This window comes from Stenotrophomonas sp. FBCC-B152, assembly GCF_059134105.1.
Map to the genome: position 1 here is coordinate 1,920,641 of NZ_CP101442.1, position 915,261 is coordinate 2,835,901.

At 67.2% G+C, this 915,261-nt stretch carries 811 protein-coding genes, 19 tRNA genes, 4 pseudogenes and 2 riboswitches (1 of these 836 running past the window's edge); of the genes and pseudogenes, 367 read left to right on the top strand and 467 right to left on the bottom strand.

Translation table 11 applies throughout. The annotated features are described in order from the left end of the window. Positions 1-56: 56 nt before the first annotated feature. Both gcvA and NMB40_RS09000 read left to right on the top strand, forming a co-directional pair. On the top strand, positions 57-977 hold the full coding sequence (gene gcvA, locus NMB40_RS08995; RefSeq protein WP_494360752.1) for a transcriptional regulator GcvA: 921 nt from the start codon (positions 57-59) through the stop codon (positions 975-977). A gap of 59 nt (positions 978-1,036) precedes the next feature. Then, positions 1,037-1,282 (top strand): hypothetical protein, encoded by a 246-nt coding sequence (locus NMB40_RS09000; RefSeq protein WP_494360753.1) that lies wholly within the window; start codon positions 1,037-1,039, stop codon positions 1,280-1,282. A gap of 263 nt (positions 1,283-1,545) precedes the next feature. Here NMB40_RS09000 and NMB40_RS09005 read toward each other — a convergent pair whose 3' ends face one another. The 4 genes from NMB40_RS09005 to NMB40_RS09020 form a co-directional block, all read right to left on the bottom strand. Further along, complete coding sequence (locus NMB40_RS09005) at positions 1,546-1,935, bottom strand: hypothetical protein (RefSeq protein WP_494360754.1); 390 nt, start codon at positions 1,933-1,935, stop codon at positions 1,546-1,548. 65 nt (positions 1,936-2,000) lie between these two features. Continuing rightward, positions 2,001-2,345, bottom strand: coding sequence for a hypothetical protein (locus NMB40_RS09010; RefSeq protein ID WP_494360755.1), 345 nt, complete (start codon positions 2,343-2,345; stop codon positions 2,001-2,003). Positions 2,346-2,486: 141 nt separating this feature from the next. After that, entirely contained in the window at positions 2,487-2,924 is a 438-nt protein-coding gene (locus NMB40_RS09015) for a hypothetical protein (RefSeq protein ID WP_494360756.1), read from the bottom strand. Positions 2,925-2,978: 54 nt separating this feature from the next. Further along, positions 2,979-3,167 (bottom strand): hypothetical protein, encoded by a 189-nt coding sequence (locus NMB40_RS09020; RefSeq protein WP_494360757.1) that lies wholly within the window; start codon positions 3,165-3,167, stop codon positions 2,979-2,981. A 95-nt stretch (positions 3,168-3,262) separates the two neighbouring features. On the opposite strand from NMB40_RS09020, the gene NMB40_RS09025 reads away from it, so the two are divergent. From NMB40_RS09025 to NMB40_RS09035, 3 genes are all read left to right on the top strand, one after another. Continuing rightward, positions 3,263-11,974 (top strand): glycoside hydrolase family 94 protein, encoded by an 8,712-nt coding sequence (locus NMB40_RS09025; RefSeq protein ID WP_494360758.1) that lies wholly within the window; start codon positions 3,263-3,265, stop codon positions 11,972-11,974. Further along, positions 11,971-12,222, top strand: a complete 252-nt coding sequence (locus tag NMB40_RS09030; RefSeq protein ID WP_494360759.1) for a hypothetical protein — start codon at positions 11,971-11,973, stop codon at positions 12,220-12,222. Before NMB40_RS09025 ends, NMB40_RS09030 begins: the two co-directional genes overlap by 4 nt. 102 nt (positions 12,223-12,324) lie before the next feature. Beyond that, positions 12,325-12,822, top strand: a complete 498-nt coding sequence (locus tag NMB40_RS09035; RefSeq protein ID WP_494360760.1) for a YciE/YciF ferroxidase family protein — start codon at positions 12,325-12,327, stop codon at positions 12,820-12,822. Between the two features lie 210 nt (positions 12,823-13,032). Here NMB40_RS09035 and NMB40_RS09040 read toward each other — a convergent pair whose 3' ends face one another. Next, positions 13,033-13,692, bottom strand: a complete 660-nt coding sequence (locus NMB40_RS09040) for a TetR/AcrR family transcriptional regulator (protein ID WP_494360761.1) — start codon at positions 13,690-13,692, stop codon at positions 13,033-13,035. Positions 13,693-13,824: 132 nt separating this feature from the next. Here NMB40_RS09040 and NMB40_RS09045 point away from each other — a divergent pair, with 132 nt between their 5' ends. From NMB40_RS09045 to NMB40_RS09055, 3 genes are all read left to right on the top strand, one after another. After that, complete coding sequence (locus NMB40_RS09045; protein WP_494360762.1) at positions 13,825-14,751, top strand: NmrA family NAD(P)-binding protein; 927 nt, start codon at positions 13,825-13,827, stop codon at positions 14,749-14,751. Positions 14,752-14,829: 78 nt separating this feature from the next. Continuing rightward, positions 14,830-15,663 (top strand): EAL domain-containing protein, encoded by an 834-nt coding sequence (locus NMB40_RS09050; protein WP_494360763.1) that lies wholly within the window; start codon positions 14,830-14,832, stop codon positions 15,661-15,663. Between the two features lie 105 nt (positions 15,664-15,768). Further along, entirely contained in the window at positions 15,769-16,344 is a 576-nt protein-coding gene (locus tag NMB40_RS09055) for a metal-dependent hydrolase (protein WP_494360764.1), read from the top strand. Positions 16,345-16,361: 17 nt separating this feature from the next. Here the strand turns inward: NMB40_RS09055 and NMB40_RS09060 are convergent, their stop codons facing one another. Continuing rightward, a complete protein-coding gene (locus NMB40_RS09060) occupies positions 16,362-16,943 on the bottom strand; it encodes a TetR family transcriptional regulator (RefSeq protein ID WP_494360765.1) in 582 nt (193 codons plus the stop codon). Positions 16,944-17,118: 175 nt separating this feature from the next. Here NMB40_RS09060 and NMB40_RS09065 point away from each other — a divergent pair, with 175 nt between their 5' ends. The 3 genes from NMB40_RS09065 to NMB40_RS09075 are packed head-to-tail and all read left to right on the top strand — an operon-like array spanning position 17,119 to position 20,106. Further along, on the top strand, positions 17,119-18,216 hold the full coding sequence (locus NMB40_RS09065) for an alkene reductase (RefSeq protein WP_494360766.1): 1,098 nt from the start codon (positions 17,119-17,121) through the stop codon (positions 18,214-18,216). Positions 18,217-18,271: 55 nt separating this feature from the next. Continuing rightward, positions 18,272-19,060, top strand: a complete 789-nt coding sequence (locus NMB40_RS09070; protein ID WP_494361060.1) for an SDR family NAD(P)-dependent oxidoreductase — start codon at positions 18,272-18,274, stop codon at positions 19,058-19,060. Between the two features lie 44 nt (positions 19,061-19,104). Beyond that, positions 19,105-20,106 (top strand): NADP-dependent oxidoreductase, encoded by a 1,002-nt coding sequence (locus tag NMB40_RS09075; RefSeq protein ID WP_494360767.1) that lies wholly within the window; start codon positions 19,105-19,107, stop codon positions 20,104-20,106. Positions 20,107-20,646: 540 nt separating this feature from the next. On the opposite strand, the gene NMB40_RS09080 is transcribed toward NMB40_RS09075, so the two are convergent. From NMB40_RS09080 to NMB40_RS09115, 8 genes are all read right to left on the bottom strand, one after another. Next, entirely contained in the window at positions 20,647-20,964 is a 318-nt protein-coding gene (locus NMB40_RS09080; RefSeq protein ID WP_494360768.1) for a SymE family type I addiction module toxin, read from the bottom strand. Positions 20,965-21,362: 398 nt separating this feature from the next. Further along, positions 21,363-21,653, bottom strand: coding sequence for a hypothetical protein (locus NMB40_RS09085; RefSeq protein WP_494360769.1), 291 nt, complete (start codon positions 21,651-21,653; stop codon positions 21,363-21,365). 117 nt (positions 21,654-21,770) lie between these two features. Next, positions 21,771-22,265 carry a hypothetical protein gene (locus NMB40_RS09090; RefSeq protein WP_392923859.1) on the bottom strand — a complete coding sequence of 165 codons (495 nt, stop codon included), beginning with the start codon at positions 22,263-22,265 and terminating at the stop codon, positions 21,771-21,773. A gap of 246 nt (positions 22,266-22,511) precedes the next feature. Continuing rightward, entirely contained in the window at positions 22,512-23,894 is a 1,383-nt protein-coding gene (locus tag NMB40_RS09095; RefSeq protein WP_494360770.1) for an aldehyde dehydrogenase family protein, read from the bottom strand. A 36-nt stretch (positions 23,895-23,930) separates the two neighbouring features. Continuing rightward, positions 23,931-25,586, bottom strand: a complete 1,656-nt coding sequence (locus NMB40_RS09100; RefSeq protein WP_494360771.1) for an acetolactate synthase large subunit — start codon at positions 25,584-25,586, stop codon at positions 23,931-23,933. Between the two features lie 315 nt (positions 25,587-25,901). Continuing rightward, complete coding sequence (locus NMB40_RS09105) at positions 25,902-26,243, bottom strand: hypothetical protein (RefSeq protein WP_494360772.1); 342 nt, start codon at positions 26,241-26,243, stop codon at positions 25,902-25,904. 302 nt (positions 26,244-26,545) lie between these two features. Then, positions 26,546-27,220, bottom strand: coding sequence for a nucleotidyl transferase AbiEii/AbiGii toxin family protein (locus NMB40_RS09110; RefSeq protein ID WP_494360773.1), 675 nt, complete (start codon positions 27,218-27,220; stop codon positions 26,546-26,548). After that, positions 27,217-27,714, bottom strand: a complete 498-nt coding sequence (locus NMB40_RS09115; protein ID WP_494360774.1) for a helix-turn-helix transcriptional regulator — start codon at positions 27,712-27,714, stop codon at positions 27,217-27,219. Before NMB40_RS09115 ends, NMB40_RS09110 begins: the two co-directional genes overlap by 4 nt. Positions 27,715-28,002: 288 nt before the next feature. On the opposite strand from NMB40_RS09115, the gene NMB40_RS09120 reads away from it, so the two are divergent. The 3 genes from NMB40_RS09120 (at position 28,003) to NMB40_RS09130 (ending at position 29,530) form a co-directional block, all read left to right on the top strand. Continuing rightward, a complete protein-coding gene (locus NMB40_RS09120) occupies positions 28,003-28,554 on the top strand; it encodes a hypothetical protein (RefSeq protein WP_494360775.1) in 552 nt (183 codons plus the stop codon). A 103-nt stretch (positions 28,555-28,657) separates the two neighbouring features. Next, on the top strand, positions 28,658-29,104 hold the full coding sequence (locus tag NMB40_RS09125) for a hypothetical protein (protein WP_494360776.1): 447 nt from the start codon (positions 28,658-28,660) through the stop codon (positions 29,102-29,104). 96 nt (positions 29,105-29,200) lie between these two features. Next, positions 29,201-29,530, top strand: a complete 330-nt coding sequence (locus NMB40_RS09130) for a YegP family protein (RefSeq protein WP_494360777.1) — start codon at positions 29,201-29,203, stop codon at positions 29,528-29,530. Between the two features lie 22 nt (positions 29,531-29,552). On the opposite strand, the gene NMB40_RS09135 is transcribed toward NMB40_RS09130, so the two are convergent. After that, positions 29,553-30,479 carry an alpha/beta hydrolase gene (locus NMB40_RS09135; RefSeq protein WP_494360778.1) on the bottom strand — a complete coding sequence of 309 codons (927 nt, stop codon included), beginning with the start codon at positions 30,477-30,479 and terminating at the stop codon, positions 29,553-29,555. A gap of 82 nt (positions 30,480-30,561) precedes the next feature. After that, on the bottom strand, positions 30,562-31,014 hold the full coding sequence (locus NMB40_RS09140) for a DUF4275 family protein (RefSeq protein ID WP_494360779.1): 453 nt from the start codon (positions 31,012-31,014) through the stop codon (positions 30,562-30,564). A gap of 50 nt (positions 31,015-31,064) precedes the next feature. On the opposite strand from NMB40_RS09140, the gene NMB40_RS09145 reads away from it, so the two are divergent. Both NMB40_RS09145 and NMB40_RS09150 read left to right on the top strand, forming a co-directional pair. Further along, positions 31,065-32,486 carry an FAD-containing oxidoreductase gene (locus NMB40_RS09145; RefSeq protein ID WP_494360780.1) on the top strand — a complete coding sequence of 474 codons (1,422 nt, stop codon included), beginning with the start codon at positions 31,065-31,067 and terminating at the stop codon, positions 32,484-32,486. Positions 32,487-32,491: 5 nt separating this feature from the next. Beyond that, on the top strand, positions 32,492-33,619 hold the full coding sequence (locus tag NMB40_RS09150; RefSeq protein WP_494360781.1) for an alpha/beta hydrolase: 1,128 nt from the start codon (positions 32,492-32,494) through the stop codon (positions 33,617-33,619). On the opposite strand, the gene NMB40_RS09155 is transcribed toward NMB40_RS09150, so the two are convergent. After that, positions 33,534-33,866 (bottom strand): hypothetical protein, encoded by a 333-nt coding sequence (locus NMB40_RS09155; protein ID WP_494360782.1) that lies wholly within the window; start codon positions 33,864-33,866, stop codon positions 33,534-33,536. The genes NMB40_RS09150 and NMB40_RS09155 overlap by 86 nt on opposite strands. A gap of 98 nt (positions 33,867-33,964) precedes the next feature. After that, complete coding sequence (locus NMB40_RS09160; protein WP_282244425.1) at positions 33,965-34,132, bottom strand: hypothetical protein; 168 nt, start codon at positions 34,130-34,132, stop codon at positions 33,965-33,967. A 161-nt stretch (positions 34,133-34,293) separates the two neighbouring features. On the opposite strand from NMB40_RS09160, the gene NMB40_RS09165 reads away from it, so the two are divergent. Further along, positions 34,294-34,701 (top strand): YidH family protein, encoded by a 408-nt coding sequence (locus tag NMB40_RS09165; RefSeq protein ID WP_494360783.1) that lies wholly within the window; start codon positions 34,294-34,296, stop codon positions 34,699-34,701. A 9-nt stretch (positions 34,702-34,710) separates the two neighbouring features. On the opposite strand, the gene NMB40_RS09170 is transcribed toward NMB40_RS09165, so the two are convergent. Beyond that, positions 34,711-35,538, bottom strand: coding sequence for a transporter (locus NMB40_RS09170; RefSeq protein WP_494360784.1), 828 nt, complete (start codon positions 35,536-35,538; stop codon positions 34,711-34,713). A 9-nt stretch (positions 35,539-35,547) separates the two neighbouring features. Continuing rightward, a complete protein-coding gene (locus tag NMB40_RS09175) occupies positions 35,548-36,348 on the bottom strand; it encodes a bestrophin-like domain (protein WP_494360785.1) in 801 nt (266 codons plus the stop codon). Between the two features lie 169 nt (positions 36,349-36,517). Between NMB40_RS09175 and NMB40_RS09180 the strand changes: the two genes are divergently transcribed. The 3 genes from NMB40_RS09180 (at position 36,518) to NMB40_RS09190 (ending at position 39,265) form a co-directional block, all read left to right on the top strand. Continuing rightward, positions 36,518-37,648: a DUF3667 domain-containing protein gene (locus NMB40_RS09180; RefSeq protein WP_494360786.1), complete on the top strand. Its 1,131-nt coding sequence runs from the start codon at positions 36,518-36,520 to the stop codon at positions 37,646-37,648. A 105-nt stretch (positions 37,649-37,753) separates the two neighbouring features. Next, on the top strand, positions 37,754-38,065 hold the full coding sequence (locus NMB40_RS09185) for a hypothetical protein (protein ID WP_494360787.1): 312 nt from the start codon (positions 37,754-37,756) through the stop codon (positions 38,063-38,065). A gap of 18 nt (positions 38,066-38,083) precedes the next feature. Then, complete coding sequence (locus NMB40_RS09190) at positions 38,084-39,265, top strand: DUF1254 domain-containing protein (RefSeq protein WP_494360788.1); 1,182 nt, start codon at positions 38,084-38,086, stop codon at positions 39,263-39,265. Here the strand turns inward: NMB40_RS09190 and NMB40_RS09195 are convergent. Continuing rightward, positions 39,262-40,203 (bottom strand): LysR family transcriptional regulator, encoded by a 942-nt coding sequence (locus NMB40_RS09195; protein ID WP_494360789.1) that lies wholly within the window; start codon positions 40,201-40,203, stop codon positions 39,262-39,264. The two genes, NMB40_RS09190 and NMB40_RS09195, sit on opposite strands and share 4 nt — an antisense overlap. A 181-nt stretch (positions 40,204-40,384) precedes the next feature. Between NMB40_RS09195 and NMB40_RS09200 the strand changes: the two genes are divergently transcribed. The 5 genes from NMB40_RS09200 to NMB40_RS09220 all read left to right on the top strand — a co-directional run bounded on the left by NMB40_RS09200 (position 40,385) and on the right by NMB40_RS09220 (position 48,209). Continuing rightward, positions 40,385-41,113: a gluconate 2-dehydrogenase subunit 3 family protein gene (locus tag NMB40_RS09200; protein ID WP_494360790.1), complete on the top strand. Its 729-nt coding sequence runs from the start codon at positions 40,385-40,387 to the stop codon at positions 41,111-41,113. A 3-nt stretch (positions 41,114-41,116) separates the two neighbouring features. Then, positions 41,117-42,892, top strand: a complete 1,776-nt coding sequence (locus tag NMB40_RS09205) for a GMC family oxidoreductase (protein ID WP_494360791.1) — start codon at positions 41,117-41,119, stop codon at positions 42,890-42,892. Positions 42,893-42,902: 10 nt separating this feature from the next. Beyond that, entirely contained in the window at positions 42,903-44,288 is a 1,386-nt protein-coding gene (locus NMB40_RS09210; protein ID WP_494360792.1) for a cytochrome c, read from the top strand. A 153-nt stretch (positions 44,289-44,441) separates the two neighbouring features. Then, positions 44,442-46,007, top strand: a complete 1,566-nt coding sequence (locus tag NMB40_RS09215; RefSeq protein ID WP_494361061.1) for an SDR family NAD(P)-dependent oxidoreductase — start codon at positions 44,442-44,444, stop codon at positions 46,005-46,007. A 153-nt stretch (positions 46,008-46,160) separates the two neighbouring features. Then, the gene (locus NMB40_RS09220; RefSeq protein WP_494360793.1) at positions 46,161-48,209 is read left to right on the top strand and encodes a TonB-dependent receptor domain-containing protein; all 2,049 of its coding nucleotides are present in this window, start codon (positions 46,161-46,163) and stop codon (positions 48,207-48,209) included. A gap of 62 nt (positions 48,210-48,271) precedes the next feature. Here the strand turns inward: NMB40_RS09220 and NMB40_RS09225 are convergent, their stop codons facing one another. The 3 genes from NMB40_RS09225 to NMB40_RS09235 are packed head-to-tail and all read right to left on the bottom strand — an operon-like array spanning position 48,272 to position 51,090. Further along, positions 48,272-48,502 carry a hypothetical protein gene (locus NMB40_RS09225; protein WP_494360794.1) on the bottom strand — a complete coding sequence of 77 codons (231 nt, stop codon included), beginning with the start codon at positions 48,500-48,502 and terminating at the stop codon, positions 48,272-48,274. A gap of 47 nt (positions 48,503-48,549) precedes the next feature. After that, positions 48,550-48,990, bottom strand: a complete 441-nt coding sequence (locus NMB40_RS09230; RefSeq protein ID WP_494360795.1) for a hypothetical protein — start codon at positions 48,988-48,990, stop codon at positions 48,550-48,552. Positions 48,991-49,044: 54 nt separating this feature from the next. Next, positions 49,045-51,090 carry a TonB-dependent receptor gene (locus NMB40_RS09235; protein WP_494360796.1) on the bottom strand — a complete coding sequence of 682 codons (2,046 nt, stop codon included), beginning with the start codon at positions 51,088-51,090 and terminating at the stop codon, positions 49,045-49,047. Between the two features lie 156 nt (positions 51,091-51,246). Here NMB40_RS09235 and NMB40_RS09240 point away from each other — a divergent pair, with 156 nt between their 5' ends. Further along, a complete protein-coding gene (locus NMB40_RS09240; protein WP_494360797.1) occupies positions 51,247-52,458 on the top strand; it encodes a GGDEF domain-containing protein in 1,212 nt (403 codons plus the stop codon). 21 nt (positions 52,459-52,479) lie between these two features. Here the strand turns inward: NMB40_RS09240 and NMB40_RS09245 are convergent, their stop codons facing one another. Beyond that, positions 52,480-52,797: a hypothetical protein gene (locus tag NMB40_RS09245; protein ID WP_494360798.1), complete on the bottom strand. Its 318-nt coding sequence runs from the start codon at positions 52,795-52,797 to the stop codon at positions 52,480-52,482. 150 nt (positions 52,798-52,947) lie between these two features. Between NMB40_RS09245 and NMB40_RS09250 the strand changes: the two genes are divergently transcribed. The 8 genes from NMB40_RS09250 (at position 52,948) to NMB40_RS09285 (ending at position 59,670) form a co-directional block, all read left to right on the top strand. Beyond that, positions 52,948-53,223: a hypothetical protein gene (locus NMB40_RS09250; protein ID WP_494360799.1), complete on the top strand. Its 276-nt coding sequence runs from the start codon at positions 52,948-52,950 to the stop codon at positions 53,221-53,223. Between the two features lie 103 nt (positions 53,224-53,326). Further along, positions 53,327-54,475: an SPFH domain-containing protein gene (locus NMB40_RS09255; RefSeq protein ID WP_494360800.1), complete on the top strand. Its 1,149-nt coding sequence runs from the start codon at positions 53,327-53,329 to the stop codon at positions 54,473-54,475. Positions 54,476-54,492: 17 nt separating this feature from the next. Then, a complete protein-coding gene (locus NMB40_RS09260) occupies positions 54,493-55,827 on the top strand; it encodes a TFIIB-type zinc ribbon-containing protein (RefSeq protein WP_494360801.1) in 1,335 nt (444 codons plus the stop codon). Then, positions 55,824-56,075, top strand: a complete 252-nt coding sequence (locus NMB40_RS09265; protein WP_448142816.1) for a hypothetical protein — start codon at positions 55,824-55,826, stop codon at positions 56,073-56,075. The genes NMB40_RS09260 and NMB40_RS09265 overlap by 4 nt, the downstream gene beginning before the upstream one ends. Positions 56,076-56,118: 43 nt before the next feature. Beyond that, positions 56,119-56,511 carry a hypothetical protein gene (locus tag NMB40_RS09270; RefSeq protein ID WP_448142817.1) on the top strand — a complete coding sequence of 131 codons (393 nt, stop codon included), beginning with the start codon at positions 56,119-56,121 and terminating at the stop codon, positions 56,509-56,511. A gap of 75 nt (positions 56,512-56,586) precedes the next feature. Continuing rightward, positions 56,587-57,699 (top strand): type 1 glutamine amidotransferase domain-containing protein, encoded by a 1,113-nt coding sequence (locus NMB40_RS09275; RefSeq protein WP_494360802.1) that lies wholly within the window; start codon positions 56,587-56,589, stop codon positions 57,697-57,699. A gap of 19 nt (positions 57,700-57,718) precedes the next feature. Beyond that, on the top strand, positions 57,719-58,393 hold the full coding sequence (locus NMB40_RS09280) for a response regulator transcription factor (RefSeq protein WP_494361062.1): 675 nt from the start codon (positions 57,719-57,721) through the stop codon (positions 58,391-58,393). Then, positions 58,390-59,670: a sensor histidine kinase gene (locus NMB40_RS09285; protein WP_494360803.1), complete on the top strand. Its 1,281-nt coding sequence runs from the start codon at positions 58,390-58,392 to the stop codon at positions 59,668-59,670. Before NMB40_RS09280 ends, NMB40_RS09285 begins: the two co-directional genes overlap by 4 nt. 15 nt (positions 59,671-59,685) lie before the next feature. Here NMB40_RS09285 and NMB40_RS09290 read toward each other — a convergent pair whose 3' ends face one another. Continuing rightward, on the bottom strand, positions 59,686-60,540 hold the full coding sequence (locus tag NMB40_RS09290) for a bile acid:sodium symporter family protein (RefSeq protein ID WP_494360804.1): 855 nt from the start codon (positions 60,538-60,540) through the stop codon (positions 59,686-59,688). Positions 60,541-60,551: 11 nt separating this feature from the next. After that, complete coding sequence (locus NMB40_RS09295) at positions 60,552-60,950, bottom strand: DUF1622 domain-containing protein (protein ID WP_494360805.1); 399 nt, start codon at positions 60,948-60,950, stop codon at positions 60,552-60,554. Positions 60,951-61,165: 215 nt separating this feature from the next. On the opposite strand from NMB40_RS09295, the gene NMB40_RS09300 reads away from it, so the two are divergent. From NMB40_RS09300 to NMB40_RS09365, 14 genes are read left to right on the top strand one after another with little or no spacing between them, the layout of a single operon-like run. Next, positions 61,166-61,720, top strand: a complete 555-nt coding sequence (locus tag NMB40_RS09300; protein ID WP_494360806.1) for a (2Fe-2S)-binding protein — start codon at positions 61,166-61,168, stop codon at positions 61,718-61,720. Continuing rightward, positions 61,693-62,763, top strand: coding sequence for an FAD binding domain-containing protein (locus tag NMB40_RS09305; RefSeq protein WP_494360807.1), 1,071 nt, complete (start codon positions 61,693-61,695; stop codon positions 62,761-62,763). The genes NMB40_RS09300 and NMB40_RS09305 overlap by 28 nt, the downstream gene beginning before the upstream one ends. Beyond that, positions 62,760-65,036, top strand: coding sequence for a xanthine dehydrogenase family protein molybdopterin-binding subunit (locus NMB40_RS09310; RefSeq protein WP_494360808.1), 2,277 nt, complete (start codon positions 62,760-62,762; stop codon positions 65,034-65,036). The genes NMB40_RS09305 and NMB40_RS09310 overlap by 4 nt, the downstream gene beginning before the upstream one ends. 6 nt (positions 65,037-65,042) lie before the next feature. Then, positions 65,043-66,296, top strand: coding sequence for a molybdopterin molybdotransferase MoeA (locus NMB40_RS09315; RefSeq protein ID WP_494360809.1), 1,254 nt, complete (start codon positions 65,043-65,045; stop codon positions 66,294-66,296). A 1-nt stretch (position 66,297) separates the two neighbouring features. Beyond that, positions 66,298-67,323: a GTP 3',8-cyclase MoaA gene (moaA, locus tag NMB40_RS09320; RefSeq protein ID WP_494360810.1), complete on the top strand. Its 1,026-nt coding sequence runs from the start codon at positions 66,298-66,300 to the stop codon at positions 67,321-67,323. Further along, positions 67,323-67,811 (top strand): cyclic pyranopterin monophosphate synthase MoaC, encoded by a 489-nt coding sequence (gene moaC, locus NMB40_RS09325; RefSeq protein ID WP_494360811.1) that lies wholly within the window; start codon positions 67,323-67,325, stop codon positions 67,809-67,811. Before moaA ends, moaC begins: the two co-directional genes overlap by 1 nt. After that, entirely contained in the window at positions 67,808-68,398 is a 591-nt protein-coding gene (locus tag NMB40_RS09330; RefSeq protein WP_494360812.1) for an NTP transferase domain-containing protein, read from the top strand. The genes moaC and NMB40_RS09330 overlap by 4 nt, the downstream gene beginning before the upstream one ends. Further along, on the top strand, positions 68,398-68,640 hold the full coding sequence (locus NMB40_RS09335; protein ID WP_448142834.1) for a MoaD/ThiS family protein: 243 nt from the start codon (positions 68,398-68,400) through the stop codon (positions 68,638-68,640). Before NMB40_RS09330 ends, NMB40_RS09335 begins: the two co-directional genes overlap by 1 nt. Then, positions 68,637-69,104, top strand: a complete 468-nt coding sequence (locus NMB40_RS09340) for a molybdopterin synthase catalytic subunit (RefSeq protein WP_494360813.1) — start codon at positions 68,637-68,639, stop codon at positions 69,102-69,104. Before NMB40_RS09335 ends, NMB40_RS09340 begins: the two co-directional genes overlap by 4 nt. A gap of 60 nt (positions 69,105-69,164) precedes the next feature. Then, a complete protein-coding gene (gene paoA / locus NMB40_RS09345; protein WP_494360814.1) occupies positions 69,165-69,809 on the top strand; it encodes an aldehyde dehydrogenase iron-sulfur subunit PaoA in 645 nt (214 codons plus the stop codon). Continuing rightward, positions 69,806-70,756: an FAD binding domain-containing protein gene (locus tag NMB40_RS09350; RefSeq protein WP_282246514.1), complete on the top strand. Its 951-nt coding sequence runs from the start codon at positions 69,806-69,808 to the stop codon at positions 70,754-70,756. The genes paoA and NMB40_RS09350 overlap by 4 nt, the downstream gene beginning before the upstream one ends. Positions 70,757-70,759: 3 nt before the next feature. Beyond that, the gene (paoC, locus tag NMB40_RS09355) at positions 70,760-72,958 is read left to right on the top strand and encodes an aldehyde oxidoreductase molybdenum-binding subunit PaoC (RefSeq protein ID WP_494360815.1); all 2,199 of its coding nucleotides are present in this window, start codon (positions 70,760-70,762) and stop codon (positions 72,956-72,958) included. Further along, entirely contained in the window at positions 72,955-73,986 is a 1,032-nt protein-coding gene (locus NMB40_RS09360; protein WP_494360816.1) for an XdhC family protein, read from the top strand. The genes paoC and NMB40_RS09360 overlap by 4 nt, the downstream gene beginning before the upstream one ends. After that, entirely contained in the window at positions 73,986-74,582 is a 597-nt protein-coding gene (locus tag NMB40_RS09365) for a nucleotidyltransferase family protein (RefSeq protein WP_494360817.1), read from the top strand. The genes NMB40_RS09360 and NMB40_RS09365 overlap by 1 nt, the downstream gene beginning before the upstream one ends. Positions 74,583-74,592: 10 nt before the next feature. Here NMB40_RS09365 and NMB40_RS09370 read toward each other — a convergent pair whose 3' ends face one another. Beyond that, complete coding sequence (locus NMB40_RS09370; protein ID WP_494360818.1) at positions 74,593-79,350, bottom strand: ATP-dependent helicase; 4,758 nt, start codon at positions 79,348-79,350, stop codon at positions 74,593-74,595. A gap of 130 nt (positions 79,351-79,480) precedes the next feature. Here NMB40_RS09370 and NMB40_RS09375 point away from each other — a divergent pair, with 130 nt between their 5' ends. Both NMB40_RS09375 and pip read left to right on the top strand, forming a co-directional pair. After that, on the top strand, positions 79,481-79,927 hold the full coding sequence (locus NMB40_RS09375) for a hypothetical protein (RefSeq protein WP_494360819.1): 447 nt from the start codon (positions 79,481-79,483) through the stop codon (positions 79,925-79,927). Positions 79,928-79,975: 48 nt separating this feature from the next. Beyond that, the gene (pip, locus tag NMB40_RS09380) at positions 79,976-80,938 is read left to right on the top strand and encodes a prolyl aminopeptidase (RefSeq protein ID WP_494360820.1); all 963 of its coding nucleotides are present in this window, start codon (positions 79,976-79,978) and stop codon (positions 80,936-80,938) included. Here the strand turns inward: pip and NMB40_RS09385 are convergent. Further along, complete coding sequence (locus NMB40_RS09385) at positions 80,914-82,044, bottom strand: alkene reductase (protein WP_494360821.1); 1,131 nt, start codon at positions 82,042-82,044, stop codon at positions 80,914-80,916. The two genes, pip and NMB40_RS09385, sit on opposite strands and share 25 nt — an antisense overlap. A gap of 127 nt (positions 82,045-82,171) precedes the next feature. Here NMB40_RS09385 and NMB40_RS09390 point away from each other — a divergent pair, with 127 nt between their 5' ends. Both NMB40_RS09390 and NMB40_RS09395 read left to right on the top strand, forming a co-directional pair. After that, on the top strand, positions 82,172-83,086 hold the full coding sequence (locus NMB40_RS09390; protein WP_494360822.1) for a LysR family transcriptional regulator: 915 nt from the start codon (positions 82,172-82,174) through the stop codon (positions 83,084-83,086). Between the two features lie 127 nt (positions 83,087-83,213). After that, on the top strand, positions 83,214-84,437 hold the full coding sequence (locus tag NMB40_RS09395; RefSeq protein WP_494360823.1) for a patatin-like phospholipase family protein: 1,224 nt from the start codon (positions 83,214-83,216) through the stop codon (positions 84,435-84,437). A 2-nt stretch (positions 84,438-84,439) separates the two neighbouring features. Here NMB40_RS09395 and xth read toward each other — a convergent pair whose 3' ends face one another. Then, the gene (gene xth, locus NMB40_RS09400; protein WP_494360824.1) at positions 84,440-85,246 is read right to left on the bottom strand and encodes an exodeoxyribonuclease III; all 807 of its coding nucleotides are present in this window, start codon (positions 85,244-85,246) and stop codon (positions 84,440-84,442) included. A gap of 162 nt (positions 85,247-85,408) precedes the next feature. Between xth and NMB40_RS09405 the strand changes: the two genes are divergently transcribed. From NMB40_RS09405 to NMB40_RS09415, 3 genes are all read left to right on the top strand, one after another. Further along, a complete protein-coding gene (locus tag NMB40_RS09405; RefSeq protein ID WP_494360825.1) occupies positions 85,409-86,083 on the top strand; it encodes a hypothetical protein in 675 nt (224 codons plus the stop codon). Positions 86,084-86,287: 204 nt separating this feature from the next. Continuing rightward, positions 86,288-86,494: a DUF6229 family protein gene (locus NMB40_RS09410; RefSeq protein ID WP_093535704.1), complete on the top strand. Its 207-nt coding sequence runs from the start codon at positions 86,288-86,290 to the stop codon at positions 86,492-86,494. 83 nt (positions 86,495-86,577) lie between these two features. After that, positions 86,578-89,466, top strand: a complete 2,889-nt coding sequence (locus NMB40_RS09415) for a type 2 lanthipeptide synthetase LanM family protein (RefSeq protein ID WP_494360826.1) — start codon at positions 86,578-86,580, stop codon at positions 89,464-89,466. Positions 89,467-89,537: 71 nt separating this feature from the next. On the opposite strand, the gene NMB40_RS09420 is transcribed toward NMB40_RS09415, so the two are convergent. The 3 genes from NMB40_RS09420 to NMB40_RS09430 form a co-directional block, all read right to left on the bottom strand. Beyond that, positions 89,538-90,887, bottom strand: a complete 1,350-nt coding sequence (locus tag NMB40_RS09420) for a PQQ-dependent sugar dehydrogenase (protein ID WP_494360827.1) — start codon at positions 90,885-90,887, stop codon at positions 89,538-89,540. After that, on the bottom strand, positions 90,884-91,306 hold the full coding sequence (locus tag NMB40_RS09425; RefSeq protein WP_282246527.1) for a DUF2231 domain-containing protein: 423 nt from the start codon (positions 91,304-91,306) through the stop codon (positions 90,884-90,886). Before NMB40_RS09425 ends, NMB40_RS09420 begins: the two co-directional genes overlap by 4 nt. A gap of 66 nt (positions 91,307-91,372) precedes the next feature. After that, positions 91,373-92,737, bottom strand: coding sequence for an XAC2610-related protein (locus tag NMB40_RS09430; protein WP_494360828.1), 1,365 nt, complete (start codon positions 92,735-92,737; stop codon positions 91,373-91,375). A gap of 179 nt (positions 92,738-92,916) precedes the next feature. Here NMB40_RS09430 and NMB40_RS09435 point away from each other — a divergent pair, with 179 nt between their 5' ends. Beyond that, positions 92,917-94,158, top strand: coding sequence for an MFS transporter (locus NMB40_RS09435; RefSeq protein ID WP_494360829.1), 1,242 nt, complete (start codon positions 92,917-92,919; stop codon positions 94,156-94,158). A gap of 66 nt (positions 94,159-94,224) precedes the next feature. On the opposite strand, the gene NMB40_RS09440 is transcribed toward NMB40_RS09435, so the two are convergent. Then, positions 94,225-95,022 carry an AraC family transcriptional regulator gene (locus tag NMB40_RS09440; RefSeq protein ID WP_494360830.1) on the bottom strand — a complete coding sequence of 266 codons (798 nt, stop codon included), beginning with the start codon at positions 95,020-95,022 and terminating at the stop codon, positions 94,225-94,227. 94 nt (positions 95,023-95,116) lie between these two features. On the opposite strand from NMB40_RS09440, the gene NMB40_RS09445 reads away from it, so the two are divergent. Further along, the gene (locus tag NMB40_RS09445; RefSeq protein WP_494360831.1) at positions 95,117-95,845 is read left to right on the top strand and encodes an SOS response-associated peptidase; all 729 of its coding nucleotides are present in this window, start codon (positions 95,117-95,119) and stop codon (positions 95,843-95,845) included. A gap of 6 nt (positions 95,846-95,851) precedes the next feature. Here the strand turns inward: NMB40_RS09445 and NMB40_RS09450 are convergent, their stop codons facing one another. The 6 genes from NMB40_RS09450 to NMB40_RS09475 all read right to left on the bottom strand — a co-directional run bounded on the left by NMB40_RS09450 (position 95,852) and on the right by NMB40_RS09475 (position 101,971). Then, positions 95,852-98,155, bottom strand: coding sequence for a GH92 family glycosyl hydrolase (locus tag NMB40_RS09450; RefSeq protein ID WP_494360832.1), 2,304 nt, complete (start codon positions 98,153-98,155; stop codon positions 95,852-95,854). 247 nt (positions 98,156-98,402) lie between these two features. Then, positions 98,403-99,890: a glycine betaine/L-proline transporter ProP gene (proP, locus tag NMB40_RS09455; protein WP_494360833.1), complete on the bottom strand. Its 1,488-nt coding sequence runs from the start codon at positions 99,888-99,890 to the stop codon at positions 98,403-98,405. Between the two features lie 291 nt (positions 99,891-100,181). After that, a complete protein-coding gene (locus tag NMB40_RS09460) occupies positions 100,182-100,808 on the bottom strand; it encodes an ATPase (RefSeq protein ID WP_494360834.1) in 627 nt (208 codons plus the stop codon). Positions 100,809-100,811: 3 nt separating this feature from the next. Beyond that, complete coding sequence (locus NMB40_RS09465) at positions 100,812-101,153, bottom strand: type II toxin-antitoxin system prevent-host-death family antitoxin (protein ID WP_068852335.1); 342 nt, start codon at positions 101,151-101,153, stop codon at positions 100,812-100,814. A 71-nt stretch (positions 101,154-101,224) separates the two neighbouring features. Further along, positions 101,225-101,548, bottom strand: coding sequence for a thioredoxin family protein (locus NMB40_RS09470; RefSeq protein ID WP_494360835.1), 324 nt, complete (start codon positions 101,546-101,548; stop codon positions 101,225-101,227). Positions 101,549-101,551: 3 nt separating this feature from the next. Next, complete coding sequence (locus NMB40_RS09475) at positions 101,552-101,971, bottom strand: host attachment family protein (protein WP_068852341.1); 420 nt, start codon at positions 101,969-101,971, stop codon at positions 101,552-101,554. Between the two features lie 152 nt (positions 101,972-102,123). On the opposite strand from NMB40_RS09475, the gene NMB40_RS09480 reads away from it, so the two are divergent. From NMB40_RS09480 to NMB40_RS09495, 4 genes are read left to right on the top strand one after another with little or no spacing between them, the layout of a single operon-like run. After that, complete coding sequence (locus tag NMB40_RS09480) at positions 102,124-102,807, top strand: DUF3348 domain-containing protein (protein WP_494360836.1); 684 nt, start codon at positions 102,124-102,126, stop codon at positions 102,805-102,807. 10 nt (positions 102,808-102,817) lie between these two features. After that, a complete protein-coding gene (locus NMB40_RS09485; RefSeq protein WP_494360837.1) occupies positions 102,818-105,100 on the top strand; it encodes a DUF802 domain-containing protein in 2,283 nt (760 codons plus the stop codon). Further along, the gene (locus NMB40_RS09490; protein ID WP_068852349.1) at positions 105,097-105,744 is read left to right on the top strand and encodes an OmpA family protein; all 648 of its coding nucleotides are present in this window, start codon (positions 105,097-105,099) and stop codon (positions 105,742-105,744) included. Before NMB40_RS09485 ends, NMB40_RS09490 begins: the two co-directional genes overlap by 4 nt. Next, the gene (locus NMB40_RS09495) at positions 105,734-106,327 is read left to right on the top strand and encodes a DUF2894 domain-containing protein (protein ID WP_494360838.1); all 594 of its coding nucleotides are present in this window, start codon (positions 105,734-105,736) and stop codon (positions 106,325-106,327) included. The genes NMB40_RS09490 and NMB40_RS09495 overlap by 11 nt, the downstream gene beginning before the upstream one ends. Here the strand turns inward: NMB40_RS09495 and NMB40_RS09500 are convergent. The 7 genes from NMB40_RS09500 to NMB40_RS09530 are packed head-to-tail and all read right to left on the bottom strand — an operon-like array spanning position 106,324 to position 115,935. Next, positions 106,324-107,085 (bottom strand): 2,3-dihydro-2,3-dihydroxybenzoate dehydrogenase, encoded by a 762-nt coding sequence (locus NMB40_RS09500; protein ID WP_494360839.1) that lies wholly within the window; start codon positions 107,083-107,085, stop codon positions 106,324-106,326. The two genes, NMB40_RS09495 and NMB40_RS09500, sit on opposite strands and share 4 nt — an antisense overlap. Further along, on the bottom strand, positions 107,082-111,002 hold the full coding sequence (locus NMB40_RS09505; protein ID WP_494360840.1) for an amino acid adenylation domain-containing protein: 3,921 nt from the start codon (positions 111,000-111,002) through the stop codon (positions 107,082-107,084). Before NMB40_RS09505 ends, NMB40_RS09500 begins: the two co-directional genes overlap by 4 nt. After that, complete coding sequence (locus NMB40_RS09510) at positions 110,999-111,265, bottom strand: phosphopantetheine-binding protein (protein ID WP_494360841.1); 267 nt, start codon at positions 111,263-111,265, stop codon at positions 110,999-111,001. The genes NMB40_RS09505 and NMB40_RS09510 overlap by 4 nt, the downstream gene beginning before the upstream one ends. Continuing rightward, positions 111,262-111,897: an isochorismatase family protein gene (locus NMB40_RS09515; protein ID WP_494360842.1), complete on the bottom strand. Its 636-nt coding sequence runs from the start codon at positions 111,895-111,897 to the stop codon at positions 111,262-111,264. Before NMB40_RS09515 ends, NMB40_RS09510 begins: the two co-directional genes overlap by 4 nt. Next, positions 111,897-113,549, bottom strand: coding sequence for a (2,3-dihydroxybenzoyl)adenylate synthase (locus tag NMB40_RS09520; RefSeq protein ID WP_494360843.1), 1,653 nt, complete (start codon positions 113,547-113,549; stop codon positions 111,897-111,899). The genes NMB40_RS09515 and NMB40_RS09520 overlap by 1 nt, the downstream gene beginning before the upstream one ends. Further along, complete coding sequence (locus NMB40_RS09525; protein WP_494360844.1) at positions 113,549-114,742, bottom strand: isochorismate synthase; 1,194 nt, start codon at positions 114,740-114,742, stop codon at positions 113,549-113,551. Before NMB40_RS09525 ends, NMB40_RS09520 begins: the two co-directional genes overlap by 1 nt. Then, positions 114,739-115,935: an MFS transporter gene (locus NMB40_RS09530; protein WP_494360845.1), complete on the bottom strand. Its 1,197-nt coding sequence runs from the start codon at positions 115,933-115,935 to the stop codon at positions 114,739-114,741. Before NMB40_RS09530 ends, NMB40_RS09525 begins: the two co-directional genes overlap by 4 nt. A 221-nt stretch (positions 115,936-116,156) precedes the next feature. Here NMB40_RS09530 and atpC point away from each other — a divergent pair, with 221 nt between their 5' ends. From atpC to NMB40_RS09555, 5 genes and pseudogenes are all read left to right on the top strand, one after another. Beyond that, a complete protein-coding gene (atpC, locus tag NMB40_RS09535; RefSeq protein WP_494360846.1) occupies positions 116,157-116,603 on the top strand; it encodes an ATP synthase F1 subunit epsilon in 447 nt (148 codons plus the stop codon). 197 nt (positions 116,604-116,800) lie between these two features. Next, positions 116,801-119,173: a ribonucleoside-diphosphate reductase subunit alpha gene (locus NMB40_RS09540; RefSeq protein ID WP_494360847.1), complete on the top strand. Its 2,373-nt coding sequence runs from the start codon at positions 116,801-116,803 to the stop codon at positions 119,171-119,173. Between the two features lie 84 nt (positions 119,174-119,257). Then, entirely contained in the window at positions 119,258-120,298 is a 1,041-nt protein-coding gene (locus NMB40_RS09545) for a ribonucleotide-diphosphate reductase subunit beta (RefSeq protein ID WP_448142870.1), read from the top strand. An 11-nt stretch (positions 120,299-120,309) separates the two neighbouring features. Further along, positions 120,310-120,744 (top strand): annotated as a pseudogene (locus NMB40_RS09550) (flavodoxin); the annotation flags it as partial. Between the two features lie 20 nt (positions 120,745-120,764). Continuing rightward, entirely contained in the window at positions 120,765-121,085 is a 321-nt protein-coding gene (locus tag NMB40_RS09555) for a thioredoxin family protein (protein WP_494360848.1), read from the top strand. An 8-nt stretch (positions 121,086-121,093) separates the two neighbouring features. Here the strand turns inward: NMB40_RS09555 and NMB40_RS09560 are convergent, their stop codons facing one another. Together NMB40_RS09560 and NMB40_RS09565 are read right to left on the bottom strand one after the other, a co-directional pair. Beyond that, positions 121,094-121,399, bottom strand: coding sequence for a DUF3817 domain-containing protein (locus NMB40_RS09560; RefSeq protein WP_282246662.1), 306 nt, complete (start codon positions 121,397-121,399; stop codon positions 121,094-121,096). Positions 121,400-121,485: 86 nt separating this feature from the next. Continuing rightward, the gene (locus tag NMB40_RS09565) at positions 121,486-122,250 is read right to left on the bottom strand and encodes an SDR family NAD(P)-dependent oxidoreductase (RefSeq protein ID WP_282246654.1); all 765 of its coding nucleotides are present in this window, start codon (positions 122,248-122,250) and stop codon (positions 121,486-121,488) included. Positions 122,251-122,350: 100 nt separating this feature from the next. Here NMB40_RS09565 and NMB40_RS09570 point away from each other — a divergent pair, with 100 nt between their 5' ends. From NMB40_RS09570 to NMB40_RS09585, 4 genes are all read left to right on the top strand, one after another. Further along, the gene (locus NMB40_RS09570; protein ID WP_494360849.1) at positions 122,351-123,256 is read left to right on the top strand and encodes a LysR family transcriptional regulator; all 906 of its coding nucleotides are present in this window, start codon (positions 122,351-122,353) and stop codon (positions 123,254-123,256) included. A gap of 75 nt (positions 123,257-123,331) precedes the next feature. Further along, the gene (locus tag NMB40_RS09575) at positions 123,332-124,111 is read left to right on the top strand and encodes a DeoR/GlpR family DNA-binding transcription regulator (RefSeq protein ID WP_494360850.1); all 780 of its coding nucleotides are present in this window, start codon (positions 123,332-123,334) and stop codon (positions 124,109-124,111) included. Positions 124,112-124,121: 10 nt separating this feature from the next. Continuing rightward, positions 124,122-125,267, top strand: a complete 1,146-nt coding sequence (locus NMB40_RS09580; RefSeq protein WP_494360851.1) for an MFS transporter — start codon at positions 124,122-124,124, stop codon at positions 125,265-125,267. A gap of 108 nt (positions 125,268-125,375) precedes the next feature. After that, positions 125,376-126,203 (top strand): isocitrate lyase/PEP mutase family protein, encoded by an 828-nt coding sequence (locus tag NMB40_RS09585; protein ID WP_494360852.1) that lies wholly within the window; start codon positions 125,376-125,378, stop codon positions 126,201-126,203. Between the two features lie 18 nt (positions 126,204-126,221). Here the strand turns inward: NMB40_RS09585 and NMB40_RS09590 are convergent, their stop codons facing one another. Further along, positions 126,222-127,139 (bottom strand): M14 family metallopeptidase, encoded by a 918-nt coding sequence (locus NMB40_RS09590; RefSeq protein ID WP_494360853.1) that lies wholly within the window; start codon positions 127,137-127,139, stop codon positions 126,222-126,224. A gap of 122 nt (positions 127,140-127,261) precedes the next feature. On the opposite strand from NMB40_RS09590, the gene NMB40_RS09595 reads away from it, so the two are divergent. Further along, positions 127,262-128,149, top strand: a complete 888-nt coding sequence (locus NMB40_RS09595) for a LysR family transcriptional regulator (RefSeq protein ID WP_494360854.1) — start codon at positions 127,262-127,264, stop codon at positions 128,147-128,149. Between the two features lie 10 nt (positions 128,150-128,159). On the opposite strand, the gene NMB40_RS09600 is transcribed toward NMB40_RS09595, so the two are convergent. From NMB40_RS09600 to NMB40_RS09630, 7 genes are all read right to left on the bottom strand, one after another. After that, a complete protein-coding gene (locus tag NMB40_RS09600; RefSeq protein ID WP_494360855.1) occupies positions 128,160-129,134 on the bottom strand; it encodes a zinc-binding dehydrogenase in 975 nt (324 codons plus the stop codon). Positions 129,135-129,148: 14 nt separating this feature from the next. Continuing rightward, positions 129,149-129,925, bottom strand: coding sequence for a TspO-related membrane protein (locus tag NMB40_RS09605; RefSeq protein WP_494360856.1), 777 nt, complete (start codon positions 129,923-129,925; stop codon positions 129,149-129,151). A 131-nt stretch (positions 129,926-130,056) separates the two neighbouring features. Then, positions 130,057-131,697 (bottom strand): MFS transporter, encoded by a 1,641-nt coding sequence (locus NMB40_RS09610; RefSeq protein WP_494360857.1) that lies wholly within the window; start codon positions 131,695-131,697, stop codon positions 130,057-130,059. Next, positions 131,691-132,989 (bottom strand): alginate export family protein, encoded by a 1,299-nt coding sequence (locus NMB40_RS09615; protein WP_494360858.1) that lies wholly within the window; start codon positions 132,987-132,989, stop codon positions 131,691-131,693. Before NMB40_RS09615 ends, NMB40_RS09610 begins: the two co-directional genes overlap by 7 nt. Then, positions 132,968-134,815, bottom strand: coding sequence for an amidohydrolase (locus NMB40_RS09620; protein WP_494361063.1), 1,848 nt, complete (start codon positions 134,813-134,815; stop codon positions 132,968-132,970). Before NMB40_RS09620 ends, NMB40_RS09615 begins: the two co-directional genes overlap by 22 nt. 126 nt (positions 134,816-134,941) lie before the next feature. Then, the gene (locus tag NMB40_RS09625) at positions 134,942-135,346 is read right to left on the bottom strand and encodes a DoxX family protein (protein ID WP_494360859.1); all 405 of its coding nucleotides are present in this window, start codon (positions 135,344-135,346) and stop codon (positions 134,942-134,944) included. 2 nt (positions 135,347-135,348) lie between these two features. Continuing rightward, complete coding sequence (locus NMB40_RS09630) at positions 135,349-136,005, bottom strand: hydrolase (protein ID WP_282246816.1); 657 nt, start codon at positions 136,003-136,005, stop codon at positions 135,349-135,351. 204 nt (positions 136,006-136,209) lie between these two features. On the opposite strand from NMB40_RS09630, the gene NMB40_RS09635 reads away from it, so the two are divergent. Both NMB40_RS09635 and NMB40_RS09640 read left to right on the top strand, forming a co-directional pair. Next, on the top strand, positions 136,210-139,224 hold the full coding sequence (locus tag NMB40_RS09635; RefSeq protein WP_494360860.1) for a sensor histidine kinase: 3,015 nt from the start codon (positions 136,210-136,212) through the stop codon (positions 139,222-139,224). Continuing rightward, on the top strand, positions 139,221-139,868 hold the full coding sequence (locus NMB40_RS09640) for a response regulator (protein ID WP_494360861.1): 648 nt from the start codon (positions 139,221-139,223) through the stop codon (positions 139,866-139,868). The genes NMB40_RS09635 and NMB40_RS09640 overlap by 4 nt, the downstream gene beginning before the upstream one ends. Before the next feature lie 84 nt (positions 139,869-139,952). Here NMB40_RS09640 and NMB40_RS09645 read toward each other — a convergent pair whose 3' ends face one another. Beyond that, the gene (locus NMB40_RS09645) at positions 139,953-141,077 is read right to left on the bottom strand and encodes an MFS transporter (protein ID WP_494361064.1); all 1,125 of its coding nucleotides are present in this window, start codon (positions 141,075-141,077) and stop codon (positions 139,953-139,955) included. 165 nt (positions 141,078-141,242) lie between these two features. Between NMB40_RS09645 and NMB40_RS09650 the strand changes: the two genes are divergently transcribed. The 8 genes from NMB40_RS09650 (at position 141,243) to NMB40_RS09685 (ending at position 150,090) form a co-directional block, all read left to right on the top strand. Next, positions 141,243-142,190, top strand: a complete 948-nt coding sequence (locus tag NMB40_RS09650; protein WP_494360862.1) for a LysR family transcriptional regulator — start codon at positions 141,243-141,245, stop codon at positions 142,188-142,190. Positions 142,191-142,218: 28 nt separating this feature from the next. Continuing rightward, a complete protein-coding gene (locus NMB40_RS09655) occupies positions 142,219-143,565 on the top strand; it encodes an Nramp family divalent metal transporter (RefSeq protein ID WP_494360863.1) in 1,347 nt (448 codons plus the stop codon). Positions 143,566-143,679: 114 nt separating this feature from the next. Beyond that, positions 143,680-144,519: a class I SAM-dependent methyltransferase gene (locus tag NMB40_RS09660; RefSeq protein ID WP_494360864.1), complete on the top strand. Its 840-nt coding sequence runs from the start codon at positions 143,680-143,682 to the stop codon at positions 144,517-144,519. A gap of 134 nt (positions 144,520-144,653) precedes the next feature. Then, positions 144,654-146,450, top strand: coding sequence for an FAD-binding protein (locus NMB40_RS09665; RefSeq protein ID WP_494360865.1), 1,797 nt, complete (start codon positions 144,654-144,656; stop codon positions 146,448-146,450). Positions 146,451-146,508: 58 nt separating this feature from the next. Beyond that, entirely contained in the window at positions 146,509-148,392 is a 1,884-nt protein-coding gene (locus NMB40_RS09670) for a DUF885 domain-containing protein (protein ID WP_494360866.1), read from the top strand. 111 nt (positions 148,393-148,503) lie between these two features. Continuing rightward, on the top strand, positions 148,504-149,310 hold the full coding sequence (locus NMB40_RS09675; protein ID WP_494360867.1) for a DUF2092 domain-containing protein: 807 nt from the start codon (positions 148,504-148,506) through the stop codon (positions 149,308-149,310). Positions 149,311-149,776: 466 nt separating this feature from the next. Beyond that, the gene (locus NMB40_RS09680) at positions 149,777-149,914 is read left to right on the top strand and encodes a hypothetical protein (RefSeq protein WP_494360868.1); all 138 of its coding nucleotides are present in this window, start codon (positions 149,777-149,779) and stop codon (positions 149,912-149,914) included. After that, complete coding sequence (locus NMB40_RS09685; protein ID WP_494360869.1) at positions 149,911-150,090, top strand: hypothetical protein; 180 nt, start codon at positions 149,911-149,913, stop codon at positions 150,088-150,090. The genes NMB40_RS09680 and NMB40_RS09685 overlap by 4 nt, the downstream gene beginning before the upstream one ends. An 81-nt stretch (positions 150,091-150,171) precedes the next feature. Here NMB40_RS09685 and NMB40_RS09690 read toward each other — a convergent pair whose 3' ends face one another. Both NMB40_RS09690 and NMB40_RS09695 read right to left on the bottom strand, forming a co-directional pair. Continuing rightward, complete coding sequence (locus tag NMB40_RS09690; RefSeq protein WP_494360870.1) at positions 150,172-152,439, bottom strand: patatin-like phospholipase family protein; 2,268 nt, start codon at positions 152,437-152,439, stop codon at positions 150,172-150,174. Between the two features lie 97 nt (positions 152,440-152,536). Beyond that, complete coding sequence (locus tag NMB40_RS09695; protein WP_494360871.1) at positions 152,537-153,088, bottom strand: DUF4136 domain-containing protein; 552 nt, start codon at positions 153,086-153,088, stop codon at positions 152,537-152,539. A 166-nt stretch (positions 153,089-153,254) separates the two neighbouring features. Here NMB40_RS09695 and NMB40_RS09700 point away from each other — a divergent pair, with 166 nt between their 5' ends. Genes NMB40_RS09700 through NMB40_RS09735 form a run of 8 tightly spaced genes read left to right on the top strand, consistent with a single transcriptional unit; the run spans position 153,255 to position 161,018 of the window. Beyond that, a complete protein-coding gene (locus NMB40_RS09700; RefSeq protein WP_494360872.1) occupies positions 153,255-153,674 on the top strand; it encodes a response regulator transcription factor in 420 nt (139 codons plus the stop codon). Then, positions 153,671-154,216 (top strand): DUF3302 domain-containing protein, encoded by a 546-nt coding sequence (locus NMB40_RS09705; protein ID WP_494360873.1) that lies wholly within the window; start codon positions 153,671-153,673, stop codon positions 154,214-154,216. Before NMB40_RS09700 ends, NMB40_RS09705 begins: the two co-directional genes overlap by 4 nt. 3 nt (positions 154,217-154,219) lie before the next feature. Then, a complete protein-coding gene (locus NMB40_RS09710) occupies positions 154,220-155,401 on the top strand; it encodes an HlyD family secretion protein (RefSeq protein WP_494360874.1) in 1,182 nt (393 codons plus the stop codon). A gap of 1 nt (position 155,402) precedes the next feature. Further along, positions 155,403-156,851 (top strand): efflux transporter outer membrane subunit, encoded by a 1,449-nt coding sequence (locus tag NMB40_RS09715; protein ID WP_494360875.1) that lies wholly within the window; start codon positions 155,403-155,405, stop codon positions 156,849-156,851. A gap of 6 nt (positions 156,852-156,857) precedes the next feature. Next, the gene (gene cax / locus NMB40_RS09720) at positions 156,858-157,913 is read left to right on the top strand and encodes a calcium/proton exchanger (protein WP_494360876.1); all 1,056 of its coding nucleotides are present in this window, start codon (positions 156,858-156,860) and stop codon (positions 157,911-157,913) included. A gap of 6 nt (positions 157,914-157,919) precedes the next feature. Continuing rightward, positions 157,920-158,582 (top strand): potassium channel family protein, encoded by a 663-nt coding sequence (locus tag NMB40_RS09725; protein ID WP_494360877.1) that lies wholly within the window; start codon positions 157,920-157,922, stop codon positions 158,580-158,582. Positions 158,583-158,607: 25 nt separating this feature from the next. Further along, a complete protein-coding gene (locus NMB40_RS09730) occupies positions 158,608-159,420 on the top strand; it encodes an outer membrane protein (RefSeq protein ID WP_494360878.1) in 813 nt (270 codons plus the stop codon). 5 nt (positions 159,421-159,425) lie between these two features. Continuing rightward, positions 159,426-161,018, top strand: a complete 1,593-nt coding sequence (locus NMB40_RS09735; RefSeq protein ID WP_494360879.1) for a mechanosensitive ion channel family protein — start codon at positions 159,426-159,428, stop codon at positions 161,016-161,018. Here NMB40_RS09735 and NMB40_RS09740 read toward each other — a convergent pair. Genes NMB40_RS09740 through NMB40_RS09750 form a run of 3 tightly spaced genes read right to left on the bottom strand, consistent with a single transcriptional unit; the run spans position 161,015 to position 164,064 of the window. Next, the gene (locus NMB40_RS09740) at positions 161,015-161,893 is read right to left on the bottom strand and encodes a DUF2950 domain-containing protein (RefSeq protein ID WP_494360880.1); all 879 of its coding nucleotides are present in this window, start codon (positions 161,891-161,893) and stop codon (positions 161,015-161,017) included. The two genes, NMB40_RS09735 and NMB40_RS09740, sit on opposite strands and share 4 nt — an antisense overlap. A gap of 13 nt (positions 161,894-161,906) precedes the next feature. Beyond that, entirely contained in the window at positions 161,907-163,226 is a 1,320-nt protein-coding gene (locus NMB40_RS09745) for a DUF3300 domain-containing protein (protein ID WP_494360881.1), read from the bottom strand. A gap of 40 nt (positions 163,227-163,266) precedes the next feature. Then, a complete protein-coding gene (locus NMB40_RS09750) occupies positions 163,267-164,064 on the bottom strand; it encodes an OmpA family protein (protein ID WP_494360882.1) in 798 nt (265 codons plus the stop codon). 206 nt (positions 164,065-164,270) lie between these two features. On the opposite strand from NMB40_RS09750, the gene NMB40_RS09755 reads away from it, so the two are divergent. The 4 genes from NMB40_RS09755 to NMB40_RS09770 are packed head-to-tail and all read left to right on the top strand — an operon-like array spanning position 164,271 to position 171,810. Beyond that, positions 164,271-167,021 (top strand): Orn/Lys/Arg family decarboxylase, encoded by a 2,751-nt coding sequence (locus NMB40_RS09755; RefSeq protein WP_494360883.1) that lies wholly within the window; start codon positions 164,271-164,273, stop codon positions 167,019-167,021. A gap of 30 nt (positions 167,022-167,051) precedes the next feature. Continuing rightward, positions 167,052-168,752, top strand: coding sequence for an aspartate:alanine exchanger family transporter (locus tag NMB40_RS09760; protein WP_494360884.1), 1,701 nt, complete (start codon positions 167,052-167,054; stop codon positions 168,750-168,752). 9 nt (positions 168,753-168,761) lie between these two features. Next, complete coding sequence (locus NMB40_RS09765; protein WP_494360885.1) at positions 168,762-170,099, top strand: OprD family outer membrane porin; 1,338 nt, start codon at positions 168,762-168,764, stop codon at positions 170,097-170,099. 22 nt (positions 170,100-170,121) lie between these two features. Continuing rightward, positions 170,122-171,810, top strand: a complete 1,689-nt coding sequence (locus NMB40_RS09770) for an aspartate-alanine antiporter-like transporter (protein WP_494360886.1) — start codon at positions 170,122-170,124, stop codon at positions 171,808-171,810. Between the two features lie 23 nt (positions 171,811-171,833). Here the strand turns inward: NMB40_RS09770 and NMB40_RS09775 are convergent, their stop codons facing one another. The 8 genes from NMB40_RS09775 to NMB40_RS09810 all read right to left on the bottom strand — a co-directional run bounded on the left by NMB40_RS09775 (position 171,834) and on the right by NMB40_RS09810 (position 178,059). Further along, the gene (locus NMB40_RS09775; RefSeq protein ID WP_494360887.1) at positions 171,834-172,451 is read right to left on the bottom strand and encodes a response regulator transcription factor; all 618 of its coding nucleotides are present in this window, start codon (positions 172,449-172,451) and stop codon (positions 171,834-171,836) included. Positions 172,452-172,455: 4 nt separating this feature from the next. Continuing rightward, a complete protein-coding gene (locus NMB40_RS09780) occupies positions 172,456-173,568 on the bottom strand; it encodes a sensor histidine kinase (RefSeq protein WP_494360888.1) in 1,113 nt (370 codons plus the stop codon). A gap of 104 nt (positions 173,569-173,672) precedes the next feature. Next, positions 173,673-174,197, bottom strand: a complete 525-nt coding sequence (locus tag NMB40_RS09785; protein ID WP_494360889.1) for a hypothetical protein — start codon at positions 174,195-174,197, stop codon at positions 173,673-173,675. Between the two features lies 1 nt (position 174,198). Further along, entirely contained in the window at positions 174,199-175,017 is an 819-nt protein-coding gene (locus NMB40_RS09790) for a DUF2092 domain-containing protein (protein ID WP_494360890.1), read from the bottom strand. 36 nt (positions 175,018-175,053) lie between these two features. Further along, positions 175,054-176,037: a SphA family protein gene (locus NMB40_RS09795; RefSeq protein WP_448142911.1), complete on the bottom strand. Its 984-nt coding sequence runs from the start codon at positions 176,035-176,037 to the stop codon at positions 175,054-175,056. A 17-nt stretch (positions 176,038-176,054) separates the two neighbouring features. After that, complete coding sequence (locus tag NMB40_RS09800; protein WP_494360891.1) at positions 176,055-176,978, bottom strand: formylglycine-generating enzyme family protein; 924 nt, start codon at positions 176,976-176,978, stop codon at positions 176,055-176,057. Between the two features lie 140 nt (positions 176,979-177,118). Then, positions 177,119-177,631, bottom strand: coding sequence for a YidH family protein (locus NMB40_RS09805; RefSeq protein ID WP_494360892.1), 513 nt, complete (start codon positions 177,629-177,631; stop codon positions 177,119-177,121). Beyond that, positions 177,628-178,059, bottom strand: a complete 432-nt coding sequence (locus NMB40_RS09810; RefSeq protein WP_494360893.1) for a hypothetical protein — start codon at positions 178,057-178,059, stop codon at positions 177,628-177,630. The genes NMB40_RS09805 and NMB40_RS09810 overlap by 4 nt, the downstream gene beginning before the upstream one ends. A gap of 131 nt (positions 178,060-178,190) precedes the next feature. Here NMB40_RS09810 and NMB40_RS09815 point away from each other — a divergent pair, with 131 nt between their 5' ends. Continuing rightward, on the top strand, positions 178,191-179,357 hold the full coding sequence (locus tag NMB40_RS09815) for a hypothetical protein (protein WP_494360894.1): 1,167 nt from the start codon (positions 178,191-178,193) through the stop codon (positions 179,355-179,357). Positions 179,358-179,370: 13 nt separating this feature from the next. Here the strand turns inward: NMB40_RS09815 and NMB40_RS09820 are convergent, their stop codons facing one another. The 3 genes from NMB40_RS09820 to NMB40_RS09830 form a co-directional block, all read right to left on the bottom strand. After that, positions 179,371-179,760 carry a response regulator gene (locus NMB40_RS09820; protein WP_448142916.1) on the bottom strand — a complete coding sequence of 130 codons (390 nt, stop codon included), beginning with the start codon at positions 179,758-179,760 and terminating at the stop codon, positions 179,371-179,373. Between the two features lie 117 nt (positions 179,761-179,877). After that, a complete protein-coding gene (locus NMB40_RS09825) occupies positions 179,878-180,525 on the bottom strand; it encodes a response regulator (protein WP_494360895.1) in 648 nt (215 codons plus the stop codon). Positions 180,526-180,676: 151 nt separating this feature from the next. Beyond that, positions 180,677-181,636, bottom strand: a complete 960-nt coding sequence (locus NMB40_RS09830; RefSeq protein ID WP_494360896.1) for a helix-turn-helix domain-containing protein — start codon at positions 181,634-181,636, stop codon at positions 180,677-180,679. 230 nt (positions 181,637-181,866) lie between these two features. Here NMB40_RS09830 and NMB40_RS09835 point away from each other — a divergent pair, with 230 nt between their 5' ends. The 3 genes from NMB40_RS09835 (at position 181,867) to NMB40_RS09845 (ending at position 184,917) form a co-directional block, all read left to right on the top strand. Further along, on the top strand, positions 181,867-183,534 hold the full coding sequence (locus tag NMB40_RS09835; RefSeq protein ID WP_494360897.1) for a sensor histidine kinase: 1,668 nt from the start codon (positions 181,867-181,869) through the stop codon (positions 183,532-183,534). Between the two features lie 23 nt (positions 183,535-183,557). Then, complete coding sequence (locus NMB40_RS09840) at positions 183,558-184,418, top strand: acid phosphatase (RefSeq protein ID WP_494360898.1); 861 nt, start codon at positions 183,558-183,560, stop codon at positions 184,416-184,418. Between the two features lie 103 nt (positions 184,419-184,521). Further along, on the top strand, positions 184,522-184,917 hold the full coding sequence (locus NMB40_RS09845; protein ID WP_494360899.1) for an OsmC family protein: 396 nt from the start codon (positions 184,522-184,524) through the stop codon (positions 184,915-184,917). A gap of 275 nt (positions 184,918-185,192) precedes the next feature. Here NMB40_RS09845 and NMB40_RS09850 read toward each other — a convergent pair whose 3' ends face one another. Next, positions 185,193-186,182 (bottom strand): AraC family transcriptional regulator, encoded by a 990-nt coding sequence (locus tag NMB40_RS09850; RefSeq protein ID WP_494360900.1) that lies wholly within the window; start codon positions 186,180-186,182, stop codon positions 185,193-185,195. Positions 186,183-186,478: 296 nt separating this feature from the next. Between NMB40_RS09850 and NMB40_RS09855 the strand changes: the two genes are divergently transcribed. Both NMB40_RS09855 and NMB40_RS09860 read left to right on the top strand, forming a co-directional pair. Next, a complete protein-coding gene (locus NMB40_RS09855; RefSeq protein WP_494360901.1) occupies positions 186,479-187,744 on the top strand; it encodes a CpaE/TadZ family protein in 1,266 nt (421 codons plus the stop codon). After that, on the top strand, positions 187,729-189,087 hold the full coding sequence (locus NMB40_RS09860; RefSeq protein WP_494360902.1) for a TadA family conjugal transfer-associated ATPase: 1,359 nt from the start codon (positions 187,729-187,731) through the stop codon (positions 189,085-189,087). Before NMB40_RS09855 ends, NMB40_RS09860 begins: the two co-directional genes overlap by 16 nt. A 62-nt stretch (positions 189,088-189,149) precedes the next feature. On the opposite strand, the gene NMB40_RS09865 is transcribed toward NMB40_RS09860, so the two are convergent. Both NMB40_RS09865 and NMB40_RS09870 read right to left on the bottom strand, forming a co-directional pair. Then, a complete protein-coding gene (locus NMB40_RS09865) occupies positions 189,150-189,968 on the bottom strand; it encodes a SapC family protein (protein ID WP_494360903.1) in 819 nt (272 codons plus the stop codon). Between the two features lie 87 nt (positions 189,969-190,055). After that, positions 190,056-190,838, bottom strand: a complete 783-nt coding sequence (locus NMB40_RS09870) for a CDP-diacylglycerol diphosphatase (protein ID WP_494360904.1) — start codon at positions 190,836-190,838, stop codon at positions 190,056-190,058. Positions 190,839-190,990: 152 nt separating this feature from the next. Here NMB40_RS09870 and NMB40_RS09875 point away from each other — a divergent pair, with 152 nt between their 5' ends. Next, positions 190,991-191,683, top strand: a complete 693-nt coding sequence (locus tag NMB40_RS09875) for a M949_RS01915 family surface polysaccharide biosynthesis protein (RefSeq protein ID WP_494360905.1) — start codon at positions 190,991-190,993, stop codon at positions 191,681-191,683. Here the strand turns inward: NMB40_RS09875 and NMB40_RS09880 are convergent. Beyond that, entirely contained in the window at positions 191,665-192,159 is a 495-nt protein-coding gene (locus NMB40_RS09880; protein WP_448142927.1) for a DUF1543 domain-containing protein, read from the bottom strand. The genes NMB40_RS09875 and NMB40_RS09880 overlap by 19 nt on opposite strands. 101 nt (positions 192,160-192,260) lie before the next feature. Between NMB40_RS09880 and NMB40_RS09885 the strand changes: the two genes are divergently transcribed. Continuing rightward, a complete protein-coding gene (locus NMB40_RS09885) occupies positions 192,261-192,569 on the top strand; it encodes a hypothetical protein (RefSeq protein ID WP_494360906.1) in 309 nt (102 codons plus the stop codon). A 212-nt stretch (positions 192,570-192,781) separates the two neighbouring features. Here NMB40_RS09885 and NMB40_RS09890 read toward each other — a convergent pair whose 3' ends face one another. Both NMB40_RS09890 and NMB40_RS09895 read right to left on the bottom strand, forming a co-directional pair. Then, positions 192,782-193,696 (bottom strand): IS110 family transposase, encoded by a 915-nt coding sequence (locus tag NMB40_RS09890; protein WP_494361035.1) that lies wholly within the window; start codon positions 193,694-193,696, stop codon positions 192,782-192,784. A 656-nt stretch (positions 193,697-194,352) separates the two neighbouring features. Next, positions 194,353-195,390, bottom strand: a complete 1,038-nt coding sequence (locus NMB40_RS09895) for an IS110 family RNA-guided transposase (RefSeq protein WP_494360907.1) — start codon at positions 195,388-195,390, stop codon at positions 194,353-194,355. A gap of 414 nt (positions 195,391-195,804) precedes the next feature. Between NMB40_RS09895 and NMB40_RS09900 the strand changes: the two genes are divergently transcribed. Beyond that, positions 195,805-196,719 carry an IS110 family transposase gene (locus NMB40_RS09900; RefSeq protein ID WP_494361035.1) on the top strand — a complete coding sequence of 305 codons (915 nt, stop codon included), beginning with the start codon at positions 195,805-195,807 and terminating at the stop codon, positions 196,717-196,719. Between the two features lie 194 nt (positions 196,720-196,913). Here NMB40_RS09900 and lldD read toward each other — a convergent pair whose 3' ends face one another. The 4 genes from lldD to NMB40_RS09920 form a co-directional block, all read right to left on the bottom strand. Next, on the bottom strand, positions 196,914-198,056 hold the full coding sequence (gene lldD / locus NMB40_RS09905; RefSeq protein WP_494360908.1) for an FMN-dependent L-lactate dehydrogenase LldD: 1,143 nt from the start codon (positions 198,054-198,056) through the stop codon (positions 196,914-196,916). 74 nt (positions 198,057-198,130) lie between these two features. Next, positions 198,131-198,568: a VOC family protein gene (locus NMB40_RS09910; RefSeq protein ID WP_494360909.1), complete on the bottom strand. Its 438-nt coding sequence runs from the start codon at positions 198,566-198,568 to the stop codon at positions 198,131-198,133. Next, a complete protein-coding gene (locus tag NMB40_RS09915) occupies positions 198,565-199,023 on the bottom strand; it encodes an MgtC/SapB family protein (RefSeq protein ID WP_068852546.1) in 459 nt (152 codons plus the stop codon). Before NMB40_RS09915 ends, NMB40_RS09910 begins: the two co-directional genes overlap by 4 nt. A 113-nt stretch (positions 199,024-199,136) precedes the next feature. Further along, entirely contained in the window at positions 199,137-199,895 is a 759-nt protein-coding gene (locus tag NMB40_RS09920; RefSeq protein WP_494360910.1) for an SDR family NAD(P)-dependent oxidoreductase, read from the bottom strand. Between the two features lie 160 nt (positions 199,896-200,055). Here NMB40_RS09920 and NMB40_RS09925 point away from each other — a divergent pair, with 160 nt between their 5' ends. Beyond that, a complete protein-coding gene (locus NMB40_RS09925; RefSeq protein ID WP_494360911.1) occupies positions 200,056-201,150 on the top strand; it encodes an alkene reductase in 1,095 nt (364 codons plus the stop codon). A gap of 12 nt (positions 201,151-201,162) precedes the next feature. On the opposite strand, the gene NMB40_RS09930 is transcribed toward NMB40_RS09925, so the two are convergent. From NMB40_RS09930 to NMB40_RS09940, 3 genes are all read right to left on the bottom strand, one after another. Beyond that, the gene (locus tag NMB40_RS09930) at positions 201,163-203,058 is read right to left on the bottom strand and encodes a CocE/NonD family hydrolase (RefSeq protein ID WP_494360912.1); all 1,896 of its coding nucleotides are present in this window, start codon (positions 203,056-203,058) and stop codon (positions 201,163-201,165) included. 612 nt (positions 203,059-203,670) lie between these two features. Further along, positions 203,671-206,487, bottom strand: coding sequence for a beta-glucosidase family protein (locus NMB40_RS09935; RefSeq protein WP_494360913.1), 2,817 nt, complete (start codon positions 206,485-206,487; stop codon positions 203,671-203,673). 239 nt (positions 206,488-206,726) lie between these two features. Further along, positions 206,727-207,179 carry a winged helix-turn-helix transcriptional regulator gene (locus NMB40_RS09940; RefSeq protein WP_494360914.1) on the bottom strand — a complete coding sequence of 151 codons (453 nt, stop codon included), beginning with the start codon at positions 207,177-207,179 and terminating at the stop codon, positions 206,727-206,729. A 74-nt stretch (positions 207,180-207,253) separates the two neighbouring features. Between NMB40_RS09940 and NMB40_RS09945 the strand changes: the two genes are divergently transcribed. The 6 genes from NMB40_RS09945 (at position 207,254) to NMB40_RS09970 (ending at position 215,271) form a co-directional block, all read left to right on the top strand. Beyond that, positions 207,254-208,447: an MFS transporter gene (locus NMB40_RS09945; RefSeq protein ID WP_494360915.1), complete on the top strand. Its 1,194-nt coding sequence runs from the start codon at positions 207,254-207,256 to the stop codon at positions 208,445-208,447. 256 nt (positions 208,448-208,703) lie between these two features. Beyond that, positions 208,704-209,321 (top strand): translesion DNA synthesis-associated protein ImuA, encoded by a 618-nt coding sequence (gene imuA / locus NMB40_RS09950; protein WP_494360916.1) that lies wholly within the window; start codon positions 208,704-208,706, stop codon positions 209,319-209,321. Between the two features lie 9 nt (positions 209,322-209,330). Continuing rightward, on the top strand, positions 209,331-210,746 hold the full coding sequence (locus NMB40_RS09955; RefSeq protein WP_494360917.1) for a Y-family DNA polymerase: 1,416 nt from the start codon (positions 209,331-209,333) through the stop codon (positions 210,744-210,746). Then, positions 210,743-213,844 carry an error-prone DNA polymerase gene (locus NMB40_RS09960; protein ID WP_494360918.1) on the top strand — a complete coding sequence of 1,034 codons (3,102 nt, stop codon included), beginning with the start codon at positions 210,743-210,745 and terminating at the stop codon, positions 213,842-213,844. The genes NMB40_RS09955 and NMB40_RS09960 overlap by 4 nt, the downstream gene beginning before the upstream one ends. A gap of 106 nt (positions 213,845-213,950) precedes the next feature. Then, positions 213,951-214,457, top strand: a complete 507-nt coding sequence (locus NMB40_RS09965; RefSeq protein WP_494360919.1) for a hypothetical protein — start codon at positions 213,951-213,953, stop codon at positions 214,455-214,457. A gap of 46 nt (positions 214,458-214,503) precedes the next feature. Further along, on the top strand, positions 214,504-215,271 hold the full coding sequence (locus tag NMB40_RS09970; RefSeq protein WP_494360920.1) for a YggS family pyridoxal phosphate-dependent enzyme: 768 nt from the start codon (positions 214,504-214,506) through the stop codon (positions 215,269-215,271). Positions 215,272-215,365: 94 nt separating this feature from the next. Here NMB40_RS09970 and NMB40_RS09975 read toward each other — a convergent pair whose 3' ends face one another. After that, entirely contained in the window at positions 215,366-216,265 is a 900-nt protein-coding gene (locus tag NMB40_RS09975) for a LysR substrate-binding domain-containing protein (RefSeq protein ID WP_448142941.1), read from the bottom strand. Between the two features lie 98 nt (positions 216,266-216,363). Between NMB40_RS09975 and NMB40_RS09980 the strand changes: the two genes are divergently transcribed. After that, positions 216,364-216,549, top strand: a complete 186-nt coding sequence (locus tag NMB40_RS09980) for a hypothetical protein (protein ID WP_494360921.1) — start codon at positions 216,364-216,366, stop codon at positions 216,547-216,549. On the opposite strand, the gene NMB40_RS09985 is transcribed toward NMB40_RS09980, so the two are convergent. From NMB40_RS09985 to NMB40_RS10000, 4 genes are all read right to left on the bottom strand, one after another. Then, the gene (locus NMB40_RS09985) at positions 216,505-218,712 is read right to left on the bottom strand and encodes a hypothetical protein (RefSeq protein WP_494360922.1); all 2,208 of its coding nucleotides are present in this window, start codon (positions 218,710-218,712) and stop codon (positions 216,505-216,507) included. The genes NMB40_RS09980 and NMB40_RS09985 overlap by 45 nt on opposite strands. 84 nt (positions 218,713-218,796) lie before the next feature. After that, positions 218,797-219,201, bottom strand: a complete 405-nt coding sequence (locus tag NMB40_RS09990; protein WP_494360923.1) for a VOC family protein — start codon at positions 219,199-219,201, stop codon at positions 218,797-218,799. Positions 219,202-219,307: 106 nt separating this feature from the next. Further along, positions 219,308-219,856 carry an outer membrane beta-barrel protein gene (locus NMB40_RS09995; RefSeq protein WP_494360924.1) on the bottom strand — a complete coding sequence of 183 codons (549 nt, stop codon included), beginning with the start codon at positions 219,854-219,856 and terminating at the stop codon, positions 219,308-219,310. Between the two features lie 88 nt (positions 219,857-219,944). After that, a complete protein-coding gene (locus tag NMB40_RS10000; RefSeq protein WP_494360925.1) occupies positions 219,945-220,346 on the bottom strand; it encodes a RidA family protein in 402 nt (133 codons plus the stop codon). A 114-nt stretch (positions 220,347-220,460) separates the two neighbouring features. Between NMB40_RS10000 and NMB40_RS10005 the strand changes: the two genes are divergently transcribed. Genes NMB40_RS10005 through NMB40_RS10015 form a run of 3 tightly spaced genes read left to right on the top strand, consistent with a single transcriptional unit; the run spans position 220,461 to position 222,308 of the window. Then, positions 220,461-221,411, top strand: a complete 951-nt coding sequence (locus NMB40_RS10005) for a LysR family transcriptional regulator (RefSeq protein WP_494360926.1) — start codon at positions 220,461-220,463, stop codon at positions 221,409-221,411. A gap of 46 nt (positions 221,412-221,457) precedes the next feature. Then, positions 221,458-221,892: a hypothetical protein gene (locus tag NMB40_RS10010; protein ID WP_494360927.1), complete on the top strand. Its 435-nt coding sequence runs from the start codon at positions 221,458-221,460 to the stop codon at positions 221,890-221,892. Beyond that, positions 221,892-222,308: a hypothetical protein gene (locus NMB40_RS10015; protein ID WP_494360928.1), complete on the top strand. Its 417-nt coding sequence runs from the start codon at positions 221,892-221,894 to the stop codon at positions 222,306-222,308. Before NMB40_RS10010 ends, NMB40_RS10015 begins: the two co-directional genes overlap by 1 nt. On the opposite strand, the gene NMB40_RS10020 is transcribed toward NMB40_RS10015, so the two are convergent. Continuing rightward, the gene (locus NMB40_RS10020) at positions 222,309-222,740 is read right to left on the bottom strand and encodes a hypothetical protein (protein WP_494360929.1); all 432 of its coding nucleotides are present in this window, start codon (positions 222,738-222,740) and stop codon (positions 222,309-222,311) included. A 73-nt stretch (positions 222,741-222,813) separates the two neighbouring features. Between NMB40_RS10020 and NMB40_RS10025 the strand changes: the two genes are divergently transcribed. After that, positions 222,814-223,938: a sensor histidine kinase gene (locus NMB40_RS10025; RefSeq protein ID WP_494360930.1), complete on the top strand. Its 1,125-nt coding sequence runs from the start codon at positions 222,814-222,816 to the stop codon at positions 223,936-223,938. Further along, positions 223,935-224,714 (top strand): LytR/AlgR family response regulator transcription factor, encoded by a 780-nt coding sequence (locus NMB40_RS10030; protein ID WP_494360931.1) that lies wholly within the window; start codon positions 223,935-223,937, stop codon positions 224,712-224,714. The genes NMB40_RS10025 and NMB40_RS10030 overlap by 4 nt, the downstream gene beginning before the upstream one ends. Positions 224,715-224,792: 78 nt before the next feature. Here NMB40_RS10030 and map read toward each other — a convergent pair whose 3' ends face one another. The 9 genes from map to NMB40_RS10075 all read right to left on the bottom strand — a co-directional run bounded on the left by map (position 224,793) and on the right by NMB40_RS10075 (position 235,529). After that, complete coding sequence (gene map / locus NMB40_RS10035) at positions 224,793-225,563, bottom strand: type I methionyl aminopeptidase (protein ID WP_494360932.1); 771 nt, start codon at positions 225,561-225,563, stop codon at positions 224,793-224,795. Further along, positions 225,560-225,772 (bottom strand): ParD-like family protein, encoded by a 213-nt coding sequence (locus NMB40_RS10040; protein ID WP_068852612.1) that lies wholly within the window; start codon positions 225,770-225,772, stop codon positions 225,560-225,562. Before NMB40_RS10040 ends, map begins: the two co-directional genes overlap by 4 nt. Before the next feature lie 91 nt (positions 225,773-225,863). Then, positions 225,864-226,910, bottom strand: coding sequence for a hypothetical protein (locus NMB40_RS10045; protein WP_494360933.1), 1,047 nt, complete (start codon positions 226,908-226,910; stop codon positions 225,864-225,866). Positions 226,911-227,156: 246 nt separating this feature from the next. Continuing rightward, positions 227,157-228,059, bottom strand: coding sequence for a cation diffusion facilitator family transporter (locus NMB40_RS10050; RefSeq protein ID WP_494360934.1), 903 nt, complete (start codon positions 228,057-228,059; stop codon positions 227,157-227,159). 26 nt (positions 228,060-228,085) lie between these two features. Then, a complete protein-coding gene (locus tag NMB40_RS10055; RefSeq protein WP_494360935.1) occupies positions 228,086-230,374 on the bottom strand; it encodes an Orn/Lys/Arg family decarboxylase in 2,289 nt (762 codons plus the stop codon). A gap of 21 nt (positions 230,375-230,395) precedes the next feature. Continuing rightward, positions 230,396-231,745 (bottom strand): arginine/agmatine antiporter, encoded by a 1,350-nt coding sequence (gene adiC, locus NMB40_RS10060; protein WP_282246558.1) that lies wholly within the window; start codon positions 231,743-231,745, stop codon positions 230,396-230,398. A 13-nt stretch (positions 231,746-231,758) separates the two neighbouring features. Continuing rightward, on the bottom strand, positions 231,759-233,189 hold the full coding sequence (locus NMB40_RS10065) for a DcaP family trimeric outer membrane transporter (RefSeq protein WP_494360936.1): 1,431 nt from the start codon (positions 233,187-233,189) through the stop codon (positions 231,759-231,761). Positions 233,190-233,538: 349 nt separating this feature from the next. After that, complete coding sequence (gene dsbG, locus NMB40_RS10070; protein WP_494360937.1) at positions 233,539-234,372, bottom strand: thiol:disulfide interchange protein DsbG; 834 nt, start codon at positions 234,370-234,372, stop codon at positions 233,539-233,541. Positions 234,373-234,458: 86 nt separating this feature from the next. Continuing rightward, on the bottom strand, positions 234,459-235,529 hold the full coding sequence (locus NMB40_RS10075) for a GlxA family transcriptional regulator (RefSeq protein ID WP_448142959.1): 1,071 nt from the start codon (positions 235,527-235,529) through the stop codon (positions 234,459-234,461). 217 nt (positions 235,530-235,746) lie between these two features. Here NMB40_RS10075 and NMB40_RS10080 point away from each other — a divergent pair, with 217 nt between their 5' ends. The 11 genes from NMB40_RS10080 (at position 235,747) to NMB40_RS10130 (ending at position 241,232) form a co-directional block, all read left to right on the top strand. Continuing rightward, entirely contained in the window at positions 235,747-236,145 is a 399-nt protein-coding gene (locus NMB40_RS10080) for a heavy metal-responsive transcriptional regulator (RefSeq protein ID WP_282248390.1), read from the top strand. Then, a complete protein-coding gene (locus tag NMB40_RS10085; RefSeq protein ID WP_494360938.1) occupies positions 236,142-238,493 on the top strand; it encodes a heavy metal translocating P-type ATPase in 2,352 nt (783 codons plus the stop codon). The genes NMB40_RS10080 and NMB40_RS10085 overlap by 4 nt, the downstream gene beginning before the upstream one ends. A 56-nt stretch (positions 238,494-238,549) precedes the next feature. After that, positions 238,550-238,625 (top strand) — tRNA-Ala (locus NMB40_RS10090). 54 nt (positions 238,626-238,679) lie between these two features. Continuing rightward, positions 238,680-238,755, top strand: a tRNA-Glu gene (locus NMB40_RS10095). 643 nt (positions 238,756-239,398) lie between these two features. Beyond that, a tRNA-Ala gene (locus NMB40_RS10100) sits at positions 239,399-239,474 on the top strand. 51 nt (positions 239,475-239,525) lie between these two features. Next, positions 239,526-239,601: transfer RNA gene (locus tag NMB40_RS10105), tRNA-Glu, on the top strand. Between the two features lie 71 nt (positions 239,602-239,672). Then, positions 239,673-239,748, top strand: a tRNA-Ala gene (locus NMB40_RS10110). Positions 239,749-239,798: 50 nt separating this feature from the next. Next, positions 239,799-239,874: transfer RNA gene (locus tag NMB40_RS10115), tRNA-Glu, on the top strand. Positions 239,875-239,982: 108 nt separating this feature from the next. Next, a tRNA-Ala gene (locus NMB40_RS10120) sits at positions 239,983-240,058 on the top strand. Positions 240,059-240,115: 57 nt separating this feature from the next. Beyond that, positions 240,116-240,191 (top strand) — tRNA-Glu (locus NMB40_RS10125). Between the two features lie 84 nt (positions 240,192-240,275). Further along, a complete protein-coding gene (locus NMB40_RS10130; RefSeq protein ID WP_494360939.1) occupies positions 240,276-241,232 on the top strand; it encodes an SOS response-associated peptidase family protein in 957 nt (318 codons plus the stop codon). Here the strand turns inward: NMB40_RS10130 and NMB40_RS10135 are convergent. Continuing rightward, positions 241,214-241,594 (bottom strand): response regulator, encoded by a 381-nt coding sequence (locus NMB40_RS10135; protein ID WP_494360940.1) that lies wholly within the window; start codon positions 241,592-241,594, stop codon positions 241,214-241,216. The genes NMB40_RS10130 and NMB40_RS10135 overlap by 19 nt on opposite strands. 124 nt (positions 241,595-241,718) lie before the next feature. On the opposite strand from NMB40_RS10135, the gene NMB40_RS10140 reads away from it, so the two are divergent. Then, a tRNA-Leu gene (locus tag NMB40_RS10140) sits at positions 241,719-241,805 on the top strand. 52 nt (positions 241,806-241,857) lie between these two features. On the opposite strand, the gene NMB40_RS10145 is transcribed toward NMB40_RS10140, so the two are convergent. The 14 genes from NMB40_RS10145 to ppsR form a co-directional block, all read right to left on the bottom strand. Then, positions 241,858-243,717 carry a methyl-accepting chemotaxis protein gene (locus NMB40_RS10145; RefSeq protein ID WP_494360941.1) on the bottom strand — a complete coding sequence of 620 codons (1,860 nt, stop codon included), beginning with the start codon at positions 243,715-243,717 and terminating at the stop codon, positions 241,858-241,860. A 185-nt stretch (positions 243,718-243,902) separates the two neighbouring features. Next, entirely contained in the window at positions 243,903-244,889 is a 987-nt protein-coding gene (locus NMB40_RS10150; RefSeq protein ID WP_494360942.1) for a helix-turn-helix domain-containing protein, read from the bottom strand. A gap of 394 nt (positions 244,890-245,283) precedes the next feature. Further along, complete coding sequence (locus NMB40_RS10155) at positions 245,284-247,479, bottom strand: PAS domain S-box protein (protein ID WP_494360943.1); 2,196 nt, start codon at positions 247,477-247,479, stop codon at positions 245,284-245,286. Positions 247,480-247,623: 144 nt separating this feature from the next. Further along, complete coding sequence (locus NMB40_RS10160; RefSeq protein ID WP_494360944.1) at positions 247,624-249,990, bottom strand: Tex family protein; 2,367 nt, start codon at positions 249,988-249,990, stop codon at positions 247,624-247,626. Positions 249,991-250,101: 111 nt separating this feature from the next. Continuing rightward, the gene (locus tag NMB40_RS10165; protein ID WP_494360945.1) at positions 250,102-250,317 is read right to left on the bottom strand and encodes a hypothetical protein; all 216 of its coding nucleotides are present in this window, start codon (positions 250,315-250,317) and stop codon (positions 250,102-250,104) included. Between the two features lie 131 nt (positions 250,318-250,448). Continuing rightward, positions 250,449-250,901, bottom strand: coding sequence for a hypothetical protein (locus tag NMB40_RS10170; RefSeq protein ID WP_494360946.1), 453 nt, complete (start codon positions 250,899-250,901; stop codon positions 250,449-250,451). Continuing rightward, positions 250,898-251,104: a PspC domain-containing protein gene (locus tag NMB40_RS10175; protein WP_282247881.1), complete on the bottom strand. Its 207-nt coding sequence runs from the start codon at positions 251,102-251,104 to the stop codon at positions 250,898-250,900. Before NMB40_RS10175 ends, NMB40_RS10170 begins: the two co-directional genes overlap by 4 nt. 87 nt (positions 251,105-251,191) lie before the next feature. After that, positions 251,192-251,563, bottom strand: a complete 372-nt coding sequence (locus tag NMB40_RS10180) for a YfeK family protein (protein ID WP_494360947.1) — start codon at positions 251,561-251,563, stop codon at positions 251,192-251,194. Further along, entirely contained in the window at positions 251,563-252,630 is a 1,068-nt protein-coding gene (gene phaC, locus NMB40_RS10185) for a class III poly(R)-hydroxyalkanoic acid synthase subunit PhaC (RefSeq protein WP_494360948.1), read from the bottom strand. Before phaC ends, NMB40_RS10180 begins: the two co-directional genes overlap by 1 nt. After that, positions 252,627-253,619, bottom strand: a complete 993-nt coding sequence (gene phaE / locus NMB40_RS10190; protein WP_494360949.1) for a class III poly(R)-hydroxyalkanoic acid synthase subunit PhaE — start codon at positions 253,617-253,619, stop codon at positions 252,627-252,629. Before phaE ends, phaC begins: the two co-directional genes overlap by 4 nt. Next, on the bottom strand, positions 253,616-254,230 hold the full coding sequence (locus tag NMB40_RS10195; RefSeq protein ID WP_282247885.1) for a CDP-alcohol phosphatidyltransferase family protein: 615 nt from the start codon (positions 254,228-254,230) through the stop codon (positions 253,616-253,618). The genes phaE and NMB40_RS10195 overlap by 4 nt, the downstream gene beginning before the upstream one ends. Before the next feature lie 221 nt (positions 254,231-254,451). Then, complete coding sequence (locus NMB40_RS10200) at positions 254,452-254,940, bottom strand: NUDIX hydrolase (protein WP_093535964.1); 489 nt, start codon at positions 254,938-254,940, stop codon at positions 254,452-254,454. A gap of 61 nt (positions 254,941-255,001) precedes the next feature. After that, complete coding sequence (locus NMB40_RS10205) at positions 255,002-255,514, bottom strand: DUF1249 domain-containing protein (protein ID WP_282247888.1); 513 nt, start codon at positions 255,512-255,514, stop codon at positions 255,002-255,004. Positions 255,515-255,605: 91 nt separating this feature from the next. Next, positions 255,606-256,427: a posphoenolpyruvate synthetase regulatory kinase/phosphorylase PpsR gene (gene ppsR, locus NMB40_RS10210; RefSeq protein ID WP_068852678.1), complete on the bottom strand. Its 822-nt coding sequence runs from the start codon at positions 256,425-256,427 to the stop codon at positions 255,606-255,608. Positions 256,428-256,571: 144 nt separating this feature from the next. Here ppsR and ppsA point away from each other — a divergent pair, with 144 nt between their 5' ends. Then, the gene (gene ppsA, locus NMB40_RS10215; RefSeq protein ID WP_494360950.1) at positions 256,572-258,950 is read left to right on the top strand and encodes a phosphoenolpyruvate synthase; all 2,379 of its coding nucleotides are present in this window, start codon (positions 256,572-256,574) and stop codon (positions 258,948-258,950) included. A 153-nt stretch (positions 258,951-259,103) separates the two neighbouring features. Here the strand turns inward: ppsA and NMB40_RS10220 are convergent, their stop codons facing one another. The 9 genes from NMB40_RS10220 to NMB40_RS10260 all read right to left on the bottom strand — a co-directional run bounded on the left by NMB40_RS10220 (position 259,104) and on the right by NMB40_RS10260 (position 268,598). After that, on the bottom strand, positions 259,104-260,216 hold the full coding sequence (locus NMB40_RS10220; protein ID WP_494360951.1) for an alkene reductase: 1,113 nt from the start codon (positions 260,214-260,216) through the stop codon (positions 259,104-259,106). A 202-nt stretch (positions 260,217-260,418) separates the two neighbouring features. Beyond that, the gene (locus tag NMB40_RS10225) at positions 260,419-261,288 is read right to left on the bottom strand and encodes an EcsC family protein (protein WP_494360952.1); all 870 of its coding nucleotides are present in this window, start codon (positions 261,286-261,288) and stop codon (positions 260,419-260,421) included. A 53-nt stretch (positions 261,289-261,341) separates the two neighbouring features. Then, entirely contained in the window at positions 261,342-261,911 is a 570-nt protein-coding gene (orn, locus tag NMB40_RS10230) for an oligoribonuclease (protein ID WP_494360953.1), read from the bottom strand. Between the two features lie 41 nt (positions 261,912-261,952). After that, complete coding sequence (gene tadA, locus NMB40_RS10235) at positions 261,953-262,504, bottom strand: tRNA adenosine(34) deaminase TadA (RefSeq protein ID WP_494360954.1); 552 nt, start codon at positions 262,502-262,504, stop codon at positions 261,953-261,955. Further along, on the bottom strand, positions 262,470-262,928 hold the full coding sequence (gene mntR, locus NMB40_RS10240) for a manganese-binding transcriptional regulator MntR (protein ID WP_494360955.1): 459 nt from the start codon (positions 262,926-262,928) through the stop codon (positions 262,470-262,472). The genes tadA and mntR overlap by 35 nt, the downstream gene beginning before the upstream one ends. A 54-nt stretch (positions 262,929-262,982) precedes the next feature. Then, a complete protein-coding gene (locus NMB40_RS10245; protein WP_494360956.1) occupies positions 262,983-264,098 on the bottom strand; it encodes a hybrid sensor histidine kinase/response regulator in 1,116 nt (371 codons plus the stop codon). Beyond that, a complete protein-coding gene (locus tag NMB40_RS10250) occupies positions 264,095-264,679 on the bottom strand; it encodes a chemotaxis protein CheB (RefSeq protein ID WP_494360957.1) in 585 nt (194 codons plus the stop codon). The genes NMB40_RS10245 and NMB40_RS10250 overlap by 4 nt, the downstream gene beginning before the upstream one ends. Then, positions 264,679-265,527 (bottom strand): CheR family methyltransferase, encoded by an 849-nt coding sequence (locus tag NMB40_RS10255; protein ID WP_494360958.1) that lies wholly within the window; start codon positions 265,525-265,527, stop codon positions 264,679-264,681. The genes NMB40_RS10250 and NMB40_RS10255 overlap by 1 nt, the downstream gene beginning before the upstream one ends. Next, positions 265,500-268,598 (bottom strand): response regulator, encoded by a 3,099-nt coding sequence (locus tag NMB40_RS10260; protein WP_494360959.1) that lies wholly within the window; start codon positions 268,596-268,598, stop codon positions 265,500-265,502. The genes NMB40_RS10255 and NMB40_RS10260 overlap by 28 nt, the downstream gene beginning before the upstream one ends. Before the next feature lie 157 nt (positions 268,599-268,755). Here NMB40_RS10260 and NMB40_RS10265 point away from each other — a divergent pair, with 157 nt between their 5' ends. From NMB40_RS10265 to NMB40_RS10280, 4 genes are all read left to right on the top strand, one after another. Continuing rightward, positions 268,756-269,913, top strand: a complete 1,158-nt coding sequence (locus tag NMB40_RS10265) for a two-component system sensor histidine kinase NtrB (protein WP_494360960.1) — start codon at positions 268,756-268,758, stop codon at positions 269,911-269,913. Then, the gene (locus NMB40_RS10270) at positions 269,906-270,274 is read left to right on the top strand and encodes a response regulator (RefSeq protein WP_494360961.1); all 369 of its coding nucleotides are present in this window, start codon (positions 269,906-269,908) and stop codon (positions 270,272-270,274) included. Before NMB40_RS10265 ends, NMB40_RS10270 begins: the two co-directional genes overlap by 8 nt. 104 nt (positions 270,275-270,378) lie before the next feature. Continuing rightward, positions 270,379-272,169: a putative bifunctional diguanylate cyclase/phosphodiesterase gene (locus tag NMB40_RS10275; RefSeq protein ID WP_494360962.1), complete on the top strand. Its 1,791-nt coding sequence runs from the start codon at positions 270,379-270,381 to the stop codon at positions 272,167-272,169. A gap of 50 nt (positions 272,170-272,219) precedes the next feature. Then, the gene (locus tag NMB40_RS10280; protein WP_494360963.1) at positions 272,220-272,456 is read left to right on the top strand and encodes a DUF1653 domain-containing protein; all 237 of its coding nucleotides are present in this window, start codon (positions 272,220-272,222) and stop codon (positions 272,454-272,456) included. A gap of 77 nt (positions 272,457-272,533) precedes the next feature. Here NMB40_RS10280 and NMB40_RS10285 read toward each other — a convergent pair whose 3' ends face one another. The 17 genes from NMB40_RS10285 to NMB40_RS10365 form a co-directional block, all read right to left on the bottom strand. Beyond that, on the bottom strand, positions 272,534-273,229 hold the full coding sequence (locus NMB40_RS10285; protein WP_494360964.1) for a hypothetical protein: 696 nt from the start codon (positions 273,227-273,229) through the stop codon (positions 272,534-272,536). A gap of 589 nt (positions 273,230-273,818) precedes the next feature. Further along, on the bottom strand, positions 273,819-274,358 hold the full coding sequence (locus tag NMB40_RS10290; RefSeq protein ID WP_494360965.1) for a DUF4189 domain-containing protein: 540 nt from the start codon (positions 274,356-274,358) through the stop codon (positions 273,819-273,821). Between the two features lie 5 nt (positions 274,359-274,363). Then, positions 274,364-274,936, bottom strand: a complete 573-nt coding sequence (locus NMB40_RS10295; protein ID WP_494360966.1) for a DUF4189 domain-containing protein — start codon at positions 274,934-274,936, stop codon at positions 274,364-274,366. Between the two features lie 15 nt (positions 274,937-274,951). Next, positions 274,952-276,112: a TrbL/VirB6 family protein gene (locus NMB40_RS10300; RefSeq protein WP_494360967.1), complete on the bottom strand. Its 1,161-nt coding sequence runs from the start codon at positions 276,110-276,112 to the stop codon at positions 274,952-274,954. Between the two features lie 78 nt (positions 276,113-276,190). After that, positions 276,191-277,012 (bottom strand): hypothetical protein, encoded by an 822-nt coding sequence (locus tag NMB40_RS10305; RefSeq protein ID WP_494360968.1) that lies wholly within the window; start codon positions 277,010-277,012, stop codon positions 276,191-276,193. Positions 277,013-277,065: 53 nt separating this feature from the next. Beyond that, entirely contained in the window at positions 277,066-279,513 is a 2,448-nt protein-coding gene (locus NMB40_RS10310; RefSeq protein WP_494360969.1) for a VirB4 family type IV secretion/conjugal transfer ATPase, read from the bottom strand. An 89-nt stretch (positions 279,514-279,602) separates the two neighbouring features. Further along, the gene (locus NMB40_RS10315; RefSeq protein ID WP_083214171.1) at positions 279,603-279,911 is read right to left on the bottom strand and encodes a VirB3 family type IV secretion system protein; all 309 of its coding nucleotides are present in this window, start codon (positions 279,909-279,911) and stop codon (positions 279,603-279,605) included. Beyond that, positions 279,904-280,302 (bottom strand): TrbC/VirB2 family protein, encoded by a 399-nt coding sequence (locus tag NMB40_RS10320; protein ID WP_282246493.1) that lies wholly within the window; start codon positions 280,300-280,302, stop codon positions 279,904-279,906. Before NMB40_RS10320 ends, NMB40_RS10315 begins: the two co-directional genes overlap by 8 nt. Before the next feature lie 45 nt (positions 280,303-280,347). Beyond that, positions 280,348-281,301, bottom strand: a complete 954-nt coding sequence (locus NMB40_RS10325; protein ID WP_494360970.1) for a lytic transglycosylase domain-containing protein — start codon at positions 281,299-281,301, stop codon at positions 280,348-280,350. Further along, a complete protein-coding gene (virB11, locus tag NMB40_RS10330; protein ID WP_068852730.1) occupies positions 281,301-282,350 on the bottom strand; it encodes a P-type DNA transfer ATPase VirB11 in 1,050 nt (349 codons plus the stop codon). Before virB11 ends, NMB40_RS10325 begins: the two co-directional genes overlap by 1 nt. A 15-nt stretch (positions 282,351-282,365) precedes the next feature. Further along, on the bottom strand, positions 282,366-283,616 hold the full coding sequence (locus NMB40_RS10335; protein WP_282246495.1) for a TrbI/VirB10 family protein: 1,251 nt from the start codon (positions 283,614-283,616) through the stop codon (positions 282,366-282,368). Further along, positions 283,613-284,389 carry a TrbG/VirB9 family P-type conjugative transfer protein gene (locus NMB40_RS10340; protein WP_093535996.1) on the bottom strand — a complete coding sequence of 259 codons (777 nt, stop codon included), beginning with the start codon at positions 284,387-284,389 and terminating at the stop codon, positions 283,613-283,615. Before NMB40_RS10340 ends, NMB40_RS10335 begins: the two co-directional genes overlap by 4 nt. Next, positions 284,386-285,519: a VirB8 family type IV secretion system protein gene (locus tag NMB40_RS10345; protein WP_494360971.1), complete on the bottom strand. Its 1,134-nt coding sequence runs from the start codon at positions 285,517-285,519 to the stop codon at positions 284,386-284,388. The genes NMB40_RS10340 and NMB40_RS10345 overlap by 4 nt, the downstream gene beginning before the upstream one ends. 40 nt (positions 285,520-285,559) lie before the next feature. After that, on the bottom strand, positions 285,560-286,018 hold the full coding sequence (locus NMB40_RS10350; protein WP_282246498.1) for a hypothetical protein: 459 nt from the start codon (positions 286,016-286,018) through the stop codon (positions 285,560-285,562). Between the two features lie 406 nt (positions 286,019-286,424). Then, positions 286,425-288,083, bottom strand: a complete 1,659-nt coding sequence (locus NMB40_RS10355) for a type IV secretory system conjugative DNA transfer family protein (RefSeq protein ID WP_494361065.1) — start codon at positions 288,081-288,083, stop codon at positions 286,425-286,427. Positions 288,084-288,133: 50 nt separating this feature from the next. Beyond that, positions 288,134-288,364: a hypothetical protein gene (locus NMB40_RS10360; RefSeq protein WP_448142988.1), complete on the bottom strand. Its 231-nt coding sequence runs from the start codon at positions 288,362-288,364 to the stop codon at positions 288,134-288,136. A 157-nt stretch (positions 288,365-288,521) separates the two neighbouring features. After that, positions 288,522-288,947, bottom strand: a complete 426-nt coding sequence (locus NMB40_RS10365) for a D-Ala-D-Ala carboxypeptidase family metallohydrolase (protein ID WP_494360972.1) — start codon at positions 288,945-288,947, stop codon at positions 288,522-288,524. 218 nt (positions 288,948-289,165) lie between these two features. Here NMB40_RS10365 and NMB40_RS10370 point away from each other — a divergent pair, with 218 nt between their 5' ends. Both NMB40_RS10370 and NMB40_RS10375 read left to right on the top strand, forming a co-directional pair. Beyond that, a complete protein-coding gene (locus NMB40_RS10370; RefSeq protein WP_282246501.1) occupies positions 289,166-290,386 on the top strand; it encodes an MFS transporter in 1,221 nt (406 codons plus the stop codon). 99 nt (positions 290,387-290,485) lie between these two features. After that, a complete protein-coding gene (locus NMB40_RS10375; protein ID WP_494360973.1) occupies positions 290,486-293,197 on the top strand; it encodes a UvrD-helicase domain-containing protein in 2,712 nt (903 codons plus the stop codon). A gap of 29 nt (positions 293,198-293,226) precedes the next feature. Here NMB40_RS10375 and NMB40_RS10380 read toward each other — a convergent pair whose 3' ends face one another. Further along, positions 293,227-294,195 (bottom strand): NAD(P)/FAD-dependent oxidoreductase, encoded by a 969-nt coding sequence (locus NMB40_RS10380; RefSeq protein WP_494360974.1) that lies wholly within the window; start codon positions 294,193-294,195, stop codon positions 293,227-293,229. Positions 294,196-294,294: 99 nt separating this feature from the next. On the opposite strand from NMB40_RS10380, the gene NMB40_RS10385 reads away from it, so the two are divergent. After that, a complete protein-coding gene (locus tag NMB40_RS10385; protein ID WP_282246504.1) occupies positions 294,295-294,465 on the top strand; it encodes a CsbD family protein in 171 nt (56 codons plus the stop codon). A 76-nt stretch (positions 294,466-294,541) separates the two neighbouring features. Here the strand turns inward: NMB40_RS10385 and NMB40_RS10390 are convergent. Both NMB40_RS10390 and NMB40_RS10395 read right to left on the bottom strand, forming a co-directional pair. Continuing rightward, positions 294,542-294,631: transfer RNA gene (locus NMB40_RS10390), tRNA-Ser, on the bottom strand. Between the two features lie 76 nt (positions 294,632-294,707). After that, positions 294,708-295,700: a LysR family transcriptional regulator gene (locus NMB40_RS10395; RefSeq protein WP_494360975.1), complete on the bottom strand. Its 993-nt coding sequence runs from the start codon at positions 295,698-295,700 to the stop codon at positions 294,708-294,710. Positions 295,701-295,824: 124 nt separating this feature from the next. Here NMB40_RS10395 and NMB40_RS10400 point away from each other — a divergent pair, with 124 nt between their 5' ends. After that, positions 295,825-296,412: an FMN-dependent NADH-azoreductase gene (locus NMB40_RS10400; protein WP_494360976.1), complete on the top strand. Its 588-nt coding sequence runs from the start codon at positions 295,825-295,827 to the stop codon at positions 296,410-296,412. Positions 296,413-296,645: 233 nt separating this feature from the next. On the opposite strand, the gene serS is transcribed toward NMB40_RS10400, so the two are convergent. Further along, on the bottom strand, positions 296,646-297,926 hold the full coding sequence (gene serS, locus NMB40_RS10405; RefSeq protein ID WP_448142997.1) for a serine--tRNA ligase: 1,281 nt from the start codon (positions 297,924-297,926) through the stop codon (positions 296,646-296,648). 115 nt (positions 297,927-298,041) lie between these two features. Between serS and NMB40_RS10410 the strand changes: the two genes are divergently transcribed. Beyond that, positions 298,042-298,674, top strand: coding sequence for an energy transducer TonB (locus NMB40_RS10410; protein WP_494360977.1), 633 nt, complete (start codon positions 298,042-298,044; stop codon positions 298,672-298,674). Positions 298,675-298,860: 186 nt separating this feature from the next. Next, positions 298,861-299,442: an energy transducer TonB gene (locus NMB40_RS10415; protein ID WP_494360978.1), complete on the top strand. Its 582-nt coding sequence runs from the start codon at positions 298,861-298,863 to the stop codon at positions 299,440-299,442. A 104-nt stretch (positions 299,443-299,546) separates the two neighbouring features. Here NMB40_RS10415 and aroA read toward each other — a convergent pair whose 3' ends face one another. The 4 genes from aroA to NMB40_RS10435 all read right to left on the bottom strand — a co-directional run bounded on the left by aroA (position 299,547) and on the right by NMB40_RS10435 (position 304,199). Next, a complete protein-coding gene (aroA, locus tag NMB40_RS10420) occupies positions 299,547-300,854 on the bottom strand; it encodes a 3-phosphoshikimate 1-carboxyvinyltransferase (protein WP_494360979.1) in 1,308 nt (435 codons plus the stop codon). Between the two features lie 91 nt (positions 300,855-300,945). Next, positions 300,946-302,106: a prephenate dehydratase gene (gene pheA / locus NMB40_RS10425; RefSeq protein WP_282247969.1), complete on the bottom strand. Its 1,161-nt coding sequence runs from the start codon at positions 302,104-302,106 to the stop codon at positions 300,946-300,948. A gap of 29 nt (positions 302,107-302,135) precedes the next feature. Next, positions 302,136-303,221 carry a phosphoserine transaminase gene (gene serC, locus NMB40_RS10430; protein WP_095362710.1) on the bottom strand — a complete coding sequence of 362 codons (1,086 nt, stop codon included), beginning with the start codon at positions 303,219-303,221 and terminating at the stop codon, positions 302,136-302,138. 177 nt (positions 303,222-303,398) lie between these two features. Beyond that, positions 303,399-304,199, bottom strand: a complete 801-nt coding sequence (locus tag NMB40_RS10435) for an FHA domain-containing protein (RefSeq protein WP_494360980.1) — start codon at positions 304,197-304,199, stop codon at positions 303,399-303,401. A gap of 89 nt (positions 304,200-304,288) precedes the next feature. Here NMB40_RS10435 and NMB40_RS10440 point away from each other — a divergent pair, with 89 nt between their 5' ends. The 3 genes from NMB40_RS10440 (at position 304,289) to NMB40_RS10450 (ending at position 306,401) form a co-directional block, all read left to right on the top strand. Further along, positions 304,289-304,564 (top strand): polyhydroxyalkanoic acid system family protein, encoded by a 276-nt coding sequence (locus tag NMB40_RS10440; protein WP_448143002.1) that lies wholly within the window; start codon positions 304,289-304,291, stop codon positions 304,562-304,564. An 87-nt stretch (positions 304,565-304,651) separates the two neighbouring features. Then, positions 304,652-305,146, top strand: coding sequence for a phasin family protein (locus tag NMB40_RS10445; protein ID WP_282247973.1), 495 nt, complete (start codon positions 304,652-304,654; stop codon positions 305,144-305,146). A gap of 220 nt (positions 305,147-305,366) precedes the next feature. Next, positions 305,367-306,401 carry a restriction endonuclease gene (locus NMB40_RS10450; protein WP_494360981.1) on the top strand — a complete coding sequence of 345 codons (1,035 nt, stop codon included), beginning with the start codon at positions 305,367-305,369 and terminating at the stop codon, positions 306,399-306,401. Between the two features lie 3 nt (positions 306,402-306,404). Here the strand turns inward: NMB40_RS10450 and hutC are convergent, their stop codons facing one another. Together hutC and NMB40_RS10460 are read right to left on the bottom strand one after the other, a co-directional pair. Beyond that, a complete protein-coding gene (hutC, locus tag NMB40_RS10455; RefSeq protein WP_494360982.1) occupies positions 306,405-307,133 on the bottom strand; it encodes a histidine utilization transcriptional repressor HutC in 729 nt (242 codons plus the stop codon). Positions 307,134-307,165: 32 nt separating this feature from the next. Then, positions 307,166-308,545: a formimidoylglutamate deiminase gene (locus NMB40_RS10460; protein WP_494360983.1), complete on the bottom strand. Its 1,380-nt coding sequence runs from the start codon at positions 308,543-308,545 to the stop codon at positions 307,166-307,168. A gap of 63 nt (positions 308,546-308,608) precedes the next feature. Between NMB40_RS10460 and hutI the strand changes: the two genes are divergently transcribed. The 7 genes from hutI (at position 308,609) to NMB40_RS10495 (ending at position 317,354) form a co-directional block, all read left to right on the top strand. After that, positions 308,609-309,808, top strand: a complete 1,200-nt coding sequence (gene hutI, locus NMB40_RS10465) for an imidazolonepropionase (protein WP_494360984.1) — start codon at positions 308,609-308,611, stop codon at positions 309,806-309,808. A 23-nt stretch (positions 309,809-309,831) separates the two neighbouring features. Further along, a complete protein-coding gene (hutH, locus tag NMB40_RS10470) occupies positions 309,832-311,373 on the top strand; it encodes a histidine ammonia-lyase (RefSeq protein ID WP_494360985.1) in 1,542 nt (513 codons plus the stop codon). Continuing rightward, on the top strand, positions 311,370-312,218 hold the full coding sequence (gene hutG / locus NMB40_RS10475) for an N-formylglutamate deformylase (RefSeq protein WP_494360986.1): 849 nt from the start codon (positions 311,370-311,372) through the stop codon (positions 312,216-312,218). Before hutH ends, hutG begins: the two co-directional genes overlap by 4 nt. Beyond that, positions 312,215-313,879 carry a urocanate hydratase gene (gene hutU / locus NMB40_RS10480; RefSeq protein WP_494360987.1) on the top strand — a complete coding sequence of 555 codons (1,665 nt, stop codon included), beginning with the start codon at positions 312,215-312,217 and terminating at the stop codon, positions 313,877-313,879. Before hutG ends, hutU begins: the two co-directional genes overlap by 4 nt. A gap of 119 nt (positions 313,880-313,998) precedes the next feature. Continuing rightward, positions 313,999-316,119, top strand: a complete 2,121-nt coding sequence (locus tag NMB40_RS10485; RefSeq protein WP_494360988.1) for a TonB-dependent receptor family protein — start codon at positions 313,999-314,001, stop codon at positions 316,117-316,119. A gap of 115 nt (positions 316,120-316,234) precedes the next feature. Further along, the gene (locus NMB40_RS10490) at positions 316,235-316,651 is read left to right on the top strand and encodes a CREC-EF hand family protein (protein WP_193069494.1); all 417 of its coding nucleotides are present in this window, start codon (positions 316,235-316,237) and stop codon (positions 316,649-316,651) included. Positions 316,652-316,679: 28 nt separating this feature from the next. Further along, positions 316,680-317,354: a MarC family protein gene (locus NMB40_RS10495; protein WP_494360989.1), complete on the top strand. Its 675-nt coding sequence runs from the start codon at positions 316,680-316,682 to the stop codon at positions 317,352-317,354. Between the two features lie 25 nt (positions 317,355-317,379). On the opposite strand, the gene NMB40_RS10500 is transcribed toward NMB40_RS10495, so the two are convergent. From NMB40_RS10500 to NMB40_RS10520, 5 genes are all read right to left on the bottom strand, one after another. Then, complete coding sequence (locus tag NMB40_RS10500; RefSeq protein ID WP_494360990.1) at positions 317,380-317,739, bottom strand: hypothetical protein; 360 nt, start codon at positions 317,737-317,739, stop codon at positions 317,380-317,382. Continuing rightward, the gene (locus NMB40_RS10505; protein WP_494361066.1) at positions 317,736-318,464 is read right to left on the bottom strand and encodes an SGNH/GDSL hydrolase family protein; all 729 of its coding nucleotides are present in this window, start codon (positions 318,462-318,464) and stop codon (positions 317,736-317,738) included. Before NMB40_RS10505 ends, NMB40_RS10500 begins: the two co-directional genes overlap by 4 nt. Positions 318,465-318,519: 55 nt before the next feature. After that, positions 318,520-320,892, bottom strand: coding sequence for a GH92 family glycosyl hydrolase (locus tag NMB40_RS10510; protein ID WP_494360991.1), 2,373 nt, complete (start codon positions 320,890-320,892; stop codon positions 318,520-318,522). Positions 320,893-321,018: 126 nt separating this feature from the next. Then, entirely contained in the window at positions 321,019-323,301 is a 2,283-nt protein-coding gene (locus tag NMB40_RS10515) for a patatin-like phospholipase family protein (protein ID WP_494360992.1), read from the bottom strand. Positions 323,302-323,398: 97 nt separating this feature from the next. Further along, positions 323,399-325,855, bottom strand: a complete 2,457-nt coding sequence (locus tag NMB40_RS10520) for a S9 family peptidase (protein ID WP_494360993.1) — start codon at positions 325,853-325,855, stop codon at positions 323,399-323,401. A 169-nt stretch (positions 325,856-326,024) separates the two neighbouring features. On the opposite strand from NMB40_RS10520, the gene NMB40_RS10525 reads away from it, so the two are divergent. Further along, positions 326,025-326,801 (top strand): HipA family kinase, encoded by a 777-nt coding sequence (locus tag NMB40_RS10525; RefSeq protein WP_494360994.1) that lies wholly within the window; start codon positions 326,025-326,027, stop codon positions 326,799-326,801. Further along, positions 326,779-327,168, top strand: a complete 390-nt coding sequence (locus NMB40_RS10530; protein WP_494360995.1) for a DUF3037 domain-containing protein — start codon at positions 326,779-326,781, stop codon at positions 327,166-327,168. Before NMB40_RS10525 ends, NMB40_RS10530 begins: the two co-directional genes overlap by 23 nt. Here NMB40_RS10530 and NMB40_RS10535 read toward each other — a convergent pair whose 3' ends face one another. From NMB40_RS10535 to ligA, 7 genes are all read right to left on the bottom strand, one after another. Beyond that, complete coding sequence (locus NMB40_RS10535; protein ID WP_494360996.1) at positions 327,169-329,709, bottom strand: membrane-bound PQQ-dependent dehydrogenase, glucose/quinate/shikimate family; 2,541 nt, start codon at positions 329,707-329,709, stop codon at positions 327,169-327,171. A 164-nt stretch (positions 329,710-329,873) separates the two neighbouring features. Beyond that, positions 329,874-332,588, bottom strand: coding sequence for a DNA gyrase subunit A (gene gyrA / locus NMB40_RS10540; protein ID WP_494360997.1), 2,715 nt, complete (start codon positions 332,586-332,588; stop codon positions 329,874-329,876). 214 nt (positions 332,589-332,802) lie between these two features. After that, a complete protein-coding gene (gene mtnA, locus NMB40_RS10545; RefSeq protein ID WP_494360998.1) occupies positions 332,803-333,864 on the bottom strand; it encodes an S-methyl-5-thioribose-1-phosphate isomerase in 1,062 nt (353 codons plus the stop codon). A 20-nt stretch (positions 333,865-333,884) separates the two neighbouring features. Further along, positions 333,885-334,586 (bottom strand): DUF3011 domain-containing protein, encoded by a 702-nt coding sequence (locus NMB40_RS10550; protein ID WP_494361067.1) that lies wholly within the window; start codon positions 334,584-334,586, stop codon positions 333,885-333,887. Positions 334,587-334,742: 156 nt separating this feature from the next. Then, positions 334,743-335,687: an EF-P lysine aminoacylase EpmA gene (gene epmA / locus NMB40_RS10555; protein WP_494360999.1), complete on the bottom strand. Its 945-nt coding sequence runs from the start codon at positions 335,685-335,687 to the stop codon at positions 334,743-334,745. Then, positions 335,684-336,169 carry a GNAT family N-acetyltransferase gene (locus NMB40_RS10560; RefSeq protein ID WP_282247062.1) on the bottom strand — a complete coding sequence of 162 codons (486 nt, stop codon included), beginning with the start codon at positions 336,167-336,169 and terminating at the stop codon, positions 335,684-335,686. The genes epmA and NMB40_RS10560 overlap by 4 nt, the downstream gene beginning before the upstream one ends. A gap of 17 nt (positions 336,170-336,186) precedes the next feature. Beyond that, positions 336,187-338,649: an NAD-dependent DNA ligase LigA gene (gene ligA, locus NMB40_RS10565; RefSeq protein WP_494361000.1), complete on the bottom strand. Its 2,463-nt coding sequence runs from the start codon at positions 338,647-338,649 to the stop codon at positions 336,187-336,189. Positions 338,650-338,827: 178 nt separating this feature from the next. On the opposite strand from ligA, the gene NMB40_RS10570 reads away from it, so the two are divergent. Further along, complete coding sequence (locus tag NMB40_RS10570) at positions 338,828-339,949, top strand: pyridoxal phosphate-dependent aminotransferase (protein WP_494361001.1); 1,122 nt, start codon at positions 338,828-338,830, stop codon at positions 339,947-339,949. Between the two features lie 39 nt (positions 339,950-339,988). Here the strand turns inward: NMB40_RS10570 and zipA are convergent, their stop codons facing one another. The 6 genes from zipA to NMB40_RS10600 all read right to left on the bottom strand — a co-directional run bounded on the left by zipA (position 339,989) and on the right by NMB40_RS10600 (position 346,761). Further along, positions 339,989-340,723: a cell division protein ZipA gene (gene zipA / locus NMB40_RS10575; RefSeq protein WP_494361002.1), complete on the bottom strand. Its 735-nt coding sequence runs from the start codon at positions 340,721-340,723 to the stop codon at positions 339,989-339,991. Between the two features lie 43 nt (positions 340,724-340,766). Further along, complete coding sequence (gene smc / locus NMB40_RS10580) at positions 340,767-344,270, bottom strand: chromosome segregation protein SMC (RefSeq protein ID WP_494361003.1); 3,504 nt, start codon at positions 344,268-344,270, stop codon at positions 340,767-340,769. 716 nt (positions 344,271-344,986) lie between these two features. Further along, positions 344,987-345,436: a 50S ribosomal protein L9 gene (rplI, locus tag NMB40_RS10585; RefSeq protein ID WP_494361004.1), complete on the bottom strand. Its 450-nt coding sequence runs from the start codon at positions 345,434-345,436 to the stop codon at positions 344,987-344,989. A 151-nt stretch (positions 345,437-345,587) separates the two neighbouring features. After that, positions 345,588-345,818 carry a 30S ribosomal protein S18 gene (rpsR, locus tag NMB40_RS10590; protein WP_002804494.1) on the bottom strand — a complete coding sequence of 77 codons (231 nt, stop codon included), beginning with the start codon at positions 345,816-345,818 and terminating at the stop codon, positions 345,588-345,590. An 11-nt stretch (positions 345,819-345,829) separates the two neighbouring features. Continuing rightward, positions 345,830-346,267, bottom strand: a complete 438-nt coding sequence (gene rpsF / locus NMB40_RS10595) for a 30S ribosomal protein S6 (protein ID WP_068852876.1) — start codon at positions 346,265-346,267, stop codon at positions 345,830-345,832. 155 nt (positions 346,268-346,422) lie between these two features. Beyond that, positions 346,423-346,761, bottom strand: a complete 339-nt coding sequence (locus tag NMB40_RS10600) for a HesB/IscA family protein (protein WP_282247947.1) — start codon at positions 346,759-346,761, stop codon at positions 346,423-346,425. A gap of 129 nt (positions 346,762-346,890) precedes the next feature. Between NMB40_RS10600 and asnS the strand changes: the two genes are divergently transcribed. The 11 genes from asnS to NMB40_RS10655 all read left to right on the top strand — a co-directional run bounded on the left by asnS (position 346,891) and on the right by NMB40_RS10655 (position 356,369). Then, positions 346,891-348,285 carry an asparagine--tRNA ligase gene (gene asnS, locus NMB40_RS10605; RefSeq protein WP_494361005.1) on the top strand — a complete coding sequence of 465 codons (1,395 nt, stop codon included), beginning with the start codon at positions 346,891-346,893 and terminating at the stop codon, positions 348,283-348,285. A gap of 22 nt (positions 348,286-348,307) precedes the next feature. Then, positions 348,308-348,613, top strand: a complete 306-nt coding sequence (locus NMB40_RS10610) for a hypothetical protein (RefSeq protein WP_093532547.1) — start codon at positions 348,308-348,310, stop codon at positions 348,611-348,613. Next, on the top strand, positions 348,610-348,924 hold the full coding sequence (locus NMB40_RS10615) for a hypothetical protein (RefSeq protein ID WP_494361006.1): 315 nt from the start codon (positions 348,610-348,612) through the stop codon (positions 348,922-348,924). The genes NMB40_RS10610 and NMB40_RS10615 overlap by 4 nt, the downstream gene beginning before the upstream one ends. 7 nt (positions 348,925-348,931) lie before the next feature. Continuing rightward, positions 348,932-349,561 carry an FMN-binding negative transcriptional regulator gene (locus NMB40_RS10620; protein WP_494361007.1) on the top strand — a complete coding sequence of 210 codons (630 nt, stop codon included), beginning with the start codon at positions 348,932-348,934 and terminating at the stop codon, positions 349,559-349,561. Continuing rightward, entirely contained in the window at positions 349,561-350,223 is a 663-nt protein-coding gene (gene can, locus NMB40_RS10625; protein ID WP_448143043.1) for a carbonate dehydratase, read from the top strand. The genes NMB40_RS10620 and can overlap by 1 nt, the downstream gene beginning before the upstream one ends. A gap of 21 nt (positions 350,224-350,244) precedes the next feature. Beyond that, the gene (locus NMB40_RS10630) at positions 350,245-350,757 is read left to right on the top strand and encodes a 3-hydroxyanthranilate 3,4-dioxygenase (protein WP_494361008.1); all 513 of its coding nucleotides are present in this window, start codon (positions 350,245-350,247) and stop codon (positions 350,755-350,757) included. A gap of 157 nt (positions 350,758-350,914) precedes the next feature. After that, positions 350,915-352,192, top strand: coding sequence for a kynureninase (kynU, locus tag NMB40_RS10635; RefSeq protein ID WP_494361009.1), 1,278 nt, complete (start codon positions 350,915-350,917; stop codon positions 352,190-352,192). A gap of 32 nt (positions 352,193-352,224) precedes the next feature. Beyond that, complete coding sequence (locus NMB40_RS10640; RefSeq protein ID WP_494361010.1) at positions 352,225-353,592, top strand: FAD-dependent oxidoreductase; 1,368 nt, start codon at positions 352,225-352,227, stop codon at positions 353,590-353,592. Then, positions 353,592-355,031: an exodeoxyribonuclease I gene (gene sbcB, locus NMB40_RS10645; RefSeq protein ID WP_494361011.1), complete on the top strand. Its 1,440-nt coding sequence runs from the start codon at positions 353,592-353,594 to the stop codon at positions 355,029-355,031. Before NMB40_RS10640 ends, sbcB begins: the two co-directional genes overlap by 1 nt. Beyond that, entirely contained in the window at positions 355,028-355,714 is a 687-nt protein-coding gene (locus NMB40_RS10650) for a DUF2461 domain-containing protein (RefSeq protein ID WP_282247937.1), read from the top strand. Before sbcB ends, NMB40_RS10650 begins: the two co-directional genes overlap by 4 nt. Positions 355,715-355,829: 115 nt before the next feature. Beyond that, positions 355,830-356,369 carry a DUF2939 domain-containing protein gene (locus NMB40_RS10655; protein WP_494361012.1) on the top strand — a complete coding sequence of 180 codons (540 nt, stop codon included), beginning with the start codon at positions 355,830-355,832 and terminating at the stop codon, positions 356,367-356,369. A gap of 175 nt (positions 356,370-356,544) precedes the next feature. Here NMB40_RS10655 and NMB40_RS10660 read toward each other — a convergent pair whose 3' ends face one another. From NMB40_RS10660 to NMB40_RS10670, 3 genes are all read right to left on the bottom strand, one after another. Next, the gene (locus NMB40_RS10660) at positions 356,545-357,489 is read right to left on the bottom strand and encodes a 5'-nucleotidase (protein ID WP_068852910.1); all 945 of its coding nucleotides are present in this window, start codon (positions 357,487-357,489) and stop codon (positions 356,545-356,547) included. Between the two features lie 16 nt (positions 357,490-357,505). Further along, entirely contained in the window at positions 357,506-358,282 is a 777-nt protein-coding gene (locus NMB40_RS10665) for an NAD kinase (protein WP_282247119.1), read from the bottom strand. Positions 358,283-358,484: 202 nt separating this feature from the next. Continuing rightward, complete coding sequence (locus tag NMB40_RS10670; RefSeq protein WP_494361013.1) at positions 358,485-363,461, bottom strand: NAD-glutamate dehydrogenase; 4,977 nt, start codon at positions 363,459-363,461, stop codon at positions 358,485-358,487. Between the two features lie 263 nt (positions 363,462-363,724). On the opposite strand from NMB40_RS10670, the gene NMB40_RS10675 reads away from it, so the two are divergent. Genes NMB40_RS10675 through NMB40_RS10685 form a run of 3 tightly spaced genes read left to right on the top strand, consistent with a single transcriptional unit; the run spans position 363,725 to position 368,843 of the window. Beyond that, complete coding sequence (locus NMB40_RS10675) at positions 363,725-364,384, top strand: TetR/AcrR family transcriptional regulator (RefSeq protein WP_494361014.1); 660 nt, start codon at positions 363,725-363,727, stop codon at positions 364,382-364,384. Then, positions 364,384-365,658 carry an efflux RND transporter periplasmic adaptor subunit gene (locus NMB40_RS10680; protein WP_448143049.1) on the top strand — a complete coding sequence of 425 codons (1,275 nt, stop codon included), beginning with the start codon at positions 364,384-364,386 and terminating at the stop codon, positions 365,656-365,658. Before NMB40_RS10675 ends, NMB40_RS10680 begins: the two co-directional genes overlap by 1 nt. A gap of 14 nt (positions 365,659-365,672) precedes the next feature. Continuing rightward, a complete protein-coding gene (locus tag NMB40_RS10685) occupies positions 365,673-368,843 on the top strand; it encodes a multidrug efflux RND transporter permease subunit (protein ID WP_494361015.1) in 3,171 nt (1,056 codons plus the stop codon). 680 nt (positions 368,844-369,523) lie between these two features. Here the strand turns inward: NMB40_RS10685 and NMB40_RS10690 are convergent. After that, complete coding sequence (locus tag NMB40_RS10690; RefSeq protein WP_282247114.1) at positions 369,524-370,672, bottom strand: acyl-CoA dehydrogenase family protein; 1,149 nt, start codon at positions 370,670-370,672, stop codon at positions 369,524-369,526. Between the two features lie 146 nt (positions 370,673-370,818). On the opposite strand from NMB40_RS10690, the gene NMB40_RS10695 reads away from it, so the two are divergent. The 4 genes from NMB40_RS10695 to NMB40_RS10710 all read left to right on the top strand — a co-directional run bounded on the left by NMB40_RS10695 (position 370,819) and on the right by NMB40_RS10710 (position 376,822). Further along, positions 370,819-371,748 carry an ArsR/SmtB family transcription factor gene (locus NMB40_RS10695; protein ID WP_282247112.1) on the top strand — a complete coding sequence of 310 codons (930 nt, stop codon included), beginning with the start codon at positions 370,819-370,821 and terminating at the stop codon, positions 371,746-371,748. A gap of 12 nt (positions 371,749-371,760) precedes the next feature. Further along, a complete protein-coding gene (locus NMB40_RS10700; protein ID WP_494358367.1) occupies positions 371,761-372,840 on the top strand; it encodes a homocysteine S-methyltransferase family protein in 1,080 nt (359 codons plus the stop codon). Next, positions 372,837-375,521, top strand: a complete 2,685-nt coding sequence (metH, locus tag NMB40_RS10705) for a methionine synthase (protein WP_494358368.1) — start codon at positions 372,837-372,839, stop codon at positions 375,519-375,521. Before NMB40_RS10700 ends, metH begins: the two co-directional genes overlap by 4 nt. A 98-nt stretch (positions 375,522-375,619) precedes the next feature. Then, a complete protein-coding gene (locus NMB40_RS10710) occupies positions 375,620-376,822 on the top strand; it encodes an MFS transporter (protein ID WP_494358369.1) in 1,203 nt (400 codons plus the stop codon). Between the two features lie 411 nt (positions 376,823-377,233). Here NMB40_RS10710 and NMB40_RS10715 read toward each other — a convergent pair whose 3' ends face one another. The 7 genes from NMB40_RS10715 to NMB40_RS10745 all read right to left on the bottom strand — a co-directional run bounded on the left by NMB40_RS10715 (position 377,234) and on the right by NMB40_RS10745 (position 384,579). Further along, on the bottom strand, positions 377,234-378,271 hold the full coding sequence (locus tag NMB40_RS10715; protein WP_494358370.1) for an IS110 family RNA-guided transposase: 1,038 nt from the start codon (positions 378,269-378,271) through the stop codon (positions 377,234-377,236). A 79-nt stretch (positions 378,272-378,350) separates the two neighbouring features. Beyond that, positions 378,351-380,411, bottom strand: a complete 2,061-nt coding sequence (locus NMB40_RS10720; RefSeq protein WP_494358371.1) for an acyltransferase family protein — start codon at positions 380,409-380,411, stop codon at positions 378,351-378,353. 149 nt (positions 380,412-380,560) lie between these two features. Continuing rightward, entirely contained in the window at positions 380,561-381,286 is a 726-nt protein-coding gene (locus tag NMB40_RS10725; protein ID WP_494358372.1) for a DUF2058 domain-containing protein, read from the bottom strand. Positions 381,287-381,299: 13 nt separating this feature from the next. Further along, the gene (locus NMB40_RS10730) at positions 381,300-381,539 is read right to left on the bottom strand and encodes a SlyX family protein (RefSeq protein ID WP_494358373.1); all 240 of its coding nucleotides are present in this window, start codon (positions 381,537-381,539) and stop codon (positions 381,300-381,302) included. Continuing rightward, the gene (locus NMB40_RS10735) at positions 381,532-382,881 is read right to left on the bottom strand and encodes a UDP-glucose dehydrogenase family protein (RefSeq protein ID WP_282248037.1); all 1,350 of its coding nucleotides are present in this window, start codon (positions 382,879-382,881) and stop codon (positions 381,532-381,534) included. The genes NMB40_RS10730 and NMB40_RS10735 overlap by 8 nt, the downstream gene beginning before the upstream one ends. A 24-nt stretch (positions 382,882-382,905) precedes the next feature. Beyond that, the gene (locus tag NMB40_RS10740; protein WP_494358374.1) at positions 382,906-383,886 is read right to left on the bottom strand and encodes an FKBP-type peptidyl-prolyl cis-trans isomerase; all 981 of its coding nucleotides are present in this window, start codon (positions 383,884-383,886) and stop codon (positions 382,906-382,908) included. Positions 383,887-383,970: 84 nt separating this feature from the next. Then, complete coding sequence (locus NMB40_RS10745) at positions 383,971-384,579, bottom strand: glutathione peroxidase (RefSeq protein ID WP_494358375.1); 609 nt, start codon at positions 384,577-384,579, stop codon at positions 383,971-383,973. A 133-nt stretch (positions 384,580-384,712) separates the two neighbouring features. On the opposite strand from NMB40_RS10745, the gene NMB40_RS10750 reads away from it, so the two are divergent. The 7 genes from NMB40_RS10750 to NMB40_RS10780 all read left to right on the top strand — a co-directional run bounded on the left by NMB40_RS10750 (position 384,713) and on the right by NMB40_RS10780 (position 389,471). Then, positions 384,713-385,174, top strand: coding sequence for a hypothetical protein (locus tag NMB40_RS10750; RefSeq protein WP_494358376.1), 462 nt, complete (start codon positions 384,713-384,715; stop codon positions 385,172-385,174). Between the two features lie 2 nt (positions 385,175-385,176). Next, on the top strand, positions 385,177-385,539 hold the full coding sequence (locus NMB40_RS10755) for a GntR family transcriptional regulator (protein WP_070209529.1): 363 nt from the start codon (positions 385,177-385,179) through the stop codon (positions 385,537-385,539). Next, complete coding sequence (locus NMB40_RS10760; RefSeq protein ID WP_494358377.1) at positions 385,536-386,411, top strand: ABC transporter ATP-binding protein; 876 nt, start codon at positions 385,536-385,538, stop codon at positions 386,409-386,411. The genes NMB40_RS10755 and NMB40_RS10760 overlap by 4 nt, the downstream gene beginning before the upstream one ends. Continuing rightward, positions 386,408-387,439, top strand: coding sequence for a hypothetical protein (locus NMB40_RS10765; protein WP_494358378.1), 1,032 nt, complete (start codon positions 386,408-386,410; stop codon positions 387,437-387,439). The genes NMB40_RS10760 and NMB40_RS10765 overlap by 4 nt, the downstream gene beginning before the upstream one ends. Before the next feature lie 26 nt (positions 387,440-387,465). Further along, a complete protein-coding gene (locus tag NMB40_RS10770) occupies positions 387,466-388,353 on the top strand; it encodes a GIN domain-containing protein (protein WP_494358379.1) in 888 nt (295 codons plus the stop codon). Positions 388,354-388,365: 12 nt separating this feature from the next. Then, entirely contained in the window at positions 388,366-388,953 is a 588-nt protein-coding gene (locus NMB40_RS10775; protein WP_494358380.1) for a DUF2884 family protein, read from the top strand. Between the two features lie 92 nt (positions 388,954-389,045). Next, on the top strand, positions 389,046-389,471 hold the full coding sequence (locus NMB40_RS10780) for a hypothetical protein (protein WP_282248044.1): 426 nt from the start codon (positions 389,046-389,048) through the stop codon (positions 389,469-389,471). A 516-nt stretch (positions 389,472-389,987) separates the two neighbouring features. Here NMB40_RS10780 and NMB40_RS10785 read toward each other — a convergent pair. Beyond that, positions 389,988-391,403 (bottom strand): class II fumarate hydratase, encoded by a 1,416-nt coding sequence (locus NMB40_RS10785; RefSeq protein ID WP_494358381.1) that lies wholly within the window; start codon positions 391,401-391,403, stop codon positions 389,988-389,990. Between the two features lie 263 nt (positions 391,404-391,666). Between NMB40_RS10785 and NMB40_RS10790 the strand changes: the two genes are divergently transcribed. The 7 genes from NMB40_RS10790 to lpdA all read left to right on the top strand — a co-directional run bounded on the left by NMB40_RS10790 (position 391,667) and on the right by lpdA (position 402,507). Next, on the top strand, positions 391,667-393,001 hold the full coding sequence (locus NMB40_RS10790) for a hemolysin family protein (protein ID WP_282248342.1): 1,335 nt from the start codon (positions 391,667-391,669) through the stop codon (positions 392,999-393,001). A gap of 35 nt (positions 393,002-393,036) precedes the next feature. Next, on the top strand, positions 393,037-394,404 hold the full coding sequence (gene purB / locus NMB40_RS10795; RefSeq protein WP_494358382.1) for an adenylosuccinate lyase: 1,368 nt from the start codon (positions 393,037-393,039) through the stop codon (positions 394,402-394,404). Positions 394,405-394,786: 382 nt separating this feature from the next. Further along, positions 394,787-396,220 carry a ribosomal protein uL16 3-hydroxylase gene (locus NMB40_RS10800; protein ID WP_494358383.1) on the top strand — a complete coding sequence of 478 codons (1,434 nt, stop codon included), beginning with the start codon at positions 394,787-394,789 and terminating at the stop codon, positions 396,218-396,220. A 1-nt stretch (position 396,221) separates the two neighbouring features. Beyond that, entirely contained in the window at positions 396,222-396,746 is a 525-nt protein-coding gene (locus tag NMB40_RS10805; RefSeq protein WP_494358384.1) for a DUF7931 domain-containing protein, read from the top strand. Positions 396,747-396,930: 184 nt separating this feature from the next. Then, entirely contained in the window at positions 396,931-399,762 is a 2,832-nt protein-coding gene (locus NMB40_RS10810) for a 2-oxoglutarate dehydrogenase E1 component (protein WP_494358385.1), read from the top strand. 42 nt (positions 399,763-399,804) lie between these two features. Further along, positions 399,805-401,007: a dihydrolipoyllysine-residue succinyltransferase gene (gene sucB, locus NMB40_RS10815; RefSeq protein WP_494358386.1), complete on the top strand. Its 1,203-nt coding sequence runs from the start codon at positions 399,805-399,807 to the stop codon at positions 401,005-401,007. Between the two features lie 63 nt (positions 401,008-401,070). Further along, positions 401,071-402,507 (top strand): dihydrolipoyl dehydrogenase, encoded by a 1,437-nt coding sequence (lpdA, locus tag NMB40_RS10820; protein ID WP_494358387.1) that lies wholly within the window; start codon positions 401,071-401,073, stop codon positions 402,505-402,507. Positions 402,508-402,559: 52 nt separating this feature from the next. Here lpdA and NMB40_RS10825 read toward each other — a convergent pair whose 3' ends face one another. The 7 genes from NMB40_RS10825 to NMB40_RS10855 all read right to left on the bottom strand — a co-directional run bounded on the left by NMB40_RS10825 (position 402,560) and on the right by NMB40_RS10855 (position 411,170). Beyond that, entirely contained in the window at positions 402,560-402,775 is a 216-nt protein-coding gene (locus NMB40_RS10825) for a hypothetical protein (RefSeq protein WP_282248053.1), read from the bottom strand. Between the two features lie 167 nt (positions 402,776-402,942). Then, positions 402,943-404,367, bottom strand: a complete 1,425-nt coding sequence (locus tag NMB40_RS10830) for a replicative DNA helicase (RefSeq protein ID WP_494358388.1) — start codon at positions 404,365-404,367, stop codon at positions 402,943-402,945. Positions 404,368-404,584: 217 nt separating this feature from the next. Further along, complete coding sequence (locus NMB40_RS10835) at positions 404,585-405,145, bottom strand: NADPH-dependent FMN reductase (RefSeq protein WP_494358389.1); 561 nt, start codon at positions 405,143-405,145, stop codon at positions 404,585-404,587. A gap of 240 nt (positions 405,146-405,385) precedes the next feature. Next, a complete protein-coding gene (gene asnB / locus NMB40_RS10840; RefSeq protein ID WP_494358390.1) occupies positions 405,386-407,329 on the bottom strand; it encodes an asparagine synthase (glutamine-hydrolyzing) in 1,944 nt (647 codons plus the stop codon). Between the two features lie 3 nt (positions 407,330-407,332). Beyond that, entirely contained in the window at positions 407,333-409,612 is a 2,280-nt protein-coding gene (locus NMB40_RS10845; RefSeq protein ID WP_494358391.1) for a thiamine pyrophosphate-dependent enzyme, read from the bottom strand. Between the two features lie 99 nt (positions 409,613-409,711). Further along, positions 409,712-410,251, bottom strand: a complete 540-nt coding sequence (locus NMB40_RS10850) for a GNAT family N-acetyltransferase (RefSeq protein WP_494358392.1) — start codon at positions 410,249-410,251, stop codon at positions 409,712-409,714. Positions 410,252-410,345: 94 nt separating this feature from the next. Continuing rightward, a complete protein-coding gene (locus NMB40_RS10855) occupies positions 410,346-411,170 on the bottom strand; it encodes a glycine zipper 2TM domain-containing protein (RefSeq protein WP_494358393.1) in 825 nt (274 codons plus the stop codon). Positions 411,171-411,331: 161 nt separating this feature from the next. On the opposite strand from NMB40_RS10855, the gene NMB40_RS10860 reads away from it, so the two are divergent. Together NMB40_RS10860 and NMB40_RS10865 are read left to right on the top strand one after the other, a co-directional pair. Beyond that, positions 411,332-411,553, top strand: coding sequence for a DUF6116 family protein (locus tag NMB40_RS10860; RefSeq protein ID WP_068853007.1), 222 nt, complete (start codon positions 411,332-411,334; stop codon positions 411,551-411,553). Beyond that, positions 411,550-412,314 carry a TatD family hydrolase gene (locus tag NMB40_RS10865; RefSeq protein ID WP_494358394.1) on the top strand — a complete coding sequence of 255 codons (765 nt, stop codon included), beginning with the start codon at positions 411,550-411,552 and terminating at the stop codon, positions 412,312-412,314. The genes NMB40_RS10860 and NMB40_RS10865 overlap by 4 nt, the downstream gene beginning before the upstream one ends. A 62-nt stretch (positions 412,315-412,376) precedes the next feature. Here the strand turns inward: NMB40_RS10865 and NMB40_RS10870 are convergent, their stop codons facing one another. After that, entirely contained in the window at positions 412,377-413,177 is an 801-nt protein-coding gene (locus NMB40_RS10870; RefSeq protein ID WP_494358395.1) for a tRNA threonylcarbamoyladenosine dehydratase, read from the bottom strand. Positions 413,178-413,271: 94 nt separating this feature from the next. On the opposite strand from NMB40_RS10870, the gene NMB40_RS10875 reads away from it, so the two are divergent. Both NMB40_RS10875 and NMB40_RS10880 read left to right on the top strand, forming a co-directional pair. Beyond that, a complete protein-coding gene (locus NMB40_RS10875) occupies positions 413,272-413,709 on the top strand; it encodes a hypothetical protein (RefSeq protein ID WP_494358396.1) in 438 nt (145 codons plus the stop codon). 95 nt (positions 413,710-413,804) lie between these two features. Beyond that, positions 413,805-414,290: a glycine zipper 2TM domain-containing protein gene (locus tag NMB40_RS10880; RefSeq protein WP_282247782.1), complete on the top strand. Its 486-nt coding sequence runs from the start codon at positions 413,805-413,807 to the stop codon at positions 414,288-414,290. A gap of 85 nt (positions 414,291-414,375) precedes the next feature. Here the strand turns inward: NMB40_RS10880 and NMB40_RS10885 are convergent, their stop codons facing one another. Then, on the bottom strand, positions 414,376-414,579 hold the full coding sequence (locus NMB40_RS10885) for a cold-shock protein (RefSeq protein ID WP_282247781.1): 204 nt from the start codon (positions 414,577-414,579) through the stop codon (positions 414,376-414,378). 230 nt (positions 414,580-414,809) lie between these two features. On the opposite strand from NMB40_RS10885, the gene NMB40_RS10890 reads away from it, so the two are divergent. Beyond that, positions 414,810-415,295: a DUF456 domain-containing protein gene (locus NMB40_RS10890; protein ID WP_448143076.1), complete on the top strand. Its 486-nt coding sequence runs from the start codon at positions 414,810-414,812 to the stop codon at positions 415,293-415,295. 139 nt (positions 415,296-415,434) lie between these two features. Further along, positions 415,435-416,592 (top strand): phospholipase A, encoded by a 1,158-nt coding sequence (locus NMB40_RS10895; RefSeq protein WP_448143077.1) that lies wholly within the window; start codon positions 415,435-415,437, stop codon positions 416,590-416,592. Positions 416,593-416,604: 12 nt separating this feature from the next. Here the strand turns inward: NMB40_RS10895 and NMB40_RS10900 are convergent, their stop codons facing one another. Further along, positions 416,605-417,240 carry a glutathione S-transferase family protein gene (locus tag NMB40_RS10900; RefSeq protein ID WP_494358397.1) on the bottom strand — a complete coding sequence of 212 codons (636 nt, stop codon included), beginning with the start codon at positions 417,238-417,240 and terminating at the stop codon, positions 416,605-416,607. 160 nt (positions 417,241-417,400) lie between these two features. Here NMB40_RS10900 and NMB40_RS10905 point away from each other — a divergent pair, with 160 nt between their 5' ends. Further along, complete coding sequence (locus NMB40_RS10905; RefSeq protein ID WP_494358398.1) at positions 417,401-418,036, top strand: LysE family translocator; 636 nt, start codon at positions 417,401-417,403, stop codon at positions 418,034-418,036. A gap of 39 nt (positions 418,037-418,075) precedes the next feature. On the opposite strand, the gene NMB40_RS10910 is transcribed toward NMB40_RS10905, so the two are convergent. Continuing rightward, the gene (locus NMB40_RS10910) at positions 418,076-419,593 is read right to left on the bottom strand and encodes a fumarate hydratase (RefSeq protein ID WP_494358399.1); all 1,518 of its coding nucleotides are present in this window, start codon (positions 419,591-419,593) and stop codon (positions 418,076-418,078) included. Positions 419,594-419,763: 170 nt separating this feature from the next. Between NMB40_RS10910 and NMB40_RS10915 the strand changes: the two genes are divergently transcribed. The 3 genes from NMB40_RS10915 to NMB40_RS10925 all read left to right on the top strand — a co-directional run bounded on the left by NMB40_RS10915 (position 419,764) and on the right by NMB40_RS10925 (position 423,119). Further along, the gene (locus NMB40_RS10915) at positions 419,764-420,207 is read left to right on the top strand and encodes a carboxymuconolactone decarboxylase family protein (RefSeq protein ID WP_494358400.1); all 444 of its coding nucleotides are present in this window, start codon (positions 419,764-419,766) and stop codon (positions 420,205-420,207) included. Positions 420,208-420,383: 176 nt separating this feature from the next. Beyond that, positions 420,384-422,255, top strand: a complete 1,872-nt coding sequence (locus tag NMB40_RS10920; RefSeq protein WP_282247427.1) for an ABC transporter ATP-binding protein — start codon at positions 420,384-420,386, stop codon at positions 422,253-422,255. Between the two features lie 84 nt (positions 422,256-422,339). After that, entirely contained in the window at positions 422,340-423,119 is a 780-nt protein-coding gene (locus NMB40_RS10925) for a ferredoxin--NADP reductase (protein WP_068853026.1), read from the top strand. A gap of 115 nt (positions 423,120-423,234) precedes the next feature. On the opposite strand, the gene NMB40_RS10930 is transcribed toward NMB40_RS10925, so the two are convergent. Beyond that, positions 423,235-423,717, bottom strand: coding sequence for a glutathione peroxidase (locus tag NMB40_RS10930; protein WP_494358401.1), 483 nt, complete (start codon positions 423,715-423,717; stop codon positions 423,235-423,237). 125 nt (positions 423,718-423,842) lie between these two features. On the opposite strand from NMB40_RS10930, the gene NMB40_RS10935 reads away from it, so the two are divergent. Continuing rightward, positions 423,843-426,008, top strand: coding sequence for a M3 family metallopeptidase (locus NMB40_RS10935; protein ID WP_494358402.1), 2,166 nt, complete (start codon positions 423,843-423,845; stop codon positions 426,006-426,008). A 75-nt stretch (positions 426,009-426,083) separates the two neighbouring features. Here the strand turns inward: NMB40_RS10935 and cfa are convergent, their stop codons facing one another. The 3 genes from cfa to NMB40_RS10950 form a co-directional block, all read right to left on the bottom strand. Continuing rightward, positions 426,084-427,202, bottom strand: a complete 1,119-nt coding sequence (gene cfa / locus NMB40_RS10940; protein ID WP_494358403.1) for a cyclopropane fatty acyl phospholipid synthase — start codon at positions 427,200-427,202, stop codon at positions 426,084-426,086. A gap of 12 nt (positions 427,203-427,214) precedes the next feature. Further along, positions 427,215-428,075: a DUF3298 and DUF4163 domain-containing protein gene (locus NMB40_RS10945; RefSeq protein ID WP_494358404.1), complete on the bottom strand. Its 861-nt coding sequence runs from the start codon at positions 428,073-428,075 to the stop codon at positions 427,215-427,217. Positions 428,076-428,137: 62 nt separating this feature from the next. Next, positions 428,138-428,437, bottom strand: coding sequence for a GNAT family N-acetyltransferase (locus tag NMB40_RS10950; protein WP_282247422.1), 300 nt, complete (start codon positions 428,435-428,437; stop codon positions 428,138-428,140). Between the two features lie 212 nt (positions 428,438-428,649). On the opposite strand from NMB40_RS10950, the gene NMB40_RS10955 reads away from it, so the two are divergent. Then, complete coding sequence (locus NMB40_RS10955; RefSeq protein ID WP_167693302.1) at positions 428,650-428,826, top strand: hypothetical protein; 177 nt, start codon at positions 428,650-428,652, stop codon at positions 428,824-428,826. A gap of 59 nt (positions 428,827-428,885) precedes the next feature. Here the strand turns inward: NMB40_RS10955 and NMB40_RS10960 are convergent, their stop codons facing one another. Both NMB40_RS10960 and NMB40_RS10965 read right to left on the bottom strand, forming a co-directional pair. Beyond that, on the bottom strand, positions 428,886-429,512 hold the full coding sequence (locus NMB40_RS10960; protein ID WP_184126638.1) for a rhomboid family intramembrane serine protease: 627 nt from the start codon (positions 429,510-429,512) through the stop codon (positions 428,886-428,888). 8 nt (positions 429,513-429,520) lie between these two features. Then, complete coding sequence (locus tag NMB40_RS10965; protein ID WP_282247421.1) at positions 429,521-431,083, bottom strand: POT-type proton-dependent oligopeptide transporter; 1,563 nt, start codon at positions 431,081-431,083, stop codon at positions 429,521-429,523. Between the two features lie 164 nt (positions 431,084-431,247). On the opposite strand from NMB40_RS10965, the gene NMB40_RS10970 reads away from it, so the two are divergent. Next, complete coding sequence (locus NMB40_RS10970) at positions 431,248-432,093, top strand: endonuclease/exonuclease/phosphatase family protein (RefSeq protein WP_494358405.1); 846 nt, start codon at positions 431,248-431,250, stop codon at positions 432,091-432,093. Between the two features lie 71 nt (positions 432,094-432,164). On the opposite strand, the gene NMB40_RS10975 is transcribed toward NMB40_RS10970, so the two are convergent. Further along, entirely contained in the window at positions 432,165-432,776 is a 612-nt protein-coding gene (locus NMB40_RS10975) for a superoxide dismutase (protein ID WP_494358406.1), read from the bottom strand. Between the two features lie 259 nt (positions 432,777-433,035). Here NMB40_RS10975 and NMB40_RS10980 point away from each other — a divergent pair, with 259 nt between their 5' ends. Further along, positions 433,036-433,515, top strand: coding sequence for a guanyl-specific ribonuclease (locus NMB40_RS10980; protein ID WP_494358407.1), 480 nt, complete (start codon positions 433,036-433,038; stop codon positions 433,513-433,515). Further along, positions 433,512-433,925 carry a barstar family protein gene (locus tag NMB40_RS10985; RefSeq protein WP_494358408.1) on the top strand — a complete coding sequence of 138 codons (414 nt, stop codon included), beginning with the start codon at positions 433,512-433,514 and terminating at the stop codon, positions 433,923-433,925. Before NMB40_RS10980 ends, NMB40_RS10985 begins: the two co-directional genes overlap by 4 nt. An 84-nt stretch (positions 433,926-434,009) precedes the next feature. Here the strand turns inward: NMB40_RS10985 and NMB40_RS10990 are convergent, their stop codons facing one another. Both NMB40_RS10990 and NMB40_RS10995 read right to left on the bottom strand, forming a co-directional pair. Further along, on the bottom strand, positions 434,010-435,770 hold the full coding sequence (locus NMB40_RS10990) for a hypothetical protein (RefSeq protein WP_494358409.1): 1,761 nt from the start codon (positions 435,768-435,770) through the stop codon (positions 434,010-434,012). Positions 435,771-435,779: 9 nt separating this feature from the next. Further along, positions 435,780-436,379: an NfuA family Fe-S biogenesis protein gene (locus tag NMB40_RS10995; protein WP_068853063.1), complete on the bottom strand. Its 600-nt coding sequence runs from the start codon at positions 436,377-436,379 to the stop codon at positions 435,780-435,782. 91 nt (positions 436,380-436,470) lie between these two features. Here NMB40_RS10995 and NMB40_RS11000 point away from each other — a divergent pair, with 91 nt between their 5' ends. From NMB40_RS11000 to zupT, 3 genes are all read left to right on the top strand, one after another. Then, positions 436,471-436,812: a 4a-hydroxytetrahydrobiopterin dehydratase gene (locus NMB40_RS11000; RefSeq protein WP_068854702.1), complete on the top strand. Its 342-nt coding sequence runs from the start codon at positions 436,471-436,473 to the stop codon at positions 436,810-436,812. A 5-nt stretch (positions 436,813-436,817) separates the two neighbouring features. After that, entirely contained in the window at positions 436,818-437,234 is a 417-nt protein-coding gene (locus NMB40_RS11005) for an energy transducer TonB (protein WP_494358410.1), read from the top strand. A gap of 138 nt (positions 437,235-437,372) precedes the next feature. Next, positions 437,373-438,182 carry a zinc transporter ZupT gene (gene zupT, locus NMB40_RS11010; RefSeq protein WP_282247413.1) on the top strand — a complete coding sequence of 270 codons (810 nt, stop codon included), beginning with the start codon at positions 437,373-437,375 and terminating at the stop codon, positions 438,180-438,182. Positions 438,183-438,318: 136 nt separating this feature from the next. Here zupT and NMB40_RS11015 read toward each other — a convergent pair whose 3' ends face one another. Then, complete coding sequence (locus NMB40_RS11015; protein WP_095362783.1) at positions 438,319-439,296, bottom strand: RluA family pseudouridine synthase; 978 nt, start codon at positions 439,294-439,296, stop codon at positions 438,319-438,321. A 404-nt stretch (positions 439,297-439,700) separates the two neighbouring features. Between NMB40_RS11015 and rne the strand changes: the two genes are divergently transcribed. The 3 genes and pseudogenes from rne to NMB40_RS11030 all read left to right on the top strand — a co-directional run bounded on the left by rne (position 439,701) and on the right by NMB40_RS11030 (position 444,632). Continuing rightward, entirely contained in the window at positions 439,701-443,072 is a 3,372-nt protein-coding gene (gene rne / locus NMB40_RS11020; RefSeq protein WP_494358411.1) for a ribonuclease E, read from the top strand. A gap of 364 nt (positions 443,073-443,436) precedes the next feature. Next, positions 443,437-443,763, top strand: a pseudogene (locus NMB40_RS11025) (RHS repeat-associated core domain-containing protein); the annotation flags it as partial. A 524-nt stretch (positions 443,764-444,287) separates the two neighbouring features. After that, positions 444,288-444,632: a ribonuclease domain-containing protein gene (locus NMB40_RS11030; RefSeq protein ID WP_494361068.1), complete on the top strand. Its 345-nt coding sequence runs from the start codon at positions 444,288-444,290 to the stop codon at positions 444,630-444,632. Between the two features lie 25 nt (positions 444,633-444,657). Here NMB40_RS11030 and NMB40_RS11035 read toward each other — a convergent pair. The 10 genes and pseudogenes from NMB40_RS11035 to NMB40_RS11080 all read right to left on the bottom strand — a co-directional run bounded on the left by NMB40_RS11035 (position 444,658) and on the right by NMB40_RS11080 (position 458,376). After that, a pseudogene (locus tag NMB40_RS11035) lies at positions 444,658-445,488 on the bottom strand (endonuclease/exonuclease/phosphatase family protein). 8 nt (positions 445,489-445,496) lie between these two features. Continuing rightward, positions 445,497-448,631 carry a discoidin domain-containing protein gene (locus tag NMB40_RS11040; RefSeq protein ID WP_494358412.1) on the bottom strand — a complete coding sequence of 1,045 codons (3,135 nt, stop codon included), beginning with the start codon at positions 448,629-448,631 and terminating at the stop codon, positions 445,497-445,499. A 47-nt stretch (positions 448,632-448,678) separates the two neighbouring features. Next, entirely contained in the window at positions 448,679-449,515 is an 837-nt protein-coding gene (locus NMB40_RS11045) for a carbohydrate ABC transporter permease (protein ID WP_068853078.1), read from the bottom strand. Then, positions 449,512-450,393, bottom strand: a complete 882-nt coding sequence (locus tag NMB40_RS11050; protein ID WP_068853081.1) for a carbohydrate ABC transporter permease — start codon at positions 450,391-450,393, stop codon at positions 449,512-449,514. Before NMB40_RS11050 ends, NMB40_RS11045 begins: the two co-directional genes overlap by 4 nt. Continuing rightward, on the bottom strand, positions 450,390-451,703 hold the full coding sequence (locus NMB40_RS11055; protein WP_494358413.1) for a sugar ABC transporter substrate-binding protein: 1,314 nt from the start codon (positions 451,701-451,703) through the stop codon (positions 450,390-450,392). Before NMB40_RS11055 ends, NMB40_RS11050 begins: the two co-directional genes overlap by 4 nt. Positions 451,704-451,712: 9 nt before the next feature. Continuing rightward, the gene (locus NMB40_RS11060) at positions 451,713-453,326 is read right to left on the bottom strand and encodes a glucoamylase family protein (protein WP_448143092.1); all 1,614 of its coding nucleotides are present in this window, start codon (positions 453,324-453,326) and stop codon (positions 451,713-451,715) included. Between the two features lie 158 nt (positions 453,327-453,484). Next, entirely contained in the window at positions 453,485-456,544 is a 3,060-nt protein-coding gene (locus NMB40_RS11065; RefSeq protein WP_494358414.1) for a TonB-dependent receptor, read from the bottom strand. A gap of 80 nt (positions 456,545-456,624) precedes the next feature. Continuing rightward, positions 456,625-457,662: a LacI family DNA-binding transcriptional regulator gene (locus tag NMB40_RS11070; protein WP_494358415.1), complete on the bottom strand. Its 1,038-nt coding sequence runs from the start codon at positions 457,660-457,662 to the stop codon at positions 456,625-456,627. Positions 457,663-457,810: 148 nt separating this feature from the next. After that, entirely contained in the window at positions 457,811-458,080 is a 270-nt protein-coding gene (locus NMB40_RS11075; protein WP_448143094.1) for a BolA family protein, read from the bottom strand. Then, the gene (locus NMB40_RS11080; protein ID WP_282246094.1) at positions 458,077-458,376 is read right to left on the bottom strand and encodes a YciI family protein; all 300 of its coding nucleotides are present in this window, start codon (positions 458,374-458,376) and stop codon (positions 458,077-458,079) included. Before NMB40_RS11080 ends, NMB40_RS11075 begins: the two co-directional genes overlap by 4 nt. 304 nt (positions 458,377-458,680) lie before the next feature. Between NMB40_RS11080 and NMB40_RS11085 the strand changes: the two genes are divergently transcribed. Genes NMB40_RS11085 through NMB40_RS11095 form a run of 3 tightly spaced genes read left to right on the top strand, consistent with a single transcriptional unit; the run spans position 458,681 to position 462,350 of the window. Continuing rightward, entirely contained in the window at positions 458,681-459,586 is a 906-nt protein-coding gene (locus NMB40_RS11085; RefSeq protein ID WP_282246092.1) for a segregation and condensation protein A, read from the top strand. A gap of 15 nt (positions 459,587-459,601) precedes the next feature. Further along, on the top strand, positions 459,602-460,603 hold the full coding sequence (gene scpB, locus NMB40_RS11090; RefSeq protein ID WP_494358416.1) for an SMC-Scp complex subunit ScpB: 1,002 nt from the start codon (positions 459,602-459,604) through the stop codon (positions 460,601-460,603). Continuing rightward, on the top strand, positions 460,596-462,350 hold the full coding sequence (locus NMB40_RS11095) for a pseudouridine synthase (protein WP_494358417.1): 1,755 nt from the start codon (positions 460,596-460,598) through the stop codon (positions 462,348-462,350). Before scpB ends, NMB40_RS11095 begins: the two co-directional genes overlap by 8 nt. 40 nt (positions 462,351-462,390) lie before the next feature. Here the strand turns inward: NMB40_RS11095 and NMB40_RS11100 are convergent, their stop codons facing one another. The 5 genes from NMB40_RS11100 to NMB40_RS11120 form a co-directional block, all read right to left on the bottom strand. Beyond that, positions 462,391-462,825, bottom strand: coding sequence for a hypothetical protein (locus NMB40_RS11100; RefSeq protein ID WP_494358418.1), 435 nt, complete (start codon positions 462,823-462,825; stop codon positions 462,391-462,393). A 116-nt stretch (positions 462,826-462,941) separates the two neighbouring features. Next, positions 462,942-467,084, bottom strand: a complete 4,143-nt coding sequence (locus NMB40_RS11105) for a DUF1592 domain-containing protein (protein ID WP_494358419.1) — start codon at positions 467,082-467,084, stop codon at positions 462,942-462,944. A 66-nt stretch (positions 467,085-467,150) separates the two neighbouring features. Further along, positions 467,151-468,629, bottom strand: coding sequence for a DUF1552 domain-containing protein (locus tag NMB40_RS11110; RefSeq protein ID WP_494358420.1), 1,479 nt, complete (start codon positions 468,627-468,629; stop codon positions 467,151-467,153). Positions 468,630-468,744: 115 nt separating this feature from the next. Then, positions 468,745-469,575: an amidohydrolase gene (locus tag NMB40_RS11115; RefSeq protein ID WP_494358421.1), complete on the bottom strand. Its 831-nt coding sequence runs from the start codon at positions 469,573-469,575 to the stop codon at positions 468,745-468,747. Continuing rightward, entirely contained in the window at positions 469,575-470,723 is a 1,149-nt protein-coding gene (locus NMB40_RS11120) for a pyridoxal phosphate-dependent aminotransferase (RefSeq protein WP_494358422.1), read from the bottom strand. The genes NMB40_RS11115 and NMB40_RS11120 overlap by 1 nt, the downstream gene beginning before the upstream one ends. A 309-nt stretch (positions 470,724-471,032) precedes the next feature. Here NMB40_RS11120 and ccmA point away from each other — a divergent pair, with 309 nt between their 5' ends. The 11 genes from ccmA (at position 471,033) to NMB40_RS11175 (ending at position 479,667) form a co-directional block, all read left to right on the top strand. Next, the gene (gene ccmA, locus NMB40_RS11125; protein ID WP_494358423.1) at positions 471,033-471,686 is read left to right on the top strand and encodes a heme ABC exporter ATP-binding protein CcmA; all 654 of its coding nucleotides are present in this window, start codon (positions 471,033-471,035) and stop codon (positions 471,684-471,686) included. Further along, positions 471,683-472,378 (top strand): heme exporter protein CcmB, encoded by a 696-nt coding sequence (gene ccmB / locus NMB40_RS11130; RefSeq protein WP_282246076.1) that lies wholly within the window; start codon positions 471,683-471,685, stop codon positions 472,376-472,378. The genes ccmA and ccmB overlap by 4 nt, the downstream gene beginning before the upstream one ends. A 46-nt stretch (positions 472,379-472,424) precedes the next feature. Then, complete coding sequence (gene ccmC / locus NMB40_RS11135) at positions 472,425-473,192, top strand: heme ABC transporter permease CcmC (RefSeq protein WP_282246074.1); 768 nt, start codon at positions 472,425-472,427, stop codon at positions 473,190-473,192. Further along, on the top strand, positions 473,189-473,374 hold the full coding sequence (locus NMB40_RS11140; protein ID WP_282246073.1) for a heme exporter protein CcmD: 186 nt from the start codon (positions 473,189-473,191) through the stop codon (positions 473,372-473,374). Before ccmC ends, NMB40_RS11140 begins: the two co-directional genes overlap by 4 nt. Next, a complete protein-coding gene (ccmE, locus tag NMB40_RS11145) occupies positions 473,371-473,832 on the top strand; it encodes a cytochrome c maturation protein CcmE (RefSeq protein WP_282246071.1) in 462 nt (153 codons plus the stop codon). The genes NMB40_RS11140 and ccmE overlap by 4 nt, the downstream gene beginning before the upstream one ends. Next, positions 473,833-475,752 (top strand): heme lyase CcmF/NrfE family subunit, encoded by a 1,920-nt coding sequence (locus tag NMB40_RS11150; RefSeq protein ID WP_494358424.1) that lies wholly within the window; start codon positions 473,833-473,835, stop codon positions 475,750-475,752. It abuts the gene before it with no gap. A gap of 4 nt (positions 475,753-475,756) precedes the next feature. Next, entirely contained in the window at positions 475,757-476,344 is a 588-nt protein-coding gene (locus NMB40_RS11155; protein WP_494358425.1) for a DsbE family thiol:disulfide interchange protein, read from the top strand. 10 nt (positions 476,345-476,354) lie between these two features. Then, a complete protein-coding gene (locus NMB40_RS11160; protein ID WP_448144001.1) occupies positions 476,355-476,792 on the top strand; it encodes a cytochrome c-type biogenesis protein in 438 nt (145 codons plus the stop codon). Beyond that, positions 476,786-477,775 carry a tetratricopeptide repeat protein gene (locus NMB40_RS11165; RefSeq protein WP_494361069.1) on the top strand — a complete coding sequence of 330 codons (990 nt, stop codon included), beginning with the start codon at positions 476,786-476,788 and terminating at the stop codon, positions 477,773-477,775. Before NMB40_RS11160 ends, NMB40_RS11165 begins: the two co-directional genes overlap by 7 nt. Positions 477,776-477,936: 161 nt before the next feature. Further along, positions 477,937-479,049: a homoserine O-acetyltransferase MetX gene (gene metX, locus NMB40_RS11170; RefSeq protein ID WP_494358426.1), complete on the top strand. Its 1,113-nt coding sequence runs from the start codon at positions 477,937-477,939 to the stop codon at positions 479,047-479,049. 3 nt (positions 479,050-479,052) lie between these two features. Beyond that, the gene (locus tag NMB40_RS11175; RefSeq protein ID WP_494358427.1) at positions 479,053-479,667 is read left to right on the top strand and encodes a DUF1294 domain-containing protein; all 615 of its coding nucleotides are present in this window, start codon (positions 479,053-479,055) and stop codon (positions 479,665-479,667) included. A gap of 115 nt (positions 479,668-479,782) precedes the next feature. Here NMB40_RS11175 and NMB40_RS11180 read toward each other — a convergent pair whose 3' ends face one another. The 4 genes from NMB40_RS11180 to cydD form a co-directional block, all read right to left on the bottom strand. Then, entirely contained in the window at positions 479,783-481,351 is a 1,569-nt protein-coding gene (locus NMB40_RS11180; RefSeq protein WP_494358428.1) for an arylsulfatase, read from the bottom strand. Positions 481,352-481,433: 82 nt separating this feature from the next. Continuing rightward, positions 481,434-482,630: a BamA/TamA family outer membrane protein gene (locus NMB40_RS11185; protein ID WP_494358429.1), complete on the bottom strand. Its 1,197-nt coding sequence runs from the start codon at positions 482,628-482,630 to the stop codon at positions 481,434-481,436. 158 nt (positions 482,631-482,788) lie between these two features. Further along, positions 482,789-484,465, bottom strand: coding sequence for a thiol reductant ABC exporter subunit CydC (gene cydC, locus NMB40_RS11190; RefSeq protein ID WP_494358430.1), 1,677 nt, complete (start codon positions 484,463-484,465; stop codon positions 482,789-482,791). After that, positions 484,462-486,192: a thiol reductant ABC exporter subunit CydD gene (cydD, locus tag NMB40_RS11195; protein ID WP_494358431.1), complete on the bottom strand. Its 1,731-nt coding sequence runs from the start codon at positions 486,190-486,192 to the stop codon at positions 484,462-484,464. Before cydD ends, cydC begins: the two co-directional genes overlap by 4 nt. 227 nt (positions 486,193-486,419) lie before the next feature. On the opposite strand from cydD, the gene NMB40_RS11200 reads away from it, so the two are divergent. The 11 genes from NMB40_RS11200 (at position 486,420) to NMB40_RS11250 (ending at position 498,611) form a co-directional block, all read left to right on the top strand. Continuing rightward, positions 486,420-488,009: a cytochrome ubiquinol oxidase subunit I gene (locus NMB40_RS11200; protein WP_494358432.1), complete on the top strand. Its 1,590-nt coding sequence runs from the start codon at positions 486,420-486,422 to the stop codon at positions 488,007-488,009. Between the two features lie 15 nt (positions 488,010-488,024). Then, entirely contained in the window at positions 488,025-489,179 is a 1,155-nt protein-coding gene (cydB, locus tag NMB40_RS11205; protein ID WP_282246400.1) for a cytochrome d ubiquinol oxidase subunit II, read from the top strand. Positions 489,180-489,236: 57 nt separating this feature from the next. After that, positions 489,237-489,350 carry a cytochrome bd-I oxidase subunit CydX gene (gene cydX, locus NMB40_RS11210; RefSeq protein ID WP_494358433.1) on the top strand — a complete coding sequence of 38 codons (114 nt, stop codon included), beginning with the start codon at positions 489,237-489,239 and terminating at the stop codon, positions 489,348-489,350. 48 nt (positions 489,351-489,398) lie between these two features. Next, positions 489,399-489,475, top strand: a tRNA-Pro gene (locus NMB40_RS11215). Positions 489,476-489,614: 139 nt separating this feature from the next. Beyond that, positions 489,615-489,691: transfer RNA gene (locus NMB40_RS11220), tRNA-Pro, on the top strand. A gap of 104 nt (positions 489,692-489,795) precedes the next feature. Continuing rightward, positions 489,796-491,007 (top strand): CynX/NimT family MFS transporter, encoded by a 1,212-nt coding sequence (locus NMB40_RS11225; RefSeq protein ID WP_448143115.1) that lies wholly within the window; start codon positions 489,796-489,798, stop codon positions 491,005-491,007. A gap of 450 nt (positions 491,008-491,457) precedes the next feature. After that, a complete protein-coding gene (pgaA, locus tag NMB40_RS11230; RefSeq protein ID WP_494358434.1) occupies positions 491,458-493,494 on the top strand; it encodes a poly-beta-1,6 N-acetyl-D-glucosamine export porin PgaA in 2,037 nt (678 codons plus the stop codon). A gap of 10 nt (positions 493,495-493,504) precedes the next feature. Continuing rightward, a complete protein-coding gene (gene pgaB / locus NMB40_RS11235) occupies positions 493,505-495,394 on the top strand; it encodes a poly-beta-1,6-N-acetyl-D-glucosamine N-deacetylase PgaB (RefSeq protein ID WP_494358435.1) in 1,890 nt (629 codons plus the stop codon). Between the two features lie 7 nt (positions 495,395-495,401). After that, positions 495,402-496,649 carry a poly-beta-1,6-N-acetyl-D-glucosamine synthase gene (gene pgaC / locus NMB40_RS11240; protein ID WP_494358436.1) on the top strand — a complete coding sequence of 416 codons (1,248 nt, stop codon included), beginning with the start codon at positions 495,402-495,404 and terminating at the stop codon, positions 496,647-496,649. Continuing rightward, positions 496,646-497,125 carry a poly-beta-1,6-N-acetyl-D-glucosamine biosynthesis protein PgaD gene (gene pgaD / locus NMB40_RS11245; RefSeq protein WP_494358437.1) on the top strand — a complete coding sequence of 160 codons (480 nt, stop codon included), beginning with the start codon at positions 496,646-496,648 and terminating at the stop codon, positions 497,123-497,125. Before pgaC ends, pgaD begins: the two co-directional genes overlap by 4 nt. A 199-nt stretch (positions 497,126-497,324) precedes the next feature. After that, positions 497,325-498,611 (top strand): OmpA family protein, encoded by a 1,287-nt coding sequence (locus NMB40_RS11250; protein ID WP_494358438.1) that lies wholly within the window; start codon positions 497,325-497,327, stop codon positions 498,609-498,611. A gap of 59 nt (positions 498,612-498,670) precedes the next feature. Here NMB40_RS11250 and NMB40_RS11255 read toward each other — a convergent pair whose 3' ends face one another. From NMB40_RS11255 to NMB40_RS11305, 11 genes are all read right to left on the bottom strand, one after another. Further along, positions 498,671-499,915, bottom strand: coding sequence for a glutamate-5-semialdehyde dehydrogenase (locus NMB40_RS11255; protein WP_494358439.1), 1,245 nt, complete (start codon positions 499,913-499,915; stop codon positions 498,671-498,673). 166 nt (positions 499,916-500,081) lie between these two features. After that, positions 500,082-501,233: a glutamate 5-kinase gene (proB, locus tag NMB40_RS11260; RefSeq protein ID WP_494358440.1), complete on the bottom strand. Its 1,152-nt coding sequence runs from the start codon at positions 501,231-501,233 to the stop codon at positions 500,082-500,084. Between the two features lie 13 nt (positions 501,234-501,246). Beyond that, entirely contained in the window at positions 501,247-501,507 is a 261-nt protein-coding gene (locus NMB40_RS11265) for a YciI family protein (protein WP_494358441.1), read from the bottom strand. Next, entirely contained in the window at positions 501,504-502,802 is a 1,299-nt protein-coding gene (gene argH / locus NMB40_RS11270; protein WP_282246389.1) for an argininosuccinate lyase, read from the bottom strand. Before argH ends, NMB40_RS11265 begins: the two co-directional genes overlap by 4 nt. 12 nt (positions 502,803-502,814) lie before the next feature. Further along, positions 502,815-503,774 (bottom strand): N-acetyl-gamma-glutamyl-phosphate reductase, encoded by a 960-nt coding sequence (gene argC / locus NMB40_RS11275; RefSeq protein ID WP_494358442.1) that lies wholly within the window; start codon positions 503,772-503,774, stop codon positions 502,815-502,817. Then, entirely contained in the window at positions 503,771-504,370 is a 600-nt protein-coding gene (locus NMB40_RS11280; protein ID WP_494358443.1) for a GNAT family N-acetyltransferase, read from the bottom strand. Before NMB40_RS11280 ends, argC begins: the two co-directional genes overlap by 4 nt. Positions 504,371-504,375: 5 nt before the next feature. Further along, positions 504,376-505,704 (bottom strand): acetylglutamate kinase, encoded by a 1,329-nt coding sequence (locus tag NMB40_RS11285; RefSeq protein WP_448143125.1) that lies wholly within the window; start codon positions 505,702-505,704, stop codon positions 504,376-504,378. A 73-nt stretch (positions 505,705-505,777) separates the two neighbouring features. Beyond that, positions 505,778-506,866: an acetylornithine deacetylase gene (locus tag NMB40_RS11290; protein WP_494358444.1), complete on the bottom strand. Its 1,089-nt coding sequence runs from the start codon at positions 506,864-506,866 to the stop codon at positions 505,778-505,780. A gap of 9 nt (positions 506,867-506,875) precedes the next feature. Next, positions 506,876-508,069, bottom strand: coding sequence for an argininosuccinate synthase (locus NMB40_RS11295; RefSeq protein WP_448143127.1), 1,194 nt, complete (start codon positions 508,067-508,069; stop codon positions 506,876-506,878). A gap of 52 nt (positions 508,070-508,121) precedes the next feature. Then, positions 508,122-509,132 (bottom strand): N-acetylornithine carbamoyltransferase, encoded by a 1,011-nt coding sequence (locus NMB40_RS11300; protein ID WP_494358445.1) that lies wholly within the window; start codon positions 509,130-509,132, stop codon positions 508,122-508,124. Between the two features lie 278 nt (positions 509,133-509,410). Further along, positions 509,411-509,971, bottom strand: coding sequence for a hypothetical protein (locus tag NMB40_RS11305; protein WP_184126593.1), 561 nt, complete (start codon positions 509,969-509,971; stop codon positions 509,411-509,413). A 208-nt stretch (positions 509,972-510,179) separates the two neighbouring features. Between NMB40_RS11305 and cysS the strand changes: the two genes are divergently transcribed. The 3 genes from cysS to NMB40_RS11320 are packed head-to-tail and all read left to right on the top strand — an operon-like array spanning position 510,180 to position 513,246. Beyond that, positions 510,180-511,550 (top strand): cysteine--tRNA ligase, encoded by a 1,371-nt coding sequence (gene cysS / locus NMB40_RS11310; protein ID WP_448143130.1) that lies wholly within the window; start codon positions 510,180-510,182, stop codon positions 511,548-511,550. Positions 511,551-511,576: 26 nt separating this feature from the next. Then, the gene (locus NMB40_RS11315) at positions 511,577-512,020 is read left to right on the top strand and encodes a SufE family protein (RefSeq protein ID WP_282246382.1); all 444 of its coding nucleotides are present in this window, start codon (positions 511,577-511,579) and stop codon (positions 512,018-512,020) included. Beyond that, positions 512,017-513,246, top strand: coding sequence for an MFS transporter (locus NMB40_RS11320; protein ID WP_494358446.1), 1,230 nt, complete (start codon positions 512,017-512,019; stop codon positions 513,244-513,246). The genes NMB40_RS11315 and NMB40_RS11320 overlap by 4 nt, the downstream gene beginning before the upstream one ends. A gap of 508 nt (positions 513,247-513,754) precedes the next feature. Here the strand turns inward: NMB40_RS11320 and dksA are convergent. After that, positions 513,755-514,966, bottom strand: coding sequence for an RNA polymerase-binding protein DksA (gene dksA / locus NMB40_RS11325; protein WP_494358447.1), 1,212 nt, complete (start codon positions 514,964-514,966; stop codon positions 513,755-513,757). Between the two features lie 249 nt (positions 514,967-515,215). On the opposite strand from dksA, the gene yidD reads away from it, so the two are divergent. From yidD to NMB40_RS11340, 3 genes are read left to right on the top strand one after another with little or no spacing between them, the layout of a single operon-like run. Further along, positions 515,216-515,470, top strand: a complete 255-nt coding sequence (yidD, locus tag NMB40_RS11330; protein WP_184126588.1) for a membrane protein insertion efficiency factor YidD — start codon at positions 515,216-515,218, stop codon at positions 515,468-515,470. A gap of 1 nt (position 515,471) precedes the next feature. Then, the gene (locus NMB40_RS11335) at positions 515,472-516,818 is read left to right on the top strand and encodes a dihydroorotase (protein ID WP_494358448.1); all 1,347 of its coding nucleotides are present in this window, start codon (positions 515,472-515,474) and stop codon (positions 516,816-516,818) included. Then, positions 516,818-517,663: a M23 family metallopeptidase gene (locus NMB40_RS11340; RefSeq protein WP_494358449.1), complete on the top strand. Its 846-nt coding sequence runs from the start codon at positions 516,818-516,820 to the stop codon at positions 517,661-517,663. Before NMB40_RS11335 ends, NMB40_RS11340 begins: the two co-directional genes overlap by 1 nt. Before the next feature lie 78 nt (positions 517,664-517,741). Here the strand turns inward: NMB40_RS11340 and NMB40_RS11345 are convergent, their stop codons facing one another. The 5 genes from NMB40_RS11345 to efp all read right to left on the bottom strand — a co-directional run bounded on the left by NMB40_RS11345 (position 517,742) and on the right by efp (position 521,928). Beyond that, positions 517,742-518,449, bottom strand: a complete 708-nt coding sequence (locus tag NMB40_RS11345; protein WP_494358450.1) for a squalene/phytoene synthase family protein — start codon at positions 518,447-518,449, stop codon at positions 517,742-517,744. 66 nt (positions 518,450-518,515) lie between these two features. Beyond that, entirely contained in the window at positions 518,516-519,205 is a 690-nt protein-coding gene (locus tag NMB40_RS11350) for a phosphoglycolate phosphatase (protein WP_494361070.1), read from the bottom strand. Further along, positions 519,189-519,920: a bifunctional 2-polyprenyl-6-hydroxyphenol methylase/3-demethylubiquinol 3-O-methyltransferase UbiG gene (ubiG, locus tag NMB40_RS11355; protein ID WP_494358451.1), complete on the bottom strand. Its 732-nt coding sequence runs from the start codon at positions 519,918-519,920 to the stop codon at positions 519,189-519,191. Before ubiG ends, NMB40_RS11350 begins: the two co-directional genes overlap by 17 nt. A 16-nt stretch (positions 519,921-519,936) precedes the next feature. Beyond that, entirely contained in the window at positions 519,937-521,280 is a 1,344-nt protein-coding gene (locus NMB40_RS11360; RefSeq protein WP_448143136.1) for a TRZ/ATZ family hydrolase, read from the bottom strand. Positions 521,281-521,358: 78 nt separating this feature from the next. Further along, the gene (gene efp, locus NMB40_RS11365) at positions 521,359-521,928 is read right to left on the bottom strand and encodes an elongation factor P (protein WP_494358452.1); all 570 of its coding nucleotides are present in this window, start codon (positions 521,926-521,928) and stop codon (positions 521,359-521,361) included. A gap of 69 nt (positions 521,929-521,997) precedes the next feature. On the opposite strand from efp, the gene epmB reads away from it, so the two are divergent. After that, the gene (gene epmB, locus NMB40_RS11370; RefSeq protein ID WP_494358453.1) at positions 521,998-523,026 is read left to right on the top strand and encodes an EF-P beta-lysylation protein EpmB; all 1,029 of its coding nucleotides are present in this window, start codon (positions 521,998-522,000) and stop codon (positions 523,024-523,026) included. Between the two features lie 42 nt (positions 523,027-523,068). On the opposite strand, the gene NMB40_RS11375 is transcribed toward epmB, so the two are convergent. Genes NMB40_RS11375 through NMB40_RS11385 form a run of 3 tightly spaced genes read right to left on the bottom strand, consistent with a single transcriptional unit; the run spans position 523,069 to position 526,978 of the window. After that, positions 523,069-525,195, bottom strand: a complete 2,127-nt coding sequence (locus tag NMB40_RS11375) for a putative bifunctional diguanylate cyclase/phosphodiesterase (RefSeq protein ID WP_282248195.1) — start codon at positions 525,193-525,195, stop codon at positions 523,069-523,071. Continuing rightward, positions 525,192-526,151 (bottom strand): phosphate/phosphite/phosphonate ABC transporter substrate-binding protein, encoded by a 960-nt coding sequence (locus tag NMB40_RS11380; RefSeq protein WP_282248196.1) that lies wholly within the window; start codon positions 526,149-526,151, stop codon positions 525,192-525,194. The genes NMB40_RS11375 and NMB40_RS11380 overlap by 4 nt, the downstream gene beginning before the upstream one ends. Positions 526,152-526,207: 56 nt before the next feature. Then, positions 526,208-526,978 (bottom strand): RNA methyltransferase, encoded by a 771-nt coding sequence (locus tag NMB40_RS11385; RefSeq protein ID WP_282248197.1) that lies wholly within the window; start codon positions 526,976-526,978, stop codon positions 526,208-526,210. Between the two features lie 121 nt (positions 526,979-527,099). On the opposite strand from NMB40_RS11385, the gene NMB40_RS11390 reads away from it, so the two are divergent. After that, positions 527,100-527,927 carry an inositol monophosphatase family protein gene (locus NMB40_RS11390; RefSeq protein WP_282248198.1) on the top strand — a complete coding sequence of 276 codons (828 nt, stop codon included), beginning with the start codon at positions 527,100-527,102 and terminating at the stop codon, positions 527,925-527,927. Positions 527,928-528,502: 575 nt separating this feature from the next. Here the strand turns inward: NMB40_RS11390 and htpX are convergent. Continuing rightward, the gene (gene htpX / locus NMB40_RS11395; RefSeq protein ID WP_068853266.1) at positions 528,503-529,375 is read right to left on the bottom strand and encodes a protease HtpX; all 873 of its coding nucleotides are present in this window, start codon (positions 529,373-529,375) and stop codon (positions 528,503-528,505) included. A gap of 92 nt (positions 529,376-529,467) precedes the next feature. On the opposite strand from htpX, the gene gluQRS reads away from it, so the two are divergent. The 3 genes from gluQRS (at position 529,468) to phaR (ending at position 531,827) form a co-directional block, all read left to right on the top strand. Then, a complete protein-coding gene (gene gluQRS, locus NMB40_RS11400; RefSeq protein WP_494358454.1) occupies positions 529,468-530,352 on the top strand; it encodes a tRNA glutamyl-Q(34) synthetase GluQRS in 885 nt (294 codons plus the stop codon). Positions 530,353-530,419: 67 nt separating this feature from the next. Then, on the top strand, positions 530,420-531,160 hold the full coding sequence (locus NMB40_RS11405) for a beta-ketoacyl-ACP reductase (protein ID WP_282248410.1): 741 nt from the start codon (positions 530,420-530,422) through the stop codon (positions 531,158-531,160). 136 nt (positions 531,161-531,296) lie between these two features. Then, a complete protein-coding gene (phaR, locus tag NMB40_RS11410) occupies positions 531,297-531,827 on the top strand; it encodes a polyhydroxyalkanoate synthesis repressor PhaR (RefSeq protein WP_494358455.1) in 531 nt (176 codons plus the stop codon). 82 nt (positions 531,828-531,909) lie between these two features. On the opposite strand, the gene NMB40_RS11415 is transcribed toward phaR, so the two are convergent. From NMB40_RS11415 to NMB40_RS11440, 6 genes are all read right to left on the bottom strand, one after another. After that, complete coding sequence (locus NMB40_RS11415; RefSeq protein WP_494358456.1) at positions 531,910-532,854, bottom strand: TraB/GumN family protein; 945 nt, start codon at positions 532,852-532,854, stop codon at positions 531,910-531,912. A 2-nt stretch (positions 532,855-532,856) separates the two neighbouring features. Next, positions 532,857-533,792 (bottom strand): DUF1684 domain-containing protein, encoded by a 936-nt coding sequence (locus NMB40_RS11420; RefSeq protein ID WP_494358457.1) that lies wholly within the window; start codon positions 533,790-533,792, stop codon positions 532,857-532,859. Positions 533,793-533,803: 11 nt separating this feature from the next. Continuing rightward, entirely contained in the window at positions 533,804-535,657 is a 1,854-nt protein-coding gene (mutL, locus tag NMB40_RS11425) for a DNA mismatch repair endonuclease MutL (RefSeq protein ID WP_494358458.1), read from the bottom strand. A 414-nt stretch (positions 535,658-536,071) separates the two neighbouring features. Next, positions 536,072-537,670, bottom strand: a complete 1,599-nt coding sequence (locus tag NMB40_RS11430) for an N-acetylmuramoyl-L-alanine amidase (protein ID WP_494358459.1) — start codon at positions 537,668-537,670, stop codon at positions 536,072-536,074. An 82-nt stretch (positions 537,671-537,752) separates the two neighbouring features. Next, positions 537,753-538,235 (bottom strand): tRNA (adenosine(37)-N6)-threonylcarbamoyltransferase complex ATPase subunit type 1 TsaE, encoded by a 483-nt coding sequence (gene tsaE, locus NMB40_RS11435; protein WP_494358460.1) that lies wholly within the window; start codon positions 538,233-538,235, stop codon positions 537,753-537,755. 5 nt (positions 538,236-538,240) lie between these two features. Beyond that, entirely contained in the window at positions 538,241-539,719 is a 1,479-nt protein-coding gene (locus NMB40_RS11440) for an NAD(P)H-hydrate dehydratase (protein ID WP_494358461.1), read from the bottom strand. 22 nt (positions 539,720-539,741) lie between these two features. Between NMB40_RS11440 and queG the strand changes: the two genes are divergently transcribed. Both queG and xseA read left to right on the top strand, forming a co-directional pair. After that, positions 539,742-540,830 (top strand): tRNA epoxyqueuosine(34) reductase QueG, encoded by a 1,089-nt coding sequence (gene queG / locus NMB40_RS11445; protein WP_494358462.1) that lies wholly within the window; start codon positions 539,742-539,744, stop codon positions 540,828-540,830. Positions 540,831-540,897: 67 nt separating this feature from the next. Further along, on the top strand, positions 540,898-542,268 hold the full coding sequence (gene xseA, locus NMB40_RS11450; protein WP_494358463.1) for an exodeoxyribonuclease VII large subunit: 1,371 nt from the start codon (positions 540,898-540,900) through the stop codon (positions 542,266-542,268). Here xseA and NMB40_RS11455 read toward each other — a convergent pair. Beyond that, a complete protein-coding gene (locus NMB40_RS11455) occupies positions 542,232-543,143 on the bottom strand; it encodes a M48 family metallopeptidase (RefSeq protein ID WP_282247731.1) in 912 nt (303 codons plus the stop codon). The two genes, xseA and NMB40_RS11455, sit on opposite strands and share 37 nt — an antisense overlap. A 70-nt stretch (positions 543,144-543,213) precedes the next feature. Beyond that, the gene (locus NMB40_RS11460; protein WP_494358464.1) at positions 543,214-545,082 is read right to left on the bottom strand and encodes a formylglycine-generating enzyme family protein; all 1,869 of its coding nucleotides are present in this window, start codon (positions 545,080-545,082) and stop codon (positions 543,214-543,216) included. Positions 545,083-545,164: 82 nt separating this feature from the next. On the opposite strand from NMB40_RS11460, the gene rnd reads away from it, so the two are divergent. Further along, the gene (gene rnd / locus NMB40_RS11465; RefSeq protein WP_494358465.1) at positions 545,165-546,247 is read left to right on the top strand and encodes a ribonuclease D; all 1,083 of its coding nucleotides are present in this window, start codon (positions 545,165-545,167) and stop codon (positions 546,245-546,247) included. A 118-nt stretch (positions 546,248-546,365) separates the two neighbouring features. On the opposite strand, the gene NMB40_RS11470 is transcribed toward rnd, so the two are convergent. Together NMB40_RS11470 and NMB40_RS11475 are read right to left on the bottom strand one after the other, a co-directional pair. Next, the gene (locus tag NMB40_RS11470; RefSeq protein ID WP_494358466.1) at positions 546,366-548,693 is read right to left on the bottom strand and encodes a TonB-dependent receptor; all 2,328 of its coding nucleotides are present in this window, start codon (positions 548,691-548,693) and stop codon (positions 546,366-546,368) included. A gap of 185 nt (positions 548,694-548,878) precedes the next feature. Next, positions 548,879-551,431, bottom strand: a complete 2,553-nt coding sequence (locus tag NMB40_RS11475) for a Cache 3/Cache 2 fusion domain-containing protein (RefSeq protein WP_494358467.1) — start codon at positions 551,429-551,431, stop codon at positions 548,879-548,881. A gap of 334 nt (positions 551,432-551,765) precedes the next feature. On the opposite strand from NMB40_RS11475, the gene NMB40_RS11480 reads away from it, so the two are divergent. Further along, positions 551,766-551,841, top strand: a tRNA-Ala gene (locus NMB40_RS11480). Positions 551,842-551,942: 101 nt separating this feature from the next. Here the strand turns inward: NMB40_RS11480 and NMB40_RS11485 are convergent. The 5 genes from NMB40_RS11485 to NMB40_RS11505 all read right to left on the bottom strand — a co-directional run bounded on the left by NMB40_RS11485 (position 551,943) and on the right by NMB40_RS11505 (position 555,878). Further along, the gene (locus tag NMB40_RS11485; RefSeq protein WP_494358468.1) at positions 551,943-553,046 is read right to left on the bottom strand and encodes an alpha/beta fold hydrolase; all 1,104 of its coding nucleotides are present in this window, start codon (positions 553,044-553,046) and stop codon (positions 551,943-551,945) included. A gap of 60 nt (positions 553,047-553,106) precedes the next feature. Further along, positions 553,107-553,268, bottom strand: a complete 162-nt coding sequence (locus NMB40_RS11490; RefSeq protein ID WP_448143154.1) for a hypothetical protein — start codon at positions 553,266-553,268, stop codon at positions 553,107-553,109. A gap of 95 nt (positions 553,269-553,363) precedes the next feature. After that, positions 553,364-553,729 carry a response regulator transcription factor gene (locus NMB40_RS11495; protein ID WP_448143155.1) on the bottom strand — a complete coding sequence of 122 codons (366 nt, stop codon included), beginning with the start codon at positions 553,727-553,729 and terminating at the stop codon, positions 553,364-553,366. A 62-nt stretch (positions 553,730-553,791) separates the two neighbouring features. Continuing rightward, positions 553,792-554,421, bottom strand: a complete 630-nt coding sequence (locus tag NMB40_RS11500) for a response regulator transcription factor (protein WP_494358469.1) — start codon at positions 554,419-554,421, stop codon at positions 553,792-553,794. After that, the gene (locus tag NMB40_RS11505) at positions 554,421-555,878 is read right to left on the bottom strand and encodes a sensor histidine kinase (RefSeq protein ID WP_494358470.1); all 1,458 of its coding nucleotides are present in this window, start codon (positions 555,876-555,878) and stop codon (positions 554,421-554,423) included. The genes NMB40_RS11500 and NMB40_RS11505 overlap by 1 nt, the downstream gene beginning before the upstream one ends. A 242-nt stretch (positions 555,879-556,120) precedes the next feature. Between NMB40_RS11505 and NMB40_RS11510 the strand changes: the two genes are divergently transcribed. From NMB40_RS11510 to NMB40_RS11525, 4 genes are all read left to right on the top strand, one after another. Beyond that, positions 556,121-556,639, top strand: a complete 519-nt coding sequence (locus tag NMB40_RS11510; RefSeq protein WP_494358471.1) for a Dps family protein — start codon at positions 556,121-556,123, stop codon at positions 556,637-556,639. A gap of 34 nt (positions 556,640-556,673) precedes the next feature. After that, complete coding sequence (locus tag NMB40_RS11515; RefSeq protein ID WP_494358472.1) at positions 556,674-557,171, top strand: peroxiredoxin; 498 nt, start codon at positions 556,674-556,676, stop codon at positions 557,169-557,171. Next, positions 557,168-557,686 carry a DsbA family protein gene (locus NMB40_RS11520; RefSeq protein ID WP_494358473.1) on the top strand — a complete coding sequence of 173 codons (519 nt, stop codon included), beginning with the start codon at positions 557,168-557,170 and terminating at the stop codon, positions 557,684-557,686. The genes NMB40_RS11515 and NMB40_RS11520 overlap by 4 nt, the downstream gene beginning before the upstream one ends. 70 nt (positions 557,687-557,756) lie before the next feature. Next, on the top strand, positions 557,757-558,797 hold the full coding sequence (locus NMB40_RS11525; protein ID WP_494358474.1) for a cupin domain-containing protein: 1,041 nt from the start codon (positions 557,757-557,759) through the stop codon (positions 558,795-558,797). 6 nt (positions 558,798-558,803) lie between these two features. Here NMB40_RS11525 and NMB40_RS11530 read toward each other — a convergent pair whose 3' ends face one another. Beyond that, the gene (locus NMB40_RS11530; RefSeq protein ID WP_494358475.1) at positions 558,804-559,625 is read right to left on the bottom strand and encodes an AraC family transcriptional regulator; all 822 of its coding nucleotides are present in this window, start codon (positions 559,623-559,625) and stop codon (positions 558,804-558,806) included. A 74-nt stretch (positions 559,626-559,699) separates the two neighbouring features. Here NMB40_RS11530 and NMB40_RS11535 point away from each other — a divergent pair, with 74 nt between their 5' ends. The 3 genes from NMB40_RS11535 (at position 559,700) to NMB40_RS11545 (ending at position 561,712) form a co-directional block, all read left to right on the top strand. Further along, a complete protein-coding gene (locus NMB40_RS11535; protein ID WP_494358476.1) occupies positions 559,700-560,887 on the top strand; it encodes a YbfB/YjiJ family MFS transporter in 1,188 nt (395 codons plus the stop codon). Positions 560,888-561,049: 162 nt separating this feature from the next. Beyond that, positions 561,050-561,125, top strand: a tRNA-Phe gene (locus NMB40_RS11540). A 140-nt stretch (positions 561,126-561,265) separates the two neighbouring features. Continuing rightward, positions 561,266-561,712, top strand: a complete 447-nt coding sequence (locus NMB40_RS11545) for a hypothetical protein (protein ID WP_494358477.1) — start codon at positions 561,266-561,268, stop codon at positions 561,710-561,712. A gap of 24 nt (positions 561,713-561,736) precedes the next feature. Here NMB40_RS11545 and NMB40_RS11550 read toward each other — a convergent pair whose 3' ends face one another. The 8 genes from NMB40_RS11550 to NMB40_RS11585 form a co-directional block, all read right to left on the bottom strand. Beyond that, positions 561,737-562,438 carry a hypothetical protein gene (locus NMB40_RS11550; RefSeq protein WP_494358478.1) on the bottom strand — a complete coding sequence of 234 codons (702 nt, stop codon included), beginning with the start codon at positions 562,436-562,438 and terminating at the stop codon, positions 561,737-561,739. Between the two features lie 28 nt (positions 562,439-562,466). Continuing rightward, positions 562,467-562,964, bottom strand: a complete 498-nt coding sequence (locus tag NMB40_RS11555) for a DUF5681 domain-containing protein (RefSeq protein WP_494358479.1) — start codon at positions 562,962-562,964, stop codon at positions 562,467-562,469. Further along, complete coding sequence (locus tag NMB40_RS11560; protein ID WP_494358480.1) at positions 562,961-563,758, bottom strand: hypothetical protein; 798 nt, start codon at positions 563,756-563,758, stop codon at positions 562,961-562,963. Before NMB40_RS11560 ends, NMB40_RS11555 begins: the two co-directional genes overlap by 4 nt. A 51-nt stretch (positions 563,759-563,809) precedes the next feature. Beyond that, on the bottom strand, positions 563,810-564,658 hold the full coding sequence (locus NMB40_RS11565; protein WP_494358481.1) for an ATP-binding protein: 849 nt from the start codon (positions 564,656-564,658) through the stop codon (positions 563,810-563,812). Beyond that, positions 564,655-565,500, bottom strand: coding sequence for a hypothetical protein (locus NMB40_RS11570; RefSeq protein WP_494358482.1), 846 nt, complete (start codon positions 565,498-565,500; stop codon positions 564,655-564,657). The genes NMB40_RS11565 and NMB40_RS11570 overlap by 4 nt, the downstream gene beginning before the upstream one ends. 37 nt (positions 565,501-565,537) lie before the next feature. Then, positions 565,538-565,738, bottom strand: coding sequence for a helix-turn-helix domain-containing protein (locus NMB40_RS11575; protein WP_494358483.1), 201 nt, complete (start codon positions 565,736-565,738; stop codon positions 565,538-565,540). An 86-nt stretch (positions 565,739-565,824) separates the two neighbouring features. After that, on the bottom strand, positions 565,825-566,466 hold the full coding sequence (locus tag NMB40_RS11580) for a hypothetical protein (protein WP_494358484.1): 642 nt from the start codon (positions 566,464-566,466) through the stop codon (positions 565,825-565,827). Further along, complete coding sequence (locus NMB40_RS11585) at positions 566,463-567,770, bottom strand: tyrosine-type recombinase/integrase (RefSeq protein WP_494358485.1); 1,308 nt, start codon at positions 567,768-567,770, stop codon at positions 566,463-566,465. The genes NMB40_RS11580 and NMB40_RS11585 overlap by 4 nt, the downstream gene beginning before the upstream one ends. A gap of 303 nt (positions 567,771-568,073) precedes the next feature. On the opposite strand from NMB40_RS11585, the gene NMB40_RS11590 reads away from it, so the two are divergent. The 6 genes from NMB40_RS11590 to dxs all read left to right on the top strand — a co-directional run bounded on the left by NMB40_RS11590 (position 568,074) and on the right by dxs (position 574,445). Continuing rightward, a complete protein-coding gene (locus tag NMB40_RS11590) occupies positions 568,074-568,541 on the top strand; it encodes a hypothetical protein (protein WP_494358486.1) in 468 nt (155 codons plus the stop codon). Positions 568,542-568,620: 79 nt separating this feature from the next. Beyond that, positions 568,621-569,160, top strand: coding sequence for a lipocalin family protein (locus NMB40_RS11595; RefSeq protein WP_494358487.1), 540 nt, complete (start codon positions 568,621-568,623; stop codon positions 569,158-569,160). Between the two features lie 182 nt (positions 569,161-569,342). After that, positions 569,343-569,828: an LEA/WHy family protein gene (locus NMB40_RS11600; protein WP_068853318.1), complete on the top strand. Its 486-nt coding sequence runs from the start codon at positions 569,343-569,345 to the stop codon at positions 569,826-569,828. A gap of 48 nt (positions 569,829-569,876) precedes the next feature. Continuing rightward, positions 569,877-571,667, top strand: coding sequence for an acyl-CoA dehydrogenase C-terminal domain-containing protein (locus NMB40_RS11605; RefSeq protein ID WP_494358488.1), 1,791 nt, complete (start codon positions 569,877-569,879; stop codon positions 571,665-571,667). A gap of 104 nt (positions 571,668-571,771) precedes the next feature. Continuing rightward, positions 571,772-572,431 carry an HNH endonuclease gene (locus tag NMB40_RS11610; protein ID WP_282243613.1) on the top strand — a complete coding sequence of 220 codons (660 nt, stop codon included), beginning with the start codon at positions 571,772-571,774 and terminating at the stop codon, positions 572,429-572,431. A gap of 115 nt (positions 572,432-572,546) precedes the next feature. Continuing rightward, on the top strand, positions 572,547-574,445 hold the full coding sequence (gene dxs, locus NMB40_RS11615) for a 1-deoxy-D-xylulose-5-phosphate synthase (protein WP_494358489.1): 1,899 nt from the start codon (positions 572,547-572,549) through the stop codon (positions 574,443-574,445). A gap of 86 nt (positions 574,446-574,531) precedes the next feature. On the opposite strand, the gene NMB40_RS11620 is transcribed toward dxs, so the two are convergent. The 4 genes from NMB40_RS11620 to NMB40_RS11635 all read right to left on the bottom strand — a co-directional run bounded on the left by NMB40_RS11620 (position 574,532) and on the right by NMB40_RS11635 (position 577,535). Continuing rightward, positions 574,532-575,071: a DUF3011 domain-containing protein gene (locus tag NMB40_RS11620; RefSeq protein ID WP_494358490.1), complete on the bottom strand. Its 540-nt coding sequence runs from the start codon at positions 575,069-575,071 to the stop codon at positions 574,532-574,534. A gap of 144 nt (positions 575,072-575,215) precedes the next feature. Then, complete coding sequence (locus NMB40_RS11625; protein ID WP_282243607.1) at positions 575,216-575,419, bottom strand: hypothetical protein; 204 nt, start codon at positions 575,417-575,419, stop codon at positions 575,216-575,218. 110 nt (positions 575,420-575,529) lie between these two features. After that, positions 575,530-576,864, bottom strand: a complete 1,335-nt coding sequence (locus NMB40_RS11630; RefSeq protein ID WP_494358491.1) for a sensor histidine kinase — start codon at positions 576,862-576,864, stop codon at positions 575,530-575,532. Further along, on the bottom strand, positions 576,861-577,535 hold the full coding sequence (locus NMB40_RS11635; protein WP_282243600.1) for a response regulator transcription factor: 675 nt from the start codon (positions 577,533-577,535) through the stop codon (positions 576,861-576,863). Before NMB40_RS11635 ends, NMB40_RS11630 begins: the two co-directional genes overlap by 4 nt. 116 nt (positions 577,536-577,651) lie before the next feature. Here NMB40_RS11635 and NMB40_RS11640 point away from each other — a divergent pair, with 116 nt between their 5' ends. The 5 genes from NMB40_RS11640 to NMB40_RS11660 all read left to right on the top strand — a co-directional run bounded on the left by NMB40_RS11640 (position 577,652) and on the right by NMB40_RS11660 (position 580,507). Further along, on the top strand, positions 577,652-578,437 hold the full coding sequence (locus tag NMB40_RS11640) for a MipA/OmpV family protein (RefSeq protein ID WP_494358492.1): 786 nt from the start codon (positions 577,652-577,654) through the stop codon (positions 578,435-578,437). Between the two features lie 2 nt (positions 578,438-578,439). After that, positions 578,440-578,667, top strand: a complete 228-nt coding sequence (locus NMB40_RS11645; RefSeq protein ID WP_494358493.1) for a hypothetical protein — start codon at positions 578,440-578,442, stop codon at positions 578,665-578,667. Next, complete coding sequence (locus NMB40_RS11650) at positions 578,664-579,086, top strand: hypothetical protein (RefSeq protein ID WP_494358494.1); 423 nt, start codon at positions 578,664-578,666, stop codon at positions 579,084-579,086. The genes NMB40_RS11645 and NMB40_RS11650 overlap by 4 nt, the downstream gene beginning before the upstream one ends. A 97-nt stretch (positions 579,087-579,183) precedes the next feature. After that, complete coding sequence (locus tag NMB40_RS11655) at positions 579,184-579,666, top strand: hypothetical protein (protein ID WP_494358495.1); 483 nt, start codon at positions 579,184-579,186, stop codon at positions 579,664-579,666. Between the two features lie 70 nt (positions 579,667-579,736). Beyond that, on the top strand, positions 579,737-580,507 hold the full coding sequence (locus tag NMB40_RS11660; protein ID WP_494358496.1) for a transporter: 771 nt from the start codon (positions 579,737-579,739) through the stop codon (positions 580,505-580,507). A 65-nt stretch (positions 580,508-580,572) separates the two neighbouring features. Here NMB40_RS11660 and NMB40_RS11665 read toward each other — a convergent pair whose 3' ends face one another. From NMB40_RS11665 to NMB40_RS11680, 4 genes are all read right to left on the bottom strand, one after another. Beyond that, complete coding sequence (locus tag NMB40_RS11665; protein ID WP_068853344.1) at positions 580,573-580,746, bottom strand: DUF1328 domain-containing protein; 174 nt, start codon at positions 580,744-580,746, stop codon at positions 580,573-580,575. A 432-nt stretch (positions 580,747-581,178) separates the two neighbouring features. Then, on the bottom strand, positions 581,179-581,574 hold the full coding sequence (locus NMB40_RS11670; protein ID WP_282243589.1) for a response regulator: 396 nt from the start codon (positions 581,572-581,574) through the stop codon (positions 581,179-581,181). Beyond that, complete coding sequence (locus tag NMB40_RS11675; protein ID WP_494361071.1) at positions 581,571-582,575, bottom strand: HWE histidine kinase domain-containing protein; 1,005 nt, start codon at positions 582,573-582,575, stop codon at positions 581,571-581,573. Before NMB40_RS11675 ends, NMB40_RS11670 begins: the two co-directional genes overlap by 4 nt. Positions 582,576-582,663: 88 nt before the next feature. Continuing rightward, a complete protein-coding gene (locus NMB40_RS11680) occupies positions 582,664-583,176 on the bottom strand; it encodes a GNAT family N-acetyltransferase (protein ID WP_494358497.1) in 513 nt (170 codons plus the stop codon). Between the two features lie 253 nt (positions 583,177-583,429). On the opposite strand from NMB40_RS11680, the gene NMB40_RS11685 reads away from it, so the two are divergent. After that, complete coding sequence (locus NMB40_RS11685; protein WP_494358498.1) at positions 583,430-583,903, top strand: hypothetical protein; 474 nt, start codon at positions 583,430-583,432, stop codon at positions 583,901-583,903. A 706-nt stretch (positions 583,904-584,609) separates the two neighbouring features. On the opposite strand, the gene NMB40_RS11690 is transcribed toward NMB40_RS11685, so the two are convergent. The 10 genes from NMB40_RS11690 to thrS form a co-directional block, all read right to left on the bottom strand. Next, positions 584,610-585,500 carry a hypothetical protein gene (locus NMB40_RS11690; protein WP_494358499.1) on the bottom strand — a complete coding sequence of 297 codons (891 nt, stop codon included), beginning with the start codon at positions 585,498-585,500 and terminating at the stop codon, positions 584,610-584,612. A gap of 361 nt (positions 585,501-585,861) precedes the next feature. Then, positions 585,862-585,938, bottom strand: a tRNA-Pro gene (locus NMB40_RS11695). 67 nt (positions 585,939-586,005) lie between these two features. After that, positions 586,006-586,362, bottom strand: coding sequence for a MerR family transcriptional regulator (locus NMB40_RS11700; RefSeq protein WP_068853353.1), 357 nt, complete (start codon positions 586,360-586,362; stop codon positions 586,006-586,008). Then, positions 586,343-586,642 (bottom strand): integration host factor subunit alpha, encoded by a 300-nt coding sequence (locus tag NMB40_RS11705; protein WP_005410432.1) that lies wholly within the window; start codon positions 586,640-586,642, stop codon positions 586,343-586,345. Before NMB40_RS11705 ends, NMB40_RS11700 begins: the two co-directional genes overlap by 20 nt. 26 nt (positions 586,643-586,668) lie before the next feature. Then, positions 586,669-589,047 (bottom strand): phenylalanine--tRNA ligase subunit beta, encoded by a 2,379-nt coding sequence (gene pheT / locus NMB40_RS11710; RefSeq protein WP_494358500.1) that lies wholly within the window; start codon positions 589,045-589,047, stop codon positions 586,669-586,671. A gap of 58 nt (positions 589,048-589,105) precedes the next feature. Then, on the bottom strand, positions 589,106-590,101 hold the full coding sequence (locus NMB40_RS11715) for a phenylalanine--tRNA ligase subunit alpha (protein WP_282243572.1): 996 nt from the start codon (positions 590,099-590,101) through the stop codon (positions 589,106-589,108). A gap of 192 nt (positions 590,102-590,293) precedes the next feature. Further along, positions 590,294-590,653 carry a 50S ribosomal protein L20 gene (gene rplT / locus NMB40_RS11720; protein WP_003484828.1) on the bottom strand — a complete coding sequence of 120 codons (360 nt, stop codon included), beginning with the start codon at positions 590,651-590,653 and terminating at the stop codon, positions 590,294-590,296. 10 nt (positions 590,654-590,663) lie between these two features. Next, on the bottom strand, positions 590,664-590,861 hold the full coding sequence (rpmI, locus tag NMB40_RS11725) for a 50S ribosomal protein L35 (RefSeq protein WP_017355265.1): 198 nt from the start codon (positions 590,859-590,861) through the stop codon (positions 590,664-590,666). A gap of 363 nt (positions 590,862-591,224) precedes the next feature. After that, a complete protein-coding gene (gene infC, locus NMB40_RS11730; RefSeq protein ID WP_026070650.1) occupies positions 591,225-591,764 on the bottom strand; it encodes a translation initiation factor IF-3 in 540 nt (179 codons plus the stop codon). A 47-nt stretch (positions 591,765-591,811) separates the two neighbouring features. After that, positions 591,812-593,716 (bottom strand): threonine--tRNA ligase, encoded by a 1,905-nt coding sequence (gene thrS, locus NMB40_RS11735; RefSeq protein WP_494358501.1) that lies wholly within the window; start codon positions 593,714-593,716, stop codon positions 591,812-591,814. A 421-nt stretch (positions 593,717-594,137) separates the two neighbouring features. On the opposite strand from thrS, the gene NMB40_RS11740 reads away from it, so the two are divergent. From NMB40_RS11740 to NMB40_RS11755, 4 genes are all read left to right on the top strand, one after another. Next, the gene (locus NMB40_RS11740) at positions 594,138-594,437 is read left to right on the top strand and encodes a hypothetical protein (RefSeq protein WP_494358502.1); all 300 of its coding nucleotides are present in this window, start codon (positions 594,138-594,140) and stop codon (positions 594,435-594,437) included. Beyond that, complete coding sequence (locus NMB40_RS11745) at positions 594,437-594,700, top strand: hypothetical protein (RefSeq protein WP_494358503.1); 264 nt, start codon at positions 594,437-594,439, stop codon at positions 594,698-594,700. The genes NMB40_RS11740 and NMB40_RS11745 overlap by 1 nt, the downstream gene beginning before the upstream one ends. A gap of 10 nt (positions 594,701-594,710) precedes the next feature. Next, on the top strand, positions 594,711-596,285 hold the full coding sequence (locus NMB40_RS11750; RefSeq protein ID WP_494358504.1) for a PepSY-associated TM helix domain-containing protein: 1,575 nt from the start codon (positions 594,711-594,713) through the stop codon (positions 596,283-596,285). Between the two features lie 98 nt (positions 596,286-596,383). Continuing rightward, the gene (locus tag NMB40_RS11755; RefSeq protein WP_494358505.1) at positions 596,384-597,451 is read left to right on the top strand and encodes a serine hydrolase domain-containing protein; all 1,068 of its coding nucleotides are present in this window, start codon (positions 596,384-596,386) and stop codon (positions 597,449-597,451) included. Here the strand turns inward: NMB40_RS11755 and NMB40_RS11760 are convergent. From NMB40_RS11760 to NMB40_RS11900, 29 genes are all read right to left on the bottom strand, one after another. After that, positions 597,420-599,012 carry a tetratricopeptide repeat protein gene (locus tag NMB40_RS11760; protein ID WP_494358506.1) on the bottom strand — a complete coding sequence of 531 codons (1,593 nt, stop codon included), beginning with the start codon at positions 599,010-599,012 and terminating at the stop codon, positions 597,420-597,422. The two genes, NMB40_RS11755 and NMB40_RS11760, sit on opposite strands and share 32 nt — an antisense overlap. Before the next feature lie 224 nt (positions 599,013-599,236). Continuing rightward, the gene (locus tag NMB40_RS11765; RefSeq protein WP_494358507.1) at positions 599,237-600,409 is read right to left on the bottom strand and encodes a glycoside hydrolase family 18 protein; all 1,173 of its coding nucleotides are present in this window, start codon (positions 600,407-600,409) and stop codon (positions 599,237-599,239) included. A 420-nt stretch (positions 600,410-600,829) separates the two neighbouring features. After that, complete coding sequence (gene pnp / locus NMB40_RS11770) at positions 600,830-602,938, bottom strand: polyribonucleotide nucleotidyltransferase (protein WP_494358508.1); 2,109 nt, start codon at positions 602,936-602,938, stop codon at positions 600,830-600,832. A gap of 150 nt (positions 602,939-603,088) precedes the next feature. Further along, the gene (gene rpsO / locus NMB40_RS11775) at positions 603,089-603,349 is read right to left on the bottom strand and encodes a 30S ribosomal protein S15 (protein ID WP_282247284.1); all 261 of its coding nucleotides are present in this window, start codon (positions 603,347-603,349) and stop codon (positions 603,089-603,091) included. Positions 603,350-603,511: 162 nt separating this feature from the next. After that, positions 603,512-604,420, bottom strand: coding sequence for a tRNA pseudouridine(55) synthase TruB (gene truB, locus NMB40_RS11780; RefSeq protein WP_494358509.1), 909 nt, complete (start codon positions 604,418-604,420; stop codon positions 603,512-603,514). Between the two features lie 76 nt (positions 604,421-604,496). Continuing rightward, positions 604,497-604,904, bottom strand: a complete 408-nt coding sequence (gene rbfA, locus NMB40_RS11785) for a 30S ribosome-binding factor RbfA (protein WP_068853383.1) — start codon at positions 604,902-604,904, stop codon at positions 604,497-604,499. Between the two features lie 60 nt (positions 604,905-604,964). Then, a complete protein-coding gene (gene infB, locus NMB40_RS11790) occupies positions 604,965-607,604 on the bottom strand; it encodes a translation initiation factor IF-2 (RefSeq protein ID WP_494358510.1) in 2,640 nt (879 codons plus the stop codon). Positions 607,605-607,699: 95 nt separating this feature from the next. Further along, complete coding sequence (gene nusA / locus NMB40_RS11795) at positions 607,700-609,211, bottom strand: transcription termination factor NusA (RefSeq protein ID WP_068853387.1); 1,512 nt, start codon at positions 609,209-609,211, stop codon at positions 607,700-607,702. 7 nt (positions 609,212-609,218) lie between these two features. Beyond that, complete coding sequence (rimP, locus tag NMB40_RS11800; protein WP_282247287.1) at positions 609,219-609,809, bottom strand: ribosome maturation factor RimP; 591 nt, start codon at positions 609,807-609,809, stop codon at positions 609,219-609,221. A 427-nt stretch (positions 609,810-610,236) separates the two neighbouring features. Further along, a tRNA-Met gene (locus tag NMB40_RS11805) sits at positions 610,237-610,313 on the bottom strand. 224 nt (positions 610,314-610,537) lie between these two features. Further along, a tRNA-Met gene (locus tag NMB40_RS11810) sits at positions 610,538-610,614 on the bottom strand. Positions 610,615-610,723: 109 nt separating this feature from the next. Next, positions 610,724-612,184: an NADH-quinone oxidoreductase subunit NuoN gene (nuoN, locus tag NMB40_RS11815; RefSeq protein WP_282245608.1), complete on the bottom strand. Its 1,461-nt coding sequence runs from the start codon at positions 612,182-612,184 to the stop codon at positions 610,724-610,726. A gap of 15 nt (positions 612,185-612,199) precedes the next feature. Next, positions 612,200-613,708: an NADH-quinone oxidoreductase subunit M gene (locus NMB40_RS11820; RefSeq protein ID WP_282245610.1), complete on the bottom strand. Its 1,509-nt coding sequence runs from the start codon at positions 613,706-613,708 to the stop codon at positions 612,200-612,202. Positions 613,709-613,731: 23 nt separating this feature from the next. Next, positions 613,732-615,933 carry an NADH-quinone oxidoreductase subunit L gene (nuoL, locus tag NMB40_RS11825; RefSeq protein ID WP_494358511.1) on the bottom strand — a complete coding sequence of 734 codons (2,202 nt, stop codon included), beginning with the start codon at positions 615,931-615,933 and terminating at the stop codon, positions 613,732-613,734. A 7-nt stretch (positions 615,934-615,940) separates the two neighbouring features. Continuing rightward, entirely contained in the window at positions 615,941-616,246 is a 306-nt protein-coding gene (nuoK, locus tag NMB40_RS11830; RefSeq protein WP_068853402.1) for an NADH-quinone oxidoreductase subunit NuoK, read from the bottom strand. Continuing rightward, positions 616,243-616,902, bottom strand: a complete 660-nt coding sequence (locus NMB40_RS11835; RefSeq protein WP_448143196.1) for an NADH-quinone oxidoreductase subunit J — start codon at positions 616,900-616,902, stop codon at positions 616,243-616,245. The genes nuoK and NMB40_RS11835 overlap by 4 nt, the downstream gene beginning before the upstream one ends. A gap of 6 nt (positions 616,903-616,908) precedes the next feature. Beyond that, the gene (nuoI, locus tag NMB40_RS11840; RefSeq protein ID WP_068853404.1) at positions 616,909-617,397 is read right to left on the bottom strand and encodes an NADH-quinone oxidoreductase subunit NuoI; all 489 of its coding nucleotides are present in this window, start codon (positions 617,395-617,397) and stop codon (positions 616,909-616,911) included. Between the two features lie 3 nt (positions 617,398-617,400). Continuing rightward, positions 617,401-618,492, bottom strand: a complete 1,092-nt coding sequence (gene nuoH, locus NMB40_RS11845; RefSeq protein ID WP_068853406.1) for an NADH-quinone oxidoreductase subunit NuoH — start codon at positions 618,490-618,492, stop codon at positions 617,401-617,403. Next, positions 618,489-620,732, bottom strand: a complete 2,244-nt coding sequence (nuoG, locus tag NMB40_RS11850; RefSeq protein ID WP_494358512.1) for an NADH-quinone oxidoreductase subunit NuoG — start codon at positions 620,730-620,732, stop codon at positions 618,489-618,491. Before nuoG ends, nuoH begins: the two co-directional genes overlap by 4 nt. Next, the gene (nuoF, locus tag NMB40_RS11855; protein WP_282245629.1) at positions 620,729-622,069 is read right to left on the bottom strand and encodes an NADH-quinone oxidoreductase subunit NuoF; all 1,341 of its coding nucleotides are present in this window, start codon (positions 622,067-622,069) and stop codon (positions 620,729-620,731) included. Before nuoF ends, nuoG begins: the two co-directional genes overlap by 4 nt. Positions 622,070-622,072: 3 nt before the next feature. Then, complete coding sequence (nuoE, locus tag NMB40_RS11860; protein WP_070207226.1) at positions 622,073-622,600, bottom strand: NADH-quinone oxidoreductase subunit NuoE; 528 nt, start codon at positions 622,598-622,600, stop codon at positions 622,073-622,075. 94 nt (positions 622,601-622,694) lie between these two features. Then, positions 622,695-624,002, bottom strand: a complete 1,308-nt coding sequence (locus NMB40_RS11865) for an NADH-quinone oxidoreductase subunit D (RefSeq protein ID WP_282245633.1) — start codon at positions 624,000-624,002, stop codon at positions 622,695-622,697. Continuing rightward, a complete protein-coding gene (locus NMB40_RS11870) occupies positions 623,999-624,748 on the bottom strand; it encodes an NADH-quinone oxidoreductase subunit C (RefSeq protein WP_095363457.1) in 750 nt (249 codons plus the stop codon). The genes NMB40_RS11865 and NMB40_RS11870 overlap by 4 nt, the downstream gene beginning before the upstream one ends. A gap of 32 nt (positions 624,749-624,780) precedes the next feature. Next, positions 624,781-625,335 (bottom strand): NuoB/complex I 20 kDa subunit family protein, encoded by a 555-nt coding sequence (locus NMB40_RS11875; RefSeq protein WP_017354657.1) that lies wholly within the window; start codon positions 625,333-625,335, stop codon positions 624,781-624,783. Next, positions 625,326-625,682: an NADH-quinone oxidoreductase subunit A gene (locus NMB40_RS11880; protein ID WP_026069699.1), complete on the bottom strand. Its 357-nt coding sequence runs from the start codon at positions 625,680-625,682 to the stop codon at positions 625,326-625,328. The genes NMB40_RS11875 and NMB40_RS11880 overlap by 10 nt, the downstream gene beginning before the upstream one ends. 112 nt (positions 625,683-625,794) lie before the next feature. Beyond that, positions 625,795-625,879: transfer RNA gene (locus NMB40_RS11885), tRNA-Leu, on the bottom strand. Positions 625,880-625,929: 50 nt separating this feature from the next. Then, positions 625,930-626,373 carry a preprotein translocase subunit SecG gene (secG, locus tag NMB40_RS11890; protein ID WP_093532795.1) on the bottom strand — a complete coding sequence of 148 codons (444 nt, stop codon included), beginning with the start codon at positions 626,371-626,373 and terminating at the stop codon, positions 625,930-625,932. A 22-nt stretch (positions 626,374-626,395) separates the two neighbouring features. After that, a complete protein-coding gene (tpiA, locus tag NMB40_RS11895; protein ID WP_282245651.1) occupies positions 626,396-627,151 on the bottom strand; it encodes a triose-phosphate isomerase in 756 nt (251 codons plus the stop codon). Positions 627,152-627,440: 289 nt separating this feature from the next. Next, positions 627,441-628,376 carry an isopenicillin N synthase family dioxygenase gene (locus tag NMB40_RS11900; RefSeq protein ID WP_494358513.1) on the bottom strand — a complete coding sequence of 312 codons (936 nt, stop codon included), beginning with the start codon at positions 628,374-628,376 and terminating at the stop codon, positions 627,441-627,443. A gap of 205 nt (positions 628,377-628,581) precedes the next feature. Here NMB40_RS11900 and NMB40_RS11905 point away from each other — a divergent pair, with 205 nt between their 5' ends. Genes NMB40_RS11905 through NMB40_RS11915 form a run of 3 tightly spaced genes read left to right on the top strand, consistent with a single transcriptional unit; the run spans position 628,582 to position 632,472 of the window. Then, positions 628,582-630,447, top strand: a complete 1,866-nt coding sequence (locus NMB40_RS11905; protein ID WP_494358514.1) for a DUF3413 domain-containing protein — start codon at positions 628,582-628,584, stop codon at positions 630,445-630,447. 32 nt (positions 630,448-630,479) lie between these two features. Next, complete coding sequence (locus NMB40_RS11910) at positions 630,480-631,631, top strand: glycosyltransferase family 4 protein (protein WP_494358515.1); 1,152 nt, start codon at positions 630,480-630,482, stop codon at positions 631,629-631,631. After that, the gene (locus NMB40_RS11915) at positions 631,618-632,472 is read left to right on the top strand and encodes a polysaccharide deacetylase family protein (RefSeq protein ID WP_494358516.1); all 855 of its coding nucleotides are present in this window, start codon (positions 631,618-631,620) and stop codon (positions 632,470-632,472) included. The genes NMB40_RS11910 and NMB40_RS11915 overlap by 14 nt, the downstream gene beginning before the upstream one ends. A gap of 62 nt (positions 632,473-632,534) precedes the next feature. On the opposite strand, the gene glmM is transcribed toward NMB40_RS11915, so the two are convergent. From glmM to trpB, 5 genes are all read right to left on the bottom strand, one after another. Beyond that, positions 632,535-633,902: a phosphoglucosamine mutase gene (glmM, locus tag NMB40_RS11920; protein WP_494358517.1), complete on the bottom strand. Its 1,368-nt coding sequence runs from the start codon at positions 633,900-633,902 to the stop codon at positions 632,535-632,537. Then, complete coding sequence (gene accD, locus NMB40_RS11925) at positions 633,902-634,780, bottom strand: acetyl-CoA carboxylase, carboxyltransferase subunit beta (RefSeq protein WP_282245662.1); 879 nt, start codon at positions 634,778-634,780, stop codon at positions 633,902-633,904. Before accD ends, glmM begins: the two co-directional genes overlap by 1 nt. 139 nt (positions 634,781-634,919) lie before the next feature. Further along, a complete protein-coding gene (trpA, locus tag NMB40_RS11930) occupies positions 634,920-635,729 on the bottom strand; it encodes a tryptophan synthase subunit alpha (protein ID WP_494358518.1) in 810 nt (269 codons plus the stop codon). Position 635,730: 1 nt separating this feature from the next. Further along, positions 635,731-636,411: a hypothetical protein gene (locus tag NMB40_RS11935; protein WP_494358519.1), complete on the bottom strand. Its 681-nt coding sequence runs from the start codon at positions 636,409-636,411 to the stop codon at positions 635,731-635,733. Beyond that, complete coding sequence (gene trpB / locus NMB40_RS11940; protein ID WP_494358520.1) at positions 636,408-637,634, bottom strand: tryptophan synthase subunit beta; 1,227 nt, start codon at positions 637,632-637,634, stop codon at positions 636,408-636,410. Before trpB ends, NMB40_RS11935 begins: the two co-directional genes overlap by 4 nt. 95 nt (positions 637,635-637,729) lie before the next feature. Here trpB and NMB40_RS11945 point away from each other — a divergent pair, with 95 nt between their 5' ends. Then, positions 637,730-638,617, top strand: a complete 888-nt coding sequence (locus NMB40_RS11945) for a LysR family transcriptional regulator (RefSeq protein ID WP_494358521.1) — start codon at positions 637,730-637,732, stop codon at positions 638,615-638,617. Between the two features lie 13 nt (positions 638,618-638,630). On the opposite strand, the gene NMB40_RS11950 is transcribed toward NMB40_RS11945, so the two are convergent. The 12 genes from NMB40_RS11950 to prmB form a co-directional block, all read right to left on the bottom strand. Continuing rightward, a complete protein-coding gene (locus tag NMB40_RS11950; RefSeq protein WP_494358522.1) occupies positions 638,631-639,731 on the bottom strand; it encodes a toxic anion resistance protein in 1,101 nt (366 codons plus the stop codon). 40 nt (positions 639,732-639,771) lie between these two features. Continuing rightward, a complete protein-coding gene (locus NMB40_RS11955; RefSeq protein WP_494358523.1) occupies positions 639,772-640,476 on the bottom strand; it encodes a hypothetical protein in 705 nt (234 codons plus the stop codon). Beyond that, complete coding sequence (locus NMB40_RS11960; RefSeq protein ID WP_494358524.1) at positions 640,473-645,830, bottom strand: DNA repair ATPase; 5,358 nt, start codon at positions 645,828-645,830, stop codon at positions 640,473-640,475. The genes NMB40_RS11955 and NMB40_RS11960 overlap by 4 nt, the downstream gene beginning before the upstream one ends. A 91-nt stretch (positions 645,831-645,921) precedes the next feature. Then, positions 645,922-647,940 (bottom strand): hypothetical protein, encoded by a 2,019-nt coding sequence (locus tag NMB40_RS11965; protein ID WP_494358525.1) that lies wholly within the window; start codon positions 647,938-647,940, stop codon positions 645,922-645,924. Next, positions 647,937-648,617: a hypothetical protein gene (locus NMB40_RS11970; protein ID WP_494358526.1), complete on the bottom strand. Its 681-nt coding sequence runs from the start codon at positions 648,615-648,617 to the stop codon at positions 647,937-647,939. Before NMB40_RS11970 ends, NMB40_RS11965 begins: the two co-directional genes overlap by 4 nt. A 198-nt stretch (positions 648,618-648,815) precedes the next feature. Further along, positions 648,816-649,472 carry a phosphoribosylanthranilate isomerase gene (locus NMB40_RS11975; protein ID WP_282245681.1) on the bottom strand — a complete coding sequence of 219 codons (657 nt, stop codon included), beginning with the start codon at positions 649,470-649,472 and terminating at the stop codon, positions 648,816-648,818. Then, a complete protein-coding gene (truA, locus tag NMB40_RS11980) occupies positions 649,469-650,242 on the bottom strand; it encodes a tRNA pseudouridine(38-40) synthase TruA (RefSeq protein WP_494358527.1) in 774 nt (257 codons plus the stop codon). The genes NMB40_RS11975 and truA overlap by 4 nt, the downstream gene beginning before the upstream one ends. Positions 650,243-650,285: 43 nt before the next feature. Then, positions 650,286-652,193, bottom strand: coding sequence for a type IV pilus assembly protein FimV (locus NMB40_RS11985; protein ID WP_494358528.1), 1,908 nt, complete (start codon positions 652,191-652,193; stop codon positions 650,286-650,288). A 78-nt stretch (positions 652,194-652,271) separates the two neighbouring features. Further along, positions 652,272-653,297, bottom strand: coding sequence for an aspartate-semialdehyde dehydrogenase (locus NMB40_RS11990; RefSeq protein WP_494358529.1), 1,026 nt, complete (start codon positions 653,295-653,297; stop codon positions 652,272-652,274). 137 nt (positions 653,298-653,434) lie between these two features. Next, positions 653,435-654,460 carry a 2-hydroxyacid dehydrogenase gene (locus NMB40_RS11995; RefSeq protein ID WP_494358530.1) on the bottom strand — a complete coding sequence of 342 codons (1,026 nt, stop codon included), beginning with the start codon at positions 654,458-654,460 and terminating at the stop codon, positions 653,435-653,437. Beyond that, positions 654,453-655,556: a chorismate synthase gene (gene aroC / locus NMB40_RS12000; protein ID WP_494358531.1), complete on the bottom strand. Its 1,104-nt coding sequence runs from the start codon at positions 655,554-655,556 to the stop codon at positions 654,453-654,455. The genes NMB40_RS11995 and aroC overlap by 8 nt, the downstream gene beginning before the upstream one ends. Next, the gene (gene prmB / locus NMB40_RS12005) at positions 655,553-656,482 is read right to left on the bottom strand and encodes a 50S ribosomal protein L3 N(5)-glutamine methyltransferase (RefSeq protein ID WP_494358532.1); all 930 of its coding nucleotides are present in this window, start codon (positions 656,480-656,482) and stop codon (positions 655,553-655,555) included. Before prmB ends, aroC begins: the two co-directional genes overlap by 4 nt. Positions 656,483-656,611: 129 nt before the next feature. On the opposite strand from prmB, the gene NMB40_RS12010 reads away from it, so the two are divergent. Then, positions 656,612-657,262 (top strand): SCO family protein, encoded by a 651-nt coding sequence (locus NMB40_RS12010; RefSeq protein ID WP_282246614.1) that lies wholly within the window; start codon positions 656,612-656,614, stop codon positions 657,260-657,262. Further along, positions 657,259-658,101, top strand: coding sequence for an archaetidylserine decarboxylase (gene asd, locus NMB40_RS12015; RefSeq protein WP_494358533.1), 843 nt, complete (start codon positions 657,259-657,261; stop codon positions 658,099-658,101). The genes NMB40_RS12010 and asd overlap by 4 nt, the downstream gene beginning before the upstream one ends. A 37-nt stretch (positions 658,102-658,138) precedes the next feature. On the opposite strand, the gene NMB40_RS12020 is transcribed toward asd, so the two are convergent. Together NMB40_RS12020 and NMB40_RS12025 are read right to left on the bottom strand one after the other, a co-directional pair. Further along, positions 658,139-658,501, bottom strand: coding sequence for a ribonuclease E inhibitor RraB (locus NMB40_RS12020; RefSeq protein ID WP_494358534.1), 363 nt, complete (start codon positions 658,499-658,501; stop codon positions 658,139-658,141). Between the two features lie 16 nt (positions 658,502-658,517). After that, positions 658,518-660,128, bottom strand: a complete 1,611-nt coding sequence (locus tag NMB40_RS12025; protein WP_494358535.1) for a transglycosylase SLT domain-containing protein — start codon at positions 660,126-660,128, stop codon at positions 658,518-658,520. Between the two features lie 135 nt (positions 660,129-660,263). Here NMB40_RS12025 and NMB40_RS12030 point away from each other — a divergent pair, with 135 nt between their 5' ends. Continuing rightward, positions 660,264-661,769 carry a helicase HerA-like domain-containing protein gene (locus tag NMB40_RS12030; protein ID WP_282246618.1) on the top strand — a complete coding sequence of 502 codons (1,506 nt, stop codon included), beginning with the start codon at positions 660,264-660,266 and terminating at the stop codon, positions 661,767-661,769. A gap of 3 nt (positions 661,770-661,772) precedes the next feature. Then, positions 661,773-662,279, top strand: a complete 507-nt coding sequence (gene greB / locus NMB40_RS12035; RefSeq protein ID WP_494358536.1) for a transcription elongation factor GreB — start codon at positions 661,773-661,775, stop codon at positions 662,277-662,279. Between the two features lie 27 nt (positions 662,280-662,306). Here the strand turns inward: greB and NMB40_RS12040 are convergent, their stop codons facing one another. Together NMB40_RS12040 and rimO are read right to left on the bottom strand one after the other, a co-directional pair. After that, positions 662,307-663,134 carry a DUF3025 domain-containing protein gene (locus NMB40_RS12040; protein WP_494358537.1) on the bottom strand — a complete coding sequence of 276 codons (828 nt, stop codon included), beginning with the start codon at positions 663,132-663,134 and terminating at the stop codon, positions 662,307-662,309. Beyond that, a complete protein-coding gene (gene rimO, locus NMB40_RS12045) occupies positions 663,131-664,498 on the bottom strand; it encodes a 30S ribosomal protein S12 methylthiotransferase RimO (RefSeq protein WP_494358538.1) in 1,368 nt (455 codons plus the stop codon). Before rimO ends, NMB40_RS12040 begins: the two co-directional genes overlap by 4 nt. Positions 664,499-664,667: 169 nt before the next feature. On the opposite strand from rimO, the gene NMB40_RS12050 reads away from it, so the two are divergent. The 3 genes from NMB40_RS12050 to NMB40_RS12060 are packed head-to-tail and all read left to right on the top strand — an operon-like array spanning position 664,668 to position 665,942. Then, positions 664,668-665,339, top strand: a complete 672-nt coding sequence (locus NMB40_RS12050; RefSeq protein WP_494358539.1) for a dienelactone hydrolase family protein — start codon at positions 664,668-664,670, stop codon at positions 665,337-665,339. Beyond that, positions 665,336-665,758 carry an HIT domain-containing protein gene (locus NMB40_RS12055; protein ID WP_282246623.1) on the top strand — a complete coding sequence of 141 codons (423 nt, stop codon included), beginning with the start codon at positions 665,336-665,338 and terminating at the stop codon, positions 665,756-665,758. The genes NMB40_RS12050 and NMB40_RS12055 overlap by 4 nt, the downstream gene beginning before the upstream one ends. A gap of 16 nt (positions 665,759-665,774) precedes the next feature. Beyond that, positions 665,775-665,942: a LiaI-LiaF-like domain-containing protein gene (locus NMB40_RS12060; protein ID WP_093533394.1), complete on the top strand. Its 168-nt coding sequence runs from the start codon at positions 665,775-665,777 to the stop codon at positions 665,940-665,942. A 51-nt stretch (positions 665,943-665,993) separates the two neighbouring features. Here NMB40_RS12060 and dcd read toward each other — a convergent pair whose 3' ends face one another. Both dcd and apbC read right to left on the bottom strand, forming a co-directional pair. Then, complete coding sequence (gene dcd / locus NMB40_RS12065; RefSeq protein WP_282246624.1) at positions 665,994-666,566, bottom strand: dCTP deaminase; 573 nt, start codon at positions 666,564-666,566, stop codon at positions 665,994-665,996. A 39-nt stretch (positions 666,567-666,605) separates the two neighbouring features. Beyond that, positions 666,606-667,463, bottom strand: coding sequence for an iron-sulfur cluster carrier protein ApbC (gene apbC / locus NMB40_RS12070; RefSeq protein WP_068853486.1), 858 nt, complete (start codon positions 667,461-667,463; stop codon positions 666,606-666,608). A 469-nt stretch (positions 667,464-667,932) separates the two neighbouring features. On the opposite strand from apbC, the gene NMB40_RS12075 reads away from it, so the two are divergent. Together NMB40_RS12075 and NMB40_RS12080 are read left to right on the top strand one after the other, a co-directional pair. Next, positions 667,933-670,911: a TonB-dependent receptor plug domain-containing protein gene (locus NMB40_RS12075; RefSeq protein WP_494358540.1), complete on the top strand. Its 2,979-nt coding sequence runs from the start codon at positions 667,933-667,935 to the stop codon at positions 670,909-670,911. A 94-nt stretch (positions 670,912-671,005) separates the two neighbouring features. Further along, positions 671,006-673,036, top strand: a complete 2,031-nt coding sequence (locus tag NMB40_RS12080; RefSeq protein ID WP_494358541.1) for an alpha/beta hydrolase family protein — start codon at positions 671,006-671,008, stop codon at positions 673,034-673,036. A 73-nt stretch (positions 673,037-673,109) separates the two neighbouring features. Here the strand turns inward: NMB40_RS12080 and NMB40_RS12085 are convergent, their stop codons facing one another. Beyond that, the gene (locus NMB40_RS12085) at positions 673,110-674,705 is read right to left on the bottom strand and encodes a phytoene desaturase family protein (protein WP_494358542.1); all 1,596 of its coding nucleotides are present in this window, start codon (positions 674,703-674,705) and stop codon (positions 673,110-673,112) included. 120 nt (positions 674,706-674,825) lie between these two features. Here NMB40_RS12085 and NMB40_RS12090 point away from each other — a divergent pair, with 120 nt between their 5' ends. Both NMB40_RS12090 and NMB40_RS12095 read left to right on the top strand, forming a co-directional pair. Then, a complete protein-coding gene (locus tag NMB40_RS12090) occupies positions 674,826-676,937 on the top strand; it encodes a M13 family metallopeptidase (protein WP_282246633.1) in 2,112 nt (703 codons plus the stop codon). 125 nt (positions 676,938-677,062) lie between these two features. After that, positions 677,063-679,072 carry a M13 family metallopeptidase gene (locus NMB40_RS12095; RefSeq protein WP_494358543.1) on the top strand — a complete coding sequence of 670 codons (2,010 nt, stop codon included), beginning with the start codon at positions 677,063-677,065 and terminating at the stop codon, positions 679,070-679,072. Positions 679,073-679,192: 120 nt separating this feature from the next. On the opposite strand, the gene NMB40_RS12100 is transcribed toward NMB40_RS12095, so the two are convergent. From NMB40_RS12100 to NMB40_RS12130, 7 genes are all read right to left on the bottom strand, one after another. Beyond that, on the bottom strand, positions 679,193-679,711 hold the full coding sequence (locus NMB40_RS12100; protein ID WP_494358544.1) for a DUF4166 domain-containing protein: 519 nt from the start codon (positions 679,709-679,711) through the stop codon (positions 679,193-679,195). Positions 679,712-679,750: 39 nt separating this feature from the next. After that, positions 679,751-680,422, bottom strand: a complete 672-nt coding sequence (locus tag NMB40_RS12105; protein ID WP_282246630.1) for a rhomboid family intramembrane serine protease — start codon at positions 680,420-680,422, stop codon at positions 679,751-679,753. Positions 680,423-680,458: 36 nt separating this feature from the next. Next, positions 680,459-680,833, bottom strand: a complete 375-nt coding sequence (locus tag NMB40_RS12110) for an MGMT family protein (RefSeq protein ID WP_494358545.1) — start codon at positions 680,831-680,833, stop codon at positions 680,459-680,461. Continuing rightward, complete coding sequence (locus NMB40_RS12115; protein WP_494358546.1) at positions 680,830-681,741, bottom strand: DMT family transporter; 912 nt, start codon at positions 681,739-681,741, stop codon at positions 680,830-680,832. The genes NMB40_RS12110 and NMB40_RS12115 overlap by 4 nt, the downstream gene beginning before the upstream one ends. Before the next feature lie 196 nt (positions 681,742-681,937). Beyond that, positions 681,938-683,293 carry a glutathione-disulfide reductase gene (gene gorA / locus NMB40_RS12120; RefSeq protein WP_494358547.1) on the bottom strand — a complete coding sequence of 452 codons (1,356 nt, stop codon included), beginning with the start codon at positions 683,291-683,293 and terminating at the stop codon, positions 681,938-681,940. A gap of 59 nt (positions 683,294-683,352) precedes the next feature. Further along, positions 683,353-684,597 (bottom strand): DUF418 domain-containing protein, encoded by a 1,245-nt coding sequence (locus tag NMB40_RS12125; protein ID WP_494358548.1) that lies wholly within the window; start codon positions 684,595-684,597, stop codon positions 683,353-683,355. A gap of 96 nt (positions 684,598-684,693) precedes the next feature. Further along, a complete protein-coding gene (locus NMB40_RS12130) occupies positions 684,694-685,173 on the bottom strand; it encodes an FKBP-type peptidyl-prolyl cis-trans isomerase (RefSeq protein ID WP_448143222.1) in 480 nt (159 codons plus the stop codon). 116 nt (positions 685,174-685,289) lie between these two features. On the opposite strand from NMB40_RS12130, the gene NMB40_RS12135 reads away from it, so the two are divergent. The 3 genes from NMB40_RS12135 to NMB40_RS12145 all read left to right on the top strand — a co-directional run bounded on the left by NMB40_RS12135 (position 685,290) and on the right by NMB40_RS12145 (position 688,318). Beyond that, positions 685,290-685,823, top strand: a complete 534-nt coding sequence (locus NMB40_RS12135) for a C40 family peptidase (protein ID WP_494358549.1) — start codon at positions 685,290-685,292, stop codon at positions 685,821-685,823. Positions 685,824-685,954: 131 nt separating this feature from the next. Beyond that, positions 685,955-686,734, top strand: coding sequence for a C40 family peptidase (locus NMB40_RS12140; RefSeq protein WP_494358550.1), 780 nt, complete (start codon positions 685,955-685,957; stop codon positions 686,732-686,734). Positions 686,735-686,980: 246 nt separating this feature from the next. Then, positions 686,981-688,318 carry a sigma-54 interaction domain-containing protein gene (locus tag NMB40_RS12145; RefSeq protein ID WP_095363479.1) on the top strand — a complete coding sequence of 446 codons (1,338 nt, stop codon included), beginning with the start codon at positions 686,981-686,983 and terminating at the stop codon, positions 688,316-688,318. 217 nt (positions 688,319-688,535) lie between these two features. On the opposite strand, the gene NMB40_RS12150 is transcribed toward NMB40_RS12145, so the two are convergent. From NMB40_RS12150 to NMB40_RS12180, 7 genes are all read right to left on the bottom strand, one after another. Further along, a complete protein-coding gene (locus NMB40_RS12150; protein WP_282247367.1) occupies positions 688,536-689,849 on the bottom strand; it encodes a transporter in 1,314 nt (437 codons plus the stop codon). 44 nt (positions 689,850-689,893) lie between these two features. Beyond that, positions 689,894-690,676: a hypothetical protein gene (locus tag NMB40_RS12155; RefSeq protein WP_494358551.1), complete on the bottom strand. Its 783-nt coding sequence runs from the start codon at positions 690,674-690,676 to the stop codon at positions 689,894-689,896. Between the two features lie 8 nt (positions 690,677-690,684). Then, positions 690,685-691,386 (bottom strand): C39 family peptidase, encoded by a 702-nt coding sequence (locus tag NMB40_RS12160; protein WP_282247365.1) that lies wholly within the window; start codon positions 691,384-691,386, stop codon positions 690,685-690,687. Between the two features lie 137 nt (positions 691,387-691,523). Beyond that, the gene (locus NMB40_RS12165; RefSeq protein ID WP_494358552.1) at positions 691,524-693,062 is read right to left on the bottom strand and encodes a FapB/FapC family functional amyloid domain-containing protein; all 1,539 of its coding nucleotides are present in this window, start codon (positions 693,060-693,062) and stop codon (positions 691,524-691,526) included. Between the two features lie 42 nt (positions 693,063-693,104). After that, entirely contained in the window at positions 693,105-693,743 is a 639-nt protein-coding gene (locus NMB40_RS12170; RefSeq protein ID WP_494358553.1) for a FapB/FapC family functional amyloid domain-containing protein, read from the bottom strand. Further along, complete coding sequence (locus tag NMB40_RS12175; RefSeq protein ID WP_494358554.1) at positions 693,740-694,282, bottom strand: FapA family amyloid fibril periplasmic chaperone; 543 nt, start codon at positions 694,280-694,282, stop codon at positions 693,740-693,742. The genes NMB40_RS12170 and NMB40_RS12175 overlap by 4 nt, the downstream gene beginning before the upstream one ends. 301 nt (positions 694,283-694,583) lie before the next feature. Continuing rightward, positions 694,584-695,912 (bottom strand): dicarboxylate/amino acid:cation symporter, encoded by a 1,329-nt coding sequence (locus NMB40_RS12180; protein ID WP_184126492.1) that lies wholly within the window; start codon positions 695,910-695,912, stop codon positions 694,584-694,586. Between the two features lie 150 nt (positions 695,913-696,062). Here NMB40_RS12180 and NMB40_RS12185 point away from each other — a divergent pair, with 150 nt between their 5' ends. Genes NMB40_RS12185 through NMB40_RS12205 form a run of 5 tightly spaced genes read left to right on the top strand, consistent with a single transcriptional unit; the run spans position 696,063 to position 700,811 of the window. Continuing rightward, a complete protein-coding gene (locus tag NMB40_RS12185) occupies positions 696,063-697,775 on the top strand; it encodes an alkaline phosphatase (protein ID WP_494358555.1) in 1,713 nt (570 codons plus the stop codon). Continuing rightward, positions 697,775-698,293 carry a WG repeat-containing protein gene (locus NMB40_RS12190; protein WP_494358556.1) on the top strand — a complete coding sequence of 173 codons (519 nt, stop codon included), beginning with the start codon at positions 697,775-697,777 and terminating at the stop codon, positions 698,291-698,293. The genes NMB40_RS12185 and NMB40_RS12190 overlap by 1 nt, the downstream gene beginning before the upstream one ends. A 54-nt stretch (positions 698,294-698,347) precedes the next feature. Further along, positions 698,348-699,646 carry a tRNA lysidine(34) synthetase TilS gene (gene tilS / locus NMB40_RS12195; protein ID WP_494358557.1) on the top strand — a complete coding sequence of 433 codons (1,299 nt, stop codon included), beginning with the start codon at positions 698,348-698,350 and terminating at the stop codon, positions 699,644-699,646. A gap of 36 nt (positions 699,647-699,682) precedes the next feature. Next, on the top strand, positions 699,683-699,943 hold the full coding sequence (locus tag NMB40_RS12200; protein WP_068853531.1) for an exodeoxyribonuclease VII small subunit: 261 nt from the start codon (positions 699,683-699,685) through the stop codon (positions 699,941-699,943). Beyond that, positions 699,933-700,811, top strand: coding sequence for a polyprenyl synthetase family protein (locus NMB40_RS12205; RefSeq protein ID WP_282247357.1), 879 nt, complete (start codon positions 699,933-699,935; stop codon positions 700,809-700,811). Before NMB40_RS12200 ends, NMB40_RS12205 begins: the two co-directional genes overlap by 11 nt. A 428-nt stretch (positions 700,812-701,239) precedes the next feature. Here NMB40_RS12205 and NMB40_RS12210 read toward each other — a convergent pair whose 3' ends face one another. Further along, complete coding sequence (locus NMB40_RS12210; RefSeq protein ID WP_282247824.1) at positions 701,240-701,623, bottom strand: DUF4870 domain-containing protein; 384 nt, start codon at positions 701,621-701,623, stop codon at positions 701,240-701,242. 75 nt (positions 701,624-701,698) lie between these two features. Next, positions 701,699-703,066 (bottom strand): metalloprotease PmbA, encoded by a 1,368-nt coding sequence (pmbA, locus tag NMB40_RS12215; protein ID WP_494358558.1) that lies wholly within the window; start codon positions 703,064-703,066, stop codon positions 701,699-701,701. A gap of 68 nt (positions 703,067-703,134) precedes the next feature. Here pmbA and yjgA point away from each other — a divergent pair, with 68 nt between their 5' ends. After that, positions 703,135-703,728 carry a ribosome biogenesis factor YjgA gene (gene yjgA, locus NMB40_RS12220; protein ID WP_494358559.1) on the top strand — a complete coding sequence of 198 codons (594 nt, stop codon included), beginning with the start codon at positions 703,135-703,137 and terminating at the stop codon, positions 703,726-703,728. Positions 703,729-703,759: 31 nt separating this feature from the next. Here the strand turns inward: yjgA and tldD are convergent, their stop codons facing one another. From tldD to NMB40_RS12240, 4 genes are read right to left on the bottom strand one after another with little or no spacing between them, the layout of a single operon-like run. After that, positions 703,760-705,205 carry a metalloprotease TldD gene (gene tldD / locus NMB40_RS12225; RefSeq protein WP_494358560.1) on the bottom strand — a complete coding sequence of 482 codons (1,446 nt, stop codon included), beginning with the start codon at positions 705,203-705,205 and terminating at the stop codon, positions 703,760-703,762. A gap of 55 nt (positions 705,206-705,260) precedes the next feature. Beyond that, entirely contained in the window at positions 705,261-709,097 is a 3,837-nt protein-coding gene (locus tag NMB40_RS12230) for a YhdP family protein (RefSeq protein ID WP_494358561.1), read from the bottom strand. A gap of 45 nt (positions 709,098-709,142) precedes the next feature. Continuing rightward, positions 709,143-710,630, bottom strand: a complete 1,488-nt coding sequence (gene rng, locus NMB40_RS12235; RefSeq protein WP_068853541.1) for a ribonuclease G — start codon at positions 710,628-710,630, stop codon at positions 709,143-709,145. Continuing rightward, positions 710,623-711,204 (bottom strand): Maf-like protein, encoded by a 582-nt coding sequence (locus NMB40_RS12240; RefSeq protein WP_494358562.1) that lies wholly within the window; start codon positions 711,202-711,204, stop codon positions 710,623-710,625. Before NMB40_RS12240 ends, rng begins: the two co-directional genes overlap by 8 nt. Positions 711,205-711,334: 130 nt before the next feature. Between NMB40_RS12240 and NMB40_RS12245 the strand changes: the two genes are divergently transcribed. From NMB40_RS12245 to NMB40_RS12255, 3 genes are all read left to right on the top strand, one after another. Next, entirely contained in the window at positions 711,335-712,069 is a 735-nt protein-coding gene (locus NMB40_RS12245; protein WP_282247818.1) for an SIMPL domain-containing protein, read from the top strand. Positions 712,070-712,235: 166 nt separating this feature from the next. Beyond that, positions 712,236-712,892, top strand: a complete 657-nt coding sequence (locus NMB40_RS12250; protein WP_494358563.1) for an energy transducer TonB — start codon at positions 712,236-712,238, stop codon at positions 712,890-712,892. A 182-nt stretch (positions 712,893-713,074) separates the two neighbouring features. Then, complete coding sequence (locus NMB40_RS12255; protein ID WP_448143234.1) at positions 713,075-715,903, top strand: TonB-dependent receptor; 2,829 nt, start codon at positions 713,075-713,077, stop codon at positions 715,901-715,903. Between the two features lie 121 nt (positions 715,904-716,024). Here the strand turns inward: NMB40_RS12255 and NMB40_RS12260 are convergent. From NMB40_RS12260 to NMB40_RS12295, 8 genes are all read right to left on the bottom strand, one after another. Further along, positions 716,025-716,101: transfer RNA gene (locus NMB40_RS12260), tRNA-Asn, on the bottom strand. A gap of 57 nt (positions 716,102-716,158) precedes the next feature. Continuing rightward, entirely contained in the window at positions 716,159-716,629 is a 471-nt protein-coding gene (gene rlmH, locus NMB40_RS12265) for a 23S rRNA (pseudouridine(1915)-N(3))-methyltransferase RlmH (protein WP_025879294.1), read from the bottom strand. Positions 716,630-716,694: 65 nt separating this feature from the next. Next, entirely contained in the window at positions 716,695-717,129 is a 435-nt protein-coding gene (gene rsfS / locus NMB40_RS12270; protein WP_282247614.1) for a ribosome silencing factor, read from the bottom strand. Between the two features lie 58 nt (positions 717,130-717,187). Continuing rightward, positions 717,188-717,853, bottom strand: a complete 666-nt coding sequence (nadD, locus tag NMB40_RS12275) for a nicotinate-nucleotide adenylyltransferase (protein ID WP_494361072.1) — start codon at positions 717,851-717,853, stop codon at positions 717,188-717,190. Positions 717,854-717,858: 5 nt separating this feature from the next. After that, a complete protein-coding gene (holA, locus tag NMB40_RS12280; RefSeq protein ID WP_494358564.1) occupies positions 717,859-718,896 on the bottom strand; it encodes a DNA polymerase III subunit delta in 1,038 nt (345 codons plus the stop codon). Positions 718,897-718,923: 27 nt separating this feature from the next. Then, positions 718,924-719,544: an LPS-assembly lipoprotein LptE gene (locus NMB40_RS12285; RefSeq protein WP_494358565.1), complete on the bottom strand. Its 621-nt coding sequence runs from the start codon at positions 719,542-719,544 to the stop codon at positions 718,924-718,926. Positions 719,545-719,726: 182 nt separating this feature from the next. Further along, complete coding sequence (leuS, locus tag NMB40_RS12290) at positions 719,727-722,366, bottom strand: leucine--tRNA ligase (protein WP_494358566.1); 2,640 nt, start codon at positions 722,364-722,366, stop codon at positions 719,727-719,729. Between the two features lie 190 nt (positions 722,367-722,556). Then, complete coding sequence (locus NMB40_RS12295) at positions 722,557-723,168, bottom strand: DUF998 domain-containing protein (protein ID WP_494358567.1); 612 nt, start codon at positions 723,166-723,168, stop codon at positions 722,557-722,559. 88 nt (positions 723,169-723,256) lie between these two features. Between NMB40_RS12295 and trxA the strand changes: the two genes are divergently transcribed. From trxA to NMB40_RS12320, 5 genes are all read left to right on the top strand, one after another. After that, on the top strand, positions 723,257-724,114 hold the full coding sequence (trxA, locus tag NMB40_RS12300) for a thioredoxin (RefSeq protein ID WP_494358568.1): 858 nt from the start codon (positions 723,257-723,259) through the stop codon (positions 724,112-724,114). A gap of 137 nt (positions 724,115-724,251) precedes the next feature. After that, the gene (locus tag NMB40_RS12305) at positions 724,252-725,916 is read left to right on the top strand and encodes a FecR family protein (RefSeq protein WP_494358569.1); all 1,665 of its coding nucleotides are present in this window, start codon (positions 724,252-724,254) and stop codon (positions 725,914-725,916) included. Continuing rightward, complete coding sequence (locus tag NMB40_RS12310) at positions 725,913-727,541, top strand: CHASE2 domain-containing protein (RefSeq protein WP_494358570.1); 1,629 nt, start codon at positions 725,913-725,915, stop codon at positions 727,539-727,541. Before NMB40_RS12305 ends, NMB40_RS12310 begins: the two co-directional genes overlap by 4 nt. Positions 727,542-727,777: 236 nt before the next feature. Further along, positions 727,778-728,620, top strand: a complete 843-nt coding sequence (locus tag NMB40_RS12315; RefSeq protein WP_494358571.1) for a hypothetical protein — start codon at positions 727,778-727,780, stop codon at positions 728,618-728,620. A gap of 189 nt (positions 728,621-728,809) precedes the next feature. After that, positions 728,810-729,265: a DUF4442 domain-containing protein gene (locus NMB40_RS12320; protein WP_494358572.1), complete on the top strand. Its 456-nt coding sequence runs from the start codon at positions 728,810-728,812 to the stop codon at positions 729,263-729,265. 83 nt (positions 729,266-729,348) lie between these two features. Here NMB40_RS12320 and NMB40_RS12325 read toward each other — a convergent pair whose 3' ends face one another. Then, positions 729,349-730,623: a hypothetical protein gene (locus tag NMB40_RS12325; protein ID WP_494358573.1), complete on the bottom strand. Its 1,275-nt coding sequence runs from the start codon at positions 730,621-730,623 to the stop codon at positions 729,349-729,351. Positions 730,624-730,701: 78 nt separating this feature from the next. On the opposite strand from NMB40_RS12325, the gene NMB40_RS12330 reads away from it, so the two are divergent. Beyond that, complete coding sequence (locus tag NMB40_RS12330) at positions 730,702-731,379, top strand: DUF502 domain-containing protein (protein WP_494358574.1); 678 nt, start codon at positions 730,702-730,704, stop codon at positions 731,377-731,379. A gap of 141 nt (positions 731,380-731,520) precedes the next feature. Further along, positions 731,521-733,434: a DUF885 domain-containing protein gene (locus NMB40_RS12335; RefSeq protein WP_494358575.1), complete on the top strand. Its 1,914-nt coding sequence runs from the start codon at positions 731,521-731,523 to the stop codon at positions 733,432-733,434. A 43-nt stretch (positions 733,435-733,477) separates the two neighbouring features. Here the strand turns inward: NMB40_RS12335 and NMB40_RS12340 are convergent, their stop codons facing one another. The 27 genes from NMB40_RS12340 to NMB40_RS12470 form a co-directional block, all read right to left on the bottom strand. Then, the gene (locus NMB40_RS12340; RefSeq protein ID WP_494358576.1) at positions 733,478-733,765 is read right to left on the bottom strand and encodes a hypothetical protein; all 288 of its coding nucleotides are present in this window, start codon (positions 733,763-733,765) and stop codon (positions 733,478-733,480) included. Positions 733,766-733,784: 19 nt separating this feature from the next. Beyond that, a complete protein-coding gene (locus NMB40_RS12345; RefSeq protein ID WP_494358577.1) occupies positions 733,785-734,450 on the bottom strand; it encodes a hypothetical protein in 666 nt (221 codons plus the stop codon). Next, a complete protein-coding gene (locus NMB40_RS12350; RefSeq protein ID WP_494358578.1) occupies positions 734,434-734,973 on the bottom strand; it encodes an OrgA/MxiK family T3SS sorting platform protein in 540 nt (179 codons plus the stop codon). The genes NMB40_RS12345 and NMB40_RS12350 overlap by 17 nt, the downstream gene beginning before the upstream one ends. 4 nt (positions 734,974-734,977) lie before the next feature. After that, positions 734,978-735,811 (bottom strand): type III secretion system inner membrane ring lipoprotein SctJ, encoded by an 834-nt coding sequence (sctJ, locus tag NMB40_RS12355; protein WP_494358579.1) that lies wholly within the window; start codon positions 735,809-735,811, stop codon positions 734,978-734,980. Further along, on the bottom strand, positions 735,808-736,095 hold the full coding sequence (gene sctI, locus NMB40_RS12360) for a type III secretion system inner rod subunit SctI (RefSeq protein WP_494358580.1): 288 nt from the start codon (positions 736,093-736,095) through the stop codon (positions 735,808-735,810). Before sctI ends, sctJ begins: the two co-directional genes overlap by 4 nt. A gap of 72 nt (positions 736,096-736,167) precedes the next feature. Further along, positions 736,168-736,494 carry an EscF/YscF/HrpA family type III secretion system needle major subunit gene (locus NMB40_RS12365; protein WP_494358581.1) on the bottom strand — a complete coding sequence of 109 codons (327 nt, stop codon included), beginning with the start codon at positions 736,492-736,494 and terminating at the stop codon, positions 736,168-736,170. Positions 736,495-736,516: 22 nt separating this feature from the next. Next, entirely contained in the window at positions 736,517-737,677 is a 1,161-nt protein-coding gene (locus NMB40_RS12370; protein ID WP_494358582.1) for a PrgH/EprH family type III secretion apparatus protein, read from the bottom strand. Between the two features lie 176 nt (positions 737,678-737,853). Further along, entirely contained in the window at positions 737,854-738,423 is a 570-nt protein-coding gene (locus tag NMB40_RS12375) for a lytic transglycosylase domain-containing protein (protein ID WP_494358583.1), read from the bottom strand. A 23-nt stretch (positions 738,424-738,446) separates the two neighbouring features. Continuing rightward, complete coding sequence (locus tag NMB40_RS12380; protein WP_494358584.1) at positions 738,447-738,695, bottom strand: phosphopantetheine-binding protein; 249 nt, start codon at positions 738,693-738,695, stop codon at positions 738,447-738,449. Next, positions 738,692-741,604, bottom strand: coding sequence for a hypothetical protein (locus tag NMB40_RS12385; protein ID WP_494358585.1), 2,913 nt, complete (start codon positions 741,602-741,604; stop codon positions 738,692-738,694). Before NMB40_RS12385 ends, NMB40_RS12380 begins: the two co-directional genes overlap by 4 nt. 118 nt (positions 741,605-741,722) lie before the next feature. Then, positions 741,723-742,832, bottom strand: a complete 1,110-nt coding sequence (locus tag NMB40_RS12390; RefSeq protein WP_494358586.1) for an IpaD/SipD/SspD family type III secretion system needle tip protein — start codon at positions 742,830-742,832, stop codon at positions 741,723-741,725. Positions 742,833-742,840: 8 nt separating this feature from the next. Continuing rightward, positions 742,841-744,142, bottom strand: a complete 1,302-nt coding sequence (locus NMB40_RS12395; RefSeq protein ID WP_494358587.1) for an IpaC/SipC family type III secretion system effector — start codon at positions 744,140-744,142, stop codon at positions 742,841-742,843. A 47-nt stretch (positions 744,143-744,189) separates the two neighbouring features. Then, positions 744,190-746,004: a type III secretion system translocon subunit SseC family protein gene (gene sctE, locus NMB40_RS12400; protein WP_494358588.1), complete on the bottom strand. Its 1,815-nt coding sequence runs from the start codon at positions 746,002-746,004 to the stop codon at positions 744,190-744,192. Then, entirely contained in the window at positions 746,001-746,534 is a 534-nt protein-coding gene (locus tag NMB40_RS12405) for a SycD/LcrH family type III secretion system chaperone (RefSeq protein ID WP_494358589.1), read from the bottom strand. Before NMB40_RS12405 ends, sctE begins: the two co-directional genes overlap by 4 nt. Positions 746,535-746,618: 84 nt before the next feature. Continuing rightward, positions 746,619-747,731, bottom strand: a complete 1,113-nt coding sequence (locus NMB40_RS12410; RefSeq protein WP_494358590.1) for an EscU/YscU/HrcU family type III secretion system export apparatus switch protein — start codon at positions 747,729-747,731, stop codon at positions 746,619-746,621. Continuing rightward, complete coding sequence (sctT, locus tag NMB40_RS12415) at positions 747,728-748,519, bottom strand: type III secretion system export apparatus subunit SctT (RefSeq protein ID WP_494358591.1); 792 nt, start codon at positions 748,517-748,519, stop codon at positions 747,728-747,730. The genes NMB40_RS12410 and sctT overlap by 4 nt, the downstream gene beginning before the upstream one ends. Before the next feature lie 4 nt (positions 748,520-748,523). After that, positions 748,524-748,781 carry a type III secretion system export apparatus subunit SctS gene (gene sctS / locus NMB40_RS12420; protein ID WP_068853566.1) on the bottom strand — a complete coding sequence of 86 codons (258 nt, stop codon included), beginning with the start codon at positions 748,779-748,781 and terminating at the stop codon, positions 748,524-748,526. Between the two features lie 2 nt (positions 748,782-748,783). Continuing rightward, on the bottom strand, positions 748,784-749,449 hold the full coding sequence (locus NMB40_RS12425; protein ID WP_494358592.1) for an EscR/YscR/HrcR family type III secretion system export apparatus protein: 666 nt from the start codon (positions 749,447-749,449) through the stop codon (positions 748,784-748,786). Further along, complete coding sequence (locus NMB40_RS12430) at positions 749,446-750,399, bottom strand: FliM/FliN family flagellar motor switch protein (RefSeq protein ID WP_494358593.1); 954 nt, start codon at positions 750,397-750,399, stop codon at positions 749,446-749,448. Before NMB40_RS12430 ends, NMB40_RS12425 begins: the two co-directional genes overlap by 4 nt. Continuing rightward, positions 750,396-751,592 (bottom strand): SpaN/EivJ family type III secretion system needle length determinant, encoded by a 1,197-nt coding sequence (locus NMB40_RS12435; protein WP_494358594.1) that lies wholly within the window; start codon positions 751,590-751,592, stop codon positions 750,396-750,398. The genes NMB40_RS12430 and NMB40_RS12435 overlap by 4 nt, the downstream gene beginning before the upstream one ends. Then, positions 751,583-752,029 (bottom strand): hypothetical protein, encoded by a 447-nt coding sequence (locus tag NMB40_RS12440; RefSeq protein ID WP_494358595.1) that lies wholly within the window; start codon positions 752,027-752,029, stop codon positions 751,583-751,585. Before NMB40_RS12440 ends, NMB40_RS12435 begins: the two co-directional genes overlap by 10 nt. Continuing rightward, a complete protein-coding gene (locus tag NMB40_RS12445; protein ID WP_494358596.1) occupies positions 752,013-753,263 on the bottom strand; it encodes a FliI/YscN family ATPase in 1,251 nt (416 codons plus the stop codon). Before NMB40_RS12445 ends, NMB40_RS12440 begins: the two co-directional genes overlap by 17 nt. Before the next feature lie 44 nt (positions 753,264-753,307). Continuing rightward, on the bottom strand, positions 753,308-753,703 hold the full coding sequence (locus NMB40_RS12450) for an InvB/SpaK family type III secretion system chaperone (protein WP_481441310.1): 396 nt from the start codon (positions 753,701-753,703) through the stop codon (positions 753,308-753,310). Continuing rightward, positions 753,700-755,766 (bottom strand): EscV/YscV/HrcV family type III secretion system export apparatus protein, encoded by a 2,067-nt coding sequence (locus tag NMB40_RS12455; protein WP_494358597.1) that lies wholly within the window; start codon positions 755,764-755,766, stop codon positions 753,700-753,702. Before NMB40_RS12455 ends, NMB40_RS12450 begins: the two co-directional genes overlap by 4 nt. Further along, positions 755,763-756,890, bottom strand: a complete 1,128-nt coding sequence (gene sctW / locus NMB40_RS12460) for a type III secretion system gatekeeper subunit SctW (protein ID WP_494358598.1) — start codon at positions 756,888-756,890, stop codon at positions 755,763-755,765. The genes NMB40_RS12455 and sctW overlap by 4 nt, the downstream gene beginning before the upstream one ends. Next, positions 756,871-758,559 carry a type III secretion system outer membrane ring subunit SctC gene (sctC, locus tag NMB40_RS12465; protein WP_494358599.1) on the bottom strand — a complete coding sequence of 563 codons (1,689 nt, stop codon included), beginning with the start codon at positions 758,557-758,559 and terminating at the stop codon, positions 756,871-756,873. The genes sctW and sctC overlap by 20 nt, the downstream gene beginning before the upstream one ends. A gap of 3 nt (positions 758,560-758,562) precedes the next feature. Beyond that, the gene (locus NMB40_RS12470) at positions 758,563-759,240 is read right to left on the bottom strand and encodes a helix-turn-helix domain-containing protein (protein ID WP_282245285.1); all 678 of its coding nucleotides are present in this window, start codon (positions 759,238-759,240) and stop codon (positions 758,563-758,565) included. Positions 759,241-759,427: 187 nt separating this feature from the next. On the opposite strand from NMB40_RS12470, the gene gloA2 reads away from it, so the two are divergent. The 5 genes from gloA2 to rnfB all read left to right on the top strand — a co-directional run bounded on the left by gloA2 (position 759,428) and on the right by rnfB (position 763,581). Then, complete coding sequence (gene gloA2 / locus NMB40_RS12475) at positions 759,428-759,820, top strand: SMU1112c/YaeR family gloxylase I-like metalloprotein (protein WP_494358600.1); 393 nt, start codon at positions 759,428-759,430, stop codon at positions 759,818-759,820. Positions 759,821-759,930: 110 nt separating this feature from the next. Continuing rightward, positions 759,931-760,374, top strand: a complete 444-nt coding sequence (locus tag NMB40_RS12480) for a DUF2147 domain-containing protein (RefSeq protein ID WP_494358601.1) — start codon at positions 759,931-759,933, stop codon at positions 760,372-760,374. A 59-nt stretch (positions 760,375-760,433) separates the two neighbouring features. Continuing rightward, positions 760,434-762,512, top strand: coding sequence for a methionine--tRNA ligase (gene metG, locus NMB40_RS12485; protein ID WP_494358602.1), 2,079 nt, complete (start codon positions 760,434-760,436; stop codon positions 762,510-762,512). Between the two features lie 24 nt (positions 762,513-762,536). Further along, positions 762,537-763,127: an HAD family hydrolase gene (locus tag NMB40_RS12490; RefSeq protein ID WP_494358603.1), complete on the top strand. Its 591-nt coding sequence runs from the start codon at positions 762,537-762,539 to the stop codon at positions 763,125-763,127. Between the two features lie 25 nt (positions 763,128-763,152). After that, positions 763,153-763,581 carry an Rnf electron transport complex subunit RnfB gene (rnfB, locus tag NMB40_RS12495; protein WP_282245295.1) on the top strand — a complete coding sequence of 143 codons (429 nt, stop codon included), beginning with the start codon at positions 763,153-763,155 and terminating at the stop codon, positions 763,579-763,581. Here rnfB and NMB40_RS12500 read toward each other — a convergent pair. Further along, entirely contained in the window at positions 763,562-763,909 is a 348-nt protein-coding gene (locus NMB40_RS12500; RefSeq protein ID WP_282245297.1) for a RidA family protein, read from the bottom strand. The two genes, rnfB and NMB40_RS12500, sit on opposite strands and share 20 nt — an antisense overlap. A gap of 149 nt (positions 763,910-764,058) precedes the next feature. On the opposite strand from NMB40_RS12500, the gene mprF reads away from it, so the two are divergent. Continuing rightward, complete coding sequence (mprF, locus tag NMB40_RS12505; protein ID WP_494358604.1) at positions 764,059-766,626, top strand: bifunctional lysylphosphatidylglycerol flippase/synthetase MprF; 2,568 nt, start codon at positions 764,059-764,061, stop codon at positions 766,624-766,626. Here mprF and NMB40_RS12510 read toward each other — a convergent pair. From NMB40_RS12510 to NMB40_RS12530, 5 genes are all read right to left on the bottom strand, one after another. Further along, a complete protein-coding gene (locus tag NMB40_RS12510; RefSeq protein ID WP_494358605.1) occupies positions 766,589-767,887 on the bottom strand; it encodes a hypothetical protein in 1,299 nt (432 codons plus the stop codon). The genes mprF and NMB40_RS12510 overlap by 38 nt on opposite strands. After that, positions 767,887-769,251 (bottom strand): virulence factor family protein, encoded by a 1,365-nt coding sequence (locus NMB40_RS12515; protein WP_494358606.1) that lies wholly within the window; start codon positions 769,249-769,251, stop codon positions 767,887-767,889. Before NMB40_RS12515 ends, NMB40_RS12510 begins: the two co-directional genes overlap by 1 nt. Before the next feature lie 78 nt (positions 769,252-769,329). Then, positions 769,330-769,959, bottom strand: a complete 630-nt coding sequence (locus NMB40_RS12520; RefSeq protein WP_494358607.1) for a DUF998 domain-containing protein — start codon at positions 769,957-769,959, stop codon at positions 769,330-769,332. A gap of 12 nt (positions 769,960-769,971) precedes the next feature. Continuing rightward, the gene (locus NMB40_RS12525; RefSeq protein ID WP_282245307.1) at positions 769,972-770,163 is read right to left on the bottom strand and encodes an oxidoreductase-like domain-containing protein; all 192 of its coding nucleotides are present in this window, start codon (positions 770,161-770,163) and stop codon (positions 769,972-769,974) included. 45 nt (positions 770,164-770,208) lie between these two features. Then, entirely contained in the window at positions 770,209-770,811 is a 603-nt protein-coding gene (locus NMB40_RS12530) for an HD domain-containing protein (protein WP_494358608.1), read from the bottom strand. A 109-nt stretch (positions 770,812-770,920) separates the two neighbouring features. Here NMB40_RS12530 and NMB40_RS12535 point away from each other — a divergent pair, with 109 nt between their 5' ends. Beyond that, the gene (locus NMB40_RS12535) at positions 770,921-772,087 is read left to right on the top strand and encodes a tetratricopeptide repeat protein (protein ID WP_494358609.1); all 1,167 of its coding nucleotides are present in this window, start codon (positions 770,921-770,923) and stop codon (positions 772,085-772,087) included. 58 nt (positions 772,088-772,145) lie between these two features. On the opposite strand, the gene NMB40_RS12540 is transcribed toward NMB40_RS12535, so the two are convergent. Further along, the gene (locus NMB40_RS12540; RefSeq protein WP_494358610.1) at positions 772,146-772,481 is read right to left on the bottom strand and encodes a zinc ribbon domain-containing protein YjdM; all 336 of its coding nucleotides are present in this window, start codon (positions 772,479-772,481) and stop codon (positions 772,146-772,148) included. 117 nt (positions 772,482-772,598) lie between these two features. Here NMB40_RS12540 and NMB40_RS12545 point away from each other — a divergent pair, with 117 nt between their 5' ends. The 3 genes from NMB40_RS12545 (at position 772,599) to NMB40_RS12555 (ending at position 774,688) form a co-directional block, all read left to right on the top strand. Continuing rightward, positions 772,599-773,954, top strand: coding sequence for an Hsp70 family protein (locus tag NMB40_RS12545; protein ID WP_494358611.1), 1,356 nt, complete (start codon positions 772,599-772,601; stop codon positions 773,952-773,954). Between the two features lie 243 nt (positions 773,955-774,197). Then, the gene (locus tag NMB40_RS12550; RefSeq protein ID WP_336618853.1) at positions 774,198-774,497 is read left to right on the top strand and encodes a YkgJ family cysteine cluster protein; all 300 of its coding nucleotides are present in this window, start codon (positions 774,198-774,200) and stop codon (positions 774,495-774,497) included. 11 nt (positions 774,498-774,508) lie between these two features. Continuing rightward, on the top strand, positions 774,509-774,688 hold the full coding sequence (locus NMB40_RS12555) for a hypothetical protein (RefSeq protein ID WP_068853593.1): 180 nt from the start codon (positions 774,509-774,511) through the stop codon (positions 774,686-774,688). A 46-nt stretch (positions 774,689-774,734) separates the two neighbouring features. Here NMB40_RS12555 and NMB40_RS12560 read toward each other — a convergent pair whose 3' ends face one another. From NMB40_RS12560 to NMB40_RS12570, 3 genes are read right to left on the bottom strand one after another with little or no spacing between them, the layout of a single operon-like run. Continuing rightward, a complete protein-coding gene (locus tag NMB40_RS12560) occupies positions 774,735-775,619 on the bottom strand; it encodes a DUF4097 family beta strand repeat-containing protein (RefSeq protein ID WP_494358612.1) in 885 nt (294 codons plus the stop codon). Positions 775,620-775,630: 11 nt separating this feature from the next. Continuing rightward, positions 775,631-776,140 carry a hypothetical protein gene (locus tag NMB40_RS12565; protein WP_494358613.1) on the bottom strand — a complete coding sequence of 170 codons (510 nt, stop codon included), beginning with the start codon at positions 776,138-776,140 and terminating at the stop codon, positions 775,631-775,633. Beyond that, positions 776,137-776,721: an RNA polymerase sigma factor gene (locus NMB40_RS12570; protein ID WP_494358614.1), complete on the bottom strand. Its 585-nt coding sequence runs from the start codon at positions 776,719-776,721 to the stop codon at positions 776,137-776,139. The genes NMB40_RS12565 and NMB40_RS12570 overlap by 4 nt, the downstream gene beginning before the upstream one ends. A gap of 100 nt (positions 776,722-776,821) precedes the next feature. Between NMB40_RS12570 and NMB40_RS12575 the strand changes: the two genes are divergently transcribed. Beyond that, the gene (locus tag NMB40_RS12575) at positions 776,822-777,022 is read left to right on the top strand and encodes a hypothetical protein (protein ID WP_282245320.1); all 201 of its coding nucleotides are present in this window, start codon (positions 776,822-776,824) and stop codon (positions 777,020-777,022) included. A 31-nt stretch (positions 777,023-777,053) separates the two neighbouring features. Then, positions 777,054-777,635, top strand: a complete 582-nt coding sequence (locus NMB40_RS12580; RefSeq protein ID WP_494358615.1) for a mechanosensitive ion channel domain-containing protein — start codon at positions 777,054-777,056, stop codon at positions 777,633-777,635. Positions 777,636-777,677: 42 nt separating this feature from the next. Here NMB40_RS12580 and NMB40_RS12585 read toward each other — a convergent pair whose 3' ends face one another. Continuing rightward, positions 777,678-777,944: a DksA/TraR family C4-type zinc finger protein gene (locus NMB40_RS12585; protein ID WP_282245322.1), complete on the bottom strand. Its 267-nt coding sequence runs from the start codon at positions 777,942-777,944 to the stop codon at positions 777,678-777,680. A 108-nt stretch (positions 777,945-778,052) separates the two neighbouring features. After that, the gene (locus NMB40_RS12590; RefSeq protein ID WP_494358616.1) at positions 778,053-778,613 is read right to left on the bottom strand and encodes a DUF2058 domain-containing protein; all 561 of its coding nucleotides are present in this window, start codon (positions 778,611-778,613) and stop codon (positions 778,053-778,055) included. A 47-nt stretch (positions 778,614-778,660) separates the two neighbouring features. Between NMB40_RS12590 and NMB40_RS12595 the strand changes: the two genes are divergently transcribed. Beyond that, on the top strand, positions 778,661-779,158 hold the full coding sequence (locus tag NMB40_RS12595; protein ID WP_093533469.1) for a M48 family metallopeptidase: 498 nt from the start codon (positions 778,661-778,663) through the stop codon (positions 779,156-779,158). 3 nt (positions 779,159-779,161) lie between these two features. Here NMB40_RS12595 and NMB40_RS12600 read toward each other — a convergent pair whose 3' ends face one another. Together NMB40_RS12600 and NMB40_RS12605 are read right to left on the bottom strand one after the other, a co-directional pair. Then, entirely contained in the window at positions 779,162-779,473 is a 312-nt protein-coding gene (locus tag NMB40_RS12600) for an AzlD domain-containing protein (protein WP_494358617.1), read from the bottom strand. Continuing rightward, positions 779,470-780,147 (bottom strand): AzlC family ABC transporter permease, encoded by a 678-nt coding sequence (locus NMB40_RS12605; RefSeq protein ID WP_494358618.1) that lies wholly within the window; start codon positions 780,145-780,147, stop codon positions 779,470-779,472. The genes NMB40_RS12600 and NMB40_RS12605 overlap by 4 nt, the downstream gene beginning before the upstream one ends. A 107-nt stretch (positions 780,148-780,254) precedes the next feature. Between NMB40_RS12605 and NMB40_RS12610 the strand changes: the two genes are divergently transcribed. Next, entirely contained in the window at positions 780,255-780,965 is a 711-nt protein-coding gene (locus NMB40_RS12610; protein ID WP_494358619.1) for an rRNA pseudouridine synthase, read from the top strand. A gap of 55 nt (positions 780,966-781,020) precedes the next feature. After that, entirely contained in the window at positions 781,021-782,601 is a 1,581-nt protein-coding gene (locus NMB40_RS12615; RefSeq protein ID WP_494358620.1) for a phospholipase D family protein, read from the top strand. 77 nt (positions 782,602-782,678) lie between these two features. On the opposite strand, the gene NMB40_RS12620 is transcribed toward NMB40_RS12615, so the two are convergent. Beyond that, positions 782,679-783,782 carry an HDOD domain-containing protein gene (locus NMB40_RS12620; protein ID WP_494358621.1) on the bottom strand — a complete coding sequence of 368 codons (1,104 nt, stop codon included), beginning with the start codon at positions 783,780-783,782 and terminating at the stop codon, positions 782,679-782,681. A 293-nt stretch (positions 783,783-784,075) separates the two neighbouring features. Here NMB40_RS12620 and NMB40_RS12625 point away from each other — a divergent pair, with 293 nt between their 5' ends. Continuing rightward, entirely contained in the window at positions 784,076-785,173 is a 1,098-nt protein-coding gene (locus NMB40_RS12625) for a Glu/Leu/Phe/Val dehydrogenase dimerization domain-containing protein (protein WP_448143288.1), read from the top strand. Positions 785,174-785,243: 70 nt separating this feature from the next. Here NMB40_RS12625 and NMB40_RS12630 read toward each other — a convergent pair whose 3' ends face one another. Beyond that, entirely contained in the window at positions 785,244-788,090 is a 2,847-nt protein-coding gene (locus NMB40_RS12630) for a S8 family serine peptidase (protein WP_494358622.1), read from the bottom strand. Between the two features lie 180 nt (positions 788,091-788,270). Here NMB40_RS12630 and NMB40_RS12635 point away from each other — a divergent pair, with 180 nt between their 5' ends. The 3 genes from NMB40_RS12635 (at position 788,271) to NMB40_RS12645 (ending at position 790,431) form a co-directional block, all read left to right on the top strand. Continuing rightward, positions 788,271-789,446: a thiolase family protein gene (locus tag NMB40_RS12635; protein ID WP_282246915.1), complete on the top strand. Its 1,176-nt coding sequence runs from the start codon at positions 788,271-788,273 to the stop codon at positions 789,444-789,446. A 124-nt stretch (positions 789,447-789,570) separates the two neighbouring features. Continuing rightward, positions 789,571-789,912, top strand: coding sequence for a hypothetical protein (locus NMB40_RS12640; RefSeq protein ID WP_282246914.1), 342 nt, complete (start codon positions 789,571-789,573; stop codon positions 789,910-789,912). Positions 789,913-790,026: 114 nt separating this feature from the next. Further along, on the top strand, positions 790,027-790,431 hold the full coding sequence (locus tag NMB40_RS12645; protein WP_282246913.1) for a hypothetical protein: 405 nt from the start codon (positions 790,027-790,029) through the stop codon (positions 790,429-790,431). Between the two features lie 29 nt (positions 790,432-790,460). Here the strand turns inward: NMB40_RS12645 and NMB40_RS12650 are convergent, their stop codons facing one another. After that, the gene (locus NMB40_RS12650) at positions 790,461-792,092 is read right to left on the bottom strand and encodes an acyl-CoA dehydrogenase family protein (protein WP_494358623.1); all 1,632 of its coding nucleotides are present in this window, start codon (positions 792,090-792,092) and stop codon (positions 790,461-790,463) included. Between the two features lie 105 nt (positions 792,093-792,197). On the opposite strand from NMB40_RS12650, the gene NMB40_RS12655 reads away from it, so the two are divergent. From NMB40_RS12655 to pdeM, 4 genes are read left to right on the top strand one after another with little or no spacing between them, the layout of a single operon-like run. After that, positions 792,198-793,205, top strand: coding sequence for a ligase-associated DNA damage response exonuclease (locus NMB40_RS12655; RefSeq protein ID WP_494358624.1), 1,008 nt, complete (start codon positions 792,198-792,200; stop codon positions 793,203-793,205). Then, positions 793,202-794,806 (top strand): ATP-dependent DNA ligase, encoded by a 1,605-nt coding sequence (locus NMB40_RS12660; protein WP_494358625.1) that lies wholly within the window; start codon positions 793,202-793,204, stop codon positions 794,804-794,806. Before NMB40_RS12655 ends, NMB40_RS12660 begins: the two co-directional genes overlap by 4 nt. 14 nt (positions 794,807-794,820) lie before the next feature. After that, on the top strand, positions 794,821-797,268 hold the full coding sequence (locus NMB40_RS12665; RefSeq protein ID WP_494361073.1) for a ligase-associated DNA damage response DEXH box helicase: 2,448 nt from the start codon (positions 794,821-794,823) through the stop codon (positions 797,266-797,268). Continuing rightward, positions 797,258-797,902: a ligase-associated DNA damage response endonuclease PdeM gene (gene pdeM / locus NMB40_RS12670; RefSeq protein ID WP_494358626.1), complete on the top strand. Its 645-nt coding sequence runs from the start codon at positions 797,258-797,260 to the stop codon at positions 797,900-797,902. Before NMB40_RS12665 ends, pdeM begins: the two co-directional genes overlap by 11 nt. Positions 797,903-797,928: 26 nt before the next feature. Here pdeM and NMB40_RS12675 read toward each other — a convergent pair whose 3' ends face one another. The 8 genes from NMB40_RS12675 to rlmD form a co-directional block, all read right to left on the bottom strand. Further along, entirely contained in the window at positions 797,929-798,195 is a 267-nt protein-coding gene (locus NMB40_RS12675; protein WP_282246907.1) for a hypothetical protein, read from the bottom strand. Positions 798,196-798,273: 78 nt separating this feature from the next. Then, positions 798,274-799,494 carry an FAD-dependent oxidoreductase gene (locus NMB40_RS12680; RefSeq protein WP_494358627.1) on the bottom strand — a complete coding sequence of 407 codons (1,221 nt, stop codon included), beginning with the start codon at positions 799,492-799,494 and terminating at the stop codon, positions 798,274-798,276. A 66-nt stretch (positions 799,495-799,560) separates the two neighbouring features. Then, positions 799,561-799,767: a cold-shock protein gene (locus NMB40_RS12685; RefSeq protein WP_068853615.1), complete on the bottom strand. Its 207-nt coding sequence runs from the start codon at positions 799,765-799,767 to the stop codon at positions 799,561-799,563. Between the two features lie 88 nt (positions 799,768-799,855). Next, positions 799,856-800,602, bottom strand: a complete 747-nt coding sequence (locus NMB40_RS12690; RefSeq protein ID WP_282246905.1) for an S-methyl-5'-thioinosine phosphorylase — start codon at positions 800,600-800,602, stop codon at positions 799,856-799,858. Positions 800,603-800,611: 9 nt separating this feature from the next. Next, the gene (locus NMB40_RS12695; protein ID WP_068853617.1) at positions 800,612-801,166 is read right to left on the bottom strand and encodes a hypoxanthine-guanine phosphoribosyltransferase; all 555 of its coding nucleotides are present in this window, start codon (positions 801,164-801,166) and stop codon (positions 800,612-800,614) included. Beyond that, the gene (nagZ, locus tag NMB40_RS12700) at positions 801,166-802,173 is read right to left on the bottom strand and encodes a beta-N-acetylhexosaminidase (RefSeq protein WP_494358628.1); all 1,008 of its coding nucleotides are present in this window, start codon (positions 802,171-802,173) and stop codon (positions 801,166-801,168) included. Before nagZ ends, NMB40_RS12695 begins: the two co-directional genes overlap by 1 nt. 91 nt (positions 802,174-802,264) lie before the next feature. Next, a complete protein-coding gene (locus NMB40_RS12705) occupies positions 802,265-802,753 on the bottom strand; it encodes a CYTH domain-containing protein (RefSeq protein ID WP_494358629.1) in 489 nt (162 codons plus the stop codon). Between the two features lies 1 nt (position 802,754). Continuing rightward, entirely contained in the window at positions 802,755-804,089 is a 1,335-nt protein-coding gene (gene rlmD / locus NMB40_RS12710) for a 23S rRNA (uracil(1939)-C(5))-methyltransferase RlmD (RefSeq protein WP_494358630.1), read from the bottom strand. A gap of 137 nt (positions 804,090-804,226) precedes the next feature. Between rlmD and NMB40_RS12715 the strand changes: the two genes are divergently transcribed. Next, positions 804,227-804,955, top strand: coding sequence for a response regulator (locus tag NMB40_RS12715; protein WP_494358631.1), 729 nt, complete (start codon positions 804,227-804,229; stop codon positions 804,953-804,955). A 208-nt stretch (positions 804,956-805,163) separates the two neighbouring features. Here NMB40_RS12715 and recO read toward each other — a convergent pair whose 3' ends face one another. The 9 genes from recO to rpoE form a co-directional block, all read right to left on the bottom strand. Then, positions 805,164-805,886 (bottom strand): DNA repair protein RecO, encoded by a 723-nt coding sequence (gene recO / locus NMB40_RS12720; protein WP_494361074.1) that lies wholly within the window; start codon positions 805,884-805,886, stop codon positions 805,164-805,166. A 32-nt stretch (positions 805,887-805,918) separates the two neighbouring features. Then, positions 805,919-806,815, bottom strand: coding sequence for a GTPase Era (gene era / locus NMB40_RS12725; RefSeq protein ID WP_494358632.1), 897 nt, complete (start codon positions 806,813-806,815; stop codon positions 805,919-805,921). Beyond that, entirely contained in the window at positions 806,812-807,492 is a 681-nt protein-coding gene (gene rnc / locus NMB40_RS12730; RefSeq protein ID WP_494358633.1) for a ribonuclease III, read from the bottom strand. Before rnc ends, era begins: the two co-directional genes overlap by 4 nt. Next, positions 807,482-807,865, bottom strand: coding sequence for a DUF4845 domain-containing protein (locus NMB40_RS12735; RefSeq protein WP_494358634.1), 384 nt, complete (start codon positions 807,863-807,865; stop codon positions 807,482-807,484). Before NMB40_RS12735 ends, rnc begins: the two co-directional genes overlap by 11 nt. A gap of 28 nt (positions 807,866-807,893) precedes the next feature. After that, positions 807,894-808,688 (bottom strand): signal peptidase I, encoded by a 795-nt coding sequence (lepB, locus tag NMB40_RS12740; protein ID WP_093533487.1) that lies wholly within the window; start codon positions 808,686-808,688, stop codon positions 807,894-807,896. A gap of 24 nt (positions 808,689-808,712) precedes the next feature. Beyond that, positions 808,713-810,503, bottom strand: coding sequence for a translation elongation factor 4 (gene lepA / locus NMB40_RS12745; RefSeq protein ID WP_494361075.1), 1,791 nt, complete (start codon positions 810,501-810,503; stop codon positions 808,713-808,715). Between the two features lie 146 nt (positions 810,504-810,649). Beyond that, positions 810,650-812,179, bottom strand: a complete 1,530-nt coding sequence (locus NMB40_RS12750; protein ID WP_494358635.1) for a DegQ family serine endoprotease — start codon at positions 812,177-812,179, stop codon at positions 810,650-810,652. Positions 812,180-812,271: 92 nt separating this feature from the next. Next, on the bottom strand, positions 812,272-813,093 hold the full coding sequence (locus NMB40_RS12755) for a sigma-E factor negative regulatory protein (RefSeq protein WP_494358636.1): 822 nt from the start codon (positions 813,091-813,093) through the stop codon (positions 812,272-812,274). Positions 813,094-813,101: 8 nt separating this feature from the next. Next, positions 813,102-813,722: an RNA polymerase sigma factor RpoE gene (gene rpoE / locus NMB40_RS12760; RefSeq protein WP_282247830.1), complete on the bottom strand. Its 621-nt coding sequence runs from the start codon at positions 813,720-813,722 to the stop codon at positions 813,102-813,104. Between the two features lie 237 nt (positions 813,723-813,959). On the opposite strand from rpoE, the gene NMB40_RS12765 reads away from it, so the two are divergent. From NMB40_RS12765 to NMB40_RS12780, 4 genes are all read left to right on the top strand, one after another. Continuing rightward, positions 813,960-816,023 (top strand): 3-hydroxyacyl-CoA dehydrogenase NAD-binding domain-containing protein, encoded by a 2,064-nt coding sequence (locus tag NMB40_RS12765; protein WP_448143301.1) that lies wholly within the window; start codon positions 813,960-813,962, stop codon positions 816,021-816,023. Between the two features lie 248 nt (positions 816,024-816,271). After that, positions 816,272-817,135 carry a pirin family protein gene (locus NMB40_RS12770; protein WP_448143302.1) on the top strand — a complete coding sequence of 288 codons (864 nt, stop codon included), beginning with the start codon at positions 816,272-816,274 and terminating at the stop codon, positions 817,133-817,135. A gap of 65 nt (positions 817,136-817,200) precedes the next feature. Beyond that, on the top strand, positions 817,201-817,929 hold the full coding sequence (gene aqpZ / locus NMB40_RS12775) for an aquaporin Z (protein ID WP_494358637.1): 729 nt from the start codon (positions 817,201-817,203) through the stop codon (positions 817,927-817,929). Between the two features lie 195 nt (positions 817,930-818,124). Next, a complete protein-coding gene (locus NMB40_RS12780; RefSeq protein WP_494358638.1) occupies positions 818,125-818,586 on the top strand; it encodes a hypothetical protein in 462 nt (153 codons plus the stop codon). A gap of 41 nt (positions 818,587-818,627) precedes the next feature. Here the strand turns inward: NMB40_RS12780 and NMB40_RS12785 are convergent, their stop codons facing one another. Then, positions 818,628-819,479 (bottom strand): pirin family protein, encoded by an 852-nt coding sequence (locus tag NMB40_RS12785; RefSeq protein ID WP_448143304.1) that lies wholly within the window; start codon positions 819,477-819,479, stop codon positions 818,628-818,630. A 203-nt stretch (positions 819,480-819,682) separates the two neighbouring features. On the opposite strand from NMB40_RS12785, the gene NMB40_RS12790 reads away from it, so the two are divergent. Together NMB40_RS12790 and NMB40_RS12795 are read left to right on the top strand one after the other, a co-directional pair. Then, a complete protein-coding gene (locus NMB40_RS12790; RefSeq protein WP_095364418.1) occupies positions 819,683-821,764 on the top strand; it encodes a carbon starvation CstA family protein in 2,082 nt (693 codons plus the stop codon). Beyond that, complete coding sequence (locus tag NMB40_RS12795) at positions 821,764-821,988, top strand: YbdD/YjiX family protein (RefSeq protein WP_068853636.1); 225 nt, start codon at positions 821,764-821,766, stop codon at positions 821,986-821,988. Before NMB40_RS12790 ends, NMB40_RS12795 begins: the two co-directional genes overlap by 1 nt. Before the next feature lie 300 nt (positions 821,989-822,288). Here NMB40_RS12795 and NMB40_RS12800 read toward each other — a convergent pair whose 3' ends face one another. From NMB40_RS12800 to NMB40_RS12810, 3 genes are all read right to left on the bottom strand, one after another. Beyond that, entirely contained in the window at positions 822,289-823,539 is a 1,251-nt protein-coding gene (locus tag NMB40_RS12800; RefSeq protein WP_448143305.1) for a DUF819 family protein, read from the bottom strand. Between the two features lie 105 nt (positions 823,540-823,644). After that, positions 823,645-824,937 carry a sensor histidine kinase gene (locus NMB40_RS12805; RefSeq protein ID WP_494358639.1) on the bottom strand — a complete coding sequence of 431 codons (1,293 nt, stop codon included), beginning with the start codon at positions 824,935-824,937 and terminating at the stop codon, positions 823,645-823,647. After that, the gene (locus NMB40_RS12810) at positions 824,924-825,625 is read right to left on the bottom strand and encodes a response regulator transcription factor (RefSeq protein ID WP_095364415.1); all 702 of its coding nucleotides are present in this window, start codon (positions 825,623-825,625) and stop codon (positions 824,924-824,926) included. The genes NMB40_RS12805 and NMB40_RS12810 overlap by 14 nt, the downstream gene beginning before the upstream one ends. Before the next feature lie 133 nt (positions 825,626-825,758). Here NMB40_RS12810 and NMB40_RS12815 point away from each other — a divergent pair, with 133 nt between their 5' ends. The 4 genes from NMB40_RS12815 to NMB40_RS12830 all read left to right on the top strand — a co-directional run bounded on the left by NMB40_RS12815 (position 825,759) and on the right by NMB40_RS12830 (position 832,028). Next, on the top strand, positions 825,759-827,471 hold the full coding sequence (locus NMB40_RS12815; protein ID WP_494358640.1) for a glycosyltransferase family 39 protein: 1,713 nt from the start codon (positions 825,759-825,761) through the stop codon (positions 827,469-827,471). A gap of 108 nt (positions 827,472-827,579) precedes the next feature. Beyond that, entirely contained in the window at positions 827,580-828,323 is a 744-nt protein-coding gene (locus tag NMB40_RS12820; protein WP_494358641.1) for a phosphatase PAP2 family protein, read from the top strand. Further along, positions 828,320-829,972, top strand: a complete 1,653-nt coding sequence (locus NMB40_RS12825) for a phosphoethanolamine transferase (RefSeq protein WP_494358642.1) — start codon at positions 828,320-828,322, stop codon at positions 829,970-829,972. Before NMB40_RS12820 ends, NMB40_RS12825 begins: the two co-directional genes overlap by 4 nt. 76 nt (positions 829,973-830,048) lie before the next feature. Continuing rightward, positions 830,049-832,028, top strand: coding sequence for a M2 family metallopeptidase (locus tag NMB40_RS12830; RefSeq protein WP_494358643.1), 1,980 nt, complete (start codon positions 830,049-830,051; stop codon positions 832,026-832,028). 219 nt (positions 832,029-832,247) lie between these two features. Here the strand turns inward: NMB40_RS12830 and NMB40_RS12835 are convergent, their stop codons facing one another. Together NMB40_RS12835 and NMB40_RS12840 are read right to left on the bottom strand one after the other, a co-directional pair. Further along, positions 832,248-832,634 (bottom strand): hypothetical protein, encoded by a 387-nt coding sequence (locus NMB40_RS12835; RefSeq protein WP_282246970.1) that lies wholly within the window; start codon positions 832,632-832,634, stop codon positions 832,248-832,250. A 49-nt stretch (positions 832,635-832,683) separates the two neighbouring features. Continuing rightward, entirely contained in the window at positions 832,684-833,907 is a 1,224-nt protein-coding gene (locus NMB40_RS12840; RefSeq protein ID WP_494358644.1) for a multidrug effflux MFS transporter, read from the bottom strand. Between the two features lie 296 nt (positions 833,908-834,203). Then, a riboswitch (glycine riboswitch) is annotated at positions 834,204-834,305 on the top strand. 84 nt (positions 834,306-834,389) lie between these two features. Here NMB40_RS12840 and gcvP point away from each other — a divergent pair. Further along, a complete protein-coding gene (gcvP, locus tag NMB40_RS12845) occupies positions 834,390-837,269 on the top strand; it encodes an aminomethyl-transferring glycine dehydrogenase (RefSeq protein WP_494358645.1) in 2,880 nt (959 codons plus the stop codon). 167 nt (positions 837,270-837,436) lie between these two features. Further along, positions 837,437-837,790 carry a hypothetical protein gene (locus NMB40_RS12850; RefSeq protein WP_494358646.1) on the top strand — a complete coding sequence of 118 codons (354 nt, stop codon included), beginning with the start codon at positions 837,437-837,439 and terminating at the stop codon, positions 837,788-837,790. 74 nt (positions 837,791-837,864) lie between these two features. Here NMB40_RS12850 and NMB40_RS12855 read toward each other — a convergent pair whose 3' ends face one another. Together NMB40_RS12855 and NMB40_RS12860 are read right to left on the bottom strand one after the other, a co-directional pair. Further along, a complete protein-coding gene (locus NMB40_RS12855) occupies positions 837,865-839,265 on the bottom strand; it encodes an amino acid permease (protein WP_448143314.1) in 1,401 nt (466 codons plus the stop codon). Between the two features lie 85 nt (positions 839,266-839,350). Next, positions 839,351-840,061 carry an AraC family transcriptional regulator gene (locus tag NMB40_RS12860; protein WP_282246974.1) on the bottom strand — a complete coding sequence of 237 codons (711 nt, stop codon included), beginning with the start codon at positions 840,059-840,061 and terminating at the stop codon, positions 839,351-839,353. Between the two features lie 158 nt (positions 840,062-840,219). Between NMB40_RS12860 and NMB40_RS12865 the strand changes: the two genes are divergently transcribed. Together NMB40_RS12865 and NMB40_RS12870 are read left to right on the top strand one after the other, a co-directional pair. Then, positions 840,220-842,304 (top strand): catalase, encoded by a 2,085-nt coding sequence (locus NMB40_RS12865; protein WP_494358647.1) that lies wholly within the window; start codon positions 840,220-840,222, stop codon positions 842,302-842,304. A 13-nt stretch (positions 842,305-842,317) separates the two neighbouring features. After that, positions 842,318-842,470, top strand: a pseudogene (locus NMB40_RS12870) (HupB); the annotation flags it as partial. Between the two features lie 152 nt (positions 842,471-842,622). Here the strand turns inward: NMB40_RS12870 and NMB40_RS12875 are convergent. Then, complete coding sequence (locus tag NMB40_RS12875; RefSeq protein ID WP_494358648.1) at positions 842,623-842,967, bottom strand: SymE family type I addiction module toxin; 345 nt, start codon at positions 842,965-842,967, stop codon at positions 842,623-842,625. Between the two features lie 703 nt (positions 842,968-843,670). Here NMB40_RS12875 and NMB40_RS12880 point away from each other — a divergent pair. Genes NMB40_RS12880 through NMB40_RS12890 form a run of 3 tightly spaced genes read left to right on the top strand, consistent with a single transcriptional unit; the run spans position 843,671 to position 845,414 of the window. Further along, positions 843,671-844,210, top strand: coding sequence for a hypothetical protein (locus NMB40_RS12880; RefSeq protein WP_494358649.1), 540 nt, complete (start codon positions 843,671-843,673; stop codon positions 844,208-844,210). Positions 844,211-844,221: 11 nt separating this feature from the next. Further along, complete coding sequence (locus NMB40_RS12885) at positions 844,222-845,052, top strand: hypothetical protein (protein WP_494358650.1); 831 nt, start codon at positions 844,222-844,224, stop codon at positions 845,050-845,052. Beyond that, on the top strand, positions 845,049-845,414 hold the full coding sequence (locus NMB40_RS12890) for a hypothetical protein (protein WP_494358651.1): 366 nt from the start codon (positions 845,049-845,051) through the stop codon (positions 845,412-845,414). The genes NMB40_RS12885 and NMB40_RS12890 overlap by 4 nt, the downstream gene beginning before the upstream one ends. A gap of 175 nt (positions 845,415-845,589) precedes the next feature. On the opposite strand, the gene NMB40_RS12895 is transcribed toward NMB40_RS12890, so the two are convergent. The 6 genes from NMB40_RS12895 to hflK form a co-directional block, all read right to left on the bottom strand. Next, positions 845,590-845,814: a hypothetical protein gene (locus NMB40_RS12895; RefSeq protein WP_494358652.1), complete on the bottom strand. Its 225-nt coding sequence runs from the start codon at positions 845,812-845,814 to the stop codon at positions 845,590-845,592. An 87-nt stretch (positions 845,815-845,901) separates the two neighbouring features. Continuing rightward, a complete protein-coding gene (locus tag NMB40_RS12900) occupies positions 845,902-846,159 on the bottom strand; it encodes a helix-turn-helix domain-containing protein (RefSeq protein ID WP_494358653.1) in 258 nt (85 codons plus the stop codon). Between the two features lie 478 nt (positions 846,160-846,637). Next, positions 846,638-847,294 carry a transcriptional regulator gene (locus NMB40_RS12905; RefSeq protein ID WP_494358654.1) on the bottom strand — a complete coding sequence of 219 codons (657 nt, stop codon included), beginning with the start codon at positions 847,292-847,294 and terminating at the stop codon, positions 846,638-846,640. A 131-nt stretch (positions 847,295-847,425) separates the two neighbouring features. After that, positions 847,426-848,718, bottom strand: coding sequence for an adenylosuccinate synthase (locus NMB40_RS12910; RefSeq protein WP_068853655.1), 1,293 nt, complete (start codon positions 848,716-848,718; stop codon positions 847,426-847,428). A gap of 218 nt (positions 848,719-848,936) precedes the next feature. Further along, positions 848,937-849,800: a protease modulator HflC gene (gene hflC / locus NMB40_RS12915; protein ID WP_068853656.1), complete on the bottom strand. Its 864-nt coding sequence runs from the start codon at positions 849,798-849,800 to the stop codon at positions 848,937-848,939. Next, complete coding sequence (gene hflK / locus NMB40_RS12920; protein ID WP_494358655.1) at positions 849,797-850,939, bottom strand: FtsH protease activity modulator HflK; 1,143 nt, start codon at positions 850,937-850,939, stop codon at positions 849,797-849,799. The genes hflC and hflK overlap by 4 nt, the downstream gene beginning before the upstream one ends. A 169-nt stretch (positions 850,940-851,108) precedes the next feature. Between hflK and NMB40_RS12925 the strand changes: the two genes are divergently transcribed. Further along, positions 851,109-852,104 (top strand): YhdH/YhfP family quinone oxidoreductase, encoded by a 996-nt coding sequence (locus NMB40_RS12925; protein ID WP_494358656.1) that lies wholly within the window; start codon positions 851,109-851,111, stop codon positions 852,102-852,104. Positions 852,105-852,193: 89 nt separating this feature from the next. Next, positions 852,194-852,577, top strand: coding sequence for a twitching motility response regulator PilH (gene pilH / locus NMB40_RS12930; RefSeq protein WP_494358657.1), 384 nt, complete (start codon positions 852,194-852,196; stop codon positions 852,575-852,577). 111 nt (positions 852,578-852,688) lie between these two features. Here the strand turns inward: pilH and NMB40_RS12935 are convergent, their stop codons facing one another. Continuing rightward, a complete protein-coding gene (locus NMB40_RS12935; protein ID WP_494358658.1) occupies positions 852,689-853,588 on the bottom strand; it encodes a DnaJ C-terminal domain-containing protein in 900 nt (299 codons plus the stop codon). Between the two features lie 221 nt (positions 853,589-853,809). On the opposite strand from NMB40_RS12935, the gene NMB40_RS12940 reads away from it, so the two are divergent. The 3 genes from NMB40_RS12940 to NMB40_RS12950 are packed head-to-tail and all read left to right on the top strand — an operon-like array spanning position 853,810 to position 855,771. Next, on the top strand, positions 853,810-854,292 hold the full coding sequence (locus NMB40_RS12940; protein ID WP_282246984.1) for a peroxiredoxin: 483 nt from the start codon (positions 853,810-853,812) through the stop codon (positions 854,290-854,292). Between the two features lie 30 nt (positions 854,293-854,322). After that, positions 854,323-854,919 (top strand): ferritin-like domain-containing protein, encoded by a 597-nt coding sequence (locus tag NMB40_RS12945; RefSeq protein ID WP_282246985.1) that lies wholly within the window; start codon positions 854,323-854,325, stop codon positions 854,917-854,919. A gap of 60 nt (positions 854,920-854,979) precedes the next feature. After that, positions 854,980-855,771, top strand: a complete 792-nt coding sequence (locus NMB40_RS12950; RefSeq protein WP_494358659.1) for a DUF6491 family protein — start codon at positions 854,980-854,982, stop codon at positions 855,769-855,771. Positions 855,772-855,774: 3 nt separating this feature from the next. Here NMB40_RS12950 and pbpC read toward each other — a convergent pair whose 3' ends face one another. The 9 genes from pbpC to prpB all read right to left on the bottom strand — a co-directional run bounded on the left by pbpC (position 855,775) and on the right by prpB (position 871,330). Beyond that, a complete protein-coding gene (gene pbpC / locus NMB40_RS12955; protein ID WP_494358660.1) occupies positions 855,775-858,123 on the bottom strand; it encodes a penicillin-binding protein 1C in 2,349 nt (782 codons plus the stop codon). Then, positions 858,120-862,988 carry an alpha-2-macroglobulin family protein gene (locus NMB40_RS12960; RefSeq protein WP_494361076.1) on the bottom strand — a complete coding sequence of 1,623 codons (4,869 nt, stop codon included), beginning with the start codon at positions 862,986-862,988 and terminating at the stop codon, positions 858,120-858,122. The genes pbpC and NMB40_RS12960 overlap by 4 nt, the downstream gene beginning before the upstream one ends. Positions 862,989-863,126: 138 nt before the next feature. Next, the gene (locus NMB40_RS12965; RefSeq protein WP_494358661.1) at positions 863,127-864,584 is read right to left on the bottom strand and encodes a bifunctional 2-methylcitrate dehydratase/aconitate hydratase; all 1,458 of its coding nucleotides are present in this window, start codon (positions 864,582-864,584) and stop codon (positions 863,127-863,129) included. 60 nt (positions 864,585-864,644) lie between these two features. Continuing rightward, positions 864,645-865,835 (bottom strand): 2-methylaconitate cis-trans isomerase PrpF, encoded by a 1,191-nt coding sequence (gene prpF / locus NMB40_RS12970; protein ID WP_494358662.1) that lies wholly within the window; start codon positions 865,833-865,835, stop codon positions 864,645-864,647. 40 nt (positions 865,836-865,875) lie between these two features. Then, on the bottom strand, positions 865,876-866,202 hold the full coding sequence (locus NMB40_RS12975) for a type II toxin-antitoxin system RelE/ParE family toxin (RefSeq protein ID WP_494358663.1): 327 nt from the start codon (positions 866,200-866,202) through the stop codon (positions 865,876-865,878). Beyond that, positions 866,189-866,446, bottom strand: a complete 258-nt coding sequence (locus NMB40_RS12980; protein ID WP_494358664.1) for a type II toxin-antitoxin system ParD family antitoxin — start codon at positions 866,444-866,446, stop codon at positions 866,189-866,191. The genes NMB40_RS12975 and NMB40_RS12980 overlap by 14 nt, the downstream gene beginning before the upstream one ends. A gap of 103 nt (positions 866,447-866,549) precedes the next feature. Beyond that, positions 866,550-869,168: a Fe/S-dependent 2-methylisocitrate dehydratase AcnD gene (gene acnD / locus NMB40_RS12985; protein ID WP_494358665.1), complete on the bottom strand. Its 2,619-nt coding sequence runs from the start codon at positions 869,166-869,168 to the stop codon at positions 866,550-866,552. Positions 869,169-869,244: 76 nt separating this feature from the next. Further along, positions 869,245-870,402, bottom strand: coding sequence for a bifunctional 2-methylcitrate synthase/citrate synthase (gene prpC / locus NMB40_RS12990; protein WP_494358666.1), 1,158 nt, complete (start codon positions 870,400-870,402; stop codon positions 869,245-869,247). 28 nt (positions 870,403-870,430) lie between these two features. Beyond that, entirely contained in the window at positions 870,431-871,330 is a 900-nt protein-coding gene (gene prpB / locus NMB40_RS12995; RefSeq protein ID WP_068853669.1) for a methylisocitrate lyase, read from the bottom strand. Positions 871,331-871,479: 149 nt separating this feature from the next. On the opposite strand from prpB, the gene prpR reads away from it, so the two are divergent. Continuing rightward, on the top strand, positions 871,480-873,084 hold the full coding sequence (prpR, locus tag NMB40_RS13000; protein WP_494358667.1) for a propionate catabolism operon regulatory protein PrpR: 1,605 nt from the start codon (positions 871,480-871,482) through the stop codon (positions 873,082-873,084). Between the two features lie 462 nt (positions 873,085-873,546). Then, positions 873,547-876,093, top strand: a complete 2,547-nt coding sequence (locus NMB40_RS13005) for a hypothetical protein (protein WP_494358668.1) — start codon at positions 873,547-873,549, stop codon at positions 876,091-876,093. 7 nt (positions 876,094-876,100) lie between these two features. Here the strand turns inward: NMB40_RS13005 and pdxH are convergent, their stop codons facing one another. Then, on the bottom strand, positions 876,101-876,700 hold the full coding sequence (gene pdxH, locus NMB40_RS13010; protein ID WP_448143328.1) for a pyridoxamine 5'-phosphate oxidase: 600 nt from the start codon (positions 876,698-876,700) through the stop codon (positions 876,101-876,103). Positions 876,701-876,741: 41 nt separating this feature from the next. On the opposite strand from pdxH, the gene NMB40_RS13015 reads away from it, so the two are divergent. Further along, complete coding sequence (locus NMB40_RS13015; protein WP_494358669.1) at positions 876,742-877,563, top strand: kinase; 822 nt, start codon at positions 876,742-876,744, stop codon at positions 877,561-877,563. Here the strand turns inward: NMB40_RS13015 and NMB40_RS13020 are convergent. Beyond that, positions 877,556-877,759 carry a dodecin family protein gene (locus NMB40_RS13020; RefSeq protein WP_068853673.1) on the bottom strand — a complete coding sequence of 68 codons (204 nt, stop codon included), beginning with the start codon at positions 877,757-877,759 and terminating at the stop codon, positions 877,556-877,558. The genes NMB40_RS13015 and NMB40_RS13020 overlap by 8 nt on opposite strands. A 95-nt stretch (positions 877,760-877,854) precedes the next feature. On the opposite strand from NMB40_RS13020, the gene NMB40_RS13025 reads away from it, so the two are divergent. The 5 genes from NMB40_RS13025 (at position 877,855) to mdtD (ending at position 882,437) form a co-directional block, all read left to right on the top strand. Then, complete coding sequence (locus NMB40_RS13025) at positions 877,855-878,397, top strand: shikimate kinase (RefSeq protein WP_494358670.1); 543 nt, start codon at positions 877,855-877,857, stop codon at positions 878,395-878,397. Then, on the top strand, positions 878,394-879,503 hold the full coding sequence (gene aroB, locus NMB40_RS13030; RefSeq protein ID WP_494358671.1) for a 3-dehydroquinate synthase: 1,110 nt from the start codon (positions 878,394-878,396) through the stop codon (positions 879,501-879,503). Before NMB40_RS13025 ends, aroB begins: the two co-directional genes overlap by 4 nt. Before the next feature lie 75 nt (positions 879,504-879,578). Beyond that, entirely contained in the window at positions 879,579-879,830 is a 252-nt protein-coding gene (locus tag NMB40_RS13035; RefSeq protein WP_494358672.1) for a WGR domain-containing protein, read from the top strand. 51 nt (positions 879,831-879,881) lie between these two features. Further along, complete coding sequence (gene hemE, locus NMB40_RS13040; RefSeq protein ID WP_494358673.1) at positions 879,882-880,955, top strand: uroporphyrinogen decarboxylase; 1,074 nt, start codon at positions 879,882-879,884, stop codon at positions 880,953-880,955. 78 nt (positions 880,956-881,033) lie between these two features. Then, positions 881,034-882,437, top strand: a complete 1,404-nt coding sequence (gene mdtD, locus NMB40_RS13045; RefSeq protein WP_354277059.1) for a multidrug transporter subunit MdtD — start codon at positions 881,034-881,036, stop codon at positions 882,435-882,437. Positions 882,438-882,446: 9 nt separating this feature from the next. On the opposite strand, the gene NMB40_RS13050 is transcribed toward mdtD, so the two are convergent. From NMB40_RS13050 to NMB40_RS13065, 4 genes are all read right to left on the bottom strand, one after another. Then, positions 882,447-885,944 (bottom strand): hybrid sensor histidine kinase/response regulator, encoded by a 3,498-nt coding sequence (locus NMB40_RS13050; protein ID WP_494361077.1) that lies wholly within the window; start codon positions 885,942-885,944, stop codon positions 882,447-882,449. Positions 885,945-886,072: 128 nt separating this feature from the next. After that, positions 886,073-889,258: a two-component regulator propeller domain-containing protein gene (locus NMB40_RS13055; RefSeq protein WP_494358674.1), complete on the bottom strand. Its 3,186-nt coding sequence runs from the start codon at positions 889,256-889,258 to the stop codon at positions 886,073-886,075. Next, the gene (locus NMB40_RS13060) at positions 889,255-892,767 is read right to left on the bottom strand and encodes a hybrid sensor histidine kinase/response regulator (RefSeq protein ID WP_494358675.1); all 3,513 of its coding nucleotides are present in this window, start codon (positions 892,765-892,767) and stop codon (positions 889,255-889,257) included. The genes NMB40_RS13055 and NMB40_RS13060 overlap by 4 nt, the downstream gene beginning before the upstream one ends. 137 nt (positions 892,768-892,904) lie before the next feature. After that, positions 892,905-896,483 (bottom strand): hybrid sensor histidine kinase/response regulator, encoded by a 3,579-nt coding sequence (locus NMB40_RS13065; protein ID WP_494358676.1) that lies wholly within the window; start codon positions 896,481-896,483, stop codon positions 892,905-892,907. 154 nt (positions 896,484-896,637) lie between these two features. On the opposite strand from NMB40_RS13065, the gene NMB40_RS13070 reads away from it, so the two are divergent. Genes NMB40_RS13070 through NMB40_RS13080 form a run of 3 tightly spaced genes read left to right on the top strand, consistent with a single transcriptional unit; the run spans position 896,638 to position 898,468 of the window. After that, positions 896,638-897,324, top strand: a complete 687-nt coding sequence (locus tag NMB40_RS13070; RefSeq protein ID WP_494358677.1) for a YceI family protein — start codon at positions 896,638-896,640, stop codon at positions 897,322-897,324. After that, entirely contained in the window at positions 897,321-897,893 is a 573-nt protein-coding gene (locus tag NMB40_RS13075; RefSeq protein ID WP_494358678.1) for a cytochrome b, read from the top strand. The genes NMB40_RS13070 and NMB40_RS13075 overlap by 4 nt, the downstream gene beginning before the upstream one ends. Before the next feature lie 2 nt (positions 897,894-897,895). Then, complete coding sequence (locus NMB40_RS13080; protein WP_494358679.1) at positions 897,896-898,468, top strand: YceI family protein; 573 nt, start codon at positions 897,896-897,898, stop codon at positions 898,466-898,468. A gap of 41 nt (positions 898,469-898,509) precedes the next feature. On the opposite strand, the gene NMB40_RS13085 is transcribed toward NMB40_RS13080, so the two are convergent. Then, entirely contained in the window at positions 898,510-898,737 is a 228-nt protein-coding gene (locus tag NMB40_RS13085) for a glutaredoxin family protein (protein ID WP_494361078.1), read from the bottom strand. Between the two features lie 86 nt (positions 898,738-898,823). On the opposite strand from NMB40_RS13085, the gene NMB40_RS13090 reads away from it, so the two are divergent. Both NMB40_RS13090 and NMB40_RS13095 read left to right on the top strand, forming a co-directional pair. Beyond that, positions 898,824-900,206: an L-serine ammonia-lyase gene (locus NMB40_RS13090; protein WP_217537403.1), complete on the top strand. Its 1,383-nt coding sequence runs from the start codon at positions 898,824-898,826 to the stop codon at positions 900,204-900,206. A gap of 48 nt (positions 900,207-900,254) precedes the next feature. Next, positions 900,255-901,253, top strand: a complete 999-nt coding sequence (locus NMB40_RS13095) for an alpha/beta fold hydrolase (protein WP_494358680.1) — start codon at positions 900,255-900,257, stop codon at positions 901,251-901,253. Here the strand turns inward: NMB40_RS13095 and NMB40_RS13100 are convergent. Genes NMB40_RS13100 through metX (NMB40_RS13110) form a run of 3 tightly spaced genes read right to left on the bottom strand, consistent with a single transcriptional unit; the run spans position 901,216 to position 904,573 of the window. After that, a complete protein-coding gene (locus tag NMB40_RS13100) occupies positions 901,216-902,307 on the bottom strand; it encodes a homoserine dehydrogenase family protein (protein ID WP_494358681.1) in 1,092 nt (363 codons plus the stop codon). The two genes, NMB40_RS13095 and NMB40_RS13100, sit on opposite strands and share 38 nt — an antisense overlap. Next, positions 902,304-903,548 (bottom strand): O-succinylhomoserine (thiol)-lyase, encoded by a 1,245-nt coding sequence (locus tag NMB40_RS13105; protein ID WP_494358682.1) that lies wholly within the window; start codon positions 903,546-903,548, stop codon positions 902,304-902,306. The genes NMB40_RS13100 and NMB40_RS13105 overlap by 4 nt, the downstream gene beginning before the upstream one ends. Further along, the gene (metX, locus tag NMB40_RS13110; protein WP_494358683.1) at positions 903,545-904,573 is read right to left on the bottom strand and encodes a homoserine O-succinyltransferase MetX; all 1,029 of its coding nucleotides are present in this window, start codon (positions 904,571-904,573) and stop codon (positions 903,545-903,547) included. The genes NMB40_RS13105 and metX (NMB40_RS13110) overlap by 4 nt, the downstream gene beginning before the upstream one ends. A gap of 78 nt (positions 904,574-904,651) precedes the next feature. Next, positions 904,652-904,771: riboswitch (SAM riboswitch) on the bottom strand. A 145-nt stretch (positions 904,772-904,916) separates the two neighbouring features. Between metX (NMB40_RS13110) and NMB40_RS13115 the strand changes: the two genes are divergently transcribed. The 4 genes from NMB40_RS13115 (at position 904,917) to NMB40_RS13130 (ending at position 910,367) form a co-directional block, all read left to right on the top strand. Continuing rightward, positions 904,917-905,807, top strand: coding sequence for a M23 family metallopeptidase (locus NMB40_RS13115; protein ID WP_448143343.1), 891 nt, complete (start codon positions 904,917-904,919; stop codon positions 905,805-905,807). Positions 905,808-905,882: 75 nt separating this feature from the next. Beyond that, a complete protein-coding gene (locus NMB40_RS13120; protein ID WP_494358684.1) occupies positions 905,883-907,487 on the top strand; it encodes a peptide chain release factor 3 in 1,605 nt (534 codons plus the stop codon). A 63-nt stretch (positions 907,488-907,550) separates the two neighbouring features. Next, complete coding sequence (trhA, locus tag NMB40_RS13125) at positions 907,551-908,183, top strand: PAQR family membrane homeostasis protein TrhA (protein WP_494358685.1); 633 nt, start codon at positions 907,551-907,553, stop codon at positions 908,181-908,183. Positions 908,184-908,384: 201 nt separating this feature from the next. Next, positions 908,385-910,367: an AsmA family protein gene (locus NMB40_RS13130; RefSeq protein WP_494358686.1), complete on the top strand. Its 1,983-nt coding sequence runs from the start codon at positions 908,385-908,387 to the stop codon at positions 910,365-910,367. A 162-nt stretch (positions 910,368-910,529) separates the two neighbouring features. Here the strand turns inward: NMB40_RS13130 and NMB40_RS13135 are convergent, their stop codons facing one another. Genes NMB40_RS13135 through mtgA form a run of 3 tightly spaced genes read right to left on the bottom strand, consistent with a single transcriptional unit; the run spans position 910,530 to position 912,693 of the window. After that, positions 910,530-910,961, bottom strand: a complete 432-nt coding sequence (locus tag NMB40_RS13135) for a CBS domain-containing protein (protein WP_282247596.1) — start codon at positions 910,959-910,961, stop codon at positions 910,530-910,532. Next, the gene (locus NMB40_RS13140) at positions 910,921-911,940 is read right to left on the bottom strand and encodes a glycosyltransferase family 2 protein (protein ID WP_282247597.1); all 1,020 of its coding nucleotides are present in this window, start codon (positions 911,938-911,940) and stop codon (positions 910,921-910,923) included. Before NMB40_RS13140 ends, NMB40_RS13135 begins: the two co-directional genes overlap by 41 nt. A 3-nt stretch (positions 911,941-911,943) precedes the next feature. Further along, complete coding sequence (gene mtgA, locus NMB40_RS13145) at positions 911,944-912,693, bottom strand: monofunctional biosynthetic peptidoglycan transglycosylase (RefSeq protein WP_448143345.1); 750 nt, start codon at positions 912,691-912,693, stop codon at positions 911,944-911,946. Between the two features lie 83 nt (positions 912,694-912,776). Here mtgA and hslO point away from each other — a divergent pair, with 83 nt between their 5' ends. The 3 genes from hslO to NMB40_RS13160 form a co-directional block, all read left to right on the top strand. Continuing rightward, a complete protein-coding gene (gene hslO, locus NMB40_RS13150; RefSeq protein WP_282247599.1) occupies positions 912,777-913,670 on the top strand; it encodes an Hsp33 family molecular chaperone HslO in 894 nt (297 codons plus the stop codon). 152 nt (positions 913,671-913,822) lie between these two features. Beyond that, on the top strand, positions 913,823-914,647 hold the full coding sequence (locus NMB40_RS13155) for an XOO1806 family protein (RefSeq protein WP_282247605.1): 825 nt from the start codon (positions 913,823-913,825) through the stop codon (positions 914,645-914,647). A 369-nt stretch (positions 914,648-915,016) separates the two neighbouring features. Beyond that, a protein-coding gene (locus NMB40_RS13160) for a TonB-dependent receptor (protein WP_494358687.1) crosses the window boundary here: on the top strand, positions 915,017-915,261 show its beginning. The gene runs 2,512 nt beyond the window's last position; only the first 245 of its 2,757 coding nucleotides appear in the window; the start codon lies at positions 915,017-915,019; the stop codon falls past the right edge of the window.

Consider the following 915,261-nt stretch of genomic DNA (forward strand, 5'->3'; position numbering starts at 1 on the left):
CGCGTTAGAAAATCTAATGCGATACGATGCGGACGACCCCGCTCCCAAAGGCGCCCGTGAAAGCCCGCCCCTCCGCCCCGCTCAATGCCCTGCGTACGTTTGAAGCGGCGGCACGCCAACTGAGCTTCAACGCGGCGGCCAGTGAGTTGTTCGTCACCCCGGCGGCTGTCAGCCACCAGGTGAAGCATCTGGAGGAGCACCTTGGCGTAAACCTGTTCCACCGCAACCACCGCTCGGTGACGTTGACGCCGGAAGGCGCCGAACTGGCTGCAACAGTCGGCGAGCTGTTGGGGCAGCTGGACCTGGCGTTGGACCGTGCCCGTAACCGGGCGCCGGCCGTACTGCGGGTGACCACCATGGAATCGTTCGCGGCGAAGTGGCTGGTGCCACGCCTGCACCGGTTCCAGCAGGCATTTCCGGATGTGCGGGTGCGGATCGACACCAGCGACGAGCACGCGGACTTTCTGCGTGGAGGATTTGATGTGGGCATCCGCTATGGACCGGGTACCTATACCGGCGTGAGCGCCGAGCGGTTGATGGAAGCACGCGTGTTCCCGGTGTGTTCGCCCACCTTGCTGGGCGCCAACCCGCACGGATTGGAACACCCTGACGATCTGCGCCACTACACACTGCTGCACGATGAGGGCGCGACAGGCCGCCTGGGGGTTCCTGCGTGGTCGGATTGGTTGGCGGCAGCAGGTGCGACGAACGTGAACCCCGGTTCGGGGCCTGTCTTCGCCAGCATCTACCTTGCCCAGGAAGCCGCAGTTTCAGGCCACGGTGTTGCGTTGGGCCTCGCGCCCCTGGTGGACGACGACCTTCGGCAAGGCAGGCTGGTGAGGCCGCTTGGCGTGGGCCTGGAGAATGCTTATGCTTTCTGGCTGATCCGCCGTGACGTTTCCCAACAGCGCCCCGAGGTGGAGGCGTTCTGCCACTGGCTGCGGCAGGAGCAGCAGCTCTCCGGGGCCCCATGTTGAACCTGCGGTTGGCGCAGCGGTGGGAGCGGCTGGGGAACCGGGATGCGGAGCTGGGCGTGATGTTGCTGTTCGCCCTGTTGGCCGCCCTGTTCGTCTGGGGCGCCTACGCCGTTGCCTATCCGGAATACGGCTGTGTCCGGATGGGCAAAGGCAATAGCGGACCGCTGGAGTGCGACACGCAGCGGCTGTTCAACTACGGCGTTGTGCTGCTGTCGATCGGGGTTCTCAGTACCAGCCCCATTTTTTACATCCTCTGGGGCTGGATGAGGGACATGGCGCGACCGTTGACGCTGAAAGAGGACTAGCCCGCCGACACCCTGCAGGCAGGCACGACGGCTGGCGCCGGACTCATGTAAGTGACATTACCCGCGCAGACCTGGTAAGCGAAGGAAACGCTGGCAAGCCCAGCATCCGGTACGCGTGCCGTGTGCATGACCTCCCCCTTGGACGACAGCAGCCTGATGCGGGCCCCATCTGGACTGGCGGAGTTCCCGGGGGTCGTCAGCTCCAGGTTGAAGCCGCTGGAGAGTTGAAGGGACATGGCGCGACCGTTGACGCTGAAAGAGGACTAGCCCGCCGACACCCTGCAGGCAGGCACGACGGCTGGCGCCGGGCTCATGTAAGTGACATTACCCGCGCAGACCTGGTAAGCGAAGGAAACGCTGGCAAGCCCAGCATCCGGTACGCGTGCCGTGTGCATGACCTCCCCCTTGGACGACAGCAGCCTGATGCGGGCCCCATCTGGACTGGCGGAGTTCCCGGGGGTCGTCAGCTCCAGGTTGAAGCCGCTGGAGAGTTGAACGGTTGCGGCCTGCTGGGATGGCAGTTGCAGATCCAGTGCAACAGGCGGCAAGGCGTCCTGCTGCACTACGCCCGAGAACTGCACTGATGCGGGTGTGGCAGCTGATACGGAAAGAGATGCGCAGCAAAGCGAGAGAACAGCGGCTACAGCCTTCATCATTCACCTCCGATGTGTGGGATTACCATGTCCGGGCCTAGGCTGATACCAAGCGGCACAGATACTCAAATCAGCTCCAGCTTGTCCAGTAGAACACCGATTGCAGCGACGATAACAAGCGCAATGTACAGCCAGGGACGGGCGCCCTCTTCCACCGAATGCGGTTTGGCGGGTCGCAGCAAGCGCCACCACCCCACGCAGACAAAGACGAACGGAATGCCGAGAAGGCCAACCAAGATGGGGTCGAACGTCACTTGACCCATCGGGAGGCCCATCGCGACCAGGGTAAGCAGGCCCGCCATCAAAGATGTGATGACGACCAGAGCACCCCATGGCGAGCCACGGGAAACGCTTACGCCCTTCTCGAGAACGATTGCCATCCCCATGAGGAATGGCCAGGCAAAACTCATCGTCCAGAATGCCGCTGGCACTCGCGTTGGATCAAGTCCGAGCAATCGCAGGAGTATGAGGGCCACTAGAGTGACCAACCCCGTCCTGAAGAGGATGCTTTTGAAGGGTCTCATCTACCCGGCCGCACGTGGTGGGTTAGGTCAGCCATTGAGGCTGGCCAAGGCAAAGAAAAACGCCACGGCACCCGCACCGAGAATCCCATAGGTCACCCATAGGGGGCTGCCTTGGCCAAGTGCGAATGCAACATAGGCTTCTTTGACGTTGCGGCCAGATAGAAGGGAAACGACGGCGAGCGCAAGGAGCGGCAGCACCGATGCCAGTCCGAACCCCAAGAGCAACGGTCGCCAGTCTGTGTTGTCGAAGCCACCCATGGGGTAAAGCGCGATTCCGGAGCAGAGACCAATGAAGAACAGCACGTTGGCCGTCCAGATTGCCGGACGGTGTCGACGCAGCAGATATGCGCGTGACCAACCTTTGTAATGCGAAGGCAGTCTCCGGGCCCATCGGCTGGTCAACCAGGTCGCGATGATCCCGCCAATCACCCCGCTGATGGCGGGGCGAATCGAATCGAACTCCATTGCCTGCCCACTCCTTGGTCCTGACTTCCAGCATCATGCCAGAGAGGCGCACGCCTACCTACCCGTCATCTTCAATGCAGCTTCGGGCTGGTCGAGCGCGCCCTCGCCCTTCGGGAACTGGCTGTCACGGAAGTACTCCGGCCACAGGCCAATGCGGAACGGGTTGAACCACATCTGCTCGTCCGCCACCGGCTTCAGCGTGGACTCGACCATGCTTCGGCCGGCATAGCGCAGGAGCGGCAAATGACTAATGCATGGGACGCATATATGACCTTCACGGTGTCCTCGGCCCCCCAAATGCAAGGATGCAAGGCGCAACCTGCCTCCCACGGTACCCTATGCCCCACCTTCGTCGTCTTTTCGGCCGTTGGCTTCGCCTGCGGCGGCTTGTTCGTTGGCGCTGGCGTGAGCGGCAGGCCTCTGCCCCGGCCATTGAAGCCACCGAGGGCCCGCTGCGGGCCGCGCTGTACAGCGTTGAACAGATGGAGGTCTACGGCCGCGCGCTCGCGCGCCAGCATCGCGTGCGGATGCGACCCAGCCCGGAGCGCCTGCTCGAGCGCCTGCAGGCCAACGAACGTGTCCTTCAGGACGCCAACACCCTGCTCAGCAGTGTGGTGCGTGAACAGCGCCCGGTCACCCCGGCCGGTGAATGGCTGCTCGACAACTACTACCTGGTCGAAGAACAGATCCAGACCGCGCGGCGCCACCTCCCGCGTGGCTACAGCCGGCAGTTGCCGTCGCTTGCCACCGGCCCTTCGGCCGGGTTGCCACGCGTATATGAGCTTTCGATGCAGGCCATCGCGCACGGCGATGGACGCATCGACGGCGATACGCTGGGCCGCTTCATCGCCTCCTATCAGTCCCTCGCGCCGCTGAGCCTGGGCGAACTGTGGGCCGTTCCCATCATGCTGCGCCTGGCATTGCTGGAGAACCTGCGGCGCATGGCCGCACGGGTCATGCGCGATGGGGAAGATCGGCGCCTGGCCTCGGAATGGGCGGACAACCTGAATCTCGCGGCGTCCGATACGCCTACCGATGTGGTGCTGGTGGTGGCCGACATGGCGCGCTCCGAGCCGCCGTTGACCGGCGCATTCATCGCCGAGCTGACCCGTTCACTGCAGGGTCGCGGCGGCGCGTGGGCCATGCCCATCGCCTGGCTGGAACAATGGGCAGCGGCATCCGGGCAGCGTATCGAGGAACTGGTGGCCGCCGAGGGGCAGCAGCAGGCGTCCGACCAGGTGTCCATCAGCAACAGCATCGGCAGCCTGCGCTTCCTGTCCACCATGGATTGGCGCACCTTTGTTGAAGACATGAGCGTGGTCGAACAGCGGCTGCGCGAAGACCCCATGGCCGTCTACCCGCAGATGGATTTCGGCACCCGCGACGCCTATCGCCACGTGGTGGAGAAGATCGCCCGCGGCAGCCGCATCGCCGAGGAACGCGTTGCCACCATCGCGCTGGACCTGGCCCGGGCCGCCACACCGCCCGACGGCCCCCGCACGCACGTGGGCTACTGGCTGGTCGGCGAAGGCCTGCACACCACCGTTGACGCGGTGGCCGAAGCAGCACCGCGCCACCGCAAGGCGCGGCGACTGGCCCACCGCGTGCCGCTTGCGCTGTACCTGCTGCCGATTACCCTGTTGGCGGTGCTGGCCACCTGGGGCCTGCTGGCCACCGGCAGTGGCGAGGTTCCCACCTGGCTGGCTGCCCTGCTCGGGCTGCTGGTGTTCAGTGAGCTGGGCATCGTGCTGGTCAACTGGACCGCGACCGTGCTGGTCGCCCCCAAGCCGCTGCCCAAGCTGGATTTCAGCGAAGGTATTCCGGACGCCTGCGCCACCGTGGTGGCGGTACCGTCGATGCTGTCCAGCACCGACGGCATCGACGTCCTGGTCGAAGCGCTGGAAGTCCGCTTCCTGGCCAACCGCGATCCCCAGCTGCGCTTCGTGCTGCTGACGGATTTCCTCGACGCCCCAGAAGCGCAGTTGCCGACCGACGACGCCCTGCTTGCGCACGCCGTGCAGCGCATCGAGGGCTTGAACCAGCGCTACGCGTCCGAGCGCGGCGACCGCTTCTACCTGCTGCACCGCCCCAGGCAATGGAACCCCAGTGAAGGGGTGTGGATGGGGCACGAGCGCAAGCGCGGCAAGCTGGCCGCGCTCAATGCCCTGCTCCGCCATGGCGATGGAAGCGCGTTCATGCGCATCGTAGGTGACGCGGCGGTCCTGCTCGGCGTGCGCTATGTCATCACCCTGGATTCGGACACGCAGCTCCCGCGCGATGCGGCGCGTGCGTTCGTCGCCACCTTGGCCCACCCACTCAACCGGCCGCGCTTCGATCCCGCGCTGCAGCGCGTGGTGGAGGGCTACGGCATCCTGCAACCCAGCGTCGGCACCAGCCTGGGCCGCCGCCGTACCTCGCGCTTTGCGCGGATGTTCGGCAGCGAGCCCGGCATCGATCCGTATACCCGCATGGTCTCGGACGTCTACCAGGACCTGTTCGACGAAGGTTCGTTCGTGGGCAAGGGCATCTATGACGTGGAAGCCTTCGAGCATGCGCTGGAGGGCCGCCTGCCAGAGAACCGCATCCTCAGCCACGACCTGCTGGAAGGCTGCTATGCCCGCGCGGGCCTGGTCAGCGATGTGCGCCTGTACGAGGACTACCCCGAACGCTACGCCGCCGACGCCAAGCGTCGTGCGCGCTGGATCCGTGGCGATTGGCAGCTGTTGCCCTGGTTGTTGCCGTGGACCCCGCGCCCGGGTTCCGGCTGGGAACGCAACCGGCTCAGCCTGCTGTCGCGTGGCAAGCTGCTGGACAACCTGCGCCGCAGCCTGGTGCCCATCGCCGCGCTGGTCCTGCTGGTGGCGGGTTGGCTGTACGCCGACAACCCGGCTGCATGGACCGCATGGGTACTGGCGCTGTGGTTCGCACCGCCGCTGATCGGCATGCTTCGCGATGCCCTGAGCGTGCCGGACGACACGCCGCTGGAAGCGCATTACATCAAGGTCGGGCGCGGCACGCTGCAGTCGTTGCTGCGCGCCGCCACGCAGATTGCCTGCCTGCCCTACGAAGCACTGTTGGCCGGGGGCGCGGTACTGCGCACGCTCTGGCGCATGGCCATTACGCGCCGCCACCTGCTGCAGTGGAACCCCTCCAGCGAAGTCGAGCGCCGCCTGGGCGGCGACCGTGGCGCGGAATGGCGGGTGATGGCGCCGGGGTCGCTGCTGGCGCTCGCGCTGGTGGCGGTGGTGGCCGTGCTGCGCCCGCAGGCGCTGCCGCTCGCCCTGCCGTTCCTGTTGGCGTGGACGTTCGCGCCCGGGTTGATGGCGTGGCTGGGTCGGCCGCCGGCCGCGATCGTGGCCGAGCTTTCCGATACCCAGCGGGCGTTCCTTGGCCGGTTGGCGCGGCGCACCTGGTCGTTCTTCCAGGCCTGGGTGCGCGAGCAGGATCACTGGCTGCCGCCGGACAACATCCAGGAGCATCCGGCACTGGTGGTGGCGCGACGCACCTCGCCGACCAACATCGGGCTGTCCCTGCTGGCCAATCTGTCTGCATGGGACTTCGGCTATCTGCAGCAGGGCGCGGTCGCCGAACGCACCGCATTGGCGTTCGGCACGCTGGACCAGCTGCCGCGCCACCGCGGCCACTTCCTGAACTGGTACGACACCGAAACCCTGGCGCCGCTGCCGCCGCGCTATGTCTCCACCGTGGACAGCGGCAACCTCGCCGGCCACCTGCTTACGCTGCGCCAAGGGCTGCTCGCACTGGTGGACGCACCGGTGCTGGCGCCGCACACCTTCGATGGCCTGGCCGATACCCTCGGCGTGCTGGACGAGGAGCGGCAGCGCCTTCACCCCGGCGACGCGTCACTGGGCGAAGCGCTCAGCCACCTTCGCCAGCGGCTGGTGGCAACGCGGGCGGACCTCCCGCGCGGTGCCGCCGAAGCGCTCGCCCGCCTGCAGGAGCTGGCCGGCCTGGCCGACGCCGTGCTGGCGCAATGGCCGGCGCCGGCATCGCCTCAGGACGGTGACCTGCACTGGCCGGCCCTGTTCGCTGCCGAATGCCATGCCGCCTGTGCGGCGCTCGCCGGGATCCCGGTCGATGCCAGCGCGGACGCTGATGCACCCGTACCCACCCTGCGCCAGCTGGCCGACCTGCCCGGCACGGCCGGTGCGGACGCACGCACGCGCATCGCGCAGCTGGAGGACCTGGCGCACCGCGCCGGGCAGTTCTCGCTGATGGAATACGGGTTCCTGTTCTACCGCTCCCGCAAGCTGCTCTCCATCGGCTACAACGTCGACGACCACCGCCTCGACAACAGCTTCTACGACCTGCTGGCCTCCGAAGCGCGGTTGTGCGCCTTCGTGGCCATCGCCCAGGGCGAGCTCACGCAGGAGAGCTGGTTCGCGCTCGGCCGCCTGCTTACCGAGGTCAACGGCACGCCGACGCTGCTGTCGTGGAGTGGCTCGATGTTCGAGTACCTCATGCCGCAGCTGGTTATGCCGAGCTATCCGGACACCCTGCTCGACCAGACCGCGCGGCATGCGGTGGAAGCGCAGATCGTCTACGGCCGCAGCCTCAACCTGCCGTGGGGCGTGTCCGAGTCCGGCTACAACGCCGTCGATGCCCGCCTGAACTACCAGTACCGCGCGTTCGGCGTGCCGGGGTTGGGGCTGAAGCGCGGCCTGGGGCAGGATCGGGTCATCGCACCCTATGCCAGCATGATGGCGCTGATGGTGGCGCCGGAAGCGGCCTGCCAGAACCTTCAGGCGCTCGAAGGATTGGGCTTCGCCGGTCGCTTCGGCATGTACGAGGCGATCGACTACACCCCCGCGCGCGTCCCACCGGGGCACGACCACGTGCTGCTGCGTTCGTTCATGGCCCACCACCAGGGCATGGGCCTGCTGTCGCTGGACTACCTGCTTCGTGACCAGCCCATGCAGCGCCGCTTCGTGGCCGATGTCGAGTTCCAGGCCACCCTGTTGCTGCTGCAGGAGCGCATTCCGCGCGTCGGCGTGTTCCATCCGCATGAAGTCGAATCGCTGGGCGAGCACGCCGCCACCGCCCAGGACGAAACGTCCCTGCGCGTGCTGCGCAAGCCCGGCGGCCCGCGCCCGGAAGTGCAGCTGCTGTCCAACGGCCGCTACCACGGCATGCTTACCCATGCCGGCGGCGGCTACAGCCGCCACGGCGACCTCTCGCTCACCCGCTGGCGCGAGGACGGCACCACCGATGCCTGGGGCACGTTCTGCTACCTGCGCGACGTGGACAGCGGCGACTTCTGGTCGGCCGCCTACCAGCCCACCTGCGTGCCGATGGACAACTACGAGGCCATCTTCTCCGACGCCAAGGCCGAATTCCGCGGCGCGCTTCACGGTTGCGAGAGCCACCTGCAGGTGGCCATCTCCGCCGAGGACGACATCGAACTCCGGCGCCTGCGGCTGACCAACCGCAGCCGTCGCACGCGCACCGTGGAAATCACCACCTATGCCGAAGTGGTACTGGCACCGGCGGCCGCCGACGATGCGCACCCGGCCTTCAGCAACCTGTTCGTGCAGAGCGAGATCCTGGCCGCCAAGCAGGCCGTGCTGTGCACGCGCCGGCCGCGTTCGCACGACGAAGTGCCACCGTGGATGTTCCATCTGGTGGCGGTGCACGACGCCGACGTGGCGGCGATCTCCTACGAAACCGACCGGGCGCGCTTCCTGGGGCGTGGCAACACGCCGCGCACCCCGCAGGCATTGACCACCGTTACCGACCTCTCCGGCAGCGACGGTTCGGTGCTCGACCCGATCGTGGCCATCCGCGTGCGGGTGGTGCTGGAGCCCGAGCAGACCGTGCAGCTGGACATGGTGTATGGCATCGGCGCCGACCGCCCCGGTTGCGAGGCCCTGCTGGACAAGTATCGTGACCGCCGCCTGGCCGACCGCGTGTTCGACCTGGCCTGGACGCACAGCCAGGTGGTGCGCCGCCAGATCAACGCCACCCAGGCCGAGGCGCAGCTCTATGAGCGGCTGGCCAGCCACGTGCTGTATGCCGGTCCCTTGCTGCGTGCAGGGGCGAGCGTGCTGCAGCAGAACCAGCGTGGACAATCCGGGCTGTGGGGCCATGCCATCTCGGGCGACCTGCCCATCGTGCTGCTCAAGGTCACCGACGCGGAGAACGTGGAGCTGGTCCGGCAGCTGGTGCAGGCCCATGCCTACTGGCGCCAGAAGGGTCTCAACACCGACCTGGTGATCTGGAACGACAGCAAGGCCGGCTACCGGCAGGAGCTGCAGGACCAGATTCTGGGCATGGTGGCCGCCAGTTCGGAAACCGGCCTGCTCGACCGCCCCGGCGGCATTTTCGTGCGGCCGGTGCAGAACATGACCCACGAGGACCGCATCCTGCTGCAGGCGGTGGCACGTGCGGTGATCAGCGACGAAGACGGCACGCTGGTTGCGCAGGTGGGGCGCCAAGCTTCCCCCGCGAAACGGATTCCGGCCTTTGTTCCGCAGGCGGTTCAGGAAGAACTGGAACTCTCGATGGAGGAGACGCCGGGGCTGCCGGTCATCCCCGACCCGAGCGTTGAGCCCGGCCTGCCCCCGGCCCCCGCACATGACGAGGACGTGGACGATCCGTGGCCGTTCCTGCCCTACCGCGGCGCCGGCCAGTTCGACAACGGCACCGGCAGCTTCAGCGACGACGGCCGCGAATACGTGGTGGTCCTGCGCGAGGGTGCACCCACACCGGCGCCGTGGGCCAACGTAATCGCCAATGCGCGCCTGGGCACGGTGGTCAGCGAAAGTGCGCCGGGCTACACCTGGTTCGAGAATGCGCACGAGTTCCGCCTGACGCCCTGGTTGAATGACCCGGTGTCCGACACCGGTGGCGAGGCCTTCTATGTGCGCGACGAGGACACCGGCCGGGTCTGGTCGCCGATGCCGCTGCCGCGTCGTGGCACCGGGGCGTACCGTACGCGTCACGGATTCGGCTACACGGTGTACGAACACTTCGAGGACGGCATCGTCAGCGAGTTGTGGGTATTCGTCGACGTCGACGCACCGCTGAAGTACTCGGTCCTGCGGTTGCACAACCTGTCGGGTAAGCCAAGGCGGCTGTCGGCCATCGGGTACGTGGAATGGGTGATGGGTGACCTGCGCGCGAAGTCGCGCATGCACGTGGTCACCGAACGCGACCCGCAGACCGGCGCGCTGCTGGCGCGCAACACCTACAGCACCGATTTCGGCGGCCGCATGGCCTTCTTCGATACCGATGCCGAAGGCTGTGGCTGGACCTGCGACCGCCTGGAGTTCATTGGCCGCAACGGCGGCCTGCATGCACCCGCAGCCTTGCGCCGCGAACGTCTGGGCGGGCGCTCCGGCGCGGGCCTGGATCCCTGCGCGGCGCTGCAGGTGCCGCTGGAACTGGCGCCGGGCGAGCGCAGTGAAACCACGTTCCGCCTGGGCGCGGGCCGCGACCGCGACGAAACGCTTGCGTTGGTACGCGGACGGCAAGGCGCCCACGAGGCCAACGACGCGCTGGATGCCGTGCGCATCCACTGGCGCCACGTGCTGGCCAGCGTGCAGGTGCGCACCCCGGATCCGGCGCTGGACGCGCTGGCCAACGGCTGGCTGGTCTACCAGACGCTGGGCAGCCGCTATCTGGCACGCAGTGGCTACTACCAGTCCGGCGGTGCGTTCGGCTTCCGTGACCAGCTGCAGGACGTGCTCGCGCTCATTCACGCCCGCCCGGACCTGGCCCGCGAACACCTGCTGCTCTGCGCCGCGCACCAGTTCGCCGAAGGCGATGTGATGCACTGGTGGCACCCGCCACAGGGTCGCGGCGTGCGCACCCGCTGCTCGGACGACTATCTCTGGTTGCCCCAGGGCGCCTGCCGCTACCTGGAGGTCACCGGCGACGCCACCGTGCTGGACGAGATTGTCGGCTTCATCGAAGGCCGCGCGGTGACGCTGGAAGAGGAAAGCTACTACGACATGCCGACCCCTTCGGCACTGCGCGGGACGCTGTATGCGCATTGCGTGCTGGCGCTGGAGCGCGGTTGCCGGTTGCTCGGCGAGCGCGGCATTCCGCTGATGGGCAGCGGCGACTGGAACGACGGCATGAACCGCGTCGGTGACCAGCAGCGCGGTGAAAGCGTGTGGCTGGGTTTCTTCCTGCATGACACGCTTCGCCGGTTCATCGGGCTGGCCAATGCGCGTGGCGATGAACACCGTGCGCACTGGTGCCAGGAGCAGGCCGACACCCTGCGCCAGAACCTGGAACAGCATGCCTGGGACGGCGAATGGTATCGCCGTGCGTGGTTCGACAACGGCACCCCGTTGGGATCGAAACAGAGCGAGGAATGCCGTATCGATTCGATCTCCCAGAGCTGGTCGGTACTGTCCGGCGTGGCCGCGCCCGAGCGTGCCCAGCAGGCACTGGATTCGCTGTACACGCATCTGGTGCGAAAGGACGCCCAGCTGATCCAGCTGCTCGATCCGCCTTTCGACAAGACCTCGGAAGACCCCGGCTACATTCGGGGTTACGTACCGGGCGTACGCGAGAATGGAGGCCAGTACACCCACGCGGCGGTATGGGCGGCCATGGCCTTTGCACATCAGGGCGATGCGACGCGCGCGTGGGAGTTGGCCGGCATGATCAACCCCCTCAACCACGCGCTGGACGCGGAGGCTGTCCAGACCTACCGCGTCGAACCCTATGTCTTGGCGGCCGATGTCTACGCGGTAGCACCGCACGTGGGCCGAGGCGGCTGGACCTGGTACACCGGTTCGGCCGGCTGGATGTATCGCCTGCTGGTGGAATCCCTGCTCGGCATCCGCCGCCAGGGCGACCGGCTGTCGCTTGAACCGTGCCTGCCCGATCACTGGCCGTCGTTCGAACTGAGCTACCGCTTCGGTCGCAGCCGCTACGAGTTCGTGGTGACCCGCACTGCGCGCGGGCAGCCCACCCTGCATGTGGATGACGTGCTGCAGCCGGACCTGACCGTCCAGCTCCGCGACGACGGTCACCACTACCGCGTGGCACTCAACCTGGAGGCGCCGCCGGGATGACCGTGCGCCCCGAGATACAGGCCCGGCTGGACGCGCTGGACGAGATGCTGGCGCACTGGTTGGCGCACACGCGCCATCCGGCGCAGTTCTGGCCGCAGTTTGAGCTCTTGGCTGCGGAGATTCTGGACCAGTGCGCGGACAACGAGAGGAACCAGGTGCGCGCGCGGATCAAAACCATGCTCAAGAGCCACGCGCTGGAGCTTCCGCCGTGGCATGAACGGGGCGATAGCCCGTCGGCTGAAGAGTGACGCGCCGACCGCTGTGTAGAACACTTCACAGACATGCGCGTGGAGCTCACGGGAAGGGGCATAGGTTCGGTACTTCACTCAGCACCCACCCGGAGAACCAGAATGGCGATCAAAACAGCAGAAGACCTGTTCATCCACGAACTGTCGGATATCTACAGCGCCGAAAAGCAGCTCACCAAGGCATTACCCCGCCTGGCCCGTGCGGCGACCAACCCGGACCTGGCGGCCGCGTTCGAAACCCACCTGGAGGAAACCCAGGGCCAGATCGAGCGCATCGATAAAGTGGTGGAGCTGCTCGGCATTCGGCTCAAGCGCATCAAGTGCGCCGCCATGGAAGGTCTGGTTGAAGAAGGCAAAGACGCCATCGACAGCATCGAAGAAGGCCCCGTGCGCGATGCCGCCTTGATCGGTGGCGCACAGAAGGTCGAGCACTACGAGATCGCCTCCTACGGCACGATCGCCGCGCTCGCCAAGCAGCTTGGCTACAAGGACGCGCTCCCGCTGCTGCTGGAAACCCTTGCGGAAGAAAAGGCAACCGACGAGAAGTTGACGATGATTGCCAAGTCAGGGGGCAACGCCAAGGCCGCGCAGGCTGCCTGAACCGGTAGCGCATCACGAGGGAGCGGCCTGACCGGCCGCTCCGCATGGAAGCCACCCAGGTAGGCGTTGATGGCCTCAATCGGCGGGCGGTCCTGTAGCACCGCAGCGCCCGTCTCCAGCACCTTGGTCTTCCTCGCCTGCAGCATGGGCATTGCCGCGCAGGTTTGTGCTGATGTCAACGATCCCACGCAGTAAGCGAACGACCCCAGCTTACCTAGTAGACCCGTTACCGGTCCCAGAGCCCCGCGTCCCGGTCAACAGAACCAGCAGCACGTGGTCCGCCAGTACAACGAGGCGCTCGCGCGGAATCGATTCGCCTGCGGGCCCGCTATGATGGGCCATCAGTGCGACAACGGTATCGCGCAAAGCATCAAGTTCCGGCTCGGTCAGAGTCGCGTGCCCCGCCTTTGACGATTGCTTGGCGAGACCTTGCAGCTCGGCGCGAATGAACGAGGCAAAACGCTCGGTGAGCGTCTGGTAGAGATCCGGATGGGACCGAGCCATTTCCATCGTCGCGATCACGACTTCCGGACTGTCCTCACATCTACCGGCGTGCTCCATCAACGCCACAAGGTCGTCCCGTAGCGAAGTGCCCGGATAACGCGGAGTGGTCAATGGTGTCAGGGTTGCCACGGCGTCCGCGACAAGGTCCGCCTTCGCCGTCCAACGTCGATACAGCGTGGCCTTTGACACGCCTGCGCGTGCCGCCACGTCGGTCATCGTGAGGCCCTGATAGCCCTTTTCGCCTAGCAACTCGAGCGCCGCGCCAATGATCAGCTCGTCGCGGGTTCTGTCCTGGGTTCGCCCCCGCTCCGCGGCTGGTAAGCGGTGCTGGTGGCTGGAGATTGGGCTTTGATCCTGATTGCTCATACCAATCAATATATAGGCTGAACATACGAAACTCAAGCGTACCGAAACGGTTGCGTTTCGTATCCAGGGGGAGCATGCTTGGCTCAGCGCTGCTGCGTAGCGTTTGCCCATTTCCCTCCTGGAGGTCTTCCGATGTCGCGTTCTACGATCCGCCCCATCCTCGTTACTGGCGCCACAGGCAAGCAGGGCGGCGCCGTCGTCAGCGCGCTTCTGGCGGCTGGCCACCTGGTTCGTGCAATGACGCGCGATCCCTCCTCCTCTGCAGCGCAAGCCCTTGCGGCGCAGGGTGTTGAGGTCGTAACGGGCGATTTCCTTGACCAAGGCAGCCTCGATGCTGCCTTGACAGGGGTGGAGGGCGTCTTCTCGATGCAGATGGGCTCGCATCCGGGGGATCCCGACACCGAGATCGTCACTGGTCGAGCGTTGATCGACGCGGCCTGGCGCGCGGGAGTCGACACCGTCGTACACACGTCCGTTGCCCGTGCCGGCGACCAGGAGAACTTCGTTGATTGGGACAAGGGTCGCTGGGAGCCTTTGTACTGGAACAACAAGGCCGCTGTAATCGACATGGTCAAGGCAAAGGGCTTCCGCCACTGGGTGATCCTGAAGCCGGCCATGATCATGGACAACCTGGTGCCACCGATGGTTGACTCCATGTGGCCCTCGCTTCGCGAACGTGGTCGGTTTGAAACTGCAGTTGAAGCGGAGACGGGCATTGACTGGATCGCGGCGAAGGACATCGGCGCGTTCGCAGCGGCCGCCTTCGCTGATCCCACGCGATTCCATGGTCACGAAATCAGCCTGGCGGCGGAACTGGCAAGTTACCCCGAGGTGGCGGCGAAATTTACACGTGCCACCGGCAAACCGGTCTCGGCGATTACCCTGTCGAAAGAGGAAGCGCTCACGCAGCCGTATGGTGAGCTGGGCTACCAGCACGAGACATGGAACAACGTGGAGGGCTACAAGGTAGACCTGGAAGCGGTTCGCAGCTGGGGTATTCCGCTGACCTCGCTTGACGAGTTCATCGCGCGGAACGGCCAGAAGTTTGTCATTGGTTGAGAGAGCAGCGGCCTCCACAAGGCACTGATGGGTGCAGGCTTATGCTGATCACCCTGAACAGGCCACGGAGCCAACTGCATGCCCTCCCCCGATCTGCGCACCGGCTGCGCCCACTGCCGCGGTGCAGATCCGCTGCCGTTTGACTTCAGCTACGCCTTCCAGCCCATCGTCGATATCCGCGCAAGGAGAATATTCGCGCACGAAGCCCTTGTGCGCGGCCCGGCTGGCGAGCCCGCAGGTTCAGTATTGCCACGAATCACGCCGGAGAATCGATACTCGTTCGACCAGGCCTGCCGCGAGAAGGCCATCCGGATCGCGTCGCAGCTGCAGATGCAGTCCGCGCTTTCGATCAATTTTCTGCCAAACGCGATCTACCGGCCCGAGGTCTGCATACGCTCCACACTCCAAGCGGCGGCTCGGCATGGATTTCCGGTGGAGCGCATCATCTTCGAAACCGTGGAGGGGGAGCAGATCAGCGACGGAAAGTGGCTGGCTGAGATCCTCAACGAGTACAAGCGTATCGGCTTCAAGACGGCCATCGATGATTTCGGCGCGGGTTTTGCCGGCCTGAACCTGCTCGCCGATTTCCAGCCTGACATCGTCAAGCTGGACATGGCCTTGGTCCGGGGAATCGACCAGAGCCCCTCACGGCGGGCGATCGTGGCGGGTGTGGTGGCCATGTGCGGGCAGCTGGGTATCGATGTCATTGCCGAAGGGATAGAAACCAACGATGAGGCGCACTGCCTTTCCGACCAGGGCATCAGCCTGATGCAGGGATTCTGGTTCGGCCGTCCCCAGTTCGAGCGCATCGCGCAGGATGCAGATATCTTCCGGGCCGTAGAGCTTCCGTGCCGCGAGACTGATTCAGGTGCCGGTGCTGCAATAACTGGTCCTTCCCATGGAGCGCCCTGATCCCCTGCCCGCTTCGGCTCAGGCTTCACCTCCGCCACACACAGGCGCCATCAGCTACCCACGCGGGCGGGTCAAGCTCGCTGCTGATCACCAACAACCAAACCCATGTCTTCCATCGCGGCCCATGCCTCGGTAGGACTTACAATGTACCTGTGCTGCAACGCGCAGCAACGCGGTTCGTCGCGCTGGGCGGCGGTTCCTTTCGTTGTCCTGGCTGTGGGGCCAGATCTGGACTACTTCGCCGTCTGGTTTTTCGACTACGCCGCCGAGCCCCGGATCAGTCATAGCCTGCTGTTCGCAATAGCTGCCGCGCTCTTCGTCAAGCTCACCATGTCGCGGTTTCTGCCCGCGAACCTCGAACTCAGATGGTTGCTGGCCGCCGGGATGTCCCACCCGCTCCTGGACTTACTGGTGGGAGCTCACCCTGTTCCGCTGTTCTGGCCTCTCGATGGCGGAGTCAGCATTCCGGCCGGCGTCCTTCCGAGTGCTGGATCGCTGGCGTTCGACAACTACTATCTCTGGCGGAACCTGTTGATCGAGATCGGCGTGCTTGGCCCGGCATTCGCGCTCCTGGTCGCTGTGTTCGGCCGCCGCGGGTTCCGTCAGCTTGCAGGATGGACGCTGCTTATCCTCCCGGCCTGGGCCGCATTTCTGACCTGGTCGGTTGCGCTGGGGAGATAGGCAGACAGAGGCACACGTCAGCCGTTGGGTACACCCGACAGCCGCGCCAGCACGTCTGCTCGGCACTCATCCAGGATCTCGTCCGCCAGCGGTGAGTCGTCCGGGCAGGCCCTGGACAACACCAGCGCGCCGACCGCTTGGGCCATCAAGGCGATACGCCGCGCACGCAACTGCCCGGGTGTGAGGCTGTCTCCTTGGCCTTCTGGATATCGAGATACGGCCAGCTGCGCCTCGATACCGGCTGCAAAAGCTGCCTTGACCTGATCCGCCTGCCGCGCCGCGTCCGTAGCCAGAGCTGACATGGTGCAGCCCTGGCCTGGCGTGTCACGGTGCTGGCGGGACAGGTAGTAGCTCATGAAGCTCGCCGCATCCATGTCGGCGGCGGCAAGGGCCGATTTCGCCAAGCCGCAGCTCGCCGCCTCAGCCATCAGGTCGGCCTTGGACCCGAAGTGTTTGTAGAAGCCGCCATGGGTAAAGCCCGCGGCCGCCATCAGGTCTGCCACGCCTATACCGTCGTAGCCCCGTTCCCTGAACAGGGCGGATGCGGTGTCGACGATGTGGGCTCGGTTGGCCTGGGCCTGCGCCTTGGTGACCTTCATACGGGTTGTCTCTTGATGCTCTGCCTTGCTGGATCCAGAGTTTATCACGGATAGATTATTGTCATAATCAAACCATTGACACCTAAGATTACGGTCATCATCATTAGACCCTGCAGCCGCCGACACTGCTGGCCCGCCTTTGCCACCCCACAACGATCACGACCCTGCACCCCCCATGACGACTTCGCCGCTCTTCCAGCCTTATCCCCTTGGCCCGCTTACCTTGTCCAACCGTATCGTGATGGCGCCACTGACGCGCAACCGCGCCGGTGCCGGTCTGGTGCCCAGTCCGATGGCCGCCACCTATTACGCACAGCGCGCCTCGGCCGGTCTGATCATCACCGAGGCCACCCAGATTTCGGCGCAGGCCCAGGGCTACCAGGACACCCCAGGGCTTTACACGCAGGATCAGATCGATGGCTGGCGCACGGTCACCGAAGCCGTGCACGCACGCGGCGGACGCATCTTCGTGCAGCTGTGGCATGTGGGCCGCATCTCGCATGTGGACCTGCAGCCGGGCAACGCTGCGCCCGTGTCCGCATCGGCGATCCGCGCGCAGACCAAGACCTTCGTCCACAACGGCTTTGTTGATGTATCCGATCCGCGTGCCTTGGAGATCGGCGAGCTACCCGCCATCGTCAACGATTTCCGCCAGGCTGCCGCCAATGCGATTGCCGCCGGGTTCGACGGTGTCGAAATCCACGGTGCGAACGGCTACCTGCTCGAACAGTTCATCAAGGACGGCGCCAACCAGCGCACCGACGCCTACGGCGGTTCGATCGAAAACCGTGCGCGCCTGCTGTTGGAGGTGGCTGCATCGGTGGCTGCTGAGATCGGCGCCGATCGCACCGGCGTGCGCATCTCGCCGGTCTCTCCGGCCAACGCCATTGCAACCCTCAGCGACCCGCAGCCGCAGTACGATTACATCGTCGATCAGCTCAGCGCGCTGGGCATCGTCTACCTGCATGTGGTCGAAGGCGCGACGGGCGGCCCGCGCGACGTCGCTCCATTCGATTTCGAAGGCTTGCGCCGCCGTTTCAGCGGCACCTACCTGGCCAACAACGGCTACGACCTGGAACTGGCCGACGCGCATCTCGCCGCTGGCAAGGCCGACCTGTTCGCGTTTGGCCGTGCCTTCATAAGCAATCCGGATCTGGTCGAACGCTTGAAGACCGGCGCGCCCTTGAACGCCTTGAACCCGGCCACGCTGTATGGCGGTGGCGCGGAAGGCTACACCGACTACCCCGCCCTGACCGAAACGCTCCCGCAGTAACCCTGCGGCCAGCGCCGCGCTGCGTCCCGTTCGCCCATCACATTTCAAGAGACACATCATGAGCCTGCCTACTGTCCTCATCACCGGCGCCTCCAGCGGCATCGGCACCGTTTATGCCGAACGTTTTGCTCGCCGCGGCCACGATCTGGTACTGGTCGCGCGCGACAAGGGGCGGCTGGACGCACTGGCCGAGCGCCTGCGCCACGACACCGGCGTGGCCATCGATGTGCTTCCGGCCGATCTCACCCAGCGCAGCGACCTGGCCACCGTTGAGGCCAGACTACGCGACGATGCCTGCATCGGCATCCTGATCAACAATGCAGGCATCGCTCAATCCGGCGGCTTCACTGAGCAGTCGGCAGACAGCATCGAACAGCTGATCACACTGAACACCCTCGCCCTGACCCGCCTCGCTGCGGCCGTCGCACCGCGCCTGGCCAACGCCGGCGAAGGCGCGATCATCAACATCGGTTCGGTGGTTGGGCTGGCGCCGGAGTTCGGCATGTCCGTGTACGGTGCGTCCAAAGCGTTCGTACTCTTCCTGTCGCAGGGACTGAGCCTGGAGCTGACGCCCAAGGGCGTATACGTGCAGGCCGTGTTGCCTGCGGCCACGCGCACCGAGATCTGGGAGCGTGCCGGCATCGACATCAACACCCTGTCGGAGGTTATGGATGTCGGCGAGCTGGTCGACGCCGCCCTGGTCGGTTTCGATCGCCGCGAGCCCGTCACCATTCCACCGCTGCATGTGGCCGAGCGCTGGAACACGCTGGACGCCTCCCGCCAAGGCCTGCTCTCGGACATCCGGCAGGCGCAGGCGGCGGAACGCTATCGCCCCGCCCAGTGAGTCCGGCAGCCCTACTGCATCCCTCATCCAGAGACACACCGCGCATGAAAGCCTTCCTCATCGACCGCTATGGCAAAACGGAAACCGGGCGCATCGGCGACGCCCCACAGCCGTCGCTGCGGGATGACGATGTTCTGATCCGCGTGCATGCGGCCAGCGTCAATGCGCTGGACACCAAGATCCGCACCGGGGAGTTCAAGCTGATCCTGCCCTATCGCCTGCCGCTGATCCTTGGCAACGATATGGCCGGCACGGTGGTGAGTGTGGGTGCAGGGGTGCACCACTTCAAACCGGGCGATGAAGTGTATGCGCGTCCCGATGATGATCGCATCGGGACCTTCGCCGAGCTCATCGCGGTCAACGCCGCCTCTGTTGCCCTCAAGCCAAGCAGCCTCACCATGGTGGAGGCCGCCTCACTGCCGCTGGTTGCGCTGACCGCGTGGCAGGCGTTGGTCGAAACCGCCCAGCTCAAGTCGGGTCAGAAGGTCTTCATCCAAGCCGGCTCCGGCGGTGTCGGAACCGTAGCCATCCAGCTGGCCAGGCATCTGGGCGCCTTCGTTGCCACCACCACCAGTACATCCAATGTGGAGTGGGTAAAAGCATTGGGCGCCGATGTCGTCATTGATTACAAGCAGCGGGATTTCGCCACGCAACTGCGCGACTACGATGTGGTGATCAACAGCCTCGGCAAGGACGAACTGACCCGCTCGCTGCAGATCCTCAAGCCTGGCGGACATCTCATTTCCATCTCCGGACCGCCCACGCCTGCGTTTGCTGTGGCGCGCGGGCTTGCGTGGCCCCTGAAGCAGGTGCTCCGCCTGCTCAGCCGCGGCATCCGCAGCAAGGCCAGGCAGCAGGACGTGACGTACACCTTCCTGTTCATGCGCGCCAACGGGCGTCAGCTGAGCGAGATCACCTCGCTGGTGGAGTCCGGTGCCATCCGCCCGGTCATCGACCGGGTGTTCCCTTTCCAGGAGACCCGGGGTGCGCTGGCCCATATGGAGAGCGGGCGGACCAAGGGCAAGGTGGTTGTGGAGATGCCGTAGCATCCAGTGTTACGAGGCGGCGAGGACCTGATCCTGAACTCATCAATGCGCAATGATCCACACTTGGTTCGCGCAGTTCGCGTCAATCCCTGACGTAATCATAGTTCAGACTATTTCGTTTTCATTACTGAGAACACAGCACTGATGCGCTGGGCTTTGGTCAGACTGCATCCATAGACGCGGAATTTTCTTAGCGGAAACGTGCTGGTGTGCTCTCTCACTGGCCCGGCCAGTGCAAGAGAGGATTTCGGCGCCGAACTCTTTCGCCTGGACGCCGGCGCTTCCGCGCCGGCTTTGGCACTTGCCGCGCCGGGTGCCGCAGCCGCTCCGCGCGCAGCCTTCTTTGCCTTGTGGGTTGGTGCGCGCTCAGTTGGTGTTTTAGTGGTCGGACTGCCTGATGTCTTTGTCATTGTTCGTCCTGCTTCGGCGTGTGAGCCGAGGTTCTTCTTGACGAAGAGTGTACGTTCGCATCGAGTGCTGCGGATCGCGAGATCGCTGTTCTGTGCGGCCAGTCTCAGCTGTGAACGATGCTGGACGTGCTCATTGCTTATCAAGCATGACGGGAGTGCGCACAGCTTTGCGATACGCCACCGAAGGCATGTCGGTTACGCCAGCTTGATCAACCGAGAGGATGATGACGCCCGGCCTTGTTTCAACATACAACCGGGTGCCAGGTTCGATGCCGAGAGCGCGAATCCACAGCCCGCGCAGCTTGAGGCAAGGAATGGGCGGGCAGCCGGGAAAGGTCACCAAGCCGTCGTGGTGCAGCGCGTTGGTCATGACGCTTTTTGGCTTGCGCCACCAGAGCTTCTGGCTGGCGACTGCGCTGGAAGGTGCATCAGTGGAATGACTGGACATGGTGGAACCTCCGTTGGGGAGCGTCCCTCGCCGGGATGGCGAGGGAGTCGGGAGGTTAAGAACCGCACAGTCCGGCGCGACGTATTCCCGCGAAGGTGTTGTATTTCGTCACCCTCCCGACATGTTACGTCCAAGTTGCATCGTACTGTGGGAGTTCTTACGCTCCGAGGTTCAACCATGTCGCGAACGTGAGCATAGCGGAAGTTGTTTTGATCTTTCGATCGGCCGCGTTTGATCGGCGCCATCTATATGTGTCGTGGAATGGGCGGTTTGCGTGCAATTTCGCGCGGTGCGGCGTGTTTTCGTCGGCACCAGATCACGTCTGCGGCGTTCAACGCGTCACAGGCGTGCAAAGCGGGAATACCGAACGCATGACGCATTCGACGCACGGTGCGCGATCAGGCGCGGGTCAGCGCAATCCAACGGTGGCCCACGTAAACCCCACCCGCGACTACCGGCGCCAGACTCATCCAAAGCGGCAGCTTGAGCACGAAGAGCATGATCACGCCGGCAGCGAGGGCCAGAATCGAAAGACCGATCACCCACGCATTGAACACGGCCGTATCCGCCGCATCCTCACCCCACGAATTCGCTGCCCTGCCATTCGCGGCGCGCTGCCGGCGAAGCACCCATATATCGGTCACGAAATCGACAATGCCTTCCAACAGGTCACCGATGAAGCCAGACATGGTCAATCCTTGGACGGCAGGCTGAATGCGCCGATCTTCAAGGCTACCCACTGGCCCGTCAAGTGCCCACCGGGGCAGGCGTGCACCCACCTGCCCCGGGCCTCCCCCGCCGTTGTTTCAGGGGCTGTCGCGGCGAATGCCCAGCGCGACGGCTTCGGTATAGGAAATTTTCAGCAGGTCACCCCGCTTTACGTTGGGCAGCTTGGCCCGCAGGTCCTCGCGCTCCACCGCGATGATCTGGGTGTTGCCGCGCGGCCCTCGCAGCGCGATGGTGTTGGCCACCGGGTCCACGGCCGCCACTTCGGTGACGATCTCGATGGTGTTCGAACGTGCCCCACCCGGCGTGGCACCGCGGATCGGCACGGTACCCGCCTGCGACTTGGTCACGCCCACCGGCGCGCTGCCTGCCGGCTGCAGGTCCAGCGCGACGGCGGCCTGGTAGTCCAAGGTGACCTTGTCGCCCACCTTCAGCTGGTTGAAGTTGCGCACGTCGGCGCCGGCGATGAAGTCCAGGCTGCCTCCATCGGCACCGGTGACCGTCACCGCGCGGGTGCGGGTGTCGATGGCGGTGATCTGGCCCTGCAACGTCACCGCAGCAGAAGCCGCTGTCATGGGGCCCGGCAACGACCGGGGCGCAGGCGCTGAAGGCTCAGCGGGCGGCGGTGTGGTTTGGCACCCGCTGGTGGCGAGCGCTGCAACGATGAGCGTGACGGAAGACGAAAGTGCCAGGAAGCGCATGTGACTCTCCAGAACAGGGCGGGCGGCGGATGCAGTGCTATTGCATCAGCTGCCCTACCCCTGCGCGCCCGTACAACTACTGTGCCCCACCCAGAAAACATACCGTTTCCGGGCCTGGGCTCAGCTCCTGCGCATCAGGATCATCTTTTCCTGCGACATATCCCGCATGGTGTACGGAATTCCGCCGGTGCCGTAGCCCGATTCCCGGCGGCCGGCGAAGGGCATCCAGTCGGTGCGGAACGCGGTGGGGTCGTTGATCATCACGGCCGAGGCATCCAGGCGGTTGGCGGCACGCATGGCCACGTCGATGTCCTGGGCGAAGATGCTGGCCTGGAAGGCGGTGGGCAGCGAATTGGCGCGTGCGATGGCCTCGTCCAGCTCGCTGTAGCGATACACCGCCACCACCGGCCCAAAGATCTCCTGCGTGGTGACTCGGGCGTCATCGGCGGGATTGAGCAGCACGGTGGGCTGCAACGTGGTTTCCGAGAGGCGCTTGCCACCGGTGGCGAGCGTGGCCCCGCCCTTCACTGCCTCGTCGATCCATTCGGCCACCCGGTCGGCTTCGCGCGGCTGGATCAGCGGGCCCACTTCGGTGTCTTTCAGGGTGGGGTCGCCGGTACGCAGCTTCTCCACGCGTGCGATCAGGGCATCGGTGAAGTCCTCGGCAATTTCGTTATGCACGAAGATGCGCTGGGTGGACACGCACACCTGCCCGGCGTGGTAGTAACCGCCCTTGACGATGGGCTCGATGATCTTGGCCAGTTCCGCACTGCGGTCCACGATGGCCGGTGCCACGCCGCCATGCTCCAGCGCAGAGCGTGCGCCATGGGCGAGCTTGGAATGCAGCGACCAGCCCACCCGCGCCGAGCCGATGAAGCTGAGGAAGGCCACGCGCTTGTCGGTAGCCAGCGCTTCGGCCAATTCGTTGCCCTCCGGAATGAAGCTCTGGCACCACGGCTCCGGCAGCCCGGCCTCGTGGACCATCGCCACGAACTCCAGGCACGACAGCGGCGTGGTGGAGGCCGGCTTGATGATGACCGGGCACCCCACCGCGATGGCGGGGGCAACCTGATGGACGATGAGGTTTAACGGGTGGTTGAATGCCGAGATGGCGGCCACGATGCCTAGCGGCTCCTTGGTCGTGAACGCCCAGCGGTTCTCGGCCGCTGCGGAAAGACCCATCGGGATTTCGCGGCCGGCGAAGTTGCGCAGCTCATCGGCGGCGTTGTGCACGCCATCAATGGCGCGGTTGGTTTCGACAATGGCATCCGGCAGCGGCTTGCCGCCTTCGCGCGCGATCTGCAGGGCCAGGTGGTCGCGCTTGGCTTCCATCAGGGTCGCCAGCTTGCGCAGGATGGCAATGCGCTGGTGCGGCTTGAGCCAGCCGTCGCGGTCCTTGAACACGCGTTCGGCATTGCCGAGCTTGCGCTCCAGCGCGGCGGCGTCATCAAACGGCACGTCCTGGATGGGGGCGCGGTCGAAGGCTTGTACTACGGTCAACATGTGGGGTTCCTTGTATTCAGTGGTCAACGGTGCCGCTTACGCACAGCCCACATCGGGGGTGCGGTTGCGCAGCTCGTCGACCAGTACACGGGTGTTTTCGGAATAGTCGATCGGCACGTCCAGCAGGTGCACGCCGCCGCCGGCAAAGGCGGCTTCGATCGTGGGCACCAGTTCGTCTACGGACGTTACCCGCGTGCCCTTGGCGCCATAGGCTTCGGCGTAGCGCACGAAATCCGGGTTGCCAAAGCGCATGCCGAAATCTTCAAAGCCATCCACGGCCTGCTTCCAGCGGATCATGCCGTAGGCGCTGTCATTGAGGATGATCACCACCAGGTTCAGGCCCAGCCGAACCGCGGTTTCCATCTCCTGCGAGTTCATCATGAAGCCGCCATCGCCGCACACGGCCAGCACGCGCCGCTTGGGGTACAGCATGGAGGCCATCATCGCCGACGGCAGGCCCGCGCCCATGGTGGCCAGGGCGTTATCCAGCAGCAGCGTGTTGGCCACGTGGGTGCGGTAATTGCGGGCAAACCATATCTTGTACATGCCGTTGTCGAGACAGACGATGCCGTCTTCGGGCATGGCTTCACGCACGTCGTGCACCAACCGCTGCGGGGTGACCGGGAAGCGGTCCTCGTCGGCGCGGTCGTTGAGGCGCGACAGGATCTTCTGGCGCAGGTCGACCATGCCCTGGTCTTCGGCCAGCTTGCCTTCCAGCCGCGCGGCCAGGCCATCAACGCTGGCACCGATGTCACCAATCACCTCGATATCCGGGTGGTAGACCTGCTCGACCGTGGCGGATTGGAAGCTCACGTGGATGACCTTGGGGCCACCGCTGCTCTTCATCAGGAACGGCGGCTTTTCGACGGTGTCATGGCCGATGGCGATGATCAGATCCGCCCGCGCGACGGCCTCGTGGACGTAGTCGCCTTCGGAAAGCGCGGCGGTGCCCATGTACAGATTGGAGCCACCGGTGACGGCGCCCTTGCCCATCTGGGTGTTGAAGAACGGCAGGCGGGTGCGGGAAACGAACGCGGAGAGCGATTCGGTCAGCCACGGGCGGCTGGCAGCCGCGCCGATCATCACCAACGGACGCTTGGCGGCCAGGATGGCTTCTGCTGCCCAGTCGAGCGCGGCGCCGTGGGCGATGGGGCGCTCCAGCGGGTGGACCGGAATGACTGGGACGTCTTCCACTTCCTCGACGGCGATGTCCTCCGGCAGTTCCAGATGGACCGGGCCGGGCCGCTCTTCCATGGCCACGCGGAAGGCATCGCGCACGGTGGCCGGGATGGCCGCTGCGCTGACGATCTGGCGGGTCATTTTCGTGAGCGGCTTCATCGAGGCCACGATGTCCACGATCTGGAACCGGGCCTGCTTGGCGCTCATCACCGCCTTCTGGCCGGTGATGAGGATCATCGGCCAGGCCCCCAGGTGGGCGTAGGCCGCGCCCGTGGAGAAGTTCAGCGCGCCGGGGCCGAGCGTGGCCAGGCAGACGCCCGGCCTGCCGGTAAGGCGGCCGTGGGTGGCGGCCATGAAGGCGGCCGCCTGTTCGTGGCGGGTGAGGACCAGCTCGATGCTGGAGTTGCGGAGCGATTCCAGGAAGTCGAGGTTTTCCTCGCCTGGAACGCCGAAGATGCGGTCCACGCCCTCGTTTTCGAGTGCGGCGACCAACAGGTCTGAGCCCTTGGGCATTGCGTCGATCCTTGCGGTGATGAACTCGGGGGAGTCCGGTGCCATGGGGAAACGTAGTGTGGATCGACTATACGCCCGGGGCTGTGTACGGCCGTCTGAATGACGGCCTCACCGCGCAGGATGGTGCGGTCTACGGGCGGGGGGTTATCCGACATGAGCAGAAGACACGCCCTCAAGACCGCGCCGGGCAGGTCTGCGCGCGGCATCGCTTGGCTCCGCAATCTGACCTACCTCCCGGCCCGTTGGGCTAGTCGCCCGCACGGCGCGCTGGATGGCCCGCACCGCACACAAGCGGCACGGGTTGTTCCCTTTAGCTTACAACGGTTGGTCAGTAATGCTGCCAGTGGTATCTCTGCCCAGCCGTACGAAGAAGTTGAGGTGATAGCGCGGCGGATTGGAGTCCATCGGCTCAGAGTTGAACCTTGTTCCCTTCGGAAACTCATCAATGACGAACCAGACGTCATACGCGTTCAACATCTCTCCGGGCATGAAACTCGGCGACTTGAGCTTATCGAAAGCGACCTCAAGCAGCTTCCCCCTTATTTCGGCGACTGACCTCTCCCGATTGAAGTCATTGTGTAAGCGCGAGTGCTCGGCCGTGAGATGAATGTTCCTCTCATCGATGAGTACTTCGCCGATTACTTTGTCGTCTCGCATGGATGTCCCTGTGATTGCTTAAACCTCACCTCGCCAGCCCCCGCGGGTTGGCCCGCGGACCGGCACTCGTTACGCGAAGCGAGCCGTGACCAGCAAGACTCTCAACCTCGCATGCAGAGTGTGCCGGGCGGGTAATTCGTTGAGTATCGGAATAATCTGACCATCTGTAGGGTATGTCCTGACATGGCCAATCGACCGAAGCAATCTATTGATCCGCAGAAATTAGGCGCCGCATCGACGATCCAAGGCAGTGCAGTTCACCAGCCTGACGGCCAAGGCGCGAAGTCCTGAATACGGGAAAATTACACCGACCGCAGAAACGCGGTGGCTGTCCTGATGCAGTGGTCCAAGGTTGGCTTGTAGCTGCGCATGTCAATTTCGTCGAATGAAGCCTCAAGAACCCTAGACCTCGCCGAAACGCGCTCAATGAACTCAGTTCGATATCTGACCAGAAACGGCGCAGCGTTGCGCAAACACTCTGCATCGCGCTCAACCACTGCACAAAGATCGAACAGGTCCCGCGCCGTAGCCTGTTTGCCCCGATGAAACATCTTCTTGGCGATGATCTCTGCGGGCCGCTCAACTCGAACCGCGTGGCCACAGATGTTCCACCACTCCCAAGCATCGCCCATTAAATTGGGCGATGCCACGAAGTCAATCTCGCCTTCTGCGAACTCAAGCTTCACGTAGGAGCTCGCATCCTCGACGTAGTTGGCTGTCATCGCGGCGGCCGTGTCACTTAGCCGCGGTGTTACGTATCCGAGGTACTGAGGATCCGGGACAAAAATATCGATGTCTTTGCTGGCCCGATGGTCGTATCGGAACATCAGGACGGTGCCGCCCCCAAAGGTCCAGAAAGGACCATCGCCTCCCCCTACCGCTTGGATCTCCTGGATCAGCACCATGGCGTTCGCGAAGAGCGCCTTCCATGGCCCATCAGGCAGTATCTGTTCTGGAAGCTCGTGTGGTGAAATCATTTGAAGAGGCCATTGCGAACCAGATCAAGACTATCCGCCAGCGATGCAACGTTCTTCCAGATTTTTTGCGGAGCAACGCGTTCTTTGATCGCAGCCTCTTCCACCGCCATCACCAGTAGCGGGATGGGGGCTTCCTCCAGCAGCGTGGCAACGTGGGCAATGAACTCGCGCTTCAGATCGCCGGTAGCAAGAATGTGTGCAAGTTGCTCGGGATTGATTTCACGTTTGTAGCTCACGTTAGCGGTGTTAGCTGCCATCCAGAGCGCTTTCTTGGCGCTTCTGGGCCCAGTTGAAGGCATACCCGGACTAAGCCCGATCACGTTCATCACCTGGCATACCCGGTTGAAGCCCAAGTCCTTGAGCTTGCCACTCTCCAGGCCATTAATTGTTTGCCTGGTCAGCCCGGACAGCTTTGCAAGCAGTGCTTGGGAAAGCCCAAGCTCCGACCGCCGCTCCCTGATGGAATCGCCCACTTGAGCAAGATGACTGATCATTCCGCACCCCCGTGGTGTCCAATATTTCCGACAATATACACCTAACCAACCCAAGCCGCGCGGCGCGACGGCTGGTCGGCCCCGCCCTTGACTTGGCCGGGTCCCGCCTGACTGGCCGGTTCCAACGTGGCCCGTCTCAACCCCACCGAACGGCTTCAGACGCAGCGAGCGCATTGCCTTGCAGCCCACGGGGAGAAGATTGACCGGAAAGCCATTCAGCATCGGCTTCGATGAGCCGATCTGCTATCGTCCTGCCCCAATCAGGAAGCAACAGGAAGCAACACGTTCATGGATCGAACCGAGCGAGCACTCTTTGCCCTTGTTCTGGCCACGGCTGCGGGGCCTGCCGCCGCCTCCGACTTCCGCGGCTTTTTCTCCATGTTCATGGCCACGCCTTTCCTGATCTTCGCAGGACTGGTCTCGGGCTTCATCCTGCTGCGCCGCCATACCGCCCCCAGAAATGCCACGGCGCGCCATGCGCCGTTCCTGCTGCTGGTGCCAGCGTGGGCACAGCTGGCATTCCTCTGCGTCTTCATGCAGCAGCTAGTATGGGTTGGCATCCCGGTGGTGACGCTCCTGTTCGTGTTGGCGGCCCGCCGCATCTGGCGGGAGTCGCGCGGTGGGTTGGCATTGTGGATCCCGCGCGTGCAGTTGGTGTTGAGCGTGGTCGTCGCCGGTCTGATGGCGTGGGACATGAGCATCGTGGTGGGCTACCGCGGCAGCGATTACGCACTGGGCATGATCCTCCTGCTGGCAACACTGTGGGGCGTGTGCACCGGGCTGTGCCTTTTCGCTGCCCGAGGCAGGATTCAGCGTCACGATGCGAGCCGCTCACCGTAGAATTACTGGGCCCGGCTACGCATTGACACGCATGCAATGATCGGGGCGTGGTTGCAGACTCTGAATGGTCGGCAGCGTGGCTGCCCCCTTTCGGAGCCTGGCCATGAACCTTTGCCTCCCACGAATCGCCCTGCTGCGCGCGGCGGCCATGCTGGCCCTCGTCATACCCTCCCTCGCGTCCCCGCAGACCACGGCTGGAGCGCCGGCCACGGTTGCGGCACCGGAAACCGAACGCCCACGCGCCTCCAACAAATGGCGGATCGTGTTCGACGAGCGCGCCAAGTCCGATGGCACGATCAGCTTCCGGGTCTGGCCAAAAGATGCACCACCGTTGCAGGTGGACGTGGCCGTACTGGATGGCCAATCGGAAAACCACATCGCCAAGTCAGCCCGCGATGCGCTGGGGGTCGCCCTGGGCAAAGGCTTCCATGTGGAGACCGACGATGGCGAGGATGTGCTGGTGAAGGCCCGGCATGGCACCGGCGACTTCGGGCTGCAGCTGATCTCGAACACGGCACGCGACGTGGACATTAAGCTGCGCCGCGAGTAAGGAACGAGCGTTCCGGACGTCGGTTTCAGGATAGACACCCGCCAGCGCATGCAACACATTGCCTGCGCCATTCCTGGCGAGACAGGTGGAGGTCCCATGGCTGCCAAGTTTCTGTTGACCCGCTCCGGCCCCCAGTTCCTTTTCGTGCTCAAGGCGGCCAATGGCGAGCCCATCCTGCACAGCGAACGCTACACCACCAAGCAGAGCGCGCAGAACGGCATTGAATCGGTGCGGAAGAATTCACCTGCCGACAGCCGCTACGAGCGAAAGAACGCCAGCAACGGCGAACCGATGTTCAACCTCAAGGCAGGAAATGGCGAGGTGATCGGCACCAGCGAGCGCTATTCGACCACCGCTGCGCGCGATGGCGGGATCGAATCGGTGAAGGCCAACGCGCCTGCGGCGCCTGTGGACGATCAGACCTGACCGCCCACAGACACTAAAGCCGTCAGCCGCCCGGCTGCTTGCCAAGCAGGTACTTGAGCCCGTGGGTCAATCCGCGCGGGGCCACGCTCAGGTGGTCCTCGTCGTTGAGCACGTCCAGTTTCAGGCGAAGCGATGGATAGTTGTGCGCGCGCAGCGCGGCCTGCATGTTTCTCGCATCGGCCACCATGTCCGCGTCGTTGCCGAAGGCCGGCGCTTCACGCTCGCCGACATACATGTACACCGATGCCTTCAGATCGTTGTGCCCGGCGCGGTAGTCCTTCTCGAACCGCGACATCACATTGCGGTCGTACCAGAACGATGGGCTGCCCACGATGTAACCGGAAAACATGTCCGGATCGGTAAACAGGATCTGGCTGCCCAGCAACGCGCCGTAGGAATGGCCCAGCAACAGGCGCCGGCTTTCGTCCGTGCGGTAGCGGCCGGCGACGAACGGCAGCACCTGCTCGCGCAGATAGGTGATGTAGGGTGCAGCGCCGCCGTGCACGGCGTCTTTTGGCGCGCTGCTGGGGCCATTGGGTGTCGGGGTGTAGTCGCGCCGGCGGCTGGTCATGCCATCGTCACCCACCGAATAGGACAGGCCCACCAGGATGAACTCTTCCAGCTTGGGGCCTTCCACATTCAGGCGCCGGCCGATCTGCCGCGCCAACGGAAATGCGTAGTCGGCGTCGGTCACGTAAAGAACCGGGTATCTGCGGTCCGGGCTTTCGTCGTAAGACGGCGGCAGCGCAACAAACACCTGGTACATCCGCCCGGACACAGGGTCCGGCACATTCCACACCTCGCTACCGACTACCTCGTAGGGTGCGCCATCGCCGCGTTGGCCGCCTAGGGCGGACGCCTTGCGCGGTGCCTGTTCGGTCGGCGTCGCCGTGTCAGTGACCGCATTGGCGACCGCCGCACTGGGCGTCTCGACACAACTGGTCATCATCAGTGCAAACAGTACAACCGCAACCTGTTTGTTCAACGCTACCGCTCCATGGTGGTTCCAAACAGGAGCATACAAGATGCCGCTATTCGCACCACCCCTTGGCACGCGCCTCTGCCCGCTCCTGCACCTTCCGCGGCTTTGCCTGGTTCTCCGCATCCCGCCTCGCGAAATCTCGGTGGCGGGCGAAGTAAGGTCCCAGCCAACCGGCCTCATGGGTGAATGCCATGGTCCAGGCAAAGTTAGGTGGGAACACATAACAGTCGGACCATTGCGGCGTGTCCGGACGAACGTCTGTTAGGAACGCGGCATTGCGGTCGTTGGACAACACGACGAACTCCACCCCGGTCTGCAACCGGTATTCCGCCTCGGCCGCGTCGCCGCCGATACTGGGGGAGCGCCCGGCACTGAAGACGTGCCACATGAAGGTTTTGGTGTTCAGCCCCAACCGGTCACGACCAAACACGGAAAGCCATTCGCTGGCCAGCTTCCGGGCTTCTTCTTCGGTATAGCGGCGAATGATCTGCGTGGCGCTCACGCGGACGAGTGTATTGAATGGCCCTTGGCTCACACAACCAGGGTACCTCCATGTCCAACGCCCCCCAGTCGCCTGGCCCGTCGGGTCCCACCCGCAGCTTCGACGCCATCATCATCGGCACGGGCCAGGCTGGGCCATCACTGGCCGGCCGGCTGGACGCGGCGGGCATGCGCGTCGCCATCATCGAACGCCACCTGGTGGGCGGCACCTGCGTCAATACCGGCTGCAAGCCGACCAAGACCCTGGTGGCCAGCGCCTATGCCGCGCAGATGGCCCGCCGGGGTGCCGACTACGGAATTTCCACCGGCTCGGTGAGCGTCGACATGAAAGTGGTGGAAGCCCGCGCTCGCAAGGTGATCATGGATTCGCGCAAAGGGAATGAGGACTGGCTGGCAGGCATGCCCAATGTCGAACTGATTCGTGGCCACGCCCGCTTCGATGGAACGGGCAGCATCACGGTCAACGGGGAGCGCCTTGTTGCCCCCCGCATCTTCGTCAACGTGGGCGGCCGCGCGGCGGTGCCGGACATGCCGGGCCTGGGCGATGTTCCCTACCTGACCAACAGCAGCATCGTGGCGCTGGACACCCTGCCCCGCCACCTGGTGGTGGTGGGCGGCAGCTACATCGGGCTGGAGTTCGCACAGATGTACCGGCGGTTCGGCGCGCAGGTGACCGTCATCGAGCGGGCCGACCGGCTGATCACACGCGAGGACCCGGATGTCTCCGAGGCGGTGCGGGGCATCCTGGAAGATGAGGGCATCGAGGTCCGTACCGGCGCCGACAAGATTGCCTTCAGGAAGATCGACGGCGGGATCGAGGTGGCCTTCGAGACCACCACCGGCCCCGCTGAGGTTGCCGGAAGCCACGTCCTGATTGCCATTGGCCGCCGCCCCAACACGGACGACCTCGGGCTGGACAGCGCAGGGATCGACCGGGATGAGCGCGGTTACATCAAGGTGGACGACCACCTGCAGGCATCGGTTCCCGGCGTATGGGCGCTGGGTGACTGCAACGGCCGTGGTGCCTTCACCCACACCGCCTACAACGACTTCGAGATCGTGGCCGCCAACCTGCTGGATGGGGAGGACCGCCGGGTGAGCAGCCGGGTGCCCGGGTACGCGTTGTTCATCGACCCGCCGCTGGGTCGGGCCGGGATGTCCGAGGCAGAGGCGGTGAAGTCCGGTCGGCCCCTGCTGTTCTCCAAGCGGCCCATGACCCGTGTCGGCCGTGCGGTGGAAAAAGGTGAGACCAAGGGGTTCATGAAGGTGGTGGCCGATGCTGAAACCCGGAAGATTCTCGGCGCGGCGATCCTGGGCACTGGCGGCGACGAGGCCATCCACGGCATCCTCGACATGATCAGTGCCGACCGACCGCTGGATGAACTGCGCTGGGCGGTGCCGATCCACCCCACGGTTTCCGAATTGATTCCCACGCTGCTGGTCGATCTTGCGCCGGCACCTGACCGAGGTTGATCTGGATGCGTACTGCTGCGACCGTATCGCTGTGCCTGGGGCTGTGCACTGCCCTGCTGCTTCCGCCGGGCTGGGCCAAGGCCCCGGTGACCCCGGAAACCCACAGCGAAACGGGCACGCTGCAGGGCGCGCCCTGGCGCATCGACGTGCCGGCCCACTGGAACGGCGAGCTGGTGATGTACGCCCATGGTTTCGAGCCCGTCGGTACGCCGCGTCCGGACCCGTGGCCGGGCAATGCGTGGAGCGAGGCGCTGGTCAAGGCCGGCTATGCGGTGGCGCAGAGTGGATACGCCGACCAGGGCTGGGCCGTGCGCGGGGCCATCGATGACCTGGAGCGGCTGCGCGCGCAGTTCGTGGCCCACCATCCAGACACGATACGCAGCTGGATCCTGGGCTTCTCGATGGGGGGCGCGGTGGCGATCGGAACGTTGGAGCGGATGCCGGAGCACTACACCGGTGGCATCTCGATGTGTGGCGCCAACCTGCCCGGCGATGTGCTGGCCGCCGAAGTGCTCACCTCGCTGGTGGCGTTCGAGTATTTCTTCCCAGGCGCGAAAGGCCTGCCCGAAGGTGGGTTGAGCTCACCTGCCGCTGCGACGTTACCGCAGGGGGAGATGGTGGATGCCATCGCCGCTGCCGTGCAGTCCCGCCCGGAGGCAGCCGAAATGCTGGCAAAGCGCCTGGAGCTGAAGGTGGATGAGCTGGCGGGCACCATCAGCCTGCATGCCCTGGTGTTCCAGCAGCTGGTCAAGATCAGCGGCGGCATTCCGGTCAGCAACAAGGACACCGTCTATGCAGGCTTCGGCGACGACGAGGCATTCAACGCCGGCGTTCGGCGCATTGCCGCGGATCCCGGGGCAAAGGCAAAGCTTGATCGCGACCTGCGCCTGACCGGCGCGCTGCGCCGGCCGCTGTTGCTGCAGTACAACCTCAATGACCCTTCCGTGACGCCCCGCTTCGAGCCGGTCTACCCGGCACTTGCCGCCAAGGCTGGCGCGACGCCCCCGCCGAGGACGCTACCGCCCACCGGCGAAGGACATTGCGCGTTTACGCCGGAACAGATTGTTGAAGCGGTGTCGATCCAGAGCCGGTCGTTGCCTGTGCGCCCCACTGCCGAAGCGCGGCGCCCCTGAGCGATTGCTGGCCGCACCCCGAGGGGCAGCGCAGCACGCGTGCGGCCGAGGTGCTGACGAACCCGTCGCCTTCCTGCGCCTTGAACACCGCCTCGCAGGACAGGCAGCGCGCCACCATCGAGTACAGGTGCACGATGCGCCCGCTGCACGGGTCCTGCAGCGCGTTCACGTCCAGCAGTTCGAACTGGCAGCTGTCCGGCAACGGGCGGCGCGGAAGCGGAAGGGGCATGGAGGTCTGCAGGTTCACGCTATGGGCGCCGTCGGGGGAATGGCAGCCACTGTAGGCAGCGCGGTGTGGAGCGCGCGTGCAGCCGGCATGCAGTGCACGCGAAAGGCGTGCCAGTACTACCCCTCGCCCAATGCGTCCTTGCCGGCGGGCGTCAGGTCGATATCACTGTCTTCGGCCTGCACCGCCAGACCTTCGGCGACGGCCCAGGTGGCATCGTCCGCTGACACGGGATCGGTCGCCTCGATGGCCCGCAGAATGGCTAGTTGCTTGTCGGTCAGTGGCATGGTCGCGCTTCCGTGGGTAGTGCCCGACTCTATCAAGACTGTGGTGAAGCTCCCTCGGCCGGTAAATTTACTGCTCCAGTACCCGCATTGACACGCATGCGGCGGTTCCGCCACCTGCGGCAGACTTCTGTCTGTAATTCCATGCAAGCAGCGGAGCGCCCATGAGCACCCCTACAGATGGATCCCAAACGCCTCCGTCGTCATTGGCCAACGACCTCGCCCGTGGCCGCACCCACCTGGGCAACGAGCGCACCCATCTGGCCTATCTGCGCACGACCGTGTCGTTGATCGGGTTCGGGATCACCATCAACAGGTTCAGCACCTACCTGATCCAGAACGACGAGGCGCCCAAAAGCGGCAGGCTGCTGCTGCACGACGCCGGCAACGCCGGCTTTGGCATGGTGCTGCTGGGCCTGGCGCTGCTGGTCTGGTCACTGGTGCGCTACCGGATGGTGACACGGGATATCGAACGCGGCGTCATCGACTCGCGCCACCGCGCCACGACCGCATTCACCATCGGCCTGTTGCTGCTCGGCGGGTGGACGGCGGTCTGGTTGTTCATCAGCTGAAAAGGACGCTCACTTCGGATAGAGCAACGTGACAGTAAACCGAACGCCCCAGTCCGGCCCGCCACGCGGGCCATCCAGGTAGGCGCGCACGCCGCCTTGATAGCTGATCATCTGGCTGCCCAGTTTGCTCACCTTGGAGTACTGGATGTTCAGCGGCACCGTCCACTGGCTGGCCTTCCAGTCGTAGGTGGACTCGATGTTGAACGCCAGCGTGCGCCCCCCCGGGAACGCCTTGGCCAGGAATGGCTGGACGAAGGTGTTGCTGATATCGCGCCGGCGCGAGCCGCTGCCGGCGATGTCCGAGATGTGGTTCACCAGCGCGCCCACGGTCCAGCTCTTGTCCTGCTTGAGCACCACGAAGGTGGGGCCAGCCCCCCAGGTGTCGGCGCCCAGGTCATCGGTGCCGGTAGGCAGCAGCAGGGCCGGCCCGATGCCCCAGACGACGCCGGACGGCCCGGTTTCCTTCGGCGCGAAGAAGAAGCTCTGGGTGATGTCGCCCAGCCCGGCCTGGTCGGTGCCGGGAATCACATCCTTCTGGTAGGCCACCGGCAGGATGGTGCGGGAGATGATGTTCCATTCTTCGGAAATGGAAAACGGCGCCACCGGCTGGATGTTGAGCGTGTGGCGGTAACCACCGTTGGCGTAGCCGTCGTCGTAGTTGTATTGAAACGGCACGCTGATCAGCGCCGCGACCGGATTGGACAGCTTCTTGGCCAGGGCATCGGCGTCCTGCGCCCACACCGGTTGGCACAGTCCTGCCAGCGCTGGGGCCAGGAACAGCGACACGAAACGATGACGCCGACGCGCCGTGCGGGTGCAACGGGGTGAAACAGACATGGCGAACCCCTATGAAGGCGTGGGCAGCCCCACCGAGCGCTGCAGATCGAGCATCGGGTCCTGGGGCACGTGGATGCCGCCGGTACTGGGCAGGTCCAGGTCCAGGACCAGCCCCACGGCCAGCGAAAACAGCAGCAGCAACAACGTGGTGGAGGTGCGCTGGCGCACCCGCTCGTAGCCCAGCAACCCCGCCGCGAACAGCGCGAACAGGAACAGCATCCGCAGGATGCGGTGCGGGATGTGGTCCTGCCGGGCCGCGAAGCGTTCGCCCGCCAGGTCGATGGAGTCGTTGGTGGTGGTGACCATCAGGCTGGCGCGCGGGGTGTCCCGGAAGGGAGCGGTGGCTGCCATCACCGCAGCCCAGAGCTCGGTCTGCAGCGCCGTGGTGCGTGCGTACTCATCGATCTCCTGCTGTGCGGTCTTCGCATTGGCAAAGTCCACGCGGGCGTCGATGTACTGGCGCAGCACGCTGCGCACCCGCTCGGCATCGGCGGTGTCCAGCAGGTCCGTGCGCAGCCACGTGGTGCCCAGCGCGTTGGCTTCATGCAGCACCAGGGACCTGCGCTCGTCATAGCGGCCCAGCGCGAGTGAGAAGGTGAAGCCGATCAGCAGGGCCAGCAGGCCCAGCACCGTGTTGGTCGAGAACGAGTCGCCGGCTTCGGCGTCAGCGGCTACCGGCTTCTGCGCCTTGCGCCGATTCTGGCGGGTACGCAGGAAGGCCCCCAGTTCACGCGCCGCGATCAGCGCGACAAAGAAGATCACGGTGAGCAGCCACAGCGGGACGTAGGGGAAGCTGCCAGGCAGATGCATGTTCCGTCACCAACAGTGCGCGGGGGTGCGTTCGAGGATGGCCGATGGCCCCCGGATCTGCTTCGGTACTTCTACCGACCCCCGTCCAGTGATTGATGCATGCTGGCACTGGCACCGGCACCCCGCCCCCACTATCGTAGGCGCCTTTCCTGCCCGGCTCCGCGCACAGATGCACTCTGCCCTTGCCCACCCCGCCGCCTGCGAGAACTGCAGCACCCCCCTGCAGGGCGATTTCTGCCATGAATGCGGCCAGTCCGCGCACAGCCCGGTGCGCAGTTTCGGGCACGCGGTGGAAGAGGTGTTCGAATCGTTCTGGCACCTGGATGGGCGCATCTTCCGCACCCTGCATCAGCTGCTGCTGCCCGGCCGGCTGGCGGCCGCCTACCTTGCCGGGCACCGCACCCGCTATATCCCGCCGATCCGGCTGTTCGTGATCCTCAGCGTGCTGACCTTCTTCGTGGCGCGGTTGGCGGTGCACGTGGATGCGGGTGCCCTGGTGAGCCAGACACCCCGCCCGCCCGAAGTGCCGGGTGCGTTCCGTGATGCCACCACCAACGACGAGGTGCAGCAGGTCCGCCGTGCGCTGCTTGCACCGTTGCAGCAATCGCGCGAGGCAATGCCCGAGTCCCTTCGTGCGCCGATCGACAGCGCCATTGCCAAGGTGGACAGGCAGGCCGCCAAGCGCGAGCGCGAACTGAAGGAGCATCCGCCGGTCGCGTCGGCCCACAAGCCCCCCGCTGCAAAGCCGTTCACGGTGCAGGACATGGCGACACAGAAGTCAGACCCGGTCGATATCAGTTTCCTGCCCGGGTTCGTCAACCGCTGGCTGACCGGCCAGACCGAGATCATCCGCAAGAACCTGCCCCGCATCAGCGAACGGCCGCAGCTGCTGGTCAACGCGTTCTTCGGCTCGGTGCCTTCGGCGCTGTTCGTGCTGGTGCCGTTGTTCGCCGTGCTGCTGAAGGTGTTCTACCTGGGCAGTGGAAGGCTCTACCTGGAGCACCTGGTAGTGGCGTTGTACAGCCACGCGTTCCTGTGCGTTGCGCTGCTCGGCATCCTGCTGCTGTCGATGCTGGGCGGGCAGATGGCCACCGTGCCTGGCGCGGGGGTCGTCATAGGCCTGCTGATCACGGCGCTGCTGCTGTGGATGCCGCTGTATCTCTGGCTGATGCAACGGCGGGTGTACGCACAATCCCGGCTGGTGACCACGCTCAAGTTCATCGCGCTGGGATGGCTGTACTTCACCGTGGTCACCACCGCGACCGTCATTCTTGCCATCGCCAGCCTGGCCCGGGTCTGAGCCGGGCTAAGTAGTTTTACCCAGCCTGCCTGCACCTATTTCGGTGGAGTGCGGATGAGCGCACCGTCATGCTCTCCCCATCCCGTGCTGCAGGAGGCGAATGACATGGCCATGCCCCGTAACCAGGCTCGATCACCGTTCTTTGCCGGTCTCCGGCTGGGCGCCCTGTTGATCAGCGTGTGCGCGCTGGCCGCCTGCGGCAAGCGCGAACCCGACAGTGCCGCGCCCACGCCTGATCCTGCCACGGCGGCGCAGCCCACTGCCCCAGCGGCCGCTGATGCCACCCGCACCAGCGAGCTGCGCGCCACCGCCAAGGACGCCTACATCTGGGGCTATCCGATCGTGGAAGGCTACAAATCCATGTACCAGCAGGCCGTGGATGCCAAAGGTGCGAACTTCCACGCCGGCTTCAACTAGATCGGCAACGTCGCCCAGGTGGCCACCCCGAAGGACACCTCGATCATCACGCCCAACTCGGACACGCCGTACTCGTTCCTGTGGATGGACCTGCGCGCCGAGCCGGTGGTGATCAGCGTGCCGCCGATCGATGCCAAGCGCTACTTCTCCGTGCAGCTTATCGACCTGTACACCTACAACTTCGCCTACATCAACCGCGCCGCGACCGACGGCAAGGCCAGCGTGTTCATGGTCGCCGGGCCGGACTGGAAGGGCGAAACGCCCAAGGGCGTAAGCCAGGTGTTCCGCGCCGAAACCCAGCTGGCCTATGGCCTGTTCCGCACCCAGTTGATTTCGCCTTCGGACCTGGACAACGTCAAGCGCCTGCAGGCGCAGTACAAGGTGCAGCCGCTGAGCGCGTTCCTGGGCACGCCGCCACCGCCGCCCGCACCAGCGATCACCTTCCCGCCGTATGACCCGGAGCAGGCCAATGGCCTGGGCTTCTTCTCCTACCTCAACTTCCTGCTGCAGTTCGCGCCCACCGTGGACAGCGAAGCTGCGCTTCGCCAGCGGTTCGCGGGAATCGGCATTGAAGCGGGCAAACCCTTCGATCCGGCAGCGCTCGCGCCGGCAGACCGTGAAGCGATGACCGCAGGCATCGCCGACGCCAACCAGGCGCTGGAGCAGTTCGTCGCCACTGAAATAAACACCGAGAAGGTCTCCAGTGCGGACATGTTCGGCACCCGCGCGGCGTTGAAGGACAACTATCTGTACCGCTTCGCCGGGGCCAAGCTGGGCATCTACGGCAACTCCGCTTCAGAGGCCGATTACCAGAGCTACTTTGTCGATGCCGCGGGCAAGCCCGCCGACGGCAGCCAGCACGACTACGTGCTGCACTTCGCCAAGGACCAGCTGCCGCCAACCAACGCGTTCTGGTCGGTCACCCTGTACGACGGCAAGAGCAAGCTGCTGGTGGACAACCCGCTGGATCGCTACCTGATCAACTCGGCCATGTTGCCCAAGCTCAAGCGCGATGCCGATGGCGGGCTGACCCTGTATATCCAGCCGGCGTCACCCGGCAAGGACAAGGAATCGAACTGGCTGCCGGCACCGGCAGGCCCGTTCTACCTGATCCTGCGCAACTACAGCCCGGGCCAGGCGGTGCTGGACCGCAGCTGGAAGAAACCGACGCTGACGCCGGTGGAGCGCAAGGCGGACTAGGTTCCGGTCATGGCGATGGCTGCGGCAGGCCGGTTGGCATGCCGCCAGCCGGCCGACTGCTGCAGCTGCTGCACCATGTGGCCAAGAAACGCGCGTACGCGCGGCGCGACCTGCTTTCCGGGTGCGTACACCGCACTCAGCGGCGAGGTCGCCAGCGCGCAGTTGGGCAGTACTTCCTTCAAGCGGCCGGCGTCCAGGTCGTCCGCCACGTCCCAGATCGACTTGCGGGCGATGCCGGCGCCCTGCACCGCCAGGATCTGTGCCGCCTCGCCATCGTCGCAGAGGGTGCTGGCGTCCAGCGGGAACGCGATGGTGCCGCCCGGCTGCGCGAACACCCATTGCGACACCGGCGGGCTGCCCGAGGCGATCAGATCGTGGCCGTGCAGGTCGTCGATGCTCAGCGGCGTGCCGCGCCGGCGCAGGTACTCGGGGGATGCACACAAAATGCGGCGATTCGGCGCCAACTCGCGCGCCACCAGCCGTGAATCGTCCAGCGCGCCATAGCGCAGCGCCAGCTCCACGCCTTCGCCGACCAGGTCGACCAGCTCATCGCGCAGTGACAGGTGCACCCGCACCCCGGGATGCGCCTGCTGGAAGCTGCGCACCGCCGGCACCACATGACGGCGCCCGAATCCGTTGGGCGCGGTGAGCTTGAGCACGCCGGCCACCACATCCTGGCGCTGCTCCAGCGCCGCCTCGGCCGCTTCCACCGCATCCAGCACGCGGCGGCAGTGCAGGTGGAACAGGTTGCCCTCATCGGTGAGCGAGGCGCGCCGCGTGCTGCGGTTCAACAGCCGCACCTGCACGCGCCGCTCCAGCGCGGTGAGCCGCTTGCTGACGACGGCGAGCGAAATGCCCAGGTCGCGGGCGGCGGCGGACAGGCTGCCGCCATGCACGATGCGGTCGAAGGTGCGCAGCTCGTTGAGGTCGTCGATCACGCCGATGTTTCCAGTTTGGCAAGAGTTCCTTTCCCATATTGCCATTACGGAAACAGTCGCACATCCACACAATGGTCGCATTCATGCCAGCCGCGGAAGGGCCGGCCGCATTCGGCGAGCACGCTGCCGCGACAGGACCCGCGCCATGCTCAGCCACAGCCACCCGCCAGGTAGCCACACAATGAAAGATGATGCCGACCAGAACCGGCCGACGCTGACCCGTCGCCGCTTCTTCCAGGGCCTTACCCTGCTTCCCGTAGCCGCCGCCCTGCCCGGCTGCGCCCCCGGCACCCCCACCGAGAGCGGCACCCCGGCTACTGCGACCGCCAAGGACTACACCCCCGAATTCTTCAACGCGGCCGAATGGGCGTTCATCACGGCCGCCTGCGACCGCTTGATCCCCTCCGACGAAACCGGCCCCGGCGCGGTGGAATCGGGCGTGCCCGAGTTCCTCGACCGCCACATGCAGACCCCCTACGCGGCTGGCGCCATCTGGTACATGCAGGGCCCCTTCCTGGAAGCACCCAGCGAGTTCGGCTACCAGGGCAAGCTGGCCCTGCGTGACATCCTGAAGGTGGGCATCGATGCGTTCGATGCGCACTGCCGCAGCCAGTTCGATGGCAAGACCTTCGCCCAGTTGAACCACGAACAGCAGGAAACCCTGCTCAAGGCGGCCGAGGGCGGCAAGCTGGAGCTGGAGGCGATCTCCAGCAAGCTGTTCTTCTCCAACCTGCTGGGCGAAGTAAAGAACGGCTACTTCGCCGATCCCAAGTACGGCGCGAACAAAGACATGGCGGCTTGGAAGATGATTGGCTACCCGGGCATGCGCGCGGACTACATAGACTGGATCGGCGTCCGCAACAAGGCCTATCCCCTGCCGCCGGTGGATCTGGCCGGGCGGAGGGGCTGAGGCTTGGCCATCACGAAACCGAAAGTGGATGCGGTCATCGTCGGCATGGGCTGGACCGGGGCGATCCTGGCCAAGGAACTCACCGATGCCGGCCTGCACGTGGTGGCGCTGGAACGCGGCGGCGACCGCGATACCCAGCCCGATTTCGCCTACCCGAAGGTGGTGGACGAGCTGGAAGGCTCGGTGCACCGCAAGTACCTGCAGAGCTTGAACCAGGAAACGGTGACGGTGCGGCACACGCTGGCCGATACCGCCGTGCCCTACCGGCAGATGGGCTCGTTCAAGCCGGGCACCGGCGTGGGCGGCGCGGGCAGCCACTGGTCCGGCGCGCACTTCCGGCCGCTGCCGGAAGACCTGATCCTGCGCACCAACGTGGAAGAACGCTACGGCAAGAACTTCATTCCGGCGGACATGACCATCCAGGATTTCCCGGTCACCTATGCCGAACTCGAGCCGCACCTGAACATGTTCGAGCTGGTGTGCGGCACCTCCGGCAAGGCGGGCGTGATCAACGGCGTGGTGCAGGAAGGCGGCAATCCCTTCGAGGGCTCGCGCTCGGGCGAGTATCCGCTTGGTCCGAATCCGAACTACCTCGGCGGCGAGCAGTTCTACAAGGCGGCCAAGGAAATGGGCTGGCACCCCTACCCGATTCCCGCCTCGAACGCATCCGGCCCGTATGTGAACCCGTACGGCTGCCAGCTTGGCCCGTGCAACGCGTGTGGTTTCTGCAGCGATTACGGCTGCCTCAACTACTCCAAGGCCAGCCCCAACGCCTGCATCCTGCCCGTGCTGCGCCAGCGCCCGAAATTCGAGCTGCGCACGCATTCGCAGGTGCTGCGGGTGAACCTGGACAGCACCAAGGCCAAGGCCACCGGCGTGACCTACCTGGATGCGCAGGGCCGTGAAGTGGACCAGCCGGCCGACATGGTGCTGCTGTGTGCGTTCCAGCTGTACAACGTGCACCTGATGCTGGTCTCCGGCATCGGCGAAGCCTACGACCCGCAGACCAACACCGGCACCGTGGGGCGCAACTACTCCTACCAGAACCTCAACCGGGTGGTGCTGTTCTTCGACAAGGACGTGCAGGCCAACGGCTTCATCGGCATCGGGGGCGCCGGCACCACCATGGACGACCTCAACGGCAACCAGCTGGACAACGCCAAGGCCGGCTTCGTCGGTGGCGGCCTGGTCTGGGCGCGCCAGCCCGGCGCCGGCCCGGTGCGCGGCATCAACGTGCCTTCGGGTACGCCGAACTGGGGCGCGGCGTGGAAGAAGGCGGCTGCCGACAACTTCCGCCACAACTTCTATTACGAGGTGCAGGGTGCGTGCATGTCCTACCGGCAGCACTACCTGAGCCTGGACCCGAACTACAAGGACTCCTTCGGGCGCCCGCTGCTGCGCATGACCTTCGATTGGCACCCCAACGAGATCAAGGCATCGCAGTTCTTCGTGGACCAGGCCATGCAGATGAGCCGCACGCTCAATCCGCTGTCGATGAGTGGTGATGCCAAGAAGAACGGCGAGCACTACAACATCACCAAGTACCAGAGCACGCACACCTGCGGCGGCGCGATCATGGGCGCAGACCCGAAGACCTCGGCATTGAACCGCTACCTGCAGAGCTGGGACGTGCCGAACGTGTTCGTGATCGGCGCCAACGCCTTCCCGCAGAACAACGGCTACAACCCCACCGGCCTGGTGGGCGGGCTGGCGTACTGGGCGGCCAAGGCGATCCGCGAGAAGTACCTGCCCGATCCGGGCCCACTGGTGCAGGCTTGAGGAGGCGCGCATGAAGAAGCTTCTTCTCTGGATCGTGGCGGTCGGGCTGGTGGTGCTGCTGGCAGCGCTGGCCTATGCGTTCATTCCCACCAAGACCCGCGTGCTGGCTGACGGCCCTGCCGCCGATGCGGCGCTGATCGAGCGGGGGCGCTACCTGGCCGCGGCCGGCGACTGCACCGCCTGCCATACCAAGCCGGGCGGCAAGCCGTTTGCCGGCGGGCTGCCGGTGGCCTCGCCGCTGGGCAACATCTACAGCACCAACATCACCCCGGACAAGGAAACCGGCATCGGCGCGTATTCGCTGGACGACTTCGACCGCGCGGTGCGGCACGGCATCGCCCCCGACGGCCGCACGCTGTACCCGGCCATGCCGTATCCCTCCTACGCGCGCATCACCGATGACGATGTGCGGGCGCTGCACGCGTACTTCCTGCACGGCGATATCGCGCCGGTACAGCAGGAAAACCGGGGCGTGGACATCACCTGGCCGCTGTCGATGCGCTGGCCGCTGGCGATCTGGCGCAAGACCTTCGCGCCGGACGCGGACGCAGTGGCATTCGACCCGGGCCACTACAGCGACCCGCAGCTGGCACGCGGTGCCTACCTGGTGCAGGGCCTGGGCCACTGCGGCAGCTGCCACACCCCGCGTGGCTTCGCGCTGCAGGAAAAGGCACTGGACGAATCCGGCGCTGCCTATCTGTCCGGCGGCCAGGTGATCGACGGCTGGAACGCGGTGAACCTGCGCGGCAACGCGGCCGATGGCCTGGGCCGCTGGTCCGAGCAGGACATCGTGGACACCCTGCGTACCGCCCGCAACGCGCACAGCGCAGTGGTGGGCACGCCGATGGCCGACGTGGTCCGGCACAGCACGCAGAACCTCACCGACGACGACCTGAAGGCGATTGCTGTGTACCTCAAGCAGCTGCCGGCCAGTGCGCATGATCCATCGGCCTACACCGCCAGCGATGCCACCGCCCGCAAGCTGCAGACCGGCATCAACGACAGCCGCGGTGCCGAGCTGTTCGTCGACAACTGCGCCGCCTGCCATCGCACCGATGCCAAGGGCTACACCAACGTGTTCCCGGCCATCGCCGGCAACCCGACGGTGCTGGCCGACGACCCGACCTCGGTGATCCGCCTGTTGCTGGCCGGCAGCGAGCTGCCCTCCACCGCCCTGCGCCCCTCCAACCTGGGCATGCCCGGGTTCGCCGAGCGCCTGTCGGATACCGAAATCGCGCAGCTGGCCACCTTCATCCGCCAGGACTTCGGCAACAAGGCCGGCGAGGTCACGGCTGACCAGGCCAGAAAGGTCCGCCAGCACCTGCAGGACGAGGCCAAGGCGGCCAAGGCCGCGCACGACCCGACCGCCGCCCGGGGTGGCGAGGATGCTGAATGACGGGGCTGTTCAGGCCCCGCCAGCATGAAAGCCTCGGATCGGGGAGAATAGCGGCCCGCTGAACCTGCGGCCCGGGCGCAACGCCCGGGCCGCCATCCTGCCGTCATCTCCGGATCCAACGTGAACGCTATCGCTTCCCCTGCCGCCGACGCCCTGCTCCAGGACGAGCTGCCCCTGACCGACCGCCTGCGCGCCGCGCTGGACCTGCTGGAGGCGATCGAGGCCGACCGCGCCGTGCTGGACACGCTGCCGGAAGACGATCGCGTGCGTTTCCACCAGGTGGTGGCCAAGGTCTACCACCCCGAACCGAAGGCACGCCGGGCGATGCTCAAGCAGCAAGCCAAGGCACGCCACCACGAAAAGGTGCGCAAGGCCGAAGCGCTGCTGGAACAGACCGGCATCCGCGCCCTGCGCCGCAAGCCGGTGTTCAGCACGCCGAACTACTTCCCGCCGCACAAGGCCGGCCTGCACGACGCGCACAACGGTGAGAACGCCGAAGCCACGCCGGAACCGGTGCATTCGCCGGAGCTGCGCCACTGCTATGTGTGCAAGCAGAAGTTCACCCAGCTGCACCATTTCTATGACCAGATGTGCCCCGCCTGCGCCGAACTGAACTTCATCAAGCGCACCGAAACCGCCGACCTGCGCGGCCGGGTGGCGCTGCTCACCGGTGGCCGGGTCAAGATCGGCTACCAGGCGGGCCTGAAGCTGCTGCGCGCCGGTGCCGAGCTGATCGTGACCACGCGCTTCCCGCGTGATTCGGCCGCACGCTACGCCGAAGAGCCGGACTTCGCCGAATGGGGCCACCGCCTGCAGGTGTACGGCCTGGACCTGCGCCACACGCCCAGCGTGGAAGCGTTCTGCAACGAGCTGCTGGCCACGCGCACGCGCCTGGACTTCATCATCAACAACGCCTGCCAGACCGTGCGCCGCCCGCCGCAGTTCTACGCGCACATGATGGCCGGCGAAACCGCGGCCCTGCACGACCTGCCGGACACCATCCGCAAGCTGGTGGGCCAGTACGAAGGGCTGCGCAGCCCGGAAATGTTGGGCCTGGGCTCGGATGCCAACGTGCCATCGCTGCAGGAGCAGGCGCTGGTGGGTGCCGATGGCCTGACCCGCGCGGCCGAGCTTTCGCAGGTGCCGTTGCTGGCCGATGAACTGCTGGGCCAGCAGCACCTGTTCCCCGAAGGCCGGCTGGACCAGGACCTGCAGCAGGTGGACCTGCGTGGGCGCAATTCGTGGCGCCTGCTGATGGCCGAAGTGCCGTCGGTGGAGCTGCTGGAAACCCAGCTGGTCAACGCCATCGCACCGTTCATCATCAACGCGCGCCTGAAGCCGCTGATGCTGCGTTCGCCCGAGCGCGACAAGCACATCGTCAACGTGTCGGCGATGGAGGGGCAGTTCTACCGCAACTTCAAGACCACCCGCCACCCGCACACCAACATGGCCAAGGCCGCGTTGAACATGATGACCCGCACCTCGGCGGCCGATTACCAGAACGATGGCATCCACATGAATTCCGTGGATACCGGCTGGGTAACCGACGAGGATCCGGCAGAGATCGCCGCGCGCAAGGTGGAGGAAGAACGCTTCCACCCGCCGCTGGACATCGTCGATGGCGCCGCGCGCATCGTCGACCCGATCATCCACGGCTTCAACACGGGCGAGCACGTGTGGGGCCAGTTCCTGAAGGATTACGCGCCCACCGACTGGTGAGGCGCGCGACGGCGCCGGCAGGATGCTGGTGCCTTCATGTCGCAATGTATCTGATGCGAATGATTCGTGATACGATTGTTAAAGTTGTCTGAAACAACGCACACGGACGTCCCAGCCATCGCCAGCGGACCCTCTTACTCAGGAGTTTGCTCGATGCACGTTTCCTCCCCCCGTTCCGCCCACGCCGCCGCCCTTCTGGCCGCCGCCATCACCCTCGCCCTTTCCGCCCAGGCCCATGCGGCCGCCGATGCCGCGGGCGATGCCAAAAACATGGACACCGTGGTGGTCACCGCCACCGGTGCCCAGCAGTGGATCAAGGATGCGCCCGCCAGCATCAGCGTGATCACACGCCAGGAAATCGAGCGCAAGCCGGTGACCAGCATCGGCCAGCTGCTCAGCACCGTGCCGGGCGTGACCGGTGGCTACGCGCTGTCTGGTGCGCAATCGAAGATCCGCCTGCGCGGGTTGCCCGAGCAGTACACGCTGATCCTCATCGACGGCCGCCGCCAGGGCAATTCGTCCGGCGTGAACTACCGCGATGACCTGGGTCCGCAGGATCTGAACTGGCTGTCGCCGGACATGATCGAGCGCATCGAAGTGGTGCGTGGCCCGATGTCGTCGCTGTACGGCTCCGACGCCATGGGCGGGGTGATCAACATCATCACCCGCAAGATCGCCCCGGAATGGGGTGGCTCGGTCACCTTCAACTACAGCAAGCCGGATTCGTCCACGCGCGGCAACACCACCCAGATGGGCGCGCTGTTCAGTGGCCCGCTCACGGAAAACCTGGGCCTGCGCATCGGCGCCAACGTGACCGATCGCGAATCTGATCGTGGCCGTGGCCAGACCCCGGGCACGAAGGCCGAGAACGCCAACGCGCTGCTCAACTGGGCGATCAACGGCGACCACACCGTGGGCTTCGAAGCTACCCATGGCGTGCAGCGCAACCGCGGTGGCGGCGATGTCGGCGCATGGGGCCTGTCCAAGCTGGTGCACACCGGCTACGTGGTTACCCATGACGGCCGCTATGGCGATGCCAGCACCTCCAAGTCCACGCTGATCCAGAACGATTACGAGGACAAGGGCAGCCAGGTGGGCAACCACTCCAAGGAGACGGTATTCGATACCGCCTTCGCCACCGGCTTCCACCTGGGCTTCGAGCACCGCTTGAACGTGGGTGGCCAGTGGAAGCGCGAAGAACTGCAGAACACCGACACCATCGGCACGGTGCCGGTGACCTGGAGCGGCAGCGGCCGCATCAGCCCGACCAACGAGGCCGATTCGTGGGCGCTGTTCGCCGAAGACCACATCACCCTGCATGAGCGCTTCACGCTGACCTTGGGCCTGCGCTGGGACAACACCGAAAACTACGACGACAACCTCAGCCCGCGCATCTACGGGGTGTGGCACCCGTCCGATGACTGGACCGTGCGCGGTGGCGTATCGCAGGGCTTCCGTGCGCCGAACCTGAAGCAGGGCAGCGCCGGTGCGGCCACACAGTCCGGCGGCAACGGCTGCCGCAGCCTGACCGTGGAAGGCTGGACCAACCGTTCGGTCAGCGCCGATGGCACCACCGGCTGCTACATGGCCGGCAACCCGAACCTGGAACCGGAAACCAGCACCAACTACGAGCTGGGCGTCGGCTTTGATCGCGGCGGCTGGTCGGCCTCGGCCACCTACTTCCTCACCGACTTCGACGACAAGATCGAGCAGGTGCCGCTGCGTGAGATTGCCGGCTACGACTCCAGCTTCGTCAATGGTTTCTGGTGGACGGTGGCGCAGAACATCCAGAAGGCGCGCACCCGCGGCGTGGAAGCCAGCGTCACCGTGCCCCTGCACGAGCGCCTGAGCTGGACCACCAACGCTACCCGCATGCTGGAATCGAAGAACCGCACCACCGGCGCGAACCTGCTGGTGGTGCCCAAGATCACCGCCAATACCTCGCTGGACTGGCAGGTGACCGACGCCTGGTCCTTGAACCTGAGCGCGCAGCACATCGGCGAACAGCTGGTCTCCAGCACCAGCTCGACGTTCGCCAAGGCCTACACGACGTGGGACCTGGTGACCGGGTTCAACGTCAACGAAAACCTGACCCTGCGCGCAGGCGTGCTGAACGCAGGCGACGTCTCCACCATCGACGAAGGCAACAACTACGACGGTGGTGCGCGCACCTTCTTCGTGGGCGCTACTGCGCGGTTCTGATCCCGCGCCGGGGACGCGGCCACCCGCTGAGGTGGCCCGCCCTTCTCATTGATCAGTGCGGGCTACTGCCTGTCGAGTCCGCAGATGTCCACGGAAGCAACGCCAGTCACGGCGTTGACAGTAGTCCGCGCAATCACGCGTGCATCCTCTCTTTGCTCGCCAGGAACATAGAGCACAAAAACACGATCATCGCCCTCGAAGAGCGTGGTCAACGCCAGCGAATCCCGTATTTCATCCGGGATCACGTATCCCTCAAGCTCCTTCTGCGTCAGGCGCCTCGCGATCTCGCGCAACTCGTCGACGTGAATGGTCTTGATCGGAGCTCTCCTTCTTCGGGGCGCTAGTGCGCAGTCCTGATCCCGCGCCGGGGACGCGGCCACCCACTGAGGTGGCCCGTCTTCCAACGCCACAGGGCATAGGCCAGGAAGGCAAATACCACTGCAACGCTCACCAGGTCCATGCGACCACTGGTACCGTACGCAACCAGGTATTGGATGAGGTAGGCGGCGAAGAACACGGCCGAAAGCTTGCGCCCGAACGCCAGGAAGATGCCACCCAGCGCCAGTGAGAACGGCATCACCAGCTTGCCGCCAAGTTCCACCAAGGGCGCATTCGCAATACCAACGTTCTTCACCATCTCCAGCACCGCCAGCCACACGGCCAGGAACTGCATTGCGCAGAACAGTGCAATGAGAACGGCGATGGTCAGGTGTGCCCTGCCCGGCCAAGGTGATGCCCGCACGACCTGTTCGGTGCCCGGCACCTGATACGGATTGCTCATGGATTCCCTCCCCTGTTTGGCGGAGCGTACCATGCCGATTGGGGGAGTAAATCGTCAGAGCTTCATGTTCAACGCGACAAAGAACGAACGCCCCGCAGCCGGTGAGAACATCGGCTGCGGCTGCTCCCAGAAGAAGCTGTCGTACCACGCATAAGCGTACTGGCGGTCCGTGGCGTTCTTCATCTGCACATCCACGCTCCAACGGGGCGTGATGTCATAGCGGGCGCGGAGGTCCAGCACCGCGAAGCCACCGTACTTGCCGGCCACGTTGCGCTCTTCCAGGTAGTAATCGCCCTGCGCCCTGCCCTGCAGGCCGAGCTGCAGGGCTTCGGTGGCCTGGAAGTCGAGGCCGATGTTGCTGATATAGCGTGGGGTGGCGGCAACTTCGCGGCCCTCCAGCGACAGGCTGGCATCGCGACCATCGCGCTCGATCTTTGCTTCCTGATACGCGTGGGAGGCCCATACCGTCCACTTCTCGCCCACCTGCGCGCTGATCTGCGCATCCACGCCACGGCGGCGGGTCTTGCCGAGGGTCACGGTGGTACCGGTGGCGGGCATGTTGGAGACTTCGTTGGCCGCGTCCTGCTGCCATACCGCGATGCGCGCCTGGCTGCCGGCAAACGGGCTGAACTTCATGCCCAGTTCCATGCCGGTATTGGTGGACGGGTTCATGGCGCCCTGCCCGGGCGTCAGGTAAGCCGGCGCAGTGGAACCGGTCAGCACCTGGAAGGTGCGGCCCCAGTTGGCGTAGACGTTGGTGTTGTCGGTGAAGGCATAGACCACGCTCAGCTTGGGCTGGTCGATGGTGCCGTAGCGCTGCAGCGGGCCGGCGATGCCGCCCGGCAGGCGGGTATCGCCATCGAAACGGTCCACCCGGTACGCCGGCACGATCTTCAGCGCGTCGATGGGCTGGTAGATCGCCTGCACATACGCGCCGTAATTGTCGAAGGTATGGCGGTCGTTGTTCTGCACGCGTGCCGGGGTGGCGCTGAAGTCGGTGGGCTCGGCGTAGCTGAAACGCTGGCGGATGTAGCCGTTGTCCTGGTGCTCGACGTTCACCCCGCCTTCGAGCGTAAGCGTAGCGCCGGGCTGCCAGGTCAGCGTGGTGAGCATGCCGGTCTGCTTTTCGTCCCACACGCGGCGCTGGCGTGGCGCATTGCCGGTGGGCAGGTCGCTGAAGGTGACCCGACGGTCGTCTTCGTAGCGGTTGTAGTAAAGCTTGCTGCCCAGGTACAGGGTGTCGGCAAGCTTCAGGTCCATGTGCACGCCGATCTGGCGCATGTCGCGGTCGTCGCCATCGTTGGCGTTGCGCAGCTGCGAGCCACGGCGGTCGGTACGTAGTTCTTCAGCCGTAATGAAGCCTGGCTCATCGGCTTCGTGGTGGTAGGCGCGCGCGGTGAGGCCGATGCGCATGCCGTCGTCCAGGTTGCCGTAGAACCACTTGCCGCCGATGGCGTACTTGCGTGAGGTGTCATGGTCACGATACCCATCAGAGGCCAGGGTGCCGATGAAGTAGTTCTGCGCGAACCCGTTGTTTTCGCGGCCAATGGCCAGCTGCGCGTCGCGGGTGTTGTAACTGCCGTAGCCGAACCGGCCATCGGTGTAGTTGCCGCCCTGGCGCGTGCCGAAGTTCACGTTGCCGCCAATGTTGTGCAGGCCGTAACGCGGGTCGTTGGTGCCACGCACCACTTCGATGAAGCTGATTTCCAGCGGAAACAGCATGTCGATGAAGCGCTGGTTGCCACTGTTGACGTTGCTGGGCACGCCGTCGATCAGGGTCTTGATCGCATTGAGGTAGCCCTCGCCATTGAAGGCGCGGAAGCTGACCTTGCCCGATTCGGCGCCCTGCCGGGTTTCGGTAAGCTGGATGCCGGGCATCTGGCCGAGCAGTTCCCAGCTGTGCGAGACGTTCTTGTCCTCGATCTGGTCGGCGCCGAGCACGTCCACCGAGGTCAGCACCTGGTGGGCGGTGAGCTGGCCTTCGGTGTGCTGGTGCACATCGACCTTGCCCAAGGTAAGCGCGGAATCGGACGACTGGGCGCGGGATTCGGGGGCAAAAACGACGGCGGCGACGGCTGTCACGAGGGCAAGGCGTTTCATTTAGAGGCAGGCGTCACAAATCTGAAGGGGAGGCCTGATGCCGGCCCGGGCGTGCAATGTGACACTATAACATTACAGTCATGCACGCTCGCAACAGCTTCACCAACCGCTTCCGGCCCGGTGCCTACGATGGCGGCAGATGCTGCGGAGGAACCCATGACCGAACGTGCACGCCTGCACCAGGAGCTGTTGAGAAGCCAAGCCTTCCTGGAGCAGACCAACACCCTGGCCAAGGTAGGCGGCTGGGAGTTGGCGCTGGACACCAACACGCTGTCCTGGACCCGTGAGACCCATTTGATTCATGGCGTGCCAGAGGACTTCGATCCGAACGTGGGTGCCGCCCTGTCCTTCTACCCGGTGCCCGGACGCGGGCAGCTTCAATCCGCCATGGCCAGATGCGCCGACGACGGCTCGACCATCGACCTGACGCTTCGTGCGGTGACCGCCGCTGGCGAACGCAGCTGGTTGCATATCGTGGGCCAGCGCGTCGAAGACGCCGCCGGTGCCCGCTTGATCGGCGCCATCCAGGACGTCACGGAACAACGCTCCGCCGTGGATGCACTGGCGCAGAGCGAAGCGCGTTACCGCCGGCTGTTCCAGCACAGCCTCGGCTTGATCTGCACGCACACGCTGTCCGGGGAAATCACGTCAGTGAACCCTGCAGCCTCGCTGTCACTGGGCCGCCCGGAAGCGGAGTTGTTGGGCCGTTCGCTGGCAGAGATCATTCCGCTGGAACGCCAGGACCAGCTCCAGTACTACCTGCAACGCGTCGCCGAAAACCAGAGCGACTCCGGCCTGATGGAGCTGGTGGCCGAGGATGGCTCACGCCGTTACTGGGCGTATCACAACGTGCTCGATACCGAAGCTGACCCGCCATACGTCCTGGGCCACGCACAGGACATCACCACCCAGCACCTGCAGGAGCGCCAGCTGCTGGAAATGGCGATCCGCGATCCGCTGACCCGCTCCTTCAACCGCCGCTACCTGACCGAGCTCGCACAGCAGCAGCTCGAAGCGTGGGGCTGCCTGGTGTTCGACCTGGACCACTTCAAGGAGATCAACGACACCCAGGGGCATGCCCACGGCGACTCAGTACTGGTCGAGTTCGTGGCGTTCCTGTCCAGCCCGCTCGAAGAGAACGAGGTGGTAGTGCGCCTGGGCGGCGATGAGTTCCTGGTGTTCGTGCCTAGCGCCAGCATGGAGCGGCTGCAGGCACTGGAGGCCACCTATCAGGCACGCGCCCACTTGGCCCCGGTCCGCTTTTCAGGCGGTTGCGCCATCAGCCGCCCCTCCGAGACCGTCGCCGACACCATCAACCGCGCGGACATGAAGCTCTACGAGCGCCGCCGCCGCGAGCGCCCGGACTGAGTCGCTACCGCCGCCGGTAGATCACGACCGTTGGTCGTGATCCGCTGGCCGACGCCGAGCAACCCCAACGAACACCGCCGCAGTCCAAGCCCCCAGCCAGACCGCCATCCCCCACCCATCGACAATCTCCTCCACCGGAAACACCGATATCCAAAGCCCGATGACGGCCCAGCACACCACCAGCAATGGCGCCACGACCTGACCCCGCCATGCCATGAACGCAGCCGCCGGCAACGAAATGATCGGGAAGAACGCGCCGCCACCGAACGGCGCGGCTCCAACGATCGCGAAGAATGCCGCCGCCAGCACCAGCAACCACGCCATCACCTTGATAAGCATCCTGCATCACTCCTTCCGTCCAGTACCGACCACGAAGCCTTAACCTGCCTTGCTTATCCTAGCAGCGCGCTACAGGCACGACGCCCGACGCATCAATCGTTCCGCTCGGCTTGATCGAGGGAAGCAATCAATCAATGCAAAGGAGTCGCAATGAAGAAGCTGCACGCTGCCGTTCTCGCTGGATGCCTGCTGAGCCTGAGTTCCCTCGCTTTCGCGGAAGTCGCCAACCTGACCAACAGCGCCGATGGCGCCAATCGCGAAGCGGGCATCGCCGCGGTCAAGAAGAAGCTGCAGGACGCCTGCACAGAGCGCAAGGGCACGCCGGATGCGGCTTCCTTCGAGGTGGTGTTCGAGAAGACCAGCGAGAATCCGAACGTACCCAAGCCGTACTACGTGGACGGCAAGATGAAGTGCGACCTGCCATAAGGGGCAGCTGCCGGAAACGTCCATCCCCTGCCCACGCCCCGCTGCTATAGTCGAACCATCGTGACGGGCGCGGTGCCCGTCCTTGGATCACAGGGAGCGGGTCATGGGTCTTGTACAGGCTGTGAAGGGTGCAGTGGGCGGCGTGCTGGCCGACCAGTGGAAAGACTTCTACACCGTGCCGGCGGGCCTGCCGGCCACCGCGGCGCTGTTCGCGGCCGTGCCGCAGGGCACCAACGCCGGGCGCGGGTCCAATGCCAGCGGCTCGTCCAACATCATCACCAACGGCTCGAAGATCGTGGTGCCCGAAGGCTACGGCCTGCTGCTGTTCCAGGACGGGGCCATCACCGGCTTCGTGGCCGAACCGGGTGGCTACGAATGGCGCTCGGATGACCTGAATTCGCAGTCCATCTTCGCCGGCGACGGCATCGTCACCCCGCTGATCAAGCAGAGCTGGGAGCGCTTCAAGTTCGGCGGCCAGCCGGGCGGCCAGCAGGCGGCGTTCTTCGTCTCGCTGAAGGAACTGCCCGACAACCGCTTCGGTACCCAGTCGGAAATCTACTGGGACGACGGCTTCCTCAACACCCAGGTGGGCGCGGTCACGCGCGGCTCGTACACGCTCAAGATCGTCGACCCGATCCTGTTCGTGAAGAACTTCGTGCCGGCCAGCTACCTGCAGCCGGGCAAGGTGTTCGACTTCACCGACCTGGACAACGCGGCCGCCAGCCAGCTGTTCAATGAAGTGGTGGGTTCGCTGGCACCGGCGTTCAGCCTGTACACCAACGATCCCGGCAAGGGCAACCGCATCACCAAGCTGCAGCAGGATTCGCTGGGCTTTGCCCAGAGCCTGTCGGCGGCGGTTGAACAGGGCTACCAGTGGAAGTCCGACCGTGGCCTGGCCATCGTCAAGACCGCCATTGTCTCCATTGAATACGACGCCAACACCCGCGAGCTGCTCAAGACCGTGCAGCGCGCCGATGCGCTGTCGGGTGGGCGTGGCAATTCCAACCTGCAGGCGAGTGTCGCCCAGGGCATCCAGTCGGCCGGTGAGAATGGCGGCGCGGCAGGCCTGGTCGGGGTGGGCATGGCAACCGGCATGTTCGGGGCGGGCGGCCTGCAGCAGCCGGTCACCCCGGCAGCGCCGGCGGCCGACGATCCGGTGGCCAAGCTGAAGAAGGCCAAGGAGATGCTGGACCTCGGCCTGATCACCCAGGACGACTACGACGCACTCAAGGCCAAGGCGCTGGGTCTGTAAGGCGGGCGAACGAAACCATGTCCGACCCGAAGACACCGCCCCCGTTGCCCGGGGGCCCACCGCCGTTGCCGGAGGGCGTGACCGGCCCCGGCTCGCCGCGTGATGTGCCGCCACTGCCGGGCAGCTTCCCGCTTGACCCGGCTACCCTGCCCGACCCGATCCGCGCCGAGATCGAGGCGCCCGATCCGGTCGCGCTCGATACCAGTGCCGAGGAGCTCAAGGACGGCCTGAACCGCTGCCCCAAGTGCGGCTCCACCGATGTGCGGCTCAAGCTGGGCACCGACCTGCTGGTCTGCCAGTTCTGCCGTAACGAATGGCATGGCGCGCTGGTCGAGCAGGAGTTCGGCCTGGGCGAAGGCCTGGACCAGCTGCGTGGCACCATCATCGCGTCCGGCGCACGCGACATCGAGGCCGGCACCGCCAGCCTGATGAGCTTCAAGTGCACCGGCTGCGGCGCTGAAGTGACCATCAACACCGAAACCACCATGACCGCACGCTGCCACTGGTGCCGCCATGTGTTCGGCGTCAACGAACAGGTGGCCAACGGCGCGGTGCCGGATGCGGTGCTGCCGTTCCGGATCACCAAGGACGATGCGGTGGCGCGCATCCGCCAGTTCGTGGACAAGCGCCGGCTGTTCGCGCTGAAAGCATTCAAGGACCAGTTCACGCCCGAGAACGTGGTGGGTGTGTACATGCCCTACATGATCGTGGACAGCAATGTCAGCGCGAGCGTTTCCGGCAAGGGTGAGATCAAGACCCGCCAGTACACCCGCGGCGAAGGTGACAAGAAGAAGACCTACTACGACGCCGATGTCTACCAGGTGGACCGCGCGGTGGACTTCACCGTGGATGACCTGCCCCTGGAATCGTCTGCCGAGCGCGGCAACCTGGATACCAAGGCCAACACCAACAACATCATCAATGCCATCCTGCCGTTCGATACCAAGAACGCGCTTAAGTGGAACGCGTCGTACCTGCTTGGCTTCTCGTCGGAGAAGCGCAACCTGGACGTGGAAAAGATGAAGCCGCGGCTGGAAGACCAGCTGCTGTCCATCGCCCGCGCGCAGGTGGAAGGTTCGGTGCGCCGCTACGACCGTGGCGTGCGCTGGGAGCAGGAACGCGTGGACCTGCACGGTTCGCGCTGGGTGTCCATGTACCTGCCGGTGTGGCTGTATTCGTACCACCAGCCCGGCCGCAACGGCGGCATGCTGCATTACATCGCGGTCAACGGCCGTACCGGTGAAACCATGGGCAGCGTGCCGGTACAGCAGTGGAAACTGCTGCTGGCCGCGCTCACCACCGGCACCATCGTTGAAGCCATCACCCTCTGGTTCCTGGTAGCTGCCTCATGAGCGATGACAGTGGACTCTGGTTGCTGTTGGCGGGCCCCGCCAGCGCGACCGCCTTGTACTGGGGCCTGTACCGGTACTACCGCAACACCGACAAGTCGCATGCGTTCGAGCGTGAGACCACGGTGGAGGCCAAGCCGGTGACCGGCGCGGACCGGCAGGTCGATACCATCACCGGCACGCAGGAAACGCGGATCCGGGGCGACAACGTGCGCGAGTACCGCAAGCGGGTCGTTCGTAACAGCGGGTGAGGTAGAATGCCGCCACTTTCTGCCCTTCTAATTATGGATGACCATGAAGAAGCTTGCCTTCCTTGCCCTGCTGCTCACCTCGCTGAGCCTTCTCACCGCCTGCGCCCGTGGCGGCGACAAGGCCGCTGAGACGAACGACCCGAAGGTCGGTGACCTGTATGCGGCGGTGCTTTCGGAATTTGCCGAGTTCCAGCAGCCGGGCGAAAAGGCCTACGGCCTGCTGAAGGTCATCAAGGTCGCGCCGGACACCGTCACCGTGGTGACCGACAGCAGCGCCTGGGATGACGAGATGTCGGCCAAGCGCGAACTGCGTGGCGACCTCAAGGAGGTCGTGTGGGATATGGACGACGAGATCGTGGTGGCCCGCTCGGAGCTGGCGGAGATGCACCGCAAGGAGATCATCTTCGCCGTGCGGCATGGCGACGGCGCCAACTGACGCGACAACCGTGACTTGAAGTCTGCTTGAAGGGCGCGGTGCATGCTCCGGATCACCATCCGATCTGGAGTTGCCATGCACCGCTTCCTTCCTGCCCTGTTGCTGGGCGCTGCCCTGCTGTTCCCGCCCGCCGCACAGGCGGCCGACACGGTCCTGATCGTCCTCAGCGGCGAGGGACGCAATGCCGGCAAGACGCGGCCCGGGTATGAATTCGACGAGCTCTCGCAGGCCTGGCTGATCTTCCAGGCCAACGGGCTGGCGGTCGAGGTGGCCAGCCCCCAGGGTGGCCCGGTCGAGCCCGACAAGTACAACCCCGACGAACCGTTCAACGCACAGCTGCTGGCCGATGGCGCTGCCATGGCGCAGCTTGCCGCCACCCGGCCCATTGCCGCGCTGCGTGCCAGCGATTACCGCGCGGTCTATGTGGTGGGCGGCAAAGGCGCCATGTTCGACCTGCCCCGCTCGCAGCCACTGCAGCAGCTGATCGGCGCGGCATGGGCCAATGGCGCGGTGGTTGCGGCGGTGTGCCACGGGCCTGCCGCGCTGGCCGAGGTGCGGCTTGCCGACGGCAGCGCGCTGGTTGCAGGCCGGCAGCTGACCGGCTTCAGCAATGAGGAAGAAGCCCTGTTCGGCAAGAAGTGGGCGAAGGAATTCCCGTGGCTGCTTGAGGACGCCCTGCGCGAGCGCGGCGGCGAGTGGAGCGAAGCGCCGCTGATGATGCCGCACGTGGTGGTGGATGGGCGCCTGGTCACTGGCCAGAACCCCTACTCCACCGTTGGCGTGGCCGAGGCAATCGTACGCGGCCTGGGGCGGACCCCGGTGGCGCGCACGCCCGGACGCGACGAGCGCTCCATGGCGCTGGTCGAGCGCCTGCGCGGCGGTGATGCCGCGGGCGCGGCCAGCACGCTGAAGCAGGATCCCGCGTCCTATCACGTGGAACTGATCGGCATGCTGGGCTTCTACCAGGCAAAGGCCGCGGATACGAACCTTGCGGCGCTGCGCCCCGCGCTGCAGACCATGGAGCTGGCCATGCCCTACATGGCCGAGCCGCAGTTGAAACTGGGCATCGCCGAGGCGCACCTGCGGCTGGGCGACCGCAGCCGGGCACGGGCACTGGTGCTGGAGGTACTGGACGCCTCGCCCGGCATGCAACAGGCTGGTGACCTGCTGAAACGGATCGACAGCTGAGATGACACCCTGCCCTGCCCTGCGCGTACTGGTGATCGAGGACAACCCGGTGATGCGCGCCAACCTCGAACTGCTGTTCGCCGGCCATGGCATCGACAGCCGCTTCGCCGCCGACGGCCTCTCCGGGCTGCAGGAGGCCTTGGCCGAGCCGCCCGATGTGCTGGTGCTGGACCTGGGGCTTCCCGGCCTGGACGGCATGCGCGTGTGCGAGCAATTGCGCGCGCGCAGCGACCGGCACGTGCCGGTGTTGATGCTGACCGCCCGTGATGCGTTGGAGGACAAGCTGGCCGGGTTCCGCAGCGGTGCCGATGACTACCTGGTCAAGCCGTTCGCCGGTGCCGAACTGGTGGCGCGTTGCGTGGCCCTGTCCCAGCGCCACCGCGCAGGCACCCCGCATCTACTGAATGTTGGCAGCCTCAGCATTGATCGGCGCAGCAACGTGGTGCAGCGACATGGGCAGACACTGGTGCTCCACCACACCGCCCTGCAGCTCCTGCTGCTCCTGGCCGAAGCGTGGCCGCGAACGCTGACCCGAAGCGAGCTGGTGGAGCGGTTGTGGGGTGCCAGCCCGCCCGAATCCGATCCACTGCGTACGCACCTGTACACCCTGCGGCAGGTGCTCGACAAGCCGTTCCCGGTGCCCCTGCTGAAGACCGTGCATGGCGTGGGCTTCCGTCTGGAGGCAGACACGTGAGCGCCGCACCTCGTCCGCGTCATCGCCTGCGCCGCCGCCTGATGCTGGCCTTCTCCGGTTTCGCGCTGCTGGTGGCGGTGCTGTACGGCTTCTACGTGGTGCTGTTCGTCTATCTGGTCGAGGACCAGATGTTCAACGGGCTGCTGGAGCAGGAAGCCAAGGCGCAGCTGCATCATCATGCAACGCAGGCTGGATGGGCGCGGCCGGCATTACCGGGCATGGCGGTGCATGAGACGGCGGCAAGCCTGCCCGACGGGCTGGCAGCCAGGCTGGCGGAAGAGCCTTGGCGACGGGAGTTTGCTGGCGATCAGGGACGCCACTACCATCTGCGGCGGCTCGAACCTGGCGATGCGTGGCTGGTGGCCGAGGTCAGCCAGCAGTTGGTGGTGCGGCCAATGCGCGGTGGAATCCTGCAATGGTTGGGCTGGTCCAGCCTTGGCGTGCTCCTGATCGCCATGCTGCTGGGCGCGTGGCTGGCGCGGCGGATGACCGCGCCGCTGTCGCGACTGTCCGACGTGGTCGCCGAAGCCAGTCCCTCCCATCTGCCGACCGGGTTCGCCGAAAGCCTTCCGGACGATGAAGTTGGTGCACTGGCCCGCACGCTGCAGGGGCTGCTGGTACGCATCGAGGCATTCGTGGACCGCGAGCGCGAGTTCACCCGCGATGCCAGCCATGAACTGCGTACGCCGCTGGCGGTGATCCGCAGCGCCTGCGAGCGCATGGAGGCGCGCGCCGATCTGGACCCCGCACTTCTCCTGCAGCTCGGCCACATGAGCCAATCGGTGCTGCAACTGGAACACACCATCAGCGCACTGCTGATGCTGGCCCGCGAACAGCATCTCCAGGAGCCAGCGGAATCGGTCACCCTGCTGCCCCTGATCGAGCGGGTGATCGTGGACCAGACTGGGCTGCTAGGCGATCGCCCGGTGCACTTGGCGCTGGACGTGGCGGGCGATGCGAAGGCCTGCCTGCCGCCCACCGCATTTCGCGTCATCCTGTCCAACCTGATCGGCAATGCCTTCGCGCACACGTTGAAGGGAGAGGTATCCATTACGGTGGAAGCAGGCTGGTTGCTGATCACAAACCCGGGTGCCGGCATCGATGCGGACGCCCTGCAGCCCTTCACCAAAGGCGCGGCAAGCAACGGTTACGGTCTGGGGCTGTCGATCGTCCATCGGCTGTGCGAACGCCACCAGATCGACATTCGATTCAATCCCGACAGGACCCGCACCATGGTGTCCATCCGGCTCGATCCTGCAGCACGCACGTGCACTTGAGAACACTTGTTCCCGTCATGCATTGCGTTCGGCGGCAGGCGGTGCCTTACGGCGGCGCCACGCGACGTACGGAATGGCCATCACGGTCACCACCAGCAGGTACAGCACGATGGTGGCCGCCAGGAAGGGCTCGTCCGGAAAGTTGGTCTTGGCGATGGCCAGCGCGATGGCCGGATGGCGGCTGGCGGTGGACAGCGCCAGCACGGTCTGGCGCTGCGCGACCGGGCCGGCGAGGAGCTGGCCCACCGCCAGGCCGATCAGGATGAACGCCACGATGGCCAGCAGCGTGCCGCTGTGCAGCAGGTTGACCACGATCGGCACGGCCGAGTAGAGGATCGGCGCTGCAGCGCACAGCAGGAGGATCATCGATGCCAGCGCGATGGGCCTGGCCAGCTTCGGGCCGAGGGCAGGCGCCAAGGCTCGGGTGACCATTCCGGCCAGCAGTGGCAGCACGATCATGATGACGATGACCTTGGCGATGGCCTGTGGCGGCATTCGAAAGTCCCGCTCAAACCAAGTGCCCAGCAGCGACGCAAGCAGCGGCACCAGGACGATGGCCAGCAGCCCCATCACCACCATCAGCCCCAGCGCATAGCCGCCCTCGCCGCCGGCCTTGCTCTCCTTCTTCGGCAGCAGGGGCGGAATTGGCGCCAATGCCAGCACCACCAAGGCGATTTCGGTCGCCCGGGGCAAGGGGAATGCTTCCGCCATCAGGATGGCGACAAGCGGCATGACGATGAAGATGGCGATGACCGAGCGCAGCAGCATACGTGGATGTCGCACTAGAAACAGCGCGTCCGACACCGTCGCCTGCAGCCCGAAGGAGAATACCGTTCCGACAATGCTCGCCTGCAGGCAGAGCAGGATCACAGCTTGGGCCGTCATGGCGGCGGCGGGCCCTCGCGCGGACCCGGCCTCCGCTCAGGTGGTCGTTTCCAAGGCCAGAAGCCTTCTACCTCAAGCACGACCGACCAGCTCAGGAACGTCCGGATGATCACCAGCAGGCCCAGGGAAAGGATCGCATTCATCGTGCTGTCCAATGCCACAGTGCGTACGATGTCTGCGGCGACCAGGATCTCCAAACCAAGCAAGAGCGCCCGGCCCAGCCGGCGCCGGTAGCGCTCGTAGCTGTCGGCATGATCCTTGTGCTGCACCGCCAGGGCCACGACGTAGACCACGGTCGACACCACGATGGTGGCCACGATCAGCGCGATGGCCAGCAGCTCGATGCCGAGCGCCGACCATTCGACCCATTGGATGGCGGAGGCTTGGCTTGGCATGGAATGGGTTCCGGCAGCGGGCGCTCAGCGCTGTATGGTTCAGGGTGGTGCCAAGGGCATCCGCCCAGCCAGCGTTGAACTACGGGGCCGCGCTCAGTAAATCTACGCTGCCTGCGGTGCTGGCCTGCGCCACCTTCGCGCCACGGGCATCTGCCCTGCACCCCCGCTAGACAGGCAATGACGCAGTGTCAGGGCATCGCCTAGCCGGAACTGCCATGAGCGACTCCGCTCCCGTTGTACGTGCCCCGCACGCCTATCCAGTCACGCTTTCCATCAACGGCGTGCCGCACGCCCTGCAGGTCGAATCCACGGTCAGCCTGCTCGACCTGCTGCGTGAACGGCTTCAGCTCACCGGCACCAAGAAAGGCTGTGACCACGGCCAGTGCGGTGCGTGCACGGTGCTGGTGGATGGGCGCCGGATCAACAGCTGCCTGACCCTGGCAGTGATGCAGGACGGCGCCGAGGTACAGACCATCGAGGGCTTTGCCGACGGCGAGGTACTGCATCCCCTGCAGCAGGCGTTCATGGCCTGCGACGCGCTGCAATGCGGTTACTGCACGCCCGGACAGATCTGTTCGGCACAGGGCCTGATCAACGAAGGCAAGGTCTGCAACCGCGACCAGGTGCGCGAGCTGATGAGTGGCAACCTCTGCCGTTGTGGCGCCTACCCGCAGATCACCGATGCGGTGATGTTGGTGCTGGCCAGCGGACACCCTGCCCCGCCTGACGCAGCGCCGGCCGATTGGGTGCCTGGCACGGTGCCCGCATGATCCCGGCCATCTACCAGCGACCGGATTCGATCCAGGATGCACTGCTGGCACTGGCTGGAACTGATGGCGGCAATTACGTTCGCCCCATCGGCGGCGGCACCAACCTGCTGGACCTGATGAAGCTGCAGCTGATGAACCCGGCGGCGCTGGTCGATATCAGCCGCTTGCCGCTGGACCGGATCGAGGCGCGCGAGGACGGTGGACTGCGCATGGGCGCGACGGCGCGCAACGCCGATACCGCCTGGCACCCGCTGGTGGAGCGCGATTACCCGCTGCTGTCTGCCGCCATGCTCGCGGCTGCATCGCCGCAGATCCGCAACATGGCCACCAACGGCGGCAACCTGCTGCAGCGTACCCGCTGCACCTATTTCTATGACCCGGCCACGCCCTGCAACAAGCGCGAACCGGGCAGCGGCTGCTCCGCGATCGGCGGGCTGACCCGCCACCATGCCATCCTGGGTGCCAGCGAGCATTGCATCGCCACCCATCCTTCGGATATGTGCGTGGCACTGGCGGCGTTGGACGCCGTGGTCCACGTCGCCAGCACCAGGGGCGAGCGCGCCATCCCCTTCGCTGACTTCCATCGCCTGCCCGGCGCATCGCCCGAGGTGGACAGCACGCTGGCTGCCGACGAACTGATCCTGCGCATCGAGCTGCCACCGGCGCTCGAGTTTGCAGCGCACAGCGCCTACCTGAAGGTGCGCGAACGCCTGTCCTATGCGTTCGCGCTGGTCTCGGTGGCCGCGGCGCTGGACATCGCACCCGACGGAACGATCCGGGCCGCGCGCCTGGCCGTGGGCAGCGTGGCGCACAAGCCCTGGCGGGAGCCCTCAGCCGAGTCGTTGCTGGTCGGCGCCACGCCAGGCACCGACGCATACGAGGCGGCTGCCGAGGCACTGCTGCAAGGGGCAGTGTCGCAAGGCCAGAACGCCTTCAAGATCCCGCTGGCCAAGCGCACCGTCATCCGCGCGCTCGAAACGGCGGCACAGGGAACCGTAGACAACCAGGGCAGCACGCGCCCCCATCCGGAGACGCAGGCATGAACCTTCCCACGCAGCTGACCGCGCCGGTTGCCCCGGCAGGTACCGGCCATGTACCTACCGGCACCGGCACGCCGCGCATCGACGGCCGCGCCAAGGTCACCGGCGAGGCACGCTATGCCGCCGAATGGCCCGCGCCGGACCTGGTGTACGGCGTGGCCGTCAACAGCACCATCGCCAAGGGGCGGATCGTGGGCTTCAGCCTGGATGAAGCCCATTCCGTGCCCGGCGTGCTGCGCATCGTCACCCACCTCAACCGCCCGCACATGCGCAGCGCCGGGCTGTTCTACAAAGACATGACCGCGCCGGCCGGCAAGCCGTTCCGCCCGTTGTTCGACGATACCGTGCTGTACAGCGGGCAGCCCGTGGCGCTGGTGCTGGCGGAGACCTTCGAAGCCGCACGAGAAGCCGCAGGCCGGGTGCGGGTGCAGTACGACGTGGAAGAACACGACACCAACCTGGTCGCCGCCATGGCCCGCGCGCGGCCGCCGAAGAAGATGAAGGCGGGGTTCTCGCCCCCGCCAAAGGACAAGGGCACGCCGGACCAGGCCCTTGAGGACGCTCCGTTCTCCATCAGCGCCGACTTCTACCATGGCGTCGAGCACCACAACCCGATGGAGCTGTTCGCCAGCACGGTGATCCGTGGCGACGACGGCCACCTGACCATCTACGACAAGACCCAGGGCTCACAGAACAGCCGCTGGTATGTATCGCAGGTGTTCGGGCTGCCCAAGCGCAAGGTGACGGTGCGCAATCCCTTCGTCGGTGGTGCATTCGGCGCCGGGCTGCGGCCGCAATACCAGCTTGCGCTGGCGGTGATGGGTTCACTGGCGCTGGAACGCTCGGTGCGGGTGGTGATGACCCGCCAGCAGATGTTTACGTTTGGCCACCGCGCCGAGACGGTGCAGCGGGTAAGACTGGCCGCCGATGCCGATGGCACCCTGCGTGCGATCTGGCACGAAGCGGTCGGCGAAACCTCGCGAAATGAGGACTACGTCGAAGTGGTGGTGAACTGGAGCGGGCAGCTGTACGCCTGCGACAACGTGCACCTGGGCTACAAGGTGGTCGGGCTGGACCAGTACACCCCCATCGACATGCGCGCCCCCGGTGCGGCGCACGGCGTGCACGCACTGGAAGTGGCGATGGATGAGTTGGCCCACGCGGTGGGCATCGACCCGCTGGCGCTGCGCCTGAAGAACTATGCCGAGGTCAATCCGGCCGATGGCAAGCCGTATTCGACCAAGGCGTTGCGTGACTGCTACGCCCAGGGCGCCGAGCGCTTCGGCTGGTCGCAACGCGCCCCGCAACCTCGCGCGCGCAAGGAGGGCAATGAGTGGGTGGGCTGGGGCATGGCCACCGGGCAGTGGGATGCCATGCAGATGTTTGCCCGGGCGCATGCGCGGCTGCATGCCGATGGCCGGTTGGTGGTGAGCAGCGCCGCCAGCGACATCGGCACCGGCACCTATACCGTGATGAGCATGATCGCCGCCGAAGCGCTGGGCCTGCCGCTGGAGCAGGTGACCTTCCAGCTGGGCGATTCCACCCTGCCGGTGGCCCCGATTGAAGGCGGTTCCTCGCATGTCAGCACGGTCGGCTCGGCGGTGGATGGCGCCTGCACCAAGCTGCGCCGCCGGTTGCTGGCGCTGGCGCGGCTGGCCCCAGGCTCGGCCTTCGCACGCGCACGACTGGACGACGTGGTGTTCCGCGATGGCACCCTGGCACTGCGCGACAACCCGGCCAGCGCGGTGCCGCTGACCACGCTGCTGGCCGGCGCTGGGCGCGCCAGCATCGAGGCCAGCTACCTGCTGCTGCCCAACCTACTGGAGCAACGGAAGTTCACCCGCGCCACCCACAGTGCCGTGTTCGTGGAGGTGCGGGTAGATGAAGACCTGGGCACCGTACGGGTGATGCGGGTGGTGAGCGCGATTGCCGCCGGGCGCATCCTCAACCCGACCACGGCACGCAGCCAGATCATCGGCGGCGTGGTCTGGGGCATCGGCGCGGCCCTGCACGAGCACACCGAGGCCGACCATCGGTTCGGCCGCTTCATGAACCGCGATTTCGCCCAGTACCACGTGTCGGTCAACGCCGACATCCATGACGTGGACGTGGTGTTCGTGGATGAAGATGACCGGGTGGTCAGCAGCCTGGGCGCAAAAGGCGTGGGCGAAATCGGCCTGGTGGGGGTATCCGCCGCGATCAGCAATGCGATTTTCCACGCCACCGGCAAGCGCATCCGCAGCACCCCGATCACCCCTGACAAGGTGATGCGCTGACGTGAAATGGCGATCACGCCGGAATCGCCAGACTGGGCCATTGCCCGCCACCCGCACGCACTGATGAGGCCGTTGATCAGCGTAGAGGAAGCCGATGCCGTGCTTCGTTCCAGCACTCCCGACGTCGTCACGGAACAGATCGCCCTGCCGGAAGCGGTCGGCCGCGTGCTGGCACAGGCCGTGGTCGCCGAAGGCGCGCAACCGCCATTCGACCGGGTCATGATGGATGGGGTGGTCACCCGCTGGCAGCCGGTGATGCCCGCCGTGCTCCGCGTTGCCGGTGCGCAGATGGCCGGCATGCACGGCCAGGTCCTGGAAGATGCCGGCAGCTGCATCGAGGTGTCCACCGGCGCCGTCCTGCCCGAGGGCTGCGACTGCATCGTGCCGATCGAACATCTGGAGCGCACTGCCGACGGCTATGCGCTGCGCGCCACCGCCACGCCGGTCGCCGGACAGTTCATCCACCGCCGTGGCAGCGATTGCGCCGCCGGCACGCCGGTGCTGGCACCGGGCATCCGCATTGACGCCCCCCGGATGGCACTGCTGGCCGCCAACGGCGTGGCCCGGGTGACCGTCGCGCGGTTGCCCCGCGTGGCCATCGTCGCTACCGGCGATGAGCTGGTGGACGTGGACGCAGCACTGCCACCGGGGCGGATCCGGCGCTCCAACGACCTGGCCTTGATGGCCGCGCTGCAGGCGGCCGGCCTGGGCCGCGCCTCCCTGCATCACCTGGCAGACGATCCCGCCCTGCTTGCCGAGGCGCTGGGCCGGCTGCTGGCGTCGCACGACACTCTGGTACTGTCCGGCGGCGTTTCCATGGGGCAGCGCGACTACCTGCCCGACACGCTGGAGGCGCTGGGCGTGCGTTGCCACTTCCACGGCATCGCGCAGCGCCCGGGCAAGCCGATGTGGTTTGGCGTGGGGCCGGAGGGCCAACGTGTCTTCGCGCTGCCGGGCAATCCGGTGTCATCGCTGGTCTGCCTGATCCGCTACGTGCGCCCGGCGCTGCTGGCGGGCATGGGCGCAGCGCTTCCAGCACCAGAGAGCGTGCCGCTGGCCACTGACCTGCCCGCCTTCGCCCTGGCCCAGTTCATTCCGGTCCATCTGCAGGACGATGGCGGCGGCACTGTGGTGGCCGAGCCCGTGGCCTCGCGCAACTCCGGTGACTTCACGGCGTTGGCCGGCACCGCTGGCGTGCTGGAGCTTGCCGCCGGCAGCGCGGGTTCGACAGGCCAGCTGTTGCAGCTGCACCGGTGGTGACATGAGCGCACACCCGCCCCTCCTGGACCGTCGCAACCGTCCGCTGCGTGACCTGCGCATCTCGGTCATGGACCGCTGCAATTTCCGCTGCACCTACTGCATGCCGGCGGCGACCTATGGCGAGGACTATGCGTTCCTGCCGCCGGAAGCGCGGTTGAGCTTCGACGAGATCGAACGCGTATGCCGCCAGGCTGCGGCACTGGGCGTGAGCAAGCTGCGCCTGACCGGCGGCGAACCGCTGCTGCGCCCACAGCTGCCCGACCTGGTCCATCGCCTGCGTCGCATCGACGGCATCGACGATATCGCCCTGACCACCAACGGGGTGCTGCTCGACCGGCAATCGCAGGCATTGGCTGATGCGGGGCTGGACCGGGTCACGGTCAGCCTGGATACGCTGGATCCTGCGCTGTTCCGCCAGATCAGCGGCGGGCGTGGCGACGTGGAAGCCGTGCTGCGCGGGATCGACGCGGCCCGCGACGCTGGCTTCCGTGACGGGGTCAAGATCAACGCCGTGCTGCAGCGCGGCCTGAACGACGCGGGCGCGCTCGACCTTGTCGAACGCTTCCGCGGCAGCAGCGTGGTGCTGCGCTTCATCGAGTTCATGGACGTGGGCAACCGCACCGGCTGGTCGGCCGACCGCGTGGTCAGCTCGCAGGCGCTGCACGCGCGCATCCACGCCCGCTGGCCACTGCTCGCGTTGCCGCCCCGCCATCCGGGCGAAGTCGCCACCCGCTACCGGTTCGTTGACGGCGCGGGTGAAATCGGCCTGATCTCGTCCATCTCCAAGCCCTTCTGCGGCGACTGCACGCGGGCGCGCCTTTCTTCCGAAGGCCAGCTCTACACCTGCCTGTTTGCCACCCGTGGCAACGACCTGCGCAGCCTGCTGCGTGCCAGCGCGGACGACGCCGCCCTGCGCGCGGTGCTGGCGGGGGTGTGGTCCGCCCGCAACGACCGTTACAGCGAACTGCGCGGCCGCCCGGCTTCCAGGCCCGGGCGCCGCATCGAAATGCACTACATAGGTGGATGATGGAACCCAACCCTACCCTGCTCTCGCACCTGGACGCCGACGCACGGCCGCGCATGGTCGATGTGGGCGGCAAGACCGCCACCGACCGCGTGGCGCACGCCCAGGCCCGGGTGCGCTTCCCGCCCGAGGTCGCCCACCAGCTGCGCGAGGCCGGCTTCGTGCTGCCCAAGGGCGCGGTGCTGACCGTGGCCCACATTGCCGGGGTGATGGGCGCCAAGGTCACCTCGCAGTTGATTCCCCTGTGCCACCCGCTCGCCCTGCAGCGCTGCGACATCAGCATCGACATGGACGGCGACAGCGCGGTGATCGACTGCACGGTGGCCTGCCACGGCACCACCGGCGTCGAGATGGAGGCCCTGACCGGGGCCAGCGTTGCCGCGCTCACGCTGTATGACATGTGCAAGGCGCTGTCGCATGCCATCGTGATCGAGCAGGTGCGGCTGGTGTCCAAACGCGGCGGCAAGTCCGACCTGGCGTATCCGTCATGAGCGCACCGCTGTCGGCCCTGCTGCTGACCGGCGGTGCCAGCCGCCGCATGCAGTCAGACAAGGCACTGCTCGACTATGCCGGTCAGCCGCAGCTGCTGCGCGCCTGGGCCCTGCTCAGGCATGTCGAGGTGGTGCAGGCCTTCGTCTCGCTCCGCCCGGATCAGTGCGGCGAAACGCTGCGCGGCAGCCTGCCTACCCTGGTGGACAGCGTCGACAGCGTGGGTCCCGTCGCCGGCATCCTCTCCGCGCAGCAGGCATTTCCCGCTCACGCATGGCTGGTGATCGCCTGCGACCTGCCCCTGCTGGATGCGCGCACGCTGCGCGCGCTGGTGGCGGCACGGCACCCGGCGAAGGACGCCACGACGTTCGTCAGCCGCCACGACGACCTGCCCGAGCCGCTTTGTGCGATCTGGGAACCGTCGTCCGCGCCGCTGCTGCGCCAGCGCTTCGACGCGGGGAACTACTGCCCGCGCAAAGCGCTGCTGCAGTTGCAGATCCACGCGCTGCCCTCGCCTGGGGGTGCCCTGGACAACGTCAACACCCCTGGCGAGCTGCTGCAGGCACGCCAACAACTGGAACCCAGCTGATGCCCCAGGTCGAACTCAACTACTTCGCGCAGCTGCGCGAACAGGCCAACCGGGGCGCCGAACGCGTGGACACCGACGCCGACTCGCTGGGCACGCTGTACGCGCAGCTGCAGGCCAGGCACGGCTTCACGCTGCCGGCGTCCGCCTTGCGGGTAGCCGTGAACGAGCGCTTCTGTGGATGGGACCAGCCCCTGCAGGACGGCGACACCGTGGTGTTCATCCCACCGGTCAACGGCGGATGAGCGCGTTCTCGATAAGCGCGGTCGGGCTGGATGTGCCGGCGCTGCGCTCGGCCCTGCGGAACCCCGCGCACGGCGCGTTCTGTGCGTTCGAAGGCTGGGTCCGTAACCGCAACGACGGCCGGGACGTCGAAGGCCTCGAATACGAGGTGTACACCGCCCTTGCCCAGAGCGAGGGCGAGGCGATCCTGGCCGAGGCCCGTGAGCGCTTCGGCGATATCGACGCAATCGGGATCCACCGCAGCGGACGCCTGGCGGTTGGCGAGCTGGCCGTGTGGGTCGGCGTTTCCTCGCCACATCGCGACGCTGCCTTCGGCGCCTGCCGCTACATCATCGATGCGATCAAGCACCGGCTGCCGGTCTGGAAGAAAGAGCTGTACGTGGAAGGCGACAGCGAATGGGTGGTCTGCTCGCACGGCGGCCACCCCCATTCACACGGCGCTTCACCGCATGCCGACCCCCGCTGAACGATCATCGATGCACCGATCCCGTGAGCCAGACTGCAGCAGCCAACGAGGAGCCACCCCATGAGCACGCCCCCCCAGCTTTCCCTTTCCCGCCGCGACGTGCTGAAACTCGGCGCCGGCTCGGCCACCAGCATGGTGATTCCAACCGTGGTCGCAGAAGCCCAGGGAAACACCGCCGGCGCACGCGCACCGGTGACCGCCGAGGTGGCCTTCGAGGTCAATGGCAAGCCGCGCACGCTGCAGCTGGACACCCGCGTCACCCTGCTGGATGCACTGCGCGAGCACCTGCACCTGACCGGCACCAAGAAAGGCTGCGACCACGGCCAATGCGGTGCCTGCACCGTGCTGGTGGATGGCCGCCGCATCAATTCCTGCCTGACCCTTGCGGTGATGCACCAAGGCGCGAAGATCACCACCATCGAAGGCTTGGGCGCACCGGACAAGCTGCACCCGATGCAGGCCGCGTTCGTCAAACACGATGGCTACCAGTGCGGCTACTGCACCCCCGGGCAGATCTGCTCGGCGGTGGCGGTGCTGCAGGAAGTGCGCGACAACATTCCCAGCCACGTCACCGATGACCTGGACGCCCGCGCCGCGCTGACCACCGATGAGATCCGCGAACGCATGAGCGGCAACATCTGCCGCTGCGGTGCGTATTCCAACATCGTCGAAGCGATCGAAGACGTCGGAGGAACCCGCGCATGAGGGCCTTCACCTACGAACGTGCCAGCACCCCGGCCGAAGCGGCCGCTGCGGCGGCCCGCACCCAGGGGGCACGCTTCATTGCCGGCGGCACCAACCTGCTGGACCTGATGAAGCTGGAGATCGAAACGCCGGCGCACCTGATCGACGTCAACGGGTTGTCGCTGGACACCATCGAAGCGACCGCCGAAGGCGGCCTGCGCGTCGGCGCGCTGGTGCGCAACACCGACCTGGCGGCCGACCCGCGCATCCGCCGCGACTACGCGCTGCTCACCCGCGCGTTGGTGGCCGGCGCCTCCGGCCAGCTGCGCAACAAGGCCACTACTGCCGGCAACCTGCTGCAGCGCACCCGCTGCCCGTACTTCTACGACACCGCGCAGCCGTGCAACAAGCGCCTGCCGGGCAGTGGCTGCGGGGCCATCGGCGGCATCAGCCGGCAGCTGGCCGTGGTCGGCACCAGTGCTGCGTGCATCGCCACCCACCCCAGTGACATGGCGGTGGCGATGATGGCGCTGGATGCCGTGGTGGAAACGCTGCGGCCCGATGGCTCGAGCCGGCACATTCCGCTGAACGAGCTTTACCGCGCGCCGGGCACCACCCCGCACCTGGAAACGGTGCTGGAGAAAGGCGAGCTGATCGCCGCAGCAATACTGCCCGCACCGCTGGGTGGCACCCACATCTACCGCAAGGTGCGCGACCGAGCCTCGTACGCCTTCGCGCTGGTGTCGGTAGCGGCGGTGCTGCAACGCGATGGCAGCGGTCGGGTGGCACTGGGCGGCGTGGCCTACAAACCGTGGCGCAAGCCGGAAGCCGATGCGCTGCTGCCGCAGGGCGCTGCGGCCGTGATGGCCAAGCTGCTGGAAGGCGCCGCACCCTCACCGCAGAACGCCTTCAAGGTGCAGCTGGCCGAGCGCACGCTCGCCGCCGTCCTCCAGCAGGCCAAGGGGTAAGCCATGAAATTCGACACACCCGCCGGCACCAATCCCATCGACCAGCTGCAGGTGGTGGGCAAGCCACTGAACCGGATCGACGGCCCGCTGAAGACCACCGGCCATGCCACGTATGCCTACGAATGGCACGATGCCGTGCCCAATGCCGCGTACGGCTACGTGGTCACCGCCGGCATTGCCAAGGGCCGGATCAGCTCCATGGAGCTGGACGCCGCGCGGCGTTCGCCGGGCGTGCTGGCCATCGTGACCGCCGACAACGCCGGCCCGCTGCAGAAGTCGCAGCGCAACGCCGCCCCGCTGCTGGGTGGCCCGGAGATCACCCACTACCACCAGGCGCTGGCACTGGTGGTGGCGGAGACCTTTGAACAGGCGCGCGCCGCGGCTGGACTGGTGCGGCTGCGCTACGCCACCCAGCAGGGTGCCTATGACCTGGCTGCGGCGAAGAAGGCCGGCACGAATTTCCAGAAGACCGATCCGGACGCGCGCGTCGGTGACTTTGAAAAGGCCTTCGGCAATGCCCCGGTCACGCTGGATGCGATGTACCACACGCCGGACCAGTCGCACGCCATGATGGAACCGCATGCCACGCTGGCCGCGTGGGAAGGCGACAAGCTCACGGTGTGGACCTCCAACCAGATGATCGACTGGGGCAGGACCGACCTGGCCAAGACGCTGGGCCTGCCCAAGGACAATGTGCGATTGATCTCGCCGTACATCGGCGGAGGTTTCGGCGGCAAGCTGTTCGTACGCTCGGACGTGGTGCTGGCGGCGTTGGGTGCGCGCGCCGCCAAGCGCCCGGTCAAGGTGACACTGTCGCGGCCGATGGTGGCCAACAACACCACCCACCGCCCTGCCACGCTGCAGCGGATCCGACTCGGCGCCACCGCCGAAGGCACCTTGACCGCGATCGGTCACGAATCGTGGTCGGGCAACCTGCCCGGCGGCTCGCCGGAAGAAGCGGTGCAGCAGACCAAACTGCTGTACGCCGGCGCCAACCGGCTGGCCGGACTGCGCCTGGCGCACCTGGACCTGCCGGAAGGCAATGCCATGCGCGCGCCGGGCGAAACCCCCGGGTTGATGGCGCTGGAAATCGCGATGGATGAAATGGCCGAGAAGCTGGGCCTGGATCCCATTGAGTTCCGCATCCGCAATGACACCCAGGTGGACCCGGCCAACCCGGAACGACCCTTCTCCAAACGCCAGCTGGTGCAGTGCCTGCGCGACGGTGCCGAGCGCTTCGGCTGGGACCAGCGCAACGCCCGCCCTGGCACCCGGCGCGACGGCCGCTGGCTGGTGGGCATGGGCGTGGCGGCCGGCTTCCGCAACAACCTGGTCATGAAATCCGGCGCACGCGTGCGGCTGGATGGCAGTGGCCAGGTGACGGTGGAAACCGACATGACCGACATCGGCACCGGCAGCTACACCATCCTCGGCCAGACCGCCGCGGAAATGCTCGGCGTGCCGCTGGAGCAGGTCATGGTGAAACTGGGCGATTCCAGCTTCCCCGCCTCGGCCGGCTCTGGTGGACAGTGGGGTGCCAACAGTTCCACCGCCGGCGTGTTCGCCGCCTGCACCAAGCTGCGTGAGGCCGTGGCCGGCAAGCTGGGCCTGGACCCGGCGAAGGCGACGTTCGCCAAGGGCAAGGTCAGCGATGGAGGCAGAAGCTTCGCGCTGGGCAAGGCCGCCGCCGATGGCGAGCTGGTGGTGGAAGACACCATCGAGTTCGCCGAGCTGGAAGAGAAGTTCCAGCAGTCCACCTTCGCCGCGCACTTCGTGGAAGTGGGCGTGGATGTTGCCACCGGCGAAAGCCGGATCCGGCGCATGCTGGCGGTGTGCGCCGCCGGGCGCATCCTCAACCCCAAGACCGCGCGCAGCCAGGTGATCGGCGCGATGACCATGGGCGTGGGCGCCGCGCTTTCCGAAGAGCTGGCGGTGGACACGCGGCTGGGCTTCTTCGTCAACCACGACCTGGCCGGCTACGAAGTGCCCGTGCATGCCGACATCCCCCACCAGGAGGTGGTGTTCCTGGATGAGACCGACCCGGTGTCGTCGCCGATGAAGGCCAAGGGCGTGGGTGAGCTCGGCCTGTGCGGTGTCAGTGCGGCGGTGGCCAATGCGATCTACAACGCCACCGGCACCCGCGTGCGCGAGTATCCGATCACGCTGGACAAGCTGCTGGCCGGGCTGCCTGCGCTGGGATGAGTGCGGGCCTGGCCAGTACGCCGCTGGAGGCCGAGGACGGTAACCCCGGCCTTGTGTTCAAGGCGGCCCTCGCCGCGCTGCGCGACGGTCGTCGCGCGGCGCTGGCCGTGGTGCTGGAAACCGAAGGCTCCACCTATACCCGCGCCGGCACCGTCGTACTGTTTACCGATCAGGGCCACGTGGGCTGGCTCAGCGGTGGCTGCCTGGAGCCGGAGATCGAGCGCCGCGCGATGCAGGCCGTGGACGAGAGCGCATTGGCGTGGATGGAGATCGATACCCGCGATGATGATGCGCTGTTTGCCGGCAACGCGGTGGGATGCCGGGGGCGGCAACGGGTGGTGCTGATTCCGCCGGCGTCGCTTGCCGGCATCGATAGCGTGTTTGACCCGTGGCTGCGGGGAGAGGGAACGCTGGAACTGACGCTGCAGGGCACGGGTGCGCTGCAATGGCGTTGTGGCGACACGGCCCTTTCCCACGACATCGCCAGTCCGCCGGTCGACTGGGAAGCGCCTCGCCGGGAGTGGCAGCTGCAATGGCGGCGTGCGCCGGGCGTGATGGTGTTGGGCGCGGGCCCGGAGGCTGCGCCGTTGCTGCCCTTGCTGGTGGGCCTCGGATGGCGTGTTGAAATTCATGAGCCACGTGAGAGGTGGCGGGAGCGGCTTGCTGTTATTGCGCCACCCGACCAACGGTCGGGTGCTACCGGCGATGCATCTGCCTCTTATGCCAGCCGGTTGCGTGACGGGCCGTTGCCGGATGCGGTGCTGGTGATGCACCACAATTTCGAGCTGGACCGGGAAGCGTTGGAGGCACTGGCGGCCACGTCCGTTCCCTTCATCGGATTGTTGGGGCCGCGACGGCGGCGCGACGACCTGTTCAAACTGCTGCCGCCGGAAGCACGAGTAGCGCTGTCCCCTCGCCTGCGTTCGCCGATCGGGCTGGGACTGGGTGGGCGCGGACCGGAGGCCATTGCACTGAGCATTGCCGCGCAGCTACAGGCATGGCGGCACGGCGTGCCGGAACTGCCGTGATGAACGCCCATGCCGCCGTGGTGCTGGCTGCAGGTGGGAGCACGCGGCTGGGCCGCCCCAAACAACTCCTGCGTCGCGACGGCGAAACCCTGCTGCACCGGATGGTCCGATTGGCCGCCGGCACTGCACCTTCGGTGCTGGCGGTGGTACTGCCCGAGGCATCCGGACCGATCGCCGATGCGGTGGCCGACCTCGACTGCGTGCACGTGCTCAATCCTGACGCGCAGCGCGGCATGGGCAGCAGCCTGTTGGTCGCCGCGCCTGCCGTGCAGGCATCGGCACGCGTGCTTGTGGTCGCCTGCGACCAGCCCGCGCTGGAGGCTGCGCATCTGCAGGCGTTGCTGGACAGCGCCAGCCAGTCAAGCTCCGGCTGCGCGGCCACCCTGTTGCTCGGCACGCTCGGCGTGCCGGCGGTGGTGCCCGGCGCGTGGTTCGCCGACCTCGCCGAAGGCCAGGGTGACAGCGGCTTCCGCGCACGGCTGCGCGCGATGGAACCCGGAACGGTTGGCGCGTTGCATGCCCCTGCCCTGGCGCTGGATATCGACACGCCCGACGATCTGCGCGCCGCGCACGACCTGGGGCTGATCGACGACTGACGTCGTCGCGTCAGGGTTGCCAGTCGAGGCCGCGTGGCGCGCTGGAGAAACCCGCCGCACGCAGTGCCTCGGTCACCGCATCGCGCTGGATGGGCGCATCATCGATCAGTTCCAGCGTGAACGTCATGCGCCGCCCGCGTCGCAGTGCGATGACCAGCGCCTGGGCGGCTGCGGTCAGCGCCGCGTCTTCGCCAGCCGCGCCCGGCTCGAACCACGTCAGCAGTTGCCGCCCGCCCTGGGCCAGGTACATGCGCAGGCGACCGCCACCGATCACCACCAGCGCCCCGGGTCGTCGCACCGGCCGCTGTGCAGCGGGGTGCGCCGGCCACGGCAGCACCGGCCCGAACGGATTGGCGGGATCCACCGCCGACAGCCCCACGCTCAGCCCCACCTGCCCAGGCCGCTGCGCCTCGGCCACCTCACGCAGCGCATCGACCATGCCGCGCTCGGCGAACTGTGCGCCGCCCATGCCGTCCACGAACCGCCCGCGCAGCACCCGGCCGGCATCTTCCATGCCGCGATAGACCTGCACCAGCGCCGGGAAACCGCCGGCGATGCCTTCGGCAATGGCCGCACCGCGCGTCACGATTCCGTGCCGCTCCAGCAGCCCGTTCGCCAGCGCGACGGCGCGCACGGTGTTGCTGATCGGCGGTCGCTGCAGCAGCGACCATCGGCCGGCCAGCGTGGGGGTGGTCAACGTGGTCGCCATCGGCTGCAGGCCGCCCGCGGCACCGAGCGGATCCATCATCGCCCTCCCACGCGCGTAACGATTCTGCCGCGCAGAGGTCGTCGGGCGCGGGCGCGCGGGTCGCGCAGCGGAAAGATGGCGCAGCGGCGTCCACAGATCGGTGGTTACCCAACCGGCCCACGCCAGTTCCCACAGCGCGCTGTGCAGTGCCTCGGCATCGACCACGATGTCCGTCACCCCGGCCGCGGCGAGACGCGCCTGCGTCGCGGTTGCCAACTGCCGTGCGAAGAAGGCGCCACCGCCTTCCAGCACCGCCAGCAGCGCCGCCTGCAAGGGCGAAGGGTCGATTACCTGCGCGGCAGGCATCGTTTCGCCCATGCCCTCCTGCACGTGAAGCGACACCAGCCCGTCATCCTCGCCCAGCCGGCCATGACCCACCCACGCCACCGCGCCGGTCGCCAGCAGTTCGTCCAGCATGGTCGGTGTGTAGTCAGCTACCCGTGCCGTCAGGATCTGGTGCTCCCACGCCGACACCGGCAAGGGAACCCCGGCCAGCAGCTCGATCACGCGCAGCACACCATCGCCACCTTCCAACGCGCCGTGCGTGGGTACTGTGCTGGAACGGGATGCCACGGTCGCGTCGGCCACCAGCCCATGCCGCTCCAGCAACAGCGCCGCATACGCTTCGCGGCTGGCTGGCCGGGTGGCGTCGCGCGCGGCCTGCAGGGAGCGCAGGCGCAGTCGCTGGAACACGCCTTCCCCCACCCATTCGCGGCGCGCCAACGGGACCGTTGCAGCGTCGGCGGCATCGTCACCCGCGTGCCCCGCGCCGAAATGGCCACTGAGCACCTTGCCCTGTCCGGCAAGCTGCTCCAATGCGGCATCCACCACGGCCACGCCCAGCCCCCAGTGGCGGGCCGCATCGCCCGTGGTGAATGCCGCATGGGTGCGCGCGTAGCGCCCGAGCAGTTCGCCCAACGGGTCGCTGGCAGGCTGCAGGAAGACGGCAGGAACACCGTCAGGCAGTTCAACGGCAAGCGCATCGCGTAAACGGGCGGCGTCCTCCACTGCCGCCCAGACCTGCCGTCCGGCCATCCGAATGGACACGATGCGCTGTTCGCCCTGGAGCGACAGAAGATGTGTCCCGGCGCTGTCTGCATCGTTGAGACGCGCTGCGATGTCGGTTTCGCTCAACGGGCCCAGCTCGCGCAGCAGGTCTGCAACGCCTTCCCGCCCGTTCGCCTGCCGGCCTGCCGCCAGGCGCTGCAGTTCGCGTTCCACCTGTTCCACCACGGTGGGATCAAGCAGTTCCCCCAGGTCCACCTGCCCCAGCAGATCGCCCAGCAGACCCGCATCCAGCGACAGCACCGACGCGCGGCGCTCGGCCAACGGCACGTCGGTGCCATACATGAACTCGGCCACGTAGCCGAACAGCAGGTTGGCGGCGAACGGCGACGGCACCTCGGTGGTGACCTCGGCAATCTCGACGCGTCCTTCGGCCAGGCGCTGCATCAGCGTGTCCAGCGCATCCAGGTCGTAGACATCCTGCAGGCACTCGCGCGCCGCTTCGATCAGCATCGGGAACTCGGGATAGCGCTGCGCGATGGCGAGCAGCTCGGCGGCGCGCAGGCGCTGCTGCCAGAGCGGTGAACGCTTTCCCGGCTTGCTTCGCGGCAGCAACAGGGCGCGCGCCGAACACTCGCGGAAACGCGCGGCAAACAGCGCGGAACCACCCACGGCCTGCGTCACCTCGCGACGCAGGCGTTCGGGCTCAAACAGGAACAGCTCGGCACCGGGCAGCCGCCCTGACGAATCGGGAATACGCACGATGATGCCGTCGTCGCTGGCCACCACCGCCGGGTCTACGCCCCAGCGTTCCTGGATGCGCCCTGCCAGTGCCAGCGCCCAGGGATCGTGGATGCGCCGCCCGTACGGCGAGTGCAGCATCACCCGCCAGTCGCCGGATTCGTCGCGGCAGCGTTCCACCACCAGCCGGCGGTCGGTCGGCAACACGCCGGTTGCCGCGCGCTGCTCATCCAGCAGGCCGACGATGTTGGCAATCGCATTGGGCTGCAGCCCCGCACCCTGCAACCGCGCGAGCAACGCCGGCGCAAGCGTGTCGTTGCCTGCGTCGGCATCCAGTGCGGCCAGGAAGGCGCCCACCGCCTCACCCAGTTCGGCCGGGCGGCCCACGCCTTCGCCCCGCCAGAACGGAAGCCGCGCCGAGCGCCCCGGCGCGGGCGTGACCAGCACCTGGTCATGGGTGATCCGCTCGATCCGCCAGGAGGTCGCCCCCAGCGTGATCACATCATTGACCCGTGATTCGTGGACCATCTCCTCGTCCAGCTCGCCGACCCGGCGCGAGCCGGCACGTTCTTCGCCTTCGGGCAACATCACGCTGTACATGCCGCGGTCGGGAATGGTGCCGGCGCTGGTCACCGCCAGCTGCTTGGCCCCGGGGCGCGCGCTCAGTTCACCGGTCTGCCGGTTCCACACCAGGCGCGGACGGAAGCCGGCGAAGTCGTCAGACGGGTAGCGCCCGGCCAGCATGTCCAGCGTGGCATCGAACGCGCTGCGCGGCAGGCTGCGGTACGGCGCCGCGCGCCGCACGCGCGCATACCAGGCCTCGACATCCAGAGCTTCCATCGAGGCCGCCGCCACGGTCTGCTGGGCCAGTACATCCAGCGGGTTGCGCGGGGGATCCACCGCTTCGATGCGCCCTTCCAGCATCCGCTCGATCGCCACGGTGGCGTCGATCAGGTCGCGTCGCGTGCGCGGGTAGACCAGCCCGGTGGAGGTGCCGCCCACCTGGTGACTGGCCCGGCCGATCCGCTGCAGCGCACTGGCCACCGACGGCGGCGCCGCGACCTGGATCACCAGGTCCACCAGGCCCATGTCGATGCCCAGCTCCAGGCTGGAGGTCGCCACCACGCAGCGCAGCGAACCGTCCTTGAGCGACTGTTCGATGTCGCGGCGCTGTTCCTTGGAGACCGAACCGTGGTGCGACCGCGCGATCAGCTCTGGGCCGGCCACCACCCGCGACACGGTGCTGCCGGTGAACGAGCCGTACTGCTCGGGTGCCGGCGCGACAGGCGGCTGGCCGGCCGCACGTGCGCTGCGTTCGGCATGCAGCTCGTTCAGCCGCGCGGTCAGCTTCTCGGCCACGCCACGGGAGTTGGCGAACACGATGGTGGAGCGCCGCGCCAGCACCTGGTCGAGGATGCTCGCTTCCACGTGCGGCCAGATCGAGCCCACCCGGCCGGTCGGTTCGCGTTCCGCCCCCGGTCCCGCGTGCGGCGGCAGGTCCGCCATGTCCTCCACCGGCACCACGATGCGTACGTCGAGATGGCGCGGACTGGCCGGGTCCACCACGGTCACCGGCCGGTCGCCCCCCAGGAAGGCCGCTACCTGCTCCACCGGGCGTACCGTGGCCGACAGGCCGATGCGCTGCGCGGGCACCTGCAGCAATGCGTCCAGCCGCTCCAGGCTGAGCGCCAGATGGGTGCCGCGTTTGCTGCCCGCCACCGCATGGATTTCATCCACGATCACGGTATCGACCTCGCGCAGCGTCTCGCGCGCCTTCGAGGTCAACATCAGGAACAGCGATTCGGGCGTGGTGATCAGGATGTCCGGCGGGCGCCGCAGCAGGCGCGCACGCTCTGCCACAGGCGTGTCGCCGGTGCGGATGCCGACGGTCAGGGCGACCGCAGGATCGCCACGCCGCTCGCGCTCGGCGTCCACGCCCTGCAGCGGCACCTGCAGGTTGCGCTGCACGTCGGCGCCCAATGCCTTGATCGGCGATAGATAGAGCACGCGGGTGCGGCGCGGCGCTGCCTTCGGCGTGCCGCCCTGCGCCGCGGACTCCTGCTGGCGTGCGCGGTACAGCTGGTCGATGGCATGCAGGAACGCCGCCAGGGTCTTGCCGGATCCGGTCGGCGCGATCACCAGCGTGTGCTCGCCGGCCCCGATGGCGCGCCACGCCGCCGTCTGTACGGGGGTGGGGGCGGGAAACGCCGAGGCGAACCAGGCGCCCGTGGCGGGTTCGAACAACGTCAGGGCGGCAGCGGGCGAAGGCGTCATGGCTGCCCACCTTACCTGCCGCTGCGTAGAAATACCGATCACGGCCACGCAGATTTTCCGATGCGGACGTCGCCTTTTCATGCAAGGCTCACACTGGGTTGTTCCCTCGGCCAACAGCGGAGCGTCCAGCATGAATCCGCAGGCGATCAGAAACATCCTGGCGGTGGTGTTGGTTGCTTGTTGCGTGCTGCCTGCCGCGCCTGCGCCTGCTTATGCGCAGTTCCCCCCGCTGCTCACGTCGAACGCCAACCAGGCACCGCGCCCGGAGCCGGCCGACCGCTGGCGGTTGGAGTTCCACGACGCAGCCGATTCAGACGGCATCATCAGCTTCCGCCTGTGGGTGCATGAAGAGTCGCCGATGCACGTCGATGTTCCGATCCGCAAGGGCGAGTCCGACAACGAGATCGCCACTGCCGCCCGCGATGCACTGGCCGGTCGGCTCGGCGAACGTTATATGGCGGTCCTGGTAAACGGCGATGATGTGGTCATCACGGCACGACGCGGCTCACCCCGCTTTACCGTCGAACTGCTGCGCGACACCGCACTGGATGTCGATGTCGACGTGGACCGCGACTGACCGGTGACTGGGCTATCCTTGGCGTGCACCCGCCCCAAGGTTTCCGCCATGCGCACGCTCTATCCGCCGAGCACCCCGTTCCACGAGCACCACATTCCGGTTGATGAGCTGCATACGCTGTATGTGGAGGAATGCGGAACGCCGGCCGGCATCCCGGTGGTGTTCCTGCATGGCGGTCCGGGTGCGGGCATTTCCCCGACGCACCGGCGCTTCTTCGACCCTGCGCGTTACCGGATCGTGCTGATCGACCAGCGCGGCAGCGGCCGCTCCACGCCGTTCGGCGAACTGCGCCACAACACCACCGCGCACCTGGTGGCCGATATCGAAACCGTGCGTGCCCGGCTGGGCATCGAACGCTGGCTGGTATTTGGTGGCTCGTGGGGTTCCACGCTGGCGCTGGCCTATGCGCAGGCGCATCCCGACCGTGCCACCGGCGTGATCGTGCGCGGCGTGTACCTGGGCCGTGCCGAAGAGAACCGCTGGTTCAATGAAGCCGATGGCGGTGCGCGCTGGGTGTTCCCCGAGCGCTGGGCAACCTACGCCGCCCACCTGCCGGAAGAAGAACACGGCAACATGATCGAGGCCTATTGGCAACGCATGGACAGCGACGACAGCGCCACCCGCATCGCCGCTGCGCAGGCCTGGCTGGGCTGGGAGGACTTCGCTGCCACATTGGTGCACGAGGTCAACGCCGTCTCCGACGCCGACCCGCTGGATACCCTGGCCAAGGCGCGGATCGAAGCGCACTACTTCCGCCACAACGCCTTCCTTGAACACGGCCAGCTGCTGCGCGACATCGACCGCATCCGCCACCTGCCCGGGGTGATCGTGCAGGGGCGCTACGACATCATCTGCCCGCCGCGCAGCGCCTGGGACCTGTCCCAGGCATGGCCGGAAGCCAGGCTGGAGATGGTGCTGTCAGGCCACAGCGCGACCGAGCCGGCCACGGTGGACGCGCTGGTGCGCGCCACCGATGCCTTCGCCGATCAGGCTGCGGCATACGCCGGGTAATCGGTGTAGCCCTTCGCGCCACCGCCGTAGAACGTGGTGCGGTCCGGGGTGTTGAGCGGCCAGCCATTCTGCAGGCGTGCGACCAGGTCCGGGTTGGCGATGAACGGCGTGCCGAAGGCGGCCAGGTCGATCAGGCCGGCGTCGATCAACTGCTCGGCGCGTGCACGGTCCAGGCCACCGGCGAGGATCAGCGCGGTGTTCGGCAGGTTGCTCTTGATGGTGCGCAGCAGGCCCTGGAAGCCGCCCTCGGCGCCGGGGTCGACCACCACATCGCCCACCTTGAACCCGGACTGGTCCATCAGGTGCACGAAGGCCAGCCCACGCTCGCCGATGGCCTTGCTCAGCACGCCGTAGGTTTCGTCGATACCGTCGTGCAACGGCATGTCGAACAGCTGCCCATACGGCGACAGGCGGATGCCGGTGCGTGCCGCGCCAATGCGGGCCACCACCGCGTCGATCACCTCCAGGGTGAAGCGCAGGCGGTTTTCCATGGTGTCGGCCGAGTACCGGTCGGTGCGGTCGTTGACCAGCGGGTTCATGAACTGCTCGAACAGGTAGCCGTTCGCGCCGTGGATTTCCACGCCGTCGAAACCGGCGTCGATCGCGTTGGCCGCCGCCTGCGCGAACTCACCCACGATGCGTGTGATCTCGTCGGTAGCCAGCTGGCGCGGCACCGGCGGTGCCACCAGGGCCGGCGTGCCGGATTCGTCGTAGCCGAAGGCCTGCGCGCCCACCGGCTGCTTGGAGCTGGCGCTTACCGGCAGGCGGCCGTCAGCCTGGATGGTCGGGTGCGAAACCCGGCCCACGTGCCAGAGCTGCGCCACGATGCGGCCGCCCACGGCATGCACCGAGTTGGTGACCAGGCGCCAGCCCTCGATCTGTTCCGGGCGGAAGATGCCCGGGTTGAACAGGTAACCCTGCCCTTCCTGCGAGATCGGGGTGCCTTCGCTGACGATCAGGCCGGCGGTGGCGCGCTGGGCGTAATAGAGCGCGATGCGCTCGTCGGCGATGTCGTTGGGCGCGCGGGCGCGGGTCAGCGGGGCCATCACCACGCGGTTGCGGAGTGGCGTACCGGCGAGATCGAACGAGGTGAACAAGGAGGTCATTGCGGTATTCCTGGGGAGGGGCCCGCCAGTGCGGGCAGGCGTGCATGCTAGGCAGATGCCGATACAGCTACAATCCAGCCAACGGGCAAATCACAATTGCTCAAATGGCATTTATGGAGCGATCCCCATGCAGCTCAAGGCCCTGCGCTACTTCCTGATGGTGGCCAGCACCAGCAGCTTCCTGGCCACCGCCCGGCATTTCCGGGTGCCGGCCTCCTCGGTGTCGCGCTTCATCGCCGCGCTGGAGAAGGACCTGGGCCGCCAGCTGTTCTACCGGAGCACCCGCGCGGTGCGGCTCACCGAGGATGGCGAGCGCTTCCACCAGCAGGTGCGCGAAGCCATCGAGCTGCTCGATGCGGCCGTGGACGACCTCGGGCGCGATGACGGTGGGTTGAGTGGCCGGCTGCGGATCAATGCGCCGGAAGCGTTCGGGCGGCTGCACGTGGCCCGGCTGATCAACGCGCTGCAGGCCGGGCACCCGGCACTGGATGTGGAACTGCAGCTCACCGATGCGTACATCGACCCGGTGCAGGAAGGCGTGGACATCACGGTGCGGATCGGGCCGCAGGTGGATTCGGGACTGATCGGCCGGACCGTCGCTGCCCAGCGGCAGATCGTGGCCGCCAGCCCCGCCTACCTCGCCGCGCACGGCACGCCGCAGGTGCCCGCCGACCTGCTGGACCACCGCTGCCTGCTCTACAAGGGCCAGTTCGGCACCCAGCGCTGGTACTTCCGGGAGGAAGCATCGCAGGCATTCGACGGCATCAACGTCAGCGGGCCGTTGTGCAGCAACAACGCCGAAGTGCTGCTCGCTGCGGCGCTTGAAGGGCATGGCGTGGTGCTGTTTCCCAGCTGGCTGTACCACCGCGAAAGCTTTGCGAAGCAGCACCTGGTGCCGCTGCTCGGGGCATGGGAAGGCTCGGTCGCGACCGAGACCTCCTACATCCAGCTGCTGTCGCCCGAGAACAAACTGCGGTCACGCAAGGTACGCGAGGTGACGGCGTTCCTGCTGGAGGGATTCGACACCTGGGACCGCCCGTAGGGACACGCCATGCGTGTCAGCGCGGACCTGCACCGAGCGCCGTGGGACCGCGTGGACACGCATGGCGTGTCCCTACGCTGCGGGAATTACTGTGGAACCGGGTCCGGGTCGATGCCACGCTGGGCGCATGGATGCGATCCATGCCTTCCGCCGACTTCCGGTTCGCGCTGCTGTCCTGGCGGCCAGCCTGCTGCTGGGCGGCTGCGCCACCCTGCCCCGCACGCCGGTGCCTGCCGACCAGGTGGCCTGGGCCGTAGTGCCCGGCATGCCGGACGTGCGCGCCTGGGCCGGCCGGCCGAACCGCGACATGGAGCTCGATTTCGAGCAGTCCATCCGCGATGAACGCCCGGATCAGTTTCCCGTGGCTGCCGACGGGCGCATCCACTACCCGCATCTGGCGCTGTCCGGCGGCGGTGCGAATGGTGCATTCGGCGCGGGCTTTCTCAATGGCTGGACCGCGACCGGCACCCGCCCCACCTTCAAGATCGTCACCGGTGTATCCACTGGCGCGCTGATGGCGCCGTATGCATTCCTCGGGCCGGACTACGACGAAGCGCTGCGCCGCTTCTACACCACCACCTCCGATGCCGACGTGTTCGCCGCAGGCAACCCGCTGATGGCGCTGCTGCGCCGCGACTCGCTCGCCCACACCGCGCCGCTGGAAGCGCTGATCGCCACGGCGATCGATGCGCCCCTGCTGGCGAAGATCGCCGCCGAGCATCGCGCCGGGCGGCGGCTGTACATGGGCACAGCGGACCTGGATTCGCGTCACTTCGTGGTCTGGAACATGGGCCTGATCGCCAGCCGCGAGACGCCGGAGTCGATGGCGTTGTTCCGCCGCGTGATGCTGGCGTCGGCCTCCATCCCCATCGCGTTTCCGCCGGTACTGATCGAAGTAGACGTACACGGCCACCGCTACGACGAGATGCACGTGGATGGCTTCGTGGCCGCCAACATCTTCCTGCATGCCGGCATCATCGACCCACAGCGGATCTACAACCGGCTCTCCCGCGCACCGGCCACCTATGACACCTTCATGATCCACAACGGCCAGCTCAACGCCGCCTCCGATCCGGCGGAACGTTCGCTGCGTGGCATCGCGTTCCGCACCATCGAAGTGGCCGGCCGCGCCGGCATGGTCGGCGACCTGTTCCGCGAGTACGCCTATGCACGCCGCGACCGCGCGCGGTTCGCCTGGGTCACCATCGATTCGTCGCTCGCGTTGGCCGACGCCGCCAGCTTCGATCCGGCCAGGATGAAGGTGCTGTACGACGTGGGCCATGCCCGCGCGCTCGAGGGGCCCGTGTGGCTGTCGCGGCCGCCGGGCATGACGCCGGGCGACGATCCCTGAGCTCAACCGGTGCCGGTCGGCGCCAGGACCTCTACCCACGTAGGCGCGTGGTCGCTGGCCTTCTCAAGACCCCTCACCCAGCGGTCCACACCCGCGTCCTTCAGGCCATCGGCAAGCACCGGATTGAGCAGCAGGTGGTCGATGCGAAGCCCGCGGTCACGTTCGTAGTGCTGGCGGAAGTAGTCCCAGAACGTGTAGATGGTTTCGTCCCCGTAGACCTGGCGAAGGCTGTCGGTCCAACCCTGTGCCAGCAGGTTGGCATAGGCCTCGCGCACTTCCGGCTGCAACAGCGCATCCCGCCGCCACGACTTGGGATCGTAGATGTCCGCGTCGGTCGGGACCACGTTGAAGTCGCCGATCAGTGCGACCGGGTGCGGCAGCCCGACCAGTCCCAGCGCGTGCTTGTGCAGCCGCTGCATCCAATTCAGCTTGTACTCGAACTTCGGGCCGGGCTGCGGGTTGCCATTGGGCAGGTACAGCCCACCCACCAGCACGCCGTGCGCCGCCGCCTCCAGGTAGCGGCTCTGGTCATCGGTGCGATCGCCCGGCAATCCGCGCCGGCTTTCGATCGGGTCCTGCCCACGCGCCAGCAACGCCACGCCGTTCCAGGCACGTTGCCCCTGCCACAGGCAGCCGTAGCCTGCGTCACGTATCCCGGTTTCAGGAAAGGCATCCTGGCTGGCTTTGAGCTCCTGCAGCGCCACGATGTCCGGTTTCTCTTTCTCCAGCCACGCCAACAGGTGCGGAAGCCGCGTCTTGATGCCGTTGACGTTGAAGGTGGCAATCCGGAGGCGCCTGCGACGGGCCATGCCGTGCTCCTGCAGGAGGGAATCGCCAGTATTCCGCTTGGGGTGCTGCGTACGCGTCAAGATCCGTCTCACGTGGCCATCGCACTTGCGTTCCAGCAGGCTTCACTCCGTGCAACCTGGGCCAGCGCATGCTTGGGGTTCCGTTCCGTGGAGCCGCATTCGATGCCTACCCTGTCCTCCCGCCCGCTGCTGCTGGCCGCCGTGCTTGCGTCTACCGGCTGTACTCCATCGCCCAACGCGGATGGAACGCCTCAGCCTACCGGCGGCGATCCGGGTGCGGCGAAGGCGGCGGTCACCAACGAGGCCCGTGCAGCGCCTTCCCTGCCTGCCTATGCCTTCAGCGAAACGCCGCCGGGCATCGCGCTGGGTGCGGTTCCTGGTATGGAGCTGCGCAGGGATTTCACCCGCAGCTACCTGACATTGGACGGCTGGAAGTTGTTCGATGCGTCGGGTAGTAAGGGTTCGCCACTGGCGGCCCTGGTGTTGGACGGTTCCAACGAGGTGACGGCAGCCGAGCTTCGCCTCGGACGCAGCGACGACGCCGGCGCAATTGCAGATTGCCTGACGCCTCCCGCAGAAGCCACCGGGCCGGTCGACACCGTCGACGTTGGTGGCGTGAGCTTTACCCACTTCCCGGTGGGCGACGCAGCGATGAGCCACTACGTGTCGGCCGACAGTTACCGCGCCGTGCAGCACGGGCGGTGCTATGCGATTGATCTGGTGGTGGCCGGTACGCGGCCGGAGGTGTACGACCCGCCGCGCGAGCCGCCTTTCAGCAATGAGCTCGCCAAGCAGAAACTCCGTGAAGCATTGGATTCCATACACTGGATTAAATAGATTTCCCGGTTCATATCACATTATTTGTGTGAGCAGTTACTCAGTTTGACTTCACCTAAAACTCGGTTCACCGTAACCACGCGGCCAATCCCGTCTCCCGGTGTCGCGTTCGCTTTTCCTGATGCCAAGGAGTGGCCGTAGACCAAAGGCGCCCGTGTACCGGCGTCTTCAACGCCTCATGTTGAAACAACAGGAGAAAGCGCAATGCAACTGAATGACGACGTCGTTTCAGGCTGGCTCAACGGTGCCGACAGCGTAGATGGCTGCGACAACCCGGCCGGTTCGCTTTTCATCTATGGACAGAACGCTACCGATGCGGCGCTGACCTGCGCAGCGCCCACCATGATCACCGGCGGTGGCGGTGAGTGCACCACTACCATTTCCGTGGTCAACCATTGCCTGTGTTGCTGATCTAGCCTGTACCGGCGCGCAGCTGCAACGGCTGCGCGCCGCCTGGACGCATTCCGGACGTTGGGCAGACTGCAGGGGACGCAATGGCCGCTACCGCCGCCGCATCATTCGCACGCATCGTGCGCTACTTCCTGGCCGATACCCTCACGCGCCTGGACCATTCGCTACTCGATCTCGCGCCGGGGTTGGACCACGGCGAGATCGAGGTGATCCGTGCCGAGGCCGACCTGGCCCTGCATGGCAATGCGCAGTTGAAACTCAACCGCCTGCTGCTGCTCGAACTGCACGCCGCGATCCGCAGCGGTGCGGTTTCCGCGACAGATCCGGCTCTGCAGCTGCAGCAGTTCGAGGCTCTCGCCCGCACCAACGCGTTCCGCGGGCACCTGGACCGTCGCTATCCGGTGCTGTGGCCGCGCTTGGAGCGCATGCTGCAGGCACAGGGCGCCGCCATCAGCGAGCTGGCCGAACGCATCCGCGCTGACCGGGACCTGCTGAACGGCGTCCTCGAGCGCCCCGCCGGCCGCCTGCTCGGCCTCTCGCTCGGCAAGGGCGACCTGCACGCCGGGGGACGCACCGTGGCCAGGCTCACGTTCGAAGGTGGCACGGTGATGTACAAGCCGCGCTCGCTGCGCGTGGATGCCACCCTGGATGCCTTCCTAGCCCGCGTGTTCCCCGATGACCCGGACCGGGTGCGGGTGCCCCGCGTTATCGATCGCGGCACCCACGGCTGGGCCGAATTCGCCGCGCATCGCTACTGCGCCGATGACGAAGCGTTGCAGACCTACTATCGAGGCCTCGGCCATTGGCTGGCCGTTCTGCGCCTGATCGGCGGTACTGACATCCACCTTGAGAACCTGATCTCGGTGGGTCCGGTACCGGTGGTGGTGGATTCGGAAAGCGTTTTTTCTGAACCTATCGAGATCGCCGCAACCGGCTACGGGCAGGCGTACGACATCGCGGTGCGGCTGATGCGCAACTCCGTGCTGCGTACCGGAATCGTGCCGTTCCGCACGGCCGGGCTGGGCATGGAAGGCGTCGATCTCTCCGCAGCGGGCGCGTTGCCGGGCGAGCAGCCCAAGGTCCGGGTGCCGGTGATTGTCGACAATGCCGGCGCCCCGCCCCGCCTCGGCCTGGTGGAAGCCGATTTCGCCGTGGCCCAGAACCACCCCAGCCCGACGCCGGATGTCTCACGCTTCTGGGACCACATCAGCACCGGCTTCATGCAGGCCAGCCGCCACCTGCGCACGCTGGACGCGAACGGCGAACTGGACACCCTGCTGCGCAGCTTCCTTGGCTGCGAGGTACGCGATGTCCGCCGGCCGACCATGGCCTACGCCGAACTCGGCCGCATGCTGTGGCATCCCGCATCCCTGCATGACGAGACGCGGGCGGTGGCCACCGCGACGGACCTGCTGGTCAGGAACGCAGCCGTGGCGCCGGCCGCGTCGGCCGACCCGGTGGAGGTGCGAGGCGAGATCGACGCGATGCGCTATGGCGACATTCCAATCTTCACCTCGGTGCTGGATGCCGCCCGCATCAACACCGTCGTGGCAGGCTGGCGCGACATGCGGATCGATCTGGAGGAAGTGACCATCCGCAGCACGCTGGTGGCCACCGACCTCAACGAGCATGCGCTGGCGCGCGCCGAAGCCCGCGAGGGCTATTCCTATGCCGCCACGGCAGCACACGCGCGCGACCTGGAAGCGCGCCGCCGCCAGCAGGCCGCCGTCGCGGTGGACAACCTGATCCGGCTATCGATTCGTGGCGCCGACGGCAGCATGACCTGGATTACCCCGGAGATCACCCGCACCGGCTGGACCGTGCAGCCGGTGCAGCCCGACCTGTACTTCGGGCTGGGCGGCATCGCCTTCAGCCTCGCAGGCTACTGGCAGGAGGTGCAGGCCGGCCGGGCCGATGCCGTGCCGGGCCTGCAGGAGGCCATGCAGGGCGCCATCCAGGTGTTCGTGACCATGTGCCGCCGCGACCCGGCCGATGCTGGCGGTGGCCTGGTCGGCGCCGGCTCGCGGATCTGGACGCTGCTGGCGCTGCACGACCTGCTGCAGCGCCCGGACCTGCTGGAGCTTGCGCGCGCAACGGCCGAGGGACTGCGTGCAACCGGATTCGAGGCTGTCCCCAAGGCCGAACTGCTCGACGGAGTAGCGGGCGCGATCGTGCCGCTGATCGCGCTGAGCGAAGCCACGGCCGAAACCTGTTGGCTCGACATCGCCGCAGACGCCGCGCGCCGCCTGCAGGCCACCGCCATCGATGACGCTCACGGCGTGCGCTGGCCCACGCCACAATTCGAGGAGCCCATCGGCGGGTTCGGGCACGGTGCGATGGGCATCGGCTGGGCGCTGGCACGACTGGCCTTGACCGACGCGGGCAGCGCGCAGGAGCGGCGTGAGTGGCAGTCGCTTGCCGATGGCGCGTTCGCGTTCCAGGACGCGCTCTACGAGCCGGGCACCGGGCGCTGGCGCGATATCCACCTCAAGGATGGGCAGAAGAACTTTCCCACCTGGTGCCACGGCAGCGTGGGAATCGGGCTGGCGGCGGCCGACCTGCTGGCGCGGACCGGACAGCCTGCGTTCCTGCGCATGCTGCGGCGGGCGGTGGCAGATGCCAACGGCAAATGGGGCTTCAGCCATACGCTGTGCCACGGCGATCTGTCCACGCGCGAACTGCTGGTGCGTGCGGCGGCGCTGGATCCGGAAGGCTGTCCCTACCCGGTCGACACGGCTGCTGCGGAGATTATCTCTTCCATCGAAGAGCACAACGGCATGGTCGGCGGGCTGACCCGTGCCGCGTTCACGCCCGGGTTGATGATCGGGCTGGCGGGTGCCATCTACGGATTCAGCCGCATGCATCCGGCGTGCGCGCTGCCCTCACCCTTGTTGCTGGAGCGATGGAATGGTCCTGCGCCGGCGTTTGCCGTGCGCCAGGTGCGGGAGCAGGCGGCGTTGGATGCCGCCTGATTCATCACCATCGCGCCTGCGGCGTGGGGCCGCAGGCGTTTCAGGGTCAAGCAGCCACGCAGGGCGTGGCTCTACGGGGTGGGAGCGGCGGGCGCCGTAGGCGTTGCTGCGGGTGCTGTCGGTGCTGCGGTCGGTGTGATCCGCCAGATGGTATTGGCCAGGTCATCGGCCACGATCACCGCGCCGCGCGGATCTACGCTGACACCGACCGGGCGGCCGCGGGTCTTGCCGTCTTCGCCGCGGAAGCCGGTGGCGAAATCGATGGCTTCGCCGGCCGGCTTGCCGTCACGGAACGGCACGAACACCACCTTGTAGCCCACCGGTGGGTTGCGGTTCCAGCTGCCGTGCTGCCCGACGAAGACGCCGTCGGTGAAGTCGCCGCCGACCGCCGGGTTGGCGAACGCCACGCCCAGCGCGGCCACGTGCGAGCCCAGCGCGAAGTCCGGGGTCAGCGCGGACGCCACCTTTTCCGGGTTCTGCGGCATCACCCGGCGGTCCACATGCTTGCCCCAGTAACTGTAGGGCCAGCCATAGAAGCCACCGTCGCGCACCGAGGTGAGGTAATCCGGCACCAGGTTCGGCCCGATCTCGTCGCGCTCGTTGACCACCGCCCACAGCGTGCCGGTGCCCGGCTGCACCGCCAATGCGGTGGGGTTGCGGATGCCGCTGGCATAGGTGCGGTGCGCGCCGGTCTGCGCATCGATCTCCCAGACCTGGGCGCGGTCGATTTCCGCCGCCATGCCGCGTTCGGTGATGTTGCTGTTGGAGCCGATGCCCACGTAAAGGTGGCTGCCATCGGCGCTGGCAGCCAGCGACTTGGTCCAGTGGTGGTTGATGGCCGACGGCAGGTCGGTCACCTTGGTCGGCGCGCCGCTGGCCTTGGTCTGGCCTTCGGTGTAATCGAAGCGCACCAGCGCATCCTGGTTGGCCACGTACAGGGCGTTGCCCACCAGCGCCAGGCCGTACGGGGCGTTGAGCTTGTCGGCGAACACGGTCTTCAGCTCGTACACGCCGTCGCCGTCGGCATCGCGCAGCAGGGTCAGGCGGTTGCCGCTCTTGACCTGCGTATTGCCCTTGGCCTTGATCTTGCCGGCAATCACGTCCTTCGGCTTGAGGTTGGGCGCGCTGCCGCCACGGCCTTCGGCCACCAGGATGTCGCCGTTGGGCAGCACCAGGGTCTGGCGCGGAATGGCCAGGTCGGTGGCGATCGCCGAAACCTTGAACCCGGCCGGCACGGTGGGCACGGTTTCGCCCCACGCGGTCGGCTGGGCGATGGTCATGTCGGGCATCACGCCGCGATGGGGCTTGGGCAGTTCCGGGTTGGCACCGAGCTGCTGCAGCTCCGGCGCCTTGCCACTGCACCCGGCCAATGCCACGGCCAGGACGGAGAGCGCGAGTACCTTCGAGGAAGCGCGGTTCACAGGGCACCTCCCACGCGCACGCGGACACTGGAGAAACCGAGCCAGGTGGCGATCAATGCCAGCACCGTGACGATCACCGACCACAGAAGCGCGGCGGGCATGATCGCCCACGCATCGCGCGCGTGGTGCAGCGAGTTGATGAAGCCCACGATCCAGGTGACCGCCAGCACGATGACGTAGAAGCCGTTGCGGCTACCGCGCACCAGCCCAATCAACCCGCACAGCAGCGCCAGCGTGGTCATCACCATCGCCCCGACCAGCAGCCAGGAGGCGAAGTTGCTCCACTGGATTTCATAGGTGTTCCAGTACGCGTAATCGGCCAGCAGTGCGCCGAGGAACAGCGGCAACACGCCGCCGAGCACGGCGGCATGGAACGGATGGATGACCCAGTGGCGGGTCACGACGGCGGTTGTGGACACGGCTGTCTCCTGAGGGGAATGCAACCGGTATCCTGCCACCGCCTGCGTGACGGGGGGTTGATGCGCTCAGCGCCAGTCGGCCGGCAGCTTTCGCGTGCGCGTGCGGTACTTCATCGTTCCGTTGCGCAGGGTGCCCTCCGTCGTCTGCAGGTGTTCGCCATCGGGCGACAGCGATTCCTCCCAGCTGGCCACCTGCTGCAGCTGCCCGTCCACGTAGCGATAGGTCTCGGTGGCGTGCGAGCAGCAGCCGCCGCGCGAGGCAGACGTGAGGGTGCGCGTGGCGGAGTCGATGTCCAGCTGCGGCAGGCTCGACAGCGTTGGCTCGAACACGAAGGCATGGGCCGCTGGATCAAAGAGGAACAGGTTCCGCGTGGCATTCGGGCCTGCCCCGCCAGAGTATCCAGGCACGCTCAGGTCAGGCCAGCCGTCGAAGTTGGCGTCCACCAGCTGCACCACGTCCGGGCCGGCGCTCAGCGGCTCGGCATCGATGTCGCGCAGGATCTGCCGGCGATGGCCGGTCGTGGCGTCCAGGATGTCGATGGCCTGCAACAGCGCCTGATCGTCGTCGGCGGGCGCGACGACCAGCACGAAACGCAGGCGGTCGGTGGTTGCCTGCTGGGGAATACGCAACTCCCCGACGGCAAGATCCTCCCGACGGATCCAGCCGGGCGTCGCCGCGCCGCCTGCCGCCACTTCTTCGATGCCGATCCATTCGGCGCCCCTGCTGAGCACACCGGCATAGCGCCCCGCGGCAAGCGTGCCGGATGCAGTGCCTTCCTCGGCGCTTCGGTAGACGGGTGTGTCCACGGTCGCCGCGAACACGTCGATATAGGGTCGTGGCGCCTGCAGGGAGAACCCGTCGCGATAGTGGGCTACGTGGTAGTGGTGGACAGCCCTGCCGTAAGCGTCGGGCGCACACACGCCGCCCACCGCGCAGGCGCCGATTTCATCCGGGGTAGGCTTGCGGGTGGCGGGCACCTGCTCGGTACGGATCAGCGTTTTCTGGTCCGCCCAGCGCAGCGTGAAACCACGTTCGGTCCAGGCCAGCGCCGCTTCGGTGTCCGCGCTGCCAATGTTGGTGCGGCAGAACGGCTGGGCGTCGGAACGTTCGTTCCAATCGGGAAACGCGTAGGCCGGGCACAGCCGGTTGGCGCTGTTGAGGTCGTAGCGGTAGGCCGCATCGGTGACGAACACCAGCTTGTTCAATGCCTCGCCCGGATCGCGCGACACGAAGGCGTAGCGCACCTTCGCCGCCCCTGGAATGGCGCTGGCCAGCGTGTCGTGATGGATCTCGCCTTCAGCCGGTGGTGCCACCGTATCTGCATCGGGCACCTGGCGCGAGAGCTGGTAGATACCCGGCTCCAGCAGCGGTCCCGCTTCGGCGCGGGTCATCAGGGCGGCAAGCAACAAGGCGGCGTATCTCATTTTCATCCAACCATCATGCGCGATGTCCCTAACGCGACGATAGTGGTCCCTATCGCGCGAGACGGCAGCGTGCGTCCGGCTTACCCTCGTGCTCCGCTTGTCCCCCACCAGGTCCAGGCTGGAGCACGCGCCGGACCCTTGGCGGCGTGGCCGGCCGGGACCGCAGCTGTATTTCCAATGGTCCCATGAGCACAGAAACCCCGCCGTCCGCTTCGCCCGTCGTCCCTGCTTCGCCGGTCCTGCCCGCCGCTTCCGATCCCGCCCACCAGGGCTTTGCGATCCGCATCGTCGGCGCCGCCGCGTTCGCGCACCTGCTCAACGACATGATCCAGGCCGTGCTGCCGGCCGTGTACCCGATGTTCAAGAGCCAGTTCGCGCTCACCTTCGGCCAGATCGGCACCATCGCGCTGGTCTACCAGTTCACCGCCTCGCTGCTGCAGCCGTGGGTGGGCATGTACACCGACAAGCGCCCGCTGCCCTACCTGCTGCCTTCCGGCATGATCGCCACCTTCGTCGGCATCGGCATGATGGCCATGGCCAGCAGTTACGAAATGCTGCTGCTGGCGGCCGCCGTGGTGGGCGTGGGCTCGGCTACGTTCCACCCGGAAGCCTCGCGCGTGGCCCGGATGGCCTCGGGCGGCCGCTTCGGCACCGCGCAGTCCACCTTCCAGGTCGGCGGCAATACCGGCTCGGCCATCGGCCCGCTGCTGGCCGCTGCCGTGGTGATTCCGCACGGCCAGCGCGCCATCGGCTGGTTCCTGCTGATCGCCGCCGTGGCCATCTTCGTGCTGTTCCGGCTGACCGGTTGGACCGTGCGCCACGGCCAGGCAAAGATGAACAGTCTTGCGCGCTCGCATGGCATCGGCCTGAGCCGCGGCAAGGTGGTGCAGGCCATCGCGGTGATCGCGGTGCTGATGTTCGCCAAGTTCGTGTACATCGCCTCCATCACCAACTACTTCACCTTCTACCTGATCGAACGTTTCCACCTGAGCGTGCAGCAGAGCCAGATGTACCTGTTCGTGTTCCTGGCGTCGATCGCGCTGGGCACTTTCATCGGCGGCCCTGTGGGTGACCGGATCGGGCGCAAGGCGGTGATCTGGATCTCGTTCCTGGGCGTGGCGCCGTTCGCGCTCGCCCTGCCCTACGCCAACCTGATGGGCACCGCCGTGCTGGCCGTGGCCGTCGGCCTGGTGATGTCGTCGGCGTTCGCGGCGCTGGTGGTGTATGCGCAGGAAGCCGTTCCAGGCCGCGTGGGCATGGTGTCCGGACTGATGTTCGGCCTGATGTTCGGCATTGGCGGCATCGGCGCGGCCGGGCTGGGCAAGCTGGCCGACATCCACGGCATCGTGTGGGTGTACCACCTCACCTCGTTCCTGCCGTTGTTGGGGTTGGCTACTGCGTTTTTGCCGAAGACCTCCGCGCGCTGAGAGAGGGTGCCGACTAACAGTCGGCACCTACCGCCGCACGCTGCTGCGCAGATTTTACATTCACCGCTACTGGAAGAACTGGCTGGGCAGCTGGCCGAATCGCTTCTTGAACATGGCGGTGAACGCGCTGGGGCTGGCGTAGCCTTGCGACAGCGCTACGTCGATGACCTTTTCGCCGTGGGCGAGGCGTTCGAGGGCGCGGACGAGCCGGATCTGCTGGCGCCACTGGCCGAAGGTCATGTGCAGTTCGCGCGCGCACAGGCGCTGGATCGTCTTGGCGTCCACGCCGAGGCGAACCGCCCACTCCTGGAGCGTGGAAGCATCGTCCGGAGCGGCGTCCCAGTGCTGCGCGATCTGCTGCAGGCGCGGGTCGACCGGTTCGGGAACATGCAGCGGCAGCACCGGCAGCGCCTGCAGTTCGTCCAGGATCAGCTGCATGAGGTGGCCGTCGCGCGAGTCCGGAACGTAGGGCTGCTCCACGATGGCCGCCGCACCGATCAGTTCGGCCAGCAGGGGTGTGATCGAGACCGTCGCTGCGCTGGGCGGCGCATCGGCGATGGCCTGCGGCAGGATGTACAGGCTGCGCATGCGCACCGCGCCGATGCAGCTCACCTTGTGGCCGATCCCTGCCGGCATCCAGATCGCGCGCGTGCTGGGCACCACCCAGCGGCCTGCGCCGGCCTGCACCACCAGCACACCGGAGGCGGCATAGACCAGCTGGTGGCGGTCCGGATGGTGGTGCAGCGGAATCACCGTGCCGGCCGCGTAATCGCGCGCCCGGCACAGCACGGCCGACTCGGGGCCCAGCGGCAGGCGCTGGCCAGCGGCTTCGACCGGCGCGATGTCTTTTTTTCGATGAGGCATGGGCAGATACCGCGAAACAACCACCCCGCGACTCTAGCGCCGCCCGCGCCGCCGCTCAACCACATGCTCACGGCGCGCACCCTACCCTGCACCCATGCGTCGTTTCGCCCAAGCCATCGCCGAGCCGGAATCGGTCCCTGACGGGCTGCCACGCGAGCTCGCCGCTGCCGTGGCCGCAGCGCCGGACCGCTACAACATCGGCAAGGGCTCCACCGCATCGGTGCTGGCCCGCACGGCCGAGGGCGAGCTGATCGTGACCGACATGGTCTGGGGGCTGGTGCCGCGCTGGTCGAAGACGCCGGATACGCCCTACACCACGGTCACCGCGCGGCTGGATCGGGCGCCCGGCAGCCGCATCTTCGCCAAGGCCTGGGCCGAACGCCCCTGCGTGATCCCGATGACCGGGTACTACAAGCTGGACCGCCAGCGCCGCCCGCCATGGCCGCTGTTCGTGCAGCGCCGCGATGGCCTGGCCCTGCTGGCGGCCGGCCTCTGGGAGCACTGGGAGGACAGCGAAGGCCACGCGATGGACTCGTTCAGCGTACTCACCGCCCCCAACCGCGCCATTCCGGCACCGCTGACGCCGGATGGGCCGGTGTTCCTGCCCGCTGAGCTGGCAGTGGCATGGCTCTCCGGTGCCGCCAACACGCCTGCCGCGCTGCGGGTACGCTCGCCGGCACTGGAGGCCTATCCGGTCGGACGCGCCTTCCGCGACCTCAAGCGCGACGACTACACGCTGCTGGAGCCGGTCGACCCGGACCTGGAAACGACATCGCCGCCCCCGGTGGACGGGGACGGCGATGGCTGGGACGAAGACAGCTGAGCGGCGTCAGCGCGACATCGAATACGGCTGTTCCGCGCCCTCACCGGGCCATGCCTTGTTCGGCGCAGCCTGCAGGGTGAAGTGCAGTTCGCCGCCCGCCAGGATTTCCGCATGGCGCAGGAAGGTGCGGTTCAGCGGCTTGCCGTTGAGCGTCACCGAACCCACGTACTCGTGGCCCTTGCCCATGCCCTCGGTGGTGATGCGGAAGGTCTTGCCGTTCGGCAGGTTCAGCACCGCCTTGGGCAGGAACGGGCGGCCGATGATGTACTCGGCGCTGCCCGGTGCCACCGGGTAGAAGCCCAGCGCAGTGAACACGTACCACGCCGACATCTGGCCCAGGTCGTCATTGCCGGCCAGGCCATCGGGGCGGTCGGCGTACTGGGTGTCCATGATCTGCTTCAGGCGCGACTGCGCGCGCCACGGCTGGCCTGCGTACGAGTACAGGTAGGCCACGTGGTGGCTGGGTTCGTTACCGTGCGCGTACCAGCCGATCAGGCCGGTGATGTCTTCCATGTGCTCGAAGATGGACGGATCGACCTTGGCATCGAACACCGCATCCAGCCGCGCCAACAGCTTGTCGGCGCCGCCGTGCACCTCGGCCAGGCCGGCCACGTCCTGCGGCACGTACCAGGAATACTGCCAGGCGTTGCCTTCGGTGTAATCGGTGCCGTAGCCGCTGGCGCTGGGATCGAACGGGGTGCGGAAGCTGCCGTCACGCTTGCGTGCACGCATGAAGCCGGTCTCGGCATCGAACGCATGGCGCCAGTTGCCGGCGCGCTTGTCGAATTCCGCAGCCACGTCGGTCTTGCCCATGGCCGTGGCCATGCGTGCGATGGTCCAGTCGTCGAAGGCGTACTCCAGCGTCTTGCTGGCGGCTTCGCCCTCTTCATCGATCGGCACCCAGCCCAGCTCGCGGTACTGCGCGATGCCGTCGTAGGGGCCGTAGTTGGCGGTGGCGACCATCGCCTGCAGCGCCTTGTCGGCGTCGAAGCCACGGATGCCCTTGACGTAGGCATCGGCGATCACCGGCACCGCGTGGTAGCCGATCATGCACCAGGTTTCCTGGCCGTGGAACGCCCACACCGGCAGCATGCCGTAGGCACTGTTGTGCTGGTGGGCCAGCAGCGAATTGACCATGTCGCTGGTGCGCTGTTCCGGCTGCACCAGGGTCAGCAGCGGGTGCAGGGCGCGGTAGGTATCCCACAGCGAGAAGGTCGAGTAGTTGGTGTAGCCCTCGGCGCGGTGCACCGCGTTGTCCGAGCCGCGATACTGGCCATCCACGTCCATGAACAGCGTCGGGCCGAGGAGGCTGTGGTACAGCGCGGTGTAGGCGCTGCGTTTGTCATGCGCGGGAGCCTCGATGTCCAGCACCGACAACGCCTGCTGCCATTGCGTGCGGGCGTCGGCGCGGATGCGGTCGAAGTTCTGGTCTTTCGCTTCGGCGTCGAGGTTGGCGATGGCGCCGGCTTCGCTGACCGAAGAGATCGCCACGCTGACCACCAGCGGGGCATCCAGCTTGCCGAAATCGAACGTGCCGACCAGCTGGCGGCCTTCGATCTGCGGGCGCTGCTCGGGATTGTTCTGGCCCGGCGGCGGGAAGCCCTTGTAGGCGATGTCGGTCTCGGTGTTGTGCAGCGCGTGCCCGGTGAGCGGGCGCGAGAAGCGCATGGCGAAGTACAGCTGCCGGCCCGGTGCCCAGCCGCGGGTTTCACGGAAGCCGGTCACGGTACCGTCCTCGCGCAGGCGCAGGCGCGACCACAGGATCTTGCCGGGGTAGTCGTACAGGCTGGTGCGCAGGTCGAGCAGCAGCTTGGCCTGCTCGCCCTTCGGGTAGGTGTAACGGTGCACGCCGGTGCGGGCGCTGGCGGTGAGCTCGGCGCGGACCTTGTAGTCCTGCAGCGTCACGGCGTAATAGCCGGGCTCTGCCTTTTCATCCTTGTGGTCGAAGCGCGAGGCATAGCCGCTGCGCGGCTTTTCCGGATCGCCACGCTCCAGGCCGGGGTCGCCGGTGAACGGCATCACCAGCACATCGCCCAGGTCGGAATGGCCGCTGCCGGAGAAATGGGTGTGCGAGAAACCGACGATGCTGCTGTCGTCATGGCGGTAGCCGGCGGCCCAGTCGTAGGCCTTTTCGCGCGGCTGGATGCGGGTGTCCGGGCTGAGCTGGACCATGCCGAACGGAACGGTCGCGCCGGGATAGGTATGCCCTTCGCCGCCAGTACCAATGAACGGGTCCACGGCCGCGTAGGCGCGTTCGCCTGCACTCTGCGGCGCCGCTGTCGCGCCGCCTGCCACCAGCATGGCGCCCATGGCCAATGCCACCAACCCCGACTTCCCCGCTCTGCTCATATGGATTTAGATCGATTCAAGGTGAACCGATCCTAGCATTGGTTGTCCCCGCGCCGCATGTTGCGGCGCGGGGGTGTTAACTGGGGTGGCTTGGCTGGGGTTGCCACGCAGGGCGTGGCACTACCTCACCGTTACGTGGCGCTTGGCATTGGGATAGCCCAGGTGGTGGCTTCGGTTGGATTTCGTGGTTGCCACATGGCGCCGGGGGTTACGCCGGCCTCGCTTCGCTTGGCACAGCCGCTTCTGGCAACTGCGGTTGGGTGGCGTCTACCGTGACCGGTTCGTCGCTGCGCAGCAGGGCGTGGGCTTCGGCTTCGCTGGCCACCGCGGGTGGCGAGCCGCGCAGCGGCAGGTTGGCGGTTTCGTTGACGAACAACATGGTCACCAGGCCGATCACCGCTGCGCCCATCAGATAGTACGCCGGCACCAGCGGGTCGCCGGTGCGCTCCACCAGCCAGGCGGTGATCAGCGGCGTGGTGCCACCGAACAGCGACACCGACACGTTGAACGCGATCGACAGCGCGCTGTAACGCACCGGGGTGTAGAACAGTGCCGGCAGCGTGGACGGCATGGAACTGGTGAAGCACACCAGCGCCAACCCGAGCAGCATCAAGCCGAGGAAGATCAGCCAGTCGTTTCCGCTGCCCACCAGCAGCAGGCACGGAATGGCCAGCGCGAACAGCGCGATGCAGGCGCCGATGATCATCGGCCGACGGCCCAGGCGGTCACTGAACAACCCGCCCACCACGTTGAGCGGCATCATCACCAGCATCACGATGATGATCAGCAGCAGCCCCTTGCTCTCGGCATAGCCCATGGTCACGCTCAGGTAGCTGGGCATGTAGGTGAGCAGCATGTAGTCGGTGACGTTGAACACCAGCACCAGGCCCACGCACTTGAGCAGCTGCGGCCAATGCACGCGCAGCAGCGCGCCCAGTCCCGGGCGCTCGAGGTCGCGCTTGTCCGCCTCTTCGGCATAGGCGCGGAAGGCCGGGGTTTCTTCCAGCTTCATGCGCATGTACAGGCCGAGCAGGCCCAGCGGGCCGGCGATCAGGAACGGCAGGCGCCAGCCCCAGTCCAGCATCTGCGTGCTGCTCAAGGCCATGTGCAGCACGGTCACCGTGGCCGCACCGGCGATGTAGCCACCCAGCGTGCCGAATTCGAGCCAGCTGCCCATCAGGCCGCGGTTGCGGTCGGTGGAGTATTCGGCGATGAAGGTGGCCGCGCCGCCGTACTCGCCACCGGTGGAGAAGCCCTGCACCAGGCGTGCGAGCAGCAGCAGTGCCGGGGCCCACATGCCGATGCTGCCGTAAGAGGGAATCAGACCGATGCTGAAGGTGCCCAGCGCCATCAGGATCATGGTGAAGGCCAGCACTTTCTGGCGGCCGTACTTGTCACCCAGCGGGCCGAACACCAGCCCACCCAGCGGGCGGACCAGGAATGCCACGGTGAACGTGGCAAAGGTGGCGATCAGCTGGGCGGTCGGGCTGCTGGCGGGAAAGAACACCTGGCCGAGCGTGACCGCAAGATAGCCATACACACCGAAATCGAACCACTCCATCGCATTGCCGAGCGCGGCGGCACCCACGGCTTTCTTGAGCATGGGGCGGTCAACCACGGTGACTTCGTCGACCTTCATCTGGCGGCGGCGCTTGAACCACCCGAAATGGGCGTGTGCGGCATGCAGTTCCTGCATCTGCTTTCTCCTGGAAGCAGGGTCATCAACGCACCCGATGTCCCGCGCAAGGCACAGGAAAACACCGCCTCCGGAAGAACGCGGCACGATGCGCGAAGAGGGGTAACAACAGGCGTTCCCGGACGGCCGCGAGGAACACCACGGCGCTGCAGGAAGGATGACCGAGAGACGGGCAATGGCCCGAGGCAATGATCAAGCGATCATGTTAGCACAATGTGTGCATGCGGCCTTTATGGCTTCTTCACATGCCGCTGAAACGCCTTGTTTCAAGGCGTTTTTGAATGATCGCGGTTACGCGCTGGCCTGCAGTTCCATTGCACGCATCACGATGGGTTTGGCCCAATCCGGTGTCTGCAGCAGATCGATCACCGTGACCGGAAAGTGCAATCCGTCGCGATCCAGCTGCAGCAGTGGAAGCGGTGCCGCCCTGCCCTTTGCATCGGCCGGTGCGCTGTTGTCGTACACGTGCAGCTCGGCAAGATGCGGCAGCAGTTCGATCAGGTTTTCGCGCGCGGAATCGAAACGTGCGCGGATCTTGTCGTGCGGAATATCGTGGCCGCCCTGGCTGACCCGGTCGGCCACGCGTTCGATGTGCAACGCCACGCTGTGCAGGCCGCAGAACCAGATCGCCACGTCGTGGGTCTGGCAGGCATCGCGCAGCAGGCGCGGAATGGTGTTGCCGCCCAGCGTGGTTTCAAATGCGAAATCGGTGCCATCGGCCATCGCCTGGCGCAGCCGTCTGGCGCCTTCGCTCCATGCCGCTGCGTTGGCTTCGTCCAACGGCCAGCCCTGCTCCACCAGCCGTCGGGTGAAGCTGTCCGGGTTGAACCAGGTCAGCCCGGCGTCGCGCAGCCACGTGCCCAGCAGCGAACTTTTGCCTGCGCCATTTACTCCGGCCAGTACCAGGATCCGCGCCACCGATCAGAGCGACGGGCCAAGGGCGGTCCTGCGCCCGCGACGGATCGGCTGGCCCATCACCTTGCCCAGCCCACCGTCGGTATTGAGGCTGGCCAGGGTGGTGTCGAACTCCGCACGCAGGCGATCCAACTCACCCTGGCGCGCGTCATCCGGGTTGCCGGCCGCGCGGGCCAGCAGCTCCTGGTAGGCCTTGATGTCCACGATCACCGCTTCGGGGTGGTTGTGGTTGGTGATCACCAGGGCCTGCTTCTCGCGCACGGTGCGCATCAGGCTCGGCCAGCCCCGGGTCTTCACCGATGACGCAGTGGCCTTTTCAAGGCCGGGAACATCCAGGGGCAGGCTCATGACGGACATCCAGCGGAGGGATGTGGCCAATATACCCTTTTTTGGTAAATTGGGAATAAAGGGATATTCATCTACCCGAGGGCGCGTTCGAGGGCATCCAGATCTCCCTCGGCGGTGGGGCGCACCACCCGCGCCACTTCCGGCCCGTCGCGCAGCAGGACCAGGGTCGGCCAGCGCTTGACCGTGAAGGCGCGCCCCAAGGGCCGCCCCTTGCCGTCCTCGACCTTGCGGTGGTCAAGGCCGTGTTTTTCGACAAAGTCCTTGACCACCGGCTGCGCAGCGGCGCAATGCCCGCACCAGTCCGTGCCGAATTCCAGCAGCAGCCAGCCCGTGCCCGCCTCTACCTCGCCGCGGAGCGGCTCCAGCTGGTCGGTGAACCTGCGTGCGTAGGCCATGACTCAGGCCGCCAGGGCGCGCTGGATGTCGTCCAGCGTGGAATTGGTGTAATCCTTGGCGATCTCCTTCAGCATCCGGCTCTGTACTTCCTTGTGCAGCTGCGGCCGGATGTGGCCCAGCGTGGTCGGGTCGGCGATCAGGATCAGGTGCTCATAGCGGTGCTTGAGCGCGTGATCGTTCAACTGCTGCGCCAGCTGTTTGGCGAAGGTGGCTTCATTGAGCTGGGAAATGCTCATGTCCTTGGGCACCGCGCCGGACGGCCCTTGGCCGGACACGCCTTCGGCGCTGATGTCCTTGACCTCCAGTTCCTCCTCCTGCTTCAGCTGCAGCGTGCGGCCGTCGCCCACATTGGTGAACACACGGGCCGAGCCGCCATCAGCGACGATGACGAGGGTACCTTTGGGGATCTGCAGGGTGGACATGGTGGACTCCTTGGATGGAAAAACGGGCGATGTGTTGGCCCGCCCCCACCGTAGGGAAACGAATGTAAGCGCGGTGCATAGGCGCGTGTTCACCGTGTGTGCAAGGGCATTCAGGGAGTCGGTCCGTCATTACAGTGTAAAATTCGCGGTTTTTGACCGGAACCATGGCGAAGAAGCAGCACCGCACGCCTGTCCCCGGCCCGCCCTTCATCCGGTTGCTGGCGGCGCTGGCCGACCGCAATGCCCCGCGTACCGGGCCCGACCTGTCCGACCGGCTCAGCCAGTGGATCGACTGGACCCGGGCCGTGGCGTTGTCGCGCGCGCTCGACGGGCGGCTGCCGGCCGTGGTCGAGTCCGAGGCCGAACCGGGTTCCGTTGACGCGCTGGACGTGGAATGCGCGCGGGTGCGCGCCAGCCTGGTCGACAGCATCACCGCCCCGCCGGCGGCAGGCAAACCGGTCGCGACCGACGCCACCGCCTACCGCCAACGCTGTCTCACCGTGCAGCGCGCCATGCTCACCGCCACCGGGCGCCTGCGTGGCCTGCTGCGGGACCGGCTCAGTGCCGGGCCCGGCGAGCTGCCGCGGCTGGCCGAGGTGGATGCGGCCATGGAGCAGGCGCTCAGCCCGCGCGAGCAACAGCTGCTGGCCAGCGTGCCGGCCCTGCTCGGCGCCCATTTCGAGCGCCTGCGCGAAGACGCCGGCACCACTGAGGTCGATCCCGACAGCAGCTGGCTGCACTTGTTCAGGAACGACATGCAGGCCGTGCTGCTGGCCGAGCTGGATGTCCGTTTTCACCCTATCGAAGGCCTGCTTGCAGCGCTTCGCCCCCACTAACCGGGCTGTCATGTTCAGAACTCCTCTCTACCTCGTTGTTTTCCTCGCCGGCCTGCTGGCGGTGTGCTGGATCGGTGCCGGTTACGTGGGCAGCAACCCGGTCGGCCTGGCCGTGGCGCTGGTGATTGCCGCCTGCTATGTGGCCGGTGCCGTGGAACTGCACCGCTACCGGCAGGCGACCGCCGGGTTGGGGCTGGCGGTGGCCGAGGCGGCCACCGCGCCGGCCAGCCTGGGCGAGTGGCTGGAGAAGGTGCCGGCCGGCCTGCGCAACGCGGTGCGCCTGCGCGTGGAGGGCGAGCGCGTGGCGCTGCCGGCGCCGGTGCTGACCCCCTACCTGGTCGGCCTGCTGGTGCTGCTCGGCATGCTCGGCACCCTGCTGGGCATGATGGCCACCCTGCGCGGCACCGGGCTGGCGCTGGGCAGCGCCACCGACCTGCAGTCCATCCGCGGCTCGCTGGGCGCGCCGGTGGAAGGCCTGGCCGTGGCGTTCGGCACCTCGATTGCCGGCGTGGCCACCTCGGCCATGCTGGGCCTGCTGTCGGCGCTGTGCCGGCGCGAACGCCTGCTGGGCGTGCAGCAGCTGGATACCCGCATCGCGACCACCCTGCACGTGCATTCGCAGGCCTGGCAGCGTGCCGAAGCGTTCCGCCTGCTGCAGGCGCAGGCGGGGCTGATGCCGGCGCTGGTGGACCGCCTGGAAGCGATGAGCGCCGCGATCGAAGCGCAGAGCGGCGCGGCCGGCGAACGCCTGTCGGCCAGCCAGGACACCTTCCATGCCCGCGCCGAGGCCGCCCATGAGCGCCTGGCCGGTTCGGTGCAGGAAGCCCTGCAGGCCAGCGTCGCGCAGAGTGCGCGCGCGGTCGGCGAGGCCCTGCAGCCGATCATGGCCGAGACCATGGCCGGCATCAGCCAGCAGACCACCGCCCTGCAGGCCACCGTGGGCGATGCCGTGCGGGCGCAGCTCGACGGCCTGGCCAGCGGCTACGAAGCCAGCCGCGCCGCCACGACCGAAACATGGAACGCTGCGCTCAGCAGCCAGAAGCGGGCGCACGACACCCTGTCGGCAGAACTGCGTTCGACCCTGGCCACGCTCAGCGAACAGCACGACCAGCGCGCCGTGCAGCTGCTGGAAACCCTGGCCGCCCGTCTCGACGCCAGCGTGGATGCCTGGACCGAGGCGCAGAGCGAACAGCAGCAGCGTCATGCCGCCCTCACCCATGATCTACGCAGCACGCTTGAAGGTTTCAGCCAGCTGCAGGGCGAGCACGGTGCCCGCCTGCTCGATTCGGTGGGTACGCGTTTGGATGCCTGGGTCAACACCCTGTCCGAGCGCATGGACAGCAGCGCAAGCACCCATGCGCAGGCATGGCGCGATGCGCTGCAGGGCCAGCAGTCGGTGAATGCCGAACTGGCCGAACGCAACCAGCAGGCACTGGTGGCGGCCACCGCCAGCTTCGATGGGCATGCGCGTTCGCTGGTGGACGGCCTGCAGGCCTCGCACAGCGGCTTGCAGGACCGCCTGGAAGCGCGCGATGCGCAGCGCCTGGCCACCTGGAGCGATGCCTTCACCCAGTTGTCGGAACAGCTGGGCCAGCAGTGGGCCGACAACGGTGCCCAGGTCGCGGCCAGCCAGCAGGCGGTCTGCGAAACCCTGTCGCGTACCGCGCACGAGATCGGCACGCAGGCGCAGGCGCATGCGGCCGAGACCATCGCCGAGATCTCGCGCCTGGTCACGCTCGCTTCGGAAGCGCCCAAGGCCGCCGCCGAAGTGGTCGCCGAACTGCGCCAGAAACTCTCCGACAGCATGGTCCGCGACACCGCCATGCTCGACGAACGCACCCGCCTGCTGGCCACGCTGGAAACCCTGCTGGATGCGGTCAACCACGCCTCCACCGAGCAGCGCACCGCGGTGGACGCCCTGGTCAGCACCTCGGCCGACCTGCTGGAGCGCGTGGGCACGCAGTTCACCGACCACATCGCCGCTGAAACCGGCAAGCTCGATGGCGTGGCCGCGCAGCTCAGCGGCAGCGCGGTGGAAGTGGCCAGCCTGGCCGACGCCTTCGGCACCGCGATGCAGAGCTTCGGCACGGCCAGCACCGGGCTGGGCGAACAGCTGCAGCAGGTGGCCGGCGCACTGGATGCCTCGATGACCCGCAGCGATGAGCAGCTGGCGTATTACGTAACGCAGGCGCGTGAAGTGATCGACCTGAGCGTGCTCTCGCAGCAGCAGATCATCGAAGAACTGCAGCAGCTGGCCGGCCGCCGCCGCACCGCCGGGGCCGCCACCGCATGAGTGACGAGATCGAGCTGGAAGGCGAAACCGGCGCGCCGATCTGGGCCGCCTTCGGCGACCTGATGTCGGTGCTGCTGGGCGCGTTCGTGCTGATTTTGGTCGGCGTGGTGGCGCTGCAGCTGGAACTGTCGCATCGCCTCGATGAGGAAGTGGCGCAGCGCCAGGCCGAAGCCAAGCGGCGCCAGACCCTGGAACAGGCCCTGGCCGGCCCGCTGGCCGCCGGGCGGGTGACGCTGGTGGATGGCCGCATCGGCATCCGCGGCAGCGTGCTGTTCGCGCTCAATTCCGACCAGCTGCAGCCGGAAGGCCGCGAGCTGCTGCGCAGCCTGGCAGCGCCGCTGGCCGGGTATCTTTCATCGCGCGAAGAGATCCTGATGGTCAGCGGTTTCACTGATGACCGCCCGGTGCGCGACAGCAATCGCCAGTTCGCCGACAACTGGGAACTGTCGGCCGAGCGCGCCTTGACCGTGACCCGCACCCTGATCGCCGAAGGCGTGCCGGCCGGCTCGGTGTTCGCCGCCGCGTTCGGTGCCGAACAGCCGGTAGGTTCCAATGCGGATGAGGAAGGCCGCGCGCGCAATCGCCGTGTCGAGATGGCACCGATTCCACGCCCGAAGCCGACCGTGGCGGGCGATGGACGGTAACCGTACTGCCGCCAGCGACCGGCTCGCGCACTGGCGCGGGCAGCAGCTGGATCGCCATGATCCGGTGCAGTTCGCCTTCCTGGAAGCACTGCAGCGCCGCGCGCAGGCGGCCAGCGGTTCGCTGCGCGGCGTGCTGGACGCGCGCCTGGAGACGCTGCTGGCAGCCTACGCCGGGCGCATGGCTGCCGCGCCCGTTGCAACCGTGCCCGCGAAGCACGCCGGAACGCCGGATACGCTGGCCGCGCTGGGCCAACCGCGCGCCACGCACAACCCCGACTACCCTGCACTGCCGGCGCTGGCCGAATTCCGCAGTGCCTGGGCCGCGCTGCGCACCGCCGGACAGGTGCGGCAGACATTGGCGCAGACCCCGAGCGATGGCGGTCCGTTGAACTCCAGCGTGCTGGTCCACCGTGCCATCGGCTGGATGGGTGAGGTGTCGCCCGCCTACCTGGAGCACTTCCTGGCCTACATCGACAACCTGGCCTGGCTGGAACAGATGCAACAGCGCGGCACCCTGCCCAGCCGCGACGGCGTGCCTGGCCGCGCCCCGGCCAAGCCGCGCCGCAGCCGTACCGCGCGCTAGCCGCGCAGCGTCGCGCCGCCGTCCACGTACAGGTCGCTCATGGCGATGTGGCCGGCCTGGTCGGACAGCAGGAACATCACCGCCTGCGCGATGTCGTCCGGGGTGGCCAGCTTGCGTAACGGAATGCCGGCCTTGTAGGTCACCGGGTTGCCGTCGATGACCTGTTGCGCGCCGTGGTCATCGGCCCACATGCCGGTCTGCATCGGGGTCAGCGTCGACCCCGGCGCCACGATGTTGCAGCGGATGCCGTGCGGTGCCAGTTCCAGGCCCAGGCAGCGGGTGAACATGGTCGCCGCCGCTTTCGACGCCGCATACGCGGCCATGCCATGGCGAGGCACGCCGGCGGCGTTCGAACTCACTGTGACGATGGCACCCTGCCCGCGCGGGGTCATCACCCGCGCCAGCGCACGGCCGAGATGGAAGACGCCATCGGCGTTGACCGCGAACACGTGGTGCCACTGGGCGTCATCGATGCCGGTGACCTCCCCAACCTGCAGCACGCCGGCAACGCTGATGCCGAAGCCGATCGGGCCGAGCGTGGCTTCAATCGCTCCAACCAGTTCGTCAACCGCCGTTGAATCGGTCACGTCCAGTGGCCGCGGGTGCAGGCGCGGATTGGTCGGCAGCGCCGGCGCGGCCAGGTCGGTGGCGACCACCACGCAGCCGCTGTCCAGCAGCTGCTGGACCAGCGCGGCGCCAATGCCACCGCCGGCGCCGGTGACCAGTGCAAGTGTGTTTTCGAATCCCGTCAGCTTCATGTCCTGTCCTTCCGTTCAAGGCCGTCCCAGTGCTGCAGCCGTGCCGACAGCCATGGCGCCAGCTGCGCCACCGCATCGCGGCCGGTCAACTCGGCATGCAGGAACGGCAGCGGCAGTGCTTCCACTCGCGTTGCGTGCGCCTGCCACAGCGCAGACTGCAGGTGCGGGCGCAGCGCATGGTCATTGCCGGCACGCACGTGCACCAGCGTGCCGTCGAAGTGGCGATGGTGATGCTCGCGGATCAACCGGTTGGTGCCGGTCACCGCGCGCACCACGCCATCCAGCACGTGCCCGGGCAGGTTGCCCAGCGCGCTGTCGCTGCGGCGCAGGAACGCCACGATGCGCCCACGGCTGTCCAGCTCCGGGTGGCCCTCCGGGTCGTACCCGGCAATGGCCAACAGCGCACGCAGCGCCGCCACCGGATCCGGCTCGGGTTCCGCACGCCAGCATTCGCTGGGATAGGCATCCAGCAGGACCAGCGCGCCGACCTCACGCTGCATCGCCTGCAGCTGCACGGCGATGGCCTGGGCGATGATGCCGCCCACCGACCAGCCCAGCAGGTGCACCGGGCCCTGCGGGTGCAGCGCGAGGATACGTGCGGCGTAGTCGGCGGCCAGCGCATCGATCCCCGCAGGCAGCGGCTGTGCAGGGTCGAGTACCGGCGATTGCAGGCCATGCACATCGCGCGCCGGGTACAGCGCACGGCCAAGCTCGCGGTAGTTCCACGCGATGCCGCCCGCGGGATGGATCACGAACAGCGGCACCCGGCCCGGCTCACCGCGCGCGAGGCTGATCACCGGCGCCAGGCCGTGGTCGGTGTCCTGCAGCGGGGCGTCCAGTCGTGCTGCCAATCCTGCCACCGTTGGCGTGGCGAACACCGCACCCAGCCCCGGGTCCTGCTGCCAGCGCTGCTGGATCGCCAGCAGCAGATGCACCGCCGACAACGAATCGCCCCCCAGTGCAAAGAAGTCCGCGTCGGCCGCCGCTGGCGCCGCAAGGCCGAGCACCTGCTGGAACAGCGCCGCCAGTGCCTGTTCCGTGGGCGTCTGTGCGCTGCGGCCGGCCGCGCGGGTGTCCGGCAGTGGCAACGCGGTACGGTCGAGCTTGCCGTTGGCCGTCACCGGCCACGCCTGCACCACCACGACAGCGGCCGGCACCATGTACTCCGGCAACTGGGTGCCGAGCACGCCGCGCAGGCTGCCTGCGTCCAGTGCGTCACCGGACACGTACGCCACCAGGCGTGCCGGCATGCCCGGGTCCTGGTCGCGCAGCAGCACCTCGGCACGGGCCACGCCGGGCAGGCCGCGCAACACGGATTCGATCTCCCCCAGCTCGATGCGCAGGCCACGCAGCTTTACCTGATGGTCGCTGCGACCCAGGTATTCCAGCGCCCCGTCATCACGCCAGCGTGCCCGGTCGCCGGTGCGGTACAGGCGCCCCCCGAGGACGTGTGGATCGTCGAAGAAGCGCTCGGCCGTCAGGTCCTCGCGCCCGAGGTAACCACGCGCGAGCTGCACCCCACCGAGATACAGGTCGCCGGGCACGCCCGCCGGCAGCGCCCGAAGCCGTGCATCCAGCACGTACAGCCGCGTGTTCCAGACCGGGTGGCCAATCGGCACCGGGTCCGAACGGTCCTCGCGGGAAGCCGGCCAATAGCTGACATCCACCGCCGCCTCGGTGGGGCCGTAGAGATTGTGCAGTTCCGCATCGACACGCGCGTGGAAGCGGTCGCGCAGGCCGGCGTCCAGCGCCTCGCCACTGGTGAACACCTGCTGCAGCGGCAGGCAGCGCAGGTCCGGCACGGCCAGCCACGCATCCAGCATGGACGGCACGAAATGCAGCGTGGTGATGCGTTCGGCCACGATCAACCGGGTCAGCGCCTGCGGGTCGCGGTGCAGGCCGGGCGATGCGATCACCAGCGTGGCACCGCTGACCAGCGGCAGGAAGAACTCCCACACCGACACATCGAAGGTGGCCGGTGTCTTCTGCAGGATGCGTGCCTCCGGCCCGATCCGGTACTGGCTGCGCATCCATTCGAGACGGTTGACGATGGCGCGGTGTTCCACCACGACGCCCTTGGGCTCGCCGGTGGAGCCGGAGGTGTAGATCACGTAGGCCGCGTCACCCGGCTGCACGCTATCGGGGAGCGCCACATCGCTGCGGGTTGCCCACTGCGGCGGCGACAGCACCGGCGCGCCCGCGAAACGCTGTGCGTCGCCTGCCTCGGCCAGCACGCACTGCGGCTGCGCCGACGCCAGGATCCTGTGCAGCCGCGCATCCGGATGGTCCAGGTCCACCGGCAGGTACGCGCCCCCTGCGCGCACCACGGCCACCAGCGCGATCACCAGCGACAACGAACGCGGCAACGCTACCACCACGCGCGACTCGCGGGTGACGCCCCGTGCCTGGAGCTGCAGCGCGAGCGCCCGGCTGCGCTGTTCCAGCGCCGCGTAGCTCAATGCCTCGCCTTCAAACACCAGTGCGGTTGCGTCCGGTGAATCGGCCAACTGCCGGTTCAGCAGCGCGGCCAGCGACACATCGGCAACCGCATGCTGGGTGGCATTGACCGTGTGCAGCCAGTGCTGCGCTTCGCCAGGCGTGCACAGCGCAACGTCTGCCAGCAGGCCACCGCGTGCCTGCACGTCGAGCGCGGCCGACACGAAATGCAGCAGCCGTCGGCCATGCGCCGTGATCGCCGATGGCGTGTACTGCTGCGGGTTGGCCTCGATTTCCAGCGCCAGCGACGTCAGCGCATCCCCGCGGAAACCGAAGGTGATGTCGTCCACCGGTCCGGTGCACAGCACCTCCAGCCGCGCCGCGACCCCCTGCCACGGCAGCGGCCGGTAGAACGGCTGCACGTTCACCAAGGGCCCGTGCAGCCGATGCTGCTGGCCGCCCCAGCCCAGGTCGCGGCGGATCTGCTCGCCCCGGTAGCGGCCATGCCGGCGGCCCCGCACCAGCGCCCGCGCGGTATCGCGCACCCTGGCCTCCACGGTTTCATCGGCTTGTGCAGACACGCGCAGCGGCAGCACGTTCATCACCATCGCCGGCACCCGTGCCGAGGCGCTGCCCAGCCGCCCCATGTAGGGCACACCGACCGTCACCGCATCGCTCGCGGTCACCCGCCGGCAGTACTCGGCAGTCAACGCGGTGAGCAGGTCCGGCCACGGCTGGCCCATGGCCTGCGCAGCGGCCAGCAGCTGTTCGCGCAGCGGCGCGTTGATGGATTCGGTCAGGCGCAGCGCATCGGCCGCTGCCACTGACAGGCCACCGCCCAGCCCCTCTGCGGGTGCCGCGTCCTGCATGTAGGCCTGCCAATAGCCCGCATCGGCCACGCGGCGCTCGCCGACGCGGTACTGCGCGTCTTCGTCCAGCACCGGCCGCAGCGGCTGCAGGGCATCGGTGGTCTCGCCGGCGTAGAGCGCACACACCCGGGCACTGAACAGCGCCATGCCATAGCCATCGGTGGCCAGGTGATGCACCCGCAGGTACCACGCGAAACGCTGTGGCCCGAGCACGAACAGCCGCTGTTGGGCCAGCCGGTCGCGACCGGGGTCGACCGGCTGCAGGCGATCGGCCTGCATCGCCTCGCGCGCCGCGTGCAGCGGGTCGGCGTGGTCAGACAGATCCACCACCTGCACGCCCGGAACGTGGCTGGGGTCCAGCCACTGCCGTGGCACGCCCGCTTCGTCTTCGGCCACGCGCAGGCACAGCGCCTCGGCTTCAGCGGCGGCCGCATCGGCGGCCGCGCGGAAGCGGGCGACATCCAGCGCGCCCTCGAACCACACGACGTGCGCGGTATTGAATGTCGCGGGCGCAGGCGACAGGCGCTGCGCGTACCACAGCCCCGTCTGCGCTTCGCTCAGCGGCGACTGCTGCTGCACTGCGACCGTCGCGCTGGCCACCTGCGCGCTCATGCCCCGGCGCTGGCCCGGGCCTGCAGCTGCTGCACCACCTGCCACCAGCCGGCCAGTGTGGTGTGCTCGGCCAGGTGGCCGAACTCCAGGGCGATGCCGGTGTTGCTCCAGGCGAGCACCAGCCCCAGCACCCGCATCGAATCCAGGCCCAGGTCCATCAGGTGGTCGTCATTGCCGACCGCTTCCGGGACTTCGCCGAGCATGCCGGCCACGTCGGCGCGCATGCGTTCCAGGGTCAGGGGTGCGGTGAGGGTGTCATTCATGCCAAGCGCTCCAGCAGCTGGTCGGTGGTCATCGGCACGCCGCAGGTGCGGGCGATCCAGTGCAGCGCGTGGTCATGGTCGGCGCGAGAGAAGTCGGCCACCGCGTCGGCCGCGATGAACGCTTCGATATCGCGCTGGAACGCTTCGGCCACGGTGGCGGTGCAGCCGATGTGCGCGTACACGCCAGTGACCAGCAGCTGGTCGCGGCCGCGCGCGCGCATCATCGTCTCCAGGTTGCTGCGCTGGAAGGCGCTGTAGCGGTGCTTGACCAGCACGTGGTCGCCATCGGCAGGTGCCAGTGCATCGATGATCGCCTCGTGTTCCCGGATCGCCTGCATGCCTGGCCCCCACAGGTCCGCCTGCAGGCCGCGGTCACGCCGGTCCTGGTTGCCGCGCTGGGCGGTGTAGAACACCGGTATGCCCTGCGCCCGGCACTGCGCGAGCAGCCGGACCATGTTGGCGGTCGCCGGGGCCAGCGGCGCGGTGTCGGCGCCGAAGGCGGCCAGGAAGTAGCGCTGCATGTCGTGCACCAGCAGCGCGATGCGCCCGGCGTCTGGCTGCCATGGGCCGCGCGGCGCCGGCAGTTCGGCCGCCGTGGGCAGCGCGTAGGTGGGAATGGTGGGCAGCGCCATCAGCGCGGTTCTCCTGTCTGTTCGATATGGCGCGCGCGCAGCTGCGCACGCAGTTCGCGGCGGCTGATCTTGCCCACCGCCGTGGTGCCGAAGGCGTCCACGAACACCACCTGGTCCGGCACCTTGAAGGCGGCAAGGCCGCGGCTGCGCACCCACGCCTTCAGGCTGGCGGCGGTCGGGCGCTCGCCGCGCGTGATGACGAACGCACAGCTGCGCTCGCCCAGGTACGGATCGGGCATGGACACCACGGCGGCGTCGAAGACGCTGGCGTGGGCCAGCAGGTGGTCTTCGATTTCCTCGGCAGAGATCTTTTCGCCTGCGCGGTTGATGTGGTCGCCGGCGCGGCCCTGCACCACCAGGTAACCGCCCGGCAGCTGCTGCACCATGTCGCCGGTGCGATAGAAGCCATCCTCGGTGAACGACCGCGCATTCGCGCCGGGATCATTGTGGTAGCCGCGGATCGTGTACGGACCGCGCGTCAGCAGGTGGCCCACCTCGCCCGCTGCGACCGGGTTGCCGTGGTCGTCGACCACCAGCACTTCATCGTCGGGCGAGATCGGGCGGCCCTGGGTGTTCAGCACGCACGCCGGCGCATCGTGCAGGCGGGTGTAGTTGACCAGGCCTTCGGCCATGCCGAACACCTGCTGCAGCTTGCAGCCCAGCCCGTCGATGACGCGGCGCGCGGCTTCCGGTACCAGCTTGGCCCCGCCGACCTGCAGCACCTGCAGGCTGGACAGGTCATGCGCGGTAGTGGCCGCGGCCTGTGCCCACAGCAGCGCCAGCGGCGGCACCAGGCCCACGCAGGTCACCCGTTCGCGCGCGATCAGCGGGAACGCGGTGTCCGGGCCCGCGCCGGGGCTGAGCACCACCCGCGCGCCGGCGTACAGCGCGCCGAAGAAGCCTGGCGAACTCATCGGGAAGTTATGCGCCGCCGGCAGCGCCACCAGGTACACGCTGTCGCGCCCGATGGCGCAGATCGCGTTGCTCGCGCGGAACGAGTACAGGTAATCGTCATGGGTGCGCGGAATCAGTTTGGACAGGCCGGTGCTGCCCCCGGAGAGCTGCAGGAACGCGACCGACTGCGGGTCGGGATCCGGCGGCAGCGCGTCGGCGTCGCCGGCCAGCTCGGCAACGGCGGCGAACTCCGCGGCGTCGCCGACGATGAACACGTGGCGCAACCCTGGAATGAATGCCTGCAGCTCACGTGCGAGTGTCCGGTAGTCGAAGGCTTCATATGACGACGCGGCAATGTACGCGCTGGCTTCGGCCGTGCGCACCACGTGCGATATCTCGGTCAGGCGATGGGCCGGCAGTGCATACACCGGGATCAGCCCGGCGCGGAACAGCCCGCAGACCACGCTGACGAAGTCGACCGTGTTGCCCAGCTGCACCACCACCCGGTCACCCGGCGCCAGCCCGGCGGCCAGCAGGCCAGCACCGATGCGCCCGGCCTCCTGCCACAACTGTGCATAGGTCAGGCGGGTCTCGCCGCCGACCACGGCCACGTCGTCGGCGAACTGCGTGGCCCGCTCGCGCAGGAAACCGGGGAATGTTTCGCCACGCCAGTAACCAGCGGCGCGGTAGCGCGCGACCAGTGCCGGGGGCCAGACCTGGCGCAGCGGCACCCGCGCGGGGGCAACGACATGGTTCATCAGAGCGTCCATCCTTCCATCCGTGGGGCGGCGTCCGCGCCAAGCGCGGCCAACAGTGCCCCGAATTTCACGCCGGTCTCGGCCACTTCCGATGCCGGGTCCGACCCCGCGACGATGCCGGCGCCGGCATGGATGCGGGCCTGGTGGCCCTGCACGCGCGCGCAGCGGATCGCCACGTACCAGTCGCCATCGCCATGCGCATCCATCCAGCCCACCGCGCCCGCGTAGAAGCCGCGCTGCACCGGCTCAAGCCGGCGGATGGTGTCCAGCGCCAGTGCGGTGGGTGTACCGCACACGGCCGGCGTGGGATGCAGCGCGGCCAGCAGCGTGGCCACCGTGGTGGACGGATCGCGCAGGCGCGCTTCAATGCGTGTGCCGAGGTGCCACAACGTGGTGGTGGCATGCAGGGTCGGCTGCGGCGCCGCATCGATCCGATCGCAATACGGCCGCAGCGCCGCCACGATGGCCTCGACCACATAACGGTGTTCGTCATGGTCTTTGGCCGAGCCCAGCAGCTCCCGGGCCGCCCGGGCGTCCTCATCCGGGTCCGCGCAACGCCGGGCCGAGCCGGCCAAAGGGTGCGAGAACACCTGCGGGCCGCGACGCGACAGCAGCAGCTCCGGGCTGGCACCGACCAGCCAAGCCGGCGCATCGCTGTCGGCCACCGGCAGCGGGCACAGGTAGGTCACCGCCTCCGGGTCCTGGCCCAGCCGTGCCACCAATGCGCGCGGATCGATCGCCGCGCGGCTGTGCACGCGCAGCGTGCGGGCCAGCACCACTTTCTTCAGCGCGCCATCGCCATCGCCCAGCTCTGCCAGTGCCTGCCGCACCAAGTCCGCATACCGTGCAGCGCTCGGCTCGGCATGGATGTCGCCGTTGAATGGAAGCGCCGGCATCACGGCTTCCAGCGCACCCTGCGCCAGTGACGCGGGCTGGTACAGCGCATCGTCACCCTCGGGATCGAACGGCAGCACGCCCACCAGCAGCGCCGGTGCGCGGGATTCGCGCGCGAAGAAGGCCCGCACGCGGGCATCCAGCGTCGCGGTACCGCCGGCCGGGAGCGCAGCCTGGCAGCCACGCGCATCCAGCGTGCGCCCGGGCAGGCGCAGCAGGAACTGTTCCGCTGCTTCGCCCGCGCCGGGATCGCCCGCCAGTGCGACGCTGTCGCTGACCGTGCGCAGTGCATCGTTCATGCCGGGCGCCTCCCGTGCAGGGTAGCCACCGCCGCAAGCCCCAACAGCACCACCCCCACCAGCAGGTACGGCGCACTGGGGGTCGCGCGATACAGCAGCGTGCCCACCATCGGGCCGATCACCATCCCCAGGCCTTGTACCGAAGCCACCGCACCGGCCGCCGCGCCCTGTTCGTGCGCCTGCACCGAATCGGCGGCCAAGGCCTGGAACGAGGGGAACACGAAGCCCATGCCGAACGCCGCGAACGCATACGTGGCCAGCAGCTGCCAGGGCGCCTGCACCAGCACCACCGCTGCAAAGCCGATGCCGGAGATCAACGCACCCAGCGCGATCCAGCGGCGTGGCGGCACGGTCTTGAAGGTCATGACCAGCACCTGGGCCAGGATCAGCCCTACCCCGACCGCGGTGAGCGCCAGCCCGGCCATGCGCGCGCCGGCCGCCGGCGCCAGGTGCAGGCGGTCGATGGCGAAGAACCCCACCGTGACCTGTGCAATGGTCACCGAGATCATCGCCGCGAACACCGCCATCACCGGCAGGCGCAGCCGCGGGTCGTACCACGCCAGCGCGGCACGCGGGCCGTTGGCGGGCGCGACCGGCGGCGGCGCTGACGGCAATCGCCAGGCGATGACCAGCAGCGCGAGCACCGGCAGCAGCGCGGCCACGTACAGCGTGAGCGCGAGATTGTGGAACGCGACCCAGCCCGCTGCGGCAGGTCCGATCACCATGCCCAGCGCATTGGCGCTGCCCAGCTTGGCCATCGCGCCGGCCCGTTGCCCGGGGGCGGCTTCATCGGCCACCAGCGCCGCGGCGGTGGGCGGCACGGCCGCGTAGAACAGGCCGACCAGTGCGCGCGTGCCCACCAGCACCAGCACCGACAGCCACACCGCCGGCGGCGCCTGCAACGCGGTATCCACGAACACCGCCATCACGATATAGATCACCGCATACGCAGCCAGTGCGATCAGCAGTACACGGCGGCGCCCGATGCGGTCGCTCAGCGCGCCCCAACGCCGGGCCGACAGCATCCACAGCACGCCGGCCGCGGTAACCGACAACCCCGCGTGCCATTCGGACAGCCCCAGCATGCGCACCACCGGGCCGATCACCGCCACGAACGCCATCATCGCCATGGTGCCGACCCAGGCGGCGAAAACCAGAGCCGGCAAGCCGGATACCACGGGAGTTGAACGCATGCATCACCACGACCGATCAGGATTGGACACGCACCGCGCGTTGGCGGGCGTTCGATTGATTCGGCTTCGTCGATGCAAGGACCGGCGTGGCTATCGTTTCAAATGATAACAGCTCGCATTTAGGTTTGCGCGATCAATGGTTCCGGTGTTCATGATGGGGATCAACGCCATCTTCCGCCGACCCGACTAAGCTGCTGTCAACGTTCCACGGATGCTCCCCCATGGCGTCACCTCCCCTGCCCGCGCTGCTGGCCGACGCACAGGGCTTCTCGCTGCAGATCATCAGCCTGGCCGGTGAACTGTGGAACGGAGACGTGCGCGAGGTGAGCATGCCTGGCAGCAATGGCCGCTTCGGGGTGATGGCCCGGCACGCACCGCTGCTGGGCACGCTGCGCGAAGGCATGGTGTCGGTGTATCCGCTCAAGGCCGAACCGCCGCTGCACGTGTACGTGTCCGGTGGCTACGTGGAAGTGCAACCGGGCAAGGTGATCGTGATGGCCGACCTCGCCCTGCGCAGCGACGATCTCGACGAAGCACGCGCACGGGTGGCCGCAGAGGCCGCGCGCTCACCGATGGCCCAGGCGTTCACCGACGAGGACTACGTGCGCCTGCACGCCGAACTGATGCACCAGCGCGCCCTGCAGCTGCGCGGGCTGCCCTGGAAATAGCACCGGCAGGTGCGACAACCGGTCATCTCTGTCCGCACGCCAACACTACATATGATGTTGACGATGAGGCAGACCCACACTATGTTGTGTTCATCGGCTCCCCGCTTCCGCCAGGCCCGGTTCCTGTCCTCGTCCCTGCAGCCTTCCCCGGCCGCACGACATGACACCCCGAACGGCCCCTGGAAGATGGAACAGCCATGACCCACGACGACACCGCCACCGACACCCTCGTGTCGGCCGAGCCGGCCATTGATGCCGGCGAACCCACCCTCTGGATCACCAAGGAAGCCGGCAACCGCCGCATGCGCTTCGATCCGGCCCGGCTGGACCGCGCGCTGCGCAGCGTGCACGCCGAGTTCCCCAGCCTGGACCTGGCCGACTACCTGCGCGCGGTGCTGGCGCTGATCAACCGCCGCACCCAGCTCAGCGCCGATGATCTTGTCGACCTGCTGATCCGGGAAGCCGAATCGCGCATCGACCTGGTGGCGCCGGACTGGGAGCACTTCGCCGCCCGCCTTTACCTGCGCCGCCTGTACAAGCGCGCCAGCCGCAACCGCTTCTACGATGCCGCGCTGCGCTACGGCTCCTACGTGGGCCTGCAGGAAAGCCTGGCCGACCGCAACGTGTATTCGATCGACATCCTCAAGGCCTATTCCAAGGACGAACTGGAAGAAGCCGGGCAGATGATCGACCCGGACCGCGACCGGCTGTTCGCCTACAACGGCTTGTACCTGCTGGCCACCCGCTACCTGGCCACCGACCACTCACGGGGCGTGTTCGAACTGCCGCAGGAGCGCTGGCTGACCATCGCGCTGTACCTGATGCAGCACGAACACCTGCACGGCGAACGCTCACGGCAACGACGCATGCGGCTGGTGCGCGAGGCCTACTGGGCGCTGTCCAACCTGTACATGACGGTGGCCACGCCGACCCTGGCCAACGCCGGCAAGGTCGGTGGCCAGTTGTCATCGTGCTTCATCGACACGGTGGATGACAGCCTGCAGGGCATCTACGACTCCAACACCGACGTGGCCCGCGTCTCCAAGCATGGCGGCGGGGTCGGCGCCTACCTCGGCTACGTGCGCTCGGCCGGCGCGCCGATCCGCGGCGTCGCCAACTCGTCCGGTGGCGTGGTGCCGTGGATCAAGCAGCTCAACAACACCGCAGTCAGCGTGGACCAGCTGGGCCAGCGCAAGGGCGCCATCGCGGTGTACCTGGATGTATGGCACCGCGACATCGAGAATTTCCTGGACCTGCGCCTGAACAACGGCGACCAGCGCCTGCGCGCGCACGATGTGTTCACCTCGGTGTGCCTGCCGGACCTGTTCATGGAAGCGGTGGAACGGCGCGGCGACTGGTACCTGTTCGACCCGCACGAAGTGCACCGCATCAAGGGCTGGTACCTGCAGGACGTCCACGACGAACAGCGCGGCCACGGCAGCTTCCGCGAGCGCTATGCCGAGGTGGTGGCCGACGAGCGGATCAGCCGGCGCACGCTGAAGGCAATTGATCTGTTCAAGCGGATCATGGTCAGCCAGCTGGAAACCGGCAACCCCTTCATGTTCTACCGCGACGAGGTCAACCGGAAGAATCCGAACAAACATGCCGGCACGGTGTACTCGAGCAACCTGTGCACCGAGATCCTGCAGAACATGAGCCCCACCCGCATGATCCAGGAGATGATCAGCGGCGACCAGATCGTGACCACCCGCCAGGCCGGCGATTTCGTGGTGTGCAACCTGTCGTCGATCAACCTGGGCCGCGCGGTCACCGCCGCGCCGGACCTGCTCTCCACCGACGTGCTGGAACGGCTGGTGCCGATCCAGGTGCGCATGCTGGACAACGTGATCGACCTCAACCAGTTGCCGGTGCCGCAGGCCACCATCACCAACCGCAAGTACCGGGCCATCGGCCTGGGCACGTTCGGCTGGCACCACCTGCTGGCCCAGCAGCACATCCAGTGGGACAGCGTGCAGGCAGAGGACTACGCCGACACCCTGTACGAGCGCATCAACTACCTGTCCATCCAGGCCAGCCTGCAGCTGGCCCAGGAAAAGGGCCGCTACAGCGCCTTCGTGGGCAGTGACTGGCAGACCGGTGAGTACTTCCGCGCGCGCGGTTATGACAGCCCGGCCTGGCAGGAACTGGCCGCGCAGGTGGGCGTGCACGGGCTGCGCAACGGCTGGCTGCTGGCGGTGGCGCCGAACATGAGCACCGCGCAGATTGCCGGCTCCAGCGCCTCCATCGACCCGGTGTACGGCGCGTTCTATTACGAAGAGAAGAAGGACTTCCGGCGCCCGGTGGCCGCGCCGGGGCTGTCGCTGGAGACCTACCCGTATTACGAAAAAGGCGCGTACCGGCTGGACCAGTTCGCCAGCATCCGCCAGAACGCGCGCCGCCAGCGGCATGTGGACCAGTCGATCAGCTTCAACCTGTATGTGCCGAGCACGATCCGGGCGAGCACGCTGCTCGACCTGCACATGACCGCCTGGAAGGAAGGGTTGAAGACCACGTATTACGTGCGGTCGAACGATATCGATATTGAGGAATGCGAATGGTGTGCGTCTTGAACGGGCATTGCAGCCACGCAGGGCGTGGCTCTACGCCGATTGCAATGGACGGTGACATACCCCGTAGCCCTACCAAGGAATCACATGGCAACGCCGCTTGAACGCATCAAGATTCTTGAGCCCCGGTATCCGAACCGGTCCACCGGCATCATCAATGGCCGCACCAGCGGCATCCTGAACTGGAACGACATTCCCTACCCGTCCTTCTACCGGGCGTACAAGGAACTGTCGACCAACTTCTGGATTCCCGACGAAGTGGACATGAAGGGCGACGCGCGCCAGTACGGCGAGCTGTCGGCGCGCGAGAAGAACGCCTATGACTCGATCATCGGGCTGCTGGCCACGCTGGATTCGCCGCAGACCCGCTTCATCTACAACGTGGCCGAGTACATCACCGACCCGGCCGCGCATGCCAACGCGGCGATCATCGGCCAGCAGGAAGTGATCCACAACGAAAGCTACAGCTACGTGCTGGCCTCCATCGCGGGGCTGGCCGACCAGAACCGCGTGTTCGAACTGGCCCGCACGCATCCGACCATCCTGGCCCGCAATGCGCCGATCATGCAGTCCTACGACGACTTCATGCGCGAGAAGACCGCCGAGACGCTGATCCGTTCTTTGATCCAGTCCTCGATCCTGGAAGGCATCAACTTCTACTCCGGCTTTGCGTTCTTCTACAACCTGGTGCGCCAGAACCGGATGACCGGCACCGGCAAGATCATCAGCTTCATCAACCGCGACGAGCTGGCCCATACCAAGTTCATCAGCGAACTGATCCGCGCCATCATCGGCGAGAACGCACAGCTGCAGGGCGACCCGCTCACCGCCTACGTGCACGACGCATTCGAGCATGCCATCGCGCTGGAAACCCGCTGGACCGGCGAGGTGCTGGACGGTATCGACGGCATCGACGTGGACGAGATGATCCGCTACGTGAAGTACCGCGCCAACAAGATGGCCGGCATGCTCGGCATCGAAAAACTGTACAGCGAGTCGAACGCCAACGTGATGCCCTGGATCAAGGCCTACGCCGACAACTTCACCGAAACCAAGACCGACTTCTTCGAGATGCGCAACGCCAGCTACAAGAAGACCAATTCGGACAACGGCTTCGACGATCTGTAGGAAGCCTGCCCATGCACGCGTTGATCGCCTATGCCTCGTTGAGCGGAAACACCCGCGAAGTAGCGCGCAGCGTCGCCGCGCGCTGCAGCGCGCACGGCCACCGCGTGACGCTGCTGGATGTCGACGACGTGCGGGCCGCGGCGATCGCCGCGCAGCCGCATGACTGCCTGTTGCTGGGCTGCTGGACCGACAACGCCGGCCGCACCCCGGCGGAGATGAAGCAGTTCGCGGGCGCGCTGCGTGATGCCGCCGCCCTGCCCGATCCCGACCGCGTTGCCGTGTTCGGTACCGGCGAAACGCAGTGGGGGCTGGAGTACTACTGCGGCGCCGCGCACCGGCTGGCCCGCTTCTTCGGCTCGGTGCATCCGGTGCTGGAAATCGAACAGATGCCACACGGCCAGGCCGATGCCCTGGCCATCCACCACTGGACGGATACCGTCCTGGCTGCCACCGGAGTTCCCGCCCCATGCTGACCCTGCACGCCGACACCCCCGCGCACTACCACGCCGCCATCGCCCGCCACCCCGCGCTGCTGGTGGACTACCACAAGGACAACTGCCCGGGCTGCCGGATGCTGGACATGTCGTTGGCCGCCGTCGCCGCCGCGCCAGAGGCCGAGGGCCTGGTGCTGCTCAAGGTCAGGCTGGAAGCCGTGGGCGAGCCGCTGTTCCGCGAACTGGGCCTGCGCCAGACCCCGACCCTGAGCCTGGTGCGCGATGGCCGCGAAATCGCGCGGTTGCCGGGTTTCCAGTCGCCCGACGTGATCCGCGACCTGCTCGCCGGATAAGGAGAGCGTCAGCGCGCCGCCAGCAACCCGCGCCGCTTGAACCACCACTCCAGCGGCAGCGTCACCAGCGGCGGGATCGCCGCCAGCAGCGCCAGGCCGGCGGCCCACCACGGCCAGCGCAGCTTCACCGCCGCCAGCACGGTGACCACCACGTAGACCATGAAGGCCACGCCATGCACCGGCCCGAACAGCGCCACGCCGGCGGTGGTCGGCTCGGCGGCGTGGTACTTCAGGTACATGCCGACCAGCAGCCCGGCCCAGGTAAACGCCTCGAACAAGGCGACAACGGCAAACACACGACCCATCGGGTGCATCGGTACGGAAGCGCGCAAGACAATCTCTGCTGGGGCGACAAGGCCGCCCATCATACCGGCTTGGCGCGAATGCGACGCTTTCGCACTCAGACGAACATGCCGCCCGACGCCTCCACCCGCTGCGCGTTGATCCAGCCCGTACGCGGCGACAGCAGCGCGGCGACGACCGGCCCGATATCGTCCGGCTGGCCGGCGCGACCCAGCGCGGTGTTGCCGGCCACCATCGCGTTGATGTCGGCGTTGTCACGCACATGCCCGCCGCCGAAGTCGGTTTCGATCGCGCCCGGTGCCAGCGTGTTGGCACTGATCCCGCGCGCGCCCAGTTCCTTGGCCAGGTAGCGGCTGAACACCTCGATGCCACCCTTCATCATCGCGTAGGCCGAACTGCCCGGCAGCGAGAAGCGGGCCAGGCCACTGGACACGTTGAGGATGCGGCCGCCATCGGCAATCAGCGGCAGCAGTGCCTGGGTGAGGAAGTACGGGCCCTTCAGGTGCACGGCAACCAGTTCGTCGAACTGGGCCGGGGTGGTGTCGGCGAAACCGGCGTACAGGCCTTCGCCGGCGTTGTTGAACAGCCCCTGCAGGCCGGTCGCGCCCCAGGCCTGGAGTTGCGCCTGCACGGCCGTAGCGAAGCCGGCAAAGCCGGCGCTGTCGGCCATGTCCAGCGGCAGCGCGGCGGCGCGCCGGCCCAGCGCCTGGATCTGCGCGACCACGGCGTCGGCCGCATCGGCCCGGCTGCGGTAGGTCAGGAGGATGTCGGCGCCGTCGGCAGCCAGGGCCAGGGCGGCGTTGCGGCCAAGGCCACGGCTGCCGCCGGTGATCAGCACGACGCGGGAAGTGGAGAGGGACATGGGGTGCTCCTGGATGAGGTGTGACGCCAGACTATTGGCATTGCGAAATCACATAAACCGCGCAATCCTGATTTGACTGTCCACCCAGAGCGAACAATCCATGGACCGCCTCGACCACCTGCGCAGCTTCCTGCGCGTTGCCGAACTGGGCTCGTTCACCGCCGCCGCCGAGCAGCTGGGCCTGCCTAAGGCCAGCGTGTCGCTGGCCGTGCAGCGGCTGGAAGCGGAAGTGGGCGTGCAGCTGCTGCACCGGACCACACGTCGGGTGCGGCTGACGGCCGATGGTGCGCAGTTCCAGCAGCGCGCCCGCGACCTGCTGGATGACATGGAAGACCTGCAGGGCATGTTCCGCCGTGATACCCAGCTCAAGGGCCGGCTGCGGGTGGACATGTCCAGCGGCCTCGCCCGGCAGCTGGTGATTCCGCACCTGCCGGGCTTTCTTGAAAAGCATCCCGGGCTGGAGATCGAGCTGAGCGGCACCGACCGCCGTGTCGACCTGGTGCGCGAGGGGTTCGACTGCGTGGTCCGGGTCGGGCCGTTGGACGACAACACGCTGGTCGCCCGCCCGCTCGGGGTGATGCACATCGTCAACTGCGCCAGCCCGGCCTACCTGGCGGCATACGGGGTGCCGCGCTCGCTGGACGACCTGTCAGGCCATGCGCTGGTGCATTACGTGGGCACCCTGGGCCAGCGCTCGCCGGGCTTCGAATACCACGATGGCCAGGACTATCGCAGCGTGCCGATGCGCGGCGCCATCACGGTCAACAGTGGCGAGGCGTACAGTGCGGCGGCGCTGGCCGGGCTGGGCATCATCCAGGTGCCACGGCTGGGGGCGCGCGTGGCGCTGGCGGCCGGGACGCTGGTGGAAGTGCTGCCGGAATGCGTGGCCGAGCCGATGCCGGTCACCCTGCTGTACGCGCAGCGACGGCACCTGCCGCGCCGGGTGGCGGCCTTCATGGACTGGATGGCAGCTCTGGTCACGCCGGAGCTGCAGCGGCTGGACTGAACCAGAACACGCACAGTCACGCATCTTCGCGCACATTCATGCACCTTCGCGCACCGGATCGGGTACAGTTCGCGGATGACGACTCCCGACGCACTTCCCGGCGAACGCCAACAGACCATCCTGCGCCTGCTGCGCGAACAGGGCCGCGTGTTTTCGGCCCAGCTTGCACTGCAGATGGAGGTGTCGGAAGACTCGATCCGGCGCGACCTTCGCGAGCTGGCCAACCAGGGGCTCTGCCGGAAAGTGCATGGCGGTGCGCTGCCGGCCGCAGTGGACTTTGCTCCCCTCCCCGCACGCCACGCGCAGCAGCCGGCGCAGAAGCACGCGCTGGCCATCGCCGCGGCCGCGTGTGTCCGCCCCGGTGATTCGATCCTGCTGGATGCCGGTTCCACCAACAGCGCCCTCGCCGCCTGCCTGCCACAACAGCAGGGCCTGCAGGTGATCACCAATGCGCCCGACATCGCCCTGGCGCTGCTGGCGCGCGGCGGGATCGAGGTAACGCTGATCGGCGGGCGGCTGGATCCACGTGCCGGTGCCTGCATCGGTGCGCAGGCGCTGGAAACGGTGGCCGGGCTGCGCGCGGACGTCTGTTTCATCGGCACCTGCGCGGTCGATGCCGAGGCGGGCCTGTGGGCCATCGATGGCGAAGAAGCACCGCTGAAGCGTGCCCTGCTTGCGGCCAGCAGCCGCTGCATCGCCGTGGCCACCAACGACAAGCTCGGCACCCAGGCGGCCTATCGGGTGGGCGCAATCGAGCAGATCGACCTGCTGGTGATCGAACACGACGCCCCCGACGCGCAGGTGCAGGCCTTCCAACGCCGCGGCGTCGACATCCAGCGCGCTGCGCCGTACTGAGGTTTCCCTGATGACCGCTACCGCTCTCTCCGCACGCGGCGCGCGCGCCGAACAGCACGCCACCCGCGCGGCGTTCTTCCTGCCCGGCTTCGCTACCGCCGCCTGGGCCCCCTTGGTGCCGTTCGCCAAGAACCGCACCGGACTGGATGAAGGCTCGCTCGGCCTGGTGCTGCTGTGTCTGGGCGCCGGTTCGCTGCTGGCAATGCCGTTGGCCGGGATCCTGGCCGCGCGCCATGGCTGCCGCGCCGTGATGATCGCCACCCTGCTGATGGTGATGGCCAGCCTGCCGCTGCTGGCCGTTGCACCCTCGCCGTGGACACTGGGCCTGGCCCTGTTCGTGTTCGGCGCCGGTGTGGGCGCCTGCGACTGCACCATGAACATCCAGGCGGTCATGGTGGAGCGCGACAGCGGCCGGCCGATGATGTCCGGCTTCCACGCCTTCTACAGCATCGGCGGTGCGGTGGGTGCCGCTGCGATGACCGCGCTGCTGGCGCTGCGGCTGCCGCCGCTGTGGGTGTGCGTGCTGGCTTCGGTGGCGATGGTGGTGGTGCTGGCGCTATCGGTACCGTACTGGCGGCGCGACCGCGCGCCGAGCGGCGCCCCGGTGTTCGCGATCCCGCATGGCGTGGTGCTGGCGATCGGCGTGCTCTGTTTCGTCGCCTTCCTTGCCGAAGGCGCCATGCTCGACTGGAGCGCGGTGTTCCTGCACGAAGTGCAGCAGGTGCCACCGGATCGCGCCGGCCTGGGCTTCATGACCTTCGCCATCGCCATGACGGTCACCCGCCTTGTCGGCGACGGCATCGTGGCGAAGCTCGGTCGCCTGCGCGCGATCCTGCTGGGCAGCCTCGTGGGCGCGGCCGGCTTCGGCATCGCCACCTTCGCCGGCGCACTGCTGCCTGCCCTGCTGGGCTACGCATTGATCGGCCTGGGCTGCGCCAACATCGTGCCGGCGCTGTTCTCGATGGCCGGCAACCAGAAGACCATGCCGGAAAGCTTGGCCATCCCCGCCATCACCACGCTGGGCTACGCCGGCGTGCTCGCCGGCCCGGCGCTGATCGGCTTCGTCGCCCAGGCCAGCAGCCTGGTCACGGCTTTCTGCCTGGTGGCCGCAGCCCTGCTGCTGGTCGGCATCACCGCACGCTGGGTAAAGGCGTGACGCCAACACGACCGTAGAGCCACGCCCTGCGTGGCTGGCGCCATCCAAGCAGCCCATGGCCTCCTGGAAAGCCCTACCATTCAACCACGCCCACCAGCACGGCTGCCTATGTCGGATCCCTCGTTCACTCCGGAATCCCGCCGCGCCGCCTTCCGCGCCCTGCATACCGAAGGCTGCTTCGTCCTGCCCAACCCTTGGGACATCGGCAGCGCCCGTTACCTGCACAGCCTCGGCTTCAAGGCGTTGGCCAGCACCAGTTCCGGCGTGGCCTGGAGCCTCGGCCGCGCTGACGGCCAGCTCTCCCTCGACGACACCCTCGCCCACCTGCACGACCTGGCCGCGGCCACGCCACTACCGGTCAATGCCGACTTCGGCGATGGCTTCGGCACCGACGCCGCCAGCATCGACGCGGCCGTTACCCGCGCGATCGCCACCGGCGTGGCAGGCATTTCCATCGAGGATGCCAGCGCCGATCCGGACCAACCGCTGCGATCCATCGACGACGCGGTAACCCGCCTGCGCGCCGCGCGCACCGCCATCGACCGCTCGGGGGCGGACGTGATGCTGATCGGCCGCGCCGAGAACTTCTTCGTCGGCCGTCCGGACCTCGACGACACCATTACCCGCCTGCGCGCCTACGCCAGCGCGGGTGCCGATTGCCTGTACGCCCCCGGCATCACCACCCGCGGGCAGATCGAGGCGGTGGTAGCTGCGGTCGCCCCCAAGCCGGTGAACCTGCTGGTCGGCAGCGCACTTCCGTTCACCCTGCAGGACATCGCCGCCATGGGCGTGCGCCGGGTCAGCGTGGGCGGTGCGATGGCACGCACCGCGTGGGGTGGGCTGATGCGCGCCGCCCGACAGATCCACGACGAAGGCCGCTTCGACGGCTTCGCCGATGCGGCCAGCGGCGCGGCGTTGAACCAGCTGTTCCGCTGACCGGCCGCGCGGCGACGCTCAGTTCGCCAGCGCGTAATCGATCGCCGCGCACACCGCCGCCACCTGCGCATCGTTGCACTGCTGCGGGGTCGCACGCGGGCTGTCCGGATACACCTCGGTGGTGGTGGTGAAGCGCGCGCCGGTGATGCTGGCGCACAGCCCCAGCTTCTTCAGCGGGTACTCGATCACGCCCGGCGCCACCACCGGCGAGCCGATGATTTCGTTCCTGTCGTCGGCCGGGGCGATGTGGGTCACCTGCTCCACCGCCGCGTTGACCGCCTGCTGGAACGCCGGCTGCGGATTCTCGGTGTCGTCCACCAGGTAGAAGCCATCGGGAATCAGGCCCGGGGCGAACGGCTTGCCATCGCGCGCGGCCAGCGCCGGGCGGAACTCGCTTTCGTCGCTGTCGGTGGTTTCGTGCAGGTCGATGTGCAGCACCATGCCATCACGCAGGGGCGCCACCAGCGCCATCAGCGCCGCCGATTCCTGCGCCGGGCTGTCGGCCACGAACGAGCGGTTCGGGTCGGTCGCATCGGCATTCCAGCGCTGGAAGCGCTCGTAACCCCACGGGCTCACGCACGGCGCCACCAGCACGTTGGCGCGCCCGGCGTAGTCGGCCGCACGCGTGGCCAGGAACTGCAGCGCGCCTTCCACGCCGCTGGTTTCGTAGCCGTGCACGCCACCGGTGACCAGCACCGAAGGCAGCGCCGGGTTCCAGTCACGGCTGCGCACGGCAAACAGCGGGTAGCGGTCCGGTGCGTAATCCAGGGTGCCGTACTGGACCACATCGAACTCGGCGCGCAGCCGCTCCAGCGCCGGCAGCACGTCGTCGGCATAGCGCCGCACCGGCAACTGCCGCGCCCGCCACTCCGCCTTCTCTGCGGCGCCCCAGGGCTGGCCAGGGGTACCGATGGGATAGAAGCGGGTGTCATTCATGGCGGGGCTCGCGGTTGTCACGGAAGAACCGCGATTTTAGCCTGCACCCCACGCCCCTACCAATCGCCATGGCACACGGCCATCATGGACCGGCATGACTGCCATGCGATTCCATTGCCCCCATGGCCCGCGAAAACTTCAATGATCTGCAGGTCTTCGTGACCGTGGCGCGCGAGCGCAGCTTTACCCGGGCTGCGGCGCAGCTGGGCGTTTCGCAGTCCGCGCTCAGCCATACCGTACGCGCACTGGAGGAACGGCTTGGCGTACGGCTGCTGACCCGCACCACCCGCAATGTGTCGATGACCGAGGCCGGCGAGCGCCTTTACGTGAGCGTGGCACCGCGGCTGGAGGAAATCGAAGCAGAAATCGCGGCGGTGGCGGAGTACCGCGACCACCCGGCCGGCACCGTCCGCATCACCGCCTCCGAACACGTGGCCAACACCGTGGTCTGGCCCCGCCTGGCCGACGTACTGCCGCGCTACCCGGACCTGAAGGTGGAACTGACCATCGACTACGGCCTGGCCGATATCGTCGAACAGCGCTACGACATCGGCATCCGGCTCGGCGAACGGGTCGCACAGGACATGATCGCGGTGCCGGTCACCGGCCCGCAGCGGATGGCGATCGTCGGCAGCCCGGCGTACTTCAGGACCCACGCCGCACCGCAGCGGCCGGCCGACCTGGCCGCGCACGACTGCATCGGGTTGCGCCTGCCCACCCATGGCGGATTGATGGTGTGGGACCTGCGCAGGGACGAGCAGAACGTCAACGTGCGCGTGCAGGGCCAATGGACCTTCAACAGCAGCATCGCCATGCACCGCGCCGCACTGGCCGGCGCCGGGCTGGCCTACCTGCTGGAAGACATGGTGCTGGAGGACATCGCCGCCGGACGCCTGCAACGGGTGATGCAGGACTGGTGCGATGTGTTCGACGGCTTCTACGCCTACTACCCCAGCCGCCGGCAGTCCTCCAGCGCGCTGCGCGTGGTGATCGACGCGCTGCGCGTGTAGCGCTGCGCCCTTACGGGCGCAGCAGCACCTTCCCATTCCTGCCCGGTTCCAGGCTTGCCTTTGCAGCTTCGGCCACCTGATCGAGCCCGAACACCGCGTCCACCGGCAGGCTCAGGCCGCCCGCTGCGGCCAGCTTCAGCAGCTCGCCCACCAGCTGGCGCTTCTTCTCGGGGGCCATGTTCTGGCTCACCTTGCTGCCCCAGAAGCCCTTCACCACGGCCTGCTTGAAGATCACATCGCCCGACCCGAGCTGCATCGGCTCGCCGGTCATCGAGCCGAACGACACCAGCGTGCCGCCCTCGCCCAGCAGGCCCAGCAACTCGCCGCTGGCACGCCCGCCGACAGAATCCACTGCCGCGGCCGCACCCTCGCCCACCCGCGCCTGCACCTGCGCCACCCAGTCCGCCTGCGCGGTGGAAATGGTGTTGTCGATGCCCAGCGCCGCCATCTCGGCCACGCCGGCATCGCGCCGCACCAGGTTCACGCAGTGCACGCCACGCGCCTTGGCCAGCATCGCCAATGCCTTGCCGACCGCACCATTGGCGGCGTTCTGCACGATCCACTGGCCCGCTTCCACCTGCAGGAATTCCAGCAGCATCAACGCGCTGAGCGGCATCGCGATCAGCTGCGCGGCCGTTTCATCGTGGATGCTGTCCGGCATCGGAATCACCATCCGCGCCGGGGCGATGAACTGCTCGGCCCAGGTCCCATGCACGGAGGCCGCACTGACCCGCTGCCCGACCTGCAGGCTGGTGACGCCCTCGCCCAGCGCGTCGATCACGCCGGTGCCTTCGCTGCCGCCGATGGCGGGCAGTTCGGGCTTGTAGCCGTACTGGCCGCGCACCGTCCACAGGTCATGGTTGTGGATCGGCGCCAGCACGGTGCGGATGCGCACCTCGCCCGCCGCCGGTTCCGGGGTAGTGGTATCACCGCCGTGCAGGACAACGGTCGGGTCACCAAACTGTTCGTGCAATGCAGCGCGCATGCGAATCTCCTGTATCAACGACGATGGCGGTGTGCAGCGACCACGCCCACGCGCGGTGCGCGCCAGGCCCGGGTGCGCAGCAGCAGGGTCTGCAGCACCAGCAGCGCGGCCACGGCCAGCGCCAGCACCGCAACGGTATCGGCGCCCGGCAGGCGCCAGCCGGATTGTTTGATGTACACGCCCACCAGCGCCCAGATCACCGCCGCCGGATAGGCGAAGTGGCCGCGCAGGCGGTAATTCATCACCCATGCCAACAGCGTGGCCAGCGCCAGCAGCACCACGCTCCACGACAGCATGTCGCCGGTCGGCAGCCACTGGTAGGCCACGGCGACCTGGGCGGTATTGAGGAAGGCCGCCATGGTCAGCCAGCCGGCGTGCAGCGCCAGCGGATAGGCGGCAAAGGCGCGCTGCCCGGCACTGGCGGTGGCGGGCGCCGCGCGCACGGCGGCCACCAGCAGGCACAACAACGCCAGCCAGATGATCGCCAGCGCCGGCAGGAACGCCTGGTTGGAGAACACCGGCATCCACGCCGCCGTCAGCGCAAAGCCGGCGGCGGCCCAGCCACGCACGCCGGCGTTGTCATCGGGCCGGCGCTGGCGCAGCTGCCACAGCCCGAACGCCACGTCCCACAGGAAGATCAGGCCCCAGATCGAAAACGCATAGCCGGCCGCGACCAGCAGCGTGGGATAGCGGTCGGAGATCGCACCGTTGGTCGGTCCAAACTGGCCGGTCTGGGACAACCACGCCACCAACGGCATGGCAAAGGCGGCCAACAACACGATCCAGCGCATGCACCCACTCCCGCTCAAAGAGCACCGACCATACGCGCATTACGGTTAAGAAGGTGCCACGGCGTGAAACGTACCCACCAACGGTGGGCACCTACCGGTAGCGCGCCACCGTTGGTGGTGCGGCAGTCCGATCAACCAAGCGCGGGATGCTCGTGGCCATGCTGCAGTCCCTTCAACGCACCCGTACCCCCCACGAAATGGCGCACGATCGGTGCATGCTCGTTGCGGTGCAGCGCCCTGACTTTTTCCTGCAGGGCGCGGTCTTCGGCCGTGACCCGCTCATGCTGGCGCAGGTGCTCGATCCAGGACGGGGTCACGAAATATTCCAGGTGGATGCCCGGCGTGGCCACGTCCTCGGCCACGCCCCAGATCACCGCCCCATCGCGGCGGCGGGTACGGCCGAGCTCACCCAGCAGCGCATGGAACGCGGCGCGGTCGGCATCATCGATGTGGTATTCCACCGTCACCAGCACCGGGCCACGGTCGTGGGTGACCGGCACGGCCAGCTCCGGCGCAGGCCAATGACCGGCAGGACGCAGGTCCAGCTCCTCGCTGCCGGCAATGCGCACCCGCCACACCAGCAACCCGCCGATCACCGCACCCACCGCCGCGATGGTCAGCGCCAGCGGAATCGAGGTGCGCTGGGCGATGCTGCCCCAGCTCAGCCCGCCAGCGGCCATGCCCAGCGAGAACACCATGATGTACAGCGACAGCGCGCGCGCCCGCACCCACGCAGGTACGGCCGTCTGCGCGGCGATCTGCAGCGATGACAGCACGGTGATCCAGGCGAAGCCGTTGACCAGCATCGCCAGCGGCAACAGCGCCATGTGGCGCAGCCACGCAAGGCCGAACAGGCTCAGCGCGCAGGCCAGCGTGGCCAGCAGCACCAGCAGGTCGCGGTCCAGCCGCGCGCGCAGGCTGGGCAGCACCAGTGCGCCACTGACCGCACCAATGCCGATGCAGCCCAGCAGCAGGCCATAGGTGCCCGCCCCCCCGTGCAGTTCGCTGCGCACCACCAGCGGCAGCAGCGCGGTCACCGCACTGGCGAAGAAGAAGAAGCCCGCCGATTTGATCAGCACCGCCTGCAGGCGCCCGGCCCGCAACGCATAGCGCAGACCCGCGCGCAGCCCGGCGCCGAAACCTTCCGGCGGCAGGGTGGAGGCCGCCGCTTCCTGCTTCCAGGTGAACAGCACCCACAGCATCGCCGCAAAGCTCAGCGCGTTCAGGCCGAAGGCCCACCCCGCGCCCAGCTGCGCCACGATCAGGCCGCCGATGGCCGGGCCAAGCGAGCGCGCGATGTTGATGCCGATTGAATTCAACGCCACTGCCGAGGCCAGCATCGGCCGCGGCACCAGCTCGGACACGATGGCGGCCTGCGCCGGCATCGCCATCGCCGCGCCGCAGCCCATGGCAAAGGTGAGCCCGACCAGCACCGGCGGGGTCAGCAGGTCCAGTGCGGTCAGCGTGGCCAGGGTGGCGGCCACCAGCAGCATCCAGCCCTGGGTGAACAGCAGGTAGCGGCGGCGGTCGACGATGTCGGCCAACGTGCCGGCGGCCAGCGCCAGCAGCACCACCGGCACAGTAGTGGCCGACTGCACCAGCGCCACCATCAACGGCGAGCCGGTGCGCTCGGCCATCACCCACGCGGCGGCCACATCGTTGACCCAGGTGCCGACGTTGCTGCCCAGGATGGCCAGCCACATCGCGCGGAACAGCTTGATCTTCAGTGGCGACCACGCGCCAGGGGCCGCGCTTTCGTGTGTGTTTACCATTGCCATGCTCCTACTACCGATGCAAACAGGGTGTCGCGGCCACCGGCCGCACGCAGGCCAGGACCGGCCTCGAACCAGGCCAGCTGGCCTTTCCAGGTCCAGTGCCGGCTGGCCTCCCAGCTGGTTTCCCACTTGTACTGCTGGCCGATCCGCCGGGGCGTGCCGGCCGTGCCGGGGACGGCGGCCAGCGGTGCCGGCGTGGTGTACACCGCATCGCTGCGGCGGTGCTTCCAGGCCAGCTGCCAGCCGATCTCGGTGGTCAGGCCCGGGCGCGGGGTCAATGCCAGGGTCGGCTGCACGTCCATCAGGTTGGCCGGCGCCAGCAGGCTGGCTTCGCTGAAGTACGCCGACTTGGGGTACATCGCGTTGAAGGTTTCCAGGCGGCCATCGTGCGCGTCACGGTCGCCGCTGGCGATATCCAGCTTGATGCCCAGGCGCGGCTGCCAGCGATGGTCGGGCCAGCGCAGCCCACTGTCGCTGGCCAGCGTCCAGGCGCGGATGGCCAGGTCGCCCTGCGCGCGCGACAACGTGCCGCGCTGCGCGACCAGTTCGACGTTGACGTCCCAGTGCGGCTGCAGCGCGAACCAGCGCGCGCCCAGCGAGGTACGGCGCTCATCGCCCACCGCACTGGCAAAGCGCGCACCGTCGCGGCCATAGCCGAGCAGGTACAGGTCCAGCCCGTTGCCGGGTCGCGCGCCCTGCCACGTGGCATAGCTGCCGACCAGGAACTGGCCCTGGTCGCTGCGGTCATCGAAGGCGCCCAAGCGGTTGTCGACCGGGCGCAGCGCCATCAGGTCCAGCTTCAGCGCACCCTGCTGCCAACGCCCGCGCACGCCGTCGAAGGCCAGTCGGATGTTCGGGCCATCGCGTACCGACAGCAGCCGCGAGCTGCCATAGGCCGCCTCCTGCCGCCCGAGCTGCCAGGACAGGTACTCACCGTGCCAGCGCAGGTAACCCTGCTGCAGGTCCAGCGCACCCCGGTCGGTGCCACCGGGCCCGCCAGCGCGGCCCTGCTCGGCATGCACGCCCAGCTGCACCCTCCCTTCCCAACGCTCCCGCGTGACGGTCACCGAGCTCAGCGCACGCAGCAGCCCGTAGCCATCTTCGCGGCCCTGGATGCCGAAACGGGCCGGGTCGTAATACATGCCGCGCAGGCGCACGGAAGCATCCAGCTGAACCTCGCCACCGCCGTCCAGCGCGATGCAGCGGCCCGATGCATCCGGCGTGCATGCAAACGCCAGCGTCGGCAGGGCCGACGCCAGCGCCAGGCTCAGAAGGCGAAGCACGAACATCCCAGCGCGCCCCAGAACGCGTTCGGTGCATCCGTTGGCACCGCATGCGCCGCCGCGTGGCCGTGGCCATGGGTGCGGCAGGCACCTGCGCCGTGACCGTGTGCATGCGCATGCGCCACCAGCCCGGTGGCCGCGCCGCCGACGTGGTAGCCGCCAAAGCGGTTCACCGGCGACCAGTCCGGCATCGCCGGCGGCAGGGTCGGCGCGAGCGGGCCGAAGTCTCCCTCGCCATGCACCACGCGGCCGCCGACCACGGTCAGCACGCTGGTGATATCGGCAATGGCGGCATCGTCCACCGCGAAGAAGTCCGACGAGAGCACGCAGAAGTCCGCCAGCTGGCCGACCGCCAGCGTGCCCTTGCGGCCGTCATCACCGGAGAACCAGGCACTGCCCTGGGTCCACAGGCGCAGCGCTTCCTCGCGCTCGAGCAGGTTCTCTTCGCCATACAGCGCCAGCCCACCCACGGTGCGCCCGGTGACCAGCCACGACAGCGCCACCCACGGGTTGTAGCTGGCCACGCGGGTGGCATCGGTACCGGCGCCGACCGGCAAGCCCGCCTGCAGCATGCGGCGCACCGGTGGGGTGTGCCGCGCCGCGTCCGCGCCATAGCGCTGCACGAAGGCCTCGCCTTGGTAGGCCATGCGGTGCTGGATCGCCAGCCCCCCGCCGAGCGCGCTGATGCGGTCGATGTTGTGCGGGGTGATGGTCTCGGCGTGGTCGATGAACCAGTGCAGGCCGTCGAACGGAATCTCGCGGTTGACCTGCTCGTACACATCCAGGATGCGGTCGATGCTTTCATCGTAGGTGGCGTGGATGCGGAACGGCCAGCGCTTCTCCACCAGCAGCTTGACCACTTCCTCCAGCTCCGGCTCCATGCCTGCCGGCAGCTCCGGGCGCGGTTCGTTGAACAGCTCGAAATCGGCTGCGGAGAACACCAGCATTTCGCCGGCGCCGTTGTGGCGCAGCAGGTCATCGCCCTGGCGCGGCGTGAGGATCTCGCTCCAGTGCTGGAAGTCCTGCACTTCCTTGCCCTTGTTCTGGGTGAACAGGTTGTAGGCGATACGCACCGTCAGCTCGCCGTCGCGGTGCAGCTGCTCGATGACCTGGTAATCCTCGGGGTAATTCTGGAAGCCGCCGCCGGCGTCGATCACCGAGGTGATCCCCAGCCGGTTCAACTCGCGCATGAAATGCCGGGTGGAATTGGCCTGGTATTCGATCGGCAGGCGCGGGCCCTTGGCCAGCGTCGCATACAGGATCAGCGCGTTCGGCTTCGCCAGCAGCAGGCCGGTGGGGTTGCCCAGGCTGTCGCGCGCGATCTGCCCGCCCGGCGGGTCGGGCGTGTTCCTGTCGTACCCACACGCACGCAGCGCGGCGCGGTTGAGCAGCGCGCGGTCGTACAGGTGCAGCAGGAACACCGGCGTGTCCGGCGCGATGGCGTTGATCTCGGCCAGGGTCGGCAGGCGCTTTTCCACGAACTGTTCGGCCGTGAAGCCGCCCACCACGCGCACCCACTGCGGCGCCGGGGTGTTGTCGACCTGCGCTTTGAGCATGGCCATCGCATCGGACAGCGAGCGCAGCCCGTCCCAGCGCAGCTCCAGGTTGTAGTTGAGGCCACCGCGAATCAGGTGCGTATGGCTGTCGTTGAGCCCGGGCACCAGCCGGCGGCCGCCGGCGTCGATCACCGTCACCCCGGTCAGGCCGGCGCGCACCTGCGCTTCTGTACCAATGGCGGCGATACGGCCATCGACCACCGCCAGCGCATCGGCCTGCGGAACGCGCGGGTCGAGCGTGGTGATGCGGGCATTGCGGATGAGCAGCGTGGTCATGGGTTTCTCCGGATACATGGCAAGCGCGCGGCCGGCCAGGCCCAAGGCCATGGCGGCGCCAGCGCCGAGCAGCAGGTCGCGGCGGCCTGGCAGCGAGGGATCAGCGGTCATGGTGGACGTCTCCGCTCATGGGGATGGCAGCGACAGCGCGCCGGGACCGGCCAGGGCGATGGCGCACAGCGCCAGCGTCCAGAACAACGGGTATTCGATGCCGCCGCGCATCCAGAACCAGCCCTTGGGCAGGGCCAGCACGGCGGTCATGGCCAGGAACAGCGCCGCGACCGTGGCCGCGATGCGCGCCTGCCAGCCCAGCAGCACGGCCAACCCGGACAGCACCTGCACCACCGCCAGCAGCAGCGGCGCAGGTGCCGGCGCCGGCAGACCGAAGCCGCGCAGTTCGTCGGCGAAGCCGGCCAGCCCGGGGCCCCCGAACCAGCCGAACAACTTGCCCAGCGCATGCGGCAGCAGGAACCCGCCCGCTGCCAGCCGCAGCACCAGCAGGCCCAGGTCCAGGCCGGTGGCGCCGCCCATGCTCAGTGGCCGCCTTCCTGCGCGCCGAACATGCTCTTGGCGTACTGGATGCCGATGCCGTAGCCGCCGGCGTGTTCGCGGGCGATCCCGGTGGTGAGGTCATAGGTGGCGCCGCGGCCCCAATCGCGCTGCAGTTCCAGCAGGTACTGCACCGAGGTGACCGGCACCGCGCCGGCCTGCACCATGCGGGTCACCGCACGCTCGTGCGCTTCATCGCTGACATCGCCGCAGGCATCGGTGATCACATAGACCTCGAAGCCCTGCTCGATCGCCGACAGTGCCGGCCCGACGATGCAGACGCTGGTCCACAGGCCGGCAAGCACCACGCGCTTCCTGCCGATGCGGTTGATCTCATCGATCACCGGCTGGTCTTCCCACGAATTCATGGTGGTGCGGTCGAACACCTTCTGGCCCGGGAAGATCGGCGCGATCTCCGGGAACATCGGGCCGGAGAACGACTTCTCGGCCACGGTGGTCAGCACCACCGGCACCTTGAAGCCGGCCGCGCCCTTGGCGACCAGCGCCACGTTGTTGCGCAGCGCGGCGATATCGATGGTGCGGGTGGCGAAGGCCATCTGCGACTGGAAGTCGATCAGCACCAGGGTGTGATCGGCAGGCGACAGCAACGAAGCGCCGGGGACGGCGGTGGCGGTGGTCATGGGAAGTTCCTGGAGGGTCGAGTCCGCTCATGGTCGCCGCGAAGACGGAATCGCCCTACCCCCCTTGGGTGGTGGCTGCGGCTACTCTTTTGGGGGAGATTCCCGCAGGGCTAGCGCATTGGCGCACGCGGGCGCCTGCCCCAAAAGGGTAGTCGTGCGCTGCCCCTGGCCTGCGACAATCCCCGCATGCCGCATGCGTCCCCCGTGTTCCGTTCCCTTGCCCCGCTTGCCGCGTGGCGGGCGATGCGTGGCGTGCTGCTGCCACTGCTGCTGGCCATGCTGGTGCCGCTGCCGGTCGTCGCCGCCAGCCTGGCCGCCTACGAGCACAGCGCCTGGGTGGTTGGCCAGGGCGCGCCGGGCGACATCTGGGATATCGCCCAGCAGCGCGATGGCCGGCTGCTGCTGGCCACCGGCGCGGGCCTGTACCGCTTCGACGGGCGCCAGTTCGAACGGGTGGCCCCGCCTAACGGCAGTTCGTTTCCTTCGGCCAACATGACCTCGCTGACCGTCGATCCGGACGGCACGCTGTGGATTGCCTACTACAACGCAGGCATCACCCGCCTGGACGCGCACGGCTCGCGCGACTTCGGGAGCCGCGACGGGCTGCGGCCGGGATTGATTCCGCGCATGGAACGCGATGCCAGTGGCCGCCTGTGGGCCGCATCGGACGCCGGACTGCGCTGGTTCGACGGCGAACGCTGGCAGGCGCCGACGGCCGCCATGGGCATCGGCGATATCGCGGCGCACTGGGCGCTGCGTGACCCCACCGGAACGTTGTGGCTGTTGGCCGGCGGTGAACTGTGGCGCCTGCGCGCGCACGCCGCCCGTTTCGAGCGCATGCACCTGGCGGTGTCACGGTTTTCCTCGCTCGCGCTGCGCGCCGATGGCCAGGTGTGGTTGGCCGACCGCCAGCAGGGCGTGATGCCGCTTGCCGATGCGCACGGGCTGGTGTCCGCCGCGCACCGCCAGGCGCACCGGCTGCCGGGGCTGCTGGCCGGGCGCATCCGCTTTGCCGCCGATGGCAGCCTGTGGGGCAGCTTCGTGTCCAATGGGGGCATCTTCCATGTGGATGCCGACGGCCACGGGGGACAGCGGATCGAGCGTTTCGACGCCGCGCAGGGCCTGGCCTCCACCACCGCCGGACCGCTGCTGCAGGACCGCGAAGGCAATCTCTGGGTGGGCTCCAACCTGGGCCTGAACCGCTTCCGCGAGCATCAGGTGCGGGCGCTGGCGCTGCCCGGCCCGGCCGATCCGCTGCGCACCCTGTTCCGCACGCCCGGCGGCGAGGTGGTCGGCTACGGCAAGGACCTGCAGCCGATGGCGCTGCGCCGCGACCTGCTGGATGCGGCCCCGGCGCACCGCCTGCCCACGGCGCAGCCCCCCTCGCAGCCGCTGTGGCTGACCGAGTGGGATGCCCTGCTGCGGATCGACCAGGGCCGGCGCACGCCGCTGGCACCGCCGGGTATCCCCGCGCCGCTGGAGCTGCGCGCGATGTTGGCAGTGGGCCCTGACGAGGCCTGGTTCTGCTTCCGCGCCGATACCGTGCTGCACTACCACGCGGGGCGCTGGAAGCAGGACCCGGCCCTGCCGCCGCTGTCGTGTACCGCGCTGGCCGGCGGCGACGACGGTGCCGTGGCGATCGGTTACCCGGACGGCACGCTGCGGGTCGGCCACGACGGCAGCTACCGCCACTACACCCGCGCCGACGGCCTGGACGTCGGCCCGGTGACCGCAACCGCCCTCATCGGCGCCCGGGCCTGGGTCGCCGGCGAGAACGGCCTGGCCCTGCTCGGTCGTGACGGCCGCTTCCGCACCGCGCTGGCCGCCAGCCCCGGGGTGTTCGAAGGCATCACCGGGATCGCGCGCGACCGCCGCAGCCACTACTGGTTCAACGGCAGCCGCGGCCTGGTCCGGGCCGACGCTGCCACGCTGGAACGCGCGATCGACGCCGGCGAGGAAACCGCGCCGCGCCTGTACGACACCGCCGATGGCATGCCCGGCATCGCCACCCAGGCCACCCCGGTATCCAGCGCGGTGCTGGCCGCCGATGGCCTGCTGTGGGTGGCGACCAACCAGGGGCTGGCCTGGCTGGATACGCTGCAGGACCACCCCAATGCACCGCCGTTGCTGCCGCATGTGGACACCGTCACCTACGGCCGACGCCAGCAACCGCTGCGCGACGGCCTGCAGTTGCCGGCCGGCACCGCACAACTGCAGATCGACTACCTGGCCGTGTCGCTGGCGCGGCCCGAGCGCACCCGCTACCAGCACCGCCTGATCGGGCTGGACGCGCAGTGGCAGGAGGCCGGCAGCCTGACCCGCGCGTTCTACACCAACCTGCCACCGGGCCCGTACCGGTTCGAGGTCCGCGCCGCCAACGAAGACCAGGTCTGGAGCACGGCGGTCGCCCAGCGCAGTTTCACCATCGCACCGATGTGGTACCAGACCCTGTGGTTCAGCGCCGCCTGCGTGCTGGCGATGCTGGCCCTGCTGGCGCTGGCCATGCGCCTGCGCAGCCGCAGCCTGACCCAGCTGGTGCGGGCGCGCCTGCAGGAACGCCATGCCGAACGCGAGCGCATCGCGCGCGAGCTGCACGACACCCTGCTGCAGGGCACCCAGGGGCTGATCCTGCGCCTGCATGCGGTAAGCCATTCGGCACATGCCACCCCGGAAGTGCGCGAAGCGCTGGAAGCGGCCATGCAGGCGGCCGAGAATGCGCTGGCCGAAGGCCGCGAACGGGTCAACCGGCTGCGCGAAGGCAGCGACGATTACCAGGACCTGGGCGCGTCGCTGGTGCAGGTGTATGGCGAGCGCGCCGCCGACAGCCGCAGCCCGTCGTTGCGCCTCAACGTGGAAGGCACCCCGAAGCCGCTGCGCCACGATGCCGCGGAAGAGGTCTTCCTGATCGGCCGGGAGGCGCTGTTGAATGCCCTGCAGCATGCCGCCGCCGAAGCCGTCGACATCGAGCTGGTCTACGCGCGTCGCGGCCTGCGCCTGCACATCCGCGACGACGGCAGCGGCCTGCCTGCCACCCTGCCCGACGGCCGCTGGGGCCTGGTAGGCATGCGCGAACGCGCTGAACGGCTCGGCGGGCGCCTGCGGCTGTGGTCGCGCCCCAGCGTGGGCACTGAAATAGAATTGTTCCTGCCTGGCGAGCGCATCTATCGCCACCCCCGCCGGCGCTGGTACGGGCGGCGGACTTCCGGAGAGACCGCATGACCGCTGCATCCCTGCCGATCGGCATCCTGGTGGTCGACGACCACCCCTTGCTGCGCGACGGCCTGGCCGCGCTGCTCGGCCTGCAGCCGGACATGCGCCTGCTGGGTGAAGCGGCCGATGGCGAAGAAGCGGTGGCCCAGTACCTGGCCCTGCAGCCGGACGTGGTGCTGATGGACCTGCAGCTGCCCGGCGTGGACGGCGTGGAAGCGATCACCCGCATCCGCCACCTCGACCCGCGCGCGCGCATCATCGTGCTCACCACCTACCGCGGCGACGTACGCGCGGTGCGCGCGCTGCAGGCCGGGGCCAGCGGCTACCTGCTCAAGGACATGCTGCGCCACGAACTGGTGGACACCATCCGCACCGTGCACAGCGGCCGCCGCGCCGGCATTCCGGCCACGCTGGCGGCCAGCATCGCCGCGCACGTGGTCGAAGACAGCCTGTCCCCACGCGAAACCGAAGTGCTGGGCCACGTCGCCAGCGGGCGCTCGAACAAGAGCATCGGCGAGCAGATGCGCATCTCCGAACAGACGGTGAAGGCGCACATGAAGAACATCATGGAAAAACTGGGCGCCCGCGACCGCACCCACGCCGTAACCCTGGCCCTCAAGCGCGGCATCATCACCCTCGACACCGACCCGTAACGCCGGGCCCTGCTCCGCAACAGTGGACACCAACCCGTAGTGCCGGGCCCTGCCCGGCAACCACGCATCACGTACCGAAGCCGCTCAGCGCAACCGAACCACCAGACTGCAACCCGCCGCCACGGTAGCGAGCGTCGCCACCCCGCTCCACCCAAAATGCGCCAGCACCACCGCGCCCAGCGCCCCACCGGCGGCCATCCCCAGGAACACCCCGGTGAACAGCAGCGCATTGAGCCGGCTACGCGCCTCCGGCGCCAACCCATAGACCAGCGTCTGGTGCGATACCAGCGCCGCCTGGAACCCGAAGTCGAACACCACCGCACTGATCGCCAGCAGCGGCACGATCGCCACGCGCGGCAACCACGCATCCAGCAGCAGCATTGCAAACCCCAGCAGCGCAATCCCGATCGCGAGGCGCGCCACCGCGTGGCTGCCCAGCCGGTCGGCCCAGCGCCCGGCCAGCGGTGCGGCCAACGCGCCGGCAGCACCGGCAATGCCGAAGGCACCGGCCACCGCGCTGCCCAGCTGGTAGCGGTCGTGCAGCATCACCGCCAGCGTTGACCAGAACGCACTGAAGCCCACCGCCAGCAGCCCCTGCGCGAACACCGCGCGGCGCAGCTGCGGCTGCCCGCGCCACAGGTGGGACAGCGAACGCAGCAGCGCCGGATAACGCAATGACGTGGTCGGGGCCAGGTGCGGCAGCTCGCGCGCCAGCACCAGCGCCATCAGCACCACCGAGCCGGCCGCGATACCGAACATGGCCCGCCAGCCCAGTGCCTCGGCGACCAGCCCGCTGGCCACCCGCGACAGCAGGATGCCCAGCAGCAGTCCGGTCATCACCTTGCCCACCACCGCGCCCCGCTCGGCTTCCGGCGCCAGCATCGCCGCCGACGGCACCACGTCCTGGGCCACGGTGGCCATCAACCCGATCAGCAGGCTGGCCAGCAGCAGCGTGGGCAGGCTGCCCGACAGCGCGGCCCCGGCCAGCGCGGCGGCCAGCACCAGCGACTTGAGCAGGATCAGCTGGCGGCGGTCGAACCGGTCACCCAGCGGGGCCAGCAGCAGGATGCCCAGCGCATAGCCCAGCTGGGTCAGCGTCGGCACCATGCCGGTGGCCTGCGCATCGCTGCCCAGGCCGCTGGCGATGACGCCCAGCATCGGCTGGCTGTAGTAGATCGAGGCCACCGAGAACCCGGCTCCGGCCGCCATCGCGACGATCAGCCGCGACGGCACCGCAGAGCGGGGGACGGCAACCGCCGGGATATGCACGCTGGACATGAGCCACTCCACGATTGAAGAAAGTGGCGCAAGCATCGCGCTTGGAAAGCCTGGCGTGTAGTAGGCTTCGGTACATATCCATCATACGAAGGTTGTATGAGCACCCCCTCCCCGGCGCCCGGTGCAGACCGGATCGACCTGCTGCACACCTTCGTCCGCATCGTCGAAAGCGGCAGCCTGTCTGCCGCCGCCGTGCAGCTGGGCACCACCCAGCCCACCGTCAGTCGGCGCCTGCAGGCGCTGGAACGGTTGTTCGGCCTGCACCTGATCAAGCGGTCCACCCACCAGATGACGCTCACCGACGATGGCGAGCGCTGCTATGCGCACGCACGCGCCCTGGTGGACGACTGGGATGCGATCCAGGCCGACCTGCGTGGTGAAGTGGACGTGCCGCGCGGGCGCCTGCGCGTGGTGGTGCCGCATGCCTTCGGCCAGGCGCAGCTGCTGGACCCGATGCTGCAGTTCATGGCCCGCCATCCCCAGGTCACCCTGGAGTGGATGCTGGAAGACCAGCCGGTGGACTTCATTGCCGACGGCATCGACTGCGCCATCCGCGTGGGCCGCGTGGAGGAACCGCAACTGGTGGCGGTGCCGCTGGCCGAAGTGCCGCGGATCGTCATCGCCGCGCCCTCGCTGCTGGACGCCGCCGACCCACGCGACCCCGCCCTGCTGCCCGGACTGCCGTGGATCGCCCTCACCACGTTCTACCGCGACCGCTTCACCCTGCTGCCGGCCGATGACGGTCCGGCGCTGCGGGTGGACATCCAGCCGCGCCTGCTCACCGACAACCTGTTCGTGGCGCGCCGCGCGGCCCTGTCCGGTCTGGGCGCGGCGGTGGTGTCGGCGTGGCTGGTGGGCGATGACCTGCGCGAAGGCCGGCTGGTGCAGCTGGTGCCCGGTTGGGAGGCGCCGCCGTTGCCGGTGCACCTGGTCTATCCCGCCGCGCGCCAGATCCCGTCGCGGCTGCGCGCCTTCATCGACGCCATGAAGGCCAGCCTGCCGCATACCCATGGCATGCGCTCGTTGCCGATGCCCTCACCTTGATAACATAGCCTCTGCTATATTCGGCCGCATGAGCGCGGACCCCTCCTCTCCGACCACCACTGCCTGGCCCCAGGCCACCGGCAATCGCCCCAGCCTGGGCGAGATGCATGCCAGCGTGGCGGTGCCCAGCGGGGGGCACTGGTGGTTCCGGCTGCTGGCCTTCCTCGGCCCGGGCTACATGGTGTCGGTGGGCTACATGGACCCGGGCAACTGGGCCACCGACATTGCCGGTGGCGCGCAGTTCGGCTACCTGCTGCTGTCGGTGATCCTGCTCTCCAACCTGATGGCCATCGTGCTGCAGGGGCTGTCGGCGCGGCTGGGCATCGCCACCGGGCGCGACCTGGCGCAGGCCTGCCGCGACCATTTTTCAAAGCCGGTGAACCTGGGCCTGTGGGTGCTGTGCGAGATCGCGATCATCGCCTGCGACCTGGCCGAAGTGATCGGTACTGCCATCGCGCTGAAGCTGCTCTTCGGGCTGCCGCTGATGATGGGCGCGATCATCACCGCCGTGGACGTGGTGCTGGTGCTGTGGCTGATGCATCGCGGCTTCCGCGCGCTGGAAGCGTTCGTGATCGCCCTGCTGCTGGTGATTTTCGCCTGTTTCGCGGTGCAGATCGCGCTGGCCGCGCCGCCGCTGCAGGCGGTGCTGGGCGGCTTCATCCCGCGCGCGGAGGTGGTCACCAACCCGCATGCGCTGTACCTGGCCATCGGCATCATCGGGGCCACGGTGATGCCGCACAACCTGTACCTGCATTCGTCCATCGTGCAGACCCGCGCCTACCCGCGCACCGACAGCGGGCGGCGCAGCGCGCTGCGCTGGGCGGTGACCGACAGCACCATCGCATTGATGCTGGCGTTGTTCATCAACGCTTCGATCCTGATCCTGGCCGCGGCGGTGTTCCATGCCAACGGGCGCACCGACGTGCAGGAGATCGAGCAGGCCTATGAGCTGCTGGCGCCGATGCTGGGCGTGGGCGTGGCCTCGACCTTGTTCGCGGTGGCGCTGCTTGCCTCGGGCATCAACTCCACGGTGACCGCCACCCTGGCCGGGCAGATCGTGATGGAAGGGTTCCTGCGCCTGCGCATCGCGCCGTGGGCGCGCCGCCTGCTGACCCGTGGCATCGCCATCGTGCCGGTGGTGATCGTCACCGCGATCTATGGCGAACAGGGCACCGCGCGGCTGCTGGTGCTGAGCCAGGTGGTGCTGTCGATGCAGCTGCCGTTCGCGGTGATTCCGCTGGTGATGTTCGTCGGTGACAAGGCACGCATGGGCAAGCTGGTGGCCCCGCGATGGCTGTTGACGCTGGCCTGGGTGATTGCCGCGGTGATCGTGGTGCTCAACGTGAAGCTGTTGGCCGAGACGTTGATGGGGTGATCGAGGATTGGCGATACGCGTTGGCCGCGTAGAGCCAGGCCCTGCCTGGCTGCTCTTGACCTCAATCACGGTTGAGGTGGCACAGTGCGTTCAATCCCCTCGAGAAGCGCCGACATGACGAACGCAGCATCGCCACCCAGCCAACACGCCCTCTGGAACGGCCCCGCCGGCGACGCCTGGGTACAGGCACAGTCCCTGCTCGACGGCATGTTCGCCGGCTTCGAGCCGATTCTTGCCGATCCCCTTGCCGCCGAGCCCGATGCGCGCGTGCTCGACGTCGGCTGCGGCACCGGCGCGGTCTGCCTGGCCATTGCCGATCGGCTGGGCCCGCAGGGCCGGTGCAGCGGCGTGGATATCTCCGCGCCGATGATCGCCGTGGCACGCGAGCGGGCGCTGGCCGCCGGCAAGGCCATCGATTTCGCCGTGGGCGATGCCCAGCAGCATCCCTTGGCCCCCGCCAGCCTGGACCGCATCGTGTCGCGGTTCGGGGTGATGTTCTTCGATGATCCGGTGCGCGCGTTCGGCAACCTGCGGCAGGCGCTGCGTCGCGGCGGCGTGCTGCATGCCATTGCCTGGCGCAGTCCGGGCGAGAATACGTTCATGACCACCGCCGAGCGAGCCGCAGCGTCGCTGCTGAGCCTGCCGGCGCGGGCCGAAGGTGGCCCGGGGCAGTTTGCGTTTGCCGATGCGGACGACGTGCTGGATATCCTCAATGACAGTGGTTGGGTCCAGATCGACATCGCTCCGCTCGATGTGGAATGCAGCATCGCCCGCGACGACCTGCCAACGTACGTGTCATTGCTGGGGCCGGTCGGGCAGGCGTTGCGGGCCGAGGGGTTGGATCCGGACGTCCGGCAGCGGGTGCTGTCGACCGTGGTCGACGCGTTCGCACCCTTCGTGCGGGGCGATCGGGTGGTGTTCACCGCCGCGTGCTGGTCGATCCGGGCCTCGTAACCGCAAACCGACCAGAACCCACGTCACCACGGGTCCGCCATTCGTCCCGGGTGACCGTCATTCGGCCCAAAGTCAATGACAGCAAGGGACGGCAGGCAGATGCTGGGGCCATCACCTCTTGTCTGTGGATCAACATGAAACGTCGTGACTGCCTGAAAGCCGGCCTTGCCCTGCCCTTGCTCCCGCTGGTTCAGAAAGCTGCCGCAGGCAATGCAACGGCGTCACGGAACGCCATCGCTCGTGTCCGTCCCGATTCCGCCGGATGGCCGTCGGCCGATGAATGGGACCAGCTGTCCCGCGCCGTCGGTGGACGGATGTCGGTGCCGGTCTCACCGTTCCTCGGTGATGCTGCCACCCGCGCCGAGGCACTGGCGCAGATCCAGAATCCGTTCTTCATCGGCGACCAGCCCGCGTTGACCCAGACCAGTGGCTACCACGGGGCGTGGCTGTCGCGGCCCAGCGCGCGGGTGGTGGCCGCCGCCAACAGCGCCGATGTCGCGGCGGCGGTCGACTTCGCGCGGCGGCACCGGCTGCGGCTGGTGGTCAAGGGTGGCGGGCACAGCTACCACGGCACCTCCTGCGCGCCCGATTCGCTGCTGGTCTGGACGCGCGCCATGAACGCGGTGGAGCTGCACGATGCCTTCGTAGCGCAGGGCGCACCGACCGGTACCGCACCGCAACCCGCGGTGAGCCTTGGCGCCGGCGCGATGTGGATCGATGCCTACGATGCGGTCACCACCCGCGCCGGCCGCTACGTCCAAGGCGGCGGCTGCACCTCGGTGGGCGTCACCGGGCTGGTCACCGGCGGCGGCTTCGGCAGCTTCTCCAAGGGGTTCGGCACGGCAGCGGCCAGCCTGCTCGAAGCCGAGGTGGTCACCGCCGACGGCCGCGTGCGGGTGGTCAGCGCCACCCAGGATCCCGAGCTGTTCTGGGCGCTGAAGGGCGGTTGCGCCGGCAGCTTTGGCGTGGTGACCCGGATCACGCTGCGCACCCATGCTCTGCCGACCACGTTCGGCGGCGTGTCGATGAAGGTCAAGGCAGACAGCGACGCGTCCTTCCAGGCACTGGCCGCCGAAGTGCTGCGCTTCTACCGCGATGCGCTGTGCAACCCGCAGTGGGGCGAACAGCTGCGCTTCGACAGCCATCGCACGTTCGCGGCGTCGATGGTGTTCCAGGGGCTGAGCCAGGAACAGGCTGCGGCGGTGTGGGCGCCGTTTGCGGCGTGGGTGGCCGCGCGCCCGCAGTACACCGTGATCGACCCGCTGCAGGCGTTGGCATTGCCCGCCCAGCACATGTGGGACGCGGACTTCTTCCGCAGGCATGCCCCGACGCTGATCGCCGAAGACACCCGCGTGGGCGCGCCGGCCACGCACATGCTATGGAAGGGCGACCAGGGCCAGGTCGGCTGGTACCTGCATGGTTATGCCTCGGCGTGGATGCCTTCCGCACTGCTGGGCGATGCCCGGCGCGATGCCGCCGCCGCAGCCATCTGCAGCGCCGCCGCGCACATGCCGGTGGAGCTGCACTGCAACAAGGGGCTGTTCGGCGCACCGGCCGATGCCCTCGCGGCCAGCCGCGATACCGCCATGCATCCGGCGGTGCTGGATGCCTTCGCGCTGGCGCTGATCGGCAACGCCGGCGGCCCGGCCTTTGCCGGCAGCGGCGGCACCGTGGACGAAGCCGAAGCGCGTGGCGGCAGCGCCAAGGTCAGCCGTTCCTACAGTGCTCTGCGCGCGGTGCTGCCTGCCGCGCCGACCTACGTTTCCGAATGCGATTTCTTCCAGCGCGACTGGCAGCAATCGTTCTGGGGCCCGCACTACCCGCGGCTGCTGGCGGCCAAGCGGCGCTACGACCCGGACGGGTTGTTCGTGATCCATCACGGCGTGGGCAGCGAAGACTGGAGCGCGGACGGCTTCGAACGGCGCAGCTGACGCGGCGCCCGCACTGGCTTAGGCTGCGGGACACCCGCCCGCTGCTGGAGTTCGCCCCGTGCCGTCGTCCACGCTCGCCGTACCCGCCCTGCTCTGCCTGTCCATCGCCGCCGCGTTGCTGCCCGCCACCGCCGCCGCCCAGGCCGCACCCACCGCCGCGAGCGTGCCGCAGGCGCAGGGCTTCAACGCGCTGCTCGACGCGCAGACCATGGCGGCGATCAACGCCGATCCCGAACTGAAAACCCTGCTCGGGATCAGCGGCGACGGCGCGGCCGATACCTCCGACCGGCTCACCGACGTGTCGCTGGCCCAGCGCGAGGTCAACCGGCGCTTCCTGGCCGACAACCTGGCCGCGATCAAGGCGTGGAAGGGCGCGCCGCTGGACCCGCAGCAACAGCTCAGCGACGGCCTGGCGCGCTGGTTCTACCAGGCGCAGATCGACCTGATGGCGGTGCCGTGGGCCGCGGCGTGGCTGCCGGTGGGTGGCAGCACCTATGCGGTGGACCAGTTGTTCAGCCTGCCGGTGAACCTGCCGCAGTTCTTCGACAACCAGCACGCCGTCACCGACGTGACCAGTGCGCGCCACTACATCGCACGCCTGAACGCGATGGGCAGCAAGCTGGACCAGGTGCGTGCCAACCTGGACATGCAGGCCGCGCAGGGCGTGGTGCCACCGGAACTGGCCCTGGCCGGCGCCGCCAGCCAGTTCCGCACGCTGCTCACGCCCGCGCCGAAGGACAGCCTGTGGGTGGGTTCGCTGCAGCGCAAGCTGGACAAACTGCCGGCCATTCCCGCCGCCGAACGCGCCGCCCTGGTCGAACAGGCCACCGTGGCCGTGCGCGATTCGGTCAACCCCGGCTACCAGCGCCTGCTCGACCGCGTGCAGGCCCTGCAGGCCACCCACCCCGGCAACAAGGGCATGTGGGCGCTGCCGCACGGCGATGCGTTCTATGATGCGGCCCTGCGCTGGTACACCAGCACCGACCTGGGTGCCGATGCCATCCACCAGATCGGCCTGGACGAAGTGGCGCGCCTGGAAAAAAGCATGGACGCGCGCCTGCGCGAGATCGGCCTGCGCGATGGCACCGTGGCCGAGCGCATCCGGGCATTGGGCGACGATCCGCGTTACCGCTACGCCGACAGCGATGCCGGCCGCAGGGAACTGATCGGCGACATCGAACAGCGCCTGCGCGACCTCGACCCGCTGCTGCCCACCTACTTCGGCCACCTGCCGTCGCAGAAGCTGCTGGTGCAGCCGGTCCCGGCGCACATGCAGGCCACCTCGCCCGGCGGCTACTACTACCCGCCGGCGATGGACGGCTCACGCCCGGGCACCTTCTTCATCAACCTGGGCGACATGGCCTCCAACACCCGCTGGAGCACGCCTACCCTGACCTACCACGAAGGGTCGCCGGGGCATCACTTCCAGATCTCGATCGGGCAGACCCTGACCGACCTGCCGCTGCTGCGCCGCAGCCTCAACCCCAGCGCGTTTTCCGAAGGCTGGGCGCTGTACGCCGAGCAGCTGATGGCCGAAGCCGGCGTCTACCGCGACGACCCGGCCGGCGACATCGGCCGGCTGCAGGCCGAGATGTTCCGCTCGGTGCGGCTGGTGCTGGATACCGGCCTGCACCGCAAGCGCTGGACGCCCGAGCAGGCCGTGGCCTACATGCGCGAAAAGACCGGCATGACCGAGGCCGACGTGCGCATCGAAGTGAACCGCTACCTGGTGCAACCGGGCCAGGCGGCGTCCTACAAGATGGGCCAGCTGCGCCTGCTCGCGCTGCGTGCGAAGGCGCAGCAGCAGCTCGGCGACCGTTTCGACATCCGCGCCTTCCATGACCTGATCCTGGGCAATGGCGCGATGCCGATGACCGTGGTGGAACAGGCCGTGGACGCATGGGTGGCCAGTGGCGGCGGCGATCCACGGCGCGCGCCCTGACCGGTAGAAATACCTACGCCGTTTCGGTGTAACTCCGCTTGTCCACCCCGTAACGGGTGCGCACAGTGGGTCATGGCCTGCCTGGCAGGCCCGGACCCACAGGAGAGCACCATGCGTTCTTGCCGTTGCTGCCTGCTGCTTGCAGCCGTGCTGGCCGTACCGCTGGCGTTGCCAACCGCCAGCGGCGCGCCGCCCGTTGCCGTTGCCGAAACCGCTGCAGCCGCCACCGTCGATCCCGAGGCGATCGGCGCGTTGACCCGCATGGGCAAGGCACTGCGTGCGCTGCCGCAGTTCAGCATGGCCGCCACCACGCGCACCGAGTACGTGCTGGATGACGGGCAGAAACTGGCCCTGGCCGGCACCGTGGATTACAAGGTGCTGGGGCCGGACCGCTTCTTCGTGGAAATCCGCAGCGACCACCAGCACCGGCAGCTGTTCTACGACGGCCACACCCTGACCATTTCTTCGCCGACGCAGAAGTACTACGCCGCCGTGGAGCACCTGGACCGCAGCAGCCAGGCGCTGCTCAGCGATTCGGCCACCCGGCTGGGCGTGGAATTCCCGCTGGCCGACCTGTTCCTGTGGGGCACCCCGGGGTTCCCGACCCAGGGCATCACCTCCGCGTTGTTTGTCGGCAGCGAACGCATCGATGGCGAGCCGACCCGGCACTACGCCTTCCGCCAGCCCGGCGTGGACTGGCAGGTGTGGATCTCCGACAAAAACCAGTTGCCCCGCCAACTGTTGATCACCAGCCACTCCGATCCGGCGCTGCCGAGCTACCAGGCCACGCTCAACTGGGATACGCAACGCGCCGTGGCGGCCAGCGACCTGGTGTTCCGCCCCGATGGCGCCACCCGGATCGCGTTCGTACCGGTGGCCATGGCCGATGGCACTGACGCAGAGAACGGAGCGCGCTGACATGCACACGACCACGGCACTGCGTACCGCGCTCGCCACCGCACTTCTGTGCGCCACCACCGCGTCCCTGCTGGTACCCGCCGATGCGCAGGCACGCCCGGGGCTGCGAGGCTTCGCCCACCCCTCGATTGCCAGCCATGGGGGTTTTGGCGGCGGTGGCGGCTTCAGTCCGCATCCCGGCATCCGCCCCGGGCCCGAGCCGGGACCGCACCCCGGTCCGGGTCCGGGACCTGGCCCGCATCCTGGTCCAGGACCAGGCCCCCATCCTGGCCCGGGGCCCGGCCCCGGCCCTGGGCCGCATCCCGGCCCGGGTCCCGGCCCAGGGCCACACCCGCCCGGTCCCCCACCGGGCCCAGGCCCGCATCCGTACCCACCGCCTCCGCCGCCGCCCTATTGGGACCACCCGTTCTGGGATGCCGCCGCGGTCACCGCCGGCGTCGCACTTACCGCCGCGGCGATCGGCTCGGTGGTGTATTCGCTGCCGGTGGACTGCACCACCATCGTGGTGGATGGCATTGGCTACCAGCAGTGCAGCGATGGCTGGTACCAACCGCGCTACGTCGGAACCACGGTGCAGTACGTGGTGGTGGACGCGCCGCGATGAGCCTCCAGCATCCCTGGATATGGTTCCTGGCGCTGTTCCTGGTGCCGCTGGTGGCCGCGCTGGTGGTGAGCCTGCTGGTGCGCAAGCGCGGCATCACCGCCAACGCGGTGCTGGCCTGGTTCGTGCTGGTGTGCTGGATCGGCGCGCTGGCGGTGATCCTGTCGCAGGTGCTGTAACGCCGGTGGCGTTACAGCACCGTGGTAGCGCCGGCCGTTGGCCGGCCCAGGCGATCCCCGACAGCCGGCCAACGGCCGGCGCTACAGGGATTGGCCCAGTTCTATGAAGACAACCCTATGCCCCCCTTCGCGCATGCCCAGGCCGAAGATCAGCGGCCCGATCCACGAGTCGAAGCCCAGGAACAGGCTGCCGTTCCAGATGCCGTCACTCAGTGACATGTCCGAACGGCGCTGCCAGGCGTTGCCGTACTCCACCGTCCCACCCACCTGTGCCGAACGACCCAGTACCTTGCCGAGCTCGTAGGTGTAACCGGCAAACCCGAGCGCATAGTCCTGCCCGGTCAGCTGGTTCTGCTGGAAGCCAGCCAACCGCCACCGCCCACCCAGCCGATACAGGCTCTGCACCGGCGCGGTGCCCGATGTGGTCACGTGATAGCGCACGCCGAGTTGCACCGCACTGCGCCCGAACGGGAACGCGCCCACCGCGTCCAGGTCGACCTGGCCGAACCGCGAATCCGCCCCCAGGCCCTCGCGCGACTGGTAGGTGCTCAGGCCGGCAAGGAAGCCGTCGCGTGGGAAGTAAAGGCTGTCGATGTTGTCGTAGGTAATGCCGGCCGTCAGCGCGCCTTCGTCGAAGTCCGTCCGCGGCACCGGCGGCGAGCCGATGTCCATCCGCGCGCTGCCGGTGTAGCGCTCGATGCCGGCACGTATCGACAGCACGTTGGAGACGTTGCGCACCAGGTCCACCCCGGCCCCTGTACGGCGTGTGCGGTAGCGCGAGGTCTTGTTGCCGGCGTCATCGAACACGTTGAAGCTGCGCGTCTCGTAGCCGCCCACGGCTTCGAAGGCGTAGCGGTTGCCCACATCGAAGGGATGGTAATAGCTGCCCTTGATCGCCGGCTCGCTGCCCACCTGCAGGCTCACCCGCGCCTCGGCGCCATACGGCGACAGCGGCGCGAACAACAGTCCGGCGCGCAGGTTGCTTTCATGGTTGCCGTTCAGATCGTTGCTCAGCGTCCAGCCTGCCTCCAGGTAGACCGGGCCGTTGGGCTTCTCATACGCGGTGATCACCACACCGACCTGGCCATCCTCGCGGCGGTCCTGCTCGTAACTTATGCTGGCTAGCGTATCCATGCCGTACGCACGCAGCACGCCTTCCTGCATGGCCTTGCTGTCCAGCGGCTTGCCTATTTCCACCGGCAGGTAGGACAACAGCAGTTCGTCGGCGTACCCGGTGTGGTTGCGTACTTCAATGAACGCGATGGGCGCCGGCGCTGCGCTCTCCGCACGCGTTTCGCGGGTGGCATACCAGCGCTGGTACACCGGTGCCGGCTGCGAGAACTCGCGCAATGCCGGCGCGGCCTGGTCGGCCGCCTGCTGGCCGATGGCCAGGGCTTCCGGCGCCTTGTCGAAGTCGCCGGTGGCCACCTTGCCGGTGAGCTGCGGGGCGATCAGCAGGTCCCGTGGACCCAGCGTATCCAGCTGCTGCTGCGCATTGCGGGTGGTCAGGAAACCGCTGAGCTGCCCGATCACGTCCACCAGGCTGGCGTCGCGATCGAGCGCGCTGAGCGGGGTTCCCACGTCCACCGCGATGACCCGGTCGGCGCCCATTGCACGCACCACGTTGATCGGCACCTGGTTGGACACGCCGCCATCGAGCAGGACGCGGCCATCGATCGTGATCGGCCGGAAGATGCCGGGCAGCGACATGCTGGCACGCATCGCCATCGGCAGGCTGCCGTGGTCGAGCACGACCGCCTCGCCGGTATTGAGGTCGGTGGCGATGGCACGGAACGGGATGGAGAGGTCGTCGAAGTCGCCGACGACCCGGCTGCCGCCGGTGGCGGTCTCGAACAACGCGATCAGGCGTTCGCCCTGCGACATGCCCGCGGACAGCTGGACCCGTTTGCCTTGCCCGCCCAGCCCGATCCCGATCGGGGCCAGCTGTTCGTAGTCGTCGGCCTTGCGCTGCAGGGAGCGCTCGCGGCGCGGCAGGGTATCGCTGAACATCGCCATCCACTGCGTGTCCAGCACCACCTGTTCGATCTGCTCGGGGGTCTTGCCGGAGGCATACAGCGCCCCTACCAGGGCACCTGCACTGGTGCCGGCAATGCAGTCCACCGGGATGTGCAGCGCTTCAAGCTGGCGCAGGATGCGCACATGCGCGATGCCACGCGCACCACCACCGCCCAGCGCCACGCCGATGCGCGGCCGGGTGTCGCCGCTGTCGCGGTGCCCGCACTGGGTGCCATCCAGCGCGGTTGCCCCGTCCGCGGCCCACGCCGCGCCCGGCAGCAGCAGCCCGCACCACAGCAGGCATGGGACCAGGACAGGCGCGCGGTCTGACAAAGGGCACCTCGACAGATAAGTGCGCGGCGCCGTGCCGGTGGGAGGGATGGGCCCCGGCGCGGCGCCGCGCGGTGAAACGTCGACTGCGGCTACGTGGTCACTTGGCCGGTGCGCTGCCCGGCGGGAAGCCGGCGAACAGCTTGTCCAGGCCCGCTTCGACCGCCGCGTTGGCCCGCTCCGGCGAGCTCGGCACCGTGGCGCTGGCCGTGCCGCGCCAGACCGCCTGCTTGTTGCGCGCGTCGAACATGTCCACCACCAGCGTGCCCACGTCATAGGTGCGTACCGTGGTGGTCGCGCTGCCCATGCCCATGCCGCCTCCCCAGCCACCACCGCGCCAGCCCCAGCCACCCATGTTGCTGCCGGTGTAGAAGGTGTCCAGGGTCTGCCGCTGGCTGGTCACGATATGCGCGGCCAACGCCACGTCGCCGTCGCTTGGGGTCTGCCGCCAGCCGCGCGCCGCCAGCCGCGAATCAATGCCGTCCACGATGCGCTGGGTGATCAGCGGGGAGCCGCCCTGCGGCTTCATCGCCCAGCTGTAGGTCTTGAACGAGGCGAAGTTCGCGCCCGGATCGAAGTCGGTGTGAACGGTAGGCGTGGTGGCACAGGCCACCAGCGAGGTGGCGAGGACCGCGATCGCGAAGGCTTTCATCACACGACACTCCGGGGCTGTGAACTGGCTTTCAGCCTAGTCCCGGGCGAATGCGTGGTCATCCGCATAACTACGCAGCCGGACCAGCAAAACTACCGGTCGGGCGCCGGCATGGGGCCAAGGGCCAATTGCTGGACCGGTCCGGCACAGGCGATCTTGCGCCGTAATGACCAAGCGAGCGCCAGTGGTTGCGGTGGTCGACGACGAAGACGACGTGCGGCTTGCGCTGCGCCGGTTGCTTCGCTCGGCCGGGTACGACGTGCTGGCCTACGAATCGGGGTCGGAGTTCCTGCGCCATGCTGCAAGCAGTCTGCCCGACTGCGTGGTGCTGGACCTGCGCATGCCCGGTCCCAGCGGTTTCGAGGTACAGGCGTCGCTGCGCGCCCAGCAGCTGACCATTCCGGTGGTGGTGCTGAGCGCCGACGACAGTACCGCCAGCCGCAACCAGGCGCTGGCCGGCGGCGCCGACGCATACCTGTGCAAGCCGGTGGACGGCGATGCGCTGATCAACGCCACCCAGGCAGCGATCGAGCGTGGCGCGCGAACGCCCCCTTCCCCCCCGCGCAGTCGGCCGGAGTCCCCATGAACCGTCCCCGCCACGTCAGTGTTTCCGCCGCCGCCGCGTGGCTGCTGCCCGCCCTGCTGCTGGGTGCAGCCGCCGATGCGCACGCTTCCTTCCTCAGTGGCGAGGCGCTGGATACGGCGGCCAACGTGATCGCCTGGCTTGCCCTGGTGGTGGTGCCGGTGGTGTTGATCGCGGTGTTCTGGATGGTGCACATCCTGCCCGAGAAGATCGCCCACAAGCGCCACCACCCGCAGCTGGATGCGATCAAGACCCTGTGCCTGCTGTCCCTACTGTTTGGTGGCCTGCTGTGGCCGTTGGCGTGGTTGTGGGCGTATACCCGTCCGGTGCTGCACAAGCTGGCTTACGGCACCGACCAGGTCGACCACGGCCACGGCGACGCCGCACTGGCACCGTTGCACGACGCGCGGGTGGAAACCCTCGAGCCAGACCCGCCGGCCACCGTGGACGCAGCGGCCTGGCAGCAACGGGTCGATGCCCTCGAGCGGCGCCTGGCGGAGATGGAAGCCCTGCGCCCAGGTCCAACGACGCGGCCGGAGGGCTGAACCATGGAAGTCATCCTGCTGCTCATCTATTCGTTCTTCGTCTGGCTGATCTTCTTCAAGTTCAAGTGGCTGCCGTGGAACTTCGTTTCGCAGGTGGTGGTGGTCTCACTGCCGATCTTCGCGATGACCGCGTTGATCCTGGTCCTGAACGTGGTGGCGCCCTCTTCCTCCGACGTACGTGCGATCAACTACGTGGTGCAGGTGGTGCCGCGCGTCACTGGACGGGTGATCGAGGTGCCGGTGGAAGCCAACCGCCCGGTGCGCAAAGGCGAGGTACTGTTCCGCATCGACCCGGTGCCGTACCAGCAGCAGCTGGCGGCGCTGGAAGCGAAGCTGCCCGAACTGTCGGCCAAAGTGGACAGTGCCGATGCCTACCAGCGCGAACTGGGCGAACAACTGCGTGGCGCGCGCGCCACCCGCGAGGCGCTGGCCGTGCGCCTGCAGCTGGCCGAACGCCGCCAGCGCCAGACCGGTGAGCTGGCCAGCACCGGTGCAGGCAGCCGCTTCGACCATGAGCAGGCACAGACCGAAGCGGCCAGCCTGCGCTCGGACCTGGTGTCCACCACCGCGCAGATGGCCCAGGTGCAGCAGAAACTGTCCGCACAGACCCGCGACGGCGAACTCTCCGAAGTGGCGCAGGCCCAGGCCGGCATAGTCCAGCTGCAGGCGCAGATCGTGGAAGCACGCTGGCAGCTGGAGCAGACCGTGGTGCGTGCGCCGGCCGATGGCAGCGTGATCAACCTGCAGCTACGCGAAGGCTCCTACGCCGCCAGCCTGCCGTTGACCCCGGTGATGACCTTCGTCGAACGCGAGCAATGGATCCTGGCGATGTTCTCGCAGAACGAACTGGGCAACGTGGCGCCCGGCAACGAAGCGGAAATCGCGCTGAAGGTGTATCCCAACCGCATCATCAAGTGCCGGGTGGATTCGGTGGTGTGGGCGTCCGGCACCGGCCAGCTGCCGATCAGCGGCATGATTCCGCAGACCGGTACCAGCCCCCTGCCACCGGGGCGGATCGCGGTGCGGCTGCGCCCGGACGGGCGCGACCGCGATGTGTTCATCGCCATGGGTGCGCAGGGCCAGGGTGCGATCTACACCGAACACGGCAAGCTGATCCACATCGTGCGCCGGGTGATCCTGCGCGTGGGCAGCAAGCTGGATTGGCTGGTCCTGAAGCTGCACTGACATGACCGCACCGCGCCGCCGCCGTCGTGCCCCGCCCCGCCCGCTGCTGCTGGCGCTGGCCCTCGCGCTGGCCGGTTGCGCCACCGCGCCGGAACCGGGCAGCGAGCAGATCCGCGCCGATGCGCTGGGCACGGTGGCCATTCCACCGAACTGGTCGGCGCGCGCCAGCCAGGCCCAGGTCGACCGCGGCTGGCTCGATGCGTTTGCCGACCCGCAGCTGACCGCCCTGGTGCACGAAGCGCTGGCGCGTAATCCGGACCTGCTGATTGCCGCGGCGCGGGTGGAACAGGCCAATGCGCAGGTCGACATCGCCCAGGCCCAGCTGCGCCCCGCCATCGGCTTGATCGGCCGCGGCGGCTCCAAGCCCATTGCCGACCTGGTGCCGCTGCTGAGCGGATTGATGCTGCGCCTGAGCTGGGAGATCGATCTGTGGGGACGCCTGCGCTACGCACGCAATGCCGCCATGGCCGCCAGCGATGCGCAGAACGCCGATTACCGTTATGCCCAGCAATCGCTGGCGGCCAGCGTCGCACGGGCATGGTTCACGGTGACCGAAGCACGCCTGCAGCATGAAATCGCCGGCCAGATGGCCGGCAGTGGCGAGCAGCTGGTTGGCCTGGCCGAACAGCGCGAACGGGTGGGCGCGGGCAGTTCCAATGAAACCCTGGCCGCGCGCGCCAGCGCCGCCGGCTACCTGGATGCCCGCCAGCAGGCCGACCTGGCCGCCCACAGCGCCAGCCGCGCGCTGGAGATCCTGCTCGGCCGCTACCCCGGCGCGACGCTGGCCGCGCCGGCCGCGCTGACCGCGCTGCCCGGCCCGGTGCCGGCCGGCATGCCGATCGACGTGCTCAACCGGCGGCCGGACCTGTATGCCGCCGAACGCCGCGTGGCGGCCGCCTTCGACCGGGTCGGCGAGGCACGCGCGGCGATGCTGCCCACGCTGTCGCTGTCGGCCGGCTACGGGCGGCTCAGCAACGCGGCCGTGCGCACCCGGGACGACCTGGAGCAGACAACGTCCAGTATTTCGGCCACCGGCATCATGCCGCTCTATACCGGCGGTGCGCTGAGCGGCCAGGTGCAGCTGCGTTCGGCCGAACAGAAGCAGGCGGTGGCCGACTATGCGCGGCGCGCGTTGCTGGCGCTGGGCGAGGTGGAAGACGCGCTGACCGCCGAACGCGTGCTGGCCGAGCGCGAGCAGCTGCTCGGGCAGGTGCTGGCCAACAACGAACAGGTGGTGCGGCAGGTGCGCGATTCCGAACGCATCGGCCGGGCCGACCACCGCGCGGTGGCCACCCAGGAAATGCAGGTGCTGGCCGCCCGCTCGGCGCTGCTGGGCGTGCGCCGCGAACGGCTGAGCCGGCGCGTGGATCTGTACCTGGCCCTCGGCGGCGACTACACCAGCGCTGACGCCGCGCCGCCCTCCGCTCCGTCCTCCCCCTCCCCGGAGTAAGTCCGCATGTACTGGATGCTGCTGCTGGTACCGCTGGCGATCGCGCTGCACTACCTGCTGCCGGGCAACGCCCTGCTGGTGTTCGGCGCCACCGCGCTGGCGATCGTGCCGCTGGCGGCGTTGATGTCGCGCGCCACCGGCGCGCTGGCCGCGCGGCTCGGGCCCAGCATAGGGGGCCTGCTCAACGCCACCTTCGGCAACGCCGCCGAATTCATCATCGCGCTGGCCGCGCTGCGCGCCGGCCTGCACGGCATGGTCAAGGCATCCATCGCCGGCACCATCATCGGCAACATCCTGTTCGTGCTGGGCCTGTCGATGGTGCTGGGCGGGTTGCGCCACGGCCAGCAGCGCTACGACGCCGCCAATGCCCGCATGCAGGCCACCATGCTGACCCTGGCGGTGATCACCCTGATCCTGCCGGCGTCGTACCGCGCGGTGGTACCCGAGGCCGATGCCGCGCTGCAGTCGATCAGCCTGGTGCTGTCGGTGTTGCTGCTGCTGGTGTACCTGGCCACCGTGGTGTTCACCCTGCGCAGCGCGGCAAGCGAGGGCAGCGATCCCGCCGCCGGACACGGCCACAATGCCAGCCTGTCCAACGCCCGCGCCCTGCTGCTGTTGGCCGGCACCAGCATCGGCATCATCTGGATGAGCGAGATCCTGGTCGGCGTGGTCGAGCCGGCCAGCCAGCAGCTGGGCTTCTCCGACGCATTCACCGGCGTGTTCGTGCTCGCCGTGATCGGCGGCGCGGCCGAACAGGCCACCGCGCTGGTGGCCGCGCGCCGCAACCAGATGAGCCTGAGCCTGTCCATCGCGCTGGGGTCGGGCGTGCAGCTGGCGCTGCTGGTCGCGCCGCTGCTGGTGCTGCTCAGTTATGTGATCGGTCCGCAGCCGATGAGCCTGGAATTCGGACCGGGCCTGGTGCTGAGCGTACTGGTGGCGGTGATCATCACCGGGCAGGTGGCCAGCGATGGTCGAGCGGACTGGCTGCGTGGCGTACAGCTGCTTGGGCTGTACGTGATCCTGGCCACGCTGTTCTGGTTCGTGCCGGACGCGGGAACATGACCGCGCATGCGCCCATCCCCCGCCCTGCTGATCCACCGCCACCGCTACACCTTCCTGTTCGGTGCGCTGCTGGTGACGGTGACGCTGGGCCCGTTGCTGGAGGCGATGTCGTTCGGCCACCGGCTGATGGAACTGCTGCTGTGCGCCAGCCTGCTGGCGGCGCTGTTTCCAATCGGGCAACGTGTACAGCGGCACGTGCTGCTGGTGCTGGTGCTGGTCGCCCAGCTGCTGCGCTGGTGGGCCAGCGACGCCGGCGGCGCGGTCGCCATGGCCGGCGCGGTGCTGTGGGGCGTGCTGGCCACCATCGCAGCCTGGCACGCCGTGCGCTTCTCATTGTCCAGCCAGCGCGTGCGCACCGAACACCTGGCCGCCGCGCTGAGCGCCTACCTGCTGCTGGGCGTGTGTGGCGGCGTGGTGTTCGCCGCGCTGTCGGCGATTTCACCCAGCGCCATGGCCGTGGGAGGCCAAGCGACGGCGCATGGCCTGGACATCGGCACCGCGATGTATTTCAGCTTCGTCACCCTGGCCACGCTCGGCTACGGCGACATCACCCCGGTCAGCCAGGTCGCGCGGGGGCTGGCCACGCTCGAAGCGATTGCCGGCCAGCTCTACCTGGCGCTGCTGGTCGCGCGCCTGGTGGGCCTGCGCAGCACCGATCGATCCCCCTGACCCATCGCGCACCCGGGAGCCCGTCATGAAACCTCCGTACCTGCTGCCCTCGATCCTGCTGCTGCTCACCAGTGCCCCGTGCTGGGCGGTTGAACCGCTGGATACCTTCAGCGTCCGCGTCGGTGGCTACATCACCGATTTCGATACGAAAGTGCGCGCCGACGGACAGACGGGCCAAGGGACCCGCATCGACCTCAACCGCGACCTGGGCCTGGACAACAACAATGCCATCGGGGTGATCGCGCTGAGCTGGCGCCCTTGGGAAAAGCATGAGTTCGGCCTGTCCTGGTACCGCGACAGCGCCGATGCCGAGCGCAACACCGAACGCGACATCGACTTCAACGGCCAGCACTACGCCACCCACACCCGGATCCGCGCCAAGTTCGACCTGGATGCCTACGAGGGCTACTACACGTGGTGGGCGTGGGGCGATGGGCGCTGGGCCCTGGGCCCCCGCGTGGGCCTGATCTGGTACCAGATGGACCTGGACCTGAGCGCCACCGCCGATGTCAACGGCAACCCCATCACTGCCCGCGCGGGCAACGACGTCAATGCCGACCTGCCGGCGCCCACGATCGGCGGCAGCTGGCGCTGGGCACCTGGCGAGCACTGGCGCCTGAGCGCCGACGCGGGTTATTTCAGCGCCAGCCTCAATGACGTTGATGCGGACGTCACCTTCGGCCGCGGCGGCGTGGAGTACTTCCCGTGGGACAACTGGGGCTTCTCGCTCGACTACACGGTGCGCCGTATCGAAGCGGACGTGGATGCCTCGCGCCTGGATGGCAACCTGCGCTTCGTCGACAGCGGCGTGCGGGTCGGTGTGATCTACCGGTTCTGATCGCCATGCCCCCGCTTCGGCTGGTGTTGCGGTGTGGCTGCGCGGCCTGGCTGCTGGCCTGGGCGCTCAGTGCGGGCGCTGCGCCCGCGCCAGCCACCGCACGCTGGTTCAACCGTGACCTGGTGACCTTCCGCGCACCGCTGTACGGAAACACGCCGGCGATGCGCGCACGCGCCACCGAAGCCAACCTGGCCCGCATCGTCGACCTGCCTGGCCAGGCCACCCTGCAGACCCAGCCGGTGCCGCAGGGCGTGGTGATCCTGGCCGGCGGGCAGCTGGTCACCGTGCTGACCCCGGCCGACTGCAACGCGCTGGGCAATGAAACCCTGCCCGAACTGCGCGACCGCACCGTGGCCCGCATGCAGCTGGCGCTGGTGGCCGCCGAACAGGCACGCCTGCCGCAACGGCTGCTGGCCGGCGCCGCCTGGGCGCTGCTGGCCACGGCCATTGCGGTGGGCGTGTTGTGGGGGCTGCGCTGGTGCAGCCGGCGCATGCGCCGACGGGCGGATGCCTGGGTCCAGCAGCGCGTGCAGCAGCTGCGCAGCGTGTCGGCGCGTCAGCTGCTGCTGGGGCTGGTGACCAGTGCGCGCAGCCTGGGGCGGCTGGTGGGGTGGCTGGTGGTGCTGGTGGTGCTGGAGGAATGGCTGCGCTTCGTGTTCGGTCGCTTCCCCTACACCCAGCCGTGGTCGGCGGCGATGGGGGGTTGGATCGGCGAACGCTTCGCCCGCTTTGGCCGTGGCGTCGTGGAGGCGCTGCCCGACCTGTTCACGGCCGCGCTGATCTTCCTGGCCGCACGGCTGGTGGTGCAGGCGGTACGCATCGTGTTCGACGGGGTGGCCAGCGGCCGGTTCCAGTTCGTGGGGATCGACCAGCCGCTGGCAGAACCGACCCGCCGGATCATTACCGTGGTGATCTGGCTGTTCGCGCTGGCAATGGCCTACCCGTACCTGCCCGGTGCCGAGACCGACGCGTTCAAGGGGCTGAGCGTGTTCGTCGGCCTGATGGTTTCGTTGGGTGCGTCCAGCATCGTCGGGCAGGCGGCCAGTGGCTTCACCCTGCTGTACTCGCGCACCCTGATGGTCGGCGATGTCGTGCGCGTGGGCGACACCGAAGGCGTGGCACTGCAGATCGGGTTGTTCACCACCCGCCTGCGCACGCCGTTGGGGGTGGAGGTCAGCATCCCCAACAACGTGGTACTGGCCGGCGAGCTGCGCAACTACTCGCGCGATCCGCAGGGGCCGGGCCTGTGGCTGGAAAGTGCGCTCACCATCGGCTACGACGCACCGTGGCGACAGGTACACCGGCTGCTGCTGCAGGCCGCGGCGGCCACTGACGGCGTACTGGCCGATCCAGCACCGCACGTGGTGCAGTCCGAACTGGGCGACGTCGCGGTGCGCTACGTGCTGCGCGTGCGCGTGATCGAGGTCGAACGCCGCTGGCAGGTGCGCAGTGCGTTGCACGCGCAGATCCAGGACGCGTTCAATGCCGCCGGGGTGCAGATCATGTCGCCCAACTACGAAGGCGACCCGGAGCAGGCCAAGGTGGTGCCTAAGGCCTACTGGGAGGGACGGCCGGCGCCGGCCAACGACGAAACCTAGTCTTCGGTATCGACCAGCGTCCAGCTGCTGTCCGGATCGAACAGGGTCATGGCGCGGGCCTCGCGGTCGGTGTCCGGGCCCAGGTCCTTTTCATAGACCTGGCCGGCGTGGCTGATGGTGAAGCTCATCACGCCGCTGTCGCCGTAGCGCGCCGGCCAGGCCACCAGCGCGAAGCCGCGGGTCATGGCGCCGGCTACCGTGTAGGGGTACGCCCCTCGCGGTGCCGATGGGCCCTGCCCCTGCAGGATCCGGTAGTGGTAGCCATGCCACTCATCGTCCGGCGTCTCGCCGCCGAACAGCGGCCCCAGCGGGCTTTCTCCGCCCGCATCGGCCGGCCAGTACAGGCCGTCATGCGTGCCGGGGCTGCTGCGCAACCGGGCGGCGTACTCGGGCAGCGTGTCATCGTTGCGGTCACGCCGCGCGTATTCGCGCTGGGCGTCGTGGTAGGCCAGCACGGCCTGCACCGCTTCGCGCTCGTTGCGCCCGATCCGGCGCGCACGCAGTTCCGGTGCCGCCGCCGCCAGGTCGAAGGCCCAGCCGCCGCCCTGTTTCACCAGCGGTACCGGCAAGGTCCAGCCCTCGTCGCCCACGCTGACCAGCGCATGGCTGGCGTCGACCGGCTTGATCGCATGCCTGCGCTGGTACTGGCTGACGAAGGTGTCCACGTCCTTGCGCTCGATATCGTCGCGCGGCACGTAGTCCTGCCAGTCAGCGCCCAGCACCACCGAGACCTGGTCGGGCCGTGTGTCACGCACTTCCAGCGCCGTCACCAGGGCATCGGCCGCGGCAGCGGCGCTGGGATAGGCCTGTTGCGCCTGGGTGGGCGCGGCCAGCAGCAGGCAGGCCACGCTCAATACGGAAAGACGAAAGGTCATGGCAGATCTCCGATCAACGGCGACGACCGCCGCCACCACCACCACGGGGAGCGGCCGGCCGGTTCATCGGGCGCCCCTGCGGGCGTGCGGCGGCGGGACGCTGCGAACTCTGCACGCTGCGATGCCCGCGGTTGGCATCGCCCAGCGACTGGCCGGGATTGCGCGCACCACTGAATGCATTCTCCGGATGGCTGCCGGGCGGGCGGCCGTGGCCGGCGCCGCCCTGGTTGCGGAACTGGTTGCTGCCGGCCGGGTTGCGCCCCTGCGCGGGGCGCTGGCCAAGCTCACGCTGCGAAGCGCCGGCGCGGTCGCGCGCCTCACGGTTGGTGGTGGCGGGCGTATCGAATCCGCGGCGCTCCATCGACTGGCGCGCGCGGTCGCGCTCGGCCGCCCGGGCATCATCACGCCCGCGATACTCCTGGCGCTGCGCCGCACCGTCGCGCGCGCCATCGAAGCGTTCGCGGGTGGCACCGTCACGGTATGGCACGCCGTCGCGGTTGGCCGCATTGTGCTTCCACTTGCTGTCGTTGCGGTTGATCTGGCGGTTGCTGTTGAACTCGTTGTAGCGGTTCACGTCGATATCGATATCGCCGTGCCCCCAGTCCAGGTCGCCCCACAGCGCACCGCCTACCGCCACGCCGATGCCGAAACTGAGCAGCGCACCGCCGGGATAGTAGTACGGCGGCGGTGGGTAGTAGTACGGCGGGTAGGCCGGGTAGGCCCAGCTGCCATACACCACGCTGGGGTTGTAGCTGGGCACGTAGACCACCTGCGGGTCGGCCGACTCGATCACGATGGTCTGCGGCGCCGACGCTGCCGCAGGCTGGGTGCTCACTTTCTGCTGCTGGTTGGAGTCCAGGTTGCCGGCGCTCTGCGCCTGCCGACGCAGGCGTTGCACCGAGTCCATCACGGCATCCGGCTGGGCCAGGAACGCATCGCCCATTTTCTGCACCCAGGCCGGGTCCTGCCCCAGCACCGCCAGCAGCTGGGGGAACGCGACCAGCGACTGCACGCTGGGGTCCCACGCCTGGTTGGCCACCTGGCGCACGGCGTCTTCGCCCTTGGCTTCCGGATGCGCCTTGGACCACGCCACCGCGTCGGTGACATCGCCGGGATAGCTGGAGGCCATCAGCACCTGCGCCAGCAGCGCGTCCGGGTACAGCGCCACCGGGGCGAGCATCTGGTCCAGCTGTTCGCGGGTGAACGTGCCCTGGCCCACCGCTGCCTTGGCAGGAGCGGGTGCGGCGCCGGCGGCGGCCACAACCGCCGCCGGGGTGCAGGCCAGCACCAGCGCCAGCGTGGAAAGCCGTGCCCATGTCAGGTAGGTGTGCATGCGACCTCCATTCCAATGCGCTGTTCGCCTGTGGCCAGGATCAGGGCTTGACCCCGGCCTGTACGCCCTTGTCGACCACCAGCTTGGCCACTACCTTGCGCGCCGCGCCGTTGCTGCCGTTGCCGGCATCCGGTGCCACGCCCATGCCGTCGCCCGCGCGCACGCGGCCCGGTGCCAACCCGGCGTTCTGCTGCAGGTAATTGGCCACCGCTGCAGCACGCTGGGTGCTCAGGCGCTGGTTGGCGGCGGCGTTGCCGGTGGAATCGGTGAAGCCCTGCAGTACCACGGCGTAGTTGTGGGTCTGCTTGGCCTTGGCGGCGAACGCGTCCAGGTCGGTGCGGGCCTTGGCCGAGAGCTTGGTACTGCCCGAGTCGAAGGTCACTTCCGCCGCATCCAGCTGCTCGTACGTACCGAACTCGTCCATGCGCTTGTTCATCGCACCGACTTCCGCCGTGGTCGGCGCCATGCCGGCCTGGATCTGCCGGGTGGTGCGCAGGTCCTCGGAGCGGAAGCTGATTTCGCGCGCATCCAATGCATCGCCGGCAGCGCTGCCTTCGACCGTGACCGGCAGGCCCGCCGCCAGTACGCTGGCGTCGGTCTTTTCATGGATGACGTTGGTCAGCCCCTTGGTCTTCTTGTAGACGGTGTCGGCCGACACCTGCACGGTGTGCGCCGTGCGGGCCTGGTCCACCACGGTAATGGTGTTGCCCTGCACGGCCGTGATCACGCCCTTGAGTTTGGTCCTGGCCGGATCGGCGGCCATGGCGGCCAGGGCGGTGAAGCCGGCCAGCACCAGCAGCAGGCGGGCGGCGGCGCGGGACAGGGGGCGCGTGGACATGGGGCAGCTCCAGGAACGGGGACGATGAACCACGCTAGGCGTGGGCCAGCCGCCCCGCAATTGGCCCTTGGGGCCATACGCCGGGCATGGACCCAAGGGCCAATTCCCGACCGTGCGGCGGGGGTCTAGCCTGCGCCGGGTAATGGCCGCCGTGCCCGGATCGGAGTGCGCCGGCGGTCCCTTCGTTCCCCCGCCGGAGCCCTGCCATGAATGCCGACACTGCTGCCCTGCCGCAACTTTCCACGGTGCTGGCCGCCGCCTCGATGCGCGCCGACCACTGGCGCCAACTGAACGCGTATGCGCGAGCGTGGGCAGCCGCAGGCAGCGACAGCGCCGAACGTCGCGCCGCCTGCGTTGAAGCGTTGGCAGACCTGCGCCCGCTCGAACAGTGCTGGGCCTACCCCGGCGAGCGCCTGCTGGCCTCGCTGGCGGCGGCGTTGGCCGACAACGACGCCGGACAGTTCGCGCGGCTGGCACGCAAGCTTTCGGCCGCAATCCTGTCCGGTGATTTCCGCCGCGACGAACAGGCCTGGAACGCCGACGACGACGGCGACCGCACCCTGCTCGACGCGCTGCCGCCGGAGCTGCTGGGCACGCCGGACAAGCCCTACTTCGAAGTGCTGATCGTGACCCCCAACGAACCGGCGCTGTGGCAACGCGCCCGCGACGAAATGCGCGCCATGCGCCGCGCTGATGATCAGTTCCACTACGCGGTCACCCACGCCGGCAGCTTCGAGGATGCCGCGCTGGCGGCAATGGTCAATGCCGACGTGCAGGCGGTGGTCATCGTCGACGGATTCCGTTTCACCTCGCTGCTCGACATCCCCGACCTGAAGCAGTTCCTGGCCCGCAACATGGGGGTCGACGCCGAACCGTCCGCCGCTGGGGCACTGTCCACCTCGCTGGCACGCGCGCTCCAGCACTTCCGCCCGGAGCTGGACCTGTACCTGCTCACCGACCGCTCGCCCGAGCGCCTGGCCGGCAGCGACGAAGCCGCACCGCTGCGCCGCGTCTTCCATCACGTGGAAGAGCCGATGGAAGTTCACCTGGCGTTGCTCGATGGCATCCTGGACCGTTACGAAACGCCGTACTTCGACAACCTGAAGAAGTACGCCCTGCGCCCGATCGGCACCTTCCACGCCCTGCCGATCGCACGCGGCAAATCCATCTTCGGCTCCAACTGGATCCGCGACATGGGCCACTTCTACGGTACCAACATCCTGTTTGCCGAATCCTCGGCGACCACCGGTGGCCTGGACAGCCTGCTGGAACCCACCGGCACCATCAAACGCGCGCAAACGGCAGCGGCACGGGCTTTCGGCGCCAAGCGCGCCTACTTCGGCACCAACGGCACCTCCACCTCCAACAAGATCGTGGTGCAGGCGGTATGCAAGCCGGGCGATATCGTCATCGTCGACCGCAACTGCCACAAATCGCACCACTACGGCTTCGTGCTAAGCGGCGCGCAGCCCTACTACGTGGAAGCCTTCCCATTGACCCAGTATTCGATGTACGGCGCGGTTCCGCTGCGTACCATCAAGCAGGCGCTGCTGGACTGCCAGGCCGGCGGCAAGCTGGACCGGGTCAAGGTCATCGACATGACCAACTGCACCTTCGATGGCCACATGTACAACCCGCAGCGGGTGATGGAGGAATGCCTGGCGATCAAGCCGGACCTGATCTTCCTGTGGGACGAAGCGTGGTTCGGCTTCGCCCGCTTCAGCCCGCTGCACCGTCGGCGCACCGGTCTGGGCGCCGCGGCCGCATTGACCGAGCGCTATCGCAGCAAGGCCTACCGCGCCGAGTACGAGGCCTGGAAGGAACAGCGGGGAAAGGTCGATCCCGGCGATCCGGCGCAGCTCGATGAACACCTGCTGCCCGATCCGGATGCGGTGCGCATCCGCGTGTACCAGACCAACTCCACCCACAAGTCGATGTCGGCCTTCCGGCAGGGCTCGATGATGCTGGTCTGGGACGAGGACTTCCACGAGGTGGAAGGCCCGTTCGAAGAAGCGTTCTTCGCCCACACCTCGACCTCGCCCAACCTGCAGCTGATCGCTTCGCTCGACCTGGCGCGGCGGCAAATGGAGCTGGAGGGATACGGCCTGACGCTCAAGATGACCGACCTGGCGCTGCGCCTTCGCCGCACCATCAACAGCCACCCGTTGATCTCGAAGTACTTCCACGTCGCCACGCCCGAAGACATGATCCCGGCCGAATTCCGCGCCTCCGGGCTGCGCGATTACGGGCCGCCCAATGCCAGCTGGGTGGAGACGCTGCAGGCGTGGGACGACGATGAGTTCGCGCTGGACCCGACCCGCCTGACCGTGATCTGCGGCGCCGCCGGCTTCGATGGTACCCAGTTCAAGGGCCTGCTCGCCGAACGCTTCGACATCCAGATCAACAAGACTTCGCGCAACAGCATCCTGGTGCAGACCAACATCAACAACACCCACAGCGACGCGGCGCTGTTGATCAAGGCCCTTGCCGACCTTTCGCGTGAGATCGAATCGCGGCTGGCGCAGGAGGGCGCCAACGGACGCCAGGTCTTCGCCGACCGGGTGCGCGCGTTGATGACCGACGTGCCCGACCTGCCCAACTTCAGCCAGTTCCACGATGCCTTCCGCGAAGCACCGGACGGGGCCAGCAACGAAGGCCACATGCGCCCGGCGTTCTTCATGGCGTACGAGGAAGACAACTGCGAGTTCGTGCGGCTGCACAGCGAAGACGTCGACAGGCGCCTGGCCGAGGGGCCGCAGATGGTGTCTGCCAACTTCGTCATCCCCTACCCGCCCGGCTTCCCGATCATGGTGCCCGGCCAGGTGATCACCGCCGACACCATTGCCTTCATGCGCAAGCTGGATGTCAAGGAGATCCACGGCTACCACGCCGCGCAGGGAATCAAGCTGATCAAACCCGATGCGCTGGCCGGCCTGCGTGCCGGTTCCCTGCAGTGAACCGCCGTCCCCCGGACAGGAGCACACGTCATGCAAGGTTTCTTCCAGTTTCTCGCTGACAACCCCTACATCCTGCTGTTCTTCACCGTCGGCATGGCGGTGCTGGTGGGCAAGTTCTCGGTCAAGGGCTACGGCCTGGGCATGGTCGCCGCGGCCGTGGTGGTCGGCGCGGCGCTGGCCACCTGGGCGTCCACCTACGGCGTGAAGCTGCAGCTGGACAACTTCGCCAAGTCGCTCTTCTACTATCTGTTCATGTATGGCGTAGGCCTGCGGGTGGGGCCGGCGTTCTTCAACAGCCTCAAGAAGGATGGCATCACCTTCACCATCCTGGCGGTGATCTGCGCCGTGCTGGGCCTGCTGCTGGTGGTGCTGATGTCCGGCCTGCTCGGGCTGCCGGCCGGCGCGGCCGGTGGGGTGCTGGCCGGGTCGCAGACCATGTCGGCCGCGATCGGTACCGCCGAAATGGCCGTCGAACAAGGGGCCTACCAGCTGCCGCCCGGCACCACCGCCGAACAGGTCTCGGGGATGATCGCGCTGGGCTACGGCGTCACCTACATCTGGGGCACCGTGGGCATCATCCTGATCTGCAAGTACCTGCCGCGCTGGTGGGGCGTGGATGCGCGCAAGGCCGCCCGCGAGTACGAGCTGGAACACGGCGTGCGCAATGTCGACGACGCCGCGCTGTCGGGCTACCGCGGCGGCGGCCTGCGTGCCTACCGCCTCGACAACGCCACCACCGCCGGGCAGAGCATCGGCCAGTTCCGGAGCAGATATCCCCAGTACCGCATCGCCAACGTGCGCCGCGGCGAGGAGACGCTGGGCGCCGACCCCGGCCTGGTGCTGCAGCAGGGCGACGTGGTCGCGCTCGGGGGTCGCCTGCAGGACCTTACCGACAACATTGGCCTGCTGGGTGTGGAAGTGGACGATCCCAAGGCGCTGAACATTCCCCTGGACCAGGCCGAAATCCTGGTCACCGACAAGGACTTCGTCGGCAAGCCGCTGAAGAGCCTGGCCGGGGAGGATTTCGCCGGGCAGCTGCAGGTCACCCGGTTGGAACGTTCGGGCGAGCCCATTCCGGCCGGCGCGGAAACCGAGCTCAAGCGCCTGGACGTGGTGTTCGTCACCGGCCTGAAGAGCGCGGTCGACCGCGCGGCCGGCATGCTCGGCAAGATCGCCCGTCCCAGCACCACCACCGACCTGCTGACGCTGTCGGCCGGCATGGTGCTGGGCCTGCTGATCGGCAAGATCAACGTGCCGATCGGCGACTTCTCGGTCGGGCTGGGCAACGCGGGCGGCCTGCTGCTCTCGGGCATCCTGGTGTCGTCGGTGGTGTCGCGGCTGCGCTTCTTCGGCAGCACGCCCAACGCCGCACGCAACATCCTGGAGGACCTGGGCCTGGTGACCTTCATCGCCATCGTCGGCATCAACGCCGGGGCCACCCTGCTGGAACAGTTGACCGGCGCCATCGCGGTCAAGATCTTCCTGGCAGGCTTCGTCGCCAGCACCGTGCCGCCGTTCATCACCTGGGCAGTGGGTTACCACTTCTTCAAGATCAATCCCGCCGTGCTCATGGGCGGCGTGGCCGGTTCGCGGTCGCATTCGGGTCCGGCGCGCGAGGCCGCCAAGGAGATCGACAGTACCGTGCCCTGGGTGGGCTTCCCGGTCGGCTATGCCGTGTCCGGCGTGCTGTACACGGTGTTTGGCTACTTCGCGATGGTGCTCTCGAACTAGGAGGCCGACATGAAGCCGCTCGCATGCATGCTGGCAGCTGCGGCGCTGCTGCCCGCCCTGGCCCAGGCGCAGTCCGCTGCGCCGGATGACCCGGAACCGGCCGACACGCAGCCCCGTTCCACCGAACAGGGCCAGACCCCGCTCGACGAAGCGTTCACCCCGCGCGACCGCGCTGCCTGGATCCGCGACACGCGCCGCCAGGCGTGGAAGGACACCACCTTCGACGTGCAGGCGCGCACCTTCTACCTGGACCGCGACAAGTACGACGACAGCCAGAGCACGGCGTGGGCGCTGGGCGGCTCGGCCGGGTTCAAGACCGGCTACTTCCGCGAACGCTTCGCCTTCGGCGCCACCGGCTACACCTCGCAGCGCCTGTACGGACCGGACGACAAGGACGGCACCCTGCTGCTCAAACCCGGCCAGGAAGGCTACACCGTGCTGGGCGAAGCCTATGGCGAGTTCCTGATCAACGATGACACCCGGCTCAAGCTGGGCCGCTTCGGCATCGATACCCCCTACGTCAACCGCAATGACGCGCGCATGACCCCCAACACCTTCCAGGCCCTGACCGTGCAGGGGGTGTACGGCGGCGACGACGGCGCGCCGCAATGGAAGTTCGGTGCCGGCTACTTCGACAAGATCAAGGAGCGCAATGCCGACAACTTCGTCTCCATGGCCAGGGACGCCGGCGCGCCGTCCTGGGTCGACCGCGGCGTATATACCCTCGGCGCGAATTACACCCGTGACCGGCTCAGCGCCGGTGCGATCTACTACCACAGCAACGACATCATCAGCATCTTCTACACCGAGGCGAAGTACGCCTTTCCGCTGGGTGACACCGCCAAGCTGAACCTTGCATTGCAGTACTCCGACCAGGACAGTGCAGGCGACAACCTGCTTCGCGGCGACGCGTTCTCGGCCCACCAATGGGGCGGCAAGCTGGAACTGGGCTACAAGGGCGCGCTGTTCACCACCGGCTATACCCGTGCCAGCGGTGGCACCAACATGCAGAATCCGTGGAGCGGCTATCCCGGCTACACCAGCGTGCAGGTCGAGGACTTCAACCGCAATGGCGAAGGTGCCTGGCTGCTGCGTGCGGCGTACAACGTCCAGTCGGTCAAGGGGCTGAGCTTCTATGCCCTGTACGTGGATGGCTCCGATCCGGACTCGCCCACCGACTACGCCAAGGACGAGTACAACCTCAACGCCCAATGGACGGTGGCCGACGGGCCGCTGAAAGGCCTGATGATGCGGGTGCGTTACGCGCACGTCAGCCAGAAGGGTCCGCAGACCAGCGACCTGGACGACCTCCGGCTGCTGGTCTACTACGACCCGCCGGGACTCTGATCCACCCACCAGGGAGGCGCGCATGGACGGCTTCGCATCGCTGCTGGTCCGCTATCCGGAACTTGCCGTGTACCTGGCGCTGGCACTGGGCCACTGGCTGGGCGGCATCAAGGTCCATGGATTCAATCTCGGCGGCGTCACCGGCTCCCTGCTGGTGGGCATGTTGATCGGCTGGGCCTTCCATGTGCCGGTGGCGGCCACCGCCAAATCGCTGGTGTTCCTGCTGTTCCTGTTCGGCATCGGCTACGAGGTCGGCCCGCGCTTCCTGTCGGCGATGAAGGGCGATGGCTGGCGCTATGCGGTGCTGGCGGTGTTCATGCCCGTGGTAGGGCTGCTGGCCGCCCTGGTCGTCGCCCATGCGCTGAAGCTCGATCCGGGCCTGGCGGCCGGCATGATGTCCGGCGCATTGACCGAATCGCCGGCGATGGGCACGGCCAGCGAGGCCATCCAACGCCTGCCCATCGATGACGCGCTCAAGGCCCGCTACATCGCCCATGTCGGCGTTGCCGATGCCTTGTGCTACGTGGCCGGGGCATTGGGGGTGATCCTCACCTGCAACGTGATCGGGCCGCGCCTGCTGCGCCTGGACCTGGTCCACGACGCGCTGGCGCTGGAGCACCGGTTCGGCATCGAACGCTCGGCGGCGGGCATCGCATCGGCCTGGCAACCTTTCGACACCCGCGCCTATCGCATCGCGCGGGGCATGCGCATCGCCGGTCTGCGCGTGGACCAGGCCGAATGCCTGTTGCCGGGCCTGCGCCTGTTCGTCTATCGGGTGCGCCACGGCCAGTCCCTGGTCGAGCCGGGCCCGGCCACGCGCCTGCATGCCGGCGACCACATCGTCATCGGCGGTCCACGCAAGGCGCTGGTGGAGGTGCTGGGCGAGCGTGCCGAGGAAGTGGACGATCCAGAACTGCTGGACATCCCGATGGCGTCCCACCAGGTGCTGGTCAGCAGGCGTGCGTGGGCCGGGCAGCGCCTGGAACAGATCGCCCGCGACGATGCGGTGCGCGCGGTGTTCCTGCGCGGGATCCGCCGCAACGGCCAATCGATGCCGATCGGCACCCGGACGGTGCTCGAACGCGGTGATGTGCTCGAGCTGATCGGACCGGAACCTGCGGTGGTGCGTGCGGCCGCCGAAGTAGGCCGGATCCTGCACCCGACCACGGCTACCGATTTCGTGGTGGTAGGCATGGCCATCTTCCTCGGCGCGGTGTTCGGCATCGTTGCCGTGGTGCCGCTGGGCACGCTGTCGGTCAGCATCGGCAGCAGCGTGGGCGCGCTGCTGGGCGGCATCGTGGTCGGGCACCTGCGGGTGCGCCGCCCGCTGTTCGGGCGGGTCCCGGACAGCGCGGTCAAGCTGATGCAGTCCTACGGCCTGGCCGCGTTCGTGGCGATGGTCGGGCTGGGCGCCGGCCCGCATTTCGTCGAAGCGGTGCAACAACACGGGCTCGGCCTGTTCCTGGGCGGCATCGGGGTGACCATGACCCCGTTGTTGGCCGGGCTGTGGTTCGGCCACAAGGTGCTGAAGATTCCCGGGGTGCTGCTGCTGGGCGCAATCTCCGGCGCGCAGACCTTCACCGCGGCACTGGCCGCGCTGCAGGAGCGCTCGGACAGTTCCATCGCGGTGATCGGCTACTCCGGTGCCGTCGCCATCGCCCATGTGCTGCTGACCACCTGGGGCACGGTGATGGTGCTGGCGATGGCCTGAGTGCGCGAGGGCGCAGGAAGGTCTCAGCCGCTGCCCGGATCGACGTGGGCCAGCTCGGCCAGGCGGACAAGCGCCGCCACCGACCGCACACCGAACTTCAGCATGATGCGGCTGCGGTGCACCTTGGTCGTCTTCAACGAAATCCCCAGGTCCGCAGCGATCTGCTTGTTCAGGCGCCCGGCAATGACATGCGGCAGCACCTCGCGCTCGCGCGGGGTCAGGCACTGGTAGCGCTGCACCGCGCCCTGCTCGCCACTGCGCTGGGTGCGTGCGCAGGCATCGGCGTCGATGCCGCGCAACACCGCTTCCAGCAGCACCGCCGCATCCACCGGCTTGGTCAGGAAATCCACCGCACCGGCACGCATCGCCTGGGCGCAGCTGGGAACGTCCGCATCGCCGCTGACGAAGATCACCGCCGGCGCCTGGCCACGTTCACCGAACAACCGCTGCAACGCCAGCCCGTCCATGCCCGGCATGTGCAGGTCCAGCACCACGCACCCTGCGGTGTCCGCATCGTAGCGCGCGAGGAATTCGTCGGGGGAACCGCTCAGGGCTACTTCCAGCCCATCGGCGCGGAGGCAGCGCCCCAGCGCGGCAAGCACGCGCGGATCATCGTCGACAATGTGCACGACAGCGCTCATGGCATTACTCCATCAAGGGAAGGTCGATACAGAAACAGGCGCCGCCTTCGGGCAGGTTACCCGCGTGGATCTCGCCGCCGTGGGCGCGCAGCAACGTGCGGCAGATCGCCAGGCCCATGCCCATGCCATTGGGCTTGGTGGTGTGGAACGGCGCGAAAATGTTCTCCAGGCGGTCGGCCGCAATGCCGGGGCCGGTGTCGCGCACCTCGATCCGGATGGTCCCGGGCACCGACACGTCGGTGCGCACGGTCAGGACCCGGCGCGGGCTGTCGAGCATGGCATCGCAGGCGTTGATGACCAGGTTGAGCAGCACCTGCTGCAGTTGCACGGCATCGCCCTGGACCCGGCTGAACGGCACCGACAGATCCAGGCGGTACTCCACGCCGCGGTTGATCAGGTCGTTGCGGATCACACGGACCGCGTCGTGCACCAGGTCGTTGACCATGAGTACGCCGAGCGTGCGGGTCTCGCGTCGCAGCAGTGCGCGCAGGCGGTTGATCACTTCACCGGCGCGCTGGTCGTTCTCGACGATGTCCTGCAGGATCTCGCGGATCTCGCCGATCGCGCCCGGGTCGCGGCGCAGGATCCGCAACCCGGCCTGGGCATTGCTCAGGATCGCGGCCAGCGGCTGGTTGAGCTCATGCGCCAGCGAGCCCGAGATCTCACCGATGAGGGTGACCCGCGACATGTGCGCCATGCTTTCGCGCTCGATCGCGATCTCCTGCTCGGCATGCCGCTGCGCGGTCAGGTCGGCGACCGCCAGCACGCCCTGCCACCCACAATCAAGCTCCACCGCGTTGAACAGCAGTTCCACCGGGAACGCCTGGCCGTCACGACGCAGGCCATGCTCGTCGCGGTCCATGCCACGCGCGGCGACGGGGCCGGCGCGATGGCGGCAGGACCAGATGGCACCGGTAGCATCCGGCAACAGCGCGACCAGCGGCGTGCCCTCGATCTCCCCCTGGGCATAGCCGAATACCGCTGCCGCACGGTCGTTGGCATAACGCACCACGCAGTGCCGGTCGACCAGCAGCAAGGCCAGTGGCAGCGCGTTCAGTACCGCCCGCAGCTTGGCCTGGTCCCGTGTCGCCGGTTCCGGGTGTGGCGTCAGCGTCACCATTCGGGCCTCCGAGGCCTGTGTGCGTGCAGAAAAGCGTGCATGTGGACTCTCCTTCGACCCACCCCCTTCAAACGCACCCGCACACAGGTTGACCGTCATGCTTACCTGGGCGGATTGATCACCACGTACTGCACCGTGGTGCCGCTGTACCGCGGCTCGTACCAGGTACTGCCACACTGCTGGTACGCCATGCCATTGATGACGGTGGTGACGCAGCTGGGCGGCACCGAGTTCACGATCGATCCGATCACCGCCGAGGTCACCGCCACGCCCGCGGTGACCGCCGCCGCCGTGGCGAACGGATGGTCGTCATAACGGTTCCAGTGATCGTCGTGGTAATCCACATCGACGTGGACATCCCGATTGACGTTCCGGTTGACGTTCCTGTTCACGTTCCGGTTGGTGTTGTGGTCGATGTTCCGGTTTACGTCGCGATGCGCGCCGCCGCCCTGCGGCCGTTGCACCTGCCGGTTCACGTTCGCGTGCGCGCTGGCGCGTGCGGCGCCACCACCACCGCCGCGATGACCATGCTGTGCGTTGGCCGGCGTGATACCCACGGCCAGCAGCACCATGAGGGCGCCAGCGCCGGCCAGCCACGTGGTACGGGTCTTGAGCAGGGTGCGCATGTCAGTTCTCCTGGCCGGCATCGGGGACCACCACGGCAACTTCCACCGGCACCAGCTTGATCCTTGCGGCATCGGCAGGCGGGGTGAACTGGAACGCGGTGGCCGGCACCGGCGTGCGGGTATCCCAGGTCAAGCGGGCGCGGTACTGCGGCTGGGCCGGGTCGTCCAGGGAATTGATGATCAGCTTCTTCGGCAGCGAGGTCGCCTTGGAAATCCACACCTGCCAGTCCACCGCATCCTGCTTGAACGCGTACTGCTCGACCGGCTCACCATCCACCGTGCCGCCGCCGATGTGCAGCGCATTGCGGATCGCGGTCTTGGGCGCCTTGTCGGTGCCCCACAGGAACATGTCGGCCAACGGCATCTCGATGCCATAGCGGGTCGCGGCCTGGTCGACCAGTTCCCCCAGCGACGACCCTACTCCGTCCACCTGCGCGTAGTACTTCAGGCGCGGCGAATACACCGTCAACGCATTGCCGTCGTAGATCAGCTGGCGCAGCTGGCGGTCGCTGCGCAGTTCCAGGAACAACTGGTTGGGCGTCTTGACCTTGTAGGTCACCACCCCATCCAGCTCGATCTTCTGGCCGTCCTCCAATACCACTTCGGTGCTGGCATCGGAGGTCAGCGAGAACTGTTTGAGTCCGCGCAGCGCCGCGCCCATGCGATCCAGCGCGGCCAGCGCTTCGGGGTCGCGCTCGTCGGCGTCGGTGCTGGCCGGAGGCGTCCGCGCGGGGGCGGCCGCCAGTGGCAGCGCGCCGCCTGCCAGGCCCGCGACCAGCAGGCAGGCAGTACGGGCTATACGGGTCGCAGGGGTGGCCATTGGATATCTCCGGAAACGGAAGGGAAGACGCGCGACTCAGAACCCGGCACTGATCGACACGCTCCAGGGATCGCCCTCGAAGCGGTTGCGCACGCTGAACTCGCTCAGGTAGCGGAACGAAACATCCACATGCTCGCCGCCGGACCACTTCTTGCCGTAGGTAAGCACCGGCCCCACGCCGAACGAACGGCCCTTGAAGCCGTCGAGCCGGTCGGCCAGGTCGCTTTCATCGTCCTGCACCTGCTGCAGCCAGCCGGCGGCCGCGCCGAATCCCCAGCCACTGGGGGTGCGCTTGACCAGCAGCGCATCGGTGCGCAGTACCAAGCCGTTCTTGTAGTCGGTGTCATCGTTGCGGCTGTACCAGTCCATGCCGCCGAGCACGCTGAATTCCAGCGTGCCCTTCTGGAACAGATGGGTGTAGCCGGCCGCGGGCGACACGGTCCAGACGTTCAGGCCGGGGTTGGCCAGCTTGCCCGGGGTGTACTTGGCGGTGGGCGCATAGACATACAGGCCGAACGACAGGTGCTGCACTTCGTTGATGTGGAAACCGGCGATGACCGGCGCGAAATACACATCGAACAGATTCGAGGCGCTGTCCTGCACGCGCACCTGGTTGCCCAGCGGGCCCTGCAGGTTGGCGGTGACATCGGCGTCGATGTAAGGCACGGTCAGCATGCTGGCGAAGTTCCAGCGGCCGGTCTTTGTCGGCCAGACATACACGCCGGTGGCGGCCCACAGGCTGACATCCGCCTCCAGCCCCAGCGAGACCTGCCCCGCGATCGGCGCCGGTCGGCTGGCGCCGATCTTGCCGTCGTACTGCACGTAGCTCAGCGACCATTGCATGCCGGGCTCCGGCGGAATCACGCCGACGTAGGAGGTGATCTGCATCCCGGTGATCGAACGTCCCAGCCCGCCTTCGACCGCGTGCGCCGGCAGCGCGGCGATCAGGGCGAGCGTACCGAGCAGCACGGCCGTGGCAAGGCAGCTGCGGCGATAGAGGGATGCGGAAGGGGCTGGCATGGCAATCACCTCGTGGGTCAGCGTTCCACGCAGCGGAAGCCGACGTGGCAGGTGGAGGTATCGATCGGCTGGGCCATCCGCGCGGCCGGACGGTAGCGGCGGCAGTAGTTGGGCGCGCACAGGTGCGAACCGCCTTTCATCACCCGTCGCGGGATCGCGCTGCCATCGTTCGGATCGTGGCTGCGCTGGCGCTCGCCGCCGCGCGGGTTGTCGATCGCGCAGCAGGCTTTGCTCTGCAAGCGGTCATGCTGCTGGTACCAGTCGCTGGTCCACTCCCAGACATTGCCGATCATGTCGTACAGCCCGTAGCCGTTGGGCGGGTAGCCGCCCACCGGCGAGGTCCAGCGGTGCCCGTCCTCTTCCAGGTTCAGCCAGGGGAACTCGCCCTGCCAGGTATTGGCCTGGTGCCGGCCGCGCACGGTGAGGCTGTCGCCCCACGCGAACTCGGTGGGTTCCTGGCCGCCACGCGCGGCGTACTCCCATTCCGCCTCCGTGGGCAGGTCCTTCCCGATCCAGGTCGCGTACGCCTGCGCGTCGGCGAAGGTCACATGGACCACCGGGTGGTCGTCCAGGCCGTCCAGTTGCGTGAACGGTCCGCGCGGATGGCGCCAATTGGCACCTGACACGTAATGCCACCAGTTGTGGGTGTTGGACATGTCCACCGGGTGCGAGGGCTGTACGAACACCACCGACGAGGGGACCAGCAGCGCCGGATCCGCACCCGGGTAATCGCGGGGATCGGCCGGCCGCTCGGCTGCGGTCACATAGCCGGTGGCGCTGACGAAACGCGAGAACTCGCGGTTGGTGACCGGATAGCGGTCGATCCGGAACGGCCCCACCCGTACCTTGTGCGCCGGGCGTTCCTCCGGATAGTGGTCGTTGGACCCCATCAGGAAGACCCCGCCTTCGATCTCGATCATGGTATCGGCCACGACACTCATCCCCGGCCACCCATCAGGCAGCCGGGCAGCGCGTGGCATCGATGTCGCTGCGGAAGCGACCGGCTTCGGGATGCTGTGGCTGCCATCGTGTTCTCCATTCCAGCGTTACAGGGAAGTCGGATCCGTCGGGCCATGGGGCTTTACCCGAACGGCGCTACGTTGAACGTCATGCCGACGATGGCCAGCAGGCCCAGCAACCACAGCAGGCCGGCGGTGATCAGGGTCAGCGAGATCGGGTAGTGGCTTTCGCCATGGACCAGCCCCTCGCCGATCATCAGGCTGCGCTCCTTGCGCAATCCCTGCATGTAGCGCACGTGGTAGACGATGCCGAGCGTGAGCATCACGATGCCCAACGCGACCAGCGCGACCCCGAAGTTGCGCGGGGCATGCGGGCGCAGGGTCACGCCGGGTACCTCCAGCATGTGGCCGAAGAACTGGTAGATGGTGAAGCCGAACCCGATCAGCGACAGCGCGGTGCGCATGATCGACATCAGGGTGCGGTCGGCACTCATGCGCGTGCGCTGGAACGACATCCCGGTCCGCCGCGAGGACAGTTCCAGCGACGCCTGGTCGGTGCCGCCCAGGGTCTGGCGCGCATGCTCGATGGTAATGGCGCGATCGGACAGTGCCTTCGCCGGATCTTTCTCGGTCATGGCCGGGAATCCTTGCCGTGGTGGGGGTGGCGCCGCAGCCATTGCCCGGCGAGCCGGGTGAAGGGGCCACGCAGGATGAGGTAGGGAATGAAGCCCAGCACCACCGCAAGCACGAACGCCTCCAGCGGATAGCGGAAGCCGCCATACACGCGCACCTGGTAGATCACATCCATCGCCACGCCCAGCAGCAGGATGCGCATCGTGGCGGTAACGCCTTCGCGCCAGGTGGCCAGGCGCTCGCCGCCGGTGCTGTGCGCGATGAGCCAGGCATAGGGCGGCTTGCCGGCCCGCGCGGCGCGGATGCCGTCGATCAGCGCGGTGATCAGCGCCATGGTCGGCTGCAGGAAGAACCGGAACGTCATCGGTCCGTCCGCACGACCGATCATGTCTGTCCAGAAGCGCGTCAGGAAATCGATGGCCAGGAGCATTGCCGGGTTCCATTCCAGAGGATTCCAGCTTGGCGGTGGCAACGTAAACGCACATCGGGATAGGTACTGCACCGGCTTCAGTATTTTTACTGCGCCGGCGACGGCTTGCCTCGAGGGTATGCTCATCGCGCATGAGCCAGGACAGCTACTCACTGATGCGCGGTGGACTGGTGCACCGCCTGCTGCACGCCAGCGGCGCGCTGCATGGCAGCCGGCGCCTGTCATGGTGGCTCGCCGCCCTGCTGGTGGCCGTGACGCTGCTTCCCCTGGTCGTGCTGGCCAACACGCAGGGCATGCTGCTGCCGCGGCCACACGCCATGGCCCTGCTGGGCGATTACGCCACCCTCGCCCGCCTGTTGCTGGCCCTGCCGCTGCTGGTGCTGGCTGCGCCGCGCGCCGATGCGCTGCTGCACGGCGCCCTGCGCCAACTCAGCCAGGCCAGCCTGGTCCACCCACGTCGGCAACCCCGGCTTCAGGCGGTGCTGGCCAGGATCCGACGTTGGCGTGACAGTCGATGGCCGGAGCTGGCCTGCATCGCGCTGGCCTTCCTGCCGCTGTTCCTGCAGGGCGGCGTGGTCAGCCTGCTCAGTGGCGTTCCGGACTGGCGAACCGAAGGCGGCGCGACCACTCCAGCCGGGCACTGGTATGCGTGGGTAGGCATGCCGCTGTTCCGGCTGGTCCTGCTGCTGTGGCTGTGGCGGTTCCTGTTGTGGGCCGTGCTGCTGGCCCGGCTGCCATCGGTGGGCCTGACCCTGCACGCCGAGCACCCCGACCGCACCGGCGGCCTGGCATTCCTGGGCGTGGCCCAGGAGCGCTTCAGCATGCTGGGGGCGGCAGGCGCACTGGTCCTCTCCGGCGCCTGCCTCAACCACATGACCTACCTCGACGCCTCGCTGTACTCGTTGCGCCACCTGCTGGCGGGGTATGTCATTGGCGCGACCGTACTGCTTCTCGCACCACTGCTACTGCTCACCCCGACCCTGATCCGCGCGCGTCGCCATGCGCTGTACCGTTTCAGCGCCCTGGGCAATCGCGCGGCTGCCGCGTTCGAGCAGCGCTGGAAAGCGGCCAGCGAGGACACCGCCGGCACCGAATCGCTGCTCGACCACAACGATGCCTCGGCCTTCGCCGATTTCAGCGCGGTCTACCAGGGGACTGCGTCGATGTCGGTGGTACCGTTCACGCGCTGGACCCTGCTGGGCATGGCCCTGCCCGCCGTGGTGCCGCTGCTGCCCCTGGCGCTGGTGGCGATGTCGGTGGACGACCTGGTCGCCAAACTGGCGGGCATGCTGATCTGAGCGACCGCCCTGGCTACAGGGAGCGCGAGATGAAGCGTTCGCCGCGCAATGCGGCCTGCACGGCCAACGCCAGGTCATCGCCCGCGTCGGACTTCAGCACGTAGCTGCAGGGTCCCAGTGCCATCGCCTGGTCCACCATCTGCGGCTCGGAGTGCACGGTGATGAACACCACGCCCAGCACCGGCCGTTGCACGCGCAGGCGGCGCGCCGCTTCCAGCCCGTTGAGCTCCGGCATCGCGATATCGGTGACCACCACGTCGGGCAGCATGCTTTGTGCCGCCTTGACCAGCGACGCGCCGTCCTGGACCAGGCCGATCACCTCGAACTGCTCGGCCAGCAGCCCACGCAGCTGGCGCCCCATGGCGGAGCCGTCTTCGGCCAACAGCACACGGACAGCGTTCATGGGTTCCGCCAAGGCATCGCGTGCCCTGATGGTGTGCCGCTGCGGTGACGGTAACAAGGGAAAAACAACCGGGCGGGGGCAAGTAAATCTACTTGCCCACCGCCGCCGGGGGCGATCTCAGTGGCGGATAAGCCCTTCGTGCTCGGCCTTGCGCACCAGCTCCAGCGTGCCGTGCACGCCCAGCTCCTGCATGATCGCGTACTTGTGCGACTCGATCGTGCGCACCGAAACGCCCAGCTCATAGGCGATCTGCTTCGAGCGCAGCCCGCGCGCCACGTACTCCAGGATCCGCAGCTGCTTGTCGGTCAGCACATACTGCTGCCGGCCTGCATTGGTGATGGCGTCCATCGCCAGGGTCGGGGTGACATAGGTGTGCCCACCCATCACGCCGGCCAGCGCACGCACCAGTTCCTCACCCGCCGCGCTCTTGAGCACATAACCGCGGGCGCCGGCGCGGATCGCCTCGGCCGCCATGCTCGACTCATCATGCATGGTGAGGAATACCACTGGCATCTCGTAGCCCTCCTCGCGCATCCGACGCAGCGCCTGGATACCTGTCAGGCCGGGCATGCTGATATCGGCCACCACCACGTCAGGAGGATCGCGGCGCACGGCCGCGACCAGCTTCTCACCGGAAGACACCAACTCGATCGAATCGAACCGGTCTTCCAGCAGATGCTCGATGCCCTGGGCTACCACCCGGTGGTCATCGGCAAGCACTACCCGGCGATATCGGCACTCCGCCGTCGAATACGAAACCTGCATGTTGTCGTCTCCCGTGGCATCAATCGTCCCCTGATTGAAGTGCTCTGCAGGCCGGCAATTGCACCGACCCCGCACAACAGCCCGACCTTGATGCTGCGGACGTGATGGCCGCGTGACGTTACACCACACTGTGACGGGCGTTTAAAACAGTTCAGCCTCGGAGGGTGTCACGCGGGCTTTCGCCGAACACATCGCGGTACATCACCGAGAACCGCCCCAGGTGCGCGAACCCGAACCGGGTGGCCACTTCGGTCACCCCCACCGCGCCCCGGGCATGGCGCAGGGCGCTGCGGGCCAGGTTCAACCGTGCCAACTGGTGCCAGTGGCACGGGCCGTGCCCGTAGGCATCCCGGAACAGCCGCTCCAGCTGGCGTTCGCCCACGCCCAGGTGCCGCGACAGCGCCCGGCTGTCATAAGGGTTTTCCAGCTGTGACTTGAGGTAGGCCTCGGCCTGGCGCACGATGGCGTCGCGACGGCGCTCATTGCAGCTGCCCAGTCCCCTGCGCTCCGGCCCACCATCGGACGCCGCCACGGCATCGATGAACACCCCGAGCAGGGTTGCCGCCTGCAGGTCCAGTTCCTCGGGCGGAATGATCCCCTGCCAGTCGGCCGCGTCCTGCAGCACCTTGAACACCCCCTCGCGCAGGTTGCGCGCATCCCGTGGCGCAGCCGCCCGGCTGTACCAGCCCCCGCGCGGCAGTCGCAGCTCGCGCCCGACCCGCTGCACTGCTTCGCGCTGCAGCACGGTGCGCGGAATCAGCATCACCGCCCATTGCCAGCCGCCAGGACTGGGCCGTACGTTCAACTCGCTGTCCTCGGCAAACACCATCACCTGGCCCGCCGCGATCCAGCGCCCGTTCGCCCACATCGGTTGCGCGCAGGTGACGGCCAGGGCCAGCGCGATCATGCCCTGGCTGAAACTTCCGCTGGCGAAGATCGGCAACGTATAGGCACCGCTGTCCAGGCTGAACTCGGGAAAGACCAGGCGTTGCACGCAGGCGCGGAAGTGGCCGGCGGCAAGCAGGCGCTGCTCGAAGCGGGTATCGCGCACGACCCCAAGCAGGGCATCGGCATCAAAGCCGTCAACCACGAAACGGCTGTAGGGGGACATCGGTTCGTCCATCGCCAGCTCCCGGATTCGGTCGGAATGTGGATAGCGCGCGTCGAGTCAACCTGTTCTCATCGGCGCGATTGTGGGGCCGATGCGGCATGGCGACAAGCCTTGCCGCAAGAGCCTCCCGCCATGACCGGTCGCAGTCCCGTTGCCTACCCGAAAGTCGTACCACGTTATGGCGCATGGATTGCCAGTGTGGCGATCCGCGCATCTCCCCGAGGTGCAGAGTGCAGGCCAGCAGCCAGGTGAACCAGGTCGGCGCAGCGCCGACCGACACTGCCAGCAGTCGCGTGCCCTTGCGACGCAGTGAGCGCTTCACATCCTCTCCACTGGACGTGCGCATCCTCATAACAAATGTGCTGCCACTGCTGATTGGCTGCGTGGTCGGCCAATGGCTGCCCACGCTGGCCCAGGCGCCGCAGCTGCATGTGCTGTGGATCCCCGGCCCCCTGCTGTTGGGGTGGCTGCTGTTCACGCCACGCAGCCAATGGCGCGGGTGCGTCCTGGCCGCCTGCGCCGGCACGGTGCTCTCGCTCCTGCTGGTGCCGCTGTCGGCGTTGCCGCGCCTGCTGGCCAGCCTGGGTGAGTTCGCGATGGTGGCGATGGTGGCATGGCTGCTGTTGCGCTGGCGCGCCGAACGCGCTGCCCTGGAGGACTACCGCGACCTGACCCTGTTCCTGCTGCTGGCCTGCGTGCTGCTGCCGCTATGCGGCGCGTGGTGGTACGCACTGGCGCTGGGGGGGCGCGGGGCTGCACTGGCACCGGACGTCATGCGCGAATTCGCCCTTACCAGCAGTGTCAGCTACCTGCTGCTGGTACCTGCCCTGGTCAACGTGGCCCGCATCCTGGATGCGCCCGAGCGCCGCCACGGCTGGCACTGGCAGAACGCGGGCCTGGCCCTGGTGCTGATGGCCATGCTGGTGGTGCTGTGGACGGTGGACTGGCGCGACGGCGTGGTCACCCCGCTGCTCACCCTGGCGCCGATCCCGCTGCTGGTCTGGGCGTTGATCGTGTTCGGCATCGCCGGCGCCTCGCTGACCATGGTCGTGGTCGCCGTACTGGGCATGCAGCTGGGCCTGGAAGCGATGGGGCCGTTCGGCTTCTGGACACCCGAACGCAACCTGCTCACCGGCCAGGCCTGGACCCTGTGCACCGGCTTTGCCCTGCTGTTCCTGGGCGCGCTGTCCGAGCAGAAGCTGTCCAACCGGATCAAACTGCAGCGCGCTTACGCACGCCTTGGCGAAGTGACCGGGCGCATGCTGGTGGTGCAGGAAGAGGAACGCACCCGCATCGCGCGCGACCTGCACGACGACGTCAACCAGTCACTGGCCGCGATCTCGATCCGGCTCAGCACGCTGCGCAACCACATCCCGCCGGCCGAGCGCCCCAGCGTGGTGGAGCTGCAGGACCAGCTGCTGTCGGTCTCCAACGACATCCGGGCCATCTCGCACGAACTGCACCCCAGCATCCTGCGTTTCACCGGGCTGGCCAGCGCGCTCGATGCGTTCTGCATCAAGCGCAATGCGCGGGGGCGGCTGCGCCTTCGCTGCAGCATCGAGGACGCGCCGCGCCTGAACGACGAACAGGAGCTGAGCCTGTTCCGGATCGTGCAGGAGGCGGTCAACAACGTGGACAAGCACGCGCGCGCCAGCGTGGCCGATGTACTGGTGTGCGTGCGCGGGCAGAACGTGGTGCTGCGGGTGGATGACGATGGCGTGGGCATCCTGGCCAGCCACCTGCGGCGCACGCCCGGGCTGGGCCTGATCAGCATGGAAGAGCGCGCGCGGCTGCTGGCCGGCACCCTGCACGTGGGCACCAGCCCGCTCGGCGGTGCGCGGATCGAGGTGCGCTTTCCCCTGCGCGACGCCGCCCCACGTGGCGCGGCCGGCCAGTAGAACTACTACGTCTGGAGATTTCCATGCCCGCTTTTCGCAAGGCATCCTGGCTTGCCGTCGCGCTGTTGGTCGGGTGCGCCACCGGGCCGCTGACCGGCCCTTCACCGGCCGTGCTTCCCTCTGCGTTGCCGCCGCAGCCGGCACCGGTCCCGGAGCTGCGCCCGGGCGTCCCGGCCGGCTACCTCGGCCGTGCCCTGCCCGACAGCCTGACGCTGCTGCCGCCGCCACCGGCCAAGGGCTCGCCGGGGTTTGCCCGTGACCAGGCGATCAGCCGGGCGTCTCAGAAGTTGAAATCCGGTCCGCGCTACGCACTGGCCAGTCGCGACGCGGACCTGCGTTTCCCGCAGGTGGCCAGCACGTTCTCCTGCGCGCTGGGGGTGCCGATCAGCCAGCAGGACACACCGCGCCTCTACTTGCTGCTGCAACGCAGCCTGGTCGATGCCGGGCTGGCCACGTATGCGGCCAAGGACCATTACAAGCGCACACGGCCGTTCGTGTTCTACAAGGAGAAAACCTGTTTCCCCGCGGATGAAGCGTCGCTGCGCAGCGACGGCTCCTATCCCTCCGGACATACGGCGATCGGCTGGGCCTGGGCGCTGCTGCTGAGCGAACTTAGCCCGGCCCAGGCCGATGCCGTGCTCGCACGCGGCCGTGCGTTCGGCGAAAACCGGCTGATCTGCAACGCGCACTGGCAGAGCGACGTGCTGCAGGGGCGTGCGGTCGGCGCGGGCGCCGTCGCGGTGCTGCATGCCAATGAGACCTTCAACGCGGACATGCGGGCCGCTCGCGCCGAGATCGACAGCCTGCGCGGCAGCGGCGTGCTGGCGCAGGACTGCGAGACCGAGGCCACCGCCCTGAAGGTGAAGATCCCCGGCGTGGAGTGATCCCTCCACACCGGCAACAAACCGTCCCGTTGTTGGCAGGCTGCACGTGGCAGTCCGCCATGGCATGCTCGGCGCCCTACCTTCCCGCTGCAGGGCACGCGCCATGGCACAGGTCCAGATTGTTTCCGACGGCCCCAACTACCGGCACCAGATCCAGGCCGGCGCGCACGGCGTGGTGGCCGATGAGCCGGCCACGCTGGGCGGCCAGGGCGCAGGCATGGCGCCGTTCGAGCTGTACCTGGCGGCATTGTCGGCCTGCACGGCCATCACCCTGCGCATGTATGCGGAGAAGAAGGGCTGGGACCTCGGCGAATTCCGCGCCGAGCTTTCCTCCTCCCGCGACCCCGACAACCGGCTGCGGGTCCACCGGGTCCTGCATGCCACGGGTGCGCTCGATGACGTGCAGTGGCAGCGCCTGCTCGACGTTGTCGAACGGACCCCGGTAACCCTGGTGATGCGCGAGGGGGCGGTGATTACCAGCGAGCGCGGTGCCGGCTGAGCAGCATCGCCATCGAGGAATGGCCTGGCTCGCTGCCCCCTGAGCGATGACGGGGGAGACATCCCGCGGTTGACAGCGAGCCAGGACAAAACGTGCCGATCGCGTGATTCCCTGCATCCAGGTCGGCATGCCCGCGTTGGCCTTCGTGGTCATTAGAGCCCGGCAATGGACACGCAGACGCCTCGATCCGGCAGCACGAGCGTGCGTTCCGGCAAGACGTGGGAGGAATGCGGCACGGGGATGTGCAATTCCGGCACGTTGCCGGAAACGTGCACTCAGGCCGGAATGACCGCCGCGGCGGGCGCACGCATCAGCGTGTCGCGGGGAAGTTCACCGAACACGCGCCGGTAGTTGTCGGCGAACCGCGACAGATCCCACAGGCCGCAGCTGAGCGCCACCGCCTTGACCGACTTGCGGGTCGCGTCGGCCATCGAAAGACCCCGGCATGCGGCGCACAGCCGCAGCATCGACAGGTACCGGTTCGGCGAGGTCCCGAACAGGTCCTCGAAGGCGTAGCGCAGCGCACGCTCGCTCACGCCGGCGGCAGCGCAGATCTCGTGCATGTAAAGGTTGCGCCGCAGGTTCTGCCGCATGAAACCCTCTGCGCGCTGTGCGATGAGGTAATGCGCCCGCCGCGCACGGGAGTTGGCCGGCCGGCTCTGTCCCTTCGCAGCGAGCAAGGCCTGCACGTGGTCGTGCAGCAGCATGTCCACTGCGTCCGCTGGCAGGACAGCGTCCCGGCCACCCAGCCAAGCGGGGAGCTGCGCGTAGCGCTGGGCAAGGCGGGATCCACTGCCGCCCGCGTCGGTCTGGAACAGCGACAGCGCCTGCCCGAAAGGCAGGTTCGAACACAGGCTGAGCTCGGTGAGTTTGCGCTGCATGCGCTGCATGGGCGCAAGCAGGAAACTGAAACGGGTGCCGGCACTGAGCGCGAACTCACTGGCGCCCTCCGGAAACACCGTCAGTGCCGTCCCCGTGGCCAGGCTCACGCCATGGCACCAGCTTCGCGCTTCGTCGGTCTCGTGGATGAGGCCGAGCAGGCACCATTCCGGCGGCAACACGAAACGGCCGCGAAACTGGAAACCGCAGGTGATGGTGCAGAACAGCGATTCATCGTGCACCTGCGACTGGATCGATGCCCGGGGCCCGTTGTCATCCAGCAGCACCAGTTCCAGGTCGCAGACCCGGAGCACGCTGCCCAGCGACGCCAGGTCATGCTGGCGCAACGCGGTATCGTCAACTTCCTGAACTTCACCATCGGCCATGACAGTGGTTTCCCTTTTCGGCGTGGACTCCACGGCGCTCGCCATCCGCCATGCAGGACTCCGCCTGGATTGCCGGGCATTCCCCCCTTTGGAATGCGTCGCTGGATCTGCCCTAGAGAATATGCCTGGGTTTTCGCGAGTTTCTGCGTGAAGGTGTTTACACGGCGTCAAGATCATTCGTTCACAGCGCTTGCATCGCCATATCACACGCACGCCCAGAAAGTCCTGCCGATTTTGTGCATACCCCGGCTCCGGCGATGGCTGAATATCATGCGACGCATGCAAGGACGCTTCCCATGTCCGCCACCCTGCAACTGCTGCACCCGAAGCCGCCGCCGATGACCCTGGTCCTGTACTCCCCCGCCAGCCACCTGGCCGCCCTGCTCGAAGCCCGGCTGCCGGTCGGCATGCGCGTGCACTGGCAGGACAGCGCCGCGCCCCCTGGCGCCCTGGACGTCCATCGGCGCGGTGGCCCGTGCGTGGTACTGCTGGATTATCTCCGTGGGGCCGCACAGGCATCGAGCGAGTTGGCCAGGCGGCTCCAGCGCAGCCATCCCGACCTGCCGCTGGTCGCGGTCGGCTCGACCTCTTCCAAGGAAGAGGAAGGCATTGTCGCGGCCGTGCGGGCCGGCCTGCGCGACATCCTCGACCTGGAAGCGAGCACCGCCGAGATCGACGCCGTGCTGCGCCGCGCCGCCGCCCTGCCTGCCGATGTTCCCGGCATGCCTGCGCCGGGCGCCGCCAAGGCCCGGCTGATCCTGCTGCTGGGCGTCCGCGCCGGGGTCGGCGCCAGTACGCTGGCCACCCATCTCGGGGTGATGGCGCAGCAGCTCGCCCCGCCCCGCGCGGGAGAGGGCGACGCCACCGATACGCTGCTGGTCGACCTCGGCCAACCGGCCGGCGATGCCGCGCTGTACCTCAACGTGGACAGTCAGTTCCATTACGAGGATGCGCTGCGCCACGCCAATCGCATCGATGCCAGCCTGGTCCGCACCGTGATGACCCGGCACGACGGCGGACTCCACCTGCTGGGACAGCCCGCAGGCGGAGATGGCGGCACCCTTGCCGATCCCGCGGTACTGATGCAGCGCCTGCGCGGCGTGTTCGGCACGGTGCTGTGCGACCTGGGCGGCGTGCCGGTCCGCCAGATTCCCCGCTCCCTGCTCAACGGTGCCGACGAGATCTGGCTGGTCGCCGACCCGGCCATCGGCACCCTGGTCTCACTGGACCACGTGCTGAAACACCTGGACGCCACCGGCACCCGCGACGCGCGCCTGCAGCTGGTCGTCAACCGCCACCACCAGGGCGGCGGGCTGGGCCCGGCCGAGATCGCTGCCCGGTTCGGCCTGCCGTTGCTGGCTACGCTGCCCAGCTGCGAACGCCTGCGCACCAGCGCCAACCATGGTCACCTGCTGTTGCACGATGCCCCGCGCGCGCGCTACCTGCGTGCCCTGGCGCCCTTGCTGGCGCGCCTGTGCCCTGCGGCGCCGCCTGCCCGGCCGCGCACCCGGCTGGAAACCCTCATGCGCTTCCTGGACAGCCGTCAATGGAAAAGAAAGTAGCCCCCTACGGTCGGGCCGCTGCGCTGCCGGATTCGCTGCCCGCGGATCCGGCAGCGGAACCGCGGGTGCTCTTTGCACAATCCGACGAGTTTCTCCGGGTGCTGGCCGCCGCGCACGAGCACCTGCTCAACAGCATCGAAGATGGCCAGGTCGACATCGACGCCTGGTCACCCGTCACGGTAGCGCGCTACGTGACCACCCAGACCGAGCGGTTCGTCCAGGAATGGCGGATCCCGGTCAACGCCGCCGAGATGGAGCTCGTTGCGGCCGCGCTGGTCAAGGAACTGACCGGCTTCGGCCCCTTGGATGACCTGCTGCGCGACCCTGCCATCGACGCGATCCTCATCAACGGCTACCGGGATATCCATGTCTCCCAGGGCGGGCAGCTGCTGCCCATCAGCCAACGCTTCAGCGATGATGACCACCTGCTGCGGATCCTGCGCCGGATCCTGGCCCCGCTGGGCAGGCGCCTTGACGAAGAAAGCCCGATCGCGGATGTGCGCCTGCCTGCAGGCGGCCATCTCAACGCGATCATCCCGCCGCTGGCCCTGGATGGTCCGGTGGTCTCCATCCGCAAATTCCGCCGGACCCCCTTCACCTGCGACGAACTGCTGCGCATGGGCAGCTTCGATCCCGCCGTGCACGCGCTGTTGAACGCCATGGTGCTGGGCCGCTGCAACATCCTCATCTGCGGCACCGCCGACTCGGGCAAGACCTCACTGCTCAACGCCCTGGCCGGCTACATCCCGGCCAACGAGCGCATTGCCACCGTCGAGGAGGTCGCCGAACTGACCCTCAAGCACCCGCATGTGGTGCGCCTGGAATGCCGCGCGGCGGGTACCGACGGCCAGAACGCGGTCAGCATCCGCGAGTTGATGCGCAGCAGCCTGGGCATGCGACCCGACCGGATCCTGGTCGGTGAACTGCGCGGTGCCGAAGTGCTCGACATGCTGCAGGCGATGGGCACCGGCCATGATGGGTCCATGGCGACCGTGCGTGCCAGCTCGGCACGCGACTGCCTGCAGCGGTTGGAGATACTGGCCGGCCTGGCCGGTTTCCAGGGCAGCGAAGACAACGTTCGTCGGCAGATCGCCAGCGCGGTGGATTTCGTCGTGCGCGTGCAACGGCTGGGCAGCGGCCGCCGTGTAGTTGCGTCCATCAGCGAGATCACCGGCATCTGCGACAACGTCATCGGCACCCGCGAACTGTTCCACCACGAGCTGCAGATCGACGCCAGCGGCCAGGAGCAGGACCGCTGGGTCGGGATCGATTTCCAGCCGCGCTCGAGCAAGCTGGAAGCGTTCCGGCGGCAGCTGCGCCGTGCGCCGGGCAGCGGTGCCTGAGGGGCGCACATACAACAACGGCGGCCCTGCGGCCGCCGTCGTGGCACTGCGCTACCGCGTCATCAGGCCGCAGCAGCAACCTGCGCGCTCTGGCGCTGCACCAGCGCATTGAAGCGGGCCAGCGAGCTCAGGTGGTGGTGGATCGAGGCCAGCCAGCCGTTGCGGTGCCAGGCGACGATGATGTCGTCGGGCAGCTTGGCGAACTTCTCCACGTCAACGACATGGAAGCCGTTCACCGACATCTTCTCGCCGCTGGGCAGGGTCACGTCGATGCTGCGCTCGACCAGCAGGTCGTGTTCCTTCAGCGCGGCGCTGAACAGGCGGGTCTGCTCGTACTCGCGGGTGAAATCAGCGCAGAACTTCATGGCGTTGTCGACCACTTCGGTCGCCTTGCCGTCAACGAACAGCGGCTCGCCCTCGTCGCTGGTGCCCTGGTTGACCTGTTCCGAATCGGCGTCCAGCGCGAGCAGGAAGTTACCGTCTTCATCGGACTGCATGAACACGAACGGGTAGCGGCGCAGGTAGGCCGGCGCGTAGGTGTCGTCAGCCCACTTGCCGTCGGCCACGAACAGGTTGCGGCGGGCCAGGCCCACGGCGACGATCGGCGAGGCATCCTGGCCGGTGAACAGGATGGGGAAATGCTGGGCGGCCATGCCGAATTCGCCGATCACGGCCGGAATGGCGTTGGTCTCGGCGGCAAACGCCAGCGAACCCGGACGCAGGCGCCAGTTGGCGTGCTTGTCCGATTGCAGCGGCAGCGGCTGGCGGTAGAACAGCGGACCGGAAGCCTGGGCCGGAGCGGCCGGCGGAGTAGTCGTTTCAGCAGTCATGAAATTGGTCAGGTACGACGCGCCATACAGCCCGGGCACGAAAGCGGGCACCGCATTGATCCACCACTATAGCGTGGCTGTTTTACAGCCGGCTACCGCCCGGTGAATTCGCTGCACTGCGGCAAAGCGCGCCGGGACTCAGCGCACGCCGTCCAGCGCGGCGTCCGCGCCGGTCACCACGGCGCAGGCATGATCCTGCAGTTCCTCGCCACTGGCCTGGTGGTCCGCCGCGGCATCGGCCTGGGTGGCAAGCAGCAGGAAGCCCGGATCACGGTCGTCCCGCCCCGTGCCGGCCACCACCAGCGACCAGCGGCCCATGTCATCGCCTGCGGCCGGGCCCTGCGCGAGCAGCTGCACCGGGTTGACCTGCAGCGCCTCGCCCGCCACGCGACGGGCCTGGTAGACGTGGCCGCGCAGGGGCTGCGGCAACGGCTGCCACTGGCTGCCGATGGCCGCATCCATGCCCTGCAGCTGCGCCAGCACGTCCGCGCGCAGGCAATCCACGTGGATGTGCAGCTGGTGCTGCGAACGCCCGTGCGCCGAGTTCAACGCCAGACTGGCCACGTCACGCGGCAGCGGCTGGCCCAGCGCGGTTTCGGTATGCCGTCGCGCGGCCCAGGCGGCGGCGAAATAGTTGGGCGCCCCGGCCGCCAGCAGGCCCGGGCTTTCGATCCCGGTAACACGATCCAGCGGCATCAGCAGGAACTGGAAGCGACCGTGGGCGTCCTTGACCAGCACATCGCGCCGGGCCGGCGCTTCGTCCACGGCCAGGCAGTCGCCACGCGGGGCACCGGGGCCGGTGCAGTCGCGCTGGATCAGGCCCCACAGGGCATCGGGATTCACCGGCGGGCGCGGCGGTGGCGCGGTGATGCAGGCGGCCAGGCACAGCGGCAGGGCCAGCAACGAGGTACGAAGGGACACGGGACAACGGAGGTACCGCACCGGCAGGACGGCTTCGCGACCATTCTACCGGCGTGCGGGCCCTCCCACCGAAACAAGCCGGTCGCGACGCGGTGCGTGGTCATACCGACAAGGGATGGGTAATGATCACGACAGCTACGCGACGAACCCCCATGCACGATCCCGCCTGCCTGCCCCGACGTTTCCGCCTGCCCAGCCCTGCCCTGATCGGTGCCGCCTGCCTGGCCCTGGCCGCCTGCACCGACGAGGTGCCAACGTCCGTGCCGCCGGAACTGACCCTGCTTCCCGAACCAGTGGCCACGGCGGCGCCGCTACCCGGGCGCGACAACGTGCTTCGACGCGTGCATTTCCGCGACCGCCACGGCGAAGGCCTGCTGGTGCTGGAGCGCAGGGACGAAACGCGTGAGGATGCCGACAGCGGCGAAGTGCTGGACGTGGTGGTGCTGACGGCGCAGCTGCATGTGCGGTCAGACCCGCGCGGGGCCTGGAGCAAGCAATGGCAGCGTCAGATCCGCCAGCCCTGCGCCGGGCTGGACCTGGAAGCGGGCTGGTTCCTGGAGCACGTGGGCGTGACCGACCTGGACGGCGATGGCCAGGCGGAAATCACCCTGGCCAGCCACACGTTCTGCGGGGGCGGCATTGACCCGCACCAGCTGCACATCAGCCTGATCGACGGTGGCACGCGTTACGGCATCGAAGGTGAAACGCGGGTGTCGCTGCCCGGGAAGGCGCCTTTCGGCGGAGAGCGCCACGGCAGCGCGAACCTGGCGACCGCGCCGGCAGCGTTCGTGCAGCACCTGGAAGTCCTGTGGTCAGCGCTGCGCGATCAGCCGATCACGATGTAATCGCTGACCTGTTCGATGCCCGCATGCGCGGCGCGCAGCAGCTGCACATGGCGCCCCCCCACCTGGTCGATGGCGATGCAGTCATCCACTTCCAGCACCGCATCGGTATGCGGCTTGTCCCAACGCGCATCCTGCAGCGCCTTGGCCTTGCGTTTCGCCGCCGCCAGGTCGGGCGCGACGAGCAGCAGGTAGTCATGCGCCTCGCCCAGCGCGCCGGGTACGTAACCGCCGAGATTGACGAAGAACAACCGTGGCTCACCCGCGGCCGGGGCGGCATCGCCAAACCCGACCCGATACCCGTCGACACCATCGACAGCCAGCCAGCCATCGACATGCAGGCCCTTGGCCTCGCCAAACCAGTCCCGGCGCAGCTGCGGATAGGCATCTTCGATGCGTTCAACGTTGGCGAACGCCACGTCATGAACCTCGATCCGCGCGCGGGCATGGCGCCCGCCCAGCATGAACACGTGCAGCACCACCGGCTCCTTCGTCGACTCCGGCCACCAGTGTAGCGGCGCCCACCCCGGGGCCACCACGGCGGTGGTATGGTCGGGGCTGGCAACCGCAGGAGCGACCCATGACGATCCGTTCGCGCAACGTGCTTCCGCTGGTGGCACTGGCCACCACCCTGTCCCTGTCCGCCTGCGCCACCGCGCCCGGCCCGGAAATCACCGGCAGCGGCCAATGCCACGCCGAAGGCCTGACCTGGGCCATCGGCAAGAACGCCGATGAAGCCACCATGCGCACCGTCTTCAAGCAGAGCGGCGCCGGCCTGATCATCCCCATCGGCCCCGGCTCCACCGTCGCCACCCGCGACCGCCGCCCCGACCGCCTGCGCGTCTACCTCGACAAGGACAACATCATCACGGCAGTTCGTTGCGAGTGATGTTGGTCTGCGCGTAAGGCGCGGAGCAGAAGCAAAAGCCCTGGTCTGCGGACGACCTCGGCTTGGCCGGCGGGTGTGGGTTTGCGGGGGGCGCCGTGAATCCATCCGTGGAGCAACTGTGTTGCTGAGAGGTCGGGCCGCTCCTCCAGCAGACGGGCATGGTAGTGCCGGCCGCTGGCCGGCAGCCTCTTGATGTCCCCCGTTGGCTGGCTTCAGGCTGGGATCGGTCCGCTTTCAGCGTCGCGCACACGGGCGTTGAGGATTACCAGCATCTTTCGCATCACCGCCACGATGGCCACCTTGCCTTCCTTGCCGCGAGCCCGCAGCGACCGGTAGAAATCCTTTAGCCGAGGCTCATGCCGCATGGCCGACATGGCAGCCATGTAAAGCACCTGACGGATCTCGGCTCTACCACCGTGGATACTTCGTTTCCCGCGCATCGTGCCGCTGTCGTGGGACATCGGTGCCACGCCGACCAGGCTGGCGATGGCCTTGCCGCTGATTCTGCCCAGCTCGGGCAGATAGCTGGCCAGCACCGCCTGTAGCGCAGGGCCGACGCCCTTCATCGACTTCAGTACGGCCAGTCGAGGCTGCTGTGCAACCTGTTCGCCGATCTGCGTTCCCAAGCGTGCGACCAGCGTCTGCAAGCGCGTAATGTTGGCCTGCAGTAGCCGACGCAATTCACGATCACCGACCATTTCCTGCTGCTGTCGCGCCACGGTCAGCGCCTGCATCGCCTGCCGGCGAGCCCGCACGAATTCCCGCATTCTTTGTTGCCAAGGCTCCAGCGGCTGGTAGGCGCGCAGCTTGACCAGCACGGCCATCTTCGCCAATGCGTAGGCATCCAAGCGATCTGTCTTGGCCACGTGGCCCATGCCCTGAGCCAGCCTACGGGCCCGCAGGGCATTGGCACGGACCACCGGACGACCGGCCTTGTGCAGGAAATCCAGCACGCGCTGCTCATAGCCACCGGTAGCCTCCAGCACGATCTGGTCTGCCGGGTGTTCTTTCAGCCAGACCTCCAATTCAGCAAAGCCAGCGGCGGTATTGCTGACCTGCAGAATTTCCCCGTCAGTCGTACCAACATCCAGCTGACGCTTGCTCACATCAATCCCGATCCCGTTCATCGCCAAACTCCGTATAGTCTGGAAGGGTCGAGAGCTCCCCCGCTTGCCCAGTCTTATCACTGCGAGTGTCAGCTCCAGCAACTGTTCGGGCGGATCAAGGGAGATTCCGGCGTGGGCGCCAAGCTCCATGGCGATCGTCGAGATCCAGGCTCTTACGGCGGCCCACGCCGGCTCTCGACGCCTACGCTGCCAGATTCCGAACAGATAAGGCTCTTGCGAAACATCCATGTTTCGCAAAGCCCCCGCAAACCCACCCCCGCCAGCCTTTGACAGTTGGCTGGTTGCCTGGGGAAATCAAAGGCACAGCAACAGCGTTCTTCGGTTTGGGTCATGCGTTACCGCGCTGATTGGCAATGTCGGCGGTCGTATGGGAACCGACCCTATGTATGGACTCGCCCCCACCCGTCAAGCTGCTTTTTCGAAACCGGGAACCGGCTGCATCTATGTATCAGGCCTTTGATGGCGGGCGCGTACGCCTGCCGGCCAAAATTGGTTGAGCTCGCGATCTGCCGATTACCAGGAGGCCTCGAGGGCCGGTAGGGTCGTAGGCATCATGTCGCGACGGTCTGACCTGTCTCCCATGTTTTCAAAGCAGCGGGGTGGGTGCTGGGCACCCGGTGGCGGAAACGGTTTTTGGTCTGTTCTGCTCGTCCTTTTTATTGGCGGCGATACTCGCTCTGGGTGGTCATCACTACCCATGCGATGCGCAGATTTCGGTTGGCCAGGCGGATGGCCGCGCCCTTTTTGCCGTGCTGACGGCACCAGCGTTGCAATCGTTTGTCATCGGTCTCGGTCGCATCGGCCTTGACGTGGTGTAGGACCGACCGGGCCCCGGTTACTGCCAAACTTCGGATGTAGGCGTCACCCCGCCGGGTCATTCGACCCAGACGCACCCTGCTGCCGCTGCTGTGCTGGTCCGGCACCAGCCCAAAGTAGGCCGCAAACTGACGGGCATTGGGAAATCGCTCCGGCTGGCTCTGCTTGGCGATCAGGGCCGTGACCATGATCGGACCAAACCCGCGGATGGTCATCAACCGGCGCGCCAGTTCATCGCTTTTGGCAGTCTGTTCCAGCTGCTTGTCGATCCGCTCGCGGCGCTGCGCCAGATGCCCCCACTCAGCCCACAGATCTGCAATCAGTTCGCGCAGCATCGGCGGGATCGGATAGCTGGTGTCGGTCTGGATGCGGCCCACCCAAAGCGACAGCGCTGCGTTGGACTTGGACACAGCAATGCCATGTTCCATCAGCAGGCCACGCAGCTGATTGCTGATGAACGTCTGCCGCCGTATGTAACCGGTGCGGATCCGGTGCTGGGCCTGCATTCCGAGCGCCTCGATCGATTTGACAGGAACGTCATGGAGCATCTCGTCACGACCGGCACGCAGAGTGGCCAGGCAATCATTGCGATCATTCTTGGCGCCGCTGCGGTGCTCGGCCACCCGCTGCGCCGGCAGAATCCGCACCTTGGCCCCGACACCCTGAATCAGCCGGGCCCATGCCTGGGCGCCCGGACCGGTCTCCAGCAGCACCTCGACCTTTGGATCCAGGCCCTCCAGCAGTTTGGTAAACGCGGCACGGGATTTCACTCGTTCCTCGTACACAACCCGGCCGCTGGCGTCCTCACCAGCCACCTGGAAAACCTGCTTGGCAAGATCCACCGCCAAGCGCACATAAGTCGGCGTAAGCTTGTTCATGGGCTCGTCCCTCGCTGTCGTTGGCCATAGCGTGCCACCGTGGCGCCCAGACGCCTCGGCGAGGGGCGAGTCCATCCAATTACCGCGTCGGTGCCGACCAACGGTCGGCGCCTTCCGCTGTTCCTTTGGCCACCGGCTCACTGTCCAAGGGTCGGCGGGCATGGGGGTACGGGGGCTTTACGAAACATGGATGTTTCGTAAGAGCCTTATCTGTTCGGAATCTGGCAGCGTAGGCGTCGAGAGCCGGCGTGGGCCGCCGTAAGAGCCTGGATCTCGACGATCGCCATGGAGCTTGGCGCCCACGCCGGAATCTCCCTTGATCCGCCCGAACAGTTGCTGGAGCTGACACTCGCAGTGATAAGACTGGGCAAGCGGGGGAGCTCTCGACCCTTCCAGACTATACGGAGTTTGGCGATGAACGGGATCGGGATTGATGTGAGCAAGCGTCAGCTGGATGTTGGTACGACTGACGGGGAAATTCTGCAGGTCAGCAATACCGCCGCTGGCTTTGCTGAATTGGAGGTCTGGCTGAAAGAACACCCGGCAGACCAGATCGTGCTGGAGGCTACCGGTGGCTATGAGCAGCGCGTGCTGGATTTCCTGCACAAGGCCGGTCGTCCGGTGGTCCGTGCCAATGCCCTGCGGGCCCGTAGGCTGGCTCAGGGCATGGGCCACGTGGCCAAGACAGATCGCTTGGATGCCTACGCATTGGCGAAGATGGCCGTGCTGGTCAAGCTGCGCGCCTACCAGCCGCTGGAGCCTTGGCAACAAAGAATGCGGGAATTCGTGCGGGCTCGCCGGCAGGCGATGCAGGCGCTGACCGTGGCGCGACAGCAGCAGGAAATGGTCGGTGATCGTGAATTGCGTCGGCTACTGCAGGCCAACATTACGCGCTTGCAGACGCTGGTCGCACGCTTGGGAACGCAGATCGGCGAACAGGTTGCACAGCAGCCTCGACTGGCCGTACTGAAGTCGATGAAGGGCGTCGGCCCTGCGCTACAGGCGGTGCTGGCCAGCTATCTGCCCGAGCTGGGCAGAATCAGCGGCAAGGCCATCGCCAGCCTGGTCGGCGTGGCACCGATGTCCCACGACAGCGGCACGATGCGCGGGAAACGAAGTATCCACGGTGGTAGAGCCGAGATCCGTCAGGTGCTTTACATGGCTGCCATGTCGGCCATGCGGCATGAGCCTCGGCTAAAGGATTTCTACCGGTCGCTGCGGGCTCGCGGCAAGGAAGGCAAGGTGGCCATCGTGGCGGTGATGCGAAAGATGCTGGTAATCCTCAACGCCCGTGTGCGCGACGCTGAAAGCGGACCGATCCCAGCCTGAAGCCAGCCAACGGGGGACATCAAGAGGCTGCCGGCCAGCGGCCGGCACTACCATGCCCGTCTGCTGGAGGAGCGGCCCGACCTCTCAGCAACACAGTTGCTCCATGGATGGATTCACGGCGCCCCCCGTACGCCCATGCCCGCCGGCCCATGCCAGGACGACTCGCAGCCTGCGGCTTTACCGCTTTACCGCTCTCAACGCGGAAAACCAACCAGCGAATCCTCACTGATCTCGCGAATGCTCCGCGCTCCAGTCAACGTCATCGCCACACGCATTTCCTTCGCGATCAGATCCAGCAGGTTGGCGACGCCGGCCTCGCCCTGGGCCGCCAGCGCATACACGAACGCGCGGCCAAGCAGCACGCCGTCCGCGCCCAGCGCCAGCATGCGCACCACGTCCAGGCCGCTCCGGATTCCGGAATCGACGAGGATTTCCACCTCGCCCTTGACCGCACTGGCAATGGCCGGCAGCGCTCGCGCCGTCGACAGCACCCCGTCCAGCTGGCGGCCGCCATGGTTGGATACCACGATGCCATCGGCGCCGAAGCGCACCGCATCGCGCGCGTCTTCTGGATCCAGGATGCCCTTGATCACCATCGGCCCCGTCCAGAACTCGCGGATCCATTCCAGGTCCTTCCACGAAATGGACGGATCGAAATTGCTGCCCAGCCAGCCGATGTAATCGCCCAGCCCGGTGGGGTTGCCGCGATACGTCGAAATATTGCCCAGGTCATGCGGGCGCCCGCGCAGCCCAACGTCCCACGCCCAGCGCGGGTGCGTCACCGCCTGCAACATGCGCCGCAACGGCGCGTTGGGGCCGCTCATCCCCGAATGCGCATCGCGGTAGCGCGCACCGGGCGTGGGCATGTCCACCGTGAACACCAGCGTCGTGACGCCCGCCGCCTTGGCCCGCTCCAGCGCATTGCGCATGAAGCCGCGGTCCTTCAGCACATACAGCTGGAACCACATCGGGCGGTCGATGGCCGGCGCCACCTCCTCGATCGCGCACACCGATACCGTCGACAGCGTGAACGGAATGCCGCGGCTCGCCGCCGCCCTCGCCGCCTGCACCTCCCCCCGTCGCGCATACATCCCGGTCAGCCCCACCGGACCCAGCGCCACGGGCATCGCCATGCGCTCACCCAGCAGCTCCGCCTCCAGGCTCAGGTCGGCCACGTTGCGCAGGATCCGCTGGCGCAGCGCTATCTCGGCCAGGTCCTCCACGTTGCGGCGCAGCGTGTGCTCGGCGTACGCGCCGCCGTCGATGTAATGGAACAGGAACGGCGGCAGCCGGCGTTGCGCGGCGGCGCGGTAATCGGTGGAAGCGGAGATGATCATGGCCCAACCATGGCGAAGCGTTCACGATCCGCCCATTAGACCAAAGATCAACTCCTGCGCAGCGGATTGCCCGCCTACCCGCAGCCGCACGGACTGGCCGGCCCCTTCAGCTCCACCCCGTTGCCATCCGGGTCGCGCAGGTACAGCGACAGCCCGTCGCCTTCCGCGCCCAGGTTGCTGCTGACCTGCCCATCCACGACCACCCCGTGCATCTTCAAATGCTCGCGCAACGCCGCCTCGTCGAACGGCTCGATGCGCAGGCACAGGTGCTCAAGGTTGCGTCCCTGCGCCCCGGCTGCCGGGCCGCCACGGCTGCCCAATGCACCATCCACGCTTACCAGATCGATCATCGACGCCCCCGCATGCAGGTGCACCATGCCCAGCGTCGGGCGCTCGCGCGCTACCGTGCAGCCCAGCACATCGCGATAGAAGGCCACCGCACGCTGCAGGTCCTGTACCCGCAGCACCAGGTGATCAATGCGTTTGATCTCGAACGGACGCTCGCTGCTCATGGCGACTCCAGTTTCTTGGCCAGGCGACGGAATACCGTCAGCACGATCACGCACATCACGCTGACCCCGATTGCAATCACATATTCCCCGATCCCCACCGCGATGCCGATGGCCGCCGCCATGATCAGCGAACTGGCCGTGGTCAACCCGCTGACCTCGTCGTCGCGGTTGCCGCGCAGGATGGTGCCCGCTGCCACGAAGCCGACGCACGCCACCACCGCCTCGATGAGGCGCACCGGGTCCACCTGCAGCAGGTCGCGGTAGCGCTCCTGCTGGAAATGCTCGGCGATGCTGTCACCCAAGCCGACGATCAGCGCCGCCGCGCCGGCAATCAGCATATGCGTGCGCAGCCCGGCCGCATGCTTGCCCAGCTCGCGCTCAAGCCCGAGCACGCCGCCAAACAACATCGCTGCGGCAATGCGCAGCAGAATCGACAGATCCTGTTCCAGTCCCATCCAGCTCTCCTCGGCAATGCCTCCAGCCTTGCGTGAGCGTCGTCGGAGCGCCGTGAAACCCGGCGTGAGCATGGCGTGCAGGAGCGGAAGCGTCCGCCCCTGCACCCACGGTGTCACTGCGCCAGGTAACCGCCATCAATGGCGTAGTACGTGCCGGTGGCGAACGAGGCGTCGGCACTGGCCAGCCAGGCCACCAGCGCCGCTACTTCTTCCGCCTTGCCCAGCCGGTTCAGCGCGTGCTTGGCTTCCAGCGCCTTGCGCACGGCCGGATCCATCTTGTCCAGCAGCGGCGTGGCAATGAACCCGGGGCCCACCGCGTTGACCCGGATGTTGTCGCCGGCATGCTCCCAGGCTGCGGTCTGGGTCAGCCCGACCACGCCGTGCTTGGCGGCCACGTAGGCCGCGGAGTTGGCAAACCCCACCTGGCCCAGGATCGAGGCCATGTTGATGATGCTGCCGCCCTTGCCAGCCTTGCGCAGTGCCTGGATCTGCGCGCGTTGGCACAGGAACACGCTGTTGAGGTTCACGTCGATCACGCGCTTCCAGCCGTTGACCGGGTACTCGCCGCTGCTCGCCGACGGGCCGCCGATGCCGGCGTTGTTCACCGCGATATCAAGCCCGCCCAGTTCCTGCACCGTGCGCTGCACAGCCGCTTCCACGGCGGCCTCGTCGGTGACGTCCAGGGCAATGCCGATCGCCTTCACGCCCTTGCCACGAATTGCCTCGGCGGTCTTCTGCACCGCGTCGTCCTTCAGGTCCCACACCGCCACCGCCGCCCCGGAATCGGCCAGCAGTTCGGCCACGGCCAGGCCGATGCCCGAAACGCCACCGGTGACGATGGCGACCTTGCCCTTCAGTTGGTAATCGATCATTGCACTGCCTCTGCTTGGGTTCACCCCTACCGTACGCCTCAAATGCGTTACACAACGTGCACGCAGCGCCCCGCAACAATGCTTCCCATCGCTGCAACGCACCTGGGCCTATGCTGGGTGTCGTACCTCTGCACGACCTCCCTTCCCCAAGGCATCGCACATGACACAGTCTTCTGACGGTACGTTGTTCACCCCCACCCGGCTCGGCGCGATCGAGGTCGGCAACCGCATCGCGATGGCACCGCTCACGCGCAACCGTGCCATCGACGGACGCGTGCCCAATCCCCTCGCCATCCAGTATTACGAGCAGCGTGCCAGCGCCGGCCTGATCATTGCCGAGGCCACGCAGGTCAGCCCGCTCGGCCAGGGCTATCTGGACACGCCCGGCATCTACAGCCAGGCGCAGATCGATGCATGGCGCAAGGTCACCGATGCGGTGCATGCGCGTGGCGGCCGCATCGTGCTGCAGCTCTGGCACGTGGGCCGCATTTCGCACACCAGCCTGCTGCCGGAAGGCGAAGTGCCGGTTGCCCCCAGCGCGCTGCGCGCCAATGGCAAGACGTTCACCGCCAAGGGCTTTGAGGATGTCTCCGAGCCGCGTGCGCTGCGCCTGGACGAGATTCCCGCGCTGATCCAGGATTTCCGCCAGGCCGCGCGCAATGCGATCACTGCCGGTTTCGACGGCGTGGAAGTGCATGCCGCCAACGGCTACCTGATCGATCAGTTCCTGCGTGATGGCAGCAACCTGCGCACCGACGAATACGGCGGCAGTATCGAGAACCGTACCCGCCTTCTGGACGAAGTGGTGCGCGCCATCGCCTCGGAGATCGGCGCCGAGCGTACCGGCGTGCGACTGTCGCCGGTGACCCCGGCGAACGATGCGCGGGATTCGCAGCCGCAACCGTTGTTCGAACGCGCGGTCGAGCGCCTGGACGCCATTGGCGGGCTGGCCTTCGTGCATGTGATCGAGGGCGCCACCGGTGGCCCGCGCGACAACATCGCGTTCGACTACGCCGCGCTGCGTGCGAAGTTCAAGGGCCCGTGGATCGCCAACAACGGCTATGACAAGGACAGCGCCGAACAGGCCATCGCATCCGGCTATGCGGACATGATCGCGTTCGGGCGTGCCTTCATCGCCAACCCGGACCTGGTCGAACGCCTGCGCCTGGGCGTGGCATTGTCCGACCTCGATCCGGACACGCTGTATGGCGGTGGCGCCAAGGGCTACACCGATTACCCGAGCGTGTCCGGGTAATCGCCCTCGGCATCAGTACACCGGCAACGAAATGAATGACGCGTTGCCCGGTGCATGCCACACCTGCTGGGTCGCCTTCTGGTAATCGCCCGGCTTGGCCAGGTAGATGTTGGGCACGAAGGTCTGCGGGTTGCGGTCGTACAGCGGGAACAGGCTGGACTGCACCTGCACCATCACCCGGTGGCCGGGCTGGAACACGTGGTTGGCGGTGGGCAGGCCAAATTCATAGTCCAGTACCTGGTTGGAGGCGATCGCCTTGGGTTCGCTGAAGCTTTCGCGGTAGCGTCCCCGGAAGATCGCCATCGACACGCCCAGCTCATAGCCGCCCATCTCCGGCGTCGACGGCACCTGGTCGGGGTACACGTCGATCAGCTTCACCACCCAGTCGCTGTCGCTGCCGCTGGTGGCCGCCTGCAGGTTCACCTGCGGCGCGCCACCGATCCGCAGCGGCTCGGTCAGCGGCTCGCTGACGAAGGTCAGTACGTCGGTGCGGCCATCCACGAAGCGCTGGTCCTTGACCAGCCAGCTGGTCCACATGTCACGATCGGCGAAGCGCACCGGGCGCGGCGCGAACGGCACCGGCTTTGCCGGGTCGGACACGTAGGCTTCGTACGTGGCCTCGCCCGCCTGCGGCGCCTCGAACGACAGCTTGCCGCCCGCGCGCAGGTACAGCGGCTTGGTCTGGGCAGCGGTTCGCGGCCACTGCTGCAGCTTGTCCCAGTGGTTTTCGCCGGTGTTGTAGATCAGCACCGGCGGTGTATCGGCCTTGGCCGCGCCATCGACCAGGTACTGGTCGAAGAAGGGCTTAAGCACGTCGCGGCGGAACTGCAGCGCGGTATCGCCATCGAACTTCAGCGCGCCCAGGCTGCTGCCGTCATAGTTGACCTGGCTGTGCCGCCACGGCCCCATGACCAGGTAGTTGAGCGTATTGCTGCTGTCACGCGGCTCCATCGCGGCGTAGCTGTGCACGGCGCCCCACATGTCTTCCTGGTCCCACAGGCCCTGCAGCCACATGGTGGGCACCTTCAATTCGGTCCTGGCCATGCGCGCATCCAGCGCCTGTTCCTGCCAGAAGGCGTCGTAGGCCGGGTGTTCCACCAGCTTGTGCCACCACGCCAGCTGCTCCAGGCCATTGGCCTTGGCATAGTCACCGGCCGAGCCGGCGCGCAGGAAGGTGGTGTAGTCGTCGTAGCCGGTGCTGGGAATGGACGGCCCCTTGCCGCGCTTGGCCAGCTGGCCGGTGAAGTAACCGAAGTTGACCTGGCGGAAGGCGCCGTAGTTGAGCCAGTCATCACCCATCCAGCCGTCGATCATCGGGCTTTGCGGCGCGGCGACCTTCAACGCGGGGTGCGGGTTGGTCAGCGCCATCACCACGGTGAAGCCCTCATACGAGGAGCCCAGCATGCCGACCTTGCCGTTGCTTTCGGGCACGTGCTTGACCAGCCAGTCGATGGTGTCCCAGGCATCGGTGGCATGGTCGACCTTGGTGGCATTCAACGGCCCACGCAGCGGCCGGGTCATCACGTAATCGCCTTCGGAACCGTACTTGCCGCGGATATCCTGGAACACGCGGATATAGCCGGCATCGACGAACACTTCGTCGCCCTGTGGGAGGATGTCGCGCATGTGCGGCGAATCGATGCGCTTGGCGCGGTTGGCGGCATCGTACGGGGTACGGGTCAACAGCATCGGGGCGTTGCGCGCGCCCTTGGGCACGACGATGACGGTGTACAGCCGGGTCCCATCGCGCATGGGAATCATCACTTCGCGCTTGTCGTAGTCATACCCCGCGGTTGGGGTGACGAATCCCTTGGCCGGAATATCCGGCGTCATCGGCGCGGTCTGCGCCGACACGCTGGCGGCAATCATCAGGCTCAACAGCACGACAGGCACGACACGAACACGCATGGCTCTCTCCGGGAAGGTGATGGCGACCAACCTCCGCAGCCTAGCGCCGTTCTTCCCTGCCCGATATATGCCGATGGTTGGCCGCGAACGGCCTCTTACAGCAAAGCCCTGAGAGCCAGAGCCTTAAAGGCCAAAGCCTTGGTCTGCGCATGTCCCTGGCTTGGGCCGGCGGGCATGGGGGTACGGGGGGCGCCGTGAACCCTTCCATGGGGGCTCTTGCGAAACATCCATGTTTCGCAAAGCCCCCGTACCCCCATGCCCGCCGACCCTTTGACAGTGAGCCGGTGGCCACGGGAACAGCGTCGGTGCCGATCGTTGGTCGGCACCGACGCGGTAGGGTCGGTTCCCAAACGACCGCCGATATCGTCAATCAGTGCGGTAACGCATGACCAAACCGAAGAAAGCCGTTGCCGTTGCGTTTGATGTCCCTGGGCAACCAGCCAACTGTCAAAGGCTGGCGGGGGTGGGTTTGCGGGACCGTAGAGCGCCATGGATGGCGCGAACGAGCCTACAGGGACGTACTTGCGGCGTGTCCCGCAAACCCACACCCGCCAGCCAAGCCAGGCACACTCGCAGACCAAGGCTGTTCGCCGTGATGCGTGAGTGCTTACCTCACTTCACCACACCACCACTCAACACAATCGGCGAGGTCTGCAGCGGCTCGTTGGCCGAACGCGAAAGCTGCAGCTCGTAACGGCCTTCCGCAATCTTCCACTGCTTGTCGGCCGTATCGAAACTGGCCATCGCCTTCGGTTCGGCCTCGATGCGGATCCGGCGCGACTCACCCGGCTGCAGCGTGACCTTCTGGAAGCCGATCAGGCGGATCGGCGTGGTGCTGCCTTCCGGCATCTTCAGGTACAGCTGCGCCACGTCCGCACCGGCCACCTTGCCGGTGTTGCGCACGTCCACCGTTGCCACCAGGCGCTGGCCCATCGCGGTGTAGGCCAGGTTGTCGTACTGGAACTGCGTGTACGAGAGCCCGTGGCCGAACGCGAACTGCGGCGTGAGGCCCTTGGCCGCGAACCACTTGTAACCGACGTTCGCGCCTTCGATGTTGTAATCGATGGTGTCATCCGGCTTCTGCTTCGGGTTGAAGCCCAGCCCGTTCACGTGCGGGCGCGGCAGCTGCGACACATCGACCGGCCACGTCACCGGAAGCCGGCCCGACGGATTCACCTTGCCGGTCAGCAGCGCCGCGATCGCTTCACCGCCACGGATACCCGGGTACCACGCCTGCAGGATCGCCGGCACCTGCTGCAGCCACGGCAGCTCGACCGGGCCGTTGGTTTCCAGCACCACCACCGTCTTCGGGTTGGCCTTGGCCACCCCGGCAATCAGCGTGTCCTGGTTGTCCGGCAGCTTCATGTGCGGCAGATCGACCGATTCGGCCGACCACTGCGTCGCGAACACGATCGCCACGTCGGCCGCTGCGGCAGCGCGCGCGGCAGCCGCCACGTCACGACCGTCCACGTACTCGATGGTCGCGTCCGGGCGCTCGGCGCGCAGCGCCTCCAGCGGCGACGACGGGTGGAAGATCACCGGGCCCGGCCAGGTGGTCGGCAGCACGCCCGGTACCGCATTGGTGCCACGCGCGGTCCAGCCCACCATCGACGAACCACCGCCCCCGATCACGCCCTTGTCGGCATGCCCGCCGATGATCACGATGCGCTGCACGTCCTTGCCCAGCGGCAGCACGTCACCGGCGTTGCGCAGCAGCACGCTGCCCTCCTCCACCGTGCGCTGCGCGGCGGCAAAGCCCGCTTCATCGTCGATCGGCACATGCTGCGGCGGCAGGTCGAAATTGCCGTGCGCGAACATCGTGCGCAGGATCCGCGCCACCATGTCGTTCAAGCGCGCCTGCGGCACGGTGCCACCGGCCACGGCCAGCCGCAGCGGTTCATCGAAGTACACCGCCTTGTCGAACACCTCGCCCGCCGACTGCTGGTCCAGCCCGGCCAGCGCCGCCTTGGAGCCGCTGTGCACGCCACCCCAGTCGGACATCACGAAACCGGGGAACTTCCATTCCTGCTTGAGCACCTCGTTCATCAGGTAATCGTGCTCGCAGCCGTAGGTGCCGTTGATGCGGTTGTAGGAACACATCACCGAACCGGGCTTGCCTTCGTCCAACGCGATTTCAAAGGCCAGCAGGTCCGACTCGCGCATCGCCTGTTCGCCGATTTCGGCGCTGTGGAAGTTGCGCGAGGTTTCCATGTCGTTGAGCGCGAAGTGCTTCATCGTCGAGATCACGTGCTGGCTCTGCACGCCGCGGATCGACTCGCCCACCAGGCGGCCGGCCAGCACCGGGTCTTCGCCGGCGTATTCGAAATTGCGGCCATTGCGCGGGTCGCGCTGCAGGTTGACGCTACCGGCCAGCAGGATGTTGAAGCGCTGCTGCCAGGCCTCGCGGCCCATGGTGGCGCCGCCGGTGAAGGCGATCTGCGGGTTCCAGCTCGACGCGGTGGACGGGCCCGACGGCATCGCCGTGGCATGGTCGCCCTTGCGGATCCCGCCCGGGTTGGTCACGCCCACGCCGGCATCGGCCGACTGCTGGGACGGAATGCCCAGGCGCGGCACGCCCGGCACGAAGCCGGCCGAACCGACCGCGCCTTCCGGCAGCGGCCCGCCATCCTTGCCCAGCCCGAAGTAGCTGTGCAGCATCTGGAACTTCTCGTCCACCGTCATCCGCGCCACCAGCAGCTTGGCGCGCGCGTCGGCGCTCAGCCCGGTGTCCATCCACGGCGTGTCGCCGCCCACCGGTGCGCTGTAGCCCAGCGTCAGCAGCTGGCCGGCGATGCTCGTATCGGCGTCCAGGCGCAGCTTGACCGGCTTGGTCGTGGTGGCGTCGAAGCCGGCGCTGTAGCCGGCGCCCTTGCCGATGTCGGCGAAACCAGCGGCGGTTGCGATGTCCGCATCGGTGCCCAGCAGCACCGCCGGCGCACCCAGGCGCGAGCTGTCCACCAGCGCCTTGACCACCGTGCCATCGGCATCGGCAACGCGCGTGTACAGCGCCACCACATGGCGGCCGTCATTGAGGCGCAGGTAGTTCAGGCCAGGCGCTTCCACGCCCGATTCGGCTTCCACCGGCAGGCGGGAGAGCACGATGCTGCCGCGCTGCTCGGCGGCGGCCGGATCGGCACTGATGAAGCGATAGGTGTAGCCCAGGTCATCGGCCAGTGCCGCCAGCGGGTCCGGTGCGTGCGCGCTTTCCATGGTGTCGGCCGGGCGGATCACGTTGCCGATGGTCAGCGCATCCACGTCCAGCGCCTGCAGCTGTTCGGCCACCGCCTTGGCATCCAGGTAGGTCGGTGCCTGGTCCAGGCGGAGCACGGTGAAGGCCTCGCCCCCCACCGCCGGTGCGGCGAAGGCAGAGGCAGACAGCGACAGGGCGATGGCGGCCGTCAGGGCCAAGGGCTTTGTAATCGTTTTCATAAGCGGGCGAAACACCTTTGCTGACGCACTAAATCCAGGGAGTCTTGCCGCAGAAGGGTGCAGCGCCGTCATGGCGGGATCCCGGCACGCAACCGCGGTCGGGATCGAACTACACGGGCACGCCAGCCACGATCAGGCCCCTCCGCCTGTCGCCACAGCCAACGCATCCGTCGGGTGCCGTCGCCAGCATCCATCCGCCCAAGAGTCGTTCACCCTGTTCATCCGTGTCAACAGCGTGTTCAGGTTCGCTGCACCGGATCCGGCTTGATTACTTCGGTCTGTGCAGCCGTCAGCGCCCTGCCCTCTGCATCGCGCGGCAGCAGCGGTGCCACCGCCTCCCCGGTGCCGATCACCTGCAGGTGCGAACGCGGTTCAGACGGGTCGAACAGATGGCCCTCGCCCCATTGGCGCAGCGCCACCACCAGCGGGAACAGCGCCCGGCCTTGGGCGGTGAGCACGTAGTCGTGGTAACGGCTGCCATCGGCGGCGGGCTGCTGGATCAGCACGCCGGCGTCCTGCAGGGCCTGCAGGCGCTGGCTGAGCATGCTGCGCGACATGCCCAGGCCACGCTGGAAATCGCTGAAGCGGCGCACGCCGTCGAAGGCGTCGCGCACGATCAGCAGCGACCAGCGGTCGCCGATCAGGTCCAGCGCGCGCGCGACCGGGCAGGTGGGGTTGAGATCGTGGTGCATGGCGATCCTCCTTAGATGGTTTCATTTTAGAACCAAATGCCACAGACTCAACTGGTTCTATTTCGAGACCAGTTATGTCTACCACCGTCCCCCTCCCGCGCATCGCCCCTTCCCTGCTGCTGCTGTTCGCGTGCGCCGCCGGGCTCAGCGTGGCCAACGTCTATTACGCCCAGCCACTGCTGGATGCGCTGTCGGCCGACCTGCACATCGGCGTCTCCTGGATCGGCGCGGTGATCGCCGCGACCCAGGTCGGCTCGGTGGCCGCCCTGCTGTGGCTGGTGCCGCTGGGCGACCGGGTCGAGCGGCGGCGGCTGATGGCGCTGCAGACCGCCGCGCTGATGCTGGCGCTGCTCTGCGTCGCGGCCGCCGGTACGGCCGTGGGCTTGTTGTTGGCCATGTTCGCCGTGGGCCTGCTGGGCACCGCGATGACCCAGGGGCTGATTGCCTACGCGGCCGCCGCCGCACCGGCGCATGCGCGCGGCCGCGTGGTCGGCGCCGCGCAGGCCGGGGTGGTGATCGGGCTGCTGCTGGCGCGGCTGGTGGCGGGCGTGGTGGCCGACCTGGGCGGCTGGCGCACGGTGTACCTGCTCTCGGCGGGCGTGATGGGGCTGACCGGGATGCTGCTGTGGCGGCATCTGCCGCGTCTTGCGGTGCCGGCTGCCTCGCCGCGGTTGTCGCTGCTGGCCCTGCTGCGCCAGCAACCGGTGCTGCGCCGGCGTGGGCTGCTGGGACTGTTGATGTTCACCGGGTTCGGGTTGTTCTGGAGCAGCATGGCGCTGCCGTTGAGCGCGCCGCCGTTCCGGCTTGGGCACACCGCGATCGGTGCGTTCGCGCTGGTGGGTCTGCTCGGCGCACTGGCCGCTGCGCGCAGTGGGCACTGGAGCGACCGTGGGCATGCCGACCGGGTGACGCTGGGGGCGCTGCTGCTGTTGCTGTTGAGCTGGTGGCCGCTGTCGGCGCTGCACCACACGCTGGGCTGGCTGGTGCTGGGCGTGCTGCTGCTGGATCTGGCCGTGCAGGCCCTGCATGTAACCAACCAGAGCCTGATCCTGGCGGCGGCGCCGGCCCAGGCCCAGGCGCAGGTGATTGCGGCGTACATGCTGTTTTACGCGGCCGGAAGCGGGTTGGGCGCGTTGCTGGGGAGCGCGGTATATGCGGCGCATGGGTGGGCGGCGGTGTGTTGGGTGGGGGCTGGGGTGTCGCTGTTGGCGTTGGGGATTTTTTTGCGGGGGTCATGGACGTCTGACGGGCGGCTTCGGCGGGGGTAAACGTCGGGAAATGTGCGGCGGGCCGATGTGAATTGGGTTTCGGACGCTTGAGCCGCGCTGCGCGCGGTCGACAGGCATGGCCTGTCGCTACGAATTGTTACGTGGTGTCCGGCACCCGGATAATTCATTAGCAATTTTGCTAATAACACGTAGCATGTCGGTCTCAACCCTTGACACCTGCCCTGCCTATCCTCGCCTCCATGTTCAGGTTTCCCGCCCATTTCCCCTTGTTCCAGCCTGCCAGGGAGGTGCGCTGATGGGCGCCGTGGTGGCCTTGGAACAACTGCTGGAAAGCCGCCAGGTCTGGCGCGGGCAGCCGCGCGGGACGGCGCGGGAAGCCCCTGCCCACCCGACCGGGCACCCGGCGCTGGACAGCCGCCTGCCCGGCGGGGGCTGGCCGCCGTCGGCCCTGTCCGAGGTGCTGCTGGGCGCGCCCGGCCAGGGGGAGCTGGCGCTGGTCTGGCCGACCCTGGCCCGGCTCAGCCAGCTGCAGCAGACCGTGGTGCTGGTCGCCCCGCCGCACCTGCCACATGCCCCGGCCTGGGCCGCTGCCGGGCTGGCCCTGGGCCAGCTGCAGGTGGTGCATGCCAACCACCGCGAAGCGCTGTGGGCGGCCGAACAATGCCTGCGCTCGGCCGCCTGTGCGGCGGTGCTGTGCTGGCCCGGGCATGCCGACGACCGCGCCCTGCGCCGGCTGCAGGTGGCGGCCGAAACCGGCCAGTGCCTGGGCTTTGCCTTCCGCGACAGCCGGCTGGCGCGCAACCCCTCCCCCGCCCCGTTGCGCCTGCAGCTCGATGCCGGCCAGGTGCGGGTGCTCAAATGCCGCGGCGGCATGGCACCGGCGCAGCCGCTGCCGCTGGCCCTGGCCCATTGAGGCGCCGCCATGCAGTGGGCCTGTTTGTTGCTGCCTCAACTGGCGCTGGACGCGGCCCTGCGCCAGCAGCCCGATCCGCGCGCGCCGCTGGTGCTGGTCACCGGCCCGGCCCAGCGCCGGGTGCTGCATGCGGTCAGCCCGGCGGCGCGCCAGCTCGGCCTGCGCCGGGGCATGCTGCTGTCGGCCGCGCAGGTGCTGACCCGCGACATGCTCACGGTAGACTACGACCCGCGCGCCGAACAGGACACCCGCCAGCTGCTGGCCAGCTGGCTGTATGGCATCAGCTCGCAGGTGAGCCTGGCCTTCCCGCATGCGCTGGCGCTGGAAATCGGCGCCAGCCGTGCCCTGTTCGGTGACTGGCCGGCGATCGAACAGCGCCTGCGCGAGGGCCTGAAGGAACTGGGCTTCCGCCACCGGCTGGTGGCCGCGCCGAACCCGCATGCGGCCTGGGTACTCACCCGCGTACATGCCCGGCTGGGCGTGGATGCGACCGCGCTGGAACCTGCACTGGCGCAGATCCCGATCGACCGCAGCGGCCTGCCGGCCGAAGCCGTCACGGTACTGGCGCGCTCCGGCCTGCGCACGCTGGGTGCGGCCTTCGCGCTGCCCCGCGAAAGCCTGGCGCGGCGTTTCCCGGCCCAGGTGCTGGCCCACCTGGATGCATTGCGCGGTATCCGCAGCGCGCCGCTGCAGTACTTCCGCCCGCCGGACCGGTTCGATGCACGGATCGAGTTCGAGTATGAAATCGAATCCACCCAGGCCCTGCTGTTCCCCTTGCGCCGCCTCACCGCCGACCTGGCCGCCTTCCTGTGTTCGCGCGATGGCGGTGCGCAGCAGTTCGACCTGTGGTTTGAACATGAGCGGCACCCCGATACCCGGCTGACCGTGGGCCTGCTCGCGCCCGAACGCGATGCGGCGATGCTGTTCGAACTGGCGCGCAACCGCGTCGACCACCTGCGCCTGCCCGCCGGCAGCCGCGGGCTGCGCCTGCAGGCCGAACACCTGCCGCCGTTCGTGCCGGCCGCGCGCGACCTGTTCGACCCGCGCCCGCAGCAGGCCATGCCATGGGAGCAGCTGCGCGAGCGGCTGCGCGCGCGGCTGGGCGACGATGCCGTGCAGGGCGTGGGGCTGCGCGCCGAACACCGCCCCGAACGTGCCAGCGGCCCGGCCGCGCAGGTTACCAAGGGCCCGCCGCCCATCCTGCCGCTGCGCCCGGGCTGGCTGCTGGCCACGCCGCAGCCGCTGTACGACCCGGACCTGCGCATCCTCTCCGGGCCGGAACGGATTGAATCGGGCTGGTGGGACGAAGGCGATGTGCGCCGCGATTACTACGTGGTGGAAACCGCCCTGGGCCAACGCGCCTGGGCCTATACCGCCGCCGGTGCGCGGCACGGGCCGTTCATGCTGCACGGCTGGTTCGCATGAGCACCGCCCTGCCCGGGTACGCCGAACTGCATTGCCTGTCGGCCTTCAGTTTCCAGCGCGGTGCTTCCATCGCCGAGGAACTGTTCGCACGTGCGAAGGAACAGGGCTACCAGGCGCTGGCGATCACCGACGAATGTTCGCTGGCCGGCATCGTGCGCGCCTGGCAGGCGGCGAAGAAGCACGGGCTGGCGCTGATCACCGGCGCCGAATTCCAGATCGAGGACGGGCCCAAGGTGGTGCTGCTGTGCACAGACCAGGCCGCCTATGCCGGGCTGTGCCAGCTGATCACCACCTGTCGCCGGCGTGCGCCGAAAGGCCAGTACCGCTGCCTGCGCGAGGACTTCGATGCCCTGCCCGACAGCCTGCTGTGCCTGTGGCCGGCACGTTCGCCCAGTGCCGGTGATGCGGCCTGGCTGCACGCGCGCTTCCCGCACCGGCTGTGGCTGGCGGTGGAGCTGCACCGCGACGCCGACGACGTGGCACGGCTGGAAGCGCTGCTGGAATTCGGCTACGCCCACGACCTGCCTCTGCTGGCCAGCGGCGACGTGCACATGCACGTGCGCCGCCGCCGTGCGCTGCAGGACACCCTCACCGCGATCCGCCAGCACTGCACCATCGCCGATGCCGGCTGGCACCTGTTCCCCAATGGCGAACGCCACCTGCGCACCCGCCAGGCGCTGGCCGCGTTGTACCCGCCCGAGCTGCTGGAGGAAACCCTGCGCGTGGCCGAGCGGTGCCGGTTCGACCTGGCGCAGCTGCAATACACCTACCCGCGCGAGCTGGTGCCCGACGGCCACGACCCGGCCAGCTGGCTGCGCATGCTGGTGGAAGAGGGCATGCGCTGGCGCTGGCCGGGCGGTGCCACCGAGGGCCAGCGCCGGCAGATCGAACACGAGCTGCGACTGATCCACCTCAAGCAGTACGAGTCGTACTTCCTGACCGTGCACGACATCGTGCGCTTCGCCCGCAGCCAGCAGATCCTGTGCCAGGGCCGTGGCTCGGCGGCCAATTCGTCGGTGTGCTTCGTGCTGGGCGTGACCGAGATCGACCCCAGCCACATGGAACTGCTGTTCGAACGCTTCATCTCCGAAGAGCGCGACGAGCCGCCGGACATCGACATCGATTTCGAACACGAACGCCGCGAGGAAGTGCTGCAGTACGTGTTCAACCGCTACGGCCGCGAACGTGCCGCGCTCACCGCCGTGGCGATCAGCTACCGCGGCCGCAGCGCGGTGCGCGACGTGGCCCGCGTGCTCGGCCTGCCGCCGGACCAGGTCAACGAACTGGCCGCCTGCCTGGACCGCTGGAGCAGCCACGAGCCGCTGCCCGAGGCCCTGCGCGAACGCGGCTTCGACCCGGACACGCCGCTGATGCAGCGGGTGGTGGCGCTCACTGCCGAACTGGTGGACTTCCCGCGCCACCTGTCCCAGCACCCGGGCGGCTTCGTGATTTCCGAGCACCCGTTGTCCACCCTGGTGCCGGTGGAAAACGCAGCCATGGCCGACCGCACCGTGATCCAGTGGGACAAGGACGACCTGGATGCCACCGGGCTGATGAAGGTCGACTGCCTGGCGCTGGGCATGCTCACCGCCGTGCGCAAATGCCTGGCCATGCTGCACGCCCATGGCGCCCCGGCGATGGGCATGGCCGACATCCCGGCCGCCGACACCGCCACCTACGACATGATCTGCCGCGCCGATACGCTGGGCGTGTTCCAGATCGAATCGCGCGCGCAGATGGCGATGCTGCCGCGCATGCAGCCGCGCTGCTTCTACGACCTGGTGATCGAAGTGGCGATCGTGCGCCCCGGCCCGATCCAGGGCGACATGGTCCATCCCTACCTCAACCGCCGCAAGCGGCTCAAGGAAGAAGGGATCGAAGAGATCGATTACCCGCCCGAACTGGAAAAGGTGTTCAAGCGCACCCTGGGCGTGCCGCTGTTCCAGGAACAGGTGATGCAGCTGGCGGTGGCCGCCGCCGGTTTCAGCCCCGGCGAAGCCGATGCGCTGCGCCGTTCGATGGCGGCGTGGAAGCGCCACGGCGGGCTGGAGCCGCACCGCGACAAACTGCTGGCCGGCATGGCGAAGAACAATTACAGCCGCGAATACGGCGAGCGCCTGTTCGAGCAGATCAAGGGCTTCGGCAGCTATGGCTTCCCGGAAAGCCACGCGGCCAGCTTCGCGCTGATCACCTACGTCAGCTGCTGGCTGAAGTGCCACCACCCCGCCGCGTTCGCCGCCAGCCTGATCAACAGCCAGCCGCTGGGCTTCTACACCCCGGACCAGATCTTGCAGGATGCGCGCCGGCACGGCGTGCCGGTGCTGCCGGTGGACGTGCGCCACAGCGAGTGGAACTGCACGCTGGTGCCGGCCACGCCGCCCGATGCCCTGCCCGGCATCCGGCTCGGCCTGCGCATGATCGATGGCTTCAGCGAAGCGGTGGCCGGGGAAGTGATGCAGGCACGTGCCCGGCATGCCTTCGACAGCGTGGCCGACCTGAGCCAGCGGGCGCGGCTGGACCGCCGCCACCAGGGCCTGCTGGCCGATGCCGGCGCGCTGAAGGGGCTGAGCGGACACCGTCACCGCGCGCGTTGGGATGTTTCGGGCGTGGAGAAACCGCTGCCGCTGTTCGAAACCGTTCGCGCCACCGCCGACGCGGCCGTGGCGTTGCCGGCGCCGAGTGCGTTCGAAGACATGCAGGCCGACTACAACAGCACCGGCACCACCCTGGGCCAGCACATGGTGTCCTTCCTCCGCGACGCGCTGCGCGCCCGCCGTTGCCAGCGCTCCGACGAACTGGCGCAGCTGCCGCACGGGCGCAGCGTGCGCTTCGCCGGGCTGGTGCGCATGCGCCAGCGCCCGCAGACCGCCAGCGGGGTGACCTTCCTCACCCTGGAAGACGAAAGTGGCATGGTCAACGCGGTGGTCTGGCGCAAGACCGCCGACCGCCAGCACCGGGTGCTGGTGGAGGCGCAGCTGATGCAGATCGATGGCCGGCTGGAACGGGTGGATGGCGTGCAGCACCTGATCGTGCAGCGCATGCATAACCTCGATGCGCTGATCGACGGGGTGCGCACCCACAGCCGCGACTTCCATTGAGTGCTGTGACCGGTTTCACGCTGACGATAGATACAGACTTTCCCGACTGGTGCGGTCACGACGGCTTCGGCTATCGTCGCTGCCATCCAAGGATCCGGAGCCTGCCATGTCGCGCGTACTCACCCTCACCACCCTGGCGGTGTCCAGCCTTGCCCTGCTGGTGTCGGGCTATACCGCCGTGCAGCTGCACCGCAGCCAGTCCACCGAGCGGGTGATCACCGCCCGCGGGCTGGTCATCCAGGACGGCAGCGGCCAGGCCCGGGTGGTCCTGGGCGCGCCGTTGCCCGACCCGCTCAGCAAGGGGGTGTCACAGGGCCCGCGCGCCTCGCCGCTGTCGGGCGTGGTGCTGCTCGGTGCCGACGGTTCCGAACGTGGCAGTTATGGCACCGCCGATGTCGGCGACGAGGCCTCGCTCACCCTCGATGATGCCAAGGGCACCACCGAAGTCTTCAAGATCACCGCCAACCCCGATCGCGGCGCCACGTTGGTGATCAAGCACCAGAACAGCACCGGCGCCATGCTCACTTCCTGGCAGGGCAAGCCGGAGCTGATCTTCCTCAACGACAACGGGCAGTCGCATTACATCCGTCCGGGGACACCTACGGCGCCCTGATTGCCGCCGTGCGAAAATGCGGGCCGTGCCTGTTCCGGAACATGTCATGTCCATCGTCGCCCCTGCCTGGCCGCAAGCCACTACCGTTGAAGACTTCCGCCACAACCTGGAGGCGGTGCATGCGCGCATCGCGGCCGCGTGCGCGCGCGCCGGACGTGATCCGGCCACGGTGCGGCTGCTGCCGGTGAGCAAGACCGTGGACGAAGCGCGGCTGCGGCTGGCGGTGCAGGCCGGCTGCGATACGCTGGGCGAGAACAAGGTGCAGGAAGCCAAGGGCAAGGCCGAGGCGATGGCCGACCTGGGCATCCGCTGGTCGGTGATCGGCCACCTGCAGACCAACAAGGCGCGCGATGTAGCCCGCTTTGCCAGCGAATTCCAGGCGCTGGACAGCCTGCGCGTGGCCCAGGCGCTGGACCAGCGGCTGGCGCAGGAAGGCCGTACGCTGGACGTGTTCGTGCAGGTCAACACCTCGGGCGAAGCCAGCAAGTACGGCCTGGACCCGATCGAGGTGGCCGACTTCGTGCAGCAGCTGCCCGCCTTCCCCCAGCTGCGCGTGCGCGGCTTGATGACCCTGGCGCTGTTCTCGGCCGATCCCGAACAGGTGCGCCCGTGTTTCGTGCGCCTGCGCGACCTGCGCGAGCGCCTGCGCCCGACCCTGCCGGCCGGCGTCAGCCTGGACGAACTGTCGATGGGCATGTCCGGCGATTTCGAGATCGCCATCGAGGAAGGCGCCACCGTAGTGCGCGTCGGCCAGGCGATTTTCGGCGTGCGCAGCACACCGGACAGCCAATATTGGCCTACGCCTGCGCCTTGATCAGCACCGTAGCCACGCAGGGCGTGGCTCTACGCGTAGACCGAACCGCTGGTAGAGCCACGCCCTGCGTGGCTGCGCCATGTCCGGGGCGCAGCTAGCCCACCAACGCCTCCATATGCCGCGCATGTTCCGCCGCCTGCGCGTGCAGCCACTCACGAAACGCCAGGAACCCCTGGTGCGTGGACGACCGTGGCGGGTACACCAGCCAATGCGACCAGCGGGTCTTCAACCGATGCGGTGACAACGCAATCAACTGCCCCGAATCCAGCAGCAACCGCGCCCGCGTCACCCGCCCCAGCGCCACCCCGAAGCCATCCAGCGCGGCACGATGATGCGATTCGGAGTCATTGAGCATGGCCACGTAGCGCGACGGCGCAACCTCCCCGATCGAGGCGAACCAGCGCTGCCATTCGCCATCCGGATCCCCCAGCAGCGGCCACTGCGACAGCGGCAGCGCGCCCAACCCGCCCATGCGTTCGACCAGTGACGGGCTGGCCATCGGCATCAGCCACTCATCGAACAGCGGCTCCACATGCAGGCCACTCCACTGCCCGGCGCCCACCCGCAGCGCGGCATCGCACTGCAGTTGTCGATCAAAATCCGTGAGCCGTTCGCTGGATTCCAGGTTGAATTCGATCTCCGGGTGGCAGGCCACGAACGACCCCAGCCGTGGCACCAGCCAGTTGGAGGCCATCGAAGGCAATGCGCTCACCGACAACACGCGGTCGTGGCGCGCACCGAACGGCTGCAGCGCCAGCGCGATCGCATCCAGGTGCGGACCGACCTGCTCCAGCAGGCGCTGGCCTTCGGGCGTCACCCGCACCCCGCGCGCCTGCCGCTGCAGCAGCGCATAGCCCAGCCGCTCCTCCAGCTGCCGCATCTGGTGGCTGAGCGCGCTGACGGTCAGGTTCAGCGAGTCGGCCGCGCGGGTCAGGTTGCCGAGGCGGGCGGCGGTGACGAAATTCTGCAGCGGCTGGAGCGGGATGCGGGACATGGCGACTTGAATCCAGTTCAAGAAAGACTTGCGAAAGGATCGCTTTTGCGCCATCCATCCTGCCCCTATCGTGAGTCCTACTCAAGTGGAGGACGCACATGAACATCTACAGCGGATTGTTGTTCCTGCACGGGCATATTGCCGATGCGGGGTTGGCGCGGGCGCTGGCGGAGCCGGTAAAAGTGCCCGAGGGTGACGCCGTGCGGGCGGTGACGGGGGCAGCCACGCAGGGCGTGGCGCTACCGGTCCGGGCTGCCTGCGGGGTTGGCACGGCCCGGCGTTGAGGCATCGGGCAGCACCCGCGGCCGGCTGTCGTACCAGTCGCGGGCACCGGCGAGGTGCCAGGTGCGCTTGCCGCCGTCCAGTTCGATGCCGGCCCCCAGCAGGCCCCAGCGCAAGTACAGGTCGCCACGACGCTGGGCCTGCTCCATGTCCAACCGGGCGCGCAGCGACAGCCGCGCGTTCTCGGCCTGCAGGTCGTCCACCGCCAGGTGCTCGCGGCGCCAGCGCAGCTGCCCGCTGGCCTGCACTTCACCCGAATCCAGCAGGCCCAGCACCCAGCGCGGGTACTGGCTGCGCTCGGCATAGATGCCCAGCAGCGGACCGGCATCACGCAGGCGCAGGTCGGCCCTTGCGTCCACCTGGAACGGCGCCTCGGACTGGATATGCCCGCTGCGCAGATCGACCTCGCCCCACCAGCCGCCCTTGCCCGTGTCGCCGTCGACCTGCACATTGCGCAGGCTGAGCGTGGTGCCCCCCAGGTCGAACTGGCCGGCGTCGAAATCGGCGCGCTGCAGCCGCGCCTTGACCTGCGCATCGCCACGCAGCGACAGGCCGGCGGCCTGCATGCGCGCACCGGTGCCACGCAGGTCCGCGCGCCCCTGCCCGACTCGGCCGGCAGCATCCAGCGTTACGTCGCCGCTGAGCAGTGCGGTACCTCCGAGCAGACGCACGTTGTCGTTACCCACGTAGCGGTTGTAGGCGCTCAGGTCGGGCACCCGCGCATCGGTGAAGCGCAGCTGCGCGCGCATGCCGTCGCGCAGCTGCTGCAGCCGCGCATCGCCGCGCAGCGTCAACGCCAGCGCCTTGCCATCGAACAACACCGCCTTGGGCGCATCGGTTGGCGCCGCGCGGAACGTGGGAATATCGACCTTCAGTTCGGCCTGTGGCGGCGCCCCCTCGACAATGCGCCCCCGTGCATGCGCATCGCCCTGCATGCGCACGCCCGCCACCTCGGCAACGGCGGCCACCTGCGGCACCTCCAGCGTGCTGCCCGGCGCCAACTGGCCATCGGTGATGCGCAGGTCGCCCTGCAGCAACCCGCCCCCCTCCAGCTTGAACCACGGCTTGCGCACGAACAGGTCGGCAATCCAGTTCAACGACTCGAAGCGCCACGCGCCACGCACCTGCCCGGACAGGCGCGGCAACAGTTCGGCCGGCGCCTCGAACGGAATCTTTCGGCCGGTGACGCGCAGGTCCGCGTGCAGTTCGCTGCCGGTTTCCGGGTCGCGCGGCAGGCGTGCCTGCACGCGCATGTCCTGGGCCACGTCCAGCTGCAGCGACAACAGGCCACGGTCCGGCGCATGGACGCCGGCATGCACCGGCACTCGCCACACTACGCGACTGCCCGGTTCCAGCAGGCCGCGGTCCATCACCACATCTGCCGTGAGCCGCGCCTCGGCGGGTACGCTGCCGACCTTGACGTGTGGCCCGGCAGTGTCGATCTTGATCGCCTGGCTGCGCCCGTCCACCTGCAGTTGCGCGAAGGTGATCCCGAATTTGCGCAGGCCCGGGGCCTCATCCCGGTAGTGGCGCGGGTAGTGGAAGCGCGCGGCCAGGTGCCCCTCGTCGAGGAGCGTGACCCCGTCGTAGGTGATCGTGGCCTGCTCGAAGCCAGCGGTGGAATCGAACAGTTCCGACGGCCCGCCCTTGACCTGCTTCTGGAAGCCCACCGTGCCATGGCCCTGCCCGGCGACCAGCAGCTTGCCGAAGCGGCCGCTGCGGATGCTGTCGCTGTGGATCGCATCCAGGCGGATGTTCCAGCCGCGATCACCCCGCGGCGGCGGCGGGATCGCCTTCTCCACCCGTTGGATGTCCGCTTCCACGCCAGTGGCGTTGATGCCGGGAATGCGCACCTCGCGCTTGAACAGGTGCACCAGCGAGATCCACGCGCTCGCGCGGTCGGCACGGAAGATGTAGACGGTATGGTTGGCCTGGCCACGGACGCGCACGTTCCAGACAACCGCGTGCCCGGGCAGCAGCGTCAGTGCCGGCCCGGTCTGCAGGCTGAATTTTTCAGGTTTGCGGTTGGTGACCGCATCGAACAGCGGCGTGTTGAGGAACACGTTGCCGGCGAGCAGGTACAGCGCATACAGCGCGAGCAAGGTAAGCAACGCCACGCGCCATGGCCGGGGCCAGCGCCGGACGCGCTCGGGAATCAGGGGCATGGAGTTCTGCGACGAAGCGAAGTGACGCCGCCACTATCGACAACCGGGCAGCGGAGCCGCGTGAAGGCGCGCTCCCGATGTCGCTCACCCGGCGCGCCGCTCCGGATCCCATGCCATCGGCTGCCACAGCTCCAGCTTGTTCCCCTCCGGATCGAGAATCCACGCGAACGACCCGTTCTCATGCGTCTCGGGCCCACTGACGATGGTCACCCCGGCCTCGCGCAGGTTCGCCAGCAGCCCCTCCAGGTCATCCACCCGGTAATTGATCATGAAAGGCGCATCGCTGGGACTGAACCACTGGCTCCCAGGCTCGGCCAGCGCCCACACGGTCAGCCCGCCGTCGTTGGCCTTGTCGTCGGGCCAGCGCAGCACCGCGCCACCGAACTCCTCCAGCGTCATGCCCAGGTGCTGCCGGTACCACTCGGCCAGCGCCGCGCGGTCGCCACGGCTCTTGAAGAACACCCCACCGATTCCGGTCACCTTTGCCATCGCAGTCTCCCTGGGTCCGTGCTGATCCTATGCCCTTGCCCGCGCAAAAGAAAACGGCAGGCCGTTGCACCGGCCTGCCGTTGTCCTGTCACTGCAAGCGCTGGAATCAGAAGCGGAACTCGCCACCCAGGCTGATCGTATCCACGTCCACGTCCACCCCGCTGAAATCCCCCTGGCGGCGGTCGTAGTTCAGGCCCAGGCCCCAGCGGCGGTTGAAGTCGTAACCGACATTGACGCCGTAGTACGGCTTGGTCGAGCTTTCGTCATCCACCACGTCGAAGGTGTCTTCGCGCACCTGCGCGGTCAACCGCGCGATGCCGGCGCGCGCGCCGATGAAGAAGCCGGTGTTGTCGGCGCCGAAGTTCTTCTTGACCACCACGCCGGCACCGATCGAGACCAGGTCCAGCTCCTGGTCGTAGCCCAGGTCCTTGTTGTACAGCGAGCCGACATGGCCTTCGACGCCGATGTTCGGGGTGAACCAGTAGCCGCCGCCGACCGAGGCGGAAGTATCCGACTCGCTGCCACGGAAACCGTCGTAACGCACTTCGGTATCGCTGCTGCCCAGCTCGGCGCGCACGAACGCGTGGCCAGCCATGGCATCGGTCGACAGGGTGGCCAGCGCGATGGCGGCGGCCAGGGTCACGAACTTCTTCATTCAGGTCCTTCCAAAAGGTGGTTTGCCCATCTGGGCGGCGCCACTCTGCCTCCTGTTCATGTTTGTGTCAATTCCGTTAAACGGATACTCAGGCGCTGGCCTCGGGCAGCTTGGCCACCACCTTGAATTCCACGTCGAACCCGCTGAGCCAGGTGACCCCGACCGCGGTCAGGCTAGGGTGCGGCGCCTGGCCCCAGTACTCGGGCACGATCGCCCAGACCCGCTCCAAGATCCGGTCCGGGTCGATCATGAAGACGGTCACGTCGACCACATCGTCGAACGTGCAGCCGGCGGCCGCCAGCACCGCGTTGAGGTTCTCGAACAGCTTGTGCACCTGCGCTTCCAGGCCCGGTTCGGGCGAACCGTCCACGCGGCTGCCGACCTGGCCGGAGACGAACAGGAAGCCGTTGGACCGCACCGCTGGCGAATAGCGGTAGCGGGCATACAGGTCCTGGCGGCCAGGGGGAAACACGACGTCGCGACTTGCCATTGCAGACTCCAGAGGGGTTTGTGCCCCGGGTGATGGGATATCTCCACGGTAGGCGCCCCGGCCCGGTCGATAAACGACCAACCTTGTCCATCACTGTTTGTAGAATCCAAACAATTGACCGCAGGAGTGCCGATGGACCGTTTCGATGCCATGCAGGCCTTTGCCCGGGTCGTGGAGACCGGCAGCTTCACCCGTGCCGCGCAGACCCTGCACATGAGCCGCACCACGGTGACCCAGCTGGTGCAGCAGCTGGAAGCGCGGCTGCGCGTGCGCCTGCTCAACCGCACCACCCGCCAGGTCAATGTCACCGACGATGGCGCGGCGTACTACGAGCACGTCACGCGGCTGCTGGCCAACCTGGACGACGCGGAAACCAGCCTCTCCAGCTTCGCCGCCAGCCCGCGTGGCCGGCTGCGGGTGGATGTGCCCGCGCCGCTGGCGCGGTTCCTGCTGGTGCCTGCGCTTCCCGGTTTCCATGCGCGGTATCCGGACATCCAGCTGGACCTGGGCGTCAGCGACCGCAACGTCGACCTGATCGATGAGAACGTGGACTGCGTGATCCGCGGCGGGGTGCTCACCGACCCCTCGCTGGTGGCACGGCACATCGGCGACCTGCAGGCAGGGCTGTACGCCGCGCCGCAGTACCTGGCCACGGTTGGCATGCCCGACCACCCCAAGGCATTGGAAGCCGAACCGCATCGCATCGTCGGTTATCGGGGCTCGCGGCGTGCAGGCGCCATGCCCTACGCGCTGCGGCGGGGCGAAGAAATGCTGACCGTGCACGGCCGGCATCAGCTGGCGGTCGACGACGGCAACGCCTACCTGGCGGCCGGCGTGGCCGGGCTCGGCGTGCTGTGGCTGCCCGATTACGTTGCCGCCGCGCATGCCGAACGCGGTGAACTGGTCCGCGTGCTCACCGACTGGCAGGTCGACCCGATGCCGCTGCACATCGCCTTCCGCCCCAACCGCCACGTCAGCGCCAAGCTGCGCGTCTTCGTCGACTGGGTAGCGGTCCTCATGGCCGAACACGTGCCGGTGATGACAAAAGGCTCGAACCTGCCCTAGCATCGCAGCCACAAGCCCGCGCCCCTGCGCCGGGCGAGGACAGGCATTGACGCAGTTCCTCCAGCTGTTCGGTTCCCGGCTTTCGATGATGTTCGCAGCGATCGCGCTGCTGTACCTGCTGTGGTCCACCGCACCGCTCTGGTGGTCGGCGCGGCGGGCGTTCCTGCGCCGCGACCGGCTCGTGCACCCCTGGTCCTTCATTTTCATCGCTGCGATGCTTGCGTATGGGAGTACGGCACTGGCCACCATGGGCGTGACGTCGGTGGTTGGCATGTCACGCGTGCTGGATGCGGCGGCGCATCCCGGGTTGCTGTCGGCGATCGCGCCCGGATCATGGCTTGCTACCCGGCTGGGCGCCTGGCTGCCTCCCGCACTCCTTCCGCTGCATCTGCTGATCACCTGGTTCATCACGCGCCAGTTGTCGCAACACTGGGGCGAGCTCTGCGCACGTGGCGCACTCTCTGCCCGGAAGGTGCGCTGATGCAGATTCCCGACCAGTGGTTCAGCCTGCTCCTCTGGCTGTTGTTCGAGGAGGGCCTGTGGCGGATCTGGATGTCATCGCCCCTCTGGTGGGCGGTGCTCAAGGTGCTGCTGCGACGTGATCGCCTGCCCCGCCCCACCACTTTCGTGGTCGTGTCTGCGGCGCTGGCGTACGGGGTGATTGCGGCGGTGAGCGTGGTCGTCATCATCCCGGTCAAGGTCGCAGGCCTCTACCTGGCGCCCCAGTTCATGGAGGCAGGACTGCCGTTGGGCCCGACGCTGACGGCGCTGGACAACGGGGTCACAGCCGCATTGCTGCCATTGGCCTTCTCGCTGCCCATTTCCGCATGGTGGATTTCGCGGCGACTGGCGCAGCGCTGGCCGAGGTTGTGCGGCGGGGATGTGGTCTCCGGGTAGTTACAGCGGCGCGATCACCAGCGTATCGCCCTTGCACGCATTGACGTCGCGGTAGATCGCCGTGCGTCCGTTACGGAACTGCAGGCGCAGATCGAAGCGGCAGCCGGCGTCGCCCAGGCGAACCGTGGTGCTGCCGCCACCACCGTCGAGCGTATCCATGGGAAGTTGTTCGAATGGATCGCTGCCAGCGGCGGCTACTTCCAGCGTGGTGATGCTGTCGTGTGCGCGATTGAGCAGCGTGAGGTAACGCGGCGCAGCGGCGTTCACGGTGCTGGCGAGCAGCAGGCTGGACAGGACGGCAAGGCGGATCGGGAACATCGCGGCATCTCCGGCGGTTGGGTTCGCCGCCATCAGGCCGCTGGCCGCCCCGCGCGCGCCACCGATCCGGGACGAATCGTCGTCCCGGCAGGACCAATCGTAATGGGCCCTCATGGCGCTTCTCCGGGCCCGCCCGCACGCCTAAGATGGCCCTGCCCCGCCGTGCCGGGCGTCCTGGATACCGGCCATGAAGGTTCGCCTTGGCAGTACGTCGATCCCCCTTTCCCGCTACCTTCTCCTCTGGACGGCGGTGGTGCTGGTGTTTGCCGTGCAGCATTCGCTGAGCGATGGACTGCACGGCAACAGCTGGCCGTTCCTGGTGCACCTGCGCTGGGCGATGATCCAGTGGTACACGTGGGCGGCACTGGCGCCGCTGGTGTTCCGCCTGGCAGAGCGCTATCCGCTGGATCCCGACCGCCGCCTGCTCGGCCTGGGCAGGCAGGCGCTGGCCAGCCTGGCGGTGACCTTCGGCGCGATGCTGATTGGCGCGCTGGCCTCTGCGCTGTTCGAACCCAGCGGCTTCTTCGAACAGCTCGGGTACTTCCTGGCGCAGCATTTCGCCATTGGGCTACTCACCTACTGGGCCCTGTTCGCGCTGCAGCAGGCACTGCACTTCCAGGCCGAGAAGGCGCGCCGCGAAATGGAAGCCAGCCGGCTGGCCACCGAACTGGCGCAATCGCGGCTGCTGGCGCTGAAGTCCCAGCTGCAGCCGCATTTCCTGTTCAACACGCTGCACGCCATCATCACCCTGCTCGACGAAGACACGGTCTCGGCCGAAGACATGCTGCTGCGCCTGAGCGAACTGCTGCGCGCCTTCCTGGAAGACTACGACGGCCAGGAGATACCCCTGCGCCAGGAACTGGACCTGATCGAACTGTACCTGGGCATCCAGCGCATCCGCTTCAAGGACCGGCTGACCACGCGCACCTACATCGCCCCGGACACCCTCGACTGCGCCGTGCCCAGCCTGCTGCTGCAGCCGCTGGTGGAGAATGCGGTGCGCCACGGCATCGGGCAGCGCGTGGGCACTGATGTGATTGAAATCGAAACGCGCCGCGACGGCGACGTGCTGTGCATTGAAGTGCGCAACCGCAACAGCACGCTTGACGCGACGCCCGGCGCGCCCGCAGGCCATGGCATCGGCATGTCCAACACCCGGCTGCGCCTGAAGGAACTGTATGGCGATGCCGCCGACGTGCGGCTGGACATGATCTGGCCCGAGGGCGTGGCCTGCCGCGTGCGCCTGCCCTTCCACACGCTGGAACTGGAGGACGATGCGCCCGAGTTCACTATCGGAGTAGCGCCGGCATGACCCTGTCGGTACTGGTGGTCGATGACGAGCCGCTCGCGCGCCGCGCGATCGTGCGCCTGCTGGCCGATGACCCGGAGATCGAACTGCTGGGCGAATGCGGCGACGGCGTCTCCGCGGTGAAGGCCATCCGCGAACACTCGCCCGACCTGGTGTTCCTGGACATCCAGATGCCGGCGATCACAGGCCTGGACGTGGTGGCCACCATCGGCGCCGAGCGCATGCCGGCCACCGTGTTCGTCACCGCGTACGAGCAGTATGCGGTGAAGGCTTTCGAGGCCAATGCGGTGGACTACCTGGTCAAGCCTTTCAGCCGCGAACGCTTCGCCGCCACCCTGCAGCGCGCCCGGCAACGCCTTTCAACCGCTGCAGGCACCAGCGCGCAGACCACCACGCATATCCTGCAGGCACTGGACGCACTGCGCCAGCGCGAGGCCTACCTGCAGCGCATACCGGTGCGGGTCGACGAACACGTGGTGCTGGTCGACGTGGACGAGATCGTATGGATCAAGGCCGCACGCAACATCGCCGAGATCCACCTGGCCGGCCGCATGCACGAACACCGCGGCACCATGGCCGCCCTCGCCGCGCGGCTGGATCCGCGCCACTTCGCCCGCGTGCACCGCTCGGCCATCGTCAACATCCGGCGGGTCAAGGCGATCCACCCGTGGTTCAACGGCCACCACGTGGTCACCCTGGACACCGGCCAGCAGCTGCGCATGAGCCGCTACCAGAACGAGGCGTTCCTAAAGCTCGTCTCCACCCGGGACACACCGTAGAGCCAGGCCCTGCCTGGCTGCGCGTGATCCCCGACCGACGTGTTCACCGCATGCACCTCAGCCACGCAGGGCGTGGCTCTACGCCGTTGGCATGCGCTCGTCGGCGCGCAGGGTCAACACCTCCACCCCACCGTCAGTCACCAGCACCGTATGCTCGGCCTGCGCGGACAACTTCCCGTCGCGGGTAGTCACGGTCCAGCCGTCCTCGCTCATATCAATCGCCGCGCGCCCCTGGTTGATCATCGGCTCAATGGTGAACGTCATGCCGGCTTCAAGTACCTCGCCGGCACCCCGCTTGCCGTAATGCAGCACCTGCGGGTCTTCGTGCATCTCACGGCCAATGCCGTGCCCGCAGAACTCGCGCACCACGCTGTAGCCGTGCGTTTTGGCGTGCTGCTGGATGGCAAAGCCAATATCGCCCAGCGTTGCCCCCGGGCGAACCGTCGCGATCCCCTTCCACATCGCCTCGCGGGTGACCCGCACCAGCCGTTTCGCCTGAAAATCGACCTCGCCGATCAGGTAGGTCTTGCTGGAATCGGCAATGAAGCCGTTCTTCTCCAGCGTGATATCCAGGTTGACGATGCTGCCGCCACGCAACACCTCGTCTGCCGATGGCACGCCATGGCAGACCACGTTGTCGACCGAGCTGTTGAGCACATAGGCAAAGCCGTACTGGCCCTTGCTGGCAGGCCGCGCCTGCAGTTCATCGACGATGAAGCGCTCCACCCAGTCGTTCACCTGCAGCGTGCTCATGCCTTCCAGCGGCAACCGGTCCAGCGCCTCGAAGACCGAGGCCAACAACCGCCCGGACGCTCGCATCAACGCCTGTTCTTCAACCGTCTTGATCACGCGACCGCCACCCGCAGGGCGCCGGGGTCCACCCCGGCCGCCCTGAGTTCACGGTTGACGATCTCCTGGTAGCTCATACCGGGGTTCATCTCGCACAGCATGCCCACCTTGATCCAGAACCCGGCCTGCGCGTTGATGGAACGGCCGGATACGCCGCTGGCGCGGCGCAGGTTGTCGTGCAGTTCGTCGTCGATGTTGACGATGCCCACGGGAGGGTCCTAAAGAGGGGGGTGTATGAATCATATACGATTCATATCATTGCCGCCAAACCTCCGACGCGTACCGGCTACCCCACCCACCTCATTCGTCATCGGTGGGAGGGGCCTCGCTCCCTTCTTCAAGCAGTCTCGGACTCGCCAAACTGATGGTATTGCCATCGGACGCCGCCCTCAAAACGACCTGAGTTTCATTGCCGTACTGGTTAATGTAGCCAACGAATCCGTGCTGATAGCTGTAGTTGCCGCACGGACCCCCAAGGTTGTTTCGAATACGGCCGACGTCAGCCTGCCCTGGGCGCTCTCCAAGCCTGAAACTGGCGGAGTGGTTACAGCTCTGGTAATTCAGCGTTCGCGCGGGCAGGACCCTGAAGGCCGCCTGCTCGAAGCGGCGCACCCCCTTCATCCACGCATAATGGCAGGTGTCCGCCCCGCCCCTGTAGTTGATGGCGTCGACGATCCTCAACCCCGTGTTCAGCGGATCATTGAAGTACACGTAGTACAGATCGACATCAAAGGGGAAGTGTGTGTAGACGTTCCTAGGGCCAGATATGGCGAGCTTATCCCATGTGATTATAACGGGCTCTCTACCATCGACCTGAAGCCAACTATCGAACTTTCCTACAGTAGGATTCGGCGTATTGGTTATGAAGGTTATGCCATCCGGAGAGGTACAGCGCGCAGCAACTTTGAAACTCTCGACGCGTGACACTGTGATCCAGGCCTTGAACACCTGTGCACCGTTTTTCGGCGATTCTGCGGGCAAGCCATCAACATCCTGCCCCGCGCCCTCGAGGTTCCAGTGATAGATGAAGCGGGAGTCTTCAGTGAAAGTGAAGCTAAGCCCGCCATTGAACAGCTCACCCGTGTGGTAGTTGCACAACCCCAGCTTCAGATGGTTCGGATCTACCGGGACAACTACATTGTCTGCATCGCGCGCTTCAATAATGACCAGGACGGGAACCTGTTGCCTCTGGTTTGCATACACAGGACAACGGACCTTTTCGCTCCCTTGGCACGTAATTTGAAACTTGTTGAGACTGACCCACTTCGCTTTCTCAGTGGGCAGCTCGCCATGTTGCAGCACGTGGCCAGCAGCACTCTCAACGCCATCCACATTTTCGCTGTTCATCATCATCCACTCCCATGTTGAAGGATCGTCAGTTCAGCCGGTAAAGCAAACTGGATCGCAAGCATGGGAGGCACGCACGACGAATCGGCACACCTGGCCCCGAGGGCTGCACCGAACAGAAATCCACGCAAAGGACACGGCAACGCCAAGCCCGTTGAGCGCAGCTCACTGCTCGCGATTCACCCCCGTGAGCGGCCAACATAATCCCGGCCTTGTTAGGCCCGCGTCATCGTCGAGCGGCGATGCTCAGGTCCAGGCAGGGTCAGCAGTAAAGTCGATGGTCAGCCAGAACTCGCTCCCCCTCGCATCCAGCCGCTCGGCAATCTCGTCGCGCAGCGCATCCACGTTGCCGATGGTGCCGATCACCGTATCCGGATGGGTCAGGACGTGGATTTCCACGAAGCGCATGCGCCCCATCTTGGCCACGTGGCTGGTGAAATCGAGGTAGCCGTGTTCGGCGACGAACTGCTTCATCACCGACTGCACCCGCGCGTCCAGCGAGTCGGGCGCCACCTGCAGCACCTCGCGCATCGCTTTCCATGCCCCACGCAAGGGCACCGGCAACACCGCCAAGCTGATGATCGCCAGCACCAACGGGTCCAGGAATGGAATCCAGTGCGCGTGGTCGCCATGCTCCAGCAGCAGCGCCAGCGCAAAGGCCAGCACCACCGCCAGGCTCATCATGCCGCTGAGCAGCCACGCGCGTACGTCCAGCCACAGCAGCGGCGAGTTCAGCCGCGCGGCATACACACGCACGAACGCGGCCATGCCCAGGTTGCTCACGCACAGCAGCGTGGCCCACATCAAGGCCGGACCCGCACGGATCACGTGCCCCCCGGTGGTCAGGCCAATGATCGAATTGGCCAGTGCATAGATGCAGGCCAGCGCGAGGATCGCGCCGCCCAGCGCTTCCACCATGGGTTCCAAGTGCCAATAGCCGTACTGGAAACGTGGGCTGCCCTCGCGCCCCAGCAGGCGCAGCACCGCCAGCGCCACCAGCGTCAGGGCCACATCGACCAGGCTGTACACGCCGTCGAACAGGATCGCCTGCGACCCCACCAGCAGGCCGCCGATGAAGCCGGTGGCGCTGACCGCCACCGTCACCCCGATCGAGAATTTCAGGATCCGCTGTTCGCGTGCTGTATCCATCGCCTGCCGAAGATCCTGGCCGCAGCTCAGGTCTTCAGCACCTCCACCTTGTAGCTCGGCACGTCGCCGTCACGGTCGATGATAAGCCCGTGCACGTCCGACTCGAAGCCCGGGAAGCGTGCGTTCTGTTCGCGTGCAATGCGCAGCGACTGGATGATCGGCTCATCCTGCGCGCCGAAGCGTTCGCCCGGCATGATCGTGGGAATGCCCGGCGGGTACGGCACCAGCATGGTCCCGGCGATGCGCCCACTGATGGCTTCGATGTCGACCCGCTCGATCTGGCCGCGCACCAGGTGGTCGTAGGCCTCGGCCGGCGTCATCACCGGCTCGGGCAGGTCCACGTACATCTCACGCATCACCTGGGCCACCGCGAACTCGCGGTTGAAGGCATGCAGGGCCGCGCACAGATCGCGCAGGCCCCAGCCAGCGTAAGCCTGCGGGTAGTCCGCCGCCAGGTCGGGCAGCGCGCGGGTCAGCGGCGCGTTGCTGTCGAACAGCTCCTTGAACGCCATCAGCTCGGTGACCAGCGTGCTCCACTTGCCCTTGGTGATGCCCATCGAGAACAGGAACAGCACCGAGTACAGGTTGGTCTTCTCCACCGTGATGCCGCGCGTCCACAGGAACTTGCTGAGCACGGCAGCCGGAATGCCCAGCTCACCCAGGTCGCCGTCGATGGACAGCCCCGGGGTCAGCAGGGTCACCTTGATCGGGTCGATCAACACGTAGTCTTCAACCAGCCCATCGAACCCGTGCCAATGCGCATCGGGCTGCAGGTACCACTCCTCGCGCTTGGCCACCATCGGCGTTGGCGCATCGCCCTTGCCCAGGGAGCGCTCCAGCTTGTCCGGCTGCCACACGCTGAACCACCAGTCATCGCGGCCCAGGTCTTCGCGTACGTGCAGCATGGCGCGACGGAAGGCGATTGCCTCGTCGTGCATTTCCTGCACCAGAGACTCACCCGCCGCGCCCTCCATCATCTTGGACGCCACGTCGCAGGCAGCAATCACCCCGTAATGCGGGCTGGTGGTGGTGTGCATCATGAACGCTTCGTTGAAGCGCTCGGCATCCAGCTCGCGGGTAGCCGCGTTGCGCACGTGGATCATCGAGGCCTGCGAGAACGCGGCCAGCAGCTTGTGGGTGGAATGGGTGGTGAAGATGATCGCGTCCTGGCCGCGCGGCTTGCCCTTGGCCATGCCGTAGTGGTTCTCATAGAACGGATGGAACGCGGCGTAGGCGTACCAGGCTTCGTCGAAGTGCAGGAAGTCCACCGCACTGCCGATCTCGTCGGCGATCTTCTCGGCGTTGTAGCACAGCCCGTCATAGGTGGAATTGGTCACCACCGCGATGCGCGGCTTGGAGCCGGCGCGGAACGCCTTGCTGGCCAGCGGATTGGCGGCGATGGCCTGCTGCAGCGCCTCGGGGGTGAACTGGTCCAGGCTGATCGGCCCGATGATGCCGTGGGCGTTGCGGCTGGGGGTGAAATACACCGGCACGCCGCCGGTCATGATCAGTGAATGCAGCAGCGACTTGTGGCAGTTGCGGTCGACGAACACCACATCGCCCCGCCCCACCGTGCCATGCCAGACGATCTTGTTGGCGGTGGACGTACCGTTGGTGACGAAGAAGGTGTGGTCCGCACCGAAGTTACGCGCCGCCTCGTTCTCGGCTTCCTTGATCGGTCCGCTGTGGTCCAGCAGCGAGCCCAGCTCCGGCACCGAGATCGACAGATCGCTGCGCAGCGTGTTCTCACCATAGAACTGGTGGAACGCGCGCCCCACCGGTGACTTGGTGAAGGCCACCCCGCCCGCGTGCCCCGGCGTGTGCCAGGAATAGTTGGACTCGGCCGTGTGGTGGATCAGCGCCTTGAAGAACGGCGGCAGCAGCTGCTGCATGTAGTCCTCGGCCGCGCGCATCACCTGGCGTGAGATGAAGCTCTTGGTGTCCTCGAACAGGAAGATGTAGCCATGCACGTACTTGAGCAGCTTGCTTGGCACCTTTTCGATGGTGCGGCGCTCGCCGTACAGGAACACCGGCAGCCCGCCGCGGCGCGCGCTCTGCTCGCGCAGGAAGCCCAGCAGGCGCTGGAACTCACCAGGCTTGTCCTCGGTACCATCGATGGAGATCAGCACCGCCGAGGCCGCCACATAGGTGCGCGCACCGGCCTGGGCATCGGCCAGGGTAAGCCCGCACAGCACGCGCTGCTCGTTGCCCCGCAGCTCCTCGACCAGCGCGCGGATCAGGATGCCGCCGATGCGCGGGGACTCGTAATCGTCGTCAATGACAATGATCGGGTAATCCAGAGACTTGAAGTACACAGCATTTCTCCTGGGGGAAGGTCACGAAAGCTTCGTGCTGGCGGTGCTGTCCAGCGGCGGCAGCTGGCCGCGCTGGCGGCGGCGCTCCTCGCTGAAGAACGGGTAGAACACCGTGATGAACAGCACGAACAGGAAGGCGTACTGCACGATGCTGCCGGACGAGCCGAAGATCGCCCACAGGCAGTACACGACGGTGATGCTGGTCAGGAACCAGAACGCACCGGTATGCACCAGGGTGTGCGAGCGCTCGACCACGAAGTAGCAGGCCACGCAGGAATAGATGTAGGGCAGCAGGGTCAGCACCACTGCTGCCGAGGTGATCACATCGAACTGCGCCGAAGCGGTTTCCGAGGTCGAGGTGAGCAGCACGGCCAGCGTCATCAGCACCGCCACGATCAGCACGCCCTTGACCGGCACGTCATCCTTGTTGGTCTTGCTGAAGATGCTCGGGAACAGCCCGTCATCAGATGCCGCCTTGGCGCTCTGCGCGGTCAGCAGGATCCAGCCGCCCAGCGAACCGGCCGCGCCGACGAAGGCGCACAGGCTTACCAGCGCCCCACCCCAGCCGCCCACAGCGTTGGCTGCTGCCAGTGCGAACGGTGCATCGGATACCTGAAGGTCGCCGTTGGGTACCATGCCCATGATCACCGACGAACTGGCGATGTACGCCACCGCCGCCAGGAACACGCCGGCCAGGGTGGCGCGCGCCACGTTCTTCTCCGGGTTTTCCACCACCCCGGCCGTGACCGAGGCCGACTCCACCCCGATGAAGGCCCACAGCGTCAGTGCTGCGGCGCTTGAGATCGCGCCGAAGTTGGATTCGCCCGACACGTTGTAGGCGCCCTTGAAGATGGCCGGGTCGAAGAAGAACCAGCCGAAGATGGCAATGCCCAGGATCGGCACCAGCGCGAAACTGGTGGTCACCGTCTGCAGCCGGCTGACGAAGGCCGGGCCGATCACGTTGGCGAAACTCAGCGCCCATACCAGCGCGAGCACCGCGATGCAGCGCGGTATCGGCTGGGACAGGATCGGGAAGAAGTAACTGAAGTAGCCCACCGCCGCGATCGGGATGGCCACGTTGCCGATCCAGTTGGCGAACCAGTAGATGGTGTTGGTCTGGAAGCCCATGTACGGCCCGAACCAGTCGCGCGCGTAGGCATACGGGCCGCCCGCCATGGGCGCCAGCTTGCCCAGTTTGGCGAACACGAAGGCCAGCAGCAGCGCGCCGGCGGTGGTGACCAGCCAGCCCCAGATGGAGGCGGTGCCGATCTTGGCCAGGCTGGAGGGCAGCAGGAACACGCCCGAGCCCATCATGTTGCCGGCCACCAGGAACGTGGCACCCACAACCCCGATCTTCTTAGCTTGCGCCATGACGGTCTCTCCGCTACTTGATGAAGTTGTATTGCAGGCTGCCCTGCACCCGCACCGTGTCGGCGCGTTGTCCGTCCTGCTGTTCCAGTTGCCCGTACAGCACTTCCATGCCCATCGTCCACGACGGCGCCGGGCTCCAGATCAGGTTGAAAACTCCGTATCGGCTCTGGCGGAATGCATCTGCCGCAAGCTCGGCGTTGCGCGCCATCGTGAGCTGGCCGTAGATCAGGTTGGAGCGCCACATCGGCGACCAGTAGTGCGTGTACCCCACGAAGCCGCCCTGCAGTGACAGCGCATGCAGGCGTCCATCCGCGCCGATCACCGCATCCAGGTCCGAACCGGTGAGATCGGCGGTGTAGCGGCTCAGGCCCTTGCCGCCGAGTGCGCCGAACAACAGCAGGTCCTGTTCGCCCACCGACGCGGATCCGCTGAGCTGGACGCCGCCGCCGAAGCGGCGGTCGTCGCGCTGGTCACCGTCGTAGCCCAGGCTGCGCGCCACGCCGCCCAGCTGCAGGTGGCCCCAGTCGCGTTCCATGCGCGCGGTGACGGTCACATCCGGCAGCCGGTTCGCGGCCACGGTCGCATCGGTGGTACCGGCCAGTTGTGCGTCGGGGTCTTCGGCGGCCACGGTCAGCGTGTTGCCCTTGCCCATCGCGAAACTGTGGTGGATGCCGGCCACCAGCAGGTAGCCGGCGCCGCCCGGGCCGGCGAAGTCCAGCGTGTCGGGCAGGCTGTCGGCATCCATGAAGGTGGCGTAGCCATAGCCGGCGTAGGTGTTGCCGAGCTGCCCATAGGCATGCCGCAGCCGGAACTGGTAGCCATCACTGCTGCCGAAGAAGTCGTTCTCCAGGTAGAAGCGCAGGTTGCCGCGACTGGTCGGGCGGCGCGCTTCGAAGCTGAAGCGGGTCTGCTTGGCATGCAGGTTGAAGTTGGACACGTCCCGGTGAGGGCTGCCCACCGGAATGGTCGAGGTCACGAACTGGTCCTCGTCCCCCGCCGCGCGCGTATCCACGATCGCATCAAGCTTGGCGTAGCCGCCAATGCGGATCAGCGTGTCGGTGTTGGGGATGGCCAGGAAACCTTTCAGCTCCGGGTCGGTCGGGCCGGCCGCACTGTCGGGGCGCGAGGCGGCCGACGACGGATCGGCCACCGAATCGCGTGGCGGCAGGATCGCCTGCCCGGTGCCCGGCACCTGCGTGGTGGACGCATACGGCAACGTGGCCGATGGCGTGATCGCCGTGGGCGCAACCGTGGTCACTCCAGGGCGCTGCGCAGGCGCGCGGCCTTCAGCGGTTTCCAGCGCATCCAGGCGCTTTTCCATCGCCTCCAGCGTCTGCCGAAGGGTGCGGATATCCTGGCGCAGGGCGTCGGCGGAATCCTGCGCGTTGACCGGCATCGCGGCCAGCGCCAGGGCAGAGAACAGCAGCACGACAGAGCAACGCATCACGTCCTCCCTGAACTGCAGACGATACTGCCGCTGGCCGCAGCGCTCATGCGCACCGCCGACAACGGCAACCCGGTACTGCTCCGCAGGAGAACGACGACCGCAGTGAACCCGGCGACATGTTGCAGTCGCCGTACTGCCATCGGCAGTGCACCCGCGTGGGATTCCCTCCTCATCCCGGGTGACGCGCAGTAGCTGCGCACGCCAAGGCCCTGAGTAACAAGTCGGAAGTGAGTGTGTCGTGAAGTTCGTGCGTCGCCACGATGACGCGACAGTAACGCAACGGGAACGCTGTCAGGAACCATGCGCGCAGTGTGGCTGCGCGCATGGATGTGGACCTTGATTCAGATCAACGCGGGCCCATCACCTTTTCCATGTCCTCGCCCTGCGGCATGCCGGACACGCGCTGCACCATGCCCTGCGCATCGTGGAACAGAATCCCGGGGGTCCCCTGGAAGCCCAGTTCCACCATCAGCACCTGGTTGGCGTCGAGCTTGTTGGCAAGCGCCGGCGTGATCGTCGCGGCCGGCTTGATACCACCCTTGCTGAAGTCATGCTCGTTCTGCAGGAACACGGCACTGGGATTGGGTGCGCCCAGGATCGCGGCGGCCTTTGCCGGGCTGTCCTCGCGGATCACACCGACCATGACGTGGCGAAGCTGCACCTTGCCGCTGTCCACCCACGGCCGTGCCGCCTCCCAGAAGCGATGGCAGTACGGGCAGTTGGCGTCACTGAAGGTGTAGACCACGCGCGGGGCATCGGCGCGGCCATCGCGCACCCATGCACTGCCATCGAGGCGCTTCCAGATCCGGTCCGACATCGGCTTGGCCACCAGCTTGTCCAGCGGCGCCGCGCCGACATCCTCGCCCTTCTCATTGAAGAGCGTGCCCACCATCACGTTTTTGCCGTCGGCCGTGACATAGGCCGCCGCCGGTTGCTGTCCACCCACCACGCCGGCAAAGCCACGCAGGCCGCCGGGGGCGTCAAACTCGCCGATCACCTCGAAGCCCTGCTTCTCGATGCCCTGCAGCACCGCGGGCCGGTTGGCAGCCGCCGAGGACGCCGGCTTGGCCGCCGCCTTCGGTGCGGACGGGCTTTGCTGTGCCTGGCTGCAGCCGGCGATTGCCAACAGCAATGCCGCGGTCAGCACGGAGCCCAGCACGGGCGAGGTCTTCAACAACATGGCAACTCCTGGAATGCACGCGAACGGCGAATGTTCCACAGGGTAGACGTATCTGCCTGACCCTGCAGCCACTGCCCTGCAACGCATCAGGCCGCTGGGCGCAGCGGTTCACCCTGCAGCTGCGCCAGCGGGCCGCGGGGACGCTCGCGCCGCTGCGCGAAGATCTGCCGACGGTAGCGCGCCGGGGTGACCCCCACGATGCGCAGGAACAGGCGGCGGAACGCACTCTGGTCGGAATAGCCCACCGCCCAGGACACCTCATCGACGGCACCACCGGCCTGCAGCAGCAGTTGCGCCTTGGCGATGCGCAGCCGCTGGCAGTAGGCAATCGGGCGCAGGCCGGTGGCCTTGAGGAAGCGCCGCTGCAGCGTGCGCGGCTCCAGCCCGGCCGCATCGCAGATGTCCTGCAGGGTCACGCCGCGCGCGGCGATGCTGTGCAGCCAGCGCTGCGCCTTGAGGATGCCGCGGTCGCCATGGGCGAAGTTCGGACTGAAACGCTCCAGGTCTTCCTGCACGCCGCGTGGAATGACCAGCTGCAACTGCTGGATGGCCGCGCTCATCACACTCTGCCCGTAGATGCGTGCCAGCAGCCGCAGGCTGAGGTACTTCCATGCATCGGGGCCGGAGGCGGTCATCAGGTCGCCGTCGTCCACCAGCGCGCGCTCGCTCGGCTGCCAGCTCGGCACCACCGCCGCCAGCGACGGGCAGCGCGACAGATCCGGGACGCTGACCGAGCGCCCGCTCATCACCCCCGCCGAGGCCAGCAGCAGCCCGCCCTCTTCGCAGCCCGCCAGCAGGCTGCCCGCATCATGGCAGTCGCGCAGCCAGGTCAGCATGCGTTCGTCGGCCTGCATCAGCGGCCAGCTGGGCTCGTTGCCCGGCACCACGATCACCGCCGGCGGGGTATCGCCGAACAGCTCGGCGCCGGCCACCCGCTGCATGCCATGCCCGCGCGTGGACAGCGTCCAGCGGGTCACCAGCATGCGCGCGCCCGTGCGTTTGCCGGCCGCAGCGGTGCGGTTGCAGCGCTGGGCAAGTTCGGACAGCACCGGCGCGGCAGCACGCAGGCTGCCGGGGTACTCGAGCACGGCCACTTCCATCAGGGTCGGTGACGTGGGTTTGGGGGATGGCGAAGAAGAGGGGGGAAGTGCATCCATGGCGGCGCTCCTGGAACGGCTGCTGAGACCGCCAAACCCTGCTGGATCAAGGCCTGACGGCGATTCCAATGGAGCGTACGGAGCGCCTCCCATGGCAGCTATGAAACAAGTTGCAAATCCGGCCCGGTAACGACACGCAACTGCTTTGCGGCAAACCCTTGACTCTTGACCAGACTCCAGGGTTCACACTGGGCCCCTGCTCCCCAGAGAGGTCGCCGTGAACATTGGACAACTTGCACGCCAGGCCGGCGTGCCCATCGACACCGTGCGCTACTACGAGCGCCAGCATCTGTTGCCCACTGCCCAGCGCAGTGCCGGCGGCTACCGGGTCTTCAACGACACCGACCTGACCCGCCTGCGCTTCATCCGCCGCGCAAAGGCGCTGGGCTTCACCCTGGAAGAAATCGGCGAGCTGCTCGCCCTGAGCGACCAGCGCGGCCAGGACATGGCCCAGGTCCGCGAGGCGGCGGTACTCAAGCTGCAGGACATCGAGCAGCGCGTTGCGGAGCTGCAGCGCATGCATGCCGCGCTGGAACAGCTGGTGGATGCCTGCCCTGGCCACGGTGGCCTGGAACAGTGCCCGATCCTGGGCGCACTGACGGAGCCGCGCCAATGACCACATCGAAAGGCAGCTGCTGCGCCGCGCACGGCAGCAGCGCCGGCGCCACGGCGGGCAACACGGTCAAGGACGTGGTCTGCGGCATGGACGTGAACCCAGCCACCACCGCCCACCATGCCCGGCATGCCGGCAGCGACTACCACTTCTGCAGCGACGGCTGCCGGCGGAAGTTCATCGCCGAGCCGCAGCGCTACCTGGATCCGGCCTCGCACATCGCCGAACCGGTGCCGGCCGGCACGCTCTACACCTGCCCGATGGATCCGGAGATCGTGCAGGAAGGCCCTGGCACCTGCCCCATCTGCGGCATGGCGCTGGAACCGATGATGCCCAGCCTGGACGAGGGCGAAAATCCCGAACTGACCGACTTCCGCCGGCGCTTCTGGTGGAGCCTGCCGCTGAGCATCGCCACCATGGCGCTGGCGATGCTGGCGATGACCCCGCTGCTTCACGGCGTGCCGCCGGATGTGCGGGTGTGGATCGAGCTGGTGCTGGCCACGCCGGTGGTGTTGTGGGCGGGCTGGCCGTTCGTGCAGCGCTGGGCGCAGTCCATCCGCAACCGCAGCCCGAACATGTGGACGCTGATCGGCACCGGCGTGCTGGCCGCGTACGGCTACAGCGTGGTGGCGACGCTCGCGCCCGGCCTGTTCCCGCCATCCTTCCAGCAGCACGGCCACGTCGGCGTGTATTTCGAAGCGGCGGCGGTGATCATCTCGCTCACCCTGCTCGGCCAGCTGATGGAACTGCGCGCCCGTGCCCAGACCTCGGCGGCAATCAAGGCACTGCTGGGGCTGGCCCCGAAAACCGCGCGGGTGCTGCGTGACGACGGGCACGAGGAAGACGTGGACATCACCGCCCTGCAGCCCGGCGACCGCCTGCGGGTGCGCCCCGGTGAAACGGTGCCGGTGGATGGCAGCGTGCTGGAAGGTCGCTCCACCGTGGACGAGTCGATGCTGACCGGCGAAGCGGTACCGATGGCCAAGGCCGTGGGCGACACCGTCATCGGCGCCACCCTCAACGGCACCGGCAGCCTGGTGATCCGCGCCGAGCGGCTGGGCGAGGACAGCATGCTGGCGCAGATCGTGCAGTTGGTGGCGCAGGCGCAGCGTTCGCGTGCGCCGATGCAGCGGATGGCCGACAAGGTCGCCTACTGGTTCGTGCTGGCGGTGCTGGGCGTGGCCGTGCTGACCCTCTTCGGCTGGGGCCTGTTCGGACCCGAACCGTCGTGGACGCACGCAGTGCTCAGTGCGGTGGCGGTACTCATCATCGCCTGCCCCTGCGCCCTGGGCCTGGCCACGCCGATGACCATCATGGTCGCCACGGGCCGCGCGGCCCAGCACGGCGTCCTGTTCCGCGACGCCGAGGCGATCGAAGCGCTGCGTGGCGTGGATACGCTGGTGGTGGACAAGACCGGCACGCTGACCGAAGGCCGGCCCGCGTTCCGCGACGTGCGGGCAGTGCCCGGATTCGACGCCGACGACGTGCTGCACTGGGCGGCCAGCCTGGACCAGGGCAGCGAACACCCGCTGGCGGCGGCGATTGTCAGCGAAGCGCGCAGCCGTGGGCGTGCGCTCGCATCGGTGGAGGACTTCGATTCGCTCACGGGCCTGGGCGTGCGTGGCACTGTTGAAGGCAAGGCACTGCTGCTCGGCAACGCGGCATTGATGGGCGACCACGGCATCTCCCTGCAGCCCCTGCACACCGATGCCGAACGGCTGCGCCAGGCGGCAGCCAGCGTGATGTTCCTGGCCGTCGACGGCGCGCTGGCCGGGCTGATCGCCGTGGCCGATCCGATCAAGGCCTCCACCGCCGAAGCCATCGCACAGCTGCGCCGCGATGGGTTGCGCATCGTGATGGCCACCGGCGACGGCACGGCCACCGCTGAAGCGGTAGCGCGCGAGCTGGGCCTGGACGAGGTACACGGTGAAATGCGCCCTGCGGACAAGGCCGAACTGATCCGCACGCTGCAGGCCCAGGGCCGCACGGTAGCGATGGCCGGCGACGGCATCAACGATGCACCCGCCCTGGCGAGCGCCAACGTCGGCATCGCGATGGGCAATGGCACGGACGTGGCGATGTCCAGCGCGCAGGTGACGCTGGTCAAGGGCGACCTGCGCGGCATCCTGCGCGCACGCCAGCTGTCTTCCGCGAGCGTGCGCAACATGCGGCAGAACCTGGGCTTTGCGTTCCTCTACAACGGCCTGGGCATTCCGGTGGCGGCCGGTGTGCTGTATCCACTCGGCATCACGATGTCGCCGATGCTGGCGGCAGTGGCGATGAGCCTCAGTTCGGTGTCGGTGATCAGCAATGCACTGCGTCTTCGCCACCAACGATTGTCCACGTCATGACACTTTTTTCTTGCCAATCGAAAACAGCATCGCTATGATCTCGCTCCTCACGACGTGGGGCCATAGCTCAGCTGGGAGAGCGCCTGCATGGCATGCAGGAGGTCGGCGGTTCGATCCCGCCTGGCTCCACCACTCCGATCATTAGGCCGATCGGAAGGTAGTGAACACAATTCAAGGTTTAAGTGCGTCCCCATCGTCTAGAGGCCTAGGACATCACCCTTTCACGGTGGCGACCGGGGTTCGAATCCCCGTGGGGACGCCAGTTACAAAACAAAAAGCCCTGACTTCTGTCGGGGCTTTTTGTTTTTGTGCTTCATCACATCAAGAGCAGAGCGGCGTTTCAGTTGCTGCGAGCCGGGAGGCAGTCGGGCAGCCCCTTCCGGGACACGCCGCAAGTACGTCCTTGTAGGCTTGGCAAAAACTTGCGCGTGTACGCAGTCCTGCGTACACGGCAAGGCCGGGGTTGGGCGTCCTGCCCAACCCGTCCGGCGCATGCGCCGAACCCATGTTTTTGACAGTCCCTACAGGGGCTACCCGCCTGCCTCCCCCACGGATCGCGTGCGCGGAAGGTAGGGTCGATTCCCGAACGACCGCATGCACCGCACCAACATCCGGTAACGCGTGTAAGTCATCGACGCCGGCCTTTGATCTTCCTTGGCCACCGGCCAAACGTGGAGGGGTCGGCGGGTGTGGGGGTACGGGGGCTTTACCAAACATGGATGTTTGGTAAGAGCCCCCAGGGATGGGTTCACGGCGCCCCCCGTACCCCCACACCCGCCGGCCCCACGCGACCATCCCAGCACACCAAGGCTTTCGCTCCAGCTTTCGCTCTTGCTGTAAGAAAACTGCACAAAAACACTTGGCGAATCGTCTTCACACGCGTAGAATTCCGCCTCCAGCATCGTGGGGCCATAGCTCAGCTGGGAGAGCGCCTGCATGGCATGCAGGAGGTCGGCGGTTCGATCCCGCCTGGCTCCACCACTCCGGACCTTAGGCCGTTCGGAGGTGTTGGAAACATTGATGAGTTCATGCGTCCCCATCGTCTAGAGGCCTAGGACATCACCCTTTCACGGTGGCGACCGGGGTTCGAATCCCCGTGGGGACGCCACTCATCAACCGGTGTAAGGCTGGCCATTCAGGCAATTCAACGCTAAGATGGTCGGCTAGCAGCAACAACGTGGGGCCATAGCTCAGCTGGGAGAGCGCCTGCATGGCATGCAGGAGGTCGGCGGTTCGATCCCGCCTGGCTCCACCACTTCTCCGGACATAGGCCGTCCGACAGAAGCAAAATTCAAAGTTTCGTGCGTCCCCATCGTCTAGAGGCCTAGGACATCACCCTTTCACGGTGGCGACCGGGGTTCGAATCCCCGTGGGGACGCCAATCAAACGCAGAAGACCCCGGCAATGCCGGGGTTTTTTGTATCCGCCGAAAAAAGTGTTTCCCTTTTCGGAAAACACCGATATGATAGGCGGCTCGCAGCATCAACGTGGGGCCATAGCTCAGCTGGGAGAGCGCCTGCATGGCATGCAGGAGGTCGGCGGTTCGATCCCGCCTGGCTCCACCAACATCCGGTCATTAGGCCGATCGGATGGGTGCGGCATTAAAATTCAAGTTTTCGTGCGTCCCCATCGTCTAGAGGCCTAGGACATCACCCTTTCACGGTGGCGACCGGGGTTCGAATCCCCGTGGGGACGCCAATACAACGCAGAAAGCCCCGGCAATGCCGGGGCTTTTTGTTTGGTAGCGTATCAACCATCGTTTGATGCCTCCGGTCCAGGCCCATGTGCTATTCCGCCCAGATCCGCGCCGACTACACCAAACTGGTTCGTGAGTTCGGCGCCGCCATTTCGCTGGACGAATTCGCCCAGCTCTATGCCCATGACGCCGGCAAACAGCGCCCCAAGACACCCAAGGCCATGGACGACGGCTTTGCCGGTGCGCGCACCGCGCAGGGCCAGGATATCGTGGCGAAGATCCAGCAATGGCACGCCGAAGAAATGCAGGCGCTGGACGAGGAAATCCGCGTCCAGACCGCACGCCGGAAGCAGGCTGAGGAAAGCCTGGCGCACCGCCCCACCCAGAAGGCCCGCAACGACATCCGCATTGCCGGCAACCGCGTGGACCGTGCCCAGGCGCGCCTGGCCGACCTGCACCGCACCGGCCTGCTGCCACGCGACAGCCGCATCTTTCCCGGCGTGTACGCCCCGGTGATCGTGTCCGAACACGGCCAGCGCGTGATCAAGCCGATGCGCTACCAGTGCCGCCTGCCCGACAAGCCCGCACGCAACGATGCGCTCTATCCCGGCACCTACAACGCCCGCCGCGACAGCCTCGAGGCGTACTGGAAGAACGCGTTCGGCCACCATCATGGCGTGGTGGTGGTGCAATCGTTCTACGAACACGTCCCGCGCCATGCGCTTGAACAGCGCACCCTGGCACCGGGCGAAAATCCGCAGAACGTGGTGCTCGAGTTCCGCCCGCAGCCGCCGCGCGACCTGCTGATCGCCTGCCTGTGGTCGGAATGGGAAGGCCCCGAAGGCCGCCTGCTCTCGTTCGCCGCCATCACCGACGAACCCCCGCGCGACGTGGCCGCCGCCGGCCATGACCGCTGCATCGTGCCGATCCGGCGCGAACACCTGGATGCGTGGCTGAATCCAGATCCGCAGGACTTGGCCGCGCTGTACCGCATCCTGGACGACCGCGAACCGGTCGAGCTGGATTACGCCGAAGCGGCGTGACCCTGCAGCGCGGCGGTCAGCGCCTGGTTCAACTCTGCGGTCAGATAGGGCTTGGTCAGCACCCTGCCCGCCCGGAATGCCTCCGGCAGCTGGAAGTGCGCCATGCCAGTGGCAACAACGAAGGGAATGCCGAGCGCGGTCAGCGCATCGGCGACCGGGTCACTGGTCTCGTGATTGGCCAGGCGGTAGTCCAGAAGCACGATCTGCGGCGCAGCCTCCTCGATCAGGCGCAGCGCCTCGGCCACCGACGACGCCGGCCCGATCATCACCGCGCCCGCGTGCATCAGCTGCATCTCCAGCAACGACGCGCTCATCGCGTCGTTTTCCACCACCAGTACCCGCAGACCCTGCAACGCGCTCATCACCGTTCCCTGTATGGTTCAGCGCAATGAGTATAGCGTCGCGGAAAAATGAAGGTCCGGGTCCGACTGAATGATTCAGACCTCCCCAATCCGGCGAGGTTTGTATACACTACGCGGCCAGCCAGCCGAAGTGGCGGAATCGGTAGACGCAGCGGACTCAAAATCCGCCGCCCTTAAAAGCGTGTGGGTTCGAGTCCCACCTTCGGCACCATGGAATCCAAAAGGCCAGATCGAAAGATCTGGCCTTTTGCTTTGGGGCCCGCTCAGACCAGCCGCAGCACGGCCGGTCCACCCGGGGCGCTCGACTGCGCCACCTGGCGCAGCACCTGCGCCACCGACCCGTCGACCCGGAACGCCGCCACCGTCTGCAGCAGCTGGGTGGCCTGCTCTTCCATGCTGCGCGCGGCGGCCGACGCCTCTTCCACCAGCGCGGCATTCTGCTGCGTGCTCTGGTCGATGTGCTCCACCGCCTGGTTGATCTGCATGATGCTTTCGCTCTGCTGCTGCGCACCGGTGCTGATCCGCGCGATCAGGTCATCCACCCGCTTCACGCTCTCCACGATCTCTTCCATGGTGCGCCCGGCGCTCTCGACCTGGGCGGTGCCCGTGCCGACGCGGTCCACCGAATCATCGATCAGCTGCTTGATCTCCTTGGCGGCGCTGGCCGAACGCTGCGACAGCGAACGGATCTCGCCGGCCACCACCGCAAAGCCGCGCCCATGTTCGCCGGCGCGCGCCGCTTCCACCGCCGCGTTGAGGGCCAGGATGTTGGTCTGGAAGGCGATGCCGTCGATCACGCTGATGATGTCGACGATGCGGCGCGAGGAAGCGTTGATGAGCGCCATGGTGGTCACCACCTCGCTGACCACCTTGCCACCCTGCGCGGCCACGTCCACCGCACCGCCGGCAAGCTGGCTGGCCTGGCGGGCATTATCGGCGCTCTGCCGCACCGTGCTGGTCAATCCCTGCAGCGACACCGCCGTTTCCTCCAGCGAGGCCGCCTGCTGCTCGGTGCGTTGGGACAGATCCGTATTGCCCACGGCGATCTCGCTGGCACCGAGCGCCACGGCGTCGGCGGCCACGCGGATCTGGCCGATCATGCTGCCCATGGTGGCCACCATGGCATTGACGCCCGCGCACAGCTCGGCGATGGCGCCGGTCGCGTCGCCCGCATCGATGCGCCTGCTCAGGTCACCCGCCTGTGCCGCGGATACCACTTCACGGGTCTGCGCAACCGCACTGGCCAGCGCCTGTGCATCACGCACCTGCGCGGTGACGTCGGTCGCGTACTTGACCACCTTGAACGGCCGGCCGTTCATGTCGAAGATCGGGTTGTAGGACGCCTGGATCCAGATCTCGCGCCCGCCCTTGCCCAGCCGCCGGTACTGGCCAGCGTCGTACTCGCCACGGCCGAGTTTCTGCCAGAACTGGCGATACGCATCGCTGCGGGCGTAGTCCGGCTCGGCGAACATCGAATGGTGCTGCCCGCGGATCTCGTCCAGCGTATAGCCCGTCGCCGCCAGGAAGTTCTCGTTGGCCGACAGGATGCGACCGTCCAGGCCGAATTCGATCACCGCCTGCGACGTATTGATGGCGGCCAGCTGCCCGGCGAAATCGGCCGCCTGCATCTGCTGGGCGGTGATGTCGGTGGCGAACTTGACCACCTTGAAGGGCTTGCCGCTGCTGTCGAACACCGGGTTGTAGGACGCCTGGATCCAGACTTCGCGCCCGCCCTTGCCGATGCGACGGTACTGACCCGCATCGAACTCGCCCTTGCCCAGCCGCGCCCAGAAGTCGCGGTAGGTCGTGCTGCGCACATGCTCGGGATCGACGAACATGGAATGGTGGCGTCCGCGGATTTCCTCCAGCGTATAGCCCAGGGTCTGCAGGAAGTTTGCATTGGCCTCGAGGATGGTGCCCTCCAGGTCGAATTCGATCACCGCCTGCACGCGGTGCAGCGCGGCCACCTGGGCTTCCAGCGCGGCGTTGCGCTGGGCAAGGGCCACGGCCGCCTGCTGCGTGGCACGCGGCGAGAACGCCAGCGCACCCAGCGAGCGCAGCAAGGACGGTGCGGATGCGCCAGGGCGAGCGGACGCCGGCGGCTGTACGGCTGCGATGGACATCGTTGTTTCCTCGGTTCCAACAAGCTCAATGGGCTACGCCGGGCCCTATGCCCGATGTAGTACGCAGAACGCTTGGGGACTCACGAAGACCGTCATGGGGATGACGTCCCTTCCGTGGGGCAGATCGTTTCCATCTGCACTCCTTTTAGCGGTCTGCGCGGGAGAAACTTTAGGGCGGTGGTGCGTCAACGCCGCCGCCCGGTACCCGCCAGGGCGGCAGCCGGTTTTCCAGCCAGTGCCCGGGACAACTCCTGTGCCGGCTGCGCATCGAACATCCGCGCGTACTGCGCGGCCATCCGGCCCAGGTCCCACACGCCAAAGCGCGAGCAGATCCCCGTCACGGTGTCGCCCGGGGTGGCCGAGCGCAGCGCAGCGCGGATCGCATGCAGGCGCTCGACCAGATAGAACTGGTGCGGCGCCATCCCGAACAGGTCGTCGAACGCCCGGTTGAGCGAGCGCTGCGAGGCGCCCACCGCGAACGGAATGTCCGCGAACGCCGCCTCCCCGCGCAGGCTGCGCTGGATATGCGCAATGCCGCGCCGCACGATCTCCCGGCGCGACAGCGGCGGGCGCCCGCGCTTGGCCGGTGCCTGCCCATGCCCCGCCAGCAGGTGGCACTGCAGCACCGCAGCCACCAGCTGGTTGACGAAGGATCCGCGCGCGCCCGGCTGCGCGAACGCGTCTGGGCTGCCTTGGTGCACGTCGAACGCCCGCTGGATCAACGCCCCGATCCGCCCCACCATCGGCGCGGTGGCGGTGATGTTGCCCGTGCGGTACAGCCAGGCGGGCTCCAGTCCATCGACCTGCGCGACCTGTTCCATCAGGACGTGCTCGGCGAAGTCGATTGCCAGGAACCGCGCGGGCACCTGGCTGAAACCATGCACCTCCACCTGCGGCGCCAGCCAGGTGAAGCCGTCCTCGCCGACCCGCTGCCCATCCAGCGCGGTCTGGCTGCCCGGCAGGGACAGGTACACCCCGAATCGCCCCGCGTGCGGCGCGCCGCGATACAGCACCGGGGCGCCATCCATCCCGTGCAGCAGAATCACGCCATCAAGGTCGAGCATATTCAGCGACCAGGCGCCGTCGCCACGACCGGCAATGCGCATCTCGCCGTCGATTCCGTTGATGGAATTGGAATACGCCTCAAAGTCCGGGTAAATCAGCGAAGGCATAATCTGAATATATTGAGTGAACCGTCGGGCCCACTCTACTTCACATGAACAGGAGGCGTGAACAGCAATTGGTCATGCACGAATCCGGCGAATTTGGCTAACTTTACGTAGCGGCATGGAAACCGCGACAGTAAGAATTAGCCCGCCTCGCGATGGGGTGTCTGGACGGTGGGGACTGTCCGACACTCCATCGCACGGCGCCTGCACCGGATACTCCCGTAATAATGCAAAGCGCGTCCCGCTTTTGTAGCCGGAGCCCGCCCACATTCCATTCAGTGGCGTATGTATATATCGCCAGATAATGCGTGTACCGCTGCCGGGATCAGGGTATCGGCCGCATGTGGCTGCGCTTGAGAAAACCAGGCCGCTGCGGGCCGGCAAAATACTGACCGGTTCAGCCCGGTCCGCCCTCTCTGCTGTCCAGGTCGATGTCGCCATCGACATCCAGCGGATCCGGCCCTCCATGCACGGGCGCTTCCACCTGCACGTTGTTCTTGCCCAGCGCCTTGGCCCGGTAGCACTGCGCATCGGCCGCGGCCACGGCCGCATCCACGCTCATGTGGCCGCCGATCGCGGCGATGCCGATGCTAGTGCCGACCACCAGGCGTTCCACGCCCCACGGCACGCTCAGGTTGCGCACCGCTTCGAGCAGGTCACTGGCAATGCGCCGCGCGCGGCGGAGCGAACAACCGGCCAGGATCACCGCGAATTCGTCGCCGCCCAGGCGCGCCACGATGTCCGAATCGCGCACGCCATGCCGGAGCACCGTGGCGACCGCCCACAGCATGGCATCCCCGGCCAGGTGGCCGTGGCTGTCGTTGATCGGCTTGAAGTTGTCCAGGTCGATGAACATCAGCGAGGCCGACTGCCCGGTCCGGGCCACCCGGGTGATGGCCTCCTGCAGGTGCGCTTCGAAGCCACGCCGGTTGCTCAGCTCGGTCAGCGGGTCCACCTCGGCCAGGTGCCGGGCTTCGCGCTGGCGGGCGCGCTGCTGGGTGACGTCACGAATCACCCACACCGCGCCGCTGACCTGCCCGTCGCCGCCCTGCAGCCAGGCCCGGGTCAGGTCCACCGGCAGCAGCTGGGCCCCCACTGACAACAGCAGGTCCGAATGCAGGTCCACCGCGTTGCTCTCCGCATCCAGCAGCACGGCCAGGTCCAGCGGCGAGCGCGGCGCGTACTCGGTGGTCAGTTCCATCACGTCCTGGACCTGGCTGCCGGTGACCGGCGCGGCCCCCTCGCCCGCCAGCGCGCGCGTGGCGGCCGCATTGGCGTACTGGATGTGCCCTTCCAGGTCGAGGGTGAGCACCATGTCGGCCACCGCATCGAGGGTCACCCGGGTGCGCTGCTCCGATTCGCGCAGCTGCTGGCCACTGAAACGCTGCGCGGTGACGTCCTGGATCTGCGAGACGAAATGCAGCGGCTCGCCGTGTGGCGCACGCACCAGCGATACCGACAGCCGGCCCCACACCACGTTGCCGCCCTTGCCCAGGTAACGTTTGTCCATGTGGTAGTGGTCGCGGCGACCGGCCAGCAGGTCGCCCACCAGGGTCAGGTCGGTATGCAGGTCGTCGGGATGGGTCAGGGTCTGGAAGTCGATCTCCAGCAGTTCGGCGCGGGTGTAGCCCAGGATGCCGCACAGCGCGTCATTGACGTCCAGCCAGCGCCCTTCCAGCGAGACCAGCGCCATGCCCAGCGCCGCAGAGGAAAACGCACCGGCGAATTTCTCCGCGGCCACGTACGCCTGCTCGCGCATTTCCAGCAACGGGGTGAGGTCCACCGCCATGCCCACGTAGCCCAGGCGCTGGCCGTTGCCCGAGTCGAGCGGGCTGATCGACAGCCGCACCTGGCGGTGTTCGCCATCCTTGCGCACGAAGGTCCACTGGTGCGACCAGGTCCCGTGCGCGGCGCGCGTGGTCAGCGCCTCGAAGATGGTCGGCACCCGGCCATCGGCATCGGCCAGCGGGCGCAGGTAGTCCTCCATCTCGTGTACTTCATGGAACAACCCCGGGTTGACCCGGCCGATCACCTCGTCCGGGTGGTAACCCAGCAGCTTCTGCGCGCCGCTGTTGAACAGGTTGACCACGCCGTCGGGATCGGTGGCGATCACCGCCACCTCATCTGAGGCATCGACCACGGCCTGCAGCCGCTGGCGCATGTCCGCCGCATCTTCGAGCGCGTTCTGCAGGTCGCTGACATCGGCATGCGCGCCCGCCATCCACAGCGGCTGGCCATGCGCATCCCATTCGTAGACGCGCCCGCGGTCCTGTACCCAGATCCAGCGCCCTTCCTTGTGGCGCATCCGGCACAGGCTGTCGTAATGCGGGGAGCGCCCTTCCAGATGCTCGCGCAGCAGCGCGTTGGATTGGGCCAGGTCATCGGGGTGGACCAGCCGGAAGAAGGTCTCCGGCGTGATGGGCGCCAGTTCGTCGCGGGTGTAGCCGACGATCTGCGCCCAGCGCTCGTTGACCCGCATGGCACCGGTCTGGCAGTTCCACTCCCAGGTGCCCATCGCGGTGCCGTCGATGATCATTTCCAGGCGGCGCCGCTGTTCGGACGCCTCCTGCAGTGCATCGGTCGGAGGCGGCATGGGTTTCATGCGGCCACCCCGAAGGCGCCACGGGTGGCGCCTTCGCACTGGCCTGGACCGCATTGCCCCGCCCGCTGATCTGTCATCTGGCCTCCCGCTCCCCGCCTAGCGTACCGGCATTCAACGGGAAACGGGATGGGCCCTTCAGTCCCCGCGCTTGGCCCGCGCAAAGGCGTCGGCCAGGGCGTTGTTGGCCGGCGGCGCACTGCTGCCCGGGCGCGGGCCGGGGGCCGGGCCACGACCGCCCTGCCGGGCACCACCGCCATCGCGCCGACCACCACCGGCCGGGCGCGCATCGCGCTCGCCGGGGGCCTTGGCCGGGGCCGGGCTGTCATCCAGGCGCCGGGTCAGGGCGATGCGCTTGCGGGCCACATCGACCTCCAGCACCTTCACCTTGACGATGTCGCCGGCCTTGACCACGTCGCGCGGGTCCTTCACGTAGGTGTCGGACAGCGCCGAAATGTGGATCAGGCCGTCCTGGTGCACGCCGATGTCGACGAACGCGCCGAACGCGGCCACGTTGCTGACCACGCCTTCCAGCACCATGCCCGGCTTGAGGTCCTTGATCTCCTCCACGCCCTCGGCAAAGCGCGCGGCCTTGAACTCCGGGCGCGGGTCGCGACCGGGCTTTTCCAGTTCCTTGAGGATGTCGCGCACGGTCGGCACGCCGAAGGTGGCGTCGGTGAACTGTTCGGCCTTCAGGCCGCGCAGGAAGCTGCCATCCCCGATCAGGGCCTTGATCGGGCGCGCGGTGGCGGCCACGATGCGCTCCACCACCGGATACGCTTCCGGGTGCACCGAGGATGCATCCAGCGGCTGGTCGCCGTCGGCAATGCGCAGGAAGCCGGCGCACTGTTCGAAGGTCTTTTCGCCCAGGCGCGGCACCTTGAGCAGGTCCTTGCGGCGCTTGAACGGACCGTTCTCGTCGCGGTGGCGCACGATGTTCTCGGCCACGGTCGAGGACAGCCCCGAGACCCGCGACAGCAGCGCCGCGGAGGCGGTGTTGACGTGCACGCCCACCGCGTTGACGCAGTCTTCCACGCGCGCATCCAGCGCGCGCGCCAGGCGGTACTGGTCAACGTCGTGCTGGTACTGGCCCACGCCGATCGCCTTGGGTTCGATCTTGACCAGCTCGGCCAGCGGATCCTGCAGGCGGCGGGCAATGGAGACCGCGCCACGGATCGACACGTCCAGGTCCGGGAATTCCTTGGCCGCGAACTCCGAGGCCGAGTACACCGAGGCGCCGGCTTCGCTGACCACGATCTTCTGCAGCTTGGCTTCGCCCAGTGCCTGGATCACCTCACCGGCCAGCTTGTCGGTTTCGCGGCTGGCGGTGCCGTTGCCGATCGCGATCAGTTCCACGTTGTGCTTCATGCACAGCTGTCTGATGGTCTGCAGCGACTGGTCCCACTGGCGGCGGGGTTCGTGCGGGTAGATGGTGTCGGTGGCGACCAGCTTGCCGGTGGCATCCACCACGGCGATCTTGCAGCCGGTGCGGATGCCCGGGTCCAGCCCGAGCACGGTCTTGGGCCCGGCCGGCGCCGCCAGCAGCAGGTCCTTGAGGTTGTCACCGAACACCGCGATGGCCTCTGCCTCGGCCTTTTCGCGGGCCTGGTTGAACAGGTCCAGCAGCAGGTGCATGTGCAGCTTGGCGCGCCAGGTCAGGCGGCAGGCGTCGAGCAGCCAGCGGTCGCCCGGGCGGCCGGCATCGCGGATCCCGGCCTTGAACGCCACGCGGCCTTCGGCATACACATGGCCGGCGTCGGCATCGGTGCCCGGGTCCAGTTCCAGGAACAGGATGTCCTCGCGGCGCGCGCGGAACAGCGCCAGCAGGCGGTGCGAGGGAATCTTCGCCAGCCCCTCGGCATGCTCGAAGTAGTCGCGATACTTGGCGCCCTGCTCTTCCTTGCCTTCAGCCACGCGCGCGCGGATCACGCCGTGCTCGCCCAGCCAGGCGCGCAGTTCGCCGACCAGCGCGGCGTCTTCGCCCCAGCGCTCCATCAGGATCGCGCGTGCGCCTTCCAGCGCGGCCTTGGTGTCGGCCACGCCCTTCTCGGCGTCGACGAAGCCGGCGGCGAACACCTGCGGGTCCAGCCCCGGGTCGCCCAGCAGGCCGTCAGCCAGTGGTTCCAGCCCGGCTTCGCGGGCGATCTGCGCGCGGGTACGGCGCTTGGGCTTGTACGGCAGGTACAGGTCTTCCAGGCGCGACTTGGTGTCCGCGCCCAGGATGTCGTTGCGCAGTTCGTCGCTGAGCTTGCCCTGTTCGTCGATGCTGGCCAGCACCGCCGCGCGGCGCTCTTCCAGCTCGCGCAGGTAGGTCAGCCGGCTTTCCAGGTTGCGCAGCTGGGTGTCGTCCAGCCCGCCGGTGACTTCCTTGCGGTAGCGGGCGATGAACGGCACGCTGGCGCCTTCGTCGAGCAGGGCGATGGCGGCATGCGCCTGGGCAGTCTGGGCACCGATTTCATCGGCGATGGTCTGGGCGATCTGCTGGGCGAGCTTGAGGTCTGGCATTGCGTCCGGCCGAAGCCACTATGCGGAAAGCACCGATTGTGGCAACGCAGGGCGGCGGGGGAAACCCGTTGACATTCCCGAAAAATGCCCATGCCGACCAACGGTCGGCATCTACCGGTAATGGCGGGCCGCGCGAACCCTCACCGCTTCGTCCTGCAGGGATTCCAGCGCCATCACCCGGACCCTGCCCAGGCCCTGCAGCTCCATGAAGCGCTCGGTGTAGATCTCGGGGCCGATGTCGGTATCGGCGCGTGATTTGGTGAAGCCGTGGGGCACCAGGCCCTTGTCGCCATCCTTGCTACCACCGACATAAAGAACGATTGCCATGTGATGTGTTCCTCCAGAAACGTCATGCGTGTACTTCGGCGCACAGCGTAGCGCGCCCAACCTGACTGGTGTGTCAGGAGGCTAATGACGTTTGTTTGCATACAGATGACGTCGCGTTGTAGACGCGTTGCTCACCGTTTTCTTAACGGCCACCAGCCATGACCGTGCAAGGCGTACAGATCCGCCGCGCGCTCGAACGGGTTGCGTGCGCTTACCCCGCCGCACAGCAGGTACACCGGCAGGTAGAGCGGCCCCAGCACCAGGTACTGGTACACGTGGGCGCGCTCGTGGTCATGCAGGCCGATCACCGGTTCGGTGCAGTGCCCCGCCTGATGCGCATAAGTGCGGCAGGGCACCTCCAGGCTGGCGCCGGTGTGCAGGATGACGTTGCCCAGGGTGATCGCCCCACCCGGCCCCCAGGGGTACTCACGGAACACCAGCGCGAAATCGCGCCGGCTCCAGTACGGGCGCGCGCCGGCCAGCATGCCGGCCAGCCCTCCCAGCACGCCGAACAGGGTGTTGGGCGCGGTCCACACCGCCCCCAGCCCCTGCAGCGCGCGCAGCGCCAGTGGCGGCAGGCTCAATCGGCCTCGTTGGGGATCAGCAGCCACAGCACCAGATACACCAGGATGCCCGGGAACGCGGCAGAGGCCAGCGACACCAGCACGAACAGGACGCGCAGCAGGGTCGGGCTCCAGCCGAAACGGTGGGCGATGCCGCCCATCACCCCGGCAATCATGCGGTCGTTGAGCGAGCGCGACAGCGTGCGGGGAACGGTGGTGTTCATGGCGGGATCCTCCAGCGGTGATGGGGGAACGGTAGCGCAGGGGGTGTGTAGCCGATGCGTTGAAAGGTGCCGGCCGGGGGCCGCGGTTCAGCGCGGCTGCCGCAGCGCCTGCAGGCGCGCGCCGAACCATGCCGCCGCGGTCTGCTCGGGCTGCCCCGGGCAGGCGATCCGGTACGGCTTGCCGCTGATGCTGCTCTGGCTGGCGGCCCGCTCGATGAACTGCTCGGCGCTGTCCACCTTGTCCTTCTTCAGCAGGTACTCGTACTTGCGCTGCAGGTGCGCGCGCGCCTCGGCGGCATCATGCCAGCTGCCGTTGCGCTGGAAACGGCAGGACGAACCGTCCAGCGCACCGATCAGGGCGGCGATCTCGCGGCGGGCCACCTCGCTGGGCGCTGCCGTGACGCTGCCACTGAAGGCACCTAGCGCGACCACGAGTGCCAGGGTCCAACGGCCGTCCATCAGCTGCGCTCCGCCAGCCACGTCGAAATGGTCCCCGGCACTTCGCGCTGGGCGCGGCCGGAGACGTAGATGCCGATATGGCCGCCGCGGAAGCTGCTTTCGGTGTAATCGGTGCTGCCGATCCGCCCGCCCATCGCGCGCGACGCATCCGGCGGCACCAGGTGATCCTGCTCGGCGTAGATGTTCAGCACCGGCAGGGTGACCTGGCGCAGGTCGACATGCTCCTCGCCGATCGTCACCCCGTCATGCATCAGGCCGTTGCCCTGGTAGAACTGCTTGATGAAGTCACGGAAGGCCTCGCCGGCCAGGTCGGGCGAATCGAAGATCCACTTCTCCATGCGCAGGAAATCCTGCAGCGCGGCCTTGTCGTCGAGGATGTCCAGCAGCCCCACGTACTTCTGGATGTTGAGCCGGAACGGCTTGAGCATCAGGTAGCTGGCATTCATCAGGTCGGCCGGGATGTTGCCCAGCGTGTCCACCAGCAGGTCCACGTCCACCTGCCGCGCCCAGTGCGAGAGCATGTTGTCCGGGGTCTGGAAATCCACCGGGGTCACCATGGTGATCAGGTTGGCCAGCTTGGGCTGGCGCAGCGCGGCATAGCAAAGCGCGAACACCCCGCCCTGGCAGACGCCCAGCATGTTCACCGGCGCGCCATCGTTGGCGGCGACCAGGTGGTCGACGGCACCATCGACATAGCGCAGCAGGTAGTCTTCCAGGGTCTGGTAGCGCTCGGAGCGGTCCGGGTAGCCCCAGTCCAGCACGTACACGTCGTGCCCGAGCGCCAGCAGGCGCTGGACCAGCGAGCGGTCGGCCTGCAGGTCCACCATGTACGGGCGGTTGACCAGCGCATAGACGATCAGCAGCGGGGTGCGCTGCACCGGCGCCTGCTCACCCACGAAGCGGTACAGCGTGACCTTGCCGTCGCGCCAGACTTCCTCGCGCGCGGTGGCGCCGTAATCCACGTCTTCCACCGACGGCAGCAATTTCAGGCCGTCCATCAGCTTGCGCTGCATGGACAGCGTTTCCTGCAGCAGGTCTTCGGCATTGAAACCGAGCGGTCCCTTCATGGCGCCGCCTTGCGCGCGCGCGGGGTGGGCGCGGCCTTCTTCGTGGATTTTTTCGTGGCCTTTTTCGTGGCCTTGCCTGCCGGCGTGTCCGCTGCGGGCTTCGCCGCTGCCGCCATGCGCCGTACCAGCCGTTCCAGTTCGGTGATGCGCCGGTGCGCGGCATCCATCTCGGTGCGGGTCGGCAGGCCGAACGCCTCGCTGATCCGCTCCACTTCCTGCTGGGCCGCGCCGCGCAGGCGCATCTGTGCGTTGCCCAGCGCGGCGTAGACCTGCTGGAACGGTTCGGACATCGCGACCTTGGCGTACGCCTCTTCGGCCGCCTCGATCCACAGGTCGAACATCGCGCGCGCGCTGGTCAGCTGGTTGCCCGGCTGCTCATGCTCGGCAAGGCGCTGCTCGAACAGGCCGAACGCATCGTCCAGCGCCTGCTTGATCTGGTCCACGTAGTCACGGGCGTGGCCCTGGTACTCCTGCTGGGCGCGCAGCAGCGCCTGCCAGCGGGCCTGGTGTTCGCGGCCGGGGCCGAACGCGGGGCTCTGCAGCCACGGCTCGACGTCCTGCTGCAGCCGCTCCAGCAGCGCCAGCAGGTCGGGGCCGCCGGCCTGGGTGTGCCCACGCGCGCCCTGCAGCATCCACTTGAGTAGGCCGTCGCCCTGCCCCTCCACGGCCTCGCGCCACGCCTGGGCGATATCGGCGCTGCTGCTGTCCTGGCCGGCGAAGCGCGCGGCCACCTGCTGCATGGTGCCGTACCAGCCGCCGGCCTGGTCGCGGAAGCGGTGCACGGCGTCTTCGGACTGCCGGTTGCCCGGGTTGGACATCAGCTGCGCCCAGCCTTCGATGGTCTGCTGCCAGGTGCCCGGCGCGGCGCCGGCGGGTTCGCCACCCGGCGGGACCGCCGCATGCCGCAGGGCATCGCCCCAGGCGCTGAAGTACTGCCGGGCCAACGCTTCGAAGTCGCCTGCGTCGTGGCCGCCGCCCGCGGTACTCATGGCTTGGGAATGCGCAGGGTCTTGCTGATCATCAGCGAACCGGACAGCGCGAACAGCAGCACCAGCGGGTGCAGCTGCCACGGACCCAGCTGCCAGCGGCCGAGCCACAGGTCATGGCCGATCGCGCCCATGCTGGCGGCAATGGCCAGCACCACCACCAGCGCCAGGCTGGTCGGAATGGGGGTGCCCTCGAAGTACGGCACCTTGTCGCCTTCGCCGGCCAGCGCTTCGGCGGTCACGTTGTAACGGGCCAGGCGGCTTACCCCGCAGCAGACGAAATAGCTCAGCACCAGCCAGTCCCAGCCCCCCTGCATGCCACAGGCATACGCCAGCGCGGCCGGGGCCACGCCGAAGGAGATCACGTCCGACAGCGAGTCCAGCTCGCGGCCCAGGGTCGAACTGGACTTGCGCCAGCGCGCGATCCGCCCGTCCAGCGCATCGAAGATGAAGGCCAGCGGGATCAGCGCCATGCCGAACAGCAGGTAGCTGCGCTCGCCGTCCTGCAGGTAGCGCATGGCCGCAAACACCGCACCTGTGCCGCAGAACGCGTTGGCCAGGGTGAACCAGTCGGCCAGGTGGAACTCGCGCAGCATCGTGAAGTGACGTTTCATGGAAGCTCGGTGGGCGGCAATGCCGAAAGAGTACCGCGAGCGGGCCGAACCGCGACAGCCTTCACGGACGCCGCCCTTCGCGCCGTGCTCACGCGACGCTGACCGGCGGCGAATTTTTCGCCACCCATCTTGACAGCCATGGGGGCTGGTCGCTGCCGGGCGTTATCCACAAACTTACGCACCGGTCATCCACACCCCCTGTGGATAAGCCGGGCCTATCGTCAAAGCCGGGTATACGACCAGGACTGCATCGTGCCGTCGCGGTAGGGCATCACCCCATGGAACGGGCGCGGGTCCTCGTCGAACACCAGCGGCAGGAACTGGCGGTCGCCCTCCCACAGCGGCAGGGTCTCCAGCTTGTCCACGTCCACCCACTCCAGGGTGCCTTCCGGGTTGGAGGTCAGCGGGGTGCCGGTGAAGTCATCGATGACGAACACGAAGCCGAACCAGTCTTCGCCGTGCTTGCCGAACCCCGGCCAGCTGATGGTGCCGCGCATGCGCATGGTGCCGCACTCGATCCCGGCTTCCTCCAGGATTTCCCGTCGCATGCCGGCGGCCACGTCCTCATCGCGCTCGACCTTGCCGCCCAGCCCGTTGTACTTGCCCAGGTGCTGGTCACCCGGCCGTGCGTTGCGGTGGATCATCAGGGCCTGGCGGCCATCGGGCGACAGCACGTAGCCCAGGGTGGCCACGATCGGGGTATAGGGCATGGAGGCAACGGCTCGCAGGACACAATCGCCGATTATGCGCGATCCGTGCCGGGCCGGTCGCTCAGCCGGCCACCTGGGCGCGGCGGGTGTCGGCCGGGGCCGGCAGCGCGTCGCGGTCGCGGCGCAGGGTGGCCACGCCATGGCCGCGCTCGGCCAGGTATTCCAGCCACTTGCCCAGGAAGGTGTTCATGCGCATGCGGTGGCTGATCAGCTCGGCCGGCGGCGGGTACATGCCCACCACGTCCTGCCAGCGCCGGCCCACGTAGCAGTGGGTGGTCTCTGCCTGGCGCGCATCGCGGTACAGGCGCACGTAGGCCGACGGGTCGGGCTGGCCGGTGACCGGATCGGCGAAGTCGTAGGTCAGGCGCAGTTCGACCGTGTAGGGGTGGCATTCGATGACGTCAAGCCGCACATCCAGGCCATCCCCCACCGAGGACACGTAACTGCCCGGTTCCAGCCCGGCCGGCTCGAACAGCCGCACCAGGTGGCGGTAATTCTCGGCATACAGGCCCATCAGCCAGCTCAGGCGGCTGAGCCGGGGAATGCGTTCGATGCGGGGCGATGCCTGGGCCATGTGTCGATCCTACACGTTGAAGAATCTAACGTGGGGACGGCAGGGACCGGCCAAAAGGGGCGCCCGCGGGTCCGCCCCACACCCCGGTGGCTCAATAAAGCTCCCGCTGCAGCCCCAATGTGGTCAGCACCTTGCTCGAGATCTCCTCGATCGAGGTATGGGTGGTGCTCAGGGTGGGAATGCGCTCCATCCGGAACATGGTCTCGGCCGCGGCGACCTCGCGCCGGCAGGTCTCCAGGTTGGCATAGCGCGAGTTCGGGCGGCGCTCCTGGCGGATCTGCTGCAGCCGGTCCGGGTCGATGGTCAGCCCGAACAGCTTCTTGCGGTAGGGCCGCAGCCGGGCCGGCAGGCGATCCTGCTCCAGGTCCTCGTCGGTCAGCGGGTAGTTGGCCGCGCGGACTCCGTAATGCAGGGCCAGGTAGATGCAGGTCGGGGTCTTGCCGGCCCGCGACACCGCCACCAGGATCACGTCGGCATCGTCGTAGTTGATGGCGATGCCGTCATCGTGGGTCAGCGCGAAGTTCATCGCGTTGATGCGGCGGTGGTAGGTCTCGAAGTCCACCATGCCGTGCGCCTGACCCACCCGGGAATGGCGGTTCACGGCCAGTTCGCGCTCCAGCGGCTCGATGAAGGGGGCGAACACGTCGAGCATCAGCCCGCCGCTCTCGGCCAGGATCATGCTCAGCCCGCTGTCCACGCAGGAACTGACCACGATCGGCCGGACCTGGTAGCGCTCCCCCGCCGCGCGGATCCTTTCACACGCTTCACGGGCCTTTTCCGGATCGTCGATGAACGACATTCGATCGGTGATGAAGCTGAACCCGGAGAACTGGGTCAGGAGGCTATGCCCAATGGTTTCAGCGGTGATACCGGTTCCATCGGATACGTAGAACACCGGACGGATCGTCGACATACGCCTTTTACCCCCTCTGAAGCTTAAAAAGGCCGACGATACAAGCTTGTGCCGACGGCGGTATGCCCGGCATCATATCGGCTTCTTCCTACGGACGTGGCCATCCAAGCCCGCCTCGGGCGATGGCCAAACGGAGCATCGCGCTTGAACGAGAATATCCTGTGGTTGCACGAACTGCGCCTGGCCGACCTGGCCCGCGTAGGCGGCAAGAATTCGTCGCTGGGCGAAATGATCGGCAATCTTGCCGGTCTGGGGGTTTCTGTCCCCGGCGGTTACGCAACCACCGCTGAAGCCTTCAAGGACTTCATCGCGCACAACGACCTGTCCAAGCGCATTTTCGACAAGCTGGCCACGCTGGACGTGGAAGATGTCGCCGCGCTCACCGTTGCCGGCAAGGAAATCCGCGGCTGGGTGATCGACGCCCCGCTGCAGCCGCAGCTGGACCAGGACATCCGCAGCGCCTACAAGCAGCTGTGCGACGAGAACGGCGGCGGCGACGTGGCCGTGGCCGTGCGTTCTTCGGCCACCGCCGAAGACCTGCCCGATGCCTCCTTCGCCGGCCAGCAGGAAACCTTCCTCAACGTCACCGGTGCCGACGATGTCGTGCACAAGGTCAAGGAAGTGTTCGCCTCGCTCTATAACGACCGTGCCATCGCCTACCGCGTGCACCACGGCTTCAAGCACGAAGACGTGTTCCTGTCCTCCGGCGTGCAGCTGATGGTGCGCTCGGGCGTGGGTTCGTCGGGCGTGCTGTTCACCCTGGACACCGAATCGGGCTTCCGCGACGTGGTGTTCGTGACCTCCAGCTTCGGGCTGGGCGAAATGGTCGTGCAGGGCGCGGTCAATCCCGACGAGTTCTACGTCTACAAGCCCACGCTGAACGCCGGCAAGCCGGCCATTCTGCGCCGATCGCTGGGCAGCAAGGCAATCCGCATGGTGTATTCGGATGTCCCGGGCGAGCGCGTCCGCATCGAAGACACCCCGGTCGAGATCCGCAACACCTTCTCGATCAGCGACGAGGACGTGCAGGAACTGTCCAAGCAGGCGCTGATCATCGAAAAGCATTACGGCCGCCCGATGGATATCGAGTGGGCCAAGGACGGCGTGAGCGGCAAGCTGTTCATCGTGCAGGCGCGCCCGGAAACGGTGAAGTCGCGTGGCCATGCCACCCAGATCGAGCGTTTCGCGCTGAACGACAAGGGCGGCAAGGTGTTGGCCGAAGGCCGCGCGGTGGGCGCCAAGATCGGCGCGGGCGTGGCCCGCGTGGTCAAGTCGCTGGAAGACATGGCGCGCGTGCAGCCGGGCGACGTGCTGATCGCGGACATGACCGACCCCGATTGGGAGCCGGTGATGAAGCGCGCGTCGGCGATCGTCACCAACCGTGGCGGCCGTACCTGCCACGCGGCGATCATCGCGCGTGAGCTGGGCGTGCCGGCCGTGGTCGGTTCGGGCAACGCCACGCAGGTGTTGAAGGATGGCCAGGAAGTGACGGTCAGCTGCGCCGAGGGCGACACCGGCTTCATCTATGAAGGCAAGCTCGACTTCGAGCGCACCACCACGGACCTGGGCAACATGCCGCCGGCGCCGCTGAAGATCATGATGAACGTGGCCAATCCGGAACGTGCCTTCGACTTCGGCCAGCTGCCGAACGCGGGCATCGGCCTGGCCCGCCTGGAGATGATCATTGCCAGCCACATCGGCATCCATCCCAACGCGTTGCTGGAATACGACCGCCAGGATGCGGCCACGAAGAAGAAGATCGACGAGAAGATCGCCGGTTACGCCGATCCGGTCAGCTTCTATGTGAACCGCCTGGCCGAAGGCATCGCCACGCTGACCGCGTCGGTGGCGCCGAACCCGGTGATCGTGCGCCTGTCGGACTTCAAGTCCAACGAGTACGCCAACCTGATCGGTGGCAGCAACTACGAGCCGCACGAAGAGAACCCGATGATCGGCTTCCGCGGCGCCAGCCGTTACGTCGACCCGAGCTTCTCGGCCGCCTTCGCACTGGAATGCAAGGCCGTGCTGCGCGTGCGCAACGAAATGGGCCTGGACAACCTGTGGGTGATGATTCCGTTCGTCCGCACGCTGGAAGAAGGCCGCAAGGTCGTCGAGGTGCTGGAACAGAACGGGCTGAAGCAGGGCGAGAACGGCCTGAAGATCATCATGATGTGCGAGGTGCCGTCCAACGCGCTGCTCGCCGATGAGTTCCTGGAGATCTTCGACGGCTTCTCGATCGGTTCCAACGACCTGACCCAGCTGACGCTGGGCCTGGACCGCGATTCGTCGATCGTGGCGCACCTGTTCGACGAACGTAACCCGGCGGTGAAGAAGCTCCTGTCGATGGCGATCAAGTCGGCACGCGCCAAGGGCAAGTACGTGGGCATCTGCGGCCAGGGCCCGTCCGATCATCCGGACCTTGCCGAATGGCTGATGCAGGAAGGCATCGAATCGGTGTCGCTGAACCCGGACACCGTGGTCGATACCTGGCTGCGGTTGGCCAAGTTGAAGGCCAAGGGCTGATAACGAAAAACCCCGCTTCGGCGGGGTTTTTCGTGCGTCCAACTGATCGGGCACCTGACCGTAGAGCCACGCCCTGCGTGGCTGCTCTCCGTTCCGGCGCCGCGAAGCCACGCAGGGCGTGGCTCTACACGATCCGGCACCAGGAATGCGGATTTACGCCGCCACTTCTTCGGCGGCCGGGTAATCAGTAAATCCGGCTTCAGCCCCACCAAAGTACGTGGCCTTGTCAGGCGCGTTCAACGCCAGGCCCTGCTGCAGGCGTGCCGGAAGGTCGGGGTTGGCGATGAACGGTCGGCCGAAACCGATCAGGTCCGCCCAGCCGTTCGTCAGCGCTTCCTCTGCGCGTTCAACCGTGTACTTGCCGGCGTAGATGAGCGTGCCGCGATAGATCATCCGCAGCGCTTCCTTGAACGCTACCGGCATCACCGGGGCGTCTTCCCAGTCCGCTTCGACGATGTGCAGGTAGGCCACGCCGATGCTGTCCAGGATGTGCGCGGCGGCCAGGTAGGTGGCCTGCGGGGTGTCGTCCACGGCGCCCTGCAGGGTGGTCAGCGGGGCCAGGCGCACGCCGAGGCGGTCAGCGCCTACTTCTGCGGCGACCGCTTCGGCGACTTCGCGCAGGAAACGCAGGCGGTTCTGCAGCGAGCCACCGTAGCCGTCGGTGCGCTGGTTGGCCTGGGAATCGATGAACTGGTTGATCAGGTAGCCGTTGGCGCCGTGCAGTTCAACGCCGTCGAAGCCGGCGTCGATGGCGCGGCGGGCGGCCAGCGCGTAGTCGCGCACGATCTGCGGGATTTCGCTGATGTCCAGGGCGCGCGGCATGGAGTGCTGGACCATCTCGCCTACCCCGCCCTGCGGGCCGGTGCCGGCGACGTCGACGAAGACCTTGACGCCGTCGGCCTGCAGGGCCGAGGACGAGACCGGTGCGGCGCCGTTCGGCTGCAGGTCCACGTGCGAGACGCGGCCCACGTGCCAGAGCTGGGCGAAGATGTGGCCACCGGCGGCGTGCACGGCGTCGGTGACGCCGCGCCAGCCGGCGACCTGGGCGTCGTCGTGGATGCCGGGGGTCCAGGCGTAGCCCTGCCCCTGCGGGCTGATCTGGGTGCCTTCGCTGACGATCAGGCCGGCCGAGGCGCGCTGGGCGTAGTACTGGGCCATCAGCGGGGTGGCGACGTTGCCGGTGGCGGCGCGCGAGCGGGTCATCGGCGGCATGACGATGCGGTTGGGCAGGGTCAGCGGGCCGAGGCGGTAGGGGGTGAAGAGCATGGGGGTTCCTTGCTGGAGACTGTGGCAAGGATGGGGATGGCGGGCCGTGGGGAACAGGCCTTTGGCGGCAATAGTGTTGTGCCGTCGGTGCAATGATCGCATGCCAGGGATCTTAGCGACACGCCATGCGTGTCCCACGCGAACCGGCCGAAGCTGGCGTATCGGCTGCGGATGCACCGCCTGGGACACGCGTGGCGTGTCGCTACGGGATCTGGCCTGCCAGTTGGTTGTAGGCGGCACGCACTGTTTCGTAGCCGTACTGGCGTTCCAGGCGGCGCACGATGAAATGGCCGCGCGCCATGTCCTGGTAGTAGTCGGTGAACATGGTGTTCAACGTGGCGCCGGCGACCGCGCCGATGATCGGCACTGCCTGGGCGGCGAATTTCTCGGTGACCACCACGCCGAAGCGGGCAGCGACCTTTTCGACGATCTTGGCCAGCCACTTGCCGGCTTCCTTCGGGGTCAGGCCGATCATCACGCCACCGCCGCCGACCGCCGCGCCGGCCAGTTCGGCCGACAGGTGGCGCATCACTTCGGCGGTGAAGCCACGGGTGATGTAGTAGCCGGTCTCGCTGGCGTCGTCCTGGCCGGAGTTTCCGCCCAGCGCGAACACTTCCAGGCAGGCGTGGCGCGTGCCCATCTCGCTCAGGTCGAAGCCTTCGCTGCGGGCGATGTCGGCGACCGAGCGCATCATGATCGTAGTCGACACCGGCAGTTCCAGGAACAGCGCGGTAAACCCGAACGCACCGCCCAGCGCACCGGTGGTGGCGGCGGCCACCTTGTGCCAGCGCGTGGAGGCGGCCTTGCCCGGGGTGTTGTCCATGCTCCACAGCGCGGCCTGCGCGGATTTGAACAGCGCCGCCTCCACCGCGCCGTGGATCCGCCGCGACACCGACTGCGGCAGCTTCTTCACCGCGAACTCCAATGGCGAACCGATCAGGTTCGCCATCTTGGCGGTGAGCGTGGGCGATTCGAGCAGGCCCACCGCCCGCTGCAGGTCGGCCCAGTCCTGCGAGGTCGGCAGGATCTGCGCTTCCAGCGGCGGCGGCACGATACGGACGATATGGCTCATGCCCGGATCATAACCCTGTCCGGTTGAACGCCATGTGCCCGACGGCGCGCAGGTCAGGCCGGCAGGCCGGACAACGCGCCCATGAACTGCCGATAGTGGCGCAGCTCGGCGATCGAATCGTGCACATCGCTCAGCGCGGTGTGGCTGGAGGTCTTGCCTACCCCGGCGGCCACGCTGGGCGCCCAGCGCCGGGCCAGCTCCTTGACAGTGGACACGTCCAGGTTGCGGTAGTGGAAGTACTTTTCCAGGCGCGGCATTTCACGGTGCAGGAAACGGCGGTCCTGGCAGATCGAGTTGCCGCACATCGGCGAGGCGCCGGCCTTGATCCACTGCGCCAGGAAGTTCACCGTCTGCGCCTCGGCCTGCGCCAGGGTGACCTGGCTGTCGACCACGCGCTGCCACAGGCCCGAACGGCGGTGCTGGTTGCGGTTCCACTCGTCCATTGCTTCCAGGCGCTCCACCGGATGGTGGATGGCGAACTCCGGGCCTTCGGCCAGCACGTTCAACTGCGCGTCGGTGACGACGGTAGCGATCTCAATGATCGAATCGTTGTCGGTATCCAGACCGGTCATTTCCAGGTCGATCCAGATCAGTCGTTCGCCTTCGGCGCCGTTGTCCGCCATGTCCTGCCCTTGTGCAGAGAGTAATGCGACATGATACCGCCTCACTCCAGCAGCAGCGGCGGCTTGCCCCGTTTGGCCCGGAAATAATTGGTCAGCCGCGTGCTGGCTTCCTTGGCGAGCACCCCGCCGTGCAGCTCCACGCGGTGGTTGTGGCGGGCATCGCCAAGCAGGTCGAACACGCTGCCGCAGGCGCCGGTCTTGGGATCGGTAGCCGCATACACCAGCCGCGCCACCCGAGCGTGCACCACCGCCATCGCGCACATCGCACACGGCTCCAGCGTCACGTACAGGGTGCTGCCCAGCAGGCGGTGGTTGGCCAGCGCCCTGCCCGCCTGGCGCATCGCCACGATTTCGGCGTGGGCGCTGGGGTCGTGGTCGGCGATGTTGAGATTCCAGCCTTCGCCGAGAACCGTGCCGTCGGCGCCGACCAGCACCGCGCCTACCGGAATTTCGTTGAACTCGCGCTCGGCACGTTCGGCCAGGCGCAATGCATGCTGCATCCAGTATTCGTCCTGGTCGTGCACCGGCACGCCCAGCGGCGGGGGCGGCGGCAGGCGCTCAACCACGGCCGCCGGCCTTGCGCACGAACGCATCGAACGCGGCCAGGGTGGCCTCGCTGACATGATGTTCGATGCCTTCGGCATCGCGCCGGGCCGAATCGGCATCCACGCCCAGGGCCAGCAGGAAGCGCTCCACAGTCTGGTGGCGGGCACGCATTTCCACCGCCAGCTGCTCGCCGGCCGGGGTGAGGAACACGCCCCGGTACGGCCGCTGGATCGCCCAGCCTTCCTTGACCAGGCGCTTGAGCGCCTTGGCCACGGTAGGCTGGGCCACGCCCAGGCGGGTGGCTATGTCCACCTGGCGGGCTTCGCGGCCATCGGCGATCAGGTCCGCGATCAGCTCCACGTAGTCTTCGACCAGCTCCGAGCGGCGCGCCTCGCGCACCTGCACGAACCCCTCCACGTGCACCTGGGCATCGATCAGGGGAGTGGAGGTCTTGGCACGGGAAGGCGACATACCCCCAGTTTACCGTAGTGACGGGCCCTGCCCGTCATGCCAGGCCGGCCAAGCTCAACCCGCCCGACGCAGCAACCCCGTCTCGAACAGCACCGCCCCTTCCAGATTGCGCGCCGCCAGCAGGCCGCCATGGGCCCGGGCGAACTCATGGGCAATGAACAACCCCAGTCCCAATCCGCGGCTGTCATGGAAACTGGCCTTGAACGGCTCGAACAGGCGCGGCAGCAGGGTTTCCGGAATCTGCCCGGCGTTGCGCACCTGCAGCCGCAGCGAGTCGCCGGGCAGGCCACGCACCAGCACCTGCACCGGCGCATCGCCGCCATGCAGCACCGCGTTGCCGATCAGGTTGGAGAGCAGCTGCGCCAACCGGTCCGGATCGCCCTGCAGGCGGGTGTCGCCCTCCACGTGCAGCTCGATCTTCGCCTTCGGATGGGCGCGACCGACCTCGTTGACCACCACGGCGGCCACTTCCGCCAGATCGCATTCTTCGGTCTGCAGGCGCAGGCCGCCGCTGCGGATGCGCGAGAAATCCAGCAACTGCTCGACCATCCGCGCCATCCGCACCGCGCTGTTTTCCAGGTGCACCAGGGTCTGCTGCGCCGACGGGTCGTCGGGCAGGTCCAGCGACAGCTTGTCGGCGCACAGCAGGATCGCCGACAGCGGCGTGCGCAGGTCGTGGGTGAGCACGGCCATCATCGTTTCATTGAGCTTGAGGGCGTGCTCCAGCGCCTGGTTGCGCGCCTTGAGCAGCTGCTTCTGCTGGTACAGCTCAATGAACACGTTGACCTTGCTCATGATCACCTGCGGCTCGATCGGCTTGTGCAGGAAATCCACCGCGCCGCTTTCGTAGCCCTTGAACGCGCGCACCGGATCGTTCGGCGAGGCGGTCAGGAAGATGATCGGCACATCGCGGCTGCGCTGCGAGCCGCGCATCAGCTCGGCCAGCGAAAAACCGTCGATCTCCGGCATGTGCACGTCCAGCAGCGCCAGCGCCACTTCGTGTTCGAGCAGCAGTTCCAGCGCTTCGGCACCCGAGGCCGCGCACAGGATGTCCAGGCCGTCGCGGCGCAGCAGCGCCTCCATGGCGACCAGGTTCTGGGGGACGTCATCGACGATGAGCAGGTTCACACGCTCGGTGGCCGGCGTCGGGGTGGACTCGATAAGGTTCATCGGGCAAGGCCTTTCATGCGCGAGCATAGGGAGGTGAGCGTCAGCACCGCATCGGCGCCGGCATGTGCCAGCGCAGCCGCTGGCATGATCGGGGAATAGGCATCGTCGGGGCACTGGATCCAGGCCTGGCCACCGGCGTTGCGGACGGCGGCCACGCCGGCACTGCCGTCATTGCTGGCTCCGGTCAGCAGGATGGCCAGCACGCCGCTGCCGAACACCTCGGCGGCGCTTTCGAACAGCGGGTCGATCGCCGGTCGCGAAAACAGCACGGGTGCATCCACCGACAGTGCCAGGGTGCTGCGGCTTTCGACCAGCAGATGATAGTCCGGCGGCGCGAAGGTAACCGTGCCGGGCGCCAGCGGCTGCTTGTCCTCGGCCTCGCGTACCGGCAACGGACAGCGCACGTCGAGCAGGTCGGCGATGCGGCTGGGGCGGTCACGCGGCAGGTGCAGTACCACCAGCATCGGCATTGGCAAGTCCGCGGGCAGCGCCGCCAGCAGCTGCTGCAGTGCGCTGACCCCGCCGGCGGACGCACCAACCACGATGAGCTCGAACACGGATTGCTCGATGGCGACGCTCATCAGGCCAGCTTCCGGTACAGGCGCTGTTCGCGCGCGCAGGCTTCGAACGCATCGGCGTGCTCGCCGAACTGCAGCGACTCCTTGCTGCCCAGGCCAAGGAAGCCACGGTGCACCAGCGCCTCGTGGAACAGGCCGATGGCGCGGTCCTGCAAGGCGCGCTGGAAGTAGATCAGCACGTTGCGGCACGACACCAGGTGCACCTCGGAAAACACGGTGTCGGTGGCCAGGCTGTGGTCGGCGAACACGATGTTGCGCTTGAGCCGGCGGTCGAACACCACGCTGCCGTAGCCGGTGCTGTAGTAGTCCGACAAGGATCCGGTGCCACCGGCTTCCAGGTAGTTGCGGCTGAACTGGGCCAGCCTGTCCAGCGCGAACGCGCCGGTTTCGGCGGCTTCCAGCGCATCGGGGTTGATGTCGGTGGCGTAGATGATGGCGCGGTCCAGCAGGCCTTCTTCCTGCAGCAGGATCGCCAGCGACCACACTTCCTCGCCGGTGCTGCAGCCGGCGATCCACAGTTTGATCGACGGATAGGTGCGCAGCACCGGGATGGCGTGCTCGCGCAGCATGCGGAAGTAGGCCGGGTCACGGAACATCTCCGAAACCTGCACGGTGAAGTACTGCATGGCCAGCGCGAAGGTTTCCGGCTCGTGCAGCAACCGGTGCTGCAACGCGCCCATGTTGTCGCACTCGAAGCGCGCCATGGCATGGCGCATGCGCCGGCGCAGCGACGCCAGCGCGTAGTCGCGGAAATCATAGTGGTAGCGCTGGTACACCGCCTCCAGCAGCAGGCGCAGTTCCAGGTCGAACAGCTCGGCGTCGTTCATCGGCGCGAACACCACACGCGGCACAGCGAGACCAGCTTGTCCACGTCGATCGGCTTGGCGATGTAATCGTTGGCACCGGCCTGCAGGCAATGCTCGCGGTCATCGGGCATGGCCTTGGCGGTCAGCGCGATGATCGGCAGGTCGCGCCAGCGGTTGTCGCGGCGGATCTCGCGCATCGCGGTCAGCCCGTCCATCTCCGGCATCATGATGTCCATCAGCACCAGGTCGATGTCCGGGCCCAGGCGTTCGAGTGCCTCGCGGCCGTTGCGGGCGATCTCCAGCTTCACCCCCAGCGGTTCAAGCACGCTGGACAGGGCGAAGATGTTGCGCACATCGTCTTCGGCCAGCAGCACGGTACGCCCATCCAGCACCGCATCGCGGCGGCGCGCTTCACGCAGCAGGCGCTGCTGGTCGCTCGGCAGCGACGCTTCCACGCTGTGCAGGAACAGGGTCACTTCATCGAGCAGGCGCTCGGGCGAACGCGCGCCCTTGATAATGATGCTCTTCGAATAGCGGCGCAGGCGCTGCTCTTCATCGCGGGTCAGGGCGCGGCCGGTGTAGACGATGACCGGCGGGAAGGCCACCGCCTCGTTGCCGGCCATGTATTCGAGCAGGTCGTAGCCGGTGCCATCGGGCAGCGCCAGGTCGGTGACCATGCAGTCGAAGGTGGAGGCACCCAGTTCGGCCTTCGCTTCGGCCAGGCTGCCCACCGCCGTGATTTCCAGCTGGTCGCGGCCCAGCAGCAGCTGCAGGTTGGAGCGCAGCGCGCTGTCGTCCTCGACGATCAGCAGGCGACGTACGTCGCGCTCGCTGGTCGCCTCCAGCTGCTGGATCGCCTCGACCAGGCGTTCGCGCGTGGCCGGCTTGATCACATACCCGATCGCGCCCAGCTCCATCGCCACCTGCGAACGCTCCAGCCCGGACACCACGTGCACCGGGATGTGGCGCAGCGCCGGGTCGCGCTTGAGGCGCTCCAGCACGCTCAACCCGGATACATCGGGCAGGCCGATATCCAGCAGCACGCCATTGGGGCGCAGTTCGGCGGCCAGCGCCAATGCTTCTTCGGCGGTCTGCGCCACCACGCAATCGAAGTCCAGCTCATGGGCCATGCCCACCAGCGCCTCGGCGAAGGTCACATCGTCCTCGACCACCAGGATCATGCGGCCGGCGCGACTGCGGCGGCCGCGGTCATCCACCACGCGCGGCGACGGCGCGGCGGCCGACGTCCCATGGGCATTGCCGAGCAGCGGTGCCGGGGCCGCCAGCTTCGCTGCGGGTGCCGGGCGCACATCGGGTGCCGCCATCGGCGGTGCCGTCGCAGTACCCGCCGCCAGCGGCAGGTCCAGGATGAAGCAGCTGCCGCGGCCGGGTTCGCTCGACACGGAAATGCTGCCGCCCATGCGCGCGGCCAGGTCGCGCGAGATCGACAGGCCCAGGCCGGTGCCGCCGTAACGGCGCCGGGTGCTGCCATCGGCCTGGCGGAAGGCTTCAAAGATCACTTCGGTCTGCGCCTGCGGAATGCCGATACCGGTATCGGTCACCGCGAACTGGATGCGCCCTGCGCCATGCGCGCGCACCACCAACGAGACGCTGCCGTGTTCGGTGAACTTCACCGCGTTGGCCAGCAGGTTCTTCAGGATCTGCTGCAGACGCTGTCCATCGGCCACCAGCTGGCTCGGTGCATCGGTGTCAGCACGGATGTCCAGCGCCAGGCCCTTCTGCGCGGCCAGCGGCTCGAAGGTTTCCTTCAGGCGCTGCAGCACGCTGGACACCGCCAGGTTTTCTTCGGCCAGTTCGACATGCCCGGCCTCGATGCGCGACAGGTCCAGGATGTCGTTGATCAGTGCCAGCAGGTCGTTGTTGGACGAGTGGATGGCCTGCGCGTACTTGACCTGTTCGGCGGTCAGCGTGCCGTCCTTGTTGTCGGCCAGCAGCTTGGCCAGGATCAGCGCGCTGTTGAGCGGGGTGCGCAGCTCGTGCGACATGTTGGCCAGGAACTCGGACTTGTACCGCGAACTGGCTTCCAGTTCGCGGCTGTTCTGCACCAGTTGGCCCTGCGCGATCAGCAGCGCCTGCTGGCGCGCTTCCAGTTCATGGGTGCGCTCTTCCAGCTGCACGTTGGTCTGTTCCAGCTCGGCCTGCTGCTGTTCCAGGTTGGCCTGCGAATGCAGGAGGCTGCGGCTCTGTTCTTCGAGTTCTTCGTTGGCCACCCGCAGTTCTTCCTGCTGGGTCTGCAGCTCTTCGCTCTGGCGCTGGGTTTCTTCCAGCAGCTCCACCAGCTGCGCGCGCAGCAGCGCGGTGCGCAGCGCCACACCTACCGGCTCGGCGCACTGCAGCAGCAGCCCCAGTTCGAGCGAGCGCGCCGGCGACACACCGGCACGGCCCAGTTCCACCAGCCCGATGACCGCCCCATCGGCGGTGATCGGCCCGAGCAGGCGCTGGTGCACCGGCGTGCGGCCCAGCGCGGTTTCGATCTCCAGCAGGCTTTCGCCCTCTTCCAGCCGGCGCGGCTGGCCCAGGCGCAGCACTTCGCCCCACTGCCCGGCCGCCGCCGGAAGCGAATCTGGCAACTGCGGCGGGAGCGCGGCGCCGCCCACCAGGACCAGGCGCTCGCCCTGCAGGCGGTACAGCGCGCCCACGTCGGCGTTTAGGCGTGCGCACAGCGTGCGCATCGCTTCATTGGCCAGCGTGCGTGGCTCCGGGTCGCCGCGCAGGCTCACCGTCACGTCGTTCTCGGCCTCCTGCAGCCACAGCGCGTCGGCGGCGCTGCGGCGTGCCTGGATCGCCTTGACCACGGTCAGGGCCATCAACAGGAAGCAGACCCCGCCGATGGTGCGGTTGACGAAGGAGAACGCGGAATTGGTGCTGGCCGGCGCCAGGTGATAGCCAACGACCAAAAGTACGCAGGAGCCCGCGGCGACCAGCAGAGGCACTTCCAGCCGGCGCTGGAAGAGGGTGATGCCGATCGCCATGAAGTAGGTCAACCACACCGCATAGCCCAACGGCACCACCAGCTCCATGCCGATGGTGAAGCCCATCAGGCCGGCCGATGCCAGCCAGATCCAGCGGTCGCGAGCGGTTGGCGCAGCATTCATGCACACGGTTCCAGCGTGAAAAGGGGTTCGATGTTAACCGAACTGTGAATTCGGGCGTTATACGCCAAATGGCGGCGTGTTCAGAACCGATGTTGACACTATCTTCACATCCCGACTTCTACGGTTCAGCCCCTTAAAGGGGAGTAAAACCGCCGCCGTGGTCCAGGCTGTCACCGATATCGCGCCGCTTGCTGATGATCGTCTGCAGTTACAGCTGTTGATCGATCACGTCTCCGACCACGCGATTTACCTGCTTGACGCGCAGGGCTGCATCCGTAGCTGGAACCGGGGCTGCGAGCGGGTCAAAGGGTATTCCACCGAAGAAGTGATGGGGCAGCACGTGCGGCTGTTCTATGCCCCCGACGAGCGCGCCTCCGGCACCGCCGAACACACCCTGGCCGAAGCTGAACAACATGGCCGCTACGCCGGCGAAGGCTGGCGCGTACGCCGCAGCGGAGAGTGCTTCCGCGCCAGCGAGGTGATCGAAGCTGTGCGCCAGGACGGGGCCCTGCTCGGGTTCGTCAAGGTCACCCAGGACGTCACCGAGCGCTATCACGCCCAGCGCCTCCTGCAGGACGCACAGCGCGCCCGCGAGCAGTTGCAGCAGTTCGAGGGCGTAGGCCGGCTCACCCGCGGGCTGGCGCACGAATTCAACAACCTGCTGACCACCATCGGCAACGCGCTGGACCTGATCTCTCTGCAGCCGGGCGCCGATGCGCGCACCCGCGAACTGACCGAACTGGCCCAGGCCGCCGCCGACCGGGGCTCGCTGCTGACCCGCCAGCTGCTGGCGTTCTCGGCCGACCAGACCCTGGTACGCGAGCCCCTTCAGGTAGCGCGGCTGTTCGAACAGGAACTGCCGGTGCTGCAGCGGGCCTGCCCGGACAACATCCGGCTGCGTCTGGAAGTGCCTTTCGACCTACCTCGAATCACCACCGATGGCGTACAGTTGCATACCGCAGTCTTGAACCTGCTGCTCAACAGCTGCGAGGCCATGCCGCAGGGCGGGACCATCACCATCAGTGCCACGGCCGAACACCGCCTGGCCCCGGACCTGGCCAACCCCACGCAGCGCCGCTATGTGGCCATCGCGGTGACGGACCAGGGCAATGGCATGCCGCCGGATGTGGCCGAGCGTGCCAGCGAACCGTTCTTCACCACCAAGGAAGTCGGCAAGGGCAGCGGTCTGGGCCTGAGCCAGGTATTTGGCTTCGTGTCCCAGTGCGACGGGTTCGTCGATGTACAGACCGCCCCCGGACGCGGCACCACTGTCCGTTTGTTGTTACCTGCCTTAGAGGAAGTCGCGCATGTCTGAGCCCCTTCGTGTATTGATGGTCGAAGATCAGGAAGACCTGCGCGAGCTGATCGGACAGGCGCTGCGTGATTTCGGCATCGACGTGCATACCGCCGACGACGGCCCGACCGCCATCAAGCTGATCGATGAGGCCGGCGGCTTCGATGTGGTGTTCAGCGATGTCAACATGCCCAACAACATGAGCGGCCTGGAACTGAGCGCACATGTCGCCAATGCCCTGCCAAACGCGCGCATGATTCTCTCTTCCGGGTTTGCGCGCTCGCAGCTGCCGCCACTGCCCGCGCACGTTGAATTCCTGCCAAAGCCCTATCGACTCAAGCAGTTGCTGTCGATCCTGAAGGAATCCTCGCCCGCACATTGAGGCGGCGCGATGTGAATGCTTCATCCCTGAATGGCCCACTTCACACCGGCACTGCAAACGCGGCGGGATAGTACCTGCGTACTCCGTTTGACAGGACGCACGGAATGCTCGACCGCAGCCAGGATCTGGAACGCATCGCGCTGATCGAAGCGCTCAACGTGATGGATCCCGCCTTGGGGCGCTCGCTGGACCCGGTCACCGAACTGGCGGCGTTTACCTTCGGCACCGCCATTGCGCTGATCTCCATCGTCGACGCCGACTCGCAGCGCTTCATCTCGCGGGTCGGGCTGGCACTGGAACGCACCGACCGCCACCACTCGATCTGCTCGTGCGCGCTGCAGTCCAGCGGGATCCTGCAGATCGAAGACCTGCGCCAGGATCCCCGCTTCCACGACAACCCGCTGGTGGCCGGCCCCGAGCAGATGCGCTTCTACGCCGGCGCGCCGCTGGTGACCCGAAACGGCATCGCGCTGGGCACGCTGTGCCTGATGGACCGCACCCCGCGCGTGTTGACCGCCGACGAGCAGCGCCAGCTGCAGACCCTGGCGCGGATCGTGGTCAACCAGATGGAGCTGAAGATGTCGCTGGGCCGGCGCGAGCCGATCAGCGGCCTGCCCAACCGCCAGCAGTTCCAGGCCGATTTGAGCGTGCTGGGCCGCCAGGACGGCAGTAACCAGTTCACCGGCGTGCTGCTGGATGTGTTCGACCTGCAGAGCGCCAATGACGCCGGCCAGGCGCTGGGCCTGAAACCGGTGGAATCCCTGCTACGGCAGGCGTCGCTGCGCGTGCAGGAAGTGCTGACCGAAGACGTGCAGGTCTACCACGTGGCCTCCACCCGGTTCGCGTTCGTGCTGCGCAACCAGGACCACGCGCAGGTCGAGGCGCTGATGCAGCGGCTGCGCGAGCGCATGCGGCGGCCGCTGATGGTCGGCAGCATTCCGATGTCGCCGCAGTTCCACGCCGGGCTGTGCGACTTCCGTGCCGATCCGGATGAAGCCGGCGACCTGGTGCGCAAATGCATGGTGGCCTTGAACCACGCGCTGCAGACCGACGCCTGCCTGTGCTGGTACTCGGCCGACCGCGATGCGCACCTGCGCCGCCGCTACCGGCTTGCCTCCGATGCCGCGCGCGGGCTGGCCCAGGAGCAGTTCAGCCTGGTCTACCAACCGCGCTACGACCTGCGCGATGGCCAGCCGGTGTCGGCCGAAGCCCTGCTGCGCTGGACGCACCCGATGCTGGGGCCGATCACGCCGGGCGAGTTCATTCCCGTGCTGGAGTGCACGGCGCTGATGCCGGCGCTCAGCCAATGGGTGATCGAGCATGCGTTCGCGCAGGCGGCGCGCTGGCAGCAGCTGTTGCCGGGATTCACGCTGTCGATCAACCTGTCCCCGCGCGATTTCGACAATGCCAACCTGTGGACCGGCATGGCCGAGCGCCTGCAGGCGAACGGGCTGGTGCCCTCGCAGATTGAAGTGGAGATCACCGAAGGCCAGTGGCTGCACAGCCACCCCGCCGCCCTGCCCCAGCTGCGCGCGATGGCCGCCGCCGGCGTACGTATCGCCATCGACGACTTCGGCAGTGGATACAGCAACTTCGGCTACCTGAGCGAAGTGCCGATCAGCCACATCAAGGTCGACCAGAGCCTGGTCACCGGCCTGGCGCGTTCGCGTACCGCACGACTGAAGGTGGAAGCCATCATCCGGCTCGCCCAGCAGCTGGGTTACCGCACGGTGGCCGAGGGCGTGGAGCACGAATCCGAACTGTCGCTGCTGCGGCTGTGGGACTGCAACGAGGCGCAGGGGTATTACCTGGCGCGGCCAATGAGTGCTGAAGCCGTCACGCAATTGGTGCTGGCCTGTCGAGCGGGGCCGCCTAGGGATATCGACAGCGACTAGGCCGCCGTCGGGTTGCGATAATGGCGGCATCCCATTGCCTGGCACCTCCCATGTCCGACCTTGCTCCCCTGCCCGTCCTTGCCCCAGGCCACTACCGCCACTTCAAGGGTGGCAATTATCTGGTGATCGACGTGGTGCGCCACAGCGAGACCCTGCTGCCGATGGTGTTGTATCGCCCGTTGGACGAGGACCTGGGGCTGTGGGTGCGGCCGTATGAGATGTTCACCGCGCAGGTCGAGGTCGACGGTGTGCTGCGGCAACGGTTCGCGTTGGTGGGCCAGGGCTAAGCAGGCCAGTCGCCGCCGCACGCAAAAGGAAAGCGCCCCGAGGGGCGCTTTCTTGCTACGAGGGCAAAGCCATGGACTCAAGGTGTCGCGGTCACACCCTGGGCCGAGGCGCCGACCACGATGAACGGGTCGCGCCCGGCATCGGCGTAGGCACCGCAGCTGGCGTCGCCCGGTGCCACCGGATCGCACGGCCACACCGCGCGTGGCACGGTATCGCGCGGCTCGAAGCGCTCGCCATTCCAGACCGCGAAGCCCAGGTGCAGCCGGCCCCATTCGCCGTAGCTGCGCGGCTCGGGCTTCTCGGTGGTGCCGACGTCCACGTACCAGCGCACCGCCGGGCCGAACTGAAGCTTGCCCGCATCCAGCTGGACGCGTGCGCCGTCGGCGCCGTAACGCTTCCGGTCGGCATCCCACAGCAACGGTTCTGCCGGCAGCGCCTGCTGGGTGATGTCCACCGGGGCCGCGCCCGCGCTCACGCGGTAGACGCGCTGCTGCACCACCCCCTCGCGGCAGCTTCCGGCCGGCAGGCGCACGGTCTTGGCCGGCTCGGCGTCGGGGCTGCGGTTGTCGGCACACGCGAACGGGCCAGACACCAGGTACACCGTGCTGGACGGATCAGCGCCTTCGAACGAACGCACCCAGACATCGCCCTGCACCGCGAGGAAGTCCGGGCGCAGCCCGTGGCCGGGCACGGCCTTGAACCAGCCCTTCTGCCCGACCTGGCGTTCGCGCCAAACGCGCGGGAGAAGCAGTTGCTGCTCCGGAATGGCCACCAGCAACGCCGAGAGGTGCGCCGGCAGCGTGCCTTGGCATGCACCGATCAGCAGGTCCGCCTGGGTCGCCAGACGCGCTGCCAGGTCGTTCGGACACCGCGCACCGAGCTTACGCTCGATCTGGTTGTTGTCATTGGCGAGCGTGGGAATGTGCAGGGGGGCGGGGCGACCGGCGCATCAGCCTTTACTTCGTCAACCGCAGTTGTTGGACTCGAGGGCGCCACCTCTACCGGCCTCGGCTCGATGCCCGGAGTAACCGTCGCAGGCAGGTCGACCAAGGCAGACTCACCGACAGTGGCCACCTCTTGCCCAGTGGTCGGTGCAGCAGCAGCGGGGACATCGACCGGAGTTTCAGCACCGCCCCCCTTGTGCGCCACGGTTGATGTCTGGGCATGAGCGGAGCAAAACGCAATCGGCAACAGCACCAGGAAGCATGCCGGAAAACGGACAGCCGAACCCCGAGAAAAAGGCAGAGAATTTCGCATGATGTCGTCCTTGAACCTGAAAAATTAAACTACGAGAAACATTTCTCAGAAATCTTCAAAACGCGGCTCGGCGCACGCCGAATATATCCTGCGACTACCAGAAATCAGTAGGACTTGAAGACCGGGTCCGAGCATTCCGAGTAGATGACCTCACAGCCCTGTCCGCCCTTTGACTTGCAGTCATCGAGTGCTACGCCATTGGCCAAGGGCTCAGTTGCGCCGGTTCCAAAGCGCGTACCCTTGAAACCATCTGACGCAATAGCGGCTGCAACACACTGATTCTTGTAGGTGAAGGACACCCTGCACCCTGCCGCTCCAGAGGAATTGCATTGTTTCAGAGCTTCTTTCCCCGCTTCAGACTTACTCAGCTTTCCAGCAGCCGTTCCCGAAGCCCCATTGGGGGCCATCGAAATTGCACCCCATGTCTTGATCCAATATCCAGTGGCACGAGGCTCACCAGTTGATTCCCCACCCGAGGGAATGGGTGCACAACCGCCAACGCCCTGCCCGCCAATCGGATACTGGCCAGGCGGGCACCTTCCTTCGGCGCCTGCGGGGGGCACGAACCCTGTCAACAACAGGAGTGCCGTGAACAGAGCCGCCGTGGATTTGCTTCGGACTTCAGCAGTGTCTACCACCACCACCCCTCTTAGCGGAATGACTTGAACTCAGACAAGCTGCATGCTGAGTAGATGATGCGGCACTGCTGCCCGCCGTCAAGACCTTCACATCTCTTCAGCGCCAGCGCCTTTGCATCTTCATCGGTCTTTGCGCTGTATCCAGTCGACTTACCACCGCGCGCCTTCAGTTGCTCCAGCGTCGGATCCGCCAGCGCAACACACTGGTTGTGATAGGTGATGGAAATAGTGCACTTCTTTCCACCCACCTTCTTGCATTCTTCCAGCGCGACCGAGTTTGCCTCTCGTTTTGATCTCCGGGATTCCGAGACGCCCGTCGCAAGAGGAGCGCCTGCAGCGCGAGGAGCTGAGTCTTCAGCGACCGCGCCCCATCGGGTCTCCCACTTTCCAGTGGGTACGGGAGCGCTGCTTTCGGAACCGCCTCCGCCCGAGCCTGGAATCGGGGCGCAACCGCCAGCGCCTTGCCCGCCAATCGGATACTGACCTGGTGGGCATCTGCCTTCCGCAAACACCAGACAAGGAGCTGAGACCAATAGGAACATCAGAACTAAGCGCATTGCGACCTCGCTGAACTTCGTAGACATCGAACCCTTCTCTCGTCAACGCGTAGGCGCGTTGCCCATCTGGCCGGAAGCAGCTGTCTGACCACCGCCGCCTGCACCGCCGCCTCCAATAACACGGGTTCCATGATCCTGCACGTGGGTATCGGCCGGCACGGTGTTGGCGTTGGTGGCCTGCTGCGGTGTGTACGAACCCGGCGGCTGGCCTTGCGGACCCGGTTGCGCCAGTGGTGAACCACCTATCTGGGAATATGCCATGAAGCTGCCCAGTGTTCCCTGGAAGAACATCGCGGCCATTGGGGGCGCAGTCAGGATCAGCGTCGTGAGGATCAAGCCCATGCCGCCCTGCTGCATGGCCTGGCTGGTCAAGCCATCACTCATTGCATCTGTCAGGAAGAACTTGTTGATCAGTGCCGATGTCCAGAATGCTGCGGAGACGCGTATGACCATGTCCAGCGCGATGGAGACCATGGCGGACAGCACCGCCATCGAGAACATGGTTCCTATGCCGTAGAACAGCCACTTCTGGAAGAACTGTTTTGTCTGGTCAAACAGCAGGCAAAGTATGAACAGTGGCCCGAAACCAATGAACAGCGAAATGGCCACCTGGTAGAGCAGCAGCATCGAACCGGCAGTTACCGCAGGGCCACCAGTGCCGAGGCCGATGAACCACATGGCGCGGGTCTTCTCTTCACGCAGCCCGCCGTCGTCCAGCACCTTGATGGCATCTACGCTGGACAACGCCACCTGCATCCAGGCCAGGCTCTTGTCGATCTGGTCTTCGGCCGTTCCGCTCTTGCCAGTCACGACGCGGGTAATCAGGCCGCCGACGTCCTTGGTCAGGAAGTCGCTGACGCTGCTACCGAACATCGCCATGGACGTGGCCACGCTGATGATCAGCGCGGCTCTGGCCATGTTGGTGACCAGCACCATCATCGAATCGCGGCTCTGGCCAGTAACGATGCGGTAGCCCTGTACGAGCACCCACAGCGTCATCAGGATCAGGGCAATGCCACCGACCCAGGCCATCATGCGGCCCATCATCTCGATGCCGAAGAGGTTGATGCGCTCGCGCAGGTAGTCGAGGATCAGCTTGAAGAACACGAAGTCGCCGATCGACTGGACACGCACCGCGTAGCCCAGCAGATCCTGCAATCCGCCTGAGAAATCAAAAACGTTGGCAATCGACCTGATCGACATTTCCACAATCCCTTGGTGATGCTGCTACTGCATTGGGTCCGGCAGTACCTTGCAGACCCGCTGTACCTGCGTGAGTGCTTACTTGACGCTGAGCGCGCCCTTCAGCGCGGCGGTCTTGACCAGATCGCCGATGACATTCTTGGTGGTGTCGCCCTTGAGCGCGTTCTGGGCCACCACCTTCTGGTTGCCCTCCATCACCTCGATGTAGGCGTCGTACGACCGCATGCGCGACTGCCAGATCTGCGACTGGACGGCCAGGTCATTGGCCATGCGCAGCGATTCGCTATCAGTGCCCTGCACGTTGCCCTGGTTGTTGTTCAGGATGCGCAGCTTGAAGATGCGGTTGAGCGAGGACTCCATCTTCGGCACCGAGTAGGTCATGAACATCACCGCTTCGTTGTACTTGCGGTTCTGCATCATGCGGATGTTCACGCAGATCTGGGCCTGCTGTTCCTTGAAATCGTCCTGCGGGTTGAACACGAAGGTCTTGAACAGCCCCATCGGGCTGAAGTCCGCCTTGCTGCCACAGGTTTCCCTGACCAGGTAGTTCTCACCCACCGGGGTCAGTTCGACGCCCTGGGGCATGCCGAAATCGTTCAACACCGCCTGCACTTCCACCAGCGCCTGCGCGTACTGCTGCAGGGTGCGGATCCAGCGGGTGCGTTGTTCCACGTACTCGGCCGCATCCTGCGCCTTGGAGGCGTACGCGGTGATCTCGGCCTTATAGGTGTTGATCTGGTTCATGATCTGCTGGTACACGCTCGGGCCAACTTCAACCACGGGCATCGTGTATGCCGGAGCCGGTGCGTTGCACATCAGCACGGTCACCAGCGACAAGGCCGCCAGGCGGAAGCTGAAATGACTACGGCGCGTCTTCTTCGGGTTCATAGCGGTATCCATAATTATCTCCATCGAATGCGGCGAAAGCCTGTCCCTGATCGGCCGGGGGACCGTCAGGCAACGGCGTCCTGTCGTGTCCCGGCGGGCTTTCCAGAGCCCTTGCGCTTCCTGTAGAACTCACTGAGCCACTGGTCCGGGGTGAGGTCGGCCTGCGATACCTTCTCGCGCTGGGCGGCGTCGAGCAGGACGCGGTGCATCACGTCGATATTGTCGGTGGAGGCCGAAATCACCGACAGGATGTCATCCATGCCACGCAGGTTGAGCTGGCACACGCTGGCGGCGTGGCCCTGCTTGACCAGGAAGCAGCGCGAGCGCTCGTCCAGGGCGGTGACCACCTTGAACTCGGACTCGGTCAGCTTCAGGCCGTCGATGTAATCCGAACGGCTGGCATTGGGGTTGGGCAGCAGGATCAGCGTGGCGGTCTGCTCGATCAGCGCCGCGGCGATGTCGCTCTTGAGCGCATCTTCCGGGCTCTGGGTGGCGAAGATGCCCATGCCGTTCTGCTTACGGATGGTCTTCTGCTTGTTCTTCGCGAACTCCTTGAGGCCGCCCTCGCCGTCCAGGATCTTCCAGAATTCGTCCATCACGTAGATCAGCGGGCGGCCGTCGATCAGCGATTCCAGGCGGTGCAGCAGGTAGTTGATGACCGGCACGCGCACTTCGGGGTTGTCGATGATGTCGGTGTAATCGAAGCCGATGATGTTGGCGCGACTCAGATCCACGGTGTCCACCGGGTTGTCGAACACCCAGCCCAGCGAATTGCCCGAGGTCCATTTGCGCAGGCGCGCATACAGGCCATCGTCGCCCATGTTGGGCAGGCTCTTCTGGAAGTTGGTCATGCTGCGCAGGTGCATGGGGGTGTCGAGCATGTTCTCGACATCGCGGAAGATGTCCTCTTCCTCGCGGGCGCTGTACTCGTTCTTGTTGGCCAGCACCTTGATCAGGTCGGCCAGGAACTGCACGTTGGCTTCGTTGTTCTCGCACTGGAACGGGTTGAAGCCGGTGGCCTGGCCGTTCTCCAGCGCCAGGTAGTTGCCGCCGCAGGCGCGCACGAAGATCTCCGCGCCGCGGTCCTTGTCGAAGAAGAAGATGGTCGGCGACGGGTCGTACTTCTGCACCTGGCTGAGCAGGAAGTTGATCAGCGCGGTCTTACCGGTACCGGACTTGCCGATCACCATGGTGTTGGCGATGGCCTTCTCACCCAGCGAGTTCTCCGATGGGTGGGTGGCGTGGAAGTTGAAGTAGTACGGCTGGCCGTTGGTGGTCTGCAGCGTGGTCACGCAGTCGCCCCACGGGTTGTTGTGCTGCTTGCCGGTGGCGAAGTTGTGCAGCGGCGACAGCCCCAGGAAGTTCAGCGAGCTGATGTTGGCCAGGCGGGTGCGGTAGCGCCAGTTGGCCGGGAACTGCGAGTAGAACGAGGCGGTGACGGCCAGGTCTTCCTTGGTCGAGACGAACCCGGCGTTGGACAGCTCGGCGCGGGTGGTGGCGATGTTCTGCGACAGCTTTTCCTGGCTGTCTGCATAGACGGCCATTATGAAGTGGTACTCGCCCAGCACGAAGTTGCCAGAGGACAGCTGGTCCATGGCCTGATCGAGCTCGACGATCTGGCTGACCGCCTTGTCGCCGGAGGAGATCATCATGCCCTTGGTGCGGTCGAGCACCTTGAGCGCGTCCTGGCGGCCCATCGGGCTGAAGGAATGGGTGATGACGTACTCGAAGTCGAGGTACTTCAGGCCGTTAAGAACACCCGGATAGGTGCCCTCGGCGTATTCCTTGATGTTGAGGATGGCGCCGAAGTGATTGACGCCGTTGGGCGTGCTGATCACGAAATCGCCGGTCTTGGCCGAGAACATGTGGCGGCTGATCGGCAGGTAGTCCTTGACCGGCGCGGACAGCACCGGCACCGGCTCATCCACACGGTTGAGCAGGTAGCCGAAGAACTCCAGGGTCTCGGAAAACACCATGCCGTTCTTGGCTTCGTACATGCCCATGCGGTACGGCGAGTAGTCGCGGATGACTGCTTCCACGTTGCCAGCCATTTCCAGCAGCTTGGCCACGGCCTGGTCCTGCTCGGCCTGCAGCTGGGTGATACTGGAGGACTTGTCCATGAAGCGCTTACCGGACACGACCGGGCGGTAGATCATGGTCAGGTACAGCTCGTTCTGCATGATGCGCTGCGAGGACAGCATGCCCATGTACTGGTCGGACACGTCCTGGTTGAAGCGCTGGCCGAACTTGCTGCTGCCCTTGAGCTGGCGGCGACGGCGGATATCGTGCACCCAGAAGGCGACGTTGACGAAATCCGGTGCGCGCAGGGTCTGCAGCAGTCGATTGAAGGTGTTGTGGCGGTGTTCGAGCTCCCAATCCTCGCGCCCCACGAAAGGCAGGCCTTCCAGGTGCCAGGTCAGCAGGAAATCTCCACCCGTGGTCTTGACGACCGTCGGCGCCACATGGGACGACAGGGGAATGAATTCGCTGATCGAGGTATCGGGACTGAACATGGGCGCTTCCAAAGGGTGCTGCGGGGATGGTGCGGGGCCTGCACCGGGCAGGCGATGTGATCGCCTGCCCGGCCTGTAGCGTGCCGTGGTCAGTCCGACGGCGGCGGCTTGTCGCGGTAATGGTTGGGCGTGAACACCCACATTCCGTCGTGCTGCTGCAGGTTGCGCGCGCGGAACTTGAACTGCAGGCGCAACCCGATCAGGCGGAAGATCATTTCATCGCGCTTGGCCATGTGACGCAGGATGAAGATGGCAATCGGGATGGTGATCAACAGCCGCATGTCGATGTACATGCTCAGCAGCAGCAAGCCGCCTGCGACCAGGAAGAACGGGACGTACGGAACGCCCAGAAACATCGCTGGCCGCGTGCAGCCGCGGAACAGGACGTTCTTATGCACTGTAGTACTGGACGGCGTTCATGATGGCGCCGGTGGCGCTGCCGGCGCAGGAGCTGGCGTTGCCGTCACCGAGCAGCATCTTGGCGATCTGGCCGGCCGCGCCGATCAGCAGGCCACCGATCAGGATCGGGGCCACGTCACCGATGCGCTTGTGGGCGAAGGCGATCTGGTAGCCGGCGAAGATGACGGCGATGGTCACCACGGCGATCGAAGCGATGTTCAGCAGGCCGTTGATGTTGTCGAAGAAGCCACAGACCTTCTTGTCGGTGCCGCCGAAGTTGGTCTGGGCGAACACGTCCGGCACGAAGACCGCGGCAACGAAGGCAACGGCCATCAGGACGGTCTTCAGCGAGCGCTGGGCGTTGGCGATATCGAGATTGTTACGCTTCATGGTGGGTTTTCCTTGTTGATGGTCTAACACGACTGGATCGGTCCTTCAGAACACGAAGGCTTCATCCCCTGGGGGGATGTTCTGTACCGGCATGGCCTGTGCAGGCATGGCCTGCGCGGGCAGTGCCACCGGGGCATTGCGTTCACTCCACGCGCGCACCACCACCGGGCCGCCGTCGTTCTCCGCCGGCATGGGTTGTGGCGCGATCGGTTGCTGCGCGATGGGCTGCGATGCGGGCATCTGGGCGGCCTGCGGCTGCGGCACCACCTGGTCCATGGCCCCCATCACCACGCGAGACAGCGCCGCGTCGGCGGTGCGGACCAGGCCACCGCGCACCATCGCGCCGGTGGAGGGGTACACCTCGTAGGCGCGCGCCGGGTCCACCGGCACGACGGCCTGTGCATACGCGGGCGAGAGCGCCTGCATGGCCTGCACGCGGGCTTCGGCCACGCCCTGCGGCGGGCCGCTGAACTGGGGGTGGTGGGCCACATCTACCACGCGGCGTTGGGCGCGGCTGACCACGTCAATGGGGGCGGCGCCGTTGGCGGCCACCATGCTGCCGCGCTGGCGCGCGATGGAGGCAAAGACCTTCTGCACGTAGCCGTGGCGGTAGCCGGTGGTGAAGTTGCCTGAGTAGTAGCAGCTGAAGGACTTGCCCCAGTCCTTGCCCGAGCGGCCATAGCACTCGGCCAGGATGCGCGAGGCGGCCTGCAGGTTCGGGCATTGCTGGAAGGCCTTCTCGTACGAATCCAGCCCGTACTTGGCCAGGTTGTAGCGGTTGACCTGGGCCAGGCCCACCGAGAAGTTGTAGCCCTTCTCTTCCAGCATGCGGACGGTGGCCAGGGCCTCGTCCAGCTGCTTGGGCTGGCGCACCAGCGCGCCGCCGACCACGCCGATGGCGTAGGGGTTGCGCGAGGATTCCACGTTGATCACGTGCTGCATCACGTCCATGGACACCGCCATTTCCGGACACACCATGGCTTCAAGACCGGGCAGCATCAGGCATCACTCCCTGCGGCCAACGCGCGTTCGGGGCTGAAATCGATGCCGGTGATGTAGCGGCTGCCGGCATGCGCCTTGATGTGCACGACCACATCGATGGTCATCTTCAGCAGGCGCTTGATCACCGAGAACTCCAGGCCGGAGCCTTCGGCCGAGGCCTTCACCATCAGGCCCAGCTGGTCCCAGGTCTGTTCCGGGCTGCCGGCGTGGCAGCTGGTGATCGAGCCGGGATGGCCGGAGGCGCAGTTGCGGATGAAGTAGAACGCTTCATCGCCGCGAAGCTCGGCCAGGATGATGCGGTCCGGCTTCATGCGCAGGCACGCTTCCATGCAGCTCTTGGCGGTGACGTTGCTGGCGCTCTGCCCGCCCTTGGAATACAGCAGGTGCACCACGTTGGGCTGGCTGATGAACAGCTCGCGCGCATCTTCGATGGTGACCAGGCGTTCGTTGGCCGGGATGTGGTTGACCAGCGACTTCATGAAGGTGGTCTTGCCGCTGCCGGTGGCACCGGACACCACGATGTTCTTGCGGTACTGCACGGCCTTGCGGAAGAACTCGGCGTAATCGCGGTTCTGGCGCAGCGCCAGCAGTTCCTGGTCCTGTTCGCTCAGCGCGTGGCCCTGTTCCAGGATCTGGTTGAAGAACCCGTCGCTCTGGTACTGCTCCAGGGTCTTGGTGTGCTTGGACGGCAGGCGGATGGTGATCGACACCTTGCCGGCGTCGCACGCCGGCGGGATCACGAACTGGGCGCGCTGGCCGGTCGGGAAGGTCAGCGACACCACCGGATCGACGTCGGTGATGCGCTGGCCGGTGTTGCTTTCATTGACCACGGCGGTACAGAACTGGCGCGCACGCTCGAAGGTCAGCGTGGGAACTTCCACACGCTGCCATCCGTCACGCGTTTCCAGGTACACCTCGCCCGGACGGTTGATGCAGATTTCCGTCACATCGGGCGAGGTCATGTACTGGTGAATGCCCAGGACCTCGTACTGGTACCTGAGAAACTCACTGGAAACGTCGGCTACAGGGGCCACTTCGGCGTCCATGTTCTGTCCAGGCGATCAGCGGCGGCGCGGCAGCACGTCGCTGAAATCGACGTCCTTGGCCACGTAGACACTCATCACGGTGCCTTGGTTGATGGTGACGGTGGGCGGGCGACGCTCGCTCATCGCTTCGTTGGCAAGGCGCTCCATGCTGCGCGCGGTGGCGCTCTCATAGGGCGACTGCACGGCGAAACCGCTGCTGCTGATGGTGGTGGTCTCCGGGCCGTGTTCGGCCGCGGCATATTTGAAGGCGTCCGCGATCAGGCTGATCATCAGCGCCGAGGCGATACGGCTGCCCCAGTGCGCGCTGTAGTCGCCCGGATGGCCGGCGCCACCGAGCTGGTCGATGCCCGGGCTGGACATGGCCACGTCGATGCCGTTCGGGGTGGTGATGCGGTCCCAGATCACTTCCACGCGCTTGCCCTTCGGGCCGCCGCCATACGCACCGTAGATCTTCGAACCCTTCGGCAGCAGCAGGCTGCGGCCGTTGATCGAATACACCGGCTCGGTCAGCAGGCACGAGGTAAAGCCGGAGACGTCGGTGATGATGCGGGTTTCCAGCACGCAGCGCAGGTAGGTGCCGCGCACCAGCAGTGCATCCGGGCTGCGGATGAAGGCAGCGCTGGAGACATCTTCCACGTCGGGACCGCGGCGGACCTTGGTCGGTGCCGGCTGCTGCGCACCCGGCAGCTGCGCCATCATCGCGCGGGTGTACTCATCATCCGGACGGCCGCCTGCCCCACCCTGCGCATCGGACCCGCCGAGCGCACCACCGCCTACACCATTGCCCGACGCCATGCGGCGATCCAGCAGCGAGGGCTGACGCGGTTCGTTGGAGAAGCCCGAGTCGTCGGGAATCGCCGGCGGCGTGCGGTACGGGTTGTCCTGTGCCGGCGGCGGCAACGGCGGCAGCATTTCAATGGGCTGCGCATCGGCGACCGGGGCCTGCGGCAGCACCGGCTGCGCGGTCGGCAGTTCCGGGGTGGACACGCGTGCCTGTTCGTTGACCCTGGCCGGGCCGTCCTGGTCGTCGCTGCTCTTGCGCAGCAGCAGGAAGCCCATCGCGATGATCAACACCAGGATGCCGCCCAGGAACGCCAGCGCCTTGCGGTTCAGGCGCTGTTCCTCGGCCGAGCGCAGCTGCGGCGCGGCGGCATCGAGGTTGGGATTGTTGTCGGCCACGTTCTGGCCGTAATACGGATTGCTCGGCGCGTCGCCGTCGTCGCGGCCGTGGTTCGGCTCGTTGCCGGGAGTGTTGTGCTGGCTCATTTCTTCACGTTCCTTCGCAGACCAACGACGTTGTCACCGTGACGGATGACCAGGTAGGGATAGGTGCCATGCACGATGAGCGAATTGCCCTCCACCGTCGTGTTGACCACGAAATCCTCACCGTACTCGCTCTCACGGCCGAACACCGCCGGGAAAATGCCCGTCTTGTACTCCGGCGACGCCGGCAGTTTCAGGTAGGTGAAACGGCCATCGTCGTAGGCGTTGACCGGAATCAGCCAGCCCATCTTCTTGGCGCGGCGGGTGGAGTACGAATAGTCGAAGTTGTACTGGCGATCCTTGGCCAGTTCCGAGCTGAGCAGCGGCTTGACCTCTTCGTCCACCGCCTGCTGGGCGGTACCGAATTCGGTATCGCTGGGGTAGCTGAAGGCAATCTTGTACTGCACGCCGGCACGGCGCGCCTGTTCGAGCTGGCGCCAATCGGTGGCCACCACCTTCAATTCGAAGATGTACGAATGGGTCTCGGTGCGCACCATCATGTTGGTGTCCACGTCGACGTTCTTCGGCTTGAGGTAAAACACGTTCTCGCGACGGGTCAGCTCCCAGCCACTGCTGAAGCCGGTGCTGTAATCCAGGATCTTCTCGTTCGGGCTCAGTTCGATCTGGGTGGTGAGACCCAGGCCGGTGCGCACCGGATAGATGCGGTCCTGTTCGTATTCGTAGTGGTCGACCACCTGGGCCTTCGCAGGCGCGGAGACCAGGGACATCATCGGCACCAAGGCCAATGCGGCCCACCAAAGTTTGCTACTACTCATCGGTTGCTTGCTCCCTCAGCAGTTCCGGTGGAAACGTTCTGTGCCGGCACCATGGCCGGTTGCCGCGGCGCGACTTGTCCTGGTATCGCCTGGCCCGGCATTGCCTGCCCGGGGAATTGCTGCTGCATCGGCTGGCCGGGCACCTGCCCCGGCACAGCCTGGCCCGGCACCGTCATCTGGCCCGGCACCGGCTGCCCCGGCACCAGCATCTGGCCGGGTACGGCCTGGGCCGGCACTGCCACAGGCTGGCCGGTGGCCGGATCGATCATGGTTGCAGCCGCCGGGTTGTTCGGGTCATACACCTGCGCTGCGGCGGCCGCGGCAGCCGCCTGGGCGGCCTGGGCCGCGGCAGCCTGGTTGGCCTGCTTGGCCATGTCGGCTTCGTCGGGCACCGGCACGCCGCGGGCGTAGTCGTTGTCGACGCGGTACTCGGTGACCTGGAACGCCAACGGATTGAGAATCCGGTCCTGTTCGCTCAACGCCAGGTCGGTGCGGTAATCAAAACGCATCGTGACCAGCTTGTTGTCCAGGAACTGGGAAACCCCGGTGGTCTTGTCGAGCAGGCTGCGCTGGATGCGCACCGAAGCGCCGCGGAAGCTGCCGTTGCCTTCGGCGGCCAGCGGCGTGATGCTCAGGATCTTGATCCGGATCGCCTTGTTGGTGCCGTACACGTACACCGGGTTCTGCGGATTGTTGTTCGCATAGCGCTGGCGCTGGGTGGCGGCCACCGCTTCGTTCGACATGGTAAACACCAGCTCCCAGTCGCGCAGGCCCATCACCGCCGAGTCGAACGACTCGCGCGCCATCACGTACTGGGCGACGTTGCTGCGGTTGATGGCTTCGTTGGCAGTGATCGATCCGTCACCGAAGTTACCCGCCAACCGGGCCACGGTCGCGTTGCCGGTGTAGGCATCGGCCATCACCAGGAACGGCACCTTCTCCTTCAACGGCAGCATGTAGTAGTAGCCGCCGGCCAACGCCAGCGACATCACCAGCGAACCGGTCGCCACCCACCAGGCGCGACGCTCGCTGCGGCGCGCCATGTCGGCAACGGTCAACTCGTAGCTCACCGCCTTGGCGACCGCCTGGTCGACCTTGGGGTTATTGCCTGCGTCCTTCTTTCGGAACATGGGGTCATCCGTACTGCTGGAACATCAAGGGGGCGCGGACTCAGCTTCCGCTGGACGCGTCGACACTGCCGGCGGCAGCGGTCGGCGAGGCGGCGGAAGCGGACTGCACGACGATCTGGTTGCCGACGATGGACACCGAAACGCCCTGCCCTGCATACGCGGCAGTGAGATCGATCATGGCCTGCTGCGGATTGGTGGTGCCGATCGTGGAGACCGCGCCATACAGCGTGTAATCGGAGCTGATGCGGTAATCCAGCGTCATCCCCGAATCCTTGGCCCAGCGTTCAAGCATGGTCTTCAAGGTCCCGTCCATGGGTGAGGCCTGGTACACGTAGCTGGTGTACAGCGGAATTTCCATGGTGGTGCTGGCGAAGCGGTTCACCGGCTTCCAGCGACCGCCGAAATCCGGCGCCGGCGGCGTGGCGCAACCGGCCAGCAGCAGCACGGCAACGGCGGTGGCAACGCTGATGGATCCCTTAGACAGAAACGCTTGCTTCATACGAACTTCCCTATGACGTACGGAATAGCGGCTTTTAACCGGGAAAAAACGGCAACACGCTGGCGTGTCGTGGCCTGCGGTCAGGCCCGACAACGCAACGTTGGATGCAAGCAACACCTTTCACCGGTGCAACCGGGCCCCCGCCCCGTCTGGTGTGTAAACGCCCCGAACGCCTGTCCGGCCCCTGCGCCTGCACACCCAACCCGAGAAAAGCCATCCATGTTCCTCTTGACTGCTTCAGTGCATGTCTTCCAGCACTGGTCTCAACAACAAATTCATGACGTACAGAACGTCCATCACAAATACGATGCCACACATCCGCGTCAAATCAACGTCAAAAGCGACAATTTTTTAACGTTGATCGAGTGTTTCTTTGACGCACGTCACATGCCTTCACATGTGAGGGTTACAGATCCAGCGTCGGCACCGAGGTCTTCGGCAACAGTCGCGATGTGAAGTAACGGTCCTGGTAATACTTGATCTTGTCGCACTTCACCGGATGCGGAATGCCCTCGTAGAGGAACACTTCGTGATCGTTGCCCATCGCCTTCAGCTCCTGCGGCAGCATCAGCGCGCGCCGCTCTTCGGTGAAGCTGTGGGTCTTTTCACGGGCATGGGTGACGTTCTTCTTGCGCACGGTGGTGTAGCCGAGCATTTCCGAATAGTCGTTGGCATCCTGCTGCTCACGCGGCGCGTAGAGTATCTGCAGGGCGTGGTTGGTGATGATGGTGCGTGAAACGTCCCGGCCGTACGTGGCGTCCAGCTGGGCCATGCTCTGGATGATCGGCAGCAGGCGCACGTTGTAACCGGCCATGTAGGACACCGCCGAGGCGATGATGTCCACCTTGCCGATCGCGGTGAATTCGTCCATCAACAGCAGGCACTGGTACTTCAGGTCCGGGTTGGACTTGGGCAGTTCCTTGGTGTTGAGGTTGATGATCTGGCTGAAGAACAGGTTGATGATCAGTCGGCTTTCGGCCAGCTTGTTGGGCTGGATGCCGATGTAGATGGTCATCTTCTTCCTGCGCAGGTCGGTCAGCAGGAAGTCGTTGGCACTGGTGGCCTTGTCCAGCACCGGGTTGATCCAGGCGTTCAGCGGCTCCTTGAAGGTGCCCATGATCGACGCGAAGGTCTCATCGGCCTGCGACAGCAGGTTGGCGAATGCCGAACGCGCGTTGCCACTGAGGAACTTCTGTTCGGAGAGCGCCTTGAGGTACTTCTTCAGGTCACTGCCATCGCCGGTGGACAGGCGGAACACCGCGCCCAGCGTCGGCGTGCCCGCACCGCCCGGGAAGCCCTGGCGGCGCTCGTCGTCCCAGTTCTCGAACAGGTACAGCGTGAAGGCCATGAACGCGTTGCGGGCCTGGCTGATCCAGAACTTCTGCTCGTCCGAGCCATCCGGGTACAGCATGGCGGCGATGCTCATCAGTTCCGAGACGCGGAAGGCCTGGTCGTCGGAGACGTAGCTGAGTGGGTTCCAGCGATGGGTGCGGCGGTCTTCGGCAAACGGATTGAACAGGAACACCTCATGGCCCTGGCTGGCACGCCAGCCACTGGTGAGGTCGAAGTTTTCCTGCTTGATGTCCAGCACCACCACCGACTCGCCGTACTCGAGCAGGTTGGGAATGACCACGCCCACGCCCTTGCCCGAGCGGGTGGGTGCGGCCAGGATCACGAACTGCTGGCCGCTCAGGCGCACCAGCTTGCCGCCGAAGCTGCCGACCACGATGCCGTTGTCGGTCTTCTTGAACAGGCCGTGCCTGGCCAGGTCCGCCGCTTGCGCGAAACGGGCATCGCCGTGCAGGGATTTTTTCTTCGGCTTCAGCACGAAGAACAGCGCGACCAGGCAGGCCACGACCGGCAGGCTGAAGCCGACCACGCCCGCCGCTTTGATCTTGGTCAGGTACGGCGCAACCGCCGGCTGATCCATCGCCTGGACGTATTGGTAGTAGGTGTTCCACTTGAACAGCCCGGTATCCAGGCCGAGGAACAGCAGCGTGAGGTAGCCGGCAAGGCAGTAGCCAACAAGTGCGGTCAAGAGGATGACAACAGCGGTGACAACAATCTTCTGCGTGGACAAACCAATCCTCCATGACGCGCCCCAAGGCGCTGCGTCTAGCGCCGGCGCCTGCGTGGCACCGTGCGCGTTTCTTTCTCTTCTTCGCACAACTGCGACCAGTGCGAGTGCGCTTGATCAAGCGACACCACATCGGTCAGCCGCGCGCCGTCGGAAGTGAAAACGGCGAAGCCAAACACATCGGCCGGACTGTACACCGGCGAATATGTCAGAGCCACCAGCTGAAACCTGCCATCAACCCGCAATGCATGAGGGAATTCCACCATCACGCATGCTCCCTCGGCTCGATGCCAATGCGCGCATGCTAATGCACGTTTACGAGGATGCCAATCAGAAATTACTTACAATACAGCTGTGAATACAGGTGTATTCGCGACACTGGTGCGCGTAGTGGGACAATGGAACGAGATCGCGTTCATCACGCTGCTACAGACCCTGTAGATAGCGCGTGCGACCTTCACGCCGTATTGCCATCAATTGTTGTTGTCGCGGTTGCGGCGCATACGACACATGCACCCACTCACCGAACTCTTCAATGAGCTGGTCGAACGGCAGGCCCAGCGCGACGATCCGCTGCGCCAACGCCATCGAGGTCATGCCCTGCACGCGGATGTCGGCCGCCTGGCCTTTGCGATGCTGGCTGCCGGCTACGCCGCCCACTGCGCGGTTGACTGCGGCGGAGCGGAATGCCGATGTGATGTACACCGGTTTCCCCAACGCATCGCGCAACGGCTGCAGCACGTGTTCGGCCAATGCGAGCAGCGCGGCACGCTCGGTGCGATTGGCCACGTTTGGCAAACCGGTCGAGGTGACGGTCATTTCTTCGAGTGTGAAATTGGATGTCAGCCGCATCCGTGTGTGCTCGCGTTGATGTGACCTCAGGTTGCACACGCTCGGCGGTCACGTCGTGAAGATCGCGTGAAGATGACCCCGCGGCGCGACCGTCATGCCTTATCTAAAGCCGTGCCTGGTTCGGCCCACAGCTTTCCAGTGGCGAATGCGCCCGTTTCAGACGCATGTTGCGTTGCAGCAGTACAATACCCGACCACGTACTCCGCCCCACCGGTCCCATGAGCCCCACTACCCTTCCCCTGGCCGCGCGGCTGTCTTCACGCCAGCGGACGCTGATCATCCTGGCCCTGTCGCTGGGCGGCTTCGCCATCGGCACCAGCGAATTCGCCAGCATGGGCCTGATGCTCGAAATCAGCCGCGGGCTGTCGATCAGCGAAACCCAGGTCGGCCACCTGATCAGCGCCTATGCCATCGGCGTGGTGGTCGGCGCCCCGCTGCTGGCCTTCGCCGGTGCCGGTTATGCGCGGCGCACGTTGCTGCTGGGCCTGATGGGCTTCTATGCCGTGGGCAACCTGGCCAGCGCACTGGCCCCGGATTACGCGACGATGTTGATCGCCCGCTTCATCGCCGGCCTTCCGCATGGCGCCTACTTCGGCGTGGCGATGCTGGTGGCCGCGGCGATCAGCCCGCCGGCGCAGCGCGGTGCAGCCGTGTCGAAGGTGCTGCTGGGCCTGTCGATCGCGATCCTGGTAGGCAACCCGCTCACCACCTGGTTGGGCCAGCAGCTGAGCTGGCGCACCGCCTTCGCACTGGTCAGCGTGCTCGCCATCGCCACGGTGGTGATGATCGCGCGCTTCCTGCTGCCCGACCCGGATGAAGTGCGCACCTCGCCGATGCGCGAGCTGCGCGCGTTCAACCGGCCGCAGGTGTGGCTGGCGCTGGCGATCGGTTCGGTTGGCTTTGCCGGCATGTTCTGTGTGTTCACCTACCTGGCGCCGACCCTGGTGCAGGTGACCGGCCTTGCCGAATCGTGGATGCCAGTGGCCGTGGGCATCTTCGGTATCGGCGCGATCATCGGCAACGTCGCCGGTGGCTGGCTGGTGGACCGCTTCCAGTTCCGTGCCGCCGCCGTGGTGCTGCTGTGGTCGATCGTGGTGCTGCTGGCCTACCCGCTGGCGGCCAACTCGGTGTGGACGATCTTCCCGATGATCGTCGCCGTGGGCACGATGGGCGCCCTGGCCGCCGTACTGCAGACCCGCCTGATGGACGTGGCCGGTGAGGCGCAGACGCTTGCCGCTGCGTCCAACCACGCTGCGTTCAATACCGCCAACGCGCTTGGCCCGTGGTTCGGCGGCATGGCCATCGGCGCCGGCTTCAGCCCGGCCGTGACCGGCTATGTGGGCGCGGCCACCGCACTGGGCGGCCTGCTGCTGTGGGGCGTGGCGGTGCTGGTGGAACGGCAGTCGCGTTCGAATGAGGCGGTTGCCTGCGAGCGCTGATCCGCAGCATGGCGCCCCGCTGAAGAAACCCCGCCCCGGCGGGGTTTTTTCGTTTGGATTTTCCTATCATGGCGCACCTACTTCTTTGCTGATGTACAGATGACGCACGCCTGGTCCCCTTCCCCGTGGGGCCGACGCCTCTCGCGCTCGCCGGACTGGCAGCTGCGGCGGATCGATGACCGCTTCGAACTGACTGTGGATGCACAGCGCTATTCGCTGGCCGTTGCCGCGTCACAGGCGTGGCGCGTGCAGCGCGGGCCGGTCTGGACCACGCTGTGGTTCGCTACCGAGGACGGTGACCTCGAGCTCGGTGGATTGCCCAATTTGCAGGCGCACGCGCTGCAGGCGCTGTGGTCGGCCAGCGCACACGCCCATCGGCAGGATCAGCGGCTCGACGATGCCAACGAGGCGCTGGCCCAGCTGCGCGCCTGGTTGGCCGAGGCTGACGCACTGCTCGAACGCGTCGACGCGGAGCACAGTTGGCTGACCCTGGAACAGCAGCAGGCGCTGCTGCAGCGCCGCCCCATCCTGCGGGTGGATGAGGAGCAGCTGTGGACCGTGTTTGACGATCCCACGTTGCGCCCGCAACTGGACGGCACTGCCGCCGCGATCGAGGAGGACCTGCTGCGCTGGTCCGGTGACTGGGCTGACAGGTTCGCGTCACACAATGACGCGCACCTGCAGGCCGAGCGCAGTGAAGCCGCGGCGCTGCTGGCACATGTCGAGCGCCTTCCCCTGAGCGAGGAGCAGGCGCGCGCGGTGCTGTGCTTCGACAGCCGGGTGCTGGTGGTGGCCGCCGCCGGATCGGGCAAGACCTCGACCATGGTCGCCAAGGCCGCCTATGCGGTCGAGCGCGGGCTGATGGCACCGGACCAGATCGTGATGCTGGCCTTCAACAAGGAGGCGGCCAGCGAACTGCAGCAGCGCACCGCCCCCGCGTTCGCGCGGCTGGGCCTGCCCGCCGACGACGTCACGGCCTGCACCTTCCATGCCCTGGGCCGGCAGATCATCGGCAAGGTGACCGGGCGCATGCCCGAGGTGCCGTCGTGGGCGGTGGATACCACGCAGGGCTTCAACCACCTGGCCGACATCATCGACCGGCTCAAGGACCGCTCGCTGCACTTCCGCACGCAATGGGACATGTTCCGGCTGGTGTTCGCGCGCGACCTGCCGCCACGCGGCGAGACCGTGCCGGCCGACGGCTGGGATGGTGACGGCAACCGCTACGTGCGCACGCTGCGCGGCGAGCGGGTGGGCAATATCGAAGAATGCGTGATCGCCGATTGGCTGTTCTACAACGGCGTGGACTACACCTACGAACCGCACCCGGTGCTGGATACCGCCACTGATACCTGGCAACCGGGCTGCGCGGATTTCTTCTATCCGGGTACCACGCTGTACCACGTGCACCGGATGGACGCTGCCCCCGGTGTGCATGCACGCGGTAACGATGCGGTACGACTGGACACCACGGCCGCGCAGCTGCGCAGTGGCGAGCTGTTCGACGCACTGACGGACGCGCTGACCGCGCACGACCTCGCGCTGGATCCCAACCCGGACCGCGAACTGCCCGAAGACGGCGCCCGGCCGATGCCGGACAGCGAACTGATCGGCCTGCTGCGCACCTTCATCAGCCACGCCAAGAGCAACGGACTTTCCGTGCCCGACCTGGCCGAGCGCCTGCGCCAGCTGCCGGAGGACCGATTCAAGCATCGCTACCGGCTGTTCCTGGCGCTGGCCACGCCGATCCTGCATGCCTGGGACGACGCACTCGCGGCCGAGAACGCCATCGACTTCGAGGACATGCTCAACCAGGCCGCCGAATACCTGGAACAAGGGCGCTACCAGGCGCCGTATCTGCTGGTGATGGCAGACGAGTTCCAGGATGCCTCGCGCGCCCGTGCGCGGCTGTGCTGGGCACTGGTGCAGGCGCCGGGCCGGCACCTGTTTGCGGTGGGCGATGACTGGCAATCGATCAACCGTTTCGCCGGTGCCGACGTGAGCGTGATGACGCGGTTCGACGAAACCTTCGGGCCATCGCAGGTGCTGCAGCTGGCGCAGACGTTCCGCTGCCCGCAGGCGTTGTGCGATGCCTCCAGCCGCTTCATTTCCAGGAACCCGGCGCAGATCGCCAAGCAGGTGCGCTCCTCCACCCCGGCACAGGGTGCGGTGCTGCAGGCGTTCCAGGTGACCTCGCGCGACCGCCTGCAGGATGCGATCTACCAGTACCTGCAGCGGTTGCAACAGCAGGTGCGCAGCGGCGCCATCGCGCCGGGGCGCAATGGACGGCTGTCGGTGTTCATCCTGGGCCGCTACAACGCCGAGCGCTCCTACCTGCCCGCGCACTGGACCTCACGTTTCGGTGCGGACCTGGAACTGAGCTTCCTCACCGCGCACCGCGCCAAGGGCGCCGAGGCCGATATCGTGATCCTGCCGGCGATGCTCGAGCGCAGCTTCCCGAGCGCGCGCGCCGATGATCCGGTGCTGGCGCTGGCGATGCCACATGCGGATACGTTCCCGCTCAGCGAGGAGCGCCGCCTGTTCTATGTGGCGCTGACACGCGCGCGACGCTCGGTGGCGATGTTCACCGTGCAGGGCAAGCGTTCGCCGTTCCTGGATGAGCTGGTGCGCGACGGTGCGGTGGCGATCACCGCGATCAACGGCGAACCGATCCGCGAGCAGGCCTGCCCGGTCTGCGACGGCGGCGTGATCGTGCAGCGTACCGGACCCTATGGCGAGTTCGCCTCGTGTTCCGGCTACCCACGCTGCCAGCACAAGCCAAGGCAGGCAGCAGCAACCGCCCTAAGGTAGAGCCACGCCCTGCGTGGCTGGGACAACAATCAGTCCAGCAACCCCAACAGCGAGCGGTGCACGGCAACCCCAACCAACGCACCCTCGCCCACCGCCAACGCGATGCTGCCGGCCCTGCGCCCGGCATCGCCGCAGGTGAACACGCCGGGCACCGTGGTCTGCTTGGCCGAGTCCGCAGTGATGCAGCCGGCGCCCATCAGCTCACAGCCAAGCTGCTCTGCGATGTCCGAGGAAAGGATTGAATGCGGAAGCAGGAACAGCGCATCCAGCGCGATCTTCCGACCGCCTTCCAACGCGACGGTGGCGGCATCCTCCACGTGCAGGATGCGTTCGGATTCGATCACCACGCCGCATTCGCCCAGGCGTTCGCGCTGCTCCGGGTCAATGCTGTCTGGATTACTGCAGAACAGCGTAATCCTGCCCCAGTCACACAAGAGCAGCGCCTGCCCTGCGCCACCATCGTCGGAACAACCGATCACGCCGATATCGCCTTCGTAGAGTTCGTAGCCGTGGCAGTAGGGGCAATGGAACACACTGCGGCCCCAGCGTTCGGCCAGGCCTTCAATGGAGGGGAGCGTGTCGGTGACGCCATAGGCCAGGACGAGGCGATTGGCAGTGAACGTCCGGCCGTCTTCGCAGCCGACGTCGAAGGAAGTGCCTTCTTCCAGCACGCGGGCGCTTACGGCCTTGTTCTCCACCCACGTCAACGTGGGATAGCGCATCAGTTCGGTGCGCGCCTGCGACGCGATGTCCGCCGGATGCAGGCCTTCCTGCCCGATGAAGCCGTGCGCAGCCAGCGAGTTTCGATTGCGCGGCGTTCCGGTGTCGATGACCAGCACACTGCGGCGGGCGCGCACCAGTTGCAGTGCGGCCGACATGCCGGCGTAGCTGCCGCCGATGATGATGACGTCGTAGCGATCAGGTGACGGGGCGTTCATGCGCGCGGCTTTTTTAGGTGATGGCCGCAGGATACGGTGCGTGCGTGAAACGACACTCACGGGATGTGCGTGGCGTGACGTTGTAGTTCACCGTCTCGATACCGCGCTGCACGCAGGATGGAATCACCCACAACGGGTTCAACTTCGAGGTATCAGCTCATGGACAAGAATCGTACTGAAGGCGCAAAGAACCAGGTCAAGGGCACCGTCAAGGAAGTGGCTGGCAAGGTGACTGGTGACAAGTCGCAGGAGATCGAAGGCAAGGTGCAGAAGGAAGTTGGCAAGGTGCAGAGCGAAGTGGGCAAGGCCAAGGATGATGCTCGCCACTGACGTGTGTGTTTAGCCACGCAGGGCGTGGCTCTACATCAGATACGCAAAACGCCCCTTTCGGGGCGTTTTGCGTATCTGGCGGAGAGAGTGGGATTCGAACCCACGGAAGGAATGACCCTTCGCCGGTTTTCAAGACCGGTGCCTTAAACCGCTCGGCCATCTCTCCATATGCGGGCCGGCCTGGGCCGGGCGCGTATTCTCGCATGGGCGGCCCGGTTTGCCCAAGGCCGCCTGCGCCAGGCTCAGCCGGCGTCTACCGCCAACGCACCGACGGCGCTGGCCCGGATCTTCTCTTTGGCGCGCTCGCACGCCCCGCCGCAGTCCAGGCGCGAGGCCTCCAGCTGCGGCGGCAGGTGCTCGGCCAGGAAGTCGATGAATACCCGCACCGCCGGCAGCAGGCCGCGACGGGAGGCGAACACCGCGTGGCAGATGCCCTGCGGCAGCGACCATTCCGGCAGCACCACTTCCAGCTCGCCGCTGCGCACGGCGTCGGCGCAGACGGTTTCGGGCAGCATGGTGATGCCGAAGCCGTCCTTGACCATGCTCTGCAGCAGCGGGAAGTCGAACCCGGCCACGCGTGGCTGCAGGTCGACGCGGCGCACCGCGCCTTCCGGGCCGTGCAGCTCCCAGCGCTGGCGGGCTTCGTCTTCGCTGATGCTCAGGGTGACGTGGTTGGCCAGTTCGTCCGGGTCTTTCGGGCGGCCGGCGCGGTCCAGGTATTTCGGGCTGGCCACCAGCAGTTCCTGCACCTGGCCGAAGCTGCGCATCACCAGGCTGCCGTCATCGTCCAGGCGTGAACGCACGCGCAGGGCAACGTCATAGCCTTCGTTGATTATGTCGACGCGGCGGTTGCTGATGTTCAGCTGCAGGCGCACTTTCGGGTACTGGGCCAGGAACTTCGGCAGCAGCTTGGGCAGCTGCATCTGCGCCAACGAGACCGGCACGCTGGCGCGCACGAGGCCGCGTGGCTCGGCGCTGAGGCGGTCCACCACTTCGCGCGCGGCCTGGGCTTCGGCGAGCATGGTCTGCGCGTGGCGGTGCACGCTGGTGCCGACGTCGGTCACCGCGAAGCGGCGCGTAGAGCGCTGCAGCAGGCGCACGCCCAGGTCGGTTTCCAGCTGGCTGATGCGGCGGCTCAGACGGGATTTGGGGATGCCCAGGGCGCGTTCGGCCGCGGCGAAGCCGCCGTGGTCCACCACCATGGCAAAGTAGTAAAGGTCGTTGAGGTCGTGCATACCGAAGTTCCAGATATAGAACAATACGTGGTATTCAACCACCTTTATCCCAGCGACGCAACAACCTAACCTGTTTTCCGTCGGCGGCGCCTTGACCGCCCTTCCCCGGATACAGGTGATTGCCATGAAGCTTCTTCACATTGATGCCAGCGTGCTGGGCGACAACTCGGTTTCCCGCCAGCTGTCCGCAGCCGTGGTCGCACGGCTCAATGAGACCGTCGAAAACCTCGATGTAACCTACCGCGATCTCGATCGTAATCCCATTCCCCATTTGAGTAGTGGTTCGCTGGCCCAGGTGGACGCAGCGGAAGCGACCGACGCCGAAGCGGTGATGCAGCAGTTCCTGGCGGCCGACGTGATCGTCATCGGCGCGCCGATGTACAACTTCAGCATTCCGTCGACCCTGAAGGCCTGGATCGACCGCGTTGCGGTGGCCGGGCGCACCTTCAAGTACACCGAGAATGGCCCGGTGGGCCTGGCCGGTGGCAAGCGCGTGATCATCGCCAGCTCGCGTGGCGGCATCTACACCGATTCGCCGGCCGACTTCCAGGAGCCCTTCCTGCGCCAGGTGTTCGCCTTCATGGGCATCACCAACGTGGAGTTCGTGCGCGCCGAAGGCATTGCCTATTCGCCGACGCATCGCGAAGAGGCGATTGCCGCCGCGCTGGCCAGCCTGCCGGCAGCCGAGTTTGAAGAGTTTGCCGAAGCCTGAGTGTTCCAGGGCAGGCGTTGAGTCCTCGTCGGACGCCCTGCCCGGGCCGGAGCTCCCCTCCCCCGTCCGGCCCACCCTGCGGCCCCGCATTGCGGGGCCGTTTCTTTTTGAAGCAGCCACGCAGGGCGTGGCTCTACGGGTGGGGCATCCCCGGACTGTAGAGCCACGCCCTGCGTGGCTGCGCGGTGTCCGGCGCGACATACAAAAAACCCGCCTTTCGGCGGGTTTTTTGGTTACGCGATCTTTTCGAGGCCGCCCATGTAGGGCTTGAGGGCATCCGGTACGGTGATGCTGCCATCGGCGTTCTGGTAGTTCTCCATCACCGCGATCATCGCGCGGCCCACGGCCACGCCCGAGCCGTTGAGGGTGTGAACCAGTTCCGGCTTGCCGGTTTCCGGGTTGCGCCAGCGCGCCTGCATGCGGCGTGCCTGGAAGTCTCCGCAGTTGGAGCACGACGAAATTTCGCGGTAGGTGTCCTGCGAAGGCAGCCACACTTCCAGGTCGTAGGTCTTCACCGCCGAGAAGCCCATGTCGCCAGTGCACAGCAGCACCTTGCGGTACGGCAGGCCCAGCTTTTCCAGCACCACTTCGGCACAGCGGGTCATGCGCTGGTGCTCGGCTTCGCTGTCGGCCGGGGCGCACACGGTGACCAGTTCGACCTTCTCGAACTGGTGCTGGCGGATCATGCCGCGTACGTCGCGGCCGCCGCTGCCGGCTTCGGCGCGGAAGCACAGCGAGTGGGCGGTCATGCTCAGCGGCAGGCGCTCGGCGTCGATGATCTCATCGCGAACAATATTCGTCAGCGACACTTCCGAGGTCGGGATCAGGTAGCGGGTGGACTCACCGACGGCGGTCTTGAACAGGTCGTCTTCGAACTTCGGCAGCTGGCTGGTGCCCCGCAGCGATTCCGGGTTCACCAGCACCGGTACGTTGGTTTCCTCATACCCGTGCTCGCCGGTGTGAAGGTCGAGCATGAACTGGGCCAGGGCGCGGTGCAGGCGCGCGACCGGGCCGCGCAGCACGGTGAAGCGCGAACCGGACAGCTTGGCACCGGCTTCGCCGTCCAGGCCCTGGTTGCGGGCACCCAGTTCGACATGGTCCAGCACCGGGAAATCGAAGCTGCGCGGGGTGCCCCAGCGCTTCTGCTCGACGTTCTCCGACTCGTCCTTGCCATACGGGACCTCGTCGGCCGGTACGTTGGGGATGCCCATCGCGATGGCTTCGATCTTCTCGCGCAGCTCGTCAAGGGTCACTTCCGAGGCCTTCAGCTCGTCGGCGAAGGCGGCCACTTCGGCCATGATCGCCGAGACGTCTTCGCCCTTGGCCTTGGCCTGGCCGATGGCCTTGGAACGGCTGTTGCGCAGGCTCTGCAGCTCCTGGGTACGGATCTGGATGCGCTTGCGGTCGGCTTCCAGCGACTCCAGCCCGGAGACGTCCAGCTCGAAACCGCGCGAGGAGCGCAGGCGTTCGGCAAGTTCGGCGGGCTGTTGGCGGAGCAGGGCTGGATCGAGCATGGCGTTTGGACAGTAGGGTCAGGTCTGGAGGGGGATTATCGCCTGTAATCGGCTTTTCTGCCGCCCGGTTCATTCCCGGCGTGGCAGAATCGGGGGGTTCATCATGGTATGGCTCATGTCCGCTTCCCGTTCCTCGTCTGGCAAGAACATCACCTTCCAGCTGCCCCGCCGCAGCCTCATGATCGCCGGGATCGCCTTTGGCGTCGGCGTGCTGCTGTTCCTGGTGGTGTGGCTGGGCAACCGCAACAACGACTTCTACAAGGCCGGCCCCGCGCAGACCCCGCAGGAAGTGGCCCAGGTCGAGCCGCTGCCCGAACCCCTGCCCGCCGCAGCCGGGTCGAGCGACATGCCAGACGCCAAGCCGCTGCCGGTTGAAGACGAGAAGCCGCAGCTGGTGGAAACCGCTCCGCCGCCCGCGCCGGCCGCCCCGGCCGCTGCCGCACCAGAGACCGCCCCCGTGGCGATGGCCGCCGGCGACCGCCCGCAGCCGATTGCCGACCAGTCGCCGCCGCCGACCTACCCGCCTGCCGCCCTGCGCAATGGCGTGGAAGGCAGCGTGGTGGTGCGCGTGGATGTGGACGCGACCGGCTACCCGATGAACGTCACCATCATCCAGCGCAGCGGCTCGCGTGACCTGGATCGCGCCGCCAGCGATGCCGTGCGTCGTTGGCGCTTCCAGCCGGCGCAGAGCAACGGCGTGGCGGTACCCGGCAGCATCGAAGTGCCGTTTGATTTCAAGGCACAGTGAAACTGTGCCGGTAGATGCCCATTCCGATGGGCATTCCTTTGAAGACCGCGCGAGGTCCGCGTAAAGGTTCGGCTCACCATGCTGAACCTCGACGGGAATGCAGTCACGACGTTGACGCATCAGTGACACACCTGCAACCCGGCTCAGGCAAGACTGGCATCGTCAACTCGACACCAGGAGTCCGCCATGAGTGTTACCCATGCACACGAGATGCCTACGTCGCCGCAGCAGCAGCGCGACATCGTTGACGAGCCGGGCCGTCGTCGTACCTCCCCGCTGCTGTGGATCGCGCTGATTGTCGCGATGTTCGCGGCCGCGCTGGTGTGGTTGCGCTATGCCAATCCCGATGAGGGCGCCAGCGCGCCGATCGGCGAACGCATGCTGCCGGCCACCGAAACCCCGGTTGCAACGACGCCCGCCCCGGCCAACCGTGAGGCGGCGCCTGCCACCACGCAGCGCCGTGCCGCACCGGCCGCCGTCCGTGATCGCGATGCGCGCCCGCTGAGCAGCAACGCCAAGCCGGTGTATCCGCGTACCGCGCTGCGTAGTGGCGTGGAAGGCAGCGTGATTGCCAGCCTCAACGTGGATCCGCGTGGCCAGGTGACCGACGCCAACATCGTGCAGCGCAGCGGCGGTCGCGACCGCGACCTGGATCGTGCGGTGCTGAGCACCGTGCGTGACTGGAAGTTCGAGCCGGCGATGCACAACGGCCGCGCCGTAGCTAGTGTTGTTCGCGTGCCGGTGGATTTCCGTACCGAGCAGCGGTAACCCGCATCTGTAAAGCGGCGGGGGAGCCGGGAGCCGACCATCTGGTCGGCTCCTTTTTTTTGCGCGCAGAGCAGCCACGCAGGGCGTGGCTCTACGCGCGCTGATCAGGCGAGGTTGAAGCCGGCGTTGCGGGCGATGCCGTCGAAGTTGGGGAACGAGGTGGCGACGTTGGCGATGTCGTTGATGCGCACTTCGCCGCTGCTGAGCTGACCGGCGATGGCAAAAGCCATGGCGATGCGATGGTCGCCGTGGCTTTCGATGGTGCCGCTACCCAGTTCATGGCCCCCGTGGATGGTGGCGCCGTCTTCGGTTTCATCCACCTGCACGCCAAGGCTGCGCAGGCCGGTGGCCATGGCCGCGAGGCGGTCGGATTCCTTGACCCGCAGTTCGGCGGCGCCACGCACCACCGTGTTGCCCTGCGCGGCGGCCGCCGCGACGAACAGCGCCGGGAATTCGTCGATCATGTCCGGCACCAGCACTTCGGGGATCTCGGCACCATGCAGCGGTGCATGGCGGACCACCAGGTCGGCTACGGCTTCCCCGCCCTGCTCGGCGTGGTTCTCCTCGCGGATGTCGGCCCCCATCAGGCGCAGCGCGGCCAGCAGGCCGGTGCGGCGCGGGTTGAGGCCGACCTGGCGCAGGGTGAGCGCCGAACCGGGAATGATGCTGGCCGCCACCAGGAAGAACGCAGCCGAGGAGAAGTCGGCCGGCACCGCGATGTCGGTGGCGCGCAGGCGCTGGCCACCGCGCAGGCGGGCCTTGCCGGGCGAAAACTCGATGTCCACGCCGAACGCGCGCAGCATGCGCTCGCTGTAGTCACGGGTCGGGTGCGGTTCGGTCACGGCGGTGTCGCCCTGCGCATACAGGCCGGCCAGCAGCACGGCCGATTTGACCTGCGCGCTGGCCACCGGCGAGGCAAAGTCGATGCCGTGCAGCGGCTGGCCGCCATGCACGCGCAGCGGCGGGGTGCCGTCGGCTTCGGTGTCGATCTTCGCGCCCATCTGCGCCAACGGGCCGGTCACCCGGCGCATCGGACGGCGCGACAGCGATTCATCACCCACCATCACCGAATCGAATGGCTGCGCGGCGAGCAGGCCGGCCAGCAGGCGCATGCCGGTGCCGGCGTTGCCGCAATCCAACGGGCCGGCCGGTGCCTGCAGGCCATCCACGCCCACGCCGTGGACGATGCGCTGCGACGGCGACGGGGTTTCAATGCGCACGCCCATCTGCGAGAAGATCGCGGCGGTGGCGCGGGTGTCTTCGCCTTCCAGGAAGCCATCGATGTGCGAAACGCCATCGGCCAGTGCAGCGAACATCACCGCACGGTGCGAGACCGACTTGTCGCCGGGAATGGTCAGGCTGCCCTGCAGGGGCTGGCCCTTGCGGGCGGTCCAGGAAGCGGAAGCGGTCATCGGTGAATCCTGTAGAAAGCCGCCCGCCAGGGCAGCAATGGTGCGGAATGACGGTAAGCGGCGCCGCGCGCGGGGCGGCGGCGCCGGGGACTCAGGGCACGGCCACCGGATAGGAGCCAAGCACCTTGATCTGCGCCGAGTGCGCCTTGAGTTCGGCCAATGCGGCCTGCATGGCCGCATCGTCGATGTGGCCGGCCAGGTCGATGAAGAAGCCGTATTCCCACTTGGCGTTGTGCGACGGGCGCGATTCGATGCGGTTCATGCTGATGCCGTGCCGCGCGAACGGGCTGAGCACGTCGAACAGGGCACCGGGCTTGTCGTGGATGAACACCAGCACCGAGGTGCGGTCGTGGCCGGAGGTCGGGAAGAACTGGCGGCCCACCACCAGGAAGCGGGTGGTGTTGTCGGCGTCGTTCTGGATCGGCTTGGTCACGACCTTCTTCAGGCCGTACACGTGCCCTGCACTTTCGCCACCGATGGCGGCGGCGTCATCGGCATTGCGGGCGCGGCGCGCGCCTTCGGCGTTGCTCGACACCGGCACCTTTTCGGCCTTGGGCAGGTTGGCGCGCAGCCAGGAGGAGGTCTGCATGAACGACTGCGGGTGGCCGTACACGCGCTCGACATCTTCCAGCCGGCCGCTGCGCGACATCAGGTACTGCTGCACGCGCAGTTCGACTTCGCCGCAGATCTTCAGGTTGGAGGTGAGGAACATGTCCAGGGTGATCTGGATGGTGCCCTGCCCCGAGTTTTCCACCGGCACCACGCCGAAATCGGCATTGCCCGCTTCCACTTCCTGGAACACTTCTTCAATGCTGGCCAGCGGCAGGCCCAGCGCCGAGCGGCCGAAGTGCTTGAGCACGGCCTGCTGGCTGAAGGTGCCTTCCGGACCGAGGTAACCGATCTTCAGCGGCTCCTGCTGGGCGAGGCAGGCCGACATGATTTCGCGGAACACATGCACCAGCACTTCATCGCTGAGCGGGCCTTCGTTGCGGTCCACCACCATGCGCAGCACCTGGGCTTCGCGTTCGGGGCGGTAGTAATCCACGGCCGCGGCAAGCTTGCCCTTGGCCTTGCCGACCTGGTGGGCAAACTGGGCGCGCTCGGCGATCAGCGCCTGGATGCTGCGGTCAATGTGGTCGATCTTGGCGCGCACGTCCGACAGCACCGGGGCGGCGACGGCAGGTACGGCGTCGGCCTTGGCTTTGGTGGGCTTGGCGGCGGGTGCCTTGGGCTTGGCGGGTTTGGTGGCCATCAGGGTATCCAGTTACTGATTCGGGAACGTCAACCGTTGCGCTGCTGGAAATCACGCATGAAGGCGGCCAGCGCCTGTGCGCCTTCCACCGGCAGTGCGTTGTACAGCGAGGCGCGGATGCCGCCGACGGCCTTGTGGCCCTTCAGCGCCAGCAGCCCGGCGGCCTTGGACTCGCTCACGAAACGGGCGGTGAGGGTTTCATCGGGCAGGAAGAACGGAATGTTCATGCGCGAACGCGCGGCAGGCACGACCTCGTTGCGGTAGAAGCCGCCGGAGGCATCGATGGCGCCGTAGATCAGCGTCGACTTCACCGCGTTGCGGCGTGCGAATTCCTCCACCCCGCCCTCCGCCAGCATCCACTGGAACACCAGCCCGGCCAGGTACCAGTTCCAGGTGGGCGGGGTGTTGAGCATGGAATCGCGGGCGACGTGAGAGCGGTAGTCGAAGATGTCCGCGCGCGGCTGGCCGCTGCGCTCGAGCAGGTCGCGGCGCACGATCACCACCGACACACCGACCGGGCCCAGGTTCTTCTGTGCACCGGCGTAGATCAGGCCGTAGCGCGAGACATCCAGCGGTTCGCTGGCGATGGAGGAGCTGAAATCGGCGAACAGCGGCGCGCTGCCGACGTCCGGGGTGTCACGGAACTCGACGCCATGGATGGTTTCGTTGGCGGTGATGTGCACGTAGGCGGCATCGTCGGACAGCTGCCACTGGCTGCGCGGCGGGATGTCATGGAAACCACCGGCTTCGCTGCTGGCGGCCACGTTGACCCGCACGTAGGGGCTGACCTGCTTGATCGCGGTCTTGCCCCAATGCCCGGTAAGCACGTAGTCCACGGTCTGACCGGGGGCGGCGAAGTTCAACGCGAGCAGGGCCTGCTGGGTGGTCGCCCCGCCGGCCAGGAACATCACCGCGTAATCGTCCGGCACGCCGAGCAGGCGGCGCAGGTCGGCTTCGGCCTGGGCGGCAACGGCCATGAACTCCGGGCCGCGGTGGCTCATTTCGACAATGGAGGCGCCAGCGCCGTTCCATTCCAACATCTCTTCCTGCGCCTGGCGCAGGACCGATTCCGGCAGGGTTGCAGGGCCGGCACTGAAATTGAACGCGCGCGTCATGTCACACCTATGGGGCAAGACCCCTAGTATGCCGCAGCGCACCAGCCTTTAGGCCTTGCAGGACAAGGCGAAATTGGTTGCGATTGAATCTATCGGCGCCGCCACACGACCAGCGGTCGTGTGCTACCGGCATTCGTGCTACACGGGTAGCGCCCGACCGTTGGTCGGGCGACGCGTTCAACGCGCGCCGAACCACAGCAGCAGGCTGATCAGGCCAGCCAGCAGCAGCGCGCTGCCGAGCAGCCACGGCCAGCGGCTCACGCGCTTCGGCTTGGCCTGGGCTTCCACCGGCGATGGCAGGTCGAGCAGCTCGTCCTCCTCATCGCTGACCACCCGCTTGCGGCCGTCGTGAGGCACTTCCAGCACGAACCGGTGCTGGGCATCGAACACCAGCTGGTCGCCGGGCTGCAGCCAGCAATGCCTCACGCTGACGCCGTTGACCCGGGTCGATTCGCCCGCCCCCAGGTCCCGCAGCAGCAGGCGGTCACCGTGGCGTTCCAGGCGCGCATGCTGTTCGGCGAACGCCGGGTCGTCGATGACGATGTCCGATTCGGCCCCACGCCCGATCACCCGCGGGCGGTCGAGGGTGTAGCTGCGGCCGTGGTGCTGCCCGCCGACGCCGCGCAGCAGGCGCTGGTCTTCGGCGCCGTCATCGCTGCGCGAGGGGGCATGGTTGAGGGCTTCGCACTCGCCCTGGATCAGCATTTCCACGCCGTCGGCGTAGACCGCGTCGCCGGGCCGCAGCAGCGCCATGCGCCGCACCGGGCGACCGTTGACGTGGATGCCGCGCATGCCGGTGGCCACCTGCAGCCACAAGCCGCGGTCGTCCAGGCAGAACTGGGCCAGCAACAGGGTGCCGGCGGCATCACCACCGAGGCGGACGCTGCCCGAGGCGTGGCGCACGATGCGCTGTACCCCCGGCCGCAACGGCTGGTCGGGGTGTTGGCGATGAGTGAAGTGAACAAGCAGGTTCTGCACGCGGCGCAGCCTAGCAGGTTGCGTGTGCGGGAGGATAGAAGTGTGCACAATGCACGCCCATTCCCCGCTACCGCCCGCCAGGAGCCCGCATGTCCAGCATCGATATCCACCACGCCCACGCACTGTCCCCCGAGGCGGCCCGCGAAGCGATCGAAGCGATGGCGGCAAAGCTCACCGACAAGTTCTCGCTGGAAACCAGCTGGGTGGGCGATGCATTGAAGTTCAACGGCTCCGGGGTCAAGGGCTTGATCGAGCTGCTGCCCGGCCAGGTGCATGTGGCCGCCGAACTGGGTTTCCCGGTGTCGATGATGAAGGGCATGGTCGAAGGCGAGATCCAGCGCGTGCTGCAGGAAAAGCTCGGCTGAACCACCGGCGCGGCGCCGCCGCGCCATCACGCCGCACAATCGCAGCGCTGGGTAGGATCGGCGGGTGGCCACTCACAGGATCGCCCCATGAACACACACGACGACTACGATGACCGCAGCCCCGATGAAAAGCCCTCGCTGCAGGACCAGGCCGAGCGCTTCTCGCGCCAGCTGACCGGTTCGGCCAAGCAGATCTGGCTGGCCGGGCTGGGCGTGTTCGCACGCGCCCAGGCAGAAGGCACCCGCGTCTTCGACGATCTGGTCAAGGAAGGCGAAACCGTCGACGCACGTAACCGCGAGCAGGCCGGCGATACGCCGCGCTGGCGCGACAACGTGGAAGAACACCTGGGCGAGGCGCGTGAAAAGGCCGCCGGCACCTGGGACAAGGTGGAGAAGGCCTTCGACGACCGGGTCCAGGGCGTGCTCAAGCGCCTGCATATCCCCACGGCCGAGGACGTGGCCGCGCTCAACGTGCGGATCGATGCCCTCACCGCCCGGCTCAACCGTGCCGAGGCCCGCAACGCCTCGCCCAACGCCGACCCGCGTCCGGGCACCCACCAGTCGCCCGGTTCGGACCCCTGATCGCCGACCACACGGCCCCGTACTGTGATTGTTGCAAAGCAGCACGACTTTGTTGACAATCGAGACCGACCCGCCAATTGCTTCTGCGCCGTTTGTTCCCTCCCCTCACGGCTAAGGATTGGCGGGTTTTTTGTGTGCGCGATCTCAAAACGACATCCCGCAGACAGGGTCGGGCGCATATAAACTGTCGTCCGCACCTCCGTGTTCATCTCTAGGTCCCATGTTCTCCTGGATTCTGGCTCTCCTGCTGGCCCTCGTTGTCTGGTCCCTCGCCGCTGCCTACTTCTGGCTGGTGAAACGCCGCCGCAAGGAGACCCGGTTGGGACTCAACGCCCTGGCCGGCATGCACTGGCGGGACTTCTCCGAAATCGTCCGGCGCGCCCTGCACGAGCAGCGCGGCCTGCAGGACGTGACCGGCGAGGCCGACGACAGCCGTGAGCCCAGCAGCGACTTCCTGATGCAGGACGCCCAACACCAGCGGTTTCTGGTGTCGTGCAAGCATGGCCGCGCCTACCGGATCGGCCGGGCGGCGGTGAACGAGCTGGGCGCCGCCGCACGCCTGGCCGGTGCCCGCGGCGGCATCCTCATCACCGAAGGGGTGGTCGAGCGCGATGGCCGTTCGACCGCCGACAAGCAGAGCGTGGAAGTGCTGGACGGCAGCCTGCTGTGGCCGATGCTGCAGCCCTACCTGCCCGGCGACGTGGAAACCCGGGTCAAGCACGAGGCATGCCGCGAAGCGGTGCGGCGCATCTCGATCGCCGCGCTGGGTTCGCTGACGCTGGGCCTGCTGGTGGGCATGGGCTACCTGACCTCGCGCCTGGACCAGGCAGCGCAGGCGCCCGCACCGGCAGCGGCCCCGGCCCCGCCGACGGCCGCCCCGCCCGCGCCAGCCGCCCCTGCACCCGCGCAGCCGGCCAACCCGACCCCCGCCGCTGCTGCCGCGCCGCCCCCGGCAGCGCACAGCGCCGCCCCGAACCAGATCCTCGGTACCATCGCCGACCCGGATGCGGCCACGCTGGCGGTCTACCAGCGCGAACTGGCGACGCTGCTGGCCCAGCAGGACGGCGTGCTCAGCGCGTTCTGGCAGACCCGGCAGACGCTGGCGGTGAACCGCTCGGCCGAGATCGACGAGGTCTGGCCGCGCATCTGCACCCAGGTAAAGCGCTATCCGGCACTGCGCACGGTGCGCATCCAGCTCAATCCCCGCATCAACACCGACGAGCCGGTGCGCTGGCGCCAGTGCGCCACGTCGTGAGCTTCAGCGCGCGCCGGGCGCGAACCGGGCCACCAGGTCCCAGGCATCGCCCAGGAACATCTGCCGTACGCAGGTGATCGGCTGTTCGCCGCGCCAGGTGAGGCGGTCGATCACCAGGCACGCAGTGCCCTGCGGTACTTCCAACAGGACCGCTGCTGCGGCATCGGCACCCCACGCACTGATCCGGTGCTGGGCACGGGTCCACGACACGTTCTGCAGCAGCCAGCTGCCCGGCGCGGTCGTGTTGAAATCCACGTCCAGCACTTCAGGCACCCCGACCGGGCTGATCAGCCGGTGTTCGAGCGCGAACGGCTTGCCATCGGCACGGTGCAGGCAGCGGATGGCCAGCAGCTTTTCGCCAGCGGACAACGCCATTTCTTCATCCACCTGCGTGTTCGGCGCGCGGTAGGCGCGGTCCAGCAGCTGGTAGCCGTACACATGGCCGCGCGCACCCACCGCCATGGCGATGTCGGGAATCTCCAGCGCCACCTGTTCCAGGTGCGGCGGCTGGCGCGCCACGAACGAGCCGGCGCGACGCCTGCGCTCGATCATGCCGCTCTCGGCCAGCGCGGTGAGCACCTTGTTGACGGTCATGCGCGAGCAGCCGTACTGCTCCATCAGCTCGTGCTCGTACGGAATGCGGAACCCCGGTGCCCACTCCCCACTCAGGATGCGGCTCTCGAGGTCGGCACGGATGCGCTGGTTGAGGGTTTCGGCCTTCTTGCCGGTCACGCGGGAATCCTGGTAGGGGGTGGCGGCCACGTTCAGTGCGCGGCAAGCACGCCGCGAAGGGCGTGGGCAAAGCGCGCTGCAACGGCGTCGCGCTGCACGTGGCGGCCATGCCGTACCAGCTCGCGCCCCCCGCGCCAGACCGATCGGACGGCGCCATTACGGGCGGCGAAGACCCAGCTGTCAAGCCACGCATCGTCTTCGCGCGCGATCAGCGCCGGGTGCTGCGGGTCCAGTTCCACCACGTCGGCCGGCGCACCGGGCTGCAGTCCCGTGCTCACGCCCAAGGCCTGCGCGGCGCCCTGCAGCGACTGTTCAAACAGCCAGCGCCCGCTGGAAACACCTTCCTGCGGCGCGAGCACGTTGCGCCCACGCAGCTGCAGGCGCTGCCCGTATTCGAGCAGGCGCAGCTCTTCGGCCGCGTCGATCAGCACGTTGGAATCCGAGCCCACCCCGAACCGGCCGCCGCCACGCGCGAAGGCCTGCATCGGGAACAGCCCGTCGCCCAGGTTGGCCTCGGTGATCGGGCACAGCCCGACCACCGCGCGGCTGGCCAGTATGCGCTGCACTTCATCTGGATCCACGTGGGTGGCATGCACCAGGCACCAGCGTTCATCGACGGCGGCGTGTTCGTAGAGCCAGCGCACCGGGCGCAGCCCGCTCCAGGCCACGCAGGCATCGACCTCGCGGGTCTGCTCGGCGATATGGATGTGCACCGGGCCAGTGTTGAGCGGCAGCAGCGCCGCCAGCTCCTCGCCGGTCACCGCGCGCAGGCTGTGCGGTGCGATGCCCAGCACCGCATCGTCCTGCCCACGCAGCGCATGGCGGCAGCCGTCGAGCAGCGCGGCGAACCCCTCCACGTCATGCAGCAGGCGGCGCTGGGCCGGGTTCGGCGCGGCGCCACCGAAATCGGCGTGCGCGTAGAACACCGGCAGCAGGGTCAGGCCGATCCCACTGCCCTGCGCTGCCGCGGCGATGCGCGCGGCCATCTCGGCGCGGTCGGCATACGGCGTGCCGTCCGGGGCATGGTGCAGGTAGTGGAACTCGCCCACGCGGGTGAAGCCGGATTCGAGCATCTCCACGTAGGCCTGTTCGGCAATCGCCTGCACCGCATCCGGCTGCAGGTGGGCGAGGAACCGGTACATCAGGTCGCGCCAGCTCCAGAAGCTGTCGCCGCTGCGCCCGCCGATTTCAGTCAGCCCGGCCATGCCGCGCTGGAAGGCGTGGCTGTGCAGGTTGCCCAGCCCGGGCAACGCAATCGCCAGCGCGGTGTCGCCGGGCTGCGCGGGCACGCCCGCGGTGACTGAATGCAGGGTGGCGCCGGCGCAGACGATGCGCACATCGCGCGCCCAGCCCTGCGGCAGCAGGGCATGGTCGGCGTGGAAAGCGAGGACGGAAGCGGGGTTGGCTGGCATCACTGGACATCCCGGAAGTGGCGCCTATATTGTATAGACATATAAGCCGCCGTGGTTGCTGCCATGCACTGTGACACCCTCTGGACCAACGCCCGCCTGATCACCGTCGACGGCCCCGGCCTGGGCGTGATCCGCGACGGCGTGATCGCCGCCCACGACGGCCGCATCGTGCACGTCGGCCCGGCCGGTTCCGAAACGCACCTGCAGCCGACCCGGCGCGTGGACTGCGGTGGGCGCTGGATCAGCCCGGGGCTGGTCGACTGCCACACCCACCTGGTGTATGCAGGCAACCGCGCCAACGAGTTCGAACAGCGCCTCCAGGGCGTGAGCTATGCCGACATCGCCCGTGCCGGCGGCGGCATCGTCTCCACCGTGCGCGCCACCCGTGCCGCCAGCGAAGCGGAGCTGCTGGCCGCCAGCCTGCCGCGGCTGGACGCGATGCTGGCCGAAGGCCTCACCACGGTGGAAATCAAATCCGGCTACGGACTCTCGCTTGACGATGAAACCAAGCAGCTGCGCGTGGCCCGCGAGATGTCGCGGCAGCGCGCGGTCGAGGTGGTGCCCACCTTCCTCGGTGCACACGCGGTGCCGCCGGGGCGGCAGGCGCAGGAGTACATCGATGAGGTATGCAACGTGATGATTCCGGCGGTGGCCGCGCAGGACCTGGCCGAAGCGGTCGATGTGTTCTGCGAGAACATCGCCTTCAGCACCGCGCAGGCCGAGCAGGTGTTCGTGGCCGCGCAGGCGCACGGCCTGGCGGTGAAGATCCACGCCGAACAGCTCAGCAACCAGCACGGCGCCGCCTTGGCGGCGCGGCATGGCGCACTGTCGGCCGATCATATCGAACACCTCGATGCCGATGGCATTGCCGCGATGCGCGCGGCCGGCACCGTGGCCGTGCTGCTGCCGGGCGCGTTCTACTTCACCCGCGACACCACCCTGCCCCCGATTGACGCGCTGCGCGCGGCCGGCGTACCGCTGGCACTGGCCACCGACAGCAACCCCGGCACCTCGCCGCTGACCAGCCCGCTGCTGGCCATGAACATGGCCGCCACGCTGTTCCGCATGACCGTGGACGAGTGCATTGCCGGCTTCACCCGTGAAGCGGCGCGTGCGCTGGGCCGGCAGGCGCGGATCGGCCGCCTGGCGGTCGGGCTGGACTGCAACCTGGCCGTGTGGGACATCGAGGCGCCTGCCGACCTTGTGTACCGCATCGGCTTCAACCCCCTGCACGCGCGCGTGATGCGCGGCGTATCCGTCTGAACATTGAGATGCCTGGAGATTCCATGAGTACGACCCTGACCCTGCAGCCCGGCGCGGTGACGCTGGCGCAATGGCGCGCGATCTTCGACGGTGCCCGCGTGCGCCTGGATCCGGCGTCGGCCGAGGCGGTGCGCCGCAGCGCGCAGACCGTGGCCGATATCGTGGCCAAGGGCGAGCCGGTGTACGGCATCAACACCGGCTTCGGCAAGCTGGCCAGCGTGCGCATCGAGCGCGACGACCTGGAAATCCTGCAGCGCAATATCGTGCTGTCGCACGCCGCCGGCGTCGGTGAGCCGATGCCCGCGTCGGTAGTGCGCCTGATGATGGCGCTGAAGCTGACCAGCCTGGCCCAGGGCGCCTCGGGCATCCGCCCGGAAACCCTCGCCCTGCTGGAAGCCTTCCTGCAGCACGACCTGGTGCCGGTGATTCCGTGCCAGGGCTCGGTGGGCGCCTCGGGCGACCTGGCGCCGCTGTCGCACCTTGCCAGCGTGATGATCGGCGTGGGCGAGGCCTTCGTCGGCGGCGAGCGCCTGCCGGCGGCCGATGCACTGGCGCGGTTCGGCCTGGCCCCACTGGTGCTGGGCGCCAAGGAGGGCCTGGCCCTGCTCAACGGCACCCAGTACTCCACCGCCTATGCGCTGGCCGGGCTGTTCGAGATCACCACCGTGTTCCAGGCCGCGCTGGTCACCGGCGCGCTGTCGGTGGAAGCGGCCAAGGGCTCGGACACCCCGTTCGATCCGCGCATCCACCAGATCCGCGGCCAGCGTGGCCAGATCGCCACCGCGGCGGCGTTGCGCACGCTGATGCAGGGCTCGGCGATCCGCGAATCGCATCGCGACAACGACGTGCGCGTGCAGGACCCGTACTGCCTGCGCTGCCAGCCGCAGGTGATGGGCGCCGCCTTCGACGTGTTGCGCCAGGCCGCCACCACGCTGGCGATCGAGGCCAATGGCGTGTCCGACAACCCGCTGGTGTTCACCGACACCAACGAAGCGCTGTCCGGCGGCAACTTCCACGCCGAACCGGTGGCGTTCGCCGCCGACATGCTGGCGATGGCGGTGTGCGAAATCGGTTCGATCAGCGAACGCCGCACCGCGATGCTGGTCGACCCGGCACTGTCCGGCCTGCCCGCGTTCCTCACCCCGAAGCCGGGCCTGAATTCCGGTTTCATGATTCCGCAGGTGACCGCTGCTGCGCTGGTTTCGGAAAACAAGCAGCGCGCCTACCCGGCCAGCGTGGATTCGATTCCCACCTCGGCCAACCAGGAAGACCACGTGTCGATGGCCGCGCATGGCGCACGCCGCCTGCTGCCGATGGCCGAGAACGCCGCCAACGTGGTGGGCATCGAACTGCTGGCCGCCGCGCAGGGCTGTGACTTCCACGCCGGCCTGCGCTCCAGCGATGCGCTGGAAGCAGTGCGCCAGCGCCTGCGTGCGCAGGTGCCGACCCTGCAGGACGACCGCTACTTCCATCCGGACATGGTCGCCGCCACTGCGCTGGTGCGCAGCGGCGCGCTGGCCGAAGGGCTGGCCGACATCCTGCCGCAGGTGGAGCCGCTGGCATGAACGCCCACCCGGACTGGCTGCAGGTGCACGAAGGCGATGCGCCGCTGATCGTCAGCTTCCCGCACACCGGCACCGAGCTGCCCGATGCGCTGGCCGGCGATTTCGTGTCGCCCTGGCTGGCCCGCCGCGATGCCGACTGGTGGGTGCATGAGCTGTACGACTTCGCGCAGCGCATGGGCGCCACCACGGTCCGCTCGGCGATCTCGCGGTCGGTGATCGACCTCAACCGTGACCCCAGCGGCGTGTCGCTGTACCCGGGCCAGAACACCACCGGCCTGTGCCCGCTGACCACGTTCGACAACCAGCCGCTGTACCACCCGGGCCGGGAACCGGATGCCGACGCGATCGCCCAGCGCCGCGATACGTATTTCGCGCCCTACCACGCGGCGCTGGGCGTGCAGATCGCCCGCCTGCGCCAGCGCCACGGCACCGTGGTGGTGTACGACGCGCATTCGATCCGCTCGCACATCCCGCACCTGTTCGATGGGGAGCTGCCGCAGTTCAACCTGGGCACCGCCGGTCCTTCCGGCACACCAGATACCTCCTGCGACAACGCGCTCAGCGACGTGGTGGAAAACCTGTGCCGGATCAGCGGCATGCCTCACGTGCGCAACGGCCGCTTCAAGGGTGGCTGGATTACCCGCCATTACAGCGACATCGCCGGCGGCGTGCACAGCCTGCAGATGGAGCTGGCCTGCCGCGGCTACATGCACGAACCCGAGCTCGTGGACGTGCACAGCTGGCCCACCCCGCTCGACCCCGACCACGCTGCGCCGCTGCGCCACACGCTGCAGCAGGTGCTCACCGCCTGCCTTGAATTCGCGAACTCCCGGAGTGCTGCATGAGCCGTCACGATTCCACCCGCACCATCATCGCCCCCACCGGCAGCACGCTCACCGCCAAGAGCTGGCTGACCGAAGCGCCGTTGCGCATGCTGATGAACAACCTGCACCCGGACGTGGCCGAGCGCCCGCAGGAACTGGTCGTGTACGGCGGCATCGGCCGCGCCGCGCGCGACTGGGAAAGCTACGACGCGATCATCGAGACCCTCACCCGCCTGGAAGACGACCAGACCCTGCTGGTGCAGTCGGGCAAGCCGGTCGGCGTGTTCCGCACCCATGCCGATGCGCCGCGCGTGCTGATCGCCAATTCCAACCTGGTGCCGCGCTGGGCCAACTGGGACCACTTCAACGAGCTGGATAAGAAGGGCCTGGCCATGTACGGCCAGATGACCGCCGGCAGCTGGATCTACATCGGCGCGCAGGGCATCGTGCAGGGCACCTACGAAACCTTCGTGGAAATGGGCCGCCAGCACTACAACGGCAGCCTGGCCGGCAAGTGGCTGTTCACCGGTGGCCTGGGCGGCATGGGCGGCGCGCAGCCGCTGGCCGCGGTCATGGCCGGTGCCTCGTGCTTGGCGGTGGAATGCCGCAGGAGCAGCATCGAGATGCGCCTGCGCACCGGCTACCTTGACACCTGGACCGACAACCTGGACGAGGCGCTGCGCCTGATCGAGGAATCGTGCACGGCGAAGAAGCCGCTGTCGGTGGGCCTGCTCGGCAATGTCGCCGACGTGCTGGACGAACTGCTGGTGCGCGGGGTCAAGCCGGACCTGCTGACCGACCAGACCTCCGCGCATGACCCGGTCAACGGCTACCTGCCGCAGGACTGGACGGTGGAGCAATGGGACGAACAGCGCGTGACCGCACCGAAGGTGGTGGAGAAAGCCGCGCGCGCGTCGATGGCCAACCACATCCAGGCCATGCTCGCCTTCCATGCGCTGGGCGTGCCGACCGTGGATTACGGCAACAACCTGCGCCAGATGGCGCTGGAAGAAGGCGTGGAAAACGCCTTCGATTTCCCCGGCTTCGTACCCGCCTACATCCGCCCGCTGTTCTGCCGCGGCATCGGCCCGTTCCGCTGGGCCGCGCTGAGCGGCGATCCGGAGGACATCGCCAAGACCGATGCGAAGGTGAAGGAGCTGATTCCAGACAACCCGCACCTGCACCGCTGGCTGGACATGGCCGCCGAGAAGATCAAGTTCCAGGGCCTGCCGGCGCGCATCTGCTGGGTAGGCCTGGGGGATCGTGATCGCCTGGGGCTGGCATTCAACGAGATGGTTGCCAACGGTGAGCTCAAGGCGCCGGTGGTGATCGGCCGCGACCACCTTGACAGCGGCAGCGTGGCCTCGCCGAACCGCGAAACCGAAGCGATGGCCGACGGCTCGGACGCGGTATCGGACTGGCCGCTGCTCAACGCCCTGCTCAACACCGCCAGCGGCGCCACCTGGGTGTCACTGCACCACGGCGGCGGCGTGGGCATGGGCTTCTCGCAGCACGCCGGCATGGTGATCGTCTGCGACGGCACGGAAGCCGCCGCCAAGCGCATCGCACGCGTGTTGTGGAACGACCCGGCCACCGGCGTAATGCGACATGCCGATGCGGGCTACGAGATCGCGATTGAATGCGCGAAGGAAAAGGGGCTGGATCTGCCGGGGATTCTGTAAGCCCCGTACGGCTTCGGTGGGTGACGGCGGCGGCGCAACCTGTTAACTTTCGCGACCTCGCGGTGGTTTACAGGCATTGCGCCTGCGCCGCTGCCTCTTTCCGTACCGATTCCAGACGCATGCCCCCTCTCCTGTCGCTGCACCGTCCCACCCTGTCCGCGCTGACTCTGGCCCTTTCGGCCGTCCTGGTTGCCACCGCCTCCGCTGCCCCGGCCGACAAGCCGACCACGCTGGAATCGGTCAACGTGACCGCCGCCGACACCACCGAACAGGCCCGTGCCGCGCTCAAGCGGGTGCCCGGTGCCGGCAATGTGATCGACCTGGCCCGCACCGATGGCCGCCTGGCCGGCACCGCCGATGTGCTGGCCTACCAGCCCGGGATCAGCGCGCAGTCGCCCGGCAACGAAGGGGCCAAGGTCTCGATTCGGGGCTCGGGCATCAACCGCGGCCCCGGCGCGCATGCCTCCGGCATCTCGGTTTCGCTCGATGGGCTGCCCCTCACCGGTCCGGGCGGCACGCCCTATGAACTGCTGGAGCCGCTGTGGCTGAGCCGCGCCGAGGTGCTGCGCGGGGCCAACGGGTTTGAAACCGGTGCGCTGGCGCTGGGCGGCGCGATCAACTACGTCAGCCGCAGCGGCCGTGACGCCGCCGGCCTGGAGCTGCAGTACGAAGCCGGCAGCCGTGGCTACCAGAAGCGCAGCGCGGGCTACGGCGGCGTGGCAGGCGACGTGGACTACTACCTGGCCTACACCGATACCGAATACGACGGCTACCAGCGGCACGCCGCCGGTGACGGCAAGGGCGCGATGGCGAACGTGGGCTGGCAGATCACCCCGCAGCTGGAAACGCGCTTCTTCCTGCGCTACCGCGAAACCAACCACGAAACGCCCAGGCGCCTGACCCGCGCGCAGATCCGCAACGATCCCCGCGCGGCCAACCCGGCCAACCTGGCCATCGATGCGCGGCGCCCGCAGCCGGGCAGCACCTGGCTGGGCAACATGACCACGCTGCAGATCGACGACGATTCCTCGCTGCAGGCCGGGCTGGTCTACCACCACTACCCGATGGATCTCAACGAAAGCCTGTACCGGCAGCAGCTGGATTACACCAACCTCAACGCCACGCTGGATTACCGGCGGCAGCACCGGCTGTTCGGGCGCGACAGCGTGACCACGCTCGGCCTGCGCGTCACCCACGACCTGGATGCGGACGTGCGCGAAACCCTGCGCTACCCCAGCAACGGCTACCCCGCCGGCACCCACACCCGCGACTTCTCCCACCACGGCACCAACAGCACGCTGCATGTGGGCAACGACCTGGCGCTGAGCGACACCCTGCGCCTGCAGACCGGGCTTGCACTGATCAACACCCGCCACGACGTGCAGGTCACCTGGCCGAGCACGCCGGAACGGCTGTCGGGCAGCGACTGGGATTACGCGCCGCGGCTGGGCTTCACCTGGCAGCAGACGCCCGCCACGCAGTGGTTCGGTAACCTGAGCCGCTCGGTGGAACCGGCGCACCCGTGGTCGATGATCTGGGGCTCGAACCTGTATTTCGCGCCCGGCAACGGCGCGTCCAGCGGACGCCAGCGCGCACCGGTGGCGCTGGACAACCAGACCGCCACCACGCTGGAACTGGGCGCGCGTGGCGACAGCGCACTCGGCCGCTGGGAACTGACCGGCTACTACGCACGCGTGCTGCATGAACTGCTGAGCGTGGAAGTCGTTCCGGTACCGAACCTGTTCGTGGCCGAGAACAATGCCAGCCCGACCGTGCACCGCGGCATCGAGGCCGGGCTGGACAGCACCCTGTGGCAGGGCGCCGACGGTCGCCTCTCGCTGCGCCAGGCGTACACCTTCAGCGATTTCCGTTACCGCCACGATGCCCGCTTCGGCAGCAACCGCCTGCCGGGCCTGCCGCGCCACTACTACCAGGGCGAACTGCGCTTCGATCATCCGACCGGGTTCTACGCCGCCGCCAACACCGAGTACGCCTCGGCAATGTTCGTGGACTACGCCAACAGCTTCCGCGCCGACAGCCACCTCATCTTCGGCACGCGGGTGGGCTTCGATGCCCCGGACGGCCGCTGGCAGGCCTGGGCCGAACTGCGCAACCTGACCGATCGCCACTACGCGGCCACCGTTACGCCGGGCTATGACGACGCTGGCAAGGACGTGGCCCGCTCGACCCCGGGCGATGGGCGCGGGGTGTATGCAGGCATCCGTTGGCGTTTCAACTGAAGCCAACGGAGCGGCGCCAGTAGAAATACTGGCGCCGGGCGCGGGGATTGCCGTAGCCGTGCGTGCCTGCACGGCGGAGACTGAAGGCCTTCCCTGCCCTGCTGCGGAGCTTCCCGTGCGCCAGATCGCCTCGCGTCTCGCCTGTTCCCTCCTGCTCTGCCTGGGCGTTGCCGCGGCAGGCCACGCCCAATCGGTGGGCGACACCGCCGCCACCCGTTTCGCCACGCTCGACAAGAACAGCGATGGCGTGGTCAGCGAAGACGAATACGACGGCAGCGCGTTGTTCCGCACGCTCGATGCCGATCACAACTACCGGGTCACGGTCGAAGAGGTACAGGCACTGCTCGGCCCGGACCGCGATGGCCAGCTCACGGCGGCAGACCGCATCCGGGTGGCCGATCTCAACGGCGATGGCGAGCTGAGCGACGAGGAAGTACGCCGCGTGGCGGAGATGCGCTTCCAGTCGCTGGATACCAACCACGACAACGACCTGACCCTGGCCGAGCTGCAGGTTGGCTTCTGGCGGCCCTGAGCGAGCCCGCTTCACAGCAGGTGCGCGCATGTGGAATGAGTTCAGCCACGCCTTCCTGGTGATTTTCACCAGCCTGCAGCCGGTGATCAATCCACCGGGCGCGGCGCTGATGGTGCTGGGCCTGCTGCCGCACGCCTCACCCTCACAACGCAACCAGGTGGCGCGTGCGGTGGCGATCAACAGTCTGGTGATGCTGACCGTGTCGATCGGGATCGGTGCGTGGGTGCTGTCGTTCTTCGGCATCTCGATCCCGGTACTGCGACTGGCCGGCGGGTTGGTCATTGCCGCGACGGGATGGCGGCTGCTGAACGCGCCCGCCCAGCAGGAGCGCACGTCCTTGGCCGGTGCAGCGGAGGCCGAAGCGCGGCAAGGCTTCGACGCCTCCATTGAGTCACAGACCTTCTATCCCTTCACCCTGCCGCTCACCGTGGGGCCAGGCGCCATTGCGGTAGCGATTGCCGTCGGCACCACGTCGCCGGCGAAAGGACCGGAAGCCGTGCACGTGGCCGCTGCAGCCGTCGCGCTGGTCGTGCTGTGCGTGCTGATCTATCTCTGCATGCGCTACGCCGGCCGCCTGCAGTCGCTGCTGGGCCGCACCGGCATGCAGGTCATGCTGCGCCTGCTGGCGTTCGTCATCCTGTGCATCGGCGTGCAGATCGGCTGGTACGGGCTGTCGGAACTGCTCGGCCGGCCGGCGGCGTGAGCCGCGCCAGCGCCGGCAACGGGGATCAGACCAGCGAACCCAGCATGAAGTAAGGCAGGTACATCGCAAACAGCACGCCCACCGAGCCCAGCAGTCCTGCGCCGAGGCCCAGCAGCCCGGCCAGGATGCGGCCGGCGATGGGCGGGCCGAAGCACCAGCACGCCCCCACCAGAAGCGGCGCGAGCCAGGCCAGCAGATAACCCTCGCTGTAGACGCGACTGATCCACGGCAGTGCCTGGCCGGCGCTGCCGAACATCTCCACGAACTGCGGCAGCAGCAGTGCCCCGAACAGGGTCACCACGAACGCCATGGCCACACTGGCGGCCAACCCCACCCACGGCAGGATGCGGGCACTGCGCTGCAGGAGCGGATGGGTGAGGTTCACTCAAGCGGTTCCAGCGCGCGTTCGACCGCCGCCTGCGCCAACGGCACCATCCGCGCATACCCCGCTGCGGTGGGATGCACGCCATCGGCCGCCACGGCCGGATCCAGGCCGCCCTGCGCGTTGGCGAAGGCCGCATGGTAGTCCAGCCAGACCAGCTTCCGGTCACGTGCGTAGGCGTGCAGGGCCGCGTTCAACGCCTTGACCTTCCCCGCAGGCTGCACGCCCGGCTGCCACGGGTACTCGCTGACCGGCAGCACCGAGGACAACACCACGGCGATGCCGTGCGCGCGGGCCAGGTCAACCATCGCGTGCAGGTTGTCCTCGATCATCCCCTGCGTGCCCGGGCCGGTGTTGCCGGCGATATCGTTGGTTCCCGCCAAGATCACCACCACCGCCGGATGAAGCGCGATCACATCCTGCTGGAAGCGCAGCAGCATCTGCGCGGTGGTCTGCCCGGAAATGCCACGGTTAAGGTAGCCCTTGCCCGGGAAGAAACCCGGGCTGCCGGTGGCGCCCCACCCTTCCGTGATCGAATCGCCATAGAACACCACGCGCGGTGCACCGGCGACCGGCGCCGGCAGCGCGGCGTTCTCCGCGCGATAGCGCTGCAGTTGCGGCCAGTCGGCAAGCCGCTGCTGCATGAAGCGGACCTCATCAGGCGTCACCTGTTGCACCGGCTTGAGCAGCAGGGGGTTGGTGGCCGGGGTTTCCGCAGCAGCGACCATCGGGGCCAAGGTGATTGCAGCCACGAGCGCTGCGGTGCATGTCCATGCGTGCATGTCAGTTCGGTCCATACGACGGTGGCAGCGTGGCGGTGCCCCACTGCGTGTTCTTCGCCGTGCCCAGTTCGAACTCCAGCGTGCCGCCGCTCTGCACCACGCTGGCCGGCAGCCAGCTGGCCTCGCTGGGCTTGCCATCCACGCGCAGCGACTGCACGTAGGGTGCGTCCATTGCCGCGCCGTTGGCCGTGATGGTTAGGGTGGCGCCGGGGCGCTGGATGACCGCCTCGCGGAACAGCGGGCTGCCGATCACCAGGTCGGCACGGCCCGGGTACAGCGGGTACAGACCCAGCGCCGACCACACGTACCACGACGACATCTGCCCCAGGTCATCGTTGCCGGGCATGCCTTCGGGTGCATTGGTCCAGATCTGGCGCATGGCTTGGCGCACGGTTTCCTGTGTTTTCCACGGCTGGCCGACGAAGTTGTACAGCCACGGTGCCGCCACCGAGGGTTCGTTGTCCAGCTCGGCATGCAGCGGGCCGGACTTGGTCACCGCCCACGCGCCATCTTCCTTGCGGAAGAACGCATCCAGGCGCTGGATGGCCGCGTCACGGCCGCCGAGCGTGGCGATCAGCCCGGCCGGATCGAACGGCACCATCCACAGGTACTGCGCACCGTTGCCTTCGACGAACTCCTCATCCGAGGCCGGATCGAACACCGGCCAGCTGCCGTCGGCATTGCGCGGCTGGATGTAGCCGGCCTGCGCGGTGGCCTTGGGGTTGTACAGGTTGCGCCACCAGCCGGAGCGTTCGCGGAACAGCGCCGCCCCCTGTGTGTCGCCTGCGGCGTTGGCAAGCTCTGCAAGGCCGAAATCGGCGGCCGCCATTTCCAGCGTGTCCGAGGCGGTACCCCAGCCCGGTGCACCCACCGGCATGTACTTCAGCGCCATCCACTGGTCCAGGCCCGGCCGCTGGCCGACGCACAGCACAGGGCAGCCGCGCCGGCTGAGGTCGCGTTCGGTCGGCACAGTGGCCGCCTGCTTGAGGGAGGCGTAGGCGCGTTTCAGATCGAAGTTTCGTCCCCCGAACGCGTGGATCGCAGCGACCGACGGCGGCGACGGATCGCCGTTCATCACCCCGGTGGCGCCGGTCAGGTGCGTCCAGCGGTCCCACACGCCGCCATTCTGGTCGGCCTGGTTGAGCAGCGACTGCGCGATGTCCGAGCCGACCTGCGGCTGCAGCAGCGTGACCAGCTGCAGCTGCGAGCGGTACACATCCCAGCCGGAGTAATTCGCGTACTGCGCACGCTGGCCTTTCGACAGCGCATGCACCTTGCCGTCCATGCCGCGGTAGCGGCCATCACCGTCACTGAACAGGTTCGGCGCCAGCAGCGTGTGGTACAGCGCGGTGTAGAACACGGTGCGTTCGTCGGGCGTTCCGCCGGCCACGCGCACCTGGCCCAGCGTCTTGTTCCATTCGGCGCGGGTCGCGGCCTGGGTCGCTTGCACGGTGGTGCCCGCCGGGCTTTCGCGGCGCAGGTTGGCGCGTGCGCCGGCCTCGTCCACGTAGGAAATGCCGATGCGCGCGGTCACCTTCGGGCTGCGCTTGGGATCGAACTGGATCCAGCCGCCTGCGCCTTTGCCCACCGGCGGGTGGCCCTGGGTGCCGTAGCTGGTGCCGCCACCGCCTTCGCGCGCGCCGGCCTGCACGGTCTCGTCGAGCCAGGTGCCGCCGACCTCGAAGGGCTGGTCGAATTCGGCCACGAAATGCAGCGTGTAGTAACTCTCGCGGCGATCCTCGGCCAGGTAGCCGCAGAAGTTGCCGGCGGTGACGGTGCCGCGCACGGTGCGCGTGTCCGGATCGATCACGATGCTCGAGTCGGTGCTGCCCACTTCGCTGTCGGAGGTGCGGAACAGCAGGTTGGCCGGCTTGTCGGCCGGGAACTGGAACTGTCCCACCGCCGTGCGCGCGGTGGCGCCCAGGTCCACCACCACGCCGTTGTCGAGCGTGAGCTGGTACGCGCCGGGGCTGGCCGATTCGCGCTTGTGGTCCAGCACGCTGGCATAGCGCAGCCCGGCCTCGGCCGACGACGGCGAAATTTCCACCTTGGTGGTGATCGGCATGATCGGAACATCGCCGCTGGCCCCGGTGCAGCCGGTGCCGGACACGTGGGTCAGGCTGAAGCCACGCACGCCATTGCCGCGCCACTCGTACCCGCCCGGTGCCGCGATCGCGAAGCGCTTGCCCGGCAGCGGGGTCATCTCGGGGCTGAAGGCCACCATGCCGAACGGCACCGACGGACCCGGATACACATTGCCGGCGTTGGTGGTGCCGATGAAGGGATTGACCTCGGCGGCGAGGTCGGCGGCCTGCAGGGCGCAGGGCGCGGCGGTCAGGACAAGCGAAACGGCAACCAGCATCGAACGGTGCACGACGAACTCCCAAAGCGGAAAGGACGGGCCATCAACGTAGCGCCACGTCCGTCGTGGCTGGATCGATTGTATCGATCTAAATCCTGTCCGCAATCAGACGAATGGCACCCCTGCCACCCCATCGCGTCAGAACCCGTCGAGGGTACGCAGCAACGAGCCAAAGGTAAGGTAGAACGAGTCGTGCCCGCCCTGGGCGCGGCCGTAGCCGAGGAACACCGGGCCAAGGAACGTATCGGCGCCAACGAACACGCTGCCCGCGCTCTGCATGCCGTCGATGTTCACCTGGTCGCGCGTGGCCCAGAACCCGCCCCACTCCAGGCTGCCGCCGATGTACAGCGGAATGGTCAGCAATGAATCGGCATGGGCCACGCGGCGGTAGTACACCATGCGCGCCAGCGCGGTCTGCGGCGCGAAGATCGCCTCTTCCGGGTACCCCGACAGGTTGCCCAGTCCGCCCAGGAAGCCGTAGGTGGCCAGCAGGTTGTCGCCGCCATGGGCCGATGAAATGCGCAGGCCACCGAGCCAGCGACTTTCGCCGCGCGCCCAGACGCCATCCCATTGCAGGCGGGTTACCGCTGCAGGATCATCCGTGCCCAGCGCGTCCAGGTAGTGCTGGCGGGTCAGCGACAGGCGCTGGCCGCGACTGGGGAACGCCGAACTGTCGATGGAATCGTGGCGCAGCTGCCAGCCGATGCTGCCCATGTCGGCGCGGTAGTTGCCCAGTTCACTGGGATCACCTACATCCAACCGGGTGCGCTCCTGGCCACGTTCGAGGAAGGTGGCCAGTTCCCAATCCGGATGCGGCGAATACGCCCAGCGCAGGCCACCCAACCATTGGCTGTAGCGGTACTGCGCCAGCGAACCGCGCTGCAGCAGGGCCAGGTCCAGGTCGGTGGCGCGGTAGCGTGCATAGGTCGACAGCGCGTGCCGGCCGCTGCTGCCGAACGGGTGGTAGTACTCGGCGAAGGCTTCTTCCACCTCGCCCAGCCCGATCCGCAATTTCAGTTCGGCCCCTTGGTCGGTCAGGCCGGTGCGGGTGAATTCGCTGATCAGCTGGTAGTTGCTGCTGCCATCGAAGTCATCGGACAGGCGCAGCGCGAAATGCAGGAAATCCGGGCCCCAGCGTTTGTCCTGCGGCGCGATGACCAGGCCGAACTGGTCATCGCGCTGGTCCAACCGCCATTGCACCTGCTCGTAGCGGCCTTCGCCGTAAGTCAACGCAACCTGGCGTTCGATCCGTTCCGGTTGCAGCGGCTGGCCCAGCTGCGGCTGCAGGCGCTGTTCGATGAAGCGCGGGGTGCGCGTGTCCTCGCGCAGCACGTCGATGAACGCCACGATCGGCGTTTCATAGGCCGGCGGCCGGTGCTGCTGCTGGAAGATCGCGTACTGCGCGGGATCAACCTGGTAGCGCTGGATGCCGGCCACTTCGGCTTGCGCGGCCTGCTCGCCCACGGCCACCGCCGCCGGCGAGTGGTTGAAGTCTTGGCTGCCCATGTCGCCCAGGGGCGGCGTGATCAGCAGGTCCTGTGCGCCCAGCGTGGCCAGCTGCGCATCGACCACGCGCTTCATCAGCACGCCGGCCATCTGGTGGCTGATCGCCAGCGGCGAATCCAAGCGTTCTTCGGTCATCAACGGCGTGCCCACCCGCACCACGATCAGGCGCTGCGCCCCGAGCCGGCGCGCTTCGTCGATCGGCAGGTTGTCGACCACGCCACCATCCACCAGCAGGTGGTCCTGGTAACGCACCGGTGCGAACACGCCGGGGACCGACATGCTGGCGCGAAGCGCCAGCGCCATGTCGCCCTGGCCGAACACCACCTTTTCGCCGGTGACGATGTCGGTGGCCACCGCCCGGAACGGGATGGGCAGCTGGTCGAAATCGCGCACCTGCCAGGTGGGCAGCAGCAGCCGGCGCAACAGCATTTCCAGTTTCTGGCCCTGGATCAGGCCGCGCGGGAACGCGATCTTGCCGTTGCTCAGGCCGACTTCGACCCCGCCGAGCAGGCGCAGGTCGTCTTCCTTGCGGCGCATGCTGCGTTCGTTGCGCGGTGGTTTGTCGCGCAGTACTTCGGCCCAGTCGATGCGGTCGAGCACGGTTTCGATTTCATCGGCCGAATAGCCGGACGCATACAGCCCGCCGACCACCGCCCCCATCGAGGTGCCGACAATGCAGTCCACCGGCACCCGCTCGCGTTCCAGCACCTTGAGCACGCCGATATGCGCCGCGCCGCGCGCGCCGCCACCGCCGAGCACTAGGCAGGTGCGTGGGCGGTCGGGGGGCGTGCCGGCGTGCGTATCTGGCGTTGCTGGCTGCGCCCCGGCGGCCAGTGGCAGCAGGAGCGCAGCAAGGGATACCAACACGCGGAGCAGGCGCACCTTCGTGTGCGGCGGACGGGGGTCATCCTGCATGGCAGCGCTCCTGGCGGCACAGTGTGGCCGATGCCCGCACTGTGCCTGTCCCACCCAAGCACGTCCAGATCGACGTGCAGCCACGCAGGGCGTGGCCCTACTTTGCGTTTTTGACGTAAGTGTCGAACCAGTTGAGCATTTCCGAGACGAGCTGCTCGTTGGATTCCAGCGCGGTGTACCAGTGCGGTTCGTTGGGCAGCATCACCAGCCGGGTGATCCCGCCGTTGCCGCGGATCGCCTGGTACAGCTTGCGCGACTGGAACGGTTCGGTACCCGGGTTGGCATCGTCCTCGCCGTGGACCAGCAGCAGCGGCAGCTTGATCTTGTCCGCATAGAAGAACGGCGAGGCCTTCAGGTACACATCCTGCGCCTGCCACACCGAACGCCGCTCGTTCTGGAAGCCGAACGGGGTGAAGGTCTTGTTGTACGAACCGCTGGTGGCCACGCCGGCCTTGAACAGGTTGGTGTGCGCGATCAGGTTGGCGGTCATCAGGCCGCCATGGCTGTGCCCGGTGACGCCGATCCGGTTGCGGTCCACCACGCCCAGGTCCACCGCCTTGTCGACCGCGGCCTTGGCATCGGCTTCGAGCTGCTCCAGGTAGGTGTCGTAGGCGTTCTTCGGATCACCCACGATCGGGAACGAGGCGTTGTCGATGATCGCGTAGCCGGCCAGCAGCATCAGCCTGTACGGCGCCAGGCGGGTGAAGGTCTGCTGCGAGCCGGAGACCTGCCCGGCCTGCGCCGCATTGGCGAAGTCGGCCGGGTAGGCGTACAGGATCGCCGGCACCCGCTGGCCTTCCTGGTAGCCCGGCGGGGTGTAAAGGGTGAACGACAGGTCCACGCCGTCGGCACGCTTGTAGGTGACCAGGCGCTTCTTGATCTGGCGCACTTCCGGGGTCGGATCGGTCAGCGTGGTCAGCGCGCTGGCGGTGGAGGTGTACTGCGCCTCGCCGTCCTTTGCGCTGGCAGCACGCTCGCCCTGCTGGCGCACGAACGCATTCGGCGGGTCCATCACCGACTGGTGCCAGGTCAGGTAGCGGCCCGGGGTCGCGGTCAGGCCCAACACCTGCTCATAGGCGTCGGCGTCACTGCGGAACAGGCGCTCGGTCTTGAGCGTGACCAGGTCCAAGCGGTCCAGGAACGGGCGGTCGCCCTGCGGCGAACTGCCCTGCCCGCGCAGGAACACGAAGCTGCCGTCCTGGCGCACCACCGGCGCGCCGTTGGGCAGGCGCTTGAACACAAGGTTGCCCGGGTCGGCGTACAGCTCGTCGCTGGACAGGTCCCAGAGCAGGCGGCCCTCTTTTTGGGGCTGGTCGACATCGACGATGCGCGTCTGCCGCCAATGGCGGTTCTCATCGTTTTCGAACAGGAACGACACCGCCGGATCCGCGCTCCAGGCAATGCCTTCGAAGCGCTGCGCGGTCCGCGCGATTTCCTGCGGCTTGGCGGAGAACGGTGCCTTCAGCGCCAGCACGCGGTCGCGGTGCGGCACGGTCACTTTCCAGTCGCCCTTGTCCAGCGCTTCGGCATAGACCAGCGTGGCCGGCTCGGTGGAGCGCCAGTCGAAATCTCGCGGGCCTTCGGGCACGCCGTGCACCGGCACGCGGTCGGCCAGCGGCAGGCTGGCGATGGGCGTGCTGCGGCCCGTGCCCAGGTCGACCACCGCCACGTCATTGGCGAAACGCTGGTAGGTCACCGCATGCGAGAACGGCGCCTTGAGGGTTTCGGTGAGCACATGCACGCCATCGGGCGCGGCATTGACTTCGTTGTACAGCGCCGGCGCGCCGATGGCGCGCACGCTGCCTGCGGTGGCGTCCACCACGGCCAGCTGCGAGGCACCGTAGTACGCGAACAGGGCTTCGTCATGCGCGCTGGTCAGGGTGTCGCGGGCTTCGTAGGTGCTGCTCTCGCCGCTGCTGCCGAGTGATTCCTGCACGTCCGGGCCACCGGGGCCGTTGCCGCTGCCCGGGGCCGGGCCCTGGTTGGCCGGCACGGTCTTGACCAGCAGCTGCTGGCCACCGCCCAGCCACTGCACGGTGTAACCGAAGATGGGATTGAGCTGCACGCCCGGGATCTGCTTGACCTGGCCGGTCTGCGCATCACCGACCCACAGCTGCACCGAGGTATCTACTGCGTTCTGGAACGCGAAGTGGCTGCCATCGGCCGACCACTGCGCCACCCCGGCACAGCCCTTCGGCAACGCGACCTTGGTGGTGCGGGCGGTGCCGACATCCACCAGCGAGAAATCGGCGACACAGGCCGGAATGCCGTAGCCGCCCTGGGTATCGTGGCGGCTGCGGTTCTTCGGCTCCAGGCGCACGCCGGCCAGCTTGAGATACGGCTGGGCAACGCGCTCGATCGACGGATAGGTCTGCAGCGTGGTCAGCAGCAGCCGCTGCCCGCTCGGGTCCAGGCTGGGCTGCGGCGGTGGCGGCGCCTTGAGCACCTTGAGCAGCTGCTCCGGTGGCTTGGCGTAATCGGCGAAGGCCGGTGCGGCCAGGCTGAGCGCGGCCGCGGCAACGGCCGTGGCAAGACAGGTACGACGGACGAGCATCCAGATCCCCTTGAAGGTGTGGGTCCCGGCGGCGCACATGTCGCCGGCATGCCCCTGAATCTAGCACCGGGGGATGCGCCGGGAATGGGCCGAAAGCACTGGATGTGCGTTCGGGCTGCGTTGGCCGATGCGGTAAAGTGGCGCGGTTCGTTCCATCACTGGATGCCCCTTGCGTACCGTCCACGCGCTCCGATACATCACCCCGCTCCGCGAGGGCGGTTCGCTGCCCGCCGTGGTCGAGACCGACGACGATGGCATGGTCGTGCTCAAGTTCCGTGGCGCCGGCCAGGGCCCGAAGGCGCTGATCGCCGAGCTGGTTGCCGGCGAGATCGCACGCACGCTGGGCCTGCCGATTCCGGAGATCGTGTTCGTCGAGCTTGACCGCGAGTTCGCGCGCACCGAGCCGGATCCGGAAATCCAGGAGCTGATCCGCGCCAGCGAGGGCCTGAACCTGGGCAGCGATTACCTGCCCGGCGCGCTCAACTACGACGTGGCGGCGATGCCGGTGGATGCCGACCTCGCCTCGCGGATCGTGTGGTTCGACGCCTTCACCAGCAATGTGGACCGCACCGCGCGCAACCCGAACCTGATGGTGTGGCACCGCAAGCTGTACCTGATCGACCACGGTGCGGCGATGTATTTCCACCACGATTGGGCCACTGCGGGCGAAGCCTGCGAGAAGCCGTTCGTGCTGATCCGCGACCAGGTGCTGTTGCCGTTCGCCTCGACGATTGCCGAGGTGGACGCCGAGCTGGCGGCGCGGCTGCCGGATGCGGAGATCGAACGCATCGTCGCGCTGGTGCCGGACAGCTGGCTGGTGGACGAACCCGCGTTCGACAACCCGGTGGCATACCGCCAGGCGTATGTCGATTACCTCAAGCGCCGCCTGCAGGCGCGCGCCGCGTTCGTACAGGAGGCCATCCGTGCCCACGCTGCACACGTATGACTATGCGGTCATCCGCGTGGTACCGCGGGTGGAACGCGAAGAGTTCATCAACGTTGGGGTGATCGTGTCCTGCCCGGGTGCCCGGCACCTGCAGGCGGCAATCGAGATCGACCCGGCGCGGATGCAGGCGTTCGCGCCGTCGCTGGACCTTGAAGCGCTGCAGCCGTGGCTGGATGCGATCGTGGCGATCTGCAGGGGCGATGCCACCGCAGGCCCCATCGCGCAGCTGCCGGCGCGCGCGCGCTTCCATTTCCTCACCGCCAAGCGCAGTTCGGTGGTGCAGATGTCGAGCACGCATGTAGGCCGCACCGTCGATCCCGACGGCGTGGTGGAACACCTGATGCGGAAGATGGTGCGGGTGGTGTGATCAGTGGGGCGCTGCCGGGGGTTTCGGCAACGCATACGCCATCACGTAATCGCCGGCCGGGGTTTCCATGAAATGGTGGCCGCCGGCCATGATCACCACGTATTGGCGGCCGTCGTATTCGTAGACCATCGGGTTGGCCTGGCCACCGGCCGGCAGCTTGGCGTGCCACAGCTCCTTGCCGGTCTTCAGGTCGATGGCGCGCAGCAGGTCGTCGGTGGCCGCGGCGATGAAGATCAGGCCGCTGGCGGTGAGTGCTGAGCCGCCGTTGTTCGGGGTGCCGATCTCGATCGGCAGGCCGGAGCGGATGCCGAACGGCCCGTTGCCGCGCGCGCTGCCGAACGGACGGTCCCAGAGCAGCTGGCCCGAGCGCAGGTCGATGGCGCGGATGCCACCGTAGGGCGGCTGCTTGCACAGCAGCTTGGTGAACGGCAGGCGCCAGCCGGCGTTGACGTCGATGGCGTACGGGGTGCCGGTCTGCGGGTCCCCTGCCCCTTCGGCGCCGCCACGGTCGGCACGCACCTGCTCGCGCGGCACCCAGCCCTTGCGGTCCGCTTCGGCGCGCGGCACCAGCCGGTTGTAGTTGGGCATGTCGTTGTAGTTGGCCACGATCACGCCGTGGCGCGGATCCACCGCGACGCTGCCCCAGTCCGACCCGCCGTTGTAGCCCGGGTATTCGATGGAATGACGGTCTGACGTGGGCGGCGTGTAGAAGCCCTGGTAACTGGCCTTGCGGAACTGGATGCGGCACACCAGCTGGTCGATCGGGGTGATGCCCCACATGTCGCGCTCGGTCAGGTCGGGCTTGCGCAGCGTGTGGTACAGCGAGAACCGCTGGGTCGGCGCACGTTGCTCGGGTTCGACCCCGCCGCCGGGTACCGCGCGCTCTTCCGCCGGCGTCAGCAGTTCACCGGTGCGCCGGTCCAGCACGTACAGGTCGCCCTGCTTGGTCGGCAGCAGGATCGCCGGCACCTTGCCGGCGGCGGTCGGGTAATCGATCAGCGTGGCCTGCGAACCCAGGTCGTAATCCCAGACATCCTTGCGCACGGCCTGGAAGTTCCACACCGGTTTGCCGGTGGCCACGTCCAGCGCCACCAGCGAGGTGGCGTAGCGGTTCTGGTTTTCAGTGCGCGAGCCGCTCCAGTAGTCGCCCGCCGAATTGCCCATCGGCAGGTACACCAGCCCCAGCTGCTCATCGCCGGTGGCGGTGGTCCACATGTTCGGCGTGCCGCGGGTGTAGGTCTGGCCCTGCGGCGGCAGCCCGCTGCGGTCGGGCGCGTCCATGTCCCACGCCCAGCGCAGCTTCCCCGTCTCGGCGTCATACGCCTGGATCACCCCGGACGGGGCATCGCGGCGCTGCCCGTCCAGCACCTGGTGGCCGGTGATGATCACCCCGCGCACGATGGCCGGTGGCGAGGTGATGGACACATAACCCGGCGGAACCTCGCCCATGCCCAGGGTGATGTCGACCTGGCCGTTGTTGCCGAAGCCCGGGCACGGTCGCCCGGTAGCGGCATCGACGGCGATCAGGCGCCCGTCCAGGGTGCCTTCGATGATGCGCGCCGCGCACTGCGCACGGTTGCCCGCGGCGAGCGGCCGGTTGCCCATGCTGGGCGGTGGTTCGGGCAGCGCCAGGTCGGCGGCGACGTCGGCCAGCACCGGGTCCACCTGCGGCACGCCGGGCACTTCGTAGTAGGCCACCCCGCGGCACGCAGCCGTGTAGGGAATGGAAGCGTCCTTCACCTTCGGATTGAAGCGCCAGCGTTCCTTGCCGGTGGCCGCGTCCAGCGCGATGAGCTGGTTGCGCGCGGTGCACAGGTACAGGCTGTCGCCCACCTTGAGCGGGGTGGTCTCGGCGCCCCAGCGCTTCTTCGGCAGGTCGCCGGTGCGGAACTGCCAGGCCAGTTCAAGCTCGCCGACATTGGCCGGGGTGATCTGCTGCAACGGTGAATAGCGCGTGCCGGCGTTGCTGCGGCCCCAGGCGGTCCAGTCACCCGGGGCGGGCTGGTCGGCGGGCTGCGGACTGGCGTCACGGGTCGGGGCAAGCCCGGTACCGGTGGCATCAACCGGGAACGCCTGCGCACCCGCCACCGCCCCGTGCGGGACGAAGGCCAGGGTGAATGCCACCGCGAACACCAGGCCCAGCACCCCGGCCAGGGTGCGGGAGACGCGCCGCGGCACCGGCGTGCGCAGGGTCGGCAGCAGCAGCGCGAGCAGGAAGCCCAGCGCGGTGATCACGCCCAGGCGCGGCACCCAGCGCCAGTAGTCACTGCCCGATTCCCACCACGTCCAGCCGAAGGTGCCGACAAACACCAGCAGGTAGACCCACGCGCCGCTGCGCCGGTTGCCCCACAGCAGCACGCTGGATACCAGCAGCCCCAGCCCGGCCAGCGCGTAGTACCAGGAGCCACCAAGCTGCACCAGCCAGATGCCCAGGCCACCCAGCACCAGACCGAGCAGCAGCAGCAGGATGGCAAGCACGGTGATGAGTGGATGGCGCGCGGGCGCCTCCATGATCGACTCGGACGACGGTGCAGCGGACATCGGTATCTCCCCGGGACGGCAGAACCCTGTGCCGGCCTCCCCGCTGGCCGGTTTCTCCGCTTATGCCAGTAGCGGCGTGAATGCCGCGCGTTTTTTGCACGCGGGCCCGAAACGAACAACGCCGGCACTGGGCCGGCGTTGTTCGTTCTACCTTGCGATGTCGATCAACCCTGCGGGCTGTCGTCGCCCGCCGCCGTTGCGGGGGCGACCTCGACCGGCGTTGCCGCCGAATCGACTTCGTCCTCGACATCGTCGATGGACGCATCCATCCGCTCCACCGCCTGCAGCTTCTCGTCCTTGGACAGGCGGATCAGGGTCACGCCCTGGGTGTTGCGGCCCACGCGCGAGATTTCCGAGCCGCGGGTACGCACCAGGGTGCCGCCGTCGGAGATCAGCAGGACCTCGTCGCGCGAGCCCATCAGCACCGCGCTGACCAGCTTGCCGTTGCGCTCGGTGGTCTGGATGCCGATCACGCCCTGGGTACCACGGCCCTTGCGCGGGTAATCCGGCAGCGGGGTGCGCTTGCCGTAGCCATTCTCGGTCGCGGTCAGGATGTACAGCATGCTGTCGTCGTCGCCACCCTCGATCACGGCGTCGCCGTTCTCGACCGTGGTCTCTTCCACCTGCACGTCGTCGTCGTTCTCGTCCTCGCTGCCGCCGGCACGCTCGGCCACGATCAGGCTGACCACTTCCTCGCCCTTGGCCATCTTGATGCCGCGTACGCCGGTGGCGGTACGGCCCATCGAACGGACCCGGTCTTCGCCGAAGCGCACGGTCTTGCCGTTGGAGGCGAACAGCAGGATGTCGCGGTCGCCGTCGGTCAGGCCCACGCCGACCAGCGCGTCACCCTCGTCGAGGTTGATCGCGATCTTGCCGCGCGCCAGGCGGAACGCAAATTCGCTGAGCGGGGTCTTCTTGACGGTGCCGTTGCGGGTAGCGAAGAACACGAACTGGCCTTCGGCGTACTCGCGTACCGGCAGCACGGCCTGCACCCGCTCACCGGATTCGAGCGGAATCCAGTTGATGATCGGGCGCCCGCGCGCATTCGAACCGGCTTCGGGCAGCTGGTGCACCGGCAGCCAGAACACCTTGCCCGAGCTGGTGAAGGTCAGCAGCGTGTCGTGCGTGTTGACCAGCCACAGCTGTTCGATGAAATCCTCTTCCTTGGTCGACGCCGCGCTGCGGCCACGGCCGCCGCGACGCTGGGCGCGGTAGGCACTGACCGGCTGGCGCTTGACGTAGCCGGCGTGCGATACGGTGACCACCACGTCTTCCGGCGCGATCAGGTCCAGGATGTCCAGGTCTTCTTCGCTGTGGCGGATCTCGGTGCGGCGTTCGTCGCCGAACTCGGTGCGCACGTTGACCAGCTCTTCGCGGATGACCTGCAGCAGGCGGTCCGGATCTTCCAGGATGTGGATCAACCCGGCGATGGTTTCCAGCAGCTGCTTGTACTCTTCGGTCAGGCGGTCCTGCTCCAGCCCCGTCAGGCGGTGCAGGCGCATTTCCAGGATCTGGGTGGCCTGGATCTCGGTCAGCTGGTAGCCGCCCTCGATCAGGCCCACGCCCTTGGGCAGGTCTTCCGGACGCGAGGTTTCCGCGCCGGCCGCACCCAGCATCGAACCGACCAGGCCCGGTTCCCACAGGCGCGCGAGCATGCGCTCGCGGGCTTCATTGGGATTGGGCGAGGTCTTGATCAGTTCGATCATCTCGTCGATGTTGGCCAGCGCGACGGTCAGGCCTTCCAGCACGTGGGCACGGGCGCGCGCCTTGCGCAGCTCGAATACGGTGCGGCGGGTGACCACTTCGCGGCGGTGGCGCACGAAGGCCTCGAGCATCTGCTTGAGGTTCATCAACTGCGGGCGGCCATCGACCAGCGCCACCATGTTGATGCCGAACACCGATTCCATCTGGGTCTGCTGGTAGAGGTTGTTCAACACAACTTCCGCCGACTCGCCGCGCTTGATCTCGATGTAGATGCGCATGCCGTCCTTGTCGGACTCATCGCGCAGCTCGCTGATGCCTTCGAGCTTCTTTTCCTTGACCAGCTCGGCGATCTTCTCGATCAACCGGGCCTTGTTCACCTGGTACGGGATCTCGGTGACGATGATCGATTCACGGCCGTTGTCGGCCACTTCGATATCGGCCTTGGCGCGGATGCGCACCCGGCCACGACCGGTGCGGTAGCCGGCGACGATGCCGGCGGTACCGTTGATGATGCCGGCGGTGGGGAAATCCGGGCCCGGGATGTACTCCATCAGGCCGTCAACGTCGATCTCGGGGTTCTCGATCAGCGCGATGCAGGCGTTGATCGCCTCGGTCAGGTTGTGCGGCGGGATGTTGGTCGCCATGCCCACCGCGATACCGGCCGAACCGTTGACCAGCAGGTTCGGGAACCGGGTCGGCATGACCGTCGGCTCCAGTTCCTTTTCGTCGTAGTTGGGCTGGAAATCGACGGTTTCCTTGTCGATGTCCGCCATCAGCTCATGGGTGAGCCGCGACATGCGGGCTTCGGTGTAACGCATCGCCGCGGCGGAGTCGCCGTCGACCGAACCGAAGTTACCCTGGCCATCGACCAGCATGTAGCGCAGCGAGAACGGCTGCGCCATGCGCACCAGGGTGTCGTACACCGACTGGTCGCCATGCGGGTGGTACTTGCCGATGACGTCACCGACGATACGCGCCGACTTGTAGTAGGGCTTGTTGCTGTGCGCGTTCAGCTCGTTCATCGCGTACAGCACGCGGCGATGCACCGGCTTGAGGCCATCGCGCGCATCCGGGAGGGCGCGCCCCACGATCACGCTCATGGCGTAATCGAGGTAGCTCTTGCGCATCTCGTCTTCCAGGTTGACCTGGATGATTTCCTTGGCGTTTTCTGCCATTCGGGTTCCGTTGTCTGGTAGCGGTCCAGTCCGTCGCGCCGGCCCTTGCGGGGCGGCGGCGTCGGAATCTCGATTAACTGACGGAGTCTACCACAACGGGGGCCTGATATCCCGTTTTTACAGGGCTTTTACCGGCGAGAATCAGATACTTACGGGGTAGTTAGGCACACGCCGGCGGCGTACCGACCAACGGTCGGTACCTACCCCGGGTGGATCAACCGAAGGCAGCCTTCATGTTGGCGACCGTCGGGCTGAGGATCACGCCCTTCTCGGTCACGATGGCATCGATCAGCTCGCCCGGGGTGACGTCGAACACCGGATTCCAGGCGGCAATGCCCTCGGCCACGGTGCGGGTACCGCCCACGCCGTACAGCTCGCCCGGGTCGCGCTGCTCGATGTCGATCTGGTCGCCGTCGGCGGTGTCCATGTCCACCGTGGAGGACGGCGCCACCACCATGAACTTCACTCCGTGGTGGCGGGCGGCGATGGCCAGCTGGTAGGTGCCGATCTTGTTGGCGGTATCGCCGTTGGCGCAGATGCGGTCCGCGCCGACGATCACCCACTGCACCGCCCCGGTCTTCATCAGGTGCGAAGCGGCCGAATCGGCGATCAGGGTGGCGTCGATGCCGTCCTGCTGCAGCTCCCACACGGTCAGGCGCGCGCCCTGCAGCCACGGCCGGGTCTCGCCGGCGAACACCCGGCCGATGCGGTGCTGGGCCATGCCCGCGCGGATCACGCCCAGTGCGGTACCGAAGCCGGCGGTGGCCAGCGAGCCGGTGTTGCAATGGGTCAGCACGCCGCTGCCGGCGTCGATCAGGCCGGCGCCCAGCGCGCCCATGTGGCGGTTGGCGGCCAGGTCTTCCTCGGCGATGGCCTGCGCTTCGCGGGCCAGCACCTGCGCCCAATCGGCACCGGCCGGCGCCACGGCGCGGCGCATGCGCGCCAGCGCCCAGGCCAGGTTGACCGCGGTCGGGCGTGAAGCGTTCAGGCGCTGCAGCGCCGGTTCCAGCTTGGCCAGCGCCTGCGCGCCATCGTCGGCCTGCACCTGCTGCGCCGCCAGCACCACGCCCCAGGCAGCGGCAATGCCGATGGCCGGCGCGCCGCGCACGGTCAGGGCGTGGATGGCCTCGGCCACCGCGTCGCTGTCACGGCATTCCACGTGTTCCACCACGAACGGCAGCTTGCGCTGGTCGAGCAGCTGCAGGGAATCACCGGTCCACAGGATCGGACGGATGTGGTCGTAGCGGGCGTAATCGATGTCGGGGGATGCGTTCATCCCGTCATTGTAACGGGCGCTCAATTCACATGGAATTCGGCGCGGCAGCCGTTGTCGACCCACACCCCGCGGGCGTCCCAGCCCCAGTCGCGGCCTTCCTCGCAGGGGCTGCCGGACAGCTGTTTGGACAGGGTGGCGCCCTTGCTGATGCCGGCCCCGCAGAAGCGACGCTGGCGCGACTTGGATTCGCAGACCAGGGCGCGCGGCACATCGAGGAAACCACTGCCGTCGGCGGCACCCACCTCGAAATCGCCCTGGCAGCCACGGCTGGTCCACACTTCGTTGCGCTTGACCCCCCAGCTGTGGCCTTCCCGGCACGGCATCGCCGACAGCTGACGCAGCAGGCGCACCGGCGCGCCCTGCAGGATCACCGGGCAGCTCTGCGGGCGGCCATTGGATTCGCAGCGCAGCACCCGGCGCACCTTGCGTTCGCCACCGGTGCTGGCACCGGGCGCGCCACGGCTGCGGAACTCGGCCCGGCACCCCAGCGTCACCCAGACGCCGGTGCGGTCGGTGCCCCACTCCGAACCGCGGATGCAGTTGTTGTCGGACAGCTGGCGGATGAGGTCGACGCCGTTGGCGACCGGCATGTCGCAATGCACCCACTCCATGTCGCGCGACTGGCAGCGCACCACCTGCCCGGCATAGCCGGTCTCGGCCCACGCCGACAGCGGCAGACAGGAAGCAAACAGCACCAGCCCCAACGCCGGCAGGCGCCACATCGACGCAGACGGCGTTGGTGCAGCAGCTTCCACCCGATTCATCAACTCCATACCCGCCGCCACTGAACGATTACGTCGCCACCATCCGACATCGGGTGTGATCAGAGCATCATCACGCGACCCGCGCAAGGCACTTTCATGGCGACTTCACTGCAATCAGGCGTGGGCGAAATCGAACGCGAGCACATCGGCAATCCGGGCGGTGCGATTCATCGCCATCAACAGGCGATCCACGCCAACCGCCACGCCGGCGCAATCGGGCAGCGCGGGCAATGCATCGAGCAGGCGCTGGTCCAGCGGCGGCAGCATGGCGCCGCGTGCCTGCCGCACCGCGTGGTCACGCACGAAGCGGGCGCGCTGTTCATCGGCATCGTTCAGCTCGTGATAGCCGTTGGCCAGCTCGACCGCGCCCAGGTAGAGCTCGAAGCGTTCGGCCAGCGGCGGCGTGCCCGGCCGCACCCGCGCCAGTGCGGCCTGGCTGGCCGGCCAGTCGTGCACCACCGTCATCTGGTCATCACCGAAATGCGGCTGGATGCAGTGGGTCATCAACAGGTCCAGCCAGTCGTCGCGGGTCAGGCCGTCGGCGTCGATGCAAACCCCGGCCAGCGGCGCCTGCAGCTGCTCCAGGCTGGCCTCGAACGGATCCAGCCCCACGTGCGCCTGGTAAAGGCTGCGATAGTCGAGCACCTGCAGTGTCGCTTCGCGCCCGACCTGCGCCAGCGCCGCGCGTACCAGTGCCACGGTTTCGTCGATCAGGCGGTGGTGCTCCCAGCCCACCCGGTACCACTCGAGCATGGTGAACTCAGGGTTGTGGCGGCCCCCCGCTTCGCCATTGCGGAACACCCGGCCCAGTTCGTAGCAGTCGCCCACGCCCGCCGCCAGCAACCGCTTGAGCGGGTACTCGGGTGAGGTGCGCAGCCACCGCTGCGCGCTGCCCGCGTCGACGTGGCCACTGAAACGGGTGTGGAAACTGTCGATGTTGGGTTCGGTGTTGCCGGCCTCGGAGAGGATCGGTGTTTCGACTTCCAGCACGTCGCGCTCGGCAAAGAACGCGCGGATCAGCGCGTTCAACGCCGCACGCTGGCGCAGCGCGGCGATCACGCGCGTGCGTCCCGCAGGCGGTCGGCCAGCTGCAGGGTGAGCAGGCTGCGGGTGTCATCGACATAGCCGGTGGCCAGGTACAACCGGCGCGCCAGTTCGTTGTGGTGGTTCACCTCCAGCCGCATGCGCTCCACCCCGCGCGCGTTGGCGCGCTGTTCCAGGATGGCCAGCGCCTGCTTGCCGCGGCCACGGCCGCGTGCGGCATGGCTGAGGTACAGCTCATCCAGCAGCGCGAAGTGACCGCCCTGCTCCAGGCTGAAGCCCATGGCCAGCGCGGCGTGGCCCACCACTTCACCGGTTTCGGACAGCCACAGCAGCACTTCGCCGTTGCGCGGATCTTCCAGCAGTGCGGCCAGCGCGCGGCGCACGCGCGCTTCGTCGAAGTCCAGGTGGTCTTCGGCGTAGAACTCGCGCATCAGGCCGACCACCAGTTCGGTGTCGGCGACGGTGGCGAGGCGGAAGTCGAGGGGGGAGGTCTGCATGGGGATTCAATCCGTTTTCAGTTGGCCGCCAGGAACGCGACCAGGCGGTCTTCGTCCCAGACATCGATGCCCAGTTCGGTGGCCTTGGTGAGTTTGGAGCCTGCCTCGGTGCCGGCGACGACGAACGAGGTCTTCTTCGAGACGCTGCCGGCGACCTTGGCGCCAAGCGCTTCCAGGCGCTCCTTGGCCTCGTCGCGGGTCATCTGGGCGAGCGTGCCGGTCAACACCACGGTCTGGCCTTCAAGCGGCCCTTCGCTTTGGCCGGTCGCCTCCGGAGCGCGCTCCAGCAAGGTACGCCGGTACGCATCGGCCTTGAGCAGCATCGGCCCATGCCCTTCGCGGTCGAGCCAGTCGGCCACGCCCAGCGCCACCTCATTGGGCAGGCCGGCGGCGACCAGCTGCACAGGTTCGGCATCCAGCACGCTGGCGGCATCGGGCAGCATGGCCGCCAGCTTTTCCGCGCGCAGGCGGGTGATCCCGGGAATTTCGGCCTCGACCAGCAACTGCGCGAAGTCCAACCCGTCGCGCAGCTTGGCGCTGGGCGGGTGGGCGTCGCTGATGCGTACCTGCCCGACCTGCAGCAACGCGTCAATCGCCTCCTGGTTGCCCGGCTGTTCGAAGAAGTGGCCCAGCGACCGTGCTACTTCACCGCCGATATCCGGCACGCGCTTGAACAGCGGCCACGGCAGGTGGCGGATCAGCTCCAGGTCACCGAACCAGGTGGCCAGCGCCTTGGCGGTGCTTTCGCCCACGTGCTCGATGCCCAGCGCGAACAGCAGCCGTTCCAGCGTGGTGGTGCGGCTGGCGTCGATCGCGGCGATGAGATTGTCGGCCCACTTGGTGGCGATCTTCTTCGTGTTCCAGCTGAAGGTCGCTTCCAGTGCGAGGGCGCGGGCGCGCCAGCTGTCGTCGGTGGCATCCAGTGCCAACACGTCGCGCAGGTACTGGCCACTGCCTTCGGGCGGCAGGTGCAGGCCGATCTGGTTGGCCAATGCCTGCGGCGATTCGGCGTCCAGCACCAGCTTCAGCTGCAGCAACTGGTCGCGGGTGATCCGGTACAGGTCGGCCACGCCGCGCACGATCCCGGCATCGACCAGGGTTTCAATGTACTTGCCGCCCAGCCCGTCGATATCCATCGCGCGGCGCGAGGCGAAGTGCGCGATGGCTTCCTTGCGCTGCGCCGGGCAGCTCAGCTCGCCGGAGCAGCGCCAGGCGGCCGCGCCTTCCTCGCGCACGATCTCCGCGCCACATACCGGGCACTGGGTGGGCATGCGCCACGGCGAGGTGCCCGCCGGGCGGCGGTCGGCGATGACGCTGACCACTTCCGGAATCACATCGCCGGCGCGGCGCACGATCACCGTATCGCCCACGCGCACGTCCAGCCGCTCGATCTGGTCGGCATTGTGCAGGGTGGCGTTGGAGACGATCACCCCGGCCACCGCGACCGGATGCAGGCGCGCGACGGGCGTGGCCGCGCCGGTACGCCCGATCTGGATTTCGATCGCTTCCACCGTGGTGGTCTGCTCCTGCGCCGGGAACTTGTGCGCGATGGCCCAGCGCGGGGCGCGCGACACGAAGCCCATCACCTCCTGGCCGGCACGGTCGTCGAGCTTGTAGACCACGCCATCGATGTCGAAGGCCAGTCCGTCGCGGCGTTCGCCGATGTCACGGTAATAGGCCAGCAGGCCCTCGCTGCCCTCCACCACCTGGCACAGCTCGCTGACCGGGAAGCCCCACTCCTTGAGCTGGGCCAGCGTGGCCGAATGGGTCGGCGGCAGTTCACCGCCCTGCACGTCGCCGATGCCGTAGGCGTAGAAGCTCAGCTTGCGCCGCGCGCTCATCTTCGGGTCGAGCTGGCGCAGCGAACCGGCGGCGGCATTGCGCGGGTTGGCCAGCACCTTGCCTTCGTGGAGGCGCGCATCCGCGTTGTAGGCCTCGAAATCGGCGCGGGCCATGTAGACCTCGCCGCGCACTTCCAGCACCTGCGGCCAGCCACTGCCCTGCAGCGTGTGCGGGATCACCTTGATCTGGCGCAGGTTGGCGCTGACGTCCTCACCGGTGGTGCCGTCGCCACGGGTGGCACCCTGCACGAACCGGCCGTCTTCGTAACGCAGGCTGATGGCCAGGCCGTCGAGCTTGGGTTCGGCTGAGAAACGCACGACATCGCGGCGCAGGCGCTCGGCGATGCGGCGCACGAAATCCTGCACTTCCTCATCGCTGAAGGCATTGCCCAGCGACAGCATCGGCACCGCGTGGCGCACCTCGGCAAAGCGCGAGGCCGCCTTGCCACCCACCCGCTGGGTCGGCGAATCGGCATTCACCAGCTCCGGGTGGGCCTGTTCCAGCGCTTCCAGCTCGCGCACCAGGCGGTCGTACTCGGCGTCGGGAATCAGCTGCTCATCGCGGTCGTAGTAAGCCTTGCCGGCCTCGTCGATCTGGCGGCGCAGGATCTCGGCACGTTGGGCGGGGCTGGGACTCATGCGACAGGCATCCTGGAAGGGCTGTGAATTTTAGGCGCTGCGGCCCATCACGGCCACCCGAGCGCGGGCTCGGATCAGGTGACCCACGGGTACGCGCCGCAGAATCGACGCCATGCCTTGCCTGCCCCGCCGCGTGGCGCTAGCGTGCCGGCATTGTCCCGCCTTCGGTGTTCCCGCGATGTCATCGACCGTCTCGTCCCGCCGTTCCTTCCTGCAGCTGGCCGGTACCGGCCTGGCCCTGTCCGGTATCGGTCTGGGCCGGGCGACCGCCAGCCCCGCCCTGCCCGCCCGTGCGGCCGGTGCCGGCCCGGTGCTGCTCAACTTCAACGAAAGTCCGTACGGCCCTTCCGCTGCCGCACAGGCCGCAGCCCGCGACATCGTGGCCGACAGCGGGCGCTACCTGTTCGCGCTGGCCGGCGAGCTGCGCGATGCGTTCGCGCAGCAGGAAGGCCTGGCTGCGGACCGCGTGCGGCTGTTCCCCGGCTCCAGCGAACCCTTGAACCGTGCTGCCGTGGTCTGGACCTCGCCCACCGCCGGGCTGGTGGTGGCCGACCCGACGTTCGAAAGCCTGGGCGATCTGGCGGCCGCGCGCGGGGCCACGGTGGAGAAGGTGCCGCTGCGTGCCGACGGTGCGCACGATGTGCGCGCGATGGTCGATGCGGCCACGCGGGTCAGCGCCGGGTTGCTGTACCTGTGCAATCCCAACAATCCCACCGGCTCGATCACGCCCACCGACGACATTGCCTGGTTGCTGGCCAACAAGCCGGCGCAGACGCGCCTGCTGGTGGACGAGGCCTACCTGCAGTTCAGCGCGCAGCGCTCGGTGATCGCGCAGGTGATGCAGCGCGATGACGTGATCGTGCTGCGCACGTTCTCCAAGCTGTACGGCATGGCCGGGTTGCGCCTGGGCGTGGCCGCCGCGCATCCGGACCGGCTGCGCGAGCTGGCCAGCCTGGGCGACAACCCGCTGCCGGTGACGGCGCTGGCGGCAGGGTTGGCGAGCCTGCGTGAGCCGGGGCTGGTGCAACAACGGCGCGAGCAGAACACCCGGGTGCGCCAGGCCACGGTGCAGTGGTTGGAGAAGCGCGGTTTCCGCTGCCTGCCGACGGAGGCCAACTGCTTCATGGTCGATGTGCAGCGCGATGGCGCAGCGTTCACCAAGGCGATGGCCGAGCGTGGCGTGGTGATCGGCCGCAGCTGGCCGATCTGGCCGCAGGTGGTCCGCGTCAGCGTGGGTACCGAAGCGGAAATGGCGGCGTTCCGCGAGGCATTCGCGGCAGTGGTGGCATCGAACGGATGACGTAACGGTTGGGTTGACCGCAACGTTTCCCCGCGCCGGTTACCAGCGCGGGGCTTTGGTCAGCGGCGGCGCCTGGTGCTGCCGGTCGTACGCGCGCAGCTCGTCGCGGATGTGCGCGATGCGCTGGCGGCCCAGGCTGGCCTTGCTGTCGTCAAGCACGACGGCATCGAGCAGCTCGGCCATGCGCTCCACCGTCGGCAGCATCTTTTCCCAGGCATCCAGCGCGGTCATCGGCGCCGGCAGGGTCAGGAAGAACGCGATGGCCGGGGTTTCCATCTCGCGGATGGTGGCCATGTCGAAACTGCCCGGCTTCATGATGCTGGCCATGGAGAAGATCGGTCCGCGCTCGGGGTGGCCTTCCACCAGCCGGTGGAACACGTTCATGTGGCCGAACACCAGGCCGGTCTTTTCGGCGGCCACCACGATGTCTTCGCCGCGCAGCACCTCACCGGCGCGTGCCGCCACGAACAGCGAGACGATCTTGTCGAAATCCTGGGTGGCGCGCTTGCCCAGGTCGCTGGCCGGGCTGGCATCCACCTCGGGCAGGCCCAGTTCGGCCTGGGTCACGCCGTTCTCGTCGGTGAAGCCGCCGCCAGCGGCACCGGCTTCCTGTTCGCCCAGCAGCGGCTCACGGCGCTGGCCTGCGGCACCTTCGGCACCTTCCACGCGGCGGCCCTGCGATTTTTTCCGCGGCCGGCCAAACAGGAAGATCGCAGCAATCAGCAGCAGGCCGGCGGCCAGGATGCCGATGCGGAGCATTGCCATGTCGGACATTCGAGGGGTCTCCGGCTAAATACGTTCAGGTAAGCATGGCACGTCAGGCCGCGCCCGCCAATCGTGCCGCCTCTTCCAGGTCCACGCTGACCAGGCGGCTGACGCCCGGCTCGCGCATGGTCACGCCCGAGAGCTGGTGCGCTGCCTCCATCGTGGCCTTGTTGTGGCTCACGAACAGGAACTGCACCTTCTCGCTCATTTCCTTGACCATGTTGGCCAGGCGGCCCACGTTGGCTTCATCCAATGGCGCGTCCACTTCGTCCAGCAGGCAGAACGGCGCGGGGTTGAGCTGGAAGATCGCAAACACCAGCGCCACCGCGGTCATCGCCTTCTCGCCGCCGGACAGCAGCGAGATGCTGGACACCCGCTTGCCAGGCGGGCGCGCCATGATGGTCACACCCGTGTCGAGAAGGTCTTCACCCGTCAGTTCCAGGTAGGCATGGCCGCCGCCGAACAGGCGCGGGTACAGCTGCTGGACGCCGGCGTTGACGCGGTCGAAGGTGTCCTTGAAGCGGCCGCGGGTTTCGCGGTCGATCTTGCGGATGGCGTCTTCCAGGGTTTCCAGCGCGGTGGTCAGGTCGGTGTTCTGCGCATCCAGATACTCCGAGCGCTGCGAGGCCTCGCCGTATTCCTGGATGGCGGCCAGGTTGACCGGCTCCAGCCGGCGCATGCGGCCGTCGATCTGGTGCACGGTCTGTTCCCAGTCGCTGATGCGGGCATCTTCGGGCAGGGTGTTGATCACATCCTGCAGCACGAACCCGGCCTTCTCGACCGAGGCGGTGAGCTGTTCGGCGCTGAGCACCAGCGCCTGCTGGTCGAGCTTGCGCTGGGAAATGCGCTCGCGCTGGGCCAGGGCCTGCTCGTCACGCTGGTGGCGGGTCTGTTCGAACGTGCGCAGTTCGGCGTCGATGCCTTCCAGCAGCGTGCGCGCTTCGCCCAGCACGCGGTCGGCGCGTACGCGCTCGCCCAGGGCGTTCTGGTGTTCGGCTTCCAGGGTCAGCACCGGCGAATCGCCGTCGTCGAGCTGCGAATGCAGTTCGCCCAGGCGCGAATCGAGCTGGCCACGCTGGGTGCTCATGCGCTCCAGGGCCTGGCTCAGCGAGGCCACCTGGGTACGCTGCGATTCGAGGGTCAGGGCCAGCGAATGCGAACTCTCGCGCACGCTGCGCGCGGCTTCGCGGGCGCGGTCGCGGGCTTCGCCGAGCTGGCGGCGTTCGCTTTCCAGCGCATGCCGGACCGATTCCAGGTCGCCCATGCTGTTGACCGCTTCATCCAGGCGTGCACGTGCTTCGCGCACCTGTTCGCGGCTGGCGTCCAGGGTCTCCAGCAGCTGCGAGAGCTCGCCTTCGATACGGTCGATGCGGGTGCGGGCGGCCTCGACCTTGCCCTGCTGGCTCTGCAGCTGGCCACCGAGTTCGGACACGCTGCGGTGCGCTACGTACAGCTGGCGCTGGGCGTCTTCGCGCTGCTGCTCGCCGGCCAGCAGCTGGTCACGGAATCCGGCCAGCCGGTTTTCCAGTTCGGCTTCGCGTTCCTGCAGGGTATCGATCTGTTCGCGCAGGCTGACGATTTCGCGTTCGCGCAGCAGCGCGCCCTGCTTGGCCGCGCCCGAGCGCGACACGCGCACCCAGCCCTCGCCCAGGCGTTCGCCGCCGCGGGTGATCACCGAATCACCTTCGCCCAGCGAGGCCTGCAGCGCCCGCGCCTGTTCCAGGTCCTCGGCGGCGTGCAGGCGGGCCAGCAGCCGGCGGATCGCGGTGGGGCCCTCTACCTTGGCCGCCAGCGAGGTCGGGGCGACCTGCAGCGGGCCCTGGTCGGCCGAGACCAGCGCGATGCGCCCGTCACCCAGCTCGGCCAGCGCGCCGACCAGCTGTTCCGGGGCGTCCACCAGCACGCCCTCGATCAGCTGCCCCAGCGCGCTTTCCACGGCGTTTTCCCAGCCGCTTTCCACCGTGAGCCGTTCGCCCACGCGCGCGCCCGAGTCCAGCCCGTGCTGCTTGAGCCAGGCCACGGCTGCACCCTGCTCCTGGCCGAGCGCGGCCTGCTGCAGGGTTTCCAGCGAGGACAGGCGGCCGCGCGCGGCCTGGGCCTGCTTGCGGATCTCGGCCAGCTCGGTCTGCCCGGTGCGCTGGCGGTCCTGCAGCCCGGCCACGGCTTCCTTGCGAGCTTCCACCTGCTCGGTCAGGCCGTCCAGCGAGGCCTTCTGGGTTTCGTGCTGGAGCTGCAGCTCTTCGAACACTTCGGCCAGCGCGTCCAGGTCCAGCCCGGTGCGCTCGCCCGTGAGGGCTTCGCGGCGACGATCGGCTTCGAGCACCTGGCGGTCGAGGTAGTCGACGCGGGTGCGCTCGACTTCGCCGGCGCGCGAGGCTTCGGAGGTGGTGCGGGTATGCGCTTCCCAGCGGGCCTGCCAGTCGGCCAGCTTGGCCTCGGCGTCGCGCAGGGCTTCCTGCTTGATCTCGTTTTCTTCCTGCAGCTGTTCCAGCTGCGGCTCGGCCAGCTCAACGGCTTCACGCAGCACCATCAACCGGGCCTCATCGCCGCTGATGTGCTGGCCCAGCTCTGCCAGCGCCTGCTGGGTTTCGTCGCGGGCCTTGTGCAGGCGCTGGGACATTTCGCGCTGGTGCTGGATCTGCTGTTCCAGCCGGGCCAGGGTGCTGCCGACCTGGTAGACCTCGGCCTGGGCGGTGCTCAGGGCATCGGCGGCCTCTTCGCGGCGCACGCGGCTGGTTTCGATGCGGGCTTCGGCGTCGCGCTGTTCGGCGATGAACTGCTGCAGGCGGGTTTCTTCCTGGGACAGCGCTTCGCGCAGGCCCCCAAGGCGGGTATCGAGGTTGCGGAATTCGAGCGCCTTCCACTCGGCATCCTTGACCCGGCGTTCTTCCTGCAGGCCCTGGTACTGCTCTGCCTGGCGGGCCTGGCGCTTGAGGTGTTCGAGCTGCTTGCCGATTTCCTCGCGCAGGTCGCTCAGGCGGTCGAGGTTCTCACGGGTGTGGCGGATACGGGTCTCGGTTTCCTTGCGGCGCTCCTTGTACTTGGAGATGCCGGCGGCTTCTTCGAGGTAGACGCGCAGGTCTTCGGGGCGGGCTTCGATGATCTGGCTGATCATGCCCTGTTCGATGATGGAGTAGCTGCGCGGGCCCAGGCCGGTGCCGAGGAACAGGTCGGTGATGTCGCGGCGGCGGCACTTGGTGCCGTTGAGGTAGTAGTTGCTGCTGCCGTCGCGGCTGACGGTGCGCTTGACCGAGATTTCGTTGAACGAGGCGTACTCGCCGCTGATGGTGTGGTCGGTATTGTCGAAAATCAGTTCGACGGTCGCCTGCGAGACGGGCTTGCGCGCGGAGGAGCCGGAGAAGATCACGTCGGTCAGCGAATCGCCACGCAGGCGGCTGGCCGAGCTCTCGCCCATGACCCAGCGCACGGCATCGATGATGTTGGACTTGCCACAGCCATTGGGCCCTACCACGCCGGTCATGTTGGTGGGCAGATGCAGGGTGGTCGGGTCTACGAAGGACTTGAAGCCGGACAACTTGATCGTGGACAGACGCATGGCGTGGTTGGCTTTAGGACAGTCGCGATGGGCCGAGTATAACGGGGCGGGTGTTTTGCGGGCGGTTGTGGGCTTTGGGGCAAAAGCCAGAGCCAAAGCCTTGGGCTCGCAGGCTGTCGGTCAGCGGGTCGGGGTGGGTGGGTTGTCGGGACACGCCGCAAGTACGTCCGTGTAGGCTCGTTCGCGCCTTGCGCGTGTACGCAATCCTGCGTACACGGCAAGACCGGGGTTGGGCGTCCTGCCCAACCCGCGCGGCGCATGCGCCGCGCCCATGGCGCTCTACGCTCCCGCCAACCCACCCACCCCGCCCCGCCCGAGGAAGGCTGGTGCGCATGGCAATCAAACGCCCTCTTCGGCGTTGGTCATGCGTTACCCGGCTGATTGAGGTTATCGGCAGTCGTTTGGGAACCGACCCTACGGCGCCCGATCCGCGTAGAGCCACGCCCTGCGTGGCTGCCTTTCCATCCGACTGCGACGATCTGTGGGGGGAGGCCGGCGGGCAGCCCCTGTAGGGACTGTCAAAAACATGGATGTTTTTGCCAAGCCCCCATGGATGGGTTTACGGCGTGTCCCGTAAGGGGCTGCCCGCCGGCCTCCCCGCGCGCGGAAATCAAGGCGCTGCTCTCGGCGCCATCCCTGAAGAACCAAAACCCCAAAAACAAAAACGGGCACCCTCGCGGGCGCCCGTTTCAGCGATTCCAGCCTTGCGGCAGGGATCAGGCTTCGGCTTCCACCACCACCTTGACGGTGGTTTCGACGTCGGCGTGCAGGTGGACGACCACCTCGTACTCGCCCACGTTGCGGAAGGCGCCTTCGCCCAGGATGACTTCGCTCTTTTCCAGCGGCAGGCCGGCCTTGGTGAAGGCTTCGGCGATATCGCGCGGGCCAACCGAACCGAACAGCTTGCCTTCGGTCGATGCATTGGCGGCAACGGTCACGCTCTTGCCTTCCAGCGCAGCCTTGCGGGCTTCGGCGTCGGCCAGGATCGAGTCAGCCTTGGCCTGGTACTCGGCGCGCTTCTCTTCCAGCTCGGCAACGTTGGCAGCGGTGGCCGGCAGGGCCTTGCCCTTCGGAACGAGGAAGTTACGGCCGTAGCCCGGCTTCACATCAACGATGTCGCCCAGACCGCCGAGGTTGGTGACCTTCTGGATAAGAATCAGCTTCATGGTGCAGCTCCAATATATGTATTCGTTAGCGAGGCAGGCCCCGCAGCGTTTGGCTGTCCGAATATCCGAACGGTAGACCCGGCACCGCCCGCTGCCAAACGGCGCGGGCGGTGGGGACTACGAAAGCGGCGACCGGGGTCGCCGGCTTTCATCAGACGTCGTGGTTGTCGGTGTACGGAATCAGGGCCAGGAAACGGGCGCGCTTGACGGCCGTTGCCAGCTGGCGCTGGTACTTCGACTTGGTACCGGTCACGCGGCTCGGCACGATCTTGCCGTTCTCGGTGAGGTACTGGCGCAGGGTGTTGAGATCCTTGTAATCGATCTCCTTGACACCTTCGGCCGTGAACTTGCAGAACTTGCGGCGACGGAAGAACTTGGACATGTCAGTGCTCCTTAAGCGGCCGAAGCGGCGTCGTCGCCGGCATCGTTGTCAGCGGCGGGGGTGGTTTCGCCTTCTTCGTCATCACGACGACGACGCTCACCACGCTCGGGCTTGTCGCCCTTCTCGTCCTTGCTCTTCATGATCAGCGACTGCTCGGTATCGGCGCCCGGGCGCACGATGACCAGGTTGCGCAGCACTGCGTCGTTGAAGCGGAAGCTTTCGGTCAGTTCGCTCAGCACGGCCTGGTCAACTTCGATGTTGAGCATGACGTAGTGGGCCTTCACCAGGTTCTGGATCGGGTAGGCCAGCTGACGACGGCCCCAGTCTTCCAGACGGTGGATGGTGCCGTTGCCGTTCTCGACCAGCGCCTTGTAGCGCTCGATCATGGCCGGAACCTGCTCGCTCTGGTCCGGGTGGACCATGAACACGACTTCGTAATGACGACTCATGTGTATTTACCTTTCGGATGTGGCCCTTTCGGGCCGGACAGCCCCCCGCAGGTGAACGCGGTGGAGCAAGGGTCCTGCCAGGAATCAGGCAGGAAGCCGCGCATTATCGCAGCAGAAAGGGTTCCGGGCAAGCCGGGCGGCGCCCGGGCCCGGATTCAGGCCTTGTCGGCCTCGGTGGTGAAGCTCTCGCCGCAACCGCACTCGGCGGTGGCGTTCGGATTCCTGAACGTGAAGGTCTCGCTCAGGCCCTGCTTGCCGAAGTCGATTTCGGTGCCGTCGACCAGCGCCAGGCTGTCGGCGTCCACGTAAATGCTCACCCCGTCCTGCTGGAAGACGGTGTCGCCGGGGCGCTCGTCGCGGGCCAGGTCGGTGATGTGGCCCCAGCCCGAACAGCCGGTGCGGGTCACGCCGAAGCGCAGGCCCAAGGCACCCGGGGTCTGGGCCACGAACTTCTGGACACGGGTGAAGGCAACAGGGGTAAGGGTGACAGCCATGACGGACGACTCCAGCAGATGGGACACATTATAGGTCCACGGCCCAGCCAGAAATGCCTCGCAAGCAGAACGCTGCAACCGTTAAACTCCTCGTTCAGAGATCGAGTCGATCAACAGAGGATTCAAGTCATGACGGTGGTCAGCGTTGAACATGCGCTTGCCGGGAAGATCCCGGAAGGCGGCGAGGCAACAGTACGGGGCTGGGTGCGCACGGTGCGCGGGTCTGCGGCGCTTGCCTTCGTCAATGTCACCGATGGCTCCTGTTTCGCCCCCATCCAGGTGGTGGCCAATGACACCCTGGGCAACTTCGACGAAGTGAAGGCGCTGACCCCGGGCTGCTCGGTCATCGCCCGCGGCACCCTGGTCAAGTCCCAGGGCAAGGGCCAGTCGTTCGAGATCCAGGCCAGCGACATCGAGATCGTCGGCCTGGTCGAAGACCCGCTGACCTACCCGATCCAGCCCAAGCCGATGAGCGCCGAGTTCCTGCGCGAAGTGGCCCACCTGCGCCCGCGCACCAACCTGTTCGGCGCGGTCACCCGCATCCGCAACTGCCTGGCCCAGGCCGTGCACCGGTTCTTCCACCAGAACGGGTTCAACTGGATCAGCACCCCGATCATCACCACCTCCGACGCCGAAGGCGCCGGGCAGATGTTCCGCGTCTCCACGCTGGACATGGTGAACCTGCCGCGCACCGCGCAGGGCGAGGTCGATTTCAGCCGCGACTTCTTCGGCAAGGAAACCTTCCTGACCGTGTCCGGCCAGCTCAATGTCGAGGCCTACTGCCTGGCGCTGAGCAAGGTGTACACCTTCGGCCCGACCTTCCGCGCCGAGAATTCCAACACCACCCGCCACCTGGCGGAGTTCTGGATGATCGAGCCGGAAATCGCCTTCGCCGACCTGGCCGAAGACGCACGCCTGGCCGAGCAGTTCCTGAAGTACCTGTTCCGCGCGGTGCTCGACGAGCGCGGCGACGACCTGGCCTTCCTGGCCGAGCGCGTGGACAAGAACGCGATCAAGAAGCTGGAAGACTTCATCAACGCGCCGTTCGAGCAGATCGACTACAGCGAAGCGGTGAAGCTGCTGCAGAACTCCGGCAAAAAGTTCGACTTCCCGGTCGAATGGGGCCTGGACCTGCAGACCGAACACGAGCGCTGGCTGACCGAGGAACACATCGGCCGCCCGGTGGTGGTGACCAACTACCCCGAGCACATCAAGGCCTTCTACATGCGCCTGAACGACGACGGCAAGACCGTTGCCGCGATGGACGTGCTGGCCCCGGGCATCGGCGAGATCATCGGCGGCAGCCAGCGCGAAGAGCGCCTGGACGTGCTGGACGCGCGCATGGCGCAGTTCGGCCTGGACCCGGCCCACTACGGCTGGTACCGCGATTTCCGCCGCTACGGTTCGGTGCCGCACGCCGGTTTCGGCCTCGGCTTCGAGCGCCTGGTGGTGTACGTGTGCGGGCTGGGCAACATCCGCGATGCGATCCCCTACCCGCGCGCACCGGGCAGCGCCGAGTTCTGATCCTTTCCACGGAGGCACGCCCATGACCCTGTTCTTCGCGCTGTGCTTCGTCGGCGTGGCGATCGCCGGGTTCAGTGCCTTCGTGATCTTCTGGCCGCTGACGCTGGTGCACATCCGCGACCGCCACCCTGCCCTGGCCGACCGCTTCGGCAGTGGCGCCTTCCTGCGCCCGGACGCGCTGCGCTGGCTGCTGGGCCGCGATTACCGCGACACCCCCGACCGCTCGCTGTCGGGGCTGGCCACGCCGGCCTGGCTGTCGCTGCTCACCCTGCTGGCCGGACTGGGCATGGCCGCCCTGCTCTGGCTGCTTTCGATGGTACTGACATGACTGACATCACCGCCCACTCCGACCAGTGGTTCCTCGCCAGCCTGGGCAACACCCTGATCTGGGCACGCCTGCGGGTCCGCCCGGGCGGCACCGCCGAAGTGCTCGACAGCGACGGCAATACCCTGAGCTACGACAGCGAAGACACCGCCCGTTCGCAGCTGTTCGACGCCGAGTTCGTGGCCTTTGACGGCCTGGACGAGGAAGACGCGCTGATCCGCGGCTTCAGCCTGCACGACGTCAGCCCGCCCCAGGCCGACAGTGATGACGCGCTGCGCGGCCACATGGTGATCAGCCTCGGCGCGCGCGCCTGAGCCGACCATGTTCATCCCGGCCGACTTCGTTGAGACCGACCTGGCCTGGCTGGACCGGCTGCTGGAACGCGATGCGTTCGTCACCGTGGTCACCACCGGCAGCGACGGCCTGCCGCAGGTGACCCTGCTGCCGGTGGTGTACCGGCGCGACGGGCAGGAGATCCTGATCGAAGGGCACTGGGCCCGGCCCAACCCACAGGCCGGCCACGCCGGCCCGGCGCTGCTGCTGGTGCACGGCCCGCACGGCTATGTGTCGCCGGGCTGGTACCCGGACAAGGATGCCCAGGCCCGCGTGCCGACCTGGAACTATGCCGCCGCCGAACTGCGCGGCACCCTGGAACCGGTGACCGACCCGGACGCCCTGATCGACATGCTCGACCGGCTCAGCGCCAAGTACGAGGCGCAGGTGGGCGGCGACTGGGACCTGCTGCCGCTCGAGCCGCGCCAGCGGCGCATGCTGGCCGGCATCATCGGCTTCCGCTTCCGCGCCCAGCAGGTACAGGTCAAGCTGAAACTGAGCCAGAACCATCCAGAAGCCAACCAGCACAGCGTGATCGACGCGCTGTCGGCCCTCGATTCCCCTCCTTCGCATGAGCTGGCGCAGTGGATGCGCTGGAAACTAGAGGTACCGCACTGATGAAAGACATCCACAAGCTGCTGCAGAACAACCGCGACTGGGCCGACCGGATCGAGAAGGAAGACCCCGAGTTCTTCCACCAGCTGGCCAAGCAGCAGCATCCGGAATACCTGTGGATCGGCTGTTCCGATTCGCGCGTGCCGGCCAACCAGATCATCGGCATGGCCCCGGGCGAGGTGTTCGTCCACCGCAACATCGCCAACGTGGTGGTGCATACCGACCTGAACTGCCTGAGCGTGATCCAGTACGCGGTGGACCAGCTCAAGATCAAGCACATCCTGATCGTGGGCCACTATGGCTGCGGCGGCGTGCATGCCAGCCTCAACAACGTGCGCGTCGGCCTGGCCGACAACTGGCTGCGCCATGTCAGTGACGTGGCGCAGAAGCACGCCGCGATCCTGGACGCGATCGACGATCCGGACCTGAAGCACGCGCGCCTGTGCGAGCTCAACGTGATCGAGCAGGTGGTCAATGCCTGCCGCTCGACCATCGTGCAGGACGCCTGGGCGCGTGGCCAGAAGCTGATGGTGCACGGCTGGGTGTACAGCCTGAAGGACGGCCGGGTGCGCGAGATGGGCATCGACGTGGGTGCCCCGGAAGACCTGCAGCCCGCCTACGAACAGGCGCTGTCCCACGTGCCGCGCCGCGGCAAGCGCGACTGACCTTTACCCACGGATACGCCCATGCTCGCTTCGCCGATCAACCTGCTGGCCTGGATCGAAGAGAACCGCCACCTGCTCAAGCCGCCGGTGGGCAACAAGATGATCGAGAACGGCGACTTCATCATCATGGTGGTGGGCGGGCCGAACAGCCGCACCGACTTCCACTACGACGAAGGCCCGGAGTGGTTCTACCAGCTGGAAGGCGAGATGCTGCTGAAGGTGCAGGAAGACGGCGCGGTGCGGGACATCCCGATCCGCGCCGGCGAGATCTTCCTGCTGCCCGGCAAGGTGCCGCATTCCCCGCGCCGCCCGCCCGGCGGCGTCGGCCTGGTGGTGGAGCGCAAGCGGCTGGCGCACGAGCGCGATGGCGTAATGTGGTTCTGCGAGCGCTGCAACCACAAGCTGTACGAGGTGTTTTTCACCCTCGAGAACATCGAGACCGACCTGCCGAAGGTGTTTGCCGAGTACCAGGCCTCGCTCGAGCTGCGTACGTGCGACGCCTGTGGGCACGTGGATCCGTTGCCGGCGACCTGAGCCCGTGCGTGAACGGCAGCCAGGCAGGGCCTGGCGCTAAGGTGTTAGACCGGGCCTCTGACGTCAAACCATGTCGTTTTTGCTCCCTATGTCGGATTCATCCCATAGGCCAAACAGATAGATAAACTGTGTTTTCACAGACAACCTCTATCGTCCAATGTCCGAGCTCCTCAGCCGCACCCATGCCACCGCCCTGGACGCCGCCGACCCGCTGCGTGCGCTGCGCGCTGAGTTCGTGTTCCCCCAGCACAACCACCGCGACCAGACCTATTTCGTCGGTAATTCGCTGGGCCTGCAGCCGCGCGGTGCCAAGGCCGCGGTGCAGGAGGTCATGGACAAATGGGGTGCGCTGGCGGTGGAAGGCCACTTCACCGGCGAGACCCAGTGGCTGGGCTACCACCGGCTGGTCAACCGCCAGCTGGCCCAGGTGGTAGGCGCCCTGCCCAGCGAAGTGGTCGCCATGAACACGCTGAGCGTGAACCTGCACCTGATGATGGTCAGCTTCTACCGGCCCAGCGCCGAACGCCCGGTGATCCTGATGGAGGCCGGCGCTTTCCCGACCGACCGCCACGCGGTGGAATCGCAGATCCGCTTCCACGGCTTCGACCCGGCCACCGACCTGGTCGAAGTGCAGCCGGATGAGCCCAACGGCACGATCTCGCTGCAGGCCATCGAACGCGCCATCACCGAACACGGCCCGCGCCTGGCGCTGGTGCTGTGGCCGGGCGTGCAGTACCGCAGCGGCCAGGTGTTCGACCTGGACGCGATCACCCGCATGGCGCGCCTGCAGGGCGCCCGGGTCGGCTTCGACCTGGCCCACTCGGTCGGCAACGTGCCGCTGCAGCTGCACGACATCGCGCCCGACTTCGCCGTGTGGTGCCACTACAAGTACCTCAACAGCGGCCCCGGCGCCGTGGCCGGCTGCTTCGTGCACGAACGCCACCACCGCGACGCCAGCCTGCCGCGCTTCGCCGGCTGGTGGGGCCATGAGGAAGCCACCCGCTTCAAGATGGCCCCGCAGTTCGTGCCGGCCGTGGGCGCCGAAGGCTGGCAGCTGAGCAACCCGCCGGTGCTGGGGCTGGCCCCGCTGCGGGCCGCGCTTGACGTGATCGACAAGGCCGGCGGCATCCAGGCCCTTCGCGACAAGTCGCTGCAGCTCACCGGCCTGCTCGATGCGCTGGTCCGCGCGCGCCTGCCCGGCGTGCTCGAGGTGCTTACCCCCAGCGAACCCGAACGCCGTGGCTGCCAGCTGTCGCTGCGGGTGGTGGCCGGCCGCGAGCGCGGCCGCAACCTGTTCGAATACCTGCAGACCGTGGGCGTGCTGGGCGACTGGCGCGAACCCGATGTGATCCGCATCTCGCCCACCCCGTTGTACAACCGCTACCTTGACCTGCACCACTTCGTCGAGGAAGTGGAATCCTGGGCCGGCCTGTAAGCCGCCCTCCCCCACTCCTGCGCGGAACCGCCTTGATCGCTACCCCCCATCGCTCCCTGAGCATCATCGGCGCAGGCCTGGCCGGCTCCCTGCTGGCCATCCTGCTGTCCCGCCAGGGCTGGCGGATCACCCTGTACGAACGCCGCGGCGACCCGCGCATCAGCGATTACGAGTCCGGCCGCTCGATCAACCTGGCCCTGGCCGAACGCGGCCGCAATGCGCTGCGCCAGGCCGGGGTCGAAGACGCGGTGATGGCCAAGGCGGTGATGATGCGCGGCCGCATGGTGCACCCGCGCCAGGGCGAGCCGCAGCTGCAGCGCTATGGCCGCGATGACAGCGAAGTGATCTGGTCCATCCATCGCAAGGACCTCAACACCACGCTGCTGCAGCTGGCCGAGGATGCAGGCGCGCAGGTGCACTTCCACCGTCGCCTGCACACCGTGGATTTCGATGCCGGCTATGCGCGTTTCATCGATGACCGCGACGACCATCCGCACGACATTCGCTTCGATACGCTGATCGGCGCCGACGGCGCCGGCTCGGCGCTGCGCGCGGCCATGAACCGCAAGCACCCGCTGGACGAGCGCATCGAGTTCCTCGACCACTCCTACAAGGAGCTGGAGATCCCGCCCACCGATGAGGGTGGCTTCCGGATCGAAGCCAACGCCCTGCACATCTGGCCGCGCGGCAACTACATGTGCATCGCGCTGCCCAATGACGAAGGCACCTTCACCGTCACCCTATTCCTGCCCAACGAAGGCAACCCCAGCTTCGCCACCACCAACAGCGGTGCCGAAGCCGAAGCGCTGTTCGCGCGCGATTTCCCCGATGCGCTGGCGCTGATCCCGAACCTGCGCCGCGACTGGGAAGAACACCCACCTGGCCTGCTCGGCACCCTGCACCTGCGCCAGTGGCACCTGCAGGGCCGTGCGGTGCTGCTTGGCGATGCCGCGCATGCGATGGTGCCGTTCCACGGCCAGGGCATGAACTGCGCGTTCGAAGACTGCGTGGCGCTGGCCCGGCACCTGCTGGAGCAGGATTCGCTGGCCCAGGCTTTCGCCGCCTTCGAAGCCGAGCGCAAGCCCAATGCCGAAGCGATCCAGCAGATGGCGCTGGAAAACTACCTGGAAATGCGCGACCGCGTGGCCGACCCGGCCTTCCTGCTGCAGCGCGAACTGGAGCAGCAGCTGCAGGCGCGCTGGCCCACCCGTTTCGTGCCGCACTACACCATGGTCACCTTCCTGCACACGCCGTACGCGGTGGCGCTGGAACGCACCGAGCTGCAGCGGCGCATCCTGGAACAGGCCACCGCCGGCCACGACAGCCTGCAGCATATCGACTGGCCCGCGCTGGAACGCGTGGTCCACGCACAGCTGCCCGTGCTGGAGGGCGCGCACTGATGGCCGACAGCTTCCTGTTCTACGACCTGGAAACCTTCGGCCAGGACCCACGCCGCACCCGCGTGGCGCAGTTCGCCGCGATCCGCACCGATGCCGACCTGAACATGGTCGACGCGCCGGTGAGCTTCTACGTGAAGCCGGCTGACGACCTGCTGCCCTCGCCGATCGCCACGCTGATCACCGGCATCACCCCGCAGCATGCGCTGGCCGAAGGGGTCAGCGAGGCCGAGGCGTTCGCGCGGATCAACGACCTGATGGCGCGCCCGGGCACCTGCACGCTGGGCTACAACACGCTGCGCTTCGACGACGAGTTCGTGCGCCACGGCCTGTTCCGCAATTTCTTCGATCCCTACGAACGCGAGTGGCGCAACGGCAACTCACGCTGGGACCTGCTGGACATGCTGCGGCTGGTGCACGCGCTGCGCCCGGACGGCATCGCCTGGCCGCAGCGCGAAGACGGCGCGACCTCGTTCAAGCTTGAGCACCTGGCGCTGGCCAACGACGTGCGCCAGGGCGACGCGCACGAGGCGCTGTCCGACGTGCACGCCACCATCGGCATGGCGCGCCTGTTCAAGCAGGCCCAGCCGCGGCTGTGGGACTACGCCCTGAAGCTGCGCGACAAGCGTTTCGTCGGCAGCCTGCTCGACGTGGACGCCCTGCAACCGGTGCTGCACATCTCCATGCGCTACCCGGCCCAGCGCATGTGCGCCGCGCCGGTGATGCCGATCGCACGCCACCCGTACATCAACAACCGGGTCATCGCGCTGGACCTGGAAGGCGACATCGATGGGTTGCTGGCCCTGCCGGCCGAGACGCTGGCGGCGCGCCTGTACACGCGTGCCGCCGACCTGGCCGAGGGCGAACAGCGCGTTCCGCTCAAGGAAGTGCACCTGAACAAGGTGCCGGCGCTGGTGGCCTGGAACCACCTGCGCCCGGCCGACCATGCCCGGCTGGGCATCGACGTGGCGCTGGTGGAGGCCAACGCCGCGCGCGTGCGCGAGGCCGGCCCGGCGCTGGTCGAGAAGGTACGGCAGGTGTACGGCGGCGAGCGCGTGGCCACGGTCAGCGATGTGGATGCTTCGTTGTACGACGGCTTCCTGGCCGACGGCGACAAGGCCCTGATGACGCGCCTGCGCACCAGCCCGCCGGCCGAGCTGGCCGGTTTCGCCGAGCGGCTGAAGGACCCGCGCATGCCGGAGCTGCTGTTCCGCTACCGCGCGCGCAACCACCCGCAGACGCTGGATGCCGGCGAGCGCGGTCGCTGGAACGACTACCGGCGGCAGCGCCTGCTCGGCGATGCCGGGCTGGGCGAACAGACCCTGCCCGACTTCCGCGCGCAGCTGGACACGCTGGCGCTGGAGCATGCCGCCGACCCGGCCAAACTTGCCCTGTTGCAGCACCTGCGCGACTGGGGCACCGATCTGGAGCAGAGCCTGTGAGCACCTATTTCACTCCCGCCAGCTTCACCTTCCTGCGCGGGCTGGCGCGCAACAACGACAAGACCTGGTTCAACGAACACAAGCCGAAGTACGAGGAACACGTGCGCCAGCCGTTCCTGCAGCTGATCAGCGACCTGCAGCCGGACCTGGCCGCAGTCAGCGAACACTTCCGCGCCGACCCGCGTGGCGTGGGCGGCTCGCTGTTCCGCATCTACCGCGATGCGCGCTTCTCCAACGACAAGTCGCCGTACAAGACCTGGCAGGGGGCGCGGCTGTTCCATGAGCGGCGCAAGCAGGTGCCGGCGCCGTCGTTCTACATCCACCTGCAGCCGGGCGGGTGCTTCGTCGGCGCCGGCCTGTGGCATCCCGAACCGGCCACCCAGCGCAAGGTGCGCCACTTCATCGTGGACAACCCCGGTGCGTGGAAGGCGGCGGCGCATGCGCCGGCGCTGCGGAAGAAGTTCGATTTCGAGGAAAGCGAGAAGCTGGTGCGGGCGCCGCGCGGGTTCGAGCCGGACTTCGAGTTCATCGATGACCTGAAGCACCGCAACTGGGTGTTCTGGCGTTCGCTGGACGATGCGACCATGACCGGGCCGAAGCTGCGGCAGACGCTGGCGAAGGACCTGGTGGCGTTGGGGCCGTTCGTGGACTACCTGTGTGCTGCGTTGGATCTGGAGTTTTGACCCGAGACCGGCGGTGGGCTCCGCGCGCATGGCGATGCGTTCGTCAAAACGGCGCCCGCTGGTCACACGGCGCGGCTCTACCCTCCGTTGACGCGGGGTGCGGCAAGCTGGCGCCATGAAAAAGCTGCTTCTGCTGCTGGGGCTGGTCGTGGGGCTGCTGGCGGGCTGGCTGGTCAGCGGGCCGTATCTGACCCTGCGTGGGCTGGCCGCAGCGGTCGAACAGCGGGATACCTCGACGCTGGACCGCTACGTGGACTTCCCGATGCTGCGCGCCAACCTGCGCGCGCAGCTGGACGATTACGTGGTGCGCCGGGCCGGGCCGGATGTGCAGTCCAACCTGGTCGGTGCCATGCTGCTGACCGTGGGCCAGAAGCTGAGCGGAACCGCGGTGGATGCGATGGTCACGCCGACCGGGATCGGGGCGTTGATGGAAGGCCATACGCTGTGGAAGCGGGCCAGCAATGACCTGGAAAGCAATGACGCCTACGCGGCACCGCGTGCGGCGCGGCCGCTGGAAGGTGCCACGCACCGGTTCGAGTCCACGTCACGATTCACCGCCACCACCCACACGGCGCAGGGCGCTCCGGTCGTGTTCGTGCTGCAGCGTCAGGGGTTGCGCTGGAAGCTGGTGAATATCGAGCTCCCGCTCGATTAATCGGCGTCACGACCAACGGTCGTGACCTACCCATGTATCCGCCCGACCGTGATGTCGCGGCCAACGGTCGTGACCTACCCATGTATCCGCCCGACCGTGATGTCACGACCAACGGACGTGACATCCCGATGTGTCCGCCTGACCGGTAGGTCACGACCGTTGGTCGTGACCGCCGTCAATCGTTGGCGACGCCGTGGGGCACGTGGCCGGCGGCCACGCTGAGGTGCTGGCGGGCGCTGTCGATGTTGTGCTGCGAATCGTCGAAGAAGATGTCCGCGCCGAACGCTTCCAGGAACGGCCCCTTGTGGCGGCCGCCCAGGAACAGGGCTTCATCCAGGCGCACGCCCCATTCGCGCAGCGTGCGGATCACCCGCTCATGGGCCGGAGCCGAGCGCGCGGTGACCAGCGCGGTGCGGATCGGCGCATCTTCGCCCGACGGGAACACCGCCTGCAGGGTGTGCAGGGCCGACAGGAAATTACGGAACGGACCGCCGCTGAGCGGTTCCCGTGCGTTCTCGCGCTCGTGCCGGCCAAACGCTTCCACGCCCTGCTCGCGCGAGATGCGCTCGCTTTCATCGCCGAAGATCACCGCGTCACCATCGAAGGCGATGCGAAGCTGGCCCAGCGGCTGGCTCATGTCGACCGGTTCGGCCGCCGCGAGGGTCTCGCCGTGCGGCTTGGGGAGGATCGTGGCCGCGGCGATGCCATGGCGCAGCGCACGCCGCACCGATTCCGGGTTGGCCGACAGGAACAGGTCGGTGCCGAACGGCTTCACGTATGGCCAGGTCGGTTCACCCGCGGTAAAGGTCGCCCGGATGATGCCCAGGTCGTAATGCTGGATCGAATTGAAGATGCGCAGGCCGGTGTCGGCCGAATTGCGCGACAGCAGGATGACCTCCACCCGTGGTGATTCCGGTGACTGGCCCTGGTTGAGCGCCAGCAGCTTGCGCACCACCGGGAACGCCACGCCGGGGCGCAGCACGTCGTCCTCGTGCTTGCGCTGGTACTCGGCATAGGCGTCCACGCCTTCGGCCTCGAACAGCGCGTGACCCTCTTCCAGGTCGAACAACGCGCGCGAGGTCACGGCAACGGTCAGCAAACGGGGGGTGTTGTCGCCCATGGCGGTCAAAAATCCTTCAAAACATGAACTGTTCGCTGAGGATCCGGTCTTCCAGGTTGTGTTCCGGATCGAACAGCAGGGTCACCCGGCGCTCGCGCGACTCGCGGATGGTCACTTCCACCACGTCGCGGGTCTCATGCGAATCGGCGGTCACGCTGACCGGGCGTTTGTAGGGGTCGAGCACGCGGAAGCGCACTTCGGTATCGGCCTTCAGGATCGCACCTCGCCAGCGCCGCGGCCGGTACGGGGCCAGCGGCGTCAGTGCGATGGTGTGCGAGCCCAGCGGCAGGATCGGGCCGTGTGCCGAGTAATTGTAGGCGGTGCTGCCGGCCGGGGTCGCCACCAGCACGCCATCGCCGATCAGCTCGGCCACCCGCTCCTGCCCGTTGAGGTCCACCCCGATGTGGGCGGCCTGACGGGTCTGGCGCAGCAGCGACACGTCGTTATAGGCCAGAGAGCCGGTGGTGGTGCCCGATTCGGTCAGCGCCAGCATTTCCAGCGGGCGCAGGTTGGCCGGTTCGGCCACCGCCAGCCGCGCCGGCAGGTCGCCGTCGTCTTCGCGGTACTGGTTCATCAGGAAGCCCACCGTGCCCAGCTTCATGCCGAACACCGGCCGCCCCAGCGCACCGTGGCGGTGCAGGGTCTGCAGCATGAAACCATCGCCACCCAGCGGGCACAGCACATCGGCCTGTTCCGGCGGGTGGTCGCCATAGCGGGCGACCAGCGCCGCGCGGGCCTGCTGGGCCGCTTCGGTGGCGCTGGCAAGAAAGGCGATGCGGGGGGTATCGCTCATGGGCGTTCCGGGTGGGGCATGCGGCAGAGCATACCGGACAAAAAAAAGCCCCGCCGATGGCGGGGCCTTGAAAACGTACTCCTGACGCCGAGGAGCCCCCCTGAGTCAGGGGGGCGCGCCGAAGGCGCGGGGGTGTGGAAGCATGAACTGCACGGGGCCCACGGTTTGCGCAGCAAACTGTGGGGCTTAAGCGCAGCTGCGCTTAAGCACCGTGCGCCGCCAGCTGGCCCAGGCGCTGTACCGCCACCGAGACCGTCGGGTAGTCGAGCGTCTTCTGCTCGGCCAGCTCCTGCAGCATCGACAGGGTGAAGCGCAGGCTGCTGTCGTCACGGCCGATCCAGGCCGCGACCTTGGCTTCGGCGCTGCCACCCTTCATCGACAGCACCTGGGCAGCCAGGTTGCGGTGATGGGCAGCGAGCTCGTCGCGCAGCACGCCACGGGCCACGGCATGCCAGCGGCCGTTGACCTCCAACGCGTCGATCTGCTCGAACAGCCACGGCAGCTGCAGGGCGTCGCCCAGGCGGAAGTGGACCTTGGACACGTCCACCGGCTTCAGCTTGCGGGTCCGCGCCAGTTCGATGATGTCGAACGCCGGTTCCAGGAACTGCAGCTCGGACAGCTGCTGTGCCAGTGCCGGCGGCAGGCCCTTCTCCTTCCACTCCTGCACGCTGGCCTCGTACGCCGGGCGCTGTGCGTCCGGCAGCACGCCCGAAGCGACACGGATGTCGTTGAACGGGGCCTGGTAGCGGTTCACCGCCTCGGTGATGCCCGGCATCGCGCCGGGGCGGAACAGCAGCCAGCGCACGAACGAACGCTGCAGCTTCCAGATCACTTCCAGCGCATCGATCTGCACCGATTCCGGCAGGGTGCCGTCGAGCGCATCGATCTGCGCCCACAGGGCACGTGCATCCAGCGTTTCACGGCTGATGGTGTAGGCCTTGGCGACCTCGGCGATGGTGCGGCCGGTGTCTTCCTGCATGCGCATCAGGAACGTGGCGCCCATGCGGTTGATGGTCTGGTTGGTCACGGCCGTGGCGATGATCTCGCGCTTCAGGCGGTGACGCTCCATCGCATCGGCGTACTTCTTCTGCAGCGGCGTCGGGAAGTAACGCAGCAGTTCCTTGGACAGGTACGGGTCTTCCGGGATGTCCGATTCCAGCAGCTGCTGGAACGCCACCAGCTTGGAATACGACAGCAGCACCGACAGCTCCGGACGGGTCAGGCCCTGGCCACGCGCCTTGCGTGCCGACAGCTCGGCGTCGGTCGGCAGGAACTCGATCTGGCGATCCAGCAGGCCCTGCTTCTCCAGCGTGCGGATGAAGTGCTGCTTGGAACCCAGGCGCTTGACCGCCATCCGCTCCATCAGGCTCAGGGCCTGGTTCTGGCGGTAGTTGTCGTTGAGCACCAGCTCGGCCACTTCGTCGGTCATCGACGCCAGCAGCTTGTTGCGTGCGTCCACGGTCAGCTTCTTGGCCCGCACCACATCGTTGAGCAGGATCTTGATGTTGACTTCGTGGTCGGAGGTGTCCACGCCGGCCGAGTTGTCGATGAAGTCGGTGTTGAGCAGCACGCCGGCCTGGGCGGCTTCGATGCGGCCCAGCTGGGTCATGCCCAGGTTGCCGCCCTCGCCCACCACCTTGCAGCGCAGGTCGCCACCGTTGACGCGCAGCGCGTTGTTGGCGCGGTCGCCCACGTCGCTGTGCTGTTCGGTGGCGGCCTTCACGTAAGTGCCGATGCCGCCGTTCCACAGCAGGTCCACCGGCGCTTTCAGGATCGCGCTCATCAGGTCGTTCGGCGACAGCGCCTTGACGTTGTCCTCCAGGCCCAGCGCTTCACGCACCTGCGGGGTGATCTCGATCGACTTCAGGGTACGCGGATGGATGCCGCCACCCTTGCTGATCAGCTTGGCGTCGTAGTCGGCCCAGCTGGAACGCGGCACGGTGAACATGCGCTCACGCTCGATGAACGAGGTGGCCGCATCCGGGTTCGGGTCCAGGAAGATGTGGCGGTGGTCGAATGCGGCGACCAGGCGGATGTGGCGCGACAGCAGCATGCCGTTGCCGAACACGTCGCCGGACATGTCGCCGACGCCCACCGTGGTGAAGTCCTGGGTCTGGCTGTCACGGCCCAGTGCACGGAAGTGGCGCTTGACCGACTCCCACGCACCGCGCGCGGTGATGCCCATGCCCTTGTGGTCGTAACCGACCGAACCACCGGACGCGAACGCATCGCCCATCCAGAAGCCGTGGTCGATGGCCAGGCCGTTGGCGATATCGGAGAAGGTCGCGGTGCCCTTGTCGGCGGCCACCACCAGGTACGGGTCGTCCATGTCGTGGCGGACCACGTCCACCGGCGGCACGATCTTGTTGTTGACGATGTTGTCGGTGATGTCCAGCAGGCCCTGGATGAACAGCTTGTAGCAGGCCACGCCGTTGGCGAACACCGCATCGCGGTCACCGCTGGCCGGCGGGGTCTTGGCGAAGAAGCCGCCCTTGGCACCGACCGGCACGATCACCGTGTTCTTGACCATCTGCGCCTTGACCAGGCCCAGCACTTCGGTACGGAAGTCTTCGCGACGGTCCGACCAGCGCAGGCCGCCACGGGCAACCGCGCCGAAGCGCAGGTGGGTACCTTCCACGCGCGGGCCGTACACGAAGATTTCGCGGTACGGGCGCGGCTTGGGCAGGTCCGGCACCAGCGCCGAATCGAACTTGAAGCTGATCACGTGGCCCGGGCGGCCCTGTGCATCGGTCTGGTAGTAGCTGGTGCGCAGGGTGGCGTCGATCACGCCCATGAAGCTGCGCAGGATGCGGTCTTCGTCGAGGCTGGACACGCGGTCCATCAGCTTGACCAGCGCATCGCGCGCGGCGTCCATCTGCGCCTTGCGGTCACCCTTGCGGGCATCGACCACGGTCTTGATGACCTTCAGGGTGCCTTCGTCGCCACCGGCGAGCACGGTCAGGTGCGCGCGCAGGTCGGCCTGGCCTTCGGCGATGGCGTCCTTGTCCTCATGCCCGGTGGCCGGGTCGAAGCGGGCTTCGAACAGCTCCACCAGCAGGCGGGCCAGCAGCGGGTAACGGGTGAAGGTGGCTTCCACATAGGCCTGCGAGAACGGCACGCCGGTCTGCAGCAGGTACTTGCAGTAGCCGCGCAGCATCGCCACCTGGCGCCAATGCAGGCCAGCGGCCAGCACCAGGCGGTTGAAGCCGTCGTTCTCGGCGTCACCGTGCCAGACGCGGGCGAAGGTTTCACCGAAGGCGGCGTCGGCGGCAGCGGCGTCGATCGCGCCGGCCAGCGATTCCACTTCGAAGTCCTGCACGTACACCGGCGCGTTGTCCACGCTCAGGCGGTACGGGCGCTCGGCGATCACGCGCAGGCCCATGTTTTCCATCATCGGCAGCGCGTCCGACAGCGGAATGTCGTCCAGCTGGCGATACAGCTTCAGGCGCAGGCCATCGCCTTCTTCGCGGTGCACGGCCTGCAGGCTCAGGCGCAGGTCGTCCGGGCCGGTCAGCGCGTCGAGCTGGCTGACGTCGTTGGCGGCGATTTCGGTGCTGGAATCTTCGATGTAACCGGCCGGCAGGGCCTTGCCGATGCGGGCAGCGATGCGCAGGCCTTCGCTTTCACCGTGGCGGGCCACCAGCGCTTCACGCAGGTCGTCCTGCCAGTTGCGCAGCACCTGGGCCAGCTTCTGTTCCAGCGCGCTGGTATCCACTTCCAGGGTCTGGCCAGCCTTCGGGCGCACGATCAGGTGCACCTGGGCCAGCGGCGATTCGCCCAGTACCACCGAGCTGTCCACGTATTCGCCCTGCAGGGCGTCCTTGAGCATCGCTTCGATGCGCAGGCGCACGTCGGTGTTGAAACGCTCGCGCGGCAGGTACACCAGCGCGGAGATGAAACGGCTGTACTTGTCACGGCGCAGGAACAGGCGGCTGCGCACGCGCTCCTGCAGGCCCAGCACACCGATGGCGGTGCGGTACAGCTCTTCCTCGCTGGACTGGAACAGCTCTTCGCGCGGCAGGGTTTCCAGGATGTGGCGCAGCGCCTTGCCGCTGTGGCTGGCCGGGGCCAGGCCCGACTTGCTCATCACGTATTCGTGGCGCTGGCGCACCAGCGGGATTTCCCACGGGCGGCGGTTGTAGGCGCTGGAGGTGAACAGGCCCAGGAAGCGCTGCTCGCCGATGATCTTGCCCTTGGCGTCGAATTCCAGCACGCCGATGTAATCCATGTAGCCGGCGCGGTGCACGCGCGAACGTGCATTGGTCTTGGTTAGAATCAGCGCGTCCTTCAACCCGGTGGTGGCGTTGAGGCCCTGCGCGGCCAAGGTCTTGACCGGGCGTGCGGCGGACTTGTCCTTGCCGCGCATCAGGCCCAGGCCGGTGTCGTTCAACGGCGCCAGCACTTCTTCCTTGCCCTGCTTCTCCACGCGGTATTCGCGGTAGCCGAAGAAGGTGAAGTGGTTCTCGGCGGCCCAGCGCAGGAACGCCTGGGCTTCGGCGCGCGAGGCGTCGTCGACCGGCAGCTGGCGCGTGCCGAGGTCGTCGGCCAGGGCCAGCGCCTTGCTGCGCATCGCATCCCAGTCGCCAACGATGGCGCGCACTTCGTCCAGCGCCTTGACGATGGCCTGTTCGACATCGGCCATGGCCTCGGCCGGCTGGCGGTCGATTTCCAGCAGCATCACCGATTCGGCGGTGCCTTCGCCCACGGTCGACAGCTTGCCGGCCTTGTCGCGGGTGAAACGGATCACCGGGTGGCCCAGCACGTGCACGCCCACGCCATGTTCGGCCAGGGTCATCGTGACGGTGTCGACCAGGAACGGCATGTCGTCGTTGACGATCTGCAGCACGGTGTGGGCAGATTCCCAGTCGTTGGCCTTCATGGTCGGGTTGAACACGCGCACGTTGGCCTTGCCGGCCTTGCGCACGCGGGCGAATTCGAGGGTGTCGCCGGCCAGTGCGGCCCATTCTTCAGCGGTGTGGTGCGGGAACTCGTCCGCTTCCATGCGCTTGTAGAAGTCTGCGGCGAACGCCACTGCCTCGGCCTGCCCGGCCGCCGGGTAACGCTTGCGCAAGGCCGTGTACACCGGTTCCAGCGAGAAGCCCACTGGTGAAACAGTCTGCGTATCGGCTGGTTTGGTCGTTTTTTTCACGGTCTTGGCTGCTGTTTTTTGCGGTTTCATGGCAGAGCGGTGCGTGTTGCCCAGTTGGAAAGATGAAATTGTAGCCCTACCGCATGAAAAGGCCTTGCTGCAGGACGGAATAAGGTTTTTCAGTTGGGTGGCGTTTACATCGCATGCCATCAGTGCGCGGCAGTACGGATGCGCACGGCGCTGCGTGCCGATCGCCAGCATCGGCACACTCCGTGGCACGTTGACGACAGCGGGGCCGACAGTGCCGAAAGCAACGCTTCTCCAATTCTGAACTGGACGGTATAGTCCACCGCGTGAACTCCCCCGCCCCTGCCGCCGCCTTCCTGGACGCGCGCGATCATCGCGTGTTCGATGCCGTGCGCGATCTGATGGCCACCCAGGGCATGCAGCTGAGCATGGAGTCGGTGGCCCAGCAGGCCGGCTGTTCCAAGCAGACCCTCTATAGCCGCTACGGCAGCAAGCAGGAACTGCTGCGCCGGGTGCTGCAGCGGCACCTGTGCCGGGCCACGGCCGGGCTGCGTGCACTGGAAGGCGATGACCTGCGCGGCTGCCTGCTGCAGTTCGCCTTCGACTACCTGGACCACTTCAATGAGCCGCACGTGGTCCAGACCCGCCGGCTGATCGCGGGAGAGGCGGCCCGCTTTCCCGATGAAGCACGTTCCCTGTATCGGGATGGGGCGGGGGCACTGACCTTTCACCTTGCTGAATGGATCCAACATCGCATTCAGGACGGCCTGCTGCGCCATGACGACCCGCACTTCATGGCTGAACTGCTATTGAGCATGATCGCGGGACAGGATTTCGAGAAGCAGCGCTTTCATACCCCCCATCGTGCCGACGCCTCACAGCGGCGCCGGTGGGCCGAGTTTTCCGTGGACAGTTTCCTGCGCGCGTTCGCTGCGCCCGAGGCGATCCGCTTACCGCATTCAAACCAACACCGGAGTTTCTCCTGATGATCGCCCCACTCCGCACCCTCGCCCTGACGTGCGCTGTCGCCGTTGCGTTGACCGCCTGCAAGAAGCCGGAACAACAGACGCCCCCGCCGCCGGAAGTGGGCGTGATCGAAGCCAAGGCCGATACGCTGCCGCTGCAGCGTGAGCTGGTGGGCCGCCTGTCCCCGTACCGCAGCGCCGACGTGCGCGCCCGCGTGCCGGGCGTGCTGCTCAAGCGCGTCTACCAGGAAGGCCAGGACGTCAAGCAGGGCCAGGTGCTGTTCCTGATCGACCCGGCGCCGCTGCAGGCATCGTTGAATGCCTCGCAGGCCGAACTGGCCTCGGCGCAGGCCACCTATGCCAACGCCAAGGCCGACGCCGCACGTGCACGTTCGCTGGCCCCGCAGAAGTTCGTCTCCAAGTCCGACGTCGACGCGGCCGAAGCGGCCGAACGCACCGCCGCCGCCGCCGTGCAGCAGGCGCAGGCCTCGCTGGCCAACGCGAAGATCAACCTCGGCTATGCCCAGGTCACCTCGCCCATCGCCGGCCGCGCCGGCAAGCAGCAGGTCACAGAAGGCGCGCTGGTCGGCCAGGGCGACATCACCCTGCTCACCACCGTCGACCAGCTGGACCCGCTGTTCGTGAACTTCTCGATGAGCTCGGACGAACTGACCCAGCTTCGCCGTGCGCAGGCCGCCGGCGCGGTGTCGCTGAGCGGCGATGGCAAGTCGACCGTGCAGGTGAAGCTGTCCGACGGCACGATGTACGACCAGCCGGGCACGCTGGATTACTCCTCGGCCGTGGTCGACCCGTCCACCGGCGCGGTGACCCTGCGCGCGGTACTGCCCAACCCGCAGCAGATCCTGCTGCCGGGCGCCTTCGTCAGCTTCCAGGCCGTGCTGGGTGAGCGCAAGAACGCCTTCCTGGTGCCGCTGCAGGCGCTGCAGCGCGACACCACCGGCGGCTTCCTGATGGTGGTCGGCAAGGATGGCAAGGTGGTGCGCAAGAACGTGGTCACCGAAGGCCAGCAGGGCAGCAACTGGCTGGTCAGCAGCGGCATCGAGCCGGGCGACCAGGTGATCGTGGCCGGCGTGCAGAAGGTCAAGGAAGGCTCGCCGGCCTCGGCCAAGCCGTGGACCCCGACCGCCGCCAACGGCACCGGCGCAGCACCAGCGGGTGCCGCACCGGCTGCGGGTGCCGCTCCTGCCGCGGGCACCGCGCCGGCCGACGCCGCCGCTGATCCGGCCGCCAAGCCCTCCGATGGCGCTCCGGCTGCCGAACCGACCAAGCAATAACGGGACCTTCCGTCATGCCTAAATTTTTCATTGAACACCCGGTATTCGCCTGGGTGGTCGCGATCCTGATCTCGCTTGCGGGCGTGATCTCGATCCTGGGTCTGGGCGTGGAGTCCTACCCGAGCATCGCACCGCCCCAGGTGACGGTGAGCGCCACCTACCCCGGCGCCAGCGCCGACACCACCGAAAAGTCGGTCACCCAGGTGATCGAGCAGCAGCTGACCGGTATCGATCACCTGCTGTACTTCAGCTCCTCGTCGGCCTCCAACGGCCGCGCGACCATCACCCTGACCTTCGAAACCGGTACCGACGCGGACATCGCCCAGGTGCAGGTGCAGAACAAGGTGTCGCTGGCCACGCCGCGCCTGCCCACCGAAGTGACCCAGCAGGGCGTGGTGGTGGCCAAGGCCAACGCCGGCTTCCTGATGGTGGTGGCGCTGCAGTCGGACAGCGAAGCGATCACCCGCGATGCGCTCAACGACATCGTCGGTTCGCGCGTGCTCGACCAGATCTCGCGCATCCCCGGCGTGGGCAGCACCCAGCAGTTCGGTTCCGAGTACGCCATGAACATCTGGCTCAACCCGGAACGCATGCAGGGCTTCAACCTCTCGGCCACCCAGGTGCTGGCGGCGATCAAGGCCCAGAACGTGCAGTTCGCGGCCGGTTCGCTGGGCGCCGATCCGTCGCCGGCGGGCCACTACTTCACCGCCACCGTGTCGGCCGAAGGCCGCTTCAGCTCGCCTGACCAGTTCGAGAACATCATCCTGCGGGCCAACGCGGACGGTTCGCGCGTGCTGCTCAAGGATGTAGCGCGCATCGCCTTCGGTGCCAACAACTACGGCTTCGATACCCAGTACAACGGCAAGCCGACCGGCGCCTTCGCGATCCAGCTGCTGCCGGGCGCCAACGCCCTGAACGTGGCCAACGCGGTCACCGCGAAGATGGACGAACTGGAGTCCACCTTCCCGACGGGTGTGACCTGGTTCTCGCCGTACGACAGCACCACGTTCGTGAAGATCTCGATCGAGGAAGTGGTCAAGACCCTGATCGAAGCGATCGTGCTGGTCTTCCTGGTGATGCTGATCTTCCTGCAGAACTTCCGCGCCACCCTGATCCCGACGCTGGTCATCCCGGTCGCCCTGCTGGGCACCTTCCTGGGCATGAGCATCATCGGCTTCACCATCAACCAGCTGACCCTGTTTGCGATGGTGCTGGCAATCGGCATCGTGGTCGATGACGCCATCGTGGTCATCGAGAACGTCGAACGCATCATGACCGAGGAGAAGCTGCCGCCCAAGGCCGCCACCCAGAAGGCCATGACCCAGATCACCGGCGCGGTGGTGGCCATCACGGTGGTGCTGGCGGCGGTGTTCATTCCGTCGGCGCTGCAGGGCGGCGCCGCAGGTGAGATCTACAAGCAGTTCGCGCTGACGATCGCCATCGCGATGGCGTTCTCGGCGTTCCTGGCGCTGGGCTTCACCCCGGCGCTGTGCGCGACCTTCCTGAAGGCCACGCACGGCGAACCGAACGTCGTCTACCGCACCTTCAACAAGTACTACGACAAGGTCAGCGGCACCTACGTGGGCCACATCACTTCGGCGGTGAAGCATGCGCCGCGCTGGATGATCCTGTTCGTGGTGCTCACGGTGCTGTGCGGCTTCCTGTTCACCCGCATGCCGGGCAGCTTCCTGCCGGAAGAAGACCAGGGCTATGCGCTGGCGATCGTGCAGCTGCCGCCGGGCTCGACCAAGGCGCAGACCAACGCGACCTTCGCGCAGATGCGCGGCATCCTGGAAAAGCAGGATGGCTTCGAAGGCATGCTGCAGGTGGCCGGTTTCAGCTTCGTCGGTTCGGGCGAAAACGTGGGCATGGGCTTCATCCGGCTCAAGCCCTGGGCGGACCGTGACATCACGGTGCCGGAGTTCATCCAGAACATGAACGGCGCGTTCTACGGGATCAAGGAAGCGCAGATCTTCGTGGTCAACCTGCCCACGGTGCAGGGCCTGGGCCAGTTCGGCGGCTTCGACATGTGGCTGCAGGACCGCGGCGGTGCCGGCTTCGAACAGCTGACGCAGGCGCGCAACATCCTGCTGGGCAAGGCAGCCGAGGAGAAGGACCTGCTCACCGGCGTGCGCCCGAACGGGCTGGAAAACGCGCCGCAGCTGCAGCTGCACGTGGACCGCGTGCAGGCGCAGACGATGGGCCTGTCGGTGTCGGACGTGTACAGCACCATCCAGCTGATGCTGGCCCCGGTGTACGTGAACGACTTCTTCTACCAGGGCCGCATCAAGCGCGTGACCATGCAGGCCGATGGTCCGTTCCGTACCGGTGCGGAGTCGTTGAACAGCTTCTACACGCCGAGTGCGCTGCAGACCAACGCCGACGGTACGCCGGCGATGATTCCGCTGAGTACGGTGGTGAAGTCCGAATGGGTGTCGGCACCGCCGTCGCTGAGCCGCTACAACGGCTATTCGGCGATCAACATCGTGGGTTCGCAGGCACCGGGCCGCAGTTCGGGCGAGGCGATGCAGGCGATGGAGCGGATCGTGCAGGATGACCTGCCGGCGGGCTTCGGCTACGACTGGTCGGGCATGTCCTACCAGGAAATCCTGGCGGGCAACGCGGCCACGCTGCTGCTGGTGCTGTCGATCGTGGTGGTGTTCCTGTGCCTTGCGGCGCTGTATGAAAGCTGGTCGATCCCGGTGGCGGTGCTGCTGGTGGTACCGCTGGGTGTGCTGGGCGCGCTGTCGTTCTCGCTCGCCCGCGGGCTGCCCAACGATCTGTACTTCAAGATCGGCCTGATCACGGTGATCGGCCTGGCGGCAAAGAACGCGATCCTGATCGTGGAGTTCGCGGTGGAGCAGCGCGCAGCGGGCAAGAGCCTGCGCGAGGCGACCATCGAAGCGTCGCGCCTGCGCTTCCGGCCGATCCTGATGACCTCGTTCGCGTTCATCATGGGCGTGATCCCGATGGCGATCTCCACCGGTGCCGGCGCCAACGCGCGTCACGCCATCGGTACGGGCGTGATCGGCGGCATGGTGTTCGCCACGTTCCTGGGCCTGCTGATGATCCCGGTGTTCTTCGTGGTGGTCCGGCGCATGCTGGGCGACAAGCTGGACGAACCGTCCAAGGAGTTCCTGGAACGCCAGGGCGAAGCCAGCGCGGCGCATCGTCCGGATCGTTGATCTTGGTTTGATTGAAACGCGAAAGGCCCCAGAGCGATCCGGGGCCTTTTTTGTTGTGGTTGCACGCTTGCCGTGTCGCCGGGCGTTGCCCGGCTGCTGATGCATTTGTGCGAACAGCGCGTGGCTGAGAGGATCTCTGTCTAGGCGGGTCGGTGCGGGTTTGTGGGGGACGCCGTGAACCCATCCCTGGGGGCTTGGTCGCCGCATCCATGCGGCTCACACCCCCACAAACCCGCCCCGACCCACCTTTTGACAGTGTGTCGTTGCCACGGGAAAAGCGGGTGTGTCGGCGATGCCGGCACCCTGCTTCGATCAGTTCAATGCGTTATCGAACGTGGAAATTTTCACGGCGGTTGTTTGGGAACCAACCCTACCGTTACCTGATGCTGTTCCCCTTGGCCTCCTGCCTACTGTCAAGGGCGGGCCGGGGCGGGTTTGCGGGGGCTTTGCGAAACATGGATGTTTCGCAAGAGCCTACAAGGACGTATTCACGGCGCCCCCCGCAAACCCGCACCGGCTCGCCAATTCCGGCCAACCGATGGCCAATGGCTGTTCGCCCATATGCATGAAGCTACCGGGCGCAGCCCGGTACCCCCGTACACCATGCAATCGCACGCCCCAAAAACAATCGGGGCCCAAAAGGGCCCCGATTGTTTTGCTCTGCGCTGCGAAAATCCGCCTCAGCGCAGGCCGGTTTCGTTGCGGGCGATGACCAGGCGCTGGATTTCCGAGGTGCCTTCGTAGATCTCGGTGATCTTGGCATCACGGAAGTAACGCTCCAGCGGCATTTCCTTGGAGTAGCCCATGCCGCCGTGGATCTGCACGGCCTGGTGGGTGATCCACATCGCCGCTTCCGACGCGGTCAGCTTGGCGATGGCCGCTTCGTTGCTGAAGCGCTTGCCCTGGCCCTTCACCCATGCCGCGCGCAGGGTCAGCAGCAGCGCTGCGTCCAGCTTGCACTTCATGTCGGCGATCTTGGCCTGGGTCATCTGGAACGTGCCGATCGCCGCGCCGAACGCCTTGCGGTCCTTCACGTATTCGATCGTCGCCTCGTAGGCCGCGCGCGCGATGCCGATGGCCTGCGACGCGATGCCGATGCGGCCCGCGTCCAGCACGCCCATGGCGATCTTGAAGCCCTCGCCTTCCTTGCCCACCACGTCTTCAGCCGCCGCCACGTAATCCTGGAACTCGATCTCGCAGGTCGCCGAGGCACGGATGCCCAGCTTCGGCTCGGTCTTGCCGCGGTGGAAGCCGGCCTTGTCCGTGTCGATCATGAACGCGGTGATGCCACGCGCGCCCTGGTCCGGGTCGGTCATCGCGAACAGCACGATGTACTTGGCCACCGGGCCGGAGGTGATCCAGCTCTTCTTGCCGTTGATCACATAGGTGCCGTCGGCCTGCTTGACCGCGCGGCAACGCATCGCCGTGGCGTCCGAACCGGACTGCGGCTCGGTCAGCGCGAACGCGCCGATGGCCTCGCCCTCGGCGATGGCGCGCACGTACTTCTGCTTCTGCGCCTCGCTGCCATGGGTCAGGATGCCGTTGCAGAACAGCGAATTGTTGACCGACATGATGGTCGAATGCGCGGCGTCGCCGGCGGCAACCTCCACCATCGCCAGCACGTAGGCAATCGGGTCCATGCCCGCGCCGCCGTACTCGGCCGGCACTTCGATGCCCATCAGGCCGTTTTCGCCCAGCAGGCGGATGTTGTCCAGCGGGAACTCGCCGGTACGGTCATGGTGCTCGGCGCTCGGCGCGATCTTTTCCTGCGCGATGCGGCGCGCAACGTCCTGCAGCATCAGCTGCTCTTCGGTGAAACTGAAATCCACGAAACCCTCCCAGGAACATGTCGATATGGCCGCGCTGGGCGCGTCCAGGTGCGGCGATTGTACCGGGGGTCGCCCAATCCGGGCTGACTTGACCGCGAAGGGGCCGAAGGACGAAAATATCTCTATATCGCGATAGGTAGATATTTATGGATCTCGAGGACTGGTCGGTCCGGCTGAAAGTGTTCGCCGACGCCACCCGCGTGCGCCTGCTGGCGCTGCTGGAACAGGAAGAACTCACCGTGGCCGAGCTGTCGGCCATCACCACCCTGGCCCAGCCACGGGTGTCGACCCACCTGGCCCGGCTCAAGGAAGCCGGCTTGGTGCGCGACCGGCGCGCGGGCGTGTCGGCGTACTACCGCTTCGACGATGCCGCGCTGGACCCGGCCCAGCGCGCATTGTGGCATGCCCTGAGCACCGGCAGCGACGACCCGCTGCTGCGCCAGGATGCTGAACGCGTGGCCAGCGTGCTGGCCAGCCGCGCCGCCGACCAGAACTGGGCCGACAGCGTGGCCGGCGACATGGAACGCCATTACTCGCCCGGCCGCACCTGGGAAGCGCTGGCGCGCACCGCGCTGCCGCTGCTGGAAACCGGCGACGTGCTGGACATCGCCTCCGGCGATGGCGTGCTGGCTGAACTGGTGGCCCCGCATGCCAAGCGCTACATCTGCATCGACACCAGCGCCCGCGTGGTGGCCGCCGCCAGCGAACGCCTGCGCCGCCTGGCCAACGTGGAAGTGCGCGAGGGCGACATGCACGCCCTGCCCTTCAAGGACCGCAGCTTCGACCTGGTGGTGCTGATGCATGCGCTGACCTACGCCGCCAAGCCCGCCCAGGCCGTGGCCGAGGGCGCGCGCGTGCTGCGCTCCGGTGGCCGCCTGCTGCTGTGCAGCCTGGCCCGCCACGAGCACAAGGCCGCCGTCGAGGCCTATGGCCACGTCAACCTGGGCTTCTCGGACAAGGAACTGCGCAAGTTCGCCGAGAAGGCCGGGCTGGTGGTCTCCAGCCTGGAAACGGTGACCCGCGAAAAGCGGCCCCCGCATTTTGAAGTCATCTCGCTGATTGCCAGCAAGCCCTGAGGTTTCGTTCCGATGTCCCTGCCCTGGCTGCACCCCGATCGTGTCCGCGCCCTCGAAGACGCGCTGGCGCAGCGCATCCTGATCATCGACGGTGCGATGGGCACCATGATCCAGCGGCACGGGCTGGAGGAAGGCGATTACCGCGGTGAACGCTTCGCCGGTGGCTTCGACAGCAGCCACCGGCCCGGCTGCGGGCACGAGGCGGACGGCGCCGCGCCCGAAGGCCACGACCTGAAAGGCAACAACGACCTGCTGCTGCTGACCCGCCCGGAGGTGATCGCGGAGATCCATACCGCCTACCTGCTGGCCGGGGCCGACCTGATCGAAACCAACACCTTCAACGCCACCTCGGTAAGCCAGGCCGATTACCACCTGGAACATCTGGTGTACGAGCTGAACAAGGCCGGCGCTGCCGTGGCCCGCGCCTGCTGTGATGCGGTCGAAGCCACGACCCCGGACAAGCCGCGCTTCGTGATCGGGGTGCTGGGGCCGACCAGCCGCACCGCCTCGATCAGCCCCGACGTCAACGATCCCGGTTTCCGCAACACCAGTTTCGACGCGCTGCGCGAGACCTACCGCGAGGCCATCGACGGCCTGATCGACGGCGGCGCCGACACCCTGATGGTGGAAACCATCTTCGACACACTCAACGCCAAGGCCGCGCTGTTCGCCATCGAAGAAGCCTTCGACGCGCGCGGCGCGCGCCTGCCGATCATGATCTCCGGCACCATCACCGACGCCTCCGGGCGCACCCTGTCGGGCCAGACCGCCGAGGCCTTCTACGCGTCGGTGGCGCACAGCCGGCCGCTGTCGGTGGGGCTGAACTGCGCCCTCGGCGCCAGCGACATGCGCCCGCACGTGGAAACGCTGTCGATCGTGGCCGACTGCCGGGTCAGCGCGCACCCCAACGCCGGCCTGCCCAACGCGTTCGGCGAGTACGACGAGACCCCCGAGGAGATGGCCACCACGCTGCGCGAGTTCGCCAGCGCCGGCCTGCTCAACCTGGTCGGCGGCTGCTGCGGCACCTCGCCGGCACACATCCAGGCCATCGCCGAAGCCGTGGCCGACCTGCCGCCGAGGGCCCCGCGATGAGCGCGGACGTGCACACCCGGCTGTCCGGGCTGGAACCGCTGGTCATCACGCCGGACCTGCTGTTCGTCAATATCGGCGAGCGCACCAACGTCACCGGCAGCGCGCAGTTCCGCAAGCTGGTCAAGGAAGAGCGTTACGAAGAGGCGGTGGAAGTGGCCCGCCAGCAGGTCGCCAGCGGCGCGCAGATCCTCGATGTGAACATGGACGAGGGCCTGATCGATTCCGAGAAGGCGATGACGCGCTACCTCAACCTGATCATGTCCGAGCCGGATATCGCGCGCATCCCGGTGATGGTCGATTCGTCCAAGTGGAGCGTGATCGAGGCCGGGCTGAAATGCCTGCAGGGCAAGAGCGTCGTCAACTCGATCTCGCTCAAGGAAGGCGAAGCGCTGTTCATCGAACACGCACGCAAGGTGCTGCGCTACGGTGCGGCTGCCGTGGTGATGGCGTTCGATGAGCAGGGCCAGGCCGATACCTGCGCGCGCAAGGTGGAAATCTGCACCCGCGCCTACCGGATACTGGTGGACCAGGTCGGCTTCCCGCCGCAGGACATCATCTTCGACCCGAACATCTTCGCCGTCGCCACCGGCATCGAAGAGCACGACAACTACGCGGTGGACTTCATCGAAGCCACCCGCATCATCAAGCGCACACTGCCGCATTGCCATGTGTCCGGTGGCGTGTCCAACGTGTCGTTCTCGTTCCGTGGCAACGAAACGGTGCGCCAGGCCATCCATGCGGTGTTCCTCTACCACGCCATCGCCGCAGGCATGGACATGGGCATCGTCAACGCCGGCGCGATGCCGATCTACGACGACCTGGATGCCGAACTGCGCGAGCGCGTGGAGGATGTGATCCTCAACCGCCGCTCCGATGGCACCGAGCGCCTGCTGGAGATCGCCGAGCGCTATAAAGGCAAGAAGGGCGAGATCAAGGGCGAAGACCTGGCCTGGCGCGAAAAGCCGATCGACGCGCGCCTGGCGCATGCCCTGGTGCACGGCCTGGATGCCTGGGTCGAAGCCGATACCGAGGAAGCGCGGGTCCGTTCCAGCCGACCGCTGGACGTGATCGAAGGGCCGCTGATGGACGGCATGAACGTGGTCGGCGACCTGTTCGGCGCCGGCAAGATGTTCCTGCCGCAGGTGGTGAAATCCGCGCGCGTGATGAAGAAGGCGGTGGCCTACCTGCTGCCCTTCATCGAAGCCGAGAAGGCGCGCAGCGGCGATACCGCCAAGAGCAATGGCAAGATCATCATGGCCACGGTGAAGGGCGATGTGCACGACATCGGCAAGAACATCGTCGGCGTGGTCCTGGCCTGCAACAACTTCGAGGTGATCGACCTCGGCGTGATGGTGCCGGCGCAGAAGATCCTCGATGCGGCCCGCGCGGAGAACGCGGACATCATCGGCCTGTCCGGGTTGATCACCCCGTCGCTGGAAGAAATGAGCCACGTCGCGCGCGAGATGGAACGGCAGGGCTTCACCCTGCCGCTGATGATCGGCGGCGCCACCACCTCGCGCGCGCACACCGCGTTGAAGATCGACCCGCATTACAAGGCGCCCACGGTGTGGGTGAAGGACGCCTCGCGCGCGGTGGGCGTGGCCCAGTCGCTGATCTCCAGCGAACTGCGCGCGGCCTTCGTGGCCGCCAACGAGGCCGACTACGCCGACATCCGCCAGCGCCACCGCAACCGTGGCGATGCCAAGCGCCTGGTGACCCTGGCCAAGGCCCGTGCGCAGCGTTTCGACGGCAACTGGGCGCAGTACCAGCCCCCCACCCCGCGCAAGCCGGGCCTGCACGTGCTGGAGGATTACCCGCTGGCCGACCTGGTCGAGGTGATCGACTGGACCCCGTTCTTCCAGGCGTGGGAGCTGGCCGGCAAGTACCCGGCCATCCTCACCGACGAGATCGTGGGCACCCAGGCCAGCGAGCTGTACCGCGACGCCCGCGCGATGCTCAAGCGCATCGTCGACGAGCGCTGGTTGACCGCCAAGGCGGTGTTCGGGCTGTGGCCGGCCAACAGCGTGGGCGACGATGTGCACCTGACCACCGAGGATGGCCCGGCCGTGCTGCATTTCCTTCGCCAGCAGGTGGACAAGCCGGTGGAGCGCCCGGACTTCTGCCTGGCCGATTTCATCGCGCCGGCCGACAGCGGAAAGCAGGACTGGATCGGTGGCTTCGCGGTGACGGCCGGGATCGGCATCGACCCGCACGTGGCCCGCTTCGAGGCCGACCATGACGACTACAACGCGATCCTGCTCAAGGCCTTGGCCGATCGCCTGGCCGAAGCCCTGGCCGAGCGCCTGCACCAGCACGTGCGCACCGATTACTGGGGCTACCAGCCGGATGAAACGCTGGACAACGAAGCGCTCATCGCCGAGCAGTACAGCGGCATCCGCCCGGCGCCAGGCTACCCTGCCTGCCCCGAGCACAGCGAAAAGGCCACGCTGTTCCGCCTGCTCGATGCGGAGAACAACGCGGACATGCAGCTGACCGAGAGCTTTGCGATGCTGCCGACGGCGGCGGTGTCCGGCTATTACTTCAGCCACCCGCAGAGCCAGTATTTCGTGGTGGGCCGGGTCACCCGCGAGCAGGTCAGCGATTACGCCAAGCGCAAGGGCGTAGAGCGCGCTCAGGTCGAACGCTGGCTGGCCTCCAATCTCGACTACGATCCCGAATGAACCGCACCACCCGACCAACGGTCGGGTGCTACCGTGTCCATCCTGCTAACCCTGCGGTAGGTACCGACCGTTGGTCGGTACGCCCTTCGAGACCTGGCATGACCCCGCTTCTCCGCGACCCTGTCCCGGTCGCCCGCCTCTCCAGCTTCTACCTGTTCTATTACGCGGCGCTCGGCGCATTCACCCCGTACTGGTCGCTGTTCCTGACCGCGCGCGGGATGAGCGTGACCGCCATCAGCGTGATGATGGGTATCTGGTACGCCACCCGCATCGTGGCGCCCACGACGTGGACGTCGATTGCCGCCGCTTCGACTCGCCCGATCCGCTGGCTGCGGGTGGGCAGCGTGCTGACCCTGCTCACCTTCTGCGCGTTCCTGCTGCCGCTGCCGCTGCCTTGGATGTACCCGGCGATGGTGGTGTTCTGCTTCTTCTACAACGCAGTGATGCCGCAATTCGAATCAATCACCCTCACCCACCTGGGCAACGACAGCCACCGCTACGGGCTGATCCGGGTCTGGGGCTCGCTGGGCTTCATCGCGGTGGTGATGGGCTTTGGCTGGCTGATCGAGGGCAGTGGCGGCGCCGGCAACGCGCGCCTGCTGCCGTGGCTGATGCTGCCGCTGTTCGCGTTGCTGGTGGGCTCGGCGTTTGCCAACTACTACGCGCGCGATTTCCATCGCGCCGACGGCGATGCGAGCGGCTTCTGGCAGATCGTGCGCAAACCGCAGGTGCTGGCGTTCTTCCTGGCCGCCTTCATGGAGCAGTTGTCGTTCGGGCCGTACTACACGTTCTTTTCGGTCTACATGGACCACCACGGCTATGCGACCTCCACGCTGGGGCTGCTGTGGACGATCGGCGTGGTCTTCGAGGTCGGCGTGTTCTTCACCATCGGCCGTTTTTTCCGCCGCTATGACGCCAGCTGGATGCTGCTGATCGCCCTGGTCAGCTCGACCCTGCGCTGGACGGCCACCGCGCTGTTTCCGGACCACCTGGGCGTGATGCTGGTGGCACAGACTGCGCATGCGCTGGGGTTTGCCGCGTTCTTCGCGGCGGCCATGCAGATGCTGGCGACCTACTTCCCGGGCCGGCTCAACGGACACGGCCAGGGGCTGCTGTATGGATTCTCGTCAGGCGTCGGCGGCGTGCTCGGCGCGTTGATCGCCGGCCAGCTGTGGAACATCGACCAGGGCCGCACCGCGTTCCTGGCCGGCGCGGGGTTCGCGTTCGCCGGCGCACTGCTGTGCTTCTTCGCGATCAGCCTGCCGCTGTTGCGGAAACCGGGTACGACCAACCGCCGGTAGGGTTGCATCCCGATCAACCGCCGATGGCGGTGATCCCCTCATTGGGGCATGACCTCCAACGAAGGCGCGTTTCCGTTACAGGTCCATGCGTCAATGCATCGATCACCGTCAATGGCAGTCGTTTGGGAACCGACCCTATGTATGGACTCGCCCCCACCCGTCAAGCTGCTTTTTCGAAACCGGGAACCGGCTGCATCTATGTATCAGGCCTTTGATGGCGGGCGCGTACGCCTGCCGGCCAAAATTGGTTGAGCTCGCGATCTGCCGATTACCAGGAGGCCTCGAGGGCCGGTAGGGTCGTAGGCATCATGTCGCGACGGTCTGACCTGTCTCCCATGTTTTCAAAGCAGCGGGGTGGGTGCTGGGCACCCGGTGGCGGAAACGGTTTTTGGTCTGTTCTGCTCGTCCTTTTTATTGGCGGCGATACTCGCTCTGGGTGGTCATCACTACCCATGCGATGCGCAGATTTCGGTTGGCCAGGCGGATGGCCGCGCCCTTTTTGCCGTGCTGACGGCACCAGCGTTGCAATCGTTTGTCATCGGTCTCGGTCGCATCGGCCTTGACGTGGTGTAGGACCGACTGGGCCCCGGTTACTGCCAAACTTCGGATGTAGGCGTCACCCCGCCGGGTCATTCGACCCAGACGCACCCTGCTGCCGCTGCTGTGCTGGTCCGGCACCAGCCCAAAGTAGGCCGCAAACTGACGGGCATTGGGAAATCGCTCCGGCTGGCTCTGCTTGGCGATCAGGGCCGTGACCATGATCGGACCAAACCCGCGGATGGTCATCAACCGGCGCGCCAGTTCATCGCTTTTGGCAGTCTGTTCCAGCTGCTTGTCGATCCGCTCGCGGCGCTGCGCCAGATGCCCCCACTCAGCCCACAGATCTGCAATCAGTTCGCGCAGCATCGGCGGGATCGGATAGCTGGTGTCGGTCTGGATGCGGCCCACCCAAAGCGACAGCGCTGCGTTGGACTTGGACACAGCAATGCCATGTTCCATCAGCAGGCCACGCAGCTGATTGCTGATGAACGTCTGCCGCCGTATGTAACCGGTGCGGATCCGGTGCTGGGCCTGCATTCCGAGCGCCTCGATCGATTTGACAGGAACGTCATGGAGCATCTCGTCACGACCGGCACGCAGAATGGCCAGGCAATCATTGCGATCATTCTTGGCGCCGCTGCGGTGCTCGGCCACCCGCTGCGCCGGCAGAATCCGCACCTTGGCCCCGACACCCTGAATCAGCCGGGCCCATGCCTGGGCGCCCGGACCGGTCTCCAGCAGCACCTCGACCTTTGGATCCAGGCCCTCCAGCAGTTTGGTAAACGCGGCACGGGATTTCACTCGTTCCTCGTACACAACCCGGCCGCTGGCGTCCTCACCAGCCACCTGGAAAACCTGCTTGGCAAGATCCACCGCCAAGCGCACATAAGTCGGCGTAAGCTTGTTCATGGGCTCGTCCCTCGCTGTCGTTGGCCATAGCGTGCCACCGTGGCGCCCAGACGCCTCGGCGAGGGGCGAGTCCATCCAATTACCGCGCCTGCAGATGTTGGCGGAACGCAGGCAGCAGCACCCTGTTTCCATAGCCGCTCAGGTGGTCGGCGTCGAAATACAGCGGCCTGCCGTCTGCATCGGGTTGGCATACTTCGCCCGGGCACAAGATCGGCAACGGATCCCACACGCTTGCACCCGGCAGCGCGGCGGCGACCTGGCGCAGGCTGTCCAGCACCGGCGCGCGCATCGCTTCCACCTGCGCGCGCGGAATCTGCATGCCGTTGACGCAGATCGGGTTGTGGCGGTTGAACGCGTCCGAGCAGCGGTACGGCGGTGCGGGCAGCACCGGCTTGGGCGCTTCCAGCACGATCCGCACGCCGCGTTCGGCCAACGGGCGCAGCTGTTCGATCGAGGCGATCACCTCGGCCGCCCGCCCTTCCACCGCCGCCCGGCTGGCCAGATCGGCGGTGACCTGGGCCGCATCGAACAGCTGGTACTGCTCGGCCAGGCGCGGAATGCGCAGCCCGGGCAGGAACAGCACATCACCGGCACGCGCGGTGGCCTGGATATCCTCCAGCACGTTGCGGGTGTAGACCTCGCAGCCCGGGTTCGGCCCCCGCCAGGCCTGCATGCCGACCAGCGCGCAGCCGCCGCTGCCATACAGGCGCACCTGCCCGCCGTCCTGCACCACCTTGCGGCGCAGCAGCTCGTTGTAGACCAGCGCGTGCGAATCACCGGCCACGAACAGCACGCCCGCCGCACCGCTGCCGCCCTTGCACTCGCCCCGCTGCAGCAGCCGCGCCTGTCCCCCGGCGACCGGAATGCTGGACTCGACCACGCGGCAATCGGGCACTTCCTTCTTCAGCCCCTTCGCATACGGGTACCAGTCGAGCGGATGCCGGCTGACCGTACTGAACGAAATGTGCCGTTGCTGCTTGACCAGCACCGACTGCAGGCCGGCGCCCAGCACCAGTACGGCCAACCCCAGCAGTACCCAGCGCCCGTTGGTCCGCGGGCCGCGCGCGCCATGCCGCAGCGGCTGCTCCACCCAGCGCCAGGACAGCCACGCCAGCGCGAACACCAGCGCCACCGCGCACGCCCCGGCCAGCACGGTTTCCAGCCCCACCGTCCAGCGGAACAGCACGAACACCGGCCAATGCCACAGGTACAGCGAGTAGGAGAGCTTGCCGACCCACACCATCGGCGGGCTGGCCAGCGCGCGCCCGGTCCAGCCCTGCGGATGTCGCTGCAGCAGCCCCAGCAGCGCCAGCGTGGACAGCACCGGCCACAGCCCGTCCGGCCACGGCGAGTGGCCCGGTCGCGCCGCCCACAACCCGTAGCCCAACGCCGCCACCGCCAGCAGCAGCACCGGCGAGCGCCACGACACCCCGCGCGCCAGCGGGGCCGTATCGAAGCGACCGGCCAGCGTCATCGCCTGGTACAGCAGCACGCCGGCACCGAGCTGCCAGAAGCGCGTGGTGGTGAGGTAGAACGCCTGGATCTCCTGCCCGCCCTGCCCGGCCAGCCGCAGCGCGTAGGCCAGCGAAGCGACGGTGGCTGCCGCGAACAGCCCCAGCGACAACGCGCGCCCGCGCCCGCCCCGCGACCATGCCAGGAACAGCAGCGGGAACAGCAGGTAGAACTGCTCCTCCACGCCCAGCGACCAGGTGTGGGTGTATGGATTGAATTCGGTGCGCGGCGAGAAGTAGTCGTTGCCGGTGGCGGCCAGCACCCAGTTGCTGAGCCCGAAGAACGCGCGGCGGCCGGTCTTGTCGCTGGTTTCGCTGAGCCAGGATTCGGGAATGAACAGCGCACTGAACAGCGCGGTGACCAGCAGGCACACCACCAGCGCCGGCACGATCCGGCGGATGCGGCGCGCGTAGAAACGCAGCAGGCCCTGCCAGCCGCCGAGCGCCGGCAGGCGATCGACCGAGGCGCTGACCACGAAGCCGGAGATCACGAAAAACACATCCACGCCGGTGAAGCCACCGGGCAGCCAGCTCGCCTTGAGGTGGTACAGGATGACCGACAACACGGCGACCGCACGCAGGCCGTCGATGTGCGGGACGTAGGTTTGTCGCAATTGGCCTTCCTGCATGCACGCTCCCTTGCCCGCACGACCAACGGTCGTGCGCTACCGCGTTGGTTCATTCCCCGGCACGTTGGTTCATTGCCCGGCGCGTTGGTTCATTGCCCGGCGCGTTGGTTCTTTGCCCGGTAGGTATCGACCGTTGGTCGATACCCGCTTTACCAGACCAGGTCGTCAGGCACCTGGTAGGCCGGATCGGCGTACGGGTCGTCTTCGGCCGGTGCGTTGGGGTCCACGCGCAGCGCCACGGCCGGGGCGAAGATCGCTTCAGCCTCGTCCAGCACCGCCGCCGTCACCAGCAGGTAACGGCCGGTGCTCTGCAGCACGCCCAGTTCGCCGGCGTTGAGCTGGCGCAGCTGGTCGGCGGTGACGTAGATGCGCTTGATCTTGCCGCCGTACGGGAAGTGCCGCGCGATGTCGGCCGCTTCATCGTTAAGCGCCTTGTCCTTGAGCAGCTCGTCGAGCTTGACCTTGGCCTCGCGGCGCACGCGCGCCTCTTCCTGCTTCAGGCGCTCGGCTTCGATGCGGTCGTCTTTTTCCTTCTGCGCGCGGATCGCGTAGGCCTTGGCCAGGTCGATGTCCTCGCGCGAACGCGGCTTGCCCTGGCCGGGTGTCTGGCCCTGGCCGGGGCGTGCGCTGCCGCCGGGGCGCTGACCGCCAGCGGGGCGTCCCTTGCCCTGGGGGCCACGGCGGGCATCGCCCTCGCGCGGCGGGCGCTGGCCATCGCGCGGCCCACGTGCGCCCTCGCCGGCCTTGGCCTGCGGTCGGGCACCCTGCGGCGCGTTGGAGGGCCGGCCATCGCGGCGGGCATCGGGCTTGCGTTCGGGCTTGGGCGCGGCTTTGAAGCCAAGGCCCAGCAGCTGGTCGCGGAGGGTATCGCTCATGACGTTGGGTCGATCAGTAGTGCGGGGGCGGCGGTTCTTCGCCCGAATCGGAATACAGCGCGTTGCGGACCTTGCCCAGGTCCTCCAGCAGCAGGCGGGTCAGGTCCGCGTTGCGGCTGCCCTCGATGCGGGCATCGGCCAGGGCTTCGCTCAGCTCGGCCAATGCCTGTTCCTGGAAGGACACACGCATTTCAAGTTCGACCAGGCGCGCTTCCAGCGCCTGCTCACGCGCGGTGGGGTTTGGATCATGCATGCAGCGAACGTCCCCGGCCAATGCCGTAGTAGGCCAGGCCCGCAGCTTCGATCTCCTGCGGGTCGTACAGGTTGCGGCCGTCGAACACGACGGCATCTTTCAGCGTTTCACGCAGGTGGGCGAAATCCGGGCTGCGGAACTGCTTCCATTCGGTGACCACCACCAGCGCATCGGCGCCGTCCAGCGCCGCATTGGCGCTGTCGCAGAACACCAGGTCGTCGCGCTCGCCGAAAATGCGGCGGGCCTCGTCGGTGGCTTCCGGGTCGTACGCGCGGACGGTGGCACCGCCCTCCCACAGCTGCGCCAGCAGGCGGCGGCTGGAGGCTTCGCGCATGTCATCGGTATTCGGCTTGAAGGCCAGGCCCCACACCGCGAAGGTGCGGCCGCGCACGCCCTCATCCTCGCCACGGTCGTAGTGGCGCTGGATCAGCTGGAACAGGTGCCCCTTCTGCGCATCGTTGACCGCTTCCACCGCATTGAGCAGCTTGGGCTCATGCCCGTACTGCTGCGCGGTGCGGGCCAGCGCCTGCACGTCCTTGGGGAAACACGAGCCGCCGTAACCGGCGCCCGGGTAGATGAAGTGCCAGCCGATGCGCGGGTCCGAGCCGATGCCCTGGCGGACCTGTTCGACATCGGCACCGACCTTTTCGGCGATGTTGGCGATCTCGTTCATGAACGAGATCTTGGTCGCCAGCATGGCGTTGGCGGCGTACTTGGTCAGCTCTGCCGAGCGCACGTCCATTTCCACCACGCGGTCGTGGTTGCGGTTGAACGGCGCGTACAGGCGACGCATCAGCGCCACCGACTCGGCGTTGGCCGCACCGATCACGATGCGGTCCGGCCGCATGCAGTCGGCCACCGCGTCGCCTTCCTTCAGGAATTCGGGGTTGGAGACCACGTCGAAGGCGATCTCCTCGCCGCGCTCGGCCAGCGCCTCGGCGATGGCGGCACGGACTTTGTCGGCCGTGCCTACCGGCACGGTCGACTTGTTCACCACCACGGTCGGCACACGCATGTGCCGGCCGATGGTGCGGGCCACGGCCAGCACGTACTGCAGGTCGGCACTGCCGTCCTCGTCCGGTGGGGTGCCCACGGCAATGAAGATCACCTGGCCATGCGCGATCGCAGACTCGGCGTCGGTGGTGAAGGCCAGCCGCGAGGCGGCATGGTTGGCCTTGACCATCGGCTCCAGGCCCGGCTCATAGATCGGGATGACGCCGTTATTGAGGCCATCCACCTTGGCCTGGTCGATATCGACGCAGACCACCTGGTGGCCGACATCGGCCAGGCAGGTACCCGTGACCAGACCGACGTAGCCGGTACCGAAGATTGAGACGCGCATGTCCGTGATGACTCCAGTTCCGTTTTACGGAGCAATGCCCAGCAGTTCGACGTCGAAGCTCAGCGTCGCGTTCGGACCGATCGGGCCACCTGGGGTGCCCTGCTCGCCGTAGGCCAGCTCGCCCGGGATCCAGAAGCGGTACTTGGCACCGACCGGCATCAGCTGAACGCCTTCCGACCAGCCCTTGACCACCTGGTCCAGGCCGAATTCGATCGGCTGGCCGCGCTGGTAGCTGCTGTCGAAGACGGTGCCGTCGAGCAGCTTGCCTTCGTAGTTCACCCTGACCTTGCTGTTTGCGAACGGGCGTTCGCCGGTGCCCGGGCGGATGACCTGGTACTGCAGGCCCGACGCGGTGGTGACCACGCCCGGCTGGGTCTTGTTCTTGGCCAGGAAGTCATTGCCGGCGCGGCGGTTGGTCTCACCCTGGGCAGCGGCCTTGGCCTGCATTTCAGCCTGCTGGGCGGCCATGAAGCCTTCCATCGTGGCCTGGGCCTGCTCGGCGGTCATCTTCGGGGTGCCCTTGGCGAACGCGGTCTGCACGGCGTCGAACAGCGCGTCCAGGTCCACCGCGTCCTTCAGCGGTGCCAGCGACGGGCCCACGGCGTAGCTGCCCAGCATCAGGCCGACCTGTTCACGGTCCACCTTCGGCGGCGCGGTGCCCGGAGCCATGCCCGGAATCGGCTGGCCGGCCTTGACGGCCATCGCCATGCGCAGCGCCTGGTCGGTCTTCTGCGCCTGTTCCTGGGTGATCAGCGGCTGCTTGCCTTCGAAGGCATTGGTCACTGCGCGACGCAGGGCGACGATGTCGATCTGGTCGGCGATGGGCTCGAAGGACTTGGCCACGTCCATACCAATGGCGTAGCCGACTTTTTCACGCTGGGAGGTCAAAGCAGAAGTCTCCTTGGCGGCCGCGCCTGCGGCCGGTTGTTGCGACATCACGGTACCGGTGGCACCCATCGCCAGAATCAGAACCGACGCCGCGGCGCCGCGCATTCCCATCTTCATTTGCTGCTTTCCTGGAAGTGACTGGACGCCGACGTCGGCGCGAAAGCGATCATTGTCGCACGCACGTGCGAGATGTCGAGGACGTCAGCGCTTGGCGGGCGCGACGGACAGCTCACGTTCGATTGCCGCCACCAGCGCCGGATCATCGGGCTTGATCTTGCTGGGAAACTGCGCGACCACCCGGCCATCGCGCGACAGCAGGTATTTATGGAAATTCCAGCCCGGTGCCACACCGGTGGCGGCGGCCAGGCGCTGGTACAGCGGCGTGGCTTCCGCGCCGGTGACCTGCACCTTCTGGAACATCGGGAACTTCACGCCATAAGTAAGCGTGCAGAATTCCTGGATCTGGGCCTCGCTGCCCGGCTCCTGGCCCTTGAAGTCATTGGACGGGAAGCCCAGCACCGAGAAGCCGCGCGCGGCGTACTTCGTCTGCAGCCCTTCCAGCGCCTCGTACTGCGGGGTGAAACCACACTTGCTGGCGGTATTGACCACCAGCAGCACCTTGCCGCCGTACTGCTTTTCCAGGTTGACCTCGGTCTTGCCGGCCAGCGGGCGGTAGTTGAGGTCGAGCAGATCTGCGGCGTGGGCGGTACCGACGCCCAGCAACCCGACCAGCAGCAGCCCACTGCCCCAGCGGCGGGCGCGTGCCCGGGTAGCGTTGAACGGGGACGGGACAAGCTGGGACTGGGGCATCGGAAACTCCGGGGAAGGTGCTGGAATCCCTGTTCAACAGGGGCAGGCGGACTATATCACCGGGGGTTTTTGGCAGGCGTCGAACGCGTACCGACCAACGGTCGGTACCTACCGTAAGGTGATTTTATGGCGCATGACGCACGCGGCCGTCACGGCGCTGAATACTTACGGACCGGATACGCCGCACTGCAATACTATTAATCCCTTTAATATCAACGCGTTGACTCGCGCATTCAGTTCCTGTCATGCCCCTGCCATCAGTTGGGTCATGTCGGGTATTGCACTTGGCTGTGCCGGTGTTATAGTTGCATACAACACCAGTCACCTGATGCAGGGGAAGCCCATGAACCGCATGCGCCACCACTCCGCCAAAGCCCTTACAGCCGCGTCCGCGCTGCTGTTGCTGGGCTGGTTCAGCATCCCCGCCGGTGACCGTGGCGGCGAGACCGCCACCGGTGCGTTTGAAAGCCCGCAGGACGCAGGCGTCATCCAGGCAGGGAACGCCGACGGCGCCCCCACGCCTCCCCGCCGGCTGCACAGCTCCCTGTCCATGCCTTACTTCTCATTCGCACAGTCGCTGAACCCACGGAGCTGACCATGAGCGATATCCAATGGAGCGATGGTGCTCCGATCTACCGTCAGCTGAAAGAACGCGTGATTGCCATGATGCTGGACAGCATCATCAAGCCCGGCGACGCGCTGCCTTCGGTTCGACAGGTGGCCGCCGAGTACCAGCTCAATCCCATCACCGTTTCGCGCGCCTACCAGGAACTGGCCGATGAAGGCCTGGTCGAAAAGCGCCGCGGCCTGGGCATGTTCATGACCGAAGAAGCGGCCACGCAGCTGCGCAGCAGCGAGCGCGACCGGTTCCTCAATGAAGAATGGCCGCTGGTCCTGGAGCGCATCCAGCGCCTGGGCCTGCACCTCGACGAATTGCTGCCCCAGGGGAAATCCTCATGAATGCCGTTGCTAGTGATGTCGTCATTTCCGCTCGTGGCCTGCGCAAGGCCTACAAGTCCACGCTCGCGCTGGACAACACCAGCTTCACCATCGCCCCGGGCCGTATCACCGGCCTGATCGGCCCCAACGGCGCGGGCAAGACCACCCTGCTCAAAGCGCTGCTGGGCCTTACCCAGGTCGAGGGCGAGCTGAGCGTGCTGGGCCTGGACCCGACCGTGCAGCGCAACGCGCTGATGAATGATGTGTGCTTCATCGCCGACGTGGCGGTGCTGCCGCGCTGGATGAAGGTGCGCGAGGCGATCGATTTCGTGGCCGGGGTCCACCCGCGCTTCGACCGTGCCCGCTGCGAACGCTTCCTGGCCTCCACCAAGCTGCAGCCGCGCCAGCGCGTGCGTGAACTGTCCAAGGGCATGATCGTGCAGCTGCACCTGGCCCTGGTGATGGCCATCGACGCCAAGGTGCTGGTGCTGGACGAGCCCACCCTGGGCCTGGACATCCTGTACCGCAAGGAGTTCTACCAGCGTCTGCTGGAAGACTATTTCGACGAGCAGAAGACGATCATCGTGACCACCCACCAGGTGGAAGAGATCGAACACATCCTCACCGACGTGATGTTCATCCGCGACGGCCGCATCGTGCTCACCACCGACATGGAAGACGTCGGCGAGCGCTACACCGAAGTGCTGGTGTCGGCCGAAACGCTGGAAGCGGCGCGTGCGCTGAGGCCGATCGACGAGCGCAGCCTGCCGTTCGGCAAGACCGTGCTGCTGTTCGACGGGGTGCCGCGCGCCCAGCTCACGCCGCTTGGCGAAATCCGCAGCCCGGGGCTGGCGGATCTGTTCGTGGCCATCATGAAGGGAACCTACGCATGAACACCGTCCACTTCCACCCCATCAGCAAGGCCAGCACCTTCAAGTGGCTGCTCAAGCGCGAGTACTGGGAAAACCGCGGCGGTTTCCTGTGGGCGCCGCTTATCGCCGGCGGCATTTCGCTGGTGATGAGCCTGATCGGCATCCTGCTCGGCCTGTGGGGCCTGCGCCGGGCCGCACAGGGCGGCGACCTGCACATCGACAACACCAACATCAGCATCAACGGGCTGGACCTGAAGCTGCTCACCGCCAACATGGATGCCAAGGGCATGGCCGACCTGGGCAATGCGCTGGATGCGACCCTGGTGCTGAGCTCGCTGTGGCCGTTCGTGGTACTGGCCTTCGTGGTGTTCTTCTACTGCCTGGGCGCGCTGTACGACGACCGCCGCGACCGCAGCATCCTGTTCTGGAAGTCGCTGCCGCTGTCGGACACCCAGACCGTGCTGTCCAAGGCGCTGAGCGCGCTGCTGGTGGCCCCGGTCATCGCGGTGATCGCCTCGGTGCTGACCATGTTCGGCTTCATGGCGATCCTGTCGGTCATCGTGATGACCCATGGCGGCAACCCGCTGACCCTGATCTGGGGCCCGGCCAGCCCGCTGGCCTTCGTCGCCAGCCACCTGTCCTGGCTGCCGGTGTACCTGCTGTGGGCACTGCCGACCGTGGGCTGGCTGCTGATGTGGTCGGCCTGGGCCAAGTCCAAGCCGTTCCTGTGGGCGGTGATGCTGCCGCTGTTTGCCGGGATCATCGTCAGCACCACGCGGGTGATGGAGCTGTTCAACATGACCAGCGGCTGGTTCTGGCAGCACATCGTCGGCCGCCTGCTGCTGGGCACGCTGCCGGGCAGCGACCTGTTCTACCGTACCGACCAGCTGCAATCGGTGATGCGCGACAGCGACAACGTCGCCACGGCGTTGTCGCCCGCCAGCCAGCTGGCCGCGCTGGCCCTGCCCGAACTGTGGATCGGCGCGGCTGCCGGTGCCGTGTTCATCTTCATCGCCATCCGCCTGCGCCGCCGCGCCGGCGAAATCTGACCCTGCTGCCGTCGAGGAATCCACCCATGATCCGCAAGCTAGCCGTTGCTTCCCTGCTGTTGCTGCCGCTGACCGCACTGGCCGATGAGCCGCAGTGCAAGTTCAACGCCCCGCGTGATCTGAAGCTCGACGTGGCCGGGGCCAAGGCGATCGTGTTCGAGGTCAACCAGCATGACCTGGTGCTGCAGGGCGGCCCGGGTGCTGCCCAGCTGGGTGGCCGCGCCTGCGCCTCCAATGCGGACTGGCTGCCGCAGCTGACCGTCACCCAGCAGAAGGTCGGCGACAAACTGGTGGTGAAGCTGCAGCGCGAGAACCAGGGCCTGAGCTGGAACATGAGCGGCAACAGCTACGCCTACCTGGACCTGCGCGGCACCCTCCCGGACAACGTGCTGGTGCAGATGAAGGTCGGTTCGGGCGATGCCAGCGTGACCGGCGCGCATTCGCTCAGTGCCGACGTCGGCTCGGGCGACATCAAGCTGCGCGACATCAAGGGCCTGGTGACGGCGGCGATCGGTTCGGGCGATGTCGAGCTCGACGGCGCCGGTGCGCTCAACCTGCTGTCGGTGGGTTCGGGCGATTTCAACGCCCGCAACCTGCGCGGCAATGTCACGGTGGGCACGATCGGCTCGGGCGACCTGACCCTGGATGGCGTCGGCGGCAACGTCGACATCAAGACGGTCGGTTCGGGTGACGTGGACCTGCGCGGGGTCAAGGGCAACGCCACCCTGGGCAACATCGGCTCGGGCGATTTCGAAGCCCGCGGCGTTGGCGGCAGCGTCAAGGTCGAGCGCCATGGCTCGGGCGATGTGACGGTCCGCGATGTCGGCGGCGACCTGACGGTGGCCAACAGCGGCAGCGGCGACATCACGCACAACAGCGTTCGCGGCAAGGTGCAGCTGCCGCGCGGCAAGTAACCGGAGACTCCCATGAACCTGCGACTGCTGCTGCCCACCCTGCTGCTGTGCCTGCCGTTGGCGGCCTGCAACAACACCGATTCGAACAAGACCGACCCGGCCACCGGCAAGCCGGTGGTGGATGCCGATTCGATCGGCAGGAAGGTCAAGGACGCCACGGACAAGGCGCGGGTGGAAATCGCCCAGGGCAACATCAAGATTTCCAACGACCAGAACGACAAGGCCGAGATCACCCCGCAGGGCGACCTGCTGATCAACGGCAAGGCGGTCACCATCGATGCCCAGCAGCGGGCGCTGCTGCTGGACTACCGCAAGCAGGTGGAAAAGCTGGCCGGCGCAGGCATGGACATCGGCGTGGCCGGTGCCAGCCTGGGCGTGAAGGCGGCCGGCGAAGCCCTGCGCGGGGTGTTCTCCGGCGACACGCAGGGCATCGAGGAGCGTGTGAATGCGGAAGCGGCCAAGATCGAAGCCAGCGCCAAGCAGCTGTGCGAGCTGCTGCCGACGATGATGGCCAAGCAGCAGGCCCTGGCAGCGGCGCTGCCCGAATTCAAACCGTACGCCAGCATGGACCAGAGCGACATCGACGACTGCCACAGCTGAGCCATCGCCACCTGCGACATCCGGTCGCAGGCAGGCCCGCTGCACGGGGGGAGGGCTACACTAGCCCTCCCCTTTTTTGTGCACTGCCGGCCATGAAGAAGCTGTACCTCCTGCTGTTGGCCCTGTTCTGCCTTGCCGCCACCGGCTGCGACCAGGAATACCGCAACCACCGCGCCGAGCGCAGCAAGCCGAAGATCACCGTCAGCGACGGCATGGTCACCGTGCGCCGCGCGCCGGCGCCGAACATCATCGTGCTGCCCAACGGCCACATGAAGATCGACGAGATCGAAATTCCGCTGGACGACAGCCAGCACGCGCTGCTGCAGCAGATGTTCGGCCAGCTCCAGGTGCTGCGCCAGAACACGCTCACCGATGCCCCGTACGACCCGGACAAGCGCGCTGTGAAGATCCAGGTGCCGCCGGGCATGCAGCCGATCCCGCCGGACCTGGTCACGCGTGTTCCGCAGTTCAAGGATTACACCGAGACGTTCGATAATTTGATGGCGGATCGGCGGTAACTGCTTAAGTCAAACGCCAGAGCCCTGGTCTGCTTACATTCGCGAGCAGGGCCGGCGGGTGCGGGGGTACGGGGGCGCCGTGAACCCTTCCATGGGGGCTCTTGCGAAACATCCATGTTTCGCAAAGCCCCCGTACCCCCGCACCCGCCGACCCTCAGACAGTTGGCTGGTGGGCAACGGAAATCGAGATCAACGGCAACGGCAACGCCGATTGTTTTCATGCGTCATCGAACGTGGTGACATTCCGTGCGGTCGTTTGGGAACCGACCCTACGCGACATCGTTGAATCCATCGCAAAAACCGGTCATCGACGCCCTGCATGGCTACTTTTTGCATCCGCACACGACCATCTATCGGGGGCGGCCGGCGGGCAGCCCCCGAAGGGACTGTCAAAAACATGGATGTTTTTGCCAAGCCTACATGGATGTATTTACGGCGTGTCCCGTAGGGGGCTGCCCGACGGCCGCCCCACTCGCAGAGATGGAAACGCTGCTCTTAGCTCTTAGCTCTTGGCTTTCAGCCGCCACCACCACCACCACCGGCATGAATGCCGCCAGCAGTAAGCGCCGCAGGATCCAGCAACCGGCGCAACTCGGCTTCAGACAACCCGCTGTCTTCCTTGGCCACATCCAGCACCGGCCGCTGTTCCTTGTACGCACGCTTGGCGATCGCCGCGGCCTTTTCGTACCCGATGATCGGGTTCAGCGCCGTCACCAGGATCGGGTTGCGGGCCAGCGCCTCGCGTACGCGGTCTTCGCGCACCTTCAGCCCGGCGATGGCCGTGTCGGCCAGCAGCCGCGAGATGTTGGAGAGCAGGCCGATGCCATCCAGCAGGTTCGCCGCGATCAGCGGCAGCGTCACGTTCAACTGGAAGTTGCCCGTCTGCCCCGCCACCGTGATCGCCGTGTGGTGCCCGATCACCTGCGCGCACACCATCACCGTCGCCTCCGGAATCACCGGATTGACCTTGCCCGGCATGATCGAACTGCCCGGCTGCAGCGCCGGCAGCTCGATCTCGCCCAGGCCCGCCAGCGGACCGGCATTCATCCAGCGCAGGTCGTTGGCGATCTTGATCAGCGCCACCGCCAGCGCATTGAGCTGGCCCGACAGTTCCACCGCATCGTCCTGCGCCGCCAGCCCCTCGAATTTGTTTTCCGCGCTGTCAAAGCGCACCCCGGTCTGCTGCTTCAGGCGCTTGGCCACGCGCTCGCCGAAGCGCGGGTCCGCATTGATGCCCGTGCCGATCGCCGTGCCGCCCAGCGGCAACCGGCGCAGCCGCTTTAGGCTGTCTTCCAGGCGCTCCTGCGCCGATGACAGCTGCGCCGACCAGGCGCCGAATTCCTGCTCGAAGGTCAGCGGCATCGCATCCATCAGGTGCGTGCGGCCGGTCTTGACCACCTTGCGCAGCGCGCGGCCACGCTTGTCGATGGTCTTGCGCAGGTGCACCAGCGCCGGCAGCAGCTGCTCCTGCACGCCCAGCAGCGCCGATACCCGCAACGCCGTCGGGATCACGTCGTTCGAGCTCTGGCCCTGGTTGACGTGGTCGTTCGGGTGCACCGTGGTCTTGCCCGCCTTGCCCGCGCGGTTGGCCAGCGTGGCGATCACCTCGTTGGCATTCATGTTCGACGAGGTGCCCGAACCGGTCTGGTAGATGTCGATCGGGAAGTGCGCATCGTGGCGGCCCTCGGCCACTTCGTCGGCCGCGCTTTCAATGGCCTTGCCGATGTTCTTCGGCAGGTGGCCCAGCTCGGCGTTGACCGCCGCTGCGGCGCCCTTCACCAGGCCCAGCGCGCGGATGAAACCGCGCGGCATGCGTTGGCCCGAGACCGGGAAATTGTCTACCGCGCGCTGCGTCTGCGCGCCCCACAGCGCATCTGCAGGCACCTGCAGTTCGCCCATGCTGTCGTGCTCGGTCCTGAAACCCTTGCTCATTGCATCACTCCGCGATTCTTTCAGTTGGGAAAGGGAACGGCGGCTGGCAACGGGCCTTCATTCCCTGGCTGGCGGCTGCAATCACGATACTCCCAAGCGGGAATGAATCCCAACCGCAGCCCGCATCGGCTAGACTCGGAATTCGTGTTCATTCAGGCATCACCACTCTCCATGGGCGACGACCCCCACTGTAGTACCCCGCACGCCGCGTCCGCGGCCCGTTGTACCGCCGTCAACTGCAGCGCGTTGCGCCGGGGCCGGCGATGATCGTCGGCAACCTGCTGCTCCTGTTGCTGGCCCTGTTCCTGGTGGTGCTCAACGGCTTCTTCGTGGCCGCCGAGTTCGCCCTCGTCAAACTGCGCCACACCCAGGCCGTCGGCCTGGCCGCCCGGCACGGCTGGCGCGGTCGCCTGCTGCTCAACGTGCATTCGCACCTGGATGCGTACCTCTCGGCCTGCCAGCTGGGCATCACCCTGTCCTCGCTGGGCCTGGGCTGGGTCGGTGAGCCCGCGTTCGCGCACCTGCTGCAGCCGCTGTTCGATGCGCTCGGCATGGGCCCGGAAGGCGCACGCCTGACCGCCTTCATCATCGCCTTCAGCCTGATCTCGTTCCTGCACATCGTGCTGGGCGAACTGGCGCCGAAATCCATGGCGATCCGCCGCCCGGAGGCCATGTCGCTGTGGACCGCCGCGCCGCTGTACCTGTTCTACTGGGCCATGTTCCCGGCGATCTGGCTGCTCAACCACAGCGCCAACGCGCTGCTGCGGCTGGCCGGCTGGGGCGATGTCGAGCACACCTCGCACCGCTACTCCCGCGAAGAACTCAAGCTGATCGTCGCGCGCCAGCAGCCCGGCGCCGGCGCACCGGACCAGGACCTGACCCTGATGAGCCACGCGCTGGAGCTGCCCGAACTGGTGGCCGGCGACCTGATGCGGCCGCGCGAACACATGCGCGTGTTCCGCCAGGGCATGGGCCTGGCCGAGGTGATGGCCGAGTTCGCCGAAAGCCGCTACAGCCGCTACCCCTGGTTCGACCGCGATGGCGAGGAAGTGCTGGGCATCCTGCACATGAAGGACCTGCTGGTGGAGATCGCCCGCAGCCAGCCCACCGACGACCTGCGCGCCCTGCTGCGCCCGGCCAACCTGATCGCGCTGGAAACCCCGGTCACCGCCGTGCTTGAGCGCTTCCGCACCGGTACCACGCACATGGCCCTGTGCGTGGAGGAACACGGCCGCATCCTGGGCTACTTCACCCTGGAAGACCTGCTGGAAGTGGTGGTCGGCGATATCGAGGACGAGCACCCGCACGTGGTCAAGGACGCGCCCACCCGGGGTGCCGACGGCAGCCTGCTGGTGGCCGGCTCCACCTCCATCTTCCGGCTGGAACGCCTGCTGGGCCGCGACCTCGCCGCCCCCGAACACCTCAATTCGGTCGGCGGGCTGATCGTGCACCAGCTCCAGCGCCTGCCCGAGGAAGGCGAGGAAGTGCGCATCGACGGCCAGCTGTTCACCGTCAAGCGCATGGCCGGCCACCGGATCCAGGCCGTCACCGTACGCCTGGCCCCCGAAGAGGCCGACGAGGACCCCGGGGCAGCGTAGAATGACGGCCCCCGCCGTCATTGCCTGCGCCCGCCATGTCCGAATTCGCCCTGCTCGCCCTGTCCCCGCTTGATGGCCGCTATGCCGGCAAGGTCGACGCCCTGCGCCCGATCTTCTCCGAATACGGCCTGATCAAGGCCCGCGTGGAGGTCGAAGTGGAGTGGCTGCTGGCCCTGGCCAACGAACCGGGCATCGCCGAGCTGGCACCGTTCCCGGCCGCCGCCGCCGCGCGCCTGCGCGCCCTGGCCGACGATTTCGCCCCGGCCCACGCCGCGCGGGTGAAGGAAATCGAGCGCACCACCAACCACGACGTCAAGGCCGTGGAGTACTTCATCAAGGAACAGCTCAAGGACGACGCCGAGCTGGCCCCGGCCCTGGAATTCGTGCATTTCGCCTGCACCAGCGAAGACATCAACAACCTCAGCTACGGCCTGATGCTGGAAGAAGCCCGCCGCACCGTGCTGCTGCCGTCGCTGGACGACATCGCCGCCCGCCTGCGCGCCCTGGCCCATGCCCAGGCCGAACAGCCGATGCTGTCGCGCACCCACGGCCAGACCGCCTCGCCCACCACCTTGGGCAAGGAAGTGGCCAACGTGGTCGCCCGCCTGGAGCGCCAGCGCCGCCAGATCGCCGCGGTCGAGCTGACCGGCAAGATCAACGGCGCGGTGGGCAACTACAACGCCCACGCCATCGCCTACCCCGACGTGGACTGGCCGGCCTTCGCCAAGCGCTTCGTCGAAAGCCTGGGCCTGGTGTTCAACCCCTACACCACCCAGATCGAGCCGCACGACAACATCGCCGAGATCGGCGACGCCGCCCGCCGCGCCAACATCATCCTGATCGACCTGGCCCGCGACATCTGGGGCTACATCTCGCTGGGTTACTTCAAGCAGAAGCTCAAGGAAGGCGAAGTGGGCTCCTCGACCATGCCGCACAAGGTCAACCCGATCGACTTTGAAAACGCCGAAGGCAACTTCGGCATCGCCAACGCCCTGTTCGAGCACTTCAGCGCCAAGCTGCCGATCAGCCGCTGGCAGCGCGACCTCACCGACTCCACCGTGCTGCGCGCGGTGGGCACCGCCTTCGGCCACAGCCAGGTCGCCCTGGACTCGCTGGCCAAGGGCCTGGGCAAGCTGACCGTGAACCCGGAACGCCTCAACGCCGACCTGGATGCGGCGTGGGAAGTACTGGCCGAAGCCGTGCAGACGGTGATGCGCCGTCATGGCCTGCCCAACCCCTACGAGCAGCTCAAGGCCCTGACCCGTGGCCAGGGCATCACCGCTGAGTCGATGAAGGCATTCGTGGAATCGCTGGACCTGCCGGAAGACGCCAAGCAGAACCTGCGCGAATTGACCCCGGGTGGGTACATCGGCCTGGCGGCGGGTTTGGCCAAGGCGATTTGATTCGCCACGAAACGAATTGACCCCAAACGGGGCGTCGGCAGATCCGGCGCCCCGTTTTCGTTTGGCGCACCGCCATTTCGGTCAATTCAATGCGTCACCGGGCGTGGGCAGGACCACGGCAGTTGGTTGGGACCCAACCCTACCCCGGTCCAGCAGCAATGGTGCAAGGCCGTTGCCGCGTAGGGACACGCCATGCGTGTCTGCTCTCGTTTCCGCGTACGACCATCTGCCGGCGAAGGCCGTAACAACCAACGCGCCAGCGGCTCTACGCGACAACCCACCACAGGTGCACATCGCCCCCAACCAGCGGACAATAGGCCGGCAAGCGCGCGTACACCGCCGCGCACCCCGTACTCCGTCTTTACGCTGCAAGGATTCCCCCATGGCTGTGCGCAAGACCAAAACCCCCGTCATCGAAGTCCAGGCCCGCCCCGGGCTGCCGCTGGGCATGCCCGCCGCGACCTTCCTGCGCGACTACTGGCAGAAGCGCCCGCTGCTGATCCGCGGCGCCTTCCCCGACTTTGAAACCCCGCTCCAGCCCGAAGACCTGGCCGGCCTGGCCTGCGAGGAAACCGCCCTGGCCCGCCTGATCACCCACGACCGCGCCACCGACGGCTGGTCCGTGCGCACCGGCCCGTTCCAGGAAGAAGAATTCCCCGGCATGCCCGACCACGACTGGACCCTGCTGGTCCAGGACGTCGACAAGTGGGACCCCGACGTGCGCGCCCTGATCAGCCACTTCGACTTCCTGCCGCGCTGGCGCATGGACGATGTGATGATCAGCTTCGCCGCCACCGGCGGCTCGGTCGGCGCCCACGTCGACCAGTACGACGTGTTCCTGCTGCAGGCCCATGGCCACCGCCGCTGGCAGATCGACGCCAGCGAATCCACCAAGGGCAAGCGCCCCCCGCTGGATTTCCGCAACGACGTCGAACTCAAGCTGCTGCGCCGCTTCAAGCCCACCCACGACTGGGTGCTCGCGCCCGGCGACATGCTGTACCTGCCGCCCAATGTCCCCCACAACGGCGTGGCCGAAGACCCCTGCCTGACCTTCTCCTTCGGCATGCGCGCCCCCGCCTCCGCCGAGCTCATCAGCGACTACCTGGACACCCTGATCATGGATGCCGACGAGGCCATCCGTTACCAGGACCCGGACCTGAAGGTGCCCGAAGACCCCAACGAGATCGACGCCGTGGCCATGGGCCGCGTGGTCCAGGCCCTCAACGCCATCCGCATGAACGACCCCGACCGCCTCGGCGACTGGTTCGGCCGTTTCATCACCACCTACCGCGCCGCCGGTGACGTGGTCGCCTCCGGCGAAGCGCTCCCGCGCGAAGAAGTCGAAGCCGCCCTGGCCGAAGGCATCGAACTCGGCCGCCACCCGTGGGCCCGCCTGGCCTGGCGCCGTGCCAAGCGCGGCGCCAGCCTGTACTGCAGCGGCCTCGAATTCGCCCTGCCGGTGAAGGACGCCCAGGCCCTGGCCGCCGCCGAACAGATCGGTGGCGCCCTGTACCAGAAGCTCTCGGCCAAGGGCCGCGACGCCCTGCACGCCCTGGTGGCCGGCGGCTATTACCAGCTGCTCGACGGCGAAGCGTTCGACGACGAAGACGAATACGCCGACGACGCAGTGGCCGAATACGAAATCATCGACGCCACCGAGACGGTCGAGGTCGTCGAGGATGAAGACGTCGAAGCCAACGTGCACGAAGTGACCATCCACGACGATGGCGTCGAAGTGATCGTCGATTTCGACGACACCGACGACAGCGACGACGACCAGGCCGTCGGCACCCCCGACGGCGGCGCCGGCTCCTGACATGGACGGGCCCGGCATCGCCCACCCGCGCATGCCCCGCGTGCCGGGCGGCGCGGTCGCCATCGACAACGCCGACGAGGCGGTGGCCATCACCACCGCCCTGGTCGAGCGTGCCCGCCGCCAGCTGTGGATCCACAGCCGCGTGCTCGACCCCGGCCTGCTCGATGCCCCACCGGTGCTGGAGGCGCTGCGCCGCTTCGCCACCGCCCGCCACGACAAGCAGGTCCAGCTGATCGTCCATGACACCGCCGCCATCGCCCAGGCCGGCTCGCCCCTGCTGGGCCTGGTCCAGCGCCTGCCCACCGTGATCCGGGTGCGCCAGGTGACCGACCCGATCGACCGCGCCCTCGCCTCGGCCTGCCTGCTCAACGACGCCGGCGACTACTACTTTCGTCTGAGTGGGCTCCGCTTCGACGGTGAAGCCGGGCTCGCCATGCCGGCACGTTCGCGACCGTTGCAGGACGGTTTGCAGCGCGTATGGGAACGTTCGCGCGATTGCAGCGAACTGCGCGCGCTTGGCCTGTAGTCCCTTTCCCGGTCCTGAACCTGTCTGGGAATGACACCACGGCCCCGCCGCAGGCCGTTCCGGTGCCCCTTCCTGTCTCGATGGGGGTACAATTTGGACCGTTAGATACCGCCCGTGCAGGGCTATTCATTTTCCCTGCCGGATCATCGAAGCCTTACCCCACAAGCGAATCCGACCCTCCATCGTGGACAATCTACTGAAGCAGTTTGCGCAGTCTTCGCAGCTCGCCGGCGGCAACGCCTCCTATATCGAGGATCTGTACGAGCAGTACCTCGTTTCTCCGGACAGTGTCGATCCCAAATGGAAGACCTACTTCGACGGCTTCAAGGGCCGCGAAGCCGGTGACATTCCGCATTCGGCCGTCATCGCCCATATCGCCGACGCCGCCAAAAACGCCGTCAAGGGCGGCGGCAACTCCGGTGCCAGCGACGAACGCGAGCGCAATGTCGGTCGCCTGATCACGGCGTACCGTTCGCGCGGCCACCTGGATGCCCGCCTGGACCCGCTGGGCCTGGCCCAGGCCGTCAACTCGCCGGACCTTGGCCTGCCGTTCCACAGCCTGTCCGAGGGTGACCTCAACGCCGAGTTCAGTACCGGCGGTGTCGGTGGCCAGCCGCGCATGAAACTGCGCGACCTGCTGGAGCGCCTGAAGAAGACCTACACCGGCTCGATCGGTGCGGAATTCATGCACATCTCCGAGGTCGAGCAGCGCCAGTGGATCTACCAGCGCCTGGAACTGGCCGGTGGCAACTACAGCCTGGACGCTGCCACCCAGCGCCGCACGCTGGAGCGCCTGACCGCCGCCGAAGGCCTGGAACGCTACCTGCACACCAAGTACGTCGGCCAGAAGCGCTTCTCGCTGGAAGGCGGCGATTCGCTGATCCCGATGATGGACACCATCATCCGTGACGCCGGCAAGGATGGCGTCAAGGACGTGGTGATCGGCATGGCCCACCGCGGCCGCCTCAACGTGCTGGTCAACACCCTCGGCAAGAACCCGCGCAAGCTGTTCGACGAGTTCGAAGGCAAGTTCGAGCACGACGAGCACGCCTCGGCCGGCGACGTGAAGTACCACATGGGCTTCTCGGCCGACGTGGCCACCGAAGGTGGCCCGGTCCACCTGGCGCTGGCGTTCAACCCGTCGCACCTGGAAATCGCCGACCCGGTCGTGGCCGGTTCCGTGCGTTCGCGCCAGGAGCGCCGCAAGGACACCGCCCGCAAGCAGGTCATGCCGATCCTGATCCACGGCGACGCGGCCTTCTCCGGCCAGGGCGTGGTCATGGAGCTGTTCCAGATGTCGCAGGCCCGCGGCTTCGCCGTCGGTGGCACGGTGCACATCGTGGTGAACAACCAGGTCGGCTTCACCACCTCGAACCCGGAAGACACCCGCTCGACCCGTTACGCCACCGACGTGGCCAAGATGATCGCCGCCCCGGTGCTGCACGTGAACGGCGACGATCCGGAAGCGGTGGTGTTCGCCGCGAAGCTGGCCTTCGAGTTCCGCCAGAAGTTCGCCAAGGACGTGGTCATCGACCTGATGTGCTACCGCCGTTGGGGCCACAACGAGGCCGACGAACCGGCAATCACCCAGCCGCTGATGTACCAGGTGATCCGCAAGCACCAGACCACCCGCGAGCTGTACGCCGCGCAGCTGGAACAGGCCGGCGTGATCGCCGCCGGTGCCGGCAAGGAAATGGTCGACGCCTACCGCAACAAGCTCGATGCCGGTGAAGTCACCACCGAACTGGCCAAGGTCGAGAAGACCCCGCCGAGCAGCGCGCTGTTCGTGGACTGGCCCAAGCTGCTGGAAGGCAAGCTGTCCGACCCGGTCTCCACCAAGGTGGACCCGGCGAAGCTGAAGCAGCTGGCCGACCTGATCAACACCGTGCCGGCCGAAGTGGAACTGCACTCGCGCGTGTCCAAGGTGTACGACGACCGCCGCAAGATGGCCGCCGGCGAGATCCCGGGCGACTGGGGCTTTGCCGAGAACCTGGCCTACGCCACCCTGCTCGACGAAGGCCATGCACTGCGCCTGGTCGGCCAGGACGTGGGCCGCGGTACGTTCACCCACCGCCACGCGATCCTGCACGACCAGAAGACCGACAACTACTACCTGCCGCTGCGGCAGCTGGTGGATTCGCCGGAGAAGGCCACCATCATCGATTCGCTGCTCAGCGAAGAAGCCGTGATGGCCTACGAGTACGGGTTCTCGACCACCGATCCCAACACCCTGTGCATCTGGGAAGGCCAGTTCGGCGATTTCGCCAACGGCGCCCAGGTGGTGATCGACCAGTTCATCGCTGCCGGCGAAGCCAAGTGGGGCCGTATCACCGGCCTGACCCTGCTGCTGCCGCACGGTTATGAAGGGCAAGGCCCGGAACACAGCTCGGCGCGCCTGGAGCGCTTCCTGCAGCTGTGCGCGCTGGAAAACATGCTCGTCGTGGTGCCGTCGACCCCGGCCCAGGCGTTCCACATGCTGCGCCGCCAGCTGCACCTGACCACCCGCAAGCCGCTGGTGGTGATGTCGCCCAAGTCGCTGCTGCGCCACAAGCTGGCCGTGTCGACCCTGGACGAGCTGGCCAACGGCGAGTTCCAGCACCTGATCGGCGATGCCAAGGCAGAGGCCAAGAAGGTCAAGCGCGTGGTGCTGTGTTCGGGCAAGGTCTACTACGACCTGCTGGAAGACCAGACCAAGCGCGGCCAGGACGACGTTGCCATCATCCGCGTGGAACAGCTGTACCCGTTCCCGCGCGCGCTGCTGGCGGCCGAACTGAAGAAATACGGCAAGGCCACCGACGTGGTGTGGACGCAGGAAGAACCGCAGAACCAGGGCGCGTGGTACCAGATCCGCCACCACCTGCAGTTCTGCCTGGCCGATGGCCAGAGCCTGCACTACGCCGGTCGCGCCCGTTCGGCCTCCCCGGCTGCCGGTCACATGGCGGACCACATCATCGAACAGCAGAAGCTGGTCGCCGATGCACTGGTCAACCCGTTCAACGACGCGGTCGCTGAATAACTTTCCCCTCATTCCAGAAAAGACAAACCAGGAAGCCCCCGCATGGCCACCGAAGTCAAAGCCCCGGTACTGCCCGAATCCGTCGCCGACGGCACCATCGCCACCTGGCACAAGAAGGTCGGCGACGCCGTCAAGCGTGACGAAAACCTGCTCGACCTGGAAACCGACAAGGTCGTGCTGGAAGTGCCGTCGCCGGTTGATGGCGTGCTGAAGGAAATCAAGTTCGAGGTGGGTGCCACCGTGACCTCGAGCCAGGTCGTGGCGATCATCGAGGAAGGTGCCGTTGCTGCTGCACCGGCCCCGGCTGCTGAAGCCAAGCCGGCCGCTGCTGCTCCGGCCGCAGCCGCCGCCCCGGCCGCTGCTGCCGCGCCGGCCCCGGCCTCAAAGTCCGCTGCCGATGCCCTGCCCCCGGGCGCGCGCTTCTCCGCGATCACCGAAGGCGTGAACCCGGCTGATGTGGACGGCACCGGCCGTCGCGGCGCGGTGACCAAGGAAGACATCGTCAACTTCGCCCGCAACGGCGGCGCCGGCAAGGCCGGTGGCGCACGTCCGGAAGAACGCGTGCCGATGACCCGCATCCGCAAGCGCATCGCCGAACGCCTGATGGAGTCCAAGAACTCCACCGCCATGCTGACCACCTTCAACGAAGTCGACCTGTCCAAGGTGTCGGCTGCGCGCAAGGACCTGCAGGACGAGTTCGTCAAGGCGCACGGCATCAAGCTGGGCTTCATGAGCTTCTTCGTGAAGGCCGCCGCCAACGCGCTGCAGCGCTTCCCGCTGGTGAACGCCTCGATCGACGGCGACGACATCATCTACCACGGCTACTCGGACATCTCCATCGCGGTGTCGACCGAGAAGGGCCTGGTCACGCCGGTGCTGCGCAACGTCGAGCGCATGTCGTTCGCCGACATCGAAAAGACCATTGCCGACTACGCCAAGAAGGCCCGTGACGGCAAGCTGAGCCTGGAAGAACTGCAGGGCGGCACCTTCACCGTGACCAACGGCGGCACCTTCGGTTCGCTGCTGTCCACCCCGATCATCAACCCGCCGCAGAGCGCCATCCTGGGCATGCATGCCATCAAGGAGCGCCCGATCGCCCAGAACGGCCAGGTCGTGATCGCGCCGATGATGTACCTGGCAATGTCCTACGACCACCGCATCATCGATGGCAAGGATTCGGTGCAGTTCCTGGTGGACATCAAGAACCAGCTGGAAAACCCGGGCCGCATGCTGTTCGGCCTGTAAGACCTCCCGCCCCTTCCGCGCCTGCGCGGAGGGGGTTCTGGTAAAGCATCAAGGACTATTTCAATGGCTGAACAATTCGACGTCGTCGTCATCGGTGCCGGCCCGGCCGGTTACCACGCTGCCATCCGCGCCGCGCAGTTGGGCCTGAAGACCGCCTGCATCGACGCCGCACTGGGCAAGGATGGCAAGCCGGCGCTGGGCGGTACCTGCCTGCGCGTGGGCTGCATTCCGTCCAAGGCGCTGCTGGACTCCTCGCGCCAGTTCTGGAATATGGGCCACATCTTTGGCGACCACGGCATCAGCTTCAAGGATGCCAAGATGGACGTCGAGGCGATGGTTGGCCGCAAGGACAAGATCGTCAAGCAGTTCACTGGCGGCATCGCCATGCTGTTCAAGGCGAACAAGGTCACTGCCTACTACGGTTTCGGTGAACTGCAGCCGGGCAACGTGGTCAAGGTCACCCAGCACGACGGTTCCATCGTCGAGCTCAAGGGCACCAACGTGATCATCGCCGCCGGTTCGGATTCGATCGAACTGCCGTTCGCCAAGTTCGACGGCGACACCATCGTCGACAACGTCGGCGGCCTGGACTTCACCGAAGTGCCGGCCCGCCTGGCCGTGATCGGCGCCGGCGTGATCGGCCTGGAACTGGGCAGCGTGTGGAAGCGCCTGGGTGCGGAAGTGACCATCCTGGAAGCGCTGCCGACCTTCCTGGCCGCTGCCGATGCCGAAGTGGGCAAGGTCGCCGCCAAGGAATTCAAGAAGCAGGGCCTGGACATCCGCCTGGGTGCCAAGGTCTCCAAGGCCGAAGTGACCGGCAAGGGCAAGAAGAAGGAAGTCGCCCTGACCTACACCGACGCCGAAGGCGAGAAGAGCCTGGTGGTGGACAAGCTGCTGGTGGCCGTGGGCCGTCGCGCCGCGACCAAGGGCCTGCTGGCCGAAGGTACCGGCGTCAAGGTCAACGAACGTGGCCAGATCGAAGTGGACGACCACTGCCACACCGGCGTCAACGGCGTGTGGGCGGTCGGCGACTGCGTGCGCGGCCCGATGCTGGCGCACAAGGGCTTCGAGGAAGGCATCGCGGTGGCCGAACTGATCGCGGGCCTGCCGGGCCACGTGAACATGGACACCATTCCGTGGGTCATCTACACCGAGCCGGAGCTGGCCTGGGTCGGCAAGACCGAAGAACAGCTCAAGGCAGAAGGCATTCCGTACAAGGCCGGCAGCTTCCCGTTCGCCGCCAACGGCCGTGCCGTGGCGATGATCGAGCCGGCGGGCTTCGTGAAGGTGCTGGCCCACTCCGAGACCGACCGCATCCTGGGCATGCACCTGGTCGGCGCCAACGTGTCCGAGCTGGTCCACGAAGGCGTGCTGACCATGGAGTTCAGTGGTTCGGCCGACGACCTGGCCCGCATCTGCCACGCCCACCCGTCCCTGTCGGAAGTCGTCCACGACGCCGCCATGGCCGTGAGCAAGCGCGCGATCCACAAGGCCAACTGACCGGCCCCGTGGTGATGCAACGAAAAACCCCGCCTCGGCGGGGTTTTTTGTTTCAGGCCGTCGTGGCGCGGCCGCCGCCGAGCAGGCGGGCCGGCAGCATGAACACTGCGCCCAGGAAGGCGAACAACGCCGAGAAGGTGATGCCGACCAGGCGGAACGGCAGGCTCAGCAGCCACACCAGCGGCCAGGCCAGCAGGGCCAGGATCGCCAGCGGCCAGCACAGCACGAACAGCAGGCACCACACGCCGAGCGCGAACAGGGTCTTCATGACGGGTCTCCGGGCGGCACCTTGCCGCTGCGGGACCACGTTGCCGCCCTGCCCGGCCGTATTCAACCGGTTTGCGACGAAACCCCGGATCCGCCGACGAAACGCGTACCCACCAACGGTGGGCACCTACCGCGGTAGCGCACGACCGTTGGTCGTGCGCGCTTCCTTCATTCGAACGAACCCACCGAATCGTGCGAGAGGTTGTCGAAACGGGTGTATTCGCCGAAGAACTTGAGCTTGCACGAGCCGGTCGGGCCGCCTCGGTGCTTGCCGATGATGATCTCGGCCAGGCCCTTGTCCGGGGAATTTTCCTTGTTGTAGTAATCGTCGCGGTAGATGAACACGATCATGTCCGCGTCCTGCTCGATTGCGCCGGATTCGCGAAGGTCGGCCATCACCGGGCGCTTGTCGGTTCGGGTTTCCAGCGAGCGGTTGAGCTGCGACAGCGCGATCACCGGAACGTTCAGTTCCTTGGCCAGGCCTTTGAGCGAACGCGAGATTTCCGAGATTTCGGTCGCGCGGTTTTCGCTGTTGCCCGGCACGCTCATCAGCTGCAGGTAGTCGATCACGATCAGGCCCAGGTCGTGCTCGCGCTTGAGGCGGCGGCACTTGGAGCGCAGGATCTCCGGCGACACGCCCGGCGTGTCGTCGATGAAGATCTTGGTTTCCTTCAGCATGCGGATGGCGCCGGTGACCCGGCTCCAGTCCTCGTCTTCCAGCTGGCCGGTACGCAGGCGCTGGGCGTTGATGCGACCGTTCGACGAAATCAGGCGCATCGCCAGCTGCGAGGCCGACATTTCCATCGAGAACACCGCCACGCCCTTCTTGGACTTGATGGCGGCGTACTCGGCGATGTTCAGCGCGAAGGTGGTCTTGCCCATGGCCGGGCGCGCGGCCAGGATGATCAGGTCGGTCGGCTGCAGGCCGGCGGTCATCGCGTCGAAGTCCGCATAGCCGGTGGGCAGGCCGGTGATGTTGCCGCCGTTCTCGAAGCGGTTGCGCAGTTCTTCGAAGGCATTCTTCAGCGCGCCGGGCATCGCCACGAAATCGGTACGGCCGCGCGCGCCCTGCTCGGCGATGGCGAACACGGATTTTTCCGCCGCCGACAGCAGTTCGCTGCTCTCGCGGCCTTCGGGCTGGAAACCATCGTTGACGATGTCGGTGCCGACCTGGATCAGCTGCCGCAGCACCGCCTTGTCGCGCACGATCTCGGCATAGGCCGAGATGTTGGCCGCCGACGGCGTGGTGCTGGCCAGTTCGATCAGGTAGGCGCCATCGCCGACCAGCTCCATCTTGCCCTGCGATTCGAACCACTCGCCCAGGGTCACCGCATCGAACGGGCGGTCGCGCTCGGACAGCTCGCGGATCGCGCGGTAGATGGTCTGGTGGTCGCGCCGGTAGAAGTCGGTTTCGGTCAGCTGGTCGTTGATCCGGTCATAGCTTTCCGGGGCCAGCATCAAGCCGCCCAGCACCGCCTGTTCGGCCTCGATCGAATGCGGAGGCACGCGCAGCGCATCGATGCGCATCTCGTCGCGATCAAAGCGGTCACCGCGGTCTTTGCGGTCGGAACGGAAGCCGGAGCGGGCGGACATGACGGGGTGTTCTTCCTGCAGAGTGGAGCGTGGGACATGGTAGGCACGGAGCGGCCGCCACAGCCATGCACAACCCTGTGGATAAGCGGTGGATAGCCAGAGGCGCGACGCGAAGGCGGCACGACCAACGGTCGTGCCCTACCGGTACCAATTACCCGGGGTAGCGCACGACCGTTGGTCGTGCGCCGGTATCCCCATTATCGCAGAACCGCCCGGTTCAATGCTGACCGCCGTGGGTGGCGATCCAGGCCAGGAACTTGTCGACGAACCCCTGCAGGAAGTCTCGGGTGCCTTCATTGCTGATGGTCCCCTGCCCGTCGATCAGGCCTTCCTTGAAATGAATGAACGCCTCGGGCTGGCCCAGTACCGGCATGTCCAGGTAGGCCAGGATGTTGCGCAGGTGCTGCTGGGCCAGCGCGGTGCCGATCACGCCGATGGAGGCGCCGATCACCGCCGCAGGCTTGCCGGCGAACGCGCTGTGGCCATAGGGGCGCGAGCCCAGGTCGATGGCGTTCTTGAGCACGCCCGGCACCGAACGGTTGTATTCAGGGGTGACGAACAGCACCGCATCGGCCTTGCGGATCTGCTCCTTCAGGCGCAGGCCTTCGGCCGGGTAGGCCTTGTCGAAGTCCTGGTTGTACAGCGGCAGGTCGCCGATCTGCACGTACTCGAAGCGGGCCTTGCCGGCGGCCAGCTTCTCCAGCGCATGGGCCAGGGCCTGGTTGTGCGAGCCGGTGCGCAGGCTGCCGACCAGCACGGCGATGGTAGGTTGGGCCATGGGGGGTCTCCGTTGAGGGGAAGACCCAGCCTAGGCCGGAGCAGCGTTCGGGGCGGTGAAGGAACGACGGCGCCGGACACCCGGTGGTAGGTTCGGTTCCCAAACGAACGCACGCGATGTAGATCGGCACGCGGACGCATGACCTCTGCCGGAGAGGCGATTCCGTTCGGAGGTCATGCCCCACCGAATGCAACCACCACCCCGTGCAGTCGATCGGGATGCGACTCTACCGATGCGCGGTCAGGCGTTCACCACCGCTGCCCTCACCTCTTTCCAATGCGCCTGCCACGCCTGGAACATCAATACGTTCCACAGGTGGGTGTGCCACTTGCGTTCGCCCTGCTGGAACTGCTTCCACAGCGGAACAATGGCCTCCACATGGAATACCCCTTCGGCCTGCAATCGCGCCGGATCCAGCAGTTCATCGGCCCAACCGCGCAGGTCGCCCTTCAACCACGCGCTGACCGGCGCGCCAAAGCCGCGCTTGGGCCGGTGCACCATGTCCTGCGGCACGTAACGGCCCAGCACCCGCTTCAGCAGATACTTGCTCACCCCGTCGCGCTGCTTCATCGACAGCGGCAGCGACCAGGCGAACTCGGCCACGCGCCAGTCCAATAGCGGCGCGCGGGCCTCCAGGCTGACCGCCATGCTGGTGCGGTCCACCTTGCACAGCAGGTCATCTGGCAGGTAGGTGCTGAAATCGGCCAGCATCATCGCGTCGGCCGGCGAGCCGGCGCCATGCAGCGGATCGGCCAGATCGTAGAAGCTGCCCGCCCCACGCGCGCCAATCACCGCCGACACCGGGTCGCGCCAGCGCGAAATGCGGTTGCGGTACACATCGCCGATGCCGCGCGCGCCGGTTTCAGCCAGCAGCGCAGCCAGGCCGCCGGTGCGCGAGGCCTCGCCCTGGGTCTGCGAATGGGCGGCCATCCAGCGCCGCAGCGGCGCCGGCACCCGGCCCAGCAGCGTCCAGTTGCGCAGCGCGCGCTGGTAGCGGCTGTAGCCGAAGAACAGTTCATCGCCGCCGTCGCCGGACAGCGCCACGGTGACCGCGCTGCGCGCCAGCCGTGCCACCAGCGCGGTCGGCACCTGCGAGGCATCCGCGAACGGCTCGTCGAACATCGCCGGCAGCCCGGGCACCACCGCCAACGCATCGGTACCGCTCACGTACAACTCGGTGTGGTCGGTGCCCAGGTGGGTGGCCAGCGCCTTGGCCAGCGGCGCCTCGTCGTGGTCCGAGCCCTGGAAACCGATGCTGAAACTGTGGATCGGCGTGGACGACTGCGACTGCATGAGCGCCGCCACCACCGACGAATCGGTGCCGCCGGACAGGAACACGCCCACCGGCACGTCGGCCACCATGCGCAGCCCGACTGCATCGCGCAGCAGGGCATCGAGCCGGTTCTCCGCCTCATCGTCGGTGCCCACGAACGGCGACGCCAGCGCCTGCTGCATGCGCTCGCGCGCGTTCCAGAACGGCAGCTGCTGCTGGTCGGGGCGGTGTGCGGCCGCACCGGCGGCCACCGCGGCGGCATCCAGGCGCAGCACCCGGCCCGGCATCAGCTTGAAGCAGCGTTCGTGGATGCAGTGCGGGGCGGGAATGTAGTCCAGCCGCATCAGCAGGGTCAGCGCGTCGCGGTCGATGTCGTTGTCGAACGCGGGGTGTTGCCACAGCGCCTTCAGTTCGGAACCGAACACCAGCGTGTCGCCGGCCCAGCCGTAGTACAGCGGCTTCTTGCCGACCCGGTCGCGGGCCAGCCACAGGCATTGCTCGGCGCGGTCCCACAGGGCGATGGCGAACATGCCGTTGGCACGCTGCAGGGTTTCGTCCAGGCCCCAGGCTACGAACGCGGCCAGCAGCACTTCGGTGTCGGAATGCCCACGGAAGGCGTGGCCGCGCTCCTCCAGCTCCAGCCGTAACGCGGCGAAGTTGTAGACCTCCCCGTTGTAAGCCAGCACATAGCGGCCATCGTCGGACGCCATCGGCTGGTGGCCCAGCGGCGACAGGTCGAGGATGCTCAGCCGGCGATGCGCCAGCGCGATCCCGCTGGCCGCGTCGGCCCACACCCCGCTGTCATCCGGCCCACGGTGTACCAGCGCATCGCCCATGCGGCGCGCCTGCTGTTCCAACGCGGCCTGCTCCCGTACGGGGGCGGCCAGCAACATTCCTGCCAGTCCACACATGCGTCAATGGTCCTGCGCCAACACCCGCGCGGCGCTTGTTACCGCATTGTCGCTTGGAAGCACGCACATTGCTGCCCCCGCCAGCGGCGTATAGGTGTCGGCGCCGCAGACGCGCTGCAGCGGCAGGTGGCCCAGGCCGGCCTCGACCAGCGCGGTGATCACGCCCTCGCCCACGCCGGCGCTGTGCCGGCCCTCGTCCACCACCAGAACCCGCTGCGCATCGGCCCCCTGCCCGGCGATGAAGCCGGCGTTGAGCGGCACCAGCCAGCGCAGGTCGACCACCCGCACCTGCCAGCCCAGTTCGGCTTCGAGGGTGCGCGCCGCGCGCAGGCTCATCGGCACGCCGTTGCCGTAGGTGAAAATCACCAGGTCGTTGGCCTCCGGCGCGTATACGCGGCCTTCGCCCAGCACCAGCGCCTGGTCCGGCGCGGGGTACGGGAACAGCCACTGGCCATCGCCCGGTGCGTACAGGTCCTTGGTCATGTACAGCGCGATGGGCTCCAGGAACACCGCCACCCGCCCATCGACCTGGGCCAGCGCCGCCAGCGTGCGCAGCATCATCGCCGCATCGTCGCCGCGCGAGGCGCAACCCACCACCAGCCCGGGGATGTCGCGCAGCGCGGCGATCGAGTTGTCGTTGTGGAAGTGGCCGCCGAAGCCCTTCTGGTAGCCCAGCCCGGCAATGCGCACCAGCATCGGGTTGCGGTACTGGTCGTTGGAGAAGAACTGCAGCGAACAGGCCTCGCCGCGCAGCTGGTCGGCGGCGTTGTGCAGGTAGGCCAGGTACTGGATTTCCGGGATCGGCAGCATGCCAAGGTTGGCCAGGCCCTGGGCCATGCCCAGGATCATGGTTTCATCCAGCAGCGTGTTGAACACCCGGCGCGGGCCGAAGGCTTTCAGCAGCCCCTTGCTGACCGTGTACACCCCGCCCTTCTGCGCGACGTCCTCGCCGAACAGCAGTGACGAGGGGTACTTGCACAGCAGGTCGTGCAGGGCCTGGTTGATCTGGATGGCCAGGTGTCGCGGCGGCTGCCGTTCTGGCAACTGCGCCGCGCTGCCAAACACCGCTTCGCGCGCCTCCGCCGCCGGCACCCGGCGGGCTTCGGCATGTACGGCCGCGGGGGTGTACGGCGCCAATGGCGCCATGATCTCGGCAAGCTCGCCCAGTTTGGGCCGCTGGTCGGCCGCGTCGGCGGCAGCGAAGCAGCGCGCGCGCATCGCCTCGTAGCGTTCCAGCAGCTGGGCAGGCGTCATCCAGCCGGATTCCAGCGCGATCTGCGCCGAACGCAGCAGCGGATCGGCCGCCTCGGCCGCGCACAGCTCCGGCAGCGGTCGCCACTCGATCTCGAAGTCGGTCCCGGCGTGCCCCATCAACCGCGTGGTGCGCAGGTGCAGGAAGGTCGGGCGGCGGGTCCGGCGGCAATGGTCCAGCGCGCGTTGCACCTGCGCGTGGCCGCTGGCCAGGTCCAGGCCATCGGCGAAGAAGTAGTCCAAGCCGGGCCGGTGGCTGAAGCTGTCGGCAATCCACCCGTCCGGCGTCTTCACCGAAATGCCGATGCCATTGTCTTCGCACACGAACAGCACCGGGGCCGGCAGGCGCTGGTAGGCAGCCCAGGCGGCGGTGTTGAACGCGGTCTGCGCGGTGGCATGGTTGGCCGAGGCATCACCGAACGAGCAGATCACCACGCTGTCGTCGGGGATCGGCAGGCCATGGCCGATGCGGCGCGCGCTTTCAATGGCCAGTGCGGTGCCCAGCGCCTTGGGCAGGTGCGAGGCGATGGTGGAGGTCTGCGGCAGCACCCACAGGGGCTTGCTGCCCCAGACCTTGTGCCGGCCGCCGCTGGCCGGATCGTCGCGGCTGGCGGCGAAGGACAGCGCCGCGTCCATCACCGGGTCCATGCCCGGCAGCTGGCGGAAGCGCTCGGCCATGAACGCGCCGGAGCGGTAATGCAGGAATGCCGGATCGGTGTGCCGGGCCAGCCGCGCCACCAGCGCATTGCCTTCGTGGCCGGACGAGCCGATGGTGTAGAAGACCTTGTTCTGCACGCGCAGCACGCGCGCCATCAGGTCCAGGTGGCGGCTGACCAGCTGCGACTCGAACAGCGCATCGAAGCCCCGCGCATCCAGCGTGCTGCCCGGCAGGATCGGCGCATCGTCGGCGGGGCGTGGCGCACCGGGGCCATCCCAGCGCTGCACGAAGTCGATGAAGTTGGCGTCGCAGATCTCGGCCCGGTTCAGGCCCTTCATGCGCGCAGGAATCGGATCAGGAACCACGGCAACCATGCACACCCTCCAGCTGAGCCGAACGGACGACCGCGCCGAGCATCGCCTCAACCGCCGCCGCTTGCCAAGCGCAGGTGCACAAAAAGGGGGACGGAGGTGTTACAGATTACGTCGCCACTGGTCCCGCGACTGCCCCCATATCTCGATCGGCTTGCCATCGTGCGGCGGCGGCAGCTCGCCCATGCGCAGCAGCGTGCTGTCGAGCTTGCGCGCGACCGCCTTGGAGTTCTCATTGGCCGTGTCGATGGTGTGGATCACCTCGTCCCAGCCGAGCGTGTCAAACGCCCAGTCGATGGCAGCCACCGCTGCCTCCGGTGCGTAGCCCCTGCCCCAGCTGGCGTGGCGGATGCTCCAGCCGACTTCGGTGCCCGGCCAGTCCAGCGGTTGCCACGGCCCCATGCGCCCCACCCAGTCGCCGCTGCTCTTTTCGATCACCGAAAACATCGAGAAGCCATACAGGTGCCAACTGCCCGCCAGGCAGCTGAAACTGCGCCAGGCCTGGGAAGGCGCCTGCACGCCGCCCAGGTGCTGCATCACCTGCGGATCGGTGCAGAACTGCAGGAAGGCGTCGAAGTCCTCCGCGCGCGGCGGGCGCAGGATCAGCCGGTCGGTTTCCAGGCGCAGGTCGAAAATGCTCATGGGGTACCCCGTTGGTAAGCCGGGTGCCATCTTCGCAGAACGAAAGAGGCCGGCAACATGCCGGCCTCTTCGTACGTACTGCACAGCGCCCCGATTACTGGCGGGCGGTATCCAGCGCAGCGGTCTGGGTGACCAGCTGGCCATCCACCACCGGCAGGCGGTCGCTGCTGGGCTTGTTGGCCATCTTGACGGTCTTTTCAACGCCGTCATAGCGGTAGGTCACGTTGTAGCCGGTGACGTTGTTGGTGGTGCCCATGGCGATGCGGTTGCCCGGCTTGCTGGCCATGCGCATGGTGCCGGTGGTGCCGTCTTCATTGCGGTAGGTCACGTTGTAGCCGGTCACCTTGGTCGACTCGGAGGTCGCAGTCTCGGTGTGGCACTGGCGCTCGGTACGGTTGACCACGCGGCCACCGACGTGGCGCTTGTCCACCTGGTTGCCGATCACGCCGCCAGCGACGGCGCCGGCTGCAGTGGCGGCCTTGCGACCATTACCGCCGCCCACCTGGTTGCCCAGCAGGCCACCGATGACCGCACCGGCCACGGTGCCGCCGACGTTGCCATCGCGCTCGGGCAGGCGTTCCTGCACCACCACGTCATTGCAGACCTCGTGCGGGGTCTGGGTGGTGGAGGTCTCACGCACCGGCTCGGTGCCGATCACGGTGGCGTAGGCCTTTTCCTTCTGGGTCAGCGGATCGACCTTGACCACGTCGGCGTATTCCAGCCGGCCGGCCTTGTCCACGGCCACGTCGTCGGTGGCAGCGCCATCGTCGGCCAGCGGCGTGGTGTCCAGGCTCGGGCGGGTCTGCGCGGCGGTAATCGGGTCGGTGGAATTACCGCTTTTCATGAAGGCGGCGGTGGCGATGCCCCCGACCAGCAGGGCGCCCGCGGCGACCAGGACAGTAGTAGTTGTGCTTTTCATATCCGACTCCCTGCGGACGATCCGCAACGTTCTTGATGCGGATTCCAGCATGCGAACCCTGAACGGTATCTCCACATGACGCACACAGCCCGTTTACCCATTCAGGTTCTGTCATTGCGGGGCTCGTGATAGCGTTTACACCACTTGTCGAGGAGAGTGCGATGCCCGGTCCCCTGCTGCTGCCAGTGATGAAGTGGGCGCGCGGACTGCGTTACCCCACGCTGTTCAAGATCACCGCCGCGCTGTTCGCGGTAACGCTGTTCATTCCAGACCCGATTCCGTTCGTGGATGAAATCCTGTTCGGGCTGGGCACGCTGCTGCTGGCCAACTGGAAACGGCGCAGCGATACCCTGCCGCCGCGCCTGGACCGGCGCGACGCGTGAGCCTGGTCGACAGCCACTGCCACCTGGACGCGGACGAATTCGACCCCGACCGCGCCGAGGTGATCGCCCGTGCGCAGGCGGCGGGCGTGCGTACCCAGGTGCTGCCGGCGGTGACTGCAGCCAGCTGGCCCAAGCTGCGTGACACCTGCCAGCTGGCCGAAGGCCTCTACCCTGCGTACGGCCTGCACCCGATGTTCCTGGACCAGCACCGGCCCGAGCACCTTGAGCAGCTGCGCGAGTGGATCGACCGCGAGCGGCCGTGCGCGGTGGGCGAATGCGGGCTGGATTTCTTCGTGGACGGGCTGGACGCCGACCGGCAGCAGTTCTATTTCGACGGACAGCTGCGGATCGCGCGCGAGTTCGACCTGCCGGTGATCGTGCATGCACGACGCGCGGTGGATGCGGTGATCGCGGCGATCAAACTCGTGGGCGGATTACGCGGCGTGATCCACAGTTTCCCCGGCAGCCCGGAACAGGCCGCGCAGCTGCACAAGCTGGGTTTCCTGGTCGGCCTGGGCGGCCCGCTGACCTATGACCGCGCCCAGCGCCTGCAGCGCCTGGTGGCGCAGCTGCCGCTTGAGCAGCTGCTGCTGGAAACCGATGCGCCGGACCAGCCGGACGCCGGCATCCGTGGCGAGCGCAACGAGCCGGCACGGTTGACGGTGATTGCCGACACCGTGGCCCGGTTGCGCGGCGAGACGGTGGAGGCGATTGCCGAGCAGACCTCCGCCAACGCACGCCGGCTGTTCGGAATACCGTAGCGACACGCCAAGCGTGTCCCACGCAATGCGTCATCGTCCGGATGGACACGCGCGGCGTGTCCCTACGCGTTGCCGGGTTTCTTCTTCAGCAGCATCTCCAATGCCTTGCCCACCGCTGCGAACGCGAACGCACCGGTGATATGCGTGGCCGCGCCCAGTCCGGCGCCGCAGTCCAGCTTCAACGCCGCATCGGCGCCCAGCTGCGGGCGCACGCCGCATACGCTGCCATCGGCCTGCGGGTACTTCACGTTCTCCAGCGAATACACCGCCGGCACGCCGAAGTAGCGCGAGGCGTTCTTCGGGAAGTTGAAATCGCTGCGCAGCTTCTTGCGGATCAGGGCCAGCATCGCGTCGTGCTCGGTGCGCGAGACGTCACGGATGCGCACCAGGGTCGGGTCGGTACGGCCACCGGCCGCGCCCACGGTGAGGATCGGCAGCTTGCGGCGGCGGCACCAGGCAATGGTTTCCACCTTGACCCGGAAGCTGTCGCAGGCGTCGATGACCAGGTCGAAATCGCGATCCAGCAGCTCGACCATGTTCGACACGGTCAGGAACGAGGCAACCGCCTCAACGCTGATGTCCGGGTTGATCGCAACGCAGCGCTCGGCCATCGCCTCGGCCTTGTTGCGCCCGTACTGCCCGGCCAGCGCCGGCAGCTGGCGGTTGGTGTTGGACACGCAGATGTCGTCGGCGTCGATCAGGGTCAGGTGCCCCACCGCCGTGCGCGCCAGGGCTTCCACCACCCACGAGCCCACCCCGCCCATGCCGACCACCGCCACCCGGCGCTGCGACAGCTGGTCTACGGTGCCCACCCCATACAACCGGTCGATGCCGGCAAAGCGTTCGCGCAATACGTCGTTCATGCCGCCCATTTTAGACGGCCCGGTGCCCGCCACGTACGCCCGTGATGCGGCCAGCGGTAGGATGCAGCGAGCCACCCACAAGGAAGCCACCCGCATGAATGCTCCCGTCCCCACCCGCCGCCCGTCTGCCGCCTACCGCTATCTGTTTGTCGCAGGCCTGGGGCTGGTGATCGGCCTGGTCGCCACCGTGATGGTGTCGCGGGCGATCCAGGCCCGCCAGGACCCGTTCCCCGGCAGCCTGATGCACGTGATGGAGCGCCAGGTGGCGCTGCTGCGCGATGCGCAGGCCCAGAACCGCTGCAGCCTGGCCGACAGCGTGCCGCGGCTGCAGACGCTGCGCTCGCTGTCCAACGACCTGGACCTGGCGTTCCCGGACCTGAAGGACAGCGCGCAGTTCCAGCAGCACGCCAGCGGCCTGCGCGCCACGCTCAACACCGCGCTGGCGGCGCCGCCGACCGACTGCATGGCCATGGGCCAGCTGGTAGAGAAGATCCAGACCGACTGCAAGGCCTGCCACCAGGATTTTCGCTGATTCATCTGGCAGCCACGAAGCAGGCACCGGATTGGCACGCTGTTCACGCAGCACACGACAGGATCTCGGCCATGCGCCCCATACGGAGAACCACCATGAAGATCCAACTCATTGCCGCCGCTGCCGTTGCCACCGTCGCGCTCGCCGGCTGCGCCACCACCTCGCCTGGCTACGGCGGTGGCGGCTACAACAACAACAGCTACGGCAACAGCGGCGGTTACAACGACAACCGCTGCGCCGACTGCGGCATCGTCACCCGGATCAACCAGGTGGCCTCCGGCCGCACCGCGCCCAGCGCCACCGGCGCGATCCTTGGCGGCCTGGTCGGCGCCGTTGCCGGCCATGAAATCTCCGACCACACCGGCGGCAGCAAGGGCAACCAGAACATCGCCGCGGCCGCAGGCGCGGTGGGTGGTGCGCTGGCCGGCAACCAGATCCAGAAGAACGTGACCAGCGATACCTTCGACATCACCGTGCGCATGGATGATGGCCGCACCGTGGTGGTGAACCAGCGTGACCTCGGCGGGATCCGCGAGAACACCTACGTGCGCGTGGTCAATGGTCGCGTGGTCCTGCGCTGACCCACTGCCCCGCTGCTGCTGGAATGCAAAGGGCCCGCTTGCGCGGGCCCTTTGCATGTTCCGATCAGGCCGGAGCGGTGCGCGCTTAGAGCGGGCGAACCTTGTCGGCCTGCAGGCCCTTCTGGCCGGTCACAACTTCGAACTCAACCGCCTGGCCTTCCTTCAGGCTCTTGAAGCCCTGGGATTCGATTGCACGGAAGTGCACGAACACGTCCTCGCCGCTTTCACGGCTGATGAAACCGAAACCCTTCGCGTCATTGAACCACTTGACGGTGCCCTTCTCTGCCATCTTCCTTACTCCCTGACTGACTTGTAGTTGGTTACGCCTTGTGGGCGGCTGACAAGCAAGGGGGAAGCGAGGTGCATCGATGGAGCGGATCGGAAGATCTACCATCATCAGGCCACGATCCACGGTGACCTTGCCAAGCTCAGCGCCTGCAACTTAACCCGGGCAATTTGAAAAATCAACTGGCATATTTCACAAATGTCAACCCAAATTCGGCAAACATACGGCATAGCATGGACCCTTCATTCATCTTTTACCTGATCGCGGTGCTGCTGGTCCTGGTCGGCATCGCCGGCATTGTGCTGCCTGCCTTGCCCGGCATCCCGCTGGTGTTCGCCGGGCTGCTGGTCGCCGCCTGGGGCGACGGCTTCGTACATGTGGGCTGGGTACCGCTGACCGTGCTTGGCCTGCTGACCTTGGCCTCGTTCGCGGTCGACGTGCTGGCCACGGTGGTCGGCGCCAAGCGGGTCGGGGCCAGCCGCAAGGCGCTGTGGGGCACCTTCGTGGGCAGCATCGTCGGGCTGTTCTTCATGCCGATCGGGCTGTTCGCCGGGCCACTGGCCGGCGCGCTGCTCGGCGAGTACTGGCATACCCGTGAACTGGGCCGTTCCACCAAGGTGGGCCTGGCCACCTGGCTGGGCATCCTGTTGGGCTTCGCGCTCAAGCTGGCGCTGGTGATCGCGATGCTGGGCATCTTCGCGTTCGCCTGGTTCTTCTGAGCCCGACAGCTTCACGTTGCGCGCACGGGGGACACCGGCATAAACGCGCTGATCCCGTCAGTGCGTCGCATCGCGCTGGCAGGAACGCCGGGCAGCCGCCACACTGTCCGCGCTCCCCTCCATTCATCGGCCTGCCTCCATGACCCACCGCCCCCGTTCGGCCCTGTTCTCTGCCCTGGCACTGGCCACGGCCAGCCTGCCGCTGGCCGCCCAGGAAGCCGCGCCGACGCCGGCATCGCCTGAAGCCTGCGCGCTGGTGGGCACCGATGTGGCCCGCCTGGCCTGCTACGACAAGCTGTTCCGGCCCACGGTGGAAACCACCCAGGCGGCCGATGCCGCCGCCACCGCGGCCAAGCAGGAGCGCCGCGAAGAGCGCCAGGCCGCGCGTACGCCGGATGCCCCCGCCACCGAACGGGTCAAGCAGCGGCTGGGCGAGGTGTTCAAGAACGATGGGCACGATTCCGCGCTGGCCAATGCCGGCAAGGGCTCGCTGCTGGACAGCCGCTGGGAACTGGCGCAGGACTCCAAGCTGGGCGCGTTCCAGCTGCGCGCCTACAAGCCGGTGTACCTGCTGCCCGCGTTCTGGACCAGCGACAAGAACCAGATGCCGCAGTCGCCCAACCCGGACAACACGGTGACCACGCCGCAGCAGCTGGACAGCAACGAGCTGAAGTTCCAGCTGAGCTTCAAGACCAAGGTCTGGGAGAACGTGTTCGGCGACAACGGCGACATCTGGGCCGGGTATACCCAGAGCTCGCGCTGGCAGGCCTATAACGCCGACAACTCGCGCCCGTTCCGCGAAACCAATTACGAGCCGGAGATCATGATGGTCTTCCGCAACGGCTATTCCATCGGCGGCTGGCGCGGGCGCATGAGCGGGATCAGCCTCACCCACATGTCCAACGGCCGCGCCGACCCGCTGTCGCGCAGCTGGAACCGGGTGATCGCCAACATCGGCCTGGACCGCGAGAACTGGGCGCTGGTGCTGCGCCCGTGGTACCGCCTGCCGGAAGATCGCGAAGACGACAACAACCCGGATATCGAGGATTACATGGGCCGCGGCGACGCGACCCTGACCTGGAACCGCAACGGCCACGAGGTTTCGCTGATGGCGCGGCATTCGCTGCGCGGTGGCGACCGCTCGCACGGGGCGCTGCAGCTGGATTACGGCTTCCCGATCAGCAACCTGCTGCGCGGCCACGTGCAGGTGTTCGACGGGTACGGCGAAAGCATGATCGACTACAACCACAAGGCGACGTACATCGGCCTGGGTGTGTCGTTGCTGGAGTGGTATTGAGGTCGTGGGGCATCACCGCCAGTCTGTGATGCCTTCGCGGCGGTAGACCTCAGCGAACGCCGGGCGTGATTTCAGCCGCTCGGCGTAGGCCTTCAACTCCGGCCAGGTATCGCTGGGCACCGGCATGTTGCGAGACCAGCGCATCAGCATCACCAGCATGAAATCGACCACGCTGAGGCGCTCGCCCAGCACGTAGGGCCCCGCCTGCTGCAGGTGCTCGGCGAACCGTGCCCAGCCCGCTTCCAGCTGCTGGCGCGCACCTTCGCGTACCGCGTCCACGTTGTCCGCACCGGCCACTTCATCGGCATAGAACCAGGCCCGGTAGGCCGGCTGCAGCGTGTTGGCACACCAGAACATCCAGCGGTAGGCCTGCGCGCGCTCGGGCGTGCCCGGCGCCGGCAGCAGCCCGGCCTGCGGATGCAGGTCGGCCAGGTGCAGCGCGATCGCCGCCGCCTCGGTCAGCACCTGGCTGCCCATCACCAGCGTGGGCACGCGCCCGGCCGGATTGAGCGCCAGGTAATCGGCCGACTTCTGCTCGCGGGTATCGAAATCGAGCAGCACCAGCTTGTGCTCGATGCCCAGTTCGATCAGCAGCCAGTGCACCACCAGCGAGGCGGTGCTGGAGGATCCATACAACGTGGTGGCCATGCGCGGAACCTGCGGGTGGGAAGACCCTGATTATGCGCGCGCCGCTGCCACCGGCAATGGATACAGATGGCCGCCGCATTGCCGTGCGGCTGTGGCTGTTGGGCGGCTCGGCGGCGGCCTAGCATGCTGCGCATCTTCCGCCACCCCACGCCGTGCCGACATGCCCGATCCTTCCCACCTGCTGGCCTTCAGCCTGATCGCGCTGGGCATGGTGCTCACCCCGGGGCCGAACATGATGTACCTGGTATCACGCTCGATCTGCCAGGGCCGCGCGGCGGGGCTGGTATCGCTTGGCGGCATCGCCGTCGGGTTGATGGTCTACCTGCTGTGCGCGGTGCTGGGCATCACCGCGCTGTTCATGGCGGTGCCGCTGGCCTACGACGCGCTGCGCGTTGGCGGGGCGCTGTACCTGCTGTACCTGGCCTGGCAGGCGCTGCGCCCTGGCGGCCGCTCGCCGTTCGAGCTGCGCGAACTTGCGCAGGACAGTCCGCGCCGCCTGTTTTCGATGGGCCTGTTCACCGCCCTGCTCAATCCGAAGATCGCGGTGCTGTACCTCTCCCTGCTGCCGCAGTTCATCCAGCCGCACGACCACGGCAGCGTGATGACCCAATCGTTGCTGCTGGGATCGCTGCAGATCGCCACCAGCATCAGCATCAACGGCCTGATCGTACTGGCCGCAGGCAGCATCGCCGCGTTCCTGGCGCGCCGTCCGCGCTGGCAGGTGGCGCAGCGCATGCTGATGGGCACGGTGCTGGGCGGGCTGGCCATGAGGATGCTGGTGGAATCCAGGCGTTGAAACGAAAAAGGCGCCCTTCGGCGCCTTTTTCTGCTGAGGTCAGGCCACGACCACCGGGATCTTCCCGATCTTCGCCTGCCATTCGCGCGGGCCGGTGATGTGCACCGATTCGCCGGTGGAATCCACCGCCACGGTCACCGGCATGTCCTGCACGGTGAATTCGTAGATCGCTTCCATGCCCAGGTCGGCGAAGCCGACCACCTTGGCCGCCTTGATCGCCTTGGAGACCAGGTAGGCAGAACCGCCCACCGCCATCAGGTAGGCAGACTTGTTGTCACGGATCGCCTCGATCGCCGCAGGGCCGCGCTCGGCCTTGCCGACCATGCCCAGCAAGCCGGTCTGTTCCAGCACCTGGCGGGTGAACTTGTCCATGCGGGTGGCGGTGGTCGGGCCGGCCGGGCCCACCACTTCGTCGCGCACCGGATCGACCGGGCCGACGTAATAGATGAAACGCCCCTTGAGGTCGACCGGCAGCGGCTCGTCCTTGTTGAGCATGTCCACCATGCGCTTGTGCGCGGCATCGCGGCCGGTGAGCAGCTTGCCGTTGAGCAGCAGGGTCTGGCCCGGCTTCCAGCTGGCCACGTCTTCCGGGGTGATCGTGTCGAGGTCGACGCGGGTGCCCTTGGAGGCGTCGTAGGTGATCTGCGGCCAGTCTTCCAGCGACGGCGGGTCCAGCATCACCGGGCCGCTGCCGTCCAGGGTGAAGTGGGCGTGGCGGGTGGCGGCGCAGTTGGGGATCATCGCCACCGGCAGGTTGGCCGCGTGGGTCGGGAAGTCCTTGACCTTGATGTCCAGCACCGTGGTCAGGCCGCCCAGGCCCTGCGCGCCGATGCCCAGTGCGTTGACCTTGTCGTACAGTTCCAGGCGCAGTTCTTCGGCGCGGTTGGAGGCGCCACGGGCCTTGAGTTCGTTGATGTCGATCGGCTCCATCAGCGATTCCTTGGCCAGCAGCATCGCCTTTTCAGCGGTGCCACCGATGCCGATGCCGAGCATGCCCGGCGGGCACCAGCCGGCGCCCATGGTCGGCACGGTCTTGAGCACCCAGTCGACGATCGAATCGGACGGGTTGAGCATGGCGAACTTGCTCTTGGCTTCCGAACCGCCGCCCTTGGCCGCCACGATCACCTCGACGGTATCGCCCGGCACCACCTTGACGTTGACCACGCCCGGGGTGTTGTCTTTAGTGTTGGTGCGCTTGCCGGCCGGATCGGCCAGCACCGAGGCGCGCAGCTTGTTGTCCGGGTGGTTGTAGGCCCGGCGCACGCCTTCGTTGGCCATGTCTTCCACGCCCATGGTGGCGTCGTCCCAGCGCACGTTCATGCCGATTTCCAGGAACACGGTGACGATGCCGGTGTCCTGGCAGATCGGCCGGTGGCCTTCGGCGCACATGCGCGAATTGATCAGGATCTGGGCCATCGCTTCCTTCGCGGCCGGCGACTCTTCGCGCTCGTAGGCGGCGGTGAGGCTCTTGATGTAGTCGACCGGGTGGTAGTACGAGATGTACTGCAGCGCGTCGGCGATGGACTGGATGAGGTCTTCCTGCTTGATCGATGTCACGTAATGCTCGCTTGCTCGGGGCTGGCGGGGGTAAGCCCACCATTTTAGCGCCCCGGCCCGGCGGTGGTGGGAATCACTCCCGACAACTGCGCCGGGCCCTGTCACAGCAGGCGATCCTGCCCCGTCTTATAGGATGAAGAAGCCCTGAAACCCGCCCGATGGAGACACCCATGTCCGCTTCCCCCCGTGTTCCCTACACCCGCCTGGCCGCCGACGCCTTCAAGGGCCTGCTGGCCACCAGCAAGGCCGTGCATGACAGCTCGATCGACCCCACGCTGATGGAACTGGTGTTCCTGCGCGTGTCCCAGATCAATGGCTGCGGCTACTGCATGGACATGCACGGCACCGCGCTGCGCAAGGGCGGGATCGAGCCGCGCAAGCTCGACACGCTGCCGGCCTGGCATGAAAGCCGCTTCTTCGATGACCGTGAGAAGGCTGCGCTGGGCTGGGCCGAGGCACTGACCCGGCTGAGCACGGCGGCACCGTCCGATGCCGCGTTCGATGCGCTTTCACCGCATTTCGATGAAAAGGGCATCAGCGACCTGAGCATGGGCATTGCGGTGATCAATGCCTGGAACCGGTTGGGTGCCGGGTTGCTGCCCCCGCTGCCGTAAAAGCGTACCCACCAACGGTGGGTACCTACCGATGATTTGGCCGGCCGATTACGGGCCGGCCGATGGTGGGCGGGCTTGTGCGGCGGTAGCGCCCGACCGTTGGTCGGGCGACGGCGCGCCGCGCCGCACGTGGTACCCACCGGACACTCACGTCCAGCACGGGCACAATGTCGGCCATGCCCGCCTCCCCCGCCGCCGGCGCTTCCGGCCCGAAGAACCCCAGCCTGCGCGAACGCTTCCAGGCGATGCGCAACCTGCCCCCGTTCCTGCGCCAGGTCTGGCAGACCAGCCCGGCACTGGCCAGCGCCAGCCTGGGCCTGCGCGTCATCCGTGCGCTGCTGCCGGTGGCGATGCTGTACGTGGGCAAGCTCATCATCGATGCGGCGCTGCTGCTGAGCCGGCACGAGGCCGGCTTCCCGCCGTTCGACGAAGCGCTGTACAGCGGCCTGCTCAACCCGCTGCTGGGCCTGCTGGCGCTGGAATTCGGCCTGGCCATCGCCTCGGACCTGCTCGGCCGCATCGTCAGCTACGCCGACACCCTGCTGTCGGAGCTGTTCACCAACGTCACCAGCGTGCGCCTGATGGAGCACGCGGCCGAACTGGACCTGGAGGATTTCGAGGACCCGGACCTGCAGGACAAGCTGGACCGCGCCCGGCGCCAGACCATGGGCCGGATGAACCTGATGAGCCAGCTGTTCGGCCAGGTCCAGGACGCCATCACCGTGGCCAGCCTGGCGGTAGGCCTGCTGGTCTACGCGCCGTGGCTGATCCTGCTGCTGGGCGTGGCGCTGGTGCCGGCGTTCATCGGCGAATCGCACTTCAACGCCGCCGGCTACAGCCTCAACTTCCAGTGGACCCCCGAGCGCCGGCAGCTGGACTACCTGCGACAGATCGGCGCCAGCGTGGAAACCGCCAAGGAGGTGAAGATCTTCAACCTCCACCGCTTCCTGATCGACCGCTACCGGTTCCTCGCCGACAAGTTCTTCCGCGCCAACCGCGCGCTGGCGCGCAAACGCGCGTTCTGGGGCACGCTGCTGGCCGCCCTGGGCACGCTCGGCTACTACACCGCCTATGCCTACATCGCCTGGCGCACGGTGCGCGGCGATTTCTCCATCGGCGACCTGACCTTCCTGGCCGGCAGCTTCCTGCGCCTGCGCCAGCTGCTGGAAGGCCTGCTGATCGGCTTTTCGCAGGTGGCCAGCCAGGCGCTGTACCTGGACGATCTGTTCTCGTTCTTCCAGATCCAGCCGGAAATCCATTCGCGCCCCGATGCGGTGCCGGTGCCGCAGCCGATCACCCAGGGCTTCGTGTTCGAGAACGTGGGTTTCCAGTATCCCGATGCGGAAAGCTGGGCGGTACGCCATCTCGACTTCGAGCTGCGTGCCGGCGAAGTGCTGGCGCTGGTCGGCGAGAACGGCGCGGGCAAGACCACGCTGGTGAAACTGCTGGCGCGGCTGTACGACCCCGACGAAGGCCGCATCCTGCTCGATGGCCGCGACCTGCGCGAGTACGACCTGGACGACCTGCGCGCCAACATGGGGGTGATCTTCCAGGACTTCGTGCGCTACAACCTCAGTGCCGGCGAGAACATCGGGGTGGGCCTGGTCGAGGCGATGACCGACGATGCGCGCATCCGCGACGCCGCGCGCCGTGGCATGGCCGAGGACGTGATTGCCGGGCTGCCCCATGGCTACGAGCAGCTGATCGGGCGCCGCTTCAAGCAGGGCGTGGACCTGTCCGGCGGCCAGTGGCAGAAGATCGCCATTGCCCGCGCCTACATGCGCGATGCGCAGGTGATGATCCTGGACGAACCCACCGCCGCGCTGGATGCGCGCGCCGAATTCGAGGTGTTCCAGCGCTTCAAGGAACTGTCCGACAACCGCACCGCCGTGCTGATCTCGCACCGGTTCTCGTCGGTGCGCATGGCCGACCGGATCCTGGTGCTGGCCGGTGGGCGGATCGAGGCCAGCGGCACCCACGCCCAGCTGATGGCGCAGGGCGGGCGGTACGCCGAGCTGTTCGAGCTGCAGGCCGCCGGATATCGGTAAAGCACCCCGCTTAACGGGGTTCAATGAGAATTTATCTCATTTGAGATAAACTGGAGGGGACAACACAGATCAGACCCCCTCCCCATGTCTTCCGCTTTCGGCGCCGAAACGGTGCTTGAGGTCCGTCACTGGACCGACGCCTACTTCAGCTTCACCACGACCCGCGACAGCGGTTTCCGCTTCGAGAACGGCCAGTTCGTGATGATCGGCCTGGAGACCGAAGCACGCCCGCTGCTGCGCGCGTATTCCATCGCCAGCGCGAACTGGGAAGAGAACCTGGAGTTCTTCAGCATCAAGGTCCAGGACGGCCCGCTGACCTCGCGCCTGCAGCACATCAAGCCGGGCGACAAGGTGCTGGTCGGCAAGAAGCCCACCGGCACCCTGCTGATCAGCGACCTGCACCCGGGCAAACACCTGTACCTGCTGGGCACCGGCACCGGCCTGGCGCCGTGGCTGTCGGTGATCAAGGACCCGGAAACCTACGAGCGCTTCGACAAGGTGATCCTCACCCACGGCGTGCGCTACGAAAAGGACCTGGCCTACCGCGAGCTGTTCGAGAAGGAACTGCGCGAGCATGAGTTCCTGGGCGAGATGATCGGCGACAAGCTGCTCTACTACCCGGCCGTGACCCGCGAGCCGTTCCCGAACCAGGGCCGGCTGACCTCGCTGATGGAAAGCGGCGAAATGCAGCGCACCCTCGGCCTGCCCGAACTGAGCCCGGAAAACGACCGCGCCATGATCTGCGGCAGCCCGCAGATGCTGGCCGACCTGCGCAGCGTGCTGGACGCCCGGGGCTTCCAGACCTCACCGCGCATCGGCACGCCCGGCCACTACGTGTTCGAGCGCGCATTCGTCGAGAAATAACCGGCGCTACGTGCGCCGCACGCATCGCGAGGGACACGCATGGCGTGTCGCTACGCGTGTTGCGGCACCGCCAGGTACGGGGAAATCGTAGCGACACGCCATGCGTGTCCCACGGTCACTCCAACGCAGCCTCGATATCGCCGCGCAGGCTCTCCGGCTTGTCGGTCGGCGCATAGCGCTCGCGCACCTTGCCATCGCGGCCGACCAGGAACTTGCTGAAGTTCCATTTGATCGCACCGATGCCCAGCAGGCCGGACTTCTCGGCCTTCAGCCATTTCCAGAGCGGATGCGCGCCATCCCCGTTGACCTCGATCTTCTCCGACAGCGGGAAGTCCACGTCGTAGGTCAATTTGCAGAAGCTGGCGATTTCCTCGGCATTGCCCGGCTCCTGATGACCAAACTGGTCGCACGGGAAGCCGATCACCACCAGGCCCTGGTCGCGGTACTCGCTCCATACCTTCTCCAGGCCCTCGTACTGGGGCGTGAAGCCGCATTTGCTTGCTACGTTCACCAGCAGCAGCACCTTGCCACGGTACTGGTCAAGGTCCTGGGTCTGGCCGCCCAGGTCCACGAACGAGAAATCGAAGGCAGTGGTCATGGTCGTGCTCCAACAGGGGTTGCGGTCATTGTACGGCTGCGCGCCTGCGCACATGCCTTTCGACACAAGCCCGCACCCCTCACCCCGGGTTAACCTCGGGCACTTGTCTGATCGGAGATTACCCCTTGACCACCCGTCTTGCCCTTGCCGTCGCCGTGACCCTCGGCCTTGCCCTGCCTGCCTATTCCGCCGTTGCCGCCACCCCGGCCGCCAACGCCGCCCAGCAGGCCAACCCGTTCTTCGCCGACAGCACCCTGCCGCTGCACTACCCGCAGTTCGACAAGATCAAGGACAGCGACTTCGCCCCCGCCTTCGATGCCGGCATGGCCCAGCAGCTGAAGGAAGTGGAGGCGATCGCCAACAACAAGGCCAAGCCGACCTTCGACAACACCCTCATCGCCCTGGAAAAGAGCGGTGACACCCTGGACCGCGCCACCACCGTGTTCTTCAGCCTGGTCGGCGCCGACACCAACGATGCGCGCAAGAAGCTGCAGGCCGACTACTCGGCGAAGTTCGCCGCGCACAGCGATGCGATCGCACTGAACGGCAAGCTGTTCGCCCGCATCCAGGCCCTGTATGACACCCGCAGCCAGCTTGGCCTGGATGCCGAAGGCGTGCGCCTGGTCGAGAAGTACTACGAGAGCTACGTGCGCGCCGGCGCCAAGCTCAATGAGGCCGACAAGACCAAGCTCAAGGAAATGAACGCCGAGCTGGCCAACCTGGGCACCAAGTTCAGCCAGAACGTGCAGAACGAAGTGAACGCCTCGGCCGTGATCGTCGACGACGTCAAGCAGCTCGACGGCCTGTCGGCCGAGCAGATCGCTGCCGCCTCCGAAGCGGCCAAGGCCCGCAAGCTGGACGGCAAGTACGTCATCGCCCTGCTCAACACCACTGGCCAGCCGCCGCTGACCAACCTGGCCAACCGCGACCTGCGCAAGAAGATCTACGACGCCTCGGTCACCCGTGGCAGCCGCGGTGGCGAGTTCGACAACACCGCGCTGGTCGCGCGCATCATGCAGCTGCGCGCCGACAAGGCCAAGCTGATGGGCTTCGACAACTTCGCCGCCTACAACCTGACCAACCAGACCGCCAAGACCCCCGAAGCGGTCAACGCCATGCTCGGCCAGCTCGCCCCGGCCGCGGTCGCCAACGCCAAGCGCGAAGCGGCCGACCTGCAGGCGATGATCGACAAGGAACAGAAGGCCGCCGGCAAGAAGCCCTTCCAGCTCGAAGCGTGGGACTGGGCCTACTACAGCGAGAAGGTGCGCCAGGCCAAGTACAACTTCGACGAATCCCAGCTCAAGCCGTACTTCGAGCTGAAGAACGTGCTGGAAAACGGCGTGTTCTTCGCCGCCAACCAGGAATATGGCCTGACCTTCAAGCAGCGCACCGACCTGCCGGTGTACCACGACGACGTGACCGTCTACGACGTGTTCGACGCCGACGGCAGCCAGCTGGCGATCTTCATCTTCGATCCGTACGCACGCGCGTCCAAGCGTGGCGGTGCGTGGATGAACTCCTACGTCTCGCAGTCGGCGCTGACCGGCTTCAAGCCGGTGGTGGCCAACCACCTCAACATTCCCAAGCCGCCGGCCGGCCAGCCGACCCTGCTGACCTGGGACGAAGTAACCACCACCTTCCACGAATTCGGCCATGCCCTGCACGGCATGTTCTCGAACGTGAAGTACCCCTACTTCTCGGGCACCTCGGTGCCGCGTGACTTCGTCGAGTTCCCCTCGCAGGTCAACGAGATGTGGTCGGACAACCCGCTCATCCTGAAGAACTACGCCAAGCACTACCAGAACGGCACCGCGATGCCGCAGGCGCTGCTGGACAAGGTGATCGCCGCGGCCAAGTTCAACCAGGGCTTTGCCACCACCGAATACCTGGGTGCGGCCATGCTGGACCAGCGCTGGCACCAGATCGGCCCGGACCAGGTGCCGGCCGCCAAGGACGTGATGGCCTTCGAGCGCGCCGCGCTGGAGAAGGACGGCATCTACTACGCGCCGGTGCCGCCGCGCTACAAGACCCCGTACTTCAGCCACATCATGGGCGGCTACTCGGCCGGGTACTACGCCTACATCTGGTCGGAAGTGCTCGATGCCAACACCCAGAAGTGGTTCCGCGAGAACGGCGGCCTGAGCCGCAAGAACGGCGACCATTTCCGCGAAACCCTGTTGTCCAAGGGTGGCAGCGTGGATGCGATGCAGCTGTTCCAGAACTTCGCCGGCCACGAACCGCAGATCGAGCCGCTGCTCGAGAAGCGTGGCTTGACCGCAGAAAAGAAGTAAATCGGAACGTACAAAAACGAAACCGCCCGGCGAAAGCCGGGCGGTTTTTTGTTGGACGTCACCCAGGCGGGGCCATCAGCGCGGCGCGACGTATCCACCCGGCACGCCGTTCGGCGACAGCACCAGCTGCCACAGCTGCGCGTGCCGGCAGCGGAAGCTGGCCATCGAGCCGGCCAGGTAGAACCGCCACATGCGCCTGAAGCGTTCGTCGTAGCGTTGCGGGTCCAGCCGTGGCCAGGCCGCTTCCACGTTGCTGCGCCAGGCCCGCAGGGTGCGGTCATAGTCGGCACCAAAGCTGTGCCAGTCCTCCATCACGAACAGGCCCTCGCAGGCGGCGGTGATCTGCGCGGCCGAGGGCAGCATCGAGTTGGGGAAGATGTAGCGCGCGATCCACGGATCGGTACGGTGCCGTGACAGGTTGCTGCCGATGCTGTGCAGCAGGAACAACCCGTCCGGCGCCAGGCAGCGCCGCGCCATCTCGAAATAGCTGCGGTAGTTCTTGTCGCCCACGTGTTCGAACATACCTACCGACAGGATCGCATCGAAGGTCTCGTCGACCTCGTGGTAGTCTTGCAGGCGGATCTCGATCGGCAAGCCCGCGCACAGCTCACGCGCGTAGTCGGCCTGCTCCTGCGAGATGGTGATGCCTACGCCGGACACGCCGTAGCGCTCGGCGGCAAACTTCAGGGCCTCGCCCCAGCCGCAGCCGATGTCCAGCACGCGCTGGCCCGGGCGCAGCCCGAGCTTGCGGCAGATCAGGTCGAGCTTGGCTTCCTGCGCGGTATCCAGGTCGCCCGCGCCTGCCCAGTACGCACAGCTGTAGACCAGCCGCCTGCCAAGCATCGCGTGGTACAGGTCGTTGCCCAGGTCGTAGTGGCGGCGGCCCACCTCGAGGTTGCCGCCGCCGGCCTGCAGGTTGAACAGGCGCGCCTTCAGCGCATCGCCCAGTTCGCGCCAGCCGTGCACGCGTTCGTCCAGGTGCGCCTGCATCAGGTGCAGCAGGAAACCGTCCAGCGATTCCGCGTCCCATTGCCCATCCATGTAGCTTTCGCCCAAGCCGAGCGAGCCGTGCGCGATCACGCGCGCATAGAAGTGCGGGTCGTGCACGTGGATGTCGTGCGGGCGGTCACCGTCGACGGTGACGCCCGCCTCGTGCAGCAACTCGATCACCCGTCGTTGCAGCCCCCCGTCCACGGTCGCCCTCCACTAGCCCTTGGCGAACAACCCGGCGTAGGCCGGGGCCACGTGCGGCACCAGCACGGCCGCCGGCACGTCCACGGTCTGGGTGCCATCCGAATACGGCCCCACCTGGTACGGCGGGAACACGAAACGCACGGCAGTGATCAGCCCGTTGGGATCGGTCATCGGCTGGAACTGGCTGAAGTTCTCTGCGCTGGCCCCGGTGCCGTCGGCAATCATGCGGCTGGCGCTGCGCAGCGATTCCTGCAGCTGGCCCGGCTCCATGTCTTCGCTGCTCAGCCGGGTTGCCACGCGCTCCTTGAGCTGGTCGGCGATGTAATCGCTGACCACGCCCCAGCCCTTGGTGTCGGCGATCAGCTTGTCGGCGGTGAGCATGGTCTGCGTTTCCGGCAGCCACACGAAGCGCGCCACCAGCGGTTCGCCATGGGCACCGCCGGTGTAGCGGCTGCCATCGGCGCTGATCACCACCAGCTGCGGGGTTTCCAGCACCTTCTCAAAGCTCAGCGACAGCTCGTAGGGCATGGTAGGCTTGTCGTTGCCCAGCCCGTCCACGGCCTGCTGCAGTTCAGCGCGCGCGGCCGTGGCGTAGTCCGACAGTGCCTTGGCCAGCCCGGGGAAGCGGTTCACGTCCTGCGGGTAGCTGATGCCCACCACCGCCTGCGGGGTGTTTTCAATCACGTCACGCAGCTCCAGCGGCGCCTCGACGGCGGCCTGCGGTGCGGTGGTGTCCGGCTGCGCGGCCGTGGTGTCGGCGGTCGGCGCGACGGCGGTATCGGCCTCGCGCTTGCAGCCCGCCAGCAGCACCAGCCCCACGGCCAACGCCAGCGCGCCGGTACGCAGCGCGCGGCGGTTTCCTGCGATGTTCATTGCAATCCCCTTGTTGAAACCCAGCATGATGATCCTTCGTCCGTGAAAAAAACTTGTGCCTGCTACGCCAGCAGGTCCTGGTATTCGGCGTGCCGTTCGAAGAACTGCTCGGCGTAGGCGCAGGCCGGCACCACCTTCAGTTTGTTGTCCCGCGCATAGCGCAGGGCGACCTTGGTCAGCTCCCCGGCGATGCCCCGGCCGGCAATGGCCTCGGGCACCTCGGTATGGGTGATGACCATCCGCTTCCGCTTGATCTGGTAATCCAGCAGCGCCAGGTATCCCTGGATCCGGGCCTGGAACCGGTGGCGGGCCAGATCGTGCTCCACCTCGTACGCCAATCCGGGCGGGGTGACCGAAGCCATGGGCGGTGTCTCCTGCGGCGACTGTCGCGATAGTGCGCAGCGTAGCGCCATGATCGCGTGAAGCCTGAACAGGGGCAACAGGCGACGCATTTGGTCACATCCGGTCCTAAAGTCCGGCCGATTCAAGCCGATATCGGTCTCGGACAGGCCGCAAAAGCTGGCACGCGTTTTGCGACACCTGTCTGCCCCATCCGTGTCCCAAGGAGCACCACATGGACCATGCACCCGACTTCACCCAGCCCGGCGACGCCGACAGCTCGCTGCTGGAAGGCCTGTTCCAGCTGGCCCTGAACGGCCAGACCCAAGGCTCGGAGTTCGACCTGATCGACCACGAGGTCTACACCCGCCTGCTCAGCACCTACGGTACCGACCAGCGTTTCGCTGCGTGAGGTTGCCGAGGGTCATGCAAGGAACGGCTACGCCGTTCCTTGCGTGACCGCCACCCGCCTCAGCCGCCGCCCAGGCTGAAGCGCGGGTTGCTCAACTCGCGCAGGAAGTGGTCGAAGATCGCCGGGCGCATCGCCAGCATGAAGATCACGCCGAACGCGGCACCGGCCAGGTGCGCGCTGTGGTTGATGCGGTCACCGCCCTTGCGGTCCATCCAGATGCTGTAGCCCACGTAGAACGCGGCGTAGATGATCGCCGGCGCCGGGATGAAGAACACGAAGATGATGCTCCACGGGCTGATCAGGATGAAGGCGAACAGCACCGCCGACACCGCGCCCGACGCGCCCAGGCTCATGTAGTTCGGGTTCTTCTGGTTCTTCAGGTAGCTGGGCAGGATCGACACCACCAGCGCCCCCAGGTAGAACGCCGGGTACGTGAGGTAGCTGCCGGTGAGGTTGACCATCACCGACTCGATCTGGCCGCCGAAGAAGAACAGCGTGATCATGTTGAAGGCCAGGTGCGCCAGGTCCGCATGGATGAACCCGTAGGTCACCAGGCGGTCGTACTGGCGCTTGCGGTCCACGGCCGGCGGCCACAGGATCAGGCGGTCGGCCAGGGCGCGGTTCTTGAACGCCATCCACGAGACCAGGACGGTGATGGCGATCAGCAGCAGGTTGACGGGGGTCATGGCGGTACTCAGGCAGCGCGGTAGTTGTCGACCATACGATAGCGCTTGGCATACCAACCGAAGGCCAACGCCGCCACGAAGGCGAAGCCGGCGAAGAAGAACATCAGGAACGCGGCCTCGCTGAGCCCGGTACTGGCGATCTTGTGGGTCACCGTGTCGTTGCGCACCGCCGCGTTGGACAGCAGCACCCACAGGTTGCCGATGGTGGTGGTGAGGTTCCAGAAGCTCATCACCACACCCTTCATCGCCTGCGGTGCCTGGCTGTAGGCGAACTCCAGGCCGGTGGCCGAGACCAGCACTTCACCGAAGGTGAGCAGCGCGTACGGCAGCATCTGCCAGAAGATGGACATGACGTTGCCGCCATCCATCATCACCTGGATGCCACCGACCACGATCCAGGCCAGGCCGCTGAAGGCGATGCCGGCGGTCATGCGGCGCAGCGCGGTCGGCTCGAAGCCGAAGCGGCGCAGGGCCGGGTACAGCACCAGGTTGTTGAACGGAATCAGGATCATCACCAGCAGCGGGTTCAGCGCCTGCATCTGCGAGGCGGTGAACCACGAGGGCATGGCCATCTGCTGGCCCTGCAGCACCCAAGTGGAGGCCTTCTGGTCGAACAGCGAGAAGAAGGGGGTGGTCAGCGCGAAGATCACCAGCACCCGCAGCACCGAACGCACGCCTTCCACGGCCTCGGCCGGGTGCACGGCGCGGGCGCGCTCGAGCTGGATCCAGGTACCGCCACCCACGCCGGCCAGCACCAGCACCAGCGCGATGCACAGGCAGATCACGATGCCCAGGCTGCCAACGAGGCCCATCGACGCCACCGCCAGCACCATGCCCAGGATGGCCAGGGTAAGACCCGGGCGGCCCTTGCCCGGCACCTGCGCGGTCAGCGCGGTGCGCACCACGTTGCCGAAGGAATGCGGGTCCTTGGGCGGCAGCGGCACCAGCACATAGCGCTTGCGGCCCAGCCAGAACACGAAGGTGGCCACGAACATCAGGATGCCCGGGATGCCGAACGCCCACTGCGGGCCCAGGTTCTTCAGCGCCAGCGGGATCAGCAGCGAGGCGAACAGCGAACCGAAGTTGATGATCCAGTAGAAGGCGTCGAAGACGAACTTGGCCAGGTGCTTGTTGCTCTGGTCGAACTGGTCGCCCATGAACGAGGCCACCAGCGGCTTGATGCCGCCGGCACCCAGCGCGATCAGGCCCAGGCCGAGGAAGAAGCCTTCGCGGCTGTTCTCGAACAGCGCCAGGCAGGCGTGGCCGGCGCAGTAGATCAGGCTGAACCACAGGATGGTGTGGTACTTGCCGAAGAACTTGTCGGCCAGCCAGCCGCCCAGCAGCGGGAAGAAGTACACGCCGATCATGAAGCTGTGCATGATGTCCTTGGCCTCGCCGGCCCGGCCATCGGCGGTGATCTCCTGCAGCAGCAGCGAGGTGATCAGGAACTGCACCAGGATGTTGCGCATCCCATAGAAGCTGAACCGCTCGCAGGCCTCATTGCCGATGATGTACGGAATCTGGCGCGGCATGCTTCCCTTGCCAGCGCTGGCGGCTGCGGTCGTGCTCATTCTATGGGGCTGTCCTGCGGGTTCAAAGGGCGCAAGGTTACCGGAAGCACCCGGGGCGCGCACGTTGCGGCCGAACGTGACAACGCCGCCGCGCAATGGCAGGCCTCTGAAATCGTTTGACGGAAGTCACGGCACGTCGACGGCCCAAGCGTAAACTTATCGTTATGCGCCTCCTCCCCACGGTTGTCGCAGGACGCTGGCACGGCTGGTTCCTGCTCCTGTTGTTGACCACCCCCACGCTGCCTGCCCATGCCCGGCAGGGCGAGGCGGCACCGCGCCTGCTCAAGATCGCCACGCTGGAGCTGCCGGCAGCCGACGAGGCCGAATGGGAGCAGCGCCGCGACCAGCTGCTGCAGGTGCTGGAAGGCCTGCAGCCGGACGTGATCGCCGTCCAGCGGGTATTGCAGACCAAGGGTGGCAACCCTGCCTGCTGGCTGGCCACCCGCCTGCGCTACAGCTGCGACTTCGTTACCGCCGACCCGCCCAGCCAGGCGCTGCGCCATGGCAGTGCCATGCTCAGCCGGCTGCCGGTGGCCGAAGACGGGGTCACCCTGCTCCACCCGCCCGGCCGCTTCAGCGCGGCCGGCATGCTGCGGGTGAACCTGCAGGAGGAGCAGGTCAACATTTACGTGGCCCGGCTGCGCCCGGACCCGGACGAGGCGCTGGTGCGCAGGCACCAGACCAGTGACCTGATGACCTGGATCGGGGCCACCTCCGATGGCCTGCCGTCCTTGATCGCCGGCGACTTCTCGGCCGATACAGACGAACTGGTCCGCAGCTCGCCCGGCTTCCAGCCGGCGCGCAAGAACCCCGGCGAGCGCGTCGACCCGCCGTCGGCAGCCGGAGTCGCGGGCGGCCATGGCCTGGACGTGCTGTTCCAGGTAAGCCACTTCGCCGGCCAGGGCCTGCAACCGCTGAAGCTGCCCGCACTGGAAGGCACCGACATCGGCGCCCTGCGCCTGGGCATCATCGCCACCCTGCGGCTGCAGGGTGATGCGGCCGCACGGTAACCGCACGGACCGATAAAAAAAAGGCCAGGCATTTCTGCCTGGCCTTCCTGTTGCTCAGATCGCCCTGTCGATCAGGCGATGGCGTCCTGGTAACGACGCTCGACTTCCTTCCAGTCGACCACGTTGAAGAACGCGCCGATGTATTCCGGGCGACGGTTCTGGTACTTCAGGTAGTACGCGTGTTCCCACACGTCCAGGCCCAGGATCGGCGTGTTGCCATCCATCAGCGGGCTGTCCTGGTTGCCGGTGCTTTCCACCACCAGCTTCTTGTCCGGGGTGACGCTCAGCCACGCCCAGCCGCTGCCGAAACGGGTCAGCGCAGCCTTGGTGAAGGCTTCCTTGAACTTCTCGAAACCGCCCAGCTGGGCGTCGATGGCCTGGCCGACGTCGCCGGTCGGGTTGCCGCCGGCATTGGGCGCCATCACCGTCCAGAACAGGGTGTGGTTGGCGTGGCCGCCACCGTTGTTGCGCACCGGGCCCTGCAGGTTTTCCGGCAGCGACTTGAGCTTCTTGACCAGCTCCTCAACCGGCAGGTCGGCGTACTCGGTGCCTTCCAGTGCCGCGTTGACGTTGTTGATGTAGGTCTGGTGGTGCTTGGTGTGGTGGATTTCCATGGTGGCCGCATCGATGTGCGGCTCAAGCGCGTCGTAGGCGTAGGACAGCTTGGGGAGGGTGTAGGCCATGTGGTTCTCCTGGTAGCTCACTCGCCCGGCGAAGACCGGGCGTTGCGAAGTCGATGATGGGGATGGCCGCCAAGCTTACCAACCCCCAGGTAAAAGGAATCTTCGTCCTGCGTCGAACACATGTTACGCATCGGTGACGAACCCATCACCGCGATCGGCGTAGTGCCACGCCCCGTGGCAACCTCACGATGCGTGGCAACCACGCAGTGTTCAACCAAGACCCAGTACAGTAAGCCCACTCGTCACGGCATACCCGCCCATGCGCAAACCCTTATTGCTGTTGCTCGCCATCGTGCTCCTGGTAGGTGGCCTGGCCGCGATCAAGCTGGCCCAGCGCGCCCCCGCGCCGCAGTTCGCCCCGTCGCTGACCCAGCCAGGTACCGACACTGCGCCGATCGACAACGCCCCGGCCAATCCCGGTGCCACCGCGCAGCGCACCCATGACGCGCTGCCCGCCTTCCTGCCTGCCGAAGCCCGCCAGACCATCGTCCTGATCCAGCGCGGCGGTCCCTACCCGCACCGCCAGGACGGCGGCGTTTTCAGCAACCGCGAACAGCGCCTGCCGGATCGCCCGCGCGGCTACTACCGCGAATACACCGTGGACACGCCGGGTGCCGGCAACCGCGGCGCACGCCGCATCGTGACCGGCGGCACTCCGCCGACCGGTTGGTTCTACACCGACGACCATTACGAAACCTTCCGCAGTTTCGAGGTCCCACCTGCCGGGAGCTGGCAATGAACCACGATGGATTCGAACTGGGTCTGGACGACATCAACAACGCCGGCGTGTACTCGGTCACCAATGAAGACATCGGGCCGTTGTCGGCCGCGATGCGCGATGCCGGGCTGCGCGTGACCACGATCGACCTGCACGGGTGCAATGACAAGCGCACGCTGATCGCGCGCGTTGCCGCGCAGCTGGATTTTCCGCAGACGTTCGGGGGCAACTGGGACGCGCTGCTGGACTGCCTGCGCGATCTGTCGTGGCTGCAGGCCAACGGCTATGCGCTGTTCTTCAGCGATGCAGACGGGTTGCAGGAAAACGCGGAGAAGGATTTCGACACCTTCCTGGATATCCTGGAAGATGCCAGCAAGTCGTGGAGCAAGGACGACGTGCCGTTCTGGGCATTCGTCGCGTTGAACGCGTAGAGCCACGCCCTGCGTGGCTGCGCCATGTCCGACACCGCGATAGCCACGCAGGGCGTGGCTCTACAGTCGTTGAGGCCTTCGGCCTCAACGACTGCCGTTGTCGTCCTGTAGTTCTTTCTTGAACGGAATGTCCGGCGGCGGGCGCGCCACCGCCGGCTGGTCCTGCATGTTCGGGTCGCTCAGGCCACAGCCGCCGCCGAACTGCAGGATCGAGACCACGCAGGAAATCTTCGAGCTGGTGCCCGGAATCGGGATCTCCACGGCCTTGATGCCCTTGCGCACCCATTCGGCCAGCAGCGATTCGTTCGGCGCCCAATACTTGTCGAACGAGGTCGGCGTGTAGTCGTACGGCGGGCGCTTGAGCCACGTACCGGACTGGGCGATGCGTTCGCGGCTCCAGCCGTCGTTCTCGCCACCGGGCGCGCCGCGCTCGCTGTCGCCGCTGCCTTCCTGCCCCGGCACGCGCACGCTGCCGTCGGCATTGAACAGGCCGTCGCCGGTGCGGCCGGTGCCCTGGTTGGCCTGCGCGCCCGTCCGCTCGCCGGCCCGGTTGCGGTCGGCGGCGCCCCAATCATCGCCCCGAGCGGGCGTGGCCCAGTTGCCGGGCGTGGGCGACGGGCGCGCGGCCGGGGCGCGGGACGGGGCGGTGCTGGACGCGGCACTGCGGCTGGGAGCGGCCTGGCTGGCCGTACTCGCCGCTGGCGTGGGCGACGGCGCGGACGTCGCGGTCGCTGCGGCCGGGGCCGGGCGTGGCGCGGCATTGGGCACCGCGCGCTCGCGCACCGCGACCTCCGGGCTGCGCCCGGGCACGGTGATCTCGCGCTGCGGCACCGGTGCGACCGTGACCGACACCGATGGCGCCGGGGTGACTTCACGTTCGCGCACCTGCAGATCACGCTGCGGCACGTTGACCTCAACCCGGGGACCGGGCAACGGCACCGGCGCCGTGGGCGCGGTGACCACGGTGACCTCGCGTTCGCGCACCGCCACGTCGCGCGTGCGCACCTGCGTTTCCACCGGGCGCACGGACGGGGTGATCGAAGGCGGCGTCGGTGTTTCCGTCACTTCCACGGTGCGCTCGCGCACCTGCGGCTCGGGCGCGTCGCGCGGAATCACCCGCACTTCGGTGCGCGGCACGCTGGTGGGCGGCACCACGAAATCGGTGGTGGCTTCGGCCACGTCGGTGGCCTGGATGGGCTGTTCAACCGCCGTGGGTGCGGGGGCTGGCGGTGTCGGCACGGGTTCGGCACTGGCGGTCGGCTCCGGCGCGGATGCCGGCGGCTGCGGCGCGGTGGCTGCGGTCGTGCTCGCCGGACGGGGCTGCGAGGCGGCGGCTTCAGCCTGGGCGCTCGCGGCAGCGGCCGCTGCCGCGCTGCCTGCAGCAGCCGGCTCGCCACCACCGCTTTCCTGCGGCGTTCCGCTGCCCAGGAATTCCACCTGGATGCGACCGCCATCGCCGCCCTGCTCCGGCTGCACCGGCGGGCGGATCAGTGCCACCCACAGCAGCAGCAGGGCGAACATGACGTGCAGCAGCACGCTGATGACCGCCGAGGTCCAGCGCATCCAGCGCTGGTCGCGCGGGGCCGGGCCCCAGGTCTGCCAGAGCAGGCGCCGCAGCGACTGCACGAAGCCCAGCGCCGGCAGCCGGCCGGGGGAGCCCGGCAACGGGCGCTGGATCAGTTCGGCAATGACTTCGGTCGAACGGAACGGACGCGGCAACGGGGTCAGCGCGCGCAGCCACAGGCCCCACCCGTAGGGAAGGCCAGTGGTTTTTTCAACGATGCGTTTATCCGGCTGGCGCGCCAGCAGCCAGTCGAGGATGTCGTCAGCCCGGCGCAGTGTCACGCAGGCCGATCAGGCAGCCGTGCCGCGGGGAATGTACGGCGCGTGACCGCTGTCGTGGTCGGTCGCGTCACGTACCGCGGTGATGCCGGGCACGCGGCCCATCAGGGTCTTCTCGATGCCCTGCTTGAGGGTCACGTCGGCCATGCCGCAGCCCTGGCAGCCGCCACCGAAACGCAGCAGCACCACGCCATCGGCAGAGACTTCCTGCACCGCGACCTTGCCGCCGTGCGAGGCCAGCTGCGGGTTGACTTCGTTTTCCACCACCCAGCGCACGCGTTCGACCAGCGAGGCCGAATCGGCCGGGGCTTCGCCCTTGATCTTCGGCGCCTTGATGGTGAGCTGCTGGCCGCCGGTGGCATTGGTGACGATGTCGATGTCGGCGCCATCCATCCAGCCCACGCTGTCGGACGCCACGTACAGGGTGAAGCCGTCGCAGTCCACCGCCCACTCGTCGCCGAGCAGGTCGGCCGGTTCGGCGAACTCCAGCCGGGCGTCGGCGCGCGGGGTGCCGGCGTCCACGGCGCTGAGGCGCACGCCCATTCCGGGCACGGCTTCGCGCTCGATGAGCTTGCGGAAATAGGTCTGGGCAGTGTCGGAGATCTGGATCATGCGGCTATTCTAGCGGCTTACATGTTATGCGCTCATTCGGTTTATACACCGTCCGGCGCATTGTTCAGGCATACACGAGGTGGAGGATTTCATGGCCGACCTGATTCCGCTGGCGCAGGCCCGTTGCGTACCGCGCAAGGGCAGCGACCACAAGCTGGGCGAAGCCCGGATAGCCGAGCTGCTGCCGCAGGTTCCCGGCTGGGAGCTGGCCGAACAGGGCCAAGCCCTGACCCGGACCTTCCGCTTCGCCGACTACTACAAGACCATGGCGTTCGTGAATGCCCTGGCCTGGGTGGCCCACGCCGAAGACCACCACCCGGACCTGGGAGTGCATTACGACCGCGCCGTGGTGCGCTTTTCCACCCACGACGTGGGCGGGTTGAGCGAGAACGACTTCATCTGTGCAGCCAAGGCTTCGGGCCTGACGGAGTGATTTTGATGAACATTCAGATACGCGTGGCGGTGTCCGCAGCGGTACTGGCCCTTGCCGGGTGCGGTGGATCTTCGCAGCCGGCGGCGCCGGTGGCGGCGCCTACCGAGGTGGCCGCGGTGAAGACGCCGCCGCCGGTGTACCCGATCGAGCTGGCCTGCCAGGCCATTGGCGGCACCACCACGCTGAAAGTGGTGGTGGGTGCCGACGGCAAGCCCGGCCAGGTGCAGCTGGTGAGCGGCAGCGGCAACGCGCAGCTTGATGAGCAGGCACAGAAGGCGGTGGAAGGCTGGCAGTTCAAGGCGGCCACCCGCGCGGGCCAGGCCGTGCCCACCACCATCCAGGTGCCGGTGAGCTTCAACCCGCCGCAACCCAAGCCGGACGAGTGCTTCGCGGTGGAAGAGCGCCTGCGTCGCGGCGGCTGATCCCCCCTCCGCCAGCACACGCCAGCCCCTACCCCCACCCTGATCGCACCGGTCTTCCCTGCCCGCTGCACGCCCACCCGGGCGTGGCGGCGACGGGGCGGCCGTGGTGCGTTACCCGTGTAAAGGACGCTGCGGCGCATGCTGGAAATTAGCAATGAAAACGTATGGGTCGCCCTGCTGGTGACCCTGGCTGCCGGCCTGGCCACCGGCCTGGGCAGCCTGATGGTGTTGTTCTCGCGCCGCCCCAACCCCCGCCTGCTCGCTTTCGGCCTGGCCTTCGCCGGGGGCGCGATGGTGTTCGTGTCGCTGACCGAGATCCTGACCAAGGCGATCGATTCGTTCACCCTGGCGTATGACGCGCGCGTGGGCTACGCCTACGCCACGGCGGCGTTCCTGTGCGGGGTGCTGCTGATCGTGCTGATCGATCACCTGATCCCGAATCCACACGAGAGCCTGGACAAGCAGGACCCGATGTTCCGGGAGAACAACAAGGCCTACATCAAGCGGGTGGGCCTGCTGACGGCGGTGGCGATCACCGCGCACAACTTCCCGGAAGGCCTGGCCACGTTCTTTGCGACGCTGGAGAGCCCTTCGGTGGGCATGCCGCTGGCGTTCGCGATCGCCATCCACAACATCCCCGAGGGTATCGCCATCGCGGTGCCGGTCTATTTCGCGACCCAGAATAAGTTCTATGCGTTCGGCGCCAGCCTGCTGTCGGGCCTGGCCGAGCCGATCGGGGCGGCGATCGGGTACGTGCTGTTGTCCGGGGTGCTCAACCACGCCACGTTCGGCTGGGTGTTCGGGCTGATCTCCGGGGTGATGGTATTCCTGGCGCTGGATGAGCTGCTTCCAGCGGCCAAGCGGTACGCCAAGGGCCACGAGACGGTGTATGGCCTGGTCGCCGGCATGGCCAGCCTGGCCATCAGCCTGGTGTTGTTCAAGTGGTAGACGGCATACCGTGATGCCGGGCTTCGCCCGGCACCTCCATGCATCCGGGCGAACAGCTGGGGCTGAGACGACCTGTGGCTAGGCGGGTCGTTGCCACGGGAAACGCGGATGCCGGCCTTTGGCCGCCAACCCTGATTCATCCCAACCGGTTCAACGCCTCGGTCAGCTCTTCGGCCAATGGCGCGTTGAGCAGGTACGGGGTCTTGCCGGCGTCCAGCGAGAACTCCAGCGAGGCGGCGTGCAGGAACAGGCGTTTCAGGCCGATCTGGTCACGAAGCCGCTTGTTGACGTCCGGATCGCCGTATTTGTCGTCACCGGCCACCGGGTGCCCCAGGTGCTGGGCATGCACGCGGATCTGGTGGGTCCGGCCGGTCTCGATGCGGACTTCGCAGAACGAATGGCCGCCCTTGCGCTCCAGCACGCTGAAGTGGCTGATCGATTCCTTGCCGATCGCATTCACCTGTACGTGGCGCTCGCCGCCCTGGCGCAGGCCCACGTGCAGCGGGGCGTCCACGGTCATGGTGCCATCGGGCATGCGCCCCACCAGCAGGGTGAGGTAGCGCTTGCGGATGCCGGCGCCGTGGTCTTCACGCAGCAGCGCCTGCAGCTCGCTGAGCGCCGACCGCTTCTTGGCCACGATCAGCAGGCCCGAGGTGTCCCGGTCCAGCCGGTGCACCAGCTCCAGGGTCTTGCCCGGGCGCAGTGCGCGCAGGGTCTCGATGGCGCCGAAGCTAATCCCGCTGCCGCCATGGCTGGCCACGCCGGAGGGCTTGTTCAGGGCCAGCAGGCGCTCGTCCTCGTAGACGATGGCGTCTTCCAGCCGCTTCATGAACGCGGCCGGCGGACCGGCCTTGTCTCCTTCTTCGGTGAGACGAACCGGTGGCACGCGTACTTCGTCGCCCTCCACCAGTTTGCGTTCGGCCTTGGCGCGGCCGCCGTTCACACGGACCTGGCCGCTGCGCACGAGTTTGTAGACCAGACTGCGCGGGGCACCCTTCAGCTGGCCGAGCAGGAAGTTGTCCAGGCGTTGCCCGGCACGGTCGGCCGGGACAGTCAGGAGACGGACGCTGGTCTTGCCTTCAGCGGCTTTGGGGGACGGCACGGTATCGGTCATTGGCCTTTTATTCTGTTACACTCGGCAGGCGAGATAAGGGATTGATTTCGTTGGAAGTTGCTCTGGGCCAGAAGCCCGACTTCCCTCGATTCCGGCACAGTGCGCAGCCACCGCCCCCGGGGCGGCCATGTTAGCGGCTCACCGGCAGTCCCGGCCATCGCCGGATGCCTGACAAGCGTCTGCGCTGAAAAAATGTCCCTGTGGCGCTCCAGCCTGTCTGAAAGCTGCCTCCGGCCCGCAACACCCAAACCAAAACAAAATGAAGCGCTCCCGCGGCCTGCCGTGGTGTTGTAGCGCTGGAAGCCCAAGCCGCCCTCCCCGCGCATGCGCGATGGGCGTGCAAGCGTGACCAGAAGCGAAACCCCATGGCGTTCCGCGCGGTAGCAGCGCGCGAGGAACGCAATATGAAGCGAATGCTGATCAACGCCACGCAGGCTGAAGAGCTGCGGGTAGCCATCGTGGATGGCCAGACGCTGTACGACATCGACATCGAACAGCCGTCCAAGGAACAGAAGAAGTCGAACATCTACAAGGGCCGCATCACGCGCCTTGAGCCGTCGCTGGAAGCGGCCTTCGTGGAATACGGTGGCGAACGCCACGGCTTCCTGCCGCTGAAGGAAATCTCCCGCGATTACTTCCAGGCCGGGGTCGACCACAACAAGGCCGGCATCCGCGAGCTGCTGCGTGAAGGCCAGGAAGTGGTGGTCCAGGTCGACAAGGAAGAGCGTGGCAACAAGGGCGCCGCCCTGACCACGTTCATCTCCCTGGCCGGCCGCTACATGGTGCTGATGCCGAACTCGCCCACCGCCGGTGGCGTGTCGCGTCGCATCGAGGGCGAAGACCGCGCCGCGCTGAAGGAAGCGCTGGACAAGCTGAACATCCCCGACGACATGGGCGTGATCATCCGCACCGCCGGCGTCGGCCGCGATGCCGAAGAGCTGCAGTGGGACCTGGACTACCTGCTGCAGGTCTGGAAGTCGATCGCCGAAGCGGCGCTGACCAAGCCGGCCCCGTTCCTGATCTACCAGGAATCGCGCCTGATCGTGCGCGCCCTGCGCGACTACCTGCGCGCCGATGTGGGCGAGATCCTGGTGGACACCCAGGAGCTGTACGACACCGCCCGCGAGTTCATGCAGCAGGTGATGCCGCAGACCCTGCGCAAGCTCAAGCACTACACCGACGACATTCCGCTGTTCAACCGCTTCCAGATCGAATCGCAGATCGAAGGCGCCTATGAGCGCAATGTCCGCCTGCCCTCGGGCGGCTCGATCGTGGTCGACCAGACCGAAGCGCTGACCGCCATCGACGTGAACTCCTCGCGCGCCACCAAGGGCAGCGACATCGAGGACACCGCGTTCCAGACCAACCTGGAAGCGGCCGAAGAAGTGGCCCGCCAGCTGCGCCTGCGCGACCTGGGTGGCCTGGTGGTGATCGACTTCATCGACATGTCGTCCAACAAGCACCAGCGTGAAGTCGAGAACCGCCTGCAGAACGCGCTCAAGTACGACCGTGCGCGCGTGCAGCTGGGCCGCATTTCGCGCTTCGGCCTGATGGAAATGAGCCGCCAGCGCCTGCGCCCGAGCCTGGGCGAATCCAGCCAGATCGTCTGCCCGCGTTGCGACGGCCATGGCCGCATGCGTTCGGTGGAATCGCTGTCGCTGTCGATCATCCGCGTGGCCGAAGAGCATGCGATGAAGGAAAACACCGGGCAGGTGCTGGTCCAGGCCCCGGTCGAGATCGCCAACTACCTGCTGAACGAAAAGCGCAGCGCGCTGCGCGAGATCGAACAGCGCCATGACGCGCCGATCGTGATCGTGGCCGACGAGCAGCTGCACACCCCGCACTACGAAGTGACCCGCCTGCGTGAGAACGAGCTGGGCGACGAAAGCGGCAAGCCGAGCTACCAGCGTGGCACCCCGCGCAAGCTGCCGGTGCATGCGCTGACCAAGGCGCAGCTGAACATCCCGGTTGCCCCGGCGGTGACCAACGTCAAGCACAGCTCGCCGGCCCCGGTCCGCGAAGTGGCCGAACCGGTGGCGGCTGCCCCGGCCCCGGTCGCCCCGGCACCGGTCGCCGCGCCGGCTGCCACCGGCGTGGTCGGCTGGCTGAAGCGCATCTTCGGTGGTGAGCCGGCCCCGGCCGCCGCACCGCAGACCACCGCGCGCCCGGCCCAGGACGGCAACCGCAACGGCCGCAACAAGGACCGCAACGGCAAGGACCGCAACGGCCGCCGCGATGAGCGTGGCGAGCGTGGCCAGGGTCAGGGCCAGCAGGGCCAGGGCCGCGGCAAGGACCGCCGTGACGACCGTGGCGAACGCGCCGGCAAGGGCGAGCGCCGCGACGAGCGCCGCCAGGACGTGGCCGCGCAGGCTGCCGCACCCGCCGCCGGCCAGCCCCAGCAGGGCAAGCCGCGCAACGAGCAGCAGCCCAAGGCCCCGCGCAATGAGCAGCAGCCGAAGCTGAACCAGAACCAGAAGCAGAAGCCGCCGCGCCAGCAGAACGAGGGCGACAAGCCCGCGCGTCAGCCGCAGGCCGATGCCGCCAAGCCGGTGCAGGCCGGCGTGACCGCTGCCGATGCCGCGCTGGTCGCAACTGCGGTGACCGTGGCGGATGCCGCGATCCCGGCAGCTGCTGCTCCGGCTGCCGCCCCGGTGCAGAACAATGCACCGGCCGATGAGAACCAGCTGACCGCGGTTGCGGTTGAAGGTGAAGCCAACGAGCACGGCGAAGCGCCGGGCACCGGCGACGATGCCAGTGGCGAAGGCGCCTCGCGCCGCCGTCGTGGCCGTCGCGGTGGCCGCCGTCGTCGTCGTGGCAATGGCGAGCAGGCTGCAGGCAGCGATGGCCTGAACGATGACGGCGGCCTGGACGACGACGGCGACAGCGACGAGCAGGACGGCGACCAGGACGGTGACAACGCCGCCCAGGCGGCCCGCCCGGCCGCCCGCAGCAGCGAGTCGAACCCCGAGTTCGACTTCGATGATGACGGCGCCGCACCCGCTGCCCCGGCCGCACCGGTCCAGGCCCCGCGCCCGGCCCCGGTGGCTGCCGTTGCCGCCGCCGCGCCGCTGGCCGTGGTCAGCAGCCCGGTGGTGACCGCCGGTCACGCCGAGGCCGCCCCGGCGCCGAAGGCCGAACCGGTGGAAGAACGCGCCCCGTCGTACACCGATCGCGTGCCGTTCGTCGAGTCGCCGATGCCGGTGGCTGCGCCGGTCGTGGCCGAAGCACCGAAGCCGGTTGAAGCCCCGGTCGTGACCGAAGCACCGAAGGCCGTCGAAGCGCCGGTCGCGGCCGAAGCACCGAAGGCTGTCGAAGCCCCGGTCGTGGCGGAAGCACCGAAGGCCGTCGAAGCCCCGGTCGCGGCGGAAGCACCGAAGGCGGTTGAAGCCCCGGTTGTGACCGAAGCAGCGAAGCCGATCGAAACGCCCGTCGTGACCCCGGCCCCGACCGCGCCCGCCGCTGTCGAGACCCCGGTGGTCGAGCACAAGGGTCCGACCGAAGTCGGCCGCCCGGTGCAGACCAGCATGCTGGACGCCGTGGATGCCGTGCCGGCCGCTCCGGTCGCCCCGGCACCGGTAGCCCGCGTGGAGCCGGTGGAGACCGCACCGGTGGTGCAGAACGGCCAGCTGTTCGGCACTGCCGCCAGCGACGCCGCACCGACCGATGCCGCCGCCCAGGCCGCGCATGCTGAAGCCCGCGAGGACATCCCCACCGATGAACTCGCCCCGGCCGAAGCCGCTGCCAAGGAAGAACAGGACAAGGCCGAAAAGCCCTGATCTTCGTTCCCAGGTAGAGCCACGCCCTGCGTGGCTACGGAAACAAGAACGCAGACAGCGGCCCAAGGGCCGCTGTCTGCGTTAGGGCCAACGTAAAGCCGCAGGCACTTCGACAAGCCGTTAACGCATCCCGGTGCAACGTCGCTGCTGCGGGGGCGCACGCTGAGGGAACGCCATGTCTTCTCTTTCCGGCGCATTGAACGCGCCCGCCGCCCTCTATCGCTACGACGCCGAAAACCTGCTGGTCTGCAGCGGCACGGCCAGCAATCCGTTGTGGCGTTACTGGAAGGGCGATGTCGTCACCAACGCCGTCGATGACGGCAAGCAGTTGAGCTGGCCGCACTGGGGGAGCCAACAGGTCGCCATGCTGCGCACCGGCGCGGAGGCAGCCATCACGCTGCTTGGCGCAGACCAGGCCGGTTCGATCCTGGTTGAGGCAGATACCAACGTCCGCGCTCAGTGCTATACGCCATACGGCTATCTGCCGTCAGAGACGGCCGATCCACGCCCGGCCTACAACGGCGAACTGCTCGACCCTGCCAGCGGCTGCTACCTGCTCGGTGCGGGCCACCATCGCCCCTACAGCCCAACGCTGCACTGTTTCCTGGCGCCGGATGCGCTGAGTCCGTTCGACGAAGGCGGCGTGAATGCCTACGCTTATTGCGCCGGCGATCCGATCAACCGCACCGATCCAACCGGCCATTTCTGGAAATGGATAGTGCTGGGCGTCGCCGCGATCACGGCCGTCGCCAGCATGGGGGCACTAGCTGCCCCTTTGATTGCCGGCAGCGCGGCACTCACAGGCTCTGCATTGGCCGGCGCCGTCATCAACACGGTGGGTGCCGCAGTCGAGCTTGGAGCACTCGTTGCGGGAGCGGCCGGCGCTGATAAGGCAGCGGGCATTCTGGGGTGGGTCGGGCTGGGAATAACCGCCTTGGGGGTTGCCGCTGCGCTGCCCTCCATTGCCACCAAAGCCGCAAGCAAGCTGGCCGGACTTCGTGCCTGGCCAAAATCCAGCAGCGTTCCTTACAGCCGTCTTTCATCTGGTGGGAAAGGCGCCATGAGCCTGGGAACAGGTTCGAAGGCCATGCCGGCAAGCGGACTCCTCGGTGCACCCAAGGCGGTATCCCAAGCAACAATCAAGTCACCGAGACGGGTAACGGAAACACTACTGAAAGGGGGGGGGCGAAAAAAAAGAAGTCCTTATCGCCCCCCGTGCAACACGCGCCGAACCCTCTCCTCTACAAGGACCTTGGGCAGGAAGCAAAGAACGTACTCGAGCAGATCCGGACCGGCGCGCCGACGCGCTTTCCGGACGTCGACGGCATCGAGTACTACAACCTCAACCGCTTCCTCCCCCCGGTCACGAAGGGCCAACGCTACGTGGAATACTCCGTCCCCAACCCCAATCAAGTTGCCCGGGGCACCCACAGGCTGGTGCTGGACACCCCCACCCCTGCAGGCCCCCGGACCGTGTACTTCTCAGGCGACCACTACACCACCTTCAAAAGAGTGATTTTTTCAGACCCGCTCGATAACTGGTATCCACGTCCACGCTGAACCACTCGGGCGCAACCGGCACCGCTTACGGCGCGAACTGCAGGCGGGTCCACACGCCGTAGTGATCCGACGCCCACCGCCCTTCCGCATAGGGCTGGTCGAACAGCAGCTTCGCTTCGCGCGCCAGCAGCTTGTCCTGCTAGAAGAAGATGTGGTCGATGCGCGAGGGAGCGTCGTAGTAGTGGCGGTTCAAGGTACTGACCTGCGCCAGTTCGTTGTTCACGTGCACGCTGCCGTAGCTGTCGCCATAGCGTTGGCGCAGTGCGCTCAGGTCGCTGGCGTCCACCAGCGCATTGAAATCCCCGGCGATCACCACGGGCGCATCGCCGGCGGTGCCGGCGATGAACTTCAGCAGGTCCGCCACCTGCTCGCCGCGGATCCTGCTGCCGCTTTCATCCGAGCGTTCGTTGAGGTGGGTGGCGTAGAGGTTCACCGCCTGCCCGTCCACGTCGATGCGCAGGTGCGCCACCGTGCGATAGTCGGTGCGCGGCGCCAGCAGGTGCTCGCCGCGCGCCAGCACCGGTCGACGGGTCAACAGTGCATTGCCATAGCGCTTGAAGCGCCCCGGCGGGTCGGTCGACACGAACTGGTAGTCGTAGCCCAGCTTGCGCGCCAGCCAGGCGGCCTGGTTGCGCACGTGCGGCTTCTGGATCACTTCCTGCAGCGCGATGGCGTCCGGCTGCAGCGCTTCCAGCTCGCGCAGGATCACCTCGCGCCGCTGCGACCAGTTTTCGCGGTCATGGTGCAGGTTGAAGGTCACCATGCTCATGCCCTTCCCCGCCGGCTCGGCCGCGCGCGCCGGCAGCACCGCCAGCGCACAGGCCAGCAGCACGCCGAGCATGCCGGTGCGCGCCATCACCGTGCTCACGGCGCCTTGCGTTCGGCGCGCCGCACCGATGCCGGGATCTGCACTTCAACCTTCGCGGGCACCTGGGTGATGCGCAGCTCGCCGTTGAGCCACTGCGCCGGCTCGCCGTTGATGGTGGTTTCACCGGGTTCGCCACTGAACGGCCACGGCAGGATCACCCCGCCCTGCGGCACCACCAGCCCCGGCGCGACCTGCAGCGTGAGCTGCCTGTCGCTGCGGGCCAGCGTGTAGCTGAGCTGTCCGTTCGGCGTGCGCAGGCCCTTCACCCCGACCCCGGCGCCGTCCAGCCAGCGGCTGGGCACGCCGGCGGCCAGCACCAGGCTGTCATCCACGTCGCGGTTGTAGGCGAACATGTCCAGCGCCGAGCGCACGAAGTCCGACGCCACCCAGGCATGCGGCAGGTCGCCGACGAAGAACGGCTTGCGCGGCGTGTGGGAGACCACTTCGGCCCACTGGTTCCAGGCCTGCGGCGCACGGTCCTTGAAGAAGAACTCGGTGGCCTGCCAGGCGCGGTCGCGCCAGCCCAGGCGCACGAACGCGGCCACGTTGCGCCACTCGTACGGGGTGTAATCCTTCCACTCGCGCTTGCCGTCGCGGCGTTCCTCGAACTGCTTCCAGTAGCGCTCGAAGGTGTTGTCCAGGTACGGCTGCGGCAGCCGGCCCTGCTCGCCGCCCGGGGCCAGCGCGATGGTGGTGGAGGTCGCATCGAAATCGCCCAGCTCGGCCGAACCGGGCAGGAAATCGATCTTGTGCAGCGCCGTGGCCGCCAGCAGCGAGGCCTGCAGGTCATCACGGAACTGGTCGCGCGATTCGGCGATCTGCATCGCTTCCAGCTTGCCCAGCGTGGTGGCGATGATCGCCGCGTCCTTGTAACCGCGCAGCGCCCAGAAGTTGTCCCAGTACGAATGCATCGGCTTGGCCGAATAGCCTTCGTGGCTGATCGACACCGGCATCATCCCGTAGAAGGCCGGGTTGCGGGCGCGGTTCTCTTCGGTGCGCTCGCTCAGGCGCAGCTGTTCCATGTACTGGTAGCCACCCTGCACGTGCGGCCACATCAGTTCCAGGAAGGTGCTGTCACCGGTGTAGCGCCAGTACTCGGCGATGTTGAAGATCAGCTCGCCATGGCTGTCGTTTTCCGGCACCGGGTCGGCGCCGCGCGGGTCCACGCAGCAGGGCACCTTGCCGTTGTCGAACTGGTACGGCGCGTACCAGTTCACGTACTCGCGCACCGCATCGCTGCGGCCCATGCGCAGCAGGCCTTCGGAAATCATCGCGCCATCGCGGATCCAGCTGCGCGAGTACGAGCGCGTGCCCGGCTGCAGGCTCGGGCCGATCCGCGAGATCAGCATGTGCGCCAGCGCGGTGCGCAGCGTATCGGCCAGCGGCTTGCCCGCCGCCGGTACCTGCAGCGCCACCTGGTCCAGCTTGGTGCGCCACATCGAGGCCACCTGCTGCTGGGCCTTGTTGGCGTCGAAGTCCTTCGGGGTGGTCCACGCGCCGGTCTGCGGCAGCACGATGGCCACCTCTTTGCTCTGGCCCGGCTCCAGGCGCCAGCGGTACAGCAGCGCGCCCGAGGCCAACCCGGTGGCGTCGCGCACTTCCGTGGCGGTGGGCAGGTTGCCGCTGGCCAGGTGGGTGACCTCCAGCTTGCCATCGAACGGGCTGGCGAACGCCGCGTCCGGGGCCTGCACCGGGTACACCCGCGGCGTGCCGTTGACCTCGACCTGGCCCGGTTCGAAATCCAGCGTGTCGATCCGGCTCACCCCGCCCACGGTGTTGAGGAACTGCCGCGGCGGATTCACCTGCCACGGCCGCACGGCCAGGGCCAGGGTGTAGTCGTGCGCCACCTTGTCCGGGTTGTGCAGCGTGTAGCGCCCCACCAGCTGCGCCTTGTCCCGGCTGCCCTGGACGAAGCCGGTCACCTTCAATGCGGCCTGGGGGTGGGCCCAGTCGACGCTGGCGATGGGCAGGTAATCGTCCTGCAGCGACTGTTTGGCCTCGACATCGGCCCAGCTCAGCACCTTCTTGTCGACCACCACGAAGGGCTCCACGCTGAAGCTGGCCTTGGCCACTTCCAGCGCGCCGTCCTCACCGATCAGCGCCTGCTCGCGGCCCCCGTCCAGGCCCAGCAGGGTCCAGTACGGCTGCTCACCGCTGAAGCCGCGCGGCACGAAGCCCCGGGTCAGGTCGGCGCCGACCGATTCAACGAACTCATTCGGCGTGCCGGCGAAATCCAGCGGCTTGATTGCGATGTCGCGGATGCCATAGCGCCAGCTCCTGCCGTTCTTCAGGTCGAAGCGCAGGTAGCGCGCCTCGGTATCGGGCAATGCCAGCCAGTCGCGCTCGCCGCCACCGCCGGCAGTGATCTCGCGCAGGGTGCGCCAGTCGCGGCCATCCACCGACGAGCGCACCACGTAGCGGGTGGCTTCCAGGCCGGGCACCCACTGGATCACCGCACCACCGAACTCGCGCACGTTGTGCAGGTCCAGGCTGATGGTCTGGTCGGGTACGCCGCCGCTGATCCACACCGTGTCCGGCTTGCCATCGGCAATGCGGCTCTGCAGCGCGGTGGCGGTATCGGCGATCACCGACGGCGCCAGCGCCGAGGTATCGGCCGGCGGCAGCGCCTGCAGGGTGAGCCGGTCGAAGCAGACCGTGCCGCGCCCGCCGACCTTGCTGTAGATGGTGAACTCCACCGCCGCGCTATTACGCAGGGTCTTGTCCGGGTCCGGGCCCCAGGCCTTGTCGATCTGGCGCTGGCGGTACTGCACCGGCGTCCAGGTCTTGGGGAAGGCGTAGCCGGGGCGGTTGACCCACCACACGTTGTCGCCGCTGGCATCGATCAGCTTGAACTGCAGGTCGTTGCCGGGCGAATCCCCGCGCAGCTGGAAGCCCACCTGGTAGTTGTCCGGCCAGGTGATGGGCAGTTCGCGGCGGATCGCCACGTAGCCGGAGACCTCGTGGAAGTCGTAGTCCACGCACAGCGCGCGGCCTCCATTGGCACCGGCCACGCTGCGCAGCGAACCGCTGACCTGGTCGGACACCACCAGCTTCCAGGGCGACATGTCGTCGAAGCTGTCCAGGACCTTGGGCGCCGCCGGCACTGCCGGGGGCGCGGCAGGCGCCGCCATCGACCACACCAGACCCAGAACCAGAACCCCCGCGACGACGGCACGCTTCACCCTTTAACACTCCCCAGCAGCAGACCTTGGATGTAATAGCGCTGCAGCACCAGGAACAGTGCCAGCACCGGAACCACCGTGACCACCGCGCCGGCCATCATCATTTCAACGTCCATGATGTGTTCGCGCGACAACGTGGCCAGGGCAACCGGCAAAGTGTAGTGCTCCTGGTCGGTCAACACGATCAGCGGCCACATGAAATCGTTCCAGGCACCCATGAAGGTGAAGATCGACAGGGTCACCAGCACCGGCTTGAGCATCGGCAGCACGATCTGGAAGAAGATGCGCAGCTCCCCTGCCCCGTCGATGCGGGCCGCTTCCAGCAGTTCATCGGGAATCGAACGCGCGTACTGGCGCACCAGGAAGATGCCGAACACGCTGGCCAGCGCCGGCACGATCACCCCGCCGAAGCTGTTGACCAGGCCCAGCTGCTTCATCAGCAGGAACAGCGGCAGCATGGCCACCTGCGCCGGGATCACCAGCGCGGCCAGCAGCACCTGGAAGATCCGCTCGCGGCCGACGAAGCGCAGCTTGGCGAACGCATAGCCAGCCATGGTGTTGAGCAGCAGCGAACCCAGCGTGATCGCCAGCGAGACGAACAGGCTGTTGACGAAGTTGTTGGCCATTCCGGTACGGGCGAACAGCTCGTGGTAGTTGTTGGTGGTCACCGACGAAGGCAGCAGCGGTGGCGGGAAATGCGCCGCTTCGCCGGTCGGCATGAACGACACCGATAGCATCCACAGCAGCGGCGCCAAGCTGACCGCGGCGAGCACCAGCAACCCGCCATTCACCCACCACGCATGCCAGCGCGACTGGCCAATCTCACGACTCATACCAACTGCCTCTTGCGGCCGAAACGCAGCATCAGGCTGGTTACCGCCAGGATGATCAGGAACAGCAGGAACGCCACGGCCGACGCGCGGCCCAGGTTCCACCACTTGAAGCCTTCCTCGAACATGAAATACAGCACGCTCACGGTGCTCTGCAGGGGGTCGCCGCGGGTCATCACGTAGGGTTCGGCGAACAGCTGGAAGTAGCCGGACACGGTGATCACGCCCACCACCAGCAGCACCGGGCCGAGCATCGGCAGGGTGATGTGCAGGAACTGCTTCCAGCGCGAGGCGCCATCGATGCGCGCGGCCTCGTACAGGTCATGCGGGATCGCCTGCAGGCCGGCCAGGAAGATCACCATGTTGTAGCCGAAGTTCTTCCACACCGCGAACAGCATGATGGTGGGCATGGCCCAGTTCGGGTCGCCCAGCCAGTCGATCGGGCTGATCCCCAGGTGCCCCAGCCCGTAGTTCACCAGGCCGTAGCTGGTATGGAACAGGTAGCGCCAGATCACCGCCACCGCCACCAGCGTGGTTACCACCGGGGCGAACAGCGCGGTGCGGAACAGCGCCTTGAAGCGTGCGGCCGGGGCGTTGAGCAGCATGGCCGCGCCCAGCGAGACGCCAATGGACATCGGCACGCCGACCACCACGAAATACGTGGTGTTCCACAGCGACTTCCAGAACATCGGGGTCTGCAGCAGGTCGATGTAGTTGCCCAGGCCCACGAAGCGCAGGTTGCCGCCATCGGCCAGCGCGTAGAGGTCGAAGTCGGTGATGCTCAGCGCCAGCGCCGAGAACACCGGCAGGCCGAAGAACACGCCGATCACCAGCAGCGAGGGGCCGGCGAAGATCCAGCCGGCAAGCGAACGCTGCTTCATGGCAGCACCTCCGGCGCGGCGCCTTCTTCGGTCTGCGTGCGCTGCTCATGCATCCAGCGGCGCTTGGCCAGTACCTTGTCCACGCGGTCATCCAGTCGATTCACGGCTACATCCTGGTCCAGCCCACCGCGCACCACCTGTTCGGTGACGATGCGCATTTCCTGCACGATTCGTTCCCACTCCAGCACCTTCGGGGTCGGCCGCACGCGCTCGAGCTGGTCGCGGAACGGTTGCGCCAGCGGGTCGTTGGCCAGCGACGGGTGTTCCCAGGTGCTGCGCCGCGGCGGCAGGTCACCGATGATGGAATGGAAGCGCTGCTGGATGTCCGGGCGCGACAGGAACTCGATCAGCTTCCACGACGCTTCCTTCTGCTGTGAACCGCGGAAGATCACCAGGCTGGTGCCGCCGGCGATGCCGGCGCCGGGGCCATCCGGGCCCGGCAGTGCGGCGGTACCCCACTTGCCTTCCAGTTCCTTGGGCTGCAGCTTCTTGAACTCGCGGATGTTCCACGGGCCGGACAGGTAGAACACGTTGAAACCCTTGAAGAACTCGTCCCACACGTTGGAAATCTGGGTTTCGGACATGCGCGGGGCCCAGCCCTGGGCGAACATGTTTTCGTAGAACGCCAGCGTGCGGCGGAAGCCGGGGCTGCGGAAGTTGCCACGGGTATCGTGGTCACGCAGCAGCGGATCAGGCTGCTGCAGGGCGAAGGACAGCTGCTGCTCGAATTCGTTGATCGGCATCAGCACCGCGTAGCGGTCCGGGCCCTGCATCTTCTTGATCGCCGCCATCATGGTGTTCCACTCGTCCCAGGTGCGCGGCGGGTGGTCGAAGCCGGCCTTGGCCAGCAGGTCCTTGCGGTAATACAGCAGGCGCGTATCGACGTACCACGGCACCCCGACCAGCTCGCCGTTGATGACGTTGGTATCCCAGATGCCCTGGAAGTAGTCGGCCGGGTCCACCACCTTGGACTGGGCCACGAACGGCGCCAGCGGGGTCAGCGTGTTGAGTTCGGCGAACTCGGGAATCCAGGTGTTGCCCAGCTGGCACACGTCCGGCAGCCCATCGGCGGCGAACGCGGTGAGCAGCTTTTCATGCGCGGCCGTCCACGGGATGTTCTGCACATCGACGTGGATGCCGGGATTGTCGGCTTCGAATTCGCGGATCAGTTCGCTGACCACTTCCGCTTCGCGGCCCATGGCCCAGAAACGCACGGTCACCCCTTCCGGTTCCTTCCGGCAGCCACTCAACAACAGGCTGCCGGCAACCAGCAGCAGAACACTCACCCACAGCTTGGGGCGCGACGACAATGGCACTGCTTACTTCCCCTGGGGCTGGTTGCGGTTCGAATTGGAATTGTTCTTCTGTTCCTGCGCGGCGGCCGCGCGGGATTCGGCGATGCCCATCGAGCGGGCCGAGGCCGCTTTTTCATCCTTCTCCAGCTCCATCGGCTGGTCTTCGCCTTCCGGGGTGAGCCAGCCGCCGGTGAAACCGGCGCGCTCCAGGCCGCGACGGATGTGCGGGTTGTTCTTCATCGTGTCCCACACGAAATCGTTGCGGTAGTTGGCGATCATGGTCAGGATCGGGCCCTGGTCGATGCCGATGTAATCGCTGGCCACCCAGCCACGGTCGGGCACGATGCGCCCGGTCTTGAGCGGGATGTCGAAGTTGAAGCTGGGGTTGAACGAATCCAGGAAGCCGTAGCTGGAATACAGGTAATCGCCGTAGCGCTTGTGCATTTCCAGCGTGGCCGGGATCACTTCTTCGGGGGCAAACACCACCGAGGCGATCGCCGCGGTCGGGGCGATGGTGCCGTCGTCGAAGTTCTCGCGCAGGCCGGCGCCGCGCGACGAGTAGTGGCGGAACTGGCGCTGCTCGCCACGGAATTCCTGCGTGGTGTTCTGCGGGCCATCGCTGGCGGTCAAACCCCACACGTTTTCACCGTACTCCTTCCACTGCGCCGGGTTGGCGATGGCGTATTCGCGCTGGGCCAGCGCGGCCGAGCGGCTGTTGAGGAAGTAGGTGCTGCCGCGTTCGCGCATGTACGCGTCCTGGATGTCGCGGAAGTCGATCCAGACATGGGTGTACTGGTGGCCGAACAGCGGGCCGAAGGACAGGTATTCCTGGCCCTGGAACACGCCCCAGTCGTTGTCGTAGGTACGCGTCCACACGGTCCACGCATCCGGGCTCACCGGGTGGGTGGGCGAACCGAGCGCGAGGATGTAGACCATCATCGCTTCGTTGTAGCCCATCCAGTCGTGGTCGATGAAGCCACTCTCGGGGAACCAGCCCATCGAGATCAGCGGGGCGCGTTGCTGCAGCCACGGCCAATCCACGCGCTTGTACAGCGTATCGGCAATGGCGCGGATTTCTTTCTCGCGCGAATCATCGCCGGTGTAATAGGACTGGGCGAACAGCACGCCCATCATCAGCAGTGCGGTGTCCACGCTCGACAGTTCCACCCAGCTGTCATAGCGGTGGCCCTGCTGCATGTCCAGGAAATGGTAGTAGAAGCCCTTGTAACCGCCCTTGCCGGTGCGCTGCGGGCCCATCGGCATGTCGCGGAAGAACTTCAGGGTGGTCAGCGTGCGGTCCACGGCCTGGGTACGGCTGACCCAGCCGTTCTCCACGCCGATCGGGTACGCGGTCAGCGCGTAGCCCACCGAGGCGATGCTGGCGAACGGGCGCGACGGATACCGGTCCGGGCTGAGCCCGTTGATTTCATTGGTGGTGTCCCAGAAGAACTGGAACGTGCGGCGTTCGATATCGTCGAACAGCGGGGGAAGTTCGGGTTTCATCGGGCGCGGGGGAACGTCGGCCTCTACGAGGATGACCGGCGGCTTGGGTTTGGCCGGCGTGTCCTGCGCCTGCGGCTTGCAGCCGACCACGGCTGCCGCCAGTACTGCCAGTGCCAATACGCGGGGTACCTTCATCGTGCCAACCCTCCGGAACCTTCAAATTTCAGGCCAGCATAGCGGGCCTTGGAGTGAAATCGTTTACAGCTTGGGTTCATTAAAAACCGGTTCTCCCCGGTCCACGTTGACACGCATGGCGTGTCACTACGCGGACCGGGGGACCGGTCGTTGTTACATCAGAAGCGGAAGCCCACTTCTGCCTTCACCTGGCGCGGCGTACCGACGATGTCGCCGGTCTCGTTGTAGCTGGCCAGCAGCTTGCCGTTGGACTTGGTGTAGTTGTAGTTGGAGAAGTTGTCGAAGTTGAACACGTTGATGATGTCGATACGGGCGTACAGCTCGGTTTCGCCCGGCATCTTGAACGTCTTCGTGGCCTGCAGGTCGACCGAACGGTAGCCCCAGATCTTGCCACCGAGCAGGAAGCGACCGTTGCCATCCGGCACGGCTGCGCCCGGGGTCGGCAGGTCGAAGCCGGTGGACTGCGTGACCGGGTACCAGTCGTTCACGGCGGTCGGGGTCGCCAGGGTGATCTTGCCACCGAAGGTGATGTCCCAGAAGCCCGCGTACGAACCGGTCAGCACGATGCGGTGACGCGGTGCACCGTTGGAACGGATGGTCGGGTAATCCTCGATCAGGCCGCGGTCGAAGGCGTAATGCTCGTTGATGTCGCGGTTGTGGCGTGCCGTGGTCCAGGTGTAGGCGATGGAGGTGCCCCAGCCGCTTTCCTTGGTGAACGGCTTTTGCGCCGACAGCAGTACCTGCGTGGCACGGGTCTTGATGCCCTGCTGGCCGATGATCAGGCTGCCGAAGCCCGGGATGTTGCAGCTCCACGCCTGGCTCAGGCCCGGCGAGGTGCCACCGCACAGGCGCGGGTCATCGAAGAACTCGCCGGTCGGGTAACGGTTGCCCAGGGTGAAGGCGAAGCCGTCATAGGTCAGCGTGCGGGCGATGGTGGCGTCGGTCAGCCAGTCGCCGACCTGGTTGGACATGCCCAGGCTGAACTGGTCGGCGTACGGCGCCTTCAGGTTATTGTTGAGCATGTCCACTTCCAGCCCGGCATTGCTGGTGGAACCCACCAGGGCCTGCAGGTTCTGGATGCCGTTGAGCAGGTTCGGATCCCAGTCGTAGCAGGCGGCCTGGCCATTGAGGCAGGCGCCGGTGGCCGGGTTGCGGAAGTAGATGGTCGGCTGCGGCAGGGCCAGCTTGGTGGTTTCCAGCTGCAGGTAGTCGAACAGGTCGCGGTCGTAGGAACGGCCGGCACCACCGTGGATCACGTGCTGCTCGTCGGCGTTGATGTCGTACGAGAAGCCCAGGCGCGGCTGCCAGGCATTCTTGAATGCCTTGCGGTTGTGGCCGTTGCTGATGTAATCGTTGATGTTCAGCCCGCCCAGCGCCATCGACTGCGCGTAGGTCTGGCCTGCGGCCGCACGCGGATCCTGGCTGTTGAGGGCCGCCACCACTTCCGGCGGGGTCACGAAGTCCAGGTAGGTCGGGTTCTTTTCGTAATCCCAACGCAGGCCGAGGTTCAGCTGCAGGTGGTCGTTGACCTGCCAGTCGTCCTGGATGAACAGGCCGATCTGCTTGACCTTCGAGCGCACTTCACCGGTCACGCCCGAAACGCCGGTCACCGGCTTGACGAACTGCGCCTTGTACGGGATGTCGGACGGGAAGTCCGGATCGCCCAGGGTGTAGGTGAACTGCGGGTTGATCTCCTGCGCGTCGGACGCGTACAGGTCGATTTCCTTGTACTTGGCGCCCATCTTGATGGTGTGGTCGCCAGCCCATTCGATGCCGTCCAGGGTCAGGTTGTCTTCGATCGACCAGCCCTTCTGGCCCTTCACCTGCGAATCCAGCGCCGAAGCGCCGCCGATCTGCACCAGGGTGCGGTCGTCGGTGCCATCCGGTGCGGTGTACACGTAGCCGTTGGCGATGGTCAGCGGCACCGGGTTGTTGAACGAATCTTCGTGGGTGAGCATCAGCTCGTTGTAGTAGCGCTCACCGCTGTGGTTCCAGCGCAGCGCGTAACGACGGTCGGTGTTCTCGGTTTCCTTGCCGTGCGACGGCGCGGTCTGCCCACTGAACTGCTGCTGGGTCTCGTCGCGGTCCTGGAAGGTCAGCTCGATGCGATCGTTGTCGGTCGGCTCCACGTCGATCTTGGCGAAGATCAGGTCCTGCTGGAACGGCTGGCTGGCCGGGCCGAGCTGGGCGGCGGCATCGGCCGGCAGCAGGCCGACACGGTTGGTGACCGAGCCTTCCGGGGCGATGGTCACCGGCAGGTCGAAGCGCTTGGCTTCGTAGGTCACGAAGAAGTGTGCCTTGTCCTGCACGATCGGGCCGCCCAGGGCGAAGCCGTATTCCTTCTCGGCCGAGACTTCCTTCGACTTGCCTTCCTGGCGCTCGGCCGGGGTCATCGCGCGCATGTCTTCGTCGGTGTAGCGGTAGAACGCCTCACCCTTGAATTCGTTGGTGCCGGACTTGGTCGCGGCGGTCACCGCAGCGCTGGAAACCTGGCCGTATTCGGCCTTGTAGTTGCCGCTGATGACCTTGTATTCGCCAATGGCCAGCTGCGGGAACGGGTTGCCGGCGCTGCCGGACTGGCCGGCCACGCCGCCGCCCTTGACGTAGCTCTTCTGGCCCACGCCGTCGATGTAGACGTTGGTGCCGTCGGCATTGGTGGCACCGCCGCGCAGCGAGGTGTTGCCCTTCGCATCACGGGTGAAGATCATGCCCGGCACCGCGTCGGCGAATTCCAGGAAGTTGCGCGACACCTGCGGGGTGGTCTGGATCTGCTGCAGGCTCACCGTCTTGCCCACTTCGGAGGTGCGCACTTCCTGCAGCAGGGTCGGCGCGACCACGTTCACGGTGTCGAGGTTGGTGGCGTTGGCGGTGCTGCCGTTGGCCGGGGCGCCGCTGAAGTTCAGCGTCGCGGTCGAGGCCACGGTCACCGTCACCTTCTGGGTCTGGCCGTTGGCCACCACGTCATAGGTGCCCGGGTCCAGGCCCATCAGCGAGTAGCTGCCATCGGCGCGGGTGCTGGCGCGCCGGACGCTGCCGCTGGCCACGTTGGTCGCGGTGACTTCGGTGCCGGCTTCCGCCTGGGCGACCTGGCCACGCAGCGAAGAGGTGGCCGACTGGGCCATCAGGGAAGGTGCGGCGCCCAGCAACAGGCAGCTGACCAGTGCGCTCGACAGCAGGCGGCGGGCCGGCATGCGGGTGCGGTGATTGGAATACGTCATGTAAATCTCCGGGTGGTGGAAGCCGTCATTGCGGCCGCCTGTCTTTTTTTTTGGATTGCGCCACGACCAACGGTCGTGACCTACGACGTGGAACCGTTCCTGCTTGAATCACGCACGATCAAGGTCGGTACAAGTGTCTGCTTGTCACCGGCCGTTTCCGTGTTGTTGCCATCCATCAACTGCAACAGACGCGTCGCCGCCTTATCGCCAAGCTCGGCGATACTCACCTGCATCGTTGTCAACGAAGGGTGAACGAAACGCGCCAGCGGAATGTCATCGAAGCCTGCCAACGCCACATCGGCAGGCACGCGCACGCCGGCCTGCGCGAAGGCATACAGGCAACCGAGCGCCATCATGTCGTTGGCCGCGAACACCGCATCGGGCAATGCACCGGCGGCCAGCAGCTCCTGCCCGGCGCGGTGGCCGGAGGCTTCATCGAAGTCGCCGGGCAGCTCGATGCCCTCGGCCGCACTGCCGAACGCCGCCAGCGCATCGCGGAAGCCCCGCAGGCGTTCGCGCGCATCGAAATTCAGTTCGGGGCCGCCGATGAAGGCGATGCGGCGGTGGCCGGCTTCCAGCAGGTGCGCGGTCATCGCCATTGCACCGGCATGGTCATCGATGCTCAGCACCGGATGATCCTGCTCGGGCAGGTAGGTGTTGATCAGCACCGTGGGCAGCGCCTGCGGCAGGTTGTCGGTCAGGAAGCCCGGACTTTCCGCATACGGGGACAGCACCAGCAGCCCGTCTACCCGGCCGCGCATGGCGCGCAGGGCCGCGCCCTGCTGCTCCTGGTCGCCGTGGTAGCTGGACACCAGCAGGTGCTGGCGGCGCGCACGCGCCACCCCGTCGATGCCGCGCATCAGCTCGGAGAAGAATTCGCCATACAGGTCGGGCAGCACCACACCGATGGTGTTGGTGCGCCGGCTGCTCAGGCTGCGGGCCGCCGCGTGCGGGGTGTAGCGCAGGCGCGCCGCCACCTCCAGCACCAGCTTGCGCACCGGTTCGGCGACGTTTTCATGGCCATTGAGCGCACGCGATACCGTCGCCACAGAGACGCGGGCTTCGCGGGCTACATCTTTGATAGTGATAGCTGCCTTGTTCACCTCGCCGCCCTCCACGGCTTAGAGATCTGGGCTTGGCGCGGAATGTAAGCGTTTTCAAACCCAGATGTAAACACTACGTTAGGCAAATGTCGCACGGCGGTAACCTCGGGATGTCCTGGAAAGGTCGTCCCGGGACTCGCCGGGACAAGGCGGGACAAGGGTTTCAGCCCTTTTTTGACGGCGCTTCGGCACGGATGGACAACGCGTGGATATCGGTCTCCATCAGGGTGCCCAAGGCGTTGTAGACCGCGCGATGGCGCGCAAGTGGCAGCTTGCCTTCGAAGGCGGCGCTGACCACGTGAACGTTGAAGTGCCCGCGCCCATCGCGCGCGCCCTCATGGCCGGCGTGGCGGTGGCTGTCGTCCTCCACCTCCAGCAGTTCCGGCTCGAAGGCCGCCTGCAGGGCGGCCCGGATCTGCTCGACCCGGCTCATGGCAGCACCTTGCGGAACGGGCGGACTTCGGTGCGCACATACACACCGGCCTCCACATAAGGGTCGGCCGCCGCCCAGTCCTGGGCATCGGTGAGCGAATCAAACGCGGCAATCACCACGCTGCCGCTGAAGCCGGCCGGGCCCGGGTCTTCACTGTCGATGGCCGGGCACGGGCCGGCCAGCAGCAGACGCCCTTCGTCGCACAGGGCCTGCAGCCGGGCCAGATGGGCCGGCCGGGCCGACAGGCGGGCGGCCAGCACATCGGTGCCGTCATAGCCTTCAATCACATACCACACGGGCAACTCCTGGGGTTCAGCTAAACAAACGCCGCGATTCTAGCCCGCCTCGCTGGACACTGCCGTTGTGAAGCCGTACTCTTGACCACATTGCACGTGGCTGGACGCAGCAACCCTGTGGCTACAGGGCCCCACTGCCCCACACCAGCACACGTAGACGACCTCCCGTAGTTCTGTCGCTGCATTTGAGCAGCGCGTCCTGCTGCTGTTTGAAATGTCATGGCTAGCGATCCTGCCGCCCGGGTGTTCCGGTTGCGGGCCAGGCGCAGCAAACTGGTCCGTTGCAATACCGACGTCAATCTTGATGACCTCTGAACTCGCGCTCGACGCGAACCCGCAAATCCGGCCGACCGCCCCTCAGCAGCAGGAAATGCCGCTGGCCGTGGTGCATGGGCAACCGGTCCTGCAGATTCCGCAGGACCTGTACATCCCGCCGGATGCGCTGGAAGTCATCCTGGATGCCTTCGAAGGTCCGTTGGACCTGCTGCTGTACCTGATCCGCCGGCAGAACCTGGATATCCTGGATATCCCGGTAGCCGAGATCACCCGCCAGTACGTCGAATACATCAACGTCATGCAGGAGCTGCGCTTCGAACTGGCGGCCGAATACCTGGTGATGGCGGCGATCCTCGCCGAAGTGAAGTCGCGGATGCTGCTGCCGCGGCCGCCCAGCGTGGAAGGCGAGGAAGCCGACCCGCGTGCGGAGCTGGTGCGCCGGCTGCAGGAATACGAACGTTTCAAGCAGGCTGCCGAAGACATCGACGCCCTGCCCCGCCAGGACCGCGATACCAGCCTGGCCCATGCCTTCGTGCCCGACCGCGCGGCGATCAAGCTGCCGCCGCCGGTGGACCTGAAGGAAATGCTGATGGCGCTGCACGACGTGCTCAAGCGCGCCGAGCTGTTCACCGGCCACGCGATCAAGCGCGAGGCCCTGAGTGTCCGCCAGCGCATGGGCGATGTGCTGGGCCGCCTGGAAGACGGCAGGTTCTACCGGTTTGAAACGCTGTTCACCGCCGAAGAAGGCAAGCTGGGGGTGCTGGTTACCTTCCTGGCCCTGCTCGAACTGGCCAAGGAACAGCTGCTGGACATCGTCCAGGAAGCTCCGCTGGCGCCGATCTACGTCAAGTCCCTGGCCGCCGGCAACACCAACGAACCGCTGCAGTTCAACAGCGAGTTCGACGACAACGACGCCGCCAACGAATCCGACTGAGCACCCGACCCACGCATGGATCAACCGCTGATCAACCGTATTGTCGAAGGCGCGCTGCTGGCCTCCAGCCAGCCGCTGACCCTGGCCCAGCTGCAGGGCCTGTTCCCGGAAGAGGAACCGGCCCCGCCGGGCAGCATCGAACGCGCGCTGGAACTGCTGCGCGAAGGCTGCGCCGACCGCGGCGTGGAGCTGGTCGAGGTCGCCTCCGGCTTCCGCTTCCAGGTCACCAACGAAGTGCACGGCTTCATCACCCGGCTGTGGACCGAACGCAAGACCCGCTACACCCGTGCCACCCTGGAAACGTTGGCGCTGATTGCCTACCGCCAGCCGATCACCCGCGGCGAGATCGAACAGGTCCGTGGCGTGGCGGTCAGCAGCAACATCATCCAGGCGCTGGAAGAACGCGAATGGATCCGCGTGATCGGCCACCGCGACGTGCCCGGCAAGCCGGCGCTGTTTGGTACCACCAAGGGCTTCCTGGACTATTTCGGCCTGAAGCGCCTGGACGAACTGCCGCCGCTGTCCGAGCTGCGCGACCTGGGCGAGCTGGAGCCGCAGCTGCCGCTGGACAACGACGGCCAGCTGGCCGGCCGGATCGCCGCAGGCGTGGCGGGCCCGGACGCAACGCCCCCGGGTGATGCCAACGACGTAGAGCCAGGCCCTGCCTGGCTGAACGATCAGGGCACCGAACCGGAACCGGAAACCATCCCGGAGTCCGATCCGGCCACCGCCCGTTCCGCCGCCCGCGCCGCCCTGATGGCCGCGCGACTGGCGGAACAGGACGCCGAGTCGGACAATAGCGATACCCCATCCCATGCGCCGTTGTCGCTCCCCGACGACGACGCGGATACGACCGCCAGCGATGGCGACCCCGATACCGTGCCGGGAACCCGCGCGGCGCACCAGAACGAAACCGAAAACAACGCCGTCGCGAAGACGACCGTGGCTGTTGACGAAGCCGATCCCGAACCAGAGGCCGACGAAACCGTCGCCGGCCGGAGCCAAGTAAATGAGTGACACCCCCCGCAAGCTGTCGTTGAACAAGCTTTCGCTCAAGCGCGAAAACGAAACCGAACAGCCCAAGCTCGAAGAGCGCCTGCACAAGGTGCTGGCCCAGGCCGGCCTCGGCTCGCGCCGCGCGCTGGAACAGCGCATCGCCGATGGCCTGGTCAAGGTCAATGGCGAAGTCGCCCAGACCGGTCAGTCGATCAAGAGCGGCGACAAGGTTGAACTGGACGGCCGTGGCTTTGTTGCCACCGCGCTGACCGAAACCTCGCGCGTGCTGGCCTACAACAAGCCCGAAGGCGAAGTGACCACCCGCGAAGATCCCGAAGGCCGCCCGACGGTGTTCGAAGCGCTGCCGGCCCTGAAGGGCGCGCGCTGGATCGCCATCGGCCGCCTGGACATCAACACCACCGGCCTGCTGCTGGCCACCACCGATGGTGAGCTGGCCAACGCGATGATGCACCCCTCCTACGAGGTCGAGCGCGAATACGTCGTGCGCGTGCGTGCCCCGGAAGGCGAAGAGAAGGTGCCCGACAGCATCGTCGACCGCCTCTCCCGTGGCGTGGCGCTGGAAGACGGCCCGGCCAAGTTCGACGAGATCGAACGCATCGGCGGCACCGATTCGCACGACTGGTTCCGCGTGGTCGTCAAGGAAGGCCGCAACCGCGAAGTGCGCCGCCTGTGGGAATCGCAGGGCTGCCAGGTCAGCCGCCTCAAGCGCACCCGCTACGGCAAGGTCTCGCTGCCGCGCGAACTGCTGCGTGGCCAGTCGGTGGAACTGCCGGCCAAGCAGGTTGAAGCGCTGCGCGCCGAACTGAAGCTGGAAGAAGGCGCCCCGTCGGCGCTGACCCTGCAGCCGGTGATCGGCCAGCGCCGCGCCGCCAAGACCACCGTGCGCGTGTCGCGCGAAGGTGGCCGCGGCAACGCCTACGTCAACGGCCACAACCAGGCCGATGAAGGCCGCGAACTGCGCCGTTTCGACAACGTGCGCGAAGAGCGCGGCCGTGGCCGCGGCGGCAAGGGCGGCGGCTTCAAGGGTGGCCTGACCGTCACCGGTGAAGCGGCGGCCAAGCAGTCGCAGCGTCCGTTCAAGCAGCGCCCCGACAAGGGCAACCGTGCGCTTCCCGAAGGCAACCCGGCCGCGTTCCGCAGCTGGTATGTGCCCGATGGCGTGAGCACCGGCCCGAGCAACCACCGCAATGCCGGTCCGGGCGCTGCCCGTGGTCCGGGTGCGCGCGGCCCGGGTGCCGGCGCAGGCGCCGGTGGCCAGGGCCGTCCGTACGGCAAGCCGAAGGGGCCGGGCGGCGCAGGCGGCCAGGCTCGCGGCGGCTACGGTGAGCAGGGTCGTGGCGGTTTCGGTGGCGAAGGTCGCGGTGAAAGCCGTGGCGGCTACGGCGGCCAGGGCCGTCCGGCCGGCGCCGGCGCCGGTGCGGGCAACCGCGGCGGCCAGGGCGCACAGCGCCACCCGTACGGTCACCCGGGCAATGCCCCGAGCTTCCCGTCCGATCACGCAAACCCCGGCGCCAGCCCGTACGGCAACAGCCGTCCGGCCGGTGGCCGTCCTGCGGGTAACCGCGGCCCCGGCGGCCCGGGTGGCAACCGCGGCCCGGGTGGCCCCGGCGGCAACCGCGGTCCCGGCGGTCCGGGCGGCAACCGTGGCCCGGGTGGCCCGGGCGGTCGTCCCAGCGGTGCACGCCCGGGGGGCAACCGCGGTCCCGGCGGCGGTGGCCACCGTGGTGGCGGCCCGCGCGGCGGCTGATGGATTGAACAAAAAACCCGGTCAATGACCGGGTTTTTTGTTAACGACGCTCGATGGTGAAGCGGCTGCCCGCTACGCCCAGGTCCCAGCCCTTGCCGGTACCGGCCAGCGCCAGCGAGACATCGCCCTTGGTCACCACCTGCGCACTGCTGGAGCGGTCCGCGCCCGCGTGGGCTTCCACCGCGGCGTACGAGCCGATCAGGTCGTTGAGCGAATAGGCGCCGGAGAACCGGCCCTTGCCATCGGTGATGGTCGACTTGCCGACGGTGAGGCCACCGCCCTTGACGCTGATCTTGACCGGAATGCGGGCGCCGTTGTCGCAGGTGATGGTGCCCGTGCCGGACGCGGTCTTGTAGATCACCGACCATCCGGCCAGGTTGTAGTGCAGTTCGCAGTCGATGTTGCCGGCGGCCTGCGCGGCGGGAACCGCGGCCAGGCCAGCCAGTGCGATGCATGCAAGGAAACGCTTGTTCATGGCGGTGTACTCGTGCCGGTGAGGTGATGACGCCGAATCTAGCAGATCGCACGCAGCCCCCCACCGCACCCTGCAACGCCCGTTCAGGCCAGCGTTGCCCGCTGCTGACCTCACGCTCACTTCTCCTTTTTCCTTGCCTCCTCCGCGTCCACGCGACGGCGCATCGTTTCGGCCATCAGCAGGGTCGACGCCAGCTTGCGCATGTCGCCGTCCTCCAGCAGCTTGTCGCGTGCCTTGGACACGGTGCCCAGGCTGGTCCGGTCCGGTCGGGCGCCCATCGCGTAGCGATAGAAGCCGCTGGCCAGGCAGGCCATCGCCTCCCTGTTGTCCGGAACATGCTCGGCAATGCCGCGCACATCGTCGATGTGGTCGATCCAGTTGCCTCCGGAGGTGTTGATGAACGGCCCGGACGCATCGATCGGCACATGCTGGTCGGTGTAACCCTCGTTGATGGCCAGCTCGGTTTCGCGCAGTGTCGCGGTCTGGTCGAAATTCTCCAGGGACGCGCCGGTGTCGTTGAAGAACTGGTGGCAGGTCCAGCAGGTGCCGTTGGATGCCTTGGGGCCTGTGTTGATATCCCACTTCTCGCGTTCGCCGATCGGCCGGTCCGGGTACGGGTCTGGTTCCGGGCGCAGCGCATTGGAGGCGAAGGACTGGCAGAACAGACTCTGCCGGATCGTGAAGCCGCGCATGACCAGCGACGTGGAATTGTCGTTGGCGTACTTGACCGGGAACAGGCCCGCGTTGAGGATGCCGCCCCGCCAATGCGACTGATCGGCCGTGAGCGTGACCTTCTTCAGCTCGCTGCCGGTGACCCCACCGATTTCATAGTGACTGGCCAGGTCGGCATTGAGGAACGTGTAGCCGGGATTGAACGCTTCACGCACCGTGCCGGAGCCCGCGCGGAAGTTTTCTTCCAGGGTCAGCCTGAATTCGTCGCGCATGGCCTGCACCATCGGAGCCGCCAACCCCGGGCGCGGTGACACCGGAATGCCGGGGCTCAGGCCGGCGTAGTAGGAAACGAACCGGGTCAGCTGCTGGGCTGCGCGCGGGTCCTGCAGCATGCCATCAACCACCTGCTGCAGCTGCGCCTCCGTCGCCAGTTCGCCGTTTTCCGCTTTGTCCAGCAGCGCTTCGTCGGGCGTGGTACCCAACAGCGTGAACGACAGCGCGGTGGCACGCTCGTAGGGCGTCAGGTTGAAGAAGTTGCCTTCGGCATCCTTCACCCCCAGCTCCGAGCGGTACAGGAAATGGGGCGAGGCCAGCATCGCCAGGGCCACCCCGCCCACTCCGCCTTCCGGTTGCGCATATACGGCGGCATACCGGGTCTTTTCAGTCGCCGACAACGGCCGCCGGAACAGCGCGCGCCCCAGGTTCGCAACGAAATCGTCCGCCGTGCTGCCGTACCGGGTGGCCAGCGCGGCGGCGTCGATCGCATCGTGCACCTTCAACGAGACGTCGTAATACTTGCGCACATCCTCGTCGGTGAACGTACCGGCGATGGCCTCGATGGGATAGATGAAGTCCGCGCCATTGATCTTGTTTTCGGGCAGGTCCTGCGCGTCCACCTCGACTTCCAGCACGTCATGCACGGCGTTCGCATACTCGGTCCGCGCCAGCATGCGCAGCTGGCGTGGGCCGGCCTGTGCACCCGGTTCGGTGTACGCACGCCAGACCGTGCCCACCAGGTAATCGCCCACCTCGGACGCGCACACTCCATCGCAATGGGTGCCATTGGCGGTCATGTTGGTGGTCACGCCGGTGATCTTTTCCTTCAGCGCCTCGACGTTGTCCACCCAGCGCATCGCCTTGACCGGATCGTCCCAGCTGCTGGCCGAGTGGCAGCCCACGCAACCATCGGGGTCGTCCAGCAGTACCTGCTTGCCCAGGTCTTCCACGGGTGTGTAGGCCGCGGTCCGGGCGAGGGGCGGACTGTCATAGTCGACCTGGAAGCGCTCGCGCATCGGCGCGGGGTACGCCTTCTCGGTGTACGGGTAATGCACCGTGTAGTCGCCCACTTCCAGGGGCACCTTGGTCTCACCGCCCCAGGGAACGTCCACCGGGACCCAAGCCTGCTCGCCCCTGCGCAGCATCACCTGCCAGGTTTCGGCCAGCGCACCGTCCGGCTTGGCGGGCGCCGTCAGGGTCAGTTCCACGTTTACATCGGGCCTCTCGATGTACGTGGCGGCGATCTCAACGTCGTTCGCGTCCGTGCTCAGCGTGGCATGCATCTCACGCGTTTCCGGCACCCATTCATCGAACGGCTTCCATTCCACCTTGTAGTCGCCATGGGGCAGGCCTTCCAGCGTCAGCTTCTCGCGCCATGCCAGGCCGAAATAGCGGCGCTCCCCGTCCGGGCCAGTGAGGAACCCCACCAGCTGCTGGCCTGCCAGCTCCGGCGCGGGTGGCGCCGGCGCCGTCATCGTCAACGCCGTGTCCGGCAAGCCGTCCTTGGAGTAGCTGATGCGGTAGATGACACCGGAGACGTCGTCGGACACCAGCAGCGAGCCGTCCGGCATCGACAGGAACTCGACTGGGCTGCCGACGCAGCCATTTTCCTGCATGCAGCCGGAGGGGGTGGTGGGGCCGGTGCCGCGCCAGCCCTGCACTAGGGGGATGGACGACTCGACCGTGTCGCCTTCCAGTGTGAACATCGTGATGTTCATGCCCGGGCGTTCATCGCTGCCCTTGCTGTGCACGGCGGCCAGCATGTACTGCTTGCCCGGCTTCGGCGCGTAACCCTTCCAGAAGCGGATGCCCAGCGGCCCGTAGTTGCTGCCGAAGTCAAAGGCAGGCGGGGTGTAGCTACGCGGGTTGATTTCCGACGGGGCCCTGTCGCTGAGGATGGCGCCGTGCGGAATCCGCAGGCCGTCCAGGTCTTCGCGGCGCTCCCATTCCGAGTCGGTGATGCCGGTGGTCTCGCGGCCGAACACATAGGGCGAACCGTAGTGCCTGGCGGCACGGAACGAGTTGAAAACGTTCAGTTCGTCGGCGTTGTCGAAGCCGTCGCGGTTGTTGTCGCCAAACCACACGGTTCCGGTGGCCGGCTGCCAATCCAGGCCCACCGCGTTGCGCACGCCGCGCGCCATGATTTCCGACGCGCCGGTGCTGGGGTCGACCCGCAGCACGGTACCGTAGCGTGGATCCTTGGTGGTCACGCACACATTGCAGGGTATGCCCACCGCGGTGTACAGGCGCTCATCGGTGGGGTCGAACGTGTTGAAGTGCAGCGGATGTTTCTGGTGGTACCAGCGCCACGGTGGCACGTTCGGCATCGGGAATGCGGTGTCGTTGGCGGGGAATTTCCAGATTTCCGTGCCGGTGCGAACGCCATTGCGGTACGTGGTGTCGATATCGTCGATGCGGCCCAGGCTGCCGCTGGTCGCGTAGTACAGCGCGCCCTTGCGATAAGCGACTCCGTGCGGCTCCTCCAATCCGGTAGCGATGACGTAGGTGGCCGCGACGCCGGTTTTCTGCGCGTTCAACTCCAACGCGTACAGCGCCTCGGCGCGCCGGTTGGCGGTGTTGCCCTCGCCCACCGGCACATCGGCCCAATGCGGAATGGAACTGCTGCCCACGTACAGCACGGTGCCCGCGTCGTTGAGCGCCATCTGCCGCGGCTGGTCCAGGCCGGAGGCAAACAGCTCGATCTTGATGCCGGGCAGGCCTTTCAGCCGGGCCGGATCGGGCAGCCGGCGGAAGCGTGGTTTGAACACGATGTTCTGGCCGGCCGGTTCGGTCACCCGGATCACCCGTCCCGTGTCCATCGGCGCGCCCACCGTGTTGCTGTCCAGAATCAGCACGTAGTCGCACTGCTTCAGCGCTTCGACGACAACCGTCTGTCCCCAGTTGCCCTTGATCGGGTGGACGTCTTCGCCGCACTGGAGTTTGCCGGTGATCTCGCCGGTGGCCCCGCCGCTGCCGAATTCGATGTCGGACGGCAGCTCCAGGGTAATGCGGTTCCCCTGCGGATCGGGGTCGGGGCCCATGCAGGCTCCCATATGCCTCCAGGTGCTATCCCAGAAGGCGTTCTGCCCGTCCGGCTCGTAGTTCGACTGGTTGCACCACGCGGCGTGTCCATAGCACTCGTAGCGCTGGCCCAGGTTCTGCACCGTGTCGCCGACGCTGTAACCGCCTTCGGCGACCCATTGCGGATCCTCGCAGGCCGCCTCGAACGGAGCGGACCTGTCGTCGCCCTTGCCGCATCCCCCCACCGCGAGCGCCATTGCCAGCGCCACCACCGCTATCCGGGCCTTCATCGGAGTTCCCAATCGTTGAATTCGACCCCCGTTGAATTCAAGCGCTACCGCACGCTGTTACCTCTGTCAGCCAATTCCGTTGAAAATGCCGCTGACCGGGTTGAGGCTGTAACCCGAATCGACGCCCATCGATTTCGCCACCGTCGTCCAGATCCGCTCGATGCTGACATGCTTGCCGATGTAGTCGGTGCGATCGCCCTGGTCGCCGATATGACTGAAGCGGCCGTTGTTGCTGCTGCCGACGTTCAGGCCGTGCGATTTCGTGCCGCCGATCATCACCATCGGCATGTCCATGCTGGTCTCGGGCCTGCCGTCGGCCAACTCGCTGGTCACCACCACCAGGGTGTGGTCCAGCAGTGAATCCTCCGGCACGTCCGGATCCTGGTGGCGGGCAAGATCATCCAGCAGTGCCTTGAGCCGGTTGACGTACCACACCCGCGACTGCTGCCACAGGATGCGTTTCTCCTCCGGACCGCTGCCGCGAAGCTGGTGGGCGGCATCATGCGCATTGTCGGTGAAGGTCGGGCCCGTGCCATCGCCGTACGGATCAAAGTAGATGGCATTGTTCTCCGAGCTTGCCCCAATCTGGAAGGTGGCCACCCGGGTAGCGCCGCAGGCCAGGGCAGTGGCCAGTACGCTGGAGGTGGCGGTCAGGATGTCCGTCCTGCGCCGGTTGTCGTCCATCCAGCCCTCCTCGTACTCGGGCAGGGTGGGATCGCAGCCCGGCACAGGCTCCACCGGTCCGCTGTCGAGGTCGTTCTGGACCTGCTCGATGGCATCCAGATGCGACTCCAGCTTCTGCCGTTCGCGCGGCGACATGCCTTCCTTCAGCTCGCGCAGATCGGCCAGCGCCGGATCGAACACGTGCTTGCCGCCGCTGCGGCGTCTGCCGGTCTGATCCGGGAACAGGCTCGCGAACAACCGGTGCGGGTTGCGCTCCATGTCGCGCAGCACCATGCCTGCGCCAGCGAAGGAAACCCGGGATTCCGGGTTATGACTGATGTGGCCACAGAACACCGCCTTCTGCGTCGCCGCGTAGTTCGGCAGCTGCTGCCCGATGATGAGGTCGATGCTTGCATGTTCCATGCGGCTGTCGCGCAGGCATTTGTTCCAGCCGCCGTGCCCCTCGTAATTGCTCGGCAGCGAAACGCCCCGGAGGTACAGCGAGCGGGAGCGGTAGGGTTCCAATTCACTGCTCAACATCGCGAGCAACGGTCCCTCCACATCCAACCCTTCCGACCGGAAGCTGTCCTTGCCCACTTCGCCGTCCCAGGGATGCCAGATCTGGCGTTCGGCCGGGTCGGCCGGCGGCGGACCGTCTGGCCCTTGCTGGTTCATGCTCAGGGTGCCCATGCCATCGGCCAGGATCACGAACACCACCTTGGGCTTGCCGCCCTGTGCGGCGCCGTTCAACTCGCGCCCATCCACCGCCCAACGGGCCAGCGAGCTGCGATTGAGGTAGTACGCGCCGGCGCCCAAAGCGCCCAGCCCACCAGCGGCAGCAAGGCCCAGCAGCAGCCTGCGACGGGAAACGGAAATGCTCATGCGGAGGTCCCCAACCCTTGAATTCGACCCCCGTTGAATTCAGCTTCCAGGGCCTGTCGGGACGCACTGGAATTGGCCGGGAGCGTGCACCCGGCCAAATGAAGGCGGGGTGAAATCAGTCCGCGCTGATGGGGCCACCCAGGGTAAAGGCATCGGCATCGAGCATCGCCGGGAAGCGCGCGCGGTGCGCGGCGAGTGCGGCGGCGGAAATGGTGGTAGTCACCACCTGTTCGCGGCTGCGGATCTCCACCTGGGGCTGGCCGAGGAAGTCGATCACGGCACTGTCGCCGTCGTAGTGGAGTTCGTTGCCGTCCACGCCGACGCGGTTGACCGCTGCCACGTAGCACAGGTTTTCAATCGCACGCGCGCGCAGCAGCGTGCGCCAGGGATAGGCGCGTGCCGAGGGCCAGTTGGCGACGAAAATCTGCAGGTCGAAATCCAGCGCGTCGGCGCGCTCCACGTTGAAGCGGTTGCGACAGAACACCGGGAAACGCAGGTCGTAGCAGACCAGCGGGTTGATCCGCCAGCCTTTCCATTCCACCGTGAGGCGTTCGTTGCCGGCCGCGTAGCGCAGGTGTTCGTCGCCGTAACGGAACAGGTGGCGCTTGTCGTAGTGCTTGAGCTCGCCGTCCGGCGTGGCCCACAGCAGCCGGTTGTACACGCCCTCGCCCACCCGCAGCTGCACGCTGCCGGTAATGGCGGCACCCAAGGTGGCGGCCTGCCCGCGCATCCACGCCACGGTAGGGCCGGCCATGTCTTCGGCACGGAAGATGGCGTCGTTGGAGAAGCCGCTGGTGAACGTCTCGGGCAGGATCACCAGATCGGTCTGGCCGGCCAGCGGGGCCAGCAGTTCGCCATAGTGGTCGCGGTTGCCTTCGGGATCGTGCCAGCGCGTATCGCCCTGGACCAGGGTGACACGCAGGTCGGGGCGGTTGTTCGCACTCATCAGAGCACCTTCAGGCGTTCGATCGCCGCGTCCATGGTGGCGTCGTTCTTGGCAAAGCACAGCCGCACGATGCGCTGGCCTGCCGGCGGCGTTTCGTAGAACGGCGACAGCGGGATGGCGGCCACGCCCTTTTCCACGGTCAGCCACTTCACGAACTCATGGTCCGGCAGGTCGCTGACGGCCGAATAGTCCACCAGCTGGAAGTAACCGCCCGGCACCGGCAGCGGCTTCAGGCGCGTGCCCAGCAGCTGTTCGCGGAAGCGGTCGCGCTTGGCCTGGTAGAAGGCGCCGAGTTCCAGGTGGTGTTCCGGTTCGTCGCGGATCATCGCGGCAAAGCCGTATTGCGCCGGGCCGAAACTGGTGAAGGTGTTGTACTGGTGCACCTTGCGGAATTCCGCCGTGAGCGCGGCCGGCGCAACCGCGTAGCCGATCTTCCAGCCGGTGCAGTGGTAGGTCTTGCCGAAGCTGGAGATGACGAAGGTGCGTTCGCGCAGCTCCGGGTAGCGCAGGGCCGATTCGTGGCGGCGGTCGTCGTAGATGATGTGTTCGTACACTTCATCGGAAATCAGGTAGATGCCGGTGCCGCGCAGCACCTCGATCAGCGCCTGCATGTCAGCCGCGTCGAGCATCGCGCCGGACGGGTTGTGCGGGGTGTTGACCATCAGCAGGCGGGTTTTCGGGGTGATCGCCGCGCGCACCCGGTCCCAGTCCACACGGAAGGTCTGCGGGTCCAGCGGTACGTGCACGGCGCGCGCGCCGGCCAGGTCGATGGCGGGTTCGTAGCAGTCGTAGGCCGGGTCGAGCACGATCACTTCTTCGCCGGGGCGCACCACGGCGTGGATGGCGTTGAAGATCGCTTCGGTGGCACCGCTGGTGACGGTGATCTCGGTGTCCGGATCCACCTGCGCGCCGTACAGGTCGAGCGACTTCTGCGCGATGGCCTGGCGCAGCGGCGCCACGCCGGTCATCGGCGGGTACTGGTTCAGCCCGCCCTGCATGGCCTTGATGGATTCATCGATGAGCCGCTGCGGTGCGGAGAAATCCGGGAAACCCTGGCCCAGGTTCACGGCGCCGTGCTCGGCGGCCAGCTGGGACATCACGGTGAAAATGGTGGTGCCCACCTTGGGCAGCTTGGTCTGGGGGTTCATCGGCAACCGGGGGGATCAAAGGCGGAGACCCTGAAGTGTACGAAATCCATCCGTGGCGTGACGGGCATATCCCGCCAACGTCAAATGCAACAGCCTGCTCTGCTGACGTCCGCGCGCTGGGCCGGCGGTGGCAGGCCCGCGGGGGACGCCGTAAACCCATCCTTGGGGGCTTGGTCGCCGCATCCATGCGGCTCACACCCCCGCAAACCTGCCCCCGCCGACCCTTTGACAGTGGGTTGGTCGCCAACGAAGAGCAGAGCAGCCGCGTTGCGATTGGGTTCGACCGGCGTCCACCGGTACACTGCGCCGATGCTGAATTCTTCGAATACCCCCCCGTTGCTGGCTGCCCATGGGCTGGCCTTCAACCGCAACGATGAACCGGTGTTCGGGCCGCTGGACCTGCAGGTGGATGCCGGGGAGGCATTGCTGGTGCAGGGCGACAACGGCGCCGGCAAGACCACCCTGCTGCGGGTGCTGGCGGGGCTGCTGCCAGCGGCCGGTGGGACCATCCAGCTTGATGGGCGGCCTGCCGGGCATCGCGAGCGCGCCCAGTTCGTGGCGTACCTGAGCCACCTGCCCGCGCTGAAGCCGGACCTGGACACGCTGGAGAACCTGAATTTCCTGTGCGGCCTGCATGGTCGCCGCGCGCGGCAGATGCCGGGCAACGCACTGGCCATCGTCGGCCTGGCCGGATTCGAGGACACGCTGGTGCGGCAGTTGTCGGCGGGCCAGAAGCGGCGGCTGGCGCTTGCGCGGATCTGGCTGTCGCCTGCGCCGCTGTGGCTGCTGGATGAGCCTTACGCGAACCTGGACCTGGACGGCATCAACCTGGTCAACCGGATGATTTCCGCGCATCTGCGCAGTGGCGGCGCGGCACTGGTGACCACCCATGGCGCGTACGCCGCACCGCCGGTGCGCACGCGGCTGGTCACGTTGGCGCCTGCCGCCGGGGGTGCTGCATGATCGCGCCGGGTACCCAGCCGGGCCTGTGGCAGACCGCGCGTGCCCTGGCGGGGCGTGATCTGCGGCTGCTGTGGCGGCGCCGGGGGGATGCGTTGCAGCCGCTGCTGTTCGCGCTTCTGGTGGTGGTGCTGTTCGCGCTGGCCCTGGGCCGCGAACCGCCATTGATGGCCCAGGTCGCCGCCGCCGTGCTCTGGCTGGCCGTGCTGCTGGCCGGGCAGCTTTCGCTGGACAGCCTGTTCCGCAGCGATGCCGAGGATGGCTCGCTCGAACAATGGCTGCTGGCGCCGGTGCCGTTGGCCTGGCTGGTACTGGTCCGGGTGCTGGTGCACTGGGCCACCACGGCGTTGCCAATGATCGTGGTCACCCCGCTTTTTGCCGAAATGCTGCATCTGCCACATGACCAACTGCCGATACTGCTGGCATCGTTGCTGCTCGGCACGCCCCTGCTGAGCCTGCTGGGCGGGGTGGTGGCGGCGCTGACAGTGAGCATCCGGCGCTCTGGTATTCTCGTGGCGTTGCTGGCGTTGCCGCTGTTCGTGCCGGTGCTGGTGTTCGGTGCAGGCAGTGTGGCAGCGGCCGCGCGCGGCCAGGATCCGGTGGGGGCGCTGCTGCTGCTCGGTGCCGGACTGGTGGTGGCACTGGTGCTGGCGCCGCTGGCGACAGCGGCTGCGATACGGATTTCGCTGAGTTGATTCGTTGTGGTTTGTTCGTTACCCCTAGCTGGATAGCCATCGCTGCATGAATAGCCTTGTCCGCTGGTTCCACCAACTCGGTTCACCCCCCACCTTCGACCGCTTTGCGTCGCGCTGGTCGCGGGTGTTCTACATTGCCGCCCTGCCCGTCCTGCTGATCGGCATCTGGCAGGGGCTGTGGGTGGTACCGGCCGAGCAGACCCAGAACGACGCCTTCCGCATCATCTACATCCACGTGCCCAGCGCCTGGATGAGCCTGTTCGCGTTCGCCCTGATGGCGCTGTATTCGGCCATCGCGCTGGTGTGGCGGATCAAGATCTGCGAAATCCTGGCCATGGCCTGCGCGCCGATGGGCGCCGGCTTCACCCTGATCACCCTGCTCACCGGCAGCATCTGGGGCAAGGGCACCTGGGGCACCTGGTGGGATTGGGACCCGCGCATGACCAGCGAACTGATCCTGCTGTTCCTGTACCTGGGCGTGATCGGCCTGTACCACGCCATTGAAGACCGCCGCAGCGCCGCGCGCGCGGCCGGCCTGCTGGCCATCGTCGGGGTGGGCATGCTGCCGATCATCCGCTACTCGGTGGACTGGTGGGGTGGCCTGCACCAGCGCCAGTCGGTGAACGTGTTCGGTGACAACGCGGTGCGCCCGGAACTGATCGCGCCGCTGTGGTGGATGGTGGTGGCCACCAAGCTGTGGTTCGTCGGCTCGCTGCTGGCCAAGGCCCGCGCCGACAACCTCAGCCGGGAAGCCGGCAAGGCCTGGGTCGCCGAGCGCCTGGGTGCCCCCACCGCAGGAGAACTGCCGCGATGACCCACGTGCCTTTCATCATTGCCGCGTTTTCGGTGTTCGTGCTGGTGCTGGCCGCCGATGCGCTGGGGTCGTGGCTGCGCCTGCGCAGTGCACGCCGCCAGGCCGTGCGCCGCGCCGAGCGCCTGCGTGCGCGTGACCGATCCGCGCCGGCCACGCCGCTGGCCACGGAGTTGAGCCGATGACCCCGGTGCAACGCCGCCGCCTGTTCTGGGTGCTGCTGCTGCTGCTCGCCTCGGGCCTGGCCACCACGCTGGTGGCGTTCGCGCTCCAGCGCAACATCGCCTACCTGTACACGCCTTCGGAAGTACTGCGCGGCGAACAGGGCACGCAGTCCAACTTCCGCCTCGGCGGCATGGTGGTCAAGGGCTCGTTCCAGCGCGCCGAAGGCTCGCTGGAAGCGCATTTCGTGGTGACCGATGGCGATGCCACGCTGCCGGTGACCACCTCGCGGATCCTGCCGGACATGTTCCGCGAAGATTCCGCCGTGGTCGCCATGGGCCGCCTGCAGGACGGCACCTTCATCGCCGATGAAGTGCTGGCCAAGCACGACGAGAACTACATTCCAAAGGAAGTGGCCGACAAGATGGGCGCGGCCCACACCAAGCACGACGTGCCGGTGCCGGCCGTGGAGACACGCTGAGTGCTGCCTGAGCTGGGGCAGGTCCTGCTGGTGTGTGCGCTGCTGGCCGCCCTGCTGCAGGCGGTGCTGCCGCTGTGGGGTGCGCAGCGCCAGCGCGCGGCCTGGATGGCCGTGGCCCGCCCGGCCGCGCTGGTCCAGCTGATCGCGCTGCTGGGCGCGTTCGCGCTGCTTACCGTTGCCTTCGTGCAGCAGGATTTCTCGGTGGCCTACGTCGCCGAAAACTCGAACAGCCTGCTGCCGTTGGCCTACCGCTATTCGGCGGTGTGGGGCGCGCACGAAGGGTCGCTGCTGCTGTGGGTGGTGGTGCTGGCATTGTGGGGCGGCGCGGTGGCGCTGTGGTCCAAGCGCCTGCCCGACACCGTGCGCGCACGCGTGCTGGGGGTGATGGGCATCATCAGCCTGGGCTTCATCGCCTTCCTGTTCTTTACCTCCAACCCGTTCGCGCGGCTGCTGCCGGCGCCGCTGGAAGGCCGCGACCTCAACCCGCTGCTGCAGGACCCGGGCCTGATCATCCACCCGCCGATGCTGTACATCGGCTATGTGGGGTTCGCGGTGCCGTTCGCCTTCGCCATCGCCGCGCTGCTCGACGGCCGCGTGGATGCGCGCTGGCTGCGCTGGACCCGGCCGTGGACCAACGTGGCCTGGGGCTTCCTCACCCTGGGCATCGCGCTGGGCAGCTGGTGGGCGTACTACGAACTGGGCTGGGGCGGCTGGTGGTTCTGGGACCCTGTGGAGAACGCGAGCTTCATGCCGTGGCTGGCCGGCGCCGCCCTGATCCATTCGCAGGCCGTCACCGAAAAGCGCGGCAGCTTTGCCAGCTGGACGCTGCTGCTGGCCATCGCCGCGTTCGCCCTGTCGCTGCTGGGCGCGTTCCTGGTGCGCTCGGGCGTGCTGACCAGCGTGCATTCTTTCGCCGCCGATCCCTCGCGCGGTGCCTTCATCCTGGCGTTCCTGGCGCTGGTGATCGGCGCCTCGCTGCTGCTGTATGCCCTGCGCGCCGGCGCGCTGGGCAGCGACGACCCGCGGCGCGGCTTCATGCCGACCTCGCGCGAAACCCTGCTGCTGGCCAACAACCTGCTGCTGGCCGGCGCCTGCGCCATGGTGCTGCTGGGCACGCTGTATCCCCTGCTGGCCGATGCGTTGGGGCTGGGCAAGGTCTCGGTGGGGCCGCCCTACTTCGGCACCTTGTTCATCGTGTTGATGGCGCCGCTGGTGGCGCTGCTGCCGTTCGGGCCGCTGGTCAACTGGCAGCGTGACCAGGCCTCCAAGCGTCTGGCGCTGCTCGCCCCGTGGGCGGTGCTGGCTCTGCTGCTGGGCGTGCTGGCGTGGTTCATGGCGCCGCAGGGCAAGCTCAAGGCCGCTGCCGGCGTTGCCGCCGCCGCGTGGGTGGCGCTGGGCACCGCACGCTTCATCTGGACCCGCCTGCGTGGCAATGGCCGCTTCAACGCCGAAATGGTCGGCATGCTGCTGGCCCATACCGGCGTGGCGGTGTTCCTGGTCGGCGCGCTGCTGGTGGAAGCGCTGAACGTGCAGCGTGAAGTGGCGCTGAGCCCGGGGCAGACCCTGGAGGTGAGCGGCTACACCCTTCGCTTTGAAGGCGTGGACCACCAACAGGGCCCCAACTACGTGGCCGACCGTGGCCATGTGCGGGTGCTGCACGGTGGGCGCGAGCTGGCGCTGCTGCACCCTGAAAAGCGTGCCTATGCCAGCGGCGGCCAGATCATGACCGAAGCCGGCATCCTTGCCCGCGTGCGCGGCGATGTTTACGTGGCACTGGGCGAGGCGCTGGGCAACAATGCCTGGGCGGTGCGCGTGCACGTCAAACCCTTCGTGCGCTGGGTGTGGCTGGGCGCACTGCTGATGGCGCTGGGCGGTTTCGTCACCGCCACCGATCGCCGTTTCCGCCGTCTGAAGGAGTAGTTCCGTGTCTGATCCCCGCCCCGCCTCCCGTCCCCTGCCGCCCATCGCCATCGTCATCGGCGTGCTGTTCTTCTTCGGGCTGCTCGGGTTGATGGTGTACGGGGTGATGAAATCCGGCGCGCCCAACCGCGACATCCTGCCCTCGGCGCTGATCGGCAAGCCGGCCCCGGCGTTCGAGCTGCCGGTGCTGCACGATCCGGACATCAAGGTCAGCAGCAACCAGCTGCGCGGCGCGCCCTATGTGCTCAACGTGTGGGGCAGCTGGTGCGCGGCCTGCCGCGAAGAACACCCGATCCTGACCCGGTTTGCCGAAACCAAGCGCGTGCGCGTGATCGGCTACAACTGGAAGGATGAACCGGCCGATGCGCTGCGCTGGCTGGAACAGCTGGGCAACCCGTTCGTGCTGGTGCTCACCGACATCGAAGGCCGCACCGCCATCGACTGGGGCGTGACCGCCGCGCCGGAAACCTTCCTGGTCGACGCCAGTGGCGTGGTGCGCTGGAAGTACAGCGGCGCACTCACCCAGCGCGTGATCGATACCCAACTGCTGCCCGAGCTGGAGAAGCTGGAGCGTGCCAATGCCGCGCCATAAGCTGCGGCGCCTGCTGCACGCCGGGCTGCTGGCGATGGCCCTGCTGCTGCCGCTGCTGGCCGTTGCCCAGGCCGTGTCCGACCCGACCCCGCTGCAGTACCGCGACGCGGCCGAGGAAGCGCGCTTCCATGCGCTGGCCGCCGAGCTGCGCTGCGTGCAGTGCCAGAACCAGTCACTGGCCGATTCCAACGCGCAGATCGCGCACGACCTGCGCCGCGAAGTGCTCACGCTGATGCAGCAGGGCAACAGCGATGCGCAGATCAAGCAGTTCCTGGTGGACCGCTACGGCGAGTTCGTGCTGTACCGCCCGGTGATGGATACCCGCAACAGCCTGCTCTGGTTCGGCCCGCTGGTACTGGTGCTGGCCGGTGCCGGCGTGCTGGCCTGGGTGGTGCGCCGGCGCAGCCGCCAGGTGCAGCCGATGGGCGACAGCGAGGAACGCTGGTGAGCGCGTGGATGCAGGCGGTTGCCGGGCTGGCCGCCGCCGTGGCGGCCATGGTGGTGCTGTGGCCGCTGCGCCGCAGTGGCCGTCGCGGTCCGTTCCTGGCAGCGGTGATCGCCATGGGCGTGGCGGGCGTGGCGTTGTACATGCTGGTGGGCACGCCGCAGGCGGCCGATGTCGCGCGCGAAGAAGGTCCCGCATCGTTGCAGCAGGGTGTGCGCGAGCTGGAGCAGGCACTGCAGCGCGAGCCGCAGCGCGCCGATGGCTGGGCGCTGCTCGGCCGTTCGGAGCTGGCGCTGGGCAATACCGAAAAGGCTGACCAGGCCTTCGCCCGCGCCGTGGCACTGGCCCCGGATGAAGTACCCCTGCTGGTGGAAGCGGCGCAGGCGCGCGCCCAGACCGACCCGGCCAAGCGCTTCGACGACGTTGCCCTGCAGTGGCTGCGTCACGCCCAGCAGCTGGAACCGGCCAGCGAGCGCGCCGGCTGGCTGATCGGCATCGCCCAGCGCCAGCGCGGGCAGGATGCCGAGGCCGCGGCCACCTGGGAGGCGCTGCTGCCGCGATTGGAACCGGCAGCGGCCACGGCGTTGCGCGAGCAGATTGCGATTGCACGTGAGAAGGCGGGCATGCCGGCGGCTACGCCTGAGGCCGCTGCGCCTTCGGTGGGCTTGGATATCGAAGTCACGCTGGATCCGGCGGGCAAGACCTTGGCCGCGGGCACGCAGGTATTCGTGATCGCACGGATGCCCGGTGGGCCGCCGATGCCGGTGGCCGTGGAAAAGCATCCGGCGACAGCATTGCCGTTGCGCATCCGTCTGGATGATGCCGACAGCCCGATGCCGACGGCGACGCTGTCGTCGCTGAAGGAAGTGGAGGTGTTCGCGCGGCTGTCGGCCTCGGGCACCGCCAGCCGGCAGGAAGGCGATGTGGATTCCAAGCCGGTGCGGGTGACCTTGCCGCACAAAGGCACGATCAAGCTGGTCCTGTAGAGACACGCCACGCGTGTCCCACGGAGCCCCTGCCACCCCGGACACCGCGCAGACACGCATGGCGTGTCCCGACGAGGCGCGATGCATTCCCGCCCGGCCGCGCGACACACCATGCCGCCCGTCACCACGGCGCGGCCGCCCGGCCCGGTTAAACTGGCCCCATGACCGAATTCATCCCGCCCGGCACGCGCTACCACGCCCTGCCCTCGCCCTTCGCGTTCAAGCGCGGCGGCCAGCTGCACGGCGCGCACGTGGCCTATGAAACCTGGGGCACGCTCAACGCCGATGCCAGCAATGCCGTCCTGATCGTCACCGGCCTGTCGCCCGATGCGCATGCGGCCGCCAATGACGGCAACCCCGCTGCCGGCTGGTGGGAAGGCATGCTTGGCGCCGGCAAGGCGATCGATACCGACCGCTGGTTCGTGGTCTGCGTGAACTCGCTGGGCAGCTGCAAGGGCTCCACTGGCCCGGCCACCGTGGACCCGGCCACGGGGGAGCTGTACCGGCTCGCCTTCCCGGAACTGTCCATCGAAGACGGCGCCCGCGCCGCCGTGGAATTGGTGCACGCATTGGGCATCACCGAGCTGGCCTGCGTGATCGGCAATTCGATGGGCGGCATGACCGCGCTGGCGGTGCTGCTGCTGCACCCGGGTATCGCGCGCAGCCACATCAATATTTCCGGCAGTGCGCAGGCGTTGCCCTTCTCCATTGCCATCCGCTCGTTGCAGCGTGAAGCGATCCGGCTGGACCCGCAGTGGAACGGCGGCCGCTACAGCGACGAACACTATCCCGAATCAGGCATGCGCATGGCGCGCAAGCTGGGCGTCATCACCTACCGCTCGGCGCTGGAATGGGATGGCCGCTTCGGCCGCGTGCGGCTGGATTCGGACCAGGCCGATGATGACCCGTTCGGCCTGGAGTTCCAGGTGGAAAGCTACCTGGAAGGCCACGCACGCCGCTTCGTGCGCTTCTTCGACCCGAACTGCTACCTCTACCTGAGCCGCTCCATGGACTGGTTCGACCTGGCCGAATACGCCGACGGCGATGTGATGGCCGGGCTGGCGAAGATCCAGGTGGAAAAGGCGTTGGCCATTGGCGCCAACACTGACATCCTGTTCCCGGTGCAGCAACAGCAGCAGATTGCCGACGGCCTGCGCGCCGGCGGTGCCGATGCGCAGTTCATCGGGCTGGAATCGCCGCAGGGCCATGACGCGTTCCTGGTCGACTTCGAGCGGTTCGGGCCGGCGGTGCGCACGTTCCTGGACGCGCTCTGAGCCATGCGCCAGCAAGGCAGGCTGAGCGAGTGGAATGACGCCCGCGGCTTTGGCTTCGTTCAGCCCAACGGCGGCGGTGACCGTTGCTTCGTGCATATCCGTGCGTTCTCGGCACGCGACCGACGACCTGCATTGGGTGATGTGATCACCTATGACGTGCAGCGCGATGCGCAGGGCCGGTTCAATGCCACCCACGTCCGCTTCGCCCTGCAGCGTGATGGGCTCCGGGCGGGCACGGCCAGCAAAAGCAACGGCGGCCGCGACAGGATGCCGCGACGCGCCATCGCCCTGCTGTTCCTGGCGGGTCTGGTGGCAGCTACGGCGCTCGGGCACTGCCCGCCCTGGATTGCCGCGCTTTACCTGGGGTTGAGCGCTCTCACGTTCCTGGTCTACTGGCACGACAAGAGCGCGGCGCAACGCGATCGGCAACGCACGCCGGAAAAGGTGTTGCAGCTGCTGGCCCTGTCTGGCGGATGGCCGGGCGCGCTGTTGGCGCAGGCAACCCTGCGGCACAAGAACCGCAAGGTATCGTTCCAGGTCACGTTCTGGGGGGCGGTGGCGGTCAATCTCGCCGCGTTGGCGTGGCTTGCCAGCGGCGGACTGCGCGTCGCCGGATGACGCAGCAGGGCCGGCCAACGGCCGGCCCTACCGGTAGGTGCGCACCGTTGGTGCGCACATGGGTCGGCGACGGACGATTCCGTCAGGGGCACGGGATCGGCGGCCGGGGCTCCCGTTATTTTCCGGTTACCGCCTCGTTCAACGTTGCAATCGCCTGGTCGGCGGTGAACGTGTTCGGCTTCTGGATCTTCGGGAATTCCTTGAAGGTCTCGTTGAACTTCGTCAACAGCGCGATGGCCCCGTACACGATGTAGACGTGGTTGATGTACCAGTCCCAGTACGTGTTCGAGGTGACATCGGCGAACTCGTAGGGATCGGTGCGCAGGTTGTAGATCTTGGGGATGCGCATGGGCGTGAACGGTTCGCCCCAGACCGCCATCGTGCCTTTGCAGCGCTGTTCGATGAAGGTCACCTTCCAGTTGTCGTAGCGCAGGCCCAGCGTGTCGCCGTCGTCGGAGATGTAAACGAACAGCTTGCGCGGCGAGTGTTCGGCCTTGCCGGTCAGGTACGGCCACAGGCTTACGCCGTCGATGTGGTTCTTGTAGGTGCGCCCGATCGCCTTGACCCCCTTCTTGAGGTCGTCCACCACGGTCTTGTTGCCGGCCACTTCCAGGAAGGTGGGCAGCCAGTCGTGGTGCTGCACGATCTCGGTGGAGATCGTGCCCGGCTTGATCTTGCCGGGGAAGCGCGCCACCAGTGGAATGCGGAACGCGCCCTCCCAGTTGGTGTCCTTCTCGCTGCGGAACGGGGTCATGCCGCCGTCCGGCCACGAGTTGCGGTGCGGGCCGTTGTCGGTGGAGTACACCACCAGGGTGTCATCGGTGATGCCCAGCTCATCCAGGTAATCCAGCAGCGAGCCCACGTTCTTGTCGTGGTCGATCATCGTGTCGTGGTACGGCGACTGCCAGCGCCCGGCCTGGCCCAGGCTTTCGGGCTTGGTGTGGGTGATCAGGTGCATGTGGGTGAAGTTCACCCAGGCAAAGAATGGGGTGTCGTCGTCGGTGGCCTGCTTGATGAAGCCCTTCGCGCGTTCGGCGAAGTCGTCGTCGCAGGTGACCATGCGCTCGCGGTTGAGCGGGCCGGTATCTTCGATCTTCTGCTTGCCCACCCTGCCCCAACGCGGCTGCTCGGTGGCGTCGTCCTTTTCGGCAGCGAAGCTGTGGATCACCCCGCGCGGCTTGATGGTTTCGATGAAGGCGCCGAACTCTTCTTCCGGGAAGTAGTCGTACATCTCCGGCTCTTCTTCCGCATTGAGGTGGTACAGGTTGCCGTAGAACTCGTCGAAGCCATGGTTGGTGGGCAGCATGTGGTTGAGGTCGCCCAGGTGGTTCTTGCCGAACTGACCGGTGGTGTAACCCTCGTTCTTCAGCAACGCGGCGATGGTGACGATCTTCTCGCTCATACCCACCGGGGCACCGGGGATGCCTACCTTGGAAAGGCCGGTGCGCAGCACGCTCTGGCCGGTGATGAACGAGGAGCGCCCGGCGGTGCAGGATTGTTCGCCGTAGGAATCGGTGAACATGATGCCTTCACGCGCGATGCGGTCGATGTTCGGGGTCTGGTAGCCCATCAGCCCGTGCGAGTAGCAGCTCAGGTTGGAGATGCCGATGTCATCGCCCCAGATGACCAGGATATTGGGCTTTTTCTTCTTGGTGGCGGTGGCCATCGGGTTCTCCAGGAGCATTGCGGCGGGTCCTTGGATGATCCCTGCGCCGTAGTAGGGCGGCCACGGTGTTTCTACTTAAGCTGGCTAAGTAATTGCTGCCCTACCGCCACGCGCTGCCGACCTGCACGTAGACGGTGTCGTCTTCAGGGCCGAACGCGTAATCCAGGCCCACGTACAGCCCAAGCTGGCGCGCGACCAGGTAGCGTCCGCCCACGCCCTTGGCCACCTGGCTGGTGGCGCCGGAGAAGCTGCTGTGCACGCCCCAGGTGCATCCCGCACCGAGGAAACCGATGGCGGCCCAGCGTGGTGTGAGGTTCCAGCGTAGTTCGGTTTCAATCGTGGCGGCGCGGGTGTCCTGGTAGCGGGCCGAACCAATGCCGCGCAGGTCGATGTAAGGCAGCCGGTAGAACGGCACGTCGCCGCCCACCCAGCGCACATCGCCGCGCAATCCCAGCACCAGGCGCTTGTCGGCCAGCGGCAGGTAGCCGAAGGCGTGCGCGCGGTAGCTCTGGAAATCGTTGTCGCTGCCGATCGCATCGTCGTAGACGTTGCCTTCCAGCATGCCCAGCCAGCCGCTGTTGGGTGTGAACGAGTTGTCGCGCTGGTCGTACTGCAGCGACAGGCCAAGGCCGGAGGTCTTCCGGTTCAGCTCATGCGGCTTGAAGTATTGCCGGTCCGAATCCACGTCGAAGCCGATGTCCAGGTCCATGTAGATCCACTGCAACCCCAGGAACAGCGACTGGTCACCCAGCCGCCGGGCGATCTTCTGGAACGCCATGTAGCCGTCTGAGCTGTAGCCGATACCCACTTCCGGCAGCACGTTGCCCGGCGTGTAGAAGTCCAGGTTGAACGAGGCCTTGGCCACGCCGCCGGTGTAACGCCAGAGGTCGTCCTTGAAGTGCAGCACCGCGCCGGCGCCGTAGGCGGTGCTGCCGTTCTCGGTCTTCATGCCGGCCACGCCGTAGATGTTCGGCGGAATCATCTGCTTGCGCCCATCGGTGGCGGTACGCTCCAGCGCGGCGCCTTCCGGGCGGTGGAAGAACGCCAGCGCCACACCGCCGCCATAGCCCACCGCCGGGTCGCTGATCACCACCGGCACCGGCAGGAAGCCCTTGCGGTCCAGCAGCCAGCGTGACATGTCGAAATGGCCGTCCTGCGGATCCTTGAAGATGCTGGCCTTGGGTGCGGCCGATTGCTGCGCCGGGTCGGCAGCTTCCGTTTCCTGCGCCTGGGCAGCCGCGTACGAAGCGACATGCAGGAGCGCCACCACCGCATACCCTTTCGTCCATCCAGCCATGCCGTGCTCCAGGTAGCCCAAAGGCGCTCCCAGACACACTGCCAGACCGGTACGCATTCAAGCCACGGCCGTTCTACCGAACAGGGACCAGTACAACTACTGAAGCGCGAGGCGGATGCGGCGTTTCGGATGCGACATTTCGGCCGCGCGTCCGGTGTTCATGATTGCCGCAGCGTGCCCTCGTGCAACCGGTAGCTGCGGTGCACGATGCCTTCGGGCAACGCATCGTGCGTGATCATCACCAGGCTGCGTCCGCCCAGTGCGGCCACCATGTCATGCAGCAGCGCATGCGCGGTATCCACGTCCAGGCCTTCGGTCGGCTCGTCCAGCAGCAGGATCGGTGAACCGCGCAGCAGCGCCCGCGCCAGCGCCAAACGGCGGGCCTGCCCGGCCGACATGGTCGCGCCGTTCTCGCCCACCCAGGCCTGCAACCCGCCCAGGCGTTCGGCCCACGCCTGCAGGCGCACATCGGCCAGCACCTGCCACAACCGTTCATCGCTGGCCTGCGCATCGCCCAGCCGCAGGTTGTCGGCGATGCTGCCGGCGAACACCGGCGCATGCTGCGGCAACCAGGCGATCTGGCGATGCCAGTCGGCCTGCGCGACCTCGCGGATGTCCTGCCCGGCATACACCACGCGGCCACCATCGGGGTCCCACAGGCGCAGCAACAACGACGACAAGGTGGTCTTGCCACTGCCACTGTCGCCACGGATCGCGATGCGCTCGCCCGGCGCCAGCGTCAGCTGCACGCCCACCAGCAGCGCCCTGCCCTGTCCCGGCCAGCAGAAGTCCACCTGCTCCAGCTGCAGCGTGCCCGGCTGCACCGGCAGCGCGACCGGCAGATCGGCATCCACCACGCCCGGCGCCTGGTCCACGATGCTTTCCAGCCGTGCCGCCGCCACGCGCCCGGACAGCCACGACTGCCAGGCCAGGCCGATCCCGGCCCACAGCTCGATCAACGCCACGGTCAGGAACACCAGCGCCGCCGCCATCGCCGCATCGATCGCGCCGCGCTGGAACCCGTTCAGCGCCACCCACAGCATGGCCACCAACCCGACCGACGCACACAGACCGTGCAGCGCATTGCCGCCCACCAGCCGCCAGCGGCGCCGCCGGTCGCGCGAGCGCAGCTGCTTGGCCGCCACCAGCACCCGCAGGTTCCAGTGTTCGCGTGCCTGCAGTGCGGTCAGGTCGGCAGCGCCTTCCAGCCCTTCAAACGCCTGCGTGCGCAGCTGCGCGCGGTGCAGCGCGCGGTCGCGTTCCTGGCCGCCGGCGCCGCGCACGGTCAGCCACGGCACGCCCACGCCGATCACCAGCGCGAGCGCCGCCAGCAGCAGCGCGGCCGGCGGATGGATCAGCGCGGCAGAACCCACGGCGACCAGCGACACGCCGCCCAGCGCCAGCAACGGACCGATGGCGCGCACCAGCAGGCCATCCACTTCGCCGATGTCCGACATCAGCCGCGCCAGCAGTTCGCCGGTACGGATACCCGCCAGTTTTGCCGGTGCCAGCGGCAGCGCGCGGCGGAAGAACCACACGCGCAGGTCGCGGGCGATGCGCAGGGTCACATCGTGGCCGACCAGCTTTTCGAAATAGCGCGACACGATCCGCGCCATGGTCAGGCCACGGATGCCGGCCGAGGGCGAGAAGAAGTTGAAGCCACTGCCCAGCCCGGCCGCACCGGCCAGCGCGGCCGCAGTGAGGAAGCCACCGGAGAGGCCCAGTAATGCGGTGCCGGCCAGCATGGTGGTCCACAGCAGCAGCACCGTGAGCAGCAGGCGGCCACGATGCCGGGCGAACACCTGCTTCAGCGAATCGTCGCGAACCCGGTTCATGCCGGTTCCTCCATCGCCTGCGCGCGGCCTTGTGCGGTCAGGGTGAGGCGCGTGTCGGCCCAGCGCATCGCGGTTTCACTATGGGTGGCGATGACCACCGCACGGTCGCGCGCGAAGGCCGCCAAGGTCTGCAGCAAGGCCGCTTCGGTGTCGGGATCCAGGAACGCCGTGGGCTCATCCAGCAACAGCAGTTGCGGATCGCGCAGCAGCAACCGCGCCAACCCGATCCGGCGCGCTTCGCCACCCGACAACCCGAACCCACGCTCGCCAATCACCGTATCCAGCCCCTCGGGCAGGTGCGCGGCAAAGCGCATCACCTGCGCGGCTTCGGCCACGGCAAGCAGGCGCGCATCGCTCACGCCGGGGTCGGCCAGGCGCAGGTTGTCGGCAATGCTGCCGTGGAACAGGTACGGGCGCTGGCCGGCATAGCCCACTTCCAGGCCCGGGCGCAGCACGATGCTGCCCGACTGCGGCGGCAGCCACCCGGCCAGTGCTTCCAGCAGCGTGCTCTTGCCGCTGCCGCTGGGGCCGACCAGCGCGAGCCGCTGGCCCGCTTCAATCTGGAAGGAGAGCTGCTGCACCACATCGTGCGACGCGCCCAGCGGGCGCAGCACCAGGTCACGCACCACCACCGGCGGCGCATGCTGCTCCAGCAGCTCGGGTGCGCGCACCGGCGCAGCGGCGGCTTCGGCGGGATCCACTTGCGCGGGCAACTCACCGAGCAGCCGCTCCACTTCAGCGGCCGCCGCCAGCGCGTTGGCGCGGTCGTGGTAATGCGCGGCCAGCCGCCGCAGCGGCGCATAGAACTCCGGCGCCAGCAGCAGGCAGAACATGCCCGCGCCCAGCGTGGGTACCGCCGCATGCAGCGACATCAACCCCAGGTAGCTCAGGCCCAGGTACAGCGCGACCATGGCCACGCTCACCGAGGCGAAGAATTCCAGCACGGTGGACGACAGGAAGGCGATGCGCAGCACCTTCATCGTGCGCTCGCGCACGCCTTCGGCGGCGGCGGCCACGCCGTCCAGCTCGGCCTCGCCGCGCCCGTACAGGCGCAGCAGGCCCAGCCCCTTGATGCGGTCGGCGAAATGACCGCTCATCCGCGCCAGTTCGCCCAGCTGCGCGCGCCCGGCCGCTTCGGCGCCCCAGCCCACCAGCATCATGAAGAACGGCACCAGCGGCGCGGTGAACAGCAGGATCAGCGCCACCACCCAATCCACCCAGGCCACGGCCAGCAGGATCAGCAGTGGCACCACCACCACTTCGATCCGCACCGGCTGGTAACCGGCGTAGTAGCTCTCCACCGAATCGGCGTGGGCCAGCATCAGCTCGCCCAGCTCACCGCTGCGCTGCTGGCGCAACCACAGCGGCCCCAGCCCCATCAGCCTGCGGTACACCCGCTCGCGCAGGGTCAGCCGGGCCGCGTCGGCCACGTCGCCGGCGGCGGCCTGGGTGGCGCTGCCCAGCAGGGCGCGCAGCGCCAGGACCAGCAGCAGCCCCAGCAGCACCGGGGTGGTGTCGGCCAGCGGGCGGTGGACAACCAGCACTTCCTGGATCAGCCAGGCAATGGCCGCAGCCTGTCCGATCAGCAGCGCGCCGGACGTACAGATACACAATGCGGCCAGGCGCTGGCGGCTGCGGGCACTGCCGGCCAGCCCGTTGAGCCACTGCAGGCGCTGGCGGCGAAGGTCACTGGACTCGATGGCGGGCGCGTCGGGGGGTATGCTCAAAGCGGGTCACTGGCGGCCACAGGGAGGTGCCGACCATTGTAATGGGCGCCGGCTACCCTTCCCCGTGCGGCAGTCGGTCGCAGCACGGACTGCCTACGATCCGCGCATCTGCCTGTTCATACATTGATCTCAATCAAGGCTGTTTGAAGTTGCTGGTCACAGAATTCATCCCGTAGACCCCTTCCCGCCACCTGATACGGCAAAACCCCCAACGAGGTAGCCAGGCCATGATCGATTCGACAGTCGTAGAACTGTCGCGGCTGCAGTTCGCTTTGACCGCGATGTACCACTTCTTGTTTGTCCCCCTAACGCTTGGCCTCTCGTTCCTGGTGGCCATCATGGAAAGCGTGTACGTCATGACCCGTAAACCGGTCTGGCGCCAGATGACCCTGTTCTGGGGCACGCTGTTCGGCATCAACTTCGCCATCGGCGTGGCCACCGGCCTGGTGATGGAATTCCAGTTCGGCATGAACTGGTCCTACTACAGCCACTACGTGGGCGACATCTTCGGGGCGCCGCTGGCCATTGAAGGGCTGATGGCGTTCTTCCTGGAAGCCACCCTGATCGGCCTGTTCTTCTTCGGCTGGAAGCGGCTGAGCCCGGTCAAGCACCTTGCGGTGACCTGGTTCATGGCGCTGGGCACCAACCTGTCGGCGGTGTGGATCCTGATCGCCAACGGCTGGATGCAGAACCCCACCGGGGCGGTGTTCAACCCGGAGACGATGCGCATGGAGGTGGTGGATTTCGCCGCCGTGCTGTTCAACCCGGTGGCCCAGGCCAAGTTCGTGCATACGGTCAGTGCGGGCTACGTGACCGGCGCGATCTTCGTGATGGGCATCAGCGCGTTCTACCTGCTGCGCGACAAGCACAAGGACATGGCACGCCGTTCGTTCGCGGTGGCGGCGGCCTTCGGCCTGCTGTCGTCGTTGTCGGTGGTGGTGCTGGGTGACGAGAGCGGTTATGCCGCCAGCGAGCACCAGAAGATGAAGCTGGCCGCGATCGAGGCGATGTGGGAAACCGAGCGTGCCCCGGCGGACTTCACCGCCTTCGGCATTCCCAACCAGCAGACCCAGCAGAACGATTTCGCCATCAAGATTCCGTACCTGATGGGCCTGATCGCCACGCGCTCGTTCAACCAGCCCATTCCAGGCATCCTGGAACTGGTGGAACGCGCCGAGCACCGCATCAAGGGCGGACAGCTGGCCTACGGTGCGCTGGAACGCGTGCGCAAGGACAAGAACGATGTCGAGGCGCGCGAGATGTTCGACCGCCATTGGCAGGATCTGGGCCATGGCCTGCTGCTCAAGCGCTACCGCGATGACATCCTCAACGCCACCCCGGAGGAAATCTCCAAGGCGGCGATGGATACCGTGCCGCGCGTTGCGCCGCTGTTCTGGACCTTCCGCATCATGGCCGGGCTGGGCTTCTACCTGATCGCGTTCTTCGCGCTGGCCTTCTACTTCTCGTGCCGCAACACCTTCCACGAAAAGCGCTGGTTCCTGCGGCTGGCGGTGTGGTCGATGCCGGCGCCGTGGATCGCGATCGAATGCGGCTGGTTCGTGGCCGAGTATGGCCGCCAGCCGTGGGCGGTGGATGGCGTGCTGCCCACCTTCTATGCCGCATCGGGCCTGGCACTGCATGAAATCCTGACCACGCTGGCGGTGTTCACCGCGCTGTACACGGTGCTGCTGATCATCGAGGTGAAGCTGATGCTCAAGGCGATCCGTACCGGCCCGGCCGACATCCTTCCTTCGCTGCAGCCTTCGCGCACGCCGCTTCCCCACAATGCCGCCGCACCGGCTCCCGGTCAGGCATAAGGCAGGAGAACCCAGATGGATATTCTTGGACTTGATTACACCACGCTGCGCGTGATCTGGTGGCTGCTGCTGGGCATCCTGCTGGTCGGCTGGGCGGTGATGGACGGCTTCGACCTGGGCGTGGGCACCCTGCTCCCGTTCGTGGCGAAAACCGATGAAGAACGCCGGCTGGTGATCAACACCGTGGGCCCGGTGTGGGAAGGCAACCAGGTATGGCTGGTGCTGGGCGGCGGCGCGATCTTCGCCGCATGGCCGCCGCTGTATGCGGTGAGCTTCTCCGGCTTCTACCTTGCGATCTTCGCCATGCTGTTCGGCCTGATCCTGCGCCCGGTTGGCTTCAAGTACCGCAGCAAGATGCCGAGCAAGCGCTGGCGCGACACGTGGGACTGGGTGCTGTTCGTGGGTGGGCTGCTGCCGGCGCTGATTGCCAGCGTGGCGGTGGGCAACGTGCTGCTGGGCGTGCCGTACCACTTCGATGACAGCATGCGCATCTTCTACACCGGTTCGTTCTTCGGCCTGCTCACCCCGTTCGCGCTGCTGGCCGGGCTGGTGGGCGTGGCGATGATGGTGTCGCACGGCGCGGCCATGCTGGTGTTGAAGACCGACGGCCCGGTGGCCGAGCGTTCGGCGCGTTACGGCAGCATTGCCGCACTGGCCAGCTTCGTGCTGTTCGCCGCGGGTGGTGCGTGGGTGGCCTTCGGCCTGCCGGGCTATGAGATCACCTCGCAGGTGGTGACCGACGGCCCGACCAACCCGCTGTTGAAGACCGCTGCGGTGGGCACGGCGGCCGGTGGCTGGCTGCGCAACTACAGCAGCATGCCGCTGACCCTGGTGTTCCCGCTGCTGGGCCTGGCCGGTGCACTGGCCAGCGCGGTACTGCTGCGGGCCCGCCGTGGCATGGCCGCCTTCCTGGCCTCGGGCGCTTCGATTGCCGGCATCATCCTCACCGTGGGCTTTGCGATCTTCCCGTTCCTGCTGCCCTCCTCCAGCCAGCCCAGCGGCAGCCTGACCGTGTGGGACGCCTCGTCCAGCCAGCTCACGCTGTTCATCATGCTGGTGGCCACCGTGATCTTCCTGCCGATCATCATTGCCTACACCAGCTGGGTCTACCGGGTGATGAAGGGCAAGACCACGGCCGAAGACATGGCCGACAACCCGAACGCTTACTGATACCCCTGAAACGGTAGGTACCGACCGTTGGTCGGTACACATATTGGGAGAACGACAATGTGGTATTTCGCCTGGATCCTCGGCACCGGCCTGGCCTCGGCCGCCGCCATCCTCAACGGCATGTGGTTTGAAGCGCGAGAGGCGGCCGCAGCCGAGCGCGACGCACGGTAAAAAAAGGTTGCCGATAAGGTCTTCACGCCGTATCCTTGTCGGCTCCTTCGGGGTGTAGCTCAGTCTGGTAGAGCGCTACGTTCGGGACGTAGAGGTCGCAGGTTCGAATCCTGTCTCCCCGACCACTTCGGTGGTCGCATTGAAGCCTGGAAACATGATTTCCAGGCTTTTTTGTCAAGGTCGTGGCAACACGGCATCCGAAGGTGAACAACACGGCCCCCCTTGCCGCCGAAGGGAGGGATCGATACAATAGGCGGCTCCTTACGGGGTGTAGCTCAGTCTGGTAGAGCGCTACGTTCGGGACGTAGAGGTCGCAGGTTCGAATCCTGTCTCCCCGACCATACAAGTGGTCACATTGAAGCCTGGAAGACATATGTCCTCCGGGCTTTTTTGTATTTTCCCTGCACCCCCACACGTGCCGCGCCACCTGCAAGAGATTCCTGCCATGACCCCTGCCGACCCCCATTCCACGTCCCTGCTGCGCGGACGCGTGCTGGCGTTTTCCGCCATCCTGCTGGCCGCGCTGAACCTGCGTACGGCGGTGACCTCGGTCACCCCGCTGCTGGACCAGCTGGGCCAGACCTTCGGCTTCGGCACCACCATGACCGGCGTGCTGGGCATGCTGCCCACGGCCTCGTTCGCGTTGTTCGGGGTGACCACGCCGATGGTGGCCCGCCGCATCGGGCTGGAACGCACCGCCCTGCTGGCGATGGCGCTGGCGGCGGTGGGGCTGCTGCTGCGCTCGATGGCCGGCGGCGTGGGCAGCCTGCTGTTCGGCTCGGTCGTGGCACTGGCCGGCATGGGCATCGGCAACGTGGTGGTGCCGCCGCTGGTGAAGCGCTACTTCGCCAACCGGGTGGGCACGGTGAGCACGCTTTATATAACGGTGCTGCAGCTGGGCACGATGGTGCCGGCGCTGCTGGCCGTGCCGCTGGCCGAACAGGCCGGCTGGCGCGTATCGCTGGGCATCTGGGCGATCTTCGCGGTAGCCGCCGCCCTGCCCTGGATCGCGCTGGCGCGCCGCCGCCCGCACCCGGACCCGCTGGACACCGCCGCCGACCCGGCCGCGCAGCCGCACGGCAAGGTGTGGCGCACCCCGCTGGCCTGGGGCATGGCGTTGATGTTCGGCATGACCTCGCTGATGACCTATTCGATGTTCACCTGGCTGCCGCGCATCGTGGTGGAAGCCGGGGCCACGCCGCGCTTCGGCGGGATCATGGTGGCGATCTTCGCCGCGCTGGGCCTGCTGCCCTCGTTGACGATGCCGGCCCTGGCGGTGCGCCTGCGCAACCCGTTCCCGCTGGTGGTTGTCGGTTTCAGCGCGTTCTTGGTTGCCTTTGCCGGGCTGCTGTTCGCACCGATGAAGGCGCCGTGGCTGTGGGCGGTGCTGCTGGGCATCGGGCCTTCGACCTTCCCGTTGGCGTTGACGCTGATCAACCTGCGCACGCGCACCCCGGCCGGTTCGGCGGCGTTGTCGGGCTTCATGCAGGGCGTGGGCTATGCCTTCAGCTGCCTGGGCCCGTTCCTGTTCGGCTGGCTGCACGCGATCAGCGGCGCCTGGTACCTGCCGTTCGGCTTCCTGCTGGTGTGCGCGCTGGTGCTGCTGTGTGCGTCGTGGGTGGCGTGCAAGCCGCAGAAGCTGGAAGACGTGTGGTAATCCACCACGATCATTCGCACTGACCGCCGGTAGAGCCACGCCCTGCGTGGCTTCGCGGTGCCCGGCGAAGAGCAGCCACGCAGGGCGTGGCTCTACGTCCGGGAATGCCACCCGCATCACACACTGTGCGCATCTTGTGACGTAGCGTGTCAGCAACTGACCCGCGCTGCGAAACGGGCAGTTGGGTTGGTCCCGGCGCGTCATTCGTTGCCGGGGCCGATGAACGGTTTCAGGGTGTCCAGACCCCCGGAACAACGCCGTGGCGGCGGCCGGATGGTCTTTAAAATCAATAGGTTGAAGTATTGATCGCGTCTGTTTCCACAGCTGCGGAGATCATCTTGCGCCTTAACAATTTGTCAACAAACGCCGTTTCGGGCACGATTGGCATGTGATGTGCGTCACATTTACCGCACAAACAGATTCTTTTGAAGGGATGCTCCCGGGGGTTCCATGTACAACCATCGGCCGCTGGCGCTCTGCGTCGGCCTGGCATGCGCCACGCTTTGCTTGACGGTTCCAGCTGCATCTGCGGCGACGTCGCGGGCGGACCATCTGGCGGAAATCAGCACCTACCGTGACCAGGCGCGTTGGCTGGACGCGCTTGCCGCGATCGAACGCGCCCAGGTGGACGTGCCCAACGATGACCTGCTCTACCGCCTGCAGGTACTGACGCTGTCGGACATCGGCAACGCGCACCTGGCGTGGCAGCGCTACCAGGCGCGCCCGGAGCTGTTCGACGAGGCGCAGAAGCAGCGTTTTGAAGCCAATTACCTGGCCAAGCGCGTGGGCTGGAGCCTGGCCTATGGCGCCAGCGAAGACACCCGCCTGGACGAAGCCGAAGACGCGCTGGCGCAGATGGATGCCTATCTGCAGCGCGATGGCCTCACCGCACAGACCGCACCGCTGCGGATCCGCTTCGACCGGCTGATCCTGCTCAACCGGCTGGGCCGCCACGAACAGGTGCGCACCGAATACCGCGCCCTGCTTGCCGAAGGCCACGAAGTCCCTAACTACCTGATGGCCCCGGTCGGCGATTCGCTGATGGCCAGCCAGCACCCGGAAGAAGCCATTCCCGTTCTGGAAGCGGCACTCAAGGCCGACCCGGGCCGCTCCGAAGTGCATTCGGAACTGGCCTACGCGCACCTGGAAAGCGAGCGCGCCGGCGCCGCCATCGACGTGCTCACCCAGTGGCAGAAGCAGGAGCCGGCCTGGCGCTGGGCCAATGGTGCACGCGCGCCGTACGCCAACTGGCCGCGCTACGAAGCCGACCTCAACCTGGCCATGATCCGCGCCTACAGCGGCGACCTGCCCACCGCGCAGCGCGAGCTGGAGAAGATGGTTGAACTGGCCCCGGCCAACGGCGGCACCCAGTCTTCGCTGGGCAACATCTACATGATGCGTGGCTGGCCGCGGCGTGCGCTGGAACGCTATGGCATGGCCAACACGCTGGACCCACGCGACGTCTCGGCGCGCCTGGGCCAGTACGACGCTTACGTGGAACTGCAGCGCGACGACCTGGCGCGGCCGATCCACGATTCGCTGCTGGAACGCTACCCCAACCAGCCTTCCGTGCAGCGCATGGACCGCAGCTGGAAGGCGCACCGTGGCTGGCAGCTGCATGCCTATGCCGAAGGCGGCAAGAGTGAGGGCGGCGGTGGCACCTCGCCGCTGGGCAACGACGATGGTCGTTACGGGCTGGAACTGCAGTCGCCGGTGATCGACGACCGCTGGCGTCTGGTGACCTTCGCCGACCGCCGCAGCGTGGATTTCCAGGACCAGACCATCCGGCCGTTGTGGGTGGGGCTGGGCACGCGCTACCGCTTCGGCCGCGCCGACGCGGAAGTGTTCGTCAACCGCGCCAACGATGATGTGGGCGAGACCGGCCTGAGCGCCGGTTTCGGCTGGCAGTTCAGCGATACCTGGCACGCCGGCGTCACCGCGGCACGCAACGCCGCCGATGCCTCGCTGCAGGCGCGCATTTCGGGCATCACCGCCGACAGCGTGGCGCTGGCGGTGGATTACCGCCGCAACGAGCTCACCCACTGGAGCGCCGGTGCCAGCCAGTTCCGCTATGACGATGGCAACCGCCGCGACACGCTCAGCACCAGCATCGAACAGCGCCTGCTGACCCGCCCCACGCTGCTGCTGGATGGCTTGGGCAGCCTGTACGCCAGCCGTGGCAGCCGCGATGACGTGCCCTACTTCAACCCGTCCGAAGACCGTTCGGCGGAGATCGGCCTGCGCGTGGACCAGCAGTTGTGGCGCCACTACGAGCGGCACTTCCGCCACCGCCTGACGGTGTCGCTGGGCAACTACTGGCAGCAGGGCTTCGGCAGTGCGCTGGTGCCGTCGGCCGAGTACCGCCACGAGTGGCAGCTGGCCGATGGCCGGATCTTCGAATACGGCATCAGCTGGTCGCGGCCGGTCTACGACGGCAACCGCGAACGACATATCGGCCTTGATGCCGGCCTGCGCTGGGGACAATGAGATGCGACACATGGACTTGAAGCGCTTCACTTCCTGGCTGCTGCTGGCCCTGCTGGCGGTCTGCACCCACGTGCAGGCCGCGCCGCCGGTGCTGGATTCGGCCGACAACGGGCTGCTGGTGCTCAGTTACCACGACATCCGCGATGACGTGGCGATCAAGGGCGACCCGGATGCATACGCGGTCAGTACGCAGAACTTCGCCGCGCACCTGGACTGGTTGTCCGCGCACGGCTACCACCCGGTATCGCTGTCGCAGCTGATCACCGCCTCGCAGGGCGGCGCGCCGCTGCCGCCCAAGCCGGTGCTGCTGACCTTCGATGACGGCCTGCGCAGCGTGTACACCAAGGTGTTCCCGCTGCTGCGCGCGTACAACTACCCGGCGCTGGTGGCGGTGATCACCGATTACGTGGACATGCCGGCCGACCGCAAGATCGATTATGGCTACCGCCCGTTCACCCACGACGACTTCCTGACCTGGGAACAGCTGCGCGAAATGAACCGCAGCGGCCTGGTCGAACTGGCCAGCCACACCGACAACCTGCACCACGGCGTGCAGTCCAACCCGCAGGGCAATTCGACCCCGGCGGTGATCACCCGCACCTACGACCCGGCCACGCACCAGTACGAAACCGCCGCGCAGTACGAAGCGCGGATCCGCGCCGACCTGGGCCTGAGCGTGAAGCGCATCCAGGACAACGTGGGCGTGAGCCCGAAGGCGATCGTATGGCCGTACGCGGCCTACAACGCGCTGAGCAACACGATCGCCGAAGACCTGGGCATGCCGGTGTCGTTCGACCTGGAAGGCCGCAGCACCCCGGTGACCCGCGACCTGCACGGCCTGGCGCGGTTGCTGGTGACCGGCAACCCGGCAGTGACCCAGCTGGCCTACGAACTGCGCCGCGACGTCGAGCGCGATGGCGTGCGCGCCCTGCAGATCGACCTGGACGCGGTGTACGACAGCAACCCGGCGCAGCAGGCGAAGAACCTGGATGCACTGATCGACCGGGTCAAGAAGATCGGCCCGACCCATGTGTTCCTGCAGGCCTTCGCCGACCCGGACGGCAATGGTTCGGCCGATGCGCTGTACTTCCCCAACCGGCACCTGCCGATGCGCGCGGACCTGTTCAACCGCGTCGCCTGGCAGCTCAAGACCCGCGCCGGGGTGAAGGTGTACGCGTGGCTGCCGGTGCTGGGCTATGAGCTGAAGGACCCGGCCATCCGCAAGGCGCTGGCGATCGAGAGCCCGGAAAGCGATGGCATCTTCCGGCTCGATTTCACCAACCCGAAGGTGCGTCACATCATCGACGACATCTACGAAGACCTGGCCATCAACTCGTACTTCGAGGGCCTGCTGTTCCACGACGATGCCTACCTGCGCGATACCGAACTGGCCAACCTGCCGCAGGAAGGCGACGACGGCGCGCGGACCCAGGCACTGATCGATTTCACCCTGGAACTGCGCAACGCCGCGCAGCGCTGGCGGCCGAAGCTGGCCACGGTGCGCAACCTGTACGCGCAGCCGGTGCTGCAGCCGCAGAGCGCCAGCTGGTTCGCCCAGCGCCTGGACCTGTTCAACAAGGCCTACGACCACACCGCGCTGATGGCGATGCCGTGGATGGAAGGCAGCCGCAACCCGCAGAAGTGGCTGGACCGGCTGGTGCAGGCCGTGCGCGAGCACGACCCGCAGCTGTCGCAGACGATGTTCGAGCTGCAGACGGTGGACTGGCGCACGCAGACGCCGATTTCCGGCACCGTGCTGCGCGCCCAGATCCGTCGCCTGCAGGCGCAGGGCGTGCGCCATTTCGCCTGGTACCCGGACGACTTCATTGCCGGGAAGCCGTCCACCTACGATGCGCGCGCGGCGATGTCGGCACGCACCTTCCCTTACGAGGAAAAGTGAGGCCGCCATGCATCCGTTCCTCTACCTGCTGTTCCAGTTCGCCTTCTTCTACCCGATGGTGATGGCGTTTTTCTGGATGTCCGGCGGCCTGTATTACTTCTTCCGCCGTGAACGCAAATCGCGCCTGCGCGACGACCCGCCGCCGATGGAGCACTACCCGTTCGCGTCGATCCTGATCCCGTGCCACAACGAAGCGGACAACCTGGCCGATACGCTGGGCGCGGCACTGGCGCAGAAGTACCCGGATTTCGAAGTGATCGCCATCAACGATGGCAGCCGCGACGATACCGGGGCCCGGCTGGATGCAATGGCGGCCCTGCACCCGCGGCTGCGCGTGGTGCACCTTGACCGCAACCTGGGCAAGGCCAATGCGCTGCGCATGGGCGCGCTGGCGGCGCGTTCGGAGTACCTGGTGTGCATCGATGGCGATGCGATGCTGGAAGAGCACGCCACCCACTGGATGGTGTGGCACCTCACCTCCGGCCCGCGCGTGGGCGCGGTGACCGGCAACCCGCGCATCCGCAACCGCTCCACCCTGCTGGGCCGGCTGCAGGTGGCCGAGTTCTCGTCGATCATCGGCATGATCAAGCGTGCGCAGCGCGTGTACGGGCGCATCTTCACCATTTCCGGGGTGATTGCCGGCTTCCGCCGCACCGCACTGCACCGCATTGGCTACTGGGCCGATGACATGATCACCGAAGACATCGACATCAGCTGGCGCCTGCAGATCGATCATTGGGATATCCGTTACGAGCCCAACGCGCTGTGCTTCATCCTGATGCCCGAAACGCTCAGGGGGCTGTGGCGGCAGCGCCTGCGCTGGGCCCAGGGCGGCGTGGAAGTGCTGCTGCGGCACGGTCGTTCGCTGTTCGACTGGCGCAAGCGGCGCATGTGGGGGGTGTTGCTGGAGTATGTGTTCAGCGTGCTGTGGGCCTACACGATGCTGGCCATCATCGTGCTGTGGGTGCTGGGCAAGTTCATCCCGTTGCCGCAGGACCTGTACATCGCCTCGCTGCTGCCGCAGTGGCATGGCGTGATCCTGGCGCTGGTGTGCCTGCTGCAGTTCGCCAGCAGCCTGATCATCGATCGTCGTTATGAAACGCATATTGGCCGTAACTACTTCTGGGTGATCTGGTACCCGATGGCGTACTGGCTCATCAGCCTGTTCACGACCCTGGTGGCCCTGCCCAAGACGCTGCTCAAGCGTCGCGGCAAGCGGGCGATCTGGGTCAGTCCTGACCGGGGTATACGATGAACGCCGCCAAGCAGACCCGCCGTTACGATTCGCGCCTCATCCGGAAATCGCGCCAGCAGCCACGGCTGCAGCGCACCGCATGGGGGTTTGTGACCATCGCCTTCTGGGCGTTTTACTTCTACCTGTGGGCGCCGCTGATCACCGCCATTTCCTGGCTGCTGGGTGGCCGGCTGGCATTCGTGCAGCTGTACGAATACAAGCAGTCGGTGGACCCGTTCATCGTGATCGCGCTGCCGGTGATGCTGGTGTGCTGTTCGGTGCTGCTGATCGCCTGGGCCGAATACAACCGCATGCGCTTTGCCGGCAAGGACCGCCGCAACCCGCGCCAGGACGTGACGCTGGAAGAGATCGCCCACAACCTGGGCGCCAGCCCGGCGCTGGCCGCGCAGCTGGCCAACGGCAAGGCGGTCACCCTGCACATGGACGACCACGCACGACCGGTAGGCCTGACCGAGCAGAGCCTCACCGCCCGGTGATCCGGCCGCGGCCGACGGTGTCGAGGACACGCATGGCGTGTCCCTACGCGGCAACGGCCGACAACCGTAGCGACACGCCATGCGTGTCCCTCGCAGACCGGCCCCGGTCGGTGTGTAGAAGTCTTCACATCACTGACCCGGCCCAGGCGTAGGCTCCCGCCTCGGAGACATCCCGCACTTAATCGTGAGGGGATTCATCATGTCTATCGAGACTCTGGTCAGTGAAGTCGCCCGTGCCACCGGCCTTGGGCAGAACGCACAGAAGTTCGTCGGCGTCGTAGCCCGCTACATCTTCAGCCAACCCGGCGGGCTGGCCGGCTTCAGGAACAAGTTCGAGGCTGCGGGACTTGGCGGCGTGTTCAATTCTTGGCTGTCGGGCCAGCCCACCATGCAGCCGATCGAACCGAATCAGCTGCGCAGCGTCCTGGGCAACCAGAGCGTGGAGGAGATCGCGCAGAAGTCCGGGATCGGCGCCAAGATGATTCCGGGCCTGCTGACCATGGTGGTACCGGCCATCGTCAAAGCGGTCACCGCCGGCGGCGTCATGCCCACCTCGTTGCCTGCGGCGTATGCCAGCCTCGCTGGCGGCAGCAAGGTCGGCAAGCCGTCCTTCCGCCTGTGGCGCTGGCTGTTGCCATTGATCGCGCTGCTGGCCCTGGCCTGGTGCGGCTGGCAATCGCGCAACGTGGCCAAGGCACCGCCTGCCTCTGCTGCCGCTCCGGCGGCGAATGTCGCGGCAGTCGCCAGCGACCCCACGCTGTCCTTCCAGAACGACGGTGGCAAGGTCACGCTCAAGGGCACGCTCCCCAGCGTCGCGCAGAAGGCCAGCCTGCTGGGCGCAGCGGAAGGGGTCTTCGGCCCGGGGAAGGTGGCAGCGGACATCGAGGTCAACACGGCCGTGCGCGAAGCCCCGTGGCTGGAACGCTTGAAGGTGCTCATCCCGGACATGAAGGCAGACGGGCTGAAGTTCGCGTTCAACGGCGATGCGCTCAAGCTCGACACTTCGGCACTGGACCCTGAAAAGCGCGCGCAGATCAGCCGGGCGTTCCAGTCAGGACTGGGCAATGTCCAGATCGAGGGGCTGTTTGATCAAGGCACCCAGGCCCTCAGTGCCCTCGCCCCCGGCGCCAACGCTGCGGACCTGACGTCGGCGCTGAACAAGACCACGGTCAATTTCGACACCGGGCTGGCCACGCTGACCCGCAGCAGCGAGGGCATCCTTGACCTGGCCGCCACGGCCATCAAGAACTCGAACCAGGAGGTCAAGGTGGAAATCGGCGGCCATACCGACAGCCAGGGCAACGCCACGACCAACCAGCAGCTGAGCGAACAGCGCGCAGACGCGGTGCGCTCGGCGTTGGTCAAGCGGGGTGTTCCAGAGGCCAGGCTGGTGGCGCGCGGCTTCGGCTCCAACCAGCCAATGGCCGACAACAGCACCGAGGAAGGGCGCAAGGCGAACCGGCGGATCCAGTACACCGCGATGTGATGTCCGCCCCCGCAGGTTCCCGGTGGAGCCACGCAGGGCGTGGCTCTACCGGCGTGGCTCTACCGGCGGGTCTGGCCGGTTCCCTGGACGACGAAGCGCTCTACGGTGAGGGCTTCCAGGCCCATGGGGCCGTAGGCGTGCAGGCGGGTGGTGGAAATGCCGATTTCCGCGCCCAAGCCGAGTTCGCCGCCGTCGGAGAAGCGGGACGAGGCGTTGACCATCACCACGGCAGCGCGCAGTGCGTGGATGAAGCGCTGGGCCGCAGCCGGATCTTCGGTGGCAATGACTTCGGTGTGGTCCGAGCTGTACTGCTGGATGTGGGCGAGTGCCTGCTCGAGGTCATCGACCACGCGGACGGCGATGATCAGGTCGAGGTATTCGGCGGCGAAATCGTCATCGGTGCCCGGTACCGCTTCGGGCAGCCACTGGCGCGCGCGCGCGTCGGCACGGAGTTCCACGCCCCGCGCACGCAAGGCGCGCTCCGCCTGCGGCAGGAAGTCGGCCGCCACGCCCGCGTGGACCAGCAGGGTTTCCAGCGAATTGCAGGCCGACGGACGGCTGCATTTGCCATCCACCAGCAACGCCAACGCCTTCGCAGGGTCGGCGGCACGGTCCACGTACAGGTGGCACACGCCCTTGTAGTGCTTGATCACCGGCACGCGCGCATGTTCGGCCACGAAGCGGATCAGCCCTTCCCCACCGCGCGGGATGGCCAGGTCGACCAGGTCGTTGAGCTGCAGCAGGGTGAGCATGGTCTCGCGGCGCAGGTCTTCCACCAGGGTGAGCGCGGCATCGGGCACCCCGGCATCGCGCAGGGCACGCTTGAGCGAGGCGGCGATGGCGGTATTGGAATGGATGGCTTCAGAGCCGCCGCGCAGGATCACGCCGTTGCCGGCCTTGATGCACAGCGCGGCCGCATCGGCGGTCACGTTGGGGCGCGCTTCGTAGATCATCGCGATCACGCCGAGCGGCACGCGCACCTTCTGCACGCGGATGCCGTTGGGGCGGATGTCGTCGCGGGTGATGCTGCCGACCGGGTCCGGCAGTGCGGCCACTTCGCGCAGCGCGGCGCTGATGCCGGCAAGGCGCGCAGGGTTCAGCGCGAGGCGGTCTAGCATGGCGCTGCCGGTGCCCTTGGCTTCGGCGGCGGCGAGGTCCAGCGCGTTGGCGGCAAGGATGGTGGCCGTGTCGGCGTCGAGTGCATCGGCCATGCCGTTGAGCAGTGCCGCCTTGGCGTCGGACGACAGCTGCGCCACTACCTGCGCGGCGTCGCGGCATTGGAGGGCTTGATCGCGGATGTCCATGGGTTCTCTCGTCACGAAGGATGTTTTGGCGCGTTTTCAGAATCTTGGGGCCGACGTCAAATCTTGCTGGCGTGGTTTACGTGGGACACGCATGGCGTGTCGCTACGATCTGCCAGCCACGTAGCGACACGCCATGCGTGTCCCACGTAGACCATCCGAAGCCCGGTCAGATCAGTACCAGGTCATCCCGGTGGATCACATTGCCACCGTAGTTGTAGCCCAACACGCTTTCAATGTCGCGCGAATGCCGCCCGGCCACCCGGCGGATGTCGCTCGCCGAATACTGGCTTACGCCGCGCGCCAACGTCACTTCACCACTGGCGGTGCGCAAGCGCACCTGCACCATGTCGCCGCGGCGGAAATCACCTTCGGCAGCGGTCACTCCGCCCGGCAGCAGCGACGCGCCCTTGTCGCGCAGCGCCACGGCCGCACCCGCGTCGACCACGATGGCACCGGGTTCCAGCGGTGCGTGCCGCAGCCAGTATTTGCGCGCGGCTTCACGGGTCTGCCCGGCATGGATGCGGGTGCCGAACAAGCGGCCCTGCGCCAGCGCACGCACCACATCGCCATCGCGGCCGTTGAACAGGCAGGTATCGATGCCGACGCGGCCAGCCTTGGCCGCCGCTTCCAGCTTGGTATGCATGCCGCCGGTACCGGCCCCACTGCCGGCACCGCCGGCCATGGCCAGCACCTCGAGGGTGAGCTCGGGCACGTCGTGGATCGGCTGCGCCTGCGGATCGCGGCGCGGGTCGGCGCTGTACAGGCCGTCGATGTCGGTGGCGATGAACAGGATGTCGGCGTCGATCAACGCGGCCACGGTGGCGGCCAGGTTGTCGTTGTCGCCGAGCTTGAGCTCATCCACCGACACGGTGTCGTTCTCGTTCACCACCGGCAGCGCGCCCAGCCGCAGCAGCTCGTTGAGCGTGGCGCGGGCGTTGAGGTAGCGGCGGCGGTTGCGCAGGTCGTCGTGGGTCAGCAGTACCTGCGCCACCGGGCGTTCGAAGAAGCGCTGCCACAGCCCGATCAGCTGGGCCTGGCCGAGCGCGGCCAGCGCCTGGCGCGCAGCCATCGCCGCGCCGGCCTCGATCGCGCGCGGCACGATGGCACGCCCGGCCGCGACCGCGCCGGAGGACACGATCACTACTTCGCGCCCGGCCAGCACATGCGCGGACACGAACTGGGCCAGGCCCAGCGCGTGCCGTGGCGACAGCCCGCCACCATCTGCCGCCAGCAGGCTGCTGCCGACCTTGAGCACGGCGCGCTTCCAGCCCGGTACAGGCTGTTCGGGGAACGGGGACTGCACGCGGGTGGGGCTCATCGTGGGGCTCGCCTCAGCGGGTGGACCATTCGTGGACGGTGGCGGTGGCGCTGCCCTCGGTCATCAGCGGATCGGCATCGACGATGGCCTGTGCGGCGGCGCGGTCAGCGACGTTGTGCAGCACATACGCGCCACCGGTCTTGTCGGTGAAGCCGCCGGTGATCAGCAGCTGGTCGCGGGCGCGGAGCGCGTCCAGGAAGAGGACGTGTTCGGCACCGACCTCATCGCGGAACGCCGGGGTGCGGGTGACCAGCACGAGGTAGCAGGTCTTCATGGCAGCAGCGCCGCCCAGCGTGCGCGCAGTTCGTCCAGGCGCAGGTCGGCAGCGGCGCCGGGCGACACGCGCGCGGCCAGGCTGCCTTCCGGGGTACGCCCCTGCCCGGCCGTGTCCGATGCCGCCGCAGCGGCCTTGTAGGCCTCGCGGAACGGCACGCCGGCTACGGCCGCTTCCACGGCCACGTCGGTGGCGTACATGCCCGAGTCGATGGCAACGCGCAGCTTGTCTTCGCGCCACTCCAGGTTGGCCAGCAGCGCCGGCAACAGTTCCAGCGCGGCCAGGCCACGGCCGAAGCCGTGGAAGATGGCGCCCTTGCTGCCCTGCAGGTCGCGGTGGTAGCCGGACGGCAGCGACAGCAGCTGCTCGATCTCGGTACGCGCCGCCGCCACGCTGGCGTGGGTGGCACGCATCAGTTCGATCACGTCCGGGTTGCGCTTGTTGGGCATGATCGAGCTGCCGGTGGTGTACTGCGCCGGCAGCGCGACGAACCCGTATTCGCCGCTGGTGAACAGCGACAGGTCCCACGCCAGGCGGCGCAGGTCCAGGGTGGCCCCACCCAGCGCTTCCAGTGCTGCCAGTTCGAACTTGCCACGCGAGAGCTGCGCGTAGATCGGCGAGATCTGCATGCGCGCGAAGCCCAGCGCCTGGGTTGTGTGGGCGCGGTCCAGCGGCAGGTTGACGCCGTAGCCGGCCGCGGTGCCCAGCGGGTTGGCATCGACCAGTGCGAAGGTATCGTGCGCGCGCACGGCATTGTCGATGAACGCTTCGGCCCAGCCGGCCCACCACATGCCCGCCGAGGACACCACGGCGCGCTGGATGTGGGTGTAGCCCGGCACCGGCAGGTCTTTCTCGGCTTCCGCGCGGTCCAGGGCGACCTTGGCCACTTCGCGGCTCAGCGCGGACACCTGCAGCAGCTTGTCCTTCAGCCACAGCCGGGTGGCCACCAGGATCTGGTCGTTGCGGCTGCGACCGGTGTGGATCTTGCGGCCGGCATCGCCCAGGCGTTCGGTAAGGCGCGCTTCGATCGCCGAGTGGCAGTCTTCGAAGCGCTCATCGAGCACGAACGCGCCACTGCGGAAATCCTCGGCCAGCACGTCCAGCTCGCGCTGCAGGTCGCTGCGCTCGGTGGCGGTGAGGATGCCGATGTTCTCCAGGCCCTGCGCATGCGCCTTGCTGGCCTGCACGTCGTACAGGAAGAACTCGCGGTCGAGGATGACGTCATCGCCGGCGAGGAAGGTCTGGATTTTCGCATCCACCGCTACGCCGGGCTTCTGCCAGAGAAGGTCTGCCATGTGTTGCTCCAATCAATGCGGAATCGAGGTCAGTTCATCCAGGCCCAGGGCCAGGTTGAGGTTCTGCATGGCCTGGGTGGCCGCGCCCTTGAGCAGGTTGTCCAGGGTCGCCACGACCACCACGCGCTTGCCGCCCGGGGCCACGTCGAAGCCGCCGATCTGCACGCCATGGCGGCCGGCGATGCGGCTCACCCACGGGGCTTCGTCGAGGATCTCGATCAACGGCTCATCGGCGTAGAAGCGGCGGTAGGCGTCCACGATCTGCTCGCGGGCCAGCGGCTGCTGCAGCCACAGGTTCACGGTCATGGTGATGCCACGGAAATGCGGGGCCACGTGCGGCATGAACTCCACCGGCACGCGCAGGTGCGCGGTGACTTCGCGCTCGTGCACGTGGTTGGTGAGCGCGTACGGCATGAGGTTGTCGCGCAGCAGTTCGGGGTTGTTCTTGTCCGACGGGCTGGTGCCGGCACCGGAGTACCCGGACACGCCGAAGCACTGCGGCGGACCGGCCAGCTGGTCCAGCAGCGGGCTGATCGCCAGCTGCATGGCGGTGGCGTAGCAGCCCGGGTTGCTGATGTGCTTCTGGCCGGTGTAATCGCCCCGGGTCAGTTCGGGCAGGCCGTAGTACCAGCTGCCTTCGAAGCGGTGGTCGGCGGAGAGATCCACGATCACCGTGTCCGGGCGCGCGGCATCCAGCGCGGTCACGAACGGGGCCGACAGGTTGTTGGGCAGCGCCAGGATCACCGCGTCCACGCCCTTGGCGGCCACGGCGTCGGCATCGAGGTTTTCAAAGGCCAGCTCGCCGGCGATCTCCGGGTAAGTATCGGCCACGCGCTGCCCGGCCAGTTCGCGCGAGGACACGAAGCCCAGCGCCAGCTGCGGGTGCGCGGCGATCAGCTTGACCAGCTCGGCGCCGGTATGCCCGCGGGCGCCGACGATGCCAACGGTGAAGGTTGTCTTGGAAGTGCTCATGCGTGTGCGTCCAGGCGGTCCTGCAGGCTGCGCTTCACGTCCTGCCATTCCGAATCGATGATGGAGAAGACAACCGTGTCGCGCGGGCTGCCGTCGGGGTGGCGCTTGTGGTTGCGCAGCACGCCTTCCTGGGTAGCCCCGAGGCGGGCGATCGCCGCGCGCGAGGCGGCGTTGTGCGCGCTGGTTTCAAACGCCACGCTGATGCACTCCAAACGCTCGAAGGCGTGGGTGAGCAGCATCAGCTTGGCTTCGGTGTTCACCCCGGTGCGCTGCGCATGCGGGCCGTACCAGGTGTAGCCGATGCTCAGGCGCGGCACGTCTTCTTCCAGTGCGTAGTAGCGGGTGCTGCCGACCACGTTGCCGTCGGCATCCAGCACCGCGAACGGCAGCACCTTGCCGGCGGCCTGGTCCTGCAGCGCGGCCTGCACGTAGGCGGTCATGGTCTTGGCGCTGGGCACGTGCGCGTACCACAGGTCGGCCAGCGCACCGTCGCCCAGCGCGCCGCGCAGGCCGTCGATATGCGCCATCTGCAGCGGTTCCAGCCGTGCATGCCGGCCGTCCAGCGTGGGGACCTTGGTCCAGTCGGCATGATTCATCGTGGTCAGCCCTCCAGGCTCGGGGTGCGCGTGGCGCAATGGTCCACGTAGGTGCGGATGCGGTCGAAGCCATCGGCACCGAACCAGAACACCTTCCAGTGGTCCTGCTTGTAGCAGCCATCGGATTCGGCGTAGTAGAAATGATTGATCGGGTTGCCGTGGCGCGAGCGCCAGAACAGCTGCGGGGTTTCGTCCAGCATGACGTTCCACACCGCACGGCCCAGGCCTTCGCCCTGCGCGTCATCGAGCACGGCGAACTTGTCCAGGTACACGCCTTCGGCTTCGTCGGTGAGGATCACCGCGGCGCGGTAGTTCTCGCTGACGTAGGCGCGCAACAGGCGGGTCTTGTCGAAGTAGTCCGGCACCAGGGTGCGGCCGAAGCTGGATTCGATCAGGCCCTTCAGGCGCGGCAGGTCCAGTTCGCTCCAGGCGGTGGCGCGCAGCACCTTTTCGCCCTTGCGCACCAGCGTGCCCGAGCCCTTGTGGGTGAACAGTTCCTTGGCCAGGTCGGCCGGACGGGTGATGGACACCGACGACTCCAGCGGCAGCCGGTCCAGCAGGTCCTTGATCTGTTCGATCTTGACCCGCATGCCGCCGTGGATCCACGGCTGCTGCATGAGCTGGTCGTATTCGGTGGACAGGTTGATCGAGTCGATCACCGTGCCCTCTTCGTCGAGCAGGCCGCCGGTGCCGGTGAGGAAGATGATCTTGTACGGCTGCAGTTCCTGCACCAGTTCGTTGGCGGCGAAATCGGCGTTGACGTTGAGGATCTGGCCGCAGCGGGTTTCGCCCAGGCTGGTGATCACCGGAATGGAGCCGGCGCGCAGGCTGGCTTCGATCGGGGCCAGGTTGACCTTCTTCACTTCGCCGACCAGACCGTAGGTGTCCTGGTCCAGGTATTCGGCTTCGAACACGCCCCCGGTGATGGAGGTGGCACGCGCGCCGTTCTGCTGCAGCGCTTCCACCAGCTGCAGGTTGGACGCCTGGAACACCCGGCGCACGATGGCCAGGCCTTCGGGCGAGGTCACGCGCAGGCCGTTGACGGTCTGCTTGACGATGCCGGCCGCCGACAGTTCCGCGTCCAGCTGCGGGCCGGCGCCGTGCAGCACGATCGGGGTGAGCCCGACTTCCTGCAGGAACGACAGCGAGGAGGTCAGCGCGTCGAGGTCATCGCGCAGCACGGCGCCGCCGACCTTGACCACGGCGAAGCGCTTGGCATCCACCTGCGAAAAGCGCTTGAGGTACTGGCTGATCTCCTTCGCGCTGGCCATGCTGGAAAGCAGGCGCACGATGGTCTGGCGGGTCTGGCGGTGGGGCTGGAGGGAAGAAGGCATTTCAGTATCGTCACGGGCGGCCGAAGCCGCGGTGGGAGATCCGTCAGTGGTGGGCCACGACGGCGTCATTCGGTCAGGCGCCGGCGCTGATGATGCGGTGCACGGCATCGGTGTAACGCTGCAGCTGCTCCAGCGTCACGAACTCGTCGGCGGTGTGGGCCTGGGCGATGTCGCCCGGGCCGTACACCAGGGTGGTGTAGCCACCGGCGGAGAACAGCGAGGCTTCGGTCCAGAAGTCCACGGCATTGCCGATCGGCAGGTCCAGCGCATCGGCCACGTCACGCGCGGCCAGGCGGCGGTTTTCCGCTTCGGCGATGTCGCCGGCCGGCAGGCTGGGTCCGCGGAAGGTTTCGGTGAACAGCGCCGCGTCCGGTTCGGCGAAGCCGGCAAAGGTGGCCAGCAGCGCGTCGATATCCATCGACGGCAGCGGGCGGAAACCGAAGCGCAGTTCGGCGGCCGGGGCGATCATGTTGGCCTTGATGCCGCCTTCCACGCGCCCGATGTTGAAGCGCAGCCCGGTCAGCCCGCCGAAGCGGGCATGCGCCAGCGAGTCCACATGGTCCAGCGCGCGGTTGCCCCAGCGCATGGCCTGGTGCAATGCGCTGGCGGCCGCATCCTGCTTGCCCGAGGCATGCCCTGCCCGGCCGGCGAAGTGCATCAGCACCGAACTGATGCCACGGTGCGCCAGCACCGCTTCGCTCATGGTCGGTTCGGCCACCAGCACCGCTTCATACGGAATGCCACGGGCCAGGAACGCGGCGATGCAGCGCGGATCGTTCGCCTCTTCATCGCTGGAGAACAGGAACGCGGCATCGCCGTTGCTGGCGTTGGCCGCGGCCACCAGCGCGGCGGCCGCGCCCTTGATGTCGCACACGCCGAGCCCGATCACCCGGTCATCGGCACGCCGCATTACGTGCGGGTCGGCGCTCCAGTGCGGGGAATCGGGCACGGTGTCCAGGTGCACGTTGAACAGATAGCGCGGCGTACCACGCACCGCATACAGGCTGACCGCGCCATCGCCATGGTCGATCACCTCCACGTTGAACCCGGGCAGGTTCGCGCGCAGGTAATCGAAGATGCCACCGGTGGTGATCGCACGCGGCGGGTTGCGGGTGTCAAAGGACACCAGCGCCTGCAGGTGGTTGAGCGTCTGTTCCAACATGCCCGGCCCTCAGCGGTTGACTTGCGCGTAGAGGGTCGAGCTCATGCCGAAGAGCTTGATGAAGCCCTCAGCCTCTTCCACGCCCCAATCAGCCGACTGCGCATAGGTCGCGCCCTTGGTGTTGAGCAGGTGCGGCGACTTCACCGCCACCGCATCAACGCGGCCGCCACGGGTTTCCAGCACGACTTCGCCGTTTACCTTGGCCTGCGAGGACTTCAGGAACGCTTCGATGTCGGTCTTGAGCGGGTCGTGGTAGAAGCCTTCGTACACCAGCTCCACCCACTTGCGCGCCACGTCCGGCTTGAAGCGGTTCTGCTGCTTGGTCAGCACCGCATCTTCCAGCGCGCGGTGCGCGGCCAGCAGCGAAACCAGGCCCGGGGCTTCGAACACGATGCGGCCCTTCAGGCCGATCACGGTGTCGCCGGTGTACACGCCACGGCCCACGCCGTACGGCGCGAACAGCTTGTTGAGCTGGGCCAGGATCTGCTCGCCCGGCAGCGCCTTGCCGTTGAGTTCAACCGCTTCGCCTTCGACGAACTTCAGGGTCACGTTCAGCGCGGCTTCCGGCCATTCGCTGCGCGGTGCGCACCAGCCGCGGGCGCCTTCGCCCGGGGCTTCCCAACGGTCGATCTCGCCGCCGGACATGGTCAGGCCGAGCAGGTTCTCGTTGATGGTGTAGGCCTGCTGCTTGGCGCGCACGCCGAAGCCGCGCTCTTCCAGGTACTTCTGCTCGTAGGCACGGGTCTGGGTGTGTTCCTTCTGGATTTCGCGGATCGGCGCGACGATCTGGTAGTCGCCCAGTGCCTTCACGGCCAGGTCGAAGCGGACCTGGTCGTTGCCCATGCCGGTGCAGCCGTGGGCAATGATGTTGGTGCCCAGTTCGGCGGCGCGCTTGAGCGCGGCATCGACGATCAGGTAACGGTCGGACACCAGCAGCGGGTACTGGCCCTGGTAGCCTTCGCCGGCCCACACGAACGGCTTGACGAAACCACTCCAGATGGCCGGGCCACCGTCGACGGTGACGTGGCTGGTCACGCCCAGTTCGGCGGCGCGCTTTTCGATGAAATCACGCTCTTCGTCATCCACGCCGCCGGTGTCGGCGAACACGGTGTGCACGTTGTAGCCGCGCTCCTGCAGGTAGGGCACGCAGAAGCTGGTGTCGAGTCCGCCGGAGAAGGCCAGGACGATGTCTTTCTTGCTCATGGGGGTCGGGTCCGAAGTGGGGGTGATATGAAAAATGGGGTGATACGCGCGATTACCGGCCGGCCAACGCCGACATGATGGCCTTCTGCACGTGCAGGCGGTTTTCGGCTTCGTTGATGGCGATGCACTGCGCCGAATCCATCACGCCGTCGGTGGCCTTGACGTTGCGGCGCAGCGGCAGGCAGTGGCTGAACACACCGTTGTTGGTCATGGCCATCTTGGCTTCGTCGACGATGAAGTGCTTGTACTGGTCGCGGATGGGCTTTTCCGGTTCCCAGTTGCCGAAGAACGGCAGCGCGCCCCAGCTCTTGGCGTACACCACGTCGGCGCCGCTGTAGGCGCTGGCGATGTCGTGGCTGATCTTCAGCGAACCGCCGTTCTCGGCCACGTTATTCTCGGCCCAGCCCATGTAGCGGTCATCGAGGATGTAATCGGCGGTCGGGCACAGCAGGGTCACGTCCATGCCCATGCGGGTGGCGATGGTCAGGGCCGAGTTGGCCACGGCGGTGTTGAGCGGCTTGGGGTGGTAGGTCCAGGTCAGCACGTACTTCTTGCCGCGCAGGTCCTGGGTGCCGAAATGTTCCTGCAGCGCCATCACGTGGGCCAGTTCCTGGCACGGGTGGGTGATGGTTTCCATGTTGATCACCGGCACCGGCGAGTACTTGGCGAACGCCTTGAGCACGATGTCCTCACGGTCCTGCGCCCAGTCGATGAACTTCGGGAACGCACGCACGCCGATGAGGTCGACGTAGCGCCCCAGCACCCGGGCCACTTCGGCGATGTGCTCTTCGGTGTCGCCATCCATCACGGTGCCGAGGTTGAACTCGATCGGCCATGCATCCTTGCCCGGCTGCAGCACGATCGCGTGCCCACCCAGCTGGAAGGCACCCAGCTCGAAGCTGGTGCGGGTGCGCATGGACGGGTTGAAGAACACCAGGGCAATCGACTTGCCCTTGAGCTCGTCGCCCAGCTTGTTGCGCTTGAACAGCGCGGCCTGGGTCAGCAGGGCATCCAGCTCGGTACGGCTCCAGTCCTGGGTGTTCAGGAAGTGCTTCAGGGACATCGATCGATCCTTTGAGGCGGGTTTCAATGGAAGAAAGGGTACAAATGCAACTTTTCAAATCGTAGAAACGAAAAAACCCAGCGCGGGGGCTGGGTTTTCCGAACAGACAGCACGAAGCTCCGGTTACCCAGCGAAAATGTGGGGTTCCGGTCGGCGGGCACGCGACGTCATGCCCGTAGCCATCCGGGCGGCGCTGGTGTCGTGCTGGAAGTCGGTGAGTTTCATGGCCGCCCATCTTTACATGTGAGGGGGCACGGCGCAAGGCCTGAACCGACGGTTCAGGGATTTGCGGCGCTGCCCTGTTCGGCGCCCACCCACGGGGTGATGGAGACGCGGATCTTGAGCCGGTTGCCCGGGTCTTCGGGCAGGCGCGAGCGGTACTTGGTGCCCTTGTAGACGTAGTCCACGTCGTAGGCGATGGGGCGGCGGAACTCCCGGCCGACCGGGATGATGCGGCAATCGCGGGTCAGCAGCGGGCCGTTGTTGGCGGCCGGGGCCTCCACGACGGGGGCCATGTCCTCGGTGCTGCCGTCTTCACGCTTGAAGATGGAGCGCACCGAATCCATGAAGCGGCCGAACCGGCCCTTCTCTTCCTGCGGCTCTTCGCCGGTGACGTTGACCGGGGCCAGGGTGCGGGTGGAGACCGGTTCGCAGTGTTCTTCGGTGCGGGTGGCACGCAGGGTCTGGAACACCGGTTCCACGTTGAGCACCTGCGCGTAGTCGAACTTCACGTTCTCCACGATCACCACCCGGTTACGGACCTCGGCGTCCTGGGCACACGCCATGAAGGCGGCGCTCCCCAGCAGGCAGGTCAGCGTCAGCAACGAAGCGGATTTCATTGGCAACAGGAAAGAGGACAAGGCGGATAGTTTAGGCAGTGCGCGGCACAAGGGGCTGAACATTACCCTTCCGCGACGCATCTGCCCATACCGGACCGTGTCGTTTGCGAAATCCGGGGGCAACCGGGCGGGTCCCGGGGCCGGCGCTGGAGGCCGATGTGATCTAAAATCGAGGGCTTGCCCCTACTCCGCCCGGCCCTACGCCCCCATGACCCTGCGCCTGCACAACAACCTGACACGCCAGCTCGAACCGTTCACCCCGCTCGATCCGACCTGTCCGACCCTGTATGTGTGCGGCCCCACGGTCTACAACTACGTCCATATCGGCAATGCCCGTGGCCCGGTGGTGTTCGGGGTGCTGGCCGACCTGCTGCGGCGCCGCTTCGGCGGGCTGCGCTACGCCCGCAACATCACCGACGTGGACGACAAGATCAATACGGCCGCGCGCGAGCAGGGGGTGCCGATCTCGGCCATCACCGACCGCTTCGCCGCGGCCTACCGTGAAGACATGGCCGCGCTGGGCGTGGTGCCGCCGGACATCGAGCCGGAAGCCACCGCGCACATCCCGCACATCATCACGATGATCGAGCAGCTGATCACCGCCGGCCACGCCTACGCGGCCGAAGGCCACGTGCTGTTCTCGGTGCCCTCCTACGCCGACTACGGCAAGCTCTCGCGCCGCGACCCGGACGAGATGCTGGCCGGAGCCCGGGTGGACGTGGCCCCGTACAAGCGCGACCCGGGCGACTTCGTGCTGTGGAAGCCCTCCAGCGACGACCTGCCCGGCTGGGAATCGCCGTGGGGCCGGGGCCGCCCGGGCTGGCACATCGAGTGCTCGGCGATGGCCGCCGCGCACCTGGGCCCGACCATCGACATCCACGCCGGTGGCGTGGACCTGCAGTTCCCGCACCACGAAAACGAGATCGCGCAGAGCGAGTGCGCCCACGGCGGGCAGACCTTCGCCCGGTTCTGGCTGCACAACGGCATGCTCAACTTCGGCGGCGCCAAGATGAGCAAGTCGATCGGCAACATCGAGCGGGTCCACGACCTGGTCCGCCAGCACGCCCCGGAGGCGCTGCGGCTGGCCCTGCTATCGGCCCACTACCGGCAGCCGCTGGACTGGTCCGATGCGCTGATCGAGCAGTCGGTGCGCACCCTGGACCGCCTGTACGGCACCCTGCGCGACCTGGCCGACGTGGCCGCGACCCCGGCCATCCCGGCCGAGATCGAGGCGGCGCTGGACGATGACCTGAACACCCCGCAGGCGCTGGCCGAGCTGGCCCGGCTGGGTGCGGAAGCACGCCGCGCCGAACCGGCCGACAAGGCCGGCTGGAAGTCGGCCCTGCTGGGCGCCGGCCTGGCGCTGGGGTTGCTGCAGCAGGAGCCGGCCGCGTGGTTCGGCACCAGCGGCGGTGATGCCGACGATGATGCGCGGATCCAGGCGCTGATCGACGAGCGCGCGGCGGCCAAGCAGGCCCGCGATTTCGCCCGTTCCGATGCGATCCGCGACCAGCTGGCCGCCGAGGGCATCGTGCTGGAAGACACCGCGCAGGGCGTGCGCTGGTCGCGTAAGCGTTGAACCCATTGAAATTGATAGAGAGTGCTGTGATCGATTCCCCGTTCCCGATTGAACCCACTGCTGCCGATGCGCAGGCCGCCATCGCCGAGGAATTCGCCTTCTTCGGCGACTGGTCCGAGCGTTACCAGTACCTGATCGACCTGGGCCGCAAGCTGCCGGTGTTCCCGGACGCGTGGAAGACCGAGGAGCACCGCCTGCTGGGCTGCCAGTCGATGGTGTGGATCGTGCCGGAGGGCAACGCCGATACGCTGCGCTTCCACGCGATCAGTGATTCGGCGATCGTCTCGGGCCTGATCTACCTGGCGCTGCGGGTGTATTCGGGGCGTTCGGCGGCCGAGATCCTGGCCACCGAGCCGACCTACATCCAGGACATCGGGCTGTCGCGGCACCTGTCGCCGACCCGCAGCAACGGGGTGGCGGCGATGCTGGCCTTCATCCGCGAGACCGCGCAGGCGCAGTCGGCGTCGTGACGGACAGCGCGCTGGGCCTGCTCGCGCGGCCGGGTTTCTCGCTGCTGCTGGCGTACCGCATCCTGGCGATGCTGTCCTACCAGATCGTGGCGGTCACGGTGGGCTGGCACATCTACGAGGTCACCCGGAATCCGTTCTCGCTGGGCCTGGTCGGGCTGGCCGAGGTGCTGCCGTTCTTCTGCGTGGCGCCGTTCGCGGGCTACCTGGTGGACCACCTGCCGCGCCGCCGGCTGGGCATGGTGGCGTGCAGCGGGCTGGTGCTGACGGCGGTGGTGCTGACGGCGGTGGCCGAGGGCTGGCTGCCGTTCCACGGGGTGTGGCCGATCTATGCGGCGGTGGCGATGACGGGCATGGTCCGGGCATTCCTGTCGCCGATCTACAACGCGCTGTTCGCGCGGGTACTGGAACGCCACCAGTTCGCGCGGGGCGCGGGGCTGGGTTCGGTGGTGTTCCAGGCGGGCATGGTGGTGGGCCCGGCGCTGGGTGGCGGGCTGGTGGCCTGGGGCGGCAAGAGCCTGTCCTACGGGGTGGCGGTGGCGGCGGCGCTGGGCGCGCTGGGCTGCCTGGCCATGCTGAGGGTGTCCGAGCCGGTGCACACCGGGCCGGCGGCGCCGATCTTCAAGAGCATCGCCGAGGGCGGCCGCTTCGTGCTGGGCAACCGGATCATGGTGGGCGCGATGGCGCTGGACATGTTCTCGGTGCTGCTGGGCGGGGTGGTGGCCATGCTGCCGGCGTTCCTGCACGAGATCCTTCACCACGGGCCGGAAGGCCTGGGCATCCTGCGCGCGGCACCGGCATTGGGCTCGGTGTGCGTGGGGCTGTGGCTGGCGCGCCGGCCGCTGCAGCGCAATGCGGGCCGGGTACTGCTGTTCGCGGTGGCCGGGTTCGGGTTGTGCGTGATCGGCTTCGGGCTCTCCCACAGCTTCTGGCTGTCGGCGGTGATCCTGCTGTTCTACGGGGCCTTCGACGGGGTGTCGGTGGTGATCCGTTCGACCATCCTGCAGCTGGCCACGCCGGAAGAAATGCGCGGGCGGGTATCGTCGATCAACGGCATCTTCATCAGTTCGTCCAACGAGCTGGGCGCGTTCTACGCGGGCACGATGGCCAAGCTGCTGGGCCTGGTGCCGGCGGTGGTGCTGGGCGGGTTCGCGGTGTTGAGCGTGGCCGGTATCACCGCCTGGAAGAACCCCACCCTGCGCCAGTTGAATCTGCGCGATCTGCAGTAACGGCTAACGGCAACAGCAACAGCCATCGTCTGCTGAGCTACGTGTAGAGGGCCGGCGGGGGCGGGGGTACGGGGGGCGCCGTGAACCCATCCCTGGGGCCTCTTACGAAACATCCATGTTTCGTAAAGCCCCCGTACCCCCGCCCCCGCCGACCCTCCGACGGTGGATCGGTGGCCACGAGAAGATCAACGGCAGCGCCGATCATTCTCCTGCGTTAGTGGCGGTAACCGCGTAGGGACACGCCATGCGTGTCTGCTTTTTCCGTCCGCCTACGACCCACCGTCGGGGAGGCCGGCGGGTAGCCCCCGTAGGGACTGTCAAAAACATGGATGTTTTTGACAAGCCTCCAGGGATGGATTCACGGCGTGTCCCGGAGGGGGCTGCCCGTCGGCCTCCCAGCTCGCAGCAACAAAGACGCTGCCGTAGCCGTGAAGCCAGCAACGATCGCCAGGCAACAAAAAACCCGGCCGAAGCCGGGTTTTCTGATTGCATCAACAACAACCGGAAATCAGTCGCCCTGCTGCTTCTGCATGTGCTCCCAACGCTCCTGGGCGTCGATGGTGCGTTCGGCGGTCAGGCGCGCTTCGAGGCGGTCCAGGCCGATTTCTTCGCCGGTGTCGACGCAGAAGCCGTAGTCGCCGTCTTCCAGGCGCTTGAGCGTGCTGTTGATCTTGCCGATCAGCTTGCGGTAACGGTCGCGGGTACGCAGTTCCAGCGAGTTTTCGGTCTCGCGGGTGGCGCGCTCGGCTTCGTCGCCGATGTCACGCACTTCTTCCTGCAGGTTGGCGATGGTCTGCTTGGATTCCTCGACCAGTTCATTGCGCCAGTGCTGCAGGCGCTGGCGGAAATACTCCAGCTGCAGCGGGCTCATGTACTCCTCTTCCGCGCTCGGCTTGTAGCCGTCGGGCAGGATCGGACGACCCGTGGCTTCGTCGGTCTTGTATTCGACCACCTTGACCTTGGTGCGCGGGGCCGGGGCGGACGAGCGCGCTGCCACGGCAACGGCGACCTTGCCAACCGGACGCGAGACGGGCTTGGGGGCGGATTCGGATTTCACGGGAGTTTTTGCAGGCGATTTCGAAACGGGCACGGGATTCTTGTTTTGCGGGGCTTTCGGCGCGGGGGCTGCCGCCACCGGCTTCGGCGCGGGGGCCGGAGCGGGAGCAGGCTTGGCCGCGGCCTTGGCCGGGACAGACTTGGCCGGAGCCGGCGGAGCCGGCTTCGGTGCGGACTTCACTACGGGTGCTGCAACCGGCTTGGCCGCCGGCTTGGTTGCCACCGGCTTGCTGGCCGGCTTGGTGGCCTTTACCGGCTTGGCCGGTGCTGGCTTGGCAACCGCTTTTTTCGCCGGCGCGGTCTTGGCCGCCGGCGTTACGGATTTCTTGGCCACGGGCTTGCTGGCGGGCGCGGCCTTTTTCACCGGCGCTTTAGCGACGGGCTTCTTGGCCACGGCCTTCTTTGCGGCCGGCTTGGGTGCCGGCTTGGCAGCGGCCTTCTTCACCGGAGCCTTGGCGACTGCGGCCTTCTTGGCAGGCGCCTTCTTGGCCGCCGCCTTCTTCACGGGTGCCGTCCTGGCCGCCGGTTGTTTGGATGCAGGCTTGCCCGCCGGCTTCGCAGCCGGTTTCCTGGCAACGGTTTTAGCCGCCAACTTCTTAGCAACAGGCTTGGCGGTTTTCTTGGCGGCCTTGACGGCCTTCTTTGCAGTTTTTTTAGCAGCCACGAAACGCTCTTCCTTGGTTTCCCCGGGGCCCGGGAAAGCGGGCCTTTATAGCCTACCCGACCAGCAGCAGCAACCACTCCGCCTACTCCGTTCAGCCGGGGAGCACGGCGGGGTGCAGCAAGCTGCGCAGTTCGGAACCTGACCCGGCGATGGCGCCGGGGCGGCCCCGCCGCGCACCAGCGCGGACGGGTCCAACACCCCATCCTGCGACAAATGCGGCCTTCATGCCAACTGCTCTAAGATTGGGGGGTGATCTCCCACCTGCTCATTGCCCTGTTGCGCTTCTACAAGCGCTTCATCAGCCCCCTGCTTGGGCCGCGCTGCCGGTTCATGCCGAGCTGTTCTGAATACGCCATGCAGGCCATCGCCACGCACGGCCCCGCGCGTGGCAGCTGGCTGGCCGCGCGCCGGCTGGGGCGCTGCCATCCCTTCCATCCCGGTGGCGTGGACGAGGTGCCGCCGCGCACCGGCCATGCCGATTGCCGCTGCACAGGAAAACACTGAAATGCCCTCCACGCTCATCGTCAACGCCCGCATGGTCAACGAAGGCCGCATCTTCGACGGCGACCTGCGCATCGACAACGGCCGCATCGCGCAGATCGGCACCGGCCTGCAGCCGCAGGACGGCGATACGGTGGTCGATGCCGCCGGCCGCTGGCTGCTGCCCGGGATGATCGACGACCAGGTGCACTTCCGCGAACCCGGCCTGACCCACAAGGGCGACATCGCCACCGAATCGGCCGCTGCGGTGGCCGGGGGCCTGACCAGCTTCATGGACATGCCCAACACCAACCCGCCGACGCTGAACGCGGCCGCCCTGCAGGCCAAGTACGACAGTGCCGCCGGTCGCGCGCGCGCCAACTACGGCTTCTACATGGGCGCCAGCAACGACAACCTGGCCGACATCAAGGTGGTGGATCCGAAGACCTCGCCGGGCATCAAGGTGTTCATGGGCGCCTCCACCGGCAACATGCTGGTGGACAACCCGGAAACGCTGGACGCGATCTTCAAGTACGCCCCCACGCCGATCATCACGCACTGCGAAGACACGCCGATGATCGACATCAAGGCGAAGGAGTACGCCGAAAAGTACGGCGATGCGCTCAGCGCCGAGCAGCACCCGGACATCCGCTCGCGCGAGGCCTGCCTGAAGTCGTCGGAGCTGGCCGTGGCGCTGGCGAAGAAGCATGGCACCCGCCTGCACGTGCTGCACATTTCCACCGCCGATGAGCTGAAGCTGTTCGAGAAGGGCCCGCTGATCCGCGCCGATGGCAGCCGCAAGCAGATCACCGCCGAAACCTGCATCCACTTCCTGCGCTTTGACCGCACCGATTACGCGCGGCTGGGCAACCTGATCAAGTGCAACCCGGCGATCAAGGAAGTGAGCGACCGCGAGGCGCTGACGCAGGCCGTGGCCGACAACGTGATCGACGTGCTGGCCACCGACCACGCCCCGCACACCTGGGAAGAGAAGCAGAAGCCGTATGCGCAGGCGCCGTCGGGCCTGCCGCTGGTGCAGTACGCATTGGTGGCGGCGCTGGAGCTGGTGCACGAAGGCAAGCTTGAGATCACCCAGGTGGTGCAGAAGTTCGCGCACGCACCGGCGCAGCTGTTTGATGTGAGCCAACGCGGCTACCTCCGCGAAGGCTACTGGGCCGACCTGGTGCTGGTGGAGGACGTGCCGTTCACCGTGAAGCGCGAAGACGTGCTGTCCAAGTGCGCGTGGTCGCCGTTTGAAGGCATGACCTTCCGTTCGCGCGTGGCCTCGACCTGGGTCAACGGCCAGCTGGCCTGGGACGGCACCCAGCTGGTGGGTGCGCCGAACGGCCAGCGCATGAGCTACGACCGCTGATGCGGGCAACCGTATTGGTCCTGGGCCTGCTGGCCCTGGCCCCGGTGGCCGCGATCGGCCTGTTGCCCTCGCCCGCCCTGGCCCAGGCTGACGCGCGCGTGGTGTTTCCGGCCAGCGCCTCGCAGGGCGCGATGGTGATCGGCAAGGTACCGACCGGCAGCGTGGTGCAGTACGCCGGCCGCACGCTGCGGGTGAGCGGTTACGGCAGCGTGGTGTTCGGTATCGGCCGCGATGAGAAGGGCCCGTTGCAGGTACAGGTGCAGCGCCCCGACGGCGGCAGCGAAACGGTGAGCATCGCGGTGACCCCGCGTGACTGGCCGGTGGAGCGTGTCAACGGCGTGCCACCGAAGACCGTGAACCCGCCGCCGGCGATCGCCGAGCGGATCAAGCGCGAGCAGGCGCAGGTGACGGCGGCGCGGGCGCGCGATGACAACCGCGTCGATTTCGCCCAGGCCTTCATCTGGCCGGTGCAGGGCCGCATCAGCGGCCGCTTCGGCAATGCGCGGGTCTACAACGGGCAGCCCGGTTCGGGGCATTCGGGGATGGATATCGCGGTGCCGACCGGCACCCCGGTGAAGGCGCCGGCGGGCGGTGTTGTCACGTTTGCCGGGCCGGATCTGTACCTGACCGGCGGCACGCTGCTGCTGGATCACGGCTTCGGGATCAGTTCGAATTTCCTGCACCTGTCGCGGATCGACGTGAAGGTTGGCGACCGGGTGGAACAGGGCCAGGTGATTGCCGCAGTCGGCGCGACCGGCCGTGCGACCGGCCCGCACCTGCACTGGGGCATGAACTGGATCGATACCCGCATCGACCCGTTGTTGGTGCTCGAACGCAACCGGTGAACGCGTACCGACCAACGGTCGGTACCTACCGATGGGGCGGGCTTGGTAGGTGCCGACCGTTGGTCAGCACTTGCCCGTTTACCCCCGGGCAGCCCACCAGGTGCGCAGCAGGGTGCGTACCGGGGTGGCCTTGAGCTCGCGGCCCTGCGACCACGCCTGTTGACGCGCGCGCGCCAAAGAGGCGTACAGGCGGCGCGGACGGGGGCCGGCGACGCGGGCCGGCCACTGGCGCACCAGCTGCTGTGCCCAGCGCTGCGCGGCATCGCCATCGGCCTGGGCCAGCAGCGAACGCGGCACCGCCGCCACGCCGGCTTCATGCAGGCGCTGGGCCAGGGCCTGCAGCACCACCGGGGTGGCCACGTCGCCGCGCGCCGGGGTGGCGAACATCACCGCTTCCACCGCGGCCACGGCGGCGCCGTAGGCCTGCAAGGCGCGCAGCGCCTGCGCCGGGTCGACCGGGACGGCGCGTGCTTCGATCAGGTCTGGCAATGCGGCCGCCAGTTCGCCCCACGGTGCGCGCACCGGCTCGAGCACCCGCCCCAGCGGATGCCGCGAACGCTGCGCGGCCCAGCTGCGCAGCTCTTCGCCCCACCACGCCAACTTGGCGTCGGCGGGCATCGGGTCGCCGGCGATGTTGAGGATGTCGTCGAATTCCTGCAGCAGCGCGAACCACGCCACCACCAGGGTGCGCTGGGACTCGGCGATGAACGGCTCGGCCACCTGCCATTCCGGCCAGCGGGTCCGCCATTTGTCGAGGAAGCTGTCTAGGGCGGTGGAGGTGGTCATCAGGGTATTCCTTGTGGAGCGCGTATCGACCAACGGTCGATACCTACCAGTGTTGTGCGGCCAGCGTTACCGGCGCGAAGCGGGCCAAGCGGCTGACTCTTGCAACTCGGCCGGCTGTTCGATCATGACCTCGGCGCCCCAGGCCAGCGGGTCGTCCGCGTCGAGGCGGTAACCCCACAGGGCGGCGACCGAGGCCATGCCGGCGGCATTGGCGGCGACGATGTCGCGCTCGTCGTCGCCGACGTAGATGCAGGTGCCCGGGTCGATGCCCATGCGCTCGGCCGCGGCCAGCAGCGGCAGCGGGTGCGGCTTGCGCTGGGCCAGGGTGTCGCCGCCGATCAGGACCGCACAGCGGGTTTCCCAGCCCAGCTGCGGCAGGATCAGCCGCGCCAGGTATTCGGGCTTGTTGGTGACGATGCCCCAGGCACAGCCCGACGCCTCCAGTGCGTCGAGCATGCCGGCCACGCCGTCGAACAGCACCGCGTGCTGGCCGATCAGCGCTTCGTAGCGATCCAGGAACTCGGGCACCAGCGCGTCACGCGCCTCCTGCCCCAGTTCGGGAAACGCCACGGCCACCATCGCCCGCGACCCCTTGGACACCACCGGGCGCAGCGCGTCCAGCGTGATCGGGGCGCGCCCGCGTGCGGCCAGCATCGCGTTGGCGGTGGCCAGCATGTCCGGCGCGCTGTCGAGAAGCGTGCCGTCCAGGTCGAACAGGACGGCCTGCGGGAAACCGGACTCAGCCACGGCCGTCAGCGTCGGGCTTGACCGCGTGGGCCAGGTAGTTGATGTCGGTGCGCGAGCTCAGGCGCGCGCGGTTGCGCCACGGCTCGTAGGCCATGCCACTGACATCGCGCAGGGTGAAGTCTGCCTCGCGCAGCCACTTGCCCAGCTCGGCCGGCTTGATGAAATCCTGGTAGTGGTGCGTGCCCTTGGGCAGCAGGCGCGCGATGTACTCGGCGCCGACGATGGCCACGGCAAAGGCGGCAGGGGTGCGGTTGACGGTGGACAGGAACAGCTGGCCGCCCGGCTTGAGCAGGCGGTGGCAGGCGGCGATGATCGCGCCCGGGTCCGGCACGTGCTCCAGCATTTCCATGCAGGTGACCACGTCGAAACTGCCCGGCTGTTCGGCGGCCAGGTCTTCGGCGGCCTGCACGCGGTAATCCACGGTCACGCCGGATTCCAACCCGTGCAGGCGTGCCACCTTGACCAGCTCGGGGGCCAGGTCGATGGCGGTCACGTCCGCGCCGGCCTGGGCCAGCGCTTCGCTGAGCAGGCCGCCACCGCAGCCGATGTCGAGCACGCGCGCACCGCGCAGCGTGACCCGGTCCGCAACGTATTTCAGGCGCACCGGGTTCAGCGCGTGCAGCGGCTTCTGCGGGCCGTCAGCGTCCCACCAGCGGTTGGCGAGCGCGGCGAACTTGTCCAGTTCTGCCTGGTCGAAATTGGTGGAAGCGTGGGGGGCGTTCATGGGTGTCCTTTCGCGCTCAGGCGCGGATGTGACGGATGCGCTCGCGCCACTGGCGGGCGTTGGCAACAATCGCGGCGGTGTCCATGCCGACCAGCTCGCGCTGGACCAGCTTGGGCTGCCCGGCAATCCAGACATCGCTGACCTGGTGGCGGCCGGCGGCGTACACCAGCTGCGACAGCACGTGGTGCAGCGGCTGGGTTTCCAGCGCCGACAGGTCCACGCAGACCAGGTCGGCCTGCTTGCCCACTTCGATCGAGCCGATGCGGTCGCCGAAGCCCAGCGCGCGGGCGCCACCCAGAGTGGCGGCACGCAGCGTGGTGGCCGCATCCAGCGCGGTGGCATCGTTGGCCACGGCCTTGGCCAGGATCGCCGCGGTGCGGTTTTCGCTGAACATGTCCAGGTCGTTGTTGCTGGCGCAGCCGTCGGTGCCGATCGCCAGGTTGACCCCGGCGCGCTGCAGGGCGCAGGCCGGGCAGAACCCGGAGGCCAGCTTGAGGTTGGATTCGGGGCAATGCACCACGCTCACGCCGCGTTCGGCGCACAGGTGGATTTCCGCTTCGGTCAGCTGGGTCATGTGCACGGCGATCAGGCGGTCGTTGACCAGGCCCAGGCGGTCCAGCCGCGCCAGCGGGCGCTGGCCGTGCAGCTTGATCGAATCGCTGATTTCCTGCGCGGTTTCATGCGTGTGCAGGTGCACCTGCATGTCCAGCTGGTCGGACAGCATGCGCACGCGTTCGAAGTTGGCGTCGTTGACGGTGTACGGCGCGTGCGGGGCGAACGAGGTGCCGATCAGCGGGTCGTTGCGCCACTGGTCGTGCAGCTCGCCGGCCTTGGCGAAGTACTCGTCGTCGGTCTTGGCCCAGGCGGTGGGGAAATCGATGATCACCGCGCCGACCAGCGCACGGAAGCCGTGCTGCTTGTAAACCGCGGCCTGGACGTCGGCGAAGAAGTAGTTTTCGTTGGCGCAGGTGGTGCCACCGCGCAGCATTTCGGCGATGGCCAGGGTGGTGCCATCGGCCACGAATTCCGGGCCGATCACCGCCGCTTCCACCGGCCAGATGTGCTGCTGCAGCCACACCATCAACGGCAGGTCGTCGGCCACGCCGCGCAGCAGCGTCATCGGGTTGTGCGTATGCGCGTTGACCAGGCCCGGCATCAGCGCCGCGTCGGGGCGGGAGACCACCTGGCGGGCGCTGAAGCGCGCGCGCGCTTCGGCGCGTGGCAGGATCGCCACAATTTCGCTGCCGCGCACGGCCACGGCATGGTCTTCCAGCACCACCGCATGCGGTTCGATCGGGACCACGTAACCGGCTTCGATCAACAGGTCACAGGGTTCGGGAATGCGGGGGGTGTCAGTCATGCCGTCTCGCTTTGTCGATGAATCATTACGACAGCGCCGGGCAATGCCCGGCGCCACCGTCATTCGACCGGGGTCGAATTACTTGCCTGCGCGGGCCGAATACTCGCCCGAACGGGTGTCGACCTTGATGATTTCATCCTGGTTGACGAACAGCGGCACGCGGACCACGGCGCCGGTTTCCAGGGTGGCCGGCTTGCCGCCGCCGCCCGAGGTGTCGCCACGGACGCCCGGGTCGGTTTCGGTGATCTTCAGTTCGACGAAGTTCGGCGGCTGCACGAAGATCGGCTCGCCGTTCCAAAGGGTCACGATGCAGGACTCTTCGCCCTTCAGCCACTTCTCGGCGCCGCCCATGCCCGACTTGGTGGCCTGGACCTGCTCGAAGGATTCCGGGTCCATGAAGTGCCAATACTCACCGTCGCTGTACATGTAGTTCATGTTGGTATCGACGACGTCCGCCTTCTCCACGTCGTCGGTGGCCTTCATGGTCATTTCGACCACGCGGCCCGACTTGATGAAGCGGTACTTCATGCGGGTGAAGGCCTGGCCCTTGCCCGGCTTGACGTACTCGGTCTCGGTGATGACCGCCGGTTCATTGTTGACCAGGATCTTCATCCCGTTCTTGACGTCGTTCATGCCAACAGTGGCCATGCTGAAACTCCTGAATGGGCAAACGCCGCGCAGGCGCGGCGAGCCGGATAGAATGGAAAGGCTTTCCCTATGATAACCGCAGGCCCCCATTCCATGCAGCTTTCCGCCACGCCCCTGCCCACCCCCGTCCGCTGGCAACAGCTGTGGCGCGAGGCGGTCCGCGACCCGCGGACCCTGCTGGAACAGCTGGGGCTGGACCCGGATGCGCTGCCGGTATCGGCCGAGGCGGCCGGGCAGTTCGCGTTGAGGGTGCCGCAGGGCTTCATCGCCCGCATGCGCCACGGCGACCGCCACGACCCGCTGCTGCGCCAGGTGCTGCCGGTCACCGACGAGCTGCAGCACGCCCCGGGCTTCACCCTGGATGCGGTCGGCGACGGCCTGGCCCGCAAGGCCACCGGGGTGATCCAGAAGTACCAGGGCCGCGCCCTGCTGGTGACAACCGGCAGCTGCGCGATCAACTGCCGCTACTGCTTCCGCCGGCATTTCGATTACGGCACCGAGAACGCAGCCCGCGAGGGCTGGCGTGAGGCGGTGGACGCCATTGCCCAGGACCCGGGCATTGATGAGGTGATCCTGTCCGGCGGCGACCCGTTGTCGCTGGCGACCCATAAGCTGGTGGAGCTGACCCAGGCGCTGAAGCAGATTCCGCACCTGCGCCGCCTGCGCATCCACAGCCGCCTGCCGGTGGTGCTGCCCGAGCGGGTGGACGAGGAGCTGGTGCAGTGGATCGCCGCCCTGCCCTGGCCGGTGGCGTTCGTGATCCACGCCAACCACGCCAATGAATTCGATACCTCGGTGGATGCGGCCATGGCGCGCCTGCGCGGTGCCGGCGCCACCCTGCTGAACCAGGCGGTGCTGCTGCGCGGGGTGAACGATTCGCTGGAGGCGCTGCAGGACCTCAGCGAGCGCAGCTTTGCTGCGGGCGTGCTGCCGTATTACCTGTACCAGGTGGACCGGGTGCAGGGCGTGGCGCATTTCGAGGTGGATGATGCGACGGCCAAGTCGCTGCATGCGCAGCTGACGGCGCGGTTGTCGGGCTACCTGGTGCCGAAGCTCGTTCGGGAAATCTCCGGCGATTCCAGCAAACGCCCCGTCTGACGCCGCAGTACGGGTGGGTGACGACCGTTGGTCGTCACGCCTTTACCGTCCGGATTCGATCATCTCGACGACGTCGGTGGCCGTGATCGGCACGCTCAGCCAGTAGCCCTGCGCCAGGTCGCAGCCGCGCTGGCTCAGCAGGTCGAACTGCACTTCCTGTTCGATGCCTTCGGCGACCACGGTGATCCCCAGCGCGTGCGCCATGGCGATGATCGCCGTGGTCAGGGCCAGGTCGTCCGGGTCGCGCTGCATGTCAGCGACGAAGCTCTTGTCGATCTTGACCCCGTCCACCGGCACCTGGCGCAGGTGGCTCAGGCCCGAGAAGCCGGTGCCGAAGTCATCCAGCCACACCTTCACGCCGGTGCGGTGCAGCTTGTCCAGCAGCGCCGCGGCCAGCATCTCATCGCCGATCACCGCCGTTTCGGTCAGCTCCAGGTGCAGGCGCGAGGCCGGCAGGCCGGTGTCGCGCAGGCAATCGGCCACCAGCTGGGGCAGCTCGCCGCCGCGCAGCTGGCGCGGTGACACGTTGACCGACACGAACATGCCTTCGCCATCGGACGAATGCGGCCACTGCACCGCTTCCATGCAGGCTGCGCGCAGCACCTTCGGGCCGATCACTTCGATCAGGCCGCTCTGTTCGGCCACTTCGATGAACACCGAGGGCGGAATGGTGCCCAGGGTCGGGTGCTGCCAGCGCAGCAGCACCTCCACCCCGACCATGCGGCGGTCGCGGGTACGGAAGATGGGCTGGTAGACCAGGCGCAGCTCGCCGCGCTCCCAGGCGCCGCGCAGTTCCTGCTCCATGTGCACGCGGCGCTCCACCGCATGGTCCATGGCCCGGCTGTAATAGCGGTAGCAGTTCTTGCCGGCAACCTTGGCCTGGTACATGGCGATGTCGCCATTCTTCAGCAGGGTGGTCGCATCGGCGGCATCGTCGGGGAACAGGGTCACGCCGATGGAGGTACCAAGGAACAGCTCGCGGCCCTGCACCACCAGCGGCTTGCTCAGCTCGCGGACCAGGATCTCAGCCAGCTGGCGCGCGCTCGCCGCCACGTCGCCATCGCCGATCAGGATCACGAATTCATCGCCGCCAAAACGGGCCAGCAGCGCTTCGTCGCCACCGGCCTGGGCCACGGCCGCACTGATGCGCTGGGCGAACTGCAGCAGCGCTTCATCCCCGGCCTCGTGGCCGAGGGTGTCGTTGACCCGCTTGAAGTCGTCCATGTCGGCAAACAACAGGCCCAAGCGGTGGTTGGATGCGCGCGCGGCCATCAGCCGATGATCCAGTGCCTCGCGGAACGCCAGCCGGTTGGTCAGCCCGGTGAGCGCATCGGTATAGGCCATGTGCCGCACTTCGCGGTCGTGGCGGGCAATCGCCTCGCTCATCCGGCCGAACGCACGCACCAGCTCGCCCACTTCGTCCTGGCGGCTGCTGTGGCTCAGCTGGGGGCGGTAATCGCCGGCTTCAATCTGGCGCGCGGCAGTGGCCAGCCCGCGGATCGGCCCGACCAGGGTGCGCTGCACGTAGATGATGACCACCACGCCGATGGCCAGCAGCAGGCCCAGCATCAGCAGCAGCCAGCCCAGGTGCCGCTTGCCCACCTGCTGCAGGCGCTCGCCCAGGGTCAGGTTGGCCCGCTGCTCCATGGCCTGCACGTCATCCAGCGCCATGCCGACGCGCACGCCGCCGATGCGCTGGTTGCCGACCATGATCGGCATGGCGTTATCCAGCACCTTGGGCGATTGCTGCACCACCAGCTTGCGCGCGCCCACGGCCCCGGCGGCCAGCGGGTCCTGCATGGGCCGGCCGAAATCGATCACTTCGGCCGAGCCGTCGTGGATCAGCTTGCCGTCCTCGTCGAACACCAGCACGTAGCGCACGACCTGCTGCCGCGAGGTATTGCGCACCAGCGCACCTACCTGGGCCAGGTCGTTGTAGTACAGCGGGTTGGCCAACGCGTCGGACAGCTCGCGCGCCAGGGCCTCGCCCCGGCTGCGCACGCTGCGGTCGAACAGTTCGTGGATGACGCTGCCGCTGAGGTGCTTGACCTCCTCCTGCATCGCCGCCTGGCGCCCCAGCACCACGGCCACGATCGCCACCACCACCACCATCGCCCCGCCCATCGCCAACACGAAACGGGACTGCATTCCGGAACCCAACGGCCTCATTCCACTTCCATCCGCACGCGTGTAAGACCCTGTTTCAATTCATCCAAACGGTGCTGCATCTGCGCATCGACCCGATGGAACCCGGACGTACCAAAAAACTTCTCGAGCGCATCCTGCGCCTGCGGATCCGAGGCGGCATCCAGCAGTACCTGCTGCAACCTGTCACGCACTTTCGGGTCCAGCCCCGCCCGCACCACTTCCACCGCACGCGGGTAAGGCTCAGTGCGGTAGATGGCGCGGAAGTCGCGGCGGAACGCAGCCGGAATCCGGTGCGGATCGGCCCAGTCCACGCTGCTGACCGCGCCGGCATCGACCACGCCCTTGTGCACGAAGGTGGCGATGTTCGCCTCCGACCGCGCGAACACGTAGCCCACGGTGTCCGGTGCGGCCGCGTCGCGCGCGGACAACAGGATCTCCGGGGTCAGGCCGTTCTGCAACAGGGTCATCACCGGCACCAGGTAGGCGCTGGTGGAGGCCACGTTCTGCAGGGCCAGGGTGTGGCCCTTGAGGTCGGCCAGGGAGGTGATGGGGCTGTCGCGGCGCACGAAAAACACGGTCTGGTAATCACGCACGCCACTGCGTTCGGTCAGCAGCAGCGGCTGGGCGCCGCTGCGCAGGCCCAGGTTGACGGCGGTGCCGGAGGTTTCGGTGACCCAGTCGACCCGGCCACGGCGCAGGTAGCTGGCCATCTGCTGCGCATCGGGCGCCATCAGGATGCGGCCTTCGGTGATGCCGACATCACGCATGCGCGGGACAACGTAGTCGAGCAGGGGTTGCAGTTGCGCATAGTGTGACTTGGGGTTGTCGCTGATCCGGCCCAGCACCAGGACGTGGTCCGGGTCGGCGTGGCCTGGACGGGTGTCATCCGGGGCGGCCGCTGCGGTGCCAGCCGTCATGACGATGGCCAGACACAGCAACCCTCCCTGCAACAGCCATCGCAGTACCGGCAATCCCATTCGCTCCCCCCAAGGAATCGAGACAGCCTACCCGAAAAAGTGAGACGTGCGTCAGGTCATTCGGGTTTAGCGTTCGCCAATCGTGCCATCCGCTGGGCGTCGGCGAGGATGCCGCGCAGCAGGCGCACTTCCTGCTCGCTCAGTTCGGTGCGCAGGAACAGGCGGCGCAGCTTGCGCATGGCCGAATCCGGGGCGCGGCCCTTGTGGAAGTCGATCTCGTCCAGGGTCTGGCCGAGCTGGCCGAACAGGCCTTCGACCTGGGCATGGCTGGCCGGCTGTTCACGATGTTCAGGATCGGCCGGTGCGGCCGCTTCCACCCCACCGAGGCTGGCCATGCGCAGCTCATAGGCCAGCACCTGCACGGCGGCGGCCAGGTTCAGCGAGCTGAACTCCGGGTTGGAGGGAATGTGCACGGCCAGGTGGCACAGCTGCAGTTCTTCATTGGTCAGGCCGGTGCGCTCGCGCCCGAACACGAAGGCGACCTCGCCATCGGCCTCGGCCGCCTTGGCCAGGGCGCGCTGGGCGGCCACGCCGGGCAGCAGTTCTTCCAGCTGGACGCGGCGGGCGCGGGCGGTGCAGCCCAGCACCAGCCGGCAGTCGGCCACGGCTTCGGCCAGGGTGGCCACCACGGGGGCGTCGCCCAACACGTCCTCGGCGCCGGCCGAGCGGCGGAAGGCTTCTTCATCCAGCGGCTTTTCGGGGGCGACCAGCACCAGCCGGCCCAGCCCCATGGTCTTCATGGCACGGGCGGCGGCCCCCATGTTGCCGGGGTGCTGGGTGCCCACGAGGACGAAACGGATACGGGAGGAAGCGGATTCAGTGGACATGAACAGGCCAAACGCGAGCAGGACAGTCACAAATGGTAAACTGTGCGACCGGCCTCTGCGCCGGGACCGCTCTTTTCCCCCGCCAGTACCCCCTACTCTGCCTTTCCGGGAGCTTTTCGCCATGCAGAAACCCGCCGTCACCGTCATGGTCAAGGCCGCCCGCCTCGCCGGCAACGTCCTGTTGCGCAACATCAACAAGCTGGAGGCGTTGAACGTCGTGCAGAAGGGGCGCATGGACTATGCCAGTGAAGTCGATGCGGACGCGGAAAAGGTGATCGTCAAGGAACTCAAGCGCGCCTATCCCGAGTACGGGATCATGGGCGAGGAAGGCGGCGTGCAGGCCGTCAACCGCTACATGTGGGTCATCGACCCGCTCGACGGCACCAGCAACTACCTCCGCGGCTTCCCGCACTACTGCGTCTCCATCGCCCTGGTCGAAAACGGCGAGCCGATCGACGCGGTGATCTTCGATCCGCTCCGCAATGAACTGTTCACCGCCAGCCGTGGCGCTGGCGCGGTGCTGAACGACCGCCGCATCCGCGTGGCCGACCGCAAGGACATGGCCGGCGCGATGATCCACACCGGTTTCGCCCCGCGCGAACGCGCCCGCACCAGCGCCCAGCTGAAGGCGGTGGACGCGCTGCTGGTCCACGCCGAAGACGTGCGCCGCACCGGCTCGGCCGCACTGGACCTGGCCTACGTGGCCTGCGGCCGCGCCGATGCCTACTTCGAAGCAGGCGTGAAAGCCTGGGACATCGCAGCCGGCGTGCTGCTGGTCCGCGAAGCCGGCGGCCGCGTCTGCGACTTCAAGGGCGCCACCCCGGGCCGCATGGACAGCCGTGGCCCGGAAACCCAGCAGATCGTCGCTGGCAACGTGAAGAACACCGACATCCTGCAGAAGGTGCTGGTCAACACCGGCTACGCGGCTGAGTTCGACGCCAAGTTCTGATCCGGTTGATGTGAGATTCAAGCGACGGCGCCTTGGGGCGCCGTTTTTGTTTTTGAGCCTCTGCGCGTAGAGCGTGGGCTGTTCGGTTGTTACCGCGCGGGGCGAGGGCGGGGATGCCCTGGCCGGACACGCGTGAACCCATCCATGGGGCTTATCGCGGCATCCATGCCGCTCAAAGTCCGGCCAGGGCATCCCCGCCCTCGCCCCCTCAGTTCTCTGCGACGACCGGACACAAGATCAAGAGCGGAACGCGTCTGCCTTTGACTTCCTTACCGCTGACGCATGACCGTCTGGGGGAGCGGGGTGGAGGGGGTAGCGGGGCTTTGAGCAGCATGGGTCGGGCGTATACGCCCGACGGGTTGGGCAGGAGCCCAACCCCGGTCTTGCCGTGTGCGCAGGACAGCGCACACGCGCAAGCTGCGATAAGCCCCATGGATGGGTTCACGCGTGCCCCGCTACCCCCTCCACCCCGCTCCCCCGCGCGCAGATAATGAAAACGCCAGCGCTCTCAGCGCGCAGAAAAGAAAACGCCCGACCAAAGGCCGGGCGCTTCGTTCAAACCTCAAATCACCGCATCACGCCACGGTGTTGCTCGCGGCCTTCAGCGCGGCAATGCGCTCTTCCAGCGGCGGGTGGCTCAGGAACAGCTTCTTGGCGGTGGCGCCGGCGATGCCGAACGCGGCGATCTGGGTCGGCAGGGTGCTCTGGCCGTGGTTGAGCTTCAGGCGCTCCAGTGCGGCGATCATCTTCTGGCGGCCGGCCAGGTGCGCACCGCCGGCGTCGGCGCGGAACTCGCGGTGGCGCGAGAACCACATGGCGATCATGGTGGCGAACAGGCCGAACACCATTTCCAGCACGAACACGATGATGAAGTAGGCGAAGCCACGGCCGCCGCCTTCGCGGTTGCCCGACAGCGCACTGTCGATGATGCCGCCGACCACGCGCGCCAGCACGATCACGAACGTGTTGAGCACGCCCTGCAGCAACGCCATGGTGATCATGTCACCGTTGGCCACGTGCGCGATCTCGTGGCCCAGTACCGCCTCGGCCTCGTCCTCGCTCATGTTCTGCAGCAGGCCCGTGGAGACCGCCACCAGCGCGTTGTTGCGGTTGGCACCGGTCGCGAATGCGTTGATTTCCGGGCCGTCGTAGACCGCCACTTCCGGCATGCCGATACCTGCTTCGCGCGCCTGGCGCTCCACCGTGGCCAGCAGCCAGCGCTCGGTCTGGTTGCGCGGCTCGGTGATCACCACCGCGCCGGTGGAGCGCTTGGCCATCCACTTGGACAGCAGCAGCGAGATCAGCGAACCGCCGAAGCCGAAAATGGCCGCAACGACCAGCAGGCCGCTCATGCTCGCGGGATCGATGCCCGCCAGGCGCATTACGAAGCCTGCCAGGATCAACACGGCGAAGTTGGTCGCGAGGAACAGGGCAATACGACTGAACATGGGAAAAGGACGCTTTTGGGTGGGTGTTGGTGCAAATCTGCGGGGACTTCATGTTGAATTCAAGTCGCAACCTGACCGACGATTCATAGTTCATGTCCATGACTGCCTACCGCGGGCGCTTCGCCCCCTCGCCCACCGGCCCCCTCCACGCCGGCTCGCTGCTTGCCGCCTTCGGCAGCTGGCTGTTGGCCCGGCACGCCCGCGGCCAGTGGCGGGTGCGGGTGGAAGACGTCGACCCGCCCCGCACCGTGCCCGGCGCCGTCGACCAGCAACTGGCCGCCCTGGCCGCCTTCGGCCTGGCCAGCGATGGCGCCATCGTCCACCAGAGCCAGCGCGACGCCCTCTACCAGGCCGCGCTGGACCGCCTGCTGGCCGAGGACAAGGCCTTTGCCTGCCACTGCAGCCGCACCGAACTGGCCGACCAGCAGGGTATTCATCATTACTGCGTGGCACGTGCCGAACGCGCACGACCGGCCATCCGCCTGCGCGTGCCGCCGGGCAGCGTGGTTGCGTTCGACGACGGCCTGCGCGGCCGGGTCCGCCAGGACGTGCATGCCGAGGTCGGCGATTTCGTGCTGCGCCGGGCGGACGGCTACTGGGCCTACCAGCTGGCTGTGGTGGTCGACGACGGCGACCAGGCCATCACCGACGTGGTGCGCGGCGCGGACCTGCTCGATTCCACCCCGCGCCAGATCCTGCTGCAGCAGGCGCTGGGCCTGCCCACGCCGCGCTACCTGCACCTGCCGCTGCTGCTGGAGCCGGACGGGCTCAAACTGTCCAAGTCCGCTGCCGCGCGCCCGGTCGATGCCGATCGTCCCCTGCCCGCCCTGCAGCAGGCCTGGGTGCAGCTTGGCCAGGATCCCGCCGGGCTGCGGGGCTGCCGCAGCGTCGCCGAACTCCTCGAGCAGGCCGTTGCCGGCTTCGACCCGGCGCGATTGCCACCGGGTGACATCCGGCTCGACACCGACGCCCCCTGAGCCACCCATTTTCCGCCGCGATGTTGCAGAATCGCTTTCCCCCCTGCTGGCCCCGGAGTAGCTGCTCATGACATCTCGCGTCGCACTGGTCACCGGTGGTACCGGCGGTATCGGTTCCGCCATCTGCCAACGTCTGGCCGACCAGGGCCATCGGGTTGCCACCAACTACCGTGACGAGGCCAAGGCCCTGGCCTGGCGCGAGAAGATGCTGGCGCGCGGCTGCGACGTGGCGATCTTCCCCGGCGATGTCGCCGACCCGGGCACCGCCGAACAGATGGTGCACGCGGTGGAAGCGGCGCTGGGCCCGATCGAGATCCTGGTCAACAACGCCGGCATCACCCGCGACACCACCTTCCACCGCATGCGCGCCGACCAGTGGCACGACGTGATCAACACCAACCTCAATTCGGTGTTCAACGTCACCCGCCCGGTCATCGAAGGCATGCGCCGCCGCGGCTGGGGCCGGGTGATCCAGATCAGCTCGATCAACGGCCTGAAGGGCCAGTATGGCCAGGCCAACTACGCCGCCGCCAAGGCCGGCATGCACGGCTTCACCATCTCCCTGGCGCGCGAGAATGCCGGCTTCGGCATCACCGTCAACACCATCTCGCCCGGCTACGTCGCCACCGACATGGTGATGGCCGTGCCCGACGAAGTACGCGCCAAGATCATCGCCGACATCCCCACCGGCCGCCTCGGCAAGCCCGAGGAAATCGCCTACGCGGTGGCCTTCCTGGTCGCCGAAGAAGCCGCCTGGATCACCGGCTCCAACCTCGACATCAACGGCGGCCACCACATGGGCTGGTAACGGTTTCACCGTTGCCCCCAGAAAATGCTGCACGAATGCTGCGCAGCATGAAGAATCCAGCCAAATGACCAAAGGAGGTTGCAACGCCTGCTGCGCTGCGCCATGCTTCTCTTCTACGCCGACGAGTGATTGCTTCATGGCTGCGAACCGCATCATCAAGAAGTATCCGAACCGCCGTCTCTACGACACCGAGATTTCCAGTTACATCACCATCGAGGACGTGCGCCAGCTCATCCTGGACGGCGAGGACTTCGAAGTCCGCGACGCCAAGAGCGGCGACGACCTGACCCGTTCAGTGTTGCTGCAGATCATCGCCGACCAGGAACAGGACGGTGAGCCCATGCTCTCCACCCAGCTGCTCAGCCAGCTGATCCGGTTCTATGGCGATTCGCTGCAGGGCTTCATGGGCAACTACCTGGAGCGCAGCATGCAGGTCTTCCTGGACCAGCAGCAGCAGTTCCGCCAGCAGATGGGCAACCTGCTCGGCCAGACCCCGTGGGCGATGATGAACCAGCTCACCGAACGCAACTTGGAGCTGTGGCAGGACTTCCAGCGCAACATGGGCGGCGGCTTCGGCCCGCGCCCGCCGGGCACCCAGACCGGCACCGGTACGGGTAGCGGCACCGGCAAGCCCGAAGCCCCCACGGCCGGCAAGACCCGCCGCTGACCACGCCTCCCGGCAGCGCCGGGCCGCATGAAAAAAGGCGCAGCCTCACGGCCGCGCCTTTTTCGTTTCCGGGTTCGGGGAATCAGCGCTTGGGCTTGGCGCAGCCCGTGCAGATCCGCTCCACCTGATAGCCCTTTGCGCGCAGCTTCTCGACCACGCCATCGTCGCCCAGCAGGTGCAGCGAGCCCACCACCACCAGCGTGCCACCCTGCCCGGCTTTGAGCTGCTGCTCCAGCTTGGGCACCCAGGCGTTGTTGCGGTCGGTATTGATGCGCTTGTACAGCTGCGGGTACTCGCCGCGCATTTCCGCAGCCATCGAGGTCCACAGCAGCTTGTCGTCGCCACGGCGCCAGGCGTCGTGCAGCTTGCGGCCCATGGCATCGGCCTGGTCGGCCTGGTCCAGCGCCTCGGCCACCATCTGCTGCTGTTCCTGCGCCGACATGCCCGACAGCACCGCCACCTGCGTGTCGATGTCTTCCAGGCCGCTGGTCGGCTTGCCCGCATCGGCTGCGCGCGTCATGAAGTGGCGGTCCAGCCCCAGCGCCGGGTCCAGCCCCATCTTCGCGAACTGCGACAGGGTGATGGTCAGCCCGACGAACCACGGCTTCATCCCCTGCAGCTGCGCCAGCGGCAGGTTGTTGTCGCGCGCGTAGGCCTGCAGTTTGGTCCAGGTGGCGTCGTCCAGGTCGCGCTTGAGTTCACTGCCATCGGTGCGCATCGCCGCCTGCAGCATCTTGCGGGTCAGGTCCGGCGACTGCATGTCCTGCGGCGAAAGTTCGAACACCACGCGCTTGGATGCCGCGAAGGCCTGGTCCACGTCGGCCGCCAGCGGGTAATCATCGGCGCGCAACAGGTGGAACGAACCCAGCAGGTACACCCGGCTGTCGCCCGGGCCGGTGACCTTCCACAGCAGCGGCACCGGCGCGGTGGACTTGGCCGCCGGGGCAGCCGGCAGCGCGGTGGCGCTGCCCAGCAGCAGGCCCGTGGCCAGCAGCAGCGGGGCCGCCAGTCGCTTCAGCATCGTCATTCTCAAACCCCTCCCTGGGGTGTGTGGTAGGCCTGTTCGCCGGCTTCGACCTTCAGGTCCAGGCGGTTTTCCGGCGGGGTCAGCGGGCACGTGGCGAACGGGGTGAACGCGCACGGCGGGTTGTAGGCGTGGTTGAAATCGATCACCACCTTGCCGCCCGCGTCGGGCGCAGGCAGGTCCAGGTAGCGGCCGGCCGGGTAACTGCCGTGGCCGCTGGTGCGGTCGCCGAAGATCACGAACAGCTCGCGCCCCGGTTCACCCAGCGCTTCCAGCCGCCAGGTCTTGCCGTCGCGCTCGAATTCCAGCGCGCCGGAATTGGGCATCTCGGTGGTGAGGCCGGTGATGTCCACGATCGGCAGGGTCTTGCCGGCCGGGTGCGGGACGAACCGTGCGGTGATGCGCCAATCCGGACCACCCGGCCAGTAGTTGATGCCGGTGAAGCCGGTGCGCGAATAGGCATCAGCATGCTTGACCCGCAGCGCGTAGCGCTGGCCACGGTGGATCAGGCTGAGCTGGCCCTTGCCGTCATCGAAGGCGATGTGGGTCGGTTCCGGATCGCGGTCGCTCTGGAAACGGATCGGCCCGGTGATCGGCTTGCCATCCACGGTCACCGCGACGCCGCGCTCGGGCGTGAAGGTCAGGATGTCGCCGCGATGCGCCACCATGCCCAGCTTGGCCGGGCCCACGGCCAGGCGGATGCCGCTGCCGGGTCCGCTGCCGATGTAATGCGCTTTATGTTCCAGCCAATGCAGGCCGACCAGGCTGGTCCAGCCATCGGGCGCCTGCAGCTCGGTGTAGCGCTGCTGCCGCCATTGCTGCTGTTCGGCGGCGAACGCCGGATCCACCGCCGCCGGTGCCGGTGCGGTTTCCTTGTCGCCACACCCTGCCAGGCCCAGCGCCAGCACTGCCGCGCCGAGTCCCCATCCCCAAGTACGCATCGTGCTCCCCTTCAACGTCCGCGCAGGAACCAGCGGTCGATTTCCGCCAGTGAAAAACGGGCCCAGGTGGGCCGGCCGTGGTTGCACTGGCCGGACCGCTCGGTGATTTCCATGTCGCGCAGCAGCGCGTTCATTTCCGGCAGGGTCAACCGCCGGTTGGCACGCACCGCACCGTGGCAGGCCATGGTCGACAACAGCTCGTCGCGCGCACTGGCGATGCGCCGGCTCTGGCCGTGTTCGCGCAGGTCGGTGAGCACATCGCGCAGCAGCCCTTCCGGCTCGGCGTTGGCCAGCAGCGCGGGAATGCTGCGCACATGCAGCGAACCGGGACCGGACCGGGTGATCTCGAAACCGAGCGCGGTCAGCGTCTCCGCTTCGCGCTCGGCCGTGTCGGCATCGCGCTCGCCCACCGCCAGGGTGATCGGCACCAGCAGCGGCTGCGCATGCAGGCCGGTGGCATCGTGCGCGGTCTTCAGCCGCTCGTAGCCGATCCGCTCGTGGGCGGCATGCATGTCCACCACGATCAGGCCTTCGGCATTCTCGGCCAGGATGTAGATGCCGTGCAGCTGCGCCACCGCATAGCCCAGCGGCGGCACGCCGCTGTCGGCCGCGGTGACCGGCAGGCCCTGCTCGCTGGGCATCGGCGGCAACGCGGCATCGCTGCCGGCCGGGCGTGCATACAGCGCCGCGTACGCCGACGGTGCATCGGCCACGCGCAGGCCCAGCGGCGACTGCTGCGGCCGCCAGCCGGCATTGCCCATGCCACCACCGCCGCCGGCCAACGCGTAGCCGGTACCAGCGGCCGCGCTGGCGTAAGCCGGCATGGCAGCATCGGCAACGCCTTCACTGCCCGCCCCCGTTGCGGTCATGCCCGCACGGGTTTCAGCCAACGCTTCCTTCAACGTGCGGTAGACGAAGTCATGGATAAGCCGCGAATCGCGGAAGCGCACTTCGTGTTTGGCCGGGTGCACGTTGACGTCCACCCGGGTCGGGTCCAGCTCCAGGAACAGCACGTACGCGGGCTGGCGGCCATGGAACAGCACATCGCCGTAGGCCATCTTCACCGCATGCGCCACGCTGCGGTCGCGCACCGAACGGCCGTTGACGTACAGGTACTGCTGGTCGGTGCTGGCGCGCGAATAATGCGGCTGCGCGATCCAGCCATGCAGGCGCAGGCCGGCACCGCTGTGGTCCACGCGCATGGCCTGGGTGGCGAAGTCTTCGCCCAGCGTCTCGCCCAGCCGCGCATCGGAATACAGGTCGCCCGGCTTGTAGCGCCGCGACGGCTTGCCGTTGTGCGACACGCGCAGCTCCACGTCCGGCCGCGCAAGCGCCAGCGAGCGCAGCCATTCTTCGATATGGCCCAGCTCGGTCCGCTCGGCACGCAGGAACTTGCGGCGCGCCGGCACGTTGTAGAACAGCTCGCGCACTTCCACCGTGGTGCCCGGCGCATGCGCGCGCGGCGTGACTTCGCCCAGCTTGCCGCCCTCGATCTGCAGCGCCGAACCGTGTTCGTCGCTGCGCCGGCGCGAGGCCAGGGTAAAGCGGCTCACCGACGCGATCGACGGCAATGCTTCGCCACGGAAGCCGAGCGTGGCCACCGCTTCCAGGTCATCCAGGCTGGCGATCTTGCTGGTGGCATGCCGCGACACCGCCAGCGGCAGCTCTTCCGGCGCGATGCCGCCCCCGTCATCACGGATGCGGATCAACCGCACCCCGCCCTCTTCAAGGTCGATATCCACGCGGGTGGCACCGGCATCCAGCGCGTTTTCCACCAGTTCCTTCACTACCGACGCCGGGCGTTCAACGACCTCGCCTGCAGCGATCTGATTGATGAGGATTTCGGGAAGTTGGCGGATGCTCATGCGGTGATGATAGCGAAGCGCGAACGGCAGCGTTTCAGTTTTTCCGGGCTGGGGAGGCCGGCGGACAGATGGTCGCGGGCGGAAACGAGCGCAGCCACGCAGGGCGTGGCTCTACGCGGTTGCCACCAATAACTCATGACAAAGATCGGCGCCGCCGTTGATCTTCTCGTGGCTACCGGTACACCGTCGAGGGTCGGCGGGGGCGGGGGTACGGGGGCTTTGCGAAACATGGATGTTTCGCAAGAGCCCCCATGGATGGGTTCACGGCGCCCCCCCGTACCCCCGCACCCGCCGGCCCTGCGCGGGAATGCCCAGGCAATAGGCTGTTCGCGGAAAACCAACAGCAGCCGGGCAGAGCCCGGCGAAACGGAATGTCTCGACCGGCGGCATTAAAAAACCCGCCGAAGCGGGTTTTTATTTGCTGCCGCCAGCGACAGTCCCGGCGGCGTCTATTTCGGCCTGGGCCTTCGCCGCGTACAGCGTGCCCGGTGGCGGCTGGCGGCTGAAGAACGTATGCACGCCATCCAGCACCGCACCGGCGATCTGGCGCTGGTAGGCCGGGTCCATCAGGCGGCGCTCTTCGTCCGGGTTGGAGATGAAGGCCGTTTCCACCAGCATCGCCGGCATGTCCGAGGTGCGCAACACCGCGAAGTTGGCGCGTTCGATGTTCGGCTTGTGGTTCTTGCCGATCCGCTTCAGGCCGCCCAGCACATGCCCGGCCGCATCTTCAGAGGCCTTCATGTAACCGCTCTGGGCCAGGTCCAGCAACACGTTGGCCAGCGTGCCCTCGGTCTGCTGCAGGCGCACGCCACCGACCAGGTCGGCCGCGTTTTCCTTGTCCGCCAGCCACCGCGCACGCTGCGACGACGCGCCCTTGGTCGACAGCACGTACACCGACGAGCCCGTGGCCGCGCGGTTTTCCGCCGCATCGGCGTGGATCGAAATGAAGATGTCCGCCTTGGCCGAACGTGCCTTCTGCGCGCGCATCGGCAGCGGGATGAACACGTCGGTGTCGCGGGTCAGGAACGCATTCAGGCCCGGCGTTGCATTGACCTGGCGCGCCAGCTCACGTGCGACCGCCAGGGTGATGTCTTTTTCGCGCTTGCCGGTCGGCCCGACCGCGCCAGGATCCTGGCCGCCGTGGCCCGGATCGATCGCCACCACCAGCGGGCGCATGCCCGACTGCATCTTGATCCGCGAGGCATCGCTGGGCATCACCGGGCGCGGCGGCTGCGCCGGCACCACGGTAGTCGGCACCGGCGCCGGCACGCTGGCCGTGGTCGGCTGGCCGGCCAGGATGGCCGCAGGCGACGCCGAATTGCTGGCGGCGTTGGCCGTACCGGCCGCCGCCACGTTGACCGTGGTCGCCGTCGGCGCGGCCGGCGTCGGCACCGGCGTGGCAGCGCTGGCGCTGGCCTGCTGGCGCACCGAGGCGGTGAGCAGCGCGGTCGCACGCGCCGCGTCATTGCGCGCCTGCGCGGCTTCCGCCGGCGTCGGCGGCAGCGTCTGGGTGGTTGCGGCAACCGGCGCAGGCGTTGGCTGTGCGGCCACCGGCGTTGGCGTCGGCGCGGTATTGGAAGGTGCCGGCGTCGCCGGCGCACTGGCCACGCTGGCCGGCGCATCGCCCGGCCATTCGATCACCAGCCGCGAATCCTCGCCCTGCTTGACCAGCTGCGGCTTGAACGGCGCCACCGACTCGGCCAGGTCGAACACCACCCGGAACGTGCCGGGCACCGGCTGCCCGGTGCGCACCGCCGTCACCACACCCTTGGGCGTGGGCAGCTTGAGGTTGCGCACCGCGCTGGAATCCGGGAAATCGACCACCAGCCGATTCGGACCGGCCAGGGTAAGGGTCTTGTAACCGCCGCTGCCGGACAGCGCGATCTCCGCGCGGGTGCCGGTGGAACCGGTCTCCAGGGCCACCTGGCGGACTTCGCCCGCCCACGACATCGCGCTCGCCAGACAGAGTCCGACGGCGGCGCAGATGGCAGTGAGTGGCTTCCCCATTGGCATGGGTACGGATTCAATCACTGCGCTGAATGAAAAGCAACACCTTTTCCCTTAATAATCCGTAACCTGGGGGTGTTTCCTAGTGTCAGCCCACAGAAAGGGCCTGCAAGTCGCCCCCCTGCGGGAGCCGATCCAGCCATTCATGTCCCGCCGCGCTGGCCGCGCTGAGGCGGGCACGCCGGCCCTGCCCCTCGATCTCCAGCGCCACGATCAGGTCGGTAGGCGGCAGTGCGCCGGCCCCGCGTTCGGGCCATTCCACCAGCCACAGCGAGGCGCTGCCCTCGTCCAGGCCGAGGAAATCCAGCTCTTCGGCCTGCCCGATCCGGTACAGGTCCAGGTGCCAGGCTTCATGACCGTCGCTCAGCGGATAGCGCTCCACCAGCGTATAGGTGGGGCTGCGGATGCCGCCCTGCACGCCCAGCGCGCGCAGCAGTGCGCGCGCCAACGTGGACTTGCCGGCGCCCAGGTCACCCTGCAGCTGTACCACCGCGTGTGGGGGCCGGGTGGCCGCCAGCCATTGCCCGAGCAGGTCGGTGTCCTGCGGTTCGGCCAGGAAAAACTCAATCATCGGGGTCACGGTTCCGGGTTCACCCGCCGGCGCAGCGGCACCAGCAGGTCGGTGGGGAGCAGGCCACGCTGGCCTTCGCTGGCCGCGTCATCACCGGCCAGGCTGTGCAGCAGCGCACCGCTGCTGGCCGCGTCGAAGGCGTCCAGGCCCTGCGCGCGCAGTGCGGCAATGATGCCGGTGAGCAGGTCGCCCATGCCACCCACCGCCATGCCCGGATTGCCGGCGGCAATCACGCGTGGGCGCTGGTGCGGTGCGGCCACCACCGTGCCGGCGCCCTTGAGCACCACCACGGCGTTGAAGCGCGCGGCCAACGCCGCAGCGGCGGCGAAGCGGTCGGCCTGTACCTGCGACGTCTCGCACCCGAGCAGCCGCGCCGCCTCGCCCGGGTGCGGGGTGAGGATTGCGTCGTGCAGCGGTTGCGGCGTGGCCGCCAGCAGGTTCAGCGCATCGGCATCGATCACCAGCGGCTTGCCGCTGGCCAGCACCTGCCGCCACAGCTCGTGCGCCCAGTCGTCCTGGCCCAGCCCGGGACCTATCGCAATCACCTTGGCGCGCGGGAGCAGCGCCTGCAGGTCCTGCGCCTCCTGCACCGGGTGGGCCATGGCTTCGGGCAGGCGCGCCAGCAGCGGTGCGATGTGCTGCGGCTGGGTGGCCACGCTGACCAGCCCTGCGCCGGCGCGCAGCGCCGATTCGGCTGCCAGCATCACCGCGCCGCCACTGCCGGCGTTGCCGCCCACGCACAGCACATGGCCCGATTCGCCTTTGTGCGTGTTGGCGCGGCGCGGCGGCAGCTGTGTGGGCAGCCGGGAAGGCAGCCACAGGCACGCTGCCGGGGCGATGCCCGCCTGCGAACCGTCCGGCAGCGACAGCGGCGCCAACCGGCGGCCGCCGATGCATTCCAGTGCATCGCCGGTGTACAGGCCCTGGTGGCGCACGATGAACTGCAGCGTGATCGTGGCGCGCACCGAATCACCGGGCACCGCGCCGGTACGCGCGTCCACGCCACTGGGCACATCCAGCGACAGCACCGGCAGCTTACTGTGGGTGATCGCCGCGATCAGCCGCGCCGCATCGCCGCCCGGTGCGCGGTTCAGGCCGATGCCGAACAGCGCATCGACCACGATGTCAGCGGGAGGCAATGCTTCCGCGAAGATGGCTTCCTGCCCGCCTGCTGCCAGATACGCCGCGCGGGCCCGTTCAGCCAGCTCCGTCCGCGCGCCCGCGTCGGCCAGCCGCAGCACCTGCACCTGGCGCCCGGCCTGCCGGGCCAGTCGCGCCAGCACGTAGCCATCGCCGCCGTTGTTGCCTGCGCCGGCCGCCACGCACAGCCGCTGCGCCTGCGGCCAGCGCTCCAGCAGGCACTGCCAGGCGGCCGTGCCGGCCTGCTCCATCAGCCCCGCGCCGCCATCGCCCAGCAGCGCGCTGGCCTGGGCATCGAGACGGCGCGCGGCGGCGACATCGAACAGTTCATCGAGTTCGTGCATGCCGGGATTCTATACTTGCCGCATGTCCGCTGTTCCCCTGCCCGCCCCGCTCGACCTGGCCCGTGCCGCCGAACGGGTGCGCGCGCTTGCGCGCCAGCATGGCTTCCAGCGCTGCGGCGTGTCCGGCATCGACCTGGCCGACGACGAAGCGCACCTGGCCGACTGGCTGGGCCAGGGCCTGTACGGCACCATGGACTGGATGGCGCGCCACGGCACGCTGCGCGCGCGCCCGGCCGAACTGCTGCCCGGCACCGTGCGGGTGATTTCAGTGGGCATGGATTACGGCCACAAGGACGACACCGAAGCCTGGAACACGCTGCACGACGGCGACCGCGCCTACGTGGCGCGCTACGCACTGGGCCGCGACTACCACAAGCTGATGCGCAACCGCCTGCAGAAGTTCGCCGATGCACTGGCCGCGGAGATCGGCAGCTTCGGGTACCGCGTGTTCGTCGATTCGGCCCCGGTGCTGGAGCGTGCGCTGGCGCGCAACGCCGGGCTGGGCTGGATCGGCAAGCACACCTGCCTGATCGACCGCCAGGGCGGTTCGTGGTTCTTCCTGGGCGAGATCTACATCGACCTGCCGTTGCCGGTGGATGCGCCCGCCAGCGCGCACTGCGGCACCTGCACCCGCTGCATCGACGTGTGCCCCACCCAGGCCATCATCGCGCCGCAGCGGCTGGATGCGCGGCGCTGCATTTCCTACCTCACCATCGAACACGATGGCGCCATTCCCGAAGACATGCGCCCGCTGATGGGCAACCGCATCTACGGCTGCGATGACTGCCAGCTGGTGTGCCCCTGGAACAAGTTCGCGCGGCGCACCGACGAGCCGGATTTCCGCGCCCGCAATGCGCTCGACACCGCCACCCTGGCCGAGCTGTTCGCGTGGGAGGAAGACGAGTTCCTGCGCCGCACCGAAGGCAGCCCGATCCGCCGCAGCGGGCATGAACGCTGGCTGCGCAACATCGCGGTGGCGCTGGGCAATGCGCCGGTCCATCCGGATACGCTGGCCGCGCTGCACGCGCGCGCCGGCCACGACTCCGCGCTGGTGCGCGAACACGTGCAATGGGCGCTGCAGCAGCACGCCCGGCTCGACGACGCCGGCTGAGCGCCGCACACACGCAGCTCGCCCCGGCATGCGACCATGGGCGCCCGTTCGTACCGTTTGACCGTCCATGGACCGTAGCGCGCAGATCCTCACGCCCAGCCAGCTCAACATCCTGGCCCGCGACCTGCTGGAAGGCACGTTCCCGATGGTGTGGGTGGAAGCCGAGCTGGGCAGCGTGACCCGCCCGGCCTCGGGCCACATGTACTTCACGTTGAAGGACGCACGCGCGCAGATCCGCGCTGCGTTGTTCAAGCCCAAGAGCCAGTGGCTGAAGTTCGTGCCGCGCGAAGGCATGCGCGTGCTCGCGCGCGGCCGGCTGACCCTGTACGAAGCGCGCGGCGAGTACCAGATGGTGCTCGACCACATGGAAGAAGCCGGCGAAGGCGCGCTGCGCCGTGCCTACGAACAGCTCAAGGCGCGGCTGGAGGCTGAAGGCCTGTTCGCTGCGGAACGCAAGCGCGCCCTGCCCGCGCATGTGCGCCGGCTGGCGGTGATCACCTCGCCCACCGGCGCCGCCGTACGCGACGTGCTCAGCGTGCTGGAGCGCCGCTTCCCGCTGCTGGAGGTGGACCTGCTGCCCAGCCTGGTGCAGGGCGACAGCGCCGCCGCACAGATCACCGCGCTGCTGCGCAGCGCCGACGCCAGCGGCCGTTACGACGTGATCCTGCTTACCCGCGGCGGCGGCTCGATGGAAGACCTGTGGGCCTTCAACGACGAACAGCTGGCGCGCGCCATCGCTGCCAGCAGCACGCCGGTGGTGTCGGCGGTGGGCCACGAAACCGACTTCAGCCTGGCCGATTTCGCCGCCGACCTGCGCGCGCCCACGCCGTCGGTGGCCGCCGAACTGCTGGTGCCGGACCAGCGCGACCTGCAGCTGCGCCTGCGCCGGTTCGCCGCGCGGCTGGTGCAGCTGCAGCGGCATGGGCTGAGCCAGGCCATGCAGCGTGCGGACCGTGCGCTGCTGCGGCTCAACGCACAGAGCCCGCAGAACCGCTTGCAGCTGCTGCAACGCCGGCAGCAGGACCTGGCCCGGCGCCTGGCCGGCGCCTGGCAGCAGCAGCATGAGCGCCGCCTGGCACGGCTGCGGCATGCGGCGGTGGTGCTGCGCAATGGCCATCCGCAGCGCCAGCTGGATGCGCTGAAGCAGCGCCTGTTGCGGGTGCAGCCACGCGCAGAGGCGGCGATGGCGCGGCAGCTGCAGCGCGATACGGTGCGCCTGCGTGCGTTGGCGCGTTCGATGGAGGCAGTGAGCCCGTTGGCTACGGTGGCGCGCGGTTACGCGATCCTGACCCGTGAGGAGGATGGGCGCCTGGTGCGGTCACCGTTGGATGTTTCCCCGGGCGATGCGTTGAAGGCCCGGGTGCAGGATGGGGTGATCGATGTGGTCGTGAAGGACCCCGGTCAGGGGGTTGCCGGGGCGCCTGCAGATTCGCAGTAGCGTTGGCGGTATTCCATGGCCTTGGGCATCAGCGCCTGCAGGTTCTGGATGCGCGTGCCCGGGTTGGGATGGGTGGACGAGAATTCCGGTGGCGCCTGGCCGCCACTGGCCTGGCCCATCCGTTCCCATAGCGGCACCGCTTCGCGCGGGTCGAAACAGGCAGCGGCCGCCAACATCAGGCCCACTTCATCGGCCTGGGTTTCGTGGCTGCGCGCATACGGCAGCAGGTAGCCGTAGCCCATCGCCGACATCACCATCTGTTGCTGCTGCGGGTCCATGCCGCTGGCCGCACCGGCCATCTGGCCGATCTGGGTGAGCTTCTGCTGGGCCATGCGCTGGGCACCATGGCGCAGCAGCGCGTGGGCGATTTCATGGCCCATCACCACCGCCATCGCATCCTGGGTCTGTGCCACCGGCACCAGCCCGGTGTATACCGCCATCTTGCCGCCCGGCAGGCAGAACGCGTTGGCCTGGTCGGACTGGATCACGTTGACTTCCCATTCGAAGTCGCGCGAGAAGTGCGCCGGCTTCAGGCCATGCTCTTCGGCCAGCGCGGTTTCCACCACGTCCACCTTGCGGATCAGACGTTCGGCGATGGCGCGCACGTCGCGCGATATCTGCGCGTTGGGATCCAGCGGGCGCTCCTCGGCCAGGATCTGCTGGTAGGCCTGCAGGCCGAGCGCCTTTTCCTGGTCGGCATCGAGCGAACTGTCGATCAGCACGCTCTCACCCGTGTACGGGTCCACGCTGCGGTTGGAGAACCAGTAGAAGGCGGCGTAGCCGGCGAAGGCCAGCAGCACCCACCAGCGGATGTTGCCGAACAGGCCCGGGCGGCGTGCCCGTTGCTGCTGACCGCCATAGGGATCGCTGCTCATCGTCCTGGTTCCTGTTGGGGCCGGCACGCCCTGCCGGCATTGGGGGCAATCCTAGCGCCAAGCCGAGGTATCAGATACCTCGAACCAGGCGGAAGCCGATCCTGGCGCTGGTCGTGTCCGAATCCTGTGATTGCCGCCAGGCCGCGCGGGTCTGTTCGGGGGCATTGGCCCAGTTGCCGCCGCGGATCACCCGCTGCCGGCAGCCGGGGTTGAACCAGGCCACGCCATCGGCCGGGGCCCGGCGGTAGCTGGCGTGCCAGCAGTCGGCCACCCACTCGCTGAGATTGCCGGCCATGTCGTGCAGGCCCCAGGCGTTGGGTTCGAAGGTGGCCACCGGGGCCGGGCCCCACCAGCCATCGCCATAGCCGACGAACGCGTTGAACCAGCGCCGGCCGGAGGGCGATACGTCTTCGCCGCCGGTGAAGTTGCCCGACAACGGCGGCGGCGTGCCCTCGTTGCCCCATGGATAGCGGCCACTGGTGCCGGCACGCAGCGCGTACTCGAATTCGGCCTCGCTGGGCAGCCGGTAGGAGCGCCCGGTCTGTTCGGAGAGCCACATCGCGTAGTGCTCGGCATCCCGCACGCTCACGTGCATCACCGGCGAATTGGCGATGGCCGGGGTGCCGTCGTAGCCCGAGCGCCAGTCCACCCCGCTGCTGCGGGTGAAGTTGCCGCTGCGTTCGTCGTAGATGATCGAATGGCCACGTCGGGTGGCGCGCGGCCGGGCGTTGCTGGCCTGCACGTAGCGGCGGTAGTCGGCCACGGTCACTTCGGTGATCGCCATCGCGAAGCCGCGGTCGAAGCGCACGTAATGCGAGGGCTTCTCCGCATCGCTGGCGCCCGGCTCCGCATCGCCGGCGCCCATCTGGAACCCGCCATGCGGCACCACGATCATCTGCGGGCCACGCCCGCCATCGCGCAGCGCATCGCTGAACACCTGGCGAGGGCGGAAACTGCCGTAATGGGTCGCCAGTTCGATGCGCTCGCGCAGCTGGGCCACCACCGGGTCGCCGGGCATCGCGATGCGCAGCGCGTCTTCCAGCTTCTGCCGTGCCGGCTTGAGCCCCTGCGGGCTGCCCAGGTCGCGCAGGCCGTCGTCGCGCAGGCGCACCAGCGTGGCGGCGCGGATCGCCTCGATCCGTTCGAACGCATCGGCAATGGTCGGTGCCGAATCGCGCACCTTGGCCGCTTCGGCCAGCCAGGTGCCGGCGGCAGTGAAATCGGCGCTGCGGGCAGCGGCTTCGGCACGGCGGATCAGCGCGCTTTCAGCGGCGGCCAGGCCCTGCCGGGCACGCGGCTCGTCCGGCTGCAGCGCCAGCGCCTCACGGAAGTTGGGAATGGCGCCGTCGCCGTCTTCACCGATGCGGTCGGCGCGCAGGTCCTCCTCGCCGGCGCGGTTGTAGGCCACCACCCGCTGGGCCAGCTCCACGCGTGACTGCAGCTGGCGCACCTTGGGGTCATCCGGGGCCAGGGCCAGCAGCACCAGCGCGATCTCGCCGGCCTGGGCCAGTGCCTCGCGCTGCTGCAGCGGCCGCTCCAGCAGTTCGGTAGCCTCCTTAAGCAGCTGCTGGCGGGCACGGGTGAGCCCGGCCTGGGCCTGGCGGTCGTTGGCGTCGCGCTGGCGCAATGCCAGCCAGATCGGAATGGCATCGGCGGCGGTGGCGTACAAGCGCCCCTCGTCGAACGCCTTGGCCGCGTCACGGCGCGCCTGGGCCACGCCGTCGTCGGCAATGACCACCGCCGGCGGCTGCCAGCGCTGCTCGGTCTCCGCTTCGTCTTCACCGCCGATGGTCACCTGCCCGGGTGAGGGCTCGACCCGTTTGGCCGGCTCGGGCGCGCGCGCCGCCGCCGGGCGTGGCGGTGGCGCGTCGGGCGAGCAGGCGGTCGTGGCCAGCAGCAGCGCGGCCAGCAACAGCGGGACAGGGCCTGGAGTACGCAATTCGGGTTCCTTCGGCGGGACGGCCTCGACGTTAGGCTATTCTCCCTCACCTGAGCAAACCTGCAGTAGATGGAATCCCTACGTGGCCTATTGGATCAAAACCCCGGCGGAACTGGACGAGCGCTACCGCCAGCGCCCCACCCGCATCGGGTTGGACACCGAATTCATCCGTGAACGCACCTACTGGCCGCAGCTGGCACTGGTGCAGATGGCGGTCGGCGATGAAATCCTGATCATCGACCCGTTGATTCCGGGCATGACAGAGGCGCTGGCGCCGTGGCTGGCCGATACCTCGATCCTCAAGATCATGCACAGCGCCAGCGAAGACCTGGTCACCTTCAAGGTGGCCTGCGGCGTGCTGCCGCGGCCGCTGTTCGACACCCAGATCGGCGCGTCGCTGGCCGGTATCGGCGGTGGAATGGGCTACCAGAAGCTGGTCACCGCCATCACCGGGGTGACCCTGGCCAAGGGAGAGACCCGCTCGGACTGGATGCGCCGCCCGCTGACGGATTCGCAGCTGGAGTATGCCGCCGACGACGTGGAGTACCTGTTCGCGATCCACGATGCGGTGGATGCGAAGCTGGGCGAGCTGGACCGCCGCAAGTGGCTGCAGGACGATGCCGAGCGCCTGCTGGCCAGTGTCGAGCAGGACGAAGAGCGCTGGCCGCACGTGGCGATGCGCTCGGCGCAGTTCATGGATGCGCCCGCACAGCGCCGCCTGCTGCGCCTGCTGCGCTGGCGTGACGTACAGGCACGGGCAAGCGACAAGCCGCGCAGCTGGATCCTGGACAACGAACTGGCCGCGCTGCTGGCGCGTACGCCGCCGGCCGATGCCGGCGCACTGGCCAAGCTGATGGAAGGCTTCCCGAAGGCCCCGCGCAAGCTGGCCGCGCAGGTCTGGGAAGCACTGGAAACGCCGCTGCATGACGAGGCCGAGGCGCCGCTGGCGCTGCCGGCCAACGATGCCAACAAGCAGGCGTTGAAGCGGCTGCAGGACGCAGTGAGTGCGCGTACCGCCGAGCTGGGCCTGCCCGATGGCGTGCTGGCCTCGCGCAAGCACCTGGAAAGCTACCTGGAAAGCCGCACCTGGCCGCAGGCCCTGGCCGGCTGGCGGCAGGCGGTGCTGGAGCCGGTGCTGGCGCCGTTGTTGCCCGTCGCAGGCTGATACCAAGCAGCCACGCAGGGCGTGGCTCTTCCCGCGATAACGTAGAGACACGCCCTGCGTGGCTGCGCAGGACCGCAACGAAAAGGCCCCGCTTGCGCGGGGCCTTTTCTTCATCGGGTTACCAGTTCAGGTTCAACGAGACACCCACGACGCGCGGTTCGTTGTACACCGCCGCCATGTAGTTCTCGATCACGCCCTTGAGGTTCTTCTCGTTGGTGATGTTGCGCGCGAACAGTGCCGCTTCCCACGCACCATAGTTGCCCGAGTAGCCCAGCTTCAGGCCGCCTTCGAAGCTGCCCTTGGAGTTGAACTCGGCCGAGTCATACAGCACGAAGCTGGTATAGCCCTGCTTGTTCCAATCGGTGGAGACGAAGAACACGTCGCTGTCGTTGACCGGGAAGTCGTAGCGCGCAGCGAAGTTCAGGTTGTACTTCGGTGCGTTCGGCAGCGGGTTGCCGTTGATCTGGGCGAACGTGTTGGCGCCCACCTTGATGGTCGGGTCATTCACGGTGCACACCACCGCGCCGTTCAGCGCGCAGACCTGTGCATACACGCGGTCATCCTGGATTTCGCTGTGCAGCAGGCTTACGCCGGCCGTCAGGCTCAGGTTCGGGATCGGGCGCAGCTCCATGTCCGCTTCCAGGCCATAGGCCTTGGCCTTGTCGGCGTTGAACAGCACGCCGTTGCCGTTGGAATCGTTGCCGTTGAGCTGGATGTCGTTGACCACGTAGGTGAACGCGGTGGCGTTCATGCGCAGGCGGTTGTCCCACAGGCTGCTCTTCACGCCCGCTTCCCAGGACAGGATGGTTTCCGAATCGGCGGTGGTGAAGTCTGCGTTGAACACCGCCGAGCGGCCCTGGATGGTCGGGCCGCGGAAGCCGCGCGCCACCTTGGCGTACACGCTCACCTGCGGGTTGAACGCGTACATCGCGCTCACGTCCCAGCTCGGGGTGGTGTCGGCCATTTCCACATCGGTGCGGCCACGGTAGGTGACCACGCCGGCGGCGGTATCGGCGGTCTTCAGCAGGCGGGTGCGCTTCTCGTCGCGGGTCTGGCGCAGGCCGGCGGTCAGCGTGAACTTGTCGGTCACGTCGTAGCTGAGCTGGCCGAAGCCGGCCCACGAGGTGTTGGTGTTGCGCAGGCGCACCCAGTTGTTCGGGTTGCGCGCGGCGCCCTGCAGGAACCAGGCGCGCTGGTAGAAATCGGTGGTGTCACGGCCATCGAAGTAGAACGCGCCCACCTGCCACTTCAGGCGGTTGTCATCGGCATTGGCCAGGCGCACTTCCTGGGTCCACTGGTCCAGGTCGCGGATCTGCCCCATCGACTGGCCGTACCCGTTGGGCACGCCGTTGACCGGGAAGTTGGCGGCCGCGCCGCCGTCGGTGTCACCGCGGCTGTAGCCGGAGGTGGTCTCGTAGGCGGTGATCGAGGTCAGCGAAATGTTGCCGAAGTCGTACACGGCTTTGACCGAACCGCCGTAGGTCTTGTACGCCTGCGGGTTGTTGTCGGCTTCGTCGTAGGCCACCTGGTCACGCGGCGCATCGGTGGTGTTGGAGCCCTTGGTTATCGCGTTGCGCAGGAACAGGGTCGAGGTGCCCTCGTAATCGCGGGCGTGCGCCGAGGCCAGCAGCGAGAAGTTGTCGCTGGGCTGCAGCAGCAGCTGGGCGCGCACGTTGCGGTCGTCGAAGCCGCCCATGGCGTTCTTCTTCGGGGACACCGTGCCATCGGCGCTGGGGCCGGTGTAGGTGTTGTCCACGTAGTCGTCGCGGTGCTGGTACAGCGCCGACACGCGGAACGAGGCGATGTCGTTGATCGGGCCGCCGAAGCCGCCGTCCACCGACACGCTGCCGTAGCTGCCGTAGCTGGCCTGCACGCGGCCGTTGTAGTCCTGGCTGGGCTTGATGCTGTCGAACTTGACGATGCCGGCGGTGGTGTTGCGGCCGAACAGCGTGCCCTGCGGGCCACGCAGCACTTCGATCTGGTCCACGTCATAGACCGGGTTGGACTTCAGCACCACGTGCTCAAGCACCACGTCGTCCTGGATGATCGACACCGGCTGCGACGCACCCAGGTAGAAATCGATGTTGCCCAGGCCGCGGATGTAGAAACGCGGGAAGATGCGGCCGGTGGTGGTTTCGGCGTAGAAGCTCGGCACCCGGCCACTCAGGGCCAGCAGGGTGTCATCGCCGCCGGCGGTGTAGTCGCGCAGGCGCTCGCCCTGGACCACGCCGACCGACACCGGCACGTCCTGCAGGTTGCGCTCGCGGTGGTCGGCGGTGACGGTGATGGCGTCCAGCGAGGTCGGGCTGGCGTCCTGGGCCAGGGCGGCGCCGCTCAGGCCGAGCAGCGAAACGCAGGCCAGCGCCAGCGCGTGGGGGCGCGGCTGCCGGGCGGTGCGGGAGGAAGAGATTGCGGCCGAAGCAGAGGTGATGCGATGGGCGGACATTCAGGGGTCTCGGGAAATACGGATCAAGGTGGCGTGCGGTCGCACGCGGGTGCACAACAGCGGCACCGCTGTTTGCGCAGCGATGCGGCAAGGTATTGCGCAGATGTTTCAAAGGGATTTCAACCCCCACCTTTGATCCGGCGGTGGCGTCTGCGACTCCCCATCGCAGACGCCACCGCACCCGATCAGGCCGCAACGCGCTCCCTGCGCGCGGGCTGCGCGTCGGCCAGGCGGAACTGCCCGACCGATTGCTGCAGCTCGGACGACTGCGCGTTCAGTGCACGCGCAGCGGCCGAAGCCTCCTCGACGAGGGCAGCGTTCTGCTGGGTCACACCATCCATCTGCACGATGCTCTGGTTGACCTGCTCGATCCCTGCCGCCTGTTCCTGGCTGGCGTTGGCGATCTCTTCGATCAGCCCACCCAGCTCCCCTACCGATGCCACCACCCGCTGCAGGGTCTGCCCGGCCTGGCTGGCCAGTGCGCTGCCATCGGCCACCTGGGCCACCGACGCCTCGATCAGCGTCTTGATTTCCTTGGCCGCGCTGGCCGAGCGCTGCGCCAGCGCGCGCACCTCGGAGGCCACCACCGCGAAGCCACGCCCCTCTTCACCGGCACGCGCAGCTTCCACCGCCGCGTTGAGCGCCAGGATGTTGGTCTGGAATGCGATGCCGTCGATGACCGTGGTGATGTCGGCGATGCGGCGCGAGGACGCTTCAATGCCGGTCATGGTGTCCACCACCTGCGCCACCGCGGTGCCGCCCTGCACGGCCACGTCGGCCGCTTCGGCGGCCAGGCGGTCGGCGCGGCGGGCATGGTCGGCGTTCTGCTTCACCGCCGAAGTCAGCTCCTCCAGCGACGCGGCCGATTCTTCCAGGCTGGCCGCCTGCTGTTCGGTGCGGCGCGACAGATCGTCGTTGCCGGCGGCAATCTCCGCCGACGCGGTGGCTACCGACACCGCCGCCTGCTGGATGCCGCCCACGATGGCGGTCAGCTGGGCCACGGTGGCATTGGCGTCGTCGCGCATGGTGGCGAACACGCCCTGGAACTGGCCCTCGATGCGGCCGCGCAGGTCGCCGTCGGCCAGCGCGCGCAGCAGGCCGGACAGCGCGCTGAGATTGCGGTCGGCGGTGACCATCAAGGTGTTGAGGCCTTCAACCATCACCCGGAAGTCGTGCTGGTAGGCATCGGCGTTGCCGCGCACGCTGAAGTCGCCCGCAGCGGCGGCCGCGACCAGGTGCTTGATCTCGCCGTTGATCGCCTGCAGGCGATCGCGCACGCCATTGACCGCTTCGGTGATGCGCGCCTTTTCGCCCGGCAGCTGCTCCATGGACTGCGACAGGTCGCCGTCGGCATAGCGACGAACGAGGTCGACCATGCGCATCTTGACCCCGATGTGCGCGGCGACCAGTTCGTTGGTGCCGGTCACCATGGTGCCGAACTCGCCTTCAAAGCGGCTGGCGTCGATGCGGTGGCTGATCGCGCCTTCGGCGTGGCGCTGGCTCATTTCGTTCTGTGCGTGGATGATCTCGCGCAGCTTGTCCTGCATCTGCTGCAGCGCGCCCATCAGGCGGCCCACTTCGTCCTGGCTGCGCACCACGATGCGCTGGTCCAGGCGGCCGGCAGCCACGTCACGTGCAACCTGCCCGGCCTGGGCCAGCGGCACCGTGAGCAGGCGCCGCACCACCACGATCAGCGCCACGATCACCGCCAGCAGGCCCAGCCCGGAGACCACGCCGATCTGCAGCATCAGCTTGTGCAGCACGGTCTGCAGCACCGACGTGGGCTCCAGGCCGAGCACCGTCCACTGCCACGGCCCGTAGGTCTGGGCGGTGACGAAGTAGGTCTGCGCGGCGGCGTCCTTCGCGATGCGCAGCTGCAGGGTGGCCTCGGTGGCCTTGCCGGCCAGCAGGGCATCCAGTTCGGTGCGGTCGGCTGCGTCGACCAGCTCGATCAGCTTCTCTCCTTCGCCAGCGGAGCCGGCCACCACGGTGCCGAACTGCTCGCCCGCACGCGTGTTGACCGCCAGGAAGTGGCCTTCCTTGCCCAGCCTGGAGTCGCGCAGGCGGGTCTTCAGCGCCGCCAGGCCCTCGGTGTAGTTCTGGCCGACGAAGGCGATGCCGGCAACCTCGCCTGCCGCATTCTTGATCGGCATGTAATGGGTCATGTAATCCACCCCGAACAGCCGCACCGGTCCGGTGAAGCCTTCGCCGGCCAGCATCTTCGCGTAGGCGGGGCTGGCGTGGTCCAGCACGGTGCCCATGGCGCGCGCACCTTCGGCATTGCGCACCGAGGTGGAGACACGCACGAAATCATCGCCGTCGCGAACGAACACGGTCGCCACGCCACCGCCGGTTGCCTCGGCGAAGCGGTCCACCGCGCCTTCCTGCAGGTTGAGCACTTCAGTGCCCAGTCGCAGGGTGGGGGTCTGGCGCTCGCCCACGGTCACGGTCTTGGCCGCATCCACGCTGACCTCGCCGGCCGGCAGCATGGCGCGGAAGATTCCGGCCATGCGTTCGGTGCTGTCGCTCAGGCTGCGGTCGTACAGTTCCACCGAGTCACGCATCAGGTCGGTGGACGACTGCAGGCCGGCTTCAACGCGCTGCTGGTAGCTGGTGGCGGCCTGGCGGTAGATCAGCACCGCCAGCGCCACGAACGCTACGGTGGTGATCAGGCCCATGAGCAGCGCCAGGCGGGCGCCGATGGAAGTTGAGAAAACGGTGGCGGCACGGGTCGTCATCGTTGGTACTCGAAGGTGGGGGTTGGATTGAGAGATACGTCACAGTTCTTATCGGCACCGAAGTGGTCCTCTTTACGTAAAAAAAGACAAAACACGCAAACCTTTCGTTTGATCCAAGTTGTTGATCTGAAACAGATGTCTCCCGGTTGCACCTTCACAAAGCCGGATTGCCGTTCAGGAATGGGCGGATTTTTCTCAAGTTGGGCTCCCTCCTGCCGCCAGCGGCGGCGCCCTGCCCGCCCTTAGGATCGGATTGCCGCACCCTTGGCAGCGCGGGGTGCGCGGCGCTACACTTGTTCACATCGCGGCACCCACGCCGCGTAGCAGCACACTTGGGGCCATAGCTCAGCTGGGAGAGCGCGTCGTTCGCAATGACGAGGTCAGGAGTTCGATCCTCCTTGGCTCCACCACATTCCTGCCGTCGTCCGTTGGATGATCGCGAAACGAAAAAGCCACCCATTGGGTGGCTTTTTCGTTTGCGGGTCTCCGCGCAGCCACGCAGGGCGTGGCTCTACCGGGGGCCGTCGCCCGCGCGTACTGCGATGGGGCGCACCTGCTGTACCAAGGTGAGCAGCGTCTTGCCCGGCTCTTCGATCATCACTTCGTGGGCGGACTGCTCGAACCACACCAGCTGCTTGCTCGGTGCCTTCACTGTCTCGAACCACTGCGCCGCCACTTCGGACGATACGTTGTGATCGTGGCGGCCCTCGAACAGGAACAACGGCACCTTCAGTTCGTGTACCTCGCTCATGTCCAGGGTCAGCACCTCGCCGAGCAGGTGCTGCATCGAAAAATCATTGCCTTTCCATATCCCGGCCACGTCCTTGTCAGTGTATTCGGGTGAGAGCTTGATGGCGGCCGCTTCGGCATCGCCCCCGCGGCGGTTATGGACCATGCCACCGTAGTAGTTGAGCCACTTGCGCTGCTTGAACAGGTTCTCCAGCGGCACCGGCGTGCTGCCCTGCGCGTATGGCGCGAGCGCTACCAGCTCGGCCACCGCCTCGGCGTTGCCGTCTTCCCGCGCCTGCTGGAGGGTCCACGCCCAGCCCCGGCGCTCGCTCTCCGGCGCGTTGGTCAACTGCCCGATGCCGATGTAGGCGTGCAGCCATTCGGGCCGGCGGTGGGCCAGTTCGAGCCCCAGGTAGCTGCCCCAGGACTGGCCCATCACGAAGATCTTGTCCTTGCCGAACTCCTTGCGCAGCCACGCCACCATCTCCTCACTGTCGGCGATCATCCGTTCGCGGGTCATGGTCGGCGCCACCTGTGCCGGATCGTTGGCGACGTAGGTCTTGCCCGCGCCACGTTGATCCCATTGCACCACGGTGAAGTATTCCTCCCAGCCGCGCTGGAAGTACCAGCTGGTGGGCATGGCTACCCAACCCGGGCCGCCGTGCAGCATCAGCAGCACCGGGTTGCGGCGGTCGTTGCCGCGGATCGAGACCCATTGATCGATGCCGCCGATGCGGACCTTTTCCAGCCGCTCGATGCCCTCATCGGCCACGACCTTGCGCAGGTCGGCAATGATCTTCACCGCGTCAGCGCGGCTGTGGGGCGCGGGGGCCGGCGGTTCAGCCGCCTGCGCGGAGGCGCTGAAGCCTGTTACAGCGTAGAACAAGACTGCAACCCAACATTTCATCGGCGTAGACACCTTTGCAGGAGCGGTACGCCGATTGTGTCATGCGTCCGGGTTGTCCTTGATCGGCGGGCGCCGGCTCTCGGACTGACGGACGCTCTCGTCGGTTTGTCCCGGGCGGGCCTTGGCCGCATCTTCCTGCTTCCGGTCCTGCTTGGCTTCGTCAACGCCCTGCTGCTTGCCGGGCTGCTTTTCGTTGGTCATATGCATGCTCTAGGTGGCCTGCCCCGTTGGGCATACCTGCACCGTAGCGGTGGTCGCGTGATGCAGTGGTCACGGGGGCCGGCCAACGGCCGGCGCTATCGGCCCAGGGCCTCGGCGATGCAGCGCGCCATCGTTTCGCCGTCCACCGGCTTGACCAGGAACGCGCGCCCGCCACGCGCCATCACCCGCGCGCGCAGCGCATCGGTGGGAAACGCGGTCATGAAGAGCATCGGAAACGTACACCCGCGCGCCAGCAGTTCGGCCTGCAGCTGGTCGCCGCTCATCTGTGGCATCTGCATGTCGGTCAGCAGGCAGTCCGGGGCGTCGCCCTCGTCGGCCAGGAACGCCGCCGCCGAGGCATACGTGCGCGCTTCGTGGCCCAGCGAGCGCACCAGGCTGGACAACGACTGGCGGACCCCGTCGTCGTCATCGACGATCGCAATGCGGTAACTCGGCTTCATGGGGCCTTTATGCCCGATCCGGCCGCGCGCCGGAACCATACACAGGTTTGTGCCCGGCCGGTTCAGGCGGTGCCGGTGCCCACTCCCAAGGCTTCGGCATGCCGTACCAGGTCGGCCAGCGAACGCACGCCCATCTTGCGCATCACGTTGCCGCGGTGGATCTTCACGGTGATCTCGCTCAGGTGCAGCGCGCCGGCCACCTGTTTGTTCATCAGCCCGGCCACCACGTGCGCCATCACCTCGCGTTCGCGCGGGGTCAGGGTGGCATAGCGCGCTTCCAGCGAGCCGCGCGCGGCCATGTCATGGCGGCGGCGGGTGTCGCGCTCAATGGCGGCGCTGACCGCATCCAGCATGTCCTGGTCGCGGAACGGCTTGGCCAGGAAATCCACCGCGCCGGCCTTCATCGCACGCACCGTCATGGGAATGTCGCCGTGCCCGGTCATGAACACGATGGGCAGGTGGATGCCCTGCGCGGCCAGCTGCCCCTGCAGGTCCAGCCCGCTGATCCCGGGCAGGCGCACGTCCAGCACGATGCAGCCGGGCACGTCCGGCAGCACGGCCTGCAGCAGCTCCGAAGGCGCGCCCAGCACCCGGGTCTGCAGCCCGACCGAACGCAGCAGGCTGTCCAGCGCGTCGCGCACGGCGGCATCGTCGTCGACCACCACGACCAGTGGCGATGCGGGTAGGCTCATCAGGCGCGTACTCCTGTGGGATGGGTGGCCAGCACCAGCCGGAAGGTGGCGCCATGGCCGGGCGCGCTCTCCACCGACAACCGCCCGCCATGCGCTTCGGCAGTGGACCGGCAGATCGCCAGGCCCATGCCCATGCCCTCCGGCTTGGTGGTGAAGAACGGTTGGAACAGGGTGTCCAGGTGCGCGCTGTCGATGCCGGGGCCGCTGTCGGCAATGCTGATGGCCACTTCGCCGGCCGCGCCGGGCTGCGCATCCACCACCAGCTGCCGCGCGTTGGCCTGCCCCGCCATGGCCTGGCTGGCGTTGATCAGCAGGTTCACCAGCACCTGCTGCAGCTGCACGGCATCACCGTGTACGGCAGGCAGGTCGGCCGCTACGGCCACCCGCAGCTGCACCGCCTCACGGTTGAGCTCGTGCTGGACCAGCCGCACCGCGTCTTCGATCAGAACGCCGGTGTCGAGCGCTTCGCGCGGCGTGCTGCGTTTGGCCAGGAACGCGCGCACGCGTTTGACGATCTCACTGGCACGGCGTGCTTCACCCACCGTGCGGGTGATGGCCGCCTCCACCTCGTGCAGGTCCGGCGGGTCACGGTGCAGCCAGCGCAGGCCGGCTTCGCCGTTGGTCACCACCGCCATCAGCGGCTGGTTGACTTCGTGCGCGAGTGACGCGGTCAGCTCACCCAGTGTGGCCACGCGCGTGGCGTGCGCCAGTTCGGCCTGCGCGCGCAGCGCGGCATCCTCGGCCTGGCGGCGCTCGGTGACGTCGGTGTGGGTTTCCATCACTCCCGTTGCGCGACCGAGGCCATCGCGCTGGATAACCCAGCGGCTTTCCAGCACGCGCCAGGCGCCGTCACGGGTGCGCTGCTCCAGCGTGCCTTCCCAGCTGCCCTGCTGCAGCAGCGTTGCTTCCACCGACTCGCGGGCCTGCGGGTAGCGGGTGGACAGCAGCACATCGGCCACGCGGCCGATGGCATCCTCGGCCGACCAGCCATACACCTGCGCGGCCGTGCGGTTCCAGAACGTGATCACCCCGCCCCGGTCACGCACGAAAATCATGTCGTGCGACAGATCCAGCAGCGTCGCCTGCCCGCGCAGGCGCTGCATCGCGCCCTGGTACTGCAGTGCCAGCAGCGCGGTGATGATGATCGCCGCCAGGCTCACCAGCGCGCGGAAGGTCTGTGCGCCCACATGGTTGACCCCGTGCGAATCCAGGTAGGCGATGAGGGTCAACGCGATGCCGGCCACCGCAGTGATGACGATGTCGGCCCGGCGCCCGGTGCGCGCCACCAGCAGCACCGCCACCACGTACAGCACCGCCACGGCACCCTCCAGCGTGGTGAGCACATCCACCAGGAAGATGCCCAGCGTGAGCAGCGCGGCAGCAGCGCGGAACAGGGTGCGGCCGCGCAACGTGGACGCGGCGGCGGTGCGCGGGCGCGTGGGAGTCGAGCTGGGCACGACGGAATGGCCTCTTGGCAGGGCGCAGTCACCTGCGCCGGGGTGGGCCCAGTATCCCCCGCACCCGGGGGCGGCAGATCCCCCCAAAGAGGGATGCGCCGGCAGGTGGCCCAAACCAAGGTATGAGCCGGGGAAACGATGGCGCAATGTTCCCGTCGGCCCCCGCTGCCTAGTCTGGATCCATCGGCTCCCCCGCAGCACCTGCGGCCCGGGCCGCCTTCCCCCGCTACCGGAGAGCCGCCATGAACGATGTTGCCGCCCCGTCCCGCCAGACCGCCCCGCTGCGCACGCCGTCCGACCTCAGCCTGCAGGCCGGCAAGGACATCACCGGTGCCCTCACCGTGCTGCTGGCCGATGTGTTCGCGCTGTACCTGAAGACCAAGAACTTCCACTGGCACCTGTCCGGGCCGCACTTCCGCGACTACCACCTGATGCTGGATGAACAGGGCGAGCAGATCTTCGCCACCACCGATGCCATTGCCGAACGCGCGCGCAAGGTCGGCGGCACCACCCTGCGCTCGATCGGGCAGATCCACCGCATCCAGCGCCTGCTCGACAACGACGCGGACTACGTGACCCCCGAGGACATGCTGGCCGAGCTGGCCGACGACAACCGCCAGCTCACCCGCTTCCTGCGGGCTACCCACGTGGTGTGCACCACCCACAACGACGTGGCCACCACCAGCCTGATCGAGAACTGGATCGACGAGGCCGAGCGCCGCAGCTGGTTCCTGTTCGAAAGCACCCGCCCCATCCGCTGATCCACGCGCCGTTCCGTTCCTGCAGGAGACTGTCATGTCCGCTGCACCCCGCATTTCGTTGCCCCTCGGCGCGCCCGCGCCTGCGTTCCAGTTGCCCGCCACCCCGGACCAGCGCGTCAGCCTGGACGAGCTGCGCGGTCACCCGGTGATCCTGGCGTTCTACCCCGCCGACTGGAGCCCGGTCTGCGGCGACCAGCTGGCGCTGTACAACCAGCTGCTGCCCGAATTCCACCGCAGCGGCGCGCAGCTGGTGGGCATCTCGGTGGATGGGGTGTGGTGCCACGCCGCGTTCGCCGAGCAACGCCACCTGCACTTCCCCTTGCTGGCCGATTTCGAGCCAAAAGGCGAGGTAGCCCGCCGCTACGGCGTGTACCGCGAACAGGACGGCGTCTGCGAGCGCGCGCTGTTCGTGATCGATGCCGAGGGCATCGTGCGCTGGAGCTACATCTCGCCCCTGGGCATCAATCCTGGCGCCGACGGCATCCTGGACGCGCTGGCGCAACTTCCCTCCACCGCAGGAGCAGCGTCATGAAAGGTCTGTCGATTCCCGTCAGCGCGCAGGACCACAGCCAGGGCCCGGTCGATGCGGCCATCACCCTGGTCGAGTACGGCGATTACCAATGCCCGTACTGCGGCGAGGCTTATCCCATGCTCAAGGCCGTGCAGCAGGCATTGGGCGACCGCATGCGGTTCGTGTTCCGCAACTTCCCGATTTCCGAAATCCACCCGAACGCGCTGCCGGCCGCGCGGTTTGCCGAAGCGGCCGCCGACGCGGGGTTGTTCTGGGAAGCGCATGACCTGCTCTACCAGCGCCAGGATGCCTTGAGCCCGCGCGACCTGCAGGCTTATGCCAAGCAGCTTGGAGTGGACCCCGCACTGCTGCAGGCCGCCGACAACGGCGCCTTCGATGAACGCATCGAACGCGACTTCATGGGTGGCGTGCGCAGCGGCGTCAACGGCACCCCGTGCCTTTTCATCAATGGGGTGCGCTACGACGGCGCCCGCGATGTGGACAGCCTGGTCGAGGTCCTGACCGAGCTGGCCTGATCCGTTCCGCTGGCGCGCCGGGGTCTCCTCCCCCACCCCGGGCGCGCCAGCACCTGCCAAGGAACTTGCCATGCCAGCTTCCCGTCACGTCCGCTCACTGTGGTCGGCCGATGCCGTCCATGACGATGCGCTGGGTACCATCCGGCGCCTGACCGCCGACGAGTTCCCATTGCTGGAGCGCCTGTCGATCAAGCGCATGCAGCTGGCGCCCGGCAGCATCCGCGAACCGCACTGGCATGCCAATGCCAACGAGCTGGGCTATGTGCTGGCGGGGTCGGTACTGGTCACCATCGTGGACAATGCCGATGCGATCAGCAGCGTTCGCGTGGACGCCGGTGAGATGTTCCATATCGGTAGCGGTGCGCTGCATGCCATCGAGAACATCGGCGAAGACGCGGCCGAGCTGGTGATCGTGTTCAGCCACGAACGGCCACAGGACTTTTCCCTGCATGCGGCGTTCGGTGCGATGTCCGACGCGGTGCTGGGCAATACCTATGATGCGGAGGCGCAGGCGTTTTCGCGTGTTCCGCGCGATACCGGTTCGCCCTACCTGGTGAAGCGACGTGGACCGGCCGTGATCCCGGACGGTGCCGAACGCGCGGACCCGCACCGGTTTTTGATCGAAGCCCAGTCGCCGCCGGTCGATTTCGCGTACGGCCAGGCGCGCGTGTCGCGGACCCAGTTCTGGCCGGCATTGCGCAACCTGTCGATGTATTCCTTGCGCATCGCCGACGACGGCATGCGCGAGCCGCATTGGCATCCGGAAACGGCGGAGCTGGGCTACGTGCATCGCGGCCGGGCCAGGATGAGCATCCTCGATCCGGACGGTTCGGTGGATACCTACCTGCTGCAGCCCGGTGATGTGTACTTCATCCCGCGCGCCTATCCGCACCAGATCGAGGTACTGGGCGAAGACATGCACTTCCTGGTGTTCTTCGACCAGCCCACCCCGGGGGATGTGGGCTACCGGCTGGCGGCAACGGCGTTCGCCCCGGGGGTATTGGCCGCCACGTTCGGCGTCGACGCGGCAGACCTCCCCGCATTCCCGAAGACCGTACACGACCCATTGATCGTCGCGCGGCGGAACCCGCTGGATCCGGTCAATGCATGACGCGCTTCAATCCGGTTGTCGTGCCCTTCGCCATTGCAACGGGCTCATGCCCATTTCGATGCGGAACATGTAATTGAACGCCGACGCCGAGGCGTAGCCCAGCTCATGCGCGATCGCCGTCGGCGAGCGCCCCTGCGCCAGCCACTCGATCGCGCGCAGCAGGCGCAGCCGGGTGCGCCACGTGCGCAGGCTCATGCCGGTCTCGCGCTCGAAATGCCGCGCCAGCGTGCGTGGCGACGCGCCCAACACCCGTGCCCACTCGTCCACACTGTGCGCATCACCGGGCTGGTCGTGCAGCGCCTGGCACCAGCGCTGCAGCCGCGCATCCTGTGGCCACGGCAGGTGGCGCACATGCTGGCGCTGGCGGCGCAGCTGGGTGGTGACCAGCGCGCTCAGGTGCGCGTAGTACACCGCATCGTCATCCGGCCGCACCTGCCCCAGCTCCACGATCAACTCGCGCAGCAGCGGCGACACATCCAGCACCGCGCACCGGTCGGGCATGCCCAGCGCGGGATCATCGGCCACGTACAGGTTGCGGAACGCGGCCGCACTCAATGCACCGGTGTGATGGACCATGCCGGTGGGCACCCACAGCGCCTGCTGCGGGGTGATCACATGCCGCGCATTGCGCGCCGTCACCTGCAGCACGCCGTGGGTGGCGAACACCACCTGGTTCCAGTCATGCGCATGCGGCGGGAAACGCTCGCCGGCGGCCAGCTCCTGGCTGCGCGCCATCACCGGCCACGGCAGCGCGCTCAGCGACGGGACCGGGACTTCCTTCCAGGGCCCGACGGGTGTGGACGAACCCTCGTGGCGATTGATCGACATGATGCGACATTCTATCGAAAGACAGCCGCCCCGCGCCTGCCTGACCATGGACGCGTCCCCCTCCGGTCCCGCGCATGTCCACTCCCCTCACCTCCCCCACTGCACGGAAGCCCTGGCAGGTCATCGCCGCCGGCATCTGCGCGCTGGTGCTCACCGTCGGGCTGGCCCGCTTCGCCTACACCCCGCTGCTGCCGCTGATGCGGATTGATGCCGGTCTCAGCGCCGCGCAGGGCGGCTGGCTGGCCACCTTCAACTACCTGGGCTACCTGCTGGGAACGCTGCTGGCCGCCCGCGTGGGCGACATGCAGCAGAAATTCCGCTTCTACCGGATCGGCCTGGTGCTGGCAGTCGTCGCCACCGGCCTGATGGGCGTCACCACCCAGCCCTTGCTGTGGAGCCTGCTGCGCTTCGTGGCCGGCCTCTCCAGCACCGCTGGCCTGTTGCTGGCCTCCGGGCTGGTGCTCAACTGGCTGCTGGCCAACAAGCAGCGCCCGCGCCTGGGCCTGCACTTTGCCGGGCTGGGCCTGGGCATCGTGGTATCGGGGCTGGCCACCGGCGTCCTGGCCGGGCATGCCGGGTCCAGCGCGCAATGGGGCTGGCTGGGCGTGCTCGGCGTGCTGTTCCTGGTTCCCGCCTGGTGCTGGATGCCGGCGCCTTCCCCGACGTCCGCCGCACAGGCCGCGCAGGCCCCGTCCCCGCCCAGTCCGTGCTGGCGCCAGCTGCTGGTGGCCGCCTACTTCTGCGCCGGCGTCGGCTTCGTGGTCAGCGCCACCTTCATCGTGGCCATCCTCGAACAGACGCCTGCCTTCCGCGGCCACGGGAGCGCCGTATGGGTGCTGGTCGGGCTGGCGGCGGTGCCGTCCACGTTCGCCTGGGACCGCATTGCCGCGCGCATGGGCCTGATCCGCGCCCTGATGCTGGCCTTCGCCCTGCAGGCGGCCTCGTTCGTGCTGCCGCTGCTGGACAGCGGCCTGGCCGCCGGACTGGGCAGCGCGCTGCTGTTCGGGCTCACCTTCGCCGGCATCGTCAGCCTCACCCTCACCGTGGTCGGCCGCCACTATCCGCACAACCCGGCCAAGGCCATGGCCAACCTCACCCTGAGCTACGGCGTGGCGCAGATCCTGGCACCGGCGCTGGCAGGCACCCTGGCCCGCAGCAGTGGCAGCTACCAGGCGTCGTTGCTGCTGGCGGCCATCTTCATGGCCGTGGGCATCGTGCTGCTGGCGGCCATGCCCGATGACGCGCGCGACCACGTGCGCTGATGAACACCAATTCATGTGCGACGCGTACCTGCGATCAAGTAGTTAAGCCGCCACGCCAAGGCCGCAGCAACGAATGTGAAATTTTTTTGTCGAAACGCTTGCCGAACCCCGCAGACCTCCGTATTATTCGCGTCCTCGCCAGCGGCAACGCAGCGATGAAGTGGCCGAGTAGCTCAGTTGGTAGAGCAGGGGATTGAAAATCCCCGTGTCGGCGGTTCGATTCCGTCCTCGGCCACCACGTTGGTGGCGTTTTGAACGCGTTACAGATCAAGGCCTTGCAGCGATGCAGGGCCTTTTTCATTGGTGGGGTTCGTTGGCGAGCGCCTCGCCTTGGGTAGCACTGGGGTAGCACGCCAATGAAATCTCCGGGGGAAATTCATGAAACACCAGAAGTCCAAGGCGAAGCGACTTGCCGCAGCGGCGCTGTCGTTGTGGATCGGAAGCTCGATCACGTTCGTGCTCTTCAACCGATACCGCTACGGCGGCAGCTTTGATGGGTTGATCGACCTAGCACTGCTGGCATTTGCCGTTCCTCTAGCGTTGATATGCATCGCCATGACCTGTTTCTTGGTTGGCCGACGCGGATCAGCGTATCTGGCTGCGGCGGGCCTGCTCGCGATCGCTACGGCCGCGGGCGTCAACTCTTACAAGGCGCATCTCGCGCACCTCGAAAGCGTGCGATATGCGAGGTCCGTTTTGCTTGATGAGGAAGCGCTGGAGCGCCGTTACGGAGCCGAATGCAGGACATCAGGCGGCAAGTACTCCTATGCCATCTGCATGTCAGCAAAGGCGGACGCCGAGGAACTCGCACGCCTGCGGCGCTAAGAACGAAGGTGTCCGCCAGACAATTTACGCAGCCTGGCCGGGATCGTCGGCTAGCTGCTGGCGAATGTATTGCTCCCGCCGACGCAGCCCCTCATCGATGGTCAGCAGGGCCTTGCCGATCTGCGCATCCAACGCGGCGGGAGTGGCCTTGGCCATCTCATGATTCGGATCCAGGTGACCAACCGCCAGCCAAAGCCGGCCCTGCACCAACGGAGTCGCGTCGATACTCGCAGCACTGTTGAAAACCGAAGCCGCACCAGCGGTGGCAAGGTCGTTGTGAGTCTGGCCGCGGTGCGCGCGTTCCATCCGGCGTGCAGCTTCCTGAGTCTGCTGCAATGCAGCCCATTCCCGGCCCAGCGTCTCCAGGGCAGTGGCCACGCGATCAAACGCCGGCCGCACTGCCTGCACGCAAGCATGCGCCTGTGCGCGGTCCGATTCGATGCCTGCAAGGCTGGCCCGCATGCTCTCTTCGTGATTACGCTGATCCAGCGCGCGCAGCGCTGCTTCAATGGCCCGCAATTCATTGGTCGAAGCACTCACTTCGGAGTAATTCGCAGCCAGGCGCTGCGGTGCACCTGTATCGCCTTCCGCAGCTTCCAGGGCAACACGCTCCTGCGCCTTGATGAGGATGCGGATGCTGGCGTTAAGCTCGCTCTTGCGTGCATTGAGCCCCGCGCGCGTATCAGCGGCGGAACGGGTGTTGGTGTTTCCGGTGGTGCTGGTCATGGAGTTCTCCGGTCAAGCAAGCGGGCAGTCAGAGGGGGTTGTAGGGTTCACCGTGGTCGCCATCCGGCGCCGCCGGCACGGTGATGCGGATCGGCCGTGGGGGTTCCGGCAGGGGTGTTGCAGCGGATGGATGTGTCGGCAGGGATGCGGCGTGCTGCGAAGCCGCTGGCTGCTCTGGGGGTCTGGTCATGACCACCATGGAGAGGGACCCTGCTACCAGGTCTTCCAGAGTCGAGCCGCCAAAGCCTGCGGACAGGGCTCCGCGCGCGCGCGCGGCGGCGACTTCCTCTTCTTCGGCCGCGTCTACAGCCGGGCGCAGCTTGGGAATCGTGCGATCCAGCAGGAGGGCCGCGGCAGCCAGATCTCCGTCCTTCGCCTTCGCCAGGACAGCGGCCACGACCGCGCGCAAATCGTCTTCGGTGACAACGCCGTCGCGCAGCAGGTCACGAATCAGATTCGGGGCTGACTTTGTGCCGGGAGGCCGTCCGGCAGGGTTGCCGCTGTGGCCCTTCTGAAACCTGCTCATTTCCTGTTGCCCCCTGATCCACGCCTGTTACGGGCGTTGTTGAGGCCGATGGTCGCGAAGTGGCGCAACAACGCGGCGCTGTTGCCGGCTCCGGCGTCTTCCACCAGGTTGCGCAGCCACGGCAGCTGCTTGGCCGCCTCCTGGTACGCCTGCCTGGCCAACTGCACGTTGGCGTTGTACTTGGGACCCCACTCCCTGCGCAGCGCGGCCTCCGTCTTCTGACGGGTGGAATCCATCTCGTCCAGGCTTGGCAGATCACCCTTGATCCAGCGCGCGTTCCAGGATTCAAGCTCGCCGGCAATCTCGCGCGCCGCTTCGGACGGCACCGCCATCCCATGCAGAACCTCGGCGGCCTGCTGGCGCCCCTCCGCGAGAATCGCAGCCTCTTCTTCGTTGCCGTCATAACGGGCCTGCATCTGCAGGGTGTCGAAAGGCTCGCTCAACGTCTGCTGGTCATAGTCGGCAGCGCTTTCGAGGGCGTGCCCGCCATCCGGATACATGCGGTCCGCATCGGTCAGCGGCTGCGCGACCAGCTCATCAACCGTCACGTCAGGCTGCGCGGGCTTACGGTGCATATCTCCATACATCGCGTCGAACTTCGATTCGTCCTGCGCCGGCTTCGCATCGGCGCTCACCGCAACCGGAGCCACAGCACCCGCATCCCGCTTCATATCGGGATACATCCGTTCCCATGGCAGATCGCGTGCATGTGGGGGACTATCTGCTGCTGGCTTCGCCGCTGCCATGTCGGGGTAGAGGGTGGCGGCTATTTCGTCGTTCGTCTGGTGAGTCATGTCGGCTCCTGGGCCTGGTCGTGGTATCTGTGTGGGGATAGCCCAATGGACTCAGGCCCACGGCTCCTTCAGACGGATGAGGACTTCCTGCATCTGCCCGTTGATCGAACAGGGCACCACCTCTGTCGGCAGTTCCGGCTTTTGAATGGCATCCTCCGCAGTCCGCAATACGTCGTCGGTAGAGGCAGCTATCCGCTGGCTCTCACCGGGGATGGCGACCGTGGCATTGGTCTCGCGCAGCCGGTCAGCGGTGCGTTCTCCGATGCCGTTGAGCAGGTCAGATGTAAGGTTCGTCGCGACCACGGTCGAAAGCTGATTGCGGTAGCGGTAATCGATCAGCTCAAAAAGCAGGGAATGGTCAAACTCGCTGCCGGCCCGGACGCCGATTTCATCGATAGCCAAGAATTGGCAGCATCGGATCGAATCAATCAAGCCCGCATCCTCGCTACTGCGGTTTCCGAACGTGGCCTTGTAGCGCGCGAGAACGTCAGGCCAAACCACGTAGCGACCAAGGACACCCACGCTCGTCACGGCCGCGATGAGGCCATAGGTCAGGTGGGTCTTCCCGGTTCCAGGCGGTCCACTGAGAGTCAGGCCGGTGCCGTTGGCCACCTGGCCAGCCATGTCATCGATGAATCTCACGATGATCCGCTTCGCGACGCCCTGCGTGCCGCCCTTCGGCATCCAATTTTCGATGGTGCGATTTCGACCCCGCTGGGGGATGCCGCTTGCCGTGCGCCAGTGATGCCAGGCGCGATACCTGCACTCGTAACCTGTCTGCAATGCAGCTTGCTTTTCACGCTTGGCGTTGGCGCAGTCCGGACACCAAATGCTTTCCACGAAAACTGGGTAACCGCTATCGGTGTACTCGCCATGGATTGGACAGACGAAGGTGGTCATGCCGATCCCCCAAGCCGCGCCAGTGCAGCTTCGTTGGCAGCGATCTGCTCCGCCTCACTCCGAGCATCACGCGGCAGGAGGCCCACGCCCGCAGCACTCGGCCTGCGCTTGGCAGCTGCCGCCATGAGCCACGCCGCGGGATCGGCGATGTCGTCGGCTTCGGCTTGGGCAAGCAGGCCCGCGGTTTCCACGTCACCACACGCCTGGCGCAACTTCCCCAACAATCCCCGGGCCGGCTTCTCCGATACGCCCTTGCGACGCAGGAAGGCAAGCCCCGCCCCCCAAATCGGATCCGCCAACGTCGTCAGCGGCGAGGCAACTGCCTCCGTTACGTCAGTAACGGGAAGCTCTTTTGAAAATGTAGATGCCAATGAAGGGCCGTCACCCTGCCGCGCACCAATGCCCACCTTTGGTGTGCCCTTAGGTTCCGTCTTGGGTTGGTTCTCGGGTGAGAATCGGGTAGCTGATCCACGCCGCTGCCGCACGTACTCGTCGCGAACCAGTCGCGTGGAGTACCAACAGGCACCGTCACCCGCCTGGACCAGCACAACGTCTTCGCCCTTCTTACCTGCGTGCGTCGGCGCCCATACGTAGTCGCTGGGTGCTTTGTCAGCGCCCTTCAAGACGTTTTTGGCGACCAGCTCCTTGACCTGGCGTAGCGGGACACCAGCAGCGCGTGCCAGTTCCGCGAGCGGGTAGCGGGCTACGCCGTATTCGTCGGAGTCGTGCAAGATGCACAACACGTCCACCCAAGCACCACGGGCAGCCTCCGAACAGCGGCGCAGCTTTGCGTTGCCACGCCAGTCGGCGGGGAAGAACAGAAAAGCAGGCCGGCGTGCCATCACAACCACCCGCTATTGCACAAACATGCGTCCATGCTTACGCCCGAGCCGGCTCGACGCGGTTGGCTCCCAGGAACTGTTCGAGGTCCGTCCTGTCGTAGGCGATGCGGCGGCCCAACTTGATGTAGGCCGGACCGCGGCGATTCAGCCGCCAGTCCTGCAGAGTGCGCTGGGTGATGCCAAGGAAGGAGGCTGCGTCACGCTCGGACAGGCGGACGGACTGGGTGTTCTGCTGCATGGTGGCGTGTCCCATCGGTATGTCTGGGACAAGAGTGCGTGCCGCGCGGCAACGAAGGTCGCTGTGTGCGAGTTTCGTCGGGATTTCTACAGCGAAGCGACGAAGCGATCCAGGTAGCCGATAAGAACGGCGAGTTCGTCGTCGTCCATCTTTCCCTGCAAACGAGCGCGCTCCGCCTCGGTCAGCAGATGATCAAGCAAGTGCCCAGCCGGGGACTTCAAGGCTTCCCGGTAGCGGGCTTCCAATCCTTGCCCTGACATCGCGCGCCATTTCTCCTGTCCGTTCCGACCGACAAGCCCGTTGCAGATCGTGCGGATGGTGACCTTGGGATTGGGTTCGAGGGGGGATGCAGCGGCTCGCTTCCGGACGAGACCGCGCCAAACCGCCAGCACAAGTTCCCCCTGTTCCCTGTGGGTCCATTTGCTCTTGCCTTGACGGGGCTTCCTGACTTCGACTTGCGGCCGTTTCGTCAGCGCCATCACCGCTTCGGCGAGGGTGGGTTCTCTGCCGTCCGCAATGGCGTGCATGACAGCCCCGGGATCGAGTCCGGCATCCCTCCACTGCTCGGCTGCATACGCCATCGACTCAACAAGAATCGCTCCCCTGCGTTCCGCTTCCCAGTGTGCGTATACGTCCAGCAACGCCGCGTCTCTCTCGCCGCCATCGCTGGTCAGCGCCGTGGGGAGGGCGGGTGGCGGCTCAACCACGACTGTTGCCTTATTTTTCATCGGCCGGCCCCACGTATGGGGACGACGTTGCCGTCACGCGGCCCGGCCAGCGCCACACATTCCAAACGCTCCATCGGCACCCGCAGCCGTTCCACATCGTCCGCGAGGTAGCCTGCGGTCACGTCACCGGACTGCGCGTGCGCGGCGATGCGCTTTAAGGCATAGGCGGAGACATCCATTGCTTCCAGCAGCGTCAGCGCGGTGCGCCGCAGGTCATGGGGCGACCAGGTAATGGGGTTGCCGTCGGCATCCGCAATCTTGGCCAGGAATCGCACTGACAGGCGACCCAGGGGCTTGTCCGGATCCAGGCCGGGAAATACCAGCGTGGGCGACCGTGGCGCTGCCGCCCGCGCCTTCAACATCGCCAGCATCGCCGGCCCCAGGGGCAGTGCATGGGACAGCTTGCCCTTCATGCGCTCGGCAGGAACGGTGATCGTCTTCGCCTTGAAATCCACTTCGGTCCACTGCAGTCCAGCGGCAGAGGTCCACCGCAGCCCGGTGCAAAGGATCAGCAGCACAAGGTCGCGCTGCGTGCCGGCCAGGTCAGGCGGCAGATCGTCGGGCAATCCACGGACCGACGTGACGAACTCGGCCAGCGCCTGCCCGAGTAGCGCGCGCTTGCGCCGCGGCACGTTGCCCCATCCCTTGGTGGCAGTGATCCGGCGCGCGACATCCGGCAGGTCCAGGTCGCGTTCGGCGCGCAGGTAGTTCACGACGGCCCTCAGCGCTCGCACAGCGCCGTCCGCACGCGCCGGGCTTGCGGTGATGCGGTCGCGGTCACGCGCATGCCCCACGCGAGCCTGAGCGGTAATGGGGCGCGTCTTCCGGCTCCGATGGCGGTCGCGGACCCATTCCGGCGTCATCTCGGCCAGGGGCTTGTCCCACCAATCGCCGAACGTGGTCCGCAGGTCGCGCTCATACGTGGAGCGGGTCGCAGGCCGCAGTCCGTCCTTTTCAGCCAGGTAGATAGCCAGCCCGTCAGCCAGCGTCAGGCTGGCGCGCTCGGACTCCACCCGGCGCTGGCGCTTTTCGGCGGACAGGTCGCGCCCTTCCAGCATGGCCCCGACAGCCAGCTGGGCACGCTTACGCGCCTGCTCCACCGGCAAGTCATCCGCTGATCCCAATTGCACGCGACGCATCGGACCGCCAGGGATGCGCTTCAACACCGACCAGCTGGCCGAGGTGGCGCTGACCCGCAGGCGCAGGGCTGGCACTTTGCCGTCCTGGTACTCGACGCGGCCCACTCGGGCGGCATCTCGCAGCGCACGCACGCGTGCCTCGGTGAAGGTGATCGTTTCTGCCACTGAATGCACTCCGGCTGTTCTGGGTAGCACCGGGGTAGCAGGATTGCCCGCAAACGCCGGAACCGTCCGTTACAGGATGCACCGCAAGTTCATGATAAACAATGGGTATCAGTAGATCCCCGTATCCACTGATACTGGCTGACCTAGGATTGAAAATCCCCGTGTCGGCGGTTCGATTCCGTCCTCGGCCACCACAAATCCAAAAGACCTGCAGAAATGCAGGTCTTTTTTTTGCATTGCTGTAGTGGCATTGCAGGCAGGCGCATGCACAATGTGGACACCGTCATTGAACAAGGATGTCCCATGCGCGTTGCCCTGCTTCTGCCGTTCCTGCTGCTCAGCGTTGGTTGTGCGCACCAGACGGCAATGACCGCCCCCAACGCGCCGATGCCGACGGTGACGCCAGGCTGGATCACTCCCGCCGAAGCAGTGTTCGCCGCCAACGAAGATCCGCAGCGCGGCATCAGTGGCACCTTCGTGTTCACCGTCAAGAACACCGACGTCACCGAAGACCGCATCTACCTCAACAGCGAACGCGACTACCGCCATCAGCTCTCACTGAACGTATCGCTGGATGCCGCTCAACGCGAAGCACTGCAGAAGCAGCTGGGCATGCCGCTGGAATACCTGGTCAACCGTCGCCTGCTGGTACAGGGAACGGCCCGCCGAACCACCATCGGCTTCACCAGCGATGGCAAGCCGTCCGGCAAGTACTACTTCCAGACCCAGCTCCAGGTAAGCGACCCGCGCCACGTTCGTTTCGCGCCCTGATCCAGCGCGCGGCTGACAAAACCTTTACACCCGCCAACGTTCTGACCCCTAAGCTCGGGCCTCCTGCCGGGAGACCCCCATGCGCCTTCGCCCTGCCCTGTTTGCTGCTGCACTGTTGTCGACCTCCGTCACCACCCACGCGGTGGAACCGGTGCGTTCGGTGCCTGCGTTGGACATGGGCCGCTACGCGGGCCAGTGGCATGAAATCGCGCACCTGCCGGTGTCGTTCCAGAAGAAGTGCGTGGGTGACATCACCGCGACCTATGCGCTGCGCGCCGATGGCCGCATCAGCGTGCACAACGCCTGCCGTACCGGCGAGGGCGAGCGCATCGCGGCCGAGGGCGTGGCGCGGCCGGTGGAAGGCGAACCGGGCCAGCTGCAGGTGCGCTTCGTGCCGGACTGGCTGGCCTGGGTGCCGCTGGTGTGGGCCAATTACTGGGTGGTCGCGCTGGACCCGGATTACCAGTGGGCGGTGGTGGGCGACCCGGACCGCAAGTACCTGTGGATCCTCTCGCGCTCGCCGCAGATGGATGCGGCGTTGTTCGCCCGCCTGAAGGGCAAGGCTGAAGCGATGGGGTATGACCTGGCGCCGTTGAAGGTGATGGCACCGGTGAATTGATCGCCGGCGCGCCTGAAACCTGAATGCACCTTCGCTTGTCTTAGGATGCGTATCGACCAACGGTCGATACCTACCGGTCTGTTGCCAACGGTCGATACCTGCCGGCCCCGCCACACCCGCACAACCACCATACGCCGTAGTATGCTTCCACTCACGCGGCACCTGCACGAGGATTTGCGCCCATGTTCCACCGCCTCCGTACCGTTCTTACCGTTGCCCTGCTGGCCGGCACCGCCGTTGCGCTGACCGCCTGCAACACCAACGTCAAGCGCGTCTCGCCGCCGGCTGCCAGCGTGCAGCAGCTGACAGTGGGCGCCAACGGCAACTGGACCCTGGCCCTGCGCCTGCAGAACTTCAGCTCCATGCCCATGACCTTCGACAGCGTGGAGCTGCAGATGCAGGTCGGCGACCAGGATGCCGGCAAGGTCAGCGCACGCCCGGCCATCTCCATTGGCGGCGTCTCGGCCGATGTCATCAACGTGGAACTGCAGCCGTCCTCGGCCGCGCGCATCGTGGTGGCCGACGCCCTTGCCGGCAACCGCACCCTGGGCTACTCGCTCAAGGGCACCGTGGCCGCCACCCCGCAGGAAAAGAAGCAGCGCAGCTTCGAGATCGACAGCCGCAGCACCCTCAACCAGGCCCCCGGCCTGCCCGGCGTGCTGCGCTGACCCCAACACCGCTTCCACCTGAACCCCGCATCTGATCGAGACCTGACGATGAGCAGCTACACCGCCCCGCTTTCCGATATCCGCTTCGCCCTGCATGACGTGTTGAAGGTGGAGCCGCTGTTTGCCCGCCTGGGTTTCGCCGATGCCACCACCGACGTGGTCGATGCGGTGCTGGAAGAAGCCGGCCGCTTCAGCACCAGCGTGCTGGCGCCGCTCAACAGCGTGGGCGATGAGATCGGCTGCGTGCTCGACCAGGCCAGCGGCGAAGTGACCACCCCGCCCGGCTTCAAGCAGGCCTACGCGCAGTTCGTCGATGGCGGCTGGACCGGCCTCACCGCTGCCCCGGAACTGGGTGGCCAAGGCCTGCCGCACACGCTGGGCGTGCCGCTCAACGAAATGATCAACGCCGCCAACCTGGCGTGGGGCAACTTCCCGCTGCTCTCGCACGGCGCGATTGAAGCGCTCAAGCAACACGGCGAAGCGTGGCAACAGGATGCGTTCCTCAAGCCGCTGATCGAAGGCCGCTGGACCGGCACCATGTGCCTGACCGAACCGCACTGCGGCACCGACCTGGGCCTGCTCAAGACCAAGGCCGAACCCAACGCCGATGGCAGCTATTCCATCACCGGCACCAAGATCTTCATCACCGCCGGCGAGCATGACCTCACCGACAACATCGTGCACCTGGTGCTGGCCAAGCTGCCCGACGCGCCGGCCGGTGCCAAGGGCATTTCGCTGTTCGTCACCCCGAAGTTCAAGGTCGACCGCGACGGCAACGTCGGCGAGCGCAACGCGCTGCGCTGCGGCTCGATCGAACACAAGATGGGCATCAAGGGTTCGGTCACCTGCGTGATGAACTTCGACGGCGCCGAAGGCTATCTCGTCGGCCAGCCGCACAAGGGCCTGCAGGCGATGTTTACCATGATGAACACCGCGCGCCTGGGGGTAGGCCTGCAGGGCATCGGCCTGTCCGAGCGCGCCTACCAGAACGCACTGAAGTACGCGCGTGAACGCCTGCAGTCGCGTTCGCTGAGCGGCCCGAAGAACCCGGAAAAGCCGGCCGACCCGATCCTGGTCCACCCGGACGTGCGCCGCATGCTGCTCTCCATCAAGTCGCTGGTGGAAGGCAGCCGCCTGCTGGCGCTGCACGCGGCCACCCTGATCGACGTGGCCCACCACGCCGACGATGCCGGCGAACGCGAGCGCGCCGAGACCCTGGTGAGCTTCCTCACCCCGATCTCCAAGGCCTGCCAGACCGAATGGGGCATCGAGAACACCTACAACGCCCTGCAGTGCTTCGGTGGCCATGGCTACATCCACGAGCACGGCATGGAACAGCTGGCCCGCGATGCGCGCATCACCACGCTGTATGAAGGCACCACCGGCATCCAGGCGCTGGACCTGATCGGCCGCAAGACCGCGGCCAGCCAGGGCGCCGGGCTGAAGCTGATGCTGGCCGAGATCGAGGCCTTCGCCAAGGCCAACGAAGGCAACAAAGCGCTGGCCGAGTTCATCGCCCCGCTGCGCGCCAAGGCCCAGGAATGGGGCCAGCTGACCATGGCCACCCTGCAGCGCGCGGCCACCAACCCGGACGAACTGGGCGCGGCCAGCTTCGATTACCTGTTCTATTCCGGCTACGTGGTGCTGGCGTACTGGTGGGCCCGAAGCGTGGCCGCCGCCGACGCCTCGGCGCAGAGCGAGGCCTTCAAGCAGGCCAAACGCGAAACCGCCCGCTTCTACTTCGCCCGCATGCTGCCGCGCACCCTCAGCCATGCGGCAGCAATCCAGGCCGGCGCAGAATCGCTGATGGCCATGGAAGACAGCCGGTTCGGGGAGTAACCGGCCGCAGCGGGTGCCGACCAACGGTCGGCACCTACCCGGACAAACCTCTGGCTCGTTCCCATACCCAAATTGCAACGAATCCGGTATAAGCTGTTTTCCCGATGGAGACAGACACTACGAGCTTAGGTCTGATCGATACCGGAGCCTCGTCCGCCCCGGTCGCCGAACTATCGCCGATCATCAGCCTGCACAGGCCTGGCAGCGTCCGCCTGCTGTCCCTGGATGCCCATGGCCGGGTACTGGACTGGATCAACTGGCAGGATGCCGCCTGCCTCTACTCGCGCGATGCCGTTGCCTGGACCCTGGGCGATCCCTGCCTGCACATCCATGGGGGCATCAACCGCCTGACCGGCCTGCAGAGCGGGGTTGACCTGCACCCGATCATCGCCGCGCGTGGCCACGCCCGTTCCCGTGCGATCGATCCGACCCCGAACCTGTCCAACCAGGCGCTGTTCGCGCGCGATGCGCACCTGTGCCTGTACTGCGGCCAACAGTTCCACCGGCCCCAGCTCACCCGCGACCACGTAATGCCGCTGTCCAAGGGCGGCCTGGACGTGTGGGAGAACGTGGTCAGCGCCTGCTTCCACTGCAACTCGCGCAAGAGCGACCGCACCCCGCAGCAGGCCGGCATGCCCTTGCTGGCCGTGCCTTACCGGCCCAGCTGGATCGAACACATGATCCTCTCCAACCGCAACATCCTGGCCGACCAGATGGCGTTCCTGAAGGCGCAGCTGCCCAAACGCTCCAAGCTGGCCGCCTGAACCTGCGACAGGTTGTCGCAGGGCACCCTCACCGTTTGCTCACCGGTAGAGCGGTTTGCTTGCCCCACCCCGGTTTGGGGGCGAAAATAGGCGCTTGAGAAGAAGCGCGATAAAAATGATCGATTCCGCACGCTATCCCCGCCTGTCGCGCATCCAGAACCCGGATGACCTGCGCAGGTTCGAAGAGTCCGAACTGCCCGCCATCGCGGATGAACTGCGTGCCTACCTGATTGAATCAGTGGGCAGGAGTGGCGGCCATTTCGGCGCCGGCCTGGGCGTGATCGAACTCACCGTGGCCCTGCACTACCTGTACCAGACCCCGGTCGACCAGCTGGTGTGGGACGTGGGCCACCAGACCTACCCGCACAAGATCCTCACCGGCCGCCGCGACGAGATCCACACCGTCAAGCAGAAGGACGGCGTGGCGCCGTTCCCGAAGCGCGAGGAAAGCGAGTACGACACCTTCGGGGTCGGCCATTCCTCCACCTCCATCTCGGCCGCGCTGGGCATGGCGATCGCGCGCCAGCTTGAAGGCGACGACCGCAAGGTGGTGGCAGTGATCGGCGATGGCGCGATGACCGCCGGCATGGCCTACGAGGCGCTCAACCATGCCGGTGGCATGGAGCAGGAACCGAACCTGCTGGTGATCCTCAACGACAACAACATGTCGATCTCCGAAGCCGTGGGCGGGCTGACCAAGATGCTCGGCCGCGCCACCGGCAGCCGCACGCTCAATGCGCTGCGCGAAGGCGGAAAGCGGATCCTGGGCGACAAGAAGAAATCGCCGTCGGCGCGCTTCGTCAAGCGCTGGGAAGAACACTGGAAGGGCATGTTCGTGCCGTCCACCTTCTTCGAGGAAATGGGCTTCCATTACACCGGTCCCATCGACGGCCACGACGTGCCTGCGCTGGTGGCCACGCTGAAGACGCTCAAGGGCCTGAAGGGCCTCAAGCTGCTGCACGTGATGACCACCAAGGGCAAGGGCTACGAGCGCGCCGAGGGTGACCAGATCGGTTACCACGCAGTGGGCCCGTTCGACCCGGACAAGGGCCTGGTCGCCAAGGGCGGCGCCAAGAAGCCCACCTACACCGATGTATTCAGCGACTGGCTGTGCGATGCCGCCGCCGCCGAACCGCGCCTGCTGGGCATCACCCCGGCCATGCGCGAAGGCTCGGGCCTGGTGCGCTTCAGCAAGGAATACCCGGAGCGCTACCACGACGTGGCCATTGCCGAGCAGCACGCGGTGACGCTGGCCGCGGGCATGGCCACCCAGGGCGCCAAGCCGGTGGTGGCGATCTATTCCACCTTCCTGCAGCGCGCCTACGACCAGCTGGTGCATGACGTGGCCGTGCAGAAACTGGACGTGCTGTTCGCCATCGACCGCGCCGGCGTGGTCGGACCGGATGGTGCCACCCATGCCGGCAACCTGGACCTGAGCTTCCTGCGCTGCGTACCGCACATGGTGGTGATGGCCCCGGCCGATGAAGCCGAATGCCGGCAGATGCTCAGCACCGGCCTGCAGTACGACGGCCCGGCCGCCGTGCGCTACCCGCGTGGCAGCGGCACCGGCGTGGATGCCGGCAACGACCTGTCCACGCTGGAGATCGGCAAGGCCGACCTGCGCGTGCAGGGCAGCCGCATCGCACTGCTGGCGTTTGGCAGCACCGTGCCGGCCGCCGAAACGGTGGGCCGCGAACTGGGCCTGAGCGTAGTCAACATGCGCTTCATCAAGCCGCTGGACCGTGCGCTGCTGCTGGAGCTGGCCAAGACCCACCAGGGCTTTGTGACCATCGAAGACAACGTGGTGGCCGGTGGCGCCGGATCCGGCGTGGCCGAGCTGCTCAATGCCGAAGACGTGCTGCGCCCGTTCCTGCACCTGGGCCTGCCGGACAGCTTCCAGCACCATGCCAGCCGTGAAGACCTGCTGGCCGAAGCGGGCATTGATGCGGCGGGGATTCGGGCTGCGGTGTTGAAGCGCTGGCCGAATCTGACCAGCCAGGCCTTGAGCGCGTAGAGCCACGCCCTGCGTGGCTGCTCTTCGTTCCGGCACCGCGAAGCCACGCAGGGCGTGGCTCTACGCCGGCAGCCGGCCGGTGCGCTTTACCGGATTTCAAACTCCGCGCGGCAACCGCCGTTGACCCAGACGCCATCGCGGTTCCAGCCCCAGGTGCGGCCTTCCACGCAGGCACTGCGTGAGGTCTGGCGGATCAACCGTACATCGCGGCGAACGCTCACGTTGCAGCGGCGCATGCGGTTGTCGTTGGAATCGCAGCTGATTACCTGGCCGCGCCCACCATTGCCCCAACCACCGCCGTTGTTACCCCAGCCATTGCCATGCGAGGGTCGGCGGCCTTCGGCAACAAACTCCGCGCGGCAGCCCCGGGTGACCCATACGCCGTTGCGCGCCTGGCCCCAGTTATCCCCCTCGATGCACTGGGTGCCCGACAGCTGCCTTACCAGCCGTGCGCGGCCATTGATCGGGCACTGCTGGGTGCGGCCCTTGATCGATTCGCAGCGCACCGGGCCATCGTTGTAGCCATCGTCACGGTAACGGTCGTACTGCTGCGCCTGTGCAGCCGCGCCAGCAGCCAGCAGCGCCGGCAGCAGCGCCCACGCCCACTTGTGCGTTCCATTCGCCATCGCGTCGTTCCTCATGCCTGCCTCGATCCGTTTTGTGAATAGGCACAGGATCAGGCAAGCGGCGCCTTCCGCCTATAGGCCGAAGGTCGTCCATTTCAGGGTCGATTCAACTAGCCAACGCGCAGCTGACCGGCTCCGGGCGGCTCACCCGTAGCGAACCACATCCACGAAAGCGTCTTCGACTTCCACCCGCACGCCGATGCTGCGCCCGGTTTCCGCATGTTGCTCACGGGCCAGGTTGTCGGCGAAATCGAAGGCCACCGCGCCTTCGGCGAAGGCGGCGGCTTCATTGCGGCTGGGGTCAAGAACGCACCAGCGGTGGTCAGCGTGCTTCACGGTAATGTTCATGGTGCACTCCGGGGGTTATCCCTGACCCGCACCATACGGCTGAAGCCGACACCGAACTATCGGATTAGTCTGATATTGGTATCCGCCCTATACCCGGCACCGCAGTTTCCCTATACCACCGGCAAGGTCATCACAAATCGTGCACCGCCGCTGGCAGCCTCTTCGGCCACGATGCTGCCGCCGTGGCGCAGCATGATTTCACGCGCCAGATACAACCCCAGCCCACTTCCACTGCCGCTGGGGCGCAGCCGGTGGAAAGGCTCGAATATCGATTGCCGGGCCTGCTCGGGCACGCCATCGCCCTCGTCGCTGACCGACAGCACCCCGCCGGCCTGCAGCTCCACCACCACCAGCCCACGCCCACCGCCGTGGGCGATGGCGTTCTGCAGCAGGCCGCTGATCACCCGGTGCAGCGCATCGGGATCGCCCAGCACCCACACCGGCGCGTCCGGTGCTTCCACCGCGAATTCGTAGCCGGCATCGATCAGCAGCGGCGCCACATCGGCGGCGACCTCGCCGGTCAAGGCGGCCAGGTCGATGCGCTGGTGCTGGCTGCGGTGGTGGTCCAGCCGCTGCAGGTCCAGCAGCTGTTCGGCAATGTTGCTCAACCGGCCCAGGTCGCGCTGCAGGCGCGAACGCACCTGCCCCGGCGGCAGGTCGGCAATGCGCGTGGCCAGAATGGCAATCGGCATGCGCAGCTCGTGCGCCGCGCCCACCAGGAAGCGGTCCTGCGCGTCGTAGCTTTCACCAATGCGCCGCACTGCCGCGTTGAACGCATCCACCAACGGCACGATCTCGCGCGGCACGGCGTGGGTATCCAGGCCGCGCCCACGTTCGGTGATCTGGATCGCCGCGGCCTGCGCCGCCACCCGGTTCACCCCGCGCAGCGAGCGATGGATCGCCCACGGCGCCACCACCAGCGTGATCACGATCAGCGGCAGCGTGATCCAGCCGCCCAGGTAGCCGATCACCACCAGCATCTGCCGCCACAGCCCGCGATGCGGAATGCCGCCCAGCATCACGTGGATGCGCCCGCCATCGGGCTCGGTCACCCATACCCGCATCGCCAGCTCCACCCCGTGCGTGCGCGTGCGCACATCGGTGGGCTCCACGTGCTGCAGCTGCTGCACCAGCGGGCGGAACGCGGCCGGTACGCTGCCCTGCTCCAGGGTCCGGCCCTGCTCATCGGCGGCGGCAAACCAGAACGTGGCCGGGCGGTCAGGCACCGCCTCGTTCACCGCATCCCAGTCCACGCGCAGCGCATCCCCCTCCACGTGGATTGCCTCGGCTACCGACTGGCTGGTTTTCCAGTCGATATAGGCCGCGCCACGGTCGCCGTACATCAGCACCATGCCGGTAAGCCCCACCGCCACCATGGTCATCTGGATCAGGCAGATCTTCCAGGCCAGGCTGAAGGACAGCGAGCCGGGTTTGAGGAACTTCATGCGGTTTCCTTGAGCAGGTAGCCAATGCCGCGCATCACATGGATTTCCACCTGCGCATCGGCATCGGCCAGCGCGCGGCGCAGCTTGGAGACGTGCGCATCGAGCGCGTTGGATTGAATCTCATCATCGAAGCCATACACCGCTTCCTGCAGCGCCGCGCGTGCCACCGTGCGGCCCTGGCGCAGGGCCAGTGCTTCCAGCACCAGCAGCTGCCGGCGCGGCAGTGCCAGCAGCGCACCGTCCACGCTGGCTTCGCGTGCCACGAAATCAAACTGCAGCCGCCCCAGCGCCAGTACCGGCAGGGTGATCTGCGCCGGCCGCCGCGAAATCGCGCGGATCCGCGCCAGCAGCTCTTCCACCGCGAAGGGTTTGGTCAGGTAATCGTCGGCACCTACATCCAACCCGACCACGCGGTCGGCCACCGAATCGCGCGCCGTGAGCATGATCACCGGCAGGTTGGGAATGTGGCTGCGCGCCACCCGCACGAAATTGGCGCCATCGCCATCGGGCAGCTGCCGGTCCAGCAGCAGCACCTGGTGCACGCCGGATTTCAGCGCCTCGGCCGCCTGCGCCATCGACACCACGAGGTCCACCACCATGCCATGCCGGCCCAGGCTGGCCTGGATGGCGCCGGCCAGTTCGGGGTCGTCTTCAAGCAGCAGGATGCGCATGGCAATACGGGCAAGGGGGTAATGGGCGCCGATGGTACCGCGCCGGCCGGCGCAACGTTCCCACAATGTCCGGCGGCCACCATGGAGGTTTGATCGTCCCCCCAGGAGCAGTACCCATGCAAATCGGTTCACGGAAGGCAGCGACGGCAGGCATCACCCTGCTGGGCCTGCTGGGCCTGCTGGCCAGCGGCAGTGTGCTGGCCCAGGCCGCCCCCGGCGAAAGGCCCCGCAGCAGCCTGGGGTTGGCCATGGTGGCACAGAAGTCGCCCTATGCCGGCTATGACACCGACGTGCTGCCCGCACCGGTCATCAACTACGAAGGCAAAAAGTTCCATTTCCGTGGTGGCAGCATCGGCTACACGCTGTTCGACAACGCGAAAACCGAAGTCTCGCTGCTGGCCCAGCCGCACGTGATGCGCTTCAAGCGCAAGGATACCGATGACCTGCAGCTGCGCCAGCTCGACAACCGCAACCTCTCGGCGATGGCCGGCGTGGCCGTGCGCCATACCGCGCCGTGGGGCGTGCTGCAGGGCAACGTGCTGGCCGAAGTGAGCGGGCACGGTGGTGGCGTGGCGGCGGACGCCAAGTATTCCTACCCGATTCCGACCGGCAAGGTCGTGCTGATTCCCGGCGTGGGCGTGAACTACGCCAGCAGCGCGCTCAACGATTACTACTTCGGCATCAGCGCCGATGAAGCACAGCGCAGCGGCCTGGCCCGTTACAAGGCCGACAGCGGCGTGGCTCCCTACATGGATGTCACCGCGCTGATGCCGCTGGGCGCGCACTGGACCGCCACCGCATCGCTGCGCCGCACCCTGCTTTCCAGCGCGGTGAAGGACAGCCCGATGACCCGCGGCGACCACATGGATACCGCGCTGCTGGCGCTCACTTACGGATTCTGACCATGCGCGAAGGCATCGTACGCCGTGTCGCCAACGTAGCACTGCAGATCGAGCAGGACCGCACCCAGGTACTGCAATGGATCCTGCATGCCCCACTGGCCGCCCTGGGCGGCCACACCACCTTCGAACTGGCCTGCAACGGCCAGGGCGAACGGGTGATTGAACTGCTGCACGGGGTGCTCGCGCAGGCGGGCACCACGCCGCCGCAACTACCGCAGGCCCCCACATGAGCCGACCCTTCCCGATGCTGAGCACCGACGAACCCGCAGACGCACCGGCGCTGGCTGCCGCGCTGGTCACGTTCAACCAGGCCGTACAGGCGCTGATCGAACAGGACCCGGACCGCCACGGGCGGTTTTCCCGTGCCTATGTCACCGCGATTTTCCGTGCATGCCTGCTGCCCCCCGAACCGGGTGCCGGCGTGCCGCGTGGGCGGCCGGATCCGGAAATCGCCCAGGCCCTCAAACGGTGGATCCAGGCCCAGCTGCTGCGCCACCCCGGCGAAGGCGACGACCACCGCCTCACCGCCGCGCGCCGCGCCGCGCACGGCTTCTGGCTGCAGTCCATGGCGTGCCCGATCGACGATGACGGGCAGCCGCGTGCGGCCCGGCTGCTGGAAGGGCTGCTGGCGCTGACCCGCCCGGAGTGATCCGCGCAGTCGGGCAGTTTGCGACTTGTTGCGTTGAAAAGCGGGGCCGGCAGGATCACTGTCCGCCCTTCCTTCCAGCGCAGCGGACGCACTGCCCATGCGAGTTCCTTCCGATGTTCCACCGCCCTTCCCACCCCGCATTGAATCGCCCACCCCGCTCACCGACGCGGTCGGCGCCGATGCGCCGGGCTGGCAGGAAGCCGCCGAAGCGTTGGATGCGATGACGCCTTCCGCTGCGGACGACAACGACAGCGCGCACGACCAGGAGCAGGAAGAAGGCGGCAGGCGACAGGGCCTGCCGTGGCCCGATCCGGAAGAGGAAGACTCCGCCGCGGCACTGGACCACGAGGCGGCACGCCGCCCGGAACTGGGCAATGGCTTCTGGGTGCTGCCCGATCCGCGTACGCCCCTGCCGCGCGTGCATGCGCAAAGCCGCAGCCCATTGATCGCCGAACCCTCGCGTCCCTTGTCGGCCGATCTTCCCGGCCAGCGCCATGCCCGGCAGGGACGCAATGACAGCGACGACGATACCCGCCGGGAAAAGGACGCTGGCCAGGACGAAGGCCGCGCAAAAGAGTGAGAGCACGTGCTCACGGCGCGTTGCCGGCGCCTCGCTAGGCTGCAGCTGTTTCCCGACAGCAGGTGTGGCGATGCGTGGTGTGATGGCGGTGATGTTGCTGGCACTGGCCGCGCCCGCGTGGGCGCAGCAGGGCGATGCGGAAACACCGGCGTTCGACCGCCCGGGACTGGGCTTTTCGGCCTCGGTGCTGCCTCAGGGCAGCGCTGCGCTGGAACTGGGCCTGCCCAGCTACGAACGCGACCGCGATGACGACGGCACACGCACCACCCAGTACGGCACCGACCTGCTGCTGCGCGTGGGCCTGGGCGCCCACCTGGAGCTGCAGGCCTTCGGCAGCCCCTGGAACCGCCTGCGCGAAGCCCCACGCAGCGCCCCGTCAACCACCACGCGGGGCGCAGGGGACAGCGGCGTTGCCCTGAAGTACGCCCTTCCCATCGAATCGAACAAACACGCTGTCGCGCTGCTGGCCAGCACCAGCTTCGACACCGGCTCACGCGACTTCAGCGAAGGCGGCACCCAGTACCAGCTCGGCGCCAGCTACGAATACACCTTCAACGACCAGTGGAGCGGCGCGCTGTATGCCAATGTCACGCGCGGCGCGGGCGAGGACGAGTTCAGCTGGTCGCCCAGCCTCAGCCTGGCCGTAAGCGACACAGTAAGCACCTACATCGAGGCCGGTTTCACCCACACGAATGGCGAACCTTCCACCTCGGTAGCCGGTGCAGGCGTGACCTGGATGGCAGCCCGGCGGGTGCAGCTGGACGCTTCGTTCGACTTCGGCCTGGACAGCAACAGCCCGGATCTGCAGGCTGGGCTGGGGGTGTCGTTCTACTTCGAGTGAACCAAAAAAGCCTGCGCATCGCTGCGCAGGCTCCTTCGGCGGTGTTACACGTTACGGCCCTGGCGTCAGGTCACCTTTTTGGCGACCGTCATGCCCAGCAGGAACAGGATCACGGCAATGATGATGCCGGCCCAGAACAGGAACTTGGCCACGCCAATGGCGGCGCCGCCGATGCCGGCAAAGCCGAGTGCGCCGGCGATGAGGCCGATGATGGCGAAGATGATGGCCCACTTGATCATGTTGTTCCCTTGCCCGGAATGCGGGTTGACTGACAGGACTTCACGCTAGCGATTGGCGTGTGCCGCAACAGTGAATGGGGCGCGTGAACCGCGTGAAATCCCTACGTGGATGTGAAGATGCCCGCTACGTATTCAGCGACGCTTGTAGGAATTTTCCGACGAACGGTAGGGAGCAATTCCTAGGTGATCTACGCAAGCCATTGATTTTCAAGCTCGCTCACGAAGCCTCTCATCACCGCACTGAATGTGTGACCGTTGCCTCAATTTCACCGTCTGGTCACAATGCTGACGTCCCACTACGGCCTTACCGCCATGCGCGCATTCGTTGCCAAGCAGCATCCCGCCCTGCTCAAGGTCTACTTCGTGGCCTGCTACGTCGTGCTGATTGAAGAAGTGATTCGCGCCGTCAACTGATTGGGCCAGGCAGCGGCATCAGTGGCCCAACGCAGGACGATGGGCAGGCGCTTTGCCGCCACGCTCGCTTCGCTGCAGTTTTTCCAGCGCTTGTTGCAAGGCTGACATCCGGAACGGCTTCTGCAGCCCGAAGCGATGCTGGAACGCCAGCGGAAGGCTGGATCTGTCATAGCCGGTCAGGAACACATACGGAATGCCGCGCGCCTCCAGCGCCTCGGCGATCGGGAACGACTGCTTCCCGCCCAGATTGATGTCCAGCAGCGCCAGGTCGAAGGGCGTCTGCTCCACCAGCCGTAACGCCGCATCGACGGTGCCCACCGGCCCCACCACTTCGTAGCCCAGCGTCTCCAGCCCGTCCTCGACAAGCATCGCGATGAGCGATTCGTCTTCGACGACCAGGACGCGCGGGCTCATGGGTGCACCTGGACCGCGTCATCGCCGTGCGGTATCGATACCCGATACCGCAGGCCTTCCGGCTCGAACGTCAGCTCCACATCGCCGCCAAGATCGTGCTTGAGGCCGCGTTCGAGCAACCGCGAGCCGAACCCGCGTTGCGCCGGCGGCTGCACCGGCGGGCCATCGCGCTCCTGCCACTCCAGTTCGATCAGGTCCTCTCCATCGACCTGGCGTTGCCCCCACGCCACGCGTACGCGGCCATCGGGTCCGGAAAGTGCCCCATGTTTGAGCGCGTTGGTGCCCAGCTCATGCAGCGCCATCGCCAGCGCCAGGGCACGGCGGGGATCGAGCCGGCAGGGCTCGCCCTGGACATCGAATCGCCGCCCGCCTTCGCCGTGCAGGTCGGCAGTGGCCTGGACCAGATCGTGGATGTCGGCGCTGTGCCAGTTTTCGCGGGTCAGCACATCGTGCGCACCGGCCAGCGCCAGCAGGCGCTCTTCTATCTTCTCGCCGGCATCGACAATGCTCTGGGCATTGCGGAAGGTCTGGCGAGTGATGGACTGCACCATGGCCAGCGAGTTCTTGACCCGGTGGTTGAGCTCGTTGATGAGCAGCTGCAGGTGCTGCTCGTGGCGCTTGCGCTCGGTCACATCGCGGGTGCTGCCGGCAATGGCCTCCACTTCGCCATCGGGACCGATCACCGGGGTAAAGATGTAGTCATAGATGCGCACGCCCTGGGTGGCGTGCGGAAACGGCACATCGCCACGGATGGGGTGCTTGGTGGCAATCACGCGGTCGATTTCCGCATCGTGCATTGCCGCATGCCACGGCTCGTAGCCGATCTCCAGGCAGGTCTTGCCCATGGCCTCGTCCCAGGTCATGCCCCACATGTTCAGCAGCGCCTTGTTGGCGTAGATGAAGCGATGCTGCAGGTCAAAGACGTAGGACAGATCCGGGGTTGCCTGCAGCAGGGTTTCGTAGATCCGCCACTTGGCGCTGTTATCTTCCTGATCCTGCAGCACGGGATATAGCCCTGTTCATTTGGACGAAGCATAGGGGCCACGACGTGAAAGTGGGATCACGTTTGCGCTTTGTGAAGGCCAGATTCTAGCGGAGGTTGTTCATCTCCATCGGCTGGTACACCAGCCCCAGGTACTCCCCCACCTCCCCCGACACCCGGAACCCATACCGCTGGTAGGCCGGCACCGAGCTCAACGAGGCCCGCACCGTAATGACCTCGCCCCGCGCGCACTCCAGCAGCCCCGTCATCAACGCCCGCCCAACCCCCTGCCCCTGCCATCCCGGCGCCACGAACAACGTCGCCACGTGCTGACCGCCCATCAGCTCGGCCACCCCGACGACCCGCCCGGCGCTCTCGAAGACAAACATGTCGTTGTCGTCGGACATGCGATCGGCGAAGCCGTTCATCGACACGATGCCGGTAAACGTCTCAATCCCCAGAGGCGATAGTGACGGCGCCACCGCCTCCATGAAGGACGCCATGCACACCGCACTGGCCTGCTCCAGATCTGTGGCCCTTAGTCGCCGTACCGTCATTTGGGTGTCCTCCATGAAAACCGGTTTGAAACTGACATCTGCATGGTAGCTGTCGCGGCGCACCCAGCGCAGAGCCCCCACACAGAATGCACCCAGCGCACAAACCAAGTGCGTCGGGCAGCACGGTTTTATCAAGGAAAACCCCTCTACCGCACAGTTCGTCGCCCCAGCCGTTGACCGCCTGTCTCGTCGCACGCAGCATCTGTACGTCGCCGCACATTCGGCGGCCGGAATTGGCGTTCCGAGCCAAAGGCGCACCAGCGCCCATCGGCATTTCGCAGGGCGGTGGATCTCACTTCTACTGAGGAATTCCGCAATGTCCAACGACTCCCTCGCAGCTCCCAGCCGCGTCGCCGTCCACCTCGCTCACTACTTCGGCGATATCTCCGACTCGCTGGAATGGAACAGTTCGGCCTGGGTCGAACTCGAAGAACGCCTAGCCGCCACCACCCGACCGCTGGATTCGCTGACCATCGGCGAGATCATGCAGGCCCTCGCTGAGACCCGCTGCGGAAGCTCCCCGGATGCGGGCAACTTCGTCAAACGCATGATCGGCCAGCACGCCCCCTCTCGACACGACCTGTTCCGCGTCATACGCAAGCTGTTTCGCATCTACGATCTGAGGATCATCGAACTGCTGGAGCTGATCGATGTGCTCGAGCGCTGCCCTGGCACAGTTGAGGACATGCCGATAAAGAACCTCCTCTCACTGATCGCCATCGTGGACATTGATGAAGAGCCCCTCGCTCCGCTAGAAGCGGACAACAGCCCCCCTCCAACCACGCACTAAAGCCAACACACCAACGAAAAAGGCCCGGGACCGGCCATTTTCGATACCACAGCGCAATGACGCAGCAGTCTCCTTAGCAAGCCTTCCATGTCACCACGAAAGGGGGTCCGGAGCATACCCAGCCATGCTGGCAAATCATTGCAAAGGCTGCTTGTCGTTTAGCAGCCAGGCCCTCAGCGGATGTAGCCTGAAACATCGACCATGCAGTCACCGCCAGCTCTTTGCCATTTACACAACCGCAAACGCTTTCTACAACCTCGCTGACACTAAATTCGTTGAACGATCTGCGGAACGTTTCAGCCTGATGATCTCATTATTGATCTTCATAGCTGCGTCAACGATGTCGCGAACGCGGCAAATCTGATCCTTGACCTCGCCAAGACTCACGTCGGCGTTCATCTGGTAATCCGCGCGAACGCGCGCGTTCCTTGCGGCTATCAGCCTCACAATCAGTTTGCTCTTCAACGGCACCAAACAGCCAAGGTCTACGCCGAGCCTATCGGTACGCCACTCCCTCAACCGCTCGATCATCTCGGCATGAGAGACGTGCATGACATTGGGTGGGGACCGACGGGATGACGGCAGCTGATCAACGAAAGGATGTAGAACATGGAACGCGGCGTAGTACGACCTGCTGGACGCCGCCCGTAGAGCCACCTCATCGGACTGCCCACAGGCGTGCCTTCTGGCGAAGTCACGAAGATGCTCAGGTGAGATCGGCATCGAGCGCCTCATCGATAGTAGGGATGAACGCTATGCTGGCACCACCGCTGAGGATGATGGGAAAGTCGCGTTCAACCAGAAGGTCATAGAAGTCGGATTCTGCGACGCTGGTGACATCGATTACATCATCGACGAGTATCTGAAAATGCATCGACGCAGGGCCATACTCGTGCGGGATGAACGAAGATCTGACCGCCAGCACCTTCAGCTGTCTATCTCGAAGAAACTGAATCGCACATCCGACTGGCTCAGACCACGCATCGACATTCAAGCCCTGGGCTGAAAGATCATCCACTGCGTCCTCCACAGAGAATTTATAGGTACTGCTCGGCAAGGACTCTGCGTCGTCGCCCCTGTCATGGACATCCGCACCTTCTTTATCCGGAGCAGACGCTATACCGAACTCGTGATCAAGAATGGCGCTGCCGCCATCCCCGCCAAGCTCAGCAACACGCTCACGAAGCAGGAAAGCGTCATACAGCAAGCCGACGTACCCAAGCAGACTGATGACAGCCTGCATGGCGGCGAAGTTGCCATCCAACTCCGCCCGAAACTCGACGAAGCGCTCCTTCGCCTTGCCGGACTGGCCAGTGACGCACAGCATCGCCAACCAACGGACCTTGAGATTTGAGTTCGCTGGTTGGAGCCGAACGGCGCGCGCGAAGTCTTCATCCGCCGCATCAAACAAACTGCTCATAGCAGACGCATATGCACGCAGTTCCCATGCGCCAGCTGCATCTATCGATGAAAGTTCGTCTGCCCTCTTTCGAAGTCGACGCACCGCAACGCTGTCATTGACACCAGACTTCAACGCGTCAAACGCTTCATTCAGCGTGTCGTTGAACACAGTGTCGGGAGTGGCGCTGATAGACATGTAAGCGCGTCCAGAAATCAGGGGGCGCAACCGTAGCATTGCGCACTAGACAGAAAGGTGCGCCCGGTCCCAGTGTTTTACTTGGAAGTAATGCACCGTGGACAGAAGGATCAAACCTTGATCGCGTTATCGAAACTGGGCGCTTGGAATGGGCTCAAACTGACATATCCAGCAGCTCAGCCGGCACATTCCAGATGATTTAGTGGATAGGGCCTGCCCTGGCCTTCTAACCGCGAACGGTCGACTTGTCGGAATCCAACCTTTCATGAATCCGATCCGGTTGGTCGTTCTAGTGGTTGACGCCACAAAAGAAAAAAGGGCCCGCACCAGAAGTGCGAACCCTTGATCGTGTCACCAACAGTGGTCGGGACGGCCGGATTTGAACCGACGACCCTCTGCCCCCCAGGCAGATGCGCTACCAGGCTGCGCTACGCCCCGATGTTGCTGGTGTTGTCCCCGCCTCTCAGCGGGCCGACGAGTATAACCGGTTTGATCGAAAAATGGTTCAGCGACGCAGCAGCTGGAGCACTTCTTCCAGCTCCATCCGCGTCTGCTTGATGATCTGGTTGCTCAGCGCCGATTCGTCGCGCGCGCCGGCACCTTCCAGGCGCAGGCGGGCACCGCCGATGGTGTAGCCCTGTTCGTAGAGCAGGCCGCGGATCTGGCGCACCATCAGCACGTCGTGGCGCTGGTAGTAGCGGCGGTTGCCACGGCGCTTGGCCGGTTCCAGGCTGGGAAATTCGGTTTCCCAGTAGCGCAGCACGTGCGGCTTTACATCGCACAGCTCGCTGACTTCACCAATGGTGAAGTAGCGCTTGGCCGGTATCGGCGGAAGTTCGCGGTTACTGCCCGGATCCAGCATATGCCTCTACCCTTTCCTTGAGCTTCTGGCCCGGACGGAAGGTGACCACCGTACGGGCGGAAATCGGAATTTCCTCGCCGGTTTTCGGGTTGCGGCCCGGGCGCTGGTTCTTGCGCCGCAGGTCGAAGTTGCCGAAGCCGGAAAGCTTCACCTGACGTCCCTGTTCCAACGCTTCACGCAGTACATCGAAGAACGCGTCGACAAATTCCTTGGCTTCGCGCTTGTTCAGACCCACTTCGTCGAACAGCTTTTCGGCCATCTCAGCCTTGGTCAATGCCATTGCCTGCTACCCCCCATGCTGCCCGCTCAACCGCGGATCCGGGCGTGGTGTTCACGCTCCATTGCGGCCACCGCCTCGGTGACCACCGCATCCACGTCGCGGTCCGTCAGAGTGCGCGACTTGTCCTGCAAAATCAAGCCCATAGCGAGACTCTTGAAGCCCGGCTCGACCCCCTGGCCCACGTAGCGGTCGAACAGGGTCACCTGGCGCAGCAGCGGGCCCACGGCCCGGCGCAGGGTGGCTTCCAGGTCGGTCCAGGCGGCCGCTTCGGGCACCAGGAAGGCCAGGTCGCGGCGCACGGAGGGGAAACGGGACAGCTCGGTAGCGCGCGGCAGGCTGCGGGCCGCCAGCGGAGCCAGGTCCAGCTCCAGGCCGAACACGTCCACGTCGATGTCCATGGCCTTGGCCAGGCGCGGGTGGATCTGGCCGATCCAGCCAATGCTGGCGACATCGCGCAGCACCTCGGCCGACCGCGCCGGGTGGCCGTACGGGCGGGTGGACGGCACAAAGCTGAGCGCGGCGCCGGACGCGGCGGCCAGCGATTCCAGGTCGCCCTTGAGGTCATGGAAATCGACCTTGCGGGTGGCCAGGCCCCACTGCTGCGGGGTGGCATCGCCACACACGGCCACGGCCACGCGCTGGGTTTCCAGCGGGGCGGCCCCCTGCCCGGCCTGCGGGTGGAACACGCGGCCCAGCTCGAACAGGCGCACGGTGCCCTGCTGGCGCGCGGCGTTGCGGCCCAGGGTGGCCACCAGGCCCGGCAGCAGCGCCGGGCGCATCACCGCCAGCTCGGCCGACAGCGGGTTAGCCAGGGCCACCACGTTGTCCTGCAGCTGCCACTGGGCCAGCAGGCCGGCGTCGACGAAGGCGTAGTTGATGGTTTCCTGCAGGTCGCGGGCCACCAGCTGGCGGCGCGTGCTCAGGTCATCCAGGCGGGTCTCGCTGGGCATGGCGATCCGCGCTGCGCCGCCCGGCAGGGTGGTGGGAATGCGCTCGTAGCCGTGGATGCGGGCCAGCTCTTCAATCAGGTCTTCTTCGATGGCGATGTCGAAGCGGCGGCTGGGCGCGGTGACCTGCCAGCCCTCGGCGGCGGCAGCCACGTCCATGCCCAGCGCGCGCAGGATGCGCTCCACGTCGGCATCGGCAATCTGGATGCCCAGCACGCGGGCGATGCGCGCACGGCGCAGGCCGATGGTGGCGGTGGCCGGCAGGTCGGCCTCGCGCACGGCTTCGGTCACCGGGGCCGGGGTGCCGCCGGCCAGGTCCAGCACCAGGCGGGTGGCGTATTCAATGGCGGTGCGCGGTAGCGCCGGGTCCACGCCACGCTCGAAGCGGTGGCCGGCGTCGGTGTGCAGGCCCAGCTTGCGGCCACGGCCCATGATGGCGGCCGGCGCGAAGTGCGCGGCCTCCAGGAACACGGCAGTGGTGTCGTCGGTGACGCGGGTGTCGTAACCGCCCATGATGCCGGCCAGGCCCACCGGGCGGTCGGCGTCGGTGATGACCAGGAAGCCGTCGTCCAGCGCGGCATCGCGGCCATCCAGCAGCTTCAGGGTTTCCCCGGCGCGCGAGCGGCGCACGGCGATGCTGCCCTGCAGGGTGCCCAGGTCGTAGGCGTGCATCGGCTGGCCCAGCTCCAGCATCACGTACTGGGTGATGTCGACCAGCAGCGACACCGGGCGCACGCCGCTGCGGCGCAGGCGCTCGGCCATCCACAGCGGGGTGGCGGCGCGCGGGTTCACGCCTTCGATCACACGGCCCAGGTAACGCGGCGCGTCGGCGCCGGCATCCAGGGCGATGGTCAGTTCGCGGCTGCCCACGGCGGCGACCGGCGCGGCGTTGAACGGCACCACTTCACTGGCGCACGCGGCGGCCACGTCGAAGGCGATGCCGCGCACGCTGAAGCAGTCGGCGCGGTTGGGGGTGAGCTTGATCTCGATGCTGGCGTCGGGCAGCCCGAGGTATTCCACCAGCGACTGGCCCACCGGTGCGTCATCGGGCAGCTCGAACAGGCCCGAGGCGTCGCTGTCCAGGCCCAGTTCCTTGGCCGAGCACAGCATGCCGTTGGAATCCACGCCGCGCAGCTTGGCCGCCTTGATGTTGAAGTCGCCGATCTTCGCGCCGATCATCGCCAGCGGTGCCACCAGGCCCGGGCGCGCGTTGGGCGCGCCGCACACGATCTGCAGCTGCTCGCCCTGCCCGGCATCGACCTGGCAGATCTGCAGGCGGTCGGCTTCGGGGTGGCGCTCGGCGGTGACGATGCGCGCCACCACCACGTGGTCCAGGCTGGCGCCGAGGTCGGTGACCTCTTCAACTTCCAGGCCGATGGCGGTCAGCACCGCGCTCAACTCGTCGCGCGAGGCGGTGGTGGGAACGTGGCTGCGCAGCCAGTTTTCAGAGAATTTCATGGTGTCACCCTGGTGGGCCCGGCGCAGGCGCCTGGGCCGTGATGAATGTCGTTCGGCGTTACGCGAATTGTTTGAGGAACCGCACGTCGTTCTCGAAGAACGCGCGCAGGTCATTCACGCCGTAACGCAGCATGGCGAAGCGCTCTACGCCCAGGCCGAAGGCGAAGCCGGTATAGCGCTCCGGGTCGATGCCCACGTTGCGCAGCACGTTGGGGTGGACCATGCCGCAGCCGAGCACTTCCAGCCAGCGGGTGCTGCCATCGGGCTGCTGCCAGGCGATATCCACTTCCGCACCCGGTTCCACGAACGGGAAGTAGCTGGGGCGGAAGCGCATTTCGAAATCGCGTTCGAAGAACGCGCGCACGAACTCGGACAAGGTGCCCTTGAGGTCGGCGAAGGTCGAATGCTCATCCACCAGCAGGCCTTCCACCTGGTGGAACATCGGCGAATGGGTCTGGTCGCTGTCGCTGCGGTACACCTTGCCGGCCGCGATCATGCGCAGCGGCGGTGCGTGGTCGCCCATGTAGCGCACCTGCACACCGGAGGTATGCGTGCGCAGCAGGCGGCCATCGCCGAAGTAGAAGGTGTCGTGCATGGCACGCGCCGGGTGGTGCGGCGGGAAGTTCAAGGCTTCGAAGTTGTGCCAGTCGTCTTCGATTTCCGGGCCTTCGGAGAGCTCGTAACCGAGGCGGCCGAAGATTTCGGTGATGCGCTCCAGGGTACGGGTCACCGGGTGCAGGCCACCGCGTTCGGCGCGGCGCCCCGGCAGGGTGATGTCGATCGCTTCGGCGGCCAGGCGCGCGTCGAGCGCGGCGTTCTCCAGCACGGCCTTGCGTTCGCCCAGCGCGCTGGTCAGCGCGTCACGGGCCTGGTTGATGGCTTCGCCGGCGGCCTTGCGCTCGTCGGCCGGCAGTGCACCCAGCTGCTTGAGCTGTGCGGTGATGCTGCCGCTCTTGCCGAGCAGCGCCACGCGCAGGGCTTCCAGCGCATCGGGGCTCTGGGCGGCGGCCACGTCGGCCAGCGCCTGGGTGGTCAGGGATTGGATGTCACTCATGGATAGCCTGGACCTCGCGTCGGTATGCCTTCGCGATGCGCGCCGGGCCGACCCCCGTCGCCACCGCTGTCGGGGCGGCACCCGGTTGGGCTGCCGCCGCCACAAAAAAGAATGGGGAAGGACTTGCGCCCTTCCCCATGCATTGCCTTACCCGCAGCCGTTGCGTTTGCACGGCAACGGCGGGGAATGGACTTATGCCGCCAGTGCGCCCTTGGCCTTTTCGGCCAGTGCTGCAAAACCAGCTGCGTCGTGCACGGCGATATCGGCCAGGACCTTACGGTCCAGGGTGATACCAGCCTTCAGCAGGCCGTTCATGAAACGGCTGTAGCTCAGACCATTGATGCGGGCAGCCGCGTTGATGCGGGTGATCCACAGCGAACGGAAATTACGCTTCTTCTGCTTACGACCGATGTAGGCGTACTGCTGGGCCTTGATGACGGCCTGCTTGGCAACGCGGAACACCTTGCGGCGGGCGTTGTAGTAGCCCTTGGCCAGGGTCAGAATTTTCTTGTGGCGGCGACGCGCCTGTACGCCACGCTTTACTCGTGCCATGGGTCAGTCCTCAGAGGTAGGGAAGCATACGGTTCAAACGGCCTGCGTCTTCTGCACGAACATGGTTCGTCTGACGCAGATTGCGCTTCCGCTTGGTCGACTTCTTCGTGAGGATGTGGCTACGGTTGGCGTGGCCAGCCTTGAACTTACCGGAGGCGGTCTTGCGGAAACGCTTGGCCGCCGCCCGGTTGGTCTTGATCTTGGGCATTGCAATGTCCTTGATGATGTTTTGTCACTGACCAGGGCGGTGGCATTGCCACACTTTCCGTCCGTGCCCTTGCCTGCTTGTAAGCCCGGGATCCCCACTGGGAACCAGGCCGGTCCTGTTGCCGTTGAAAAGCGTGAAACCGTTCAAAACAGCAGCCCCGCAAAAACGGGGTCGCCCATTATGCATGGGAACTGTGACGGTTGCAAATCTTTGATTGGGCGGGGTTTGCTCGTGAGCAACCCAACCTGAACGGCGCGCGGCGGAGCCACGCGCGGTTCGGGTCCGCGAAGCCACGCAGGGCGTGGCTCTACGCGGGTGGCCTGCAGCGCCACGTGCGAGGTGGCGCGCGTCGGGCCAGCGCCGTTACTTCTTCTTCGGCGCGATCATCATGACCATCTGCCGGCCTTCCAGGCGCGGGCGGGACTCGATCACGATGTCCTCGCCCAGATCGGCTTCGATCCGGTTGGCCATTTCGCGACCCAGTTCCTGATGGCTCATTTCACGACCACGGAAGCGGATGTTCACCTTGATCTTGTCACCCTCTTCCAGGAAACCGCGCATCTTGCGCAGCTTGATCTGGTAGTCGCCTTCATCGGTGACCGGGCGGAACTTCACTTCCTTGATCTCGACCTGCTTGGTCTTCTTCTTGGCCTCGTTGGCCTTCTTCTGCGCTTCGAACTTGAACTTGCCGAAGTCCATGATCTTGCACACCGGCGGATCAGCCTGCGGCTGAATCTCGACCAGGTCCAGACCTTCGTCTTCGGCCATCGACAGCGCTTCGTCACGCGTCAACACGCCAATCATTTCACCGTCACTGCCGATCACGCGTACGCGCGGCACCCGGATTTCCTGATTCTTGCGGTTCTGTTTGTTGTCAGGGGTACTGATATTGCAATCTCCCAGAGGAATCAAACCGGCCCTCGCGGATCATCCGCAGGGCCGGGACTTTCTTACACGGACTGTTCGGCCTGCAACCGCTCGACGAACGCCTGGACGGACATGCTGCCCAGATCCTCGCCCGAGCGCGTACGCACGGCTACGGCGCCGTTTTCCTTCTCACGGTCGCCCACCACCAGCAGATATGGGACCCGCTGCAGCGTATGCTCGCGAATCTTATAACTGATCTTCTCATTGCGCAAATCGGACGTTACCCGGAAGCCTTGATCTGCAAGGGTTTTCGTCACTTCCTGCACGTATTCAGCCTGGGCATCGGTAATATTGGCCACCACTGCCTGGGTCGGGGCCAGCCAGGCCGGGAACTGGCCGGCATGGTGTTCGATCAGGATGCCGATGAAGCGCTCCATGGAGCCCACGATGGCCCGGTGCAGCATGACCGGGTGCTTCTTCTGGCTGTTTTCGTCCACGTACTCGGCGCCCAGGCGGCCGGGCATCATGAAATCGACCTGCATGGTGCCCAGCTGCCAGGTACGGCCGATGGCGTCCTTGAGGTGGTATTCGATCTTCGGGCCGTAGAAGGCGCCCTCGCCCGGCAGCTCCTGCCATTCCACGCCACAGCTGGACAGCGCCGAGCGCAGCGCGGCTTCGGCCTTGTCCCAGGTGGCATCGTCGCCCAGGCGCGATTCGGGGCGCAGGGCGATCTTGATCTGGATCTCCTCAAAGCCGAAGTGCTGGTACACCGCCAGCGCCTGCTGGTGGAAGGCGGTCACTTCCGCTTCGATCTGCGATTCGGTGCAGAACACGTGGCCGTCGTCCTGGGTGAAACCGCGCACGCGCAGGATGCCGTGCAGCGCGCCCGACGGCTCGTTGCGGTGGCAGGAGCCGAACTCGCCGTAGCGGATCGGCAGGTCGCGGTAGCTGTGCAGGCCCTGGTTGAACACCTGCACGTGGCCCGGGCAGTTCATCGGCTTGACCGCGTAGGTGCGCTTCTCCGATTCGGTGAAGAACATGTTGTCCTGGTAGTTGTCCCAATGGCCGGACTTCTTCCACAGGCTCACGTCCAGGATCTGCGGGCAGCGCACTTCGCCGTAGCCGCTCTTCTGGTAGACCTTGCGCATGTACTGCTCGACCACCTGCCACAGCGCCCAGCCCTTGGGGTGCCAGAACACCAGGCCCGGGGCCTCTTCCTGCAGGTGGAACAGGTCCTGCTGCTTGCCGATGCGGCGGTGGTCGCGCATTTCGGCTTCTTCGATGCGCTTGATGTAGGCCTCAAGCTGCTTCTTGTCGGCCCAGGCGGTGCCGTAGATGCGCTGCAGCTGCTCGTTCTGCGCATCGCCACGCCAGTAGGCGCCGGAAATGCGGGTCAGCTTGAAGGCCTTCAGGAAGCGCGTGTTGGGCACGTGCGGGCCGCGGCACATGTCCACGTATTCCTGGTGGTAGTACATGCCCATGGCCTGGATGTCGGCCGGCATGTCCTCGATCAGGCGCAGTTTGTAGTCTTCGCCACGGGCCTTGAAGATCTCCACCACTTCGGCGCGCGGGGTGACCTTTTTGACCACGTCGTAGTCCTGCGCGATCAGTTCGCCCATGCGCTTTTCGATGGCGGCCATGTCGTCCGGGGTGAACGGGCGCTCGGAGTAGATGTCGTAGTAGAAGCCTTCGGCGATGACCGGGCCGATCACCATCTTCACGTCCGGGTACAGCTGCTTGACCGCATGGCCAACCAGGTGGGCGCAGGAGTGGCGGATGATCTCCACGCCTTCCTCGTCCTTGGCGGTGATGATGCGCAGGCGGGCGTCATGGTCGATGACGTCACTGGCATCGACCAGCGTGCCGTCCACCGAACCGGCGATGGTGGCCTTGGCCAGGCCGGCGCCGATCGACTGGGCGACGTCCATGACACTGACGGGGTTTTCGAACTCACGGCGGCTGCCGTCGGGAAGCGTGATCGCAATCATGGCTGTGGCTTTGTGCTGGTGGGCCTGCGGCGCAGGCCAGGGAAACGGGGTCGAGGGTGTCCGGGGCGCGCGGCCGGATAAAAGAAAAGCGCCATGAAGGCGCCTGGGCAAGGGGCCGTCATGACGTTCAGCGCTGGGCGGTGGTAGTGCTCATGTCGCACGCTGGACCGGCGCTGGGCGCGGGTCACCTTGTTGCCTCGAGGTGGATGCCTCGATCTTAAACCAAACCGCCGGGGAAGCCCAATGCTGCCGGCACCCGGCCCTGGGCCGGCGCTACTGAACGGGGCATTGTGGCGATTGAAAACAGCAATGATTACCATGCGCAGGTTGCCGTATCGCCCGGCCCGTCTTCGTTTCCAAGGATTTCCATGCCCTGCGCCGCCCCTTCGGCCCGCACGCCCCTGCCGTGTGCATCTTGCCCATGCTGAGCGCTGACGCCTTGGCCCTGCTGTACTGCACGCTGGCCGGCGCTGCGTCGGCCTTTTCGGCGCTGGCCTTCTACGCCGCCTCGCCGCACTGCCGCTGGCCGCGCCTGCGCCGGGCCGGCCGCTTGGGCCGCCAGCTCGGACTGGTGGCCGCGGCCACCTCGCTGTGGCTGTGGATGGGACAGCTCGGCTTTGCCACCGGCTTCTGCGTCACCCTGGGCGGCTGGATGCTCACGGCGCTGGTGCTGCCCTACCTTGCCGCCTGGACGCGGCCGGATGCGGAGGCGCGGCGCTGATGTGGGCACGTGCACTGGCCGGCCTGCTGGCGGGCTTCTTCGTGGCCGCGGCCGTCACCGGCTTGATCACCTGGCTGCCGCCGGGTCCGTGGCAGGCGGTGATCGTGCCCGGCATGATCGCCTTCATTCCGTTGTGGATGCTGGCGGCGCTGTGGGCGTTCGCGTTCCGTACCGGGCCGCGTGCCTGGTCATGGCTGGGTGCCAGCGCTGCGTTCGGCTTCGGCCTGCTGTGGCTGCTGCGCCACTTCCATTGGGTGCAGTGAGGCCTATTCGATGAAATTCAGTTCGCTCACCCTGCGTACCTTCACCACCGTGCACACCTGGGTTGGCCTGGTGGCCGGCTTTGCGCTGTTCGTGGCGTTCTATGCCGGCGCCATCACCGTGTTCCACCACGACCTGCCGCTGTGGCAGTCGCCGCAGGGCATGGACCAGCCGGCGCAGACCCTGGACGATGCGCAGCGGCTGCTCGATGGCGTGCTGGCCAAGCATCCGGATGCGCGAAAGCACGTGGGCATGACCTTCCCCGGCGCGGAAACACCGCAGTCCGTCGCGTACTGGCAGGACGCCAAGGGCACCTGGCTGTTTGCCTGGGCCGACCACGTGGATGGCAGCCCCACCCCGCCGCAGGCCGGGTTGGCCGAACTGGTCAATGAACTGCACTACACGCTGGGCCTGCCGGTGGCCGGCATCTACCTGATGGGCGTGGTCAGCCTGCTGTACGGGCTGGCATTGCTGTCCGGGCTGGTGATCCACCTGCCCAAGCTGGTGGGCGACCTGTTCGCGCTGCGCCCGGGCCGCAATTTCAAGCAGATGTGGCAGGACGCGCACAACGTGATCGGCGTGCTCAGCCTGCCCTTCCACCTGTTGTTCGCGGTCACCGGCGCGCTGCTGTGCCTGATGTTCCTGCAGATGGCCGCGCTCAACCCGCTGATCTACGACGGCAAGCTGCTGGCGGCATTGCCGGGTGCGACCGATACCGCGCCGATCCGCGCGCCGGCCAACGAGCCGGTGCGTGCGGGCAGCCTGGCGATGCTGCATGCGCGGGCGATCGCGGTGGCAAATGACAAGGGCCAGGCGGTGTTCGAACCGGCCTACCTGAAGCTGGCCAATGCCGGCGACAGGAACGCGGTGATCGAAATCACCGGCGATGGCGGTGTCTCGCTGGGTCCGCTGGGCGCGGTGGCGATGGATGCCAATACCGGCGATGTGCTGCATACCCAGCTGCCAGGGCACCGAGATGCCAACCACGCCACGCTGGCGGCGGCGTATGCGCTGCACTTCGGCGAATTCGGCAACGGGCTGGTGCCGTGGCTGTACTTCGTGCTCGGCCTGGGCGGGGCGTTCCTGTTCTACTCGGGCAACCTGCTGTGGATCGAGTCGCGCCGCAAGCGCCGCCAGGCCACCCAGGGGCGCGCGCAGGTGAACATGGCGCGGGCCACGGTAGGCGTATGCATCGGGCTGTGCGTGGCGGTGTCGGCGGCGTTCGTGAGCGTCCAGTTGCTGGAGCACCTGGCCCCGGCGCATGCCGATGCAGGCATGCGCTGGACCTGCTTCCTGGCCTGGGGCGGCTGCGCCCTGTGGGCGGCGCTGCGCGCGCCGTCCAAGGCGGCGGTGGAGCTGCTGTGGGCGGCGGCGGCGGTGACCGCGTTGATCCCGGTGGTGCACGGCGCCATGAGCGGGCTGTGGCTGTGGACCAGTGCCATGCACGGCTACTGGCCGCTGTTCTGGGTGGATGGCGTGGCGCTGGCAATGGCATTGGGCTTTGCCGCGATGGCACGCGCCACGCAGCGCCGGGCGGTGCACGGCGACCCCAACAGCGTGTGGGCGCACCCTGCTGTAGACGCCTGAGACGCGTAGAGGGCGATTTCAGAATTCTTCAGGCGCTTTTCCAGCACTTCAGACGCGCTGCTGGCGTAGTGGGCTCCTCACCCCAAGGAGCTCCACCCATGCCTCGAACCCTGCCCGCCCTGTTGCTGGCGCTCGCCGCCTGCCTGCCCATCACGGCCCTGTCCGCCCCGCCGAAGCTCGACCCTGCCCCGCTCGCCGCGCTGGAGGCGGCCGTTGCCAGGGACGAGATCAAACAGGTCACCAGCGTGCTGTTGCTGGTCGATGGCACCGTGGCCTACGAGCACTATTTCAACGGCGCCGATGCCGAAACCCTCAACGACGTACGATCGGCCAGCAAGAGCGTGACGTCCCTGCTGGTGGGGGCGGCCATCGGCGCCGGTCAGCTGCCGGGCGTGCAGGCCCGTGTCTACGACTACTTCCCGGAATTCACCGCCAGCCACCCGGTGGACCCGCGCCTGCGGGGCACCACGCTGGAAGACCTGCTCACCATGAGCAGCCTGTGGGAGTGCGATGACCAGAACCCGTTTTCCAGCGGCAACGAAGAGCGCATGTACGTGACCGAGCGCTGGCTGGACTTCGCACTGGCGCTGCCGGTCAAGGGCTTCGCGCCGTGGATGAGCCGCCCCGAAGACAGCCCGCACGGCCGCGCGCATGCCTACTGCACCGCCGATTCCTTCGTGCTGGGCGCGGTGCTGGAGCGGGCCACGAAGATGCCGCTGGCCGACTATGCGGCGCAGGCCCTGGAACGCCCGCTGGGCATCACCCGCAGCCACTGGAACCGCTCCCCCGAAGGCATCGGCATGGGCGGCGGCGGCACCCGCTACCGCAGCCGCGACCTGGCCCGGTTGGGCGAGCTGGTGCTGGCCGGCGGCCGCTGGCAGGGCAAACAGCTGGTGCCCGCCGACTACATCGCGGCGATGATCCGCCCGCAGGCGCAGGCCGACGACGGCAGCGACTACGGCTACCAGTGGTGGGGCCTGAAGCTGCCGGTGGACGGCAAGGAAACCACGGTGTGGGCGATGTCAGGCAACGGCGGCAACTATGTGTTCGTGATGCCGGAGAAGAAGCTGGTGGCGGTGGTCACCAGCAAAGCCTACAACCGCAGCTACGCCCACCCGCAGTCGCGCCGGGTGCTTACCGAATTCCTGTTGCCGGCGTTGCGCTGAGGCCTTTCAGGTCTTCCGGGCGCCACGGTGCGGCAAGTACCTGCGCACGCTGGGCGGCCACGTCCGCCTCGATCCGGGCGAGCAGGCGTTCCCAGCCGGGCGCCTGCCGCAGCGGGGCGAACAGCGGGGTGACGCGCAGCCACGCGGCGTCGCGGAAGCCCGAGTCCACGGCGCGGTGCAGGTCGGCGATTGCCGCCGCTGCATCGCCCTGGGCCTGGTGCAGCAGCGCGCGTTCCACGGCGGCATCCGACCAGCCGTCGTCAGCCTGCGCGGAGACTTCACCCAGCCGCCCGGAAATCCATTCCGGGGATGGCCCGCCGTTCGGCTGCTGCAGGCCCGCCAGGGTCTTGCCCAGCGACTGCAACGGGCGCAGCAGGCGGCCCTGCTCGAAGGCCTGCGCCGCGCCCTGCGGGTCGCCGCTCATCAGCAGCAGTTCGCCCTGCAGGCGCAGCAACTGCGGATGCGGGGTGCCGCGTGCCAGCGCCTGGTCAAGCGCTTGCCGCGCCTTGTCCTGCTCGCCCATGCTCATCAGCGCACGCGGCCAGGCGATGTTGCTGAAGACGTTGTCCGGGTACAGCTGGAAGTTGTGCGCATGGCGGCGTGCGGCGGCGTCGGTGAAGCCGAGCAGTTCCAGTTCGCGTGCGACCTGCACGTCGCGGAAGCGGATCCGCTCCGGCGCGCGCAGCGTGAGGTTGGCCTTCAGCGCCTGGGCCAGGTGGCCCTGCTCCTGTTGCAGGTAAGCCAGCGAGGCGCGGGTGCGCTCATCGTCGGGGTCGTGCCGCAACGCCTGCTCGTAATCGGCAATCGCCTGCGGCATCGCGCCGAGGCAGTCGTGCGCGTAACCGCGCAGCGCATGCGCGGCGGCATCGTCAGGCGCGGCCTGCAGTACCTGCCCGGCCAGCTGCAGCGCTTCCTGCGCATTGCCCGGTTTGCCATTGAACAAACACGCGTCGGCGGCCAGTGCACGCGCCAGGCCACGCCGGGCCGCGCTGGAATCCGGGTCGATCTGCAGCGCCTGCCGGTACAGGGTAATCGCACGATCGTTGTTGCTGGCCTGCCCAATGCTGGCGTAATAACCGGCACGCTCCAGCACCGGGTCTGCCGGGGACCGCGGCGAGCTGCCCGGCCACGCAACGACGACTGCGATGATGGCGCCGACCGCCGCCACGCCTCCTACCGCCCAAGCCCAACGCCGATGCAGGCGTCGTTGCGATCCTTCGGTCGGCGTCGCTGTCGGTGCTTCCGCCGCGCACGCCTGCAGCGGTGCGCACAACTGGTAACCGCGCCCCCGCACCGAGCGCACATAGCGCGGCTGGCGGCTGTCATCAACCAGCGCCTGGCGCAGGAGCTTCACCCGCTGGCTGATCGCGTCCTCGCCCACCACCGCCGGTGCCCAGACCTGCTCGGCCAACGTATCGAAGTCGACAACCTCGGTGCCGTGCTCCAGCAGGCAGTCCAGCAGCCGCCAGCTCAGCCCGCTGACCGGCAACACCACATCACCGCGCCGCACCTGCTGCGAGGTACGGTCGATGTGTAAATCCAGCAGCCGGACGGTACTCATGCGGCAAGCATAGTGCAGGTCCGGACGGGGCGTTGGAACCCGATAACCCGGGCGGCATTCCAGCGGTAGGGTCGCATCCCAATCGACCGCCATTGCATTACCCACGTTCGGTGACGGCATGAGCGCTGGCGGAGAAGGCTTCTGCTTCGCTTACGGTCATGCGTCCCCGAATGTTTACGCGTCCACGGCAGTCGTTTGGGAACCGACTCTACCTGCGGCTGGCGTCACTTGAACGGACGCGCCATCGCCTTCAAGAGGCTGGCCTGGTCGTCGTCGCCGGTCAGTTCCCAGGTAAACACGCCGCGCAGCTTCTGCTCCCTGGCGTAGTCCGCGCGTAACGCGATCGAGGTCGGGTCTTCGTAGCTGATGAAGACCTTGTCGGCAGCGTTGTACAACCACGGCGCCTGCGCCACCGGGTGCCAGTGCCGCTGCCAGCCCGGCTTGTCGAGGAATTCCTGCTGGATGCGGCGCCAGTCGCCGGCATCGAACGGGGCGCTGTAAGGCTGGTACAGGCCATCGGCAGATTCGGTGGTGACCTTGAAGCCGCGCCCGTAGAACGGCACGCCCAGCACCAGCTTGTCGTTGGGCACGCCGTGCCGGCGGTAGTACTGCACCGCGCCTTCCACGCTGTTCCAGCGGCGCTGTTCCGCTGCGAGGGGGTCCTGCGGTACCGCGCGCAGCGGCGCATTGAAGGTGGACACCTTGGAGAAGCCGGTGCCCATGTCGTAGCTCATCAGGTTGATGAAATCGAGCGCCTTGCCCAGTTCCTTCAGCTCATAGCTGAGCGCGGGATCGTACGGACCGTCGGTCTGCACGCGACCCGCCGGCAGCGCGGCGGTCAGCAGCCGGTGCGGACCCCGGCCGCCATCCAGCGCATCCAGCTGGCGGCGGAATTCCTGCACCAGCAGCGTCATGTTGCGACGGTCCTGCGGGCGGTCGGTGATCTCCAGCGGGCCACCGGAAACCGGGAACTCCCAATCGATATCCACCCCGTCGAAACTGCCGCGATGCTGCTCGAAGAACATCGCAACGCACGACCGCACGAAACGTTCGCGGCTCTGTGCCGTGAGCGCGGCATCGGAGAAGCCGCCCGCATTCCAGCCGCCGATGGAGATCATGCTGTGCAGCTGCGGGTGTTCGCGCTTGAGCGCAGCCAGTGCCTTGAAGTGCGCGGCAGCGCCGTCGTCCACCACGCACCTGCCGTCCTCGATGCGGGCGAACGCGTAGAACAGATGGGTCAGCGTATCGGCGGGAATGGACGCCACCGGATAGCGCTCGGCCGAACCGCCCGGATAGTAGGCACCGATCACCGCGTTCGACGCCGGGGCGGCATGGCTCACGATGGGCAGCGCGAACGTAATGGCGGCGCCCAGCAGGAAAGCAGATAGACGGGACATGGCAACTCCGTGGATCAGGATGGGCCAACGTTAACAAGGCGCGCATCGTCGTGGCGGGATGTCCTGCGAATCTGTCCAGCGGACACGTCCTGTAGCTGTGGACGGGAAACGCAATGACTGCACAAGGACCCTCGCGGCAAAGCAGACGCGGCTGCCGGGGGCGAACGCCGGGCCGCAAGCCATGCCCCGTCGCGGCCGGTAGGTCCCTGGCAAAGTAAAGGAGGAGGCCGTCGCCGCCAGGCGTCGGCCGGGGGACATTTGCACAGGGGCCTACCGGCCGCGGCGGGGCTCTGGACGCTCGCGACGCCCCTGATCGAAGATCGTGCGCCAAGCAAAAAAAAACGGGCCTAGGCCCGTTTTTTTTTCCAAGGAGTGACGACCAACGGTCGTCACCTACCCTCGTAATCTGCCGTTGGCGGATTACTCGGCCGAGGCGCCTTCGCCTTCCTCGACGGCCTTCATCGACAGGCGGATGCGGCCCTGCTTGTCGACTTCCAGCACCTTGACCTTGACCACGTCGCCTTCCTTCAGCTTGTCGCCGACCTTTTCAACGCGCTCGCTGGAGATCTGCGAGACGTGGACCAGGCCGTCCTTGCCCGGCAGGATGGTGACGAACGCACCGAAGTCCATGATCTTGGCGACCTTGCCTTCGTAGATGCGGCCCGGCTCGACGTCCGAGGTGATCTGCTCGATGCGGGCCTTGGCAGCCTGCGCAGCGATCGCATTGACCGAGGCGATGACGATGGTGCCGTCGTCCTGGATGTCGATCTGGGTGCCGGTTTCCTTGGTGATGGCCTGGATGGTGGAACCACCCTTGCCGATCACTTCGCGGATCTTGTCCGGGTGGATCTTGATGGTCAGCAGGCGCGGCGCGTAGTCCGACAGCTCCTGGCGCGGCGCGGTCAGGCCGTGGGCCATTTCACCCAGGATGTGCAGACGGCCAGCCTTGGCCTGCTGCAGTGCCTGCTTCATGATTTCTTCGGTGATGCCTTCGATCTTGATGTCCATCTGCAGGGCGGAGATGCCCTCAGCGGTACCGGCAACCTTGAAGTCCATGTCACCCAGGTGGTCTTCGTCACCCAGGATGTCGGACAGGACGACGAAGCGGTCGCCTTCCTTGACCAGACCCATGGCAATACCGGCCACCGGCGACTTCACCGGCACGCCGGCGTCCATCAGGGCCAGCGAGGAACCGCAGACCGAAGCCATCGACGACGAACCGTTCGACTCGGTGATTTCCGAGACGACGCGAATGGTGTACGGGAAGGCTTCCAGCGACGGCATCACTGCCAGCACGCCGCGCTTGGCGAGGCGGCCGTGGCCGATTTCGCGACGCTTCGGGCCCATCATGCGGCCGGTCTCACCCACCGAGTACGGGGGGAAGTTGTAATGGAACAGGAAGTTGTCCTTGTACTCACCGGACACGGCGTCGATGACCTGGCCGTCGCGGGCGGTACCCAGCGTGATGGTCACGATGGCCTGGGTCTCACCACGGGTGAACAGCGAAGAGCCGTGCACGCGCGGCAGGATGCCGGTCTTGACGGCGATCGGGCGGACGGTGTCCAGCGCACGGCCGTCGATGCGGACCTTGGTGTCGAGCACCGAGTTGCGCATGGTGCTGTATTCCAGCTCGCCGAATTCCTTCGACAGCTCGGCCGGGTTCCAGCCTTCAGCGGCCACGCGGCCTGCCAGCGACTCGACCACGTCCTTCTTGATCGCCGAGATGGCGTCGCGGCGCTGCAGCTTGTCGCGCACCTGGAAGGCTTCGCCCAGGCGCGGGCCGATGGCTTCCTGCAGGGCGCTGATCAGCACGTCGTTCTTGGCCGGGGCCACCCAGGTCGACGGCTTGGTGCCGGCTTCCACGGTCAGCTCGTTGATGGCGTTGATGACCTTCTGCATTTCGCGGTGACCGAAGGTCACGGCGCCCAGCATCACGTCTTCGGACAGCAGCGCGGCTTCGGATTCAACCATCAGCACGGCGTTGGAGGTACCGGCCACAACCAGTTCCAGCTCCGAATCCTTCAGTTCGGTCACGGTCGGGTTGAGGATGTACTCACCGTTCTTGTAACCGACCTTGGCAGCGGCGATCGGACCCTTGAACGGGGTGCCGGCCAGCGACAGCGCAGCCGAGGCGCCGATCAGCGCGGGGATGTCGCCGTCGATGTCCGGGTTCAGCGACATGACCGTGGCGATGATCTGCACTTCGTTCTTGTAATCTTCCGGGAACAGCGGACGGATCGGACGATCGATCAGGCGCGAGATCAGCGTCTCCTTCTCGGTCGCGCGGCCTTCGCGCTTGAAGAAGCCACCCGGGATACGGCCACCGGCGTAGAACTTCTCCTGGTAATCACAGGTCAGCGGGAAGAAGTCCTGGCCCTCACGCGCGCTCTTGGCAGCCACGGCGGAGACCAGCAGCACGGTGTCGTCGAACTTGACGATGACGGCGCCACCGGCCTGACGGGCGATTTCGCCGGTTTCAAGCGTGACGGTGTGCTTGCCGTACTGGAAGGTTTTGGTGATTTTTGCCACGGGGGATGTCCTTGGGGAAATGCTGTCTTCGAATGGACCGTGGGCGACCCTTGCCGCCGACGGGTGACCGGAAGTCCGGTCCTGGCGTTTGATGCGGTACTACCAAAACAAAACCGCGGCGCATTCCTGCGCCGCGGTCGGGATTCTTGCTTAGCGACGCAGGCCGAGCTTTTCGATCAGGGCCTTGTAACGTACGGCGTCTTTCTTCTTCAGGTAGTCCAGCAGGCTGCGGCGGCGGTTGACCATCTGCAGCAGGCCGCGGCGGCTGTGGTGATCCTTCTTGTGGGCCTTGAAGTGACCGGTCAGCAGCTCGATGCGGGCGGTGAGCAGGGCGACCTGCACTTCCGGGGAGCCGGTATCGGCGGCGCTGCGCTTGTTGTCTTCAATGACCTTCTGGGTGTCGATCGACATATCTGTTTTCTCTTGGATGCGTGGCCCGCAGAAACGCCCCATTGGCGTACCGCGTGACTCGCCGTTAACGAAAGGATGAACCCGCAGACGCGGGAAAGCCTGAAAAGGCCGCGAAATTGTAACGTTCGCAGCCTCCCGGAACAAGCGCCGGGTGGGTCCGGGTCAGAGGTTGAAGCGGCGCTGGGGGGACAGCCGGCCGGTCTCGTCGACCTCGCCAAGCCCCTGGATCCGGTCCTCCGGGCCATACACGGCCACGGTACCGGGTGGCCAGGCCGGATCGCGCAGGCGCTGGCCCACGCAGAAACGTGGCGCCTGTTCAGCATCCAGATCGACCCGCGGATAATCGGCCAGCCCGGCCGCCAGCGGCAGCAGCAGCGCCTCCATGGCCGGCTCGTCGCCCTGCCCTGCCAAGGCGCGCAGGGTCTCGAGGGTGACCATGGGGGCGTCGCGGAACGGTTCCACCCAGAGCCGGCGCAGGCCGGCGATGTGTGCGCCGCAGCCCAGGGCTTCGCCCAGGTCGCGGGCCAGGCTGCGGATGTAGGTGCCTGAACCGCAGGTCACGCGCAGCGACAGCCGGGTCGGCTGCTGGTCCAGGACCTCGATGGCATGGACCTCGACATCGCGTTCGGGCGCGTCGATGGTCTCGCCCCGGCGCGCCTTCAGGTACAGCGGTTCACCGCCCTGCTTGAGCGCGGAAAAGATCGGGGCGCGCTGTCGTATCCGGCCCTTCAGCGGGGACAGGGCAGCCTCGAGCTGGTCGCGGCTGATCGCGGGCACGGGGCGTTCCAGCAGCACGCTGCCGTCGGAATCGTCGGTATCGGTGGTCTGGCCCAGCACGATGTCGGCGTCGTAGGCCTTGGCCGCGCCCAGCAGCAGGCCGGCGATCTTGGTGGCTTCGCCGAAGCACAGCGGCAGCAGGCCGGTGGCGAGCGGGTCCAGGCTGCCGGTGTGGCCGCCCTTCTCTGCGCGGAACAGGCGGCGGGCCACCTGCAGCGCGGCGTTGGAGCTCATGCCGGTGGGCTTGTCGAGCAGGAGGATGCCGTCCAGGCGACGGAAGGTGATTCGGGTCATGGTGTTTCGCCGGGATTGGTCGTGCAGGCACGCAGGCCGCGCCATACAGGACAACAGCCCTTTCGGGCCGTTGTTTTTATTCGGGTTTGTCTTCGCCGTCGTCGCCGTCTTTGGCGTTGCGGCTCTTTTCGGCCGCGAGCGTGTCGGGCAGGTCGCGCAGGAGATTGTCGATGTGCTCGCCACGGTCGACCGAATCGTCGTAGTGGAAGTGCAGCTCCGGCACGTGGCGCAGCTTCATGGCCTTGGCCAGGTCCATGCGCAGCTCCCACGCCAGCTCCTTCAGCCCCTTCATCGCTTCGGCCGAACGTTCCGGCATCAGCGCGGTGACGAAGATCTTGGCATGGGCCATGTCACGGGTGACTTCGACGTCGGAAACGCTCACCGAGGGCAAGCCGTGTACACGCACGAGGTTATGCACGAGCGTACCCAGCTCACGACGGATCTGGGCGGAAACACGGTCGGTTCGATGGAAGGTTTTCGGCACGAGGAGCTCTTCAGTGTTCGGATTGGTAGGGCCCGACCGTTGGTCGGGCCCCGTTTCACATTACAGGGTACGCGGCACTTCGATACGCTCGAAGCACTCGATCTGGTCGCCCGGCTTCACATCGTTGTAAGCCTTCACGCCGATACCGCATTCGGTACCGTTGCGGACTTCGTCGACGTTCTCCTTGAAGCGACGCAGCGATTCCAGCTCGCCTTCGAACACCACCACGCTGTCGCGCAGGACGCGGATCGGCTTGCTGCGCTTGACCGTACCTTCGATGACCATGCAACCGGCCACGGCACCGAACTTGGAGCTGCGGAACACGTCGCGGACCTGGGCGATACCGATGATCTCTTCGCGGATTTCCACGCCGAGCAGGCCGGATGCCACCTGCTTCACCTGATCGATCACGTCATAGATGATCGAGAAGTAACGCAGGTCCACGCCGTTGGATTCAATGATGCGGCGGGCCGAAGCATCCGCACGCACGTTGAAGCCGATCACGGTGGCCTTGGAGGCAACGGCCGAGTTGGCGTCCGATTCGGTGATGCCGCCCACGCCGGAGTGGATCACGTTGATGCGGATGTCTTCGTTGGACAGCGCGACCAGTGCCTGGCTCAGCGCCTGCACCGAACCCTGCACGTCGGCCTTGATCACCAGGTTCAGCACCTGCTGGCCATCGCCCTTGCCCAGGGTTGCCATGATGTCTTCCATGCGGCTGCCGGCCGACTGCACCAGGCGCGATTCACGGCGCTTGGTTTCGCGCTGCTGCGCGACGTCCTTGGCGAGGCGCTCGTCCTCGACCACGACGAAGTCATCGCCCGCATCCGGCACGCCGGACAGACCCAGCACCTGCACCGGGATGGACGGGCCAGCCTGGTCGGGCTGCTTGCCGGTCTCATCGAACAGCGCACGCACGCGGCCGTACTGGATACCGCAGACCAGGTAGTCGCCCTTCTTCAGCGAACCCTGCTGCACCAGCACGGTGGCGATCGGGCCACGGCCCTTGTCCAGCGAGGACTCGATGACCACGCCGCTGGCGCGGCCATCGGCCACGGCCTTCAGTTCCAGCAATTCGGCCTGCATGGAGATGGCGTCCAGCAGGTCGTCGATACCGAGACCGGCCTTGGCCGAGATTTCCACCATCTGCACGTCACCACCAAAGTCTTCGGACACGACCTGCTCGGTGAGCAGTTCGTTCTTGACGCGCATCGGGTCGGCACCGGACTTGTCGATCTTGTTGATCGCCACGATCAGCGGCACACCGGCGGAACGGGCGTGCTGGATCGCTTCCTTGGTCTGCGGCATCACACCGTCGTCGGCTGCAACCACCAGCACCACGATGTCGGTCAGCTTGGCACCGCGGGCACGCATCGAGGTGAACGCGGCGTGGCCCGGGGTATCCAGGAAGCTGATGACGCCCTTGGGCGTTTCAACGTGGTACGCACCGATGTGCTGGGTGATGCCGCCGGCTTCGCCGGTGGCCACCTTGGTGCGGCGGATGTAATCCAGCAGCGAGGTCTTGCCGTGGTCGACGTGGCCCATGATGGTGACCACCGGCGGACGCGCAACGGCTTCGCCCTGCTCGCCTTCGTTCAACGCCAGCAGCGCGTCTTCGGCGTCGTTGGTATTGGCACGGATCACGTTGTGGCCGAGTTCTTCGGTCACCAGCGCGGCGGTGTCGTGGTCGATGGTCTGGGTGATGGTGGCCATCACGCCCATCTTGAACAGCGCCTTGACCACATCGCCGCCCTTCACGGCCAGCTTCTGGGCCAGGTCGGCCACGGTGATGGTGTCGCCGATGGTCACGTCACGCACGATCGGTGCGACCGGACGTTCGAAACCATGGGCACCACCGCCGCTGCGCGACTGGTTGCTGTCACGGCGACCGCCGTGCTGCGTGCGACCGGTCGGGCGACCACGCGAGTTGCTGTTGTTGCCACGACGCGCGCGATCAGCGGCCGACAGGTGCAGCTGACCGGCGAAGCGGTTGCCACCATCGTCGTCGCGCTTGGCGCCCGGGCGGTTGTTGTTGTTGTTCGAGTTGCGGTCGTCCGCACGCGCGGCCGGACGTGCCGGTGCCGGCGCAGACGGACGCGCGGCACGGGCCGGCGCTTCGCTGGCAGCCGGGCGCGGCGCCGCTACCGGTGCCGGCGGGGCGTTCTTTGCCGCTTCGGCAGCGGCTTCGGCCGCCTTGCGCTCGGCTTCGGCGCGTTCCTTGGCGTCGATCTCTTCCTGGCGCTTGCGTGCGATTTCCTCATCACGCGCACGGTCCTTCTCGGCCAGTGCGCGCTGCTCGTCCAGATTGCGCTGGCGGGATTCCTCCAGCTTGCGCAGGATGTCGGCGCGCTCCTCATCCGGCGTCATCGCCTTGCCACTGGCGTCCTTGGTGTAGGTGCGCTTCTGGCGCACTTCAACATTGACGGTGGTCTTGCTGCGGCCGGCGCTGACGGTCACTTCCTGCAACTTGCGACGGTTGAGGGTGATCTTCTTTGCAGCTTCGTCGGCACTTTCGACGGGCTGCTCGGTCTTGCCATGCGAACGACGAAGGAAGCCCAGGAGCTTCACCTTCTCGGTGCTGGTCACGACCTGGTCGGGACCGCTGAACTTCATGCCGGCTTCGGCAAGCTGTTCAAGCAGTTTTTCGACCGGCGTATTGACCAGTTCGGCAAGCTTGCGGATGGTGGTTTGCTGCGACATTCGGATCCTATGATCTGGTTGGCGCTCCTCCGAAACGGGCGAAGGCAGCGCGGAGTCTAAGCCCTGATCGGGTCAGGGCACTGTTCATCGCTGGCTCATTCGCCGCGCTCCAGGCGGGCGATCTCCTCGGCTCGGGCGGCAAGGATCAGGGCGGCGGCGCGCTCCTGGTCCATGTCCTCGATACCGAACTCGAGGATCTCATCGGCGGCCAGGTCCGACAGGTCCTCACTCGTACGCACGCCGTGGCCGGCCAGGGCGTAGGCGGTTGCCTCGTCCATGCCTTCCAGGGCGAGCAGGTCTTCGGACGGCGAACCATCTTCCAGACCCTCTTCCACCGCAAGCGCTTCGTTGAGCAGCGCATCGCGGGCACGGGCACGCAGCTCTTCGACGATGTCTTCGTCGAAGCCTTCCACGGCCAGCAGTTCGCCGACCGGGACGTAGGCGATTTCTTCCACGGTGTTGAAGCCTTCGGTCACCAGGATGGCGGCGATTTCTTCATCCACTTCCAGCTTGTCCATGAACAGCTGGCGGGCAACGCCCTGCTCTGCCTCGGACTTGGCGGTCACCTGGTCCTGGGTCATCACATTGAGCTGCCACCCGGTCAGGCGGCTGGCCAGGCGCACGTTCTGGCCGCCCTTGCCGATCGCCTGGGCCAGGCGCTCTTCAGCGACGGCCAGGTCCATGGAGTGCTTGTCTTCATCAACGATGATGGACTGCACTTCCGCCGGCGCCATCGCATTGATGACGAAGTTGGCGGGGTTGTCGTTCCACAGCACGATATCCACGCGCTCGCCATTGAGCTCGTTGGACACCGCCTGCACGCGCGAACCGCGCATGCCGATGCAGGCGCCGATCGGATCGGTACGCGCATCGTGGGCGAGCACGGCGATCTTGGCGCGGTCGCCCGGGTCGCGTGCACAGGCCTTGATCTCGACCAGGCCCTGGCCCACTTCCGGCACTTCCAGCTTGAACAGCTCGATCATGAATTCCGGGGCGGCGCGGCTGATGAACAGCTGCGGGCCACGCGGTTCCGAACGCACTTCGGCCAGGTAACCGCGCACGCGGTCGCCAGCACGCAGCACGTCGCGCGGAATGCCCTTGTCCTTCGGGATGAACGCTTCGGCGTTGCCGCCCAGGTCCACGTAGATGTTGCCGCGCTCGGCGCGCTTGACCACACCGGTGACCAGCTCGCCCACGCGGTCCTTCCACGCATCGACCACCTGCTGGCGTTCGGCTTCGCGCACGCGCTGGACGATCACCTGCTTGGCGGCCTGCGCCGCGATGCGGCCGAAGTCCGGGTTTTCAATCTGCTCTTCGATGTAATCGCCTACTTCCACGCCTTCGGCTTCGTCGATGGCATCCATCAGACGCACCTGGCGGTCGGGCGATTCCATCACCACGTCATCGGCCACCACTTCCCAGCGGCGGAAGGTTTCGTAGGTGCCGTCCTTGTGGTCGATCGACACGCGCGCCAGCACTTCCTCATCGGGATAGCGCTTCTTCGCGGCAGACGCCAGTGCTGCTTCGATCGCATCGAAGATCACTTCACGCGGAACGCCTTTTTCATTGGCGACTGCGTCCACTACCAGCAAAAGTTCCTTGCTCATTGTTGGCTCACTCCGCGCGCGGCTTCTTGGCCGCCGGCTCGTTGGATGGTTTCTTGTTCGCCTTGCCACCCTGCTTGGGTGCCGGGCCAGTCGGTTTGGTCGGAGCCAGGCCGAGGGCGGCCCAGTCCGGCATGATGCGTGCCTTCTCGATATTCTCGACGTCGGCGGTAAACGGTGAATTGTCGACCTTGAAGGTGACCGTATTCTGCTCGGCATCGACGCCGAGGATTTCGCCCTGCAGGCGGCGACGGCCGTCCTGCGGCAGCTTCAGGGTGACCTTGGCCGACTCGCCAACCGCACGTTCGAACTGGTCGAAGGTGAACAGCGGGCGGTCCACGCCGGGCGAGGACACTTCCAGCGTGTAGTTGGCGGTGATCGGGTCTTCCACGTCCAGCTGGGCCGACACTTCACGGCTCACGCGTTCGCAGTCGTCGATATTCACCACGCGCTCGGGCTGTTCGGCCAGCGGCACGTCGATATACAGGCGCAGCGTGGCGCCACCCGGGGCGGTCAGGTATTCCACACCCAGCAGCTCGAGACCCAGCGACTGAACGGTGGGGGCGAGCAGATTCGCGATTTCGGTTGCCTTGTCGCTCACAGTCGGCCTTGATTCCTTGAAAGAGGTGCTGCCCCGGCGCGCAGCCTGGGGCCCGGAAACAACAAAGGGCCCGCTGGGCCCCATGTCCGGTACAACTCCGGTCGTGCTGGATGGCCAGCCTTCCGGGGGGTCACGACTACCTGATGGGAAGTCGCACGGCCCGGAAGCCGGTCGCGGGACGGGCCGCATTCGGTGGAATGGGTCCTGTCAGGTAGTCCGCTAAGCCGTGGATGATAGCCGTTGCACCGCGCTGGTGCAACGGGTGGGGCTGTCAAAAAGCGCGATCACCCCCTTCATTCAGCTTTTTAACGCCTAGCAAGGCGCTGAGACATTGCGCGTCAATGGGCCGCAATCGCGCCAACGAAAAAAGCGACCCCGTTTCCGGAATCGCCTTTTCGTCTACTGCATCTGCACTGCAGATTTACTTTGGTAGCGGGGGCAGGATTTGAACCTGCGACCTTCGGGTTATGAGCCCGACGAGCTGCCAGACTGCTCCACCCCGCAGCAGAAGCGGAATTGTACGGGGAATTGCATAATGCTGCAACCCCTTGCCTCACATTGCTATTCGTTTGGCGGCTGGCGTCGTACGGGTTCGCCTGGTTGCCACGCAGGGCGTGGCACTACGACGGCCTGCCCGGTTCCCTGGCAGACCGTCCCGGAACGAAAAAAGCGACCCCGTTGCCGGGATCGCCTTTTCGTTCCAGCCGCCGATTTTCATCGGCGGTATTTGGTAGCGGGGGCAGGATTTGAACCTGCGACCTTCGGGTTATGAGCCCGACGAGCTGCCAGACTGCTCCACCCCGCAGCAGAAGTGGTTGAGTTGATCTGTTACCGCAACGATGTTCTGGCGAAACCGCTGCATCAACAACTCAGGAAACGAATATTACACTAATTGCGCAGTTTTGTATCGTTTTTCAGGCGAGATGCGCAAATGCCTGCTGGCACCACACCATGATCGGGTTCCAGGCCAGGCCCAGCGCCAGCAGCGCCAGGGCATTCACGCCCAGCACCACGCCCAGCACGCGGTCGTTGTTGGCAGGCAGCGGCTCGCCCACCGGCTCATCGAAGTACATGACCTTGATGACGCGCAGGTAGTAGAAGCAACCAATCACCGCGCAGATCACGCCCAGGATGGCCAGCCACAGCATGCCGCCGTTGATGGCCGCGCCCAGCACCGCCAGCTTGGTCCAGAAGCCCAGGAACGGCGGAATGCCGGCCATCGACGCCATGATGCACAGGACCAGGCCTGCCATCCACGGGTTGCGGGCGTTCAGGCCCTTCAGGTCGTCGATCTTCTCGGCTTCAAAACCGTTGCGCGACAGCGCGATGATCGCGCCGAAGCCGGCGGTGGACATGATCGCGTAGCTCAGGGCGTAGAACAGCGCGGCGGCATAGCCACGCTCGCCGCCACCGGCGATGCCGAGCAGCAGGAAGCCGATGTGAGAGACGGTCGAGTACGCCAGCATGCGCTTGAGGTTGCTCTGCGCGATCGCCATCAGGTTACCGACCACCAGCGACAGCGCGGCCAGGCCACCAATCAGGTATTTCCACTCGTCCGACAGCGGGCCCACGCCCACTTCCAGCAGGCGGTAGGCCATGCCGAACGCGGCCAGCTTCGGTGCGGAGCTGATGAACAGCGCGACCGGTGCCGGGGCACCCTGGTATACGTCGGGCAGCCACATGTGGAACGGGGCCGCGCCGAGCTTGAAGGCTACGCCGGCGATCATGAACACCGCGCCGGTGAGCAGCAGCATCTTCTCATCGGAGTTCGGGATGGCCGCGTTGATGGCGTCCAGGTGCAGCGAACCGGTGGCGCCGTAGACCAGCGACATGCCGTACAGCAGCAGGCCGGAAGCCAGCGAACCCAGCACGATGTACTTCATCGCAGCTTCCGTGGCCAGGCCGTTGTCACGGTTGCTGGCGACCAGTGCGTAGGAGCACAGCGCCAGCAGTTCCAGGCCCAGGTACACCATCAGCAGGCTGCCGGCCGAAACCAGGATCATCATGCCGGAGGTGGCAAACAGGATCAGCACCGGGATTTCGCCCTGGAACAGATCGCGTTCGCGCAGGTAGCTCCAGCCGTACACCAGGGTCAGGCCGCTGCAGAGCACGATCACGGCCTTCATCACGTCGGCCGCGGTATCGCGGACGAACATGCCGTGGAAGACCTCGCCCTGCCCGCCCACGCCGGTGGCGAGCATGAACAGCACGACCGCCAGCGCGGCGACCGAGAACAGGTGGGTCCAGATCTTGTTCTGCTTGCTGATGAACAGATCGAGGATCAACAGAGTGAACGCACTGCCAATCAGCACCAGCTCGGGTGCGAGCGGCGGCAGGTCAGCGGCGGTCAGTGGCAACAGCGACGAGGTGGTCATCATCAAATCCTGGTATTACAGCAACTTGCTGGATGCGATCTGCATCGCCAGCTTCGCGATCGAGGGTTCCATCAGGTCGGTCAGCGGCTTGGGGTACAGACCCAGCGCCAGCGTACCCACGGCGAACACACCCAACACCAGCCATTCACGGCCGTTGATGTCCTTCAGTTCCGCCACGTGTGCGTTGGCCACTTCGCCGAAGAACACGCGCTTGTACAGCCACAGCGTGTAGGCAGCGGTGATCACCAGGGTGCTCGCGGCGGCCAGGGCCAGCCACGGATTACGCTGGAAGCTGGCCATGATGATCATGAACTCGCCCACGAAACCGCTGGTGCCCGGCAGGCCGGCATTGGCCATGAAGAACAGCATGGCGAAGGTGGCAAACCACGGCATCACGTTGACCACGCCGCCGTAATCGGCGATGCGGCGGCTGTGCATGCGGTCGTACAGCACGCCCACGCAGGAGAACATCGCACCGGACACGAAGCCGTGCGAGACCATCTGCACCATCGCACCCTGCAGGCCCAGGCGGGCCGCATCGGCGTTGCCGGCGTCACGCACCAGCCACAGGGCGATGAAGGTGCCCAGGGTGACAAAGCCCATGTGCGCGATCGACGAATAGGCGATCAGCTTCTTCATGTCGTCCTGCACCAGGGCGACCAGGCCGACGTAGATCACGGCGATCAGCGACAGCGCGATCACCAGCCATGCCCATTCCTGCGACGCATCCGGGACGATCGGCAGGTTGAAGCGCAGGAAGCCGTAGCCGCCGATCTTCAGGGCGATGGCGGCCAGGATCACCGAACCGGCCGTCGGCGCTTCCACGTGCGCGTCCGGCAGCCAGGTGTGGACCGGGAACATCGGCACCTTGACCGCGAAGGCGATCAGGAAGGCGAAGAAGATCCAGGTCTGCTCCTGGGCCGACAGCTGCAGCTGGTACAGGTCGGCCAGCTGGAAGCTGCCGCCCTTCAGGTACAGGTAGATCAGCGCCACCAGCATCAGCACCGAGCCGAGGAAGGTGTACAGGAAGAACTTCAGCGCGGCGTAGATGCGGCGCGGGCCGCCCCAGACACCGATGATGAGGAACATCGGGATCAGCATCGCTTCGAAGAACACGTAGAACAGCATCGCGTCGGTCGCGGCGAAGATGCCCACGGTGACGCCTTCCAGGATAAGGAAGGCGGCCACGTACTGGTTGACCCGCTTGTCGATCGCGCTCCAGGCGCCGATCAGCGCCAGCACCGAGACCAGGGTGGTCAGCAGGATCAGCGCGATGGCGATGCCGTCCACGCCCAGGTTGTAGCCGATGTCGTAGGCCGGGATCCAGGCGCGGGTCTCGACGAACTGCAGTGCGTCGTTGGCCACGTCGTAGCCGCTGAGCAGCGACAGGCTGATCACGAAGGTCAGTACCGCCACACCCAGCGACGCCCAGCGGGCGGTCTGCGCATCACGGATGGCAAGGATCAAGGCACCGCCGAGGATCGGCAGCCAGATGAGAACACTGAGTAGAGGCCAGTTCGACACGTCTTCTTATTCCGTACAGGTCATCAACGCAGGTAATGCATCAGGACGCCCAGGAGGGCAATCAGGCCGATGATCATCGCGAAGGCGTAGTGATAGAGGAAACCGGATTGGGTGCGACGCAGCAGGTTGGCCGCCAGATCGATCAGGCGCGCCGAACCGTTGACCACCACACCATCGACGATGTTCGTGTCGATCGCGCGCGAAACCTTGCCCAGCTTGATGCCGCCACCGGCGAAACCGCCGATCCAGAGCTTGTCGAACCCGTACTTGTTCTCCAGCACCGACACCAGCGGCGCAAACGTCTTGCGCGACTTGGTGGCCAGTTCCGGCTTCCACAGGTAGAACAGGACCGCCAGCAGGAAGCCTGCCACGGTCAGGAAGAAGGCCGGGGCCATCATGCCGTGCAGGGCGAACGCCACCGGGCCGTGGAACTCTTCAGCCAGGGCACCAATGGTGTTGCGTGCCGGGTCATAGAAATCGACCACGCCGGTGAAGAACGAATGCACCTGGCCGGGGATGCCGTGCTCGGCATGGTGGCCGGCCCAGTCGGTGCCGTACAGCATCGGACCGATACTGAAGAAACCGATCAGGATCGACGGGATCGCCAGCAGGATCAGCGGCAGCGTCACCACCCACGGGGTTTCGTGCGGCTCATGCGGACCGTGGCCATGGCCGTGGTCGTCATGGTGCGCGTCACCGTGGTGGGCGTCAGCGTGCACGTCTGCGGCATGGTGATCGGCATGGTCGTGACCATGGCTGTGATCATCATGCGCATCACGGAAGCGTTCCTTGCCATGGAAGGTCAGGAACAGCAGCCGGAAGCTGTAGAAGCTGGTGACGATCACGCCACCCAGCACGGCCCAGTAGCCATAGGTTGCCACCCAGCTCGAGGAGACATGCGCGTGGTGCTGCGCGGCCTCGATGATGGTGTCCTTGGAGTAGAAGCCGGAGAAGAACGGCGTACCGACAAGGGCCAGCGTACCGATCCACATGGTGATGAAGGTGATCGGCATGTACTTGCGCAGGCCGCCCATCTTGCGCATGTCCTGCTCGTGGTGCATGGCGATGATCACCGAGCCCGCACCCAGGAACAGCAGCGCCTTGAAGAAGGCGTGGGTCATCAGGTGGAACACGGCCGCCGAGTAGGCCGACACGCCCAGCGCCACGGTCATGTAACCCAGCTGGGACAGCGTGGAGTACGCGACGACGCGCTTGATGTCGTTCTGCACGATGCCGATCAGGCCGGTGAAGAACGCGGTGGTGGCACCGATGAACAGCACGAAGTTCAGCGCGGTCGGCGACAGCTCGAACAGCGGCGACATGCGGGTGACCATGAAGATGCCCGCGGTGACCATGGTCGCGGCATGGATCAGTGCCGAGATCGGGGTCGGGCCTTCCATCGAGTCCGGCAGCCACACATGCAGCGGAACCTGGGCCGACTTGCCCATGGCGCCGATGAACAGGCAGATGCAGATGATGGTGGCGGTTGCCCAGATCACAGGTGCATTGACGACCTGCATGGTATGACCGAACAGGGTGATCGCGCCGGACCACACCTGGACGTGCGAGTTCGCACCGTTGACCAGCATGTCGGACGCATTGGCGAACACGGTGGCGTAGTCCAGCGAACCGAACACCCACAGCACGCCGGCGATACCCAGGATGAAGCCGAAGTCACCCACGCGGTTGACCAGGAACGCCTTCATGTTGGCGAAGATCGCGGTCGGGCGCTTGAACCAGAACCCGATCAGCAGGTACGACACCAGGCCTACCGCTTCCCAGCCGAAGAACAGCTGCAGGAAGTTGTTGCTCATCACCAGGGTGAGCATCGAGAAGGTGAACAGCGAGATGTAGCTGAAGAAGCGCTGGTAGCCCGGGTCATCCTGCATGTACCCGATGGTGTACACGTGGACCAGGAAGGACACGAAAGTGACCACGACCATCATCATGGCGGTCAGCTTGTCGATCATGAAACCGACATGCGCCGAATACTGGCCGACCTCAAAGAAGGTGTAGACGTTCTGGTTGAACGGCTGCGCGCCGCCCCACAGCAGCTGGTAGAACACGTAGCTGGACAGCAGGCAGCTGACCGCAACGCCCAGGATGGTGACGGTCTGCGCGCCGATGCGCCCTACCTGACGACCGAACAGGCCAGCGATGATGCTGCCGACCAGCGGTGCAAGCACCACGGCGATCAACAGACTCTTGGAGAGAGTAATTTCCATCTACGGATCAGCCCTTCAGCGAATCGACTTCGCCGACATTGATGGTGCGGCGGGTACGGAACAGGGTTACCAGGATCGCGAGGCCGATCGCGGCCTCGGCCGCGGCCACGGTGAGGATGAAGAACACGAACAGCTGGCCGGCCGTGTCACCCATTTCGCGCGAGAACCCGACGAAATTGATGTTCACCGACAGCAGCATCAGTTCGATGGACATCAACAGCACGATGATGTTCTTGCGGTTGAGGAAGATGCCGGCAAGGCTGATGCAGAACAGCAGCGCGCCGAGTGCCAGGATATGACCGAGGGTGATCACGGGGCAGCCTCCTCGTTGCTGGACGGCTTGGTGTTGGTGTGGACCACCGGGGTTTCCGACGCCATCTTGACCACGCGCAGGCGGTCGCGGCCCTTGACCATGGTCTGCTCGGTCGGGTTCTGGGTCTTCAGGCCGGTGCGGCGACGCAGGGTCAGCATCACGGCGGCCACCACGGCCACGGTCAGGATGACGGCGGCGAACTCGAACGGAAGCAGGTATTCGGTGAACAGGCTGCGGGCCAGCCAGGTGATGTTGGAGGTGTCGGCAGCCAGCGCGGCGGCGTTGTCGGCCGGCAGCGGGTTGACCGCCCTGCCCTTCACGCCGATCAGGATCAGCATCTGCACCAGCATGGTGACCGCGACCACCAGGCCGAGCGGCAGGTAACGGACCCAGCCTTCGCGCAGGTTGGAGGCGTCGATGTCGAGCATCATCACCACGAACAGGAACAGCACCATCACCGCGCCGACGTAGACCAGCACCAGCGCCACGCCGAGGAATTCAGCCCCGACCAGGATCCAGATGCAGGCCACGGAGAAGAAGGTCAGGATCAGGCACAGCACGGCGTAGACCGGATTGCGCACGCTGATCACCGCCGCAGCGGAAATGCCCGCCACGATGGAGAAGACCCAGAAGAAGATATTTACCCAATCCATCATTCAACCTCAGCGGAAAGCGGCATCGGCGGCGCGACGCTCGGCGATTTCGGCTTCAAGCCGATCACCGATTGCCAGCAGCTGCGGCTTGGTAACGATGTTTTCGCCACGGTTCTCGAAGTGGTACTCGAGAATGTGGGTCTCGACGATTGAGTCCACCGGGCAGCTTTCTTCACAGAAGCCGCAGAAGATGCACTTGAACAGATCGATGTCGTAGCGGGTGGTACGGCGGGTGCCGTCTTCGCGCTTGGCCGAATCGATGGTGATGGCCAGCGCCGGGCACACCGCTTCGCACAGCTTGCAGGCGATGCAGCGCTCTTCCCCGTTGGGGTAGCGGCGCAGCGCATGCAGGCCACGGAAACGCGGCGACTGCGGGAACTTCTCCATCGGGTACATCAGCGTGTACTTGGGCTTGAACGTGTACTTCAGGGTCAGCCACAGACCGCCGAGCAGCTCGAGCAGGAGCAGGCTTTTGAAGTAATGGGTAATTCGATTCATCACTTAGACGCCCTTCTGGATCACGCCGTAGAACACCATCACAGCCGTCACAGCAATCCACGCGATGGTGAGCGGGATGAAGACCTTCCAGCCCAGGCGCATGATCTGGTCATAACGGAAACGCGGGAAGCTGGCACGGAACCAGATGTAGGCGCTGGCGAAGAAGAACACCTTCAGCAGCAGCCACGGGGCACCGCCCTTCCAGATCCAGTCGATCCACGGCGAGATGTCCGCCGTGATCCAGCCCTGGAACGGGCTCAGCCAACCGCCGAGGAAGAAGATCGAGATCAGGAAGCTGATCAGGATCATGTTGGCGTATTCGGCCAGGAAGAACAGCGCGAACGCACCACCGGAGTACTCGACCATGTGGCCGGCGACGATTTCCGATTCGCCTTCCACCACGTCGAACGGCGCGCGGTTGGTTTCGGCAACGCCGGATACCCAGTACACGATGAACAGCGGGAACAGCGGAATCAGGAACCAGTCGAAGAAGCCGGAGTTGCCGGCCTGCGCCATCACGATGCCGCTCAGGTTCAGGCTGCCGGCGGCGATCATCACGCCGACCAGGGCAAAGCCCATGGCGATTTCGTAGCTGATCATCTGCGCCGAGGCGCGCATGGCACCCAGGAAGGCGTACTTGGAGTTGGAAGCCCAACCGGCCAGGATGATGCCGTACACGCCCAGCGAGGTCATCGCCAGCAGGTACAGCAGGCCGGCGTTGGCGTTGGACAGCACCACCTGCGCGTCGAACGGCACCACCGACCAGGCCGCGAAGGCCGGTGCCAGGGTGATCAACGGCGCCAGCACGAACATCGCCTTGTGCGAGCTCGCCGGCTGGATGATCTCCTTGAACAGCAGCTTGAAGACGTCGGCGAAGGCCTGGAAGATGCCCATGCCCACGTACATCGGGCCGTGGCGGACGTGCATCCAGCCGATCAGCTTGCGCTCCCAGACCACGAAGAACGCCACCGCGATGATCACCGGCATGGCGATCACCAGGATCTTCAGCACGATCCACAGCAGCGCGCCGATCTCACCCAGGCCCAGGAGCCATTGGTGGAGCGGGTCGACCGCGTTCAACAGCAATTCGTTCATGCAGCCACCACCGTTACGCGTGCGGCACCCAGCGGTGCGGTTGCACCGTGGCCCGATTCAATCCAGACCGACCCCGCGGCGACGCGGGCGTCGACCACCACCGGCAGCGTGGCGCGACCGGCATCGGTGCCGACCTTGGCCATCTGCCCTTCGACCAGCTGCAGGCGGGCGGCGTCATCGGCATTGAGCACGATGCGCGGCGCGGCGTTGAGCGGGTGCGACTGCAGTGCCTGGGCGCGGCGGACCACCGCATCGATGCGGTAGATCGCAGCGGTGGAGGCCACTTCCAGGCCTTCGCCGGCCACCGGCGTTGCCACCGAGGTGGACACGGTGACGTTGACCGGGGCCAGGCTGGCACGCAGGCCCGCCAGGTCGGTGAACTCGAAACCGGCCAGGGCCAGTTCGCCGCCGAGTGCGCGCAGCACGCGCCAGCCTTCACGGGCCTCGCCCGGCAGCTTGCCGCCGGCACGGGCCGACTGCTCGCGACCATCGAGGTTGGTCAGGGTGGCGTCGATTTCCGGCAGCGCGCCGATCGGCAGGATCACGTCGGCCACATCGCGGGTCGAGGCGCAGGCGAACTGGCTGAAGGCCACCACCTGGGCACCGGCCAGCGCCTTGCGGGCGGCGGCGGCATCGGCGAAATCCAGGCCCGGCTCGATGCCGTACAGGGCATAGGCCTTGCGCGGCTGGGCCAGCATGGCGTTGACGTCCTTGCCGGCCGGCAGCACGCCGGCGCGGGACAGGCCCACGGCATTGGCGCCCTGCGGGATGCGGCACAGCTTGGCACCGGTGGCGGCGGCGAAATCACGCGCGGCGGCGCGGATCGCGGCAGCCTGCGGGTGGTTTTCGGCGATGCCACCGACGATCAGCACGGCGGTGCCGGTCACCGCCTGGCGCAGCTCGGCGTTGCCCAGGGCCTCGACGAACTTCGACGGGGCCACGATCTGCTTGCCGGCCAGCTTGAAGGCGAAGTCGAAATCCACCGGGTTGATCGCGTGGATCTTCGCGTTGCGCGTGGTCTGCGCCTTGCGCAGGCGGGCGTGCAGCAGCGGCAGTTCGTGGCGGATGTTGCTGCCGAGCACGACGATGCTGTCGGCGCCTTCGATCTCGGCCAGCGACAGGCCGAAGGTCTCGGCAGTGGCGGCGTCGGAGAAGTCGCGGTTGTTGATGCGGTGGTCGATGTTGCCGGTGCCCAGGCCGCTGGCGAGACGGGCCAGCAGGGCGCCCTCCTCGTTCGAGGCCGACGGGTGCACCAGCACGCCGAGGTCGTCACCGCGGTTGGCGGTGAGGATGTCCTTGGCCGCGGCCAGGCCTTCGGCCCAGCTCACTTCCTGCCATTCGCCGTTGACCTTGCGCAGCGGCTTGACGGCGCGGTCGGCACTGTACAGGCCCTGGTGCGAATAACGGTCACGGTCGGACAGCCAGCATTCGTTGACCAGTTCGTTGTCGCGCGGCACCGAACGCAGCACTTCGCCGCGGCGCACGTGCAGGAACAGGTTCGAGCCCATCGCGTCGTGGTAACCCAGCGATTCGCGCGCGGTCAGTTCCCACGGGCGGGCGCGGAACTGGAACACCTTGTTGGTCAGCGCGCCGACCGGGCACACGTCGACGACGTTGCCCGACAGCTCGGTGGTCAGCGGCTTGCCGTCGTAGGTGCCGATCTGCAGGTTTTCACCGCGGTACATGCCACCCAGCTCATAGGTACCTGCAACGTCGGCGGTGAAGCGGACGCAGCGGGTGCACTGGATGCAGCGGGTCATTTCGGTGGCGACCAGCGGACCGATGTCCTCGTCGGGCACCACGCGCTTGCGTTCGTTGAAGCGGCTCACCGAACGGCCGTAGCCGAGCGAGACGTCCTGCAGCTCGCACTCGCCGCCCTGGTCGCAGATCGGGCAGTCCAGCGGGTGGTTGATGAGCAGGAACTCCATCACCGAACGCTGGAACTTCAGGGCCTTTTCGCTGCGGGTGGCGACTTTCATGCCGTCCATCACCGGGGTGGCACAGGCCGGCGCCGGCTTGGGCGACTTTTCAACGTCAACCAGGCACATGCGGCAGTTGGCCGCGATCGGCAGCTTCTCGTGGTAGCAGAAGCGCGGGATCGAAATGCCGGCCTTGTCGGCGGCCTGGATGATCATCGAGCCCTTGGGCACGACCAGGGACTGGCCGTCGATCTCGACGGTCACATGCCCTTCCGGCACGATCGCCGGGGTGCCACCAGGATTGTTGGGTTGCGCGCTCATGCGGCGGCTGCCTCCACCTTCTTGCCGTCGACCATCGAATGACCGTTGACGATGTAGTACTCGAATTCGTCCCAGAACTGGCGCAGGAAGCCCTGGATGGGCCATGCCGCCGCTTCACCGAACGCGCAGATGGTGTGGCCTTCGATCTGACCGGCCACTGCCTTCAACTGGTGCAGGTCTTCCATGGTGGCCTTGCCGGCGACGATGCGCTCGAGCACGCGGTGCATCCAGCCGGTACCTTCACGGCACGGGGTGCACTGGCCACAGGATTCCTTGTGGAAGAACTGGCTGATGCGGCAGGCGAACTTGACGCAGCACACGCTGTCGTCCAGCACCACGATGGCACCCGAACCCAGACCCGTGCCGAGGGCACGCAGGGTGTCGTAGTCCATCTGCAGGCCCTTGAGCTCTTCGGCCTTCAGCACCGGCATCGACACGCCGCCCGGCACCGCGCCCTTGAGGGTGCGGCCCGGCTTGAGGCCACCGGCCATTTCCAGCAGCTCGTCGAAGGTGGTGCCAAGCGGCACTTCGAAGTTGCCGCCCTGCTGCACGCAACCGGAGACCGAGAAGATCTTCGGGCCGCCGTTCTTGGTCAGGCTCAGGCCCTGGAACCATTCCGGGCCATTGCGGATGATCGCCGGCACCGAGGCATAGGTCTCGGTGTTGTTGATCGTCGACGGCTTGCCGTACAGGCCGAAGTTGGCCGGGAACGGCGGCTTGTAGCGCGGCTGGCCCTTCTTGCCTTCCAGCGATTCCATCAGCGCGGTTTCTTCGCCGCAGATGTAGGCGCCGGCGCCAAGGGCACCGTAGATGTCGATGTCCACGCCGCTGCCAAGGATGTCCTTGCCCAGCCAGCCGTTCGCGTAAGCGTCGGCCAGCGCCTGCTCGAAGTTCTCGAACGGCTCGTGGTGGAACTCACCACGCAGGTAGTTGTAGCCCACGGTGCTGCCGGTGGCGTAGCAGGCGATCGCCATGCCTTCCACCACCGAATGCGGGTTGTAACGCAGGATGTCGCGGTCCTTGCAGGTACCCGGCTCGGATTCATCCGAGTTGCACAGGATGTACTTCTGCATGCTGCCCTTGGGCATGAAGGACCACTTCAGGCCGGTCGGGAAGCCGGCGCCACCGCGGCCACGCAGGTTGGACTGCTTGACCATCTCGATGACCTGCTCCGGCGAGATCTTCTCTTCGAGGATCTTGCGCAGGGCGGCATAGCCACCGGTCTTGAGGTAGCTTTCGTACGACCACGGGGTGTCGTAGTGCAAGGTGGTGTAGACCACCTGATGCGGCAGCGGTGCGGGACCGACCGGACCCTGGGGTGCGTGATGATGTGCCATGTCTTACTCCAACCCGTCCAGCAGCTCGTCGACTTTCTCGACGGTCAGGCGCTCGTGGTAATGGCCGTTGATGACCATCATCGGCGCACCGGCGCAACCGGCCAGGCATTCTTCTTCACGCTTGAGGTAGATGCGGCCATCGGCGGTGGACTGGCCGGTCTTGCAGCCGAGCTTCTTCTCGGCATGCGCGACCAGGTCCTCGGCGCCGTTCAACCAGCAGCTGATGTTGGTGCAGAAGGCAACGTTGTGGCGGCCGACCTTCTCCAGCTCGAACATCGAGTAGAAGCTGGCAACCTCGTAGGCCCACACCGGCGGCAGGTCCAGGTACTTGGCCACGCCGGCGATCAGCTCGTCGGTCAACCAACCGGCGTTCTGTTCCTGGGCGGCGTGCAGGCCCTGCAGGACCGCCGAACGCTTGCGGTCCGGCGGGAACTTGGACAGCCAGTGATCGATGTGCGCGCGCGTCTTGTCGCTCAACACCACCATCGGGTCGACGTCGCGCGCCGCCTCGAAATTACCCGTCGCCTTCATCGGCCGACCTCAGCGAATACCAAATCGTTAAAAACCAGAACCTGCAGCGCCGGCAGCAGCCGGCGGGTGTCAGGCATCGTGCATGCGATGGCCATTACCGGTCCACCTCGCCGAACACCAGGTCGTAGGTGCCGATCATGGCCACCACGTCGGCGAGCATGTGCCCGCGCACGACCGAGTCGATCGAGGACAGATGGGCGAAGCCCGGCGCGCGCAGGTGCACGCGGAACGGCTTGTTGGCGCCATCGGACATCAGGTAGCAGCCGAACTCGCCCTTGGGCGCTTCAACCGCGGCGTAGGTTTCGCCGGCCGGGACGCAGTAGCCTTCACTGAACAGCTTGAAGTGATGGATCAGCGCTTCCATGTCGTCCTTCATGTCCTCGCGGCTGGGCGGCGCGACCTTGAAGTTCTTGACCATGACCGGGCCGGGGTTGGCACGCAGCCACTGCACGCACTGCTTGATGATGCGGTTGGATTCGCGCATCTCGGCCACGCGGACCAGGTAGCGGTCGTAGCAGTCGCCTTCCTTGCCCAGCGGGATGTCGAAATCAACGGCATCGTACTTGGCGTACGGCTGCTTCTTGCGCAGGTCCCAGGCAATGCCCGAGCCGCGCAGCATCACGCCGGTCATGCCCCAGGCATGCGCCAGTTCCGGGCTGACCACGCCGATGCCGACCGTACGCTGCTTCCAGATACGGTTGTCGGTGAGCAGGGTTTCGTATTCGTCGACGCGGCCGGGGAACTCGACCGTGAAGTTTTCCAGGAAGTCCAGCAGCGAACCTTCGCGCGAGGCGTTGAGGTTCTTCAGGGCCTTGCCCTTGTGCCAGCGCGATTCCTTGTACTTGGGCATCTGGTCCGGCAGGTCGCGGTAGACGCCGCCCGGACGGTAGTACGCCGCATGCATGCGCGCGCCGCTGACCGCTTCGTAGCAGTCCATCAGCTCTTCGCGTTCGCGGAAGGCGTACAGCATCACCGCCATCGCGCCCAGGTCGAGCGCGTTGGAACCCAGCCACATCAGGTGGTTCAGGATGCGGGTGATTTCATCGAACATGGTGCGGATGTACTGGGCACGCTCGGGCGCTTCGATCCCCATCAGGGTTTCGATGGCGCGCACGTAGGCGTGCTCGTTGCACATCATGGACACGTAATCCAGGCGATCCATGTAACCGATGGACTGGTTGAACGGCTTGGATTCGGCCAGCTTTTCGGTACCACGGTGCAGCAGGCCGACGTGCGGGTCGGCGCGCATGATGGTTTCGCCGTCCATTTCCAGGATCAGGCGCAGCACACCGTGCGCGGCCGGATGCTGGGGACCGAAGTTCATGGTGTAGTTGCGGATTTCCTGGCGCAGTTCGGCCGGGTTGCTCGCAAACGCCTGGTGGGCTTGGTGGATCTGGCTCACTTGCTTGCCTCCGTCTGCGCGCTTTCGCCGGCAGCGGTCTGGAAACGGGCATCGTCACGGATCACGCGCGGCACGCCGACACGCGGCTCCACCGAGGTGACCGGCTCGTAGACCACGCGCTTCTTTTCTTCGTCGTAGCGGACTTCGACGTTGCCGATCAGCGGGAAGTCCTTGCGGAACGGATGCCCCACGAAGCCGTAGTCGGTCAGGATGCGGCGCAGGTCCGGGTGGCCTTCGAAGATCACGCCGAACAGGTCGAACGCTTCACGCTCGAACCAGTTCAGGCCCGGCCACACGTTTGTCAGCGAGGCGACCACCGGCAGTTCCTCGTTCGGCGCAAAGCAACGGATGCGCATGGTGAGGTTGTGCTGGTAGGAACGCAGCTGGGCGACCACGGCATAGCGCTGCAGCGGCACCGGCTGCGGCTGGGCGCCATCGCTGGTTTCGCGGGTGGGGAACTCGCCCCAGGCGAAACGGCCGACGGACTTGCCCTCGACGCCACGGCTGAAGCCCTGCGAGGAGACATCGGAGGTGTCCCACTCGTCGCTGCCGTAGCCGAGGTAATCCAGGCCGCACAGGTCAACGGCCTGTTCGAAACCGAATTCGTCGCGCAGCGCCAGAGCGGTGGCATGCCAGTCAGCGGCGGGCACTTCCAGCGTCACTTCGCCGCGGGGTTCGACCACGAAGACCTGCGCACCTGCGAAACGTGCGGAAAGTCGGTCGATGAAGGATGCTTGCTCTGCCATGGGGGCTTGGCGTGCTCTTGTCAGGAGGAATGTCAGCGGGCGATGGTCTGCGTACGCCAGATCTTCTTCTGCAGCTGCAGGATCCCGTACACCAGCGCTTCGGCGGTAGGCGGACAACCGGGGACGTACACGTCCACCGGCACCACGCGGTCGCAACCACGCACCACTGCATACGAGTAGTGGTAGTAGCCGCCACCGTTGGCGCAGCTGCCCATGGAGATAACCCACTTCGGGTCCGGCATCTGGTCGTAGACCTTGCGCAGGGCCGGGGCCATCTTGTTGACCAGGGTGCCGGCCACGATCATCACGTCGGACTGGCGCGGCGACGGACGGAACACCACGCCGTAGCGGTCAAGGTCCAGGCGCGCGGCACCGGCATGCATCATTTCAACCGCGCAGCAGGCCAGACCGAAGGTCATGGGCCACATCGAGCCGGTACGTGCCCAGTTCAACAGCGCGTCGACGCTGGTGGTCACATAGCCCTTCTCGAGCAGCGGGTTGTCGCCTTCGGGGCGCAGGATGTCATCGACCCGCCCTTCCGGGACCGGGTTGTTCATCAGGCCATCGAGAGTCTGAATTACTCCCATTCCAGCGCTCCCTTCTTCCAGACGTAAATGAAACCGAGGAAAAGCATGCCCACGAACAGGCCCATCGTGACCAGCGAACGTGCGCCCAGCTCCATGAAGACCTGGGTCCACGGCACGATGAAGATGATTTCCAAGTCAAATACGATGAACTGGATGGCGATCAGGTAGTAGCGCACATCGAACTTCATGCGCGCGTCCTCGAAAGCCTCGAAGCCGCATTCGTACGGCGAGAGCTTTTTCAGATCGGGACGCCGGGGACCGAGGAACCGGCCGACCAGCATCAGCGCAACGCCGATACCGGTGGCAACAATCAGAAACAGCAGAGACGGCAAATATTCGGCCAGCACAGCGATTCTCTCTTGCCTCTGCCGCCACGCCTGCAGGCGTCTTGGCATGGGGGAGTGGACGGAAAACGCTACTGGCGCTTTGCGCGCCAGACGTATCCGCTTACAAACAAAATGGTGCCCAAGAGGGGACTCGAACCCCTACGACCTAAGTCGCTACCACCTCAAGGTAGTGCGTCTACCAATTCCGCCACCTGGGCTTACGTATCGCGCTGGAGGTTACCCAACGCGCCGCATATTGTAACCGTCTTCAGGGAGTCTGGGAGCCTTCGGAAGGCTTTTCTTCACCCGATTTCGGCGTTTCCGCCTGAGCCGGCACAGTGGCCTGCGGAACCGGCTGCTGGGCAGCGGCTTCCGGGGCCTTCGGCACGGCCGGCATCTCGCCAGCGGGGACCGCCGGGGCGGCAGGCGCCACCGGGGCAGACATCACGCCGAGGTCCTGCTGGACCGCCGGGCGCGCGCCATGGCTGGCGTACCAGGCCATGAACAGGCTGATGCCGAAGAACACCACGGCCAGCCACTTGGTCGACTTGGACAGGAAGTTGGACGCGCCACGCGCGCCGAACACCGTACCCGAGGCACCGGCACCGAAACCCGAGCCTGCGGCCGCGCCGGAACCACGCTGCATCAGGATGAGCGCGATCATGGACACCGCGACCAGCACGTAGACCACATTGAGGATCAACATCAGCATTTCGAATCCGCCCTCGGGCATGTCAAATAGCGGCCGCCGCATGGGCGATGGCCAGGAAATCCGCGGCCACCAGCGAGGCGCCGCCCACCAGCCCACCATCGACATCGGGCTGTGCGAACAGTTCCGCTGCGTTGTCGGGCTTCACGCTGCCGCCGTACAGGATGGGCAACGAATCGGCAATTCTAGCATCGAGCTTGGCCACTTCGCCACGGATGAACGCGTGGACCTGCTGGGCCTGCTCCTTGGTGGCGGTCCGGCCGGTGCCGATGGCCCAGACCGGCTCATAGGCGACCACGGCATGCTGGAAGCCGGCCGGGCCGACCAGTTCCAGCACGGGGGCCAGCTGGCTGGCAATGACGTCCTCGGTCTGGCCAGCCTCGCGCTGCTCCAGGGTTTCGCCCACGCACAGCACCGGCACCAGGCCGGCGTGCAGGGCGGCGGCGAACTTGCGGGCCACCAGCTCGCTGCTTTCATTGTGGTACTGGCGGCGCTCGGAATGGCCGACCAGGCCATAGCGGGCACCGACGTCGGCCAGCATGGCGGCGCAGACTTCGCCGGTGTAGGCGCCCTTTTCGTTGGAACTGACGTCCTGCGAGCCAAAAGCGACAGCGCGACCTTCGAAGGCCTCGACCAGCTCACCCAGGTACGGCAGCGGCGGCAGGATGACGACTTCTACCCCACCCTTCGGCAGGCTGGCGACGATATCGCTGACCAGGTCGGTCGCGAATTGACGGCTGCCGTGCAGCTTCCAGTTACCGGCGACGATCTTGCGGCGCATGGCGGGGCTCCTTTTGGGTATCAGCCGCCAATGATACCGGATGTAACGAATGCGCGTTTCCCGAAAACGCTTACATTTCAAATGGATATTGCAAGAGCAACAGCAAGAGCGGGTCTTGGTTGCCTGATCGTCCGGATTGCGGGGCCGGGGCGGGTGGGGTTACGGGACACGCCGTGTCGCGGAGGGCAATGCCGGCCCTCGCCCCAGCCGATAGGAATCAATAGCCAGGCTGTTCGCGTGCTAAACAAGCCACCAACAAAAAAGGCCACCTGACGGTGGCCTTTGAACATCACTTCAGCTTGATCTCACGCAACCGCTCTTCGAGGAACCCATGCGCGGTGATCGGCTCCGGGTAGCGGCTCGGGTTGTCCGGGGTGATGCAGGTCGGCAGCACGTCGATCAGGAAGTCCGGGTTCGGGTGCAGGAAGAACGGCACCGAGTAGCGCGGCTGGCGGGCCTGCTCGCCCGGGGGATTGACCACGCGGTGGATCGTGGACGGGTACACGTGGTTGGTCAGGCGCTGCAGCATGTCGCCGATGTTGACCACGATGGTGTCCGCGTCCGACGTGAACGGCACCCACTTGCCCTCGTGCGACTGCACTTCCAGGCCGGCCGCGCTGGCGCCCACCAGCAGCGTGATGAAGTTGATGTCGCCGTGCGCGCCCGCGCGCACGTTCGGGATGTCGTCGGCGGTGATCGGCGGGTAGTGGATCGGGCGCAGGATCGAATTGCCGTTGTTGGTCTTGTCCGCGAAGAAATCGATCGGCAGGCCGATGTGCAGCGCCAGTGCCGACAGCACGCGCGAGCCCAGCTTGTCCAGTTCCTGGTACAGCCCGTAGCCCTTTTCCTTGAAGCCCGGCACTTCGCTCGGCCACAGGTTCGGGGCCATCACGTCGCGGTACTTCGAATCGTCCGGAATCTCACGGCCGATGTGCCAGAACTCCTTCAGGTCGAAGTGCTTGGAGCCCTTGGCCGTTTCCACCCCGAACGGCGTGTAGCCGCGCGCACCGCCGGTGCCCGGCAGGTGGTACTGCAGCTTGGTCGCCTCGGGCAGGGCGAAGAACGCCTTGAAAACGTCATAGGCCGCATCGATCTCCGCCTGCGGAATGCCGTGGTTGCGGATGCCCGCGAAACCCCATTCACGGTAGGCCGCCCCGAGCTCGGCGACGAAGGCATCGCGGTCACTGTCGAAACGGGTGATGTCGAGGGTGGGGATCTGGCTCACAGCGGTTCCTGGCTTGTTCGAGGTGGGTATGCGGGGCCACGACTGTGGCCCGGCTGAACATTGTGCCAGATCGGACAATAGACACCGCCGATACATTGATACAAACCGATACAATGCGCCCGCCCGCCGCCTCGCTGCGGCAGGGCGGCCAAGGACGCCGCCGCCGCCACGTCTTCCGATCCACCCACTATCTGCCCGACCCTGCATGGACGACCCGCGCTCCCCTGCCCCTTTGCCCGCACCGCCGCGCTGGACGCGCCTTGCATGGCTGAGCCTGTTTACCGCCATCAATGCCTGCGTGGCCATCGCCATCGCGCTGGGCAACACGCCGCTGCATGACAACCCCGGTGGCGCATTGGGGCTGGGCTACCTGGCCATTGCCCTGCCCGGACATTTCCTGGCCTTCGGCGCCCTGGTGTCGCTGCTGCCACTGGCGGTCGGCCTGTGGCCACGCTCGCCGCGTCCGCTGGTGGTCAGCGCCGTGCTGCTGCAGGGGCTGTGGCTGTGCCTGCTGCTGGTGGATGCCAAGGTCTTCGCCCTGTACCGCTTCCACCTCAATGCCATGGTGATGAACATGGTATTCGGGGGTGCCCTGCAGGACCAGGTGGCATTGTCGTGGCAGAGCTGGCTGCAGTCGCTGGGCGTGCTGGCGGCCGTGGCCGCCGCCGAAGTGCTGCTGGCCTGGGCCTGCTGGAAACTGGTGCCCGACCGCGCGCGGCGTCGCCCAGTGCTGTTGGCCTGGGCCGCCGGCCTGGCACTGATGGCCACCGGCCAGATCGCCACCGCCTATTACGATGCCCTGGGCGAGCGCGCCGTGACCGGCCAGTGGGCCTACCTGCCGTGGGCACAGCCGATCACCGCCAAGCGCCAGATGCACCGGCTGGGCGTGCGCAGCCTGCCCCAGGCCAACCTGCCCGATCCGCGCCACAGCCAGCTGCAGTACCCGCTGCATCCGCTGCGCTGCCAGAGCCACACCCAACCCAACGTGCTGGTGGTGGTACTGGAATCGCTGCGGCATGACGCACTGGATGCCACCACCATGCCCAACACCTGGGCGCTGGCGGAGCAATCAGAGCTGTATGACCGCCACTACAGCAGCGGCAATGCCACCCGGTATGGCCTGTTCGGCCTGCTCTACGGCCTGCCCGGCGGCTACTGGTCCAGCATGCTCAGCGAACAGCGCGGCTCGATCCTGTTCGATGTGCTGCAACAGCAGGGCTACGACCTGCACCTGTACGGCAGCGCGCCGCTGTACAGCCCCGAATTCGACCGCACCGTGTTCGCCCAGGTACGCAACCAGCTGCACACCGCGCCGTCGTCGCTGCCGGTCGCCGCGCGTGACCGGCACATCGTCGATGCGCTCGATGCGGACATCCGCCAGCCAGGCGGCGGCCACTGGTTCGGGATGGTGTTCCTGGACAGTACGCATGCGCCCTACCACCTGCCCGACGGCTATCCCGCACTGGCCACGCCGATGGCCACGGACGTGAACTTCCTTGCCTTCGACGAGGAGCACGACGCCACCCCCGAGCGCAACCGCTATCGCACCGCCGTGCATTACACCGATGCGTTGATTGGCCAGTTGTTGGCGACCCTGCGCGAGAGCGGCCAGGCCGACAACACCATCGTGCTGGTGACCGGCGACCATGCCGAAGAATTCAACGACCTGGGCCTGAATTACTGGGGCCACAACGGCAACTTCTCCGACTACCAGATGCGGGTGCCGTTCGTGCTGCACTGGCCCGGGCGCGACCCGGCACGGCATGACGCGGCCAGCAGCCACGAAGACTGGGTGCCCACCCTGATGCGCCACGGGCTGGGCTGCGAAAACGCACTGGCCGATTTCAGCACCGGCCAGGACCTGTTCGATGCCTCGCGCCCGGCGCGCCCCCTGCTGGTCGAAAGCTGGTCGCAGCGCGGCATCCGCGAAGGCGACCGCACCTATGTGTTCGACAAGTTCGGCAACGCCACCACCCTGGATGCCCGCTACCTGCCGGTACCCGACCAGTCGCCGGACCCGGCCGCAGTACGCACGGCCTGGAACGCGTTGACCCACTTCCGCAAGCAATGACGTTGATTGTCTAGACCCCTGGAACGTTCATGATGAACAAGCCCCTCAAAATCCTGCATACGGAAGCCGCCAAGGGATTCGGCGGCCAGGAGATCTACATCTACCGGCACATGCTGGCCATGCGCGAGCGCGGCCACGACGTATCGCTGCTGTGCCAGCCCGGCGCCCGCCTGGGCGAGGTGGCGCGCGAAGCGGGCTTCACCGTGCATGCCCTGAAGATGGGCGGGCTGCTGCGCCTGCTGCGCGGCATCTGGTCGGTGAAACGACTGGTGCGCCGGCACACCTATGACGTGGTCAACACCACCAGCCGCCGCGATGCGCTGATTGCCGCCGCCGGCGCACGCCTGGCCGGCGCGCCGCTGGTGGTGCGCTCTCGCCACCTGATGAGCCCGGTCAACTCCCTGCTCACCTACACCGGCCTGCCGCACCGGGTGCTGACCGTGAGCAGCTTCGTCAAGCAGCTGCTGGTCCATCGCGGCGTGGCCGACGGCCACATTGGCATCGTGCCACCCATCGCCGTGCCACCGCAGTGGTCGCAGGTGCAGAGCGATGATGCCTGGCAGTGCCTGCAGGAGACCCGCGCCGAGGTCCGCCGCGAACTCGGCTTCACAGACGACCAGGTCGTGGTCGGCTGCGTCGCGGTACTGCGCGAAGCCAAGGGCCACGCCGACCTGCTGCGCGCCATGGCCCCGCTGTGCCGCCAGCAGCCGAACCTGCAGCTGGTGATCGTCGGCGACGGCCAGCCCGTGCTGGATCAGTTGAAGGCACTGCGCGCCGAACTCGGCATTACTGCCCAGGTCCACCTGCTCGGCTACCGGCACGGCGCGTGCCGGTTGATGACCGGCTTCGACATCTTTGCCCTGGCCACCCACAAGGAGGCCGCCGGCACGGTATTCCTCGAGGCCGCCTACGTCGGCGTGCCGATCGTGGCCACCCGGGTCGGCGGCGTGCCGGAGATGCTGGTGGAAGGCAGCAATGCCCTGCTCGCCCCGCTCGGCGACCAGGCCGCGCTCACCCGTGCGCTGCAGATCCTGGTGGAGCAGCCCGAACGCCGCCGGCAGATGGGCCAGGCCGGGTGGGACTGGATGCGCAGCGCGCACCGCTTCACCCCGACCGGGCACACTGAAGCCACCGAACACTATTACCACCAGTGGTTGAAGGAACTGGGCCATGGCCAACGCTAGAACCGTGCCGGTGCTGATGCACCACCACGTGTCGCCCTCCCCGGGCATGATCACGGTGTCGCCGGAAAATTTCGAAAGCCAGATCGCCTGGCTCGCCCGCAACGGCTGGACCTCGCTCACGCTCGAGCAGTACGCCGGCTTCCTGGCCGGCAAACCGGTGCCGCGTAGATCGATCGTGATCACCTTCGACGACGGCTACCTGGACAACTGGGTCTACGCCCACCCCATCCTGCAGAAGTACGGCATGCATGCCGTGGTGTTCGTGGTGACCGGCTGGATGGGCGAAGGCCCGCTGCGCCCGCATGCCGGCCAGCCAGATGCCGTGCTCCCGGCCACCCCCGACCACCGCGCCTGCGAGGCCGCGATCCTGCGCGAGAACCGCCACGACGACGTGATGATGCGCTGGAGCGAAGCCCGCGCGATGATCGACGCCGGCACTTTCGAAGTGCACTGCCACACCCACACCCATACACGCTGGATGAAGCAGGACATCAGCCGCGAACAGAAGCGCGACGGCATCACCCGTGACCTGGAAATGGCGCGCAGCGTACTGCAGGAACAGTTGGGCGAAGCGTCCGACACGCTGTGCTGGCCCTACGGCGATTTCGACGAGGACTACCTGCCGATCGCACGCGCCCAGGGGTTCCGTTACCTGCACACCACCCACCCGTTCGGCCGCAACCTGGTCGGCGGCGATCCGGAACACATCTACCGTTTTGCCATCCGCAACCGCCCCGCCAGCTGGCTGCGCAAGCGCATCGCCTGGAGTTACCACCCGTTGATCGCGCCGGTGTTCAACCGGTTCAAGGCGAAGCAGAAGAAGATGGTGCCAGGGCCGTAGAGCCACGCCCTGCGTGGCTGGCTTCCTGCACAAAAAAAACCCGGCCGAAGCCGGGTTTTTCATTACGCTGCGGCGGCGGCCTTGACCGCGCCGGACAGGCTGTCCAGCGTGGCCTGCATCAGCTCGGCCGTGTCGGCCTCGACCGTGACGCGCACCACCGGCTCGGTGCCGGAGGGGCGCAGGAACGCACGGCCCCGCCCCTTGACCGCCTGCTGCGCAGCGGCCAGCGCCGCCTGCACGCCTTCGGACTGCACGATCGCCTTGGCCGACACATCCCCCAGGCGCACGTTGACCGTCTTCTGCGGCACCCGGGTCAGCCCGACCAGCGACTCGCGCAGGGTCTTGCCTTCCCGACGCAACACTTCCAGCACCTGCAGCGCACTGATGATCGCATCGCCCGTGGTCGCGCGATCCAGGCACAACAGGTGCCCCGATGCCTCACCGCCGAGCACCCCGCCACCTTCCACCAGCGCCTGGTGCACGTAACGGTCGCCCACGTTGCTGCGCTGGAACGGCAGACCCAGGCGCTCCAGCGCCTGCTCCAGCCCGAAGTTGGTCATCAGCGTGCCCACGACCGGACCGCGCAGGCGGCCGTTGCGCTGCCACGACGGCGCCAGCACGTACAGCAGGTCATCGCCATCGACCGGGTTGCCCTGGTCATCGGCCATCAGCACGCGGTCACCATCGCCATCGAACGCGATGCCCAGGTCCGCACCGGTTTCACGCACCTTGGCGGCCAGATTGTCGATGTGCATCGAACCGACGCCATCGTTGATGTTGACCCCGTTCGGCTCGGCACCGATCGCCACCACGTCCGCACCCAGCTCGCGGAACAGCATCGGCGCGATGTGGTAGGTGGCGCCGTGCGCGCAATCCAGCACGATCTTCAACCCACGCAGGTCGAACCCGCGCGGCACGCTGGCCTTGCAGAACTCGATGTAGCGGCCCACCGCATCGCGACCGCGCGCCGCCTTGCCCAAGCGGTCCGAATCGGCCGTGGTGAAATCGGTATCCAGCGCCGCTTCCAGCGCCAGCTCCGTCGCATCGTCGAGCTTCTCGCCATCGGCGGAGAAGAACTTGATGCCATTGTCGTAATGCGGGTTGTGCGACGCACTGATCACGATGCCGGCGTCGGCGCCCAGCGTGCGCGTCAGGAACGCGACCGCCGGGGTCGGCATCGGCCCGAGCAGCTGCACGTCGGCGCCGGCGGCCACCAGCCCGGCTTCCAGCGCCGCTTCGAACATGTAGCCGGAAATGCGCGTGTCCTTGCCGATCACCACCACCGGCCGGTGACCCGGGCGGTGGCCGTTGCGTTCGGTCAGCACCCGGCCCAGCGCATTGCCCAGGCGCAGCACGAAGTCCGCGGAGATCACCCCCTGCCCGACCCGACCGCGGATGCCGTCGGTGCCGAAGTACCTGCGCGCCGCCATCAGGCAGCAGCGTCCGGCGCGGACTGGCGGCCCAGCATGGCCAACAGTTCAGACAGGCGGTCGCGCATTTCGCGGCGGTCGCAGATCTGGTCGATGGCGCCGTGCTCGAGCAGGAACTCCGAACGCTGGAAGCCTTCCGGCAGCTTCTCGCGCACGGTCTGCTCGATCACGCGCGGGCCGGCGAAGCCGATCAGCGCCTGCGGCTCGGCGATGTTGATGTCGCCCAGCATCGCGAACGACGCCGATACGCCACCGGTGGTGGGATGGGTCAGCACCGAAATGTACGGCAGCCCTGCAGCGCGCAGGCGACCCAGCGCCGCCGAGGTCTTGGCCATCTGCATCAGCGAGAACAGGCCTTCCTGCATGCGCGCGCCGCCGCTGGCGGAGAAGCACACGTAGGGCGCGCCGATTTCCAGCGCCTTTTCCGCGGCCAGCGAGAAGCGCTCGCCGACCACCGAGCCCATCGAGCCGCCCATGAAGGCGAAATCGAAGGCCGAGGCCACCAGCGGCCGGCCCTTGAGCAGGCCCTGCATGGCGATCAGCGCGTCGTACTCGCCGGTGTTCTTCTGCGACGCCTTGATGCGCTCGCTGTACTTCTTCTGGTCCTTGAACTTCAGCAGGTCGGTCGGCCCAAGGCGCGCGGCGATTTCGGTGGTGCTGTCGGCGTCGAACAACGACGCCAGGCGCGCCCGCGCGCGGATGGCCATGTGATGGCCACACTTGGGGCAGACTTCCAGGTTCTCTTCCAGCTCAGGACCGTAAAGCGCGCTGCCGCAGCTGCTGCACTTTTCCCACAGGCCCTCGGGGACGCTGCGCTTCTTGCTGGGGACGTTGTCGGTGCGGATGCCCGACGGCATCAACTTGCTGAGCCAACTCATGCGGGATGACACTTCCGTTCAGGGCGGCCCGGGGGCCGCAAAGGCGGACAGTCTAGCTCACCCGTTCCACGGCCGGGACCCCCTGCCGGCGGGGTGATCCCGGCGTGAAAACCATGCTGGGCCGTACGTTCCGGCCCGCTCAGGCGTCCAGCGCGTCGCGCAGGGGCTGCAGGAAGGTACGTGCCACCTGGGCCGCGCCGGCGGCATCGGCCGCCTCGCCCAACGCCGCCACCAACGCGCTGCCGACCACCACGCCATCGGCTTCCACCGCCATCGCGGCGGCGCTCTGTGCGTCCTTGATGCCGAACCCGGCCACCACCGGCACGGTCGAGCGGCTGCGCAGGTCACGCAGGCGGGCACCGGCCGCGCTGCTGTCGAGCCGCTCCGAGGCGCCAGTGACACCGGCGAAGCTCACGTAATAGAGATAGCCCTTGGCCATCGAGGAAAGCAGGTCCAACCTGGCGTCCGCAGTGGTCGGCGACGCCAGCAGGATCAGCGCCAGCCCGGCCGCGTTGAAGATTTCCAGCGTTTCTTCCGCCTCTTCGGGCGGCAGGTCCACCAGCAGCACGCCATCCACGCCCGCATCGATGGCCGCCTTGGCAAACCGCGCGGTGCCGTGAATCTCGACGGGGTTGAGGTAGCCCATCAGCACCACCGGGGTGGTGGTGTCGTCGCGGCGGAAGGCCTGCACCGTTTCCAGCACGTAACGCAGGCCGGCGCCACGCGCCAGCGCGCGTTCGGAGCTGCGCTGGATGGTCGGGCCATCGGCCATCGGGTCGGAGAACGGCACCCCGAGTTCGATCACGTCGGCACCGGCGGCGGCCAGCGCATGCATCACCGGCACGGTCGCATCCAGGCCCGGATCGCCGGCGGTGATGAACGGAATCAGCGCCTTGCGGCGGCTGGCACGCAGGCGGGCGAAACAGGCGTCGATACGGGCAACAGGCATCTCAGGCACATCCTTCTTTCAATTCAACGGCGCCACTGGCGCCCCAGTAGAGCTTCGATATCACCCCGCCGAAGATCTCCAGGCGGATCGCCAGATCCGAACCGGGGTCCTGCCAGGTCAGGTACTCGCCCACGTCCGAGTCGTAGGCATGCGGTGTGCGGGCGCTGCCGGGAGGCAGGCGCTTGAGCGCCTCGTCCAGCGACATGCCCAGGCGCAGGCCGAACGGCCCCGGCTGGGCAATCGCCTCGTAGGAACCGTCGATGGTGTCGAGGTCGAACCGCTGCACATGGCCGGCATCGACCATCATCGACACCCCCTCGGGCAGGCTGCCGCGTTCGTAGTACTCGCAGGCGCCCGCACCGTCGCCTTCGCTCAGGCCGGCCGAATGCCACGACCCGTCCGCTTCGACTTCGCTGAAACGCTGGCCGATCACCACATCACCTGCATGGTCCAGCGCGACCGAGACCACGGCGGGCGCATCGGCTTCGTCCGCAGCCGGTGCGTCCTGCGGTGCATCCTCGAACGGGCGATCTGCCACATCGTCATTGCTGGCCGGCAGCCGGGCCGGCGCAATCGCCGCCGGCGTCGCCGCAGGGGCCAGCACCGGCGGCTCCGGCGGTTTGCAGCCGGTCAGGCCGACCACGATGAGCAGCGCACTTCCCTGGCGCAGCACCGGATTCACAGGACCAGGCCCTCGCGCGCGGCAATGGTGTGCACGTCCTTGTCGCCACGGCCGGACAGGTTGCACAGCACCAGCTTGTCGCTGGGCAGCTCGCGCGCGATCTTGATCGCCTGGGCCACGGCATGGCTGGATTCCAGCGCGGCCAGGATGCCTTCGCTGTGCGCCAGCTGATGGAACGCGGCCAGCGCCTCATCGTCGGTGATGCCCACGTACTCGGCGCGACCGGCATCGGCCAGGAACGCGTGCTCCGGGCCCACGCCGGGGTAATCCAGCCCGGCCGACACCGAGTGGGTTTCGATGATCTGGCCGTCGTCGTCGCAGATCACATAGGTACGGTTGCCGTGCAGCACACCGGGGCGGCCTGCCGCGATCGAGGCCGCGTGGCGCCCGGTCTCGATGCCGTCGCCGGCCGCTTCGGCGCCGACGATGCGCACGTCGCGATCATTGAGGAACGCATGGAACAGGCCGATGGCATTGCTGCCGCCGCCCACGCAGGCAGTGATCGCATCGGGCAGCCGGCCGTAATCGGTAAGCATCTGCGCGCGCGCTTCGCGGCCGACGATGGCGTTGAAGTCACGCACCATGCGCGGGTACGGATCCGGGCCGGCCACGGTGCCGATGATGTAGAAGGTGTCGCGCACGTTGGTGACCCAGTCGCGCATGGCTTCGTTGAGCGCATCCTTGAGCGTGGCCGATCCCGACGTGACCGGAATCACCGTCGCGCCCAGCAGCTTCATGCGGTAGACGTTGATCTTCTGCCGCTCGATGTCGGTGGCCCCCATGTACACCACGCATTCCAGGCCCAGCCGCGCGGCCACGGTAGCGCTGGCCACGCCGTGCTGGCCGGCGCCGGTCTCGGCGATGATGCGCTTCTTGCCCATCCGCGCGGCCAGCAGGGCCTGGCCGATGGTGTTGTTGATCTTGTGCGCGCCGGTGTGGTTCAGGTCTTCGCGCTTGAGCAGGATCTGCGCGCCGCCAACCTGCCGGCTCAGCCGCTCGGCGTGGTAGATCGGGCTGGGACGGCCCACGTAATGGGTGAGGTCCTTGTCGTAGGCGGCGATGAATGCCGGGTCGCGGCGCGCCTCGTCATAGGCCGCCGCCAGCTCCTGCAGCGGCCCGATCAGCGTTTCGGCAACGAAACTGCCGCCATAGCGGCCGAAATGGCCGTTGGCGTCGGGATAGGCGTGGAAATCGGTGATGGGGGGGACGGACGATACGGACATGACGCGACAGCCGTTGGAGACAGGCTCACAATTTAGCGCACATGTCGTAACCGGAATATCGATATTATCTGCACCAACACGTCAGGAAAACTCACATGAACCAGACGCCGCTGCCGCCCCTCAACGCCCTGCGCAGCTTCGAGGCCACGGCCCGGCTGGGTGGCGTGGCACGCGCGGCCGAGGCGCTGCACGTGACCCACGGGGCCATCAGCCGCCAGCTGCGGCTGCTCGAGGAGCACCTCGGGGTGGCGTTGTTCGAACGGGCCGGGCGGGGGCTGCGCCTGACCGCGGCCGGCCAGGCCCTGCAGGGGGCCTGCGCCGGGGCGTTCACCCAGATCCGTGAGGCGGTGGACACCCTGCAGCGCCGGCAGCGGCCGGAGGCGCTGGTGCTGGGCTGCAGCGGCAGCATCCTGGCGCGCTGGATGATTCCGCGCCTGCCCGCGCTGCAGGCCGACCTGCCGCAGCTGCCGCTGCACTGGTCGGCGCAGGACGGCAGCTTCACCGAACAGCAGCAGGCGCTGGATGCGGTGCTGCTGCTGGCGCAGCCGCCGTGGCCGCGCGGCTGGCAGGTGCGCGAACTGGCCCCGGAACGGGTGGGCGTGGTGGTCAGCCCGCAGCATCCCGCTGCGGCGCGCCTGCGCCAGCAGCCACCGCAGGCGCTGCTGGGCGAACCGCTGCTGCACACCACCTCGCGCCCGCAGGCGTGGCCGGACTGGGCGTTGTCGCATCGCCTGGACCCGGCGCAGCTGCAGCTGGGGACCGGATTCGATCACCTCTATTACCTGCTGGAAGCGGCCGTGGCCGGGCTGGGCGTAGCGATCGCGCCGGAGCCGCTGGTGGCCGATGAGCTGGCGGCCGGACGCCTGCTGGCGCCGTGGGGCTTCGCCGCGACCGGTGGCTTCTGGGTGCTGGCCACCCCGGAGGGCGCGCAGGATGCCCGGGTCGAATCCCTTGCGGAATGGCTGACCGAAAAGCTGCGGTAACGCCTTACCCCGCTTACGCAGCGGTGGGGGCCGCCAGGCGTTGTTGAACGTCGTCGCGCAGCTTGGCCAGTTCCACCTCGGCCTGCTGGCGCTGCTGCATGCCTTCGCGGTGGATGGTGCGGACTTCTTCCACGGTGGCGATGAGCTGTTCGTGGGTGTGGCGCAGGGTCGCCACGTCGATCACCGCGCGCTGGTTCGCCTTGGCGGTGTCCACCGAGGTCTGCCGCATCAGGTCGGCATTGCGCCGCATCAGTTCGTTGGTCGCATCGTCGATCGTGTTGGACAGCTCGGCCGCGCTCTTCTGCTCGCTCAACGACAGCTGGATGGCGAACTGGCGCTTCCACGACGGGATGGTGATGTCGCGGACGGTGTTGAATTTCTCGATCAGCTGTATCGCATTGGCCTGGATCAGGCGGATCATCGGCAGAGACTGGTCGGCGGCATGCTGCATCACCACCAGGTCACCCACCCGCTTGTCGAGCAGCCGGATCGCGTTGTCCAGCTCGCCCTGGCGGATCCGCACCTGCGGGTCTTCACTGCCTGCACCGGCCAGCTGCTCGCTGCGCAGGCTGGCCAGCCGCTGCTTGCCAGCCGCGATGTGCAGGCCCAGCGCATGGCGTTCGTCGCGCACGATCTCGTGCATGCGGTCGAACTCGCCCACGCGCTGGCCCATCAGCGCCTGCTGGCTGCCGACATCGCCGAGCAGCTGTTCGATCTGGCGGTTGGTGTCGCTGAACTTCTGCACCAGCTCGCCCTTGGAGGCACGCAGCTTGTCGATCAGGCCACCAATCACCGGCACCTTCGAACGCTGGCTGAGCCCATCCAGGTTGAGCGTGCGCGCGATGCGCACCACTTCGCCCAGCTTGTCGCCACTGGCATCCAGGTCGCGGTTGCGTACCTGGTCGAGCAGCTGGCTGGAGAACGCGGCGGTCTTGGCCGCCGCTTCGCACCCGAACACCTGCAGGTTGCCCGGACGGATGTCCTCCAGGCTGCGGCCGATTTCCGCGATGCGCGGCAGGTCGTCAGCGACCAGCCCCAGCGCCAGCAGGGTGGCGTCGTCGACGGCGGCCGGTGCCACGGCAAGCGCCGTGTTGTCCTGCGGATCCTGGGTCATGGCGTGATCTCCTTGAAGGGGGGTCAATCGGGTATCGGGGTCAGTCGAGTCTAGCCTGCGCCGAGGCCAGCTCGGCCGCGATCTGCGCCTGCAGCTGCGCGGCCTGCGCATTGCGCTGCTGCTGGTCATCGGCGCGGCGCGCCAGTACCGCCTGCCGCCAGGCCGGCAGCAGCGTTTCGGTGATGCGCTGGCTGCGCGCCAGCAGGGCGCTGTCCTGTTCGTACACCAGCTGCCACTGCCCGGCTTCGAGCTGCCGCACGGCGGCCAGCCGGCGCAGGTGATCCAGGCGCTGGGCAAGCACAGGCTGCAGCGGTGCGGGCAGCGTGGGAAGTTGCGCGGCGCCGGCGTCCACCCACCGCTGGGTGGCCCGTGCCGCATCGCGCGCGGCCCCCTGCGCAGCGAGGTATCGGCTGCCCTGTTCGCGCAGCGCCTGCGCGGCCAGCTCGACCTGCGTCAACAGCAGGCCAAGGCGCGGTTGCCAGTCCTGTGCGTCCAGCTCGCGTTCCACGTCACGGCCCAACAGGCGCCCCCACCAGCCGGTCTGCCGGCGCACGCCGCCGGGCGCGGCCGATTGCAGCACCAATGCCAGTTGCGCCAACAGGTCCAGCAACGGTTGCCCTGCCCGGTCGGCGGTCGCGGCCGCGTCATCCGCCTGCCCCAGCACGGCCACCACCGCATCTCCCCAACGCGCCAGGTCGGCCGCATCGGGAGCCGGTGCTGTCGGCAGGGGCCAGCGCGGACTCATGCGTGCGCGTCGTCCGCCGCGGCCGCGTCACGTGGTGGCCGCGCCGATTCGCCGTAGAAATGGCGCATCAGCGCCTCATCCAGCGCGCGCTCTTCGGGGGTGCTGGCGCGGCGCACGCGCGGCCGTGCAGCCGGGGCCGGCTCGCGCTCGGCCTGCTGGCGCACCCAGCCGGCCAACAGCGCCAGCGTCTCACCGGTGCGGGCCTGCTGCGCATTGGACTGGCCCAGCAGCTGCAGCAACGGCGCCAGGCCCTGCTGCAGCCCCTGCGACAGGGGTTCGGCGATGGGCGCTTCGACAGCCGCGGCCGCAGGGGCGGCACTCGCCGCGTGGGCCTGGGCCAGCCGTTCCAGCGCGGCCAGCAGCGCGGGCCACGGCGCGGGTTCTTCCACCGCCACCGCTGCCGGTGGCGCGCTGGGCTGCAGCGCGCTGGCGATATCGGCCAGCTGCGCCACCACCCGGCCACCAACATCGGCGTCGCCAGCGCCCATGGCCTTGTTGCGCAGGAAATCGCGCTTGATCTGGGCCCATCGCTGCTGCTCGTCCTCGCCCTGCACCCCGCGCAGTTCGGCCAGCTTGAGCAGGTTCTCTTCCGCGCCGGTGGTGAGCAGCTGCGCCTCGCCCAGGTAGTGGTCGGACACCAGCTGCTGCAGCTCGGCATCGTTCATCACCGGCGAGATCTTCTCGGCCAGCTTGTTCATGTTGCGGTAGCTGCCCTGCAGGCGGAACGGCGGTTCGGTACGGTAGCGGTCGTCCTGCGCCGCGCTGGCGATGTAGTGCTGGTTGACCCGGTACACCACGTCGCGCACGCGCAGCATGCGCTGCAGGGTGGCGACGATTTCGTTGATCTCCGCACCGCTGTAGGCATGGCTCAGCGCGTTGGTCGAGACTTCCTTGCCGGCGGCCCGCTCGGCCAGCAGGTACAGGTCGGCCATGTCACGGGTGGCCAGCGGCGCCAGCACCGGGTTGGAGGTCAGGCTGTTCTCGATGTAGCTCAGGGTGAAGGCATCTTCCATGCCGCCCAGCACATCGCCCAGGTTGTAGATGTCGGCACGGTTGGCCAGCATGTCCGGGATCTTGAATACTTCGCCGGACTCGGTGTACGGGTTGCCGGCCATCACCACGCAGAACTTCTTGCCGCGCATGTCGTAGGTGCGGGTACGCCCGCGCCACACCCCTTCGATGCGGCGGGTGCCGTCGCACAGCGAAATGAACTTCTGCAGGAACTCCGGATGGGTGTGCTGGATGTCGTCGACATACAGCATGGTGTTGTTGCCCATCTCCAGCGCCAGGTTGAGTTTCTCCAGTTCCTGCCGTGAGGTCGCATCCGGGGCCTGGGCGGGATCCAGCGAACGCACCTCATGGCCGAGCGCGGGGCCGTTGATCTTCATGAAGACCAGGCCCAGCCGATGCGCCACGTACTCCATCAGGGTGGTTTTGCCGTAGCCGGGCGGCGAGATCATCATCAGCAGGCCCATCAGGTCGCTGCGCTTGTTCTCGCCCACGGTACCCATCTGCTTGGCGAGGTTGTCGCCGATCACGCCCAGGTACACATCGTTGATCAGCTTGTTGCGCACGAACGACGACAGCGGCCGTGCCTTGAATTCGGACAGGCGCAGGGCATCGCGCTCGCGGCCGATGATGCGCTGGCGCACGCCCTGGTAGGCATGGAACGCCGGCACGAACGCCTGCAGGTGCTCGCGCAGGCGGGCCAGGAAATCATCCAGCGACAGCAGCAGGCGCCCCTTCTGCACGCGCGCGTGCTCGCCCAGCAGGCCGTCGACGTGCACCAGCAGCGCCACGTCGCTGGGTCGGGTGCGCAACGTGCGCGCCACCAGCAGCAGCGCCGCTGCTTCATCGGCATAGGCGCTGTGATCGGTGAACGCAGGCAGCTGGCACAACGCACGCAGCCACTGCCCGGCCAGCGCCCAGCGCGCCGCCAGGCCGTCCTGTTCGCGCTGCAGCGCACGGTCGAATGCCTCGCGCTGGTCGGCGGCCTGCAGGTGCTGGCCGAGCGCGTCCAGCAGCGCCTGCGCATAGCGGCTGGTGCTGAACACCGGCTCGCCGGCGCCCAGTTCCGCGGCGAGATACGCCGCTGCGGCCTGCGCCTGGACCGGGTCGAACGGGAGCTGGTGTTCGTCCACGAAGCTGGACAGCGCGGCACCGATGTCGGCCAGCAGCGCCTGCTGGCCTTCGCGTGAGCCGAACAGGCGCGCGATCGCATCGGCACCGGCCTGTCGCGCCGCCCACTGCAGGACATCGTCGCGGCGGTACTGCGCGGACCAGAACAGCATCGCCAACGCACGGGCGCGGGGGGCGTGCTGCAGGGTGCCCGCAGCCTGCTGCAGCGGCAGCAGCGCGTGCAGGATCAGGCTGGCGTCGTGGTCGTGGATGCCGCGCTCGTACCCTTCGCGGTAACGCGGGGCGGCGAAGTCGCGCACGATCCGTTCCAGCGCGTCGGGCTCGGCGGCGCTGCGCTGCAGGGCGGCCAGGTCCAGGCCGTCGCGGCCTTCCATCGCCGCCTGCAGCAGGCTGCCGGCCAGGTATTCGCCCCGGTACAGCTGCGCCGATTCGGAATCCAGCCCGACCTGCCAGTACGCCTTCAGGCCGGCCAGTTCCGGGTCGTGCAGCGTCTCCAGGAAATCAGTACCGGTCAGGTGGATGGCCAGCTCCTCCCCGCGCGGCAGCAGGGTCAGGTCCAGCGCCTGGGTGTTGACGCTGAAGCGGTGGCGCGGGCCCAGCCGGACCACGTTGCCCCCTTCCTCGAACAACTCGCTGCGGTCGCGCAGCGCGCGCACGGCCTGGTCGCGAACGCCCTTCAGGCGCGCTTCGACGTCGTCGGCCTTGACGCTGTCGCGCAGCTCGCGAAGGCGCCCGGCCAGCTCACGCAGCTTGAGCACCAGCGCATCGCCGGCGAAGAAGGCATTGAGCTCGTCGGCGCTGGCAAAGCGTTCGGTGCGCTTGGCCAGGCCATCCAGGATGCGGGTGGCGGCGTCCAGCACCGAACGCGCCTTGCGCTGGCGCTCGTCCTGCAGCGCCTGCTTGTGCATTTCGAAGGCTTCGATCAGTTCTTCGCGCTTGGCCAGGATGTCGCCCAGGAACTGCTCGTGCTCGCCGAACTGGCTTTCCAGTTCTTCCAGCTGCACCAGCAGGCGCGACATCTGCTCATCGGCCCGCTCCGGATCGCTGGCCATGGCCAGCGCGCTGGTGATGGCCTGGGAGAACAGCGCGAACTGCGCGGCGAACTGCGCCACCGCCTCGGCCGAGCCCAGCGTGCGTCGCCGCTGCTCGGCGCGCACCCGGCTCTGGTTGAGCCGGGCGTACACCGCGGAAATGGATTCCACCACGCGGGTGCGCGCGGTGGCGTCATCCACCTTCAGCCCGGCCATCAGGGTCGACAGCATGTCCAGGTCGGCCGCCATCGCACGCATGCCGGCCAGCTGCTCATCCAGCACGCGGGCGCTTTCGGCCTGCTGGGACGCCTCGTCGAGCACCTGCAGCCGGGCGCCCAGCGGGGCCAGTGCCTGCTCGCCGCCCAGGAACTGGCCGGTGGCCGCGCCGATACGGTCGTGGGCCTCCTGCAGTGCAGCGGTCATCGCATCGATCACATCGGTGTCGATGTAACGGTAATCGCGGATGGTCAGCAGGTGGCCACGCTGGGTGGAGATCGCGTTGAGCGCCTCCACGAAGGCCTGCACCTCCGTCCAGTTCTCCGGCTGCAGGCGCGCCAGCAACGCCTTCTGGCTGGCCTGCGCCTGGGCCATGGCCTGCGCCGACTGCTGCCGGATCGACTGTACTTTCTCGTACTCGTCCAGCACCGACTCGCCGGTGGCGCTGATCTCGCGCAGCAGGCCTGCGGCGCCGTCGCACTGCGCGTCGTCCAGCCAGTGGTGGGCGTCGAACAGCCGCCGGGTGTCCTGCACCAGGCGCTGGTAGCGCTGCACCGACACATCCTGGCCTTCGATGGTGCGGGCCAGGTCGAACAGGTTGGAAATGCCGCGCACCAGTTCGGCATTGCCGATCCGGCCCATGAAGGTGTTGCCCGGCGGCCGGCTGGCGGCGAACTCGTCGCTGCTGAACGGGGTCTGCCACACCTGCATCGGGTGGATGCGGGTGGGTTCGGTGCCTTCGGCATGGAACAGCACCATGCGCCCGTCGTGCAGGAAGGCATAGCCGTGGCCGAACACCGGCGTCTGCAGCACGCGCTGGATGGTGTTGTACACGAACAGCGCCGAGCGCCCGCCTTCGCGCTCGTAGAAGATGTACAGCACGTCTTCGCCGTTCGGCGAACGGATGGCGCGCTTGAACTGCATGCCCTGCATGGACGCGTCGAACGCCTTGTGCTCGCCGCTCTGCAGGTAGTAACCACCGGGGAAGATGATGCCGTGGTCTTCGGGCAGCTGCACGCAGGCCTGCACGATCGCATCGTTGCGGGTGATGGTGCCGGTGAGCGTGTTGTAGATCAGCCCACGCCAGGTGGTTTCGCGGTACGGCAATACCTTCAGCAGCACCAGTGAACCGACCCGGGCGAAATCGAACTGCGCGTCATCCAGCGACTGGGTGCTGTCGTCGACCGGTTCGCTGTAGATGCCCTGCCCGCTTTCGGTGTTGTTCTCCACCTTGATGGTGAGGTCGCCGCCAGTGGTCTCGACGAACAGGGTATCGAGGATGTTCAGGTGCGAATGCCGGCCGCTGACCGCCATGTCCCGGGTGGCCCGGGTCCATTCGAAATCGAACGGTGGCGGCAGCGCGATATCGCGTTCGCCGCGCGCGTCCAGGTAGGTCAGCGCGCCATCGCGGGCGACCGCCCAACGGAACACGCGCACGTCGGTGCTGCGCTCGCCGATCTGGAACGAGGCCAGCAGCTTGTCGCCGACCTTGATGAGCTGCAGCAGGCGTGCGTGCTTGTAGTACGCGTACAGTTCGCCGAAGTCGTGCACGAACGCGGCCTGCGCCAGGAAGCTGCCCTTGGCTTCCACCGGCACCACGTCGTAGCCCTCGCCGGCCTGCACCAGCCGGTACAGCCCGAACACATCTTCCAGGCGGGTCTGGGTCTTCAGCCCCAGGAAAACGTTGTAGCCGAACAGCAGCAGGTCGGGACCGACCTGCACGATGTCGCGGCCCACGCAGTTGTTCTCGCTGCGGATGCGGAAGCGGCCGGTGACTTCCAGGCGGCTGTCGCCGAATTCGGCCAGGCGCTGCTGGTTGAGCGCATCGGCCAGCCCGCGCAGGCGGCCACCCTGGTCCCCCAGCCGACGGCGCAGCACTTCATAGGCACCGCCCTGGGCAACGGCCTGGTCGACGGTGGTGGTGGCTTCCGGCGGCGACGGCTCGGGACGGTTGGCGGTATCAGACATCGGCTTCCTTCCGGCTCACGGACAACCGGCCGGACAGGCCGGCCAGTGAGGGGGCGACGATGGCGCGCACGCGGCGCGCCATCGAGGGGGCTCAGCGGGCGTCGACCACGGTGGCCGACACGGTTTCGACCTCGGCCAGGTGCTGGTCTTCGATCTTGCGCGGGGCGTCCTCGCGCGGCGCGACCCCCAGGTAGCGCTGCATGAGGTCCTGCACGATCGGGCTCTTGCCGGCCAGGCCTTCGATCGACTTGCCCAGCGAGACCGCCTTGATCAGGTTCTCGAACATGCCGCCGTCGCCACCCACCAGGTCGATGTCGGCATTGCGCAGCGCGCTGGCGATGACGCCGGCGTTCTCGCGCGAGACTTCCTTGCCCGCTTCGATCGAGGCGAGGGCCTGCTTGAGGCTGTTGTCGAGCATCATGCGGAACTCTTCGTGGCCGCGCGCGGTGTCGCTCAGCGAGGCGATGGCTTCGAACTTGCGGACCAGGCCCTCGGCCTCGGCCAGCAGCTTCTTCTGCACCACGCCGGCTTCGGCGCCGCCCACCGATTCGGTGGCGCTGGCACGGGCGCGGCCCATCTGCTCTTCACCCTGGGCCTGGGCCTGCAGGGTCTCGGCCAGCACGCGGGCGTCGTTGGTGCCCTGCTTGAGGCTGGCTTCGGCCTTGGCCTCGATCACGCGGGCCTCGGCGATACCGACCTTTTCGATGGCCAGCGCGGACGCTTCACGCACCTGCGCTTCGGCCAGGCCGGGCGCAGCCTGTTCGGCGCGGGTACCGTCGGCGAGCAGGCGCTTGGCTTCGGCCTGCTTGCCGGCCGCTTCGTGTTCGGCCTGGGCCAGCGTGGTGATTTCCACCGCGCGGTGCTTGGCCGAGGTCTCGGCCGCCTGGGCTTCCTTGACCTGGCGCACCATCAGTTCCTGCGCCTTGGCTTCGGCTTCCAGGATCAGCACCTGCTTCTGGCGATCGGCTTCGGAGACTTCGCGCACTTCCTTGATGCGTTCTTCTTCCTGCGCCACGGTCTTGTCGATGGCGATGCGCTCACGGGTAATGTTGGCCACGTCCATCTTGCCGGACTCGACCACCTTGTCGCGCTCCACCCCCTGCAGCTGCACTTCGCGCTGGGTGGTGACCTGTTCCAGCTGGCGCGCGCGCTCGACCCGCTCGGCTTCGATGGCCACGGCGCGCTGGCGGTTCTGTTCGGCCACCTCCACCTCGCGCATGCGGTTCTGCTCGCGGATTTCGATCACTTCCTGCGCTTCGATGCGGGCCTGCTCGGACAGCTGGCGCTGCTCCTCCTGCACCTTCGCGGTTTCGGCTTGCTCGCGGGCCTGGATGGTTTCGATCTCGCGCTTCTGGCGGGCCTCGGCCTCAGCCTGCTGGCGCTCCAGCGCCAGCAGCGCTTCGCGCGCTTCCACGTTCTTCTTGGTGATGGCGAGCTTCTCGTTCTGCTCCAGCTCGTTGGTCACCACGTTCTGCGCGGCGGTGAGTTCGGTGATCTTGCGGATCCCCTGCGCATCGAGGATGTTGTTCTGGTCCAACAGCAGCTTGGGCGTCTGTTCCAGGTAATCGATGGCGACGTCTTCCAGCGCATAGCCGTTGAGGTCGTTGCCGATCACCGCGATGATCTCGTCGCGGAATTCCTGGCGCTTCTCGAACAGTTCGGTGAACTCGAACTTCTTGCCCACCGTCTTCAGCGCTTCGGAGAACTTGGCGTTGAACAGTTCGTCGACCGCATGCTTGTCCGAGGCGCGGTCGGCGCCGATGGCCTTGGCCACGCGCAGCACATCGGCCTGGGTTTCATTGACCCGCAGGTAGAACGCCACCGCGATGTCGGCGCGCATGTTGTCGCGGCAGATCAGGCCTTCCTTGCCACGGCGGTCGATCTGCAGGGTGATCAGGCTGATCCGCATCAGCTCGGCGCGGTACAGCACCGGAATGATCAGGGCGCCGGTGAAATGCACCTTGGGCTGGGCGCTCATGTCGTTGACGATCAGGGCCACGCCCTGGTCCACCTTGCGGTAGAACGCCTTGAACAGGCCGGCCAGGCCGAACATCAGCACCAGCAGGGCGCCCACCCCGATCAGGAAGGGGGCCATGGTCGCAAAACTCATCGGTGGATCTCCTTATCGCCCGGAATCAGGCTGTCTTGGAACGAAAGCGCGGGGTGGCCGTGTTCACGGGCCACCAGGTAATGATTGTGTTCGGGCAGGTAGTCGAGCAGGACGATGCGCTCGCCGCGCGCCAGCGGCCCGCCGTCGCGCACGCGCACCTGCAGGATCAGGCCGGCACCGCCGTCGTCGACGTTGGCATGGCCGGCCTCGCCGGTTACCTGCGGTGACGCGACCACCCCGACCCGGCCGAGCAGCGAGCGCTGCGGTACGGGGCGCAACCGCAGCAGCAAGCGGCGGATCGGACGCAGCAGCCAGGCGGTGACCGGCACCGCCGGCACCAGCGCCAGCACGGCAGTGGCGCTCCCGGCCAGCCAGCGCATCGGCACCGGCAGCGGCTGCAGCAGGAAAAGGTGGACGAAGTAGGTGGCGGTCCAGCCGAAGAAGGCCAGCAGCGCGATCACCAGCATGACCGGGGCGCCGCCCAGGCCGAGCCGGGCGAACATGCCGGAGAGCCCATGCAGGCCGTCGTCGCCCAGTTCGAGGTCCATGCCGTCGCCGCCGATGCCGTCGTCGACCACGCCACAGGCCGCCAGCAGCCAATAGACCATGGCGAATGCCAGCACGATGCTGTAAGGCAGCGTGGGGAACGTAAGCGCGACAGTCAGAAATTCCGCCATTCCAGTACTTCCCTGCATCGATGCCGCCCCCGCGGCGTCCTGCAGGAGGCACTCCGGCCTCCCGCGACTACGCGCCGGGTTGGCCGCGTCCTGTCCTGTCGATGCTACGTGAAATCGGCGGATACGCACATAGGCGTTTCCGACGCAGAAGGTCTCCCGACCAACGGTCGGGAGCTACCGCCGATCAGGCCGTTGGGCCTAATCGGCTTCGTGACAGTCCGCGCGGCGGACTTCTTCGACGAACTTGCGCATCTTGTAGCCGTCCTTGATGCCCGGCTCGGTTTCGATGCCGCTGGAGACGTCCACGCCCCACGGAAGGGTGGCCACGATGGCGTCGAACACGTTGTCCGGGGTGATGCCGCCGGCCAGCAGGAACGGGCGGTGCAGGCCGGTCGGCAGGCGGGTCCAGTCGAAGGCCACGCCGGTGCCACCGCCGCCGCCCGGGGCGTGGCTGTCGAACAGGAAACCGGCCGCGCTGGGGTAGCGCAGCTGCAGCTGGCGGGCGTTGACCTCTTCACGGCCACCCATGGCCACCGCCTTCAGATACGGCATGTTGAAGCTGCGGCAGAAGGATTCATCTTCGTCGCCATGGAACTGCAGCAGGGTCGGCCGCACGGTGCGCAGCACTTCGCGCACCTCTTCCTTGCTGTTGTCGCGGAACAGCGCGACCACGTCCACCATCGGCGCGATCGCCTGGCGCATGGCGCGGGCTTCGGCCGGGGCCACCCGGCGCTTGCTTTCACGGGCGAAGATGAAGCCGACCGCATCCACGCCCAGTTCGCCGGCCAGGCGCACGTCGCCGGCGCGGGTCATGCCGCAGAACTTGATGCGGGTGCGGTAGAAGGAGCGGCTCATAGGGTGACCTCGGCGGGCAGGTGCCAGTTGTCGGGGTACAACGGGCCAACGAATACAAGGCCCTGGGGCGGTGCGGTCGGGCCGGCCACGGTGCGGTCCTGGCCGGCAAGCAGCTCGGCCATCCACGACACCGGCTTTTCCCCACAGCCAATCAGGATCAATGAGCCGACGATATTGCGCACCATGTGATGAAGGAATGCATTGGCCTGAACGCAGACCTCCACGATCTCGCCCTGGCGGGTCACGCTGATGGCCTGCAGCTCGCGGCGGGCGTGAAGGGCCTCGCACTGGGCGCTGCGGAAGGCGCTGAAGTCGTTCTCGCCGAGCAGGGCTTGCCCGGCCTGGTGCATCAGCGCGGCATCGAGCGGCCGGCGCTCCCAGCTCAGGGTCTGCCGGTGCAGCGCCGGGCGGATCTGCCGGTTGAGCAGCCGGTAGCGGTAACGCCGGGCGCGGGCGGAGAAGCGTGCGTGGAAGTCATCGGCCACCGGCACGCACCAGCGCACCGCGATCGAACGCGGCAGCCGGGTGGTGGTGCCCAGGGTCCAGCCGCGCGGGTCACGCTCCACATCGGTATCGAAGTGCACCACCTGGCATTCGCCGTGCACGCCAGCATCGGTGCGCCCGGCACAGACCACCTGGATCGGCGCGGCGGCCACCGATGACAGGGCGTCCTGCAGGCTGGCCTGCACGCTGGGGCAGCCGCTCTCACCGAGCTGCTGCCAGCCCTTGTACTCGCTGCCGTCGTACTCGACGCCCAATGCGTAACGCATGTTCAGAACTTCGCTTCAAATGCAGGAGGGCGGCCGACGCGGATCATCCGAGCCGCGACAGCAGCTCGTGGGCCTGCTGCTGGCTGTGCGGGTCGCCGGCCTGGGCGACCTCGAGCAGCAGGGTGCGGGCGGTTTCGGCATCGCCCAGGTCGAGGTAGGCAATCGCCAGTTCAAGGCGGTCGCGACCCGGTGCACCCAGCGGGGCCGGGTCGTGGTGGACGGGCACGGGAGCTTCCGCCGTCGCCGCAGCGGTGTCCTCGGGGAATTCAAACACGCCACGATAGGACGGCTGGGCCGCCGCTTCGAGCGCATGCGGCGGCACGACATCTTCGGCTGCAACCGGCGCGACCGGCACCACCACCGGGGTGGCAACGGCCTCCTCGACGTCCTGCACCAGGCGGCCCGGCTGCGGCTCAAGGGTGAACACCGGCTCGCGCCGCCCTTGATCCGGTACTTCGGTCTCGGCCAGCACGTAACCCGGCGCGTCGCGCAGGTCGGGCTCGTCAGCGGGCACGTCCTGCTGGGCCGCAAGCTCGTCCACGTAATCGGCGGCGGGAACCGCAGCGGCCAGGCTGGCGGCATCCAGTCCCTCGCGGCGCAGCGGCGGCAACGGCGACGGCTTGCGCCGACGGGCCACGGCCCAGCCGGCCACGATCAGCAGCAGCACCGCCAGGCCGAGCCAGGCCCAGCCGCCACTGCCCGCTTCGCGCGTGGCCGGGGCTTCGCCCAGGCGCTGCTGCGCGGCAGCCAGGTCGGTGTCTTTCATGGCAATCAGCGAGGCCTGCTGCTGCTTGAGCTTCTCCAGTTCGGCCACGCGGTTGCGCAGCTCCTGGATCTCGGCATCGCGGGTAGCCACGTCTTCCTTGGCCTGCCGCAGTTGTTCGTTGCCCAGCATGTCACCCTCGCTGCCGGCAGCGGTGCCGGTGGTTGTACCTGCGTTGTTGTCGGTAGCGGCGACCGCCGGGGCGATCTCCAGGCGTCCACCCGCAGCGGCTGCGGGGGCCGCCGCTGCAGGCGCGGCCGTGGCGGCCGGCGCGGCGGCAACGCCACTGGCGACCGGCTGCGGAATGGCCGAGCGCGACTGGCGCCACTGCGCGGCGTGCTCGCGCACCATGGCGGCGGCCTGGGCGGCATCGACCGGAGCATCGGTACCGGCGCTGCGCAGCACCGCGCCCTGCTTGAGCAGGTTCACGTTGCCACGGATGAAGGCGTCGGGATTGGCACGCAACAGCGCGATCATCGCCTGGTCGCGGCTGATGCCCTGCTCGCGGGCCAAACCGCCGGCAATCTGCGACAGGGTCTGGCCACGCTGCACGGTGATGCTGCCGTCGGCGGCAACGGTCGACGCGGGGGCACTGGCCGCCGGCCGCGACGGCGCGGCTGCGCGTGCGGGCACCGGGCTGGTCCGCGACGGGGTCGGCTCGGCTGCGTCCACCGGTGCCTGCACGGGTGCGGCCTCGGGTTCGCGCACGATGGCGTTGGACATCGCACCGGCCGGCGCGACGATCTCCGGTTCGGCCACGGCCAGCGCACTGTCCGGCGCATCGACCAGCGCCGAATACTCACGGACCAGGCGGCCCTGCCCCCAGTCGGCTTCAATCAGGAAGTTGAGCGACGGCGTGGTCACCGGCGCCTGCGAGCTCACCCGCACCACGGCACGGCCGTTGGCATCGCGGGTCAGCTCGAACTGCAGTTCACTCACCAGCCCGGTCGGGCGTTCCAGCCCGACGCGCGCAAAGGTGACCGGCGAGGCCAGCGCCACCCGCAGGTTTTCCAGCTCGGACGGGTCGGCCGAAATGACCGGGATCTCCGCCAGCAGGGGTTGCCCGGGCTTTGACAGCACCCGGATGTCGCCCAGCCCGAGGGCCATGGCGGAGCTGCTGGCCAGGGCCAGCAGCAGGGTCGAGACATACTTGAGCGGGCGCGATGCGCCCGGAACCCGGTTCTTCATGCGGGCAATATAGCGATTCCCGACCAATACAGCCACGAAGGACGTGGCAGGTACCACGCCCTGCGTGGCACCTCCATCTCAGCCTTCGGCTGCGACCAGCTCGGCCAGCTGCACCGCATTGAGCGCGGCGCCCTTGCGGATGTTGTCCGACACGATCCACAGGTTCAGGCCGCGCGGGTGCGACAGGTCTTCACGGATGCGGCCGACATACACCGCATCGGTGCCCGACGCATGGGTGACCGGGGTCGGGTAACCGCCGGCTTCGTGCTTGTCGACCACTTCCACGCCAGGCGAACGCGACAGCAGCTCGCGCGCCGCATCCGGGGTGACCTTGTCGCGGGTTTCGATGGTGACCGCTTCGGAGTGCCCGTAGAACACCGGCACGCGCACGGCGGTGGGGTTCACCAGGATGCTGTCATCGCCGAGGATCTTGCGGGTTTCCCAGACCAGCTTCATCTCTTCCTTGGTGAAGCCGTTGTCCTGGAAGTCGTCGATGTGCGGGATCAGGTTGAAGGCGATCTGCACCGGGAAGCGCTGCGGGTCGATCTCCTGGAAGCTGAGCAGCTGGCCGGTCTGCTTGCCCAGTTCCTCCAGCGCCGAGCGACCGCCGCCGGACACGGACTGGTAGGTGGCCACGTTGATGCGCTGGATGCCGTACTGGCGGTGCAGCGGGGCCAGCGCGACCAGCATCTGCATGGTGGAGCAGTTCGGGTTGGCGATGATGCCGCGCGGGCGGTTCTTCAGCGCCTCGGGGTTCACTTCGGACACCACCAGCGGCACGTCATCGTCGTAACGGAAGGCCGAGGAGTTGTCGATCACCACCGCACCGGCGGCGGCGAACGTCGGGCCGAATTCCTTGGAGACGCTGCCACCTGCGGAGAACAGCGCGATATCCACGCCGTTCGGGTCGAACGTGGCCAGGTCCTGGACCTTGATCTTCTTCCCGTCGAATTCGATCTCGCCACCGGCCGAACGCGAGGATGCGAGCAGGCTCAGGGTGGCGATCGGGAAGTTGCGTTCGGCCAGGATGGCCAGCATGGTTTCGCCGACGGCGCCGGTGGCACCGACGACTGCGACGTGGAAGCGACGATCTTGATTGCTCATGGGAACCTCATTTGTGTACCGACCAACGGTCGGTACCTACCTTGATGTGAGGTGCCGACCAACGGTCGGTACCTGCCGGATTATTCGGAAACGCAGCGTGGGCTCGGGGAATCTCGCGCAACAGGCGCGCAGATTCCCTATCGTTTTGCGTCTTCGATTTTTTTTGCGGCCACGGCGTCGGCGTTGATCGCGCTGGGCGGGTGGCCGGCCTTGGCGCCCAGGCCGAGCGCGGCCAGCAGGTTGTCCACGGCCAGCTGCACCATCGCCCGGCGCGTGGCCTGGCTGGCGCTGCCGATATGCGGGGTAAGCACGATGTTGTGCAGGGCCAGCAATTCGGGGCGCACGGTCGGTTCGCCTTCGAACACGTCCAGCCCGGCGGCGGCCAGCCGGCCATGCGCCAGTGCATCGGCCAGGGCCAGTTCGTCGACGATGCCGCCACGGGCGATGTTCACCAACGTGGCGGTGGGCTTCATCTTCGCCAGCGCGGCGGCGTCGATGATGTGGTGCGAGGACGGGCTGTACGGCAGCACCAGCACCAGGTGGTCGGCCTGGGCCAGCAGCGTGTCCAGCTCGACGTACTGCGCGCCCACCTCGGCTTCGGTCGCTTCGGGCAGTCGCGAGCGGTTGTGGTACAGCACGCGCATGCCGAAGCCGAGCGCGCCACGGCGGGCAATGCCCTGCCCGATCCGGCCCATGCCGAGGATGCCCAGCGTGCTGCCATGGATGTCGGCACCCAGCATGGTCTGGAACGACCACTGGCCCCACTGGCCGTCGCGCAGCCAGCGTTCGGATTCGGTGATGCGGCGCGCGGTGGCCATCAGCAGCGCGAACCCGAGGTCGGCGGTGGTTTCGGTCAGCACATCCGGGGTGTTGCTGGCCAGGATGCCGGCCGCGCTGAGCGCGCCCACATCCAGGTTGTTGTACCCCACGCCGACGTTGGCGATCGCGCGCAGCTGCGGCGCGTTGGCGATCTCCGCCGCGCCGATGCGCTCGTTGAGGGTGATCAACGCGCCGTCGACCTGGGCCAGCTGTTCGGCCAACATCGCCGGCGTGTAACGGGTGACCTCGTGGGTCATCGCGAGCTCGACATGCTGCCCGAGCTGTTCGATGACGTCATCGAACAGCGGTTGGCTGACCCAGACCCGGGGGCGCGTCTCAGCCATCGATGGAGCCGGGGATGCGCGGCGTGATTTCGCCCACGTCACCGCACTGGGCGCGGTGGCGCAGCGCCTGGTCCATCAGCACCAGCGCCATCATCGCCTCGGCGATGGGCGTGGCGCGGATACCCACGCACGGATCATGGCGGCCGGTGGTGATCACATCGACGGCAGCACCGCTGGCATCCACCGTGGCGCCGGGCAGGCGCAGGCTGGAGGTGGGCTTGAGCACGATCGAGGCGGTGACCTGCTGGCCGGTGGAAATGCCCCCGAGGATGCCGCCGGCATGGTTGCTGGCGAAGCCTTCGGGGGTGATCAGGTCACGGTGTTCGGTGCCCTTCTGCGCGGCGCTGGCAAAGCCGTCGCCGATCTCCACGCCCTTGACCGCGTTGATGCTCATCAGCGCCGAGGCGAGTTCGCCATCGAGCTTGCCGTAGATCGGCTCGCCCCAGCCCGCCGGCACGCCATCGGCGACCACGTTGACGCGCGCGCCGACCGAATCGCCGGACTTGCGCAGCGCGTCCATGTAGCTTTCCAGCGTGGGGACCTGTTCGGCCACCGGCCAGAAGAACGGGTTGTCTTCCACCGCCGACCAGTCATGCCCGGTCGGGGTGATCTCGCCCAGCTGCGACAGGTAACCGCGCACGGTCACCCCGAAGCGCTGCAGCAGCCACTTCTTGGCGATCACGCCGGCGGCCACGCGCATGGTGGTTTCGCGGGCGGACGAACGGCCACCCCCGCGCGGGTCGCGGATGCCGTACTTCTGCCAGTAGCTGTAGTCGGCATGGCCCGGGCGGAACTGCTGGGCGATGTTGCTGTAATCCTTGCTGCGCTGGTCGGTGTTGCGGATCAGCAGTGCAATGGGCGTACCGGTGGTGCGGCCTTCGTACACGCCCGACAGGATCTCGACGTCATCGGCCTCGCGCCGGGCCGAGGTGTGGCGGCTCTTGCCGGTGGCGCGGCGCTGCAGGTCGTGGGCGAATTCGTCGGCACTGATCTCCAGCCCCGGCGGGCAGCCGTCGATCACGCAGCCGATCGCCGGGCCGTGCGATTCGCCGAACGTGGTGACCGAGAGCAGCTTGCCGAAGGTATTGGAGCTCACGGCCGCTGCGCTGCCAGCTCGGTGATGCGGGCGCTGTGGGCGATCAGCTCGCGGCATTCGACCGCGAAGATGCCCATCTGGCCGACCTTGAACTCAACCCAGGCGAAATCGACTTCCGGCAGCAGCTTGACCAGGTGCTGTTCGGATTCACCCACTTCGCAGATCAGCAGGCCGTCTTCGCTCAGGTGCAGCGGGGCGTCGCGCAGGATCTTCAGCACCAGGTCCAGGCCGTCGTCGCCGGCACGCAGGCCCATTTCGGGCTCGTAGGAGTACTCCTGCGGCAGCGCATCGGTTTCGTCGTTGGTGACGTACGGCGGGTTGGTCACGATCAGGTCGTAATGACGGCCGGTCAGGCCGTTGAACAGGTCGGACTTGAGCAGGGTGACGTTGTGCGCCTGCAGGCGCTCCTTGTTCTCTTCGGCCAGGCTCAGCGCGTCGTCGCTCAGGTCCACGCCGTCCACTTCCCAGTTCGGATAATAGTGGCCCATGGCGATGGCAATGCAGCCCGAACCGGTGCACAGGTCCAGCGCGCGGGTGACGTCGCGACCGGCCAGCCACGGCTCGAAGCCGGATTCGATCAGCTCGGCGATCGGCGAGCGCGGCACCAGGGCGCGGGTATCGCTCTTGAAGCTCAGGCCGGCGAACCACGCCTCACCGGTGAGGTACGCGGCCGGGATGCGCTCGTCGATGCGGCGCTGGAACAGGTCCAGCACCTGCAGCTTCTCTTCCCGCAGCACGCGGGCCTGGCCATAGGCCGGGCCCAGGTCGTGCGGCAGGTGCAGCGCGTGCAGGACCAGCTGGGTGGCCTCGTCCAGGGCGTTGTCGTAGCTGTGCCCGAAGGTCAGCCCGGCGGCGTTGAAACGGCTGGTGCCGTAGCGGATCAGGTCGATGATCGTGTGGAGTTCGGCGGCCGTTTCGGCAGTCATGGCAAGGCAACAGACAAAGTGGCCCCAGATTATAGGCGCTGCGGCGCAGCACGGCATCCGTTGCAGCGGAAACGGAAACCGCCGCCCCCCATCCCCTATCATGGAGGCCCCTTCGGGTACGGGCCTTTCATGTTCAATCGCAATGTCGGCATCATCCTGCTCATCGCGCTGGCCGCCGGGCTCGGCCTGGTCGTTGCCCAGAAGGTGTTCGCGCCAACGCCGGCCGGCAACCGCCCGGCCACCGAGTCGATCACCTTCTACCCGCAGCCGCGCCCGCTGCCGGACTTCAACCTGGGCCAGTCCGACGGCACCCGGCTGATTCCCGGCGAGCTCAAGGGCCACTGGACCCTGGTGTTCCTGGGCTTCCTGTCCTGCCCCGACATCTGCCCGACCACCCTGGCCGACCTCGCCCAGGCCCAGAAGCAGTGGGAAACCCTGCCCGAGAGCCTGCGCCCGCGCCTGGTGTTCGTCTCGGTGGACCCCGAGCGCGACACCCCGGCACGGCTGGGCGAATACGTGCACGCCTTCCACAAGGACACCCTGGCCGCCACCGCCGACGTGCCCTCGCTGGAGCGCTTTGCCACCGCGCTGGGCTTCGTGTTCCAGAAGGTGCCGGGCAAGGGTTTCGATGAGAACCCCCAGGATTACACCCTGGAACACTCGGCCAGCCTGGCCGTGCTGGACCCGGACGGCAAGCTGGCCGGCCTGATCCGACCCCCTTTCAACCCGCAGGCCATTGCCCGCGACCTGAACCTGTTGACCGAGAAATCCGCCCCATGAGCCTGACCACCACGCTGAGCTACGCCCTGCCCCACCGCCTGCTGTCGTCGATGGCGCGGCGCCTGGCGTATTCCAGCAACCCGCGGATCTCGCGCTGGCTGATCGACACGGTGACCGAAAAGTTCGGGGTGAACCTGGCCGAAGCGGCCAACCCGGACCCGCGCAGCTACCCCACCTTCAACCAGTTCTTCACCCGCGCGCTCAAGCCGGGCGCGCGCGTACCCGATGCCGGCGCCCGTACCCTGGTGATGCCGGCCGACGGCCGGATCAGCCAGCTGGGCGCCATCGAGGACGGCCGCATCTTCCAGGCCAAGGGCCAGTCGTTCACCGCCGCGGAGCTGCTGGGCGATGCGGCCGATGCCGAGGTGTTCCACCACGGCCTGTTCGCCACCGTGTACCTGTCGCCGAAGGACTACCACCGCGTGCACATGCCGTGGACCGGCACCCTGCGCGAGACCGTACACGTGCCGGGCCGCCTGTTCAGCGTGGGCCCGGCGGCGGTCAACATGGTCCCGGGGCTGTTCGCCCGCAATGAGCGGCTGGTGTGCCACTTCGATACCGACTTCGGCCCGATGGTGCAGGTGATGGTGGGCGCGCTGCTGGTGTCGGGCGTGGAAACGGTATGGGGCGGCGAAGAGATCCCGGCCTATGGCGACACCATCACCCGCAAGGATTACCGCGGCAAGGGCATCACCCTGGAGCGTTTCGCCGAAATGGCGCGCTTCAATTACGGCTCGACGGTGATCGTGCTGCTGCCGCCGGGCGTGGCCGATTTCGCCCCGCACCTGGATGCCGAACATGCCGTGCAGCTCGGCCAGGCATTGGCGACCCTTCGTTGATGAATGAAAAACGCCCCGCATATGCGGGGCGTTTTTTTCAGGCATTGCCCGCGCCGTGCGCGAACTCGACGGGCCCTACATCCATCCCGTCGTAATCTTCCACCCCGTTGGCTTCGGCCAGCGCCTGCAGTTCCTGGTTGCGTACGTCCAGCGAGGCCTCGCTGTGGGTTTCCACCCGCTCCACGTGCAGCACGTGGTACGGCGCTTCATCCTCTTCCAGCTCCGGCTCGAACACCTCGACCACGGTGTAACCCGCCCCCTCCAGCACCTTGGCCAGCCCGTGCAGCGGCTCCGGCGTGGTGTTGACGAAGAAGTAGCCCCACACCAGGTTGCCATTGAGGTCCCAGTCGGTGTTCTCACGGATGTTGGCGAACATCTCGTTGATTGCGGTGATATCCATCAGTGTTCCTCGGAAGTTATTTACCGCAGCCCTGCAGCTTGATCGACTGGCCCTGCCGCAATGCATAGGCCGGGGCCTTGAGCCCGTTGGCCTTCGCCAGTTCGCGCACATCGCAATTGAATTTGTCGGCGATCCGGCCCAGGGTCTCACCCTTGCCCACCTTGTGGCTGCGCACCGGCTTGGCCTTCGGCTTGGGCGCAGGCACCGCCACCGGCGCGGCCGGCGCCGTGGCCACCGGCGTGCTGGCCTGCAGGCCGGCCACCGGCACCACGCTGCCCACCGCCACGTTGCCGGTGTAGCTGGCCGCGGTCGGGCGCACGATGGCCGCGTTGAGATCGGCGGTGATCAGCGTGCGCGCCAGGTCCGCGCGCGGGCCGCTGACGCAGTAGCGGTTGTACAGCCCGGCAATGCGGGTGGTGGCGTTGATGAGGGTACCGGCCGGGATCCAGCCGTCGGCCTCGTAGCGCGGGTTGAGGTTGCGTAGCGCGCGCATGTAGCCGTCGCGGGTGCCGGTGCTGCCCAGGCAGATGGTCAGCTCATAGATGGTGGTGGACTTGGCCAGGCGGATCGTGGCCGGCTGCGCGCTGACCTTGGGGAAGTCCACGCCGTACTGCTGCGGGTGCAGGTAGATCCACGCCGCGGCGATCACCATCGGCACGTAGTCCTTGGTTTCGGCCGGGAACTGGTTGTAGACGCTGTCCACCCAGAAGCTCTGCCCCATGTTCTGGCGATACACACGCCCGGCACGGCCTTCGCCACCGTTGTAGCCGGCCAGCGACAGCTCCACGTTGTTGTTGAGCTCGCGCATGCGCTCGTTGAGGTAGCTGGCACTGGCTTCAGCGGCGCTGCGCGCGTCGAAGCGGGTGTCGAAGCCGGTGCCGTCCGGGCCCAGCCCGAAGCGGCGGCCGGTGGCCGGCATGAACTGCATCAGCCCGGCAGCGCCGGCGCGCGAGGAGGCATGCACGCGGCCGTTGGACTCCTTGGCCATGATCCCGAACAGCAGCGCCTCGGGCAGGCCACGCTTTTCCCACTCCGGCCACATCACCGCGCGCAGGCTCTGGTAGTTCTCGTAGGTGTTCATCAACGCCGGGCGCATGTCGGTCAGCCAGCGGCGGATGCCGGCCTGCACGGCCGGGTTGTACTCGACCATGCTGTCGAAGGCATGGCGCTTGTCGTTGAGCAGGGCGGCGGCGCGCGCGGCCTCGGGCACGTCGGCGGTCAGCGGGCCCACGTGGTCCGGGTCGGCTTCCAGCAGGCCGCCATCGACGGCGATCGCGTCGCTGTCATCGCCATCGCGGGCATCGGCGTTGTTCTTCAGCAGGCGTTTGTAGGTCACCAGCAGGTTGCTGACCTGGCAGCCCTTCTGGGCAATGCAGGCGCTGATCACGTCCTCCATGTCCTCCAGCGCGGCATCGCCTTCGTTCTTGCCCTTGGGGTCGGCGTTGTTGACCAGCACCAGCGCATCGGCATAGCGCTTTTCAGCCGCGGCCATGCGCTGCTCCAGGGCCTCGACCTTGACCTTGTCGCGGGCGGAGACCCGCTGGGCGTGGGCCTCGGGAACGAACGACAGCAGGGAAGCGAGCGCCAACAACGGCCAACCACGGGCAAACAGGACAGGAACGGGCATTTTTGGCACTGTGGGCGAAAGACAGGGCAGAGTAGCCGTGCCACTCGCATCGGGGCAACCCGGTCAGGTGGCCGATACCCGCCGACGTTTAGAATCCTGCCAATTCACATAGCCCGTCCACAGAGCGAGTTGACCATGGATCCGATCCTGCTCGGCAAAGGCATCACCGACGATGTCCCCGTCACCCTGCAACCGAAACTGGGCAACCGCCATGGCCTGGTGGCCGGGGCGACGGGCACGGGCAAGACCGTGACCCTGATGACCCTGGCCGAGGGCTTCTCGCGCATCGGCGTGCCGGTGTTCCTGGCCGACGTGAAGGGCGACGTCTCCGGCCTGGCCGTACCCGGCACGGGCACCGAGGCCCTGCTGCAACGCGCGAAGGACATCGGCGTGGCCGACTACGCGCCGTCCGGCAGCCCCACGATCTTCTGGGACCTGTACGGCAAGCTGGGCCACCCGGTGCGCACCACCGTGAGCGAAATGGGCCCGACCCTGCTGGCGCGCATCCTGGAGCTCAACGACACCCAGTCCGGCGTGTTGGACATCGTGTTCAAGCTGGCCGACGACCGTGGCCTGCTGCTGCTCGACCTGGACGACCTGCGCGCCCTGCTCGGCCTGGTGGCCGACGAACGCAAGGACATCTCCACCGAATACGGCCTGGTCAGCGCGCAGACCGTGGCGGCGATCCAGCGTTCGCTGCTGCGGCTGTCGCAGGACGGCGGCGAGTCGTTCTTCGGCGAGCCGGCGCTGGAGCTGGCCGACCTGATGCGGGTCAACCACGACGGCCGCGGCGTGATCGGCATCCTGGCCGCCGACCAGCTGGTGCTCAAGCCGCGTCTGTACTCGACCTTCCTGCTGTGGCTGCTGTCCGAACTGTTCGAGACACTGCCCGAGGTGGGCGACCTGGACAAGCCCAAGCTGGTCTTCATCTTCGACGAGGCGCACCTGCTGTTCGACGATGCGCCGGCCGCGCTGGTCCAGCGCATCGAGCAGGTGGTGCGGCTGATCCGCTCCAAGGGCGTGGGCGTGTACTTCTGCTCGCAGTTCCCCGACGACGTGCCGGCCAACATCCTGGGCCAGCTGGGCAACCGCGTGCAGCACGCGCTGCGTGCGTTCACCCCGCGCGACCAGAAGGCGGTGAAGATCGCCGCTGAGACGTTCGTCCCCAACCCGAAGCTGGACGTGGTGGCGGCCCTCTCCCAGCTCGGCACCGGTGAGGCGCTGGTGTCCACGCTGCAGGACAAGGGCATTCCCTCGCCCGTGCAGCAGACCCAGATCGCCCCGCCGCGCTGCCGGATGGGCGCGATCACCGAGGCCGAGCGCGCGCAGGTGCGTGCCGGCAGCCCGGTCGGCAGCCGCTACGACACGGCAGTGAACCGCGAATCGGCGGCCGAGCTGCTGGCCCAGCGCGCGGCCAAGGCGGTGGAACAGCCGGATGCACCGAAGGCGCGTACCCGCGAACAGGATGAGCAGCAGGAAGGCGGGTTCGGGCAGTCGATCAAGGATGCGATCTTCGGCACCAAGCGCCGCCAGGGCATGATCGAGACGATGGCCAAGCAGACCACCCGCACCATGGGCACCAAGCTGGGCAACCAGATCGTGCGCGGCATCCTGGGCGGCATTTTCGGCGGCAAGCGCTGACCGATGTCACGTTGGCGTCCCCCCGCGGAAAAAAGCACGGCCCTGATCACCGCACAGGGCCACCAGCGGTTGAAGAGCGAGCTGGACGATCTGTGGCGCGTGCGCCGCCCGGAAGTGGTCAAGGCGTTGGCGGCGGCGGCGGCGGAAGGCGATCGTTCGGAGAATGCCGAGTACACCTACCGCAAGAAGCAGCTGGGCGAGATCGACCGCCGCGTGCGCTACCTGACCAAGCGGCTGGAGTCGCTGCGGGTGGTGGATACCGTGCCGACCGATCCGCAGGCCGTGTTTTTCGGCGCGTGGGTGGAGCTGGAGAACGTGGACAGCGGCGATGTCAGCCGGTATCGCATCGTGGGGCCGGACGAGACCGATGCGGGTGCCGGGTGGATCAGCATCGATTCACCGCTGGCGCGCGCGTTGTTGAAGAAGCGCGTGGACGATGAGTTCGAGGTGGAGTTGCCGAGCGGGCGGACCGGGTTCGCGATCCTGGCGGTGGAGTATCCGGCTGGGTGAGACAGTTACGCCGTTCCTGGTAATGCGTTACCGGGCGGGGGCGGGATACTCCCTGCCCGCTCGGGCTGGACGGAAGTACTCCACCTGCTGGTAAAACGCCTCGTCCTGGTCGGCATGCCAGCCTGGAATACCCATCATCGGCAACGGGCGCAGCTCCAACGGGTCGTTGAGCACGTCGGCACGCGCGATCGCGTGCGCTGCCTGCTCCACCGCCTGCGCGTCATCCGCGCCCTGCACCACCAGGCACTTGCCCACCAGCAACCGTGTCGGCAGCAACGCCTGCTCCATCAACGCGTGCCCAAACACGGCAGCCACGTCGATGTTGCCGTTGCGCCACTGCGCTGCAGCGCCGACGAACAAGGCGTGCCAGTCGTGCCGATTCCATGCCTGCAGCAGCGACGCATCGCGCACCCGCACGATCACCCCGGTTTCGTCGAACTGGGTCAATGCGGCCTGTGCGCGGGTGCGCTGGCCCGGTGGGTTGCGCTCGATGTCCTGGCATTGGCGTGCATTGAGCGCGCCCTTCACTGCCGGGTAGCGCGCCCACACCAGGGCATTGAACAGGTCATGCCAGTTGCACGGACGCGTGGCGATCTGGCCGCATGCGATGCGCCGCTCGTAGTGCAGGCCATCGGCCAGCAGCGCATCGTCCTGTTCGACCAGCTGTCTGCCGGCCACGCCCAGCCGCTGGTCCAGCGCGCCGATCTCCGGCCACTCTGCAGCCACCATCAGGTCATGGTACGCGCCGAACGCAGCAAACAGCGGATGGGCGAAGCACGCCCGATCCACGTCCGCGCGCGCCGGCGCGATGAAACGCCGGCGGCCGACCGCCCCGGGGGCGGCCGCGCCGGTCACAGTACCTTGAGGTCGAGCAGCTTCTTCGCCGCGCTCTCGTCGATCAACGCGTCGCCGTAGAGGTCGTGGTCGTCGCTCTCGGTGATTTCCACGTCCACGAACTGGCCGATGCGAAGCCTGGCTTCATCGGCGTTCTGGATATGCACCAGGCCGTCGATCTCCGGCGCGTCGGCCTTGGAACGGGCCACGGCGATGCCGTCTTCGATCACATCGACCAGGCACTGCTGCACCGTGCCGATCTTGGCTTCCAGGCGCGCAGCGGAAATCTCGGCCTGGCGGGCCATGAAGCGCGCCAGTCGTTCCTGCTTCACTTCCTCGGGCACCGCGCCGGGCAGGTCGTTGGCGGTGGCGCCGGTGACCGGCGAATACGCGAATGCGCCCACGCGATCCAGCTGCGCCTCATCCAGGAACGACAGCAGTTCTTCGAACTCGGCCTCGGTCTCGCCCGGGAAGCCGACGATGAAGGTCGAGCGCACGGTGATGTCCGGGCACAGCTGGCGCCAGCGCTGCACGCGCTCCAGGGTCTTGTCGACCGCGCCGGGCCGCTTCATCAGCTTGAGGATGCGCGGGCTGGCGTGCTGGAACGGAATGTCCAGGTACGGCAGGATCCGGTTTTCGGCCATCAGCGGCACCACGTCGTCCACGTGCGGGTACGGGTACACGTAGTGCATGCGGGTCCAGGCATCGAGCTCGGACAGGCCTTCGCACAGCGACTTCATGCGGGTCTGGTAGGCCTTGTCGCGCCACATCCGCTCGGCGTACTTGACGTCCACGCCGTAGGCCGAGGTGTCCTGCGACACCACCAGCAGTTCCTTCACCCCGCCACGCACCAGCCGCTCGGCTTCGCGCAGCACTTCATCGACCGGGCGCGAGACCAGCTTGCCGCGCATCGAGGGAATGATGCAGAAGCTGCAATGGTGGTTGCAGCCTTCGGAAATCTTCAGGTAGGCGTAGTGGCGCGGGGTCAGCTTGATGCCGTAGTCCGGAACCAGGTCAACGAACGGGTCATGCTTGGGCGGCAGCGCGGCGTGCACCGCCTCCATCACGCTGGTGTAGTCCTGCGGGCCGGACACCGCCAGCACGTCCGGGTACGCCTTGCGGATTTCTTCCGGGCGCTTGCCCAGGCAGCCGGTGACGATCACCTTGCCGTTGGCGTTCATCGCCTCGCCGATCGCGTCCAATGACTCGGTCACCGCCGAATCGATGAAGCCGCAGGTGTTGACCACCACCACGTCGGCCGAATCGTAGGAGGGAACGATGTCGTAGCCCTCGGCCCGCAGCTGGGTGAGGATGCGCTCGGAATCGACAAGGGCCTTCGGGCAGCCAAGGCTGACGAAGCCGACTTTGGGGTTCAGCTGGGACATGGATCGCGGGACTCTGGGGGCCTGGGCCCACGCCGGAATGGCGCGGGGACCTGGGGCCGGAAACGGCGGCAAGTATACCGGCGTTGTGGCCCAAGCCCTGAATGCCCGCGACACCCCGCTAACCTGCAACACGCCGATAATGAACGCCTGAACCAACAGGAGTCTGGCAATGGGTGAGTGGGTCACGCTTGATACGCATCACGGTCCGGTCCGGGCCTGGCAGGCCACGCCGGAGGGCAAGCCGCGCGGGGGCCTGGTGGTCATCCAGGAGATCTTCGGCACCAACGCGCACATCCGCGAGGTGGCCGAGCGCTTTGCCGCCCAGGGTTACGCGGTGCTGGCACCGTCCTTCTTCGACCTGATCGATGGCACCGAGGCCGATCCCGACGCCCTGCCTTACGACCCGGAGGGGGTGAAGCAGGGCCTGGAGCATGTGAACGCGCTGGGCGTGGAAAAGGCGCTGGAAGTGGTCCGCGCCGCCGCCTCACGGCTGGCCCCGGCCGGCAAGGTCGGCACCGTGGGCTACTGCTGGGGCGGCAGCATCGCCCTGCTCTCGGCGCTGCGCCTGGGCCTGCCGTCGGTGAGCTACTACGGCGCGCGCAACGTCCAGTTCCTGGATGAGACGCCCAAGGCGCCGGTCATGTTCCACTTCGGCGCGCAGGACAAGAGCATCCCCCCGGAGGCCATCGAGGCGCATCGGAAAAAAATGCCCAAGATGGAAACCTTCGTCTACCCGGCCGACCACGCCTTTAACCGCAGCGTCGGACATGCGTATGATCCAGACAGCGCCGAGCTGGCGCTGAAACGCACCCTTGCCTTCTTTGCGGAGCATCTTGGATGAGCGATTTCGAACTGGATTCACGCCTGGCCGCCAACAGTGTGCTGGTGGACCAAGGCCCGTTGTCGCAAGTGCGGTTGATGAACGACGAACGTTACCCGTGGCTGGTGCTGGTGCCGCGCGTGACCGGCATCACTGAATGGCTGGAGCTGGACGGCCACCAGCAGGACCAGCTGCGCACCGAATTGAACCGATGCTGCCGGGCGCTCAAGGGCACCGACGGGGTCCAGAAGATTAACTTCGCCACGTTGGGCAACATCGTGCCGCAGCTGCACTTCCACGTGGTCGGCCGGCATGTCGGCGATCCGGCGTGGCCGGCGCCGGTGTGGGGCCATGGCCAGGCCCACCCGTTCGACGAGGCCGTGCTGCAGGAGCGTGTCGCGATGTGGAAGGAACGGCTAGGATATTCGCCCCAGCCCTAAGCGGACCCTGCCCCTGATGCGCTCCAACCTTGTCGCCGCCATCGTCCTGATCCTCGTCGGCCTGTTCCTGCTGGCCAGCAACCTGGGCTGGACCAACATGAACCTGGGTCGCCTGATCCTTACCTGGTGGCCGGTGATCCTGGTGGCAGTGGGAATCGGGTTGCTGTTCGGACGCGGGAAATAACCCAATATAAAAGCGCGGAGCGATCCGCGCTTTTTTCATGTGCCCGACCGCTCAGGTGCGCGGCAGGGTGACCCCGGTCTGGCCCTGGTACTTGCCGCCGCGATCCTTGTACGAGGTCTCGCAGATGTCGTCGCTGTCAGCCTGGAAGAACAGCATCTGGGCCACGCCTTCGTTGGCGTAGATGCGCGCCGGCAGCGGCGTGGTGTTGCTGAATTCCAGGGTCACGTGGCCTTCCCACTCCGGTTCCAGCGGGGTCACGTTGACGATGATGCCGCAGCGCGCGTAGGTACTCTTGCCCAGGCACACCACCAGGGTGTCGCGCGGAATGCGGAAGTACTCCACCGTGCGCGCCAGCGCGAAGCTGTTGGGCGGGATGATGCACTCGTCGCCCACGATGTCCACGAAGCTGCCCGGGTCGAAGTGCTTGGGGTCGACGATGGTGGAGTTGATGTTGGTGAACACCTTGAACTCGCGCGAGCAGCGCACGTCGTAACCGTAGCTGGAAGTGCCGTAGCTGACGATGCGCTGGCCGTTGGCCTGCTTGACCTGGCCGGCCTCGAACGGCTCGATCATGGCCTGCTGCTCGGACATGCGGCGGATCCAACGGTCACTCTTGATGCTCATGGGCGGTCCTGGGTGCGGGAATGGGCGATTCTAAAGCGATCAGAGCAGCGAAGACAGGATCGGAATGCTGGCGCGCGGGCGCTTGGCCACCTCCTCCACCAGCCGTTCGGCGGCACGCAGGTAAGCCTGCGCGGCCGGCGATTCCGGGGCGGCGGCGGTGATCGGGGTGCCGGCATCGCCCTGCTCGCGGATGCCGATATCCAGCGGCAGCGAGCCCAGCAGCGGCACGCCGTACTGCGCGGCCATGCGTTCGCCACCACCATCGCCGAACAGGTGTTCGATGTGGCCGCAGTTGCTGCAGGTGTGCACGGCCATGTTCTCGACAATGCCCAGCACCGGCACCTCGACCTTCTCGAACATCTTCAGCGCCTTCTTCGCATCCAGCGTGGCGATGTCCTGAGGGGTGGTCACGATCACCGCGCCGGCCAGCGGAATCTTCTGGGTCAGGGTCAGCTGGATGTCACCGGTGCCCGGCGGCAGGTCGATCAGCAGGTAATCCAGGTCATCCCAGAGGGTGTCGTTGAAGAACTGGGTCATGGCCGAGGTGGCCATCGGACCGCGCCAGATCATCGGCGTCTCGTCTTCGATCAGGTAACCGATCGACATGGTTTCCACGCCAAACGCGCGCAGCGGTTCGATCGATTTGTTGTCCGGGCTTTCCGGGCGGCCGCTCAGGCCCAGCATCATCGGCACGCTGGGGCCGTAGATGTCGGCATCCAGCAGCCCGACCCGGGCACCCAGGCGGGCCAGCGCCACGGCCAGGTTCACCGCCGTGGTGGATTTGCCCACCCCGCCCTTGCCCGACCCGACCGCGATCACGTTGCGGACGCGCGGATGAAGGGTCAGGCCCTTCTGCACCTGGCTGGCATGGGGACGTCGAGACGGGCTGGCACTCACTGCGGGAACTCCGGAAAAGCCGAACGGGACAGCCCGCCACTATACAGGGCGCGCCTGCGTCGCCCGGCCGTTGTCCCGCCCTGTCCTGGTGCTGTCCCGGAGTCGATGTTGACGCCATCGACAGGTCAGGAACGGATTCCGTGGTGCGATGCGGCCAAAAAATGAACCGTGCATCCGTCACAGTACGGAGGAAATGGTTTCATCGAAAACCATTATTAAACCTTTACGTTTCAATACTTTAAAGCGCAAATGAGAACGAAAGCTTGCCTTTGCCTATCTTGTCTTTATGACCTCTTGATGAACAGTTGACAGCGCGCGTTAAGGCCGTGTTAACCTCGAATCATCAGCTCGTGAAGCTGGTGAACAGGGGGCAGTCACTGCCAAGACCTGATCCGAGGGCACACGGAGACGCCTGCTGGTCCATGTCACCGGTGTTTGACGCAATCGATCGTTCCAAGGGGATCCACACATGATGAATCGCAAGTCGCTCAGCCGTAATCCGCTGAGCTTCGCCCTGGCCACCGCGATGGTGTTCGCGGCTTCGGCACCGGTGTTCGCACAGGACAGCACGGCGACCGAGACGGCTGAAGAAGCCGCCGCCAAGGCCAAGACCACCACGAACTTCGACACCGTGACCGTGACCGGTTCGCGCATCAGCAAGGACACCTTCAACTCGGTGTCGCCGGTGCAGGTCGTGACCCGCCAGGAATCGACCCTGGCCGGCTTCAACTCCACCACCGACATCCTGCAGAGCACCGCGGTCACCGCCGGCGCCTCGCAGATCAACAACGCGTACGGCGGCTACGTCACCGACGGCGGCCCGGGTGCCAATACCCTGGGTCTGCGCGGCCTCGGCCCGACCCGTACCCTGATCCTGCTGAACGGCCGCCGCGTGGCGCCGGCCGGTTCGCGTGGCGCGGTCGGCTCGGCCGACCTCAACGTGCTGCCGAACGCGATCGTGGACCGCATCGAAATCCTGAAGGACGGCGCGTCGTCAATCTACGGCTCCGACGCGGTGGCCGGCGTCATCAACATCATCACCAAGACCAAGGTCGATGGCGTTTCGTTCGAAGCGCAGCACAACGCCACCGACGGAGGTGGCGGCGACCAGCGCCGTTACTCGATCATGTTCGGCACCACCGGCGAGCGTTCGCACTTCTCCGGTTCGTACGAGTACTACACCCGTAACGACCTGAGCCTGCGCGACCGCGAATGGACCCGCTGCGCCACCGACAAGTACCGCGACATCGACGTGGGCGACTACTGGGGCAGCGGCGACTTCATCGACCCGCTGACCGGCAAGTCCAAGTGCTACACGCTGGATGCCGGCGGCGTCACCATCAACACCATCGGCACCAACACCCGCGCCGGCGTTGCCGCTCCGGGTACCAGTGGCACCCGCTTCAACCGCTGGCGCCCGAATGCGGCCGTCACCACCGGCCTGGTCGGTTTCGAAGGCGTGAGCACCTACTCGCGCGATACCTTCGACGACGCCATGCTGAACCAGTCGCTGATCTCGCCGGCCAAGACCCACACCCTGTTCTTCCAGGGCGGCGTGGACATCGGCGTGCTGGGTGATGCCGAGCTGTACTACGAGTTCCTGGGCAACAAGCGCAAGTCCACCCAGACCGGCTACCGCCAGCTCTCGCTGGACTACGCAGTGGGCAGCCCGCTGATCCCGGCCAACCTGCGCGACAGCGTCGCCGGCCCGGCGACCAACCTGACCAATGGCCAGCCCATGGGCGTGCGCGCCTTCATCGGGTTCGGCAATGACCAGAGCAAGCAGAACGTCGATTACTACCGCTTCAACGCCGGCCTGCGTGGCAACCTGGGCTCGGAGTGGAAGTACGACTTCAACGTGATGCATTCGGACAACAACGCCGATTACACCTTCCAGAGCTTCCTGACCAGCCGCCTGGCGCAGAGCCTGAACGTGGTGTCCAACGGTGCCGGCGGCTACTCGTGCGTCGACCCGTCCAACGGCTGCATCGCGGCCCCGGCGCTGAACACCAACACCATTGGTGGCAACCTGCCGTCCGACTGGAAGAACTGGGTGTTCGTGCCGGTCACCGGCAACACCAAGTACAAGGAAGACACGGTCAACTTCAACGTCAACGGCCCGTTGTTCGACATGCCGCAGGGCACCGCCGCCGGTGCGTTCGGCGTGGAGTACCGCAAGGCCAAGATCGACGACAGCCCCTCGCAGTACTCGATCGACGGCGACCTGTTCAACCTGACCTCGGCCGCCCCGACCCGCGGCAGCGACTCGGTGATCGAAGCCTACGGCGAACTGGAACTGCCGCTGCTGTCGGGCGTCACCGCCGCCGAAGAGCTGACGGTCAACCTGTCCGGCCGTTACACCGATTACAAGTCCTACGGTTCGGATGAGACCTACAAGATCGGCGGCCTGTGGACCCCGGTGAAGTGGCTGTCGTTCCGCGCGTCCTACGGCACTTCCTACCGCGCCCCGGCGCTGTACGAACAGTTCCTGGGCGGCACCACCGGCTTCCTGGGCAGCACCTCCGATCCCTGCAACGAATACGGCGATCGTGATCCGTCCTCGCTGCGCTACCAGAACTGCGCCTCGCTGGGCCTGCCGACCGACTTCACCGCCACCTCGGGCGTGACCGTGATCACCCAGGGTGGTGCGGAAACCGGCCTGAAGGCGGAAACGTCCACCGCCAAGACCCTCGGCATGGTGCTGCAGCCGGAGTTCGGCAGTGGCTTCGGTGACCTGTCCTTCGCTGTCGATTACTTCGACATCAAGGTCGAGAACGGCGTGCAGGACGCGGGCGGCGCCGGCATCCTGGCCGCGTGCTACGGCAGCTCCACCGCCGACTTCACCGCCGGCAACGGCCTGTGCCGCCTGGTCGACCGCAACCCGCTGACCAACGCGCTGACCGTCACCAACGGCTTCATCAACGTGTCCACCGACAAGGTGCGCGGCCTGGACTTCACCCTGCGTTATGTCCGCGACATCGGGCCGGGCGAATTCCGCACCACCACCCAGTTCACCCACTACATCGAACAGTCCAGCAAGATCTTCCCGGACGATCCACTGGTGAACTACGCGGGCATGCTGCGCAACCCGAAGAACACCGCCACGATGGACCTGGCGTACAAGTGGAAGGAATGGCAGGTCCGCTACGGTATCGACTGGACCGACAAGATGGACAGCTACGCCTACTACGAGGCCAACAACCCGGGCCTGTTCGACCCGGCGACCTCGCCGTACAAGATCTACACCCCGAACTACTTCCTGCAGTCGTTCTCGGTGCAGTACGACGCGGACAAGTGGTCGGTCACCGGCGGCGTGCGCAACCTGGCGGACAAGGAACCGCCGACCATTTCCCAGGGTGTGTACAACACCGTCGGCAATGCGTTGCTGTACAGCGGCTTTGATTACTGGGGTCGCCAGTACTTCCTGAACGTCACCTACTCGTTCTGATCCCGCTTCGCGAGCCGCCGCCCTTCGGGGCGGCGGTCTCGTTTCCGGCCCTGGTAAACCGGTGGTCGGCCCGCTCCATGAACAGAGGTCATCAATGAAACGGATTCTTCTGCTGGCCGCCCTGGCCAGTGCTTCCTCGCTCCTGCACGCCAAGCCGGTGGCACCGACCATCGAGCAGATGGCCGCCTTCCCGGCCATTTCCAGCCTTTCACTCTCGCCCGATGGCAAGCACATCGCCGGCCTGCGCGCCAACGGCGAAGAGCGCGTCATCGTGGTCTGGGAGACCAACGCCCTGGACAAGGCGCCGACCGTGATCGGTGCCGGCCGCATGAAATTCCAGAGCGTGAGCTTCATCAAGAACGGCCTGTTGGCCGTCACCCTGTGGCAGCCCTACGACCTGCGTACCGACCGGGTCAACAAGACCTTCATCAGCAAGTTCTTCATCACCGACATCGAAGGCAAGCAGTGGAAGGAGCCGATCACGCCGGCCCGCGCCACCAGCCGCAATGAAGAACTCGAACAGGCCCTGTCCAACTCCACCGTGCTCGATACCCTGCCCAACGATCCGGACCACATCCTGGTGGTCAACGGCTCGGGCAGCAATTCCGGTGACGTGTACAAGGTCAACCTGCGCAGCTTCACCTCCCAGCGCATCCAGAAAACCGAAGAGCGCGTGGCCGGTTATGTCACCGACCTCAACAGCGAACTGCGCGCGCGCCTGCGCCAGGACGTGGACGGGACCGGCGCGTACATCGCCACCGAATTCCGCAACCCGGCCACCGGTTCGTGGGAAGAGCACTTCCGTTCGCACGTGAAGGATCGCGACATCAACCAGGTGGTCGGCTTCGCCGACGACCCGAACATCGCCTTCATCCAGAGCAACGTGGGCCGCGACAAGACGGTCATCTACGAATACGACATCGCCGCGCGCAAGCAGAAGGAAGTGCTGTTCGAGCACAAGTTCTTCAACGCCGGCAGCGTGGTGATGAACCGCTACAGGAACGTTGAAGGCGTCCCGTTCGGCGCGCTGCTCGGCGTGGGCTACAGCGGCCCGCGCGAGAACGAGATCCAGTGGACCGACCCGACCTTCAAGGCGCTGGAACAGGGCCTGCGTCAGGCCCTGGGCATCCAGGCCAGCGAGGTCACCCTGGTCGATCCGGGCACCGGCCAGCGCGCCACCACCCAGCTCGACGGGGGCAAGTCGATCCGCCTGCTGGACTACAGCGCCAACCTGAAGACGTTCCTGGTGGTGGTGTCCGGCCCGTCCGACCCGCCGGCCTACTACCTGTTCAACAACGGCCAGCTGACCGAGCTGGCCAAGTCCTACCCGCAGATCGACCCGGCCGCGCTGGGCACGACCCGGTTGGTCTATTACAAGGCCCGCGACGGCCTGGACATTCCCGCCTTCCTGACCACGCCGAACACCGAACTGTGCGGCGCCGGTCCGTGGAAGGCCGTTGTCCACCCGCACGGCGGCCCGTGGGCGCGCGACGGCATGGACTTCGACGGTTCCATGTGGGTGCCGCTGATGGCGTCGCGCTGCATGGCGGTGCTGCGCCCGCAGTTCCGCGGCTCGGCTGACTGGAGCCGCAAGCTGTGGATGGCCGGCGATGCCGAGTGGGGCCAGAAGATGCAGGACGACAAGGATGATGGCGCCAAGTGGATGATCGACCAGAAGATCGCCCAGCCCGGCCACATCGCCATGTTCGGCTTCTCCTACGGCGGTTATTCGGCATTCGCCGCCTCGGTGCGCCCCAATGGGCTGTACAAGTGCGCCATTGCCGGTGCCGGCGTGTCGGACATCAAGAAGATCTGGTCGCGGTTCTACACCAACCCGTTCTTCCGCCAGGCCCAGGCCAAGACGGTGGACGGCCTGAACCCGCTGGACAAGGCCGGCGAGATGAAGATCCCGCTGATGGTCTACCACGGCGACCGCGACCGCACCGTGCCGATCGAACAATCCGAATGGTTCGTGGCCAAGGCGAAGAACTCCGGCCAGCCGGTGGAGTACCACGCCATCGCCGACTACGCGCACGGCCCGGCCTGGACGCGCGCGATCATGGGCGACCAGCTGCGGCTGATCGATGATTACCTGGGCAAGGGGTGTGGTGGCGGCGGCCTGTAACCGCCGCTGGAGGGCACCCGGCCTACGGTCGGGTGCTCCCATGGTTATCGGCCACCTTCGGGTGGCCTTTTTTTTACCCGCGCAGGATGGCCTGCGCCGCGTTGTGCCCGGGCGCGCCGGTGACGCCACCGCCGGGATGCGTGCCCGAACCGCACAGATACAGGCCCGGCAATGCACCGCGGTAGTCGGCCTGGCCCAGCATCGGCCGGGCACTGAACAGCTGGTTGAGGCTGAGCGCGCCGTGGAAAATGTCGCCGCCGATCAGCCCGAACGTACGCTCCAGGTCCAACGGACTCAGCACCTGCCGGCCCAGCACCAGTGTGCTGAATCCCGGCGCGTGCCTCTCGACCGTCGCGATCATCAGATCGGCCACGTCGTCGCGGTGGTCGTCCCAGCTGCGCCCACCGGAAAGCACCGGGGCCACGTGCTGGCAGAACAGGCTGGCCACGTGCTGGCCGGGCGGTGCCAGCGAATCGTCCAGCGTGCTGGGGATCAGCATTTCCACGATGGGTTCGCGCGACCAGCCGTGCTGGCGTGCATCGGTGTAGGCGCGGTCCATGTAGCCCAGCGTGGGCGCCATGATGATGCCGGCAGTGAGGTGGTCCCCTGCCCCGGGCAGCACGGAGAACGAGGGCAGGCCCGACAGCGCGACGTTCATGCGGAACGTACCGGACCCGCAGCGCCAGTTCGCCATGCGCTCGCGGGTGGCCAGCGGCACTTCATCGGGCGCCAGCAGCTGTTCGTACAGCAGCTTCGGATTGACGTTGGCCACCACCCGGCGGGCGCGGATGCGCTCGCCCTGCAGCGTTTCCACCCCCACCGCGCGACCTTGTTCGACAAGAACCCTGCGCACACCGCAGTCGGTACGGATCTCCACCCCGGCGGCGATGGCCGAACGCGCCATTGCCTGGGTGATCGCGCCCATCCCGCCGATGGCGTGGCCCCAGGCGCCCTTGACCCCGTTGCTCTCGCCGAAGGCGTGGTGCAGCAGCACGTACGCCGAGCCGGGCGCTTCAGGGCTGGCGTAGTTGCCCACGATGCCGTCGAACCCGAACAGGGCCTTGATCGGCTCGCTCTCGAACCAGCGGTCCAGGTATTCCGAGGCGGAGATGGTGAACAGGTCCAGCAGTTCCTGGCGCAACGCCGGTGCCAGGCCATGCAGTCGCCGGCCCAGCTGGCCCGCCTGCCACAGGGCCGGCAGCTGGGTCAGCCAGTGGCCTTCGCCCACGTTCGGCGGCGCCTGCAGCGAAAGATCGCGCAGCACATCGGCGAAGGCTTCCAGGCGCTGCTCGAAGGCCGGCAGGCGCTCGGCATCGCGCGCGGAGAAACGCGCCACCTCCGAGCGGGTCAGCCCGGCACCGGCCAACAGGTAATCCCCGTCCAGCGGCAGGAAGTTGTTGATCCGCCGTGGCACCACCCGCAGCCCGTGTTCGGCCAGCGCCAGCTCCTGGATGATGCGCGGCTGCAGCAGCGACACCGTATAGGAAGCCACCGAGTTGCGGAATCCCGGGTGGAACTCCTCGGTGACCGCCGCCCCGCCGACCACCGCCCGCCGTTCCAGCACCAGCACCCGCTGCCCGGCCCGGGCCAGGTAGGCCGCGCAGACCAGGCCGTTGTGCCCGCCGCCGATGATGACTGCATCCCAGGCACGCGTCGTAGAAGTGTCCATGCAGGCTGTATACATGACCTTCGACACCCTTGCAGGCCGGGCCAGCGGCGTATCGTCTGGCCCACGGCCCCATCAAGGGGCCTTCCTGAAAGATTCTTCGGCCCGGAGGCCTTACCAGTGATCTCTCGTACTCCCAAGATTGTTCTGCTGACCCTGGCCGTTTCGGCCGCGCTGGTCGGCTGCGGCAAGAACGAAACCCCGGCTACGGACAGCGCGGCCTCCACCGCCACCCCGACCGCCGCCCCGGCTGCCACCGAGTTCAAGCTCGACGAAGCCAAGCTGCCGGCCTACAACGCCTTCCACCCGTCCGACCTGGACAAGAGCCTGGACGCCTGCACCGCGTTCGGCGATTACGTGAACAGCAAGTGGCTGGCCGCCAATGAAATCCCGGGCGACCGCACCAGCTGGGGCGCCTTCACCATCCTGGACGAGCGCTCGGTCGCCGTGCAGCACCAGCTGGCCGAACAGGTCGCGGCGGTGAAGAACCCGACCGGCATCGAAAAGATCGTCGGCGACTTCTGGGCCACCGGCATGGACGAAGCCAAGATCAACGCGCAGGGCATCGAGCCGATCAAGGCTGACCTGGCCGCGATCGACGGCCTGCAGGACAAGGACGCCATCGCCAACTACCTGCGCACCACCGCCGCCAAGGGCGAGAATGTGCTGTTCGGGTTCGGTCCGGAAGCGGACTTCAAGAACTCCAGCATGAACATGGCCTACGCCAGCCAGGGCGGCCTGGGCCTGCCGGACACCACGTACTACACCGACGCCAAGAACGCCGACAAGCTCAAGGCGTACCAGGCGCACGTGGCCAAGGTGCTGGAACTGTCCGGCGTGGCGGCGGCCGACGCCGCCAAGCAGGCTGCGGACGTGGTCAAGTTCGAAACCCGCCTGGCCAAGGCGTCCAAGTCCAGCGAACAGCTCTCGCGCGATGTCTCGCTGTACTACAACCCGGTCACCGTGGCCGACGCCGACAAGCTGACCCCGAACTTTAGCTGGAGCAAATTCTTCGAAGCGCAGGGCATCGCCGCGCCGGAGAAGTTCTCGCTGGCCATCCCGAGCTTCCACCAGGAAGTGAGCAAGGCGCTGGGCGACACCGACCCGTCGGTGTGGCGTTCGTACCTGCGCTTCCACACCGTGGATTCTGCATCGCCGTTCCTGGCTGACACCTTCGCCCAGGAGAACTACGAGTTCTACGGCAAGACCCTCAACGGCCAGAAGGAAATGAAGCCGCGCTGGAAGCGCGTGCTGGGCACCATCGAAAACGATGCCGGCGAAGCCTTCGGCCAGCTGTACGTCAAGGTCGCCTTCTCGCCCGAGTCGAAGGCCAAGATGGAAGAACTGGTCAAGAACCTGGCCGCCTCGCTCAAGGAGCGCATCCAGGGCCTGACCTGGATGAGCGATGAGACCAAGGCCAAGGCGATCGCCAAGTGGGAAACCTTCACCCCGAAGATCGGCTACCCGGACAAGTGGCGCGACTGGAGCGGCCTGACCACCGGCCGTGACAGCTACTTCGACAACGTGCGCGCGGCCAACGCATTCAACTACAAGTTCGCGCTGGGCAAGATCGGCAAGCCGGTGGACAAGACCGAGTGGGGCATGACCCCGCAGACGGTCAACGCCTACTACAACCCGCTGCAGAACGAGATCGTGTTCCCGGCCGCCATCCTGCAGCCGCCGTTCTTCGACCCGAAGGCCGACGACGCGCTGAACTACGGCGGCATCGGTGCGGTGATCGGCCACGAAATGACCCACGGTTACGACGACCAGGGCAGCCGCTTCGGGCCGACCGGCAACTTCGAGAACTGGTGGACCGATGCGGACACCAAGAACTTCAGCGGCCTGACCGGCAAGCTGGTGAACCAGTTCGACGGCTACAAGGTCGGCGACCAGGCGGTCAACGGCAAGCTGACCCTGGGCGAGAACATCGCCGACCTGGGCGGCCTGGCCACCGCCTACGACGCCCTGCAGAAGGCCAGCGCCGGCAAGGAAGACCCGAAGGTCGACGGCTTCAGCCGCGACCAGCGCTTCTTCTTCAACTGGGCCACCGTGTGGCGCACCAAGTACACCCCGGAAAACGCCAAGGTCCGCCTGGCCACCGACCCGCACGCCCCGGCTGCGTTCCGTGCCATGGGCGCGCCGTCGAACCTGCCGACCTTCGCGGCCGCGTTCGAGTGCAAGCCCGGTACGCCGATGGTGCGCGCCGGCGACAAGCAGGTCGTCATCTGGTAATCGTCCACGCCTTGGCGTGATGCAGAAAGGCCCGGGATTTTCCCGGGCCTTTTTGTTTGCATGCCGCGTTTTCATTGGGTCTTGCTATAGTGCGCCGGTCTTCAATCCTTCCGGATTTGCTTCGCATGCCCAACCTTCGTCCGCTTGCCATCGCCCTCGGCCTGGGCCTGGCCACCCTGGTCGTCACCGACGCCTCCGCCGCCCCGAAGAAGAAGGCCGCCGGCCGTGCGCCCGCCGTGAGCGCGCAGTGCAGCGACTTCTACGACGCCACCAATGCCGGCTGGCTGAAAGCCAACCCGGTGCCGCAGACCGGCGCCACCACCGCCATTGGCCAGCTCGCCGAGCGCACCCGCGTGCAGCAGCGCGAGCTGCTGGACGGCGCGATGAAGGCACCGCAGGGCAACGTGCAGAAGCTGCTGGGCGACTTCTGGGCCAGCGGCCTGGATGAAGCGGCCGTGGAAGCGGACGGCTCGGCCCCGATCGCGCCGCTGCTGACCCGCATCAACGCCATCAAGAAGGCCAAGGATGTGCCGGCCTCGATTGCCGCGCTGCACCAGGTCGGCATCCCGGTGGCCTTCAACTTCGCCCCGGACGTGGACCTGAAGGCGCTGGACCGTCACATCGGCTACTTCATGCAGGGCGGCATGGGCCTGCCCGACCCGGCCTTCTACACCCGCACCGACGCCGATACCGTGGCGCTGATGGGGCGCTACCGCGCTTACGTCAAGCAGATCCTGGCCCTGACCGGCACCCCGGCCGACAAGCTGGAGGCCGAATCGCAGGCGGTCATCGCGCTGGAAACCGAGCTGGCGCGCAATGCGCAGTCGCTGGCCGGCATCAACAACCCGTTCAACAACTACGCGCCGATTTCCACCAAGGAACTCAACAGCCGCTTCCGCAACCTGCAGCTGGATGCGTTCCTGAAGGCGCAGGGCGTCAACGACGACCTGGTCTCGCTGTCCGACCCGGAGCTGTTCAAGGCGCTCGACGGCATGGTCACCCGGATCAAGCCGGACCAGTGGAAGGCCTACCTGCGCTGGCGCGTGGGCGATGCCATGGCCCCCTACCTGTCCAAGGCCTACCGCGATGCGGAGTTTGAATTCCGCGGCCGCGTGATCCGTGGTGAAACCATCGCCCCGGCCCGCTGGGAGCAGGTGCTGGATGCGATGAACGTCGCCGCCGGCCCGATGGTCGGCCGCGAATATGCCGCGCGTTACCTGTCCGCCGAAGACCGCCGCCAGGCCGCCGTGATCGTCGACAAGGTCCGCGAAACCCAGATCGAGGCGGTCAAGGCCAGCAGCTGGCTGAGCCCGGAAGCCAAGAGCGAAGCACAGGCCAAGCTGGCCGCGCTGAAGATCGAGATCGGCACCCCGCTGCGCGACCTGGATTACAGCGTGCAGCCGATGGGCCGTGGCAGCTTCGGCGGCAACATGCTGATCGCCTCCACCTGGCGCCACCGCGAAGAAATGAAGCGCATCGGCAAGGGCAACGCCGACCGCCGCTGGGACGTGCTGCCGCAGCAGCCGGCGCTGGCCTATGACATCGCGCAGAACCGCCTGATCGTCACCGCTGCCGTGCTGCAGGGCCCGGTATTCAACGCCAAGGCCGACACCGCCGACAAGTACGGCAGCTACGGCGCGCTGGTCGCCCACGAGCTGACCCGCGCGATCGACGCCAAGGGTTCGCTGGTGGATTCCAAGGGCGAGCTGCGCAGCTGGTGGACCCCGGCCGACAAGACCGCCTGGACCCTGCTGGGCAACCGCGTGGCCGCGCAGTTCAGCAGCCTGGACTTCCCCGGCGTCAAGGGTGCCAAGGTCAACGGCGAACTGACCCGCGAAGAGAACCTGGCCGACCTGGCGGGCGTGGAACTGGCGTGGGCCGCTTACAAGTCGGCCGAGCCCGATGCCAAGCCGGCCACGCAGCAGGGCTTCTTCCGTGCCTGGGCCGCCCTGTGGCCGCAGCAGCTGTCGCCGAACGAGGCCGCACAGCGGCTGACCGCCGACACGCTCGCCCCGGGCAAGTGGCGCACCAACGCCCCGCTGTCCAACCTGCCGGCCTTCGGTGCGACCTTCAGCTGCAAGCCGGGCCAGCCGATGCAGCGCGTGGACAGCGACCAGATCAAGGTCTGGCGCTGAGCGAGGCAGTAATGGATTGAACGAAGGGCGCCTTGATGGGCGCCCTTTTTCATGCGCGTAGAGCCACGCCCTGCGTGGCTGCACTTCGGCCGGCACCGCAAAGCCACGCAGGGCGTGGCTCTACGCGTCGGGCTGCAGCCAGCCCCGGTAATTTACGATCAACCCCACCCCAGGTGCGGCGATCTCCACGTTGAACACGAACCGGCCATCCACGTCGGTTTCGAAGGTGGTGCCCCTGGGCAGCAGCGCCTTCGGCAGCGGCACGCCCAGCAAGGACCAGCGGCGCGGCACCAGCAGCAATCGATCGCCTTCCACCAGCAGCGCCAACGCGACCTCGATCACCCCAAAGCGCTCGACCAGCAGCGCCTCATTGCGCCCTGCCCCGCGCCGTTGCCACGAGGTAAACCGGCGTCCGCCAAAATCACGCGTCCAGCGCTCGATGCCGTGGTCCGGCGAAAAGGTCACGGTGACCGGCACATCGGCGCCCGCCTTCGGAAAACCGATGACCGCCGCCACCAGGCGTGACACCCGCCCGGTGCCACGACGCACCTGCGCCGTGCCGCTCCAGCGGTGCTGCCCGGGCGTGTCGTGCAGCGCCTGCACCTGCGCAGGCAGCGCATCGTAGGCACTGCCCAGCACCTGCCGGTACAGGCTGGCGGCGGCGCGATCGTCGCGCAGCTACTTCACGCTGCGCAGGTGGTTGGGCCGCTTCGGGCCGCCCGGTGGGCGCCGGTTGAATGGCGGCTGCCCCCGCCAATAACGGATCAGCAGCCAGCCGAACAACATGCCGCCCAGGTGGGCGAAGTGGGCCACGCCCGGCTGCCAGCCGGTGGCGCCCAGCACCAGTTCCATCACGCCGAACACGATCACGAAGGTGCGGGCCTTCATTGGAATGGGCGGGAACAACAGCATCACGCGCTGGTTGGGGAACAGCATGCCGTAGGCCAGCAGCAGGCCGAACACGCCACCGGAAGCGCCCAGCACGGTGGCCGGGTCGGTGATCATCGCGCCCACCGCCAGCTGGCACAGGCCGGCGCCGGCCACGCACACCAGGTAGTAGGTCAGGAAGCGCTTTTCGCCCCAGGTCTGCTCCAGCGGCGCGCCAAACATGAAGAGCGCCAGCATGTTGAAGAACAGGTGCCCGAAGCTGCCATGCAGGAAGCCGTAGGTCAGCAGCTGCCATGGCTGGAAATTGCCACCCGGCGAGAACGGGTCGAAGCCACCGCGCAGCGGTTGCAGCATGAACGGCTCGAACGTGCCGTTGCCGAGCAGGAACGGCTGCTGCAGCAGGAACAGCACGATGTTGGCGATCAACAGTGCCTTGGTGACGGTGGGCAGTCGCGGGAACATGGGGGCATCCTTTGGAACCGCGCCCATCATAACGGGCTAGCCCGGTCCCCACACCGCCGCGTCCAGGTCATCGGCGCCGCCGCGCGGCATGTGCTTGACCCGGCCACGCTCCATCACCACCCCTTCGGCGCGCAACCGCTGGTTCTGCTCGCGCCAGCCGCGCGAGCCTTCCGGCATGGCGATGCGGCCGTCCGAGCGCAGCACCCGGTGCCAGGGCAGGTCCGGGTCGTCGTTCATGCCCAGCACCCGTGCGGTGAGTCGCGCCCGGCCCGGCAGCCCGGCCCTGGCGGCCACCTGGCCGTAGCCCATCACCTGCCCGGGTGGGATGGCCCGGATCACCGCCAGGATGCGCTCGCGCGCCTGCGCCGCAGCGTCCACTGCATCGTCGGCCGCCGGCGCGCCTTTCTTCACGCGCGCACGCGGCTGACCAGCAGCACGCCGACCAGCACCAGCGCCGTCCCCAGGATCTGCCAGGGGCCCATGGGTTCGTCGAGCAGCCATAGACTCATCACGATGGTGGATACCGGCCCGAGCATACCCACCTGCGCGGCCAGCGACGAGCCGATCCGCTTCACCGCCAGCATGATCGCCAGCACCGGCAGCACCGTGCAGACCGTTGCATTGACCAGCGACAGCCAGTACACCGGCGCCGGCTGCTGGAACAGTACCGGCAGCGGGTGCAGCACCGCGAAGTGCAGCACGCACAGCACGCAGGCCACGCAGCTGGCATAGGCGGTCAGGCGGATCGCGCCGATCCGCGCCACCACCTGGCCGCTGCCGAACAGGTACAGCGCGTAGCTGAGCGCGCTGGCGAACACCAGCGCACTGCCCAGCACGATGCGCCCGCCTTCCAGCTGCAGGTCATGGCCGAAGGCAAGCAGCACGCCGAGATAACTCAGCACCAGCGCGGCCACCTGCCAGCGCCCGGGCTTCTTCTTCAGCAGCACCAGGCTGATCAGCAGCACCAGGGTGGGATTGAGGTACAGGATCAGCCGTTCCAGGGTCACGCTGATGTACTGCAGTCCCTGGAAATCGAGCAGGCTGGAAAGGTAGTAACCGGTGAAGCCCAGCCACACCACCCGGCCCCGGTCGGCCCAGGACAAGGCGGTGGCGCGGCGCGCCGACCACACCGCCAGCAGCGCGAACAACGGGAACGCCATGAGCATGCGCAATGCCAGCAGCGTGGTGGCATCCACGCCATGGCGATAGGCAAGCTTGACGATCACGGCCTTGCCGGAGGCCGCTACCGCGCCGACGGCGGCAAGCAGGATGCCGGAGGTGGCAAGGCGTGGGGAGGAGGTGGGGAGCGCGTGCGACATCGGGGGGATTGTCGCATCTGCCGGGTTGGCTTCGGCGGGTTTCAACTTCGGATGGTTTCAACTTCGGGCGGGAGGTGGGCGCCGCGGCACGTTGGGTTCGGGGGCTTGTGCCGCGCTGCGCGCGGTCGCCAGGCAGGGCCAGGCGCTACGAATTGCTACGGGCGCCGGAGAGTGTGCAGTTGTGTTGATGCGCGCATCAGCGCATCAACACTACCTCTTCCGCGCTTGTTGGGTGGATGGCGACGGTGTCGTCGAGCTGGGCCTTGGTCACGCCCATTTTCACCGCGACCGCGAACCCCTGCAGGATCTCGTCGGCCGACTCGCCGAGCAGGTGCACGCCCACCACCCGTTCTTCCTCGCCTACGCAGACCAGTTTGAACAGGCTGCGTTGGGTGCCGTCGGCCAGCGCCTGCAGCATCGGCCGGAAATTGCTGCGGTAGATGCGCACGTCACCGTGGCGGGCGCGTGCTTCTTCTTCGCTCAAGCCCACCGCGCCCAGTGCCGGGTGCGAGAACACGACGCTGGCGATGTTTTCGTAGTCCATCTTCGCCTGCGGCTGGCCGCCGAACAGGCGGTCCATCAACTTGCGCGCGGCGGCGATGGCCACCGGGGTAAGGCCGACCCTGCCCGCGATATCGCCAACAGCATGCACGCTGGGCACCGCAGTGGTCTGCCAGTCATCAACCTCGACCTCGCCCTTGTCACCGACCACGATGCCCAGTTCCTCCAGCCCCAGCCCGGCGCTGTTGCCTCGCCTGCCGGTCGCGAAGAACACCTGGTCGAAGCGCGGTTCGGTCGGGCCATCGTGGCCGTAAGCGAGCAGATCCTCGCCCTCGCGCCGCAGCTCACGCAGCCGGTAGTTGCAGATCACCTGTACGCCCTGGTGGCGCAGGTTCTCGGCCAGCTGTGCGGTCAGTTCGGCATCGAACCGTTCCAGCAGCCGTTCGCCGCGCACCAGCAGGGTCACCCGGCTGCCGAGTGCCTGCAGCAGCCCGGCCAGTTCCACGGCGATGTAGCCGCCGCCGACGATCGCCACGCGACCGGGCGCGCCGCACAGGTTGAAGAAGTCGTCCGACACCGAACCCAGCTCGGCGCCTGGAATGTCGGGGCGTTTCGGGTGCGCGCCGGTGGCCAGCAGGATGTGTTCGCCACTGATGCGGATGCCATCGCTGCATTCCACCGTGTGCGCATCCAGCAGCCGGCCCCTGCGCGGTACGCGTACCACGTTGCTGTCGTTCAGGCGCTTGAGGTAGCTGGCATGGATGTTGGCGATGTAGGCCTGGCGATGTACCACCAGTTCCTTCCAGTCCAGCGCCGGTCGCGCCGGCACATCGAAGCCCATTGCCGCGGCCAGGCCGATGCGCCCGGAGAGGTCGGCGGCCAGCCACATCGCCTTCTTCGGCACGCAGCCGACGTTGACGCAGGTACCGCCCAGTTCGCCCGGTTCCAGCATCGCCACGCGCTTGCCGTGCTGCGCTGCACGGAACGCCGCCGCCAGTCCACCGGAACCGCCACCCAGCACGATCAGATCGTAGTCGTAGTGCGTTGTCATGGGCGCCAGCATGCCACGCCACGTCGCGATTCAGACGTGACGACGCGGCCCGAATCGTTTCATCGGCGCAACGGTGGCCAACGCCCGTAGGTCATCGCGCGCCAGATCCATTCCAGCGGCCCGAACCGGAAATGGCGCAGCCACGCATGGCTGAGCAGCACCTGCACTGCGAACAGCACCACCGCGAACGGAACCTGCCAGGCACGCGGCATCGTCTCGAACGCGCCCAGCCCGTAGCCGTAGAACAGCCAGGTGCACACCAGCGACTGCAGGATGTACTGGGTCAGCGCCATCCGCCCCATCGGCGCCAGCACGCGCAGGCGTTGCCGCCAGCGCACGATCCAGGCCAGGTAACCCAGGCACATCAGCAGGCTGGCCACCGACGACAATGCATACGCCGCACCGGTGGTGGGTGTGAACGTGCCCGGCGCCAGGTACGGCACCCAGCTCGCGCTGATGAGCATCAACAGCAGCCCAACCGGCAGCGCGCCGCGCCGCAGCCAGCGGTACAGGCGCTCGAAACGTGCCGGGTCGGCCAGCGCGCCACTGCGCGCGAACCAGCTGCCCAGCAGGAACATGCCCAGTACTTCCGGGCCGATGATCAGCGCGCCGGACAGGGCCGTGCCCAGATCGCTTGCCCGCTGCGCCACCGCCTGGCCAAAGCTGCCATGGCCATACGCCTGGCGCTGCAGTTCAACGGTCTGCTGGCCCTGCGCCATGGCCGAGCCCAGGGCGCCGCCATCGCCTTCGACCTGTCCGACCAGGCCCAGCATCGCGCCCAGCAGCAGCATCATCGCCGCCGCACACAGGTAGGTGACCACGCCCATCGCCGGCAACCAGCGTTGCGGCGCTTCGCGCGTGGCCAGCAGCGGCAGCGACACCAGCGCGTAGATCACCAGGATGTCGCCGGACCACACCAGCAACGCATGGCACAGGCCGATCAACAGCAGGCCGGCGCTGCGGCGCAGGTAGAAGGTGGTGAAGTCGCGGCGCGCCGCTTCGGCGCGTTGCGCCATGATGGCAAAGCCGGCGCCGAACAGCAGCGAGAACAGGGTGAAGAACTTGCCCTGCACCAGCACGTAGATGGCCGCGTCGGCCCAGTAGTCCAGCCCCTGCCAGTGCGGGTCGATGCCGGTGAACGCCATGTCCAGCGGGCCGCTCAGCGCTTCCATGTTCATCAACAGGATGCCCAGCAGCGCGACCCCGCGCAGGATGTCGATGACTTCGATGCGGTCGCCGGCAGCCAACGGCAGCAGCGTGGGGGAAACTGGCTTCACGGGCGACTCGCTTGGCAGGGCGGACATTATGCCGCCGCGGCCCACGGTCCGCCCGGCATTTCGACGCTGCAGATACGCAACGGCCCGCCGAAGCGGGCCGTTGCCTTACGTGGTGGCCTGCACTCAGTGCTGGTGGCCGCCGTCGCCGTGCACGTGGCCGTGCTCGAGTTCTTCGGCAGCGGCTTCACGCACGTCGACGATCTCGACCGAGAAGTGCAGGTCCTTGCCGGCCATCGGGTGGTTGAGGTCCACGTCGACCACGCTCATGCCGACCTTTTCCACGGTCACGGCGCGCGGGCCGAAGTTGGTCTGCAGCACGACCTGCTGACCCTTCACCAGGCGGGTGTCACCGAAATGCTTCTTCGGCACGCGCTGGGTCAGGCCTTCCTTGCGCTCGCCGTAGGCATCGGCCGCCTTGACGTCGACCTCGAAGGTGGCGCCGGCTTCCTTGTCCAGCATGGCCGCTTCCAGGCCCGGAATGATGTTGCCGTGGCCGATCAGGATCGCCAGCGGGTCACGGTCCCTGGAGCTCTCGATCGGCTCCTGGCCCTGCTCGGCGACGGTGTAATGGAAGCGGACGACGCGGTCTTTTTCGATCTTCATGCGGAACTCTTGTGCTGAGGCTGCCAGGGCAGACGGGTGGGACGGGTTGTCGCCCGCCAAGTACGCCGCCATCATGACGGCCTTCTGAGGCCGCGCATTATCCGGACATCACGCACATGACGCCAGTTCCGCGCTTGAACCGCTCTGTTGCCCGGGTTGCCGCCCTGCTCGCGATGGCCCTGCTGGCCGCCTGCGGCGGTGGCAGGACCACCCGCCCCAGCGCGCCGCCCGCCTCCACGCAGGTCTGGCCGACGGTGGCGCCCAATGACCCGCAGGCAGCCAATGCGGTGCTGATGCGCGCCATCGGGCTGGTCGGCACGCCGTACCGGTATGGCGGCAACACCCCCGAATCAGGCTTCGACTGCAGCGGACTGGTGGCCTACGTCTACCGGGAAATGCTGGACCTGAAGCTGCCGCGCACCTCGCGCGACCTCGCTGCGGTGCAGGGCCCGAAGATCGATCCGCAGCGGCTGGCACCGGGCGACCTGGTGTTCTTCGGCGACCGCGGCAACGTCTTCCACGTCGGCATCTACGTGGGCGAAGGGCGCTTCGTGCATGCCCCGAGCACCGGCGGAACAGTCCGGCTGGATTCGCTGGGTGGCACCTATTGGAAGCAGCACTACACGGGGGCGAAACGTGTCCTTCACTGAAATGAACAGGGCAAAGGTCTAAAAATGTGACCTCGATCACATTCATATAAACGGAAATTTAACGAAATTTGTACCAAATCACACGTCTTACACGGCATCATCACCCATCGTTTTTATTCAGTGACCGCCGCGTGACGACAGCCGACCTGACGTGCCAAGGCCAGACCGCCACTTTCCGGCGCACTGCCCGCCCCGCTCTTCTCGCTTTCGCCCTCTGCCTGGCCAGCCTTCCGGCCTGGGCGCAGACGGCACCGACGACCGCCGTCGATGCTGCTCCGGTTGCCACCGTTGCCGCCACCGAGATCCCCGCCGCCGCCAAGCCCAAGGCTGACGCGCCGGCCCGCAGCAAGGCCGATGCCGCTGCCAGTGCCACCCTCGCCGCCCTGCTTCCGCACTTGGCGGCCAATGACACCATTCCGCTCATGGACCGCTCGGCGATGTTCGCCGGCGACCTGAGCCGCCTGCTGGCCAACTACGATGCCAGCTCCGGCGCCAACGGCGTCGTGGTCGGTGGCGCTGCCGACAATGGCAAGGTGCAGTCGCTGCTGCGCCGTGCAATGACCCTGCTGGGCACGCCGTACCGCTGGGGCGGCACCTCGCCGGACAGCGGTTTCGACTGCAGCGGCCTGGTCGGCTATGTCTTCAAGACCGCGCTGGGCATCGAGCTGCCGCGCGTCTCGCGTGAAATGGCGCATGACGGCGAAGCCGAGCTGATCAACGACCGCAACGCGCTGGCGGCTGGCGACCTGGTGTTCTTCGGCCGCAAGGGCCGGGTCGACCACGTGGGCATCTACGTGGGTGAAGGCCGCTTCCTGCACGCCCCCAGCACCGGCAAGGACGTCCGCGTGGACAGCCTGGTCTCGGGCTACTGGAGCGGCAAGTTCATGCAGGCCCGCCGCGTCGAGCTCTGAGCCGGCCACCCCGCCGCGCCGCCTGAAGGCCGCTGCCCCGTGCAGCGGCCTTTTTTCGTTGTGGGCCCAGGATGGCCGGTAACCGGGGCAACCGGCGTTGTCCCTACTGTCGTTCGAGCAGATCCAAGTGCGTGCGACCAGCCCTGGCCGGATTCGGCAGGGGTTGTTGACTCCGGCGTGGGGCGGCTCGCCGGGGTCACGCCGACCAGCAGACACCGCCCGGGATCTTTCCAGTAAAGGTGACGCATGGCGGCAGTCCCTGAATTTCCGGCCCGGTGTGTGATCTGGTTTGGGCAACCACACGCGGCCGAGCGCGCCGCATTGGCGGCGGAAGGGTGGCAGGTGCGCGGGGTGGCCAGCGATGCATGCGTGGCCATCGGCATGCGCGGCAGCGACCTGGTGGTCGGCCTGCTGGACCTGCGCGGGGCGGCCCCCGGCAACGTGGAGCACCTGCAGGCGCTGCTGGAGCAGCACCGGCACATGCGCGTGCTGGCGATCCTGCCGCCCGGCCCCTACCCCACGCCGCCGCCACTGCAGTCGCTGTTGGCGGGCTGCGTGGAGACATTTACGGCGCCGCTGGATCTCTCCAGCCTGGTACAGCGGCTGCAGCACCTGGCAGATGGCGACGAGACTCGCTCGCCGGCGGGTGCGCAGGCACTGGTGGGCAACAGTGCGGTGCTGCAGGTGGCACGGGCGGCGCTGCGCAAGTTCGCGCCGGTGGAGCTGCCGGTGCTGGTCACGGGCGAGACGGGCACGGGCAAGGAGCTGGCGGCGCAGGCACTGCATGCGCTGTCGCCGCGCCATGCGCGGCCGTTCCTGGCGGTGAACTGCGGGGCGATTCCGGCGGCGCTGGTGCAGTCGGAACTGTTCGGGCATGAGCGCGGGGCGTTCACGGGTGCGGCGACGCGTCGTCTGGGCCTGTTCGAGACGGCCAGCGGGGGCACGGTGTTCCTGGACGAGATCGGCGACCTGCCGCTGGATGCGCAGACGAACCTGTTGCGGGTGCTGCAGGAGGGCACGATCGAGCGGGTGGGCAGCAACCATCCGCTGGCGGTGGACGTGCGGGTGGTGGCGGCAACACACATCGACCTGGAGCAGGCGGTGGAGCGCGGGCAGTTCCGCCGCGATCTGTTCTACCGGCTCAATGTGCTGCGGCTGCCGATGCCGGCGCTGCGCGACCGCGGCAGCGACATCCTGCTGTTGGCGGAGCATTTCCTGGCCAGTTTCCGCCGCAGGCACGTGACGCGTGCGCGTGGGTTCACGACGGAGGCGGCGCAGGCGCTGCTGCGGTTCAACTGGCCGGGCAATGTGCGCGAGCTGTTGAACCGGGTGCAGCGGGCGGCGATCGTGAGCGAGGCCGAGCTGATCAACGTGGCCGACCTGGAGCTGCTGCCACCGCAGGTGGAGATGCCGCAGCGGCTGCTGCACGATGCACGCCAGGCGGCCGAGCGCGATGCCTTGCTGCAGGCCTTGCGCGATAACGCGTTCAACATCACTGCGTGTGCCCGCACCATGCAGGTGTCTCGCGTTACCGTGTACCGGTTGTGCCGCAAGCATCAACTTGCTCTGCCGGAGTTGCGCTAAGAGCGAAAAGCCCTGGTCTGCGAATGTCCCTGGCTTGGGCCGGCGGGTGTGGGTTTGCGGGGGACGCCGTAAACCCATCCCTGGGGGCTTGGTCGCCGCATCCATGCGGCTCACACCCCCGCAAACCCACCCCCGCCGACCCTTCGACATCGGGTCGGTGGCCATGGGAAAAGCGGGGCCTTCGGCGGTAGGTATCGACCGTTGGTCGATACGCGCGTTACAGGATGTACGGAACCTTGAACGCGAGGGTGAAATCTGGCGAATCCGGCGTCAGGCCGATACCCAGCAGACTCACGATCGTGGTGTTCTGATTGAGTGCGTAGGTGATGCCCAGGTTGAGCGTGGCCGCGTTGGCATCGCTGCCGACGATCTTGACCCACTGGCCACCCTTGAAGCGGGTGGAGGCGCGGGCGCTGAGCTTGTCGCTGAAGGAGATGCTCAGGCTGGTGCGTTCGTTGAAGGCGAACGCCACGCCGGCGCCGAAGTAGTACGAGCCGCCGAGTTTGACGTCACCCGGGTTGACGGTGTCGGGGTTGGCGTCGAGGTCGTCGAAGCTGTTTTCGAACGAGTGGATGTAGCCGATGTTGGCGAACAGGATGGCCGGGTCGGCGGTCTTGACCGCTGAGAGGCCGACGTTGGCCTGCCAGACGCCGTTGCCGGTGGGCTGCTGTTCGGGCACGGCGAAGCGGATGAAGTCGTCGTCGTCGCGCTCGAGCACTTTCCAGCTGAGGCCGTAGGGTTCGCGGCCGGTCGGCGCGGTGGCGCCCACGGTCAGCACGGTTTCGGGCCAGCGGCCTTTTTCGGCGAACAGTTTGTAGTTGGCGCTCAGGCTGATGTCGCCGAGGCCGTTGCCGGTGGTTTCTTCCTGGGCGATGGCAGCGGCCGAGCCGCCGGCGCCGCCCTTCTGGAAGACGGTCTTGCGGGCCAGGTAGGGCACGTCCAGGTTCAGGGCCAGGCGCGGGGTGAGGCCCCAGCGTGCGGCCAGGTTGTAGGTGAGGGTGTCGGACTCGACGTTTTCGATGGCGATGTTGCCGAGGAAGATCGCGTCGAGGGCGAGGAAGCCGTTGAGGGTGAGCTGCTTGCGGTCGTAGCGGGCGTAGCTCAGGCTGTTTTCCAGAGTGAAGCGCCGGGTGAACAGGGTCGAGGTCTGTTGTTTGACGTCGTCGACGCTGCGGCGCGAGGCCTCTTTGGCCTGCTGCGCTTCGGCGGCGGTGCTGGCGTAGCCGTCGCCGGTCGGCGGTGCGGCGGGGGTGCTGGAAGGCAGTGGTTCGGGCGGCGGCGCTGCGCCGGCCAGGGGGGCGGTCTTGCCGCTCAGGCGGGCCTGCATGGCCTGCACCTGCATGTCCAGTTCGCGTAGCCGGCGCACTTCCTGGGCGTAATTGGCTTTGAGCGTTTCCAGTTGCTGGATGAGTGCCTTGACGTCGGCTTCGTCGGCCGGGGTGGCCGGTGCGTCCTGCGCGTTTGCCGCGGCTGACGCGATCAGTGCCAGCGCCGCCAGCGCCAGCGGTGTCATGCGTATCGAGGTGTGCATTTCCTTGCCCTGCGTTCTGGTCTCGTTCCCCCACCCGGCCGGTGTTACTGGCCGGGCCCCATGCCTACGCCGCGTACCAGGTTCATCGCCTGGGCCACGTTCTGGTTCAGCGACGCACTGTTGGCCAACGTCTGCCGCACCAGGTCGATCTGCATGCGGTTGCTGGCCGATTGCCCATCGCTCGCCACGGCGATGCTCTGGCCGACGCTGCCGTTGCGGATCCATTGCTGGACCTGGCCCACGCCCTGTATCTGCAGCTGCACGCTGGCGCTGTTGCCGTCCTGCTGGGCCACGGCGCTCACGCCGCCCTGCTGCGCGCTGGCCTGCGGGGCGCTCTGTTCGGTGGTGGTGGGTGCGCTGCCTTCGCGCACGTTCAACTGGGTGGCGTTGCTGGCCACGTTGTTGTCACCGGCCACCTGGATGCTCTGGGTGAGCCCGGCCACGTTCTGCAGGCCGCTGGAATCCACGCTGCGCCCCGGGGTCTCCGGCAGCGGCGCGTCGGCCGCGGTGACGGTGACGCTGGGCGTGAAGCTCACCTTGGGCGTGTTGCCGCCATGGCTGAAATCCATGCCCAGGGTCAGCGCGCTCTGTGCGGACTGGTTGCCCGCCTGCCATTGCGAAACCATGGTCACGCCGAACCAGGCCACGGCATTGCCGTTGACGGTGTAGCGCCCGCGCATCAATTTCAGTTCCGGGTCGGGGATTTCGCTCAATCCCTTGCCCGGGCGTCCCTGCTCCTGCGCGTTGGGTGCATCGGCGGCGTGTACCGGGGCGATCCCGAGCAGCGCGACGAGCAATGCACTGTGCGTCCAGTTTGCGATGTTCATGGTGCCTCCTAGAACAGATCGGCATGGGTGAAACCGAAATCCACCAGTTCCGCGTCGGTGATCGGGCCCTGCCGTGCATACAGCGAACGCGCACTGGGCTGTTCGCCGGGCTGCAGCAACACGGTGTTTCGGTCGAAATCGGTACCGATCACGACGAACACGGCGCGCGACGGCCATGATTCGAGAAATTCGTTGACGGGTATGCTGCGGTTGCCCAGGATCGGGTCCGCTACGTCGACCACGTCACCGCGGACCTGCTTGAGGACCACGAAGTGGCGGAAACCACGCACATCCATCAACACCAACCCGGGCACGCGCAGCGAGCGCAGTCGCTCTTCGTTGACGCGGTAGCCGCGTCCGCGCATGCCCATCGATTCCACGTAACGCTTGATGTCCAGCAGCGAAAACCCGCGCTGGTGGACCAGTTCGGGGTCCGAGACCCCCATCATTCCTTCGATCACCGTGCCTTCGTCCGCGTCCAGGTGGTAGGCATAACGCAGGATCGTGGCCAATGCGGCCGCGCCGCAGCTGTAATCGGTGTGTTGCCGCACCACGTTGCGGAAGCGCCGTTCCTGCATGCTCTCCACGCGCTGGGAGTACACCGCGCCATTGGGCAGCACGCCGCTGAAGGACACATCACCGGCGCGCGAAGCGCCCACCGGCAGGAGCAACAGCGACAACGCGCAGCACAGGGCTCGGGTCGACCACATCGGTATGGCTCCGGAAGAAGGAAGGAGCCCCTGCCCCAAAGGGGGAGGATGGAACAGGGGCTCCCGGGGAACCCGGCCATTGGCGGATGGCCGGGTTTGTTGCGCTCAACGCGTGTTGCTTGCGAAAACGGACACAGTTACTCGCCACCGCCCGGGGTGCCGCCACCGCTGGACGGCTGGGCCACGGCCAGTGCCAGGCTGTTGGCCTGCAGGTTGCCGGTACCGGCTGCGACGTTCACGCCGATGTTGCCGCTGGCACTGCGGAACGCATCGCCGGACAGCGAGGCGTTGTTCTCGGCACGCTCAACCACCCAGCGGGTGGTCTGGACGGTGCCGCTCAGGCTGGCACGCAGGTCGGCATAACCCACTTCACCGTAGGCGAGCACGCCGTGCTCGTCGGTATCGAAGGCAATACCACCAGCGCCTTCGTTGTACGGGTTGTCGGTTGCGCCTTGTGCGTCAGCATCCAGGTCGATGTGCCCGGTCTGGTTGCCACCGGTGTGCGTCGCGCCGGTCCAGGTATCCGGGTAGAAGTTTTCCTTCTGGTAGGCGTTGCCGCGACCGGCATAGCCACCGAGACCGACCGCCGCCGTGCCACCACGGACGTTGCCGCGCAGGGTGACTTCGGTGGTGTCACGATAGGCCTTCACGTAGCCTTCGTTGGTCACGCTGTTTTCGGCCGAGACCTGGTTCGAGCTGATGCTCGCGGTGGCCATGCGGGCGGTGGACACCGACGCAGCCAGGGCGTTCTTCTGCTCGTTGTTGTTGCCGGCGGCGCTGTTCACGCCGATGTTGCCGGTGGCGCCGCGGAAGGCGTTGCCGCTGAGGCTGGAGTTGTTGACCACGCCATCATTGGTGGTGGTGTTGCCAGCGCCGTACTGGTTCACGTACACCTGCGCATCGGACATGCCGAAGGTGAACGAGGCATCGGCGGCGGACAGCGACGCGGCGTTGTCCTGGGCATTGTTGTCACCCGCGGCGGTATTGAAGCCGAGGTTGCCCGAAGCGTCCTGGGCGACGTTTTCGCTGATCGAGGAGTTGTTCTCCAGCAGCTTGTTGTCGCCCTCGTTGTCGGTGATCGACTGGCGGTTGTCGATGATGGCAATCGCGGCCGAGTTCACTTCCAGATCACCCGATACGGTCGGACGGCCGCGGAACTGCACATCCGCACCCACCTGCAGGTCCGATTCCAGGTTCACGTCCACGCCGTGGTTGTTCTTTTCCTTGCGCTCGTCGGCCTGGATGTTGCTGTTCTTCTGGACGTTTTCGTTGACCGAGACATTGCGCGTGTGGTTCACGTCGCTGGTGTCGCTGTAGCTCTTGGTCGTGGTCCTGGTGGTGGTATCGGTGTTGGTGTTGGTGGTGCTGTTGTTGCGTACGCGGGTACGCGAATCCCAGTCGTTGCGGATGTTGGTATCGATGTTGGTATCGATGGCGGTGGTGATGTCCGTATCGATATCGGTATCGATATCGGTATCGACATTCGTGTTGATGTTGGTATCAACGTCGGTGTTGAGGTTGGTGTTGGCGTTGGTGTTGAGGTTGGTGCGCGTTTCCCACACGTTGTGGATGTGGTTGATGAACGCGCTTGCGTTCTGGTTGTCCTGTGCGGAGGCAGATGCGGTAGCCGCAACTGCGATGGCCAGCGCAAGTACCGTCTTGTTCATGGTGTTCATGGTGCCCTCTCTCTTCACGGTCAATCGGGTGGATGGAACTGCTCACGGGGTGGACTGCACCGAAATGCCCAACTGGTTGGCGGTGGTGTTGCCGGAACCCGCGATTTGATTGAGTTGCAGAACGCCGTCGAATCCCTGCAGTGCGGTGTCCTCCACGGCGACACTGCGGGTTCCGGCGGAACCACCGCGACGTGCGGTGCCCTGCCCCCCTGCTGACGCGATTGCCCCCGACGCGGCCAAGGCCTCGTCGTTCGTCTCGCGTATGCCCTGTTGCGCCAGCGTGGCCGTGACGACGTTGAGCGTCGCGTTGCCGATACCGCTGGCCTGATTGATCATGGCGACGCCGCTGGCGCCGTTCAGTGCCTGGCCGCCGATGCTGGCGCTTGCCTCGAGCGCGCCATCGGCGCGCACGCGGTTGCCAGCGAGGCGTTGGCGTGCATCGATGTTGACCTGCGCGTTCTCGCCACTGGCGATGCCCAGCAGGTTGGCCTGCAGGTTGAGGTCACCGGCGGCCATGTTGACCACCATGGCGCCGTCGGCGCCGCTCAGCGCGCGGCCATCCAGGCGGGTGTTGTTGAGGTAGCCCAGCATGCCGGCGTAGTCGTCTGCCTGCTGCGCGTACAGCGACAGTGGCAGCAGCAACGAGAGCCCCAGCGGGAGCAGCACGGTTGCGCGTTTCATTTGCCGGGCCCGCCAGAGGGGGCACCGGCCGGCTGGCCGAGCGGGAACTGGGCGAGCGCACCGCGCACCTGGTCGCCGATGCCGCGGGTGGCATTGCCTACCGCGCCCATCGGGCCGCCGATACTGCGGCCGAGCGAGCTGCCCGAGAGCACACCGGTGCTGGTGGCCTTGCCAAGGGTGCTGTTGATGGTGCCGGTGGTGACGCGCTCGACCGTGGTCTGCTGGTGGCCGGCAGAGATACCCGTGTTGGAACCGAGCGAGGCGTAGTCGTCGTCGCTCAGTTCGTCCATGCCGGTCGGGGTACCCAATGCGCCGGCAACTTCGCGCTTGGGCGACGGGTCGGCGATCAGCGCCACGCCCGGGGGGGCGGGCCGGTAGGCGGGCCGCGCGGACACGTCACGCAGCAGCACCATCTCACCGGGTTGCGCCTTCACGCCCTGCCGCGCGCCTGATGCCTGCACCGCTGCCGGTACCAGCACCATCACCAGCAGCAGCCACGTCACCGCACTTGCCTTGCTCCGTACGCGAACGCTGTCCATTGCGACCTCCCGTTACATGCGGAGGGATGGAGCAGCAATCGTGCCAAGTCCGGGAAGGCCGTTCTGCGGGCCTCTTGCCGGCATCGACCGTCGTCACTGCAACGTCGGTGTTACACCTGCGTGGAGGTTCACGCGTCCTGAACACGAGCGTGCAAGCGCCGGGATGCTGGATAGCGCTCGCTTCACACTTGGGTGTATCAGCGTTGTTACACCCGGCGATACAGATGTCACAGTGCGCAGTCATGAAACGCAAACGGGCCGGCAAAAGCCGGCCCGCTGCATGACGACCTTACCGATCGTGCTAAGAGGTGCGCTCTTCGCCCTCGTCCACGCCCAGGTTGGTGGACGGGTTGTCGTAGACCTCGCGGTCGAGCAGGCCGGTTTCCTTGGCCACCAGCACCGGCACCAGCATCTGGCCGGTGACATTGGTCATCGTGCGCATCATGTCCAGGATCCGGTCGATCGCGTACAGGTAGCCGATGGTCTCCAGCGGCAGGTTGGCCGCGCTCAGCACCACCGTGGCCATCACCACTGCGGTGCCGGGCACGCCGGCGGTGCCGAAGCTGCCCAGTACCGAGGCGATCAGCACCACCACGTACTGCTCCGGGGTGAGCGGCACCCCGGTGTACTGCGCGATGAACACCGCGCACAGCGCCGGATAGATCGCGCCGCAGCCGTCCATCTTGATGCTGGCACCCAGCGGCACCGCGAACGACGCGTAGTCCTTGTTCACGCCCAGGTTGTGGGTGATGGAACGCATCGCCGCCGGCATCGCCGCGAAGCTCGACGAGCTGACGAACGCCACCTGCATGCCGGGCGCGGCCCCGCGGAAGAACTTCAACGGGTTCAGGCCATGCACCAGCAGCAGGCTGCCGTACACCAGCACGATATGCAGGGCGCAGGCCACGTACAGCGCCAGCACGAAGCTGCCCAGCGGCAGCAGCTTTTCAAAGCCGTAGCTGCCCACCAGCCCGGCGATCAGGCCGAAGGTACCCAGCGGCGTCATCTCCAGCACGAAGCGGGTGACCTGAATCATGATGTCGCTCATCTGCCCGGTCAGCTTGCGCGCCTCGGCGACCTTGTCGCCCAGCTTGACCATGGCAAAGCCGAGCAGGCCGGCGAAGAAGATCACCGGCAGGATCGAACCGCGCCCCGCCGCCAGCACCGTCTCACCGGCCGCGTTGACCTTGGTGCCGATGCCGGTGAGCGCGTAGAACACGTTGGACGGCACCACGTCCATGACCACCTTGACCACGCTGGGCACTTCGCGCGGCGTGTAGCCGTGGTCCATGCTCAGGCTGAGGTTCCCGGTACCCGGCTGCATCAGGGTGCCCACGGCCAGGCCGATGCCCACGGCCAGCGCGGCGGTGATGATGAACCACAGGAAAGTGCGCCCGCCCAGCGCCGCCACGGACTTCTGCCCGTGCAGCGACGAAATGGCGTTGATCACCGCGAAGAACACCAGCGGCACCGCGATCATCTTGATCAGCGTGACGTACAGGTCGCCCAGCGGGCCGAACCAGGTTTCGGCGGCGGGGCCAAGCAGCCAGCCGGCCAGCGCGCCCAGCACGAAGCCGCCAAGTACGCGCTGCCAGAACGGGATCCGCAGCCAGGCAGACACCAGCGTCATGAGCATTCCAGGGAGAGAGTGACAGCCCCTCACCTTAGCCCAACGCGCCCCTGCGGACGAGGCGCACAGAAACAAATCAGCGTGTCATCGGCGTGCCTTGCGGCGTTCTGCATAATGAACGCCCGTTTCACCATTGAGATACGCGCGTCCATGTCCCGTTTCACGCCTCTTGTGGCGGCCGTCGCCACCACCCTGCTGCTCGGCGCCTGCGCCACGTCCGCCCCCGCCTCCCGCGCCACCCCCGGCTCCGCTCAGGTCGATGTACCGGCGGTGGCCCACCCGGCCGGTGAAACCCCGCAATGGTGGTACCGCAGCGGCGCCGCCCGGGCCGCCGGCAGTGGCGCGATGGACGGCCGCGCAAAGAACGTGATCCTGTTCCTGGGCGATGGCATGAGCCTGACCACCGTGGCCGCCGCACGCATCTTCGAGGGCCAGCGCAACGGCAACCCGGGCGAAGAGAACCTGCTCTCCTGGGAGCGCTTCCCGGCCACCGCGTTCAGCAAGACCTACAACACCGATTCGCAGACCCCGGATTCGGCCGGCACCATGACCGCCATCACCACCGGCGTGAAGACCCACATGGGCGCCATCGGGGTCAGCGCGGGCAGCCGCAGCGACTGCGCCGACAGCCTGGGCAAGGGCCTGCTGACCTGGCTGCAGTTGGCCGACAGCGCCGGCATGGCGACCGGCGTGGTGACCACTGCGCGCCTCACCCACGCTACGCCGGCCGCGACCTACGCCCATTCGCCCGAGCGCAACTGGGAAAGCGACGCCGACCTGCCCGAAGCGGCCAAGGCCGCCGGCTGCAAGGACATCGCCCAGCAGCTGCTGGACACCTCGCGCTACGGGCGCGGCCCGCTGGTCGCGCTGGGGGGCGGTCGTGCCCAGTTCACCAACGTGGAAGAAACCGACCCGGAGTACGACGACAAGGTCGGCCTGCGCCTGGACGGGCGCAGCCTGGTGGACGAATGGAAGCAGGCCCACCCGCAGGGCGCCTATCTCTGGAATGCCAGGCAGCTGCAGGCTGCCGCCAACGCACCGGCGATCCTGGGCCTGTTCGAGCCGGACCACATGCGCTATGAGATCGAGCGCAAGGACGACCCCTCCGGCGAGCCCAGCCTGGCCGAACTGACCAAGGCGGCCATCGGCAACCTGTCGCGCCACCAGGAAGGCTACGTGCTGATGGTGGAAGGCGCGCGCATCGACCACGCCAACCACAGCGGCAACGCCTATCGCGCGCTCAGCGATACGGTGGCGCTGTCGGACGCGGTGCGCGCGGCGGTGGAGGCCACCTCCGACCAGGACACGCTGATCATCGTCACCGCCGACCACTCGCACACGCTCAACTTCGTGGGCTACCCGGCGCGTGGCAACCCGATCCTGGGCAAGGTCAAGGACAAGGGCGGCGAAGATGGCGCCGGCGCGCTCGACCTGGCCCGTGACGGCCTGGGCCTGCCCTACACCACGCTCAGCTATGCCAATGGCCCCGGCTTCACCGGTGCCACCAACCAGCAGCCGGCGGGCCCCAAGGCCTACCCGCACAACCCCAGCAGCTTCGACCCGGCCAAGGGCCGCCCGGACCTGACCCACGTGGATACCGAGCACCCGGATTACATGCAGGAAGCGCTGGTGCCGATGAAGAGCGAAAGCCACGGCGGCGAAGATGTCGGCATCTGGGCCCGTGGCCCGGGCAGCAAGGCGGTGCGCGGCACCATGGAGCAGAACGCGATCTACCACATGATCGTGCAGGCCACCCCGCGCCTGCGCCAGCGCCTGTGCGATGCCGGCACCTGCGACGCCAAGGGCGTGCCGGTGGAACTGCCGACGCCGACCGCCTTCGAGCGCAAGGACGCGGGCAACTGATGTGGCGGGCCGGCGTGCTGGTGGCGTTGCTGGCCCCGGCGGTGGGCCTCGCCGCGCCGCCGGCCTGCCAGCGGCTGACCGAGGAAGACGGGTTGCAGCCGCTGGCCGGCTGCCACCTTGAGCAGGGCCGGCTGTCGCTCGACGCGGCGGCACGTGCCCAGCTCGATTACGACAGCCAGGGGCTGGCCGCGGTGTACGCCGGGGACAGCTTCCACTACGTCAGCCGCCAGGGGCGCACCCAGGCGGTGATCACCTGGGACAACGGCCCGGATTACGTGGAGGAAGGCCTGCTGCGCGGCCGCGTGGGCGAGCGCATCGCCTACTTCGATGCGGCGCTGGCGCAGGCAGTACCGGGCACCTACGACTTCGGCTGGCCGTTTTCCGATGGCATCGCCCAGGTCTGCAACGGCTGCCGGCGCGGCACGCCCGATGGCGATGGCCACACCCCGATGGAAGGCGGCGAGTGGTTCCATATCGACCGCCAGGGTCGCCGCGTGGCCGATCCCGCCGGCCGATGAGCCTGCGTGATGGCGGCGCGTGCTGCCAAGGCCGATACTGGCCCTCTGCCTGACATGTCCCCTTCGATGCCTACTGCGCTGCCCCCTGCCCCCGACCTGCCCGCCCCCGTCCTGGTGGGTTTCAGCGGCGGACTGGATTCGACGGTACTGCTGCACTGGCTGGCCCAGTCACCCGCGCAGCGCGCAGCGGGACTGCATGCGGTCCACGTGCACCACGGCCTGCAGGCCGATGCAGATCGTTGGGCGGCGCACTGCGAGGCGACCTGCGCGGCCTGGTCGATTCCGCTGCAGGTGATCCGGGTGGCGGTGCCACGCGACAGCGGTGCGGGCCTGGAAGCCGCGGCACGGCACGTCCGCCGCGAAGCGTTCGCGCGCGTCCTGCGCGAAGGCGAACACCTGGCCCTGGCGCACCACCGCGATGACCAGGCCGAAACGTTCCTGCTGCGGGCGCTGCGTGGCTCCGGCGTGGATGGCCTGGCGGCGATCCGGGCGCATGCCCCGTTCGCCGCCGGCTCGATCTGGCGGCCACTGCTGCAGATTCCGCGAAGCGACCTGCTGGCCCATGCGCAGGCCAACGCACTGGAATGGATCGAAGATCCCAGCAATGCCAGCGATGTGGCCGACCGCAATTTCCTGCGCCTGCACGTGCTGCCACTGCTGCAGCAACGCTGGCCGCAGGCCGATGCGGCCTTCGCACGCAGCGCCGAACTGAGCGCGCAGGCGCAGCGCCTGCTCGATGCCTCCGACCACGACGCCTTGCGGCGCTGCACGGTATCGCCCGGCGTACTCGACTGCGCCAAGCTGCAACGGCAGCCACGCGAGCGCCGCGCGCGGCTGCTGCGGCAATGGGTGCGCAGCGCGGGGCAACCGCCGTTGCCGGCCGCGGGCGTGCAGGCGATCGAACGCGAACTGTTGCCCGCTGCCCAGGATGCCGATGCGCAGTTCGCCTGGCAGGGCGTGCGCATCCGCCGCTGGCGCGGCCACCTGTACCTGTTGCCGATGGCGTTGGCGCTGCCGCTGGACTGGAGCGTGCATTGGGATGGCGCCAGCCCACTGGCGCTCCCCGATGGTGGCGAACTGGCCCTGATCGGCGCCAAGCGGTTGGGTGAACCTGTGCAGGTCAGTGCACGCCGCGGCGGCGAGCGCATCCAGCTGCGCGGGCGCAGTCATTCGCACGCGCTGAAGGACCTGCTGCAGCAGAGCGGCTTGCCCCCGTGGCAGCGCCGCCAGGTGCCGCTGCTGTATGCGGACCAGACGCTGGTGGCGGCCGGCGACCAGGTGATCGCGGCACCCTTGCAGCAGTGGCTGGATGAACAGCATGCCCGCCTGCGCTGGACGCCGGGCGCGGCGTGAATTGACCCCTTGGGGCTGGCGCTTCACACTTGCCGCATGGCCAAGAAATCCCCCACAGACGCCTCCCCGGTCGCCCACTTCGAGCATTCGCTGGAAGAACTGGAGCAGCTGGTGGAGAAGATGGAAACCGGCGACATGAGCCTGGAGCAGTCGCTGAGCGCCTATGAGCGCGGCGTGGGCCTGTACCGCCAGTGCCAGCAGGCGCTGGAACAGGCCGAACTGCGCGTGCGCCTGCTCAGCGACCCGGCCCGCCCGGAAACCGCCGAGCCGTTCGACCCGCCCAGCCATGACGGTTGAGTCCACGTTCGCGCGTTGGCGCGACCGCATTGAAAGCCAGCTCGACGCCAGCCTGCCCTCGCCCGACCAGGCGCCCAAGCGCCTGCACCAGGCGATGCGCTATGCGGTGCTGGGGGGCGGCAAGCGCATGCGCCCGCTGCTGGTGTACGCCAGCGGGCAGATCTTCGGCGCCGACGAACACGCGCTGGACGCGCCGGCAATGGCGGTGGAGCTGATCCACGCCTATTCGCTGGTGCATGACGACCTGCCGGCGATGGACGATGACGCATTGCGTCGCGGCCGCCCGACCACCCACATCGCGTTCGACGAAGCCACCGCGATCCTGGCCGGCGATGCGCTGCAGACGCGCGCGTTCGGCCTGCTGGCCGATGCGGCGTTGCCGGCGCTGCTGCGGGTGCACTGCCTGCAGGCACTGACCCACGCCTCGGGCGCGGCCGGCATGTGCGGCGGCCAGGCGTTGGATATCGATGCAACGGGCCACGCGCAGCCGCTGGCCGACCTGCAGCACATGCACGCATTGAAGACCGGCGCGCTGATCCGCGCGGCGGTCCGCATGGGCGCGCTGTGTGGTGATGCGCCGCACGCGGACCTGCTGCAGCTGGATGATTTCGCCAACGCCCTCGGCCTGGCCTTCCAGGTGCGCGATGACATCCTGGACGTGGAAGCCAGTTCCGAACAGCTCGGCAAGACCGCGGGCAAGGACCAGGCGCAGGCCAAGTCCACGTTCCCGGCATTGTTGGGGATGGACGGTGCGAAGGCCGAGTTGGCCGCGCTCAGCGAGCGCATGCACGACAGCCTTGCCGGGTATGACGAACGCGCTGATGCGTTGCGTGCGCTTGGGCGGTTGGCCGTCGAGCGCAACCACTAACGTCAAAAGCCCTGGTCTGCGAACGTTACTGCGCAGGGCCGGCGGGTGTGGGTTTGCGGGGGGCGCCGTGAATACGTCCGTGTAGGCTCTTGCGAAACATCCATGTTTCGCAAAGCCCCCGCAAACCCACCCCCGCCGACCCTCTGACGGTTGGTTGGTGCGCACAGGCAATCAAATGCAGTTGAACCGCTTCTGCTTGAACAACCGACCCACTGTCGGGGGCAGGCGGGGGTGGGTTTGCGGGACCGTAGAGCGCCATGGATGGCGCGAACGAGCCCCCATGGATGGGTTCACGGCGTGTCCCGCAAACCCACCCCCGCCTGCCCAGCCCAGGTACGTTCGCAGGCGACGGCTTTTGCTTTTGCTGTTGCTCTAAACAAAAAACGCCCGGCAATGCCGGGCGTTTCTGCATTCCCAGAGAACAGGAATTACTTGATCAGGCGCAGGGTGAACGGATAACGGTAAGCCTCGCCGTTGTTCGCCTTCACCGCCGCAATGATGCAGAAGACGATGTTGAGGATGCCCACCAGCGGCGCCAGCAGGCCGCCGATGATCACGATCATCAGGATGAAGCAGATGATCATCGCCAGGGTGATGGTGATCTGGAAGTTCAGTGCTTCCTTGGCCTGGTCGGTGACGAAACCCTTGCTGGCGTCGTCCTTGCTGATCAGCCAGATGATCAACGGGCCGATGAACCAGGTGAAGATGCCCAGCAGGTGCGCGGCAAGCGCCATGGTGCGCTGGTCGCTGGGAACCGGGCCGGCGCTGGTCGGCGGCGGCGGCGGGGCGGTGACGTTCTCGAATTCGCTCACGTGAAACTCCTTGTCCAGTGTATGGGTGGTGCGTGGCAGGCTCCCCGCCTGCCAAGGCAGCTGGAATAGGATACGTCAATCGTTACCGGCAACGGTCATCCGCCCGACCAGGATCGACCCCACGTGCACGTGCGAACGGCGGTCGATGTCGCTGCCGACCGCCTCGATCGCCGCGAACATCTCCTTGAGGTTGCCCGCGATGGTGATCCCGTCGACCGGGTACTGGATCTCGCCGTTCTCCACCCGGAAGCCACCGGCGCCGCGCGAGTAATCGCCGGTGACGCCGTTCACGCCCTGCCCCATCAGCTCGGTCACCAGCAGGCCGTTGCCCATCTGCCGCGCCATCGAGGCCAGGTCGCCCGCATTGGCCTGTACCCGCAGGTTGTGCACGCCGCCGGCATTGCCCGTGGTCACCAGGCCCAGCTTGCGCGCCGAATAGCTGCCCAGCACATAGCGCTGCAGCACCCCGCCTTCGATCAGCGACGAATCGCGGGTGGCCACGCCATCGCCATCGAACGCCGTCGAACGCAGGCCGCGGCGCAGCAGCGGCCGCTCCTCGATCGCGAACCAGTCCGGGAACAGCTGCGTGCCCACGCTGTCGAGCAGGAAGCTGGCACGGCGGTACAGCGCCCCGCCGGACACCGCACCCAGCAGGTGGCCGATCAGCGAACGCGCCACTTCCGGCGAATACAGCACCGGCATCTGCGCGGTGGCCATCGAACGCGGGTTGAGGCGGGCCAGCGTGCGCTCGGCGGCGCGGCGGCCGATCGACGCCGCATCCTCCAGGTCCTCACGGGCCAGCGCGCTGCTGTACCAGCCGTCGCGCTGCATGCCATCGCCCTGCCCGGCGATCAGCGCGCAGCCCACCGAGTGGTGGCTGCTGCGGTCACGGCCGATGAAGCCGTGCGAGTTCGCGTAGACCGACAGGCTGGTGGCGGTGGCCGCCGAGGCGCCGTCGGAATTGCTGATGCGCGGGTCGGCCTCGCGCCCGGCCGCTTCGCAGGCCAGCGCCAGGTCCACCGCCTGGTCGGCCTGCAGCGCCCACGGGTGCCAGCTGTCCAGGTCCGGGAATTGCCGCGCCATCAGCTCCGGGTCGGCCAGGCCGGCGGCCTCGTCGTCCTCGGTATGCCGGGCGATCGCGCAGGCCTGGGCCACCGTCGATTCCAGGCTGGCCGGCTGCAGGTCGGCGGTGCTGGCGCTGCCCTTGCGCTGGCCGAAGTAGACCGTGACGGCGATCCCGCGGTCGCGGGTGGATTCCACCGTTTCGACCTCGCCCAGGCGCACGTTCACATCCAGCCCGCGCTCCTCGCTGCAGCTGACTTCGGCCTGGGTGGCGCCCAGCGCCCGGGCCCGGGCCAGCAGCTGCTGGGAGATGTCGGCCAGCTGTTCCAGCCGGGGCAGGCTGTCGTCGGCGGCATGGGCTTCAGGGGAGATCACGTTCAATGCTTTATCCTGTACGGGTGAGTGCCGGGCGCAACGCCGGGCACAGTTCTGGATGTGGAAAGAAGACGATGCGCGGACGCGACGAAGAAACCGGTGAATTCCTTGATATCAGCCGCAGCCAGAACCGGCGCGACGCGCTGGACGTGCTGGCCCTGGGCGAGAAGCTGGTGTCGCTGACCCCGGCCCAGCTTGCCCGCGTGCCGGTGCCGGAAGACCTGCTGCCGCACATCGCCGAGGCCAAGCGGATCACCGCCCATATCGCCCACAAGCGCCAGCTGGCGTTCCTGGCCAAGCACATGCGCCGCGAGGACGATGCCACCCTGGATGCGATCCGCGATGCGCTGGACGTCAACAGCGATACCTCGCGCCGTGAGATCGCCGCGCTGCACCGCGCCGAGGACTGGCGCGAGCGCCTGCTCAAGGACGGCGACACCGCGCTGAGCGCGCTGCTGGCCGAGTACCCGCAGGCCGACCGCCAGCAGCTGCGCACGCTGGTGCGCAATGCCCAGGCAGAGAAAGCGAAGAACAAGCCACCGCGCGCGTTCCGCGAAATCTACCAGGTGCTGCGCAACCTGCTGCTGCCGGCCGCGCTGGGCCTTGAAGCGACGGCGGCCGACACCGACGAATACGACATCGGCGACGCCGACAGCGCCGAAGACTGAGCCGGGCTGGCAGGACGGGCGCATCCGGCGATCAGGCCTGGGTGCCGCCCACGGTGATGCCATCAATCAGCAGCGACGGCTGGCCCACGCCCACCGGCACGCTCTGGCCATCCTTGCCGCACACGCCCACGCCCTCGTCCAGGGCCAGGTCGTTGCCGATCATGCGTACCTTCTGCATGGTTTCCGGTCCGTTGCCGATCAGGGTCGCGCCCTTCACCGGCGCGGTGACCTTGCCGTCTTCGATCAGGTAGGCCTCGGTGGCCGAGAACACGTACTTGCCGCTGGTGATGTCGACCTGGCCGCCACCGAAGTTCACCGCGTACAGGCCACGCTTGACCGAACGGATCATTTCTTCCGGGTCATGCTGGCCGGCACGCATGTAAGTGTTGGTCATGCGCGGCATGGTCATGTGCGCGAACGATTCGCGGCGGCCGTTGCCGGTCGGGGCCACGCCCATCAGGCGCGCATTGAGCGAATCCTGCATGTAGCCGACCAGGATGCCGTCCTCGATCAGCGTGGTGCACTGGGTCGGGTGGCCTTCGTCATCGATGTTGAGCGAGCCGCGCCGCCCGTCCAGGGTGCCGTCGTCGACGATGGTCACGCCCGGCGCCGCCACGCGCTCGCCGACACGGCCGGCATACACGCTGGTGCCCTTGCGGTTAAAGTCACCTTCCAGGCCATGCCCGACCGCCTCGTGCAGCAGCACGCCGGGCCAGCCCGGGCCAAGCACCACGGTCATCACCCCGGCCGGGGCCGGGATGGCTTCCAGGTTGACCAGCGCCTGGCGCAGCGCTTCGCGGGCGAAGGCTTCCGGGCGCCCGTCGGCGAACAGCGCTTCGTAGCTGTAGCGGCCGCCACCGCCGGAATAGCCCGATTCACGGCGGCCGTGCTGCTCCACGATCACCTGCACGTTCAGCCGCACCAGCGGGCGGATGTCGCCGGCCAGCACGCCGTCGCTGCGCGCGATCAGGATGGTGTCCACGCCACCGGACAGGCTCACCATCACCTGCTGCACGCGCGGGTCGGCCGCGCGCAGGAAGCGGTCCAGGCGCTTGAGCACCTCCACCTTGGCTTCGTTGCCCATGCCATCGATCGGGTCCAGCGCCGGGTACAGCGCGCGTGCATTGCCGCGCACCAGCGAGCGCGCCGGCTGTGCCCCGCCCTCGCGGGAAATCGCGCGCGCCGAGCGCGCCGCGCCCAGCAGCGCATCGCCATGGATGTCGTCGGAATAGGCGAAGCCAGTCTTCTCGCCGGCAATGGCGCGCACGCCCACGCCCTGCTCGATGGAATGGGCGCCGTCCTTCACGATGCCGTCTTCCACGCTCCAGCTTTCGCGGCGGGCGTGCTGGAAGTACAGGTCGCCAAAGTCGATACCCGGCCCCAACAGGGTGCCAAAGGTGCGTTCCAGGCCGCCGGCGTCCAGCCCGGCGGGCAGCAGCAGGCGGTCTTGGGCAAGGGTGAGTGCGTTGTCGGTCATGGTCTTGATCTGTGGGCGCGGGCCAATATCGCAAGCCATGCGCAGAAATGAGGGGTCAACGTGGTGCGTCGTCGCGGTCGATCACTTCGACCTTGGGTTCGGCCCAGGGGCCGGTCACGCGGTAGGTCTTGGCGCCAATCTCGCCCAGCGGCTTGGACAGCACCGCATTGGCGGCCGCGCCCACCGCCGCGCCCACCGGCCCGCCGGCGACGGCGCCGACCACGGTGAGCAGGTTGCCGGCGCGCGGGTTGACGTCGATGGTCTGGTCGAACTGCTGGCGGCGCAGGTCGGTGCGGCCGCGGATGCTGATGTTGGCGGCTGGGCCTTCGATCAGCACCTTGTCAGTGGTGGCCATGCCGTCGGCGAACGCCAGCGTGCCCTCCACCTGGTTGAACGCAAAGCCCTTGGAGAAGAAATCGCGGAAATCGAACATCAACCGGCGCGGCAGCTGGGTCACGCTGAGCAGGCCCAGCACGCGGCCGGCACCCGGCTCCAGTTCCAGCAGCTGGCCATTGCGGGCATGTACCTGCATCTGGCCCTGCAACGCACCCAGCTGGAAGTCCGATGGACCGCCCTGCCAGCCGGCATCCAGGCTGATCTGGCCCTGCCCGCCGCGCAGCTGGCCGCCGTAGTCCAGGTTCTGCATCAGCCCGCCCAGGTCTTCGCTGTCGACCTTGACCTGGAACTGGGTCCGCGCGGCTTCGCCCATGCCCAGCCAGCGGCCCTGGATGTCGATCACCTGCTTGGGCGCACGGAACTGCAGCTGGTCCACGCTCAGCCCGTTGCCGAACGGGCGCGTGCGCAGCACGGCCTGGCCCAGCCGCGCCTTGCCGAACTGCAGGTCGTTGATGTCCAGCGACAGCGGCGGAATCTTCGCCGGATTGGTGTCATTGGCGCTGGCCTGCACCCGCGCCGGCACGGTGGCGTCGGCCGGCAGCACGATCGCGGCGCCATCGCCGGGCACCTTCACCGGGGTCGGCAACGATTGCCAGTGCACCCGGTCCAGCTTGCCGACGATGGCCGCACCATCGGCGTTGGGCACGCTCAGGTCGCCCGACAGCGAGGGGCCGTCCAGGCGCACGTCCACTCCGCTCGGGTTCGGACGTAGTTGCAGGCGCGTCTGCGGGAATACGCCGCCCACCAGCAGCAGCTGCCCGACCTGCACGTCCACCTGGCGCAGCGGCATCGGGTCGGCATCGGGCGTACCGCCAGGCGAACGCGCCAGCGCGATCCAGTCCAGGGCGTCCAGCGAGCCGCTGCGGCCATTGACCACCAGCCCGCTGGCGGGCGGGTCGCGGTCAACGGTGGCGCTGCCCAGCGTGACCTGCACGCCGGTCTTGTTGTCGTGGGTGCGCGCGGCCAGGGCCAGGCGTTCGCCGAAGGCCACGTCCACGCGCCCGGCGCCCATCGGCAACTGCGCCTTAACGGCGGTGGCCAGCGGCACCTCGGCCGGCTTGTCCAGCGGCGCCGGCAGGTCCAGCCGGGTGCCGACCAGGTCCGAATGCAGCGTCAGCAGGGTCGGCGCTTCGGTCTTGCCGCCCGGCACCCCCTTCGGCAGGGTCACTCCGATCGTCCAGCGCGAGGTGCCTTCAATGTAGGGCTTGAGCCAGGCCAGTTCCGGCGCCCGGTCAAGCAGCTGCCCGGCACCCAGCGACGCGCCCAGCTCGGCTTCGAAGGCGTGCTGCGGGTCGCGCGCGTAACCGCCGGCGCGCAGGCTGAGCTGGCCGTCCTGGCCCAGGTGGCGCACGGCCAGTGCTTCGGCCCCGAATCCGTCCTGGCTGTACTTCGCCTGGCCGCGCATCGCCTCGAAGGTCAGGTCGAAGCGCTTGTCCGACAACGTGGCGCCGTCCAGGTCCACGGTGCCCTGCAGGTGCCCGCCGCCCTCCTCGTGGTGCAGCGGCTGCAGCAGGTCGAAGGTGACCGCCGCCGGGCCCTTGGCGGTGAGGTTGTCCAGCGAATCGGCGTAGGTCTTGTGCAGCGGGCTCTGCTTGAGCATCGCCAGCAGCGCACCGGCGTCGCTGCGGCTGGCCGCCTTCACGTACAGCTGCGAGGCGCCGAAATCGGCAATGCCCGCATCGAAGTGGTCCACCGCCACCCCGGCGAGGTCGCCACGGCCGTGCAGCTCGAAGCCCGGGCCGATGAAGGCGATATCGCCGTCGACCTTGTTCATGGTCGGCCACTCGCGCTGGAAGCGGATGTTGCCGTTGTCGATGCGGCCGGTGGCCTCGAAGCGACCGTTGTTTTTGCTGAACGGCCAGTCTTCCAGGTCGCCGGTGACCAGCCCGACACCGCCGCGCACATAACCACCCACCAGCGCAGCGTCCAGCCAGTCGGTGGCCGCTTTGCTCATCTTGGAATGGATCCAGAAGCGCTTGGCCGCGGTCATCGGCACATCGTCGAGCTTGGCCGCCAGCTGCATCCACGGACGGGTGCCATTGCCCTGGAACCACATCGTGCCGCGCACGTCGGCCGCATAGTCCGTGCCCTGCACGCGCAGCGCCGGGGTGCCGATGCGCCAGCCACCGCCTTCATCGCGCCAGCCCACCATGCTGCCGGCCAGGCGCACGTCGTGGCGCACGCCGAACCCGGTGGGCCAGTCGAAGTGCATCACCCGGGTCGGCTGCAGGTCGAGCCGGAAGCCGTTGGCATCGCCGTCGAAATGGCCGCCCACGCCACTCAGGCCCGGCGCATGGCCGGCGGCGGCGAACTGGATCTCCTCCAGCTCACCTTCAAAACTCAGCGGGCCATCGCGCTCGCCGGCGAACCGCACGCGGCTCATGCGCACCTGCGGCGCGGCGTCGTGCAGCCAGCTGCGCAGCCCGGCATCGATCCGGTCAGTCAGCGCCAGCCCGCGCAGCAGCGCAGTGGCGTCGATGTTGTCGCCGGCCAGGGCCATGTGCTGGCCGCCGGCAATCAACAGCCCATCCAGCTTCTCGGTGCGCCCTTCCATGCCGATCCGCAGGCGCGGTGCATCGGCCCGCCAGCCGCCCTGCACCCAGCGCCAGCGCGCGCGCAGCTGCAGGGTATCCAGCTGCAGTTGCGGGCGCCCGCCATCGGCCAGCCGCGCACCGCGCAGCTGCACGCCGGCCAGGTCGGCATCGGCGGTGACCATCACCGGGCGGCGGTCGCGCAGGTCCACCCAGGCATTCAAGGTGCCGGTGCCCTGCTGCAGGGCCACGCCGCCGAACTGCAGCAGCGACGCCCACGCACGGAAGTCGGCCGGGTCGGCGGCCAGCCAGGCCTGCCCGTTGCCGTGGGCGCGATCGAAGTCCACCACTGCGGTCAGCGGCGCGGCGTTGAGATCGGCCCACGCGCGCGCGCCCACCGCCAGCCGCTGCCCGTTCACCCGCAGCCGCAGGTCGATGCGCGGCAGCTCGGTCTGTACGTTCAACGACGGCGCATCCACCCGCAGCCGGCCGCCGATGACCTGCAGTTCACCCAGGCGGCGCAGGGTATCCAGCGGATCGCCGCCGGCCCTGGATTGCGGCAGCCCCTGTACCGACCAGCGGCCATCCGGCGCGCGCTGCAGCACCAGCGCCAGGCCGCGCAGGCGCAGCTCGGTCAGCGAACGGCCCGGCAGCAGCCCGGAATACATCGAGACCTGTACTTCAGCCTCGCCGATGCGCAGCCCCTCGCCTTCGCCGATGCGCAGGCCCTTCAGCGCCAGCAGCGGCCCACGCCGGGTCCAGCGCGTCTGCAGCTGGTCGAAACGCACCGGCTGCCCGGCACGCGCACTCAACCACCCGGCCACCTTGTCCGGGTGCCGTTCGGCCAGCGGCAGCAGCTGGCTGACGCTGCCCACCAGCACCGCCACGCATACCAATACGATCGCCATGGCATAGACAGCATGGCGGCGAATCCTTCGCAGTCGCAGGCGCAGCGGCGCGCTCATCGGTGCCCGCAGGCGCCGGCGCACCACTGCGCGGGCCGGCTCAGGTCACAGCAGCACGACATCGAACTGCTCCTGCAGGTACTGCTCGTCAGCCTGGAACCGGATCGACTTGCCGAGGAATTCCTCCAGTTCGGCCACCGCCGAGGATTCCTCATCGGTGATCCGCGCCACGACCTTGGACGAGGCGATCACCAGCAGGCGTGCGGCATCGAACTGGCGCACCGCCCGGGTGATCTCACGGAAGATTTCGTAGGTGACCGTTTCGGCGGTCTTGATCGACCCGCGCCCGCTGCATTCCGGGCACGGCTCGGACAGCTGGCGCTCCAGGCTTTCCACGGTGCGCTTGCGGGTCATTTCGACCAGCCCCAGCGGCGAGAACTCATAGACCGTGGTCTTGGCATGGTCGCGCGCCAGCGCCTTTTCCAAGGTGCGCAGCACCTGGCGGCGGTGTTCGGCGTCATCCATGTCGATGAAGTCGATGATGATGATCCCGCCCAGGTTGCGCAGGCGCAGCTGGCGCGCCACCGACTGCGCGGCCTCGAGGTTGGTGCGGAACACCGTTTCCTCCAGGTTGCGCTGGCCCAGGAACGAGCCGGTGTTGACGTCGATGGTGGTCATCGCCTCGGTCTGGTCGATCACCAGGTAGCCGCCGGATTTGAGCGGCACCTGCTTGTCCAGCGCGCGGCCGATCTCGTCCTCCACCCCGAACATGTCGAAGATCGGGCGGTCGCCGCTGTACAGCTCCAGCTTCTCGGCCAGCACCGGCATGTACTTGGCCACGAAGGCCTGCAGCTGGGTGAAGGTCTCCTTGGAGTCCACCTTCACCTTGTCCACGTCCTTGCGGATCAGGTCGCGCACCGAACGCAGCGGCAGGCTCAGGTCTTCATAGATCACGCTGCACGGGGCCGCCTCGCGGCCGCGGCGCTCGACCACGTTCCAGACCCGCGACAGGTAGGCGATGTCTTCGGCAATCGCCTCGGCCGGCTGGCCTTCGGCGTTGGTGCGCACGATGTAGCCGTAACCGCCGTGCTGGGCCGACAGCTCGGTGACCAGCGTCTTGAGCCGGGCACGCTCGGCCTCGTCCTCGATCCGCGCCGATACCCCGACCACCTTGGACTGCGGCAGCAGCACCATGTAGCGCGAGGGAATGCTGATCTGGGTGGTCAAACGCGCACCCTTGGTGCCGATCGGGTCCTTGACCACCTGCACCACGATGTCCTGGCCGTCGCGCAGCAGCTCCACGATCGGCACCGACGACGGCGGCGGCAGCGTGGTGCCCTCGGTATCGGGGCTGGCCACCGGCGCCGGGCGCACCACGTCGTTGGCGTGCAGGAACGCGGCGCGCTCCAGCCCGACCTCGACGAAGGCCGCCTGCATGCCGGGCATCACCCGCTGCACCTTGCCCTTGTAGATGTTGCCCACCACCCCGCGGCGCCAGCCACGCTCGATGTGCAGCTCCTGCAGCATGCCGTTTTCGATGACCGCCACGCGGGTTTCGCGTGGGGTGACGTTGACCAGGATTTCTTCAGACACGGGCGACTCCCTTCGATTCAAACGCCTGCAGCAACTGCTCGGTCTGTTGCAGGGGCAAGCCCATGACACCCGAATAGCTTCCCGCCAGGTGGCGGATATAACGTTCGGCCCCGCCCTGGATGGCGTAGGCCCCGGCCTTGCCCATCGGTTCGCCGCTGGCCACGTAGGCGGCAATGGCCGCCGCGTCCAGCACGATGAAGCTCACCTCCGACACCACCATCACCGCCTGCTCGGCGCCGTCGGCGACCAGCGCCGCGGCGGTCATCACCTGGTGGGTGCGGCCGGACAACCGGCGCAGCATGGCGGCGGCATCGGCCGCGTCGACCGGCTTGCCGAACACCTCGCCGTCCAGCACCACCTCGGTGTCCGCGCCCAGCACCACCGCGTCCGGGTCGCCGGCCACCAATGCCAGCCCGGCACGGGCCTTGTCGATGGCCACGCGCCGTACGTAGTCCTGGGCGGTTTCCCCGGCGGCCCGTACTTCGGGCACGTCCAGGTCCAGCGCGCGGAACGGTCGGTCCAGGCGCGCCAGCAGTTGGGTTCGTCGGGGCGAACGAGAGGCAAGATAAAGCATCGCGGAAGCATAACCTGCGGGTCCTGTCTGAATCGCGAGCAACGGCTCCGAATCGTGATCAACCCCGCTGGACCTCACCAGACGTTCATCGCTCCGACACCAACCTCAACGCCTTCACATGGAGATGCATATGCGCCGCCCGACCCTGTCCCCGCTGCTGCTTGCCCTGTCCCTTGCCCTGGGAACCTCGATGACCGCCCACGCCCAGTCCCAGCCCGCCATCGCCGTGCCGGCCGACAGCACCCTGCTCAACATCTCGGCCAACGCCGAAGCCCGCCGCGTGCCCGACGTGGCCACGCTGTCGGCCGGCGTGGTCACCCAGGCCACCGACGGCAACACGGCCATGCGCCAGAACGCCGAACAGATGGTCAAGGTGCTGGCCGCGATCAAGGCCGCGGGCATCGCCGAGCGCGACGTGCAGACCAGCGGGGTCAACCTCAGCCCGCAGTACCGCTACGCCGAAAACGAAGCGCCGAAGATCACCGGCTACCAGGCCAGCAACACCGTCAGCCTGAAGGTGCGTGACATCGCCAAGCTGGGCAAGGTGCTCGACGCGCTGGCCGCGCAGGGCGCCAACCAGATCAACGGCCCGCAGTTCGAGATCGACCAGCCCGAACCGGTCTATGACGAAGCCCGCCTGGCCGCGCTGAAGAAGGCCCAGGCCCGCGCCGAGACCTACGCCAAGTCGCTGGGCCTGCGCGTGCGCCGCATCGTCAGCATTTCCGAAAGCGGCGGCGGCAACTTCCGCCCGGTGATGATGCGCGCGGCGGCCGCGCCCATGGCCGCCGATGTCTCCACCCCGGTCTCGCCGGGCGAGTCGACCGTGTCGGTCAACCTGGACGTGGTGTTCGACCTGGGCCGGTAAACGGTAGCAGCGGACCGTTGGTCCGCTGTTTTCCTGACCGCCAGCCAAACCTCCACACCACCCCTGACTTCCGGCCCGCGCCGGGCTGCGGTATTGCTGTCATTGCGGGGCCCCGGCCCCTGCACGTTGATGTTCCCGCACGCACATCTGGCAAGGAGAGTGGAGCATGGTCCGTACGCATCCCCCGGTGGTCCCGCTGCAAATCGACGTCCCGCGCGTGCTTGGCTGGAGCACCGCGCTGGCCCTGCACCTGCTCGCCCTGATGCTCCTGCTGATTCCCGCCGCCTATGTGGCCGCCCCGCTGCCACGCGAACGCACGGTGGTGAACCTGATCGCGCCGCCGGTGCCGCAACCGGAACCGCCGCCGCCGATCGACCCGCAGGAGCCGGTGCCGGTGCGCGCGCCGACCACCACCCCGCGCGTGGCCCCGCTGCCGCCGCCTACCGCCACCGCCGACGACGTGCTGGCCGTGCCGCCGCTGCCCGCCAGCGACGTGCAGACGCCGAGCCTGGCACCCGTCGAGCCGGCGCCGGCGGCCTCCGGTGACGGCGTGCAGCTGCAGTACCGCACCGCCGCTCCGCCGAGCTACCCCATCGCCGCCATCCGGGCCGGGGAGCAGGGCACGGTCACCCTGCGGGTACAGGTCGACGCCGAAGGCAAACCGGCCGCCGTGTCCATCGAGCGCAGCAGCGGCTCGCGGGCGCTGGACAATGCTGCGCGGCAACAGGTTCTGCGCCACTGGCGCTTCGTGCCGGCCCAGGTCAACGGGCAGGCCGTGCCGGCCGTGGGCCTGGTACCGGTGAGCTTCTCGCTGCCGCAGTAAGCGCAGTGCTGCGGGGTCCCGGACCCGGGACCCCGCACTTCTTTGACGGCCGTCACCGATTGCGCGAATTAAGCAATTTTTCACGGTTACGTCACCTGTTGGAAACCTAGATTGGCGCCGACGCGTCAATCCGTTGACGGCGCCCAGCCCCGACACCCGGTTTTCCAGTCAGGAGAGAAGCTGTGAAACACCCGATCCAACAACGCTACCGCGGCAACCGTCGCACCCCGCTTGCCCACTCCATTTCCTCGGCCCTTGCCGGCAGCATGCTGCTGCTGGTTGGCGCCCTCGCCTCCTCCTCGGCCATGGCCCAGGACCAGGCCACCAACCTGGACCGCATCACGGTCACCGGGTCGAACATTCCCCGCACCAATACTGAAACCCCCTCGCCCGTGCAGGTGGTGACGCGCCAGGACATCGACCGCAGCGGCAAGACCACCGTGGCCGAGTACCTGCAGACGCTCACCTCCGACGGCGCCGGCTCCATCCCCAAGACCTTCGGCAACGGCTTCGCCGGCGGCGGCGCGGGCATTTCGCTGCGCGGCCTCGGCGCCGGCTCCACGCTGGTGCTGTTGAACGGTCGCCGCATGGCCACCTACGGCCTGGCCGATGACGGCCAGAAGGTCTTCACCGACCTCAGCACCATTCCGCTGGATGCGGTCGAGCGCGTGGAAGTGCTGAAGGATGGCGCCTCGGCGATCTACGGTTCCGACGCCATCGCCGGCGTGGTCAACATCATCCTGCGCAGCGATTTCGAAGGCGCGATCCTGCGCGGCTCCTACGGCCTGTCCGGCGACAGCGACGGCGATGCAAAGAAGGCCACCTTGACCGCCGGTACCGGCGACATCGCCACCGACGGCTGGAACGCATTCTTCAGCCTGGATGTGGGCAAGACCGATGCGATCAAGATCAGCGACCGCAAGGACCGCAAGTGGATCGGTACGGGTGACCTGCGCCGCTGGGGCATCGCCGCCTCCGACGCGCAGTTCCTCACCGGTGCATTCCTCAACGGCGCCACCAGCGGCGGCTCCGGCCCGAACGGTTCGGTGTTCGACGACCGCAACGTGGATGCCGACAACCCGGCCTTCCTGGTGCCGCTGCCGGGCTGCCAGTCGGTGACAAACATCCCGGGCCAGACCGATGCCTCGATCGCCGAAGACGGCTGTCTGTACGATGCGGTCCAGCAGTTCCGCGACCTCAGCCCGAAGGAGGAGTACGTCAACGTGTTCGGCCGCGCCAGCTTCGCCTACGGCGAAGGCGGCGAGATCTACACGGAAATCGGCTACTCCAAGAAGGAAACCGTGTTCAGCAACACCCCGTCGGGCGTCTCCGGCAGCTGGGGTTATCCGGGCGGGCCGCGCAACGCCAGCAGTGGCCCCGGCGCCGTGGTGCTTTCCCCGACCCATCCGGACAACGTGATCCCCGGCCAGGCCTCGCGCCTGCGTTACACGGCCTGGGACGTGGGCCCGCGCGTGACCACCAACACCAACGAGTTCACCCGCTTCCTGGTGGGCACCAAGGGCAACTGGGGCGAGTGGGGCTACGACACCGCGTTCCTGCACTCGGGTACCGAGCTGACCAACAAGCGCACCGGCTTCCTGCGCTACAGCTCCGTGCTCTGTGCCCTGGGTGATCCGGCCTGTGCCGGCGGCACCTGGCGCATCGGCGACGACGCCGGCCTCAACTCGCAGGCGCTGTACGACTACATCTCGCCGGACATCCAGGCCCGCGCCTCGTCCAGCCTGGACATGTTCGACTTCACCGTCACGCGCAGCCTGATGGACCTCAAGGGCGGCCCGCTCGGCCTGGCGCTGGGCACCGAATGGCGCAAGACCAGCAACAGCCTCACCCCGCAGACCTACACCGACCAGGGCGACATCATCGGCCTGGGCTATTCGGCATATGACGGCACCCAGAACGTGTACGCCGGGTACGTCGAACTGTCCGCCCCGGTGCTGGAACAGCTGGAACTGACCGGCGCGGTGCGCTACGACAAGTACGAAAGCGGCGACGGCAAGGCCACCCCGAAGCTGGGCGTGAAGTGGACCCCGGTGGACTGGGTGGCACTGCGCGCCACCTACGCCGAAGGCTTCCGTGCGCCGAACCCGGCCGAGAACGGCGACGGCGGCCTGGCCGCGTTCTCCACCGCCCGCGACCCGGTGCGCTGCGCGGCCAGCCCGCCGGCCGATGTCACCACCAACTGCGGCGCGCGGCCGGTGGCGATCATCACCAGCCCGAACCCGGACCTGGTGCCCGAGGAATCCAAGAGCTACTCCTTCGGCATCGTGCTGCAGCCGACGGCCACCACCTCGCTGACCGTGGACGCGTGGGAAATCAAGCGCACCAACGAGATCGCGCAGGGCAGCACCGCCGATGCGATCGCGGCGGGCAACGTGCTGCGTGACACCGACCTGATCGGCGGCGTTCCCGGCACCGGCACCATCCTGGCGGTCAACACCGCCTACGTGAATGCCAACTCGTCGCGGGTGCGCGGTATCGATACCGATATCCGCCAGACCTTCGACATCGGCCCGGGCCAGCTGGAAATGGACCTGCAATGGAGCCACGTGCTGAAGTTCGAACGCACCGAAGGCGACAACACGGTCGATTACGTGGGCACGCACGGCAACTGTGACGTGACCAACTGCATCGGCACGCCGGAAGACCGCATCAACTTTGGCACCACCTGGAAGCAGGACGCGTGGAGCGTCAGCGGCGTGGTCAACTACATCAGCAGCCTGGAGAACAAGGACCGCCGCGGTGGCGATTACCTGGCCTTCTACTGGGACGGCACGCCGGTGGAGAAGATCTCCTCGTTCACCACCTTCGACCTGTCCGGCCGCTGGAACATCAGCGACGCGTTCGAGCTGAACGCTTCGGTGCAGAACGTGTTCGACCGTACCGCCCCGCTGGATCCGACCACCTACGGTGGCGTGAACTACAACCCGCTGCACTTCAGCGGCGCAATCGGGCGTTACTTCACGGTGGGTGCGAAGTACACCTTCAACTGATCCACGCCGTTGTGAAACAAAAAAGCCCGGGCAATGCCCGGGCTTTTTTTTGCGGCAGGGCCACGCCCTGCGTGGCTGTGCCAAAAAAAAGCCTCGCATCGCTGCGAGGCTTCTCAAAACTTGGCGCCCGAAGTTGGACTCGAACCAACGACCCCCTGATTAACAGTCAAGTGCTCTAACCGGCTGAGCTATTCGGGCGGGGCACGCATTGTAACCAGTTTTTCGCAGCTTGTAACCCGTCCTCGCGGAATTTCTTCACGCGCGGTGATACGGGTGGTTGGCCAGCATCGCCGCCGCACGGTACAGCTGTTCGGCCACCACCAGCCGCACCAGCATGTGCGGCAGGGTGAGCGGACCGATCGACCACTTCTCGTCGGCCAACGCAGAGACTTCGGGCGAATGCCCTTCCGGGCCACCAATCAGGAACGCCAGGTCCCTGCCCTGTCCGCGCCAATGCTCCAGGCGCTGCGCCAGCTGCTCGGAGCTGAGCTGCCTGCCCGGCACATCCAGCGCCACTACATACGCATTCTTGGGCAGCGCGGCGATCACCCGCTTGCCTTCGTCTTCGGTCGCACGGCGCGCATCGCGCCCCTTGCCGCGCAGGCCCGGCTCGATTTCCACCAGCTCGAACGGCAACCAGTGCGAGAGCCGCTTCTGGTATTCGGCAAAGCCCTGCGCCACCCAGCTGGGCGCGCGTTCACCGGTAGCGATCAACCTGGCTTTCATCGTCATGCTCCTTCAAATGACAACGGCGCCATCGGGCGCCGTTGTCGCTACTGCGTGCGCGGGCTTCAGCGCGCGGCGTAGTCGTCTTCGTCGTCGGCGTCATCCAGCAGGCTCGGCGGCTGGTCGCCGACGGTCCACAGGCGCTCGAGCGCGTAGAACTCGCGCACGCGCGGCAGCATGACGTGCACGATCACGTCGCCCAGGTCGACCAGCACCCACTCCGCTTCGCGCTCGCCTTCCACGCCCAGCGGCATCACGCCCAGGTTCTTGGCGAACTTGACCACTTCGTCGGCAATCGACTTCACGTGGCGGCTGGAGGTGCCCGACGCGATCACCATGTAATCGGCGACGCTGGACTTGCCGATCACGTCGATTTCGACGAGATCCTTGGCCTTCAGTTCTTCGGTGGCCTTGCGCACGCAATCAAGCAGCTGCTCATTGGACGGCGCCGGGTTCGGCAGTTGGACCTTGATGGTCTGGGGCTGGGCTTGATTGTTCAAAGCAGGGCAACTCGATAAATGTGGCGCCGATTATACGGGGCGGACGAGCTGAACGTGTTCATGCCGTATGGAGGCCGTACAGCCCGTGCGCGGCGACGTAATCGGCGACCGGGGGCGGCAGCAGTTCCCGCCAGTCCCCGCCCGCGGCGATCTGTTCGCGGACTTCCGTGGCGGATTCGCTGCGCAGCGGGGCGTGCAGGCGCAGCACGCGGCCGGCCGGGGCGTTGAACAGCTCACGCTCGTGGCTGGCCCAGCGGCCTTCCAGCGCCTGCTGCAGCGGGGCCGGCAGGGCCTGCTCAAGCGAGCTTCCCGGGCGGTCGGCCACGATGAAATGCGCCAGCTCGAACAGGTCCTCCCACTGGTGCCAGCTGGGCAGGCCCAGCAGGCTGTCGGCGCCCACCAGCCACGCGATCGGCTGGCGCGGGCCCAGTTCGGCACGCAGCTCGCGCAGCGTGTCGACGGTGTAGGAAGGGGTTTCCGGCTGGCGCTGGGCGCGCTCCAGCTCACGCCGGTCCAGCAGCAGGCCCGGTTCGTCGCCGATCGCCAGTGCCAGCATCTGCGCGCGCTGGGCGGCATTGGCGCCCGGCGCGGGCCGGTGCGGCGGATCGGCCGCCGGCAGCAGGCGCACGGCAACCTGCAGCTGGTCGCGCGCCGCACGCGCGATGGCCAGGTGCCCCAGGTGCACCGGGTCGAAGGTTCCGCCGTAATGGATGCGCAGGCCCATCGGGCTCAAGCGCGGGCCAGCAGGCGTACCGCGCGCGCTTCAGCCACCGCCACCAGCAGCCGCTCCAGCCCCAGCCAGGGATCGCCATCGGCGCGGCCCTTGGCCATGCGGTCCACCAGCCCGGCTTCGGCCACGAAGCGCTCCCAGCGCTTGGCTTCAGGGTGGCGCTGCAGGGCCCGCTTGAAGGGGGCCTGACGCGATTCCCAGATGCCACGGCTCTTCATCTCCGCCGCCAGGTTGCCTCCGCGCGCCTGCACCCGGGCCAGCGCGGCGGTGGACAGCATCTCGCGGATCACCATCGGCATCAGCGCGGCCACCGCCTCGCCTTCGCCGCGCAGCCCGGCCAGCATGCGCAGCACCGCCGGCGGTTGCCCGGAGAAGGTGGCTTCCAGCAGCCGGAACACGTCGTAGCGGGCGGCATCGGCCACCAGCGATTCCATGGTGTCCACATCCAGGGTCTGGCCGCTGGCCAGCAGCGCCAGCTTGTCGATTTCCTGCGCGGCCGCCAGCAGGTTGCCTTCCACCCGCTCGGCCAGCCGCTGCACGGCGGCCGGATCGGCGCGCAGGCCCTGCTGGCGCAGGCGGCGTTCGATCCAGTCCGGCAGTTCATGCGGCTTGATTGCCCACGCCACCGACAGCACGCCGACGCGGTTCACCGCCTCGGCCCACTTGCCCTGGTGGGCCTTGCTCCATTCGTTGCAGGTGATCAGGAGGATCACGTCCGGCGCCGGGTTGGCGCAGAACTGGCTGATGACCTCCCCGCCCTCCTTGCCCGGCTTGCCGGTGGGCAGGCGCAGCTCCACCAGCCGGCGCGCACTGAACAGGCTGGGTGCGTTGAAGGTGGCGTCGAGCTGGTTCCAGTCGAAATCACGCCCGTCGGCGTCGAACACTTCGCGTTCGCTGATGCCGTCGGCGCGGGCCCGCGCACGCACCGCATCGGCCGCTTCCAGCACGCGCAGCGTTTCCGGCCCGGCAATCAGATACACCGGCGCCAGGGCCTGGCTGGCCGGCTGGCCGGCAAGTTGTTCGGGGCGCAGTTCCATCGTGCGGCCGGTCCGCCAGCGGACCGGTCAGCCGCCCTGCGGCGGCTTGACGGCCGGCACGTCGGCCGGCGGCGTGGTTGACGGCACGCCGGCAGGCGTTGCTGCCGGATCAGTGGCCGGCTTGGCGGGTCGGTTGAGCTGGCCGCGTTCCAGCTCGGCACGTACCACGCTGTCGATGCGGCGCAGGATCGACGCCGACATTTCACGGCGCAGTTCATCGGCCAGGATTTCGCGTTCGGTGGTGGTACCGGTGGAATCGGCCGGCGGCGACACGTAATCGCGCGACAGCTCGATCACCTGCTGCGGCACCAGGTCGCTGCCGTCCTCGCGGCGGAACACGAAGATCACTGCGTAGCGCAGGCTGAACTCCTGCGCACGGCCCTGTGCATCGATCGCGATGGGCAGGTCGCCCCAGCGCTCGGACACCACCTGCAGCCGTGCGGCCGGTTCCTTGCTGTCGGATTCGGCAATCGTCGCGCCCGAGGCCTGCAGGCCACGGCGCAGCAGCTTGGCCAGCTCACTGTACGGCGCGGAGGACACCACCTTCACCGCAGCGGTGTCGGCCGGCAGCATCAGCTTGTTGCGCAGGTGGAAGCCACACCCGGCGAGGGTAGCGGTGAGAACAAGGGCAAGCAGGAATCGGGTCATGTTCACAGTCTGTAGGAGCCGGGCTCGCCCGGCAACAGGAAAAAACGATTACCCCGTACGATGCCCGAACCCACGTGAACACCGCTTGAGAAACAGCGCCATCGTCCTGCGCACGTAGCAATTCGTAGTGCCACGCCCTGCGTGGCAACCGCGCGCAGCGCGGCACGAGCATCCAACGCCGATTACCCCGCCACGATGTTCACGATCTTGCCCGGCACGATGATGATCTTGCGCACGGTCAGCCCGTCCAGGAACTTCGCCGCGTTCGGCTCGGCCAGGCCCAGTGCCTCGATCTGGTCGCGCGGGGCATCGGCGGCCACCTCGATGGTGCCACGCAGCCTGCCATTGACCTGCACGGCCAGGGTCAGCGCATCACGCACCAGCGCGCTGGCGTCGGCCTGCGGGAACGGCTGGTCTTCCAGCAGCGTTTCGCCATGGCCCAGCACCTGCCACAACGCATGGCTGGCATGCGGGGTGATCGGGTTGAGCAGCAGCACGGCGGCCTGCAGCGCTTCCTGGCGGACCGCACGGCCCTGCGCGGAGCCGTCATCGAACTTGGCCAGGGCGTTCATCAGCTCCATCACCGCGGCGATGGCGGTGTTGAAGCTGTGGCGGCGGCCGTAGTCGTCACTGACCTTGCCAATGGTTTCGTGGGTCTTGCGGCGCAGCGCCTTCTGCTCGGCGGTCAGCGCAGCCAGCTCCAGTGCCGGGGCAACCCCCTCGTCCGCATGCTTCTGCACCTGGGTCCACAGCCGGCGCAGGAAACGCGCCATGCCGTCCACGCCGGCTTCGTTCCACTCCAGCGATTGTTCCGGCGGCGCGGCGAACATCGAGAACAGGCGCACGGTGTCGGCGCCGTAGCGGCTCACCATGGCCTGCGGGTCCACGCCGTTGTTCTTGGACTTGGACATCTTCTCGGTGCCGCCGATCTCCACCGGCTGGCCGTCGGCGATCAGCACCGCACCGGTGATGCGGCCGCGCTCGTCGCGCTGCACGTCCACGTCGGCCGGGTTGATCCAGTCCTTGGAACCGTCCGGGTTCTGGCGGAAATAGGTATCGGCGATGACCATGCCCTGGCACAGCAGGTTCTGCGCCGGTTCGTTGCTGTCCACCATGCGCGCATCGCGCAGCAGCTTGTGGAAGAAACGGAAGTACATCAGGTGCAGGATCGCGTGTTCGATGCCGCCGATGTACTGGTCCACCGGCAGCCAGTAGTTGCCGCGCTTGTCCACCGCGTCACGGGCACCCGGGGAGGTGTAGCGCGCGTAGTACCAGCTCGATTCCATGAAGGTATCGAAGGTATCGGTCTCGCGCTCGGCCGCGCCGCCGCAATCAGGGCAGGTGGTCTTGCGCCATTCCGGGTCTGCCTTGATCGGCGAACCGGTGCCCACGAAGTTGACGTCTTCCGGCAGGACCACCGGCAGCTGCTCTTCCGGCACCGGCAGCGCGCCGCACTTGGGGCAGTAGATCACCGGAATCGGGCAACCCCAGTAACGCTGGCGGCTCACGCCCCAGTCGCGCAGGCGGTAGTTCACCCGGCGCTGGCCCTGGGCCTTGCGCTCGAAGCGTTCGGCCAGCGCCTCGAAGGCGCCCTGGAAATCCAGGCCGTCGAATTCGTCGGAGTTGACCAGCTCGGTCTCGCGGGTCTTGTCGCCGTACCAGTCCTGCCAGCGGGTCGCGTCGTAGGCGGCCTCGTCCTTGCGCGGCGACTTCAGCGCGATCACCTGGCGGATCGGCAGGCCGTACTTGTTGGCAAACTCATTGTCGCGCTGGTCGTGGCCCGGCACGGCCATCACCGCACCGGTGCCGTAGCCCATCAGCACGAAGTTGGCCACCCACACCGGCACCTGGGCGCCAGTGACCGGGTGCACCGCGCGCAGGCCGGTGTCCATGCCGCGCTTTTCCTGTGTTTCCAGTTCGGCTTCGGACACGCCGCCCTGCTTCATCTCGGCCAGCAGCGCGGCCAGGGCCGGGTTGCTCTTGGCCGCGTGCAGCGCCAGCGGGTGTTCGCCGGCGATGGACACGAAGGTCACGCCCATCACCGTGTCCGGCCGGGTGGTGAACACGCGCAGCGGGTCCAGCGCGCTGCCGTCGGCGTCGCGCACGTCGAACTGGATCTCCAGCCCTTCGGAGCGGCCGATCCAGTTGCGCTGCATGGTCTTGACCGAGTCCGGCCAGCCCGGCAGTTCATCCAGGCCATCCAGCAGTTCCTGGGCGTAATCGGTGATGCGCAGGAACCACTGCGGGATCTCGCGCTTTTCCACCAGTGCGCCCGAGCGCCAGCCACGGCCGTCGATGACCTGTTCGTTGGCCAGCACGGTCTGGTCGACCGGGTCCCAGTTCACCACCGCGTTGCGGCGGTAGGCCAGGCCCTTGCGCATCAGCCGGGTGAACATGCGCTGTTCGTGCACGTAGTACTCGGGCGTGCAGGTGGCGAACTCGCGCGACCAGTCGATCGCGTAGCCCATCGACTTGAACTGGCCACGCATGTGTTCGATGTTGGCGTAGGTCCACTTGGCCGGCGCGGTCTTGTTCTTGATCGCCGCGTTCTCGGCCGGCAGGCCGAACGCATCCCAACCCATGGGCTGCAGCACGTTGTGGCCGGTCATCCGCTTGTAGCGGCTGATCACATCGCCAATCGTGTAGTTGCGCACATGGCCCATGTGCAGCGCGCCCGACGGGTACGGCAGCATCGAAAGGCAGTAGTACTTCGGCTTGTCCGAGGCCTCGTTCACCTCGAAGGCGCGCGTGGCGTCCCAGAACTTCTGGGCGGCGGATTCAACCTGCTGCGGATCGTATACGTTGGGTTCGACGCTGGTCATGGAAAACACAGTTGCGGCGGCAAAGCGGCACAGCGTACCGCAGTGCGGCAAACGGCTCCAATCGTCGCCGCTGCGAATACCGGACCGGAATGGCATCCCGTTGATAAATCACGGAATTACCCATATCCGGATTCTCCATGGCGGCGATCACGCGCGCACACCTGCGTCGATCGCGGTCGAATCCGTCAGTTCAGCCGTGGCGGACCTTGCTGGCCACCGGCAACGCGGCCGCCAGCCAGGCCACCCACGCAACGAAGGCCAGCCGCTGGGCCACCGGCGCGGGAATCACCGCCTGCAGCACGAACGCGCCCACCAGCACCGCCAGGCCGGCGGACACGTGCAGCGCCGCCAGCCGCCCCCAGCCCGGCAGGCGCCGTGCGGCAAAACCGGACATCAGCGCGCCGGGCACGAACGCCAGCACCCAGACCATCCACGCGCTGGCGTGGTACTGGCTGGCCGGGCTCTCGATGTCGGTCGGGTCCAGCGGCAGCACGCCCATCGCGGCGAAGGCCAGCCCGGACAGCACCAGCATCTGGCCGCCCACGCGCATCGTCCACGGCGCGGTAACCGGCACCCGCGCCAGCAGGCGCAGCGCCACCACCACCGCCAGCAGCCCCGGCAGCACGAAGCCGAGCAGGTCGAAGGCCACTGCGTGCGGTATCCCGGTCGCGCCCAGCAGCGCCACCGGATGGCCCAGCGGCAGGTAACCCGGCAACACGGCGCCGAAGCCCAGCACCGAGGCCAGGAACAGCACGGCGCCGGCCGCGCCGAACAAGGGGTCGAAACGTTGCACGGTCTTCATCGGGCCCTTCTCCGCAACCATTGGGGTTGCTTCTCAATATGGCCGGCACCATACACTGGGTACATCTTTAATCGTTGATTTCCCGACCATGAGCGAACTGCCCCACGTCTTTGACGCCACCACCGAAACCTTCGAAGCGCAGGTGCTGCAGAAGTCGCTGCAGACGCCGGTGCTGGTCGACTTCTGGGCCACCTGGTGCGAACCCTGCAAGACCCTGGGGCCGATGCTGGAAAAGCTGGCCGGCGAATACAACGGCGCCTTCGAGCTGGCCAAGGTGGACGTGGACAAGGAGCAGCAGATCGCAGCAGCCTTCCAGATCCGTTCGGTGCCCACCGTGTTCCTGGTCAAGGGCGGCCAGCTGGTGGATGGCTTCCCCGGTGCGATTCCGGAAGGCCAGCTGCGCGAGTTCCTGGCCCAGCACGGCATCAGCCCGGCCGAGGCGCCCGAAGCCGCCGACGACGAACCGGCCCCGCTGGACCCGCAGGCGCGCGTGGATGTGCTGCGCGCCGGCATCGCCGCCGAGCCGGACAAGGAAGAGCTCAAGCTCGACCTGGCCCTGGCCCTGCTGCAGACCGGCGCCACCACCGAAGCCAGCGCGTTGATCGAGGCGCTGCCGGCCAACCTGTCCACCGACGATCGCGCCGTGCGCGCCCGTGCCCGCCTGGATTTCGCCAAGGCACTGCAGGACGCGCCCGCGCCGGAGCAGTTGGAGGCGCGCATCGCCGCCGACGGTGGCGACCTGCAGGCCCGCCACCTGCGTGGCGTGCAGCAGCTGCTTGGCGGCGAAGACGAAGCCGCATTGGAGCAGTTCCTGGCCATGCTGCAGAAAGATGGCTCCTACAGCGACAACCTGCCGCGCAAGCTGCTGATCGACGCCTTCAAGGTGATCGACGATGCCGCGCTGGTCGGCCGTTACCGCCGTTCGATGGCCGCGCTGCTGTTCTGAGCCGCTGCGGCGTTCAGAATCCCTGCACCGGCACCGGGCAATAATGTGATGGCGGTCTACTTTCGACCGCGATCCATTCGGGGGGATGCGGTCTGGCCATGGGGGCTGCACGGCTGGGCCCCGCCTTCAGGGCACAGATGACCGTGAGTTCGACCCGCTTTCCGCGCGCCCGCGCCTGCTCCGCCCGCCTGCTGATGCTGCTGGCGCTGCTGCTGCCCGCCTTCCCGCTGCTGGCCCAGGACTGGACCTACCGGGTCCGTCCCGGCGATACCCTGTGGGACCTGGGGGCGCGCTACCTCAAACCCAGCGTGGCGTGGGAACAGCTGCAGGCGCACAACCGGGTGGCCGACCCCTATCGGCTGCCGCCCGGCAGCCAGCTCCGGTTCCCCATTGCCTGGCTGCTGGTGCAGCCGGCACCGGCGCGGGTGCTGGCCGTGCGCGGCCCGGTGCAGGCACGACTGGGCGACAACGGCCCCCTGCATGACGTTGCCGAAGGCGAGCAGCTCGGCATCGGTACCCATTTGCTGACCGGCAGCGATGCCAGCGTCACCCTCGCCTTCGCCGACGATTCACGCCTGCAGCTGCGCGAACACTCGCACCTGCGCCTGGACCAGCTCAGCCGCTATGGCCACACCGGCATGGTCGATACCCGCCTGCGCCTGGAACAGGGCCGCAGCAGCAATCAGGTCACCCCGGCCAAGGGCCCCGCCTCGCGCTACATCATCGATGCGCCCACCGCTACCAGCAGCGTGCGCGGCACGCAGTTCCGGGTCAGCGCCGGCGGCGCGGGCCGCATGGCCGCCACCGAGGTACTGGAAGGGCGCGTGCAGGTCGGCAACCGGGGTGGCCAGCAGCTGGTCACCCGCGGCCAGGCCACCCGCAACCGGGCGCTGGACGCCCGCCCCGACACCCCCGAAGCGCTGCTGCCAGCCCCGGTCCTGGCCCGCACCGGGCTGCGCCTGGACTCGCTGCCGGCGCTGTTGGCGTGGGAACCAGTAGCGCAAGCCACCCAGTACCGGGTAGAAGTAGTGCGCGCCGATCAGCCGGAGATCCTCTTGTTCGCCAGGGACACCGCCGACACCACCATGACCGTGCCCGACCTGCCCCCCGGCCTGCTGCGGCTGCTGGTGCGCGCGGTCAGTGCCGATGGCGTGGAAGGCCTGGATGCGCAGGCCGATTTCAACGTGCGTGACCAGCCCGCCCCGCCGCTCACGGTGCGCCCGGTCAACGGCGAAACGCTGGCCAGCCCGCGCCCGCGCTTCGAATGGAGCCAGGTGGAAGGCGCCGCCAGCACCGTGCTGCAGGTCGCCACCGAGCCGCAGTTCCTGCAGCCGGTGCTGGAGCAGGAAGGCCGCGGCACCCGCGTGCGCGCCAAGGACGACCTCGCCCCGGGCACGTACTACTGGCGCGTGGCCTCGCGCGACGGTAACGGCCACCGCGGCCGCTTCGGCCAACCGGTGTCCCTCGCCATCAGCGATGCGCCGGTGGACCCCGCGCTGCAGCCGCCGCAGGCGGCCAAGGGCCAGCTCACCCTGCGCTGGCAGGCCGGCGAGCCCGGCCAGCGCTACCGCGTGCAGCTGGACAAGCGCGGCGATTTCGCCCAACCGCTGCTCGACCAGCAGCTGGACCACCCCGAGGTCACCCTCAAGCGGCCGTGGCACGGCACGCTGCACGTGCGCGTGCAGACCATCGATGACGACGGCTACGCCGGCCCGTTCTCGCCCGCGCAGCAGGTCACGCTGCCCTGCCGCACCTGCTATGGCGCCGGGGCCGGCGCCCTGCTGCTGCTCCTGCTGCTGTGAGGCCGCTCACGCTCTCCTGGCCCCGGCGCATCGTGCTCGCGGTGCTGGTGGGCGTACTGGCGGCGGCAGCCAGCCACGGGCAGTGGTTCTGGAAGCAGGATGAAGCGATCTACGACACCTACGTGGGATCTTGGGAATACACACCCGACCCACGCCTGCTGGTGGTGGCCATCGATGACAGCAGCCTGCAGCAGCTCGGCCAATGGCCGTGGCCGCGTTCGACCCATGCGCGGCTGCTGGACCGCCTGACCGCCGCCGGCAGCCAGCGCGTGGTACTGGACCTGCTGCTGTCCGAGCCGGACCGCCAGGACAGCGCGCAGGATGCCGAACTGGCCGCTGCGATCCGCCGCAACGGCCACGTGGTGCTGCCGGTGCTGGCGGCACCGTCCAGCGGGCCGCGCATGGCCGAGGAACTGCTGCCGATTCCGCTGATCGCCGCCAACGCCTCGATGCTGGGCCACAGCGATGTGGAAGTGGAAGCCGATGGCGTTACCCGCGGGCTGTATCTCACGGGGGGCATCGGCTCGCCGCACTGGCCTGCGCTGGGCCTGGCGCTGGCCAACCTGCGCGGGCCACTGCCGGGATTGATCGATACCCGCCCCCGGCATGACGCGCCCTACCAATGGCACCGCAACCACTACATGCGCGTGCGCTTCGCCGGCCCGCCCGAGCGCTTCCCGCAGGTGTCGTACGCGGATGTATTGAATGGCGATGTCGCGCCGGACGTGCTGCACGATCGTCTGATCCTGGTCGGCATGACCGCCAGCGGGATCGCTCCGCGCCTGCTCACTCCGACCACGCGCGAGCGCTGGATGAGCGGCACCGAATACCAGGCCAACGTGGCCTCGATGCTGCTGACCGGCAAGGTGATCAACGTGCTGGCACCGCCGTGGCAGGCGGCATTGAGCGGGCTGCTGGTGGCGCTGTGCGCGCTGGGGCTGACCCTGCCACGCGCGGTGGCCAGCGCCCTGCTGGCCCTGCCGCTGGCGTTGCTGTCCAGCTTCGTGCTGTTGCGCGCGGGCCAACTCTGGTTCGCTCCGGCTGCCGCGCTGACCTGCATGCTGGCGGTGATCTGCGCGTGGGTGCTGTGGCGGATCGCCGCGTGGCGCCGGCAGGCCAACAGCGATGGCTTGACCGGGCTGGGCAACCGCGTGCGTTTCGAACAGACGCTGCAGCAGGAACATGATGCCGGCCGCCGCAGTGGTCGCCCACTGACCCTGGTGCTGATCGACGTGGACCACTTCAAGCAGCACAACGACCTGCACGGCCACCCTGCCGGCGACGCCGTGCTGCGCCGTATCGCCAACGAGATCCGCGCGCATGCGCGCCGCCCGCGCGACATGGCCGCGCGGTTTGGCGGCGATGAGTTCGCCTTGGTGTTGCCCGATACAACCTCCGAAGGTGCCGTCCAGGTCGTCGAAGACCTGATCGCCGCCGTGCGCGGCATGCACCGGGTCATCGGCGCGCAGCAGCACGCGCAGATCACGTTGAGCGTGGGCCTGTACACCCACATTCCCGACGCCACCACCGAACCGCGCCACTACTTCGAAGGCGCCGACGCCGCCCTGTACCGCGCCAAGGCCGCAGGCCGCGACGGCTACGCCACCGGCGAACCCGAGGCGTAGAGCCACGCCCTGCGTGGCTGCTTGTCATTCCGGCACCGCACAGCCACGCAGGGCGTGGCTCTACCGCTCCAGACGCGATCAACCATTCAAGCATGCACTTCGTCACACTCATTCCGGCACTACGTTGCCGAAGTGATTTCACGACACGCGCGTTCGTTGAATTCCTATACCGCGCCACAACCCCAACTGCTCCACTTCGCCTACCCCGCGTGTGCGGGATGGCAAGGAGCTGGACCATGAAAAAGATGCTGTGGTTGCTGCTGGCAGCGATGCCGATGCAGGCGGTCGCCAACGAGGAAGATCCGATTGCGTACAAGTGCTACTACTGCACGCCGGATGAGATGGAGGATGTGGCACTGGCGCAGGGGGTTGGGCGGCATTATGTGTATGACGCGCAGAATCTCTCCATTGCTGGTTATGAGGTCAAGATGGCGGACGGAGCGTTGCACGCAGTCTCGTTTGAAGCAGAGGGCTGGGTGAAGAACCAGTTCCTTGGCATGATGAATCTGTACAGCGGATCCAATGGAGAGATGTCAATTTATCTGCATCGAGTAGAACTGCTTGCGCCCGGGACCGAACACGGCAAGGGCTACAGCCATCTCTGGGGGCACCACCTCTCTTCACTCAACCCAACCCATTTGACCGCTCGTCAGTATGTATTTCGCTACCTCGCTGAGCATCCGGACCTGAGATTCCTCGACACCTCGATGACGTCAGGAAAGCTGTTGAAGTTCCAGTACATGCTGGAAGGCAGCCATCCGATCAAGGCCTTTTTGTGGTTTGTGAACCGGGAAGAATCCTATGCAGAGCTGCACTTCGATCACGCATCGAGCCAGTGGCACTACTTGGGTACACAGTCAGCATTAGGGAATTCAATACAAGAGAGCAGAGAAGATTTCGCTCCTACTGATGGTCACTGGACCTATCAGTATCACTGGACCGACAGGGTTCTGGCTCAGGCATTCATCGAGCGGGCAGCATGGGCGAACATTCCTGTTCATGGCCAACTGCCTGTTTATGACCCCGCAAAGTTCACCTGCAAACGTGCTGGTGAGGACATTCAGTGCTACATCGATTGAGTGAATAGATCAGCATCTAGAAGACGCTGCTACTTCGTCGGTCATGCCTTACCGGCGTAATCACCTTGGTCGGCGGTCGATTGGGATGCGAACCTACCGGTGGCGCCGCGGCGGCAGGGGAGGTGGATTGCACACCATACGGTTGCGGATGGTAAGCTTTCTGCATCTCCCCTGCCCCTTGCCCCCTATATGAAGGCCAGCCTATTTCGCCACGGACTCAATCTGTGGCCGCCGTTTTTGTTTGCCGGTATCCATGTCGCCGAGGTCACGCCTGACTACCGATTCGTCCGGGTGGAGCTGCGGATGCGGCCGTGGAACAAGAACTATGTGGGCACGCACTTTGGGGGCAGCCTGTTTGCGATGACCGATCCGTTCTGGATGCTGACCGTCATGCAGAACCTGGGGCGCGATTACTACGTATGGGATCGGGCTGGGGAGATTGAGTTCCTCAAGCCGGGCCGTGGGACTGTTTCCGCTGAGTTCCGCTTGGATGAGGCGCTGCTGGATCAGTTGCGGGCAGCTACCGCTGGCGGTGAGAAGTACCTGCACTGGTTCAGCAATGACATTGTCGATGCGCAGGGGGAAGTGGTGGCGCGGGTGCGCAAGCAGGTGTACATCCGCTTGAAGCCGCAGGCGCGGGGCTGACAGCGCCGCGAACGGCGTAGGGACACGCCATGCGTGTCCTTCCGAATGTCCGGGCCGCCCCGTGGGACACGCATGGCGTGTCGCTACGGTAGCGGGGCGCTGATTGTGGGTGGCATGCCTTCCCTCTGGGGACCGAAGCGAGGCACCTGCACGTGCTTCCCGTCTTCGCTCAGGCGCAGCGGTCGTTGCGCGCTGCCCAGTTCCTTCGGCAGCCGTGCCAGTACCTGCATGGCGCCGCCCTCCTCCTGCGGCTGCCCGCGCAGCCACAGCATCGCCCCGGCCATGCGCAGCTGCGCGCCCACGTCCTGCATGCGGCGCGGGTACTCGTCGTAGGCGGGGCCGGCGATATCGATCAGCACGCAGCCCACGGCATTGGCGACACAGTGCGGTGTCCAGACCGGCAACGGCGGCGCCAGCTGCACCCGCCGGTCTTCCTGGATCTGCAGCTGCACCTCATCCGCACAGCTGCGCGACAGCAGCCACGCGCTGCGCGCCAGCGTCTTGCGCTTGTCCAGGAGCAGCTGCCCCTCCCTCGGCACCTTAGCCATCGCTGCGCGCTGGAACCCGAATTCACCGCGCATGGCCTGGCACAGATCGAGCTCCCGCACCTGCGGCGGCGCGAACGCACGCGTACACGCTGCGGGCACCGAAACATCCGCCGGCAGCTCGGCCAGGATCTCGGTGAACAGCCCGGCGCTGCGTTCTGCCCATGCCCCACCGATCATCGCCACGGCCAGGTTGTCGCCTTCGCCCATGAGCATCCGCGCGCTCGACACGTCCTGGCACACGCCCTCCAATGCAACGGTGCTGTCGCCGTTTACATGCGCAAGCGCATGGGCCGAGGTGCGATCAAACAGGACCACCATCGCCGGCATCGGCATGTTGGCCTCCACGTCGAACGCACTCTGGTAGTACCGGTATCTGGAAAGATCGCCGATGCGCGCGTGCAGCGGCTCGTGACCTTGGTGAGCTGCCGCCACTTCCTCGGCATGGGCCCGCACCTGCGCCAGGCAGGGCTCGCCGCGCCGGCACCAGCGGGTTTCCGGGGTAACGCGCTCGAAGCGGCCATCGGCGTGGCTGGTACCAGAACCGGGCCGCTCCGGGTGCTCGCGGAAACGCTGTACATCGGCAGCGACCAGCGCGTCCCGCTGGGAAGCATCAATGCCGTCATACGGCATCAGCCATATGGCGCCAAATGCATTGGCCTGCGCCGGGCGCGCCGGCGGCGGGGCTTCCATCGCCTCCAGCGCCTGCCGCTCGGCTGCCGGAATCGGCAACGCCCATGAAATGCCCAACGTCGCCAGCGCCAGCAGCGCCAGGCCCGCCAGCGCGATACCCATCCATTTCAGTACGCTCAACACAGCATTCCCCCAACGGGCCGCATCCTGCGGCGCCGGGCAGCGTAAACCGGGGCGCCGCCCCGCTACAATGCGCCGATGTCACCTGAAGCCCCCCACCTCGCTCCGCGCCCCTCCCTGCAGCGCCTGTTCCTGACCGGCCTGCTTACCCTGCTGCCGATCTGGTTGACCTGGGTGGTGATCAAATTCGTGTTCGTGCTGCTGTCGGGCATCAGCAGCCCGGTGGTGGTGCCGTTGTCGGCGCAGATCGCCGCCTCGTTCCCGCACTACCTGGGCTGGGTCCGGGTGGAGTGGATGCAGAACGTGTTCGGCCTGCTGGCCACGCTGCTGGTGATCCTCAGCGTGGGCGTGCTCAGCCGCCGCGTGATCGGCCAGCGCCTGCTGCGCTGGTTCGGCGCGGTGATCAAGCGCATTCCGCTGGCCAGCATCATCTATGAAAGCGCCAAGAATCTGCTGGACATGCTGCAGACCGAGCCGGGCACCACCCAGCGCGTGGTGCTCATCGACTTCCCGCACCGGGACATGAAGGCCGTGGGCCTGGTGACCCGGGTAATCCGTGAACAGGGCACCGGGCGCGAGCTGGCGGCGGTGTATGTGCCGACCACCCCGAACCCGACCTCCGGGTACCTGGAAATCGTGCCGGTGGAGCTGTTGACCCCGACCGACTGGACGGTGGACCAGGCCATGAGCTTCATCATCTCCGGCGGCGCCGTGGCGCCGGAAACCGTGCCGTTTACCCGGGCCGGGGAGCGCTGAATAGGGATTCCCCGGCTTCGGTAGGGTTCCCTGGGACACGCGTGGCGTGTCTCTACGCTGTATGGACCGGGCGCTGAGGTGGTCGTGTCCGGCTGAATCAGGCAAGCTCCCGGGTCTGTATAGGATTTACGGAAGCATTCGATGCCCCACCCCGCCCGTGCCTTGGCGCTCGTGATTGCCTCACTGCTGGTCTTCACTGCCGCTGCCCCGGCCGAAGCCGCCAAGAAGAAGGCCAACCGGCCCGCCGCCGCACAGACGCGCCAGGCCAAGCCCAAGGCCAAACCCCGCGCCCGCCCCGCTGCCGCCCCCGCGCGGCAGCCGCTGGTGCGCCAGCAGACCAAGGCCGCCCAGCTCGAGCGCATCTACGACGAGTACTGGGATGCCTCGATGCGGCTCAACCCGCTGCAGGCCACCTTCCAGGGCGATGCCCGCCACAACGACCAGCTGCCCAACATCCTCTCGCCGGCCTACCGCCAGCAGTCGCATGATTTCACCGAACAGTGGCTGGGCAAGGTCGAGAAGATCGGCCCGGACGGCCTGACCGGCCAGGACCTGCTGAGCTACCAGATATTCGTGCGCGATGCGCGCATGTCGCTCGCCGCCGAAAAGTACCCCGGCTGGATGCTGCCGGTGAGCCAGTATTACAACCTGGGCAGCATCATGGCGATCCTGGGCTCGGGTTCCGGCGCGCAGCCGTTCAACACCGTGCAGGATTACGACACCTGGTCCAAGCGCTCGCTGGGCATTCCGCCACTGTTCGACCAGGCCATCGCCAACATGCGCGAAGGCATGCGCGCCGGCGTGGTGCAGCCGCGCGACCTGATGGAAAAGGTGCTGCCGCAGCTGGATGCGGTAATCAAGCCCACCGCCGAGGAAAGCATCTTCTGGGCGCCGGTGCGCAACATGCCCGACGATTTCCCGGAGGCCGACAAGGCCCGCATCACCGCCGAATACAAGCGCATGATCGAGTACCGGCTGATGCCGGCCTACCGTGCCCTGCGCGGCTTCATCGCCACCGAATACCTGCCGGCAACCCGGAAGACCGACGGCTTGTCCGCACTGCCCAATGGCGTGGCCTGGTACACCCAGAACATCGTGCAGAGCACGGCCAGCACGCTCAGCCCGCAGCAGATCCATGCGCTGGGCGAACAGCGCGTGGCCAGCCTGCAGGAGCAGATCGCGGCGGTGATGAAGGAAAACCGCATCCGCGGCTCGCAGCAGAAACTGATGCGCAGCATGCGTACCGACAAGGACTTCCAGTACGCCACCCCCGATGCACTGGTGATGCGCTACAAGCAGCTGCAGCAGCAGGTGGGCGCGCGCCTTCCTTCGCTGCTGGATACGTTGCCGAAGGCACCGCTGGAGATCAAGCCGGTGGAAGCCGACCGCGCCGCCAGCGCCGCCGCCGTGAGCTACCAGCCGCCGCTGCCCGATGGCATGCGCCCGGCCGTGCTGTATGTGAACACCAACGCCCTGCCCACGCGCCGCACCTGGTCGGCACCGGCGCAGTACCTGCACGAAGGCATTCCCGGCCACCACGTGCAGCTGGGCCTTCAGCAGGAACTGGACAAACTGCCGCGCTTCCGCCGCCTCGGTGGCGATGTGGCGTTCGTCGAAGGCTGGGGCATGTATGCCGAGTCGCTGGGTGACGAGCTGGGGGTCTACCAGGATCCCTACGCGAAGATCGCCTACCTGCAGGGGGCGTTGACCCGCAGTGCGCGCATGGTGGCCGATACCGGCGTGCACGCGCAGGGCTGGAGCAAGAAGCAGGCGGTGGACTATCTGGTCAAGACCGCCGACATGCCGGTGGACGATGCCACCGCGGAAGTGGAGCGCTTCATGGCCCTGCCCGGCCAGACCCTGGCCAACGGACTGGGCGAGCTGAAGATGATGGAACTGCGTGACAAGGCCAAGGCGGCGCAGGGTGCGGGGTTCAACCCGCGCCGGTTCCATGCCGAGGTACTGCGCGATGGCTCGATGCCGCTGGATATCCTGGAAGCAAAGATCGATCGCTGGATCGCGGCACCGGCGGGCCAGCCCGCACCGGGCGGCTGAGCTGTAAAAGAAGCGGGCCGCGTCATGCGGCCCGCTTCATTCCTCAGTACTCGTCCGGCTTCGGGCCGAGTTTCTCTTCGTCGCCGAAGATCATGGCCTGCATGAATTCGGTGCACCACCACTTCCGTGCCATCTCCCGGGTCAGCTCAGCGATGTCCGGTGCGATCGGCTTCTTGTCGAAGTCCGGAAGCGACGGCAGGGTTTCGAAGCCCGGCGGCTTGGTCGACGGGTCGTCCAGCGAGGCCTGCATGCGCTGCATCAGCGTCTGCTGTTGGCCACCTACGGTGGTCGTGTTCAGGGGCGCCATCGCCCCCAGTTTTTCCAGCATCATCAGTCCACTCCAATCAAGGTCAGGGTAAAGGCAAGCGCTTGAGCCGGGTGTCGATCCCGCTCACGTAGGCACCGGCGCGCTGGCGCGCGGCCGCTTCCAGTGCCTCGGCATCCACGCTGGCTTCCACGGCGGCGGCCATCGCGCCTACCGGGTCCAGCTCAAACAACAACGGGCCGGCTTTGAGCATCGGCAACGCCGACCGCGAGGCCACTATCTGCACAGACGGGGCATCGGCCTTCGTCGCCAGCTGCGCCAACACGGTTTCGCCCAGTGCGGGCATCTGCTCCGGCACGTACAGCACCAGGCCCGAATCGGCCGCACCCAGCAACTGTTCGCAGCGGCGCACCACCAACGCCGCATCCACGCCTTCGGCAGCAAGGCTTGCCGAGATCACTTCACGCACCTGGCCCAGCACCGCATCGCGCGTGGCCTGCACATAGCCCAGTGCAGCCGCCAGCAGCGGCACGGCCTCGGCGATGGCGTCGGCATACCCTTGGCTGAACCCATCGAGCCGGGCCTGTGCGATGGCGGCGTCCACCTGCTCCGGCAGCGCGCCCAGCACGGCGGATGCGCGACGCCTTGCGGCGGACTCGAGCTGGTCGGCACGTGCGGCCTGGCCCAGCGCGCTGGGGGCAATCACCCCGCCCTGCGCGTGCGCCAGGACGTGCTCAGGAAAGCTTTTCAACATAGGTCACCGCCGTCCAGAAGAGGTCCAGGTCAATACGTTCTCGTGCGAGCGGGCGCAGGGTGTCGCCCGCCATCGGCGCAAAGGGAAGGGAAAGGCGTGCAGAGAGCCACGCGGGCAGCAGCGGGGCCAGCGGCTGTAGCTCCACGCCGCCCCAGACGAGCAGCACCCCGGAGAGATCCGCCGGTGCGGGCTCTTGCACGCAGCCCTCCGGCTGCCGCGCATGGTCCGCCCGCATGAACGCCTGCACCGTGGCCGGCAGTGCCGAACAGCCGCGCTGCGATGCCAGCCAGCCACGCAGCCGCGCGGCCGCCATCAGCGTGGCCACCTCAGGCAGCTTCGGCCACAGCCCCATCAATCGCCGTGTCAGCACATCGGCCGGCGCCGCCAGCGTTGCCGGCATGGGCAGGCGCCGCTGGCGGATCAGCGTGGTGTTGAGCCAGCGCTGCTGATCCAGCGAGGCGCCGGCGTACACCGCCCGCCACGGCCTGTAATACGCGGCCGGGGCATACGCGATGTGCATGGCCTCATGCACCGCGCCACCGCCGCCAGCCGCGCGCGCCATCCCCACGGCCGGACATCCGCTGCCAGGCCGTACGTGCACGGTTGCCAATTGCCGGTACCAAGCGGATCACCACCCAGCCACCCAACAGCAACAGCAGGGCCACGGCGCCACACAGGAGCATCACCGCCAGCGGAACGCTGCGCTCGTTGCCGGCAGTGACCGCCAGCGTGCGCGGCCCCTCCACTTCGGTAAGGATGACCGAGACGTTGTCGTACTCCACGCCATCGAAGGTGTTGCGCAGGAAGCGCTTCACCGTCTGCAGCAGCACCTCGGCATCCACGCCCGGCTCATGCGCCACCACCGCCGCCACATGCATGCGGCGACGTTCGGCACGGCGGCCTTCGGTGCCGAGGTTGGCGTCGTAGTTCAGGTGCACGCGGCTGGACTGCACGCCATCGATCAGCTGCAGCGACTCCTCCAGCCGCTGTTCCACGGCCGAAATCAGCCGCGCGCGCTCACCGAGCGGCGTGCTGACAAGAGAATCGGCGGGGAACGCGGCGGACACCTGGCTGCGCGGCGCCGACGGCAGGTCGTTGCGCTGCATCAGTTCAATGGCTTCCGGCAGGTCGCGCGGGCCGACCTGGACCTGGTAACCGCCTTTGCCGAGGTTGTGCTTTTCGGCATCGATGTTATGGCGCAGCAGCACGGCAATCACTTCATTGGCCTGGCGTTCGTCCAGGTTCTCCAGAAGTGGTTTGCGCGCGCAGCCCACCAGCAGCACCAGCGCAAGCAGGGGCAGCACCACGCGCCACCGGCTCAGCCGGCGCACGGTTGCCGCAAAGGGCGGCATGTTCATGACTTGAGCAGTGTCTCCACCGTCTTGTTGGCGTGGTTGGCCAGGCCGGCGGCGACGATCATGCGCTTGCTGTAATCAGCCAGGTTCAGCTGCAGCTCGAACAGGGCGGCCGGGCTGGATGCGGTTACGGGGTTGTTGCTGGCAGCGGTAATTGCGGCCAGATCGTTGCCGGCGTCCACGTAGCTGTTGGCCAAGGCGTGGCCCATGCGATCGGAAAGTGGTACTGCGACGCTCTCGGGGTCGCCCACCACATTGATCTGGGTGGCGATCTGATTCACTTGCACGGGTGCATCTCCTGCGGGGTTTCCCGCGTACAGTCCTGGCGCCGGCAGCGCTGCTGCCGGCGAAGGAGTTCATCAACCCAGGTTGCGGGCGTTCTGCTTCTGCATGTCCGACAGGCTCTTGGCCGAGTTCGACTGCAGGGTGCGGTAGGTGGTGTACGCCGACAGGGCGGTCTGATAATCGGCGAGGTATGCCGGGTTCGTCGGATCGCCCTCTATGCCACCTTCAATGCCATCGCCCGCGATCTTCTTGAACGCGTCGTCCAGCGCCTTCTTCAGGGTTTTCACACCCTTATCAAATCGATCGCTGTGATCGCCCAGCCAGCCCCACTGTGGGCCTTGGACATCGCCATCAAAATCATCGCCCGGAACGGGCTTGGTACCAACGGTTGGTGTAGTCATTACAGTTACTCCGGAAGAATGGTCAACGGCTACCTGCCGTGGAAAAATCCCAGCGACCTTCGCCTACGGAAAGCAGTTGGTCCTGGGAGTACTGGTAGGAACGACCCTTCAGCAGGTCGTCCCACAAACGGATGCTGATACGCACGCGGCGTTCGCCCCACTGCTGCACGAAATCGTCGCGGTAGCGCGCCATCGCGTGCAGTGAGGCGTCATCGAGGAACACATCGTTGGAAATGCTGGCCCGGCCGGCGTGGTTGCCGGTGCGGGTGGTGATGCCCCGTGCGCGCAGCTCGTCACGTGCCATGGCCACCAGCTGGCCATCGCCCACCGAACGCACGTCAATGCGGGTGGCATACGGCATATGCGGCACCAGCAAGGCCTGTACCTGCTGGCGGCGCTCCACATCGTTGATGCCCAGCGCGGTGATCACCACTTCCGGCTGCTGTGGCGCGCGCAGGCGGATGACCGCATAAGCGACGCTGGCACTGTCGAGCACGGCGCCGATGCGGGCGGCCTCCACCTGCCGCTCCCTGTACTGGTCGTGCAGGCGTCCGGCACGCTGGCTGGCACGCTGCCCCCATGCCACGGCCTCGGCGCTGTCGCCGAAGGCATACAGGCGCCCGTCGGCGTCATGCACCACGGTGTAGTTGTAGGGCGATTTCGCCAGTACCGCTTCCAGCGTGCGCACCTGGGCAGCCGGGCGCTGGCGCTCGTAGCCCCACCAGCCGCCGGCGCCCACCACCAGCAGCAGTGCTGCTGCGGCAATCCAGCGGCGGGCGCCGGCACTGCGCGTGGGGCGCGTGACCGGGGTCAGGGTCAAACCTTCATCCACCAGCACCGGCAGGCGATGGTCGAGCACAGCGGCAGACCAGGTATCGTGTTCCGAGCGGATGGCGAGCGCCAAGCCGACAACGTGCAGCACCGCGTTCAGCGGCAGGTCCTGCGGGCTCCAGAGATCCGCGCCTTCCGTGCGCACTTCCAAGGTGATGCTGTCGTCGCCCAGGTGGATACGGAAAGAAGCTGCCGCCAGATCACCGGGGATGTAGAAGACGTTGTCGGCGTTCGCCAACGTGACGCCCAGCTGGCCCTGGTGCAGGGTGCGGGCCGGGCCGACATGGAAGACGGTGTCGCCAGGAGAGAGGGTGAATTCCACGCCATCGAGCTGGCCGGAAAGCAGTTTCAACTTGTGCGCGGGGAGCATTGGAGTCCGGGGAAGGCGGGAGCGGAAGCGCCGTTGCAGAAGGCATTGCGGCGACGACGCGCAGACTGACAGCTCCCCCAAACCCCTGACATGAAGAAAGTTTCAATGTCCGCTGACTGCATTTTGTTGCAGTACTACATGTCGCCGGCGGCGAGCAATCAGTGAACGGCCTGATAGAGCGCAGTTACCTTCTCGACGTAGCGTCGGGTTTCACTGAAGGGCGGCACGCGGTTGCCGTGGCGTTGCACCGCACCTTCGCCGGCGTTGTACGCCGCCAGCATCAGGGTCAGGTCGCCGTTGAAGCGACGGTGCAGCCAGACCAGATAGGCCGTGCCGGCGCGCAGGTTCTGCAGCGGGTCGAACAGGTCGCTCGCCCCGAAGCGCTTACCGGTTGCGGGAATGACCTGCATCAGCCCGAGCGCGCCCGCGTGGGAACGCGCCTGGGGGTTGTAGGCGGATTCGACCCGGACGATGGCGTGCAGAAGGCGCGCGTCCACGCCGTGTTCGGCGGCCACCTGCTCGATCAACGGCGCCCATCGCGCTGCGGCCTTTGGGGCCGACGCGGCGTTGGGGGCGCGTCGAACGGGGGCCGGCGCGTAGGGCCTGAGCGGATCAAACGCTTTGGCCCCCGCAAGGGGGGCCGTGGATACCTGTAGTTGGCCGTTGCGATCCAGGCTGGCGAACACCTGGTTGGCGCTGGCCGGCAGGGCCGTGGTGGCCAGCGCCACCAGCAGCCCTGCCTTCCAGCAGGTCACGTCAACGCGTCCGGATTGGTCATCGCAAGATGCAGGTCGGCCAGCGTGATCACCGCACGCAGGACTTCCGCGTCCGGCAGCGTGCCGCCCGCTTCCCCGATCTGGATCAGCAGCGCGTGCATCTCCAGCGAGTCCACATCGAGGTCTTCAACCAGGCGCTGCTGGGACCCGACCTCTTCCAGCGGCCGCCCTAGATGGGCGGCGGCCAGTCTGCGGATGTCCTGCAGGCTGAGGACGGTGCTCATTCCTCGTTTTCCTTCATTCCCTTCAGGCGCTCGCTCAACTCCTTGATGAGCTGCGCTTGCTGATTCGCGAGGTCATTCCCCTTGGGATTGAGAACAACGCGGTCGGCCACGCGAAGCGGCGTCTTCGATTCCCCGCTCTCATCTGCGCTCAATACCGGCGGCGAGTCCCGGCCGGAATCCATGCTGACGGCGGAATAGCTGCGCTGCACGACCATGTTGTCGCGCTCGGGTTCGAAGTAGCCGAAGTCCACCTGTTCCTCGTGCTCGTCGCCCGCAACGCTCGAAGCAGAACTGGTGGAAGATGACGAAAGCGCATCCCATTCCTCATCGAACGTTTTGTACTGCTGTCCCGGCGTCACGTCGCTCTGCAGCGGTTCCTCATCCCTGAGAAGCTCATAAACTGCATTCGGATCGATACTGTCGAGCGGATCGTGGGGAACGCCGACGCTGATGGAGCGCTCCTTCCCGCCGCGGGGAGTCCGCGCATCGTCCACGATGTTCTGGCGGAGGACATCCTGGCGCTGCCCATTGGCCAAGCCCGGAGAAGCGGGCGACACCGCATGTGTGCGCACAGCCGTCTCAACAATAGGCGCCGACGGGATGCGCCTTGCCAGCAGGGCCAATGGCGTCAACCCTGCGGCCGGGGCGTTCAGCGGCCCATGCCCGGCACGCGGAGGCAGGGTGGCCCGTGACTGCCTGGAGGCGGAGAAGATCCGCTTGCCGAGTTCAGATCCGGTTTCACTGGCGTCGCTCTCGTTGCTGGCAATGCTTGCGCGGGAATCAGAACGGTTCAGCACGCTTCGCGCTGCAACGGGGGTGGAGGGCAAGGTATCCAGGAACGACTGGAAGGTCGTGCGGCCACCCAGCACCGCCGATGCCGGCTGCGCCTGGACGGACGGGCGGGACTGCGCAAGCTCAAGCAACGCCAGGTCGCGCTTCTTGAAGAAGGCCTCCATTCCCTCCTGCAAAGGAGACTTGGCTGGCAACGTGGCGGGAGCAGATTTCTTGAGGCCCACGGTGCCTTCCTCTTCCGCTATTTTGCTCGGAACGAAGCGTGCCGCCCCCAACTCCTGGATCAGCTCCCTGACGCGCCCCGGCGACGAATGCACGGGCGGACGCAGCGCGCCCGTCATGGATGGGACGAACGGCGTACCGGCATTCGCACTGCGCTCCTTCACGTACTTCGCCACATGCGAAGCCTTGACCACGTTCGGGTCCTTCCTGCGCTCGGTGGGCGGCTCAAACTTATCGCGTGGCTCGATCCTTTCCTCGTATTCGGCCGCCTGAAGGAAGCCCTTGAACTCGGCGTAGTGAGTGCCAGAGCCATACCCGCCAAGACCGCCCGAGCGGTTGGAACCGTCATCCCGTTGCAGGTAGCGATTCTGCTCGTCCCGTTGACGCTGATCGAGCTGCTGGGTGCCGCCCAAGCGGTTCCGGCTGTCCGCGTCATTGTCCCGCTTCGGGTTCCTCGGACCGCCAGCGCCGTTGTCGGCCCGGTTGAGTTGCTGATCCGAACGCTGTTCGTTGTCCTGGCGATTCTGGTTGTCCTGCCGGTTGAGCTGGTTCTGCTGCCTGTTCACATCCGGCACGCGCGGGGCGCGCGGCGAATCGGGATCCAGCGCAGATCGCGGATTCCGGTCGTCGCTCGGCGGAGGCGTGTCCTGCTTCTGCACCGTGGTATCGACCTCGTCTTCCGACGCTCCAGCGGGAACGCGAACCAGATCGGGCCCCTTGGCAAAGAGGCTCAGCCGCTGGTTGACCTTTCGGAGCATCTCCATGAGATCTGCGTTCTGCTTGCGAAGCGCAGTGTTCTCCGCGCGAAGCTGAGTATTCTCTGCATGCGAAACGCCCATCGCATAACCGCGATCAAGCAAGTCGTTCACCAGGTTGCGGATCTCCGTCAGCTGGGGCGCCTGCTGGTTTCGCATGAACTCGCTGAGATCGTTGTTCACGGTCACCGGCGCATGGGTGTTGGAGTACGCCCAGGGTGCCCCGGTGGTTGGGAACGGCTGAGGGCCCGGGCCGGGGTTGAATGGGGTCCGTGCCTGCTCGGGGACCTTGGGCTGATCACCGCTCCGCCCCCGCACTTCGGTCTCGACATACTCCGGCGCCTTGAGCAGATGGAGGATCGCGTTCGCGAGCGCCACTGGCTCCCCGGAGTCCAGCGCCGCATCCAGCACGTTCTTCAACGAGAGATAGACGCGCGCCTCCATTACATCCTTGGGAGGCGCGTCGCCCCGCAGGATCTTCGACAATGCATCCGGGGTGCGCTCGGCGATACTCTCGATCATGGACTGTGGAAGCATGGCCTTGGCAATGCCCCACATCACGTCGTCGCGACCAACCTCGTGCGCGCACTGAAGCATCACCCGAGACGCCTTCTCGATCTCATCGGACAGCTTATCGGACGCGCCGCCATGCCCATACCCATCGGGCGGACTGTCACACCTGCCAATCTTGACGCACACGTTTCCGATGGCATTGTCCATAAGCGCCAAGCAGCGGTTCACCGCTTCGTTGTGCGGTGCCTCACGCTGCAAGAAGGCAAGGCCACCACGCATTCCGCCGAACGCGGTCAGGTAAGCCTGCACCTTGGGCTTCGGCGGCGCCGCACTGCCGGGACCAACCCAGGCCATAGCCCGATTCAACGCGTTGAGCTCACGCCTGTTTCCGGCGTCCTCGGCAGCATCACGGCGCGCCTTCATCACACCGCAGGCCTCGCTGATCGCCAGACCACTGGCGGCCCGCTCATGCTTCCCCGGCGTATAGGGCATCTGGCACCGCAATGGTGTGGAGTCGTTGTTCCTGACGTCGTTCAGCGGAAGTCTCAAGGTGTCATCGAGGCTGAAACCACGTCGCTGGACGGGCTGCGTCACTTGCGTGGAAATGGGTGTTGCAATCGCGGGCATTACGTTTCTCCTGGCGCGCGCCAATCAGGAATTGCGCGCATCTCTTGTTGGCTTCGCCCATCTTGCCGATGGGCGAGCTGAGAATCTCTGCAACATTGTCGAAGTTCCTGACCGCCGATCAGGTATTGTGAACGTAGGCGTTGTTGGCCTCGGACATTTTGTCGATCGACGAGCTCAGGATCTTCACGATGTTGTCGAACTTCTGGGTCATCTCGTTGAGCTTCTCACCCAGCACCTTGCTCACGTGCTTGATCTGTTCCATGTTGCTGTCCTTGGACGAGACCCAAGCGTTGTAGGCAGCGCTATCCATCGTACCCTTGAGAATCGGTCCAAGCGGCGAATGCGAATGCACCATACTCTCGGCAATCTGATTGACGGCCGAAACATCCATCATTACGTGGTACTTGCCGTCCTCGCCCCGCATCACCTTCAGGCCTGGAAGGCCCATGGATTTGATGAACTGATCGGCCGCCGCCTGAGTGGAGAAAGAGGCCAACGCATTTACTACGCTGGGGTCCGTTCCATACTCCTTTGCGAGGGCTACCAGTCTGGAATAGACGGCGCTGAAGTTTGGCTTGACATCACCCTTGTCGCCGTCTGCGACTGGCTTCAAGTCCTCCATGATGTCGGAGAACGTCTGATAGAACTCCAGGAATTTGGCCAAGGCATCCTGGTACTTGCTTAACCATTCGGTCTTCAGCACTTCCAGCAACGCGCTGATCTGCGCGAAGAAATCCGTGTGCGAGTTCCAGACCAGGCCACTGGTGTCCATGTCCGCCGGGTTCTCCATCGGGGACTGGAAGCCGGGAAGCCCTACGCCATTCTCGTCCTCCAGGACGATCTGCGGCATCAGGAACGGGAACGCGCGCAGCAGGTCCATCTGCGACCGATTGGAGTCCTGTAGCGCCCTATCCATTGCCGAGGCAAGCTCGGACTCCTTCTGCTTCTTCCGCTTCAGTTCTTCCAGTGCAACCGCGTCGTTAAGGGCCTCCATGACGGGGGGCCCCATGGTGCCTAGGCGGACGGTCCTCACCTCTTCACTCAGCGCGACCTGACGGACCGCGGCTGCGCTGGCGCTGCGCGCCAAGCGGGCAAACTGCTGCAGCCGCGACAGAAGCTCCGGGTGCATGGCGGGCGCTTCGAGCGCGGCGGCCTGCACTTCGGTCTGGACAGTCTGCAGGTGGCGCAGCGTCCGGGACGCTGCGGCAGTTTCAATTCCGGTGGTCATGGTACGTCTCAGGCTCGCTCAAGAATGTGCTGGTTGGTGCCTTGCTGCAGCGCCAGAAGCGTCGCATAGAGCTGCGCGGTGGCTTCCATGAGTGCGCGATGGTTGGCCAACTGCTCCTGGTGGGTTCTGGCCGTGTTGCCAAGGACTTCTGCGCTCTGCTTGGCGATGTCGCTTTCCACCGTAGTGGTCTGCGACTGGATGGTGCCGCCGGACTGGATCGCGCCGGTCACTGCCGGGAAGACCGCCATGTTGAACAACGTCGCCTGGGCCTGTGGGATCTGGGACTTTGCCATCTCGATGCCATGCGCCTCTTGGGCGCCCGCCGGAACCGCGTCCAGACCGGTCCTCCGACCGGTGAAGTTCATGGCCGACACATTTGCATTGAGATCCCCTTCTACCTGCGCCGGTCCGCGACCGTTACCTGTGGCGGCCCGCACCGGTGTGTCGTCGAGGTTACGGTCTGGGCGCAGCGCTGAGCTCGGAGTAGCGTGTGTCTTCGCACTGACCCGCATGTTTTCAGTCGTCACGCTGGTAGTGTTTGCCTCCTTCAGGTTCCGCTGCATGCTACCGGTCTGCGTCGACGTGGTTTCGTACATCTTCTTCATCGATGCCGCGCCGATACCCATCCCGACCATGCCGCTGGCGACGGAGGTACCAAAGTTCTCGACGGCCGCCTGTACCTGCGTCCTGCCGGCGAACTCACTGGTCCTGAGCTTCATCGTGGACATCGTTGCGCTGTCTGTCCGCTCGTTGGCCGCAAATTCCAGCAGGACCTTCTGCAATGCGATCAGCAGGTTGACGAAAGTGTTGGAGACGTACCACCCGGTAAGATTGGCGGAACCTGCCGCCTGCTGAGCATCCAGACCGGTGCCGTCCTCAAGGCCCGCGTTCGGTACGGGCTGCAGGTCAGCCTCGCTGGGTGGCAGCTGGCTGGCCGCGCCCTCGGTAGCGCGCACCGTGGTGCCCTCCTCCGTGGCGATGGGATCCTGGAGGCCAAGCGGGGCGAACAGCATTGACGGCAGCCGCTCGACGATGCCCGTCAGCATCTGCTCGGCTTCTTCCATCGTGAACGCGGGTGCAGGCAGTTCAACGGCAGGTGCCGGTCCGGTGCGGGCTTCGGCTCCCTGGTTGCCCGAACGCTGCCGGTTGGCAGCTTCCTCACTGAGTGCCTGCACCATCGCCGGGTGCGTGGCAAGGATTGCAGCGGCGACGGCGGCCGCGCCCAGGCGCGGATCCGCGCCCTGCGCGGGAATGCTGGCACGCGTGGGGTGCAGCTGGGATGTCGCGAGTCGCGGTGCTTCAATGGTCATGTTTGATCGGTCCTTTGCAATGTGGAGAGACGGGGTCGCGCGGCCGGTCAGGCGGCAGCTGCGCCGATACGGTGGGTGACGAACCTGGCCGTTGCATGCTCGTTGGCCTGCACGTTGCTCATCTGCTCGAACAGTTGCTGCACCAGGTTCTTGGTCTGGATGAAGTACTCGAGGATTTTCTGGATGAGCTCGCGGAAGATCTCGCTGGCTACCAGGCCGACTTCCAGCTTGGCCAGCAGCTTTGCCGCGTCGATGTACATGTCGGCAATGACGATGCTGCCGACGCTCTGGGTGGTCTGGTTGGCGAACTGCAACGTGTGCGTGGCCTTCATCGCATAACCGGCGCGCTTGGCCATATTGTCGGCACTGGCGCCCGTTGCCTTTGCAGCGGCCTTGCTGATCGCCTGCGCCACGTCGTCCACCGTTTGGCCGACAGAGCGCGCAACGCTCTTGAGGATCTGCGGCAGCGCCTTGCTGATGGCCTCGGATACGGCGCGGGTGACGGCCTTCGCAAGCTGCTGGACGGCGGCGGTACCGGCGACCTTCTTGGTCAGCACCACGGCGGCGATGATCATCGCCGCCACGGCAACCACGGCCAGAACATCTTTGATCTTGTCAACGATGTCGGTGGAGACGCCCATGGACGCCAGCACGTCGCCGATCACGCTGCCCACCTGCTTCACGAGGTCCATGATGACCTTCATGATCGGCTCCATGATCTTGCCCATGATGTCCAGGCCCAGCTCTTCGCCGATGGCCAGTGCGAGGCCGACGCCGGCCAGCACCATGCTGGCGCCGCCGGTCAGCGGCGCCACGACCACTGCTACCACGGCGACCACCCAGCCGATGATCTTCCCGATGCAGCCCATCTTCTTCTGCGCGGCTTCGGCCTTGGCCAGCTCATCCTGGTACTCCTGCGAGCGACGCAGGTTCTCTGCCTCGCGCAGCTTCAGCACTTCCTGCAGCAGCTTGGTTTCGGCTTCCAGCTTGGCGTCATTGGCCTTTCCGATGATCTCCTGCAGCATGGCGAGCAGTTCGCTCAACATGGCGGCATTGGTGCGCGCCTTCTCATCGCCACGGGCGCTGACGCTGCCGTTCGGGTCGAGCTGGTCGGCCTGGGTCTTGAAGTCTTCGAGGTCGGACAAGGCCTTATTCAGGGCTGCGGAGGCCTTGACCAGCGCTTTGATCCCCTCATCCATGCTCAGTTGCGCTTCCGCAGCCTTGCCCTTGGCGGCCTCCAGCTGGGCACGGATGGCGTCCTGTTCTTCCGGCGGGGCATCGGCCAGGGCCTGCTCCAGCCGCTTCACTTCTGCTTCGGCCTGCTTCAGAGCCTCGGCGGCGGCAAGCAGCTCGCCTTCGGCCGACTCCATGCCGGCCATGGCCTGTTCCACCACTTCCTGCGCCAGCCGGATCGCTTCGGACAGTTCCGCTGCCGATGCAGAGCGCTGGGCCAGGCGCTGTTTGACCAGCTCCAGCTGCGAGGCCAGGCTGCGGCCGTTCTCGGTGGTGATCACTTCGCTCAGCTGCATGAGCAACTTGGCCAACGCCGCCTCCGGCGTCAACGGCGCCTGCGGCACGCCACCGGCGGCGGCCCGCTGGGTGGCGCCGCGCATCACCAGCACCATGTCCGCCATGCGCAGCATCGGCTTGTTCGGATTCTGCGCTTCCGTCCCATCAGACACGACCATCCGCTCACCCGCTGCTTTCGCCAGCAGCTCCAGCACTCTGCGATCGATGACTTCGACCTGCTGGAAGGATGCCGAACCAAAGCCGGCGGCTGCGGCCGCGGCGGCATCGGCGCGCGCCGCAGGCGTGGGGGTGAAGGCCAGCGGCGTCAGGCCGGCGGAAGCGGAGATGTTCATGCGGAATCAGTTTCCTCAGTAGTATCGGGCGGCGTTTCGCCATTGCTGGCCAGCGCCTGCAGGTAGACCTTTGCCCGCGCAAGCAGGGCCGGATCGGTGGAACGCTCCTGCACGGTTTCGAAGCAGCCCTTGGCCAGGGCGAGCTTGCCCATGGCCAGGTGGCACTGGCCGACATGCAGCATCGGCCGTTCGTCCTGCTTGAGCAGTGCGTAGGCCAGCGCGTACATGTCGATGGCCTTGGCGTAGTCCTTCTTCATCTGCAGCACCGCGGCCAGGCCGAGGGCGTAATCGCCGTTGTAGAAGTCGTACAGGTACAGGAAGCGGAAGAACGTTTCGGCCTCGTCCAGTCGGCCGTCGGTGTAGAAACGGTGCGCATAGGCGTACACGCTTTCCAGCAGGTCATCGCTGACCCCTTTCAGATCCTTGATGGCAGCGCCGGTCTGGGCGCCTTCAAACAGCAGTTGGGCCAGTTCATCGAGCTGGGCCTGGTCGGTGTCGGATCCAGCGGGGGCGTCGGGGGCAAAAGTCATGGTGGGTTACCGGGTTGGTGCCAACGGCGCTGCAGGACAAGCACAGTGTGGCGGGGGTACGAAGGAGGGGCTTTCGGGTTTCCCTCATCCGCTGGGCGGACGTGGGATCGTGTCGTCAAGGCCGGGCGTCGTATCCGGCGCAGAATCGGCAGAAGGATTGGAATCTGATGGCGCGTCGGCATGGTTGCGCTCGATGTCCTTCAGCCACATCAGGATCCGGGAGATGGGCGTCACCAGTTCGGCCGGCACGAACTGGTAGCGGCGCGCGTTGAAATACACCGCGCGCGCGACCGGAATGTCGCGCACGACCGGGATGCGCAGCCGCTCGGCGAGGGCAATGACCTTGCGCGCACGATTGCCGCGCTCGCGCACGGACACGAACTGCAGGCCTGGGTAATCGGGATGGACGAAGATGCCCACCGCGATATGGGTCGGGTTGGCCAGGATCATCGACGAGCCTGCGACATCGGACTGCACCTGGGCCGACAGCTCCTCGCCGATCTGGCGGCGGCGCTGCTTGATCTCCGGATTGCCGTTGTGGTCTTTGTGCTCCTGCTTGACCTCGTGCTTTTCCATGCGCATCTCGCGGATGTACAGCCGGTACTCCACGAACGCCGCAGCAAGCGCGATTGGCGACAGTACGGCCAGCAGCAGCGCGGTGCTGCGCCAGCCCACGCTGTACCACAGCGCCCCGGCGGCCTTGTCCGGCATCTGCACCTGGGCGAACAGCGACGGCGCGAACAGCTTCCAGGCCAGCACCGCGAAGATGATGCCGGCCAGCAGGTACAGCACCGCCGTCACCAACCCCTTGATGGTTTTGAGCGAGAACAGGTTCTTGAACCCGGAGATCGGGTTGACCCGGGCCAGGTCGATGCGCACCGCTTCGGCAGCGATCACGCCCCGGCTCTGCACCAACGAGATCAGCACGGCGGCGACAATGGCGGCAGCGCCTACCGGCACCGCAATCCACAGGAAGGCCACCGTGGCCTGCCACGCGGCCTCGGCCGGGGTCAGGCTGAAGCCCCGCTCGGCCATGCCGCGGTAGAAGCCATACAGCGCGCGGCTGGAAATCATCGTGGTCATGGCCACCAGCCCGGCCACCAGAACGGTCAACCCGGCCAGGTCGCGGCTGACGAAGCTCTTGCCCTTCTTCGATTCCTTGAGCAGGCGGTGCGGGGTGGGCTTTTCGGTCTTCACTCAGGCACCGCCAGCAGGAGCTGCAGGGCATCGGTGCTGTCGCGGATCAGCGGCACCTGTTGGGCCACGGTCGGCATGAGGTAGAACAGCAACGCGATGAAGGCGATGTACGACTTGACCGCCAGCGAGATCGAGAACGGATTCATCTGCTGGGCAAAGCGCGAGAGCACGCCAAGCAGCACCTCCACCAGGAACAGCAGCAGCAATACCGGCAACGCCATGCGCACCGCGCCGGCCAGCAGGGTGCCGGCGAAATCCTGCACGCGGGGCAGGTCCAGCGCGAGTACGCCGCCCATCGGAATCAGCGTGTAACTGTCCTGGATCACTTCCAGCAGCACGACCATGCCGTCGGTGGCCAGGAACACCACCACGCTCATCAGCTGCAGCAGGTTGGAGGTTTCAGTGGCCTCCATGCCGCTGACCGGGTCGAGCATGGCGCCGATGCCGGCACCGCGCTGGTTGTCGATGATGGCGCCCATGCCGTGGAAGATGTGGAACGGCAGGGCCACCACCAGGCCGATGGCGGTACCGATCAGCACTTCGCGCAGCACCACGCCGGCAGTGGAAAGGATGTCCGGCGGTATGCTGGCCCCGGCCGTGGACGGCCACAGGCCGATCAGGATCATCATCGCCACCACGGTCCGGGTCATCTTGGCCGGCATCACGCCCGGCGAAAGATAGGGAATCCAGACCAGGCACGCACCGATGCGGGCCATGCCCAGCAGCGCCGGCAGGCCGTGGTCGCGGGCCAGCGCGACCAGTTCGGTGTCGAGCGGGGAAAGCTGCACCGCCCTACCCGTTCAGCGCGGTGTGCAGCGCCAGCCGGGCGAAATCCAGCATGCGCGCCGACATCCAGGTCATCAGCACCAGCAGGCAGGCGATCACCGCCAGCAGCTTGGCACCGTAGGGAAGGGTCTGCTCCTGCAGCTGGGTGACGGTCTGGAACAGGCCGATCGCCAGGCCGACGATGGTGGCCACCGCCACCGGCGCGGCCGACAGCAGCAGGATGAGCAGCAGGCTTTTGTTGCCCATGAACATGATCGCGTCCATGGCTACATCGGCACGTCGAGGTACTGGCGCACCAGACCCTGCGAGAGCAGGCTCCAGCCATCCATCGCCACGAACAGGATCAGCTTGATCGGCGCGGAGATGGTCACCGGGCTCATCATCATCATGCCCAGCGACAGCAGCACGCTGGAGACCACCAGGTCGATCACCACGAACGGCAGGTACAGGTAGAAGCCGATGCGGAAGGCATCTTTCAGTTCGCTCAGGGCGTAGCTGGGCATCAGCGCGAACAGCGAGCGCTCGTGCGGCTCCAGGTCGGGCACGGGCATGCCGTCTTCCGCGTGGCGCGCGCGTTCGAAGAACTTCACCAGTTCCGGGTCCGAATAGGTGGCCAGGTAGACCTTGTAGCCGTCCAGGCTGCTGTCGAGGAAGGTCACCACGGCCGCTACTGAATTGAGCGGTGCCTCCAGCGCGACGTAGGCGTCGTACATGTTCTGCACGATCGGCTGCATCACGTAGAAGGCCAGCATCAGCGCCAGCGCGTTGAGCACCATGTTGGACGGCACCTGCTGCAGCCCCAGGCCATTGCGCAGCAGCACGAACACCACCGAGAACTTCAGGTAGCAGGTGCCCGCTGCGATCAGGAACGGCAGCAGCGCGGCCATCGACATGACCGCGATCAGCGAGATGTCGTTGTTGACGAAATTCATGGCAGCACGGGCGCCTGCGCCAGCTGTACGCCGAGCTGGTCACCCACCTGCACCAGTTCGCCGCGGGCGATGAGCTGGCCGTTGACGCGCAGCTGCAGCTGTTTCCAGGCGTCGACAGGCAGGTGGAACACGGTGCCGGGCTGCAGCCCGTCCAGTTCGCCGATGGCGTGCTGCAGCTGGCACAGCACCACGTCCACGTTGACGGGCAGGCGCTTGATGTCGATGCCGGCCGCAGGGGCGTCGGCGGCCGGCGCCACGGCAGGAGGGGCGATGTCGGCGCTGCCGTCATCGTCGTCGAGGAAATCGAAGGGTGTGTTCACGGCGATGGTCTCTAGGGTGAAGTCGAAGGAGTACAGGCGACGGCCCCCCGTGCGGGCGACCGGGTGCAGCTGGTCCAGCAGCAGGACCGCGCCTGGGGCAAGGCCGCGCAGCCGGTGCAGCGGCAGCCGCAGGCGGGCGATGCCCAGTTCCACGGGCAGGCGCAGCGCCTGCAGGGGGGCGGCGATGGCGCCGGCATGGACGATGTCGGCCTGTTCGATCCAGGCCAGGCCCTGGGCGGTGGGCAGGCAGGGGGGCGCCCCCTCGCCCACCGCCAGCACGCTCACCGGCACCACGTCATGCAGGGTCACCTGCGCGCCCCGGAAGGGCCCGGCGGCGATGTCCAGCAGCGGCTGGTCGGGCAGCCAGCAGGCCAGCGCGGTGCGGTCCACCAGTTCGGACCAGGCCAGCCCGCCCATCGCGGGCAGCATGGCCGGGCACCAGTGGTCTGCGGCAACCGCAAGGCGCAGCGTGCCCATCGGGCTGCTGACATCGAACTGCAGCATGGCGCCCCGCGACGGCAGGGGATGCCAGTCCGGAGTGAGGTTCACGCGCGCGCAGGCTGCGGCAATCGCGGCCTGCGTTGCCTTGGCCGGTGTCAGCGCGGGAAAGGGCCAGCGTCGCGCGTTCATGCGTCACCCTGCCCGCCGTGGCGACGGCGGCGCTCGTCGGTGGCGCTGTCGCTGCTGTCCACGGCGATCTGCAGCTCGGCGCCATCCGGTGCCACGGCGGAGGTCAGCGCCTGCGCTACCCGGGCCGACGACGATTGCATGTGCAGGCGGCCGCCATCGAGGCGCGCGGTCACCGAATGGCCTGCGCCCCAGCTGTTGAAGGAAACGTGGACCTGGCTGGCCGCGTCGGCACGCTGGGCCATGGCGGTCTGCAGCGCTTCTGCCTGGCGCGCGGCGCGCACATGCTGGCGGGTGCCCAGGTTGGCGTCGGCGCGACGCGCGTCGGCCAGCGTCTGGCCGTCCGTGCCGGCTTCAACGCCCTGCTGCGGGGACGCACCGGTCATGACCTGCACAACGGTGGACTGCGTGGCATCGGCTGCGGCAGAGGGCTCGACCGCCCTCTGCGGGGCCGTTTCCACCGCGCCTGCAGGTGCCACCTCAACCGGCGCCGAACGCGCCGGCGTCGGATTCACGGTACTGCCGCTGGCCTTGTCGATGGCCGTTGCAGCGTGGTCGCGCTGAACGCGCGCGGCTGTCGATGACGACGGTTGTGTGCGGGCACCGCCTTCCAACGCTGCGCTCGTGCCCTCCGCAGGGGTGTTGGCAAGCAAGCCGTTCGTCGTAGACGACGCCTTGGCCGCTTCAGGTGCGATCACGGAGGGCGCGGGTGGAACCGACGCGACAACGGAAGGCTTTCCTTCTGCCGCCACAGCGGCGAGCGCAGGCGCAGGCTCGCCAGCCGGCAGCGACACCACGGCAGGAACGGGCGCATCTGCACCCGACGACGGCTGCGCATTCCCGCCAGGACGCTGAAGGGGTGCGTTGCTGGCCAGCCCACCTTGGTGCTTCCCTGCATGCCGCAGCAGCGCCTGCGTCTGCCCCCGCTCAGCCGCAGTGGCATCGCGGCGGCGGGAAGCGTGCTCACGCGGCAGGCTGGCATCGAGCTGCCTGGGCATCGGCGCCTGCAACTGCTCCGGCGCAACGTCGTCCGATGCGGGAGCGCTGTCGTTGATGTCGTGCTGCGGCTGCTCCTCGGGCATCTGCTGCGGCAGGCGCGCTGGCTGGCGGGCCTCTACCCGCTCGCTCAGGGAGACCGGCTCGACCGGGCTGGCGGCCGGTACGGCGGCCTGCGGTTCCTGGATGTTCAACGACATGTGTATTCCTCTTGGATCTGGCGCTCCTGGCGGCGCAGGCGCGCCTGCCGGTGCTTCTGGTCGATATGTGCACCGACGGCCTGCAGCCGCCGCGCACGTGAGTGGTTGCCAGCCGCGGCAAGGCGCAGCGCCTGTTCCTGCTCGCGGGCGTCGCCGGCCTGCTCCTGCAGGTGGCCGGCGCGCAGTTCGCATTCCAGGACGTGCGCGCGGGCGATGGCGACACCGCGCAGGCGCTCAAACAGGCGCTGGCGGTCCAGCCCGTGTTCCTCGCCCAGCTGTGCGGCCTGCAGGCGCGCATCCGCCGCGCTGCGCAGGGTCTGCGCCTCGCGGTCACGTTGGGCGGCCTGTTCTGCCTGCGCGCGGGCGTCGCGGCGCAGGCGGTGCGCGCGATGCTCCAGCAGCGTGGCCAGCCGCGCAGGGTCAGCGGGCGAGCGCATCAAGTGCCTCCACCGCAGCGTCGAACGTGACCGGCGCGTGCAGCGGCTGGCGCAGGAACGCCAGCAGGCGCGGTTCGCGGGCCACCGCATCGTCCTGCTCCGGCTGCACGCCGGGGCGGTATTCGCCGATGTCGCGCAGCAGCTGCAGGTCGTCCAGCCGCCCCATCACCGCGCGCACGCGGGTAGCGGCCACTGCCTGGTGCTCACGGGCCAGCTGCGGGTAGAGGCGGCTGGCGCTGCGCAGCACGTCGATGGCCGGGAAGTGGCCACGCTGGGCCAGGCGCGGGCTGAGGTAGATGTGCCCATCCAGCAGCGATTTGACTTCTTCGCCGACCGGATCCGGGTCTGCATCGTCTTCCAGCAGCACCGTGTAAAACGCGGTGATGCTGCCGGTGACGGCATTGCCCGGGCGCTCCACCAGGCGCGGCAATGCTTCAAATACCGATGCGGGGAAGCCACGCCGTGCCGGCGGCTCGCCGGCCGACAGCGCCACGTCGCGCAGCGCGCGGGCGTAGCGGGTGGCCGAATCCATTACCAGCAGCACGCGGCTGCCCTGGTCGCGGAAGTACTCGGCGATGCGGGTGCCCACCATGGCCGCGTTGACGCGGGTAGCAGGCGAGGAATCGGAGGTGGCCTGCACGACGATGGTGCGCGCCGCCGCCGGACCCTGCCGGATCGCCTCGACGAACGAGGCCACTTCGCGGCCGCGCTCGCCCACCAGCGCCACGACCCGCACACCGCAATCGGCATTGGCCAGCAGCATTTCCACCAGGGTGGTCTTGCCACAGCCGGCCGCGGCAAAGATGCCCATGCGCTGGCCCTCGCCCACGGTGAGCAGCGCGTCGAGCGCGCGGATACCGGTGGCAAAGGGGGTCTGGATCGCCTGGCGCTGGCGATAGTCCAGCGGGGCCGCCTGCACCGGCGCGGGTACGCCGGCTGCATCCACGGCGTCACCGTCGCGCAGCCGCTCCACCACCTCACCGAACCCATCCAGCACGCAACCCAGCAGGTGCGTACCCAGCATCACCTGCAACGGGCGGCCGGTGGCGGCCACCACCACGTCGGCCGCAAGCCGCACCGGTGCGCCGACCAGGGCCAGCGTGGCCACGCCATGATCGACCCGGGTCACCACGCCGTGGGTGAGCACGCGGTCATCGCCCGCCGAACGGCGCACGTGGCAGTGTTCCCCCACGGCGACATCCGGCAGTGGCACGCGCAGCTCGCCGGCGCGCATGGCAACCGGCGTGGCACAGGGACGCCAGCAGGGCGTGGCGGCTGTCACCGCAGCAGGGCCTGCAGTTCGATCACGCGTGCGTGGAAGCCTTCGATCGCAGCGGCCAGCAGGCTGGACTCGTGGCGGCAATCGGGCTGCAGCGCACCGCCCACCAGGCAGCCATCTTCCAGCTGGCGCAGGGCCAGGCAGCCGTTGGCGAAATGCGCGGCAGGCGCGGACAACGCGGTGAGCAGTTCGTCGGCGCGGTTGCTGAAGCGCTCGGCCGGGGAGGTATCCAGGCGGCCCCACAGGTACACCATGTCGTCCACCGGATCGAGCAGCAGCTCGCCCACGTCGGCAAAGCCCATCACCACCGAAGAGTGGGTATCGAACTGGAACCGCGAGGGGTCGCAGCCCAGTTCCTGGAGGGCGGAGTTGAGGGTATCCAGCAGGGAGGTCATAAGCTTCTCATCACATCAAGGGTGACCGTGTCGGAGATCTCGGCGAACGAGAGCACGGCGGTCGAGGGGAGGCGGGTTTCAATGAAGCGTTTGACGAAGCGGCGGATGTCCGGCGCGACCATCAGCACCACGTCGGGGCGGTGTGCGGCGACTTCGCCGACATGCAGGGCGAAGCGATCCATCAGCTCGCCGGCCTCGGCCGGTTCCAGGTTGAGGTAGGCCGCGCCCTGGCTCTGGCGGATGCCGGCGCGGATCTGGTCTTCGACCGGGCTGGACACCAGGATCGCGGGAATGCGCCCATCGCGGGCGAAGCGTGCCGAGATGTAGCGTGCGAGGGCGCCGCGCACGTGCTCCACCAGCAGGATCACGTCCTTTTCGCGCTGGCCCCACTGGGCCAGGGTTTCCAGCACCACCTTCATGTTGCGGATGGACACGTCTTCGCGGAGCAGGCGCTGCAGCACTTCGGCCACGCGCTGGATCGGCATGTGCCGGTAGGTTTCCTTGACCAGTTCCGGGAAGCGCTTCTCCAGCGCATCCAGCACGTGCTTGGCCTCCTGGATGCCGAACAGCTCGCCGATGTTGCGCTGTACCGCGCCATGCACCAGCCGCCGCAGTTCCTCGTAGTCGCTGGAGACATCGCAACCCAGCGCGCGCACATCCTCGTGTGCGTCGGCCGGCACCCACCGCGCCGTGGCGCCGTCGTGTGGCACCACCAGGCCCATGTCGAGCGCTTCCAGTTCGTCCTGCCGGCCCCAGACCCGCACGTGCCCGCTGACCACATGTGAAGACGCGGCCGGAATCTCGTTGATCAGTACCTTCACCTCATGGTCCTGCGCCGGCGTGTGGCTGCGCAGGACCAGCGGCGCCAGCTGCATGCCGGTGTTGACGAAGGCGTCGTGGCGCAGCTGTTCTTCCCATTGCCCCGCCATGCCCGCCTCATGCAGCGACGGCGGCATCAGCAGGATCAGCGGCAGGGTTTCGCTGGTGAGGCGGGCGTTGGCGGTGTCGCCCTTGCCCGCGGGTGCGGCAGCGCCGCCCTGCCCCGCCCCCTGGGCGCCGCCGGCATCGGCGGTCTTCGCGCGGCGCAGGCGCCACACCAGCATCGCCGTCAGGCCGACGGCCAGGCCGGCGAACACCGGCAGCGGGAAGCCCGGCAGCAGGCCCAGCAGCAGCACCAGCACCGCACCGGTGCCGAGCACCACGTTGCTGTTGAACAGCTCGCCCAGGATGTTGGCGCCCAGGTTGTTGCTCTCGCCGCTGACCCGGGTGACGATGAAACCGGCGCTGATGCAGATCAGCAATGCGGGGATCTGCGCGACCAGGCCATCGCCGATGGTCAGCAGCGTGAAGGTGTTGAGCGCCTGCGAAAACGCCATGCCATGCTGCAGCATGCCCACGGCGATGCCGCCGAACAGGTTGACGAACACAATGACGATGCCGGCGATGGCATCGCCCTTCACGAACTTCATGGCGCCGTCGTAGGAGCCGTACAGCTGGCTTTCGCGCTCCACGTCGCGGCGGCGGCGCTGCGCCTCTTCCGAGGTGATGGCCTCGGCGCGCAGGTCCGCATCGATGCTCATCTGCTTGCCGGGCATGCCGTCCAGCGAGAAGCGCGCGACCACTTCACCGATACGCTCGGAACCCTTGGTGATCACGATGAACTGGACCAGGGTGATGATGGCGAAGATCACCGCGCCCACCACCAGGTTGTCGCCCACCACGAAGTCGCCGAAGGCGCTGATGATATGGCCGGCGTCGGCATCGAGCAGGATCAGCCGGCTGGTGCTGACCGACAGCGCCAGCCGCATCAGCGTGGTAAACAGCAGTACCGAGGGGAACGTGGAGAAATTGAGGATGCGCTCGACGTAGAACGAGCTGAGGAAGATGACGATCGCCACCGCCATGTTCAGGCCTATCAGCAGGTCGACCAGGAAGGTCGGCAGCGGGATGATCAGCATGGCCACGATCACGGCCATCAGCACCACCAGTGCCAGTTCGGGGCGCAGGATGCCGCGGGCGCGCTGGCCCCAGCCGCTCGTGGCGGTGTTTGCCGTGGTGCTCATACGCTCACCCCACCGGCGTGGCCGGCGTGCCAGCGTTCGCGTTTCATGCTTTCCACCACCACCACCTCCAAAGACTGCGCCGCGCGTTCGCGCGCCAGGTCATCGCTCCACACCGCATCGGGCAGGCCGCCCAGCGCGCGGCGCAGCGCCTGCACCAAGCGCGCTCGTTCGGGCGCGGACAGCGCCACCCGCGCATCGGCCAAGGGGCCCGCGAACAGGCCGGCCCAGTCCTGCAGGCCGCGCACCACATCCAGCAGCCCACCGACCACCGCTTCGGCGGTGGTGGACAGCCGCGCCAGCAGCCGGTCGCGGGTGGCCTCCTGTACCAGCAGGTGGTCGGTGGAGCGCAGCACGGCCAGGTTGCGTACCTGGCGCAGCAGCCGGCCGAACTCCAGGTGCGAGGCACTGGGGTCGAGCGAGTACATGTCCGCGCCGATCGCCTGCTCCATGAAGTCCACCACCTGCGCGCGCCGCTCGAAACCGTACAGTGCGATCCAGCCGGCGTACTCGCCCACGCAGTCCTGGTGGTTGCCGATGAAGTCACGATAGCTCTGGCGCAGCGCCCGGGCCGAAAACTGACTGCCGCGCGCAGCCAGCCGCGCCTTGATTGCCACGTTCAGGCCACCGCGCGTGGCCGCGCTATTGCCCTGCGCGGCCTCGTCGGCGAGCAGCTGCTCCAGCGACTGCTGCAACAGCTCGCGCAGTTCCTGCAGTTCGTCATCGGCGATCAAGGAGCGCAGCACCGCCAGCATGTCGCTGGGATCGGGGAACAGCTGCCGGAGCAGCGCCAGCAGCTGCACCGGGCTGCGCATGCCATCCAGCAGCGCGCGCAGGTCCATGACCTTGCCGTGCACCTGGTCATCCAGCACGTGGTCGATCCACGCCTGCGATTCCACGCTGGCGCCGGTCTGTTGACCATCGCGGCGATTGCGCAGCGAGGCCACCAACGCGGCCAGGTCATCCTGCATGGACATGGCCGTGGCCAGCGAGCCCGGCTTGGACGGCCTGCCCAAGCCGGACAGCAGGTCCCTGGCCGTGTCGTCGCGGTCGCCCTGCGTACTGGCCTGGCGGGGTGTCACCGGCAGCGGCGCGGTGATGTGTCGATTAATGGCCGGCAGCGCCATGCACGTCCTCCGCAGCGTTGAGGTGCGGATGCAGCGCGCGGATCTGGTCGCGCACGGCGTCGCCTACGCCGGGGCCGTACACCTCCGGCATGCGGTAGCCATCCACCGGGTCGCTGCCGGTAAGCAGGCGCGGCTGGATCAGGAACACCCGCACCAGGCTTTCCGCCGAGCGGCTGTTGTGGCCGAACAGCTTGCCCACGCCGGGAATGCGGCGCAGGCCGGGAATGCCGCTGTAGCCGTCATCGGCCTGCATGCGGGTGTAGCCACCCACCAGCAGGCTGAGCTGCTGCGGCACGCGCGCCACGGTATCGATCACGGTGCGGTTCACCAGTGGCAGCGATGCCACCGCGTTGGTGGCGTCTGCCGCGCCATCTTCGATCTTCAGCTGCATTTCCACTTCGTTGCCGCTGGAAATGCGCGGGCGCACGCTGATCAGGGTGCCGTAGGTGACCTGTTCCAGCGATACCGCACGGTCGCCCACCAGCTGGGCGTAGAAGGTCTGGTTGCTGTCGAAGTACGCCGGGATGTTTTCCTGGGTCAGCAGCACCGGGCGCGAGATGATGTGCGCGTCGCCCTTGCTGGCCATGGCCTGCACCGAGGCCAGGAAACGACTGCCGTCCAGCGTGCTGACCGAGGGCGACTGGTTGATGCCGATCGCCAGCCGGTTGCCGATGTTGATGCCACCGCTCCAGTTCACGCCCAGGCGGTCCAGCTCGGTCTTCTTGATGTCGATGATCCACAGCGACATCTCGATCTGCTTGCGGGGAGTGTCCAGCTCGCCGACCAGGCGCTTGATCTGTTCGATCTGCGCCAGCGTGCCGCGCACCACCAGGCTGTTGGTTTCGGCGTAGGCCATCACCACGGCGGGGCTCGGCCCGACCGGCACCTGGGGGGCCACCTGGGCCGCCGGCGGCGCGGGCGCAAGCGACGGCAGGAGCTCTTCGGTGATGGTGGCCGGATCGACCGGCAGCGAGGGCTGCTTGACCACGGCACCGAAGTCACCCAGCTGCAGGACCCCGGACAGCACGTCGGCCAGGCCCGGCAGGGAGACCTCACTGGTGCGCAGGCCGTAGCGGCGCCCGTTGACGAAGCTGTGTTCGAGCTTGATCACCTCGACGTGGTGCGGGCTGGCATCGGCGCCTTCATACAGGTCATCCAGATAGCGCGCCGCGTTCATCACGATATCCACGTACACCGGCGGACCGGCCACGTAGAACGTGCCGTCGGCACCGCCGCCGCGCACCGGGTAGCGCGTGTCGGACAGCCGCGCCTTGCGCAGGAAGTCCGACAGCGTGGCGATCGAGGTATGCCGCAGCCCGCCGACGGCGTTCTTCTGCTCGTCGGCGTCATATACGTAGATCGACTGACCGTCGCTGTACCAGACCAGGCCCAGTTCCGCCGAGACCTTGGCCAGCACGTCCAACGGCCGCGCCAGGTCGAAACTGCCGCTGACCTTCTTTTTCTGCGCCTTGGGGCTGAGCACTACGGCCTGTCGGGCACGGGCGCCGAGGGCATTGAGCAGGTGGCTGGCGTTGTCGGCGCGGGAGACGAACCCGGTGGCGTGCGGCAGGTCGGCGCGATCCTGGATCGCGGTGCCTTCGAGCGGGGTCTGTGCGAGTGCAACAGTGGGTACGGTCAACAACAGCAGGTACAACGACAGGGAACGCATGGATCACTCGTTGGGCGTCGAGACGGCCCGGTAGACGGAAAGGGGCGAACAGCCGATCAGCGATTTGACGTCGGTGCAGAAGTGCGACAGCGACGCATAGCCGTGGTCGGCGGCGAGGTAGGTGAACGAACGCGCACGGCCGGGATAGGCCAGCAGCGCGCGCGCGGCGCGCTGGATGCGCAGCTCGCGCTTTAGTGGGCGGCCCAGCACCTGCCGGCAGCGCCGGTGGAACTGCGCCGAAGACAGGCCATAGCGCTGGGCCAGCGCGGCCACGGTGTTTTCGCCGCCTTCGTCCAGCAGGAAACGCATCAGGCCGTAGCTTTCGCTGCGCGCCAGGTGCCGCAGCAGCTGGGCCGCCTGGCCATCCTCGGGTTGCCCGGCACCGCGCGCCAGCTGGTCGATCAGCCACGCGGCCGCCACATCCGGATCTTCCAGCGCGGCCGTTACCACCCAGCACAGCGGCTGCGGCTCACCGGCCGGGCGCAGCACGTTGCTGGCATGGTCGAAATGGGCCAGCGCCCGCGCCATGCCACTGCCGGCCAGCGTGAGGGTGTCCAGCCCGGTGTTGCGCGGCAGCGGCACGCCGGCCAGCAGCAGGCGGTTACCGGGAGCGAGCTGGATGGCCTGCCCACCGACGGTGAGGTCGATAGGGCCCTGCCCTGCATTGACGATGACGTGCATCCGACCACTCCCGTTCAGGCATTTGCCGAGGCGGCACGCGGTCTGCGGCCCTGCTCGATGAGGGCTGCATGTTGGAGACGCCAGGGGGGCAAGGCTCTACAAGAAGTTAGAAAGCCAGCGCGAGTTGCGGTATTTGTATCGCCCCCACCCAGACGGTTGCGCGGATGCGCCACCAGGAATCGATCCCATGACACCCCTGCTTGGCATCCACCATGTCGCCCTGATCTGTGCCGATTACGACCGTTCGCGCGACTTCTACGTCCGCGTGCTCGGGTTGACGGTCAAGGCCGAGCACCACCGCGCCGCGCGCGATTCGTGGAAGCTCGACCTGGCCCTGCCCGACGGCGGCCAACTGGAGCTGTTCTCGTTCCCTTCGCCGCCGCCCCGGCCCAGCCGCCCGGAAGCGCAGGGCCTGCGCCACCTGGCGTTCCGGGTAGCCACCCTGGAGCCGATGATCGAACGCCTGGCGGCCGCGGGCGTGCCCTGCGAGCCGATCCGTGTCGACGAGTACACCGGCCAGCGCTTCACCTTCTTCGCCGACCCGGACGGGCTGCCGCTGGAGCTTTACGAAGTCAGCTGAATGCGTTGTAGCGGCCGCTGCGGGTCCGTTCCGTACCGAAGCGAATGGGTATACAGTCCAGCTGTCCCGGCCGCGCGCCGGCATCCACGTACATCCCTGGGAGGGGAAACATGCGCAAGACCTTCAAGACCCTGCTGCTGGCGCTGCCGTTGATGATGGCCGCAGTGTCCGCTTCGGCCGCCGACAGCGCGGCGGGCCGCTGGAAGACCATCGACGACAAGACCGGTCAGGTGAAGTCGATCGTGGAGATCACCCAGGCCGCTAATGGCACCCTCACCGGCAAGGTGGTGGAAGTACTGAAGTCGGACAAGGGCCCGAACCCGGTCTGCGACGACTGCAGCGGCGCCAACAAGGGCAAGCCGGTGAAGGGCATGACCATCCTGTGGAACCTGAAGCCGGACGGTGACCACAAGTGGGCCGGCGGCACCGTGCTGGACCCGGCCAACGGCAAGACCTACAAGTCCAAGGTGGAACTGCACCAGGGCGGCAAGAAGCTGGACATGTCCGGCTGCGTGGCCTTCATCTGCCGCGCCCAGACCTGGATCCGCGAGTAACCGCTGGCTGGGGGGGAGCGTGCGATAATCCCGCGTTCCCCCCGCACCCGCGCAGCCTCATGACCCGCACCGCTCTTGTCACCACCGCACTGCCCTACGCCAACGGCCCGCTACACCTGGGCCACCTGGTCGGCTACATCCAGGCTGATATCTGGGTGCGCGCGCGGCGAATGAGCGGCGGCAAGACCTGGTTCGTGTGCGCCGACGACACCCACGGCACCCCGATCATGCTGGCGGCCGAGAAGGCCGGGGTGACCCCGGAAGCGTTCATCGCCAACATCCAGGCCAGCCACGAGCGCGATTTCGCCGCGTTCGGGGTCGCGTTCGATCATTACGATTCGACCAATTCGGCCGGCAACAAGGCACTTACCGAAGCGTTCTACCTCAAGCTCGAGGCGGAAGGGCACATCACGCGCCGTTCGGTGGCCCAGTTCTACGACCCGGCCAAGGGCATGTTCCTGCCCGACCGCTACATCAAGGGCATCTGCCCCAACTGTGGCACGCCCGACCAGTACGGCGACAACTGCGAAGTGTGCGGTGCCACCTACTCGCCGACCGACCTGAAAGACCCGCGTTCGGTCATTTCCGGCGCCACCCCGGAAATCCGCGATTCGGAGCACTTCTTCTTCGAGGTGGGCCGTTTCGAGGCGTTCCTGCGCGAGTGGCTGGCCGGCGACGTGGCCCTGCCCGGGGTGAAGGCCAAGCTGGGCGAGTGGCTCAATGCCGAAGGCGGCCTGCGCGCGTGGGACATCTCGCGCGATGCGCCGTACTTCGGCTTCCAGATCCCGGGCCACCCGGGCAAGTATTTCTACGTCTGGCTGGATGCGCCGATCGGCTACCTGTCCAGCTTCCAGGCGCTGTGCGCGAAGAACGGCGAGGATTTCGACGCGCACCTGCGCGCCGGCACCAGCACCGAGCTGCACCATTTCATCGGCAAGGACATCGTCAATTTCCACGGCCTGTTCTGGCCGGCGGTGCTGCACGGTACCGGCCACCGCGCGCCGACCCGCCTGCACGTCAACGGCTACCTCACCGTGGATGGCGCGAAGATGTCCAAGTCGCGCGGCACCTTCGTGATGGCCCGCACCTTCCTGGATGCCGGGCTGGAGCCGGAAGCGCTGCGTTACTACTTCGCGGCCAAGTCCTCGGGCGGTGTCGACGATCTCGACCTGAATCTGGGCGACTTCATCGCCCGCGTGAACGCCGACCTGGTCGGCAAGTTCGTCAACCTGGCCAGCCGCTGCGCCGGCTTCATCAGCAAGCGTTTCGATGGCCGCCTGGCCGATGCGCTGCCCGATGCCGCGCAGTACGATCGCTTCGTGGCCGGCCTGGCACCGGTGCGTGAAGCCTATGAGCGCAATGATCCGGCCGCCGCGCTGCGCCTGACCATGGCGCTGGCCGACGAAGCCAACCGCTACATCGACGAGCAGAAGCCGTGGGTGATCGCCAAGCAGGAGGGCGCCGATGCGCAGCTGCAGTCGGTCTGCACCCAGGGGCTGAACCTGTTCCGCGTGCTGGTTACCGCACTGAAGCCGGTGCTGCCGGCCACCGCCGCGCAGGCCGAAGCGTTCCTGGCCGCCCCGGTGCTGCGCTGGACCGACATCGCCTCGCCGCTGCTGTCCCACACCATCGCCGTGTACAGCCCGCTGTTCACCCGTATCGACCCGAAAATGATTGACGCCATGACCGACGCTTCCAAGGACACCCTCGCCGCCCCCGCCCCTGCGGCCCCGGCCAAGCCCGCCAAGCCGGCGGCAGCGGTTGCCGCGCCGGCCGCCGCTGCAGCTGCGCCTGCGGACGGCCCGGCCTACATCGGTATCGACGATTTCGCCAAGCTCGACCTGCGCATCGGCAAGGTGCTGGCCTGCGAATTCGTGGACGGCTCGGACAAGCTGCTGCGCTTCGAACTGGATGCGGGCGAGCTGGGCAAGCGCCAGATCTTCTCCGGCATCCGCGCCAGCTACGGCGAGCCCGAAGCGCTGGTCGGCCGCAGCGTGGTGTTCATCGCCAACCTGGCCCCGCGCAAGATGCGCTTCGGCCTGAGCGAAGGCATGATCCTGTCGGCCGGTTTCGATGGCGGCGCACTGGCGCTGCTCGATGCCGACAGCAGCGCGCTGCCCGGTATGCCGGTTCGTTGAGTCGAGCCCAACGGGAGGGTGTAGATGGAACTGGCCCTGATCGACTTCGACAACACCGTCACCGACTGCGACACCTACGCGCGGTTCCTGCGCCGCGTGGCCACGCCTGAACAGCTTGCGCAGGCGTGGTGGAAGGTCGGGCCGTGGTTGCTGGCCTACCGGTTGAAGCTGATTTCCGCCAAGCGCATCCGCGCGCGCGTGACCTGGCTGGTGATGCGGGGCCGCCATGCAGACGATATCGCGGCGCAGGCCGCCGGGTTTTCCCGCGAGGTGCTGCCCGAGGTGGTGCGACCGAAGATGCTGGAGCAGATTCGTTGGCACCTGCAGCAGCGGCACACCGTGGTGATCGTGTCCGGTTCGCTGGACCTGTACCTGCGGAGCTGGTGCGACGCGATGGGGCTGGAGATGATCTGCAACCGGCTGGAAAGCCGTGACGGCCGCCTGACCGGGCGCTATGCCGAGGGCGATTGCGGACCACGCAAGGTCGAAAGCATCCGCGCGCGCTACGATCTGTCTCGCTACGTGCGCATCCATGCGTACGGCGACAGCAGCGAAGACCGCCCGATGCTGGCCCTGGCCCAGGAACGCTGGTATCGCGGTAAACCCTTGAAGTGAACAACCCGCGCAGCCGACGCCACGCATGACATCACCTTCCCTGCCCCTGATCGAACGCCTCGACCGCCTGCTGCCGCAGACCCAATGCGGCCAGTGCGGCTACGACGGCTGCCGGCCATATGCCGAGGCGATGGCACGTGGCGAGGCGGGCGTGGACCATTGCCCACCCGGGGGTGACGAAGGCGCGCGTGCGCTGGCACGCGTGCTGGAGGTGCCGGCGCTGCCGTTCGATCGCCGCCGGGGCGAGCACAAGCCCGCGCAGGTCGCGCGGGTGATCGAAGCCGACTGCATCGGCTGCACCAAGTGCATCCAGGCCTGCCCCGTGGATGCGATCGTGGGCGGCGCCAAGTACATGCACGCCGTCATCGCCGATCTGTGTACCGGTTGCGAACTGTGCATTCCACCGTGTCCGGTGGATTGCATTGAACTGGTGCTTACGGCAACGCGGCCGTAATCACGATCTCCACCTTCCAGCTCGGGTCGGCCAGCTTGGCTTCCACCGTCGCACGCGCCGGGGTCATGCCGTTCACCACCCATTCGTCCCACGCCGCGTTCATGCCGGCGAAATCGCCGATGTCGGCCAGGTAGACCTCCGCGCGCAGCACGTGCTGCTTGTCGCTGGCCACCAGTGCCAGCAGCTTGTCGATCTCGGCCAGCACCTGGCGGGTCTGGCCGGTGATGTCCTGGCTGGTGTCTTCGGGAATCTGGCCGGACAGGTAGGCAACCTTGTTGTGCACGGTCATCTCGGACATGCGCGGACCGACGTCGAAACGTTCCAACATGGCGATGGCTCCTCTGTGATGGTGGTCCATTGTCACCGATGCCGGGTAAAGCTGCTTGGCAAGCGCCTGCCGGAAGCGCACGATGCGCCCGCAAGGCACCACCGGGTGTTTTGACTCTTTCCTCGCCTGCCCCGGAGCATGCTGTCCCGATGACCGACCCCGCCCCTGCCCCCTCGTCCCGCGTCGGCTGGCGCCGCGCAGCGACCGTCATCTTCAGCCTGGGGATCCTTGCGCTGGCCCTGCACGGGCTGGCCAACGAGTTCGACGATCATGGTTATCGGGCCATTCGCGACGCTTTCCACCAGCTGAGTGGCGGACAGATCGCACTGACCGTGGTGCTTGGCCTGGCCAGCTATGCCTGCCTGATCGGCTTCGATGCGATCGGCCTTCGCCGCAGCGGCAAGCGCCTGCACCCGGCGCGCGTGGGCATCACCGCCTTCCTCGCCCACACCCTGGGGCAGACGCTGGGCTTTGCGGCGCTCACCGGCGGTGCGGTGCGCCTGCGCGGCTACGGCAGCGCCGGGCTGAACCTGGCGGAGATCGGCCAGGTGGTGCTGATGAGCACGCTGGGCTTCATGTTCGGTGCGTGGCTGCTGTTGGCGCTGGCGTTCCTGCTGGAACCGGGCGCCGCTGCACTGGCACTGCCGGTCTCGGCGCAGGCCGTGCGCGTGCTCGGCGCGGCAGGCCTGCTCGCTTACGTGGGCACCGTGCTGCTGGTCGGGCGCGAGGGTCGCAGCTTCCAGATCCGAGGCCATGCACTGTGGCTGCCGGACCGCCGCACCATGCTGGGGGTCACCGCGCTCAGCGTGGTCGAACTGGTGCTGGCCAGCGCGGCGTTCTACGTGCTGTTGCCGATGGATACGCCGACCGGACTGCCTGGCTTTGTCGGCCTGTACCTGGTGGCGGTGCTGGCGGGCCTGATTTCCAGCGTGCCGGCCGGGCTGGGCGTGTTCGAGTGGAGCCTGCTCAAGCTGCTGCCGCAGGTGGCCCCTGCTGCGGTGCTTGCAGCGGCCCTGATCTATCGGGTCACCTACTACGTGTTGCCGCTGCTGCTGGCCACCGTGCTGGCCGTAGGACCCGCCCTGCGCCGCCCGCTGCGGGTGGGCGCAGGCGCCACCCGCGCCGGCTGGACCGCGCTGCGCCCGTGGTTGCCGCAGATCATCGCGCTGGCGGTGTTCAGCGTGGGCGCTGCGCTGGTCATCGATGGCACCCTGCCGACGCCGCGCCGGCACCTGCTGCACGCATCGCTGCCGATCCTGGAAACCTCGCACCTGCTCGGCAGCCTGGCCGGCGTGGTGCTGCTGCTGATCGGCCAGGGCCTGCAGCGGCGCAGCCATGCGGCCTGGGTGCTGGCGCTGGCGATCTGCGTGGTCGCGCCGCTGCCGATCTGGCTGCGCGGCGGCCAGGTGCTGATCGCGCTGGCATCGGTGCTGGTGGCGATGGCGCTGTGGGCATCGCGCCGCGAGTTCTACCGGCAGGGTGCGCTGCTGGATGAAGCGTGGTCGTGGCCATGGATCCGCAACCTGGGCCTGGTGCTGGTGGCGGTGATCTGGCTGCTGTTCTTCGTGTACAGCCATGTCGAATACCAGAACGAGCTGTGGTGGCAGTTCGCCGCGCAGGGCAACGCGCCGCGTGCGCTGCGTGCGCTGCTGGTGGTGGCCATCGCGCTGGCCATCTTCGGCCTGGCGCGGCTGCTGCACAGTACCCGCACCCCGCTGCCGCCGGCGGACGCCGGCACGCTGGATGCGCTGGCGCCGGTCCTGCTCGCGGCACAGGACACCCAGGCCTGCCTGGTGCTCACTGCAGACAAGGCGGTGCTGCGCGATGAGGCCGGCGGCGGCTTCGTGATGATGCAGCGCTATGGGGGCTCGTTGATCGCCATGGGCGATCCGGTCGGGCCGCCGGACGTCGCCCGCGCATTGATCTGGCGCTTCCGGGAGGAAGCCGACCGCCTTGGCCTGCGCCCGGTGTTCTACCAGGTCGGCGAAGCGTACTGGCAGACCTACCTGGACCTCGGGCTGACCCTGGTGAAGCTCGGCGAGGAAGCGATGGTGCCGCTGCAGGATTTCGGCCTGGAGGGGCGCGAACGGGCCGACCTGCGCCAGGCCTGGAACCGGGGCAAGCGCGGTGGCCTCAGCTTCCGCGTGGCCGCGCCCGAAGAGGTCCCTGCGCTGCTGCCGGTGCTGGCGCAGGTCTCGCAGCAATGGCTGGACGACAAGGCCGGCGATGAGAAGGGCTTCTCGCTGGGCAGTTTCGATCCGGCCTACCTGGCACGGTTCCCGGTGGCGATCGTCGAGGCTGAAGGCCGCATCGTCGCCTTCGCCAACCTGTGGCAGGCGCCTGCCGGCCGCGAGTTGTCGGTGGACCTGATGCGGCACGTGGACGACGCGCCCAAGGGCACGATGGATTTCCTGTTCATCGAGCTGTTCCTGTGGGGACGCGAACAGGGCTTCCACCGCTTCTCGCTGGGCATGGCGCCGCTGTCGGGGCTTGCCCAGCACCGGCTGGCCGGGCGCTGGAACCGCTTCGCCAACGTGGTGGCACGCCATGGCGAGCGCTTCTACGGCTTCAGCGGGCTGCGCCGTTTCAAATCCAAGTTCGCACCGCAGTGGCGCGCCCGTTACCTGGCGGCGCCGGGCGGCATGCACCTGCCTGCCGCGCTGCTGGATGCCACGCGGCTCATCTCGCTGCCGCCATCCGCGCAAACACGTCGGTAAACCGCGCCACGCTCTGGCTGCCATGGATGGCATGCAGGGCCTCCCCTGCCAGCACGCGCTCTTCCCAGATCCACGCCAGCCGTGGATTGCCTGCCAGGTCCTGCCAGACGGCCAGCAGGGCTTCCGCTGGCACCGTTTCGCCTGCCATCAGCCGTTCGGCGACCGCGATGCTCGCCGGTTGCTGGGTGATGTAGGCGATCGCCCGTGGCGACAGCGGGATGGCGGCAACCGGTTCGGGCAGGAAGTAGCGGGCCGCCATCGGCCACGCCGCGTGGGTGTCCGCCAGGCGCCTGAGCGAGGCGCCGCTGATGTGCAGCACCTGCGGCAGGCGCCTGTTGCCTCCCATCGCGAAGGGATAGGTGATGCCCGGCTGCGCGCGGGCCGCCATCTCAACCACTCCGTTGCGGAACTTCACGCAATCGGCGGCAATCGCGGTGGCACCACCGGCCTTTGTTTCCCCGATCAGCACGGCATCGGTGCCGTGCATGAGCAGGAAGTCGATTTCGCCTTTGACGTGCCGGCTGTTCTCCGGCCGCAGTCCGGCCGGCACATGCGCGCCCCTGGCAATGCGATAGCCCGCTTCGGAGTCGCCACCGGCGGCTGCGTTCATGGCAGCGCACAATTGCGTCAGCGACGCCCCGACATGGTCCTCCACGTCGCGGCCGCGTGCAGCGCCGCCGTTGACCGCCCGGGTCGACGCCCGCAGCGCCAGCCAGGCACTGACGTCGGCGTCCCGATCAAGTGCCGCCTTCTCCTCCAGCACCGCCCCGTGCGGGGCGAACGTGGTGGCAAGTCCCTCATCCAATGCCGCGGCGCTCGCCAGCACATCCGCCCAGCTGCCGGCTCCCCCGCGCGCGTGCTTGACCGCGCCGGCAAGGGTCACCAGCCTGCGCTGCCTGTCCGGGTCCGGTTCGCGTTCGATCCGGGCCGGGTAGGCAACATCGCCCAGTTTCTTCGCCGCGCGCAGCGCCGCCGCATACGCCGCGCCATCAAGCAGCAGCGTGTAGCGGCGCACCTCGGCGGATCGATGCCAGGCGATCGCCCTGCGCAGTTCGACATCGCGGTCCTTGACCAGCCAGGTCAGCGTCTCCAGCAGGGCTGCGCAGAACAGCGGGCCTGCGGTGTCGTCGTGCCCCGCCTGCCGCATCGCCATGGCATCCGCCATCTGCTGCGCGGCCGATGCCGGTGCGTCGCGCACGATCGCCCCGTCTGCCGCCATCAGCTGGAACAGCTGCGTTTCAACACCGGTGTCGCGGCCCATCACGGCGTCCGCGATTGCGCCGGCAGATGCTCCAGCAACGACTTCGCCAACAGGTCGTAATCGCCCTTGAAGTGGTGATCGCCGGGTAGTGCGACCACCGTGACACCGTTCTTCGGCAGCTCCGGGCACAACGCATCGGCATCCTCCTGGCCATACAGGCACACGGTGCGTTCGGCCGGCAGCCGGGCAATTTCCGGCGCGATGGGCAGGCCATCGCCGCCCCCGCCCAGCCAGTTGCTGACATGGAATTCGTAGTCGGCCTTGCGCCCCACCGACATCAGGCCGACCAGGGCGATGGACCCGCGCGTGGCCGGATCCAGCTGGTTGATTGCGGCCGGCAGCACATCGGCGCCCTGCGAGAAGCCGACCAGCACCAGCCGCTTGCGCTGCCACTGGTTGCCGTAATGCCGCGCGATGCGCTCCAGGTCGCGGGCGAAGCCCTCCGGGGTGCGTTCGGTCCAGAAATAGCGCAGCGAATCCAGGCCGACCACCGAAATCCCGTTCTCACTCAGCGCGGCGGCCACATCCTTGTCCAGGCCGGCCCAGCCGCCGTCGCCGGAGACGAAGATGGCCAGCGTATCGCCGGCCTGCCGTGCCGGCACTTCCACCACCGGCAGCCCCTTCAGGTCATCCGGCGGCGGTGCCAGGCTGACGCCCTTCTGCGCACCCATGACCTGGGCGGCCGCGAGCAGGCCAGGCAGGTCATCGCCACGCCCGGTACGTTGGAACTGCCGCCCCATCTCCACCTTGTGCACGAACGCGGTGGCATCGCCTGCCGCGCACTTGCGGTCACCTGCGGCGTTCAACCACGGAAACGCCAGCTCCGCCGGCTGCAGGCGGCCATGGCTGACACCGGCGCCGCACACCGCGCGCTCGCGCGCCTGGTCGGGACAGAAACCAGTGGTGACCAGGCCGGCAAAGACCTGCGTATCCGCTTGTGCCGCCACCGCGTAGGCCAGCTCGGCGCCGCTGCCATCGCCGCCGATCAGCGGCAGGTGGTAGCCCGGCACGTGCAGGTACGCCTGGAACCAGCGCGAGAAATTTTCCACGTCGCCGGCGCCGAAGCTGCAGTTTCCGCCGCCTTCGCGCGCCAGTCCCCTGCGCAGCCTGGCCACATCGACCTGGGCCACCAAGGCGCCCTGGGCGCGCAGCGCCTCGATGCGCTCACGCGTGCGCTCGGGTTCACTGCCACCATCGAACCAGACCACCACGCGCTGCGGGTGGCCTTCCGGTGCATGGATCGGGATGTCGTTGAAGCGCCCGTGGCTGACCTGCTGCGGCGCCGCCGGGGCGGCTGCGGCCCCCATCATCGACACCAGGCCCAACACCACTCCCAGTCCCCTGCCCACACTGGCTCGCCGCATCGTCACGCATCCCGGAAAAGTCGCCCCACGATACGCCTGTCCCCTGCCAAGGGCATGTACACAGGCTGGCCGCAGCGCCTACTCCAGCCGCGCAGCGTCCTCACGCCGCGCATGCCGCCACAGCTGCAGCGCGGCCACGAACAGCCACAGCACCACTGCGGCGATCACCAGCTTCTGCCCGGCCCCGCGCGGCGGGCCGCGCCACAGCACGTGCAGCCACAGCAGCGCGAAACACAGCCAGGCCCACCACCACGCTGCGCTGGCCCAGCGCGCCCACTGCGGATCGGCGCGCAGGTACCAGCTCTGCAGCAGCATCGCCACGCTCACGCACAGGAACGCGGTGTTGGCCGCCAGGCCATGGACCAGGGGGGCCAGCAGCGGCGCGTGCCCGGGCAGCCAGCTGTCGCCGATGGACACGCCCATCAGCCCCAGTGCGGCCACGCAGAACAGCAGCGGCGCCGCCGTGCTGCGCCGGGGCGAGCGGCTGGCGGCGTGCAGCGACCAGGCCAGCAGCATGATCGCCACGGCCAGGACGCAGTAAGCGGTCCGCAACGCCAGGCCCCAGGGGCCGTGCAGGTACAGGCTCAACGTGGCCTGCACCCAGTCCAGGTCATGGCGTGCCCACTGGGTCCACAGCGCGATGAGCACGAACCCGGCCAGCGCCAGCAGCGCCAGGCGGGCCACATGGGCGTGGGCAGGAAGGCTCATCGGGGGCGCTGCTCAGGGCCCGGCATCGGGATGGCGCAGCCGCCACGCGGCCAGGTCGGCGCGGTAGCGCTGCAGCTCGTCGCTGTACAGGTCCAGCACGCACAGCGGGCAGCCGCTGCCGCAGCACTCGTTGGGGCCGGGTTCTTCCGGCGGTTGCGGGCGCGGATCGGCATCGGGCGTGGCGGATGGAAGGGGAACGGGCATGGCGTGAGGGACGGCGGTCAACCGGTGCAGTGTAATCGACCGCTGTCAGTGCCCGAGTCGACGGCGCAGGTTGGCCCGCGCCGGTGCGTCCAGGCGCTGATGGAAGAAGTCACTGAGGAAGATGCGCGGGCTGCGCAGCAGGTGCTTGAGGAACCGCCGCCGGTTGAGCCGGAACAGGAACCCCGGCACATGCCCGGCGTATTCCTCGGCGATGCCACGGTCGTAGGCGTCGAACACGTCGGCCGGCGCGCCGAGGATGGCCATGTCGCAGTCCAGGAACAACGCCGCTTCGGGGTCCACATCACTCGCGGCCAGGGTGCCGTGGCGCGCGGTCAGCAGGATCAGCTGTTCGACCCGGGCCACGTCCACGCCGGCGCCCGGCAGCCAGCGCTCCACCTGCGCACGTGCCAGCGCGGCCGAGCGCGCTTCATTGTCGTTGCGCCCGGCCTCGTAGATCGCGTCGTGGTAAAGCGCGGCCAGCTGCACTTCGCGCGGGTGCGCCCAGCCCGGGCCGTCCGCCACCGCTTGGCAGTGCACCAGCACCGCGCGCACGTGCGGGTAGCCGTGATAGGCCCGTGGAGGCATGGCGTAGGCAGCTTCCAGGTCGGCCTGCATGGCCGCCGGCAACGAGAACGGTGAAAAGGTCATGGCGGCATCATTGGCCGGCCCCCGGGCGAATGGCAAGGGTGGCGGCGGGTGCAACAGGCCGACAAGCGGTGCGCCGGCTGGCGGGCGCCGGCCTAGACTGCAGCTACCAATGCTCCGTCGTGCCTGCGAGGTGACCGCGATGAACGGCTGGAAATCCCTTGCCCTGCTGGCCCTGCTGGCCGCCGCACCGACGCCTGTGCTGGCCGCGCCGCCTGCCAGCGCCGCGGTGCAGCCCCAGGCGGTCGAATCCATTCCCTCCCCGGAGCAGATCCTGGCCATTCCGCCGGATCTGCGCGCGTTGCTGCAGGAACGGGTGATCGCCCCGGTCAGTTCGCGCGAGCAGCGGCTGGTGCGGCTGGTGCACCTGATCTTCGACGAAGACGCCATGCACCTGGAGTACGACCCGTACGCCACCCACACCCTGGCCGAAACGTGGAAGACCCATCGCGCCAACTGCCTGTCGTTCACCCTGATGTTCGTCACCCTGGCGCGCGCGGCAGGCATCGATGCGCGGGTGCAGGAGGTGGCGCAGGTGGTCACCTGGCACCAGGACCAGGGCGTGATCTACAACGTGGGCCACGTCAACGTGGGGCTGAACCTCAACGGACGCACCGCCGTGGTCGACCTGGACCGCAACGTGCTCTATGACCGCTACGGGCCGCGCCCGATCACCGAGCAGCGCGCCCTGGCGCACTTCTACAACAACCGCGGCGCCGAGCACATGGCCGACGGGGACACCGCGCAGGCGCGCGTGTACCTGGATGCCGCGCTGGCGGTGGCACCGGCCTTCCCCGCCGGCTGGAACAACCTGGGCGTGCTTGACACCCGCGAAGGCCGCCTGGACCAGGCCCGCAAGGATTACGAACAGGCCCTGCAGCTGCAACCACGGCATGCGGCGGCGCTGACCAACGCCAGCGCGTTGTATCGCAGGTTGGGCGATGCGCGCCGGGCTGACGTGCTGGCCAAGCGGCTGGAACAGGTGCAGAAGAGCGATCCGTTCGCGCAGTTCCGCTTCGGCAACGAAGCCGAACAGCGCCACGACTATGCGCAGGCCATCGACTACTACCAGCGGGCAGTGCGCCTGTACAGCAGCGCGCACCAGTTCCATTTCGGGCTGGCACGCGCCTACTTCCTGGCCGGCAACACCCGCCGCGCCTCGCTGGAAATGCTGCGCGCCCGCGACCTGGCCGGCGAAGACGCCGATGTGCTGCGGGCGACCTACCAGGCCAAGCTGGACAGCCTGCAGAAATGGCGGGACCGCACCGCCACCAATTGAATGGCGGCGCACCGCCCGGTAGCGCCGGCCGTTGGCCGGCATCCACACGCGCAGGCGTTTACGCCTTCTTTAGAAAACAGGTCTTCAGGACCAGGCCCTTGATCTTGTCCGAGTTGCCCTCGATGTGCTCGGCATCGTCCTCGACCAGGCGGATGTTGCGGATCACGGTGCCCTGCTTGAGCGGGATCGACGAGCCCTTGACCTTCAGGTCCTTGATCACGGTGACGGTGTCGCCGCCGGCCAGCACGTTGCCGTTGCTGTCCCGCACGACCACGCCCTGGCCGCCTTCATCGCCGGCCGCCCACTCATGGCCGCAGTCGGCGCAGATCCACAGCGCGCCATCGGCGTAGGTGTTTTCCAGGGTGCATTGCGGGCAGGCGGGTGCGGCGGACATGGTGAAGCCTTCAGGTTCGGAACAACCCCCATTGTAACCGCCCGACCCGGGCAGGCCTTGCACCGGCGGCCCGCTTGCCGCACAGTGCGCGCCCCCTGACCTCCGGCCCGGCCCCGCATGAAAATCGGCATCGACTTTGGCACCAGCAACTCCGCCGCCGCCGCCGTGGTGGACGGCCGGGTCGTGCCGATCCGGTTTGGCGAGGCCGAGCAGTTCCGCACCACGGTGTACTTCCCCGAGGTGATGCGCGATCCGAACGACTTCGAACTGACCCCGGCGCTGGAGCACGAACTGGCCCGGCTGATCGACGCCGCCGCGCGCGACGCCCGTGCCGCCGGCCAGGACCGCGCGCCGGACGCGCTGCGCCGCGAGGCCCTGCGCGTGGTGCGCCGGCAGTGGATGGAAGAGCAGATGCGCGCGCCGCTCAGCTCGACCAAGCTGCTGCAGAACGCGGTGTACGGTGATGAGGCGCTGGAAGCCTACTTCGACGAGAACGAAGGCAACCTGGTGCAGAGCCCGAAATCGATGCTGGGCTACAACCTGCACCCGCGCGCGCGGCAGACCATCACCGGCATCGCCACGCACATCCTGGAGCACATCCGGCTGACCGCCTCGCGCCAGCTCGACGCGCCGGTGCGCACCGCCACGCTGGGCCGCCCGGTGCAGTTCCGCAGTTCGATCGGCGCGGCCGGCAACGACCAGGCGCTGGACATCCTGCACACCGCCGCCATCGCAGCAGGGTTCGACAGCGTCGATTTCCTCGAGGAACCGGCCGCCGCGGCAATGCATTACCACGCCGAAAGCGCGCAGGAACATGATGCGGTGGTGGTCGACATCGGCGGCGGCACCACCGATGTGGCGCATGCACGGGTGGGCGGCGCGCAGGCCCCGAAGATCCATCGCGCGTGGGGTATCGCGCGCGGCGGTACCGACATCGACCTTGCGTTGAGCCTGGGTGCCTACATGCCGCTGTTCGGGCGCGGCCAGAGCCGCGTGCCGGCACACCATTACGTGGAGGCCGCGATGGTGCAGGACATGACCCGCCAGCGCGATTTCCGCCAGCACAGCTACCGCGAGGCCGAGGCGCCGTGGGGCAAGCGCCTGCAGGCGCTGCAGGACACCGGCAACACCGCGCGCCTGTACCGCGAGGTTGAACGCTGCAAGATCGCCCTGAGCAGCGCACCACGCCACGCCAGTGCGCTGGACTTCATCGAACGCGACCTGGCCGTGGACGTCGACCCGTCGCGGCTGGAAACGGCCGCGGGCAGCTACCTGGGCGAACTGACCGGGTTGCTGGAACAGGTCCGCGCCGATATCGGGCATGACCCGGCGGCGATCTTCCTGACCGGCGGCATGTCACGCGCGGGCTACCTGCAGGCGGCGGTGGCCGCCGCCTTCCCGGGCTCGACGCTGGTGCGCGGCAACCCGTCGTTCGGCGTGGTGCACGGCCTGGCCTGGGCCGCCGCTAGCTGACCCTGCCGCCCCGAAACCATTGCAGCACAAGGGTTTCGGGGCGTGGAACCCTCGTATTAACAAAACGTTACGCCGAAAGCGCTATCATCTTTCGGCTTCGATGCGCAATGCGCATGTCGTACCCAGCCTCGAAGAGGCCCTCATCCTTGCCGATACCGCCGCCGTCCGGACCTGTCCGTGGCGCTGGGATCGTCTTTCGCTGAAAGAGAGATTCGATTGGGCGAAATCGCCGAGGCCGACCCCATCGACTGCCGCCGCTGCGACGCAGTGTGTTGCCGGCTGTCGGTGACCGTCATGCCTGACGACGCGGTACCCGGCTACCTGCTGGATACCGACGAAGCGGGCCGCACCGTGATGGCGCGCAACGACGAAGGTTGGTGCGCCGCGATCGACCCCTATCACCTGCGCTGCACGATTTATTCGCAGCGTCCCGCGATCTGCCGCCAGTTTGCGATGGGCGGCGATGACTGCCGCATCGTGCGGCAGGACTACCGTCGACAACAGCACGATGCGTCGACGATTTTTTCCACGTTACACCCATGACAGGAGCATCCATGGCCCGTTCGCCAAAGACCTCCCCCAAGGCAGGCAACACCGTTCGCGTTGACCGCAAGCAGGGTTCCAACACCGCACTGAGCAGCGCCAGCATCGCTGCCGATCTGGCTGCGTTCCGCAAGAGCGGCGGCAAGATCGAAGTACTGGGCAACACCCTGGCGCTGAAAAAGGCCGGCTGACGCCGCTGCCGTCCGCACCGGCCCCAGGCCGGTGCGGGGGCCGCACTCAGCTGCCGCCCAGCGAAACCCGCACGTTGCCCGAATGGGCATTGATCGAAATATCGCCGTCACCGCCGCCCAGGCGCGTGTCCAGGCTGCGACCCGGGCCGTAGCGCGGCCGTTCCACCTGGCCGGCATCGGACTGGATGTCGCCACTGAAGGTCTTCACCGCCAGCTGCGCCGAGACCTTGGCCGGCAACCGCAGGGCGATCGAACCACTCACCGTCTGCAAGGTCACCTTGCCGCCCGGCGCCAGCCCGGACGCTGCCACCGTGAGGTTGCCCGACACCGCTTCGGCAGCCAGGCGCTGCACCTGCGCCGTGTCCAGGCGGATGCTGCCCGATACCGTTTCCGCAGAGACCTCACCGCCCATGCCGCCACCGGCCTGGATCGAACCGCTGACCGCGCGCAGCGCCATGCGCTGGCTCTGCACCTGCGCGCGGATATCGCCGCTGACGGTGCTGAGGTTGGCTTCGGCCGTGCGACCCGCCGCCGAGATATCGCCGCTGACCGCATTGGCCTGCAAGCGGCGCAGATCGACCTCGGCCACGTCGATGTCGGCGCTGACCGTGCCCAGCTGCACTTCCACCGAGCGCGGCACCCGCAGCTCCAGGGTGGCGCCGCCGTTGTTGCCGTTGCGCGGATAGATCACTTCCCAGCGCACCCGGTTGGTGCTCTTGTCCTGCTGCAGGCGCAGGCCATCGGCCATGCTGCCGGTCAACGCCACTTCATTGCGATCCCAGCCGCGCACGGTGACCTTGCCGGCGATGTTGCTGACTTCAACGCGCCCGCCGGCGGCCAGCGGATGGCGCTCGTCGACGCGGGTGGCGGCCTGCGCGGCCAGGGGCAGCAGCAGGGCCAGGGCTGCGGTGAAACGCAGGGTGTTTCGCATGGGACTCTCCTTCAGGATGGCAGGCCAGCGGCGTTGACGGCCTGCTGGGTAAGTTCAAGACGCAGCGCGTAGGTGCGCTGCAGCTGGGTAAGCAGGTACCCCGAGCGCGGGTTCTCGGCGATGGCTGCGCGGATGTACACCGCACTGCTATCAAGTTCGTGCAGCGCCGGCTGCCAGTCCGCGCCGATCGGGGCCGCAGGCAGCGTGGCCATGGCCTGCTGGTACTCGGCGGCGATCACGTCGGCCTGCCGCTGCAGGGGCGATGGGCGCGGCGTGGGCGGGGTGGACGTAGGCACCACCATCAGCACGGCCAGCGCGGCGGCCAGGCCCAGCCCGACGCGCAGCAGCCAACGGCGCGCGCGCGGTGCCGGCGCAGCGGCTGGCAGCGCAGCCACGCGTGGCGGCAGCTGCGCGGCGATCCGCTGCCAGGCATCCGCCGGCGGCAATCGTTCGGCGGGCAGCGCGCGCAGGCGCGCCTGCAGGTCGGAATCGATGTCGTGGTTGTCGTGGTTCTTGTTCATGCCGGTTCTCCCAGACGCGCGCGCAACAGGCCGCGCGCGCGGTGCAGCTGTGCCTTGGAACTGCCCACCGCCATCTGCAGCTGGTCGGCAATCTCCTGGTGTTTCCAACCCTCGATGTCGTGCAGCACCAGCACGGCGCGGGCGCGCGGCGGCAGGGTCTCCAGCGCGCGCTCCAGGTCCAGGCTGGTGCCCGCGCAGCGGTCCACTGCCGGCACCGCCGCCAGCAGGTCCCAGCCTTCCTCGCCGCCGTCGCCCGCGTCGCGGGCGGCGTTGGCGCGCAGCTCCATCAGTGCCGCATTCACCCCCAGCCGGTGCAGCCAGGTGCCCAGGCTGCTGTCGAAGCGGAACCCGGGCAGTGCGCGCCACGCCTGCAGGAACGCCTCCTGCAGCGCATCCTCGGCGCGCGCGGCGTGCCCGCCGCACAGCCGCCACAACACCGCATACAGGCGCGGCGCATGTCGGCGGTAGATGCGCTCGTAGGCGGCGGTGTCGCCGGCCACCGCCGCCCGCACCCACGCGGACTCGTCGGTGCAATCGGCGTCGTTGGCAGCGTGGAGGGCGGGCATGGTCGTATCGAGCATATCCCTTGGATGCAGGGACGTTCGAAAAGGTTTAAACCTTTCCGGCACCCGTTGCATCCAATTTCCTGTCACCACGCCGGGCGTGGTCCCAGGAGCTCCCATGTCGCCCAGTTGCCTTGCCCTTCTGCTGTCGCTGGCCAGCGCGTGCACCCTGCCGGGAAGCCCGGTGACGCTGCGGGTGGCGCTGCCGCCGCAACCGGACCTGTGCGTGCAGTACCAGGATCATGCGCCACTGTGCGTCTCACGGTTGGTCGGTATGCTGGCGCAACCGGGCAGGGCCCGGCTGTACCGCGCAGGGTAAACTGACGCTCCCGCGTCGATCCTTGGTTTCCATGAAAGAACACCTGCCCGCCTGGACCCATGAGTGGCTGCAGTACGGGGTCCCTGCCCTGCAGATCCTGCTGACCCTGCTGGTGGCCTGGCTGCTGCGCCTGATCGCACGCCGCCTGCTGCGCCGCGTCGGCGAGCACTACACCCTGCCGCCGGAAATGATCATGGGCGCCCGCCGGGTGTTCACCTTCGTGGTCTATTTCGCCGTGCTGCTGGTGGTGCTGCAGATCATCGGCGTGCAGGCCAGCGTGCTGTGGACCGCGTTCACCGGTTTTGCCGCCGTGGGCGCCGTGGCGTTCTTCGCCGCGTGGAGCGTGCTGTCCAACATCTTCTGCACCCTGCTGATCTTCACCACCCGCCCGTTCCGGCTGCACGACTACATCGAGGTGCTGGAGAACGGCGAGAAGCTCGGGCTGAAAGGGCGCGTCATCGACGTCAACCTGATCTACACCACGCTGCAGGAAAACAGCGGCGGCCACGAAGGCACGGTGCTGCAGATTCCCAACAACATGTTCTTCCAGCGCACCGTGCGCCGCTGGCGCGATCCGTCGCAGGCACCGGGCGGCATCCAGGGCGACGGTTGACCGCCCGGTAGGCAACGACCGTTGGTCGTTGAGGAGGGACAGTCAGCGCAGCTGACTGTCCTTGCTGCCCCGCCGGTTGTAGGTGCCCGCATCGTGCTGCGCGGCGTCTTCTGCTTCCTGGCAGCGCACGCACAGCCGTACCCCGGGCACGGCGCGACGGCGCGCTTCGGGGATGGGCGCTTCGCATTCCTCGCAATGGGTCAGCCCAGGACCCTGGCGCAGCTGCGCGCGGGCGCGCTGGATGGCGTCATCCACGGTCGCGTCGATCTGGTCCTGGACGGCGCCGTCGCCTGCCCACCCTGTGGCCATGCCGCATCTCCCATACCGTTGCCGGACCGCCAGCATAGATCCGGCCGGGCGGGGTCGGTTTACGGCCGGCTGAACATCCCCCGGTTCCGGTGAACCGTTCAGCCGTCATCACCAGATCAGGTCGTCGGGTACCTGGAACTGCGCGTAGTACGCATCGTCTTCGGCATTGCCGGTGCTGGGCTCGGCGGACGCGGCGCGATCCTTGCCATTGTCGAGCACGATCGCGGCCGGGTCGCGCTCGCGGATCTTGTCGGCGGCCGCACGCGGCACCAGCTCGAAGCCCTCGCCCAAGCGCACGATCACCAGGCTGCCCACGGCCAGCTGGCGGCGCAGCGCCTCGTTGACCAGCAGGGTGCGGATCAGGGTGCCGTCGTTGAAGCGGTACTCGCTTTCACCTTCGCGCTTGACCCGGTTGCTTTCGATGATCTGGCGCACCTGCGCCTGCAGCTCCTGCAGGCGGTTCTTTTCCTTGCGTTCGGCTTCCAGCGCGCGGTCGCGTTCGGCCTTTTCCGCCCGCAGGCGCTCGGCATCGCGCTGGCTGTCGGTGGGCGCCACCGGGGCCTTGCCGTGGCGGGCCTTCACCTGCTCACGCGCAGCCTGGGACACCTGGGATTTCTTGACCAGCCCGGCCTTGAGCAGCTGTTCCTGCAGGGGATTTGCCTTCGCCATTGCCTTTGCATCTGTTGGTGCGGGATTCCAGGCGTCATCATAGCCGCATGACCGCCCTGAAGTACCTCGCCGGCTACCCCGACGCCCTGCAACAGCAGGTGCGCGAGCTGATCGCGGCCGACCGCCTGGGCCCCTGGCTGGAGCGCCGCTATGCCGAGCTGCACACGGTGCGCAACGACCGCCAGCTGTACGACTACACCCAGGCGTTGAAGGAGCGCTACCTGCGCCAGTCGGTGCCGCTGTCCAAGGTGATCTACGACAGCCGCCTGCAGGTGCTCAAGCACGCGCTGGGCACGCATACGACCGTGTCGCGGGTGCAGGGCAGCCGGCTCAAGGCCAGCCGCGAGATCCGCATCGCCAGCGTATTCCGCGAGGCACCGGCCCCGTTCCTGAAGATGATCGTGGTGCACGAACTGGCGCACCTGAAGGAATCGGACCACAACAAGGCGTTCTACCAGCTGTGCACCCACATGGAAGCGGACTACCACCAGCTGGAGTTCGACCTGCGCCTGTACCTGACCCACCTGGAGCGGGCCAGCGGCTGACGCTCAGCCGATCCCGGCCCAGCGCAGCGCGGCCGCCGCCGCCGCGCCCAGCACCACCACCGCCAGGAACGGCAACCGCAGCAGCAGCGCCACGGCCGCCACGGCCAGCGCCCCCAGCCGCGCGTCCAGCACCACCGCCGCACCGGCGGCCACGGCATTCATCGCGGTCAACGAGGCCAGCAGGCCGATCGTGAGCGTGCCGGCGACCCGGGTCATGCGCGGCGATTCCAGCCAGCGCGCCGGCACCAGCCACCCGGCCAGCTTGATCGCATAGGCCGCCACGCAGCCCAGCAGCAACCACCCCCACACGCTCATGCGCCGCGCGCTTCAAGTTGTACCAGCGCGCCCCACAGCGCGGCCACCGCCGCCGCCAACAGGATCGGGATGCCGGGCGGCACCCACGGCAGCGCCAGCACCGTGACCAGCGCGGCCACGATCGCGATGGCCACCGCATCGCGCTGGCGCAGCCGTGGCCACAGCAACGCCAGGAACGCTGCCACCGCGGCACCGTCCAGGCCCCACCGGCGTGGATCGCCCAGCGCGTCGCCGGCCATCGCGCCGACGGCGGTGAACAGGTTCCAGAGCACGAACACGCCCACACCGGCGGTCCAGAAGCCGCGTCGCTGTTCCAGCGGCACGATCTGGCTGGAGGCGGTGGCCGCCGATTCGTCGATGGTGATCTGCGCGCCCACCCCGCGCCGCCAGCCGCGCAGGCCCAGCATCCGGTTCATCTGCATGCCGTACACGGCGTTGCGCGCGCCCAGCAGCGTGGCAGCGGTGAATGCCGCCGAACCGGCGCCGCCGCCGGCGATGACGCCGATGAACGCAAACTGCGAGCCGCCGGTGAACATCAACAGGCTCAGCGCCTGCGCCTGCCACGGGTTCAGCCCGGCCGCCACCGCCAGCGCGCCAAAGGAAATGCCATACAGGCCAGTGGCCACGGCAATGGAAAGGCCGACTTTCACGGCAGGGGACGCACGCCAGTTCATCATCGGATCATGCCAGCAGCGGCGCGGGGCCGCAGCCCTGTCACGCGCAGGCCCGGCCCCGAGCCAGTACACTCCCCGCCCGCGTCCCGCTTTGTGCTGCCTGCCTGATGACCGATCCGATCCGACTCGACAAACGCCTGACCAGCCTGATCGGCTGCTCCCGGGGCGACGCCCAGCGCTTCATCGAAGGGGGCTGGGTCACCGTCAACGGCGTGGTGGTCGAACAACCGCAGGCCATGGTCACCGATGAGGTGGTGGTGCTGCGCGAGAACGCCGAGGCGACCCGCGCCGAGACGGTCAGCATGCTGCTGCACAAGCCGGCCGGCATGCGCGCCGATGAACTGTGCGCGCTGGTCACCCCCGAAACCCGCAGCGAACTGGATGCCACCGGCGTGGCCCTGCTGCAGCGGCACTTCCACGCGCTGCAGCTGGTGATGCCGCTGGCCGACGAAGACAGCGGCCTGGTGGTGGTCAGCCAGGACGGCCGCGTGGTGTCGCACCTGAAGGACCGCGGCGCGACGCTGGAGCAGGAATACCTGGTCGAGGTCAGCGGCGAACTGGTGCCCTACGGCATGAAGCGGCTTGCGCACGGCATGAGCTTCCGCAACTGGCCGTTGCCGCCGTGCAAGGTCAGCTGGCAGAACGAAACGCGGCTGCGCTTCGCGATCAAGCCGGTGGCACCCGGGCAGCTGCGCGACATGTGCCGGCAGGTCGGGCTGGACGTCATCAGCGTGCGTCGCCTACGCATCGGCCGGGTGGCGATGGGCAAGCTGGCCCCGGGCCAGTGGCGTTACCTGGCGCCGGACGAACGCTTCTGATCCGCGCACGCGCCCTGCACTTCCGGTGCACGCGCGGCCCGCTTAGGATCAGGCCATGACCGAGAAGAAGCCGTTGTGGCGCCGCCTGCTGCGTGGCGCAGGCATCCTGCTGGCGATCGTGACACTGCTGGTACTCAGCGGCCTGCTGCTGGGCGATCACCTCACGCCCAAGGCGATGGGTCCGCACAGCAGCGTGCTGCCGCTGCAGCCGGCGCAGAGCGCGATCGATCGCGAGCTGGTCCGCCTGCAGGCTGATCACCCGGATCAGTCCGGCGTGGCCTTCCTGTCCGAGGGCCTGGATGCGTACGCCGCCCGCGCGGTGATCACCCGGCATGCCGCGCGCAGCCTGGACCTGCAGTACTACATCTGGAAGGACGACCTGATCGGCCACCTGATGGCGCAGGAGCTGTACCAGGCGGCTCAACGTGGCGTGCGCGTGCGCCTGCTGCTGGATGACATGAACGCGCAGGACAAGGATGCGTTGATGATGGCGCTCGATGAGCACCCCAACATCGAGATCCGCCTCTACAACCCGTTCCGCAACCGTGATGGCCTGTGGCGGCTGGTGGAAATGGTGCAGCGCTTCTTCAGCGTCAACCACCGCATGCACAACAAGCAGTGGATCGCCGATGGCCGGGTCGCCATCGTCGGCGGGCGCAACATCGGCGAGGAGTACTTCAGCGCGCGCAGTGATGTGAACTTCCGCGACCTGGACCTGATCGTGGCCGGCAAGGCGGTGCAGCAGGCCAACACAATATTCGACGCGTACTGGAACAGTGAAGCGGCGGTGCCCGTGGCCGCCCTCGCCTTCCACACCCCGGCCCAGCTGCGCCTGCTGATGCTCGAGTCGGCGCATGAGGCGAAGCTGGCGGCCGCCAGACCCTATCTTGAGCGCGTCGAGGGTTCGCCCGCAGCGCGTTCGTTCTACACCGATGCGGTAGACCTGCACTGGTCGCCCGGCGTGGAAATCGTGTCCGATCCGGCGATGAAGCACCGCCGCGACGACCCCGCCAACTGGCTGGTCACCCGGCTGGTGCGCGAACTTGAAGCCACCCGCCATAAAGCGTTGTTGATTTCGCCGTACTTCGTGCCGGGCGAGGAAGGTACGCGCGGGATGGCCGCGATGGTGAAACGTGGCGCCTACGTGGGCGTGGTGACCAACTCACTGGCCGCCAATGACGTCGCGGCCGTGCACAGCGGCTACATGCACTATCGCGCACCGCTGCTGCGCGATGGCGTGCACCTGTACGAACTGCGCTCGCGTGGCGCGGGCGGCGGCAGCGGCGGCCTGTTCGGCAGCAGCGGCGCCAGCCTGCACACCAAGGCGTTCATGATCGACGACCAGCGTGGTTTCGTGGGCTCGTTCAACCTGGACCCGCGTTCTGCCTACCTCAATACGGAAATGGGCGTGCTGTTTGATGACCGGGAATTGGCCGCGCAACTGCGCGCGGAATATCTGCGCCTGGCCGACCCGAAGCAGAGCTATTGGGTGACGCTGGATGCCGATGACCAGGTGCGCTGGCTGGATCGGGCCGAACAGCCTCCTGCGCTGCTGGACAAAGAGCCCGATACGTCGTTCTGGCAGCGTGCGAGCGCGCGTGTGATCAGCTGGTTGCCCCTCGAATCCCAGCTTTAGGAGCAGCCACGCAGGGCGTGGCTCTACGAGCAGCCACGCAGGGCGTGGCTCTACGAGCAGCCACGCAGGGCGTGGCTCTACGCTTCGGCTGATTCGTCCGCGTCCAGCGTTTCTACCGCGCGACCGTGCAGGCGGCGCCAGATCCACTGCAATGCATGCGCCGGGGTTCCCTGCAGCTGCTCCAGCAGCGCCAGCGCCTGGGCCTGGCTGATCCGGCCATGCCGGCACAGCAGGCTGGCCGACGCGCCGGCGCGCGCGAAGCGAAGGCTGGCGGCCAGCCCGCCGCCCGTCGCATCGGCGTCGCGCAGCAGCGCCTGGTGCACCGACGGCGGCAGCTCCCAGGCCGCCGCGATGCGGCTGGCCACCGGCAGGGTCCAGGCATCCAGCAGGGTGCTGGCCAGCTGCGGTGACGGTGGCACGCCCTGCTCACGGGCAACATCCAGCAGGTGCCGCATCACCAGGGCCGCGCCCAGGCCCTGGGTGAGCCCCATCCACTGCGCGGCGAAGCCGTCCTCATGGGTGACCAGGCGGGCGTGATCGGCCGCAGCCCGTGAAGCCAGCAGCGCGTGCTCCCAGACCACGGTGCCGAACTGCGGAAAGGCGTCGCTGTGCAGTTGCATGACCGGCTGCACCAGCACCGCGCTGATGATCTGGCGGATGCCCTCGGTACCCACCAGCGTGACCGCACGCTGCAGGCTGTCCACCGGCTTGGCCTGCAGCCGGTAGACCGGGCTGTTGGCGATGCGCAGCAGGTTGCCGGTCAGCACCGCGTCCTGGCCGATGATCGAGGCCATGCTGCGTGCCGACGCGTCGCTGTCGTTCACGGTCTGGATCAGCTGCGGCAGCAGCTGCGGCCGGCGCGGGAGGTGCCGGGCCGACCAGTCCTGCGCCTCCAGCGCGGCCGCCACCGCTGCCAGCAGGGTCGCGTCCTGCGCGCCGGTGGCCTGCGCGCTGCCAATGCCCGGCATCAGCGCCAGCGCGTGCAGGCCGGCCTGCAGCACCTCACCGGCCTCGGCGCCGGAGGGCTCCGTCAAAGCAGGTGGCTGCGGCTGCGCGCGGCTTCGGCTGCGGGTGCCCTCCGGCACCGGAGCCGCCCCCGCCCCTGCCGGGCGGCGATACAGCCCCCAGCCCAGGAATGCCACGACCAGCACGCCGGCCGCCCCCGCCAGGATCGTCATCATCGGGCCGCGCCCCTGCCGGTGCGGCACCGCACCCGAATTGTCGCCACTGCACCCACGTGTTCCGTCCTGGCTTGCCGGTACTGCGCACCGTTGCCACGGCATCGGCCCGGAACCGGGCAACTTTAGCGCGCGATGGTCATCCGGCGCTGACAACACCGTCCGACGGAATGCACTAGAATGGCGCCGCGCGACCCGTCCTGCCCAACCGACGACGTCGCTTTTTTTGTTTTACACCCCACCTTTTGCTGGTACGTTCGCCGGCGTTTGCCGCCGTTCGCACCATCGGAGTCACCATGTTATTTGAAACCCTCGAAACGTCCGGTCATGAACAGGTGGTGTTCTGCCACAGCCGCGATGCCGGTCTGAGGGCCATCATCGCCATCCACAACACCACGCTGGGCCCGGCGCTGGGCGGCGTGCGCATGCGGCCCTACGCCAGCACGGACGACGCACTGGCAGACGCGCTGCGGCTCAGCCGCACGATGACCTACAAGAACGCACTGGCGGGCTTGAATGTCGGGGGTGGCAAGGCGGTGATCATCGGCGACCCGCGCAGGGACAAGACCGAGGTGCTGTTCCGCGCGTTCGGTCGCTACGTGGATTCGCTCGGCGGGCGTTACATCACCGCCGAGGACGTTGGTACCGACGTCAATGACATGGAAAACATCTACCTGGAAAGCGAGTACGTCACCGGCGTGCACCAGGTCCACGGGGGCTCGGGCGACCCGGCCCCGTTCACCGCCTACGGCGCGCTGCAGGCGCTGATGGCGGCCATGCAGCACAAGCTCGGCCACGAGGAAGTGGGCAAGGTCAGCATCGCGGTGCAGGGCCTGGGCCATATCGGCATGGAACTGGTCAAGCTGCTGCGGGATCGCGGCGCCAAGCTGTTCGTCACCGACCTGGACCCTGCGCTGGTGGAGCGTGCGGTGACCGAGTACGGCGCCGAGGCGGTCAAGCCCGACGACATCTACGACGTGAACGCCGATGTGTTCGCGCCGTGCGCGCTGGAAGGGGCGATCAACCCGCAGACCCTGCCGCGCCTGAAGTGCAGAATCGTCTGCGGCACCGCCAACAACCAGCTCTCCACGCCTGAGATCGGCGATGAGCTGCATGCCCGCGGCATCCTGTATGCCCCGGACTATGCGGTGAACGCGGGCGGGGTGATGAACGTGTCGCTGGAAATCGACGGCTACAACCGCGAACGCGCGATGCGCCTGATCCGCAGCATCTACCACAACCTGGGCCGCATCTTCGCGCTGTCCCAGCAGGAAGGCATTGCGCCGCAGCGCGCGGCCGACCGCATCGCCGAAACCCGCATCCAGTCCATCGGCAAGCTGAAGATGCCGCTGGGCCGGGCACGGCCGCGGCTGGGAACGCTGCGCGGCGGCTGATCCGGACCGCAGGCAAGAAAAAAGGGCGCGATCATCTCGCGCCCTTTTTCGTTGCCCCATCGCGCCTGGATCAGAACGCGGCGGAGTACCGCAGCGCCACCTGGCTCAGGTCGCCCCGCGGGCCGAAGCGCTGGTCGTAGCCGAACGAGAGCTGCGAGTTGCGCGTCAGCCAGGACTGCACCGACAGGCCGAACAGGCCGCCGGAGCGTGCCGGCTGCAGCCCCGCCACCGGCGCCCAGGCATCCACGCCCACGAAGCTGGCATCGAAGGCCAGGCCATCGCTGGACAGCGTCTGCTGCCACTCGGCATAGCCGCGCAGCGACCAGCCACGCAGGCGCGTTTCCGCACGCAGGCCGGCCAGCGCCTGGCTGCGGCTGGACGCGCGGCTGTCCGCACGCAGGCCGAAGCCGAAGCCGCCGTCTTCGCTGAAGCTGTCGCTGTCCAGGCGCGCGTAGTCCGCACCGAGGTACGGCGTCAACGATGCCCCGGCGCCGCCGAAGCGGTAGCCTGATTCCACGCTGGCGGTGCTGAAGTTGCCGCCGTAACGGGCATTGACCCCGTACTGCCCCGCTCCCAGCAACAGCTGGCGGTCGATCTCGCGGGTGAACTGGCCAGCGCCCAGCTGCGCCAGGGTGTAGGCCGCCCCGCTGTTCCAGCCGGCGTACAGCTGGGCCTGCGACTGGCGGTCACGACCGCTGTCGCCGCCCCACTCGCGGCTGCTGTTGCTGCGGGTTTCGCCAAAGGCAAAGCCCATCACGCCGTTACTGCCCAGCGCCATGTCCTGGCCCATCATCCAGCCCTGGGTCTGGAAGCCGCTGCCGGCGAAGCTGCCCTGCCCGGCTTCACCCAGCGCACTCTGCCAGGCGCCGCGAAGACGTGGTGCGGCCGACACCGCATCGAAGCGGGTCGACAACGCGCGGCGGTTCATGTCCAGGTTGTCGAAGGTCATGCCGTTGGCCAGGCTGTGCGCCTTGCCCGACAGGCTTTCCAGGCTCGCCTGCAGGCCGGCCGCGCCCTGCACCCGCTGCAGCTCGCCCGCCGCGTCGGCAAAGCCCGGCGTGCCGAGGCCCGTGCCGGTATCGAGCACGTCGAACGCCTGCTCGACGCGCAGGGCCGAAGCGGCCGAAATGGCACCGAGCCCCGCCGACGCCGCAGCGCCGGTCACGCTCACGCGATCGATGTTCAACCCTACCGAGTAGTGGTCGTAGGTGAACGTCGCATCCAGCAGCACGACGTTGCCGAGCGCGGTGTAGCGATCGAACGTGCCGGTCAGGCCCTGCGCGGCGGTGATCAGCTCCTGCCGGACACCCGTCTGCGGGACATAGCCTTCCACCGCACGGTCGATCCGCACGGTGCCGCCGTTGAGCTGGGCGGTGCCGGTCGCCTTCAACGCCTGCGCACCGAGCGCGGTCGAGAACACGCCGGTGGCCTCGTGGGTGTAGTTACCCTGGATCACGGCGGTAACGCCGGCCTCGAACAGGTACAGCGTGCCGCTGTTGACCACGTTGCCCGAGACCCCGGTGGTACCGGCGCGGAACTGCAGGCCGCCGGCCTGCAGGACCTGCACGTCGGAACCCAGCGACGCACCGTCGGCCAGCGAGAGCGCGCCCGAGCGGACGATGGTGCCGCCGGTGTAGGTGTTCTTGCCGCCCAGGACCAGCGTTCCGGCGCCGGACTTGTCCAGCCCGCCGGCACCGCTGATGTTGTTGCTCCAGGTAGTGAAGTTGGACGAGCCCGGCACGTTGACCACCATGGTGCCCCAGTCGAACCGGCCGGGCCCATTGATCGCCCTGCCCACGTTGAGCAGGCCGTAGCCGAACACGCTGTCCACGCCGGCCGCGCCCAGGTCGGTGGCGGTGCCGAGCAGGGTCTGCCGCACCTGGTCGTTGCTGAAGTACGGGTACTTCTGCCAGACCAGCGCCGCCGTGCCCGAGACCAGCGGCGCCGCGTACGAGGTGCCGCCGCCCCAGAGGTAGCTGGGCGTGCTGCCGGTGGTGCTTTGGGGATCGACGAACACCGCTTCGCCCGGCGCGGCCAGGCAGTAATTGGCCGCCACGCCACAGGCATTGGCGTAGGACGCCAGGGTATCGGGCTGGTTGGAATTGATGGCGGTCACCGCCAGCCAGCCACGCTCCAGGTCCGCAGCCGGACGGGTGTCGTTCGGACCGGCCTGGCTCGGCAGCGCGGCCATGTTGGACGGGTCCGCCTTGCTTTCGTTACCGGTGGCGAACACCACCAGGCCGTTGTTGGTGGTGATGAAGGGCCGGTACTCGGCCGCAATGGCAGCGGTCGCGTTCGGGTTGGTCCAGTACAGCCCGCCCCAGGAGTTGTTCATGATCTTGACGCCGTCGGCGATCAGGTCCTGGTGCACGGCGGCCAGGCCCAGCGCGCCATTGACCTGGTTGCCGTTGCCGGTACCGTCATCGGCTGGTGCCTTGTCGGCGATGATGCGCGCCGACACGATCAGCGCCTCGGGGGCGACGCCGCCCGGCCAGTCGCCATAGGCGGCGCCAGCGGCCAGCGACGCCACGGTGGTGCCATGCCCGACCACGTCGTCGACGGCCAGGTTGTTGGCGCCCGGATCCACGTAGCTGTGGCTGGCGACGACCCGGCCGGCCAAGGTGGGATGGGCACGGTTGACCCCCGAATCGACCACGCCGATCCGGATCCCGGCGCCGGTCAGGTCCTGCCGTTCAAAACCATTGATCAGCGCAAGGTGCGCGTCGATGGCCGGCTGGGTCGGCTTGACCGGCGGCGGCGTCACCGGCGGCACCACCACGATCGGCGGGGTGATCGGCGGAACCACCGGGGCCACCGGAAGGTCTCCCTTGCTGTTGCCGCTGCCGCCGCCACATGCGCTCAGTGCCACGGCCAGCGCGCCGGCCAGCACGGTCCTGCTGAAAACTACCTGGTTCATCCCTGCTCCCCAAAACGTAATTGAAACCACGCGTGGCGTCCTGCCTGTCCGGCCGACACCGGTGGTAAATGCTGACCCTCTATACTGGGCCACCCCCACGCAGTCTGCCGGGAAACGCGTCGCCATACCATGCCCTGCGTTCCCATTTCGTAAATCGCTCACGCAACAAACGAGATTGCCATGTCCAACATTGTCATCGCCGCTGCCAAGCGGACCGCCATCGGTTCCTTCCTCGGCCAGTTCAACGGCGTGCCCACCCCCACCCTGGGTGCCACCGCCATTGCCGCCGCCCTGGAACAGTCCGGCGTGCCGGCGGCGGACGTCTCCGAAGTGATCATGGGCTGCGTGCTGCCGGCCAACCTGGGCCAGGCCCCGGCCCGGCAGGCTGCCGTGGCAGCAGGGATCCCCTACGCCACCGGCGCGACCACCCTGAACAAGGTCTGCGGTTCGGGCATGAAGGCCATCATGCTGGGCCATGACCTGATCAAGGCAGGCTCGGCCAGCATCGTGGTCGCCGGCGGCATGGAATCGATGTCCAACGCCCCGCACCTGCTGCCCAATTCCCGCACCGGCAACCGCTTCGGCAACTTCCAGGCGGTGGACCACATGGCCCACGACGGCCTAGTCAATGCCTACGACGGCAAGGCCATGGGCGAATTCGCCGAATGCGCGGTGGACAAGTACCAGTTCAGCCGCGAGGAACAGGACGCCTATGCGATCGAATCGGTGCGCCGCGCGCAGGCCGCGCAGGCGGCCGGTGCGTTCGATGACGAAATCGTGGCCGTGAAGGTCGCCGGTCGCAAGGGCGATGTGGAGTACAGCCAGGACGAACAGCCCGGCCGTTCGGACATCGCCAAGATCCCGACCCTGCGCCCGGCGTTCAAGAAGGACGGCACGGTCACCGCCGCCAGTTCGTCGAGCATTTCCGATGGCGCCGCTGCGCTGGTGCTGCTGGCCGAAGACGACGCGGCCGCCCGCGGCGTCCAGCCGCTGGCCCGGATCGTGGCCCACGCCACCCACTCGCAGGAACCGGAGTGGTTTACCACGGCCCCGATCGGCGCCATCCACAAGGTGCTGGAAAAGGCCGGCTGGAGCCTGGACCAGGTGGACCTGTTCGAGATCAACGAGGCGTTCGCCGTGGTCGCCATGGCGCCCATCCGCGAACTGGGCATCGACCCGGCGAAGGTCAACGTCAACGGCGGCGCCTGCGCACTGGGCCACCCGATCGGCGCCTCGGGCGCCCGGCTGGTGGTGACGCTGGTCAATGCCTTGCGCAAGCGTGATGCAAAGCGCGGAATTGCTACACTGTGCATTGGTGGCGGGGAAGCAACCGCCATCGCCATCGAATTGATTTGATTGGTTTTAACACCCGTTTCGCAAAACTGAATGCGGGATCGCTTGACAGCCCAACGTGGCTTGTCATCATGTTGCCGGGCGCGCAATAGCGCGTTGCCTAATCTAACGACGAGGATTCACACAAATGAGCATCAACAAGCTGCTGATCGCAATGGCCCTGGGCCTGGCTCTGACCGCCTGCTCGAAGCAGGAGCAGGCTGCTGACGCCGCCGCTTCGGCCAACGAAGCTGCTGCCGACGCCCAGGTCGCTGCCGACCAGGCCGCTGCTGCTGGCGCCCAGACCGCCGACGCTGCCCAGGCTGCCGCCGACACCGCCACCACCGCTGCTGACGCTTCGGCTGACGCCGCTGCCCAGGCTGCTGGCGCTGCCACCGACGCTGCTGCCGGCGCTGCTGCCGACGCTGCCAAGGCCGGTGAAGCCACCGCCGAGCAGGCCAAGGACGCTGCTGAAGAAGCCAAGAAGTAATAACTTCTTTCTTCAAGCAAGTCTGAAGAAGCCGCTGGTTCGCCAGCGGCTTTTTCTTTGGCTTCACGGCAGGGTGAATAGGATCAGCGTCCCTGGAACCTGACGGAGAACGCCATGAAGATTCGTTCGATCACTACCCCCCTGATGGCCGCCTCCCTGCTGCTGGCCCTGGTGGCCTGCAAGGGCCCGGAAGCCGAACAGGCGCGTGCCGATGCCGCGCAGGCGGCCGACAGCACCGGCGAAGCCGCCCGTGTCGCCGTGGACAAGGCCGCCGCCTCCACCCGCGAGGCCGCCGATGACGCGGCTGCCGCGTCCGAACGCGCCGCGGCCGACGTACAGCCGGCCTTGGACCGTGCCGCCGACGCCAGTGCAGCAGCCGCTGCCGATGCCAAGGTTGCCGCGCGCGATGCGGCAGCGCACGCCAGCGAGGCTACCGCCAATGCCGCCGAGAAGGTGGCTGACAAGGCTCGCGACGTGGCCGAAGACGCCAAGCAGAACGCAGACGCCGCCAAACACTGAAGACAGGTAGCGCCGGGCGCTGCCCGGCGCTACGGCAATGCCCGCGCCATCACCGCGCCGACATCCACCTCATCGGGCAGCGTGCCGAACGCCGCTCCGTGCGCACCGCCCAACCGCGAACGCACGAATGCGCCGGCCACCGGGCTGCCCGCACGCAGCAGCACGGCGGCCTGCAGCAACAGCGCCAGCCGTTCGGTCACCACCCGCGCCTGCGCTTCCGACGGCGTAGCAGCCAGCAGCTCACGCAACGATGCCAACGCGCGGTCATAGTCCGCATCGCGCCCGGCCACCGCATCCAGTTCCGCATCCAGCACCGGCAGCACCTGCGGCTCGCGTGCCAGCGCACGCAGCACATCCAGGCACTGGATGTTGCCACTGCCCTCCCAGATGGAATTCAACGGTGCCTGCCGGTACAGGCGCGGCGGTATCGATTCCTCGACGTAGCCGGCGCCGCCCAGGCATTCCTGCGCTTCGTTGACGAACACTGCGGCCCGCTTGCAGACCCAGTACTTGCCCACGGCGGTTGCAATGCGGGCGAACGCGGCCTCCTGCGCATCCTGCGGCGCCTGGTCGACCGCGCGCGCCACGCGCATGGCGAAGGTCGTCGCCGCTTCGGATTCGATCGCCAGGTCCGCCAGCACGTTGGCCATCAGCGGGTGCTCGCACAGCCGGCGCCCGAAGCTGCTGCGATGACGGGTGTGGTGCAGCGCCTGCGCCAGGGCCATGCGCATTTCCGCCGCCGCGCCCAGCATGCAGTCCAGCCGCGTCATCATCACCATGCCGATGATGGTTGCCACGCCGCGCCCTTCGGCACCGACCCGGCGCGCCCAGGCACCGCACAGCTCGATCTCGCTGGACGCGTTGGACCAGTCGCCCAGCTTGTCCTTCAGCCGCATCAGGCGGAACGCGTTGCGGTTGCCATCGGCCAGGCGCCGCGGCATCAGGAAGCAGGTCAGTCCGCCGGGCGCCTGCGCCAGCACCAGGAACGCGTCGGACATCGGGGCGGAGAAAAACCACTTGTGCCCCACCAGCGCATAGCTGCCGTCGTCGCGCAGCTCGGCGCGGGTGGTGTTGCCGCGCACGTCCGAGCCGCCCTGCTTCTCGGTCATGCCCATGCCCAGGGTGATGCCGGCCTTGTCAGCCATCGGCACGTCGCGCGGATCGTAGACCGGCGCGGCGGCTTTTTCGGCCCACTCGGCCAGCAACGGGTCCTGGCGCAGCACCGCCACGGCGGCATGGGTCATGGTCAGCGGGCAGCTGGTGCCGGCGTCGGCCTGGTGGTGGAGGAAACTGAGTGCGGCGCGGGCCACGTGCGCGCCGGGGCCGCCCTGCTGCCACGACAGTCCCGCCACCCCGTGGCGCTTGGCCAGCTCCATCAGCTGGTGGTAGGCCGGATGGAATTCCACGGTGTCGATGCGGTGCCCCTGCGCGTCGTGCGTGCGCAGCCGCGGGCGGTCGCGGTTGGCATCGAAACCCAGCCGGTAAAGCGTGTCGCCCGCGATGGCGCCATAGGCCTGCAGCAGGTCGATGAATGCAGCTCCGCCTTCGCGCTTCACCGCTTCGCTCAATGCCACATCGTCGGCCCACAGGTTGCGGCCGCCGAACGGGGGCGGCTGGTTGGCCACCTCATGGGTCTCGAATGCAGGCAATACGGACGTCATCGTGCGGGCCTCCTGGCGGACCCGATGATTCTGCCGCATCCGCATGCCGGCTGCTGTTCAGGCGGATTCTCACCTCGTGCACGAACGCGCCGGCACAGTGCAGGCATGACGACGCACGCGGCAAACAGCGACCTGGTAGTACTGCGCCCCGAGGGCCTGTACTGCCCTGCCGGCGATTTCCACATCGATCCGTGGCGGCCGGTGCCGCGCGCGGTGATCACCCACGGCCATGGCGACCACGCGCGCAGCGGCATGGGCCAGTACTACTGCAGTACCGGCAGCGTGCCGATCCTGCGTTGGCGGCTGGGCGATGTGGCGCTGCAAGCGCATGACTACGGTGAACGCTTCACGCTGGGCGGCGTGCAGGTCTCGCTGCACTCGGCCGGGCATGTACTGGGGTCGGCGCAGGTGCGCATCGATGACGGCCAGCAGGTGTGGGTGGCCTCGGGCGACTACAAGCGCCAGCCGGACCCGACCTGCGCGCCGTTCGAGGTGGTGCCCTGCGATGTGTTCATCACCGAGGCGACCTTCGCGTTGCCGATCTACCGCTGGCAGGACACGCGCGAGGTCGCCGCCGAGATCGTGGCCTGGCGGCGCGAGTGCGCACAGCGCGGCGAAGCGGCGATCCTGCTGTGTTACGCACTCGGCAAGGCGCAGCGGGTGCTGGCCGAACTGCTGCCGCTGGACGATCAAGCGGCCTGGCTGCACGGCGCCATCGCCAATGGCGTGGCGGTGTATCGCGAGGCCGGCATCGCCATGCTGGAAACGCATACGGTGGCCGAACAGGGGCGCGAACCCGACGCGGCCGGCAAGTTGATCCTGGCACCGCCCTCTGCCGCCGGCACTACCTGGGTGCGCCGCTTCGGCAGGCACCAGCTGGGGTTCGCATCGGGCTGGATGCGGCTGCGCGGCAACCGGCGCCGGCGCAACTACGACCGTGGCTTCGTGGTGTCGGACCACGCCGACTGGCCGGCATTGCTGCAGACCATTGAACAGACCGGCGCGCGCCGGGTGATCGCCACCCATGGCAACACCGATGCGCTGATCCCCTTCCTGCGCGAACGTGGCATTGCCGCCGAAGCCTTCCGCACCGATTTCGGGAGCGAGGAATGAAGGCGTTCGCCGCGCTCTACCAGCGCCTGGACCGCAGCACCGCCACGTTGGACAAGCGCGCCGCGCTGGTGGCCTATTTCCGCGATGCGCGGCCGCACGACGCGGCGTGGGCGCTGTACCTGCTCAGCGGCGGCAAGGTCGGCGGCGCGCGCCGCAAGATCGCCGCCAGCGGTGAACTGCGCGCCTGGATCGCCGAGGCATCGGGCCTGCCCGCATGGCTGGTGGCCGACAGCTACGACCAGGTCGGCGACCTGGCCGAAACGCTGACCCTGCTGCTGGATGATCCCGCTGGAGGGGCGCAGGACCGGCCGCTTGCCGAGTGGATCGAAGACCACCTGCTGGCCGTGGCCAACCAGCCCGAACCGGTACGCCGTGCCGCAGTGGAGACTGGCTGGAGGCAGCTGCCTGCCGCCGAGCGACTGGTGTTCAACAAGCTGCTGACCGGCGCGCTGCGCGTGGGCGTCTCCCAGCGGCTGGTCCAGCAGGCGCTGGCGGAACTGTCGGGGATCGACATCGCCCGCATCGCCCAGCGCATGCTGGGCGACTGGGTGCCCTCGCCGGGGTTGCTCGCCAACCTGCTCAGCGCCGAAGAACGCCCAGAAGACCGCCAGCAGCCGTATCCGTTCTTCCTGGCCTCGCCGATCGAAGCAGAGGTCGACAGCCTCGGCCCGATCGGCGAGTGGACGCTGGAATGGAAGTGGGATGGCATCCGCCTGCAGCTGCTGCGTCGCAAAGGCGAAGTCGCACTGTGGTCGCGCGGCGAAGAGCGGCTGGATGGGCGCTTCCCGGAAATCGAGGAGGCCGCGATGGCGTTGCCGGACGGCACCGTGATCGATGGCGAGCTGCTCGCCTGGCGCGGCGACGATGCACAGCCGTTGCCTTTCACCGCCCTGCAGACCCGGATCCAACGGCGCAAGCCCGGCCCGAAGACGTTGCGCGATACCCCGGTGCGCGTGCGTGCCTACGACCTGCTCGAATTCGACGGCAACGACCTGCGCCAGCATCCGCTGGCAGAACGACGCGCCCTGCTGGCCAAGGTACTCGCCACGCTCGACGATGCGCGCGTGGTGCTGTCGCCCACGCTCGATGCCACCGACTGGCAGGATGCGGCCACGCAGCGCGCGTTGGCGCGCGAACGCGGCGTGGAAGGGTTGATGCTCAAGCGCAGCACCTCGGCCTACCAGGGCGGCCGCCGCCGTGGCGACTGGTGGAAGTGGAAGATCGAGCCGCTGACCATCGATGCGGTGATGATCTACGCACAGGCCGGGCATGGCCGGCGCAGCACGCTGTACACCGACTACACCTTCGGGGTGTGGGACGGCGAGCGGCTGGTGCCGGTGGCCAAGGCCTATTCGGGACTGGATGACAAGGAGATCGCGGCGTTGGACCGCTGGATCCGCGCCAACACGATCGAACGTTTCGGCCCAGTGCGTAGCGTGCGCGGCGAACAGGTGTTCGAACTCGGCTTTGAAGCAGTCAATCGCAGTACCCGGCATAAATCCGGCATCGCGGTGCGCTTCCCGCGCATCCTGCGCTGGCGCCATGACAAGCCGGCCAGCGAAGCCGACACGCTGGCCCAGCTGCAGGCGCTGGCGCGGTGACCCGACGCGACGCGATGGCGCGGCTGGCCGCGTGGTTCGCCAGCCGAGGCTGGTCGCCGCTGCCGTTCCAGAAGACGATGTGGCGGCATTACCTGGCCGGCCAGTCCGGGCTGCTGCACACCCCCACCGGCAGCGGCAAGACGCTGGCGATGTTCGGCGGGCCGCTGCTGCAGGCGCTGGTCGACCCATTGCCGCGCGCACCGGGTGCACGCACCGGCAAGACGGTGCCGGCGCTGCAGGTGCTGTGGATCACCCCGCTGCGCGCGCTGGCCAGCGATACCGCACGCGCGCTGCGTGAACCGCTGGCGGCACTTGGACTGGACTGGCAGGTGGGGCTGCGCACTGGCGATGCCAGCGCCCGCGACAAACGCCTGGCCCGCGAAGGCCGGATCGACGTGCTGGTGACCACGCCCGAATCGCTGGCGCTGCTGCTGAGCTACCCCGACACACTGGAGCGCATGCGCCGGCTGCGCTGCGTGGTGGTGGATGAGTGGCATGAGCTGCTGGGCAACAAGCGCGGCGTGCTGCTGCAGCTGAACCTGCGGCGCCTGCGCGATGCGCTGCCGGCGCTGCAGGTCTGGGGCCTGTCGGCCACGCTTGGCAACCTGGACGAAGCGCGCGAGGTGCTGCTGCCGGATGTACCCGACGCGCCGCTGGTGTCGGGCGCGCGGCCGCGCCCGGTGAAGGTGGAGACGCTGTTGCCCGCGCACGGCGAACGCTTTCCATGGGCGGGCCACCTGGGCCTGTCGCAGCTGCAGCGGGTGCAGCAGAAGCTGTTCGCAGTCGGCACCAGCCTGCTGTTCACCAACACCCGCGCGCAGGCCGAACTGTGGCACCAGGCGCTGTCGGCGGTGTGGCCCGAAGACCCGGCCACGTTGGGCCTGCACCACGGCTCGCTGGATCCCGCGCAGCGCCGCATCGTCGAGCAGGGCCTGCGTGACGGTGCATTGCGCTGCGTGGTGGCTACCTCCAGCCTCGACCTGGGGGTGGATTTCCCGGCCGTGGACCAGGTCCTGCAGATCGGCAGCCCGAAAGGCATCGCGCGGCTGGTGCAGCGCGCCGGGCGCGCGCGGCATCGCCCGGGGGAATCGGGCCACATCATCTGCGTACCGTCGCATGCGCTGGAGCTGGTGGAGTACGCCGCGGCACGACGCGCACTGGCTGATGGCGTGATCGAAGCGCGGCGCCCGCTGCGGTTGTCGCTGGATGTGCTGGCCCAGCACTGCGTGAGCTGCGCGCTGGGCGGCGGCTTCCGCGCCGACCGACTGCTGGCCGAGGTACGCCGGACCCACGCGTTCGCGTCGCTGGACGACGCGCAGTGGCAGGGCGTGCTGGACTTCATCGTGCAGGGTGGCCAGGCGCTCGCGCAGTACCCGGATTTCCACAAGGTGGTGCGCGACGACGACGGTGTCTACCGCGTGCACGACCGGCGCGTGGCGCTGCGCCACCGGCTGTCGATCGGCACCATCACCAGCGATGGCAGCGTCATGGTGCAGTTCATGCGCGGCGGCCGGCTCGGCAGCGTGGAAGAGCAGTTCGTCGGCCGCCTGCGCCCCGGCGACCGCTTCCAGTTCGCCGGCCGGCTGCTGGAGCTGGTGCGACTGGAGAATCTCACTGCCTACGTCAAGCTGGCGCGTGGCGGCGATGGCGTGGTGCCGCGCTGGCAGGGCGGCCGCCTGCCGTTGTCGGAGGCGCTGGGCCACGAAATGGAACGCGTGCTCGCGGCTGCGCCCGACAGCCCGGAAATGCACTGGCTGGCCCCCCTGTTGCGCCTGCAGGCACGCGTGTCCGCCCTGCCCGGCCCGTCACTGCTGCTGGTGGAGAGCGTGCGCCGCCGTGAAGGCCAGTTCGTGTTCGTGTATCCGTTCGCCGGGCGCCAGGTCAACGAGGGGCTGGCCGCGCTGATGGCGATGCGCTGGACACGCGTGCAGGCCAATACGTTTGGCTACGCCGCGAACGACTATGGCTTCGTGCTGGCACCGGCACGCGCGGTCGAGGTGGATGCGATGCAGGTGGCTGCGCTGCTGCAGCCGGACGGCCTGTTCGAGGACCTGCGCGAAAGCCTCAACCTGGGCGAGCTGGCGCGCCGCCAGTTCCGCGACATCGCGCGCGTGTCCGGGTTGTTGATTCCGGCGCTGCCGGGGCGCACGCCACGCAGCCTGCGCCAGCTGCAGGCCTCGGCCGGCCTGCTGTATGACGTGCTGCGCCAGCATGATCCCGGGCACATCCTGCTCGGCCTGGCCGAACGTGAAGTGCTGCATGAGCAGCTCGACCTGGCCTGCCTGGCCGAAACGCTGCGCCGCTGCCAGGCACGCACGTTATGCGTGCAGCACCCGGCAACGCTGGGGCCCTTGTCATTCCCGCTGTGGGCCGAGCGTCTGCGCGGGCAGCTCAGCAACGAAGACTGGAAGACGCGCGTGCTGCGCGCCGTAGGCCAACTGGAGAAACGCCATGCCGATTGACGTCGTGACCGATATCGCGGGCGAGCAGGTACGCCTGCTCGGCGAGCGCGCGTTGTACTGGCCGGCGCGCGAGGCACTGCTGATTGCCGACCTGCACCTTGGCAAGGCCGATCTGTTCCGGCGCGCGGGTATCGGCCTGCCCAGCGGCGGCACGGGTGATGATCTGGAACGGTTGACCCGACTCGTTGCCGAACGCCCCGTGCGCACGTTGTGGATCCTGGGCGACGTGCTGCACGGCCCGGCGCATCGGGCCGCCTGGTACCGGCAATGGCAGGCATGGCGCGAGCAGCATCCGCACCTGGAGATCGGCGCAGTGGCCGGCAACCACGACCGCGTGCTGCCCAAGGCCGACCTGGGCATCACCCTGCTGGGCGAACGCGTGCAGGAAGGCCCGTTCCTGCTGCGGCATGATCCACAGCCGCACCCCACCCTGCACGTGCTGTGCGGCCACCTGCATCCACTCGCACGCCTGCCCGGCATGCAGCGGCGCTGGCCAGCGTTCTGGTTGCGCGAGCGCCTGACCGTGCTGCCGGCGTACTCGCGTTTCACCGCCGGCATCGCACCGGTAATGGGCATTGGCGAGCAGCTGGTCGCCTGCGTCGACGCGGACGCGATAGCACTGCCGGCACGTTGATGCCGGCACGCGCGGAAACTGCGCGCTTACGCTGCCGAGGGCAGCGCTTCCATCAGCAGGATTTCCGGGGCATCGGGATTACGGCGCACGGGACAGCGCTGCACCTCGGCCAGCATCGAACGCGCGGCGGCGCGGATGCGGGCGTGGTGTTCGGGGGCGGCATGGGTGATCAGACTGGTGACATGGAAGTCGAAGACGTCTTCCATCACATCCGGCTGATCCTCGTGGAGCATCTGCAGCAACCCGCGCAGTTTGCGGATTTCAGAATCGAGAACGTCGGCCGGAAACAGCATGTCTTTCTCCTTGGGGGCAACAACACAGCAGTGTCCTTGTGCCACACGCGGAGTGACCCTGCCGTCAACGGCCGCCATTCATGTGCGCATCGCCGCCACGAAACCCGGCGACAATCCCAGTTTTCCCCACCAGCCACGCTGTGTTCCGCTGAGCACGCGCAGCATGTGGCCACGGCCCCCCGGCAGCCGCCCCATCGGCTGGAACAGCACATCGCGCGCATGCGCGAGCAGGTCGCGCTCGGACTGGAACACCGGCGTGAGCCAGCGGCTCCAGAACTGGTAGATGCCCACGTGCGCGCTGCGCTGCGCCTGGTAGGCCTGCAGCGCGGCATCGGCGCCATCGTGCGCGCGCAGCGCATCGCGCAGCGCCAGCGCATCCATCAGCGCCATGTTCACGCCCTGCCCCAGCTGTGGGCTCATGGCATGCGCCGAATCGCCGGCCAGCACCAGCCGGCCGCGGTGCCAGCGGCTCATCACGGCATCACGGTAGCCGGCACGGGCCAGCTGCGCGCCATCACGCACGTCCTGCAGGCGCAGGTGCGCCTGCGGCCACAGCGCGGCGATCTCCTCCAGCCAGCGTTGCATGCCGTCACGTTCCCACTGGTCGAACTGCGCGCGCGGCAGGCTCCAGAAGAAACTCAGGCGCGGCTGCGCATCATCGGGGCGGGTGCCGACCGGCAACAGGCCGATCATCTTGCGCGCCGCCACGTAGCGCTGCCGCAGCTCGTCGTGGTGCGGCCAATCGCCGCGCGGCAACAGGCACCACAGCGCACCCCACGGGTATTCGCGATCCAGCCGCGTGCCCTGCACCAGCGTGCGCAGCGACGATGCCGACCCATCGGCGGCGATCACCAGGTCATACGGGCCGTGCCAGTGCCCGCGTGCATCGCGCACGCGGCCATTGTCGGCATCCACATCGACGATGGCGGTATCGGCCTGCAGGTTGCCCGGGTGCTCCCAGGCCTGCGCCAGCAGCGAGAACAGCGCGCCGCGCTGCATGCCGATGCCATGCAGGTGTGCATCCAGCGCCGAATAGCGCATGTCCATCACCGCCCGCCCGCACGGCGTTTCCCCGTACAGCCGGCGGACCGGCGCACCGTGCTGCAGCACCTGTGGCAGCAGGTCCATCTGCCACAGCACGTCCAGACCACTCGGCTGCAGCAGGAACCCCGCACCCACCGGGCCGGGCCTGGGCGCGCGCTCGAACACGTGTACATCGTGATGGTCGCGTGAAAGAAGAATCGACAACGCCTGGCCTGCGGTGCCGTAGCCGACGATGGCGATCGTGCGCTTTTTCATCTGACGTCCTGTCCGGGGTTAAAAAAAACCCCGCCGAAGCGGGGTTTTCCTTGCGCTACGGTGGAGTTACTCCGCCGGCGCGATGTTCGAGGCCTGGGCGCCCTTCGGACCCTGGCTCACTTCATAAGTGACCTTCTGGCCTTCCTGCAGGCTGCGGAAGCCCTTGGAGTTGATCGCGGAGAAGTGCGCGAAGACATCAGCGCTGCCGTCATCCGGCGAGATAAAGCCAAATCCCTTGGCGTCGTTGAACCACTTGACGGTACCGTTCGGCATGGTAATGCAAGACCTTCTTCAATGAATGGGTGGTGTACGCTCAACCAGCGCACTGGCGGAGTATGCAAAGCTTGTCAGGCAATGACAATCATCCGCGTGCCAATTCGCCAATCAGTTCCGGCAATCCGGCCGAAGCCGCGTCAACATTGGCCAGCACTTCGGCCATCGTGATCTCGTCGCCATCGCCACAGCCGGCCGCCCAGTTGGCCACGATGGCCAGGCAGGCGTAGTCCAGGCCCAGCTCGCGGGCCAGGCCGGCTTCGGGCATGCCGGTCATGCCGACCAGGTCGCAGCCATCACGGCGCATCCGCGCGATTTCGGCGTTGGTCTCCAGCCGCGGGCCCTGCGTGGCGCCGTAGCAGCCGCCGTCCTGCAGGCGCACGCCGGTGACCTTGGCCGCCGCCAGCACCTTGCTTCGCAGCATCGGGGTGTAGGGGTGGCCGAAGTCCACGTGCAGCACCTCGGTGCCCGGCTCCTCGCTGAGCGTGGAGATGCGGCCCCAGGTGTAATCGATCAACTGGTCCGGGCAGGCGAGCACGCGCGGGCCGAAATGCTCGGTGATGCCGCCCACGGTGTTGAGCGCGAGCACGCGCGTGGCGCCGATCTGCTGCAACGCAGCAAGATTTGCGCGGTAGTTGATCTTGTGCGGCGGCAGCGAATGGCCTTCGCCATGCCGGGCCAGGAACGCCACCCGCTGGCCGAGCAGCGTGCCGACCCGGATCGGGCCGGACGGCGTGCCGTAACGGGTTTCGACCGCGTGGCTGCTCACGTCATCGAGCTGGGCCAGCTTGTACACACCGGTGCCGCCGATCACGGCCAGGGCGATATGGTCCATGGGCGCTGCTTATTCCTTCATCGCGTAGATGGCCGGGACGCCGCGCAGCGCTTCGTTGACGTCCATGCCGAAGCCGAACACGTAACGGTCCGGCAGTTCGACACCGGCGTAGTCAGCCTTGACGTCGGGCAGCGCGCGGTCGTGCTTCTTCACCGTCATCGCGGCGATGCGCACGTCGGTGGCGCCCTGCTCCAGGCACCAGGTGCGCACGCCCTGCAGGGTGAAGCCTTCGTCCAGGATGTCGTCGACCAGCAGCACGCGGCGGCCGAACAGCGAGGTGGCCGGCTTGTGCTTCCAGACCAGCTCGCCGCCGGTGGTTTCACCGCGGTAGCGGGTGGCGTGCAGGTAATCGAACTGCAGGTCCTGGCCGCGCGCGCCGAGCTCCAGCGCCAGCTGGCCGGCGAACGGCAGCGCGCCGTGCATGATCGACAGGAACAGCGGCACCTCGCCCTTGTAGTCGGCCGCGATGGCATCGGCGATGGCCGCGATGGCCGCATCGATGGTGGGGCGGTCGACCAGCAGGTCGGCCTGGGCCAGGGCCTGGGAAATGGTGAGGTTGGGCATCAGACGGTTCTTCCAAGGGTGTCGAGCAAACGGGATTGGGAGGTGCCATGGCGGACATCGGCCAGCAGGCCGTCCCAGCCAAGCGCGCCACGGCCGATCAGGCCGAGCAGCGCAGCAGTATTGAGGGGGCGGCCGTCGACCGCGCGCAGCGCCTCGTCGACCAGTTCCGGGTGGCAGACCAGCACCACGTCGCAGCCGGCATCCAGGTGCGCAAGCACGCGCGCCTGCACGCCGCCGGCGGAGAACGAGGCGGCCATGCCGATGTCGTCGGAGAACACCACGCCACGGAAGCCCATTTCCCCGCGCAGGATCTGCTGGATCCAGCGCGACGAATAGCCGGCCGGTTCCGGCGCCACCTGCGGGTAGACCACGTGGGCCATCATCACCGCGTCGGCGCCGGCATCGATGCCGGCCGCGAACGGCACCAGGTCCAGCGCGCGCAGCGCATCGAGGTCACGCGGGTCGCTGGCGGCGGCCACGTGGGTGTCTTCCAGCACGCTGCCATGGCCCGGGAAATGCTTGAGCGTGGCGGCCATGCCGACGCTGTGCATGCCGCGCACGTAGGCGCGGGTGAAGGCGGCTACCACCTGCGGGTCGGCGCTGAAGGCGCGGTCGCCGATGGCGCGGTTGCCACGGCCCAGGTCGACCACCGGGGCGAAACTGAGGTCCACGCCACAGGCACGCACTTCGCTGGCCATCAGCCAGGCGTGCTGTTCGGCCAGGGCCAGGGCTGCCTCCGGATCCTGTGCGTACAACGCATCGAAGCCCTGCAGCGGCGGCAACGCGCTGAACCCTTCGCGGAAGCGCTGCACGCGCCCGCCTTCCTGGTCCACGCAGATCAGCAGCGGGCGCGGCGCGGCGGCGCGGATCGCGGCCGACAGCGCGGCGATCTGCTCGCGCGAGGCGAAATTGCGCTTGAACAGGATGACGCCGGACACGGCATCGTGCTGCAGCCAATCGCGTTCCTGGGCGGTAAGTTCGGTCCCGGCAACGCCGATCACGAGCATGGGTCGATCTCCAAAGCGGGGCGCCGTGATGGCGCACTGCCGCATTGTCGCAGAAGGCGTGTCCCCGAGGCCACGGGCGCGGGGGGCGTATTCAGGGCCAGCGGCTGTAGGGGTTCGCGGCCAGGGCGAGGTTGTAGTACCGGACCTGGTCGGTCACTTCCTCGCCTGCCCAGGACGGCAGGTCGATGGCCTGGTCGGCCTGGTCGAGTTCGACCTCGGCCACCACCAGCCCGGCGTTGTCGCCCAGGAACTCGTCCACTTCCCACAGCAGGCCGCCGTGGTGGACCAGGTGCCGGCGCTTGTCGATCAGGCCGCCCACGCACAGCGCCAGCAGCGCGCGGGCGTCCTCCACGGGGATCGGGTAGTCGAATTCCTGGCGGGTGTGCCCGATCTCGCGCGACTTCATGTTGAGGAACGCTGCATCGCCCTGGATGCGCACCCGCACCGAGGCCTTCTGCGCGCCGCTGTCGATCGAGGCGGTGTCGTTGATGTAGCCCTGCGCCATCGGGATGACCGCGTGCGCGGCGGCGCGCCAGCCATCGCCGGTGACCAGGAACTTGCGCTCGATCTCGATGCCCATCTCAACGCTTCTCGAAGACGGCGATGCTTTCCACGTGCGCGGTGTGCGGGAACATGTCCATGGCACCGGCCGACACCAGGGTGAAGCCCTGCTCGTTGACCAGGTAGCCGGCATCACGCGCCAGCGAGCCGGGGTGGCAGCTGACGTAGACGATGCGCTTGAACTGCTTGAGCGGCAACTGCTGCAGCACTTCGATCGCGCCCGAGCGTGGCGGGTCCAGCAGCAGCTTGTCGAAGCCCTGGCGCATCCACGGGGTCTGGCGCTGGTCCTGGGTCAGGTCGGCGGCGAAGAACTGCGCGTTGTCCAGGCCATTGCGCGCGGCGTTTTCCTTCGCCCGCGCCACCAGCCCGGCTTCGCCTTCCACGCCCACCACTTCGCGCACGGTGCGCGCCAGCGGCAGGGTGAAGTTGCCCAGGCCACAGAACAGATCGAGCACGCGCTCCTCCGGGCCGGCGTCGAGCAGTTCGAGTGCCAGCGCGATCATCTTTTCATTGAGGTTGGCGTTGACCTGGATGAAATCCAGCGGACGGAACGCCAGTTCCACGTCCCACGGCGTCAGCCGGAACGACAGCGGCACCTCGCCGGGCAGCAGCGGGTGCACCGATTCCACCCCGCCGGGCTGCAGGAAGATCGCAAACCCGTGCTCGGCACCGAACGCGGCCCAGGCCGCCTTGTCGGCATCGCTGAGCGGCAGCATGTGGCGGATGGTCAGCACGATCGCATCGTCGCCGGCAATGAACTCCACCTGGGGAATGTCGCGCTTGCCATCCAGGGTTTCGATGAAGGCCGACAGCGCCGCCACCTTCAGGCCGATTTCCGGGATCACGGTCAGGCACTGGGTCAGGTCCGCCACGAAGCGCGGGTCCTGCTCGCGGAAGCCGACCAGGGTCTTGTCCTTCTTCTCCACCCGGCGCACGGAGAAGCGGCCCTTGCGGCGGTAGCCCCAGCTGTCGCCGACCAGCGCGGGCAGCACGGTGCCCGGGCTGACATGGCCGATGCGGGTCAGGTTGTCGAGCAGCACGCGCTGCTTGGCCACGATCTGCTGGCCTTCTTCCAGGTGCTGCAGCACGCAGCCGGCGCACACGCCGAAGTGCGGACAGCGCGGGGTGACCCGCTGCGGCGAGGGCTGCAGGACCTCCACGGTCCGCGCCTCGTCGAAATGGCGGTTGCGGGCGGTGGGCTCGGCGCGCACCACTTCGCCCGGCAGGGCGCCGGAGATGAAGGTGACCTTGCCGCCCTCGCCGTCACGGCGGGCGACGCCCCGGCCATCATGGCTGAGGTCGAGGATGTCGGTCTGGAACGGGGTCTTGTCGAGGCGGGAGCGGGATCGGGCCACGTGGCAACAGGCTGCGGGCAAAAAGGGTGCGTATTGTCGCAGATACGCACCCTGGCCTGCCGGATGACCCCAGGGGGAGGCTTGCAGGACGCCATATCGTGTTTAATATGGGCATAGCTGACATGGAGGCAGCCCCAATGCAGATGACCCCGAGGGCTCCCATGCCCCGTTTCCTGCTCGTCGAGGACGACACCATCAGTCGCGGCTTTTTCCGGGCCGCGCTGGAAACCCTGCCCGCGCAGGTGGAAACCGCCGATTCGCTGGCCAGCGCCCTGGAACGGGGCCGCCGCAGCGAACACGACCTGTGGCTGATCGACGTGAACCTGCCAGACGGCAACGGCAGCCAGCTGCTGCATGCGCTGCGCCTGTCGCGGCCCCACACGCCGGCGCTGGCCCATACGGCCGATGGCGACGCCAGCATCCATGCGCGGCTGCGCGATGACGGATTCAGCGAAACCCTGGTCAAGCCGTTGAGCCGTGAGCAGCTGCTGCAGGCCGTGCGCCGTGCGCTGGTCAACAGCCCCGGAAGCGCCGCCCCGGCCGCTGCAGTGGGCGGCAGCGAGGTCGAACGCGAGGACTGGGACGAAATCACCGCCCTGGCGGCCCTGAATGGGCAGCGCCATCACCTGATCGCCCTGCGCGAGCTGTTCCTGGCCGAGCTGCCCGGGGTACGCGACGCGGTGGCCCAGGCAGTGCAGCAGCACGATGTGGGCACCTTGAAGGGCCAGCTGCACCGGCTCCAGGCCAGCTGCGGCTTCGTCGGCGCCGCCCGCCTTGCCCGCGCGGTACGCCAGCTGCACCAGGCCCCGGACTCAAATGGCGCGCACACCCAGTTCAAGGCGGCCGTAGAGTCCCTGTTGCATTAGGCGAAAGGCGGAACGCGCGGCGTGTCCCTACGCAACGGGTGCAGCCCACCCCCAACGTTCGACCCCCAACCCGAGCGACCCAGGATCGTAGTGACACGCCATGCGTGTCAAAGCCATGTCCCTGCGCACGTAAACCACCATCCGCGCCCGCCATGACCCTGCGCACGTGAACCACCATCCGCGCCCGCCATGACCCCGCGCACGTAAATCACCGCCGCCGCGCCAGATCCTCCAGCATCTCCCACGATTTCAGGCCGCGCCCGCCCAGATGGTGCAGCAGCACGGCGCGCATGCCCCGGCGCAGGCTGGCCAGGTCATCCGGCCCGGGCAGCGCATCGTTGGCCAGGGCCAGCAGCGCGCTCCCGGTCGCCGTCCCCCGCCGCGGATCCACGCCCCGCTCGCTGAGCAGCCGTCGCGGACCTTCCAGCGGGTCCAGCTCATAGCGGGCGGCCGGGTCGATCGGCTCGCCATCGCTGCCATGTTCCAGGTCGAAGCCGAAGCCCAACGCCTCCAGCAGGTCGCGTTCGAAACGCCGAAGGGTCCAGGCCAACGCCTCGGCGGCCGCCAGCCGCTGGCGCACCTGCCCGTAGTGGTCATACAGCTCGGGCAGCGGGTCCTGGCGGGGCGCAAGCCGCATCACCAGTTCATTGACATAAAAGCCCGCCAGCATGGCATCGCCACTCAGCCGCGGCGCGGCATCCAAGGCCTCGGCCCCGCGCAGCTGGGCCAGTTCGCCGCGCTGTACGGCGGCCAGGCGGATCCATTGCAGGGGCTGCAGCGCGGCGCGCAGCGCCTGGCTGCGCGGGCTGCTCACACCGCGCGCGAGCACCCCGATACGCCCATGCTGCTCGGTCAGGACCTCGACCAGCAGGCTGGTCTCCCGCCAGGAGCGGGCATGCAGCACGAAGGCCGGTTCGTCATCGATGCGCATGGCCGGGGCGGTGAGCGGCAACCCTGCCGGGTTTACTCGTAGCCGAAGGCCTTCAGCGCGGCTTCGTCGTCCGACCAGCCTTCGCGCACGCGCACCCAGGTTTCCAGGAAGACCTTGGCGTCGAACAGGCGCTCCATCTGCATGCGCGACTTGGCCCCGATGTCCTTCAGGCGGCTGCCGCCCTTGCCGATCACGATCGCCTTCTGGCCTTCGCGTTCGACCCAGATCACCGCACCGATGCGCAGCAGGTTGCCGTCTTCGACGAAGCGCTCGATTTCCACCGTGGTGGCGTACGGCAGCTCTTCGCCGAGCTGGCGCATCAACTGTTCACGGACCAGTTCGCCGGCCAGGAAACGCTGGCTGCGGTCGGTGATCTCATCTTCGCCGAACATCGGCGGGGCTTCCGGCAGCAGCTTGAGCAGGTCGCGCACCAGCGCTTCCAGGCCGTTGCGCTTCTGCGCGGAAATGGGGTGCACGGACGCGAACGTGCGGCCTTCGGTGACCTGCTGCAGGAACGGCAACAGTGCGGCCTTGTCCTTCAGGCGGTCGACCTTGTTCACCACCAGCACCACCGGAATGCCGGCATCGCTGAGCACGTTGAACGCCAGGGTGTCTTCTTCGTCCCAGCGGCCAGCCTCGATCACCAGCATGCCGGCATCCACGCCCTCGAGCGAGCCGCGCGCGGCGCGGTTCATCACCCGGTTCATGGCGCGCTTCTGCACGCGGTGCAGGCCGGGGGTGTCGACCAGCACCAGCTGGCCTTCCGGATAGCTGGCAATGCCCAGCAGCCGGTGGCGGGTGGTCTGCGGCCGGTTGGAGACGATGCTGACCTTGGCGCCCACCAGGGCGTTGGTCAGGGTCGACTTGCCGACGTTGGGGCGGCCGATGACGGCCACGCTGCCGCAATGATGGGGGATTGCTTCGCTCACTTGGAATCCAGTTGCTCGAGGGCGGCAGCTGCCGCCTGTTGTTCGGCCAGCCGTCGCGAGGCACCTTCGCCTTCGGTGCTGACAGCGGGATCGGCTACGCCGCAGCGTACCCGGAAGGTCTTGGCGTGATCGTCGCCTGATTCTGACACCAATTCGTACAGCGGCAAGGCCTTCTGTCGGCCCTGCAGCCATTCCTGCAGGCGGGTCTTGGGGTCTTTTTCGGGCTTGCCGGTGGCCGGCAGCGCCTCCAAGGAGGGGCCGAACCAGGGCAGCACCACGGCCTGGCAGGCGGCAAAGCCGGCATCCAGGTAGATCGCGGCCACCACCGCTTCCAGGGCGTCGGCCAGGATCGAGTCGCGCCGATGGCCGCCGGACTTCATTTCACCGGGGCCCAGGGTGAGCCGTTCGCCCAGCTCCAGGGTGCGGGCGATCACCGCCAGCGCGCCTTCGCGCACCAGCTCGGCGCGGGCGCGGGTCAGCGCGCCCTCGTCGGCCTTGGGCCAGCGCTGGTAGAGCGCCTGGGCCACCATCATGTTCACGATGCTGTCGCCGAGGAATTCCAGCCGCTCGTTGTTCGGCGTGCCGGCACTGCGATGCGTCAGGGCCTGCTGGAGCAGGCCCGGATCCTGGAAGGCGTGACCAATGCGGTCACCACGTTGATAGGTTTTAGTCGGCACCGCTGAGGGTCAATTCCTGGTGTGCATCAAATTTTCCAACCACGTCGAGGTTGCCGAGCAGCGGGCGACGCACTTCGTAGTTGACCTTCATGTTCCAGCCGCCGCTGACGCGTTCGAACTTGACGTTCGCCGGCTTGACGCTTTCCGAATAGCTGATGTCCAGCCGGCGGAAGAACATTTCCTGCACTTTGCCCGGCTCCATGTTGGCCACTCCGGGTTCCTTCGCCACGCCCTTGAGCGCGGTCTTGACCGCATAGAACTCGGAATACATCGGGAACAGCTTCATGCCGATGTACAGGCCGAACCCCACGATGCACAGCACGACCAGGAACGAGGTCAGGGTCATGCCACGCTGCGTCTTCATCGTCTTCATTGCGTTCTCCCCAGATACGCGGTTGGAATCAGTTGATGCCGGTGCCGATGCGGGACGGTTCGAAACCATCCTTGCAGAACCAGCCCGAGCAGTTCAGCCAGATCAGGAAGGCCTTGCCGCGGAGATTCTCCTCCGGCAGCAGGCCCCAGAAACGGCCGTCATCGCTGTTGTCGCGGTTGTCGCCCATGACCAGGTACTTGCCCGGCGGCACGGTCCACTGGCCTTCGCCACGCGGATAATCGGTCTCCAGCACGGTATGGGTGCGGCCCGGCAGGTGCTCCACCAGCAGTGAGGCGCCCTCCCCCTGGCCACGGTGCCCAGCATACAACCCCTTGCTCTCGTACTTGAGCGGGGTGCCGTTGAGGATCACCCCATCGCCCTGGAAGGCGATCTCGTCGCCCGGGACGCCGATCACGCGCTTGATGAAGTTCTCGCCCTTGTTCGGGTCGTTGTCCGAATGGCCCGGGAAGTGGAACACCACCACGTCGCCACGCGCCGGCTCGCCGATCGGGACGATCTTGGCGTTGTTCAGCGGCAGGCGCAGGCCATAGGCGAACTTGTTGACCAGGATGAAATCGCCGATCAGCAGGTTCGGCATCATCGAACTGGACGGGATCTTGTAAGGCTCTGCAATGAAGCTGCGCACCACCAGCACGATGGCCAGTACCGGGAAGAACGCCCGGGAGTAATCCACCAGCACCGGCTCGCTGTCCAGCAGGCCGGCCCGCGCCGCGCGGCGCTTGGCGAAGTACAGCTTGTCGGCCAGCAGGATCAGGCCCGAGGCCAGCGTCAGTACGACCAGCAGGATTTCAAACAGTTTCATGCGGTGTCCTTGGGAACGGGAGCCTTACTTGTCCATCTGCAGCACGGCGAGGAAGGCTTCCTGCGGAATCTCCACGCGTCCGACCTGCTTCATGCGCTTCTTGCCTTCCTTCTGCTTCTCCAGCAGCTTCTTCTTGCGCGAAACGTCGCCACCATAGCACTTGGCCAGCACGTTCTTGCGCATGGCCTTGACCGTGGTACGGGAGATGATCTGCGAGCCCACGGCGGCCTGGATGGCCACGTCGAACATCTGCCGCGGGATCAGTTCCTTCATCTTCTCGCACAGCTCGCGGCCGCGCCGGTCGGCATGGCTGCGGTGCACGATCAGCGACAGCGCATCGACCTTGTCGCCATTGATCAGCACGTCCACGCGGACGAACGGACCGGCGTCGAAGCGCACGAAGTGGTAATCCAGCGAGGCATAGCCGCGGCTGACCGACTTGAGCTTGTCGAAGAAGTCCAGCACCACCTCGGCCATCGGCAGCTCATAGCTGATCTGCACCTGGCTGCCCATGTAGTTGATGCCGATCTGGCTGCCGCGCTTTTCCTCGCACAGCTTGATGATGTTGCCGATGTACTCCTCGGGGGTGAGCACGTTGGCGCGGATGATCGGCTCGCGGATCTCGGTCACCATGTTCACCGGCGGCAGCTTGGCCGGGTTGTCCATGTTGATGATGGTGCCGTCGGTCTTGAGGACCTCGTAGACCACGGTCGGCGCGGTGCTGATCAGGTCCAGGTTGTATTCGCGCTCCAGGCGCTCCTGCACGATTTCCATGTGCAGCATGCCCAGGAAGCCGCAACGGAAGCCGAAGCCCATCGCTTCGGAGCTTTCCGGCTCGAAACGCAGCGCGGCATCGTTCAGGCGCAGCTTGTCCAGCGCTTCGCGCAGGTCCGGGTAGTCTTCGGCATCGACCGGGAACAGGCCGGCGAACACGCGCGGCTGCATTTCCTGGAAGCCCGGCAGCGGCTTGGCGGCCGGGTCGGCGGCCAGGGTCAGGGTGTCGCCCACGGGCGCGCCGTGCACGTCCTTGATGCTGGCCGTGACCCAACCCACCTCGCCCGCACGCAGGGCCGGCAGGACCTTGCGCTTGGGGGTGAACACGCCGACGTTGTCGACCTGGTGGTTGCGGCCGGTGGACATCACCTGCAGCTTGTCGCCGGCCTTGATCTGGCCCTGCATCACGCGCACCAGCGAGACCACGCCCAGGTAATTGTCGAACCAGGAATCGATGATCAGCGCCTGCAGCTTGTCGGTATCGCGCGGCTGCGGGGCCGGGATGCGATGCACGATGGCTTCCAGCACGTCCACCACGTTCAGGCCGGTCTTGGCGCTGACCGGCACCGCGTCGGTGGCGTCGATGCCGATCACGGCTTCGATTTCGGCCTTGGCGCGCTCGATGTCGGCGGTGGGCAGGTCGATCTTGTTGATCACCGGCACCACTTCCAGGCCCTGCTCCACGGCGGTGTAGCAGTTGGCGACCGACTGCGCTTCCACGCCCTGGGCCGCATCCACCACCAGCAGCGCGCCTTCGCAGGCGGCCAGCGAGCGGCTGACTTCATAGGAGAAGTCGACGTGCCCGGGGGTGTCGATGAAATTCAGGTGGTAGGTCTGGCCATCTTTGGCCACGTACGGCAGCGATACCGACTGGGCCTTGATGGTGATGCCGCGCTCGCGCTCGATCGGATTGGAGTCGAGCACCTGCGCTTCCATCTCGCGGGCCTGGAGGCCGCCGCAAAGCTGGATGATGCGGTCGGCCAACGTGGACTTGCCGTGGTCGACGTGGGCAATGATGGAGAAGTTGCGGATGTTCCGCATCGAATCAGAGGACATAGGTGGCGGCGGCGCGTCGCGTCGTCAGGATAACGGCACATTATCGCATGGCCGGCCCCTCCCCGCGTGCCGGGGAGCCAAATACGACCGGGCCCGCCGAAGCGGGCCCGGAAACACAGCAGTGACGGGGGTTACTGGCCGGTCTTGACCGCCACGAAGGCGCTGTTGCCGCCGGCGCGGACCAGCAGCATCACCACGTCGCCCTTCTTGTAGCCACCCAGTGCCTTGTTCAGCGCAGCGACGCTGCCGACCTGGGTGCGCCCAACCTGCAGGATCACCATGCCCGGCGACAACCGGGCATCGCGCGCGGCCTGGCCCTTGACGGTGGTGATGCGCACGCCCTCGCCCGCGTCCAGCCCCAACTGCTGGCGCTGCGGGGCGGTCAGGTCGGCCACGTCCAGGCCCAGCAGGGCATTGGCCCCTACCTGAGGCGCCGCGTCGGCGGCCGCCGGACCGGCGGTGCCGCGTGCCGCATCCTCGGCCAGCTCGGTCAGGGTCGCGGTGATCTCACGTTCGCGGCCGTCGCGCAGCACGCCCAGGCGGACCTTGCTGCCCGGCGCCTGCGCGCCGATCAGCGGCGGCAGGTCGCTGAAGGTGTTGATGGCGGTGCCGTTGACCGAACGGATCACATCGCCCACTTCCAGGCCGGATTTGGCGGCGGCACTGCCCGGCACCAGTTCGTTGACGAGTGCGCCACGGCTGTCGGGCAGGTTGAAGCCCTGTGCCACGTCGCCGGTGATGGCGCCCACGATCGCACCCAGCTGGCCACGACTCACGCGGCCGTTTTTCTTGATCTGGTCGACCGCGCCCATGGCCAGGTCGATCGGGATCGCGAAGCTGATGCCCATGTAGCCGCCCGAGGCGGAGAAGATCTGCGAGTTGATGCCGACCACTTCACCGCGGGTATTGAGCAGCGGACCGCCCGAGTTGCCCTGGTTGATGGCCACGTCGGTCTGGATGAACGGCACGTAGCGCTGGTCCTGGCCGCCGGTGCTGCGCCCGACCGCACTGACCACGCCGGCGGTGACCGAGTGGTCCAGGCCGAACGGCGAGCCGATCGCGACCACCCACTGGCCCGGCTTGAGCGTGTTGGAATCGCCCACGCGCACGGTCGGCAGGTTCTTCGCATCGATCTTGAGCAGGGCCACGTCGTACTGCTGGTCGCTGCCGATCACCTTGGCGGTGAATTCGCGGCGGTCGCCCAGCTTGACCTTCACTTCGCCGGCGTCGGCCACCACATGGTGGTTGGTCAACACGTAGCCGTCGGGCGAGATGATGAAGCCCGAGCCCATGCCGCGGCCGCGGATGCTGGGGCCTTCATCCTCGCCACCGGGCTGGCCCGGCATCTGGAAGTCCGGGCCGAAGAAGCGGCGGAAGAACTCCGGCATCTCGTCGTCGCCCGGACCCGGGCCCGGACCGGCGCCGCGCGCCTGGCGGTTGCTGCGCACGATGGTGGTTTCAATGTTGACCACGCCCGGCCCAACCTGCTCCACCAGGTTGGTGAAGTCCGGCAGGCCACTGACCAGCGGTGCGGCCGGCGCACGCGGAGCGGCGGCCACCTGCGCCGCAGGGGCGGTAGGGCTGGGCGACTGGGCACAGGCCACCAGCGGGAGGGTGATGGCCAGCAGGGCCATGGCGTGCGTGCGGATACGGGCGGTCATCAGACTCGAGCCTCCGGGTCAGGGATGTTCAGGGGAAGGGGTGGCGCTGCACCGAGCGTGCAGCGCCTGGATGGCAGAAATGGAGGCAAACGTCAGTCGCGCTGGCGACGCACGGGCGGCGTGCCGGCGGCGTCTTCCTGCAGGCGCGGTTCGAACGGATAGAACGCCGCCTGCGGCTCCTGCGTGGAGAAGCTGGCATTGAGCGCCCCGCTGCTGCCCACCGTCGAGCGCGGCCACGGCCGGGCCTGCAGGTTGCCGACCTCACCGAACGGCAGGGCGCGGGCATCGGCAGGCGGTACCACCGGGGCCAGTGCGGGCTGGCTGGCCACCGCACGCACCGGTTCGGCGCTGCGGCTGGCCACGCTGCGCGCGGCGGCCTGCTGGGTGCGGGTGGCGCTGGCACGGCGCGCATTGACCGCCGCGGCCGGCACGGCAGCCACGGCCAGCGCGGCATCGGCCACCACGGCAGTATTCAATGGCGCGCGCGGCGGTGCCGGCGGCAGCTGCGCCTGGCTGGCGATGATCGTGGTCGGCTGCTCCAGCGGAGCCTGCCCGGGCAACTGTTCGCGGCTCATGAACAGCGCGATGGCCGCCACCGAGGCGGCAAGCGCGGCACCACCGCCCCAGCGCAGCAGGCCACCACGACGCTGGCGCGGGGCCGGCGCTGCGGCGACAACCGGGGCCGGCTCGGCCGCGACAGCCGCCTGGATGCGGTCGGCAAAGCCCAGCGGGGCCGGCGCGCAGGCCTGCCCGCGCAGCACATCGCCCAGCACCTGCCAGCGCTCCTGGCAACCAGACAGGTCCTCATCGTGTTCCAGGCGGCGCAGCAGGAACCGCGCTTCTTCCAGCGGCAACTCTCCATCGACCAGCGCGGACAGCTGCTGGCGGTGGTGGGCATCGAATTTGTCAGGCATCTCGTGGCTCATACGCGGCTCTTCTCGCGGGTGGCGCTGCCGATATCCAGCAGCGGCCGAAGTTCAGTGTCGATCGCCTCGCGGGCGCGAAAAATCCGCGACCGCACGGTGCCGATCGGGCACCCCATCTTCTGCGCGATTTCGTCGTAACTCAGGCCTTCAACCTCGCGCAGGGTGATGGCCGATCTCAATTCCTCCGGCAACGCCGATACCGCCTTCATCACCGTCTGCTCCAGCTCCTGGCGCATCAACTCGCGTTCGGGCGTGTCGGTGTCGCGCAGGCGGGTGCCGCTGTCGAACTGTTCGGCGTCCCCGATCTCGATGTCGTCGGTGGGCGGGCGGCGGTTGTGGGCGGCTAGATGGTTCTTGGCAGTATTCACGGCGATCCGGTGCAACCAGGTATAGAACTGGGCATCGCCGCGGAAACTGCCGATCGCGCGGTAAGCGCGGACGAACGTATCCTGGGCAACGTCCTGACATTCACTCCAGTCGGCGATGTAGCGCCCGATCAGCGCGATGATTCGATGCTGGTACTTGCGCACCAGTACATCGAACGCCGCACTCTCGCCGCGCTGCACGCGCCGGACCAGCTCCAGGTCCAGCTCCTGTGGTGTTTCAACCTCGGCCATGGGGGGCCGCACTCCTGTCAGCCCAACCGACGTCGGGCAATGAGACTGCCAATCCCGGGAAAAGTTCAGCGCCGATCACCGCGCGCCGTACCAGCTTTTAACCACCGTTCCGTTAAGGTTCCAGACCACGGCCATGAACCGGGTGCTCCTACCCCCCAGCTATAGGGATTTGACGGGGAGGAAACAACCTCTGGATCATAGCCCCCTTCTCCATACACAACCGGATGGAACGCCTCCATGCTCTCAGGCTTCGATGGGCTCCGTTTCTCACATTGGCACCCCGAGATCCGTGACGATGGTGTCGTGGTGCTCAGCCTCGACCGCCACGACAGCAGCGTCAATGCGATGTCGCAGGACGTGCTGCTGGAACTGGGCGACCTGGTCGAACGCCTTGCGCTGGACCCGCCCAAGGCGGTGGTGGTGCAGTCGATCAAGCCAGCCGGCTTCATCGCCGGTGCGGACCTGAAGGAATTCCAGGAATTCGATCGCCGCGGCACCGTCAACGACGCCATCCGCCGTGGCCAGACCACCTACCAGAAGCTCTCCGAGCTGCCCTGCCCGACCGTGGCCGCCATCCACGGCCACTGCCTCGGCGGCGGCACCGAGCTGGCCCTGGCCTGCCGCTACCGCGTGGCCTCCAACGATCCCTCCACCCGGATCGGCCTGCCCGAAACCCAGCTGGGCATCTTCCCGGGCTGGGGCGGCAGCGCGCGCCTGCCGCAGCTGGTCGGCGCCCCCGCCGCCATGGACATGATGCTGACCGGCCGCAACCTGTCGGCATCGGCCGCCCGCAACATCGGCCTGGTCGACAAAGTGGTCGCCCCGGCGGTGCTGCTCGATACCGCCGTCGCACTGGGCCTGTCCGGCACCACCCGCCCGTTCAAGCAGCGCCTCACCGCCTGGGCCACCAACACCTGGCTCGCGCGCAAGCTGCTCGCCCCGCAAATGGCCAAGCAGGTCGCGCGCAAGGCCAAGAAAGACCACTACCCGGCTCCGTATGCCCTGATCAACACCTGGGCACGCACCGGTGGCAGCGGCATCCAGGCCCGCCTGGACGCCGAACGCCGCGCCGTGGTCAAGCTGGCCGGCACCCCGACCGCGCGCAACCTGATCCGCATCTTCTTCCTGACCGAGCGCCTCAAGGCCCTGGGCGGCAAGGACCACGGCATCCGCCACGTGCACGTGGTCGGTGCCGGCGTGATGGGCGGCGACATCGCCGCCTGGTCGGCCTACAAGGGCTTCGAGGTCACCCTGCAGGACCGCGAACAGCGCTTCATCGACCCGGCCATCGAACGCGCCCAGGCCCTGTTCGCCAAGAAAGTGCGCGACGAGAGCAAGCGCCCGGCCGTCGCCGCCCGCCTCAAGGCCGACCTCGCCGGTGACGGCGTTGCCGTGGCCGACCTGGTGATCGAAGCCATCATCGAAGACGCCGAAGCCAAGCGTGGCCTGTACCAGACGCTCGAGCCGAAGATGAAAGCCGACGCCCTGCTCACCACCAACACATCCTCCATCCCGCTGGTGGAACTGCGCGACCACATCCAGCGCCCTGCCCAGTTCGCCGGCCTGCACTACTTCAACCCCGTAGCCCAGATGCCGCTGGTGGAAATCATCCACCACGACGGCATGGCCCCGGAAACCGAACGCCGCCTCGCCTCGTTCTGCAAGGCGCTGGGCAAGTTCCCGGTGCCCGTCGCCGGCACCCCCGGCTTCCTGGTCAACCGCGTCCTGTTCCCGTACATGCTCGAAGCCGCCACCGCCTACGCCGAAGGCGTGCCCGGCCCGGTCATCGACAAGGCCGCCGTCAAGTTCGGCATGCCGATGGGCCCGATCGAACTGCTCGACACCGTCGGCCTGGACGTCGCCGCCGGCGTCGGCAAGGAACTGGCCCCGTTCCTGGGCCTGCAGATCCCCGCTGCCCTGCAGACCGTTGAACCGGGCAAGCGCGGCAAGAAGGATGGCCAGGGTATCTACAAGTGGGACAACGGCCGCGCCCAGAAGCCGGACGTGCCCGCCAACTACCAGGCCCCGGCCGATCTTGAGGACCGCCTGATCCTGCCCCTGCTCAACGAAGCCGTCGCCTGCCTGCACGAAGGCGTGGTGGCCGATGCCGACCTGCTCGACGCCGGCGTCATCTTCGGCACCGGCTTCGCCCCGTTCCGCGGCGGCCCGATCCAGCACATCCGCGCCACCGGCGCCGACGCACTGGTGGAACGTCTGAAGGCGCTCCAGCAACGCTACGGCGACCGCTTCGCCCCGCGCCCGGGCTGGGACGCGGCAGTGCTGCGCGAACCGGTGATCTGACGGTTGATTGATCCAGACAAAACGCCACCGAAAGGTGGCGTTTTTTTTGCTGTTTCCCCCAGGCGACCGGCCAACCGTCAAAGGGCCGTTATGCACGACCGCGCAAAGAGCCGTACCGACCAACGGTCGGTACCTACCGGCGTCGTAGCGCCATTGCAAACGAAACAACCTGTTACCCGAACGGGCCATGCACCGGACCTACCCGCATGCCATCCTTTCGGCCTGTCCCCGCCAGCGAGAAAGCCCGCATGACGACCATCATCGCCCCGCGTGTCCATGACATCGGCGGTCTCGAAGTCCGCCGCGCCGTGCCCAGCATCCAGGCGCGCAGCGTCGGCCCGTTCGTGTTCGTCGACCAGATGGGGCCCGCCGTCATGGGCGCCGGCGCCGGCATCGACGTCCGCCCGCACCCGCACATCGGCCTGGCCACCGTCACCTTCCTCTGGTCCGGCGCCATCGGCCACCGCGACACCCTCGGCTCCGACCAGGTGATCCGCCCCGGCGACGTCAACTGGATGACCGCCGGCCGCGGCATCGCCCACTCCGAACGGACCCCGCCGGTCGAACGCGAACACGACCACCCCATCCACGGCATGCAGACCTGGGTTGCCCTGCCAAAAAGCTTCGAAGAAACCGACCCCGCCTTCTACCACCACGCCGCCGCCACCCTGCCCCAGCAGAAGCGCAACGGCGCCTGGCTGCGCGTCATCGCCGGCCGCGCCTACGGCGAAGAGTCCCCGGTCAAAGTGTTTGCCGACACCCTCAACGTCGCCATCGACCTCGACCCCGGTGCCGAACTCGACCTCGATACCGGCCACGTCGAACGCGCCCTCTACATCCTTGAAGGTGACGCCCAGCTCGACGGCGTCGACCTCCCCGCCCAGCACCTGATCATTCCCGAAGCCGGCGCCCGTGGCCGGTTGCGCGCCAAGACCCCGTTGAAGGCCATGCTGCTCGGTGGTGAACCGCTGGACGGACCGCGCCACCTCTGGTGGAACTTCGTCTCCAGCTCCAAGGAACGCATCGAGCAGGCCAAGCATGATTGGGAATCGGGGGCTTTCGGCAGTATTCCCGGCGACGACAAGGAATTCATTCCACTGCCGGAGCGCTGACCGCGCACCATCACGCCCCGTGATTTCCACCGTGCATTCCCCTTGGATTCTCGTGGAGATCACCAATGAGCATGGGCAAGCGTCTGGCCGCCGAATTCCTCGGCACTTTCTGGCTGGTTCTCGGCGGCTGTGGCAGCGCCGTCCTCGCCGCCAAGTTCGGCGGTGACGGCAACCCGCTGGGCATCGGCTTCCTTGGCGTCGCACTGGCCTTCGGCCTGACCGTACTGACCGGCGCCTACGCGTTCGGCCATATATCCGGCGCCCACTTCAACCCCGCCGTCAGCGTCGGCCTGTGGGTCGGCGGCCGTTTCCCCGCGCGCGACCTGCTGCCCTACATCGTCGCCCAGGTGCTGGGCGGCCTGCTCGCCGGCTTCATCCTGCTGCAGATCGCCTCCGGCGCACCCGGCTTCCAGATCGACGGCAGCCAGGCCGGTGCCTTCGCCAGCAACGGCTACGGCGCGTTGTCGCCCGGCGGCTACAGCGTTGCCGCCGCGTTCCTGTGCGAAGTGGTGCTCACCGCCCTGTTCCTGATCGTCATCATGGGCGCCACCCACGGCCGCGCCCCGGCCGGCTTCGCCCCGATCGCCATCGGCCTGGCCCTGACCCTGATCCACCTGATCAGCATCCCGGTCACCAACACCTCCGTGAACCCGGCGCGCTCCACCGCCGTGGCCGTGTTCGCCGGCAGCGGCGCGCTCGGCCAGCTGTGGCTGTTCTGGCTGGCCCCGCTGCTGGGCGGCATGATCGGCGGCATCGCCTACAAGTGGATCGGGGCGGACACGCCACCTCGCTAACCGGATTCAGATTCATTTGAAACGGTTATTTGAAGATCCGGTCACATTCCGTTAAGGTCGAAATCACCAGACCGTCACCTGACGGGTCCTTCCGGTTCGCGCATGGGGCATGCGCAGCACATCGGCCAGGGAACGCTTGGCCACCGGAAGCGCCCGCAGGGGACGGCACGGCTACTTGCACACTTGGGGGAACGCATGAAGATCCTGCACGCCTTGATATTCCTTGGGCTGTCACTGACCGCCGGCATCGCTTCGGCGCAATCGGCCGCCAAATGCCCGGCCCTGCCAGAATCCAGCGGCCTGCAGTGGCAGGAACAGTCCGAGGCCACCTACGTGCTCTGCAAGGCCACTGCGGCAGACGGGCGCGAGGTCATGACCATGATGCTCACCGGGCGCGACCCGGATATTCCGCTCGCGCGTCCGCTGCGCCAGGAAAAGGGCACCTTCGCCGGTGAGTCGCTGTACTGGTACCAGCCCGACCTGGGTGGACAGCAGCCGCCGGGGTATGCCACCCGCCGCATGACCGTGGTCAAGTTCGACAAGAACCGCTACGCGCAGATTTCGCTGTATCCCAGCGACGCCAGCGAACTGCGCACGCTGCAGTCGTTGTCGCAGGGCATGAACCTCAATCCGTCGGCGGTCGCCGCGGAGCGATGATACCCACGGAGATGCGCGATATCACGCATCTCCGTGCCTTGTCAGAAGCGGCCTTCCTGGAAATCCACGAAGGCCTGCATCAGTTCCTGCTTGGTGTTCATCACGAACGGGCCATGGCGCATGACCGGCTCACGCAGCGGCCGGCCAGCGACCAGGATCAACCGCGCACCACCGGCGCCTGCGCGCAGCTGCAGCAGTTCGCCGCCGCCGAGCACCGCCATTTCCTGGCGGTCAACCGGGCGCGCGTCGTCGCCCTCGCCAATGCTCAGCCCGCCTTCGAACACGTAGGCGAACGCGTTGTGCCCTTCCGGCAGCACGTAGTCCCACGCAGTGCCTGCGTCCAGCTGCACGTCCAGGTACAGGGGATCGGTGGCCGGCTGCACGATCGGGCCGACCGTGTCGCCCACCTGCCCTGCGATCACCTTGACCTGCACGCCCGGCGCCGGCTGCGCCAGCGGAATGCGGTCGGGCGCGAACTCCTGGTACTTCGGGTCGGTCATCTTGTCGCGCGCCGGCAGGTTCACCCACAGCTGGAAGCCGCGCATCTGCCCCGATTCCTGCTCGGGCATTTCCGAATGCACCAGGCCACGGCCGGCGGTCATCCACTGCACGCTGCCCGGGGTAAGCAGGCCTTCGTTGCCGTGGTTGTCCTTGTGCCGCATGCGCCCATCGAGCATGTAGGTCACGGTCTCGAAGCCACGATGCGGGTGGCTGGGGAAGCCGGCGATGTAGTCCTCGGCGCGGTCGGTGCCGAATTCATCCAGCAGCAGGAACGGGTCCAGGTCGGGCAGCGAGGGGCCACCGATCACCCGGGTCAGGCGCACGCCGGCGCCGTCGGAGGTGGCCATGCCACGGATGGTGCGCGCCACGCGCACCGGGGTTGGGCTGCTCATGTTGACTCCGGCAAGAGGATACTGGGTACAAGATGGGCGCGGCCCCCGGAGGCGCCAACCGTCATGCCCGAAACCGATTGTTCCAAGCGTGGTGTTTCGTACCCGTGTACGACCAAAGTACTAGCGGCAAGCCTCCGCACGCGCATTGACCCGGTCACTGCCAAGGCGGACCCTTACGGAGTTCTTCAGGGAGACGCAATCTCATGAAAGGTTTTTCCAAGCTGGGTTGGGCGGCGCTCGCGCTGCTCGGCGCATTCTGTCTTGGCACCGTCGCATTGCGGCGGGGCGAACACATCAACGCGCTGTGGATCGTGGTCGCCGCAGTCTCCATCTATCTCATTGCCTATCGCTTCTACAGCCTGTTCATTGCCGACAAGGTGATGCAGCTGGATCCCACCCGGGCCACGCCCGCGGTGATCAACAACGATGGCCTGGATTACGTGCCGACCAACAAGCACGTGCTGTTCGGCCACCACTTCGCGGCCATCGCGGGTGCGGGGCCACTGGTTGGCCCGGTGCTGGCGGCGCAGATGGGCTACCTGCCCGGCCTGTTGTGGCTGGTGGTGGGCGTGGTCCTGGCCGGCGCGGTGCAGGACTTCATGATCCTGTTCATTTCCAGCCGCCGCAACGGGCGTTCGCTGGGTGACCTGGTACGCGAGGAAATGGGCCAGGTGCCCGGCACGATCGCGTTGTTCGGCGCTTTCCTGATCATGATCATCATCCTGGCGGTGCTGGCGATGGTGGTGGTGAAGGCGCTGGCGGAAAGCCCGTGGGGCATGTTCACGGTGATTGCGACGATGCCCATCGCCATCCTGATGGGCATCTACATGCGCTACATCCGGCCGGGCAAGATCGGCGAAATTTCGGTGGTGGGGTTGATCCTGCTGCTGCTGGCGATCTGGTACGGCGGCAAGGTGGCGGCGGACCCGGTCTGGGGCCCGGCCTTCACCTTCACCGGGATCCAGATCACCTGGATGCTGATCGGGTACGGCTTCGTGGCCTCGGTGCTGCCGGTGTGGCTGCTGCTGGCGCCGCGCGATTACCTGTCGACGTTCCTGAAGATCGGCACGATCGTGGCGCTGGCGATCGGCATCCTGATCGTGATGCCGGAGCTGAAGATGCCGGCGCTGACGCAGTTCGCGGCCAGCGGTGATGGTCCGGTGTGGAAGGGCGGGATGTTCCCGTTCCTGTTCATCACCATCGCATGCGGTGCGGTGTCGGGCTTCCATGCGCTGATCGCGTCGGGTACGACGCCGAAGCTGCTGGCCAATGAGCGCCACATGCGCTACATCGGCTACGGCGGCATGCTGATGGAATCGTTCGTGGCGGTGATGGCGCTGGTGGCGGCATCGATCATCGATCCGGGCATCTACTTCGCGATGAACAGCCCGGCGGCGGTGATTGGCGCCGATGCGGTATCGGCGGCGCATTACATCACCACGACGTGGGGCTTCACGATCACGCCGGAGCAGCTGGAGGCGACGGCGGCGGCGATTGGCGAGCCGACGATCCTGCACCGTGCGGGTGGCGCGCCGACGCTGGCGGTGGGTATCGCGCAGATCCTGCACCAGGCGATCCCGAGCGGCAGCAACGCGATGATGGCGTTCTGGTACCACTTCGCGATCCTGTTCGAGGCACTGTTCATCCTGACGGCGGTGGATGCGGGTACGCGCGCGGGCCGCTTCATGCTGCAGGACCTGCTGGGCAACTTCATCCCGGCGCTGAAGAAGACCGAGTCGTGGACGGCCAACATCATCGCGACGGCGGGCTGCGTGGCGCTGTGGGGCTACCTGCTGTACACGGGCGTGGTGGACCCGTTCGGTGGCATCCAGACGTTGTGGCCGCTGTTCGGCATCTCGAACCAGATGCTGGCGGGTATCGCGCTGATGCTGGGTACGGTGGTGCTGTTCAAGATGAAGCGTGACCGCTATGCGTGGGTGACGGCGGTGCCGGCGGTATGGCTGCTGATCTGCACGACGTATGCGGGGCTGATCAAGATCTTCGACAGCAATCCGGCGCAGGGCTTCCTGGCGCAGGCGCACAAGTTCCAGGATGCGATCGCGAGCGGAACGATCACGGCTCCGGCCAAGACGGTGGGGCAGATGCAGCAGATCGTGGTGAACGCGTACGTGAACACGGGCCTGACGGTGCTGTTCCTGTTCGTGGTGTTCTCGATCCTGGCCTATGCGATCAAGACGATCGTGGTGGCACGCCGTACGCCGCAGCGCACGGACCGTGAGACGGAATACGTGGCGCTGCAGCCGCACCAGATGGCGGACCTGTGATGAGCACGGGTCTGGTTCCGGTCGGGCAGTACCAGGCGCACCGCCGCATCTGGCGGCGCCTGGTGCAGACGGCACGTCTGTGCTGCGGGATTCCCGATTACGACAACTACGTGCGGCACGTGCTGGAGAAGCATCCGGACCGCACGCCGATGGACTACAAGACGTTCTTCCGCGAACGCCAGGAAGCGCGTTACGGCGGCCGCAACGGCGGTCGCTGCTGCTGAAATGGTCGGACTCTTGAAACGGTAGGTCTCGACCGTTGGTCGGGACGGCTTCAAAACCGAAAAGGCGGCGCATTCGCGCCGCCTTTTCTTTTTGGCTCTGCATTTCTATCGGCAATGGCGGGTCGGCGGTGGGGGTGCGGGACACGCCGTGAACCCATCCATGGGGGCTTGTAGAAAACATCCATGTTTTCTACAGTCCCGCACCCCCACCGCCGCCCCGCCATCCACAGTTCCCTGATGACGGAACGGAAAAGCGGTAGCGCCGGCCGTTGGCCGGCCCTCACGATGCTGATTGTGTCGTTACGCTCCAGCCATCCATTTGAGGATCAAGCCCGTCACATATGCCAACCCCGTGCCGGTGGCGTAGCCAACGGTGCCCAGCAACACGCCGACGGGCGCCAGGCTGGGATGAAACGCCGCTGCCACCACCGGTGCCGAAGCCGCTGCGCCAATGTTGCCCATCGAGCCGATGCCGAAGAAGAACAACGGCGCTTTGACCAGCTTGGCGACGATCCACAGCACGAGGATGTGGGTGAGCATCCAGATCACGCCGAGCAGGAACAGCCACGGGCGATCCAGCAGGGACAGCAGGTTCATCTGCATGCCGATGCAGGCGATGAGGAAGTACAGGAACACAGTGCCCAGGCGGGATGCGCCTGCGGATTCGAGCTTGCGTGCGCGGGTGAAGCTGAGGCCGAGGCCGAGCAGCGTGGAGAGCAGGACGACCCAGACGAAGGCGCTGTCGAGGCTGAACTGGCTGGCCCAGCTGATGTTGGCCTTGAACCAGGCGCTCAGTGGGGCGGCGATGGCGTGGGCCAGGCCGACGCCGCCCAGGGCGACGCCGACGATCAGCATGAGGTCGGTGAGGCTGGGGATGCGGGCGTTCTGGGCCTCGTAGGCACTGATGCGCGCTTTCATTTCATCGATGGCGCGGGTGTCGGCACCGTTGCGGGTGTCGATCTGGGTGGCGCGGTTGGCCAGGAACAGCAGGACGGCCATCCACAAGCTGGCGCAGGCAACGTCGACGACGGCGAACTGGCCGAAGGTGGTGGCGTCGGTGCCGAACACTTCGCGCATGGCGACCATGTTGGCGCCGCCGCCGATCCAGCTGCCGGCCAGTGCGGCCATGCCGGCCCAGGTGTCGCCGGCCACGGTTTCGGGGTGGATCCAGGACATCAGCTGGAACGAGACCACGGCGCCGAGCATGATGCCGAAGGTGCCGGCGCAGAACACGATGAGCAGCTTCGGGCCGAGCTTGAGGATACCCTTGAGGTCGATGGAGAGAGTGAGCAGGACGAGGGCGGCGGGCAGCAGCACGTCGCGGGCGATGGGGTTGTAGAGGGCGGTGTTGTGCCCGTCGATGAGGCCGGCGGTGTTGTAGATGGCCGGGATGAAGTAGCACAGCAGCAGTGCGGGGACCCAGGCGAAGATCTTCTTAAGCAATGGGGTCGGGCCGCTGGCGGCCCAGAAGATCAGGGCCAGGGTGGCGGCGATCAGGCCAAGGCCAACGATGTCGTTGGTGATGAGGGCGGTACTGGGTTCGGTCGGCATGCGATCCTCTGTCGATCGAAAAGGCAAAAAAAAGCGCCGCATGAGGCGACGCTTTCCTGAGCTTAACATTGTCTTCACCGTGCGCCACGTTGCGCTGCGGCGTTTTCAGGCCTGCGGCAGCGAGGCGCTGAGATCGAGGATGACGCGGGTGCCGCGTGGTTCGCTCTGTTCGATGGTGAGTGCCCAGCCGAGGTGTTCGCACAGGCGGGCGATCAGTTCCAGGCCGATCCCACTCTGCCCGTTGCGGTCACCGCGGGCCATGCGCGCGTAGACGGCGGCGATTTCTTCCGGGCTCATGCCTTCGCCCGGGTCCTGCAGGGTGACCACGGCGCGGTCGGACACGTTGATGGTGATGGTGCCGCGGCCGCTGTTTTCGATGGCGTTGCGCAGCAGGTTGCCGATCGCGGCCTGGACCACGCCCAAGGGCGCGATGATGTCCACGTTGGCCAGGCCCTGCACGGCGATCTGCAGGTCCTTGTCGCCCATCAGGTGGCGGTGGTCTTCGATGATGTCCGGCACCAGCTGGTCCAGCGGGATGCGTTCCTTCAACGCGGCCAGGCGCGCCGGTTCGCGCGCGAGCACCAGCAGCAGCTGGATCAGCTGCTCCACGCCCTGCGCGGTGCGGTGCACGCGCTGCATCTGCTGGCGCGCGCGGTCGGGCAGCGCGGGCTGCTCCAGCGCCAGTTCGGCGGCGCCGGTGATCACCGCGATCGGCGTGCGCAGTTCGTGGCTGGCGGTGCTGATGAACACCCGTTCGCGTTCGACGAACTGTTCGTTGCGGGCCAGGTAGTCGTTGAGTGCGGCGGCGATGACGTACAGCTCGGAACTGCCGCGCGGGTCGACTTCGACGCGCTGGCCGGGCACGCCGGGCTTGAGGCCGTCGATATGCCGGGCCAGCGAGCGCAGCGGGCTGACCAGGCGGCTGACGCCGAAGGAGGCCATCACCACGGTCACCACGATCATCACCACGCTGGCCAGCATCACCCAGCGGGTGGCGAATTCCTCCAGCTCGTGGAAGTCGTTGATGTCCAGCGCCAGCGCCAGCCGTCCCTGCCCTTTGGTGTCGCGCACCATCACCGCGCTGGAGCGACCGGCGATCTGTACGCCGTCGTGCAGTCCAGGGTGGAGGGAGCGCAGCACCGGAGGAAGGTCGGGGCTGTCATCTACCGTGAACAGGCGCAGCGTGTCCGAATCCTGCCAGCGGTAGTGCGGTTCGTGTTCGATGTGGCTGACAATGCTGTCCAGTTCGGAATTCAGCAGGGCGCGCCATGCCGAGTGTTCGGCATGTTCGTGCACGTAGTTGCCCACGCTGAACACCGCTACCGAGATCATCGCCAGGTAGCCCAGCAGCCACCAGACCAGCCGCCGGTGCAGCGGCGCGGGCTTACGCAGTTTCATCGTGGCCTTCGGTGGCGGGTGCACCCAGGCGGTACCCCACGCGCGGCAGGGTATGGATGAGCTTGCGCTGGAACGGGCCATCGACGCTGCGGCGCAGTTCGTAGATGTGGGAACGCAGCAGGTCGCCATCGGGCAGCTCGTCGCCCCACAGGGCGAATTCCAGCTGCTGCCGGGTGACCGCTGCCGGGCTGGCGCGCATCAGCACTTCCAGCAGCTTGCGGCAGGCCGGGTACAGGTGCAGGGCCTGGCCGTCGCGCTGCGCCTCCAGCGTGGCCAGGTCCAGGGTGAGATCGGCCACTTCCAGCACCTTGCGCGGGTTGCGGCCCTGCGCGCGCACGCGCAGTGCTTCCAGGCGGACTTCCAGTTCGGGCAGGGCGAACGGCTTGGTCAGGTAGTCGTCCGCACCGGCGCGGAAACCGGCGATCTTGTCGGGCAGTTCGTCGCGGGCGGTGAGCATGATCACCGGCACTTCCGAGCCATGCTCCACGCGCAGGCGGCGCAGCACGTCCGGGCCTTCCATGCGCGGCAGCATCCAGTCCAGGATCAGCGCGTCGTAGTTCTGGGTGGCGGCCAGGTGCAGGCCGGTGACGCCATCGGGGGCGACGTCGAGGACATGGCCACGCGCTTCGAAATACTCGAACAGGTTGGCGACCAGTTGGCGGTTGTCTTCAATGACCAGGAGCCGCATGCGTCGGGAACTCGGGGGTGATACCGCCATGGTAGCCCCTGGAATGTCGGAATCCGGTCGCAATCGCCCCGATTCGACGCCTTTCTTACATCGGCTGGGCGACAGTGCGGGCTTTCCAACCGATCCCTTGCCCTTGCCGACGATCCTGACCCGCCATCGGTGGCGACTGCTGACCTGCCTCGCCCTGCTGTTGGCCCTTGCCGCTGGGATCGGACTGCGTGCCCCCACCCCGCCGGATGAGCCCCGTTTCGTGCTGGCCGCCCGCGCCATGGTCGAGACCGGCCAGTGGCTGCTGCCGCACCGGGGCAGCGAACTGTATGCCGAGAAGCCGCCGGTGTTCATGTGGATGCAGGCGGCCACCTACCAGCTGATCGGGCACTGGAACCTGGCCTTCCTGCTGCCCTCGCTGCTGGCCGCGCTGGCCACGCTGTGGCTGAGCTGGGATCTGGCGCGGTGCCTGTGGAACCGGCGCATCGCATGGTGGGCGGTGCTGTCGCTGGCCAGCTGCCTGCAGTTCGGCCTGATGGCCAAGCGCGCACAGATCGACATGGTGCTGGTCGCGCTTACCACCTTGTCGCTGTGGGCGCTGCTGCGCCACCTGCTGGAACGGCCGAACACGCGGATGCTGTGGGTGGCCGGCTTTGCCGCCGGGCTGGGCACGGTCACCAAGGGCGTAGGCTTCCTGCCGCTGCTGGTGCTGCTGCCGTGGGCGCTGTGGCGCTGGCAAGGCCACCCGCGGCCCGGCGTTGCGCTGCCCCGCGCGCGCGCGCTGCTGTGGCTGATACCGGCGTTCCTGCTCGGCACTGCCGTGTGGCTCGGTCCGCTTGGGATCGCGCTGCTCAATGATCCCTCGCCGGAACTGCAGGGCTATGCGGGCGAACTGCTGTTCAAGCAGACCGGCACCCGCTACGCCAATGCCTGGCACCACGTGCAGCCAGCCTGGTACTACCTGCAGGTGATCGCCACGCTGTGGCTGCCCGGCAGCCTGCTGCTGCCCGCGCTGCTGCCTGGCTGGTGGCGGCGCCTGCGCCGCGGCGATGGCCGCTGGTGGCTGCTGCTGGGCTGGGCGCTGCTGGTGCTGCTGTTCTTCACTGCCAGCCCCGGCAAGCGTGAGGTCTACATCTTCCCGATGCTGCCGGCGCTGTGCGTGGCCGCGGCGCCGCTGCTGCCCGGCCTGCTGCGCCGCCCCGGTCCGCGCTGGCTGCTGCTGGCCTACGTGCTGGTACTGGGTGCGGCGGCGCTGGGGATCGGCGTGCAACTGCTGGGCGACGGTGCGTGGGCGCACGCACAGCTCGCCAAGCGCGGCATGCCGGAGAACCTGCTGCCGGTACTGGGCGGCTGGATGCTCGGCTTCGGCATCGTGGTGCTGCTGCTGGCCGCCTGGCTGCGCCAGCGGCGTGCCGGCATGCTTGCAGTGCTGACTGCGGTGCTGCTGTGGAACCTGCACGGCTGGGGCCTGATGCCTGCATTGGGTCCGTACAGTTCTTCGTCGGCCTTGATGCAGCAGGTCGGCGAGCGGATCGGCCCGTCGGCCGAGCTGGGCGCGTTGGCCTGGCGCGAGCAGAACCTGCTGCAGGCCGACCGGCCGGTGACCGACTTCGGGTTCAAGCGCCCATGGGACGAACAATGGCATGACGCTGGTCCGTGGCTGGCGCAGGCGCCGCACAACCGCTGGCTGCTGGTCCTGGAACAGGCGATCAGTCCCTGCGTGGATCGCGCGCAGGCAGCGATGATCGGCAGTGCCAACCGCAACCGCTGGTGGCTGGTACCCGGCACGGCATGGAATGCAGCCTGCCACGCGGAGCTGTCGAAGGATGCAGCCGCCGGCGTGGACGACGGTGACTGAATCGCAGATGCACAGCGCGGCCGATTAACGCGCGGGGAACATCGCTCCGACCGGTCTCCGACACGCCGCTGACGACCATGGCGCCGGTTTCCCCGCCGGCCCAGCCTGATGCTTCCTGCTTCCCCTGCACTTGTCCCGCTTGCTTCCGATGCGCCCGCGCAGGCGTCCGGGTTCCTGCGCCACCATCTCGGCTGGCCGCTGCTGGCCGTCCTGGCCACCAGTGCCGTGCTGATGGTCGGCGGAGGTGACCAGTGGCTTGCGGACCAGCTGTACCGCATGGAAGGCCATCACTGGCTCCTGCAGAACGCATGGGCCACCAGCCAGCTGATCCACAAGGGTGGCAAGTGGCTGAGCGCAGCGGCAACGCTGCTGGCCATCGTGCTGTGCTTCCACGCCTGGCGGCACGAACGCGCGGCCGCATGGCGCTGGCCGCTGCTGTACCTGGTACTGGCCGTCGCGCTCGGCACCGGCGTGGTGTCGCTGCTGAAGTCGCTCACCAACATGGACTGCCCGTGGGACCTGGCGCGCTACGGCGGCCTGCGCGAGTACGTGGGCCTGTTCGCCACCCGCCCGCACGGCATGCCGCGCGGGGTGTGCTTTCCGGCCGGGCATTCCAGTGCCGGGTTTGCCTGGGTGAGCCTGTATTTCTTCGCGCTGCTGGTGCGCCCGGCCTGGCGCTGGCGAGGTCTTGCCGTGGGGCTGGTTGCCGGCGGCGTGTTCGGCGCCGCGCAGCAGCTGCGTGGCGCACATTTCCTGTCGCATGACCTGTGGACGCTGGCAACCTGCTGGACGGTGTCGCTGCTGTTGTTCCTGCTGGTTCGCCGCATCACCGCCCGCGGAGTACGCGCATGAACACCGTCGCATCGCGCATGCCGCGCCTGACCGCGTTCACCGCCGTGCGTCACTGGCGCCCGACCTGGTCCACCGAAACCCTGATCGCCCTCACCAGCGTGTTCTTCGCGCTGGCCTGCAATGGCCTGTTCTGGCACAGCGCGATGGCCACCCACCCGGGCAGCCTGCGCTTCGGCCTGTCGCTGCTGTTGCTGCTGGTCGGCGCGCACAGCCTGCTGATGGGGCTGCTGGTGTGGCGCTGGAACGCCAAGGTGATGATCGGGGTGCTGCTGCTGGGCACGGCCATGGCCGCGCACTACATGGGCAGCTACCACATCTACCTGGATGCGGACATGCTGCGCAATGTGCTGGCGACCGACCACAAGGAAAGCCGTGAGCTGATCACCCCGAGCCTGGTCGCACCGCTGGTCCTGCTGGCGGCGCTGCCGATGGTCGTGCTGTGGCGCGTGCAGCTGCTGCGCCGCAGCTGGGGCAAGGCGCTGCTGTGGCGCGGCAGTTTCCTGCTGCTGTCGGCCGCGGTGGCACTGGGCGGCTCGCTGCTGTCGTTCCAGGAAATGTCGGCGCTGATGCGCAACCAGCGCGAAGTGCGTTACCTGGCCACACCCGGCAACTACCTGCTGGGCCTGCCCAAGGCGCTGCGCGGCGACAACCCGATCCAGCGCGCGCCGAAACTTCCGATCGGGCTGGATGCGAAGGCCACGCCGCGCGCGGCCGACAGCAAGCCGCGCCTGCTGGTGATCGTGATGGGCGAAACCGCGCGTGCGCAGAACTGGGGCTTGAATGGTTACGCGCGGCAGACCACGCCGCAGCTGGCGCAGACCAGTGCGATCAACTTCACCGACATGCATTCGTGCGGCACCAGCACCGAGGTGTCGCTGCCCTGCCTGTTCTCACCGTATGGCCGCCATGACTACGACGAGAAGAAGATCCGTGCGCACCAGTCGCTGCTGCACGTGCTCGACCACGCCGGCATCGGCACGCTGTGGCGCGACAACCAGTCCGGCTGCAAGGGCGTGTGCGAAGGCCTGCCGATGCAGGCGCTGGACGATGCCACCCACCCCACCCTGTGCGCCAACGGCCGCTGCATGGACGAGATCCTGATCGACAACCTCGCCGAACAGGTCCGCGCCAAGCCGGGCGACCGCGTGGTGGTGCTGCACCAGCTGGGCAACCACGGCCCGAGCTACTTCGAGCGCTACCCCACCCGTTTCCGCCGCTTCACTCCGACCTGTGACACCCCGGACCTGGGCAAGTGCAGCCGCGAGGAAATCACCAACAGCTACGACAACGCGCTGCTGTACACCGACCAGCTGCTGGCCCACACCATCGGCACGCTGCAGGGCATGCAGGATTACGACACGGCGATGATCTACCTGTCCGACCATGGTGAATCGCTCGGCGAGAAGGGCCTGTACCTGCACGGGGTGCCGTACGCGATCGCGCCGCAGGAACAGACCCGGGTGCCGATGACCATGTGGTTCTCGCCCGGCTTCGCCGCCAGCCGCGGGCTGGACCTGGCCTGCGTGCGCCGGCGTGCCAGCCAGTACACCGACCATGACAACGTGTTCCCGTCGGTGCTGGGCCTGATGCAGGTGAAGACCGCGCTGTACGAGCGCGACCGCGACCTGTTCGCCGGCTGCGGGCGCTGACGGGACCTGTGGCCCTTGCGGTGCGGCGGCGGCCCCACTAGCCTTCGCCGGTCTGTCACCACCCAAGGATGTCCCCGTGAACCACCGCCCGCTCCTGCTGGCCCTGGCTGTCGGTGCTGCCGCACTGACGCTGGCGGCCTGCCAGAAGGAACCGTCCAAGACCGATGCACCGGCCGCAGGCACCGCCGCGCCGACCGAAACCGCGGACCAGTTCATCGCCCGCGTCAACGCCGAGTACAAGGCCCTGTACCCGGAAATGACCTCGGCCCAGTGGCTGTCCTCGACCTACATCAATGACGATTCCGAGCGCGTGGCGGCCAAGGCCAACGAGCGCTGGCTGACCATCCTGAATGGCTGGATCGCCCAGGCCGGCACGTACGACGGCCAGCCGATGAGCGAAGACACCAAGCGCCAGATCCACCTGCTCAAGCTGATGACCGCCATGCCGGCGCCGCGCGACCCGGCCAAGCTGGGCGAGCTGACCCGCATCGCCAGCCGCATGGAAGGCGCCTACGGGTCGGGCAAGTACTGCACCGACGAGGCCAACCCGGCCACCTGCCGCCAGCTCGGCGACCTGGAACAGGTGCTGGCGCGCAGCCGCGACTACGACAAGCAGCTGGATGCCTGGCAGGGCTGGCACGCCACCACCAAGCCGATGCGCGCCGATTACCAGCGCTTCGTCGGCCTGGTCAACGAAGGCGCCAAGGAAATGGGCTTCGCCGACGCCGGCCAGATGTGGCGCAGCGGCTACGACATGCCGCCCGAGCAGATCGGCCCGGAAACCGACCGCCTGTGGGAACAGGTCAAGCCGATGTACGAGCAGCTGCACTGCTACGCGCGTACCAAGCTGGACGGCACCTATGGCAAGGACAAGGCGGAAACCGAAGGCGGCCTGATCGCCGCGCACCTGCTGGGCAACATGTGGCAGCAGGACTGGTCCAACCTGTGGGACCAGCTCGAGCCGTACCCGGGCGCGGGCAGCCTGGACATCACCGCCGCGCTGGAAAAGCAGTACCAGGCCAACCTGAGCGGTGCGCTTGCCAAGCCAGGTGGCAGCAACGCGAACGTGGAAGCGCTGTACAAGGCGCAGCGTGACGCCGAACTGCGTACCGCCAAGCAGATGACCGAACGCGCGCAGGACTTCTACGTGTCGCTGGGCATGCCGGCGCTACCGAAGTCCTACTGGGACAAGACCCAGTTCATCAAGCCGCTGGACCGTGACGTGGTCTGCCACGCCAGCGCGTGGGACATGAACATGGAAGGCGACGTGCGCACCAAGATGTGCATCAAGCCGAACGAAGAAAACTTCACCACCATCTACCACGAGCTGGGCCACATTTATTACGACCTGGCCTACAACCCGCTGCCGCCGCTGTTCCAGGGCGGTGCCAACGATGGCTTCCACGAAGCGATCGGCGACACCATCGTGCTGGCGATGACCCCGCAGTACCTGAACTCGATCGGCCTGGTCGACAAGCCGCAGGAAAGCCGCGAAGCAACCATCAACGCGCAGATGCGCATGGCCCTGAGCGGCGTATCGTTCCTGCCGTTCGGGCTGATGATCGACCGCTGGCGCTGGGGCGTGTTCGATGGTTCGATCACCCCGGACCAGTACAACAAGGCGTGGTGGGACCTGAAAGCCAAGTACCAGGGCGTGGCCCCGGCCTCGGCGCGTGGCGAGGAGTTCTTCGATCCGGGCGCGAAGTACCACGTGCCGGGCAACACCCCGTACACGCGCTACTTCCTGGCGCGCATCCTGCAGTTCCAGTTCTACAAGGGCCTGTGCGATGCGGCCGGCTACAAGGGCCCGCTGCACCAGTGCAGCTTCTACGGCAACAAGGAAGCCGGCCAGAAGTTCTGGGCGATGCTGAGCAAGGGTGCCAGCCAGCCGTGGCAGGCCACGCTGAAGGAAATCACCGGCGGCGACAAGCTCGATGCCGGCCCGATGATCGAGTACTTCACCCCGGTCAACGACTGGCTCAAGCAGCAGAACCAGGGGCAGATGTGCGGGTGGCAGCCGCCCGCCGCAGCGGCGGCAGCGCCGAAGGCTCCTTAAGCCAAAAAAGCCGGCCTACATGGCCGGCTTTTTTTCTCGCGAGCGTCGAGGGCCCCGCCGCGACCGGTAGGCCCCTGTGCAAATGTCCCCCGGCGTCGGCCGGAGGCCGACGCCGGGGGACATTTGCCGGAAAGGGTATACCGCCCCGGCACTCGATTCACCGGCAGCCGCGTCTGCTGGCAGCGCGCGAGGTATGGGGCAGCCACGCAGGGCGTGGCTCTACGCCTTGGGCTTGAGGGAAGCCGCGAGTTCCGCCTTGAACTGCTCGAAATCCTTGCCGTCGGCCTTGGCTTCGGCGTGCGCGGCGTCTTTCAATGCATCCGAATACACCAGGCGCACCGGGGTTCCCTGGCGCTCGTGCAGTTCGGCGGCCTGCATGATCAGCGCCAGTACGCGGGCGGCACTGGGGGTCTGGCCGGCGATACGGCCGTCCATGCCCAGCACCCATTCGCCATCGCGGCGCACCACCCCGGCCAGCAGCGTGCGTTGCTGGTCGCGCAGTTCGGCATGTGGCTCCACCGGCGACGCGTTGGCCTTTTCACGGTTGGCCGCTTCGGTTTCGCGGCGCTTGCGCAGGTCACGGCGCAGCTTGGAGGTGGTCGACATCAGGGGGACTTCCGGACTTCAACAGATGGGGAAAGGATAACGCACCGGCTCAGGCCAGGCCGGCCAGGGCCTCGCGGCGGCGCTCGCAGCGGCGCTCCCAGAACCAGAAACTGGCGCCGATGGCGAAGAAACCGGCATAGCCCAGCGCCAGGTGCAGCGGCGTGTGGCTGAGAAGCGGCGACACCACCCCGGCCACCACGGTGTTGATCATCAGCTGCAGGAACATCTGCATCGACGAGGCCAGCCCGCGCTGGTGCGGGTACATGTCCAGCACCGCCAGCGCCAGGATCGGGAAGATCAGCGCCATGCCCACGCCACCGATGAAGATGGGCAGCACCGCCCACGGCAACGCGATCTGGCCCACGGCCGCCACGTAGGCCAGGTTGACCAGCGCCGATACCGCGCACAGGCTGAAGCCGATACCGACCTGGCGCGCGGCGGTCATCCGCCCCGCCATGCGGCCGGACAGGAACGAGCCCATGGTCATGCCGCCGATGGTGGGAATGAACAGCCAGGCAAAGCCACCTTCGCCCAGTTGCAGATGCTGCATCACGAACACCGGTGCCGAGGCGATGTACAGGAAAATGCCGGAGAAATTGAACGCACCGGCCGCGGCCAGGCGCAGCAGGCGCGGGTTGGTGCCCATCTGCACATAACTGCGCAGCAGCGCCCTGGTGGACAGCGGCGTGCGTGCTTCCACCGGGTGGGTTTCCGGCAGCCACTTGCCGGTCGCTACCAGCAGCACCAGCGCGAACGCCACCAGGAACCAGAAGATCAGCGGCCAGTCGCCACCGCCGAGCAGGATCCAGCCGCCGATGATCGGCGCGATCGCCGGCGCAATGCCGAAGATCATCGAGACCTGGCTCATCAGCCGCTGCGCGTCGGCGCCGTGGTACAGGTCGCGGATCACCGCGCGGCCCACGATCACGCCCACGCCGGCGGTCACGCCCTGCAGCGCGCGGAACACCAGCAGCGTGGTCAGGTCGCGCGACAGCGCGCAGCCGATCGAGGCGGCGATGAACAGCACCAGCCCGCCCAGGATCACCCGGCGGCGGCCGAACGCGTCCGACAGCGGCCCGTGCGCCAGGCTCATCAGGCCGTAGAACAGCAGGTACACGCTGACCGTCTGCTGCACCGCCACCTGGTCGACCTGCATCCGCTCGCCCAGCAGCAGGAACGCCGGGAAGATGGTGTCGATCGAAAACGGGCCGAACATGGCCAGGCCGGCAAGCAGCAGGGCCAGGCGGCGGTTGGAGGGCGGAACGGGTGTCATCGGGTCTTCCGTCAGCGGCCGCGCGTGAACGCACGGAAGGCGCCGGCCGCAGCCTGCGGTGGCGCCTGATGAATACGAGGATCCAGCCATGATAGGCCGTCCGCCTGCCTGGCACCATGCCCGGGGGCTGGTTACGACACGGTCGGCGCCCCCTGTTCATGTGCCGGACGGGCGTTGCCGGGCGGGCCGCTGGGCTATAATCGCCGGGCTACATGGTGGGAGAAGCGGCGCTGTGTTTTGAAGCGCCCGCTGCCGAAGGCGCAACGCCCGTAATCGCTCAGGCCCGATACCACCCGCACCAAAACTCTGGAGAGACCGGCCAGTGCCGGCGCCGAAGGGGCACGAAGCACGCAGCCGCGCGCTTTTAAACTCTCAGGCAAAAGGACAGAGGGGCACCCAGGAAGACCGCAGGGTCCGGTGGATCGTTGTCGCCCACGACACGCCCCGTCCGCGCTTCCGAACGTGCGTGCCCACTCTTTTGGATGCCAGCCATGTCCCAGAACACCCCTACCCTGCGCGAGCTTGAACACCACCACGCGTTCGTCGAACGCCACATCGGCCCCAACGATGCCGAAATCGCGCAGATGCTCGACGTGGTCGGCCACGCCTCGCTGGACGCACTGACCGACGCCATCGTGCCGTCGGGCATCAAGTCGCCGGCCGCGCTGGCGCTGCCCAGCTCGCTTACCGAAGTGGAAGCGCTGGCCAAGATCCGCACCATCGCCGACAAGAACCAGGTGTTCCGCAGCTTCATCGGCCAGGGCTACTACGGCACGCTCACCCCGAACGTCATCCTGCGCAACGTGCTGGAAAACCCGGCGTGGTACACCGCCTACACCCCGTACCAGGCCGAGATCTCGCAGGGCCGCATGGAAGCGCTGATCAACTTCCAGACCCTGTGCGCCGACCTGACCGGCATGGAAATCGCCAACGCCTCGCTGCTCGATGAAGCCACCGCCGCGGCCGAAGCGATGACCCTGGCCAAGCGTTCAGCCAAGAGCAAGTCCGACACCTTCTTCGTGCACGACGCCGTGCACCCGCAGACGCTGGAACTGCTGCGCACCCGCGCCGAGCCGATGGGCATCGTGCTGCGCGTGGGCACCCCGGCTGAAGCCATGGAAGCCGAAGCCTACGGCGTGCTGCTGCAGTACCCCGACACCTTCGGCCATATCGGCGACTACAAGGCGCTGGCCGATGCCGTGCACGCGCGCGGCGGCCTGGTGGCCGTGGCCACCGACCTGCTGGCACTGACCCTGATCGCCGCCCCCGGCGAATGGGGCGCGGACATCGTGGTGGGCAACTCGCAGCGCTTCGGCGTGCCGTTCGGCTTCGGTGGCCCGCACGCGGCCTTCATGGCCTGCCGCGATGCCTACAAGCGCTCGATGCCGGGCCGCCTGATCGGCGTGTCGGTCGATGCCGCAGGCAATGCTGCCTACCGCCTCACCCTGCAGACCCGCGAGCAGCACATCCGCCGCGAGAAGGCCACGTCCAACATCTGCACCGCCCAGGTGCTGCTGGCGGTGATGGCCTCGATGTATGCCGTGTACCACGGCCCGGAGGGCCTGACCCGCATCGCCCGCCGCACCCACCGCCTGGCCGCGATCCTGGCCGCCGCGCTGCGCAACGCCGGGGTCAATGTGGGTGAGCAGTTCTTCGACACCCTGCACGTCAAGGACATCGACGCCAAGGCGATCCACGCCAAGGCCGCCGCTGCCCGCATCAACCTGCGTGCGATCGACAGCGAAGCGGTCGGCATCAGCCTGGATGAAACCGCCACCCGCGCCGACATCGTCGCGCTCGGCCAGCTGTTCGGTGCCAGCGTGGACGTGGAAGCACTGGACGCGGCCACCGCCGATGCCCTGCCGGCCGGCCTGGTGCGCACCAGCGCGTTCCTGACCCACCCGGTGTTCAACACCCACCACAGCGAACACGAGCTGCTGCGGTACCTGCGCTCGCTGGCCGACAAGGACCTGGCGATGGATCGCACCATGATCCCGCTGGGCAGCTGCACCATGAAGCTCAACGCCACCGCCGAGATGATCCCGGTGACCTGGCCGGAATTCGCCAACATCCACCCGCTGGCCCCGGCCGACCAGGCCACCGGCTACAAGGAACTGATCGACGGGCTGGAAGCGATGCTGGTGGAATGCACCGGCTATGACGCGGTAAGCCTGCAGCCGAACTCCGGCGCGCAGGGCGAGTACGCCGGCCTGCTGGCGATCCGCGCCTACCACCGCTCGCGCGGCGAAGACCACCGCGATGTCTGCCTGATTCCCGATTCGGCGCACGGCACCAACCCGGCCTCGGCGCAGATGTGCGGCATGAAGGTGGTGGTGACCAAGACCGACGGCAACGGCAACGTCGATGTGGAAGACATCCGCATCAACGCCGAGAAGTACAGCGACCGCCTGGCCGCGATCATGATGACCTATCCCTCCACGCACGGCGTGTTCGAGGAAGAAGTGGTCGAGATCTGCGAGATCATCCACAAGCACGGCGGCCAGGTGTACACCGACGGCGCCAACATGAACGCCCTGGTCGGCGTGGCCAAGCCCGGCAAGTGGGGCTCGGACGTGTCGCACCTGAACCTGCACAAGACCTTCTGCATTCCGCACGGCGGCGGCGGCCCGGGCGTGGGCCCGTGCGCGGTCAAGTCGCACCTTGCCCCGTTCCTGCCGGGCAAGCTGGGCGACAACGGCCCGGTGGGCATGGTCAGCGCGGCCAGCTTCGGCAGCGCCTCGATCCTGCCGATCAGCTGGATGTACATCACGCTGATGGGCACCGAAGGCCTGCGCAAGGCCACCCAGGTGGCACTGCTCAACGCCAACTACATCGCAAAGCGCCTGGCCCCGCACTTCAAGACGCTGTACACCGGCCGCAACGGGCTGGTGGCGCACGAGTGCATCCTGGACGTGCGCCCGCTGGAGAAGACCTCCGGCGTGGCCGCTGAAGACGTGGCCAAGCGCCTGATCGACTTCGGCTTCCACGCCCCGACCCTGAGCTTCCCGGTCGCCGGCACGCTGATGGTGGAGCCGACCGAAAGCGAATCGCTGCACGAGCTGGACCGCTTCATCAACGCGATGATCCAGATCCGCGAGGAAATCGCCGCGATCGAAGACGGCCGCCTGGACCGCGAAGACAACCCGCTCAAGCACGCCCCGCACACCGCCACCGCAGTGTCGGCCAGCGAGTGGTCGCACGCCTACCCGCGTGAACTGGCGGCCTTCCCGCTGGCCAGCCTGCGCCAGCAGAAGTACTGGCCGCCGGTGGCCCGCGTGGACAACGTGTACGGCGACAAGAACGTGATGTGCGCCTGCATCCCGGTGGATGCGTACAAGGAAGACGAGGGCGTGGAGGTCTGATTCCTCCCGCCAGGTGATACGAAGACGGCCCGCGCAAGCGGGCCGTTTTTTTTGGGGGGTCGGATCCCGGCAGACCATTGCGTAGAGCCACGCCCTGCGTGGCTGCGCGCATCCGGACTTGCCGATGGATTCATGCAAGAAGCAAGGCCAGAACGTCGCCACACTGCATGACCCTTCGCAACGGATCGATAACCATGGTGTACCAGACAAGCAGCATTCCAAGCCCTGCCAACGCGACGTCGCGAGTGCCTGCACAACCTGTTGCCGCAGACGCGCAACGCCACATCTCAGACCCGGGCATCAACCTTCGCAATGGCGATCTTGCTGGCCTGCCGACGGACATGACACAAGTGCTTCAAGCGCACCGTGAACACTCGCTCTTCCGCACGATGCCGCCGGCGAGCGAACCGAACATGGATTCTCTGGCCCCGCCAACGCTTACCCTGGTCAAGTTCGACAACGGGGTGAGCCTGCGCGAGCAGATCCTGCGAAATGCGCGCTCCCCGAACGGCGGCGCGTGACGGGCTGACGGTTGCAGTGCTGGAAACGATACGGCCCGCTTTCGCGGGCCGTATCTGTTTGGATCACGCCAACATCAATCGTGGTGGCGGTGTCGGTTCCGCCGCACGCGGCGTGCCACTTCGCTGGTGATCGCGATCACCGCGGTCAGCGCCGCCATCGACAGGAACTGCACGCGGGTGTGGGCCTCGGAGAGCAGCAGGCCGAAGATCAGTGCCAGCACGCACAGGCCGAGCACGGTCAGGTACGGGTAGCCGGCCATGCGGAATGGCAGGCGGGTGCCGTCGCGGTTGGCGCGGTGGCGCAGGATCAGCTGCGACAGCAGCGAAATCGTCCACACCAGCAGGCAGGTGGAACCGACGATGTTCAGCAGCACCGGCAGCACCTTGTCCGGGAACACCAACTCCATCACCGTGGCGGCAAAGCCGAACAGCACGCTGGCCAGCACCGCGATGATCGGCACGTGGCGGGGGTCGGTCCAGCCCAGCACCGCCGGGGCTTCGCGGCGGCGCGCCAGCGAATACATCATGCGCGAGGCGCCATACAGGTTGGCGTTGAGCGCCGACAGCAGCGCGATCACCGCGATCAGGGTGATGGCCGTGGCCGCGCCTGGAATGTTGGCCACCTGCAGCACGGCGGCGAACGGCGACTTCAGCGCGTCGCTGGTCCACGGCACCACGGCGATGATCACGCTCAGCGAGCCGATGTAGAACACCAGGATGCGCCAGGCCACGGTGCGGATGGCGCGGGCGATGCTGCGCTCGGGGTCTTCGGTTTCGGCCGCGGCCACTGCCACGATTTCGGTACCGCCGAAGGCGAACACCACCACCAGCAGGGCCGCACCGATCCCGGCCAGCCCGTTGGGCGCGAAACCGCCGTGTTCAGTGAAGTTGCTGAAGCCCGGCGAGACCACGTCCGGCAGCCAGCCCATCAGCAGCGCCACGCCGATCAGGATGAAGCCGATGATGGCAGCCACCTTGAGGATGGCGAACCAGAACTCGAATTCACCGAAGTTCTTCACCCCCAGCAGGTTGATCGCGGTGAAGAACAGCATGAACGCCAGCGCTGCCATCGGCACCGGGATCACCGGCCACACCGTGGCCAGCAGGCCGGCCGCGCCGACCGCTTCGGCGGCGATCACGATCACCAGCTGCACCCACCACAACCAGCCCACCGTGGCACCGGCGGTGGCGCCCATGGCGTCGGCGGCATACACCGAGAACGCGCCGCTGGTCGGCTTTGCCGCAGCCATTTCGCCCAGCGCGTTCATCACGATGATCACCAGCGCACCGGCCACCAGGTAGGACAGCAGCACGGCCGGTCCGGCGGCATGCACGCCCACGCCGGAGCCCAGGAACAGGCCGGCGCCGATGGCGCTGCCCAGGCCCATCATGATCAGCTGGCGGGGCTTGAGCGAGCTCCCGAGGCGGGTGTCGGCGGGTGCGGCGGCGGAGGCCGGAGTCTGGGATGCGGGCATCGGAATCGATTGGCGGGCAACAGGTGCGACACCATACCTTGTCCGGCCGGCGGACGGGATAGGGGCAACGCCCATGCCCCTGTAATCAGGCCTCGGCGCGCTCGGCGATCTGGGCGCGATAGGCCCGCGGCGACACGCCGACCTCGGCCTTGAACTTGCGGGTGAACGCGCTCTGGTCGGTGAACCCGCACGCCTGGCCGATGCTGGCGATGGTGTCGCTGCCGTGCAGCAGGTGCACCGCCATCTGGATGCGCAGCCGGGTCAGCACCTGCTGCGGGGTCATCTGGAACACCCGGCGGAAGGTGCGCTCCAGCTTGGACAGCGAGAACCCGGTGATATCCAGCAGGGTCTGCATGCGCACGTTCTCGGCGTAATGCGCGTTCAGGTGGGCCAGCGCCAGCCGCAGCTGCTCGTATTGCGTGCCCAGGCTGTCTTTCTGGCCCAAGTCGCGCGAAATGCCGATCAGCCCCCGGATCTGCCCGTCCACCAGCAACGGCCGCTTGCAGGTCAGGCACCAGCCCGGCTCGCGGTTGGCGAACAGGTGCAGCTCCATCAGGTTCTCGATCACCTTCCCGGCCAGCACCTGCGCATCCTGGGTGGCGTAGTCCGCGCCCAGCCCCGTCGGGTAGATCTCGGCGGCGGTGCGCCCGATCACCTCCTTGCGCGACTTCAGCCCGAGCCGACGCAGCATCGTCTGGTTGATATGCGTATAGCGCCCGTCGCGGTCCTTCATGAAGAACAGCACATCGGGGATCGCATCGAACAGCGCTTCGATGTCGGCAGGTTCAACGCGCATGCGGCGGCGGCAGAAGGGAGGACACGGCCCCAAGGATACCTGCCCGGCCGCCCGCGTGAAGCGCAGGTGCATGCCCGGCCCGGTTCTCCGACCCGCGATTAACGCCCCGGCCGCCAGTGTGAGGCGTTGCATTCCCCCTGCCAGCCCGGAGTCGCCTGATGGCCACCAGCAAGCCCCGCACCAAACCCGCCCCGCCCGCCGACCGCCGTGGCGAAGGCGACGAACTACACCAGCAGGCAGGCGGTGGCCATCCGGCACTGACCACCAACCAGGGCATTCCGGTAGCAGACAACCAGAACTCGCTGCGCGATACCCCGCGCGGACCGACGTTGCTGGAAGACTTCATCCTGCGCGAGAAGATCACCCACTTCGACCACGAGCGCATCCCCGAGCGCATCGTGCACGCACGCGGCAGTGCCGCGCATGGCTACTTCGAACTGACCCGTTCGCTGGGGGAATTCACCCGCGCGCGCGTGCTTACCGAAGTGGGCGTCCGCACCCCCGTATTCACGCGCTTCTCCACCGTGGCCGGCGGCGCCGGATCGGTGGACACCCCGCGTGACGTGCGCGGCTTCGCGGTGAAGTTCTACACCCGCGAAGGCAACTGGGACCTGGTCGGCAACAACATCCCGGTGTTCTTCATCCAGGATGCGATCAAGTTCCCCGACCTGATCCATGCGGTGAAGATGGAACCAGACCGCGGCTTCCCACAGGCCGCCAGCGCGCATGACACGTTCTGGGACTTCGTCTCGCTGATGCCCGAATCGATCCACATGATCATGTGGGCGATGAGCGACCGCACCATCCCGCGTTCGCTGCGCACCATCGAAGGCTTCGGCATCCACAGCTTCCGGCTGTTGAACGACGCCGGTGAATCGACCTTCGTGAAGTTCCACTGGCGACCCAAGCTGGGCGTGCAGTCCACCGTGTGGGACGAGGCGGTGAAGCTGCAGAGCGCGGACAACGACTTCCACCGCCGCGACCTGTTCGAGGCGATCACCGCCGGCGATTTCCCCGAGTGGGAACTGGCCGTGCAGCTGTTCACCGAAGAAGAAGCCGACGCGTTCCCGTTCGACCACCTGGACCCGACCAAGATCGTGCCCGAGTCCCTGGTGCCGCTGACCGTGATCGGGCGGATGGTGCTGGACCGCTGGCCGGACAACTTCTTCGCCGAAACCGAGCAGGTGGCCTACTGCCCGGCCAACGTGCCGCCGGGCATCGATTTCAGCAATGACCCGCTGCTGCAGGGCCGGCTGTTCTCCTATCTGGATACCCAGCTGAGCCGGCTGGGCGGCCCGAACTTCCACCAGATCCCGGTCAATGCGCCCAAGTGCCCGTTCGCCAACCACCAGCGCGACGGCCACATGCAGATGGGCATTCCCAAAGGCCGCGTGGCCTACGAGCCCAGCTCGCTGCAGGGCGACAGCCCGCGCGAAAGCGCCGATGGCTTCCCCAGCCATGCCACCCCGGCCGACGATGGCCGCAAGGGCCGCGTGCGTGCGCCGAGCTTCGCCGACCACTACAGCCAGGCGCGCATGTTCTTCCGCAGCCTGGAAGCGCCGGAACAGGCCCACGTGGCCTCTGCGCTGGTGTTCGAACTCTCGAAGGTGGAAACCGCTGCCGTGCGCGAGCGCACCGTGAGCCACCTGCGTAATGTCGACGAGTCGCTGGCCAAGCGCGTGGCCGCAGGCCTTGGCCTGGCTGCCCTGCCCGACCCCGCCCCCACTGCAACGCCGGCCAAGGACATGCCGAAGGCGCCCGAGGTCCGCATCATCGGCCGCACCAAGGACCTGCTCAAGGGCCGCTGCATCGGTATCCTGTTCGATGAAGGCTCGGACGCCGGTTTGATCAGCAACCTGCGCAAGGCAGCTGAAAAGGCCGGTGCCACGGTGAAGCTGGTGGCGCCGAAGATCGGCGGCGGCAAGCTCAGCGACGGCAAGGTACAGGCCGCCGACGGGCAGCTGGCCGGCACCCCCTCGGTGGTGTTCGACGCGGTAGCGATCGTGCTCAGCAGCGACGCCGCCAAGCGCCTGTCCAAGGAATCAGCGGCCATTGATTTCGCCGCAGACGCCTGGGCGCACCTGAAGGCGATCGCCGCCGACGAAGGCGCCCAGCAGCTGCTCAAGGCCGCCCGCGTAGGCAAGGACAGCGGCGTGGTCGAAGCCGAAGATGCGAAGGACTTCCTCGCAGCCGCCGCCACCCGCCAATGGGCCCGCGAACCCAAGGTCCGCACCCTCGCCTGAAGGAGACGCCACCATGCCCCGTGGAGACAAATCCAGCTATACCGACAAACAGAAACGCCAGGCCGCTCACATAGAAGAAAGCGAAAAGGCAGAAGGCCGCAGCGAAAAGACAGCCGAACGCATCGCCTGGGCCACCGTCAACAAGCAGGACGGCGGCGGCAAGAAGAAGACACCAAGGTAGGGTTGGTTCCCAAACAACCGCCGATACCAAAGCCACGCTCATTAACGCATGGCCCAAGATCGAAGCGGGCTCCTGCAAGCCCCTAACAACACGGGGTGTCGGCAATCCCGGCACCCCGTAGTCGTTTCTGCCACCCGCTAAGCCGCCACACCCAGCACCGCATTCGATTTCCGCCGCATCGCAATCGCATGCAACACCGTGCGCCGCGACGCAAACCGCGATGCCGCCCCTTCAGGCGCATGCGCCAACGTCAGCACCACCCGGCCCGGCCCGATCGACACAACCACCCGGCAGCCCACCTCCAACCCAGCCCTGCTCATCCACATGCCGCGCAGGAGCAGCGAAGGAACACACAACTCCTCCCCCTTCGCCCCCGACCGCCAGTCATACAGCGCACGGATCTTCAGGCTGACCGGCCCGATCCAATGCAACGCGTGCCCAGCAGACGCTTCAGTAGACGCAACAACCCCGGAAACATGCATATGCCACCTCCAACGGAAGATGTCCCTCGCCGGAATGGCGAGGGAGTCGGGAGGCTGAAATCCGTACCAGAGAACGGAGTGACGTGTTTCCCCCGGGGGTGTTGTATTTCGCCACCCTCCCGACGCAGAACGTCCAACTACTTTCCTCTGGTAGGAGATTTCAGTCTCCAGAGCACACCATGAGCGATGCAGAAAACGAAGGGAAATCGTTTGTTCCGAAGGATACAAGGAGTTCGATAGAGAGCATCTACGCTGCGACGCAATCAACACCAAGCGACATGTCAGCACACAGCTATTCCAAGCTTCTGCGCGCCTGAAAGATTGTCGGCGTGGACGACGCAGGAATCACAATCGCGTCGCCGCAAACATCACAAGTGCCGACCAACAGATCGCGGACTACGCCACGCCCGTCGCGGAATGGCACATCTCTGTACATGAAGGTCGCGGTGACTCTCCCGTCCCGATGACACAATGCCGAGACCCGTTCGCCCAGCGCGGGGGTTGCCATTGGCGTGCTCCAGAGATCGATGACTGGCATCAGAGCGGCTTACCCTGCATGTGCAGTCCAGGAATAGGAAATTGGTTTCTCCTATCGACCCGAGGGACCACGCCGAGCTCCCTCGGACAGACGCATTGACGACCCACGCCACCAATAGGCGATACTCCGGCATTACCGTAGGATGGGGAAAGGGGAACCACTTACATGAAATCTGCACGCACGCTGGCCTTGTTGGCCCTTCTGATGCCGTTGTCCGCACTGGCGCAAACGGCGCTCCACGATGGCCAGGGCAACGCCCTGCCGGACACGTCCACGGCGAAGTCCATCGAAGGCTTCTCCGCTTCGATGGTGGTTACCGCAGACCCGGAATGGCAACAGAAGTGGGAAAACCCGGTCAACGGGGTGCCGCGCTTCGAGCTGGCCACCGAGGTCAAGGAAGGCGGCTCGCTCTACATCCTGTCCTTCCTGACCAACCCGAAGCTGGATGCCGCCGGCATGGCGCAGGTGCGCTGCGACCTGCGGATCACCCGGCCCGACGGCAGCCTGAGCGGCGATGAGCATGACCTGCCCTGCTTCGTCACCCAGCTTGATACCGATCCCAACAGTGTCTATCTGTCTTCGGTGGGGATGAAGTTCACCGCTGAAGCGGGCGATCCGCATGGCACCTGGACGGTGGCGATCACGGTGCGTGACACCGTGCGCAACGTCAGCCTTCCGCTGCAGTCGTCCTTCGACATCCATTGATCCGGGCTCCCATGAATCGTCTGTTCCCGTTGACGCTGGCGTTGCTGCTCGCGGTTCCTGCCGTACATGCTGAAGACATCGCGCCTGCACAGGAAACTGCTTCGCCATTGAGCGAAAGCGAAACCGCTGCAGCCCTCGCACGTGCCGAGCAGCTGGGCCGGGCGATCTTCCTGCACGACCTGGCCGCCGAGCGCGCCACCGACGCACTGGTTGCCCAGCATCGCGCGTTCCGCAAGGACAAGCGCGTGCGCGGCTGGATCACCGAGGAACACGACGGACGCTATCGGGTCAGCTACATCGATGCGACGCCGGCCGTGCTGTACCGGGTCGAGGTCCTGCCCGACGGCAGCATCGACGGCCCGGTGGAAGTGCTGCCGGTACCCGCCGCGCTGAGCCCGTACGAGGCCGGCGCCGCCGCTGCCCGCAACCTGGCGATGACCGCGCAGGTGGCGTCCTGCGCCAGGACCTACAACAGCGTGGTGTTGCCCGGCGGCGATGACCGCTGGAGCGTGTACCTGCTGCCGGGCACCACATCACCCACGGCGGTGCCGCTGGGTGGCAGCCACCGCCTGGACATCGTCGGTGGCCAGATCGCCGCCAGCCGCGGGTTCACCCGCAGCTGCATCCAGCTCAACCGCGCGCCGTCCACGCGGGGCGCGAAGGTGGCGGCCATGATGGTGACCCACATGCTCGACGCCACGCCCACCGAGGCGCACGTGTACTGGAGCCTGTGGGCGCGCACGCCGATGGTCGTGGTCACCGGCGAAGACGCGATCTGGGAGATCGAGAACGGCCGCATCCGTCGCATGGCGGATGACGCCGATACCGGCACCGCCAGATGACCCGCATCCTTGGACTGTTCCTCTACGCATCCAGCCTGATTGCGCTGCTGGTAACGGGCGGGCACATCGCCCAGCTCATCCAGGCCTTTCCGGTAGAGCATCTGGCCAGCTATGGCCCAAGCATTCCTGCGGTTGCCGCCCTGAATGCGCGGTGGCTGCCGCATGCGCCGGCGCTGCTGTTCGGTGCCGCAGCCGTATCAGTACTTGCCGCTGCAGGAATCTGGCGCTCGCGGAACCAGGTATCCAACCGTCCCTTCGCGCTGGCCGCACTGGCAGCGGTGAACTACTTCCTCAGTTTTTACTGCGCCATGTCATTGCTGATTGCCTGGTTCCTGCTTCCTCGACTGGCCAACATGGGCTGAGCGCAGCGACGCTGCAGCACCAGAACGCAGAAGCCCCGCTTTCGCGGGGCTTCTGCTCGAAACTGATCCCAACAGTGTCTATCTGTCTTCGGTGGGGATGAAGTTCACCGCTGAAGCGGGCGAGCAGTTTTCGTTCGAGATGCGCTGACCGCATCGGTGGGCGTGGTATCGCCAGTCAGGGGCTTGAGCGCAATCCGGCAATGGCCTTGGCGATACGACCGATCACGTAGACCACAACGCCGCCGGGGATCAGCACCAGGGCGATGTTGGCCAGCCAGAGGAACTGGCCCATTCGTGGGCCCAGCAGCAGCCCCAGCGCGAAGATCGCTGCCCCCAGCAACATCATGCCCAGCCCCAACTTCAGATAGATGTTGGTGAGCCCGAAATTCCTGCCAGCCATGTGGCCTCCTTGCCTGTGTTGTTTTGCTGCCTTTTTCGGCGCACGTTGATGAAAGCACGCGGAACGCTTGAGCTCAACACCCAGATATCAGTACTTCGGCCGCTTGGGCTTCGGAGCCATCAATGCATCCGGAATGTGCAGTGACACTTTGATGCCAAGCTCATCAAGCGCATGCAACACCCTACCAAGCTGCACTGACGGCTTCCCGCGCTCAACGTCTCTCATGAACACATGGCTGGAATCAATGTATGCAGCGAGGTCATCTTGGCGGATGCTCTGGTTGCGCCGAACCTGGCGAATGATCTTTCCAATGTCTTCGGCCGTTTTGACTCGAATGTCGATCACCTGGACCCAACCATTTCGAAACCATCGTTTCGATTCGAGCTTATATAGAGGTCAGAACTCTTAAAACGAAACAGTTGCTTAGAAGCAGTCCGCCCTTGATCCATCACGGGTGGCTTGCCAATGCGGACCGCACCGCGTCACATGCCTCGATCAAATCGAGTACCAGACGTTCGGTCACATCGAGGTGACCCTCGTACTCTGCAATGTTGCGCTGCTGATGACATTTGTCGAGAACGCGCCAGACCCCGGCCCCATTCCAAGTGTGTGCGGAAGGAGCTGAAACACGAGATAGCGGTTTGCGGGGCGAAAACCGTGCCGACGCAGGGCTGCCAGGCATAGCGCGTGCGCTGCGTTGTAGGCTAGATCGAAACGACTCTCCAGAGAGAGTTCCGTGCGGCGCGCATCCAGAAGACGCGCTTTGCCAGACCGCAGGAGCCCCTCAATTTCACGCGTGTCTGGCGGTTCGATGCTGAGTGATTTACCTCGCCCCGCTAGGTTGTGCAGCGCTGAGTTCATGCTCGCCTCCGATCACCCAGATCTTCGGCTGTGCCAGCACGCGCATCAAGAACGAATTTTCTTCGTGAATGCGTGCATTCCATTCATGGCGTGAATAGATGGTCGGATTGATCGTGCGCCCGAGCGCTTGATGCGATGTCTCAAGGTGCTGCATGACATCCGCGTAGCCCACTGTGTCGGAAACGATCATCAGATCGATATCGCTTCGTGCAGTGTCGCTCTGCTTGGCGACGGAACCGTATACGAAAGCGACGAGGATGTCGTCTGCGATGGGAAGCAACGCGTCCATAAGGGGACCTGCCAATCCGACGGTCTTGCGGATCATCGAGACGAGCTCATGGTAGATGGGCGCGTCAGGGTTGGCCTGGTAGCGCTTCTGATTTCCCGAGCGACGGATGGTCAACAGACCTGCAGCGGTGAGCTTTGCGAGTTCACGCTGGACGGCGCCGGAGCCACTTCCGGTGGCTGTAATCAGTTCCGAGACGGCAAAATCCTGATTGGATTGACCGAAGATCAAGCCCAGGATCCGTTGCTGGGTCTGGGTGAAAAGAGCGTCGGCCAAGCCGGAGCGAGGCGGCGGCACTGTGACGGAGGTGGCCTTGTTACCCATATTGGGCATATTAATGCCCAATATGGGTATGTTCAAGCGGACCCGGCCAAACGCAGAAGCCCCGCTTTCGCGGGGCTCCTGGTTGCCAGGCAGGGCCTGGCACTACGCCGGAGGGTGCCGGGACTGGCCCGGCGCCTGGATCAGGCGAACGGGTCCTGCAGGACCATGGTGTGGTCGCGGTCCGGGCCGGTGGAGACGATGCTGATCGGGCAGCCGGCCAGCTCTTCCAGGGCACGCAGGTAGGCACGGGCGGCCGCCGGCAGCTTGTCCCACTCGGTGATGCCGTGGGTGTTCTCGTTCCAGCCCGGGAATTCCAGGTACACGGGGGTGCACTCTTCCCAGCCCTGTGCGTCCAGCGGCGCGTACTCGGTGCGCTTGCCACGGTATTCGTAGGCAATGCAGACCTTCAGCTTTTCCATGCCGTCCAGCACGTCCAGCTTGGTGATGCACAGGCCGCTGATGCCGTTGATGGCCACGGCGCGCTTGAGCGCGACGATGTCCATCCAGCCGCAACGACGCGGGCGGCCGGTGGAGGCGCCGTATTCGGCACCGCGGTCGCGGATGCCCTGGCCAATCTCGTCGTCCAGCTCGGTCGGGAACGGACCGCCGCCCACGCGGGTGGCGTACGCCTTGGCGATGCCCAGCACGTAGTCGATCGCATCGGCGCCGACGCCGGCACCGGCAAGCGCACCGCCCACGGTGGTGTTGGAGCTGGTGACGTACGGGTAGGTGCCGTGGTCGATGTCCAGCAGCGCGCCCTGCGCGCCTTCGAACAGCACGCGCTTACCCTGCTTGCGCAGGTCGTGCAGGATGCCGGCCACGTCGGACTTCATCGGCTGGACGTACTCGCCGAAGGCCAGTGCTTCGTCGTAGGTCTTCTGGAAGTCGACCGCGTCGGTCTTGAGGTAATTGGTCAGCACGAAGTTGTGGTAATCCAGCGCGGTGCGCAGGAGCTCCTCGAGCTGGGCCGGGTAATGCAGGTCGGCGATGCGAATGCCGCGACGCGCCACCTTGTCTTCATAGGCCGGGCCGATGCCACGGCCGGTGGTGCCGATCGCCTTGCCGCCGGCGGCGCGTTCGCGCGCCTGGTCCAGGGCGATGTGGTACGGCATGATCAGCGGCGCGGCCGGGGAGATCTTCAGGCGCGAACGCACTTCCACGCCGGAGGTTTCCAGCTCGGCGATTTCCTTCTGCAGGGCCGCCGGCGAGATCACCACGCCGTTGCCGATCAGGCACAGCGCGTCTTCACGCAGGATGCCCGACGGGATCAGGTGCAGCACGGTCTTCTTGCCATTGATGACAAGGGTGTGGCCGGCATTGTGGCCGCCCTGGAAACGCACTACGGCACCGATTTCCTCGGTAAGCAGATCGACGATCTTGCCCTTGCCTTCATCGCCCCACTGGGCACCAAGCACTACGACAGACTGACCCATGACGGGCTCCTCGAATTGTTGCGGCCATCGGGGCCGCGGACGGGTAAACCGTAGCAGGGCTGGCCAGCGCGGGAGTGACGGCTCCAATCGGGGAGCGGTCGGCGAAGGCAGGCCCAGACACGGAAAAAGCCGAACGGGGAGGCCCGTCCGGCTTTTGTGCATTATCCGGGTTTCCGGCGTCGACCGCCACCCCGCAGGGTGGCGGATTCAACCGGCGGTCAGCGGTCGTTCTTCAGGTACTGCAGGAACGGGTCGTTCTTGTCCAGCACGATCACCCCGTTGCCGTCGGTCATGGAGTTCCGGTAGGCCTCCAGGCTGCGGTAGAACGAGAAGAACGACGGGTCGGCCGAGCCGGCCTGGCCGTAGATCCGGGCCGCTTCGGCGTCGCCGGCACCACGCAGGCGCTGGGCGTCGCGCTCGGCTTCGGCCACGATCACGGTGCTCTCGCGGTCGGCCTGGGCACGGATGGTGAGCGACTGCTCTTCACCCTCTGCCCGCAGCTTGGCCGCTTCCTGCTTGCGCTGGGCGCGCATGCGCTCGTACACGTCGTTGATCACCTGGCTGTCGGTCGGCAGGTCGATCTGCTTGATGCGCAGGTCGATGATCTGCATGCCCAACCCCTTGACCGCCTCGTTGATGCCGGTCAGCTGACCGGCAATCAGTTCGCTGCGGTCGCCGGACACCAGCTGCTGCAACGAACGCGAGTTGATCTGGTTGCGCAGCGAGTCGGTGATGATCGGCGCCAGGCGGGCATCGGCCACGCTGGCATCGCCGCCGGTGGCGCGGTAGTAAGCGCGCACGTCGGAGATGTAGCCAATGGCGAAGAAGTCGACGCTGACGTCCTTCTGCTCGGCGGTGAAGTAACGGGCCGGGGCGGTGGCCAGCACCTGGAAGCGGCGGTCGAACACGCGCACCGTTTCCACCAGCGGCAGCTTGAAATGCAGGCCGGGCTTGATGTCGGCACGGACCACCTTGCCCAGGTTCAGCACCATGGCGGTCTGGTCCTCGCGGACCACGAACACCGAGCCCAGCAGGCCCAGCAGGACGGCGACGGCCAGGCCAATCCAGAGAGGACTCTTCATCGGATGGCTCCTTCGCTACCGGTCGGTCGGGTGGTCGGGCGCGTGGTGGGGCGCTCGGCGTTGCGCACGCCGTCCACCGGGGTGCTGGCCGGCAGCGACGGCATCATCACTTCCGGGGTCACCAGCGGGGTGCCGCTGTTGCCGGCGGCAGCGCCGGCGCGGTTGTCGGGCATGGGCACGTAGATCAGCTGGCGGCCATCGCCACCGATGACCTTGCGGTTCTCGGCCAACACCTTCTCGACGGTTTCCAGCCACAGGCGCTTGCGGGTGACTTCCGGGGCGTCCTTGTACTGGGCCTGCAGCAGGCTGAAGCGTTCGGCATCACCCTGCGCGCGGGCCACCACGGCCTGCTTGAAGCCTTCGGCGGTGGTACGGGCGCGCGAGGCCTGGCCACGGGCTTCGGGCACGACCTTGGCCGCGTAGGCCTGGGCTTCGTTGATCAGGCGTTCCTTGACCTGCTGGGCACCGTTGACCTCGTCGAAGGCCGGCTTGACCTCTTCCGGCGGACGGGCATCGGGCATGGTCAGGCCGGTCACGACCAGACCGGTGCGGTACGCCTTGAGCGCGGCCTGCAGGCGTTCCTGGGCGACCACGGCCAGCGGGCCACGGTTGTTGAGCACGGCGTTGAGGTCGGCACGGCCGACCTGCTCGCGCACCGCGCTCTGCGCGGACTGCTCCAGCACCTGGTCGGCGGACACCGAGCCGAACAGGTACAGGCGCGGATCGTCGATGCGGTACTGCACGTTGAGCGACACGCGCACGATGTTCTCGTCGCGGGTCAGCACCGGCACTTCGCTGCTGAAGGTCTTGATCTGGGTCGCGTTGACCTTGGTCACCGACTCGATCGGCCACGGCAGCTTGAAGTTCGGGCCGGGCTGCAGGATGCGCGAGAACTGGCCGAAGCGCAGCACCACGCCGCGTTGCTGTTCGCCGATCAGCTGGAAGCTGGAGAACAGCAGCAGCAGGACCACCGCCACCGCCACCCAACGCAGGATGCCGCCATCGAACAGGTCCTTGAGCGGTCCGGGCAAGCCGCCCCAACCACCACCACCGCCGCCACCGCGCGGGCCAAACGGCCCTCGTCGATTCTCGTCGGAACCCTGTCCGCCCTTGTTGCCGCCGGGTGTATTCCAGGCCATGCACGCTCCATCAGTAAAGGTTGCCTGCGGGCCAGTCCCGCACCGTCAACCGTTCAATCCCGTCCGATTCTACTAGATGGGGCTGACCGACAGGATTGGAAGGGGCAACCCGGCGCAGGTCGCGATTCATCACGGTAAGGTGGAGCCCCCATTCTGCAGGGCCACCCCCATGGCGATCCCCGACCGGTTCACCGCCTTCCGCATCCACCAGGACGCGCAGGGCCACCACAGCGGCCTGGAGCCGATCGGCCTGGACCAGCTCAACCCGGGCGAGGTGGTGGTACGCGCCGAATGGTCGTCGGTGAACTACAAGGATGCCCTGGCTGGCACCGGCAAGGGGCGCATCCTGCGCCGCTTCCCGCTGGTGGGCGGGATCGACGTGGCCGGCACGGTGGTGGCCTCCACCGACCCGGCCTGGCGCGAGGGCGATGCGGTGCTGGCCACCGGCTGCGGGCTCAGCGAGACCCGCGATGGAGGGTACAGCCAGTATGTCCGGCTGGCAGCCAGCGCGGTCATCGCACGCCCGGCCGGATTGGAGGCACGCGAAGCGATGATCATCGGCACCGCCGGTTTCACCGCGGCGCTGGCCCTGCTGCGCATGCTCGACAACCGGCTCACCCCGGCGCACGGCCCGCTGGCCGTGACCGGCGCGACCGGCGGGGTCGGTTCGCTGGCGGTGGACATCTTCAGCCGCGCGGGTTTCGAGGTGCACGCGATCAGCGGCAAGGCCGACCAGGCCGATTACCTGCGGGGGCTGGGCGCGCGCGAGGTGCTGCCGCGCGACAGCCTGGCCACCACCAAACCGATGGAGTCGGCCCGCTTCGGGGGCGGCCTGGACAATGCCGGCGGGCCGATGCTGGCCAGCCTGCTGGCCCAGACCGTGCCCTATGGCAGCGTGGTGAGCGCGGGCCTGGCCGCCAGCCCGGCGCTGGACATGACGGTGATGCCTTTCATCATCCGCGGCGTGTCGCTGCTGGGCGTGTCGTCGTCTTCGGCCCCCCGTGCGCTGCGCGAGCAGGTATGGGAGCGCCTGGGCGGCGACTGGAAGCCGCGCCACCTGGACACCATCTGCACCGGCGAGATCGGCCTGGAGGCATTGCCGGCCGCGTTCGAGCGGATGCTGGCCGGTGGCGCGCTGGGCCGCACCGTGGTGCGGATCGACTGAGCGTTGCAGCTGGGCGACGGACGGCGCGGCGGACGCTTCACGCTGACACGGGCGCGGCTCTACACTGCGGGCATCACTTGGGGAACAACATGGCACGCATTCTGATCGTCGACGATTCACCGGTTCAGCAGCTGGGTATCAAACGCATCGTCGAGAAGCTTGGGCATGAGACGTTGACCGCCGAAGACGGCGCGGCCGGGGTCGAAGTCGCCAAGGCCGAGCTGCCCGACCTGGTGCTGATGGATGTGGTGATGCCCAACCTCAACGGGTTCCAGGCCACCCGCACGCTCGCGCGCGATTCCACCACCAGGCACATTCCCGTGATCCTGGTGACCACCAAGGACCAGGACACCGACCGCATGTGGGGCATGCGCCAGGGCGCCAAGGCCTACATCACCAAGCCCTTCTCCGAAGACGAGCTGTCCGAAGTGCTGGAGCGGGTCTTCAGCAACAAGGAATCGCCGGCGGCTTGATCGCCGGCGGTGCCGTATCGACCAACGGTCGATACCTACCGCGACGTCCCCGGTCGGTACACATCGCAATGCCCCGGTAGGTACCGTCCGTTGGCCGGTACCCTGTACCCATCAGATTTTTTCGCCGAATGCCTTGGCCAGCGCCTTGTAGGCCTTCTTCTGCGCCTCGTCAGTCGGCACCGGGGCGATGATCTCGATTTCCACGATCTGGTCGCCATCGGGGTTGCCCGGCAGGCCGCGGCCGCGCAGGCGCAGCTTGCGCCCGGCATCCGAACCGGCCGGCACCTTCAGCTCCACCGCTCCGCCCAGGGTGGGCACGCTGATCGAGGTCCCCAGTGCGGCCTGCCACGGGGTGACATCCAGCGTGTACAGGATGTTGCGGCCGTCGACCTCGAACTGCGGGTGCGCGGCATATTCCACTTCCAGCAGCAGGTTGCCGCCGTTGGTGCCCTGCCCGGTCAGCCGGATCACCTGGCCCGGGCGGATGCCCTTGGGCACGCGCACATCCAGCTGCTTGCCGTTGACGGTGATGCGCAGGCTGTCGCCGCCGTAGGCCGCTTCCAGCGGCACCGACAGCTTGGCGCGGGTATCGCGGACCGGCTGCGGGCCGGCCCCGGCGCCGCCGAAGCCACTGGCCCGGCCACCCCCACCGCCGCCACGCTGGCGGGCGAACAGGCTCTCGAAGAAGTCGCTGAAACCACCGCCACCGGCGCCGCCGCCGAACACTTCCTCGAAATCAAAGCCCTGTGCGCCGCCATAGTTCGGCGGGGCATGGAACTCTTCGCCCGGGCGGTAGCCCTGGGCCTTGAGCTGGTCGTAGGCCGCGCGCTTCTGCGGATCACGCAGCGCCTCGTAGGCCTCGTTGACCGCCTTGAACTTCTCTTCCGCGCCGGTTTCCTTGCTCACGTCCGGGTGGTACTTGCGCGCCAGCCGGCGGTAGGCGGTCTTGATTTCGGCATCGCCCGCGCTGGGTTCCACACCCAGCGTGGCGTAGTAATCCTTGAATTCCATCCATACACCTCGAATAAGTTCGGCCGCCCGCGCCGGCGGGGGCCGTACCGGCAATTCTAGCGGCTGGCCGCCCCGCCGCCGTGATCGGGCGAATGATCCTGCGCAATGCAGTCGCCCCGGGCGCCGGCTACGGTCCATATGGGAATGAACAGGCCGGTTTCAACGTTTTGACGCGGCCCTCCCATAACTCTCACTACCCTGCCCTTGACCCAGGAGCTCCCATGACCATCCACGTTGGCGACCGCATTCCCGAAGTCACCCTCAAGCGCATCCGCGAGGGCATGGAGACGCTGGACACCCATGCCCTGTTCGATGGCCGCAAGGCGGTGCTGTTCGCGGTGCCCGGCGCCTTTACCCCGACCTGCTCGGCCCGCCACCTGCCCGGCTATGTGGAGCATTTCGCCGATTTCCGCCGCCGCGGCATCGACGTGTTCTGCATGGCGGTCAACGACCCGTTCGTGATGAAGGCCTGGGGCGAAAGCCAGCAGGTGCCCGACGGGTTGCAGCTGCTGTCCGACGGCAACGGCGATTTCACCCGCGCGCTCGGGCTGGAACTGGACGCCAGCAGTTCCGGCATGGGCATGCGCTCGCGCCGCTTCGCGCTGTACGTGGAAGACGGCGTGGTCCGCGAAACCTTCATCGAAGAGCCCGGCAAGTTCGAGGTCTCTTCGGCGCAGTACGTGCTGGAGCACCTGCCCAGCTGATCTCCCCAGAACCAAGGAACCCGGCCAGCCATGTCAAAGCCAGCCAAAGCCGCAAAGCAACCCAAACCCGCCTCCACGCCCGCCGCCCCCACCCCGCCCGGCATCAGCGACACCGCGACCCTGCGTGCACGTGCGCGGAAGAACATCGATGATGGCGCCATCACCCCGACCTACAGCGCCGACCGCAAGGCGGTGATCAAGCTGCTCAACGATGCGTTGGCCACCGAATACGTGTGCGTGCTGCGCTACTACCGCCATTACTTCATGGCCAAGGGCATGCTGGCCGACGCGGTCAAGGGCGAATTCCTCGAGCATGCCCAGCAGGAGCAGGCGCATGCCGGCAAGCTGGCCGAGCGCATCGTGCAGCTGGGCGGTGAACCCGACCTCAACCCGGCCACGCTGACCCAGCGTTCGCACGCGGAATACAAGGAAGGCAAGGATCTTCGCGACATGGTCCGCGAGAACCTGATCGCCGAACGCATCGCCATCGACAGCTATCGGGAAATGATCAACTTCGTGGGCGACAAGGACACCACCACCAAGCGCATCCTGGAAGAGATCCTGGCCCAGGAGGAAGAGCATGCCGATGAATTCGCGGACCTGCTGGAGGGTTGGATAGGCGAGTGAAATGCGTCGGCCATGGCGGGGTGGTAAGGTCGGCGCCGTCCTCCTTGCAAGGAATGCATCGTGACCATTGCCCGCCGTTCCGCCCCGCTTGTGCTTGCCCTGCTTGTTTCTGCGGGCGCCTTCGCGCAGCCTGCCCCCGCGGCAGGCGAGCGCCTGCCGCCTTCCCCGCACTGCCTGGATGCACGCGGTGTGCGCCAGGTCGAGCAGGCCAGCCCTGCGGCCATCGCCGTGCTGGGTGCCAATGGCCAAGCCTACCGGCTGGAGTTCACCGATGCCTGCCCCGGCGTCAACGAGGCCGAACAGGTCCGGCTGGACGCACCCGATGGCTGGGCCTGTGGCAGCCCCGGTGAGCGCCTGGTGGTCGACGGCCGCACCTGCGCGGTGGCGGCCGTTGGGGTGATGGACAACCGCACCTTCGCCGAAACCGCCCGCGAGAGCAGCCGCCAGTACGCGGCCACCCTGCCGACGGTCAACGTCACGGCCAAGTCGGGGCGCAGCAGCCGGGCCCAGGCCTTCCAGGGGTCGCCCGAGTTCTGCTTCGCCACCCGCAATGTGCGTGGCTGGAGCGAAGATCCCAAGGGCGTGGTGGTGGAAACCAACCCGAAGAAGAACGGCGGCCATCGTTACTACCACCTGGAGCTGGGCAGCAGCTGCAGCATCCTGGAGGGCGCCACCGCCGTGGACTTCCAGTCCGGCTTCCAGAACGGGCTGATCTGCGGCAACCCGGGTGACCGCATCGTCATGGCCGACAACGGGCTGGTCAACGACGGCGAGGGCGGCGATCAACGCGCCCACACCCCGCGCTTCGCCCGCCCCGGCTGTTCGGTACTGGCCGTCTATCCCCGGGAATGACGGTTACCGGAGGATCCGGAACCGCACCTGGGTCCAGGCGCCATCGGCGGCGAGCGCGGTGAGGGTGTGCTCGCCGGCTTCGTCGAAATCACGCTGGAAGCTGCGCGCGCCTTCGCTGCGTGCGATCCAGCGGTCATCCAGCAACCAGTCCACGGACTGCTCACTGCCCAGTGCACGCAGCTGGAGCCGCACGCCGTGCTCCGCGTTGGGCGCGCGCGCCAGCGTGGCGCGGTCGTTGAGGCCTTCGATATGCAGGCTGCCCGCACTGCTGCGGCCATCATCGCGACAGTCCGGCGACAACGCCGGCAGCTGCGCGGCCTGGCGCTGGGCCAGGGGCAACCACGGCGACACCAGCGCCGGCCAGCGTGCGATTTCGCGGCGCTGCGCCTCGTGCGGCAACGTACATTCCGGTGACAGCCGCAGGCCGGTGCGGGCATCCACGTTGAACGCCTGCCGCCCGGCCTGCCACAGCCGCGCATCGCGTTCGGCGAAGGTAGGCGGCACCACGTCATCCAGCACGTAGGCCTGCAGGCGCCGCTGGCACAGCGCGGGCGGCGTGGCCTCGGCGCGCTCGCCGGTCGGCCAGCACACCTCCGCCTGGGTGACGTTGGCGGGCAGCGGTGCAGCGGCCGCATCGCCACGCTGGCGCGGCAGGCTGTCGACCACTTCGAACATCAGCGGCAATGCGGTCACCGCGCCGTACTGGCCCGGCAACGGCGTGCCATCCGGTCGCCCCACCCACACGCCTACCGTGTAGTGGCGGGTGGTGCCAATCGCCCAGGCATCGCGATACCCATAGCTGGTGCCGGTTTTCCAGGCCACGCGCGGGCGCCCCGTCACATCGAAGGTGCCGGCCCCATAGCCGGGGCGTGGGTTGGATTCGAGTACTTCGCGGGTGATCCACGCCGCGCCGGGCGACATCAGCCGTCGCTCGATCACCGGATCATCGGGCGTGTAGCGCACGCGGCCGGCGATGCCGTTGCGGTTGAACGCGGCGAACGTGCCGACCAGGTCTTCCAGCCGCGCGCCGGTGCCGCCCAGGATCAGCGACAGGTTGGGCGCGCTGCCGTGCGGAAAGCGCAGGGTGATGCCGGCGTGCGACAGGCGCGCGGCGAATCGCGCCGAGCCGACCCGGTCCAGCAGGTCCACCGCCGGCACGTTGAGCGACAGCCGCAACGCGGTAGCGGCACTGACCGGGCCATTGAAGGCTGCGTCGAAGTTACCCGGGCGATACCCGGCAAAACTCTGCGGCGCATCCACCATCAGGCTTTCGGAATGGATCAGGCCGTCGTCGATGGCCATGCCGTACAGGAACGGCTTGAGCGTGGAGCCCGGCGAACGCCAGGCCTGGACCATGTCCACGTGGCCGAGCCGCTGCTTGTCACCGAAGGCCACCGAACCAACGTAAGCACGCGCCTCCAGTGTGCGGTTGTCCACCACCAGCAGGGCCGCCGAGGTACGCTCGGGCAACTGCGAGAAATACGACGCCACGCGCTCTTCCAGGGTGCGCTGCAGTCCGCTGTCCAGCGTGCTCTGGATGCGCGCGGCGCGCGGCTGCGCGGCATGCAGGCGCTGCGCCAGCAGGGCCGCGTGCAGCGGCGGTTGAAGGGCGCGGGTTACCACCGCTTCGATGCGGGCGTCGTCCACTTCCTCGCGTGTCCACACCCCCAACGCGACCATGCGCTCGAGCACCTTGTCGCGCGCCACCTGCGCGGCCTCCGGGTGGCGGTCCGGGCGCAGCCGGCTGGGCGACTGCGGCAGCACCGCCAGCAGGGCGGCTTCGGCATGCGACAGCTGCGCTGCCGGCTTGCCCAGATACGCCCAGCTGGCCGCTTCCACGCCTTCGATGGTGCCGCCGTAGGGCGCGCGCTCCAGGTACAAGGCCAGGATCTGCGCCTTGTCCAGGTGCAGTTCCAGCTGGACCGCGCGCAGCAGCTGCTTGGCCTTGCCCCACGGTGTGCGCGTGTGCGGGTCGAGGATGCGCGCCACCTGCATGGTCAGGGTGGAGCCGCCGGACACGATCCGCCGTTCCAGCACCCATTGCTTGCCCGCGCGCAGCAACGCCCACGGGTTGAGCCCGGGGTGCCGCCAGAACCAGCGGTCTTCGTAGTTCAGCAGGGCCTGCAGGTACAGCGGCGACACGCTGCTGGCCGAAGCTGGATAGCGCCACACGCCATCGGCGTCGGCAAACGCGCGCAGCGGCGTGCCATCGCCGGCCACCACCAGGGTGCTGGTGTCGCGCTGGCGGGGCAGCGGCGGCGGGAACGCCAGGTCCAGCACCAGCAGCACCGCCAGCAGCGCGGCCGTGCCCCAGCGCAGCGCTGGCCACAGCCAGCGCCAGCGGTTCGTCACGGCTGGACCACCGTCAGGGTGGTCGGGTTGCTGCGCCCCACCCCGCGCAGGTCGGGGCGGTACATGTCCTCGACCAGCGGCGGCGGCACGGTGTAGGTGCCGGGGGTGACCGCACGCACCAGGTAGAACACCTTGGCGGTGCTGCCGCGCGAGAGCTTGAGCGCGGCCACGTAGCGGTCATCGCGGAACTCCTCGTGGCGCAGCGTGGCCGCCTCGCCACGATCCTCCACGCGCAGGCCATCGACCACCACGTCGGCCCACTGCTTGGCATCGCCCAGGTTGAAGTTCTCGATCTCCAGCCCGGCCGGCAGCAGGTCGGTCAACAGCGCATCGGGCATGTCCACGTTCGGGTTGACGCTGACCCGCACGATCAGGGCCTCGCCCTCCTTCAGCGCGCGCGGGGTCCACGGCTTGCCGTCGGTGGTGAACCAGCTGCGTTCCACGCCGAGGGTACGGCTGTCCGGTTCCGGCGCGGTGCGCGGAATGCCGGCCACTTCCAGGCTGGCGAACATCGGCGGCTCGCCCTGCGGGCTGAACCGCACGCCCTTGGCCAGTGCGGCGTAGTCGAAGCTGCGGCCGAACATGCGGCGCGCGGCGATCGCCTCCACTTCGCCCCCGATGGCCAGCTCGCCGGACACCTGCTTGGTCTGGTTGGCCGCCAGTGCCTTGCCCAGGCGCGCGATGGCCACCTGTTCCTGCGTGCTCAGCCACATCCAGCCATTGTTGCGGCGGGCATCCAGCGCGCGGCCCAGCTCCACCGCGCGTGCGTCGTAGGCCGGCTTGGACAGCTTGCGCTCGTGCAGCAGCGCGATCATCAACGCATCGTCGCGCACCGCGCTGCCGTAATCGCCGAAGTACTGCGGGCGCTCGCTGCTGGGCTTGGCGAAACCGGCCGCAATGGCCGCATCGCCCCGCTTGTGGTCGCCCTGCAGCGACAGCGCGATGCCCAGGTGGACCAGCGACAGGCCGGTGAGCGACTTGCTGCGTTCGTTGTCGTACAGCGCGCGCAGGGTACCCAGCGGAGCCCGGTTGACCCGCGCCAGCACGTAGCCCGAATACGCCTGGTTGGCGAACTTCAGGTTCTCGCGGCGGTCTTCGCCGTAGAACTGGTTGCCGCCGGAGAGCAGGTCCTCGCTCAGCCGGTTGAGCGCCTTCTGCAGCACGCCATCAGGCACGGCGAAGCCGGCGTCCTTGGCATCGAGCAGGAACTCGGCGATGTACGGAGTCAGCCACGGGTTGACGTAGCCGTCGTCGCCCCACATCGAGAAGTTGCCATTGGCCACCTGCATCGAGGCCAGGCGACCGAACGCGCCCTCCATGCGTTCGCGGCGGGTCTTGGCATCCAGGCCATCGGCCCCGAGCATGGCCGAGGTGGCATCATCCAGCATCAGTGCGGCATACCCCTTGCTGGTGGTCTGCTCGGCGCAGCCGTACGGATACTTCAGGGCACCATCGAGCGCACTGGCGAAGGGAATCGGCGGCAGCGCGCTGACCAGCATGCGCGCGGTGACCGAATCGCTCATCAGGCCGTCGGCCAGGCCGGCGCCCAGCTCCACATCGGCCAGCGGGTCCAGCGTGCGGGTCTGCGCGCGCAGCACCTGCGGCCACGCCGCGCGCACCGGCAGGTCATAGCGGCGGTCGACCTTGAAGCCGTTGCCTTCCACCCGCACCCGCACCTTGGCCACCGTGTAGCCCTCGCGTGCCACCAGCGGGAAGCTGAGCGTGCTCTTGGCATCGGCGTTGAGCTTGAGCGCACGGCTGGGCTCGCCCAGGGTCAGCGGGCCGATCCCATCGACCTGCACCTTGAACTCGCCCGGCTTGCCGGTGAAGTTCTGCACATCCAGGGTGACCGTGCTGCGGTCGCCCGGGGCCAGCACGCGCGGCATGCTGGCTTCGGCCAGGATCGGCGCGCGCACCACGGTTTCCACGTCGCGCTTGCCATACTGGTCATCGGCATAGACCAGCGCCGACACCCGCAGGGTGCCGTTGAAGTCCGGGACCTTCAGCGCGATCCGGGCAATGCCCTTGGCATCCAGCTTGACCGGGCCGGAGAACAGGTCCACGGTCTGCACGCGCGCAGTGGGGCGCTTGGCCTGCGGCAACGCGGCCAGGGCCATGTCGCCGCCGAACTTCAGCTTGCCGCTGCTGCCATCAAAGCTTTCGATCACCCGGCTGTAGATGTCGTAGGCATCCACGCCGAGGCGACGCTGGGCGAAGAAGTGGCCGGCCGCATCGGGCACCGGGAAGCGGGTGATGTTGAGGATGCCCACGTCCACCGCCGACACCGTGACATGCGCCAGCTTGCCCGCCAGCTGTGGCGCGCTCACCGTCACCGGCAGGGTCTGCTCCGGTCGCATCTGCTTGGGCGCGGACAGCCCCACCGCGATCTGGCGTGCCTTGCGGTCCATCGGCACGTGTACCACGCCGACCGCTCGGGCCGGGGTGATCTTGCTGGGCGCGCTGCCACCGCGGAACACCAGCGCGGTGATGTAGACATCGTGGCGCTCCCATTCGGCGGTGACCGGGATGTCGAAGGTGCTGCCGGGCTTGGCGTCGATCTCCTGGACGTACAGCATCTTGTCGCTTTCAACCATCAGCACGCCCTTGCCGGCGTGCGGCGGGGTGACGGTGACGCGCACCTTGTCGCCGGCCTTGTAGCCGGTCTTGTCCAGGCCCAGCTTGATCTTGTCCGGGCGCGCATCCAGGCCCCGGTTTTCGTCGTTCCAACTCCAGCCGGCGTGGAAGGGGTAGCGGCTGGTCAGCCCGGTAGACGGGTCGAACACATCCAGGCGGTACTCGCCCCACTCCACCGGGAAGTCCACGCCCACCGCCGCGCTGCCGGCATCGACCGTACGGCTTTCCTTGTTCTCGAAGCGGCGGCTGAAGTCGTAATCCCAGCGGTTGTCGTTGAAGGTCCAGTGGTAATCGCGCAGTTCGCGCACCAGGGTGACCTTCAGGCCCTTGCCCGGCTGCGGCTTGCCGGCCGCATCCACGCGCATGACTTCAAAGCGCGCGTTGCTGTTGGCATCGGCGCCGTCTTCAGGGTTGAACAGCGGGCGTACGCCGACCAGCACCGGGGCCGGCCACAGCACCCGCTTCAGGGTGCGGCTGACCGTGCGGCCGCCGGTTTCATACACGCTGCCGGACAGCACCACCGCCACCGGCGCGCTGGCCTTGACCTCGGCCGGCAGGTCCACGTCCTGGCGCAGCTTGCCGTCGGCGGGGAACTCGGTATCGATCACATCGCGCGCTTCGCGCGGCAGTTCCAGGGTCGGGTCGCCGAAGAAGTAGCCCGGCAGCGATTCCACCGGTGACTGCTCGGCGGCCACGGCCAGGCGCGCGGTGAAGCGGTTGCCATCGGCGGGCGCACCGTACAGGTAGGCCGCATCGGCCTGCAGTTTGAGCGGCTCGCCCGGCTTGAGGGTCTTCTGGGCACTGTCCAGGTCCAGCTTCATGCGCTCGGGCAGGAACTCCTCGATGCGCAGGGTCATGCCCTGGATGGCTTCCTTGCTGGCCGGGTTGGTGCGGAACTCCACCTGCCAGCGCCCGGTCGGCGCTTCCACCGGGATGATCTGCTCGAAGCTCAGGTAGCCCTGCTCGCCCGGCTGCAGGCGGGTTTCGCGGAAGGTCTTGCCGTCGGGCTGCTTCAGGCGCAGGAACACCGGCTGCGGCTTGACCGGCTTGCCGTCGTTGTCGCGCAGCAGCGCGGAAATACGCACGGTTTCGCCCGGGCGGTAGAGGTCGCGGCCGGACCAGGCGAACACGTCGAACCAGGCATTGTCACGGCCGGCCACGGCAAATTCGCTCAGGTCCAGCGCCGGCTGGTTGAACGGCAGCATCGAGGTATCCGCACCGCTGCTGGCAATCAGCACGTGGCCCGCATCCAGGGTGTAGTTGAGCAGCGCGTTGCCATTGCCGTCGGTGCTGCCCTTGAGCACCACCTCGCCCTTGGCGTCGATGATGCGCAGGTCGATCTTCTTCAGCGCCGCGCCGCTCTGCAGCGAGGCGGTGTGCACGAACAGGGTGTCCTTGTAGGCACGGGTGTGCAGGCCGATGTCGCTGACGGTGAAGAAGGCGGTGTCGAATTCGCTGTCGAACGAGCCGCTGCGCTTCATCACCGCGAAGTACAGGCCCGGCTCCTGCAGCTCCTTGATGTCCTGGGTGGGCAGGTAGGTGAGCACGCGTTCGTTCTGCTTGCCACCCAGCACGAAGCGGTTGACGTAGACCGGCTCGGCCAGCTGCGACATGGGGGTCTTGTCGCCGTATTCGCTGTCCAGCTCCCAGCTGCCGCGGCGGCCGCCGCGCTGGTACTGGCTGAAGAAGCTGGACAGTTCCTTGTCGCGCACGCGCAGGAACTCCACGTCCACTTCGTTCACGTTGACCGACACCACCGGCAGGCCGCGGCTTTCGCGTGCGGGCAGCACGCTGCCCTGCGAGGCGAAGCCGGCCACCGGCTTGAGCTCACCGCTGAAGACCTTCTGGCGCAGTTCCTTGCCGAGCCGGCTGCCGTCGGCGGCCAGCAGGTCCGCCGAGACGATCAGGGTGTATTCCTTGGCGGCCTCCACGAACGGGTAACGCAGGGTCTTGCCGTCGTCGGACAGGGTCCAGCTGCTGTCCTCGGTTCCGACCTTCTCGCCGAAGCGGACCAGCGTGTCGAAGTCCTGGGTGCCGACCAGCGGCCGCGAGAACTCCAGGGCCAGCGACAGGCCGTCGCTCTTCTGGTCGGGGAACGCCCGCACCAGGGTGAACTCGCTGACGGTTTCGGCCTTGGCGGCGATCGGCGCGCCCGACGGCGTCGGCAGCTGGCCGCTGTCGTTGCGTTTGCAGCCGCCGATCCCCAGTGCCAGGCCGGCGACCAGCGCCATGCCCAGGATTCCTTTCCAGCTCCATTGCCCGACCCGACTGCGCGTAGCCATGACGTCACTCCTTGAACAAGGGCTCCAGTATAGGGGCCCGCGCAGCCAGGCAGGGGCTGGCTCTACCGCTTGACGTGTGCACAGCGGTCACCCGGCGACGTATAGCTCGACGTATTCGTGGACCGGCATCGCTTCCAGTGCGACCGGGTCCAGCGAAGCCTCGAGGATGCGACGCTGCTGCACGGTCGGGAAGGTGGCGGCCAGGTGCGCGCGGAACTTGTCTTCCAGCCTTGGGATGCCCTCGGCGCGGCGGCGGGCGTGGCCCAGCGGGTATTCGACCGTGGCGTCCAGGCTTCTGCCATCGGTGAACCGGAGCTCCAGTGCGTTGGCGATGCTGCGCTTGTCCGGGTCCAGGTAGTCGGCGGTGAAGCGCGGCTCCTCCACGCAGTGGATCTTCGCCCGCAGCGCGTCGATGCGCGGATCGGCGGCCACGTCGTCCTCGTAGTCCTCCGCCACCAGCCGGCCGAACAGCAGCGCGATGGCCACCATGTACTGCACGCAGTGGTCGCGGTCGGCCGGATTGTTCAGTGGCCCGGTCTTGTCGATGATGCGCAGGCAGGCCTGCTGGGTACGCAGGGTGATGTGCGCGATGTCATCAATGCGCCGCCCCTCCGCACGCAGCCGGGCGTGCAGCTGCATGGCCGCCTCCACGGCGGTCTGGCCATGGAACTCGGCCGGGTAGCTGATCTTGAACAGCACGTTTTCCATCACGTAGCTGCCGTAGGGGCGCTGGAAGCGGAACGGCTGGCCGCCGAACGAGACGTCGTAGAAGCCCCAGGTCGGCGCGGTCAATGCGCTTGGGTAGCCCATTTCGCCGGTGGCCGCCATCAACGCCAGCCGCACCGCCCGGCTGGTGGCGTCGCCGGCTGCCCAGCTCTTGCGCGAGCCGGTGTTGGGCGCGTGCCGGTAGGTACGCAGCGCCTGCCCGTCCACCCAGGCCAGCGAGACGGCATTGAGCATCCGCTCGCGGTCCAGCCCCAGCATGTGCGCCACCACCGCGGCGGAAGCCACCTTGACCAGCACCACGTGGTCCAGCCCGACCCGGTTGAAGGCGTTTTCCAGCGCCAGGCAGCCCTGGATCTCGTGCGCCTTGATCATCGCCACCAGTACGTCGCGCATCGTCAGCGGCGGCCGGCGCAGGGCCACCGCATTGCGGCTGAGCCAGTCGGCGGTGGCCAGGATGCCGCCGAGGTTGTCCGAGGGGTGGCCCCATTCGGCGGCCAGCCAGGTGTCGTTGAAGTCCAGCCAGCGGACCATGGCCCCGATGTTGAAGGCGGCATGCACCGGGTCCAGTTCGAACCGGGTACCGGGCACGCGCGCACCGTTGACCGCGCGGCTGCCGGGCACCAGCGGGCCCAGCAGCTTGCTGCAGGCCGGGAACGCCAGCGCGGCAAGCCCGCAGCCGAGGGTGTCGATCAGGCAGTGGCGGGCGGTGGTGAACGCCAGCGGCGAGGCGACCTTGTAGTCGCGCACGTAGTCGACGATGTCGACCATCACTGCATCCCAGGCAACGCGATCGCTGGTGGGGGAGGTATCTGACGTCATCATCGCGCTCCTGTTCGAACCGCCCCCCGAACGGTAGAGCCGGGCCCTGCCCGGCTGCCCTTACAACGTATCGGCCGGCACCCGCACCGCGCCCTCCATCAACACGCGTGCGCTGCGGCTCATGATGGCCTTGGTCACCGTCCACTGGCCGTCAACAAGGCGCGCCTCGGCGCCCACCCGCAAGGTGCCGGACGGATGTCCGAAGGCCACCGCCCCGCGCTCGCCGCCACCGGCGGCAAGGTTCACCAGCGTGCCCGGAATGGCCGCGGCCGTGCCGATCGCCACCGCCGCAGTGCCCATCATGGCGTGGTGCAGCTTGCCCATCGACAGCGCGCGGGCGTGCAGGTCGATGTCGCCCGCTGCAATCTGCTTGCCGCTGGAGGACACGTAGTCCTGCGCCGGGGCGACGAAGGCCACCTTGGGCGTGTGCTGGCGGGTGGTGGCCTGGTCGATGCTGTCGATCAGGCCCATGCGCACCGCGCCGTGCGCGCGGATCGCCTCGAACCGGGCCAGCGCGGCCTTGTCCTCGTTGATCGCCGGCTGCAGTTCGGTACCGGTGTAACCCAGGTCCGCTGCATTGAGGAAGATCGTGGGAATGCCGGCGGTGATCATGGTCACCTGGAAGCTGCCCACGCCGGGCACGTCGAGGGTGTCGACCAGTTTGCCGGTGGGGAACATCGAACCGCCCTCGCCTTCGCCGTCGTCGGACGGATCCAGGAACTCCAGCGCGATCTCCGCCGCCGGGAAGGTCACCCCGTCAAGCTCGAAATCGCCGATCTCCTGCACCTGTCCGTCCACCACCGGCACGTGGGCGAGGATGGTCTTGCCGATGTTGGCCTGCCAGATCCGCACCGTGCAGATGCCGTTGCGTGGAACGCGCATCGGATCGATGAAACCGTTGCTGATCGCGAACGGTCCCACGGCGGTGCTGAGGTTGCCGCAGTTGCCGCTCCAGTCCACGAACGCCGTATCGATGGACACCTGCCCGTAGAGGTAGTCCACATCGTGGTCGGGCACCGAGGGCGCCGAGATGATCACGCACTTGCTGGTGCTGGAGGTCGCCCCGCCCATGCCGTCGGTGTGCTTGCCATACGGATCGGGCGAGCCGATCACGCGCATCAGCAGCGCATCACGTGCCGGGCCAGGGATCTGCGCGGCAAACGGCAGGTCCTGCAGGCGGAAGAACACCCCCTTGCTGGTACCACCGCGCATGTAGGTGGCGGGTATGCGGAGCTGGGGAAGACTATTCATGAGTTGGGAACCAGAAAGAAGGTCATCGAGGTACATCTGTTTACTCGTCAGATCCCAACAGGTCATCCAGCCCGCGTGAGGCGTCCCACACCCTGACTATTTGAATGCTGGAAGGCAGATCGAAGTAGTAGACGAGGTAGCGGTCGAAACTGGAGACCACACTGAACCGAAGCGGGCCCGACGCTCCGTCAACAACGTCGGCATGCCGCAATGAACCTGACGAAGGAAATTCTGAAAGCCGAGCCAATACAGCGTCGACAGCAGCAATGAAGCGTTCGCCCAGAACCAGACCGCCCCGACATGCATACCAGTACGCCCCATCCGCAACGTCCTGCCTTGCGCTCGGGCGCCACTCAATCGGCTTCACGTCGCAAACGCTCCGCTAGTTCCTGGCGCAACTGAACAAATGTGTCAGGCGTGACCGGCACGGCGGGACCGGACGCCAAGCCCTCAGCGATCAACTGCCGCAGCAGGTTCTCTGCCTTGGCCCGTTGCCGCTGCCGAATCAGGTCACGAACGTAGTCGGAGGTGCTCGAGTAACCACCTTCACTGACTTCTTCGTCGACGAATTGCTTCAAGGGATCGCTGAGCGAGATGTTCATCGTAGCCATGGGAGTCTCTTTGGCAATTATTGCCATAGATGGTGCGCCCGCAGCTGGGTGGCCGCAAGCGCGCTCCGTTCATCGTTCAGGTTGGCGCACCGTTCGCCCTTTCTTACGCCACCTGGCTGGATTCCAGGAAGTCCTGCGCGAAGCGCTGGAGGACGCCGCCGGCTTCGTAAATGGCCACTTCTTCGTCGCTGTCGAGGCGGCAGGTGACCGGCACCAGCACCTGGGTGCCGTCGCGGCGCTTGACGACCAGGGTCAGATCGGCGCGCGGGGTGCGGTCGCCGATCACGTCGAAGGTTTCGGTGCCGTCGATGCCCACGGTCAGGCGGGTGGTGCCCGGCTTGAACTCCAACGGCAGCACGCCCATGCCGATCAGGTTGGTGCGGTGGATGCGCTCGAAGCCTTCGGCAACGATGGCTTCGACGCCGGCCAGGCGCACGCCCTTCGCGGCCCAGTCGCGCGAGCTGCCCTGGCCGTAGTCGGCGCCGGCGATGATGATCAGCGGCTGCTTGCGCGCCATGTAGGCTTCAATCGCTTCCCACATGCGCATGACCTTGCCTTCCGGCTCGACCCGGGCCAGCGAACCCTGCTTCACGGTGCCGTCTTCATTGCGCACCATTTCATTGAACAGCTTCGGGTTGGCGAAGGTGGCGCGCTGCGCGGTCAGGTGGTCGCCGCGATGGGTTGCATAGGAATTGAAGTCTTCCTCGGGCAGGCCCATCTTCGCCAGGTACTCGCCGGCGGCGCTGGAGGCCAGGATCGCGTTCGAGGGCGAGAGGTGGTCGGTGGTGATGTTGTCGGGCAACACCGCCAGCGCACGCATGCCGGCCAGCGTGCGTTCGCCCGCGAGTGCGCCTTCCCAGTACGGCGGTCGGCGGATGTAGGTGCTCTCCGGGCGCCAGTCGTACAGCGGGCTGACCTGCGAACTGTATTCCACGCGCACGTTGAACATCGGGTTGTACACGCTGCGGAACTGCTCGGGCTTGACCGCTGCCTTCACCACCGCGTCGATCTCGGCGTCGCTGGGCCAGATGTCCATCAGGCGCACGTCGTTGCCCTGCGCGTCCACGCCCAGCACGTCCTTCTCGATGTCGAAGCGCACCGTACCGGCAATCGCGTAGGCGATCACCAGCGGCGGCGAGGCCAGGAAGGCCTGCTTGGCGTACGGGTGGATGCGGCCGTCGAAGTTGCGGTTGCCCGACAGCACGGCGGTGGCGTACAGGTCACGGTCGATGATTTCCTGCTGGATCGCCGGGTCCAGCGCGCCACTCATGCCATTGCAGGTCGTGCAGGCGAACGCGACGATGCCGAAGCCCAGCTTTTCCAGGTCCGGCAGCAGGCCGGCCTCTTCCAGGTACAGCTGCACGGCCTTGGAACCCGGTGCCAGCGAGGACTTCACCCACGGCTTGCGCAGCAGGCCGCGCTCGTTCGCCTTGCGTGCCAGCAGCCCGGCGGCGATCACGTTGCGCGGATTGGAGGTATTGGTGCAGCTGGTTATGGCGGCGATGATCACCGCGCCGTCCGGCATCAGGCCCTGGGCCTGTTCGACCTTGCCCGCTTCCAGCTTGGCGGCGTCGGCAATGCCGCGCTCGGCCAGCGCGCTGACCGGCAGGCGGCGGTGCGGGTTGCTCGGGCCGGCCATGTTGCGCACCACGCTGGACAGATCGAAGCTCAACACGCGCGGGTACTGCGCGGTGACCAGGTCGTCGGCCCACAGGCCGGTGGTGCGCGCATAATTTTCCACCAGCGCCAGCTGCGCTTCCTCGCGGCCGGTCAGGCGCAGGTAGTCGATGGTCTGGCCATCGATGTAGAACATCGCCGCCGTGGCACCGTATTCCGGGCACATGTTGGAAATGGTGGCGCGGTCGCCGATGGTCAGCGCGGCGGCGCCTTCGCCGTAGAATTCCAGCCATGCACCGACCACGCGCTGCGCGCGCAGGAATTCGGTCAGGGCCAGCACCACGTCGGTGGCGGTAATGCCCGGCTGCGGCCGGCCGGTGAGCTCAACGCCCACGATGTCGGGTAGGCGCATCCACGAGGCGCGGCCGAGCATGACGTTCTCCGCTTCCAGGCCGCCCACGCCGATGGCGATCACGCCCAGCGCGTCCACGTGCGGGGTGTGGCTGTCGGTGCCCACGCAGGTGTCCGGGAAGGCCACGCCGTCCTTTACGTAGATCACCGGCGACATCTTCTCCAGGTTGATCTGGTGCATGATCCCGTTGCCCGGCGGAATCACGTCCACGTTCTGGAAGGCCTGCTTGGTCCAGTCAATGAAGTGGAAGCGGTCTTCGTTGCGACGGTCTTCGATGGCGCGGTTCTTCTCGAATGCCTGCGGATCGTAGCCGCCACATTCCACCGCCAGCGAGTGGTCAACGATCAGCTGCACCGGCACCACCGGGTTCACCTTGGCCGGGTCGCCACCGCCGTCGGCGATGGCATCGCGCAGGCCGGCCAGGTCGACCAGTGCGGTCTGGCCGAGGATGTCGTGGCAGACCACGCGGGCCGGGAACCACGGGAAATCGAGATCTTGGCCGCGCTCGATCAGCTGCCGCAGCGAGGCCTCCAGGGTGGCCGGGTCACAGCGGCGCACCAGGTTTTCAGCCAGCACGCGCGAGGTGTACGGCAGCGTGGCATAGGCGCCCGGGGCGATCGCATCGACCGCCGCGCGGGTATCGAAATAGTCCAGCGAGGTGCCGGGAAGGGTCTTGCGGTAATCAGTGTTCATGGCTGGCGGTAGCTGCTTGTGTTTGGCGGGCCGTGCGGGGAAACGGGAAAGGCCGGCCCGTAGGCCGGCCCTTCTTTCAGCGGCGCTGGTCGATCGGCACGAAGGCCTGGTCTTCCGGGCCGGTGTAGTTGGCGCTGGGGCGGATGATCTTGCCGTCGATGCGCTGTTCGATCACGTGCGCGCTCCAGCCGGAGGTGCGGGCGATCACGAACAAGGGGGTGAACATCGCGGTCGGCACGCCCATCATGTGGTAGCTGACGGCGCTGAACCAGTCCAGGTTCGGGAACATCTTCTTGATGTCCCACATCACCGATTCCAGGCGCTCGGCGATGTCGTACATCTTCATGTTCTGCTGTTCGCTGGACAGTTCGCGGGCCACGTCCTTGATCACGTTGTTGCGCGGATCGCTGACGGTGTACACCGGGTGGCCGAAGCCGATCACCACTTCCTTGCGCTCGACGCGGGCCTTGATGTCGGCCTCGGCCTCATCCGGTGAGTCATAGCGCTTCTGCACTTCGAACGCCACTTCATTGGCCCCGCCGTGCTTGGGGCCGCGCAGCGCGCCGATGCCACCGGTGATGCAGCTGTACATGTCGCTGCCGGTACCGGCGATGACGCGGCAGGTGAACGTGGAGGCATTGAACTCGTGCTCGGCGTACAGGATCAGCGAGGTGTGCATCGCCTTCACCCAGGAATCCTGCGGCTTCTCGCCATGCAGCAGGTGCAGGAAGTGGCCACCGATGGAGTCATCGTCGGTTTCCACGTCGATCGCGCGCCCGTTGTGGCTCCAGTGGTACCAGTACAGCAGCATCGAGCCCAGGCAGGCCATCAGCTTGTCGGCGATGTCGCGCGCGCCGGGGTGGTTGTGGTCGTCCTTTTCCGGCGACACGCAGCCGAGCACGGAAACGCCGGTACGCATCACGTCCATCGGGTGCGCCGACGGCGGCAGTTCTTCCAGCGCGGCCTTGACCGCGGCGGGGATGCCACGCAGCGACTTCAGCTTGGCCTTGTAGGCGACCAGCTCGGCGCGGGTGGGCAGCTTGCCGTGCACCAGCAGGTGGGCGATTTCCTCGAACTCGCTGGTGTTGGCCAGGTCCAGGATGTCATAGCCGCGGTAATGCAGGTCGTTGCCGCTGCGGCCGACGGTGCACAGCGCGGTGTTGCCGGCGGCGGTGCCCGACAGGGCGACGGACTTCTTCGGCTTGAAGCCGGGGGCGGTGGTTGCTTCGCTCATGATCCCTCCAGAAAACAATGGTGCGACGTTACTTCTTGGCGGCGAACAGCGCGTCGAGCTGCTGCTCGAAGGCGTGGTAGCCGATACGGTCGTACAGTTCCTCGCGCGTCTGCATGCTGTCCACCACGTTCTTCTGGTGGCCGTCGCGGCGAATGGTCTCATACACGTTCTCGGCGGCCTTGTTGGCCGCACGGAACGCCGACAGCGGGAACAGCTGGATGGCCACGCCGGCCGAGGCCAGTTCGTCGCGGCTGAACAGCGGGGTCTTGCCGAACTCGGTGATATTGGCCAGCACCGGCACCTTCACCGCATCCACGAAGCGGCGGTAGGTGGCCAGGTCGTAGGCCGCCTCGGCAAAGATGCCGTCGGCGCCTGCTTCCACGCAGGCGATGGCGCGCTCGATGGCGGCATCCACGCCGTCCACCTGGATGGCGTCGGTGCGCGCGATCAGGAAGAAGTCGGGGTCGGTCTTGGCATCCGCCGCCGCCTTGACCCGGTCCACCATCTCGCCCTGGGTGACGATTTCCTTGCCCGGACGATGCCCGCAGCGCTTGGCGCCGACCTGGTCTTCGATATGGCAGGCGGCCGCGCCGGCCTTGATCAGCGATTTGACGGTGCGCGCGATGTTGAACGCGCTGGGGCCAAAGCCGGTGTCGATGTCGACCATCAGCGGCAGGTCGCACACATCGGTGATACGGCGCACGTCGATCAGCACGTCTTCCAGGGTGTTGATGCCCAGGTCCGGCAGGCCCAGCGAACCGGCCGCAACGCCGCCGCCGGACAGGTAGATGGCACGGTAGCCGGCGCGCTGCGCCAGCAGGGCGTGGTTGGCGTTGATCGCCCCGATCACCTGCAGTGGCGATTCGGCGGCCAGCGCGGCGCGGAAACGGGCGCCGGCGGAGGAAACAGGGGTGCTCATGGGCAACATTCCATCGTGATTGACCCTGCCAATGGCGCAAGTCACGTGCCAACGGGTAAGTCATTGATCTGGTTACACCCGGCCAGCCAGCCCGGCGTTTCATGTTGAAACATTGAAACAGATGTAACATGGATGAAACTGAAACACGGCCGCTGCCCATGTCGATCCGCCTGCCCCGCCCTCGCCTCCCTGATCCCGACCCCGGCGCGCTTCCGGTGATCTGGACGGTCAGCGTGTCGCGGCTGACCGGCCTGCTCGGTGATGTCATTCCCGAGTTCGACCGCCGCGCCCGGATCGTGCCGATCAATCTCGGCTTCGAGGAAGCCGTGGATGTGATCGGCCAGCGCCTGCGCCGCGAGCACTGCGACGTGGTGATTGCCGGCGGCTCGAACGCGGCCTACCTGCGCAGCCGGCTGGAGGTACCGCTGGTGCCGATCCAGGCCAACGGCTTCGACCTGATGGAAGCGCTGGCCCGGGCCCGGCGGATCGCACCACGGATCGGGCTGGTCACCCATGCCACCGACGTGCCCAGCTTCGGCAGTTTCCAGCACAGCTTCGGGCTGGATATCGAACACCGCCGCTTCGTCACCCGCGAAGATGCGCGCGACTGCATCGCCGACATGCGTGCCAACGGCATCGAGGTGATCGTGGGCACCGGCATGGCCATCGACCACGCCGAGCGGGTGGGCCTGCCCGGCGTGCTGCTGTACTCCGCCGATTCGGTGCGCCAGGCCTTCGAACACGCGTTGGAATTGACCCAGACCCTGGCCCGCTCCGGCGTGGCGGCACCGCGTCGGCGCCCCCCTGCCCGGCCGCGCCCCACGGAGCATCGCCTGCTCGGCGACAGCGCCCCGATGCAGCAGGTGCGCGAACGCATCGCGCTGTATGCCCCGCACGACAGCACGGTGCTGGTCACCGGTGCCACCGGTACCGGCAAGGAACTGGTCGCCCGGCAACTGCACGCCGCCAGTGGCCGCAGCGGCCGCTTCGTGGCCCTCAACTGCGGGGCGATCAGCGAATCGCTGCTGGAGGCGGAGCTGTTCGGCTATACCGAAGGCGCCTTCACCGGCGCGCGGCGTGGCGGGCGGGTGGGTCTGGTCGAAGCCGCCGATGGCGGCACCCTGTTCCTGGATGAGATCGGCGAGCTGCCGTTGCCGCTGCAGACGCGCCTGTTGCGGGTGCTGGAAGAGCGCGAAGTGCTGCGCGTGGGTGCCACCGAACCCACCGCAGTGGATGTGCGCGTGGTGGCGGCCACCCTGCAGACGCTGGAGTCGCTGGTGGAGGCGCAGCGCTTCCGGCGCGACCTCTACTACCGCCTGGCCGCGCTGCGGATCGCGCTGCCCACCCTGCGCGAGCGCCCGCAGGACGTGCCGATGCTGCTGGAGCACTTCTTCCAGCAGCTGGGCCAGCGACCCTCGCCGCTCGATGCCACCGCCACCGAACGGTTATGCGCCTACGCGTGGCCGGGCAACGTGCGCGAACTGCGCAACCTGGTGGATCGCCTGCGCATCCACTGGCGAACCGAACAGGGCGTACTGGGACTGGCGCAGCTGCAGTCGTGGCTGCCCGAACTCCTGCCGGGTACGGCAGGCGCTGTCGCGGCCGCTGGCGCCGCGTTGCAGGCGGGGCCTGCGCCCACACGCCCCTCGCCAGCAACCCTTCAGCAGTGGCTGCTGGAACATCACGGCAACCGCGAACAGCTGGCCGCGCGGCTGGGCGTATCCCGCACGACGCTGTGGCGCTGGCTGCGCCAACCCGTTTGACGAAACCGCTGACCGCGTTTTTGCGCATCCCGAGCCTGCTGCGACATTTCTGATACGCAGAGCAGGCTTCAACCGACAACGCATTAGCGAAATTCCTAAAGCCAAATGCGGATATCCGGTTGTGCGACATGTTCATCATTTCGTCTGCTGCACGGGCAGGAACTGACAGCGCGGGACATGCAGGGGAACCGGATACGTCCTGCCGCGACATCACCGCGCCGGACGCATTGGCCTGTTTGCTGCCGGGATTTCCTGCCAGCCCAAGCGTTGGCGTCCGATGCCGGTGCGCGCGGACCGATACACGCCATCGATGACGTCCAGAGGAAGAAAAGTTCGGTGGCCCGTGCAGGAGGTTCATCAACGGAAACCCCGGGTGAACTGTTTGCGAGCGCGGCGATGTCCAATCGCCCGCCGCACGGCTAGGTTCCAGAGCGTTGATCCGCCCACCACCGAGGACACCGCATGTTCCCAGCCACGCACGCCAGGCCCCTTTCCACCCTCGTCACCCGCGCCACCGCGCTGACCCTGCGCAGGCAGCGCGATGCCGCGGCTGGCCCGAGCCGGGCCATCCCGCTGACCGGCATCAGCAACCACGCGACCCGGCCGCAGCCCGCACCCGCCCGCGTATCGCGGATGCCCGCTGCAGCGGCCAATGCGGACCAGGAGCGGGAGGATGCACCCAGCGCACCCGGCCCCACCGAGCAGGCACTGGCGGTGCTCAGCGGGCAGATCCACGCCTTGCTGGCACAGTGCCGCGCTGAAGCGCCTGCGGATTTCGGCAAGGCCCTCGACGCGCTGGCCCTGGACCCGCAACAGCCGTTGGCCCGCAAACAGAGCGGCGCGCTGCTACGTGCGATCAAACGCCTGCCCAGCGGCAGCCGTGTTCCCGAACGGCAGAAGGCACTGCGCACTGCGCTGTACGACCTGACCCGCGCCGCACGCGCCGAGGCGATGCTGCACGAGCAGATCGCACGCCACACCGAACGCGAACGCATCAACGCGCTGCCCGGCTCGCAGCGCAGTGCCGGCACCGGCGGCATGTTCGGCGTCCGCTTCGGGTTGCCGGGGGCGGTCCATGCCGGTGCCACCGTCGGTGCACGCCAGGAAACCAGCACCGCGACCTTCGATGACCTGACCATCGGCACCGTGCGCAGCGCCATGGTGAGGGCCGAAGCGGCCGCGCAGGCCAGCATCGCACCGGGCGTAGGCCTGGAAGGCACGCTGAGTGGGTATACCACCGAAGGGGATGCGGACATCTCGATGTCGATGCGTACCCGCGTGCTGCGCCTGGCCCATGCATCGGTCGCGCGCCGACTGGGCGGCAATGCCCTGCAACGCGCGTTCAAGCGGGTGACCGAGCCGCGGCGCGACCGCTATGACGAGCGCGCCAGCCGCGCATTGGCCTGGCAGACGAGGTTGCCGGTCCTGGTGGGTGCACAGACGACGGTACCGCCGCTGGCCTTCGGCAAGCGGGGACTGTTGATCACCGCGGGCATGACCACCCACGGCGGCGCGCTGACAGCGAGCGCCGGCTACGGCATGGGACGGCTTGCTGCCACAGGCGCGGTGGACCGCGTGGAACTGCGGGCCGCGCTACCTACCCGGCTGACCGAACTGGACGACGACGGCCTGCCGGCCAGCAAGGACACCGGCATCCGCAGCGTGCTCGACACCCGCGTCTCGCACCGGGTTGCCGGCGTGCAGCCGCCGCGCTCACCCGCGCTGAAGCTGGTGCGGCTGGCGATGGGCGAACCCCGGCACCCGGACGACCTGGCCAGGCGGATGGAGGCCGTATCGCACGTACGGGCGGCGTTCGACCACCTGCAGGCACTGGATGAGCTGTCGCTGCGCGACCCGGCGAAGGCGCGTGCACCGCTGGCGTCGCTCGCACGCGACTGGGGCAGCCACGCAACCGCCCGCGAGCCGGTCATGATCGCGATGCTCGACACGCTGGCCTGGCTGCAGGCCGCCCCCGCGCCTGACGCGCGGGCACCGGCAGCGCACGCGGCATGGTCCCGCCTGCAGCGCACCGTCCAGGCCGAAGCGCGGCGCATCCACGACACCACGATGCCGCATGACCGCGCCTGGGTGTACCGGGCCACCCATGCCTTCCGCGAACAGATCCAGCGCATCGCCACCACACGCGGCAGCCTGTCGCTCTCTGCATCGTTGCCGCTGCTGACCGCCACCGGAGAGATCGGCGTGGCACGCCATGTGCGCCAGGATCCGGATCCCCTGCGCAACGGCGACTACCTGGAGCTGACCGTTGCCGCCCACCTCGCGCCTGCGCTGGGCACCATCCTGTCCGAGGTGGAGCGGAAGTTGCCGGAGTGGGGGGCGCTGCCCCTGCACGAAGCCGAAGCATTGATCGCGCCGCTGTCGGCCGACCTCGGGGTCACCGGCACCAGCCGCCTGCTGGTGCGTTTCTTCCGCCCTTCCTTCCAGACCGATCCAGACTTCCCGCCGTCCGCGCGCGGCAACCACCTGCATGCGGTGCGCCTGGCCACCGGCACCGCGCAGTCGCTGGGCGTGACGGTACCGGTGCCGGTGCTGCCGGGGCTGGCACCGACGATCCGGGTGGAGCACAACCGCGCAACCCAGTTCACCCGCTACGACCGGCTGGGCGAAGGCACGCTGACCAGCCCGCTGATGCGCTACCTGTCCCTGTGTTCGGCCACGCAGCCCCGCGCTGAGACCTGGGCCGCGCTGCTGGATTCGCATGGTGCCGACCTGGACCGGCTGGCCGAGGCGCTCACGGACCCCGGCTCCGTACCTTCGCTGGAGGCGCGTTACTGGCTGCAGCGCGAGCCCACCACCACCATCGGTGGTGCCACCACCCGCCGCGACAATGCCGATACCCGCACGCTGGACGCGTTCGCGCAGGCGGCCGATGCCGAGACCCGGCGCGACCAGCTGCATGCGTTGTTCGAAGCGGTCGGCGCCATCACCACCCGGCAGAAGGCGATGTCGTCGCTGATCGGCGCATTGACCCTGCCGGTGGTCGGATGAGCGGCGCTTACGGGTACAACAGGCGCTTGCCCCACTGCCCGTTGGCGTCGATCTCATAGCACCAGCGTTCATGCAGGCGGAACTGCGCGCCGTACCAGAACTCGATCCGGCGCGGCACCACGCGCAGCCCACTCCAGCCCTCCGGCCGCGGCACATCGCGGCCGGCGAAGCTGGCCTCGGCGGTGGCCACGCGTGTATCGAATTCCTCGCGCGAGGCCAACGTGCGCGACTGCAACGACGCCCACGCGCCGATCTGGCTCAGCCGCGGCCGCGAAGCAAAGTACGCGTCGGCCTCGGCATCGCTTACCTGTTCCACGCCGCCTTCGATGCGCACCTGGATGCCGGCTTCACGCAGGCTGCGCCACAGGAACAGCAGCGCGGCGTGCGGGTTGGCCTGCAGTTCGCGCCCCTTGTGGCTGTCCAGGTGGGTGTAGAAGACGAAACCGCGCGCGTCGAAGGCCTTGAGCAGGACCGTGCGCGCCGAAGGATGGCCGTCGGCAGTGGCCGTGGCCACCGTCATCGCGTTGGGTTCGATTTCAGCGCTGCCCTTGGCTTCATCGTACAGGGCGGCGAAGGTGGACAGCGCTTCAGCGTAGAGATCGGTCATGGTCGGTTTCTTGCGGCTCGGTTTGGGTTTATTGTCACCGCATGCCCGTTGCTGCGTACATGCCCCGGAACAAGGGATTCCCCGATGCACTGGTCGCGCAGGCGCTGGACGACGCGTTGGCCGTGGCGGCCACGGTGCCAGTATTGGCGATCAGTGGCCTGCAGGGCAGCGGCAAATCGACGCTGGCCGCCCAGGTGGTGGCCCTGGCCCAACAACGCGGCCTGCGTGCAGCGGCACTGTCCATCGACGACTTCTACCTGACCCGCGCCCAGCGCCAGCGGCTGGCGCGCCAGGTGCACCCGCTGCTGCTGACCCGTGGCCCGCCGGGCACCCATGACCTGCCGCTGGCCCACGCGACGCTGGACGCGATTGCCGCGCGACGCCCGCTGGCGTTGCCCCGCTTCGACAAACTGGCCGACGAGCGCGTGCCCGAAGCACAGTGGCCCCGACTGGACGGCGGGCTGGACCTGCTGGTGTTCGAAGGCTGGTTCCTGGGCACGCCGGCGCAGGCCGACGACCCGCTGGACACCCCCCTCAACGCGCTGGAACGCGAGGCCGACGCCGACGGCCGCTGGCGCCGCTGGTGCAACCAGGCCCTGGCCGACCAGTACCCCGCATTGTGGCAACGCTGCGACCGGCTGTGGTTCCTGCAGCCGCCGGATTTCGCGGTGGTGCCGCGCTGGCGATGGCAGCAGGAGCAGAACCTGCAGGCCGCCCAGCCCGAGCGCAGCAGCATGAGCCGCGCCCAGCTGGAGCGGTTCGTGCAGTACTACGAACGGGTGAGCCGCCAGGCACTGCGCACGCTGCCGGCGCTGGCCGACCGGGTGGTGGTGCTGGACGAACAGCGCCGGATCGTCAGCTGACCAGGAAGGTCACCCGCAGGTTGACCCGCCATTCGGTGATGTTGCCCTGCCCGTCGGTGACCACCTTGGTCTCGTTGATCCAGGCCCCCTGGATGCCCTTGACCGTTTCGGACACCTTCTTCAGGCCGCTGCGGACCGCGTCTTCGACGCTGGTAGGCGAGGAGGCGTTGATCTCGATGATTTTGGCCACTGACATGGGCGTGCTCCAGCTGCGCGCGGGACATTCCGCACCGCCCACCATGGGGTCCGCCGCGTAAAGGCCGCGACACGGAGGTGTTAGCATTCCGGGTAATGAATCCCGCTCCGAACCTCATCCTGATTGGCCCGATGGGCGCCGGCAAAACCTGCATCGGCCGGCGTCTTGCCGAACGCTTCACCCTGGACTTCGTGGACGCCGACCAGGCCATCGTCGACGCGGCCGGGGCCAGCATTCCGACCATCTTCGAGCATTCGGGCGAGGCCGGCTTCCGCCAGCACGAACGCCAGGTGCTGCAGCAGCTGCTGGCCGGCCAGGGACAGCTGATCTCCACCGGCGGTGGCGCCGTGCTCGACGCCGGCAACCGCGAGGCGATCGCGCAGCGCGGCTTCGTGGTCTACCTGCGGGTGAGCGTGCCGGCCCAGCTGGAGCGGCTGGCCCGCGACCGGGCCCGGCCGCTGCTGCAGCGGCCGGACCGCGAGCAGGTGCTGCACGAGATGGCAGGCGTGCGCGACCCGCTGTACCAAGGGCTGGCCGACCTCACCCTGGATACCGATCTATACACGCCCAGCGAGGCGACCGCGCAGCTGGTGCTGCGCCTGGCCTCGCAATGGCAGCGACTGGAACCTTCCGCATGACCGCGTCCCCCCGCACCGTCGCCGTTGGCGGCGACACCCCCTACACCATCCATATCGGCCCCGGCCTGCTTGCCCAGGGCGAACTGCTGGCGCGCCACGTGCGCGGCCGCCACGTGCTGCTGCTCAGTGATTCGTCGGTGGCGCCGCTGTACCTTTCCGGGGTCAAGCAGGCGCTGCTGGACGAACGTCCGGACCTGTTGATCGGCGAGCTGGTGCTGCCCGCCGGCGAAGCCTCCAAGACGCTGGCCAACTTCGGCGCGGCGATCACCGCGCTGGCGTCGCTGGGCGCCACCCGCGATGCGTGCGTGATGGCCCTGGGCGGTGGCGTGGCCGGCGACCTGGCCGGGTTCGCCGCGGCCTGCTGGATGCGCGGGGTGGACTGCGTGCAGCTGCCGACCTCGCTGCTGGCCATGGTCGATTCGTCGGTCGGCGGCAAGACCGCGGTGGACATTCCGGAAGGCAAGAACCTGGTGGGCGCCTTCCACCCGCCGCGCGCGGTGATCGCCGATACCGCCGCGCTGCGCAGCCTGCCGCCACGTGAGCTGCGCGCCGGCCTGGCCGAGGTGATCAAGTACGGCGCGATCCGCGACCCACTGTTCTTCCAGTGGCTGCAGGCCGAACACGCCGCGCTGCTGGCGGGTGACGATGCGGCGCTGGCGCAGGCCATCGCACGCAGCTGCGAACACAAGGCCGAGATCGTCGAACGCGATCCGCTGGAACGCGGCGAGCGCGCCCTGCTCAACCTGGGCCACACCTTTGGCCATGCGATCGAGACCGAACAGGGCTACGGCGCGCCGGGCAACGACAACCTCAACCACGGCGAAGCCGTGGCGGTGGGCATGGTGCTGGCGGCGCGGCTGTCGGCCCAGCTGGGCATGAGCCACGACGACGACACCACCCGCCTGCGCGAGCTGCTGCTGCGCTACGAACTGCCGGTCGCCATTCCGGCCGGGCTGGCGCCCGAGGCGCTGCTGGCGCGCATGCGGCTGGACAAGAAGAACGTGGCCGGGCGCCTGCGCCTGGTGCTGTGGCAGGGCATCGGCCGTGCCGAAGTGGTGGCCGACATCGACGAAGCCGAGGTGCTGCGCGTGCTGGCCACCGGCTGAGCTGCGACCGTTTGCCGCGCCCGCCCGACGGGCCGGTGACGGCCGCGTTGCCGGTTCGCGGCTACAATCGCGGCCATGCGCATCTTCCTGCAGCAACCTGCCAGCGGCACCGATCCGACCCGCTACCTCCAGCTCAGCCTGCAACCGGACCTGTTCGGCGGCTGGGAGCTGCTGCGCGAGGCCGGGGAGATCGGCCGGCCCGCCAAGCTGAACCGCCAGTTTTTTGCGGACCAGGCCCAGGCCGAGGCCGCGTTTGAAAAGGCGCGCGACACCGAGCTCAAGCGCGGTTTCCAGATCACCTACACCAGCGGTGTGCCGCCGCGCTGAGCGGCCCGCCTCCCCCTGGCCCTGCGCCACCCGATTCCAAGGAAGCATCCCGTGACCAGCCCCTCCCGCCACGATCGCCTGCTGCGCGCCCTGCGCCGCGAACCGGTGGACTGCACCCCCGTCTGGCTGATGCGCCAGGCCGGCCGCTACCTGCCCGAGTACCGCGCCACCCGCGCCAAGGCCGGCAGCTTCCTGGCCATGGCCAAGAACCCGGACATCGCCTGCGAAGTCACCCTGCAGCCGCTGCGCCGGTTCGACCTGGACGCGGCGATCCTGTTCTCGGACATCCTGACCATTCCCGATGCGATGGGCCTGGAGCTGTACTTCGTCGAAGGCGAAGGCCCGAAGTTCCGCCACCCGGTCCGCGATACCGCCGCCATCGCCAGGCTGGCGGTGCCGGACATGGAAACCGAGCTGCGCTACGTGATGGATGCGGTGCGCGTGATCCGTCGTGAGCTGGACGGCCGCGTGCCGCTGATCGGTTTCTCCGGCAGCCCGTGGACGCTGGCCTGCTACATGGTCGAAGGCGGCGGCAGCAAGGATTTCGCACGCATCAAGGCAATGGCCCTGAACGAGCCGGCCGCACTGCACCAGCTGCTGTCGGTGGTGACCGATGCGGTCATTGCCTACCTGGCCGCCCAGCGCGCCGCCGGCGCGCAGGTGCTGCAGGTGTTCGATACCTGGGGCGGCGTGCTCAGCCCGTCCATGTACCGCGAATTCTCGCTGCGCTACCTGACCCGCATCGCACGTGAGCTGGAGCGCGGCGATGGCGGACGGCGCACCCCGCTGATCCTGTTCGGCAAGGGCACCGGCCTGCACCTGGCGGACCTGGCCGACACCGGCGCCGATGCGCTGGGCGTGGACTGGACCCTGGACCTGGCCGACGCGGTCGCCCGTACCGGCGGCCGCGTGGCGCTGCAGGGCAATCTGGATCCGGCCACGTTGTACGGCAACCCGGACGCCATTGAACGCGCCGCCGGCCAGGTGCTGGACAGCTATGCGCGCGGCAACGGCGGCTCGCGCGAGGGCCACGTCTTCAACCTCGGCCACGGCATGTCGCCCGACATGAACCCCGAACACGTGCAGGTACTGGTAGAAGCCGTACATTCCATCAGCCAACGTTGATTTCACCGCGCGATGCCCGTCACCGGGCATTGCCCCGCATCTGCGATCATGTGCACCTCGTTGATGAAGGTGCACACGATGACGACCCCCAGCTACGCCTCGTTCCGGCCCCTGTTGTGGCTGGTGTCGCTGGCGATCTTCATGCAGATGCTGGATTCGACCATCGTCAACACCGCCCTGCCCGCCATGGCCCGCAGCCTGGGTGAAAGCCCGCTGCAGATGCAGTCGGTGGTGTTCAGCTACGCGCTGGCGGTGGCGACCTTCATTCCCGCCTCCGGCTGGATCGCCGACCGCTTCGGTACCCGCCGCACCTTCCTGGCGGCCATCATCCTGTTCACCCTCGGCTCGCTCGCCTGCGCGCTGGCGCAGACCCTGCACCAGCTGGTCGCCGCGCGCGTGCTGCAGGGCGTGGGCGGCGCGATGCTGCTGCCGGTCGGCCGCCTGGCGGTGATGCGCTCGGTCTCGCGCGAGCAGTTCCTGCGCGCCATGAGTTTCATCGCCATCCCGGCGCTGGTGGGGCCGCTGATCGGCCCGACCCTGGGCGGCTGGCTGGTGGAAGTGGCGTCCTGGCACTGGGTGTTCCTGATCAACCTGCCGATCGGCGTGATCGGCTATGTGGCCGCGCTGAAAATCATGCCCGACCACTACGCCGAGCACCGCACCCGCTTCGACATCGCCGGCTACCTGATGCTGGCGTTCGGCATGGTGGTGCTGTCGCTGGCGCTGGACGGCATTTCCGGCATGGCCACCCCGCATGCCCTGGTGATGCTGATGACCGTGGCCGGACTGGCCGCACTGGTCGGCTACTGGCTGCACGCGGCCAACTCCACCGCGCCGCTGTTCTCGCTGGCGCTGTTCCACGTGCCGAGCTACCGTATCGGCATCCTCGGCAACCTGTTCTCGCGGATCGGCAGCAGCGCCATGCCGCTGCTCATCCCCCTGCTGCTGCAGGTCGGCATGGGCATGAGCCCGATGAACGCCGGGCTGTTGATGATCCCCGTGGCCGCCGCCGGCATGCTGTCCAAGCGCTACGCGGTCAAGCTGGTGGAACGCTTCGGCTACCGTCGCGTATTGATGGTCAACACCGTGCTGGTGGGCCTGGCCATGGCCAGCTTCATCTTCATGGTCCCCGGCCAGCCGATGTGGCTGCGCGTGGTGCAGCTGGCCGTGTTCGGCGCGGTCAATTCGCTGCAGTTCACCGTGATGAACACCGTGACCCTGCGCGACCTGGACCGCGATTTCGCCAGCTCGGGCAACAGCCTGCTGTCGATGGTGATGATGCTGGCCACCGGCTTCGGTGCCGCGGCCGCAGGTAGCCTGCTGGCCGCGTTCGAGCACCTGGACACCCTGCACGGCGCCACCGCCGCCCTGCATGCCACGTTCGTGTGCGTGGGCGCGATCACGCTCACCTCCACCGTCATCTTCTGGCAGCTCCCCGATACCCGTCCCTCACCGCGCGATGTAGAAGAGGTCGCCGAATAGGCGACCTCCTCACCCCCGCCCCTCAACCACCACCCGCGCGATCGCCTGTTCCAGCAGGTCACCGGTCACCGGCTTGCGCAGGAACCCCTGGAAGCCGGCCTCGCGCACCTGCTGTTCGATGCCCGGGTCGGTACGCGCGGTAACCGCCAGCAACGGCATTGCATAGCCCTGGTTGCGCAGGTGCCCCGCCAGTTCCATGCCACCCAGGCCGGGCAGGTCAAGATCCAGCAGCACCACGTCGAACGGCGCATCGCTCACTTCACGCAGCGCTGCCAGCGCGTGCGCGGCGTGCACCACCTCGTGCCCGCGCGCGCTCAGCAGCCCGATGATCACGCTGGCCACGGTCTCGTCGTCTTCGACCAGCAGCAGGCGCAACGGCGGCAAGGGGTGGCCTTCGGCAACACCGGCGCTGCCGACCGTGGCGTCGGCCATCTGCAGCGGCAGCGGCAACGTCACGCTGAAGCGCGTGCCCACGCCCAGCTGGCTTTCCACCCCGATCTGGCCCTGCATGGCCAGCGCCAGTTCGCGGCAGATCGCCAGGCCCAGGCCGCTGCCACCGTACTGCGCGGCAGTGCGCGCACCGTCGGCCTGCTCGAAGCGCCGGAACAGGCGCTGCTGCTGGTCGCTGCTGATCCCGGGCCCGGTGTCGGAGACTTCGAAGTAGAGCCCGCGCGCCGGCGCCAGGGCACGCACCTTCAGGCGCACTTCGCCGCTGCTGGTGAACTTCACCGCGTTGCCCAGCAGGTTGAGCAGGATCTGCCGGACCCGTACCGCGTCACCCACGCTGCACAGGCCAGGCGCCAGTTCGTTGTCGACCAAGAAGCGCAGCCCTTTCTGCTCGGCCAGTGCCGCCATCAACGTGCAGGCATCATCGATCACGCCCTGCAGTGCAAATGGCTGCGCCTGCAGCTGCAGCCGCCCCGATTCGATCCGCGCCAGGTCCAGCGCGTCGTTCACCAGGTGCAGCAGGTGCTCGCCGGCATGCCGGATCGATTCGGTGTAGCTGCGCTGCTGCGCGTTCAACGGCGAGCCCAGCAGCAGCTCGCTCATGCCCAGCACGCCGGTCATCGGCGTGCGCACTTCGTGGCCCAGGTTGGCCAGGAAGCGCGTCTTGGCGGCCGATGCCTGTTCGGCCAGTTCCTGCTTGTGCAGGGCCAGCTGGTAGGCGTGGCGGCGTTGCACGCGGCGCCGGTACAACCAGGCGAACAGGCTCATGAGCAGCAGGGCGATCGAGGCCATCACCAGCAGCCCCGAAACGCTGCGCCACCAGGGCGGCATCACGCGGAACTCCAGCACCTGCACCCGCGACCAGACCAGGTCGGCCGAGCGCGCCTGCACCTCAAGCCGATAACGCCCGGGCGGCAGCCGCGAGAACACGCGCTCGCCGCCCGGCCCCACTTCCACCCAATCCGGGTCGTAGCCGGCCAGGCGGTAGCGATAACTGTTGGACGACGAGTCGGCAAATGACAGCAACCGCGCCACGATGCGCAGGTCGCGGTCGGCATCGGCGATTTCCAGCGGCGCCAGGTGGGTCAGGTCCAGCACCCGCTCGCCGCGGCGTACCTCGACGCGTTCGATCACCAGCGGCGCGCGCCGGGTCGCCGGGCGCACCTGGTCCGGATCGAACAGCACCACCCCGGCCGGCGTGCCGCCGGCAATATGGTTGCTGGCCGTGCGCACCAACGTGCCGCGGCGGAATTCCTGGCTGGGCAGCCCATCGCGCACGCCGTACTGGCGCACGCTGCCCTGGTTGGGATCGACGCGGATCAGGCCGCGCGAGCTGGCGGCCCACACGATGTCCTGGGCGTCGACCACCAATCCCGTCGCCGACAGCTGCGGGAAGCCCTCTTCCGGCCCGACCTGCGCCTCACGCTCGAGCCGCTTCCCGTTCCAGCGGTAGCGGATCAAGCGACCTTCTTCCGACACCCACACCGAGCCATCGTTGGCCGGCGCCAGGGCATGGCTGGCGACACCCGCCGCGCCGGGCACCGCCTCGAACCGCGCACGCGAAGGCACCCACTGCAGCAGGCCCTGGTTGGTGGCCACCCAGAGATGGTCCTGCGGACCGCACATGAGGTCCAGGACCAGCTGTCCGGGCGCCAACCCTGCCGTACCGGCCGCGATCCGCTGCCGCACGCCGCCGTCCAGGCCGCGCTGCTGCAATCCGCCGGACGACGCGCTCCAGACCCCGCCGCCGTCGCACAGCACCAGCGCATCCACGTCGCCTTCCATGGCGGCGTCGGCGCCGGCATCACTGCCCCAGCGTTGCAGGGAGCCGGTACCCGGGTCGTAGCGCAGCAGCGCTTCGTGCGATCCAATCCAGACATGGCCGCGCGGGTCTTCCAGCACCGACAGCAGCCACTGCGGACCGTCCACCCAGGTCCGGTGCTGGTCCACCTTGCCGGTCACCGGGTCGAAGCGGTCCAGTGCGCCATGGGTGCCCACGGCCCACACGCCGCCATTGGCCGATGCGGCCATGCCCAGCACGTAGCCGTTGCGAAGCGAGGCCGGATCATCCTCCAGCCGCGACAGCACCGAGAACTGCCACCAGCGCGGCAGCAGGTGCCACAGGCCACTGTTGGTACTGGCCAGCCAGATCCCGCCTTCGCGGTCTTCGTACGCGCCGGTCCAGTTGGGGCGCACCTGGCCACGGGCCACCGCGCTGTACAGCGGCACCTGCTGGAAGCGGTCCTGGTAGGCACGCCCGAGACCGGACCGGGTGTCGAGCCAATACCCGCCCTGCTCGTCGCGCAGCATCATGCCCAGTACCTGGTCGCCGGCATCCACCTTCCACGGCGCCGGGGCGAAGCTGCCGTCCGCGCGGCGCACCACCGTGCCGGCATTGGTACTGATCCACAGGCTGCCATCGAGTTCGGCGGTCAGCCCATTGACCAGCGGCGTGGGCAGCTTGGACGCGGGCACCCGCTCGAAGTCGCGGCCGGTCCAGCGCGCCAGCCCCGCCTTGGTGCCGACCCACAGGCTGCCGTCACGGGTGGTGGCCATGTGCGTCACCGACGCTGCCGGCAGGCTGCGCCGGTTGCCCGGCTCCGGCATGAAGCGGGTGATCACGCCATTGCGGTCGAGCCGGTGCAGGCCGCCTTCGTAGGTGCCGAACCAGAGCGCCCCGTCGCCGGTGGAGGCCAGGCTCCAGATCGTGTTGCTGCCGATCACCGGGTTGCTGGCACGGTCGAAGAAGCGCAGCTCGCGGCGGTCGGCCGACATCATCGCCAGCCCGGCATTCTCGGTGCCGATCCACAGCTGGTTGCGCGCATCCACGTGCACACTCCACACCATGTTGTCGCGCAGCCCATCTTCGGCGCGCCAGACACGGTAGTTGCGGCCATCGAAGCGGGCCAGGCCATCATTGGTGGCCAACCACAGGTAACCGTAGCCGTCTTCGGCCATGCGATTGACGGTATTGGATGGCAGGCCATCGAATACGGTCAGCTGCCGCGGCGTTGGCGGAACCGGCTGCGCGGCCGCCAGCGACGGCCACAGGCACAACATCCCGAACAGGAGCAGCCAACGCGTAGGCAACACCAAGCAATCTCCTGGAGCGGATCGGGCAGGACTTGTCGCAAAAAGCGCAAGCCACGGGGTGGATGGTAAACGGTTCGCTGGATCGGAACGAACCGTCAGGCCCCGCCGGCCTGCTGCAGCGCCCGGCGCAGCGTCCCGGCTGTAAGCGGTTTGGGCAGTATTCCAGCACCACCGGCGGCACGCACCCGCCCAGGCAGGTCCGCAGCGGGCTGCCGGCTCATCGCCAGCACCGGCGCGGACTCGCTCCGCGCAGACAGCAGGCCGATCAGGGCCAGCCCATCGATGCCGGACAGTTCGATGTCCACCAGCACCAGGTCGAACCGGCCCGCCGCCAGCTCGGTCAGCCCGGCCAGCGCGTGCGGCGCATGCACCGGCTCCCAGCCCTGCGCGGACAGCAGCGTGCTGCCCGCAAGGGCGGCTTGTTGATCGTCGTCCACCAGCAACACCCGACCGCGCGGCGGCGGCGCCACCGCCGGCATCGGAATCCCCACCTGCACGCGCCACCGCCTGCTGCCCGTTGCATGCACGCGCAGGGTGCCACCGAGGGCGCCGGCGAGACGTTCGGCGGCGGTCAATCCCGTGCGCAGGGACGCCAGCGACGGCGCAGGCACGGCCTTGCCGGTGCCGCGCCCCGCCGGGTGCACGGCGCGCCCGCCGGCGTTGAACGTCCACAGCAGTCCCTCGCGCCCGGGGCGCCACGCCACCTCCAGCACCACGTGCCCGGCGCCGGTGTGCCTGCCCACGACCCGCGCGACGGCGTCGAGCAGTTGAGCGAGTCGCAGCGCGTCGCCATGCACGCGTGCGTCGCCCGCCACCTGCAGGCAAATGGCCAGCGCGGTACCACGACGGCAGGACGGCAACACCTGGCGTGCCAACCACCGCTCGTGGAAGGCGCTTACCTCGAAGTCGGCCGCCTGCAGGGGCGTACATCCGGCCTCCAGGCGGGCCTCGTCCAATGCGCGGTTGACCCGTTCCAGCAGCGCGTGTCCGCTCCGCTGTATCCGCTCCAACGGCTGCCGCTGGGCCGCATGCAGGGGCGATGACAGCAGCAGCTCGGCCATGCCCAGGATACCCGTGAGCGGTGTGCGCACTTCATGCCCCAGGGTTGCCAGGTAGTGCGCTTTGGCCTGCGCCGAGCGCAGCGCCAGCGACAGCCGCTGTGCCGATGCCTGCGCCCGCCGCCCCCGCGCGACGCGGCGTACTGCCGCCCATGCTCCCCCGCCCACCAGCAGCGCGCCCGCCGCTGTGCGTGCGCCCACCAGCACCGGGTGGTGCCAGCCGCTGCGCTCGACCTGCAGCAGCAACGCCCGGGTTGACGACCAGCTGCCGTCGGCCAACCGTGCCTGGAACTCCAGGCGGTGCTCGCCGGGTGGCAGTCGCGGGAAGCCGCGGGTCCCGCTGCGGCCCACCCGGATCCAGTCCCGATCCAGCCCGCACAGCCGGAACCGGTACTGCTGGCGCGCCGGCATCGCAGCGCCCAGCAAGCGGACGCTGACCTGGATGTCCCGATCGTCCGGCTGCAGGTGGAGCGCCGTCTTGGACGGGAGCACTTGCAGCAGGCCATCGCGGTGCAGCTGCACACGCTCCACCACCAGCGCCGGCTCGCCCCTGCACGCGGCCAGCCCCACCGGGTCGAACCGCACCCTGCGGCCGAGTGCATCCACGGCCAGCATGGTCGATCCATCGGCCTGCAGCTGTGCATTGAAGACGGCATCGGGCACCCCTTCGCTTCGCGTGTACAGCCGTACCTGGCCCTCGCGGGGGCGAAGACGCAGCAGGCCGCGCGCGCTGCTGGCCCACAACGCGCCGTGTGCGTCGCTGGCCAGGGAGGCCAGCCGCAGCGACGGCAGCCCCTGCCGTGCATCGATCTGCACGCCCGGCCTGGCCACGCCGTCCTGGATCCGATAGCGCCGCACCGTACCCGTGCTGGCCACCCACAGCGCGCCGTCCTCGGCGAGGTGCAGCGCACTGACCTCGCCTTCCACGCCGGCAACGGGGTGGAAGCGACCGTCAGCCCATCGGGTCAGGCCATGCCGGCCTCCCCACCAGAGGCCGTTGTCCGCATCGCAATGCAGCGCCAGTGGACCTGGCGGACGAAGCTGATCCATTGCATCCCAGCGCCACTGCCGGGTGCCGGCGCTGCCGGCCGGCTGCCGCTGGATCCCCTTGCCATCCAGGCGCCAGCGGCTGCCATCGGCGCAGGCCAACGCGAGCGGCGGTGCGTCCCGATCCAGGTGTGCCCCGCTGATCGCCGGCAGCTCCTGCGACGCCTCATCAAGCGAGCTGAAATGCTGCCAATGCGGGGGCAGCCGCCATACCCCAAGATGCCGCCCCAGCAACCAGAGGCTGCCGTGGCGATCTTCCAGGGCCGTGCGGAACCGGGGCACATCGGCGCTGCCCAATGGTGCGACCCCCACCCCAGGCAGCTGGCCGGCGCCGCTCTTCCACACCCTGTCGTCTTCGCCCAGCCACGGTCCGCCGCTGTGCGACGCGCCCAGCGCGCGCGTGCCGGCCGGTGCATCCAGCGGTTCCAGCCGCCCCTCATCCGAGGCCCGCCACGGTCCTGCCGCGCCGCCCACCCACAGGCGCTGTTCTGCATCCACCAGCAGCGCGCTGACCGGCGCAGTGGCCAGCATCGTGGGCGGCGGCAGGAAGCGACCGTTGCGCCAGCGCGCCAGGCCGCGCGGCGTTCCCACCCAGAGCGTGCCGTCGGCCGCCAGCGCCAGGTGGTCGACGCGACGGTCCGGCAGGCCGTCCGCGTTCGCGGTGGGGAGGTACTGACGCAGCCGATGCCCCGGCCCCAGCCGGAACAGACCCGCGTCGCGCGTACCGAACCACACCACGCCATCCGGCGCGGGCAGCACGACACCGATCGCCACGCCCGCCAGCGCGGGAAAGCGCGTGCGGTCGAAGCGCTCGATATGGCTGCGGTCGGCCGACATGCGCATGAGGTGGCCCTGCGCCGTGCCGATCCACAACCGGTCCTGCGCGTCCGTCGCCATCGACAGCAGCTGGTTGTCGGCCAGCCCCTGCTCCATCCGCCAGATCCGGAAGCGCTGCCCATCGAAGCGGGCCAGGCCATCATCGGTGGCAAACCACAGATAGCCGTCGCGGTCTTCCACCACCTGGTGCACCGCATTGGATGGCAACCCGTCGGCGGTGGTGAAGCGCAGCGCCGTGGGCGGCGCCGCGCGAACCGATGCCGCAAGCAGCAGGAGCGCCAGCAGCGCCGGCAGCAGGCGCTGCAGCGAGCGGGCGCCTGCCCGCAGTGCGCCGATCATGCGCCCACCACGGCGGCGGCCAACCGTGCCCCGGTCACCGGCAGCCGCACGAAACCGTCGAACCCGCCCGCGCGTGCGTCGCGCTCGGCGCAGGCATCGGCGCGTGGCGTGAGCGCCACGCGCCGCACCCCCGGCCACAACCAAGGCAGGCGCGCACTCAGCCGCCCGCCCGCCACCAGCAGGTCCGGATCGGCCGCGATCAGGTCCCAGGGCCCGGGGTCGACGTCGCGCACCCACGCGTCCGCATTTTCCACGGCCACCACGCGGTGGCCCTGGGAACGCAGCAGCGCGCATACCACTTCGACAGCGTCCGGCTCTGCGGCAGGCAACAGCACCATCACCCGCAACGCGCGCGATGGCACGGCAGCAGACGCGCCCGGGCGCGGCGCGGCGGGCGCGGCGGCGGCGGGTGCAAGCGCCGGCCATGGCAGCGTCAACTGGAACTGGGTGCCACGACCGCGCTGGCTGTCGACGTCCAGGCGCCCCCCCATGGCGTGTGCCAGGTCGCGGCTGATGGCCAGTCCCAGCCCGCTGCCGCCAGGGTGGGCGGCGGTGTCTGCCGCTTCGACCTGGCTGAAGCGCTGGAACAGCCGACGCACCTGCGCCGGGCTCATCCCCGGACCGGTGTCGGACACACACAGCACCAGCCCGCGATCCTCCGGCCCGGTGCGCGCGCTCAGGCTGACCTGTCCGTGCGCGGTGAACTTGAGCGCGTTGCCCAGCAGGTTCAGCAGGATCTGGCGCAGGCGCTGCACGTCGCCGTGGAAGCAGGCGCCGGGTGCGAACGTACTGGTCCAATGCAGCGCCAATGCCTTGCCCTGCGCCACCGGCAGCAGCAGCGCGTGCAGCTCACGCATCACCTCCACCAGCTCGAAGGGCGCCGGATGCAGGCGCAGGCGGCCTGCTTCAATACCGGCCAGGTCCAGCGCATCGTCCATCAACTGCAGCAGGTGGTGCCCGGCCTGCTGCAGGCTGCCGACCTGCTCGCGCTGCACGGGTGACAACGGCGACTGCAGCAGCAGCTCGCTCCAGCCGAGTACCGGCGTCAACGGCGCACGCACCTGGCGGCCCAGTTCGGCCAGGAAGCGGGTGCGCTGCATCGAATCCTGCTCGGCCCGCTGCTGGCGCGCGCGCACCTGGCGCCGGTGCGCGCGTCGCCGCTGCCGGCCGTAGTGCAGCCGCGCCCCCCCCACGACCGCTGCGCAGATCGCGGCAGCCAGGGCGATACGACCCGTCGCCGTTTCCCACCATCGGGGCACCACGCGCAACTGCAACTGGCGCACCGCCGACCAGGGGCCGCCGGCGTGCCGCGCCTTCACCAGCAGGGAGTGCTCGCCCGCCGGCAGGCGCGTGAACAGGCGTTGCGCCACGGGGCCGGTGTCGACCCATGCCGGGTCCCGTCCCAGCAGGCGGAAGTGGTACTGGATGCGATCGGGATCGCCGCGGCCGAGCAGGTTCACGGCGACCCGCACATGACGATCCCCGGTACCCAGGAGTACCGGCGATGCAGCGATCGGCACCTGGATCACCCGTCCGTGACGACGACGGCTCATTGCATCAAGCACCAGTACCGGCACCGTTGCCGGGGCGCGAAGCGCGCGCGGGTCGAACGCCAGCAGTCCGCCTTCGCGCACCCCGGCCACCACCGCACCCGAGCCCAGCCGAAGCAGCCGCTGCGGCAGTACCTCCTGCACCGGCAGGCCCTGTGCGGTGCCCAGGACCTCCACCTCGCCCGCGTGCGGGTCCACCCGCACCACGCCCCGCGCGGCCCCGGCCCACGCCACGCCATCGGCGCCCACCACCAGCGCGCCGGCACGCAGTTGCGGGTAGCCCTCGGCGCCGGCAATGCGGCGTACTCGATGCAACCGTCCCTGCGCAAGACGGTACTGCTCCAGGGCGGCGGGGCGACTGATCCACAACGTGCCATCGTCGGCTTCGGCGATGGCCGACACGGCTCCTTCGCCATCGCCCGGAACCCGCTCGAAGCGCTCGCGTGCAATCGACCAGCGCATCACCCCCTGCGGATCGGTCGCCCACACCTCGCCATCGCGCGTGCACAACAGCTGCCGCAGCGGCACGTCCTGCGCCAGTCCCACCTGCCGTGGTGCCGCACTATGCTGCCGCTCGCCGTGTGTCGACCACCGTTGGATCGCCCGGGGGTGCGCCAGCCAGACCTCGCCGTTAGCGCACACCTGCAGGTGGATGGCCCCCTGGTCCGTCCCCAGCCCCAGCCCCCAGTCGCGCCGGCTGCGCCGATGCGGGTCATGGCGCAGCAGCCGGTCGGCACTGGCAACCCACACCCGTCCCTGGGCATCTTCAGCCACGCCCACCGGAAGCGGGCTGACGCCGGCATGCGGGTACCGGAGCACATCAAGGCCGCGTCCCGTACGCAGGTCAAGACGCTGCAGGTGCCCGCCACTGCCGGCAACCCACGCGTGGTGCATTCCCGAGGCAGCCAGGCCCAGTGCGTAGTGACTGCCGGTTCCCGGCCCGCTGCCGGCGGTGGCGGGCAAGGCCGTGAACTGCCGCCAGCGGGCCGACAGCCACCACACGCCGTGCCGCTCACTCACCCACCATAAATCACCGTTGCGGTCCTCCAGCGCCTGGCGGATCACCACCGGCCCCGACGCGGCGCCTGGCGCGGGTTGCAGCACCCACGGCAGCACGGTGCCGGTTTCCTGCCGCAGCAGCGCCGCGCCCCGCTGCTGCCAGAGCACGCCGTCAGCGCTGCGCAGCACGCTGCGTGCGCCGGGCAGGCGCAGGTGGGCACCCGCTGCAGTACCCATTGCCCAGGTGCCGCGCGCCGAGGTGACTTCAATACCCCCGCGGGGATCGGCCCAGAGCGACTGGATCGGCGCGGCGGACGCGGCCGGCAGCGCCATCCGGACAAGCCGCGTGCCATCCCAGCGCCAAAGCGATGCGGCCTGGGCCACCCACAACGCACCGGCGCTGTCGCGCGCGAGTGCCATGACCGGGCCATCCTCCAGCGGAAGCGGTTGCAACATCCACTGCGGGTCACGCGGTGCCCGCCGATAGAGCTGATGGTCGCTTCCAATGGCCCAGATCCGGCCGTCGCCGCTGCTGTGCACCTGGCGCAGCGGCCCCTGCCGCAGCGCCGACGGGGCCGATGCCGGCAGCCGCTGGAACCCCCCGCGATCAGCGCCCATCATCACCAGGCCCGCAGTGGCCGTTCCCACCCATAGCCGATCGATCGCATCCACGTGCAAGGTGCGCAGGTCGACATCCGGCAACCCGTCCTCGAGACGCCACAGCCGGTACCGCTGCCCGTCGAAACGCATCAGTCCATCGCTGCCCGCCAACCACAGGTAGCCGGAGGCGTCTTCAGCGATTTCGCGTACATTGGGATCGTGCAGGCCGTCGACCATGCCGAGCGGGCGCGGCGATGGCACGTGGACAACACCCGCGTGGCTTGCTGCCGGCCACATCAACAGCAGGGCCAGAAGCAAGGCTACGGGCTGCCCGCGCAGGGCTTCTCGCGGGGGCGTCACCGTCTACCGCACCATCATCGTTCTCATTGCGGCCACGGTAGGGGCATCCCGGCCAGGGCGCATCCGCATTCCCGTAAATACGTCACAGAGCGGTGAATCAAGTTTTGGATTGAAATTGCCGTTTTCTGATACGTAGCCTATGGAGAGGTCACCGTCCCAGAGGGGCTGCGGCGGGTGGCAAACGCCCGCGCGATCGCCATCACCAGCAGGTCACCGGTCACCGGCTTGCGCAGGAAACCATCAAATCCGGCTGCCAGGACCTGTTGCTCGGCATAGGCATCCGAGCGCGCCGTCACCGCGATCAGTGGCAGCGCGTAGCCCATGGCACGCAGCTGCCCGGCGATGGCGATGCCATCCAGCGCAGGCAGGTCCAGGTCAAGCAGGCCGATATCGAAACGTCCGGCAGCCACTTCCGACAACGCCGCCAGACCGTGCAGGGCATGCACCACGGTGTGCCCGCGGGCCTGCAGGAGGCCGGCAATGACGTCGGCTACGGTGGCATCGTCTTCCACCAGCAGTATCCGCAACGGCGGCAGGGCAATCGGCGCGCCATGCAGCGGCGATTGCGGAGCGGGCCCTTGGCGCACGCTCCACGGCAACGGCAGGTGTACGGTGAACCGGGCCCCCTGCCCGGGTGCGCTGTCGATGCCGATGCGCCCCCCCATCGCCACGGCCAGTTCCTGGCAGATCGCCAGGCCCAGGCCGCTCCCCCCATAACGGGACGCCGTACGCGGGCCGTCCGCCTGCTCGAAACGGTGGAACAGGCGCTGCTGCTGGTCTTCATTGATGCCCGGCCCGGTATCGGTGACCTCCAGGGCGATGCCGCTCCCTCCCGGCACCAGCTCGACGCCGAGACCGACATGGCCGTGCTCGGTGAACTTGATCGCATTGCCCAGCAGGTTCATCAGGATCTGGCGCACGCGCATCTCGTCGCCACTGACCTGCACCGGTCCGGGCAGGTTGAAACTGCGCTCGAACGCCAGCCCGCGGTGATGTGCCATCGGTTCCATCAGGGTTTCCACCTGGGCCAGCATCGACATCAGGTCAAACGGCCGGATGTCCAGTTCCAGCCGACCCGCTTCGATCCGGGCCAGGTCCAGCGCGTCATTGACCAGCCGCAACAGATGGGTACCGGCGTGCTGGATGGACGCGGCGTAGCCGCGTTGCAGCTCGTCCAGGGGCGTGGCCAGCAGCAGTTCGCTCATGCCCAGCACACCGGTCATCGGGGTACGTACCTCATGGCCGAGCGTGGCCAGGAAGCGGCTCTTGGCCTGCGACGCCTGTTCGGCGATCTGCTGTTTGTGCACGGTCAGCTGCCATTGCTGGCGTCGGCGCAGCCGGGCGCGGGCAAACGCCGCCACGGCGGCCACCAGCAGCAGCCACAGCATCACGTAGCCCGCGATGGCCCAACTGCTGCGCCACCACGGCGGCTGCACCTGCACGGTGATGGTGCGTGACGGTGTCCACTCGCCGTGCGGGGTCGCTGCCTGCACGTCGATGGCGTACTGGCCCGGTGGCAGCCGCGACAACAGGCGTTCGCCATCGGCATTCTGCATCACCCAGTTCTGGTCATAGCCGGACACGCGGTAGCGGTAGCGGTTGCCCATCGGGCTGACGAAAGACAGCAGGCGCGCGGAAATGATCAGGTCGCGATCACCCGGCCCCAGCACCAGCGGCGCATTGACCGGCAGCGACTGCTGGCCTTCGGCATCGTCGCGGCGCACCTGGATGTTGTCGATGACCAGCTGCGAGGGCGGCAGCGGGGTGTCTGCCGCATTCGGGTCGAAACCCACCAGCCCGGTCGCCGTGACAGCCAGCACCCGGCCGTCGGCACCCACCACCGGGGGGCGTCCACTGAACTCCCGATCCGGCAGCCCGTCCTTCTCGCCATACACCCGCAGCCGACGTTCTCGCGAATGCCAACACACCAGGCCGCGCGTGGTGGTGGCCCAGACCTGGCCATCACGGCCAAGCGCGATGCCCCCCATCGACACCGGCGGCATTCCCTGCGCGGCGCCGACCCGTTCGCGCAGCGTCATGCTCAGCCCATCCCACCGGTAGCGCTCCAATGCGCCACTGCGTGCCATCCAGACCTCATCGGCACTGACCCAGGCCATGTCGAAGAGGTTGCCGGGCGCAATGCCGGGCACCCGTTCAAAGCGGTCCTTCTGCCAGCGCAGCAGCCCCAGCTCGCCCATGTCACCCATGATCCACAGCCCGCCACGCGGATCGAACAGCATCTGCTCCACCGGCACATCGACCAGGCCGCGACCATCACCGATGCGGATGTCGTCGAGCAGGTTGCCCTGCGCGTCGCGGCGCTGCACGCCGTAGTTGGTGATCGACATCCACAGATCGCCGTTGGGCGCCTCACGGATCAGTTCAATGCGTTGGCGAACATCGGCGCCGCCTCCGATCTTCCACTCGCGCAGGTGTCCGGTCTCTGGCTGGAACAGCCCCAGCCTACCGGCCCGACCGAGCCAGAGCGCACCATCCGCGCGCGGAGAAACCGACCTGACCGCTCCCACGCCGATCTGCTTTTCAGTGACGATCTGGCGCAGGCGTCCACCGGCGTCCAACTGGTAGACACCATGTGCCCCGGCAATGTAATAGCCGCTGCCCGCCGCTGCGGCCCCGAGCAGGTATGCGCTGTCCAGAGGCTTGCCATCCAGCTGGTACCAAGTGGAGAAACGCTTCCAGTCCGGGGGGAGGTAAGCCAGCCCCTGGCTCAGCATGGCTACCCACAGCCCCCCTTCGTGGTCCTGCAGCATGTCCAGCACGCCGCTGCGCTCGGTCAGGAATCCACTGCCCGCATCGCCGGCCAGCAGGCGCAGCTGCGTGTCATCGCCGCGATACAGGCCGTCGGCCGTGCCCAGCCAGTAACCGCCGTTGCGGTCATGCAGCACCGAAGCAGCACGCACATCGGCGCCCACCTTCCACGGCGCCGGGCGCGCGTTGCCATCGGGACTGATCCGGAACAGCCCGCCCTCGGTTCCGGCCCATACCGTGCCATCGGGGTCGCGGGTCAACCGGAACACGCTTTTGCCGCCCAGTACGGCCGGGGCGATCCGGCTGAAGCCGCGCCCATCCCAGCGCGCCACGCCACCGCCGGTGCCAACCCAGACATGGCCTTCGGGATCGGACAGCAGGCTGTAGATGGTGTCGTCGGGAAGCGCGGCCGGATCGGCTGCGTTGGCCCGGTAGCGGACCAGCGTTCCATCCTCCTCCCGCCGGCAGATGCCATGGCGATTGGTGCCGATCCACAGGGCCTTGCCCGCATATGCCAGCGACCAGAACTGGCCCTCGCACCGCGCGTCGAGGTCGGGGAACCGCTCGAAACGGTCGCGCCCGGGCCCCAGCATGCTCAGGCCAACGCCGTTGCTGCCCACCCAGACTCGATCCAGCGGATCGACCAGCAGCGTCTCGATCTCGTTGCCTGGCAACGAGCCGGGATCGTCGGGTTCATTGCGCCAGACCCGCAGGCCCACGCCGTCGATGCGGGCCAGGCCATCGTCGGTGGCGGCCCAGATGTAGCCCTGCCGATCCTGCGCCAGCGCCAGCACCATGCGCGAGGGCATGCCTTCGGCGGCGCCAAGGCGGCGCATGCGCGGTGTTTCTGCCGATGTCCCTGCGGCCCACAACGCCGACGGCACCGCATGCAACGCCAGTGCCAGCAGCACGATGCCTGCCCGCCAACCGCGCGCGCTCAACGCCATCGAGTTCTCCCTGTTGCCCGGGATTGTCACACAGTGCGCCGCACAACGCCCCGTTCGCACCCCGTTGGGCGCACCACGATCTGTTGCAGCCATGGTGCTGCCAGGCATCACGGACCAGCGCGTATGATCGGCCCAGCCCTGAACGGAGCCGGCCGTGACCAAGCGCCTGACCCTTGCCCTGCTGTTGTGTACCGCCCCGTGGGCGGTGAGCGCCGCGCCCGATACCTACCGCCTCGACCCGGTGCATACGCGGGTCCTGTTCGCGGTCGAGCACGCGGGTTTCTCGCAGGCACTGGGCACGGTATCGGGCAGCGAAGGCAGCCTCTCCTTCGATCCCGACGACTGGAGCAGCGCCACGCTCACGGTCAGCGTGCCGCTGCAACGGCTTGACCTGGGCGATGACAAATGGAACAAGGCCGCGCTGGCGCGCAACCTGCTCGACGCCGAACGCCATCCCGAGGCCCGCTTCGTCTCCACCCGCATCGAACCGGTCGATGCCACCCATGCACGGGTCATCGGTGAGCTGACCCTGCGTGGCGTCAGCCATGAAGTCGCGCTCGATGTCACGCTCAACGCAGTCAAGCGCCACCCGATGCCGCCGTTCCGTCGTACTGCGGGTTTTTCCGCCACCGCCACGCTGAGCCGCAGTGCATTCGGCGTGGATGCCTGGCCGTCGATGATCGGCGACCAGGTACAGCTGCGCATCGAAGCCGAAGCCCTGCGCGACCGCAGTGCCACCGATCCGCAGGACACACCGTCCGTCGACGCGCCGGGAACTCCGGAACCGGTCGACGACTCCGACACCCCATCCTCTCCGCCAGCCCGGAAACGCTCGCCATGACCACCCGAAACACCCGTGACCGCTGGGGCAGTGTCAGCCAGGGCCTGCATTGGCTGATCGCCCTGCTCATCCTCGTGCTCGGCATCGTTGGCCTGACCATGGGCGAACTGCCGCGTACCCCGAAGTATTTCTGGGTGTACACCGCGCACAAGTCGCTGGGCATTACGGTGCTGGCATTGGTGGTGCTGCGCCTGGGCTGGCGGCTGTATGCCGGCGCGCCCGAACCGGTGCCCGGCACGCCGACCTGGCAGGAACGCATCGCCTCGGCCACCCACTGGCTGCTGTACGTGCTGATGTTCGCGCTGCCGCTGTCCGGCTGGATCTACGATTCGGCCAGCGGCCTGCGGCCGTTCCGCTGGTTCGGGCTGGTCGACGTGCCCAAGCTGGTCGCCCCCAACCCGGGCGCGCGTGACATCTCCCACGCCATCCATGAGTGGGGCTTCTGGCTGCTGATCGCCGTAGTGGTCGCCCACGCCGGCGCCGCCCTGTACCACCATCTTTTCCAACGCGATGCCACGCTTGCGCGCATGCTGCCGCAGGGCTGGCTCGCCTCCCCCCAGAAGGATTGACGATGAACATCAAGCTCACCTCCCCCGCCGCCGTGGCCGCCGCGCTGGCCGGCCTGATGGCCACCGCCCCGGTGCTCGCCGCCGATTACGTGCAGGCGCCGGGCGCCGGCTCCCACCTGGCCTTCGCCACCAAGTACGACGGCGAAGTGTTCACCGGTAAGTTTCCCGGCTTCTCGACCCGGATCAGCTTCGATCCGGCCAACCCGGCCGCCGGCACGCTGGACGTGACCATTCCGCTGGCAGGCGCCGAGACCGGCAATGGCGACCGCGATTCAACGCTCAAGACGGCAGATTTCTTCGACGTGGCCAAGTTCGCCACCGCCACGTACACCGCCAAGGGCTTCACCAAGACCGCCGACAACAAGTACGTGGCCAATGGCACGCTGGCGCTGCGCGGGGTGACCAAGCCGGTCACCTTCACGTTTGAATGGAAGCCCGGTGCCAACCCGGTGCTGACCGGCAAGGCCACGGTCAAGCGCCTGGACTTCGGCGTGGGCCAGGGCGACTGGAACGACACCAAGACCATTCCGGATGACACCGCAATCAGCACCGTGGTCAAGCTGCAGGCGAAGTAACCGCCTTGGCGGCAATCGGGGGTGCCGGCCAACGGCCGGCGCTACCGGGGTCCGGCCATCCACGCCGACAGGGTGGCGGCATCGAAGGGCCAGTCCAGCTCCCGGCCCTGCCCATCGCGCAGCACCGGCACCCGGCTGCCGTAGCGCACCTCCAGGGCGGCGTCATCGTCGATGAAGACACTGTCCAGCCCGGGGACCCGGGCCTGGGCCAGGACCGCAAGGGCCAGGTCGCACAGGTGGCAGTCGTCGCGTTGGTACAGGATGAACATAAGGCTCATATGTTGCGTTGCAGCCAGGGTCGCGGGCGCGGACAGCATAGAATAGCGCTCCATCCGATACCCGCAGTTTGGCAATCATGGCTGTCAGCACGTTCGACGTTTTCAAGATCGGCATTGGCCCGAGCTCCTCGCACACCGTAGGACCGATGAAGGCCGCCGAACGCTTCGTGCACCGCTGGCTGCTGGACCCGGGCTGCCTGCAGGACGTGGTGCGCATCCGCGCCGACGTGTATGGCTCGCTGGCGTTGACCGGCCGCGGCCACGGTACCGACAAGGCCGTGTTGCTGGGGCTGGAAGGCCAGCGCCCGAACCAGATCGACCCGGACATCATTCCCGGTACGCTCGAGCGGATCCGCAGCAGCAAGCGCATCCGGTTGATGGGCACCCATGAGATCGCCTTCGACGAGAAGCGCGACCTGGGCCTGAACAAGCGCCAGAAGCTGCCCTACCACACCAATGGCATGCGCTTCACCGCCTACGACGCGCAGGACCAGGTGATCGCCACCCGCGACTACTACTCGGTGGGCGGTGGCTTCGTGGTCAACCAGGACGACGCGGCCGATGACCGCATCGTGCCCGATGAAACCCCGCTGCCCTACCCGTTCAAGAGCGGCGACGAGCTGCTCGCGCAGACCGCACGCAGCGGCCTGAGCATTGCCCAGCTGATGTTCGAGAACGAAAAGTGCTGGCGCAGCGAAGACGAGATCCGCGACCAGCTGCGCGAGATCTGGGACGCGATGCAGCAATGCTGCGCCCGCGGCATCCGCCAGGAAGGCACGCTGCCCGGCGGCCTGCACGTGTCGCGCCGCGCACCGGCGCTGTACCGCGAGCTGTCGTCCAAGCCGGAAGCGGCCATGCGTGACCCGCTGACCACGCTGGACTGGGTGAACCTGTACGCGCTGGCGGTCAACGAAGAGAACGCCGCCGGCGGCCGCGTGGTGACCGCACCGACCAATGGCGCGGCCGGCGTGCTGCCGGCCGTGCTGCATTACTTCGACCGCTTCTGCCCCGGCGCCAACGAACAGCGCGTCTTCGACTTCCTGCTCACCTCGGCTGCCATCGGCATCCTGTACAAGGAGAACGCCTCGATTTCCGGCGCCGAAGTCGGCTGCCAGGGTGAAGTGGGCGTGGCCTGTTCGATGGCCGCCGGCGGCCTGGTCGCGGCGCTGGGCGGCAACCCCAGCCAGATCGAGAACGCCGCCGAGATCGGCATGGAACACAACCTGGGCCTGACCTGCGACCCGATCGGCGGCCTGGTACAGATTCCCTGCATCGAGCGCAATGCGATGGGCGCGGTGAAGGCGATCAACGCCTCGCGCATGGCGATGCGTGGCGACGGCAAGCACAAGGTGTCGCTGGACAAGGTCATCAAGACCATGCGCGATACCGGCCGCGACATGCAGGACAAGTACAAGGAAACCAGCCGCGGCGGACTCGCTGTCAACGTCATCGAGTGCTGATCGGCCGCGCAGGCGGTTATCCTCGGGGTTCCCCCACTGGAGACCGCCATGCGCATCCTGGCCGCCGCCCTGCTTGCCTGCCTGCCCCTGACCTCGTTCGCCGCCGATACCTATGATGCGCGCCTGCAGGCCTTCGACTACGGCTGGCCGGTCAAGACCTTCAGCTTCGATTCGCAGCGCCAGCCGCTGGAAATGGCTTACCTTGACGTTCCGCCGGAAGGGGTGCCGATGGCCGGCACCGTGGTGCTGCTGCATGGCAAGAACTTCTGTGCCGGCACCTGGCGCGACACGATCAAGGCGTTGAGCGCGGCCGGCTACCGGGTGATCGCCCCGGACCAGATCGGCTTCTGCAAATCCAGCAAGCCGCTGCGCTACCAGTACTCGTTTGGGCAGCTGGCCGCCAATACCGAAGCGCTGCTGGCCCACCTCAAGCTGGACAGCACCAAGGTCGACTTCGTCGGTCATTCCATGGGCGGCATGCTGGCCACGCGGTTCGCGTTGATGTACCCGCAGCAGCTGCGCCAGCTGGCACTGGTCAATCCGATCGGGCTGGAAGACTGGAAGGCCAAGGGCGTGCCGTGGCGCAGCGTGGATGCGTGGTATGCCAACGAACTGAAGACCAGTTTCGACAGCATCAAGAAGTACCAGCTTGACGTCTACTACAGCGGCCAGTGGACGCCCGAGTACGAACACTGGGCGCGCATGCAGGCCGGCATGTACGCCGGCCCCGGCAAGCAGGCCGTGGCCTGGAGCCAGGCGCTGACCTCGGACATGGTGTTCAACCAGCCGGTGGTATACGAACTTCCCCACGTGCGGGTTCCCACCACGTTGTTCATCGGCCAGAAGGACCGTACCGCGATAGGACGTGACCTGGCATCACCCGCGCTGAAAGCCACCCTGGGCGATTACCCGGCGCTGGGCAAGGCGGCTGCCGCCGCGATTCCAGGAGCGACGCTGGTGAGCTTCGACGACCTGGGGCATTCGCCGCAGGTGCAGGACCCGGAGCGGTTCAACGCGGCGTTGTTGAAGGCGTTGAAGGGCGAGTAATCGACAACACGTCGTCCAGCAATGCTGCGGCGGTGATCTCCGCACCGGCGCCCGGGCCCTGGATCAACAAGGGTTGGGCGTTGTAGCGGTCGCTGTGGATCGCCACGCGGTTGTCGGTCTGCGCGCCGCCGGCCAGCGGGTGGTCCAATGGCACGATGCGCAGCCCGACGCGGGCACCGTCGTGGTCGAATCCACCGATGAAGCGCAGGCAGCCGCCCTGCGCGCGTGCCTGCTGCCAGTGCTGCTGCAGCGGTGCATCCAGCAGTGCCAGCTGTTCGATCGCCTCGGCGGTCGACAGCGCGGCCAGTGCGTCCGGCACCAGCGAAGACACGGCCACCTGTTCGGCACGCAGCGCGATGCCGCTGGCGCGGGCAAGAATCAGGAGTTTGCGGCGCACGTCCTCACCGGACAGGTCCACCCGCGGATCCGGCTCGGTGTACCCGGCGCCAGCTGCCTCGCGCACCCATGCCGAGAACGGACGCTGGCCGTCGTAGTGATGGAACAGCCACGCCAACGACCCCGACAGCACGCCTTCCACCCGGTGGATGCGGTCGCCGCCGGCCACCAGCGCGCGCAGGCTGCTCAACAGCGGCAGCCCTGCACCCACCGTGGCGCTGTCACCGTAACGCGCACCACCGTCCAACCCGCTGCCGGCGATGGCCTGTGCACGCGCCAGCTGCGCGCCCTGCCCCAGCTTGTTGGCGGTCACCACGTGCACGCCGCGCGCCAGCCACTGCTCATGCCAGTTGGCCACATCGTCGCTGGCGGTGGCGTCCACCACCACGTCACCGCGCTGCAGCCCTTCGGCCTCGGCCCAGGGTTGCAGCGCCGGCACCGTGCGCGCGGCATCGTTGGCACTCTCCAGGGCCTGCGCCGGCTGCTGTTCGCAGGCGCGTGCCGTGCGCGAATTGGCCAGCCACGAGAAGTGGGGAAGTTCGATTCCACGCGACTGCAGACTCTGGTAGCGCTGCACGAAGGCGGTACCCACGGTACCGGTGCCCAGCAGCGCCAAACGGCGCGGCGTCGGTCGCGCGAACGGCAGCACCGCGCTCATGCATCCACCTGTTTGCGGCGGGCCAGCTGCGCCTGGCGGTCGATCACCGCCTGCGCGCGTTCCAGGCCTGCCTGCAGGTCCGCGACGAGGTCTTCCGCAGCTTCGATACCCACCGACAGGCGCAGCAACCCTTCGCTGATCCCCGCATGGGCGCGGGCCTCGGCGGTCATCGCCGCATGGGTCATGGTGGCCGGGTGCGCGACCAGGCTCTCCACCCCGCCCAGCGATTCGGCCAGGGTGAAGCAGCGCAGGCCGTCGACGAAGGCGCGCACCGCCGCGTGCGGGTCATCGCCGGGGCACGAGGCCAGCTCGAAGGACAGCATCGCGCCGAAGCCACTCTGCTGGCGCGCGGCGATGGCGTGGCCCGGGTGCGAGGCCAGCCCCGGGTAGTAGACGTTGGCCACCGCATCGCTGGCGGCCAGCAGCTTCACGATGTCGGCGGTGTTTTCCTGGTGCACGCGCAACCGCGCACCGAGCGTGCGCAACCCGCGCAGGGTCAGGAAGGCATCGAACGGCGAACCGGTCAGGCCCAGCGCGTTGGCCCACCACACCAGCTGTTCATGCAGGGCCGGGTCGCGCGCAACCACCGCGCCACCGACCACATCGCTGTGGCCGTTGATGTACTTGGTGGTCGAATGCAGCACCACGTCGGCACCGAAGGCGATCGGCTGCTGCAGCGCCGGCGACAGGAAAGTGTTGTCGACCACCACCTTCGCACCGGCGCGGTGCGCGGCATCGATGACGAAGCGCAGGTCGGTGATGCGCAGCAGCGGGTTGGACGGGGTTTCGATCAACACCAGCGTCGGCGACTGCGCCAGCGCATCGGCCAGCGAGCGCGGATCGGTCAGGTCGGCGGTGACCAGCTGGAAGTGGCCCTTCTTCGCCAAGGCGTTGAACAGGCGCCAGCTGCCGCCGTAGGCGTCGTGCGGCACTACCAGGGTATCGCCCGGTTCCAGCAGCGCGTTGAGCACCAGGTTGATCGCGCCCATGCCGGTGGAGGTGATCACGCCGCCCGCACCGCCTTCGAGTTCGGCCAGCGCCTCGCCCAGCAGGTCGCGGGTGGGGTTGCCGCTGCGAGTGTAGTCGTACTGGCGCTTGTTGCCGAAGCCATCGAAGCTGAAGTTCGACGACAACACGATCGGCGGGGTCACCGCCCCGTGCGCGGTATCGCGATCGATACCGGCGCGCATGGCGGCGGTGACACGGCTACAGGTCGGCTCGGAACCGGCGGACTGGCTCATGCGTTTTCTCCCGGGGTACGAAATGCAGTGGCGAGGATCGCGTCGATGCGATCGGTTTCTTTCAGGAAGGCGTCGTGGCCGTAGGGCGAGCGCAGCACGCGCAGGCTGCCGCGCGGGCCCAGCCCTTCGACCAGGCCGACCAGGTCGGCCAGCGGCACCAGGCGGTCGCCTTCCACGGCCACCACCACGGTGGGCACGCTGATCGCAGCAGGGTCGACGCGGTGCAGGTCGATCGATTCGGACAGGCGCAGGTAGGCTTCCACCGGCGTGCGCGCGACGTACTGCGCACCGGCGGCATCCAGGTAGTCTTCGGCGGCTACGCGGACACGCCCGTTGACCACTTCGGGCGGCGCATCGAAGCGCTCACCGAACTCTTCCGGGGTGCGGTAGCTGAGCATGGCGAACTGCCGGGCCAGCGCCAGGCCGTGGCTTTCGCCGCACTGCAGCTGGCCCAGCGCCACCGCGCGGCGCTGCAGCGCGCGCCAAGCGGCGGCGTAGGGATGCGGGCGATGCGCGCCACTGACCGCGACCAGCTTGGCCAGCCGCTGCGGGTGGCGCACCGCGAACTGCTGGCCCACCAGCGCACCGTAGGAGTAACCCACGAAGCACTGCAGCTGGGCGATGCCGAGGTGATCGAGCAGCAGCGCCAGCGCATCGGCTTGGTCGGCGGTGTCGATCGGCAGGTCCAGGGCGCCATCAGCGCCGATGAAATCAAAGGCCAGGATGCGGCGCGAGGCCGGATCCAGCGTGCGCCCAGCGGCCACCAGCCCTTCGGCCCAGCCCTTCTCCGGGAACTCGGCATTGGCGGCCACGTGCCGGTGTGCGGAAATGCCACCGGCCAGCACCACCACCGGTGCCTCGTCACGGCCCACCAGTTCGTAGCGCAGACGCACCGGGCGTGCCCCACCATGGCGCATCGACAGGATCGCGGCGATCTCGCCGCGCACGGCGCGGCGCCCGGCATCAACCGGAACGCTCAAGGGGGCGAAGGAGTCGGAAGCAACGGCGGCGGTGGCGAAACTCATGGCGATATCCCGAAGAGGAAAACGGCCATCGAGCTTTCGCGGAGCTCGCGTTCGAAGCGCACGTAGGGTGCACGGTTCGAACCATCTTTCGGAAGACACCACGGTCCCCGCAGGATTTGGCACCTACGCAGGTCGCTTTCGCGCCTGCGGGCTGCCCCGGCTTCAAAGGGCCTGTCCCTCTGCCGGTCTCGATGGTGGAGCCACGATGCCAGCACATTCCGGCCATGTCAATCCTTTCATCTGGATGAAGCGATATAGTTTTTTCTCATCAGGCCGAAGCGCCCCTCTTTCCTGAACGAACGCGGTTGCGTAGAGTCCGCGCACCCTCACTGGAAGTCTGCTGATGCGCCGGATCCTGCTGCTGTCCCTGCTGGCGTGCCCATTCATGACGCTGGCCGCACCGCCGAACGGTGGAGCGGACTGGCGCACCGGCTGGGGCCTGGTGCGCCCCGCCGACGAAGCGCCGCAGGGAGCCCGGGCCGGCACACTGGCCTCGGTCAAGCTCGAAGGAGGTGCCGCGTACTGGCAGGCGCGGGTCGACAACCACCTCACCGGCCCGGTGCAGATCGCCCTGCGCCAGGACCTCGGCGCCGCGCTGCTGCCGGGACTGCCCCTGCAGACCGTGCTGCCCGGGTCGGCCAGCGTGGTGGTGGCGCGGCTGCAGCTGCCGCCGGATACCGAACGCCTGAACCTGCTGCTGGACGCCGTCCCGGGCGACCCGGCTGCGCGACCGCAGGACGTGGCCTACCAGCTCCCGTTCGATGCCCGCCGGTTCCAGGTCAGCCAGGCGCCGCAGGGCCGTTTCAGCCACAACGACCCTGAAAACCGCGACGCCGTGGACTTCGCCCTGGCCGAAGGCACCCCGGTGCTGGCCGCCCGGGCCGGCAAGGTGATGCAGGTGCAGGGCAACTTCAGCGGCAACGGACAGGATCCAGCCCGCGACCGCGACCGCGCCAACTTCATCCGGGTCCTGCATGAAGACGGCAGCATGGCCGTGTACGCCCACCTGCGCGAAAACGGGGTCCTGGTGCGCAGCGGGCAGCGGGTCGAAGCCGGCCAACGCATCGGCGTGTCGGGCAACACCGGCTACAGCACGGCCCCGCACCTGCATTTCGTGGTGCAGGTCAATGCCGGCATGCAGCTGCGCTCGATTCCGGTTCGCATCGTGGCCCCCCAGGGCGAGCTGCACTTCGCGCGTGAACAGGCCGACGGCGGCGACGCGGCCAGCCACTGACCCGCCGGGCGGGACGGCCCGGTATACTGGCGGGCTTATCTCCATGAGAAGCGCCCCGGGCGGGCGCGTCACGCCATGTCCGAAGTCGCTACCGAAGCTGCGCGCCGCCGCACCTTCGCCATCATTTCCCACCCTGACGCCGGCAAGACCACGCTGACCGAAAAGCTGCTGCTGTTCGGCGGTGCAATCCAGATGGCCGGTTCGGTCAAGGGCCGCAAGGCGGCGCGCCATGCCACCTCGGACTGGATGGCACTGGAAAAGGAGCGCGGCATCTCGGTCACCTCGTCGGTGATGCAGTTCCCGTACGAAGGCAAGATCGTCAACCTGCTCGACACCCCCGGCCACGCCGACTTCGGCGAGGACACCTACCGCGTGCTCACCGCGGTGGACTCGGCGCTGATGGTGATCGACGTGGCCAAGGGCGTGGAAGAGCGCACGATCAAGCTGATGGAGGTGTGCCGCCTGCGCGACACCCCGATCATGACCTTCATCAACAAGCTCGACCGCGAAGGCAAGGAACCGATCGACCTGCTGGACGAGGTGGAGAGCGTGCTGGGCATCCAGTGCGCGCCGGTCACCTGGCCGATCGGCATGGGGCAGCGCCTGAAGGGCGTGGTCCACCTGATCAGCGGCGAAGTGCACCTGTACGAACAGGGCCGCAACTTCACCCGGCAGGATTCAACCATTTTCCCGTCGATCGATTCGCCGGGCCTGGCCGAAAAGATCGGCGAGGGCATGCTGGCCGAACTGCGCGATGAACTGGAACTGGTGCAGGGCGCCAGCCACGCGTTCGATCTTGAGGCCTACCTGGCCGGCAAGCAGACGCCGGTGTTCTTCGGTTCGGGCGTGAACAACTTCGGCGTGCAGCCGCTGCTGGACTTCTTCGTCGAGCATGCACCGTCGCCGCAGGCCCGCGCCACCACCGGGCGGGTAATCGCGCCGCAGGAAAACAAGCTGACCGGCTTCGTCTTCAAGATCCAGGCCAACATGGACCCGCAGCACCGCGACCGCGTGGCGTTCATGCGGGTGTGTTCGGGCCGCTTCGTGGCGGGCATGAAGACCTTCCACGTTCGCACGGGCAAGGAAATGAAGCTGGCCAACGCGCTGACCTTCATGGCCAGCGACCGTGAAATCGCCGCTGAAGCCTGGCCGGGCGATGTGATCGGCATCCACAACCACGGCACCATTTCCATCGGCGACACGTTCACCGAAGGCGAAGCGGTCAGCTTCACCGGCATTCCGAACTTCGCGCCGGAACTGTTCCGCCGCGCGCGCCTGCGTGATCCGCTCAAGCTCAAGCAGCTGCAGAAGGGCCTGGCGCAGCTGTCCGAGGAAGGTGCCACGCAGTTCTTCCGCCCGCTGATGAGCAACGACCTGATCCTGGGCGCGGTGGGTGTGCTGCAGTTTGACGTGGCCGCCTACCGGCTGAAGGACGAGTACGGCGTGGAAGCCACCTTCGAGCCGGTCAGCGTGACCACGGCGCGCTGGGTGACCTGCAACGATGCGAAGAAGCTGGAAGAGTTCCGCGAGAAGAACGCGGGCAACCTCAGCATCGATGCGGCCGGCCAGCTGGTCTACCTGGCGCCGACCCGGGTCAACCTGCAGCTGGCGCAGGAACGCGCGCCGGACGTGCGCTTCGCGGCCACCCGCGAGGCAGCGCACAGCGTGTCGGTCGCCTGACCCGGCGAAACCGGCGATGATAGGGGGGAGCGGGCTCCCCCTCCCCGCGCGACGATCATCGCCATGACCTCTGTTGCTTCCGTACGTGAAGAAATCGCCAGCGCCCTGACCCACGGGCTGGGCGCGGTGGCGGCACTGGCCGCCAGCGCGGTGCTGATCACCCTCGCCGCGATCCATGGCGACGCCTGGCAGCTGGCCAGCGCGATCGTGTTCGGCGTGGCCCTGCTGCTGCTCTACACCGCGTCGACCCTCTACCACGCGATCCAGCACCCGATCGCCAAGGGCCGCCTGAAGGTGTTCGACCACTGCGCGATCTACCTGCTGATCGCGGGCACCTATACCCCATTCACCCTGATCGGCCTGCGCGGCCCGTGGGGCTGGGGCATGTTCACCGCGATCTGGGCGCTGGCACTGGCGGGGGTGATCTTCAAACTGTTCTTCACCGGCCGCTTCAAGCTGCTCTCCACGATCATCTACATCGCGATGGGCTGGATGGTGCTGGTGGCGATCAAGCCGATGTGGTCCCACATCGACGGCTGGACGCTCGGCTGGCTGTTCGCCGGCGGCCTGTCCTACACGCTGGGCACCTACTTCTACCACCGCGAGTCCATCCCCTACTCCCACGCGATCTGGCACCTGTTCGTCATCGGCGGCAGCGTTTGTCACTTCGTAGCGGTAACCGCGCAGGTGCTGTAGCACCGGCGCGGTTTCCGCTACGAAGTGACACCCAATCCTGCTGCGCAGGATCGGGCCCCGTGGGCATGCCACCTATCCCCGCGCCTGTCGGCGCGCCCCCTTAACAGAAGGGGGCTTGCACGTTCTGCAGGATCACCTCGCTGACGCATCGCTTACGTAAGCTTCGCGTTACGTGCACGATGAACGGGCAAGGATGGGCGGGTGAATACCGTCACCGCGCCTACGCCTGATACGCCTTCCTCCCGCTCACGCTGGCGTCTGCGCCGCCCCGGCAAGCGCGGGCAACGCTGGCTGGCCGTGCTGGTGTTCCTGTTTGCGCTGATCCTGCTGGTGATCGCGCTGTGGGACTGGAACTGGTTCAAAGGCCCCGTCGAACGCGCCGTGCAGGCCAAGACCGGGCGCGAATTCCACATCGGCGGCAATCTGGATGTCGATCTCGGGCGCACCCTTACCGTGCGTGCCGATGGCCTGACCTTCGCCAATGCCGAATGGTCCAAGACCCCGCGCATGGCGAGCGCCGACCGCGCTGAAATCGATCTGCGCGCCTGGCCCCTGCTGCGCGGGCAGATCCGCATTCCCGAAATCCGGCTTACCCGACCCGACCTGCTGCTTGAAACCGCGCCCGGCAAGGACCAGCCCGGCAACTGGGATTTTCTTGGCCCCAGCGATGGCGAACCGCCCGTGCTGCAGCGACTGCTGGTTGACGATGGCCGCCTGAAATTCCTCGACGCCGCCGGGAAAACGGACATCCTGGTCGCCATCACCAGCGGCAAACCCCGCAATGCCGACAGCGCACCGCCGCTGATGGTCAGCGGCAAGGGCCGCTGGCAGGGCAATCCGTTCACGCTTGCTGGCAATACCGAATCTCCGCTGGAACTGACCAACAGCGACCATCCGTTCCGCATCCATCTCGATGGCCGCGCCGGCAATACCCGTGCCATCGCCAGCGGCACCCTGACCAACCCCTTTGCGCTGCGCACCTTCGATCTGGATTTCGCGTTGAGCGGCCAGGACATGGAAGACCTGTATCCACTGGTCGGGCTGGCCATTCCCTCGACCCCGCCCTATCGCCTGAAAGGTCGACTCAAGCGCAACAACGATGTCTGGCGGTACGAGAACTTCACCGGTGTCGCCGGTGACAGCGACCTGGGCGGCACCGCACAGATCGACGTCAGTGGCGAGCGGCCGTTCCTCAAGGCCGAGCTGGTGTCCAAGCGGCTGGACTTCGATGACCTCGCCGGTTTTGTCGGCGCGCCGCCCAAGACCGGTGCCGGCGAATCGGCCAATGCCGAACAGAAGGCCAAGGCCGCCGCACTCGCGGTGAAGGCACGCGTGCTTCCGGATACCCCTTATGACCTGAGCAAGCTGCGCGCGATGGACGCCGATGTGCACTGGAAGGCGCAGCGCATCAACTCGCCCGCGCTGCCGCTGGACGACATGGATGCGCACCTGAAACTGGATGATGGCCTGCTGCGCCTGGAGCCGCTCAACTTCGGCGTGGCCGGCGGCGACATCCGCAGCACCATCCGCATGGACGCCCGCACCCCCACCATCGCGACCCAGCTCAAGGCCAGCATCCGCAAGGTGCAGCTGGGTGGGCTGTTCCCCGACGCGAAGCTGGCCGAGCAGGCCTCCGGCGGAATCAGCGGTGAGGTGAACCTCAGTGGCAGCGGCAACTCGATCGCGACCATGCTGGGCAGTTCTGATGGCGCCGTGGCGGTGGGCATCGGCCGCGGCCATGTCGGCAACCTGATCATGGAACTGGCCGGCCTGGACGTGGCCGAGTCGCTGAAGTTCCTGTTCACCGGCGACAAGCAGATTCCGCTGCGCTGCGCGTGGGGCGACTTCGGCGTGAAGCGTGGCCTGATGACGTCGCAGCAGCTGGCGTTCGATACCACCGACACCTTGATCCTCGGCGAAGGCACGGTGGACCTGAAGCAGGAAAAGCTTGACCTGCTGCTGCGTCCACGTCCCAAGGACATCAGCATCCTGGCGCTGCGCTCGCCACTGCGCATCGGCGGTACGTTCAAGGATCCGTCGTTCCGGCCGGACTTCAAGGCGCTGGGCGTGCGCGGCGCAATCGCGCTCACGCTGGGCAGCATTGCCCCGCCGGCGGCACTGCTGGCCACCATTGAAACCGGGCCGGGTGAGGATTCGAATTGTGGCGGTCGTTACGCGAAGTAAAGTCCACGTAGAGCCACGCCCTGCGTGGCTGCTGTTCGTTTCCGCGCACGACCAACCATCGGGGCGGCCGCCCCACTCGCAGAGATGGAAACGCTGCTCTTCGCTTGAACCTGCATCAACCAACGGTCGATGCCTACCGGCGACACCCACGCCACCGGCAGCTCAGCCGGCGACGATGTACTGCTGCAGCTGGTCCAGCTTCTGGGCCTGTTCGTCGATCACCGATTTCACCAGGTCGCCGATGGAGATCACGCCGATCACGCCGCCGCTGTCCACCACCGGCAGGTGGCGGATGCGGTAGTCGGTGACCAGTTGCAGGCAGTGTTCCACCTGCTCCGAGGGCGCCACCGTCACCACCTTGGCGGTCATGATGTCGCTGACCTTCGTCGTCCGCGACGAACGCTCGTGCAGCACGACCTTGCGCGCGTAATCGCGCTCGGACAGGATGCCGACCAGGCTGCGGCCGTCCATCACCAGGACCGCGCCGATGCCTTTGTCGGCCATCAACCGGATCGCGTCGATCACCGCCGATTCCGGGCCTACCGCGAAAACCTCAGGGGACTTGCCTTCCAACAGCTGTCGTACCGTGGTCATCTCGCTGCTCTCCACCGATGGGATGCACGGCCGAGTCTGCCACGAACGGTGCATGCCAGGTGTCAACCAGGTACAACGGCCGCTGCTTGGATTCCTCGTACAGCCGGCCCAGGTACTCCCCGATCAGGCCCAGCGCGATCAGCTGCACCCCGCCCAGGAACAGGATCACCGCCATCATCGTGGGGTAGCCGGCCACCCGGTCACCGTACAGCGCCGCCTTCAGCACCACCCACAGGCCAAACAGGAAAGCCACGCTGGCCGTGGCCATCCCCAGGTAGGTCGCCGCACGCAGCGGTACCGTGGAGAAACTGGTGATGCCTTCCAGCGCGAAGTTCCACAGTTTCCACAAGCCGAACTTGCTGTCGCCCACCATCCGCGCATGCCGGTGATACGGCAACGCGATGCGACGGAAGCCGACCCAGCCGAACAGTCCTTTCATGAACCGGTGGCGTTCACGCAGCTGACCCAGCGCCTGCAGCGCGCGCGGCGACAGCAGGCGGAAGTCCCCGGTATCGGCCGGAATCGGAATCCGCGACATCCGGCCGATCACCCGGTAGAACGCCGCCGCCGTACTGCGCTTGAGCCAGCTCTCGCCATCGCGCACCTGGCGGGTGCCGTAAACGTTGTCATAGCCCTGCCGCCACAGCGCCACGAACTCCGGAATCAACTCCGGCGGATCCTGGCCGTCGGCATCGAGGATCATCACCGCGCCGCCGTCCACGAAATCCAGACCGGCGGTCAGCGCCGCCTCCTTGCCGAAGTTGCGCGACAGGCGCAGCACGCCGACGCAGTCGTCGGCCGCCGCCAGCGCCTGCATCACCTGCCAGGTGGCATCGGTGCTGCCGTCGTCGACGTACACGATGCGGCCCTCGATGCCCTCCAGGCCATCCAGTACCGCGCGCAGGCGCGGCTGCAGCAGCGGCAGTGCCAGCGCTTCGTTGTGGGCCGCGATGACCAGGGTAAGGCGTTCGATTGTCATGGCTCACTCATCCTTCAGATAGGCGCCGCCGCCGAGCTGCCGCGCCTGGCGCTGGATCCAGGCGGCGCGGCGCTGCACGTACGGGCCGGGGCGTGCGGCATCGTACCGGCGCGGGGCCGGCAGCACAGCCGCCAGCCTGGCGCTCTCAGCCGGCGACAGCCGCGCGGCATCCTTGTTCCAGAACTGCTTTGATGCCGCCTGCGCCCCGTAGATGCCGTCACCGAACTCGGCGATGTTGGCGTACATCTCCAGGATGCGCGACTTCGGCCACAGCGTTTCGATCAGCAGCGTGTACCAGACCTCCAGCCCCTTGCGGACCCAGCTGCGGCCCTGCCACAGGAACAGGTTCTTGGCGACCTGCTGGCTGATCGTGCTGGCGCCGCGCAGGCGCCCGCCGCGCGCATTGTGGTCGCGCGCCTTTTCGATGGCCTGCAGGTCGAAGCCGTTGTGTTCGGGAAAGCGCTGGTCTTCGGCCGCCACCAGCGAAATGGGCAGGCTCGGCGCCATCTGGTCGAGGTCGCGCCACTGGTAGTGCAGCCGGTAGCTCCAGTCGCCCTGGCCCAGCGCCTCGCCATAGCGCCACAGCATCACCGTCGACAGCGGCGGGTCGATGAAGCGCAGGACGGCTACCTGCAGCACGCTGCCGGCCACGAACAGCACCGGCAGCCATAGCAGATGCTTCCAGCGCCAGCGGCGCCGGCGGGACGGTTCCAGGCCCGGTTCGGCCTTGTGGTTGCTGCGCTCTGCCCCCATTAGTGGTGCATCCTCTGCTTGCACGGTTGTCGGCGCATTATCCGGCAACACGCCCTCATTACTTAAGCGCAGCCACCGACCCGATGACCGCCCAGACCGATTCCCTTGTCCGTTTCCTGCTTCCCGATGCCGGCGTCCGCGGCGTGCACGTGCACCTCGACGCCAGCTGGCAGCAGATCCTCTCCCATGGCACCTACCCGCCGGCCGCGGCCGAGCTGCTGGGCGAAGCCACTGTCGCCTCGGCCCTGTTCACCGGCCACACCAAGGTCGACGGCCGGCTGTCGATCCAGCTGCGCAGCAACACCGCCATGCGCACGCTGTTTGCCGAGTGCACCGCCGCCGGCACCCTGCGCGGCATCGTCCAGCTGTCCGGCGAAGGCGATGCCCCGCGTGACCTGACCGCACTGGGCGAGGACGCCCTGCTGGCCATCACCATCGAAAATCCCGGGCTGGACCCGCGCGAACCGCAGCGCTACCAGAGCCTGGTCGGGCTGGGCGCGTCCGGAATGGACGAGGCCTTCGAAGACTATTTCCGCCAGTCCGAACAGCTTCCCACCCGCCTGCTGCTGGCGGCCGATGGCGAGCGCGCGGCCGGCCTGCTGCTGCAGAAGCTGCCCGGCGACGAGGGCGATACCGACGGCTGGTCCCGGGCCAGTGCGCTGTTCGAGACCCTGGGCAAACAGGAACTGCTGGACGTGGACGGCACCGACCTCCTGCACCGGTTGTTCCATGAAGAGGCCCCCGAGCTGCTGGGCGAGCGCCCGCTCCGCTTTGCCTGCTCCTGCTCGCGCGAGCGGGTGGAGAGCATGCTGCAGTCGCTGGGCGAAGCCGAGGCCCGGGCCGCCGCCGAGCCGACCGGGGCGGTGGACATCCGTTGCGAATTTTGCGGACGGGAGTATCACTTTCCCTTGACGGAATTCGACATACTGTTCCGCGATGCCGCTGTTTCCTCACCGGCACCTGAACGGCTTCAGTAATCGCCGCGCGAGTTTTGTTCTGGGGAGAACCAAGACTTGTTAAGAATTCATAAACGCCCTAGGATCAGTGTCCCGCTTCGGCGGGAACTTGTGCTCATCACCGCTGTCTGAGAATTCCCATGCGCGCCCTTTTGCGTCTACCACTGGCCCTGATGATTGCCTTCGCCGCGATCCCGGGCGCCTATGCGCAATCCAAGGCCCGCCAGGACAGCACGGTGATTCCGGTCTGGAACAAGGGCAGCGGCAAGGTCGAAGCCCTGCTCTACCTGGAACCCACCGGGGAACAGGCTGCCGGCGCCCGCTGGCACTTCGGGCGCAGTTCGCTGGACGCCGCCTTCGGGCTGTCCTCGGGCGATTCGCTTGGCCTGCTCTGCAACAGCAGCCGCGGCACCAGCATCAGCGGGCTCGCCAGCCATTGCATGCTGGCCAGCCTGGGTGACGAGGACGACAACGCATTGAGTCGCCGGGTCACCGGGACGGCGGCGTTCAACCGCCCCGGCGGCCGCGTCGGCATCACTGCCGGCACCGGCAAGGACACCCTGCCCGCCTGGCTGGCCGGCCCGAACAAGTCGCCGGCGCTGCGCGCCGAGCAGAACGACCTGACCGTGTTCGGCCAGAAGAACATCGGCCGCGAGGGCTTCGTCTCCATTGGCGGGACCTATGCCAAGGCGCGCCTGGTGCCGTTGTCCGACATGTCCCCGGCCCTGGTGGACCGCTGGGACAGCAAGAGCCTCACCCTGGGTGCCGGCTACGGCAACTTCAGCGGCAACATCATCGGCCGCGTGGTCGACGTGCCGGGCCAGCCCGGCAAGTGGGAGGGCCTGGGCGTGGGCCTGACCTGGCGTACCCCCTGGAGCGGCCAGCTCACCGTCGGTGCGGAAAACGTGGTCACCCGCGGCAAGAACCCCTTCGCCCCCCGCAACGAAAGCACCGATGAGGGCACCGTGCCCTACGTGCGGTACGAACAGGACCTCTGAGTCCACCTTCCGATGACCCGGAAAGACCAGAAAAGGCGCGCCAATGGCGCGCCTTTGTCGTTCCAGCGCCCCCGTTGAGATCGCTGAACACGCCAACCTGATACAGAGCGTGACAAAACAACTGCAACTATTTTGCTAACAATTTGTTAACAAATGAGCCATCTGACGCTTATAACCCTCTCAAGGGCCTTGATCCACAAGGACTTTGCCGAATTTCACACAGATCACAGACTTCATTAACGCTACTTTAATTCTTTTGAAGTGGCAGTTACTATCGAGTCAGCCTTGTGGTCTTTGGTGCTCTCTATTGGCACCGCCTGAGGCAAACACCCCAGTGAATACCCAAGATTCCCTTGGAGAGAGAGAGCAATGAACTTTAAGTCCAACAAGCTGCGTGATGCAGTGGTCGTTGCACTGGTCGTCGCGGCCGGCACCGCCACCGCGCAGGCGCAGGAAGCCGCCAATACGACCAACCTGGACCGCATCTCGGTCACCGGTTCGCGCATCAAGAGCACCGACATCGAGACCTCGCAGCCGGTGCTGAGCCTGAGCCGCGCGGACATCGACAAGCAGGGCGTCACCTCGATCGCCGACGTCCTGCAGCGCATCTCCGC

What these genes read in the sequence shown, in the direction of transcription:
- NMB40_RS09000 (WP_494360753.1), top strand. Translation starts at nt 1,037, where the DNA reads ATGTTGCTGTTCGCCCTGTTGGCCGCCCTGTTCGTCTGGGGCGCCTAC.
- NMB40_RS09005 (WP_494360754.1), bottom strand. Translation starts at nt 1,935, where the DNA reads ATGAAGGCTGTAGCCGCTGTTCTCTCGCTTTGCTGCGCATCTCTTTCC.
- NMB40_RS09010 (WP_494360755.1), bottom strand. Translation starts at nt 2,345, where the DNA reads ATGAGTTTTGCCTGGCCATTCCTCATGGGGATGGCAATCGTTCTCGAG.
- NMB40_RS09015 (WP_494360756.1), bottom strand. Translation starts at nt 2,924, where the DNA reads ATGGAGTTCGATTCGATTCGCCCCGCCATCAGCGGGGTGATTGGCGGG.
- NMB40_RS09025 (WP_494360758.1), top strand. Translation starts at nt 3,263, where the DNA reads ATGCCCCACCTTCGTCGTCTTTTCGGCCGTTGGCTTCGCCTGCGGCGG.
- NMB40_RS09030 (WP_494360759.1), top strand. Translation starts at nt 11,971, where the DNA reads ATGACCGTGCGCCCCGAGATACAGGCCCGGCTGGACGCGCTGGACGAG.
- NMB40_RS09035 (WP_494360760.1), top strand. Translation starts at nt 12,325, where the DNA reads ATGGCGATCAAAACAGCAGAAGACCTGTTCATCCACGAACTGTCGGAT.
- NMB40_RS09040 (WP_494360761.1), bottom strand. Translation starts at nt 13,692, where the DNA reads ATGAGCAATCAGGATCAAAGCCCAATCTCCAGCCACCAGCACCGCTTA.
- NMB40_RS09045 (WP_494360762.1), top strand. Translation starts at nt 13,825, where the DNA reads ATGTCGCGTTCTACGATCCGCCCCATCCTCGTTACTGGCGCCACAGGC.
- NMB40_RS09050 (WP_494360763.1), top strand. Translation starts at nt 14,830, where the DNA reads ATGCCCTCCCCCGATCTGCGCACCGGCTGCGCCCACTGCCGCGGTGCA.
- NMB40_RS09055 (WP_494360764.1), top strand. Translation starts at nt 15,769, where the DNA reads ATGTCTTCCATCGCGGCCCATGCCTCGGTAGGACTTACAATGTACCTG.
- NMB40_RS09060 (WP_494360765.1), bottom strand. Translation starts at nt 16,943, where the DNA reads ATGAAGGTCACCAAGGCGCAGGCCCAGGCCAACCGAGCCCACATCGTC.
- NMB40_RS09065 (WP_494360766.1), top strand. Translation starts at nt 17,119, where the DNA reads ATGACGACTTCGCCGCTCTTCCAGCCTTATCCCCTTGGCCCGCTTACC.
- NMB40_RS09075 (WP_494360767.1), top strand. Translation starts at nt 19,105, where the DNA reads ATGAAAGCCTTCCTCATCGACCGCTATGGCAAAACGGAAACCGGGCGC.
- NMB40_RS09080 (WP_494360768.1), bottom strand. Translation starts at nt 20,964, where the DNA reads ATGTCCAGTCATTCCACTGATGCACCTTCCAGCGCAGTCGCCAGCCAG.
- NMB40_RS09085 (WP_494360769.1), bottom strand. Translation starts at nt 21,653, where the DNA reads ATGTCTGGCTTCATCGGTGACCTGTTGGAAGGCATTGTCGATTTCGTG.
- NMB40_RS09090 (WP_392923859.1), bottom strand. Translation starts at nt 22,265, where the DNA reads ATGACAGCGGCTTCTGCTGCGGTGACGTTGCAGGGCCAGATCACCGCC.
- NMB40_RS09095 (WP_494360770.1), bottom strand. Translation starts at nt 23,894, where the DNA reads ATGTTGACCGTAGTACAAGCCTTCGACCGCGCCCCCATCCAGGACGTG.
- NMB40_RS09100 (WP_494360771.1), bottom strand. Translation starts at nt 25,586, where the DNA reads ATGCCCAAGGGCTCAGACCTGTTGGTCGCCGCACTCGAAAACGAGGGC.
- NMB40_RS09105 (WP_494360772.1), bottom strand. Translation starts at nt 26,243, where the DNA reads ATGCGAGACGACAAAGTAATCGGCGAAGTACTCATCGATGAGAGGAAC.
- NMB40_RS09110 (WP_494360773.1), bottom strand. Translation starts at nt 27,220, where the DNA reads ATGATTTCACCACACGAGCTTCCAGAACAGATACTGCCTGATGGGCCA.
- NMB40_RS09115 (WP_494360774.1), bottom strand. Translation starts at nt 27,714, where the DNA reads ATGATCAGTCATCTTGCTCAAGTGGGCGATTCCATCAGGGAGCGGCGG.
- NMB40_RS09120 (WP_494360775.1), top strand. Translation starts at nt 28,003, where the DNA reads ATGGATCGAACCGAGCGAGCACTCTTTGCCCTTGTTCTGGCCACGGCT.
- NMB40_RS09125 (WP_494360776.1), top strand. Translation starts at nt 28,658, where the DNA reads ATGAACCTTTGCCTCCCACGAATCGCCCTGCTGCGCGCGGCGGCCATG.
- NMB40_RS09130 (WP_494360777.1), top strand. Translation starts at nt 29,201, where the DNA reads ATGGCTGCCAAGTTTCTGTTGACCCGCTCCGGCCCCCAGTTCCTTTTC.
- NMB40_RS09135 (WP_494360778.1), bottom strand. Translation starts at nt 30,479, where the DNA reads ATGATGACCAGTTGTGTCGAGACGCCCAGTGCGGCGGTCGCCAATGCG.
- NMB40_RS09145 (WP_494360780.1), top strand. Translation starts at nt 31,065, where the DNA reads ATGTCCAACGCCCCCCAGTCGCCTGGCCCGTCGGGTCCCACCCGCAGC.
- NMB40_RS09150 (WP_494360781.1), top strand. Translation starts at nt 32,492, where the DNA reads ATGCGTACTGCTGCGACCGTATCGCTGTGCCTGGGGCTGTGCACTGCC.
- NMB40_RS09160 (WP_282244425.1), bottom strand. Translation starts at nt 34,132, where the DNA reads ATGCCACTGACCGACAAGCAACTAGCCATTCTGCGGGCCATCGAGGCG.
- NMB40_RS09165 (WP_494360783.1), top strand. Translation starts at nt 34,294, where the DNA reads ATGAGCACCCCTACAGATGGATCCCAAACGCCTCCGTCGTCATTGGCC.
- NMB40_RS09170 (WP_494360784.1), bottom strand. Translation starts at nt 35,538, where the DNA reads ATGTCTGTTTCACCCCGTTGCACCCGCACGGCGCGTCGGCGTCATCGT.
- NMB40_RS09175 (WP_494360785.1), bottom strand. Translation starts at nt 36,348, where the DNA reads ATGCATCTGCCTGGCAGCTTCCCCTACGTCCCGCTGTGGCTGCTCACC.
- NMB40_RS09180 (WP_494360786.1), top strand. Translation starts at nt 36,518, where the DNA reads ATGCACTCTGCCCTTGCCCACCCCGCCGCCTGCGAGAACTGCAGCACC.
- NMB40_RS09185 (WP_494360787.1), top strand. Translation starts at nt 37,754, where the DNA reads ATGGCCATGCCCCGTAACCAGGCTCGATCACCGTTCTTTGCCGGTCTC.
- NMB40_RS09200 (WP_494360790.1), top strand. Translation starts at nt 40,385, where the DNA reads ATGAAAGATGATGCCGACCAGAACCGGCCGACGCTGACCCGTCGCCGC.
- NMB40_RS09210 (WP_494360792.1), top strand. Translation starts at nt 42,903, where the DNA reads ATGAAGAAGCTTCTTCTCTGGATCGTGGCGGTCGGGCTGGTGGTGCTG.
- NMB40_RS09220 (WP_494360793.1), top strand. Translation starts at nt 46,161, where the DNA reads ATGCACGTTTCCTCCCCCCGTTCCGCCCACGCCGCCGCCCTTCTGGCC.
- NMB40_RS09230 (WP_494360795.1), bottom strand. Translation starts at nt 48,990, where the DNA reads ATGAGCAATCCGTATCAGGTGCCGGGCACCGAACAGGTCGTGCGGGCA.
- NMB40_RS09235 (WP_494360796.1), bottom strand. Translation starts at nt 51,090, where the DNA reads ATGAAACGCCTTGCCCTCGTGACAGCCGTCGCCGCCGTCGTTTTTGCC.
- NMB40_RS09240 (WP_494360797.1), top strand. Translation starts at nt 51,247, where the DNA reads ATGACCGAACGTGCACGCCTGCACCAGGAGCTGTTGAGAAGCCAAGCC.
- NMB40_RS09245 (WP_494360798.1), bottom strand. Translation starts at nt 52,797, where the DNA reads ATGCTTATCAAGGTGATGGCGTGGTTGCTGGTGCTGGCGGCGGCATTC.
- NMB40_RS09250 (WP_494360799.1), top strand. Translation starts at nt 52,948, where the DNA reads ATGAAGAAGCTGCACGCTGCCGTTCTCGCTGGATGCCTGCTGAGCCTG.
- NMB40_RS09255 (WP_494360800.1), top strand. Translation starts at nt 53,327, where the DNA reads ATGGGTCTTGTACAGGCTGTGAAGGGTGCAGTGGGCGGCGTGCTGGCC.
- NMB40_RS09260 (WP_494360801.1), top strand. Translation starts at nt 54,493, where the DNA reads ATGTCCGACCCGAAGACACCGCCCCCGTTGCCCGGGGGCCCACCGCCG.
- NMB40_RS09265 (WP_448142816.1), top strand. Translation starts at nt 55,824, where the DNA reads ATGAGCGATGACAGTGGACTCTGGTTGCTGTTGGCGGGCCCCGCCAGC.
- NMB40_RS09270 (WP_448142817.1), top strand. Translation starts at nt 56,119, where the DNA reads ATGAAGAAGCTTGCCTTCCTTGCCCTGCTGCTCACCTCGCTGAGCCTT.
- NMB40_RS09275 (WP_494360802.1), top strand. Translation starts at nt 56,587, where the DNA reads ATGCACCGCTTCCTTCCTGCCCTGTTGCTGGGCGCTGCCCTGCTGTTC.
- NMB40_RS09295 (WP_494360805.1), bottom strand. Translation starts at nt 60,950, where the DNA reads ATGCCAAGCCAAGCCTCCGCCATCCAATGGGTCGAATGGTCGGCGCTC.
- NMB40_RS09300 (WP_494360806.1), top strand. Translation starts at nt 61,166, where the DNA reads ATGAGCGACTCCGCTCCCGTTGTACGTGCCCCGCACGCCTATCCAGTC.
- NMB40_RS09310 (WP_494360808.1), top strand. Translation starts at nt 62,760, where the DNA reads ATGAACCTTCCCACGCAGCTGACCGCGCCGGTTGCCCCGGCAGGTACC.
- NMB40_RS09315 (WP_494360809.1), top strand. Translation starts at nt 65,043, where the DNA reads ATGGCGATCACGCCGGAATCGCCAGACTGGGCCATTGCCCGCCACCCG.
- moaA (WP_494360810.1), top strand. Translation starts at nt 66,298, where the DNA reads ATGAGCGCACACCCGCCCCTCCTGGACCGTCGCAACCGTCCGCTGCGT.
- moaC (WP_494360811.1), top strand. Translation starts at nt 67,323, where the DNA reads ATGGAACCCAACCCTACCCTGCTCTCGCACCTGGACGCCGACGCACGG.
- NMB40_RS09330 (WP_494360812.1), top strand. Translation starts at nt 67,808, where the DNA reads ATGAGCGCACCGCTGTCGGCCCTGCTGCTGACCGGCGGTGCCAGCCGC.
- NMB40_RS09335 (WP_448142834.1), top strand. Translation starts at nt 68,398, where the DNA reads ATGCCCCAGGTCGAACTCAACTACTTCGCGCAGCTGCGCGAACAGGCC.
- NMB40_RS09340 (WP_494360813.1), top strand. Translation starts at nt 68,637, where the DNA reads ATGAGCGCGTTCTCGATAAGCGCGGTCGGGCTGGATGTGCCGGCGCTG.
- paoA (WP_494360814.1), top strand. Translation starts at nt 69,165, where the DNA reads ATGAGCACGCCCCCCCAGCTTTCCCTTTCCCGCCGCGACGTGCTGAAA.
- NMB40_RS09350 (WP_282246514.1), top strand. Translation starts at nt 69,806, where the DNA reads ATGAGGGCCTTCACCTACGAACGTGCCAGCACCCCGGCCGAAGCGGCC.
- paoC (WP_494360815.1), top strand. Translation starts at nt 70,760, where the DNA reads ATGAAATTCGACACACCCGCCGGCACCAATCCCATCGACCAGCTGCAG.
- NMB40_RS09360 (WP_494360816.1), top strand. Translation starts at nt 72,955, where the DNA reads ATGAGTGCGGGCCTGGCCAGTACGCCGCTGGAGGCCGAGGACGGTAAC.
- NMB40_RS09365 (WP_494360817.1), top strand. Translation starts at nt 73,986, where the DNA reads ATGAACGCCCATGCCGCCGTGGTGCTGGCTGCAGGTGGGAGCACGCGG.
- NMB40_RS09370 (WP_494360818.1), bottom strand. Translation starts at nt 79,350, where the DNA reads ATGACGCCTTCGCCCGCTGCCGCCCTGACGTTGTTCGAACCCGCCACG.
- NMB40_RS09375 (WP_494360819.1), top strand. Translation starts at nt 79,481, where the DNA reads ATGAATCCGCAGGCGATCAGAAACATCCTGGCGGTGGTGTTGGTTGCT.
- pip (WP_494360820.1), top strand. Translation starts at nt 79,976, where the DNA reads ATGCGCACGCTCTATCCGCCGAGCACCCCGTTCCACGAGCACCACATT.
- NMB40_RS09385 (WP_494360821.1), bottom strand. Translation starts at nt 82,044, where the DNA reads ATGACCTCCTTGTTCACCTCGTTCGATCTCGCCGGTACGCCACTCCGC.
- NMB40_RS09390 (WP_494360822.1), top strand. Translation starts at nt 82,172, where the DNA reads ATGCAGCTCAAGGCCCTGCGCTACTTCCTGATGGTGGCCAGCACCAGC.
- NMB40_RS09395 (WP_494360823.1), top strand. Translation starts at nt 83,214, where the DNA reads ATGGATGCGATCCATGCCTTCCGCCGACTTCCGGTTCGCGCTGCTGTC.
- xth (WP_494360824.1), bottom strand. Translation starts at nt 85,246, where the DNA reads ATGGCCCGTCGCAGGCGCCTCCGGATTGCCACCTTCAACGTCAACGGC.
- NMB40_RS09405 (WP_494360825.1), top strand. Translation starts at nt 85,409, where the DNA reads ATGCCTACCCTGTCCTCCCGCCCGCTGCTGCTGGCCGCCGTGCTTGCG.
- NMB40_RS09410 (WP_093535704.1), top strand. Translation starts at nt 86,288, where the DNA reads ATGCAACTGAATGACGACGTCGTTTCAGGCTGGCTCAACGGTGCCGAC.
- NMB40_RS09415 (WP_494360826.1), top strand. Translation starts at nt 86,578, where the DNA reads ATGGCCGCTACCGCCGCCGCATCATTCGCACGCATCGTGCGCTACTTC.
- NMB40_RS09430 (WP_494360828.1), bottom strand. Translation starts at nt 92,737, where the DNA reads ATGAAAATGAGATACGCCGCCTTGTTGCTTGCCGCCCTGATGACCCGC.
- NMB40_RS09435 (WP_494360829.1), top strand. Translation starts at nt 92,917, where the DNA reads ATGAGCACAGAAACCCCGCCGTCCGCTTCGCCCGTCGTCCCTGCTTCG.
- NMB40_RS09440 (WP_494360830.1), bottom strand. Translation starts at nt 95,022, where the DNA reads ATGCCTCATCGAAAAAAAGACATCGCGCCGGTCGAAGCCGCTGGCCAG.
- NMB40_RS09445 (WP_494360831.1), top strand. Translation starts at nt 95,117, where the DNA reads ATGCGTCGTTTCGCCCAAGCCATCGCCGAGCCGGAATCGGTCCCTGAC.
- NMB40_RS09450 (WP_494360832.1), bottom strand. Translation starts at nt 98,155, where the DNA reads ATGGGCGCCATGCTGGTGGCAGGCGGCGCGACAGCGGCGCCGCAGAGT.
- proP (WP_494360833.1), bottom strand. Translation starts at nt 99,890, where the DNA reads ATGCAGGAACTGCATGCCGCACACGCCCATTTCGGGTGGTTCAAGCGC.
- NMB40_RS09465 (WP_068852335.1), bottom strand. Translation starts at nt 101,153, where the DNA reads ATGAGCCTGCCCCTGGATGTTCCCGGCCTTGAAAAGGCCACTGCGTCA.
- NMB40_RS09470 (WP_494360835.1), bottom strand. Translation starts at nt 101,548, where the DNA reads ATGGCCTACGCACGCAGGTTCACCGACCAGCTGGAGCCGCTCCGCGGC.
- NMB40_RS09475 (WP_068852341.1), bottom strand. Translation starts at nt 101,971, where the DNA reads ATGTCCACCCTGCAGATCCCCAAAGGTACCCTCGTCATCGTCGCTGAT.
- NMB40_RS09485 (WP_494360837.1), top strand. Translation starts at nt 102,818, where the DNA reads ATGTTCAGAACTCCTCTCTACCTCGTTGTTTTCCTCGCCGGCCTGCTG.
- NMB40_RS09490 (WP_068852349.1), top strand. Translation starts at nt 105,097, where the DNA reads ATGAGTGACGAGATCGAGCTGGAAGGCGAAACCGGCGCGCCGATCTGG.
- NMB40_RS09495 (WP_494360838.1), top strand. Translation starts at nt 105,734, where the DNA reads ATGGACGGTAACCGTACTGCCGCCAGCGACCGGCTCGCGCACTGGCGC.
- NMB40_RS09500 (WP_494360839.1), bottom strand. Translation starts at nt 107,085, where the DNA reads ATGAAGCTGACGGGATTCGAAAACACACTTGCACTGGTCACCGGCGCC.
- NMB40_RS09505 (WP_494360840.1), bottom strand. Translation starts at nt 111,002, where the DNA reads ATGAGCGCGCAGGTGGCCAGCGCGACGGTCGCAGTGCAGCAGCAGTCG.
- NMB40_RS09510 (WP_494360841.1), bottom strand. Translation starts at nt 111,265, where the DNA reads ATGAATGACACCCTCACCGCACCCCTGACCCTGGAACGCATGCGCGCC.
- NMB40_RS09515 (WP_494360842.1), bottom strand. Translation starts at nt 111,897, where the DNA reads ATGGCGCTGCCCACCATTCCCACCTACGCGCTGCCCACGGCGGCCGAA.
- NMB40_RS09520 (WP_494360843.1), bottom strand. Translation starts at nt 113,549, where the DNA reads ATGAACCATGTCGTTGCCCCCGCGCGGGTGCCGCTGCGCCAGGTCTGG.
- NMB40_RS09525 (WP_494360844.1), bottom strand. Translation starts at nt 114,742, where the DNA reads ATGAACGATGCACTGCGCACGGTCAGCGACAGCGTCGCACTGGCGGGC.
- NMB40_RS09530 (WP_494360845.1), bottom strand. Translation starts at nt 115,935, where the DNA reads ATGCGTTCAACTCCCGTGGTATCCGGCTTGCCGGCTCTGGTTTTCGCC.
- atpC (WP_494360846.1), top strand. Translation starts at nt 116,157, where the DNA reads ATGGCGTCACCTCCCCTGCCCGCGCTGCTGGCCGACGCACAGGGCTTC.
- NMB40_RS09540 (WP_494360847.1), top strand. Translation starts at nt 116,801, where the DNA reads ATGACCCACGACGACACCGCCACCGACACCCTCGTGTCGGCCGAGCCG.
- NMB40_RS09545 (WP_448142870.1), top strand. Translation starts at nt 119,258, where the DNA reads ATGGCAACGCCGCTTGAACGCATCAAGATTCTTGAGCCCCGGTATCCG.
- NMB40_RS09555 (WP_494360848.1), top strand. Translation starts at nt 120,765, where the DNA reads ATGCTGACCCTGCACGCCGACACCCCCGCGCACTACCACGCCGCCATC.
- NMB40_RS09560 (WP_282246662.1), bottom strand. Translation starts at nt 121,399, where the DNA reads ATGCACCCGATGGGTCGTGTGTTTGCCGTTGTCGCCTTGTTCGAGGCG.
- NMB40_RS09565 (WP_282246654.1), bottom strand. Translation starts at nt 122,250, where the DNA reads ATGTCCCTCTCCACTTCCCGCGTCGTGCTGATCACCGGCGGCAGCCGT.
- NMB40_RS09570 (WP_494360849.1), top strand. Translation starts at nt 122,351, where the DNA reads ATGGACCGCCTCGACCACCTGCGCAGCTTCCTGCGCGTTGCCGAACTG.
- NMB40_RS09575 (WP_494360850.1), top strand. Translation starts at nt 123,332, where the DNA reads ATGACGACTCCCGACGCACTTCCCGGCGAACGCCAACAGACCATCCTG.
- NMB40_RS09580 (WP_494360851.1), top strand. Translation starts at nt 124,122, where the DNA reads ATGACCGCTACCGCTCTCTCCGCACGCGGCGCGCGCGCCGAACAGCAC.
- NMB40_RS09585 (WP_494360852.1), top strand. Translation starts at nt 125,376, where the DNA reads ATGTCGGATCCCTCGTTCACTCCGGAATCCCGCCGCGCCGCCTTCCGC.
- NMB40_RS09590 (WP_494360853.1), bottom strand. Translation starts at nt 127,139, where the DNA reads ATGAATGACACCCGCTTCTATCCCATCGGTACCCCTGGCCAGCCCTGG.
- NMB40_RS09595 (WP_494360854.1), top strand. Translation starts at nt 127,262, where the DNA reads ATGGCCCGCGAAAACTTCAATGATCTGCAGGTCTTCGTGACCGTGGCG.
- NMB40_RS09600 (WP_494360855.1), bottom strand. Translation starts at nt 129,134, where the DNA reads ATGCGCGCTGCATTGCACGAACAGTTTGGTGACCCGACCGTTGTCCTG.
- NMB40_RS09605 (WP_494360856.1), bottom strand. Translation starts at nt 129,925, where the DNA reads ATGCGCTGGATCGTGTTGTTGGCCGCCTTTGCCATGCCGTTGGTGGCG.
- NMB40_RS09610 (WP_494360857.1), bottom strand. Translation starts at nt 131,697, where the DNA reads ATGGTAAACACACACGAAAGCGCGGCCCCTGGCGCGTGGTCGCCACTG.
- NMB40_RS09615 (WP_494360858.1), bottom strand. Translation starts at nt 132,989, where the DNA reads ATGTTCGTGCTTCGCCTTCTGAGCCTGGCGCTGGCGTCGGCCCTGCCG.
- NMB40_RS09620 (WP_494361063.1), bottom strand. Translation starts at nt 134,815, where the DNA reads ATGACCACGCTGCTCATCCGCAATGCCCGCATCACCACGCTCGACCCG.
- NMB40_RS09625 (WP_494360859.1), bottom strand. Translation starts at nt 135,346, where the DNA reads ATGGGCGGCGCCACCGGCCTGGACCTGGGCCTGCTGGTGCTGCGGCTG.
- NMB40_RS09630 (WP_282246816.1), bottom strand. Translation starts at nt 136,005, where the DNA reads ATGACCACCGCCACCGCCGTCCCCGGCGCTTCGTTGCTGTCGCCTGCC.
- NMB40_RS09640 (WP_494360861.1), top strand. Translation starts at nt 139,221, where the DNA reads ATGACCGCTGCATCCCTGCCGATCGGCATCCTGGTGGTCGACGACCAC.
- NMB40_RS09645 (WP_494361064.1), bottom strand. Translation starts at nt 141,077, where the DNA reads ATGGCGGCCGGAGCCGGGTTCTCGGTGGCCTCGATCTACTACAGCCAG.
- NMB40_RS09650 (WP_494360862.1), top strand. Translation starts at nt 141,243, where the DNA reads ATGAGCACCCCCTCCCCGGCGCCCGGTGCAGACCGGATCGACCTGCTG.
- NMB40_RS09655 (WP_494360863.1), top strand. Translation starts at nt 142,219, where the DNA reads ATGAGCGCGGACCCCTCCTCTCCGACCACCACTGCCTGGCCCCAGGCC.
- NMB40_RS09660 (WP_494360864.1), top strand. Translation starts at nt 143,680, where the DNA reads ATGACGAACGCAGCATCGCCACCCAGCCAACACGCCCTCTGGAACGGC.
- NMB40_RS09665 (WP_494360865.1), top strand. Translation starts at nt 144,654, where the DNA reads ATGAAACGTCGTGACTGCCTGAAAGCCGGCCTTGCCCTGCCCTTGCTC.
- NMB40_RS09675 (WP_494360867.1), top strand. Translation starts at nt 148,504, where the DNA reads ATGCGTTCTTGCCGTTGCTGCCTGCTGCTTGCAGCCGTGCTGGCCGTA.
- NMB40_RS09685 (WP_494360869.1), top strand. Translation starts at nt 149,911, where the DNA reads ATGAGCCTCCAGCATCCCTGGATATGGTTCCTGGCGCTGTTCCTGGTG.
- NMB40_RS09695 (WP_494360871.1), bottom strand. Translation starts at nt 153,088, where the DNA reads ATGAAAGCCTTCGCGATCGCGGTCCTCGCCACCTCGCTGGTGGCCTGT.
- NMB40_RS09700 (WP_494360872.1), top strand. Translation starts at nt 153,255, where the DNA reads ATGACCAAGCGAGCGCCAGTGGTTGCGGTGGTCGACGACGAAGACGAC.
- NMB40_RS09705 (WP_494360873.1), top strand. Translation starts at nt 153,671, where the DNA reads ATGAACCGTCCCCGCCACGTCAGTGTTTCCGCCGCCGCCGCGTGGCTG.
- NMB40_RS09710 (WP_494360874.1), top strand. Translation starts at nt 154,220, where the DNA reads ATGGAAGTCATCCTGCTGCTCATCTATTCGTTCTTCGTCTGGCTGATC.
- NMB40_RS09715 (WP_494360875.1), top strand. Translation starts at nt 155,403, where the DNA reads ATGACCGCACCGCGCCGCCGCCGTCGTGCCCCGCCCCGCCCGCTGCTG.
- cax (WP_494360876.1), top strand. Translation starts at nt 156,858, where the DNA reads ATGTACTGGATGCTGCTGCTGGTACCGCTGGCGATCGCGCTGCACTAC.
- NMB40_RS09725 (WP_494360877.1), top strand. Translation starts at nt 157,920, where the DNA reads ATGCGCCCATCCCCCGCCCTGCTGATCCACCGCCACCGCTACACCTTC.
- NMB40_RS09730 (WP_494360878.1), top strand. Translation starts at nt 158,608, where the DNA reads ATGAAACCTCCGTACCTGCTGCCCTCGATCCTGCTGCTGCTCACCAGT.
- NMB40_RS09735 (WP_494360879.1), top strand. Translation starts at nt 159,426, where the DNA reads ATGCCCCCGCTTCGGCTGGTGTTGCGGTGTGGCTGCGCGGCCTGGCTG.
- NMB40_RS09740 (WP_494360880.1), bottom strand. Translation starts at nt 161,893, where the DNA reads ATGACCTTTCGTCTTTCCGTATTGAGCGTGGCCTGCCTGCTGCTGGCC.
- NMB40_RS09745 (WP_494360881.1), bottom strand. Translation starts at nt 163,226, where the DNA reads ATGCACACCTACCTGACATGGGCACGGCTTTCCACGCTGGCGCTGGTG.
- NMB40_RS09750 (WP_494360882.1), bottom strand. Translation starts at nt 164,064, where the DNA reads ATGTCCACGCGCCCCCTGTCCCGCGCCGCCGCCCGCCTGCTGCTGGTG.
- NMB40_RS09755 (WP_494360883.1), top strand. Translation starts at nt 164,271, where the DNA reads ATGAATGCCGACACTGCTGCCCTGCCGCAACTTTCCACGGTGCTGGCC.
- NMB40_RS09760 (WP_494360884.1), top strand. Translation starts at nt 167,052, where the DNA reads ATGCAAGGTTTCTTCCAGTTTCTCGCTGACAACCCCTACATCCTGCTG.
- NMB40_RS09765 (WP_494360885.1), top strand. Translation starts at nt 168,762, where the DNA reads ATGAAGCCGCTCGCATGCATGCTGGCAGCTGCGGCGCTGCTGCCCGCC.
- NMB40_RS09770 (WP_494360886.1), top strand. Translation starts at nt 170,122, where the DNA reads ATGGACGGCTTCGCATCGCTGCTGGTCCGCTATCCGGAACTTGCCGTG.
- NMB40_RS09775 (WP_494360887.1), bottom strand. Translation starts at nt 172,451, where the DNA reads ATGAGCGCTGTCGTGCACATTGTCGACGATGATCCGCGCGTGCTTGCC.
- NMB40_RS09785 (WP_494360889.1), bottom strand. Translation starts at nt 174,197, where the DNA reads ATGCGCACCCTGCTCAAGACCCGTACCACGTGGCTGGCCGGCGCTGGC.
- NMB40_RS09790 (WP_494360890.1), bottom strand. Translation starts at nt 175,017, where the DNA reads ATGGCCACCCCTGCGACCCGTATAGCCCGTACTGCCTGCCTGCTGGTC.
- NMB40_RS09795 (WP_448142911.1), bottom strand. Translation starts at nt 176,037, where the DNA reads ATGCCAGCCCCTTCCGCATCCCTCTATCGCCGCAGCTGCCTTGCCACG.
- NMB40_RS09800 (WP_494360891.1), bottom strand. Translation starts at nt 176,978, where the DNA reads ATGAGTGTCGTGGCCGATACCATGATCGAGATCGAAGGCGGGGTCTTC.
- NMB40_RS09805 (WP_494360892.1), bottom strand. Translation starts at nt 177,631, where the DNA reads ATGACCGAGAAAGATCCGGCGAAGGCACTGTCCGATCGCGCCATTACC.
- NMB40_RS09810 (WP_494360893.1), bottom strand. Translation starts at nt 178,059, where the DNA reads ATGCTCCTGGCCATCGATTTCCTGACGCGCTTCTGGACAGACATGATC.
- NMB40_RS09815 (WP_494360894.1), top strand. Translation starts at nt 178,191, where the DNA reads ATGAGCCAGGACAGCTACTCACTGATGCGCGGTGGACTGGTGCACCGC.
- NMB40_RS09820 (WP_448142916.1), bottom strand. Translation starts at nt 179,760, where the DNA reads ATGAACGCTGTCCGTGTGCTGTTGGCCGAAGACGGCTCCGCCATGGGG.
- NMB40_RS09825 (WP_494360895.1), bottom strand. Translation starts at nt 180,525, where the DNA reads ATGCAGGTTTCGTATTCGACGGCGGAGTGCCGATATCGCCGGGTAGTG.
- NMB40_RS09830 (WP_494360896.1), bottom strand. Translation starts at nt 181,636, where the DNA reads ATGTCCCCCTACAGCCGTTTCGTGGTTGACGGCTTTGATGCCGATGCC.
- NMB40_RS09840 (WP_494360898.1), top strand. Translation starts at nt 183,558, where the DNA reads ATGCCCGCTTTTCGCAAGGCATCCTGGCTTGCCGTCGCGCTGTTGGTC.
- NMB40_RS09845 (WP_494360899.1), top strand. Translation starts at nt 184,522, where the DNA reads ATGGCACAGGTCCAGATTGTTTCCGACGGCCCCAACTACCGGCACCAG.
- NMB40_RS09850 (WP_494360900.1), bottom strand. Translation starts at nt 186,182, where the DNA reads ATGGCCGATGGTGAAGTTCAGGAAGTTGACGATACCGCGTTGCGCCAG.
- NMB40_RS09855 (WP_494360901.1), top strand. Translation starts at nt 186,479, where the DNA reads ATGTCCGCCACCCTGCAACTGCTGCACCCGAAGCCGCCGCCGATGACC.
- NMB40_RS09860 (WP_494360902.1), top strand. Translation starts at nt 187,729, where the DNA reads ATGGAAAAGAAAGTAGCCCCCTACGGTCGGGCCGCTGCGCTGCCGGAT.
- NMB40_RS09875 (WP_494360905.1), top strand. Translation starts at nt 190,991, where the DNA reads ATGCACGATCCCGCCTGCCTGCCCCGACGTTTCCGCCTGCCCAGCCCT.
- NMB40_RS09885 (WP_494360906.1), top strand. Translation starts at nt 192,261, where the DNA reads ATGACGATCCGTTCGCGCAACGTGCTTCCGCTGGTGGCACTGGCCACC.
- NMB40_RS09890 (WP_494361035.1), bottom strand. Translation starts at nt 193,696, where the DNA reads ATGAACGGGATCGGGATTGATGTGAGCAAGCGTCAGCTGGATGTTGGT.
- NMB40_RS09895 (WP_494360907.1), bottom strand. Translation starts at nt 195,390, where the DNA reads ATGAACAAGCTTACGCCGACTTATGTGCGCTTGGCGGTGGATCTTGCC.
- NMB40_RS09900 (WP_494361035.1), top strand. Translation starts at nt 195,805, where the DNA reads ATGAACGGGATCGGGATTGATGTGAGCAAGCGTCAGCTGGATGTTGGT.
- lldD (WP_494360908.1), bottom strand. Translation starts at nt 198,056, where the DNA reads ATGATCATCTCCGCTTCCACCGATTACCGCGCCGCCGCGCAACGCCGG.
- NMB40_RS09910 (WP_494360909.1), bottom strand. Translation starts at nt 198,568, where the DNA reads ATGAGCAGCGAGCGTCCGTTCGAGATCAAACGCATTGATCACCTGGTG.
- NMB40_RS09915 (WP_068852546.1), bottom strand. Translation starts at nt 199,023, where the DNA reads ATGGGACTGGAACAGGATCTGTCGATTCTGCTGCGCATTGCCGCAGCG.
- NMB40_RS09920 (WP_494360910.1), bottom strand. Translation starts at nt 199,895, where the DNA reads ATGATCGATTACCAACTGAAGGGCAAGGTCGCCATCGTCACCGGTGGC.
- NMB40_RS09925 (WP_494360911.1), top strand. Translation starts at nt 200,056, where the DNA reads ATGACACAGTCTTCTGACGGTACGTTGTTCACCCCCACCCGGCTCGGC.
- NMB40_RS09930 (WP_494360912.1), bottom strand. Translation starts at nt 203,058, where the DNA reads ATGCGTGTTCGTGTCGTGCCTGTCGTGCTGTTGAGCCTGATGATTGCC.
- NMB40_RS09935 (WP_494360913.1), bottom strand. Translation starts at nt 206,487, where the DNA reads ATGAAAACGATTACAAAGCCCTTGGCCCTGACGGCCGCCATCGCCCTG.
- NMB40_RS09940 (WP_494360914.1), bottom strand. Translation starts at nt 207,179, where the DNA reads ATGCACCACGATCTCAACCCCACCTGCCCGGTCGCGCGCGCGCTGGAC.
- NMB40_RS09945 (WP_494360915.1), top strand. Translation starts at nt 207,254, where the DNA reads ATGTCTACCACCGTCCCCCTCCCGCGCATCGCCCCTTCCCTGCTGCTG.
- imuA (WP_494360916.1), top strand. Translation starts at nt 208,704, where the DNA reads ATGGGCGCCGTGGTGGCCTTGGAACAACTGCTGGAAAGCCGCCAGGTC.
- NMB40_RS09955 (WP_494360917.1), top strand. Translation starts at nt 209,331, where the DNA reads ATGCAGTGGGCCTGTTTGTTGCTGCCTCAACTGGCGCTGGACGCGGCC.
- NMB40_RS09960 (WP_494360918.1), top strand. Translation starts at nt 210,743, where the DNA reads ATGAGCACCGCCCTGCCCGGGTACGCCGAACTGCATTGCCTGTCGGCC.
- NMB40_RS09965 (WP_494360919.1), top strand. Translation starts at nt 213,951, where the DNA reads ATGTCGCGCGTACTCACCCTCACCACCCTGGCGGTGTCCAGCCTTGCC.
- NMB40_RS09970 (WP_494360920.1), top strand. Translation starts at nt 214,504, where the DNA reads ATGTCCATCGTCGCCCCTGCCTGGCCGCAAGCCACTACCGTTGAAGAC.
- NMB40_RS09975 (WP_448142941.1), bottom strand. Translation starts at nt 216,265, where the DNA reads ATGTCCCGCATCCCGCTCCAGCCGCTGCAGAATTTCGTCACCGCCGCC.
- NMB40_RS09980 (WP_494360921.1), top strand. Translation starts at nt 216,364, where the DNA reads ATGAACATCTACAGCGGATTGTTGTTCCTGCACGGGCATATTGCCGAT.
- NMB40_RS09985 (WP_494360922.1), bottom strand. Translation starts at nt 218,712, where the DNA reads ATGCCCCTGATTCCCGAGCGCGTCCGGCGCTGGCCCCGGCCATGGCGC.
- NMB40_RS09990 (WP_494360923.1), bottom strand. Translation starts at nt 219,201, where the DNA reads ATGGCAAAGGTGACCGGAATCGGTGGGGTGTTCTTCAAGAGCCGTGGC.
- NMB40_RS09995 (WP_494360924.1), bottom strand. Translation starts at nt 219,856, where the DNA reads ATGAAGAAGTTCGTGACCCTGGCCGCCGCCATCGCGCTGGCCACCCTG.
- NMB40_RS10000 (WP_494360925.1), bottom strand. Translation starts at nt 220,346, where the DNA reads ATGGCAAGTCGCGACGTCGTGTTTCCCCCTGGCCGCCAGGACCTGTAT.
- NMB40_RS10015 (WP_494360928.1), top strand. Translation starts at nt 221,892, where the DNA reads ATGCAGATTCCCGACCAGTGGTTCAGCCTGCTCCTCTGGCTGTTGTTC.
- NMB40_RS10020 (WP_494360929.1), bottom strand. Translation starts at nt 222,740, where the DNA reads ATGAGGGCCCATTACGATTGGTCCTGCCGGGACGACGATTCGTCCCGG.
- NMB40_RS10025 (WP_494360930.1), top strand. Translation starts at nt 222,814, where the DNA reads ATGAAGGTTCGCCTTGGCAGTACGTCGATCCCCCTTTCCCGCTACCTT.
- NMB40_RS10030 (WP_494360931.1), top strand. Translation starts at nt 223,935, where the DNA reads ATGACCCTGTCGGTACTGGTGGTCGATGACGAGCCGCTCGCGCGCCGC.
- NMB40_RS10045 (WP_494360933.1), bottom strand. Translation starts at nt 226,910, where the DNA reads ATGAACAGCGAAAATGTGGATGGCGTTGAGAGTGCTGCTGGCCACGTG.
- NMB40_RS10050 (WP_494360934.1), bottom strand. Translation starts at nt 228,059, where the DNA reads ATGGATACAGCACGCGAACAGCGGATCCTGAAATTCTCGATCGGGGTG.
- adiC (WP_282246558.1), bottom strand. Translation starts at nt 231,745, where the DNA reads ATGGCGCAAGCTAAGAAGATCGGGGTTGTGGGTGCCACGTTCCTGGTG.
- NMB40_RS10065 (WP_494360936.1), bottom strand. Translation starts at nt 233,189, where the DNA reads ATGCGTTGCTCTGTCGTGCTGCTGTTCTCTGCCCTGGCGCTGGCCGCG.
- dsbG (WP_494360937.1), bottom strand. Translation starts at nt 234,372, where the DNA reads ATGTTGTTGAAGACCTCGCCCGTGCTGGGCTCCGTGCTGACCGCGGCA.
- NMB40_RS10075 (WP_448142959.1), bottom strand. Translation starts at nt 235,529, where the DNA reads ATGGATGCACTTCCCCCCTCTTCTTCGCCATCCCCCAAACCCACGTCA.
- NMB40_RS10085 (WP_494360938.1), top strand. Translation starts at nt 236,142, where the DNA reads ATGACCACATCGAAAGGCAGCTGCTGCGCCGCGCACGGCAGCAGCGCC.
- NMB40_RS10130 (WP_494360939.1), top strand. Translation starts at nt 240,276, where the DNA reads ATGTGCTATTCCGCCCAGATCCGCGCCGACTACACCAAACTGGTTCGT.
- NMB40_RS10135 (WP_494360940.1), bottom strand. Translation starts at nt 241,594, where the DNA reads ATGAGCGCGTTGCAGGGTCTGCGGGTACTGGTGGTGGAAAACGACGCG.
- NMB40_RS10145 (WP_494360941.1), bottom strand. Translation starts at nt 243,717, where the DNA reads ATGTCCATCGCAGCCGTACAGCCGCCGGCGTCCGCTCGCCCTGGCGCA.
- NMB40_RS10150 (WP_494360942.1), bottom strand. Translation starts at nt 244,889, where the DNA reads ATGCCTTCGCTGATTTACCCGGACTTTGAGGCGTATTCCAATTCCATC.
- NMB40_RS10155 (WP_494360943.1), bottom strand. Translation starts at nt 247,479, where the DNA reads ATGCCGCCTCCGACCGATGCACTGCAGGAGGCGTCCGAACAGCGGCGC.
- NMB40_RS10160 (WP_494360944.1), bottom strand. Translation starts at nt 249,990, where the DNA reads ATGCCAGACCTCAAGCTCGCCCAGCAGATCGCCCAGACCATCGCCGAT.
- NMB40_RS10165 (WP_494360945.1), bottom strand. Translation starts at nt 250,317, where the DNA reads ATGGCAATCGTTCTTTATGTCGGTGGTAGCAAGGATGGCGACAAGGGC.
- NMB40_RS10175 (WP_282247881.1), bottom strand. Translation starts at nt 251,104, where the DNA reads ATGAACACCACCGTTCCCCGCACGCTGTCGCGCTCGCTCAACGACCGC.
- NMB40_RS10180 (WP_494360947.1), bottom strand. Translation starts at nt 251,563, where the DNA reads ATGGACGGCCGTTGGACCCTGGCACTCGTGGTCGCGCTAGGTGCCTTC.
- phaC (WP_494360948.1), bottom strand. Translation starts at nt 252,630, where the DNA reads ATGAAGGGACCGCTCGGTTTCAATGCCGAAGACCTGCTGCAGGAAACG.
- phaE (WP_494360949.1), bottom strand. Translation starts at nt 253,619, where the DNA reads ATGAGTACCGCGGGCGGCGGCCACGACGCAGGCGACTTCGAAGCGTTG.
- NMB40_RS10195 (WP_282247885.1), bottom strand. Translation starts at nt 254,230, where the DNA reads ATGAAACGTCACTTCACGATGCTGCGCGAGTTCCACCTGGCCGACTGG.
- NMB40_RS10200 (WP_093535964.1), bottom strand. Translation starts at nt 254,940, where the DNA reads ATGCCCTATACCCCGATCGTGGCCACCCTGGGCTACGTGCTGTCGCCC.
- NMB40_RS10205 (WP_282247888.1), bottom strand. Translation starts at nt 255,514, where the DNA reads ATGGCCCAGGCATCGCCCCGCATCGAACGCATTCCCCGGCTCAGCCGC.
- ppsR (WP_068852678.1), bottom strand. Translation starts at nt 256,427, where the DNA reads ATGTCGACGATCCGTCCGGTGTTCTACGTATCCGATGGAACCGGTATC.
- NMB40_RS10220 (WP_494360951.1), bottom strand. Translation starts at nt 260,216, where the DNA reads ATGCTCTTCACCCCCTACCGCCTCGGCCCGCTGACCCTGCCCAACCGC.
- NMB40_RS10225 (WP_494360952.1), bottom strand. Translation starts at nt 261,288, where the DNA reads ATGAGCCATATCGTCCGTATCGTGCCGCCGCCGCTGGAAGCGCAGATC.
- orn (WP_494360953.1), bottom strand. Translation starts at nt 261,911, where the DNA reads ATGGCGGACAACGGCGCCGAAGGCGAACGACTGATCTGGATCGACCTG.
- tadA (WP_494360954.1), bottom strand. Translation starts at nt 262,504, where the DNA reads ATGCGTTCGTGCGCAAGGCCGGCGGCCGTGGTTGAGCGCCTGCCGCCG.
- mntR (WP_494360955.1), bottom strand. Translation starts at nt 262,928, where the DNA reads ATGTCGCCTTCCCGTGCCAAGACCTCCACTCCCCTGATCGATGCCCAG.
- NMB40_RS10245 (WP_494360956.1), bottom strand. Translation starts at nt 264,098, where the DNA reads ATGAACCTTATCGAGTCCACCCCGACGCCGGCCACCGAGCGTGTGAAC.
- NMB40_RS10250 (WP_494360957.1), bottom strand. Translation starts at nt 264,679, where the DNA reads ATGAGCGTCGCCATCGAGCAATCCGTGTTCGAGCTCATCGTGGTTGGT.
- NMB40_RS10260 (WP_494360959.1), bottom strand. Translation starts at nt 268,598, where the DNA reads ATGAATGCTGCGCCAACCGCTCGCGACCGCTGGATCTGGCTGGCATCG.
- NMB40_RS10270 (WP_494360961.1), top strand. Translation starts at nt 269,906, where the DNA reads ATGTCTGAGCCCCTTCGTGTATTGATGGTCGAAGATCAGGAAGACCTG.
- NMB40_RS10275 (WP_494360962.1), top strand. Translation starts at nt 270,379, where the DNA reads ATGCTCGACCGCAGCCAGGATCTGGAACGCATCGCGCTGATCGAAGCG.
- NMB40_RS10280 (WP_494360963.1), top strand. Translation starts at nt 272,220, where the DNA reads ATGTCCGACCTTGCTCCCCTGCCCGTCCTTGCCCCAGGCCACTACCGC.
- NMB40_RS10295 (WP_494360966.1), bottom strand. Translation starts at nt 274,936, where the DNA reads ATGTCTACGAAGTTCAGCGAGGTCGCAATGCGCTTAGTTCTGATGTTC.
- NMB40_RS10300 (WP_494360967.1), bottom strand. Translation starts at nt 276,112, where the DNA reads ATGTCGATCAGGTCGATTGCCAACGTTTTTGATTTCTCAGGCGGATTG.
- NMB40_RS10305 (WP_494360968.1), bottom strand. Translation starts at nt 277,012, where the DNA reads ATGGATACCGCTATGAACCCGAAGAAGACGCGCCGTAGTCATTTCAGC.
- NMB40_RS10310 (WP_494360969.1), bottom strand. Translation starts at nt 279,513, where the DNA reads ATGTTCAGTCCCGATACCTCGATCAGCGAATTCATTCCCCTGTCGTCC.
- NMB40_RS10320 (WP_282246493.1), bottom strand. Translation starts at nt 280,302, where the DNA reads ATGAAGCGTAACAATCTCGATATCGCCAACGCCCAGCGCTCGCTGAAG.
- NMB40_RS10325 (WP_494360970.1), bottom strand. Translation starts at nt 281,301, where the DNA reads ATGCTGCCCGGTCTTGAAGCCATGGTGTGTCCGGAAATGGCGGTGTCC.
- virB11 (WP_068852730.1), bottom strand. Translation starts at nt 282,350, where the DNA reads ATGGACGCCGAAGTGGCCCCTGTAGCCGACGTTTCCAGTGAGTTTCTC.
- NMB40_RS10335 (WP_282246495.1), bottom strand. Translation starts at nt 283,616, where the DNA reads ATGAGCCAGCACAACACTCCCGGCAACGAGCCGAACCACGGCCGCGAC.
- NMB40_RS10340 (WP_093535996.1), bottom strand. Translation starts at nt 284,389, where the DNA reads ATGAGTAGTAGCAAACTTTGGTGGGCCGCATTGGCCTTGGTGCCGATG.
- NMB40_RS10345 (WP_494360971.1), bottom strand. Translation starts at nt 285,519, where the DNA reads ATGTTCCGAAAGAAGGACGCAGGCAATAACCCCAAGGTCGACCAGGCG.
- NMB40_RS10350 (WP_282246498.1), bottom strand. Translation starts at nt 286,018, where the DNA reads ATGAAGCAAGCGTTTCTGTCTAAGGGATCCATCAGCGTTGCCACCGCC.
- NMB40_RS10365 (WP_494360972.1), bottom strand. Translation starts at nt 288,947, where the DNA reads ATGCGGCTGACATCCAATTTCACACTCGAAGAAATGACCGTCACCTCG.
- NMB40_RS10370 (WP_282246501.1), top strand. Translation starts at nt 289,166, where the DNA reads ATGAGCCCCACTACCCTTCCCCTGGCCGCGCGGCTGTCTTCACGCCAG.
- NMB40_RS10375 (WP_494360973.1), top strand. Translation starts at nt 290,486, where the DNA reads ATGACGCACGCCTGGTCCCCTTCCCCGTGGGGCCGACGCCTCTCGCGC.
- NMB40_RS10385 (WP_282246504.1), top strand. Translation starts at nt 294,295, where the DNA reads ATGGACAAGAATCGTACTGAAGGCGCAAAGAACCAGGTCAAGGGCACC.
- NMB40_RS10395 (WP_494360975.1), bottom strand. Translation starts at nt 295,700, where the DNA reads ATGCACGACCTCAACGACCTTTACTACTTTGCCATGGTGGTGGACCAC.
- NMB40_RS10400 (WP_494360976.1), top strand. Translation starts at nt 295,825, where the DNA reads ATGAAGCTTCTTCACATTGATGCCAGCGTGCTGGGCGACAACTCGGTT.
- serS (WP_448142997.1), bottom strand. Translation starts at nt 297,926, where the DNA reads ATGCTCGATCCAGCCCTGCTCCGCCAACAGCCCGCCGAACTTGCCGAA.
- NMB40_RS10410 (WP_494360977.1), top strand. Translation starts at nt 298,042, where the DNA reads ATGTCCGCTTCCCGTTCCTCGTCTGGCAAGAACATCACCTTCCAGCTG.
- NMB40_RS10415 (WP_494360978.1), top strand. Translation starts at nt 298,861, where the DNA reads ATGAGTGTTACCCATGCACACGAGATGCCTACGTCGCCGCAGCAGCAG.
- aroA (WP_494360979.1), bottom strand. Translation starts at nt 300,854, where the DNA reads ATGACCGCTTCCGCTTCCTGGACCGCCCGCAAGGGCCAGCCCCTGCAG.
- pheA (WP_282247969.1), bottom strand. Translation starts at nt 302,106, where the DNA reads ATGGCCACCAAACCCGCCAAGCCCAAGGCACCCGCCGCCAAGCCCACC.
- serC (WP_095362710.1), bottom strand. Translation starts at nt 303,221, where the DNA reads ATGACGCGCGCGTTCAATTTCAGTGCCGGCCCTGCAACCCTGCCGGAA.
- NMB40_RS10440 (WP_448143002.1), top strand. Translation starts at nt 304,289, where the DNA reads ATGTCCAGCATCGATATCCACCACGCCCACGCACTGTCCCCCGAGGCG.
- NMB40_RS10445 (WP_282247973.1), top strand. Translation starts at nt 304,652, where the DNA reads ATGAACACACACGACGACTACGATGACCGCAGCCCCGATGAAAAGCCC.
- NMB40_RS10450 (WP_494360981.1), top strand. Translation starts at nt 305,367, where the DNA reads ATGTTCTCCTGGATTCTGGCTCTCCTGCTGGCCCTCGTTGTCTGGTCC.
- NMB40_RS10460 (WP_494360983.1), bottom strand. Translation starts at nt 308,545, where the DNA reads ATGCCAGCCAACCCCGCTTCCGTCCTCGCTTTCCACGCCGACCATGCC.
- hutI (WP_494360984.1), top strand. Translation starts at nt 308,609, where the DNA reads ATGCACTGTGACACCCTCTGGACCAACGCCCGCCTGATCACCGTCGAC.
- hutH (WP_494360985.1), top strand. Translation starts at nt 309,832, where the DNA reads ATGAGTACGACCCTGACCCTGCAGCCCGGCGCGGTGACGCTGGCGCAA.
- hutG (WP_494360986.1), top strand. Translation starts at nt 311,370, where the DNA reads ATGAACGCCCACCCGGACTGGCTGCAGGTGCACGAAGGCGATGCGCCG.
- hutU (WP_494360987.1), top strand. Translation starts at nt 312,215, where the DNA reads ATGAGCCGTCACGATTCCACCCGCACCATCATCGCCCCCACCGGCAGC.
- NMB40_RS10485 (WP_494360988.1), top strand. Translation starts at nt 313,999, where the DNA reads ATGCCCCCTCTCCTGTCGCTGCACCGTCCCACCCTGTCCGCGCTGACT.
- NMB40_RS10495 (WP_494360989.1), top strand. Translation starts at nt 316,680, where the DNA reads ATGTGGAATGAGTTCAGCCACGCCTTCCTGGTGATTTTCACCAGCCTG.
- NMB40_RS10505 (WP_494361066.1), bottom strand. Translation starts at nt 318,464, where the DNA reads ATGGTCGCTGCTGCGGAAACCCCGGCCACCAACCCCCTGCTGCTCAAG.
- NMB40_RS10515 (WP_494360992.1), bottom strand. Translation starts at nt 323,301, where the DNA reads ATGCAGGATGACCCCCGTCCGCCGCACACGAAGGTGCGCCTGCTCCGC.
- NMB40_RS10520 (WP_494360993.1), bottom strand. Translation starts at nt 325,855, where the DNA reads ATGCTCGTCCGTCGTACCTGTCTTGCCACGGCCGTTGCCGCGGCCGCG.
- NMB40_RS10535 (WP_494360996.1), bottom strand. Translation starts at nt 329,709, where the DNA reads ATGTCCGCTGCACCGTCGTCCGAGTCGATCATGGAGGCGCCCGCGCGC.
- gyrA (WP_494360997.1), bottom strand. Translation starts at nt 332,588, where the DNA reads ATGGCAGAAAACGCCAAGGAAATCATCCAGGTCAACCTGGAAGACGAG.
- mtnA (WP_494360998.1), bottom strand. Translation starts at nt 333,864, where the DNA reads ATGAACGCATCCCCCGACATCGATTACGCCCGCTACGACCACATCCGT.
- NMB40_RS10550 (WP_494361067.1), bottom strand. Translation starts at nt 334,586, where the DNA reads ATGTGGCGCCTGCCGGCGTTGGGGCTGGTGCTGTTTGCTTCCTGTCTG.
- NMB40_RS10560 (WP_282247062.1), bottom strand. Translation starts at nt 336,169, where the DNA reads ATGCAGACCTCCCCCCTCGACTTCCGCCTCGCCACCGTCGCCGACACC.
- ligA (WP_494361000.1), bottom strand. Translation starts at nt 338,649, where the DNA reads ATGAGTCCCAGCCCCGCCCAACGTGCCGAGATCCTGCGCCGCCAGATC.
- NMB40_RS10570 (WP_494361001.1), top strand. Translation starts at nt 338,828, where the DNA reads ATGTCATCGACCGTCTCGTCCCGCCGTTCCTTCCTGCAGCTGGCCGGT.
- zipA (WP_494361002.1), bottom strand. Translation starts at nt 340,723, where the DNA reads ATGTCCGACATGGCAATGCTCCGCATCGGCATCCTGGCCGCCGGCCTG.
- smc (WP_494361003.1), bottom strand. Translation starts at nt 344,270, where the DNA reads ATGCGTCTGTCCACGATCAAGTTGTCCGGCTTCAAGTCCTTCGTAGAC.
- rplI (WP_494361004.1), bottom strand. Translation starts at nt 345,436, where the DNA reads ATGAAGCTGATTCTTATCCAGAAGGTCACCAACCTCGGCGGTCTGGGC.
- rpsR (WP_002804494.1), bottom strand. Translation starts at nt 345,818, where the DNA reads ATGTCCAAGTTCTTCCGTCGCCGCAAGTTCTGCAAGTTCACGGCCGAA.
- rpsF (WP_068852876.1), bottom strand. Translation starts at nt 346,267, where the DNA reads ATGAGTCGTCATTACGAAGTCGTGTTCATGGTCCACCCGGACCAGAGC.
- NMB40_RS10600 (WP_282247947.1), bottom strand. Translation starts at nt 346,761, where the DNA reads ATGGCTGTCACCCTTACCCCTGTTGCCTTCACCCGTGTCCAGAAGTTC.
- asnS (WP_494361005.1), top strand. Translation starts at nt 346,891, where the DNA reads ATGACGGTGGTCAGCGTTGAACATGCGCTTGCCGGGAAGATCCCGGAA.
- NMB40_RS10610 (WP_093532547.1), top strand. Translation starts at nt 348,308, where the DNA reads ATGACCCTGTTCTTCGCGCTGTGCTTCGTCGGCGTGGCGATCGCCGGG.
- NMB40_RS10615 (WP_494361006.1), top strand. Translation starts at nt 348,610, where the DNA reads ATGACTGACATCACCGCCCACTCCGACCAGTGGTTCCTCGCCAGCCTG.
- NMB40_RS10620 (WP_494361007.1), top strand. Translation starts at nt 348,932, where the DNA reads ATGTTCATCCCGGCCGACTTCGTTGAGACCGACCTGGCCTGGCTGGAC.
- can (WP_448143043.1), top strand. Translation starts at nt 349,561, where the DNA reads ATGAAAGACATCCACAAGCTGCTGCAGAACAACCGCGACTGGGCCGAC.
- NMB40_RS10630 (WP_494361008.1), top strand. Translation starts at nt 350,245, where the DNA reads ATGCTCGCTTCGCCGATCAACCTGCTGGCCTGGATCGAAGAGAACCGC.
- kynU (WP_494361009.1), top strand. Translation starts at nt 350,915, where the DNA reads ATGTCCGAGCTCCTCAGCCGCACCCATGCCACCGCCCTGGACGCCGCC.
- sbcB (WP_494361011.1), top strand. Translation starts at nt 353,592, where the DNA reads ATGGCCGACAGCTTCCTGTTCTACGACCTGGAAACCTTCGGCCAGGAC.
- NMB40_RS10655 (WP_494361012.1), top strand. Translation starts at nt 355,830, where the DNA reads ATGAAAAAGCTGCTTCTGCTGCTGGGGCTGGTCGTGGGGCTGCTGGCG.
- NMB40_RS10660 (WP_068852910.1), bottom strand. Translation starts at nt 357,489, where the DNA reads ATGGGCGACAACACCCCCCGTTTGCTGACCGTTGCCGTGACCTCGCGC.
- NMB40_RS10665 (WP_282247119.1), bottom strand. Translation starts at nt 358,282, where the DNA reads ATGAGCGATACCCCCCGCATCGCCTTTCTTGCCAGCGCCACCGAAGCG.
- NMB40_RS10670 (WP_494361013.1), bottom strand. Translation starts at nt 363,461, where the DNA reads ATGAAACCGCAAAAAACAGCAGCCAAGACCGTGAAAAAAACGACCAAA.
- NMB40_RS10680 (WP_448143049.1), top strand. Translation starts at nt 364,384, where the DNA reads ATGATCGCCCCACTCCGCACCCTCGCCCTGACGTGCGCTGTCGCCGTT.
- NMB40_RS10685 (WP_494361015.1), top strand. Translation starts at nt 365,673, where the DNA reads ATGCCTAAATTTTTCATTGAACACCCGGTATTCGCCTGGGTGGTCGCG.
- NMB40_RS10695 (WP_282247112.1), top strand. Translation starts at nt 370,819, where the DNA reads ATGGATCTCGAGGACTGGTCGGTCCGGCTGAAAGTGTTCGCCGACGCC.
- NMB40_RS10700 (WP_494358367.1), top strand. Translation starts at nt 371,761, where the DNA reads ATGTCCCTGCCCTGGCTGCACCCCGATCGTGTCCGCGCCCTCGAAGAC.
- metH (WP_494358368.1), top strand. Translation starts at nt 372,837, where the DNA reads ATGAGCGCGGACGTGCACACCCGGCTGTCCGGGCTGGAACCGCTGGTC.
- NMB40_RS10710 (WP_494358369.1), top strand. Translation starts at nt 375,620, where the DNA reads ATGACCCCGCTTCTCCGCGACCCTGTCCCGGTCGCCCGCCTCTCCAGC.
- NMB40_RS10715 (WP_494358370.1), bottom strand. Translation starts at nt 378,271, where the DNA reads ATGAACAAGCTTACGCCGACTTATGTGCGCTTGGCGGTGGATCTTGCC.
- NMB40_RS10720 (WP_494358371.1), bottom strand. Translation starts at nt 380,411, where the DNA reads ATGCAGGAAGGCCAATTGCGACAAACCTACGTCCCGCACATCGACGGC.
- NMB40_RS10725 (WP_494358372.1), bottom strand. Translation starts at nt 381,286, where the DNA reads ATGAGCGATACCCTCCGCGACCAGCTGCTGGGCCTTGGCTTCAAAGCC.
- NMB40_RS10730 (WP_494358373.1), bottom strand. Translation starts at nt 381,539, where the DNA reads ATGCATGATCCAAACCCCACCGCGCGTGAGCAGGCGCTGGAAGCGCGC.
- NMB40_RS10735 (WP_282248037.1), bottom strand. Translation starts at nt 382,881, where the DNA reads ATGCGCGTCTCAATCTTCGGTACCGGCTACGTCGGTCTGGTCACGGGT.
- NMB40_RS10740 (WP_494358374.1), bottom strand. Translation starts at nt 383,886, where the DNA reads ATGAAGATGGGAATGCGCGGCGCCGCGGCGTCGGTTCTGATTCTGGCG.
- NMB40_RS10745 (WP_494358375.1), bottom strand. Translation starts at nt 384,579, where the DNA reads ATGCCCCAGTCCCAGCTTGTCCCGTCCCCGTTCAACGCTACCCGGGCA.
- NMB40_RS10750 (WP_494358376.1), top strand. Translation starts at nt 384,713, where the DNA reads ATGACGCACGCGGCCGTCACGGCGCTGAATACTTACGGACCGGATACG.
- NMB40_RS10755 (WP_070209529.1), top strand. Translation starts at nt 385,177, where the DNA reads ATGAGCGATATCCAATGGAGCGATGGTGCTCCGATCTACCGTCAGCTG.
- NMB40_RS10760 (WP_494358377.1), top strand. Translation starts at nt 385,536, where the DNA reads ATGAATGCCGTTGCTAGTGATGTCGTCATTTCCGCTCGTGGCCTGCGC.
- NMB40_RS10765 (WP_494358378.1), top strand. Translation starts at nt 386,408, where the DNA reads ATGAACACCGTCCACTTCCACCCCATCAGCAAGGCCAGCACCTTCAAG.
- NMB40_RS10770 (WP_494358379.1), top strand. Translation starts at nt 387,466, where the DNA reads ATGATCCGCAAGCTAGCCGTTGCTTCCCTGCTGTTGCTGCCGCTGACC.
- NMB40_RS10775 (WP_494358380.1), top strand. Translation starts at nt 388,366, where the DNA reads ATGAACCTGCGACTGCTGCTGCCCACCCTGCTGCTGTGCCTGCCGTTG.
- NMB40_RS10780 (WP_282248044.1), top strand. Translation starts at nt 389,046, where the DNA reads ATGAAGAAGCTGTACCTCCTGCTGTTGGCCCTGTTCTGCCTTGCCGCC.
- NMB40_RS10785 (WP_494358381.1), bottom strand. Translation starts at nt 391,403, where the DNA reads ATGAGCAAGGGTTTCAGGACCGAGCACGACAGCATGGGCGAACTGCAG.
- NMB40_RS10790 (WP_282248342.1), top strand. Translation starts at nt 391,667, where the DNA reads ATGATCGTCGGCAACCTGCTGCTCCTGTTGCTGGCCCTGTTCCTGGTG.
- purB (WP_494358382.1), top strand. Translation starts at nt 393,037, where the DNA reads ATGTCCGAATTCGCCCTGCTCGCCCTGTCCCCGCTTGATGGCCGCTAT.
- NMB40_RS10800 (WP_494358383.1), top strand. Translation starts at nt 394,787, where the DNA reads ATGGCTGTGCGCAAGACCAAAACCCCCGTCATCGAAGTCCAGGCCCGC.
- NMB40_RS10805 (WP_494358384.1), top strand. Translation starts at nt 396,222, where the DNA reads ATGGACGGGCCCGGCATCGCCCACCCGCGCATGCCCCGCGTGCCGGGC.
- sucB (WP_494358386.1), top strand. Translation starts at nt 399,805, where the DNA reads ATGGCCACCGAAGTCAAAGCCCCGGTACTGCCCGAATCCGTCGCCGAC.
- lpdA (WP_494358387.1), top strand. Translation starts at nt 401,071, where the DNA reads ATGGCTGAACAATTCGACGTCGTCGTCATCGGTGCCGGCCCGGCCGGT.
- NMB40_RS10825 (WP_282248053.1), bottom strand. Translation starts at nt 402,775, where the DNA reads ATGAAGACCCTGTTCGCGCTCGGCGTGTGGTGCCTGCTGTTCGTGCTG.
- NMB40_RS10830 (WP_494358388.1), bottom strand. Translation starts at nt 404,367, where the DNA reads ATGTCCGCCCGCTCCGGCTTCCGTTCCGACCGCAAAGACCGCGGTGAC.
- NMB40_RS10835 (WP_494358389.1), bottom strand. Translation starts at nt 405,145, where the DNA reads ATGGCCCAACCTACCATCGCCGTGCTGGTCGGCAGCCTGCGCACCGGC.
- asnB (WP_494358390.1), bottom strand. Translation starts at nt 407,329, where the DNA reads ATGTGTGGACTGGCAGGAATGTTGCTGGCCGCCCCCGTACGGGAGCAG.
- NMB40_RS10845 (WP_494358391.1), bottom strand. Translation starts at nt 409,612, where the DNA reads ATGGTTGCCGTGGTTCCTGATCCGATTCCTGCGCGCATGAAGGGCCTG.
- NMB40_RS10850 (WP_494358392.1), bottom strand. Translation starts at nt 410,251, where the DNA reads ATGAGCATTTTCGACCTGCGCCTGGAAACCGACCGGCTGATCCTGCGC.
- NMB40_RS10855 (WP_494358393.1), bottom strand. Translation starts at nt 411,170, where the DNA reads ATGAAAAGCACAACTACTACTGTCCTGGTCGCCGCGGGCGCCCTGCTG.
- NMB40_RS10860 (WP_068853007.1), top strand. Translation starts at nt 411,332, where the DNA reads ATGCCCGGTCCCCTGCTGCTGCCAGTGATGAAGTGGGCGCGCGGACTG.
- NMB40_RS10870 (WP_494358395.1), bottom strand. Translation starts at nt 413,177, where the DNA reads ATGAACGACGTATTGCGCGAACGCTTTGCCGGCATCGACCGGTTGTAT.
- NMB40_RS10875 (WP_494358396.1), top strand. Translation starts at nt 413,272, where the DNA reads ATGAATGCTCCCGTCCCCACCCGCCGCCCGTCTGCCGCCTACCGCTAT.
- NMB40_RS10880 (WP_282247782.1), top strand. Translation starts at nt 413,805, where the DNA reads ATGAAGATCCAACTCATTGCCGCCGCTGCCGTTGCCACCGTCGCGCTC.
- NMB40_RS10885 (WP_282247781.1), bottom strand. Translation starts at nt 414,579, where the DNA reads ATGGCAGAGAAGGGCACCGTCAAGTGGTTCAATGACGCGAAGGGTTTC.
- NMB40_RS10890 (WP_448143076.1), top strand. Translation starts at nt 414,810, where the DNA reads ATGGACCCTTCATTCATCTTTTACCTGATCGCGGTGCTGCTGGTCCTG.
- NMB40_RS10895 (WP_448143077.1), top strand. Translation starts at nt 415,435, where the DNA reads ATGACCCACCGCCCCCGTTCGGCCCTGTTCTCTGCCCTGGCACTGGCC.
- NMB40_RS10900 (WP_494358397.1), bottom strand. Translation starts at nt 417,240, where the DNA reads ATGGCCACCACGTTGTATGGATCCTCCAGCACCGCCTCGCTGGTGGTG.
- NMB40_RS10905 (WP_494358398.1), top strand. Translation starts at nt 417,401, where the DNA reads ATGCCCGATCCTTCCCACCTGCTGGCCTTCAGCCTGATCGCGCTGGGC.
- NMB40_RS10915 (WP_494358400.1), top strand. Translation starts at nt 419,764, where the DNA reads ATGTCCGCTTCCCCCCGTGTTCCCTACACCCGCCTGGCCGCCGACGCC.
- NMB40_RS10920 (WP_282247427.1), top strand. Translation starts at nt 420,384, where the DNA reads ATGCCCGCCTCCCCCGCCGCCGGCGCTTCCGGCCCGAAGAACCCCAGC.
- NMB40_RS10925 (WP_068853026.1), top strand. Translation starts at nt 422,340, where the DNA reads ATGTCTTCCGCTTTCGGCGCCGAAACGGTGCTTGAGGTCCGTCACTGG.
- NMB40_RS10930 (WP_494358401.1), bottom strand. Translation starts at nt 423,717, where the DNA reads ATGACCACTGCCTTCGATTTCTCGTTCGTGGACCTGGGCGGCCAGACC.
- NMB40_RS10945 (WP_494358404.1), bottom strand. Translation starts at nt 428,075, where the DNA reads ATGAACATCGCAGGAAACCGCCGCGCGCTGCGTACCGGCGCGCTGGCG.
- NMB40_RS10950 (WP_282247422.1), bottom strand. Translation starts at nt 428,437, where the DNA reads ATGGCTTCGGTCACCCCGCCCGGATTGGCGTACGAGGTGGAGCACGAT.
- NMB40_RS10955 (WP_167693302.1), top strand. Translation starts at nt 428,650, where the DNA reads ATGGACCATGCACCCGACTTCACCCAGCCCGGCGACGCCGACAGCTCG.
- NMB40_RS10960 (WP_184126638.1), bottom strand. Translation starts at nt 429,512, where the DNA reads ATGACCCCCGTCAACCTGCTGCTGATCGCCATCACCGTCCTGGTCTCG.
- NMB40_RS10965 (WP_282247421.1), bottom strand. Translation starts at nt 431,083, where the DNA reads ATGAGCACGACCGCAGCCGCCAGCGCTGGCAAGGGAAGCATGCCGCGC.
- NMB40_RS10970 (WP_494358405.1), top strand. Translation starts at nt 431,248, where the DNA reads ATGCGCCTCCTCCCCACGGTTGTCGCAGGACGCTGGCACGGCTGGTTC.
- NMB40_RS10975 (WP_494358406.1), bottom strand. Translation starts at nt 432,776, where the DNA reads ATGGCCTACACCCTCCCCAAGCTGTCCTACGCCTACGACGCGCTTGAG.
- NMB40_RS10980 (WP_494358407.1), top strand. Translation starts at nt 433,036, where the DNA reads ATGCGCAAACCCTTATTGCTGTTGCTCGCCATCGTGCTCCTGGTAGGT.
- NMB40_RS10985 (WP_494358408.1), top strand. Translation starts at nt 433,512, where the DNA reads ATGAACCACGATGGATTCGAACTGGGTCTGGACGACATCAACAACGCC.
- NMB40_RS10995 (WP_068853063.1), bottom strand. Translation starts at nt 436,379, where the DNA reads ATGATCCAGATCTCCGACACTGCCCAGACCTATTTCCGCAAGCTCATC.
- NMB40_RS11000 (WP_068854702.1), top strand. Translation starts at nt 436,471, where the DNA reads ATGGCCGACCTGATTCCGCTGGCGCAGGCCCGTTGCGTACCGCGCAAG.
- NMB40_RS11005 (WP_494358410.1), top strand. Translation starts at nt 436,818, where the DNA reads ATGAACATTCAGATACGCGTGGCGGTGTCCGCAGCGGTACTGGCCCTT.
- zupT (WP_282247413.1), top strand. Translation starts at nt 437,373, where the DNA reads ATGCTGGAAATTAGCAATGAAAACGTATGGGTCGCCCTGCTGGTGACC.
- NMB40_RS11015 (WP_095362783.1), bottom strand. Translation starts at nt 439,296, where the DNA reads ATGACCGATACCGTGCCGTCCCCCAAAGCCGCTGAAGGCAAGACCAGC.
- rne (WP_494358411.1), top strand. Translation starts at nt 439,701, where the DNA reads ATGAAGCGAATGCTGATCAACGCCACGCAGGCTGAAGAGCTGCGGGTA.
- NMB40_RS11040 (WP_494358412.1), bottom strand. Translation starts at nt 448,631, where the DNA reads ATGGCGGCGCCTGCCGCGCCCCCGGCAGTGCCGGCGGCGCCCAAGGTC.
- NMB40_RS11045 (WP_068853078.1), bottom strand. Translation starts at nt 449,515, where the DNA reads ATGAGTCGTGAGATTGGCCAGTCGCGCTGGCATGCGTGGTGGGTGAAT.
- NMB40_RS11050 (WP_068853081.1), bottom strand. Translation starts at nt 450,393, where the DNA reads ATGAAGCAGCGTTCGCTTGCCGGCTGGATCTTCGCCGGCCCCTCGCTG.
- NMB40_RS11060 (WP_448143092.1), bottom strand. Translation starts at nt 453,326, where the DNA reads ATGAAGGTACCCCGCGTATTGGCACTGGCAGTACTGGCGGCAGCCGTG.
- NMB40_RS11065 (WP_494358414.1), bottom strand. Translation starts at nt 456,544, where the DNA reads ATGACGTATTCCAATCACCGCACCCGCATGCCGGCCCGCCGCCTGCTG.
- NMB40_RS11075 (WP_448143094.1), bottom strand. Translation starts at nt 458,080, where the DNA reads ATGAGCCGGGTCGAGCAGATCCGGGCCGCCCTGCAGGCGGCCTTCGAG.
- NMB40_RS11085 (WP_282246092.1), top strand. Translation starts at nt 458,681, where the DNA reads ATGACCTCTGAACTCGCGCTCGACGCGAACCCGCAAATCCGGCCGACC.
- scpB (WP_494358416.1), top strand. Translation starts at nt 459,602, where the DNA reads ATGGATCAACCGCTGATCAACCGTATTGTCGAAGGCGCGCTGCTGGCC.
- NMB40_RS11095 (WP_494358417.1), top strand. Translation starts at nt 460,596, where the DNA reads ATGAGTGACACCCCCCGCAAGCTGTCGTTGAACAAGCTTTCGCTCAAG.
- NMB40_RS11100 (WP_494358418.1), bottom strand. Translation starts at nt 462,825, where the DNA reads ATGAACAAGCGTTTCCTTGCATGCATCGCACTGGCTGGCCTGGCCGCG.
- NMB40_RS11105 (WP_494358419.1), bottom strand. Translation starts at nt 467,084, where the DNA reads ATGAAGGCCCGGATAGCGGTGGTGGCGCTGGCAATGGCGCTCGCGGTG.
- NMB40_RS11110 (WP_494358420.1), bottom strand. Translation starts at nt 468,629, where the DNA reads ATGAGCATTTCCGTTTCCCGTCGCAGGCTGCTGCTGGGCCTTGCTGCC.
- NMB40_RS11115 (WP_494358421.1), bottom strand. Translation starts at nt 469,575, where the DNA reads ATGAGTGCGAACAACCGCCCCGACCTGCGTGTCACCCTGGTCCAGGGC.
- NMB40_RS11120 (WP_494358422.1), bottom strand. Translation starts at nt 470,723, where the DNA reads ATGAACCCCCAGACCAAGCTGCCCAAGGTGGGCACCACCATTTTCACC.
- ccmA (WP_494358423.1), top strand. Translation starts at nt 471,033, where the DNA reads ATGCTGAATTCTTCGAATACCCCCCCGTTGCTGGCTGCCCATGGGCTG.
- ccmB (WP_282246076.1), top strand. Translation starts at nt 471,683, where the DNA reads ATGATCGCGCCGGGTACCCAGCCGGGCCTGTGGCAGACCGCGCGTGCC.
- ccmC (WP_282246074.1), top strand. Translation starts at nt 472,425, where the DNA reads ATGAATAGCCTTGTCCGCTGGTTCCACCAACTCGGTTCACCCCCCACC.
- NMB40_RS11140 (WP_282246073.1), top strand. Translation starts at nt 473,189, where the DNA reads ATGACCCACGTGCCTTTCATCATTGCCGCGTTTTCGGTGTTCGTGCTG.
- ccmE (WP_282246071.1), top strand. Translation starts at nt 473,371, where the DNA reads ATGACCCCGGTGCAACGCCGCCGCCTGTTCTGGGTGCTGCTGCTGCTG.
- metX (WP_494358426.1), top strand. Translation starts at nt 477,937, where the DNA reads ATGACCGAATTCATCCCGCCCGGCACGCGCTACCACGCCCTGCCCTCG.
- NMB40_RS11175 (WP_494358427.1), top strand. Translation starts at nt 479,053, where the DNA reads ATGCGCCAGCAAGGCAGGCTGAGCGAGTGGAATGACGCCCGCGGCTTT.
- NMB40_RS11180 (WP_494358428.1), bottom strand. Translation starts at nt 481,351, where the DNA reads ATGCTCCTGGAGAACCCGATGGCCACCGCCACCAAGAAGAAAAAGCCC.
- NMB40_RS11185 (WP_494358429.1), bottom strand. Translation starts at nt 482,630, where the DNA reads ATGGCTGGATGGACGAAAGGGTATGCGGTGGTGGCGCTCCTGCATGTC.
- cydC (WP_494358430.1), bottom strand. Translation starts at nt 484,465, where the DNA reads ATGAACCGGGTTCGCGACGATTCGCTGAAGCAGGTGTTCGCCCGGCAT.
- NMB40_RS11200 (WP_494358432.1), top strand. Translation starts at nt 486,420, where the DNA reads ATGATCGATTCGACAGTCGTAGAACTGTCGCGGCTGCAGTTCGCTTTG.
- cydB (WP_282246400.1), top strand. Translation starts at nt 488,025, where the DNA reads ATGGATATTCTTGGACTTGATTACACCACGCTGCGCGTGATCTGGTGG.
- cydX (WP_494358433.1), top strand. Translation starts at nt 489,237, where the DNA reads ATGTGGTATTTCGCCTGGATCCTCGGCACCGGCCTGGCCTCGGCCGCC.
- NMB40_RS11225 (WP_448143115.1), top strand. Translation starts at nt 489,796, where the DNA reads ATGACCCCTGCCGACCCCCATTCCACGTCCCTGCTGCGCGGACGCGTG.
- pgaA (WP_494358434.1), top strand. Translation starts at nt 491,458, where the DNA reads ATGTACAACCATCGGCCGCTGGCGCTCTGCGTCGGCCTGGCATGCGCC.
- pgaB (WP_494358435.1), top strand. Translation starts at nt 493,505, where the DNA reads ATGGACTTGAAGCGCTTCACTTCCTGGCTGCTGCTGGCCCTGCTGGCG.
- pgaC (WP_494358436.1), top strand. Translation starts at nt 495,402, where the DNA reads ATGCATCCGTTCCTCTACCTGCTGTTCCAGTTCGCCTTCTTCTACCCG.
- pgaD (WP_494358437.1), top strand. Translation starts at nt 496,646, where the DNA reads ATGAACGCCGCCAAGCAGACCCGCCGTTACGATTCGCGCCTCATCCGG.
- NMB40_RS11250 (WP_494358438.1), top strand. Translation starts at nt 497,325, where the DNA reads ATGTCTATCGAGACTCTGGTCAGTGAAGTCGCCCGTGCCACCGGCCTT.
- NMB40_RS11255 (WP_494358439.1), bottom strand. Translation starts at nt 499,915, where the DNA reads ATGGACATCCGCGATCAAGCCCTCCAATGCCGCGACGCCGCGCAGGTA.
- proB (WP_494358440.1), bottom strand. Translation starts at nt 501,233, where the DNA reads ATGAGCCCCACCCGCGTGCAGTCCCCGTTCCCCGAACAGCCTGTACCG.
- NMB40_RS11265 (WP_494358441.1), bottom strand. Translation starts at nt 501,507, where the DNA reads ATGAAGACCTGCTACCTCGTGCTGGTCACCCGCACCCCGGCGTTCCGC.
- argH (WP_282246389.1), bottom strand. Translation starts at nt 502,802, where the DNA reads ATGGCAGACCTTCTCTGGCAGAAGCCCGGCGTAGCGGTGGATGCGAAA.
- argC (WP_494358442.1), bottom strand. Translation starts at nt 503,774, where the DNA reads ATGAGCACTTCCAAGACAACCTTCACCGTTGGCATCGTCGGCGCCCGC.
- NMB40_RS11280 (WP_494358443.1), bottom strand. Translation starts at nt 504,370, where the DNA reads ATGAATCATGCCGACTGGACCAAGGTCCCCACGCTGGACGGCCGGCAT.
- NMB40_RS11285 (WP_448143125.1), bottom strand. Translation starts at nt 505,704, where the DNA reads ATGCCTTCTTCCCTCCAGCCCCACCGCCAGACCCGCCAGACCATCGTG.
- NMB40_RS11290 (WP_494358444.1), bottom strand. Translation starts at nt 506,866, where the DNA reads ATGTTGGAACAGACGCTCAACCACCTGCAGGCGCTGGTGTCCTTTGAC.
- NMB40_RS11295 (WP_448143127.1), bottom strand. Translation starts at nt 508,069, where the DNA reads ATGAGCAAGAAAGACATCGTCCTGGCCTTCTCCGGCGGACTCGACACC.
- NMB40_RS11300 (WP_494358445.1), bottom strand. Translation starts at nt 509,132, where the DNA reads ATGTCCCTGAAGCACTTCCTGAACACCCAGGACTGGAGCCGTACCGAG.
- NMB40_RS11305 (WP_184126593.1), bottom strand. Translation starts at nt 509,971, where the DNA reads ATGAAATCCGCTTCGTTGCTGACGCTGACCTGCCTGCTGGGGAGCGCC.
- cysS (WP_448143130.1), top strand. Translation starts at nt 510,180, where the DNA reads ATGACCCTGCGCCTGCACAACAACCTGACACGCCAGCTCGAACCGTTC.
- NMB40_RS11335 (WP_494358448.1), top strand. Translation starts at nt 515,472, where the DNA reads ATGCCCTCCACGCTCATCGTCAACGCCCGCATGGTCAACGAAGGCCGC.
- NMB40_RS11340 (WP_494358449.1), top strand. Translation starts at nt 516,818, where the DNA reads ATGCGGGCAACCGTATTGGTCCTGGGCCTGCTGGCCCTGGCCCCGGTG.
- NMB40_RS11345 (WP_494358450.1), bottom strand. Translation starts at nt 518,449, where the DNA reads ATGACCACCTCCACCGCCCTAGACAGCTTCCTCGACAAATGGCGGACC.
- ubiG (WP_494358451.1), bottom strand. Translation starts at nt 519,920, where the DNA reads ATGAACGCCCCCCACGCTTCCACCAATTTCGACCAGGCAGAACTGGAC.
- NMB40_RS11360 (WP_448143136.1), bottom strand. Translation starts at nt 521,280, where the DNA reads ATGACTGACACCCCCCGCATTCCCGAACCCTGTGACCTGTTGATCGAA.
- efp (WP_494358452.1), bottom strand. Translation starts at nt 521,928, where the DNA reads ATGGCCACTGTTGGCATGAACGACGTCAAGAACGGGATGAAGATCCTG.
- epmB (WP_494358453.1), top strand. Translation starts at nt 521,998, where the DNA reads ATGATAACCGCAGGCCCCCATTCCATGCAGCTTTCCGCCACGCCCCTG.
- NMB40_RS11375 (WP_282248195.1), bottom strand. Translation starts at nt 525,195, where the DNA reads ATGAGGCCGTTGGGTTCCGGAATGCAGTCCCGTTTCGTGTTGGCGATG.
- NMB40_RS11380 (WP_282248196.1), bottom strand. Translation starts at nt 526,151, where the DNA reads ATGGGATTGCCGGTACTGCGATGGCTGTTGCAGGGAGGGTTGCTGTGT.
- NMB40_RS11385 (WP_282248197.1), bottom strand. Translation starts at nt 526,978, where the DNA reads ATGTCCACTGAATCCGCTTCCTCCCGTATCCGTTTCGTCCTCGTGGGC.
- NMB40_RS11390 (WP_282248198.1), top strand. Translation starts at nt 527,100, where the DNA reads ATGCAGAAACCCGCCGTCACCGTCATGGTCAAGGCCGCCCGCCTCGCC.
- htpX (WP_068853266.1), bottom strand. Translation starts at nt 529,375, where the DNA reads ATGTTCAGTCGTATTGCCCTGTTCCTCGCGACCAACTTCGCCGTGTTG.
- gluQRS (WP_494358454.1), top strand. Translation starts at nt 529,468, where the DNA reads ATGTCCATGACTGCCTACCGCGGGCGCTTCGCCCCCTCGCCCACCGGC.
- NMB40_RS11405 (WP_282248410.1), top strand. Translation starts at nt 530,420, where the DNA reads ATGACATCTCGCGTCGCACTGGTCACCGGTGGTACCGGCGGTATCGGT.
- phaR (WP_494358455.1), top strand. Translation starts at nt 531,297, where the DNA reads ATGGCTGCGAACCGCATCATCAAGAAGTATCCGAACCGCCGTCTCTAC.
- NMB40_RS11415 (WP_494358456.1), bottom strand. Translation starts at nt 532,854, where the DNA reads ATGACGATGCTGAAGCGACTGGCGGCCCCGCTGCTGCTGGCCACGGGC.
- NMB40_RS11420 (WP_494358457.1), bottom strand. Translation starts at nt 533,792, where the DNA reads ATGCGTACTTGGGGATGGGGACTCGGCGCGGCAGTGCTGGCGCTGGGC.
- mutL (WP_494358458.1), bottom strand. Translation starts at nt 535,657, where the DNA reads ATGAGCATCCGCCAACTTCCCGAAATCCTCATCAATCAGATCGCTGCA.
- NMB40_RS11430 (WP_494358459.1), bottom strand. Translation starts at nt 537,670, where the DNA reads ATGCCAATGGGGAAGCCACTCACTGCCATCTGCGCCGCCGTCGGACTC.
- tsaE (WP_494358460.1), bottom strand. Translation starts at nt 538,235, where the DNA reads ATGATTGAGTTTTTCCTGGCCGAACCGCAGGACACCGACCTGCTCGGG.
- NMB40_RS11440 (WP_494358461.1), bottom strand. Translation starts at nt 539,719, where the DNA reads ATGCACGAACTCGATGAACTGTTCGATGTCGCCGCCGCGCGCCGTCTC.
- queG (WP_494358462.1), top strand. Translation starts at nt 539,742, where the DNA reads ATGTCCGCTGTTCCCCTGCCCGCCCCGCTCGACCTGGCCCGTGCCGCC.
- xseA (WP_494358463.1), top strand. Translation starts at nt 540,898, where the DNA reads ATGGACCGTAGCGCGCAGATCCTCACGCCCAGCCAGCTCAACATCCTG.
- NMB40_RS11455 (WP_282247731.1), bottom strand. Translation starts at nt 543,143, where the DNA reads ATGAGCAGCGATCCCTATGGCGGTCAGCAGCAACGGGCACGCCGCCCG.
- NMB40_RS11470 (WP_494358466.1), bottom strand. Translation starts at nt 548,693, where the DNA reads ATGTCCGCCCATCGCATCACCTCTGCTTCGGCCGCAATCTCTTCCTCC.
- NMB40_RS11475 (WP_494358467.1), bottom strand. Translation starts at nt 551,431, where the DNA reads ATGACGACCCGTGCCGCCACCGTTTTCTCAACTTCCATCGGCGCCCGC.
- NMB40_RS11490 (WP_448143154.1), bottom strand. Translation starts at nt 553,268, where the DNA reads ATGACCAACGAAAAGCAGCCCGGCAAGCAGCAGGGCGTTGACGAAGCC.
- NMB40_RS11495 (WP_448143155.1), bottom strand. Translation starts at nt 553,729, where the DNA reads ATGAAGCCGAGTTACCGCATTGCGATCGTCGATGACGACGACGGGGTC.
- NMB40_RS11500 (WP_494358469.1), bottom strand. Translation starts at nt 554,421, where the DNA reads ATGAGCCTACCCGCATCGCCACTGGTCGTGGTGGTCGACGACGATGCC.
- NMB40_RS11510 (WP_494358471.1), top strand. Translation starts at nt 556,121, where the DNA reads ATGAACGATGTTGCCGCCCCGTCCCGCCAGACCGCCCCGCTGCGCACG.
- NMB40_RS11515 (WP_494358472.1), top strand. Translation starts at nt 556,674, where the DNA reads ATGTCCGCTGCACCCCGCATTTCGTTGCCCCTCGGCGCGCCCGCGCCT.
- NMB40_RS11520 (WP_494358473.1), top strand. Translation starts at nt 557,168, where the DNA reads ATGAAAGGTCTGTCGATTCCCGTCAGCGCGCAGGACCACAGCCAGGGC.
- NMB40_RS11525 (WP_494358474.1), top strand. Translation starts at nt 557,757, where the DNA reads ATGCCAGCTTCCCGTCACGTCCGCTCACTGTGGTCGGCCGATGCCGTC.
- NMB40_RS11530 (WP_494358475.1), bottom strand. Translation starts at nt 559,625, where the DNA reads ATGTCGATCAATCGCCACGAGGGTTCGTCCACACCCGTCGGGCCCTGG.
- NMB40_RS11535 (WP_494358476.1), top strand. Translation starts at nt 559,700, where the DNA reads ATGTCCACTCCCCTCACCTCCCCCACTGCACGGAAGCCCTGGCAGGTC.
- NMB40_RS11545 (WP_494358477.1), top strand. Translation starts at nt 561,266, where the DNA reads ATGAAACACCAGAAGTCCAAGGCGAAGCGACTTGCCGCAGCGGCGCTG.
- NMB40_RS11550 (WP_494358478.1), bottom strand. Translation starts at nt 562,438, where the DNA reads ATGACCAGCACCACCGGAAACACCAACACCCGTTCCGCCGCTGATACG.
- NMB40_RS11555 (WP_494358479.1), bottom strand. Translation starts at nt 562,964, where the DNA reads ATGAGCAGGTTTCAGAAGGGCCACAGCGGCAACCCTGCCGGACGGCCT.
- NMB40_RS11560 (WP_494358480.1), bottom strand. Translation starts at nt 563,758, where the DNA reads ATGACTCACCAGACGAACGACGAAATAGCCGCCACCCTCTACCCCGAC.
- NMB40_RS11565 (WP_494358481.1), bottom strand. Translation starts at nt 564,658, where the DNA reads ATGACCACCTTCGTCTGTCCAATCCATGGCGAGTACACCGATAGCGGT.
- NMB40_RS11570 (WP_494358482.1), bottom strand. Translation starts at nt 565,500, where the DNA reads ATGGCACGCCGGCCTGCTTTTCTGTTCTTCCCCGCCGACTGGCGTGGC.
- NMB40_RS11575 (WP_494358483.1), bottom strand. Translation starts at nt 565,738, where the DNA reads ATGCAGCAGAACACCCAGTCCGTCCGCCTGTCCGAGCGTGACGCAGCC.
- NMB40_RS11580 (WP_494358484.1), bottom strand. Translation starts at nt 566,466, where the DNA reads ATGAAAAATAAGGCAACAGTCGTGGTTGAGCCGCCACCCGCCCTCCCC.
- NMB40_RS11590 (WP_494358486.1), top strand. Translation starts at nt 568,074, where the DNA reads ATGCGCGTTGCCCTGCTTCTGCCGTTCCTGCTGCTCAGCGTTGGTTGT.
- NMB40_RS11595 (WP_494358487.1), top strand. Translation starts at nt 568,621, where the DNA reads ATGCGCCTTCGCCCTGCCCTGTTTGCTGCTGCACTGTTGTCGACCTCC.
- NMB40_RS11600 (WP_068853318.1), top strand. Translation starts at nt 569,343, where the DNA reads ATGTTCCACCGCCTCCGTACCGTTCTTACCGTTGCCCTGCTGGCCGGC.
- NMB40_RS11605 (WP_494358488.1), top strand. Translation starts at nt 569,877, where the DNA reads ATGAGCAGCTACACCGCCCCGCTTTCCGATATCCGCTTCGCCCTGCAT.
- NMB40_RS11610 (WP_282243613.1), top strand. Translation starts at nt 571,772, where the DNA reads ATGGAGACAGACACTACGAGCTTAGGTCTGATCGATACCGGAGCCTCG.
- dxs (WP_494358489.1), top strand. Translation starts at nt 572,547, where the DNA reads ATGATCGATTCCGCACGCTATCCCCGCCTGTCGCGCATCCAGAACCCG.
- NMB40_RS11620 (WP_494358490.1), bottom strand. Translation starts at nt 575,071, where the DNA reads ATGGCGAATGGAACGCACAAGTGGGCGTGGGCGCTGCTGCCGGCGCTG.
- NMB40_RS11625 (WP_282243607.1), bottom strand. Translation starts at nt 575,419, where the DNA reads ATGAACATTACCGTGAAGCACGCTGACCACCGCTGGTGCGTTCTTGAC.
- NMB40_RS11630 (WP_494358491.1), bottom strand. Translation starts at nt 576,864, where the DNA reads ATGAAGTTCCTCAAACCCGGCTCGCTGTCCTTCAGCCTGGCCTGGAAG.
- NMB40_RS11635 (WP_282243600.1), bottom strand. Translation starts at nt 577,535, where the DNA reads ATGCGCATCCTGCTGCTTGAAGACGACCCCGAACTGGCCGGCGCCATC.
- NMB40_RS11640 (WP_494358492.1), top strand. Translation starts at nt 577,652, where the DNA reads ATGCAAATCGGTTCACGGAAGGCAGCGACGGCAGGCATCACCCTGCTG.
- NMB40_RS11645 (WP_494358493.1), top strand. Translation starts at nt 578,440, where the DNA reads ATGCGCGAAGGCATCGTACGCCGTGTCGCCAACGTAGCACTGCAGATC.
- NMB40_RS11650 (WP_494358494.1), top strand. Translation starts at nt 578,664, where the DNA reads ATGAGCCGACCCTTCCCGATGCTGAGCACCGACGAACCCGCAGACGCA.
- NMB40_RS11655 (WP_494358495.1), top strand. Translation starts at nt 579,184, where the DNA reads ATGCGAGTTCCTTCCGATGTTCCACCGCCCTTCCCACCCCGCATTGAA.
- NMB40_RS11660 (WP_494358496.1), top strand. Translation starts at nt 579,737, where the DNA reads ATGCGTGGTGTGATGGCGGTGATGTTGCTGGCACTGGCCGCGCCCGCG.
- NMB40_RS11665 (WP_068853344.1), bottom strand. Translation starts at nt 580,746, where the DNA reads ATGATCAAGTGGGCCATCATCTTCGCCATCATCGGCCTCATCGCCGGC.
- NMB40_RS11670 (WP_282243589.1), bottom strand. Translation starts at nt 581,574, where the DNA reads ATGAGCCCGCGCGTCCTGGTCGTCGAAGACGAATCGCTCATCGCGATG.
- NMB40_RS11685 (WP_494358498.1), top strand. Translation starts at nt 583,430, where the DNA reads ATGTCCAACGACTCCCTCGCAGCTCCCAGCCGCGTCGCCGTCCACCTC.
- NMB40_RS11690 (WP_494358499.1), bottom strand. Translation starts at nt 585,500, where the DNA reads ATGTCTATCAGCGCCACTCCCGACACTGTGTTCAACGACACGCTGAAT.
- NMB40_RS11700 (WP_068853353.1), bottom strand. Translation starts at nt 586,362, where the DNA reads ATGCTGGATCCGGGCAGTAACCGCGAACTTCCGCCGATACCGGCCAAG.
- NMB40_RS11705 (WP_005410432.1), bottom strand. Translation starts at nt 586,642, where the DNA reads ATGGCATTGACCAAGGCTGAGATGGCCGAAAAGCTGTTCGACGAAGTG.
- pheT (WP_494358500.1), bottom strand. Translation starts at nt 589,047, where the DNA reads ATGAAATTCTCTGAAAACTGGCTGCGCAGCCACGTTCCCACCACCGCC.
- NMB40_RS11715 (WP_282243572.1), bottom strand. Translation starts at nt 590,101, where the DNA reads ATGAGTGACATCCAATCCCTGACCACCCAGGCGCTGGCCGACGTGGCC.
- rplT (WP_003484828.1), bottom strand. Translation starts at nt 590,653, where the DNA reads ATGGCACGAGTAAAGCGTGGCGTACAGGCGCGTCGCCGCCACAAGAAA.
- rpmI (WP_017355265.1), bottom strand. Translation starts at nt 590,861, where the DNA reads ATGCCCAAGATCAAGACCAACCGGGCGGCGGCCAAGCGTTTCCGCAAG.
- thrS (WP_494358501.1), bottom strand. Translation starts at nt 593,716, where the DNA reads ATGATTGCGATCACGCTTCCCGACGGCAGCCGCCGTGAGTTCGAAAAC.
- NMB40_RS11740 (WP_494358502.1), top strand. Translation starts at nt 594,138, where the DNA reads ATGCTGAGCGCTGACGCCTTGGCCCTGCTGTACTGCACGCTGGCCGGC.
- NMB40_RS11745 (WP_494358503.1), top strand. Translation starts at nt 594,437, where the DNA reads ATGTGGGCACGTGCACTGGCCGGCCTGCTGGCGGGCTTCTTCGTGGCC.
- NMB40_RS11750 (WP_494358504.1), top strand. Translation starts at nt 594,711, where the DNA reads ATGAAATTCAGTTCGCTCACCCTGCGTACCTTCACCACCGTGCACACC.
- NMB40_RS11755 (WP_494358505.1), top strand. Translation starts at nt 596,384, where the DNA reads ATGCCTCGAACCCTGCCCGCCCTGTTGCTGGCGCTCGCCGCCTGCCTG.
- NMB40_RS11760 (WP_494358506.1), bottom strand. Translation starts at nt 599,012, where the DNA reads ATGAGTACCGTCCGGCTGCTGGATTTACACATCGACCGTACCTCGCAG.
- NMB40_RS11765 (WP_494358507.1), bottom strand. Translation starts at nt 600,409, where the DNA reads ATGTCCCGTCTATCTGCTTTCCTGCTGGGCGCCGCCATTACGTTCGCG.
- rpsO (WP_282247284.1), bottom strand. Translation starts at nt 603,349, where the DNA reads ATGTCGATCGACACCCAGAAGGTCATTGAAGACAACAAGCGCAGCGCC.
- truB (WP_494358509.1), bottom strand. Translation starts at nt 604,420, where the DNA reads ATGACCCGAATCACCTTCCGTCGCCTGGACGGCATCCTCCTGCTCGAC.
- infB (WP_494358510.1), bottom strand. Translation starts at nt 607,604, where the DNA reads ATGTCGCAGCAAACCACCATCCGCAAGCTTGCCGAACTGGTCAATACG.
- nusA (WP_068853387.1), bottom strand. Translation starts at nt 609,211, where the DNA reads ATGAGCAAGGAACTTTTGCTGGTAGTGGACGCAGTCGCCAATGAAAAA.
- nuoN (WP_282245608.1), bottom strand. Translation starts at nt 612,184, where the DNA reads ATGACCACCTCGTCGCTGTTGCCACTGACCGCCGCTGACCTGCCGCCG.
- nuoL (WP_494358511.1), bottom strand. Translation starts at nt 615,933, where the DNA reads ATGGAAATTACTCTCTCCAAGAGTCTGTTGATCGCCGTGGTGCTTGCA.
- NMB40_RS11835 (WP_448143196.1), bottom strand. Translation starts at nt 616,902, where the DNA reads ATGATGGATTGGGTAAATATCTTCTTCTGGGTCTTCTCCATCGTGGCG.
- nuoI (WP_068853404.1), bottom strand. Translation starts at nt 617,397, where the DNA reads ATGAATCGAATTACCCATTACTTCAAAAGCCTGCTCCTGCTCGAGCTG.
- nuoH (WP_068853406.1), bottom strand. Translation starts at nt 618,492, where the DNA reads ATGAACGAATTGCTGTTGAACGCGGTCGACCCGCTCCACCAATGGCTC.
- nuoG (WP_494358512.1), bottom strand. Translation starts at nt 620,732, where the DNA reads ATGAGCGCGCAACCCAACAATCCTGGTGGCACCCCGGCGATCGTGCCG.
- nuoF (WP_282245629.1), bottom strand. Translation starts at nt 622,069, where the DNA reads ATGGCACATCATCACGCACCCCAGGGTCCGGTCGGTCCCGCACCGCTG.
- nuoE (WP_070207226.1), bottom strand. Translation starts at nt 622,600, where the DNA reads ATGAAGGCGACGGGTAATTTCGAGGCGGCGCGCGACGTCGACCCGATG.
- NMB40_RS11870 (WP_095363457.1), bottom strand. Translation starts at nt 624,748, where the DNA reads ATGGCAGAGCAAGCATCCTTCATCGACCGACTTTCCGCACGTTTCGCA.
- NMB40_RS11875 (WP_017354657.1), bottom strand. Translation starts at nt 625,335, where the DNA reads ATGGGAGTAATTCAGACTCTCGATGGCCTGATGAACAACCCGGTCCCG.
- secG (WP_093532795.1), bottom strand. Translation starts at nt 626,373, where the DNA reads ATGCTGATGTTGATCCTCAATGTGGTCTACGTGCTGGTCGCGGTGTCC.
- tpiA (WP_282245651.1), bottom strand. Translation starts at nt 627,151, where the DNA reads ATGCGCCGCAAGATCGTCGCCGGTAACTGGAAGCTGCACGGCAGCCGT.
- NMB40_RS11905 (WP_494358514.1), top strand. Translation starts at nt 628,582, where the DNA reads ATGGACGACCCGCGCTCCCCTGCCCCTTTGCCCGCACCGCCGCGCTGG.
- NMB40_RS11910 (WP_494358515.1), top strand. Translation starts at nt 630,480, where the DNA reads ATGAACAAGCCCCTCAAAATCCTGCATACGGAAGCCGCCAAGGGATTC.
- NMB40_RS11915 (WP_494358516.1), top strand. Translation starts at nt 631,618, where the DNA reads ATGGCCAACGCTAGAACCGTGCCGGTGCTGATGCACCACCACGTGTCG.
- glmM (WP_494358517.1), bottom strand. Translation starts at nt 633,902, where the DNA reads ATGGCGGCGCGCAGGTACTTCGGCACCGACGGCATCCGCGGTCGGGTC.
- accD (WP_282245662.1), bottom strand. Translation starts at nt 634,780, where the DNA reads ATGAGTTGGCTCAGCAAGTTGATGCCGTCGGGCATCCGCACCGACAAC.
- trpA (WP_494358518.1), bottom strand. Translation starts at nt 635,729, where the DNA reads ATGCCTGTTGCCCGTATCGACGCCTGTTTCGCCCGCCTGCGTGCCAGC.
- trpB (WP_494358520.1), bottom strand. Translation starts at nt 637,634, where the DNA reads ATGTCCGTATCGTCCGTCCCCCCCATCACCGATTTCCACGCCTATCCC.
- NMB40_RS11945 (WP_494358521.1), top strand. Translation starts at nt 637,730, where the DNA reads ATGAACCAGACGCCGCTGCCGCCCCTCAACGCCCTGCGCAGCTTCGAG.
- NMB40_RS11950 (WP_494358522.1), bottom strand. Translation starts at nt 639,731, where the DNA reads ATGACCCAGGATCCGCAGGACAACACGGCGCTTGCCGTGGCACCGGCC.
- NMB40_RS11955 (WP_494358523.1), bottom strand. Translation starts at nt 640,476, where the DNA reads ATGAGTCCGCGCTGGCCCCTGCCGACAGCACCGGCTCCCGATGCGGCC.
- NMB40_RS11960 (WP_494358524.1), bottom strand. Translation starts at nt 645,830, where the DNA reads ATGTCTGATACCGCCAACCGTCCCGAGCCGTCGCCGCCGGAAGCCACC.
- NMB40_RS11965 (WP_494358525.1), bottom strand. Translation starts at nt 647,940, where the DNA reads ATGAGTTTTGCGACCATGGCCCCCTTCCTGATCGGGGTGGGCGCCCTG.
- NMB40_RS11970 (WP_494358526.1), bottom strand. Translation starts at nt 648,617, where the DNA reads ATGGCGGAATTTCTGACTGTCGCGCTTACGTTCCCCACGCTGCCTTAC.
- NMB40_RS11975 (WP_282245681.1), bottom strand. Translation starts at nt 649,472, where the DNA reads ATGAGCCGCTCCTTCTACCGCACCCGCATCAAGTTCTGCGGCATGACC.
- truA (WP_494358527.1), bottom strand. Translation starts at nt 650,242, where the DNA reads ATGCGTTACGCATTGGGCGTCGAGTACGACGGCAGCGAGTACAAGGGC.
- NMB40_RS11985 (WP_494358528.1), bottom strand. Translation starts at nt 652,193, where the DNA reads ATGAAGAACCGGGTTCCGGGCGCATCGCGCCCGCTCAAGTATGTCTCG.
- NMB40_RS11990 (WP_494358529.1), bottom strand. Translation starts at nt 653,297, where the DNA reads ATGAGCAATCAAGATCGTCGCTTCCACGTCGCAGTCGTCGGTGCCACC.
- NMB40_RS11995 (WP_494358530.1), bottom strand. Translation starts at nt 654,460, where the DNA reads ATGGCTGAGACGCGCCCCCGGGTCTGGGTCAGCCAACCGCTGTTCGAT.
- prmB (WP_494358532.1), bottom strand. Translation starts at nt 656,482, where the DNA reads ATGACTGCCGAAACGGCCGCCGAACTCCACACGATCATCGACCTGATC.
- NMB40_RS12010 (WP_282246614.1), top strand. Translation starts at nt 656,612, where the DNA reads ATGTTCAATCGCAATGTCGGCATCATCCTGCTCATCGCGCTGGCCGCC.
- asd (WP_494358533.1), top strand. Translation starts at nt 657,259, where the DNA reads ATGAGCCTGACCACCACGCTGAGCTACGCCCTGCCCCACCGCCTGCTG.
- NMB40_RS12020 (WP_494358534.1), bottom strand. Translation starts at nt 658,501, where the DNA reads ATGGATATCACCGCAATCAACGAGATGTTCGCCAACATCCGTGAGAAC.
- NMB40_RS12025 (WP_494358535.1), bottom strand. Translation starts at nt 660,128, where the DNA reads ATGCCCGTTCCTGTCCTGTTTGCCCGTGGTTGGCCGTTGTTGGCGCTC.
- NMB40_RS12030 (WP_282246618.1), top strand. Translation starts at nt 660,264, where the DNA reads ATGGATCCGATCCTGCTCGGCAAAGGCATCACCGACGATGTCCCCGTC.
- greB (WP_494358536.1), top strand. Translation starts at nt 661,773, where the DNA reads ATGTCACGTTGGCGTCCCCCCGCGGAAAAAAGCACGGCCCTGATCACC.
- rimO (WP_494358538.1), bottom strand. Translation starts at nt 664,498, where the DNA reads ATGTCCCAGCTGAACCCCAAAGTCGGCTTCGTCAGCCTTGGCTGCCCG.
- NMB40_RS12050 (WP_494358539.1), top strand. Translation starts at nt 664,668, where the DNA reads ATGGGTGAGTGGGTCACGCTTGATACGCATCACGGTCCGGTCCGGGCC.
- NMB40_RS12055 (WP_282246623.1), top strand. Translation starts at nt 665,336, where the DNA reads ATGAGCGATTTCGAACTGGATTCACGCCTGGCCGCCAACAGTGTGCTG.
- NMB40_RS12060 (WP_093533394.1), top strand. Translation starts at nt 665,775, where the DNA reads ATGCGCTCCAACCTTGTCGCCGCCATCGTCCTGATCCTCGTCGGCCTG.
- dcd (WP_282246624.1), bottom strand. Translation starts at nt 666,566, where the DNA reads ATGAGCATCAAGAGTGACCGTTGGATCCGCCGCATGTCCGAGCAGCAG.
- NMB40_RS12075 (WP_494358540.1), top strand. Translation starts at nt 667,933, where the DNA reads ATGATGAATCGCAAGTCGCTCAGCCGTAATCCGCTGAGCTTCGCCCTG.
- NMB40_RS12080 (WP_494358541.1), top strand. Translation starts at nt 671,006, where the DNA reads ATGAAACGGATTCTTCTGCTGGCCGCCCTGGCCAGTGCTTCCTCGCTC.
- NMB40_RS12085 (WP_494358542.1), bottom strand. Translation starts at nt 674,705, where the DNA reads ATGGACACTTCTACGACGCGTGCCTGGGATGCAGTCATCATCGGCGGC.
- NMB40_RS12095 (WP_494358543.1), top strand. Translation starts at nt 677,063, where the DNA reads ATGCCCAACCTTCGTCCGCTTGCCATCGCCCTCGGCCTGGGCCTGGCC.
- NMB40_RS12105 (WP_282246630.1), bottom strand. Translation starts at nt 680,422, where the DNA reads ATGTTCCCGCGACTGCCCACCGTCACCAAGGCACTGTTGATCGCCAAC.
- NMB40_RS12115 (WP_494358546.1), bottom strand. Translation starts at nt 681,741, where the DNA reads ATGTCGCACGCGCTCCCCACCTCCTCCCCACGCCTTGCCACCTCCGGC.
- gorA (WP_494358547.1), bottom strand. Translation starts at nt 683,293, where the DNA reads ATGACAACGCACTACGACTACGATCTGATCGTGCTGGGTGGCGGTTCC.
- NMB40_RS12125 (WP_494358548.1), bottom strand. Translation starts at nt 684,597, where the DNA reads ATGTCCGCCCTGCCAAGCGAGTCGCCCGTGAAGCCAGTTTCCCCCACG.
- NMB40_RS12130 (WP_448143222.1), bottom strand. Translation starts at nt 685,173, where the DNA reads ATGAAGATCGAAAAAGACCGCGTCGTCCGCTTCCATTACACCGTCGCC.
- NMB40_RS12135 (WP_494358549.1), top strand. Translation starts at nt 685,290, where the DNA reads ATGACGCCAGTTCCGCGCTTGAACCGCTCTGTTGCCCGGGTTGCCGCC.
- NMB40_RS12145 (WP_095363479.1), top strand. Translation starts at nt 686,981, where the DNA reads ATGGCGGCAGTCCCTGAATTTCCGGCCCGGTGTGTGATCTGGTTTGGG.
- NMB40_RS12150 (WP_282247367.1), bottom strand. Translation starts at nt 689,849, where the DNA reads ATGCACACCTCGATACGCATGACACCGCTGGCGCTGGCGGCGCTGGCA.
- NMB40_RS12155 (WP_494358551.1), bottom strand. Translation starts at nt 690,676, where the DNA reads ATGAACATCGCAAACTGGACGCACAGTGCATTGCTCGTCGCGCTGCTC.
- NMB40_RS12160 (WP_282247365.1), bottom strand. Translation starts at nt 691,386, where the DNA reads ATGTGGTCGACCCGAGCCCTGTGCTGCGCGTTGTCGCTGTTGCTCCTG.
- NMB40_RS12165 (WP_494358552.1), bottom strand. Translation starts at nt 693,062, where the DNA reads ATGAACACCATGAACAAGACGGTACTTGCGCTGGCCATCGCAGTTGCG.
- NMB40_RS12170 (WP_494358553.1), bottom strand. Translation starts at nt 693,743, where the DNA reads ATGAAACGCGCAACCGTGCTGCTCCCGCTGGGGCTCTCGTTGCTGCTG.
- NMB40_RS12175 (WP_494358554.1), bottom strand. Translation starts at nt 694,282, where the DNA reads ATGGACAGCGTTCGCGTACGGAGCAAGGCAAGTGCGGTGACGTGGCTG.
- NMB40_RS12180 (WP_184126492.1), bottom strand. Translation starts at nt 695,912, where the DNA reads ATGACGCTGGTGTCTGCCTGGCTGCGGATCCCGTTCTGGCAGCGCGTA.
- NMB40_RS12185 (WP_494358555.1), top strand. Translation starts at nt 696,063, where the DNA reads ATGTCCCGTTTCACGCCTCTTGTGGCGGCCGTCGCCACCACCCTGCTG.
- NMB40_RS12190 (WP_494358556.1), top strand. Translation starts at nt 697,775, where the DNA reads ATGTGGCGGGCCGGCGTGCTGGTGGCGTTGCTGGCCCCGGCGGTGGGC.
- tilS (WP_494358557.1), top strand. Translation starts at nt 698,348, where the DNA reads ATGTCCCCTTCGATGCCTACTGCGCTGCCCCCTGCCCCCGACCTGCCC.
- NMB40_RS12200 (WP_068853531.1), top strand. Translation starts at nt 699,683, where the DNA reads ATGGCCAAGAAATCCCCCACAGACGCCTCCCCGGTCGCCCACTTCGAG.
- NMB40_RS12205 (WP_282247357.1), top strand. Translation starts at nt 699,933, where the DNA reads ATGACGGTTGAGTCCACGTTCGCGCGTTGGCGCGACCGCATTGAAAGC.
- yjgA (WP_494358559.1), top strand. Translation starts at nt 703,135, where the DNA reads ATGCGCGGACGCGACGAAGAAACCGGTGAATTCCTTGATATCAGCCGC.
- tldD (WP_494358560.1), bottom strand. Translation starts at nt 705,205, where the DNA reads ATGACCGACAACGCACTCACCCTTGCCCAAGACCGCCTGCTGCTGCCC.
- NMB40_RS12230 (WP_494358561.1), bottom strand. Translation starts at nt 709,097, where the DNA reads ATGAGCGCGCCGCTGCGCCTGCGACTGCGAAGGATTCGCCGCCATGCT.
- NMB40_RS12240 (WP_494358562.1), bottom strand. Translation starts at nt 711,204, where the DNA reads ATGCTTTATCTTGCCTCTCGTTCGCCCCGACGAACCCAACTGCTGGCG.
- NMB40_RS12245 (WP_282247818.1), top strand. Translation starts at nt 711,335, where the DNA reads ATGCGCCGCCCGACCCTGTCCCCGCTGCTGCTTGCCCTGTCCCTTGCC.
- NMB40_RS12250 (WP_494358563.1), top strand. Translation starts at nt 712,236, where the DNA reads ATGGTCCGTACGCATCCCCCGGTGGTCCCGCTGCAAATCGACGTCCCG.
- rlmH (WP_025879294.1), bottom strand. Translation starts at nt 716,629, where the DNA reads ATGAAAGCCAGGTTGATCGCTACCGGTGAACGCGCGCCCAGCTGGGTG.
- nadD (WP_494361072.1), bottom strand. Translation starts at nt 717,853, where the DNA reads ATGGGCCTGCGCATCCATTACGGCGGAACCTTCGACCCGGTGCACCTG.
- holA (WP_494358564.1), bottom strand. Translation starts at nt 718,896, where the DNA reads ATGGAACTGCGCCCCGAACAACTTGCCGGCCAGCCGGCCAGCCAGGCC.
- NMB40_RS12285 (WP_494358565.1), bottom strand. Translation starts at nt 719,544, where the DNA reads ATGACCCGATTCCTGCTTGCCCTTGTTCTCACCGCTACCCTCGCCGGG.
- leuS (WP_494358566.1), bottom strand. Translation starts at nt 722,366, where the DNA reads ATGACCAGCGTCGAACCCAACGTATACGATCCGCAGCAGGTTGAATCC.
- NMB40_RS12295 (WP_494358567.1), bottom strand. Translation starts at nt 723,168, where the DNA reads ATGAAGACCGTGCAACGTTTCGACCCCTTGTTCGGCGCGGCCGGCGCC.
- trxA (WP_494358568.1), top strand. Translation starts at nt 723,257, where the DNA reads ATGAGCGAACTGCCCCACGTCTTTGACGCCACCACCGAAACCTTCGAA.
- NMB40_RS12305 (WP_494358569.1), top strand. Translation starts at nt 724,252, where the DNA reads ATGACCGTGAGTTCGACCCGCTTTCCGCGCGCCCGCGCCTGCTCCGCC.
- NMB40_RS12315 (WP_494358571.1), top strand. Translation starts at nt 727,778, where the DNA reads ATGAAAAAGATGCTGTGGTTGCTGCTGGCAGCGATGCCGATGCAGGCG.
- NMB40_RS12320 (WP_494358572.1), top strand. Translation starts at nt 728,810, where the DNA reads ATGAAGGCCAGCCTATTTCGCCACGGACTCAATCTGTGGCCGCCGTTT.
- NMB40_RS12330 (WP_494358574.1), top strand. Translation starts at nt 730,702, where the DNA reads ATGTCACCTGAAGCCCCCCACCTCGCTCCGCGCCCCTCCCTGCAGCGC.
- NMB40_RS12335 (WP_494358575.1), top strand. Translation starts at nt 731,521, where the DNA reads ATGCCCCACCCCGCCCGTGCCTTGGCGCTCGTGATTGCCTCACTGCTG.
- NMB40_RS12340 (WP_494358576.1), bottom strand. Translation starts at nt 733,765, where the DNA reads ATGATGCTGGAAAAACTGGGGGCGATGGCGCCCCTGAACACGACCACC.
- NMB40_RS12350 (WP_494358578.1), bottom strand. Translation starts at nt 734,973, where the DNA reads ATGCACATCGCGTATGCCCCGGCCGCGTATTACAGGCCGTGGCGGGCG.
- sctJ (WP_494358579.1), bottom strand. Translation starts at nt 735,811, where the DNA reads ATGAACATGCCGCCCTTTGCGGCAACCGTGCGCCGGCTGAGCCGGTGG.
- NMB40_RS12365 (WP_494358581.1), bottom strand. Translation starts at nt 736,494, where the DNA reads ATGACTACACCAACCGTTGGTACCAAGCCCGTTCCGGGCGATGATTTT.
- NMB40_RS12380 (WP_494358584.1), bottom strand. Translation starts at nt 738,695, where the DNA reads ATGAGCACCGTCCTCAGCCTGCAGGACATCCGCAGACTGGCCGCCGCC.
- NMB40_RS12385 (WP_494358585.1), bottom strand. Translation starts at nt 741,604, where the DNA reads ATGCCCGCGATTGCAACACCCATTTCCACGCAAGTGACGCAGCCCGTC.
- NMB40_RS12390 (WP_494358586.1), bottom strand. Translation starts at nt 742,832, where the DNA reads ATGACCACCGGAATTGAAACTGCCGCAGCGTCCCGGACGCTGCGCCAC.
- NMB40_RS12395 (WP_494358587.1), bottom strand. Translation starts at nt 744,142, where the DNA reads ATGACCATTGAAGCACCGCGACTCGCGACATCCCAGCTGCACCCCACG.
- sctE (WP_494358588.1), bottom strand. Translation starts at nt 746,004, where the DNA reads ATGAACATCTCCGCTTCCGCCGGCCTGACGCCGCTGGCCTTCACCCCC.
- NMB40_RS12405 (WP_494358589.1), bottom strand. Translation starts at nt 746,534, where the DNA reads ATGACTTTTGCCCCCGACGCCCCCGCTGGATCCGACACCGACCAGGCC.
- sctS (WP_068853566.1), bottom strand. Translation starts at nt 748,781, where the DNA reads ATGGACGCGATCATGTTCATGGGCAACAAAAGCCTGCTGCTCATCCTG.
- NMB40_RS12425 (WP_494358592.1), bottom strand. Translation starts at nt 749,449, where the DNA reads ATGAATTTCGTCAACAACGACATCTCGCTGATCGCGGTCATGTCGATG.
- NMB40_RS12430 (WP_494358593.1), bottom strand. Translation starts at nt 750,399, where the DNA reads ATGAACGCGCGACGCTGGCCCTTTCCCGCGCTGACACCGGCCAAGGCA.
- NMB40_RS12435 (WP_494358594.1), bottom strand. Translation starts at nt 751,592, where the DNA reads ATGTCGTTGAACATCCAGGAACCGCAGGCCGCCGTACCGGCCGCCAGC.
- NMB40_RS12440 (WP_494358595.1), bottom strand. Translation starts at nt 752,029, where the DNA reads ATGCGCTCGCCCGCTGACCCTGCGCGGCTGGCCACGCTGCTGGAGCAT.
- NMB40_RS12445 (WP_494358596.1), bottom strand. Translation starts at nt 753,263, where the DNA reads ATGCGCGCCGGCGAGCTGCGCGTGCCACTGCCGGATGTCGCCGTGGGG.
- NMB40_RS12450 (WP_481441310.1), bottom strand. Translation starts at nt 753,703, where the DNA reads ATGACCTCCCTGCTGGATACCCTCAACTCCGCCCTCCAGGAACTGGGC.
- NMB40_RS12455 (WP_494358597.1), bottom strand. Translation starts at nt 755,766, where the DNA reads ATGAGCACCACGGCAAACACCGCCACGAGCGGCTGGGGCCAGCGCGCC.
- sctW (WP_494358598.1), bottom strand. Translation starts at nt 756,890, where the DNA reads ATGGCGCTGCCGGCCATTAATCGACACATCACCGCGCCGCTGCCGGTG.
- sctC (WP_494358599.1), bottom strand. Translation starts at nt 758,559, where the DNA reads ATGCGTTCCCTGTCGTTGTACCTGCTGTTGTTGACCGTACCCACTGTT.
- NMB40_RS12470 (WP_282245285.1), bottom strand. Translation starts at nt 759,240, where the DNA reads ATGCACGTCATCGTCAATGCAGGGCAGGGCCCTATCGACCTCACCGTC.
- gloA2 (WP_494358600.1), top strand. Translation starts at nt 759,428, where the DNA reads ATGACACCCCTGCTTGGCATCCACCATGTCGCCCTGATCTGTGCCGAT.
- NMB40_RS12480 (WP_494358601.1), top strand. Translation starts at nt 759,931, where the DNA reads ATGCGCAAGACCTTCAAGACCCTGCTGCTGGCGCTGCCGTTGATGATG.
- metG (WP_494358602.1), top strand. Translation starts at nt 760,434, where the DNA reads ATGACCCGCACCGCTCTTGTCACCACCGCACTGCCCTACGCCAACGGC.
- NMB40_RS12490 (WP_494358603.1), top strand. Translation starts at nt 762,537, where the DNA reads ATGGAACTGGCCCTGATCGACTTCGACAACACCGTCACCGACTGCGAC.
- rnfB (WP_282245295.1), top strand. Translation starts at nt 763,153, where the DNA reads ATGACATCACCTTCCCTGCCCCTGATCGAACGCCTCGACCGCCTGCTG.
- NMB40_RS12500 (WP_282245297.1), bottom strand. Translation starts at nt 763,909, where the DNA reads ATGTTGGAACGTTTCGACGTCGGTCCGCGCATGTCCGAGATGACCGTG.
- mprF (WP_494358604.1), top strand. Translation starts at nt 764,059, where the DNA reads ATGACCGACCCCGCCCCTGCCCCCTCGTCCCGCGTCGGCTGGCGCCGC.
- NMB40_RS12510 (WP_494358605.1), bottom strand. Translation starts at nt 767,887, where the DNA reads ATGGGCCGCGACACCGGTGTTGAAACGCAGCTGTTCCAGCTGATGGCG.
- NMB40_RS12515 (WP_494358606.1), bottom strand. Translation starts at nt 769,251, where the DNA reads ATGCGGCGAGCCAGTGTGGGCAGGGGACTGGGAGTGGTGTTGGGCCTG.
- NMB40_RS12520 (WP_494358607.1), bottom strand. Translation starts at nt 769,959, where the DNA reads ATGAGCCTTCCTGCCCACGCCCATGTGGCCCGCCTGGCGCTGCTGGCG.
- NMB40_RS12525 (WP_282245307.1), bottom strand. Translation starts at nt 770,163, where the DNA reads ATGCCCGTTCCCCTTCCATCCGCCACGCCCGATGCCGATCCGCGCCCG.
- NMB40_RS12530 (WP_494358608.1), bottom strand. Translation starts at nt 770,811, where the DNA reads ATGACCTTTTCACCGTTCTCGTTGCCGGCGGCCATGCAGGCCGACCTG.
- NMB40_RS12535 (WP_494358609.1), top strand. Translation starts at nt 770,921, where the DNA reads ATGCTCCGTCGTGCCTGCGAGGTGACCGCGATGAACGGCTGGAAATCC.
- NMB40_RS12540 (WP_494358610.1), bottom strand. Translation starts at nt 772,481, where the DNA reads ATGTCCGCCGCACCCGCCTGCCCGCAATGCACCCTGGAAAACACCTAC.
- NMB40_RS12545 (WP_494358611.1), top strand. Translation starts at nt 772,599, where the DNA reads ATGAAAATCGGCATCGACTTTGGCACCAGCAACTCCGCCGCCGCCGCC.
- NMB40_RS12555 (WP_068853593.1), top strand. Translation starts at nt 774,509, where the DNA reads ATGGCCCGTTCGCCAAAGACCTCCCCCAAGGCAGGCAACACCGTTCGC.
- NMB40_RS12560 (WP_494358612.1), bottom strand. Translation starts at nt 775,619, where the DNA reads ATGCGAAACACCCTGCGTTTCACCGCAGCCCTGGCCCTGCTGCTGCCC.
- NMB40_RS12565 (WP_494358613.1), bottom strand. Translation starts at nt 776,140, where the DNA reads ATGAACAAGAACCACGACAACCACGACATCGATTCCGACCTGCAGGCG.
- NMB40_RS12570 (WP_494358614.1), bottom strand. Translation starts at nt 776,721, where the DNA reads ATGCTCGATACGACCATGCCCGCCCTCCACGCTGCCAACGACGCCGAT.
- NMB40_RS12575 (WP_282245320.1), top strand. Translation starts at nt 776,822, where the DNA reads ATGTCGCCCAGTTGCCTTGCCCTTCTGCTGTCGCTGGCCAGCGCGTGC.
- NMB40_RS12580 (WP_494358615.1), top strand. Translation starts at nt 777,054, where the DNA reads ATGAAAGAACACCTGCCCGCCTGGACCCATGAGTGGCTGCAGTACGGG.
- NMB40_RS12585 (WP_282245322.1), bottom strand. Translation starts at nt 777,944, where the DNA reads ATGGCCACAGGGTGGGCAGGCGACGGCGCCGTCCAGGACCAGATCGAC.
- NMB40_RS12590 (WP_494358616.1), bottom strand. Translation starts at nt 778,613, where the DNA reads ATGGCGAAGGCAAATCCCCTGCAGGAACAGCTGCTCAAGGCCGGGCTG.
- NMB40_RS12595 (WP_093533469.1), top strand. Translation starts at nt 778,661, where the DNA reads ATGACCGCCCTGAAGTACCTCGCCGGCTACCCCGACGCCCTGCAACAG.
- NMB40_RS12600 (WP_494358617.1), bottom strand. Translation starts at nt 779,473, where the DNA reads ATGAGCGTGTGGGGGTGGTTGCTGCTGGGCTGCGTGGCGGCCTATGCG.
- NMB40_RS12605 (WP_494358618.1), bottom strand. Translation starts at nt 780,147, where the DNA reads ATGAACTGGCGTGCGTCCCCTGCCGTGAAAGTCGGCCTTTCCATTGCC.
- NMB40_RS12610 (WP_494358619.1), top strand. Translation starts at nt 780,255, where the DNA reads ATGACCGATCCGATCCGACTCGACAAACGCCTGACCAGCCTGATCGGC.
- NMB40_RS12615 (WP_494358620.1), top strand. Translation starts at nt 781,021, where the DNA reads ATGACCGAGAAGAAGCCGTTGTGGCGCCGCCTGCTGCGTGGCGCAGGC.
- NMB40_RS12620 (WP_494358621.1), bottom strand. Translation starts at nt 783,782, where the DNA reads ATGATGACGATCCTGGCGGGGGCGGCCGGCGTGCTGGTCGTGGCATTC.
- NMB40_RS12625 (WP_448143288.1), top strand. Translation starts at nt 784,076, where the DNA reads ATGTTATTTGAAACCCTCGAAACGTCCGGTCATGAACAGGTGGTGTTC.
- NMB40_RS12630 (WP_494358622.1), bottom strand. Translation starts at nt 788,090, where the DNA reads ATGAACCAGGTAGTTTTCAGCAGGACCGTGCTGGCCGGCGCGCTGGCC.
- NMB40_RS12635 (WP_282246915.1), top strand. Translation starts at nt 788,271, where the DNA reads ATGTCCAACATTGTCATCGCCGCTGCCAAGCGGACCGCCATCGGTTCC.
- NMB40_RS12640 (WP_282246914.1), top strand. Translation starts at nt 789,571, where the DNA reads ATGAGCATCAACAAGCTGCTGATCGCAATGGCCCTGGGCCTGGCTCTG.
- NMB40_RS12645 (WP_282246913.1), top strand. Translation starts at nt 790,027, where the DNA reads ATGAAGATTCGTTCGATCACTACCCCCCTGATGGCCGCCTCCCTGCTG.
- NMB40_RS12650 (WP_494358623.1), bottom strand. Translation starts at nt 792,092, where the DNA reads ATGACGTCCGTATTGCCTGCATTCGAGACCCATGAGGTGGCCAACCAG.
- NMB40_RS12655 (WP_494358624.1), top strand. Translation starts at nt 792,198, where the DNA reads ATGACGACGCACGCGGCAAACAGCGACCTGGTAGTACTGCGCCCCGAG.
- NMB40_RS12660 (WP_494358625.1), top strand. Translation starts at nt 793,202, where the DNA reads ATGAAGGCGTTCGCCGCGCTCTACCAGCGCCTGGACCGCAGCACCGCC.
- NMB40_RS12665 (WP_494361073.1), top strand. Translation starts at nt 794,821, where the DNA reads ATGGCGCGGCTGGCCGCGTGGTTCGCCAGCCGAGGCTGGTCGCCGCTG.
- pdeM (WP_494358626.1), top strand. Translation starts at nt 797,258, where the DNA reads ATGCCGATTGACGTCGTGACCGATATCGCGGGCGAGCAGGTACGCCTG.
- NMB40_RS12675 (WP_282246907.1), bottom strand. Translation starts at nt 798,195, where the DNA reads ATGCTGTTTCCGGCCGACGTTCTCGATTCTGAAATCCGCAAACTGCGC.
- NMB40_RS12680 (WP_494358627.1), bottom strand. Translation starts at nt 799,494, where the DNA reads ATGAAAAAGCGCACGATCGCCATCGTCGGCTACGGCACCGCAGGCCAG.
- NMB40_RS12685 (WP_068853615.1), bottom strand. Translation starts at nt 799,767, where the DNA reads ATGCCGAACGGTACCGTCAAGTGGTTCAACGACGCCAAGGGATTTGGC.
- NMB40_RS12690 (WP_282246905.1), bottom strand. Translation starts at nt 800,602, where the DNA reads ATGGACCATATCGCCCTGGCCGTGATCGGCGGCACCGGTGTGTACAAG.
- NMB40_RS12695 (WP_068853617.1), bottom strand. Translation starts at nt 801,166, where the DNA reads ATGCCCAACCTCACCATTTCCCAGGCCCTGGCCCAGGCCGACCTGCTG.
- nagZ (WP_494358628.1), bottom strand. Translation starts at nt 802,173, where the DNA reads ATGCTCGTGATCGGCGTTGCCGGGACCGAACTTACCGCCCAGGAACGC.
- NMB40_RS12705 (WP_494358629.1), bottom strand. Translation starts at nt 802,753, where the DNA reads ATGGGCATCGAGATCGAGCGCAAGTTCCTGGTCACCGGCGATGGCTGG.
- NMB40_RS12715 (WP_494358631.1), top strand. Translation starts at nt 804,227, where the DNA reads ATGCAGATGACCCCGAGGGCTCCCATGCCCCGTTTCCTGCTCGTCGAG.
- recO (WP_494361074.1), bottom strand. Translation starts at nt 805,886, where the DNA reads ATGCGCATCGATGACGAACCGGCCTTCGTGCTGCATGCCCGCTCCTGG.
- NMB40_RS12735 (WP_494358634.1), bottom strand. Translation starts at nt 807,865, where the DNA reads ATGAAGACGATGAAGACGCAGCGTGGCATGACCCTGACCTCGTTCCTG.
- lepB (WP_093533487.1), bottom strand. Translation starts at nt 808,688, where the DNA reads ATGAAACTGTTTGAAATCCTGCTGGTCGTACTGACGCTGGCCTCGGGC.
- lepA (WP_494361075.1), bottom strand. Translation starts at nt 810,503, where the DNA reads ATGCGGAACATCCGCAACTTCTCCATCATTGCCCACGTCGACCACGGC.
- NMB40_RS12750 (WP_494358635.1), bottom strand. Translation starts at nt 812,179, where the DNA reads ATGACCGCCCGTATCCGCACGCACGCCATGGCCCTGCTGGCCATCACC.
- NMB40_RS12755 (WP_494358636.1), bottom strand. Translation starts at nt 813,093, where the DNA reads ATGCCTGACAAATTCGATGCCCACCACCGCCAGCAGCTGTCCGCGCTG.
- rpoE (WP_282247830.1), bottom strand. Translation starts at nt 813,722, where the DNA reads ATGGCCGAGGTTGAAACACCACAGGAGCTGGACCTGGAGCTGGTCCGG.
- NMB40_RS12765 (WP_448143301.1), top strand. Translation starts at nt 813,960, where the DNA reads ATGCTCTCAGGCTTCGATGGGCTCCGTTTCTCACATTGGCACCCCGAG.
- NMB40_RS12770 (WP_448143302.1), top strand. Translation starts at nt 816,272, where the DNA reads ATGACGACCATCATCGCCCCGCGTGTCCATGACATCGGCGGTCTCGAA.
- aqpZ (WP_494358637.1), top strand. Translation starts at nt 817,201, where the DNA reads ATGAGCATGGGCAAGCGTCTGGCCGCCGAATTCCTCGGCACTTTCTGG.
- NMB40_RS12780 (WP_494358638.1), top strand. Translation starts at nt 818,125, where the DNA reads ATGAAGATCCTGCACGCCTTGATATTCCTTGGGCTGTCACTGACCGCC.
- NMB40_RS12785 (WP_448143304.1), bottom strand. Translation starts at nt 819,479, where the DNA reads ATGAGCAGCCCAACCCCGGTGCGCGTGGCGCGCACCATCCGTGGCATG.
- NMB40_RS12790 (WP_095364418.1), top strand. Translation starts at nt 819,683, where the DNA reads ATGAAAGGTTTTTCCAAGCTGGGTTGGGCGGCGCTCGCGCTGCTCGGC.
- NMB40_RS12795 (WP_068853636.1), top strand. Translation starts at nt 821,764, where the DNA reads ATGAGCACGGGTCTGGTTCCGGTCGGGCAGTACCAGGCGCACCGCCGC.
- NMB40_RS12800 (WP_448143305.1), bottom strand. Translation starts at nt 823,539, where the DNA reads ATGCCGACCGAACCCAGTACCGCCCTCATCACCAACGACATCGTTGGC.
- NMB40_RS12805 (WP_494358639.1), bottom strand. Translation starts at nt 824,937, where the DNA reads ATGAAACTGCGTAAGCCCGCGCCGCTGCACCGGCGGCTGGTCTGGTGG.
- NMB40_RS12810 (WP_095364415.1), bottom strand. Translation starts at nt 825,625, where the DNA reads ATGCGGCTCCTGGTCATTGAAGACAACCGCCAACTGGTCGCCAACCTG.
- NMB40_RS12820 (WP_494358641.1), top strand. Translation starts at nt 827,580, where the DNA reads ATGCTTCCTGCTTCCCCTGCACTTGTCCCGCTTGCTTCCGATGCGCCC.
- NMB40_RS12825 (WP_494358642.1), top strand. Translation starts at nt 828,320, where the DNA reads ATGAACACCGTCGCATCGCGCATGCCGCGCCTGACCGCGTTCACCGCC.
- NMB40_RS12835 (WP_282246970.1), bottom strand. Translation starts at nt 832,634, where the DNA reads ATGTCGACCACCTCCAAGCTGCGCCGTGACCTGCGCAAGCGCCGCGAA.
- NMB40_RS12840 (WP_494358644.1), bottom strand. Translation starts at nt 833,907, where the DNA reads ATGACACCCGTTCCGCCCTCCAACCGCCGCCTGGCCCTGCTGCTTGCC.
- gcvP (WP_494358645.1), top strand. Translation starts at nt 834,390, where the DNA reads ATGCCAGCCATGTCCCAGAACACCCCTACCCTGCGCGAGCTTGAACAC.
- NMB40_RS12850 (WP_494358646.1), top strand. Translation starts at nt 837,437, where the DNA reads ATGACCCTTCGCAACGGATCGATAACCATGGTGTACCAGACAAGCAGC.
- NMB40_RS12855 (WP_448143314.1), bottom strand. Translation starts at nt 839,265, where the DNA reads ATGCCCGCATCCCAGACTCCGGCCTCCGCCGCCGCACCCGCCGACACC.
- NMB40_RS12860 (WP_282246974.1), bottom strand. Translation starts at nt 840,061, where the DNA reads ATGCGCGTTGAACCTGCCGACATCGAAGCGCTGTTCGATGCGATCCCC.
- NMB40_RS12865 (WP_494358647.1), top strand. Translation starts at nt 840,220, where the DNA reads ATGGCCACCAGCAAGCCCCGCACCAAACCCGCCCCGCCCGCCGACCGC.
- NMB40_RS12875 (WP_494358648.1), bottom strand. Translation starts at nt 842,967, where the DNA reads ATGCATGTTTCCGGGGTTGTTGCGTCTACTGAAGCGTCTGCTGGGCAC.
- NMB40_RS12880 (WP_494358649.1), top strand. Translation starts at nt 843,671, where the DNA reads ATGAAATCTGCACGCACGCTGGCCTTGTTGGCCCTTCTGATGCCGTTG.
- NMB40_RS12885 (WP_494358650.1), top strand. Translation starts at nt 844,222, where the DNA reads ATGAATCGTCTGTTCCCGTTGACGCTGGCGTTGCTGCTCGCGGTTCCT.
- NMB40_RS12890 (WP_494358651.1), top strand. Translation starts at nt 845,049, where the DNA reads ATGACCCGCATCCTTGGACTGTTCCTCTACGCATCCAGCCTGATTGCG.
- NMB40_RS12895 (WP_494358652.1), bottom strand. Translation starts at nt 845,814, where the DNA reads ATGGCTGGCAGGAATTTCGGGCTCACCAACATCTATCTGAAGTTGGGG.
- NMB40_RS12905 (WP_494358654.1), bottom strand. Translation starts at nt 847,294, where the DNA reads ATGCCCAATATGGGTAACAAGGCCACCTCCGTCACAGTGCCGCCGCCT.
- NMB40_RS12910 (WP_068853655.1), bottom strand. Translation starts at nt 848,718, where the DNA reads ATGGGTCAGTCTGTCGTAGTGCTTGGTGCCCAGTGGGGCGATGAAGGC.
- hflC (WP_068853656.1), bottom strand. Translation starts at nt 849,800, where the DNA reads ATGAAGAGTCCTCTCTGGATTGGCCTGGCCGTCGCCGTCCTGCTGGGC.
- hflK (WP_494358655.1), bottom strand. Translation starts at nt 850,939, where the DNA reads ATGGCCTGGAATACACCCGGCGGCAACAAGGGCGGACAGGGTTCCGAC.
- NMB40_RS12925 (WP_494358656.1), top strand. Translation starts at nt 851,109, where the DNA reads ATGGCGATCCCCGACCGGTTCACCGCCTTCCGCATCCACCAGGACGCG.
- pilH (WP_494358657.1), top strand. Translation starts at nt 852,194, where the DNA reads ATGGCACGCATTCTGATCGTCGACGATTCACCGGTTCAGCAGCTGGGT.
- NMB40_RS12935 (WP_494358658.1), bottom strand. Translation starts at nt 853,588, where the DNA reads ATGGAATTCAAGGATTACTACGCCACGCTGGGTGTGGAACCCAGCGCG.
- NMB40_RS12940 (WP_282246984.1), top strand. Translation starts at nt 853,810, where the DNA reads ATGACCATCCACGTTGGCGACCGCATTCCCGAAGTCACCCTCAAGCGC.
- NMB40_RS12945 (WP_282246985.1), top strand. Translation starts at nt 854,323, where the DNA reads ATGTCAAAGCCAGCCAAAGCCGCAAAGCAACCCAAACCCGCCTCCACG.
- NMB40_RS12960 (WP_494361076.1), bottom strand. Translation starts at nt 862,988, where the DNA reads ATGGCGCTGGTCGCCGGCCTGGCACTGGGGATCGGCGGCTGCAAACGC.
- NMB40_RS12965 (WP_494358661.1), bottom strand. Translation starts at nt 864,584, where the DNA reads ATGACGTCAGATACCTCCCCCACCAGCGATCGCGTTGCCTGGGATGCA.
- prpF (WP_494358662.1), bottom strand. Translation starts at nt 865,835, where the DNA reads ATGAATAGTCTTCCCCAGCTCCGCATACCCGCCACCTACATGCGCGGT.
- NMB40_RS12980 (WP_494358664.1), bottom strand. Translation starts at nt 866,446, where the DNA reads ATGGCTACGATGAACATCTCGCTCAGCGATCCCTTGAAGCAATTCGTC.
- acnD (WP_494358665.1), bottom strand. Translation starts at nt 869,168, where the DNA reads ATGAACACTGATTACCGCAAGACCCTTCCCGGCACCTCGCTGGACTAT.
- prpC (WP_494358666.1), bottom strand. Translation starts at nt 870,402, where the DNA reads ATGAGCGAAGCAACCACCGCCCCCGGCTTCAAGCCGAAGAAGTCCGTC.
- prpB (WP_068853669.1), bottom strand. Translation starts at nt 871,330, where the DNA reads ATGTTGCCCATGAGCACCCCTGTTTCCTCCGCCGGCGCCCGTTTCCGC.
- prpR (WP_494358667.1), top strand. Translation starts at nt 871,480, where the DNA reads ATGTCGATCCGCCTGCCCCGCCCTCGCCTCCCTGATCCCGACCCCGGC.
- NMB40_RS13005 (WP_494358668.1), top strand. Translation starts at nt 873,547, where the DNA reads ATGTTCCCAGCCACGCACGCCAGGCCCCTTTCCACCCTCGTCACCCGC.
- pdxH (WP_448143328.1), bottom strand. Translation starts at nt 876,700, where the DNA reads ATGACCGATCTCTACGCTGAAGCGCTGTCCACCTTCGCCGCCCTGTAC.
- NMB40_RS13015 (WP_494358669.1), top strand. Translation starts at nt 876,742, where the DNA reads ATGCCCGTTGCTGCGTACATGCCCCGGAACAAGGGATTCCCCGATGCA.
- NMB40_RS13020 (WP_068853673.1), bottom strand. Translation starts at nt 877,759, where the DNA reads ATGTCAGTGGCCAAAATCATCGAGATCAACGCCTCCTCGCCTACCAGC.
- NMB40_RS13025 (WP_494358670.1), top strand. Translation starts at nt 877,855, where the DNA reads ATGAATCCCGCTCCGAACCTCATCCTGATTGGCCCGATGGGCGCCGGC.
- aroB (WP_494358671.1), top strand. Translation starts at nt 878,394, where the DNA reads ATGACCGCGTCCCCCCGCACCGTCGCCGTTGGCGGCGACACCCCCTAC.
- NMB40_RS13035 (WP_494358672.1), top strand. Translation starts at nt 879,579, where the DNA reads ATGCGCATCTTCCTGCAGCAACCTGCCAGCGGCACCGATCCGACCCGC.
- mdtD (WP_354277059.1), top strand. Translation starts at nt 881,034, where the DNA reads ATGACGACCCCCAGCTACGCCTCGTTCCGGCCCCTGTTGTGGCTGGTG.
- NMB40_RS13050 (WP_494361077.1), bottom strand. Translation starts at nt 885,944, where the DNA reads ATGTTGTGCCTGTGGCCGTCGCTGGCGGCCGCGCAGCCGGTTCCGCCA.
- NMB40_RS13055 (WP_494358674.1), bottom strand. Translation starts at nt 889,258, where the DNA reads ATGATCGGCGCACTGCGGGCAGGCGCCCGCTCGCTGCAGCGCCTGCTG.
- NMB40_RS13065 (WP_494358676.1), bottom strand. Translation starts at nt 896,483, where the DNA reads ATGGCGTTGAGCGCGCGCGGTTGGCGGGCAGGCATCGTGCTGCTGGCA.
- NMB40_RS13075 (WP_494358678.1), top strand. Translation starts at nt 897,321, where the DNA reads ATGACCACCCGAAACACCCGTGACCGCTGGGGCAGTGTCAGCCAGGGC.
- NMB40_RS13080 (WP_494358679.1), top strand. Translation starts at nt 897,896, where the DNA reads ATGAACATCAAGCTCACCTCCCCCGCCGCCGTGGCCGCCGCGCTGGCC.
- NMB40_RS13085 (WP_494361078.1), bottom strand. Translation starts at nt 898,737, where the DNA reads ATGTTCATCCTGTACCAACGCGACGACTGCCACCTGTGCGACCTGGCC.
- NMB40_RS13090 (WP_217537403.1), top strand. Translation starts at nt 898,824, where the DNA reads ATGGCTGTCAGCACGTTCGACGTTTTCAAGATCGGCATTGGCCCGAGC.
- NMB40_RS13095 (WP_494358680.1), top strand. Translation starts at nt 900,255, where the DNA reads ATGCGCATCCTGGCCGCCGCCCTGCTTGCCTGCCTGCCCCTGACCTCG.
- NMB40_RS13100 (WP_494358681.1), bottom strand. Translation starts at nt 902,307, where the DNA reads ATGAGCGCGGTGCTGCCGTTCGCGCGACCGACGCCGCGCCGTTTGGCG.
- NMB40_RS13105 (WP_494358682.1), bottom strand. Translation starts at nt 903,548, where the DNA reads ATGAGCCAGTCCGCCGGTTCCGAGCCGACCTGTAGCCGTGTCACCGCC.
- metX (WP_494358683.1), bottom strand. Translation starts at nt 904,573, where the DNA reads ATGAGTTTCGCCACCGCCGCCGTTGCTTCCGACTCCTTCGCCCCCTTG.
- NMB40_RS13115 (WP_448143343.1), top strand. Translation starts at nt 904,917, where the DNA reads ATGCGCCGGATCCTGCTGCTGTCCCTGCTGGCGTGCCCATTCATGACG.
- NMB40_RS13120 (WP_494358684.1), top strand. Translation starts at nt 905,883, where the DNA reads ATGTCCGAAGTCGCTACCGAAGCTGCGCGCCGCCGCACCTTCGCCATC.
- trhA (WP_494358685.1), top strand. Translation starts at nt 907,551, where the DNA reads ATGACCTCTGTTGCTTCCGTACGTGAAGAAATCGCCAGCGCCCTGACC.
- NMB40_RS13135 (WP_282247596.1), bottom strand. Translation starts at nt 910,961, where the DNA reads ATGACCACGGTACGACAGCTGTTGGAAGGCAAGTCCCCTGAGGTTTTC.
- NMB40_RS13140 (WP_282247597.1), bottom strand. Translation starts at nt 911,940, where the DNA reads ATGACAATCGAACGCCTTACCCTGGTCATCGCGGCCCACAACGAAGCG.
- mtgA (WP_448143345.1), bottom strand. Translation starts at nt 912,693, where the DNA reads ATGGGGGCAGAGCGCAGCAACCACAAGGCCGAACCGGGCCTGGAACCG.
- hslO (WP_282247599.1), top strand. Translation starts at nt 912,777, where the DNA reads ATGACCGCCCAGACCGATTCCCTTGTCCGTTTCCTGCTTCCCGATGCC.
- NMB40_RS13155 (WP_282247605.1), top strand. Translation starts at nt 913,823, where the DNA reads ATGATTGCCTTCGCCGCGATCCCGGGCGCCTATGCGCAATCCAAGGCC.